This is a genomic window from Streptomyces sp. BBFR25, assembly GCF_044590125.1.
GTDB lineage: Bacteria > Actinomycetota > Actinomycetes > Streptomycetales > Streptomycetaceae > Streptomyces > Streptomyces canus_D.
Genome location: NZ_CP172447.1, coordinates 3,530,643 through 4,432,977, shown reverse-complemented (window position 1 = coordinate 4,432,977; position 902,335 = coordinate 3,530,643). Strand labels below are relative to the sequence as shown.

Genomic DNA, 902,335 nt, shown 5'->3' with positions numbered 1-902,335 from the left:
GGCCCGCTCGACGGTGCCTGCCGGACGGGCGGGTCGCTCGGCTCGGCCGACGGCTCCGAGGCCGCCGGTTCGGAGGCCGACGGCTCGGAGGCCGACGGCTCGGAGGGCGACGGCGTGGCCGCGGGCGGGGCGGGTTCCTCGGTCGGCCGTGCCGGACCGGTGCCGGGCGCCCGCGTGGAGTCGCTCGGCGGGGCCGGGCTCGGCGGGACCTCCGGTGTCGGGACGGCCGGAGCCGGGGCCATCGGTGGCGCCGGGCGCGCCGGCGGGGCGGGGGACGCCCAGTGCAGCGGCAGCGCGATCAGCGCGGCGGCGGCAGCGGTCGCGGCGGCCCCGGCGGCGGCGCGCAGCAGGCGCCGCCTGGACGCCGCCCGGCGGATCGCCTCGTAGCGGCCCGGCGGCGGCCCCAGGAAGTCGGCGCCCGGACGCAGCACGACCAACAGCGGATCGTCGCCGTCGCGTTCGAAACCGGGCTCGTCCATCTCGTCCTCAAGGCGTGTGGTCAAGGCTTCTCCTCAGATGGACGCGGAGCAGTTCGCGGGCCGCGTGCAGGTCGGCCTTGACGGTTCCCTCCTTGCGTCCGGTCAGCACGGACACCTCCCGGATCGGCATGTCGGCGTAGTAGTGGAGCAGGATCGGCACGCGCAGCCGCTCCGGCAGGGACTGTACGAGCAACCGCACCGAGGGGTCGGCCTGTTCGGGGTGCGGGCGCACGGCGACCTCCGCGGTGACCCGGCGCACCGCCCGCCGCTCGCGCTCCAGCTTGCGCCAGTGGTCGCGGACGAGGTTGGCGGCGGTGACGTAGAGGAAGCCGCGGGGCTCCTCCACGGACGTCCAGCGGGCCCAGAGCCGGGTGAACGCCTCCGAGGCGATCTCGTGGGCCGTCTCGTCGTCGTCGACGAGGCGGCGGCACCAGCCGGCGAGGCGCGGATACAGGGCGGCGAACAGCTCGGACGCCGCCCTGTCACGGGACCGTTTCAACGCTCTCCATGGTCGTGAGGGTATGCGGTGATGCGCACCGGGGCGGCCTGGCCTAGACGCCCTTGGTGGCGCTCAGTTCGGCGAAGACGATGACGTTGTCCCGGTACTCCTCGCCGTCGCGCGGGCCGCCGCAGGTGATGAGCCGCAACTCCGGTCCGGCCACGTCCCCGTAGACGTCGTCCGTGGGGAAGTCGGCCTTGGCCACCGTCCGTACGGCCGTGACCGTGAACTCGGCGGCGGTGCCGTTCTCCAGGCGGGCCTCGATCCGGTCGCCGCGGTGCAGCCGCGCCAGGTGGCGGAAGACCCCGTCGCCGTACCTGCCCACCGTGACGTGGCCGAGGACGACCGACGGTCCCACCTGGCCGGGGGTCGGCGAGTGCCGGTACCAGCCGGCGCGGTCGTGGTCCGTGACGGGCGGCACCTCCACCGCGCCGTCCGCGGCGAGGCCCAGGCCCATCACCGGGGTGTCGACCCCGAGAGCGGGGATGCGCAGCCCCACCGGCACCGAACGCGCCAGCGGGCGCACCGACTTCGCCGGGGCCTGCGCGGGCGGTGCCGCCGCGGCCTTCGAGGGCGCCGGACGGCCGGGGGCGGTGTCGCCGTCCCCCTGGCCGCCGCCGCAGCCCACGAGCAGCGCGGCCAGTGCGGCGGTCGCGAGGACGCGGCCGGGGCGCGGGATCATGCGCCGGTCGCCGCCGCCCGTCGGCGGCGGACGACGAAGAGCACCGCGCCGCCCGCGAGGAGCACCCCGCCGGCGCCCGCGCCGACCACGGACGCGTCGGTCCCGGCCGGGTCCGTGGTCGCGGCCACTCCGGTGTCGGCCGCGCCCCTGGGTACGACGGAGACCTGGCCGTCGGCGGGGGCGGGGGCGGGTGCCTCGGTCGGCTCGGCGGCGGGGACGCTGACGGACGGCGCGGGCGCGGGGGTCGCCTCGCCCGGCCCGGTGCCGGGGCTCGGGGCGCTCTCGGCGGGGGCGGAGGGCACCGGGGTGGGGTCTTCGGCGAACGCGGGCGCGGTGCCCGCCAGTACGGCGGTGCAGGCCAGGGCCACGGCGGTGAGGATGGTTCGGCGCATCGGGTCGCTCTCTCTCGTCGTCGGCGCACCACGTGGGGGGTGGTGATGCGGATCGGACGGAGAGACGAGGCGGGGGCCGGGCGGGTTGTAAAGGAATGGCAAAGCCGCCGGCCGCTCGCGGTCGCCCCCGCTCCTTACGGACCCGTGACGTGCCGGGCGGCGGGCCCGGTACGGCGCCCCCGCGGGCCTAGCGTGTCGGGCATGCGCGTACTGGTCACCGGCAGCGCCGGTTTCATCGGGTCCCACGTCGTGGACGCCCTGCGGGAGCACGGGCACGAGCCCGTCGGCTACGACGTCCGCGAGGACCCCGGCGCCGACGTGCGCGATCCGGCGGCCGTCGCGCGGGCGCTGGCCGGGATGGACGCCGTGTGCCACCAGGCGGCGATGGTCGGCCTCGGCAACGGGGTCGCCGACGCGGCGGAGTACGTCTCCCGCAACGACCTCGGCACCGCCGTGCTGCTCGCCGCGATGGCCGGGGCGGGTGTCCCGCGGCTGGTGCTCGCCGGGTCGATGGTGGTGTACGGGGAGGGGCGGTACGCGTGCCCCCGGCACGGGGTGGTGCGGCCGGGACCGCGCGCCGTCGCCGACCTGGACGCGGGCCGGTTCGAGCCCGTGTGCCCGGGGTGCGGCGCGGAGCTGTCCCCGGGGCTGGTCGGCGAGGACGCCCCGGCCGACCCGCGCAACGTGTACGCCACGACCAAGCTGGCCCAGGAGCACCTGGCCGCCGCCTGGGCCCGGACGACCGGCGCGACGGCGGTGTCGCTGCGCTACCACAACGTGTACGGCCCTCGGATGCCCCGCGACACCCCGTACGCCGGTGTCGCCTCCTTCTTCCGCTCCGCGCTGGCCCGCGGCGAGGCCCCGCGCGTCTTCGAGGACGGCCGCCAGCGCCGGGACTTCGTGCACGTGCGGGACGTGGCCGCGGCGAACGTGGCGGCGCTGGAGGCCGCCGGGCCGCCACAGGGCGCCCTCAGCGCCTACAACACCGGCAGCGGTGCGCCGCACACGGTGGGCGAGATGGCCGCCGCGCTGGCCGCCGCCCACGGCGGGCCCGAGCCCGTCGTCACCGGCGCGTACCGCCTCGGCGACGTCCGCCACATCACCGCCGACTCCACGCGTCTGCGGACCGAGCTGGGCTGGCGCCCCCGGGTGGGATTCGCCGAGGGCATGCGGGAGTTCGCGCGGGCGGGCCTGCGGGGGGAGTGACCCGCGACCGTGCCGGTCAGGCCTGCGCCAGGGGCAGGGTCACCTCGAAGCGGCAGCCGCCGGGGATGTTGTGGACCGTGGCCCGGCCGCGGTGGGCCTCGACGATGCCGCGGACGATGGCGAGGCCGAGGCCCGCACCGGCCGGGGGCGTACGGGCGTGGGTGCCGCGCCAGCCCGTGTCGAAGACCCGCGGCAGGTCCTCCTCCGGGATGCCGCCGCAGCCGTCGGTCACGGAGACCACCACGCCGTCGGCGGACCGCTCGGCGGCGACCGCGACCGTGCCGTCGGCCGGGGTGCGGCGGATCGCGTTGACCAGCAGGTTGCCCAGGACCCGGCTCATCTCCTTGCCGTCCACCTCGACCGGTACGGCCGCCACCGCGTCGCCGACCAGCCGTACGCCGCGCCGGCGCGCGAGCGGGTCCGCGCCCGCGAGGGCGTCGCCGACCAGGTCGTAGAGCGAGATCCGGGCCGGGGTGAGGACGAGGGTGCCCGCGTGGATGCGGGAGAGTTCGAAGAGGTCGCCGACCATGTCGTTGAGGCGTTCCACCTCGGCGCGGATCTGCCGCAGGTAGCGGTCGGGGTCGGCGGCGACCCCGTCCTCCAGCGCCTCGGACATGGCGCGCAGCCCGGCCAGCGGGGTACGCAGGTCGTGCGAGATCCAGGCGACCAGCTCGCGCCGGGAGGTCTCCAGGGCCCGCTCCCGCTCCCGGGAGAGGGCGAGCCGGGCGCTGGTGGCCGCCAGTTCGCGGCTGAGCGCGTCCAGTTCGGCGGTCGCCGGGGTGGTGGGGGCGGCGTAGTCCCCTTCCTCGCCGAACGAGCGGGCCGCCGCCGCCAGTTCACGGCTGCGGGCGACCACCCAGCGGCCCAGCAGCAGCGCGGTGGCCAGGGAGACGACGGCCGCCATCGCCACGACGGTGGTGACGACGGACAGGTCGTGCGGGGACAAGAACATCGCCCAGGCGACGGCGAGCGTGCCGGCGAGCATGGAGAGGACGGCGACCGCCGCGACCACGGTGAGGGACGCGGTCAGCGAGCGCCGCCTGATCAGCCGCAGCACGGCCGCGCCCACCAGGCCGGTGGCCGCGGCGCCCGCGAAGGCGTAGAGGGCGATGAGGAGGGTGGCGTGCACGGTCAGTCCGCCTCCCGGCCGGCGGGGTCGAAGCGGTAGCCCACGCCCCACACCGTCTGGATCAGCCGGGGCCGGGCCGGATCGTCCTCGACCTTGCCGCGCAGCCGCCGGACGTGGACGGTCACGGTGGACAGGTCGCCGAAGTCCCAGCCCCACACCTCGCGCATCAGCTCCTCCCGGGCGAACGCCCGCCCGGGGTTGCGCAGGAAGAAGGTCAGGAGATCGAATTCGCGGAGCGTGAGGGCCAGTTCGGCGCCGTCCTTGGTGGCCCTGCGGGCGGCCGGGTCGGCGGTGAGTCCGGCCGCGGACGGCGGACGCGGCGCCGGGGCGGGCCGGGTGCGGCGCAGGACGGACTCCACCCGCAGCACCAGTTCCCGCGGGCTGAACGGCTTGGTCACGTAGTCGTCGGCGCCGACCTCCAGGCCGAGGACGCGGTCGTCCTCGTCGCCCCGCGCGGTCAGCATGATGACCGGCACCGGCCCCTGCCCGCGCAGCCTCCGGCACACCTCCAGTCCGTCCATGCCGGGCAGCATCAGGTCGAGCACCACCAGATCCGGCCGGTGCACGGCGGCCCGCTCCAGCGCGGCCGGCCCGTCACCGGCCCGATCGACGCGATAACCGGCCCGAACCAGATAACCGGCCACCACCTCCGCGACGGTGGGGTCGTCGTCGACGACGAGAATCCGCGCGGGGGCGGCTGCGGGTACGACGCCGGGGGGAGCTGCGGGGGCGACACCGGGGGCAGTTGCGGAGACGGCTGCGGGTGCAGCCGCAGGTCCAGCCGAGCCGGCCGCTGCTTCGGCCGCGGGGACCGCCGCGGGCTCTGCCGCGGAGGCGGCTACGGGTGCAGCCGCAGGGGCGGCTACGGGTTCCGCCGCAGGAGCGGCTAGGGGCTCATCCGCAGGGACCGCCGCACACCCAGCCGCGGAGACGGCCGCTGCTACGGCCGCGGGGACCGCCGCGGGCTCGGCCGCAAGGGCGGTTGCGGACCCAGCCGCGGAGACGGCCGCAGGCCCAGCCGCAAGGACGGCCACTGCTTCGGCCGCGGAGGCGGCTACGGGCTCAGCCGCAGGGACCGCCGCGGAGACGGCTGCTGCTACGGCTGCGGGTCGGGCTGCGGGGACGCCCGCGGGTTCAGCCCCGGGAGTGGCGGCGGGTTCCGCACCAGGAACGGCGGCGGGTTCCGCCATAGGGACGGCCGGAAGCCCCACCGCAGGCCCCGCCGCGGGGGCGGCTGTGGATCCAGTCGCAGGCCCGGCTACCGGGACGGTCGCAGGGTCGGCCTCGGGGGCGGACGCAGGCCCAGCCGCCGGGCCGACCTCGGGGGCGGACGCAGGCCCAGCCGCCGGGACGGCCTCGGGGGCGGACGCAGGCCCAGCCGGAGGGTCGGTCGCGGGGTCGGCGGCCGGGGGTGGGGCGGGGTCGGGGGGCTGCTGGTGCATGGGGCCAGCCTCGCACCGTGTCCTCGTCGGGGTGCCTGCCGTGGGCGGCTGGGGCGTCGGCGTCCGTGTTTCGTAAGGACTGGGGGACCTATTTGTCCGGTTCCGGTTCGTAGGGTGAACGCCGTGACCATCTCGCCCGCTCCGGACGTCGACGTCGTACTGCCCTGCCTGAACGAGGCCGGGGCCCTCCCCTGGGTCCTGGCCCGCGTGCCGGCCGGCTGGCGTGCGCTCGTCGTCGACAACGGCTCCACCGACGGCTCGGCGGACCTCGCCCGCTCGCTCGGCGCCACGGTCGTGACCGAGCCGCGCCGCGGTTTCGGCGCCGCCTGCCACGCCGGGCTGACCGCCGCGACCGCCGACGTCGTCTGCTTCTGCGACTGCGACGCCTCCCTCGACCCGGGCCTGCTGAGCCCGTTCGTGGAGGAGATCCGCGCCGGCACCTCCGACCTCGTGCTCGGTCGCCGACGACCGCAGGCCAGGGGCGCGTGGCCCGTGCACGCCCGTGCGGGCAACCTCGCCCTGGCCCGGATGCTGCGCCGCCGCACCGGCCTGCGGCTGCACGACCTCGGCCCGCTGCGCGCCGCCCGCCGCGAGCGGCTGCTCGGCCTCGGCCTCACCGACCGGCGCAGCGGCTACCCCTTGCAGATGGTGGTGCGGGCCGCCGACGCGGGCTGGCGGATCGCCGAGCACGACGTCCCGTACCTGCCCCGCACCGGCGCCTCGAAGGTGACCGGGACCTGGCGCGGCACCTGGCACGCGGTACGGGACATGCGCCGCGTCCTGGCCGAGCCGCCGGCCGTCCGCGCCGGGAACAGCGAGAGGAGCGGCACCCGGTGACCGCCACGACCACCCTCCTCGTCATCGCCAAGGAGCCCCGCCCCGGCCGGGTCAAGACCCGGCTCACCCCGCCCTTCACCCCCGCCGAAGCGGCCGCGCTGGCCGAGGCGGCCCTCGCCGACACCCTGAGCGCCGTGGCCGCCGCACCCGCGCGACGCCGGGTCCTGGTGCTGGACGGCGCCCCCGGCCCCTGGCTGCCGCCCGGCTTCGACGTCGTACCGCAGGGCGCGGGCGGTCTCGACGCACGCCTCGCGGACGCGTTCGCCGGGTGCGCGGGGCCCGCCCTGCTGATCGGGATGGACACCCCCCAGGTGACGCCGGACCTCCTCGACGTGGACTTCCGCGACTGCGACGCGTACTTCGGCCCGGCCGAGGACGGCGGCTTCTGGGCCCTGGGCCTGGCCCGGCCGGAGCCCGCCCTGCTGCGGGGCGTGCCCATGTCGACGCCGGTGACGGGGGCGGTGCAGCGCGAGCGGCTCCTGACGGCGGGCCTGCGGGTGCGCGACCTGCCGCCCCTGCGCGACGTCGACACCGCGGCCGACGCCCGCGCCGTCGCCGCCCTGGCCCCGGACGGCCGCTTCGCCGCCCGGCTGGCGGCCTGCGCACCGGCCGCGGACCGGCGGGCGAGCCGGTGAAGGGGGCCACGCGCACCGCCCCCGGCCGGTCGTCCGCCGACCCCGCGTGGGAAGCCTCCGACCCCTACGCCGCCGCGCTGCGGTCGGGACACGGGCCGCTGTTCCTGCGCCGCGCCGACGGCTGGCTGCTGCCGCTGGAGGTGGAGCGCTGGTGCGCCCGTGCCGACGCGGTCGACCTGGAGGTGCTGGACCGCTGCGAGGGCGCCGTGCTCGACGTGGGCTGCGGGCCGGGCCGCCTGGTGGCCGAACTCGCCGCCCGGGGCCGGACGGTGCTCGGCATCGACGTCAGCGAGGCTGCCGTGTCCCGCACCGTGCGGCTCGGCGGGCCGTCGCTGCGGCGCTCCGTGTTCGAGCCGCTGCCCGGCGAGGGACGCTGGGACACCGTCCTCCTCATGGACGGCAACGTCGGCATCGGCGGCGACCCCCGTGCCCTGCTCGCCCGTGTCGCCGCCCTGCTCGCACCCGGCGGCCTGCTGATCGCCGAGACGGCCCCGGCCGACGTCGACGAACGCGCCGAGGTGCAGCTCGTCGACGTCACCGACGCCCGCGCCCGCGCCGCCGGGGACCCGTTCCCCTGGGCCCGGATCGGCAGCCGCGCCCTGCTGCGCCGCGCGGGCGCCGCGGGCTGGCGCACCGCCGGTCAGTGGACGTCGGGCGGGCGGCGCTTCGTCGCGCTGCGCAGCAGCCGCCCGGCCAGCAGCAGCGCCGAGCCGCCGAACAGCACCGCCGTGATCAGCAGCCAGCGGGTGAGGAAGCCGTCCGCCGACAGCCCGGTGCCCCCCGCGTAGCTCGCGTCGACCCGGCCGCCGATCAGCGGGAACCACACCAGCAGGAGCAGCCCGGAGCAGGCCGCCGGGAACCGGACGTACGAGGTCCACTCCCGGTGGCGCACCGCGCCGAGCCCGCGCGTGAGCGCCCGGTCCGCCGCCGAGTACAGCGGCAGCAGCACCAGGTCGTGCAGGAGCGCCGCCCCCACGAACCAGAGGGCCACGCCGAGCCAGTCGTCGGCGAGCAGCCGCACGCCCGCGTAGCCCGCGAGCGCGAAGGAGCAGCCGAGCAAGAGGATTTGGAACGGGCTGCCGACCACGGGCCGCGGCCCCCGCACGCCCTTCATCCCAGGTCTCCGAACGTCAACCGGGCCACCCACTTGGTGTTCAGCACGCCGGGCGCGGCGGGCACGATGATCCGGGCCGGATGGCCGTGGTCCGGGCTCAGCTCCGCGCCGTTGACGTACAGGGCGAGCAGGGAGCGCGGGTCGGCCACCTGGTTGGCGCGCAGGGCCCCGCTGCGGAAGGCGCCGCGCCGCTGGAGGGACTCGACGAGCACGTCCGGCGGCTCGTCCTCGTGGCCCACGCGGGCGGCCAGGTCCCGCAGCCGCACCCCGCGCCACCACTGGTCGGACGTCGACCAGCCCTCGACGCAGGCGATGGGGAGGGCCGCGCTGTGCTGCTCCATGGCGAGCAGCTCGGCGCGGCTGAGCCGGACGGTCCCCGCGCGGCCCGTGACGACGAGCCGCCAGGTGTCCGCACGGGTCTCGGCCGGGTCGATGCCCACGTGGGCGGCGGTCTTGTTGATCTGGAAACCGTTCGGACCGCTGCCCGGCTCGGGCCCGCCGTGCGGGGAGAGCACGGCGGTGGCCCGCAGCGGCCCGTCGAAGCCGCGCCCCGCGCTGGTGGCGAACATCAGGAGTGAGCCGCCCCCGACGAACCACAGGGCCCCGCGCCGCGAGACGGTGGGCGCCGCGGGCCGGGGCGAGACCAGGTCGTCGCGCTCCTCGCGCATCGCCCGGAGGTTGCGCAGCGCGGTCGGCGTCTTCAGCACGGCGTGCGTGACGAACGCGGCGAAGAAGACCCAGGCGCCGTAGAAGTGCAGCGGGTAGAAGGAGCCGGGGAAGAGGTAGTCCAGCTGGATGTTGAGCACCCCGGTGACGAACTCGAACAGCGCGCCCCCGACCAGCAGCAGCAGCGAGATCCGCTCCAGGGCGTGGGCGAGCGACCGGGCCGGCGGCAGGGTGAACAGCCGCGGCACCACCGACCACAGCTTGGCCAGCAGCACCGGGATCAGGACCAGCCCGAGGGTGACGTGGACGCCCTGCGTGAGGCGGTAGAGCCAGGGCGGGTCGGTCGGCCAGGCGAAGAGGTAGAGGCCGAGGAGCCCCTTGTCCGGGGTCTTGTCGTTGACCGGCGCCAGATCCGGGTTGTAGGCGGCGTAGGACACCAGACCCGTCACGAACAGCACCGTGATGCCGACGAGCAGGACGAGGCCGAGCACCGAGGTGAACCAGGGGCCGCGCAGCGGGCTGCGCCAGAAACCCGGGGAGGAGGGAAGCCGTGGGGCGAGGTCGCGCATGTGCCGACGGTAGGCCGCCAGACGCCCGCCGGACGGTCCGCGACCCATGACGAAACGCTGACGTCCGCCGTGCGCACCACCCGCCGCGCGATCTCCCGGCCTACGGTGCCGGGGTGACCTCGACCCGCCCGCGCTCCGTCCCCCGCGACCTGTACGCCGCGGCGGCCGCCGTGCTGCTCGTGACGGCCGCCGTCCTGGTCGGCCGGTACGTGTACACCTACGACGACCTGATCGTCGGCTGGCCGCCGCTGCTCGGCCGCTGGGACCCGCACCTGGGCCCCGGCACCCCGGCCGCGCTCGTGGTCGCGGCGGCGGTCGTGGCGTACGGCCCGGCCGTCGCCGCCCGGCTGCCGTGGCGTGCGCTGCTGCCCGCGGCGTACGCCGCGGCGCTGGCCTGGATCTGGTCGCTGGCGCTGGTCGACGGGTGGGAGCGGGGCGTCGCCGGACGGCTCACCACGAGCCAGGAGTACCTCTCGGTCGTCGACCGCTGGCACGACATCCCGGCGACCCTGCGCGACTTCACCGGACACATCCTGCTCCACTCCCCCGACAACTGGCCCGCGCACGTCGCCGGTCATCCCCCGGCGGCCACGCTCACCTACGTGCTGCTCGACCGGATCGGCCTGGGCGGCGGGGGCTGGGCCGGGGCGTTCACCATCACGGTGGGCGCGTCGGCGGGCGTGGCGGTGCTGGTCACGGTGCGGGCTCTGGCCTCCGAGCGGCTCGCCCGGTGGGCGGCGCCGTTCCTGGTCCTGGCACCGGCCGCGGTGTGGCTGGGCACGTCCGCCGACGGCTGCTTCGCGGCGGTCGCCGCGTGGGCGGTGGCGCTGCTGGCCCTCGCGGTCACCGGGCGCTCGCCGTGGTGGGCGGCGGGCTCGGGACTGCTGTTCGGGCTGACCTGCTACCTCTCGTACGGCCTGACGCTGTTCGCGGTGATCGCGGCGGCGGTGCTGCTGCTCGGCCGGGACGGGGTGCGGGGGCGGCCGGTGCTCCTCGTGCCGCTGCTGGCGGGGGCGGCGGTGGTGCCGGTGGCGTTCACGACGGCCGGGTTCGACTGGTGGGAGGCGTACCACCTGCTGGTCACCCGTTACTACGAGGGCGCGGGCGGGATCCGCCCGTACGGCTACTGGGTGTGGGCCAACCTCGCCTGCACGGTGCTCATCACGGGCCTGGCGACGGCGGCGGGACTGCGGCGGGCCGGGGGCGTGCTCGCCGTCCGGTGGCGGAGCGGGGGCGGGCGGGCGCCGGGTGGGCGCGCCGGTGGCGAGCGGGCCGGGGAGGTCCGGCTGGCGTTCCTCGTGGCCGCCGGGCTGCTCGCCCTGCTGGCCGCCGACCTGTCCGGCATGAGCAAGGCGGAGACGGAGCGCATCTGGCTCCCCTTCGCCCTGTGGCTCCTTCCGGCCTGCGCCTTCCTCACCCGTCCGCGCGGCTGGCTGACGGCGCAGGCGGTGCTGGCCCTGCTCCTCAACCACCTGCTGGCCACCGGGTGGTGACGACGGGCGCGGGCGCACACACACCGAGGGCCCGCACCGTGCGGTGCGGGCCCTCGATACGTGCGTCAGGCGTACGCCGTGCGTACGTCGCGCGGGGTGTTACGCGGGGACGATGTTCTCCGCCTGCGGGCCCTTCTGGCCCTGCGTGACGTCGAAGTTCACCCGCTGGCCCTCCTGGAGCTCACGGAAGCCCTGCGCGTTGATGTTCGAGTAGTGGGCGAAGACGTCGGCGCCGCCGCCGTCCTGCGCGATGAAACCGAAGCCCTTTTCGGCGTTGAACCACTTCACGGTACCGGAAGCCATGCTTTTTCTCCTAGGCAGTGCTGAAGGCCCGCACCGTGCGAGCCCTCCCATCGCTGCGATGATCACCTGCCCGGAAACCCGGTAACACAAATGGCAACCACAACTGCAACTGATGTCCAGCCTAACACGTAATTCACCGACAGCCCCGGAAGAAATCACCGACAAAGATCGGCCATTTCGCCCGCCGGACAATTATTCCCGCGGCGGACGAATAATTGTTTCAGCGGGTCGAGATTTCCGCTTCCCGCGGCGTCGCTCAGCGTCCCAGGACCAGGACGCCGTACCGGCCGAGCACGGACGACTGGAGGGTGTCGCCCTCGGCGTAGCGCCAGCCCCAGGAGCGCAGTGCCTGCACGGTGGCGCCGTCGGCGCGGTCCACCAGCGTGATGCCGAGGGCGGCGTCGTGCTCGGCGAGCAGGCGGTTCTGCAGGCGCCGGGCGAGGTTCCAGGCACGGTCCTGGTACTGGCGGCGCACCCGGGCCGGGACGACGATCCCGGAGACCAGGAAGAGTCCGCCCGCCGCGGCGACGGGCAGCAGGGTCTTGGGCAGGTAGGGCTCCAGGCCCCGCACGCCGCGCGGGTCGCCGCCGGGCACGGGGTAGCCGTAGGCGCAGGCGGTCAGGACGGTGGTCTCCGCGATCAGCAGGCAGAAGCCCGGACGCCGTACGTCGGCGTCCAGGTGGCGCAGGAAGGAGCCGCGGGCCGCGTTCCACGCCCGGGGGCCGCCGCCGGAGGTCTGCGCGTACAGGTCGCCCAGCTCGGCGAACCGGTCCTCGATCTGACGCCGGGACAGGGGCCGCAGCCGTTCGCCCGCCCGCGGTGAGGAGCCGCGCTCCGCTCCCGGGCGCCGCGGGCCCGGCCGGTGGCTTCCGGCGGACCGCTCGTGAGGCTCGGTGGTCGCCGGCCGCACAGGTTCCGTGGTCGCCGGTCGCACAGGCTCTGTGGTCGCCGGCCGCACCGGCACGTGCACCGTCATGAGGCGAGTCCTGCCCCGGGCTCGGGCGGATCCGGCCCGGCGTCGTCGATCGCCGGGAGCGGCACCGGTGTCGGGGCCGGTGCGCGGCATGCCCCCGGTTCCTCCACCGTACTGCGGGCCCCGCCCCCCGTCCCGGTGGGTCAGCTCCCGCAGGGGAGGTCCACGTCCAGGACGGTGGGGCCGCCGGGCGGGCTGGTCAGGCGGAGGGTGCCGTCCAGTGCCGCGACGCGGCGGCGGATGCCGGTCAGACCGGAGCCGCCGTCCTCGTCGGCGCCGCCCCGGCCGTCGTCCTCGACCAGCAGGCGCAGCCGGCCCCCACGGGCCCGGACCGTGACCGAGGCCCGTGCGGCACCGCTGTGCTTCGCGATGTTCGTGAGCGCCTCGGCGACCACGAAGTACGCCGTGGCCTCGACCGACGCCGCGCACCGTTGCGGAACGTCGGCCTCGACGCGGCACGGCACCCCGCAGTCCGCCGCCAGCCCCGACAGCGCGCCCGCCAGGCCGCGGTCGGCCAGGACCGGCGGCAGGATGCCCCGCGCCACCGAACGCAGCTGGGCCAGCGCCTGCTCCGCGGCGGACTGCGCCCGTTCCAGCAGCTCGTCCGCCCCGGCAGGGTCACGCGCCGCCATCCGCCGGGCCGCGCCCAGCAGCACCGTCACCGACACCAGCCGGTTCTGCGCGCCGTCGTGCAGGGACCGTTCGATCCGGCGCAGCTCGGTGGCGTGCGCGTCCAGCGCCGCGGCCCGGGTGGCGGTCAGTTCCGCCACCCGCAGCGACAGGTCCGTGTCCGGGCCCGCCGCGAGCAGCCGCCGGGCCGGGGCGGCCTGGAGCCGCGCCATGCCGGGGCCCAGGCCCAGGACGATCGCGATCCAGCCCACGCCCAGCAGGGTCGCCGCGAGCGCGTCCGGCCAGGTGTGCGCGGTGCCGACACCGACGGACGTGGTCGTCGCCTCCTCGGGGACCAGCCGCCACCACAGCGGGAACGTGGTGTCGCGGACGGCGCAGAGCGGCAGCAGAAGTCCGAGCAGGCCCAGCAGGAACCCCAGGGTGGCGTGCCGGACCAGCCAGCTCAGCTCGCGCCGGGTGGTGGGGTCGGCCAGGGCGGGGCGCAGCCGGGTGGGCGGCGGGTCGGGCGGCACGATCTCGGGGCCCCGGCGGGACAGGCGTTCGCGTTCCCGGCGGGCGAGCGCGTGCAGGGCGCGCAGGACGGCGGGGGCGAGCAGCAGGCCCACGCCGACCGGCGCGGTCACGGCGGCGAGGGCCACCAGCAGCAGCACGCCCAGCGCCAGGAAGGCCGTGCCGAGACCGCCGACGAGCTGCCCCGTCGCCGCACCGGCGGCGCGCAGGGTCCGTACGGCGGTCTCCCGCACGGACGTGATCGGCACCGTCATCCGCCTGTCTCCCTCCGGGCCGGGGCCCGCTCCGGCCCGGCCGACCCTATGCCGCCGCACGGGCCGGTGACGGGTGCGGAGCCGGAAAGTACAGCCTGCTGTACCCCGGACCGGGCGGCCCACGGGATCGGCCGCGGGGGGCCCTGGTCCATAGCGTCGAAGGCGACCGAGAGCGACGCCGACGGAGGCCGCAGCCATGACGCACCAGGACCACCAGGACCCCTACCGCTTGGGCGCACCCCAGGCCGTCCCGACCGCCGCCCCCGCCCCCGGCGACGGCCCGGACGCCGTCTCCCGCGGGGACGTCCTGCGGACGCTGCTGTGGGCCGTGGTGGTGCTCAGCGCGGTCGCGAACATGGCGCTCTCCTTCACCGGTGCCGCGACCGCGCTCCACCTGGCCAGCGGCGTGGTCACCGTGCTCGCCGCCGGGACCCTCGTCGTACGCGGTCTGCGGGGTCGGCGATGAGCACCGCCGCCCTCCCGGCCGCCACCGCGCGCCGGGCGCCCGCCATCGCGCTGGACCGGGTCACCCGGACGTACCCGGGCGGCGTGCGGGCCCTGGACGAGGTGTCGCTGACCGTGGAGCACGGCACGTTCCTCGCGGTGATGGGGCCCTCGGGGTCCGGCAAGAGCACGCTGATGCACTGCGCCGCCGGGCTCGACTCCCCCACGTCCGGCAGCGTCCGCATCGACGGGCAGGAGATCTCCGGGCTGAACGAGACCCGCCGCACCGAACTGCGCCGCGAACGCGTCGGGTTCGTGTTCCAGGCGTACAACCTGATCCCCTCGCTCAGCGTCGAGGACAACATCACGCTGCCGCTGCGGCTGGCCGGGCGGCGCCCGGACCGGGACTGGCTGCGGACGCTGACCGAGCGGGTGGGGCTGGCCGACCGGCTGTCGCACCGCCCGGCCGAGCTGTCCGGCGGCCAGCAGCAACGGGCCGCCGTCGTACGGGCGCTGGCGGCCGGGCCCGCCGTCGTCTTCGCGGACGAACCGACCGGCGCGCTGGACCTGCGCAGCGCCCACCAGGTACTCGACCTGCTGCGCGCCCTCGTCGACGATCTCGGCCAGACCGTGGTGATGGTCACCCACGACCCGGCCGCCGCGGCCCGCGCCCACCGGGCGCTGGTGATGGCCGACGGCCGGGTGGTCGAGGCCCTGGAGCGGCCGACGGCCCCGCGACTGGCCGAGCGGCTCGTCGCGTTGGGGGAGCGGTAGCCGTGCTGCACCTCGCCCTGCGCATGGCCGCGCACCGGATCACCGCACTGCTCGCCGTGGCGTGCGCGGTGCTCGGCGGCGCGGCCCTGATCACCACCACCGGCGTCCTCGCCGAGTCCGGGCTGCGCTCGCAGCTGCCGCCCGGGCGGCTCGGCGGCGCGGACGTCGTGGTCGCCGCCGACCAGGAGTTCCACCCGGGCGGTGACCTGCCGATCGCGCTGCCCGAGCGGGCCACGGTCCCGGCCGCACTCGTCGACCGGCTGGCCGGTCTGCCCGGCGTCACCGCGGCCGTCGGCGACATCGGCTTCCCGGCCGCGCCGGTCGACGGGCACGGTCGGCCCGTGCCCGTCGCCGGGGACCCGGGGACGGCGGGGCACGGCTGGTCCTCGACGCGCCTGCTGGCGGGCGCGCGGATCGAGGGGCGGGCGCCGTCCGGCGCGAAGGAGGTCGCCGTGGACGCGGCGGCGGGCCTCGCGGTGGGCGACCGGGTCCGGGTCGTGGCGAACGGCCGCCCCGCCGCCTACCGGGTCTCCGCGCTGGTCGACGCCCCGGGCGCGGACGGCGGCGTCTGGTTCGCGAACCGGACGGCCGCCGCGCTGGCCGGGCGCGGCACCGGGGGCGACGGCCCGCGTGCCGGGACCGTCGACCTGATCGGCCTGCGGGCCGCCGACGGTGCCGGGGCGCGAGTGGCCGCCGCCGTCCGCGAGGCGGTGGCGGGCACGGGCCTGGAGGTGACCACCGGCGCGGACCGGGGCGAGGCGGTGGCACCCGGCGTGGGGTCGGCGCGCTCGCTGCTGATCCTGCTCGCCGGTTCCCTCGGCGGGATCGTGCTGCTGATCACCGGGTTCGTCGTCGCGGGCGCGCTGGGCGTGACCATCGCCGGGCAGCGCCGCGACCTGGCGCTGATGCGGGCCGTCGGCGCGACGCCGAAGCAGATCCGCCGCCTGGCCGCGGCGCAGTCGACGGTCGTCGCGGTGATCGCCCTGGTGCCGGGCGTGGCCGTCGGCTACCTGCTGGCGGGACGCTTCCGGGGCCTGCTGGCCGACCGCGGTGTCCTCCCGGAGGAACTCCCGCTCGCCTTCAGCCCGTTGCCCGCGCTCGCCACGCTGCTCCTGGTGGTGGCGGCCGTGCGGCTCTCCGCCCGGTGCGCGGCCTGGCGCACCTCGCGGATGCCGGCCACCGAGGCCGTCGCCGAGTCGCGCAGTGAGCCGCGCACACCGTCGCGGGGGCGGACCACCGCCGGGCTGCTGCTGATCCTCGGCGCCTGCGCGCTCTCGGTGGTGCCGCTGCTGTCCCGGACGGTCCTCGGGGCCTCGGTCACGTCCATCGCGGGCATCCTCGCCGCGATCGGCCTGGCGCTGTCCGGCCCGGCCCTGGTCCGGAGCGCGGGCGAGGCCGTCGTACGGCGGCTGCGGCCCGGGGTGGCGGCACCGACGTGGCTGGCTCTGTCCAACGTACGGGCCTACGCCCTGCGTCTGTCGGGCGTGGTCAGTCCGCTGGCCATGGGCGTCGTCTTCGTCCTGACCTACACCCTCGCCCAGACCACGGTGCTGGCCGCCACCACCGAGGACACCCGCGCCGGCACGCGCGCCCAGTACGAGCTGACGGCACCGGCCCTGGGCGGGCTGCCCGACGGCACCCTGTCCGCCGTGCGGGACGTGCCCGGCGTACGGGCGGCGGAACCGGCGGGGACGACCACGGTGGTGTGGGAGTACGAGGAACTGGGCGAGCCCGCGGCCGAGTCGGCATCCGCGATGATCCTGGCGCCGGGCGCCGGGGACGTCGTGGACCTCGGGGTGACGGACGGCGCCCTGGACCGGCTGACCGGGGCGACGGTCGCCGTCAGCGGCGAGGCCGCCCGCACGCGCGACGCCGGGCTCGGGAAGCGGGTGCGCCTGGTGCTCGGCGACGGGGCGCGCGTCGACGCCCGGGTCGTCGCCGTGTACGACCGGGGGCTGGGCTTCGGCCCGGTCGTCCTCTCCCGCGAACTGGCCGCCGGGCACACCACGACCGGCCTCGACCAGCGGGCCCTGGTCCGCACCGACGGCACGCCTCGGGCGGGGCGGGCGCTCGCCGAGCTGACCGCCGGCCGTCCCGGCCTCGCGGTCGCGAGCACCGCCCCGGCCGCCACCGGTGCGGACGCTCCGCCCGAGGTATGGGTCAACCTGGCGGTGGTCGTGGTGCTCCTCGGCTATCTGCTGCTGAGCATCGCCAACAAGCTGGTCGCCGCCACCGCCCAGCGCCGGGCGGAGATCGCCGCGCTGCGCCTGGTCGGCACGACCCCGCGGCAGATCCGCGCGATGATGCGCCGGGAGGCCGCGGTGGTCGCCGCCGCGGCCCTCGTCTGCGGCCTCCTGCTGTCCGCCGTCCCCCTGGCCCTCCTCGGCCAGGGCTTCCTCGGCCGCCCCTGGCCGGCGGGCCCGGCCTGGCTCCTCCCGGCGGTGGCGGCGACGGTGGTGCTGACGTCGTACCTCACCATCGAACTCCCCACCCGCCACGCGCTGCGAACGCCTCCGGCGGACGCATTGCGGACGGGATGACGCCCGTCAACGCCCTTGCGGCGGCACGCGGCCCTCACGGCCGGGCGGCCGACCGGCGAACGGCTGACGGGCCCGCCCGGCCGCGCGTGTGGCTGACGAGCAGCCTCGCAGCCGGACGAGCGGCGAGCCACGACCCGGGGTGCTACGGCGGCCTGCCGACCGGCCGGGCTCCCGTACAACGGCCGGAGGCATCCGTCCGGGCGGACGCGCTGACGCCGGGACAGGCGGGGGACATACGGGCCACCGGGCCGGTACATCCGGCGGCCCGCCCGTCAACGCCCTTGCGGCGCGCGGTCGTCACGGCCAGGCGGCCGACCGGCGAACGCTGCGGCCGAGCGAACGGCTGACGGGCCCGCCCGGCCACGCGTGGCTGACGAGCAGTCTCGCGGCCGGACGACCGACGCGGCCCACGTCTGCCGACCGGCCGGGCTCCCGTACAACGGCCGGAGGCCCCCGCCGGGCGGACGCGCTGACGCCGGGACGGGCGGGGGGCTGCACGGGCCACCGGGCCGGTACGTCCGGCGGCCCGCCCGGCCACGCGTGCGGCCGACGAGCAGCCTCGCAGCCGGACGAGCGGGGAAACTGCGGCCACAGGCGCACCGCGACCCCAGGTGCCACGGCGGTCGGACGGTCATCACGGCCTGGGCGGCGACCGGACCGGCCGGACTCCCGCACAACGGTCGCGATCCGGCCTCCGACCGGGTCTCCGCGGCGGCCGCGCCCCACAGCCGATCCGCCGTCGCCGACCGAGGCCACGGCACCCGGCCGGACGCATCAGCCCCGCCGGGCGCCCCCACCACCCGGTCACGGCCACCGGCCAAGTCCTCCCCGTCGGGCGCCCCTCGGCGGCAGCCGGTCCGTCGCGGGCCGGGTGGGGTCGCCGTGACCGGCCGGCCCGTGTTCACGCGCCCCGGTCGCGCAGTGCCGTGCGGGCCGGGAGGGTGACGGAGGCCAGGCCGAGGACGCCCGCGGTGGCGGCGAAGGCGGCGTAGAGCAGCGGGGGCACGTGCGGGAACTCGCCGGTCAGGCCGCGCATCATCGGGGTCAGCGTGATCATGGCGATGGCGGTGCCCAGGGCCACGCCCGCCGCCGACACCAGCAGGCTCTCCCAGCCCAGCATGCGCAGCACCTGGCGCCGGGTGGAGCCGACCAGGCGGAGCGTGTGCAGTTCGCGGCGGCGGTCCAGGACCGTCATCACCAGGGTGTTGACCGCGGCGACGGCGGCGAAGCCGCCCAGGACGGCGGCCATCATGTAGTTGGCCCAGGCGCCGAACTCGCGGTCCACGTTCTGCGCGAGCGCGTAGCCGGAGGCGTCGGTGACCTCGCCGAGCGCCCGCAGCGGCCCCGCCTCGCCGCCGCTGACCAGCAGCGTGTCGGCGAAGGGCGACGTGACGTGGCCGTCCAGGGCGGCGCGGTCCATGGTCACCGCCGGCAGGCCCAGGCCGCGGCCGTAGACCGCGACGACCTCGGGGGCGGCCTTCGTGCCGTCGGGGAGGTAGAGGGACAGCTCGTCGCCGAGGCCGACGTCCGTGGCGGTGGCCAGGGTCCTGTCGATGGCGATACGGCCCGGGCCCACCCGGTCCAGGCTGCCCTCGCGCACGTCGAGGTCCTGGACCTTCGCGAGCTGCGCGCCGGGGCCCGCGAGGCCCTGCGTCGCCGTCCCCTGCAACGAGGTCTCGCCGCCGCCGCGTACGGGCACCAGCACCTGGGTGTCCAGCAGGCTCACGGCCGCGTCCACCCCGGGGGCGCGGGCGGCCCGGTCGGCGGCGTCGGCGGGCAGGCCCGCCGGGGCGGTGACCACGTGGTCCGCCGTGACGCCCTCGCGGAGCTGCTCCGCGGCGACGTGGCTCTCGCTGGTGTGCATGAAGACCAGCGTCGACGCGAAGGCCATCGCCAGCACGATCGGAGTGATCGCGGAGGCCATCCGGCGCGCGTTGGTGCGCGAGTTGGCGGCGGCCAGCGACGCGGAGGCCCCGCCGCCGCGCAGCAGCAGGCCGAAGAGCGCCGCGCACAGCCGGGCCAGGACCGGTCCGAGCAGGGCGACGGCCAGCATGAAGAGCATGACGACGCCGAGGGAGGCGTTGGCCGCGTCGGACCCGGCGGCGGAGGCCGCCACACCGGCGAGCACCGAACCGCCGCCGACCGCGGCAAGGCCGAGGACCGTACGGACGGCACCCGGCCGCAGCCGCTCCACCGAGGCCTCGGCGAGCGCCTGACCCGGCTTGATCCTCGCGGGCCTGCGCCCGGCCGCCCAGCCGGCCCCGAGCGCCGTGAGCAGTCCCACCCCGACGGCGGCCAGCAACGGGAAGCCGGACACGTGCAGCTCGACCGCCTCGGGAACGGCCCCGCGGTCCTGCATCTGGCCGAACCACCAGTGCGCGAGCCCGATGCCCGGCAGGCAGCCCAGCAGCCCGGCGAGCGGGGCGACCAGCAGCGCCTCGGCGGCGACCGCGCGGCGGATCTGCCGCGGGGTGGCGCCGACGGCACGCAGCAGCGCGAACTCGCGGGTGCGCTGGCCGACGGAGAGCGCGACCGTACCGGCCGCGGTGAAGACCGCGACCAGGGTGGCGATCCCGCCGAAGGACCCGCCGACCGCGAAGAGCGTCTCCTTGGCGTACGCCAGCCCGTGGTCCTCGACCTCGCCGCGGTCGTCGCCGGTGAGCACCTGCGCGCCGGAGCCCGCGAGGGCCTTGCCGACGGCGGCCGCGAGGGAGTCCGGGTCGACGCCCTCCTCGGCGACGACGGCGACGGCGTCGGCCTTGCCGGGGTGCCCGGCCAGCACGGGCGCCTCGGCGTCGGCGAACCAGGCCGTACCCGCGCCGCTTGCCCCCTCGCCCGCGGTGTCCCCGGCACCGGCCTCGGCCAGCCCGGACACCCGGAAGTCGGCGGGCCCGGCGGCCGTCTCCAGCGCGACGGTGCCGCCGACGCCGACCCGCGCGGTGCGGGCCGCGTCGGCGCCGAGGACCACCTCGCCCGGCCGCGGCGCCGCGCCCTTGGACAGCGTGGTGCCGGTGAAGGCGTGCGAGCCCCAGCCGTGGCCGGTGAGCCCGCCGGAGGCGGAGCCGCCCCCGTGTACCGGGAAGGTGAAGTCCGGTACGGCGGTGGCGGCGCCCGGCACCGCGGCGGCCTTCGCCGCGAGCCCCGCGTCCACGCGGGCCGTGTCCGGCAGCGGGTACGCGGTCTCCTCGGGGCCGTCGACGGTGTCGGCGACGACGCGCGCGGACTGGTCGGCCGCCGCGACGACCGGCGCGTTCGCGTACCGCTCGGCCGGCACCGAGGCGCGCAGGCTGGTCTCCAGCAGGACACCGCAGGCCGCGACGATCAGCGCCGACATCATCAGTGCGACGAAGGTGCCCGCGAACGAGGCGGGCTTGAAGCGCACGGCGGCGCGCGCGAGACCGTTGGGCTTGACGCTCATGCCGCCACCCCCGCGCCGGCCCCGGCCGTCGCCCGCGTACGCCCGGTGAGCGCGGTCATCCGGGCCGCGATCCGCTCCGCCGAACCCCGTTCCAGGTGGTCGGCGAAGGCCCCGTCGGCGAGGAACAGCACGCGGTCGGCCCAGGCGGCCGCGGTCGGGTCGTGGGTGACCATGACGACGGTGGCGCCGAGGGTGTCCACCGCGTGCCTCAGCAGTCCGAGGACCTCGGCGGCGGTGCCGGTGTCGAGGGCGCCGGTGGGCTCGTCGGCGAAGATCACGTCGGGGGCGGTGACCAGGGCGCGGGCGACGGCCACGCGCTGCTGCTGGCCGCCGGACAGCTCGCCGGGCCGGCGCCGCGCCTTGTCGGCGAGCCCGACCTGCGCGAGCACCGCCGCCGCCCGGCCGCGGTCCTGACGCTGCCCGGCCAGGCGCAGGGGCAGCAGGACGTTCTGTTCCACGGTCAGCGACGGCAGCAGGTTGAACGCCTGGAAGACGAAGCCGAGGCGGCTGCGGCGCAGCTCGGTCAGCTCGTTCTCGTTCATGCCGGTGATCTCCGTGCCGCCGAGGCGCACCGATCCCGCCGACGGCCGGTCGAGCCCGGCGGCGCACTGCAGGAACGTCGACTTGCCGGACCCGGACGGGCCCATGACGGCGGTGAAGGTGCCGCGCGGGAGGCCGAGGTCGATGCCCGCGAGCGCGTGCACGGTGCCCGCGCCGCGGCCGTACTGCCGCCGGACCCCGCGCAGTTCGACGGCGAGACCGGGCGTGGCGGCCGGGGCCTCGGGTCGGTGGTCCAGCCCCGCCCGGTCGTCCGTCTGCCGCCGCTTGCCCTTGCGTAGCCTCATGGTGCCGTCTCCCTCATCCGTGCATCAGGTGTGTCCCTGTGACGGAGGGAAGAGTGCGGGGACGGCTCGGCGCCGGGCGTCATACCGGGGAGCCATTGTGGGACCGCTACCGCGGTAGGGGGTCGGGCATCCCACCGCGAGGAGGGGCGGGACTACTCTCCCGGAGCCACCAGCCCCGACTCGTACGCGAAGACCACCGCCTGGGCGCGGTCGCGCAGGTCGAGCTTGGTCAGGACGCGGCTCACGTGCGTCTTGACCGTCTGCTCGGCCAGCACCAGGGTCCGGGCGATCTCCGTGTTCGACTGCCCGCGCGCGACCAGGGTGAGGACCTCGGTCTCGCGTTCCGTCAGGCCCTTGAGCCGCAGCGCGGGCTTGCCCCGTGCCGCCGGGCGCTGCTGGGCGAAGTCCGCGATGAGGCGGCGCGTGACGGAGGGGGCGAGCAGCGCGTCGCCCGAGGCCACCACGCGGACCGCCGCGATGAGGTCGGCGGGCGGCGCGTCCTTCAGCAGGAAGCCGCTCGCGCCCGCCCGCAGCGCCTCGTACACGTAGTCGTCGACGTCGAACGTGGTGAGCATCAGCACCCGCGGCCGGTGGGTCACGCCCGGCGGGGGCGACAGCAGACGGCGCGCTGCCTCCAGCCCGTCCATCTCGGGCATCCGCACGTCCATCAGCACGACGTCGGGATGCGTACGGCGGCTCAGCTCGACGCCCTGCGCGCCGTCGGGGGCCTCGCCCACCACGTCGATGTCGCTCTGGGCGGCCAGCAGCGCGGCGAAGCCCGCCCGCACCATGGCCTGGTCGTCGACGATGATGACGCGCGTCGTCACGTGAAGTCCTCTTTCGTAAGGGGGAGTTGGGCGGCGACCCGGAAGCCGCCGTCCGGCAGCGGGCCCGCGTCCAGGGTGCCGCCGACGAGCCGCACCCGCTCGCGCATGCCGACCAGGCCGTGCCCGGTGCCGCCCACTTCGAGCGGCCCGGCGGGCGGCTCGGGCGGCGGTTCGTTGACGACCAGGACGGTGAGCCGCTCCCCGCCCGGCCCGTCGGCGGGCCGCGCCACCGACAGCGACACGTGCGTCGCGGCTCCCGGCGCGTGCCGTACGACGTTCGCGAGGGCCTCCTGGACGATCCGGTACGCGGAGAGGCCCACCGCCTCGGGCACCTCGGCGTCGCAGGGGGTGAACTCCACCGGTCCGCCCGTCCGCGCCGTGCCGTCCACCAGCTGCCCGATCTGCGCGAGGCCCGGCTGGGGCGCCAGTTCGCCGTGCGCCTCCTCGTTGCGCAGCACGCCGAGGAGGCGCCGCATCTCGCCGAGCGACTCGCGCGCGGTCGCCGCGATGGACGTGAACTCCTCCCGCACGTCCGGCGACAGCGCCGCGAGACGGTACTCGGCGGTGTCCGCCTGCACCGTGATGACGGACATGTGGTGCGCCACCACGTCGTGCAGCTCGCGCGCGATGCGGGCGCGTTCCTCCAGCAGCGTCCGCCGGCCCCGCTCGGCCTCGCTGATCGTCTCCTGCTCGGCCAGTCTGCGCTGCACCTCGTACCGCTCGCGCAGCACGCCGCCCAGCAGGAGCGCGACGCCCCCGAGGATGGTGAGCAGCAGTTCCTTGGCGCCCGCGCCGTGCGGTGCGACGAAGCCCAGGGCGACGTTCGCCGCCGCCGTCGCGAGCCACACCAGCAGCAGCGTCCGGCGCCGCTCGCGCAGGCCCAGGGCGAGGCAGAGACCGACGTACCCCACGAGCCCCATGGGCGGGAAGGGCCACAGCAGCCGCTCCTGGAAGTCGACGCCGAGCAGGGCGAGCGCCCCGGCCACGTCCGCGGCGAAGACCACGTACCAGGCTTGGAGCGGCCGTACGACGGCGAGCAGCAGCGGTGCCGCCTGCGCGACGGCCAGCGCGCTCGCGACCGCGCCGTTCAGCCCGTAGTCGGCGGTGAGGACCACGATGGTGGTGGGCAGCAGGGCCACGCACAGCACGAACGCCACGGCCCACGGCAGCGCGCGCACCCACCGCCGCGAAGCCCCCGCGAGCAGCGCGCGCGGGCGCTGCTCCTCCACTGAGGTCATGGTCACCACCCTAGGTGCCGGGCGGAGCCACGCCGTCACCCTGGAGAGCCAAGCCGGGGTGATACCCCGGTAGGGGGTCGGGGCCCCGCACCCCGGCCGGTGGTCCGTCAGACGGGGGCCGCCGTCCACTCCCGCAGCAGCGCCAGCCGCTGGTCCCTGGTGGGGGCGACGTCCGCGGGCTCGTCCCGGCGCCAACCGAGCAGTTCCCCGACGGTGGTGGTGCCGTCGGCGAGGCGGGCGAGGAGGGTGCGGGAGAGGGCGTACTCGTCCGGGGTGTGGATACCGCCGGTGACGGCGGCCAGGGCGTTCGCCTCGACCGTGCCGTCGTCCTCCGTCTCCACCAGCACCGTGAAGAGTGGCGGGTGTTCGCCGTCGCCCGTGATCAGCACGAGGACCGAGTCGAACGCCATGGACGCCAGCCGCCGCCCGGCGGACCGCACGGCCACGTCCCGCACGTCCAGCCCGCGCACCTCGCCCCACCCCCAGGACCGGCCGCCCTGCCCGCCCCCGAGGATCTCCACCCCGTCCTCGGTCAGCCGCACCCCGGGCGCCGCACCGGTGGGTTCGGCCCCCAGGTACACGCAGTCCTCACTGATCCAGAACAGGCCGACCATGGCCACGGGCGTCTCCTCCGACGGAACGGACGTCACTGTCGCCGGAGGAGACGAACCGGGCGCGGGGGAGGTTCCGGGGTCAGGCCACCGGCGTCGTCGGGCCCACCAGTTCTGTCAGGACATCCTCCATCGTCACGAAGCCCAGGACCGAGCCCGTCTCGCCGGTGACGGCGGCCAGGTGGCTGTCCTCGGCACGCAGGGCGGTGAGGGTGTCGTCCAGGGGGGTGTCGATGCGGACGCGGGTGACGCGGTGCAGGGCCGTGCGCGGGAAGGGGCTCTCGCGGTCGGTCAGGCCCAGGGTGTCCTTGATGTGCAGGTAGCCGAGGACGGTGCCGCCGGGGCCGGTGACCGGGAAGCGGGAGTAGCCCGCGTCGGCGGCCAGGCGTTCCAGCTCGGCCGGGGTGACCGTGTGCGGGACCGTGCGCATCTTCTGGGCCGGGACCAGGATCTCGCCGACCGGGCGGGTGCCCAGCTCCAGCGCGTCGCGCAGGCGCTCGCCGTCGGCCGGGGTGAGCAGTCCGGCCTCGCTGGCGTCGACCACCATGCGGGCCAGCTGGTCGTCGGTGAAGACGGCCTCGACCTCGTCCTTCGGCTCCACCCGCAGCAGCTTGAGCAGCGTGTTGGCGAAGGCGTTGATGCCGAAGACGACCGGCTTCAGGGCCCGGGTGAGGGCGACCAGCGGCGGGCCGAGGAACAGCGCGGTGGTCGCCGGGGCGGCCAGCGCGATGTTCTTCGGGATCATCTCGCCGATCAGCATGTGCAGGTACGTCGCCAGGGCCAGGGCGATCGCGAAGGCGACCGGGTGGACCAGCGCGTGCGGCATGTGGACCGCCTCGAACACCGGCTCCATCAGGTGCGCGATGGCCGGTTCCGCGACCGCGCCGAGCACCAGGGAGGAGACGGTGATGCCGAGCTGGGCCGTGGCCATCATCTGGGAGATGTGCTGCAGGCCCCACAGGGTCATCCGGGCGCGCTTGTCGCCCGACTTCGCGCGCGGCTCGATCTGGCTGCGGCGCACCGAGATCATGGCGAACTCGGCGCCCACGAAGAACGCGTTGGTCAGCAGCGTCAGCGCGCCGATGAGGAGCTGTACGACGGTCATCGGGCCAGCTCCCGCTCAGCGTGCGCCGACCGCGCGCGTTCCGGCCGCTCGTGCGGCGCGGGTGCGTGCGCCGACGGGTCGGCGTCCGGCGCGGGGGCCGTGACGCGCAGGCGGTCGGCGCGGTGGTGGTCGACGTCGAGGACGTCGATGCGCCAGCCGTCCAGGGCGACCACGTCGCCCTTGGCGGGGATGCGCGTCAGACGGGTGGCGACCAGGCCGGCCAGGGTCTCGTACGGGCCCTCCGGCGCGGTCAGGCCGATGCGCTCCAGGTGGTCCAGGCGCAGCGATCCGTCGGCCTCCCAGGCCGCGCGGCCGTCCGCGTCGGCGGGGGCGGGCAGCAGGTCCGGGATCTCCACCGGGTCGTGCTCGTCGCGCACCTCCCCGACGACCTCCTCGACGATGTCCTCGACCGTCGCCACGCCCGCCGTGCCGCCGTACTCGTCGATGACGACGGCCATGGTGCGGGTGGCGCGCATGCGCTCCAGGAGGCGGTCGGCGGGCAGGCTGTCCGGCACCAGGAGCGGCGCGGTGGCCAGCTCGGTGACGGGGGTGGCCCGGCGGCGGTCCGGCTCCAGGGCCAGCACGTCGCGGATGTGGACGGTGCCGATGACCTCGTCCAGGCTGTCCCGGTAGACCGGGAAGCGGGACAGGCCGGTGGCGTGCGAGAGGTTCGCGGCGTCGGCGGCGGTGGCGTGGGACTCCAGGGCCTTGACGTCCACGCGCGGGGTCATGACGTTCTCCGCGGTCAGGTCGCCCAGGTGGAGGGTACGGACGAACAGCTCCGCCGAGTCGGCCTCCAGGGCGCCCTCGGCGGCCGAGTGCTGGGCGAGGGCGACCAGTTCCTCGGCGCTGCGGACGGAGGCCAGTTCCTCGGCCGGTTCCAGGCCGAAGCGGCGCACGAAGCGGTTCGCCGTGTCGTTCAGGTGCCGGATGAAGGGGCCGAAGGCGGTGGTGAAGCCGCGCTGCGGGCCCGCGACGACCTTCGCGACGGCCAGCGGCCGGGAGATCGCCCAGTTCTTGGGGACCAGCTCGCCGACGACCATCAGGACGACGGTGGAGACGACCACGCCGAGCACGGTCGCCACCGTCGAGGTGGCGCCGCCCAGGCCGATCGCCCGCAGCGGGCCGCGCAGCAGCACCGCGAGGGACGGCTCGGCCAGCATGCCGATGACCAGCGAGGTCACCGTGATGCCGAGCTGGGCGCCGGACAGCTGGAGGGTCAGGGACCGTACGGCCTTCAGGGCGCCGTCGGCACCGCGCTCACCGGACTCGGCGGCACGCTCCAGGTCGGAGCGCTCGACGGTGGTGAGGGAGAACTCGGCCGCGACGAAGAGGGCGCAGGCCAGGGTGAGGAGGAGGGCCAGCAGGAGCAGCAGGACCTCGGTCACCGTGCCACCCCGCTTCCCTCACGCGCATACGGGGGCACTGGCGGGCCGGCCGCGGCACGGCCGGTACTGGGAGGCTCCATTACGGAACGGGACTCCTTAACGGGGTCGGTGGGCACCGGTACCAGCCGGGCGCCCGAGGGTTCTCCCTCATGGTAAAGGACGAGCAAAAGGATAGGGAGTCCTCGGACCCCTATGCTTCTACTCGCCTGTAGAGAACTGCCGGACGGCTCCGGTTGTTCCCCGCACGAAAGTGAAGGAGTGAACGCCTCGATGGTGTTCAAGCGGCTGCTCGGTTCCCTCGGCGTGGGCGGACCCACGGTGGACACGGTCCTCGACCCGGGCGCCGCCCGGCCGGGGGGCACGCTGTCGGGCCGGGTCCACCTCGTCGGCGGCACCGCCGGCCACGACGTCGAGCACGTCGCGCTGGAGCTGGTGGCCCGCGTGGAGACCGAGCACGGGGGGCGCGGCGAGGGGGAGCACGCCGACGGGGAAGGCGGGGAGGGCGTCGTCGTCTTCGACCGGCACACCCTCGGCGGGCCCTTCCGGCTCGCGGCTGGCGAGGAGACGAGCATCCCGTTCGCGGTGACGCTGCCGTGGGAGACCCCGGCCACCGAGCTGTACGGGCAGCCGCTGGGGATCGTGCTCGGCGTGCGCACCGAGCTGGCCGTCGCCGGCGCCCGGGACCGGGGCGACCTGGACCCGCTCGCCGTGGCGCCGCTCCCGGCCCAGGAGGCCGTCCTGGAGGCCCTCGGCGGGCTCGGCTTCGGCTTCCGCTCCGCCGATCTGGAGTACGGCCGCATCGGCGGCACCGGGCAGCGGCTGCCCTTCCACCAGGAGATCGAGCTGACCCCGCCCCCGCGCTACGCCCACCAGGTCAGCGAGATCGAGCTGACCTTCCTGGCCGTGCCGGGCGCCCTCGAAGTGGTGCTGGAGGCGGACAAGCGCGACGGCGCGTCGCCCGACGGCCACGGCGGCCACGACGCGGTCAGCCGCTTCACCGTCCCGCACGAGGGCCCCGCCGGGCCGCGGGACTGGACCGCCCTCGTCGACGGCTGGATCCAGGAACTGGTCGAGCACCGCGCGTCGTACGGCTCCCACGCGGTGTACGGCCACGAGGCCGGGGTCGGCGCCGCCGTCATGGCCGGGGCCGCGGGCGTCGCCGTGGGGATGGTGGCGGCCGAGGCCGTCGACGAGGTGGGGGACTTCTTCGAGGGCGACTCCGAGGACGGGGAAGACTGGTAACTTCTACAGTGATGTAGAGCAATGGGCGGGGGCCGCCTGCGCCTCCCGTCCGACCGGTACGGAGTACGGAGTTCTCATGGCCCTGTGGGACCGCTTCAAGGAGTCCGCGTCGCAGATGCAGACGCAGCTCGTGGCGAAGAAGAACGACCTCAAGAGCGGTGCCTTCCGCGACGCGAGCATGGCGATGTGCGCGCTGGTCGCCGCGGCCGACGGGAGCGTCGACCCCTCGGAGCGGCAGCGGGTCGCCCAGCTGATCTCGACCAACGAGGTGCTGCAGAACTTCCCCGCCGACGACCTGCGCCGCCGCTTCGAGGACAACCTGGACAAGCTGACCGCCGACTTCGCCTTCGGCAAGGTGGGCATCCTCCAGGAGATCGCCAAGGCGAAGAAGAAGCCCGCCGAGGCACGGGCCGTGATCCAGATCGGCATCGTGATCGGCGGCGCGGACGGGGACTTCGACAAGGACGAGCGCGCGGTGGTCCGCGAGGCGTGCTACGCCCTCGACCTGCCGCCGCACGAGTTCGACCTCTGATCCCCCGCGGGCACCCGGGGCCCGCCCCGGCCCGCGGGCCGTGCCGTAGATTCCGGGTGCGGGCCCGTGCCGCGGGCCCGCACCGTACGTCCACCAGGGGAGCGCCGTGTTCGGACTGAGCGAGCTAGCGATCATTCTCATCGTCGTCGCGGCCGTCGTCGCCGTGCGGAAGCTGCCCGAACTGACCCGCTCGGCGGGCAGGTCGGCCCGCATCCTCAAGTCCGAGGCCCGGGCCGCGAGGGACGCGGACGAACCGGGGACGCCGCGCGTCATCCAGGGCGAGACGGTCGAGCGCGAGGACCCCGGCACCGGCTCCCGGACCTGAGCCCGGCCCGCCTCACGCGCCGGGCTCGCGGTCCCCGGCGCGGGTGCGGTGCGGGCCCAGTTCGCGCAGCACCTCGGCGAGTCCGGCGGCGGTGAGCGCGGGGGCGGGCAGGGGCCCGGCGGCCGGTGCGGTGCGCAGGCCCGCCAGGAACAGGGCGAGGGGGCGGCGCCAGGCATCCGGCACGGTCGCCCCCTTAGTCGCGTCCGGCGTCGCGGTCGCGGCGGTCAGCGCCGGGACCGCGCGGCCGAGTGCCGCGAGGCCGAACAGCACGTCCTCGGTGGTGACGTCGGCGCGGACGGTGCCCTCGTCGCGGAGGCGGGACAGCAGCGCGTCCACGGTCCGGCGGTTGTGCCCGTGCACGGCCTCCAGGCTCTCGACACCCCGCAGGTGCGTGGTCATGAGGTCGTTGGAGCCCCGGTCGGCGGCCAGGGTGCGGAAGACCACCTCCAGGTAGGCGGTGAGCCCCGCCCACGCGTCCGGGGCCTTCCTGGCCCGCTCACCGGCGTCCATCGTGCCCGTCAGCGAGTCCCGGAACACGGCGTCCACCAGGGCGGCACGGGTGGGGAAGTGGCGGTAGAGCGTCGCGTTGCCCACCCCGGCCCGGCGCGCGATCACGTCCAGCGGCGCGTCCAGCCCCTGTTCGGTGAACACCTCGTGGGCCGCCTCCAGCAGAAGCTCCCGGTTGCGCCGCGCGTCACGTCGCTGCCGGGGCGCTCCGTCGCGTGCGCCGACGGTCATCCTCGCCCTCCGGGTCGTACGAACCGGGGAGTGCTCCCCGTGCTCCGGGTGCCGATGCTATCGTCGGCCGAGGAAACGGGGAGTACTCCCCGTTTAAGTTTCTCCCCCTCAGGAGGCCCCATGACCGCGCCCACCGTCGAGGAACTGGCCGCCCTGCGGGCCCGGGGCGCCGTGCACCGGGTGCTGGTGCCGGGCAGCGGGGAGAGCTGGCTGGTGGTGACGCGCGACGCGGCGCGGGCCGCGCTCGCCGACCCGCGGCTGCGCAACGACATCCGGCACTCCGCGTCCTGGCGGAGCGACGGCGGGCACGCCATCGGCCACAACATGCTCCAGAGCGACCCGCCGCAGCACACGCGCCTGCGCCGCCTGGTCGCCGGGCACTTCACGCCGGGCCGGACCGCCGCCCTGCGCCCGCGCGTCGAGCGCATCGCGCACGACCTGCTGGACGCGCTGCCGCGCACGGGCACGGCCGACCTGGTCGCCCGGTACGCACTGCCGCTGCCGGTCACGGTGATCTGCGAGCTGCTGGGCATCCCGGAGAGCGACCGCGGGGGCTTCCACACCTGGTCGAACGAGCTGGTCATGCCCACCTCGCCGGAGGCGGCCCGGTCGGCGGCCGACGCCCTGACCGGCTACCTCACCGAGCTGACCGACGCCAAGCGCCGCATCCCGGACGGCACGCTCCTGGCCGACCTGGTGGGCGCCGCCGACAGCGGCAAACTCACCGCCGGGGAACTGCTCGGCATGGCCTTCCTCATCCTGGTCGCCGGGCACGAGACGACCGTCAACCTGATCTCGGCCACCGTCCACGGCCTGCTCACCCACCCCGACCAGCTCGCCCGCCTGCGCGCCGAGCCGGAGCTGACCGAGAGCGCCGTGGAGGAGTCGCTGCGCCACCACTCCCCCGTCCACGCCTCCGCGTTCCGCTTCGCGGCCGAGCCGCTGGAACTGGCGGGCACCGCGATCGCGGCGGGCGACTCGGTGCTCGTCTCCCTCGCCGCCGCCTCCCGCGACCCGGCGCACCACCCCGACCCCGACCGCTTCGACATCGGCCGCCGCCCGCGGGGCCACCTCGGGTTCGGCCACGGTCCGCACCACTGCCTGGGCGCCCCGCTGGCCCGCGTCGAGGCCGCCGTCGCCGTCCGCCTGCTCCTCGAACGGCACCCCGCGCTCGCCCTCGCCACCGACCCGGCGACGCTCACCTGGCGCACCAGCACCCTGCTGCGGGGGCTGACGGAACTGCCGGTGCGGCTCGGCTGATCCGCGGACCGGTGCCGGTGGCACGGGCCTCGGGGCCGCCCGGGGCCGGACTCAGGACGGGTCCTCCGGTACGGCCGACAGCAGGCTGTGCACGACCGGTCCCGCCGAACCGCCGCCGGTGACGCCCTCCTCGACGACCGCGGCGACGGCCACGTTGCCGCGGTGGGCGACCAGCCAGCCGTTGTTGTCCTGGTCGTCGGAGACCTCGGCGGTACCGGTCTTGGCGCCGATCTCACCCGGCAGGTCGGCCAGCACGCGCGCGGTGCCGTCGGTGACGGTGGCCCGCATCAGCCCGCGCAGCTGGGTGACGACCTCGTCGGGGAGCGGCTCGGTGCGGGTCTCGTCCTCGTTGCCCGCGGTGACGGACGGCTGGTGGAACTCGCCGGACACCGCGGTGGCCGTCACCGACGCCATGATCAGGGGGTTGGCCTGGACCCGGCCCTGCCCGATCATCGACGCGGCCTTCTCCGTCTCGTCCTTGGGCACCGGCACCGAGCCGTCGTACGTCGGGATGCCGACGTGCCACTCCTGGCCGACCCCGAAGTGGGTGCGCGCGACCTTCCCCAGCTCCCCGTCGTCGAGCTTGCCGCGCAGGCTGATGAAGGCGGTGTTGCAGGACTCGGTGAAGTCCTTGCGGAAGGTGGCGCCGGGGTGCTCGGAGGTCTCCACGTTGTGGAACTCCTTGCCCACCGTCAGGTACTTGGGGCAGTCCACGACGTCGTCGGGCGCGACCGCGTCCTTGAGCAGCAGGGCGCTGCTGGTGACGATCTTCCAGGTGGAGCCGGGCGCGTAGGTGCCGGAGGCGGCGCGGTTGAAGCCGGAGGAGGGCGAGTTGGCGAGGGCGAGGACCTCGCCGTTGTCGACGCGCAGGGCGACGAGGGAGGCGTTCTTGCCGTCGGCCTCCCCGAGGGCCTTCTCGGCGGCGGCCTGCCAGCCGGCGTCCAGGGTGGTGCGCACGGGCCGGTCCGCCGTCGCCGGGTCGGGCTTCTTGCCGAAGGACGCCTCGGTGCGCACGGTCTCGCCGCTGGCCCGGTCGACCAGCTCGACCGCGCCGCGCGGACCGCCGCCGCCCGCGTCACCGGCGAGCCGCCCCAGGAGCGGGGCCAGGGACGGGTACGCGGCGTCCACGAGGGAGACCCCCTGCCGGTCCGTGACCTTCGGCGGCGCGCTCTCCTCGCGCTCCAGGCGGAACTTCTCCGTCTCGCTCAGCCGCGGGTGCACCAGGGACAGCCGCCAGTCCACCTTCCAGCCGCCGTCGTCCTGCTCGCGCAGCGGCAGCCGCGACGCGTACGTCCAGGTGCCCAGGCCGGTGACCGGCATCCGGGCGGTGAAGGGGACGCCGAGGGTGCCGTCCTCTTCCTCCTTCACGCCGTCGTCCGCCGCCGTCAGCTTCGGCTTGTCGATGTCGAGCCCCGCGGTGAAGCTCTGCAGCACCTCCTGCGCCTTGCCGGGCTCGGTGGTGCGGCCGGCCGCGCTCGGCAGGCGCCCGGCGGCCCAGTCGGCGAGGAAGGCGCGCGCCTGTTCCATCGCGGCGGGGTCGGGTCCGTCGTCGCCGCGCGCGAAGGGGCCGAACCCGGCGGCGTACGAGCCGCCCGCGGCGATCGCGAGGACGATCCCCACGGCGGCGACGGCCCGGACACCGCCCCGGGGCCTGCGGCGGCGGGGAGGGGGGAGGTGAGCAGGGGGGAGGTGGGGTGCATCGGGCATGGGAGGTCCTTGTCGGGTCAGCGGCCGGGGCCGGGGTCGGTGAAGAAGTCGAGGAGCGTGTCGGTGGCGTCCAGGGCCTTGCTCACCGGGCCGAATCCCTCGGGCGGCGGCACGGTCGAGCCCGGCCAGGTGTGACCGGCGTCGTCGACGACGAGGAGTTGCACCGTGCCGTCGGGCCGCCGGTCGCCGCCGGGGGCGCCGGTCCCGAGCCGCCACACCGTCCGGTCGTAGCCCTTCTCCTCCCGGGTGACCGGCTCGCCCGCGTCCCCGGCCGCCGCGAACGCCGCCGCGCTGTCCCGGGCCGACCGGGTCGGCAGGATCGGCTCCTCGGGGTCCGGCGGCGGGGAGGGCCAACCCGCGAGCGGCCGTACGGGGTCGTCGGCGCCGTAGACGACCATGACGGGGACCGGCCCGGTGGGCTCCACCGCGGCGGACCCCGTGGGCAGTTGGCCGGAGACCGAGGCCGCGCCCGCCAGCAGGGCGGGACGCTCGGCGGCCATGCGCAGGGCCATCGAGCCGCCGTTGGAGAACCCGGCGACGTAGACCCGCTCGGGGTCGGCCCGCTCGGTACGGACCAGGTGCTTGATCAGCGTCTCGGTGAACCGCACGTCCAGGCCGGGGTCCGGGCGCTGCTTCGTCACCTGCGTGCCCGCGCCCCAGCCGTGTCCGAGGCCCTCGGGAAAGGCGACGAGCATGCCGCGCGCGGTGGCGGCCCGCTCCAGCCGCGTCTTCGCCCGCAGCTCGGCGGCGTCGGCGCCGCGGCCGTGGAAGGCGATGAGGAGGGGCCTTGGGCCGTCGTCGTCATCGGCGCCAGGGGCGGGGGGCCGGTGCAGCAGGTACTGGCGGACGTCACCGTCCACCCGGAGCTGCGCCCGGACCTCGGGCGCCGGAGTGCCCGTACCGGCGGTGGCCGGGGCGCTCGCCGACGACGCCGCGGCCGGACGGCCGGAGTCCGCACCGGAGTCGGAGTCGGAGTCGGTGGCGCAGCCGGCCAGGGGGAGGACGAGGGCGAGGGCGAGCACGCCGGGCCACCGGCGGGCGCGGGGCGCGAGGCGCCGGTCGTGGTCAGGGTCAGGGTCAGGGTCAAGGCCGCGGTCACGGTCACGGAAGGAGCGCATGGCCCGAGGAGAGCAACCCCGTCGACTCCCTGTCCAAGACCGATATGGATGTCGGATTGATCAATCACCGATATGATTACTGGTCGTGGACCTGGTGCGGCACCTGGAGTGCTTCGTGGCTGTTGCAGAAGAGTCACACTTCGGACGTGCCGCCGCCCGGCTCGGCATGGCCCAACCGCCCCTGTCGCAGCGCATCCAGCGGCTGGAGAAGGAGCTGGGCGTCCGGCTCTTCGAGCGCACCAGCCGCCAGGTGACGATCACCGAGGCGGGCACGCTGCTGCTCGCCGAGGCCCGTGAGCTGCTGGCCCGCGCCGAGGCGCTGCGGACCGCCGCGCGCCGCATCCGGGACGGCGAGAGCGGTCTGCTGCGCGCCGCCCTGTCCCCCGACATCTCCGGCGAGACCGTCGCCGCGCTGCTGGCCGACTTCCGCCGCCGGCACGCGGGGCTCGAACTCGAGCTGCACGAGCTGACCACCGCCCAGCAGCTCGCCGGGTTCGCCGCCCACGAGCTGGACGTCGGCCTCATCCACCACCCGTGCGACGTCACCGGCCTGGAGCTGGGCCCGGTGCTCCGCCGCGACCTCGGCGTGCTGCTGCCGCGCGGCGCGCCCCAGACGGAGCTGGACGAGGTGCCGCTCGCCGCCCTCACCGGCTACGACCTGGTGCTCTTCCCGCGCGCCGACGCCCCCGCGGTCTACGACGACCTGCTCACCGCCTGCGCCCGGGGCGGCTACACGCCCGCCGCCGTACGGCACGGCCAGGGCGCCAGCTTCGTCCGCGGCCTGGTCCTGTCGTCGGGGGCCGTCGCGCTCGGCCCCCGCGACACCCGGCTCGTGACCCCCGGCGACCCGGACCTGGTCTGGCGTCCGCTGGCCGGGGCGCCGCCCGCCTGGCGGCACTCCGCGGCCTGGCCCAAGGGGCGCGGCGACGCCGCCGTGGGCGCCTTCGCGGACGCGGCCACCCACGCCCTGCGCACCACGGCCGGCGCCCACGCCGAGACAGCCGCCCGGCCCCTGCACCTTCGCCCGGCATCGGAGTACTGGCTTTGAACCCGCCCCCAGCCACCGCAGGAGAATTCCCGGCTCGGGAAGCCCCGCCGAGCGGCGACCGACGGGGTCCTGCCCGACGCCCGACTCCTCCCCGGCCCGCATGCCCCGACACCCTTGGACGTTCCCTGTGACCGCCGTCGCCGCCCGGCTGGACGCCGCCTTCGCCGATGCCGGGGTCACCGGGTGGCTGCACGCCGTGGACATCGACTCCGGCGCGCAGGTCGAGGCCGGGGCGGACCAGCCGGTCTGCACGGCGAGTGTCCACAAGCTGTGCGTCCTGGTGACGCTGCACGAGCGGGCGGCGGCCGGGGAGCTGGACCTCACCGAGCGGGTCGAGTGCCCGCCCGACGGACGCACCCCTGGGCCCACCGGGCTCGCGGCCATGCTCGACCCGGTCCGGCTGTCGCTGCGCGACGCCGCGTACCTGATGATGTCCGTCAGCGACAACACCGCCGCCGACCTGCTGCTGCGCCGGGTCGGCCTGGACGCCGTCAACCGGACCACGGCCCGGCTCGGCCTCACCCGGACACGGGCGGTGTACGGCTTCGGCGAGACGCTGGACATCATGCGCGAGGACGCCGGGCCCGCCGGTGCCCGGGGGCTGACCGACCCGCACGTCATCACCCGGCTGCGCGCCCTGGACCCGGCCCGCACCAACCACAGCACCCCCCGCGACATGACCCGCCTGCTCGGCGCCCTGTGGCGGGACGAGGCGTGCCCGCCCGAGTACGGCGCCGCGATGCGCCGGATCATGGGCCTCCAGGTGTGGCCGCACCGCCTGGCATCCGGCTTCCCCTTCGACGACGTGCACGTGGCCGGCAAGACCGGCAGCCTGCCCACCCTGCGCAACGAGGTCGGCGTCGTCGAATACCCCGACGGCGGCCGCTACGCCGTGGCGGTCTTCACGCGCACCGCCCAGACGGCGGCCGTGCTCCCGGCGGCGGACGCGGTGATCGGCACCGCGGCCCGGATCGCGGTGGACGCACTGCGCGCACCCTGACGGCGCCGAGGCCCCCGCGTCACCCGCGGCACCGCGTCACCCCGCGTTGTCGCGCCAGCGCCCGCCGCTCGGCGCCGAGTCGAAACGGGTCGACGCCGAGCCGTTGCCGCCGAAGTCGTTGCCGGAGACCCGCCCGCCCGTCCAGGTGGCCTCGGGCGCGATCCACACGGCGTGGATCTGGGTGCGGGGGCGCCCGTCGTCCCGGACGCGGTTGCCGTGCACGTACGGGTGGGTCACGGCAGCGGCGGCGGTGAGACCGGCGCGCGGGGCCGGGGAGTCCGGGAGGCGGTAGGCGGTGCCGGGGCCCGGGGTGCCGTCGGGCCACGCGGTGTCGGCTCCCGGGCGCAGGGGGGCGAGGGTGAGCCGGGTGGCGGTGTTGTCGGTGACCACGGCGGTGACCTCGGCCCCTTCGGGACCGCCGCCGACCGTCAGCTCCTTGCCGCGGTGGCCGCCCGGGAGCCAGTCGGCCCGCTCGTCGGTCAGCGACAGCGGCCCGCAGTGGACGCCCTCGCCGCCCCCGCCCGCTTCCGGCGCCGCACGGCGGCCGTTGCCCCGGATCCGGTTGCCGAAGATCGCGGGCTCGTGCAGCGGGGCGTCGACGCGGATGCCGTCCAGCGCGTTGTCGTGGATGTCGTTGGACTCCAGGACGATGTCCGTCGCGGGCTCCTGGTCGCCGTCGGCCAGATTGTGCTCCCAGTACCCGTACCGGCCGTTGTTGCTCACGCGATTGCCGTGGAAGCCGTACGGGCCGGGGGTGTTGCCCAGCGCGATCCCGTCCCCCGCGTTGCCGTCGATCACGCACCCGGTGACGATGCCGCCGCGCCCGCCGACGCTCGTCGTGCCCTGCGCCGACACGTCGAACCCGGCGACGTGGTTGCCGAGCATCGTGCAGCCGGTGACCTGCAGGCCGTCGGCGCCCCAGTCGGAGATGCCGTAGCGGTTGTCCTCGGTGTGGCAGGCGGTGACGCGGATGCCGCGGGGCGGGACCCACTCCTCCTGCTGGAGTTCCAGGAAGATGCCGTTGGTGCCGTTGCCGCGGGCGGTGCAGTCGGTCACCGCCAGCCGTTCGACCGGCCCCCACCCGCCGACCCCGATCCCGATGCCCGCGCCGCCCATCTCCTCGCCGGGGTCCTGCCGGCCGCACCGCTCGGCCAGCACGCCCTCCACCACCGTGTCCTGGAGGAAGTCGCACCCGAATCCGGTGGCGGCGGTGTCGTGGATGTACAGGTCGCTGAAGCGCCCGCGCAGCACGTACTGCAGGCCCAGGCCCTTGGCCAGTACGTCGTACTCCTCGGTCGCCACCCCCTGCCCGTCGATCTCGAAGTGGGCGAAGGTGACGTCCGCGATGTGGCGGTCCCGCCCCGCGCCGTGCTGCGCGGTGGTGAACCAGGCCAGGGGCACCGGCCGGGTGGGGGCGCCCGGGTTGGCCAGGGCGAAGCAGGTGGCTCCGCGTCCGGCACCGACCAGCGAGACGCCGCTGCGCCAGCGCACCGGCTCGTCCCGGATCACGTACCGCCCGGCGGGCACGCGCACCGTGCGCGGCCGCCCGTCCTCGGCGGTGGCGTCCCCCAGCGCGTCCACCAGCTTCCGCAGGGCCGGCCCGTCGTCGGCGGTCCCGTCCCCGACCAGGCCGTACTCATGGGCGTCCACCGTCAACGGCGCGGTCATGGGCTGCTCCTTCCACCGGTGCCGCGGGAGGGACGGCGGCCCACGACCGGCACGCCCCGCCCCGACCGGGTACCAGCCACCGGCCCGCCTCAATCGCGAGGACATATCGGGCGGGACATATCAGGCGCTTTATCTCATTTGGGGGTACATAATCAGAACATGAGTACGGCAACGTATGTAGTGCTGGCCGCGCCCTCGGGCGGGCTCAAGGTGGCAGTGGTCTTCATCATCGGGCTGGTGATCGCCGGGGCGTTGGTCTGGGCCGTACGCGTCGGCATGCGGGTCATGGACCGGGAGCCCGACCGCCCCCGCGCCGACGAACAGCCGCACCTCCCGGCCACCGGGGCCGTCCGTGAGGAGCAGGAGATGCGCGAACCCGACGAGATCCCGCTGAACGACAACGGGAGCCCGCGGCTCATGCCCTACGAACTGCACCACTCGGGCAGCCGCCGCGGCGACGACCAGAAGCGGCGCCGCTGGCTGCCGGGATCGAGCGGAGCCTTCGGCAGCGGTGGGCCGGGACACGTCTGAGGACGCGGGCGACGCCGCCCCCGGCGCCTTCACCGAGGAGGTCTACGCGGCCCGCATGGACCGCACCGCGTACGAGGCCGCCGCCCTCGGGCTCGCCGGGGTGCTGGTCACCCCCGGCCCCGACCTGGTGTGGCTGTGCGGCTACCGGCCCACCGCCCCCGCCGAACGCCTCACCCTCCTCGTCCTGACCGCCAACTCCCAGCCCCGGCTGCTGGTGCCGGCGGTCGACCGTCCGAGCGCCGAGGCGGCCCCCGGCGCGGGCGCGGTCCGCGTGTCGGACTGGTGGGAGGGGCAGAACGCGTACGCCGCCGCGGCCGGGCTGCTGCGCCCGCACGGGCGGTACGCCGTGTCCGACGCGACCTGGGCACTGCACCTGCTCTGCCTCCAGGCGTCCCTGCCGCTGGCCACCTACCAGCCGCTGTCCGTCGTCCTGCCCATGCGGCGCGCGGTGAAGGACGACCACGAGGTGGCCCGCCTGACAGCCGCCGCGGCGGCGGCCGACGCCGCGTACGAGGAGGTCCTCGGGCTGCGCTTCGCCGGGCGCAGCGAGCGCGAGCTGGCCGCCGACCTGGCCGGGCTGGTGCGCGGGCACGGCCGCAGCCGGGTCGACTTCACGGTGGTCGGCGCCGGGCCGCACGCCGCCGACCCGCACCACCGGCCCGGCGACCGGGTCATCGGGGACGGCGACATGGTCGTCCTGGACTTCGGCGGTCTGCGCGACGGCTACGGCTTCGACACCGCCCGCACCGTCCACGTCGGGGCGCCGTCGGACGAGGAGCGCCGGGTCCACGAGACCGTCCGGGCCGCGCAGCGGGCGGCCTTCGGGGCGGTGCGGCCCGGGGTGTCCTGCCAGGACGTCGACCGGGCGGCCCGCGCGGTGATCGAGGAGGCCGGTCACGCCGGGCAGGTCGCGCACCGCACCGGTCACGGCGTCGGCGTCACCACCCACGAGCCGCCCTATCTGGTGGAGGGCGAGGAGCAGCCCCTCGAACCGGGCATGTGCTTCTCCATCGAGCCCGGCATCCACCTCCCGGACCGCTTCGGCGTCCGCATCGAGGACGTCGTGGCCTGTACGGAGGACGGGGGCAGGCGGCTGAACACCACCTCGCACGAGCTGGTGATCGTGCGCTGACACTCCCGTCCGGCCGGCCGAAACCCGCTCGCGTCCGCGCCCGGCGCCCCGTACCGTCGCCCCCATGCAGCGCGCCTGTCCGTCCTTGAAGACGACGCCGGGAACCGTCCCGGCGCGCTGACTGCTGACCAAGTCCGAAGCCCCGGGGCGAGCGCCCCGGGGCTTCGTCGCGTGGTGCTCGTCCCGTGGACCGTTGCGAGGGAGACCACCATGCACCACGAGGACCACCGGCGGCTCGGCCGCGAACTGGAGCTGTTCGACACCGATCCCCTCATGGGCGCGGGCCTGCCGTACTGGCTGCCCGACGGCGCGGTCGTCCGCCATACCCTGGAGGAGTATGTCCGCGAGGCGGAGCGCCGGGCCGGCTACCGCCACGTCTACTCGCCCGTCCTCGGCAAACGCGAGCTGTACGAGATCTCCGGGCACTGGGAGCACTATCGCGACGACATGTTCCCGCCGATGGAGCTGGGCGCCGAGGAGGTCGTGCTGCGTCCGAGCCTGTGCCCCCACCACGCCCTGGTCTACCGCTCCCGCTCCCGCAGCTACCGCGAACTGCCCCTGCGCATCGCCGAGCTGGGCGCGATGTACCGCTCCGAGCCCTCCGGCGTCCTCGGCGGACTGACCCGCGTGCGGGCCATCCACCTCAACGACGCGCACATCTTCTGCACCCCGGACCAGGCCGTCGGCGAGGCCCGCGCCGCCCTCGGGCTCATCCGCCGCGCCCACGCCGACCTCGGCATCCGGGCCGCCCGCTACCGCCTGTCCCTACCGGGCCCCGGCGGCAAGTACGTCGCCGACCCGGAGTTGTGGCGGCGGGCCACCGCGCTGCTGCGGGACGCCCTGGACGGACTGCCGTACGAGGCGGTGGAGGGCGAGGCGGCCTTCTACGGCCCGAAGATCGACGTGCAGATCGAGGACGCGGCGGGCCGCGAGTCGACCCTGTCGACCGTCCAGGTCGACTTCCACCAGCCCGAACGCTTCGGCCTGCGCTACACCGCCCCCGACGGCACCAGGCAGCGCCCGGTCATGGTGCACCGCAGCGTCATCGGCAGCGTGGAGCGCGCGGTCGCCCACCTGATCGAGGCGCACGGCGGCGCGTTCCCGGCGTGGCTGGCCCCGGTGCAGCTGGTGGTGCTGCCGGTGGCCGGGGCGCAGCGGGAGGCGGCGTACGCCCTCGTACGGCGGGCCGCCGAGCTGGGTCTGCGGGCCGAGGTCGCCGACCCGGAGCGGGGCAGCCTCGGCGCCCGGGTCCGGGCGGCGCGGAAGGTGCCCTACCAGGCGGTGATCGGCGCGCGGGAGGCGCGGGACGGCGACCTGGTCGACGTACGCCTGCGCGACGGCCGCCGCCCGGGCCGCCTGCCCGGCACCGAACTCCTGCACCACATCACCGCCCGGACCAAGGCCCGCGGCCCCGAACTGTGGCCGTCCGACTGACTCCCGCTTTCCCGACACCGACGCCACGACGCCGGGCGCCGGGCGCCGGGCATCCGGCGCCGGTCGCCAGGCGTCCCGGTCGGGCGCCCCGCGCCCCGCCTGCCGCCTGCCGCCTCCCGCGTCGGGCCCCGGACGTCCGGCCCCGGGCCCCAGGCCCGACGCCTCGCCGCGTCGGTCACGGAGGCGGTCCCACCCCGCGCCGAACCACCACGGCGGGCCACCACCCGGACCGGACACGCGCCCCCGAAGCCCCCGCGCCCTCCACCGGACCACCAACCCCGGCAGGACGGTGGAGTACCGGCGTGACGCCGGGCGTGGGGGTCCGGGTGTGTCCGCGTCCGGCCCCGGACGTCCAGCACCACGCGTCCAGCACCGGGCCCGGGCCCGACGCCTCGCCGCGTCGGTCACGGAGGCGGTCCCACCCCGCGCCGAACCACCACGGCGGGCCACCGCCCGGACCGGACACGCGCCCCCCGAAGCACCCACGCCACGTAAGGTCGCCGCGTCGGCGTCCCCGCGAAGTACAAGGAGCCCCGCCGTGAGCACCGTCTCCGTCCAGCAGCAGCCCATTCCGGTGATCATCGACTGCGACACCGGCATCGACGACGCCCTGGCCCTGCTGCTGGCGGTCCGCCACCCCCGCCTGGACCTGCGCGCGGTCACCTGCGTGGCAGGGAACACCGACGTGGCCGGGGTCGTACGGAACACGCTGACCGTGCTGGAGCGGGCCGGTGCCCCGGAGATCCCCGTCGCCCGGGGTGCCGAGCGGCCGCTGATCGAGGGTGTGCGCACCGCGCGGCACGTGCACGGGGCCGACGGCATGGGCGACCTCGGGCTGCCCGCGCCGACCCGCGCCCCCGCCGACGTGGACGCGGTGACGCTGCTGCGCCGGGAGATCCTCGCCTCCCCGCGCCCGGTCACCCTGATCCCGACCGCGCCGCTGACCAACATCGCGCTGCTGCTGCGCACCCACCCGGAGGTCACCGGCAACATCGAGCGGATCGTGTTCATGGGCGGCGCGGTGGCCACCGGAAACGCGACGCCGGTCGCCGAGTTCAACGTGTGGCACGACCCGGAGGCCGCCGCGATCCTGCTCACCGCCGGGGTGCCGATCACCATGTACGGCCTCGACGTGTTCGAGCGGGTGATCGTGCCCGGCGCGGACGTCCGGCGGCTGCGCGCGAGCACCGAGCCCGGCACCCGGCTCGCCGGGGAGCTGCTCGCCCACCGCGGTCCCGCCACCGACGCGACGGACCCCGGCGGCGGGCTGGGCGACGCGGGAGCGGTCTGCGCGGTGATCGACCCGGCGGGTCTGACCACGCACCGGTTGCCCGTCGAGGTGTCCCTGGCCCCCGGCCCCGCCCGCGGCCAGACCCTCGTCGACCGGCGGCTGCGCGTAGGCGAGTCCGAACTGCACGACGGCATGCGCGAACAGCCCCTCGTCGACGTGGCCCTGGACGTGGACGTGACCCGGTACGTGGAGCTGTACCTCGGCACGGTCGAGCGCACCGAAGCGTAGTGACCGGCGCGTCGCGGGCGCACGGGTTCGCTTTTCGGGTGATCTGGACAGACGTACCAGATCAGTTCGTGTCGCCCGCACGTACCGCGAAGGAGGCCGCGTGAGCGTACGCAGCACCGCCAGCACCCCGGATCTGTCGTCCAAGGACCCCAACTGGTGGCGACAGGCCGTCATCTACCAGGTCTACCCCCGCAGCTTCGCCGACGCCGACGGCGACGGGCTCGGCGACCTGCGCGGCGTCACCCAGCGCCTGGGCCACCTGGCCGCCCTCGGCGTCGACGCCCTCTGGCTCAGCCCCTTCTACCCGTCCGAACTCGCCGACGGCGGCTACGACGTCGACGACTACCGCGACGTCGACCCGCGCCTGGGCACGCTGGACGACTTCGACGCGATGGCCGCCGAGGCCCACCGGCTGGGCCTGAAGGTGATCGTCGACCTCGTCCCCAACCACACCTCGCACCGCCACGCCTGGTTCCGGGAGGCCCTGGCCGCCGGTCCCGGGTCGGCCGCCCGCGACCGGTACGTCTTCCGCGAGGGCCGCGGCGCGCACGGCGAACTCCCGCCCACCGACTGGCAGTCCGTCTTCGGCGGCAGCGCCTGGCAGCGAGTGCCCGACGGACAGTGGTACCTGCACCTCTTCGCCCCCCAGCAGCCCGACCTGAACTGGGACAACGAGCAGGTCCGCGCCGACTTCCGCACCACACTGAGGTTCTGGTGCGACCGGGGCGTCGACGGCTTCCGCGTCGACGTCGCGCACGCACTGGTCAAGGACCTGACCGAGCCGCTGCGCGACCTCGGCGCCCCCGAGCTGAGCGGCGAGGCGGCCCTCGCGCGCTTCGCGCCGGGCACCCACCCGCTCTACGACCGCGACGACGTCCACGAGGTCTACCGCGACTGGCGCAAGATCCTCGACGCCTACACCCCGCCCCGCACGGCCGTCGCCGAAGCCTGGGTCCCGGGCCCCCGGCGCGTGCTGTACGCCCGACCTGACGAACTCGGCCAGGCCTTCAACTTCGAGTACCTCCAGACCGGCTGGGACGCGGCCGAGCTGCGCGAGGTCATCACCGGCTCGCTGGCCGACGCCCGGGCCGCCGGAGCCTCGGCGACCTGGGTGCTGTCCAACCACGACGTCGTCCGGCACGCCACCCGCCTGGTGCTGCCGCCGGACACGGACACCGACGCCTGGCTGCTGTCCGGCGGCCACGCCCCCGCCGTCGACCCGGCGGCCGGACTGCGCCGGGCCCGCGCGGCGACGCTGCTGATGCTGGCGCTGCCCGGCTCGGCGTACCTCTACCAGGGCGAGGAGCTGGGGCTGCCCGAGGTGGCCGACCTGCCCACCGAGGTCCTCCAGGACCCGATCTGGGAGCAGACCGGCCACGTCCGCAAGGGCCGCGACGGCTGCCGGGTGCCGCTGCCCTGGACGACGGAGGGACCCTCGTACGGCTTCGGTGCGGGCGGGGCGTGGCTGCCGCAGCCGCCGGGCTTCGCGGCGTACGCCGTCCAGGCCCAGGACGGGGTGGCGGGCTCGACGCTGGAGCTGTACCGCACGGCCCTGCGACTGCGCCGCAAGCTGCTCGACGGCGAGGCGCTGACCTGGTCGGACGACGTCCCGGCGGGGGTGCTGCGGTTCGACCGCTCGGACGGCTGGCGCTGCGTCACCAACCTCTCCGGCACCGCGGTGGACCTGCCCGCCGGTGAGGTGCTGCTGAGCAGCGCCCCGCTGGAGGACGGCAGGCTGGGGCCGGACACGACGGTGTGGCTGGGCCTGTAGCCGGACGTCCGCGGTCGCCGGGCGCTCTCACCCGGACGGCCGCGCACGCTGGTGGCGGGGCGGGGACGGTGGTGCCGTGGAGGCGTGACCGATCCTGAACGGCGCCGGTCGCACCGGCCCTCCAGGAGGCACCGATGCAGCACGCCCCCGCCGCCCGTCCGTCACCCGCCCCCGCCGCCCGTCCGCCGCTGGGCGCCGCGCTCGCGGCGGTGCTGGCGCTGACGACGGCCGCCTGTGCCGTCGGCGGGCGGGGGGCGGACCGGCCGGCCGGTCCGGTGCCGCCGAACCCGCGGTCCCCGGCCGCGCTGCCGTCACCGGGCCTGCCGCCGGTGCTCACCCGGGGGCAGGCGCGGACGGCGCTGATCACGGCGGCCGACCTGGGGGAGGCGTGGGAGCCCACGCGGGGTGCCGCGACCTGGCGCGACGACCTGCTCAAGGCCACCGCCGGACGGTCCGACTGCCGACGGCTGCTGGACGTCCTCTACACCGAGGACCTCTTCGGCGCGGACGCCGCCACCGCGCCCCGGGCCACGGCCGCCCTGGACGACGCGGAGGGCGGCGCCCAGCTGCACTACCGGGTCACCTCCTACCGCGCCGCCGACCTGGACCGGACGCTGGCCTGGCTCGGGACGCTGCCGGACACGTGCGGCCGCTTCGAGGCGCGGGCCACCGCCCACGGCACCGTCCGGGACGTCCGGGTCGCCGCCCTGCCGCTGCCCGACGCGGGGGACGCCCGCCGGGGCCTGCGGGTGACGGTGGCCGACGCGGCGCCGGACGACCGCTCCGACGGGGACGCCCGCGACGGGATCCTCACCGTGGACCTCGTCGCCGTCCGGGTCGGCGACGACGCGATCAGCCTCACCAACGGCACCCTCGGCGAACCGGCCGACGACGCCACCCGCACCTCCGTGGAGGTCGGCACCGGACGCCTGACGGAGGCCCGGCGGCAGGGGCGGGCCCAGGTGTGAGCCCGCGGCAGGGCACCGGCCGGGGCTACAGCGGCGGCTGTGCGGGCGCCGGGCCCAGGGTGGTCGTGCCGGGCGCGGTGCGGTGCCCGAGGCCGGTGCGGTACGCGTCCAGGGCCGCCTCCACACGGCCGGTGCGGCGCAGCAGGTCGCCGAGGAGCCGGCACAGGTCGGCCAGGTCACCGGCCGCGCCCGCCCGCTCCAGCAGGCTCAGCGCGCGGACGTAGTGCTCCTCGGCGGCCTCGGTGTCCCGGGCGTCCTCGGCGATGATGCCGAGCAGCCGGTGGGCGCCCGCGGAGTGCACGGCGCCGCGCTCGGAGGAGAGGTCGTCCAGGACGCCGTGCAGCAGGTCCGCGGCCTCCTCGGACTTGCCGCGCCGGTGCAGTACGTCGGCCAGTTCGACGGCGACCTGGCTGCTGTAGAGGGCGGCGCGGGTGGCCGACAGCATGCCGAGGGCCTCGCGCATCTCCGCCTCGGCGCGCGGGAGTTCGCCGTTCTGGGCGCAGACGTAGCCGCGCATCCAGTGGCAGTTGGCCAGCTCGGTACGCAGCTGCAGCGTGCGGTACAGCTCGGCCGCCTTGGCGAGCGAGGCGTCGGCGTCGGCGAGGCGGCCCTCGGCGAGCAGGGTGCGGGCGACGGAGCGGTGCATGCGGGCCACCAGGGCGGGGTCGCCGACGCTGGGGGCGAGGGAGAGGGCGAGTTCGGCGGCCTGGGCGGCGCGCGCGTGGGCGCCCATGTCCATGTACGGGCCGATCGCGCTGGCGTAGAGCAGCAGCAGCGCGTCGGGGTCGTGCAGGCCGCCGCGGTTCAGCTCGTCGAGGGTGGTCTCCAGGAGGTAGACGGCGTAGCGCAGTTCACCGGCGAGGTAGTGGGCGAGGGCGCGTCCGCGCAGGGCCGGGACGCGGGCGGGCAGCGGGGCTCCGGCGTCGGCGAGGCACTGCTCGGCCCGCTCGAAGTACTGCCGTCCGGCGGCCAGTTCTCCGGTCTCCACGGCGCACTCCCCGAGCCCGAGCAGCGCGGCGGCCCGCTCCTCGGCCAGCTCGTGCGCCTCGGCCTCGGCGAGCAGCCCGGTGTACTGGGCGGCGGCCTGCTCCGCGCCCTCGGTGGCGAGGGTGCGCTGCGCCTCGGTGAGCCTGAGCCGCAGGTCGGTGGCGAGGCGGGCGGGGCGTCCGGTGGCCAGCTCCTCGTAGCCGACGCCGAGCCGCTCGGCGAGGTGCCGCAGCGCCTCGTCGGAGGGGCGGACGCGACCGGCCTCCAGGGTGGAGATGTAGGCGGGGGTGTACGCCGGTTCCGCGAGCTGGCGCTGGGTCATCCCGCGCTCGGCCCGCAGCCGCTGCACCCGGCGTCCGATGGCGTTTCGGTCGTCACGGTCCGCCACTGCCAACTCCCCATGAGGCTCTTGCCGTTCGGCTCGGACGGCTCTAGGTTAAACCGCGTATTAAGCGCGCTTAACCGTGCTTGACACATCCGCTGATCCCGCAGAGGACACCGTGCCCGGACGCCCCCGCACCGCCGAACGTTACGCCAGAGCCCTCGCCGCGGCCGTCGCCGCCGTCGTCTGCCTGCTGCTGGCCGCGAACGCGGGCCCCACGGACTCCGCCCACGCCCCGGTCCCGGCCCACGCCCCGGCCCACGAACTGGCCCCGCCCGCGGACGACCCGGACGACCTGGCCTCGTCGGGCGGCTAGCGGGCCGCCGGCCGCCACCCGCCGGGACCGGCACGCTCAGCCCTGGGTCTGCAGGCGGCTCAGTTCGCGCTGGACGTGGTCCAGGGCGCCCTCGCGGCGGCCCGGTACGCGGCCGCGCAGCGCGGCGAGGGCCGCGCCCAGCTCCCGGGCCCGTCCGGCGTCGCGGATCAGCCCCCACTGGTGGTGGGCCCGGTCGACGGCCGCCTCCACGGCGGGCGCCTGCGGGGGCTGCCCGGCGCCGAGCCGCGCCTCGGCCACCGTCAGCCAGGCCCGGCAGCTGCGCACCGGGTCCCCCGCGAACATCGCCAGGTCCGCCCGGACCTCGGTCCAGTGCAGCGCGTCCTCGGAGGCGGGCCCGCGCGCGTAAGCCGCGGCCCGCTCGTGCCGGGCGGCGAGCGCGTCGGCGTCCCCGTGCCGTCCGGACCGCACGGCCGCGGCGATGACCGCGTGCGGATCGCCCGCCGCCGGCCCCGGCGCCGTCAGCACCAGGTCCGCACCGCTGCCCGCGGTGTCTGCCGCGGCCCGGGCCAGCGCCTGCTCGTGCAGCTCGTCCGGCGGCGGCCGGTGCCCGCTGCGCAGGATCGTGGCGACGCCCCGCATGTACGAGGGGACGGCCACCGTCCGCCGTGCGGGCGGCGGCGCGACGCGTCCGTACACCGCGTTGTTGCGCCCGGAGTCCAGCGGGCTGGTCCGCAGCCACTGCCAGGTCTCCTGGTCGGCGTGCAGGTCGAGCAGCAGCGTCGTCGCGCCGCTCGGCCGCAGCCGCAGCTCCTCGCGGATCCAGTGCCAGGGCAGCGCGGTGTAGCGGACGGTCGACGGCGTCGTACGGGCCAGCGCCAGGTGCGGCAGGCGCTGGCGCCGGTCCAGCTGGAGCTGCCCGGCGACGTAGACCGTGAGCGGTCCGGGGGCCGCCGCCGCGGCCCGCAGCCGGGTGAGGACCGCCTGCGGCTCCAGCGGGTCGGCGAGTTCCACGACGTTCGCCGTGTCCGTGCCGGAGAGCACGGCGGGCGGCACCGCCGCGAGCACGGGAAGCACGGAGGCGGCGTCCACCAGGCACCCACGGCCCACGGGCGACGCCGCGAGCAGCAGCACGGTTCCGGGCATGTCCCCTCCCCCTGTCGATCACGTACGGCAGCACGGTAACCGCTGCGGCCGCACCGCGGGGCACTCAGCCGTCGGCGGCCGGACCCTGGCCGCCCGGCGTGCGCCGTACCGCGAAGACCGTGGTGTCGTCGGCCACCCGCCCCCGGCAGTGCCTCAGCGTGCCGTCCCGTACGAGGGCCACCAGCCGCGCGGGCGCGGCGTCACGTGCGTCGGCGGCGACGGCGCGGGCGATGTCGTCGGTCGGCCGGTAGAAGGCCCCGCAGGGGTCGCGGGCCTCGGTCACCCCGTCGGTGACCAGCAGCAGCGTCTCGTCCGCGGCCAGGCGCAGCCGGTGCACCGGCGGCGTCCTCCCGCACCGGCCGGCGGGCGCCAGTTCCGCCATGCCCAGCGGCAGCCCGCCCACCACCGGCAGCACGCGCACGCCGCGGGGGCCGACCGCCAGCGGGGGCTCGTGGCCGAAGACGACGGCGTCCACCGCGTCCGGCAGGCCGGGCGAGAAGCCGATCAGCACGGCGGTGGCGAACCGGTCGCCGTCGGACCGGCCGAGGGCGGCGGTGTGCGCGCGGTGGCGCAGCATGCGGATCTCCAGGCGCTCGGCGACCGTCCCGAGGTCCGCCTCGTGGTAGGCGGCCTCGCGGAAGGTGCCGAGCAGCGCGGCGGCCGCCTCCACCGCGCCGAGCCCCTTGCCCTGCACGTCGCCGACGAGCACCCGGGTGCCGTGCGGGCCGGGCTGGATGTCGTAGAAGTCGCCGCCGACGCGGGCCTCGCTGTCCGCCGAGAGGTACACGGCGGCGTGGTCAATACCGCCGAAGCCTGCCGGAAGCGGACGCAGCACCGTGCGGCGGGTGGTGTCGGCGATGTCCCGCATGTGCAGCATGCGCCGCTCGCCGTCGACCCGGTACCCGGCGGCCACCACGGCGATGGCGCCGCCGAGGACGACGAGGACCAGCCCGGGCAGCCCGGTCTCGGCCCGGTGCTGCCAGACGGTGTCGGCCATGACGTAGACCACGACCGCGAGCACGGCGAAGACGGCCGTCCCGCGCACCCCGCAGATCGCGGCGGCCACGCCCGGCACCAGCACGGTCCAGGAGATGATCTCGAAGGCGCCGGTGGTGACGTCGCCCGCGGCGATGCCGATGAGCAGCAGCAGCGGGAACACCCAGGCCACCGTGCGGCCGCGCACACTGAGCAGCTCGTGCCGGGACACGGCGTCGCCCCGGCCGGCGGCGTGCACGAGCCGCCCGAGCGGCCGCCACCGGGCGCGCACCGGCCTGCGGACACGACCCCTCACGGGCCCCAGCGAAACACGCGCCCGACCGCCCCGCATCCCGACTTGCCGGCGGGCCGACCCAGGTGTGCCCTGGTAGACGGGGGCGAACGGGGCGAGGCGAGAGGAGTGCTCCCATGGCTCACGCGGTACCCACACGCGGAACATCCACCGGCGCCCGCACCGGCGCGGGCACGGGCGCGTCCGGGCGCAGGACGCCCGACGTCTTCGGCGAGCGGACCCACCTGCTGGCGAGGTGGGCGATGCCCCTCGCGATCGGCCTGGTCTACGGCTACTGGGCCGCGTCCGTCCGCCGCCACGGCGGCCCCGTCACCGGCTGGAACCTGCTGTTCGGCTTCATGACGGTGCTCGCCTTCGCCCTCCTGTGGTACGTGGTCCGCGCGGTGGCCGACCGGCTGCCCCGCGAGGGCCACGCGGTGCTGTGGGGGGCGTTCGCGGGCAGCGCGCTGGGATTCCTGTACTCGGGCAGCGGCGTGGCCATGTTCACCTGCGTCCTGGTGTCCCTGCTGCTCGCGGCGGCGGTGACCGCCGGGCTGTACTACCACTACGCCACCCACCAGGCCGCCGGGAAGGCGCAGGCGACCGGGCACCACACCCTCACCCGCACCACCTGACCGGCTCGTCCCCCGGGGCCATTTGCAGTCACGCCGGTCGCCCGGCCGGGGCGCGGGGGTTTGCCTGGGAGGGTGTCCCCCCGCCTCCGGAGCGCCCTGTCGGCCGTCCTCGTCGCCCTCGCCAGCCTGCTCGCACCGTGCGCCACGCTGGCGGTCTGGGCGATGCACGGACCGGCCGACACCGGCCGGTACGTCGCCGCCGTCGCCCCGCTCGCCGACGACCCGGACGTACGGGACGCCGCCGCCGACACGCTGGGCGCCGGGTTCGCCGGATACGTCGACGAGACCGCGGCCGGCCCCGTGAACGGAGCCGTGCGGCTCTTCGTGCGGGACGCGGCCCGGTCGTTCACCCGCACCAAGGCCTTCCACGAGGGCTGGGACGCGGCCCACCGCACCGTCCACGCCGCCGTGCTGCGCGCCCTGCGCGACGACGGCGCCGCCGGACGCGCGGTCACCGTCGACCTGGCCCCCGTCACCGAACGCGTGCGGGACCGGCTCGCCGAGGACCACGTGCCCTTCGCCCGGCGCATCCCGGTCCGGCACACCGCCCTCACCGTGCTCCCGGCCCACGACGCGGACCGGCTCAGGAAGGGCTACCACGTGCTCGACGTCGCCGCCTTCTGGCTGCCGCTGGCGGCCGTCGCCTTCGCGGTCACCGGCATCGCCGTCGCCGCCCGCCGCCGCCGCGCCGTCACGGCCGCCGGGATCGGCACCGCCCTCGGCGGCGCCCTGCTCGCCCTCGCCGTGGTGGTCGGCCGCCGCCTCACCGTCACGGAACTCCCCGGCCCGGTGGACGGCCCCGCCGCGGGCGCCGTCTACGACGCCCTCACCGAAACGCTGCGCACCGCCTCCTGGCTCCTCGTCGCCCTCGGCCTCACCGTCGCCCTGGCCTCCTGGCTCACGGGCCGGTACGGGCGTCCACCGCGCCGCCGCTCCCCCGCGGAGCCCGCGGGCGAGCCCGGGCCCACCCCGCCCCGGCCGACCCGCACCCGGCTCTGAAACCGCTTGGCGGGACCCGCGCCCCGGCGGCTAACGTCGCCGACCATGACCGAGCACCGGACCGAGAGCGACACGACGACCCTGTGGCGGCCCACCGGCCCCGAGGAGCTGGCGCTCGTCGAGGCCTCCGGCTGGACGGCCTGGCCCCCGCGCCTGCCCGAGCAGCCGATCTTCTACCCGGTCCTCAACGAGGACTACGCGGTCCGCATCGCCCGCGACTGGAACGTCCCCGCCTCCGGCGCGGGGTACGTGACCCGCTTCGAGGTCGACACGGCCTTCCTGGCGCGCTACCCCGTACGCCGGGCGGGCGGCGAGACCATCCTGGAGCTGTGGGTCCCGGCGGAGGAACTGGCGGAGTTCAACCGGCACATCGTGGGCCGCATCGAGGTGGTCCGGGAGTTCCACGCGCGGGCCCAGGAGGACGCCGGGCCGGCCTAGGAGGACGCCGGGCCGGCCCCGGGCGACGCGACGCGGCCGCGCGCGGCGCCCGGTTCCCGGGCCTCCCGTCCGGGACGGCTCAGACGCCGATGTCGCGGCCGTCCGCGCGCCACACCGCCACGACCGCCGGGCGCACGATCTTCCCCGGCCCGTCGGGCCAGGTGCTGGCCGGCTGCTCCACGGAGGCGCCGTCGACCTCGCCGGGGTGCTGCACGGCGACCAGCACCCGCCGGTCCTGGACGAGCGGGCCGCAGGTCTCCGCGCCGGTCGGCACGGTCAGGAACTGCTTCAGCTCACCGCGCCGGTCGCCCTTGGTCGCCACGCCGAAGAGGCCGTCGTGGGTGCCGAGCGCGTTGCCGTCGGTGGAGATCCACAGGTTGCCGTGGTCGTCGAAGGCGACGTTGTCCGGGCAGGAGATCGGGCTGACCCGGTCCTTGGGGAAGCCCGCGAAGTAGGTCGCCGGGTCCTCCGGGTCACCGGCGACCAGGAACAGCGACCAGCCGAAGGTGGTGGCGTCGGCCCGGTTCCAGCGCTCGGTCAGCTCCAGGACGTGGCCGTGCTTGTTGGAGTTGCGCGGGTTGGCCTCGTCGGGGCCCGCGTAGCCGCTCTTGCCCCGGTTGGTGTTGTTGGTGAGGGCGACGTACACCTTGCCGGTGGTCGGCGACGGCTCGATGTCCTCGGGCCGGTCCATCTTGGTCGCGCCGACCTTGTCCCCGGCGAGCCGCGTGAAGACGCACACCTCCTCGGCGCTCATCCCCTCGACGTGCGACACGGCACCGCGCTCGGTGGCGGTGACCAGCGGGATCCACCTGCCGCCGCCGTCGAACTCGCCGTCGCGCGGCAGCGTGCCCGTCCCGTCGATCTCGATCGCCGGGGAGTCGCCGTCGAGCTTGGCGACGTACAGGGTGCCCTCGTCGAGCAGCGAGAGGTTGTGCTCGCGCGCCCAGCGGGAGTTGCCGTGCCGCATCCGCTTGCTGCCGACGAACTTGTAGAAGTAGTCGAACCGCTCGTCGTCGCCGGTGTAGACGACCGGCCGCCCGTCGTGCGTCAGCCGCACCGTCGCGGCCTCGTGCTTGAACCGGCCGAGCAGCGTGTGCTTGCGCGGCGTGGAGTCGGGGTCGTACGGGTCCAGCTCGACGACGTACCCGAACCGGTGCACCTCGTTCGGCTCCCGGGCGACGTCGAACCGCTTGTCGAACCGCTCCCACTTGCGCTCGGTGGCACCGGTCCCGATCCCGTACCGCTTGTCGGTGGCGCTGGAGGCGTTGGCGAAGTACTGGTTGAAGTTCTCCTCGCCGTGCAGCGTCGTGCCCCACGGGGTGGTGCCGCCGGAGCAGTTGTTGAGGGTGCCGAGCACCTTGCGGCCGGTGCGGTCGGCGGAGGTCTTCACCAGGTCGGACCCGGCGGCCGGGCCGGTGAGCCGGAACTCGGTGGTGGCGGTGACCCGCCGGTTCAACCGGTGCCGCGGCACGGCCGTGAGCCGCCCGCTCCGCTTTTCCTCCTCCACGGCGACGACGGACAGCCCGTGCGCGGCCCAGGCGATCTCGACCTGCTCGCGGGTCGGGTTCTCGGGGTCGTAGCCGCGGAACATGAGCACCTCGTCGGTGTACTCGTGGTTCGCGACGAGGAGCTGGCGGTCGTGCTCGCCCCGCAGCGGCAGCAGCGCGAGGAAGTCGTTGTTGTACCCGAACTGCCCGGCCTGCGCCTTGGCGGTCTGCTTCTCGGCGTCGAAGGCGGGCGCCCCGCGCAGGATGGGTTCACCCCAACGGATGACGACGTCCTGCCGGTACCCCTCCGGTACGGTCACGGCGTCGTCGGTGTTGGGCGCGACGGGCGTGAACCGCAGCCCCCGCGCACCCTGCGTCCACGACGGCTTCCCGGGTCCCTTTCCGGCCGCGGGCGCGGCCTGCGCCGACGGCGCCCCCGCCACGCCGACGGCCCCGGCACCCGCCGCGGCGACGGTCACGACGGCGGCGGCCCGCATCATGGAACGGCGGCTGAGTGCACCGGCGATGACATCGCCGACGTACTCGTTGGAGCTGGTGTTCGGCACCTCGTGGAAGCAGGCGTCACCACACCGGAAACGGCAGGTCATCGCGGACCGGCCGCCAGGATGCGAACCGGACGGCGTCCCGATCAACGGCAGGAGCTTGCGCACTGTGTTCTCCCCTTGAGAATCCCTGTATGCCCTGGTGTCAGCGCGACCGTAGGTGCACATACGTGCGGGGACCGGGCGTCGCGGTGAACGGAGGGTGAACCCGCGGAATCCGTGGGGGAATTGCCGCTACGTCTCGTTCCCGCCTTGACGCGTCGCCGCCCGCATGCCAGACCCTGCACAAGATCACAAGCCGGGACCGCTAACCTTACGTGTCCGTCCTGGCCAGGGATTGACGGCACCAACTCACTCGAAGGGTTGCGCACATGGGCATTCTCACTCTCCTGCGGAACGCGTTCGGCCGGTCACGCAAAGAACGGGCCGCCCAGGCGGAGGGTGCGACGCAGGAGACGGCACCGCCGGTCACCGAGCCGGAGCCGAAGCTCCCGTCCCAGCCCACCGCACCCCCGGAGCCGGCCGAGACCGCCCCGGCCGAGCCGGAGTCCTCCCAGATCCCCGAGCCCCGCTCGGAACCCACCCCCGACGAGCACGACCTCGTCAAGGCCGCCTTCGCCAACGTCACGGTCCCGAAGCCGACGGAGCCACCCTCGGAGGCCACTCCACCCCCGGCGGCCGAAGTGGCAGCCCCGGCGACCCCGGCGACCGAGACGGCCCCCGAGCCGGAGCAGAAGCCCGATACGGAGGCCAAGCCCGAGGCCACGCCGACCGAAGCGGAGCCCGAGATCGAGCCCGAGGCCAAGGTCGAGCCCGAGCGCGAGCCCGAGGTCGAGCCCGAGCCCGAGGTCGAGCCGAAGGCCGAGGTCGAGCCCGAGATCGAGCCCGAGCCCGAGGCCGAGGTCGAGCCGAGGGCCGAGGTTGAGCCCGAGGTCGAGGTCGAGGTCGAAGCCAAGGTGAAGCCTGAGGCGGAGGCGAAGCCCGAGGCCAAGGCGGAGCCGAAGGCTGAGCCGATGACGGACACGCCGGCCGCCCCGGCCACCACCCCGGAACCGGCAGCCGCCGACGGCGAGGAAGCCCCACAGGGGCCACCCGCACCCGACAACGAAGGCAGCACGGGCGGTGCGGGTGGGAACACGGACGCCGAAGGCGAAGCCGAGGCGTCACAGGCGGCCACCCCGCCGGAGGCACACGCCGAGGCGTCAAAGCCGGCCACCCCCGCCGCAAAGCTCCGCTCCCGCGCCCCCAACCTCACCACCGCCTACAAGGCAGCCGCCACCGCCCTCAAGAAGCACGACCTCACCGGCGCCCGCGCCAAGGTCCACCTCGTCCTCGACCGCTCCGCCTCCATGCGCCCGTACTACAAGGACGGCTCCGCCCAGGCCCTCGCCGAGCAGACTCTCGCCCTCGCCGCGCACCTGGACCCCGAGGCCGCGGTCCACGTCACGTTCTTCTCCACGGAGGTGGACGGCACCGGCGACCTCACCCTCACCGAGCACGAGAACAAGATCGACGAGCTGCACGCGGCGCTCGGCCGCATGGGCCGTACCAGCTACCACGCCGCCGTGGAGGCCGTCCTCGCGCACCACGAGAAGGAGGCCCCCGGCACCCCCGCCCTGGTGGTCTTCCAGACCGACGGCGCCCCGGACGCCAAGACCCCGGCCACCCAGGCCCTGACGGACGCCGCGGCGAACCACCCGCACGTCCACTTCTCCTTCGTCGCCTTCGGTGACCCGGAGAACAAGGCCTTCGACTACCTCCGCAAGCTCAAGACGGGCAACGCGTCGCACTTCCTGGCCGGCGAGACCCCCAAGGAGCTGACCGACGGGGAGCTGTACGAGGGCGTGCTGTCCACCTGGCGCCCGTAGGACCCGACGGGGGGTGGACGGGGAGCAACCCCCTGTCCACCCCCCGAAACGCGTGTGAGTCGATCTCCACGGGCCCAGTAGGATTTCGCCCATGGCGGCCACTGGAACCGAGAAGCAGGGGGCGAAGGCGTACTACGTCTCGACCCCCATCTACTACGTCAACGACGCTCCTCACCTGGGCCACGCCTATACGACCGTCGCAGGCGACGTGCTCACCCGCTGGCACCGCCAGCGCGGCGAGAAGGTGTGGTACCTCACCGGCACGGACGAGCACGGTCAGAAGATCATGCGTACGGCCGAGGCGAACGGGGTCACCCCGCAGGCCTGGGCCGACAAGCTCGTCACGGAGTCGTGGAAGCCCCTGTGGGAGCACCTCGACATCGCGAACGACGACTTCATCCGCACCACGCAGAAGCGGCACACCGACCGCGTCCAGGAGTTCGTGCAGGACCTGTACGACAAGGACGAGATCTACAAGGGCGGCTACGAGGGCCCGTACTGCGTGGGCTGCGAGGAGTACAAGCTCCCCGGCGAGCTGCTCGACGGCGAGGGCGAGTACGCGGGGCAGAAGCTGTGCCCGATCCACAAGAAGCCGGTGGAGATCCTCAGCGAGGAGAACTACTTCTTCAAGCTCAGCGAGTACAGCGAGAAGCTGCTCGCGCACTACGAGGCCAACCCGGGCTTCATCCAGCCCGAGTCCGCGCGCAACGAGGTCGTGAATTTCGTCCGCCAGGGCCTCCAGGACCTCTCCATCTCCCGCTCGACCTTCGACTGGGGCGTGCCGGTCCCCTGGGACGACAAGCACGTCATCTACGTGTGGGTCGACGCCCTGCTGAACTACGCCACGGCGGTCGGCTACAACGAGAACCCCGAGAAGTTCGAGTCGACGTTCCCGGCCGACGTGCACCTGGTCGGCAAGGACATCCTCCGCTTCCACGCGATCATCTGGCCGGCCATGCTGATGGCGCAGGGCCTGCCCCTGCCCGGGAAGATCGCCGCGAACGGCTGGCTGATGGTCGGCGGCGAGAAGATGTCGAAGTCCAACCTGACCGGCATCAAGCCGCAGGACCTGACCACGCACTTCGGCGTGGACGCGTACCGCTGGTACTTCCTGCGCGCGATCGCGTTCGGCCAGGACGGCAGCTTCTCGTGGGAGGATTTCTCCGCCCGCTACACCAGCGAGCTGGCCAACGACTACGGCAACCTGGCCTCCCGCGTGGCGGCCATGGTCAACAAGTACTTCGGCGGCGAGCTGCCGGCCGCGACGGCCGACGGTGACGCGGAGAAGGCGATCCACGCCGGTCTGAGCAAGGCGGTCGCGGAGTCCGACCGGAAGATCGGCGAGGAGCTGGACTTCCAGGGCGGCATCCTGGCGGTCTTCGACTTCGTCAAGCAGGTCAACGGCTACATCACCGAGCAGGAGCCCTGGAAGGTCGCGAAGGACGACAGCCCGGAGGGCAGGGCCCGCCTGGCGACGATCCTCTACACGGCCGCGGAAGCGCTCCGCGCGGTGGCGGTCCTCCTCAACCCGATCATGCCGGACACCTCCCAGAAGCTCTGGGACTCCCTCGGCGCCGAGCCCTCCCTCGGCGCCCTCGCGGACCAGCGGGTCCAGGACGCGGCGGACTGGGGCCGGCTGCCCGCCGGTGCCACGGTCACCAAGGGCGCGGTGCTCTTCCCGCGTCTCGAGGAGAAGCCGACCGCGTAACGCGCTCGCTACAGCAGGGGCCCGGGAGAGGCGGAAGCTTCTCCCGGGCCCTCCGCGTTTGCGAAGATCGAACAAAGAACCAAATCACGTGGGGGGACATCCATGGCACTGTTCGGCAACGCGCACAGCATCGACCCGGGTCAGGCGCAGCAGGAGTACGCGCGTCTGCTCGGCCAGGGCGAGCAGGTCCACGCGGCCTACCTGCTGATCCGCGACACCATCCTGTTCACCGACCGGCGGCTGATCCTGGTCGACAAGCAGGGCATCACCGGCAAGAAGACCGAGTACCACTCGATCCCGTACCGCAGCATCACACACTTCGCGGTGGAGACGGCCGGCCACTTCGACCTCGACGCCGAACTGAAGATCTGGCTGTCCGGTTCCCAGGCCCCCATCCAGAAGACCTTCACCAAGGGCGTCGACATCTACGAGGTCCAGGCCATCCTGACCCAGTTCGTGGCGCGCTAGCCGTTCCCCCGCAAAGGGGCCCCGCACCGGGTGATCCCGGTGCGGGGCCCTTCACGTGCGGGACGGCTACTTCGGCTGCGGCTTGCGCACCGAGAGGTGCAGTTCCCTCAGCCGGGTCTCGTCCAGCTCGGTCGGGGCGCCCATCATCAGGTCCTGGGCGTTGCCGTTGAGCGGGAAGGCGATGGTCTCGCGGATGTTGGGCTCGTCGGCCAGCAGCATGACGATGCGGTCGACGCCCGGGGCGATGCCACCGTGGGGCGGGGCCCCGAAGCGCAGGGCGCGCAGCATGCCGGCGAACTCGCGCTCGACGGTCTCCGCGTCGTAGCCCGCGATCTCGAAGGCCTTGAGCATGATCTCCGGCTCGTGGTTCCGGATGGCGCCGGAGGACAGCTCGACGCCGTTGCAGACGATGTCGTACTGCCAGGCCAGGATGTCCAGCGGGTCCTGGTTCTCCAGGGCGTCCATGCCGCCCTGCGGCATCGAGAACGGGTTGTGGGAGAAGTCGATCCTCCCCGTCTCCTCGTCCTTCTCGTACATCGGGAAGTCGACGATCCAGCAGAACCGGAAGACGTTCTCCTCGAAGTGCCCGGCGCGCCGCGCGGCCTCGACCCGCACCGCGCCCATGATCTTCGAGACCTCGTCGAACTCGCCCGCGCCGAAGAACACCGCGTGGCCGGGGGCCAGGGAGAGCCGCTTGGTCAGCTCCGCGACGTTCTCCTCGGTGAGGAACTTCGCGATCGGACCGGACAGCTTGCCGTCCTCGCCGACGCGGACCCAGGCCAGGCCCTTGGCGCCCTGCGAGACGGCGTAGTCGCCGAGCTGGTCGAAGAACTTGCGGGGCTGCGCCGAGACGTCCGGGACGGGCAGCGCGCGCACGTGCTTGCCGGCGAAGGCCTTGAACTCCGAGCCCTCGAAGACGTCGGTGATGTCGACCAGCTCCAGCTGGGCGCGCAGGTCGGGCTTGTCGGAGCCGTACTTCAGCATCGCCTCGCGGAACGGGATCCGCGGGAACGGGGACGTCACCTCGCGGCCGTTGCCGAACTCCGTGAACAGTTCGGTCATGAGCTGCTCGATCGGGCGGAAGACGTCCTCCTGCTCGACGAAACTCATCTCGACGTCGAGCTGGTAGAACTCGCCCGGCGAGCGGTCGGCGCGGGCGTCCTCGTCGCGGAAGCAGGGCGCGATCTGGAAGTACCGGTCGAAGCCCGAGATCATCAGCAGCTGCTTGAACTGCTGCGGTGCCTGCGGGAGGGCGTAGAAGCGGCCCGCGTGCAGGCGGGAGGGGACCACGAAGTCGCGGGCGCCCTCGGGGGAGGTGGCGGTGAGGATGGGCGTCGCCATCTCGTTGAAGCCGAGGGCCACCATCTTGCTGCGGATCGAGGAGATGACCGACGTGCGCAGCATGATGTTGCGGTGCATGCGCTCGCGGCGCAGGTCCAGGAAGCGGTACTCCAGGCGCCGCTCCTCGTTGACCCCGTCCTCGGTGTTGATGGTGAAGGGCAGCGGCTGGGCGGCGCCGAGCAGCTCGACCTCGCCCACCTCGACCTCGACCTCGCCGGTGGGCAGGTCGGGGTTGATGTTGTCGGCGCCGCGGGAGACGACCTTGCCGTCGACCCGAACGGTCGATTCCTTGGTCAGCTTGTCCAGCGCCTCGTACGCCTCGGTGCCCGGACGGGCGACGAGCTGCGTGATGCCGTAGTGATCGCGCAGATCGATGAAGAGGATGCCGCCCAGGTCGCGCCGATTGTGCAGCCAGCCACTCAGTCGGACGTCGGTGCCGACGTCAGAGGAGCGGAGCTCGCCGCAGGTGTGGGACCTGTACCGATGCATCGTCGTTCATCCAGCCTTCGCGGATCGGGGAAGTCGTTTCGCGTTTCACGTGAAACAACCCCAGCGTGAAACAACCCCCAGCGTACCGGGGACCAGTGGCTCCGTTCTTCCCCATTGCGGCCAGGGGACGGGCGGGCGAGCGGTGGCAGTGTCCGATCACCTCTTCTTAAAGTGGGGCAATGCGCACTGGTGAGCCCCTGCCCGAGGTGGGGGACGTCCTCGCCGCCCTCGCGACCGGTCTGTGGCACTGGGACACCGCCACGGGTGAGGTCGTGGTGGACGCGGAGGCCGCCCGCCTGCTCGGGCTGCCCGCGGAACGGGCGTGCCTCACGGAGGCGCAGGTGCGGGCCCGGCTGCACCCGGTGGACTGGAACGAGATCACCGGCGTGGTCCAGCTCGCCGTCGTCGAGGGCACCCTCGCCGAGGTCCGGATCCGGATCATGGACGAGCGCGGCCATGTCGTCCGGGTGGTACGCAGCCGCTCCAAGCCCTCCTTCGACCCGGAACGCAAGGCGTACGAGCTGACCGGCACCCTTCAGGAGGTCGCCGAGCCGAGGCCGGGCACCCCCGCCGGGTTCAGCGCGGTCACCGGGGAGTGGCGCCGCTCGCGGGAGGCCTTCCTGCTGGACGCGGGCCGGGCGCTGGCCGAGGCGCGGTCCACCGAGGAGGTGCTGCGGGTGGCGGCCGGGCTGTCGATGCCGGGCTTCTCCCCGGACGGCCTCGCGGTGTTCGGGGTCTCGGGCGACCGCCTCACCGTCATCGGCCACCACGGGCAGCCCGCGAACGAGGCCAACCCGTTCGTGGACATGTCCCTGGACACGCCCTACCCGGCGGCGGAGGTGGTGCGTACCGGCCGCGCGGTCTACCTCTCCTCCCCGCAGCAGTACCGGTCCCGCTACCCCATGACGTGGTCGCTCGCCGAGCGCTTCGGCCGCCGCTCCTGGGCCTATCTGCCGCTGACCGTGGCGGGCCGCACGATGGGCGCGTGGATGGCCGCCTTCACCTATCCGGTCGCGTTCACGCCGGACGAGCGCTCCGTGCTGACCACGGTGGCCCGGATGCTGGCCCAGGCCCTGACCCGGGCGGGCGCCGCGGACAACCAGCGGGAGCTGACCGAGGGGCTGCAGCGCTCGATGCTGCCCATGCTCGGCCCGGAGATCCCCGGCATGGCCGTCGCCGCCCGCTACGTCCCCACCGGCGGCGGCCTCCAGGTCGGCGGTGACTGGTACGACATGATCCCGCTGCCCGGGGGCCGCTTCGCGCTGGTGATCGGCGACGTCCAGGGGCACGACGTCCGCGCGGCCGGACTGATGGGCCAGCTGCGCATCGCCCTGCGCGCCTACGCCTCCGAGGGCCACCGTCCCGACGCGGTGCTCGCCCGCGCCTCCCACTTCTTCCACGGCCTCGCCGCCTCCGAGGACGACCCCGGCGACCTGCGCTTCGCGACCTGCTACTACGCCGAGGTCGACCCCGCCACCGGCACCCTGGAGAGCGCCCGCGCGGGGCACCTGGACCCGGTGGTGCGCATGGCGGACGGGACGGCGCTGATCCTCGCCACCGCGGGCGGACTGCCGCTGGGCATCGACCCGGACTCCGACTACCCGACGACACGGCTCGCCCTGGAGCCCGGGGACACCCTGATGCTGTGCACCGACGGCCTGGTCGAGACCGGCGGCCATGATCTGCAGAGCGGCTGGCACCGGCTGCGCGTGATCCTGGAGGAGCACACCGGCGGCCTGGAGGAACTGGCCGACGCGCTGGTCCAGGCCGTGCACGGGCCCTCCTCGCACCACACCACCGGGCCGCTCGCCGACCGCCGGGAGGACGACATCGCGCTGCTGCTGCTGTGCCGGCAGGGCGAGGGCTGCGGCTGCGGCGAGAGCACCGTGTCCCGGGCGCCGGTGCGCCGCACCATGCTGTCGGTCGCGCAGTCCGAGCCCGCCCGGATCGCCACCGCCCGGCAGCACCTGCGCGACCTGCTGCACGACTGGCCGGTGGAGGAGCAGCGGGACGCGGCGGTCCTGCTGCTGTCCGAGATGCTGACGAACGTCCTGGTCCACACCGACACCGACGCCCTGCTCGTCGCCGAGGTCGCCGGGGATCCGGGCGAGCGGCGGATCCGGGTGGAGGTCACCGACAACGGCGACGACCTCCCGCACAAGCGCAGGCCGGGGGAGATGGCGTCCTCCGGGCGCGGCCTGATGCTGGTCGAACTGCTCGCGGACGCGTGGGGCGTCGCGCCGCGCGGCGAGGGCAAGAGCATCTGGTACGAGCTCTACGAGTCCCCGGTCCCGGAGGACGGCGCCGGTCCCCCGGCCGGCCCGGACGCTCCGGAACCAGAAGCGGAACCGGAAGCCCCGTAGCGTCCCTGGAGTTCGTGCACGACCCCGAACGCCGCGGCGGTCAGGGGTACGGCGAGGAGTATCCCCAGGATGCCCGCCACCGACGCGCCCGCGGTGAGCGCCAGCAGCACGACGGCCGGGTGCATCTGCACCGTCCGGCTCTGGATCATCGGCTGGAGCACGTGTCCCTCCAGCACCTGCACGGCCAGCACCACGCCCAGGGCCCACAGCGCGATGACGAACCCCCGGTCGGCCAGCGCCACCAGCACGGCGACGGCACCGGAGAGGAACGCGCCGAGGTAGGGGACGTAGGCGCCGACGAAGACCAGCGCCCCGAGCCCGACCGCGCCGGGGATACGCAGGACCAGCAGCCCGACGGTGATGCACAGGGCGTCGATGAGGGCGATCAGGGTCGTGCCCCGCATGAAGCCCTCGACGGCACCGAAGGCCCGCCGGGCCATGGCCTCGACCGTGTCGGCGGCGCCGGGCGGGGCGAGGGCGCGCACCGTGGAGACGGCCCGGTCGGAGTCGCGCAGGAAGAAGAAGACGAGCAGCAGGGCGAGCACCGCCATGGCCAGCATCTCGCCGACGACGCTGATCCCGGTCACCACGCCGGAGGCGGCCGTACCGCCGAACTTGCCCAGTAGTTCGCGCGCGTTGGAGGCGACGTCGTCCAGCGAGGTCCCGGCGGCCCCGAAGTGGTCGGCGACGCCCTCGGCCGCGTCCCGCAGCGAGGCGACGATCTGGTCGCCGGTCTCGACGAGCGCGGCGACCACGATGTACACGGCCCCGCCGACCACGGCCAGCACGGCCACGCAGGTCAGCCCGGCGGCCAGCGACCGCTGCACATGGGCCTTCACCAGCCGCGCGTGCAGCGGCCGGAGCAGGGCGGTGCCGAGCAGCGCGAGCAGCGCCGGGGTCACCGCGGTGCGGAACTCGACGCAGAGCCGGATCGCGACGTAGACGACACCGCTGGCGAGCAGGATGACGGCGCACCAGGCGGCGAACCGGCGTACCGGACCGGGGAGCAGCTGCACGTCCCCAGCCGATCACGCGGCGGGCGGGCTGTCCTGTGCGGACGGCCCGCCCGGGTGACGCCCTGTCAGGCTCCGGGGCCCTCGCCCGACATGCCGTGCACGGCCGGGACGGTGCCGAGGCGGCCCTTCTGGAAGTCCTCGAAGGCCTGCATCAGCTCGTCCTTGGTGTTCATGACGAACGGGCCGTAGTGGGCCATCGGCTCCCGGATCGGCCGGCCGCCGAGCAGCACGACCTCCAGGTCCGGGGTGTGCGCGTCCTGCTTCTCGTCCGCGCGGACGGTCAGCGAGCCCCCGGCGCCGAAGACGGCGGTCTGCCCGAGGTGGACCGGACGCCGTTCGGCGCCCACGGACCCGCGCCCGGCCATGACGTACGCCAGGCCGTTGAAGTCCTCCCGCCAGGGCAGGGTGACCTCGGCGCCCGGCGCCAGCGTCGCGTGGACCATCGTGATCGGCGTGTGCGTGATGCCGGGGCCGTCGTGCCCGTCCAGCTCACCGGCGATGACGCGCAGCAGCGCGCCGCCGTCGGGGGAGGTGAGCAGCTGGACGCTGCCGCTGCGGATGTCCTGGTAGCGGGGGGCCATCATCTTGTCCTTGGCCGGGAGGTTCACCCACAGCTGGAGGCCGTGGAAGAGACCGCCCGACATGACCAGCTGCTCCGGCGGCGCCTCGATGTGCAGCAGGCCGGAGCCGGCCGTCATCCACTGGGTGTCGCCGTTGGTGATGGTGCCGCCGCCCCCGTTGGAGTCCTGGTGGTCGAAGATCCCGTCGACGATGTAGGTGACGGTCTCGAAGCCGCGGTGCGGGTGCCAGGGCGTGCCCTTGGGCTCGCCGGGCGCGTACTCCACCTCTCCCATCTGGTCCATCATGATGAACGGGTCGAGGTGGCGGTAGTTGATCCCGGCGAACGCGCGGCGCACCGGGAAGCCCTCGCCCTCGAAACCGCTGGGCGCGGTCGTGACGGTGAGCACGGGTCGGGCGACGGCGTCGGCGGGCGCGGATACGCGGGGCAGCGTCAACGGGTTCTCGACGGTCACGGCGGGCATGTCGACCTCCTCGGGCGGCGTACGCCCACTTTAGTTGAGCATTGAACTTCTTGCCACCTGGAACCACGAAAGCCCGGAGGGCATTCCCTCCGGGCTCCACGGCATCCGTTCGGCGGCATCTAGCCGTACATGCGACGCATGGCGAAATCGACCATCTGTTCGACGGCCTTCGCGTCGAACACCATCCGGTGCTCGCCCTCCATGTCCAGGACGAAGCCGTAGCCGGTCGGCAGCAGGTCGATCACCTCCGCGCCGGTGATCACGAAGTACTTGGACTCCTTGCCCGCGTACCGGCGCAGCTCCTTCAGCCCGGTGAACATCGGGATCACCGGCTGCTGGGTGTTGTGCAGCGCGAGGAAGCCGGGGTTGTCGCCGCGCGGGCAGTAGACCTTCGAGGTCGCGAAGATCTGCTGGAAGTCCTCGGCGGACATCTGGCCGGTGGTGAAGGCGCGCACCGCGTCCGCGAGCGAGGGCGGGGACGGCTCGGGGTACAGCGGCGGCTGCTGCCCGTACCCGCCGCCCATCGGCTGCTGCGGCGGGGCGTACTGCTGCTGCTGTTGGCCCGCGGTCTGGTCGTAGCCGTACATGCAGCACAGAGTAACGAGTAACGAGTCACAGATGGGCGGCCCGGGGTTGCTTCTTATTACCGACGGGTAGCATCATCGTAGCTACTAGTTGGTACGTGTACGGATGCGAGGAGCGAGTGCCTCGCCGATCTCTCAACGGAGCCGTCGCCATGGGGCACTACAAGCCGAATCTCCGGGACATCGAGTTCAACCTCTTCGAGGTGCTCGGCCGCGACAAGGTCTACGGCAGCGGCCCGTTCGCGGAGATGGACACGGACACCGCCAAGAGCGTGCTGGAGGAGCTGACCCGCCTCTCCGAGAACGAGCTGGCCGAGTCCTTCGCCGACGCCGACCGCAACCCGCCGGTCTTCGACCCGGAGACCAACACCGCGCCGGTCCCGGCGTCCTTCAAGAAGAGCTACCAGGCCTTCATGGACTCCGAGTACTGGCGGCTCGGCCTGCCCGAGGAGATCGGCGGCACCACCTCGCCGCGCTCCCTGATCTGGGCGTACGCGGAGCTGATCCTCGGCGCCAACCCGGCCGTGTGGATGTACTCCTCGGGCCCGGCGTTCGCCGGCATCCTCTTCGAGGAGGGCAACGAGGTCCAGAAGCACATCGCCTCGATCGCCGTCGAGAAGCAGTGGGGCTCCACCATGGTCCTCACCGAGCCGGACGCCGGTTCGGACGTCGGCGCGGGCCGCACCAAGGCCGTGCAGCAGGAGGACGGCTCCTGGCACATCGAGGGCGTCAAGCGCTTCATCACGTCCGGCGAGCACGACATGTCGGAGAACATCCTCCACTACGTCCTCGCCCGCCCCGAAGGCGCCGGACCCGGCACCAAGGGCCTGTCGCTCTTCCTCGTCCCGAAGTACGAGTTCGACTTCGAGACCGGCGAGCTGGGCGAGCGCAACGGCGTCTACGCCACCAACGTCGAGCACAAGATGGGCCTGAAGGCCTCCAACACCTGCGAGATGACCTTCGGCGACCGCCATCCCGCCAAGGGCTGGCTGATCGGCGACAAGCACGACGGCATCCGCCAGATGTTCCGCATCATCGAGTTCGCCCGCATGATGGTCGGCACGAAGGCGATCTCCACCCTCTCCACGGGCTACCTCAACGCCCTGGAGTACGCCAAGGAGCGCGTCCAGGGTCCGGACCTGGCCAACTTCATGGACAAGTCGGCCCCCAAGGTCACCGTCACGCACCACCCGGACGTGCGCCGCTCGCTGATGACGCAGAAGGCGTACGCGGAGGGCATGCGCGCCCTCGTCATGTACACCGCCTCCGTGCAGGACGAGATCCAGATCAAGGAGGCGAACGGCGAGGACGCCTCCACCGAGCACGCCCTCAACGACCTGCTCCTGCCGATCGTCAAGGGCTACGGCTCGGAGAAGGCCTACGAGCAGCTCGCCCAGTCCCTCCAGACCTTCGGCGGCTCCGGGTTCCTCCAGGAGTACCCGATCGAGCAGTACATCCGGGACGCCAAGATCGACACCCTCTACGAGGGCACCACGGCGATCCAGGGCCAGGACTACTTCTTCCGGAAGATCGTCCGCAACCAGGGCGCCGCGCTGAACTCGCTCGCCGAGGACATCAAGAAGTTCCTGGCGCTCGCCACCGGCGGCGAGGAGCTGTCCGGCGCCCGTGAGCACCTGGCCAAGGCCGCCGTCGAGCTGGAGGCCATCGTCGGCCTGATGCTCACCGACCTCGCGGCCACCGAGCAGGACGTCAAGAACATCTACAAGGTGGGCCTCAACACCACCCGCCTGCTGCTCGCCTCCGGTGACGTGATCGTCGGCTACCTGCTCCTCAAGGGCGCCGCCGTCGCCGCCGAGAAGCTGCCGACCGCCTCCGCCAAGGACGTGGCCTTCTACACCGGCAAGATCGCCGCCGCGAAGTTCTTCGCCGCGAACGTCCTGCCCGGCCTCACCCTGGCCCGCAAGGTCGCCCAGGGCGTCGACCTGGACCTGATGGAGCTGGACGAGGCCGCGTTCTAGGACGGGCCCCGCACCGAAGCCCGTTCCGCACACCCCCACGAGGGCCCGCTCCCGCCAGACGGGAAGCGGGCCCTCGTACGTCGTTAAGGTGAACCCCATGAGCGCACCCTCCCGCTTCGACCGCGGCCACACCGACGACCTGATGACCTTCCTGTCGGCGAGCCCGACCCCGTACCACGCCGTGGCGAGTGCCGCCGAGCGGCTGGAGAAGGCCGGTTTCCGCCAGGTCGCGGAGACCGACGCCTGGGAGGCGACGAGCGGCGGCAAGTACGTGCTGCGCGGCGGCGCGATCATCGCCTGGTACGTCCCGGAGGGCGCGGCCGCCCACACCCCCTTCCGCATCGTCGGCGCCCACACCGACTCCCCCAACCTGCGCGTCAAGCCCCGCCCGGACACCGGGGCGCACGGCTGGCGCCAGGTCGCCGTGGAGATCTACGGCGGCCCGCTGATGAACTCCTGGCTGGACCGCGACCTGGGCCTGGCCGGCCGCCTCTCGCTGCGCGACGGCTCGACGCGCCTGGTGAACGTGGACCGCCCGCTGCTGCGCGTGCCGCAGCTCGCCATCCACATGGACCGCGCCGTCTCCACGGACGGCCTCAAGCTCGACAAGCAGCGCCACCTCCAGCCCGTCTGGGGCCTGGGCGACACCGTGCGCGACGGCGACCTGATCGCCTTCCTGGAGGACGAGGCGGGCCTGTCCCGCGGCGAGGTCACCGGCTGGGACCTGATGACGCACTCCGTGGAGCCCCCGGCGTACCTGGGCCGCGACCGGGAGCTGGTGGCGGGCCCGCGGATGGACAACCTGCTGTCCGTGCACGCCGGGACGGCCGCCCTGGCCGCGGTCGCGGCCTTCGGCGGCGACCTCCCGTTCATCCCCGTCCTCGCCGCCTTCGACCACGAGGAGACCGGCTCCCAGTCGGACACCGGCGCCGACGGGCCGCTGCTCGGCACGGTGCTGGAACGCTCGGTGTTCGCGCGCGGCGGCTCCTACGAGGACCGGGCGCGCGCCTTCGCCGGCACCGTCTGCCTGTCCTCCGACACGGGGCACGCCGTCCACCCCAACTACGCGGAACGCCACGACCCGACGCACCACCCGCGCGTCAACGGCGGCCCCATCCTCAAGGTCAACGTCAACAACCGCTACGCCACCGACGGTTCGGGCCGCGCGGTGTTCGCCGCCGCCTGCGAGAAGGCGGACATCCCCTTCCAGACCTTCGTCTCCAACAACTCCATGCCGTGCGGCACCACCATCGGCCCCATCACCGCGGCCCGGCACGGCATCAGCACCGTCGACATCGGCGTGGCCATCCTGTCGATGCACAGCGCCCGGGAGTTGTGCGGCGCCGACGACCCGCACCTGCTGGCCAACGCGCTGGTGGCCTTCCTCCGGCCGTAGCCCGGACGATGCAACACCGCCCCCCGGCATGAGGGTTGAAGCCGGGGGTACCCGCACGGAACCGGATCGACCGGATTCCCGGAACCGACCGGCTCTGACAGGGAGGCAACACTCATGGGCCTCGGCGGGTGCATCATCCTCATCGCCGTGGGAGCCATCCTCACGTTCGCGACCGACTGGGACATGCAGGGCGTCAACCTCGACCTGGTCGGTGTGATCTTCATGGTCGTCGGCCTGATCGGTGTCGCGACGTTCAGCAGCATCGCCCGGCGCCGCCGCGTCGTGATGCCGCCGTCGACCCCGGTCGTCGAGGACCGGCCCCACCACACGCAGGACGGCTACCACAACGGCTACGGTGCCTGAGCCGGCCGCGCGATACACCCCCCACACTCAGCCTGTCGGCCTACCGGCCGCGTCCCGGGACGGTCGGCGGGGAAGCGGTCAGAGCATGAGATTCCTCGTGTACGACCGGCTCCTCGGCATCGGCGACGACTACTGGATCGAGGACGACCGCGGCAACAAGGTGTTCCTCGTCGACGGCAAGGCGATGCGGCTGCGGGACACCTGGGAGCTGAAGGACGCCCAGGGGCGCGTGCTCATCGACATCCACCAGAAGATGTTCGCCCTGCGCGACACGATGGTGATCGAACGGGCCGGCGAGCCTCTGGCCCGCATCAAGCGCAAACGCCTGTCCCTGCTCCGCAACCACTACCGGGTCACGCTGGCCGACGGCACCGAACTGGACGTCAGCGGCAAGATCCTCGACCGGGAGTTCGCCATCGAGTACGACGGCGAACTGCTGGCCGTCGTCTCCCGGCGCTGGCTCACCCTCCGGGACACCTACGGCCTGGACGTCGTCCGGGACGACGCGGACCCGGCGCTGCTGATCGCCCTGACCGTGTGCGTGATCCACCTGGCGGAGAAGGAGCGGGAGGACGACTGAGGGGCGGCGGCCCGGCGGCGCCTCACGCCGTGCGGCGAACGGCGCGGCCGAGGAGCAGCGGCACGGCCAGGTGGTGCACGGGTGCCGCCAAGGCCCACAGCACCCGGCCGGCCCGGCGCTCGTAGAACACGTACGTCGCCCAGAGCAGCCGCGCGTCGTCCACGGTCACGACGTTGCGCACGGTCAGCGACGGCGCGCGGGCCTCCAGGGCGACCCTGCCCGGCCCGGTCTCCAGCACGCGCCAGCCCACCACGTACCGTCGCGAGGTACGCGGCCCCAGCCGCAGCCCCAGCACGCCCGCCCACCCCGTCCGGAACAGCTCGCGCAGTATCACCGGGACGTCCTCGAAGCTGGCGCGCACCCACTCCTCGGGCGCCAGCCGGGGAAGTCCCGCGGCCGGAAGCTCGAAGGCCGACGCGAAAGGGGCGCCGAGGGGGTCCACCCGCACCCGGCGGATGGCGGAGGTACCGGTACGCGTCCGTGTCATACCGGAATACTGAGCGGCGTGACGCGACGTCAAACACGCCGTGTGACATCCCCTCACGCTCCGCGCTCAGGTGCGCGGCGGCTCCAGACCCAGCACCCGGTCCTTCAGGGCCGGGAACTGCTCCCGGGTCCGCGCCACCCGCTCCGGGTCGAACTCCACCGTGAGGACCTCCTCCTCCGCCCCGGCCTCCGCGAGCACCTCGCCCCAGGGGTCCACCACGATCGAGTGACCGGCCTGCGGAACCCCGGCGTGCGTCCCGGCCGTTCCGCAGGCGAGGACGAACGCCTGGTTCTCCACGGCCCGCGCCTGCGCCAGGAGCGTCCAGTGGGACCGGCGGCGCTCCGGCCAGCCGGCCGGGACGACGAGGACCTCGGCGCCGGCGTCGACGAGGGAGCGGAAGAGTTCGGGGAAGCGCAGGTCGTAGCAGGTCGCCACGCCGAGCGTGGTGGAGTCCGGCAGGCGGACCGTCACCGGCTCCCGCCCCGCGCCCATCAGCACGGCCTCGCCCTTGTCGAAGCCGAAGCGGTGGATCTTGCGGTAGGAGGCGGCCAGTTCACCGGCGGGGGAGAGGACGAGCGAGGTGTTGTAGAGCCGTCCGTCCTCGCCGCGCTCGGGGACCGACCCCGCGTGCAGCCACACGCCCGCGTCGCTCGCCGCCTTCGCCATCGCCTCGTACGTCGGGCCGCGCAGCGGCTCGGCCGCCGCGTCGAACTCCTCGAAGGCGAACGCGCCCGTGGTCCACAGCTCGGGCAGCACCACGAGATCGGCGCCCGCCTGCTCCCGCACCAGAGCCACCGCCCGTGCGCGGCGCGCTTCGACCGTTTCGTCCTCGTTCACCGCGATTTGAAGCAAAGAGGCGCGCACACTACCACCGTCCTGGCATTCGAGCCGTCCACACGGGCCTACGATCGTCACACGAAAGCACTGCCGGGGTGCCGCACAGCAGCGTAACTTAGCCTCCCAAGACGCCCGCCGACTGCCGCCGCCGCCACTGGCACCGCTGCCGCCAACCGCCCGTGTACCGACCGCCGAGGGGTCCCGTTCCGTGAGTCTGCATCCCACCCTCCAGCCCTACGCCGACGCCTGGACTCACTCCATCGAGGCGATATCCGAGCTGGTCCAGCCACTTGTGGAGGCAGAGTGGAACCGCCGGACGCCTTGCCCGGGCTGGTCGGTGCGCGACATCGTCTCGCACGTGCTGGGCCTGGACTCCGAGATGCTCGGTGACCCCCGCCCCATCCACACCCTGCCGCGCGACCTCTACCACGTCACCAACGACCACCAGCGCTACATGGAGATGCAGGTCGACGTCCGCCGCCACCACACGGCGCCGGAGATGACGTCCGAGCTGGAGTACATGGTCATCCGGCGCAACCGCCAGCTGCGGAACGAGTCGCGGGACCCCGGCACGAAGGTGCGCGGCCCGCTCGGCACCGAGCTGACCCTGGAGGAGGCGATGCGCCGGCACGCCTTCGACGTGTGGGCGCACGAGCAGGACCTGCGCACGGCCCTCGGCCGCCCCGGCAACCTCGACTCGCCCGGCGCGCACGTCGCGCGGGACGTGCTGCTCGCCGAGCTGCCCGCCGTCGTCGCCGAGCGGGCGGACGCGCCGCGCAGTTCCGCCGTGGTCTTCGACGTGCACGGCCCGGTCGAGTTCCTGCGCACCATCCGCGTCGACATCCAGGGCCGCGGCACCCTCGAATCGTCCCCGGCCCTCGGCCCCGCCGCCACCCTCACCCTCGACTGGGAGACGTACGTCCGCCTGGCCTGCGGCCGCGTGAGCCCGGAGGCGGCGAAGGACCGCATCAAGACGGAGGGCGACCCGGACCTGGCGGCGGCGATCCTGCGCCACTTCACCGTGACGCCGTGAGTGTCCTCAGCCCGTCCGGCGATTGAGGACGAGGCCGTTCAGGCCGAAGCGGGGGTCTGGGGGCGGCAGCCCCCGGCCCGGCCCGCACCCACGCCGGGTGCCTACACAGGCACGTGCACCGTCTCCACCCTGCTCGCCACCAACCGCTCCCGCTCCCGCGACGCGGCCCGCTTCCGCAACCGCAGGATCTGCGTCAACCCCAGCGCCTGCAGCACGAACACGGACGAGAACGCGACGGCGTAGTCGTCCCCCGTCGCGTCCAGCAGCACCCCCACCGCGAACAACGTGGTCATCGACGCCACGAAGCCGCCCATGTTCGTGATCCCGGAGGCCGTGCCCTGCCGCTCCGGCGGATTCGCCGGCCGCGCGAAGTCGAAGCCGATCATCGACGCCGGCCCGCACGCCCCCAGCACCGTGCACAGCACCACGAGCAGCCACATCGGCGCGTGCTCGGCCGGGTAGGCGAGCGTCGCGGCCCACAGCAGCGCCGTCGCCCCCACCGTGCCCAGCGCCAGCGGCAGCCGCGCCGCGTGGTTCCGGGCGATGACCTGGCCGTAGACCAGACCGACCGTCATGTTGGACAGGACGACCAGGGTGAGCAGCGTGCCGGCCGTGGCCCGGGACAGCCCCTGCGCCTCGACCAGGAACGGCATCCCCCACAGCAGCAGGAACACCATCGCCGGGAACTGGGTGGTGAAGTGCACCCACAGCCCGAGCCGCGTCCCCGGCTCCCGCCAGGACAGCGCGATCTGCCGCCGCACGTACGCGGCCCCCTGGTGCGGCAGCGGCTCCGGCTCGTGCCCCTCGGGGTGGTCCTTGAGGAAGAGGAGCAGCAGGACGAAGACGACGACGCCCGCCAGCGCGCTGCCCGCGAACGCCGGGGTCCAGCCGATGCCGTGCAGCAGCCGGGCCAGGACCAGGGTGGAGACCAGGTTGCCCGCCATGCCGACCAGCCCGGCCAGCTGGGCGACCATCGGCCCGCGCCGGGCCGGGAACCAGCGGGTGCCGAGCCGCAGCACGCTGATGAACGTCATCGCGTCCCCGCAGCCCAGCAGCGCCCGCGAGGCCAGCGCCATGCCGTACGACGGGGAGAAGGCGAAGCCCAGCTGCCCCGCCGTGAACAGCACGACGCCGATGCCCAGCACCTTCTTGGTGCCGAGCCGGTCGACCAGCAGGCCGACGGGTATCTGCATGCCGGCGTAGACCAGCAGCTGGAGGATGGAGAAGGTGGACAGCGCGGAGGCGTTGACGTGGAAGCGGTCGGCGGCGTCGAGACCGGCGACCCCGAGGGACGTACGGAAGATGACGGCGACGAAGTAGACGGAGACGCCGATGCTCCACACGGCGATCGCCCGCCGGCCGCCCGGGGGTGCCCCCTCCGGGGCAGGATCACCGGGCAGGGCACGGCCGGCCGAGGTGGCCGAACTCATCGGACCTCCCCCCGCGCCAGGTGCGAGAACCAGCCCACGTGCCGGCCCACCACGCCGACGGCCGCCTCCGCGTCCCCGGAGCGCAACGCGTCGAGGAGTTCCTCGTGCTCGGCGAGGGTCTTGGCGATCCGGTCGGGGTGGGAGTGCATGACGGCGACGCCCATGCGCAACTGGCGGTCGCGGAGCTGGTCGTAGAGGCGGGAGAGGATCTCGTTGCCGCCGCTGCGGACGATCTCGGCGTGGAAGCAGCGGTCGGTGACGGAGGCGGCGGCGAAGTCACCTGCGGCGGCCTGCTCCTGCTGCCGGGCGAGCAGCTCCTCCAGCCGTTCCACCAGCCCCGGCGGGGCGGGTACGGCCTTCCTGGCCGCGTGCTCCTCGACCAGCAGCCGGGTCTCCACCACGTCGGCGATCTCCTGCGCGGAGACGGGCAGGACCAGCGCGCCCTTCTTGGGGTAGAGCCGGATCAGCCCCTCGGCCTCCAGCCGCAGCAGCGCCTCGCGCACCGGGGTGCGGGAGACTCCCACGGCCTCGGCCAGCTCGCCCTCGGTGAGGAGCGTCCCGCCCTCGTAGCGGCGTTCCAGGACGCCCTGCTTGACGTGGGTGTAGACGCGGTCCGCCGCGGGGGGTTGCTTCACTGCCGTGGTCATGCCGACAGGATAGATACAACAGGGACGCAAGAGGGGTCCGGTCCAGCATCCGGACGCCGGCCCACTCGCGAGGAGGAACCCGGAAATCCGCCCCGTCCCCCCGCACAACCATTCACCCCCTTCGGGTGTCGCACAGACGCGGCCACCGCTCCGCCGACCACAACTCGGCCGCATCTCAGGGGAATTCACCACAATCGGGGTAATAAACTCAATGAACACTATTTCGGGCGCCCGTCTACGCAGGGCCGCCGCCGTCGCCCTGACCGGCGGCGCCGTCCTCGCCACCGGGGTCCTCGCCACCGCACCCGCGCAGGCCGCCGAACCCGGGCGCGTCGTCCTCGCCCCCGCCGTGCGGGCACCCGCCGTGCCCTCGATCGTCGCCAAGGGCGGCTTCGTGATGAACAACGCGACCGGCAAGTCGCTCTACACGAAGGCCGCCGACACCAAGCGCTCCACCGGCTCCACGACCAAGATCATGACGGCCAAGGTCGTGCTCTCCCAGCCGAAGCTGAACCTGGACGCCAAGGTCACGGTCCAGATGGCGTACAGCGACTACATCGTGTCGAAGAACGCCTCCTCCGCCCGGCTGATCGTCGGCGACCAGGTGACGGTCCGCCAGCTGCTCTACGGGCTGATGCTGCCGTCCGGCTGCGACGCCGCGTACGCGCTGGCCGACAAGTTCGGCTCGGGCAAGACCCGGTCGGCGCGCGTGAAGTCGTTCATCGGCAAGATGAACGCGACCGCCAAGAGCCTCGGCCTGAAGAACACGCACTTCGACTCGTTCGACGGCATCGGCAACGGCAAGAACTACTCCACGCCGCGCGACCTCACGAAACTCGCGAGCAGTGCGATGAAGAGCTCCACCTTCCGCACCATCGTGAAGACCAAGAAGTACACGGCGAAGACCAGGACCAAGAAGGGCGGCACCCGCACGATGGCGCCCTGGACCAACACCAACACGCTGCTGGGCAGTTACAGCGGCGCGATCGGCGTGAAGACCGGGTCCGGCCCGGAGGCCAAGTACTGCCTGGTCTTCGCCGCGACCCGGAAGGGGAAGACCGTCATCGGCACGGTGCTGACCTCCTCGTCGTCGACGCAGCGCGCCAAGGACGCCACGAAGCTCATGAACTACGGCTTCGCGAAGTAGACCTGCCGCCCCGCCACACACGCACACCACCACCTCGAAGGGCCCGTCGCCTGCGCGACGGGCCCTTCGCGCTGCGCCGGGCCGCCTGTACCGATGGAACACATGGTGATAGTTTCATTAGCACCATGCTGCTGAGTCTGGACAAGACCGACACCCGCCCGCTGCACGAACAGGTCGCCGGCGCCGTCCGGCGCGCCATCGCCGAGGGGGAGTGCGCCCCCGGGGACCGCCTGCCCTCGGCCCGCGACCTCTCCGAGGCCCTGGACGTCAACGTCAACACCGTGCTGCGCGCCCTGCGCGGGCTGCGGGACGAGGGCCTGCTGGAGTTCCGCCGGGGCCGGGGGGTGACGGTGGCCGAGGGCGCCCGCCCCCACTCCGAGCTGCAGATCCGGGTCGGGGAACTGCTCACCGAGGCGGCGCGGCTGGGCTACAGCAGGGCCGATCTCATCGACATGATCAGGGGGATGCCATGAGGGACACGACAACGGCACGGCGGACGACGGCCGCGGTCTGGACGGCGGGGGTCTGGACGGCCGGGGTCACGGCGGTGCTCGCCGGAATGCCGGTCCTGGCGCGGGACCGGCTGCCCGACCGGCTGGCGACCCACTGGGGCCTGAACGGCGAAGCCCCCGACGGCTCCATGCCCCTGTGGGCGGCGTCCCTCGCCCCCGCGCTGATCTGGCTGGTGACGGCGGCCGCGGTCACCGTCCCACTGATGCGGGCGGGACCGGCGGCCCGTCCGTGGACCACCGCGACCCTGCTCCCCATGGGCATCGTCCTCACCGGCGCGCAGGCCGCGGTCATCCGGGCCAACCTGGACCGCGCGGACTGGCACGAGGCCCGTCAGCCCACCGCCTGGGTCGTCGCCATCCTCGTCGCGGCCGTACTCGCGGGAGTGGCCGCGTGGCTGCTCGTCACCCGGCGCGGCGCCCGGGCCGACGCCACGACGCCCGACGAGGACGCCCCCGCGCTGGACATCCCGAAGGGCCGGCGCCTGGTCTGGTTCTCCCGCACCGCCAACCCCTGGCTCCAGCTGCTGGCGGCCGCGATCGGCCTGGTGGCCGTGGGCGCGCTCGTCGCCCTGGTCGGCGGCCTGGCCGAGCCGGGCGGCCTGTGGGGCCTGTTCGCCGGGTGCGCCGCCGGGTCCCTCGCCTGCGCCCTGTTCTCCTCCGTCCAGGCCCGCGTCTCGGAGCGGGGCCTGGAGGTCTCCTTCGGCCCCCTCGGCTGGCCCGGACGCCGCTGGGCGCCCGGCGACATCGACACGGCACGGATGGAGGTCCGCGGGCCCGCCCAGGTCGGCGGCTGGGGCTACCGCCTCAGCGGCCTCGGCACCACTGTGATGCTGCGCGCCGGCGAATGCCTGGTCGTACGTCCCCGGGGCCGACGGAGCGACTTCGCCGTGAGCGTCGACGACGCCGAGCGCGGCGCGGCCCTGCTCAACGCCCTGCGCACGGATCCGCCCCGGGGCTGAGCCCAACGGCCCGGGGACGCCTTACACGTGCGCGGTGTCCCCGAGCAGCACTTTCGATCATGTTCGCTCGCAGTCGTGAACATCCGCCGATCCGGCTGGCATATGCCCTCGGCTTCGCCCTACGTTCCGCGGCGGAGGTGGTTCACTTGATTCTTGCGAGGAGGCTCCGGCGTTCGCGTCGGGGAGGAATCGCATCCGGGTATGGCTACGCGGAGCGTCGCCGAAGCCGGGATACGGATGCGGAGTGCCCGTATCGCTGACATGGCCCGCGGTGAAGCGAACATGCGTCCGCGTGTTCACTGGTCGGGGTGGCGGTTGTGGAGTCTGCGAGTGTGTGTGCGGCTGTCGTACGTATGGTCCCTTTCAGGGTTCGGGACGGCACGGTGTCCTGACCACACGCCGTGAGGGGGCGAGATGGCGCAGTCGGCGACGGATGAAAGTGGAGGGCATGCCCGCTACACGTACCGGTTGCGGGTGTCGTCCGCGGCCCGCGCATCTCTGGCAGCGGAGTGGGGCCGGTGTCGCTGGGTGTGGAACGAGTGCGTCGCGAAGTCGAGGGCGGTGCATCTGCACAACAGGGCGACCGGTGAGAAGGCCACCTGCGGCCCGGCGCAGCTGGACAGGATGCTGACCGAGGCCCGTTCCCATACGCCGTGGCTGCGGGAGGGGTCGTGCGTTCCGCAGCAGCAGGTCATCCGCGATTTCGGCCGCTCCCGCGCCAAAGCGCACAAGGACATCGCTGAGCGTCTGCCCGTGGCGCGCCGGGCCGGGATGCCAACGTGGAAGACCCGGCGCGAGTCGTTGGCGACCCTGAACTACACACGGCGCGGGTTCCGGCTGAAGGACGGCCGACTGCACCTGGCGGGCGGCATCGTCCTGAGGGTGGTGTGGTCGCGGGAACTGCCGGCCGAGCCATCCTCGGTACGCGTGTACCAGGACAGTCTCGAGCACTGGTACGCATCTTTCGTCGTCCCTGCCCATGTCCAGCCCTTGCCTGCGACCGGCCGCGTCCTCGGTGTCGACTGGGGCGTCAAGGAGACCGCGACCACGACGTCCGACGCGTACGACCTGTCGCATGCTGGGCATGGCGGGAAGGCGAGGGTGAGACTGGCCCGGTACGACCGGATGATGGCCCGTCGCAGACCGAAGAAGGGGGCGTCCGCATCAAGGGGTTACCGTGCGGCGAAGAGGCTGCGGGCGAAGGCGTACAAGAAGGTGGCCCGGCAGCGTGCGGACACCGGCCGCAAGTGGGCCAAGAAAGTCGTCCGCGACCACGATGCCGTCGCGGTCGAGGACTTCCGGCCGAAGTTCCTGGCCCGGTCGACGATGGCCCGCAAGGCCGCGGACGCCGCCATCGGCGCCACCAAGGCCGCTCTGATCGAGATGGGCCGTAAACACGGGCGGGACATCCGCCTGATCCACCCCGCGTACACCACGATGGACTGCGCGCAGTGCGGAGCGAGAGCCAAGCACGCCCTGCCGCTGGGTGAACGCACCCACACCTGCACCGCCTGCGGAACCACAGCCTCCAGGGACAAGAACTCCGCACGCGTCATGCTCATCCGGGCTGGTCTCAACCCGGCTGGCGCCGAAGGCGGAAGACCTCCTGGAGCGCCGCTCCAGAAGGCAGCCTGAGCCAGGAATCCCCTCCCTTCAGGGAGCGGAGGATTCAATTGAACGAACCCAGCAAGCGACAGAACTCTGGTGCCCGGGTGCGACGGCTGACCATGCCGGAGTTGGGATACACCACGACCCGAAAGGCTCCTCTCGAGACTGTGACTGGAAGTCACAGTCTCAGCGTTCCCGCAGGTAGGAGTTGGCGACGAGACCTGCAACTCATCGATCTCCAAGGTCTCATCCTCCTCGTCAACGCCTGCACCAAACCGGCCTGCGCCCCCTTCATGCAGTGGGTCACCGAAGTCATCGAGACCGTGCGGCGCGAGGGTTCGTACGCGCTGGACGAGGCCGAGGTACAGCCCGTCGAACCTGGTGCCCCCATCGCCTACGCCATGCCGGACCAGTTGGACGAGGCCATCGTCCGGCTGGAGGCGCACAACCTGAAGCTGGACGAGGAGTTGGCCGAGGGGCAACGTACGTCGATCGCGTTGCAGAAGGAGATGCTGTCCGCGCAGCAGGCCACCCTCGCCGTGCAGCAGGCCATGGTGCACGCCCTGGAGCGCATCGCGGACCGGTTCGACACCCTGGTTCTCCACCAACGAATGCCTGCGGCTGCTGCGCACCCACGCCTGCATCCGCTCGCGGGGCGGGTCCGAGGACGGGGCTCCGGTGTACGTGCTGCATCAGAGCTGAGCCCGGCACGACAAAGAGGGGCGTCGCAAAGCGAACTTGCGGCGCCCCTCCGTCATGAACCTACCCGGTTCGTGGCTCTCAGGCCCAGCTGATCAACCGCTTCGGCTGTTCCAGGATCGCCGCGACGTCGGCGAGGACCTTGGAGCCCAGTTCGCCGTCGACGAGGCGGTGGTCGAAGCTCAGGGCGAGGGTGGTCACCTGACGCGGCTTCACCTTGCCCTTGTGGACCCAGGGCTGGGGCTTGATCGCGCCGACGGCGAGGATCGCGGACTCGCCGGGGTTGAGGATCGGCGTGCCGGTGTCGACGCCGAAGACGCCGACGTTGGTGATGGTCACCGTGCCGCCCTGCATGGCGGCGGGGCTGGTCTTGCCCTCCCGGGCCGTCGACACCAGCTCGCCCAGCGAGCCCGCCAGCTGGGGCAGGGTCTGGGCGTGGGCGTCCTTGATGTTCGGGACGATCAGGCCGCGGGGGGTGGCGGCGGCGATGCCGAGGTTGACGTAGTGCTTGACCACGATCTCCTGCGCCGTCTCGTCCCAGGAGGCGTTGATGTCCGGGTGGCGCTTGATCGCGACCAGCAGGGCCTTGGCGATCAGGAGGAGCGGGTTCACCCGCAGGCCCGCGTACTCCTTGTCCTGCTTCAGCTCCTCGACCAGCTTCATCGTGCGCGTCACGTCGACCGTCACGAACTCGGTGACGTGCGGCGCGGTGAACGCCGAGCCGACCATCGCCGCCGCCGTCGCCTTGCGCACGCCCTTGACCGGGACACGCGTCTCACGCACCGAGTCGTACGACGCCGGAGACGACGGCGACGGGGACGGCGACGAGGCCGGGGCAGCCGAGGGCGCCGCCTCCGGCTCCGCCGCCGGGGCCGCGACCGCCGCGTGCACGTCCTCACGCGTGATGATGCCGTCCGGGCCGGACGGGACCACGGTCGCCAGGTCGACGCCGAGGTCCTTGGCCAGCTTGCGCACCGGCGGCTTGGCCAGCGGACGCTCACCGCCGACCGGAGCGGCCGGGGCCGCGGGAGCTGCGGGAGCCGCGGGGGCCGCGGGAGCGGCCGGTCCGTGGCCGTTCATCTCGGCCTGGATCGCCACCGACGCCTCCTGCGCGGCGGCCGGGGCCTGAGCGCCCTTGCGGGGGCGGCGCCTGGTCGCGGAGGTGGAGACCCCGTACCCGACCAGGACCGGCTGGCGGCCCGCGGGCTTGGGCTCCTCCGCCTCGGCGGCGGCCGGGGTCTGCGCCACGGCCTCCTGCACCGGCTCCGCGGCCGCCGCCGCGCCGTCACCGACGGCCACCGCAATGATCGAGGTGCCCACGTCGACGGTGGTGCCTTCGGGGAAGTGGAGGGCGCGGACCACGCCGTCGTAGGGGATGGGCAGTTCGACGGCGGCCTTGGCCGTCTCGACCTCGCACACCACCTGCCCGTCGGTGACCGTGTCACCCGGCTTGACGTACCACTTGAGGATCTCGGCCTCGGTGAGCCCCTCACCCACGTCCGGCATCTTGAACTCACGCACGGAACTGTCCGTCATCGTCGTCACGCTCCCCTCCTCAGTACGCCAGCGAGCGGTCGACGGCATCCAGCACCCGGTCCAGATCGGGCAGGTACTCCTCCTCCAGACGCGCCGGCGGATACGGCGCGTGATACCCGCCCACCCGCAGCACCGGGGCCTCCAGGTGGTAGAAGCAGCGCTCCGTGATCCGGGCCGCGATCTCCGCACCCGACCCCAAAAACACCGGCGCCTCGTGCACCACGACCAGACGCCGCGTCTTCTCCACCGACGCCTGCACCGTGTCGAAGTCGACCGGCGAGATCGACCGCAGGTCCACCACCTCCAGCGAGCGCCCCTCCTCGGCCGCCGCGTCGGCGACCTCCTGGCACAGCTTCACCATCGGCCCGTACGCCACCAGCGTCAGATCCGTGCCCTCACGGACCACCCGCGCCGCGTGCAGCGGACCCGGGATCGCCTCGGTGTCGACCTCGGCCTTGTCCCAGTACCGCCGCTTGGGCTCGAAGTAGATCACCGGGTCGTCGCTCTGGATCGCCTGCTGCATCATCCAGTACGCGTCCGCCGCGTTCGACGGCGAGACCACCTTCAGGCCCGCCACATGCGCGAACAGCGCCTCGGGAGACTCCGAGTGGTGCTCGACCGCACCGATGCCGCCGCCGTAGGGGATACGGATGACGACCGGCATCTTCACCTTGCCCAGCGACCGGGCGTGCATCTTCGCCAGCTGCGTGACGATCTGGTCGTAGGCCGGGAAGACGAAACCGTCGAACTGGATCTCCACCACCGGCCGGTAACCGCGCAGTGCCAGACCGATCGCGGTACCCACGATGCCCGACTCCGCCAGCGGCGTGTCGATCACCCGGTCCTCACCGAAGTCCTTCTGCAGACCGTCGGTCACCCGGAAGACACCACCGAGCTTGCCGACGTCCTCACCCATGATCAGGACCTTGGGGTCCGCATCCAGCGCCCGGCGCAGCGACTCGTTGATCGCCTTCGCCAGCGCCATCTTTTCCGCTGCCATCTCAGACCCCCTCTGCATCCGCGAACGACGCCTGATACGCGGCGAACTGCGCCCGCTCCTCGTCCACGAGCGCGTGCCCGTCCGCGTACACGTTCTCGAAGATGGCGAACCGGTCCGGGTCCGGCATGGCACGGACCACTTCGCGCACTCGTTTGCCCAACGCTTCGCTCTCCGCCTCCAGTTCCGCGAAGAATCCCTCGTCCGCGTGGTTTGCGGACTCCAGGAAGCGGCGAAGGCGCAGGATCGGGTCCTTGGCCTCCCAGGCGGCGCGCTCGTCGTCGTGGCGGTAGCGGGAGGGGTCGTCCGAGGTGGTGTGGGCGCCCATCCGGTACGTGTACGCCTCGATCAGCGCAGGTCCCTCACCGCGCCGAGCACGGTCCAGGGCCCAGCGGGTGACCGCGAGCGAGGCCAGCACGTCGTTGCCGTCGACCCGGACGCCCGGGAAGCCGAAGCCCTGGGCGCGCTGGTAGAGCGGCACCCGGGTCTGCTTCTCGTTGGACTCGGAGATCGCCCACTGGTTGTTCTGGCAGAAGAACACCACCGGCGCGTTGTAGACCGCCGCGAAGTTGAACGCCTCGCTCACATCGCCCTGGCTGGAGGCGCCGTCGCCGAAGTACGCGATCACGCCGGAGTCGGCGCCGTCCTTGGTGATGCCCATCGCGTAGCCCGTGGCGTGCAGCGCCTGCGAGCCGATGACGATCGTGTACAGGTGGAAGTTGTTGCTGTTGGGGTCCCAGCCGCCGTTGTTCACGCCGCGGAACATGCCGAGCAGGTTGGTCGGGTCCACCCCGCGGCACCAGGCGACGCCGTGCTCGCGGTAGGTCGGGAAGACGTAGTCGTCCTCGCGGGTGGCCCGGCCGGAGCCGATCTGGGCGGCCTCCTGGCCCAGCAGGGAGGCCCACAGGCCCAGCTCGCCCTGGCGCTGCAGGGCGGTGGCCTCGGCGTCGAAGCGCCGGGTGAGCACCATGTCGCGGTACAGGCCGCGCAGCTCGTCGGGGGTGATGTCGGCGACGTACGCGGCGTACTCGGCGTAGGGCGAGTTCTCGGCGGTCTCGACGCGCTCGCCCTCGGGCGTCAGCAGCTGCACCAGCTCCGTCTCGGAGCCCTGAGCAGCGTTACGGGTGGTGCTGGTGGTGCGAGTGGTGCGCTTTGCGCCGGTGCCGGCCTTGCTGCCGGTGGTACCGGCCGCCTTGGCGCCGGTGGTGCCGGCCGCCTTGCTTCCGGCGCTGCGTCGCGGCTTGCGCGCGGCAGTGCTCTCGGTCACGTGTGCTCCTCCGTCGGTCCGGCCCCCGGGTTCGCCGGAAGCCAGTGCGGCTCACCTGCGGCCCGGCGGACGCACAAGGGTGGGTGCGGCCCGATCGGGAACAGGCGTGACAGGTGCCCCGGCGAGCGCCCTGCGAACAGCACGTTACCCAGTGCTCCACATTTCTGTGAAACCCCTCCTGACCTGCGTTTTTACTCGGATTTCCAAGTAAATCGGCGTAGGGCGGAAGTTTTACTGGTCACAGCCTTGCAGGGGGCCGGAACAACGGCACGTTATCCCGGCCACCCCGGGCACGGGAAGAGTCGGTGTGTGACACTGAGCGCGTGCGCGAAGACGGAAAAATCCGGGTATTCCTCCTCGACGACCACGAGGTGGTCCGGCGGGGGGTGCACGATCTGCTCGCCGGCGAGGCCGACATCGAGGTGGTGGGCGAGGCCGGCACGGCCGCCGAGGCACAGGCCCGGGTCACGGCCACCCGTCCGGACGTAGCGGTGCTGGACGTGCGGCTGCCGGACGGCAGCGGCGTGGAGGTCTGCCGCGACATCCGCTCCCGGGACGAGTCCGTCCGCTGCCTGATGCTGACCTCCTTCGCCGACGACGAGGCCCTCTTCGACGCGATCATGGCGGGCGCCTCCGGCTACGTCCTCAAGGACATCCGCGGCGCCGAGCTGCTCGGTGCCGTACGGGAGGTGGCAGCCGGGAAGTCGCTGCTCGACCCGGCGGCCACCGCGCGGGTGCTGGAGCGGCTGCGCGACGGCGGGGTGAAGCCGGACGACCGGCTGGCCCGGCTCACCGAGCAGGAGCGCCGCATCCTGGAGCTGATCGGCGAGGGGCTGACCAACCGCGCGATCGGCGAACGGCTCCACCTGGCGGAGAAGACGATCAAGAACTACGTGTCGAGTCTGCTGGGCAAGCTCGGTATGCAGCGGCGTTCCCAGGCGGCGGCCTTCGTCGCCCGGCTGGAGGCCGAGAACCGCTGACGGCCCCCGGGAGACCGGCCGCGCTCTTACTCGGGACTTACGTCCCCTCCTGCCGGGGCGGGCGACTCTGTTCCCCCGGCCCGTGCTCGCGCACAGTGAGTCCATGCCCTCCGACGAACAGCTCGCCGTCGGCCTGCTCGGCCGCACCGCCTACGGCCGGGCGGCCACCACCCTGCGCGCCCTGCCCTTCCTCGCGCACGCGCGGCACATCGTGGCCGACGGCCGGGTCCTGCTGCGCATGCCCAGGAGCTGGGGGTACCACCGGATGTGCGCCGGGAGCGTCGTCGCGTACGGGGCGGACAACCTGACCTCCGCGCGGCCCGGCGAGAGCCTATGGACCGTGCAGGTCGTGGGCCGGTGCGAGGACCACGAGCCGAGCACGGCCGAGCTGGAGCGGTTCGGTCCGGCGCCGGACCGGGTGGACGGCGAGCCGTTCCAGCCCGCCTATCTGCGCGTCGAGCCGCAGTTCGGCACGGTGCACTTCACGGACGGGTCGGCCGGGCCGCTCTGACTTCCCGGGCCGCACGCGCGCGTAAGGCGTGGGGACGGTAGGGGTGTCAGCCCTCGCCGCCCTCGGAACCGCCCGGGGCGCCGGTCGCGCCGCCCGTCGGCTCGCCACCGCCCGTGGGTTCGCCGCCACCGGTCGGCTCGCCACCGCCGGTCGGCTCGCCGCCGCCGGTCGGGTCGCCCGTCGGGTCACCGGTCGGGTCACCCGTCGGATCGCCGGTCGGGTCGCCGGTCGGATCGTTCGTCTCGGTGTGCGACGGCGTCCACGTCGGCGTGTCCGGCTGCTGCCAGCCCCCACCGCCGCTGCCGTCCCCGCCCGAACCCTGCTCCGTGCCCGGGTCGGTGGTCTCCTGCGTCGCCTCGTCGCTGGGCGAGGAACTCGGCGACTCCTCGCCGGTGCTCTGGGAGGTGGTCGCCGACGGGCTCTTGTCCGTCTCGGTGCCGCCCTTGCCGTCGTCGCCGTTGTTCAGGGCCAGCGCGACACCGGCCGCGATGGCGATCACCGCGAAGACGGCCAGTATCCACAGCTTGCCGCGGCCGCTGCCCTTGTTGCCGTGGCCCTCGAAGCCGCCGTCGTCGCCCCCGCCGTAGCCGTTCGGCAGGATCGGCTGGGGGATCTGCTGGGTGCCGGACGCCCCGTGGTGGTCGGAGTGCGGCAGCACCGTCGTGCCCGCCAGACCGGCCGAGGGGGTGTGCCGGCCGTCGTGCGCGGCGACCGGGCCGGTGTTCCAGGTGCCGGTGTGGCCGCCCTGCTCGTACAGCATCTGCAGCCCGTACTGGACCAGGCCGCGCATCTCCTCGGCGGTCTGGAAACGGTCGTCGGGCTCCTTGGCCAGCGAGCGCATCACCAGGCCGTCCAGCTCCGGCGGAGTGGCGTCGGAGACCTCGGACGGGGGCGTCGGAATGTCCTGCACGTGCTGGTAGACCACCGACAGCGGGGTCTCGCCGGTGAACGGCGGGCGCAGTGCGAGGAGTTCGTAGAGCAGGCAGCCCGTCGCGTACAGGTCGGAGCGGTGGTCGACGGCCTTGCCGAGGGCCTGCTCGGGGGAGAGGTACTGCGGGGTGCCCATGACCATGCCGGTCTGCGTCATCGTCGACTGGGCGCCGTGCAGGGCACGGGCGATGCCGAAGTCCATCACCTTCACCGCGCCGGTGTTGGTGATGATGACGTTGGCCGGCTTGATGTCGCGGTGCACGATGCCGTGCTGATGCGAGTAGGCCAGCGCCTCCAGGACGCCGGAGACGATGATCAGCGCCTGCTCGGGGCCGGGCGCCTCGGCGTTGAGGAGGAGGTCGCGGATGGTGCGCCCCTCGACGATCTCCATCACGATGTACGGCACGGACTGGCCGCCGACGACGTCCTCGCCCGAGTCGTACACGGCCACGATGGCGTGGTGGTTGAGCCCGGCCACCGACTGTGCCTCGCGGGTGAACCGCGCCTTGGAGACCGGGTCCTCGGCGAGGTCCGCGCGCAGCAGCTTGACCGCCACGGTGCGTCCCAGGCGGACGTCCTCCGCGGCGAACACCTCGGCCATGCCGCCCCGCCCGAGCCTGCGGGTCAGCCGGTACCGGCCGTCGCCGACCAGGCCGCCGTTGCCCCAGTTCTCCGGCGCGTCAGCCATACCGCCGCCAGATGCCTCGGGTTCGGACGGGCCCTGGGCGCGCTGCTGCTGTGCCATCAGTCCTCGCCGTCGTTTCTGCCCGCGGTACGCGCGGTGTTGTTACGGTCTCCGTCGGCCACGCTACAGCCTTCGCGGGGGCCTCCGGTCCGAGATGGGCGCCGGGACCGGACATGAGACGGACCGGTCATGAAACCCTGGTTCCGTACTCTCGTGCAAATTCCGTGTACCGGCGGTACGCCGGCTGTAACGCTTCCGCGACGCTTCTTTCGCGTACGGTCACGGAACGGGCACCGCGCTTGACGTGTCGGTGCCCTGGGGCAGACTTGGCCGGGAATAGCACTTTCGATCACAAGCGCGCGTGCCGCTGCCACCGGCGCCCGCCGTCTATGGGGGACGCAGAGACATGAGCCAGGACGCCGCCGGACAGGGACGGTACGCGGGGCGGGCGCTCGCCGGCGGCCGTTACCAGCTGCGCGACTTGCTCGGCGAGGGCGGCATGGCCTCGGTGCACCTGGCGTACGACTCGGTCCTCGACCGCCAGGTCGCGATCAAGACGCTGCACACCGAGCTGGGTCGCGAACAGGCCTTCCGCGAGCGCTTCCGCCGCGAGGCCCAGGCCGTGGCCAAGCTCACGCACACCAACATCGTCTCGGTCTTCGACACCGGCGAGGACGACCTGGACGGACTGACGACGCCGTACATCGTCATGGAGTACGTCGAGGGCCGGCCGCTGGGTTCCGTGCTCGACGAGGACGTGCGGCAGCAGGGCGCGATGCCCGCCGACAAGGCGCTGAAGATCACCGCGGACGTGCTGGCCGCGCTGGAGATCAGCCACGAGATGGGCCTGGTCCACCGCGACATCAAGCCAGGCAACGTGATGATGACCAAGCGCGGCGTGGTCAAGGTCATGGACTTCGGCATCGCCCGCGCCATGCAGTCCGGCGTGACCTCGATGACGCAGACCGGCATGGTCGTCGGCACCCCGCAGTACCTCTCGCCGGAGCAGGCCCTCGGCCGCGGTGTCGACGCCCGCTCCGACCTGTACTCGGTCGGCATCATGCTGTTCCAGCTGGTCACCGGACGGCTGCCGTTCGACGCCGACTCGCCGCTCGCGATCGCGTACGCGCACGTGCAGGAGGAGCCGGTCGCCCCGTCCGCCGTGAACCGCGCGCTGCCCCCGGCGGTGGACGCGCTGGTGGCCCGCGCGCTGAAGAAGAACCCCAACGAACGCTTCCCCAGCGCCGAGGCCATGCGCGACGAGTGCCTGCGGGTGGCGGCCTCCTTCCAGGCGGCCCCGCCGAGCATCGTGCCCGGCGCCCAGACGTCGAGCGGCGCGGGCGTCGGCTCCGCGGTGTTCCCGCCGGTCGACCAGGGCACCCCGGCGCCCACGGGTCCCGTCCAGACGCCGTACCAGCCGACGCCGGCCCCCGGCCCGAACCCGTACGGCACCCCGGCCCCGGCGCACTCGCCGGCGTACGGCTATCCGCAGCAGGCCGGCTACCAGACGCCGGCCCCGTCGCCGTACGCGCAGCAGCAGGGCGCGTCCACGCCGCCGCCCTACAACCTGACGCCGCAGGCCCAGGGCTCCGGCACCTCGGGCGGCGGCAGGAACAACAAGCCGGTGATCATCGGCTCGATCGTGGTCGCCGTCGTGGCCGTCGGCGCTCTGGTCGGCGCGCTGCTGATGAACGGCGGCGGGGACGAGGACCCGGAGGCCGGCGGGGGCGGCTCCGCGAGCGTGTCCGCGTCGCCGTCGAAGGCGGCGGGCTACCGCGGGCCGGACAAGACGAAGACGATCGAGAAGGACAAGTGCACCGAGCCGGAGGAGTCGTACAACGACCCCGACAAGATCAAGGTGCCGGACCTCACGTTCAAGTACATCGGCTCGGTCAAGGAGTGCTTCAACGCCGCGGGCTGGCGGATGAAGGTCGTCGAGGTCGACGAGAACACCTACGGCGAGGGCTCGATCCGCGACCAGTTCCCCACCGCGGGCACCGACGTCGACCCGGAGAACATGCCGGAGATCCAGCTCAAGGTCTCGACGGGCAACCCGCCGTCCGAATGAGCACGTGACGGCATGACGGGCGGCTGACGTCGAAGGGCCCGGCAGCGGTGCTGCCGGGCCCTTCGCGACGTCGGTCGGTGGAAGCCGTCCCCGCGGGGAGCCTCGCCTACAGGTAGGGGCCGCCGGAACGGCCGCCCGGGTGCGGGGGCTCCTCGCCCTCCGGGAGGGTGCCCGGCGGCAGCGCGCGGCGCATCTGCTCCAGCTGGGCCCGCGCGGCCATCTGCTGGGCGAACAGCGTGGTCTGGATGCCGTGGAAGAGGCCCTCCAGCCAGCCGACCAGCTGTGCCTGCGCGATCCGCAGTTCGGCGTCGGTCGGGGTGCCGTCGTCCGTGAAGGGCAGCGAGAGCCGCTCCAGCTCCTCGACCAGCTCCGGGGCCAGACCGTCCTCCAGCTCCTTCACCGAGCTGGCGTGGATCTCCTTGAGCCGGACCCGGCTCGCCTCGTCCAGGGGCGCGACCCGCACCTCTTCGAGCAGCTGCTTGATCATGCTGCCGATCCGCATGACCTTGGCGGGCTGCTCCACCTGCTCGGTCACCGGAATCTCGCGGGAGTCGTCGTCCCCGCCGCCGCTGAGCGCCATTCCGTCCTGGCCGACGACCAGGATCTGGGGGTTCTCCGGCGACCTGTCGTTCCTCGGCATCTCCATGCCGCCATTGTCTCGCACCCGTGGGTCCCGTTCGGGCGGTGCCCCCGCGGAAACCGTCCCGACGCGTTCGGCGGCGCCCGGAATGCCGGGGTCGCCGACCGATGTGAGGCTTGTTCCGTCGCTTTCCACGACGCTGTCCACCACCGCACCTCACCGGGAGGGGGTCACGGACGTGACTCCATGGCTGCGCACCCTGCGGGCGACGGCACTGGTGGGCGCCCTGGGGGCCGGTGCGGTGGCGGCGCCGTACGCGGCGGAGCCGGCCCACGGCGCCGGGTGGCCGGCGGCCCCGTTCACGGCGGCGCCGTCACCGGAGCCCTCCGCGTCCGGGGCGGCCACCGTCCCGGACGGCTCCGGCACCCATGACGGGCGAGGCGGTCACGAACGCCCGCGGCACCCCGACGGCCACGGCCGTCCGGACGCCGGGCCCTCCACGGAATCCGCCCCCGCGACCAGCGCTTCGCCCTCCCCCTCACCGTCGGCGTCCGGCACCACGGCCGACCCCGAACCCTCCCGGGGCGGGAGCCTGCCGGGTGAGGGAAGACAGCGGCCGCCTCACGCCGAGGAGCATGAGCCGGAGCACGACGCCAGGGACGGCTACGCCGGTCGGTACCGGGACGACGACATCGACGACGAGACCGTCCCCGAGGCCCCGGCCACCGCCCCGCCGCCCCAGCCGACCGAGCCCGCCGCGCTGCCCCCGGCCACCTCGACCCCGACCCCGTCGCAGTCCGGCACCCCCACCCGGGCCGCCGCCGAACCCCTCCTCCGCGTCCTCCCCCTCGGCAGCGGCCTCGTACTCATCGGCCTCGGCCTGGCCCTCGGCCTGGCAGGGCTGCGTCTGCGCCGGGCGTAGGCGGCGTTACGGCCGTAGGCGGCGTCACGGCCGTGCGTCGGCTACGAGGCGACCAGCAGCACCTTGCCGATGTGCCCGCTCTCCTCCACCACCCGGTGGCCCTCGGCGGCCTCGCTCATCGGCATCTCGCGGTCGACGACCGGGCGGATGTGCCCCCCGGCGAGCAGCGGCCAGACGTGCTCCCGCACCGCCGCCACGATCGCCGCCTTCTCCTCCAGGGGCCGGGCCCGCAGCGAGGTGGCGGTGACGGCGGCGCGCTTGGCGAGGAGCGTGCCGATGTCCAGCTCGCCCTTCCGGCCGCCCTGCATGCCGATGATCGCCAGCCGGCCGTTCACGGCGAGGGCCTGGACGTTGCGGTCCAGGTACTTCGCGCCCATGTTGTCGAGGATGACGTCGGCGCCCGCGCCGCCGGTGGCGTCCTTCACCTCGGCGACGAAGTCCTGCTCCCGGTAGTTGATCAGGACGTCCGCGCCCAGCTCGGCGCAGCGCTCCAGCTTCTCCTTGGTGCCCGCCGTCACCGCGACCTTCGCGCCGACGGCCTTGGCGAGCTGGATCGCCATGGTGCCGATACCGCTGGAGCCGCCGTGCACGAGCAGGGTCTCGCCGGGGCGCAGGTGGGCGACCATGAAGACGTTCGACCAGACGGTGCAGACCACCTCGGGCAGCGCCGCCGCCGACTTCAGGTCGACGCCCTGCGGCACCGGCAGCAGCTGTCCGGCCGGGACGACGACCTTCTCGGCGTAGCCGCCGCCCGCGAGCAGCGCGCACACCTCGTCGCCGACGGCCCAGCCGGACACGCCGGGGCCGAGCGCGGCCACGCGTCCGGAGCACTCCAGGCCCGGGTAGGGGGAGGAGCCGGGCGGGGGGTCGTAGAAGCCCTGGCGCTGCATGATGTCGGCGCGGTTGACGGCGCTGGCCGCCACCTCGACCAGGACCTCGCCCTCGCCGGGCCGCGGGTCGGGGACCTCGGCCCAGACCAGCGCCTCGGGGCCTCCGGGTTCGGGAATCGTGATCGCATGCATGGGCCCGACGCTACTCCTGTGCCTCCCGTCCGCCTTCCCGCCGGAAAATCCCCGTGCGTCGGCGATGAGTTTGCGGGACGGTAAAGGTCTTCCCATGCGTAGCCCAAGAACGCGTACTCCAAGAACGCGGAAGGACCCACAGCATGAGCACGCACACGTCCGGTCTGGCCATCGAGACCGCGGGACTCGTGAAGACGTTCGGTGAGACCCGGGCCGTGGACGGGGTGGACCTCGCGGTGCCGGCCGGCACGGTCTACGGCGTTCTCGGTCCGAACGGCGCAGGCAAGACCACCACGGTGAAGATGCTCGCCACCCTGCTGCGGCCGGACGACGGCCAGGCCCGCGTCTTCGGCCACGACGTGGTGCGCGAGGCGGACGAGGTACGCAGCCGGGTGAGCCTCACCGGGCAGTACGCGTCCGTGGACGAGGACCTCACCGGCATCGAGAACCTGGTGCTGCTGGGCCGGCTCCTCGGGCACGGCAAGACGGCCGCGCGGGAGCGGGGCGACCAGCTGCTGGCCGCCTTCGGCCTGACGGACGCCGCGACGAAGCAGGTCAAGCACTACTCCGGCGGCATGCGGCGGCGCATCGACATCGCCGCCTCCATCCTCAACACCCCCGACCTGCTCTTCCTGGACGAGCCCACCACCGGTCTCGACCCGCGCAGCCGCAACCAGGTGTGGGACATCGTGCGCGCGGTCGTCGCCCAGGGCACGACCGTCCTGCTGACCACGCAGTATCTGGACGAGGCCGATCAGCTGGCGTCCCGGATCGCCGTCATCGACAAGGGGCGGGTGATCGCCGAGGGCACCAAGGGCGAGCTGAAGTCCTCCGTCGGCGCCGGCTCCGTCCATCTGCGGCTGCGGGACGCGGAGGAGCGGCCCGAGGCCGAGCGCGTACTGCGGAACCTGCTGGTGGCCGAGGTGCAGTTGGAACCCGACCCGGTGTCACTGACCGCGCGCCTCGGGGCGGCGGCCAGCGACACCGCCGCCGACCAGGCCGCCAAGGCACTCGGTGAGCTGGCCCGGGCCGGCATCACCGTCGACAGCTTCTCCCTGGGACAGCCCAGCCTCGACGAGGTCTTCCTGGCGTTGACCGGGCACGACACCGGCCAGAGCACCGACGGCGGCTCCGGCACCGACCCGAAGGACGAGGTGGCGGCATGAGCACGGCCACGAGCAGCGAGAACACGGACCTCTCCCCGGTCAGCACCGAGTCGCTGGCGGCCCTGCTGGTCGCCAAGGAGCGGCCCCCGCGGCCCAGCGCCCTGTCCACGTCCCTGACCTTCGGCTGGCGCGCGATCCTCAAGATCAAGCACGTGCCGGAGCAGCTCTTCGACGTCACCGCCTTCCCGATCATGAACCTGCTGATGTTCACGTACCTCTTCGGCGGTGCGCTGGCGGGCTCGCCCAGTGACTACATCCAGTTCGTGCTGCCGGGCATCCTTGTGATGTCGGTCGTGATGATCACGATGTACACCGGGGTCTCGGTGAACATCGACATCGAGAAGGGCGTCTTCGACCGCATCCGCTCGCTGCCGATCTGGCGGCCCTCGGCGATGGTCGGCTATCTCCTCGGCGACGCGCTGCGCTACACCATCGCGTCCGTCGTCATGCTCTCCGTCGGACTGCTGCTCGGCTACCGGCCCGACGGCGGATTCGTCGGCGTGGTCGCCGGGATCGCGCTGCTGCTGCTCTTCTCGTTCGCCTTCTCGTGGATCTGGACGATGTTCGGGCTGATGCTGCGCACCGAGAAGTCGGTGATGAGCGTCAGCATGATGGTGATCTTCCCGCTCACCTTCCTGTCCAACGTCTTCGTCGACCCGAAGACCATGCCGGGCTGGCTGCAGGTGTTCGTCAACAACAGCCCGATCACCCACCTGGCGTCCGCGGTGCGCGGCCTGATGGCGGGCGGCTGGCCCGGCGTCGAGATCGCCTGGACGCTGGGCTGGGCGGGTCTGATCCTGCTGGTCTTCGGCCCGGTCACGATGCGGCTCTACAACCGCAAGTAACAGGAGAGAGGGGCGGCTCAGTCGCGGGGGAACGGGCGGGCGTCGGGCGTCACATGGGTGGCCGGCGTCGCCCGCACGATCGTGATCAGGCGGTCCGTCAACTCCAGCCCCCCGACGGCCGGATCGTCGTAGCCCAGGACCCGGTGGCCGCGGATCACGCTCACCACCAGGTCCTCCACCTCCCGCGGGTTCTTGCCCGCCTCGGCCTTTATGACGGGCCGTTCGATGAGGTCGAGCCCGCTGCCCTGGCTGATCAGGTCCTCCATGACCATGCCGGCGGCGGGGCTGAGCACGGAGAGACCGAGCAACCGCCCCGCGGCGCTGGCGCTGGTGATCACGGCGTCGGCGCCGGACTGCTTGAGCAGCGGCGCGTTCTCCTCCTCGCGGACGGCGACCACGATCTTCGCGCCGCGGTTGAGCTGCCGGGCCGTCAGCGTGACCAGCACGGCCGTGTCGTCGCGCTGCGTGGCGATGATGATCTGCTTGGCCCGGTACGCCTCGGCCCGGTTGAGCACATCGCTGCGGGTCGCGTCGCCGACCACGCCCGCGTAGCCGTGGGCCGTCGCGGCCTCGATGGCCTTGCCGCTGGGGTCGACCACGACCACCTGGTCCTTGCGCAGCCCGGTCGCGCAGACGGTCTGGATCGCCGACCGCCCCTTGGTTCCGAAGCCGACGACGACGGTGTGATCGCGCAAGGCGGACCTCCAGCGGTTCAGGCGCCACTCCTCCCGAGTGCGCTCGGTGAGGGCTTCCAGCGTGGTGCCGACCAGGATGATCAGGAAGAGCACGCGCAGGGGCGTGATGACGAAGATGTTGGTCAGCCGGGCGGCGTCGCTGACGGGCGTGATGTCACCGTAGCCGGTGGTGGAGAGGGTGACGGTGGCGTAGTAGAAGGAGTCGAGGAGGTCGACGGAACCGTCGGAGTTGTCGGTGTAGCCGTCGTGGTCCGCGTACACGATGAAGGCCGTCACCACGAGGACCACCAGGGCGATGGACAGCCGTTTGGCGACCTGACGGAACGGGTGCTCCACCAGCTTCCTGGGGAGTTTCACCTTGTGGGTCACGAAGTGCTCGTCCGCCTGGCGCGCGATCGCGTCCTGGCCCGGAAGTTTCACGTGAAACACACCCCGATCCCGCCGGTCGCCCAGGGCAGATCGAGCAGCTCGGCCTCCTGCCCCCGCCGTGCACCGCCCGGCGGTACGACGGCCAGCGCATCGGCGGCCGCGATGCCGCGCAGCATCGCCGGACCGTTGTAGCGCAGCGGCACGGCGCCCTCGTCGCGCAGCAGGACCGGCACCAGCCGGGTGTCGTACGGGTGCCCGTGCACCGCGTCCCGCAGCGGCAGCGTGTACGGCTCGGGCGCCGGGCGGGCGGCGAGGGTGCGCAGCAGCGGCTCGGCGAGGGTGAGCAGTCCGGAGACGGCGGCGAGGGGGTTGCCGGGCAGTCCGACGAGGTGCTGGTCGTCCTTGAGGCGGGCCAGCAGCATGGGGTGGCCGGGGCGGGCCTTGACGCCGTCCACGAGCAGTTCGGCGCCGATCCGGCGCAGGGTCGGGTGGACGTGGTCGACGGGGCCCGCGGCGGTGCCGCCGGTCGTGACGATCAGGTCGGCGTCGGAGGACGTGACGGCGCGGTGCAGCGCCTTGGCGTCGTCGCCGATCCGGCGCACGGCGCGGACCTCGGCGCCCAGTGCGCGCAGCCAGGGGGGCAGCATCGGGCCGAGCGCGTCCCGGATGAGGCCGTCGTGCGGGAGGCCCTGGGTGAGCAGTTCGTCGCCGAGGACCAGGACGTCGACGCGGGGGCGGGGGACCGCGGTGAGCGTGTCGTATCCGGCGGCGGCCGCGAGGCCCAGGACCGCCGGGGTGACGAGGGTGCCGACGGGCAGCAACTGGTCGCCGCTGCGGCACTCCTGGCCGCGCGGGCGGATGTCCTGGCCGTGGACGACCTCGCGGGTGGGGTGCAGGCGTCCGCGTTCGTCGGTGCGGCCGTGCTCGGTGCGCAGGACGGCGGTGGTGTCCGGGGGGATCCGGGCGCCGGTGGCGATGCGGACGGCCTCGCCGTCGGTGAGGGGCGCGGGTTCCGCGTGTCCGGCCAGGAGGCCCTCGTCGCGCAGCGCCCAGGGGCCCGGTCCGGCGAGGGCCCAGCCGTCCATCGCGGAGGTGTCGAAGGAGGGCAGGTCGGTGAGGGCGGCCAGCGGGGCGGCCAGGGTGAGGCCCAGGGCCGCGTCGAGGGGCACGGCGACCGGGGTGCGGCGGGCGGCACGGGCCGCGGCGCGGGCGGCGCGCTCGGCGGCCGTCCGGGCCTCGGGCCAAGGGGTCGCGCGGTGGGGGGAGTCCGCCGGGTGGTGCGGGGCGGGCGTGCCGTGTCCACCGCGGCCGGGGTGGGCGGGGCCGGAGCGGGCGGGGCCGGGGCCGGGGTTCTCCTTCACGAGGGCGAGCGCCTCCTCGACGTCGAGGTCCTCGGCGTCCGCGTCGGCCCGCGTGCCGGGGGAGGTCATCAGGCGTCCGGGCGGGTGTCGGGGGCGGCGTCGGGAGCCGCGCCGGGCGTGCCCTTCGCGGGCGCGGCCCCGGTGTCGGCGGCCTCCTCGGCCCAGCGCCCGGCGAGGGCCGCGGCCTTGCGGGCGGTCTCGGCGACGGCCTCGGGTCCTCCCCCGGCCCGCCCGGCCGCGTACCCGACGAGGAAGGTGGTCAGCGGGGCGGCCGGCCTGGCCACCCCGTGGGCGGCGTCGCGCGCGAGATCGAGCAGGATCCCGGTGTCGACGTCCAGGTCGATGCCCAACTCGTCCTTGGCTGCGGAAATCCATTCATCCAACACGTGACCATGCTCCCTGATGCGTGCCCTTGCGGAGGCGATGTCGTCCCAGGTGTCGCAGTCGAAGGAGGCGACGGCGTCCGGGACGCGGGTGAGGCGCAGAGCGCCGGTCAGGCGGCGCAGCGGCAGCCCGGTGAGGTCCGGCCGACCGGCCCGTTCCTCCCGGTCGCGGGCGAGCGCGGCCAGTTCGCGGCGCAGCGCGGACGCGCGGTAGGCGGCGACGAGGGGCTGGTCGCGGCCGTCGGCGTCGGTGAGCAGCGCCCCGTCGGCGTCGCCCGCGGCGAGGGCCGACAGCAGCCGCCCGACGGTCGGCCCGGCGAGGAACGGCAGGTCGGCGGAGAGCACCACGACGTGTTCCGCGGTGGTGTGCCGCAGTCCGGCGGCGAGGGCGGCGAGCGGTCCACCGCCGGGCGGGTCCTCGCGCGCCCAGGTCACCGGACGCCCGGTGGGCCGGGGATCGGCGACGACGACGGTGGTCCGTGCTCCGGCGCAGGCGGCGAGCACCCGGTCGAGGAGCGCGCGTCCGCCCACCCGCAGACCGGGCTTGTCCGCGCCCCCGAGCCGCCGGGCGGCCCCGCCGGCGAGCACGACGGCGTCGTACCCGGCGCGGCCGGGTCCGGGACCCGGCGCGGGGTCGGCGCCGACGCCTGGGTCGCCGGGGGGCTCGTACGCGGTCACCCCCCGAGTATGGGGCCCTGAGCGATCACAGGGAACGCAGGGGAGCCCGCGCGATCGGCGGGTGTGCGGACACACCGTCACCTTGCGGGCGCCGTCGCCCCGGTCACAGGGTCCGCAGCAGCACCGCCGGCTGTTCCACGCAGTCCGCCACGTACCGCAGGAATCCGCCCGCCGTGCCGCCGTCGCACACCCGGTGGTCGAAGGTGAGCGAGAGCTGCACGACCTGACGCACCGCCAGCTCCCCCTCGTGCACCCAGGGCTTGGGGACGATGCGGCCGACGCCGAGCATGGCCGCCTCGGGGTGGTTGATGATCGGCGTGGAGCCGTCGACGCCGAACACGCCGTAGTTGTTCAGCGTGAAGGTGCCGCCGGTCAGCTCGCCCGGCGTCAGCCGACCCGCGCGGGCCGCCTCGGTCAGCCGGGCGAACTCCGCGGTGAGCGACTCGGCGTCCCGCGCGTGCGCGTCCCGGACGACCGGCACGACCAGCCCCCGGTCCGTCTGGGCGGCGAAGCCGAGGTGGACCCGGTCGAGCCGGACGATCTCCCGGGCCTCCGTGTCGACCGTCGCGTTCAGCTCCGGGAACCGGGCCAGGGCGGCCGTGCAGATCCGGGCCAGCAGGGCGACCAGGGAGATCCTGGGCCCGCCGGAGGCGTTCATCGCGGTGCGCGCCCGCATCAGCTCGGTCGCGTCGGCGTCCACCCAGCAGGTCGCGTCCGGGATCTCGCGCCGGCTGCGGGAGAGCTTGTCGGCGACGGCGCCGCGCACGCCCTTGAGGGGGACGCGGGTGCCGTCGGGGCGCGCGTCGGCAGACCCGGGGGAGGAAGCGGGGAGGGCGGGGGACGCGGCATCCCGCGCCCGGTCCGTCCCGGCCTCCTGGACCGCCGTACGGCCGCCCTGCGCGGCGGCGGCACGCAGCGCGTACTCCACGTCCGCCCGCAGGATCAGCCCGTCCGGCCCCGAACCGGTCAGCTCGCGCAGGTCCAGGTCGTGCTGCCGGGCCAGCCTGCGCACCAGCGGGGAGATGACCGGGACCGGGCCGTCCACCGGCTCGGCGCCGCGGACCCGGCCGTTGGCCCGCCCGGACGCGCCGGTGGCGGCCTGCCGGTCGGCTCGCACCCTGCGCCGCCGCGCGGGCGCCTCGGAGGTGCCGTAGCCGACCAGGACGTTGCCGGAGCCCTCCGCCTTCCGCTCCGCGGCGGGCGCCTCGTCGGCCGGTGACTCGGCGGTGCCGGTGGCGGCCGACGTGCCGGGCCCCCGCGCCGGCACGTCGGCCGCCGCGTCGCCCACGGCCACGGTGATCAGTGGCGCCCCGACGGGCAGCTCCGTGCCCTCCTCGCCGAAGCGGGCGGTGACCACGCCCCCGTAGGGGCAGGGCACCTCGACCATCGCCTTGGCCGTCTCGACCTCGACGACCGGCTGGTCCACGGCGACCACGTCGCCGACCTCGACCAGCCAGCGCACGATCTCCGCCTCGGTGAGCCCCTCACCGAGGTCGGGCAGCTTGAACTCCAGGCTGCGCCCGTCAGAAGCGTGTGCCATCAGCTTTCGGCCTCCCACTGCAGGCGCCCCACGGCGTCCAGGATCCGGTCCACACCAGGCAGGTGGTGACGCTCCAGCATCGGCGGAGGATACGGGATGTCGAACCCGGCCACCCGCAGCACCGGCGCCTCCAGGTGGTGGAAGCAGCGCTCCGTGACCCGGGCCGCGATCTCCCCGCCCGGGCCCCCGAAGGAACCCGACTCGTGGACGACGACCGCGCGTCCCGTCCGCCGCACCGAAGCGCACACCGTCTCGTCGTCGAACGGCACCAGGGAGCGCAGATCGACGACTTCGAGGTCCCAGCCCTCGGCCCGGGCCGCCTCGGCCGCCTCCATGCAGACGGCCAGCGACGGTCCGTACGTGATGAGTGTGGCGCTCCGGCCGGAACGCCGCACCACCGCGCGGCCCACCGGTTCAACGGACGCCGGCTCCTCGGGGTTCCACGCGTCCTTCGACCAGTACAGCCGCTTCGGCTCGAGGAAGACCACCGGGTCGTCGGAGGCGATGGAGGCGCGCAGCAGCCCGTAGGCGTCGGCGACCGTCGCGGGCGTGACGACATGGAGCCCCGCAGTCGCCATGTAGTACGCCTCGGACGAGTCGCTGTGGTGCTCGACGCCGCCGATCCCGCCGCCGTAGGGGACGCGGATGGTCAGCGGCAGGGGCATCTTCCCGCGGGTGCGGTTGCGCATCTTGGTGACGTGGCTGACGACCTGCTCGAACGCCGGGTAGGCGAAGGCGTCGAACTGCATCTCGACGACCGGGCGCAGCCCGTACATCGCCATGCCGACGGCGGTGCCGAGGATGCCCGCCTCGGCGAGCGGGGTGTCCGTGCAGCGGTCCTCGCCGAACTCCGCGGCGAGCCCGTCGGTGATCCGGAAGACTCCGCCGAGGGTGCCCACGTCCTCGCCCAGAACGTGCACGCCCGGGTCGGCGGCCATGGCGTCGCGCAGCGCGCGCGTGAGGGCCTGCGCCATGGTGGCCGGCTTGGCGGCGACGGTGGTCATCGGTGTCCCCCCTGCGGTGCGGACGCGGAGTCCGCCTCGGCCTCCGCGTCCAGCTCCGCGCGCAACTGGTCCCGCTGTTCGCGCAGTTGCGGTGTCGGCTGCGCGTAGACGTGGGCGAACAGGTCCAGCGGGTTCAGCGCCGGGTCCTGGTTCATGCGGGCGCGCAGGTCGGCGGCCATGGTCTCGGCCTCCTCGCGGGCGGCGCGGATGCCGTCCTCGTCGAGCAGGCCGCGCTCGGTCAGCTCCCGCTCCAGCAGCTCGACCGGGTCGTGCCGGCGCCAGGTCTCCACCTCGGCGTCGCCCCGGTAGCGCGTGGCGTCGTCGGCGTTGGTGTGCGCCTCCACGCGGTACGTCACCGCCTCCACCAGTGTGGGGCCGCCGCCCGCGCGCGCGTGCCGTACGGCGTCGGACAGGACCTCGTGCACCGCGGCGGCGTCGTTGCCGTCGACCAGGCGGCCGGGCATGCCGTAGCCGACGGCCTTGTGGGCCAGCGACGGTGCGGCGGTCTGCTTGTCGAGCGGGACGGAGATCGCGAAGCCGTTGTTCTGCACGAGGAAGACGACCGGGGCCCGCCAGACGGCGGCGAAGTTCAGCGCCTCGTGGAAGTCGCCCTCGCTGGTGCCGCCGTCGCCGACCATGGCCAGCGCGACCACGTCGTCGCCCTTGAGGCGGGCGGCGTGGGCGAGGCCCACGGCGTGCGGCAGCTGAGTGGCCAGCGGCGTGGACAGCGGGGCGACCCGGTGCTCGTAGGGGTCGTAGCCGGTGTGCCAGTCGCCGCGCAGCAGGGTGAGGGCCTCGACGGGGTCGACGCCGCGCGAGACGACCGCGAGGGTGTCGCGGTAGCTGGGGAAGAGCCAGTCCCGCTCCTGAAGGGCCAGCGCGGCGGCCACCTCGCACGCCTCCTGACCGGTGCTGGAGGGGTAGACGGCCAGCCGGCCCTGCTTGGTCAGCGCCGTGGCCTGCGCGTTGTAGCGCCGGCCGTGCACCAGCCGGGTATACAGCGTGCGCAGCAGCTCGGTGTCGGCGCGGTCCGCTGCCTTGGTGCCGAGGACCCGGTAGGGCTCCGTGTCGGGCAGCAGCGGCGCGGGGTCGGTTCGGGGCTGCCAGGCCGGCGGCGGTGTGGGCCGGTACGCGCCCCGCTGCTCCATGACCGTCATGACGGCACCTCCTCGTGGGAGACGGCTTCGGGCTCGCCACGGGTGTGACGGGCCTCACCTACCGATTGTTCGGTCGTCGGCACATTTTGGCTACACACACCCTCAGGCTGTGGACAAACGGTTCTCCACAGCCTGAGATGGACGCAGTACGTCCATGAGGGGAAGGCGGGGGCACGTGGCATCTGAACAAATGGCCGATCGCCCCGGGGAGGGCGGCGGCACGGACGAGGCCGGGGCCCCGCCGCCCCCGCGCCCGCTGGACGCCATCGACCAGGACATCCTGCGCATGCTCCAGGCGGACGGCCGGGCCTCCATACGGTCGGTCGCGGAGCGGGTGCACGTCTCGCGCGCCAACGCCTACGCGCGCATCAACCGGCTCGTCGAGGACGGCGTGATCCGCGGTTTCGGCGCCCGCGTCGACCACGAACGCGCCGGGCACGGCACCTCGGCCTACATCACCCTGAAGATCGTCCAGAACTCCTGGCGGACGGTCCGCGCCCAGCTGCGGCAGCTGCCCGGGGCCTCGCACATCGCCCTGGTGGGCGGCGACTTCGACGTCCTGCTCCTGGTGCACACCCCGGACAACCGGGCCCTGCGCGAGCTGGTGCTCAGCCGTCTCCAGGCCATCCCGGAGGTGCTCAGCACCCGCACCCTGCTGGTCTTCGAGACCGAGGACCTGGAACCGCAGAGCTGACCGACGGCGCCGGGCCGGGGCCGACCCGGGGCCGCCACGGGACGGCTCGCCACGGCTCGCGACGGCTCAGGACGCCTTGCGCAGCCCCCCGAACACCAGCCGCGCCACCGCGTCGACCACCTCGCGCTCGCCGGCGCCGCTCCGGCCGTCGGGGCCCTCGGGCCGGTACCACTCGACGATCGAGTTGATCATGCCGAAGACGAGGCGGGTCGCGAGCCGCACCTCCACGTCCGCGCGCACGTCCCCCTCCGCCGCCGCGTCCTTCAGCAGGGCGGCGACCCGGTGGTCGAACTCGCGCCGACGCTCCAGCGCCCACCGCTCGGTGCCGGTGTTGCCGCGCACCCGCAGCAGCAGCGTCACGTAGGGCAGCTCGGCCATGAGCACCTCGACCATGCGCCGCACGACGTACTCGAGGCGCTCGGCGGCGGTCCCCACGCGCGCGTGCTCCTCGTCGAGGATCCCGAACAGCTCGTCCAGGGCCCGGCTCACGGCCCGGCGCAGCAGCTCCTCCTTGCCCGAGACGTGGTGGTATATCGAAGACTTGGAGATCCCCGCCGCCTTGGACAGGTGCTCCATGGAGGTGCCGTCGTAGCCGCGCTCGATGAAGACCTGCACGGCGACGGACAGCAGTGTCTCGGGCGTGTACGTGTCGCGCTTGGCGGTGGTCATGAGGGGGTGCCCTCCCGGTCCTCGGCGGCCTCGACGTGGCGGTGGAGTGCCGGGGACGGCGCGCAACGCCCGGACGGTTCCCACTCGTGCAGGTCGGCCAGCAGGTAGTAGGCCCAGGTGTCGCCGAGCCGACGGCTCCAGGCGAAGGGGCCGAGTGGGTAGTTCACCCCCAGGCGCATCGCCGTGTCGACGTCCTCGGGGGCGGCCACACCCTTGGCCACGGCATCGAACGCCAGGTCGATGATCCGGGCGACGGTCCGGGCCACGATCATGCCGGGGACGTCGCCGATGACGCTGACCTTCTTGCCGAGCGCCTGGAACAGGCCGGTGGCCTCGGACAGGAGGCCCGGACGGACGCGTCGGGACGCGGACAGGGCGATCCGGGTGGCCGCGCGGTAGTCGAGGGCGAGGTCGAAGTGGACGAGGTCCTCCGACACGGGCGGTTCGCCGTCGGTGAGGCGCAGCGTGCCGCCGCCGGGCAGGACGAGCCTTCCCGCGCCGTACCCGTCCTCCGGACGCACCTCGACGCCCGCCTCCCGGATCAGCGCGACCAGCTCGGCCGCCGGGCCCAGGTCCCCCTCGACGACGACGTACGCGGGCGCCTCGGCCGGTCCGGCGGTGTGCGGCTCGGGGCGCTCGGCGCCGTCGCGGTAGTCGTACCAGCCCTGTCCGCTCTTGCGGCCGAGCCGGCCGGACTCGACCAGGCGGCGCTGGGCCAGGGACGGGGTGAAGCGCACGTCCTGGAAGAACGCCTGCCACACGGAGTGCGTGACGGACTCGTTGACGTCCTGCCCGATGAGGTCGGTCAGCTCGAAGGCGCCCATTCTGAAGCCGCCCGACTCGCGCAGCACGGCGTCGATGGTGGCCGGGTCCGCGCCCCGGTCCTCGTACACCGCGAGGGCCTCGGCGTAGAAGGGCCGGGCGATGCGGTTGACGATGAAACCGGGGGTGTCGGCGCAGCTCACCGGGGTCTTGCCCCAGGCACGGGCGGTCTCGTACGCGCGCGTGGCCGACGCGGCGTCGGTCGCGAACCCGGAGACCACCTCCACCAGCGGCAGCAGCGGCGCGGGGTTGAAGAAGTGCAGGCCGACGAAGCGGCCGGGTACGCGCAGCGCGCCCCCGACGGCGGTGACGGACAGGGAGGAGGTGTTGGTGGCGAGCAGGCAGTCGTCGCCGACGACGTCCTCCAGCGCCCGGAACAGCTCCTGCTTGACGTCCAGCCGCTCCACGACCGCCTCGACGACGAGCGCGCAGCCGGCGAGCCCGTCGAGGGTCTCGGCGGCCGTGAGCCGGGCGCGGGCGGCGTCCCGTTCGGCGCCGGTGAGGCGTTCCTTCTCGACGAGCCGGTCGAGCCGGGCGCCGATCGCGTCGGCCGCTTCCCGGGCCCGGTCCGGCACGGCGTCGTACAGCCGCACGGGATGGCCCGCGACCAGCGCCACCTGGGCGATGCCCTGGCCCATGGTGCCGGTGCCGACGACGGCCACGGGGCTGCTGAGGTCGAGTGCTGTCATGTGCGCGATCCTCCCGCACGGGGTTTTCCACAGATGCGGCGGTCCCCCTTGTCCCGACCGATCGTTCGGTTACTCTAGCCGTGTCCACCTGTTCCTGCCCAGGTTTCCCCCAGGTCCACGGACTCGACGACGAGTCGACGGCGAGTTCGTGAGAGACGAGGAGTTGGTCCCGCATGGCCGCCGAACTCACCGCACACCAGCTGATCGCCCGGCACCGGCCGACCCTGGACCTGGCGCTGGAGACGATCCGCACGCGCGCGTACTGGTCCCCCCACCCCGAGCACCCCAAGGCCTACGGGGAGAACGGCACTCTGGACACGGCCGCGGGCAAGGCCGCCTTCGACGCCCTGTCCGGCACCCGCCTCGACCTCGGCCAGCCCGGCACCGACGGCTGGGTGGGCGGCGAGGTCTCCCCGTACGGCGTGGAGCTGGGCGTGGAGTACCCGCACGCGGACCTGGACGTGCTGCTGCCCGCCATGACGGCCGGACAGAAGGCGTGGCGGGACGCGGGCGCGGAGCTGCGCGCGATGGTCTGCCTGGAGATCCTGCGCCGGATCGCCGACCGCACCATGGAGTTCGCCCAGGCGGTCATGCACACCTCCGGACAGGCCTTCATGATGGCCTTCCAGGCGGGCGGCCCGCACGCCCAGGACCGCGGCATGGAGGCCGTGGCCTACGCGTACGTGGAGCAGTCCCGCACCCCGGAGACGGCGGAGTGGACCAAGCCGCAGGGCAAGCGCGACCCGCTCGCGCTGACCAAGCGGTTCACCCCGGTCCCGCGCGGCATCGGCCTGGTCATCGGCTGCAACACCTTCCCGACGTGGAACGGCTACCCCGGTCTCTTCGCCTCCCTCGCCACCGGCAACGCGGTCCTGGTCAAGCCCCACCCCCGCGCGGTGCTGCCGCTCGCGCTCACCGTCCAAATCGCCCGCGACGTCCTCACCGAGGCCGGCTTCGACCCGAACCTGGTCGCGCTGGCCGCCGAGCGCCCCGGCGAGGGCATCGCCAAGACCCTCGCGACCCGCCCCGAGATCCGGATCATCGACTACACCGGCTCCACCGCCTTCGGCGACTGGCTGGAGGCCAACGCCCGCCAGGCCCAGGTGTACACGGAGAAGGCCGGCGTCAACACGGTGATCGTGGAGTCGACCGACGACTACCGGGGCATGCTCGCCAACCTGGCCTTCTCGCTCTCCCTCTACAGCGGCCAGATGTGCACCACCCCGCAGAACCTGCTGATCCCCCGCGACGGCATCCGCACCGACCAGGGCGCCAAGTCCTACGACGAGGTCACCGCCGACCTGGCCCGCGCCGTCGACGGCCTCCTCGGCGACGACGCCCGCGCCAACGCCCTGCTCGGCGCGATCGTCAACCCGGACGTCAAGGACCGCCTGGAGGCCGCCGCCGGTCTCGGCGAGGTGGCCCTGGCCTCCCGCGAGGTGACCCACCCGGAGTTCCCGGACGCGGTGGTGCGCACCCCGGTGATCGTCAAGCTGGACGGCGCCAAGCCCGGTGACGAGGCCGCCTACACCAGCGAGTGCTTCGGCCCGGTCTCCTTCGCCGTCGCCGTCGACTCCGCCGACCACGCCGTGGAGCTGCTGCGCCGCAGCGTCCGCGAGAAGGGCGCGATGACGGTGGGCGCGTACACGACCGACCCGGAGGTCGAGGAGGCCGTGCAGGAGGTCTGCCTGGAGGAGGCGGCCCAGCTCTCCCTGAACCTGACCGGCGGGGTGTACGTCAACCAGACGGCCGCCTTCTCCGACTTCCACGGCTCCGGCGGCAACCCGGCGGCCAACGCGGCCCTGTGCGACGGCGCGTTCGTGGCGAACCGCTTCCGGGTGGTGGAGGTCCGCCGCCCGGCCTGATCCGGACGGCACCCGGTGGGGACGACACCCGGTCAGGACATCCGCGGTGCGCCCCCGGCGGCGCTCCAGTGGTACAGCGTCATGGCCACACTGGTCGCGAGGTTGTAGCTGGAGACCTGGGGGCGCATCGGCAGCGCCACCAGCTGGTCGGCCCGCGCGCGCAGCTCGCCCGAGAGCCCGCTGCGCTCGGAGCCGAACGCGAGCAGCGCCTCGTCCGGCAGCTTCAGCCCCCGGATGTCCTCGCCCTCCGGGTCCAGCGCGAACACCGGCCCCGGCGGCAGATCGGCGACCTCCAGCCGTTCCACGACGGTCGCGAAGTGCAGCCCCGCCCCGCCGCGCACCACCGTGGGGTGCCAGGGGTCGAGCGTGCCGGTGGTGACCACGCCGGTCGCCCCGAAACCGGCGGCCAGCCGGATCACCGCCCCCGCGTTGCCGAGGTTGCGCGGCTGGTCGAGAACCACGACGGGGGCCCGGCGGGGCGTGTGCGCCAGCGCCTCGAGACCCGCCGCCCGCGAGGGCCGTACGGCCAGGGCGGCCACCGCGGTGGGGTGCGGCCGGGCGACGAGCGACGCGTACGTCGCGTGCGGCACCTCGGTCAGCAGCCCCGCCAGCGCCTCGCGCACGTCCGGCGCCAGCTCGTCGGCGAGGGCCAGGGCGCCCGCGCGGTCGCTGGTGACCGCCACCGGCACCTCGGCGCCGAAGCGCAGCGCGTGCTTGAGGGCGTGGAAGCCGTCCAGCAGCACGCACCGATCGGCGTGCAGGTGCCAGGCGCCCGGCGGGCCGGGGTGGGGGCCTGGGCCCGAGGAGGTCATGACCGGAAGCCTACGTGCGTGTGCTCCGGGTCCTTCCCGTCCGCCGCATCCGCCGCACCCGCTCCGGCCGTTCCCCCGGCCCCACGGGCCCTGGGCCCCGGCACCGTCGCCGTACCACCGTCCCCGCGCCCTTCCGGCGCACCCGCTGGGGACCCCGCGGGCCCCCGGCCGGACAGCCGGCCGCGCGCGCGGGCCGCCCAGCCGCCCAGCCGGCGCAGGAACGAGGTCGGCAGGAAGACCGCGTCGGCGGCGATCATCGCCAGCGAGAAGAACGGCAGCCCGAGCGTCACGGCGATCACCGCGTGCTCGGTCATCATCGCGGCGAGGAGCACGTTCTTGACCCGCCGGTTGAACAGCGTGAACGGGAAGGCGACCTGCACGGCGACCGTGCCGTAGGTGATGAGCATGACCATCGTGCCGTTGGCGGACAGCGCGTCGGAGAGCGCGGGCCACGGCGAGAAGTAGTCCAGGTGCAGCGGGTAGTAGACGGCCGTGCCGTCCTGCCAGCGCGAGCCCTGGATCTTGTACCAGCCGGCCGTCGCGTAGATCAGACACGCCTCGGCCATGATCACGAACAGTGCGCCGTTGTGCACGATGTTGCCGACCACGTCCAGCAGGATCCGCGGCTGGCTGCCCTCCGCGCCCCGCTCCACGACCCACCACAGCCCCAGCGCGACCCACACCGCCCACAGCAGCGCCGGGACGAACCAGTCGCCGTCGAAGCCGCCCGCCAGCGTCACCGTGAGCAGCAGGAACCCGCCGGCGCACCACAGCGCCGGACCGACCCGGTCCACGACCCGCTCACCCCGCGCGCGTGCCGCGGCCGTGCGCCGGGCCCGGCGTGCGTCCAGCGACCAGACCTGACCGCACCGGGTCAGGACCAGGTAGATGCTCATCAGGTGGATGACGTTGTCGCCGCCGTCCCCCATGAAGACGCTGCGGTTCTGCAGCGAGAGCACCCCGACCATGAACAGCACGGACATGGTCCGGGTGCGCCAGCCCAGCAGGAGCAGCACGCTGCTCAGGACGGCCAGCGCGTAGACGATCTCGAACCAGGCCCGCCCGTCCGACCACATCAGCGCCGTGAAGGCGCCGTTGTCCGCGATCAGCTGCTCGGCGAGGTCGTGGCTCCAGGGCCCGTCCGGCCCGTACAGCTCGCCCCGGTGGGGCAGTTCGCGCAGCAGGAAGAGCAGCCAGGTGGCGCTGAAGCCGATGCGGATCACGGCGCTCTGGTACGGGCCGAGCGCGGCGCCCGTGACACGGGCGATGCCGCGGGAGACCGAGAGGACGGCGGCGTTCACGCGGCGCCCCCGTCCCGCTCGGCCTGTCCGGCCTGTCCGGCCTTCGCGCCCCGGGTCTCCGGGGACACCGACCACCAGGGCAGTTCGCGGACGGTGGGCCGGTCGGAGACCTTCTCACCGCTCCACGGCGGCGGCTCCACGTTCGTGGTCCGGGAACGGTACTGCACGCGCTCGACGACACCGCCGGGTCCGGCGGCCCCGTCACGGTCCAGGCGCAGCAGCGCGATGCGCCGCAGATACGTCTCGGCGAGGGTGCCCCGCACCCCCACCGGGCGGTCGTCGGAGTCGTGGCTGGCGACGAAGAAGTCCCAGGCCCGGCGCAGTTCGTTCTGCTGGGTGTGGCTCGGCAGCGGATTGCCGTCGATGGCCCGGCCGTCCTCGGCGGACAGGTCGTACCAGCCGGTCGTCCGTATCTCGCCGCCCGCCGTGCTGACCTCCGCCCGGACCTGGACGGAGACGTTCTGCTGGAGGGGGTTGGGCGCGAAGAGCTTCCAGTTCTGCTCGAACTCCGGGAAGACCCATTCGTCCACCACCGAGCCGTGCTGCTTGGTGAGGGTGTTGGACGGGGCCACGTGCAGGAACACCAGGCCTATGTGGGCGCAGACGGCGACCGCGACCACCGCGAGGGCGACCACGGCACCGACCTGGTAGCGCGGGGAGAGCGCGGCGACCCCGGTACGGGGAGCGGAGGGCTGTACGGGGTCCTCCTGCGCGGGCCCTGGGACAGCGGCCTCCTCGGCCGTCGCCCCGGCCGCCCCGGAAGCCCCCACCGCCCCCTCGGCAGCGGCGGCACGCCCGGCGGGCTCGGCGGGCTCGGTGGACTCAGCGGGCTCGGTGGCCCCGGCGGTCCCGCCGGTTTCGGGCGAGTCCGCTTCGCCGTCCGGCCCGGCGGCCCCGTCCTGCCCCCGCCGGGCGCCCGAGCCCTTGTCGTACGCGTCCATTCCGCCCCGTTCGGTCCCGATCGATCCATCCGCCCGCCCCGCCACGGGGCGCCCACGCGCCACCCGCACGGCTGCTCGGCGACGTTCGAACGGGAACGGTACTCAGGACCGGCCGCCCGCACAGCCCCCGGCGGACCGGCCGCACCGTGGCCGTCGCCACATCCGGCGGGGACGGCCTAGAGCACGTGCCCCGGCTGCCCCTTGTCGTCCACCACGGGACGCCCGGCCGCGGCCCACTCCTGCATGCCCCCGTCGACGTTCACCGCGTCGACGCCCTGCTGGACCAGGTACATGGTGACCTGCGCCGAACGGCCCCCGACACGGCAGAGCACGTGCACCCGGCCGTCCTGCGGCGCGGCCTCGGCCAGCTCACCGTACCGGGCCACGAACTCGCTGAGGGGAATGTGCAGCGCCCCGGCGGCATGACCCGCCTGCCACTCGTCGTCCTCCCGGACGTCCAGCAGGAAGTCGCCGTCCGCGAGGTCCTCGACACCGACCGTGGGCACACCAGCTCCGAAACTCATGCCCCAGACGCTACCCGAGCCGCCACCCGGCGGCTCAGTCCTGCGCGAGCACCCCCGCCAGCTCCGCCTCCCGCTCGCGGACCTGGGTCGCCAGCTGCTCGGCGATCTCGTCGAGGAGCCGGTCGGGATCGTCCGGGGCGAGCCTGAGCATGGCGCCGATCGCGCTCTCCTCCAGCTCCTTGGCGAGCAGGGTGAGCAGCTCCTTGCGCCGGTCGAGCCATTCGAGGCGGGCGTACAGCTCCTCGCCGCGGCTCGGGCGCCGCTCGGGCACCGGCCCGGCGGCCCACTCCTCGGCCAGCTCGCGCAGCTCCGCCTCGTCGCCGCGGGCGTAGGCGGCGTTGACGCGGGTGATGAACTCCTCGCGCCGTAGCCGCTCGTCCTCCTCCTGGGCCAGGTCGGGGTGGGCCTTGCGGGCCAGCTCGCGGTAGAGCCTGCGGGCCTCCTCGCCGGGCCGGACCCGCTGCGGCGGGCGTACGGCCTGTTCCGTGAGCATCGCGGTGGCCTCCGGGAACAGCCCGTCCCCGTCCATCCAGCCGTTCAGCAGCTCCTCGACCCCGGGGATCGGCATCAGGCGGGCCCGCGCCTCGTCGGCCCGGCGCAGGTCGTCGGCGTCACCCGTACGGGCCGCCCTGGCCTCCAGGATCTGCGCCTCCAGCTCCTCGAGCCGGGCGTACACCGGGCCGAGCCGCTGCTCGTGCAGCCGCGAGAAGTTCTCGACCTCCACGCGGAAGGTCTCCAGGGCGATCTCGTACTCGATGAGTGCCTGCTCGGCGGCCCGTACGGCCTGTTCCAGCCGTTCCTCGGGACGCGGTGCACCCCCCTGCTCGGGCTCAGCTTCCGGCGTCGTCACCCGACCAGCCTAGGGCCTGTCCGGCGCGGGGTGCCCCGGACGCGGGCCGGGGCCCGGCCCGCGCACCCCGTCCCGCCCTCACACCCCCAGCTCCGCCGCCACCCGCCCCGCACGCACCGCGGCCAGCAGCTCCGCGTGGTCCGCCTCGGTGCGGTCGGCGTAGGCGACGGCGAAGGCGGACACCGCCTCGTCCAGTTCGCCGTTCTTGCCGCAGTACCCCGCGATCGTCCGCGGGTCGGCGCTGTGCGCGTGGGCCCGGGCCAGCAGGGCGCCGGTCATCCGGCCGTAGTCGTCGAGCTGGTCGGCGGCCAGGGCCGCGGGGTCGACGCTGCCCTTGCGGTTGCGGAACTGCCGTACCTGGAAGGGCCGTCCGTCGACCGACGTCCAGCCGAGCAGGATGTCGCTGACCACCTGCATCCGCTTCTGCCCCATGACGACCCGGTGGCCCTCGTGCGCGACCTCGGGCGCCTCGAACCCGGCGGCGGCCAGGTGCGGCAGCAGCGCGGAGGGCCGCGCCTCCTTGACCTGGAGCACGAGCGGTTCGCCCCGGTGGTCCAGGAGCAGCACGACGTACGACCGCGTGCCCACGCTGCCGGTGCCGACGACGCGGAAGGCCACGTCGTGCACCGCGTACCGGGCCAGCAGCGGCAGCCGGTCCTCGGAGAGGGTGGCCAGGTACCCCTCCAGGGCGCCCGCGACCGCCGCCGCCTCGGCGTCCGGCACCCGGCGCAGCACCGGCACCGCGTCCACGAAGCGCCGCCCGCCGTCCTCGGTGGACTCGGTGGACTTCGCCGCGAAGCGCCCGCTGGTGTTGGCGCGCGCCTTCTCGGAGACCCGCTCCAGGGTGCCGAGCAGGTCGTGGGCGTCGGTGTGGGAGACCAGTTCCTCGTCCGCGATGGCGTTCCAGGCGTCCAGCGCGGGGAGCTTCGCCAGCAGCCGCATGGTGCGCCGGTAGGCGCCCGCCGCGTCGTGGGCGGCCTCGCGGCAGGTGTCCTCGTCGGCGCCGGCCTCCCGGCCCGCGAGGACCAGGGAGGCGGCGAGCCGCTTGAGGTCCCACTCCCAGGGGCCGTGGACCGTCTCGTCGAAGTCGTTCAGGTCGATGACCAGGCCGCCGCGGGCGTCGCCGTAGAGACCGAAGTTGGCGGCGTGCGCGTCCCCGCAGATCTGGGCGCCGATCCCGGTCACCGGCGTGCGCGCCAGGTCGTACGCCATCAGGCCCGCCGACCCGCGCAGGAACGCGAACGGCGTGGCCGCCATCCGCCCGGCGCGGATCGGGGTGAGCCCCGGTATCCGGCCGCGGTGGGACTCCTCGACCGCGCGCACCGCGTCCGGCCGGGCGGCGTCCAGGTCGAGCGCGGCGTGCGCGGAGCGCGGGACCCGCGTGCGCAGCGCCTTGCCCTCCGCCTTCGGCGAGCCGGTCACGGGCCACCGCGCGAACCCGGGAACGACCGGCAGCCGCCCGCCCGGCGCCGCCCCTCCCGTCCCGCGTCCCGTCCCCCGCGTCCCGTCCGCGTCCGCACGGGCCGTCGGCACCGCCCCGGCCGCCCCTCCGGTCGCCGTCTCCGTGTCCGCCCCCGCCGTCGCCCCGGTCATCCTGGCCGCCCTCCCCGTACTCGTCGTACCCGTCCGCACCCGCGCGCGGTACCGCGTCGTGCCGTGCCTCGCCGTACCCGTGCGGTGTACCGGTGACCCCGCGCCGCGCCGGCGCGCCACGACCGTACCCCCGGCCGCACCGCCCGTACACGGGCCCGTCCGCGCCCTCATAACGCCGGGCAGGGGGCGAAACAGGAGGTGCCCCCGCCCCGCCCGGCGCGCCTACGGTGGCCAGTGATCACCACGGAGCGCGCCCGCCGAAGCACCTACAGCAGCCTGCCCCGCGCCGGCGGGCGCGCTCCCTGTCCCCGACGTCCCGGATGCCGCACGTCCCGCACCTTCCCCAGGGACCACCCACCGAGGAGACCGAGGAACCGCCATGACCTCCGACACCCCCACCCCCCACGAGCCCGAACCCGGACCCCGGCCCGGCCCGGGCTCCGGCGCCGACCGCGGGATCAGCCGCAAGACGCTGCTCAGGGCCGCCGTCGCCGCCGGTGCCGCCGTCCCGCTGCTCGCCACCGGCGGCGTCGCGCTGGCCCGGGACGCCGCCCGCTCCAACGACGGCCAGCGGCTGACGCCGACCCCGTACTGCGACGACGGCGACGACCTGACGCCGGACCAGATGGAGGGTCCGTACTTCAAGCCGAACTCCCCGCTGCGCACCAACCTGGTCACCCCCGGCACCCGGGGCACCCCGCTCACCGTCAGCGGCTACGTCTTCGGCCGCAACTGCGTCCCGCTGTCCGGCGTGCTCCTCGACTTCTGGCAGGCCGACGACAACGGCGACTACGACATGGCCGGGTACACCTTCCGCGGCCACCAGTTCAGCGACGCCACCGGCGCCTTCGCCCTCAAGACGATCGTGCCCGGCCTCTACCCCGGCCGCACCCGGCACATCCACGTCAAGGTGCAGGCCCCCGGCGAGCCCGTGCTGACCACCCAGCTGTACTTCCCCGGAGAGCCCCGCAACAGCACGGACATGCTCTTCGATCCGGCGCTGCTGATGAACGTCCGCGGCGCAGGCGGCGGCAAGGAGGGCACCTTCGACTTCGTCCTGAACGTGGACGGCGACACCGGCCCCACGGATCCGCCCACCGACCCGCCCACCGACCCGCCGGGCGGCACCTGGGCGAGCGGCCGCGCCTACACCGCCGGCGCCCGGGTGACGTACGGCGGCCGCTCCTACCGCTGCCTCCAGGCGCACACCTCGATGTCGGGCTGGGAGCCGCCGAACGTGCCGGCGCTGTGGCGGCAGGAGTCCTGAGACCTTCCTCACAGCGCGGGCACCGCGGGCCCGCACCCGGACACGCGGAAGCCCCCCAGGTCCGAGACCTGGGGGGCTTCCGGCTGGTGCGCGAGGGGGGAGTTGAACCCCCACGCCCTTTCGGGCACTGGAACCTGAATCCAGCGCGTCTGCCTATTCCGCCACCCGCGCATTGGGTGTGTCTTCCGGGCCTTTCCTTGCGGTCCGGCGCCTTCCGACACGAGAACATTAGCACGCTGGAAGGGGCCGATTCACATCCCTTTCCGCCCGTGGACCGGGGCGCCCGCCCTCCTTCGGGCACTCGTCCCGGTCCTTGGCCGTTCACGTATCAACCTCGTACCGGTCCGGCCCGTCTCCCCAGGAGCCGGTGGGGGACCGCGGCCAGGTGCGGGACACTGGTCTGCGGCCGCCTCTACGATCCTGGGCATGAGTACCTGCGGGAGCACATCCCGAAGGTCCGCGGGAGTTCGAAGGGGAGCTCCGGCGGGAACTCCGAGAGGCGTCGACACCCGTCGACCGGGCCGACAGGGGGAACCAGCCGATCGACCGGCGCGTGGATACGATCAGTAAGCAGTACCAGGTGGGCAGCGAAGGACCGCACGGCACGGCGCGGGACAGCGGTACGCAGGGCAGCAGTACGCAAGGCAGTGGACAGGACGGCAGCGACGGAGGAGGTGCCCCATGGGAGTCCTGAAGAAGTTCGAGCAGCGTCTCGAAGGTCTGGTCAACGGCACCTTCGCGAAGGTGTTCAAGTCCGAGGTGCAGCCCGTGGAGATCGCGGGAGCGCTCCAGCGCGAATGCGACAACAACGCGACCATCTGGAACCGCGACCGCACCGTCGTGCCCAACGACTTCATCGTGGAACTGAGCACACCCGACTTCGAGCGCCTCAGCCCCTACTCCGGGCAGCTCGGCGACGAGCTGGCCGGCATGGTCCGCGACTACGCCAAGCAGCAGCGCTACACCTTCATGGGACCGATCAAGGTCCACCTGGAGAAGGCGGACGACCTCGACACCGGCCTGTACCGGGTGCGCAGCCGTACGCTCGCCTCCTCCACCAGCCACCAGGGCGGCCCGGGCCCCGCGGCACCCCCGGCCCCGCCCGCGCGGCCCAGCGCCCCGGGCGGCGGGTACGGCTACCCGCCGGCCGCAGCCCCCGCGGGCGCCCCGCCCATGCCGTCCGCGCCGCCACCCGGCCGTCCCGGCGGCTACGGCTACCCGCAGCCCGCCGGCGGCCAGCAGCCCCCGGCCGCACCCGCACCCGGCGGTCGCACCCGCCACTGGATCGAGATCAACGGCACCCGCCATCAGATCTCCCGCGCGACGCTCGTGCTGGGCCGCAGCACCGAGGCCGACGTGCGGATCGACGACCCCGGCGTCTCCCGCCGGCACTGCGAGATCCGGACCGGAACGCCCTCGACGATCCAGGATCTCGGGTCCACCAACGGCATCGTGGTGGACGGGCAGCACACCACCCGCGCTACGCTCCGCGACGGCTCACGGATCGTCGTGGGCAGCACCACCGTTATCTACAGGCAAGCCGAAGGGTGATCCGGGGGCAATGTCAGAGCTGACCCTCACGGTCATGCGGTTGGGTTTTCTCGCCGTACTGTGGCTGTTCGTGATCGTGGCCGTGCAGGTCATCCGCAGCGACCTCTTCGGTACGCGGGTCACCCAGCGCGGCGCGCGGCGCGACGCCGCCCGACCGCAGCAGACCGCCACGCGCCAGGGCCAGGCGCCTCCACCGCAGCGCCAGCAGTCCGGCGGTGGCCGCGGCCGCCGCGGCGCGCCCACCAAGCTGGTCGTGACGGAAGGCACCCTCACCGGCACCACCGTTGCCCTCCAGGGCCAGACCATCACGCTCGGCCGGGCACACGACTCGACGATCGTGCTGGACGACGACTACGCCTCCAGCCGCCATGCCAGGATCTACCCGGACCAGAACGGCCAGTGGATCGTCGAGGACCTGGGCTCCACCAACGGCACCTACCTGGACCGGGCCCGGCTGACGACCCCCACACCGATTGGCCCCGGGGCGCCGATCCGCATCGGCAAGACCGTCATCGAGCTGCGGAAGTAGTGCTACACCAATGAATGAGCGCGAGCGGAGCGAGCACGCAGCGGCGGCCGGCACCCCGGGCCCCGGCGCGCTCCCGACCGGAGGGTGGGCAGTGTGGCTCGACACGACCGGCTGCAGTCGGAGCCGACGGGCGAGGTGCGCATGAGTCTGTCACTGCGTTTCGCCGCCGGTTCCCACAAGGGCATGATCCGGGAGGGCAACGAGGACTCCGGCTACGCCGGTCCGCGCCTGCTCGCCATCGCCGACGGCATGGGCGGCCAGGCCGCCGGCGAGGTCGCCTCCTCCGAGGTGATCTCCACCATCGTCGCCCTCGACGACGACGTGCCCGGCTCCGACGTCCTCACCTCCCTCGGCGCCGCCGTCCAGCGCGCCAACGACCAGCTGCGGCAGATGGTCGAGGAGGACCCGGCCCTGGAGGGCATGGGCACCACGCTCACCGCCCTGTTGTGGACCGGCCAGCGCCTGGGCATGGTCCACGTCGGCGACTCCCGCGCCTACCTGCTGCGCGACGGCGTCCTCACCCAGATCACCCAGGACCACACCTGGGTGCAGCGCCTCGTCGACGAGGGACGGATCACCGAGGAGGAGGCGGGCACCCACCCGCAGCGCTCCCTGCTGATGCGCGCCCTCGGCAGCGGCGACCACGTCGAACCCGACCTGTCCATCCGCGAGGTGCGGGCCGGCGACCGGTACCTGATCTGCTCCGACGGGCTCTCCGGCGTCGTCTCCCACCAGACGATGGAGGACACCCTCGCCAGCTACCAGGGCCCCCAGGAGACCGTCCAGGAGCTGATCCAGCTCGCGCTGCGCGGCGGCGGCCCCGACAACATCACCGTCATCGTCGCCGACGTCCTCGACCTCGACACCGGCGACACCCTCGCCGGGCAGCTCTCCGACACCCCCGTGGTCGTCGGCGCCGTCGCCGAGAACCAGGCCCAGATGGGCGACAACGGCATCATGCAGACCCCGGCCGGACGCGCCGCGGGCCTCGGCCGGCCGGGCGGACAGCGCGGCGGGGGCGGCGAGTTCGGCCCGCCCGGCAGCGGCGACGTCACCGGCTTCATCCCCACCGGCGACTTCGACGACTACGGCCCCGACGACTTCGTCAAACCCCGCAAGAACCGCAAGTGGCTCAAGCGGTCCCTCTACACCGCCCTCGCCCTCGCCGTGATCGGTGGCGGCACCTACGGCGGCTGGCGCTGGACCCAGACCCAGTACTACGTCGGCACCAACGACGACCACCTCGCGCTGTACCGGGGCATCAGCCAGGACCTCGCCTGGGTCTCGCTCTCGAAGGTCCAGAAGGACCACCCCGAGATCGAACTCAAGTACCTGCCGCCCTACCAGCAGAAACTGGTCGAGGCCACCATCCCCGAGGGCGACCTCAACGACGCCCGGGCCAAGATCGAGGAACTGGCGGTACAGGCCTCCGCCTGCAAGAAGCAGGCCGACCGGCGCACCGCGGAGACCGAGAAGAACGCGAAGACGGGCGAGGGCGAGGCCGGGGGGACCACGGGAACCTCCCCCGCCTCCTTCACGTCCAAGGCCTCACCGAGCCCGAACCCGTCGGGATCGCCCAAGGCACCCGAATCGTCCGAGTCCCCGTCCACGACCGCACCCACTCCAGGCTCAGGACCGACCCTCTCGGAGGAAGAGCAGAAGGTCGTCTCGCTGTGCGGTAAGCAGTAGGCAAGCCGTGAGAGGCCCTGTCACACGATGAGCAGTTCTACCAACCCGTCGACGCACCACACGTCCACGATCGGCGCCATCGGCGCCCCGAGCCGGCGCAACACCGAGCTGGCTCTGCTCGTGTTCGCCGTCCTCATCCCGGTCTTCGCCTACGCCAACGTGGGCCTTGCCATCAACGACGAGGTGCCCGCGGGGCTGCTGAGCTACGGCTTCGGCCTCGGCCTGCTGGCCGGCGTCGGCCACCTCGTCGTGCGCAAGTTCGCGCCGTACGCGGATCCGCTGCTGCTGCCGCTGGCCACCCTGCTCAACGGCCTCGGGCTGGTCGCCATCTGGCGCCTGGACCAGTCCGAACTGCTCCAGAGCATCGACCAGGCCGGCAACGCGGCGCCCCGCCAGCTGATCTACACCGCGATGGGCATCGCCCTGTTCGTCGCCGTGCTCGTCTTCCTCAAGGACCACCGCGTCCTGCAGCGCTACACCTACATCTCCATGGTCGGCGCCCTGTTCCTGCTGCTGCTCCCGCTGGTGCCGGGCCTCGGCAAGAACATCTACGGCGCCAAGATCTGGATCCAGGTCGGCTCCTTCTCCATCCAGCCCGGTGAGTTCGCCAAGATCGTCCTGGCGATCTTCTTCGCCGGCTACCTGATGGTGAAGCGCGACGCGCTCGCCCTGGCCAGCCGCCGCTTCATGGGCCTCTACCTGCCGCGCGGCCGCGACCTCGGCCCCATCCTGGTGGTCTGGATCGTCTCGATCCTCATCCTCGTCTTCGAGACCGACCTCGGTACCTCGCTGCTGTTCTTCGGCATGTTCGTGATCATGCTGTACGTCGCCACCGAGCGCACCAGCTGGATCGTCTTCGGTCTGCTGATGTCCGCGGTCGGCGCCGTCGGCGTGGCCAGCTTCGAGCCGCACATCCAGCAGCGCGTCGACGCCTGGCTCGACCCGATGCGGGAGTTCGCGCTCTCCCGGGCCAACCAGGTCGGCCACTCCGAGCAGGCCATGCAGGCCCTGTGGGCCTTCGGCTCCGGCGGCACCCTCGGCACCGGCTGGGGCCAGGGCCACTCCGAGCTGATCCGCTTCGCCGCCAACTCCGACTTCATCCTCGCCACCTTCGGCGAGGAACTGGGCCTGGCCGGCCTGATGGCCCTGCTCCTGCTCTACGCCTTGATCGTGGAACGCGGCGTGCGCACCGCCCTCGCCGCCCGCGACCCCTTCGGCAAGCTCCTCGCCATCGGCCTCTCCGGCGCCTTCGCCCTCCAGGTCTTCGTCGTCGCCGGCGGTGTCATGGGCCTCATCCCGCTCACCGGTATGACCATGCCCTTCCTGGCGTACGGCGGTTCCTCCGTCATCGCCAACTGGGCACTGATCGGCATTCTGCTGCGCATCAGCGACACCGCGCGCAGACCGGCACCCGCCGCGCCCGCCAGCCCCGACGCCGAGATGACCCAGGTGGTCCGACCGTGAACAAGCCACTGCGCCGGATCGCGATCTTCTGCGGCCTCCTCGTCCTGACCCTCCTCATCCGGGACAACTGGCTCCAGTACGTCCAGGCCGACGAGTTGAAGGAGGACGAGCACAACCGCCGTGTCGCCATCGAGCGGTACGCCACCCCCCGCGGCGACATCATCGTCGACGGCAAGGCCGTCACCGGACACGCCACCACCGAGGGCGACTTCAAGTACAAGCGCACCTACAAGGACGGCGCCATGTGGGCGCCCGTCACCGGCTACGTCTCCCAGGCCTACGGCGCCACCCAGCTCGAGGCCATCGACGACGGCATCCTCACCGGCAACGACGACCGGCTCTTCTTCCGCAACACCCTCGACATGATCACGGGCAAGAAGCGCGAGGGCGGCAACGTCGTCACCACCCTCAACAGCGCCGCACAGAAGGCCGCCTACGACGGTCTGAAGAAGCAGGGCGCCAAGGGCGCCGTCGTCGCGATCGAGCCGTCCACCGGCAAGATCCTCTCGATGGCCTCGTACCCCTCGTACGACCCCACCTCCATCGCGGGCAGCAACGACGCGGCCGGCGAGGCCTGGAACAGGCTCCAGAAGAAGAACAACCCCGACGACCCGATGCTCAACCGCGCCCTGCGCGAGGTCTACCCGCCCGGCTCCACCTTCAAGGTGCTCACCGCGGCCGCCGCCCTGGAGCACGGCCTGTACGACTCGGCGGACGAGAAGACCGACTCCCCGCTGCCCTGGACGATGCCCGGCACCACCACCGAGCTGCCCAACGAGGGCGACCTCCCCTGCGAGAACGCCACCCTCCGCGAGGCACTCCGCGTGTCCTGCAACACGGTCTTCGGCAAGGTCGGCTCGGACCTCGGCAACGACAAGATGCTCGAGACGGCCAAGAAGTTCGGCTTCACCGAGGAGCAGTTCGTCCCGGTCCGCTCCAGCGCCTCCGTCTTCTCGGACGACATGAACGAGTCGCAGACCGCGCTCTCCTCCATCGGCCAGTACAACACCGCCGCCACCCCGCTGCAGATGGCCATGGTCACCTCCGCCATCGCCAACAACGGCACCCTGATGAAGCCGTACATGGTCGACGAGCTCCAGGCACCCAACCTCGACACCATCGAGAAGACGGACCCCGAGGAGATGAGCAAGCCGCTGTCCGCGGACAACGCCCAGACCCTCCAGTCCATGATGGAGACCGTCGTCGAGGACGGCACGGGAACCAACGCCAAGATCGACGGCGTCAAGGTGGGCGGCAAGACCGGTACCGCACAGCACGGCGTGGACAACAGCGAGAACCCCTACGCCTGGTTCATCTCGTACGCCAAGGCCGACGACGGCAGCTCGCCCGTCGCCGTGGCCGTGGTGGTCGAGGACGAGAACGCCGTGCGCGACGACATCTCCGGCGGCGGCCTCGCGGCACCGATCGCGAAGAACGTCATGGAGGCCGTCATCGACAGCAAGAAGTGACCGCGCCATGAACGGGGCGTGACTCCGGTCACGTCCCCTTCACATCGGCGCACGTTGCGATACCGGTCCTGTATCGGCTGCCCGGCTCGGCCAAGGGGCCAGGAGCGAGCCGGGTACGGTAGGCCGGACGGCAGCCTCCGACCGTACAAGCATGCCGGTCGGGACCGACGGAGAGGGCTGGTAGGTAACCATGGAAGAGCCGCGTCGCCTCGGCGGCCGGTACGAGCTGGGCCCGGTGCTCGGCCGTGGTGGCATGGCGGAGGTTTACCACGCGCATGACACCAGGCTCGGGCGCCAGGTGGCGGTGAAGACGCTGCGCGCGGACCTCGCGCGCGACCCGTCCTTCCAGGCCCGGTTCCGCCGAGAGGCCCAGTCGGCCGCCTCGCTCAACCATCCCGCGATCGTGGCGGTCTACGACACGGGCGAGGACTACATCGACAACGTGTCGATCCCGTACATCGTCATGGAGTACGTCGACGGCTCCACGCTCCGTGAGCTGCTCCACTCCGGCCGCAAGCTGCTGCCGGAGCGGACGCTGGAGATGACCATCGGCATCCTCCAGGCCCTGGAGTACTCGCACCGGGCCGGCATCGTCCACCGCGACATCAAGCCGGCCAACGTCATGCTCACCCGCAACGGCCAGGTCAAGGTCATGGACTTCGGCATCGCCCGCGCCATGGGCGACTCCGGCATGACGATGACGCAGACCGCCGCGGTGATCGGCACCGCCCAGTACCTCTCCCCGGAGCAGGCCAAGGGCGAGCAGGTCGACGCGCGTTCCGACCTGTACTCCACGGGCTGCCTGCTCTACGAGCTGCTGACCGTGCGTCCGCCATTCGTGGGCGACTCCCCGGTCGCGGTCGCCTACCAGCACGTGCGCGAGGAACCGCAGGCGCCGAGCGTCTTCGACCCCGAGATCACGCCCGAGATGGACGCGATCGTGCTGAAGGCCCTGGTCAAGGACCCGGACTACCGCTATCAGTCGGCCGACGAGATGCGCGCCGACATCGAGGCCTGCCTCGACGGCCAGCCCGTCGCGGCCACCGCCGCGATGGGCGCCATGGCCGCCGGCGGCTACGGCGCCTACCCCGACGACCAGCCGACCACCGCCCTGCGCTCGGACGCGGGCGGCGGCGCCACGACCATGCTGCCGCCCATGAACCCGGACGACGGCGGCTACGGCTACGACGAGCGCCCCGACCGGCGCCGCCAGCAGTCCCGCAAGAAGAACACCTCCACGATCTTCCTGGTCCTGGCCGGCATCCTCGTCCTCGTCGGCGCCATCCTGATCGGCAAGTACGCCTTCAGCGGGGGCGGGGGGGCGGGCAACGACAAGGTCGACGTGCCCGCACTTGTCGGGCAGACGCAGAACGACGCCGAGCAACTGCTCACCAACTCCGACCTCAAGCTGGGCACGGTCGAGCAGAAGCCCTGCGAGGACCAGAAGAAGGGCAGCGTCTGCGACCAGGACCCCAAGCAGGGCACCAGCGTCGACAAGGAGTCCACCGTCAACCTGGTGGTCTCGACCGGCGCGCCCAAGGTCGCCGTCCCGAACGTGATCGACAAGAACGTCGACGAGGCCACCAAGCAGCTCGAGGACAAGGGCTTCGACGTCGAGACCAAGCAGACCGAGTCCTCCCAGGACGAGGGAACGGTCCTCAGCCAGAACCCGGACCCGGGCAAGGAGCTGGAGAAGGGCTCCACGGTGACCCTGGAGGTCGCCAAGGCCGAGGAGAAGGCCACGGTCCCGGACGTCGTCGGCCGCAGCTGCGACGAGGCCAAGGCCCAGATGGAGAGCAACGGCCTGGAGGCCACCTGCTCGGACCAGCCCACCAACGACCCGAACCAGGTGGACAAGGTCATCTCCACGACGCCCGCGGCGAACCAGCAGGTCGACCCGGGCTCGAAGGTCACGATCGTGGTCGGCAAGGCCGTGGAGAAGAAGAAGGTGCCGGAGATCAAGCTCGGTACCCCCCTGGGCCAGGCCCAGCAGACCCTGCAGCAGGCCGGCTTCACCAACATCCAGGTCAACGGTCCCAACGACGGCAACGCGGTCGTCATAGGGCAGAACCCGCCGGCCAACAGCGAGGTCGACGACCCGGCCGCCACGCAGATCACCCTCACCACGGTGGGCGGCAACGGCGGTAACGGCGGCAACAACAACGGCGGCAACGACAACGGCGGCGCCATCGGCGGTCTGCCCGGCTTCGGCGACTGACCCGCCTGCCCGACCGACCGGAGCCCCGGTCCCTCAGCTCAGCTGAGGGACCGGGGCTCCGTCGTAGGGGTGCGGCTCAGCGCAGTTCCTTCGGCGGGGTGCGGTCCCCGTCCACCTTCTCCGTGCGGACCAGCTCGCCCCACACCACGTAGCGGTAGCGGCTCGTGTAGACCGGGGTGCAGGTCGTCAGGGTGATGTAGTGGCCGGCCTTCTTCTTGCCGGACTCGCCGGGGACCGCGTCGAGGACGTCGACGTTGAACTTCGAGGTCTCGGGGAGGACGGCGTACGTCTTGTAGACGTACCAGGTGTCCTTCGTCTCGAAGACGATCGGGTCACCCTTCTCGATCTTGTCGATCTTGTGGAACTTGGCGCCGTGCCCGTCGCGGTGGGCGGCGAGCGAGAAGTTGCCCTTCTTGTCCGAGGTGGGCAGCGTCGCCTTGACCGGGTCGGTGTAGTAGCCGGCCACGCCGTCGTTGAGGACCTTCATCGACGTGCCCTTCTCCACCAGGATGTCGCCCTCGCCCATCGCCGGGACGTGCAGGAAGCCGATGCCCGCCCTGGTGTCCAGGGCACCCGGACCATTCGCGCCGTTCCCGCCCACGCGGTCCTGGGCCCAGTTCTCCCGGACCTTCTCGGCCTGCTGGTCCGCCGCGCGGTCGGCGACCACGTTCGTCCACCACAGCGAGTAGACGACGAACAGGCCCATCACCAGGCCCGCGGTGATGAGCAGTTCGCCGAAGACGCTGACCGCCAGCGCGACGATCCGCCGGGGACCGCGCCCGCGGCGGCCCGCCCCGGACTCGGGTGGGCCGTCCTCGCCGGCGTGCTCCTGCTGATCCGTGTCGGTGGTCGATGCCACTGGTCATCCGCCCTTAACTGACGAGCGCATCCGGCTTGCCCTTGCTGCGCGGCCGTTCCTCGACCATCTTGCCCCACACGATCATGCGGTACTTGCTGGTGAACTCCGGCGTGCATGTGGTGAGGGTGATGTAGCGGCCGGGTCCCTTGAAGCCCGACTGCTTCGGGACCGGGTCCAGCACGCTGACGTTGCTGGGCGACGTCACCGGCAGGATCGACGCCATCTTGTACACGAAGTACTTGTCCTGCGTCTCCACCACGATCGGGTCGCCCGGCTCCAGCTTGTTGATGTACCGGAAGGGCTCGCCGTGCGTGTTGCGGTGGCCCGCGATGCCGAAGTTGCCGGTCCTGGCGTCCGGCATCGCCGTCTTCAGCCCGTCCTCCGCGTAGTGCCCGACCATGCCCCGGTCCAGCACCTTCTTGCTGTTGATGCCCTCCGCGATCGGCACCACCACGTCCAGCTTGGGAATGTGCAGCAGCGCGAACCCCTGACCCGGTTCGAACGAGCCCGGATTGCGCTTGCCGTTCGCCCAGTCGTCCTGGAGGTTGCTCGCGGCCTGGTTGGCCTGCGCGTGCGCCCGCACGTTCGTCCACCACAACTGGTAGGTGACGAACAGCAGCATCAGCACACCGGTCGTGATGAAGATCTCACCGATCGCCCGGCTGGCGATCACCGCGGCACCGGGCTTGCGCGCCCGCGCCTGCCGACGGGCCTCCACGCGCGACAGGGGCGCCTTCGGCCTCTGTTCGGCCTCCTCCTCCGGAGACTGGCCCCGGGGCGCCCCACGGCGCCCGTGGCGCCGTTTCGCGGCCTTCCTGCGGGCCGCGCGGCCCCCGCCCGCGGGGCCGTCCCCGGCAGAGGCGGCGGCGGAGCCATGCTCGGCGGCCGTGCGGTGCTCCGGGGGCTCCGGAATCCGCAGCGCCACCGTCTCGTCGTCGAGCAGCGGCGGCCGGTACTGCTCCCCGAACGCACCGGAATCCCCGTACGGCTGCCCGTACGAGGATCCCTGGTCACCGGCCGTGCCGGAGTCGCGCTCGGGGCGCAGCGCGGTCACGCCGTGGCCCTGCCCACCACCGGGGCGAGCCCCGCCGACCTCGCCACCGCGTCCCGGTCGCCGCACTCCACCAGCCAGTTGGCCAGCATCCGGTGCCCGTGCTCGGTCAGCACCGACTCCGGGTGGAACTGCACGCCCTCGACGAGCAGGTCCCGGTGGCGCAGGCCCATCACGATCCCGTCGGGCGTACGGGCCGTCACCTCCAGCTCCGCCGGCACGGTGGCGGGCTCGGCCGCCAGCGAGTGGTACCGCGTCGCCGTGAACGGCGAGGGCAGCCCCGCGAAGACCCCTTGGCCCGTGTGCTCCACCGGCGAGGTCTTGCCGTGCAGCAGCTCCGGCGCCCGGTCCACCACACCGCCGTACGCCACCTGCATCGACTGCATGCCCAGGCACACGCCGAAGACCGGCACCCGGGTTTTCGCGCAGTGCCGCACCATGTCGACGCACACCCCGGCCTGCTCCGGCGTACCCGGGCCGGGCGAGAGCAGCACGCCGTCGAAGCCGTCCTGGGCGTGGGCCGTCGACACCTCGTCGTTGCGCAGCACCTCGCACTCGGCGCCGAGTTGGTACAGGTACTGGACCAGGTTGAAGACGAAGCTGTCGTAGTTGTCGACGACGAGGATGCGCGCGCTCACTGGTTGTCCACCGTCACATCGTTGAAGGGGAGCAGCGGTTCGGCCCACGGGAAGACGTACTGGAAGAGGACGTAGACCACGATCATCGCCAGCAGGAGCGAGAGCAGCGCCTTCACCCACGCGTTCCCCGGCAGATGCCGCCAGATCCAGCCGTACATGCCGTCCCTTCCGTCGCACCACGGCGCCAGACTCACGCCGTACCGCACCAGACTAGCGGCGCGCGGCCCTCCGGAACGGCCCTAATCCACAGGCTGGGCATAGTGCAGGTCGGCCGTGCCCGAGTAGCCCGGCAGCGTCACCCGGCCGTCCTCCTCGACCTTCCAGCCGAGCCCGTACACGTTGACGTACACCATGTAGTTCTGGATCGCCGGCGCCTTCGCCAGCGCCTTCTTCAGCCGCTCCGGGTCACCGACCGCCTGGATCTTGTACGGCGGTGAGTAGACGCGGCCCTGGAGGATCAGGGTGTTGCCCACGCAGCGCACCGCGCTGGTGGAGATCAGCCGCTGGTCCATGACCTTGATGCCCTCGGCGCCGCCCTGCCACAGCGCGTTCACCACGGCCTGGAGGTCCTGCTGGTGGATCACCAGGTAGTCGGGCTGCGGTTCCGGATAGCCGGGGAGCTTCGCGGTGGCGTCCGGCGGGGCGTCGTCGAGCGTGACGGTGATCGCCTCGCCCTTCAGCTTCTGCGTGCCCGCCTTCTCCTCCAGCGCCGCGAGCTTGTCGTCCTCCGAGCGCGTACGGCCGTCGTCGCGCTCGGCGAGTGAATCGACGTCCTCGCGCAGGGCTCCGTTGGACTCCTCCAGGTCGCCGTTCTCCCGGCTGCGCTCGTGGATGAGGTCGGACAACTTGAGCAAAGAGGCGTCCGTACGGATATTGGTGCCCTTCGCGGTGTCGAAGCTGGTGAAGAAGATGAGTCCCGCGAGGGCGAAGACGGCCGCCGTGAGGATCCGCACGGGCCGGAAACGGCGCCGGCGGACAGGGCTGGATCCCGTCCCGGGGGAGTCGGCAGAATTGCTCAACGTACCCTTATCTCCTTCGGCGCCACGGAAGGACTACGCTAACGGACGCCCGGGGGAGCGCTCAGAGTCCCCTTGTCCCATGTACGCCGCACCCGAGACCGAGCCCCGTTCCCTGCGCGGCCACGCAGCGCATCGACAGGAGAGACCCTCGTGCCGAAGTCACGTATCCGCAAGAAGGCCGATTACACGCCGCCGCCCTCGAAGCAGGCGACCAGCATCAAGCTGACCAGCCGCGGCTGGGTGGCGCCGGTCATGCTGGCCATGTTCGTCATCGGCCTGGCCTGGATCGTCGTCTTCTACGTCACCGACGGTTCCCTTCCCATCGACTCCCTGGGCAACTGGAACATCGTGGTGGGCTTCGGTTTCATCGCCGCGGGCTTCGGCGTCTCCACGCAGTGGAAGTAGCCCCCGCGGCGGCTCCGCGGTAGCTCTGCCCAGGGCTGTCCACGGAGTTATCCACAGGCGTTATCCACATGGGGAAAAGAAAGACGATCTGTGGATAACCCGTCGGACATTGACGCCGGTGTGACGGAAGTACCGGCTGACCCCAGGTCCCGAAAGCATGTTCGCCCCCTGCCTGACCTGCAATAACACTGGTCAGCGACAGGGGGCACATGTGTTCCCGCACGCTGTGCACAAGATCCGCCACCTACTGTGGACAACGGGTGCTCAGGTGAGCTGGACCGTCCTCAACAGGGTCAGTCCGACGACGATCAGGAGGACCAGCGCGCAGGTGCCGTACTGGACGAGCGTGCGCCGCTCACGCGGGGCGTGGAGCATGGCCCAGCCGATCACGGCACCCGCGACGAGGCCGCCGACGTGGGCCTGCCAGGAGATGTTGTCCCGGGTGAAGGTGAAGATCAGGCTGATCACCAGCAGGATGACGACCGGCCGCATGTCGGCATTGCGTCGGCGCATCAGTGCGGCGGTGGCGCCGAAGAGGCCGAAGATCGCGCCGGAGGCACCGAGGGTGGCCGTGGTGGGTGCCTCGAGCAGGTAGGCGCAGACGCTGCCGGCGAGGCCGGAGACGAGGTAGAGCGCGAGGTAGCGGGCTCTGCCGAGGGCTTCCTCCAGGGGGCCGCCGAGGAACCACAGGGTGATCATGTTGAAGCCGATGTGCCAGATCTCCTGGTGGGTGAACATCGTGGTCACCAGGCGGTACCACTCGCCCTCCGCGACGCCCTCGGTCGGGACGAAGGGGGCGGGGGGCCAGCGCCCGATGAGCACCAGGTCGGCGAGGAAGGAGTCGGGCAGCGCCTGGACGGCGATGAACACCGCCACGTTGATCCCGATCAGGATCTTGGTGACGAGGCTCGGGTCGGCCGCGACGGTGCCGCCCGCGAGGGTGCGGGGCCGGGAGGCGCTCGGGGCCGGTCCGCCGGCCCCCGGTGTGCGGCCGGCGGCGCAGTCGGGGCAGTGGAAGCCCACGGAGGCGTTGATCATGCAGTCCGTGCAGATGGGGCGCTCGCAGCGGGTGCAGCGGATACCGGTCTCGCGGTCGGGATGGCGATAGCAACCGGGCAGGCTCTGGGCGTCCGGTCGGCCGGCGGCCGCGTGGTCCATGGCATCCCCTAGGTCGTCCCTGCGGGCGGTGTGTGCAGATGCACCGCCCCGCCCTTCTCTACGGATGGACGGGGCGTTTGGTTCCTGCCCGGTGTGCGGGGACGTCAGACGTTCCGCGTTTCGATGACGACCGACTCGATGACGATGTCGGTGAGGGGGCGCTCGGTGCGGGGGTTGGTCCGCGTGGCGGCGATGGTGTCGACGACCTTCTGGCTGGCCGGGTCGGTCACTTCGCCGAAGATCGTGTGCTTGCGGTTCAGCCAGGTCGTCGGGGAGACGGTGATGAAGAACTGCGAGCCGTTGGTGCCGGGACCGGCGTTGGCCATGGCCATCAGGTAGGGCTTGTCGAAGGCGAGGTCGGGGTGGAACTCGTCCGGGAACTGGTAGCCGGGGTCGCCGGTGCCGTTGCCCAGCGGATCGCCGCCCTGGATCATGAAGCCGCTGAGGACCCGGTGGAAGACGGTGCCGTCGTAGAGCTTGGCCATGGACTTCTCGCCGGTGGCGGGATGGGTCCACTCCCGCTCGCCGCGGGCGAGCTCGACGAAGTTCTTGACGGTCCTGGGTGCGTGGTTCGGCAGCAGCCGGACCTCGATGTCACCTTGGTCGGTCTTCAGGGTGGCGTAGAGCTGCTCGGCCACGATGTGCCTTCCCTCGTCCTGTGTGCGCACCGATCCTCCCACGGTCGGGGGCGCGTTCGTCGCTCATCCCGCTGGGTCACGAGCGTGGGGCGCCGATCCGTGGCAAGGTCGTGGGCAGCCGCGTGTTGCCCGGTATTCGTCCGCTATTGATGTCGATCAGCTCTTGTCCGCAACTTCATCACCACTTGTCCCAGAGGGCACAGCGGTCGCGTCCGTGACCCGGATGCCCGCCCTCACATGCCTGGCGGTGCGTCCACAGGCATGATCCGTAAAAGGGTGGAAAGTCGAATGACCGTACGCCACCGAGGAGGAGGAACCCGTGACCCGCATCGACAGCGTGCGCGCCGCGACCGGTTCGGCGAAGGACAGCGTGCTGCACGCCGCGGAAGTGGTGGCGCCCTACGCCGACACGGCCAAGGACAGGGCCGCTCACTATGCACAGGAGGCGCGCGTACGGCTGGCGCCCAAGGTGTCGCAGGCCGCAGACCAGGCCCGGCTTCAGTACGGCGCGCGGGTCGCGCCGCGGCTGGGGCAGGCCCGTACGCATGTGCCGCCGAAGATGGACGCGGCCGCGCAGGAGGCCGCGATCCGTACGCGTCTGGCTGCCCGGCAGGCGGCCGACTATTCACGACCGATGATTGAGCAGGCGGTGGCCGCGGCCGGTCCCGTGCGCGAGGAGGCCACGGCGCGCGGTGCGGCCGCGCTGGCCGCGCTGCGTGGTCAGGTCACGGCGAAGGAGATCCAGCGGCTGACGCGCCGGCACCAGCGACGGGCCAGGGCCGGTCGGGTCGCCAAGGCCCTCGCGGTGGTCGGCATCGTCGCGGGCGGCGCCTTCGCGGCGTGGAAGTGGTGGGACAAGCAGGCCAACCCGGACTGGCTGGTGGAGCCGCCGGAGGCGACGGAGGTTCCCGAGTCGGGCCGGCTGACGTCGGTGGACGGTACCGGCGAGGCCATCCTCGATCCGGAGGTGCAGGCCAAGCAGGCCCAGGAGGAGGCGGCGGAGGGCGACGAGCCCCGCTGACCCTCGCTCGCCGTACCGGCGTCGGCTGGTGCTTCTCATCGCTGCGGGGCGGGAGACCCTGAGTCTCCCGCCCCGCAGCGATGTTTCACGTGAAACGGCGCTCAGCGGCCGTAGCGGCGTTCCCGGAGGGAGTAGGAACGCAGCGCCCGCAGGAAGTCGATCTCGCGGAAGTCCGGCCAGTAGGTCTCACAGAAGTGGACCTCGGCGTAGGCGGACTGCCAGAGCAGGAATCCGGAGAGCCGCTGTTCGCCGGAGGTGCGGATGATGAGGTCGGACTCGGACCGTGTCTTGGAGTACAGGTGCTTGGAGATGTGCTCCATGGTGAAGGTCTCGATGAACTCGTCGATGTCGCCACCCTGGGAGCTGTGCTCCATCAGGGCGGAACGCACGGCGTCGACGATCTCGCGCCTGCCTCCGTAGCCCACGGCGACATCGACCTTGGTACCGCCCTTGCGGCCCTGGGTGGCGGCGGTGGCGGTCTTCAGGCGGCTCGCGGACTCGGCGGGCAGCAGGTCCAGGGCGCCGACGGCTTCGACGGGCCAGGGATTGCCCGGCGCGGCCAGCTGCTCGACGACCTCGGCGATGATGTCGATGAGGGGGTTCAGCTGCTCTTCGGGCCGGTGGAGGTTGTCGTCGGAGAGCATGAACAGGGTGACGTGCTCGATCTGCGCGGAGTCGCACCAGCGCAGGAAGTCCAGCACCTTCGCGCCGCCGGCCCGGTAACCCTCGCGGGGGTCGTCGATGCCCGACATCTTGGCCCACCGGCGGTTGCCGTCGAGCATGATGCCGATGTGCTGGGGGCGTGGGCGTCCCTCCAACTCCCTGACCAGCCGCTTCATGTAGAGCGCGTCGAGAGCGGCTCGTACCTTGGCCCGCATGGTCTACCCCTTCCACCTCGTCGGTAGCGAACGGACGGCTCCGACGGCGATGAGCCACGTGGCACCGCCCCGCCGGGGTGTGGCGCTGATGCCCTGTGGGGTGACGATATCAAGAGCGGACAGCGCCGCCCGGGCGTCGAGAGCGACCCGTCCGTGAGCCCGTTGTGTTGCCGGCGCGGGCGCCGGAGCGTTGTTCTCCGTGGTCAACTGGCCCTTTCCCTCCGGTTGTTGTCGATCACCCGGTCGGTGCGGGCGGTGTCGGGCACGGTGTGACGATGACGACGGTGAGGAACGTCTCCGCCCGCCGGGCCCGGACGGCCGGGCCGCTGCGGCCCGCCTGGAGAGAACAGAGCGCCTCCGACCCATGTTTTCGCAGGTCGGAGGCGCTATTGACGGTGGAGCCTAGGGGAGTCGAACCCCTGACATCTGCCATGCAAAGACAGCGCTCTACCAACTGAGCTAAGGCCCCTCGGGCAGCCTCGCCGGTCCTGGTGTCGCGGACCGTCGGGTGCCGCGGACCAGAGTACCGGGTCGCCCCCCGTATCTCACAAATGATTGGGGGTCCCGGGGAACGACCACGCTCCGTAAGATGCTCGGCGTGGTTCGCTGGAGCGAACTGCGGTTTTTGGGGAAGCGATGGGGAGACGCAATGGACGCCGCACAGCAGGAAGCCACCGCAAGAGCGCGGGAACTGCAGCGGAACTGGTACGGGGAGCCGCTGGGGGCGCTCTTCCGCAGGCTTATCGACGATCTCGGTCTCAACCAGGCTCGTCTCGCGGGGGTGCTGGGGCTGTCCGCGCCGATGCTGTCGCAGCTGATGAGCGGCCAGCGGGCGAAGATCGGGAATCCCGCGGTGGTCCAGCGGGTGCAGCTGCTGCAGGACCTGGCGGGGCAGGTCGCCGACGGCAGTGTGAGCGCGGCCGAGGCCACGGAGCGCATGGACGAGATCAAGAAGTCGCAGGGGGGCTCGGTGCTCAGCAACACCACGACGACCACCGGTAGTTCCGGTGCGCCGACGGTCAAGCGGGTGGTGCGGGAGATCCAGTCGCTGCTGCGCTCGGTGGCGGCCGCCGGGGACATCATCGACGCGGCGGACTCCCTGTCCTCCTCGCATCCGGAGCTGGCGGAGTTCCTGCGGGTGTACGGCGCGGGCCGCACATCGGACGCGGTCGCGCACTACCAGTCCCACCAGAACTGACCCCGTGGGCCCGGTCGCCGAGGGGGTCGGCGGCCGGGCCCGCGGGAGTGGCGCGACAGGTCCCAGGGGAGGAGCGGCGCACAGCCATGGGTGAGGTCTTCGCGGGCCGGTACGAGCTGGTCGATCCGATCGGCCGGGGCGGGGTGGGTGCCGTCTGGCGTGCCTGGGACCACCGCCGCAGGCGCTATGTGGCCGCGAAGGTGCTCCAGCAGCGGGACGCGCACTCGCTGCTGCGGTTCGTCCGGGAGCAGGCGCTGCGCATCGATCATCCCCATGTGCTGGCGCCCGCGAGCTGGGCCGCCGACGACGACCAGGTCCTGTTCACGATGGACCTGGTCACGGGGGGTTCGCTGGTCCATCTGGTCGGGGACTACGGGCCCCTGCCGCCCGACTTCGTGTGCACGCTGCTCGACCAGCTCCTGTCGGGGCTGGCGGCGGTGCACGGGGAGGGCGTGGTGCACCGTGACATCAAGCCCGCCAACCTGCTCCTGGAGGCGACGGGGACGGGCCGTCCGCGCCTCAGGCTGTCCGACTTCGGCATCGCGATGCGGCTGGGTGAGCCCCGGCTGACGGAGACCAACCTGGTGGTGGGGACGCCGGGTTACCTGGCGCCGGAGCAGATGATGGGTGCGGAGCCGGACTTCCCAGCGGACCTGTTCGCGGTGGGGCTGGTCGCCCTGTATCTGCTGGAGGGGGCCAAGCCGGACGCCAAGGCGCTCGTCCAGCACTTCGCCGAGCACGGTACGCCGCCCGCGCCGCGGGGGATTGCCGAGCCGTTGTGGCAGGTCGTGGCGACGCTGCTGCAGCCGGACCCGTCGGCGAGGTTCCGTACCGCGACGGGGGCGCGCAAGGCGCTGGCCGCGGCGGTGGAACTGCTGCCGGAGCCCGGGCCCGACGACGAGCTGATCGAGATCTTCGACCAGGTCGGCCCGCTGCCGACGGGGTTCGGCCCCGAGGGCCCGTTCAAGCGGGCCTCCGGTGTGGACGACGTACCGACGGACCCGCGACGCCCTGCGAGCGCGGCCCCGCCCCCGCACGCCACACCACCGACACCGTCGTGGCCGACCACGCCTCCACCGCCCGCCCCGTCCCCGGACCGGACACCGCACACCCCGCCGACGCCGCCGACCGGCCCGCCGTCCGACCAGGACCGGCCGTCACCTGCCGTCCCGGGCACGGACCCGTCACCGGCGTCCACACCATCCGGCCTCCCGCCCGGCCAGGGCTGGACGGGAGGCGTTCCCGCGGCGCCGCCGTCGGTGTCCGGGCCGGTGCGGTCGGCCTCGGGCGGAACGCCGCGGGCGGGTGCCATGTCGGAGACCGGCAGCTTCCACCTGCCGCCCCCGCAGCCGACCGACACGTCGGAGTCGGCGTCGGCTGCGGGGGCCAACACGGCGCAACCGCCCGCGCAGTACCCGGCGTTCACGGGCGCGTCGCAGCACCTGCCGCCGGACCGGGCGCCGTACGGGCCGCCGCTTCCCGCCGAGGCTCTGGCGCCGTCCCCGCCGCAGCGCACCGACGTCCCCACCGCCGCGTACACCGCCCCGAATCCGCGGTCCGCCCCGCCCGCCCAGCGCCGCGGGGCCCGGCGGCGCCGCCGTCCCGGTCCCCCGGCCCGGGTGGTGCTGCCGCTGCTGCTGCTCGCGCTGGCCTGCTACGCCGTGGGTTTCTGGGCGCTGACCCGCATCTGAGTCCGGCACGCGGAACTGGGTGCCTAGGCCCGGCGCCGGGCCGTCGCCGTCCACACGGCCAGGCCGAGGAGGAGCAGGCTGCCGGTGCCGATCCCGCCGACGGCGACCGCCTTCATGGCGAGGTCGTCGTCCGGGTCGGCGCTCGCGGGCGTCGCCGCCGCCCGGTCCTGCGCGGAAATCTCGAAGAGGCCCTTCGGCCGGGACTCCCCCGCGTAGTCGGGGCCCGTGCGTGCCGCTCCCCCGAGTCGCAGGCGCAGTGTCACGCCGAACGGGCCCTGGCCGAAGTCGTCGGCCACCTGGGCCGCGAGGTGGATCACGACGTAGTACTCCCCGGCGAACCGCAACGCGCCGACCTGTCCGGCGGTGGCGTACCGGTTGGGGTACGCCACGGGCGGCAGGGGGGCGAGGCCGACGGTGGTCGGGCGCCCGGTGTAGCCCTTGGCGACGTCGTCGACCTCGCCGCGCACGGGGTTGTGCAGGGCCAGCCGCAGGGCACCGGTGGCGTAGCCGGAGGCGTCCGCGGAACCGGCGAGTTCCGCGGTGGCGTACACCTGGCGGCCCCAGTCGACCGGCACCTTGTAGTAGAGGGTCTCCCCGGGCCGGATGTCGTCGCGCCAGACGCCCTGCCCTACAGGGGTGGCGTGGGCGAAGCCGTTGCCGCCCGGCCGGTGCTCCGGCTCGCCGGGGAGCGGCTCGGGCGAGGCGGAGTCCCAGGTCCGGGGCGCCTCGGTGGCGCCGGTCTGACGCGGGCGGGGTTCGGTGGCGGCGGTCAGTTCCAGGTCCCAGTCGTCCGGCGGGGAGTCCTGGGGCCGGGTCCGCTCGACGCCGACGTAGTAGGTGCCGGGGTCCTGGCACCGGTTGGCGCCGGAGTCGATCTCGCGCAGGCCCCAGGCGGTGACCGGACGGGGGCTGCGGGCGGCGCCGAAGGTCGCGCTCTGCACGGAGCACGACCCGCCGTCGGCGTCCTGCATCGAGACCCGGATGCCGTCGACGGCGGTCAGCTCGCCGTCCGCGCCGGGTACGGCGGTGACGGAGACGTAGGCGTCGGAGGCGTCGTCGAGTTCGAGGCGGTAATAGAGGACGCCGCTCCTCGGCAGGGTGCTGCGGTACGTGGCACCGGCCTCCAGCGGTTCGGCGCCCGCGGTGGCACGCGCGCCCGCGATCCGTACGGCGTCGCCGGCGAAGTCGTACCCGGTGCTCGCACCGGCGGAGCCGAGCGCATCGGCCGCGCGGGCGGTGGCTCCGGGCAGGGCGGCGCTTGTGGCCAGTACGAGTACGGCGGCTCCCAGGGCCACCGGCCCGGTCAGCGCCGGTCGCGCGGTCACCGACGGCCGCGCTCGCCGTGTTCCGGCGCGCCGCCGAGCCGTACACCACCGTCCCATGACCCGCCACCCCTCGCGCTCACCGGCTCTGTGGCCGCCCGCCCCCGGCCGCCCGTCCCCAGCGGACCGTGCCCCGTCCGGGCAACACAAAACCCCGACCGTATGACGGCCGGGGTCTGCTCAGGACCGGATGTCGGTCGTTCTCACGAACCCGTGGGCACGGAGTCAGTCGCCTCCGTCCACAGATCCTGCTCGGCGCGATCCGCCTGGATCTGGCGGTACACGAGGAGCCCGCCGATGGCGGCCAGTGCGACCAGGAGAAGCTTCTTCACCGCGCGACCTCGTCTTTCCTTGACGTAGGGGACTTCTGGCGCCCGACTATACACACCGGCCGATACCGATCGGTGACCTGTGTCGACGGTCAACTGCCCGTCGCCGGACCCCTTTAGAAGCGGACGAACCCGTTCTGATCGGAGGGTGATCACACCCTCACGCGCGGTGACTTTTGCCCGACTCTCTCCCGTCTGGGGACCTTTTCCAGCCCTTTGCGGCCATTCGAGTGGTGTTCATCTGAACATCGACGCGCCACGGGCGTCGGTCCACCACTTCGCGACCCTCATACACATCATGAGGAAAGTACGCAAATCGCCCAACCCGAAAGTGAGGGGCCATGGCCCGGAACAAGGTCCTGACGCTCTGGACCACCATCGTCACCGCCTTCCTCGCGCTGTGCACGGCGCTCGGACTCATCACGACGACGGCCACCGCAGCCGTACCGCAGACCGGAACGCACAGCAACACCGAGAGCGCCTCCCCCGAGGCGGCACCCGCGGCGGCGGCCCCCTGGTCCTGGTCCCGAACCGGTTCCCTGCCCCCCACGATGAAGCAGCGCATCCGCGCCGAGGCCCACGGCGCGGCACCCAGTTGCCGCCACCGCCCGCTCGCCGACGCCGCGGCCACCGCCACATCCGCCGCCACCGCCGCGACCACCGGCCTCCGCTGCGACGACACCGCAGCAGAGCCCCCGGCCCAGCACACCATCCCGCTCCAACGCTGAGCGGCCCGCACACACCCCGACCCCGACGTAACGGCGATCTGCGTACGCACCACACGCGAGAAACGGCCCGGCAGCTCGACAGAGCAGCCGGGCCGCCGCCATGTGTGCCCGTGAACAGGGTGATACCCGGTCAATCACGGCCATCTCGCACCCTCAACTCTTCAAGACCTCTTGAGGAGTTGTAGCCTGCGGCCATGCCCAAGGCCTACGAAGTGATCGCGGACGATCTGCGCCGCTCCATACGTGCCGGTGAGCGGCGCCCCGGCGACCGGCTGCCCTCGGAGGCCGACCTCGCCCACCACTACCGGCGCAGTGTGCCGACCGTGCAGAACGCGCTGCGGCTGCTGAGCGACGAGGGCCTGATCGACAAGCGGCACGGCCTCGGCACCTTCGTCCGCCGCCCCCGCACCCCGGCGGTGCGGGACAACCGCAGGCACCAGTGGGAGAAGGACCGGGCCCGGCGTCCGCTGGCCACGCGGGCCGAGACGGGCGCCACGGAGCGCGACACCGGCCTGCGCGCCGACGACCTCGTCTTCCACGCGGAGTACCGCGAGCAGGAGGCGTCCGCGGAACTGGCCGAGGCCTTCGGCGTCCCGGCGGGCACCGTGCTGCTCCGACGCGTCTACCGCACGCGGTACTCGGCCGAGCCCGCCCCGTTCAACCTGGTGACCTCCTACCTCCTGCGCGACATGATCGCGGCCAACCCCGACCTCCTGGACGAGGCCAACGAGCCCTGGCCGGGCGGCACCCAGCACCAACTCCGCACCGTGGGCGTCGAACTGGACCGCGTGGAGGAGCGCCTGACGGCCCGCCCGCCGACACCGGAGGAGTCCGCGGCGCTGGACCTGCCGCCGGGCACGTCGGTGATCCTGCTCCGCAAGACCTCGTACGACACCGAGGGCCGGGTGGTCGACGTCTCCGACGTCACGCTGCCCGGCGACCGCACCGAACTGCTCTTCACGACCCGTCTGGAAAGGTGGTGAGTGCCGCCGTGAACCGGCGCGTCACCGTCGTCACGGCCGTCCACGGCCCCTCCGCCCCCTTCCTCCCCGAGGCCTACGCCTCGCTGTGCGCACAGGAACTGCCCGACGGCTGGGAGTGGCGCTGGGTGATCCAGGAGGACGGCCGCACGCAGGACGTCCGGCCCCATGTGCCCGACGACCCGCGGGTCGCCTTCCACCAGGGGCGCCACGGCCGGCAGGGCGGGCCCGGGGTGGCGCGCACGATGGCCCTGGCCCACGCGGACGGCCCGTACGTGAAGGTCCTGGACGCCGACGACCGGCTCACTCCAGGCACCCTGGCCCGCGACCTGGCCGCCCTGGAGGCCGACCCGTCGATCGGGTGGGCGACCTCCCGGGTCCTGGACCTCCTGCCCGACGGTTCGACGGCCGGCTTCCCCGGCGACCCGGCGCACGGGCCGATCGAGCGCGGGGCGGTGCTCGACTTCTGGAAGGCGAACGGCTTCCGCGCCCAGGTGCACCCGGCGACCCTCCTCGTCCGGCGGGACCTGCTGCTCGCCCTCGGCGGCTGGATGGCCCTGCCCGCGTCCGAGGACACCGGCCTGCTGCTGGCGCTGGACGCCGTGAGCCGGGGCTGGTTCTCGGCGGAGGTCGGCCTCCTCTACCGCAAGTGGGCGGGCCAGGAGACCGGCCAGGCGCCCCATGCCGACCCGGTCGAACGCGGGGCCCGGATGGCGGTGGTGGACGCCAGGGCGCGCGCTCTGGCGTCCTTCGGATGGCGACTGCCGGGAAACGCCGACGGCTCCGACGGCCGGCGCGAGCGCCTCTGAGAACAGCCGCAGAGGCCAGGGGCGCGCACCCGCGGTCAGGGCAGCCGTTCCGCGTCGACTCGCGAGAAGATCAGGTCGCTCTCCCCGGTCACCGGCCCGCGCAGGCGGACCGGCGCCCGGGGCGCACCGCTCAGCGCCGGGGGATAGCTCCCGGGCGCGTAGTCGTTGGCCAGCCGGTAGACGTGGAACCCGGCGTCCCGCATCACCGCCAGCAGGTCGTCGACCCGGTCCCCGAGCCGGACCATGCGCTCGGGCGACACCTCGACCGTGATCTCCGCGTCGGGCCGCAGCGCGCCCAGCACCGGTGCGAGACCGCGCACGACGCTCCCCTCGGCGCCCTCGACGTCGATCTTGATCACCCGGGCGGTCGCGATCTCCGCCGCGTCGAGCAGCTCCGGCAGCGGCCGGGCCCGAGCCTGGAAGCTGGACTCCACCGGGCCGTCGTACGGGACGATGCTGTTCGCCCCCGTGTTCCGTGAGCTGGCGAGCGCGAACGTCAGCGTCCTGGGGCGGTCGGAGACGGCGGCGTTGAGCGCGCGGACGTTGCCCAGGGCGTTGAGCCGGACGTTCCGTACCAGGTGGCGGTGGAGGTCGGGCGACGCCTCGATCGCGACGACCCGGCCCTCGTCACCGACGAGCCGGGCCGCCAGGACGCTGAAGACGCCGATGTTGGCCCCCACGTCGACGAAGCCGTCCCCCGGCCGCAGCCGGCGCCGCAGCCAGCCCGTCAGGTGCGGCTCCCAGGCGCCGAACAGGTACAGGTACCGCTGGATGAGGTCCCGCGTGTCCACGGCGAACAGATCGCCGGTACGCGCTTCGACGACGGCCCGGCGGGGACGCTCGCGCAGCCGCGGGTTCAGCCAGCGGGTGGCGAGGGCCGCCTTCCCGAAGGTGCCGGGCCCGTTGCGCACGTACCGGGCGGCGAGGCCGACCAGGGCCTCGGTGACGGCGGCCTTCGGTTCGCCCCGGGTGCTCAGCTTCGGGCCCCTTCCGTCTCCGTGGGCGTGAGGGTGATGGCCGCGGACGGACACCCCTCGGCCGCCTCCCGCACCCGGGGGGCGTCGACGTCGTGTTCCCGGCCGGGTATGACGGCACCCAGGCCGTCCACCTGGGTGAACACGGCGGGGGCCCGGTGGACGCAGTCTCCGGAGCCGTAACACTGCTCGGGGTCGACGGAGATCCTCATGCGCACTCCAGCGGCGGTCGGTTTCGGGGCCTTCACGACCTGCCTGCCCACGGACCGGCACGCTGAATCCGCCTTGCCCGCCCGCCTGTTGGCCGGCCCTCCCCGGTCCTCATAAGATCATCCGACACTCGTACGCAGTGCGGAGTCGTGACTGGGGGACGGTTTGGGGACCGGCGAGCAACTCGTGACGATCGCGGCCGTCCTGCTCGGCGCGCTGACCACGCACGTCACGAACCATCTGATGGAGCGGAGCAGGAACCGCCACCTGCTGCTCACCAGGTGGGACGACAAGAAGGTCGACGCCTACGGGGAGTACGTGGACGCCGCCAAGATGAGGATCGCCGCGTCCGTGCCGCTGTACGAGACGCGGGAAGGGCTGCGCGAGAGCCACCGGAGCGAGGAGGACCTGCGCGACGACCTGGCGGAGGCGAGCCGGCGCTGGGGCTCGGCCTTCGAGCGGGTCATGCTGCTCGGCGGGGACGAGGCCATCGAGTCCGGGCACGAGCTGAACGTGGTGCTCGCCGAGATCGACTGGCAGGCGACCGGGCGGATCGAGGGCACCCTGGAGGAGTGGCGGGAGCGGCACCGGGCGGCGTTCCGCGCCATCAACGCCTTCCACGAGGACGCCAGGGCCGACCTCGGCATCCGGGGCGGCGTCACCGGCGAGAAGCATCCGGAGCGCGATCTGCTGGTCCCGCCCGCGCGCCGGGCGGGTGCCGGGGACTGACCGCGGCGGTCGCACCCGCCCCTCATCCACACGTACGCGTCGGCATGGTTTGGCTCCGGTCCCTCCCCTCGTGGGGACCGGTGCCAAACCATGCCGGCGCCGTTCTCGTGGGCGGTACCGGACCGGGGCGGGGAGGGCGGGCCACCGAAAGCTGACCGAGAACATGCGGCCTCATGGGGTGGCTCTCCGAGTCCTGAGCCGCTGACCTGTCCGGGTGCCGCGGGGCCGCCTCGCCACTGCGACGCGATCCTGCCACCCGTGGTCGCCGCAGAGGAGGTTCCGGACTCATGCGACCCCTGTAGCCGCAGGTCAGCCGTATAGAGTGAGTTTTCCGGTCCGGACGTCCAGGTGCGGGGGAAGTAAGGAGTGGAGACCTTGAGTTTCGACTCAGGGGCACGCACGGCCTTCGCGGAACGCCTCGCACTGCTGTACAGGGAGGCGGGCAACCCTCCCCTGAAACGTGTGTCCGAGGCCGTCGTCCGGCTCCAGCGGGTCGACGAACGAGGGCGGCCCGTGCGGGTCTCCGCCCAGCGGATCAGCGACTGGCGGCGGGCCAAGAACGTGCCCGCCCAGTTCCCCGCCCTGGCGGCCGTCCTGCACGTCCTCATACCCCAGGCGCGGCGCGCCCGGCCGGTACCGGTCTCCACCGGCCTGTACGACCTGGCCCAGTGGCAGCGCCTGTGGGAGCGGGCGCTGGCCGACCCGACCGGTGAACGCCCCGCGCCGACCGCGGCCGCGGAGCAGCCCCCCGCCGAGGCTCCGGCGGCCCCCGGCGGGATCTGCCCCTACCGGGGACTGGCCGCCTACCGCCGACAGGACGCCGACTGGTTCTTCGGGCGGGAGCGGAGCACGCGGGCCCTGGTCGCCCAGCTCCACGCGACGCGGGACACCGGCGGCCTGGTCATGCTCGTGGGCGCCTCCGGAGCGGGGAAGTCCTCGCTGCTCAACGCCGGTCTGGTGCCCGCTCTGCGCACCGGCACGCCGGACGCCGGCGACGGTCCGCCCAGGCGGGTGCTCCAGCTCGTGCCGGGGGCCGACCCGCTCGGCGAGCTGACCCGCCTGATACCGCAGCTCGCGCCGGTCGTCGGCGCCATCAGGGAAGCGGCGGCCCAGGAGACGGCGGCCCAGGAGGCGGCGACCCCGGACCCGGGCGCCCCCGAGCCCCACCCCCCGGGCCGCCCACGGGCGGAGGACGCGGCGAGGGCAGCCGTCGCGGCATGGGCGGCCACCGCGGTACGCCCGTCCGGGCCGGACGGGAGGGACGGGACGGGCAGCCGGGGCAGCCAGGGCGGCCGGGGCAGCCCGGCAGGGCAGGCGAGCCATGCGGGCCGGGACGGTCGGACAGACCCGGGAGACCAGGCGGACAGGGCAGACCTGATCGACCGGAGCGGCCCGGACGCCCCCGCAGAGCAACCAAGCCAGGCGAGCCTGGACACCCATACCGGACAAGTCACCCACCCAGAACAAACCGGCCGGGCAAGCCCGACAAGCCCGGACGGCCGGAACAACCGGCCGAACCGAGACCCCCGGGCACTCCACAATGCCCCGACAGGCGCCCCGCCGGGTGCCCGTCCGGTCGTCATCGTGGACCAGTTCGAGGAACTCTTCACCCTCTGCGCCGACGAGGCGGACCGGCGCGTGTTCATCCGGCTGCTCCAGGCCGCCTGCACGCCCGGCGCCGACGGCGGCCCGCCACCGGTGCTGGTGACCCTGGGCGTACGCGCCGACTTCTACGACCGGTGCCTGCGGTACCCCGAGCTGGCCGACGCGCTGCAGCACCGGCACATGGTGCTCGGGCCGCTGACCACCGCGGAACTGCGCGAGGCGGTGACCGCGCCCGCCAGGGCCGTCGGCATGGAGCTCGAACCGGGACTCGCCGAGCTGATCATCCGCGAGGTGAGCACCGACAGCCCGCGCGGGGCCCACGACGCGGGTGTGCTGCCGCTCCTCTCCCACGCCCTGCTCGCGACCTGGCAGCGGCGCAAGGCGGGCCGGCTGACCCTGGCCGGTTACCGCGCGGCCGGCGGCATCCAGGGGGCGGTGGCCGCGACCGCCGAACGGGCCTGGTCCGGTCTGGACCCGGCGGCCCGCACGGCCGCGCGGCTGCTGCTGCTCAGGCTGGTCCGGCTGAGCGAGGACACCCAGGCCACCCGCAGGCGCAGCACGCGGCGTCGGCTGGCCGAGGAGTCGGTGGACCCCGACAAGACCGAGGAGTCGCTGGAGGCGCTGGTACGGGCCCGGCTGGTGACGCTCGACTCGGACACCGTGGAGATCACCCACGAGGCGCTGCTGCACGCCTGGCCCCGGCTGCGCGACTGGATCGACGAGGACCGCGCCGGAAACCTGCTGCGCCAGCGGCTGGAGGAGGACGGCCTGGCCTGGGAGGAGTCGGACCGCGACAGCGCACTGCTGTACCGGGGCTCCCGGCTGGAGCAGGCCGGCGGCTGGGCGAAGTCGGCCGGTGACACCTTCCTCACCCGCAGCGCGGTGGAGTTCCTGGCCGCCGCGGTCAGGCTGCGCAGGCGCACCGTCGTGATCAGGCGTGCCGCGGTGTCCGCGCTGGTCGTCCTGACCCTCGTGGCCGTCGGTTCGGCGGTACTCGCCTGGCAGCAGCGCAACGACGCCGTGTTCGAGCAGGTGGTCGCCGAAGCGGACCGGGTCGAGGACACGGACCCGTCCCTGTCGGCCCAGCTCGACCTGGCGGCGCACCGCCTGCGGCCGGACGACGAGGACGTCAGGAACCGGCTGATCTCGATCGTGAACGCGCCCCTGGCCACCCCGCTCCTCGGCCACACGGGCGCCGTGTACCTCACCTCGTTCAGCCCCGACGGACGGATCCTCGCGACGGCCAGCTACGACCGGACCGTCCGGCTCTGGGACGTCTCGGACCCCGGCCGTCCGAAGCGGCTGGGCAAGCCCCTCACCGGGCACGGCAGCTGGGTGAGCACCGCGGTGTTCAGCCCGGACGGCCGCACCCTGGCCACCGCGTCGGACGACGGCACGATCCGGCTGTGGGACGTGCGGGACCCCGGCCGCCCGCGCCCGCTCGGCGCCCCGCTGGCCGGGCACGGCGGCACCGTCTACCTGCTCGCCTTCAGTCCGGACGGCCACACCCTGGCCTCCGCCCACGACGACCGCACCGTCCGCCTGTGGGACGTCGCCGACCCGCGCCGCCCCGAGGCGCTCGACACGCTGACCGGCCCCACCGCGGCGGTGCGCTCGGTGGCCTTCAGCCCCGACGGACACACGCTCGCGGCCGGCGGCGACGACGAGAAGGTCCGGCTCTGGGACGTGGCCGACCCGCGCCGCCCCGAGCCGGCCGGCGCACCGCTGGCCGGTCACAGCGGCCTGGTGCACTCCGTGGCCTTCAGCCCCGACGGCCGCACCCTCGCCAGCGGCAGCGCGGACGACACCGTACGGCTGTGGGACGTCACCGACCCCGCCGGGGCGAAGCCGGTCGGCGCACCACTCACCGGCCACAGCGGACCCGTCTGGGCGGTGGCGTTCAGCCCCGACGGCGCCATGCTCGCCGCGAGCAGCGCGGACAGCACGGCGAGCCTGTGGAACGTCAGCGACCCGGCCTACCCCTCACAGGTCGGCGTGCCCCTCGCCGGCGGCAGCGGTGAGATGTACGCCCTCGGCTTCAGCCCCGACGGGCACACCCTCGCCACCGGCAGCGGTGACAGCAAGGTCCGTCTGTGGTCGCTGCCGACGTCGGACATGATCGGCCGTATCGGAGCCTTCCGCCCGGACGGACAGGTACTGGCGACGGCCGCCCGCGACGGCCGGGTCCGGCTCTGGGACGTGGCCGCCCCCGCCCGTCCCGTGTCGCTGAGCGCCCCCTTCCGGCCCGGCGAGGGAGACATACGGTCCCTGGTGTTCTCCCCGGACGGCAAGACGCTCGCGGTGCTCGTGGGGGGCGGCGCGCTGCGGCTGTGGGACGTCACGGACCCGGCCAGGCCCAAGGCCCACGGACCGCCCGTGGCGCTGCGCACCCGGTACGCGGGCCCCGACACGCTGGCTTTCAGTCCCGACGGCCGCACCCTGGCCACGGCCCACGACGACCGCACCGTCCAGCTGTGGAACGCCGAGGACCCATCCCGCCCCCGCCGTCTGGGCAAGCCGCTCGCGGGCCACACGGGATACGTCAACACGCTCGCGTTCAGCCCGGACGGCCGCACCCTCGCCAGCGGCGGCGCGGACGACGCCGTACGCCTGTGGGACGTCACCGATCCCGCGCACGCCACCCGCCTCGGCGCGGCCCGTACCGGGCACCTCGGGCCCGTCAACGTCCTCGCCTACAGCCCCGACGGCCGCACCCTGGCCAGCGGCAGCGACGACGGTACGGTCCGGCTCTGGGACGTCGACGGGCCGGGCGAGGCGTCCGGGGGCGGGACCACGCTCGCCGGACACACCGACTCGGTGCTGTCGCTGACGTTCAGCCGGGACGGCTCCACGCTGGCCAGCGGCGCCAACGACAACACGGTCCGGCTCTGGAGCGTCACCGACCCCGCCGAGGCCGCCCCCATCGGCCAGGCGATGAGCCCCAACGCCAAGGCGGGCAACTTCCTGTCCTTCAGCCCCGGGCACCACATGCTCGGGGTCTCCAGCGGCACGGACACCGTCCGGCTGTGGAGCCTGGGCGTGGACGACGCCATCGACCGCATCTGCTCGGCCACCCGGGGCGTGCTGACCGAGGAGAAGTGGCACGAGTACCTGCCGCGCCTGGACTACGAACCACCGTGCGACCGGTGAGCCCGCCCCCGCATACGTGATCCCTGTCACAACACGGTCACCCGACCGACCAGTCGGCACCCACTGGACACCCGGCCTTGTTAGCCTTGTCCACAGCCCGACCGCTGGCGCATCCCCCGTCGCCAGCGGTCGGGTCTTTTCTTGAACTCCCCCGCCCCACCACGCCGAACGCGAAGACCCCCAACCGGATCCGGTTGGGGGTCTTCGTGCTGGTGGGGCTAACAGGATTTGAACCTGTGGCCTCATCCTTATCAGGGATGCGCTCTAACCAACTGAGCTATAGCCCCGCCGCGCTCTGCGGTGTATGTCCCGCGCGCTGACTCCTGAAGATTAGCGCACGAGGCGGGCAGTCCCAAAATCGGTTGTCGCACCGCCGGAGAGCGGGGCCGAGCCGCGGATCACTCGTCCTCGGCGAGCGTCAGCTCCACGCCGCCGACGAAGCCGGCGGACAGGTTGTAGATGAACGCGCCGAGGGTGGCCAGGGCCGTCGCGAGGACCACGTCGATGACCGCGATGACGGTCGCGAACATCAGCACGTTGGGCAGCGACAGGAAGGACTGCAGGTCGAAGCCGTTGGACTCGTTGGACCCGGTGGCCTCGGCGATCGTGCCGCCGACCGTCGAGAAGACGCCCATGGCGTCCATGACCATCCACAGCACGGCGGACGCGACGATGGTGCAGATGCCGAGCGCGATGGAGAGCAGGAAGCTGACCTTCATCACCGACCACGGGTCGGCCTTCGACACACGCAGCCGCGCCTTGCGCACGCGGGGCGTGGTGCGTGCGCCGGTGCGCGGGCGGCGCACGGCCGCCGTGTTGCCGCCGTGGGTCTGGTAGGCCTGCGGCGGGTGGTACGGCCCGCCGGGCTGCTGGGGCTGCCGTTCTCCCGGCAGCGGCGAGGCCGCCTGCTGAGTCTGCTGGCCTCGGGTGTCCGTCACAGTTCCCCCCTGGGATCCATGCGTTGTGGACGAGCTCCCCGCGTGCGAGTCGGTCGCTCCGTCGTCGATCTTGCGCAGTTGAGTCGTGTGCGAATCCGTCGCACGCGCGGCGGAGCCACGGCCGCCGCCGCCCGTTTCCGTACCCGTGGGGGTACCGGCCGATCCGGCGCCCGTGGCTCCGCTCACGATGACTCTCTCCTCGTGCTACTCGGCCGAGGGCGCCTCACCCTCGTCCGTGCCGGTGGTCGCGGCACCCTCGGCGGTCTCGTCGACGACCACATCGCCGTCGACCTCCTCCGCCTCGCGTCCCGCCTCGGCGTTGCGTGCGATGCCGACGACGGCATCGCGCTTGCCCAGATTGATCAGTTGAACGCCCATGGTGTCACGGCCGGTCTCCCTGACCCCGTTGACTCGCGTACGAATCACACCGCCCGAGAGTGTGATGGCGAGGATCTCGTCGTGCTCCTCGACCACCAGCGCGCCCACGAGCGACCCGCGGTCCTCGACGATCTTGGCAGCCTTGATGCCGAGGCCGCCGCGACCCTGGACGCGGTACTCGTCGACGGAGGTCCGCTTCGCGTAACCGCCGTCGGTGGCAGTGAACACGAACGTACCGGCTCGAACAACATTCATCGAGAGCAGCTCGTCCCCTTCGCGGAAACTCATGCCCTTGACGCCCGAGGTGGCACGGCCCATCGGACGCAGCGTGTCGTCCGACGCGGTGAACCTGATCGACTGTGCCTTCTTGCTGATCAGCAGCAGATCGTCCTCGGCCGAGACGAGTTCGGCCCCGATCAGTTCGTCATCGCTTCCGTCCGCCTGCTCCCGCAGGTTGATGGCGATGACACCACCCGAGCGCGGCGAGTCGTAGTCCTTCAGCGGCGTCTTCTTCACCAGACCGGCCTTGGTGGCCAGGACCAGGTACGGCACCGCCTCGTAGTCCCGGATCGCGCGGATCTGGGCGATCGACTCGTCCGGCTGGAAGGCCAGCAGGTTCGCCACGTGCTGGCCGCGCGCGTCCCGGCCGGCGTCCGGCAGCTCGTAGGCCTTGGCGCGGTAGACGCGGCCCTTGTTGGTGAAGAACAGCAGCCAGTGGTGCGTGGTGGACACGAAGAAGTGGTTGACGATGTCGTCTTCCTTGAGCTTCGCGCCGCGCACGCCCTTGCCACCGCGCTTCTGCGCCCGGTAGTCGTCGGTCTTGGTGCGCTTGATGTAACCGCCACGCGTGACCGTGACGACGATGTCCTCCTCGGCGATCAGGTCCTCGATGGACATGTCGCCCTCATAGGGGATCAGCTTCGTCTTGCGGTCGTCGCCGTACTTCTCGACCAGCGCGGTCAGCTCCTCGCTGACGATCCCGCGCTGGCGGACGGGGGAGGCGAGGATCTCGTTGTACTCGGTGATCTTCGCCTGGAGTTCGTCGTGCTCCCGGACGATCTTCTGCCGCTCCAGGGCCGCCAGGCGGCGCAGCTGCATCTCGAGGATGGCGTTGGCCTGGATCTCGTCGATCTCCAGGAGGTCCATCAGGCCCCCGCGCGCGATCTCGACGGTGTCGCTGCGCCGGATCAGCGCGATGACCTCGTCGATGGCGTCCAGCGCCTTGAGCAGACCGCGCAGGATGTGCGCCCGCTCCTCCGCCTTGCGCAGCCTGAAGCGCGTACGGCGGACGATGACCTCGATCTGGTGGTTCACCCAGTGGCGGATGAACGCGTCCAGGGACAGGGTGCGCGGCACGCCGTCGACCAGGGCCAGCATGTTGGCGCCGAAGTTGGTCTGCAGGTCGGTGTGCTTGTACAGGTTGTTCAGGACGACCTTGGCGACCGCGTCCCGCTTGAGGACGATCACCAGGCGCTGGCCGGTGCGCGAGGACGTCTCGTCGCGGACGTCGGCGATGCCGCCGACCTTGCCGTCCTTCACCAGGTCGGCGATCTTCTGCGCGAGGTTGTCCGGGTTGACCTGGTAGGGCAGCTCCGTGACCACCAGGCACTGGCGGTTCTGGATCTCCTCGACCTCTACGACCGCGCGCATGGTGATCGAGCCGCGCCCGGTGCGGTAGGCCTCCTCGATGCCCTTGCGGCCCACCACCAGGGCGCCGGTGGGGAAGTCGGGGCCCTTGATGCGCTCGATCAGCGCGTCGAGCAGTTCCTCGTGCGAGGCCTCGTAGTTCTCCAGGTACCACTGCGCTCCGGCCGCGACCTCGCGCAGGTTGTGCGGCGGGATGTTGGTCGCCATGCCGACCGCGATGCCCGCCGAACCGTTGATCAGCAGGTTCGGGAAGCGGGCCGGCAGGACGGTCGGCTCCTGGGAGCGGCCGTCGTAGTTGTCCGTGAAGTCGACGGTCTCCTCGTCGATGTCGCGGACCATCTCCATCGACAGCGGCGCCATCTTGCACTCGGTGTAGCGCATGGCCGCCGCCGGGTCGTTGCCCGGCGAGCCGAAGTTGCCGTTGGAGTCGACGAGCGGCATCCGCATCGACCAGGGCTGGGCGAGGCGGACCAGCGCGTCGTAGATGGAGCTGTCGCCGTGCGGGTGGTAGTTGCCCATGACGTCGCCGACGACGCGGGCGCACTTGTAGAAGCCGCGCTCGGGGCGGTAGCCGCCGTCGTACATGGCGTACAGCACCCGGCGGTGCACGGGCTTGAGGCCGTCGCGGACGTCGGGCAGCGCACGCGAGACGATGACGGACATCGCGTAGTCGAGGTACGAGCGCTGCATCTCCGTCTCGAGCCCGACGGGCTCGACACGCATCGCCAGGGCGTCACCCTCGGGCGTGGTCACAGGAGTGTTCTCGTCGGTCATTGCTGGTGAAGGTCCTTCCTGGTGCGGTCAGCTGAGACCGACTCAGATGTCGAGGAAGCGGACGTCCTTGGCGTTGCGCTGGATGAACGCGCGCCGGGCCTCGACGTCCTCGCCCATCAGCACCGAGAACAGGTCGTCGGCCTGCGCGGCGTCGTCGAGCGTGACCTGGCCGAGCACCCGGTGCTCCTGGTCCATGGTCGTGATGCGCAGCTCCTCGGCGTTCATCTCGCCGAGACCCTTGAAGCGCTGCACGGAGTCCTCGCGGATGCGCTTGCCCGCGTTGCGGCCCATCTCGATCAGCGCGTCGCGCTCCCGGTCGGAGTACGCGTACTCGAAGTCGTCCCGGCCCCACTTGATCTTGTACAGCGGCGGGCGGGACAGGTACACGTGCCCGGACTCGACCAGCGGCCGCATGAAGCGGAACAGGAAGGTCAGCAGCAGGGTGTTGATGTGCTGGCCGTCGACGTCGGCGTCCGCCATCAGGATGATCTTGTGATAACGGAGCTTCTCGATGTCGAAGTCCTCGTGCACACCGGTGCCGAACGCGGAGATCATCGCCTGGATCTCCTGGTTCTGCAGGATCCGGTCGATGCGCGCCTTCTCGACGTTGAGGATCTTGCCGCGGATCGGGAGGATCGCCTGGTACTGCGGGTTGCGGCCGGACTTGGCCGAACCGCCGGCGGAGTCGCCCTCGACGATGAAGATCTCGCACTTGGTCGGGTCGTTCGACTGGCAGTCGGACAGCTTGCCCGGCAGCGACGCCGACTCCAGCAGGCCCTTGCGGCGCGTCAGGTCGCGGGCCTTGCGGGCCGCCACGCGCGCGTGGGCCGCCTGGATACCCTTGCGGATGATGTCCGCGGCCTCGTTGGGGTTGCGGTCGAGCCAGTCCGTCAGGTGCTCGTAGACGACCTTCTGGACGAAGGTCTTCACCTCGGTGTTGCCCAGCTTCGTCTTGGTCTGGCCCTCGAACTGCGGCTCCGCCAGCTTGACCGAGATGATCGCGGTCAGACCCTCCCGGATGTCGTCACCCGTGAGGTTGTCGTCCTTCTCGCGCAGCAGCTTCTTGTCCCGCGCGTACTTGTTGATCAGCGAGGTGAGCGCCGCGCGGAAGCCCTCCTCGTGGGTGCCGCCCTCGTGCGTGTGGATGATGTTGGCGAAGGAGTACACGCCCTCCGTGTAGCCGCCGTTCCACTGCATGGCGACCTCGAGGGACAGGCTCTTGTCCTTGTCCTCGGCCTCCAGGTCGATCACCGTCGGGTGCACCAGCTCTCCCTTGCGGGAGTTGAGGTACGTCACGAAGTCGACGATGCCGCCCTCGTAGTGGTACGAGACGCTCTTCTCCTCGTGCTTCTCGTCCTCGCCCGCCTCGTCCGCGCCGGCGGTGGCCTTCGCCGACTCGCGCTCGTCGGTGAGGTTGATGCGCAGGCCCTTGTTGAGGAAGGCCATCTCCTGGAAGCGCCGGGAGAGCGTCTCGAAGGAGTAGTCGGTGGTCTCGAAGATGTCGCCGTCGGCCCAGAAGGTGACCGACGTGCCGGTCTCCTCGGTGGCCTCGTGCCGGGCGAGCGACGCCGTGGGGACGCCCAGCTTGTACTCCTGCGTCCAGCGGTAGCCGTCGGTCTTGACCTCCACCGCGACCCGCGTGGAGAGGGCGTTGACGACGGAGACACCCACGCCGTGCAGACCGCCGGAGACCGCGTAGCCGCCGCCGCCGAACTTGCCGCCCGCGTGCAGCACGGTCAGCACGACCTCGACGGCGGGCTTTCCCTCGGAGGGGACGATGCCCACCGGGATGCCGCGGCCGTTGTCGACGACCCGGACTCCGCCGTCGGCGAGGATCGTCACGTCGATCGTGTCCGCGTGACCGGCCAGCGCCTCGTCGACGGAGTTGTCCACGACCTCCTGCACCAGGTGGTGCAGGCCCCGCTCACCGGTCGAACCGATATACATACCGGGTCGCTTGCGGACCGCGTCCAGACCCTCGAGGACGGTGATGGCACTGGCGTCGTACGACGCCGAGGCTTCGCCGTGCGGGGTGCTCACCGCGTCGTTCACGCCGGTGTCGGTGGACGGGTTGTTCTCGTTGGGGTTGCCGGAATCGGCCACGAAGCGCCCTTTCTGGCACAGCACGAGCCGGGCTCGTCGGCAGGTTGCCGGAGCGGCTGCGGCATGTTGCGTTGGTAAGCCTTGATCAGCGTTGCTCAGCTAGTCCCGGACGGTCCCCACGATCGGGGCGGGATTCTCTCTCATTCTACCGGTACCACTGACACTGATGGGGGTTTGCCGGTACCTGAGTCCGCATGTGCCGCCCTGAACGAGCCTCGTCCGACTCCCGATATGCGGAAGGGGGCCTCAAGAGGCTCACAACGGCACTCAGCGCTTCGAGGCGTCAACCCTTTGCTACTTGGGAGTCAGATCCCGCTTCGACGCCCCGCGCGGGGGTACGGCGCAGCACGCCCCGACGGTTCACTCCGACCGGCGGCGCGCTTTTTTGTGAGGTACATCACGCATCTCTGACGGGGTGCCAGACCGCCCCCGCGTCACCCGTAGGTGTCGCCCGGGCCCTGGCTGCCGGGCGCCCGCAAGGGCCCGTAGCGCCGGCCCGGACCACCTGGACCACCGGGTCCGAGGACCTTGATCATTCGTACCGAGCCGTGCCCCAGGTCCTCGTTGAGCCGGGCCACCAGCGTCGGCGCGAGCAGCCGCAGGTTCGTCGCCCACGCCGTCGAGTCGCAGCGCACGACCAGCACCCGCTCGTCCTCGTCGTACCGCTCCGGCACACAGTGCTTCGCCACGTCCTCACCGACGATCTGCGGCCAGCGGCCCATCACCCCGCCCACCGCCGCGGGCGTCTCCCAGCCGCGCTCGGTGATCAGCCGGTTGATCGCGGAACCCAGCGCCATGGGGTCGCGGCCGTCGGCCCGCGCCCCGGAGCGCAGACCCCCGCGCCGCGCCTGCTTCTTCTGCTGGACCGCGTCCCCACGCGCGCGTGCCGCCTCCCGCGCCGCCCTGAGCGCCACGCGCGCGAGGTCGACGCCGGACGGCTCCTGTCCGCCTGTGCCGGGGGCCTTCCCGTGGTCCCCGGAGGGAAGCCCCTCGGGGGCCGGCTCGTCGGCGCTCATACGCGCTCCACCGTCCCCTCCGCCACCGTGAACCGCGCCCCCGCCAGCACATGCGGTACGTCGTCGTCGACCGCGGCCGTCACCAGCACCTGCTCCCCGGGCGCCACCAGCTCGGCCAGCCGCTCCCGGCGCCGCGCGTCCAGCTCGGCGAAGACGTCGTCCAGCACCAGCACCGGCTCGTTGCCCTCCGCCCGCAGCAGGTCGAAGGAGGCCAGCCGCAGCGCCAGCGCGTACGACCACGACTCGCCGTGGGAGGCGTAGCCCTTGGCGGGCAGCGAGCCGAGCTTCAGCAGCAGGTCGTCCCGGTGCGGACCGACCAGCGTGACGCCCCGCTCGATCTCCTGCTTGCGCGCCTCGGCGAGCGCCGCCATCAGCTGCTCGTACAGGTCCTCGCGCGTGTGCGCCTCACCGGGCGCCGACGGCTTGTACTCCAGGGCGAGGGGGCCGCCGCCCGGGGCCAGCTGCTCGTACGCCTTGTCGGCCAGCGGCTGCACGGCCGCGATCAGGTCGAGACGCTGGGCGAGCAGCTCGGCGCCCGCGCGCGCGAGGTGCTGGTCCCAGACGTCCAGCGTGGACAGGTCCAGCGTGCGGCCGCCGTGCCGGCGGGCGAGCGCGGCCGACTTCAGCAGGGTGTTGCGCTGCTTGAGTACCCGGTCGTAGTCGGAGCGCACCCCGGCCATCCGCGGCGAGCGGGCGGTGATCAGCTCGTCCAGGAACCGGCGCCGCTCACCGGGGTCGCCCTTGACCAGCGCGAGATCCTCCGGCGCGAACAGCACGGTGCGCACGATGCCGAGCACGTCACGCGGTTTGACCTGCGAGGACCGGTTGATACGGGCGCGGTTGGCCTTGCCCGGGTTCAGCTCCAGCTCGATCAGCTGCTGCCGCTCGCCCTGCCGGACCTGGGCCCGGATCACGGCCCGCTCGGCGCCCATGCGGACCAGCGGCGCGTCGGAGGAGACCCGGTGGCTGCCGAGGGTGGCGAGGTAGCCGACCGCCTCGACCAGGTTCGTCTTGCCCTGCCCGTTCGGGCCGACGAACGCGGTGACGCCCGGGTCCAGGGGCACCTCGACCCGGGCGTACGAACGGAAGTCGGCCAGCGACAGATGCGTGACGTGCATGGTCGTGCGCCGACCTCCCCAACTGGTGGTGCCTACTTCTTCTCTACCGCGTGGCCGCCGAACTGGTTCCGCAGCGCGGCGATCATCTTCATCTGCGGCGAGTCGTCCTGCCGGGACGCGAACCGCGCGAAGAGGGAGGCCGTGATCGCGGGCAGCGGCACCGCGTTGTCGATCGCCGCCTCCACAGTCCAGCGTCCCTCACCGGAGTCCTGTGCATAACCCCGGAGCCCGTCCAGGTGCTCGTCGTCGTCGAGCGCGTTGACGGCCAGGTCGAGCAGCCAGGAGCGGATCACCGTGCCCTCCTGCCAGGAGCGGAAGACCTCGCGGACGTTGTCCACGGAGTCGACCTTCTCCAGCAGCTCCCAGCCCTCGGCGTAGGCCTGCATCATCGCGTACTCGATGCCGTTGTGGACCATCTTCGCGAAGTGGCCCGCGCCCACCTTGCCGGCGTGCACGGCACCGAAGTCGCCCTCCGGCTTGAGGGCCTCGAAGACCGGCTGCACCCTGGCGACGTTCTCCGCGTCGCCGCCGTACATCAGCGCGTAGCCGTTCTCCAGGCCCCACACGCCGCCGGAGACGCCGCAGTCGACGAAGCCTATGCCCTTGGCCGCCAGCTCCTCGGCGTGCTTCTCGTCGTCCGTCCAGCGGGAGTTGCCGCCGTCCACGACGACGTCGCCGGGCTCCAGCAGCTCGCCGAGCCGGTCGACGGTGGCCTGGGTGGCCTCGCCCGCCGGGACCATCACCCACACCACGCGCGGTGCGCTGAGCTTGCCCACAAGCTCTTCCAGGCTGTGGACGTCGGCGAGGTCCGGATTGCGGTCGTATCCGACGACGGTGTGGCCCGCGCGGCGGATCCGCTCGCGCATGTTGCCGCCCATCTTGCCGAGGCCGACGAGACCGAGCTCCATCAGTTGCGTTCCTTAGGTGTGCGAGGTGGCAAGGCGGCACCTCCGAACCCGCCGGATGCGTGCCGCGGCACTTTCGTACCCGCGTCGAGCCTAAACCCGGACGCCCGTGCACAGCTGTGGGCATACGCGCTCAGACGTACGCCCTCACCTGCGGGTTCGCCCACACCCTGTGGACAGCGACCGACGGTGCGGCGGCCTTGCTCAGCCGCTCAGCCGCACCGGCATGATCAGGTACTTGTAGGCCTCGTCCGCCTCGGCGTCCACCGCGGGCTTGCCGCTGAGCAGGGCCGGCTTCGTGGACGTGGTGAAGGACAGCTGGGCGACCGGGGAGTCGATGGCGCTCAGGCCGTCCAGCAGGAAGGTCGGGTTGAAGGCGATCGAGATGTCGTCGCCCTCCAGCTGGGCGTCGACCCTTTCCACAGCCTGTGCGTCGTCGCTGGAGCCGGCCTCCAGGATGAGCACACCCTGCTCGAAGCTGAGCCGCACCGGGGTGTTGCGCTCGGCGACCAGGGCCACACGCTTGACGGCCTCCACGAAGGGGGCGGTCTCGATCACCGCGACGCTGTTGAACTCCGTCGGGAAGAGCGTCTTGTACTTCGGGAGGTCGCCCTCCAGCAGACGCGTCGTGGTCCGGCGGCCCGCGCCCTCGAAACCGATCAGGCCCTCGCCCGCGCCCGAGCCGGACAGCGCCAGGATCACCTGGTCACCGCTGGTCAGCGCCTTGGCGGTGTCCTGGAGCGTCTTGGCGGGCACCAGGGCGACCGCGGAGATGTCCGGGTTCTCCGGCTTCCACAGGAACTCGCGGACCGCGAAGCGGTAGCGGTCGGTGGAGGCCAGGGTCACCGAGTCGCGCTCGATCTCGATGCGCACACCGGTCAGGACGGGCAGCGTGTCGTCGCGGCCCGCGGCGATGGCCACCTGCTGCACGGCCGAGGCGAAGACCTCGCCGGGGACCGTGCCCGTGGCCTCCGGCATCTGCGGCAGCGCCGGGTACTCCTCCACCGGCAGGGTGTGGAGGGTGAACCGCGAGGAGCCGCAGACCACCGTCGCCCGTACACCGTCTGTGGAAATCTCCACCGGCCGGTTGGGGAGGGCGCGGGAGATGTCCGCGAGCAGCCGGCCCGAGACGAGGACCGTGCCCTCCTCCTCGATCTCGGCCTCCACCGACACCCGCGCCGAGACCTCGTAGTCGAAGCTGGACAGGCTCAGCTGCCCCTCCTCGGCCTTCAGCAGCAGGCCCGCGAGGACCGGCGCCGGCGGACGGGCCGGGAGGCTGCGAGCCGCCCAGGCCACTGCCTCCGCGAGTACGTCGCGTTCCACCCGGATCTTCACTGTTGCCGCCTCCTGCTGTTGCCGGCGCTGCTCGCCCTGCTTCGCCTTCGTCGTCTGACCGGTGTCGTCCGCCGCTGTGAGGGGCAGAACACCGGGGACCAGTCTGACGCACCCCACTGACAGTAGGTGCCGTTCGGGGTCAAGTCGTGACGAGGGGCGGTCGGGCTCGAGAGAGCGAGTTGTGCACAGGACCCGCTTCGAAACGAATTCCGCACTCTCTCTAGTCGTCAGTAGTAGTAGGGCCTGTGGATACCGTGGATAACCTCGTTTTCCCAGGTCAGACCGGGAATTTTGTCCACCGGGCCTGTGGGCGGAGCCGGTGGACAACCGGGCCCTTCTGTGGAGAACAGAAAGTTCTGCACACACCGTGCACAGGGAGAGGCGACTTCTCCCCAACGCCGTCCCCAGGTTTACCCACGTTTCCCACAGCCCAACCAGGCAGCTTGGTGTGACGCCTTTCACTCGACCCGGTGACGGGGCGCGTCACGTTGCCGAACAGTGGACAGGCATGTGGAGAAGCTGGGGATCGCTGGGGACAACCCCGTCCAGCCTGTGGGTTGCCCGTGGACAACCGAATGCACAGCCTGTGGATCAGTTCTTTGTCCACAGCCTGTGGAGATCGTTCGTCCACGAATCCACAGGGAGCTGACCTGCCCTGATGATCCCTCACCAGCCTGGCCTGTGGACAGGATCGGGACAACTTCCCAGTCCCCAAGGTGTGGACGGAAAAAACTGGCCCAATCTGTGGAGGACGCCCGTAACCCGGCAGGTATTCGAACAGCGGCCAGGCCAGCCGTGCGAGCCGGTGGAGCCGCGGGGAGGCGCCGAGACGCGCCGGGGACACGCTGGAGGCCCGCTGGAGGCACGTGAAAGGCGCCCCGGGGGGTCCCGGAGGCGCCTTCGTGGCCGGTGCCGGCGGTCGTCAGCCGTTCTTGATGCGGTTGGTCAGCTCGGTCACCTGGTTGTAGATCGAGCGCCGCTCCGCCATCAGATTGCGGATCTTCCGGTCGGCGTGCATCACCGTGGTGTGGTCCCGCCCGCCGAACAGCGCGCCGATCTTCGGCAGCGAGAGGTCCGTCAGCTCGCGGCACAGGTACATGGCGATCTGCCGGGCCGTCACGAGCGCCCGCCCGCGCGAGGTGCCGCACAGGTCCTCGACCGTGAGGCCGAAGTAGTCCGCGGTGGCGCCCATGATGGCCGTGGACGTGATCTCGGGGGCCGAGTCCTCGCCGCCGGGGATCAGGTCCTTGAGGACGATCTCGGTGAGGCCCAGGTCCACCGGCTGCCGGTTGAGCGAGGCGAACGCCGTCACCCGGATCAGCGCGCCCTCCAGCTCGCGGATGTTGCGCGAGATCCGCGAGGCGATGAACTCCAGTACCTCGGGCGGGGCGTTGAGCTGTTCCTGGACCGCCTTCTTGCGCAGGATCGCGATGCGCGTCTCCAGCTCCGGCGGCTGGACGTCGGTGATCAGTCCCCACTCGAAGCGGTTGCGGAGCCGGTCCTCCAGGGTCACCAGCTGCTTGGGCGGCCGGTCGCTGGAGAGCACGATCTGCTTGTTGGCGTTGTGGAGGGTGTTGAAGGTGTGGAAGAACTCCTCCTGCGTCGACTCCTTGTCCGCGAGGAACTGGATGTCGTCCACGAGCAGGATGTCCATCTCGCGGTACCGCTTGCGGAAGCTGTCGCCCTTGCCGTCGCGGATGGAGTTGATGAACTCGTTGGTGAACTCCTCCGAGCTGACGTAGCGCACGCGCGTGCCGGGGTAGAGGCTGCGCGCGTAGTGCCCGATGGCGTGCAGGAGGTGGGTCTTGCCGAGTCCCGACTCCCCGTAGATGAACAGGGGGTTGTAGGCCTTCGCGGGTGCCTCGGCGACGGCGACGGCCGCCGCGTGGGCGAAGCGGTTGGAGGCGCCGATGACGAAGGTGTCGAAGAGGTACTTCGGGTTCAGGCGCGCGGTCGGCTCGCCGGGGCCGGTCGCCGGCGCGGGCTGTGCGGCCAGCGGTCCGGGCGCCCCGGTGGCGGGCCCGGGGCCGACCGGGCCGCCGCGGTGGACGTGCCCGGATCCGGCCGGGGGCTCGGGCGGCTCACGGCGCGGGCCGCGCTGGTCGTAGTCCCCGCGCGGTTTGTCGTAGTCACCGCGGGGCTTGTCGTAGTCACCGTTCCGGGACTGCTCGTAGTCGCTGCGGGGCTTGTCGTAGTCGCTGCGCGACTGCTCGTACTCGTTCCGGGAGGGGTCGTACTCGCCGCGCTGGGTGTCGTAGGAAGAGCGGTCCGGGTGCTGCGGCCGGTAGTCCTGCTGGTACGGGGAGTGGGACTCGTGGGAGTACGGCGGTGGCGGCGGCTCCTGGCCGTACGGCTCCTGCGACGGGGAGGCGTAGGGGTCCCGTTCCGGGAAGCCGAGGCGCTGCTGCTGCCAGCCGTAGTCGTCCTGCTGCGCGGGGCGGGGCCAGGAGCCGGGCTCGGGGCGCTGGTACTCCTGCGGGTAGGCGGGCCGGGCGGTGGGGAGCTGGTCGCGGTTGCGGCCGTATCCCTCGTACTCGTCGCGGTACTCCTCGCGGCCGCCCTGTCCGGGGGCGGGGAGCTCGGGTTCCTCGTAGCGGGGCTGGGGGCGGGAGGGCGGTGCCTGGGGTGCCTGCGGAGCGGGGGCGGTGGGGCCGGTGGGATCACCCGCGGTGTCGTCGACGGTGATCGCGATGCGGATCGGGCGCCCGCACTCGCGGCTCAGGGTCTCGCTGACGATCGGGGCGAGGCGGCCCTCCAGTACGCCTTTCGCAAATTCGTTCGGTACGGCGAGCAGGGCGGTGTCGGCGACCAGCGCGAGCGGCTGGCAGCGGCGGATCCAGTGCTCGTCCTTCGACTCGACGCCCTGCCCGCGGCCCTCTCCGAGAAGTTGCTCCAATACGCGTGGCCACACTGCGGCAAGATCGGCAGGTACGTCAGCCACAGGGCACGCTCTCTCACGAGTCCCTCGAAGGTGTGATTCGGGGACGGGTCGGGATGAAACTCGGGTGGGGCAGGGATATGGGAACGAATCGGAGTCCAGTCACGGTAGTCAGCGCGACGGGTAGGGTTCAAGTCGTTGTCCCCAGCCTGTGGACAAGTGTCTCCCGGTCACCGCTGGTTTGACCGAATGGCGCAGTCGCACGTACCGTAACCAGGTCGAGTTGTCGATGGCTGCTGCCGCCTGCCTCCGATGGGCACAGGTCACGTCCAAGGTGATCGAAAAGCGGTGCACTCGGGCGTAACGCGAGCTACTCGTGGGCGCACGGTGACAGCCAGGACGGCACCCCGCCAACACCCGAATCTTTCTGGAGCCCCCGAGTGAGCAAGCGCACCTTCCAGCCGAACAACCGTCGCCGCGCGAAGACCCACGGCTTCCGGCTGCGTATGCGTACCCGTGCCGGCCGCGCGATCCTCGCGACCCGCCGCAGCAAGGGTCGCGCCCGTCTGTCCGCCTGATCCCGGTCAGGTCATGACATCGTGCTGCCCACCGAGAACCGGCTGAGGCGGCGCGAGGACTTCGCGACCGCGGTACGACGGGGACGCCGGGCCGGCCGCCCGGCCCTCGTCGTCCACCTACGAAGCGGTGCCACGGACCCGCACGCGCCTGGGGAGAGCGCTCCCCGGACACGTGCGGGTTTCGTCGTGAGCAAAGCCGTGGGCGGTGCGGTCGTGCGCAACAAGGTGAAGCGCAGGCTTCGCCATCTGATGCGCGACCGGATCGACCTGTTGCCCCCCGGTAGCCTGGTAGTCGTACGAGCGCTGCCCGGTGCGGGTGACGCCGACCATGCACAGCTGGCCCGAGACCTGGACGCCGCCCTGGCGCGGCTACTGGGAGGGGGCGCGCGATGAAGTACCCACTGCTGGCTCTGATCAAGCTCTACCAGTGGACGATCAGTCCGCTGCTGGGGCCGGTGTGCAAGTACTACCCGTCGTGTTCCCACTACGGCTACACGGCCATAGACCGGCACGGAGCCGTCAAGGGCACGGCGCTCACCGCCTGGCGCATCCTGCGGTGCAATCCGTGGTCGCTGGGCGGCGTGGACCATGTTCCGCCGCGCAAGCGCCCGCGGTGGCACGAAATGCTGCGTGCCGCCTGGCGGGCACGCAAGGGCGGGACCTCCGCCGCCGCACCGGCCACCGAAGGAGGACTTGCTCATCCGAGCCCGTCCCATCCTTCGGGCCCGGCCGCAGAGACCTCGCCCCATGCCCAAGGAGCATGATTAGTGGACACGATTGCCAGCCTCTTCAGCTTCATCACCTGGCCCGTCTCCTGGGTCATCGTCCAGTTCCACACGGTGTACGGGGCGATCTTCGGACCTGACACCGGATGGGCCTGGGGCCTGTCCATCGTGTCCCTGGTGATCCTCATCCGTATCTGCCTGATCCCGCTCTTCGTGAAGCAGATCAAGGCGACGCGCGGGATGCAGACGCTCCAGCCGGAGATGAAGAAGATCCAGGAGCGCTACAAGAACGACAAGCAGCGTCAGTCCGAAGAGATGATGAAGCTGTACAAGGAGACGGGTACCAACCCGCTCTCCTCGTGCCTTCCCATCCTGGCGCAGTCCCCGTTCTTCTTCGCGCTGTACCACGTGCTCAACGGCATCGCGTCCGGCGACACCATCGGCGCGGTCAACCAGGACCTGCTCGAGAGCGCGCAGAAGGCGCACATCTTCGGGGCCCCGCTGGCCTCCAAGTTCTTCAGCAGCGAGAGCGACGTCACCGCCCTCAGCGCCTCCCTGACCGACGTCCGCGTCGTCACCGCCATCATGATCGTGCTGATGTCGGCCTCGCAGTTCTTCACCCAGCGCCAGCTGATGACGAAGAACGTCGACACCACGGTGAAGACGCCGTTCATGCAGCAGCAGAAGATGCTGATGTACGTCTTCCCCGTCATGTTCGCCGTCTTCGGTGTCAACTTCCCCGTCGGTGTCCTCGTCTACTGGCTGACCACCAACGTGTGGACCATGGGCCAGCAGATGTACGTCATCCGCAACAACCCGACGCCGGGTTCCAAGGCGCAGGCCGCCTACCTGGAGCGGCTGCACAAGAGCGTCACCGAGCACGGCAAGACCCGGGGCCGGGGCCAGAAGGCCATCGTGAAGGCCATCGTCGCCAAGGGCCGGGACCGCAACGATGCCGAGCGCAAGTTCATCAACGGCCTGAACAAGGCCGGCATGGCCGCCCAGGCCGACGGCAACGTGGTGAAGAACGACGCCGCCGTGGCCGCCCAGAGCGCGGACGGCTCGACCGTGACGACCACGGCTCAGCCCAAGCGCCAGCAGCCCAAGCGGCAGAGCAAGTCGCAGCGCCAGGCCAAGCCCGCCGGTGAGGCCGAGCCGAAGACGTCGCTGACCAAGTCGGACGAGCCGCAGGACGCCGAACCGGCCGGCAAGCAGGACGCCAAGCCTGCCGCCGGTGCCAAGAAGCAGGCTCAGAAGTCCGGCGGCGGTGGCCGCAGCAAGGCCCAGTCCGGACAGCGCAAGGGCCCGCAGCGGCCCAAGTCCCCGTCGAAGAAGTAAGAAGGAGTCCATCCCGTGACGGAAGGCACCACCTCCGCCGCTGCCGAGGGTGCAGACACCCTCACCCGCCTCGAGCAGGAGGGCGAGATCGCCGCGGACTACCTGGAGGGTCTGCTCGACATCGCCGACCTCGACGGCGACATCGACATGGACGTCGAGGCCGACCGTGCCTCCGTCTCGATCATCAGCGACAGCCAGAGCAGGGACCTGCAGAAGCTGGTCGGCCGGGACGGTGAGGTGCTGGAGGCTCTGCAGGAGCTCACCCGCCTCGCCGTGCACCGGGAGACCGGTGACCGCAGTCGGCTGATGCTCGACATCGCGGGTTACCGGGCGGAGAAGCGCGCCGAGCTGTCCGAGCTGGGCGCCAAGGCCGCGGCCGAGGTGAAGAGCAGCGGCGAATCCGTGCGGCTGAAGCCGATGACGCCCTTCGAGCGCAAGGTCGTGCACGACGCGGTCAAGACCGCCGGACTGCGCAGCGAGTCCGAGGGCGAGGAGCCGGAGCGCTTCGTCGTCGTGCTTCCCGCCTGATCGGTTCTCTCGTTCTCCGGCCCCGTCTGTTGCGCAGGCGGGGCCGAATTTTGTCAGCCTGATAGTTCTGGTGGTTCTGGTACCGACGCCCCGTGCGCCGGTGTCGTACGGAAGGACGGTCCCCGTGTCGGAGGCAGCGGAGCTCCCCCCTGTACCCGAGCAGGCACGCGACGTGTTCGGTGATCGCTACGCGGACGCGGTCCGCTACGCGGAACTGCTCGCCGAGGCGGGGGTGAAGCGCGGACTGATCGGCCCGCGTGAAGTGCCCCGGCTCTGGGAGCGGCACCTGTTGAACTGCGCCGTGCTCTCCGAGGTCGTGCCCGAGGGAGTGACGGTGTGCGACGTCGGCTCGGGCGCCGGCCTGCCCGGGATCCCGCTGGCGCTGGTACGGGAGGACCTGAAGATCACCCTCCTGGAGCCGCTGCTGCGCCGCACGAACTTCCTGACCGAGGTCGTGGAGCTGCTGGGCCTGGACCATGTCACCGTCGTGCGCGGCCGGGCCGAGGAGGTCATGGGCAAGCTGCCGCCGGTGCACGTGGTGACGGCCCGCGCCGTCGCTCCCTTGGACCGCCTCGCCACCTGGGGTATCCCGCTGCTGCGCCCGTACGGCGAGATGCTCGCCCTCAAGGGCGATACGGCCGAGGAGGAGCTGAAGGCGGCGACCGCGGCGCTGAGCAAACTCGGTGCGGAGGAGACGTCCATCCTTCACGTCGGCGAGGGCGTCGTGGACCCCATGTCCACCGTGGTCCGGGTTGAGGTCGGCGAGAGCCCCGGTGGCGTGCGCTTCGCCGCCAAGCGTGCCAAGGCCGCCCGGACGGGACGGACACGCCGACGTCGCGGATAGCGGCCCGAGGCGGTTCGTGGTTGCCGTGATGCTCAGCGGTACTCCACACAAGCTGCCCTGCCTGCGCATGCCGGAGTGTCGCGGCAGTTCGGCATCGGCTGCTGTGCATCGTGTTTCACGTGAAACGTCGCTCACTGCTGCACGGCATCATCAGTCGCGGCCGCGCCGCGGCCGACCCCCGCGACCGAAAGCCTCTCGGGTCGCTCGGAAAGGGCACGGAGTTGTCCACAGAGGTGGATTTCTCCACAGAAGACCAGGCCTCACTGGTTCATGACCCCGAAGGCATGGGAGGCTCTGTTCATTGCGAGCCTGAAGTCGAGGAGAGTGAATCCTTGCGGTCCGACGCCAATATCGCGGGACCGATGACCGATCCGGTCCCCGGTCCCCGTACCGAGTCGATGGGAGCGGATGTTTCACGTGAAACACCGCCTCCGATGGACGACACTCCGATCGGTCGTGCTGCCCAACTCGCCGTGGAGGCTCTGGGCCGCGCCGGTGAGGGGCTGCCGCGACCCGAGCAGACCCGGGTCATGGTGGTGGCCAACCAGAAGGGCGGGGTGGGCAAGACGACGACGACCGTCAATCTTGCCGCGTCACTCGCCCTGCACGGCGCGAGAGTCCTGGTCGTCGACCTCGACCCGCAGGGCAACGCCTCCACCGCGCTGGGCATCGACCATCACGCCGATGTCCCCTCCATCTACGACGTGCTGGTTGAGAGCCGTCCGCTCTCGGAAGTGGTCCAGCCCGTCCCTGATGTCGAGGGCCTGTTCTGCGCACCCGCCACGATCGATCTCGCCGGTGCGGAGATCGAACTGGTCTCTCTGGTCGCACGCGAGAGCCGTCTCCAGCGGGCGATCACGGCGTACGAACAGCCGCTGGACTACATCCTCATCGACTGCCCGCCCTCCCTGGGCCTGCTGACCGTCAACGCGCTCGTCGCAGGGCAGGAGGTGCTGATCCCGATCCAGTGCGAGTACTACGCCCTGGAAGGGCTGGGACAGCTCCTGCGCAACGTCGACCTGGTGCGGGGGCACCTCAACCCCACGCTGCATGTGTCGACGATCCTCCTCACCATGTACGACGGGCGGACGCGGCTCGCGTCGCAGGTCGCGGACGAGGTGCGGAGCCACTTCGGCGAGGAGGTGCTGCGGACGAGCATTCCCCGCTCGGTCCGTATCTCCGAGGCCCCGAGCTACGGGCAGACGGTACTGACCTACGATCCAGGATCAAGTGGAGCCCTCTCCTACCTGGAGGCGGCCCGTGAGATCGCGCTGAGGGGTGTGGGCGTCAACTACGACGCGACCCACGCTCACCTCGGCGCCCAGAATGATCCGAGCATGGTGGAGGGGATCCAGTGAGTGAGCGACGGAGGGGGTTGGGCCGTGGTCTGGGCGCACTGATCCCCAACGCCCCGACCGAGAAGTCGGTTGCCTCGGCGGCGTTGGGAACCGCGGCCTCCGCGTCCCCCGGAACGATGCCGCTGCTGCCGAGCGAGCGCGGAGTGGCCGCGGCGAAGGTGGCAACGCTGGCCCATGTTTCACGTGAAACAGAAGAGCCGACCGCACCGCACGGGGCGGAGGGGCTCCGGCCGCCCTTGGGGGCGCACTTCGCCGAGGTGCCTCTCGACGCCATCACGCCGAACCCGAAGCAGCCGCGCAAGGACTTCGACGACGACGCGCTGGCCGAGCTTGTCACCTCCATCAGGGAGGTCGGCCTCCTCCAGCCGGTCGTCGTACGGCCGACGGAGCCCGGGCGGTATGAGCTCATCATGGGTGAGCGCCGCTTCCGTGCCTGCCGCGAGCTGGAGCTGGACGCCATCCCGGCGATCGTGCGGGCCACGGAGGACGAGAAGCTCCTCCTGGACGCCCTCCTGGAGAACCTGCACCGCGCGCAGCTGAACCCGCTGGAGGAGGCGTTCGCCTACGACCAGCTGCTGAAGGACTTCAACTGCACGCACGACCAGCTGGCGGACCGCATCGGTCGCTCCCGCCCGCAGGTGTCCAACACCCTGCGGCTGCTGAAGCTCTCCCCGAAGGTGCAGAACCGGGTGGCGGCAGGCGTGCTCTCCGCGGGGCATGCGCGAGCCCTGCTGTCCGTGGACGACCCGGAGGAGCAGGACCGGCTGGCGCATCGCATCGTGGCCGAAGGGCTCTCGGTGCGGTCGGTCGAGGAGATCGTGACCCTGATGGGTTCCCGGCCGCAGAAGCCGCAGCGAGCCAAGGGCCCGCGGGCCGGCTCTCTGGTGTCCCCGGCGCTCTCGGACCTGGCGACGCGGCTCTCGGACCGCTTCGAGACGCGTGTGAAGGTCGACCTGGGCCAGAAGAAGGGCAAGATCACCGTCGAGTTCGCCTCCATGGAGGACCTTGAGCGGATCCTCGGAAGTCTCGCTCCGGGGGAAGGCCCGGTACTGCAGAAGGGGCTTCTGGAGGACGACGAGGACGGGGACGAGGGCGGGGACGTCGTGTCCTGACGCTCAGGCAGAGCGAGTACTCAGGGGTGCTTCGGCTGCCTCGAGGGCGGGTCGTGTTCGGTGCAGACCGGAACACGGCCCGCCCTTTGCTTTGCGTCGGTGTCGGGGCCACCGCATCGTGGATACGATGCGATCGAGATGGCGTTGTCACCTGGCAGTACCTCTGAGAGGAAGGCAGGGGCCATGCGCACGATGAGCCGCACCGAACTGGTGAGCGCGGGCTTGGGGCTGGGCGCGGTCGGTGGGTTCATCGGCAGCCTACTCAGGGAACGGAGCGCTCTGACAGCCGCCCGCGACGCGGCAGGGGAAGGAAGCGAGGAACAGCCTTCATGGGGCGCCGGCTCGTACCGCTCACGCTGGACAACCTTCAGGACCTTCCCCAGCGCTGTCGCTCGTGCGTCTTCTGGGAACTGGACCCCGTCAGCGGCGAGGCCGCGGTAAAGGCGGGCACACCTGCCCTGGAGAAGGAATCCTGGATCTCCGCCGTCCTGCTGGACTGGGGGTCCTGCGGCCGGGTGGTCTATGTCGATGACGTGCCGGTGGGCTTCGTTCTCTACGCGCCGCCCGCGTATGTACCGCGCTCGGCGGCTTTCCCCACCAGTCCGGTCTCCTCCGACGCGGTCCAGCTGATGACCGCGTTCGTGATGCCGGGGTACCAGGGCCAGGGGCTGGGCCGGGTGATGGTCCAGACGGTCGCCAAGGATCTCCTGCGCCGTGGCTTCAAGGCGATCGAGGCGTTCGGGGACGCCCGCTGGAAAGAGCCCGCCTGTCTCCTTCCCGCGGACCACCTCCTGGCCGTGGGTTTCAAGACGGTCCGGCCGCACGCCCGGCATCCGCGACTGCGGCTGGATCTGCGGTCCACGCTGTCCTGGAAGGAAGACGTGGAGATGGCGCTGGACCGCCTGCTCGGCGCCGTGCAGAAGGAACCGGCGCTGCGCCCTCTGTGATGGCGGCGCCGGAGAGGGCAGCAAGCCGAATGGGCCGACCCGTTCGGGTCGGCCCATTCGTGTTTCACGTGAAACGACAGTCGACGATCGTCAGTCGGCGATGAAGTCCTCGAGGTCGCGGACGATCGCGGCCTTCGGCTTCGCACCGACGATGGTCTTGGCGACCTCGCCGCCCTGGTAGACGTTCAGGGTCGGGATGGACATGACGCCGTACTTGGCAGCCGTACCCGGGTTCTCGTCGATGTTCAGCTTGACGATCTCGATCTTGTCGCCGTACTCGGCGGCAATCGCTTCGAGGGACGGCGCGATCTGGCGGCACGGACCGCACCAGGCGGCCCAGAAGTCCACCAGGACGGGCTTGTCGTTCTTGAGGACGTCCTGCTCGAAGGAGTCGTCGGTCACATGCTTCAGAGTGCCGGCCACGGCGGGCTCCTTAACTGGTTGGTGCGGGGGATGGGGTGGTCAGACAGCGGTCTTCTCGGGCTCCGCCTTGTCCTCGTCGCTGAGGGCGGCGAGGTAGCGCTCGGCGTCGAGAGCGGCGGAGCAACCGGTGCCCGCGGCGGTGATCGCCTGTCGGTAGGTGTGGTCGACCACGTCACCGGCCCCGAAGACACCCGTCAGGTTGGTGCGGGTCGAGGGCGCGTCGACCTTCAGGTAGCCCTCCGGGTCCAGGTCGAGCTGACCCTTGAAGAGCTCGGTGCGCGGGTCGTGGCCGATCGCGATGAACAGGCCAGTCACCGGCAGGTCAGAGAGTTCGCCGGTCTTGACGTTGCGCAGCTTCAGGCCCGCCAGCTTCTGCTCGCCCTGGACCTCAGCGACCTCGCTGTCCCAGACGAACGTGATCTTCGGGTCGGCGAAGGCACGCTCCTGCATCGCCTTGGAGGCGCGCAGGGTGTCCCGGCGGTGGACGATCGTCACGGACTTCGCGAAGCGGGAGAGGAACGTGGCCTCCTCCATCGCGGTGTCACCGCCGCCGATCACGGCGATGTCCTGGTCCTTGAAGAAGAAGCCGTCACAGGTCGCGCACCAGGAGACGCCGCGGCCGGACAGCGCGTCCTCGTTCGGCAGGCCGAGCTTGCGGTGCTGAGAACCGGTGGTGATGATGACGGCCTTGGCCTGGTGAACGGTGCCCGCGGTGTCGGTGACGGTCTTGATCTCACCGCTGAGGTCGACGGCCACGACATCGTCCGGGATCAGCTCGGCACCGAAGCGCTCCGCCTGGGCCCGCATGTTGTCCATGAGCTCGGGGCCCATGATGCCGTCCTGGAAGCCGGGGAAGTTCTCCACCTCGGTGGTGTTCATCAGCGCTCCGCCCGCGGTGACGGCACCCTCGAACACCAGCGGCTTCAGCGACGCTCGCGCGGTGTAGAGCGCCGCCGTGTAGCCGGCGGGCCCGGAGCCGATGATGATCACGTTTCGGACGTCGCTCACGGCTTCATTCCTCGTCTCTGGACTGCGTCTTCAGGGCCGGGTGGAGCTGCACTCGGAACTCTCACCCCACCTAACGGATCCTACGGGGCGCGCATTCCCACTGTGCCCGGGCACACGGCGTCAGGACCGGGCCGCCTGGCGAGGAGAAGGCTCGAGCGCTACGAACGTGCGTAGGAGTGCTTCAGAAGGATCTTGGCCTTGCCGACCGCGGGCTGATCCACACACGCCGCCTCCACGATATAGGCGGTGACCCGGGTCTCATGGGTGGCATCGGGCAGGACCACCAGCAGTGCTTCCTTGCCCTGGTAGACACCCGGCTCCGTGGCGATCACCGCGTCGTCGCGGCCGATCCCCTTCCGGACGCACTCGGGAACGGTCGGCTGCTTGAAGACATGGTTCTCGGCGGTCTCGCCACCGTTCTCGGACTCCATGCCGAAGCTGCGGGGTGTACGGGACCCGTTCTGGGTGCCCCCGTCCGCGATGAGGTTGGTGACCTTGTCCTGGAGCCGGTCCTCGGAGAAGGTGTCCGCGACCGCGGTCTGTCGCTCGCGGGCGGTGTTGCCGGAAGGACTCTCCCCGGTGAGGGAGGACACGATGACCGATCCGAGTCCGATGGCGGCAGCGGCGGCCACGGCGCCGAGTACGGCGATCCGTCGCCGCCCGCCCCGGCGGCGGTCCTTGCGGCCGGGGCCGGTGGAGGAGGGACGAGCGTGCCCGCCGGGACGGTCGACCGGTGCCGATGTTTCACGTGAAACACGCGCGCCGTCGGCGACGCCCGTCGGTGGCTCGGCCGCCAGCGCGGCGTCGATACGGGCGGCCACGTCGTCCGGCATGGGGGGCGGGGCCGGAAGGGTGCCGAGCAGACCCTGGATCTCCCCCAGCGACGCGTAGACGTCGGCGCAGAGTGCGCAGCTCTCCAGGTGCTGTCGTACGTCGGCGGTCCGTGCGGTCGGGAGGATGCCTTCGGCGAGGTCGGCGATCTCCGCGACGTCAGGGTGCCCGGTCATGTCTGCCGTCGACGACGTCATGCTCGTCCACCTCCGCCCTTCACTGCGGTTGAATCGCTCGGCCCTGCCTCCGACGGTTCTGCTTCCGACGGTCCCGCTGCGGGTGGGACGGATGCCCCCTGCGTCCGGTTCCGTTCCGAGCCGGGCTTGCTGCCCTCGCCGCTGCCGTCCGGCCGCAGGTGGGTGAGCAGCGGCAGGAGCCTGGCTCTGCCCCGGGCACAGCGGCTCTTGATCGTTCCGGCCGGTACGTCGAGGACACGGGCGGCCTCCGCGACGGGGTAGCCCTGCATGTCGACGAGTACGAGCGCGGCCCGCTGGTCGATCGGCAGGGTGTCCAGGGCCTCAAGCAGCTGGCGGTGCAGATCATTGCGCTCGGCGGGAGCGGAGGCCGACTCGTGCGGCTCCAGAAGCTGCTCCAGGCGCTCGGTGTCGTCGACGGGAGCGGTCTTGCGCGAGGCGGCCTTGCGGGCACGGTCCAGGCAGGCGTTCACCGTGATCCGGTGCAGCCAGGTCGTGACGGCCGCCTGACCGCGGAAGGTGTGCGCGGCCCGGTAGGCGGAGACGAGCGCGTCCTGGACGGCGTCAGCGGCTTCCTCGCGATCCCCCAGTGTCCGCAGGGCCACGGCCCACAGACGGTCGCGGTGACGCCGTACGAGTTCACCGAAGGCGTCGGGATCGCCCTCGACATGGCGGGCGAGGAGGGTTTGATCGCCGATGCCGTCGTACGCGGTGTCATCTGCCATCGGCCTCCTCCCCCTTTCCTCGGAGGACCCTCAGCCCTTGAAGGTCACGTCGGTGATCGCCTGCTTGTAGCCGGCGCCGCTGTAACCGTCGGACGGCGCGTTCGGCACGTCGGTCATCCACAGCAGGACGTACCGCGTCTTGACGGGCTTCGACGCCTTCGCCGTGAGCGAGGAGCCGGTCGTGGTGGCACTGGCGATCTCCGTCATGCCGTCGACTCCTGTCGAGGGCGACAGTGAATCGGCGGCGTAGAAGTGCACGGTCGTGTGATCACCTGTGTACCGGAGCCCTATCGACGCCGTCGAGACGTCCTGCGGCGAACCGAGGTCGTAGACGATGCCGACTCCGGGCTTGTACGGCGCGAGCGTCGGTCCTTCGTTGTACTTCTTCGTGCGCCAGAACGTGGAGGCGTCGGCGTCGTAGGTATTGGCCACGTCCTGCGGCGCCTGGGCGCTGCCGCTGGCGACGTACTCCTGGGCTCCCTGAACGCTGATCGGCTTGACCGGCCTGGTCTGCTCGTCGCTCTTGTCGTCGCCGTCCACCGTCTGGGTCTGGTTCGGGTCGTCGGCCTTGCCGCCCCGCTCCATGAGGGCGTCCGCGAGCTGCCAGCTGCCGAGGCCGAGCGCGGCGATCAGCAGGGCCGACACGCTCCACTTCAGGGCCTTGCCGGTACGGCTCTGCAGCGGGGGCGGCGGCGTCGGCACGGGCTGGGTGACACCGGGGCGCGGTGCCGGACGGCCGTAGGGGCCTTGCTGATAGGCCGTGCGCTGGTACTGGGGCGGGGCGGTGTACGCCGGCTCCGGCGGGCGGATGCGCGGCATCTCGCCGATCGCCTTGACCAGTTCCTCCGGCGTGGTGCACGGGGACTCGTGACGGGAAGCGGTGGCGCCGTCGTTGGCGAGAGCCCGCATCGCCAGTTCGGACAGGCCGCGGTGGACGCCGGCCCGTACCTGGTCCGGCGGGATCAGACCGATGTCCTTGGGCAGACCCGCCAGACCGTACGCGTCGCTCTCGTACGGCCAGCGCTGGGTGAGCGTGGCGTACAGCAGGGCGCCGATGGCCTCGGTGTCGGTGCGCTGCGGAGTCTCGGAACTGATGCCGCGCAGCGCGGCGTTGACGGCGAGTCCACGGATCCGCCACTGGCCCGTCGACGTCCGCAGCACGGCGTTGGGGTTCAGACGAAGATGGGCGAGGCCCTCGCGGTGGGCGGCCGCCATGGCCGACGCGACCTGACTGACCATCTGGTACGCGTCGTACACCTCCAACGGCCCGGAGGCGAGGAGCGCGGTCAGCTCGGTGGCGTCGGGGAGCCACTCGTGCACGACATAGACGAGGTCGTTGTCCTCGACGGCATCCAGCACCTGGACGAAGCGGGGGTCGCCGAGCAGGGCGGACGAGCGTGCCGCCGCCAGCACGGACCGGGCTCGCGCGTGGTCAGCCGGGAGGAGGTGGACTCCGACGGCGCGGCGCAGCTTCTCGTCGACGGCCCGCCAGCTGCTGAAGCCGTCCAGACGGGTGACGCACTCCTCGAGGCGGTAGCGTCTGGCCAGCTTGTGCCCGCTGTGCAGTTCGGGAGGCGAGACCTTGACGGTTTCCTCGCTCGTGGGGTTCCCCTGTGCCTCGTCGCTGTCCGTGTCCCGCTCCCGGTTGTTGGCCACCCCGTCGGCCGTGGACTGGTCCGCCTGTGCGGTCAGCGGCTCATCGCCGCTGTTGTCTGCCACGTCGACGGCAGCTGTGCTCCGTTCCGCCACCGTCGTTCCTGCCTCCCCATTCCGTGCGCGTCGGCCGACTCCCGATCCGCGCGTCCGACGCCGAACCCAATTGTGCCCACAGTCCGCCGCTATGCACGACACACAGCGGCGGACGATGGTTGTGCGCTTACCCCGGGTCTCAGCGTCCCAGGCGTCCGCGCACCATGCCGACCAGAGAGTTGACTTCCTCGATGCGCATGCGGCGGGCGGCGACGAAGAAGACACCGAACAGGAGCACTGCGCCGGCCAGCAGCGCGGCGAACGAACCCACGACGCCCTGGCCGAGCTCGCGGCTGATCGCGTAGCAGGCGGCGCCACTGAGCAGAGCCGCCGGGACGGACGCGATGCACAGCCGGGCGTAGGTCCGCAGCACCCGGGCGCCGTCCAGGTCCCCGCCGAGCCTCTTGCGCAGCCTGCGCCAGGCGATGCCCACGCCGATCACATAGGCCAGGCCGTAGGAGGCGGCCATGCCGACCACGGCCCAGCGGGAGGGCAGCAGGAGGTAACACAGGCCCGACGCGGCGGCGTTGACCACGGCCACGATGACGGTGTTGTAGAAGGGCGTCCGGGTGTCCTCGTAGGCGTAGAAGGCGCGCAGGACGACGTACTGCACGGAGTACGGGATGAGACCGAGGCCGAAGGCCATCAGCATGTAGCCCATGTTGGTGGCTTCGCTGGTGCCCGAGGAGCCGAACATGAGCGTGCACATCGGGATGCCGAGCGCGACGAAACCGAAGGAGACGGGAACGATCGCCACGGCTGTCGTGCGCAGGCCCTGCGAGATGTCGTCCCGGACCGCTCCCCCGTCCTCCTCGGACGCCGAGCGGGAGATACGGGGCAGCAGGGCGGCCATCAGCGAGACGGTGATGATGGCCTGCGGCAGGCCCCAGATCAGCTGTGCGTTGGCGTAGGCCGCGAAGCCGGTGCCGTCGACGGGCGAGGCCTTGCCCGCCGCGGTGGAGAGCTGGATGACGATCATGGCGCCCGCCTGGTTGGCCAGGACGAACAGAACCGTCCACTTGGCCAGGGTGACGGCCTTGCCCAGCCCGTGACCCCTCCAGTCGAAGCGCGGCCGGAGCCGGAAACCCGTCTCCCGCAGATACGGGATCATGGCCAGGGACTGCACGATGAGCCCGAGCAGCACCCCGATGCCGAGCAGACGCTCGCCCTCCGGCGGGATGCTCGTCACCTTCATCCCCGAGCTTTCCGCAGTGCCGTAGACCCAGATGAACATCCCGAGGGTCACGATGATGACGATGTTGTTCAGGACCGGGGTCCACATCATCGCGCCGAACCTGCCCCGGGCGTTGAGGACCTGCCCCATCACCACGTGCAGACCCATGAAGAAGATGGACGGCAGGAAGTACCGGACGAAGGTGATGCCGACCTCGTTGGCTGCCGGGTCACTGGCGACGGGGTTGGACAGGAGCCGGATCAGCAGGGGTGCGGCGAAGACCGTGATCACAGTCAGCACGCCGAGCGCGACCATGACGAGGGTCAGGAGGCGGTTGGCATAGGCCTCGCCACCGTCGTCGTCGTCCTTCATGGCGCGGACGAGCTGGGGAACGAAGACCGAGTTGAGGCCGCCGCCGACTGTGAGGATGTAGATCATCGTGGGCAGCTGGTAGGCGACCTGGAACGTGTCGCCGAGCAGGCCGACGCCCAGAGCGGAGACGATGAGGGCCGACCGGATGAACCCGGTGAGCCGCGACACCATCGTGCCCGCCGCCATCACGGCGCTCGACTTCAGCAGGCCGCCCGCGCGTCCGCCCTTCTTGGGTGCGGCCGGGGTGGCCGCGGGCGCGGGCTCGGGCTCCTGGAGGGGGGCCTCGGCCGCCTCCGGGGTGGGTGCCACTGCGTACTGGCCGGGTGCGGGCGCTGCGTGCTGTCCGTGTGCCGGAGCGTTCCCGTACTGTCCCTGCGCCGGAGCCGGACCGCCGTACTGGCCGTGCGCAGTGTTCCCGTACGGGCCGTGCGCCGCAGCGTTCCCGTACGGGTCGGGCCCCTGATGTCCGCCGTACTGTCCCGGCGACGGCGCCGTGCCGTACTGCCCCGGGCCTGCCGTACCGCCGTACGGTCCCGGCTCCGGGGCCGGGGCGGGCACGGCCGCCTGGTCGTCGTACGAGGGGTGGCCGCCGCCCTGCTGCTGGTCGCGGAAGAGGTGCGCGAAGGCGTCCGGCGGCTCGTGACGCTGGTCGCCGGCCTGGCCGACCAGGTCGTCGACGCCCACGAACTGAGTGGTCCGAGGGTCGTCGCCGTACGGCAGGTACTGCGTCGGGCCCTCCGGTTCGGGGGCCGGGGGCGGAGCCCACACGCGGGGGTCGGGGGCGTAGGGCGACGGGGAGGGCTGGGAGTACAGCGGCTGCTGCGGCGGGTAGGTGCCCGGGGGCGGAGGGGGGTGCGCGGCGCGGTCGTAGAGCGCCTCGGAGACCGGGTCCTGGGCGGAGAGGTCCTGCGCCCGGTAGGGGTCCTGGTCGTAGGCGTCCTGGAGGTACATGTCCGGCTGCTGCGGCGGCGTCTGTCCGGGGTCCGGCGGCGGGCCCTGGGGGTGACCCGAGCCGTCCACGGCCTGACCGCGGTCACCGTCGTACGGCGCGTTCATGGTTACCCCACCTCATCGTCCCGGGCCGACCGGCCACGACATCCTCAACGGTCCACTCTCTCACCCGTGCCGGACGGGTCGGTGCTTTCCGCTGCGGTGTCCGGTGTCGGGTCACTCGGCTGCTCCGGGTCGCCTGTCCGGGCCGGTGCCGCGGACTCCTCCGTGAGACGTCCTCCGGGACCCTCCGGGTTCTCCGAGCCGTTCCCGGAGTCCTCCGACGGCTCCGGCTCCTCGGAGTCGCCCTGCTCGCCCTTCTCGGCGGCACGGGCCGCGGCGCGCTTGCGCTGCGTGTACATCCGGAACCCGGCGAGGACGAGCAGCAGGACGCCGCCGCCGATGACGAGCATCACGGTGGCCGTGATCTCGGTGACCTTCACGTCGAAGGTCACGGGCTCGCCGTACGGCCGCCCGTCCTTCGTGTACAGCTGGGCGATCACCGTCGCGCGGCCGTTGGCGTTGGCCGACGTGGTGAACTTCACCGACTGGCTGTGGCCGCCGGAGACCGAGATCGGCTGCTCCTCGTAGTCGGCGCCGTCGATCTCGAGGCGCGTCGGATTCGTCGAGGTGAGCCGGAGGAACAGGGGGCCGACGTCCTGCACGAGGTTGTTCTGCACCGTGACCGGGATCGTGGCGCTGCGGCCGGAGAGCTTCGTGTCCGACTTGTCGATCAGTCTGACCCGGCCCGCCAGCCCGTCGAGGTAGGACTTCACTCCGGTGCGGAACGACTTCGCCTCGGCGGCCCGGCCGCGCCACGACACGGACATCTCCCGGTTCAGGGCGCGTCCGAAGGGGGTCACCACCCGGGACGGGTCCGAGAGCACGACCTTGAAGCCGTCCAGCGCGTCCTGCGTCCGCGCGCTCTCCACGAAGGCCGACCGGGGCAGCTCCTTCTTGCGCAGCGCCGACGGGTACGAGGAGGCCCCCGGAACCGTGGTGGTGGCGTCCGGGTCCGGCTTGGCCGCGGAGGCCGCCGCCAGCTTCTGGGACTGGGACCAGGTGCCGCTCTGGAGGGCCCGCAGCGCCTCGGCCATCGCGCGGGCCTGGCTGCCGGAGGGCATGCGCTGCGGGGCGATGACGACGCTGCGCTGCTTGTCGGTCTGGAGCCCCAGGCCGAGGCTCTGGGCGAGGAAGCGCTGCACGGCGAGTGTGGAGGCGGACGCGTTCGTCAGGTCGCCCTCGAAGGCCCTGGACATCCGGGCGTCCGCCACGACGGCCGTGGTGCCGCCGCCGATGGGGCGGGCGGCGGACGGTGTGTAGGACAGTCCGTTGGTCTCCTGGAGGCTGTCGCTGCGCGCGATCACCTTGTCGGCGCCCGCCGAGGTGGCGACCTTGACGATCGACCGGTCGACGGCGCCGTCCACGGGCCAGGCGAAGTCGGTGTTCGGCTTCACATGGAGGATCGGCTCGACGGTGTTGTCGACGACGTCCGTCGCGTCCTTGAGCTGACTCAGCGAGCCGGTGACATCCGTGCCGTTGTGGGCCAAGGACGCCAGGTCGGGGTCGGCGAAGGGGAGAGCGACGACCTCCTTGTCGGCGACCGCGTCCTGCACGTCGGCGAGCCACTGCTTGGCGACCGCCTGGTGGGTGCCGGCGGTGGTCTTGTCCCCGTCCCGGACGCGGTAGCTGCCCGTCATGGCGTCGACGGACGCCAGCAGGTCCGGGTCGACCACCCAAGTGACGTCGAGGTCCTTGCCCAGCGTCACCATCTGGTTCAGACGGCCGCCGGGGGAGATCTCCTTCGCCAGGTCGTTGTTGAGGAAGACCGGGGTCTGCTCCTCGTTCGGCCCCGTTTCGGCGGCCATGTGCGTCGTCGAGACGAGTGGCCACAGCGCCGTCGTCCTGGTCCTGGTGCCGGCCTCGTCGGGCTGCCACGGCAGGAACGTCCGCTGGATGCCGAGGATCTGCTCCCACGGCTGCGCGGAGGTCTCACCGGACAGTGAGACGGCGAACTCGTAGACGCCGTCGTTGCCGAGGTTCAGGTCGTCGACCGGCACGGAGATGTTGAAGTGCTCGGCGACACCGGGGGTGAGCTTGGAGAACTTCTCGGTGTACTTGTTGTCGATCTCCGGGGAGATGGAGCCCTGGAGATCGTCGCTGTTCTTGGCGATCCTGTCGACCGACGAGCGGGTGTCGACCGGCGGCCCGACGCGCAGGCCCACATGGGCGTCGGTGACGCTCTGCTTGCCGTGGTTGGTCACGGTGCCCGACACGGTCACCGTGTCCCCGTCCGTGGGCGCGGAGGGGGTGAGCGAGTCGACAGCCACGGCCACCGAACCCGAGTCGGAGTCGGCCAGAGCGGCGGTCGCCTCTTCCGCGTGCGCCGCGCCGGCGGCGGGCAGCTGGACCAGGCCGGCCAGCAGCGGCGCCCCGGCGAGCAGTGCCGTGGTGCGCCGCAGCCACCGGCGGGCAGGTGAGGCACTGGTCCCCTGGAAGTCTGCCGCCTCGGCCACGCGCTCGCCCGTCCCTCGTCGTGATCAGTGGTCGTCGGAATGTGCGTCCACGCATGGTAACGATGTGCGGCGAGGGGAAGTGCCGCGGAGTACGCCACAAGATCCGCGGCCGGGCCGGGCTTCCCTCTATGTGTGCCTATAAAGGGAGCGGTGCGGAAGTGGGGGATTCGGTGCGCGATCAATCGGGGCGCCCGTCTCCGCCCGGGCCACGTACCCTGTTTTGTTGTGCCGAACGCCAACGAAGTCAGCCCCAGCGCCCTGAGCCAGGAGCAGCCCCGCACGGTGAGTGAGCCGTTGCGGATCGCCCCTGTCGCCGACGATCTCGCCCGCCGCTTCCAGGAGGCCGGGTTCTCGCTCGCCCTGGTCGGCGGCTCGGTCCGGGACGCCTTGCTCGGGCGGCTCGGCAACGACCTGGACTTCACGACCGACGCCCGTCCCGAGGACGTACTGAAGATCATGCGTCCCTGGGCGGACGCGGTCTGGGAGGTCGGGATCGCCTTCGGCACGGTCGGGGGACAGAAGGACGGCTGGCAGATCGAGGTGACCACCTACCGGTCGGAGGCGTACGACCGCACCTCGCGCAAGCCCGAGGTGTCCTACGGCGACTCCATCGAGGAGGACCTCGTCCGGCGCGACTTCACGGTGAACGCGATGGCCGTCGCGCTCCCGGAGAAGGCGTTCATCGACCCGCACGGCGGCCTCGACGACCTCGCGTCCCGCGTCCTGCGTACTCCCGGGACCCCCGAGGACTCGTTCTCGGACGACCCGCTCCGGATGATGCGGGCCGCGCGCTTCGCCGCGCAGCTCGACTTCGAGGTGGCGCCGGAGGTCGTCAAGGCCATGCACGACATGGCCGGGCGCATCGACATCGTCTCCGCCGAGCGGGTCCGGGAGGAGCTGAACAAGCTCATCCTCTCCTCCCACCCGCGCAAGGGCCTGAGCCTGCTGGTGGAGACGGGCCTGGCCGAGCGGGTCCTGCCCGAGCTGCCGGCCCTGCGGCTGGAGCGGGACGAGCACCACCGGCACAAGGACGTCTACGACCACACGCTCATCGTCCTGGAGCAGGCGATGGCCCTGGAGAGCGAGGGGCCCGACCTGACCCTGCGCCTGGCCGCCCTGCTGCACGACATCGGCAAGCCGCGCACCCGCCGCTTCGAGAAGGACGGCAGGGTCTCGTTCCACCACCACGAGGTGGTCGGGGCGAAGATGACGAAGAAGCGCATGATCGCGCTCAAGTACTCCAACGAGCTGGTGAAGGACGTCTCACGCCTGGTCGAGCTGCATCTTCGCTTCCACGGCTATGGCACGGGTGAGTGGACCGACTCCGCGGTCCGCCGCTATGTCCGGGACGCGGGACCGCTGCTCGACCGTCTGCACAAGCTGACGCGGTCGGACTGCACGACGCGGAACAAGCGCAAGGCGGCGGCCCTCTCCCGTGCGTACGACGGCCTGGAGGAGCGGATCGCGCAACTGCAGCAGCAGGAGGAGCTGGACTCGATCCGCCCGGACCTGGACGGCAACCAGATCATGGAGATCCTCGGCATCCGCCCTGGACCGGCCGTCGGGCAGGCGTACAAGCATCTGCTGGAGCTTCGCCTGGAGAACGGGCCGATGGAGCACGACGCGGCGGTGGCGGCGCTGAAGGAGTGGTGGGCTCAGCACCCGGAGAACGCATGAGAACGGGCGGCATGTTTCACGTGAAACGTGCCGCCCGCTTGGGTTCATGTTTCACGTGAAACATGCCCGTGAAGCAGAAGAGGAGAGAACTCTCTCGCCTCAGGCCTCGCCGAGGCAGAGCAGGAACTCTTCGCCGTCACCGGTCTCGGCGTAGAAGCCGGTGGCTCCGTCGACCTTCCGGCACTCCGTCTCGGCGGTCACCGACGTGAAGTGGCCCTTCACCTTCGAGAGAACCTTGCCCTCGGCCTCGGAGGAGGAGCAGTCCACGACCTCCATGCGGTCCGAGGATGACGACGCGGCCTTCAGGCAGTCACCCACACCGGCTTGGTCGGCGTCGTCCCGGCTGGCGATGTAACCGCCGACCGCGACACCCACGACGACCACCGCGATGACGATGTTCTTGATCACCTTGAAGCTCGGCTTGCGGCGGGCCGGCTGCGGCGGCACCGGGGCGTACGGCGCACCCTGCTGCGGAAAGCCGGGCTGACCGGGCTGGCCGGCCTGCTGCGGGAAGCCCGGCTGCCCCTGGGCGTAGGGGTTCTGCCCCTGAGGCTGCTGCGGAGCCTGCGGCTGGTTCTGCGCGAACGGGTTGCCCTGAGGCGGCGGCTGGGTGGTCACTGGGGGTCCCCCTGATATAGGTGCGTGTCGCGGACATGCCGCGAGATAAGACGCACGTAAGCTACCGGGTCCCACTGACAACTCTGTACTCCGGTGGGGCTCTGTGTCACTGATGTGACACTTGCCGGCTCTCAAACCGGGCCATAGCTGCCGCAACCACGCCGTAGACCACGGAGACCGTCACGACCAGCGCCACCGACCGGCCGTCGGGCGGCAGCATGAGGGCGGCCACCCCGGCCGCGCCGACGAAGGCCACGTTGAACAGCACGTCGTAGACGGAGAAGATCCGGCCCCGGAAGGTGTCGTCGACCGAGGACTGCACGACCGTGTCGGTCGCGATCTTCGCCCCCTGTGTGGTCAGGCCCAGCACGAACGCGGCGGCGAGCAGGGGCGCCGTGGCGAACGGCAGACCCAGCGCCGGTACCAGCACGGTGGCGATCGTCGCGCACACGGCCATCCAGCGGCCGGGTCCCAGCCGCCCCGCCGCCCAGGGAGTGACCACCGCCGCCGCGAAGAAGCCCGCTCCGGACACCCCCAGCGCCAGCCCCAGCAGGGCGAGGCCCTCCTCCGTGTCCGAGGTCAGGGAGTACCGGCACAGCATCAGCAGCATGACCAGCAGGGCGCCGTAGCAGAACCGCATCAGTGTCATGCCCGCGAGCGCCCAGGCCGCTTCCCTTCGGGCGGGCGCGGCGAGGTGACGTACGCCCGCCACCAGGTCGCGGGCCGTGCCGGTGAGCGCCGAGGTCAGCCGGGGCGGTACGCGTGCCGGGTCGGGACCCAGCAGCTCCACGGCGATCCGCAGCGACGCCAGTGCTCCGCACAGGTAGAGGCCGGCGCCGAGCAGCACCACGGCGGCGTCGGAGTCCGAGACCACGAGGCGCACGACGAAGGCCAGGCCGCCGCCCGCGGTGGCGGCCAGGGTGCCGGCCGTCGGGGAGAGCGAGTTGGCGATCACCAGGCGTTCCGCGTCGACCACCCGGGGCAGCGCGGCGGACAGGCCCGCGAGGACGAAGCGGTTGACGGCCGTGACACACAGCGCCGAGACGTAGAAGAGCCAGTCGGGGACGGAAGCGATCATCAGCACCGCGGTCACCGAGGCCAGCGCGGCGCGCAGCAGGTTGCCGTAGAGGAAGACCTGGCGGCGGCGCCAGCGGTCGAGGAGCACTCCGGCGAAGGGGCCCACCAGGGAGTACGGAAGCAGCAGCACGGCCATGGCGGAGGCGATCGCGGCGGGCGAGGTCTGTTTCTCCGGGGAGAAGACGACGTAGGTGGCGAGCGCGACCTGGTAGACACCGTCGGCCCCCTGGGAGAGCAGACGCACGGCGAGCAGGCGCCGGAACCCCTTCAGACGCAGCAGGACGCGCAGGTCACGGACGACGGCCATGGGGCACAGCCTCACATACGGGAAAGGTCCCCGGGTCACGCGACCCGGGGACCCCTCGGCAGACCGGGGTCAGCGGCTGCTCAGCGCTCGACCTCGCCCGCGATGAACTTCTCGACGTTGGCACGGGCCTCGTCGTCGAAGTACTGGACCGGCGGGGACTTCATGAAGTAGCTCGACGCCGACAGGATCGGGCCGCCGATGCCGCGGTCCTTGGCGATCTTCGCGGCGCGCAGGGCGTCGATGATGACACCGGCCGAGTTCGGGGAGTCCCAGACCTCGAGCTTGTACTCCAGGTTCAGCGGGACGTCACCGAAGGCGCGGCCCTCGAGGCGGACGTAGGCCCACTTGCGGTCGTCCAGCCAGGCGACGTAGTCGGACGGGCCGATGTGGACGTTGTCCGCACCCAGGTCGCGGTCGGGGATCTGGGAGGTGACGGCCTGCGTCTTGGAGATCTTCTTGGACTCCAGGCGCTCGCGCTCGAGCATGTTCTTGAAGTCCATGTTGCCGCCGACGTTCAGCTGCATCGTGCGGTCCAGGACGACGCCCCGGTCCTCGAACAGCTTCGCCATGACGCGGTGCGTGATGGTGGCGCCGACCTGCGACTTGATGTCGTCGCCGACGATCGGGACGCCCGCCTCGGTGAACTTGTCCGCCCACTCCTTGGTGCCGGCGATGAAGACCGGGAGGGCGTTGACGAAGGCGACCTTGGCGTCGATGGCGCACTGGGCGTAGAACTTCGCCGCGACCTCGGAACCGACGGGCAGGTAGCAGACCAGAACGTCGACCTGCTTGTCCTTGAGGATCTGGACGACGTCGACCGGCGCCTCGTCGGACTCCTCGATGGTCTGGCGGTAGTACTTGCCGAGACCGTCGTGCGTGTGGCCGCGCTGGACCTGGACGCCGCTGTTCGGCACGTCGCAGATCTTGATGGTGTTGTTCTCGGAGGCGCCGATGGCGTCCGCGAGGTCCAGGCCGACCTTCTTGGCGTCCACGTCGAAGGCGGCGACGAACTCGATGTCACTGACGTGGTAGTCGCCGAACTGGACGTGCATCAGGCCGGGGACCTTGGCCGCCGGGTCGGCGTCCTTGTAGTACTCGACGCCCTGCACCAGCGATGCGGCGCAGTTGCCCACACCGACGATGGCTACGCGAACCGAACCCATTCCGGTTGCTCCCTGTGTGTACGAGTGAGGCCCCGACTGGGCGCTCACGTGGCGGTGTCGCCGGGCGTATCCGGCCGGGGGTCGTCCCCCGGCCGGGGCAGGCCGCCCGCCGCTCCATGTGTCGTGTCCTGTTGAGCGGTCCCCTCGGCGGCGGAATCCCGGAGGTCCCGCCCCGCCCGCTCGCTCTCGATGAGCTCGTTCAGCCAGCGCACTTCGCGCTCCACGGACTCCATTCCGTGGCGCTGCAGCTCAAGCGTGTAGTCGTCGAGTCGCTCCCGGGTGCGGGCCAGGGAGGCCCGCATCTTCTCCAGGCGCTCCTCCAGCCGGCTGCGCCGACCCTCGAGCACGCGCATGCGCACGTCTCGCGACGTCTGGCCGAAGAACGCGAAGCGAGCGGCGAAGGTCTCGTCCTCGTACGCGTCCGGGCCCGTCTGGGAGAGGAGCTGCTCGAAATGTTCCTTACCGTCGGCCGTCAACCGGTAGACGATCTTGGCGCGACGTCCCGTGAGGGAGGCGGCGGCCTCGCCGACGTTCCCCGGTTCCTCGATCAACCAGCCGTTGGCGACCAGCGTCTTGAGGCAGGGGTAGAGCGTCCCGTAGCTGAACGCCCGGAACACACCCAGTGACGTGTTGAGCCGTTTACGCAGCTCGTAGCCGTGCATCGGGGACTCGCGGAGCAGGCCGAGTACGGCGAACTCGAGGATGCCGGATCTCCGGCTCATCGTCGCCTCCTCTCGCCCTTATGCCGTGCTGATGTATCGAGTCGATACATCAGCACGATAGAACGAGCTTCTGCGTGCGACAAGAGGGGAACTGGTGAACGGGATCACATCAGGGTTTCATCGCGAGCAAGTTGCCTGATTTGAGGTGAACTTCGGGCCGCGGGGGTTTTGACGGTGCGTAGTGTGTGCGCCATGCAGACCACCGGGAACCGAGTGACGTCTGGGGGCGTCCCTGTCCCCGGTGCAGTACGGGTGAATGCGGAAGGGGCCGCATCCGTACTTCGGGGGGACCGGAAACCAGCCGCCTTTACCAGGCGCGCAAAGGTGCGCCTGCCCGAGGAGTAGTCGTTCGATGAGCGAGCACCGTCGCAAACCGCCGCAGCCGCAGGGAGGCGGACGTGCCGCGGCCCGACGCGGTCAGTCCGGCTCGTCCTCCGGCCGCCGTGCGGCACCGCGAGGCGCCACAGGGTCTCCGTCCGGCTCGTACGGTCCGGAGAACGAGGAACGTGCGTACGGGAGCCGCGCCGAGGCCCGGCGCGCGGCACAGCGGAGCGGGGGTGGCCGTCGCAGAGCGGCCGAGCCGGGCCGCGGTGGCCGCCGAGGGGCCCCCGGCGGCTCGGCAGGGCGAGGGCGCGCCGCGGCGCCCGGCAAGAAGCGGATGATCGACTACCCGCGCCACGACAAGGACGGGTGGCACCGCTGGGTGCCGTCCTGGAGGCTCGTCTCCGGACTGTGCATCGCGTTCTTCGGCTGTCTGGTCGGTGCCGCCGGCCTCGCCTACGCCATGGTGAGCGTTCCCGTCATCGACGAGAGCGCCACGGCGCAGAACAACGTCTACTACTGGGCCGACAACACCCAGATGGTGGCCACGGGCGGGGACCGCAACCGCCAGAGCGTCGATCTCTCGCAGATTCCCAAGGCGATGCGCAATGCCGTCATCTCGCAGGAGAACAAGACGTTCTACTCCGACAGCGGCATCGATCCTAAGGGCATCGCCCGCGCCGTGTTCAACATGGCCAAGGGCGGTGAGACGCAGGGTGGCTCCACCATCACCCAGCAGTACGTGAAGAACGCGATGCTCAACGACCAGTCGCAGACGGTCTCCCGCAAGGTCAAGGAGATCTTCGTCTCGATCAAGGTCGGAGCCGAGGAGCCGAAGGACAAGATCCTCGAGGGCTACCTGAACTCCGCCTACTACGGCCGCGGCGCCTACGGCATCCAGGCCGCCGCACGGGCGTACTTCAACGTCGACGCCGTCGACCTCAACCCGGGACAGTGCGCCTTCCTGTCGTCGGTGCTCAAGGGCGCCACCTACTACGACCCGGCGGGCTCGATCGCGATCGACCCGGCGGCCACGCCCGAGGCCAACAAGAAGCGGGCCCTCTCCCAGATGCAGGACACCCTCGACAAGATGGTCGAGTACGGGCATCTGAGCCAGGCGGAACGGGCCAAGTACCCCGAACTCCCCACCACGCAGAACCCGCAGTCGAACGCGAATCTGGGCGGCCAGATCGGCTACCTCGTCAGGCTCGCCAAGGCCTCCGTGGTCAGGAGCGGCGCGGTGACGGAGCAGCAGCTGGAGAAGGGCGGCTACTCGATCTACACGACCTTCGAGAAGAAGAAGGTCGACGAGCTCGAGAAGGCGGTCCAGAAGGTCTACAAGGAGAAGATCGACCCCAAGAAGCGCCCCAAGACGGACACCCACGTCCAGTTCGGCGGTGCCTCGATCGACACCAAGACCGGGGCCATCAAGGCCATCTACGGCGGTGAGGACGCCACCAAGCACTTCACCAACAACGCCGACGTGACCGGTGCCCAGGTCGGTTCGACGTTCAAGCCGTTCGTGCTCGCGGCGGCGATGAAGTGGGGTGTGCGCGACCCGGACCTCGGACCGGTCCAGGCCCAGGACGAGCGCACCGTCGTCTCCCCGAAGAGCCTCTACAGCGGCAAGAACGACCTCAAGATCAACAACTACGACGGGTCGATCTGGGAGAACGAGAAGGGCGAGCAGTGGCGTCAGGAGAACGACGGGCAGGACAGCCTCGGTGACCCGCCGGACTACAAGATCGACCTCCGTGAGGCGATGCGGGAGTCGGTGAACTCCGCCTTCGTGCAGCTCGGCATGGACGTCGGTCTGGACAAGGTGAAGGAGTCCGCCGTGGACGCGGGGCTCCTGGAGGACAGCCTGGCCGGTTCCGGCTATCCGTCCTTCTCCATCGGTGTCTCGGACCCGAGTGCCATCCGTATGGCGGGCGCGTACGCCACCTTCGCGGACAGCGGCAAGCAGCGCGAGCCGTTCTCCGTCACGAAGGTGACGAACAAGGACGGCACGCTCTACACGCACAAGGTCGAGGAGAAACAGGCGTTCACGGCGAAGGTCGCGGACAACGTGACGGACGTCCTGAAGACCGTCGTCGAGAAGGGAACGGGCACCAACGCCCAGCTGCCCGGTCGTGAGGTGGCCGGTAAGACCGGTACCACCGACGGCAACAAGTCCGCCTGGTTCGTCGGCTACACCCCGCAGATGTCGACCGCGATCAGCATGTACCGCTACCCGGACGACGAGACCATCAAGGACCGCACGTTCCTGGAGATGTTCGGAACCGGTGGCGAGAAGAAGATCCACGGTGCCTCCTTCCCGTCCACGATCTGGCAGGACTACATGTCCGACGCGGTCAAGGGCATGAAGGTGGAGAAGTTCCCGAAGCCGGAGCCCATCGGCGAGGTCATCAACGACGCACCGTCGCCGACCCCCACTCCCTCCCCCTCTCCCTCTGCTTCCAAGACCGAGGAGACGAGCCCGTCGCCGTCGCCGTCGCCCAGTGACACCGGGCCCAGCCCGTCGCCTTCCGAGACTGAGACCTGCGGTGTCTGGGACTGGAACTGCGAAAACGAGAGCAACGGGGGCAACGGCAACGGGGGCGCCGGCCCAGGTGGCTCGGAGGGAAGCGGATCACCTTCACCATCGGCCTCCGAGACGGAGGGAGACGGTGACAGCAACGGAAACAGCCGTGGAAACTCCATCTTGGGTCCGAATGGCTAGCTAGTCCCTAAGTCGCCGATATTGGGTGTTTCACGTGAAACACCCGCAAGTTTCACGTGAAACAGGGGCCGCCGCATCCACGAGGGTGCGGCGGCCCCCGCGTGTTCCCAGGCGCGTACGGCAGGATGTGCCCCATGCCCAGTGCAGAATCGACGCCAGCGAGCGTGCACGAGCCGGACCCGGTGCGGCCGACCAGGGAGGACACGGTCGCCGCAGCCGGCAGCGAGCTGATCGGCGGTCCGCTGGGCCGACGCGCCCTGCTCGGCACGTCCTGGTGGACCCCCGTGCGGGTCATCGCGCTCGTGGCGATCGGCATGTTCGCCCTAGGACTGGTCCAGAAAGCTCCCTGCTACAACGGTGCGTGGTTCTTCGGAGCCAGCTCCCAGTACACGCACGCGTGCTACTCGGACATCCCGCACCTGTATCAGGGCCGCGGGTTCGTCGACGGGCTCGTGCCGTACTTCGACAAGCTCCCCGGCGACATGGAGTATCTGGAGTACCCCGTCCTGACCGGCCTGTTCATGGAGGTCGCGTCCTGGCTCACGCCGGGCAGCGGCACCATCCAGGACCAGGAGCAGTGGTACTGGATGGTCAACGCCGGGATGCTCATGGTCTGTGCGGTCGTGATCGCCGTCTGCGTGACCCGCACGCACACCCGGCGCCCCTGGGACGGTCTGCTGGTCGCCCTGGCCCCCGCCTTCGCGCTGACCGCCACCGTCAACTGGGATCTGCTGGCGGTCGCCCTGACGGCCGCCGCCGTCCTCATGTGGTCCCGGGAGCGTCCGCTGGCCTTCGGCGTGCTGCTGGGCCTGGCCACGGCAGCCAAGCTCTATCCCTTCCTGATCCTCGGCCCCCTGCTCGTCCTGTGCTGGCGCGCGGGCAAATGGCGGGCGTTCGGAACAGCGCTGGGAGGCGCGGCCGTCGCCTGGCTCGTGGTGAACCTGCCGGTGATGCTCTTCGCCTTCGACGGCTGGTCGAAGTTCTACACGTTCAGCCAGGAACGCGGCGTGGACTTCGGGTCGTTCTGGCTGATCCTGGGGCAGAACTCCGACAACCCGCTCAGCACCGAAACCGTCAACACCCTCGCCACGCTTCTCATGCTGCTGTGCTGCGGCGCCGTCGCGGCACTCACGCTGACCGCACCCCGGCGGCCGCGGTTCGCCCAGCTCGCGTTCCTGATCGTCGCGGCGTTCATCCTCACCAACAAGGTCTACTCACCGCAGTACGTGCTCTGGCTGGTGCCGCTGGCCGCGCTGGCCCGGCCGAAGTGGCGGGACTTCCTGATCTGGCAGGCGTGCGAGGTGGCCTACTTCCTCGGCATCTGGATGTATCTCGCGTACACGACCAGCGGCGACGCCCACAAGGGTCTGCCGACGGACGGCTACCACTGGGCCATCGGCCTGCACCTGCTGGGCACGCTGTTCTTCTGCGTCATGGTGGTGCGCGACATCCTGATGCCGGACCGGGACCCGGTCCGGCGGTCGGGCGACGACGACCCGTCGGGCGGAGTGCTCGACGGCGCGGAGGACGTCTTCGTCCTGGGCCCCGCGGCTCGGACCGAGCAGCCCGCGGCCCACTTCGCAGGGCCACAGGTGCACTGGGGCAAGGGCGGGCAGCCGAACGGTTCGCTCTGAGTGAATGCGTGAAAGGCCGTACACGAGGATCACGGAGATGTCGCGTGACCTCGTGTACGGCCTTCTTGCGGGTACGGCCCGCGCTAGCGATCGAGGATGCGGTCGAACTGCGTGGTGGTGTGCCGCAGATGGGCCACCAGCTCGTCACCCACCTTGGGTTCCGACGCGTCCGAGGGCACGAACAGGATCGAGACCTGCATGTGCGGTGGCTCCGCGAACCAGCGCTGCTTGCCGCTCCAGACGAACGGCGAGAGGTTCCGGTTGACCGTGGCGAGACCGGCCCGGGCGACCCCCTTGGCACGCGGCATGACGCCGTGCAGCGCCTTCGGTGCCTCCAGCCCCACCCCGTGCGACGTACCGCCCGCCACGACGACCAGGAAGCCGTCTGAGGCGGCCTTCTGCTGCCGGTAGCCGAAACGCTCGCCCTTGGCGACACGCGTGACGTCCAGGACGGCGCCGCGGTACTCGGTGGCCTCGTGGTCACCCAGCCACAGCCGGGTGCCGATCCGGGCGCGGAAGCGGGTCTGCGGGAACTGCTGCTGGAGCCGGGCCAGTTCGTCGGCCTTGAGATGGCTGACGAACATGGTGTGCAGCGGCAGCCGGGCCGCGCGCAGCCGGTCCATCCAGCCGATGACCTCCTCGACGGCGTCCGAGCCGTCGGTGCGGTCCAGCGGCAGGTGGATGGCGAAGCCCTCCAGCCGGACGTTCTCTATGGCGGCGTGCAGCTGCGGCAGATCCTGTTCGCTGATGCCGTGCCGCTTCATCGAGGACATCACCTCGATGACCACGCGCGCGCCCACCAGGCCGTACACGCCGTCGATGGAGGACACCGAGCGCACGACCCGGTCGGGCAGCGGTACGGGTTCCTCACCACGCCGGTACGGCGTCAGGACCAGCAGGTCGCCGCCGAAGAAGTCCTTGATGCGGGCGGCCTCGTAGGTGGTGCCGACGGCCAGCACGTCCGAGCCCAGCCGCGTCGCCTCCTCCGCCAGCCGCTCGTGACCGAATCCGTAGCCGTTGCCCTTGCAGACCGGGACCAGCCCGGGGAACTGCTCCTGCACGTGCTTGTGGTGCGCCCGCCAGCGCGCGGTGTCGACGTAGAGCGTGAGCGCCATGGCCGGACCTGGAACCTTTCTCGTGGCTGTCAGAGATGCGGATCGGGGATGGGCTGCGCGGTCAGCGGCGCGACATGTAGATGTCGAGCGCCTTGTGGAGCAGCTTGTTCAGCGGGAAGTCCCACTCGCCGAGGTACTCGGCCGCCTGACCGCCCGTACCCACCTTGAACTGGATCAGGCCGAAGAGGTGGTCGCTCTCGTCCAGCGAGTCGGAGATGCCGCGCAGGTCGTAGACGGTGGCACCCAGCGCGTAGGAGTCGCGCAGCATGGCCCACTGCATGGCGTTCGACGGCCGGACCTCGCGGCCGATGTTGTCGGAGGCGCCGTAGGAGTACCAGACGTGCCCGCCGACGACCAGCATGGTCGCCGCCGACAGGTTCACCCCGTTGTGCCGGGCGAAGTACAGCCGCATGCGGTTGGGGTCCTCGTTGTTGAGGGCCGCCCACATGCGCTGGAAGTACGACAGCGGACGCGGCCGGAAGTGGTCGCGCACGGCCGTGATCTCGTACAGGCGCTGCCACTCCTCGAGATCGTGGTAGCCGCCCTGGACGACCTCGACACCCGCCTTCTCGGCCTTCTTGATGTTGCGGCGCCACAGCTGGTTGAAGTTCTTGTGGACCTCTTCCAGGGAGCGGTTGGCCAGCGGCACCTGGAAGACGTAGCGGGGCTGCACGTCACCGAAACCGGCGCCGCCGTCCTCGCCCTGCTGCCAGCCCATGCGGCGCAGCTTGTCGGCCACCTCGAATGCGCGCGGCTCGATGTGGTCCGCCTCTATGTCCCGCAGGCGCTTGACGTCGGGGTCCTGGATGCCCTTCTTGATGGACGTCGCGTCCCAGCGCCGGATGATCACCGGCGGGCCCATCTTCACGGAGAAGGCGCCCTGCTGCTTGAGGTGCGCCAGCATCGGCTCCATCCAGTCCTGGAGGTTCGGCGCGAACCAGTTGATGACCGGGCCCTCGGGCAGGTAGGCGAGGTAACGCTTGATCTTGGGCAGCTGCCGGTAGAGGACGAGGCCCACACCGACCAGCTCGCCGGTCCGGTCGTCGAACCAGCCGAGATTCTCCGAGCGCCACTCCGCCTTGACGTCCGCCCATGCCGGGACCTGCATGTGACTCGCCGCCGGCAGGCTCTGGATGTAGGCCAGATGCTGCTCGCGACTGATGGTCCTCAGGGTCAGGCTCATTCGGGGCGCTCCTCGGGCTGGTGTGTCCCCATGGGTACAGGGGCTCCGGCTCTCGCGCGAAGCCTACTGCGCCCTGTGAGCGCCCCGTCCGGCGTACGGCCACAAGGGCCTGCCTGGCCGTTGGCCGGCGGCGTGGATCAGCCGACGAGCCCGCCGTGGTAGATGCCGAAGAACAGACCGAGTGCGCAGGCACCGAGTCCCAGGATCAGGCCGAAGCGCTCCCGTGTCGTCTCGGACACGTACTGACCGTATCCGCCGGTCAGTACACCGAGCAGCCCCGCCCAGGAGGTCAGGACGTGCAGCCCGCGGAAGCTCGCGGTGGCCAGGGCGAGCACGCCCAGCACCACGGTCACGGCCAGGAGCGCGTCCTGGAGGGGGTGTCGTTTGCCGTCGGTGGCCAGCAGGCCGGTCCGGGGCCTGGCGGGTCGCGTGATCTGTGCCATGGAGAACCTCCTGCCGAAGGCAGTGTGTTTTAGCCCTCACATCCCTGACTACCGATTGTGTCCCTTCGAGGCCGGATTTCAACCGCAGGGCGACAGCCGGGTACGCTGTACCTTCCGCACCGGTGTCTGTTGCCGGCCACGACCGGGCCGCCTCCTCGGAGGAGGTCCGATTGTCAGTGGGTCCTGGTTTACTCATTGATGCCGGTGCGAACGCATCGCAACCCTCCTGCCACGGAACGACCGTGGCCGTTGAGTCCAAAGGAGGTGGGTTCCACATGCGTCACTACGAGGTGATGGTCATCCTCGACCCCGATCTCGAGGAGCGCTCTGTCTCCCCGCTGATCGAGAACTTCCTCTCTGTCGTCCGTGATGGCGGCGGAAAGGTCGAGAAGGTCGACACCTGGGGCCGTCGTCGTCTCTCGTACGAGATCAAGAAGAAGCCCGAGGGCATCTACTCGGTCATCGACCTGCAGGCCGAGCCTGCGGTCGTCAAGGAGCTCGACCGCCAGATGAACCTGAACGAGTCGGTCCTCCGGACCAAGGTCCTCCGTCCCGAGATGCACTGAGCCTTCCCGCTCAGCTGATCCCGGGATTCGAGTAGCAGCAACCAAGCAGCCAGAGCAGCAAACCCGCCGAGAGGTTCCCCATGGCAGGCGAGACCGTCATCACGGTCGTCGGCAATCTTGTCGACGACCCCGAGCTGCGCTTCACCCCGTCCGGTGCGGCCGTCGCGAAGTTCCGCGTCGCGTCGACTCCCCGCACCTTCGACCGCCAGACGAACGAGTGGAAGGACGGCGAGAGCCTCTTCCTGACCTGCTCGGTCTGGCGCCAGGCGGCGGAGAACGTCGCCGAGTCGCTCCAGCGAGGCATGCGCGTCATCGTGCAGGGCCGGCTGAAGCAGCGGTCCTACGAGGACCGTGAGGGCGTCAAGCGCACGGTCTACGAGCTGGACGTCGACGAGGTGGGCGCCAGCCTGCGCAACGCCACGGCCAAGGTCACCAAGACCTCGGGCCAGGGCCGCGGAGGCCAGGGCGGTTACGGCGGCGGTGGCGGCCAGGGTGGCGGCGGCTGGGGCGGCGGCCCCGGCGGCGGCCAGCAGGGCGGCGGCGCTCCGGCCGACGACCCCTGGGCGACCGGTGGTGCTCCCGCCGGTGGCCAGCAGGGCGGTGGCGGCCAGGGTGGCGGCGGCTGGGGCGGTGGCTCCGGCGGCGGTGGCGGCTACTCGGACGAGCCCCCCTTCTAAGGGAACGGGCTCTACCCACACTTCTTGATCACACAGGAGAAACATCATGGCTAAGCCGCCTGTGCGCAAGCCGAAGAAGAAGGTCTGCGCGTTCTGCAAGGACAAGGTCACGTACGTGGACTACAAGGACACGAACATGCTGCGGAAGTTCATTTCCGACCGCGGCAAGATCCGTGCCCGCCGCGTGACCGGCAACTGCACCCAGCACCAGCGTGACGTCGCCACGGCCGTGAAGAACAGCCGTGAGATGGCGCTGCTGCCCTACACCTCCACCGCGCGATAAGGGAAGGGTGACCGAGACATGAAGATCATCCTCACCCACGAGGTCACTGGCCTCGGTGCCGCGGGCGACGTCGTCGACGTCAAGGACGGTTACGCTCGCAACTACCTGATCCCGCGGAAGTTCGCTATCCGCTGGACCAAGGGTGGCGAGAAGGACGTGGCGCAGATCCGTCGCGCTCGCAAGATCCACGAGATCCAGACCATCGAGCAGGCCAACCAGGTGAAGGCCCAGCTCGAAGGTGTGAAGGTCCGTCTGGCCGTCCGCTCCGGCGACGCCGGTCGTCTCTTCGGTTCCGTCACCCCGGCCGACGTCGCTTCGGCGATCAAGGCCGCTGGTGGTCCCGAGGTCGACAAGCGCCGCATCGAGCTGGGCTCGCCGATCAAGACCCTGGGCGCTCACGAGACGTCCGTGCGTCTGCACCCCGAGGTTGACGCCAAGGTCAGCATCGAGGTCGTCGCTGCCTGAGCACTGCTCTCGCTGAAGCGATGAGAAGGGCCGCATCCCCCGACGGGGATGCGGCCCTTCTTCGTGACCGTGCTCGTGGCCGCCGTGTTCGTTCGCAGCCATGTTTCACGTGGAACGGCGCCTTTCACCGTTTCACGTGAAACGGTCAGCGCGTCGCGCCCGTGACGATCCAGCGACCCGATCGGGTACGCAGCCACAGCGTCACCAGACGCATCGCCATCATCAGCGTCATGGCCGCCCACAGGGCGGTGAGCCCACCGCCGAAGGTCGGGACGAGAAGTGCCGCGGGCGTGAAGACCACCAGGGTCAGCAGCATGGCCCAGGCAAGGTAGGGACCGTCGCCCGCACCCATGAGGACACCGTCCAGGACATAGACCACGCCGCAGATCGGCTGTGCCACGGCCACGATCACCAGTGCGGGCAGCGCAGCGTCCTTGACCGTGGAGTCGCCGGTGAACAGGGGCAGGAACGCCGGACGGGACAGCACCACGAGCAGGCCCAGTACGATCCCGACGGCGGCGCCCCACTCCACCATCCGGCGGCAGGCATCGCGTGCTCCCTGGGCGTCGCCCGCGCCCAGATAGCGCCCGATGATGGCCTGTCCGGCGATGGCGATGGCGTCGAGAGCGAAGGCGAGCAGGCTCCACAGGGAAAGGACGATCTGATGCGCCGCGACATCGGCGTCGCCCAGTCGGGCCGCCACGGCCGTCGCGATCATGAGTATGGCTCGCAAGGAGAGCGTGCGCACCAGCAGCGGCATCCCGGCCTGGGCGGAAGCCCTGATCCCGGCCAGGTCCGGCCGCAGGGAGGCGCCGTGTCGTCGGGCTCCTCGGACGACCACCCACAGATAGACCGCGGCCATGCCGCACTGGGCGATGACGGTGCCCCAGGCGGAACCCGCGATGCCGAGGTCGGCGCCGTAGACGAGGACGACATTGAGGACGGCGTTGGCGACGAAGCCGGCCACGGCCACATAGAGGGGGGTCCGGGTGTTCTGCAGTCCCCTCAGTACACCGGTCGAGGCGAGCACGACGAGCATGGCGGGGATGCCGAGGGCGGAGATCCGCAGATAGGTGGTGGCATAGGGGGCCGCGGTCTCGGAGGCGCCGAAGAGTTCCACGAGAGAGGGGGCCGTGGGCAGAACGACCGCTATGACGGCGGCGCCGAGCAGCAGTGCGAGCCAGATGCCGTCCATGCCCTGGCGGATCGCTGCTTGCAGATCCCCCGCGCCGACGCGACGGGAGACGGCCGCGGTGGTGGCGTAGGCGAGGAAGACGAACACGCTGACGGCTGTGGTGAGCAGGGCCGAGGCGATGCCGAGCCCGGCGAGCTGAGCGGTCCCGAGATGGCCGACGATGGCACTGTCGGCCATGACGAAAAGGGGCTCGGCGACGAGCGCGCCGAAGGCCGGGACTGCCAGCGCGACGATCTCTCGGTCGTGTCGGCGCCGGACGGTCCGGGTACGCGCGGGGGCCTGTGTCATGAGCACCAATCTAATCGTCCACAGGTAAGAGATGCAATGCTTCAATGACCCTTACGTCCGCTCTCGCCCCGTGCACTTCTGGGCACGGTTCGAAATGATCTTGATCCGACCGGGCAAGTTTTTCTTCTGCACAGGCGGTGGACGGTAAAGGTGCAGGCCAGGTGCGCTTTCCGAGTGGGAGTGCGGGCTTGTTCACAGGGCTGTCCACCGGGTCGTGCACAGGTTTGGCGGGGTTCTCCACAGCATCTGGCCAGTCGTCCACATGGCCTGTGGATAACCAGATTGGCTGACGGTGCCTGGGGGCCTACGGTTATCCGGCGCCCGCTCCGTCCGTCGGCTGGTGAACCGTCACAAAACCGACGCGCCAGAACCGGAGTTGGGCGTCTTATTTGTCAGTGCCGTGCCGTAGAAATGAGGGGCACGGCGAGGTCCGCTCGGCGGACGGGAGGAGGTGGCTCGGTGAGCATTTCCGAGCCCTTGGACGACCCGTGGGCCGACAGCGGCCCCAGTGATCGTCTGCCTGCTTCCCGCCGCCGCGGTGAGGGGGGCGGCCGCAGCCGGGACGATCAGCACGAGCGCGGCCCGGACAACGGGTGGGACGGCGGGGGTGCCGCGTTCGAGCGGGTGCCGCCGCAGGACCTGGACGCCGAGCAGTCCGTCCTCGGCGGGATGCTCCTGTCCAAGGACGCCATCGCCGACGTCGTCGAGATCCTCAAGGGCCACGACTTCTACAAGCCGGCCCACGAGACGGTCTACCAGGCCATCCTCGACGTCTACGCCAAGGGTGAGCCGGCCGACCCCATCACGATCGCCGCTGAACTCACCAAGCGCGGTGAGATCAACAAGGTCGGCGGCGCCTCGTATCTGCACACCCTCGTCCAGACCGTGCCGACGGCAGCGAACGCCGCGTACTACGCGGAGATCGTGCACGAGCGGGCGGTCCTGCGCCGCCTGGTGGAGGCCGGGACCCGGATCACCCAGATGGGATACGCGGCCGACGACGACGTCGACGAGATCGTCAACCGCGCCCAGGCCGAGATCTACGCCGTCACCGAGCAGCGCACCAGCGAGGACTATCTGCCGCTCGGCGACATCATGGAGGGCGCGCTCGACGAGATCGAGGCGATCGGGTCGCGCAGCGGCGAGATGACCGGTGTGCCGACGGGCTTCACGGACTTCGACTCACTGACCAACGGCCTGCACCCCGGGCAGATGATCGTCATCGCCGCACGTCCCGCGATGGGCAAGTCGACCCTCGCGCTGGACTTCGCGCGGGCCGCCTCGATCAAGAACAATCTGCCGAGCGTCATCTTCTCGCTCGAAATGGGACGCAACGAGATCGCGATGCGTCTGCTGTCCGCCGAGGCCCGCGTCGCGCTGCACCACATGCGGTCCGGCACGATGACGGACGACGACTGGACCCGGCTGGCGCGCCGGATGCCCGACGTGTCGGCCGCGCCGCTCTACATCGACGACTCCCCGAACCTGTCGATGATGGAGATCCGCGCCAAGTGCCGTCGTCTCAAACAGCGCAACGACCTCAAGCTGGTCGTCATCGACTACCTCCAGCTGATGCAGTCCGGCGGTTCGAAGCGTGCCGAGAGCCGGCAGCAGGAGGTCTCCGACATGTCCCGTAACCTCAAGCTCCTGGCGAAGGAGCTGGAGATCCCGGTCATCGCACTCTCCCAGCTGAACCGTGGTCCGGAGCAGCGCACCGACAAGAAGCCCATGGTCTCCGACCTGCGTGAGTCCGGTTCGATCGAGCAGGACGCGGACATGGTCATCCTGCTGCACCGTGAGGACGCCTACGAGAAGGAGTCGCCGCGCGCGGGCGAGGCGGACCTGATCGTGGCCAAGCACCGTAACGGCCCGACGGCGACCATCACGGTCGCCTTCCAGGGCCACTACTCGCGTTTCGTGGACATGGCCCAGACCTGACAGCCGGTCAGATGGACCTTCTGCTTCGTGACCGCACGGGGTGCCACGGGGAAATCGGCTCGACGTGAGGGGTGCCGGCCGGTGGACTGGGCACATGACGACACCTCAGGAAGAGCTGCTCCCCGCCACCCGTCGGGCGCTGACGCACCGGATCGCCGTGGCGCAGGCCGAGGGGCGTGCGCCGTCGCTCGTCGCGGCGGTGGTCCGGGGCGGGCGGACCGTGTGGCACGGTGCGCGGACCTCGGTCGACGGGCACGGTCCGGACGAGAACGTGCAGTACCGGATCGGCTCGATCACCAAAACGTTCACCGCGGTCCTGGTCCTTCGGCTGCGTGACGAGGGCCTGCTCGATCTCGGGGACCCACTGGAGAAGCATCTGCCGGGCACCGGGGTGGGGGAGGCCACGATCGCCGAGCTGCTCGCGCACTCGGGCGGGCTGGCCGCCGAGTCACCGGCGCCGTGGTGGGAGCGGACGCCGGGCTCGCTGCGGCCCGAACTCGCCGATGTGCTGGGCGAACGGCCGCTGCTGCACCCGGTGGGCCGTCGCCACCACTATTCCAACCCCGGCTATACCCTGCTCGGCGCGCTGGTCGAGAAGCTGCGGGGCGCTCCGTGGGAAGAGGTGCTGCAGCGGGAGGTGCTGGACCCGCTGCGGCTGGAGCGTACGGCCACCCGGCCCAGTGCCCCGCATGCCGGCGGCTGGGCGGTGCATCCCTGGGCCGACGTGATGCTGGCGGAGCCCATCGAGGACCTCGGGCGGATGGCCCCGGCCGGCCAGCTCTGGTCCACCACTGGGGACCTGGCGCGGTTCGCCGTCTTTCTCACGCAGGGGGACGAGAAGGTGCTCAGGGCGCAGACCGTGGAGGAGATGCGGGCGCCCGCCGCTCCGGTCGAGGCCGCGGATGTCGTGGACGGTGCGACCTACGGACTGGGTCTGCAGATCCAGAGCCAGGGCGGGCGGCTGCTCGTGGGGCACTCGGGCTCCCTGCCGGGCTTCCTGGCCAACCTCACCATCGGCGTGGCGGACGACGTGGCTGCTGTCGTCCTGACCAACTGCACCTCCGGTCCACTGCTCGCCGGGGTCGGGGCCGACCTCGTGCGCATTGTCGCCGAGGCGGAGCCCCGGATCCCCGAACCGTGGCGGCCACTGCGAGAGGTCGACTCCTCCGTACTGGAGTTGGCGGGGCAGTGGTACTGGGGGACGCACGCCTTCGCCCTGCGGTTGACGTCCGACGGAGGAGTTTCCCTCGGGCCGCTGTCGGGTCAGGGGCGCCGCTCGCGTTTCCGGGCGAACGGTGACGGCAGATGGACGGGACTGGAGGGGTACTACGCGGGTGAGTCGCTGCGTGCGGTGAGGCGCCCGGACGGAACCGTGAGCCATCTGGACCTCGGGTCGTTCGTCTTCACGCGTCAGCCGTACGAGGAGGGCGCCGACGTTCCGGGCGGAGTGGACCCGGAGGGATGGCGGGGGATCGGTTAGCAGCCGTCCCTCCGGAAGCGGCCCTGTTTCACGTGAAACAGGGCCGCGAGTCGTGAGGGCGAATAACGGGCGCCCCGCACTCAGAGCTGGAGCTTGAAGCCCGTGTGCGAGGCCGTGAAGCCGAGACGCTCGTAGAAGCGGTGGGCGTCGGTGCGGGTCTTGTCGGAGGTGAGCTGCACCAGGTGACATCCCTGCCGCCGGGACTCGTCGATCGCCCATTCGATGAGCTGTGTACCCAGTCCGCTGCCGCGTTCGTCGCCGTGGATGCGTACACCTTCGACGATCGAACGGAGGGCGCCGCGTCGGGACAGTCCCGGGACGATCGTCAGCTGGAGCGTGCCGACGACGCGGTCGTCGCGGACGGCCACCACCAGCTGCTGGTTCGGGTCGGCCCTGAGTCGTTCGAACGCGGCCAGGTACGGCCCCAGATCGTCCGGTGATTCGCGCTGTGCGCCCAGCGGGTCGTCGGCGAGCATCGCGACGACCGCCGGGATGTCCTCGGCGGTGGTGGGGCGTATTTCGAGATCTCCCATGACCGCACTCTAGAACCGCTCTAGGCGGGCACCGGCGCCTTCAGGGTCTCCACCGCCCGCACCAGCGGGGCCAGGTCGGGGTTGGTGGCCGCCTCGTCGAGGGCCTCGCGCAGGGCGGCGTCGTTGGTGGGACGCGCTTCCTCCAGCAGCCGCAGGCCGGTCGCGGTGACGTTGGTGTAGATGCCGCGACGATCGGTGGGGCACAGGTAGCGCTCCAGCAAACCCCGGTCCTCGAGCCGGGTGACCAGCCGGGTGGTCGCGCTCTGGCTGAGGACGACGGCGTCGGCGACCTGCTTCATCTGCAGATGCCCCCCGTCGCCGTCGTGCTGCCGGCTGAGCACGTCGAGCAGGGAGTACTCGCGCACGCTCAGGTCGTGCCCGGTCTGCAGAGCGCGCTCGATGTGCGCCTCGATCCTCCCGTGCAGCAGGGAAAGGGCGCACCAGCCCTGGGAGAGGGCGGTGAGCGCGGGGTCCGTCGCTGTCATGTGGTTCCTCCGTCCAGGAGCGGCTGAGACCAGGGTAGACCAGCTCCGCAATTGTCGTCGCTTGCATATTGCCCGCGTCTGCAATTATTGTGAGCGACCGTAAAGTGCTCCTGCAATCACTTGGGAAGGTGTACCCCTCCATGCCTCTCGCGCTTCTGGCCCTCGCGATCGGGGCCTTCGGGATTGGAACGACCGAGTTCGTGATCATGGGCTTGCTGCCCGAGGTCGCGAGCGACTACGGGGTCTCCATCCCCACCGCCGGTTACCTGGTGACCGGATACGCGCTCGGTGTGATGTTCGGCGCCCCGCTGATGACCGTGCTCGGCACCAAGGTGCCGCGCAAGCGGATGCTGATGCTGCTGATGGGCCTGTTCATCGTCGGCAACCTGCTCTCCGCCCTCGCCCCCGCCTTCTCCGTCATGCTGATCGGCCGCGTGGTCGCCTCGCTCGCCCACGGCGCCTTCTTCGGCATCGGATCGGTCGTCGCGGCCGGTCTGGTCGCCCCGCACAAGAAGGCCGGCGCCATCGCGATGATGTTCACCGGCCTGACCGTCGCCAATGTCGTCGGCGTTCCGCTGGGCACGCTGATCGGGCAGTCCGCAGGCTGGCGGGTCACCTTCGCCGTCGTCGCCGCGCTCGGAGTCGTCGGCCTGGCCGGAGTCGCCAAGCTGGTCCCCGACGTGCCCAGGGCCGAAGGCGTGCGGCTGCGCCACGAGATGGCCGCGTTCAAGAACGTGCAGGTCCTGCTCGCGATGGCCATGACCGTCCTCGGCTTCGGCGGGGTCTTCGCGGCCATCACCTACATCGCGCCGATGATGACCCATGTCGCGGGCTTCGCCGACGGCTCGGTCACCTGGCTGCTGGTCCTCTTCGGCCTCGGCATGGTCGGCGGCAACCTCGTCGGCGGCCGGTTCGCCGACCGCGCCCTGATGCCCATGCTGTACATCTCCCTGGGCGCCCTGTCCGTCGTACTGGCCCTCTTCACCCTCACCGCGCACAACAAGATCGCGTCCGCCGTGACCGTCGTCCTGATCGGGGCCCTGGGCTTCGCCACCGTCCCCCCGCTGCAGAAGCGCGTCCTGGACCACGCCCACGGCGCCCCGACGCTGGCCTCCGCGGTGAACATCGGCGCCTTCAACCTCGGCAACGCGCTCTCCGCCTGGCTCGGCGGCGTCGTCATCGCCGCGGGCTTCGGATACACCGCCCCCAACTGGGTCGGCGCCGTGCTCGCCGCGGCCGCGCTGGTCCTCGCCGTCCTCTCGGCCGCCCTGGAACGGCGCGGGAGTGCCCCCGGCACGGTCGTCGCGGGTTCCGTGCCCGCCGAACAGCAAGCCGCCGCCGTCCACCACTGAACGACCCACCCCCGCCCCGGGGACACGGAGCCAGGGCCGTCCCCGTGTCCCACGGCCCCTCACCGCCTCGACGACCACCGAGGCACCGCACCACTCGGCACAACCAAGGAGAAAGACCCATGAGCACCACCGCTGTCGCCCCGCTGACGATCCAGGACGCCGAAGAGCTGGTCACCGCCGCCCACCGTGCCGCCGATGCGGCCGGCGTCACCGTCAGCGTCACGGTCCTCGACGCCGGGGGCCATCTGCTCGCCTTCCGGCGCGACGACCGCGCCGTGCTGATCTCTGGCGAGACCAGCACGCGCAAGGCCTACACGGCGCTCCAGCTGAACGCGCCCACGGCCGACCTCGTCGACGCCGTGCAGCCCGGGGGCCTCTTCCACACCCTGCCCACCGCCCTCGACCGGCCGCTGCTGTTTATCGCGGGCGGCGTGCCCGTGCACCGGGAGGGCCGGCTGATCGGCGCGATCGGGGTGGGTGGCGGCGCGCCCGAGCAGGACCACGGCTTCGCCTCGGCCGCCGTGCGGGCGCTCGCCTGACCCGCGCGCGAGACCGACGGCGCCGACGGTCCCGGCGTCAGCCCGCCGCGACCGTCAGCGGCGCGAACCGCCGGGACCAGTCGCCGGGAAGCTCGGTGATCCCGTAGGTCATGACCGCGTTGGGGGCGATCGCGGAGAGGCCGCGCTCCTTCACCCACGCGAGCAGTTCCTCGTGCCGTACGTCGATGTCCGTGCGCAGCGGCCGGTCGGTGCGGGCGGCGAGCGAGGCGATCAGGGCCTTGGCCGTCTCCGTGTCACGGGCGATCAGCGGGCCCACCACGTGGGTGTCCATGTTCGGCCAGGCCGCGGCGTACCCGGTGATCCGGCCGTCCTCCTCGGCGACGCGCAGCTGGTCGGCGAAGGCGGGCAGGCGCGTGACGATGTGGGTGCGGTCGGCGCCGAAGACCTCCTCGTCGAGCCGGAGGATCGCGGTGAGGTCCTCTGCGGTGGCCGCGCGAGTGACGGCCTTCGGTTCCGGCCCGCCCGGCACGAACCGGCCGCGCACCATCTCCGCCCCGCCCGTCACCTTGAAGCCGAGTTCCTCGTAGAGCGGTCGGCCGTACGGCGTCGCGTGCAGGGTCAGCGGAACGGTGCCCAGGCCGGAGACGACGTGGCGCATCAGCCGGCGTCCGACGCCCTGGCGGGCGTGCCGCTCGGCGACCAGCACCATGCCGATGGCGGCGAGCGCGGGGCGCTCCTGGGGCCCGTACGCGGTGACGGTGCAGGCGGCGACGAGACCGCCGCCGGGGTCGTCGATGCCGTACCCCTTTCCGGCCGCGAGGAGGAATCCCCACTTGTGCTCCTCGCGCGGCCACCCCCGGTCCTCGGACAGGTCGGCGCATGCGGTGAGATCGCGGAGCGTCAGACGGCGGATCGGAGCAGAGGCGAGGAAAGATGTCGGCACGCAGGTCAGGCTGTCCGACGGTGGCTGTCCGCGTCCACCTCTTTCCAGCGAAACATACGGGCTTTCGGCCATGTCGGTTCAGCCGAGGTCGGGAGCGTGCAGGGCACGCACGCCCTCGATGTTGCCGTCCAGGTAATGCCGCAGCGACAGCGGCACGAGGTGGACCGAGGCGATTCCGACCCGGGTGAACGGCACTCTGACGATCTCGTACTCACCGGCGGGTTCGTCGACCTCGGGACCGTGCCGCAGGGACGGGTCCATGGATTCCAGGTGGCAGACGAAGAAGTGCTGCACCTTCACGCCGGTCGTGCCGACGTCCTCGCCGATGTGCTCCACGGTGTCCACGAAGCAGGGCACCACATCACTGATCTTGGCGCCGAGTTCCTCGTACACCTCACGGTGCAGGGCGTCCACGACGGTGGTGTCGTCCGGCTCCACCCCGCCGCCGGGAGTGACCCAGTACGGATCGACGCCGGGCTTGGTCCGCTTGATCAGGATCAGGTGGTCGTCGTCCAGCAGGACGGCGCGAGCGGTGCGCTTGACCACGGGTCGGACGGTCATGGGAGAAATGTGGCCCGGCTGGTTCCACGTGAAACATCGTGACGCGCGCCCGGTCCGGAAGTCCGCCGGCTCAGTTCCAGTCGGAGGCCGCGCGCAGCAGCCACTCGTGGGCCCGGGCGATGTGCGGCATCGCCAACGTGCCGGTGCGCACCACCAGGAAGTACGTCCGCAGCGGCGGCACGGGTGGGTCGTGCAGGGCGACGACGTCCCCGCGATCCAGCGCCTCCGTGCACAGGTAGTGGGGCAGGACGGCGAGCCCCGCGCCCGCGACCGTGCAGGCGAGAGCGGCGCGCAGGTCGGGGGCGACGACCGTGGCCGGGGCGGACGGCCGGGCGTCGAAGACCGAGGCCCAGTAGCGGCCGGCAAAGGGCAGTGACTCGTGCACGTCGACCACGGGAACGTCCTTGAGAGCGGGCGCGTCGGTGTCGCGGAGGTCTTCGACACCCGCACGCTCAGCCCAGTCAGGTGCGGCGACCAGGACGTGCACCTCGTCGCAGAGCGCAGTCGCCGTGAGCAGGGAGCCGCGGGGACGGGCCGTGCCGATGGCCAGATCGTGATGCCCGGCGGCCAGGCCGTCCAGGGTCTCCTGGGCGTTCCCGAACGAGGCGCGCAGGGCGAGGGCCCGGCCGTCCTCGCCGGTGAGCTCGGTGAGCGCGGGCAGCGCCCGTTCGGCGGTGAACTCGGGGGGCCCGGCCAGATGCAGGGTGCGCAGGGAGGAGTCGTCCGCCACCGTCTCGGCGATCTCCACCAGGGCGTCGAGATGCGGTGCGGTCTTGTGGGCGAGTTCGTCGCCGATGGTCGTCGGGGTCACGCCGCGGGCCTGCCGGAGGAACAGCGGGCGGCCGAGCTGGCGCTCCAGGGTGCGGATCTGCGAGGTGACAGCGGGCTGGGACAGGCCGAGCAGAGCGGCCGCACGGGTGAAGGAACCGGCCCGGTGCACGGTGACGAAGGTGCGGAGCAAGGCCAGATCCACGGAAACCCGTCCCCTCTTCTGTTCTTCCCCGGCCCCCGTCCGTGCCCACTATAAATATGTCGATAGGTCGCTGTCGCTCCTGTGATTGGACACTGACGCAGAGTCAACTAGCCTTGGTCACGCGGTTCTTCGCGCGTGGAACCGGAGGACGGTCCGAGCCACGAGGGGGGAGGCTCGGACCGTCCGTGCGCGACGTCAGTCCGCCGTTTCGTCCAGCGCGCGCAGCAGATCCGCCACCAGGTCGTCCGGGTCCTCCGCGCCGACCGAGAGCCGGACGAAGCCCTCCGGCACCGCGTCACCGCCCCAGCGCCCGCGCCGCTCCGCCGTGGACCGCACCCCGCCGAAGCTCGTCGCGCCCTCGACGAGGTGCAGGGCGTCGAGGAAACGATCGGCACGCGCGCGCGAGGGCAGCGTGAAGGAGACGACGCAGCCATAGCGCAGCATCTGCTGCGAGGCGATCTTGTGGGACGGGTCGTCGGGCAGCCCGGGGTACCGCAGGCCGGTGATCTCGGGCCGCGTCCGGAGCGCTTCGGCCACCCTCAGGGCGGTGGTGTCCTGCCGGTCCACGCGCAGCTGGAGGGTGGCGATCGAGCGGTGGGCGAGCCACGCTTCCATGGGCCCGGGAATCGCGCCGACGATCTTGCGCCAGCGCCGTACGGCGGCCATCGCCCCGGCGTCGCGGCCGGCCACGTAGCCCAGCAGGACGTCGCCGTGGCCGGTGAGCTGCTTGGTGCCGCTGGCCACCGAGAAGTCCGCGCCGAGTTCCAGCGGGCGCTGCCCGAGCGGGGTGGCGAGGGTGTTGTCGACGGCGACCAGGGCGCCGCGCGCGTGTGCCGCCTCGACGAGCCGCCGTACGTCGCACACGTCGAGCCCAGGGTTCGAAGGCGTCTCGATCCACAGCAGCTTCGCCCCGTCCAGGATGTCGAGCTGGGCGTCCTGGCCGGTCGGCGCGGTGCGCACCTCGATGCCGTACGCCTCCAGCTGCGCGCGGACCAGCGGCAGTGCCTGGTAGCCGTCGTCGGGCAGCACGGCCGTGTCGCCGGCGCGCAGCTGGGAGAAGAGCACCGAGGAGATGGCGGCCATGCCCGAGGCGAAGACGAGCGTCTCCACGCCGTCCTCCCCGGGCGCCTCCAGCTCGCCGATGGCGCTCTCCAGGCGGGTCCAGGTCGGGTTCTCGTCGCGGCCGTAGGTGTACGGGCCGGTCGGATCGCCCGGCAGGTGGAAGTGGGCGGCGAACACCGGACCGGGCAGGGTCGGCTCGTGCTTGACGGGTTCGGGCAGCCCGGCCCGCACCGCGCGCGTGCCGTCACCGGGGCCGGAAGCGGATCCCTCCGCGCCCGTGCCCGCGCCGTCGTTCGTAGCGGAATCGCTCATGCCGCCCGTCCTTCCACTTGCTCGCGTACCGCGGCGAGCAGTCCGGTGCTCGCCGCCTCCACCATCTCAAGGCATTCCTCGAAGCCGTCCTGGCCCCCGTAGTACGGGTCCGGGACATCCAGGTCACCCTCTTCGGCCGCGGGGTCGTACGACCGCAGCAGGCGCACCTTGGCCGCGTCCCGCTCCGTGGGGGCGAGACGCCGCAAGGCCCTCAGGTGCCCGGCGTCGAGGGCGACGACCAGGTCGAGACGGGAGAACCAGGACTGCTGGAACTGCCGGGCCGTGTGGTCGAGACCGTAACCGTGTTCCGTCAGGACGGCCACGGTGCGCGGGTCCGCGCCCTCGCCCTCGTGCCAGCCGCCGGTGCCGGCGCTGTCGGCCTCGACCAGGTCGTCGAGCCCGGCGTCCGCCACGCGCGCGTGGAAGACGGCCTCGGCCATCGGGGAGCGGCAGATGTTGCCCGTGCACACGAAACAGACGCGGTAGGCCATCGGGATCAGTCCCCGTCGGGCAGGAACGCGTTGAGGGCCCAGGACACGATCGAGATGATCAGGCCGCCCAGGACGGCGGTCCAGAACCCGTCGACGTGGAAGCTCACGTCGAGCTTGTCGGCCACCCAGGACGTGAGCAACAGCATCAGCGCGTTGACCACCAGCGTGAACAGGCCGAGGGTCAGGATGAACAGCGGGAAGGTCAGCACCTGCACGATCGGCTTGACCACCATGTTGACCAGGCCGAACACCAGGGCGACCACGATCAGGGTGACCGCCTTCTCCCCGGTGCCGCCCCCGGTCAGGATGATCTTGTCGAGCAGCCACACGGCGACCGCGAGGGCGCCCGCGTTGGCGATCGTCTTGACTAGGAAATTCTTCATGTGTCTGATCGTGGCAGACGCGATCGGACACGAACGGTGAGGCAGGGGCGGACGAGGCGATGAAGGCATTCCGGCTGGACGAACTCGAGGCGGAGCGCGCCGCCAACGACGGTGCCTACCTGCAGTTCCTGCGGGAGCGGAACATGTCGGTCGGCCTGTACGCCCTCGACGCGGGGACGACCGATCCGCAGAAGCCGCACGCGCAGGACGAGGTGTACTTCGTGGTGAGCGGCCGGGCCGCGATCACCGTCGGCATGGAGACCACCCAGGTCGCCCGCGGCAGCGTGGTCTACGTGCCCGCCGGGGTCGCCCACAAGTTCCATCACATCAGCGAGGACCTGCGGGTTCTGGTGGTGTTCTCTCCCCCGGAGAGCTGAGGCCCCGCCCCGGGGTTCCCTAGGGGATCGGTCAGGGGGAGACAAGGGATGCGGGGCCCCTGTCGTGGCGCCCGCGGCTCTAGCATCGAGTGCAGGACATCAGAGGACTCCCCAGGATTCCCCGAAGAGTAAGGGCAAGGGCGATGCGAGAGATCTTCACGGGACTGCCGTGGTGGGTGAAGTGGATCGCGGTGCCGGTCATCGCCCTGGTCGTGTTCGGCGGGCTGATCGCCAGCGTGGTCGGGTTCGTGATCGGACTGCTGTTCAAGCTGCTGCTCTTCGTCGCGCTTGTCGGCGGACTGATCTACGTCGTACGCAAGTTCATGTCCAGCTCGTCGTCGCGCAGCGACTGGTGAGAGCCGTGGGACACCGGTGGCGGTAACAGGAACCACCGGTTCCCTCGCGCGAGGGAAGTTTCCCGGACGGGCCGTCGGTGAGCGGTGACCGGCGGTTAGAGTCCGGAACTCCACGCGGGGGCGACCTCGCGAACGGCGCACACCCCCACCCGTGTTCTCCGCACGGGCTGCCACCTCGCGTCCCGGGAGTGACCCTTGGCCACGGCTGACACCGCATTCGCTCAGCTGCACGCCCTTCCCGTGCAGCCCTGCTCGACGCCCGGGACAACCCCCGCACCGTCCGCCGCCGACCCGCCTTCCGTGACGCTCATCGGCTCCGTGCAGCGGGCGATGCGCCTGCTCGAGTGCGTCGCCGAGCACCAGTACGGAGCCCCCGCCAAACAACTGGCCCGCGAGACGGGGCTGGCGCTGCCCACGGCGTACCACCTGCTGCGCACCCTGGTGCACGAGGGCTATCTGCGCCGGGAGAAGGGGCTCTTCTTCCTCGGCGAGGCCGCCGAGCGGCTGGGCAGCAGCGGGGCCGAGCAGAAACGTCGCAGCACGGTGGTGGACACCATGGCGCGCTGGCGGGACGCGATCGGCGTCCCCGTGTACTACGCCATGTACCGGGACGGCGAGATCGAGGTCATGTGCGTCTCCGACACCCCGGGCAATCCGGCGGTCGAGGAGTGGGCGGACTTCCGCGAGACGGGGCACGCGCACGCCATCGGGCAGTGCCTGCTCTCCCAGCTCGACGAGGAGGCCCGCCGCGGCCACCTGGACCGCTACCCGGTGCAGCCGATCACGCCGTACACGGTGCGTGACGGCCACAGTCTGCTGAGGCGGCTGGAACGCATGCGCCGGATGACACCGGTGATCGAGCGCCAGGAGTACGCGCTGGGGACGGTCTGCGCGGCGATCCCGATCACGGTCGGCACCACGGCCGCCACGATGGCCATCTCGCTGCCCCTGCACCAGGCGGACCGGCTGCTGCCCGCGGCACAGCGCCTGCAGCACGAGGTGGGGCGGCGTCTGGGCTCGCTCGCGCTCTCTATCAGTATCTGAAAACTCACTCCTTGTGATCTGGTGTGTACGTTGAGCAAGATGCCATCAGTGTTAGAGGTTTGATTCCCGGACAGTCGACGGCGAATGACGGGGTAGGCGAATGGGCGAGTCCGTACAGGCAGAGGTCATGATGAGCTTTCTCGTGTCCGAGGAGCTCTCTTTCCGCATCCCGGTGGAGCTGCGCTACGAGACCCGGGATCCCTATGCCGTACGCCTGACCTTCCACCTGCCCGGAGACGCGCCGGTGACCTGGGCCTTCGGCCGGGAGTTGCTGGTCGACGGGGTGGGCCGGCCGTGCGGCGACGGTGACGTGCGCATCGCCCCGGTCGACCCCGAGCCACTGGCCGAGGTGCTGATCCGCCTTCAGGTCGGCAGCGACCAGGCCCTGTTCCGTTCCTCGGCCGCGCCCCTCGTAGCCTTCCTCGACCGCACCGACAAGCTGGTGCCCCTGGGCCAGGAAGGTGCGCTCGCCGACTTCGACAGCCACCTCGACGAGGCCCTGGACCGCATCCTGGCGGAGGAACAGAGCGCGGGCTGAACCGTTCCGGCAGTCCCGCGGAGGTGGCGTAACGCTTCGCCGGACGCCTCAGCGCTTGCGGCGCCGCCCCCGCCCGCCACGTGCGGGGGCACCCGGCACCGCGGCCGCTGGGGCTCCCTCCGCCTGGGCCGCTCCTCCGGCCGGCCGGTCCGCCGACACGACCAGGGCGGCGAGGGCCGTGGTGACCGGCACGGACGCCACCAGACCGATCGAGCCGACCAGCGTCCGTACGATCTCCTCCGCGACCAGTTCGCTGTTGGCGACCGTCCCCACCCCGCTCTGCGCGATCGAGAACAGGAGCAGCAGGGGCAGCGCCGCGCCCGCGTAGGCCAGGACCAGCGTGTTCACGACCGAGGCGATGTGGTCGCGGCCGATGCGGATGCCCGCGCGGTACAGGCCGCGCCAGCCCATCGTCGGGTTGGCCTCGTGCAGTTCCCAGACCGCCGACGTCTGCGTGACCGTCACGTCGTCGAGGACCCCGAGCGAACCGATGATGACCCCGGCGAGCAGCAGACCGCTCATGTCGATCGACGGGTACAGGCCGTGGATGAGGCCGGTGTTGTCGTCCGTGTTGCCGGTGAGCGCGGCCCAGCCGATGAAGAGCGAGCCGAGCACACCGATCAGCAAGAGCGAGATCAAGGTGCCGAGCACCGCCACGGACGTGCGGGCCGACAGCCCGTGGCAGAGGTACAACGCGATCAGCATGATGGCGCTGGACCCGATCACCGCCACGACCAGGGGATTCGAACCCTGCAGGATGGCGGGCAGGATGAAGAAGTTCAGCAGCAGGAAGCTGATGGCCAGTGAGACCAGTGCCATGAGGCCGCGCAGCCGTCCGACGACCACGACGGCGAGGGCGAAGATGCCCGCGAGCAGCGCCAGGGGGAGCCGGCGGTCGATGTCGGTCACCGAGTACTGCAGGTCCTTGGGCGCGGAGGGCTCGTAGGCGACCACCACCTTCTGGCCCTCGTGCAACTGTCGTGACTGGTCCGGCTGCACGATCTCCTCGAACGTACGGCCCTTGTCGTCGCCGGTGTCGACGCGGATGGTCGCCCGCTTGCACTCGCCCTTCGCCTGCTGCACCGCGGAGGAGCCCTCGGCGGTGGACGTGTCGCCGGTCGGGGTGCCGCCCGAGGCGTTGACGGACTGGCAGCTCAGCTCGACCACCTTGGTCACGGTGGCCTGCTGGGTCTGGCGGTCGAAGCCGACTCCGGTGCGCTCGTGCGGCGGTGCGCCGCCCGGCCACAGCACCGCGAGTCCGACCAGGACGGCCGCGGCGAAGGGGATCAGGATCGCGGCGATGACCTTGCGCAGATGCCGGGAGACGGGAGCCGCCGGTCCGTGACCGTGACCGTGCGCATGCCCGTGACCGGCCTCGGGTCTGCCCTCGCTCGCGCCGTGGGCGGCGACGGGGGCGTGGTCGGCTGCCCGGCCGCCTCCCTCGTCGGCGTTCTGTCCGCGGCGGGGCCGATGCGGCGGGAAGGAGGGATGCTGCGGTGTGGTCACCGCCCGATCATCGCAAGAACAAGGGGGGCCCTCTGTTCACCGCGCCCGAATGGGCGTTAGCGTGGAGGCACCTTTGTACACGCGGGAGCTCGGAGCACCGGGCTGAGAGGGCGCTGACCTCCGTCCCAGCGATGTTTCACGGGAAACGTCACCGAAGTCGAGTGATGTATCCCACGAAGCCTCGCCAGACGGAAGCCGCTGCGTCGACCGCCGAACCTGTTACCGGGTAATGCCGGCGTAGGGAGTAGGTCTCATGACCATCAAGGACGCACGCACGCCTGCCTCAGAACAGCGCTCCACGCGGGACTCCGCCCAGGAGGACACCGCGCAGACCACGGAGGCCGGGAAGTCCATCGGCTGGCACAAGGCGTACGTCGAGGGCTCGCGCCCCGATCTGCGGGTGCCGGTCCGTCAGGTGCACCTCACCAACGGGCAGTCGGTCACCCTGTACGACACCTCGGGCCCGTACACCGATCCACTCGTCGACACCGATGTCCGCAGGGGCCTCGCACCGCTGCGGGAGAACTGGATCATCGCCCGCGGTGACACCGAAGAGTACGCGGGCCGTCCCGTCCGTCCCGAGGACGACGGAATCAAGCACACCGCGCCGCGCGGCGGCCTGCGCAACCTCGACGCCGTCTTCCCCGGGCGCCCGCGTCAGCCCCGCCGGGGCCGGGACGGCAACGCGGTGACGCAACTCGCGTACGCGCGCCGGGGAGAGATCACGCCGGAGATGGAGTACGTGGCCGTCCGGGAGAACGTCTCGCCGGAAGTGGTCCGCGAGGAGATCGCCGCAGGACGTGCCGTGCTGCCCGCCAACGTCAACCACCCCGAGATCGAGCCGATGATCATCGGCAAGCGGTTCCTGGTGAAGGTCAACGCCAACATCGGCAACTCGGCGGTGACGTCCTCCATCGAGGAGGAGGTCGACAAGATGACCTGGGCGACCCGGTGGGGCGCCGACACGGTCATGGACCTCTCCACCGGCCGCAACATCCACACCACCCGCGAGTGGGTCCTGCGCAACTCCCCCGTCCCCATCGGCACCGTGCCGCTCTACCAGGCGTTGGAGAAGGTCGACGGCCGGGCCGAGGAGCTGACCTGGGAGATCTACAAGGACACCGTGATCGAACAGGCCGAGCAGGGTGTGGACTACATGACGGTCCACGCCGGTGTGCGCCTGCCGTACGTACCGCTGACCGCGAACCGCAAGACCGGCATCGTCTCGCGCGGCGGCTCGATCATGGCGGCGTGGTGCCTGGCGCACCACAAGGAGTCATTCCTGTACGAGAACTTCGAGGAACTCTGCGAGATCCTCGCCGCCTACGACGTCACCTACTCCCTCGGCGACGGCCTGCGCCCGGGGTCGATCGCGGACGCCAACGACGAGGCGCAGTTCGCCGAGTTGCGCACCCTCGGGGAACTCAACCGGATCGCCAAGCGTTGCAACGTACAGACCATGATCGAGGGCCCGGGACATGTCCCGATGCACAAGATCAAGGAGAACATCGACCTTCAGCAGGAGATCTGCGATGAAGCTCCGTTCTATACGCTCGGCCCGCTGACGACGGACGTCGCGCCGGCGTACGACCACATCACCTCCGGCATCGGTGCCGCGATGATCGCCTGGTGGGGCACGGCCATGCTCTGCTACGTCACGCCCAAGGAACATCTGGGCCTGCCCAACCGTGACGACGTCAAGACCGGCGTCATCACCTACAAGATCGCCGCCCATGCCGCCGACCTCGCCAAGGGTCACCCAGGTGCACAGGAGTGGGACGACGCGCTGTCGGACGCCCGGTTCGAGTTCCGGTGGGAGGACCAGTTCAACCTTGCCCTGGACCCGGACACGGCCCGTGAGTTCCACGACGAGACCCTGCCGGCCGAGCCCGCCAAGACGGCCCACTTCTGCTCGATGTGCGGGCCCAAGTTCTGCTCGATGAAGATCTCGCAGGACATTCGCCGGCAGCACGGGAGCAGCAAGGGAGAGATCGAGGAGGGCATGGCCCAGAAGTCGAAGGAGTTCGCGGCCGCGGGCAACCGCGTGTACCTGCCGATCGCGGACTGAGCGCACCGGCGCGGGGAGGGGGACAGGCCGCGGGGTCGGCCCTCTCCCCGTCGAGGGGTCCTGCTCGGCAGACTGGACGCATGACAGCCATCTCCCTGAGCAAGGGTGCCAACATCGCCGTCGACTCCCCCGCGGTGCGCGCCGAACTCGTGTGGTCCGCCGGGCCGGGCGTCCCCGAGGTCGATGCCTCGGCGCTGCTGCTCACCTCGGCCGGACGGGTGCGGGACGACGGCGACTTCGTCTTCTACAACCAGCCCCGCCACACCTCCGGCGCGGTGGGCCACCTGGGCAAGCGGGTCGGCCCGGACGCGGACGCGGGTGTCACGACCGATGCCGTCGAGGTGGACCTGCTGTCGGTCGAGTCGGCGGTCGAACGCATCGTCCTGTGCGCCTCGGCGGACGGCGGTGCCTTCGGCCGGGTTCCGGGGCTGACGCTGCGGTTGCTGGACGCCGCGACCGGCACCGAGCTGGCCCGCTTCGACATCACGGCCGGGACGGAGACCGCGCTGGTCGGCGGCGAGTTGTACCGGCGTCAAGGGGCGTGGAAGTTCCGTGCGGTCGGACAGGGCTACGCCTCCGGGCTCGCGGGGCTGGCGACCGACTTCGGCATCACGGTGGACGACGACGCTCCCCCGTCGGCGGCCGCGACGCAGGCCACCGCCCCGCCGACGGCTCCCCCGGCGCCGAGCACACCGCCGACACCCGCCGCGCCGCCCGTAGCACCGCCGCCGCCCCCGGTAGCGGTGCCGCCTGCCACCGGCCCCCGTCTCACCAAGGGCGAGGACCGCCTCCCCGTGGACATGCGCAAGCGGCTGTCCCTGCGCAAGGAGCAGGTCGCGGTCAGCCTGAGCAAGCACGGGGCCACCGGGGTCACCGCGCGCGTCGTCCTCGTGCTGGACGCCTCCGGGTCCATGTCCCTCCTCTACTCCAAGGGCGTCGTCGCGGACGTCGTGGAGCGGATGGCCGCCGTCGCCGCGCAGTTGGACGACGACGGGGAGATGCAGGCATGGACCTTCGCCTCCAACCCGGCGCGCCTGCCCGACCTGCGCCTGGGCGAGCTGCCCGAGTGGCTGCGGCTGCACGTGCGCGTGGGGGAGATCAGCCTGTTCCGGCGGGGCAGGAAGAAGGGCCTGCACCCCGAGCAGGCCGACATGCGGGCGGTCGGTATCCAGAACGAGGAGCAGAAGGTGATCGCCGAGGTCCGGGCCTTCGTCCGGGACCACCCGGCACCGGTCCCGACCCTGGTGCTGTTCTTCTCCGACGGCGGTGTCTACCGCAACGCCGAGATCGAGCGGGAGCTGCGGGAGGCCGTGGAGGAGCCCGTCTTCTGGCAGTTCGTGGGGCTCGGGCGCGCCAACTACGGGGTGCTGGAGCGGTTCGACACCCTGCCGGGGCGCCGCGTCGACAACGTCGGTTTCTTCGCCGTCGACGACATCGGCACCGTACCGGACCCGGAGCTGTATGACCGTCTGCTGTCCGAGTTCCCGTCCTGGATCACTGCCGCCGGCCGGGCGGGCATCCTCTGAAGCGCTGCCCGCCCGTTCCGGTGGCTACTCGGGCCGGTGTTCCGGGCCACCGAAGTCCGGGCTGCTGTAGTCCGGACTCGAGTAGCTCGGTCGCGGTCCCGCGTCGGGGCCGCCGTCGGGGCTGGTGAACCCGGGACGGCCGTAGCCGAGGTGCGGCATGCGGCCGCCGCTCGGCGTGGCCGGTTCCGTGCGGTGCAGTGCCGCCGTGCCCGGCTGGCTGAGCGCCTCCCGCAGGAAGGGCAGGATGCCCCGCTCAAGGAGCGCCTCGTGCCAGGCATCCCTGGCCCGGGTCACCTCCTCGTCGCGGGCGCTGTAGAAGCCCGACTCGGCGGAGGGGCGGTTGCGCAGCGCGGTGAGCAGCAGCCCCACCGCGGCGACGAGGATCGCCACCGCGGTCACGGCGCCGAACACCCATCCCGTGGTGAGCATGGTCTGCGCGAAGGTCTGCCCCGGGTCGAGCATCTTCAGCAGGTAGCCGACCAGGAGGAAGATCGCCGCGGCGGTGCCGGCCAGGACCGGTGCCAGGACGGCGACGACGGCGACGGCCCCCGCACCGGTCGCCTCGGCCATCTCGCCCATGGTGGCGGCGAGTCCCCCCGCGCCCGTGCCCCGCTCCTCGGAGCCGGATTCGCGCGTGGCGGACGACGGACCCGAGGGCGCCGGATGGCGCAGTTCCTCGCGGACCTTCACGTAGTGCTGGTACTCGGTCGTGGCCGCCGCCGTGATGAGGGCGGTGGCGTTGAGTGCCATGGTGCGCAGTTGTTCGGAGTTGAGCCGCTGACCGACGGCGGCCAGCTCCGGGCGGTGTGGTGCGGAGCGCAGCGCCTCGTCGAGGACCCGCTCGTACTCTTGGCGGTCCTCGTTCGACAGGTGCTGCGGAACGCTGTTCATGTGCATCCCCCGATGCTCCGTAGGGCTTGGGGCTCGCATGCCAACGAGCCGTCGGGCAGAAACGGAGGGGAGCCTGCTACGGATAAGCCGATGGTAGAGCGGTGACGGTGGAGGGTGACAGGGGGTTTCCAGAAATTGGGTGCCGGTCTGTACGGACGGCACCGCCGCGAAAGCGGTCCGGTGAACGGTCAGGAGTCCAGCGGAAGTTGCTGGACCAGCAGTTTTCCTGCCATCGTCACGCCGCCGTCCATCGCGATGGCCAGACCGTCCGCGTAGACGTGCGGTCCCTCGACCACGGTTCGGGTGTCGTCCTCGCCGTCCTCGGAGCCGACTTCGCCCAGCAGGTAGGGAATGGGGCTGTGGCCGTGAACGATCCGGGTGCCGCCGTACGTATCCAGCAGTGAGCGCACGGCGTCGGCGCCGCCCTCGTCGCGGAAGGAGAAGCGCTTGGTGAACTTGCGGAACAGGTCCCACACCTCCTCCGCGTCATTGCGCGTGATCGTCTCGCGGACGGTGTCGTTGACCTCTTCGATGGAGCGCCCGTAGTCGAGGTAGGTGGTGGCGTCCGAGTGCACCAGGAGGTGGCCGTCGACCTCCTCCATGGCGTCGAGGCGGGCCATCCACTGCAGGTGGTGGTCCTGCAGGCGGTCCATGTCGGTCTTCTGGCCGCCGTTCAGCAGCCAGGCGGCCTGGAAGGTGGCGGTGCCCGCGCCGGAGTTGACGGGCGTGTCGCCGAACCGCTTGGCGCCGAGCAGCAGCAGCTCGTGGTTGCCCATCAGCGCCTTGCAGTAGCCGCCGGCCGCGGCGGCCTCGGCGGACAGCCGCATCACCAGGTCGATGACGCCGATGCCGTCCGGGCCGCGGTCGGTGAAGTCGCCGAGGAACCACAGCCGGGAGGTGCCCGCGCACCACTGGCCGGCCTCGTCGACGAGGCCCTTCTCCCTGAGGGCGGCCAGCAGCTCGTCGAGGTAGCCGTGTACGTCGCCGACGACGAACAGGGGCCCCTGGCCGGTGGCCTGCTGCTGCACCACGATCGGCTCGGGGTCGACCGCGACCTGGACCGTGTCACCCCGACGGATGACGGGCAGATCGCGCTGAGTGGGCGTGTAGCCCTCGGGCAGGGCCTCCTCGAGCCCCTCCTCGGAGGGCGGTGCCGAATCGCTCGCGTGCGTGCCGGGGGCAGCGTACGGAGCGGTCTCGTGGACGTACGCGGGCACCCGGAAGTCGCGCACCGTCGCCGTCCGCTCCACCTCGGGTCCCTGACCGGCCCCCTGAGTCATCGACCCCTCCACCATCGCGCCGCATCTGCACCGCTTCGGACTGCCTGGTCGCAGCGGCCCGCGGTGTGTGGGCCCATCATAGGAATGCGGATCGCGCTGTGTGATGACCCAGGGGTGGTGAATCAGGACAGGACTCCGGTTCACTGCGGCTTTCGCCCCGATTGGGCCTGGCTTCGCCCGTCCGTGACGGCGGACCACCCGTGTTCCGGAGGTGGCGGATGTGGTCTTCGCCGCCCTGTTTCGCGTCGTTCCGCGGTGCGCCGCCGCCCGGGTGGGGGCGGCGGCCGGGGCGTGCGGACGACCGCGCCCCGGACCCGCACCCGCGCCCCGGACCCGACCTACTCGCCCTCCGGCGATCGCGGCGGGCTGACCGTCGTACGCGGCGGGCGCCGCTGCGACGACGTGCGCACGATCAGCTCGGTCGGTATCACCTGCTCGACCGGCTGGTCGGAGTGCAGCCCCTCGATCGCGTCGATGAGGACCTGGATCACGGCGGTGCCGATGCGGCGGGGTTTCAGCGACAGGGTGGTGATGGGCGGCTCGGTGCTGGCGTACACGGTGGACTCGCTGCAGCAGACCAGCAGCAGGTCCTCGGGGACGCGCAGTCCGTAGCGGCGGGCGGCGGCGAGCAGATCGGTGCCGTTCGGGTCGAACAGGCCGTAGACGGCGTCGGGCCGGTCCGGACGTGCGAGCAGCCGGTCGGCGGCGACCGCGCCGGCGCACGGGTCGTGCGCCGGGTACGCCTCGTAGACCGGGTCCTGGCCGACGCGCTCGCACCAGCGCAGGTAGGCGGTGGTCGACAGATGGGTGTACGTGTCGGTCGTGGTGCCGGTGAGCAGGCCGATCCTGCGGGCGCCGGCGTCGGCGAGGTGGTCGAGGATGCCGAGTACGGCCGCCTCGTGGTCGTTGTCGACCCAGGCGGTGACCGGCAGCGAACCCGCCGGGCGGCCGTCGGAGACGACGGGTAGTCCCTGGCGGACCAGCTCGCTGACGACCGGGTCGTGGTCCGAGGGGTCGATGACGACCGTGCCGTCGAGCGCGACGTTGGACCACACGTCGTGACGGGAGGTCGCCGGGAGGATGACGAGGGCGTAGCCGCGGGCGAGCGCGGCCGAGGTGGCGGCGCGCGCCATCTCCGCGAAGTACGCGAACTCGGTGAAGGTGAAAGGTTCATCCCCGTACGTCGTCACGGTCAGGCCGATGAGTCCGGACTTGCCGGTGCGGAGCGTGCGGGCGGCGGCCGAGGGCCGGTAGCCCAGTCGGTCGGCGACCTCGCGCACATGGCGCCGGGTGGCATCCGGGAGTCGGCCCTTGCCGTTGAGGGCGTCGGAGACGGTAGTGATGGATACTCCGGCGGCGGCGGCCACGTCCCTGATGCCCGCCCGGCCCGGCCGGCTGCCTCGACGTGAGGTTTCCGCGCGGCTCACCTGGTGCTTCCCTGCTGCTGTCATGGCGAGCCGATAGTAGGGCTCATGGGGTGGGGTAGTGCGGACGCATATGCACGCGTTGACAGTCACGTTTCTGCAAGATCATTTACGGTGAACGCCCTTGGAAAGCAAGGCAGTTGGGCCCACTCATCCCATTACCTGACCTGTTGACCAGTGAGGGCCTGCGGGGTGGCGGATGTTGCGAAGAGGTCTCAACTCACCTGCACGAGGGATGCGCGCCACGGCGTGAGCCACCGGCGCGTAGATATATGTGCGGCGCGCCCCCCGAATCGTGCGCCTTCGTGCGCTGATGCCCGTGTTGCCAGTGTGACGGACGAGGTCTGCTCCCCCGGGACGAGGTCGGCTCCCACCTATACGCAGCGGCGGCGAATCCTCATAAGGTGAGGAGTATTCGATGCCGGTGGTGGTCACGAGGAGGACTGCGGTGAGCGAGAAGAGCCCCAAGCTGCGCGCCGAGCTGGAGGGAATCCCCACCTACAAGCCGGGCAAGCCCGCCGCGGCCGACGGCCCGGTGGCCTACAAGCTGTCCTCCAACGAGAACCCCTATCCGCCCCTGCCGGGCGTGATGGAGACGGTGACGGCCGCGGCCGCCTCGTTCAACCGGTACCCGGACATGGCCTGCACCTCGCTGATGGCCGAGCTGTCGGACCGCTTCGGGGTGCCCCTGGCCCACCTGGCCACCGGTACCGGCTCGGTCGGTGTGGCCCAGCAGCTGGTCCAGGCGACCTCCGGCCCGGGCGACGAGGTGATCTACGCCTGGCGCTCCTTCGAGGCGTACCCGATCATCACCCAGATCAGCGGCGCGACGTCCGTGCAGGTGCCGCTGACACCGGGCGAGGTGCACGACCTGGACGCGATGGCGGACGCGATCACCGACCGGACCCGGCTGATCTTCGTCTGCAACCCCAACAACCCCACGGGCACGGTGGTACGGCGGGCCGAACTGGAGCGGTTCCTGGACCGGGTGCCGAGCGATGTGCTGGTGGTCCTCGACGAGGCCTACCGCGAGTTCATCCGCGACGCCGAGGTCCCGGACGGCGTCGAGTTCTACCGTGAGCGGCCCAACGTCTGCGTCCTGCGCACCTTCTCCAAGGCCTACGGCCTGGCGGGTCTGCGGGTCGGCTTCGCGATCGCCCACGAGCCGGTGGCGGCGGCGCTGCGCAAGACGGCGGTGCCCTTCGGGGTCAGCCAGATCGCGCAGGAGGCGGCGATCGCCTCGCTGCGCGCGGAGGACGAGCTGATCGGCCGGGTCGGCTCGCTGGTGTGCGAGCGCACCCGGGTCGTCGACGCGCTGCGCGGGCAGGGCTGGACGGTGCCGGAGACCCAGGCCAACTTCGTCTGGCTGCGGCTGGGGGAGCGCACACTCGCCTTCGCGGCCGCCTGCGAGCAGGCCGGCGTCGTCGTCCGCCCCTTCGCGGGCGAGGGCGTGCGCGTGACGGTCGGGGAGAGTGAGGCGAACGACATCTTCCTGAAGGTGACGGAGGAGTTCCGCAAGGAGCTGTAGCTCCACCGGGGCGGTACGACGCATCGCGGGACGGCCGGGCGCCGTCCCGCGATTTCGTATGCCGTGGGCACGGGCCCCCGCCCTTCGGGGACCGACGGGCTGCCGGAGTTCCGGCGAAGGGGTTGACGTCACAGGGGACCCCCCTTCCGGTGTCGAAAAGCAGTAGGTCATAATTGCTTGTGAATGTGAACGCGTTCACAAGCGTGTCCCGATTGCGCCCGCGTTGGGTGTGACAAACGCGCTCAAAACGCCGCTGACCACGGCGGTGTGGCGAGGTGAGGAGAGTGACGACGTGGACATGGCCCTGGCGCCGGAGACGCTGGCGCGATGGCAGTTCGGCATCACGACCGTCTACCACTTCCTGTTCGTCCCGTTGACGATCTCGCTGGCCGCTCTCACGGCCGGACTGCAGACCGCCTGGGTCCGCACGGAGAAGGAGAAGTACCTCAGGGCGACCAAGTTCTGGGGCAAGCTCTTCCTGATCAACATCGCGATGGGTGTCGTCACCGGCATCGTGCAGGAGTTCCAGTTCGGTATGAACTGGTCCGACTACTCCCGCTTCGTCGGCGATGTCTTCGGTGCTCCGCTCGCCTTCGAGGCGCTGATCGCCTTCTTCTTCGAGTCCACCTTCATCGGGCTGTGGATCTTCGGCTGGGACAAGCTGCCCAAGAAGATCCACCTGGCCTGCATCTGGATGGTCTCGATCGGCACCCTGCTGTCGGCGTACTTCATCCTCGCGGCCAACTCCTGGATGCAGCACCCCGTCGGCTACCGGATCAACGAGGAGAAGGGCCGCGCCGAGCTGACCGACTTCTGGCAGGTCCTCACCCAGAACACCACGCTCAACCAGGTCTTCCACAGCTTCTCGGCGGCCTTCCTCACGGGCGGCGCCTTCATGGTCGGCATCGCCGCCTTCCACCTGATGCGCAAGAAGCACATCCCGGTGATGCGGACCTCGCTCCGGCTCGGCCTGGTGACCCTGGCGGTCGGCGGCCTGCTCACCGCGGTCAGCGGCGACACCCTCGGCAAGGTCATGTACGAGCAGCAGCCGATGAAGATGGCCGCCGCCGAGGCCCTGTGGGACGGCGAGAAGCCGGCGCCCTTCTCGGTCTTCGCCTACGGGGACGTCGACAAGGGGCACAACAAGGTCGCCCTGGAGATCCCCGGCCTGCTGTCCTTCCTCGCGCACAGCGACTTCGAGTCCTACGTGCCCGGCATCAACGACACCAACAAGGCGCTCCAGGAGCAGTTCGGCCCCGGCGACTACAAGCCCATCGTCCCCGTCGCCTACTGGGGCTTCCGCTGGATGATCGGCTTCGGCATGGCGTCCTTCTCCCTCGGCCTGCTCGGCCTGTGGCTGACGCGGAAGCGGTTCCTGCTGCCACCGGCCCTGCGTACCGGGGAGGACGAGGTCCCGCACCTGGTGCTGCTGAAGCAGCCGCTCGGGTCGAGGCTCACCCGGATGTACTGGCTGCTGGCGCTGTGGACGATGGCCTTCCCGCTGATCGCCAACTCCTGGGGCTGGATCTTCACCGAGATGGGCCGGCAGCCCTGGGTCGTCTACGGCGTGATGCAGACCCGCGACGCGGTCTCCCCCGGTGTCTCCACCGCCGAGGTCGTCATCTCGATGTCCGTCTTCACCCTGCTGTACGCCGTCCTGGCCGTCATCGAGGTCAAGCTCCTGGCGAAGTACGTGAAGGCGGGACCGCCCGAGCTGACCGAGGCCGACCTCAATCCGCCCACGAAGATCGGCGGCGATCTCCGTGACGCCGACAAGCCGATGGCCTTCTCGTACTAGGCCGAGGGAGCTGCACAGTCATGGAACTGCACGACGTCTGGTTCGTTCTGATCGCCGTCCTGTGGACCGGCTACTTCTTCCTGGAGGGCTTCGACTTCGGGGTCGGCGTGCTGACCAAGCTGCTCGCCCGGGACCGGGCCGAGAAGCGGGTGCTGATCAACACCATCGGCCCCGTGTGGGACGGCAACGAGGTGTGGCTGCTCACCGCCGGCGGTGCCACCTTCGCCGCCTTCCCCGAGTGGTACGCCACGCTCTTCTCCGGGTTCTACCTCCCCCTGCTGGTCATCCTGGTCTGCCTGATCGTCCGGGGGGTCGCCTTCGAGTACCGGGTGAAGCGGCCTGAGGAGACGTGGCAGCGCAACTGGGAGACGGCGATCTTCTGGACCTCGCTGATCCCCGCCTTCCTGTGGGGCGTGGCCTTCGGCAACATCGTCCACGGCGTGGAGATCGACCGGAATCTGGAGTACGTCGGCTCCGTTTGGGACCTGCTCAACCCGTACGCCCTCCTCGGCGGCCTGGTGACGCTGACCCTGTTCACCTTCCACGGGACGGTGTTCACCGCGCTCAAGACCGTCGGTGAGATCCGTGAGCGGGCGCGGACCCTGGCGTTGCGGGTCGGTCTGGTCACGGCCGTGCTGGCCCTGGCCTTCCTGCTCTGGACGCAGGCCGACAGCGGGGACGTCAAGAGCCTGGTCGCCCTCGTGGTGGCCGTCGCCGCACTGGTCGCCGCGCTGGGGGCGAACCAGGCCGGTCGCGAGGGCTGGGCGTTCGCCCTGTCCGGCGTCACCATCGTGGCCGCCGTGGCGATGCTCTTCCTGACGCTCTTCCCGAACGTCATGCCGTCCACGCTGAACGCGGACTGGAGCCTCACCGTCACCAACGCCTCGTCCAGCGCCTACACGCTCAAGATCATGACCTGGCTGGCCGTGATCGCCACGCCGGTCGTCCTGCTCTACCAGGGCTGGACGTACTGGGTGTTCCGCAAGCGCATCGGCACCCAGCACCTCGCCGACGCCGCGCACTGAGTCCAACAGGGCCCGGTTTCCCTGTGTTTCACGTGAAACACAGGGAAACCGCCTCCCAGGGCAGGAAGGCCTGTTTCACGTGAAACCCATCGATCCACGTCTTCTGCGGTACGCCCGCGCCACCCGGATCTTCCTGGCGGCGGTCGTCGCCCTGGGCGCCGTAGGTGCCGGATTGCTTGTCGCGCAGGCGATGCTCATCGCCGAGGTGGTGGTCGGCGCCTTCCAGCACGGCACGTCAGCCGCCGGACTCCGTACGCCACTCCTGTTGTTGGTGGCCGTTGCCTGCGGCCGGGCGCTGGTCGGCTGGCTCACCGAACTGGCCGCGCACCGGGCGAGTGCGGCGGTGAAGTCGGAGCTGCGGGGCCGGCTGCTGGAGCGGGCCACCGCGCTCGGCCCCGGCTGGCTGAGCGGTCAGCGGACCGGCTCGCTGGTCGCCCTCGCCACCCGGGGCGTCGACGCCCTCGATGACTACTTCTCGCGCTATCTGCCGCAGCTGGGCCTCGCGGTGGTCGTGCCCGTGGCGGTGCTGGCCCGGATCGTCACCGAGGACTGGGTCTCGGCGGCCATCATCGTCGGCACCCTGCCTCTCATCCCCGTCTTCATGATGCTGATCGGCTGGGCCACGCAGTCTCGGATGGACCGCCAGTGGCGGCTGCTCTCCCGGCTGTCCGGACACTTCCTGGACGTGGTCGCGGGGCTGCCGACGCTGAAGGTCTTCGGCCGGGCCAAGGCCCAGGCGGAGTCGATCAAGCACATCACCGGCGAGTACCGCCGGGCGACCATGCGGACCCTGCGGATCGCCTTCCTGTCCTCCTTCGCGCTGGAGCTGCTCGCCACGCTCTCCGTCGCGCTCGTCGCCGTCACCATCGGCATGCGTCTGGTCCACGGTGACATGGCCCTGTACGACGGCCTGGTCGTGCTGGTCCTCGCACCCGAGGCCTATCTGCCGTTGCGGCAGGTGGGAGCGCAGTACCACGCGGCGGCCGAGGGCCTCGCCGCCGCCGAGGACATCTTCTCCGTGCTGGAGCGTCCCGCACCGGCGTCGGGGACCGGGCCGGTTCCGGCGGACGGTGCGCTGGCCTTCGAGGACGTGACGGTCCGCTACCCCGGACGCGACACGGCGGCCGTCACGGACGTGCACCTCACCGTCGAGCCCGGGGAGACGGTCGCGCTCGTCGGCCCCAGCGGGGCGGGCAAGTCGACGCTTCTGCACGCCCTGCTCGGCTTCGTCGCCCCGACCGAGGGGCGGGTCCTGGTCGGGGGAGCCGACCTCTCCACCCTCGACATGGCGCAGTGGCACGCCCGCGTCGCGTGGGTGCCGCAACACCCGCACCTGTACGCCGGCACCATCGCGGAGAACGTACGGCTGGCCCGGCCCGACGCCGACGACAGCGCCGTCCGCCGGGCCCTGCGGGACGCGGGCGCCCTGGAGTTCGTGGACGCGCTGCCCGAGGGCACCGCGACCGTCCTCGGGGAGGACGGAACCGGCCTGTCCGCCGGGCAGCGGCAGCGGCTGGCGCTGGCCCGGGCGTTTCTCGCGGACCGGCCGGTGCTGCTGCTCGACGAGCCGACGGCGGCCCTGGACGGGGCCACCGAGGCCGAGGTCGTGGACGCCGTGCGCAGGCTGGCGAAGGGCCGGACGGTCCTGCTGGTGGTGCACCGCCCCGCCCTGCTGGAGGTGGCCGACCGGGTGGTGCGGCTGGACACACCGGTCATGGTCGCCGCCTCCGCCTCCGTATCCGCCGACGGGCTGCCGGTCGCCGCGATGGCAGGCCCCCGCACCCCCGCTCCGGGCCTCTTCGACGAACCGGCCGCCGAGTCCGCCCGGCCCGCCGAGCCCACTGCGCAGGCCCGAGGGGGCGTGCTGGCCCGGGTCCGTGCCCTGTCCGGCGCCCGCCGCGGGCGGCTCGGCCTCGCGCTGCTGCTCAGCGCCCTGGCGCTGGGCAGTGCCGTGGGCCTGATGGCGACCTCCGGGTACCTCATCTCGCGGGCCTCCGAGCAGCCGCCGGTGCTGTACCTGATGGTGGCCGTCACGGCGACGCGCGCCTTCGGCATCGGGCGGGCCGTGTTCCGCTACGCGGAGCGGCTCGTCTCGCACGACGCCGTGCTGCGGATGCTGGCCGACACGCGGGTCGCCGTGTACCGGCGGCTGGAGCGGCTGGCCCCCGCTGGGCTGCGCCGCAGCCGCCGCGGCGACCTGCTGACCCGGCTCGTCTCCGACGTCGACGCCTTGCAGGACTACTGGCTGCGCTGGCTGCTGCCCGTCGGCAGCGCGCTGGTCGTCTCCCTCGCCTCGGTCGTGTTCACGGCCTGGCTGCTGCCGGAGGCGGGCGCCGTGCTCGCGGTCGGCCTGCTCGCGGCCGGGGCCGGTGTTCCGCTGGTCACCGCGGCCGTGGCACGGCGGGCCGAGCGCAGGCTCGCCCCCGCCAGGGGCGTGCTCGCCACCCGCGTGACGGACCTGCTGACCGGCACCGCCGAGCTGACCGTCGCCGGTGCCCTGCCCGGTCGTGCGGCCGAGGCGCGGCGGGCCGACGGCACCCTCACCCGGATCGCCTCGCGGGCCGCCACCGCCACCGCGCTGGGCGACGGGCTCACCGCACTCGTCTCCGGCCTGACCGTCGCGGGCGCCGCCCTCGTCGGGGCCCAGGCGGTCGCCGACGGCCGACTCGCCGGGGTGGCCGTGGCCGTCGTCGTCCTCACCCCGCTGGCCGCCTTCGAGGCCGTACTGGGACTGCCGCTCGCCGTGCAGTACCGCCAGCGTGTGCGCAGGAGTGCCGAACGCGTCCACGAGGTGCTCGACGCCCCGGAGCCGGTGCGCGAGCCGGAGGCGCCCAGGCAGGCACCCGCCTCGCCGTTCCCGGTGGTCCTCAAGGGGCTGGCCGCGCGTCACGCCGGGCAGGACAGGGACGCGCTGGCGGGGCTGGACCTGACGTTGGCCGAGGGGCGCCGCGTCGCCGTGGTCGGACCGTCCGGGTCCGGCAAGACGACCCTGGCCCAGGTGCTGCTGCGCTTCCTCGACCCGGACGCGGGCTCCTACACGCTGGCCGGTGTCGACGCCTGCGCCCTGGCCGGTGACGACGTGCGGCGGCTGGTCGGGCTGTGCGCCCAGGACGCGCACCTCTTCGACAGCTCGGTCCGCGAGAACCTGCTCCTGGCCAGGAAGGACGCCACGGAGGGCGAGCTGCGCGACGCGCTGGCGCGGACCCGGCTGCTGGAGTGGGCCGACAGCCTGCCCGACGGCCTGGACACGCTGGTCGGTGAGCACGGGGCCCGGTTGTCCGGTGGCCAGCGCCAGCGGCTCGCCCTGGCCCGGGCGCTGCTCGCCGACTTCCCCGTCCTCGTGCTCGACGAGCCCGCCGAGCACCTCGACCTGCCGACCGCCGACGCGCTCACCGCCGATCTGCTGGCCGCCACCGAGGGCCGCACGAGCCTGCTGATCACCCACCGGCTGGCGGGACTGCGGGCCGTGGACGAGGTGATCGTCCTGGACCGGGGGCGGGTCGTGCAGCGCGGTACGTATGCGGAGCTGGCGGCTGTGCCGGGGCCGCTGCGGGAGATGGCCGGGCGGGAGGAGGCGGCGGACCTGCTGGTGGGAGCGCCGTGACCGGCCGCCCGGCCCCGGGTCCGCGAAGGTTTCCGGTAATCCGACTTTCCTGAACAAAAAGGTCTCATTAGGCTCGGGTCATGTCCCCAGCCCCGTCCCCCGGCTCCCCGCCGCCCCGTGCGGGGACCTCGGCCGAGCTGCTGTCCCGGGTGCCGAAGCTGCTGGACGCGATGCGCTCCGTCGGCAGCGGACTGGGACTGCACGCCACGCTGAACCGCATCTGCGAGACGGCCGCCGACCTGGCCCACGCCCGGTACGCGGCCATCGGTGTCGTCGACGAGGACGGCGAGGGCCTTGCCGACTTCGTGCACTTCGGCGTCGACGAGGCGACCGTCCACCGTGTCGGCCACCTCCCGGACGGCCACAAGGGCCTGCTCGGCGCGCTCGTCCGCGATCCCGAACCGGTCCGGCTGACCGACCTGACCGAGGACCCGCGCTCGTGCGGCTTTCCCGAGCACCACCCGCCGATGAGCAGCTTCCTGGGCGTCCCCATCCGTGTGCAGGGCGAGATCTTCGGCAACCTCTACCTGACCGACAAGCACGCGGGGGAGCCCTTCAACGACTACGACCTCGCGATGGTCCGGGTCCTGGCCACGGAGGCCGGTATCGCCATCGGCAACGCGCGACTGTACGAGGCGGCCCAGCAGCGGGAGCGGTGGATCGACGGATCGGTCGCCGTCACCACCGCCCTGCTGGCCGGGGGCGACACCGACGACGCCCTGCAGATCGTCGCCGAGCAGGCCCGCCGCCTCTCCGGGGCGGCCGCCGGGATCGTGCTGCTGCCGGCCGACGGGGGCGGCCTGGAGATCGTGGCCGTCGACGCGCCGCGTCCCACGAACGCGCTCGGCGCGGTCATCCCGCCGGGGAACGGCATCGTCGCGGAACTGCTCGCCGGACAGCCCGTGTTCGTGGACGACGCCGCCACCGACCCCCGCCTCGACGACGGGCCGGTGCGTTCCTACGGGCCGGTCATGCTGTTGCCGCTGTGCGGGGACGGGAAGGTCCTCGGATGCCTCGTCATGCCCCGCGCCCGGGGCGAACGCCCGTTCACCCGGACCGAGCGTGCCCTCGGCGACCGGTTCGCCTCGCAAGCGGCGCTGGCGCTCACCATGGCCGAGGCCCAGCGCGACCGGGAGCGGCTCGCCGTGTACGAGGACCGGGACCGGATCGCCCGGGACCTGCACGATCTCGTCATCCAGCGGCTCTTCGCGACGGGGATGATGCTGGAGAGCGCCCAGCGCAGGTCGGCCGTGCCCGAGGTGCGCGACGGGGTCGGCGGAGCCGTCGACGAACTCGACGTCACGATCCAGGAGATCCGGTCGGCGATCTTCGCGCTCCAGCAGCCGGCCGAGGCGCCCACGGGGCTGCGCACCCGCGTACTGCGCGAGATCACCCTGGCCGCCGTCCCGCTGGGCTTCACGCCCTCGCACCGCTTCGTCGGCCCGGTCGACACCGCCGTCGGCGACCTGACCGGCAAGAACCTCATCGCCGCGCTGCGCGAGACCCTCTCCAACGCCTTCCGGCACGCCCACGCCGGCCGGATCGAGGTGGTCGTGGACGCGACGGCGACCCTGCCGGACGGTCGGCCGGGTGTGCGTCTGAGCGTCGCGGACGACGGTGTCGGTGTTCCCGAGGGCGGTCGGCGCAGCGGTCTGCGCAACCTGGAGCGCCGCGCCGAGTCGGTGGGCGGCGCCAGTCGGCTCGGGCCGGGCATCGGGGCGGACGGCGGTGGCACGACGGTGCTGTGGGAAGCGCCGTACTGAACGCCGCCCTCGCCGTGTTGCCCCGTGTGCAGCAGCCGCACTGAGCCGTGTGCAGCAACGGTTCCCCCACTCGTACGACCTGAACGGGACCGCGGGGCGCGTGCTGGTCCACGATCGCTGACATGCGCTCATCCCGCCGACGCTCGTCGCTCGTTCCGGTGTTGCTGTGCGCGCTCGCCGTGCTGGCGGCCCGCCCCACCGACGGCACGGACGGGGACGGCGGACCCGGCGCCGGTCTCGGGCCGCAGGTGGCTCGACTGTACGAGGACGCGGCGAAGGCGACCCGCCGGTACGAGGACGGGCGGCGAGCGGCCGAGGCGCAGCGGTCGAAGGCCCTGGAGTACGAGCGGCGGCTCGACGGGCAACGTCGGACGATCGACGCCATGCAGGAGGGCCTGGGCCGCATCGCCCGTGCCCAGTACCGCGACGGCGGCGGACTCCCGCTCACCGCGCGGATGCTCCTCGCCGACGACCCCGACGAGTTGATGCGCGGTCAGCGGACCGTCTCCCGCGCGCATCTCGCCGTGGACAGGGCGATCGGCAAGCACCTGCGGGCGGAGGCCCGGCTCGCCGCCGAGGAAGCCAAGGCGCAGGCGGCCTGGCAGGCGCTGGAGAAGCGCAACGCCGATCTGGCGAAGCTGAAGAAGAAGATCGCGAGCAAGCTGGAGGTGGCGCGGTCGCGGCTGGAGGGACAGGCGGACTCCTCCGTCACGGCCGGGTCGTGCCCCGGCGCGGTCCGCCTCGACCAGCCGGACGTGCCGGCCGGCCCGGACTGGACGGCCCCGGTCGAGGCGTACGAACTGTCGGCGTCCTTCGGCAGCGGCGGATCGAGGTGGGCGAACCGGCACACCGGCCAGGACTTCGCGGTGCCGGTCGGGACAGCGGTGCGCTCGGTCGGCTCGGGCCGGGTCCTGAAGGTGTCCTGCGGCGGGGCCTTCGGCATCCAGATCGTCATCGAGCACGCGGGCGGCTACTACACGCAGTACGCCCACCTCGCCGCCGTCGCCGTCGACCAGGGCGACCGGGTCGAGCCCGGCCAGTGGATCGGTCAGTCCGGCAGCACGGGCAACTCCACCGGACCCCACCTGCACTTCGAGGTAAGGGTCACCCCGGAGATGGGCTCGGCGCTGGACCCGGTGCCGTGGCTGTCGCAGCGCGGGGTGCCGCTGTGACGGCGTCGGACGTGCCGCGCGGCCAGGCGCCCGGCGGCGGACGTCAGGGCAGGTCCAGCATCCGCTCGATCACGACGGCCACCCCGTCGTCGTTGTTGGCGACCGTCCGCCCCGAGGCGGCGGCGATCACGTCCGGGTGCGCGTTGCCCATGGCGTACGACTGTCCCGCCCACGTGAGCATCTCGACGTCGTTCGGCATGTCTCCGAAGGCGACGACCTCCTCGTGCGAGATGCCGCGCTCGGCGCAGCACAGGGCGAGCGTGCTGGCCTTGGAGACGTCGGGGCCGCTGATCTCCAGCAGGGCGCTGGGGCTGGACCGGGTGACGTTGGCGCGGTCGCCGATGGCGAGACGGGCCAGGGTGAGGAAGCCGTCGGGGTCCAGCTCCGGATGGAAGGCCAGGATCTTGAGGACGGGCTCGGTGGCGGCGCGACCGCCCGGCGCCAGGATCTCCTCGGCGGGCAGGAGGTCGTCGGGGACCTCCATGTGCAGTTTCGGGTAGGCAGGTTCCTGATGGAAGCCGTACGTCTGCTCGACCGCGTAGACCGTGCCGGGCGCCGCCTCCCGCAGCAGCCGTACGGCGTCCAGCGCGTTCTGCGGGGGCAGTTCGCGGACCTTCACGAACCGGTGCCTGCCGGGGCCGCCGTGCAGGTCGACCACGGCGGCGCCGTTGCCGCAGATGGCGAGGCCGTGCCCGTGGACATGGGCGCTGACGACGTCCATCCAGCGGGCGGGGCGGCCCGTGACGAAGAAAACCTCGATGCCCGCCTGCTCCGCGGCGGCCAGCGCGGCGACCGTGCGCGGGGAGACCGACTTGTCGTCGCGCAGCAGGGTGCCGTCGAGGTCGGTGGCGATGAGCCGCGGGCGGGTGGCGGCGGCCGGGGGCTCGGACTGTCGGGTCGCTGAGGTCACCCGGTCATTGTCACGCATATGCGTGCACGCCCGTGCGGGGGTCCGCACATCTGTGAGCTACGGCTCTCCTGCGCGGCTCCCCGGGGCCGCTCGATTCCACGCCCTCACTCCTTCAGCTGGGCCAGTGCCTCCATGGCGATCCGCTCGAAGACCTTCTCGTCCGCGGCGAAGTCCGAGTCGGGGATCGGCCAGTGGACGACCACCTCGGTGAAGCCCAGGTCGCGGTGGCGTCCGGCGAAGTCCACGAACGCGTCCACGGACTCCAGCGGGCGACTGCGCTCCGGTGTGAAGCCGGTGAGCAGGACCCGGTCCAGCTCACCCACATCGCGGCCGATCGCGGCACAGGCGTCGGCCAGCCGGTCGCCCTGCTGCCGCAGCGCCCGGTCCGACTGCTCGGGGGTGCCGTTCTCGAACAGTTTCGGGTCGCCGGTGGTCACCCATGCCTGACCGTGCCGGGCGGCGAGCGCCATACCCCGTGGGCCGGTCGCGGCCACCGCGAAGGGCAGCCGGGGCCGCTGTACACAGCCCGGGATGTTGCGCGCCTCGTGCGCCGAGTAGAAGTCGCCCTCGTAGGACACGGCGTCCTCGGTCAGCAGCCGGTCGAGCAACGGGAGGAACTCGCCGAGCCGGTCCGCCCGCTCGCGCGGCGTCCACGGCTCTTGGCCCAGCGCCGTGGCGTCGAAGCCGGTGCCGCCCGCTCCTATGCCGAGGGTGATCCGCCCGCCGGAGATGTCGTCGAGGGAGATCAGCTCCTTGGCGAGCGTCACCGGGTGCCGGAAGTTCGGCGAGGTGACCAGGGTGCCCAGACGCAGCCGCTCGGTCACGGCCGCGGCGGCCGTGAGGGTCGGCACGGCACCGAACCACGGTCCGTCCCGGAAGGTGCGCCAGGAGAGGTGGTCGTAGGTGTACGCGGTGTGGAAGCCGAGCTGCTCGGCGCGCGTCCAGGTCGAACGGCCGCCTTCGTGCCAGCGGCGGTACGGAAGGATCACGGTGCTCAGGCGCAGACTCATGTCTCCGAGCCTATGCGGCGGTCGTCGGTTTCACGTGAAACAGCGTGCGGCGTCACCGTACGCGACTGCTCAGCCACGGTGTGAGGAGCAGCATCGACACGTGCTCCTTGTGGGCGCGGTCGCCCGGCAGCGGCACGATCAGGCGGTATCCGGGCGGGAAGCGACGCCCGTGGACGTAGGCGAGACCACCGAAGACGGAGCGCAGGAACGCGGGCACGTCGTCGCGGTCGACATCGGGGAACTCCACGTTCTCGACGGTGATCAGGGCATCGCCCTCATGGAAGAGGCGGACGCTCACCCGGGGAACGCCGCCGAACTCGACGAACGCCTCGTGCGGGAGGGAACCGTCGGCGTCGGTGGTCACCCCCACGCCCGCGGCCGTGCCTCGGGAGGTCTGGTCGGCGCCGATGTCGTCGGTGACCTCGATCTCCACCTCGTACTCCCCGGCGATGGCGCGGAGGGCGGTGACGGCGGACTGGGTGGTGGGCAGGTGCTCCATGCCCTCGATCATGCGGGGTCAGTGCGGAGCGGGAAAGCGCAGATAGCGGGACGGCACGTGCTGCGTCAGCCAGACCCCGTTCGCGCTGACGTGGAAGACGTGGCCGTCGCGGTGCATGGCGGCGGCATCGACCGGGAGCACGACCGGCCGGCCACGGCGTGCCCCGACCCGGGTCGCGGTCTCGCGGTCCGGCGAGAGGTGCACGGCGTGCCGGTTCATCGGCCGCAGGCCCTCGGCGCGAATGGCCTCCAGACGCCGGGCCACGGTCCCGTGGTAGAGGTACGGCGGCGGGGCCGCCGAGGGCAGCTGGAGATCCACGTCGACACTGTGGCCCTGGCTGGCCCGGATGCGGGTGCCCTCCACCGCGAAGCGCCGCTTGTCGTTGGTGGCGACCACGTGGTCGAGCTCTTCGCGGGTGAAGCGGAAGCCGTGCGCGGCCGCCGCGGCGATCAGCGTGTCGATCTCGGCCCAGCCGCCCTCGTCGAGCGTGAGCCCGATCCTCTCCGGCTGGTGGCGCAGGTGCTTCGACAGATACTTGGACACCTTCACCGAGCGTTCCTGTTGCATGGCCCCAGCCTGCCTAGTGAGACGCGCGTCACGCGATCGATTTTGTCGCCGAGGTTTGATCCACAGTCAAGTCCGGTTATCCACAGGCTGATTGGGGATCTCTGTGGAAACTACAGAGGCGGCTTCACCCGGGCGAGGCGCCGCAGCACTCGTGGCGCGAACCGGGACATGAGGTGAGCACCGCGTGCCTCGGGCGTGACCGGGACCACCGCCCGGTTGTGCACGACCGCCTCCAGGACGGCGTCCGCCACCTTCTCCGGCGGGTAGTTGCGCGCCCCGTACAACCGTGCGGTGCGCCGCTGCCGGCGCCTCTCCTCCTCGGCGTCCACCCCCGCGAAGTGCGCGGTGGCGGTGATGTTGGTGTTGACCAGACCGGGGCAGATCGCCGTGACACCGATCCCCTGACCGGCCAGCTCGGCGCGCAGGCACTCGCTCAGCATCAGCACGGCCGCCTTGGAGGTGCCGTAGGCGGGCAGCGCCCTGGAGGGCTGGAAGGCCGCCGCGGAGGCGGTGTTGACGATGTGACCGCCCTGCCCGCGCTCGGCCATCTGCCGGCCGAACAGACGGCAGCCGTGGATCACGCCCCAGAGGTTGACGTCGAGGACCTTCTTCCAGTCCTGCGGCGTGGTGTCGAAGAAGGAGCCCGACAGGCCGATCCCGGCGTTGTTCACGAGTACGTCCACCACGCCGTACTCGGCGGCGACCCTGGCCGCCAGCTTCTCCATGGCCTGCTCGTCGGAGACGTCGACGGTCTCCGCCCAGGCGGCCGGCGCGCCGATCAGCCGGGACAGCTCCGCGGTCCGGGCGGCGGCCTCGGCGTCCCGGTCGACGGCCACCACGCGCGCGCCGGCCTCGGCGAAGGCGAACGCCGTCGCCCGCCCGATGCCGTTGCCCGCACCGGTGATCAGGACCAGCTGCCCGCCGAAGCGGTCGGCGTGCTTGCCCTTCGCGCCGGTTCCGGAGCGGCCGTCCTCGGTGGCGGTGACGAACTCCGTGATCCAGTCCGCCAGCCGGTCCGGCCGGGTGCGCGGCACCCAGTGCTTGGCGGGCAGGGTGCGACGGGTGAGCTGCGGCGCCCACAGCTCCAGCCCGTCGTAGAGCCGCTCCGACAGGAACGCGTCGCCAAGGGGCGTGATCAGCTGCACGGGCACGTGCGCGTAGGCGTCCTCGCGCGGCTTGCGCAGCCGGGGCCGCACGTTGTCCCGGTACAGCCACGCCCCGTGGGCCGCGTCCGACGGGAGGGAGGCCGTCGGGTAGTCGCCGCCGGGCACCTTCTCGACGCGCTCCAGGATGCCCGGCCAGCGCTTGCCGAGGGGCCCGCGCCAGGCCAGCTCCGGGAGGACGGGGGTGTGCAGCAGATAGACGTACCAGGACTTGGCGCCCTGGCCGAGGAGCTGTCCGACCCGGCGCGGGGTGGGCCGCCTGAGGCGCTTGTTGATCCAGTGCCCGAAGTGGTCCAGGGAAGGCCCGGACATCGAGGTGAAGGAGGCGATGCGGCCCTCGGTGCGCTGGACCGTGACGAACTCCCAGGACTGCACCGAGCCCCAGTCGTGGCCCACCAGGTGCACGGGGCGGCCCGGGCTGACCGCGTCGGCCACGGCCAGGAAGTCGTCCGTCAGCTTCTCCAGCGTGAACCCGCCCCGCAGCGGGCTCGGCGCGGTGGACCGGCCGTGGCCGCGGACGTCGTAGAGGACGACGTGGAAGGCGCCGGCCAGGCGGGCGGCGACCTCGGACCAGACCTCCTTGCTGTCCGGGTAGCCGTGCACCAGGACGACCGTGGGCTGCCGCGGATCGCCCAGCTCGGCCACGCACAGCTCGACCCCGCCCGAGCGCACCCAGCACTCCCGCGCACCGTCCAGCACCGTCATGTCTCCTCCGCCCAGCGCCGCACGTGCGGCAGATCGTCGTCCAGCCAGAAGGCGCTCTCCTCGGGATCCGCGGAGTCGGTCACGACCAGGATCTCCTCGAACTTCGCGCCCGTACCCCGGAAACCGAGGTGGGGTTCGACCGCCCACAGCCCCGGGCGGGGCGGGTGGTCGGAGAAGCGGTACGGCGACCACAGCGGCGACCAGCCCTCGCGGTGGCCGTGCAGCGCGTCGCTCGCCAGGCCCTTGAGCGACTGGGTGCCGAAGCCGAACAGGCGCGGGGACAGCCGCCGTTCCCGCACCCGGTCCACCTTGTGGGCGATGACACCGAAGGGATAGGCGCGGTGCCGGTTGGCACAGCCCTGGCGGACCATGAGCCGGTCCACGTCCTCGTAGATCTCCCGCAGCGGTCTGCGTTCGCGCACCTCGCGCAGGATCAGCTCGCGGTGCGCGGCCAGGTCGGCCGCCAGCCGGTGCTGGACCGGGTTGGGGCCGAGGGCTCCGGAGTAGCCGATGTCGGCGGTGAAACCGCGATGCACCGGGGCCATGTCCAGGATGAACGGCATCCCCGGCTCCAGCCGGCGGCCCGTGGGGAAGAACTGCAACGGGATGCGGAAGCCCGTGAACGCCGTGCGGTCGCCGAACCAGGCGAAGGGCAGGTGGAACCAGTCCCGCACGCCCCGCGCCCGCAGCCACTCGCGCTGCATGCGGGCCGCGTCCCGCTCGGTCACGCCCGGCTCCAGCCGGGCGGCCACGGCCTCGGCGCACGCGTAGGCGAGACGCTGCACCTCCCGGAAGCCCCGCAGTTCCGTGCGGAGCCCGGCCACCGCCGTCGTCGTGCCGCCCATGCCGTGCCACCCCCGTTCCGCCGTCCCGGCGCGGTCCGGTCCGTACCGACCGTGCTACTCGCCCGTAACGTGACGCCGCCGAATCTCCCAGTTGTTAGACCCAACGTCAATAGGGTGGTTCGCCGGGCGGCCCGCGCGGCCCCGAAAGGCCACGCCGTGGCTCTCAGGTACGGCATCCCCTACGGGCCCGTACTACTCGAGTCTGACGTCAAGACGGCTCTGCGGTCTGACGACCGCAGAGGCGGGCGTCACTAGTGTCATTGACGTGACTGTGATCGCGACCGAAAGCCTGAGCAAGCGGTTCCCCCGGGTGACCGCGCTCGACCGGCTCTCCGTGGACGTCGGACCCGGTGTGACCGGACTCGTCGGTGCCAACGGCGCCGGCAAATCCACCCTGATCAAGATCCTGCTGGGTCTGTCTCCCGCCACCGAGGGCCGGGCCGAAGTGCTCGGACTCGATGTCGCCACCAAGGGCGCCGACATCCGCGAGCGGGTCGGCTACATGCCGGAGCACGACTGCCTGCCACCCGACGTCTCGGCCACCGAGTTCGTCGTCCACATGGCACGCATGTCGGGCCTGCCGCCCACCGCCGCCCGCGAGCGCACGGCCGACACCCTGCGCCACGTCGGCCTGTACGAGGAGCGCTACCGCCCCATCGGCGGCTACTCGACGGGCATGAAGCAGCGCGTCAAGCTCGCGCAGGCCCTCGTCCACGACCCCCAGCTGGTCTTCCTCGACGAGCCGACCAACGGCCTGGACCCGGTCGGCCGCGACGAGATGCTCGGCCTCATCCGGCGCATCCACACCGACTTCGGCATCTCCGTCCTGGTCACCTCGCACCTGCTGGGCGAGCTGGAGCGGACCTGCGACCACGTCGTCGTCGTGGACGGCGGCAAGCTGCTGCGCTCCAGCTCCACCACGGACTTCACCCAGACCACCACGACCCTCGCGATCGAGGTCACCGACACCGACGAACACCCCGACGGCACCCGCGCGGTGCGCGAGGCGCTCGACGCGCGCGGGGTCACCGTCCAGGACGGCAGCGGCCTGCCCGGCGCCGGCCACGTCCTGCTGCTCACCGCGGCGGGCGAGGAGACCTACGACCTGGTCCGCGACGTCATAGCCGACCTCGGCCTCGGCCTGGTCCGCATGGAGCAGCGCCGGCACCACATCTCGGAGGTCTTCACCGACAGCGACGCAGCACGGAAGGAGGCGGTCGGCCATGGCAGCTGAACAGCCCACAGCCACGGTCCCGGGCGACCAGACCCGCATCCACAACATCGGCTACCGCAGCTACGACGGCCCCCGCCTCGGCCGCGCCTACGCCCGCCGCTCGCTGTACTCGCAGTCCCTGCGCGGTGCCTACGGCCTCGGCCGCTCGGCCAAGTCCAAGGTGCTGCCGATGCTGCTGTTCGTGGTGATGTGCCTCCCGGCGGCCATCATGGTCGCGGTCGCCGTCGCCACCAAGGCCAACGACCTGCCCGTGGACTACACGCGCTACGCGATCGTCCTCCAGGCCGTCATCAGCCTCTACGTCGCCTCGCAGGCCCCCCAGTCCGTCTCGCGGGACCTGCGCTTCAAGACCGTGCCGCTGTACTTCTCCCGGCCGATCGAGACCGCCGACTACGTCCGCGCCAAGTACGCGTCGCTGGCCTCCGCCCTCTTCATCCTCACCGCCGCACCGCTGCTGGTGCTCTACGTGGGCGCGCTGCTCGCCAAACTCGACTTCGCGGACCAGACCAAGGGGTTCGCCCAGGGACTGGTCTCCGTGGCACTGCTCTCCCTGCTCTTCGCCGGTCTCGGCCTGGTCGTCGCCTCGGTCACCCCGCGCCGCGGCTTCGGCATCGCCGCCGTCATCGCCGTCCTGACCATCACCTACGGCGCGGTCTCCACGCTCCAGGCCATCGCGGACGTCCAGAGCAGCTCCGGGGCCGTCACGTGGATCGGCCTGTTCTCGCCGATCACCCTGATCGACGGAGTCTCCTCGGCCTTCCTGGGCGCCACCTCGGCCTTCCCCGGCGGGGTCGGCCCGAGCAACGGTGTGGGCGCCGTCTACGTCCTCGTCACCCTCGGCCTGATCGCCGGGTGCTACGGCCTGCTGATGCGCCGCTACAAGAAGGTGGGACTGTGACCACGCTGAACATCGACCACGTCTCCCGCTGGTTCGGCAACGTGGTCGCCGTCAACGACATCACCATGACGATCGGCCCCGGCGTCACCGGCCTGCTCGGCCCGAACGGCGCGGGAAAGTCCACCCTCATCAACATGATGGGCGGCTTCCTCGCCCCCTCCACCGGCAGCGTCACCCTCGACGGCCAGCCGGTCTGGCGCAACGAGGGCATCTACAAGCACATCGGCATCGTCCCCGAGCGGGAGGCGATGTACGACTTCCTCACCGGCCGCGAGTTCGTCCTCGCCAACGCCGAACTGCACGGCCTGGGCGCCAAGGCGGCCGACGAGGCCCTGGCCACCGTGCAGATGGCCTACGCCCAGGACCGCAAGATCGCCACGTACTCCAAGGGCATGCGCCAGCGGGTGAAGATGGCCTCCGCCCTCGTCCACCAGCCGTCGCTGCTCCTGCTCGACGAGCCGTTCAACGGCATGGACCCCCGCCAGCGCATGCAGCTGATGGACCTGCTGCGGCGCATGGGCGACGAGGGCCGCACCGTGCTGTTCTCCTCGCACATCCTCGAAGAGGTCGAACAGCTCGCCTGGCACATCGAGGTCATCGTCGCCGGACGCCACGCGGCCAGCGGCGACTTCCGCAAGATCCGCCGCCTGATGACCGACCGGCCCCACCGCTACCTGGTGCGTTCCAGCGACGACCGGGCCCTCGCGGCGGCGCTGATCGCCGATCCGTCGACGTCCGGCATCGAGGTCGACCTCGCCGAGGGCGCCCTGCGCATCCAGGCCGTCGACTTCGGCCGGTTCACGGCCCTGCTGCCCAAGGTCGCCCGCGACCACGGCATCCGGCTGCTCACGGTCTCGCCGTCCGACGAGTCCCTCGAGTCCGTCTTCTCGTATCTCGTCGCGGCGTAGGAGGCCGAACAATGTACGACCCCACAGTCGCCCGGCTCACCTACCGGGCTCTGCTCGGCCGCCGCCGGGCCCTCATCCTGGGCGCACTCCCCCTGCTGCTGCTCGTCATCGCCGTCGCGGTGCGCGCGCTCGCCGGAGCGGACGACCAGACCACCGCGGACGTGCTGGGCGGGTTCGCCCTCGCCACCATGGTTCCGATCATCGGCGTCATCGCCGGCACGGGTGCCATCGGCCCCGAGATCGACGACGGCTCGGTGGTGTACCTGCTGTCCAAGCCGATCAAGCGGCCGACGATCATCTTCACCAAGCTGATCGTCGCCATAGCCGTGACGATGGTCTTCTCCGCCGTGCCCACGCTGCTCGCCGGTCTGCTCCTCAACGGCAACGGCCAGCAGATCGCCGTCGCCTACACGATCGCCGCGCTGGTCGCGTCCATCGCCTACGCCGCGCTGTTCCTGCTGCTGGGCACCGTGTCCCGGCACGCGGTGGTCTTCGGGCTCGTCTACGCCCTGGTCTGGGAGGCGCTGTTCGGCTCCCTGGTGCCGGGCGCCCGCACGCTGAGCGTCCAGCAGTGGTCGCTGGCGGTGGCCCAGAAGGTCGCCGACGGGAACCTGGTGACCTCCGACGTCGGCCTGCCGACCGCGACGGTGCTGCTCGCCGCGGTGACCGTGCTCGCCACCTGGTACGCCGGCCAGAAGCTGCGGTCGCTGACGCTCGCCGGGGAGGAGTGACCACGACCCGTCGGTAACGCGGCCTACGTCCCCTTTTAATCGGTGGCGCCCGGCTTCCGGTGACGGCACTGTGGGGGATGCACGAGGACGGACGGCGACGGCGCATCGGGAGGCCGCTTCGAGCACGCGGGATACCTCGCGTGGGCCGACCGACGGGGACGCCGGCGCCGTCCGGACCGTGTGCCGCGGGGGCCGCCGGGGGGCTACGCCGGAGAGCGCCGGGGCGGCATCAGGCCGCCAGCCGCTCCAGTACCACCGCGATGCCGTCCTCGTCGTTGGAGGACGTCACCTCGTCGGCCACCGCCTTCAGCTCCACGTGGGCGTTGGCCATGGCCACGCCCCGGGCCGCCCAGCCGAACATCGGGATGTCGTTGGGCATGTCGCCGAAGGCGATGGTGTCCGCCGCCTTCAGACCGAGCCGGCGGGCCGCCAGCGACAGGCCCGTGGCCTTGGACAGCCCCAGTGGCAGCAGCTCGACGACGCCCGCGCCCGCCATGACGACCGTGACGAAGCCGCCCGCGGCGCGTCGGGCGGCCTCGGCCAGCTCGTCGTCGGACAGGCTCGGATGCTGGATGTAGATCTTGTTCAGCGGCGCCGACCACAGGTCCGAGGCGTCGGTGAAGGGCACGGCCGGCAGGTCGCCCCCGACCGCGTAGCCAGGGCCGACCAGCACGTCGCCCTCCAGGCCGTCCCGGCTCGCCGCCAGGTACAGCGGGCCGGTCTCCGCCTCGATCTTGGCCAGCGCCACCCCGGCCAGCTGCCGGTCCAGGGTGACGGAGGTCAGCAGCCGGTGCTCCCCGGCGTGGTAGACCTGCGCGCCCTGGCCGCAGACGGCCAGCCCGTCGTAGCCGAGGTCGTCGAGGATGTGCCGGGTCCACGGCACCGCCCGCCCGGTGACCACGATGTGGGCGGCGCCCGCGGCGGTGGCCGCGGCGAGCGCGTCACGGGTGCGCTGCGAGACCGTGTCGTCGCCGCGCAGCAGCGTGCCGTCGAGGTCGGTCGCGATCAGCCGGTAGGGGAAGCCCCCGGCGGGTCCGGTGCCGGGGACCGTGGCGGTGCCGGTGTCAGTCACTTGGCCACCGGTTCCAGGACCTCCCGGCCGCCCAGGTAGGGGCGCAGCACCTCGGGCACGCGGACCGAACCGTCGGCCTGCTGGTGGTTCTCCAGGATCGCCACGATCGTGCGCGGAACGGCGCACAGCGTGCCGTTGAGCGTGGCCAGCGGACGGACCTTCTTGCCCTCGCGCACGCGGATCGACAGCCGGCGGGACTGGAACTCGGTGCAGTCCGAGGTCGAGGTCAGCTCGCGGTACTTGCCCTGGGTCGGGATCCACGCCTCGCAGTCGTACTTGCGCGCGGCCGAGGAGCCCAGGTCGGCCGAGGCCACGTCGATCACCCGGAACGGCAGCTCCAGCGACGTCAGCCACTGCTTCTCCCACTCCAGCAGGCGCTGGTGCTCGGCCTGCGAGTCCTCGGGCAGGACATAGGAGAACATCTCGACCTTGTCGAACTGGTGCACGCGGAAGATGCCCCGGGTGTCCTTGCCGTGCGAGCCCGCCTCGCGGCGGAAGCAGGGCGAGAAGCCGGCGTAGCGCAGCGGCAGGCGCTCGGCGTCCAGGATCTCGTCCATGTGGTACGCGGCGAGCGGCACCTCGGACGTGCCGACCAGGTACAGGTCGTCCTTGTCGAGGTGGTAGACGTCCTGCGCGGCCTGGCCGAGGAAGCCGGTGCCGGCCATCGACTGCGGGCGCACCAGCGCCGGGGTCAGCATCGGTGTGAAGCCGGCCGCCGTGGCCTGCGCGATCGCCGCGTTGACCAGGGCCAGCTCCAGGAGGGCGCCCACGCCGGTCAGGAAGTAGAAACGCGAGCCGGAGACCTTGGCGCCGCGCTCCACGTCGATGGCGCCGAGCAGCTGGCCCAGCTCCAGGTGGTCCTTGGGCTCGAAGCCCTCGGCGGCGAAGTCGCGGTGGGTGCCGTGCGTCTCCAGCGTGACGAAGTCCTCCTCGCCGCCGACGGGCACGTCGGGGTGGACGAGGTTGCCGAGGCGCTGGAGCAGCTCCTGGGTCTCGGTGTCGGCCGCGTCGCGCTCGGTGTCGGCGGCCCTGACGTCGGTCTTGAGCTGCTCGGCCCGCTTGAGGAGCTCGGCCTTCTCGTCTCCGGTGGCCTTGCCGATCAGCTTGCCGAGGCCCTTCTGCTCGGCGCGCAGCTCGTCGAAACGGACGCCGGACGACCTGCGCCGTTCGTCGGCGGACAGGAGGGAGTCGACGAGCGCGACGTCCTCTCCACGGGCGCGCTGCGAGGCGCGCACACGGTCGGGGTCCTCACGGAGCAGGCGAAGGTCAATCACGCGGTCAAGGCTACCGGTGCGTGGTGTCGGCTCTCGACCCACTATTGCCGTACGCGGCTCGCACGTCCCGTTCGACGGGTCAATGAAGCGTTGCGGCCTCCCCGGAAGGAGGCGCCGCGTGGGCGTCGGGTTGACCGGATCTCCTTGTGGAGAACGGGACTTGGGGCCTGACTGTCCACAGGAATCCACAGTCCGGGAAAGTTATCCACAGGGTGTGCGAAAGATCTGTGGATGCACGGAAGTGATCATTCCTAATTCGTGGAGTCGAGCTGTCCAAACCCTCCACGTCCCCACTTTCGAGTGGAAACGGGGCACCCGGTGTCACTCCGGAGAATGGGGTGCAAGAAACAGGTGGACGAAGGGTGACCTGGACCTCTGTGGGTGAAGTGAGACGCCGTAGGGGGATTTGTCGACCAAATCCCCCTACGTTGTCGACTTGTCCCCAGGTCGAGAAGCGGACCTGTGGATAACTTCTGTGGACAACGAGAAACGAAAATCAGCAGATGGTCCGACGGTCAGAACCGGCCGTCCTGGCAGCGCGCCACCCAGTCAGCCGCCGCCACGAACGCCTCGTCCGAGGTGCCCGGCCGCAGCGCGTCCACGTCCGCGGTCCCGACCCCCGCGCGCGGGTACGACCCCAGATAGCGCACCTGGAGGCAGGTCCGCTTCAGCCCCATCAACGCGTCGGCCACCCGGCGGTCGGAGATGTGTCCCTCGGCGTCGATGCAGAAGCAGTAGTTGCCGATACCGGCACCCGTGGGGCGGGACTGCAGCAGCATCAGGTTGATGCCCCGGGTGGCGAACTCGCCCAGCAGATCGCGCAGGCCGCCGGGGTGGTCGTCGCGCTGCCAGAGCACGACCGACGTCTTGTCCGCCCCGGTCGGTGCCGCGGGCCGCGCCGGGCGGCCCACCAGCACGAACCGCGTCTGGGCGTTCTCCGCGTCGTGGATGTCGGCCTCCAGCACCTCCAGGCCGTAGCGTTCCGCGGCGAACTCACCGGCGAAGGCGGCGTCGTACCGCCCCTCCTGCACCAGGCGGGCGCCGTCCGCGTTGGAGGCGGCCGATTCCCAGGCGACGTCCGGGAGATGCGCCTTGAGCCAGTTGCGGACCTGGGGCTGCGCGGCCGGGTGGGCGGTGACCGTCTTGATGTCCGACAGCTTGGTGCCGGGGCGGACCAGCAGCGCGAAGGTGATGGACAGCAGCACCTCGCGGTAGATCATCAGCGGCTGACCGGCGACCAGCTCGTCGAGGGTGGTGGTGATGCCGCCCTCGACGGAGTTCTCGATCGGCACGAACGCGGCCTCGGCCTCGCCGCCGCGCACCGCGTCGAGCGCGGACTGCACGGAGACGTAGGGGACCAGTTCCCGGGTCGCCGTCTCCGGGAGGGTGCGCAGGGCGACTTCGGTGAAGGTGCCTTCAGGGCCGAGATACGCGTAACTGGCTGGCATGTACTCACCCTAATGGGCCCGGGAACACGCGGCCCCACGCGTCCCGCCCGAGCCCCTCCCGGGGGTGACGCGTCGCGGATTCACCCCTCCAGCAGCCGCTGCCCCACGTACTCTCCCTCGGACGCCCCGCCCGGGACCGCGAACAGGCCGCTCGCCTCGTGCCGGATGAACTGCGACAGCGCGTCGCCCCGGTCCAGCTTGCGCTGCACGGGCACGAAGCCGCGCAGCGGATCGGCCTGCCAGCAGATGAAGAGCAGCCCGGCGTCCGGGACGCCGTCGGCGTCGAAGCCGTCGTGGTACGAGAAGGGCCGGCGGACCATGGCCGCGCCGCCGTTCTGGTCGGGCCGGGTGATGCGGGCGTGGGCGTTGATCGGAACGACGAGCTTTCCGGAGCCGTCCGTCTTCTCCAGGTCCATCTCCGTCGTCTCGGTGGCGTCGCTCCCTCCGGACAGCGGCGCCCCGTCGGACTTGCGGCGCCCGATGACGTCCTCCTGGGCCTTGAGCGACAGCTTCTCCCAGTCGTCGAGGAGCATGCGGATGCGGCGTACGACGACGTAGGAGCCGTTCGCCATCCAGGCCGGAGCGCCCCTCCCGGACTCGGGCTCCTCGGGCACGAAGATCCGCTGGTCGAAGTCGGCCTCGGCGGGCTTGGGGTTGCGGGTGCCGTCGACCTGGCCCATGAGGTTGCGGGTCGTCATGGGGTGGGCGGTGGCGCCGGGCGAACGGTTGAAGCCGTTCATCTGCCAGCGGACACGGGCGGCCGTCCCGGCGTCCCGCTGGATCGCGCGCAGGGCGTGGAAGGCCACCAGCGCGTCGTCGGCGCCGATCTGCACCCACAGGTCGCCGTTGCTGCGGTTCTTGTCGAGGTGGTCGGAGGAGAAGTCGGGGAGCGGATCGAGGGCGACCGGGCGCTGCTTGTCGAGGCCGGTCCGGCCGAAGAAGCTGTGCCCGAATCCGAAGGTGACGGTCAGGGAGGAGGGCCCGGCGTCCCGGGCCACATCCGTGTCACGGCTTCCAGCCGGTTCGCCCGCCATCAGCCGCCGGGCCGTGTCGGACCAGCGACGCAGCAGCGCGGCGGCCTCCCTGCGGCCGGCTCCGGCCGCGAGGTCGAAGGCGATGAGGTGGCCGCGGGCCTGCACGGGGGTGGTGATGCCGGGCTGATGTTTCCCGTGAAACATCGCCCGCCCGCTGCCGAGCGAGGTGAGGGGAGTCGCGGCGGAGGAGGGCGCGGCGGCGTAGCCCGCGGCGGCGCCCGCCGCGCCGAGGACGAGCCCGGTGGCTCCGGCGGTGCCGAGCAGCCGCCGTCGGGAGACGCCGCCGGGAGCGGTGGTGCTCTCGGCGTTCTGGGCGGTCTCGGTGCTCCCCGGGCCGAGTGGCCCGGTCGGTCCGGTGTTGCCGCCGGGCCTGCCGCCGGACTTCCCGTGGGTCGCCTCGCGGTCCCGGGCCTGAGGGATGGACTGGTCAGCCATGGTGCGGTTCAGCCGATCTGCGCGTTCTTGGAGACGGTGACCTGGTCGATGTCGGAGGTGCGCACGGTGACGGCGACTTCCCAGTCGCCCGCCATCGGCACCTGTACTCCGCTCGCCGACCAGTGGCCGGTGGTGATGTGGTCCGGGACGACGGGCAGGGGCCCGATGTCCTGTGCCTTCTGGGTGAGGGCCACCTTCACCTCGGGGATGTCGAAGGCGGTCCCGTCCGGGCGCTCGACGTAGACGTGCATGTCGTTGGCGCCGACCCGGGCCGGATCGAGCTCCACCCGTATGACGCCCTTGCCGTTCTGGCTGCCGGTGTCGAAGGGCAGGTCCAGCGTCACCGCTCCGGTGGAGGGCGCGGAACCGGTGGCGGAGGACGTGCCCGCGGCCTTGGCCTCCTCCTCGGTGCGGCCCGGTTCGGTCTGGGTCAGGACGGTGGTCACCACGAGCAGGACGACGGCGACAGCGGCCTCGGCGAGCACGGAGCGGCGCAGTCCGAAGCGGTTCGGGTCGGCGTCCCGCTGCCGCTTCTGCCGGGCGGCGTCCACGGCCGCGCGCTGCCGGGCGAGCTGGGCGGCTCGCCCGGAGCCACCGGAGTCCTTCGCCGTGCCGGACGCCTTCTCGGCGACCTTCGCGCTCCCGGAGCCCGTCTCCTTCCCGGAGCTCGTCGCGGACGTGTTCCCGGACACCCTCCCGGACGCCTTCCCGGCCGTCTTGGAGGCCGCCTGCACGGTGGCGCTCCCGGACGCCTTCCCCGCGCCCCGCGCGGCCCCGGCGACGGCGGGTGCCGCCTCCGCCAGCTGTGCCGTCCACCGGCGCGAGAAGTAGGCGACGCCGACGAGCACCGCCACCAGCCCGATCTTGACGAGGAGCAGCTGTCCGTACCGGGTGTCGGTGAAGGCCGTCCAGGAGCCGAGCTGGCGCCAGGACTGGTAGGTGCCGGTCACCACCAGCGCGATCACGCTGCCAAAGGCGATACGCGAGAACCGGCGCACGGCGAGGGCGGGGACCGGTGTGTCCGCCGGGCCCCGGTACAGGGCGACGAGCAGCGCGGTGAGCCCGCCGAGCCAGGTGGCGACGGCGATCAGGTGGACGACGTCGACCGGCATGGCGAGGCCCGCCTGGAGGCCGACGGAGGCGTGCTCGGACATCGCCCAGGTCGCCGCGAGGCCCGCCGCCACGACGCTCCCGCCGACCGCGAGCCCGAAGGTGAGGTCCCGCTTCTCCTCGTCCTCCCGTTTGTCGTACGCGCCGAAGAGCACGGCGACGAACAGCGCGGCCGCCGCCAGCAGCAACAGCCGGGAGACCAGCGCGGCACCGGCCTTGGTCTGCAGCACCTCGCCGAGCAGGCCCAGGTCGAAGACGTCGGCGACCTTCCCGGAACCGGTGTAGGAGCCGCGCAGCAGGAGGAGCAGGAGGGTGGCGGCGGTCAGCGCGAGCCAGCCGGAGACGACGAACCGCTGTACGACGCGCACCCCGGAGCCGCGCGGCCAGCAGGCGAGCACGAAGGCGGCGCCGCCCACCAGGACGGCGAATCCGGCGTACGACACGTACCGTCCGACGCCGTACAACCCGCCGACGAATCCGCCGCCCGCCCCCTGTGCGGAGACGCTGACCGAGGTGTCGGAGGGGGCGCCGACGGAGAAGGTGTAGGCACCGGAGACGGGGTGGCTGTCGGCGGAGACGACCTGGTAGGTCACCGTGTAGGTGCCGTCGGGCAGCCCGGCGTGCAGTTTCACGGAGTACGTCGTGCCGCCGGTGCCGGACGGCTTGCCGTCGTCGACGCGTTTGCCCTTGGGGTCGAGGACGCGCAATGAGTCGTCGTCCATGGAGACCGACTCGGAGAAGGTGAGCGACACCTGGGCCGGAGCCTTGTCGACCACCGCCCCCTCCCGGGGGTCGCTGCCGGTGAGCGCGGCGTGCGCGGAGGCCGGTCCTGCGGCGGCCAGCAGCGCGCAGGCCGCGGCCAGGAGCAGCAGCACCAGGGTCCGCAGGCGCGGGGCGATGGTCTGCGTCAAGGTGGTCCCTCCCTCAGTGTCCGGAGTCTTCGGAGTGCCCGGAGTGTCCGGTGGTGGGCTGGTACGTGGCCGCCTTCACGGGCAGCTTGACCGTGACGGGGTCGGAGTGCGCGAAGTGCAGTTCGACGGCGACGGACTGTCCCTGCTTCGGCTGCTGCTTCAGCTTCTCGAACATCAGGTGGTTCCCGCCGCTCTTGAACACGAGTTGACCGTGCGCGGGGACCTCGAGGCGGTCGACCTCCTTCATGGTCCCGTCGACGGTCTCGTGCACGGTGACCTCGCCGGTCTCGCTGGTGACGGAGGTCAGTTCGTCCGCGGCGTCGCCCTCGTTGGTGATCGTGAGGAACCCGGCCGCCATCGAGTCGGAGACGGGCTGCGGTATGTAGGCGGCCCCGACGGAGAGTTCGGCGCCGGAGGCCGCGGAGTCCGAGTCGGAGTCCGAGTCACCGCAGCCCGCGAGGGCCAGGGCGCCGATCACCGCGACGGCGGCGGCGAGCACGGGGCGGCGCCGCACGGGTCCTCCCGTGGGCCGCCGCACGGGCCCTCCCGCGGGCCGCCTCACGGGTTCTGTCCCTTGATGAGCTTGGGGAGGTCCTTGGTGTAGTCGTCGACCGTGGCGTCCTCGCCGTACAGGACGTAGCCCGCGTCGGACTTCGGGGAGAAGGCGACGACCTGGGTGCCGTGGGTCGAGACGATCTTGCCGTCCTTGTCCTTGGTCGGCGGGTCGATCGAGATGCCGAGGGTGCGGGCGCCCGCCTGGATGGTGTCGAAGTCGCCGGTGAGGCCGACGATCTGCGCGTCGATGCCCTTGAGCCACTTGCCGAGCGCGGCCGGGGTGTCGCGCTCGGGATCGGTGCTGACGAACACCACGCGGAGCTTGTCCTGTTCCGCCTGGGGGAGCTGCTTCTTGGCCACGGCGATGTTGTTCATCGTCAGCGGGCAGACGTCGGGGCAGTGGGTGTAGCCGAAGTAGACCAGCGTGGGCCTGCCGGCGGTCTGCTCGCGGAGGTCGTACTTCTTGCCCTGGGTGTCGGTGAGGACCAGGTCGGGCTTCTCGAAGGGCTTGTCGAGGACGGTGGCGGCCTGTCGGCTGTTGTCCTCGGAGACCACGGTCACGGGCTTGTCGCTGTCGGCGCCGCTGCCGCAGGCGGACAGCGTCAGAGCGGCGGCGGCGAGCAGGGCGGCCGTGGCGAACGTCTTCTTGCGCATAGAAAAATGTCCCAGATGTGAGGTGCTCCGGTGCGCGCCGGGGCCCGTCGGAGAATCCGACGGACGGTCCGGCGCGCACCGGACGAGAGGATGCGCCGGCGAGGTGCTGCCGACGCACCGGCGCGGCGTCGTTACGCCGTCGCGCCGGAGTCGCGCCGACGGCCGGCCAGCACGCCGTAGCCGACGCCCGCCGCACCGACGACGATGCCGACGATGCCGAGGACCCGGGCGGTGGTGTCGCTGCCGTCGCCGGAGCCGGAGTCCGACGAGGAGGCGTCGGCGGCGGTGTTCCGCGCGGCCGCCTCGGTGTCGTCGGCCTTCGCGTCCGATGAGCCCGACGCGCCGTGGGCGTCGTCCTCGGCGGCGGCCAGCTGGAGCACGGGCGCCGGGGTCTCGGGCTCCTCCTGGCCCTCCTGCGGCACCTCGATCCAGCGCACGACCTCCTTGTTGGAGTACGTCTGGATCGCCTTGAACACCAACTGGTCGGCGTCCTCGGGCAGCGCGCCGATGGAGACCGGGAACTTCTGGAAGTAGCCGGGCTCGACACCCTTGCCGTCGGCGGTCCAGGTCACCTTGGTGACCACCTCGGTGATCTGCTTGCCGTGCGACTCCAGCGGCTTGGCCGGCTTGGCCTTGGTGACCTCGGCCTTCCAGCCCGGGACCGGCTGCGGCATGACGGACGCCAGCGGGTGGTCGGTCGGGAAGCTGACCTCCAGCTTGGTGGTGGAGGCGTTGTCACGCTCGTTGGGGACCTTGAAGTCGACGACCGCGTAGCCGCCCTTGGCGGCCGTGCCCTCCGGCTGCACGCTGACGTGCGCGAAGGCGGGGGCGGACAGGGCGAGGACGGCGAGGCCGGACACGGCGCCGGCGGCGGCGATACGGGAAGCCTTCATGGACGGAGTACTCCGCTTCGTGGGGACACCGGTGCAGAGCAGCCGGTGCCGAGTGACAGGAGGGGTGCGCGCACGCGCGCGTGTGTGCCGCACGACGGCGGCCCCTCCCGAAGCGGGATGACGGTCGCGTCGTGTCAGGCGGCGAGGGCGAACGCGTCACTCGGCGGGCCGCGCCTGATGACCGTGTGCTGGAGGGCGGTGGTACGGGGCCGCGGCGGCACCCGCATCGCGGTGTGCGGCGGACGCGGACCCGTGCCGGGGGCGCCGGCCAGTCCGGCGTGCAGGGCGCGCACCAGCGAGAGCGCCGCGCGCAGGGCGCGTACGAAGGCCGCCTCGGCCATGGACTGGGCCGAGTGCGCCGACAGTTCGACGAGCCGGGCCAGCGCGAGGTCCCCGCGCCGCAGCAGCCAGCCGGCGGCCAGGCCCGCGAGGAGGTGACCGAGCAGCATCGGCAGCGACGGCAGCAGCGAGGCGGAGGTACCGGCGGTGGCCAGCGCGTCGGCCGAGTGGTGCGCCGCGCCGGCGGGGTCGGCCGGGGCGACCCGCGCGTCGGTGAGGATCCGCTCGGCCTGGGCCGGGCTGATCGCCGCCGCGGTGGTCCCGCAGACCAGCCGTGCGGCCTGCTGGACCAGGGAGGCGTCGGAGAGCGCGCCCGCCCCACCGCCGGACGCGGCGGCCGTACCGGATGCCGTGGCCGCGGCGGTGCCGTGCTGGCCCAGCCCGAACACGGCGTGCAGCGCGGTCTGTCCGACGGTCAGCAGCGTCGCGATGCCGGGCAGCGAGCGCCGGCGGCCGGCGAGCGGCACGGCGACCAGGACCGCCCCGAGGAAGCCCGCGCCCAGCGACCACAGCGGAACGGTGGCGCAGGAGGCGAGGGTGTGCCCCGCCGCGGCCAGCACGACGCAGACCGCGGCGAACACCGCGGCCCGCAGGACCCGGAGGTCGTTCCCGGAGCGCGCCGTTGGCGGGTGGGGGGCAGTCATGGCGGGCTCATCATCGCACTCACGGCCCGGGCGCCGTACGGCAGGTCCACAAGATGCCGTACGACCGGAAGGCGAGGAACAGGGCGGAAGGTCACCCTCTGGTACGAGTCGCCCCGCATACACCGGCCGACGAGGGCGACGCATCCGCCAGATGAGCGGTGTCACGGGCGCGGCGCGCTTACGCCCGGGTGTGAGGGGCAATACGTATCGGTATGTCGAGCCGCGGCCGGGAGGCTGGAGCATGAGCATCTGGTGGTCACTCCATTTGCGGCGCGAGGCTGCGAGCGTCCCCCTGGCCCGCCGCCTGCTGATCGGCACCATGGAGACCGCGGGCGTCGACCCGGACATCTCCTTCGACCTCTCCGTCGCGCTGAGCGAGGCCTGCGCCAACGCGGTCGAGCACGGCGGGGACGACGGGTCCGGCGGCCCCGGCGAGGCGTACCGCGTCACGGCCTACCTGGACGGCGAGCGCTGCCGCATCGAGGTCGCCGACACGGGCCCCGGGTTTCCCGCCGCCGCTCCGGGCGGGCCGCACGGCGTCGCCCGCCCGGCGGGCCCGGAGGCGGAGAGCGGCCGCGGACTGTGTCTCATCCGGGAGCTCGCCGACCATGTCCACATCGGCAGTACGCCGGGGCGGGCCGGTGCCGTCGTGAGCTTCGACAAGATCCTCAAGTGGCGTGAGAACGCCCCGCTGGCGGCGGTGTGACGGCCGGGTCCGAGCACGCCGACGGCCGGGCACCCGCACGGGCGCCCGGCCGACGTACGGCAGGCGGGGTCAGCCCTTCAGCGCGGCCATCCACTCCTCGACCTCGTCCGACCGGCGCGGCAGCCCGGCGGACAGGTTCCGGTTGCCGTCGGCGGTGACGAGGATGTCGTCCTCGATGCGCACGCCGATGCCCCGGTACTCCTCGGGCACGGTGAGGTCGTCGGCCTGGAAGTACAGGCCGGGCTCCACGGTGAGCACCATGCCGGGCTCCAGCGTGCCGTCGACGTAGGACTCCACGCGCGCGGCGGCGCAGTCGTGGACGTCCAGGCCGAGCATGTGACCGGTGCCGTGCAGCGTCCAGCGGCGCTGCAGGCCCAGCTCGAGGACCCGCTCGACCGGGCCCTCGACCAGGCCCCACTCCACCAGCCGCTCGGTCAGCACGCGCTGGGCGGCGTCGTGGAAGTCGCGGTACTTGGCGCCGGGCTTCACCGCCGCGATCCCGGCCTCCTGGGCGTCGTACACGGCGTCGTAGATCTTCTTCTGCAACTCGCTGTACGTGCCGTTGACCGGCAGCGTGCGCGTCACGTCGGCGGTGTAGTACGTGTGCGTCTCCACGCCCGCGTCGAGCAGCAGCAGGTCGCCGGAGCGGACCGGGCCGTCGTTGCGGACCCAGTGCAGGGTGCAGGCGTGCGGGCCGGCGGCGGCGATGGTGCCGTAGCCGACGTCGTTGCCCTCGACGCGCGCGCGGAGGAAGAAGGTGCCCTCGATGTAGCGCTCGCTGGTCGCCTCGGCCTTGTCGAGGACCTTCACGACGTCCTCGAAGCCGCGCACGGTGGAGTCGACGGCCTTCTGCAGCTCGCCGATCTCGAACTCGTCCTTGACCAGGCGGGCCTCGGAGAGGAAGACGCGCAGTTCCTCGTCGCGCTCGGCGGTGACCTTGTCGGTCAGGGACGCCTCGATGCCGGCGTCGTAGCCGCGCACGACGCGCACCGGGCCGGTGGCCTCGCGCAGGCTGCCGGCCAGCTCGCGGACGTCGGAGGCGGGGATGCCGTACAGCTTTTCGGCCTCGGTGAGGGAGTGGCGGCGGCCCACCCACAGCTCGCCCTGCCCGCTCAGCCAGAACTCGCCGTTCTCCCGGTCCGAGCGCGGCAGGAGGTAGATCGTCGCGGTGTGGCCGTCGCCCTTGGGCTCCAGGACCAGGACGCCGTCCTCGGTCTGGTTGCCGGTCAGGTACGTGTACTCGACCGAGGCGCGGAAGGAGTACTCCGTGTCGTTGGAGCGGGTCTTGAGGTTGCCCGCGGGGATCACCAGGCGCTCGCCGGGGAAGCGGGCGGACAGGGCGGCACGGCGCGCGGCGGTCTCGGCGGCCTGGGGGATCGGCTCCAGGTCGCGCAGCTCCGTGTCGGCCCAGCCGGACTGCATGTTCTCGGCCAGCTCGTCGGACACGCCCGGGTACAGGCCGTTCTTGCGCTGCTTGATCGGCTCTTCGGACTCGTCCGGGGTCTCCGGGGTCTCCGGGTTCTCCGGGGTGAGCTCATCCGCCACGGTCATCCTCCTAGTACGGCACTGGACCACCCCCCATCGTACGGTCGTACGGAAGGGGGCCCAGGGCCGAAGGGCCTGTTACGCCCGCTGCGCTACCGTCCGTTATGCGAGGCATGCGGGGCGTCAGTGACCGCTATTCGAACCTGACCGCCAGCAGAACCACGTCCTCCTCGGAGTCCGCCTCCGCCTTCCCGTCGGGCAGCACGGTGCGCAGGACGTGCTCGACGACCGCGTCCGGGTCCTGCCGTGCGGCCCGCGGGACGCCGGCCGCCGCCGCGTGCAGCCGGGCGAAGGCGCGGTCGGCCGGATCGCCGGTGCGGTGCAGCAGCCCGTCGGTGTAGAGCAGAACCGTCTCTCCCGGCTCGGCCTGCAGCTCCACGCTGGGCGCCTCCCAGCAGGCGAGCATGCCGAGCGGCGCGGAGACGGAGGTCTCGACGAACTCCGTGCGCCGCTGACCGATCAGCAGGGGCGGGCTGTGCCCGGCCCCGGCCAGGGTGATGCGGCGCAGCACGGGCTCGCAGTAGCCGAACAGCGCGGTGGCCGAACGGGCCGGTTCGGTGAGCCGCAGCAGCAGTTCCAGGTCGGACAGGACGGCGACCGGGTCCTCGCCCTCCATCACGGCGTACGCCCGCAGCGAGGCGCGCAGCCGTCCCATCGCGGCGACCGCGCTGGACCCCGACCCGGTGACGGAGCCGACGGCGAGGCCGAGCGCGGCGTCCGGCAGCGGCAGGGCGTCGTACCAGTCGCCCCCGCCCGAGGGACCGGTGCGGTGCCGGACGGCGAGCTGCACGCCGGGTACCCGGGGCAGGCGCGAGGGCAGCAACTCCTCGGCCAGCGTCGCCATGGACGCGCGGGTGCGCTCGACCTCCAGGAGGCGTGCCAGGTGCGCGGTGGCGTACCGGACGTACAGACCGGCGAGGTGGCGCTGCCGCTCCCCCGGTTCGGCGGGTTCGTCGTAGAGCCAGACGGCGGCGCCGAGGCGCCCGGTGCCCTCGGCGGACAGGGGGAGTGTGTAGCAGGCGGCGTAGCCGAGGCGGGTGGCGACCTCGCGGTGGCGGGGGTCGAGGGACTTCTCGGCGAACAGGTTGGGTTCCGCGATGCCGTCCTGCCCGACCGGCAGTCCGTCCAGGATCCGCCCGTAGGGCAGGGAGCCGCGGGGCACGGTCTCGATGTGGCCGAGGTCGGCGCGGGCGAGGCCGAGGCCGACGGTGGTGCCGGGGCCGAGTCCGTCGGCCGGTTCCAGCACGACGAGCCCGCGCCGGGCACCGACCAGGGCGGCTCCGGCGCGCAGTACTTCCTGGAGTCCGTCGGCGAGGGTGCCCGTGCGGACCAGGCGTTCGGTCAGTTCGTGCAGGGTCGTGAGGTCCGAGACCCAGCCGGCGAGCCGGTCCTGGAGCAGGGCCCCGGGGGCACCAGGAGTGCCCGAGTCGTCCGTGACGGCCGCGGCGTCGGTGGTGGGGGATTCGGCCGCCTGGGGGGTGCCCGCGGCGGCGGACGCGACAGTGTGTGCGGGGGATGGAACCGTTGAATCGATTCCGGCCACTTTCGCAGGGTGCGGGGCGTTCATGGCGTCCGGCCTTCCGACCGGCGCTTACTGCTCAAAAGCATCGCAACCCCCATGTCATTCTGCGCCGCTAGCAGTGTCTCCACATGTACACGCACTCGTGAGGGGATGTCCAGCATTGTCCTGCTGGGATTCCTGGTGTCCATGGGGTGGGAGCGGCCTCCTTCCCGACCCCTTGCGGAAAAGCGAAATTGGCTTGAAACTGCCCTAGAGGACGCCTTGTTGCGGTCGACTGGGGGTGCTTCACGGAGCGTCACAGCGGTCGTGATGGGTACGTACTCGGAGAAGGCCGGGGTGGTTGGGGGCCACCTGGAACCCGGCGACGGACCCGGGCGTCCTATCCACCGACGACCGTGCCCCATCCTCCCGTGGCGGAGGCGGAGAGAAATACGCGCGACGGCAAAACGCCAGACTTCGCCACCCCCGCGCCACGCCATGCCTTTGATAAACGCAGTGGCCGGAACCGTCACGGACGCAGTCAGTGCTCGACCCACAGGGGTTTCCCTTGCCCTTGGCGGAGACGTGCCCCCGTGGGGACGTTTCTCGGCAGGGGTGTGATGCGCCACCAGCAACGCACAGCGAAGAGATCGACACATGGTGTGAAGTGACCACGGTGTTGCCAGGCGTGCAACGGAAAGGAACGAGCGCTCATGCGCGAGATCCTCGGAAGGCGACGCAGGCTCCTGTCCCAGCACGACGACGGGCAGCCTGAGCTGATCGGCGCGGCCCTGACCTACGCGACACAATGGCAGTGGCCCGTACTCCCGGGCGCGGCGGCGGATCCGCGGGCGCGGTCCCGTTGCGGCTGCCCCGACCCCGACTGCACGGTGCCAGGCGCACATCCCTTCGACCCCGGTCTCCTCGCGGCGACCACCGATGCGCGCATGGTGCGCTGGTGGTGGTCCAACCGGCCGACCGCGCCGATCGTCATGGCCACCGGCGGCGGCGCCCCGTGCGCCGTCTCCCTGCCCGCCCTGCCGGCCGCCCACGCCCTTGCCGCGCTCGACCGCGCCGGGCTGCGGCTCGGCCCGGTCGTCGCCTCGCCCACCCGCTGGTCGCTGCTGGTCAGGCCGTACTCCCTGGAGCAGCTGGGCGAGCTGCTCTACGCCAAGGACTTCGTCCCCGGCTCCCTGCGCTTCCACGGCGAGGGCGGCTATCTCGCGCTGCCCCCGTCCGAGACCGGCGCCGGTGCCGTCCGCTGGGAGCGGGCGCCGCTGCCCGGCTCCGCCTCGCCCTGGGTGCCCGACGTGGAGGCCGTGGTGGACGCGGTGGTCGACGCCCTCACTCGTACGGGTGTGAGCGCGCCCGAGTTGTAGGGGTGTCGGCGAGCGCGGGAGTCCGTGCCCGCCCTCGGTCGTTATCGTCCGGGCATGCCGCTTCACGCAGGGGAGCACCGCGCCGTCGGGCCGCGCCGCGCAGGGTTGTGCCACCGCGGGCCGGACTGTCGGCGGTTCCGTCTGTACGGGCTCGCGGGTGTAGTGGTGTGCGCGGTCGTACTGCCGTTCGCGGTGGCGTCCGCGGGGCCCTCGGGCGACGCGGACGCCGAGGTCGCGAGGGCCGTGCCGCTCCTCGCGCGGGGCGGTGACGGCAAGGCGTCGGCCTCTGCGGCGGGGGCGGGGGACCGATTGGGGCTCGGGGCCGGATCGGGCCCGGAATCGAACTCCGGATCGGGATCGGGATCGGGGGGAGTCGACCGTGACACGGAGGGGCTCGCACCGGCCGCCCGTTCACCGCTGCCGCCCGGCCCCGCACTGGCCGCGCGCTGCGGCCCCGAACTCACCTCGCCCGCGGGTGTCGAGGCGCAGACCTGTGTCCTGGCCCGGGGGACGGAGACCTGGGCGCGGACCTACTACCGCAACGCCACAGGTGGCCCGCTCGAGTCCGTACTGAGCCTCATGGGGCCCGACGGACGCAGCGTGCGGAGCAGCTGTGCGGTGGGCGTCGAGGACGCGCCGGGCACCTGCGAGACGCCGCCGGAGGACACCGAGTGCGTGAGCGGCGGCGGCCTGGCGGGGTACACGGCGGTCGCGGAGTTCGCGCACCGGGCCGGATACGGGCCGCTGCTGCTGCGCGCCGGGAGCGGTGGGAGCGGCCGGGGTGCCGGGAGCGGCGCGGACGACGGCGCTGGCGTCGGCAACCCCCCTGCGGGGACGGGGAGTTGACGGGCGACTGCGGTGAGTGTGCGACCGGGCGCATGGAAAGACCCGGTTGCTGGCGACGGGGGATGCACCAGCAACCGGGCTACTGGAACGGTAACAAGAGATCGGCGGTTAGCAAATTCGATCTCCTGTTTTCCGGTCACCGACTGGCTTGTCCCCAGCGGGAGTTGTGACCGGAGTCACCCGTCCACGGGGCACCGCTCCGGCTGACCGGTCGGTCAGCCGGGGGCGGCCCGCACGGAGGTGCGTCAGCTGAGGGTCACCTGCCGGTTGGTCAGGCCGCCGCGCGCCCGGCGCTCGTCGTGCGTGAGCGGAGCGTCCGTGGCCAGGGCCTCGGCGAGCCGCTCGGCGAACTCCGCGGCAGGCTTCTCGATGTCCTGCGCGGTGACCTCGCTCGGCAGGTCCCACACCGGCACGGTGAGGCCGTGCGCGCGGAAGGAGCCGACGAGGCGGGTGCCCTCGCCGAGGGACGACCGGCCCGCGGCGTGCAGCCGGGCAAGAGCGTCCAGAAGCCGCTCCTCGTCGTGCGGCATGACCCAGCGCAGGTGGTTCTTGTCCGGCGTCTCGCACCAGTAGGCGGCGTCCACGCTCTGCAGCCGGACGGTGGGGATGGCCGCGGCGTTGGCCCGCTCCAGGGAGGCGGCGACGTCCGGCGTGGCGTTCTCCGGGTCCGGCACCCAGAACTCGAAGCCCGAGTGCACCTCCGGCTCGAACGCGCCCTCGGGCGCGAGCAGGTCCTGGAGCCGCGGACCGTCGGCCGGCGCGCGGCGCCCCTGCACCGGGGTGCCCGGCTCGGCGGTCAGCGCCCGCGTGAGGGTGTCGGCGAGGTCGCGGCTGATGTCGCCCGACGCCGTGTCGTTCTGCAGGCCGAGCAGGACCGAGCCGTCGTCGCGGCGCAGGGCCGGCCAGGCCATCGGCAGCACCGTGGCCAGCGTGACGGAGGGGACGCCCTCGGGCAGGCCGTCCCGCAGGGTCAGCCCGACCGTGGCCGCCGGCACCAGCTCCCGCAGCGCCACCCAGTCGCATTCGCCGGCCAGCCCCTCGAACGGGCGCTGCACCAGCGCGGTCGTGGCCTGCGCGGCGGTCCGGCCGTGGCAGGCCTTGTACCGGCGGCCGCTGCCGCAGGGGCAGGGCTCGCGGGCGCCGACGACCGGGATCTCGGCATCGTCGAGCTGGGGCCGCTTGGCCTTCGTCTGGGGTCGCTTCTTGGCCATCGTGGGTGTCTCCCGGTTACGGCTCTACTCGTACGGGCGCGAGCCTAGCCGTTCCCACCCCGCCCGTCGGGACCTTGTGGACGACGGGCCACCTGTGGACAACTGGCCGCTGTGCCCGGCCCTGTACAGCGTCGCCGGAGCGGCGCGGGCCGAAGCCTCCGGATCGGCGCGAGGCGAAGCCACCGGACCGGCGTGCGCGGCGACGTCACCGGACCGGCGTGCGCGGCGACGTCACCGGACCGGCGTCAGACACCGCCACCGGACCGGCGCGGACCAAAGCCACGAGATCGGTGCGAGACACCGCCGCCGGACCGGCGCGATACAGAGCCACCGGACCGCCGCGAGGCGTCGTACGGGTCAGCCCAGGTCCTCGAAGGCGTCCGCGAAGTCCAGGCCGGGGATCTCCGACACCGCCGGTGCCGAGATCCGGGCGGCGAAGTCGTCGCGCCGGTGCCCGGCTTCCGGGTCGTGCACGTCGTCGTGGACGACGACCCAGACCGTGACCTCTCCGCGGGCGTCGTCCCGTACGCCCCAGTCGTCGGCGAGCGCCGTGATGATGTTCAGGCCGCGGCCGCCGTGCGCGGTGACCGAGGGGGTCGCCGGAGCCGGGCGGGTCGGGCCGCCGCCGTCCGTGACCTCCACCAGGAGCCGGCCGCCCGCGTCCACCTGCCACGCGGCCCGGACGTCGCCGTCCCCGGCCAGGGCGTCGCCCAGGGGGCGCCCGTGCTTGCACGCATTGCTCAGCAGTTCGGAAAGGACCAGTACAGCGTCGTCGATGACCGATTCCGCCACCCCGCCCCTGCGCAACTGTTCACGCATGCGGTGTCTCGCTTCCCCCACGCCCGCAGGGCCATGGGGCACGGCCATGCTCGACGACGTGGGCACCTCCTGTGCCACCACCAACGCCACCCCCGAGACCTCCTTCGCCCCACGCCACGGTGTGGATGCCCCATCGCCCTGAGCCGGAAACCGGCCGCTCGCCCCACGGTGACGCATTCGACACGGTCGAACACGTACCGAACGCGCCGGTGCACTCCCCGTAATCGGGTGGCTGGATCTGGTCGGTGTGGCCGAGACTGGAGCATGGGGCGGCCGGGATGCCGGGTCAAGGGCCGCGGACGAATCAGCGGCCCAGGTGGTCCAGGACCGCGCGCGGCCGGTTGGTGATGATGGCGTCCACGCCCAGGTCGGAGCAGAGATCCACGTCGGCGGTCTCGTTCACCGTCCACACGTGCACCTGGTGACCGGCCCGCTTCAGGCGCTCGATGTACGCGGGGTGGTTGCGCACGATCCGGATCGAGGGGCCCGCGATCCCGACACCCGCGGGCAGTCGCCCGTCGCGCAGCCGGGGCGAGACGAACTGCATCAGGTAGACCGTCGGCAGCGTCGGGGAGGCGGCCCGCACCCGGTGCAGCGACCGCGCCGAGAAGCTCATCACCCGCACCGGGGATTCCTCGGCAGCGGCCGGGGCGTCGAGTCCGAACCGCTTCAGGAGCAGCAGCAGCCGCTCCTCCACCTGCCCCGCCCAGCGCGTGGGGTGCTTGGTCTCGATCGCCAGCTCCACGCGCCGCCCCGCGTCGGCGACCAGTTGCAGCAGCCGCTCCAGGGTCAAGACGGAGGTCTCCTCCCGGTCCTCGGGCCGGTGCTCCCAGTCGGGCTGCTCGTCGCGCGTGCGCCAGAACTCCCGGGTGCGGCGGGCGCCGAAGTCGAGGGCGGCGAGGTCGGCGAGCTCCAGCGCGGACACCGCGCCGCGGCCGTTCGACGTACGGTTGACGCGCCAGTCGTGGACGCAGACGAGGTGGCCGTCGGCGGTCAGGCGCACGTCGCACTCCAGGGCGTCCGCCCCGTCCTCGATCGCCTTCCGGTACGCGGCGAGGGTGTGCTCGGGAGCCTCCTCGGAGGCGCCACGGTGGGCGACGACCTGAATCCGGTGCTGTCGTGCGTGGGTCACCGCGTCATGGTGCCACCGCGGGCGGGTAGACGTGCCATCGGCGGAAACGGTACGGAGTCCGTTTAGTCTTGGATGACCCATATAAAGGATGGTCGGAGACCCACAGCAACCGCTTATGGTGCTCTGACGGCCCGTGGGAAAAGCTGATGGCATACAAAAGCACCAGCACATCCGCATCGCGCCGGACCGTGGAGCAGCGCGTGAGCGTGGCTGAGCGCGACCAGGGTGAGCGACAACCAGCCGTGGAACGAGGAGAGAAGCTGTGAGCACCGAGAACGAGGGCACCGCGGTACCCCCGGCCCCGTCCGCACCTCCCGTGCCGGTGGATGCTCCCGCTGCCTCCGCCCAGCCTCCCGCACCGCCCGCCCCGCACCAGGCGCCCGCCCCTACCCCCGACGCCCCGGCGGCTCCCCCCGCCGAGGCCCCGACCGCGCCGCAGGACGCGTCACCGCACAGCCACCAGGCACCCCAGGGCGGTGAGGTCCCGCAAGGGTCCACGGCTCCCGACGCCTCGTGGCCCCCGCCCACGCCGCCCGGCACCCCGGCCGCCCAGGGCCCGACGGCCGCCCAGGCTCCGACGACCGCCCAGACTCCGGTGTACGGCGGAGGCGGCCACGACGGCTACGGTCACGGCTATGGCGGCGGTTTCGGCGAAGGCCCCGGTGACGGGGCAGGCGGCGGAGCGGGCGGCTGGGGCGCCTCGTACCAGCAGCCGGCGCCGAAGCCGGGCCGCGGACGTGGCGGTGTGCTCGCCGGTGTCCTGATCGCCGCGCTGGTCGCGGGCGGTCTGGGCGGCGGTCTCGGCTACACCCTGGCCAAGAACAACGACGACGGCGGTTCCACCACGGTCGCCGCCTCCGACACCGGCGGCTCCGTCAAGCGCGACGCGGGCACCGTCGCCGGTGTGGCCGGCAAGGCGCTGCCGAGCACGGTCACCATCCAGGCCGAGGGAAGCAACGGCGAGGGCGGCACCGGCACCGGGTTCGTCTTCGACAAGGAAGGCCACATCGTCACCAACAACCACGTGGTGGCGGAGGCGGTCGACGGCGGCAAGCTCAGCGCGACCTTCCCCAGCGGCAAGAAGTACGACGCCGAGGTGGTCGGCCACGCCCAGGGCTACGACGTCGCGGTCATCAAGCTCGAGAACGCCCCCTCGGACCTGAAGCCGCTGCCCCTGGGCAACTCGGACAAGGTCGCCGTGGGCGACTCGACGATCGCCATCGGCGCGCCCTTCGGCCTGTCCAACACGGTGACCACGGGCATCATCAGCGCCAAGAACCGCCCCGTGGCCTCCAGCGACGGCAGCGCCGACAGCAAGGCGTCCTACATGAGCGCCCTGCAGACCGACGCGTCGATCAACCCGGGCAACTCCGGCGGCCCGCTGCTCGACGCACAGGGCAACGTCATCGGCATCAACTCCGCGATCCAGTCGTCCAGCAACGGCAGCTTCGGCACCGGCCAGGCCGGCTCCATCGGCCTGGGCTTCGCGATCCCGGTCAACCAGGCGAAGTTCGTCGCCCAGCAGCTGATCAAGACCGGCAAGCCGGTGTACGCGAAGATCGGCGCCTCCGTCTCGCTGGAGGAGACGACGAACGGCGCCAAGCTCACCGAGCAGGGCGTGGGCGGCTCCGACCCGGTCGAGAAGGGCGGCCCCGCCGACGACGCGGGCCTCAAGCCCGGTGATGTCATCACCAAGCTCGACGACCGGGTGATCGACAGCGGTCCGACCCTGATCGGCGAGATCTGGACGCACAAGCCCGGCGACGAGGTCACCGTCACCTACGAGCGCGGCGGCAAGCAGCACACGACCGAGGTCACCCTGGGCTCGAAGCTCGGCGACGACTGACCCGCCTCCACCGCTCCTCACGATCCGCCCACGTCGCCACCGGGGTCAGCCCCGGTGGCGACGTGCGTCAGGGGTCGGGGCCCGGGCCCACAGGTACCGGGCTCACACGACGACGACCCGGCGCCCGCGCGTGTGACCGGCCTGACTGTCGATGTGCGCGGCCGCGGCCTCGGCGAGCGGGTACGCCTTCTCGACCGGGATGTGCAGCTTCCCCCGCGAGATCAGGTCGACGGCCTCGGCGAGCGCCGCCGGCACGCTCCCGGCCACGCCGGAGAACCGGACGCCGAACTCGGGCGCCCCGAGATCGGCGATGCTGACGACCTTCTCCGGCCCCCCGGTCAGCTCGACCAACTCGCGGATCACACCGGAACCGGCCAGATCGAGAGCCGCGTCGACCTCGCCGAGCCGCCGCACCCGCTCGACCCAGCCCTCGCCGTACGTCGTGGCGACGGCACCGAGGCCGCGCAGGTACTCCTGGTTGGCGGCACCGGCCGTACCGATCACCCTGATGCCGCGCTCCCGGGCGATCTGCAGCACCGCCGATCCGACTCCCCCCGACGCACCGCTGACCAGCAGCGTCTGCCCGGGCCGCACGCCGACCTCGCGGATGATGCGCAGCGCGGTCTCCACCACGGAGGGATACCCGGCCGCCTCCTCGAACGTCAGCCCCTCGGGCATCCGGGCCCAGGCCCCGAGCACGGCGAACTCGGCGTAGGTGTCGGCGCCCTCGCCGAACACCCGGTCACCGATCTCGACCCCGGTGACCCCCTCGCCGACCTCGTCCACCACCCCGGCGGCGTCCAGCCCGACCCCCGAGGGCAGCACGGTCGGATGCGCCCCCAGTACCTGCCCCTCCCTGACCCGCCAGTCGACGGGATTCACCCCCGCCGCCCGCACGGCGATGCGTATACGACCGGGGCCCGCGTGGGGCTCCTCGGCGTCCACCAGTCGCAGAACGTCCGGCCCACCGAATTCCTCGAAGCTCACTTTCTTCATGCGCCGACCGTAACACTAACGGATAGCGTTTTGTAACCGTTATTGTTCCGTACCTGCTAGCCTGCGGCTCATGACCGTGCAGCAGTCGGGCCGCCGTGAGCGCAAGAAGGCCGCGACCCGCCAGAAGATCGCCGACACCGCGCTGCGGCTCTTCCTGGAACGCGGGTACGACGCGGTGGGCATCCGTGACGTGGCCGCCGAGGCCGATGTGGCCGTCACCACGCTCTTCTCCCACTTCGCCTCGAAAGAGGCCCTGGTCTTCGAGCAGGACGAGGACTTCGAGCACCGCCTCACCCGGGCGGTCACCGACCGGGCGCCGCACGAGCCGCTGATCCCCGCGCTGCGCCGCGAGGTCCTGGCCCTGGTCCGGCACTGCACCGCGGACAGCGCCGCCCCGATCTGGCGCATGATCGACGCGTCCCCCGCCCTGCGGAAGTACGACGAATCGGTCCGCCTGCGCCACGCGGAAGCCCTGGCCACGGCCCTCGCCGCCGACCCCACCCTGACCCGGAGCGAAACCGCCGCCCGCACCCTCGCGCGGTTCGTGATCGACGCCTACTCCCTGTCCCGCGAGGCCCCCGACCCCGAGACCGCCCTCGACGAGATCTTCCCGATGATCGAGGCAGCCTGGCAGGCGGCCCCGCGCGGCGAACGGTGCCGGTAGGCTGTACCCGCTCCGCCCCAGGCGGGACGGCGCGGGGGTGGGTTGCCCGAGCGGCCTAAGGGAACGGTCTTGAAAACCGTCGTGGCGCAAGCCACCGTGGGTTCAAATCCCACACCCACCGCAGTTGTTGACGGCCCCTGACCAGGCATTACGGTCGGGGGCCGTCGCCGTGCGCGCTACCCGCCGAACACCGCCGTTCCCCGCGATTTCCCGGCCGATCGGGCACGGAAGGGGCACGGCTGGGGCATGCCGTGAGGGGCCTTGCCGCCTGGTCGCCTACGCCCGGCTGATCGGAATCTCGTACACGATCTCGCAGTGCGCGGCGGGCACCACGATGTCCGCAGTCTCGACCGGCCGTCCCTGGTCGCTGTAGTACGTCCGCCGGATGTGCGTGACGAGCACGGCCTTCTGAATCCCGAGGAGTGACGCCTCCTCGGCGGTCGCCTGCCTGGGCTCGGGCTGCTCCACGGCATGGCTGACGGTGATCCCGATGGCGGCCATCCGATTCACGACGCCTGCCCCGGCGTGCGGTCCTCCTTCGGGGAGGACGACGAGAGTGCCGGCGGTGAGGTCGTACGGCTCCCAGCTGGTCGAGAGCTGCACGGGCCTGCCGTCGGCCAGGAACTCGTACGCGGTCCGCACGCACAGCTCGCCCGCGGCGATGCCGAGCCGGGCGGCGATTTCCGCCGGGGCCGGCACCTTGGCGTCGGTCCTGCTCTCCCAGTCGCCCTGCCTGCCGACGGCCTTCATGTCCGCCCGGAACGGCGACCCTTCGGGCTGCTCACGCGCCGACGACCGCACCACACGCACACGTTGCCGGGGCTCGGCGACGTAGGTGCCCGAACCGGCTCGGCCCTCCAACACGCCTTGGGAGATCAGTAGCTCCTGAGCCCTGCGGACGACGTTCTCGCCTACGCCGCACTCCTGGCCGATCTGCGCGCGGGAGGGCAGCCGGTCCCCCGGTTCCCACACGTGCTCCGCGATCCGCTGCCGTAGCTCGTCGGCGATGCGGAGATAGGGCGGCTGCTCAGGCATATGGAAAATCTAGTCCACTAGCTCTAATCTAGTTAACTAGCTTCACTCAAAGTGATCGCCGAGTGACGGAGGCTTCCCTGTGCCCGCTTCGCGAGTGAGCGCGGAGGCCATCGCCGCCCGGTTATCGGCGGTCGGGCTCACCACACGCGTGGAGGAGCGCGACCGGTGCACGTCGGTCGAGGCGGAGGTGCCGGAATCGCTCTCCGCCGAGTCATGGCGGGAGGTCCTGGACGTGCTGGCGGAGGCCGATCGATTCGGGCTTCACGCCACCAGCTTGAACGGCCGCACCCTTTGGGCGGTCGTACGCAAAGCGGTCCCCACAACGGGCGATGTCGGGGGGCCGAGCTATCAGCGATAGGAGCTGAGCAGCGTGCTCAACCGTATCCGCCGTGCCGTCTCGCTCGCCAGAGCGCGGTACTTCCCCAAGGGCAGGCACCGCCGAGACTTAACGTCGTCCCGAGCGGCTGTGGCGACGCCTCCCGTGCTCGCCGTAGAACCGCCGGCCGTCCCGGAATGGATGCCGGACACCGCTGACCGCCTTCGCCTGCTCCTGGGCGAGGACAACGTGCTCGTCCGTCCGTACGTGCTGGCCTGGGAGCGGCAGCGTGCCCGCCAGCGCTCGGTGGTCGTGGCGCCGCGACTGTCGGATGAGGCGTTCTCGGCTCTGGCAGGTGCTCGCTAATGCCCCGTCGTCAACAGCTCCATGTATCGGAAACCGGGGCTGCTGCCTACCGGTCGACTGCATGCAGGGTTGGCACTCACGCAGCCTGTGCGGAAGTGTCGCCATCGCCTGCGCCGGTCGACCTGCCGGTGATCTACGAGACGTGCGCCTGCCCCTGCCACCCCGCGCCGGACCACTCCACGCGACGGGAGGTGAAGCGGTGAGCAACTGGGCCCCCGGGGGTGCGCTGGCATCCAACGGCGAGATCACGGCCGCCACCGTTCTGCGGGGCGACATCATCCAAGTCGGCGGTCGGGCCTGCCGGGTGAGCGACCTCTTCCAGTTGCCCCAGGGCGCGAAGCAACTCCTGTTCGAGTCGGGAGAGCTGCTGACCATAAACGGGCGGACCCGGCTCGTCGCCGTGCGGATGACGAGAAGGCGGTGACACAGTCCATGACGCCACGCCGCCTCGTCGTCGCTGACGACCTGAGACGCCAGATCACGACCGGCCGCATCGGACCCGGTGAACGGCTCCCGTCCGAGTCCGACCTGGCCGACCGGTACAAGGTCAGCACGGCCACACTACGAAGCGCCCTCGCCGTACTCCAGGGAGAAGGCCTCATCGAGAAGATTCACGGCAAGGGCAACTTCGTCCGCCGCCCGCTGCGCAAGGTCACGTACGTCGGTGGATGGGGCACGCTGGATCCTCGGACTGCCGCAGACGTGGACCTGCGCGTGACGGTCCGCACTACGGTGCTGCCCGCGCGGGGCCACCTGACAGCGCTGCTGAAGGTAGACGACGGAAGCCCACTGACCGAATTCCTCCGACTCAGTTATGAGGGAGAGTCGCCACACAGCCTGGCCCGCATCTACGTACCGCGAGACCTGACACCGACCACGGCACTCGGCGACCGGTCCTCAAGGGCGTGGGCGGATGCCAGCTTCTCTGTGCCGGCCCCGCCACCGGCCGAGGTCTATGAGACGGTGTCCGCCCGACTCCCAACGCCGGATGAGGCGTCAACCCTGCGGATCAATAGGGCCTTGGCCGTCCTCGCGATCACTCGCGTTGCGGCAGACAACGCCGGACGAGTCATTGAGGCGGCACTACTGGTGTTTCCTGGGGATCGTGTCGACGCCGTCTTCAGCACCCACCACGTGATCGAAGAAAGGCAGGTGCACAGATGACGCCACAGAACGAACTGCGACTCCTCCCGTGGTCGGGCCCGGAAGGCAAGCCCTGCTACCTGAGCACCGATGACAGCGGCGGCTACATGTCCCGCCTGGCCGACAACATCGAGGCGGTACAACTCGGGATGGCGGCTGACCTCGTAGAGCAGGTTTCGGCAGTACTCGGCGACCGGGATGCTGGCCCGGAGGATCTGCGCCGCATGCTGACCGAACTGACCGGAGCACTGCGAGACGTGCTCCGGGTAGCTACCAGCCGCGGTCACCTCCTGGCCGTGAGCAACCCCAGTCAGGGGAGCTCCTGACGTGAACCTCCTGTCAGCATTCGGCGGCCATGGGGGTGCGATGGCTGGCCGGGGCCCCGCAGAGAAGCGGGTGTCATAGGGGGCGGCTATGTTGCACGGATCACAAATCCGGATCCGCTTGTGCCGGCACTCACCGGCCTGCTCGTTGACATCGTTCGGTGGCTGGAGAGTGCCGCGGACGAGGAAGTGGATCCGGACTCCGCGGTGAAGAGTCGCCCGCCTGTGCGGGCAGGGGCCTGGCAGGCCGTCCGGCGAGCTGACGCTCGTCACCGCACCATTGCTTCAGAGCGTCAATTTCCAGAACGGCGGCTGCGGCCTCCTGCTCGTTCATCAACGTATCCCCGTAGGGATCGACGGCAGTGGGTCGCCCGGGCACGCCGAGGAGCTGAAGCGAGCCGAGCGCATCGGCCAGAGCGTCGCCGTGCCCGTAGGAGCTGCGCAAGAGTGTCGGCCGCCAGTTCTTATGTGCCGGCCGTGATGCGTGCAGCTCCAGATCAACCCCCATGCTTCATGATGCACGCGCCGAGCTGCTGCACAGCTACAACTGATCAAGGGCGGCCGTGACCCTGCGGCCGCCTTACCGATCAACGCCCGGACCTGTTGCTGAGCTGTGTCGGTAGCTGTCGACGTTGGTCAACGCTGAGCGCCCTTCCACGGTCCTAGGACGGCCCTGGTGGGCGCTCCTGCGTGAGCTACACAGTATGCGGTCGACTCGGGGAGGGTTGGCGGTGCGAGCGGGTGATCGACTCCGGTGTGACAAGCCGCGTCATGATGCCCGCCTTTGGCGTTTTATGCCCCTGGTTGACCTGGTGTCGATGTCTGGCGTTTAGGCCGTAAGACACAGTGGTGTCCGCTCCGCTGTAGCCCCATCAGTGACCGCCGCCGCACGGCTGGGGACCCGTAGCTCGCAGTTTTTAGGCAAACCCTCACCTTACGTGCCGTCCTACCCCATAATGAATCAGCAGGGGCTCTAGTTGACCGCCGTCGCAGTTACTGCAAGGACGCTCGGGAAAAATCGTAAAGTCGAGGCAATCAGGATGAGGTACGGGCGATGAATAGTTCTGATGTAACAGTCGATTCGCAACATGCTGCCATTACGCACGTGACTGTGCAAAAGTTGTTCGGCCGCTATGACTACGCGCTAGAATTCGATCCTCGTTTGGCAATTCTGTATGGAGATAACGGAACAGGTAAGACGACCATTCTTCGCATGATTCACCATCTTCTATCGCCTGGTCCCGGTAGAGGGCATAAAACGGCTGTCGCTAAAACTATTTTCCGTGAGTTCTCTATCGGCTTCTCCAACGGAGTGGCAGTCCACGCAAAGAGAGACCGGTCTGACATTGGAACCTACGAACTCTTCCTTGTTTCGCCAGACAGTTCACGGCAAAGAGCTGCCTTTATCGTCGACGACGACGGAATCATTCCTCACCTCGGTCCACAGTCAGATGCTCAAGACGAGCTAATCAGAGAGATCGCTCGCGCTGTACCTCTCAGGTCCTACTATCTGTCAGACAACCGAATTCTCGATAGCGATTCTCTGGAAAACAGGCGGCCTACGCGCGATCGCTGGTTGACGAATTTCCGGCGCTCTAGGGGGGATGAGGACGTCAGGGAATTTGAGGATCTCCCCCAGGTTTCCTCAGCGATCATTCGCGCTAACAACTGGGCTCGCCAGCAGGCCCTTCAAGGAGCCAGTGAGGGGTCAGTCAGCGCCAATAGTATTTATGCTGAAGTCGTGAAGCATTTGGCTGAGATGCCAAGAGTGTCGTCTGAAGAAGGGAGGAACTCCACGAAGCACCAGCTGTTGCAAATGATCGAAAGGACCGGAAAGAGAAGTCGCGATCAGTCGAGATTTGGCCTGCTCCCCGCAGTGAACACTGATGACTTGCTGCGGTATGTGCCTCTAGTGCGAGACGAGGATTTCCCCTTGATCTCATCCATTCTCAAGCCCTATCTCGACGGCACTGACGCACGTTTGGACGCGCTCGAATCGACTCACCAAACTCTGGCATTTTTCGTGGACACTCTGAATAGATTCCTTAGAGGGAAGTATGTAAAATTTGACATCAGGGCGGGGCTGAAGATCATCACGGATGAGGGGGAGGCGCTGGATGAAACGTCGCTCTCATCAGGAGAAAGTCAACTTCTAACTCTATTTTGCAACATCCTCTCGGCCCGTGAAAATCCGGCGATCTTCGTAATCGATGAGCCGGAAATTTCTCTAAATATCAAGTGGCAGCGGTCGCTCGTCGATGCCCTCCTGGGATGCGCAAAAGACAGCGAAATCCAATTGATCTTGGCTAGTCATTCAATTGAGCTGCTAACGGCTCACCGGGAGCAGGTAGTTAGGCTCAAGGGATAAGTGGGGGGCAAAAGCGTGAACAGAGATGAACGTATCCCTCGTCGACGGATAGAAGAGCTGGTAGCTCTCTATGAGTTCGAGCCCGAGATTGTGGATTTATTTGTTGAGGGGAGATCGGATCGTGTACTTTTTGAGCATCTCCTCGACGACGCGGGGGAGCACGTCCGTGTTTGGGAAGTTGATGACATTGATATTCCTGCTGAGATGGTAGCTAGCGTCGGAGAATTTGTAGGCGCGAAGGGCCGGGTCGTGGCGCTAGCCGCCGAGCTAGAGCAGCGACTTGCTGATGATGGCACCTACTCTGTTTTGTGCATTGTAGACGCAGACTTCGATCACATAATTCGTCCTGAAGTTAAGGCGTCAAAGTTTCTAGCCGCGACAGACTTTTCGTGTTTGGAATCCTATTATTGGAATCCAAAGACTGTGCGCAAGTATCTTGGCTTGTCGCTTCATGGGTCGGTACCGCTGAAGCATGATCAATTCATGTCCGAAGTGGAAAATGTCGTGAGCGAGGTGTTCTTGTTGCGCCTCGCGACAGCGTCGCTTAAGTTGAACTTTTCCTGGGTTGATCCAGCCAGCTGTTGCGGTGACCCTCGAAAGAAGGGGGGTATCCGCTTCTCTGATTACTTTGAGAAAATAATCAATAAGAACAAGGCGCATGAGCGTAAGGGGGATTTGGAGCGAAGGGTGGAAAAATATCGCGAACTAAAGGCAGGAGATATGCGCCATTTGATCCATGGGCATGATTTGTGTAAAGTTATATCCTGGCTTATCAGGCCCTATATTCGTGACCGAAGTATCACCTCTGAAGAGGTCATCTCCAGGTCGCTGGCATGTTGCGTCGATAGAGGCGATCTGGCTCATCATCCACTTTTTACTAGAATCCTTGCGCTCGCAGGGAATTCGCCATAAGTTGTGATGCGCAATCCTAGGTCGGTGTAGCGGCTTTGGGCTGGAGCTGCTTTGGGGCGAGTGATCTTGGCCCCGTAAGCTGATGGCGAGTCGGGCAGTCTGTGGACCTGCCCGTTAAAGCACGACGTTGGGGCCAAGATCTTAGAGGCTCGCCCCAAAGTGGCTGCCTAAAGCCGTGGAGCCGACCGCCCCAGCCACAGAGGGTGTCTCCCAACTTCATGCCCGCAGCCGCCGAGCGCGCCGCCGGGCGCGGCCAGCCGGGGCGAAGACAGGAGGCGGGCCGCGTCGTTGAGGCGGCGCGCGCCCGCGCCGTGCGCGGGCCTTGATGAAGTAGGGAAAGTCTTATCCCGCTGGGATGAGGTGCTTGCCGTCGTGGCTTCGTACGTGGGGGCCAGCCCCGTCCAGGGCGTCCAGGAGCCTGATCGCGTAGACCTCGGCCATGCGTTCGCTGACCTCGTCGGGTGTGAGCCAGGAGACGGCTGTGGACTCGCTTGAGGTGCGTTCGGTGCCGCCGGAGGGCTTGCAGCGGAAGACCAGGGCGACGATGCCTCGGGTGGTGTTCTTGTAGACGCCGGTGAGTTCGTCGACCTCGACGTGGATGCCGGTCTCTTCCCAGACTTCGCGGGCTACGCCGGCCTCTGGGGTCTCGTTGAGTTCGAGTACGCCGCCGGGGAGTTCCCAGGTGCCGTTGTCGGCTCGGCGGATCGCCAGGAGGCGGCCGTCTTCGCGCACGACGACTCCGGCTACGGATACGGAGTGCAGGGGCGTCGACGTTGCTTCCTGTGGTTGACTCATGTACAGGAGCATAGGAGGCAGAGAAGGACTATGGGAACTGCGGTAGAGGGGGGCAGGTCCGGGCCTCGGTACGTGCAGATCGCGGACGAGATCGTGCAGCAGATCCGGGCCGGTGTGCTCAAGCCCGGTGACATGGTGCCGAGTGAATCGGAGCTGGTGGACCGCTACGGCGTGTCCGGGGGCACGATCCGCAAGGCCATGGTCGAGGTGCGGGCGAGCGGGCTCGTCGAGACACGGCACGGCAAGGGGTCGATCGTGAAGGACCGGCCGCCGGTGCGGCACCGTTCCTCCGACCGCTTCCGGCGTTCGCTCCGCCAGGGGGGCAGGGCCGCGTACCTCGCGGAGTCCGCGCAGTCCGGCGCCACGGCCAAGGTGAGCGTCCTCTACATCGGCCCCATGGAAGCCCCCGCGGATGCAGCCCAGCGGCTCGGCGTCCCCGCCGGCACTCAGGTGCTCGCCCGGCGGCGCCTCTACTTCCGCAACGGCACCCCGGTCGAGACCGCCTCCTCCTACCTCCCGTGGGACGTCGTCAAGGACATCCCCGAGCTGTTCGCCGAGAACCCCGGCGGCGGTGGCATCTACGCCCGACTCGAAGACCACGGACACGAGTTTGCGGAGTTCGTCGAGACGCTGCAAGCGCGGCCGGCCTCCAAGGCTGAAGCCTCCGAGCTTGCGCTGAGTCCGGGTGCGCCGGTGGTTCATCTGATTCGGGAGGCTCGTACGACGGCCGGGGTCGTGGTGGAGGTCTGCGACACGCTCATGGCTGCTGACCAGTTCGTTTTCGAGTACCGGATCCCGGCCGCCGACTGACGCTCGCTCAAGTTCCTGCAACCCGTCGTGACTTCGATGTCGCGGCGGGTTAACTCATGTACAGGAGTGATGCACTCTTCTTCATGTCACTCATATACATGAGTGACGGAGTTCAGCATCTATAGAGGAGTGTTCTGCTGTGCGTCAGATTCCCGTCGACACCTCCGCCGCGACCGTGATGGTTGCCAAGACCCCGCAGCCCAAGGTGCGTGACCGCCGTACCGGCGAGATCGCCACCGACGCCGAGACCGGTACGAAGCTGATGACCGTGGACGTGATGTTCGCGGCCAACGACGAAGTCGAGATCCTCTCCGTCACCGTCCCGGAGACCGGCATCTCCGGTGACCTGACCATGGGCACCCCGGCCGCGCTCACGGGGCTGGTTGCCCGGCCGTGGGAGAACGAGTTCAACGGCCAGAAGCGGCACGGCATCGCCTTCCGCGCGGTCGCCGTCACCTCGCTGGCCACCACGGGCACGGGCTCGAAGGCGGCCTGAGCCATGACGTGGCCGACGGTCTTACTGCTGGTGGTCGTCGCCGCTGCGGGTCTCCTGCGGTGGCGGCGTCCCGCCTGGTACTGGATGACCTTCGGGGTCACCTTCGCTGTCGTGCGAGTCCTGGTCCGCTACGCCTCCGTCATGGAGGCCTGCGGGCTGACGGTCCCGCCCTCGCGCTGGCGCCTCATGCTGGCCCGGATGGCCAATCGCCCGGCGCCGGAGTCCCGCGCGCCGCGCATCCTGCGGCTTCGGCCCACCCACACCGGCCTGGTCCTGCGGCTCAAACTCCGCCCGGGGCAAGATGCCTTCGACGTCGCCGCCGCCTCGGACCGGCTGCGTCACTCCTTCGGGATGTACGGCGTCACCTCCCGTGAGCTGCGCTCCGGCGTGGTCGAGGTCCGGATGACCGGCTACGACGTGCTCAAGCGGGTGCAGATGCCGGCCAAGACCGACGCCCGGCCGATGCGTGTCCCGGTCGCGTTGCGGGAGGACGGCTCGGTGCACTACCGCGACTACCGCGCCGTCCCGCACGGTCTGACCCTCGGCGCTACGGAGTCCGGCAAGTCCGTCTATCAACGCAACCTCGTCGCCGGGCTCGCCCCGCACCACGTCGCGCTGGTCGGCATCGACTGCAAGCAAGGGGTCGAGCTGTTCCCGCTGGCTCGCCGGTTCTCCGCGCTCGCCGACAACCCGGACACCGCGCTGGAACTGCTGGAGGCGCTGGTGTCCCACATGCAGGACGTGTATCAGCTCATCCGCGCCGAACAGCGGATCAGCGTTGCCGTGCCGGATGCGGAGATCGCCGCCGACATCTGGGACCTGGCCGAGGAACTGCGGCCGGTGCCGGTCGTCGTCCTGGTCGACGAGGTCGCCGAACTCGCTCTCTTCGCCAGCAAGGAGGAAGAGAAGCGCCGGGACCGGATCATCACCGCCCTGGTCCGCCTCGCCCAGCTCGGCCGCGCGGCCGGCGTCTACCTGGAGATCTGCGGGCAGCGCTTCGGCTCCGAACTCGGCAAGGGCATCACCATGCTCCGCGCCCAGCTCACCGGCCGCACCGCCCACCGCGTCAACGACGAGACATCCGCGAACATGGCCTTCGGCGACATTGCCCCGGATGCCGTCCTCGCCGCCATCCAGATCCCCGCCGAGACACGCGGGATCGCCATCGCCGGGGACTCCACCGGCGGCTGGCACCGCATCCGCGCCCCACACACCACGCTGCGCCAGGCCGTGAACGTCTGCAACAAGCACGCCGACCGCACCCCCGAGCTGCCTGCCCTCGCGCCCTTCCGGCCCGCGGTTGCTCCGCTGCCCTCGGCCCGCGTGCCGCTGTCCAAGACAGCGCCCGCCATCGCCTGACTCCTTCCCCTCCCACGGTCGGCGCGACCGTCCTTCCCGCCAGGTCCCTACCCCCGCCATGCCTGATGACAGGAAAGAGCCGTGATGGCCCGCCCCGCTCTCCGTATCGACGCCGTACTCGTTCAGGCCGTCATCGCCGGGGCGCTGTCCTTCGCCCACCTCCATGACCTCGCCGCCGCTGCCGGACAGACCGGCTGGAAAGCCTGGGCCTATCCCGTCTCGGTCGACCTGCTCCTGGTCGCCGCCTGGCGTCGGCTGCGTGCTGACGGGCCGTCCCGGTTGGCCTGGTGCTGGTTCGTCATCGCTCTGGTCGCCTCGCTCGGAGCCAACGTCGCCACCGCCGGGCTCCTCGACCTGGGCGACGTCCCGCCTTGGCTACGCATCCTCGTCGCGGCCTGGCCCGCCCTGGCCTTCATGGGCGGAACCCTCCTCGCCCACTCGCCCGCGGACCCCGTCCCGGATCCGCCGGCACCCTCCGTCCCAGTTCCGGACCCCGCGCCCGAAACAGCTGCCGCTGAGCCGCGCCCGGCGCCTGAACCCCCCGTCGGCCCGCGGATCGAGGAAACCCCTGCTCTGCCCACAGCCGTGCCGGTCCCTGCCGCGCTCGTCGACCACGCCCGCAAAGTCGCCGACGACCACCACGCCCGCACCGGCACCCCGATCGACACCGACACCCTCCGCGCCCGCCTCGGCGTCCCGCCTCACCTCGCCGACGCCATCGCTGCCCACCTCGAATGACATGACCGCGACACGAAGGGAGATCGACTGACATGCCCGCCCGCGACTTCTTCCACTCCGTCATGCGGATCGGCCCCGTGCAGATCGGCACCCACCGCGACCGCCGAGGCCAGACCAAACACGCCGCCGTGTGCACCAACGACCGCTGCGGCTGGTCCGCCGACTACTCCAGCCAGTCCGCTGCACAGCTCGCCGCCCGCACCCACCGCTGCCGCGTCAGCTAGGAGGCCACCCGATGGACGTCCCGCTCTGGCTCGCGCTCCTCGCCGTCGGCTACCTCGGCGTCAAGCTCATCCGCCCGCCCTGGTGGCTCATCGCCGTACTGCTCCTCGGCGGCTTCCTCATCGCAGACAGCGTGCTGGCCCCCGTCGTCAACGGCTTCGTCAAGTAACACACCCCGAAGGGAGAACCCCGATGCTCCGCCCGAAGATCCCGACCAACCCCACGCCCACCGGCCACCTCACGCCGCCCGTGGTCGTCGAGCCGACCGCCGTCGTACCGAGTGCGCAGGTTCCGCCTCCTGCTCCGGTCGCTCCTGCGCCGTCCCGGCCCACGGTGCCGCTCACCCCCGGCACCGCCCTCGCCCTCGTCGGCGGTGGAACGGCCATCGTCCTGGTCGTCGGCGCCGTCCTGGTCTCCCTGCTCCTGGCCGTCGCCATCACCGGCGCCTCGGTCGCCGTCTGCGCCCTGGTGATCCGCTCCCTCGTCCACGCCGACGCCAAGCGACGCTGACCGGCCCCCGGGCGGCCTCGATACCGCCAAGCATCCGCCGCCCGGGCGCCGCCCCCAACCGATCTCACAACCGGAAGGAAGCACCCAGCATGGCGCACCGCGCCCCGACCGCGCACGCCCCGCTGCTCGACCCGATCACCCTCGGCGACCTCCTCCGCGTCGCCTCCGCCCCCGACTACACCCGATGGGAAGACCAGATCCGCCGCACCGGCGGCTGCTCCGACCCCATCCACCTCACCGGCTGGACGCTCCACAAGGACAAGGCCACCGGCGAGACCCTGCACCACTACACGACCGCCGTTGAGCCTGGCGGACGCCTCCGCCTCGCCTGCGGCAACCGCCGCGCCTCCCGCTGCCCCTCCTGCGCCTGGACCTACGCGGGCGACACCTACCACCTCATCCGCGCGGGCTTGGCCGGAGACGACCGCCGAGACGTCCCCGCCACGGTCCGGGATCACCCGCGCGTGTTCGCCACGCTCACCGCCCCCTCCTTCGGTCCGGTCCACAACCGGCCCGACTACGGCAGTTGCCGCTGCGGTACCCAGCACGGCCCGGACACCTCGGAACTGGGGACAGCCCTCGACCCCACCACGTACGACTACGCGGGTGCCGTCCTGTTCAACAACCACGCCGGGCAGCTCTGGCAGCGCTTCACCACTCGCCTGCGCCGAGAACTCGCCGCCCGCGCCGGCATCACCCGCCGAGAACTCGCCGACCGCCTCCGCGTCTCATACGGCAAGGTCGCCGAATTCCAGAAGCGCGGCGCCCTGCACTTCCACGCCGTGATCCGGCTCGACGGACCGGACGGACCAGGAACGCCCCCGCCTGCCTGGGCAACGGTCGGCCTCCTCGCCGACGCCATCCATGCCGCTGCGGCGCACTCCTACACGTCCGTCTCCGTCCCGGCCGCCGGGGACCAACCGGCCCGGTCCTTCCGCTGGGGCACACAGCTCGACGTGCGCCCGGTGAAGGCCTTCGGCGACGGGTCCGACATCACCGAACAGGCCGTTGCCTCCTATGTCGCCAAGTACTCCACCAAGGCCGCCGAGAACACCGGCACCCTTGACCGTCGCATCGGCGAACTCTCCGAACTCGACCGCCACCAGGTCCCGGACCACACCCGCCGACTGATCACCGCATGCCGGGACCTGGACCGCCTCTACCCAGACAGGCGCCTCTGGGCCTGGGCTCACATGCTCGGCTTCCGCGGCCACTTCTCCTCCAAGTCCCGCCGCTACTCCACCACCCTCGGCGCCCTCCGCCAGACACGTGCCGACTACCGCGCCGCCCAGGAACACGCCGCCCTCGCCCTGGACGACCGCGAGCCGGACACCGTGCTCGTCCTCACCGATTGGCAGTACGCCGGACACGGTCACAGCCCTGGTGAATCCGTCCTCGCCGACACCATCGCTCGCGGGCTCCAGACCAATCGTGAGACTGCCCGCGACGCGTTGGCCGGACTGGCCGCAGACGAGGGGGAGTGGTGACTGTGGACCGGCTCCTCACCGTGGACCAGGTCGCCGAACGCCTTGGTACGGGGGTGCGCTTTCCTCGACGCCTCATCGAGGAGCGCCGTATCACCTTCGTGAAGGTCGGCCGGCACGTCCGTATCCCTGAGACCGCCGTAGAGGCGTACGTGAGCGCCAACACCGTGGAACCGATCCTCCTGCGGCCCACGGGACTCAGGAGGGCTGCCTGATGGCTGGCAAGCGCAAGTCCCGCCGGGGCTTCGGCCGTGTCCGCAAGCTGCCGTCCGGCCGATTTCAGGCTCGCTACCCGGGGCCTGATGGTGTGCTGCGTCCTGCGGACCGGACGTTCGCCACGACCACGGACGCGGACCGCTGGCTCATGCGGAAGCGCATCGAGATCGAAGAGGGGCGCTGGCTCGACCCGGCCGAGGGGCAGACGACCGTTCGCGACTGGGCGGCTCGCTGGCTCGCTGCCGTTTCGCCTCAGCTCAAGCACAAGACTCAGGCGTCGTACCGGTCTCTGATCAACTCGCTGATCAATCCGGCACTTGGTGATCGTGAACTCTCCAGCCTTCGGCCCATCACGGTCACCGAGTGGGTGGGGGCGATGCGGACCAAGGGGCTCAGCGCCTCGCGCATCCGGCAGGCGTACCGGGTGCTGTCGCAGATCATGCGTTCTGCCGTCGACAACGACATGATCCCGCAGACACCATGCAGGGGCGTGAGGCTGCCTCGGATGCCGCAGACCGAGCCGCACATTCTCACACCGCTGGAAGCGTCGCGGATCGTCAAGGGCGCGACCAAGCCGCATGACCTGCTGATCGCGCTCCTCGCATACGCAGGTCTACGGGTGGGCGAAGCATTCGCCCTGCGGCGCGTGGACATCGACGTGTGCGGCGGCTTCGTCCTGGTCGACGAGAACCTGGCCGAGGCGAACGGCACGCTGGTCTTCGACACTCCCAAGTCGCATCAGAAGCGACTGCTCCGCGTGGGCCCGTCCCTCGCCAAGCGGCTCGGCCGGCACTTGGAGACTCTGCCCGGCGGGGATGACGCGCTCCTCTTCACGACCCCCGGCGGCAAGCCCTTGCGCTACAACCAATGGCGCAAGGCGTACTTCGACCCCGCCGTCTCGGCTGCTGGCCTGACTGATGTCACTCCGCACGATTTGCGTGCCTCGCATGGTACTTGGGTCGCTGACCGGTACGGCGTGATGACCGCCGCCCACCGGCTCGGCCACTCGAACGCGAGCGTCACAACCCGGCATTACGCCCGGCCAGTCGCCGGTCGTGATGACCAGGTGGCCGAAGCGGCTGACGCGTGGCTCGGAGGGCAAGAGGGAGATGCCTCTCCTGAGGCGGGCAAGGCGCGTTGAGACGCCTGCCCTTGATGGCGCCCCTGACCCAGAACATGGTCAGGGGCGTTGTGCTGTGCGGCACGCGATCACCGATTGATGGCACGCAGGCCCGTGTCCAATTCCCGTCTATGCGCTGCGCATATGCATCACTACTGTGCGTGCTCATGGGGAAAGTAGTGCGTCTGTACTGGGGATACATGGTGGCTGCTGCCTTGGTCGTTGCCTGGAGCCAGCAATGGGCCTTGCCAGTGATCGTGGCTCTATCAGTCGGCGTCTCGGCCTACGCTGCCTTCCAGGTCCCGGTCTGGTGTGGAGCGGTTAACCGAGATGGCCGGACCTACTGCCGGAACAACGCGTACGGCGTGCTGATGGGTTGCTCGAAGCGTCAGCACAGGTGGCAGAAGATCAAGATGATCGTCCTGCGCAGCAAGGTTGGGAACGTCAGCCGGTCCGTGTTCCCGACGGCCAAGGAGAAGTTCAACGGTGCCCTCGCCGTGGGCGGCCTACTGTCGGCTGTCGCCGCAGTGATCGTTCCCGTTGTTACTGGTGGTTGAGCGGGCACGGTCGTCGCCTGGGGCACGTAGCGGGCACGGCAAGCAGGGCGGCGACCGAAGCGGGGCGGTTTCGCTCGCCTGACCTGCACGGGAGCGGTTACGGCGTCCGACCCCCGAAAGGTCTTGAAAACCGTCGTGGCGCAAGTCACCGTGGGTTCAAATCCCACACCCACCGCGGTGTTTGACGGCCCCTGACCAGGTATGACGGTCGGGGGCCGTCGCCGTGTGCGCTACCCGCCGTTCCCCGCCACTTCCCGGCCGATCGGGCACGGAAGCGAGACGGCTGGGGCATGAGCGGTTCAGAGGAATCCCGGCTCGTCGGTCGTGGCGAACCGTGTCAGGGACTGTTCCAGCGTCTCGAGGAATTGCCTCAGGTCATCAGCCACCCGGTCGAGTTCGGGTTCGTCCAGTGTCGCCGTACGCGTCCGGTGGATCGCTCCGTCAGGGCCGGCAACGTACGACAGGCCGCCGCCGTTCGAGCCGATGACCAGGCCGCCGTCGTTCTGGTCCGCGCCGACGTCGACGGTGCCGTACTGCTGGAACCGCAGGAGGACATCGGCTGCCGAGTCGACGAAGTAGCCGTTGCCGACGTCTTCCCAGGCGATCTCGCCGACGCTGTCGTAAAAGGTGACCAGGTCGGCGGGGGCGATGCCGAGCCGGGCGAGCGTGCGAGCCGCGGTGCGGTCGGCGGGGACGGGCGGCCGGACCTCATTGGCTCCTGGGGGGAAGCCGTGCCGGCGCTCGAACCCGTCCGTCATTGCCCTCAGGGGCTTCGAGACCCTGCCGGTCCACGCGGCAAGCCAGGTGGGTGAAAGCGAGCGGTCACTCATGGAGGCGGATCATCGCACGCGTCGTCACGAGGATGCGCCCTGAACAGGATTGACGGTCGGGGGCCGTCGTCGTTCCTCTTGTGACAGGGCTGTGACCGGAGGTGTGGCTTCCGCCATGGTCGGCGTGAGGTGGGGCTGGTGGGGTAGCGCGATGCGAATTCCTCCGTTCCGCACGACGTTGGCGGTTTCCGGTGCCGTCGTGGCCAGTCTTCTGCTGGGCGGCTGCGGCACTCATACCGCCGCCTCGGAGGCGGGAGGTGGCGGGGAGACGAAGGGGCCGTGTGCGGACGGTGCCACCGGTGACAGGGCTTCCGGCGGTGCGGACGGTGCCGAGCGGGACGGGGTTCGGGTCGTCGGGATGGTGGAGCGGGCCGGGGCCGGGCAGAGCGCGTCGCCCAGTGGACGCGCGAGCGAGCGGCCCGGGGTGTCGGTCACGGCGGACAGCCTGCCGGGGGCTGGGGCGGCGGCCGGGTCGTGTGCCGTCCAGTACGACGTGACCAACCCGGAGGCCGAGCCGTTCACGTACACCATCACCTTCTCCGTGCTGGACGAGCAGGGCCGGGCGATGTCGAGCGTCGAGGAGACGGTGGCGTCCGTGGGGGCGGGGAAGACCGTGCGGCGGACGCTCGAACACGGGGGGTATCCGGCCGGTGGGGTGCACGGCGCCGGGCGGGTGCGGATTCTCGATGTGGAGCGGGTGCCCTCCGACGAGGCTCCGGCGCCAGCGGGTACCTGTCCGGAGTCCGGGCTGCGGCTGACCGCCGACCAGGGCGACGCGGCGATGGGGCTGCGCGTCGTGGGGCTCCACCTGGAGAACTGCGGGGGCCGGACGCACTCCCTGGAGGGCTATCCGGTGCTGCAGTTGCTCGATGCGGAGCACGAGGCGGTGGAAGGGATCGAGATCCTGCGTGGTACGGACGGCATTCCGATGGCGGGCGGGGACGACGGGCCGCCGCGGCCGGTGACGCTACGGCCCGGTGAGTCCGCCGTGTCGGGCCTGGCGTGGCGCAACACCACCGAGTTCGGTGAGGCGGTGACCGTGCCCTACGTCAGGGTCCGGGCGGGGGCCGGTTCCGACCCCGTGATGGTCGCCCCGCACCTCGACCTCGGTACCACCGGAGAGTTGGGGGTCCGGGCGTGGCGGAAGGACGAGGCTGACGGAAGTACGGGGGTGAGCGGCGGAGAACGGCCGGGGGCTCAAGGCCCGTACGACGCGTCTCCCAGCTCGTAGTCCCGGGCCAACGTCGGCCAGTCGACGTCGCGCAGGGGCGGGTCCGGGTCGTACGGGTCCGGGAGTCGGGTCGTCGGCTGGAACCAGAGGACGGTCAGGCCCGAGCGGTAGGTGAGCGGGTCGTTGGCCGGGGTCAGGGGTGTCGAGGAGAAGCGGCCGACGCAGGCGACGCGCGGGAGGGTCTCGACGGGGCCGAAGGCGCCCGCGTACTGGTCCGGGTACTCGCGCGGGGGCGGGATCAGGTGGACCGGCACGGCGGGGGACATCCGGGCGGCGGTGTGCAGGAGGGTCCGGATGCGCAGGTCGTTGGCGGGGCGGCAGGGGTAGCCGTGCGGCATGTCGCCGTAGGTCGGGGTGAGGCGCAGGTCGGCCAGGTCGACGCTGCGGCCGCAGGACAGGGCGATCCGGGTCAGCGACAGGGTCGGCACTCTGGGGCGGTCGTGCATCGGCGTCTTTCGGTCGCGTGCCGGGTGGGACGGGCGCCCAGGTGGCCGGGGGAGGCGGGGGCAAGGGGCGGTTCGGGGTTCGTCAGGGGCGGTGGCCCGTCATGCGGGCCGCCGAGGCGATGGTCGCGCGGGCCTCGTGTTCCGTCAGACCGGTGGTGCGCGCGGCCTCCAGGAGCGGGACCAGCAGGGCCGCGCCGATGCCGTTCTCGTAGGCGCGGCAGGCCGCCCAGAACAGGCGGGTGTTGCGCTGGCCCCGGTGCGCGGCGAGGACGAACTGGACCAGGCCCCGGCCGTCGCCGCCCGTCGTCCCGCCCCCGGCACGCCGTACCGGGGGCGGGAGCAGCAGGCGCAGGAGGGCGGGCGGGCAGGGCGCGGGGGCCAGGTGGGACGTGCCGGGGGCGGTCGTGTAGGTGCCGTGCCGGGTGCGGGAGCCGGGGCCGACCAGGTAGCCGCCGGCGCCGCGGATGTCGATGCCGGGGGCGAGGCGGCCGGCCGAGTTGGGGACGACGTGGTCGGGCGGGCCGGTCAGCCAGAGGTGGCGGCCTCCGCTGGGGGTCAGGACGACGACCGTGGGCGGGATGGTGAAGAGGTGGCGCAGGGCCAGTTCGCGCAGGGCGGTCGAGGAGTCCGTCTGCGACGTGTCCGCCTTCGTGTCCAGGTCGACGCCGATCAGATGGTGCGGCGGCAGGCCGCAGGCGATGCCGTAGCCCGTGGCCCAGGGCGCGGCGGCGAACAGCGCGCGGACGCGGGCCGGGTCGGTGGAGGCGTCGTGGACGCCGTGGCCGAAGCGTCCGCACTCGCCGCGGCAGGTGAACGGTTCCGGCGTCGGGGCGTCGCGGTGGGGGGAGCGCAGCGCCGGGAGCTTCGTCCGGGCCAGCGGGATGACGGCCAGCCCGCGTTCCGCGGCTGACAGGGCGTGTGCGAGGGCCAGCGTCGTGGCCTGCCGGTCGGTGGTGGCCATGGGTCTATGTTCGTACGTATGTTCGAGAAAGGGAAGAGCGAGGGGTGCGACACGCCGGGGAGGTGAGGGCGGGGGGAGAAAGTGGCGGAACGCTTCACCCCTTGCGGGGCTTGAGGGGGAGTCGTCCCTGCTGTCCCGTGGTGAGACGGAAGAGAAGCAAAGGGGTTTATCGACTTGTCCTCACGCTTGAGGGCGAATCAGGGCTTCCGGGGTGGTTCGCCGGGGATTCGGTGGGCAACTCTGATCACGCGACGTCGTGCACAGCGTCGAGGCGGTCGGCCAACTGCCTTGGCAAAAGCCCTACTTCACATACTTCTCGCGTGGTCGGCTGGAAGCCGGTGCGCACTTGTTCTGGAGGAACACATGGCAAGCATCCGTACCGCCCGTGTCGTCGCCGCCGTCGCCGCCCTTCCGCTCGCCGCCGCTCTCTTCGGCGGGATCGCGACGGCGGACAACGGCGCCTTCGCGGACGACGGATCGAACGCGACCGCCGCCAGCGCCAATGCCGGGATCCTCGGCAGCGGTGTCGGCGACGACAACAACGGCAACTCGTCCACCACGCAGCAGCAGGCGGTCGGCTCGGGCGCCTCGAACCAGAGCAACACCGCGCAGGTCGACGGCTCCGCCTTCACGGCGATCAACCAGGGCAACGAGAACGTGGCCGTCAGCTTCTCCCCGCTGTGGTGGTGAGCTGAGGGGCCGGCGCGGGTGCGCTGCCGCGCCGGTCCCCGGTTCCTTGTGCGGGTGTGCTTCATGGGGTCGCAGTGCGTCCGGGCGGCGGTACTTCGGTACCGTCGCCCGGGCGTTTGCGCGCTCCCCCCGGCCTCCGAAAGCTCTCCGCGCGGGCGCCTCTCGGCCTCCGAAAGCTCTCCGCGCGGGCGTCTCCCGGCCGCCGAAAGTCCTCCGCGCGGGGCGCCCCCCCGGCCGCCGGGAGTCCTCCGCACGGGCGCCCCTCCCGCGCGCGGCCCCCAGGGGTCAACCCGCAGTACCCCTCCTCCCCCACTCCACCTACAGGAGGTGGGGCCAACACCACCCCTACAACCTGAGGCGGACACCGCTTCGGGACCTGCGGCCGATCCGCCGGGCGCCCCCTCGCTCATAGCGTTGAGCCATGACCACATCCGTCTGCCCCAGCGCTTCGAACGCCGCCACCGCCCTGGCGCCGGCCACGGCACCGGCCGCGGCCACGGCCAGGGCGCAGACCTTCCCCTACCCGTCGTTCTCCTCGTACGTGAAGGCCCGCCAGCCGGTGCTGCTGCGTACCGCCCGGTCGCTCACCGCGAACCCGAGCGACGCGGAGGATCTGCTGCAGACCGCGCTCACCAAGACGTACGTGGCCTGGGAGCGCATCGAGGACCACCGCGCCCTGGACGGCTATGTGCGCCGGGCGCTGCTGAACACCCGGACCTCGCAGTGGCGCAAGCGCAAGGTCGACGAGTTCGCATGCGACGAGCTGCCCGAGCCGGAGCCCGTGCCCGGCGGCGACGACCCGGCGGAGCGGCAGGCCCTGCACGACGCGATGTGGCGGGCGATCATGAAGCTGCCCGCACGGCAGCGCGCGATGGTCGTCCTCAGGTACTACGAGGACCTCAGCGAGGCCCGGACGGCGGAAGTGCTGGGCGTCTCCGTGGGCACCGTGAAGTCGGCGGTCTCCCGGGCCCTCGGCAAGCTCCGGGAAGACCCTGAGCTGGGATTCGTCCGGTCCTGAACCGGTCTGTGCACCCCCGGTGGGACCGCTTGTGCGGACCCGCCCACTGATCGATCACCCGGGACTAGTGACATACCACGCGGTATGTGCGCAGAATCAGCGCAACCCTTACCGCCGCGTAGGCAATGTCGCCCCGGGAGGACACCGTGCTGAGCACGATGCAGGACGTACCGCTGCTGATTTCGAGGATCCTGGCCCACGGGTCGAGCATCCACGGCAGCTCGCAGGTGACCACCTGGACCGGTGAGGACGAGCCGCACCGCCGCTCCTTCGCCGAGATCGGCGCCCGCGCCGCCCAGCTGGCGCACGCACTGCGCGAGGACCTCGCCGTCGGCGACGACGAACGCGTGGCGACCCTCATGTGGAACAACGCCGAGCACGTGGAGGCCTACTTCGCGATCCCCTCCATGGGCGCGGTCCTCCACACCCTCAACCTCCGCCTCCCGCCCGAGCAGCTGGCCTGGATCGTGAACCACGCCGCCGACCGGGTCGTGCTCGCCAACGGATCGCTGCTGCCGCTGCTCGCCCCGCTGCTGCCGCACCTCAAGACGGTCGAGCACGTCGTCGTCACCGGGCCGGGCGACCGCTCCCTGCTGGACGGGGCCGCCGTCCAGGTGCACGAGTACGAGGACCTGATCGCCGGGAAGCCGGACACCTACGACTGGCCCGAGCTGGACGAGCGGGCCGCGGCCGCCATGTGCTACACCTCCGGCACCACCGGCGACCCCAAGGGCGTGGTCTACAGCCACCGCTCCATCTACCTGCACTCCATGCAGGTCAACATGGCCCAGTCGATGGGCCTGACCGACCAGGACACCTCGCTGGTGGTGGTCCCGCAGTTCCACGTCAACGCCTGGGGACTGCCGCACGCCACCTTCATGACCGGCGTGAACATGCTGATGCCGGACCGCTTCCTGCAGCCCGCGCCGCTGGCCGCGATGATCGAGGGCGAGCGGCCGACGCACGCCGCCGCCGTCCCCACCATCTGGCAGGGCCTGCTCGCCGAGCTGACCGCCAAGCCCCGCGACGTCTCCTCCCTCACCCAGGTCACCATCGGCGGCTCCGCCTGTCCGCCCTCCCTCATGGAGGCGTTCGACGCGCTCGGCATGCGGGTCTGCCACGCCTGGGGCATGACGGAGACCTCGCCGCTCGGCACCATCGCCCGGCCCCCGGCCCACGTGGTGGGGACGCCGGAGGAGTTCGCGTACCGCCTCACCCAGGGCCGTTTCCCGACCGGGGTCGAGGCCCGCCTCACCGGTCCCGGCGGCGAGCGCCTGCCCTGGGACGGCGAGTCCGCCGGTGAGCTGGAGGTGCGCGGCAACTGGATCGCCGGTGCCTACTACAACGGCCCCGGTGCCGACCCGCTGCGTCCCGACGACAAGTTCAGCGAGGACGGCTGGCTGAAGACGGGCGACGTCGGCACCATCTCCCCGGACGGGTTCCTCACGCTCACCGACCGGGCCAAGGACGTCATCAAGTCCGGCGGCGAGTGGATCTCCTCCGTGGAGCTGGAGAACGCGCTGATGGCCCACCCGGACGTCGCCGAGGCCGCGGTGGTCGCCGTACCGGACGACAAGTGGGGCGAGCGTCCGCTGGCCACCGTCGTCCTCAAGGAGGGGGCCGACGTCGACTTCACCGCCCTGCGCACCTTCCTCGCCGAGGACGGCAAGATCGCCAAGTGGCAGCTCCCGGAACGCTGGACGGTCATCGAGACGGTGCCGAAGACCAGCGTCGGCAAGTTCGACAAGAAGGTGCTGCGCAGGCAGTACGCCGACGGCGGTCTCGACGTCACCCGGCTCTGACCGGCACGTGCCCGACGACGCCGGGCGGCGGACCCCACGGCCCACGGCCCACGGCTCACCGCCCGGCACCCGCTCCGTCCTCATCGCCGCGCGGGGCGTGCGCCCCAGTCCTCACCGCACCGGACGTACGGCCGTAGCGGCCCAGCCCAGCACCAGCCAGGCCCCCGCCACGGCGCACACGCCGCCCCAGCCCCAGTGGCCGAACGCGGGTCCCGCGAGCGCCGAGGCCAGCGCGCCGCCCGCGAAACCGGCGACGACGTACGCCGTGTTGGCGGTGGCCGGGGCCGAGGTGGTGGTCAGGGCCAGGGTCTGGTTGGCGACGTGGGAGGCGACCAGGGCGGCGTGCACCAGGACGGCCGCCGCGCACAGGGCCGCCATCGCCTGGCCGCCCAGCCAGAACAGCGGCACCGAGAGGGCTGCCAGCCCGTACGCGGACCGTACGACCTTGGCGGCGCCGAACCGGTCGACCAGGCCCCCGGCGAGCGGCGCGACCACGCTCGCCGCCAGCCCGAACAGGCCGAACAACCCGGCCGCGGCGGTGCTCATGCCGTACCCCTCGTCCTCCGCGAGCAGCAGCGCGAGCGAGGTCCACAGGGCGCTCCAGGCGCCGTACATCCCCGCCTGACGCACACACGCCCGCCACAGGTCGGGCGAGCGGCGCACCACGCCCGGTATCGCGACGAGCCCAGCGAACAGCGGACCCCGCCGCTGCCGCCGCTCCACGGGCAGGATGTACGCGGTCGCCAGCCCCAGTACGGCCGTCAGGACGGCGGCGCCCACGAACACCGCGCGCCAGCCGAAGGCCTGCCCGGCGAGACCGCCGAGCACCCGGGCCGCGACGACGCCGGTGAACAGGCCCGCGATGACGGCGGCGACGTGCCGGGCCCGGCGGTCGGCGGGGGCGCGCTCGGCGACCAGCGGGACGAGCAGCTGCGGTACGACGGTCGCGGCCGAGGCGACCAGGACGGCGCCCGCGAGCGCGCCGGTCCCGGCCGACGCGGAGGCGGCGAGCAGGGCCGCCGTGGCGACCAGTGCGAGGACGGCGACCAGCCGCCGCCGGTTCACGCTGTCCCCGAGCGGCGCGAAGAAGAGCAGTCCGGCCGCGTATCCCAGCTGTGCGACCGAGGCGAGCCAGGCGACCGCCGACGGGGTGGAGCCCATGTCGTGGGCGATGAGCGGGAGCAGCGGCGCCGCGAGATAGATGTTGGCGGCCGTGACGGCGGTGCAGAGGGCGATCAGGGGCAGGAAGAGGCGACCCACGGCGCCGGACGGACCGGCCCCGGACGCCGTCCTGCTGGGCGGCCGCACGGGACCGGACGCGAGCCCGGCCGGCGTCCCCACGGAAGCGGACGACGATGACGGCGACGACGATGACGGCGGCGACGAAGATGGCGGCGACGAAGATGGCGGCGACGGCGGTGATGACGGCGATGACGACATGAGGGGGAGCGACTCCTTCGAGTGCGCGCGAACTAACAACTAACTGGTTGGTTGGAACCAACCCCGGGAGTCTGGCCCGCATTCCCGAAGACTGTCAACCAAACAGTTGGTTACCGCGGCCGCCCCGCTACCCTGGCCCCATGGCAGCAAGGGACCCCGAGGCCACCAAGGCCCGGATCTTCGAGGCGGCGGTGGCGGAGTTCGCCCGCCACGGCATCGCCGGCGCCCGCATCGACCGCATCGCGGCCGAGGCCAAGGCCAACAAGCAGCTGATCTACGCCTACTACGGCAACAAGGGCGAGCTGTTCGCGTCCGTCCTGGAAAAGAAGATGCTCGACCTCGCGATCTCCGTCCCCGTCGACCCGGACGACATCGAGGGCTGGATCGACCGCCTGCTGGACTACCACGCCGCCCACCCCGAGCTGCTGCGCCTGCTCTTCTGGGAGGGCATGGAGTACGGCACCGCCGAGCTGCCCCACGAGGCCGAACGCCAGGCGCACTACGCCCGCAAGGTCGCCGCCGTGCGGGACGGCCAGGAGCGCGGCGTGATCACCGACGCCATCCCGGCGCCCGATCTCCTGTTCCTGCTGGTCGCGATGGCGAACTGGGCGGTCGTCGTGCCGCAGATGAAACGCGTCCTGGTCGGCGGCGGTGCGGACGACGCCGACCGCCTGCGCGACTCGATCAAGCAGGCGGCGCGGCGGATCGTCGACCGCTGACCCGGAGCCGACCCGGTCCGTGACGCGCCGGGCGCCCTCAGTTGGTCCCGATCCGCGCCAGCAGCTCGACGATCCGGGACTGCACCTCACCGCTGGTGGAACGCTCCGCCAGGAACAGCACCGTCTCGCCCGAGGCCAGCCGCGGCAGGTCGTCCTGGTCGACGGCGGCGGTGTAGACGACCAGCGGGGTGCGGTTGAGCTGCCCGTTGGCGCGCAGCCAGTCGACGATCCCGGCGGAACCCTCCTGGCGCCGCTGCACCCGCATCAGGTCCATCACGACCAGGTTCGGCCGGAACTGCCCGGCCAGCGTCACCGCGTCGGCGTCGCTCGCCGCCCGCGCCACCTGCATCCCGCGCCGCTCCAGCGTCGAGGTCAGTGCCAGCGCGATCTCCGCGTGCTCCTCGATCAGCAGCACGCGCGGCGGGTGCTGCTCGCTGTCCCGGGGCGCGAGCGCCTTCAGCAGGACGGCGGGATCGGCGCCGTACGCGGCGTCCCGCGAAGCCTGTCCGAGTCCGGCCGTGACCAGCACCGGCACCTCGGCCGCCACCGCCGCCTGCCGCAGCGACTGGAGCGCCGTACGCGTGATCGGCCCGGTCAGCGGGTCCACGAACAGCGCGGCCGGGAACGCCGCGATCTGCGCGTCGACCTCCTCGCGCGAGTGCACGATCACCGGCCGGTAGCCGCGGTCGCTGAGCGCCTGCTGAGTGGAGACGTCCGGCGCGGGCCACACCAGCAGTCGGCGCGGATTGTCCAGCGGCTCCGGCGGCAGCTCGTCGTCCATCGGCTGCGGACGTGGCGGGTCGGCCACCTCCACGGCCCCGCCGGGCCCGTCCAGCGGCTCGGGCCCCTCGGCGGCGTTCCGGTCCGGTGCCCCTATGGCGTACGACCGTCCGGCGCCCTCGGTGACCGGCGCGAGCCGTCCCTGACCGCCGGCCAGGGATGCCTGCTCCTGCTGCGGCTGGATCTGCGGGTGTGCCTGCTGCTTCGGCTGCTGCTTCGGCTGCCCGGTGGGCGGCTGCGCGGTGGACGGCTGTGTGCCCGGCGGCTGTTCGGCGGCCGGGTCGGGCGGCGTGCCCAGCTTGCGGCGTCGCCCGCCGCCGCCCGAGTGGTGCGGGGCGGGCGTGGCCGACGGCAGCGGCTGCTGCACCTGGACCGCCTGCCGGTTGAACGGCAGTCCTTGGCCCAGGGTCCGCACGCTGATCGCCCGTCCCTGCGTCGAGTTCGGGTCGACCGGCGCGGACGCCTCGGCGGGCAGCGGCTGCGCCGCGCGCGGGGCGGGCGCGTTCTCGGGCGGCAGCGGGGTGCCCCGGCTCGGCGTGGAGGCCGGAACGCCCTGGGGCGCAGCAGGGGTGGCAGGCGCGGCAGGGGCCGCGGGTGCTGCCGGGGTCGGGGGCGCTGCCGGGGATGGGGGTGCCACGGGTGCCTGTGGGGCGCCTGTGCCAGGCGGTACGGGGGTCCCAGGCGGTACTGGTGCGCCCGCGCCCTGGGTGTCGGCGGCGGCGGGCCACGGCTGCGGTGCGGGGGCGGGTCGGCCGGGAGTGGCGGGCGCCGCCGTGCCGGGGCTGGCGGTGTCGCCGGGCTCCGCGGGCCGGGGTGCCTGCGCCTCGGTGCGAGCGACGGCCGGGGCGGGCACGGGGGCTCCGTGCACCGGCGGCGCTCCGTGTACCGGGGGCGCTCCCTGCACCGGGATGCTCTGCGCGGTCCCGTTCCCCGTCTGGACCGGCGCCGCTTCGTCGGCCGGGCGGGCGGCCCCGGCCCGGCGACGGCGGCCGGTGGGCGCCTCGGCCGGATGCGGCTGCGGCGGCGTGTGGTCCTCGGACTGGTCGTGCGGTACGGCGTCGTGGCGGCCGTCGTCGGGCCGGACGGCACCGGGAGCGGCGGGCCCGGGCATCTGGACCCGCCCGGGCCGAGCCTGTCCCGGTACCGATCCCTGACCCGGTACCGATCCCTGCGCCTGCCCCTGCGCCTGCCCCTGCCCCTGCACCTGGACCTGCGCTTGGGCCTGCGCTTGGGCGGCCATCTCCGCCGCCGCACCCTCGGACGGACGGTCGACGTCGACGGGCGGCAGGGCGAACACCTGGCGCGGGGCCGCCTCCTGCGCCGCGGCGCGCTCGTTGGCCGAGGCCAGGGCACGGCGTCGGCGCCCCGTCGGCCGATCGGGGTCCGCGTCCACCGGGTCCGACTCCCCGGCCTGCACGGGCAGCGCCGGGGGCAGCGCGTGCTGCTCACCGCCGTCCTGCCCGCCCCGGCGTCCGGCGGGCGCGGGCATGCCCTGCGGCGGTACGGTCCCGCCCAGGCCGGTGTTGGACGCGGCGGCCCCTCCGCCGTGCTCGCCGGCCATGACGACGGCACCCTCGGACACCCCGGCGGATGCTCCCTGGGGCACCCCGGCGGCCTCGGTGCCCGCACCCTCCGCGGGCCGTCCGCGACGGCGCCCGGTACCACCGGCCCCGGCACTCTCGCCGGGCCCCGCCTGCGCGGGCACGGGAAGCGGAGCCTGAACCTCCGCCTCTCCTCCGCCCTCGGCCTGGACATGGGCCTGCTGCTGCCCCTGGTCCTGCCCCTGCCCCTGGCCCTGATCCGCACGCCGCCTGCGCCGCCCGGTCGGTACGGCGTTCTCCGCCTCGGGCCCGGCACCGGCCTCGCCCGGCGCCCCGGCGACCCCGCTCTCCAGGAACGCGTCGACGGACGCCCGGCGCGCCCGCCGCCGCCCGCCCCCGGGAGCCGGCTCCCGAAGGGCCACGGCGTTCCCCGCGCCCGCGACACCGGCCGCGTCGGCCCCGGCGTCCGGCGCGGCGGGGGCGATCTGGACCGGCGCGGCGCCCTGGGCCGTGACGGCACCCGCGCCGCCCCCGATCGGCACCTCCAGCACGTACGCGCTGCCGCTCATGCCCGGCACCTCGTGCGTCTGCAGCACGCCGCCGTGCGCCCGCACGATCCCGCGCACGATCGGCTCGTGCACCGGGTCTCCCCCGGCGTACGGCCCGCGCACCTCGATGCGCACGACCTCGCCGCGCTGCGCCGCGGCCACCACCACGGTGTTGTCCAGATAGCCGCCCGTGGCCGAGACGGGCGAGTTGCCGGTGGCGTCGACGCCCGCGACGTCCGCGACCAGGTGCGCGAGCGCGGTGGCCAGCAGCCGGGGGTCGACCTCGGCCTCGATCGGCGGCGCGTGCACGGCGAACTGGACCCGCCCAGGGCCGATCAGCTCCACGGCCCCGTCGACACCCGCGGCGACGACGGCGTCGAGCATCACCTTCGTACGGGCGACCTGTTCGTTGCCGACGTCGAGGCGCTGGTAGCCGAGGACGTTGTCGATGAGGGTGGTGATGCGCGAGTAGCCCGCCGACAGGTGGTGCAGCACCTGGTTGGCCTCCGGCCACAACTGACCGGCGTCGTCCGACGCCAGCGCGGCCAGCTCCCGGCGCAGCTCGTCGAGGGGGCCGCGCAGGGAGTCGCCGAGGAGGGTGAGCAACTGCTCGTGCCGTCCGGCGATCGCCTCGTACCGGTCCTTCTCCCGCTCACCGAGGGCGGCGTAGCGGTCGGCGTCCGCGGCGATCTCCTCCGCGTGCTTCTCCCGCAGCTCCTCCAGCTCGGCGACGTGCCGCTGACGCAGCGCGGTCAGCTCGGAGGCGTGCTCCTCGGCGAGCCGCTCCAGCTCCTCGGCGTGCCGCCGCTCCGCCTCCTCGTGCTCCTTGACGAGGGCGTCGTAGGGACGCCGGTCGGTGAAGGTCATCACGGCGCCGACGAGCTGGTCGCCGTCGCGCACGGGGGCGGTCGTCAGGTCGACCGGCAGCTGGTCCCCGCTCTTGGCGAACACCACCTGCCCGCGCACCCGGTGCTTGCGCCCGGAGCGCAGGGTGTCGGCGAGCGGGGACTCGTCGTACGGGAAGGGCGAGCCGTCGGCGCGCGAGTGCAGGACGAGGGTGTGCAGCTCCCGGCCGCCCAGTTCACCGGCGCGGTAGCCCAGGATCTGGGCGGCGGCCGGGTTGACGAGGACGATCCGCCCGTCGGTGTCGGTGCCCACGACGCCCTCGGAGGCGGCCCGCAGGATCATCTCGGTCTGCCGCTGCGAACGGGCCAGCTCGGCCTCGGTGTCGACGGTGCCGGAGAGGTCGCGGACGACCAGCATCAGCAGCTCGTCGCCGGTGTAGCCGTAGGTGTCGTAAGCCTGCTGGCCGGTCTCCAGGTTGGCGCTGGTGACCTCGACGGGGAACTCGGAGCCGTCGGTGCGCCGCGCGACCATCCGCGTCGGCTTGGTGCGGGCCCGCGGATCGATGTGGTCGGGGCGCCGCATGGAGCCGGGGATGAGCCGCGAGTCGAACTGCGGCAGCAGATCCAGCAGTCCCCGCCCGACCAGCGCGGTGCCCGGCGTCTCGAACGCCTCCAGCGCGATGGTGTTCGCGTTGACCACGGTGCCGTTGGCGTTGACCAGGACCAACGCGTCCGGCAGCGCGTCCAGTATGGCTGCGAGGCGAGCAGTGCCTCGGGATGGCCTGCTGCTCACGAGACGCTTCCCTCCTGTTACCGCACTTGCCGACCGCCTGGGCCATCTTGCCAATCGGCCCGCAGGGTGTCACGCGAGGGAGTCTAAGGGTTGGGGCCCGCCGGGCGGTGTGGGATGGGACGGAGGTCGCACGAGGAAGTGACGTAGAACATGTGACCGGTGCCGTCGGGCGAGCCCGTGCCGTCGTCCGTCCGCTAGGGCCGGGCCTGGCTCCCGAGATCGGGCAGCAGCGGCACCATGCGGTCCCAGCGGGAGATCTCGCAGCCGTCGCGGCGGTCGTACGTCGCGTCCACGGGACGCCCGGCCCAGGTGCCGGTGACGTGCGCGGTGGCGGGGCCGCCGTACTGCATGGTGCAGACGCTGCCCTCGGGCACCGGCGCGAAGACCTCCCGGCCCCACCGGGTGTCGCCGTCGGCGACGGAACAGGCGTCCTCGGCGTGGGGGTGGTCGCCGCCGGCGGGGTGGCAGTACAGCTCGTACGTGCCGTCGATGCCCGCGCCGGCGTCGCGGACGGTGACCGTGAGGTGGTCGCCGTCCGGAGCGCCGGGACCGGCGGCAGCGGCCGGGTGCGCGGCGCAGACGGAGGCGAGGGCGGCGGCGGACAGGGCGGCGGCGCCGAGGAGGCGGGCGGCGGGGGTGCGGGTGACCTGGAACATGACCTGACCAACGCGCGGGCCGCCCGGACGTTGCGCGCCCGGCCGTGGACTACGCCGTAAGGGCTTTGCTCTGCGGCCCGCGCGCCTAGTACCGTAGGCGTCGATTGGTGACAGCGCGCTCAACTGTGTCATCATCGGCACGCGCCACTCGCGCTCGCACGCGAAGTGGTGATGTTGTCTGGAGGCGTCGCCTAGTCCGGTCTATGGCGCCGCACTGCTAATGCGGTTTGGGTCTTAAAGCCCATCGAGGGTTCAAATCCCTCCGCCTCCGCACCGATCACCGAAGCCCCGGCCCACACGGCCGGGGCTTCGGTGTTGTCGGTCAGCCGCAGGCAGGTGTTTACCCAGGTCACAAGGGGTGCGGCCAATGGATTTCACATGACGGCGGCAGTCATGTAATGTTCTTCCTGTCGCCGCGACGGGCCGGAAGGAACGGAAGCGGCGGTAAAACTGAACAAGACAAGCACTCGTAGCTTAACGGATAGAGCATCTGACTACGGATCAGAAGGTTGCAGGTTCGAATCCTGCCGAGTGCACACAGGTCAAAGGCCCCGGAGTGTTCCGGGGCCTTTGTCGTTTTACGGCCGTACGGCAGCTCTGAGACGCTTCACGCACTGCCGTCGGTTCCGACATGGAACCTGGTGAGGGCAAAGATGATGAAGAGATCGAGTGCCATCATGGGGATGGCCCACAGCGGGTAATAGGGGACGAACATGAACTGGGTGATCAGGCTGATGCCCGCCGCCGCTGCGCCGGCCCCGCGCCCCCAGCTCTTGTTCGTCACGACTCCCATGCCGGCGATGACGAGTGCCAGCCCGACCACGATGTGGATCCAGCCCCAAGAGGTCAGGTCGAACCGGTAGGAGTACTGGGAGGCGGCGAACAAGTTGTCTCTTGCGATGCCTGATGCGCCCATGAGAATGCTGAGCGGCCCGCTGAGCATCATCACGGAGCCGGCGAAGAGGGACGCGCCGCTGAGCCCCCCGCTGTCGCCCGGCCCGCCATGCCCTCGCCGTGTCTCGCTCGGTATCGCTGCCATGGTCGCCACCTTCCTGTACAGCACGGTCACCGGCGCACGACGCCGCTGCGTCGCCAGCCACGCCTCATTGACAGGATCACCGGGATCCTTCGGTATCGCGACTGCAACCAGCCGTGAGGACGCGCCGACCCCTTTCTGGTGAGACCGGGCCCGTCAGGTGACCGCCCGCTCGTGGGGAGCGCGACGGGTCCGGAGCAGTGCGCGCAGGGGTGGGCCGCCGCGCAGGCACCACAGGGCGATGACCGGGTCGCAGAACGCGCAGCCCAGGGAGGAGCCGTGGGCGAAGGGGAGGATCGGGTTGCCCTTCAGGTGGTGGACGACGTCCCACGCGGTGTGCAGCAGCCAGCCGATGCCGATGAACGTCCAGGACGTGAGGCCCCGGTAGGCGACGTACAGCATGAGCGCGCCGAACGGGAGCTCCCAGACGCCCAGGCCGCCGCCCGAGAAGTAGATGCCCCCGGCCCCGGCGATCCCCAGGGCGTTCAGGGGCCGGCGGTGCGGGTCCGGGACGAGGGACAGCAGCAGGACGACGAGCAGGCCGATGGCGACCGGCATGACGTAGGGGAGGAGGCCGGCAAGGTTCATGCGGGCACGCTATGAAGGGACGGGGCCGGGTCCCAGTGGCGCGAGTGACAGGTTCCGCCGGATTCTCGCCGACGGGACGCGACCGCCACGGGCGGCGGGAGCCGGGCGACACGGTGGTTACGGGCGACCGGACGTGTTGGCGGCGCGCAACTGTGTCTAGGGTGAGCGCATGTTGAGAGGACCAGTCTTCATATCCGACCGGACGATATCCGACCGGCCGAGCCTCGACGGAGGCCCACGGTGAACAAGCCGCTGAGGGCCGTGGCGATCTTCTGCGGGCTGCTGGTGCTCGGCCTGCTGATCCGCGCGAACTGGCTGCAGTACGTCCGGGCCCCGGAGCTGGCCTCCGACACCAAGAACCGGCGGGTGCAGATCGAGCAGTTCGCCACCCCGCGCGGCGACATCGTCGTCGGCGGCCGGGCCGTCACCGGGTCCAAGGAGACCGAGAGCACCGATCTCAAGTACAAGCGCACCTACGCCGACGGTCCCATGTACGCGCCGGTGACCGGCTACGCCTCGCAGGCGCAGGGCATGACGCTGCTGGAGAAGACGTACGACTCCATCCTGACCGGCAAGGACGATCGGCTGGCCTTCCAGCGGTTCGCCGACGTGGTCAGCGGTGAGGGGCGGCGGCCCGGCTCGGTGGTCACCACCATCGACCCGAAGGCGCAGAAGGCCGCCTGGGACGGGCTGACCGACCTGAAGGGCGCCCGGGGGGCCGTGGTCGCGCTCGACCCGCAGACCGGCAAGGTGCTGGCGATGGTCTCGGCGCCCTCCTACGACCCGTCGACGTTCGCGGGCAGCACCTTCAAGGAGTCCGACCGCTTCGTCGCGCTGGACAAGAAGAAGAACAAGCCGCTGGCCAACCGCGCGCTGCGGGAGACCTACCCGCCGGGCTCCACCTTCAAGATCCTCACCGCGGCCGCCGCACTGGAGCACGGGATCGTCAGCGACGTCGACGCCCGCACGGACGCCGTCTCCCCGTACCCGCTGCCGCAGTCCAGCAACAAGATCGGCAGCGAGGCCGGTGACGGGGTCTGCAACAAGGCCTCGATGAAGACCGCCATGCAGTACTCCTGCAACAACGTCTTCCTCGACGCCGCCTCCAAGCTGGGGCAGGACAAGATGCGCGAGACGGCCGAGAAGTTCGGCTTCAACGAGGACGTCTACTCCGACGACTTCGGCGACCTGCTCGCCACCAAGAGCCTCTACCCCGAGGACCTCGACAAGCCCGGCACGGCGCTCACCGGCATGGGCCAGGGCAGCCTCACCAGTACGCCGATGCAGATGGCCATGGTCACCGCCGGGATCGCCAACGACGGCAAGGTGATGCAGCCCTACGTCGTCGACGAGGTCAAGGGCCCGGACCTGGACACCCTGGAGAAGACCGAGCCCGCGGTGATGAGCGAGGCGGTCTCCGCCGAGACCGCGCAGAAGGTCCAGGAGATGATGGAGTTCACCGCCAAGGAGGGCAGCGCCCGCCGCGCCCAGATCGACGGCATCACGGTCGGCGGCAAGACCGGTACCGCACAGCGCGGTGTCAACGTCGACGACGAGGTGCCGTACGGCTGGTTCGTGTCCTACGGCAAGAAGGACGACGGGTCCTCCGTCGCGGTGGCCGTGTTCATCGACCCGACCGACATGGACATCTCCCGTGCGGACATCTCCGGTGGCGGGCTCGGCGCGCCCATCGCCAAGAGCGTCATGAAGGCGGTCCTGAAGTCGTGACGCCCTCGGGGGCGGCGGCGCGTCACGCCTTGTCCGCGTCGTACGCCCCCCGGGCCCGCTGCACCGCCGCCATCCGGCGCTCCGTCCAGCGCGCGAGGTCCCGGACCTGTTCGGCGGCCTCGCGGCCGAGGCCGGTGAGGGAGTAGTCCACGCGGGGCGGGATCACGGGCTTGGCGTCGCGGTCGACCAGGCCGTCGCGCTCCAGGGTCCGCAGGGTCTGGGCCAGCATCTTCTCGCTGACCGAGCCGATCTCCCGGCGCAGTTCGCTGAAGCGGTAGGGACGGTCGAGCAGAGCGATCAGGGCCAGGGTGCCCCAGCGGCTGGTGACATGCTCCATGAGCAGGCGCTCGGGACACATCGCTTCACTTTCTGCCATGGTCATACGGTACGTCCGGGCGGGCGCTCACCATGAGTGAGTGCCCGCCCGGACGTCGTCGCGGGCTCCTGCCACCGGCCGTTGTCAGTGGTGCCCTCTACTGTCGTGGGGGATGGCACAGGCATGGAAGTGCGCGGGGCTGCGGTGGGCGGCGGACGGTCCCGTGCTGACGTGGGTCGGGGGCCGGCGCAGTGTGCTGGCCCGGGGGAAGCGAGTGGCCTTCGCGGTCGCCGAGGGGGGTGAGCGGACGTGTGTGGGAGCACGGGGGAACGCGTGCCCGGTGCGGGCCGGCGTGCCGGGGCGGAGCACGGGGGCGCGGTGCGAGGAGTGCGCCCGGCTGGACCGGGCCCACTCCGTGGCCGCCGACACCATGGCGGACGATCCGCGGCCGTACCGCGTCTACTTGGCGTGGTTCGGTCCGGGTCTGGTCAAGGTGGGGATCACCGCATACGAACGGGGTTCCGCCCGGCTCCTGGAGCAGGGCGCCGTGTGCTTCAGCTGGCTGGGCCGCGGGCCGCTGATGGCCGCGCGCCGGACCGAGGAGCTGCTGCGGGCCGCGCTGGGCGTGCCGGACCGCATTGCGTACGCCCACAAGCGCGCGGTGCGGGCCGCCCTGCCCGAGTCGGAGGCGGAGCGGACGGCCGAGATCGCCGGACTGCACGCGCGGGCGGCGGCGCTCGGCGGCTGGCCGGAGGCGCTGACGCGGGAGCCGTTCCGGGGCGTCGACCACGCGGCAGTCTTCGGGATCACGGGGGCGGAGCGCGGGCCGGACGCCGTGGCGGAGGTGGCCGAGCTGGTGGCGGGCGGGGCGATCGGGGGTGAGCTGGTGGCCGCCGCCGGGCCGGATCTGCATCTGGCGACGGAGCGCGGGGTCGTCGTGCTCGACACCCGGCTGATGACGGGGTGGGAGCTGCTGGCCGCCGAGGGCGAGCCGTGCGCCGTGCCGCTGCGGGAGCTGAGACGAGCGGCCGGAGTACAGGACGGCCTGTTCTGACCTCGTCCCCCGGGCCGTCCCCTCGCACCCTCGCGTCCTCGCCCCCTCGACCCCTTGTCCAGGGGAGCGCGGGGCTCCATCGTGGCCGCATGAGTGATCACGAGGCGGGGCAGGTCCGCCGGTTCTGGGAGGGGCTCGGGCTGCCCGGGCTGATCGACGTGCACACGCACTTCATGCCCGAGCGGGTGCTGCGCAAGGTCTGGGCCTACTTCGACGCCCTCGGGCCGCTGACCGGCGGGGTCGAGTGGCCGATCACCTACCGGCAGGAGGAGGACGAACGCGCGGAGCTGCTGCGCGCGTTCGGCGTGCGGGCCTTCACCGCCATGCTCTACCCGCACAAGGCGGGCATGGCCCAGTGGCTGAACGACTGGGCGGTGGACTTCGCCCGCCGCACCCCCGACTGCCTGCACACCTCCACCCTCTTCCCCGAGCCGGGTGTCGAGACGTACGTCCGCCGGGCCGTCGAGGCCGGGGCGCGGGTCTTCAAGGCACATGTGCAGGTGGGGGCCTACGACCCGGCCGACGAACTGCTCGACCCGGCGTGGGGCGTGCTCGCCGAGGCCGGGGTCCCGGTCGTCGTGCACTGCGGTTCGGGCCCGGCGCCCGGCAAGCACACCGGACCCGAACCGATCGCGCGGGTGCTGGCGCGCCACCCCCGGCTGCGGCTGGTCGTCGCGCACCTCGGGATGCCCGAGTACGAGGACTTCCTGGACCTCGCCGAGCGGTACGGGGAGGTGCGGCTGGACACGACCATGGCGTTCACCGACTTCAGTGAGCGCCTCGCGCCCTTCCCGCGCCGCGCGCTGCCCCGGCTGGCGGACCTGGGCGACCGCGTCCTGCTCGGTACCGACTTCCCCAACATCCCGTATCCCTACCTGCACCAACTGCACGCCCTGGAGCGGCTGGAGTTGGGGGACGCGTGGCTGCGCGGGGTGTGCCACGACAACGCGGCCCGGCTGTTCGGGCTGCCGGGGAGCCAGGAGAACCAGGGCAGCCGGGAGAACCAGGGCGGCCAGGAGGACCGGGAGGACCAGCGGAGCTGAGGTGTGGGGCTCTGCGGGCTCAGAGCGGGGCGACGAAGACGTGCGCGGCGCTGCGGGCGGGGAGCCGGGCGGTCCGGTCGCCGCTGCCGACCCGCACGCCGCCGGGCCACGGCGTGACGCTCACGACCGCGCCCGGCCGCACCCCGGCCCGCCGCAGGGCGGACAGCAGCCCGGGGTCGGCCTGGACCGGCTCCCCGATGCGCCGGACGACCGCGCTTGCGCCGCCCGGCCCGGGGCGCAGGTCACCGAGGCTCACCGCGCTCCCGGCGGTGGGCGGGACCGCAGTGTCCCTGCCGCCCAGTTCCGCCAGGCCCGGGATCGGGTTGCCGTAGGGCGACTCGGTCGGGTGCCGCAGCAGGCGCAGGAGGCGGCGTTCGACGGCCTCGCTCATCACGTGCTCCCAGCGGCAGGCCTCGGCGTGGACCTGCTCCCACTCCAGGCCGATCACGTCGACCAGCAGGCACTCCGCGAGCCGGTGCTTGCGCATCACGCGCGTCGCCAGCCGCCTGCCCGTGTCGGTCAGCTCCAGGTGCCGGTCGGCGGCGATCCGCAGCAGCCCGTCGCGTTCCATGCGGGCGACGGTCTGGCTCACGGTGGGGCCGCTCTGGTCCAGGTGCTCGGCGATGCGGGCGCGCAGCGGGACCACGCCCTCCTCCTCCAGTTCCAGGACGGTGCGGAGATACATCTCCGTGGTGTCGATGAGCCGGGACACGTGGTGGTCAGGCCGGGGTCTCGGCGGTGGCGGTCAGGACTGCGCGGCCGAGGATGTGCCCGGCCATGGTGAAGCCGAGGACGGCGGGGGTGGCGTCGGCCGGGACGCCGATGGACTCGACGTCGAGGGCGTGCACCACGACGAAGTAGCGGTGCGGGCCGTGCCCGGCCGGCGGGGCGGCGCCGATGTAGCGGGCGGCGCGGGCGTCGTTGGGGAGCTGGAAGGCACCCTCGGGCAGGCCCGAGCCGGTGTCGTCGCCGGCGCCCTCGGGCAGCTCGGTGACGGCGGCGGGGATGTCGGCGACCGCCCAGTGCCAGAAGCCGGACCCGGTGGGGGCGTCGGGGTCGTAGACGGTGACGGCATAGCTCCTGGTGCCCTCCGGCGCGCCGCTCCACGCCAGCTGCGGGGAGACGTCCTTGCCGCCGGGGACGCCGGAGGAGTGCTGGGCGTCCGGCCAGCGGGCGCCGTCGGTGACGGTGGTGCTGGTGACGGTGAAGGAGGCCGCCTCGGGGAGGCGGGCGAACGGGTCGTTGGCGCTCATCGTGTCGTTCCTTTCGGGCAGGCCGGGCCCTTGCGGGCCGGGTCGGGCCGAGCCGGTGCTGTGGGGTGCGGCCGTGTCGACCACTGCGATCGACCATAACACCGATAATCGATTATTCAAGGGATCGTCTATGCTGCCCTCATGACTCAGACCGGCCCCACCCCGCCCCCGCCGACGGGCAAGCGGATGCTCTCCGAGCAGGTCTACGCCCGCCTGCGGGACGCGATCATGCGCGGCGACCACGCCCCCGGCGCCGCCCTCAAGCCGCAGGACCTCGCCCGGGAGCAGGGCGTGAGCCTGGCCGTGGTGCGCGAGGCACTCGTCCGCGTGGTCGGCGACGGGCTCGCCGACCGGCTGCCCAACCGCGGCTTCGCCGTCCCGGCCTACTCCGACCGCCGCTGGCAGGAGATCGCGGAGGCCCGCCGCACCATCGAACCTGTCCTGCTGCGGATGTCCGTCGAGCGCGGCGACGTCGACTGGGAGGCCCGGGTGCGCGCCGCCCACCACCGGCTGTCCCGCACGCCCGCGTACACGCCGGGGGAGGGCGAGTACTACAGCGAGGCGTGGTCCGAGGCGCACCGGCTCTTCCACCGCGCCCTGATGGAGGGCTGCGGCAACCCCGTGCTGCTGGAGACCTTCGACCGGCTGTGGACGGCGAGCGAACTGGCCCGCCGCTGGTCCACGCACCGCAACCCCGGCAGGGACGGCGTCGAGGAGCACCGCCGGCTGGAGGAGGCGGCGCTGGCCCGCGACGCCGACACGGCGGCCGAGGTGCTGGTCCGCCACCTCACCCTCACGGCCGAGGGGCTGACCGGCGGGGCCTGAAGGGCGGCCTGAGAGGCGCCTGTGCGTTTCTCAGAGAATTCACAGCCTGGGGAAAGGGCCTTCTCAGAGCGCCTCGACAGGGTGTCCGGTATGACCACGACCTCGCCCCAGGGGCGCACCGAACTGCTGAGGCCGGACGGGAGCCCCGTCCGGGTGCTTGTAGTGGACGACGAGCTGTCCATCACCGAACTGCTGTCCATGGCCCTGCGCTACGAGGGCTGGCAGATCCGCAGCGCCGGGGACGGCCACGGCGCCGTCCAGGCCGCCCGCGAGTTCCGGCCCGACGCCGTCGTACTGGACATGATGCTGCCCGACATGGACGGCCTGAGCGTGCTGGGGCGGCTGCGCCGCGACCTGCCGGACGTGCCGGTGCTGTTCCTGACCGCCAAGGACGCCGTCGAGGACCGGATCGCCGGACTGACCGCGGGCGGGGACGACTACGTCACCAAGCCGTTCAGCCTGGAGGAGGTCGTCGCCCGGCTGCGCGGACTGATCCGCCGCTCCGGCGCCGCCGACCGGCGCTCCGACTCCGTCCTCGTCGTCGGCGACCTCACCCTCGACGAGGACAGCCACGAGGTCACCCGCGGCGGCGACGGCATCCACCTCACCGCCACCGAGTTCGAGCTGCTGCGCTTCCTGATGCGCAACCCGCGGCGGGTGCTGAGCAAGGCGCAGATCCTGGACCGCGTCTGGTCCTACGACTTCGGCGGCCAGGCCAACGTCGTGGAGCTGTACATCTCCTACCTGCGCCGGAAGATCGACGCCGGTCGCGAGCCGATGATCCACACCCGGCGCGGCGCCGGATACCTGATCAAGCCCGCGGTGTCATGAGCCGCAGGCGACGACCGCGGCCGCGGACCCTGCGGACGCGGCTCGTCGTCGCGTCCGTGGCGCTGATCGCGGTGGTGTGCGCGGTGATCGGCACGGTGACGACGGTGGCGCTGCGCTCGCACCTGTACGAGCAGCTGGACGGGCAGGTGGGCGAGGTGGTGCGGCGCGTGTCCGGCTTCACCCCGCCGCCGGGCGACTCCGGACCCGGCGGCGGGGTGAAGCAGCGGATGGACCTCGACGAGTTCGTCACGCACGGCGGCCCGCAGCCGCGCGACACGATCGTCGCCGAGACCCGGGCCGGCACCGTCGTCGACGCCAAGTACGGCGAGAAGGACGACGAGAGCACGGACCCCAGCAGGACGACGGCCGTCTCCCTCGACGAGACCCAGCGCACCGCGCTCGCCTCCGTCCCCCGGGACGGCGGGGCGCACACCGTCGAGATCCCCGGCCTCGGCGACTACCGCGTCGAGTACCACGACGGCTACTACGCCGCCCTGCCCACCGCCGACGTCACCGAGACCATCAACACCCTGATCCTCGTCGAGGCCAGCGTCACCGCCGCCGGTCTCGTCGCCGCCTCCCTCGCCGGAGCCGTCATCGTCGGCGTCGCCACCCGCCCCCTGCGCCGGGTCGCCGCCACCGCCGGGCGGGTCTCCGAACTCCCGCTGCACGCGGGCGAGGTGAACCTCGACGAACGGGTCCCGGAGTCCGAGTGCGACCCGCACACCGAGGTCGGCCGGGTCGGCTCCGCCCTCAACCGGATGCTGGACCACGTCCACGGAGCCCTGCACGCACGGCAGCAGAGCGAGACCCGGGTACGGCAGTTCGTCGCCGACGCCAGCCACGAACTGCGCACCCCCCTCGCCTCCATCCGCGGCTACGCCGAACTCACCCGCCGGGGGCGCGAACAGGTCGGCCCCGACACCCGGCACGCGCTGGGCCGCATCGAGTCCGAGGCCGGCCGCATGACCCTGCTGGTCGAGGACCTGCTGCTGCTCGCCCGCCTGGACGCCGGGCGCCCGCTGGAGTTCGGGCACACCGACCTCGTACCGCTCGTCGTGGACACCGTCAGCGACGCCCGTGCGGCCGGTCTCGACCACACCTGGCGGCTCGACCTGCCCGACGAACCGGCCCTGGTGTCGGCGGACCCGGCCCGGCTCCAGCAGGTGCTGGTCAACCTGCTGGGCAACGCCCGCAACCACACCCCGCCGGACACGACCGTCACGGCGCGCGTGCGGCGCGACGGGCCCTGGCTCTGCGTGGACGTGGTGGACAACGGGCCGGGCATCCCGCGCGAGTTGCTGCCGCGCGTCTTCGAGCGGTTCGCGCGCGGGGACTCGGCGCGGTCCCGCGCGACCGGCTCGACGGGCCTCGGACTCGCCATCGTGCAGGCCGTGACGACCGCGCACGGCGGGGGCGTCACGGTCGACAGCGCGCCGGGCCGGACGGTCTTCACCGTGTACCTGCCCGCGGTCGACGACCGGCATCCGCCTGCGGTCGACGACCGCTGCCTGCCCGCGGTGCACCAGGAGCAGGTGCCGGTCGAGCGGGCGCACTCACAGGCGCGGCACAGTCTCACCACACGGGTGCGACAGGGGGGTTGAGAAGAGTCGGTGCCATGCGAACCGACTCTTCTCCCGGCTCCCTGCCGGCGCGGGAGCACCTCCCGGCCGCGGCAGCCGGTACGCCTGTCCTGGACGTAGTGGTCCCCGTCTACAACGAGGAGAGGGACCTCGGGCCGTGCGTCCGGAGACTGCACGAGCACCTCACCCGCACGTTCCCGTACGCCTTCCGCATCACGGTCGCGGACAACGCCTCCACGGACGGCACCCCGCACGTCGCGGCCAGGCTCGCGGCCGACCTCGGCGCGGTCAGGTCCGTCCGGCTGGATCAGAAGGGGCGCGGCCGGGCCCTGAGGACCGTCTGGTCGGCCTCGGACGCGCCGGTCCTCGCCTACATGGACGTGGATCTCTCCACCGACCTGAACGCGCTGCTGCCGCTGGTGGCGCCGCTGATCTCCGGCCACTCGGACCTCGCGATCGGCTCCCGGCTCGCCCGCAGCTCACGCGTGGTGCGCGGCGCCAAGCGGGAGTTCATCTCCCGCACCTACAACCTCATCCTGCGCGGCTCCCTCCAGGCCCGCTTCTCCGACGCCCAGTGCGGCTTCAAGGCGATCCGCCGGGACGTGGCCCAGGTGCTGCTGCCGCTGGTGGAGGACACCGGCTGGTTCTTCGACACCGAGATGCTGGTGCTCGCCGAGCGCGCCGGGTGCCGGATCCACGAGGTGCCGGTCGACTGGGTCGACGACCCTGACTCCACCGTGCACATCGTGCGGACGGCGACCGAGGATCTCAAGGGCGTGTGGCGGGTCGGCAAGGCTCTGGCCACCGGTTCGCTGCCGCTGGACCGGCTGGCCCGTCCCTTCGGCGACGACCCGCGCGACCGCGACCTGACCGGCGTACCGCAGGGGCTGGCCCGGCAACTCGTCGGCTTCTGCGTGGTCGGCGCCCTGTCCACGCTCTTCTACCTGCTCCTCTACAGCGGCTTCCGGCACTTCGCCGGTTCCCAGCTCGCCAACGCGCTCGCGCTGCTGGTCTCGGCGGTCGCCAACACCGCCGCCAACCGGCGGCTGACCTTCGGGGTGCGGGGCCGGGGCGGCGCCGTGCGGCACCAGGCGCAGGGGCTGGTCGTCTTCGGCATCGGCCTCGTGCTGACCAGCGGTTCGCTGGCCGCCCTGAGCGCGGCGACGACCGACCCGGACCACTCCACCGAGCTGGCGGTGCTGATCGCAGCCAACCTCGCGGCCACCGTGCTGCGCTTCCTGCTCTTCCGCGCCTGGGTGTTCCCGGACCCGCAGCCCGCGGCCCCCTCGCCGGAACCTCACCTCCCGGAACCTCACCTTCCGGAACCTCACCTCCCGGACCCGCAGCGCACCTGGAGCGACGCCCGATGACGACGCCCTACGACCCGGCCACGCACGCCGACGGCGCGCACACCCCCGTCGGCGGGGACGGTGGACCGCCGTCCACGTCACCGCCCGCCCACCGCCAGCCCCGGCAGCCGCTGCGGACCCGGCTCGGCCGGGTGTGGCGCGGCCGCCCGGAGGACCCCCGCTGGGTACGCCCGGCCTTCCTCGGCCTCCTGCTGGCCACCGCCCTCCTCTACCTCTACAACCTGAGCGCCTCCGGTTACGCCAACTCCTTCTACTCGGCGGCCGTACAGGCGGGCAGCCAGTCCTGGAAGGCGTTCTTCTTCGGCTCGCTCGACGCGGGCAACGCCATCACCGTCGACAAGCCCCCGGCCGCGCTGTGGCCGATGGCGCTGGCGGTGCGGATCTTCGGCCTCTCCTCCTGGTCGGTCCTCGTCCCCGAGGTGCTGATGGGGGTGGGCACGGTCGCCGTCGTGTACGCGGCCGTACGCCGCCGGTTCAGCTCCGCGGCCGGGCTCGTCGCGGGCGCCGTCCTCGCGCTCACCCCGGTCGCGGCGCTGATGTTCCGGTTCAACAACCCGGACGCGCTCCTCGCCCTGCTGATGTCCGCCGCCTGCTACCTCGTCGTACGGGCGCTGGAGGACGGCCGGACCAAGTGGCTGGTGTGGGCGGGCGTCGCGATCGGCTTCGCGTTCCTGGCGAAGACCCTCCAGGCCTTCCTGATCCTGCCCGCCCTCGCCCTCGTCTACGGCGTCTGCGCGCCGGTGCGGCTGAGGAAGCGGCTGGGGCAGCTGGCCCTGGCGACCCTCGCGATCGTCGTCTCCGGGGGCTGGTGGGTCGCGATCGTCGAGCTGTGGCCCGCCTCGTCGCGCCCGTACATCGGCGGGTCGCAGAACAACAGCTTCCTGGAGCTGACCTTCGGCTACAACGGCCTCGGCCGCCTCAACGGCGAGGAGACCGGCAGCGTCGGCGGCGGAGGCGGCATGGGCGGCGGCGGTGGCGGGCAGTGGGGCGAGACCGGCTGGGACCGGATGTTCAACTCCGAGATCGGCGGCCAGATCTCCTGGCTGCTCCCGGCCGCCCTGATCCTGCTGGCCGCGGGCCTGCTCGCCACGCGCCGCGCCGCCCGCACGGACACCGCACGCGCGTCCCTCCTGGTCTGGGGCGGCTCGCTGCTGATGACCACGGCCGTCTTCAGCTACATGGCGGGCATCTTCCACCAGTACTACACGGTGGCCCTCGCGCCGTACCTGGCGGCCGTGACCGGCATGGGCGCCGCGACGCTGTGGGAACGCCGCGCGCGGCCCTGGGCGTCGCTCGCCCTCGCCGCCGCCGTCACGGCGAGCGCGGCCTGGGGCTACGTCCTGCTCGACCGCACGCCCGGCTACCTCCCCTGGCTGAGGGTGACGGTCCTGGTCGGCGGCCTGGTCGCCGCGCTGGGGCTGGTCTTCGCCGGGCGGCTGGGGCGGCGGACCGCCCTCGCGGCGGCCGGGCTGGGCCTCGTGGCGTCGCTGGCCGCGCCCACCGCGTACACGCTGAGCACCGTGCGGGAGGGGCACAGCGGCTCCATCGTCACGGCCGGTCCGGCCGGCGCGAGCATGGGCGGCGGGCCAGGCGGTGGCGGCCGTCCCGGGGGCGGCGGCTTCCCGGGCGGCGGGAACGCGCCCGGCCAGGGGCAGGGCCAGGGCGGTCCCGGAGGCGGCGGCTTCCCCGGCGGCGGCACCGCCCCGGGCGCCGGAGGCACCAACCAGAACGGCCAGACACCGAACGGCCAGACACCCAACGGTCAGGACGGCCAGACACCGAACGGCCAGACCGGCGGCCCGACCGGCGAAGGCGGCCGTATGGGCGCGGGCGGCGGCGGCATGGGCGGCCTGCTCAACGGCGCCGAAGTCGGCTCCGCGGCGAAGAAGCTGCTGGAGACCGACGCCGACGCCTACACCTGGGCCGCCGCCGCGATCGGCTCCCAGAACGCCGCGAGCTACCAACTCGGCACCGGCGCCCCGGTGATGGCGATCGGCGGCTTCAACGGCACCGACCCGTCGCCGACCCTGGCCCAGTTCAAGCAGTACGTGGCGGACGGCCGGATCCACTACTTCATCGGCGGCGGCACCGGGGGCGGCATGGGCGGCGACTCCGGCACCGCGTCGCGGATCACCTCGTGGGTCGTGGCCAACTTCAAGGAGGTCACGGTCGGCTCGGCCACCTTCTACGACCTCACCTCGCCGACGGACTGAACCACCCCGAACGACACCGTTGTACAGCGTATAGGGCCTCCTATACGCTGTACAGCATGACGACATCACCCCAGGAATCCGCGGAGGACCGGGGAACCGCACCCCCGGTCCAGGGCCACCCGCAGCGCTGGCTGATCCTCGGTGTCATCAGCCTCGCCCAGCTCACGGTGGTCCTCGACAACACCGTGCTGAACGTGGCCATCCCCTCGCTCACCGACGAGCTGGGCGCGGCCACCTCGGACATCCAGTGGATGATCAACGCCTACTCGCTCGTCCAGTCCGGCCTGCTGCTCACCGCGGGCAGCGCCGCCGACCGGTACGGCCGCAAGAAGATGCTGGCCACCGGCCTCGCCCTGTTCGGCATCGGCTCACTGGCGGCCGGACTCGCGGACACCACCGGCCAACTGATCGCGGCGCGGGCCGGCATGGGCGTCGGCGGCGCCCTGCTGCTGACCACCACGCTCGCCGTGGTCATGCAGATCTTCGCCCCCGCCGAGCACGCCAAGGCCATCGGCATCTGGAGCGCGGTCAGCGCGCTCGGCTTCGCCGGTGGGCCGCTGATCGGCGGGTTCGTGCTGGACCACTTCCGGTGGGGCGCGATCTTCCTGATCAACCTGCCGGTGGTCGCCCTCGGCCTGGTCGCGGTCGTGGCCCTGGTCCCGGAGTCGAAGAACCGGCAGGGCGACCGCCCCGACCTGATGGGCGCCGTCCTCTCCACGATCGGCATGGCCGCGCTGGTCTACGCGATCATCTCCGGCCCGGAGTACGGCTGGACGTCGGGACGGGTCCTGGCCACGGCCGTCGTCGCCGTGGGCGTGCTCGCGCTCTTCGCCCACTGGGAGAGCCGCGTCCCGTACCCGATGCTGGACCTCACCTTCTTCCGCGACCAGCGGTTCACCGGCGCGGTGGCCGGTCTCGTGCTGATCACCTTCGGCATGGGCGGTGCGCTCTTCCTGCTCACCCAGCACCTGCAGTTCGTGCTCGGGTACGGCCCGCTGGAGGCCGGGCTGCGGACCGCGCCGCTGGCCCTGACGGTGGTGCTGCTCAACTTCTCCGGGGTGGCGGCGAAGTGGCTGGCCCGGCTCGGCACGCCGGTGGCGGTGCTGCTGAGCATGGTGCTGATGGCGGCGGGCCTGGTGGCCATCGCCACGCTGACCGGCCAGGGCTACGCCGGCACGCTGCTGGGGCTGCTGCTGATCGGCGTGGGGTGCGCGCTCGGCAACCCGGCCATGGCCCACGCGCTGATGAGCGCGATCCCGCCGGCCAGGGCGGGGGTCGGCGCGGGCGTCAACGGCACGCTGGCGGAGTTCGGCAACGGGCTGGGCGTGGCCGTGCTGGGCGCGGTGCTGACCTCGCGGTTCGCGGCGCTGACCCCCGTCGCGGCGGCGTCGCTCCCGGCGGCGCTGGCCTCGGCGCGGGGGGAGGGGGAGCGAGGGCGGGTCCTCGACGCGTTCTCCTCCGGAGTGGCGAGCAGTCAGTTGGTGGGGGCGGTGGCGGTGTTGCTGGGCGGGGTGGTGGCGGCGGTGTTGTTGCGCAAGGCGGAGCGGGTGGGCGCCTAAGGGGGCGGGGAGTGGGGCATGTTCGCGGCCGCGGGCCGGTCGTGGCTGGTCGCGCCCGCGGCGGAGCCGCATGTCGTCGCGCCTCGCGCCCCTTTCAGGGGCGCCTAGCATGACCGGTGATGGGGAGAGCGAGGTAGGTGCGCATGGCGAAGGCAGGGCGGGAGGGGCCGCGGGACAGTGTGTGGCTGTCGGGGGAGGGGCGGCGCAGCGGGCGCCGCGGGGGGCAGCCGACCGGGCTCGACCGGGACAGGATCACCGGGGCCACCGTCCGGCTGCTGGACGCCGAGGGCCTGACCGGGTTCTCCATGCGCCGCCTGGCCGCCGAGCTGAACGTCACCGCGATGTCCGTGTACTGGTACGTCGACACCAAGGACCAGCTGCTCGAACTCGCCCTGGACGCCGTCTTCGGCGAGCTGCGCCACCCGGACCCGGACGCCGGCCTCGGCTGGCGCGAGGAACTGCGCGCGCTGGCCCGGGAGAACCGGGCGCTGCTGGTCCGCCACCCCTGGACGTCCCGGCTGGTCGGCACCTACCTGAACATCGGGCCGCACTCGCTGGCGTTCTCCCGGTCGGTGCAGGACGTCGTGCGCCGCAGCGGGCTGCCCGCGCACCGCCTGACCGGCGCCATCTCCGCCGTCTTCCAGTTCGTCTACGGCTACGGCACCATCGAGGGCCGTTTCCTCGCCCGGGTGGCGGACACCGGGCTGAGCCCCGAGGAGTACTACCGGGACTCGATGACCGCGGCGACCGAGCTGCCGGACACCGCGGGCGTCATCGAGGACGCCCGGGGCATCATGGCGGCCCGGGGCGGCGACACCGTCGCGGAGATGCTGGAACGGGACTTCGAGTTCGCCCTCGACCTGCTCGTCGCGGGCATCGACGCCATGGTCGGACGGGGCTGACCGGGCGCCGGCCGCACGCCCCGGCCGAGGACCCTCAGTCGTCCGCCGCCAGCCGCGCCGGGAAGCCGCCCGTCGCCACCGGCCCCCACTTCTCGGGCGTCACCCGGATGATGGACTTGCCCTGCTTGACCATGGCCTGCCGGTACTCGTCCCAGTCGGGGTGCTCGCCGGAGATGTTGCGGAAGTACTCCACGAGCGGCTCGACGGAGTCGGGCGAGTCGAGGACCTCCGCGATGCCGTCGACCTGGACCCACGGGCCGTTCCACTCGTCGCTGAGCACGAGGAGGCTGACCCTCGGGTCACGGCGCGCGTTGCGGGTCTTGGCCCGCTCGGGGTAGGTCGAGACGACGATCCGGCCGGTGTCGTCGACCCCGCAGGTCAGCGGCGACCCCTGCGGGCTGCCGTCGGCCCGCCGGGTCAGCAGGATCGCCCGGTGCCGGGGGCGTACGAAGTCCAGCAACTCGGCCAGGGAGACGCGGGTGTTCGTCGCGATGTTCGGTGCCATGCGGCCAGCCTAGGGCGCCGTCCCGCACTCGCTGCGCAGCGCCTCCGCCAGGTTGTCGTGGACCGGCACGTCGCGGCGCAGGCCGGAGAGTTCCAGGACGCGGCTCGGCACGCCCTTCGGGGCGGCCACCACGCGCAGCAGCGCCCGGTCGGGCAGCAGACGGCGCACGGCGGCGATCAGACGGACCCCCTGGGAGTCCATGAAACGGGTCGCGGAGAGGTCGAGGACGAGCAGGCGCAGCCCGTCGGAGCGCTGCTCCACGGCGGTCGTGATCAGGGGCAGCAGCCCCGAGGCGTTGCAGAAGTCGATCTCGCTGGGCATCGCGAGCACGGCGCACCCGGGTGGATCACAGGGCTCGCACGGTTCGCGGGACTGGGGAGGGAGGAAGGTCACAGCACTCACCTGACAGACGTCCGTCGGGCTTCCGGCCGGGCCGCTTCCTGACCCGCTCCCCATTGCACCATGCCGCGGGGCGGCGCGGAAGGTGCACTGTCCGTCCGTCCGCCCGGACCGTCGGCCGAGCGTCACCGGCACGCAACCGAGCAGCTAAAGTGCTGTTCGTCCTGTGCTCGCAGTCGGGAATGTGCTGCGGAGCTCTCCTGCGCACGGCCGTGAGGCCGCGCTTGCCGAAGAGGTTCGTGGTGGCTGCGTCCGAATTTACTGATTTGCCGCGTTTTCCGGTGGGCTTCGAGCTGGCCGAGGCTCTGACCGCGGCGGCTCAGCACCTGCATGGGACGGCCACCCCCGACGACACCATGAACACCGCCGTCGCCCTGGCGGTACGCCTGCTGCCCGACGCCGAGCACGCGGGCATCGCGGAGATCCAGCGCGGCGGCCGGCTGCGCTCGCTGGCCTGGACCGACGAGACCGTGCGCTTCGCCGCCGAGCCCCGGCAGGGCGGCCACACCCCCGGCCACATCCCGCACCCGCACTGGGAGCGCCTGTGGACCACGCCCGTGGTGCGCACGGACGACAGCGAGGCCGACGGCGGCGGCAACGTCCTGTCCGGGCTCGGCCTGCGTTCGGCGCTGTCCCTGCGGCTGCGCGCCGACCGGCGCCGCCTGACCGTGCTGACCGCCTACGCCCGCAAGCCGCAGGCCTTCGACGAGGACGCCACCCGCGTCGGACGGCTGTTCACCGCGCACGTCTCCCTCGCCCTGGACTCGGCGACCGTGCGCGAGCAGCTCACCGAGGCGATGCGCACCCGGGACCTGATCGGCCAGGCCACCGGCATCCTGATGGAGCGGCTGGACATCGACGCGGCCGGTGCCTTCGAGTCCCTGGTGAAGGCCTCCCAGCGGGAGAACGTGAAGCTGCGCGACCTGGCCCGCCGCATCGTCGACGCGAACTCCGGTACGGGCGGCAGAGGTGTGACCGAACGGTGACGGGACATCCGTACGGTCATGACCCCGCAGACCACGGACACGGAAACGGACCCGAGCACGCAGACGCTTGACCACGCCCTCGCGCGCACCCAGGGCCTGGACACCCTGCTGCGCGACCTGACCGACCGGGCGGTCCAGCAGGTGCCCGGCGCCGACGCCTGTTCGGTCACGGTGCGCCGCGCCGACCGGCTGATGACGCTGGCGGGCAGCACCGGCCTGCCCAGCGGCCTGGACCTGCGCCAGTACGAGAACGGCTCGGGCCCCTGCGTGGACGCGGCCGAGACGGGGAGCGCGCAGTACTCCCCGGACCTGGCGACCGAGACCCGCTGGCCCGCGTACACGGAGTACGCCCTGACCACCGGCGTGCGCTGTGTGCTGGCGCTGCCGCTGGCCGTCGAGGGCGAGACGGGCGCCGCGCTCAACCTCTACGGCCTCGGGGCCGACTCCCTGGCCCAGGCACTGGACGCGGCCCGCGCCTTCGCGGAGCGGGCCGCGGACGCGGTGAACGAGGCCCTGCGCATCGAGCGGGAGCGGGCCTCGGCGGCCGATGTGCGCACCGCCCTGCTCTCCCGCAGCGTCATAGACCAGGCGGTCGGCATGCTCATGGCCCGGGAGCGCATCGACGCCCACCGGGCCATGGAACGGCTGCGCCGGGCCTCACAGCACCGGAACGTCAAGCTCCGGGACCTGTGCGCCGAGGTGGTGGCCCGGGCGACCGGCGGTGCGTCACACCGCGGGCAGTGACTCCCCCTGGACCGCCTGGATGTCCAGCTCGACCCTGAGCGTCGTGCCGATGGCGGCGATACCGGCCTGGACGACCTGGTTGTAGTTCATGGCGAAGTCCTCGCGGTGCAGTTCCGCCGTCGCCCGGAAGGCCGCCCGGGTGCCGCCCCAGGGGTCGGCGCCGGTGCCGAGGTAGGCCAGGTCCAGGTCGACCTCGCGGACGACCCCGTGCAGGCCCAGCTCGCCGTGGACGGTCCAACGGTCCGGGCCGGCCTGGCTCACGCCGGTGGACCGGTAGGTGATCTCCGGGTGGCGCTCGACGTCCAGGAAGTCGGCCGAGCGCAGGTGGGTGTCGCGCATGCCGTTGCCGGTGTCGATGGAGGCCGCCCGGATCACCGCCTCCACCCGGGACTTGGTGACGTCGTCCGGCGCGATCTCGACGGTGGCGGCGAAGTCGGTGAAACGCCCGCGCACGCTGGAGATGCCCAGGTGCTGCGCGACGGCGGCCACGCTGGAGTGCGCCGGGTCGACCGTCCACGGCCCCGGCGGCGGCAGTTCGGTGCCGCCCTGGCGGGCCAGCGTCACCGTGCCGACCTCGGCCCGCCCGCTCGCGGTGACGATCGCGCTGGAGGCGGCCGGCGCGTAGCCGACCGCGGTGACGATGACGGTGTACGCCCCCGGCGTCAGCGCGGTGGTGTCCCGCACGGCCCCCTCGGTGTCCGCCTCGGCGCGCAGCACCTGCGTGCCGGTCATGTCGGTCACCGTGACGACCGCGTGCGACACGGCCCATCCGTCCCGCGTTCGGATCCTCGCGGTCAGTCCCATCCCGTTTTCTCCCTGCAAAGGCTCAGAAAGTGGTCGTAAAGAAACCGGCCCGTGGTGGGCGGGCGCACCTCCGCTCAGAGCGCGCACGCCACCACGGGCCGGGGTTCTGCTACTCGCCGGGGTGGGCGAGATCGATGTCGTGACCGTCGGCACCGGGTCCGGCGACCGTCAGGGAGGTGGCCACCGGCGGGTAGCCGGTCGCGATGACGGTGTACTCACCGGCGTCCAGGTCGGTGAAGGCGTACGCCCCGTCCGACCCGGTGGTGGCCGTGCCGATCACGTTGCCCGCCGCGTCCACCAGGGTGACCCGGGCGTCGGCCAGCGGACCGTGCGGCGCCCGCACGACGCCCTGGACCTGGGCCCCGGCCTGGAGGTCGACCTCGACGCGGGTGACGCCGGTGCCGCCCACCTCCAGCGGCAGCGCGCGGGGCCGGTAGCCGGCGGCGTTGACCGCGACGGTGACCGTGCCCGGCACCAGTTCGGTGAAGGCGAACTCGCCCTGCTCACCGGTGGCGGCGCTGGCCAGCAGGTCGCCGCGCACGTCGGTGACGATCACCATGGCGTCCTTGACCGGCAGCCCGCTCTCCACGGCACGGACCAGGCCGGTGAGCCCGCTGGTGCCGCTGAGCAGGATGTCGTAGGCGACCGGCTCGTCGTTGACGACGATGGTGGAGGCCTGCGGCTGGAAGCCGTCGGCGGAGGCGATCAGCACGTACGACCCGGCGCTCGGCGCGTCGACGGCGTAGGAGCCGTCGGCCTGGGCGACGGACCGGCCGAGCTGGCGGCCGGCCAGCGAGATCAGCGTGACCGCGGCCTGCGGGACCGGCGCGGACTCGGCGCCGCGGACGAAGCCGCGCACCGCGATGCCGCCGGAGACGGGCGCCTTCGGTTCACCGGAGCCGGTCGTCGTGGCGACGGCGGCCAGACGCTGCGTGGTGGCCGGGGCGGGCGAGGTGTCCGAGACCGCGGAGGCGGCCGGAGCACCGGACGGCGTGGCCGACACGGCCGCCATCGCACCGGCCGGGACCGGCTCGTCGGCGACGCGGACGGCCTCCGCGGGGGTGCCCGCCACCGGCGGCGCGGACTCGGCCGAGGCTTCCGACGCCTGGGCGAGGGCGCCCTTGGTGCGCAGCGGGACCTCCTTGATGAACAGCGTCACCAGGAAGGCGAGCAGGGCGATCGGGGCGACGATCAGGAAGATGTCCGCGATGCCGTGCCCGTAGGCGCTCTCCAGCCATTCACGGATGCCGGGGGGCAGCAGGTCCATGTCGGGGATGGCGCCGCTGCCGGAGGCCTTGGCGGCCGCCGCCTGCTCCTGCGGGCTGAGCGAACCGATGGTGTCCGAGGCGTAGTGGCTGATCCGGGTCGACATCACGGAGCCGAGCACCGAGACGCCCACCGCGCCGCCGAGGGACCGGAAGAAGGTGACCGTGGAGGACGCGGCACCCAGGTCGCTCGGGTCCACCTGGTTCTGCGTGCAGAGCACCAGGTTCTGCATCATCATGCCGACGCCGAGACCCATCAGCGCCATGAAGATGCCGATGTGCCAGTACGGGGTGTCGTAGCGCATGGTGCCGAGCAGGCCCAGGCCCGCGGTCAGCAGCACGCCGCCGGCCAGCAGCCAGCCCTTCCACTTGCCGGTCTTGGTGATGACCTGACCGGAGACCGTGGAGGAGATGAACAGACCGCCGATCATCGGGATCGTCATGACACCCGACATGGTCGGGGACTTGTCCCGGGCCAGCTGGAAGTACTGGCTGAAGTAGACGGTGCCCGCGAACATCGCGATGCCGACGAACAGCGAGGCCAGCGAGGCCAGGGTGATGGTGCGGTTCTTGAACAGGCGCAGCGGGATGATCGGCTCGCTGGCCTTCGACTCGACGAGCAGGAAGAGCAGCGTCAGCACGATCGCGCCGCCGACCATGGCGCCGGTCTGCCACGACATCCAGGAGTACTTGTCGTCGGCGAAGGTGACCCAGACGAGCAGCAGGCAGACGGCCGCGGTGACGAAGAAGGCGCCGGCCCAGTCGACCTTGACCTTCCGCTTGAGCACCGGCAGGTGCAGCGTCTTCTGCAGCACGATCAGCGCGAGGATCGCGAAGGGCACGCCGACGTAGAGGCACCAGCGCCAGCCGAGCCAGCTGGTGTCGGTGATGACACCGCCGAGCAGCGGACCGCCGACGGTGGCGACGGCGAAGGTGGCGCCGAGGTAGCCGGAGTAGCGCCCGCGCTCACGCGGGGAGATCATCGCGGCCATGATGATCTGCGCCAGGGCGGACAGACCACCGGCGCCCAGGCCCTGGATGGCCCGCGCGGTGATCAGCATCGCGGGGTTCTGCGCCAGACCGGCCACGACGGAGCCGACGACGTAGACGATCAGGGCTATCTGGACCAGGGCCTTCTTGCTGAACAGGTCCGCGAGCTTGCCCCACAGGGGGGTGGAGGCGGTCATCGTCAGCAGCGAGGCCGTGACGACCCAGGTGTAGGCGCTCTGGCCGCCGCCGAGGTCACCGATGATCTCGGGCAGGGCGTTGGTGACGATGGTGGAGGACAGGATCGCGCAGAACATGCCGAGCAGCAGCCCGGACAAGGCCTCCATGATCTGCCGGTGCGTCATCGGAGCGTCTCCGGAGGAGCCTCCCCCGTGCTTGGCATGAGCCCGCACACCGGCTGGTGTGGTCGTTGCCATGGACTTCCTTTACTTACGTGGTGATCGCGGGTGTACGGGTGGACGGTTCGTCCCCGGACAGTGCGGGAGGCCGGGCCGCGGGGGCCCGGCAGTCGTCGAAGCTGGCCCTGAGGCGGGCCATGAGCCGGGAGAGCTGGCCGACCTCGTCGTCGGACCAGTCGCTCAGACGGTGGGAGAGCAGCTGGGTGGTCCGCTCGGCGATCTCGTCGAGCTGCTCCTGCCCGGCGGCCGTCAGACGCAGGATGCGCGAGCGCTTGTCCGCGGGGTCGGGAAGGCGTTCGATCCAGCCCCGCTCGGCGCCGTGGGCGACGTGGCGGCTGGTCACCGACATGTCGACCGCGAGCAGCTCCGCGAGCTTGCTCATGCGCATGTCCCCGTGACGGCCGAGCAGTGTCAGTACGGCGACGGACCCGCCGGGACAGTCCGACGGCAGCAGCCGCCCCATCTCCCGCTTCACGGCGCCGAAGGCGCTGAACTGGCGGATCAGCTCCTCGTACTGAGCCCTCTCGGCCATGCGCACCTCCCGATTCGTTGCTTAGGGCAACCATAGGATCAGTTAGTTGCTACAGGCAAACAAAAACGGCCGGTGCGGCATAAAAAGTTGGCAAAGGCAAGTATTGCGAAAGTAAATGCGCAGGTGGTAAAGGGTGGGTCGGGTCAAGAGCACTCGGCGGCCCCGCACTTGGGCCGCACTCGGGGATTCGCTAGTGTCTCGGCCCATGGCTAACACCCAGGGCCCCCAGGGCAATAACGACCCCGCAGGCAGCACCCAGATGTTCCGCGCGTTCGTCGACGACGCCCCGCAGAGCCGGCAGGCGGCCCCCGCCGCCTCCTCCGGGCCCCGCGTCGGCCTGATCGTCGGCATCGTGGCCGCCGTGATCGTCGTCGCGGCCGTGGCCTGGCTGGCGCTCGGCTAGGAACAGGCACCGGCCCCTGCGGCCGGAACAGGCACCGGCCCCTGCGGCCGGTGGCGGCACATACGAAGGCGACCGCCGCGGCACCCCCGAGGTGCCACGGCGGTCGCCGCGCTGTCGTACGGACTCTCCCGCGGCGCGGGCTCAGTCCGAGATGAGCCCTTCGCGCAGCTGCGACAGGGTGCGGGTGAGCAGCCGGGAGACGTGCATCTGCGAGATGCCGACCTCCTCGCCGATCTGCGACTGGGTCATGTTGGCGAAGAAGCGCAGCATGATGATCCGCCGCTCCCGGGGCGGCAGCTTGGCCAGCAGCGGTTTGAGGGACTCGCGGTACTCCACGCCCTCCAGCGCGGTGTCCTCGTAGCCCAGGCGGTCCGCCAGCGAGCCCTCGCCGCCGTCGTCCTCCGGGGCCGGGGAGTCCAGCGAGGAGGCGGTGTAGGCGTTGCCGACCGCGAGGCCGTCGACGACGTCCTCCTCGGACACGCCGAGGACGGTGGCCAGCTCACCCACGGTCGGAGAGCGGTCCAGCTTCTGGGACAGCTCGTCGCTGGCCTTCGTCAGGGCCAGGCGCAGCTCCTGGAGGCGGCGCGGGACGCGCACCGACCACGAGGTGTCGCGGAAGAACCGCTTGATCTCGCCGACGACGGTCGGCATGGCGAACGTCGGGAACTCGACGCCCCGTTCGCAGTCGAAGCGGTCGATCGCCTTGATCAGGCCGATGGTGCCGACCTGGACGATGTCCTCCATCGGCTCGTTGCGGGAGCGGAAGCGCGCGGCGGCGTAACGCACCAGCGGGAGGTTGAGCTCGATCAGGGTGTCCCGGACGTAGGCACGCTCGGGGCTGTCCGCGTCGAGGGCGGCGAGCCGCAGGAACAGGGAGCGGGACAGGGTGCGGGTGTCGATGGCCTCGGTGGCCGGGAGGGCCTGGGCCGGCACGGCGTCGAGGTCCGGCACGGCGTCGCCGGCCTGAGTGCCGTCGACGGAGCCGACGGAGTCGATGGGGCCGACGGGCTCGACGGAGGCGAGCGCCTCGATCGAGTCGGGCGCGGTCTCGCTCTCCGCGAGCGCGAGCACCTTCGAGCTGCCCTGTTCTGCGGACATGCCACCCCCTTTGGGTCGCGGGACGGTCGCGGCACACGCTCCCACGCCGGGAACGCAGCCTTCACCTGAATACCGGAGCCGAAGCCCCGGCAAACGCGTCTCCGGCAGAATGTCACATGTCGGCAACGCGCTGTAGTGACATGTCGACATCCGAGATGCGAATACCCCCTGGAAACAGGGGGTCTGATGGGCTTTCAGCCCGATTCCGTCCGCAACGGCCCTGGTGAGCGATTCGCTCTCGCCGGTGACGCCTCGCTCGCGCTTTCGACTCCCCCCGGAGTCCCGGCCGAGCTTACGCGTCGATCCGGTTGGCGGACCTCAAACGCTGGAAACTACGCGCCAGTAGCCGCGAGACGTGCATCTGGGAGACGCCGAGTTCGGCACTGATCTGGGACTGCGTGAGGTTGCTGTAGTAGCGCAGCAGCAGGATCCGCTGCTCCCGCTCGGGAAGTTGGACGAGCAGGTGGCGCACCAGGTCGCGGTGCTCGACCCCGTCCAGCGCCGGGTCCTCGTAGCCGAGCCGGTCGAGGAGCCCGGGCAGCCCGTCGCCCTCCTGCGCGGCCTCCAGCGAGGTGGCGTGGTACGACCGTCCCGCCTCGATGCAGGAGAGCACCTCCTCCTCGGTGATGCGCAGCCGCTCGGCGATCTCGGCGGTGGTCGGGGAGCGCCCGAAGGCGGTGGTGAGGTCCTCGGTGGCGCTGTTGACCTGCACCCACAGCTCGTGCAGCCGGCGCGGCACGTGCACCGTGCGGACGTTGTCGCGGAAGTACCGCTTGATCTCCCCGACCACCGTGGGCATCGCGAACGTCGGGAACTGCACGCCCCGCTCCGGGTCGAAGCGGTCGATGGCGTTGATCAGCCCGATGGTGCCGACCTGGACGACGTCCTCCATCGGCTCGTTGCGGGAGCGGAACCGGGCGGCGGCGTAGCGCACCAGCGGGAGGTTGGCCTCGATGAGCGCCGCGCGCACCCGGTCGTGCTCCGGTGTGCCCGGGGTGAGGCCCTTCAGTTCGCCGAAGAGCACCTGGGTCAGGGCCCGGGTGTCGGCACCCCGGCTGCGCTGCGGCGCGGGGGCCTCCTGGGCCTGGGCGGGCGGCGCGGGCGGTGCTTGAGGCGCAGTACTGGCCGGCACGGTCAACTCCACCTCGTGATCTGTCAACTCTTCCGTCAATTCATCCGTCAAAAGCGGTCATAGCATCACAAGACATGTCCACTGTGTGCAAGCACCGCATAACGCCGTGTTGAGCGAATGCGAAAGGCCCCGCACCGAACGGGTGCGGGGCCGGGGCGCGGGCCGAAGGGGCTCAGAGGTCCGCGGTGGTACTAGAACTCGTAGTCGGCGATCACCCAGGTGGCGAACTCCCGCCACAGCGCGACGCCCGCCTGGTGCGCCGGGTGTTCGAGGTAGCGCTTGAGGGCGTCGGCGTCGTCCACCGCCGAGTTGATGGCGAAGTCGTAGGCGATGGGCCGCTCGCTGATGTTCCAGGCGCATTCCCAGAAGCGGAGGTCGTCGATCTGGCCGCCGAGCGCCCGGAAGGCCTCGACGCCCTCCACGACGCGCGGGTCTTCGCGCCCGACGCCGTCGTTCAGCTTGAACAGCACGAGGTGGCGGATCATCACTCTCCTCCGTTGGCGGCCCAGGTCATGAAGTCGCCCACGGCGCCCGCCGCGTCCGATATGCCCTGGAAACCTATCTGTACGTAGTCGGCTGCCTTGGCCGGATCGGTGATGATCACGTACAGCACGAAGACCACGAGCACATAGACGGCGATCTTCTTCGAGTTCACCGCCACCGCGGCCTCCCCTGTCCCTTTCGACTCACGCCTTCGGTCGCTCATGATCGCACGAAGGGCCCCGTCTTTCGACGGGGCCCTTCCAAAGCGGTAGCGGAGGGATTTGAACCCTCGGTGACTTGCGCCACACTCGCTTTCGAGGCGAGCTCCTTCGGCCGCTCGGACACGCTACCGAGACAGACCTTACAGCACGCGGCGGCGTGCTCAGAAATCGGTATTGCGGCCGACGAACGACCGTACGGGCAGCCGTCCCGGCACCCCGCCGGGACCGGCTCAGCGGTCGCGGAAGAAGTCCTTGAGCGGCCGGGCGCAGTCGTCCGCGAGCACGCCCTCGATCACCTCGGGCCGGTGGTTGAGGCGCCGGTCGCGCACGACGTCCCACAGGGACCCGACCGCGCCCGCCTTGTCGTCGCGGGCGCCGTAGACCACGCGGTCCACGCGGGACTGCACGAGCGCGCCCGCGCACATCGTGCAGGGCTCCAGGGTGACGACGAGCGTGCACCCGGACAGCCGCCACTCGCCCAGCTCCACTGCGGCCCGCCGGATCGCGAGGACCTCGGCGTGGGCCGTCGGATCCCCGGTGGCCTCACGTTCGTTGTGCCCGGCGGAGAGCACGGTGCGGCCGTCCGGCGCCAGCACGACGGCGCCGACGGGCACGTCCCCGCCCTCCGCCGCCCGCCCGGCCTCGACGAGGGCGAGCCGCATCGCGGCCCGCCACCGGTCGCGCACCGGATCGGGCGGTGCCTCCTCGGGCCACTGACCGGTCGGCGCGGTCAGCGGACGGTCTCCAGGACGTCGGAGACGCCCAGCGCCTCGGCGATCTCCCCGACCGCGTCCCCGGACATCGAGCGCAGCTCCTTCTCGCTCACCCCGAGGTCGTCGAGGACCTCGGCGTCGCCGACCGGCCCGTGCGGCACGGCCTCGCCCGATCCGGCGGCCGCGGCGGCGCCGTCGCCCCCGTCCTCCTCGTCGTCGTCGGACTCGCCGTCCTCGGTGCCGTCGAGGTCGAGGGCGTCGAGGTCGTCGCCCTCGTCACCCGGTTCCCGGCCGAGCAGCTCGTCGGTGAGCAGGATCTCGCCGTAGCTGCTGCGGGCGGCCGCGGCGGCGTCCGAGACGTAGATACGGGGGTCCTCCTCACCGTCCACCCGGACGACTCCGAACCACGCGTCCTCCTGCTCGATCAGCACGAGCACCGTGTCCTCGTCGGGAGAGGCCTCCCGGGCCAGGTCGGCAAGATCCGACAGGGTTTCCACATCGTCGAGCTCCGTGTCGCTCGCTTCCCACCCGTCTTCGGTGCGCGCGAGCAGTGCGGCGAAGTACACCGTGACTCTCCCACTGGTCCTAGGCGTGCCGGTTGGGGATCCCCCCGGCGGAGGCTACGGGCGGGGGAGCGGTGCTCCGAGCCCCACCCACTCGGAATCGTGGCAGAAACAAGGCACTCAGGGGACGTCTTCGCCGCCCTGTGTCCGGCTGTTTCGACCGGCGTCCGGGAAGGTGCGTCCCCGGGCTGCCGGCCGGCAGTGCTCTCGTCGCCGCCACGTGCGGATCGTACGCGGATTCTCGCGGTCCCCGCGTACGTCCGTCACCACCAACGTCGGCGCGGCGCGCGATCTTCCCCGGCCGGGTCAGGAAGTTCTGCCGAGGAGGGACCACCGGCGAGAGGAGGGACTACCAGCGAAAGGTGCGCATGCGCATCGCGTGCCGCAGCCGGGCGGTCTTGACGCGGCGCGGCTGCACGCGGTCCCGCAACTGGCGCGCCTCCGCCAGATCACGCAGGAACTGGGCCCGGCGCCGACGCCGTTCCGCCTCGCGCTCCCGTTCCTCGGGCACCGCACTCGGCGCGGCTCCGCGTTCCGTCGCCCGCCCCCCGCCGGGGGACGGCGTGTTGTGGAAGTCCCGGTCAGGCACAGTCTCACCACCCAGCGTCCGTCTCTTCCACCTTCCCCCGACCGAGCGGTTTGACGCCCGCGAACGAGTGGAGCCGCGCCCGGGGCCTTGCCCGCCGCGGGGACGCCGCCCCCACGGGGCCCGGTTACTGTGGTGGACATGCGTCTCCACGTCGTCGACCACCCCCTGGTCGCCCACAAGCTCACCACGCTGCGCGACCAGCGCACCGACTCCGCGACCTTCCGCCGTCTCGCCGACGAGCTGGTCACCCTGCTCGCCTACGAGGCCACGCGCGACGTGCGCACCGAACAGGTCGACATCCACACGCCGGTGACGCAGACCACCGGCGTCAAGCTCTCCCACCCGCGCCCGCTGGTGGTGCCGATCCTGCGGGCCGGTCTCGGCATGCTCGACGGCATGGTCCGGCTGCTGCCGACCGCCGAGGTGGGCTTCCTCGGCATGGTGCGCAACGAGGAGACGCTCCAGGCCTCCACGTACGCCACGCGCATGCCGGACGACCTGTCCGGCCGCCAGGTGTACGTCCTCGACCCCATGCTGGCCACCGGCGGCACCCTGGTCGCGTCCATCAAGGAGCTGATCAAGCGCGGCGCCGACGACGTGACCGCCGTGGTGCTGCTCGCCGCCCCCGAGGGTGTCGAACTGATGGAGCGCGAGCTGGCCGGCACCCCGGTGACGGTCGTGACGGCCTCGGTCGACGAGCGTCTCAACGAGCAGGGCTACATCGTCCCGGGCCTCGGCGACGCGGGCGACCGCATGTACGGAGCGGCCGAGTAGTACCTCGCAGCGCCCCTCCTCAGCAGCTCTTCTTCTCCGCGGCGGGCGTCGACCGCGGCGCGGCCAGCTTGGCCAGCGCCGTGTCGGCGTCCGCGCGGTTCGCCAGCCCCTTGAAGCCGTTGCCGATGATGAGGTCGACGGCGGCGCCCTTGCGGGCCGCGTCGGCGCGGTGCTCGGCGCCGGGCAGCTGCGTGCCGAGCACGGGAAGCGCACTCTTCAGGGAAGCGGTCGGCCCGAGCAGGAGCCCCGTGCCGGTGACCTTCTTGTCGTACTCCTTGGGCGCGTTGCTCACGTCGCCCACGCGGAAGCCGCGCTTCTTCAGTTCGTCGGCGGTCTTCTGCGCCAGACCGCCGCGGGTGGTCGCGTTGAGCACGTTGACGGTGACCTGGCCGGGCTTCGGCAGCACCGCGGCAGCCGGCGAGGCGCTCGCCCGCGCGGTGGTGACACAGCCCGCGGCACCGGCCGCCGAGGCCTTGTCGCCGCCGGTGAAGACGTCGATGAGCTGCAGCGTGCCCCAGCCCAGCACTCCGAGAACGGTGACACAGGCGACGGCGACGAACGCGACCCGGCCACGCCGCCGGGACGGGCGCATCCGCGGGTACTTGCCCCCCGTGATTTTGTACTGGCCACCCATGCCGGGAGGAGTCAGCATGCTCATGGGCGCAGCGTAATGCGCCGGAGCGGTGATGCCTATTAGATGATCAGTCGACGTTCCGAGGTTCGGCGCAAGGCAACCCGAACGGGTCAAGCGGAAGCCCGCCGACGCCCGTCAGTCGAGTTCGAGGACCCGGGCGTGCAGCACCTGACGCTGCTGCAGCGCGGCGCGCACCGCGCGGTGCAGACCGTCCTCCAGATACAGGTCGCCCTGCCACTTCACCACGTGCGCGAAGAGGTCGCCGTAGAAGGTGGAGTCCTCGGCCAGGAGCGTCTCCAGGTCGAGCTGGCCCTTGGTCGTCACGAGCTGATCGAGGCGGACCGGGCGCGGCGCGACGTCCGCCCACTGCCGGGTGCTTTCCCGGCCGTGGTCGGGGTACGGCCGGCCGTTTCCGATGCGCTTGAAGATCACACGGAAAGCCTACCGGCCCGGACGTTGCGGGCGCAGCCATGGCGGCGGAGTGCGGCGCCGGAAAAGACGCCGTAAACCGGATCAATCGGCAAGGGTCGGCACTCCGCCGGCGGTGGAGACGGGGCGTGCCCGCCCCCGCCGCCCGGACGCTCCCGTCAGCCGCGCCTCCGTTCCCGCTCCGGGAGCCGCCGTTCTTCGGCTTCCCGGGGTGCGGAACCGGGCTTGGGCGTACGGCGGGCGGCCTCGGCGCGCAGGAGGGCGCGCAGGACGGCGTAGGGGTCGTGGGGCATGGCGATTCCTCGTTCCTGGTGCGTCACGTGTTCGTCCCTGTCCGCGGGGGACCGGCGAGCGGGCCGGTCCGGCGCGGTCAGCAGCGCAGGACGACGGAGCGCGGGCCGCGGGGAAGGGCGGCGGCCCGTCCGGAACGAGCGTCGAATCGAGGGGGAGGGTCCGCGGCGAAGGACGGCGGGACCGGCCGCACCACGGTGGCGCGCCGGCCGTTCCGGCCCACGACGCGCAGGGCGGAGTCGAGATGGTCGTACTCCGCCGTGGAGCCGCCCGCTCCGGCCGCCGCCGTGACCGGTGCCGCCTGCACCGTCACGTGCGTGCAGGGCACGATCAGGGCGAGCAGCAGCACCAGGACCCGCAGACAGACACCACGGCGGGCGGCGGTGTGCGGGGCGTGCCTCATCTCAGTCGTGTCCCCGCCCGGCGTACGCCGTCCAGCGCACCGGGGACGAGAACCGCCCGCTCGGCGTAGGGCGGGCGCCGCGGGCGCCGTTCACCGGGCGTGCGGGACCTGACGCGCCCGCCCCCGCAGCCGTACCGCCGTGACGATCTCCACGACGCCGACGACGACCAGCCACCACCCGCCGACCAGCATGAGGACGGTGGCCGACTCGACGGGCGAGTCGATCAGGACGACGCCGGCGACGACGGTGACGGCGCCGAGGAAGATCTGCCAGCCGCGTGCGGGCATCGCCGGGTCGTGCGCGGCGGCCACGATCTGCGTGACGCCGCGGAACAGCCAGCCGATGCCGATCCAGAGCGCGAGCAGCAGCACCGACTGCAGGGGGCCGCGGAAGCAGAACAGACCCAGCAGGATCGACACCGCACCGCTGATGAAGGCCAGCACCCGCAGCGAGGTGCGCCGGTGGGTGCCGAAGGCGGCGGCCAGCTGGAGGACGCCGCTGATGACCAGGTAGAGGCCGAAGAGCACGCCGGCGGCGAGCAGTGAGGCGCCCGGCCAGACCAGGACCAGGACGCCCAGGATCAGTGAGGCGACACCGGTGAACAGCACGGTCTGCCAGGCGGCGCGGGACAGCAGGTGCAGCGGCCCCTCGAAGGCCGGTTCGGGCTCCGGCTCCTGCCGTCCGGAGGCCGTTCCGTGTGGCGTTCCGTGCGCCGTCCCATGGGTCGTTCCGTACCGGGCGTGCACCCCGCGGTCGTCGTACGGCGTCCCGCCGGGGGACCCGCTAGGTGGTTCGGTCATGCCCCATGCTGGGAGCAGGCGGGGCGCCGATGCCAGCCGGGTTGGGCCACGGGGCTGATGTGATCCGGCGCGGGCCTCGTGGCGTTGCTCCATAGAGGGGGAATACCGGGTGCCATCAGGTGCGGTCACCCGATTGAGCATCCGAGCGGTCTTTTTTCGGGTATGGGCGGATTGGTCTGTTCCGTTCCAGTGAAGGAGGGCCGGTGGCCGAACGCATTGTTCATCGACGCGGTTATCGAAAGGGCCTCGGCGGCGAGATGTGCGCCGAGTTCCTGGGGACGTTCGTCCTGATCCTGTTCGGCATCGGCTCGGTGGCCGTCGCGGTCGCCGGGCTCCCGGGCTCGGGGCGGCAGACCGCGGACTTCGGGCCCGCCAACTGGCTCATCATCTCGTGGGGGTGGGGCCTGGCCGTCGTGTTCGGCGTCTACGCGGCGGGCGGCATCAGCGGCGCGCACCTCAATCCCGCGGTGACCCTCGGCTTCGCGGTCCGGCGTGACTTCCCGTGGCGGAAGGTGCTGCCCTACTGGCTCGCGCAGGTCGTGGGCGCCTTCGTCGCCGCCGCGCTCGTGTACGCCTGCTACCGGTGGGCGATCGACGCGGCCATCGCCAAGGCGGGCGAGACGCGGGAGACCTCGCTGAACACGTACTCGATCTTCGCTACGTTCCCCGCCGAGTACTTCGGGGACTCCTGGTGGGGCCCCCTGCTCGACCAGATCGTGGGCACCGGGATCCTGCTGCTGCTGATCTGCGCCCTCATCGACACCCGCAACACGGCTCCGCGGGCCAACCTCCACCCCTTCCTCATCGGCCTCGTCGTCGTCGTGATCGGTCTCGCCTTCGGCACCAACGCGGGGTACGCGATCAATCCGGCCCGCGACTTCGGCCCCCGCCTGTTCACCTTCTTCGAAGGCTGGGGCGCCATCGCCCTGCCCGGCACCTTCGAATGGTTCAGCGGCTACTGGTGGATCCCCATCGTCGGCCCGCTCATCGGCGGGGTCGTGGGGGTCCTCGTGTACGACCTGCTCATCAGCCCGGTGATCAAGGCCAGGCTGAGCGAGCGCGAGGAGGGCCCCGCCACCAAGGAGCCCTAGCGGTCGAGCGGCCGGACGCCCGGCGGCTACCGCTCCACCCGTATCCGCCGGGTCTCGCTCACCTGGTCGGTCTCCGAGACCCGGACCGTCGCCTTCATCGTCCAGGTCCCCGGGAGGGGCAGGGTGACGGTGTTGGCGCTCCAGTACCCGCCGCGGTCGGACAGGTCCGCCTCGATGGGGCCGACGTCCTGGTCGGGGAGGGTGAAGGAGAGGCGCAGTTCGGGTACGGCGGCCAGGCTGCCGTCGGGGCCGAAGACGACGGCCTGGACGGCGTTGTCGCCGGTGCGGCCGGGGTCCAGGGTGATCTGGACCGTGCCGCGTCCGGCCGTGCCGATCTCGAACGGGATCGTGGTGACGGACGCGGGCAGCACACCGCCCGCCGGTACGGCCGTCCGCGCCGCCTCGTCCGCCGCGCGGCCGGGCAGGGTGGCGGTCAGCACGGTCGTGACCGCCAGGACGACGGCGGCGACGGCGGCCTCGGCGAGGACGGAGCGGCGGAGGCCGCGGCGGAGGCCGCGGCGGAGGGCGGCCGTGGTGGCCGTGGTGTCCGCGGCTGCGGGAGGGTGTTCCGGGTCCGGGTCCGTGTCTGCCCTCGGCTGCGGCTCCGGTGGGCCGCCCGCCGGCTGGGGGACCCGTTCGCGCACGCGGCCGGGCTCGCGCACGGCGAGCGCCGCCGTCGCCAGCGCCGTCGTCCATCTCCGGGACACCGCCGCCACGGCCAGCAGCACGGCCACCAGGACCACCTTGCCCAGCAGCAGCCTGCCGTACGTCGTCCCGGTGAGCGCCTCCCAGGAGCCGAGGCCGCGCCAGGACTGGTAGACGCCCGTGATCACCAGGACGGTCACGGAGACGAAGGCGACGCGGGAGAAGCGGGCGACGGTGGCGGCGTCCGCGGTGGAGCGCAGGGTGAGCGCGAGGGCGGTGAGGCCGCCGAGCCAGACCGCGGTGGCGAGCAGGTGCAGGGCGGAGGACGTCATCGCGAGGGGCACCTGGATACCGGCGGAGGCGTGCTCCGCGGCGGCCCAGGTCAGGGCGAGGCCGACGGCCAGGGTGCCGCCCACCGCGCCGACGAGGGGGCCGCGCCGCCGGTGCGGGTCGCGGTGCGGGTCCGTGCGGGACACCCGGACGAGGAACAGCCCGGCCGGGGCCAGCAGCGCCAGCCTGGTCAGCAGCAGCACGCCGGGGCGCGCGGTGAGGGTGGCGGCGAGCGCGTCGGCGTCCAGGGCCGACGCCGGGCCCGTCCCCGCCTCGTACGGGGCGCGCAGCACCAGCAGGGCGACGGTGGCCGCCAGCAGGGCCCACCAGCCCGCCACCAGCGGGTGGCGCAGCGGGGCCGGGTCCGGCGGGCGGCACAGTGTGATGAAGGCGGCGGTGCCGATGAGGAGGGCTGCGGCGAGGTAGGAGAGGTAGCGGGCGAGCTTGTGGAGGGTCGCGGTCAGCGGGTCCTCGGTGGGGCCGGTGTCCACGGCCGCGGTCGTCTGCGACGGCTTGCCCACGGAGAAGGTGAAGGCGCCCGACACCGGGTGACTGTCGGCGGACACCACCCGCCAGGCCACGGTGTACGTGCCCTCCCCCAGCCCGCCCGGCAGTGCGACCCGTGCCGTGTCGGCCCGTCCGTCCGCGCGCCCGGCCGCCCCCGTGCGGACGCGGTGACCGCCCGGGTCCAGGACGCGGAAGGAGTCGTCGCGCAGGCCGACGGACTCGCTGAAAGTCAGGGTGACGTGGCCGGGGGCCCGCTGGAGGACGGCTCCGTCCCCGGGGTCGGTGGAGCTGAGCGCGGCATGGGCGGACGCCGATCCGACACCGCCGAGGAGGAGCAGCCCCAGCACGACGCCCAAGAGCACGAGCCGCTGGGCACTCCGGCGACTTCGGTTGGCTTGGGGGTTCCGGCGGTCTCGGCTGGCCTGGGGGTTCCGCCTGCCCCGGCTGGCCTGGCGGTCTTGGTTGGCCTGGGGGTTTCGCCTGCCCCGGCTGGCCTGGCGGTCTCGGCTTGCCCAGCGGCCCTGGCCGACCTGGCTGGCCCAGCAGTCCCACCGGTCCCGACCGTCCCAGCGGTCCGGGCGATTCGGTGCGTCCCGGCTAGCCCAGCTGGTCTGGCAGTCTCGGCTTGCCCAGCGGCCCTGGCCGACCTGGCTGGCCCAGCAGTCCCACCGGTCCCGACCGTCCCAGCGGTCCGGGCGATTCGGTGCCTCCCGGCTAGCCCAGCTGGTCTGCTGGTCTCGGCTGGTCCAGCGGCCCTGGCTGGCTGCCTCAGAAGCCCCGGCGATCCCGGCCGTCCCAGCGGTTCGGGCGGCTCGGTGCCTCCTGGCCAGCCGAGCTTTCCCGGTGGTCGCAGTGATACCGGCCAGCCCGGCTGTCCCAGATGCCCCAGCGGCCCCTGTGGTCCCAGCGGCCCGGACGGTCCTGGCTAGCCGAGCTTTCCCGGTGGGCCGTGTGGTCCCGGGGCCGGTTGGCCTGGCTGGGCCAGTGGGCCCGGCTGTTGTGGGGAGGGGCCGCGGCTCCGTCGTCCCGGCGCCGGGTCCGGTTCCCTTCCCCTCGCCCCCGGGGTTCAGCGTGCGCACCGTCGTCACACCTCACGTCGTATCTCCGTCGTCGGGACCCACTGCCTCGGGGATACGTACGGACGCGGAGGCCGCCGTGCTCAGCGGTTCCTCACCATGACGGGCGGGCCGTCACCCCGCCGTCCACCACCAGGTCGTGGCCGGTCACCCAGGACGCCAGCCGTGAGGCGAGGAACACGCACGCGTCGCCCACGTCCTCCGGGCGTCCGAGCCGTCCCGTCGGCGCCGCCCGCCGCCACCGCCGTACGCCCTCCGGCCAGGACTCGGCGAGTCCCTCGCGGTCGATGAGGCCGGGGGACACGGAGTTCACGCGGACGCCCCACGGGCCGTACTCCAGCGCCGCCGACCGGGCGTGCATCACGACCGCCGCCTTGGAGGCGCTGTAGTGCGCGTGCGCGGGAGCGGGGGCGCCCGCCTCGATGGAGGCGATGTGGGTGACCGTGCCGCCGCCGTCCTGGGCCCGCATGACCTCGGCCGCGGCCTGCGTGCACGCGAAGACACCGGTGAGGTTGGTGTCCAGCACCGCCCGCCACTCGGCCGCCGTCATGCCGGGCAGTTCCCGCAGCGGCTGCACGCCCGCGTTGTTGACCAGCGCGGTGAGCCGTCCGCCGCCCCAGTCGGCGGCTTCCTCGACCAGGCGGCGGCAGGCGTCCTCGTCGGTGAGGTCGGCGCGCAGGACGGTGGCGCGTCCGCCGCGGTCGCGGACGCGTTCCGCCACCTCCCGCGCCGCCGCCACCGCCGTACGGCAGTGCACCGCCACCGCGGCGCCCTCCTCGGCGAAGCGCAGCGCGATTCCCCGGCCGATGCCGCCGCCCGCGCCGGTGACCAGGGCGACCTGGCCGTCGAGGAGAGGGGAGGAGGGGGAGGGGGAGGAGGAGGGGGTCATGGGCGGCACAGTGCCACGATGCGCGCGGCCTCCGCCGGATAGCGCGCCGCGAGGTCGGCGGCGTCGCCGTGCTCGTAGTCCCCGTAGGTGAACCCGGGCGCCATCGTGCAGCCGAAGAACGACCACCCGCCGCCCGCCGCCACCCTGCCGCCCATCCAGGTACCGGCGGGGACCGTGAACTGGACGTGCTGCCCGCCGAGCACGTCCGGTCCCAGCACGGCCGTACGGGCGCTGCCGTCCGGGGCGAGGAGCAGCAGCTCCAGCGGGTCGCCGAGGTAGAAGTGCCAGACCTCGTCGCCCGGAAGGCGGTGCAGGGCGGAGAAGTCGCCCGGCCGGGCGGTGAGCAGGGCCACGATGGCGGACCCGGCGGGGCGTCCGTCCGGGCGTTCGGGCCCGGCCCAGGTGCGCCGGAACAGGCCGCCCTCGCGGGGGATCGGTTCCAGTGCGTAGTGCGCGATCAGGTCCTCGGCGGTCGGCGCGTCAGTCACCCGGCGAACGCTACCTCCCGGCGCAGAAAGGCGAGTTGCGCCTTCTTCTCGGGCAGGTACACGTCCGGCAGGTCCACCTCGGGCAGGACCACCCGGGGCCCGGCGGTGAAGCCCTGCTTGAGGAAACGGGCGATCGCCTTGTCGTTGTCCACGTCCGGGTCGACCACGATCCGCGTCCGGTCCAGGCCCAGCAGTACGTACGCCATGAGGGCACCCGACAGAGCGGCGGTCCAGCCGGGACGCGCGCCCCCGGTTCCGGCGGGCGCGAGGAGCAGGTGCACGCCGATGTCACCGGGCTCGGTGTCGTAGTACTCGCTCACCCGGTCGGCGGCGGGGTCGTAGGTCTGGAACAGGGCGACCGGCTCGGCGTCCCTGACGACCAGGAAGGCATGGTGGGTGTCGAGGGTGCCCATGTGCGCGTAGACGTCGGCGACCTGCTGCACCGTCAGGCCGTTCATGCCCCAGAAGGCGGCCCGTTCCTCGCTCACCCAGCCGTGGACCACCGCGGCGTCCGCGGCGGGGTCCAGGGGGAGGACGCGGACGGTTCCGAAGCCGTCCAGGTGCTGTTCGTGGACCGGTGTGCGGGAGGCGTACGGGGGCGCAGGCGTGGGGGCGGGCGCTTGCGGGTCAGTCATCGGATTCCTTCGTGAGCCGGTCGAAGTCGGTGACCACCGGGGCGATTTCCCCGGCGAGCCACAGGGGCTGCTGGTCGTGGTGGTGGGGTGAGTCGGGGTCGCCCGAGGCGCCGTGCGGCACCACCCAGCGGCTGTTCTCGCGGTCGGCCAGGTCCCAGACGTACCGCGCGGCCGGGCCGCGTGCGGCGCGGTCGGTGAGGCCGGGCACGGCGGACGTGCACAGCACGCAGTCGTGGTCGCCGGAGAGGCCGGGTTCGTCCTCGCGGGCGGTGGCGGTGTCCGGCAGCGCCCGCCAAGGAGCCAGGCGGTGGGTGTCGCCCCACGTGCCGGCGGGCGGCCGCGCGGCGACCTCCTCCAGCGCGGCGCGGACGGTCGCCGCGCGGTCGATGCCGTACGGGTCGTCCGCGCGCAGGAGGTGTTCGAGGGCGTACGCGACGCGCGGCACCAGCGCGAGCCACGGTTGCAGCACCTCGGGGTAAGCGGGCGCGGCCGAGGCGGACGCCAGGGCCGGGTGCGCCGCCAGCCCTCGTACGACCGCTGACCGCACGGCCGCGTACGCCGCCGCGTCGGCGCTGTCGGCGTCCATGCGCCGGTCCCAGGCGAGGAGGCGGTCGCGGAGGGCGGCGGCCTCCGGGGTCAGGGCGGTCGGGGCGAGGGCGGTCGCGGCGGTCAGGGCGGCGAGGTGGTCCAGGAGGGGGCCGGCCGAAGCCAGGTGGGTGTCCGTGTGGATGGCGGGCATGTCCGCCGCCGACCAGCGCTCCCTGCCCGCGAGCAGGGCGGCGATGCGGTCGGCGCGGTGCGGTGCGGCGAACTCGACGCCCAGCGGGGCGGACGGGCCGCGCTGGTTGGCCATCACGGCGACGCCGTCGGTGAGCCCGGCGCGGGGCGGGGTGTGCCAGCCGGTCCACTCGTGGCCGGGTTCCCACGCGGGCACCGGACGCAGACCGTTCGCGGCGGCGCGCACCGGGACCCGCCCCGCGACCCGGTGCAGCAGGCCGCCCTCCGTGTCGGCGGCCTGCACCACGTTGACCGGCTCGGCCCACGCGTCCAGGGCCCGGTCCACGTCGGCGACCCGGCGGGCCCGCAGCAGCGGCAGCAGCGCGCCGAAGCCGAGGTCGGAGGTGACGCGGGGCGGGTAGCGCAGGCTGAGGGCGGCCGGGGTGCCGTCGTCGAGGCCCTCGGGGCCGCCCGCGATCACCGGGCCGCGCTCGGTCTCGATGATCTCGACCTCCACGGCGTCCTCCCCGGCGACGTGGATCGTCTCCGTGTGGCGGGCGGCGCGGTGCCAGGTGCCGTCCGGGCCGAGCGCCTCGACACCGGCGCCGGTGCGGCGCAGGCGCTCGCGGTACAGGTCCTGGTAGTCGGCCATCGCGTTGGTGATGGCCCAGGCGACCGTGCCGGTGTGGCCGAAGTGGGCGACGCCGGGGACGCCGGGCACCGCGAGGCCGACGACGTCGAACTCCGGGCAGGAGAGGTGGATCTGCTGGTAGACGCCGGGGTCCTCGATGAAGCGGTGCGGGTCGCCCGCGATGACCGCCTGCCCGGTGGTGGTCCGCTCGCCGCTCACCAGCCAGCCGTTGCTGCCCGCGGTGCCGGGGCCGTCGGCGGCGAAGAGGGCCACGGCCTGCGGGCCGAGGTGCGCGGCGACGTGCTCGCGCCAGAGCTTGGCGGGGAAGCCCGCGAAGAGGATGTGCGTGGCGAGCCAGACGCCGAGCGGGGTCCAGGGGGCCCACTGGCCGGGGGTGAGGCCGGTGCGGGCGAACTCCGGGGCCGGGTGCCCGGTCTCGGCGAGCCCCTCGTTCACGCCGTCGACGTACGCCCGCACCCAGGCTGCCGTCTCCGGGTCCTTCTGCTCCAGCGAGGTGAAGCAGCGGCGCGCGGTGTCCGCCAGCCGGGCGCGGCGGGCGAGGCGGTCCCAGGACAGGGCGCCGGGTCCGAGGAAGGCCGCGGAGGTGCCCTGAGCGCGGTGCCGCTCGACCTCCAGTTGCCAGGCGCGGTCGCGGGCGGTCACCCGGCCCTGGGCGCGGGCGAGTTCGTGCGGGGTGTCCGCGCGCAGGTGCGGGATTCCCCAGGCGTCGCGGTAGGTCTCGGCGCTCACCCCTGTGCCTCTACTTTCCTTTAGGTTAGGCTCACCTAAGTTTGTCTGTCGTGGCCGAATAGTACGTGAAAGGTGAAGGAAACATGGGGCAGGGGCGGGGCTGGGAGGGCGCGGTCCTCAAGCTGATGCGCGCGAAGGACTTCGAGTTCACCGTGACGGGCGTCGAGGACGTGACCCCGCACTACCGGCGGCTGCGGCTGAGCGACGGCGGCATGCTGGCGGTGACCGGCGTCCACCCCACGATGTGGGTGCGGCTGTGGTTCGACAACGCGGGCAAACCGCACCAGCGGGGGTACACGCTGGTGGACCCGGACCCGGCGGCCGGGACCTTCGCCATGGAGTTCGCCCTGCACGAGGGGTGCGCGAGCGACTGGGCGCGGGCGGCGAAGCCGGGGGACACGATCGAGGCGACGGTCCAGGGCACCGGGTTCGAGGTGCCGCAGCCCCTTCCCTCACGGGTCTTCGCGGTCGCCGACCCGGCGTCGCTGCCCGCGCTCAACTCCCTCCTCGACGCGCTGGGGCCGGTGCCCGCGACCGTCTGGTTCGAGGGCGGCACGGACGACGGCCTGCCCTTCCGCACCGACGCCGAACGGCACGAGGTCCGCGCGGTCGCGCGCCGGGACGCGGGGGCGGGGCTGGTCGCCCGGGTGAAGGAGGAACTGCCGGAGCTGCTGGGGGCCGCCGCCGAGCCGTTCGTCTGGATCGCCTGCGACACGGCGACGACGCGGGCACTCTCGTCGTACGTCCGCAAGGAGCTGGCGGTGCCGAAGCAGCGGGTGAACGCGCTGGGGTACTGGCGCGCGACCTGAGCCCGTACGCGCGATGATCGGGACCATGGACGTCACACTTCACCTCGCCCAGGACCCCGAGGCCGACGAACTCCTCGGGCGCAGCCCGCTCGCCGCGCTGGTCGGCATGCTGCTGGACCAGCAAGTGCCCATGGAGTGGGCGTTCAAGGGCCCGTCGACCATCGCGCGGCGGATGGGGGCGGAGGACCTGGACGCGCACGACATCGCCGCGTACGACCCCGAGGGATTCGCCGCGCTGCTCTCCGAGAAGCCGGCCGTGCACCGCTATCCCGGCTCCATGGCGGGGCGGGTGCAGCAGCTGTGCCGCTACCTCGTCGAGACGTACGACGGTGACGCCGAGGCCGTCTGGCGTGGGGTGCCCACCGGCAAGGAGCTGCTGAAACGGCTCCAGGAACTGCCGGGGTTCGGCAAGCAGAAGGCCCAGATCTTCCTCGCCCTGCTCGGCAAGCAGCTCGGCGTCCGTCCCGAGGGGTGGCGCGAGGCGGCGGGGGCGTACGGAGAGCCCGACTCGTTCCGGTCGGTGGCGGACATCAGGGGGCCGGAGTCCCTGACCAAGGTGCGGGCGCACAAGCAGGAGATGAAGGCAGCGGCGAAGGCGGCGAAGGCGGCGAAGTCCGCCGGCTAGTAGGTGCGCGCGGGTGCGTGTGCCTGCGGCGCCCGCGCGGCTTCGGCGGGGGTCGGGCTCGCCTTGGCAGGCGCCCCGGCCCGCCGTACGCCGCTGACGGTCATGTCGAAGGGCCCCACCGCAAGCGGTGGGGCCCTTCGACATCGTGCCCGGTGAGGCACTGGCGGAGGATACGAGATTCGAACTCGTGAGGGGTTGCCCCCAACACGCTTTCCAAGCGTGCGCCCTAGGCCACTAGGCGAATCCTCCGCGGAGAACATTACATGACGTCGGGGAGTGCTTGCGAACTCGTTCCGGGGGCCCCACATCGGGTAACGTGTGGCCCAGCCCCTCACGCGGCGCTATCTGACTGAACTCCCCCAGGGCCGGAAGGCAGCAAGGGTAGGTCGGCTCTGGCGGGTGCGTGGGGGGCGTCTCCTTTGCGGGCGGTCCGGTTGTCGGTGGGCGCCTATAACCTCGTATGCGTGTCGTCTCTCGCGCTCTACCGCCGTTACCGCCCGGAGACCTTCGCCGAGGTCATCGGGCAGGGTCATGTCACCGACCCGCTGCAGCAGGCGCTGCGGAACAACCGGGTCACTCACGCGTACCTGTTCAGCGGTCCGCGCGGCTGCGGCAAGACGACCAGCGCCCGCATCCTGGCGCGCTGCCTGAACTGCGAGCAGGGCCCCACGCCGACCCCGTGCGGCGAGTGCCAGTCCTGCCGCGACCTCGCGCGGAACGGGCCGGGTTCGATCGACGTCATCGAGATCGACGCCGCCTCGCACGGTGGCGTGGACGACGCCCGTGACCTGCGTGAGAAGGCCTTCTTCGGGCCCGCCTCCAGCCGGTACAAGATCTACATCATCGACGAGGCCCACATGGTCTCCCCGCAGGGCTTCAACGCCCTGCTGAAGGTCGTCGAGGAGCCACCGGAGCACCTGAAGTTCATCTTCGCGACCACCGAGCCCGAGAAGGTCATCGGGACCATCCGGTCGCGGACCCACCACTATCCGTTCCGGCTCGTGCCGCCCGGCACCCTGCGCGACTACCTCGCCGAGGTGTGCGGCCGGGAGGGGATCGCCGTCGAGGAGGGCGTGCTCCCGCTCGTGGTGCGGGCCGGCGCGGGCTCCGTGCGTGACTCCATGTCCGTCATGGACCAGCTGCTCGCGGGCGCCGGTGCCGACGGTGTGACGTACGACATGACCACCGCCCTGCTCGGCTACACGGACGGCTCGCTGCTCGACTCCGTCGTCGAGTCCTTCGTCTCCGGGGACGGCTCCGCCGCCTTCGGGGTCGTGGACCACGTGATCGAGGGGGGCCACGACCCGCGGCGCTTCGTCACCGACCTGCTGGAGCGCCTCCGTGACCTGGTGATCCTCGCCGCCGTGCCCGACGCCGCGGAGAAGGGGCTCATCGACGCCCCCGCCGACGTGGTCGAGCGGATGCAGGAGCAGGCCCGGTCCTTCGGCGCCGCCGAGCTGAGCCGCGCCGCCGACATCGTCAACGAGGGCCTCACCGAGATGCGCGGCGCCCACTCGCCGCGCCTCCAGCTGGAGCTGATCTGCGCGCGCGTGCTGCTGCCCGCCGCGTACGGCGACGAGCGTTCGGTGATGGCCCGGCTGGACCGGATCGAGCGCGGGGTGCAGTTCTCGGCCGCTGCGGGTGCGCCCGCCATGGGGTACGTGCCCGGGCCCGAGGCACATGCCGGTACGGGGGGTGCGGCACCCGCCGCTGCTCCGGTTCCGCCGGGTGGCGGGCCTGCCGCGGCCCGTGCGGCGGTACGGGGGCAGGGCGCCGGTGCCGGTTCCGGTGCCGGTGCTGGTTCCGGTGCTGAGGGTGGTGCCGGTCCTGCCTTCGACGCGGGTGGTCCTGCCGTCGGTGGCGGACACCCGCAGGCCGCGGCTCCTTCCGGCGACGCCGCTCCCGCGGCTCCCGTTCCCGCCGCTCCCCCGCCCGCCGCCGCACCCGCGCCGGCCACACCGCCGCCCGCCGCCGCTCCCGCCTCGGCGTCCGCGCCCGCGCCCGGCGCCTGGCCGACCGCGGCCCCCGCGGGTGGCGGGCGCCGTCCCGGCGGGTGGCCCACGGCGGCCCCGGCGGGCGGCGGACAGGCCCGGACACCGGCCCCCTCCGGTCCCGCCTCCGGGCCCGGTGCCGGCTCTGCTCCGCCCTCGGCTCCGGCTCCCGCGGCGGCCGCACCCGCGCCCGGCTCCCCGCCGCCGGGTGCCTCCGGGGTCGACCCCCGCTCGCTGTGGCCCAACATCCTGGAAGCGGTCAAGAACCGCCGTCGGTTCACCTGGATCCTGCTCAGTCAGAACGCCCAGGTGACCGGCTTCGACGGCACCTCCCTGCAACTCGGCTTCGTCAACGCGGGAGCCCGCGACAACTTCGTGAGCAGCGGCAGCGAGGACGTGCTGCGGCAGGCCCTGGCCGAGCAGTTCAACGTGCAGTGGAAGATCGACGCGGTCGTCGACCCGTCCGGCGGCGGCTCCGCGCCCCCGTCCGGCCCGTCCGGCCCGTCGGGTCCGTCGGGCCCCTCCGGCGGCTTCGGCGGCTCCGGGGGCGGTGGCTTCGGCGGTGGTGGCGGGGGCGGCTTCGGTGGGGGAGGCGGTGACGGCGCCCCCGCCCAGCGGCCGTCGTCCCCCGCGGCCACGTCCGCCGCGCCGCCTCAGGCTTCCGCCCGGGCCTCCGCGCCCGCCCCGGCCCCCGCGCCCCGGCCCTCGGCGCCCGAGCCGCCTCCGGTCTCCCCCGAGGACGACACCCCCGAGGACGACGATCCGGACCTCGACGAGTCGGCCCTCTCCGGCAAGGAGCTGCTGGTCCGCGAGCTGGGTGCCACGGTGGTCGAGGAGATCGCGAACGAGTAGCCCCCGATGGGCCCCGACGCGGAGGAACCGGGCCTGGAGGAAGGCACAAGCCTCCGTGCCCCGCCCGTTCGGAAGCCCGCACAAACCGCACCGGCCCGTTCCCATTAGGCTTCACCCCGTGAAGGTCCTTGTCATCGGCGGCGGCGCCCGCGAACACGCCCTGTGCCGTTCCCTGTCCCTCGACCCCGACGTCACCGCGCTGCACTGCGCACCCGGCAACGCCGGTATCGCCGAGGTCGCCGAACTGCACCAGGTCGACGCACTCGACGGCGCGGCCGTCACCGCGCTGGCCACCCGGCTCGGTGCCGAGCTGGTCGTCGTAGGACCCGAGGCGCCCCTGGTCGCCGGGGTCGCCGACGCCGTCCGCGAGGCGGGCATCCCGGTCTTCGGTCCGTCCGCGGAGGCCGCCCGGCTGGAGGGATCCAAGGCCTTCGCCAAGGACGTGATGGCCGGCGCCGGCGTGCCCACGGCCCGCTCCTACGTCTGCACGAACCCCGCCGAGGTCGACGCGGCCCTCGCCGCCTTCGGCGCGCCCTACGTCGTCAAGGACGACGGACTGGCCGCGGGCAAGGGCGTCGTCGTCACCGACGACGTCGAGGCGGCCCGCGCGCACGCGAACGCCTGCGACCGCGTCGTCATCGAGGAGTTCCTGGACGGCCCCGAGGTCTCCCTCTTCGCCGTAACCGACGGCGAGAACGTACGCCCGCTCCAGCCCGCCCAGGACTTCAAGCGCGCCCTCGACGGCGACGAGGGTCCGAACACCGGCGGCATGGGCGCGTACTCGCCGCTGCCCTGGGCCGACCCGAAGCTGGTCGACGAGGTCGTGCAGAGCGTGCTCCAGCCGACCGTCGACGAGATGCGCAGGCGCGGCACCCCGTTCTCCGGGCTCCTCTACGCCGGGCTCGCGATCACCTCGCGCGGTGTGCGGGTGATCGAGTTCAACGCCCGTTTCGGCGACCCCGAGACCCAGGTCGTGCTGGCCCGGCTGAGGACGCCGCTCGCCGGTCTGCTGATGGCCGCCGCCACCGGCAACCTCGCCGACCTCGAGCCCCTGCGCTGGAGCGACGAGGCGGCCGTCACCGTGGTCGTCGCCTCGCACAACTACCCCGGCACCCCGCGCACCGGCGACCCGATCACGGGCCTCGACGCGGTGGCCGCCGAGGACGCACCGCACGCCTACGTCCTGCACGCCGGCACCCGCGCCGAGGGCGACGCCGTCGTCAGCGCCGGGGGCCGCGTGCTGTCCGTCACGGCCACCGGCGCCGACCTCACCGAGGCCCGTGACCGCGCCTACCGGGCGGTCGCCCGCATCGGCCTCGACGGCTCCCAGCACCGCACCGACATCGCGGCGAAGGCGGCCGGCGCGTAACCCCCTGCCCCTCCCCGGTCACCGAACCGACAGGCCCCGGCTCCGTCCCAGGAGCCGGGGCCTGACCTTTGCTGTCCGTCTCCACCTTTCCCCAAAGCCATTCCATCGGGTGACCGATGGGCTATACGGCTGACGGGGGCGAGGGCCCCAACTATGGTGCCGCGCAAGCATTCCGGCACTTGGCCCACCGGCATTGCGATGTCAGTGCCGGGTGCCACAGTGGGTGGAGTGAGCAAGACCCGAAGCACAGCAGAGCAGCAGGACGGTCCAGGACGGACAGGACAGCGATGAGGGGGTGAACTCCGGCCGTGACCGGTATCGGTGGAGTGGAGATGGGCGCGCAGGCCGCGCGTTCCCGGGCACTGGCGGTGCTGCGGGTGCGCAGCCGCGCGCTGGCCGTGGCCCTGCTGCCCGCTGCCGCCGCGGTGATCCTCCTCGTCGGCGGCTCCACCGGGCACCTGGCGGGCGGTGGCTGGGACGTCCTGCGCTGGGCCGTCTCCGTCCTCGCGCTGCTCGTGCTGGCGGCCGCCGCCGGGGTCGCCCTGGTCGTGGCCCGCTCCCGGCCCGCCGTGACCCCCACGGTCACGGTCGCCGAGGAGTCGGCCCCCGACCTCTACCGCATGGTGCGTGACCTGGCCGACCGGCTCGACGTCCCCGCCCCCTCCGTCATAGCGCTCACCCCGGACTGCGACAGCTGGCTGGAGGACCGCACCCACCCGGCCCACGGCCCGCCGCCCGCGGAGAGGCACGACGACGACCTGGCCGGCCCGGGCGGACCCGCCCAGCACCGGAGCGCCGCCGCACCCGTCCTGGTCATCGGCTCACCGTTCCTGTGGTGGATGCGGGTGGGCGAGCTGCGCGCCGTCCTCGCCCCGGTCGTCGCGGGTACGGGGCCCTCGGCGCACCCCGACATAGCCGCGGCCCGGCGTTTCATACGGGGCCTGGACGCCGCCGTGGCGGTGGCCTCGGAAGGCCGGCGCGACCCGTTCTCCCGGGTGGCGTGCGCGGGCCTCGGCTGGGTGTCCCGGCTGCTGCTGCGCAGCTGCCGGGGTCACGCGGCCGAGATGGAGCGCGGGGTCGCGGCCGCGGCCGCCGAGCGTGCACAGGCTGTGGACTACGGTCTGCGGATCGTCGCGCAGGAGCAGGTCGGGCTCGCCTACGCGGGCTGGGACCGGCTGCTGACCCGGGTGGCGCTGCCCGCCTGGCGGATGGGCCGCTGGCCCTCGCGGCTGGACGTCGGTGTCGTCGCCGCCCTCACGGAGCTGTCGCGCCGGGACCGCCTGGCCGAGGGATTCGCCTCCCGGCTGGGGGAGCGTCCCGCCTGTGACCTGCTGGAGGAGCCCGGGGTGATGGACGAGGCGGTCTCGCTGCTCGCCGCGCGCCTCTTCCACGGCGGGCCCGCCGAGACCGGTCCGGACTGGTCGCCGGTGGGGTGGGAGGAATATCCCGAGGAGGTCGTCGACCGGACCTGGCGCACGGACGCGGCCCGTCTGCACCGCGTGCTGGACACCCTGGGGGTCCGCCGCGCCGCCGAGGGCACCGCGCCGGGCACGGACGGCCCGACCCTGGCCCGCGTCCTGGACCACCTCACGACCCCGGACGCCGCGATCACCGTCACCCCTGCCGCCGGGTCCGACACCCACGCCGAAGCCCGAGCCGAAGCCGGAACCGGAGCCCGAGCGGAATCCGGAGCCGAAGCCCGAGCCGAAGCCGGAACCGGAGCCCGAGCGGAATCCGGAGCCGAAGCCCGAGCCGAAGCCGGAACCGGAGCCCCCGCCCACTCCCACCCCCACGCCGAGCCCGAGACGGAGACCGAAAGCAGCCCGGACGCCCCCACCGACGCCCCGCCCCCGCCGTACGGCGACCCCGACGCCCCACCCCCGCCCCACCGCGGCCCCGACGCTCCCGCCGCCGAGGGCGACCACGAGGGCGACGCCGAGGACGACGACGAGGACGACCTCGCCGGTACCACCGCCCGTGGTGCCGCCCTGGCCGCCGGGCTCAGCGCCCAGCTGGCCCGCGAGGAGGCCGAGGCGCGGCCCGCCGGAGTCCGGGCCCCCGCCACCGCCCCGGGACCGGCCGCCGGTCCCGACGCCGCCCTCTGGGACGACCGCGCGCTCCCCCTGCTGCCGCTGCAGCCGCCGCGCACCGGGCGGGAGATCCTCACCGCGCACATCACGGCGATGGTGTGCTGCGCCGCGATAGACACCGCCGGAGCGGCCCCCGCCCTCGACTGGCTCGACGGACCGTCGCTCCTCTTCGACGGGACCCGCACCGCGGACCTGGCGCCCAGCGTGCTCAGCCTCGTGGAGACCGGCGACCCAGGCCCGCTGCGCGCCTGGATGACCGACCTCGGCATACGGCCGGAGAAGCCGGTGCGCCTGGTCTGACTCCTCTCGAGCGTCCCCGTTCGCCTCGCCCGCCCGCCCGCCCGGGCCGCCCGGGCCCCTGCGCCCCCGGGCTCCGGCGAATCGGACCCTCCCATTCCAGTTTCGGCCACTCCGCAACGAACAGTGACAGCCCACGTGCGAAATGTGATGTGCTGGGACCGATCGCGCACATGGCAAAGGCGTTCGTCATACGCACGACCACGGGGGCACGAGGGAGGGGACTGTCCCATGGGGCCCGAGCAGATCCGCCGTTGGGAGTCGGGAGCACTCGCGCACGCCGTGACGGACCCCTTCGGGCAGGGGCCGGTCCCCTGGCTGCGCGGCGGCGAGACGTACTTCGGCGACACCGGCCAGGTCGTCGCCTGGTACGCGGACCAGGACGGCACAGACACCGGCACAGACACCCGCACCGGCACCGGCACCCGCCCCCGCACCGACCCCGGTGGCGGCCCCCGCGCCGCGGACGACGTCCGGCGCCAGATCAAGGGCTTCACCGCGACGGGGGCCGCCGCCCCCGGTGAGGCCATCGACTTCCACGTCACCGTCGACCCGCCGCAGGAGTTCAGCGTCGACGTCTACCGCATCGGGCACTACGGCGGTGACGGCGCCGCCAAGATCACCACCAGCCCCCGCCTGTCCGGCATCGTCCAGCCCCCGCCGCTCACCGCCGACCGCACGGTCTCCTGCCACCACTGGTGGCTGTCCTGGCGCCTGCAGATCCCGACGTACTGGAACGTCGGCGCGTACGTCGCCGTCCTCACCACCGCCGACGGCTACCGCTCCCACGTGCCCTTCACGGTCCGCGACGACCACCCCGCCGACCTGCTCCTCCTCCTGCCGGACGTCACCTGGCAGGCGTACAACCTCTATCCGGAGGACGGCCGCACCGGTGCCAGCCTCTACCACGCCTGGGACGAGGAGGGCCGGCTCCTCGGCGAGGCGGACGCCGCGACGACCGTCTCCTTCGACCGCCCCTACGCGGGCGCCGGGCTGCCGCTCCACGTCGGTCACGCCTACGACTTCATCCGCTTCGCCGAGCGCTACGGCTACGACCTCGCCTACGCCGACGCCCGCGACCTGCACTCCGGCCGCGTCGACCCGGCCCGCTACCGGGGCCTGGTCTTCCCCGGCCACGACGAGTACTGGTCCGCTCCGATGCGCCGCACCGCGGAACTCGCCCGCGACCGGGGGACCTCCCTGGTCTTCCTCTCCGCCAACACCATGTACTGGCAGGTGGAGCTGGCGCCCTCCCCGTCCGGCACCCCCGACCGCCTGCTGACCTGCCGCAAACGCAAGGGCCCCGGCCGCCCCGCGCTGTGGCGGGAGATCGACCGCCCCGAGCAGCAGCTGCTCGGCATCCAGTACGCCGGCCGCGTCCCCGAACCCCACCCGATGATCGTCCGCAACGCCGGTCACTGGCTCTGGGAGGCCACCGGAGCGCACGAGGGCGACGCGATCGAGGACCTGGTGGCCGGCGAGGCCGACCGCTACTTCCCGCGCACCGCACTCCCCGAGCACGACGAGCGGGTCCTGCTCGCCCACTCCCCGTACCCCGACGCGGACGGCGTCCGGCGCCACCAGGAGACGTCGCTGTACCGGGCCCCGTCGGGCGCCTGGGTCTTCGCGTCCGGCACGTTCGCCTGGTCCCCGGCCCTGGACCGTCCCGGCCACGTCGACCCGCGCGTCCAGCGCGCGACGGCCAACCTCCTGGACCGCATCTGCAAACGGGACTGAGACCCGCGCACGAGACCGACCCGCCGTCCACCGCGCCTCCGACATACGGGAGAATCGGACCATTGGACAGAACCACGGGGAGGAACCGTGTCCGGATTCGTTGAAAAGCCCGAGCCGCTCCAGGTTCCGGGTCTGGTGCATCTGCACACCGGCAAGGTGCGCGAGCTGTACCGGAACGAGGCGGGCGACCTCGTGATGGTCGCCAGCGACCGCATCTCCGCCTACGACTGGGTGCTGCCGACCGAGATCCCCGACAAGGGCCGGGTCCTCACCCAGCTCTCCCTGTGGTGGTTCGAGCAGCTCGCCGACCTGGCCCCCAACCACGTCCTGAGCACCGAGCTGCCCGACGGCGCCCCCGCCGACTGGGAGGGCCGCGCCCTGGTCTGCAAGTCGCTGCGGATGGTCCCGGTGGAGTGCGTGGCCCGCGGCTACCTCACCGGCTCGGGCCTGGCGGAGTACGACGAGACCCGTACCGTGTGCGGCCTCGCCCTCCCCGAGGGCCTCGTCGACGGCTCGGAGCTGCCCGCCCCGATCTTCACCCCGGCCACCAAGGCCGAGGTCGGCGAGCACGACGAGAACGTCTCCTACGAGGAGGTCGCCCGCCAGGTCGGCGCGGACACCGCCGCCGCCCTGCGCCAGGCCACCCTCGCCGTCTACTCCCGCGCCCGGGACATCGCCCGTGAGCGCGGCATCGTCCTCGCGGACACCAAGTTCGAGTTCGGTTTCGACGGGGACGACCTGGTTCTCGCCGACGAGGTCCTCACCCCGGACTCCTCCCGCTTCTGGCCGGCCGACCAGTGGCAGCCGGGCCGCGCGCAGCCGTCGTACGACAAGCAGTTCGTGCGGGACTGGCTGACCTCGGCCGAGTCCGGCTGGGACCGCAGGAGCGAGCAGCCCCCGCCGCCGCTGCCGCAGCGGGTCGTGGACGCCACCCGCGCCAAGTACGTGGAGGCCTACGAGCTGCTGACCGGCCAGAGCTGGTCGTAACGGCAGCGGCCGCAAAGGCCGCACACGAAGAAGCCCCCGGCCGGAGCCGGGGGCTTCTCACACGGAGCGAACGACGAGGTTCGAACTCGCGACCTCAACCTTGGCAAGGTTGCGCTCTACCAACTGAGCTACGTTCGCACTGCGCGGGCTTCGTCGTGGACTTCGCCGTGGCGCGAGAGCCACTATACCCAACCCCGCTCCCGTGCGAGACGCACCGCCGCGTGCCGGTTCTCCGCACCGAGCTTGCTCGCGGCCGACGACAGGTAGTTCCGTACGGTCCCCTCGGCGAGCGCGGCGCGCTCGGCGATCTCCGCGACCGGCGCCCCGTCGGCGGCGTGCTCCAGCACCTCGGCCTCGCGCGCGGTCAGCGGCGAGTCCCCGGCGGAGATCGCGTCGGCGGCCAACTCGGGGTCGACGTAGCGGTTTCCGGCGTGCACCGTGCGGATCAGCTCGGCGAGCCGCTGGGCGCTGACCGTCTTGGGGACGAAGCCGCGCACCCCCGCCGCGAGCGCCCGCTTCAGGTGCCCGGGGCGCCCGTGGCTGGTCACGATCAGCACCTTGCAGGCGGGCAGCTCGGCCCGCAGCGATGTGGCGACCTTCACACCGTCGGCGCCGGGCATCTGGAGATCCAGGACGGCGACGTCCGGCGCGTGCGCCCGCGCCATCGCCAAGGCCTCGGGGCCGGTGGCCGCCTCGGCGACGACGACCAGGTCGTCCTCCAGGGACAGCAGGGCCGCCAGCGCACCGCGGATGAGGTGCTCGTCGTCGGCGAGCAGGACGCGCACGGTCGTCGTCACGACGCGACCCCCAGCGCGGCCCCGGCGGCGGCCGGCAGCGGCACCTCGGCCGTCAGCCGGAACACGCCCTTGCCGACCGGTCCCGCTTCCAGGGTCCCGTCCACCGCGGAGAGCCGTTCCCGCAGCCCCGCGAGCCCGGAGCCACCCGAGCCCGCAGGGGGGCCGTCCCCCGTCGGCTCCGCCACGCCGTCGTTCTCCACCGTCAGCACTACTCGCCCTTCCGCCGTCCGCACCGTCACGGCGACCTTCTTCGCGTCCCCGTGCCGCAGCACGTTCGTGGTCGCCTCCCGCACCACCCAGCCGAGCGCCGCCTGCACCTCGGCGGGCAGGCCGGCCGTCTCGCCGGTGACCTCCGAGACGATGCCCGCCGCCTGGAGCACACCCCGGGCACCGGCCAGTTCGACCTCCAGCGCGGCCTCCCGGTAGCCGCGCACGACGTCCCGGACCTCGCGCTGCGACTCCTGGGCGATGCGCTGCACCTCGATCATCTGCTCCACCGCCTCGGGCCTGCCGCGCCGGGACAGCTGGACCGCCAGCTCGCTCTTGAGCGCGATCACCGCCAGGTTCCGCCCCATCACGTCGTGCAGGTCCCGGCCGAACCGCAGCCGCTCCTCGGCGACGGCGAGCCTGGCCCGGGTCTCCTTGGCGTCGTCGAGCGCGTAGACCGCGTTGAGCAGCCAGACGGAGAACACCGCGATGAACGCGGTGAACGCCCCGGCTGCCACCAGCACACATGCCAGGACCAGCGCGGCGGGCCAGGGCACACCGACGGCGCACGACACGACCCCGGCTCCCGCCGCGAAGCCGCCGACCAGGACGACCACGATCCGCCGCCGGTGGTGCACGCCGAGCGCCATGATGCCGACACCGAAGGCCTGTACCCCGGTGAAGACGCTGAGGGCCGCGGTGTCGACGTCGTCGCCCGCCGGGCCGTGCTCCGCGAGGACGATCGCGACGGTCGCCAGGACGGCGGTGAGGGCGCCGAGCCCCCACAGCTCCCGCATCGGCTGCGCCCGGCGGCCCAGGGTCCAGTCCAGCGCCCGTGCGGCGGTCGCCATGCAGGCCGCGGCGTGCGCGACGACCAGGAGGGAGAGCAGGGTCGCCAGCCGCAGGCCGGTCTGGCCGTAGGTCGCCAGCCCGATGCCGGCGATCTCGCTCACCCCGAAGAAGTGGAACGACCACCGCGTGTACGTCTCCACCTTCTCCGGCGTGCTCTTGATCCGCCACCATCCGTCCGGCCTGCGCATCCGTCCGCCGCTCCCAGTCGCCCGGTACCTCAGTGCCGTGGCTCCCAGCGGAACCACCGCCGTACAGCAAACACCGCGAGCACGGTCCAGGCCACCGCCGTCAGCACGGCGCCCAGCGCGTCGGCCGCCGACAGGTCGCCGGTCCAGCCGCCGCGCACCAGGCTGATGACGGGGGTCAGCGGCAGCAGCTCGCACACCGAGGCCAGCCGGTCCGGCATCATCTCCAGCGGGAAGAACAGCCCGGAGCCGAGCATGGAGACGAACATGAACGGCAGCGGCGTGACCTGCGCGCTCTCCCCGGTCCTGGTGAAACTCGCGGTGACCGCGGCGAGCGCGGCGCACATCACCAGGCCGAGCAGCAGCCCGACGACGGCCAGGTGGACGGCGGACGGCGCGGACAGGTCGAGCAGCACCGCGCAGCCCACCGCGAGCAGCAGGGACTGCACCAGCCCGCTGAGGACGGCCGGCAGCGCGGACCCGCTGAGGATCTCCACGTCCCGCAGCTCACCGGTGCGCAGCCGCTTGAGGACGAGTTCCTCGCGCCGGACGACGAAGACGCCGACGAGGGCCGAGTAGACGGCGAACAGCAGGGAGAAGCCGATCGCGGCGGGCAGCACGAGCGTGCCGGTGGTGAGTCCGGCCCCGGCGAGGTCCATCTCCTTGGCCCCCGCCCGCACGCTGAACGGCAGCACGAGCGGCACGAACAGCGCGGCGAAGACGGTGCCCTTGTTCCGCCCGAGCAGGGTCAGTTCGGCGCGGGCGAGGGCGGTCATGCGGCCCGTCGGCGTGGTGGTCGCGGTCCCGGCGCGCTGGGCGCGGGCCGGTGCGTCGGTGGCGCTCATGCCGCGTACTCCTTGTCCGTCGTGGTGGGGGACGTCCTCGCGGACACTTCCTTGGCGATGCTGAGGAAGGCCTCCTCCAGGGACGCCGAGCGCACGTCCAGGCGGCGCAGTTCCACCCCGGCCTGTCCGGCCCACACCAGCAGTCCGGTGGCGGCGCGCTGGAGTTCCCGGGTGCGCAGCTTCACCATGCGGCCGTCGGTCTCGTGGTCGCCGACGCCCAGTTCGGCGAGCGGCGGCAGGTCGCCCACGAAGTAACCGGCGGGCAGTTCGAAGGAGATGTGGGACGGCTGGGCGGCGGTCACCTCGGCCGGGGTGCCGGTGGCGGCGATCCGGCCCTCGTGCATGATCGCGAGCCGGTCGGCGAGGTTCTCGGCCTCCTCCAGGTAGTGCGTGGTCAGCAGCACCGTTGTCCCGGCGTCGCGCAGTCCGCTCACCAACTCCCAGGTGTCCCGGCGGCCTTCGGCGTCCAGACCGGTGCTGGGCTCGTCGAGGAAGAGCACCTCGGGGTCGCCGAGCAGCGCGAGCGCCAGGTCCAGGCGGCGCCGCTGGCCCCCGGACAGCTGCTTCACGCGGGTGTCGGTCTTCGACTCCAGACCGACCAGCGCCAGCACCTCGGCCGGCGGCCGGGCGCCGCTCACGCACGCCGCCCACATCCGTGCCGTCTCGGCGACCGTCAGCTCGGAGGGGAAGCCGCCCTCCTGGAGCATGACCCCGGTGCGGGGGCGTACGGCGGCCCGTTCGGTGTACGGGTCGTGCCCGAGGACGCGCACCCGCCCGCCGGCCGGAGCGGCGAGCCCCTCCAGGAGCTCGACCGTCGACGTCTTGCCGGCGCCGTTGGTGCCGAGCAGGGCGAAGACCTCACCGCGGCGCACGGAGAAGTCGATCCCGCGCACGGCCTCGAACCCGCCCCCGTACACACGCCGCAGGTCGGTGACCTCAATCACGTGTTCGTGCTCGTTGGTTTGCATGCTTCGAGCATTCCGGCGCGTGGGGCGGAACGACAGTGCGGCCCGTCATCACCGGGCATGACAAATGTCAGGGCAGGGGCGGACGGGCGCAGGACGCGGGAGCCGGACGCACGAAAAGACCCCGGTCCTGGAGGACCGGGGTCTGATTCCCGAGCGGACGACGAGGCTCGAACTCGCGACCTCAACCTTGGCAAGGTTGCGCTCTACCAACTGAGCTACGTCCGCATTGCCGCCGACCGGCCTTCACCGATCGGTGCGAGCACCAGCCTACCTGATCCTCCCCCAGAGGGGGGACCCCCATCCGTGGCCGGTACGGCGATGCAGAGCGGGTGACAGGAATTGCACACTGCGCCTTCCCCCTGGAAGGGGGATGTTCTACTACTGAACTACACCCGCATGTTCCGTGAGCTGGGCCTTTCGGCCTCGCCCCTCGGCGTGCTCCAGACTTTAGCTGATCACCTGGGGTGCCGCGCAAGTCGGTTGCCGCGAGGGGCGGCTGAGAGGCCGTCGGCCGCCCCCTGCCGGGGCACGGCTCACTGCGCCTCGGCGAACGCCTCGTACACCTTCTTCGGGATCCGGCCCCGCGCGGGCACGTCCATCTTGTTCGCCTGGGCCCAGGCGCGGACCGCCGCCGGGTCGGGGGCGACCTCCGTCTGCCGGTAGGCCTTGCCGGACCGGGAGCGCTTGCGGCCGGCCGAGACGTACGGCTCGAGCGCCTTGCGCAGTTTCCGGGCATTGGCTTCGTTCAGGTCGATCTCGTACATCCGGCCGTCGACTCCGAAGGCGATCGTCTCCGCCGCTTCCGAGCCGTCGATGTCGTCAAAGAGAGTGACCACGACACGCTGCGCCACGAATATCGGTCCCTTCGTGCGGCATCTCCGCGATGACGTGCCCGAACGTGCCAAGACGCCGCGATGATGCCGACTGTTCGCCTGTAATTGGGCAAAGTATCGGCTAATGACATTTCATTTGTACAGTGCCTGGCATTGCAATGGGAAGACCGACTAAATCTTCCCGCGTGTCCTCTGGGCAATAGGCGTCGGCGTTCGATCCCGGATCTTTCCCGAAGCTTTTCGCGGCGGCCCCCTCTCGATGCCGAATCGTGACTGGGCTCACGTAGATTCCTCCAAGGCTACGCGCGTAGAAATTTTGTACGGGTAGTCTGAAGGAACCTGCTCAGCACCACACACCGGGAGTGCCAGTGGCACGCGTCGTAGTCGACGTCATGCTCAAGCCGGAGATCCTCGACCCCCAGGGCCAGGCGGTGCAGCGCGCACTGCCGCGACTGGGTTTCGAAGGGATCTCGGACGTCCGTCAGGGAAAGCGATTCGAACTGGAAGTGGACGGGCCGGTCGACGACGCCGCCCTCGCCCGCATCCATGATCTTGCGGAATCCTTCCTCGCCAACACCGTGATCGAGGACTTCACCGTCAAGGTCGAGTCCGAAGACGTGGTCGCGGGGGCGGCGAAGTGACCGCTCGTATTGGCGTCGTCACTTTCCCCGGCAGCCTCGACGACCGGGACACGCAGCGCGCGATCCGCGTCGCCGGTGCCGAACCCGTCGCCCTCTGGCACAAGGACAAGGACCTCAAGCAGGTCGACGCCGTGGTGCTGTGCGGCGGTTTCTCGTACGGCGATTATCTGCGCGCCGGCGCCATCGCGCGCTTCTCGCCGGTGATGGACACCGTCATCGACCAGGCGAAGGCCGGTCTGCCGGTGCTGGGCATCTGCAACGGCTTCCAGATCCTCACCGAGGCCCACCTGCTGCCCGGCGGCATGCTGGGCAACGACCACCTGCACTTCATCTGCCGCGACCAGAAGCTGCGGGTGGAGAACGCGGACACCTCCTGGACCAGCGACTACACCTCCGGCCAGGAGATCCACATCCCGCTGAAGAACATGGACGGCCGCTACGTCGCCGACCGGCGCACGCTGGACGAGCTGGAGGCGGAGGGGCGGGTGGCCTTCCGCTACCTGGACCTGAACCCCAACGGCTCGCTCAACGACATCGCCGGCATCACCAACGCCGCCGGGAACGTCGTCGGCCTCATGCCGCACCCCGAGCACGCCGTCGAGCCGCTGATCGGTACGGGGCGTACCGACGGCCTGCCGTTCTTCACCTCGATCCTCAAGAAGCTGGTCAACGCATGAGCCGGACGCCTCTGGACACGGTCGAGCACGCGGCCGCGACCCCCGACGTCGAGCTGCCCTGGGCCGAGCTGGGCCTGAAGAAGGACGAGTACGAGAGGGTCGTCGAGATCCTCGGCCGCCGCCCCACCGGGGCGGAGCTGGCCATGTACTCCGTCATGTGGTCCGAGCACTGCTCGTACAAGAGCAGCAAGGTCCACCTGCGCCAGTTCGGCGAGAAGGCCCCCGAGTCCGAGGCCATGCTCGTCGGCATCGGCGAGAACGCCGGGGTCGTCGACGTCGGCCAGGGCTACGCGGTCACCTTCAAGGTCGAGTCGCACAACCACCCCTCCTACGTCGAGCCCTACCAGGGCGCGGCCACGGGCGTCGGCGGCATCGTCCGCGACATCATCGCGATGGGCGCCCGTCCCGTCGCCGTGGTCGACCCGCTGCGCTTCGGCGCCGCCGACCACCCCGACACCAAGCGCGTGCTGCCCGGCGTCGTCGCCGGTATCGGCGGCTACGGCAACTGCCTGGGCCTGCCCAACATCGGCGGCGAGGTCGTCTTCGACGCCTGCTACCAGGGCAACCCGCTGGTCAACGCCGGTGCCATCGGCGTGATGCGGCACGAGGACATCCACCTCGCGAAGGCGTCCGGCGCGGGCAACAAGGTCATCCTGTACGGCGCCCGCACCGGCGGCGACGGCATCGGCGGCGCGTCGATCCTGGCGAGCGAGACCTTCGACGACGCGAAGCCGTCCAAGCGCCCCGCCGTCCAGGTCGGCGACCCCTTCCAGGAGAAGCTCCTCATCGAGTGCACCCTGGAGGCGTTCAAGGAGAAGCTGGTCGTCGGCATCCAGGACCTGGGAGCGGCGGGCCTGTCCTGCGCGACCAGCGAACTGGCGTCGAACGGCTCCGGCGGCATGCGCGTCACCCTCGACGACGTCCCCCTGCGCGACTCGACCCTCTCGCCCGAGGAAATCCTCATGAGCGAGTCGCAGGAGCGCATGTGCGCGGTGGTCGAGCCGGAGAAGGTCGACCGCTTCCTGGAGATCTGCGAGAAGTGGGACGTCATCGCCACCGTCATCGGTGAGGTGACCGACGGCGACCGGCTGGAGATCTTCTGGCACGGCGGCAAGATCGTCGACGTCGACCCGCGCACCGTCGCCCACGACGGCCCGGTCTACGAGCGCCCCTACGCCCGCCCGGACTGGCAGGACGCCCTCCAGGCCGACGACGCGAACAAGCTGCCCCGGCCCAAGACGGGCGAGCAGCTGAAGGACCAGGTCCTGAAGCTGGTCGGCTCGCCCAACCAGGCGTCCAAGCAGTGGATCACCCAGCAGTACGACCACTTCGTGCAGGGCAACACGGTCCTCGCCCAGCCCGAGGACTCCGGCATGATCCGCGTGGACGAGGAGAGCGGCCTCGGCGTCGCCATCGCCACGGACGGCAACGGCCGGTACGCCAAGCTCGACCCGTACACGGGCGCCCAGCTGGCGCTGGCGGAGGCCTACCGCAACGTGGCCACGACCGGCGCGAAGCCGCTCGCGGTCTCCGACTGCCTGAACTTCGGCTCCCCGGAGGACCCGGCCGTCATGTGGCAGTTCGCGGAGGCCGTGCGCGGCCTGGCCGACGGCTGCCTCCAGCTCGGCACCCCGGTGACCGGCGGCAACGTCTCGCTCTACAACCAGACGGGCGAGGCCGCCATCCACCCGACCCCGGTGGTCGCGGTCCTCGGCGTCATCGACGACGTGGCCCGCCGCACGCCGGTCGCCTTCCAGGAGGACGGCCAGCTGCTGTACCTGCTGGGCGACACCCGCGAGGAGTTCGGCGGCTCGGCCTGGTCCCAGGTGATCCACGACCACCTCGGCGGCCTGCCCCCGAAGGTCGACCTGGAGCGCGAGCGCCTGCTCGGCGAGATCCTGATCTCCGCCTCTCGCGACGGCATGATCGACTCCGCGCACGACCTGTCCGACGGCGGTCTGGTCCAGGCGGTCGTCGAGTCGGCGCTGCTGGGCGGCAAGGGCGCGCGTCTGGTCGTACCGGACGGGCTCGACGCCTTCACCTTCCTGTTCTCGGAGTCGGCGGGCCGCGCGGTCGTCGCCGTCCCGCGCTCGGAGGAGGTCCGCTTCAACGACATGTGCGGTGCGCGGGGCCTGCCCGTCACCCGCATCGGCGTGGTCGACGGCGACGCGGTCGAGGTCCAGGGCGAGTTCACCCTCCCCCTGACCGACCTGCGCGAGGCCCACGAGGGGACGATCCCGGGGCTGCTCGCGTAGCAGGTTCGCACGGCCGAGGTCCCGTCCGGTTCCGGGCGGGACCTCGTCGTATCACCGCACGTAGTCTTGAGGATCTCCGTGTCGAGTTCGATGCCGACCGGGTCGGGGAGGGCCACCGTCTCGCCGAACCTCGCGACGCGGACGTCGCGGTAGCCACCGACCTGCCGGTCCGGGTGAGTGTGCACCTTGAGCGTGCGGGAGTCCCGGTCGATCAGGAAGTACAGGGGGATCCCGGCCTGCCCGTAGACGCCCGGCTTCTCGTGCCGGTCCCACCGGTCCGTGTCCGGGTCGTACGAGGTGACCTCGACGACCATGAGCGCTCCGTCCGGGTCGGACCATTCTCCGTGCCCGGCGAAATGGGCCTCGGGCGCGAGCACGGCGTCCGGTCGCGCCCTGCTCTGGCCGTACGCGTCGACCCGGAGACCTCGGCCGTAGTACAGATCCAGCTCGGGTCTGCTCTGCATGCACCGCCGGACCAGCCAGGACACGATGGTGCTCCGGTCCCCGTCCATCCCCTTCTTGACTCCGACCCGGCCGCCCAAGAACTCGAGCGTGACGGTCTTGGGAGCGGCGTGAGCGATCGTCTCGAACTCCTCGACCGACATCTGAGGCGTGTGTCCGGCCATGGCCCTCCTGCCGCGTGCCCTTCCTGGCGCAGACCAGTGTGGGCCGCGTGCCGGTGTCCCGGAGCGGTCTGCGTGGCCGTGTACACGTACGGGTGACCGCCTCCCCGGCCCCCGCATAGGCTCCCCCCATGCCCCCGGCCAGAAAACGCCCCCGCGCCTACGACCCCGCCCGCACCCGCACCGCCGTCCTCGCCCAGTTCGGCCACGTACGGGCGGCCGTCGGCACCCTCACCCCCGAGCAGCTCGCCCTGCCCACGCGGCTCGGGGACTGGACCGTGCGGGAGCTGGTCGCGCACGTCGGGATGGCGCTGACCGCCGTGGACCGGCTGCTGGACGAGCCCGAGCCGGTGCGGCAGGACGGCCGGCTGCTCGACTGGCCGTTCGCCATCGCCGCCGACGCGGACGCCATCGCCGGGACGGCCCGGCGGCTCGCCGCCGAGCACCCCGACCTCGACGCCCACCTCGCCGAGGTCGAGCGGCGCTTCACCGGGCGGCTCGACACCCACCCCGGGAGCAGGCTGCTCCCCACCAGCGCGGGCGCCCTGCCGCTGGCCGACTACCTCGTCACCCGGACCGTCGAGCTGGTCGTCCACACCGACGACCTGAACGCCGCCGTGCCCGGCCTCGACATCCCCCAGGACCGGCAGGCACTGGCCGCCGCGACCCGGCTGCTGGCCGACGCGCTCGCCGTGAAGGCGCCCGGCGGGTCGACGGAGGTGCGGATCCCGCCGTACGCGGTCGTGCAGTGCGTGGAGGGTCCCCGGCACACCCGGGGCACCCCGCCCAACGTCGTCGAGACCGACCCGCTGACCTGGACGCGGCTGGCCACCGGACGGCTGACCTGGAAGGACGCCCTGGACGGGGCGAAGGTGAGCGCGAGCGGGGAGCGGGCCGACCTCGGCGCCCTGCTGCCCCTGCTGGGCTGAGGGGCGGGGCCGGGGAAACCGGGGGACGGAACCGGATCTTCCCCGTCTGCGTCGAATCGGCATGTACAGGCAGAAGCAGCAGCGAAGCATGACCCTGACCGTGGCGGCCGTCGCCGCGCTCGTCCCGCTCGCCGCGGCCTGCGGCAGCGAGAAGGCCGACGACGGCGGCAGCGACAACGTGGGCGCGGGCGGACAGCGCATCACCGGCGTGCGGTGGAGCATCGACAGCGTCACCGTCGACGGAGCCACCCACCGCGCGCCGGACGCGGCACACGTACGGATCGACGACGGCGAGGCCGCCGGCAGCACCGGCTGCAACAGCTTCAGCGCCCGCGCCGCCGTCGACGGCGAACGCGTGCGGCTCAGCGACGCCATGTTCACCGAGAAGGCCTGCGCCAAGACCCCCGCCGGTTTCGAGAAGTCTCTCGGCCGCGCCCTCACCACCGGCTCGCTCACCACGAAGAGCGAGGGCGAGCGGGTCACCCTCACCACCGCCGACGGCGACACCGTCCGGCTCAGCAGGTCCGAGGACGCCGGCCTCTACGGCACCAAGTGGACCGTGGACGCCCCGGGCCACCAGGGCGGCGAGGGACGCGCCCACCTCACCTTCGACCAGGAGGCGAAGACCGTCTCGGGACGGCTCCCCTGCAACCGCGTCAACGCCGAGGCCACCGTCAGCGACGGCCGTATCACCCTCGGCACCCCGTCCACCACCCGAATGATGTGCGAAGGCTCACTCATGGACGCCGAGAAGCGGCTGCTGGGCCTCTTCGACGGCAAGGTCGCCTACCGGATCGATCAGGAAACCCTCACGCTGACCAGCGAAGACGGCACTACGGTCCGGGCCGTCGCCGAGCGGTGATCCACTGATGAGGCCGCATCCCCAATTCGGACCAGTGGTCGACCTCGCCTACACTCGGAGGCGTGCCACGTGGTGACGGTCGACTCAATCACGATCTGCTTCCCGGCGAGAAGGGCCCCCAGGACGCTTGCGGCGTCTTCGGTGTCTGGGCTCCGGGCGAAGAGGTCGCAAAGCTCACGTACTTCGGGCTCTACGCCCTCCAGCATCGGGGCCAGGAATCCGCGGGAATCGCGGTCAGCAACGGCTCCCAGATCCTCGTCTTCAAGGACATGGGCCTTGTGTCCCAGGTCTTCGACGAGACCTCGCTCGGTTCGCTCCAGGGTCACATCGCGGTCGGTCACGCCCGCTACTCGACCACCGGCGCCTCCGTGTGGGAGAACGCCCAGCCGACGTTCCGTGCCACCGCGCAGGGCTCCATCGCGCTCGGGCACAACGGCAACCTCGTCAACACCGCCCAGCTCGCCGGGATGGTCGCCGACCTGCCCAAGCAGGAAGGCCGCTCCACCCGGGTCGCGGCGACCAACGACACCGACCTGCTGACCGCGCTGCTCGCGGCCCAGGTCGACGAGGACGGCAAGCCGCTGACCATCGAAGAGGCCGCGCACAGCGTCCTCCCCCAGGTCATGGGCGCCTTCTCCCTCGTCTTCATGGACGAGCACACCCTCTACGCCGCCCGTGACCCGCAGGGCATCCGCCCGCTGGTCCTCGGCCGCCTGGAGCGCGGCTGGGTGGTGGCCTCCGAGTCCGCCGCCCTCGACATCTGCGGCGCCTCCTACGTCCGCGAGATCGAGCCGGGCGAGTTCGTCGCCATCGACGAGAACGGCCTGCGCACGTCGCGATTCGCAGAAGCGAAGCCCAAGGGCTGTGTCTTCGAGTACGTGTACCTGGCCCGCCCGGACACCGACATCGCCGGCCGGAACGTGTACCTCTCCCGCGTGGAGATGGGCCGCAAGCTGGCCAAGGAAGCCCCCGCCGACGCCGACCTGGTCATAGCGACCCCGGAGTCCGGCACCCCCGCCGCGATCGGCTACGCCGAGGCCTCCGGCATCCCCTTCGGCAACGGCCTGGTGAAGAACGCCTATGTGGGCCGGACCTTCATCCAGCCCTCACAGACCATTCGCCAGCTCGGCATCCGCCTGAAGCTGAACCCGCTGAAGGAAGTCATCAAGGGCAAGCGGCTGGTCGTCGTCGACGACTCCATCGTCCGCGGCAACACCCAGCGGGCCCTGGTCCGCATGCTCCGCGAGGCCGGTGCCGCCGAGGTCCACATCCGGATCTCGTCCCCGCCGGTGAAGTGGCCCTGCTTCTTCGGTATCGACTTCGCCACCCGCGCCGAGCTGATCGCCAACGGCATGAGCGTCGAGGAGATCGGCACCTCCATGGGCGCCGACTCCCTGGCGTACATCTCCATCGACGGCATGATCGAGGCGACCACCATCGCCAAGCCGAACCTGTGCCGCGCCTGCTTCGACGGCGAGTACCCGATGGAGCTTCCCGACCCCGAGCTGCTCGGCAAGCAGCTCCTGGAGACCGAGCTGGCCGCCGGGCCCGCCGGTACGGCCGCCACCGACGCCATCCGTCGCCCGTAGCCGCCCGTTATCCCTGGCTTCTGGGCCTCCCTGCCGTACGACACGAAGGTTCTCATCGTCATGCCTGACACAACTGGTGCCAGCTACGCAGCCGCCGGCGTCGACATCGAGGCGGGCGACCGCGCCGTCGAGCTGATGAAGGAATGGGTCAAGAAGACCCGGCGCCCCGAGGTCCTCGGCGGCCTCGGCGGCTTCGCCGGCCTCTTCGACGCCTCCGCCCTCAAGAACTACGAGCGCCCGCTGCTCGCCTCCGCCACCGACGGCGTCGGCACCAAGGTCGACATCGCCCGGCAGCTGGGCGTCTACGACACCATCGGCCACGACCTGGTCGCCATGGTCATGGACGACATCGTGGTGTGCGGCGCCGAGCCGCTGTTCATGACCGACTACATCTGCGTCGGCAAGGTCCACCCCGAGCGGGTCGCCGCGATCGTCAAGGGCATCGCCGAGGGCTGTGTGCTGGCCGGGTGCGCCCTGGTGGGCGGCGAGACGGCCGAGCACCCCGGTCTGCTGGGCCCGGACGACTTCGACGTCGCCGGCGCCGGTACGGGCGTGGTGGAGGCCGACCGGCTGCTCGGCCCGGATCGCATCCGTACGGGTGACGCGGTGATCGCCATGGCGTCCTCCGGGCTTCACTCCAACGGGTACTCGCTGGTCCGCCACGTCCTGCTGAACGAGGGCGGCCTGGCGCTCGACGCCCACCTGGACGGTCTCGGCCGCACCCTCGGCGAGGAGCTGCTGGAGCCGACCAAGATCTACTCCCTGGACTGCCTGGCCCTCATGCGCACCGCCGAGGTCCACGCCTTCAGCCACGTCACCGGCGGCGGACTCGCGGCCAACCTGGCCCGCGTGATCCCCGACGGCCTGCACGCCGTGGTCGACCGCTCCACCTGGACCCCGGGCGCGGTCTTCGACCTCGTCGGCCGGACCGGCCGGGTCGAGCGCCTGGAGCTGGAGAAGACCCTGAACATGGGTGTGGGCATGATCGCGATCGTGCCCGAGGAGTCGACGGACGTCGCCCTGACGGCCCTCGCCGACCGCGGCGTGGACGCCTGGGTGGCCGGCGAGATCACCGACCGCGGCGAGCACGGGACGGGCGCGGCGCTGGTGGGCGACTACGCCGTCTGAGCCGCCGCGGACGCCACAGGTGCCGCGGGTAGCACAGAACCCGGTCGGTGACAGAGTCACCGACCGGGAAGGTGTTCAGTGCAAGGTCAAGCGCCGCGTCGCTGGTGGGACGGGGACTGGCCGTCCTCGTCCTCGTCGTCGTCCTCATAGAGGTCGGCGTACTTCGCGTACACGTCATCGTCCTGCTCATCGTCCTCGAATGGCCCGCCGTTAGGCGGTTGTGCATTCGACGGCGATGCGCCCAGCTCCTCGGCCAGGCGGGAGAGATCAGTCCCACCGCTGTTGTACTTCAGCTGGCGGGCGACCTTCGTCTGCTTGGCCTTGGCCCGGCCGCGCCCCATGGCTCGACCCCCTCAACGACGGGGCTCGACGGCCCCAGAGTCTTGACACGCGTTCATGGTCCGGAACGGGCTCTCCTCGGAGAGACCGGTCCGTAGGGCTTCCACGGTACCTGAGCCCACGCCCATACGGTACGTCGCCCGCAGCACGTGGCCTTGCCCAGGACCATCGAGGCGCCCCGTCCTCGCTGGTCAAAGGCGATTTTAACCACCTTTCGACGGTCGACCCGCCGGGATAAGTGAGAGTTCTCTCCAACTGCCCCCCGACGGGTACCGGTCAAACCCGCGACGACCCTGCCGGTCCACCGCCGTACGACCGTCGGGTCATCGCCGGGTCCGGGCCTCCGCCATCCGCTGCTCGGCGATCCGGTCGGCCGCGGCGGCCGGCGGAATACCGTCCTCCTTCGCACGTGCGAATATGGCCAGCGTGGTGTCGTAGATCTTCGCGGCCTTCGCCTTGCACCGGTCGAAGTCGAAGCCGTGCAGCTCGTCGGCGACCTGGATGACACCGCCGGCGTTCACCACGTAGTCCGGCGCGTAGAGGATCCCGCGGTCGGCGAGGTCCTTCTCCACGCCCGGGTGGGCGAGCTGGTTGTTGGCCGCGCCGCACACCACCTTGGCGGTCAGCACCGGCACGGTGTCGTCGTTCAGCGCGCCGCCGAGCGCGCAGGGCGCGTAGATGTCCAGGTTCTCCACCCGGATCAGCGCGTCGGTGTCGGCGACGGCGACCACCGACGGGTGCCGCTCGGTGAGGGCCCGCACCACGTCCTTGCGCACGTCGGTCACGACCACGTGCGCACCCTCGGCGAGCAGGTGCTCGACCAGGTGGTGACCGACCTTGCCGACGCCCGCGATGCCGACGGTGCGGTCGCGCAGCGTCGGGTCGCCCCACAGGTGCTGGGCGGCGGCCCGCATGCCCTGGTAGACGCCGAAGGAGGTGAGCACGGAGGAGTCGCCCGCGCCGCCGTGCTCCGGGGAGCGCCCGGTCGTCCAGCGGCACTCGCGGGCCACGACGTCCATGTCGGCGACGTAGGTGCCGACGTCGCAGGCGGTGACGTAACGGCCGCCGAGGGAGGCGACGAACCGGCCGTAGGCGAGGAGCAGTTCCTCGCTCTTGATCTGCTCCGGATCACCGATGATCACGGCCTTGCCGCCGCCGTGGTCGAGACCGGCCATGGCGTTCTTGTACGACATCCCGCGCGCGAGGTTCAGCGCGTCGGCGACGGCCTCCGCCTCGTTCGCGTACGGGTAGAAGCGCGTGCCGCCGAGCGCGGGGCCCAGGGCGGTGGAGTGGAGGGCGATGACGGCCTTGAGACCGCTGGCACGGTCCTGGCAGAGCACGACTTGCTCATGTCCCCCCTGGTCCGAGTGGAACAGGGTGTGCAGTACATCAGCAGGTGCGCCGTTTACGTCGGTCACGGTGGTGACTCCTGTGTAGGTGCGGCGATGGGTGGCAGGCCCCGTGAAGGTGGCGGGGACTGTGGCACGAGATTAGAGCCTGGGGGTACCGGCCCGCCGCACAGTGCTCAGGATCACCTCCGCACGGAGTACGGGCGTGCGACGATTTGCAGAGATTCCCGCGCGTTTGTGATCCGTTGCCTCAGGTTTCCGCAGGTTTTCGCAGGTTTTCGCGTCGGTGCGCGGGGGAGGGAGCAGGCGTGCCCAAGGTGTCCTCGGTGATCGTCCCGTACGCGGCGTACCTGCGCGTGTACGAGCCGCTGGCGGCCTTCCCCGACGAGGAACGCGCCCACTGGACCCGCTACGCCCGCCGCCCCGACCGGCCCTCCTACCAGGACGAGCTGCGCCGCTCCCTGGCCGACCTGCTGCCCACCCCGCCCGTCGCGGTGCCGGTGCACGAGAGCGCCGACGCCTTCGTGACCGAGGTGGACGGCGTGGTCTGCGTCTGCCCGTGGCGGACCCGGCTGCGCGGCTGGCAGGCCCTGGGCGAGCTGGCCGAGGACTTTCCGGAGCCGGTCCTGGACGCCCTGATCCCGCCGGTCGTGCGCCGCCAGAGCGCGCAGGACTACGAACGCTGGCTGGAGCGCAACCCGGACGCCCGGCCCTGGATCCGCACGGCCACCTGGCAGGTCCCGATCAACTGGTTCGTGCTGGTGTCCGACGCGGAGCGGGAGTACGACGGGGGCGACGACGAGGGGGCGGCCGCGCCGGTGCTGCGCTACCGGACGCCGATGGTGCAGGCCCGCCGGCGGGTGGCGCGGGGGCTCAGGGCTCTGCGGGAGGCCGTGGACGAGGGGCCGCTCATCGACGGCCTGGTGGACGTGGGCCGCTGGCTGGAGGAGTTCCACCCGCGTTCCCTGGTCGAGTTGGACTACGGCGGACTGGTGCACGCCCTGCCGGCCGGTGAGTTGGAGGCGGACCACTCCGCGGCGGACGTGGCCGAGGGGATCGAGGCGCTGCGCCACGGCGACGGGGCCACCGCGGGGGCGGCGTACGGGCGGCTGGTGGAGCGCTGGCGGGCGGTCCGGGACCGGCGCTCCGCGAACTGACGTTTGACGTACCGCCCGATGTGGGGTTTCGTCTTCCGCTCCGACACCCGTTCGGGATGAGCTGATCCCTTGGCGACAAGGGACGTAGGTCCCGATCCGGGCGTATGCGTCAAGCGTGACGGACCGCACGTACATCACTCTTGCGCCGCTTCCCCCTCCTCATGCCAAAATAGGACAAGGAGCCCGGGGAGGGCTCCTTCCGTCCTGTCGTGATGCACTGTGGGCGGAATCTCAGCATTGCACGCTTTGGGGGGTCTGGTGACTCCTGATCGCCCCTGTGACTGATCGTCACAGTGGCGTGACTGTCCGCTATGGCATGGTCCATCGGCTTCCGTCGCTGATGAACACCTGGGAGGGCAATTCCATCGGTTTGGCCGACGCGGCTGGACAGATGGTGTAGTTGTAGTGCCGAGGACAAGCCGTTCGTCCTATAACCGACTCGACTCGCGTCCGCCATTTCGGGCAACGCGGGTCAAGGTGCAGAATTTAGAGGAATGAACCGAGAAGGTTCGGTTCTCCCGAGGAGGCCGCTCATGACCGCTCGCACCCCTGATGCCGAGCCGCTGCTGACCCCGGCTGAGGTCGCCACCATGTTCCGCGTCGACCCGAAGACGGTCACGCGCTGGGCGAAGGCCGGCAAGCTCACGTCGATCCGCACGCTCGGCGGGCATCGCCGCTACCGCGAAGCCGAGGTCCGCGCCCTGCTCGCGGGCATTCCGCAGCAGCGCAGCGAGGCCTGAACAACTGAATAACCGGGCAGAACGGCAGGTCCCCCAACCTGTCGGGGCGCCTGGACCACAGCTCCAAGCGACGCCGTCCCTGCCCCAACAGAGGTGCGTCGTTGATCGCGCTGGACTCCGCCGGGTCCAGCGCGATTTTTTTGTGCCCGCTCCCGTCCGCGGTGTCCGGCCCTCCGTCGCCGTCCGTGTCCGGTCCTGTGGCAGGTGGGCGGGTCGGCGGACGGTTCTGTGAGCGGGCTTGTCGGAGTCTGGGGAGGGGTGTCGGATCAGCTGTGCGTGCACCGTCGAGGCGGTGCAATTGCACATATTAAATTGATTAGTTGTAGGAGAGGCGTAAGCGCCACCGTTTCAAAAACTCGTGCGGTGACACCCGTCACATCGCGCGGTGGTTGTTGTGCCGGGCGCCGGTGCGCTATTGGAGGGCCTGGCCTCCAGCAGGTCTGCGGGGCAAGGGTGTTGAAGCTCGTGGCGTTCACGCCGTGGGCGCGCTCCCGCTCTCGACGCCCTCTTGACGGCCTGTCGGAGACTGTGGGGCCGACGAGTCCAGCGCCAGCCGCAGGAGCCGGTGGCAGATCGGGCAGTGGCGCGTCAGGTGTCCGTAGGACGACGCGGCCGACAGATGCGCGCGCAGCAGGGCCCGCGTCTCGTGCCTGACGGACGTCGTCATACGCCACCTCCAGGGGCCACACGGGGGATGTGCCCTGCTCTTTGGAGTACCGAGCGAAACTGACGCCGTCAAGGCCGCGAGAGAGGCGCTCAGGGCTTTCTGGGGCCCGGAGCGCACGTGCGGAAGGAGCAGGGGACGGAGCACGAGAAGAGCACGACGGGAGCACAACGAGAGGCCCGCACCAATCGGTACGGGCCTCTCGTTACTGCGGTCCTGACGGGATTTGAACCCGCGGCCTCCACCTTGACAGGGTGGCGAGCACTCCAAACTGCTCCACAGGACCAGGTTTCGCGGCGCTTGTGCTGCGTTGCGCTGCGAGAAGAGACATTACAGGAGGGTGGGCCGCCGGTCGAACTCACCCTCCGTGCAGGCTCGGTCACGGCTTCGGTCGCGGCTTCGGTCAGGGCGCGAGGGCGTCGATGGCCTTCACGATCCGCTTGTCGGAGACGGGGTACGCCGTGCCCAGCGCGTGGGCGAAATAGCTGACCCGCAGCTCCTCGATCATCCAGCGGATCTCCAGGACCTGCTGCGGCACCGGCCGGCCCTGCGGCATCTGCTCCAGCAGCCACGCGTACTCGTCCCGCATCTCGTGGACCTTCTCCATACGGGAGGTGTCGCGCTGCACGCCGGTCGGCATCTGCTGCAGCCGGCGGTCCGCGGCGACCAGGTAGCGCATGAGGTCGGGCAGCCGCTTGATCCCGGCCTCCGTGACGAAGCCCGGCTTCACCAGCGCGTCCAGCTGCCCCCGCACGTCCTGGAGGTTCGCCAGCAGCGCGGGGCTGCGCACGGCTTTCAGACGGCGCTCGCAGGCCTGCCAGGCCGCCAGCACCTGCTGCACCTGGCCCACCGTGCGGACGGTCGTGTCGACGATGTCCGCGCGGACCTTGTCGTAGAGCTTCCGGTACGACTCCTCGTCCCACGCCGGGCCGCCGAAGTCCGCGATCAGCTTGTCCGCCGCCGCCATGGCGCAGTCGTCGAACAGCGCCTGGATCGAACCGTGTGGATTCGCGGACAGGCCCAGCTTCTGCTGGTTGGTCAGCTTCTCGGACGCGAACTTCGCCGGGTTGACCGGGATGTTGCGCAGGATCAGCCGCCGCGTGCCCTTCCACATCGCCTGCGCCTGCTCGGCCTCGGTGTCGAAGAGGCGGACGGAGACGGTGTCGGCCTTCGGCCCGTCGTCGACCAGCGCCGGGTACGCCTTCACCGGCTGACCGGCCCGGCGGGTCTCGAAGACCCGGGTCAGTGTGCCGATCGTCCAGTCCGTCAGCCCGGAGCGTTCCAGGGATTCGCCGCCGCTGCGCTCCGCGGTGGCCGCCGCGGCCTGCGAGAGCGCCTTGCGCGCCTTCGGGCGCAGCCGGAGCTTCAGCGCCTCCAGGTCCTTGTCCTCGGCCAGCTTGCGACGGCGCTCGTCGACGATCCGGAACGTGATCTTCAGGTGGTCGGGGACCTTCGACCAGTCGAAGTCCTCGGCGTCGAACGGCACCCCCACCATGCGCTTCAACTCCCGCGCCATGGTCACCGTCAGCGGCTCCTGAAGGGGTACCGCACGGTCCAGGAACGCCTGGGCGTAGTTCGGCGCGGGCACGTAGTTGCGCCGGACCGGCTTGGGCAGGGAGCGGATCAGCTCCGTGACGACCTGCTCGCGCAGGCCCGGGATCTGCCAGTCGAAGCCCTCGTCCGTGACCTGGTTGAGCACCTGGAGCGGCACGTGCACGGTGACGCCGTCGGCGTCCGCACCCGGCTCGAACTGGTACGTCACCCGGAACTTCAGCGGACCCTGCCGCCAGGAGTCCGGGTAGTCGTCCTTGGTGACCGCCCCCGCCTTCTCGTTGATGAGCATCTCGCGCTCGAAGTCGAGGAAGTCGGGCTGCTCGTGCCGCTTGTGCTTCCACCACGAGTCGAAGTGCGCACCCGAGACGACGTGTTCGGGCACCCGCTGGTCGTAGAAGTCGTACAGCGTCTCGTCGTCGACCAGGATGTCCCGGCGCCGCGCCCGGTGCTCCAGCTCCTCGACCTCCGTCAGGAGCTTGCGGTTGTCGGCGAAGAACTTGTGGTGCGTGCGCCAGTCGCCCTCCACCAGGGCGTTGCGGATGAACAGCTCGCGGCTGACCTCGGGGTCGATCCGTCCGTAGTTCACCTTGCGCTGGGCCACGATCGGCACGCCGTACAGCGTGACCTTCTCGTACGCCATCACGGCCGCCTGGTCCTTCTCCCAGTGCGGCTCGCTGTAGGTGCGCTTGAGGAGGTGCCCGGCGAGCGGCTCCACCCACTCCGGTTCGATCTTCGCGTTGACGCGGGCCCAGAGGCGGGAGGTCTCCACCAGCTCGGCGGACATCACGAAGCGCGGGGGCTTCTTGAAGAGCGCCGAGCCGGGGAAGATCGCGAACTTGGCGTTCCGGGCGCCCAGGTACTCGTTCTTCGAGCCTTCCTTGACGTCCTTCATGCCGACGTGGGAGAGGAGACCGGCCAGCAGGGACACGTGCACCCGGTCGTCGGGCGCGGGGTGCTCCTCGTCGTTGAGGTGGATGCCCATCTGCTTGGCGACCGTGCGCAGCTGGGTGTAGATGTCCTGCCACTCGCGGATGCGCAGGAAGTTGAGGTACTCCTGCTTGCACATCCGGCGGAAGGACGACGAGCCGCGTTCCTTCTGCTGCTCGCGCAGGTACCGCCAGAGGTTGAGGAAGGCGAGGAAGTCGCTGCTCTCGTCCTTGAACCGGGCGTGCTGCTGGTCGGCCTGGGCCTGCTTCTCCGCCGGGCGCTCGCGCGGGTCCTGGATGGACAGCGCCGCCGCTATGACCATGACCTCGCGGACACAGCCGTTCTTGTCCGCCTCCAGCACCATCCGGGCCAGCCGCGGGTCCACGGGCAGCTGGGCGAGCTTGCGGCCGGTGTCGGTCAGCCGCTTGCGTACGTCCTTCTGCGCCGGGTCGAGCGCGCCCAGTTCCTGGAGCAGCTGCACACCGTCGCGGATGTTGCGGTGGTCCGGGGGGTCGATGAAGGGGAACTTCTCGATGTCGCCGAGGCCGGCCGCGGTCATCTGGAGGATGACGGAGGCGAGGTTCGTCCGGAGGATCTCCGCGTCCGTGAACTCCGGCCGCGCGTCGAAGTCGTCCTCGGAGTACAGCCGGATGCAGATGCCGTCGGACGTACGGCCGCAGCGGCCCTTGCGCTGGTTGGCGCTGGCCTGCGAGATCGGCTCGATGGGCAGCCGCTGCACCTTGGTGCGGTGGCTGTAGCGGGAGATGCGGGCGAAGCCCGGGTCGATGACGTACTTGATGCCCGGGACGGTCAGGGAGGTCTCGGCGACGTTGGTCGCGAGGACGATCCGGCGTCCGGTGTGCTGCTGGAAGACACGGTGCTGCTCGGCGTGCGAGAGCCGCGCGTACAGCGGGAGCACTTCCGTGAATCTGTAGTTCTTCTTCTCCAGCGCGTCCGCCGTGTCGCGGATCTCCCGCTCGCCGGAGAGGAAGACGAGGATGTCGCCCTTGCCCTCGCCCATCAGCTCCTCGACGGCGTCGGTGATCGCCGTGATCTGGTCCCGGTCGGCGTCGTCGCCGTCCTCCTCCAGGAGCGGCCGGTACCGCACCTCCACGGGATACGTCCGCCCGCTGACCTCGATGATCGGGGCATCGCCGAAGTGCCGGGAGAAGCGCTCGGGGTCGATGGTCGCCGAGGTGATGACGACCTTGAGGTCGGGGCGCTTGGGCAGCAGCTGGGAGAGGTAGCCCAGCAGGAAGTCGATGTTGAGGGACCGCTCGTGGGCCTCGTCGATGATGATCGTGTCGTAGGCGCGCAGCTCGCGGTCGGTCTGGATCTCGGCGAGCAGGATGCCGTCCGTCATCAGCTTGATGAAGGTGGACTGCGGATTCACCTGGTCGGTGAAGCGCACCTTCCAGCCGACGGTCTCCCCGAGCGGCGTGTCCAGCTCGTCCGCGACCCGCTCGGCGACGGTGCGCGCGGCGATCCGGCGCGGCTGGGTGTGCCCGATCATGCCGCGGAGGCCGCGGCCCAGCTCGACACAGATCTTCGGGATCTGGGTGGTCTTGCCCGACCCGGTCTCACCGGCGACGATCACGACCTGGTGATCACGGATGGCCGCCGCGATCTCGTCCTTCTTCTGGCTGACCGGGAGCTGCTCGGGGTAGCTGACGGCCGGCACACGCGCCCGGCGTTCACCGATGCGCTGCTCGGCCTTGGCCACCTCGGTCTCGATCTCGGCGAGAACGGCGGCGCGGGCCTCCGGCTTGCGGATCTTCCGCGCACCCTCGAGCCTGCGGCCGAGCCGGTGCGCGTCGCGCAGGGACAGCTCGGTCAGCCGGGGGGCGAGGGTGCCGAGCGCGGGGGCAGGATGCGTAGACATACGGCTTCCAGGATCTCATCCTCGGGAAAATCCTGGCGAACGCTTTTGCCGCGGCCGCAGGCAAGCCGCCGCGGCATACAACAAGACCCCGGTCCGAGGATCGGGGTCTGTGCTGTGGCTGGGGCCGGGGTCGAACCGGCGACCTATCGCTTTTCAGGCGATCGCTCGTACCAACTGAGCTACCCAGCCGCGAGGTTTCACGTGAAACCTCAGCGGTCCTGACGGGATTTGAACCCGCGGCCTCCACCTTGACAGGGTGGCGAGCACTCCAAACTGCTCCACAGGACCAAGCTTCGTACGACAGTGTCGCACATGTACTGCGTGCCCCCAACGGGATTCGAACCCGTGCTACCGCCTTGAAAGGGCGGCGTCCTAGGCCGCTAGACGATGAGGGCTATCGGCCCGCCTGGGCGCTTCGCAGCGCGTCGGGGACGTGAGAAGCATATGGGATGGCGGGAGGTATCGCCAAAACGGTTTACGGAGTGCTGGGGGCGGGGCTGCTCGGAGCGGTGGGGGTGCCGGAGGGGGAGGGGCCGGTGCCGGAGGGGGTCGGGGTGGCGCCCGGCTGGTTCTCCTTCGGCAGATGGCGGCTGACCTCGGCCGTCGTCAGGCCCAGGCCACCCAGCCGGATCTCGTCCCAGGCCTGGAGGCGCCGGCTGTCCCGGTCGAAGTAGAGGATCGACGCCTGGATCGGGTCGGGGTACTTGCCCTCGACCGCGCGCAGCCCGCTGCCGCCGGTGGAGCCCTCGACGCGCAGCCGGGTGCCGTACTTCATGACCTCCATGTCCTCGTGGTGCAGGTGCCCGGCGAGCACCAGCGGGACGTCGCCGTCGACCTCGCGGGCGGCGGACGGCTCGTGGGCGATGGCGATGTCCACGGGGGTGCCGGCGGCGCGCTGGTCGCGCAGGGCGGAGGCGAGGCGGGCGCCGGCCAGTTCCTGGGAGGCCTCGGCGCCGTCCGCCTTCGAGCGGTCGGGGGTGTACTGCGGGTCGCCCATCCCGGCGAAGCGCAGGCCGGCGACGGTCCGGGCACGGCCGTCGTCCAGGACGTGCACGTTCTTCAGGTGCTTCAGGTACTCCTGGGTGCCGCGGGAGTCGTGGTTGCCCCGGACCCAGACGTAAGGGGCGCCGAGGTCCTCGATGGGGTCCAGGAAGCCGTTCTCCGCGGCCGTGCCGTGATCCATCGTGTCGCCGGAGTCGACGATCACGTTCACCTTGTACTGCTGCACCAGCGAGGCGATGATCTTCCAGCTCGCCGGATTCAGGTGGATGTCCGACACGTGCAGCACGCGGATCGTGGTCGGGTCGGGCTGGTACGCGGGGAGCGTCGAGGTGACGTCGTAGAGCTTGGTCACGTTGGTCACCAGGCGGGCCAGCTCCTTCTGGTAGACGTCGAACTCGGTCACGATGCTGCGCGCGTTGCCGACCAGGGAGGGCGCGGAGGACAGCAGGCCGGAGAACTTCGGTTCCAGGACGGAGTCGGGGTTCCAGGTGGCGTAGGCGGTGCCGCCGGAGGCGACCAGGAGGCTGAGCGCCAGCCCGCCCGCGCCCAGGGCGCGCCGGGGGCGGCGGTAGACGGCGAGGCCGAGCGCGGTGGCGCCGGTGACGACGGCCACGCAGGAGCGGACGGCGAGGTCGAGGGTGCCGTGCTCGACGTCCTGGGCGACCTCGTCCTGGAGGCCGGAGAGGCGTTCGGGGTGGTCGACGAGGGCCTGGGCGCGGGCGGGGTCCAGCTGGTCGACGTTGACGTCGAGGCGGACCGGGGCGACGTGGCTGTCGAGCTGGAGGGCGCCCAGCGGCGAGACGTTGATCTTCGTGCCGCCGGCCAGCGAGGGGCGCAGGGTCATCGTCGTGTCCATGGGCCCGACCGGGACCCGGACGTTGCCGACGACCAGCAGCCCCAGCCAGGCGCCGAGCACGACGACGGCGACGAGGCCGGCGGCACGGGACCAGGGTCGGGAGCGGGTGGCGAGTTCGGGGGTGGCGGACGGGGGCCGGTTCCGGCGGGTGAGCCGGTCGCGGAGTCGGCGGGTGAGGATGCGCGGGGCGTTGCGGATGGGGTTCATCACCTCGGCCAGGGCGTGCAGGGCTGCGGCGGGGACGCGGGCCATTGGTCCCGTATGCCCGGGGCCCGGGGCGGATATGCGGGTCGTACTCCACGGTCGTACCCGACAATGGGTCTGTGCTGGAGATGACGCGCGAGGAGTTCGAGGAACTGGTCGCCGAGGCCCTGGACCGGATCCCGCCGGAGCTGACGCGGCTGATGGACAACGTCGCGGTGTTCGTCGAGGACGAACCGCCGGCGGACGATCCCGAGCTGCTCGGGCTGTACGAGGGAACGCCGCTGACGGAGCGCGGGGAGTGGTACGCGGGCGTGCTGCCGGACCGGATCACCATCTACCGGGGGCCGACGCTGCGCTTCTGCGCGACGCGGGAAGACGTCGTGGCCGAGACCGAGGTGACGGTCGTTCACGAGATCGCCCACCACTTCGGGATCGACGACGCGCGGCTGCACTCCCTCGGGTACGGGTGACGCGCCCGGGTCAAGTCCGCCTCGCCGGGCGCGTGTCCTCATGTGGGTGACGGGAGTTGGGCACGTCGACTCCTTGACCCCCGGAGGTGGCCGCCCGTGCGCCCCTTGTACGTACCCGTCCGTCTGGCCGCCACCGCCCTGGCCGTAGCCGCTGCCGCCGGCTGCATGAGCGTCGGCGACGACGAGTCCGGCGGGGGCGCCAGGCCCTCGCACTCCGCCGGGGAGCGGGGCGGCGAGGCGCCCGGGGGCGGCCCAGCGGTCTCCGGAGGCAACGCCGGGTACGACGCGGCGGTGGCCGACGACGGGCACGGCAAGGGGAAGAAGGCGAAGGCCAAGGGCAAGGGCAAGGGCGACGGCAAGGGGAAGAGCGGCGGCGGCGAGGGCAGGGCCGGGGCCGCCTCGGAACCCCCGGCCGCGCACCCGACCGGGGCTCCGCCGCCGAACGGCGGGAACCACGGCCCCGAGCCCACGCGGACGCCCCCGGCGGAGCCCACCCGGACGGCCGAGCCGGAGCCGACGCGGACCGCGGAGCCGCCCGCCTCCCCGACCCCGGAGCCGACGGTGGCCGAGCCGTCCTCGTCGGCGCACGAGCCTCCCGGGACCCAGCTCGAACAGCGGGAGCCGGCCCCGGCGGCCGGGACCCCGGCGTAGGACGGACGGGCCGCTGAGCTGGGCAAGTGCCGCCGGTTTGCGTTCAGGGGTGGGGGGTGCGTATGGTGGTAGATCGTTTGATCCCATTTGCCCGGCGCCACCGCAGAGCGCGCCGTGTGGCGCGTACTCTCCCCTTGCCGTGGTGGACCGCATCGAGGCGGTCGTATTGCGAATCGCGATTCACGGAGTTGACGGGCGCGTGCCGACGAGAGACTCCGGAAGGTTTCGCATTCGCATGTCCATGACCAGTACTGACCACGTCGTCGTGCCCGAGAACGCCGAGGGCGTCGAGGGTGCGCTGGAGGCCGTCGAGGCCGTAGACGCCTCCACGACCACCGAGGCCACGGAGCCCGCGAAGGCTCCCGAGCCGACGTTCGCCGACCTCGGTCTGCCCGAGGGCGTCGTGCGCAAGCTCGCCCAGAACGGCGTGACCACCCCCTTCCCGATCCAGGCCGCGACCATTCCGGACGCGCTGGCGGGCAAGGACATCCTCGGCCGGGGCCGCACCGGCTCCGGCAAGACCCTCTCCTTCGGTCTGCCGACCCTGGCCACGCTGGCCGGCGGCCGCACCGAGAAGCACAAGCCCCGCGCCGTCATCCTCACCCCGACCCGCGAGCTGGCCATGCAGGTGGCCGACGCGCTCCAGCCGTACGGCGACGTCCTCGGCCTGAAGATGAAGGTCGTCTGCGGCGGCACCTCGATGGGCAACCAGATCTACGCCCTCGAGCGCGGCGTCGACGTCCTGGTCGCCACCCCGGGCCGGCTGCGCGACATCATCAACCGCGGCGCCTGCTCCCTGGAGAACGTGCAGATCGCGGTCCTCGACGAGGCCGACCAGATGTCCGACCTGGGCTTCCTGCCCGAGGTCACCGAGCTGCTCGACCAGGTGCCCGCGGGCGGTCAGCGGATGCTCTTCTCCGCCACCATGGAGAACGAGATCAAGACCCTCGTCGACCGGTACCTGAAGGACCCGGCCCTGCACGAGGTGGACGCGGCCCAGGGCGCGGTGACGACCATGTCGCACCACATCCTGGTCGTGAAGCCCAAGGACAAGGCGCCGGTCACCGCGGCCATCGCCTCCCGCAAGGGCCGCACCATCATCTTCGTCCGCACCCAGCTGGGCGCCGACCGCGTCGCCGAGCAGCTGCGCGACGCCGGTGCCAAGGCGGACGCGCTGCACGGCGGCATGACCCAGGGCGCGCGCACCCGCACGCTGGCCGACTTCAAGGACGGCTACGTCAACGTCCTGGTCGCCACCGACGTCGCCGCCCGCGGCATCCACGTCGACGGCATCGACCTGGTCCTGAACGTGGACCCGGCCGGTGACCACAAGGACTACCTGCACCGCGCCGGCCGCACCGCCCGCGCGGGCCGCACCGGCACGGTCGTCTCGCTGTCCCTGCCGCACCAGCGCCGCCAGATCTTCCGGCTGATGGAGGACGCGGGCGTCGACGCCACGCGCCACATCATCCAGGGCGGCGCCGCCTTCGACCCCGAGGTCGCCGAGATCACCGGTGCCCGGTCGATGACCGAGGTCCAGGCCGAGTCGGCGGGCAACGCGGCGCAGCAGGCCGAGCGCGAGGTCACCCAGCTCACCAAGGAGCTGGAGCGGGCCCAGCGCCGTGCCACCGAGCTGCGCGAGGAGGCCGACCGCCTGGTCGCCCGGGCAGCGCGGGAGCGCGGCGAGGACCCGGAGACGGTGCTGGCCGAGGTGGCCGCCGCGTCGTCCGAGGCCGAGGTCTCGCTGCCCGAGCAGCCCGGCGCCCGGGACGTGGAGAAGACGGAGCGCGGCGGCAACGACCGCGAGCGCTCGTACGAGCGTCGTGACGACCGTGGCGGCTTCCGCCGTGACGACCGCGGTGACCGTGGCGGGCGCTCGTTCGAGCGCCGGGACGACCGCGGTGACCGTGGTGGCCGTTCGTTCGAGCGTCGTGACGACCGTGGTGGCAGTGGCCGCTCGTTCGACCGTCGTGACGACCGTGGCGGCTTCCGCCGTGACGACCGCGGTGACCGTGGTGACCGTGGCGGGCGTTCGTTCGAGCGTCGTGACGACCGTGGTGGCAGTGGCCGCTCGTTCGACCGTCGCGACGACCGGCGTGACGACCGCGGTGGCCGCTCCTTCGAGCGTCGTGATGACCGCGGTGACCGTGGTGGCCGTTCGTTCGAGCGTCGCGACGACCGTGGTGGCAGCGGCAGTGGCAGTGGCCGCTCGTTCGACCGTCGTGACGACCGCGGTGGCTTCCGCCGTGACGACCGCGGCGAGCGCGGCGGACACCGTGGCAGCGACCGTCCGTTCAACCGCGACCGCCAGGGCGACCGCCCCGGCTTCCGCTCCGGCGGCCACGACCGTCCGTACGGCCGCCGCGACGACCACCGCGGTGACCACCGTGGCTCGTCCTTCGGCCGCCGTGACGACAAGCCGCGCTGGAAGCGCAACGGCTGACGCCTGAACAGCTGAGACGCGCCGTGGCCTCCGCCCCACCGGGTGGAGGCCACGGCGCTTCGCGTTGCGGTCCGGTTTCGGCCACGGAGTGACGCATGTCACGCCTGCAGCTAGGGAATTGCTGGGGGCATGACAGATGACGCCAAGGCGAGTGGGCTGTCGGACGAGGAACGGCTGGCCCAGCTCGGCTACACCCAGGTTCTGGCCCGCCGCATGTCGGCGTTCTCCAACTACGCGGTCTCCTTCACGATCATCTCGGTCCTGTCGGGCTGCCTGACCCTCTACCTCTTCGGCATGAACACGGGCGGCCCCGCCGTCATCACGTGGGGCTGGGTCGCCGTCGGCCTGATGACCCTCTTCGTCGGCCTGGCGATGGCCGAGATCTGCTCGGCGTACCCGACCTCGGCGGGCCTGTACTTCTGGGCGCACCGCCTGGCACCCCCGCGCACGGCGGCGGCCTGGGCCTGGTTCACGGGCTGGTTCAACGTGCTGGGCCAGGTCGCGGTCACCGCGGGCATCGACTTCGGCGCCGCGTCCTTCCTGGGCGCCTACCTGAACCTGCAGTTCGACTTCGAGGTGACCCCGGGCCGCACGATCCTCCTCTTCGCCGCGATCCTGATCCTCCACGGCCTCCTCAACACCTTCGGCGTCCGCATCGTCGGCCTGCTGAACAGCGTGAGCGTGTGGTGGCACGTCCTCGGCGTCGCGGTCATCGTCGGCGCGCTGACGTTCGCGCCGGACCACCACCAGTCGGCGTCCTTCGTCTTCGGCGAGTTCGTGAACAACACGGGCTGGAGCAGCGGGGCGTACGTCGTCCTCATCGGTCTCCTGATGGCCCAGTACACCTTCACCGGCTACGACGCCTCCGCCCACATGACCGAGGAGACGCACGACGCGTCCACGGCCGGCCCGAAGGGCATCGTCCGCTCCATCTGGACCTCCTGGATCGCGGGCTTCGTCCTCCTCCTCGGCTTCACCTTCGCCATCCAGTCCTACGACGGCGCCCTGACGTCCCCGACCGGCGCGCCGCCCGCCCAGATCCTGCTCGACGCCCTCGGTGCGACGGCGGGCAAACTGCTGCTCCTCGTCGTCATCGGGGCGCAACTCTTCTGCGGAATGGCGTCGGTGACGGCCAACAGCCGCATGATCTACGCCTTCTCCCGGGACGGCGCGCTGCCGTACTCCCACATCTGGCACTCGGTGAACCCGCGCACCCGCACCCCGGTCGCGGCGGTCTGGCTGGCGGCGCTGGCCGCGCTGGTCCTCGGCCTCCCGTACCTCATCAACGTCACGGCGTACGCCGCGGTGACCTCGATCGCGGTCATCGGCCTCTACATCGCGTACGTCATCCCGACCCTGCTGCGTGTCCGCAAGGGTGCCGCCTTCGAACGCGGGCCGTGGCACCTGGGCCGCTGGTCGCAGCCGGTGGGCGTGGTCGCGGTGACGTGGGTCTGCGTCATCACGGTCCTGTTCATGCTGCCCCAGGTCTCCCCGGTCACCTGGGAGACCTTCAACTACGCGCCCGTCGCCGTCCTGGTCGTCCTGGGCTTCGCCGCCACCTGGTGGCTGGCCTCGGCCCGGCACTGGTTCCTCAACCCCGACCACGAACGCACCCGCGCCCGCGCCGCCGCCCGGGCGAGCACCCCCGAGCCGGTGGACCCGTAGCCCAGGACCCCCCGACGCGGCCGTGACCCCGATACCCGATCGGCGTCCCGGCGGCGTCGGGCTATGCTCGGTGTGGCAACATCACGCAGCACCGCGCGACACAACGCCTGGGCCCTTAGCTCAATTGGCAGAGCAGTGGACTTTTAATCCATTGGTTGTGGGTTCGAGTCCCACAGGGCCTACCGAGGTCAGGGCCGTTTTGTGGCTCTGACCAGCAGTTTCGTGGCCCCGACCAGTCCTCCTGGCCGGGGCCACGCCATGTGTGGAGTCCGTCTGCGTGAGCGGGTGTGCCAACAGGCAGCGGGGCTTGTTCAGTCACTGCGTCCCTTCTTGGGGTCCGCCGCCGCACGCGTGGTCTCCTTGGTGCCATCGAAGGCGTTGGTGAGACCGTCGAGGCGGTCGGCAAGTTCCCGGAGTCGATCCGCGTGTGCCATGAGGGAGTCGGAGAGGCGGCGCAAATCGTTGGAACTGTGCGGGTGCCAGTCGCCATCCATCTCGACGTTAATGAAGGGGGCGTGACCGGGTGGGCACTCGGTGAAGGGGCGATGTTCGAAGCATGCACGCAGAACCACAGGCGTGCCACGGCTCGTTGATACTGTGAATTCGTAGTCAGGGCTCGCGTGCGTGATGTCGACGCGGTAGCCGCCGGGCTGATGCTCTGTCTCGCTTCCGGTACACCAGTCGGGCTCCCAGACGGTGACGGGCCCGTGGTCGCACGTGGGGACAGTTACTGTCCGGGACGAGTTGTCATGATCCGGCATGAGCGCGTTCCTTGGTTCGCTGGTCATCGGCCCAGGCCGGCATTTGGGTGACGACTCCGGCTCAGTCTTCGTTCAGGAGTTCAGCCGCGGCCTTCGGATCCATGAGGGTCGACCAGGCTTGCTCGGCGGGAAGAAGGGGGCGGCTGGGGAGGGCGTACTCGGGGTACCAGGCGGTGGGGTCGCAGCCGGGGACATGGCGCAGGATGACCGCGATGAGGTCGTCGGGTACGGAGCCGGTGATGCGCACCGCAGCATAGGTCTCATGGCCGTCGTCGGCGCGTACGAGGATGCCCAGGCGGAAAGCGGGAAAGTCGGCGGCGTGTTCATGCCCGTCGTGCAGTGATCCACGAGCCAGCTCCCGGACAGCCGCAGCGAGATCGCGGACGAGCCGGGCACCGGCCTCGAGTTGGTAGCGATCACGGTCGTTCTGGTCAGGGAGGAGACGCCCGACGTACGTCGTGGTGCTCAGAGGCTGGCGGTTGTTGGCGTTGTAGTGGGCTCGTGCGGCCCTCGCGGTCGTCTCCAGGGCTGAGTAGAAGTCGTCCGGTGAACCGTCCTCGCGTTGCCCGGCAGCGATGAGCCAGGGCAGATCCTCGTCGGTCCAGACCGCTCCGCGCCAGCGTTGAACCTTGACTTTGAAGAGGACCTCATCATCGATCGAGCGGATGCGCTCATGCCCGGCCCCGTCGTCGGCGAAGTGTTCCCGGGCCTTGGACAAGATCGGATGATCCAGTTCGTCGAGCGGTTCCCGGGCTGACGGTAGCGGTAGTTTCAAGTCCTCGCGGAGCGCGCGGAGGGTAGGTCGAGCGGGCCGCACGGATCAGTCGTCCTCGCCTACTCCGCCGAGTTCCTTGATCCGCTCTGGTGACAGTCCGGTGAGCAGCGAGACGCTCGATTCCACGGATCCGTCCAGCTTGCGCATCTTCTCCAACATGCTGGCCCGAACCTCCTCACGGCGGATCTCCAAGTAGGTTCGGACGGCCTCGGCGACCAGGTCCTTCTTAGTCATCCCCAGAAAATGGGCGCCGTCCGCGATCAGCTCGTCTATGGCTGCATCGACCTTCAACGGAGCGGTCGTACGGGTTGTCCGACCGCGGGCTTCCTCTGTGATTCTCATGCTCACACCCTCTCTGGTACCAAAAGGTACTCCTATTCTTCTCTGCTCGCGAGCGTTGATTGGATAGTGAAGGGCTCAGGCCGTCGTCCGGGGCAGGAGGAGGTGACCGCCGCGGTCGCTGTCGTCGACATCAGCAATCTGTCCCCCCGCGCCACGCTCGGACGCAGACGTAGACGACAGACTGCACGCGGTAGATCGAGTGGTCCGCCAAGTCGGGAAGCAGCACTGATCATGCGACTTCGACATGCAGCTGCGTCTGTGCGGGGGATGGCTGTTCCGCGACGGACGGGCTACCCGGCAGTGGGAGTGGGCGCTGCCGCACCTGGCTGGCTTCCACACCCGGCGTGATGGCCCGCGGGTCGAGCCGGAAGGTGAGCTGGTGTAGCCGTCGCAGGACGATGGCATTAGTGCTTCCGTGCGCCCCCGCATGCACCCTCCAGGCACCCCGCGCTCCCCTCCTACGGTCGTGCAACAGCGAGGGCCGGAAAAGTCCGGCCCCGACGGGGAGCACGGTGCGGCAGGTGACCGCACTGACTTGACGTCGGCCGGATCTGCCCGCCTTGGGGATGGGGGCGGTATGGGGTCCCGTCGCAGGATCGATGACAGCTTCGAGCAGGCAGTACAGGCCGCCGTGTCGACGTTCGGGGCGGAGGTCACGCCAAAGCTGAGAGGCGGTGGGTGGCAGGAAGACCAGCTCCGGGGACCGCTGGAGAACATGATCCGGTCCATATGCCGTGGCTTGGGTCTGGACGTCACGCTCATTGGCGAAGTCCCGCTTGTCGACATGGGAGCCCGCCCTGACTATGCCGTTGAGGTCGGAGGCGCCCTCGTCGGTTACATCGAGCTCAAGAAGCCGGGCACCCAGGCCGACCCGTCCGTCTACACAGGCCGCAACGCCGAACAGTGGGCAAAACTACGGCTGCTCAACAACGTTCTGCTCTGTGACGGGAACGAATTCTCCGTCCACCAAGAGGGCCAACGGGTTGGTGAAGTGGCCCACTTGAAGGGCTCGGTTCTCACCTCTGGATCCCGGCTTACCCCCGCCGACGGGACACTCGCGCGGGTGCTACGCGAATTCCTGACCTGGGAGCCGCAGACACCTCGCACCACGAGTCAGCTCATCCGAGCAGTCGCCGGGCTATGCCAACTTCTGTCGGAAGAGGTCGGAGAAGCGATCGCACAGGAGAAGAGCCGGCGACGTCCACCGGCATTCACGACACTCGCCAAGGACTGGCGACACCTGCTGTTTCCGGAAGCAACCGACGCTCAGTTCGTCGAGCAATACGGTCAGGCAGTGGTGTTCGCACTGCTGCTCGCCAGGGTGGAGGAGATCAATTTCGAAGGCGAAACTGTGCATGAGATCGCCACGAAGCTCGGCAAGAAGCATTCGTTGATGGGGCAGGCCCTGGATGTCTTGGCCGGCGACTCTGTTGCTGGCCTGTCCACCACGCTGAACACATTGCTTCGTGTCATCGGCGCGGTCAGATGGGATGTGCTGGACGATGGCACCGGGGACGCCTACTTCCTGCTGTACGAACACTTTCTCCAGATCTACGACCCGGACCTGCGGATACGCACAGGCTCGTACTACACACCGCGTGGCGTCGTCTCGGCCATGGCCCGGCTCGTCGAGGACGTCCTGAAGCGGGAGGGTTTCCGTATCCCGTCCGGCTTCGCTTCTCCCGATGTGGTCCTTGTCGACCCAGCCATGGGCACCGGCACCTTCCTCCTGTCGGCGCTGGAGCTGGCCGCCGAGACCATCACCGAGGCGGAGGGTCCAGGCGCGGTGGGCCCACGTTTGCGAGAGATGGTGGGACGTCGGCTGGTTGGTTTCGAGATGCAGGTCGGTCCGTTCGCTGTCGCGGAACTACGCATGCACGCCATGCTCAAGCAGTACGGGTCCGCAGCCCCCGCCCGGGGACTCAGGCTGTTGGTGGCTGACGCCCTGGACAGCCCGACAGCCGAGTTCAACTGGATCCCTCACACCTACCGGGCGCTCGCGGAATCCCGCCGGCAGGCCAACCAGGTCAAGCGGGACGAACGTGTCATGGTCGTCATGGGCAACCCGCCTCACGACGCCGTGAAACGGGGCGCTGGCAAGTGGGTGGAACGAGGGGAGCCCGAGGCGGACATCCCGGCCCCGCTGGGGGCCTTCCGGCAACCCGGCAACGGCAGGTACGAGTCGAAAATCGCCAACCTCTACGTCTATTTCTGGCGCTGGGCCACCTGGAAGGTCTTCGACGCACACGACGACGTGCCATTCGGTGTGGTCGCGCTGATCACGCCGAAGGCATGGCTCAAGGGGCGGGCGTTCGCCGGAATGCGGCGTTATCTACGCGAAACCGCCGACGAAGGCTGGATCGTCGACCTGTCCCCGGAGGGCCACCGCGCGGATGTCGCGACCCGGATCTTCCCTGAGGTCGCCCAGGAATTGTGCATCGCGATCTTTGTGCGGTGGCGGGACAGCCCCAGGCCACGGACAGACCAGCAGACTGCAAAGGTAAGACACCTCAAGGTCGGCGGGCGCAAGGACGAGAAGATCGAACGCCTGACGACACTCAGGCTCGACGACCCCGAATGGCGCGAGTGCGCCACGGGTGAGACGGATGCCTTTCTGCCACCCGGCAGCGACCTGTGGGAGTCCTGCCCGCAGCTGAGAGATCTGATGCCGTGGTCGTCTCGTGGCGTCACGCCCGGGCGCATGTGGGTCTACGCGCCGGACGAGGACACACTTCATAAACGGTGGCAGCGCTTACTCGCCGCGGATACCGAGAGACGCGCCGAGATGCTCGGACGCTCTGGTGAGCGAGCACCTTCAGACAATGTCCCGCCCCTGCCAGGAGTTGAGTCTCACGGGCGGATACCGCTCGCCGCCGAGCACAGGACAAACCCTCAAACGGTGCGCATTGGGTTCCGCTCGTTCGACCGGCAATACGTCTTGCCGGACAGCCGATTGATGGAGCGAGGCAGAGCGGACCTTTGGCGAGTTCGCAGCGACCGCCAGATCTACACCGTTGAGCAGAACGCCCATCCGGTGGTCAACGGTCCGGCACTGGTCTTCAGCGCCCTCATCACCGACATGGACTATTTCAACAACCGCAGCGGTTGTGCCCGTCCCCTCTACCGCAACGCCGCCGGCACGCTGCCCAACGTCATGCCCGGTCTGCTCCCCCTGCTCGCCGGGCGGCTCGGCATACCGGTCGTCGCCGAAGACCTGCTGGCCTACATCGCCGCGATCGCGTCCCACCCGGAGTACACGGCTCGATTCCAAGAGGACCTCGAAGTCCCCGGCGCGCGGATACCCCTCACCGTTGACCTTTGCTTGTGGGAGCAGGCAGTTGCCATCGGCCAACGAGTCCTGTGGCTACACACCTATGGCGAGCGGTACGTCGACGAGACGGCCGGGAGGCCGTACGGCAGGGTGCTGCTACCACGCGACCGCCCTCGATGCGTCGAGGAGATCCCGGACGATGCGGAAGCCATGCCGGAGAAGCTGGCGTACGACCCCGTGACACAGGACCTGTGGGTCGGCAGCGGACGGATCAGTCCGGTGCCTCGCGCGGTCCGGGAGTACGAAGTGTCCGGGATGAACGTTCTCGACAAGTGGTTCGGCTACCGACGGAGGAACCCCGCCGGCAAGCGACGCCTCGAACTGGACCACGAGGTAGCTCCGCGCTGGCTTCCCTCATGGACAACGGAGCTGCTGGAGTTGCTGAATGTCCTGGGCCTGCTCGTGCGAGAGGAGCCAGCACAGGCCGATCTCCTAAATGATGTGTGCGCGGGCCCACTGATCACGGTGACGGACCTGACCACAGCGGGGATCCTCCCTGTTCCCGCAGAGGCAACCAAGGCGCTGAAGGCAACATCGGACGCGGGCGACGCACTATTCGATCTGTAAGCGAAGGAGCGGCCGCCGAACCACGTGCAACTGGTCCAAGTCGTCGCGAACCTGCGACTCGACTCGACCCGATCGGGCACGAGTCCGCTCCCACCCCGGAGCATGCTGGGACTGCGAGCGCCAGAAGCAGTAGCGCCGCACCTACATCGCTGCTGAACGTGCTGCTCAGCCGACCTCTTCTGCGTGAGCGATGCGTGAGCGGACGGAACCGCACAGGCCATCACCGAGAAGACCGCGTCACGAGTCACATCAGTCCTGACCAGGTGGTTCCGGACACCGAAGAACCGTCCGGAACCCCCTAGCAAGCTTTGGCCAGGACTTTTAATCCATTGGTTGTGGGTTCGAGTCCCACAGGGCCTACTCGTCGGACCCCAGCTCACAGTAGGAATGAGCTGGGGCCCTGTCCGTTTCCGACGCACTCTCCTCCTTCTCCCTTGAGAGCGAAGACGATCTGTTCTAGACAGGGCGCTCGTGAACGAGAACACGACCGCCGTGCTGGCGGCTTTCATAGGAGTCGCCGGTGCCCTGGGCGGAGCCTTCATGGGCGCCTGGATGCAGCGGCGCGCCACCCTGGAGCAGATCGCGGCCCAGGAGAGGGCCGAGCAGCGCGGTCAACTCCGCACCGACCGCCGCGCTTCCTACGCGGAGGTCATGGACGCCGCCGAGCGGTTCATCGCTTCCCTCGACGACATCGTGGCGGCCCGGCGTGCGGGTGCGGGGGCGCCGGGCTCGGCAGGCGGGTGGGAGCAGATGCGCGAGGAGAGCCAGGCGGCCATGAGGATGCTGCGCCGCGCGATCTGGAACGTGCGGGTGGCCGGTCCGGAGGACATGGCCGACCTCGCGAAGGGGATCTACGACGTGAACATGCGCCGCTTCGAGATCGCGTTCGACCGAGCCCTCACCTTCGAGGAGATGGACGAGCGGCTCGACCGCAAGAACGCCGAGTTCCGGCAGGAGCGCTCACGGTTCGTCGCGGGGGCCCAGCGGCTGCTCGGCAACGGCGGAACCTGAGGTCGGTCGGTGCTGGACCGCGGCCGCCTGCTCCAGCTCCGCGACGGTGCCCGACATGATCGTCCGTACGTGCTGGGTGATGTGCTCCACGGGCCAGTCCCACCAGGCCACCGCGAGCAGCCGGGCGATGTCCCGCTCCTCGTGGCGCGTGCGGATCAGGCGGGCCGGGTTGCCGCCGACGATGCCGTAGTCGGGCACGTCGCTCGTCACCACGGCCCCGGTGGCGACGATCGCGCCGTGGCCGATGCGGACGCCGGGCATCACGGTGGCGCCGTTGCCGAACCAGACGTCGTTGCCCACCACCGTGTCCCCGGGGTTCGGCAGGCCGGTGAGCAGGTCGAAGTGCTCGGCCCAGGAGCCGCCCATGGTGGGGAAGGGGAAGGTGGACGGGCCGTCCATGCGGTGGTTGGCGCCGTTCATGATGAACCGGGTGCCGGTCCCCAGGGCGCAGAACTTCCCGATCACCAGCTTCTCGGGCCCGTAGTGGTACAGCACGTTGCGGGTCTCGAAGGCGGTCGCGTCGTCCGGATCGTCGTAGTAGGAGAACGCGCCGACCTCGATCAGCGGGGACCGCACCAGGGGCTTGAGCAGCACGACCCGGGGCTGCTCGGGCATCGGGTGGAGCACGGTGGGATCGGCGGGGAGAGCGGGCATCGGCAAGGCGGATCCTCTCGGCGGACCACTAGTGCGACAGTTGTAGCATTAAGAGAGTGGCACGACACCGCCCCATCGATCAACCGGACAGTGGATCGCCGATGACAGACCCGACACCGGACCGCCGGCCGGGCGGCCGTACCGCCCGCGTCCGCGCGCAGGTCCTCGACGCGGTGCGCGCCGAACTCGCCGAGACCGGTCACGAAGGACTCACCGTGGAGGGCGTCGCCGCCCGCGCGGGGGTCCACCGCACCACGGTCTACCGGCGCTGGCGCGACGTGGGCGGGCTCCTCGTCGACGTCATCGACGCCGCCGGGGAGACGGACTGGCAGCCGCCGGACACCGGCTCCCTGCGCGGCGACCTGACGGCCCTCAACCGGGAGATCCAGGAGTCCCTCGTCGTACGGCCGTCCCTCGCCGTCGCCCTGATGGCCGCGTCGTTCCACTCCGAGCAGGCCGCGCGGGCCCAGACGAGGCTGTGGGCGGACCGGTACGCGCAGTGCGAGATCCTCGTGGAGCGCGCCGTCGAACGGGGCGAACTCCCCGCACGGGACATGGGCGTGGACGCCCGCGGTCTGCTGATCGCCGCCACGGCGCCGCTCTACCACCAGGTGGTCCTCCTGCGCGCCGATCCCGACCCGCTGCTCCCGGAACGAGCGGCGGAGACCGCGGTGCTGGCGGCCGCCGCCGGCGCCTTCTCCGTACGCCGGGCAGAGGGTGCCTGACGGGGGAGGGGGGCCGTGGGACCGGCCGGTAGAGTCCTCCGGCATGAGCACAACTCCGCGTGATGCAGCCCGGGTTGACCTCAGCCCGCGCCGAGTCACCCCGCGTCGCCTCGGCGCCGCCGCCGCGGTCTACGGCGTGTTCGTCGCGGGCTGGTATCTGGGGCAGCCCGTGATCCCCGACTGCAGGGTCGACCAGGCCGCGCTCGACCGGCGGGCCGAACATGCGGGGCACGTAGCGGTCTCCACGTCCCCGCCCGTGTCCGGCCCCATGTCGAAACCATCGGTGATTCCGCTGGACGGCATGCGCGAGGACACCCGCGGCATCCACACCCTGACGGTCACCATCCACTCCGTCACCTGCGACAACGATACGAGCGAACGCCCCCGCCTCCGAGCCTGGTTCGACGGCGACTGGAGGTAGAGCGGTATGCCCGCCTGGATAACCCTGCGCCGCCTCGGCGTCGTCACGACGCTGTACGCCGTGTTCCTGGCCGGATGGTGGCTGGGTGAGCCGGTGCGGTCCGACGACTGCCTGGAGGACCGGCCGATCGCCGGATCCGAAGCTCGCCCCGCGCCGGTGGAACCGGCCGATCCCGGCCGGTACTTCGAGAACCTCGGCCTCGTCTCGGGTCTCCTCGACTGGGCCGACGACATGGACGGCTCCCGCGACGGTGAGTACGGCCCCGGCGACCGCGGATACGAGCTGCGGTACGGGTCGGGGCCGTACGCCGCGTCCGGCGCGGACCACACCTTCTGCTACTACACCAAACGCGCCCGCCTGCTCGCGTGGCTCAACGGCGACTGGAGCTGACCCGTCCCCGTCGGCGAAGTGCCCGCGCCATCCAGGGCTGGAAGGGCAGGTGACCGGGGACGATCTGCCAGTCGTTGACGGTCCACACCAGGCGCCAGTAACGCTCGACGAGCGGGTCGTGTCCCGCCTCGAACCGCTCGGCCAGCCACTCCCGCAGCTCCGGGCCGTCCGGGCGGTCGAGTACGGCGGCGAAATGCGCCACGACGACGTCGACGACCGGGGTGGCCTCGTCGCCCTCCGGGTCGATGCCCGCAGCCCTGGCCTCGGCGACGGCCTGCCGTACGAAGGGGATGAGGTCCGCCACCGCCTCGGGGGCCGCCTCCGGCAACACGTCCTCGTCGGCGGGCGGGAGGGCCGTACGGGCCATGCGCCCGCGGAACTCGTCGTCGGCGACGAGTTCGGCCAGCTCCACCCACGCGGCGAGCTGGGCGTCGGAGGGGTCGTCGGGGAGTTCGGGCAGGGCGGCGCGCAGGGCGGCGGCGGCGTCGCGGGCCTGCGGCGTGCCGGCCTCCAGCGCGGCGATGAAGTCGGCGACCACGCGCCGTCGTTCCTCGGAGGTGAGGCGGGTGAGCCGGTGCATGAGAACTGTCTCCTCGGGGCTGGAGCCGCGACGGGCAACGAGCCGCAGCATGCTGTGCCGCAGCCGCAGCGCGCGGATCTGCAGGGCGGTGGCGTCGGCGTGCGCGGCGGCGACGTCGGCGACGGAGAGGCCGCCGTCCAGGACGTGCCGGACCGTGGTGAGGCCGACGCCCAGTTCCCGCAGCACGCAGACGAGGCGGAGCCGGTCGAGGGCCGCGTCGTCGTAGCGGCGGTACCCGGCCGGGGTGCGGTCCGTGGGCGGCAGCAGTCCGGTGTCCGAGTAGAACCGGATCGTCCGTACGGGCACGCCGGTACGGGCCGACAGTTCACCGATCGAGTGCGGGGGCGTCGTGCCGTTCATGAGCCCACCCTGCGGTCTCCAGCCACTGGAGGGTCAAGCCGTACGCGGCGCTCCCCGCTCATGACCGACAATGGCGGCACTCCACGCCCAGCCCGTCCGCTCACCCTGCCCGTCCCACCGGAGTGCCGCCATGCCCCTCCCGCACGTCCTCCTCTCCGCCGCCGTCTCCCTCGACGGCTACCTGGACGACACCGGCCCCGAACGGCTGCTGCTCTCCTCGCCCGCCGACTTCGACCGGGTCGACGAGGTGCGGGCGTCGGCCGACGCGATCCTGGTCGGGGCCGGGACGATCCGGGCCGACAATCCGCGGCTGCTGGTGAACTCGGCCGAGCGGCGGGCGGCGCGGGTCGCGGACGGGCGGGCGGAGTACCCGCTCAAGGTCACCGTCAGCGGCAGCGGCGAACTGGACCCGGCGGCGCGGTTCTGGCACACGGGCGGGGAGAAGGTGCTGCTGACCACGGACGACGGCGCCCGGCGGGCCCGCGCGCTCGGGATCGGTGCCGATGTGGTGTCCCTGGGGCCGGACCTCGACTGGCACGCCGCGCTGGAGTACCTGCACGACCGGCGCGGGGTGCGGCGGCTCATGGTCGAAGGGGGCGGCACCGTGCACACCCAGCTGCTCCAGCAGGGACTCGCCGACGAGCTGCACCTCGTCCTCGCGCCGCTGTTCGTCGGGGACCCGGCCGCACCCCGGCTGTTCGGACCCGGCGCCTACCAGGGCGGGCGGCTCGCGCTGGTCGAGACGCGGCGGATCGAGGACGTCGTGCTGATGCGGTACCGGCCCACCGCACCCGGTACCGGCGACCGGGTCGCCGCCGCCGACCGGCACTGGCTGGCGCTCGCCTGCGAGCTGGCCGCGCTGTGCCCGCCGTCGGACACCGCCTTCAGCGTGGGGGCGGTCGTGGTCGCCGCCGACGGGAGCGAGCTGGCGCGGGGACACTCCCGGGAGGGCGGTGATCCGGTCGTGCACGCCGAGGAGGCCGCGCTCGCCAAGGTCGATCGAGCCGACCGGCGGCTCGCGGGCGCCACCGTGTACAGCAGCCTGGAGCCCTGTGCCCGCCGCGCCTCCCGGCCGGCCCCCTGCGCCCGGCTGATCCTCGACGCCGGGGTGCGCCGGGTCGTCACGGCCTGGCGGGAGCCGGACACCTTCGTGGCGGGGGCGGACGGGAGCGGGGTGCTCGCCGCGGGGGGCGCCGCCGTCGTCGTACTGGCCGAGTACGCGGAGCGGGCGAAGGCGCCGAACCGCCATCTGGAGGGGTAGGGAGCGGGTCGGGAGATACCGATGTGCATTCCGGTCCCGGGATGACGTACAGTGGTGAACACAACGACGCGGGGTGGAGCAGCTCGGTAGCTCGCTGGGCTCATAACCCAGAGGTCGCAGGTTCAAATCCTGTCCCCGCTACTGAAGGCCGAGGGCCGGAATCCGAAAGGGTTCCGGCCCTCGGTGCGTTTCGGCAGGCGCTCCGTGTCATCCGGTCGGCCCCTCACCGCTCGCCGCCCGCTCCCGCTCCCGGAAACCTGGAGTCAGGGACGGCAAGCGGCGCGGACGTGCGGGGTGGCGGGAGCGAGTGGTGCGGCCAGGTGACGTGGAGGACGAGGGAGCGTACGCCAGAGCCGGCGGCCGGCTCCCCGGCGACCCCGTGCCCGACCCGGGCCTCGGCGACGAGCCCCAGCCCCTGTCGTCCCCGGCACCACCGCCACGCCGGCGGACCGGGTACGGGCGCACCTTCGTGCACGCGCTCCCCGTACTGCTGATCGTCATCGCCATCCTGTACGACATCTTCACCCCGAGGTACTTCACCGCCGGCCCCCTCTACACGGCCGCGCCCCTGGTCGCCGCCCCGCTCTACTCACGGCGCGGCACGGCGCTCACCGGCGTCGCCGTGGTCGCCGCGGTCATCGGACTGCAGCTCGGCAAGGGCGTCATCCACTACGTCGACTCCCTCACCGAGCTGATCACCATTGCGACGGTCGCCGTGCTCGCCGTCCTCGTGAACGGCATGGTCCGGCGCAGCAGCGAGCGCCTCGTCTCCGTCCGCGAGATCGCCGAGGCCGCCCAGCGCGCCGTGCTGCCCCAGCCCGCCGAGCGGATCGCCGGTTTCGAGATCGCCGTCTGCTACGAGGCCGCGCAGGCGGACGCGTTCATCGGCGGCGACCTGTACGCGGTGCAGGACAGTGCCCGCGGCGTCCGGCTCATCGTCGGGGACGTGCGCGGCAAGGGCATGGGCGCGGTGGCCGCCGTCGCCGTCGTGATCGGCGCCTTCCGGGAGGCCGCAGAGCAGGAGGCGACGCTGGAGGCGGTGGCGCAGCGCCTGGAGCGGGCGCTTGCGCGCGAGGGCACCCGGCGGGACGGACTGGACGCCTTCGAGGGCTTCACCACCGCCGTACTCGCCGAACTCCCGCACGGCGACGGGACGGTCCGCATCGTCAACCGCGGCCATCCACCGCCCCTGCTGCTCTACGCCGACGGCACCCTCGGCCCGCTGCCCGCCCGCGAGTCGGCGCTGCCGCTCGGCATGGGCGAGCTGGGCGTGTGGCCCGACCGGGCGGAGGAGGTCGCCTTCCCCGGTGGGGCCACGCTGCTGCTCTACACCGACGGGCTGACCGAAGCCCGGGACGTGAAGGGCGAGTTCTACGATCCGCAGACACGGCTGGCCGGCCGGGTCTTCCGGCATCCGGCGACCCTGCTCGACATCCTCGCCGAGGATGTGCGCCGGCACTCCGGGGGCGGCATGGCCGACGACATGGCGCTGCTCGCCGTACGGCGGCCCCGGCGCGGCGATCATGATCATTGTCACGAGCCGTGACGGCGCGAACCCCCTCCGCATAACAACTGACACACCGTCAGAAGAACGTGGCGTGAAGGGGAATACTGAGGCGGGGTCAACTCGCCCGGTTTTCACCGATCGTGAGGCGTACGTCCCGGCCGTTCTCGTTAACGATCAAGAGGAACGGCTTGGAATCAGAGCCCCGCGTCTATTAACGTTCGATAACGCAGCGCGGTCGTCCCAGCCGTCACAGAAGGCGGCTCCGTGCGCACGCGCCGAATCCCGCAAGGGAACCGGGGAACCACCACATTGGGGTGAATCGGGCGTATGCCGCCGTGTCCGCACGGTCGGCGCACACCCGTAGGAGACCTTCCTGCTCCGAACCCGTCAGCTAACCCGGTAGGCGAAAGGAAGGAAAGGAGTACGCCCACGTGGCGTCCAACCGGCCTGCCCCCGAGGCCCCGCTCGTGCCCACCGGGCACGGCACCGACACCTTCGGCTACGACGCCCCCCGCGCCGAAGAGGGTCCCTGGGAGGAGTGGAATCCCACCGCGGAGTCCATCCGCCCCGTACGCGGCCGGCACCGCGTAGCCAAGCAGCGCGGCGGGCTCGCCCGCAGCTCCACCGTCCTCGGCGTCGGTGTCATAGCCGCCGTCGGCGCGGGCGGCATGGCCAGCGCGCAGACCGGCAAGCCGCCGGTGTCCATCTCCATGCCTGACCTGCCGAACGTCGGCTCACTGCTTCCCGGCGACGACGAGACGCCGGAGCCCGAGGGCTCCGCCACCCCGCTCAGCGGCATCACCCAGGCCGTCGCCGCCGACAGCGCGGAGGGCGCCGGCACCGCCGACGCCGGTGAGTCGCTGCGGGCCCGGATCATGGCGCAGGCCGAGCAGCAGCAGTCGCAGGTCGAGGCCAAGGCCGCCGCCGAGGCCCAGGCCGCCGCCGAGAAGAAGGCCGCGGAAGCCGCCGCCAAGGCGGAGAAGGAAGCCAAGGAGAAGGCCGCCGCCGCCAAGAAGAAGGCGGAGGAGGAGGCCGCGAAGAAGGCCGAGGCCGAGCGGCTCGCGAAGCTGGCCAAGCAGTACACGCTGCCGACCTCCTCGTACACGATCTCCTCCACGTTCAACCAGGCAGGCTCCCTGTGGGCCTCCGGCCACCACACCGGCCTCGACTTCGCCGCCCCCACGGGCACGCTGCTCAAGGCGGTGCACAGCGGCACGATCACGTCGGCCGGCTGGGACGGCTCGTACGGCTACAAGACCGTGCTCACCCTCGACGACGGCACCGAGCTCTGGTACGCGCACCAGTCCTCCATCAGCGTCAGCGTCGGCCAGAAGGTCACCACCGGTGACGTCATCGGCCGCGTCGGCGCCACCGGCAACGTCACCGGCGCCCACCTCCACCTGGAGGTGCACACCGCCGGCGGCTCGGGCCTCGACCCGATGGCCTGGCTGCAGAGCAAGGGCCTCACCCCCTGAGCCACCCCGCACCTTGACGCGCCCCGCCGGACACCGGCGGTCCTGACGGCAACCCCCCGACGTCAGGGCTGCCGGTTTGCGGGGTTTTTGCGTGTGCGCCGGAATGGCGTGCTCCGGTGCGGTCGTTGACTCACTACATGACTTCTCTGCGCAAACTCGGCTCCTCCGACCTCGAGGTCTTCCCCCTCGCCCTGGGCGGCAACGTCTTCGGCTGGACCGCCGACCAGGACGCCTCCTTCGCCGTCCTCGACGCCTACACGGCCGCGGGCGGCAACTTCGTCGACACCGCCGACTCCTACTCCGCCTGGGTCGACGGCAACAGCGGCGGCGAGTCCGAGACCGTCCTCGGCCGGTGGTTCGCCTCCCGCGGCAACCGTGACGACGTCGTCCTCGCCACCAAGGTCAGCCAGCACCCCGAGTACCCGGGCCTGTCCGCCGCGAACATCAAGGCCGCGGCCGACGCCTCGCTGCGCCGCCTGGGCACCGACCACATCGACCTCTACTACACCCACTTCGACAAGCCCGAGGTGCCGGTCGAGGAGATCATCGGCGCCCTCGACGAGTTGGTGAAGGCGGGCAAGGTGCGGCACATCGCCGCCTCCAACATCTCCGCCGAGCGGCTCGCGGAGTCCCTGGAGTTCTCCGACCGCGAGGGCCTCGCCCGGTACGTCGCCCTCCAGCCGCACTACAACCTGGTCTCCCGCGACACCTACGAGGGCGAGCTGCGCGACCTGGCCGAGCAGGCCGGTCTCGCCGCCGTGCCGTACTACGCCCTCGCGGCCGGCTTCCTCACCGGCAAGTACCGGCCGGGCACGGCGGTGGACAGCCCGCGGGCGGGCGGTGCGGCCAAGCACCTGGAGAGCGAGCGGGGCCGCCGGGTGCTGGCCGCCCTGGACGAGATCGCCGAGGCCCACGACGCTCCCGTCGCCACCGTCGCCCTTGCCTGGCTGGCCGCCCAGCCGACGGTGGCGGCGCCGATCGCGTCCGCGCGCACGGTGGAGCAGCTGCCGGCCCTGCTGGGCGTGGCCGAGCTGAGCCTGACGGAGGACGAGGTCGGGCGGCTGACGCGGGCGTCCGCCTGAGCGGGCGGACGGCGCGGACCTACGGCCGGTGGGGGCCGGGCGGCGCGTACGGGGCGTACGGGTGGTGCGGCGGGTGCGGGCCGAGGGGCGCCTGCGGCCCGTAGGGGGCGTGAGGGGCGTGGGGGGAGTACGGGAGCTGCCGGGCGTACGGGGCGGGCGCGGTTTGGGGGCCGTACCCGGGGTGCGCCCCGCCGTACGGGTACGCCCACGGCGGCACCGGCCGCGGCGCGGGCGGCGGCGGTGCCGTGGCCCGCGCCGCGTGCTCCAGTGCCGGGCGGGCCACGTCCCGCAGGTGCCACAGGGCCTCCAGCAGCTCCCGCTCCCGCACGGTGAAGTCGGCGCCCGCCCTGCCCCGGCGCCCGCGCTGCCTGAGGAACGCCACCGAGGTCGCGCAGGCCTCGTACCGCGCCACCGCCCGCGCCCCTTCCTTCCCGGCGTGCCGGCGGGCGTACTGCCGGGCGATGCGGCGGGCCCGCATCGAGCCGAGCGCGTACGGCTCGGCGGGCGTGAGCCATCCGGCGAGGACGTACGCGGGCAGTTCGGCCCGTACGGTGCCCAGTTCGCGCTGCCTGGTCCAGATCACCAGCCAGGTCAGCAGGCCGAAGGACGGCACCATGAACGCCGCGTACACGGCGAAGAAGCCGTACTCGCCGAAGGCGGCCGAGCCGTTCCACAGGGCGTGCACGCCCATCGCGAGCAGCAGCCCGGCCAGGGGGAGCAGGGCCCGGCGCAGACGGTGCCGGCCCGCCGAGAGCGCGGCGATGCCGAAGCCGATGCCGGTCAGCACGGTGAACAGCGGGTGCGCGAACGGCGACATCACCACCCGCACGAAGAAGGTCGCCGCGGTGACGGAGGCGATGCCGCTGTCGCCGGTGAGCTGGTCGGTGCCGAAGGCGGTGCCCAGGTACAGGATGTTCTCGGTGAAGGCGAAGCCGGTGGCGGTGACCCCGGCGACGACCACGCCGTCGACGAGACCCGTGAAGTCCCGTCTGCGGAAGAGGAAGACCAGGAGGACGGCGGCCGCCTTGGCGGACTCCTCGACGACCGGCGCTATGACCGTGGCGCCCCACGTGTCCGCGCCGGCCGGGTCGGCGGTCGCGGTCGCTATCCAGCGGGTCGCGAAGCTGTTGGCGATGATCGCTATCAGCGCCGCCGCGCAGGCCCCCCAGGCGAAGCAGAAGAGCAGGTTCCGCCAGGGGCCGGGGTCCACCCGGTCCAGCCAGCGGAACGCGGCTATGAGCAGCGGCACGGGCAGTACCGCCAGGCCCAGTCCCACCAGGAACCCCTGCGTGCCGGTCTGTTCGCGCACCAGGGCCAGGATCACCAGCCCGGAGAGCGCGAGCAGGGTGATCAGCGCGCCGTAGCGGACCCAGGTGCGCTGCCACCAGTGCGTATGCCGGTGCGCACGGGTCGGGTACGGGGGACAGGTGGCCACGGCATGGACCCTAACCGGTGGGGGGCGGCTCCTTGTGCTCTACGCGACGGAAGAGCAGGTCGTTCACCACATGTCCCTTGTCCAGTCCCTGGCCCTCGAAACGGGTCAGCGGCCGGTGCTCGGGACGTGGCGCGAATCCGCCGCCGGGCACGGTGTTCTCGAAGTCGGGATGCGCGGTGAGCACGTCGAGCATCTGCCCGGCGTACGGCTCCCAGTCGGTGGCGCAGTGCAGGACGGCCCCCGGGGCCAGCCGGGTCGCGGCCAGGGACAGGAACTCGGGCTGGATCAGCCGCCGCTTGTGGTGCCGCTTCTTGGGCCACGGGTCGGGGAAGTAGACGCGCAGCCCGGCGAGGGAGCCGGGGGCGAGCATCTCGCGCAGCAGGATGATCGCGTCGCCGTTGCCCACCCGGATGTTGGACAGCTCCTGGCGCTCCGCGAGACCGAGCAGGTTTCCCTGGCCGGGGGTGTGGACGTCGACGGCGAGGATGTTGGTGTCTGGGTCGGCGGCGGCCATGCGGGCGGTGGCCTCGCCCATGCCGAAGCCGATCTCCAGGACCACGGGGCGGTCGTTGCCGAAGAGTTCGGCGAGGTCGACGACCCGGCGGCCGTCGATGTCCAGGCCCCACACGGGCCACAGCCGCTGCAACGCGTCCGCCTGCCCGGTGGTCACCCGGCTGCGCCGGGGCTGGAAACTCCGGATCCGCCGCTCGAAGTGCGACCCGGCGGGATCGGCCTTCGGGCCGTCGGGGAAACGGGGCTCGCCCTTGGCGCGGACGTGGCGCAGGGAGGTCCCGGCCGGATGTGGCGGGGGGCCGGCTTCGGCTTCGGGGGTGTGGTGGGAGTCAGACACAATGCGTCGATTTTAGTCGGCGCACGCGGTTGCGATGGCCTATCGAGCTAGTTACAGTCTATAACTCAAGCGATACTGTGAAGCCTGTTGTCGTACCGTGGAGGAGAGACGCCGTGATTCACCACCAGATCCGCCTCGCCATGCGCCCCGACGCACCGCGGGACAAGGTCGAGGAGGCACTCGAGATGCTCCGCAGGATGGGGCGTGAGATCGACGCCGTCGCGTACTGGGCGGTCGGGCGGGACGTGGGCGGCGACTTCGACTACGGAGCGGTGTTCGCGGTCGAGGACATCGAGGGCTACCGGGCGTACATGCACGCTCCACTGCACCGACGGGTCGACGAGATCGGGCTGCCGCTGGTGCGGCACATGGTCTCGCACGACCTGACCGACGACGAGGACCCGGCCACGGGCGAGCTCATCCGGCAGATCCACGCCGAGCGCTTCGCGGGGGACCCGGCCCTCGTGGAACTGATCGAGGGCCTCGGCTCCTACGAGGGCAGCAGCGCACCCGGGCGTGGCTAGGGGGCGGGCCGGAGGTGCGGGCCGGAGATGCCTCTAGTCCGCCAGCATCGCCAGCGCCCTACGCGCCACCTCGCGGCCGATGGGCAGGGACGCGGTGGCCGCGGGTGACGGCGCGTTCAGCACGTGCACCGCGTGGGCGCCCTCCTTGATCAGGAAGTCGTCCACCAGCGTGCCGTCCGCCAGCACCGCCTGCGCCCGCACCCCGGCCGGGGCGGCGACCAGGTCGCCCTCCGTGACCGCGGGCAGGAGCCTGCGCACCGCCGTCGTGAACGCGGACCTGGACAGCGACCGCCGCAGCTCGCCCGCGCCGTACCTCCAGTGCCGCCGGGCTATCCGCCACGAACCCGGCCAGGCCAGGGTCGCGGCCAGCTCACGCGGGTGCACCACGCCCCAGCCGTATCCCTCGCGTGCCAGCGCCGGCACCGCGTTCGGTCCGACGTGCACACCGCCGTCGATGCCCCGGGTCAGATGCACCCCGAGGAACGGGAACGCCGGGTCCGGCACCGGGTACACCAGTCCCCGCACCAGCTCCGGCCGCGCCAGCTCGTAGTACTCGCCCCGGAAGGGGACGATCCGCATGCCGGGGTCGTCCCCGGTCAACCGGGCGATCCCGTCGCAGTGCAGCCCGCCGCAGTTGACCAGGGCCCGGGCGCGGAGCACGTCCCCGGCGCGGGTGCGGACGGCGACCCCCAGGCCGGGGCGCCGGTCGACGCGGTGCACCTCGGCGCCGTAGCGGATCTCCGCCCCGGACGCGCGGGCGAGCTGCCGGGCCACGGCGCCGTAGTCGCAGATGCCGGTGGTGCCGACGTGTATGGCGGCCAGGCCCCGGACCTCGGGCTCGTACTCCTGGATCTGGGCGCCGCTCAGCTCGCGCACCGGTATGCCGTTCTCCCGGCCGCGCTGGACGAGGGCGTGCAGGCGGGGCAGCTCGGCGCGGTCGGTGGCGACGATCAGCTTGCCGGTGACGGCGTGGTCGATGTCGTACTCGGCGCAGAACTTGACCATCTCGGCGGCGCCCCGGACCGCGTAGCGCGCCTTCAGCGAGCCCGGGCGGTAGTAGACACCGCTGTGGATGACCCCGCTGTTGCGGCCCGTCTGGTGGCGGGCGGGGCCCGGCTCCTTCTCCAGGACCGTGACCCGGGTGCCCGGGGCGGCGCGCGTGATCGCGTACGCCGTGGACAGGCCGACGATCCCGCCGCCGATCACCAGCACGTCACAGTCGAACGCTTGTTTCATATCCCGGTCCACCTCCCGGCTTCGATAGTGCACTGCGCCACTGACAATGCCTTCAAACCCGGAAGCGGGCGGTCCGTCGCGGTCCGCGTGGTCCGTTGCGGTCCGTCGTGGTCCGTCGCGGTCTGTCGCGGTTCCGTCGTGGTCCGTCAGGCCGGGGTCACCAGCAGGGGGCGGGCGCGCTCGCGCAGCTCCACCACGCGCGGCTCGTCGCCGTACGGCTCCAGGCGGTGCAGGAGGTCCTTCACGTACTCGGTGGTGCGGGCCGAGGAGATGCGGCCGGCCACCTCGACCGCCCGCACGCCCTGCTCGCAGGCCGCGTCCAGATTGCCCGACTCCAGCTCGGCCACCGCCGAGACGACGAGTCTGAGGCCGTGCGAGCGTACGAACTCCTCCGTCGGCTGCGACAGCGCCTGCTCGGTGAAGCGGCGGACCTGGCGTGGTGCCTTCAGGTCGCGGTAGCACTCGGCCGCGTCGGCGGCGAACCGGTCGTAGGAGTAGAAACCCAGCCACGACGGATCGCTGTCACCGGGGCGGGCGCGCTCCAGCCAGCTCTCGGCGGCCTTCAGGGCGGCCCCGGCCGCCACCGCGTCGCCCGCGCGCGCGTGGGCGCGGGCCTCCACCAGGCGGAAGAAGCTCATGGTGCGGGCCGTGGCCAGGCCGCGGTTGCGTTCGAGGGCAGCCTGGGCGAGGTCCACGCCCTCGTCGCCGAAGCCGCGGTACGTCGCCTGGAGCGACATGGAGGCCAGCACGTAGCCGCCGAGCGGAACGTCGGCCGCCGCGCGGGCCAGGCGCAGCGCCTGGATGTAGTACCGCTGGGCCGCCTCCTGCTGGCCGGTGTCGAAGGCCATCCACCCGGCCAGGCGCGTCAGTTCGGCCGAGGCGCCGAACAGGGCGCGGCCGACCTCGTCGGAGTAGGAGCCGAGGAGGAGCGGAGCCGCCTCGACGCGTAAGCACTCGGGGACCATCGACGAACGCCAGTCGCCGCCGCCGTACTTGGAGTCCCAGCGTCTGGCGTCCTCGGCGGCCTCGCGCAGCTTCTGCACGTCACTGTGGCCGACTTTGAGCGGTGCGCCGGAGCCCTCGGCCGGGCCCACCTCGCGCGCCACCGAGCTGTCGGCCGGGGTTATCAGCCATCGCGAGGCGGGCGTCGCGTACGCGCTGACCGCGAACGACCCGGCGAGCGACTGCCAGATGCCGCCGCCGGTCCGGCGGCCGGCGAGGTCGAGACGGTACAGCTCGGTGGCGGACCTGACCGCCTGGCCGACGTCCCGGGGGAAGGCGAGGCCCACCTCGGGGGCGGGGTCCGCGTCCGCCAGGCCGATCTCGTGGAGCGGCACCGGACGGCCGAGCTTCTGGCCGATGGCGGCGGCGATGAGGTGCGGCGCCGCGCCCTGCGGCACCATGCCCTTCGACACCCAGCGCGCCACCGACGTCTTGTCGTAGCGCAGCGTCAACCCGCGCTGGGCGCCCAGGTCGTTGACGCGCCGGGCCAGTCCTGCGTTGCTGATTCCCGCGAGGGCGAGAACGGCGCCGAGCTTTTCGTTCGGCCCGCGTTGCTCCCTGGACATGCGCCACCCCTCGACACAGACGGCTGCCGCGCTGGCATAACCACGCGGCATTCGTAAACCCAGCGTAGTTCGCCGCATCCCAGGCGTTAAGAGGCATTGTTCCGGATGGCGGGATTGTGGTCCGTACTCAAGTGCGGTGTATGTACGGTCTGTTGCCACGTGCTCCCGATGTGTGGCCGTGCGCCTGTCCGTGCGCTCTTCTCCGGCCACGGCGGGAGCGTTTCCATGGGCGGTGCGTGGGTCGGCCCGCTGTACTGGATCCAGTGGGCTGGGGGACGCCGCCGCCTACATCCCCGCGGGCGGCGGACCGGTCCGGGGGGCGAGTCCCGTCCCCCGGACCGCGCGCCGGCGGCATGACGCCCGGTGGTGCGCAGAGTTTGTACGGAGCGTGTTCGAATGCGACTGCGTGACGTTGATTTGGCTGAAAATCACCTCTGGTGATTTCGGGGTACTACCGCCCTCACCACGGGAGTTGAGGGCGCGTGGGGGAGCCAAAGGGCGCGTTGCGGGGGCGCATTCGCGTCGTCTTCACTTCCTCCCGGACGGTGTCCGAGGGGCGGTGCAAGGGAGCCGGCGTTCTCGCGTGAGTCTCCGCGAGAGCGCCCGCAGGGAGCACACGCGGCTCCGCCGACGCTCTGTGGCGCGCCCTTCATGGCAGCATGGGGACCAGTTCGTACGGTGCACTGGTTGTCCCCAGCCTGTGGAGGCGTCGATGCGGTGGTTGGTGGGGTGGAGCAGCGCCGCCGTGGGAGCAGCCGGGTTCGCCGGGGCGGCCGGTTCCGCGGGGGCCACCGGCTACGACGGCGAGACCGTGCAGCCCGTGGGCGCCCAGCCGTTGTGGGGCGACCCCGATCCGCTGTGGGCGGTCGGCGACTGGCGCCCCGACGAGGTGCGCGTCGTCAGCGCCGACCCGCAGACCCGGATCGCCGTCCTCGGCATCTGCGGCGCGAGCGACGAGCAGTTGCGGGTCGCGCTGTTCGCGGCGCGCGGGGGCGCGCTGCGGCATCTGACGGCGTGGCCCGGCAGTTACACGGCCGTCGTCCAGGTGGGGCGGCGGATCACCGTCTGCGGCGACCTCGCGGGCGCGCGGCCGGTCTTCCACACCCCTTGGGCGGGCGGCACCGCCTACGCGACGGCCGCGCTGCCGCTCGCCGACCTCGTCGAGGCCAACCTCGACTTCGGCCACCTCGCCGCGCTGCTCGCCGCGCCCGACGTGCCGGCCGCGCTGGACGACTCCACCCCGTACGACGGCGTGAAGCGCGTTCCGCCGGGGCATGCGCTGATTCTGCGCGCCGGGGCGCGGGAGATCGCGGGGTACGAGCCGGTGGCCTCGCTCGCCGTGGCGGCGCCCGCGGCGGATCCCGACCGCGCGGTGGACGGTGTTCGGGACGCCCTGGTGGAAGCGGTGCGTACCCGGCTCGCCGCACCCCGGCACGTCCCCGGCGACGGCATCGACCCCGGGCCGGTCCCGGGCATGGGGCCCGCGGAACGCCGTGCGGCGCGCGGGATGCCGGTGCCGGGGATCGGGGCCGACCTGTCCGGCGGGCCGGCCTCGGGCACGCTGGCGCTGCTGGCGGCCGGGCTGCCGGGGATGCCGGGGACCGTGCTCGGACACGGCACCGGGGCGGGGGAGCGGCTGCTGGCCGTCACCTTCAACGACCTCGCCGTCGGCGGGCAGGAGCCCGAGCTGACGCGGGCGGGCGCGCTGGCGGCCAACCCGCGGCTGCACCACGTGGTGGTCACCGGCGGCGAGGACATGCTGCCGTTCACCGCGCTGGACGGGCCGCTGACCGACGAGCCGGGCTCCTTCCTGGTCGCCGCCGCGCGGCACCGGGCGCGGCTCGCCGCGGGGAGCGCGGACCACTTCACCGGGTACGGAGCGCGGCAGGTCCTCGACGCGCATCCGGCGCGCCTCGCCGACCTGCTCATGGACCGCAAACGGCGGCACCTGGTCCGGCCGGTCGCCGCGCTCGCCAAGGCCGACGGGTCGGTACTGGTCCCCGCGCGCGTGTACGCGGCGGCGCGGCGGCTGGCGCGCACGCCGTACCGGAGCGGGCTTGAGGTGCTCGCCGAGCGGCTGCTGCGCAGACGCTTCGACACGCCGGGCGACGGGGCGATGGACGCCTCGCTGGCCGCGCTGACCTGGGCCGGGCCGGGGCCGGCGGCGCGGTGGCTGACCGGAGAGGCGCTGGCTGAAGTATCGGTTCGCCTCCAGACCTCTTCGCAGCGGTCGGGGGTGGGGCCGGGGCAGCGGCCGGGGGACTTCCGGGCGCGGGCGGCTCTGGCGCGGCACGCTTCGGAGGTGCGGGTGCTGGAGCAGGCCGCGGAGATCCGCTTCCAGCGGCTGCACACGCCGTTCCTCGACAACCAGGTCGTCCGGGCCTGCCGGGCCCTGCCGGAGGCGCTGCGGGTGCAGCCGGGGGCCCGGGCAGCGATCCTGCGGACGGTGCTGGAGGGGGCGGGCGTGAGCGAGCTGCCCAGCGGGTGGGGGGCGCCCACCCAGCAGCTGGCGGCCACCGCCGCGCGGACGGGGCTGCGGGTCGCCGCGGACTCGCTGCTGGGGCTGTTCGACACGCCGTTGCTCGCGGAGGCGGGGCTCGTGGAGGCGCGGGTCGTGCGCAAGGCGGTGCGGGCGGCGGCCGCGGGGGAGCCGCTGCCGCTGGACGGGCTGGCCGACCTCGTCTCGCTGGAGCTGTGGCTCGGTCGCCTCCTCGCCCGCCGCGGCACCTGCTGGACCGGCACCCCGGCCCGCCAACGCGCGGTACCCGCGGGCATCGCGCCGCAGCGGGGGGCGCTGGGCGGGGCTGGGACGGTTGCGCGGAGGGTCTGACGGGGTGCCTGCGGCGCCTGTGCGGGTTCGGTGGGGGTGCGCGTTGCGCGGTGTGTCCGGTGGGTGGGTCGGGGCCGCGCCGGGGGGTGTCCGTCCTCGGAACGGCGCGGAATCGGTTGGCCACAGAACTCACCGGCGCGGACGCGCCAACCGCTGCGGGCGGACACCCCCCGACACGTCCCCTGCTCGCCGTACGCGGCTCTCCCGCCGCCTCGTCCCCGCTGCGGGCAGTCGCCAATTGCCCCCGCTGCGGGCAGTCGCCAGTCGCCCCAGCTGCGGGCAGTCGTGCCGCTGGGGCGGCACGGGTGGGCGCAGCGGCACCCCGCTACGCCGGGCCGCGCTCCCCACCCCCGCGCCCACACCCGCGCCGGGGGACCAGGAAACGCCGGATCACTGATCGCATCCGCGCCGGGTGCCCGCACCGGACCGGTGCGGCGACAATGACCCCGTGCGGTACAGAATCCTGGGCGTCACCCAGACGGAGGGCCACGGCACCGTCGCGAGCCCCGGCGGCCCCCGCCTGCGCGCGCTGCTCACCGCCCTCGCCCTGCGCCCCGGTGACGTCGTCACGCCCACCACGCTGATCGACGAGGTCTGGGCGGGGGACGACCCGCCGCAGGACGCCCCGGCCGCCCTCCAGGCACTGGTCGGCCGCCTCCGCCGTACCGTCGGCAAGGAGGCCGTCGAATCCGTCCCCGGCGGTTACCGGCTCGCGGCGCCCCGCGACGACGTCGACCTGTTCGTCTTCGAGCGCCTCGTACGCCAAGGCACCACCGCCCTCGGACACGGCGACGCCGAGACCGCCGCCCGGCACCTGGACGAGGCACTCGCCCTCTGGCGCGGCCCCGCCCTCGCCGACCTCCCCGGCCACGCCGCCGGCCCCGAGGCCCTGCACCTGGAGGCGACCCGCACCCGTATCGAGGCCGGTCTGCGCCTCGGCGACGCCCACGACGCCGTACCGCGGCTGCGCCAACTGACCGCCGCCCACCCGTACGACGAACCGCTGCACGCCCTCCTCATCGGCGCCCTGCGCGCCACCGGCCGCGACGCCGACGCCCTGGCCGCCTACGAGAGCACCCGCCGCACCCTCGCCGAAGGCCTCGGCACCGAACCCGGCCCCCGCCTGCGCGCCCTGCACGCCGAACTGCTCGGCGCCCGGGGAGCGGTGCGCGCCTCCCCGGCTCCCGACGGCCGCCGGGGCAACATCAGGCCCCGGCTGACCACCTTCGTGGGACGGGAACTCGAGCTCGACGCCCTCCGCTCCGACCTGCGCGGGTCCCGCCTTGTCACCCTCACCGGACCGGGGGGATCCGGCAAGACCCGCCTCGCCGAGGAGGTCGCCGCCGGGCTCGACCAGGCGTGGCTGGTCGAACTCGCCCCGCTCGACCGTCCGGAGGCCGTGCCCGGCGCGGTCGTCAACGCCCTCGGGCTGCGCGAGACCGTGCTGCTCACCGGAGACCGGCCCGCCGTGCAGGACGACCCCGTCGCCCTCCTCGTCGAGTACTGCTCCCGGCGCAGCCGGCTCCTGGTCCTCGACAACTGCGAACACGTCGTCGGCGCGGCGGCCCGGCTCGCCGAGACCCTGCTGACCCGCTGCCCGGGCCTCACCGTCCTCGCCACCAGCCGGGAACCCCTGGGCGTGCCCGGCGAGTCGGTGCGCCCGGTCGAGCCGCTCACCCCCGCGCAGGCGCAGCGCCTGTTCACCGCGCGCGCGAGCGCCGTGCGGCCCGACGCGGACGCGGTCCTGCGCGACGAGGAGGCGGTCGCCGAGATCTGCCGGCGCCTCGACGGGCTGCCGCTGGCCATCGAGCTGGCGGCCGCCCGGCTGCGGCTGCTCACCCCGCGGGAGATCGCCGACCGGCTCGACGACCGCTTCCGCCTGCTCACCTCGGGCAGCCGCACCGTCCTGCCGCGCCAACAGACCCTCCGCGCGGTCGTCGACTGGTCCTGGGACCTCCTCGACGAGGCGGAACGCACCATGCTGCGCGAGCTGTCCGTCTTCGCGGGCGGCTGGGACCTCGCGGCCGCGGAGACCGTGGGCACCGGGCCCGCGGCGGAACTGGTCGGGGCGCTGGTGGACAAGTCCCTGGTCGTCGCCGACCCGGGCGCCGAGGGCACCGGCATGCGCTACCGCATGCTGGAGACCATCCACGAGTACGCCGAGGAACGCGCCGCCGAGGTCCCCGGGCTGCGGGAGTCCGCCGAGCGCGCGCATCGCGCGTGGGCGCGCGCCCTGGCCGAGGAGGCCGACCCGCGACTGCGCTCGGCCGGGCAACTGCCGTACATCTCCCGCCTGGAGACCGAGCACGACAACATCCGCGCGGCCCTCGACCGCTCCCTCGCCGCGGGCGACGAGCCGGAGGCCGCCGCCCTCGCGCTCGCCATGGGCTGGTTCTGGTGGCTGCGCAACTACCGCCACGAGGGCGTCAGGTGGCTGGACCGGGTGCTGCGCCTCGGAGCCGCCCTGGACGCGGCGGACGGTCGGGTGCCGGAGGCGGACGTCCTCGCCCGTCGGACGGCTGCCGCGGACCCCGTCGACACGCTGCTCGCCGTACCGGAGGACAGCCCGCCGCATCCGCTCGGCTCCCTGCGCATGCGGGTGCGGATGATGCACATCCTCCTCACCTTCGAGACCGAGCCGAGGGAAGGACTGCTGGACGAGCGCATGCGGCGGTACGTCCGGCGGGTGCGGGACCACTTCGCCGCGGGCGGCCCCGAGGCGGCCCGGGTGCCTGGTCTCGTGTGGCCGCTGACCGAGTTCTTCGTCAGCGACTCGGGCGACGTGCGCGGTTCCATGGACGCCTCCGTCGCCAACTGCCGTGCCTACGGGGGCGAGTGGGAGATCGCCGCCAGCCTCATGTTCCGTACCCATGCGGTGGTCGACCTCTCGGGCACCCCGGTCGGCATCGACGACGACCTCGCGGAGATGCGCGTGCTCAGCCGCCGCGTCGGCGACCGCCTGGTGGAGGCCCAGGTGTGCAGCGCCTTCGGCGAGGCCGCCATGGTCCGCGGCCGCTACGAGGAAGCCAGGGCCGAGTACGAGGAGGCCCTGCGCCTCGCCGAGGAGGTGGGCGCCTTCGCGGAGGCGCCGTTCCTCATCGCCCGGCTCGCCGAGATCGCCTACCGCGAGGGGGACCACGGCACGGCACTCGGTGTACTCGACGAGGCCGGTGCCGCGGCGGACCGGTACGGCGTCGTGGACTCCAAGGCCTTCGTCCTGATGCTGCGGGCCGGGCTCGCGGTGGTCGAGGAGGACTTCGCGCGGGCGCGCGTCCTGTGGGAGGCCGCCCGCGAGGAGTGCCTGCGCGGCACGCCGCCGCCGCAGTTCCTGGCGATGCTCGGGCTGGTGGACGCGCTCGTGACGGCGGGCGAGTCCGGCCCGCGGGCGGCCCTGCCGGTGCTGGCGGACACCCTCCGGGAGGCCGTCGCGGAGCGGTGCGCCGACCTGGTCCTCGCGACCCTCGTGGACAGTGCGGCCGGGCTGCTCAGCGACTGCGGAGACCACGCCCGCGCGGTGCGGCTGCTCGGCGCGGCCGGCCACTGGCGCGGCGACCGCCCGCGCCCCATGCCGGACCGCGCGCACGCCGAGCGTGCCGAGGCGGCCGCCCGCGCTGCCCTCGGCGGTGAGCGGTACGCCGTGGAAATGGGCGCGGGGGCCGTACTCACGCCCCTGGACGTCGTCCGGGAGCTGGGGGCGGCGGTGGGGCAGCGGGCCCCTACGCGCAGGTAAAGCGGGACTGGGCCCAGTCCGCGAGGGCCACCGAGTCGAAGGGGCTGTGCGGCTCGGTCACCAGCCGGAGCGTCTCGCGGCCCGTGATGTCCACGTGGACCGGTACCGCGGGGTCCCCGCCCTTGACCATCCCCGAGTTCCACAGCCGGACGCCGTCGGCGTACACCGAGAAGTGGACCTTGCCCAGCTTCATCGTCAGGTCGTCGACACCGGCCAGCGCGTCGTAGGACGAGCAGTCACGGTTGAGGTCGACGGTGACCGAGGAGCGTCCGTGAACGGTGACGCCGTGCGCGTACCGCACGTCGTCGATCGTCAGGGCGGAGCGCTGCCACACCCAGCTGCTTCCGGCCAGCCGCATCTCGGGGCCGGTGCCGTCGCCGCTCACGTCGTACGCCAGCTCGCTCCACTGGTAGACGGTCGGGGCGGGCGGGGGCGGTGGCGGCGGTGATGGTGTGGGTGGTGGTGGAGGTGTCGGGGTGGGGGTCGGCGTTGGGGTTGGGGTGGGTTTGGGGGGTGGCTTCGGCTTTGGGGTGGGAGAGGGCGTGGGGGTCGGCTTCGGGGTCGGGGTCGGGGTCGGGGTCGGCTTGGGGGCTGCCACCGGCGCGGGTGGGCGGGGCGGGCGTGTCGAGGGCGTGGGTGTGTCGGGGGCGGGCTGTGCCACCGGGGAGGAGGCGGGTGGGGCGGCCTTGGGCGGTTCCTCGTCGGGGGTGTCGTTGCCGACCAGCGCGAGGGCCAGTGCCGCCGCGGCGGCCACCGCGACCACGCCGGCCGCGATACCGGCCTTCACCGGTGCGCCCAGCCCCTCGGAGGCGGCCGCACCGCCTCCGGCGCCCGCTCCGCCGGAGCCGCCGCCGCTCGCCGCGGCCGCGGCTCCCGCCGCACCGGCGCCCGCGCCCCCGGCGACGAGCCCCGCCGCCTTCGCGTATCCGGCGACACCGAACCAGCCGATGACCGCGACGGGCACCACGGCGGGAATGCCGCTCGCGACCTCCTCGATCTGGGTCGCGGCCAGCCGGCACCTGGCGCACTCGTCCAGGTGCTTGCGCAGCCCGCGTTCGGCCCGGATGCGCAGCCTGCCGCGCGCGTACGTGCCGAGCTGGTCGGCGTAGCGGGCGCACTCCTCGTCGGTGGCGAGGGCGTCGCTGACATGGGCCTGGAGGTAGGCCTGCTTCAGCCCCTCGCGGGCGCGGCTGGCGAGGACGCGGGTGCCGTTGGCGTCCAGCCCGAAGAGCACGGCCACCTCGCTCGGCGACTCGTCCTCGACCTCGGTGTGCCACAGCACGGCCTGCCACCGCTCCGGCAGCGACCGGAAGGCCCGCATGGCCATCGACTGCTCGGCCTCGTGCATGGCGCGGACGTCGGCGCCCAGCTCCAGGGTGTCGTCGTCCGCCTTCGACGGGTGCGCGGCCTGCGCGGCGAACACCGCGAAGTCCTCGACGAGTTGCTCCCGCCCGGCCGACCTGGTCCACCCGGCGGCGACGCGCCGGACCGCGGTGAGCAGGTAGGCGCGCACGGCGTGCTCGGGTCCCGAACCGCCGCGCACCGCCTGGAGCATGCGGGCGAAGACCTCGGCGGTGAGGTCGTCCGCGGTGTGGGCGTCGCGGCAGCAGGTGCGCGCGTACCGGCGCACCGCGTCCGCGTGGCGCCGGTACAGCTCCTCGTAGGCAGTGTCGTCGCCCGAGCGCATCCGCTCGATCAGCTCAGCGTCGGACGCCGGAAGCTCCCGCGGCGGCGGCAGGATGCCACCGTCGTACAGCTCCCGCGGCGGCGGCAGAACGCTGTCCTCGTGCAGCTCGCGCTGCGCCGGAACCCCGGTCTCCGCACGGTCCCCGTCCCGTCGGCCGTGGGCCGGGCCACCCTGGCCCGGCACCTGCGGCGCGTCACCGTCCCGGGTGTCGCCTGCTTCTACGTCACGGGGACCGCTCTCCCCGTCACCGGGACCGTTCCCCCCGTCACCGCCGAGTGACCCGTCCCGCCCGTCAACGCTCATCGCGGAAAGCCCCCGCCAACCTGCCCAGCCAGTCCGAACACCGGGTCAGCGTGCCATATGGGCTTTTCCCCAGGACCCCCCTGTGCCGACCATCACTCGTCCGGGGGGGACTTGCCCCACCGCGGTAATAACGCTCAGCCGTTCGGGGAAGGATGGACCGGCCGCCCGACGGCTCCGCCGCCGTCTCAGGCCGGCCGCGACCGCAGCCCCTCCAGCAGGATGTCCAGCAACCGGGCCGAAGCCGCAGCCTGCTGGGCCGGGTCGGGCAGCGAGGGCGCCGCCGTGGCTATCACCAGCAGGACGTCCGACACCGACACGTCCGGCCGCAGTTCACCCGCCGTCCGTGCCCGCTCCACGAGCCGGCCCACGACCTCCAGGAGCGCCGCGGCCCCCTCGTCGACCGCCACGGAACCCGCGACACCGGCCGACGCCCCGGCCCTGGCGGTCTCCTCGGGCACCAGGCGCAGCTCGCCGGTGCCCGGCTGTATCCGCTGCTGCGGCACCCGCGCGTCACCGGCCGCCGCACCACCGGCACCGCCGTCGGTGTCGTCCGGCACCCCGACCCGCAGTACCTGCGGCGGCAGCAGCCGCCCGGCGCCCGAGGCCACCGACGTCCGCAGGAAGCGGGACAGCGCCGACCACGGCTCGTCCTCCTGCCCGAGCGCGGTGCGCGCCTGGTCGGTCAGCCGCGCCGTCTCCTCCTCGGCTATCCGGCGCACCAGGACGTCCTTGCTCGGAAAGCGCCGGTACACCGTGCCGACACCGACCCGCGCGCGCCGTGCCACGTCCTCCATCGGCGCGCCGTATCCCAGCTCGCCGAACACCTCCCGCGCCGCGCGCAGCACGTGCTCCAGATTGCGCTGGGCGTCCACGCGCAGGGGCGCGTTCCGTGCCGCGTCGCGTGCGCCGCCCGCCGCCGCGTTCATCGCACCGCCGGGTGCGACGGCCGACGCGGACGACCAATGAGAATCCTGAACATGCATAGACAATCCCCCGGTAATGACGTCTCCCCCCGGAGACACTCCCCGCCATCGAAAGCCGGAGTGCGTGGAACGGGCCCGGTTGCGCGGCCCGCCCGTCGCGGACCCCATGAGCACATCCCCCTGCACACCGTGGGAAAGAACATAGTTGAGCGGGGGTCAATTCAGAAGGGGCACGTTCCGCACGGAGCGCCCCCCGATCGGCGCACGGATCGCCTACGCCCCGAATGTGCCGCCGTCCCACCCGGTGCTCACCCACGCTGACCTGCGTGATCACCCCGCGTCACGGCGGTTCGCCCGGCTCGGCGCTCAGGCGATCTCCGGTCACACAAATTGACGAGCCTGTGGACAAACGCAAGCGCCGGGTGCGTCATGGGATGGTGAAGGAACGTGCGCGCATTCTCGTTGTCGGCGGTGGCTACGTCGGGATGTACACGGCCCTGCGGCTGCAACGGAACCTCAAGGGCGAACTGCGGCGGGGCGAGGTCGAGATCACGGTCGTCACCCCCGACCCCTACATGACGTATCAGCCGTTCCTCCCCGAGGCGGCGGCCGGCTCCATCTCCCCGCGGCACGTCGTCGTACCCCTGCGCCGCGTCCTCGGCCAGTGCGACGTCGTCGTCGCTGAGGCCGGGTCCATCGACCACACGAACCGCACCGCCACGGTCACCACCCTCGCCACCGACGAGGAGAAGACGGGCGCCCGCCGCATCACGTACGACGAACTCGTCCTCGCCCCCGGCTCCGTCTCGCGCACCCTGCCCGTGCCCGGACTCGCCGACCACGGCGTCGGCTTCAAGACCGTCGAGGAGGCCATCGGCCTGCGCAACCACGTCCTCGAACAGCTGGACATCGCCTCCTCCACCCGCGACCCCGCCCTGCGCGACGCCGCCCTCACCTTCGTCTTCGTCGGCGGCGGCTACGCGGGCGTGGAGGCCCTCGGCGAGCTGGAGGACATGGCCCGCTACGCCGCGCGGTACTACCACAACGTCAGCCCCGAGGACATGAAGTGGATCCTCGTCGAGGCCTCGGGCCGCATCCTGCCCGAGGTCGGCGAGGAACTGGGCCGCTACACCGTCACCGAGCTGCGCCGCCGCAACGTCGACGTACGCCTGGACACCCGCCTCGAGTCCTGCGCCGACCGCGTGGCCGTCCTCAGCGACGGCTCCCGCTTCCCCACCCGCACGGTCGTCTGGACGGCCGGCGTCAAACCGCACCCGGTCCTCGCCGCCACCGACCTGCCCCTCGACGACCGCGGCCGGCTCACCTGCACCGCCCAGCTGTCGGTCGACGGCGCCCCGCACGCCTGGGCCGCCGGAGACGCCGCCGCCGTCCCCGACGTCACCGCGCCCGAACCCGGCCGGGAATGCGCCCCCAACGCCCAGCACGCCGTCCGCCAGGCGAAGGTCCTCGGCGACAACGTCACCCACGCCCTGCGCGGCGAGCCCCTCGACACCTACGCGCACTCGTACGCCGGTTCCGTCGCCTCCCTCGGCTTCCACAAGGGCGTCGCGCACGTCTACGGGCGCAAGCTCAAGGGCTACCCCGCCTGGTTCATGCACCGCGCCTACCACCTCAGCCGCGTCCCCACCGTCAACCGCAAGGCGCGCGTGCTCGCCGAATGGGTGATCGCCGGACTCTTCAAACGGGAGATCGTCTCCCTGGGTTCGCTCGAACATCCGCGGGCGGAGTTCGAACTCGCGGCCGGTGGAAAGCCTTCTCAGGAGCCCCCGCACAACCCGAAGGGGTCGTCCTGACCGGACTCAGGAACTCCCCCGGCCACTGGGGCGTCTGACGGATGTCGGCCGGGCGGGCGCCCTGCCAGACTGGACCACCACCGCGGGCGCGCCACCGCTCGCCCCAGCGCGGCCCCCGGGGCCCGGGCCGCCCCGGCCCGTCCCGGTCCCCGGCCGCCGACAACTACACGAGGCAAGGATTCGTGAACTTCACGCGCTGGAGCGCCCGACTCCCCGGAACACAGCGCCGCGCCGCCGCGCGGACCGACACGGCCCTCTCCCCGGACCGGCGGGCGGACGGCTCCGTGCCCGCCGCCCGCGCCGAGCAGCTGACCGACGAGGCCCCGCCCGCCTCCGCCGTCCTGAGCGTCGACGAACTGCCCGTACGGGACGTCCTCGACCGCGTCCCGGCCCTCGTCGCCCTCCTCCACGGCCCCGAACACCGCCTCGCCTACGTCAACGACGCCTACGTAGCCGCCTTCGGCACGCGCAACCTCGGCGCCCGCGCCCGCGAGGCCCTCCCCGAGCTGGACGAGCCGGGCCTCTTCCCGCTCCTGGACCAGGTCCAGCGCAGCGGCAGGCCCCGCACCCTCAAGTCCCGCAAGGCCCCGGACGGCCGCTCCTACACCTTCACCTGCACCCCGGTCACCGAGACCGGCGGCGAGGACGGGGGCGGCGACCGCGATGGCCGCGGTGTCCTCGTGTTCGCGACCGACGTCACCGACCACGCCGAGGCCGCCGGACGCCTCCGCGCGAGCGAACGCAGCCAGCGCGAGACCGCCGTCACCCTCCAGCGCTCCCTCCTCCCGCAGAAACTGGAGGAGCCCGACGACCTGCGCGTCGCCGCCACCTACCACCCCGGCGGCACCGAGGCCGCGGTAGGCGGCGACTGGTACGACGTGATCACCCTCGGCGGCGGCCGCACCGCCCTGGTCATCGGCGACGTCATGGGAAGAGGCGTCCGCGCGGCGGCCGTCATGGGCCAGCTCCGTACGGCGGTCAGGGCCTACGCCCGCCTCGACCTGCCCCCGCACGAGGTGCTCCAGCTCCTCGACGGCCTCGCCGCCGAGATCGACGCCAACCAGATCGCCACCTGCGTCTACGCCATCCACGACCCCAATGAGGGCCGGCTGGTCTACGCGTCCGCCGGCCACCTGCCCATCCTGGTCCGCGACGAGGACGGCACCGTGCAGCGCGCCGACGAACCCACCGGCCCGCCGCTCGGCACCGGCGGCTGGATCCACACGTCCGGCGCGATCGCCCTGCCCCCGGGCTCCACGGCCGTCCTCTACACCGACGGCCTGGTCGAACGCCGCGACGAGGACCTCGACGAGGGCATCGCCGCCCTGGAGCGCGCCCTGTCCGGCGCCGGCGGCACCCCCCAGGTGGTCTGCGACCGCCTGATCCGCTCGGCGGGCGTCACCCCGGAGCACGACGACGACGTCGCCGTCCTGGTCCTCCAGCACCCCGCCCGCGCGGGCGCCGAGGCCGAGCTGTTCCGCAACGCCGCCCTGGAACTGCTCGGCGGGGTGGAGGCGGCACCACGCGCGCGTGCCTTCGCCTCCGGCGTCCTCACCAGCTGGCGCTTCCCCACCGACCTGCACGACCTCGGCGTCCTGGCCACCAGCGAACTGGTCGCCAACTCCCTCCAGCACGGCACCCCGCCGATGCGGCTGCGCCTGCGCCGCACCGACCGCCGCCTGATCATCGAGGTCACCGACGGCGACGACCACCTGCCCAGACGCCGCCGCGCGGAGCCGGGGGACGAGTCCGGCCGCGGCATCGCCATCGTCGCGACGATCGCCTCCAACTGGGGATCCCGGCGCACCCCGGGCGGCGGCAAGGCGGTGTGGTGCGAGTTCGTCCTGCACAAGCCGTGACCCGGTGCCGGAGGAGGGGAAAACCCCGCCGACCCCCGGCTTCCGGTCCGCTCACGCCTCCGCGACGACCGCCGCGTCGGCCGGCGCCCCGCCCTGCGTGACCACCCGGCTCCTGGCCAGCGACGGCTGGTTCTGCACATCCGTCAGCTGCCGCCCCAGCCGCACCGCCAGCACCGTGATGCCCAGTGAGAACAACAGGAACGCCACGATGTACGGCGCGTGCAGCGAGGCCCCGAGCGGCCCGCCCACCGCGGGTCCGATCGCCAGCGCGAGCTGCTTCACCAGGGCGAAGGCGGAGTTGTACTGCCCGGCCAGCCCGGTCGGCGCCAGGTCGGCCACCAGCGGCGCCAGCGTCGGCGACAGCATCGCCTCACCCAGCCCGAACAGCGCGTACGTCGAGATGAACGCGGCCGTCGCCATCGTCTGGCTGCCGTGCCCCAGCCCGGCGTACCCGGCCACGGCCCACGCGACGGCCCAGATCAACCCCACGGCGGCGATCACCCGGGACCGCTTCCGCCGCTCCACGAACCTCAGCACCGCGAACTGCGCGACCACGATCATCAGCGTGTTCGCCGCCAGCGCGGTCCCCAGCGCGGACGTGGTGATCCCGGCCGCCTCGACGCCGTAGGCGCTCAGCCCCGACTCGAACTGCCCGTAGCAGGCGAAGAACAGGACGAAGCCCAGCACGCACAGCTGCACCATGGCCCGGTTGCCGAGCAGCTGCTTCCAGCTCCCGCCGCCGGTCTGCCCCGGCGCCTCCTCGACGCGCGGCGCACGCGGCACCCGCACCGTCGCCATGACGGCGACCAGCACCAGGAACATCGCCGCCTCGAGGGCGAACAGCAGCGTGAAGGACGACGCGCTCGTGGTGTCGACCAGATGCCCCCCGATGAGCCCGCCGACGCCGAGCCCCAGGTTCTGCAGGAAGAACTGCATGGCGAACGCCCGTGACCGGGTCTCAGTCGTGGAGCAGTCCACGATCATCGTCGCGAGCGCGGGCTGCATCACGGCCTGGCCCGCACCGAGTGCGGCGGCGGACAGCAGCACCGTGCCCGCGGAGGCGGACAGTCCGAGGCTCAGCGCGCCGAGCGCGGCGGTGACCAGGGCGACCAGCAGCACCGGCAGCGGGCCGCGCCGGACGATGGCCCGCCCGGCGAACGGCAGCACGATCAGCGCGGCCACGGCGAAGACGGCGAGCACGAGGCCCGCCGTGACAGAACCAAGGCCCCGTACCTGCGCCACATAGACGTACAGGTAGGGGACCGTGAAGCCGAGTCCGAACGCGCTGAGTGCGTTGCCCACGTGAATCCGGCGCATCGCCGCGCCCATTGCCCTGGTCACGTTCACCCTCTCTTGATCTCTCGGGATCGCTCGCTCCAGCCGTTAGAGCTGAAGACTTAGAAGCTAAAGTTCGAAGGTAAAGAGTACATACCGAAGGACTTCAAGGCAAAGGAGTCGCGTGCCATACTGCGGCCATGGGCGACACCTCCGGCGCCGGCGAGCCGACACTCGAAGAGCAGATCGCCGCCTACCAGCGCGAGTTCCAGGACCTCGACCCGCAGGTCGAGAAGATCGTCTCGGCACTCTCCCGCCTCAACCGCCGTATGAACGTCGCGTACGGCCGCCAGACTGCCGAGCTGGGCATCAGCAACACGGACTGGGAGGTGCTGAAGGCCCTCGTGCTCTCCGGCGCCCCCTACCGCCTCGGCCCCGGCGACCTCGCCAAGCGCCTCGGCCTCACACCGGCCGCGATGACCCACCGCATCGACCGCATGGTGACGGAGGGCCTGGTCACCCGTGAGCGCGACGAGGCCAACCGGGTCCGGGTGATCGTGGCGCTCACGGCGGAGGGGCGCGAGAAGTGGCTGGAGGCCATGCGTCTCGCCTCGGTCTTCGAGGAGGACCTGCTCCAGGACCTCTCCGCCGACGACCGCACCGCGCTCGGTGAGGTGCTCACCCGGCTCCTGCGCAGGGTGGAGCACGCACAGCCGGACGCCGGTGGCCGGCTCAGCGACCTCGATTAAAGATCTTGACAGCGATGCTTGACAGCCCCCTACGGGGTCCGTAAGGTTCTTCGGGTTGCCACGGGACCGTAACGGTTCTGCGGTAGCGCCTCCCGCCGCAGCAGCGGCAAACAAACCACAGGCACGACCTCCCAGCGGGATCGATTTCGGCATGCCCGAATTCAATTCCGACCGCGATTTGAGAATCGCGGAGAGAGTCCGCTAAAGTTTGAGACGTCGGAACGGCCCAACAGCCGGGAAGGCAACCCCCTCTGACGGGGAATCAGGGCCGAAAGGATCTGATAGAGTCGGAACCGCCGGAAAGGGAAACGCGAAAGCGGGAACCTGGAAAGCACCGAGGAAATCGGATCGGAAAGATCTGATAGAGTCGGAAACGCAAGACCGAAGGGAAGCGCCCGGAGGAAAGCCCGAGAGGGTGAGTACAAAGAAAGCGTCCGTTCCTTGAGAACTCAACAGCGTGCCAAAAGTCAACGCCAGATATGTTGATACCCCGACCTGATCGGATCTCCGTTCGGGTTGAGGTTCCTTTGAAGTAACACAACAGCGAGGACGCTGTGAACGGTCGGATTATTCCTCCGACTGTTCCGCTCCCGTGATGTCAAGCATTCACGGAGAGTTTGATCCTGGCTCAGGACGAACGCTGGCGGCGTGCTTAACACATGCAAGTCGAACGATGAACCACTTCGGTGGGGATTAGTGGCGAACGGGTGAGTAACACGTGGGCAATCTGCCCTGCACTCTGGGACAAGCCCTGGAAACGGGGTCTAATACCGGATACTGATCCGCCTGGGCATCCAGGCGGTTCGAAAGCTCCGGCGGTGCAGGATGAGCCCGCGGCCTATCAGCTTGTTGGTGAGGTAGTGGCTCACCAAGGCGACGACGGGTAGCCGGCCTGAGAGGGCGACCGGCCACACTGGGACTGAGACACGGCCCAGACTCCTACGGGAGGCAGCAGTGGGGAATATTGCACAATGGGCGAAAGCCTGATGCAGCGACGCCGCGTGAGGGATGACGGCCTTCGGGTTGTAAACCTCTTTCAGCAGGGAAGAAGCGAAAGTGACGGTACCTGCAGAAGAAGCGCCGGCTAACTACGTGCCAGCAGCCGCGGTAATACGTAGGGCGCAAGCGTTGTCCGGAATTATTGGGCGTAAAGAGCTCGTAGGCGGCTTGTCACGTCGGTTGTGAAAGCCCGGGGCTTAACCCCGGGTCTGCAGTCGATACGGGCAGGCTAGAGTTCGGTAGGGGAGATCGGAATTCCTGGTGTAGCGGTGAAATGCGCAGATATCAGGAGGAACACCGGTGGCGAAGGCGGATCTCTGGGCCGATACTGACGCTGAGGAGCGAAAGCGTGGGGAGCGAACAGGATTAGATACCCTGGTAGTCCACGCCGTAAACGGTGGGCACTAGGTGTGGGCAACATTCCACGTTGTCCGTGCCGCAGCTAACGCATTAAGTGCCCCGCCTGGGGAGTACGGCCGCAAGGCTAAAACTCAAAGGAATTGACGGGGGCCCGCACAAGCGGCGGAGCATGTGGCTTAATTCGACGCAACGCGAAGAACCTTACCAAGGCTTGACATACACCGGAAACGTCCAGAGATGGGCGCCCCCTTGTGGTCGGTGTACAGGTGGTGCATGGCTGTCGTCAGCTCGTGTCGTGAGATGTTGGGTTAAGTCCCGCAACGAGCGCAACCCTTGTCCCGTGTTGCCAGCAAGCCCTTCGGGGTGTTGGGGACTCACGGGAGACCGCCGGGGTCAACTCGGAGGAAGGTGGGGACGACGTCAAGTCATCATGCCCCTTATGTCTTGGGCTGCACACGTGCTACAATGGCCGGTACAATGAGCTGCGATACCGCAAGGTGGAGCGAATCTCAAAAAGCCGGTCTCAGTTCGGATTGGGGTCTGCAACTCGACCCCATGAAGTCGGAGTCGCTAGTAATCGCAGATCAGCATTGCTGCGGTGAATACGTTCCCGGGCCTTGTACACACCGCCCGTCACGTCACGAAAGTCGGTAACACCCGAAGCCGGTGGCCCAACCCCTTGTGGGAGGGAGCTGTCGAAGGTGGGACTGGCGATTGGGACGAAGTCGTAACAAGGTAGCCGTACCGGAAGGTGCGGCTGGATCACCTCCTTTCTAAGGAGCACATGGCCGACTGCAGGCAAATGTCCTGCACGGTTGCTCATGGGTGGAACGTTGACTACTCGGCCTGGTTCACGGGTCGGAGGCTGCAAGTACTGCTCTTCGGAGCGTGGAAAGCACGATCTCCGGACGGAGTCTGGTCGGGCACGCTGTTGGGTATCTGAGGGCACGGCCGTGAGGCTGGGTCTTCGGTTGCCGGCCCCAGTGCACTCGGGAGTTTTTCCCGGGGTGATGGGTGGTTGGTCGTTGTTTGAGAACTGCACAGTGGACGCGAGCATCTGTGGCCAAGTTTTTAAGGGCGCACGGTGGATGCCTTGGCACCAGGAACCGATGAAGGACGTGGGAGGCCACGATAGGCCCCGGGGAGTCGTCAACCAGGCTTTGATCCGGGGGTGTCCGAATGGGGAAACCCGGCAGTCGTCATGGGCTGTCACCCGCTGCTGAACACATAGGCAGTGTGGAGGGAACGCGGGGAAGTGAAACATCTCAGTACCCGCAGGAAGAGAAAACAACCGTGATTCCGGGAGTAGTGGCGAGCGAAACCGGATGAGGCCAAACCGTATACGTGTGAGACCCGGCAGGGGTTGCGTGTGCGGGGTTGTGGGATCTCTCTTTCACGGTCTGCCGGCCGTGAGACGAGTCAGAAACCGTTGATGTAGGCGAAGGACATGCGAAAGGTCCGGCGTAGAGGGTAAGACCCCCGTAGTCGAAACATCAGCGGCTCGTTGGAGAGACACCCAAGTAGCACGGGGCCCGAGAAATCCCGTGTGAATCTGGCGGGACCACCCGCTAAGCCTAAATATTCCCTGGTGACCGATAGCGGATAGTACCGTGAGGGAATGGTGAAAAGTACCGCGGGAGCGGAGTGAAATAGTACCTGAAACCGTGTGCCTACAAGCCGTGGGAGCGTCGCGCAAGGACTTGTCCTTGCGTCGTGACTGCGTGCCTTTTGAAGAATGAGCCTGCGAGTTTGCGGTGTGTTGCGAGGTTAACCCGGGTGGGGAAGCCGTAGCGAAAGCGAGTCCGAATAGGGCGTTTTAGTAGCACGCTCAAGACCCGAAGCGGAGTGATCTAGCCATGGGCAGGTTGAAGCGGCTGTAAGAGGTCGTGGAGGACCGAACCCACCAGGGTTGAAAACCTGGGGGATGACCTGTGGTTAGGGGTGAAAGGCCAATCAAACTCCGTGATAGCTGGTTCTCCCCGAAATGCATTTAGGTGCAGCGTCGTGTGTTTCTTGCCGGAGGTAGAGCACTGGATAGGCGATGGGCCCTACCGGGTTACTGACCTTAGCCAAACTCCGAATGCCGGTAAGTGAGAGCGCGGCAGTGAGACTGTGGGGGATAAGCTCCATGGTCGAGAGGGAAACAGCCCAGAGCATCGACTAAGGCCCCTAAGCGTACGCTAAGTGGGAAAGGATGTGGAGTCGCACAGACAACCAGGAGGTTGGCTTAGAAGCAGCCACCCTTGAAAGAGTGCGTAATAGCTCACTGGTCTAGTGATTCCGCGCCGACAATGTAGCGGGGCTCAAGCGTACCGCCGAAGTCGTGTCATTCATACAATAGGGCCAACGCCTGTATGGATGGGTAGGGGAGCGTCGTGTGCCGGGTGAAGCAGCCGCGGAAGCGAGTTGTGGACGGTTCACGAGTGAGAATGCAGGCATGAGTAGCGATACAAACGTGAGAAACGTTTGCGCCGATTGACTAAGGGTTCCTGGGTCAAGCTGATCTGCCCAGGGTAAGTCGGGACCTAAGGCGAGGCCGACAGGCGTAGTCGATGGATAACCGGTTGATATTCCGGTACCCGCTGTGAAGCGTCAAACATTGAACCAGGCGATGCTAAGTCCGTGAAGCCGCCCCTGATCTCTTCGGAGTGAGGGGGAGTGGTGGAGCCGATGATCCAGACCTGTAGTAGGTGAGTGATGGGGTGACGCAGGAAGGTAGTCCATCCCGGGCGGTGGTTGTCCCGGGGTAAGGGTGTAGGCCGTGCGATAGGTAAATCCGTCGCACTTGTGGCTGAGACCTGATGCCGAGCCGATTGTGGTGAAGTGGATGATCCTATGCTGTCGAGAAAAGCCTCTAGCGAGTTTCATGGCGGCCCGTACCCTAAACCGACTCAGGTGGTCAGGTAGAGAATACCGAGGCGTTCGGGTGAACTATGGTTAAGGAACTCGGCAAAATGCCCCCGTAACTTCGGGAGAAGGGGGGCCACACCCGGTGACCGGATTTACTCCGTGAGCTGGGGGTGGCCGCAGAGACCAGCGAGAAGCGACTGTTTACTAAAAACACAGGTCCGTGCGAAGCCGTAAGGCGATGTATACGGACTGACGCCTGCCCGGTGCTGGAACGTTAAGGGGACCGGTTAGCTCCATTTCGGTGGGGCGAAGCTGAGAACTTAAGCGCCAGTAAACGGCGGTGGTAACTATAACCATCCTAAGGTAGCGAAATTCCTTGTCGGGTAAGTTCCGACCTGCACGAATGGCGTAACGACTTCTCGACTGTCTCAACCATAGGCCCGGTGAAATTGCACTACGAGTAAAGATGCTCGTTTCGCGCAGCAGGACGGAAAGACCCCGGGACCTTTACTACAGTTTGATATTGGTGTTCGGTTCGGCTTGTGTAGGATAGCTGGGAGACTTTGAAGCTCGCACGCCAGTGTGGGTGGAGTCGTCGTTGAAATACCAGTCTGGTCGTGCTGGATGTCTAACCTGGGTCCGTGATCCGGATCAGGGACAGTGTCTGATGGGTAGTTTAACTGGGGCGGTTGCCTCCTAAAGAGTAACGGAGGCGCCCAAAGGTTCCCTCAGCCTGGTTGGCAATCAGGTGTTGAGTGTAAGTGCACAAGGGAGCTTGACTGTGAGACCGACGGGTCGAGCAGGGACGAAAGTCGGGACTAGTGATCCGGCGGTGGCTTGTGGAAGCGCCGTCGCTCAACGGATAAAAGGTACCCCGGGGATAACAGGCTGATCTTCCCCAAGAGTCCATATCGACGGGATGGTTTGGCACCTCGATGTCGGCTCGTCGCATCCTGGGGCTGGAGTCGGTCCCAAGGGTTGGGCTGTTCGCCCATTAAAGCGGTACGCGAGCTGGGTTTAGAACGTCGTGAGACAGTTCGGTCCCTATCCGCTGTGCGCGTAGGAGTCTTGAGAAGGGCTGTCCCTAGTACGAGAGGACCGGGACGGACGAACCTCTGGTGTGCCAGTTGTCCTGCCAAGGGCATGGCTGGTTGGCTACGTTCGGGAGGGATAACCGCTGAAAGCATCTAAGCGGGAAGCCTGCTTCGAGATGAGGACTCCCACCCCCTTGAGGGGTTAAGGCTCCCAGTAGACGACTGGGTTGATAGGCCGGATCTGGAAGCACCGTGAGGTGTGGAGGTGACCGGTACTAATAGGCCGAGGGCTTGTCCTCAGTTGCTCGCGTCCACTGTGTTGGTTCTGAAACCACGAACAATCAGACTGTGTTGGTCACCGGTTGGTTGTCTGTTTCATAGTGTTTCGGTGGTCATAGCGTAGGGGAAACGCCCGGTTACATTTCGAACCCGGAAGCTAAGCCTTACAGCGCCGATGGTACTGCAGGGGGGACTCTGTGGGAGAGTAGGACGCCGCCGAACAATTATTGCGAGGAAACCCCGCACCGGGAACGGTGCGGGGTTTTCTGCGTTCAACCCTTTTTGCATTCATCCCTCTTTTTTCGTTTGTCTCCTAGCCGACCAGTTTCGTCTCGTAGGCCAGGATGACGGCCTGGACGCGGTCCCTGGAACCCGTCTTGGCCAGGATGCGGCCGACATGGGTCTTCACCGTCGACTCGGCCAGGTGGAGGCGCTCGGCTATCTCCGTGTTGGTCCAGCCCTGGCCCATGACCCGCAGGATTTCGGTCTCCCGGTCCGTGAGGGTGGTCAGACGTGGGTCGGGGGAGCCGCTCGGGCTCGGCTGTGTGGCGGCCGGGAGATGGTGGACGTATGCGTCGAGCAGGCGGCGGGTCAGGCTCGGGGCGACCACCGCGTCGCCCGTGGCCACCGCACGGATGCCGGAGAGGAGCTCCTCCGGCTGGGCGTCCTTGACGAGGAAGCCGGAGGCGCCGGCGCGCAGGCCGGAGTAGGCGTACTCGTCCAGGTCGAAGGTGGTGAGGATGAGGACGCGGGTGCGGCCGCCGCCCGCGACGATGCGACGGGTCGCCTCGATGCCGTCCAGGCCGGGCATGCGGACGTCCATGAGGACGACGTCGGGGAGGAGTTCGGCCGTCATCCGGGCCGCTTCGGCGCCGTTGGCCGCCTCGCCCACGACCGTCATGTCGTCCTGGCTCTCCAGGAGCATGCGGAAGCCGAAGCGCTGGAGGGGCTGGTCGTCGGCGATGAGGACGGTGGTCACTGCGGGGGTTCCTCCGGTAGGTGCAGATGGACGCGCCAGCCCTGCTCGGGAGCCGGGCGTGGACCGGCCTCAAGTGTGCCCCCGTACAGGGAGGTTCGCTCGCGCATCCCGGGCAGGCCCCGGCCGCCGGTGGGCGCCGGGGAGGGGAGCGGGGTCGCCCGGCCCGTGTCGGTGACGGTGAGGGTGGCGGCTCCCGCCGGTCCGTAGGAGAGCTGGATGTGGGCGGTGGCGTCGGGGCCGGCGTGCTTGAGGGTGTTGGTGAGGGCTTCCTGGATGACGCGGTAGAGGGTGAGCTGGCGGCCCTCGGGGAGGGCGGGCTCCCCCGTGACGGTGGTGCGGACGGGGAGGCCGGCCCGGCGGACTCCGTCGAGGAGGCGGTCGAGGTCCGTGAGGGCGGGCTGCGGGGCCAGTTCGGGGGCCGTGCCGGTGCCGTTCTGGTCGTCCTCGCGCAGGACGTCCAGGAGGCGGCGGAGTTCGCCGAGGGCCTGGCGGCTGGTGGTGCCGATGGCGTCGAGGGCCTGGGCGGCCCGGTCGGGGGCCTTGGCGGCGGCGTACCGGCCGCCGTCGGCGAGGCCGGTGATGACGGACAGGTTGTGGCCGATGATGTCGTGCATCTCGCGGGCTATGCGGGCGCGTTCGGCGGCGGCGGCGAGGCGGATCTGCTGGTCGCGTTCGGTCTCCAGGCGGCGGGCGCGGTCCTCCAGGGCGGCGGTGTAGTCGCGACGGGTGCGCACGGTGATGCCGATGAGCACGGCCACGCCGATGGACACGAGCTGTGAGCCGAGTTGTTGGTTCCAGGGGCCCGCGCTGTCCCCGTAGCGGACGATGGTCACGCCGGTCGGGGCCATCGCCACGGCGGTCGCCCACCAGAGATTGCGCAGCGGCAGCCGCAGGGCGATGTGGTGGACGAGGAGGAGTTGGAGCAGGGCGGCCTGGAGCGCGGCGCCCGACCAGGTGCTCACCAGCGCCGGGGGCAGCGTGGCGAGGAGGGCGGCCGCGGGGTGGCTGCGGCGCCAGAGGACGGGGACGGAGAGGGCGAGGCTGAGCGCGAGGACGAGGCCGAAGGGGACGCCGGGGTCGTGGGCGATGTTGCGCCAGCCGCCGCTGGTGGCGTCGATCAGGGCGGCCAGGACCCAGAAGCCGGTGAGGTGGAGGTCCCACACGAGCGGATGGCGGTGGTCGAAGGCACGGAGCCGCCGGTTGACGCGCTGGACGTACTCGGTGAGGGGTTCGGCGGCTCGGTGTTCCGGCACCGGCTTCACGGGCTCCATCCGACCATGCTCGGGGATCGGGGCGCGACGGGCGTCCGCCTGAGGTCCGTATATGAGGTGAGGGGCGTAGTACCCGGGTATTACGGTGGCGCGCATGAGTGTCTCGGTCCCCGGTGACTACCTGATCCGCTCGATTCGCGCCGACGAGTGGCCGGCCGTGAAGGAGCTGCGGCTGCGGGCACTGCGGGACCCGCTCGCGGACCTCGCGTACCTGGAGACGTACGACGACGCGGCAGCGCGGCCGGACTCGTTCTGGCAGGAGCGGGCCGCCGGGGGCGCCGAGGGGGCGTCCGGGGCGCAGCAGCTCGTCGCCGTGGGGCCCGGTGGGCTGTGGCTCGGCACGCTGACCGTGATCGTGGAGGAGGCAGGGACGACGGACTGGGCCGGGTTCCCGGTGGAGCGGCGGCAGGGGCACGTCGTCGGGGTGTTCGTACGGCCCGAGTGGCGGGGGAGCGGGCTGACGAAGGCGCTGTTCGACGCCGGTCTGGAGTGGGCGTGGGCGAACGGCCTGGAGCGGGTGCGGCTCATCGTGCACCCGGAGAACGGGCGGGCGCAGAGTGCCTACCGCAAGGCCGGGTTCGCGCCGAGCGGGCGGACCGTGCCGCTGCCGGGCGGGCCCGGTGACCACGAGTTGGAGTACGTGCTCGAGCGCTGACCCGCCTCGGCGCCTGCGGTCAGACGGGGAGTTCGTCGTGGGGCCAGCGGGCGCGGCCCTGTTCGCGGGAGCGGAGCAGGGCCAGGGTCGGCATGCCGATGTCCGTGCCGGTGGCCAGCAGCTCCGGGAGCTGGGGGAGCGGGGCCACGGCCGCGACGTCGTCCAGGACGAGTGTCACTGGTGGGTCGAGGCGACCGGAGGATGACCGTTCGGCCATGCGCCGGCCGCGCTCGACCACGCTGGAGACGAGCGCCGTCAGCAGCGGCATCGCGCCCGGGCTCGTACGGGGGTCCTCAATGGATTCACCCACCACGTAAAGGGTTCCCTGTTCGTGGACGAAGGAATCCAAGGCGAGTGCATCATTTCGGTTGGGTGTGCATGCCTCCCGGATATTGACCGTGGACAGCGCGGCCAGGGCCCTGGCGGTCAGCTGCTGGGCCATGTCCCGGCGCTCGGGGTGGGCGGTGAGGGCCCCTTCGAGTTCTCCCGCGGAACCGGGGGCGGCCTTGGGGTGGGTGCGCAGGATACGGACGGCGTCCTGGACCTGGAGGCCCTGCGACCAGCGGTGGACGTGGCGGACGGTGCGGCCGTCGATGGCGGCGGCGTGCAGGTAGCTGCGCAGCAGCAGTTCGGCGGTGTCGCCGACCGCCTGGTCGAGGCGGGAGGTGGGGCGGACCGGGGTGAGCAGGGCGGCCGCTCTGGCGGTGGCCGTCGGTCGGTCCTCGCAGCCCGCGGTGGGGGACCAGTGGAAGCGGGCGGGGGTGTCGCAGAGGTGGTTGGGGTCGTAGAGGTGGGTGGGGCCGAGTTTGGCGCGGGCGTCCTTGGTCTCCGACCAGAGGGCGGGGTTGGAGGTGATGACGAGGACGGCGGCCTCCGCGTCCCGGAGGGCGGCGGTCGCGGTGGTGTGGCGGCTCTCCCGGGGGGCGTAGTGCACCGCGCCTTCGGCGCGGGTTGTTTCCCAGCCACCCACTCGTTTGCCGTCGAGCAGAGAAGCTGAGGAGTGGTCGGTCTCCTGGGCCGGAGCGTGCGGTGCCACGGGGGCCTGTTGCGGGGCCCTCGGGGTGGGCACCTCCTGCACTGGTACGTCCTGGACCCGGGTCTCCTGGACCGGCGTCTCCCGCGCCACCGGTTGCGGCGCCACCGGTTCCGGCGGCGGAACCGGCCCCGGCGCCACAAGCGGCTGCTCCTTGCGCCCTCGCTGCCGTACCGCTCGCCATCGCGCCACCGTGCCCATCACGAACACCGTGAGCACCACCAGCACCATCAGCTGGCCGATGAACAGGCCCCAGAACAGCCCGTACCCGGAGAGTGCCGTCGCAGGGGCGTCCGGCCAGGCGCCGGGGAGGTCGTGGGGGTCGGCGATCAGCCGGCGCATGGCCTGCGGGGTGCCCGCGAAGCTGACGTCGGAGGGCCAGGAGCCGTGGGCGAACAGGGCGGACAGCCCGGTCGCCGTCCACACCAGCAGGGTCATGCCGAGGAGGAAGGCCAGAATGCCGATCAGCAGGCCGTCGGGAATGCCGCCCTGGGCCGGCCGCTGATCGCGGCGGTCGTCCGGTCTCATGCGTCCGGTGCCTCTCCGTTTCGCGTCCTACGCCACCGTCGACTCCGACGAGTCGCCGATGTGCTGCTCCATGAACGCCGCCGCCCGCTCCTCCGCCTCCAGCTCCGCGGCGCGCAGGGCGTCGTCGGCCAGGTGGTCGGCGGAGGACTCGGTCATCGCGCGGTCGGTGAAGACCAGGGGGCGTTCGGTCTCGGTGATCAGGTGCTTGACCACCTGGACGTTGCCGTTGACGTCCCACACCGCGATGCCGGGGGTGAGGGACGGGATGATCTCCACCGCCCAGCGGGGCAGGCCTAGGACGCGTCCGGTGGCCCGTGCCTCGTCGGCCTTCTGGGCGTAGATGGTGCGGGTGGAGGCCATCTTGAGGATGGCCGCGGCCTCTCTGGCCGCCGCCCCGTCCACGACGTCCGACAGGTGGTGCACCACCGCCACGAACGACAGACCCAGCCGGCGCCCGAACTTCAGCAGCCGCTGGAACAGCTGCGCCACGAACGGGCTGTTGATGATGTGCCAGGCCTCCTCGACCAGGAAGATGCGCTTCTTCCGGTCGGGCCGGATCCAGGTGTGCTCCAGCCAGACGCCCACGATGGCCATGAGGATGGGCATGGCGATGGAGTTGCGGTCGATGTGGGAGAGGTCGAAGACGATGAGCGGGGCGTCGAGGTCGATGCCGACCGTCGTCGGGCCGTCGAACATGCCGCGCAGGTCACCGTCGACGAGGCGGTCCAGGACCAGCGCCACGTCCAGGCCCCAGGCCCGTACGTCGTCTATGGCGACGTTCATCGCCTCGGCGGACTCCGGCTCGGGGTGGCGGAGCCGCTCGACGATGTCGGTGAGGACCGGCTGGCGTTCGACGATGGTCTCGTTGACGTAGGCGTGGGCGACCTTGAGCGCGAAGCCGGAGCGCTCGTCCAGGCCGTGGCCCATGGCGACCTCGATGATCGTCCGGAGCAGCGCGAGCTGGCCCGTCGTCGTGATCGCCGGGTCGAGCGGGTTGAGCCGGATGCCGTGGTCCAGGGCGGCCATCGGGTCGAGGCGGATGGGAGTTATGCCCAGCTCCTCGGCGATGAGGTTCCACTCGCCGACGCCGTCCTCGCCCTGGGCGTCCAGGACGACGACCTGGCGGTCGCGGAAGCGCAGCTGGCGCAGGACGTATGTCTTCTCCAGGGCCGACTTGCCGTTGCCGGACTCCCCGAGGACCAGCCAGTGCGGCGCGGGGAGCTGCTGGCCGTAGAGCTGGAAGGGGTCGTAGATGTAGCCCTTGCCGGAGTAGACCTCGCGGCCGATGATCACGCCGGAGTCGCCGAGGCCGGGCGCGGCCGTGGGCAGGTACACGGCCTGGGCCTGGCCGGTGGACGTGCGGACGGGGAGGCGGGTCGTCTCCACCTTCCCGAACAGGAAGGACGTGAAGGCGTCGGTGAGGACGGTCAGCGGGTCCCGCATCAGGCTCAGCCCCTACCTTCGGATGCCGGTGGCGAACGGAAGAGTGTTCACGAAGGCGCGATGGTGCTCCCTGTCGCACCACTCCAGTTTCAGGTACGACTTTCCGGCCGAGGCCCTTATCGTCCGCTTGTCGCGGGCCAGCGCCTCGGGGTTGCGGGACGAGACCGTGATGTAACCGACCAGGTTGACGCCGGCCGCGCCGCTGGCCAGGTCCTCGCCGCGCTGGTCGAGGCGGCCGTGGGCGGCGATGTCGCGGGGGTCCACGGTGCGGTTCATCTTGGCGGCCCGGGACGCCTCGGCGTCGTCGTTCGTCTTCTCGGTCAGCATGCGCTCGATGGCGACCTCGGTGGGCTCGAGGTCCATGGTGACGGCGACGGTGCGGATCACGTCCGGGGTGTGGACCAGGAGCGGGGCCAGGAAGTTGACGCCCACCGGGGTCATCGGCCACTCCTTGATCCAGGCGGTGGCGTGGCACCAGGGGGCGCGGGTGGCGGACTCGCGGGTCTTGGCCTGGAGGTAGGTGGGCTCCATGGCGTCCAGCTCGGCCGGCCAGGCGTTGCGCTTGGTCATCGCCTGGATGTGGTCGATCGGGTGGTCCGGGTCGTACATGGCGTGGATCAGGGAGGCGAGGCGGCCTTGGCCGAGCGGCTGGCGGACGCGGATGTCGGCTTCCTGGAGGCGGGAGCAGATGTCGGTCAGCTCGCGCGCCATCACGACCGCGAGACCGGCGTCCCGGTCCAGCTTGCGTCCGCTGTGCGGCCGGGCGGCGCGTGCCATGGTGTGCGCCTCGGCGGCCAGCTCGCGGTTGTAGTGCATGCAGGCGATCAGGTAGGCGCGGTGCTGCTCGCTGCTGGTGGACACCATCGACTGGAGCTGGTCGTACGACTGCTGGAGCCACGGCGGTGACTTGTCGTCGCCGCGCTGGGCGACGTCCTTGGCGTGCGCGTCGGGGTCGGCCGGGAGGGTGCGGGCGAGCATCTGGATGCGGGTGACGAAGCCGTCGCCGTTGGCCACGTGCTTGAGCAGGGTGCCGAAGCGGTCGACGAGGGCTTCCTGGTCCTCGGAGTCGCGCAGGCCGACGCCGGGACCCTCGATCTCGATGGCGGCCGTCACGGTCTTGCGGTCGGCGTGCAGCAGTACGGCGATCTCGTCGGGCCCGAAGGGCGCCGCCAGCCAGGAGATGCGGCCGATGCCGGGCGGCGGGCCGACCTCGGTCTCCCGGCCGTCCATCCTGGTACCGGCCTCGATGGCGCCGGAGCGGTAGGTGGTGCCCTTGCGGAGCGTGCGCTTGTAGCTGCGGTTGATCTCGAACCACCGGTAGAACGTGCGGTGGTTGTACGGCACGTAGACCGCGGCCAGCGCGAGCATCGGGAAGCCGACGAGCAGCACGATGCGCAGGGACAGGACGGGGACGAGGAGCCCGCACATCATGCCGAGGAACGCGCCCGCGACGATCAGCGCGATCTCTCCGGTCTCGCGGTTGCGGCCGACGATCGCGTTCGGCCGGGCGCGGCCGATCAGATACGTACGGCGGGGCGTGACCGTGTGGGACACGTGGGACTCGGTCGTCAACGCCCGTCACCTCCTGTGCTCTTGCTGTTGCGGGTGTTGCTTGCGTGCGGTGTGTTCACCGGGCTGCCGGAGCGCGGTGCGGGTGCGGCGGAGGGGACATTTCCGCCGCCGCCGTTCGAGGGGCGCGAGCTGTGCGCGGCGACTCCGCCGGAGGCGGGGTTCGAGGGGCGGGCCGCGGCGGAGGACGAGGACGGTCCGCCGCCGCTGTCGCCGTTGTGGCGGCTGCTGTGGGTTCTGATGCCCTGGGCGACGAGGTTCGCCGGGGAGCTGATCACGGCGGCGGCCTTGCCCTCGGCGCCCTGCATGATGCGGTTGTTGCGGCCGTTGGCGATCTCGTCGCCGAAGCCGGGGACGAACCGGTAGATCATCGCGGAGGCGAAGATCGCGAGCAGGATGATGGCGAGGCCGGAGACCATGGCGGCCACGGAGTCGGGCCCGTTCTCCGTGGTGAGCGCACCGGCGAGGCCCAGCACGATGACGATCACGGGCTTGACCATGATCACCGCGATCATGATGCCGGCCCAGCGGCGGACGTGCCCCCACAGGTTCTTGTCGACCAGGCCCGCGTAGACGACGACGCCGAGCAGGGCGCCGACGTAGAGCAGGACGGCGCGCAGGTACAGCTCCAGGTAGAGGACGCCCGCGGCGATGATCGACACGAACGACACCAGGATCAGCATGATCGGGCCGCCGCCGATGTCGTCGCCCTGCTTCAGCGCCTGGGAGAACGTGCCGAAGAACGTGTCCGTCTGGTCGCCGGTGCCCTTGGCCAGGACGTCGGTCACGGCGTCGGTGGCCGACACGACCGTGTACAGGATCAACGGCGTGAAGGCCGAGGCCAGGACGGTGAGCCAGAGGAACCCGACGGCCTCGGAGAGCGCGGTGGTCAGCGGGACGCCGCGCACGGCACGCTTGGCGACCGCCAGCAGCCACAGGACCAGCGTGAGGATCGTCGACGCGGCGAAGACGATGCCGTACTGCTTGAGGAACGTGTCGTTCGTGAAGTCGACGTCGGCGGTGTTCTTCACGGCGTCGCTGAGCGTGTCAACGGTCCAGGCGGCGGCGTCGGCACAGCCCTTGGCGAGGGAGGAGAGGGGGTCGAGGGTGTCGGGGAGGGTGTCGGGGGTGGAGCCCCTGTCGCCACCGCCTTCGCCTCGCTCGCAGTAGTCCTTGGCGGGGCCGTGGATTAGATCGCAGGGGTCGTTGCTCGGCGTGGGCGTCGGAGTGGGGGCGGCGAAGGCACGGGTGGCGAAGAGGAAAACCGCCGTCTGGACTGCTGTGACGACACCGGCCAGTTCGAGTACGCGGCGGTTAGCGGGCATACGTGAACCCTCCGTACTCTTGGACGGCCTTGGCCATCTCGTCCGCGTTGGATGCCTTGTCGTCGCCAGGAATCGGCGCCGGGCCGTCCTTCTGCGAGTGCGTCACGATCTTCCAGTCATCATTGACCCACGCAAGCTGCATGGTGATGGTGAACCAGCTGCTCGTGACCGGGGCTGTGGAATTCTGACCCGCGAGCCCGAGGAGGCCGCTGCACCAGACCTCGACCGTGGTGCTGTCGGTAGAGCTCTCGGTGACCTTGGTGCCGATCGGGCTCGTACGAGACACGAAGGTGTAGCCCTTCGGCGTCGAGCCGTCCTTGTTCAGGCCGACGTTCTTGTTGAACTCCGGGCTGTATGCCTTGTCCAGGGTGGCCTCGAAGTCAGCCACTCTGTCGGGAACGATGATGGCCTGCAGGATGGGGTCCCGCTTGGCCTTGTCGAACATCCCGTCAGAGCCCAGCGCCACTGCGTAGTTCGCCGCCGCGCTCTGTGCCCCCTGCTCGTCATGGGCGAAGCCCGACTGGACCGGGCGCGTTCCCGTAGGTGCCGTCGCCGATGTCTTCGGCTTGTCCCCGGTGTCGCCCCCCGCGGATGCGGAATCGTCTCCTCCACGGTTCGCGAAGGCGATCGCGGCGATGAGCAGGACGACGACGCCGACCACGGTGACCAGGCTCCGCGAGGAGGAGCGGCCGCCGCGTCTGGGGCCGCCCTCCTCCTCCGGCAGCCGGAGCCGGGTCTGACCGGCGCCGCCGTAATCGCCGGACGAGTGGTGATCGTCTCCGAGACTCATGCCGCGTACGCCCCCTCGACGTCGGGTCGGCCGTGTACGTACGACGGTAGCCGTGCTGGTTCCCGCTCGGGCGCGGTGTTATGACTCGACATCAGGGAAACGCAACCTCAGCCGGTTGGCACGACGGGCGGGTGGGGTGGAGGGGGAGGAATGGTTGCGTGCCGGGCTACACGGCCATCCCGTACACGATGGTGAAGAGGGTGCCGAGCGAGCCGATGATGAACACGCCCGTCAGCCCGGCGATGATGAGGCCCTTGCCCTGCTCGGCGCTGAAGGTGTCCCGCAGGGCCGTGGCACCGATGCGCTGCTTGGCGGCACCCCAGATGGCGATGCCGAGACAGAGCAGAATGGCGACGGCCATGACGACCTGGACCATCGTCTTGGCCTCGGTCCCCAGCGCGCCGAAGGGGCCCCAGTCCGGAGCGATCCCCCCGATGATGGTGTTGATGTCTCCCTCGTCGGCCGCAAAGAGCATGTAAGTCACCGCCCCTGTTGGGTAGTTCCGCATCCTCTGCGGGCATGCAGAGGTCAAGCCTCATTGTCGCCGACAATCACGCCGTCGCATGTCGACTTGGCGTCATTGATTGGCGGGTTTCGTACGAATAGCTTGCCACCGGTCCGCGCCGGGCCCTGCCGGGTGGTGCGGACCGGTGTGTAAAGAGTCGTATGGTCACTCTGTGTATCACGTGAGGTTACGCCGGGCAATGATGCGGGGCGCAACCTGTTACGTGGTTGCGTCGTTGAACCCTTCTGCGACGGGACCGGATCAGTCCGCTTTCACGGTGTGTGACTGACTTTCAGGTAGTCCGACATGGCCGGGAAACGTCACTGAACCGCGCGCCCATGGGGGATGGTTGGACCATGCGCAAGATGTGGGTCGGTGCCGGTGTCGCGGTTGCCCTGGGGATGGGCTTCGTGATGCTGCTCGTCGTGGGTGTGTACCTCGTCGCGGGGAACCCGACCGGCGGTGCGGGCGGCGGGGCCAAGAAGCTCGCCAAGGGGAGCGTGCCCGCGGCGTACCAGCCGATCGTGCAGAAATGGGGCAATCACTGTCCCGCCATCAACCCCGCGCTGCTCGCCGCGCAGTTGTACCAGGAGAGCGGGTTCAACCCGAAGGCGCGGAGCGCGGCGGCGGCGCAGGGGATAGCGCAGTTCATCCCCGGGACGTGGGCCACCCACGGCATCGACGGCGACGGGGACGGGGACCGGGACGTGTGGGACCCGGCGGACGCGATTCCGTCGGCGGCGTCGTACGACTGCTCCCTCGCCTCGTACGTGAAGGACGTGCCCGGCGATCCCACCGAGAACATGCTGGCCGCCTACAACGCGGGGGCCTACGCGGTGATCAAGTACCAGGGTGTGCCGCCGTACAAGGAGACGCAGAACTACGTCAAAGTGATCACGACCCTGGAGAAGAGCTTCGCCGCGCCCACCACCCGGGTCGATCCGTCCGAGCAGGCCGCCGGGGCCATCGCCTACGCGCAGAAGAAGCTCGGGACGCTGTATCTGTGGGGTGGGAACGGGACGCCCGAGCAGGGCGGGCGGTTCGACTGTTCGGGGCTGACCAAGGCGGCGTACGAGAGTGTGGGGATCAAGCTGCCGCGGGTCGCCAACGACCAGTACAACGCGGGGCCCCATCCGGGGCGGGACGAACTGCTGCCGGGGGACCTGGTGTTCTTCTCGGACGACCTCACCAACTCGCGGGCCATCCGGCACGTGGGGATCTACGTGGGCGGCGGGTACATGATCGACGCGCCGCGGACGGGCGCCGTGATCCGGTTCGACCCGATCGACACCCCCGACTACTTCGGGGCTACCCGGGTGACCGAGGATGGCGCGAAAGCGCTGCCCACCACGGTGTGAATGCAAGGGTGTGGACTCAGCGTGAAACCCTGCCCTGAGCTGCGGCGACGTGTTTCTCTTCGATAACGTCTGCGTGATCATTCAGTGGAGTGTGGAACGTATCAACGGGGGACGTGCGTTCCTGTTGACGTACAGCTGACCACGGGGGTGGCAGAAGAGGCGCGCGTTCGGTGCGCCGGAGGACATGACGAAGGGGCCGCAGCACCATGGCTGGACTCGCCGAATCCGGGTCGAACCCCGACGTCGAGCTGCTCTACGACATCAACGGCCTGGCCAAGGACGCGCCGCACTGGTTCGACCGGGTCATGGAGTTCGTCGGTGAGTACGGACTGCTGTTCGCGATCGTGCTGCTGGTGCTGTGGTGCTGGTGGGGTGTACGGCGGCGGGGTGGCGAGGACGCGGCCTCGAACGTGGCCGCTCTGGTCTGGGCGCCGCTCGCGGCCGGGGTCGCGGTACTCGTCAATGTGCCGATACGGGGGTTCGTGGAGCGGCCCAGGCCCTTCAAGTCCCACGACGGGCTCGAAGTGCTCGTGGAGGGGAAGAACGACTTCTCCTTCGTGAGCGACCACGCCACGCTCTGCATGGCCCTGGCGGTCGGACTGTTCGTCGCCAACCGGAAGTTCGGCATCGCCGCGATCGTGCTGGCCCTCTTCGGCGGCTTCGCCCGGGTCTACATGGGCGTGCACTACCCGACGGACGTCGTGGGCGGCTTCGCGCTCGGTACGGCGGTCGCGCTGCTGCTGTCGCCGGTCGCCATGGCCCTGCTGACGCCGCTCACCCGGGCCGTCGAGCGTTCGCCCCGGGTGGGGTGGCTGGTCAGCGCGCGAGGACGGGCGGGTGCCGCCGGGCGCGGCGCCCTGATTCCGGGCGCGCGGAAGGAAAGCGCCTCCGAGGCGTCGGACGAGCGGGACCTCGCCGCCTGACGCGCACTCACAGCGCCTGGGGATAGGTGAAGACGCGGTCCGGGTCGTACTGGTGCTTCAGACGCGCCAGGCGCGGGGCCGCGTCTCCGTAGTAGGCCTTCCGCCAGTCCTTCAGGGTCGGGTCCGGGTAGTTCTGGTAGGCGGCGCCCGAGGCGTACGGGCGCATCGCCGCGTGGGTGGATTTCAGCCACGACTGAGCCGCCGTGCCGCTCGTGCCCGGCCGCCACGAGGCGATGTACTGGGCCAGCGTCCGGGAGCGCCGGTGCACGAACGCGGTGGCCGTCGGGGAGACGCGGTTCACCGCGCCGCCGAGTGCCGTGAACGCGATGCTGCCGGCGCCGCCGCGCACCGGGGTCAGGCGGGAGAGCAGGGTCTTGATCCCGGCCGGCGGGACGGGGCGGTCGAAGAAGTCCGAGCGGGCCGCGTACGTCTCGCGGCCGAGCGAGCCCTCCGGGGAGTGGCCGGGGACGGAGCCCGGGAGGTGGCAGCGGGCGTCGGCCGAGAACGACGAGCAGCCCGCGTACATCTCCATCGACTCCTCGTACGTGCGGCGCTTGAGGGAGACGTGGCTCGCGGATGATCCGACGCGGTCGGCGAGGCGGTCCACGGCGTTCTGGAGTTCGCCGTGGGTGCCGAGGGAGAAGGCGGCCACCGAGACCGTGGGGGTGCGGCCGGGGGCGGTGGCCAGGTGGAGGGAGGACCAGATCTCGTCGGGCTGGTCCGGGCCCCACTCCTGCCAGGCGCGGACGACCGCGGCGGCCTTCCGCCAGGGCCAGGTGAGGTACGCCGACACGGCCCTCGGTGCGGGGTGGGTGCGGAAGTGGAACTCCGTGACGATGCCGAAGTTGCCGTTGCCCGCGCCGCGCAGGGCCCAGAAGAGGTCCTTGTGGTCGCCTGTCGGGTCGGCGGTGATCTGCTTGCCGTCCGCCGTGATCAGCGTGGCCCGGGTGAGGCTGTCGCAGGTCAGGCCGTAGGCGCGGGAGACGACGCCGTGGCCGCCGCCGAGGGTGAGGCCGGAGATGCCGACGGTGGGGCAGGAGCCGGCCGGGACGGTCACGCCCTTCGCGGCGAGGGCGCGGTAGACGTCGATCAGCTTGGCACCGGCGCCGACGACCGCCTCGCCGGCGGAGGCGCGGACGCGGTTCAGCTTCGAGACGTCGATGATCAGGCGGCCGTCGCCGGAGGACCAGCCGGCGTAGGAGTGGCCGCCGTTGCGGATCGCGACGGGGATGTGGTGGGCGCGGGCGTAGGAGAGGGCGGTGCGGATGTCGTCGGGGTGGGCGGCGTAGGCGACGGCGGTGGGTTTCAGGGTGTCGAAGCGGGTGTTGTAGAGCTGGTGGGCGGTTTTCCAGGTGCGGTCGCCCGGGCGGATCAGTTGGCCGTCCAGGGAGTTGGCGAGGGCGGTCCAGGTGGCGGGGGCCTTGGGGGTGGGGGCGGGGGTGGGGCCTTTGCCGGTGCGGGTTCTTGTGGTCGTGGTCGTCGTCGCGGGGGCGGTGCCTTTGGAGTCGGGGCCTGTGGGCTGGTCCTTGCCTGTGCAGGCGGTGGTGGTTGCCGCCAGGGCGGTGGCTGTGGTGGTGGTGAGGAATGTGCGCCGGTGCATGTCGCCTCCGCGTCCCGTGGGGGGTCGTGGAGGGAGACGGGGGTGTGGGGGGTGGGGTTCCCTGGGGGGCGGTGGGTGTACTGGTGTGCGGCGTCGGTGGCGGCCGGGGGTGGGGGCGCTGTCCGGCGCTGGCCGGGTGCCGCTGCGCCCACCCGTGCCGCCCCAGCGGCACGACTGCCCGCAGCTCTGGCGGCTATCGCGTGGTCGGGGCGTGGGTTTGGGCGTCCGTGCGGGCCTGGCTTCTGGCTCTGCGGGCCGGGCCTCGCCAGCCGCAGGTGCAGCGGGCCAGGCAGAAGGGGCCCTGTTCGACCGTTGTCGTGAGGTGTTCCGGGGCGTCCCCGGGGGCTTCGAGACCGTCCTGCTGCGCCACGCCCACAACGTTACCGGGGTCGCCTGCCCCTCGTTAAGCGGGACGGCAGGGGGTCCGGAACGGGCGTGACGGCTTGGGATAGCAGGTGGCGATGGTCGGGCGGGAGCGGGAGCTGCGGAGTAGGAGGCCGGGCGGCGGTCTCGCCCTCGCCGGCGGTGCGGTCTGCGTCTGTCTGGCGGTTGCCGGATGTTCCGCGCAGGGGGCCGCGGTCCAGGGAGCGGACGGCGGTGATCCGGTCGCCGTGCTGCACCGGGCCGCCGACCGGCTGGTGGCCGCCGGGAGCGCCAAGACGCGTACCGCGATGCAGATGGCCAGCGGCGGGACGCGGGTGACCATCCGGGGCGAGGGCGTGTACGACTTCGAGGAGCGGCTCGGGCAGCTGAAGGTGCGGCTGCCGCAGGACCCGGCGGGGGCGAGCGAGCACCGCCCGATCACGGAACTGCTGGCCCCTGGGGCCCTGTTCATGAAGAACCGGGGCGCCGGTGTCCCCGACGACAAGTGGGTGCGGGTGGAGACCGCCTCGCTGTCCGACGGGAACCTGGTGACCGGCGGGGCGACGGATCCGTTCGCCGCCGCCGAGGTGCTGCGCGGGACCCGGACGGCGAGGTTCGTGGAGCGCACGGAACTGGCCGGGACCGAGGTGCGGCACTACCGGGGGACCGCCGATCTCGCGTGGGCGGCACGCGGTGCCTCGGAGGGCAACAAGAAGGCGCTGGCCGCGGCGGCCGAGGGGTTCGCCACCGCCGAGGTGCCCTTCGACGCCTACCTCGACGACGAGGGCCGTATCCGCAAGGTCCGGCACCGCTTCAGCTTCTCCAACGGGCAGGAGGGCGGCACCGGCATCGTGGACGTCGCCTCGACGACGCTGCTCTACGATTTCGGCGCCGCCGTCCGCGTACGGCTGCCCGAGGAGCGGGACATCTACGCCGGCAAGATCGCCGCGGAGCCGGGCGACACGGCGGTGGACGGCAAGAACTAGCCCTTCCGTGCCATGCGCGGTGTGTAGGCCGCTCCCTACTCTAGGAAGTCGGTGACGGCAGAGACGAGGTGACGCGTGTGGCTCCGGTCGGCGGTACGGCGGTTCAGGACCACGTGGCCCTCGCCGAGATCGAGCTGTGCGGCGAGCTGATCATCGCGGCGTCGGCCGCCCGGGAGCGGCTCAGCCTGGAGAGCATCGACGAGGTGCTGCGCGTGGCCGAGGAGCGATCACGTACGCAGTAGGCGGCCGATGGCCTTCGTCGCCTCTTCCACCTTCGCGTCGATCTCGGTGCCGCCCTTGAGGGCCGCGTCGGCGACGCAGTGGCGCAGGTGCTCCTCCAGAAGTTGCAGCGCGAAGGACTGCAGGGCCTTGGTGGAGGCGGAGACCTGGGTCAGTATGTCGATGCAGTAGACGTCCTCGTCGACCATCCGCTGCAGGCCGCGGATCTGGCCCTCGATGCGGCGCAGGCGCTTGAGGTGCTCGTCCTTCTGCTTGTGGTAGCCGTGCACGCCGCGGTCGTGGTCGGTCACGATGTCCGTGCCGTCCGTCTCCACCTGGTCCACCGCCCGGTCCACGGCGGAGGAGGGCGCACCCGCGCCGGCCTCGGTGGTCGTCATCGCGTCCTCCTATAGCGGACATATACCCCTGGTGGGTATATGGTAACGAACTTTCCCGGGTAGGGGGCCCTTGCCGGAGCGCCGACGTCGCCCCCCTGCTCATCACTCTGCCTGATGGGCGACACTGGGGGACGGCCCGTTAGCAGTGGCCGGATGATGCGCCTAGCATCAGCCTGACCGAAACCGATGCACCCCGAGGACCCCACGTGCGCTTTCGTCTGACCCCCAGGGAGACGAGCTTCTACGACATGTTCGCCGCCTCCGCGGACAACATCGTCACGGGCTCCAAGCTCCTGATGGAACTGCTCGGGGCGGACGCATCCGCCCGGGCCGAGATCGCAGAGCGTATGCGGGCCGCCGAACACGCGGGTGACGACGCCACGCACGCGATCTTCCACCAGTTGAACTCCTCGTTCATCACGCCCTTCGACCGCGAGGACATCTACAACCTCGCCTCCTCCCTCGACGACATCATGGACTTCATGGAGGAGGCCGTCGACCTGGTCGTCCTCTACAACGTCGAGGAGCTGCCCAAGGGCGTCGACCAGCAGATCGAGGTGCTGGCGCGGGCGGCCGAGCTGACCGCCGAGGCCATGCCGAACCTGCGCACCATGGACAACCTCACCGAGTACTGGATCGAGGTCAACCGGCTGGAGAACCAGGCCGACCAGGTCCACCGCAAGCTGCTCGCCCACCTCTTCAACGGCAAGTACGAGGCCATCGAGGTGCTGAAGCTGAAGCAGATCGTGGACGTGCTGGAGGAAGCGGCCGACGCGTTCGAGCACGTGGCCAACACGGTGGAGACCATCGCGGTCAAGGAGTCCTGACCTCTTCATGGACACCTTCGCTCTGGTCGTGACCATCGGGGTCGCGCTCTTCTTCACCTACACCAACGGCTTCCACGATTCGGCCAACGCGATCGCCACCTCCGTGTCGACGCGCGCGCTGACGCCGCGGGCGGCGCTCGCCATGGCGGCGGTCATGAACCTGGCAGGCGCGTTCATGGGGTCCGGGGTCGCCAAGACCGTGAGTGAGGGGGTCATCGAGACCCCCGAGGGTTCGAAGGGGATGGGGATCCTCTTCGCGGCGCTCGTGGGCGCCATCGTCTGGAACCTCATCACCTGGTACTTCGGGCTTCCCTCGTCGTCGTCGCACGCGCTGTTCGGCGGCATGGTCGGCGCGGCGCTGGCCGGGAGCACCACCGTGTACTGGCACGGGGTCGTCGACAAGATCGTCATCCCCATGTTCGTGTCGCCGGTGATCGGTCTGGTCGCCGGTTACCTGGTGATGACCGCGATCATGTGGATCTTCCGGCGGGCCAATCCGCACAAGGCGAAGCGCGGCTTCCGCATCGCGCAGACGGTGTCGGCGGCGGGCATGGCGCTGGGGCACGGTCTGCAGGACGCGCAGAAGACGATGGGCATCGTGGTGATGGCGCTGGTCATCGCTGACGTCGAGGACTACGGCGACCCGATCCCGGTGTGGGTGAAGCTCGCCTGTGCGCTGATGCTGTCGCTCGGGACGTACGCGGGTGGCTGGCGGATCATGCGGACGCTGGGGCGGAAGATCATCGAGCTGGACCCGCCGCAGGGGTTCGCCGCGGAGACGACGGGTGCGTCGATCATGTTCGGGTCGGCGTTCATCTTCCACGCGCCGATCTCCACGACGCACGTGATCACCTCGGCGATCATGGGTGTGGGCGCCACGAAGCGGGTCAACGCCGTGCGGTGGGGGGTCGCGAAGAACATCATCATGGGGTGGTTCATCACGATGCCGGCCGCGGCGGTGGTGGCCGCGGTGTCGTTCTGGATCGTGAACCTGGCGTTCCTGTAGCGGCGCCCCCGTACGGCGATGGGCCCGCCCCCGGAATCCGGGGGCGGGCCCTTGTGCTCCTCGCGGTGGCACCGCCATGCAGCACCGCGAGGGGTTCGGTGGGGCGGGGCCGGTCTAGCCGAAGCGGCCGGAGATGTAGTCCTCCGTGGCCTGGACCGACGGGTTGGAGAAGATGCGCTCCGTCTCGTCGATCTCGATCAGCTTGCCGGGCTGCCCGACCGCCGCCAGGTTGAAGAACGCCGTACGGTCCGAGACGCGGGCCGCCTGCTGCATGTTGTGCGTCACGATGACGATCGTGAAGCGCTCCTTCAGCTCGCCGATCAGGTCCTCGATCGCCAGGGTGGAGATCGGGTCCAGGGCGGAGCAGGGCTCGTCCATGAGCAGGACGTTCGGCTCGACCGCGATCGCCCGCGCGATGCACAGGCGCTGCTGCTGGCCGCCGGAGAGGCCGGAGCCCGGCTTGTTCAGGCGGTCCTTGACCTCGTTCCAGAGGTTGGCGCCGCGCAGCGACTTCTCGACGACGTCGTCCAGCTGGGACTTCTTGTACTTGCCGTTCAGGCGCAGGCCCGCCGCCACGTTGTCGTAGACCGACATCGTCGGGAACGGGTTCGGGCGCTGGAAGACCATGCCGACCTCGCGGCGCACGGCCACCGGGTCGATGCCCGCGCCGTAGAGGTTCTCGTCGTCGAGCATCACCTTGCCGTCGACGCGGCCGCCCGGGGTGACCTCGTGCATGCGGTTGAGCGTGCGCAGGAAGGTGGACTTGCCGCAGCCGGAGGGGCCGATGAAGGCCGTCACGGAGCGGGGCTCGACGGTCATCGAGATGTCCTCGATGGCCAGGAAGGAGCCGTAGTAGGCGTTGAGGCCGCTGACATCTATGCGCTTGGCCATGGGTATCACTGCTTCTTTCGGGGTCCGGTCGCGGACTGTGCTTCTATGGGTCGCGTCAGCGACCGGCCGCGCGGCGGTAGCCGCACCAATGTCACCGCGGGGCCTTCCAGCGGGCGATGCCGCGGGCCGCGAGGTTGAGGATCATGATGAAGGCGATCAGCGTCAGGGCCGCCGCCCAGGCACGGTCGTAGGCCGCGTCGGAGCCCGCTCCGTACTGCAGGTAGATGTACATCGGCAGCGACTCCTGCGGGTCCTGGAAGGGATTCGCGTTGATGAAGTCGGTGCCCCAGACCAGCAGCAGCACGGGGGCCGTCTCGCCGGTGATGCGGGCGACGGCCAGCATGACGCCGGTGACGATGCCGCCGATCGAGGTCGGCAGGACCACCTTGATGATCGTGCGCCACTTGGGCACGCCCAGGGCGAGGGAGGCCTCGCGCAGCTCGTTCGGGACGAGCTTGAGCATCTCCTCGGTGGAGCGGACGACCACGGGGATCATCAGGATGCACAGGGCGAACGAGCCGGCCACGCCGGACGGGCCCATGTCCAGGATCAGGACCCAGAGGCTGAGCACGAACAGACCGGCGACGATGGACGGGATGCCCGTCATGACGTCCACGAAGAAGGTGACGGCCTTGGCGAGCCGGCCGCGGCCGTACTCGACCAGGTAGATCGCGGTGAGCACACCGATCGGCACGGAGATCAGGGTGGCGAGGCCGACCTGCTCCAGGGTGCCGAGGATGGCGTGGTAGATACCGCCGCCGGGCTCCGCGTCGCCGACCACGCCCATCGAGTGGGTCAGGAAGTAGCCGTCGAGGACCTTCACGCCCTGCTTCACGGTCTCCCAGATCAGGGAGACCAGCGGGATCAGGGCCAGCAGGAAGGCGACCCAGACCATGCTGGTCGCGACCCGGTCCTTGGCCTGCCGGCCGCCCTCGACGCGCGCCGAGATGCCGTAGGAGCCGCCCACGAAGAGGACCGCGGCGATCAGGGCCCACTGGATGCTGCTGTTCAGCCCGGCGGCGGCGCTGATGCCGAGGCCGAGGAGGACCGAGCCGGCCGCGACCGCCCAGGGGAACCACTTGGGCAGGGTGGCGGCGCGCAGGGAGCTGCGGTTCTTGGGGGCGGGGGTCAGGGTTGCGTTGCTCATGCGTTGGCCCCCGAGTACTCCTTGCGGCGGGCGATGATCATGCGGGCACCGCCGTTGACCAGCAGGGTGATGACGAACAGGACGAGACCGGAGGCGATCAGCGCGTCACGGCCCATCTGGGTGGCCTCGTTGAACTTGCTGGCGATGTTCTGGGCGAAGGTGCCGCCGCCCGGGTCGAGCAGGCTCGGGGCGATGTCGAAGGTCGGGGAGAGCACCATGGCCACGGCCATCGTCTCGCCGAGCGCGCGCCCGAGGCCGAGCATCGAGGCGGAGATGACGCCGGAGCGGCCGAAGGGGAGCACCGACATCCGGATGACCTCCCAACGCGTGGCGCCGAGGGCCAGGGCGGCCTCCTCGTGCATGCGCGGGACCTGCCGGAAGACCTCGCGGCTGACGTTGGTGATGATCGGCAGGATCATGATCGCGAGCAGGATGCCCACGGTGAACAGCGAGCGCCCCGCGCCGCCGTTCCACTCGAAGATCCCGGTCCAACCGAGGTACTCGTCCAGCCAGCCGTAGAGCCCGTTCAGGTGCGGCACCAGGACGAGGGCGCCCCACAGGCCGTAGACGATCGAGGGCACGGCGGCGAGCAGGTCGATCACGTAGCCGATCAGACCGCCCAGCTTGCGCGGCGCGTAGTGCGTGATGAACAGCGCGATGCCGACCGAGATCGGGACGGCGATGGCCATGGCGATGATCGACGACACCACGGTGCCGTAGGCCAGGACCGCGATGCCGAACTCCGGCGGGCTGCCGGTCGGGTTCCATTCGAAGCTGGTGAAGAAGTTCGCCTCGTCCTCGCCGATGGCGAGGACTGCGCGGTAGGTGAGGAAGGCCGCGATGGCGGCCATGATGACCAGCACGAGGATGCCGGACCCGCGGGAGAGCCCGACGAAGATCCGGTCGCCGGGGCGGGTGACGCCGCGGCCGGTGCGCGTGTTCTTGGCGGCGGGCGGCTGGGGTGTGCGGGAGGGGGCTGGCTTCTGGGTGTCCGTTGTTATGTCCATCGGGTTCTCCGGTCTGCGGAGCCGTCGTGGTCGGCGGCTCGGGCGGAGCCCGGTCGGGGCTCCTGGCGGCGGTGCACCGGACGGTGCGGTCCGGCCCCCCGTGGAGGACCGGACCGCACTCGGGTCAGCTCAGGCCCGAGATGTTCTCGCGGACCTTGGTGATGATCTCGGCGGGCATCGGGGCGTAGCCGGCGTCCGCCAGCAGGCCCTGGCCGTCCTCCGAGGCCATGTAGTTCAGGAAGGACTTGGTGGCGGGCAGGGTGTCCGCCTTGTTGCCCTTGTCGCAGGCGATCTCGTACGTCACCAGGACCAGCGGGTAGGCGCCGGCGGCGTCCGGGGTGTAGTCCAGCTCCAGCGCGAGGTCCTTGCCGGTGCCGACGATCTTGGCCGCGCCGATGGCGGCGGTGGCGTTCTCGACGGTGGCCTTGACCGGCTCGGCGGCCGCGGTCTTGACGTCGACGGTCTTGATGCCGTCCTTGGCGTAGGACAGCTCGAAGTACGAGATGGCGCCGGGCGTCTGCTTCACCTGGCCGGCCAGACCGGAGGAGCCCTGCGCGGACTGGCCGCCCTTGGCCTCCCAGGACTTGCCGCCCTCGTACTTCCAGTCGTCGGGCGCGGCGGCCTTCAGGTACTTGGTGAAGTTGTCCGTGGTGCCGGACTCGTCCGAGCGGTGGAAGGCCTGGATCTTCAGGTCCGGAAGCTTGGCGTCGGGGTTGAGCTTCTTGATCGCCGCGTCGTTCCAGTTGGTGATCTTGCTGTCGAAGATCTTGGCCATCGTCGAGGCGTCCAGGACGAGCGAGTCGACGCCCGTGACGTTGAAGCCGACCGCGATCGGGCCGCCCACCATCGGCAGGTCGATGGCCTGGCCGTCCTTGCAGACCTTCTTCGAGGCCTCGATCTCCTCCGGCTTCAGCGCGGAGTCCGAACCGGCGAACGCGGTCTGGCCCTGGGTGAAGGCGGTGATGCCCGCGCCGGAACCGGTCGGGTTGTAGTTGATCTGCACGCCGTTGCAGGCGGCGACGTACTGCTTGACCCAGGCGTCGATGGCGTTCTTCTGGGCGGAGGAGCCGGAGGCCTGGAGCTGGCCCTTGGCGTCGTCGCACTTGATGTTGCTGTTGGCGGAAGCGCTGGCGTCGCCGCCGCTGCTGTTGCCGCCGGTGTCGTCGGAGCCGCACGCCGTGAGGGCCAGGGCGCCGGAGACGGCGAGAGCACCGAGAGCGAGGGCCCGCCGGTTCATGCGCTGAAGCTTCACTTGAGGGAGTTCCTTCCAGGAGCCGCCGTCCTGAATTCGGCGGCGTGCGAGGAGTGGTAAGGCCGAAATTAGGCAGATGAGATGAAGGCGCCGAAGGGCGTAAATGAACGCGGGGTGAACCCCTGTGGACGGTGCGGTGAGGTCACGGAACGCTTACGTCAAGGACACGGGAGGATTCCGAGGTCCGGAGCAGGAGCGGTTCAGTGGCCGTTTCCGTCGGGGCGCGTCGCCAGCAGCGCGTCGACGAGGTCGCGGTCCCGGGGCTCGGTGAGGCGGGTACGGGCCGCGTCCGGGGCCAGCCACAGGATGCGGTCGACCTCGTCGGAGGGGGCGAAGGCACCGGCGCCCGCCGCCGCGGCCCAGTAGCGGACCTCCTTGGGGCGGCCGTTCGCGAGGTAGCGCACGGTGGGCAGCTCGGTACCCGGTTCGGCGGCGTACCCGGTCTCCTCGGCGACCTCGCGCAGGGCGCCCGCGAGCGGGTCCTCACCGGGCTTGAGCTTGCCCTTCGGGTGGGACCAGTCGTCGTACTTCGGGCGGTGCACGAGGCACAGTTCCACGCCGGGCGACCCGGTCCAGGGCGCCCGGCGCCACAGGACGCAGCCGGCTGCGCGGACCGTGGTGTCGTCGTCTGCGGGGCTCACGGCGCGTACGCCTCCCGTCGTCCTGCGGCCGTTCCCTACGGCAGCCTGATCGGTTCCTTGCGCCAGCTGTGCTGGAACGCGTACCGCGCCGCCTCCACCTCATGCCGCTGGTCGGCGTGGAGCACGCCGAGCGCGTACGCCGTCGCCGGGGCGATGCGCGGGGTACGGGCGGCCTGGGCGGCGGCCGCGGCGGCCTCGGCGGCGTCGCGGTGGCGGTTCAGGGCCTCGCCCGCGGCCAGGAGGCGCACGTCCACAGTGTCCTCGGCGGCACCGTCGGCCCCTGCGCCCCCGGCCTCCGCTCCGGCCAGCGCCTCCAGGGCGTAGCGGTGCAGGCGCAGCAGCAGGCGGACCTGGTGCCACGGGGCGTCCTGCGGGTGCGGGGCGGGGTCCGGGGAGAGCCCGTGGACCAGCGCCTCGGCGTTGTACGGACTGCCCGCGGTGACCAGCGGAAGGGCGGCCACGGCGTCGGTGAGGCGATCCCGCGCGGCGGTGGCCAGCGGGCGAAGGTCGACGGGCGCGGCGTCGGGCCCTGCGGCGGAAGCGGCCCCGCGGCCCGCGCTGCTCAGCGGGACCTCGCTGGCCAGTAAGGCGACCTTGTCGGCGACGGCGTGGAAGCGGCTGCTGCCCAGGCACTGGAGGGCGGCGGAGTGCGCCCGGGTGCGGGCCAGGGTCAGCTGCCGGTCGAGCAGCGCGCCCGCCTTGGCCGCGCCCACCGTGAGGTTGCCGCGGTTCGCGGACGCCGGGTGGGCGGCGGCGGGCACGGAGGGCGCGGTGGGCGCGGTGGGCGGCACGGCCGCGGTGACGGCGGCCCGGCCCACCGGCCGCGGGGCCGGGAACGCCGTGGAGCCGGAGAGCCGGTGCAGGGCCTGGAGCAGGCGTTCCAGCCGGGACGCGTAGGCGTGCTCCATCGCCAGCGTGCCGGACAGCCAGGCCAGTTCGGGGCGCAGCTCCTCCGCCCAGTCGGCGTCCAGCAGCGGCTGGAAGGTGTGCAGGGTGGCGCTGATGCGGCGGGCGGCGCGGCGCAGGGCGCGGGCCGCGTCCACGTCGTCCGCGGGCGGGGCCGCCCGGTCCGGGCCGCCGTGCGCACCCGGCGCCTCCGCGCCGGTTCCCGCTCCCGTCCCCGACTCCCGGTGCCGGCGCAGGGCGCGCAGGAACTCCGTGGCCTGGGCGCGCAGGTAGCCCACGAGCGCGTCGGTGTCCGCGCCGGCCCGCTGAGCCGTACCGGCGTCGCCGGGCGCGGCCGTGTTCGCGGGGTGCGGCGCCGGTGGGGCGGTCACCGCGGGCTGGGTCGGGTCAAGGTGTCGCTGTGCCACGCCGGCGCCTCCGGGCGTCTATGAGCATCTCCTGGACGTTGCGCAGGGGCTGGCCGTCCGCGTCGGTGGCGTGCCGGGTCCACTCGCCGTCCGGGCCGAGGTGCCAGGAGGCGGTGGCGTCCGACATGCCGTTCTCGAGGAGCCGGTTCAGGGCCGCCCGGTGGGCCGGGTCGGTGACCCGGACCAGGGCCTCTATCCGGCGGTCGAGGTTGCGGTGCATCATGTCGGCGCTGCCGAGCCACACCTCGGGCTCGCCGCCGTTGCCGAAGGCGAAGACCCGGGAGTGCTCCAGGAAGCGGCCGAGGACGGAGCGGACCCGGATGTTGTCCGACAGGCCCGGCACCCCCGGGCGCAGCGCGCAGATGCCGCGCACCCACACGTCGACCGGCACTCCGGCCTGGGACGCCCGGTAGCAGGCGTCGACCACGGCCTCGTCGACCATCGAGTTGACCTTGATGCGGACGTGGGCGGGGCGGCCGGCGCGGTGGTGCTGGATCTCCTTGTGGATGCGCGAGACCAGGCCGTCGCGCAGCGACTTGGGCGCGACCAGCAGACGGCGGTAGGTCTCGCGCCGCGAGTAGCCGGAGAGGCGGTTGAACAGGTCGGAGAGGTCCGCGCCGACCTGCGGGTCCGAGGTGAGCAGGCCCAGGTCCTCGTAGAGGCGGGCGGTCTTCGGGTGGTAGTTGCCGGTGCCGACGTGGCTGTAGCGGCGCAGCGTCTCGCCCTCCTGGCGGACGACCAGGGAGAGCTTGCAGTGGGTCTTCAGGCCCACCAGGCCGTAGACGACGTGGCAGCCGGCCTCCTCCAGCTTGCGGGCCCACTTGATGTTGGCGGACTCGTCGAAGCGGGCCTTGATCTCGACCAGGACCAGGACCTGCTTGCCGGACTCGGCCGCCTCGATGAGGGCGTCGACTATGGGGGAGTCGCCGGACGTCCGGTACAGCGTCTGCTTGATCGCCAGGACGTCGGGGTCGGTGGCGGCCTGCTCCAGGAACGCCTGCACGGAGGTGGAGAAGGAGTCGTACGGGTGGTGGAGCAGGACGTCCTTGGTGCGCAGGGCGGCGAAGATGTCCGGCGCGGACGCCGACTCCACCTCGGCCAGGTCGCGGTGGGTGCCGGCGATGAACTTCGGGTACTTCAGCTCGGGCCGGTCGATGCTGTGGATGCGGAAGAGGCCGGTGAGGTCCAGCGGGCCGGGCAGCGGGTAGACCTCCGCCTCGCCGATCTTCAGCTCGCGCACCAGGAGGTCCAGGACCTCGCGGTCGACGGACTCCTCGACCTCCAGGCGGACGGGCGGGCCCAGGCGCCGCCGCATCAGCTCCTTCTCCAGGGCCTGGAGGAGGTTCTCCGTGTCGTCCTCCTCCACCTCCAGGTCCTCGTTGCGGGTGAGGCGGAAGGTGTGGTGCTCCAGGACCTCCATGCCCGGGAACAGCTCCTCCAGGTGGGCGGCGATCACGTCCTCGACGGGGACGTAGCGGCCCGGGGAGGCCTCCAGGAAGCGGGAGAGCAGCGGCGGGACCTTGACGCGGGCGAAGTGGCGATGGCCCGTGACGGGGTTGCGGACGACGACCGCGAGGTTGAGGGAGAGGCCCGAGATGTACGGGAAGGGGTGGGCCGGGTCGACCGCGAGGGGGGTGAGGACCGGGAAGATCCGGTGCCGGAAGAGGGTGAACAGGCGGGCCTGCTCCTTCTCGGCCAGCTCGCTCCAGCGGACCAGGTGGATGCCCTCCTCGGCGAGCGCCGGGGCGACGTCCTCGTGGAAGCAGGCGGCGTGCCGGGCCATCAGCTCGCGGGAGCGGGCCCAGATCATGTCCAGCACCTCCCGGGGCTGGAGGCCGGAGGCGGAGCGGGTGGCGACACCGGTCGCGATGCGGCGCTTGAGGCCGGCGACGCGGACCATGAAGAACTCGTCCAGGTTGCTGGCGAAGATCGCGAGGAAGTTGGCCCGCTCCAGCAGGGGCGTGCTCGGGTCCTCGGCGAGTTCGAGCACACGTTCGTTGAACGCGAGCCAGCTGCGTTCGCGGTCCAGGAAGCGGCCCTGCGGGAGCCGGGCGCCGCCGTCCTGGGACTGCTCGGACTCCTCGTACGCGTCGAGGTCGGCGTCGATGTCCGGCTCCAGGCCGGAGACGGTGGCGGCCACGGTGTGCGCGCGGTGCGCCGCGATGGAGCCCACGGAGGGCTGCGTGTGCTGGACCTCTGCCTGGCTGTTCGGCTGCCTCATGAACCCATTCTTCCGCGCCGCGCGCGAGTCAGGCGCGTCGGAGGGCCCACAGGGCCCGGAAGGGTGCGGCTCGGTCGGCTTCATTCGGCGAGCCTCGCAAGGCTGTCTGAATCGATGGTTACGGGGACATGACGTGCGGGATAGCGGCGGGCCTCCGAAAGGTCGCCGGGACGGGCGGCGGGGCCGCTCTGAGATCGTGTGAACCGATCGGCAGGGCTCGTGCGATGAGGAGACGTGAGCGAAACGAGAAGCGACGGGGAGCTGCTGCGGGCCGTCGCGGCCGATGCCGACCGCCGGGCCTTCGAGGAGCTGTACCGCCGGTACGCGCCCTGGCTGACCGCCCGCATGCGGGGCCGCTGCGCCGATGCCGCAGTGGTCGACGACGTCGTGCAGGAGACCTTTCTCGCGGTGTGGCGCGGCAGCGCCCGCTACCGGGAGGAGGGGGACGTGGCCGGGTGGCTGTGGCGGATCGGGTCGCGGCGGCTGATCGACGTGCTGCGCGGCGACGGGGCGCGCGGACGGCTGCGGCAGACGCTGGCGCGGCTGCGGCACCGGGACGAGGTCTCGGCGGAGGAGCGCGTCCTCGCCGGGGTCGAGCACGGGGACCTCGCCGGCGCGCTCGTCAGGCTCTCGCCGGAGCTGCGCGCGGTGCTCCAGGCCACCGTCGTCGACGGGCTGACCACCCGTGAGGCGGCCGTCCTGCTCGGCATCCCGCCGGGCACGGTCAAGACGCGGGCGATGCGGGCCCGCCGGCAGCTGCGGGAGGCGCTGGCATGAGGAACGAGGACAGCGGCCGCCGGGGCGGCAACGCCTGGCACGTGGACGAGGACGACCTGCGGGCCTACGCACGCGGGGAGCTGGCGGCGCCCCTGCTGTGGTCCGCCGACACCCACCTGACCGCCTGCGCCGCCTGCCGGGGCGTCCTCGCCGAGGTGAGCGACGCCGCCGCGCTGGACGCGGGCTGGGAACGGCTGGACGCCGAGCTGGACGCACCCCGGCCGGGCCGGTTCGAACGGCTGCTGACGCGGTGCGGTGCGGGCGACGCCACGGCGCGGCTGCTCGCGGCCACCCCCGTACTGCGCCGGTCCTGGTTCGGCGCGCTCGCCACCGTACTGCTCACGACCTTCCCGGTGGCCCTCGCGGCCGGTGCGGCCGGCCGGCCCACCCTGTTCCTGGCCTTCGCCCCGCTGCTGCCGCTGGCCTCGGTGGCGCTCGCCTACGGGCCGGTGCTCGACCCCACCTACGAGATGGCCGTCGTCTCGCCGATGCACGGCTTCCGGCTGCTGATGATCCGTACGGTCGCCGTGCTCGTGGTGGCGCTCGGGGCGGGCGGCCTGGCCAGTCTCGCGCTGCCCGGGTTCGGGCCGGCCGCCCTGGCCTGGCTGCTGCCCGGGCTGGCCCTGACCGTGACGGGGCTCGCGCTGGCACCCCGGCTGGGTCCGGTCCTCGCGCCGTCCGTGCCGGCCGGTGCGTGGGCGGCCGTGCTGCTGGCCGCCGACGCGGCGCGCGCGTCCTCGGACGGTCCGCTGGCGCCGTTCACGGCGGCCGGGCAGGGCGTGTCCGGGCTGGTGGCGGTGCTGGGCGTGGGGCTGCTGTTCCTGTTCCGCGACCGGTTCGACGTGTCGGGCCGCGGCGTGGTGTGAGCCCCGCCCGCCGCCCCACCCCCTCGTCCTCCTTCTTCTCCTCTTCCTCCTTCTCTGTCTTCTCCTTCTTCTGCTGCTTCTTCCTGATCATTCGCACGTACGGGAGTGCCGTATGACCCCCACCGTTTCCGCCTCCGGGCTGAGCCTGCACCACGGGCGCACCCGCGCCCTCGACGACGTGTCGCTGCGGCTGTCCCCGGGCGTCACCGGGCTGCTCGGACCCAACGGCGCCGGGAAGACCACGCTGCTGCGCGTGCTCGCCACCGCCGTCCCCGCCGACCGGGGTGCCTTCACCGTGCTCGGGCACGACCCCGGGACCTCGCGCGGCCGCCAGGAGGTGCGGCGGCGGCTCGGCTATCTGCCGCAGACGCCCGGTTTCCACCCGGACTTCACCGCCTTCGAGTTCGTCGACTACGTGGCGATCCTGAAGGAGCTGACGGACCGCCGGGAGCGGCACCGCGAGGTGCGGCGCGTCCTGGCGGAGGTCGACCTCGGGGACGTGCGCGGGCGCCGGATCAAGAAGCTGTCCGGGGGCATGCGGCAGCGGGTCGCGCTCGCCGCCGCGCTGGTGGGCGACCCGGGCTTCCTGGTGCTGGACGAGCCGACCGTCGGTCTCGACCCCGAGCAGCGGATGAGGTTCCGGGAGCTGATCGCGGGGGCCGGGGAGGGGCGGACCGTGCTGCTGTCCACCCACCAGACCGAGGACGTGGCGATGCTCTGCCACCGCGTGATCGTCATGGCGGCCGGGACGGTGCGCTTCGACGGGACCCCGGCCGAGCTGACCGCGCGGGCGGCCGGGCGGGTGTGGAACAGCACGGAGAAGGACCCCGGCGCGAAGGCCGGGTGGCGCACCGGGACGGGCTCCTTCCGGAACGTGGGCGACCCGCCCCCGGACGCCGAACCGGCCGTACCCACCCTGGAGGACGGCTACCTGCTCGTCCTCGACGACGCCGGCACGACCGGTACGACCGGCGAGGAGGCGGCCGCGTGAGCACCGTACTGACGCAGGAGTCCGCGCCCGTACAGGCGCCGCTGCACGACCGGGGAGCGCGGGCCGTGCTCGCCCTCGCCCGGTTCGAGGCACGCAGGCTGCTGCTGAGCGTTCCCGTCGTCATCGCCTTCGTGGCGTACGTCGCCTGGATCGTCTGGCGCACGCGGGAGTCCTGGGACGGCTATCCCGTCCTCCAGGAGGCCGACCAGGCCACCCAGTCCACGCCGATGCTGGTCGGCCTCGCCGTCCTGCTGGGCGCCGCCCGCGCGGTCGTGCGCTCCGAACGCCACGGCACCGAGCACCACTTCTCGGTCCTGGTCCTGCGGCCCTGGCGCCGTACGGCCGCCCATGCGCTGTCCGTCGTACCGGCCGCCCTGCTCACCGCCGTGTGCGTGGCCGGTCAGTTCGGCTGGGAGGCGCTCAAGCCGGGCGCGGTCGGGCACGGTTCGCCGGCCGAACTGGCGGTGGGGCCGCTGACGGTGCTGGCGTTCGGGGCGCTCGGCGTGCTGCTCGGCCGGTTGACGATGTCGGCCTTCGCCGCGCCGCTGCTGGTGGTCGTGCTGCTGTTCGTGTTCGTCCTCGGGACGGGGCCGAGCGAGGTGAGCGGGCTGTCCTGGCTGGCACCGGCCATCGCCGAGACCGGTCCCGACGCCCTGCCCTCCGACCTCCTGGGGCGCCCCGCCGCCTGGCACGCCCTGTACCTGGCGGGCGTCGCCCTGGGCGTCGCCCTCCTGGCGGTGACCGTCGCCGGAGGGCGTACCGCGGCCGTCCGTGCCGGACTCGCCCTGGGCCTCGCGGCGGCGGTGACCGGCGGGGTCCTCCAGGCCCGCGGCGCGACGCCGTCGCCGGAGCTGACCGCGGCCCGCGAGCGTGCCTCGGTGAAGCCGGACCTGACCTGCGCCGAGCACGGCCGGTCCAGGTACTGCGCCCTGCCCGAGTGGGCGCCGCGCACCGGCACCTGGGCCGGGGTCGTGGACCGCGTCCAGGCCGTGGCCGGCGGCTCCGCGCACGACCGGCGCCTCGACGTCCGGCAGCGGATCGACGCCCGCTACGGTCCGGGGACCGACACCACGATCCCCGCGTCGACCGAGCCGCACCGGGTCACCGTGGGCACCGCCTGGGGCGGCAACCGGGTCCCGGAGTTCTCCAGTGCCGTCGCCGCCGTCCTCGTCGCCGGTACGGAGGCGGCCGGGAGCGAGCTGTGCGACGGGCGGATGGTCACCGTCATGTGGCTCTCCCTGAGCTGGCAGGACGACCCGATGGACGCCCTGCGCCGGGTCCGCCTCGACGACAGCGTGAAGGGCTCCGCGATCGTCCTGTCGCCCACCGATCCGCTGTCCATGACGGAGGGCCAGACGGACGTCGTCCGCCGCCTGCTGGAGAACCCGCCCGCCGGTGTCGGAGCCCGCGTGAAGGAGCACTGGGCCGAACTGACCGCACCGGGCGTCACGACCGCCGAGGTCGCCAAGCTGCTCGGCGTGGCCGGGCCGAAGAAGGCGGACTCGTGCGAGGAGTGACGGCGGCCCGCGGGGCGGTGCCGCTGGACCTGGTCGGCCCGCTGTGGCGCACGCTCCCGTGGCGGCCACTGGCGGCGGCGGGGACCCTGGGCCTGCTGGTCGCCGCCTTCCCCCTCGTCACCGGCGCCGAACCGGCGCCCTGGCAGACGCTGTTGCTGCTGCGGGGCAGCGCCCTGACCGGAGCGCTCGGCCTGGCCTTCCTGCTGGACGACCCGGCCCGCCACCTCACCGCCACCGTGCCGACCCCGCGGCCGGTCCGGCAGGCGCTGCGGGTGGCGCTGGTCGCGCCGTTCGCCGCGCTGTGGTGGGCGGCCGTACTGCTCCTGACCCCCTCGGCGTCCCGGCCCCCGGCCGGCGGGGTCACCCTGGAGGCGCTGGCGGTGGGCGCCCTGTCCCTCGCGGCCGCCGCCCTGGCCGTACGGCTGAGTGACGAGGCGCGGCCGGGGCCGTTCGTCGCGGCGTTCCTGCTGCTCGCGGCCGTCCTCGTGCCCCTGCTCGCGCCGGAGGGCTGGGCGCTGTTCGTCCAGGCCGACGACGCGCGCTGGTCCGCCGCGCACGACCGGTGGGCGGTGCTGGCGGTGGCCGTGGCGGCGGCGGGGGCGGCGTGCGGGCCGGAGCCGCTGGGCCGCAGGGCCGGTCGCTGACGGGACGGCGCGTCTTCGCCGGACCGGCCCGGGCTCACGTCTCCGTGCGGTACATCAGGTCCGTCTCGTGGGTGGTGAAGCCGAGCCGCTCGTAGACCGCCACCGCCGCCTTGTTGTCGGCGTCGACGTACAGCATCGCCGTGGGCAGTCCCCGCTCCGCCAGGTGGCGCAGGCCGATCGTGGTCAGGGCCTTGCCCAGGCCGCCGCCCTGGGCGTCCGGGCGGATGCCGAGGACGTACACCTCGCCCAGCCGCTCCTCGGCGTGCACCTTGGTCCAGTGGAAGCCGATCAGTTCGCCGTCCCGCTCGGCGAGGAAGAACCCGGCCGGGTCGAACCACGGCTCGGCCTCGCGGTCGTCGAGGTCGCGCTGGGTGAGCGAGCCCTGCTCGGGGTGGTGGGCGAAGGCGGCGGCGTTCACGGCGAGCCAGGCCGCGTCGTCCCGGCCGGGCACGAAGGTGCGCACGCTCACGCCCTCCGGCAGCACCGGCTCCGACAGGTCCAGGCCGGCCAGCGGGCGGCGCATCTGCCGCAGTTCGCGGAAGAGTGACAGCCCCAGCACCTGCGCGAGGTGCCGGGCGGCGGAGTGCCCGCCGTGCGCCCAGATCCGCAGCCGCTTGCCGGAGGCGGCGAGCAGCGCGGCGCCCAGCGCCCGCCCGTGGCCCTGGCCCCGGTGCGAGGGATGCACGACCAGCTCGGCGGCCGGTGGTTCGACCGGGTCGGTGCCCTCCAGTTGGGCGTAGCCGACGAGTTCTCCGCCGTCGACGGTGAGCAGGAGGTGCGCGACGCCCTCCCGGGCGGGGCCGCGCAGTTGCAGCCGCCCCTGCTCGGACACGGCGTGCTGCCCGTCGTTCCGGGCCGCCACGGTGAGCAGGTCGAGGACGGCGTCGGTCTGCTCCGGCGTCAGTTCGGCGAGGGTCTCGATCGAGCGGGGGCGGCCGGGCCGCACGGTGTCGTCGCTGGTCATGCATACGAGGTTAAGGGGCGGGCCCGGCAAAGCGGCGGCAGCGAAGGCGGGATGAAGCAGGGGGGAAGTTAAACCAGGTCGTAACCCGGGAGCCCCTGTCGCGCTACGCGCGTTGACTCTAGGCTGCTGCGCCGACGAGCCGTCTCCTCAGCGGCTCGCGCCACGCACACCCACAGGGGGGCGCATGCCAGCCACAGCACAGCCGCACCAGCCGCGTCGCGGACGCCGTACGAGCCGTCTGCTCGTCGCCGCCGCCACCGTCGTCACCGCCGGGGCGCTCGCCGCGGCGGCGCTGCCGGGCTCGGCGAGCGCGGACGGGAACGACCGCGGCCACGGCGGCAAGGGACACGGCCAGGGCCGCTACCAGGACGTCCAGCTCCTCTCCTTCAACGACCTGCACGGCAACCTGGAGCCGCCCACCGGTTCCTCCGGCCGGGTCACCGAGGTCCAGCCGGACGGCACGACGAAGACGATCGACGCGGGCGGCGTCGAGTACCTGGCCACCCATCTGCGCGAGGCCCGCGAGGGCAACCGCTACTCCATCACCGCCGCGGGCGGCGACATGGTCGGCGCCTCCCCCCTGCTGTCCGGTCTCTTCCACGACGAGCCGACGATCGAGGCGCTGAACAAGCTCGACCTGGACGTGACGAGCGTCGGCAACCACGAGTTCGACGAGGGTGCCGGGGAACTGGCCCGCCTCCAGAACGGCGGCTGCCACCCCACCGACGGCTGCTACACGGACAAGGAGTTCAAGGGCGCCGACTTCCCCTACCTGGCGGCCAACGTCCTCGACGAGAAGACCGGCAAGCCCCTCCTCAAGCCCTACTGGGTGTGGAAGCAGCGGGGCGTGAAGGTCGGTTTCATCGGCGTGACCCTGGAGGGCACCCCGGACATCGTCTCGGCGGAGGGGGTGAAGGGCCTGACGTTCAAGGACGAGGTCGAGACGATCAACAAGTACGCCAAGGAGTTGCAGCGCCAGGGCGTGAAGTCGATCGTCGCGCTCGTCCACGAGGGCGGCTTCCCCGCCTCGTCCTCCTACAACTACGACTGCGACTCCCCGGGCGCCGGCGACGGCATATCCGGTCCGATCGTCGACATCGCCAAGAACGTCACGCCGCAGGTCGACGCGCTGGTCACCGGCCACACCCACAACGCGTACGTCTGCACGGTCCCCGACCCGGCGGGCAACCCCCGCATGGTCACCTCGGCCTCGTCCTTCGGCCGCCTGTACACGGACACCACGCTGACGTACGACCGCGCCACGGGTGACATCGCCCGTACGTCGGTGAAGTCGGCGAACCACGTGGTGACGCGGGACGTCCCGAAGGCGCCCGACATGACCCGGCTGATCGGCCGGTGGAACGCCCTGGCCGCCCCGATCGGCAACCGCCCCATCGGCTACGTCTTGGCCGACATCGACCGCACCGGCACCGAGTCCCCGCTGGGCGACCTGATCGCCGACGCGCAGTTCGCGTACGGCAAGGAGCAGGACCCGGAGACCGACCTGGCCCTGATGAACCCGGGCGGCATCCGCGCCCCGCTGACCTACACGGCCTCCGGCGCCGAGGGCGACGGCGTGGTCACCTACGCCGAGGGCTTCACGGTCCAGCCCTTCGCCAACACGGTGAACCTCAAGGACTACACGGGCGCCCAGCTGATCCAGGTCCTCAAGGAGCAGGTGAGCGGCCCGAACGAGGCGGCCCCGAAGATCCTCCAGGTCTCGTCCGGTCTCACCTACACCCTGGACCTGACCAAGTCGGGCGCGGACCGCGTCGTCGCGGACTCCGTCCGCCTGAACGGCGCCCCGATCGACCCGGCGGCCACCTACCGCGTCGCGTCCAACAGCTTCCTCGCGGGCGGCGGCGACGGCTTCACCACGCTGGGCGAGGGCACGAACGAACTCGTCGGCGCGGACGACCTGACGGCGTTCGAGCAGTACCTGACGGCCAACTCCTCGGCGGCCGAGCCGATCGCCCCGCCGGCGGCGGACCGGATCACGATCGTGCAGTAGGCCGCAGCAGGTTCAGGAGGGCGCCCGTCAGCCGTCGAAACGCAGGCGGGCGCCTTCGATGTGGCCGAGGTGCCGGTGGGTCCAGTCGCAGATGGCGTCCACCGTGGCACGCAGCGCGCGGCCCGGTTCGGTGAGCGTGTACTCCACCCTCGGCGGCACGGTCGGGTACACCTTCCGGTCGACCAGGCCGTTGCGCTCCAGCATGCGCAGGTTCTGGGTGAGCATCTTGTGGCTGATGCCCTCGACCTCGCCGCGCACCTCGCTGAAGCGCAGGGTGCGCTCGCCGAGCGCCTCGATGATCAGGAGCGCCCACTTGTTGGCGACGTCCGAGAAGATCTCCCGCGCCAGGGAGTCCGCGCGCCGCAGGTCCGCGTCCTCGGGCAGGCCCTTGAGCAGGTGTTCGGTCCCCATCAGTCCCCCAGTCACCCAGACGTACGTTCTTCCCGGCCGAGCCTAGAGCCGTTCGTCCGGCGGCGGCACCGGCGCCCCGGGCAGCCGGATCGTGGCGGTCGTGCCCCCGCCGTCCGCCGGTCGCAGGGTCACCTCGCCGCCCGCCTGCTGCACCGTCCGGGCCACGATGGACAGGCCCAGGCCCGAGCCGGGCAGGGCGCGGGCGCTGGGGGAGCGCCAGAAGCGGTCGAAGACGTGCGGGAGTTCGTCGGCGGGGATGCCGGGTCCGTGGTCGCGGACGGTCAGGACGCCGTCGGCGAGGCGTACGTCGATGGTGCCGCCCTCCGGGCTGAACTTCACCGCGTTGTCCAGGATGTTGACCACCGCGCGTTCCAGGGCGGCCGGTTCCGCCCGTACGTACCAGGGGTGCACGTCCGCGTCGATCGCCAGCTCCGGGCCGCGCAGGCGGGCGCGGCGCAGCGCCGACTCGACGACGTCGTGCCAGGCCAGGATGCGGGTGCGGCCCTCGTGCTGGCCGGTGTCGGGGCGGGAGAGTTCCTGGAGGTCGCCGATGAGCGCCGCCAGCTCCGTCATCTGCGCCTTCACCGAGGCGAGCAGCGCCTTGCGGTCGGCCTCCGGGATCGGACGGCCCGTCTCCTCGCTGCGGGTGAGCAGCTCGATGTTGGTGCGCAGGGAGGTGAGCGGGGTGCGCAGCTCGTGACCGGCGTCGGCGATCAGCTGTTGCTGCAGGTCGCGGGAGCTGGCCAGGGACGAGGTCATGCTGTTGAAGGACCGGGAGAGGCGGGCGATCTCGTCGTCGCTGTCCTCCTCGACGGGGATGCGGACGGTGAGGTCCTCGGTGCGGGCCACGTGCTCGACGGCCTCGGTGAGTTCGTCGACGGGACGCAGCCCGGTACGGGCGACCCACAGCCCGGCGACGCCGGCGCCGAGGACACCCGCGCCCGCGACGATCACGAGGACCAGGGCGAGGTCGTTGAGGGAGCTGTTCACCTCGCCCAGCGGTCGCGCGGCGGAGACGGCCACGCCCAGCTCGGGCAGCACGCTGTAGGTGTAGACCCGGTACTGGGCACCGTCGGCCCCGGTGGCGTCGTGCAACGCGTCGGTGGACTTGCCCTCGGCCACGGCGTGGTCGGCGTCGCTGAGCGGCACCTCCTGGGTGCCGATGATGAGGCAGCTCCCGCCCGTGCCGTCCACCAGCTGCACGGAGGAGCCGAACGGGTTCTGCTCGTGCGTGACGGGGTCGTGGGCGCACGCGCCGGTGCGCAGGTTGACGTACTGGCTCACCTGCTGCCTGGTCATGCGGTTGGCCTTCAGGGCCTCGTCCAGCGAGCTGACCAGCACGCTCTTGACGACGAACCAGCAGGCGACGGCCGCCGCCGCCACCGCGAACGCCACCGCCGCCGCCACCAGCAGTGACAGCCGCGCCCTGATGTGCAGGGACCTGACCCGGCGGGCGACGCCTCTCACTCGGCGCCGCCCTGCCGCAGGACGTAGCCGACGCCGCGGACGGTGTGGACCAGGCGCGGCTCGCCGCCCGCCTCGGTCTTGCGGCGCAGGTACATGACGTACACGTCGAGGGAGTTCGACGACGGCTCGAAGTCGAAGCCCCAGACGGCCTTCAGGATCTGCTCCCGGGTGAGGACCTGGCGCGGGTGCGCCATGAACATCTCCAGCAGGGTGAACTCCGTGCGGGTCAGCTCGACCGGGCGCCGGGCGCGCGTGACCTCCCGGGTCGCCAGGTCCATGGTCAGGTCGGCGAAGCTCAGGGTGTCGTCGTCCTCGGCGGTGGCCTCCACCGCCGCCGCGTAGGAGCTGCGCCGCAGCAGCGCGCGGATGCGGGCGAACAGCTCGTCCAGCTCGAACGGCTTGACCAGGTAGTCGTCCGCCCCCGCGTCCAGGCCGGTCACCCGGTCGCCGACCGTGTCGCGGGCCGTCAGCATCAGGATGGGCGTCAGGTCACCGGCGCCGCGGATGCGCCGGGCGGCGGTCAGGCCGTCCATGCGGGGCATCTGGATGTCCAGGACGACGAGGTCGGGCCGGTACGCCGCCGCCTTCTCCAGCGCGTCGGCGCCGTCGACGGCGACCTCGGTGTCGTACCCCTCGAAGGCGAGGCTGCGCTGAAGGGCCTCGCGGACCGCCGGCTCGTCGTCGACGATCAGGATGCGCTGGATCTCGCGGTCGCGGTCGGCGTCTGCGGGGCTCATGGGCTCGGGTCCTCGGGTGCGGTCGGATACGGGAACGGGAGTCGACCGGGGTGTCAACGCCTTCAGCGTCGCACGTCTTCGCGCCCGCTCAGTTGCTCGCGCCCGCCCGCAGCTCGGGCAGGTCGGCCTTCACCGTGTTGATCGGGATGGCGAAGCCCAGGCCCACGCTGCCCGCGCTCGCGGAGGACTCGGTCGCCGAGTACATCGCGGAGTTGATGCCGATGATGTTGCCGTTCATGTCGATCAGCGCGCCGCCGGAGTTGCCCGGGTTGAGGGACGCGTCGGTCTGGATCGCCTTGTACGTCGTCGTGGACGAACCGGTGTCGCCGTTGAACTGCTGCCCGCCGAACTCGAACGGCCACTGGCCGCCCTGCCGCTGCTGTTGCTGCTGCTGACCCTCGTCCGTCGAGACGGTCACGTCCCGGTCGAGGGCGGAGACGATGCCGCTGGTCACGGTGCCGGTCAGGCCCTCGGGGGAGCCGATGGCGACGACCTGGTCGCCGACCCCGATGCCGTCGGAGTCGCCGAGGGTGGCGGCCTTGAGGCCGGAGGCGTCCTTCAGCTTGATCAGCGCGAGGTCCTTCTTGCTGTCGGTGCCGACGACCTCGGCCGTGTACTGCTTGCCGTCGTTCGTCGTCACCTTGACGGAGGAGGCGCCGGACACGACGTGGTTGTTGGTGATGATCTCGCCGTCGCCGGTGATGATCACGCCGGAACCGGTGGAGGAGCCGGCGTTCGAGGTGGCGTTGATCTCGACGATGCTCGGGCTGACCGCCTTGGCGACACCGGAGACCGTGCCCTTCTGGCTGGAGGGCACCACGTTGGTGCTGGTCGCGCTGGAGGCGACGGTGTCGCTGCCGGTCAGCTCCTGGATGCCGTACGCCGTGCCGCCGCCGACGGCCGCCGCGACGATCGCCACGGCCACCAGCAGGGCGGCGGGACCGCGCCGCCGGGCCGGGCGGCTGCCGTGCGGCGGGTCGGGCACGGGCTGCGCGGGGTGGTTCCCGGGCGGCTGCGCCGGCGGGGGCGGCCACTCCGGGTTGACGGGAGAGGAGGCGTGCTGGTGGGGTCCCTGGTACGGGTTCGCGTGCTCGTACTCGCCGTTGTGGCGGAGGCTCTCGGTCATGTCCATGAGCCTCCCGCCCTCGGATGAGAGCGGCCTGAGTGCTGCCTGAGAAGCCCGGCAGAACCTCGTATGCCCGATATAAAGACGCCCGTGCAAGGACGCCCGTCGGGTGATCGCTACGCGCAGCCGCAGGACTGTCGTACCACCAGCTGCGACGGGAACACCTTCAGCCGCTCGCGGCGGGAACCCGCCACCCGCAGGCCGTCGTCCAGGACCAGGTCCACGGCGGCGCGCGCCATCGCCGACCGGTCCGAGGCGACCGTCGTCAGCGGCGGATCGGCGAGATCCGCCTCCTTGATGTCGTCGAAACCGGCCACCGCCAGCTCGCCGGGGACGTCGATGCGCAGCTCGCGGGCCGCGCGCAGCAGGCCGATAGCCTGGTCGTCGGTGGAGCAGAAGATCGCGGGCGGGCGCTGCGGACCGGAGAGCAGCTCCAGACCCACGCGGTACGCGTCGTAGCGGTTGTACGGCGCCTCGAAGAGCCGGCCCTCGGTGGAGAGCCCGGCCTCCTTCATCGCGCGCTTCCAGCCTTCGACGTGGTCGGAGACCGGGTCGCCGACGGACGGCGTCTCGGCGGTGCCGCCCATGCAGGCGACGTACGCGTACCCGTGCTCCAGCAGGTGGCGGACGGCGAGCTGGGCGCCGCCGAGGTCGTCGGTGACGACGGCGACGTCGTCGATGGCCTCGGGGCGCTCGTGCAGCAGGACCACCCGGGCGTCCCAGGCGTCGATCTCGGCGGCGGCGTTGTCGTTCAGCGCGTGGCTGACCAGGATCAGGCCGGAGACCCGCATGCCGAGGAAGGCGCGCAGGTAGTGCACCTCGCGCTCGCCGACGTAGTCGCTGTTGCCGACGAGCACCATTTTCCCGCGCTCGGCGGCGGCCCACTCGACCGCGTGCGCCATCTCCGCGAAGAACGGCTGGCGCGCGTCCGGCACGATCAGGCCTATGAGGTCCGTGCGCCGCGACGCCATCGCCTGGGCGACCCGGTCCGGGCGGTACCCCAGTTCCTTGATCGCGGCGAGGACACGCTCGCGCGTGGCCGGGGCGACCGGCCGGGGTCCGTTGTTGATGACGTAGCTGACGACGGCGGTGGAAGTCCCCGCCAGTCGCGCCACATCATCCCGAGTCACCTTGGCCACGCGCGGAGTCTACGCGGATGGACCCGCCCCGGGCAGGGCGTATCACACCTTGGATGACCTCGCTTCCGCCGCCTTCACCGGCGTGTCCGCCTGCTCCTCGGCGCTCTTCGGCTCCGCCCCCTGCGACTTCTCGGGCTTCTCCGGCTTCTCGCCCTTCTCGGGCTTCTCCGGCGTCACGAAGCGGTAGCCGACGTTGCGGACGGTGCCGATCAGCGACTCGTGCTCGGGGCCGAGCTTGGCGCGCAGCCGCCGCACGTGCACGTCGACCGTGCGGGTGCCGCCGAAGTAGTCGTACCCCCACACCTCCTGGAGCAGCTGCGCGCGGGTGAACACGCGGCCCGGGTGCTGGGCGAGGTACTTCAGCAGCTCGAACTCCTTGAAGGTCAGGTCCAGGACCCGCCCCTTGAGCTTCGCGGAGTACGTCGCCTCGTCCACCGACAGGTCGCCGTTGCGGATCTCCATCGGGGAGTCGTCGCCGCCGAGCTGCTGGCGGCCCGTGGCCAGCCGCAGCCGCGCCTCGACCTCGGCCGGACCGGCGGTGTCGAGCAGGACGTCGTCGATGCCCCAGTCGGCGGTGACGGCGGCCAGACCGCCCTCGGTGACGATGAGGACCAGCGGACAGCTGAGGCCCGTGGAGCGCAGCAGCTGGCACAGGCTGCGGATCTGGGGAAGGTCGCGGCGCCCGTCGACGAGGATCACGTCGGCGCCCGGGGTGTCGACGAGGGCGGGGCCCTCGGCGGGGGCGACACGCACGTTGTGCAGCAGCAGACCGAGGGCGGGGAGCACCTCCGTCGACGGCTGGAGGGCGTTGGTCAGGAGCAGCAGAGAACTCATCGTGCCCCACCTGCCTGGGACGGTTTGTGGTCGTGCCCGGTTCGCTCGCCCATAACGTCTGGTTCCTCCTGGGTCCCTGCGAGGACGTTTGCGGCACTGCTTCGTACTGGTGGCGTCCGGGAGGTGAACGCCGGGCGCCCGCCCGGCATCGCTCCCGAAAGCACGAAAGGACCCGGGGGCTACGTTGCCCGAGTCCTCTGCCCAGCAGAATAGCCGACATGAGCAACCGACGGCCGGGTCATGTGGCGAGTTCCACCCGTGGTCCAGGTAATCGTCCACATCCCGAGACGCCCCGGGGAGCGCCGCGCCGCACGCCCGCGCGCACCTTCCTCCGTACGGCCGACGGCGTCCCCATCGACGCCGTGTACGCGCCGGGACCCACCGGGCGCGACCCCTCTGACCTGGTGTTCGTCGTCGCGCACGGGTTCACGGGCGACGCCGACCGGCCGCACGTACGGCGGATCGCGGGGGCGTTCGCGCGGTACGGCGCCGTGGTCACGTTCTCGTTCCGGGGCCACGGCGCGTCCGGTGGTCGGTCCACCGTGGGGGACCGTGAAGTACTCGATCTGGCGGCGGCGGTCGCCTGGGCGCGCGGTTTCGGACACACGCGCGTGGTGACCGTCGGCTTCTCCATGGGCGGCTCGGTGGTCCTGCGGCACGCCGCGCTGTACGCCGACGACGCCGGGGCGGGCACGGACGCCGTCGTGTCGGTCAGCTCCCCCGCCCGCTGGTACTACCGGGGCACGGCACCCATGCGCCGGCTGCACTGGCTGGTGATGCGCCCCACCGGACGCCTGGTGGGCCGCTACGGCATGCGCACCCGTATCCACCACCGCGACTGGGACCCGGTGCCGCTGTCGCCGGTGGAGGTGGTGCCCCGGATCGCGCCGAGGCCGCTGCTCGTCGTGCACGGCGACCGGGACGGCTACTTCCCCCTCGACCACCCCCGGATGCTGGCCGAGGCGGCCGGTGACCACGGCGAACTCTGGCTGGAGCCCGGCATGGGCCACGCCGAGAACGCCTCCGGCGAGGAGCTGCTGGACCGCATCGGCGACTGGGCGGTGGCCCGGGCGGGCTAGCCTGACGTTGTTCATCGCCGACGACGAAGGAACGAGATGGCAAAGGTCACGGTGCGCTACTGGGCCGCCGCGAAGGCCGCGGCGGGGGTGGCCGAGGAGCCGTACGACGCGGCGACGCTCGCCGAGGCGCTCGGCGCGGTCCGCGAGCGCCACCCCGGCGAGCTCACGCGCGTGCTGCTGCGCTGCTCGTTCCTCGTCGACGGCGACCCCGTGGGCACCCGCGGGCATGAGACGGTACGGCTGGCCGAGGGCGGCACGGTCGAGGTGCTCCCGCCGTTCGCAGGAGGGTGAGCGATGACCGACCAGCCGCAGCATCAGCCGCAGCCGTACCAGCAGTACGACCCGTACCAGCAGTACGACCCGAATCAGCAGTACGGCCGGAATCAGCAGTACGAGGGATACGACGCCCAGGCGTGGCCCGGCCAGCAGCAGCCGTACCAGTCGTCCCAGGCGTACCAGGGCTACGGGGAGCAGCCGGACCCGAACGCCGGCCAGTACACGCAGCAGTGGCAGGGGCAGACCTGGGAGACGCAGGTGCAGCCGCCGGTCTCCGCGGAGGAGACGGCGTACCTGCCGCCGCACGCCCAGCCGCAGCCCGAGCCGTACCCGGCGCAGTCGCAGGGGTACGGGCAGCCGCAGCAGTACCAGTCCCAGCCGCAGCCGTACGCGCCCCAGCCACAGCCCCAGCCGTACGAGCCCGCCGTCCCCGCCCCCGCCCCCGCGCCCTCCTCCGACGATCCGGGCTACGGTCCCGCGACCGTCGCCGGGAACACGCGGATCACGGACGCGCAGCGGGCCCGCGCCGAGGGGCGTTCGCCGATCATCGACCCTGGCATGCAGCCGGCCGGTCTGACCGCGCTGCTCGGGCTGCTGCTGTCCGGCGCGGCGGCGCTCGGCACGTACGCCCTCCTCGTCCCGCTCGTCGTCCTCCAGGCGGTCACCGCGGCGGGCTGGTTCCGGCTGAACGGGATGTGGCCCGCCCGGCAGGGCATCGCGCTGGGCTTCGCGGGCGCGCTCGCCGCCGACGCGGCGCTGCTGGTGTCGGACCGCTCCCCGGCGGCGATCCTCGGCACCCTCGGGGTGTGGGTGCTGCTCTCCCTGGTCCTGCAACTGCGCTCGCACGCCGACCCCGACGAGCGGATGTACGGCCTGATGGCGACCATCGCCGCGGCGGCCCTGGCCGTCGTCGCGGGCGGGTATCTCGCCGCCGACGCGGACGCGGTGGCGGTCGGCGGGATCGCGGTGGCCGTGGCCGCCGTGGCCCGGGCGCTGCCGCTGCCGACCCCGGCGTCCGTGGTCGTCGCGCTGCTCGCGGCGGCCGGGGCGGGGATCGCGGTCGGCTCGGTGACGGACTTCGGGACGTCGGGAGCGCTGCTCGGCGCCGGAGCGGGCCTCTGCGCGCTGATCGGCCTGCGGGTGGCGGCCTACGACTACCCCTCCCGCTTCGTCCACTTCACGGCGGGCGTGGCCCTGCCCCTCGCGGCGGCCGCCCCGGCCGTGTACGTCCTGGGCCGGGCCCTGGCCTGAGCCCCGGCGCCGCATGTCACGGGTGCCGGCACCCCCTGTCACAGCTGTTCGACAAAACCCGGGGGGTGCCCGGGAGCCGCGTTACGCTCGCGCTGGACGGCCGCCGGTCGTCGGGTCCGCCGCCGTCGAGCGTCCAGGGTTGGGGAAACACCGCATGCGCGCACTGCGAATACTGTTGATCGTCGTCGTGATCCTGGGCGGCCTCTTCGTGATCGCCGACCGTGTCGCCGTCAACTTCGCCGAGGACGAGGCCGCGGACAAGCTGCGCAGCACCGAGAACCTCGCCGCGACGCCGGACGTGTCCATCAACGGCTTCCCCTTCCTCACCCAGGTCGCCGGGGGCGAACTGGACGACGTGGAGATCGGCATCGACGACTACGACGCGTCCACCGGCAACGCGAACGAGAAGATCCGCATCGCCCACCTGCGCGCCCACATGAAGGGCGTCGAGTTCTCCGGCGACTACAGCTCCGCCACCGCGGCCAGCGCCACCGGCACCGCGACCGTCGGCTACGACGAACTGATGAAGGCCACCAAGTCCGAGCCCACTCAGATCGCGCCCGGCATCGACGCCAAGGTCGTCGGCCTCTCCGACGGCGGCAACGGGAAGATCAAGGTGACGCTCCAGGCCACCGTCCTCGGTGTCGAGGTGCCCGAGCCGGTCGAGGTGCTCAGCTCGGTCAAGGTCAGGGACAACGACGTCGAGGTGGTCGCCGACGGGCTGCCGAGGATCGGCGGCAGGCAGCTCGCCGAGTCCCGGATCCGGGCCATCACCGACTTCCAGCAGACCATCGACGAGCTGCCCGGCGGCATCGAGCTGGACAAGGTCGAGGCGGCGAAGGACGGCGTCGAGATCACGGTGAAGGGTTCGAACGTCAAGCTGGCCGGGTAGGACGGGGGCGGTGCCCCGCGGACCGGCGACGACCGTGTCCGCCTGGCGAGACGGCGCTGTCCGTACCGCAGATGCGAGGACACCCGACCCGGCCCCGACGACCCTCCCGGTCGCAGCGGCGGGCCTTTCGATCCCACACTCCGGACGATCGTGTCTCATCATGCGACACGTCGGTGACATGGCCCGCCCTCAATCCCTACGATCGTTCCTATGAAGCGTCAGGCGGATCTCACGAAGCGGCGGGCAGTGGACCTGTGCCGCGTTGCCGCCATGCTCTGTCGCACCTTCTGAGGTGGGCGGCGACGTCGCCGCCCGTGTCCCCCTCATCCCTCATCCGCCCCGGCCTGCCCCGGGCACCCGCGCGCCGCCGCACGGCCCGAGCGCGCACCCTTCTCACCGCACGCCCCGCCGCACCTGCCCCGGAGGAGAAAACATGAGCCGCAGCGACGTCCTGGTCGACGCCGACTGGCTGCAGGACCACCTGGACGACCCGTCCATCGCGATCGTCGAGGTGGACGAGGACACGTCCGCCTACGAGAAGAACCACATCAAGAACGCGATCCGGATCGACTGGACCCAGGACCTCCAGGACCCGGTCCGCCGCGACTTCGTCGACCAGGAGGGCTTCGAGAAGCTCCTGTCGGCCAAGGGCATCGCCAACGACACGCTGGTGGTCCTCTACGGCGGCAACAACAACTGGTTCGCGTCGTACGCCTACTGGTACTTCAAGCTCTACGGCCACGAGAACGTCAAGCTCCTCGACGGCGGCCGCAAGAAGTGGGAGCTGGACGCCCGCGAGCTGGTCCCCGGCGACGAGGTGCCCCAGCGCGCCACCACCGACTACAAGGCCAAGCCGCAGAACACGGCGATCCGCGCCTTCCGCGACGACGTGGTCAAGGCGATCGGCGCGCAGAACCTGGTCGACGTCCGCTCGCCCGACGAGTTCTCCGGCAAGCTGCTCGCCCCGGCCCACCTCCCGCAGGAGCAGTCGCAGCGTCCGGGCCACGTCCCGTCCGCCCGCAACATCCCGTGGTCGAAGAACGCCAACGACGACGGCACCTTCAAGTCGGACGACGAGCTGAAGCAGCTCTACACCGACGAGCAGGTCGACCTGGCGAAGGACACCATCGCCTACTGCCGCATCGGCGAGCGCTCGGCCCTGACCTGGTTCGTCCTGCACGAGCTGCTGGGCGTGGAGAACGTCAAGAACTACGACGGCTCCTGGACCGAGTACGGCTCCCTGGTCGGCGTGCCGATCGAGCTCGGCGCCAACAAGTAAGCCCGCCCCCTCAACCCCTCAGGAGTACGACATGTGCGGAGCGAAGGCCGGCGGCCCCGACGCCTCGACGATCAAGCCCGGTGAGACCACCATCCAGGGTCAGGTGACCCGCGGCGGCGAGCCGGTGACGGGCTACGTCCGTCTGCTGGACGCCACCGGCGAGTTCACGGCGGAGGTCCCGACCTCCGCGACGGGCCAGTTCCGCTTCTACGCGGCCGAGGGCACCTGGACCGTCCGCGCGCTCGTCCCGGGCGGCACCGCCGACCGCACGGTCGTCGCGCAGCAGGGCGGCCTGGCGGAGGTCGCGATCGCCGTCTGACGGCGGCAACGGCCGAAGGGGCCGCACCCACCGGGTTGGACGCCTGGGGTGCGGCCCCTTTGACGTGCCCGGACGGGATGTCCGGACCTACGCTGGAGGTATGTACGCGCGGCGGCGGCACGTCTACTTCGCCCTGATGGGGACCTGCATCGCGCTCTTCGTCCTGGCGTGGGGCGTCGTGCGCCTCTGGTCCGTCCCGGCGGCCGTGGGCCTGTGCGTGTTCGCGATGCTCATCCCCCCGGTGGCCGCGATGATCGCCAACCGGCGCGGCCCCGACGACCGCTGGTGGGACGACCCGTCGGGCGACGCCCAGTCCGACGAGTGGTGGGACGAGCTGGACGGCAAGAAGCGCCACTAAGGGGTGTCGTCCCCGGAGCCGAGGAGTCCGCGCAGACAGCGCACCGCCAGGTCGGCGGGGGAGTCGGGACCCTCGGTCGCGGCCTCGGTGCCGGACCAGGTCTCCAGGGCGATCCGGATGGCGTCGGTGGCCGCGGCGGCGATCAGACGCACCTCCAGCGGGTCCCGGCGGCCGTCCGTCAGCCGGGCGATCACCGGAATGAGCAGCTCCTCCGACTCCTGGTTCACGCGGTACCACACCGCCCGCAGCGCGGGATCGTCCGCGGCGGCGCGCAGCAGCCCCCGCGTGCGCAGCAGCGCCTCGACGGACTGCGGATCCGGCGTCGCCAGCGCCTGCTCGACCGCGCCGCGCAGGGCGGGGCCCAGCGCGCTGCCCGGCGGCGTCTCGGCCAGCAGCGCCCGCCAGCGGTCGCCGCCGACCGTCAGCAGGGGGCCGACGGCGTCCTGCTTGGAGCGGAAGTACCGGTAGAAGGTCCGCAGCGCGACCCCCGCCCGCCGGGCGATCTCCTCCGCCGTCGTGGCCTCGGGGCCCCGGGTGGCGAAGAGCTCTGCCGCTGCGTGCGCGATGTCGAGCTGGGTGGCGGCCTTGCGGCGTTCGGTCAGCGTCGGGGGCGGTGGCTCGGTGCTCACTCCAGAAGCGTACGGCCTGCGACCACCCGTCGGCACGCCGTGACGTCATGGCAAAACGTGCCATCCAGGCGTACGGTGACGCACATGAACCACATGAACCGTTACGAAGGCCGCCGCGTCCTGGTCACCGGCGGCGGCTCGGGCATAGGCCAGGCCACCGTGCTGCGCCTCCTCGCGGAGGGCGGCACCGTCGTGGCCGCGGACATCAGCGAGGCGGGCCTGAAGGACACCGTGGCGAAGGCGGGGGCCCACGCGGACCGGCTGACCACACGCGTCGTCGACATCGCCGACGAGACCTCGGTGCGCGAGGGCGTCCGGGCGGCCACCGAGGCGCTGGGCGGCCTGGACGTCCTCGTCAACGCGGCCGGCATCCTGCGCTCCTCGCACACCGCGGAGACCAGCCTCGCGGACTTCACCCACGTCCTGACGGTGAACCTCGTCGGCACGTTCCTGGTGATCCGCGAGGCGATCCCGGCGCTGCTGGAGGGCAGGGACGCGGCGGTGGTCAACTTCAGCTCGACCTCCGCGGCGTTCGCGCACCCGTACATGGCGGCCTACGCGGCGAGCAAGGGCGGCATCCAGTCCATGACCCACGCCCTGGCCAGCGAGTACGCGGGGCGCGGCATCCGCTTCACCGCCGTCCAGCCCGGGTCCATCTCCTCCGGCATGACGGACGGCAGCGGGGTCAGCGGGCTAAGCGCCGGTCCCGGACTGCCTGCGGACGCCGACATGAGCCTCTACGCCAAGCTGTCGCCCGCCCTCGGCCGGGGCTTCGCCGGTCCGGAGACGGTGGCGTCGGTCGTCGCGATGCTGGGCAGCGACGACGGCCGGTTCATCACGGGCACGGAGGTCCGGATCGACGGCGGCACCCACTTCTGAGGGCGCCCGCCCCGCAAGTCCCGAGAGGAAGAGAAGACCCACCATGCACGACCTGACCGGCAAGAACGTGATCATCACCGGCGGCGCCCGCGGCCTCGGCGCGGAAGCCGCCCGGCAGGCGGTCGCCGCCGGGGCGCACGTCCTGATCACCGACGTCCTGGACGCCGAGGGTGAGGCCACCGCCCGCGAACTCGGCGACCGCGCCCGTTTCCTGCACCACGACGTGACCTCCGAGGAGGACTGGCGGCGGGTCGCCGACTTCGCCGTCACCGAGTTCGGCGCGCTGCACGGCCTGGTGAACAACGCCGGCATCTCGACCGGTACGCCGCTGGAGTCGGAGTCCGTCGAGCACTTCAGGAAGGTGCTGGACGTCAACCTCACCGGCGTCTTCATCGGCATGAAGGCCGTCATCCCCGCGCTGAGGGAGGCCGGCGGCGGCTCGATCGTCAACATCTCGTCCGCGGCCGGCCTGATGGGCCTCGCCCTGACCTCCGGCTACGGCGCCTCCAAGTGGGGCGTGCGCGGACTGACGAAGATCGGCGCCGTGGAGCTGGGCACCGCCCGCATCCGCGTGAACTCCGTGCACCCCGGGATGACGTACACCCCGATGACCGCGGCCGTCGGCATCGAACCGGGCGAGGGCAAGTACCCGAACACCCCCATGGGCCGGGTCGGCGAGCCCCACGAGATCGCCGGCGCGGTCGTCTTCCTGCTCTCGGACGCCGCGTCCTACGTCACCGGCGCCGAACTCGCCATCGACGGCGGCTGGACCACGGGGCCGACCGTGGCGTACGTCATGGGGCAGTGAGCCCCGCCGCCGTCAGTAGACGAGCGCCTGGGTGTCGTCGGCCAGTGCCTCCTGCACGAAGACCTGGGCGCCCGCGATCCGCACGCCCTCGATGACGTCCTTCTCGGTGAGGTCGCGCCGGGCCGCGCACTGGGTGCACAGCGTGACCCGGCCGCCCGCCAGGAGCGAGTCGAGCAGGTCGGGCAGCGGAGCGGCGTGCGGCAGCTCGAACTCGGCCGCGCGTCCCGGCACCGCGAACCACGCGGACTCACCGGTCAGCCACAGGGACACGTCGACCCCACTGGCCACGGCCACCGCCGCCACGGTGAACGCCTGAGAACACCGCTCGGGCGCGTCCGCCCCCGCCGTCACCTTGATCACGAGCTTCTTAGCCATGGCCGAATCGTAATCAACTGCGCTGCAACCCAGGAGCAGGGCTGTGGGTCTCCTGTGCGCACGCTTGATCGAATGCATCATGCACGTTCTGTGGGGGGACGTCTTGGAAGAGGAACCGGAAGCCGAGAATGGTTCACCGGTGGTCGAGGAGACCGCGCCGCGGTCACGGTCGCGTCGGCGCGGGCGCACCACCGCGCTCATCTGCACCGCCGCCGTGCTGGGGCTGGTCGCCGGCACCTGCACCGGCTACCTCGTGCAGGCCGAGCGGGAGCCGACGAGGCTGCCGTCGCCGGTCCAGCCCCTGGCCGCGCCCGGTGAGGGAGAGGTGCCGAAGCGGCTGCCCGCCGCCCAGGACCGCAAGGTGCGGACCGACGGCGACCTGCGCGAGCTGTTGCTGAAGAAGCCGCGCGGGGCGCGGGACCCCGAGTGGCCGGAGGGCGAGGACGGCTGGATGGACCTCGCCGCGTACGCCGAGACCTTCCAGCGACCGGGCGAGCAGTTCGAGTCGTTGCTCCACGACGAGTTCCGCAGGGCGGCCGTCGGCGGCTGGTACGTCGAGGGCTCGTACACCGTGAGCATCCGGCTGATCCAGTTCCGCCAGGAGGAGGTCCTGGTGACGGCCGAGGCCAACGAAGGGGCGCAGTACTGGGCGGACGACGTGGACGGCGAGAGCTGGCCCGTCCCGGGGACCGCGGACGGGCGGGCCTACGTCCACGCGCCGAGCGGCGAGTCGGGGGAGGAGTCGATGTACACGGCGGAGGCGCATGCCCGGCGGGGCGACATCCTGGTGGAGATCTGGGTCGACGGCGAGAAGCGGATCAGCAAGGAGACGATCCTGGGTCTGGCCGAGCGGCAGATGGAGCGGCTGTGAACGAGAACCGGAACGACGAGCCGGCTCTCCCGGCGCCCACCACCGAAACCCCTGAACCCGAGGCCCCTGAATCCGAGGCCGCCGGGCTCGAGCTCGACGTGTCTGCCGCGGACGACTCCGTCGCGCCCACGGGGGAGCGGCCCGGGCGTGGCCGTCGGATCGCCGTGATCGGGAGTGCGCTCCTGCTCGCCGCCGTCACCGTCGCGGGCGCCGGGTACACCGTCGTGACCGTGAAGGACGCCGACCGCGACCCGGGCGCCCCCGTCTGGACGCTTCCCAAGGCCGCGCCGGAGAAGAAGGCGGAGGAGTCGGCCGGGGCCGGCGGTCTGGCCCGGGCCCTCGTGCCGTACCGGATCGACGGCTGGTCTCGGGGCCCCGACCTCGGGGAGTTCGGCTCGGACGCCACGCTGAGCGGCGCCCAGGCCACCGCCCTGCGCAAGGAGTCGCTGATCGGCCTGCCCCGCTCCGAGCGCAAGGAGCTCGAGAGGGAGATCGATCGCCGGCACATCACGGGCATGGCGATGCGCAACTACGCCAGCACCGGCACCTTGACCGCCGACGGGATGACCGGCGACTCCACGGTGACGATCGTGCTGTCGCGGATGGAAAACCGGTCGGCCGTCCGGGACATGGCGACGCGGCAGAACGAGTTCTTCGCGGCGCTGGACGTCTTCCGCGAGGGCCCGCGGATCACGGGCCACAAGGACGCCCGGTGCTTCCGTCTGCCCGGCGGCTCCGGCGACTCCGGTGATTCGGGCGGTTCTGACGACCTCGACCTCTTCGGTGCCTCCGACGACCCGCTCGACACGCTGTTCTGTGCCGCGTCCGAGGGAGACGTGCTGGTCACCGTCACCGCCGACGCCATGCAGCCGTTCGATACCGAGGGCGTCACCGCGTTGGTGACCGAACAACTCGACCGCATCGCCGAGCCCGGAGAATCCGTATGACCGAGCAGACCACTTCGCCGGCGCCCTCGCTGCCCCCGATGCCGGAAACCCCGCCGGCCCCGCTCCCGGTCGCTGCTCCCGGGAAGGGAGACCGCCGCGTGCTGCGTGCCGTACTGCGCTGGACCGCGGCCGTCGCCGTGTTCGCGGCAGTCGGGTCGGCGACGGCGTACGGCGTCACCCGCATGGAGCGGACGGACGTACCCGGTCTCGCGACCGAGTCGGACGGGCGGTGGGACTACCCGGAGCTCACCGCCGCGCCGCTGCCGTCCGGCAGCCCGGGTCCGTTCGCCGAGGAGAACAAGGCGGGCGCCCACTACGCCGACCTGCGCGAGCTCGTCCTGTCGGCGCCCGAGGGCGCGAAGGAGGACGAGGCGCTGCGCGGGAAGGACGGTTGGCTGGCGACGGACGTCTTCCTCAAGGAGTACCGGGACGAGGCGGATCGTGACGAGCTGCGGCCGATGCTCGTCGACGAGGGGCTGCGGCACATCGCCGCCGGCGGCTGGACCACGCCGGACGGCACCCACACGCGGATCTACCTGCTGCACTTCGACACCGCGGCCGTCGTGGACGAACTGCAGTCCCTCCACATCGCGCCGTTCGTCGGCCCGTCCTACACCGTGCGGGGTACGGACGAGTCCGTCCCCGACGAGGACTATCCGGTGAAGGCGCAGCTCGACGACCTCACGTACTCCTTCTACGTCGAAGCCGAGCCGTACGGCGCCGAACAGGTGCGTCAGGCCTATTTCGGTGCCGGCGACGTGCTGGCCGTCGTCCTGCAGAGCCGCAAGGGCGGCGCCGAGGCGGTGCCCTTCCAGCAGGCCGTCGTCCTGCAGAGCCGACTGCTCCACTGATCCGCACGGCGGACCTCGCACGGAGGGCCGGGCCCCGGCCGCGTAAGCTGGGACCCGGCCCTGTCGTATGCCCCCCGCTCAAGGAGCACCCCGTGGAGATCTTCTTCGAAGCCCTGCTGGTCCTGGTCTGCGTCGGCGTTCTCGCCTTCGCCGGTCTGACCGTGAAGAAGCTGTACCAGGGCCAGCGCTGATCACCGACGCCAGGAAGTACCGCTCATGATCGAGATCCCGTCCGACCTGCACAAGGACCTCGTGCCGCTCGTCTTCCTGCTGGGTGACTGGGCCGGCGCGGGCGTGCACGACTTCCCCGGTGCCGAGAAGTGCAACTTCGGCCAGGAGGTCTCCTTCACCCACGACGGCCGGGACTTCCTGGAGTACCAGTCGCACACCTGGGTGCTGGACAACGACGGCAACAAGGTCCGTCCCCTGGAGTCCGAGCACGGCTTCTGGCGCGTCGACGCCAACCGCAAGGTCGAGGTGACGATGACCCGCGACGACGGCGTCATCGAGATCTGGTACGGCGAGCTGGCCGACCAGAAGCCCCAGATCGACCTGGTCACGGACGCGGTGGCCCGCACCGCGGCCTCCCGCCCCTACACCGGCGGCAAGCGGCTGTACGGCTACGTCAAGAGCGACCTGATGTGGGTCGGCGAGAAGCAGACCCCCGAGGTCGAGCTGCGCCCCTACATGTCGGCGCACCTGAAGAAGGTCGTCACCCCGGAGGACGTCGAGCGCTGGGCCAAGGCCCTGCCGGACGACATGCCGGACGACGGGATCGCTTTCTTCAAGTAGTCGCCCGTTCCTCCCTTCACCCGTTCCAGACGACGGTGCAGATGTAGACGCACTCGTGCCGGGGCACCGCGAGGAACTGGTTGAAGCCGCGTCCGCCGAAGATGGGGAAGTTCCGCAACCCGCCGGGCTTCCCCTCCGGCCGACTGCCCGCGGTCTCGGCATCACGCCCGAGGGCGGCGATCTCGGTGGCGATCCGCTCGACTTCGGCGACGACGCCCACGGGCAGCCCTGCCGTGAGGTACTCCTCGCTCGGGTTGTACTCCCACTTCCAGTCGCTCACAGGCCCGCTTCCGCCTCCGCCTCGGCGTGGATACTCCGGATCTCGGCGATGGCGTCCGTCGGGTCCTCGACTCCCGCGCTCACCACGTCCTCCAGGTGGCGCAGGCGTGCGGCGCGGGACGTGCGGCGCTGGATCGCCACGAAGACTCCCCAGGTGTGGACGAAAGTACGGAGGGGCGCGAGGGACTGCGTCTGCTGCGCATTGGTGGTCGCCTCGATGAGGTCCTCAACGAAGGCGGGCACCCGGCTCGGCGTCAGACTCGCGACCGCGGTACGCAGTGCCTCGGGCGTGAGGGCAGGCATGGGGATGAGGGGCTCGGTGAGTGATTCCGGGCGTTGAGCGGTCATGGAGTCCTCTGGATCGAGGGCCGGTGCTGGTGTCGACGGTACCGACCGCGGCGAGCGCCCGGAGAGCTTCTTGGGCGTCACCCCGCGAGGAGGGGCGCCGGGCCTAGACTCGTGGTGTGGTGAGCACCGACTGGAAGAGCGACCTCAGGCAGCGCGGGTACCGGCTGACGCCTCAGCGGCAGCTGGTGCTGGAAGCCGTGGACACCCTTGAGCACGCGACCCCCGACGACATCCTCGGCGAAGTGAGGAAGACGGCGTCGGGGGTCAACATTTCCACCGTGTACCGCACGCTGGAGCTGCTGGAGGAGCTGGGGCTGGTCAGCCACGCCCACCTCGGGCACGGTGCGCCCACCTACCACCTGGCCGACCGGCACCACCACATCCACCTGGTCTGCCGGGACTGCACCAACGTGATCGAGGCCGACCTGTCGGTGGCCGCCGACTTCACCGCCAAGCTGCGCGAGCAGTTCGGCTTCGACACCGACATGAAGCACTTCGCGATCTTCGGCCGCTGCGAGAGCTGTTCGCTGAAGGGTTCAACTACCGAGTCGTAGGCGAGTCGTAGGCTGGGCGTATGAAGAGCCCCCTGCTGTCCCTGCCCGGCGCCGTTCCCGCCGAGGGTGTGGACGAAGGCGTCGCCGCCCACTACGGCGACCTGTTCCGCGAGCAGCGTGCCCTCGCCGACGGCACCGGCTTCGTCGACCTCTCCCACCGCGGTGTCGTCACCGTCACGGGCGACGACCGGCTGAGCTGGCTGCACCTGCTGCTCACCCAGCACGTCAGCGACCTGCCGACCGGCCAGGCCACCGAGGCGCTGATCCTCTCCGCGAACGGCCACATCGAGCACGCCCTGTACCTCGTCGACGACGGTACGACCGTCTGGGCCCACGTCGAGCCCGGCAGCCAGGAGGCGCTCATCGCCTACCTGGAGTCGATGAAGTTCTTCTACCGGGTCGAGGTCGCCGACCGCACCGCCGACACCGCCCTCGTGCACCTGCCCGCCGGGTCGATTGCCCGGCCCCCCGCCTCCGCCGTCGTGCGGGAGACGCCGTACGGCCGTGATCTCTTCCTGCCTAGGGAGGAGCTGGAGGCGTTCGCCGCCGAGGCCGGGCCCGCGGCCGGGATCCTCGCGCACGAGGCGCTGCGGGTCGAGCAGCACCGGCCCCGCCTCGGCTTCGAGACCGACCACCGGACCATCCCGCACGAGCTGGGCTGGATCGGTACGGCCGTGCACCTCCAGAAGGGCTGTTACCGCGGGCAGGAGACCGTCGCCCGGGTGCAGAACCTCGGCAAGCCGCCGCGCCGCCTGGTCTTCCTGCACCTGGACGGCAGCGAGGTCCACCTGCCGCCGAACGGGGCGGAGATCCGCCTCGCGGACGACGGCCCCGACGGCCGGAAGGTCGGGTTCGTCACCACCTCCGCGCGCCACCACGAGCTGGGCCCCGTCGCCCTCGCCCTGGTGAAGCGGAACGTGCCGGTGGACGCCCGGCTGATGGCCGAGGAGACGGCGGCCGCGCAGGAGACGGTCGTCGAGCCGTAGGGCCCGCCCGCCTCAGACCTCGACGAGGATCGTGAACGGGCCGTCGTTCGTCATGGACACCCGCATCTGGGCGCCGAAACGTCCCGTCGCCACCGTCGCGCCCAGCGCGCGCAGCCGGGCGACGACCTCGTCGACCAGCGGTTCGGCGACGTCGCCGGGCGCGGCGGCGTTCCAGGTGGGGCGGCGGCCCTTGCGGGCGTCGCCATAAAGAGTGAACTGGCTGATCACCAGCAGCGGGGCGTCGAGGTCGCTGCACGACTTCTCGTCGTGCAGGATCCGCACCGACCAGAGCTTGCGGGCCAGCTGTGCCGCCTTCTCCACGGTGTCGTCGTGGGTGACGCCGACCAGGACGCACAGGCCCTCGCCCTCGATCGCGCCCACGGTCTCGCCGTCCACGACGACGCTCGCGCCGTCCACCCTCTGCACCACTGCACGCATCCCGTCATGATGCCGTGCGCCCCCAGGGTGTCGGGGGGCGGGGCCGTACGGGGTTTCTTTTCGCTCGGAACCCCCCATCTGGGGCCGATCGGGGCCGATCGTGGGCACTCGGTCACATAGCGGCCACTTGGGGTGGCACGATGCTCCCAGACGCCGGGCGAGGGGACGGTTGAGGCATATGAGCACACCGAGTACGGGGCAGTCGTTCGGGACTGCCGCGTTGACATGTCCGAGTGGACGGGGCGGTCCGGGCAATCCGGGTGGTCTGGGTGGTCTGGAGGCGCCCCGGGCGCCCTTGCAGCGCACGGACAGCCCGGAGCTGCCCGCGGACCGTCCGGAGCGGGATCTGACCGCGCTGAGCCTGCCGGAGCTGCGCACACTGCGCCGGGACGCCCAGCGCGAGGAGGCCGACCTCAGTTACGTACGGCGGCTGCTGCAAGGCCGTATCGACATCCTGCGCGCGGAGCTGGCGGGGCGCGGGACGGCCTCGTCGTCGTCCGTGGTCACCACCGCGGCGACCGGGTCGGTGGTGGAGCGGCTGTCGGAGATCCTCGCCGACGCGCCCGCCCGGCAGCGCTCCTCCGCCCGGCACGTGACGCTGGGCACGCCGCGCAGCGAGGAGTGCCGACGGCTGGCCGCGGAGATGCTGGGCGAGGTGGAGCTGTCCGACCTGACGGCCCGCACCGACGTCGAGCTGACGGCCGGCATGGGGCGGCTCGTGCGCTACGAGCAGCAGGTCTCCCGGCGGCGGCAGCGGCTCCAGCGCACGGCGGACGGCTGCAGCGCGGAGATCGCGCGCCGGTACCGTGAGGGGGAAGCACAAGTCGACGACCTGCTCGTGTGACACGGGGGCGGCCTTCCGCGCCGCCCCCGGGGCCCGGTGATCCCGGGCCGTCGCCGCGGGAGGTCGCCCCGTTCCGGAAGGCCACCGCCGATGCCCGCGCCCCAGCCGTCGCAACCGTCGCACGCGAACCAGTCCGCGCCCACGTCCGCCCTGTCGCCCGTCGTGCCGCCCGTCCTCGCCGAGGTCGTCCGGTCCGGCTTCGTCGAGGGGCGGCACCGGGGCAGTCTGGTGGTGCTGGGCGCCGACGGGGCGGTGGAGCTGGCGCTGGGCGAGGTGACGGCGCCGGTCTTCCCGCGCTCCTCCAACAAGCCGATGCAGGCGGCGGGCGTGCTGCGGGCCGGTCTCGACCTCGCGGGGGAGCGGCTGGCGCTGGCCGCCGCGAGCCACTCCGGAGAACCGTTTCACCGGGATCTGGTCCGCAAGATGCTGGACGAGTACGGCCTGGACCCCGCGCTGCTCCAGTGCCCGCCCGACCTGCCGCTGGACGCCGAGGAGCGGGAGACGTACCTGGCGTCCGGCGCCGTGCCGGACCCCGTCACCATGAACTGCTCCGGCAAGCACACCGCGATGCTGGCGGTCTGCGCCCAGCAGGGCTGGCCGCTGGAGACCTACCTCGACGCGGAGCACCCGCTCCAGCGGATCATCCACAAGGTGGTGGAGGACGCGGCGGGCGAGCCGGTCGCCGCCGTCGGCACCGACGGGTGCGGGGCACCGCTGATGGCGATCAGCCTGGTCGGGCTGGCCCGCGCCTTCCGCTCCTTCGTCGGCGCCGAGCCCGGTTCGGCCGAGCGCCGGGTCGCCGACGCGATGCGCGCCCACCCCGAGTACGTCGCCGGCAGCCGCCGCGCGGACACCTGGCTGATGCGCGAGGTGCCGGGCACGCTCTCCAAGATGGGCGCGGAGGCCGTCCAGGCGGTGGCCCTGCCCGACGGCCGCGCCCTCGCCTTCAAGATCGAGGACGGCGCGACCAGGGCCCTGGGCCCGGTGCTGTCCCGCGCCCTGACCCTGCTGGGCGTCGAGGGCCCGGTCGTCGACCGCATCGGCCAGGCGCCCCTGCTGGGCGGCGGCCGCGAGGTGGGGGAGATCCGGGCGTCCTTCTGACGTCCACGGCCGCCGTTAATCCCCGCGACGCGGGTGGCGGAGTCGGCCTACCGTGAGCGTATGAGCCGCCGTACCGAGATAGACGTACGTCCCATCACCGAGGCCGAGTTCCCGGACTGGAACCGGGCGCTGAACACGGGTTTCCTGCGGCCGCCCGCCGTGGCCGCGGAGCAGCTGGAGGCCCGCCGCAAGGAGTTCGTACCGGGCCGGTCGCTGGGCGCCTTCGACGGGGAGCGCTGTGTCGCCACCTTCCGGTCCTTCGACCAGGAGGTCACCGCGGTCGGCGGCGCCCCCGTCCGGGCCGACGCGGTCTCCAACGTCACCGTCACCGCGACCCACCGCCGCCGTGGCCTGCTCACCCGGATGATGGCGCAGGACCTGGCCGCGGCGAAGGAGCGCGGGGACGTCGTCGCGACGCTGATCGCGGCCGAGTACCGGATCTACGGCCGGTACGGCTTCGGCCCCGCCACCACCATGACTGAGTGGACGGTAGATGTCCCGCGCGCCGGTCTCGACCCGCGCTGGGCCGCCCCGGAGGACGGCGGGCGGATCGACCTGGTGGACGGTGAGGACGTGCGCAAGCTCGGGCCCGAGCTGCACGAGCGGCTGCGCCGGGCCCAGCCGGGCGCGGTCAGCCGGTCCGAGCTGTGGTGGCAGTACCGGACCGGTGTCGTCGACTGGAACGGCTCCCCGTGGACCGAGCCCTGCTACGCCGTGTACCGCGCGGCGGACGGCGAGGTCGAGGGCATGGTGTCGTACCGCACCGACGACCGCTGGGGCGAGGCCAAGCAGCCGCTGAACACGGCGACCGTCGACTGGCTGCTCGCCGTGACCCCGGCCGCCGAGCGGGCGCTGTGGCACTACCTGTGCTCGATCGACTGGGTCCAGACGGTCAAGAGCGGCTGGCGCTCCCCGGACGACCTGCTCCCCGGACTCCTGCCGGACCCGCGCGCCGCCCGCATCACCACGCAGGCCGACTGGCTGTGGGTGCGGGTCCTGGACGTCGCCGAGGCGCTCACGGCGCGGACGTACGAGGGGCGGGGTGCGACGGTGCTCGACGTGGTGGACCGGTCGGGTCTCACCGGCGGGCGGTGGCGGCTGGAGGCGGGGCCGGACGGGGCGTCCTGCGTGCCGACCACCGAGAGCGCCCATCTCGTGCTCGACGTGGCGGAGCTGGGGGCGCTGTGGCTGGGCGACGCCTCGGCCGTACGGCTGGCGGCGCTCGGCCGGGTGCGGGAAGAACGAGCGGGCGCCGCCCGTGTGGTCGACGCCCTGCTGCGTACGTCCAGGCGGCCTTGGTGCCCGGACATGTTCTGAGATGACTCCCTTCCGCCGGTGACGGTGGACCTGCGCATCCGTAGCGCGTGTTCTTCGTGTTCTTCGTGCTCTTCAGTTGTGGTTGTGGTTGTTGTGCGTGGTGCCTACCGGTCGGCCGGGCTCCCGGCTCCCCTCCGGAAGGGGGCCCGGCCGTCGGTACGTCGGTTCAGCCGGACTGGGCGAGCAGCATCACGAGGATCACCGCGCCCACACCGCCGATCATGGTGTTCTTCGCCCTGATGCCGATGGACAGCGCGACGAACGCGATGATGCCCATCGGCCCGTACTTCCATTGCACGAGCTGCTCGAACCCGATGGCCAGAGCCGCGACGACGATGGCGATGAGCGGCATGGTGGTCCCCCTGTCACCGTGGTGGCCAACCCCCGTGAGGCTCGACCACGTTGCTCAAGTTGGCTGCCAACTTCACTGTACTTATCTCCGCTTGGAAGCGTCTCATAACCACCTTTCCGCGAACTGCCCAAAGATGGCGAGAAGTTGTAGGGTTTGGTCGTGGAGCCGGAACGCGCCCCTGTCAACGGGCGGAAGAGACCGCAGCGGCCACAGGCCACCCATCGAGAGGTGGCCGACGAGCTGCGCGCCCGGATCAGGTCCGGTCGGTTGCGGCCGGGCCAGCGCATGCCCACGCAGGCCCAGTTGGCCGAGGAGTTCGGTGTGGAGCGCGGCGCCGTCCGCCAGGCCCTGCGCATCCTCCAGTCGGAACGTCTGCTCACCAATGTGTCCAAGGGGAGCCCCGCGACCGTCGCGCCCGACCTGTACGGCCCCCAGGCCGGCCCGGAGGCGCGGCCGATGCCCACCACCGTGGCCCTCGCCTCCCGGATCGCGGCGGCCTTCGCCGCCGAGCACGTCGAGATCGACGCGCTGTGCCTGACCTCCGTCTCCCTCACCCTCGCCCTCGGCGAACCACTGAGCCAGATCCACGCGGGGCGACTGAAACCGGCCAAGGTCGACGTCCGGGTCCTGCTGCCGAGCAGCGACATCGACCTCGCCTTCCCGGTGGCGGTCTCGGGCGGCGCGGCGGGCGGCCCGGTGCACCGGCGGTGGCTGGCGATGCGCAACGCCCAGGGGCAGGTGCTCCAGCACAACCTGCTGAGCCTGCGCGCCACGCACGGCATCGACGTGCGCGTCTCCTTCCGCGCGCTGCCCTTCACCCCGCCGATGAAGCTGTACGTGCTCAACGGCAGCGAGGCCCTCTTCGCGTACTACACCCTCAGCCGGCGCGCGCAGGAGATCGACCACGAGCAGCTGGAGATGTACGACGCGGAGGGCATCCGCTCGACGCTGTTCGCCTTCGAGCAGGGCGGTGGCCTGCGCGACGGCGTGTTCGTGAAGCAGTCCCGGCTGTGGTTCGACGCGCTGTGGGGGACGATCAGTTCGGAGCTGCAGCTCACGACCTGACCGTCCCGGTCACAGGGCGGGACCGGCGACCAGGAGGGCCAGCAGCACCGCTCCGGCGGAGCTGACGGAGGGGCTCTTGGCCTTGATGCCTATGGTGAGCAGGAGCAGGCCGACGATGCCGGTGGCACCGTACTTCCACTGGACGATCTGCTCGAAGGCTATGACGAAGACCGCGGAGACCAGGGTCAGGACGGGCATGGCCTTCCCCCCTTCGGGAAGTTCGATGAGCACGACGTACGGGAAGGTAAACTTTCGCCAACCATGCGAAGTTGGCAACCAACTCTGCCTATGTTGTCCCCACTTGGCTACTACCTATAAACAAGTTTCAAACAACTCCCCGTAGGTAGGTCGAAGTTGTAGCGTTTGGTCGTGACTCAGGAGAACGTGTCCGTGAACGGCAGCAGAAGGCTCTCGTCCCAGGAGATCGCCGAGGTCCTGCGGGAGCGGATCCGCGGGGGAGACCTCAAGGCGGGCGACCGCCTGCCCACCCAGGCCGAGCTGGCCGAGGAGTTCGGCGTGGAGCGCGGCACCGTCCGCCAGGCCCTGCGCGCGCTCCAGGAGGACGGCCTGCTCACCAACGTCAGCAAGGGCAGCCCGCCCCGCATCGCCGAGCCCGCCACACCGCGGACCGAGCCGCAGCCGACGATGGTGGCCCTGGGGCCGCGCCTGGCGGAGGCGTTCGCGGCACCGCACGTACGGATAGACGTCGTGTGCCACACCTCGGAGACGCTGATGCTGGCCCTCAGCGAGCCGCTCCGCCTGATCCACGAGGGCCGCATCCACCCCAAGTCGATCGACTTCCGCGTGCTGATGCCCTCCCGCGACATCGCGCTCGCCTTCCCCGTCCTGGTCGAGGACGAGGAGGACGACCCGGTCCACCAGCGCTGGCTCCAGATGCGCAACGCCCAGGCCCGGGTCCTGCGGCACAACCTGCACGCCGTGCGCTCCACCCACCGCGTCGACGTGCACATCGCCTTCCGCGCCCTGCCGTTCACCCCGACGACCAAGCTCTACCTGCTCAACGGCGAGGAAGCCCTCTTCGGGTACTACATGGTGACCCGGCGCGAGGAGGAGTACGAGAGCCGGACGCTGGAGATGTACGACGCGCTCGGCTCCCAGTCGCTGCTGTTCTCGTTCCTGAAGCGCAGCGGCCACCGGGAGTCGGTGTTCGTGGAGGAATCACAGAAGTGGTTCGACGCCCTCTGGGAAACCATCACCACGGACATGACACTCTCCTAGTGACTTCCGATACGGATCAGACGGAACCGGTGAGCGAGCGGGCCGGGCAGCCCGGGCCGTCCGAGCAGTCCGAGCAGTTCGAGCAGTTCGAGCGTTTGCGGGACCTGGTCGTGGGCGCCCGCGTCGTCCTGTGGGACTTCGACGGCCCCATCTGCAGACTGTTCGCGGGCTACTCGGCCGACCGGGTGGCGGGTGAACTGGTGGACTGGCTGGAGGGGCTGGGCCTCAAGGAGCTGCTCACCCAGGAGGAGCAGGTCCACCCGGACCCGCACGTCCTGCTGGGCGCGGTCAACCGCAGGCGCCACCGCAGCGACCTGGTCGCCGACTTCGAGGAGCGGCTGACCCGGGAGGAGCTGCGCGCCGTGGCCACCGCGTGGCCGACCGCGTACGCGGACCCCCTGATCCGCACCTGGTCGGCGCTGGACGTCGGCCTCGCGATCACGACCAACAACTCGCCCCGCGTGGTGAGCGAGTACCTGGCCACCCGCGGCCTGCTGGACTGCTTCGCCCCCCACATCTACGGCCGCACCCAGGAGCTGCACCTGCTCAAGCCCGACCCGTACTGCCTCAACCGCGCCCTCAGCGCGATGGGCGTCGCTCCCGCGCAGGCCCTGATGGTCGGCGACACCACCTCCGACCTGACCGCCGCCCGCCGGGCCGGGGTGCCCTTCCTGGGCTACGGCCACAACGAGCGGAAGGCGAAGATCCTCCAGGAGGCGGGCGCGGAGACGGTCGTGCACTCCCTGGAGCCGGTGCTGCGGCTGCTGTGGGAGACGAAGGGACCGGGACCGGCCGGCACCTGACTGGTCCCCGGCGTCGCACACCTGATCCCGCGTTCGCCGCCCGGTGGGACGGCGCGGCGGCGTCCGACGGGGTTCCACGGGGACGGCGGGGGTGACAGGAGTACCGTTTTCCCACTCCTGCACCTCCGCAAGGGTCCAAGGCGAGAGAAAAACGGTAGATGTCGCCTGAATCGGCCTCCCCCGCCCGGCTCCGTGCCGTCGAGGTGAGCGGTGACGAAAGTACGGTCGAGGGTCCGCTGCGCGGCTACCACCACGAGACGTACGTGGTACCGCTGCCCGGCGCGGCGGGTGCCGCGGGGGCGGCGCGCTGGAAGTGCCGGGAGCCGCGGAGCAACCTGCTCTGGTTCGACCGCCGGTGCTTCGTGTCGGAGGAGCAGCTGCTGTGTGCCCTCCAGGGCCGGATCACCGACGTGCCGGACGTCTTCGAACTCGACGGGCTGCCGCCCCTGCAGCGGTTCGTCGAGGGCCGGACCCTCGGCTCGCTGTACGGGGCCGGCCGGACGGTGCCCGACGTCTTCACGCGGCAGATCGTGCGGCTCTTCGGCGAGATGGCCGCCGTGACGTCGCGGACGCTCCCGGTGGAGAGGCGGTGCCGCCCCGAGGACCGGCGGGCGGACGGGGACACCGACGGCTTCATGGAACGGCTCGTCTGCTTCACCGAGCAGCGCGTCTACGCGGAGAACCTGCCGCGCTTCGGCTCCCTCTTCGCCGCCCTGGGGCTGGACGACGACGCCTTCAAGCGGCTGCGCAAGCACGTCGCCGGACTCCGTGAGCGCCCGTTCTGCCTGCTCCACGCCGACCTGCACCGCGAGAACCTCGTCGTCGACGCGGACCGGCGGCTGTGGACCATCGACTGGGAACTGGCGATGGTCGGCGACCCGCTCTACGACCTGGCCACCCACCTGCACCTGATGCGCTACCCGTCCTGGCAGCGCGCCCGGGTGGTGGAGGCGTGGCGCCGCGCGGTCGAGGCCGCGCGCCCCGGCGGCTCGTCCGGCTGGCGGCAGGACCTGGAACGGATCGTCGGCTACAAGCGGGCCCAGTCGGTCTTCACCGACGTCATCCGCGAAGCCATCTCGCTGGGGCGGCAGGCGCGCTCGCCCGGTCCCGGCGTCCGGCTCGCGGCCGCCAGGCTGCACGGCATCCTGACCGACGCGGCCCCGCCCCTCGGGCTCGAGTCGGTGCCCGACCCGGCGGCGGTCGCCGCCGCCCTCGTGCGGTGGAGCCGCGCCCACGCGGACGAGGGGACCCCGCCGGACACCGCCTAGGCTCACCCCATGAACGCCCCCGGCCTGCGCGAGCGCAAGAAGCAGCGGATGTTCCGCACCCTGTCGGACGTCGCCGTCGAACTCTTCCTGGAGAAGGGCTTCGACGCGGTGTCCGTCGCGGAGGTGGCGGCCGCGGCCGAGGTCTCCAAGCCGACGCTCTTCCGGTACTTCCCGGCCAAGGAGGACCTGGTCCTCCACCGCATCGCCGACCACGAGGACGAGGCCGCCCGGGTGGCCGGACAGGGACCCGCGCCGATCGACGCGCTGCGGCGGCACTTCCTGGCGGGCCTGGAGCGGTGCGACCCGGTGACCGGGCTCAACGACCACCCCGCCGTCCTCGCCTTCCACCGGCTGCTCTACGGCACCCCCGCCCTGGTCGCCCGGATGCACACCCAGCTGGAGCGGTCCGAGGCCGCGCTCGCCGAGGCGCTCGGCGGTGACCTGGAGGCCAGGCTGGCGGCCGGGCAGATCATCGCCGTGCAGCGGATCCTCGCCCTGGAGAACTGGGGGCGGATCGCCCGCGGGGAGCGGGTGGAGGACGTGCGGGGCGACGCGGTGGCGGCGGCGGAGCGGGCGTTCGCCGGGCTGGCGGCCGGACTGCCCCGATTCACAACGGAGTAAATCCGCAACGAGGCAAATCAGCGGCGGAGTAAAACAGCAACGGAGTAAAAAATGTAACTCGGTAACGTCTTTCGGGTAGGCTCGCCGGAATGACGTCGACCGACACCGCCCTCCAGCGCGCCCTCGACCGCGAGCGCGCCCACCACGACCGCTGCCGGACCGTCCTCGCCGCGATGGTCGAGGGAGCCCAGGAACACGTCGTCACCGGCGAGGACGTCTCCGCCTCCGGTGCCGACGCCGAGGTCCTCGGGTACCGGCTGCGCAGCCGGGCCAAGGAGATGCGCGAACTGCCCGAGGGCCCGCTGTTCTTCGGACGGCTCGACTTCGCTCAGGGGGAGGAGACCGGGCGGGCGCTGCACATCGGGCGGCTGCGGATCACCGAGCACCCGGCCGCCCCGCCCCTCGTCGTCGACTGGCGCGCCCCCGTCTCCCGCGCCTTCTACCAGGCCACCGCGGGCGACCCGCGCGGCGTGGCCGTCCGCCGCCGCTTCGGATGGGCGCCCGGCAGCCGCGGCGACTCGGCCGACCTCACCGGCATGGAGGACGAGCACCTCGGCCGGGGCGAGTCCCGGGCCAGCGCCATCGTCGCCCGGGAGATCGAGCGGCCCCGCGTCGGACCCATGCGGGACATCGCCGCCACCATCCAGCCCGAGCAGGACGACCTGGTCCGCGCCCCGCTCGGCGCCACCGTCTGCGTCCAGGGCGCCCCGGGCACCGGCAAGACCGCCGTCGGCCTGCACCGGGCCGCCTACCTCCTGTACACCCACCCGCAGCGCATCCAGCGGGGCGGACTGCTGATCCTCGGCCCCAACCCGACCTTCCTCTCCTACATCGCCGAGGTGCTCCCCGCCCTCGGCGAGAGCGGCGTACGGCAGTCCACGCTCGCCCGGGAGATCGCCCGGCACCCCGTCACCCGCACCGACGACGCGCGGGCCGCCGCGCTCAAGCACGATGCCCGGACGGCCGAGGTGCTGCGCCGCGCCCTGTACGCCCGCGTGGACCCCGGCGCCGCGGGCGACCTCACCGTGCCGGACGGCTCCTACCGCTGGCGCGTCCCGGCCGAGACGCTGGCCCGCATCGTCGCGGACGTACGCCGGGAGCAGCCGCCGTACACCGTCGGGCGCGAGCGGGTCAGGGCCCGGATCGTGCGGCACCTCCAGGAGCGGGCCGAGCGGCGCGCCGGGCCGCGGACCAACGCCTGGGTGCGCCGGGTCGAACGGGCCCGGCCGGTCGGCGCGGCCCTCGACGCCGTGTGGCCCCGGGTGCGCCCCGAGGAGGTCCTCGCGCCGCTGCTCGGCGACCCGGACGAACTGGCGCGGGCGGCCGATGGTGTGCTGGACGACGACGAGCAGCAGGCCCTGCTCTGGACGGGCCGGGCGCCGCGGTCGTGGAAGTCGGCCCGCTGGTCCGCCGCCGACCTGGTCCTGCTCGACGAGGTCGCCGGACTCCTCGAACACCCCGAGGGCTACGGCCACATCGTCGTCGACGAGGCCCAGGACCTCTCCCCGATGGAGTGCCGGGCCATCGCCCGCCGCTCCGCCTTCGGTTCGCTCACCGTCCTCGGCGACCTCGCCCAGGGGACCACGCCGTGGGCCGCGCGGTCCTGGCGGACGGTCCTCGCCCACCTCGGCCGCCCGGACGCCGTCGTGGTGCCGCTGACCACCGGATTCCGGGTGCCGGAGAAGGTCGTGGGCCTCACCAACCGGCTGCTGGACCGGCTCGGCGTGGACGTGCCCCCGGCCCGTTCGCTGCGCGGCGACGGTGAGCTGACGCTGCGCGCGTGCGCGCCGGGCGCCGTGCCGGAGACGGTCGTGGACGCCGTACGGCACGCCCTCACCCGGGAGGGCTCGGTGGGTGTCGTCGCCGCCGACCCGGACGTGGCCGGGCTGCGGGCCGCCCTCGACGCGGCCGGCGTCGCGGCGGCGGGGCCCGAGGCGCGGGCCGCCCGGGTGGCCGTCGTACCGGCGAGCGTGGTCAAGGGCCTGGAGTACGACCACGTCGTCGCCGTCGAACCGGCGGCGATCGCGGCGGCGGAGGGACCCGGCGGGCGGGGCCTCAACCGGCTGTACGTGGTGCTCACCCGCGCGGTGTCCCGCCTCGACGTGGTGCACGCGCGGCCGCTGCCGTTCTGACGTGCACCACCGCCCGTCAGCGCCCGGTGATCACGTCCACGACGCGGGTGTACCCGTCGGAGCCGTGCCCCCGCGCGACGACCCGGCGGGCCTGTCCCTCGATCACCCGCATCAGGCTCGCGTCGATGCCGTGCGCCTCGGCGGCGTGGACGACGTGCGTCATGGTCGAGACGGCGGAGGTGATCGGGTTGATCGCGCCCGAGTGCGTACCGGCGTCCGTGTCGGCGGCGAACTCCGTGAACAGCGGCGGCAGGATCGCGGCGATGCCCTGCGCGAACGGCGCGAGTTCCGCGCTGGTGACGCCCTCCGCCCGGGCCACCGCGAGGGCGTGTACGTAGCCCGCCATCGCCGTCCAGAAGATGTCGAGCAGCGCGATGTCGTAGGCCGCCGCCCGCCCCGGGTCCGCACCCAGGTGGGTGTGGGTGCCGCCGAGCGCCGCCAGCAGCGGCCGGTGCTCCTCGTACAGCTCCTCGGGACCGCTGTGCAGGAACACCGCGTCGTCCGTGCCGATGGTCGGGGCGGGGGTCATGATCGCGCCGTCCAGGTAGCGGACGCCGTGCCGGGCGGCCCACTCGGCCGTGTCCCGGGCGCGGCCGGGGGTGTCGGCGCTCAGGTTCACCAGGGTGCGGCCCTTGAGCGCGGTGGTGACGGCCTCCTGGCGCAGTACGGCGTCCGAGGCGTCGTAGTTCACCACGCAGACCACCGTCAGCGGCGAGGCGGCGACGGCCTCCTCGGCCGACGCGGCGGCCCGCGCGCCCGCCGCGACCAGGTCGGCGTCCCGCCCCGGCGTGCGGTTCCAGACGGTGGTGGACACTCCCGCGGCCAGGAACGCGTCGGCCAGCGCCCGGCCCATCGGGCCCAGGCCGACGACGGTGACGGCCGAAGGTCGGTCGGTGTGTGCGGACATGCTTCAACTCCCGTAACGTGAAGAACAATTGCTGATGAATGGGGGCACCTCATGGCACACCGGCGCCAGGATCCGAACGTCTGCGGAGTGACCGCCGCGATCGCCGTGATCGAGGGCAAGTGGAAGACCACGCTGCTGTGGCAGCTGGAGTCCGGCCCGCACCGCCCGGCCGAGCTGCGCCGGAAGGTGCCGGGACTCACCGAGAAGGTGCTGACCCAGGCGCTGCGCGAGATGGAGGCGGACGGTCTGGTGGACCGACGGGTGTACGACGTGCTGCCGCTGCGGACCGAGTACTCCCTGACCGATTTCGGCCGCGATCTCGCCGAGGCCCTTACTCCTCTCTCCGACTGGGGCCACCGCCGCCTGGACCGGCTGACGGGACCGGAGCCCGCCGCCCGCACGCTTTCCTGACGCCCGCCTGCCCCCCTCAGTCTCGGACGGGGGCGGCACGTTGCCCAGTACGCACAAAAAAGTGGGTACGGATGTCTGGGGCAGCGGGGAGACACACTATTGCAAGCAGGTGCTTGCAATAGTTAGCGCGAGGGCGCATGCTGGAGGCATGGCATCGCTCAACGTCGGCAATCTCGGTGAGTACCTGCGCGAGCAGCGGCGCAACGCGCAGCTGTCGCTGCGGCAGCTCGCCGACGCCGCGGGCGTGTCCAATCCGTACCTGAGCCAGATCGAGCGCGGGTTGCGCAAGCCGAGCGCGGAGGTGCTCCAGCAGGTCGCCAAGGCGCTGCGGATCTCCGCCGAGACGCTGTACGTCCGCGCGGGGATCCTCGACGCGGAGCGGGACCGGGACGACGTGGAGACGCGTGCGGTCATCCTCGCCGATCCCTCGCTCAACGAGCGGCAGAAGCAGGTGCTGCTCCAGGTCTACGAGTCCTTCCGCAAGGAGAACGGGTTCGGGGCCGATGAAGATGCAGATGCGGACGCCAATGCCGACGCCGATGCCGTTGTCGACGGGGCTGAACCAGTAAAAAACCCTCACTCGTAAGCAATTCCGGAGGACCATCACCATGGCCATCACCGACGACCTGCGCAAGACCTTCAGCGACCCCACCCCGCTCTACTTCGCCGCGGGCACCGCCGACCTCGCCTTCCAGCAGGCCAAGAAGGTGCCGGTGCTGGTGGAGCAGCTGCGCGCGGAGGCCCCGGCGCGGATCGACGCCGTACGCAACACCGACCCGAAGGCCGTCCAGGAGAAGGCGACGGCCCGCGTCAAGGAGACCCAGGGCAGCCTCCAGGCCAAGGCCAACGAGCTGTTCGGCTCCCTCGACGCCGACTTCAAGAAGCTCGGCGAGACCGCCCAGGACCTCGCGCTGCGTTCCGTCGGCGTCGCCGCCGAGTACGCGGTCAAGGCCCGGGAGACCTACGAGAAGGTCGCCGAGCGCGGCGAGCACGCGGTCCGCACCTGGCGCGGCCAGGCCGCCGACGGCATCGAGGACCTGGCCGAGGACGTGGAGGAGCTGGCCGTGGCCGTCGAGCCGGCCAAGCCCGCCCCGGCCAGGCCCGCGACGGCCAAGCCGACGACGGCCGGGTCCGAGCCGGTCCGGGTCACCGAGGACAAGTCCGCGGCGGCGAAGAAGACGCCCGCCCCGCGCAAGGCCCCGGCCAAGAAGAACGCCACCGCCAAGAAGACGACGCCGCCCGCCAAGTAGGGCAGGGCGCGACGAGCGAAGAGCGGGCCGGGCACCCTTGGGGTGTCCGGCTCGTTCTGCGGGTACGGTGACCGCTAAATGACGATGCGATTCTGGTGGTGGACGTTGTGCTGATGCAGGGGTTCGCAGGCTTCATGTGGCTGCTGAGCGTCGCCCTGATCCTTTTCAGCGGCTTCGCTTTGATCGACGCCGCCACGCGCCGCGAGGACGCCTACCGCGCGGCGGACAAGAAGACCAAGCCCTTCTGGCTGATCATCCTCGGGCTCGCCTTCGTGGTGAACCTGATCTTCAACATCCTGTCGTTCCTGCCGATCATCGGCCTCATCGCGACGATCGTGTACATGGTCGACGTACGGCCCGCGCTGCGCGGCCTGTCCGGCGGCGGCCGCAGCAGCCGCCGCGGCTCCAGCAGCGACGGGCCCTACGGCCCGTACAACGGCGGACGCTGACGGACTCGCAGACGGGACTCCCCGCGCGGGGAGTCACCGGGCGGGGACGTGAACCGGGACCGGGCGGCTCAGGCCGTCCGGTCCAGCAGGACCACGGCCAGGTCGTCCGCCAGCTCGCCGCCGTTGAGTTCGCGGACCTCGTTGACGGTCGCCCGCAGCAGCTCCTCGCCGGTCAGGCCCTCGGCGAGCTGGCGGCGGACCATCTCCACCATGCCGTCCTGGCCGAGCCGCTCCCGGCCCCCGCCGACGTGGCCCTCGATCAGGCCGTCGGTGTACAGCATCAGGCTCCACTCGGCGCCCAGCTCCACCTGCGTCCGCGGCCAGCGGGCGCCCGGCAGCAGCCCCAGCGCCGGGCCGTTGTTGTCGTAGGGCAGCAGCCGTGCGGGCATGCCCGGGCGGCTGAGCAGCGGGGACGGGTGCCCGGCCAGGCACAGGCCCGCGCGGCGGCCGTCCGGGGAGATGTCCACGGCGCACAGCGTCGCGAAGATCTCGTCGTCCGAGCGCTCGTGCTCCAGCACCTGCTGGAGCGTGCCCAGCAGCTGGTCGCCGCAGAGCCCCGCCAGGGTCAGCGCCCGCCAGGCGATCCGCAGCTCCACACCGAGCGCCGCCTCGTCCGGGCCGTGCCCGCAGACGTCGCCGATCATGGCGTGCACGGTGCCGTCCGGGGTGCGGACCACGTCGTAGAAGTCGCCGCCAAGGAGGGCGCGCGAGCGGCCCGGACGGTAGCGGGCGGCGAAGCGCAGCGGGGAGCCGGCCAGCAGCGGGGTCGGCAGCAGACCGCGTTCCAGGCGGCGGTTCTCCTGCGCCCGCAGCCGCCCCTCGGCCAGCCGCCGCTCCGCCGAGTCGGAGCGCTTGCGCTCGACGGCGTAGCGGATCGCCCGGCTCAGCAGGCGGCCGTCCAGCTCGTCGCGGAACAGGTAGTCCTGTGCGCCGACCGCCACGGCCTCGGCGCCGCGCTCGGCGTCGCTGGAGGAGGTGAGCGCGAGCACGGCGTGCCGGGGCGCCAGCTCCAGGACGTGCCGGAGCACCGCCAGCTCGTCGTCGCCCTCGGCGGCGCCGTTGCCGTTGCCGCCGCCGTCGGTGCCGGTGCGGGCCGGGGCGGGGGCCGACAGGGCGAGGTCCAGCAGGATGCAGTGGACGTCGTCGGTCAGCAGCCGCCCGGCCTCGGTGAGGTTGCGTGCGGTGCGGACGCGGATCGGCTTGCCCGCCTGGTCGAGCAGGTCGGGCACGATCGGCGAACCGGCCGGGTCGTCCTCGATCAGCAGCACGGTCAGGTTCGTGGGCACCGCGCTCTCCGTCCGGCCGCCGTGCGTCCGGTCGGTGCCGGTGCCGGGGGCTGTGCCGGGGCCGGTGCTGGTTTCGGGGCTGGTGTCCGTGGGCTTCTCGCGCTTCTCCGTGGGGTTCTCTCGCCGGGTGGTGGGGTTCTCGGCCGGGTGCGTCCCGGGCGGGGCCTGTTCCTTGGAAGGGCCGCTGTCCGGGGACGCGGCGGGCGCCTGACCACACTCCACGGCCGGGATCGCCCTCTGCCGCGGTACGGGTACGGGCATCGTCTTGGTTTTCCTTCCCTCCCCCCGAGGGCATGGCGGGGCGAGGGACCTCGACCCACCGACGGGGACCATAGCGGGTGACGACGCCGCTGCGGAATGGTCCAGGACACGTCGGACGGCGATCGGCCAGCGTCATATGCCGCGTAATCCCCCGCAGTTGGACACCTCGCCCGGGGGCCCGGGATGACGAACGTCACGCGGGGCGGGGCGCCGGGCGTGGACTGGGTCACGTGGCCCGCCTCACGCGCCCGGCGCGGGTGCGTGGCCCGCGTCACCCCTTGGGGGAGGACGCCTGCGCCGGGGCCGTGTCCGGCCGGACCACGCCGAGGATCGGCATCGAGCCCGCGCCCGCGATGGTGATCGAACGCCCGGGGCGCGGAGCGTGCACGACGGAGCCGTCGCCGACGTACATGCCGACGTGGCTGGCGTCGTCGAAGTAGATGATCAGGTCGCCGGGGCGCATGTCCTCGACGTCGACGCGCTTGAGCTGCTTCCACTGCTGCTGCGAGGTGCGGGGGATCGTCTGCCCGGCCGACACCCAGGCCTGCGAGGTCAGACCGGAGCAGTCGTAGGACTTCGGGCCCTCGGCGCCCCACTGGTACGGCTTGCCGATCTGGGCGGTGGCGTACTCGACGGCCTTGCGGCCCCGCTCGGTCGCCTCGGTGTCGAGGTCCTTGAGGATGCCGGAGTCGAGCCAGGCGGTCTGGGCCCTGGCCTGCGCCTCCTTCTCCAGCCGGGCGAGGCGCTCCTTCTCCTCCTTCGCCAGCTCGGACTCCAGCTTCTCGGCCGCCGCGATCTGCTTCTCGATCTTCTTTTGCGAGGTGGCCTTGGCCTTGCGGTTCGCCTCCAGCTCCTTGAAGCGGGCGGAGGCGTCCGCCGCATAGGTCTTCAGGTCCTCCTGGGCGCGGGTCAGCTCGCCGAGCAGGCCCTTGGTGGCGCGCTGGCCCTGGATCACCCGGCCGGTGCCGTCGAGGAAGTCCTCGGGGTCGTCGCTCAGGACCAGCTTGGCCCCGTCGGGCATGCCGCCGGTGCGGTACTGGGCGCGGGCCGCGGCTCCGGCGCGGTCCTTCAGCCCGTCCAGCTTCTCCTGGCCCTTGACGATCTTCTTGGCCAGCTCGACGATCTGGGCGTTCTGCTTCTCGGCCTTCTCCTCGGCGGCGTTGTACTCCTCCGTGGCCGCGGCCGCCGCGCGGTAGAGCGCGTCGAGCTTCTTGCGTACGGCTTCCAGGTCCTTGTCGGGAGTGGCGGCCGGGGCGGCGGCCGACGCCGACGGTGAGGGCGACGCCGACGGTGAGGGCGACGACGAGGGGCCCGGGTCCGCGAACGCCGTGCCCGGTGCCGCCAGCACGGTGACCGCGCAGACCACGGCCACGGCAGCGGTCGTCAAGCCACGTTTCCCCGTACGCATACCTCGCCCCCAAACTGATTAACCGTCAGTAACATAGGTCGCTCGGGGGATCGTGCCACGCCGACGCGAAAAGCGACAGAGGTCGTGCTTCCTCCCGCCTTCCTCCCGCTTCCTCGCGATTGCTTCCCTCGGTGTGTGACGAACACCGCACGGAGATCGTTCCGCGCCTGCGTCGGCCTGCGTCGGCCTGCGTCCGCCCGCGTCATGTCGGCGTCGCCGGTTCACGCGCGGGGCGCCAACGCCTCCCACCGCACCGTCACTTCGCCCTGCCGCCACCGCACCGGCCCGTCCGTCACCGGCCAGTCGGCCGTCAGATCCCGCACGGCCCGCATCCAGCGCTGCCGGGCACCGTAGGAGGCGTAGGGCGCGGCGGCGGCCCAGGCGCGGTCGAAGTCGCGCAGGAAGGCGTGCACGGGCTCGCCGGGGACATTGCGGTGGATGAGCGCCTTCGGCAGCCGTTCGGCCAGGTCGGAGGGGAGGTCCAGCGAGCCGAGGCGGGTCGCGAAGGTGACCGTGCGCGGTCCCTCGGGCCCGAGCGCCACCCACACGTGCCGGCGCCCGATCTCGTCGCACGTCCCCTCGACCAGGAGACCGCCGCGCGAGCCCTCCGACGCGGGCGCGAGCCGCGCGCACAGCCGCCGCCAGACGGCGGCCACCTCGCCCTCGTCGTACTGGCGCAGCACGTTCGCCGCGCGGATCAGCAGCGGCGGCCGGGAGACGGGGACCTCGAAGCCGCCGTGCCGGAAATCGAGCCCCGCGCGGACGTACGGCCGGGCCGCCGCCACCCGAGCCGGGTCGATCTCGACGCCCACCACGCGCGCGTGCGGCGCGACCGTGCGCAGGCGGTGCAGCAGCTCGACGGCGGTCCAGGGGGCCGCGCCGTAACCGAGGTCGACGGCGACGGGTTCGGCGGCGCGGCGCAGTTCGGCGCCGTGCACGGCCGCGATCCAGCGGTCCATGCGGCGCAGCCGGTTGGGATTCGTCGTCCCGCGCGTGACCGTGCCCACGGGACGGGTGGCGGTGGCGCGGGGTGGCATGACTACGAGGGTATGCGGCCGAGGAAATCCGGCCGAGGGCCTGCCCCGGTCGTGCGGCATTCGTCCGCGGGACGGTGGTACCCGCACACCGCGGCGGGGCCCCGTCGTCACCGGCCTCGATGCGGGACCCGGCCGGCCCTCGAACGGTTGAGCGATCGGCGGTAATGATTCGGCAAAGGCCGGAAAAGCGGAATGGAGCACCGCCCGTTCGGTGTTCCCACTCCTTGGAGGGCAATCCAGGTCCTCCGACCGGCATGCCCGCAGCGAGGAGGAACGGCTCGTGAGCCAGTACGTCAGCAGGCTCGGGCGTCGCTCACCGGTGGCATCCCCGCGGCTCCGGCTGCTGCGCAGACCCCGCCGCGTCGCCATGCTGTCCGTGCACACCTCACCGCTCCACCAGCCCGGCACCGGCGACGCCGGCGGCATGAACGTCTACATCGTGGAGCTGGCGCAGCGCCTCGCCGAGATCAACATCGAGGTCGAGATCTTCACGCGGGCCACCACCGCCGCCGTCCCGCCCGCCGTCGAACTCGCCCCCGGCGTCCTCGTCCGGCACGTCGACGCGGGACCCTACGAGGGACTGGCCAAGGAGGACCTGCCCGCCCAGCTCTGCGCCTTCACCCACGGCGTGATGCAGGCCTGGGCCGGTCACCGCCCCGGCCACTACGACCTCGTGCACTCCCACTACTGGCTCTCCGGGCACGTCGGCTGGCTCGCCGCCCAGCGCTGGGGCGCGCCCCTGGTGCACGCCATGCACACCATGGCCAAGGTCAAGAACGCCAACCTGGCCGACGGCGACACACCCGAACCGGCCGCCCGCGTCATCGGCGAGACCCAGATCGTCTCCGCCTCCGACCGGCTGATCGCCAACACGGCCGAGGAGGCCGACGAACTCGTCCGCCACTACGCCGCCGACCCCGACAAGGTCGCCGTCGTCCACCCCGGCGTGAACCTCGACCGGTTCCGCCCCTTCCCCAAGGGCTCCGTACCCGGCCCGGGACAGCACGGGAACGCCCGCGCCGCCGCCCGCGCCCGCCTCGGCCTGCCCCAGGACGCGCTTATCCCGCTCTTCGCGGGCCGCATACAGCCCCTGAAGGCGCCGGACGTCCTGCTGCGCGCCGTCGCCGTCCTCCTCGACGAACGCCCCGAGCTGCGCTCCCGCATCGTCGTCCCCGTCGTCGGCGGGCCCAGCGGCAGCGGCCTCGCCAAGCCGGAGGGGCTGCAGAAGCTTGCCGCGCGGCTCGGCATCGCCGACGTCGTACGCTTCCGCCCGCCCGTCGACCAGGAACAGCTCGCCGACTGGTTCCGGGCCGCGTCCGTGCTGGTCATGCCGTCCTACAGCGAGTCCTTCGGCCTGGTCGCCATAGAGGCCCAGGCGGCCGGCACGCCGGTGCTCGCCGCCGCGGTGGGCGGGCTCCCGGTCGCGGTGCGCGACGGACACACCGGCCGCCTCGTCCACGGCCACGATCCCGCCGCGTACGCGCGCGTACTGCGCGATTTCGCCGACCACCCCGAGCTGACGCCCCGCATGGGCAACGCCGCCGCCCGGCACGCCCAGTCCTTCGGCTGGGACAGCGCCGCCGCCGCCACCGCCGACGTCTACACGGCCGCGATCCAGTCGCACCGCCGTCGCGTACGCTCGCACCATGGCTGAGGCACCGGACAAGGCAGCACAGGTCCTCGAGGGGGCGCTCAAGGACGCCGACCTGGAGTGGGAGAGCCCCGAACCCGGCAACTACGTCGTCAAGCTCCCCGGCACCCGCAAGCTGTCGACGACCGTCTCCCTCCTCCTCGGCCGGCACTCCCTCTCCCTCAACGCCTTCGTCATCCGCCACCCCGACGAGAACGAACCGGCCGTCCACCGCTGGCTGCTGGAACGCAACCTCAAGCTCTACGGCATCGGTTACGCCGTCGACCGCCTCGGCGACATCTACGTCACCGCGAAACTCCCCCTCGCCGCCGTCACCCCCGACGAGATCGACCGCCTCCTCGGCCAGGTCCTCGAAGCCGCCGACGGCGCCTTCAACACCCTGCTGGAGCTGGGCTTCGCCTCCGCCATCCGCAAGGAGTACGAGTGGCGGACCTCGCGCGGCGAGTCGACGCGGAACCTGGAGGCGTTCCAGCACCTGATCGAGCGCCCCCGCTCCGGCGACTGATCCCGCCCCGGACCGGCTCAGCCGCGGGCGCCACTCGTCCGGTACCGCCCCGGCGTGACCCCCACCAACCGCTTGAAGTGCCGGGTCAGATGGGCCTGGTCGTAGAAACCGGTGGCACCGGCCACGTCCGCCGGGGACCGTCCGGCGAGCAGCAGCCGCCGGGCCCGGTCGACCCGGCGGGACATCAGGTACTGGTGCGGCGCGATGCCGTAGGCGCCGCTGAACGCCCGTACCAGATGCGCCGGATGGGCGGGCACGAGTGAGGCGGCCTCCTCCAGCCCGATCCCCGGGACGACCCGCTCGTCGAGCAGCTCCCGCAGCCGCCGGGCGAGCACGGGGTCCCGGCGCGCGGGGTCCCCGTCGTCCCTGGGGCGCAGATGGGTGTGCAGCCGCTCGCCGATCAGCGTCAGCCGGCTCTCCGCCTCCAACTCGTCACCGGGCAGCGCGAGCGCGGCGTGCAGCTGCCCGACCCGCCGCCGCAGCACCGGATCACGCAGGTCGGGCGCGTCCACGGCCGGTCCGATCAGCTCGTCGCCCAGCCGGGAGGCGTCCAGGTACAGGACACGCTTGCGGAAGCCGTCCGGGGTCGCCGGGGAGCCGTTGTGCGGCACGTGCGGCGGCAGCAGCGACACCGTGTCGTGCGGGGTGCCGTGCTCGTGCCGGTCCAGGTCGTACCGTACGGCGCCGTCGTCGACGATCAGCAGCGTCCAGGCGTCGTGGACGTGCATCGGATAGGCGTACTCGGTGTAGTGGGCGTGGAAGACCTCGACGACGCCCGGGACGCGGGGGCGCCAGGCGGAGACGTTCCGCTGGTTCTTCCCCTGGTCGTTGCGCCGGCCACCCATGCAAAAAACGTACAAGACCGGGCGGGGCGCGGGTCGGCAGTCTCACCGTATGAGCACGCACGACGCAGCCCCGGAGACTCCCGGGCCCGAGACCCCCGTCCGCTTCGACACCAAGATCGCCGTACTGCTGCGCGAGGACCTGGAGACCTGGCAGCGCCTCAACGTCACGGCCTTCCTGGTCAGCGGCCTGGGCAAGCAGTTCCCCGAGGTGATCGGGGAGCCGTACGAGGACGCGGACGCCGTCGGCTACCTGCCGATGTTCCGCCAGCCGGTGCTGGTCTTCGAGGGCACGAAGGAGACCCTGACCACCGCCCACGCGCGTGCGCTGTCGCGCGCCCTGCCCCGCGCCCTCTTCACGTCCGACCTCTTCACCACGGGCAACGACCGCGACAACCGGGCGGCGGTACGGGCCGTGGCGACGACCGACCTGGACCTGGTGGGCCTCGCGGTGTACGGCCCGAAGAACGCGGTGGACAAGGTGCTGAAGGGGGCGCGGATGCACCCGTGAGCAGGGAGGGGGATCAGACGGCGCTGGTGTCGACCCGGGGCGCGGGGGCGGCGGACGCCTCCTGGGCCACCGGTGTCTCGTCGCGGTCGTCCGGCAGGCCCCGCATGAGCCACCAGTACCCGGCCGCCGCCACCGTGCCGACGACGGCGCAGACGCCCCACAGCCACTCGGCGCCCCAGCGGTCGATGACGAACCCGGACATCAGCGGGGCGACGAGGGCGGCGACCGACCAGGACATGGTGTACATGCCCTGGTAGCGCCCGCGCCCGTGCACGGGGGAGAGGCGGACGACGAGTCCGGTCTGGGTCGGCGCGTTGACGATCTCGGCCAGCGTCCACACGCACACGGTGAGGGCGAAGACGCCGACCGACCCGGCGAAGGCGGTGAGCCCGAAGCCGTACCCGGCCAGCAGCGACGAGCCGACGAGCAGCAGCCGTGGATCGCGGTGCTCGATGAACCGCGTGACGGGAATCTGCAGGACGACGATCAGGACGCCGTTGACGGCGATGGCCAGCCCGAAGTCCGCGGGCGTGAACCCGGCCTCGCCCATCGCGACGGGCAGCCCCAGATACCCCTGCTGGAAGATCACGGCGACGAGGAAGGACAGCCCCACGACGCTCATGTACCGCCCGTCGCGCAGCACGGTGAACAGGGAGACGGCCGGTTCCTTGCCGCCCGGGACGTCGGCGGTCTTCTCCTCCTCGGGCCGCGACTCGGGCAGCTTCACGAAGACCAGGACGGCGCAGACGAGCGTCATCCCGGCCTCGATCAGGAACCCGGCGAGATAGCTGACCTCGGCGATGAACCCGGCCGCCATGGAGGAGATCGCGAAGCCGAGGTTGATCGCCCAGTAGTTGAGCGAGAACGCCCGGATACGGTCCTCGGGCCGCACGATGTCCGCCATCATCGCCTGCACCGCGGGGCGGGAGGCGTTGCTCGCCATGCCGACCAGGAAGGCGACGGCGGCGATGGCCACCGGGTCCCGCATGAAACCGAGCAGCGCGACGGACACGGCCGTGGAGGCCTGCGCGACGAGCAGCGTCGGCCGCCGCCCCAGCCGGTCGGTCATCACCCCGGCGCCCAGCGAGGAGATGACCCCGCCGAGCCCGTGCAGGGCGGCGACCAGACCGGCGTACGAGGCGGAGTAGCCGCGGTCGATGGTGAGGTACAGCGCCATGAAGGTGGCGACGAAGGCACCGAGCCGGTTGACCAGGGTGCTGGTCCACAGCCACCAGAACTCGCGGGGGAGCCCGGAGACGGTTTCGCGTGCGGCACGTCTGAGTCCGGTGAGTCCGGCGACTGACATGGCTTCCCCCGAGGTGGCTGTGGCTGGCTGCTGGCTGTGGCTGTAAGCGGCTGACGCGGCGAGCACAACTTACGAGGGGGTCGGCCCGGACGGCCATTCAATTAACACTTCCCGTCAACCGTCCGCGCTTCGGGCGCCCCGCGCGGCCGGTGAGGGGCGTCGATTAGGCTCGGAAGCATGGCCGACGCACCGTACAAGCTGATCCTCCTCCGCCACGGCGAGAGCGAGTGGAACGAGAAGAACCTGTTCACCGGCTGGGTGGACGTCAACCTCACTCCGAAGGGCGAGAAGGAGGCGACGCGCGGCGGCGAGCTGCTCAAGGACGCCGGCCTGCTGCCCGACGTGGTCCACACGTCCGTCCAGAAGCGCGCGATCCGCACGGCCCAGCTCGCGCTGGAGGCCGCCGACCGCCACTGGATCCCGGTCCACCGCCACTGGCGCCTGAACGAGCGCCACTACGGCGCCCTCCAGGGCAAGGACAAGGCCCAGACGCTCGCGGAGTTCGGCGAGGAGCAGTTCATGCTGTGGCGCCGCTCCTACGACACCCCGCCGCCCGCGCTGGACCGCGACGCCGAGTACTCCCAGTTCTCCGACGCGCGCTACGCGATGCTCCCGCCGGAGCTGCGCCCGCAGACGGAGTGCCTGAAGGACGTCGTCGGCCGCATGCTCCCGTACTGGTTCGACAACATCGTCCCCGACCTCCTCACCGGCCGCACGGTCCTGGTCGCCGCCCACGGCAACTCGCTGCGCGCCCTGGTCAAGCACCTCGACGGCATCTCGGACGCCGACATCGCGGGCCTGAACATCCCGACGGGCATCCCGCTGTCCTACGAACTCGACGCCGAGTTCAAGCCGCTGAACCCCGGCGGCACGTACCTGGACCCGGACGCGGCGGCGGCGGCGATCGAGGCGGTTAAGAATCAGGGCAAGAAGAAGTAGAGTTGGTGATCATGCCTCCCACCTGCGCAAACGGCGCGGATGGGAGGCATTTTCGTGCCCTGGAACCTCCCTGGAACCTCAGCCCGTGTGATCTTGATGCCGGAGTGCCTTGCCGAGTGCCTTCCGGGCTCGGTCCCGACTGCTCGGCAGGAGGTGCGCGTAGACCTTGAGCGTCAGCCCCGGATCGGAGTGCCCGAGGTACTCGGCAAGCGCCTTGATGCTCTCCCCTGCGTCCAAGAGCACGGACGCGTAAAAGTGCCGGAGGGCGTGCATGCCGTGCTCGCGCGCGGCGGCGTGCTCCCGGCTCTTGGCCTTGGGGATGACCCCGGCCTTGGCGAGCACGGGCTTCCAATGGTCTTCGTTCAGCGACGTGCGCCAGACGTGCCCGCCGTTGGGGCCCGTGAAGATCAGTCGCCGTGTCACAGGCCGGCCGTTCGCTCGCATCCAAGGGAGCTTGATCTCCACAGGCGGGAACCGCTGGATGTGCTCCTGTAGAGCCTCCGCCACAGGATCGGGCAGAGGCACGTCACGGAGATTGCCGCCCTTCGGGGGCGCGAACACGGCCTTGCTCAAGCTCAGCTTGAGTTGTTGCACCACGTGCACGGTGCCGTTCTCGAAGTCGATGTCATCGACGGGCAGGCCGAGGATCCCGCCCTGCCGTAGGCCGCACCCTGCGCCGACGTCGACCATGGGCCGGAAGCGTTCGACCATCGCGGCGCGCATGGCGAAGACGCGCTCAGGCTCCCAGAGACCGACACGGCGCGCACGGATGGCTGGCGGGGTCACCGTGTGCGAGTTGCAGGGGTTCCGGCGTAGGCATCCGTCCTCTGGGCACGCCTGACGCTCTGACCTGCGAGCCGACAAGCGACAAGACAAGCGACAAGCGGGCGGGTTAGCGCGGACAGGGTGGCGGAAGGATGCTGCTATGCCCAAGCCGAAGACCTTCACTGCATGGTTGAAGACCCACGCCGATCACCGCACTGCCATTGGAGATCTGGCGCGCGACGTCTCCCATGACCCCGACTGGCCCTCGCACAAGGGAAGGCAGGGTCAGCTTGATTACCTCGAAGAGCGCGGCGCCATCGACGCGGCTATCGAGACGCTCGAACGTGCCTGGTCCCAATACGAGGCGTACCTGGCTGCTCAGACAGATACCTGAGCAGCCAGGAAGCCGGAACCTGTCTGGAACCTCCGAGGTCAACAAGCAACGACAGACAACGACCACCAACAACCGCCAGATCACAGGTCAGCTGCGGTGCAGCCCCCGTCGACCAGGGCCAGAATGCGGGCGGTCGAAACCCAGGTCAAGAAGAAGTGGGCCCACGCCAGTAAGCCCTCCGTCCCTGCGGCTGCATCGCGGGGGCGAGGGCTTTCTGGTGCGCCCGTCCGTCGTATCAGGAAGACGGCGGCCAGGCCTCGGCCATCGTGAAGGCGACCACCGTTCCGCCGAAGCGGCTGGGACCGGAGTGCCACGAGTCGGCGATGGAGTCGACCAGCAGGAGGCCACGCCCGTGTGCGTCGCTGGCGTCGGGACACCTCAGCCGCACGTTCTTCGGGAGACCTGGATTGTGCACCTCGACTCGGAGCGAGGTTCCCAGGCGGAACCACTCCACCCGGACGAGCCAGGGCGCGTCCGACTTGCCGTGGACGACGGCGTTGGTCACCAGCTCCGAGAGCAGCAGGACACAGTCGTCGACCGAACGGATCGGCTGGTAGGGAGTGAGGAACTTCCGGAACCAGCGCCGGGCCCGGGGCACGGACTCGGCGACGGGATGCAGAGTCATCGCGCCGAGGCGCGGCGACTCCTCACACGGATAACGGTCGATCGCGTAAGACACCCGTGCTCACTCCCCGCTGCTGCTGAGGCCGCAAGGGGGGTGATACCGCTTCCCTCTGTCCGTGCTGATGGGCTTTCGAGGCGACGTCTTCTCCTTCTCCGCTGACTCCACGGCAGCCGAAGGCCTGATCCCGTACGACGGCATACAGCACCCCTCATTCAGACAGTCATCGCGACATCTCTAGACAGGTACTGTGGCCAACATCTCTAGAGACGTCAAGTCTCCGTCGCGAAGGCGCCCTTGGAGGTCCCGGCGCTACTCGCAGCGAGCGAGGCCCCAACCTGTGGCCTAAGGTGTCTAGAGAAGGAGAGGAGGCCCACGGGATGGCCAACGCCGGAGACGACCGACGGCCCAAGTACCAGCGGATCGCGGACACGCTGCGCGAAGCGATCCGGTCGGGCGAGTACGGTCCCGGTGATCGACTCCCGGGGGAGAACGACCTCATGGCCGCGCATGGCGTGGCCCGCATGACGGCCCGGCAAGCCTTGAGCGTCCTCAGGGACGAAGGCGTCGCCGAGGCGCGCAAGGGCGCCGGCGTGTTCGTCAGGGAGTTCCGGCCGCTCCGTCGTCGGGGCATCCAACGTCTGGCCCAGCAGCAGTGGGGCAACGGCCGGTCCATCTGGTCGACCGACATCGAGAACCGCTCACTCGACGTGGACCAGGTCACGGTGTCCGAGGAAGCCGCGCCCGACAACGTCGCCGCGGTCCTGGACCTGGCCGAGGAGGAGACGGTGTGCGTGCGGCGCCGCCGCTTCGTCCTGGACGGCAAGCCCGTCCTGCTCGCGACGAGTTACCTTCCCGCGTCCCTGGTCGCCGGGTCGGCGATCACGCAGGAGGAAACCGGGCCCGGTGGGACCTACGCCCGGCTCGCCGAACTCGGCTACGAACCGGTGCACTTCCGCGAAGAGGTCCGCTCCCGCATGCCGTCGCAGGATGAGGCGACCCAGCTGGCCATGTCCGCGGGCACCCCGGTCATCCTCGTCTGCCGCACCGCGTTCACGGCCGAGGGCCGCCCCGTCGAGATCAACGAGATGACGCTCGACGCCGCCTCATACATCCTGGAGTACGACTTCGACGCGTGAACCAGTTGGTCTTGCTTCTGTTGCCCGTAACCTGCTCTCGATCAGGTATGAGGGTGCCTCAGTTCCCATGCTGATGTGCCGGTGTCAGTGGCCAGTGCGAAGATCCCGGTCAACCGACTGAGTGGGGGAGTCATGGGCACATGGGACACCCATCCGTTCGACAACGACACGGCTGCGGATTTTGCAAACGATCTGGACGACGCCGACATGCTGGAGCGTGAAACTCTCATCCGCAGGGCTCTCATGCGCGCTGCCGACAGCAAGGACTACCTGGAGGGCCCCGAAGCCGAGGAAGCAGTAGCGGCTGCCTCCCTGGTGGCCGCCCAATGCTCTGGTATTGAGTTGGCCAGCCTTTCGTACGGCCCTGAAGAGCCGATTCCGACCCTGCCCGCGGACCTCAGGTCGTTGGCCGTCAAGTCGCTGGACCGGGTCCTCGCAGACGAATCCGAGCTCGCCGAGTTGTGGAAGGAGTCCGAGGGCGGCAGAGCCTGGGAACGAAGCATTGGCCAGCTGCGCCAGCCACTCGATCCGGTGCCTCCTGCAAACTTCCAGCTGCCCGAGAAGCCCGGCAGTATCCAGGGCCAGAAGACACCTCAGGCTCCGTTCCGGTAAGGAGTCGGAAGGTTGTGCCACGCGTGACTGCATCCCCTAGCGCAGTACAGCCTCCGCCTGCGGGCGTCCGCAATGCTGAAGAGCGCGACAAGCAGGCGAAAGGCCTTGACGAGTTCGTAAGTGGGAAGGAACTCCATGCCGAAGCGCCACTTCGTGAGCATCACCGCCGGCGTGTGGGTGGGGCGGACCCTGGAACGCGTGATGCTGTCCGGTACATCCTCCTGGCGGGCGCGGGCCTGCCCGCAGAACAGCACTAGTGCGTGCAGGACCTTGCGTTGATCACCCTCCGGGAGCCCCTCGAACCATTCGACACCCTCGGCGGTGGGTCTGAGCCCCTGCGCGAGTTCATTCAGGATCACCTCATGCGCGTGCAGCACAGGCTTTCCACCGCCATGGTTCAGCCCGACGGTACGCCCACGACCGCCCGTGAGCAGCACGGTTAAGTGTTCCTGATGGCACAGTCACATCGGCAAATCCGTGATCGTGGCTGGCCGTGCTCGGTTGAGGTACAGGCGACCTGACTCAACGACGCACTGTGCGGTCCGTCCGAGGTGACGTCCCCGCCTCTGCATGGTTCTGCGGGGTGAAGGGGAATGCAGCCCTGTGGGGGAGTAGGCCAGGGGAGGGATAACCCGGTGGCGCAACGAGGCAGCGGGCGAGGCAACGACTATCAGCGGCAGCAGCAGGCGTTGCGACGGGCCCATGAGCAACGGGCACGGCAGGCGGAGCGGGAACGCAAAGCCGCTGAAACGGCCGGCAAGCGGCAGGAGCGCGAGCGGAAGGCTGCGTATCAGGAGCAGCAGGCCGAGCAGGCGCGGGTGCGCACGATCGGGGTCGAGCACGAGGTCGAGCAGCTGGGGCAGTTGCTCCGTGACGCGCTGGTCGGGGATCCGCCTACGACCTTTGAGGGCCGGAGGAGGACGCACACGCCGAGAAAGTTGGACGAGCGTCCTTGGTCTCGTCCGGAGCCGTCCCCGCGCTGGGAGGAGTTCGCGCCACCGGAGCCCGGTGGTCTGGCTGCTGTCCTGGGTCTTGGCAGGAAGCGCTATGAGGCTGAGGTTGCCGAGGCGCGTGTGCGGTTCGGCGAGGCCCAGGGTCGCCACAAGCGGGCCGAAGAGAAGCGGCTGGCAACGCTGGAGCGGAAGCGTTCCGAGCATCGCCAGGCCGAAGCACAGGCCCTTGACGAGGTGGCGGCCTTCAACGCGAAGCTGGACGAGGAACGCGAGGCGTACAGGGCCGGGGAGCCCGCGGCGGTCGAGGCTCATCTAGGGGCTGTTCTCGATGCGTCGGTGTATCCCATGGGATTCCCGCACGAGCATCGAATCGCCTTTCGTCCCGCCACCGGTGACGTACTCGTCGAGATCCATCTGCCTCCTGAGGCGATCGTTCCCACCGCGAGGGGCTACCGGTACGTGAAGAACCGAGACGAGACGACCGTGCTGCCTCGGCCGGAGAAGGAGCGCAAGGAGATCTACGCCTCCGTCCTGGCGCAAGTCGCTCTGCGGACAGTGCACGAGGTCCTGACGAGTGATCCGGACCGGGTTGTCAATGGCGTGATCCTGAACGGCCACGTGAAAACCATCGACCGGGCTACCGGTCAGGAGGTCTCACCCTGTCTCGTGACGCTCAGCGCCAGCAGGGAGCAGTTCGGCAAGCTTCGTCTCAGTCAGGTGGATCCAGCGCAGTGCCTCAGAGGGCTTAACGCCCTGGTATCTCCCAACCCTTACGATCTCGAACCGATCCGCCCCATCGTCGAGTTCGACCTGTCGAAGTACCGGCTCATGGACAGCATGGATGTAGTCGCCGGTCTGGACAGCAGGCCCGTGCTGGTGAAGCTGACACCCACCGAGTTCGAGCACTTGATTCGCCAACTGTTCGAGGCGATCGGCATGGAGGCCTGGAACACCCAGGCGTCCAAAGACGAGGGCGTTGACGCGGTGGCCGTCAGCAAGGACCCCGTCTTCAACGGTGAGTGCATCATTCAGGCGAAGCGCTACAGCAAGCTCGTGGGTGTTGAGTCCGTCCAGGCGCTCGCCGGAGTGGTCGAGCACAAGCGTGCTGCCAAGGGGGTCCTGATCACCACATCGTGGTTCGGCAGGGCCAGCCACGACTTCGCCCGTCAACATGGCCGGCTCCAGCTCATCGAAGGGCCGGAACTCAAGTATCTGATCAAGGAACACCTCGGCAAGGATGTGATCCCTGGCCCGGTTCCCCCGAAGAGGCGCCCCTCACGCTGAGGCCACCGTCGCGTCGTCTCGGCCGTGGTGTTCGGCCGTGGGGGACGGGTAGGGAGAGGCTGCAGCGCGTCGGGCCGTTGGAGGGGTGATGCTGGGCGTTCTGATCTCCGTGCTCGCCGTGCTTGTTTCGCTGGGGTCGTTGGGGGTCGCGTATGCGTCCAGTCGGCGGTCCCACATGCCTGTGTTGCAGTTCATGTGGGAGAGCGGGCAGGGCGGCTCCGATGGGCCGAGGTGGTGGCTCGTCAACGTGGGGACGGGGCCTGCGACCAACATCGTGGTCGCTCAGGCGGAGAAGACCGGCCTCAAGCGCGGGCTCAGTGGCGAGGTTTGGTACAACCCGGTGCTCGTGCCGTCGATTCCGGCGGGGGGAAGGCTGGCGCTCACGTGGCTCGGCGGGACCATGGGCTTGAGTTGCGGCCTGGGAGCGAGCTACACGGACGTCGAGCGGTACTTCTACACCACCAAGTGCGGGGACGACGTCTCCATGTTCTTCAGTGGGCTGCACCTGCCGCGTTGGCCGCTGTTGAAGCTGAGCGGTGACAAGGCCGTCAAGACGTGGTGGGGTGTGGAGGATCTGGCCGGGCCCCAGTGGTCCGCGGTCGCGCCGGAGCACGCCAAGCGGCGCTGGTGGCTTCCTCGGCACTTCGGGATCTCTCGCCGGATGGGGGGCTGGGCTGATCCCGTGCTCTCGTACCGGCCGCGGTGAGCGGGGCGGATCAGGCAGCCGGGGCGGATGGTGCCAAGGTGCGTACGACGTCGAACTCGTTGCCCTCCGGGTCGGCCATGACCACCCAGCTGCGGCCCGAGCCCTGGCCCACGTCGACCTTGGTGGCGCCGAGGGCGAGGAGTCGGGCCGCTTCGTCCTCCGTGGTGGCGTCGATGGGGCTGACGTCCAGGTGGAGGCGGTTCTTCACCGTCTTGCCCTCGGCGACCTGGATGAAGACGAGGGTCGGCGGCATCTGGCGGGCCCGGACCTCCTCGACCGTCGGCTCCCAGGAGCCGATCTCGACCTTGCCCTCGCTCCGGTCGATCACCCGGAAGTCCAGCACCGCGCACCAGAAGGCGGCGAGGCGCTCGGGGTCGTGGCAGTCGACGACCAACTCCGTGAATCTACTGGTCATGTCTCCCCCGGGTGGTGTGGGCGGGGGCTCAGCCTATGGGGCCGTAACGGCCGGGTGGTGCCACCGCTTGATGACCGTGGCTGGACGCTCGGGGGCCGCCCACACCTGGATACGGATCTTCTCGGTGGTCTCCGGGCTCTCGTCGGAGTCGATGTCGGCCTGGGCCGCCCGAGCCAGGTTGCTCTGGGACACGCGGACCCGGTTCCAGCCGGACGCGACCTCGAACGTGGGCGCGTCCGGGCCGTAGTCCGTGCAGCCCATGACCATCAGGCGCCCCGACGGCACGTGCAGGCCGGCCTCGACGACGTGATCGAACGCCGAACTGTCGTCACTCGGCTCCTGAGGCAGGACGACGACCGTGACCGCCACGTTCACGTTGACCACCGTGCCGATGCCCAGCGCATCCTCGGCCACCGCCAGGTGATCGGCAATGGCCTGCTTCGTCCATGCGTCGCTCAGGTCACCGTCCCCCTCCGCGTCGCAGACGTGGATCTGGAAGTAGTCGGCGAAGAGGGTGAGTTCTGTCGGCGTCGTCATGGCGGCACAGTGCCACGTCGCACTGACAGCTGGGGGGGGGTGCGGGTGGTGCCACTAACCGGTGGGCTGCGGGCGGTCGGGGTCGTCCCGGTCGGCGACCGCGTACCCGGGCACCGACGGCCACCGCACCGTCAGGACGACGGACTCCTCCTCCGCGTACCAGGAGTGGTCGACGCCCCTGCCCCACACGACGTAGTCGCCCTGCTCGGCGAGGACGACACTGCGGCCGGGGAACTCCACCCGGAAGCGTCCGCTGATCAGGACCTGCAAGGCGGTGCGGTCCTCGCCGGTGACCCAGTGGGCTCGCTCGTCGCCCTTCGGGTGGACGCCCCACTTGATCTCCACGTCCTCGCTGTGCCGGGGGTCGGAGGCGTCCTTGAAGTGCCCCAGCAGCCAGCCCCGGTCCAGTGCCGCGTCCTTGCCCGCGTTGCCCACGTACACGCTGTCCGTCATGGCTCCGGAAGCTAGCACTCCGCTGTGTGGGGACTCGGGACCTGCACCGCGGCTTCCTCATCAGCTTGTGGCCGACCTTGCGCATGCTGGTCAGTCGTAATGTCCGCGAGGTGGGGCGCAGCGCAGGCTGCTGCGAGGCAGGTCCGTGTCTGCGTGAAAACCCTTCGCCCCCGTCCGCCCCACCAGGTACGGTCACCAGCGCGTTCGTACCCGTGCTTCCCGTGATGAGAGCAGGTTTTCGGTCATGGCGTGTCGGATCAGTGAGCTTGTGCTCGGTTGTCGCGACCCCGAGGCGCTGGCGCGGTTCTGGTGTGAGGTGCTGGACTTCGTCGTGCTGGATCGTGAGGGGAACGAGTTCTTCGAGATCGGGCCGCGGGAGGGGTTCGGCGGGCCGCAGCCGACGATCATCCTCAGTCGCCGGGACGAGCCGGAGCCCGGCAAGTCCCGGCTGCACATCGACGTGAACGCCACCGACCGGGACCAGGACGCCGAGCTGGAGCGCCTGCTGAAGCTCGGGGCGCGCCGAGCCGACATCGGGCAGACCGGCGAGGAGTCGTGGCACGTCCTCGCCGATCCCGAGGGCAATGAGTTCTGTCTGCTCAAGGCCCGGCTCGGGCCCCTCTGAAGTCCCCTCCGAGCATGCAGAAACTCAGGCCGGTTCCACCGGGAGCCACAGTTCCGTCGTCGCCGTCGTGAAGTCGGCCGCCCGGTCCAGGACGGAGACGATCGACGGGCCGGGGCGCAGGCGCCACGGGTTGGAGGGGAACCACTCGGACGCGGTGGCCGCCCAGGTGGTCTGGAGGGCGTCCGGGTAGGGGCCCGAGCTGCGGAAGACCGCCCACGTGCCGGCCGGTACCTCGATGGCGTCGAGGTCGTCGGGCGCCGGGGTCTCGGCGGTGACCGCGACGCCGTGGAGGTAGGTCAGTTCGGTGCCCTCCGCGCTGTCCTGGGCCAGGTCGTCGCTGACCTGGAGCAGGCCCGACGGGTCCGTGTCGCCGAGGGACTTCAGGCGGGCGTGGGCCTCCTGGGGGAGGGAGGCGATGTGCTGCTGGATGTGCGGGTTGACGCCCTCGTGGATGAGCGGGACGCGGGTCGCGTGGCCGATCAGACGGAACGCGGGGCGGTCGGTGAAGCGGGTGTCCATGGGGGTGCTCCCTTCGACGGTCAGGCGGAACCTGAGCTGCGGCTGTGTCCGAAGGGGGCCCCCGTCACGGCGTACGTCGCGCGGGGCGGCGCCGTGCACCGACCGGAACGCGCGTCCGAACGCCTCCGTGGAGCCGTATCCGTAGCGCACGGCGATGCCCAGCAGGTCGTCCCCGCCCCGTACGACGTCGGCGGCGGCGACGGTCATACGGCGCCGCCGGACGTACTCCGACAGCGGCATGCCCGCCAGCGACGAGAACATCCGGCGCAGGTGGTACTCGGTCGTGCCGAGCGTCGCGGCCAGCGCGGGGACGTCCGGTTCCTCGCCGAGGTGCTCCTCGACCAGGTCGACCAGGCGGTTCAGTGCCGAGATCATGAGGCCTCCCTTCGGCATCCACCGTCGCAGGGGGCGCCTCCGCGGCGCCCGATCGCTGCGGTCCGGTGCGGTCAGGCGGGCGGCGACGCCGGGGGCTGGTCCGGCCAGGTGAAGGCGTACCCGGGGTCGCCGCCGCGGGCCAGGCGTACGTAGCGGAGCAGCTCGCGGACGATGCCCGCGTTGCCCATCGCCCAGCCGGGCCGGGGCTCGAGGCCGGACGGGGTGGACCGGAAGTCGACGTTGGACCAGCGGGCGCCCTCGCGGTCCCGGGTCGCGCGGGTGGCCAGGTCGGTGGCGAGGACGTCGGCGAAGTCGGACGCGTCCCGCTGCTCGGCGATCCGGTCGCAGGCCAGGGCCAGGACGCCCGCGGTGCCGCAGCAGCGGCCGTTGTTGTCCCAGAAGCCGGGGCGCAGCCGCCGGGGGACACCGGAGCGGGTGACCGTGTGCCAGCAGCGGTCGGCCAGGGCGGTCCAGGCGGGGTCGGCGGTGACGTCCCGCAGGGTGCGGAAGAGCTGGGCGTCGCCGGAGGGGCCGTGGCACCAGCCGTAGCTGACCGGGTCGATCAGGTCCGGGAGGTACTGCGGGGTGGAGTGCGGGGCCAGGAAGCCGTCGGGGCCCGCGGAGTCCCGGGCCACGACGTCGGCCGCGGCGGACAGCGCCAGGTCGAGCAGGTCCCCGCGGCCGGTGGCCCCGCCGATCCGGGCGAGGGCCAGGGCGATGCCGAGGGTGCCGTGCGAGACGTGGTGCAGGCGGGAGTCGGTGTCCGGGCGGTGGGGCCAGTGGACGCCGTTCGCGGTCCGCTCCGCCGTACGCAGGTACGGCTCCACGGCCAGGACGGCCAGGTCGGGGTCGCCGCACAGGAGGGCGCCCAGGCCGATGCCGGCGTTGCCGCCCATCAGCTCGAACAGCCTGCCCCAGCGGGTGCCGTCGAAGCGGGCGCGGACGAGGCGCAGGGCGCGGTCCGCGGCCTCGTCCGCGGCCGTGTCGCCCAGTGCGTCGTGGACGGACCGCAGGACCAGGGCCAGTCCGGTGCGGCCGAAGTACAGGGAGTCGTCGTCCAGGTCGTCGACGCGGGCGGTCAGGTCGCGGGCCGCGCGCAGGGCGGTGTCGGCGTACGCGTCCTCGCCGAAGTGGCGCCACGCCTCCAGGAGTACGGGGACGATGCCCGCCGTGCCGTCGTAGAGCATCGGCTCGACGGCGTTCTCCGACGGTGCGGTCGGCCAGGCGAGGCCGCCGTCGGGGGTCTCCCGCGCCGTCGCCGTCAGCCATCGCAGCCCGTCCACCGCGATGTCCTCGACCTCGTCGACCGCCACGACCGTGGTTCCTGGTGCCGTCATGGGGTCACTCTCGCACCCGGGCCCGGTCCGGCCGACGGGCCCCCGGTGGCGGCGGGGTCAGCTCGCCGTCGTCAGGTGGCCGCGGTCGCTCCGGCGTCCCCGCAGCGTCCGCCACACCGTCCCCAGGGCCAGCGACTGGACCAGTGCCGAGAGCACGATGCCGCCCAGGAGGAACCACGTCGGGGCCTCGCCGCCCCAGCCCGCCTCGCCGAGCCAGGCCACGAAGCCGAAGGCAGGGAAGGTGAACAGGGCGGGCCAGACCCAGACGAGGGACGCGTCGGGGCCGGGCGCGACGAGGGGCTGCGCCGCTGCGACGGCCATCGCGCCGCCGACCAGGACGAGGTAGGCCGCCGAGATTCGGTTGGTGACGGTCAGGCCGGCCAGGATGCGTATGCGGCTGGTGCGGGTGGTCTTCGTCGTCTTCGTCATCGGGTGTCGGGCTCCCCGTGCTCGTCGTCTTCGTCCGGCTTCCAGGCGTCCGGCTTCCTGTCTCCAGGGTCGGACGGGAGCGGGGCCGGGACCTGAGTACCCGTACTCAAGTCGCGGGACGCGATACCTGCCGAAAAGCCCGGCAAGCCCTCTGAGGCAGCTCTGCCCGACTTACGCCGACAGGGGGACTTCGTGGATCTCGTCCGCCTTGTGGCCCGCGCGTTCGTGCACGCGCTGGACCGCGTCGGCCGACGGCCCCTCGGAGAGGCAGTAGACCGTGCCGGAGGCCGGGTCCGCCCACGCCCGTTCGAAGTGGACGTTCTCGTCCTTCTCCAGGGAGAGGTCGGCCTGGTGGGCCTGGTGCAGCTGGTCCGAGGTGATGCCGTGCATCCCACGGTGTACGTCCATGAAATGAGCCATGGTGCCTCGCACCCCCTTCAGGGTCTTTCTTCCAGGGTGCGCCCGTGTGACGGCCGGGGCGAACCCGGCCGTCACACCACTGTTCACCGCCTGCCGTTACCGCGTCAGCCGCATTGGCAGGGGCTGCCCGACTGGCAGCCGCAGCCGCAGCCCGAGCCGCAGCCGCAGGCGGCGATCAGCGGGAGGCTGCGGATCTCGGTGGGCTGCTCGGTGGGACGCTCCTGTGTGGGGTCGGGCTTCGTGCTGGGGGAATCGGCCATGGTTCCTCCTGGAAGCGGGTGCCTGCCTGGGACCCGGGTGGGTGGCTCCATTGCACGCCCGAACGGCCGTCGCATCAACGGCGCACGGAAGCGAACCCGCGCCCCAACGCGCCGTTGACGCGCGCGGGACTCGGCCCCTCAGCCCCTCAGACCCCTGAGACCCTGAGACCCCTGAGACCCTCAACCCCTCAGGCCCCCTCGACCTGTGTCGCCGGCTGGATGTCCGACTGGAGGTCGTCCGCGTGCTCGCCGGTGACCAGGTAGACCACCCGCTTGGCGACCGAGACCGCGTGGTCGGCGAAGCGCTCGTAGTAGCGGCCCAGGAGGGTGACGTCGACCGCCGTCTCGATGCCGTGCTTCCAGCGGTCGTCCATCAGGTGCTGGAAGAGGGTGCGGTGCAGGAGGTCCATCTCGTCGTCGTCCTGCTCCAGCTGGAGGGCCAGGTCGACGTCCTTGGTGATGATCACCTCGGCGGCCTTCGCCATCAGGCGCTGCGCGAGCTGGCCCATCTCCAGGATGGTGGCGTGCAGGTCGTGCGGCACCGCGCGCTCCGGGTAGCGCAGCCGGGCCAGCTTGGCCACGTGCTGGGCCAGGTCGCCCGAGCGCTCCAGGTCGGCCGACATCCGCAGCGAGGTGACGACGATGCGCAGGTCCGTCGCCACCGGCTGCTGCCGGGCCAGCAGGGTTATCGCCCGGGCCTCCAGCTCGTGCTGGAGGTCGTCGACCTTCTGGTCCGCCTCGATGACGGCCTCCGCCAGCTTCAGGTCGGAGTCGAGGATCGCGGTCGTGGCGCGTCCGATGGCCGACCCGACCAGCCGGGCCATCTCCACCAGACCGTCACCGATCGAATCAAGTTCCTCGTGGTACGCGTCCCGCATCAGGATTCCCTCTCGTACGTGGTGTTCGGGGGCTCGCAGACCGGTTCGCGCCCCTCGCCGTGCCCCCACGCTTACACGTTCCGGCCTGTACGCGTCCGTTTCCGGCACCCCAAATGAACCGTCCCTGGCTCCAAGGTGAACTCTGGGCGACGAGTGTTCGAGGTCGCACCCCGATGGCTGGGGCGGGACGGTTCGGCGTGCCTAACCTGGAGACATGGACGTGAACGCGGCGGTCGCCGCAGCGGCAGCGATCGCCGGAGTACTCACCGGCGTCATCGCCGTGCTGGCGTTCCGCTGGAGCGAGCGGGAGCAGAAGCGCCCCACCCGCACCTCGCTCCACACGGACCCCGTGCTGCCGCCCGGAGTCGACACCGTCCTGTCCGTACTGCGCTCCTCCGCGGTCGTCCTCGACGAGGCCGACGCGGTGGTCAAGGCCAGCTCGGCGGCGTACGCCCTCGGCCTGGTCCGGGGCGGCAAGCTCGCCGTCGAGCCGATGCTGCAGATGGCCAGGGACACCCGACGGGACGGAGAGATACGGCAGGTCGAGCTGGACCTGCCCCGCCGGGGGAGCGGGCGGGGGGAGGCCCTCGCCGTCTCCGCCCGCGTCGCGCCCCTCGGGTCGCGGCTGGTGCTGCTGCTGGTCGAGGACCTCACCGAGGCCCGCCGCATCGAGGCCGTACGGCGCGACTTCGTCGCCAATGTGAGCCACGAGCTGAAGACGCCGGTGGGGGCGCTCTCGCTGCTGTCCGAGGCCGTGATGGACGCCTCCGACGACCCGGAGGCCGTGGAGCGGTTCGCCGGGCGGATGCAGATCGAGGCGACCCGGCTCACCAACCTCGTACAGGAACTCATCGACCTCTCCAGGGTCCAGAACGACGACCCCCTCGACGACGCCGAGCCCGTCCGGGTGGACGAGCTGGTCGCCGAGGCCATCGACCGCTGCCGGCAGGCCGCCGGTACGAAGCAGATCACCATGGCCGCCGGAGGTACGGCGGATCTGCACGTGCGGGGCAACCGGGGCCAGCTCGCCGCGGCACTCGGCAACCTCGTCGAGAACGCCGTCAACTACTCGCCGGCCCGCACCCGCGTCGGCATAGCGGCCCGCCGCGTCGCCGCGCCCGGCGGCGACCTGATCGAGATCGCCGTGACCGACCAGGGCATCGGCATCTCGGAGAAGGACAAGGAGCGCGTCTTCGAGCGCTTCTACCGCGTCGACCCGGCCCGCTCACGGGCCACCGGGGGCACCGGCCTGGGTCTCGCGATCGTCAAGCACGTGGTCGCCTCGCACGGCGGGGAGGTCACGGTGTGGAGCGCCGAAGGCCAGGGCTCCACCTTCACCCTGCGACTGCCGGAGGCGGGCCTCGCCCGCGACCGCGCGCAGCGGCGGTCCGACCGCGCCGGACTCAGCGACGAGATTGAGCGGTCGCCCGCATCATCCCCCCATTCCCCCCATACATCCGCGTACGAAACGTTTCCCGCCCCGGAGGTCCTTCCGTGACCCGTGTGCTCGTCGTCGAGGACGAGGAGTCCTTCTCCGACGCCCTGTCGTACATGCTCCGCAAGGAGGGCTTCGAGGTCGCCATCGCGGCCACCGGCCCCGACGGACTCGACGAGTTCGAGCGCAACGGCGCCGACCTCGTGCTCCTCGACCTGATGCTGCCCGGCCTGCCGGGCACCGAGGTCTGCCGCCAGCTGCGCGGCCGCTCCAACGTTCCCGTGATCATGGTGACCGCCAAGGACAGCGAGATCGACAAGGTCGTCGGGCTGGAGATAGGGGCCGACGACTACGTCACCAAGCCCTTCTCCTCCCGCGAGCTGGTCGCCCGCATCCGCGCCGTACTGCGCCGCCGCGGCGAGCCGGAGGAGGTCGCTCCCGCCGCCCTGGAGGCCGGGCCCGTCCGCATGGACGTGGACCGGCACGTGGTGACCGTCGGCGGCACCAAGGTCGACCTGCCGCTGAAGGAGTTCGACCTGCTGGAGATGCTGCTGCGCAACGCCGGCCGCGTGCTGACCCGCATGCAGCTGATCGACCGGGTCTGGGGCGCCGACTACGTCGGTGACACCAAGACCCTCGACGTCCACGTCAAGCGGCTGCGCGCCAAGATCGAGCCCGACCCGGGCGCGCCGCGGTACCTGGTGACGGTGCGCGGGCTGGGCTACAAGTTCGAGCCGTAGGCCGGCCCACCGGCCGCGCAGCCACCGGCCGCGCAGCCACCGGCCGCGCGGCCGGGCCGGTCGCCGGACACGCCGAAGGGCGGGACCTCACGGAGAGGTCCCGCCCTTCGGTCGTGCGGCGGTGCGTCGATGCGGTACGGCGCTCAGTGGCCGGCTTCGGTGCCGGTGCCCGTGCCGGACTCCTGGGAGGTGCCGTCGGTCTCCGTTCCGGTCCCGTTCCCCTCGCCGGCGGACTCGCCCGTGCCGGGGGCCGTCTCGCCGTCCGCCGGAGCGCCCGAGGACTCCCCGTCGGCGGGCTCGCCCGAGGTCTGCGCGGAGGCGTCCCCGGAGGGCTGCGCGGAGGCGCCCGGGGCCGCCGGGGTCTCGCTCGGGCCCCACTCGGAGAAGTAGCTCTCGGCGGGGACGACGAACGCGCGCAGGCTCACGGCGCCGGTCTCGCTGAAGGTGAAGGTGATCTTCTGCGCGTTGCCGTCCCGGATCGCCTCGCGGCTGCTGGGCAGGACGGCGGCGGCGTTGTCCTTGCCGCCGAGGATCAGGGAGCCGCCGGCCGGGACGGTCAGGTCGCCCTTCTCGCCCTTGGCGGGCTTCAGCTCGGCGGACTTGTCGGTTCCGGCCACGGTGATCGACTCGAGCTTCTGGTCCTTGTCGCCACCGTTGAACAGGGTGGCGGAGACCACGGCCGGGCCGGTCGACTCCAGGTCGGGCTGGGTGATGACGATCGCGTTCTGGATCTTGATGTCACCCACGGACGTCGCGGCGTTGTCCGGCTTGATCTCCAGCGACTGGGCGTTGTGACCGGCGCCGCACGCGGCGAGCGAGGCGATCGAGAACGCGATGGCGGCGGCGGCGAGGGCACCGCGTCGAAGGCTGCTGCTCACGGCGGCGGCAACTCCTTGGACTCGAGCGGGGTGGCGGCAACGGATAAAGCCGCCCTAAGTAGCTGTCAGCGGCCTCAGGCTACCGAGCCGTTCTCGGGCCGCCGCACCCGACCCTCCCCGAAGACCTCCCGCTTCGCTCGGCAGGCGGTAGGCCCCGGGTGCCGCGACGGGTCGTTTAGCGGCTCGTACTCGTCCGACATTCAGCTATGAAGCACTCCGCCATACAGGTCGCGGACCGGTGCGCGAAATTTCCGTGAAGGAATGCGCGGGCGGCCCGGAATTGATCACCGGCGGGCCGGTCGGAGCGCCTCGTGATCAATTCCGGATTCGTCCGGAACCCCGCCACGGCCACCGAACGGAGTAGCGGAAGTCGCACGCACGGAACCGGACATATCGGGATCTTCGGGCAGGTGTCGGGGCCTCCGGATGTGTGTGACGTGCGTGTTTCGCCCGGCCTGAAGAGCCGCTCCGACCTGCGAATACTTTCTTCCGTCGGCCCGGCGCAGCACGTTCCAGTCGCTGTTGTCAAGCCCCGAGATATGCCCTGACCTGCGAAAACGCCATTCAGAAGACGCCGTTTCCGTGTTACCCTGGATAGCCACGGAAGGGGTACCTGTCACATGACGTTCAAGGTTGGCGACACCGTGGTCTATCCCCATCACGGGGCCGCGCTGATCGAGGCTATCGAAACTCGCCAGATCAAAGGCGTGGACAAGACCTACTTGGTGCTGAAGGTCGCCCAGGGCGACCTGACGGTACGTGTGCCAGCGGACAATGCGGAGTTCGTCGGCGTGCGTGATGTGGTCGGTCAGGACGGGCTGGACCGGGTCTTCGAAGTACTGCGCGCGCCGTACGCCGAAGAGCCCACGAACTGGTCGCGTCGTTACAAGGCAAACCTGGAGAAGCTCGCCTCCGGCGACGTCATCAAGGTCGCGGAAGTCGTGCGCGACCTGTGGCGCCGGGAGCGCGAGCGCGGACTCTCCGCAGGTGAGAAGCGCATGCTCGCCAAGGCCCGCCAGATTCTGGTGAGCGAACTCGCTCTCGCGGAGAACACCAACGAGGACAAGGCGGAGGCCCTGCTCGACGAGGTGCTCGCCTCCTGATCCGACTGGATCCGAGGCGAGGCGCAGACCGTCAGCCACTCGGTTCAGCGCACTGAAATGCCGCGGTGCCCGATGACATCCTTGCTGTCGCCGGGCGCTGCGGCATGTTCGTACCCGCACACGGTTTCCGGCATCCGGACGTCCGGATGCCGTTGATCCTCGTACGCTCATCCCGGGAGGTTTCCCCGGGTCCTGGCGTGCCGGGCCCGGGCTGCTGGCTCGACCAGGGTCACGGAAGGGTCCGGTCAAGGCATCGCGCCCGGCACGGTGAGGCCATACCCAACTAGGTCGAGCACACAAACCTGACAGGAACCGATGTCTGACGAATCGCGTCCCTCACCCGTCGAAGCGTCTGCCGAGACGCCCGCGGACCCGTCCGCGGCAGGCCGTCCGCGTCCCAGGACCGCCGCCGTGATCCCGGCCGCGGGCCGGGGCGTACGGCTCGGCCCGGGCGCCCCCAAGGCCCTGCGCGCGCTGGGCGGCACGCCCATGCTCATCCACGCGGTCCGGGCGATGGCCGCCTCCCGAGGGGTCTCCCTCGTCGTGGTCGTCGCCCCGCCCGACGGCGCGGGCGAGGTCAAGAGCCTCCTCGACGCGCACGCGCTGCCCGAGAGGACGGACTTCCTCGTGGTGCCCGGCGGCGAGACGCGGCAGGAGTCCGTACGCCTCGGCCTGGACGCGCTGCCGCCCGAGTACGACATCGTCCTGGTGCACGACGCCGCCCGGCCGCTGGTGCCGGTGGACACCGTGGACACGGTGATCGACGCCGTACGGGAGGGCGCGCCCGCCGTGGTGCCGGCGGTGCCGCTCGCCGACACGGTCAAGCAGGTCGAGCCCGCCGCGGTGCCGGGCGAGCCGGAGCCGGTGGTGGCGACGCCGGAGCGGGCGCGGCTGCGCGCGGTGCAGACCCCGCAGGGCTTCGACCGGGCGACGCTGGTGCGCGCCCACGGGACGGTGACCGACGACGTCACCGACGACGCGAGCATGGTCGAGCAGCTGGGGCTCGCGGTGGTGGTGGTGCCGGGGCACGAGGAGGCGTTCAAGGTGACGCGCCCGCTCGACTTGGTGCTCGCGGAGGCGGTGCTGGCGCGCAGGAGGCTGAACGATGGGTTCTGAGACGGATGCGCAGGTGCTGCTGCCGCGGGTCGGGATCGGTACGGACATCCACGCCTTCGAGGACGGGCGTGAGCTGTGGTGCGCCGGGCTGAAGTGGGAGGGCGAGGGGACCGGGCTCGCCGGGCACTCCGACGCGGACGTCGTCGCGCACGCGGCGTGCAACGCGCTGTTCTCCGCGGCGGGGGTCGGGGACCTGGGGCAGCACTTCGGTACCGGGCGGCCGGAGTGGTCCGGGGCGTCCGGGGTGACGCTGCTGACGGAGGCGGCGCGGATCGTGCGGGCGGCGGGGTTCCGGATCGGGAACGTCGCGGTGCAGGTGGTCGGGGCGCGGCCGAAGATCGGCAAGCGGCGGGACGAGGCGGAGGCCGTGCTCTCCGGGGCGGTGGGGGCGCCGGTGTCCGTGTCGGGGGCGACGACGGACGGGCTGGGGTTCCCCGGGCGGGGGGAGGGGCTGATGGCGGTGGCCACGGCGCTGGTCGTGCGGGTGTCTTGAGCGCGGGGGTGGGCACCCTGCGTTGCCCGGCCGTGCGGGGCTCTGCCCCGCGCCCCGCCAGGGGCTCCGCCCCTGGACCCCGCCTATGCCCACCCGCCACCCGACTCGGTCGGGAAAGAGGTGGGGCAGCAACGTCGACTCCGTGCCCTTGGCACTGCCCGGCGCCTACTACCCTGGACCCGTGACTATTCGCCTGTACGACACCAGCGCCCGGCAGATCCGTGACTTCGCCCCCCTCACGCCGGGCTGCGTCTCGATCTACCTGTGCGGTGCCACCGTGCAGGCCGCCCCGCACATCGGGCACATCCGGTCGGGGCTGAACTTCGACATCATGCGCCGCTGGTTCGCCTACCGCGGCTACGAGGTCACGTTCATCCGCAACGTCACCGACATCGACGACAAGATCATCAGGAAGTCGGCCGAGCAGGGCCGTCCCTGGTGGTCCATCGGGTACGAGAACGAGCGGGCGTTCAACGACGCCTACGCAGCCCTGGGCTGCCTGCCGCCCACCTACGAACCGCGTGCCACCGGCCACATCACCGAGATGGTCGAGATGATGCGCGGCCTCATCGAGCGCGGGCACGCCTACGAGGCCGACGGCAACGTCTACTTCGACGTGCGGTCCCTGCCGGGCTACCTGTCGCTGTCCAACCAGGACCTCGACGACCTGCGCCAGCCCTCCGAGGACGGCGAGACCGGCAAGCGGGACCCGCGGGACTTCGCCATGTGGAAGGCGGCCAAGCCCGGGGAGCCGAGCTGGCAGACGCCGTGGGGGCGGGGGCGGCCGGGCTGGCACCTGGAGTGCTCGGCGATGGCGCACAAGTACCTGGGCGAGGAGTTCGACATCCACGGGGGCGGGATCGACCTGATCTTCCCGCACCACGAGAACGAGATCGCCCAGGCCCGCGGCTTCGGCGACGCCTTCGCCCGGTACTGGGTGCACAACGCCTGGGTCACCATGAGCGGCGAGAAGATGTCGAAGTCGCTCGGCAACAGCGTGCTCGTGAGCGAGATGGTCAAGAAGTGGCGGCCGGTCGTGCTGCGCTACTACCTGGGCACCCCGCACTACCGCTCCACCATCGAGTACAGCGAGGAGTCCCTGCGCGAGGCCGAGTCGGCGTACGCGCGGATCGAGGGCTTCGTGCAGCGCGTCACCGAGCTGGCCGGCCATGCCGTCGAGCCCGCCGGCGAGGTGCCGCCCGCCTTCGGCGAGGCGATGGACGACGACCTGGGCGTCCCGCAGGCGCTCGCGATCGTGCACACCACCGTCCGGCAGGGCAACAGCGCGCTGGCCGCCGACGACAAGGACGCGGCCGTCGCCCGGCTCGCCGAGGTACGGGCCATGCTCGGCGTCCTCGGCCTGGACCCCCTGGACCCGCAGTGGGCGGGCGAGCAGGAACAGGGCGAGGACCTGCGGGACGTCGTCGACAGCCTCGTACGCCTCGTCCTCGACCAGCGCGAGAGCGCGCGGGCACGCAAGGACTGGGCCACCGCCGACGCCATCCGCGACCAGCTCGGACAGTCCGGACTCGTCATCGAGGACAGCCCGCAGGGACCCCGCTGGAGCCTCGGCACCCGCTGACCCGACCGGGCGGCTGGACCCGAGCCCGTAGATCGATTGTGCCGCCCGGCCCTCCGGGCGGCACACTGCATAAGACGCACGTACGACGCACACTCCCGTAGAGAGCGGAGACAGGTACTCATGGCCGCGAACAACCGCCGCATGTCCGGCAAGAAGGGCGCGCAGGTCGGCAGCGGCGGCAAGCGACGCCGGGGCCTGGAAGGCAAGGGGCCGACGCCCCCCGCCGAGATGCGCAAGGGGCACGCCAAGCAGCGCGCCGCCAACGCCAAGGCGCGCCGCACCACGGGACGCCCGCAGCAGCGGCGCGGTGGCGGCCGGTCGACGTCCGAGCTGGTCGTCGGCCGCAACCCGGTCTACGAGGCGCTGCGCGAGGGCGTGCCCGCCTCCACGCTCTACGTCCAGCAGTTCATCGACAACGACGAGCGGGTGCGCGAGGCGCTGCAGCTCGCCGCGGAGCGCGGTGGCATCAACCTCATGGAGGCGCCGCGTCCCGAGCTGGACCGGATGACCAACGGGCTCAACCACCAGGGGCTCGTGCTCCAGGTGCCGCCGTACGAGTACGCGCACCCCGAGGACCTGGTCGCCGCCGCCCACGACGAGGGCGTGGACCCTCTGATCGTCGCCCTCGACGGCGTGACCGACCCGCGCAACCTCGGCGCCGTCGTCCGCTCGGTCTCCGCCTTCGGCGGCCACGGCGTCGTCGTGCCCGAGCGGCGCGCGGCCGGTATGACGGCGGGCGCGTGGAAGACGTCCGCCGGTACGGCCGCACGCACGCCGGTGGCGCGCGCCACCAACCTCACGCGGGCGCTGGAGTCGTACCAGAAGGCCGGCATCACGGTCGTCGGCCTCGCCGCCGACGGCGAAGCCGAACTCGGCGACCTGGCGGCCCTCGACGGCCCCGTGGTCATCGTCGTCGGCAGCGAGGGCAAGGGCCTGTCCCGACTCGTCGGCGAAACCTGCGACTTCCGGGTCCGCATCCCGATGCCGGGTGGTGCGGAGTCGCTGAACGCGGGTGTGGCGGCGGGGATCGTGCTGTACGAGGCGGCGCGTCGGCGGGGCTGACCCGGCTGGAACGGGTGTTCGTCGTATCGCCCGGGCGGGGTGTTCGAGGGTGTCCGGGCGGGCTTGACGCGGTCCGGACAGAGCGGGGCGGGTCAAGGCAGTGTCCTAACGACACATCACTCGGTTAGATGAGTGTGGACACCAGAACACCCCGCACTCCCACGGGGGACCGCTCGTCGGGATACGACGACGCTCCCGCGCTGAGCATGGTGAAGGTGCCGAGCGATCCGGCGCAGGTCATCGTCAACCACGCGAGTTTCCGCGTGCAGTTCGGTGCCTCCGCGCGGCGGACCCAGTCCCCGCGGATCGCGCGGCACCTGAGCGCCACCCAGGACACCGCCCGCATGCCCGCCGCCCCGGCCGCGGGCCGTCGCCGCGCCGTCGTGTGGAGCGGGCGGTCCGACCCGGACGACACCGGCGCGCACCGGCTGCTCCAGGCGGTGCGGGCGGGAGCCGGTCACCACGCCGAGGACCCGGCCGCGGGCGACGCCGGGGCCACGCAGGTCATCCCCCGGGTCGACCTCGACGGCGGCCCCCTGGACTACGACGACGGCCCCGCCACCCAGACGCTCGAGACCCCCCTCGTCGGCGCCCAGCGCGGCCCCGTCCCCGACGGCACCCGGCTGCTGCCCGCCATGCGTACCGTGGGCAGCGCCTACGACGAGCCGGCCTACGACGGATCCGCCTACGGCCCGGACGACTTCGGGACCGGAAGCGACGGCTACGACGACGGCTACGACGACGGTCCGGACCAGGACGAGCCGCGCGGCAGGCGCCGCGGCGACGACCCGGCGCGGCACGCCTACTTCCCCGGCCGCCGGATGAACCTCGGCGTCGTCCTGCTGCCCCTGCGGGTCTTCCTCGGCTTCATCTCCATCTACGCCGGGATGGGCAAGCTCTGCGACCCCGTCTACTTCGACGGCGGCGAACGCGGCTCCATGGTCAAGTGGCTCAACACCCTGCACCCCTGGGACGTCGCCGAGCCGCTGCGCCAGTTCGCCCTCGCCCACCCCGTCGGCGCCGGGCTGGTCATTGCCTTCCTCCAGGTGCTGGTGGGCGTCCTGACCGTCCTCGGCTGCTGGCAGCGCGTGGCCGCCGTCGTCGGCGCCGGTCTGTCCGCGGCGCTCCTGGTCACCGTCAGCTGGAAGAGCGTCCCGGTCTACGACGCGCCCGACATCATCTACCTCGCCGCCTGGTCCCCGCTGATCATCGCCGGGGCCCCCGTCTACTCCGTGGACGGCAGGCTCGCGGGCAGCGCCTGGCGCAGGCTGGGCCCCCGCTCCGACATCTGGGACCTGCGCCGCTACGTCCTGCGCCGCGGCGCCGTCATCACCTTCCTGGTCGCCGGTGTCACCCTGCTCGTCGGCTCCGTCCTCGGCGGTGCCGTCCGGGACTCCGACCGCGTGGTGGTGCCCGGCCCCGGCGAGGCCCCGCGCAACGAGCTGCCCGGCTCCCCGCTGCCGCAGGAGCCCGGCACCCGGAAGCCGAAGACCTCCTCCCCGGAGGCCTCCGCGTCCCCCACCCAGGGCGCCACCAGCGGCGCGTCCGCCCCCGCCGAGGACTCCGCGACCGCCCCGGGCGCGACCCGCGACAGCAACGGCACCTCCACCGGCGGCGGTACGCCGAGCCAGACCCAGGGCACCACGGGCGGCCAGGCTCCGCCGCGGCAGTCCTCCCCGGCGGACCAGGCGCCGAGCACCACGGCCGGACCGACCGCGGGCGGCACCACGAGCGGCGGCAACGGCGGCTCCACCGGCGGCACCGGCACCGGCAGCGGTGACGGCGGCGGCTCCTCCTCCACCGGAGAGCCCGGCGGCCGGCTGGTGGGCGGCCTCCTGGGATAGGGGCACGCTCCCCGACGCAGTACCGCAGCAGCAGGGCCCCGCACCTCGCGTGCGGGGCCCTGCTGCTGCCGTACTGCTGCGGAGCCCTCAGCGGCCGCTCAGCGCCGCCAGCTCCCTGGCCGCCTCCGTCAGGTCCTTCGCGGTGTCGATCGCGCGCCAGTAGGAGCCCTGGGGGATCGGGAAGCCGGCCAGGCGGCGTTCGCGGGCCAGGCGGGGGAACGTGGTGCGCTCGTGGTCACCGCGTTCCGGGAGCATCGCGGCGAACTCCGGCGAGAAGACGTACACGCCCGCGTTGATCTCGAAGGTCGACGGCGGCGCCTCGATGAAGTCGGTGATGTGGCCGAAGCCGTCCGTCTGGACGGCGCCCCACGGCAGCCGCGGGCGGGCCAGGGCGAGGGTCGCGACGGCGTCCCGCTCGGCGTGGAAGTCGGCCAGGTCGCGCAGCGAGAAACGGGTCCAGATGTCGCCGTTGGTGGCGTACCAGGGCCGGTCCGGGTGGGGCAGGTGCGCGGCGGCGTACTTGAGGCCGCCGCCGCGGCCCAGCGGCTCGGTCTCCACGACGGTGGTGACGGAGAGCGGCAGGTCGGCGCTCTCCAGCCACTTCTGCAGCACCTCGGCCAGATGGCCGCAGGAGACCACGACGTCGGTGACGCCCTCCTCGGCGAGCCAGGCGAGCTGATGGCCGATGATCGGAGTCCCGGTGCCCGGGATCTCGACCATCGGCTTGGGCCGGTCGTCGGTGTAGGGGCGCAGCCGGGAACCCTGCCCGCCGGCCAGGACGACGGCTTGAACGGGGCGGCGGGACGCGGCGTTCGGATCGGTCATGCCCGAACTGTACGCGGCGCCCCACCGGCCTTACGAAGGGCGCTCAGCCGTGCGCGGCCAGCACGCCCGAGGCGAAGGCGGTGTCGCAGACCGGGCGGGCGTACGACTGGGCGCGCGTCGGGCCGTAGACCTTCACCGCGGCGCGGCCGAGGGCGCGGGCGATGGTCGCGCAGTGGTCGGCCAGCGACGGGCGCTCGTTCACCGCCTGCTGGAGGTGGGTGAGGGCGACGCCCGGGTCCTCCTCCTGCAGCTCGGTCAGCAGCCGGTCGCGCAGCACCTCGTGCGGGGCGCGGGCGGCGCGGGCGGAGGAGGCCTTGGCGGAGGACGCCTCCGACGCGGCGAGCACCGAGTCCGAGGGATCCCCGGACCAGTTGACGCGGGTGACCGCGAGAGTCCCGGAGAGCACCAGGACGACGGGCAGGACGAAGGCGAGAGAGCGGCCGATCCGGCGGGCGGGGCCCCGGCCGCGTCGCGTCTGTCGGTTGGTGGAGTGCTTCACGGAGTGCTTCACGCGAGTGAGGGTAGCGCCCGGTAATGATTTGGCGACATTTAGTCACCCCTTCGGGGGATGAAGAGTGATCCTCGGCGGGGTAGGGGGTTGACGAACACGGGTCGAAACGTCCGTTGTGCCGGGGTATTTGTCGACAACGAAAAGAGCCCCGCAGCAGGCCGCGGGGCTTTTTTCGTCAACGCGGGTGAAATCACCCGGTCGCGTGGTTTCTGTCAGTCGGTGAGGCGCTCGCCCGTGGAGGACGAGAAGACGTGCGTCTCGCCCGGACGCGGCACGACGTGGACGGTCGCGCCCTTCTCCGGCACCGCGCGGCTGCTGACGCGGACCACGAGGTCCTTCGTCTCGCCGCCGACCTCGACCGTGCCGTAGACGTAGCCGTCGGCGCCGGTCTCCTCCACGACGTTCACCGTGACCGCGAGACCGGCCGGGGCGTCGGCCGAGTCCTTCGAGAGGGTCTTGGCGGCGCCGCCGTTCAGCTCCACCACGTCGAAGTGCTCCGGGCGGACGCCGACGGTGACCGTGCGGTCGCCCTTGTCGGAGGCGGCCTTCAGGGCGTCGCGGTTGACCGGGACGACGCTGTTGCCGAACTTCACGCCGCCGTCGGTGATCGGGACCTCGACCAGGTTCATGGCCGGGGAGCCGATGAAGCCGGCGACGAAGAGGTTCGCGGGCCGGTCGTACATGTTCCGCGGGGTGTCGACCTGCTGGAGCAGACCGTCCTTGAGGACCGCCACGCGGTCGCCCATCGTCATGGCCTCGACCTGGTCGTGGGTGACGTAGACGGTGGTGATGCCGAGGCGGCGCTGGAGCGAGGCGATCTGCGTACGGGTGGAGACGCGGAGCTTGGCGTCCAGGTTGGACAGCGGCTCGTCCATGAGGAACACCTGCGGCTCGCGCACGATCGCGCGGCCCATCGCCACTCGCTGGCGCTGACCGCCGGAGAGCGCCTTCGGCTTGCGGTCCAGGTACTCGGTGAGGTCGAGGATCTTCGCGGCCTCCTCGACCTTCTGCCGGATCTCCGCCTTGTTGACGCCGGCGATCTTGAGCGCGAAGCCCATGTTGTCGGCGACGGACATGTGCGGGTACAGCGCGTAGTTCTGGAACACCATGGCGATGTCCCGGTCCTTGGGCGGCAGGTGCGTCACGTCGCGGTCGCCGATGCGGATGGCGCCGCCGTTCACGTCCTCGAGCCCCGCGAGCATCCGGAGCGAGGTGGACTTGCCACAACCGGACGGGCCGACCAGGACGAGGAACTCGCCGTCCGCGATGTCGATGTCGAGACCGTCGACGGCGGGCTTCGTGGAACCCGGGTACACGCGGGTCGCCTTGTCGAACGTAACAGTGGCCATGGTGAAAGGGCCCCCTTCTACCGGCAGGAACGTGCCGGACGATCCGTTGTAGGAAGGTGGTGGTGTAGTCCACACGGGTGAAGCTGAGCAGGACGGTACCCGGCGTTCACCTGATCTGTCAGTAGCTGGGAGTCCGTGAATTTCGCCGAAACTTTCGAATCACATCGTTCACCGGCTCTGTGTACAGTGGAGCAGCCTGCGCGCGCCCGACGCGCGCGTGCCTCCTTAGCTCAGCTGGTCAGAGCGCCGCTCTTGTAAAGCGAAGGTCGTCGGTTCGAATCCGACAGGGGGCTCCGCACCCGGCACACCGGCACCCCCGCGATCCCTGATCGCGGGGGTGCCGGTGTGTGGTGCCGGTTACTTGCCCTTCGGCAGGGGCTCCGCCGCGCAGGTCGTGCCGGGCTCCGGGAGCGTGCCCTCCAGCAGGTAGGCGTCGACGGTGTCCTGGACGCAGGTGTTGCCGCTGTCGTAGGCGCCGTGGCCCTCGCCCTCGTACGTCAGCTCGACGCCCACGTCCCTGCCGAGGCGCTCCGCCATGCGGGCGGCGCCCGCGTACGGGGTGGCGGGGTCGCCGGTGTTGCCGACGAGCAGCACGGGGGGTGCGCCCGGGGCGCCGACCTCGGGGTGCCGGGCGGCTCCGGGGACCGGCCAGCCGTCGCAGGACAGGGCGCTCCAGGCGAGGCCGGGGCCGAAGAGGGGGGACGCCTCGACGAAGTCCGCCAGGCGGGACCGGACGTCGGCGACGGTGTAGCGGCTGCTGGAGTCGTCGCAGGTGATGGCCCGGAAGGCGTCGTCCTCGTTGCTCTCCTCGCCGGTCGTGCCGTCGGTCGTGTCGTCGCCGGGGTCTCCGCCCGTGCCGTGCTGGCCCAGGGCTTCGGCGAGGTCGTGGAGGACCTCGCCGTCGTCGTCGGCCGCGGCTTCGAGGGCGGCGCGCAGCGCGGGCCAGTAGTCCTGCCGGTAGAGGGCGCCGCTGATGGCGTCGACGAGGGCGTCGCCGTCGAGTGCGCCGCCGTCGGGGGTGGTGAGGGGGGTGTCGTCGAGGGCTTCTTCGAGCTCGACGGTGAGGTCCACGATGTCCTCGGCGTCGTCGCCGAGTGCGCAGCCCTCCCGGGCGCACCAGGCGGCGAAGTGCTCGAAGGCGAGCTGGAAGCCGCCGGCCTGGGCGAGGGCCTCCGCCATCCGGTCGAGGGTGGGGTCGACGACCCCGTCGAGTACGGCGCGGCCGACGCGCTCGGGGAACAAGTGGGCGTAGACGCCGCCGAGTTCGGTGCCGTAGGAGATGCCGAAGTAGTGGAGCCTCTCGTCGCCGAGGACCTGGCGGATCAGCTCCATGTCCTGGGCGGCCTGGGTGGTGCCGACGTAGGGGAGGACGTCGCCGGAGTTCTTCTCGCAGGCGGCCGCCGTCTCCCGGTTGAACCGGACGAGCGCGTCGGTCTCGTCGGCGCCGTCGTCGGGGGTGTCGTCGATCTCGTCCTCGTCGGGGAGGCCGGCGTCCAGGCAGCGCACGCCCTCGCTGTTGCCGACGCCGCGCGGGTCGAAGCTGACGAGGTCGTAGCGGGTGCGGAGCTTCTCGTAGTCGGGGGCGAGGCCGGGGAGGGTGGCGACGCCGGAGCCGCCGGGGCCGCCGAAGTTGAAGAGCAGGGAGCCGATTCGCTCGTGCGGGGCGCCACTCGCGCGGGCGCGGATCAGCGCGAGGTCCATGGTCTTGCCGGAGGGGTTCTTCCAGTCCAACGGCGTGCGCAGGGTGGCGCATTGCCACCGGGTGCCGTCGGGGAGCGCGCCGGGGGCCTCGCCGCCGCCCTGGACGGGGGCGGGGGCGGGGCAGTCCCGCCAGGCCGGGGACTGCTCGCGGAGGGCGTCGAGGGCCTGGGCGTCGGTGGTGGTGCCGCCGGTGTCGCCGTGCCGTTCGCCGTCCCGGGCCGCGGGCGCGCAGGCCGTCAGGGAGGAGGCGAGCAGGGTGGCCGTGGACAGCAGGACGGCGGTGGATATCGCTCGTGCTGGGGGCATGGCCTCAGCCTCCGGTGGCCCGGAGGGCGGCGCATGGCGTGGCGTCCGTTCGGGTGGGGCCCCGCCGGTCGGTGGCGGTGTGCGGCGGCGGGGCCCCGGCCCGGGTCAGGAGGAGCGGTTGGCGCTGGACGGGCCGAAGAACTCGATCTCGGAGATGGCCACCTGCTTCTTCGCGGACGCCGCGTGGGCGGACTCGATGGTGAAGCGGACCTTGGTGACCTCGCCGACGCGGAACGGGCGTCGCTGGCCGCCGGCGCCCTGGTCCAGGGTGAGGTCGCGGGTCTTGATCGACCCGTCCTTCATGGTGATCGTCGCCTTGACGCGGTGCGGCAGGGCCGACTCCCGCAGCTTGTCGGCGCGGGTGGAGACACCGGGGGTGATGATCACGTCGAGGAGCCGGGTCGGCTCGGTGAAGCTGGCCTCGACCCACTCGCCCTGGCCGGACTGCACGATGCCCGGGCCCCACCAGGTGTTGCTGAGCTTGTCGATGAGGAGTTCCGGCTTGTGGCCGGGGAAGGAGCGCGAGGCCTTGATGCCGTCCGGGGAGACGGGGGCGCGCTTGGCGAAGTGGTCGCGGGTGTTCTGGACGCCGTCGGGGATGTACATGAAGCCGAGGACGACCAGGGTGGCCACGACGACGACGGTGATCCAGGTGCCGATGCGGTCGAAGACGCGGCGCAGGCGGGGACGGTCGCCGGCCCACGGGGTCTCCTGGCGCCGTCCGCCGAAGAGCCGCCGCCACCAGGGGGCCCGCACGGCGGCCTGGTCGCCGCTCGCGACCAGGGGCATGGCGCAGCGGGCGCAGTAGTGGCGGTCGGGGCGGTTGGGCGTGGAGCACCACGGGCAGGGCGGGCCGTTGGCGATGTCCGGCTGTCCGGGGGCGCGGACCTGCGGCCGGTCCACGTCGGGGCGGCCGGGCAGGACGGGCGCGACGGCGGGGGGCGCCGCCGGGGCGGGGGCCTCGGGGTCGGCGACGGGGACGAGGAGGGAGCGGGCCCGGTCGGACATGGTGTCGGTGAGCGGGTTCGGGGCGGAGGGCGCCGGGGTGGCGGGCACCGGGGTGGTGGGCGCGGTCTCGTCGGTGCCGGGCGCGGGGGAGGTGGCGCCGGGGGCGTCGTCCGGGCCCGCGGCTCCTCCCGAACGGCCCGCGGTGTCCGGGGCGTCCCCCGTGTCACCGGTGCCCGTGCCCCCGGTGGCTGCCGGGGTGTCCGCGGTGCCTGCCGCGCGGCGCGGCTGGGGCCGCGTCGGGTTGTCGCCGAGCGCGCCGGACGGTTCGTCGGCGGCGCCCTGGGCGGGTGCCGCGGCCGGGCGGTCGGTGCGGGCGGGGGGCACGCCCGCACCGGCGAAGGCGTCGAAGCCGGGGCGCTGGTCGGACGTGGCGGCCGCGGGCTGCGCGGTGCGGGCTGCGGCACCGGCCTGGTCCCAGCTGAGTACGGCGCCGCACGCGTCGCAGAAGGACTGGCCCGGTTCCGCGCGGGTTCCGCACTCGGCGCAGTTCTGCGTTGTCATCTCTCCGGGGTCCTTTCGGAGGCGGTCACTTCGACCGTGTAGGGCATGTGGGCGGGGCGGGCGGCGGCGACGAGGGCGTCCAGCCGGTGGACGTCGACGGGCCTGGGGTCGGGCAGCCGGAGGGCGACGTGCAGTTGCGGGCGGGGCCGGCCGGGGAACGGGCCGAGCGGCCGGGCGTTCCACACGGCGCCGCCGCTCTCGGTGATCTCCGGCGCGACGCCGAAGGTGAGCCGGACGGTCTCGGACAGGCCCTGCAGGGTGCCGCGTACGCGGTGCAGCCGGGCGGCGGCGGCGACGGCGGCGCGCAGCATGGGCTCGTCCTCGGTGCCGTCGGTCTCCGCGCCGACCCAGGTGCCGAGCCACCGGGCGAAGTCCGCCGGGGTGAGAGCGGGGTCGAAGTAGGTGTCCAGGCAGTCCAGGACGTTCAGGATGGGCGCGAGGACGTCGTCGAGCCCGCCGACGAAACGCAGGGCGAGGTCGTCGTCGGCGAAGACGGCCGGCAGCATCGACGCGATGGGCAGCGACGAGCCGAGTCCGTCGACCGAGCCCCGCTGCGAGGCGGAGTTCACGCGCTGTCCCCGATCACGCGGACCCGGTGGTCGTAGGAGAAGACCAGGGCGGGTGCGTCGAGGTCGATGCGGTTGGTGGGGTCGCCGCGCTTGCCGGTGAGGGGGTCGGCCGGGTGCAGGACGACCTCGTCGACGAGTTCGACGCCGGGGACGCGCTGGAGGACGGCGAACAGCTCACCGGTCTGCACGGGGCGTCCGAAGGGCCAGCCCTTGCCGTCGGAGCCGCCGGTGAGCGGGTCGAGGTGGCGGTAGAGGGCGTCGTGGGTCTGCCGGCGCACGCGGTCGGCGTCGACGTCGCGGAAGGCGTGGACGGTGGCGACGACGGTGACGCCCTGGTAGTAGGGCGGGCCGACGGCGAGCCGGGTGCCGATCAGGCGGCGTTCGTCGAGGTGGCGGGTGATGCGGTTCAGCAGGGCGTCACCGGGGACGAGTTGCTCGAAGCGGAGGCGCCCGCCGGGGTCCGGTACGGCCTGGGGGACGACGAGGACGCGGACGGCGTGGGCGCCGTACTCGTTCTCCGCGCCCTCCAGGCAGGTGATGCGGGCGGTCTCGGGGGCGGCGCGGCGGGCGAGTTCCTCGTAGTCGCGCAGCGTGACGGCGCGTTCCTGGGCGCGCAGGGTGATGGGGGCCCGCAGCTTGGCCTCCTCGATGGTCTCGCCGTCGACGCCGCCGAGGGCGGCCTCGCGGTTGACGACCTCGGAGACGTACGGGATGGAGGTGCGCAGCACCTGTACGGCGCCGCGGGCCACGTTGCCCGCCCTGCCCCCGCCGGTGCGGTAGCGGCGGGCGCGGATGACCGCGCCCTTGGGCGGGACGACACCGTACTGGCGCAGGGTGCCGTCGGCCTCGCGGACGGCGGGGCCGAAGGCGATCTCGCCGGTGGTGGCGTCGACGGTGATGTGGTGGTCGTCGGGGTGGGAGCCGGCGAAGTGCGGGACGACCTGCCAGTCCTGCCAGCCGTCGTCGGCGGCGGTCTGGAGGAGGACGGACGGCTCGCCGGCGACTACGGGTGCGTGTTCGAGCCGCAGCCGCTGGCCGGGCAGACCGGTGGACTCGCCGAGGGGCTCGTCGAGGATGGTCTCGGCGTGGATGGAGCCGGTGGTGCCGCCGATCGTGTAGGCCTCGGCGGAACGGATGGTCGGCGAGGTGGTGTAGAAGGGCTGGCCGCTGAGCGGTTCGGTGACCCGGCAGCGGATCCAGCCGGCCTCGTGGCCGCCGTTGCGGGACAGGACGTGGCCGCCGGGTATGTGCAGCACGACGTCGCCGGGCCGGTTGAGACCGCCGGTGCCGTCGCGGTCGACCTCGCAGGTCTGCCAGCCGTCCTCGGTCCAGGCCTCCCACACCAGCGGCGGCTGGCGCGGGTCGACGCCGACGCCGTCGACGCGGCTGTCGAGTTCGAGGGCGAGCGCGCAGTCCGGGACGGCGGCGCTGAGGCCGATGAGCATGCAGTCGCCGGGGTTGGGTGCCTCGGCGAAGCACAGCACGTCCTTGCTCTCGGCGAGGTCCGTGGTGCGGTCGCTGACGGCCTCGCCGCTGACCTGGGTCACCAGGCGGCTCATCGTGCACGGGACGATGCGCAGGTCGTGCTCGGTGGCGAACACGACGGCCTCGTCGCGTTCGGTGCGCAGGGTGGCGACCTCGGTGCCGACCGGGACGAGGATCGCGTCCTCCTGCGGTGCGGAGAGCCAGAAGGTGACGTCCGTGCGCGCGGCCGACGGCGGGAAGAGCGTGATGCCGACCAGGTCCAGGAAGGCGAGGTGGTTCTTGTCCGGGACCCGGTTGAGCCGGTAGACGATCTGGTCGGCCATGTGGGCCACCGTCTCGACGAGCGTGACACCGGGGTCCGAGACGTTGTGGTCGGTCCACTCCGGGGCGCGCTGCTGGATGTAGCGCTTGGCATCGTCGACGAACTGCTGGAAGCGGCGGTCGTCGAGGTTGGGAGAGGGCAGGGGCATCAGCGGTCGCTTTCGGGAGAGCCCGGGAGACCGGCCGGGGCGTCGGGGAGGTCGGGCTCGTCGTGGGAGGGGATGACGTAGAACGGGAACACGAGGCTGCGCGGGTTGTTGGTGCCGCGGATCGAGTAACGGACGTCGATGAAGAGGACGTTCTGCTCCTCGCCGGTGGTGACGTCGACGTCGTGGACCTCGATGCGTGGTTCCCAGCGGTCCAGGGTGACATAGACCTCGTGCTGGATGCGGCCCGCCGTCTGCTCGTTGACGGGGGCGAAGACGAGGTCGTGGATGGCGCAGCCGAACTCGGGGCGCATCGGCCGCTCCCCGGGCGCGGTGGCGAGGATGAGCCGCATGGCCTCCTCCACCTCCTGCTCGCCGCTGACGAGGGCGATCCCGCCGGTGGGCCCGATCCGCAGCGGGAACGACCAGCCGGAGCCGACGAACTGTTCGGCCATCAGAGAGCAACCTGCCTTCCTCGGAAACGCTTCGTCACAGACCCGGCACGGGGATGGTCGCCACCTTGAAGATAGGGGTCTTGACCTCGAACGTCGCGCCGATGATCCTCGTCATGACGGAGTTGATCTGCACGTTGACGGTGCCGGAGATGGTCGTCGCGGCCCCGGCGCTCAGCGTCGCGGCGCCGGCCGCGCCCAGGTTCAGGGCGCCTCCCGCGTTGACTCCGACCACGCCCCCGCTGCGCATGTTGATCATGCTGCCGCCCTGGATGCTGAGGGGGCCGCCGCTCTTGATGGTCAGGGAGCGTCTGGCGCTGAGGGACAGGTCGGTGCCCGCGTCCACCGACACCGAGCGGCTGCCGGTGATGCTGACGGAGCCCTTGCTGTCGACGGTGATCTCGGTCTTGGTGCGGTCGAGGTTGATGGTCAGCCTGTCGTTGCCGCTGGCGATCCGCACGCCCTGCTTGCGTCCGCCGGTGCGCTGGCTGAGCAGGTCGACGCGGTTGCCCTGGCGGTCGGACAGGGTGTGCCGTACGGCCTTCTTCTTCAGGCCGTCGTGCAGGGGCACGTCGCTCTTGGTCGGCACGTCCCGGCCGTTGTAGAGGCCGCCGATCACGAACGGGTGGTCCAGCGCCCCCCGGTCGAAGGCGACCAGGACCTCGTCGCCGACGTCCATGGGGAAGATGCCGCCGCCCGCCACGCCGCCCATCTGGACGCTGCGCGCCCAGTCGCTGACGTAGGTGTCGTCCAGCCACGGGAACTGCAGCTTGACCCTGCCCTGCTTGAGGGGGTCCTGCACGTCGGTGACGATGGCGTTGGCGACGCTGGGCAGCCGGGCGGCGCTCGCCGGGTCCGCGCCGCCCCCGCCGCCGCCCGAGGCGAGCCCGTACAGGGAACGCCACTGGCGCCCGCTGACCGTGATCCAGGACTCGTAGGGGACGCCGTCGCCGAAGTGGTGGCGTACCGAGGTGACGGTGTACTTGCCCTCGAAGGGGGTGCCGACGTCGGCGAGGGCGACGGGGACGCCGGGCCGCAGGTCGGGGTGGCCCTTGGCGGCGACCTCCAGCTCGGCGAAGGAGGCGGTGACGTCGGCGGCGAGGGCCTTCGCGGCGTTCTGGACCTCGTCCTGCTTGTCGTAGGGGTTGGCGGTCTCGACGAGTTTGCCGGGCTTGAACTTGCCGGCGGCCGTGCCGGGCGTCCACTTGATGTTGATGCCGGGGTCGGTGGTGGCCGGCGCGGTCTCGGTGATCTTCTTCTTGGTGGTGACGTTCCAGCCGCGCGACTCGACCTTGCCGATCTGGTCGGCGGCGGTGACGGCGGCCCGCAGCCGCAGGATGTCGTGCTCGGCCTGGAGGACGAAGGTGCTCTGGTCGCCGTCCGTGTTCGGCGAGGGCGCGCCGGCCGACGGCTTCGGCGTGACGAACCGGAACTTCCCCTTGGAGTCCAGGTACATGATCATCTTGTTCTCGTCGGCGAGCCGGGCGAGGAAGTCCCAGTCGGTGACGTTGGACTGGGAGATGAACGCGTAGGTGCCCTTGGTCGCCTGGATGCGGCCGATGGAGACGCCGTCCATCGCCACGAGCTTGCGGGCGATGTCGGAGGCCTTCTGGTTGCGGTACGCGGCCACGCGGCGCTGGCGCATCAGCCGGTGCCCGTAGTCGTAGCCGCGGATGACGGTGAAGCTGCCGGTGCCGTCGTAGTCGGCCTCCAGGCCGGTGACCTCACCGGTCAGCAGGGGATTGCCCTTGCCCTCGCCGTCGGCGATCGGCGTGATGACGACCTTGGTGCCGAACTGCACGTTCAGGTCGCCGAGGAGCTTGTGGTGGGGGTCGCGGAAGGTGAGCCGGAACGCCGCGGGCACGTTGACGCCCTGGTCGACCCATCCGTCGGTGAGCATCGGGGCGACGGTGTCGGACAGCGGGGTTCCACCGATCTTCACCTCGACGACGCTGGAGAAGGCGGGACGCACCATCAGTGAGGCACCTCCTCGGTGGCCGGCAGGATGAGTTCGGTACCGGTCGGCAGGCGGGACGGGTCGTCGATGCCGTTGGCCTCGGCGATCACCCGCCACGCGTTGGCGCTGCCGTACTCGCTCCAGGCCAGCGACTGGAGCGAGTCCCCCGCGACGACCCGGTGCACGCGCTGGGCGGTGAGGGCGCCGGAGGTCGGGTTCTGCCTCGGGGTCGGGCCGGGGATCTCCACCAGGGCCATCTGACAGGTGGCGCGGATGGGGACGCCGGCGGTGCCGAAGAGCGTGTACTGGGTCTCGATGGAGGCGACGTAGGCGTTGAACCGGGCCGTGGAGAACGAGCCCCACTCGAAGATCACCCAGGGCGGTGACGGCTGCTTGGCGGCCAGGCTCTTGGCGGTGACCTCGCAGCAGATCAGCAGCGACTCGACCTTCTTCATGACGGTGTTGCCGCCGGGCTTCATCGAGGAGTCCAGGAAGATCTCCAGGGTCATCTCCCGCGGCTCGGCACCCATGAACTGCGGCTTCGCGGCCTTCCGCACGGCCGCCGTCGGGGTCGACTTCCACTGGGAGCGCTGACTGATCGAGAGCTGCGCCGGGTTGAACTCGAACGGGAACCGCTTGATCAGCGCACCTGGTGAGGTGGACTTGCCGGTGGGCGGCTCGTGGATGGCGAGGTTGGCGCGTACGAGGCTCTTGCCGGCGCCCTTGCTGCTCTTGGCCATGGTTCTTCCTCTCTGCTCCGCGGCGCCGTCAGTCCGTGAACCCGTGGTGAGCGATCTCCAGGACCTCGTTGGCCACGGACGCGCTGCCGGGGTCGAGGCTGGGGCCCTGCCAGCTGACGGGCAGGACGTCGATCAGCCCCCAGCGGGCGACCAGCGAACCGTCCGCGCGCAGGGCGGAGATCTGCGCCGTGGGCCGCTGGATGCCGGTCTGCACGGACGAGATCCACTTGGCGACCTTCGCCGTGTCCGGGGTGAGGGGGCGGGTCAGCCGGATGTTGGAGTAGGTGACGCGCGTGGGCAGCTGCCAGACGAAGCCGTTGTTGCCGCCCTCCTGGCGCTGTTCCACCTCCACCTGGGTCGACAGGCCCTCGCACCCGTTGAAGTAGCCGAGGCTCTCGCCGTCGATGGCAAGGCTGAACCAGATGGAAGAGCCCGGGTCCTTACGGGACATCGGGGGTCGACCTTTCTTGTCGGGGAGCGGGGGTGGGCGGGCGTGGCCCTCGGGCGGTCCGGCCGTCCGGCGGGGCCGGTGCGGTCCGGTCAGCGCGGGTCGCGCAGTCTGCCGATCCGTTCGCGGTCCATACGCAGTTCGGTGCGGACGAGACGGGTGACGCGGCCGATGATCCGGTGCACCAGTTCGTCGAGCTGGAAGTCGGTGAGCTGACGCGGGTCGAATCCGCCTTCGGGCACCGCCGTGTACCCGGGCGGAGGGTCCTCGGGGGACTGAGCGCCCCCGCCCGCCTCGTACGGGGGCGGCGGGTCGTTCGGGGCGGGCCGGGACGACGGGGGGTCCAGCCGGGTCAGGTTGTCGACCACGGCGGCGGCCGTGTGGGAGGCCAGGGCAGCGGTGGTGCGTCCGGCGCGGCGGGAACGGCGGAAGGAGAACCGCTGGACCGGCGGCATGTCGGCGGACGCGGCGCCGGTCGGGGCGTTGGACGGGGCGCTGGACGGGCCGAGGGAGCCCGGCACGGCGTCCGTGGGCTCCGTGAGCGATGGCGCGGGCGCCGCCTGCGGGGCGACGGGCAGCGCGGGCCGGGCAGCCGACGGCCGGGGCGGCGTGAGCGGGGCCACCGGGAGCGGGGCTCCGGCGGCGGCGCCGGGGGACACGGGCTTGCGCAGGGGTACGGGCCTGGCGGGCGCGCGCTGCACGACGGGGGGCGTGGGCCCGCCGCCACCGGGCAGCGGCGGAAGCGTGAGGTGCGGCGCCGCCGGGGGCGTTGCCGTGGCCGCGAAGGGCGGCGTGGCGGGCGTGCTCACGGCGGCGAAGGGCGGTGTGGCGGGCGTGCTCACGGTGGCGAAGGGCGGTGCGGTGGGCATGGTCGGGGCCGCCGCGAAGGGGGGCGCCGCGGGCGTGGCGGGGGCCGTGGCCGTCGTCGTGAAGGGCGGTGCCGCGGGCGCGGCGGCCCGGGCGGTGGCCCGCTGGACGGGCGGGAGCGTGCCGCCCTCGGTCGCGGAGGGCAGCGGCGCCGGGGACCGGGTGGTGAGCGACGTGGTGTCGGCCGGGGGCGCGGAGAGGGGCGCGCCGAGCGGAGAACGACGCGCGGGCGCCCCGGCAGGGCCCGCCGGGCCCGCCGGGGTGGTGGTGGGTGACGGTGCGTGTGTCTGTGTCTGTGCCTGTGCGTGTGCGTGTGCCTGTGCCGTTGTCGGGGTCGGCGTCGCGGACGGGCGTACGGCGCTGACCGGGCCCGACGAGGTGGGCGCGCCGAGCCCCGGACGCCGCGCGGTCGCGCTGCGCTGCACGGGGGCCGCCGGGGTGGCCGCCTTGCCGGTCTCCGGTTGGGACAGCGGTACGGCGGGGGTGGGTCCGGTGCGGGCACTGGGCGCGGTGGGGGAGGCGGGTGCGGTGGCCGGGGTCGCGGGGGTGGGTTCGGCCGGTGCGGACGGCTCCGTCGGTGTCGTCGGTGCGGCGGGGGGCGCGGTCGGTCCGTCGGACCGCTGTTCCGGCGCCCGTTGGACCGGCGGTCGGGATGCGTCGCCGAGTTTAGCGGCGGACGGCTGCACGGGTCGCGACGGCTGGGCGGCCGACACCCGGCGCTGGACGGGGGGCTGCTGGCCTCCCGCGGCGTCGCCGGTGGTGGTGCCGGTGCCGGTGGGGCGTGCGGTGGACGGCGCTGCCGTGTCGCCGCCGGGCCTCGGGGCCGGGGTGATCGGGGCTGCGGCTCGCCGGGCCGGGGTCCCGGCAGCGGGGTTGACGGCCGGTGACACGGCTCGCTGGACCGGGGGAGCAGCGGGGGCGGCTCCTGTCGAGGGCGAGGGCGAGGGCGAGGGCGAGGGCGAGGGCGAGGGCGAGGGCGACGGTGGCGCGGTGCCCGACGCCGGGTCGGTGGCGGGCCGGGACTCCGCCCGGCGCACCGGGGCCTCGCCCTGCGCCGTGTTCGACGGGGTGCCGGACGTGGGCGTGACCGGCACCACGGGGGTGTTGGACCCCGACTCGGGCCGCGGCACGGCCCGTTGCACCGGCTCATCGGCCGAGACGGGGCGGTCGGGCTGCGCGGCGGCTCGCCGGGGGGCGGGTGCGTCGGTGCCCGCCGGGGGAGTCGGGCCGCCCTCCGTGCGGCGCACGGCACGCTGCACCGGCGGCGTCGAGGCGGTGGTGCCGCTGCCCGCGGGTGCGGACGCCGGGCCCTCACCGGGACGTACGGCGGGCCGCCGTGCCGGGGTGGTGGACGTGGGGCCGCCGCCCTGAGCGTCGGCCGGTGCGGGGCCGGACGGCTGTGCGGCGGCGCGCTGGACGGGCGGCGTGGTGGGCGTCGTGCCGCTGTCGGCCGGTGCGGGGGGCGTCGGGCTGGCGGCGCCGGACGACGGTCGTGCGGTGGCACGTTGGACCGGAGGTGCGGTGGGCGTGGTGCCGCTGTCCGCCGGTGCGGAGGACGGGGTGCTGCCGCTGGACGGCTGTGCGGCGGCGCGCTGGACCGGCGGTGCGCTGGGCGTGGTGCCGCTGTCGGCCGGTGCGGAGGGCGTCGGGTTGCCGGCGCCGGACAACGGTCGTGCGGTGGCCCGTTGGACCGGCGGTGTGCCGGACGCGGTGCCCCTGCCGGCCGGTGCGGTGGCTGCCGGGTTTGCGCTGGCGGATGGCGCGGGGGTGCGCCGTACCGGGGTGTCCGCTGCGGCGCCGCTGCCGGGCCGTGGCGGGGAGCCGGACGGTCGTACGGCGGCGCGCTGGACGGGCGGTGTGGTGGGCGTGGTGCCGCTGTCGGCCGGTGCGGAGGGCGTCGGGCTGCCGGTACCGGACGACGGGCGTGCGGTGGCCGCCCGTTGGGCGGGCTGTGTGGCGGGCGCGGTGTCGCTGTCGGCCGGTGCCGGGGTCGCCGGGTTGCCGGTGCCGGATGGTGCGGGCGTGGCGCGGCGTGCCGGGGTGTCCGGTGCGGGGCTCGACGGTCGCGCGGCGGCGCGCTGGACCGGGGGTGTGCCGGATGCCGTGCCGCTGTGGGCCGGTGCGGAGGGCGACGGACTGCCGCCGTCGGGACGCCGTACCGGGGCAGTCGGTGCCGTGGTGTCGGCGGACGCGCCCGGGGCCGGTGTGGTCCCGGGCGCGGGTACCGCCCGCTGCACGGGCGCACCGGTCGGTGCGGGCGCCGGGGTGACGGAACCCTGGGCCGGGGAGGCGCCCCCGGCCGGTGCCGAGCCGGGGTCCGCTCGGTCGGCGTCCGCCGACGAGGGCGCCGTGCCGGAGGACGACGCCGTGCCGGAGGGCGCCGGGGTGGCTTCGGTGGTCCGGCGGCTCGCGGGCAACGCCCGGCGCTGCACCGCGGACGATCCGGACGGGGCCTTGGTCAGCGACTGCCGCGGACGCGGAGTGGCGGGCGGCGGCGGCACCGGGGAGACCCGGACCCCGCGCGGGGCCTGGGCCGGTGCGCTCGCGGGCACGGCCGACGACGCCGTCCCGGCGGAACGCGTCCGCTGGACCGGCGTGGCCGAGGGCGTGGCCGACGACGACGTGGGCACCGCCGGGGCCGCCCCCGGCGTGGGAGTCGACCTGCCCGACGTACCCGACGCGCCACCGCGCGCCCTCGGGGCGGAACCCCTGGGCGCGGCCGGTGCCGTCGCCGGTGCGTCCGCCGGTATCGCGCGCAGCGGCGCGACCGGCATCCGCTGCACCGGCGGTGTGCCGGCCGGGCGGGCCAGGGGGGTGGACGAGGTCTGCCGGGCCGAGGAGTCGAAGGCGCCGGACAGCAGGCTGTCGCCGGCCGCCGGGTCGAGCACCGCCGGGGACGGCGCACGGGTGAACGACGGGTCCTGCCACGTCGGAAGGCGGCCGCCGAAAGCGGCGTCCGCCACCCCCGTACGGTCCGCGCCCGTGGCGCGCTGGATCGGCGGCAGGCCCGTCCAGGCGGCGACGGCCACGGGTGCGGGGCCGGGCGGCGCGGACGCCGCACTTCCGCCCGCGCCCGGGTCCGGGCGCGAGCCGGTGTCCGCGGGCGGACCCGTCTCCGAGGGCGAGCCCGCCGCTGATGCCGCGGTCCCGCCCCCGTTCCCGTTTCCGCCGTCGTCGCGACGGCCCCGCAGCCGGTCCAGGAGTCCCACCGATCAGCCCTCCGCCGTGCCGCGCGTCACGAGGGACGCGATCTGGTCCGTGTACCGGCGGCGGTCCTGGTGTTCCAGGTCCAGGATCGCCTCCAGGCTCCAGTGGAAGTGGTAGGCGACGTACGCGATCTCCTCGTGCAGCCGGTCGGTCGCGTACGTCACGATTCCCCCAGGCGGCTCCCGCCGAGTTCCACCTCGAAGGGCTCCGAGCAGTGCGGGCACTCGACGGCCGCGCGGGTGTGCCCCTCCGCGTTGATCTGGCGGTAGAAGTCCTGGAGGAACGCCAGGTCGGAGGCGAACATGTTCTCCACGACACCGTCGTGCACCATCGCCAGCGTGCCCAGCCGGGTGATGACCCGGCCGAGCAGCACCACCGACAGGTACGCCGGGTTCTCCTGCACCCGCACGTCGCGCAGCGGGATCAACTCGTCCCGTGCCGTCGACAGGCGCATCACGCCGTCCCGGTGCACCGTGCCCGACTCGTCGACGTACCCGCGCGGCAGCTCGAAGGGGAACTCGGTCTGCAACTGCTGCCTCGGGGTGGTGTCGACGGGGGGCCCGGCGGGAGGGCCGGCCGGAGAACCGGCCGGCGCCTCCGTGGGCGCGGCGGCGGGAGCCGAACGGGGGAAGTCCGCTCCCGCCGCCGCGTTCTGGGGTGCCGCGGCGGGTGCCTTGGCAGTCGAACGGCGCATTACTCGACGACCAGTTCTTCGAACACGATGGTGATGGTCTCGGTGAGGGCGTTGGTGTCACCCGCCTTCAGGGTGCCCGCCACGACCTTGCTGCACCAGGCGTTGCGCAGGTTCCAGCGCTTGACCGGGTTGTCCTCGTAGTCCATCACGATGATCGTGGCGTTCTTGCGGGCGGTGGCCATCCGGCCCGCCATGGAGTCGTTGATCCACTGGGTGAACACCGACGACTGGCTCATACCGCGTTCGACCTGGACCGAGCCGTCCTTGGCCACGCCCGGCATCAGGGTGACGTTGTTGCGTCCGGTCGTGCCCTGGTTCTGCTGGTACTTGATGACGTCCTGCTCGATCTGCAGGTTGGAGACCGAGTTGAGGTACTCGACCATCACACCGTCGATCTGGATACCGAAATTCGGTGCGACGAGTACGTCTTCTGGTTTGGGGAGAGACATGAGTTCGCTGTCCTTCTAGAGGAGGGTGGAGAAGGGCGGGGGCGCGATCCGCCTACTCGTCCAGTTCGCCGCCGCCGCTGGAGAACTGGGCGAGCCGGAAGATGACGAACTCGGCGGGCTTGACCGGTGCGATGCCGATCTCGCAGACGACCCGGCCGAGGTCGACGGACTCCGGCGGGTTGGTCTCCTCGTCGCACTTGACGTAGTAGGCCTGGTCGGGGCTCTGGCCGAAGAGGGCGCCGTTGCGCCACTCGTTGACCAGGAACGCGGAGACGTTCCGACGGATGCGGGCCCAGAGGTTGTGGTCGTTCGGCTCGAACACCACCCACTGGGTGCCGATCAGGATCGACTCCTCCAGGTAGTTGAAGTACCGGCGGATGTTCAGGTAGCGCCACGCCGGGTCGGAGGAGAGGGTGCGGGCACCCCAGACGCGGATGCCGCGGCCGGGGAAGGAGCGGATGCAGTTGACGCCGATCGGGTTGAGCAGGTCCTGCTCGCCGCGGGTGATCTGCAGCTCCAGGTCGACGGCGCCGCGCACGACCTCGTTGGCGGGGGCCTTGTGCACGCCGCGCTCGGAGTCGTTGCGGGCCCAGATGCCGGCGACGTGGCCGCTCGGCGGGACCAGGCGGGACTGACCGGTGGCCGGGTCGAAGGACTTGATCCAGGGGTAGTACAGGGCCGCGTACTTGGAGTCGTAGCCGGCCGTCTCCTGGCGCCAGACGCGGATCTGGCGGGCGTTCTGGGCAGGCGGCGGGTCGATGATGGCGACGCGGTCGCCCATCAGCTCGCAGTGGGCTATGAGACCGAGCTGGACGGCCTTGACGGCCTCCAGGTCGATCGCGCCGCGCTGGTAGGCGGCCATCAGGTCGGGCACCGCGACCATGGAGATCTCGTCGATCGCCTCCAGGCCGCCGAAGCCGGTGCGGTCCGAGGAGTCGCCGAGGTACTGGGCCGGCCCGGGGTGCGCGCTCTCGGCCTGCCCGGCCGGAACGGCGGGGGCGGCGGACGGCGGCGCGGGCAGCGTCAGGGTCTGGTTCTCCGGCCGGACCAGCTGCGCGGACGGCGCGGCCTCGGTCACGGTGATGAGCTTGGAGCGCTCCTTGACCTGCGTGACGACGTAGGAGCGGTTGCCCTTCTTGGCGCTGACGTCGAAGGTCTCGACCGGCTTGTCGCCGTCCTTGACGATCAGCTTGAAGCGCTCGGCGGGGCCCTCGCCCTCGGGGTCGGCGACCTCGACGGTCAGCGGGCCGGTCTGGCCCTCGCCGGTGGCGGTCACCGCGAACGTGCCGAGCTGCTTGGGCTCGGCGGCGGTCAGCGCCTTGGCGGTGCTGCCGGTGACGGCGGCGGGAGCGCCCGCGCCGTTCACCGTGCCGTCGGCGGCGGCGTCCTCGGCCGAACCGCCGACGCGGACGACGTAGGCGGCGGAACCGCCGTTGTTGAAGAACCCGTAGACGGAGTGCGCGAGGTAGTACCCACCGGTGAAGTCACCGAAGGCCGCGACGTACTGCGTCCAGTTGGTCACCAGCGTGGGCTCGTTCAGCGGGCCGGTCGGGGCGAGCCCGACGAAGGCCGCCACCGACGTGCCCACTCCCTCGATCGGGCGCGAGCCGCTGGCCACCTCCTCGACGTAGACGCCGGGCGACAGGTAGGACGGCATGCTCTGCTCTCCTCGGGGTACGAGACAGGACGCCCCTCAGCCTCACGCGCGCGTTGCCGCCGCCGAAACGTCCCCGGGTGCCGGGACGGGGGCATGTTCCTTGCCCCTGGCCGTGCCCGTTGGGGCAGACTCCCGGACCTTCCCGGTCATTCCCCCCGAGGACCCCTGGCGTACAACCGACGTTTCTGATTCAACGTCTTGTGTCGACTGTCAGTTCGCCAGAATGTCATCTTGCGATCAAGCCCCGTTCCGGGGCGCCCCGTCCCGCCGCACCGGGGCGCTGCCCCGCGCGGCGGGGACGGTGACGGCGTGTCAGGAGGGGACCGTCCGTGTCGGACCGCTTGAACCAGACGCACAGACACCGCCCGGCCGAGGCCGCTCCGGCGCGGTCCCGCCCGCAGGCACGTCAGTCACCGCCCCTGGCCTCGCTGCAGGCCGCGGCGGGCAACCGGGCCGTGGCCTCGGCGATCCAGCGCGGGTCCGGTACGACGATCCAGCGCGCGGCCGGTACGGCACAACTCCCCAAGGCCCCGGCACCGGAACGGGCGACCTCGTCGACGCCGGACGACCTGCAGATCACACCGGTGACGGAGCCCGAGCGGCAGGCGGCCGTGGACGAGGTGACGGACCAGAAGGCGAGGGTCTCGAACGCCTCGCGGGCCCGGTCCGACGCCGCGGCCGAGGTGCGGAACTGGTCCGGGACGGCGATCGAGGCACGCAAGAAGGAGACGGCTGCCCGGGGCAGGGCGGACGCACTCGAGGGGGAAGTCGAGACCGCGAAGCGGGGAGAGCAGGCGTCGCTCGACAAGGCACGAGACCTCACGGGCGACGCGAAGGCGGCGGCGAAGGAGCAGCGGAGATCCGTCAAGGCGGCCAGTAAGCACGGCGCGACCGCGGAGCAGAAGGGCGCGGCGGCCAAGGAGGTTCGCGAGCAGGCGGATGCATTCGCGAAGGAGGCCGAGGAAGCCGAGCGGAAGCGCAAGACCGCCGAGGACTTGGTGGAGACACTTTCCGCGACGATCGCGGACGCCCGGAGGCGTCAGGCGGAGGCCGAGGAAAAGGTGCGTGAGTTCTCGCGCCAGGCGGAGCTGGCCGCGGCGCAGCTGAAGGACGCCGACGAAACGGCGCGCCAGGCGGGGGAAGCCGAGAACACGGCGCAGGAGCAGGCGGCCGAGGCCGACGCCGAGGCGGAGTCCGAGGAGCAGTTCGCGACGACCATGAGGAAGCGGACCGTCGAACTGGCCGAGGCACTGAAGGGGGTGAAGGCCGCCAGAGACGACGCGGCGGCGAGGAGCGAAGAGGCCGAGGGAGCCGGTGCGTCGCGGAAGGAGGCGGGCGAGGGCGAGGAGGAGGCCGCCCGGCTCCGGGACGAGGCGAACGAGAGCGCGAGGGAGGCCGTGGCCCTGGCGGCGAAGCTGGACCGCAAGGCCAGGGCCGCGACCGAGGCACGCGAAGCCGCCGAGCGGGCGGCGGCCAGGCACGAGGAGGCCGCGCAGGAGGCACAGGACGAGGCCAAGAAGGCCCAGACCGAAGCGGCCGGGTTCGCGAAGACCGCGGGGGAGAAGCAGACGGAGCACGACGCCGCCCTCGCCGAGGTGACACGCCTTGGGCGGGAGGCGGCCGACGCCCGGCAGCGAGCGGCGGCCGCGGCGCAGGGGCAATTGAGCCACGGGACGGCCGAAGCCGAGGCGAGGACGGCACTGGCCGCGGAGGCGGCTGAGAAGAAGGCGGCCGAGAAGAAGGCGGCGGAGGAGAAAGCGGCGGAGGACAAGGCGGCCAAGGGGAAGGCGGCCAAGGGGAAGGAACCGGCCGCCCAGACCGCGGCGGAAGGTGCGGAGCAGTCGGGACAGGCCGGCGCCGAGAAGACGGATGAGGCCTCGCGCGGCCGTGTCGGGCGAGCGGTCGACGGTACCGGGCACGCGGTCAAGAAGGCCTCCGCCAAGACCAAGCCGTGGGCCGACGTCCCCGACACCCTGGTGCTCCGCGGCAGTGCGCCGCCCGCGGGGACGGTGCAGTCGGCATCGATGAAGCACGGGGACCACGGGACGGCCCACGACACTGTGATCCAGCAGAACGTCGAGAACCCGATCAACCTCATCAGCGACGTGACCGGGGCCGTGAACGACATCGCGGCGATCAAGGAAGCGTCCGCCAAGCGCCATGAGTCGGGCCCGGCTTCCCATGCGCACCGAAAGAACCATGTGGGCAAGCCCCTCGGCCTGGCGAGCAGCTCCCAGATGGCCGCCAACGACGTTCTGAAGATCGCCAACACGGGCACGAAGACCGCCGGAGACCTGGCGGGGACGGCCGCGCTCGCGGACGCCAGCGGTGCCCTCACCATCTCGTTCTCGGCCATACACGTGGGCCGCGACAGCGTGGTCATCAAGAACACCCACGCCCAGCGCAAGAAGCTGAAGGACCACTTCAGCGACGTGGCCGCGAAGCGCGACCGGAAACTCCAGGACGTACTGAACGACCTGGGGAAGGCCACCGACGACCTGGCTCAGGCGTCGTCCAGACTCGGGGACTCGGCGGGCGGCTCGGACACGGCGGTCCTGGACGCCGTCGAGGAGCGGCGGACCCGGGTCGAGAACCTCAGGACGGAAGTGCGGGAGCACATGGCCGCCGCCCGGGAATACGTGGTCCACAAGAAGAAGTGGAAACTGGGGCATCGCTTCGCCAACCTGACGGGCAACCTCGCGCGTATCGCAGCCGGTGCGGTGGCGATCGCCGCCGCCACGGGTGCGGTCACCGGCGGTGTCGCTCCTGGCGTCGCGGGCGGTCTGACGGCGGGGTTCCTGGGCGGCCTCGCCCTCAAGAAGGGCGTGAAGAAGGCCAACAAGCGCTACATCTCGGTACGCCAGCCGGACCGGTACGCCCGCACCACGCCGGCCCAGGAGGGAACCGAGGAGTCCAAGGCCACCGAAGCGTCCGAGGCGTCCGAGGCGCCGAGGATGTCCAAGGACGGCACGAGCAGGAGGGGCAGGAGGCGCGACGCGTGGAAGGAGGCGGCCATGGTGACGCACTCCATCCAGCAGGGAAAGCGGCAGCTCAGGGCGCAGGAGGTCTACGCGGTCGCAGCCGGACCGGCCGTTCCCGCGGGCAGGAACGTTCCCAAGGACATCCGGGACGAGGCACGTGAGTTCCTCAAGGAGCTCAAGTGCGGCCCGGAGCACCACAACCAGAAGCCGGAGGAGTGGGAGGCGTCGCTCAACGACCCCGACCAGCAGAAGGACTGGGAAGAGGCGATAGCCAAACAGCTCGCCTCACTGTGAGCGTCCCGAGCCGTGGCCGAAGGCGGCACCGGGGGCCGTTGCCCCCGGCGTTGCCCGCGTAGACCTGTCGGCGGCGGGGAAGCTCCGGTAAGGGTGGGAGTCACACGTCCGGTGTCGAAGGGAGCGCATGGTGCGCGCGCACGAGGAAGCCGCCGAACAGCTGGCCGCCCGGGGCGGCCGCGCTCCACACCGGTCGACGCCCGCGCCCATCGCCGGAGTGAGCGGAGCGCCGATGACCCCGGCGGCGGTCCTGGCGCTGCAGGGCTCCGCCGGCAACGCCGCCGTCCAGCGGGTCGTCGCCCGGGACGCGCACCAGCACGGACCCGGCTGCGGGCACACCGTCCAGCGCCGCGTCGACCCCGACTCGCACCAGCACGGCGCGGGCTGCGGACACGACGGGATCGACGACCGGAGCCCGGAGGGACAGCACCAGCTCCTGAAAGAGGCCAAGGAGTCGACCAGTTCGACGCTCCCCGGCTCCTTCCTCGACAAGGCGGTGCCCTTCTACCAGAACCCCGCCCTCGCGGGCGCCCGCATGTACACGGGCCCGATCGCCCAGCGCGCGACGGCGGCCATGGGGGCCGAGGCCATGACGATCGGTATGGACGTGTTCCTCGGCCCGTCCGCCATCGGCAACGAGGAGATCCTCGCCCACGAGGCCAGCCACCTCGACAAGAACAGCAAGGGGATCAAGGAGACGGGCAGCGCGAGCGGTGGCAGCCCCGCCGTCACGGACCCCGGGCAGGGTTCCGAGGTCGCGGCGGTGAACGACGGAGCGGCCTTCAAGGCCGGGGACTCCCTCGCCCCGTCCGTCGTCGCCCAGCGAGCGGTCGCCAACGACGTGGAGGACGCGGAGTAGTCCCGGGCGCCCTCCCCGGACGGCCCTTTGGGGCAACGCAGTCTGCCCCCGCGAGACCTGACGCCGCGTCGGGTCGCCCGTAGCGTCGGCGTGTGAGCCTGTGGACTTCGCTGGAGCCCGCGTCCGCGACTGTGGACCCCGGCAGTAGTACGCGTGTGCGCCTGAGGGTGCGTAATACCGGTGATGTCGTCGACGAGTACCGGTTCGAGCCGGTGGGGGATGTGGCTCCCTGGACGACGGTGGAGCCGCAGACCCTGCGCTTGTATCCCGGGACGACGGGGACGGTGGAGCTGACGTTCGCTCCGCCGCGTACTCCGGATGCGGTGGCGGGGCCGAATCCGTATGCGGTACGGATTCTTCCGACGGAGCATCCGGATGCGGTGACGGTTCCGGAGGGGAACCTGACGATCACGGCGTTCACCGAGGTGCGGGCGGAGTTGGTGCCGCCGACGGTGAAGGGCCGGTTCCGGGGGCGGCCGCGGCTCGCGGTGGACAACCTGGGCAACACCAAGGTCACCGCGTCGATCGCGGGCAGTGACCACGGTGATCACCTGTCGTACGAGGTGCGTCCGGGGAACGTGCAGATCGAGCCGGGTCGTGCGGCGTTCGTGGAGACGACGCTGAAGCCGAAGCAGATCATCTGGTTCGGTGCGAAGGAGGAGCGGCCCTACACGCTGGCGGTACGCCGGTCCGGAGTCGACCCGACGGAGATCGAGGGGACGTATGTCCAGCGCGGGTTCCTGCCGCGTTGGCTGGCGACGTTCTTCGGGATCTTCCTGGCGTTGGCGATCGCGTTCGTGATGATCTGGATCGCGTACAAGCCCCAGGTCCGCACGAGTGCGACGGAGCAGACGGAGCAGGCGGGTGCCGCCCTCATGCCCAGCCCCAGTGCCACACCGGAGGCACTCCCCAGCAGTGCCGAGTCCGCGCCCGCCGAGCAGCCGCAGGTGCAGCAGCCCCCGGCCACGCAGGAGTCGGAGAAGAGCGACGGCGGGGGCGGCGGCGACAAGGGCGGCGGCGGAGGTGGCGGCGGCGAGTCCAAGAAGCCCAAGCCGCCCGTACGCACCGCGGCCACGGCCGTGAAGGAAGTCGCCGCCCGCAGCGAGGGCCGGCACATCTGCTACCGCGCCTACGTGGCCGACCAGGGCTGGCAGGCCCCGGTCTGCGACGGTGCCGAGGCCGGCACGGTCGGCAAGAACCTCCCGATCAAGGCCCTGAACATCGCCGTGTCCGGGACCAAGGGCGTGACGGGCAACGGGGCCCATGTGGTCGAGGCGTGGCTCAACGGCAGCAAGTGGGAGAGCGCCCCCGACAAGACCGACATGTACCTGGGCAGCACCAAGGAGGCGGTCTCGCCGATGGAGGGGTTCACCCTCAAGACCGTCGAAGGCACCGTCTGCCCCAACACCCACGTCAAGGACAAGGGCTGGCTGAAGCAGGGCTGCACCGAGCCCGGGAACTGGCGGTACTTCGGCAGCAACATGGAGAACGACCGGCTCCAGCTGGAAGCGGTGCGCATCACGGTCTGACGGCGTATGCGAGGGCAACCGCCTTTGCCCTTGCGACTCCTGACGTCCGGGTAAGGCTCCGCGTAGCGTCGGCGTGTGAGCCTTTGGACTTCCCTGGAGCCCGCGTCCGCCACCGTCGACCCCGGCAGCAGCACGCGTGTGCGCCTGCGGGTCCGCAACACCGGTGACGTGGTGGATGAGTACCGGTTCGAGCCCGTCGGGGATGTGGCTCCCTGGACGACGGTGGAGCCGCCGACGCTTCGGTTGTATCCGGGGACGACGGGGACGGTGGAGCTGACGTTCGCTCCGCCGCGTACTCCGGACGCGGTGGCGGGGCCGAATCCGTATGCGGTGCGGATTCTTCCGACGGAGCATCCGGACGCGGTGACGGTTCCGGAGGGGAACCTGACGATCACGGCGTTCACCGAGGTGCGGGCGGAGTTGGTGCCGCCGACGGTGAAGGGCCGGTTCCGGGGGCGGCCGCGCCTGGCGGTGGACAACCTCGGTAATACGAAGGTGACGGCGTCGGTCGCGGGAAGTGATCATGGCGATCATCTGTCGTACGAGGTGCGTCCGGGGAATGTGCAGATCGAGCCGGGTCGTGCGGCGTTCGTGGAGACGACGCTGAAGCCGAAGCAGATCATCTGGTTCGGTGCGAAGGAGGAGCGGCCGTACACGCTGGCGGTGCGCCGGTCCGGGGTGGACCCGACGGAGATCGAGGGGACGTATGTCCAGCGCGGGTTCCTGCCGCGTTGGCTGGCGACGTTCTTCGGGATCTTTCTCGCGTTGGCGATCGCGTTCGTGATGATCTGGATCGCGTACAAGCCCCAGGTCCGCACGAGTGCGACGGAGCAGACGGAGCAGGCGGGTGCCGCCCTCATGCCGAGTCCGAGTGCGACTCCGGAGGCCCTGCCCAGCAGCGCCGAGTCCGAGCCCGCGACGGAACCCGAGCAGCCGGCCTCCGAGAAGCCCGAGAACGACGGCGGCGCCGGTGGCGGTGACGGCGGGGGAGGCGGCGGGGGCGGACAGGCCGACAAGCCCGCGAAGAAGCCGGACGTGGTCCCCGCCATGAACGTCATGCTGCGCAACGCCACCACCCACATGTGCGCCGACATCCCCGGACGGGAAAAGGGCAAGGTCAACGGGATCGTCCAGCAGGCCAACTGCCACGAAGAGGGCGACAACGAGTACTGGAACCTCGAGGTCAAGTACGAGAACGGCGGACCCAACGGGGTCAAGCTCTTCCAGATCCGCAACGTCACGGACCAGCTGTGCATGGACCTGGGTGAATACGGCGCTCGCCCGGAGGGCACGGGGATCGCGGAGTTCCACTGCGACGGCACCAAGGCGGACAACCAGCTGTGGTGGATCGACAAGCAGGCGAGCGGGAACTACTGGATCCGCAACTTCGCCAGTGCCCACAAGTGCCTGAACGTGAAGGGCCAGAACGGCGGCACCGAGACCCCGCTGAACATCGCCACCTGCACCAACACCGATGACCAGGAGTGGCAGATCATCCGCCCGTCGAAGGACTGAGGCAGGGTCCGAAAAGTCGTACGATCAGGTACCTCGGGGCAGCGAGTACTGCCCCGAGTGCCGCTGACGCCTGGGGAGTTGACCCGTAGCGTCGGCGTGTGAGCCTGTGGACTTCCCTGGAGCCCGCGTCCGCGACTGTGGACCCCGGCAGTAGTACGCGTGTGCGCCTGAGGGTGCGTAATACCGGTGATGTCGTCGACGAGTACCGGTTCGAGCCGGTGGGGGATGTGGCTCCCTGGACGACGGTGGAGCCGCAGACCCTGCGCCTGTATCCCGGGACGACGGGGACGGTGGAGCTGACGTTCGCTCCGCCGCGTACTCCGGATGCGGTGGCGGGGCCGAACCCGTACGCGGTGCGGATTCTTCCGACGGAGCATCCGGATGCGGTGACGGTTCCGGAGGGGAACCTGACGATCACGGCGTTCACCGAGGTGCGGGCGGAGTTGGTGCCGCCGACGGTGAAGGGCCGGTTCCGGGGGCGGCCGCGGCTCGCGGTGGACAACCTGGGCAACACCAAGGTCACCGCGTCGATCGCGGGAAGCGATCACGGTGATCACCTGTCGTACGAGGTGCGTCCGGGGAACGTGCAGATCGAGCCGGGTCGTGCGGCGTTCGTGGAGACGACGCTGAAGCCGAAGCAGATCATCTGGTTCGGTGCGAAGGAGGAGCGGCCCTACACGCTGGCGGTACGCCGGTCCGGAGTCGACCCGACCGAGATCGAGGGGACGTATGTCCAGCGTGGGTTCCTGCCGCGTTGGCTGGCGACGTTCTTCGGGATCTTCCTGGCGTTGGCGATCGCGTTCGTGATGATCTGGATCGCGTACAAGCCCCAGGTCCGCACGAGTGCGACGGAGCAGACGGAGCAGGCGGGCGCCGCCCTCATGCCCAGCCCCAGTGCCACACTGGAAGCACTCCCCAGCAGTGCGGAGTCCGCGCCCGCCGAGCAGCCGCAGGTGCAGCAGCCGCCGGCGACGCAGGAGTCGGAGAAGAGCGACGGCGGAGGCGACGGCGACAAGGGCGGCGGCGGTGAGTCCAAGAAGCCCGCGGCGAAGCCGGCCCCGAAGCCGGTGGTCCCCGCCAAGAACATCCTGCTGCGGAACACCACGAGCAACATGTGCGCCGAACTCCCCGGGCGGGAGAAGGGCGAGCTGGACGGACCCGTCCAGCAGGCCGTCTGCGACGACACCGACGGGGACAACCAGATCTGGGACCTTGAGGTGAAGTACGCGAAGGGCGGCCCGGGTGGGGCGGCGCTCTTCCAGATCCGGAACATCAAGGACCGGTACTGCATGGACCTGCCCGACCACGGTGCCGCCGCCGTGGGGACGCCCGTCACCGAGTTCCACTGCGACAGCACCACCGCGACCGACAACCAGCTCTGGTGGGTCGACAAGCAGGAGAGCGGGGACTACTGGATCCGCAACTTCTCCAGCAACCAGAAGTGCCTCGGCGTCGAGGGCGCCAACGGCGGCGCCCTCTTCTCCAAGATGGTGCTCGACAACTGCAGCAACGTCGACGACCAGGAGTGGAAGATCATCCACCCGAACAAGGGCTGACGGCTCGGGCGGTCCCGGCGGCGGTCACCAGCCGCCTTCGCCCGGGACCAGCCTCCCGGCCTTGCGGTACTCGCGGCGGGCGCCCTCCAGGAGGTCGTCCGCCGTCACCATGTCGTCGCGTCCGGCGGCGAGGTAGGCGGCCGTGACGACCGCGCTGCGGATCGAACCGCCGGCCAGCTCGAAGTCCCGGGCCAGTGCCCCCGGGTCGATGCCGTCGGCGGACGGGACCCGCGACAGGCTGTGCCGCCACAGCGCCAGGCGCTGCTCGACGTCCGGGAACGGGAAGTCGACGACCAGGTCCAGGCGCCGGGTGAACGCCTCGTCGATGTTGGCGCGCAGGTTGGTGGTGAGCAGGGCGATGCCGTCGAAGGACTCCAGCCGCTGGAGCAGGTAGGCGCTCTCCATGTTGGCGTACTTGTCGTGGGCGTCCTTGACCTCGGAGCGCTTGCCGAAGACGGCGTCGGCCTCGTCGAAGAGGAGCACGGCGTCCGTGCGGTCGGCCTCCGTGAAGATCCGCTCCAGGTTCTTCTCGGTCTCGCCGACGTACTTGTCGACGACCGACGACAGCTGGACCACGTACAGGTCCAGGCCCAGGTCGGCGGCGACCACCTCGGCCGACAGGGTCTTGCCGGTGCCGGACTCGCCCGCGAACAGGCCGAGGACGCCCCGGCCCCGGCCGCCGCCCGCGCTGAGCCGCCAGTCGCCCAGGACCCGGTCGCGGTGGCGGGCGCGCAGGGCCAGCTCGCGGAGCTGCACCAGGGGCTTGTGGGGCAGCACCAGGTCCTGCCAGTCCACGTCCGGCCGGATCCGGCGGGCGTGGCTCTCCAGCCCGGAGGCCGACTGCCGTCGGGCGGCGAGCCGGACGTGCTCGGCGTCGAGCGGGGTGCCGTCGAAGGCGGCGAGGGCCTTGGCGGTGTGCGCGGCCCGCTGGATGCGGTCGCCGCCGAGCCGGTACGGGGCGACGGCCGTGGCCAGGTCGAACCCGTCGGCGTCGGCGCCCAGCGCGGCCCGCCAGGCGGCCACGCCACCGGCCCGGCGGCCCGGGGCGTCCAGAACGAGCGGGTCGGCCGGGGCCCACTGCGGGTCGTAGGGGCGCGGGTCCGTCATGAGGACGGTCACGTCGGTCGCGGCGGTCAGCGCCCGGACCAACGGGCCCGGCTTCTCGGGCAGGCCCGACACCACGATCGCCCGGCCGCCGAGGCGGGCCTCGCGCAGCAGCTCGGGGACGTGGTCCGCGGGGTCGGTGCAGCGCAGCGCGTCGACACCCGCGGCGTCCAGGACGCAGGAGAGGGCGGCCAGGCCGTCACCCTCGCGCGGTTCGCGCAGATAGGCGGTGAGCGGGCCGTCCTGCAGCCGGGCGGCCAGGCGCCGGACGAAGACGTCGGTGTCGCCGCCCGCGCCGGGCAGCGGGTCCGGCATCGGGAGCAGCAGGCCGAGGAGCGCGGCGTCCGGGTCGTCGTCGCCGAGGAGGTGGCCGACGAGCCGGTCCGGGACGCGCAGCGAACGGGTCAGGAAGGGGCGCTCGGGCTCCTCGACCTCCAGCAGGCCGAGGGTGCGCAGTGGGGCCGAGGCGTGGAACCGGGCCCGGGCCGTCGCCAGGTGCGCGGGCACCCCGCACAGGTCGAGGGCGAGGCCCACGGTGGCGCGCCGACGGCTCACGTCGTTGTTGAGGTAGCCGTAGAGCGGCTCGAAGGTGCGGTCGACGTCGGGGGCGAGGGCGACCAGCAGGGCGGCCGTGTCCAGTTCGGTCAGCCGCGCCGTCCCGGCCAGCCGGGCCAGCCGGTCCCCGGGGCCGTCCGGGGAGCCGGCGGGGGCGGGCGCCATGGGCACGGCCGCGGTGACGGGCGCGGCCATGGACTCGGCGTCGGCGGTCGGCCAGGTGCGCAGCAGGTGGTGGACGGCCTCGTCGGGCAGGTACAGGCCGCGCAGCGGGTCGTCGGCCGTGGGGTCGTCGGCGGTGCGGTGCTCGACCAGCGCGGCCACCCGCTCCCGCAGGACTTCGAGCCGGGCGAGCAGCGCCCCGCCGAAGTCGCCGGGGTCGCCGGAACTGCCGGGCGGGGAGGCGGTCGCGGGAGTGTGGGGGGTGAGGTGGGTGTTCGCGGTCGTCACTGTCGTCACTGTCGTTTCTTGCGGCCGTCCGTCACGGCCTTGCGGGCGGCGCGGACCGCCGCCACCTGGTGCGGCCGGTGCGAGCGGCCCTCGGACATCGGCGGGTCGCCGTCGATGCCGCCGACCCGGACCGTCGCGCCCTCGGTGACCGGGGGCCCGGCGTCGTACTCGGGGTAGGCCGGGAAGGGCGCGGTGACCACCAGGTCGAGGGACGGCTTCAGCTCGCCGCCCAGGGCGGACCAGATCTCGGCGAGGGAACGGGACTCGGTCTGGACACCGGCCACCGTCATCGGCACCGGGAGACCCATCGAGCCGAGCGCGCCGGGGAGTTCGTAGGGGGGCAGCTGCTCGCGGGGCAGCAGCGTCGCCAGTACGGCGGACAGCAGCCGGTGTTCGTCCTGCGGGGTCTTCGTCCAGGCCGTCACCAGGTACGACAGCCGGAACCAGCGGGGCGGCTGACGGCGCTTGACGACGATGTCGTCCTGGTCGCGCACCGAGACCTGGCCGCGGTGCCGGCGGCCCACGTCCTCGCGGATGTCGTACAGGTAGGCGTTGACGACGGGGGCGTTGCGCCGGGCCGCCCAGTCACGGGTGGGTGCCTCGAAGGCCACGTCGATGCCCGAGTCCGTCAAGGCCCCGCCCTTGAGGAGGGCCTTGAGGACCTCGTCCACCTCGTGGATCACGCTCGCGCTCCTGCCCTGGCCGCACTCGAGTCCGCACGGCCCGCCCGCTGCCGCCGGTCACCGATGGCTGCCACCGATGCCTGTCACCGATCGTTCCTCCGGGCCCGTCCCGGCCGCACGCACGCCGGGGACGACGGACGGGCAGACTGCCCTGCCCGTACGGTCCGAAGGGTCCGCTCTCGATTGCCCGTTCGGTCAGATGTAGCCTTCCCGCAGGGCATAGGCCACGGCGTGGGCGCGGTTGCGCAGATGAAGCCGCGTGGTGAGTCCGTGCATGACGTTCTTGACCGTGCGTTCGGAGTAGGACAACTTGCCGGCGATCTCTCCGGTGTCGAGACCCTCGGCGACCAGCCGCAGGACGTCCACCTCTCGGGGTGCGAGGCCCAGCGAGGGGGCGCCGGGGCGACCCGCCGCGCCGCGGTGCAGGGTGCCCACCTGGCTGATGAGCCGGCCGAGCAGGTCCGCGGGCAGATCGCCGTCGCCGCGCGAGGCGGCCAGGACGGCCTGCACCAGCCGGTGGGCGGTGGCCTCGTGCCGCCAGACGATGGCGCCGACGCCGCACTCGACGACGTCGAGCAGTTCGCTCTCGCGGATCGCGCCGATCACCAGCACGGCACGCGCGCCCTCGCTGCGCACGATCCGGCGCAGCCGGGTGAGCGCGGCGTCGTCGAGCGCGTCCTCGATGAGCAGGGCCACCGTGCCGGGCCCCGACTCCTCGCGCAGGTCGATCTCCGGGTGCCGGCGCAACTGGCTGACCGCGCCCTCGCGGCTGATCGGGTCCGGAGCGGACACCGCCACCGGGACGCGCCGGTCGATGCCGCCGACGGCCTTGCCGGGTCCGTGGGCCGCGGCCGTGGACGCGGCCGCAGGCGTGGTGGAAGTCATGGATGTGGTGGTGTTCCGGGGTGAGTTGAGCAACCGTTTCCCCCCTGTTCACGTGCCCGCAGTCCAGCACAGGCCGGTAGCGGATGTGCGTGTTCCACACTTATGGGACTGCTGGGACTTCGCAATCGTGGAGCACCACGAGGCACACCACGAGACCAGCGCGCCGACCGCCACGAGCGGCCGTCGAGCGGGCGTCCCGGCAGGTCAGCGGGGTTCCGCGAGGAGGCGGGGGCCCGTGGGGGCGGCCGTGGGCCACCGTGACCCGCGCCACTTCGCACCACCGTTCACCGCAGTCGTTCGTCTCACACACCGGGGGAGCACCATCCACCACAGGAGGCACCGATGACCGGACCGCTCCGTGAACGCGACGACGCCCACGCGCTGCTGGCCGCCGAGATCGAGCGCGCACGGGCCGGCTCCGGACGCCTCGTCCTGCTGCGCGGCGCCACCGGCACCGGACGCACCGCCGTGCTGGAGACCGCCGCCCGGCACGCCGAGGACCGCGGTCTGCGGGTGCTGCGGGTGCGCTGCTCGCCCGAGGACACCCCGGTGCCCTTCGCCATGGTCCTCCATCTGCTCGGCCCGGTACCGGAGTTCACGGACATGACGCCGGGCGGCGACGACCGGGGCAGCGCGGCCCGGCTGTGGCGGCTGCTGCGCTCGTACGCGGCCGAGGGCCCGGTGCTGGTGGCCGTCGACGACGTCCATTTCGCCGACGACTCCTCGCGCCGCTGGCTGACGGAGGCGGCCCGGCACGTCGACCGATTACCAGTACTGCTGGTCGCCACCGAGCGCAGCCAGTACGACGTCGAACCGCGGCCCGCCGGACTCACCCAGGCGCTGTCGCCGTCCCTGGTGCGCACCCACACCCTCGCCCCGCTCAGCGACGCGGCGGCGGCCGGGATGGTCCGGGACGCCTTCCCGGACGCGTCGGCGCGGTGGACCGAGGAGTGCGTGCGGGCCGGTGCGGGCAGCCCGCTGCTCCTGCACGCCCTGCTGGACGACCTCGGCGGCACCCCGCACCCCGACGGCGTCCCGCCCGTGCCCGACAGTTGCGCCGCGCTGTACCCCGGGTCCTACCCGGCCGCCGTCTCCTGGTGGCTCAGGAGCGCGGGCCCCGCGACGGCCGACGTGGCCCGCTGCCTCGCCGCCCTGGAGCAGGCCTGGCCCGCGGGCCCGCCGGACGGCCGGGGCGCGCTTCGGCATGCCCTCCCGCACCCGCGGACACCGGCTCCGGACGGCGCGTACCGGCAGGCGCCGTCGTCGGACGCCGGGTACGCGCAGGCACCGTCGCCGGGCGTCGCGTACGCGCAGGCACCGCCGTCGGACGGCGTGTACCGGCAGGCGATGCCGTTGGGCGGCGCGTACGCGCAGGCGGCGTCGTACGACACCGCGTACCCGCAGGCGTCGCCCTTCGACACGGCGTACTCGCGGTCGGTGTCGTCGGACGCCGGGTACCGGGACGCCCCTTCGTTCGACACCCCGCGCCGGCACCCCCACGAGGGGCCGACGGCGCGGACGCGTCGGCCCCGGGACATCGCGCCGGGCTGCCGGGACGTGTGGAGCGCGGGCCCGGGAGGCGGCGGCGCGGAGCACCCGGAGCACGGCCCCTATCCGCACCCCGACGAGCCCGCCGGACCCGCCGACGGGGCGCCGTACGCCGCGTACCCGGTCCACGACCCCTACGACTCGTACGACGGGCGACCGCGGACCGCGTCCGGCGCCGCCTACGGCCGTACCGATCCGCCCGCGCATGCGCCGCACCGGACGACGCTGTGGCGCACCTCCTCCCCGCCCCCGGCGCGGGGGTCGGCCGGTGACCCGGTCGACGTGCTCGCCGAGGCGGCCGGGGCCGATCCCGCGCGGATCGAGGGCTGGCTCGCCGCCATGACGCGGCTCGGGCTGCTGCGCCCCGACGCGGGCGGCCGCCCCCGCTACGCGCACCCTCTGCTGCGCGACGCCGTGCTGAGCGGCTGGCCCCGGCCGCGCCGCGAGGCCGTGCACCGGGCGGCGGCGGAGGCGATGCTGCGCCGCGGCGACCGGGTCGAGGCGGTCGCCCGGCACCTGCTGCGCACCCCGGCCGTGGGCCGGTCCTGGGCGCTGCGCGTGCTGCGCGACGCGGTGACCGTCGCCGTGCACGACGCGCGGCCCGCCGACGCCGTCCGCTACCTGAGCCGGGCCCTGGACGAGCCGCTGACCGACGACCTCAGGCAGCGGCTGCTGACCGAACTGGGCTCCCTGGAGTACGCGTCGGCCGACACCCCGGCGGCCATCGCGCGGCTCGCCGAGGCCCAGCACCTGCCGGCCGACCCCCGCAACCGGGTGCGTACGGCCGTCGCCCTCGGCACCGCCCTGGCCGGCCGCGGTGAGATCCGCACCGCGATGGAGGTGCTGCGCCGCACCGAGGGCCGGCTCTCCGGCCACCCGGGCCTGGCCCGCACCGTGCAGACCGCCACCGCGATGCTGTCCGACGAGGACCTGGCGACCCGGCAGGAGGTGTACCGGTGGCTGTGCGAGACCGGCCGGCACTCCCCGGAACTGGTCGGCACCGCCGGACAGGCCCTGCTGGTGCGGTACGCGGCGACGGCCGCGCTGATCTCCGCCGACGAGGCGATGGCCCGGGTGCGGGACCTGCTCGGGCAGCCCACCGACCCGCTCGCCGAGCCCTTCCTGCTGGGCACGGCAGCCGCCGTCGCCCAGTGGGCCGACGAACTCGACGAGGCCGAGCGGCTCGTGGAACGCGGCCTGGCCGGACAGCACCCCGCCCTGCTGCACCCGATGCAGCACGCGCTGCTCAACACCCGCGCCGACATCGTTGCCGCCCGCGGCGACCACGCCCGGCTGCTCGCCCTAGCCGCCGACCCCGGGCCCGGCCCCGGTCCCACCAACCGGGACGCCCACGCCCTGATGGCCCTGGTCCACACCGGCCGCACCGACGAGGCCCTGCGCCACGCCGACCGCTTCGACCTGCGCGAGGTGCCGGAGAACTGGGAGCTGAACCGCTACCTGTACGCGCGCGGCGTGCTGCGCGCCGCCACCGGCGACCCGGCGGGCGCCCTGCACGACTTCCTGGAGTGCGGGCGCCGCCAGGCGGCCCGCGAGGTGATCAGCCCTGTCGTCACCCCGTGGCGGACCGCCGTCGCGGAGTGCCGGCTGGCGCTGGGCGGCGGCCCCGAGGCGCTGGCCCTGGCGACGGAGGAACTGCGGCTGGCCCGGGTGTGGGGCACCCCGCGCACCGTGGGCCGCGCCCTGCGCGTGCTGGGCACCGCGACCGGCGGGCGCCGCGGCCTCGAACTGGCCGAGGAGGCCGTACGGACCCTGCGGGACGCGCCCGCCGACACCGACATGGAGCTGATCCCCGCGCTGCTCGCCCAGGGCCGCCAGCTCCTCGACGCGGGCGAACGCGGACGCGCCCGGGCCCGGCTGCGCGAGGCGGCGGAACTGGCCGAAGGCAAGGGCGCCCTGCGCTGGCTCACCCTGGCCGGGCAGGCTCTGCGCGAGGGCGGCGCCCGCGGTTCCGTGGCGTCCCGCACCGGTGCCGGGGCACTGACCGGCAGTGAGCGGCGGATCGCCGAACTGGCCGCCGACGGCCGCACCAACACCGAGATCGCCGACCTGCTGCACCTCGCCCGGCGCACCGTCGAGACCCACCTGACCAGCACCTACCGCAAGCTGCGGATACGGCGCAGGACGGAGCTGCCGGGCGCGCTGGAGCGCGGCGGACGCCGGGAACGGGAGCCGCACCCCGACACCGGCCGCTGAGAAACGCCGGTGACCCGCGCGGTCCTCACAGGGCGCGCAGCAGCCGCCCGATCTCCAGCTGCTCCGTCTCCAGCGGGTCGCCGTCCTCGACGTTCCACAGGCTGTTCTGGAGCACGCGGCCGAGGGACCAGGCGCGGGCCCGCTCCCGGTCGAGGCCGAGGACGTCGGTCATGGCGTCGAAACGCCACCGGGTCTCGTCCGGGTCGTAGCGGTTGTCCAGGGCGGGCAGCAGGTCGAAGCCGGGGTCGCCGGCCAGCGGTTTGGGGTCGATGGCCAGCCAGGGGGCGCGGTCCGCGGCGAGGACGTTCTCGTAGTGCAGGTCCCAGTGCAGCAGCCGGTCGCCCGGCTCGTCGGCGACCTCGCGCACGGCCGCCGCGCAGTCGGCGACCAGCCGCCGGTCCGCCGGGTCCGGGATGCGCTCCAGGGTTCCGGGCGTCCGCTCCAGCATGCCCCGCGCGATGTCCCCGAGGCGGCGCACACCGGGTGGCGCGGGGGTCGCGGTGAGGTGGGCCAGCAGCCGGGCGACGACCAGGACGGCCTCGCGGGAGTCCTCGACGTGGCTGAGCATCCGGCCGGAGTCCAGGCGTTCCAGGAGCATCGTCCCGGTGGCCGGGTCGTGGTCGAGCAGCCGCACCGCGCCGTCCCCGTCCCACACCCGCAGCGCGAGGGGCTCGCCCTCGGTCTCCGCGTCGAGGATCTGGAGCTTCAGCACGGCCTCGGTACCGTCGCGGCACACGACCGGCAGCACCAGCGCCGCCCACCCGTGCATCGACGGCCCGTCCAGCCGCAGCTCCCACCGCTCCAGGAACCCGGCCGCCAGCGCGGGCAGCCCCGCGACGAAGGCCCGCCCGGCCTCCCCGTTGTACTTCGCCTGCGCGGCCGCGAGCCCTTCGGGTACGTCGATCACACCGCCGGACGCTACCGGCGAGCGGTGCCCGCGGTCACGCGGATTTCCCCTCAGCGCACCGGTTCCGGCACCGGCCGGTCCGCCGAAGTCCCGTGCTTGGGCGCCTTCGCCGTCACCATCACCCCCGCGACCAGCCCCGCCAGCAGCATGACCCCGGCGGCCACCCAGATGGCGACCGTGTAGCCGTGCACGATGCCCTCCCGCACGATCAGCTCCCGCTGGGAGGGGTCCTCCCTCAGGTGCGCCGCGATCCACGACGCGCTCGTACTGGTCGCGATGGTGTTGAGCAGCGCCGTGCCGATCGAGCCGCCCACCTGCTGCGAGGTGTTGACCGTCGCGGAGGTCACGCCGGAGTCCTTCGGGGCGACGCCCGCGGTGGCCGTGGAGAACACCGGCATGAAGGTGAGGCCCATGCCAAGGCCCATCAGGAGCAGCGCCGGGAGGATCTCGGAGGCGTACTCCGAGTGCACGGTGATCCGGGTGAGGATCACCATGCCGCCGGAGGCGAGGAGCATGCCGGGGACCATCAGCATGCGCGGGCCCACGTGCGGCAGCAGCCGGGCCGAGATCTGGGTGGAGCCCACGACGATCGCGGCGGTCAGCGGCAGGAACGCCAGGCCGGTCCTCACGGGGGAGTAGCCGAGGATCTCCTGGAGGTAGTAGGTCATGAACAGGAACAGCCCGAACATGCCGATGACCGCCAGCATCATCGTCAGGAAGCAGCCGGCGCGGTTGCGCTCCCGGATGACGTGCAGCGGCAGCAGGGGCGTCGCCGCCCGGGTCTGCCACCATACGAAGGCGGCCAGCAGGATCACGGCCAGCGCGAACAGGCCCAGCACCAGCGGGTCGGTCCAGCCGCGCGGCTGGGCCTCGCTGAAGCCGTAGACGAGGGCGACGAGACCGCCGCAGCCGAGGACCACACCGGGCACGTCGAGGCGGGCGTCGGCGTGGCCGGGCCGGTCGTGCAGCAGGGCGAACGCGCCGATGACGGCGATGACCGCGATGGGGATGTTGACGTACAGGCACCAGCGCCAGTTCAGGTACTCGGTGAGCACGCCGCCGACGATGAAGCCGATCGCGGAACCGCTGCCGGCCAGCGCGCCGTAGATGCCGAAGGCCTTCCCGCGTTCCCTGGGGTCGGTGAAGGTCGTCGTCAGCAGGGACAGCGCGGACGGCGCGAGGACGGCGGCGAAGACGCCCTGGAGGGCGCGGGCGCCGAAGAGCATCGCCGAGGTCGTGGCGGCGCCGCCGATCGCGGAGGCGGCGGCGAAGCCGATCAGCCCGATGACGAAGGTGCGTTTGCGTCCCACCAGGTCCGCCACCCGCCCGCCGAGCAGCAGCAGACCGCCGAACGCGAGGGTGTAGGCGGTGATCACCCACTGCCGGTCGGCGTCGGAGATGTCCAGGTCGCGCTGGGCCGAGGGCAGCGCGATGTTCACGATCGTCGCGTCGAGGACGACCATCAGCTGCGCCAGGGCGATCACCACCAGCCCCCACCAGCGGTGGGGGTCGGCCTCCGCGGGCGCGGCGGGACCACCTGTCCGGGAGCCACTCATCTGGCCAGAACACCACGGATCGGGACGTATCGCATCCCGTTGCGCGGTCGGTGGCGCGCGACGCCGCTCAGGGCTCCAGGACCACCTTTCCGGTCGTCTCCCGGTTCTCCAGGGCGCGGTGCGCGGCGGCGGCGTCGGCGAGCGGGAAGCGCCGCACGGCCGGGACGAGCCGGCCCTCGGCGGCCTCGGCGAGGGCGCGCAGTTCGAGGGTGCGTACGGGGTCGGCGCCGCCGGCCTTCTCCAGCATCACCGGGCCCAGCACCTGCTGGGAGACGCCGTCGACGAGGTACGGGGAGCCGTCGTGCAGGCCCTCGCCCGACCAGCCGAAGACCACGTGCCGCCCGCCGGACCCGAGCAGCGCGACGGCCTCGCGCGCCACCTCCCCGCCGACACCGTCGAAGACGACGGTCGCCCCCCGGCCGCCCAGGTGGGCGCGGACCTTCCCGGGCCACCCGGGGTCCTTGTAGTCGACGGCGAGATCGGCGCCGTTCGCGGCGACGAGCGCGGCCTTCTCCGGGCCGCCCGCGAGGCCGACCACCGTGGCCCCGGCGTTCTTCGCGTACTGCACCAGCAGCGTGCCGATGCCGCCCGCGGCGGCCGGGACCACGGCCACCGCGTCCGGACCGAGTTCGGCGAACTGCACGATCCCCATCGTCGTACGCCCGGTGCCGATCATGGCGACGGCCTCGGCGAAGTCCAGGTTCGCGGGGATCTCGTGGACGCGGGCGAGGTCGGTGACGGCGAGTTCGGCGTAGCCCCCGGGGGCGAAGCCGAGGTGGGCGACCACGCGCCTGCCCAGCCAGCCGTCCGGCGTGCCCTCCCCGAGGGCGTCGACGACGCCGGCCACCTCGCGGCCGGGGATCGTGGGCAGCTCGACAGGCGCGGGCGCCGGGCCCTGGACGCCCTCGCGCAGGGCGGTGTCCAGGAGGTGGACGCCCGCCGCGCGGACGGCGACGCGGACCTGGCCGGGGCCCGGCGCCGGGTCCTCCACCTCGTCCAGTACGAGGTTGTCGGCCGGTCCGAAGGCGTGCAGGCGGATGGCGTGCATGACGGTCCCCCAGGGGTAGTGCGCGCTGCTACGGGAGCGCTGCTACGGGCTGCTGTGGGACCCAGCCAACGACCTCAAGCGTGCTTGAGGTCAAGCTCGTGCCGGCCGAGGGCGAGGGAGACCGCCGTCAGGGCGCTGTTGAAGGAGACCTCGGAGAGCAGACCGGGCGAGGCGACCTGGTCACCGGCGAGGTACACGCCGTCGCCGCGGTCGACGGCCGGCCGGTCGCGCCAGGTGGTGCCGGGCAGGTCGACGGCGCCGGTACGGCCGTTCGCGACCGCCTCGCGCCGCCAGGTCAGCCGCTCGCGCCAGCCGGGGAAACCGAGGTCGAGCAACTGCTCGGCGCGTGCGGTGCCGTCGGCCTTCGACTCGTGCGGCGCGAGGGGGATCTGTCCCTGGATCAGCTGCTCGCCCGCCGGTGCGAGCGTGCGGTCCTGCGCCGTGAACCGCTCGATCCACCCCGGCGCGTCCAGGTCGGAGACGGCGAAGGCGTCACCGCGCCGGGTCCGTACGGCCAGGTCGACCAGGGTGGTGCGGCCGCTCGGCCAGGTCAGCGAGGAGTCGTCCAGCAGGCGGCGGGCCGCGTCGAGGGAGGTGGCGACGATGACGGGGGTGCCGGTGGGCAGCGTGTCCACGCGGGAGACCGTCTCCATCCGGACCCCGAGGTTCCAGGCCAGGGCGGCCATCCGGTCGATGACCCCGCCCCAGCCGCCGCGCGGGTAGTGCGCCTCGGGCGGCAGCTTGGCGGCCCGGCGCAGCCGCTCCTGCACGAAGGCCGCGGACAGCGAGCCCGGATCGTGGTGGAACAGGGCGACGGCGCAGTAGTGGGCGGCGGCCCGCGCGCCCTCCTCGCCCGCGATGCCGGTCGCCCAGGTCAGGAAGTCGGTGTCGACGGGGGCCGGTCCGACCCCCCGGCGCAGCAGCTTCAGCATGGCGAACGGCGGGGTGCGGCGCAACGCGCCCTTGTGGCGCAGCCGGAGCCGGGCCGCCTCCAGCGGCGGGATGGGCGCGAGCGGGCCGATCAGGTCGCGCCGGCGCAGCCAGGCCCAGTGCGGGCCGCCGTTGTAGAGGGCGTGCGGGCCGTCGTTGGTCCGGTAGGGGCCGTCGGCGGTCCGGGCGCGTCCGCCGAGGGTGTGGTGGGCCTCGTGGACGGTGACCTTGGCGCCCGCCTCGGCGGCGGTGATGGCCGCGGTCAGTCCGGCGAAGCCGCCGCCGATGACGGTGATGCGATGCATGACTCGGGTTCTCCCTCGGATCGGGTTCGCGGTCGGGCCGCCTTGCGCGGCGCCTGTCTGCCCCTACGACGGCCGCGGGGGCGCCGGATGTGACATGCGGCTCGCAGAAACGGTGTTCTGGCAGGTCGGCGCGGGTTGTCAGCGGCGGGGTGCAGCATGGGGCCATGGCGAGGAGAACGACGGGCACGGCGGGCGGGCGCGGTACGACGACGGTGCGGGGGGCGAGACGCCCGGAGCTGCGCCTGCCGCCGCTCACGCCGTACGAGGACGGCGGCCGACTGGAGCCGGACGGGGACTACGACGCGCTGGAGTTCCGGGAGACGGTCCTCACCGGCCAGGACGGCGCGGGCGCCCGCTTCATGGACTGCGCGCTGACGGGCTGCGCCCTGGACGAGGCGTCGCTGCCCCGGGCCCGGCTGCTCGACACCCGCCTCACCGGCGTCCGGGGCGTCGGCACGGACCTCGCGGAGGCGACCCTGCGCGACGTCGAGCTGCTCGACGCCCGGCTCGGCGGCACCCAGCTGCACGGCGCCGTTCTGGAGCGGGTCCTGATCAGGGGCGGCAAGATCGACTATCTCAACCTGCGCCGGGCCCGCCTCAAGGACGTCGTCTTCGAGAGCTGCGTCCTGGTCGAGCCGGACTTCGGCGGCGCCCGCCTGGAGCGGGTCGAGTTCGTGGACTGCGCCCTGAAGGACGCCGACCTCACCGCTGCCACCCTCACCGACGTCGACCTGCGCGGCGCCGCCCCCCTGGAGCTGGCCCGCGGCGTGGACCGCCTCGCGGGCGCGGTGATCAGTCCCGCCCAGCTCCTCGACCTCGCTCCGGTGCTCGCGGCGGAGCTGGGGGTGCGGGTGCTGGCGGAGGGGTAGGCCGGGTCCGGCGGATCAGGAGTGGGCGAGTGCTTCGGCGAGGGCCCGCCGCCTGAGGCCGCCGCCGAACAACAGCATCCTGGTGGCGGCCAGGACGTCGTCCCGGTCGACGGTCCGCCGGTCTCCCCCGCGTGTGGCCAGGGCCCCGAGGGAATCCTTGGGGAACGGGGGCGCGGCCGGTTCGTCCGGCGTCTCCAGGGTGACCGTGCCGAAACGCTTGACCCCGCCCTCGCGGACGATCATGGCGGCGTTCCGGGCGAGGTCCGTCAGGAACACGCTCGCGATGCCGTCCAGGTCGCGGACCATCGCCGGGACGGCCGTCGCACCCCGGCTCCGCAGCAGCCTCCTGACCCCGGCCTCGAACCTGTGGGCACCGGCCACGGCACTCGGTGTGCGCGTCCCCCTGCGCTGACGAAGGGGGACGAGGACACCGTCGGCGTCGTACAGGTCACCGGTCAGACCTCGGAACGTCGGGCTGTGGACGTACCACTTGTCCCCCACCTCCAGCTCGACGTCGCGGTCGATCGCCGAGATCAGGTCCCCGGGTATCAGCTTCTTCCGGGACTCCTCGGCCGCCGCCCTCCTCGCGCCGTCGATGATCTCCGTCAGCACCGTCCGCGTCACCGACGCGGCGGCACACGCGGCCGGGCGGGAGACGTGCAGCGGGGTCACGTCCCGGAACACCGCTTTGACGAGGGAGGGCTTGAACGGCGCGGGCTGTGCGGTCATCGGTGGTGACGCTCCCTGCTGTCTAGTCGGAGGGCATCCGCGGGAAGCGGGCCTGGAGGGACCAGACGGCCGGGTTGTCGGCCAGGTCCTCGTGCAGGTCGGTGAGGTCGGCGAGCAGGTCGTGGAGGAAGTCCCGGGCCTCGCGGCGCAGTTCGGCGTGGGAGAAGGACAGCGGGGGCTCGTCCGCGGGCAGCCACTCCGCCTCGATGTCGACCCAGCCGAAGCGGCGCTCGAAGAGCAGGCGGTCGGTGGACTCGGTGAAGTCCAGCTCCGCCCGCTGCGGCCGGGCGGCCCGGGAGCCCGCCGGGTCCCGGTCGACGTGCTCCACGATGTCGCACAGCGCCCAGGCGAAGTCGAGCACCGGCACCCATCCCCAGGCTGTGGACAACTCCCGGTCCGCCTTGGTGTCGGCGAGGTACACGTCCCCGCAGAACAGGTCGTGGCGGAGGGCGTGGACGTCCGCGCGCCGGTAGTCCGTCTGCGGCGGGTCCGGGAAGCGGGTGGAGAGGGCGTAGCCGATGTCGAGCACGCAGGAGATGGTGTCACGGACCCGGTGCGGGCCACGCGCCGCGGGCCCGCACCGAGCCTGGTCAGTCCGGTGACGTGGCGCGGCGCACCGCGTCGCGGAGCAGGGCGCGGCGGCGTTCGTGCACGGCCTCGGGCTCGTCGGCGGTCGCCGCGTAGACGTTGCTCGCCGGTGACCAGGCCATGGACATGGCGATGACGAGGGCCAGCACGTCGAAGGGGTCGCCCGGCCGCACCCGCCCCGCCGCCTGCGCCTCGGCGACGGCCCGGAGCTTGGCGTCGTCGCGGCGGTCGGCGTCCTCGACCAGGTGCCCCGCCGGGCGCCGCTCCAGCCGCGCCCAGGTGGCCAGCCGGATGAGGTCGGGGCGGCGCAGGTACTCGTCGTAGAGGCGCACGGCCCAGTCCGCGAGGTCGTCGGCGTTGATCGGCACGACGTTCACGATGCGGTCCAGCGAGCCGAAGAAGATCGCGTCGAACAGCCCGTCCTTGCTGCCGAAGTACGCGTAGAGCTGCGCCTTGTTGGTGCGCGCGGCGGCCACGATCCGCTCGACACGGGCTCCCGCGATCCCGTGTTCGGCGAACTCCCGGGTCGCGACGTCCAGGATGCGCCGATGGGTGGCGGCTCCGCGCGAGGTCAGGGGCTGGTCGGGGGTGCGGTCGGGCATCTCCGCAGAATATCGCACGCTCAAACAGAACAGTTGGTTTGCCTGATCCCGCGAAGGCGCCTACGCTCAAACAGACCGAACAGTCTGTCTGGAGAGTCGGAGAGAGTCATGAGAACCACCGCGGGCTGGCAGGCGACCGGGACGACCCTGCGGCGGACGCCGCTGGAACGGCGCGACCTGCGCCCCGACGACCTCGCCGTCCGGGTCGACTACTGCGGCGTCTGCCACACGGACCTGCACGCCCTGCGGACCCGGGGCGCCGACGGAAGCGGCCCGGCGCCCCTCGTCCCGGGGCACGAGTTCACGGGCGTGGTGACCGAGACCGGCCCCGGGGTCACCCGCTTCCGGGCCGGAGACCCGGTCGCGGTCGGCAATATCGTCGACTCCTGCGGCACCTGCGCCATGTGCCGGATCGGCCAGGAGAACTTCTGCCACGCCTTCCCGACCCTGACCTACGGCGGCACCGACCGCGTCGACGGATCGACCACCCTTGGTGGCTACAGCCGTGAGTACGTGCTGGGCGAACGGTTCGCGTACGCCCTCCCCGCCGGCCTGGACCCGGCGGCCGCGGCACCGCTCCTGTGCGCCGGGATCACCGTCTGGGAGCCCCTGCGCGCCCTCGGCGCCGGACCCGGCACCCGCGTCGCCGTGGCCGGGCTCGGCGGCCTCGGCCACCTCGCCGTGAAGTTCGCCGTCGCGCTCGGCGCCGACACCTCGGTGATCAGCCGCTCGCCGGGCAAGGCCGAGGACGCCCGCCGCCTGGGAGCGCGCGGGTTCGTCGACTCGACGGACCCCGGGCAACTGGCCGCCGCCCGCGACCGGTTCGACATCCTCATCGACACCGTCTCCGCCCCGCACGACCTCGGCGCCTACCTGCGCCTGGTCGCCCTGGACGGCACCCTCAGCCACCTCGGGCACCTCGGACCGGTCACCCTGGAGACCCTCGACCTGCTCATCGGCCGCAAGAAGCTCAGCTCCGCGGGAAGCGGCGGCCGCAAGGGCACCGCCGAGATGCTGGCCTTCTGCGCCGCGCACGGCATCACCGCCGACATCGAACTCCTCCCCTCCGCCCGCGTGAACGAGGCCCTCGACCGCCTGGACCGGGGCGACGTCCGCCACCGCTTCGTCCTCGACCTCTCCGACCTGGACCGGCCCGGCCCGGCGGCCGGATAGGTTGCCCCCGTGATCCTGACCCCGCTGCCGCTCACCCCCGACCACGACATCCCGGGCCCCGTCCTCACCGAACTCACCGCCCTCTACGCCTCCCAGCGCGCCTTCCACGCGCTCAGCGGCGACTTCCCCGACCCGGACGACATCCGCCCGGAGCAGGTGGCGGCGGCGCTGGCCGAAGAACTGGCCCGGCCCGGCGCCGAGGTGCTGCTCGCCCGGGAGGCGGGCCGGCTGGCCGGGATCGCGGTGACGCTCGCCCGGCATCCCGACCGGTCCGACCCGGACCCGTGGATCGGGCTGCTGATGGTGGACGCGGGCCTGGCGCGGCAGGGACACGGCAGGCGGCTCGTGTCCCTCGTAGAGGACCGGTTCCGCGCCGCGGGCCGCACCGCCGTACGGCTCGCCGTCCTGGACGGCAACCCCGACGGGCTCGCCTTCTGGACCGCCCTCGGCTACCGCGTCCTGGACCACCGCCGGGACCTGGGCGCCGACCGTCCGTGCACGGTGCTGCGCAGGGAACTGGAGAGCGGCACGCCGCGCACCCCGCGCCGCGCCGCCCGCGTCGCCGTGCTCGACCCCGAGGGCGCCGTCTTCCTCCTGCGTTACGACAACGCCGAGGTCGGCGTGTACTGGGCGATGCCCGGCGGCGGCCTGGAGGCGGACGAGAACCCCCGCGAGGGCGCCCTGCGCGAGGTGCGCGAGGAGACAGGCTGGACCGACCTGGAACCGGGCCCCCTGCTCTGCACCTGGGAACACGACTTCACCCACCTGAGCGTCGGCCCCGTCCGCCAGTACGAGCACATCTACGTCGCCCACGGCCCCCGCCGCGAACCCACCGGCCCCGACCTCGCCGCCGCCCACGCCGCGGACGGCATCCTCACCTGGCGCTGGTGGACCCCGGCCGAACTCGCCGCGGCGCCCGAGCCGCTCTGGCCGCCGGACCTGGCCCTGCTGCTCGACACCTTCGGGGGCCACGAGGGGTGAGGCGGCGGCGGACGAGCGGGCGGCTCACGGGGAGTCCGGTCGGCCGTCCCCGCGCAGCCAGTCCGCCCAGATCTGCGAGAAGTCCTCGTCCGGCGCCGACTCCTCCACGTACGCCGTGAAGTCGTCGGTGTCCGCGTTGCCGTGGCGGTGCGCGGCGGCCCAGCCGTGCAGCAGGTCCCAGAAGGCGTCGTCGCCGACCGTCTCGCGGATCTTGTGCAGGACCATCGCGCCCCGCTGGTAGACCGGGCTCTCGGAGATGTGCGCCGCGTCGGGCGGGTCCGCGGGCGGGAACGCCCAGACCGAGTCGTTCGCGTCCTCGTCCTCGTAGTACGTCCCGTCGTAGAGCGCCTCGAAGATCTCCTGGGCGGTGTCGCCGCCGTGGTCCTCCTCCCACAGCCACTCCGCGTAGGTGGCGAAGCCCTCGTTGAGCCACATGTCCCGCCAGGTCTTCGGGCTGACGGAGTTCCCGTACCACTGGTGGGCGAGTTCGTGGACGAGCAGGACGATGTCGGGGGCGCCGGGGAAGTAGGGCCGGTTCTGGGTCTCCAGGGCGTACCCGGCGTCCTCGTCGCGGTCGACGATCGCGCCGATGGAGGAGAAGGGGTAGGGGCCGAAGTTCTCCCGCGCCCAGTCCATGATCTCCGGGATCCGCTTCAGGACCTTCCGGCTCGCGTCGGCCTGCGTCGGGTCGACGGCCGTGTACACCGGCAGCCCGTCGTCCGTGGTGGAGCGGCCGGTCTCCCACTCGCCGACGGCGACGGTGACGACATGGCTCGCCATCGGCTCGGAGGTGTGCCAGGTGAACGTCGTACGGCCGTCCCGGGTCCGCTCCTCGCGCAACTCGCCGTTGGAGACCACGCCGAGACCCTTCGGCACGGTCATCGCGAGGTCGTACGTCGCCTTGTCGGAGGGGTGGTGGCTGCCGGGGAACCAGGCCATCGAGCCGGTCGGCTCGCCCAGTCCGACCGCGCCGTCGGCGGTGGGCAGCCAGCCCTCCTCGGAGTCGTCGGGGTCGGTGATCGTCTCCGGCTCGCCCGAGTACCGGACGGTCACGCGGAACGTCTCCCCGTCGTTCAGCTCCTCGGCCGGGCGGACGGTCAGTTCCTGTCCGGCCCGGTTGAAGCGGGCGTCCCGGCCCTCGACCGTGACCTTCTCGACGTCCAGGCCCTTGAGGTCGAGGTCGAAGGCGGACAGGTCCCGCGTCGCGCGGGCGGTGATCGTCGCGCTGCCGGTGAGGTGCCCGGCGTCGGCGCCGGTACCGGGGTCGTAGTCCAGGACCAGGTCGTAGTGGCCGATGTCGTAGCCGCCGTTGCCCGCCTTGGGGAAGTACGGGTCGCGCACGCCCGAGCCGCCCGGGGTGCCGTCGACCGCGCCGCCGCCACTGCACGCCGCGAGGGCGAGGACGGTGGCGGCGGCTACGAGCAGACGGGGGGTGGGGGTGCGCACGACGTGATCCTATGGGGCGTTTCACGTGAAACGCCCGTTGGGGCCGCCTGTTGGGACCGGCTGTGGGACCGGCCGGGAGCCTCCGGCCGCCGGTCTCGGATCAGTTCAGCGCCGCCGCTCCGGCCCGGGCGAACTTCTCGTCCAGCGTGCCGGACGGGGCACCCGCGACCCCGATACCGGCGATCGGCGCCTTGCCCGCGGTGACCGGGACACCGCCGCCCAGGAACAGCGTGCCCGGGATGTCCTTCAGGTTCGGGGCGTTCTCCAGGCGGCTCTCCAGCTCGCTGGTCGGGGCGTTCCAGGAGACGGCCGTGTACGCCTTCCGCTCCGCCGACTCGTAGGACTGCGGACCGGCGCCGTCACCGCGCAGGGTGAGGATCGTGTTGCCGTTGCGGTCGACGACCGCGACCGTGACCCGCTGGCCCTCCTTCTCGGCGGCCTTCAGCGCGGCCCGCGCGGCCTCGGTGGCGGCGTCGGCCGTCAGGTGCGTGGAGGTGGTGGTGTCGCCCTTGCCGGCCGCGGCGGGGGCCGCGGACACCGCGGAGTCCTGAGCGGCCTCGGGCGCGGAGGCGTTCGCGGCCACCGTGCCGAAGGTGCCGGCGGCGACCGCGGCGAGCACGGCACCGCCGGTGGCGAGGCGGGCGCGACGGGAGAGGGTCTTCTTCATGGTGGTCTGCTCCTCGAAGTGGTGAGGGGGCGGGTTCGTGCTCTCCACCCTCCGTCCCGCACCGGGGGCGCACGGTCGCCGTTCCGGCTGCTCGTGGGCGGCGGAACGGGCGACGGCGGGGTCGTCCGATCGGTTGACCCACGGGGCGTCCGAAGAGGGCACCATGGGAGTGTTCGCGCAGCTCAGCGGTCTTCTGCGGCACGTTGGGGAGCAGCGCGGCGCAGAGACGGGCAGAAGGAGGCGGGTGACGGATGCCGAAGCCGTACGACCACCCGGACACCCGGTGGCTCGGGGCCGTCATGCACGTGGCGTTCTTCCTGCTGCTCGGCGGCGCCCTGGCCCGCTTCCTGCTGCGGCACCCCGGGGAGCCCCGCACCCCGTGGATCCTCGCCCTGTCCCTCGCCCTCGCCGTGCTGCACCTGCTCGGGCCCGTCCTGAGCGGGCCCGCGCCGTCCGCTCCCGCCGTCCCGCCCGCCCGGCGGCGCCTGGCCTGGCTGGGCCTGGTCGTCGTGGTGTGGATGGTGCTGGTCGTGCTGGCGCCCAGCTTCGCCTGGTGCGCGGTGCCCCTCTTCTACACCGGCCTGCGCACCCTGCCCGCCCGCGCGGCGCTCGTCCTGGTCACCGTCCTGACGGTGTTCGTCGTCGCCGCGCAGCTGCGGCTCGCCGGGGGCTTCGACCCCAACCTGCTGCTCGCCCCACCCGCCGTCGCCGCCATCGCCGCCGCCGTCTTCCTGCACACCGAACGGCAGGCGGCCCGGCAGCGCGCCCTGATCGACGACCTGATCCGCACCCGCCGCGAACTCGCCGCCTCGGAGCGCCGCGAGGGGACCCTCGCCGAACGCCAGCGGCTCTCCATGGAGATCCACGACAGCCTCGCCCAGGGCCTGTCCAGCCAGCGGATGCTGCTCCAGGCCGCCGAGCGGGTCTGGGAGTCCGATCCGGGCAAGGCCCGCGCCCACGTCCGGGGCGCCGCCTCCGTCGCCGAGCACAACCTGGCCGAGGCCCGCCGCTTCGTCCACGACCTGGCCCCGGCCGACCTCGCCCGCGGCGGCGGCCTGGAGGCGGCGCTGCGGGCCCTGGCCGCGCGGGAGTCCGGCGACCACCTCACCGTCCGCGTCCACGTCGACGACGGCACCCGCGTCCCGCCGCTGCCCGACCGCGTCCAGTCGGCCCTGCTGCGCATCGCCCAGGGCGCGCTGGCCAACGTGCGGGAGCACGCGGGCGCGACCACCGCCGCGCTCAGCCTCACCCTCCTCGACGACGAGGTCGTCCTGGACGTCACCGACGACGGGCACGGCTTCGACCCGGCGGAGCCCTCCGACGCCCCCGCCGGGATGCGCGGACACGGACTGCCCGCCATGCACGCCCGGTTGCGCCAGCTGGGCGGCGCCCTGACCGTCGAGTCCGCGCCCGGCGAGGGCACCGCCCTGTCCGCCGCCGTCCCCCTGGACCCGCCCCGAACCGGCCCGGCGGACCCGCCCGGCCCGGCCGACCCGCAGGAGGCACCCCGATGACCGACCCGGCAGACGGCGGGCCCGCCCCCGTGCGCATCCTGGTCTGCGACGACCACGTCGTCGTACGCGCCGGGCTGCTCGCCCTGCTCGACAGCGCCCCCGGCATCGAGGTGGTCGGCGAGGCGGGCACCGGCGAGGAGGCGCTCGCGCTCGCCGCACGGCTGGCGCCGGACGTGGTCCTGATGGACCTTCAGCTGGGCGCGGGCATCGACGGTGTGGAGACCACCCGCCGCCTCACCACGGGCACCACGGCCACGGACACCACCGCCGCGGGCTCCGGCCGTACGCCGCACGTCCTCGTACTGACCACCTACGACACCGACGCCGACATCACCCGCGCCATCGAGGCGGGCGCGACCGGCTACCTGCTGAAGGCCGAACGCCCCGAGGAACTGTTCGCCGCCATCCACGCCGCCGCCCAGGGCCGTACGGCACTGTCCGGGCCGGTCGCGGGCCGGGTCATGGCCAACCTGCGCAAGCCGCGCCCCGCCCTCACCGACCGTGAGCGCGACATCCTGGCCCAGCTCGCCACCGGTCTCGGCAACCGGGAGATCGCCCGCGCCCTGTTCATCAGCGAGGCCACCGTGAAGACGCATCTGCGCCGGATCTACGACAAGCTCGGCGTCGACACCCGCGCGGGCGCGGTCGCGGTGGCCAAGGAGCAGCGCCTGCTGCCGTGAGGGACGCCGAAGGCCCCCCGGCCGGACGTCCGGGGGGCCTTCGTACGGAACGAACGGGCGGTGAACGTCAGACGTTCACGCCGAAGTCCTGGGCGATGCCGACCAGGCCCGAGGCGTAACCCTGGCCGACGGCGCGGAACTTCCACTCGGCGCCGTTGCGGTACAGCTCGCCGAAGACCATGGCGGTCTCGGTGGCCGCGTCCTCGGACAGGTCGTAGCGGGCGATCTCGGCGCCGCCGGCCTGGTTGAGGATGCGGATGTAGGCGTTGCGCACCTGGCCGAAGTTCTGCGAGCGGTTCTCGGCGTCGTAGATCGAGACCGGGAAGACGATCTTCTCGATGTCGGCCGGCAGACCGGCCAGGTTGACGTTGATCGCCTCGTCGTCGCCGGCGCCCTCGCCGGTGCGGTTGTCACCGGTGTGGACGATCGTGTTGTCCGGCGTCTGCTTGTTGTTGAAGAAGACGAAGTGGGCGTCGGAGTACACCTTGCCCTGCGTGTTGACCGCGATCGCGGAGGCGTCGAGGTCGAAGTCGGTGCCGGTGGTGGTGCGGACGTCCCAGCCGAGGCCCACGGTGACTTCGGTCAGGCCCGGAGCCTCCTTGGTGAGCGAGACGTTGCCACCCTTGGACAGGCTTACAGCCATTGTTTGGGAGTCCCTTCCCTCGTGTACGTACGGCAAGAAAGCTACAGCTACCACCAAGAACGACGAGAGGGGTCCACAAGGTTCCGCCTCTCTTTACTTTCTTTACCGAGACCGGAGACCGAGACCGGAGACCGGGACCGGGCCGCCTTCGGGATATTCGGGTGACGCGGGCCGTCCGCGGACGGGAACATGGAAGGCATGTCCGGTCCCCATGTCATCCGCGGCTCCGTCTCCCTGCCCGAGGCCGAGCTGGTCTGGCGTTTCTCGCGCTCCTCGGGGCCGGGCGGACAGCACGTCAACACCACGGACACGGCGGTGGAGCTGCGCTTCGACCTGGCGCGGACCGACGCCCTGCCCGAGGTGTGGAAGCAGCGGGCGCTGGAGCGGCTGGCCGGGCGCCTGTCCGACGGGGTGGTCACCGTCCGCGCCTCCGAGCACCGCTCCCAGTGGCGCAACCGCGAGACCGCCGCCGTACGGCTGGCCGCCCTGCTCGCGGAGGCCACCGCGCCGCCGCCCAGGCCCCGCAGGCCGACCCGCATCCCGCGCGGCATCAACGAGCGCCGGCTGCGGGAGAAGAAGCAGCGCGCGCAGACCAAGCGGGGGCGCTCCGCGCGGGACTGGGACTGACCGGCGGGGGACGCGTCTCAGCCCAGCTCCAGCACGCCGACCGTCTCCTGTTCGGCCTTCTCCCCGTTCGGACGGAAGCCGAGGCCCAGGTAGAAGCCCTCGGGGCCGTCCTCGCCGGGGTGCCAGGTGACGAAGCACTCCGTGCCGCCGCGGCGCCGGATCTCGGCGGCCACCGACTCCACGGCGAAGCGGCCGTATCCCCGGCCCTGCTCCTCGGCGGCGATGTTCAGGCGCCACAGTCCGGAGCGCAGCGCGCTGCCGTCGTCGTACCAGTCGATGCCGAAGAAGCCCATGAGGAAGCCGACGGGGCGGTCGCCGTCGAGGATCAGGCGGGGCCAGGCCGTCTCGGGGTGGACGTAGGCCTCGGCGAGGGACTTCACCACCGGGTCCACGGCGAACTCCTGCTCGGGGCGCACCCGTACGGCGAGGGCCGCCTCGAGGTTCGCGGCGGTGATCTTCTCCAGGCGGAGCGCGGTGCCGGTCGTCATGCGCGCACCCTAGGCGGGCGCCCGCGGGCCGGACCAGCGGTTTACCGCTCAGCCCAGCTGCCGGTACCGCCCCCGGAAGTACGTGAGCGGCCCCCCGTCCGCACTCGGCAGCGCGGCGGTCAGCACCCGGCCGATCACCAGGGTGTGGTCACCGGCCGGCACCCGCTGCTCGGTGCGGCACTCCAGGGTCGCCAGGGCGCCGCCCGCCAGGGGCGCCCCGGTCGCCTCGCCCCGCACGTACGGGATGTCCGCGAACAGGAGGCGGTCGCTGACGCGGCCCTTCATCGCGAAGCGGCCCGCGATGTGCCGCTGGCTCTCGGTGAGGACGGAGACCGCCCACAGGGGCTGCTCGTCCAGCAGGTCGTCCATGCGGGAGCCCTCGCGCAGGCTGACCAGGACCAGGGGCGGGTCCAGGGATACCGACATGAAGGCGGTGGCCGTCATTCCGACGTCCTCGCCGCGCGGTGCCAGCGGGTCGTCGGGGTCCAGCGACGGCTCCTGCGCGGTCACCAGGACCACGCCCGAGGCCAGCCGGGACATGGCGGCACGGAACTCCTCGTTGCTCACCCCCTCAGCATGCCCGGAGGCGGGCGAGGGCAACGGGGACGCGGGGGCCGCGGAAGACCCGGGATACGTGAGAGACGGAGTGTTCGGCACCCCGCCACGCTAATCTCCGGGGCACGGGCGGGGCATCGGGCCCCGGTCCCAACCGGGTCCTAGGACCACGGAAGGAGACGCGCGCATACCCACAGACTTTGCGTTCGGTAAACGCACAGGGAACCCCGTAGAAAACCCGGAAACCCCACTCAATTGTTCACGTTTTGCTGTGACTTGAGTCACAAGGGGCGGTAATTGTTGACCCTGTGTACCGAGTGAGGAGCGCGCTGTGATTCAGTGGCGGGGAACCTGCAAGGGCACCATCAGTAAAGGCGCCGAAGAGAACCCTTGATTCACTGCGAGGTCTCGGGGGGAGGGCGAGCATGGAGACCGACTCGGAGCCCTATGTCCGCCTGGCGTCCCTGCGGCAGCTGCACCAGGCGATGGCCGACATGAACAAGGCCCGCAGCCTGGCCGACACCCTGCAGGCCGTCGCCGACGGCGTCGTCCAGGCCCTCGGCTACGAGCTGGCGTGCGTCAACCTGGTCGGCCCCGACGGCGACCTCGTCGTGGCCGCCTTCGCGGGCAACGCGGCCGCCGAGGCCCTCATCACCGGCCGCTCGGGCTCCCGCGAGTCCTGGGACCGGCGCCTGAACATGGGCGAGCAGTGGGGCGACCTGATCTTCATACCCCACACCGAGGGCTGGGTCCTCGACGACGACGACGTCCCGCAGTGGTACACCGACGGACCCGCGCCCCGCTTCGAGGACGAGTGGCACCCCTCGGACCGGCTCTTCGCCCCGATGTACGCGCCGGGCCCCCAGGGCGGCGGCACCAGCGGCGAGCTGATCGGCGTCCTGTCCGTGGACCGGCCGCGCAACGGCCGCCGCCCCGGCGCCTGGGGCCGCGAGGCTTTGCAGATGTACGCGTTCCAGGCCGCCATCGCGATCAGCAACGCCCGGCTCCGCTCCAACATGCAGCGCGCCCTGGTCCGCCTGGAGCGCGACCAGCAGGCGCTCAGGGCCAGCGAGGAGAGCTTCCGCCAGGCCTTCGAGTACGCCCCCTCCGGCATGGCCATCGCCGAGATGGGCGGCGACCAGCACGGCCGCATCCTGCGCACCAACGACGCGCTGTGCCGCCTGCTGGGCCGCCGCGCCTCCTCGATGCGCCGCTACGCCTTCTCCGACCTCGTGCACCCCGAGGACATCGGCACCCTGCTGCGCACCTCCGCCGAGGGCGGCCGGGCCGAGCTGCGCCTGGGCCGCCGCGACGGCACCTACGTCTGGGTCTCGCTGCGCAACAGCGTCGTCGCCGACGCCGCCGACGGGCCGCGCTTCCTGCTCACCCACGTCGAGGACATAGAGGAGCGCAAGCGCCGCGAGCTGCAGCTCGCCCACCGCGCCTCGCACGACTCCCTCACCGGCCTGCCGAACAGCGCCGAGCTGCGCTCCCGGCTCGCCGCCCGGCTGTGCCAGCGCCCGCAGTCCGCGCACGCGGCCGTGGCCGACGCCATGGACGCCGCCTACGGGCACTCCGCCGTGTTCGACTCCGGTGGCCACACCTTCGACTTCGGCGCCGCCGCGGAGCCGTACGGGGCCTTCGACCACCACGTGCACGCCGTGGCCCCCGAGGAAGGGCGCGACGACGGCACCAAGGGGCTCGCGGTCCTCTTCTGCGACCTGGACGGCTTCAAGTCGATCAACGACCGGTTCGGGCACAACGCGGGCGACGCCGTGCTGATCGAGGTCGCCCGGCGGCTCAGCGGCGGCGTCCGCGACGGCGACACGGTGGCCCGGCTCGGCGGCGACGAGTTCGTGATCCTCGCCAACGGGCTCGGCCGGGCCGACGCCCAGGACCTCGCCGTACGGCTGCGGGGCGAGATCATCCAGCCGATCCGGGCCGAGGGCCGGGCCGTCCGTGTGGGCGCCAGCTTCGGCATCGGCTGGGCCCACTGCGGCATGACGGCGGACGAGGTGTTGAAGTCGGCTGACGAACGGATGTACGTCGAGAAACGATCTCGTCCCAAACAGCACCGCCGCGCCGGATGATCAGCAGGTCAGCGCGTTGATGCGGCCTGAGTCACCCGTTTGGGGGAGCTGGAGCGGGTAGGCTCGCTCTCTCATACACCCGTACCGCACCACGCACCGCATCTGGTTAGGAGACCTAGGGATGACGCCCGGCAACAACGGCGCGAGCACGCCCGAGGACGACGACCCCTTCGGCTACCTCTACGCCGACGGGCAGGCCAACGGGGCCCAGCCGCCGTCCGGTGGCTACGGCTACCCGAACTCGGTCAACCGGGTGCGTCCCGTCGGCACACGGCAGTACGGCGCACCGCAGGGCCAGGGCGCGCAGACCGCCGCCTACGGCCAGGCCGCCCCGCCCCAGCAGGGCGCCTACGGCCAGCCGCAGGGGGCGTACGGGCAGCCGAACGCGCACTACGCCGCGCCGGAGACCTTCCCCGGCGGTGGCGGTCCCGGGGGCCCGCAGCAGCCGTCCGGACACGGCGGGGGCGGCGGACGTCGCGGCCCGAACACCAAGGGACTGCTGATCGGCGCGGTGGCGGTCGTCGCCGCCGTGGTCATCGGCATCGCCGTGGCCATGACGAGCAGCGGCTCCGACGACGACAAGGGCGGCAACGAGGCGGGCGGTGACCCGGCCCCCACCCAGTCCCAGAACAGCGAGCCGAGCCCGTCGGCGAGCGAGGGCGGCGACGACGAGGACGTGCAGCTGCCCTCCGTCGAGGCGAAGGCGATGCGGCTGGGCGGCGCGGCCTCCCTCGCATCGGACGTGGAGGGTGCCCAGTCGGACGGCGGCGTCTACGTGGCCGGCCTCAACCAGCCGGGCGCCTCGGTCACCTGGACGGTGAACGGCATCCCCGACGACGGCCTGTACACCCTCTTCACCACGTACAGCGCGGCCGGTGAGGACCAGTCGATGACCCTCACGGTCAACGGCAAGGAGTTCGGCAGCAAGCTGAACCTGGGCAACTTCGCCCGGGCCAAGGACGGCGACTTCGCCAAGGGCTGGACCAAGACTTACTCCTGGCCCACCCTCAACAAGGGCACCAACACGATCACGCTGTCCTGCGCCGACGGCGACAAGTGCAACGTCCTGCTGGACCAGTTCTCCCTGAAGAAGGGCCAGGTCAAGGACTAGGACCCGGTCGGCGGCCCCGGCGGGGTCAGGCCGCGCCCGCCTCCGCGGTCACCGCCACGCCGCGTCCGAGCAGCTCCTCGTACGCCGCCCGGTCGAACTCGCCCGCCACCGGCGCCAGCACCGTCGCCGCCGACAGGGCGACCGCGCGGGCCAGCCGGTCCGGCCAGGGCAGGTGCTCCACCAGGCCGGAGAGCAGACCCGCGACCGCCGAGTCGCCCGCGCCGGTCGGGTTGCCCCGGACGTGGGCCGGCGGGGCGGCGCGCCAGCGGCCCTCCGGGGTCACCGCGAGCAGCCCCTCGGCGCCCAGCGAGGCGACCACCGAGCGGGCACCGCGGCGCCGGGCGGCCTGCGCGGCCCGCTGCGGCTCGTGCGAGCCGGTCAGCTCGGCCAGCTCGTCGGCGTTCGGCTTGATCAGGTCGGGGCGGGCGGCGAGCCCCCGCCGCAGCGGCTCCCCGCTGGTGTCCAGCAGCACCGGCACGCCCGCAGTGCGCGCGGCACGCACCAGCCCGGCATAGGCGCCCACCGGGACCCCCGGCGGCAGGCTGCCGCACAGGGCCACCGCGGCGGCGCCGGTCAGCAGGTCCTCGTACGACTCCTGGAAGGCGGACCACTCGGCGGGCGCGACGGCCGGGCCCGGTTCGTTGAGCTGGGTGGTGTCGCCGGTGCGCTCGTCGACGACGGCGACGGTGCGCCGGGTCGCCCCCGCTACCGGCACCAGCGCGTCGGTCACCCCGCGCACGCCGGTCAGCCCCTCGCGCACGACGCCCCCGGTGGTCCCGCCCACGAAGCCGGTGACCGTCACCCGGTGCCCGAGGGCCGCCAGCACCCGGGCCACGTTCAGCCCCTTGCCGCCGGGCCGCTCGGTCACCTCGGTCACCCGGTGGGAGGCGTGCGGCCTCAGGCCCTGGACGCGGTAGGTGATGTCGAGCGCGGTGTTGAGAGTGACGGTGAGGATCACCGTGCCGACCTCCCCCGATCGTGTGCGGCTGGCTGTGCCCGCGGAGCGGTGCTCCACGACACGATCATGCCAAACGGGCGGCGGTCGGCCCAGTCCCCGGGGTCGGCCGGACCCGGGGACTCGGGGACGGATCAGCCCAGTTGGGGATCGACCACCCATGCGCCCCGGCGCATCACGCCCACCAGGTCGAAGGCGTCGTCCAGGACCACCAGGTCGGCGTCCTTGCCGGGCTCCAGGGAGCCGATCCGGTCGTCCAGGCCGAGCAGCCGCGCCGGGTTGGCGGAGATCGCGGCGACGACGTCCCCGACGGGCAGCCGGTCCACCGTCACCGCCCGCTTGAAGGCGCGGTCCAGGGTGAGCGTGGAGCCCGCGATCGAGCCGCCCTCCACCAGCCGGGCCACGCCGTCCGCGACCTCGACCTCCATCGGGCCGAGCAGATAGCGGCCGTCGCCGAAACCGGCCGCGTCCATCGCGTCGGTGATGAAGGCGACCCGGGCGGCGCCCGCGTGGTGGAAGGCCAGCTGGAGCGCGGCCGGGTGCAGGTGCGTGCCGTCGTTGATCAGCTCGACGGTGATCCGCTCGTCCTCCAGCAGCGCGGTGATCGGCCCCGGGGCGCGGTGGCCGACCGGGGGCATCGCGTTGAACAGGTGGGTGGCGACGGTGGCGCCCGCGTCGATGGCCCGCACGGTCTGCTCGTAGGTCGCGTCGGTGTGCCCGACGGCCGCGATCACACCGTGCTCGACGAGCAGCCGTACGGAGTCCAGGCCGCCGGGCAGCTCGGTCGCCAGCGTCATCATCCTGGCGTGGCCGTGCGCCGCGTCGACCAGCTTGCGCAACTCGGCCGGGTCCGGGTCGCGCAGCAGCTGCTCGTCGTGGGCGCCCTTGCGGCACGGGGAGATGAACGGCCCCTCGAAGTGGATGCCGGCGATGTCGCCCTGCTGGGCCAGTTCGGCGAGCACCCCGGCGTGCCGGGCGAGGAAGTCCAGGTCACCGGTGACGGCGGAGGCGACCGTCGTGGTGGTGCCGTGCCTGCGGTGGGTCTCGACGCCCTTGAGGATCTCCTCGGGCGTACCACCGGCGAAGGAGGCTCCGCCGCCGCCGTGGTTGTGGATGTCGACGAAGCCGGGGACCACCCAGTGGCCCGACACGTCGACGACCTCGGCCTGCGGGGGAGCCGTGTCCGCGATCCGCGTGCCGTCGACGAACACGCGGCCGTCGTCCACGGTCCCGGTGGGCAGTACCACCCGGGCACCGGCGAGAACCTTGCTTGGGGCCATCAGGTGGTTACCTCCGGGGGAGTCGCGGCCGTGGCGGCCGGGGAAGCTGTGGGAGCCGTGGCGGCCGTAGCGGTCGCGGCAGCGGTGTCGAGCAGGTCCCAGGCCATCAGCCCGGCACCCAGGCAACCGGCGGTGTCCCCGAGTGCGGCGGGGACGATCTCCGGAAGTTTCTGGAAGGTGACGCGCCGCCGGACGGCGTCCCGCAGCGGTGTGAACAAGGTTTCCCCCGCCTCGGCGAGGCCGCCACCGATGATCAGGACGCGTGGGTCCAGCAGGGTGAGCGCGGTGACCAGTCCGTCGGCCAGCGCGTCCACGGCGTCCCGCCACACGGCGAGCGCGCGGGCGTCCCCGGACTCGACGGCCTTGGCGCAGTCGGCGGCGTCCGCCGCCGGGTCGCCGCAGGCCTGGGCCCACGCCTGGCTGACCGCCGACGCGGACGCGAACCGCTCCAGGCAGCCGCGCTGCCCGCACGGACAGGGGATGCCGCCGGGGCGCACGACGACGTGGCCGATCTCGCCCGCGAAGCCGTGGGCGCCCGCCTCGACCCGGCCGTCGATGCCGATGGCGCCCGCGATGCCGGTGCCCAGCGGCACGAACAGGAACCGGTCGGCGCCCTGCCCGGCACCGATCCGGCCCTCGGCGAGCCCGCCGGTGCGCACGTCGTGGCCGAGGGCGACCGGAATGCCGCCGAGCCGTTCGCCCAGCAGCGTCCGCAGCGGTACGTCGCGCCAGCCGAGGTTGGCCGCGTACACGGCCACGCCCTGCTCGGCGTCGACGATGCCGGGGACGGCGACACCGGCGGCGCGGGCCGGTTCGCCGAACCGGTCGGCGCCGTAGGCCCGCAGCTCGGCGGCGAAGTCCAGGATGCCCGCGACGACCGCCTCCGGCCCCCGCTCGCGGCCGGTGGCCCGGCGCGCCTGGTGCAGCAGTTCGCCCCCAGGCCCCGCCAGGGCGGCCTTCATCCCGGTGCCGCCCACATCGAGGGCGATGACATGTCTCACGGGGACAGTGTGGCCCGTACACCCGGGAGAGGTCTAGTCCACTGCGGTGGTGTAGACCTTAATCCGGTAAGCGAACGCGCGAACGAGCAGTCAGGGTTGGGGAACAGGGTGCAGCGGCGTAGGACAGGAACGATCGCGGTGGTGTCCGCACTGGGCATGACGGCGGTCCTCGGCGGCTGCGGTCTCACCGGCGACTCGGACGAGGTGACGCTGAAGCTCGTCGCCGCCGACTACGGCGACAGCAAGGACAACAGCTCCCAGAAGTACTGGGACGAGCTGGTCGAGTCCTACGAGGCCAAGAACCCCGACGTGAAAGTGGACGTCACCGTCTACTCGTGGAACGACGTCGACCGCAAGGTCCGCGAGCTGGTCGAGGCGGGCAAGGCGCCCGACATGGCGCAGATCGGCGCCTACTCCGACTACGCGGACAAGGACCTGCTCTACCGCGCCGACGACGTGCTCTCCATCCCGGTCCAGGCCGACTTCGTCTCCCAGCTGGCCGGCGCGGGCCAGGTCAACGGCGTGCAGTACGGCCTGCCCTTCGCGGCCTCGACCCGCGTGCTCTTCTACAACAAGACCCTCTTCGACAAGGCCGGGGTCCAGCCGCCCAAGTCCTGGGACGACCTCGCCGAGGCCGCCGAGGCGCTCAAGGAGAAGGGCGTGAAGTACCCGTACGCCCTGCCGCTGGGTGCCGAGGAGGCGCAGGCCGAGACGATGCAGTGGATGCTCAGCGGCGGGGGCGGCTACACCGACGACGTCGGCACCTACTCCGTCGACTCCCCGCAGAACGTCACCACCTTCACCTGGCTGCGGGACGAACTGGTCGGCAAGGGCCTCACCGGCCCGGTCGCCCCCGGCAAGCTCGACCGCGCCGACGCCTTCGCCGCGTTCGCGGGCGGCGACGTGGGCATGCTCAACGGCCACCCCTCGCTGATGAAGATGGCCTCCGCCAAGGGCGTGAAGTACGGCATGGTCACCACCCCCGGCGTCGACGGCGAGAGCCAGAGCACCCTCGGTGTCTCCGACTGGATGACGGCCTTCAAGAAGAACGGCCACCAGAAGGAGGTCGGCGACTTCCTCGACTTCGTCTACAGCGAGGAGAACGTCCTCGACTTCTCCCGCGAGTACGACCTGCTGCCAGTGACCACCTCCGCCTCGCAGACCATGAGCACCGCCGCCGAGGACAAGAACCTCAAGCCGTTCCTGGACGAGCTGCTGCTCTCCGAGCTGTACCCGGTCGGCAAGACCTCCTGGGCCTCGGTCAGCGCGGACGTCAAGAAGCACATCGGCGAGGCGGTCTCCTCCGGCGGCAGCCCCAAGGGGGTCCTCGGCCAGATCCAGGCGACGGCGATGCGGGCGGGCAGCGCGGAGTAGCGGCCGCGTTGTCGGTGGCGGGCGCTACGGTGCCGTACATGGACCGGGACCCGGGAGAGCTGGCCGAGCGGGAGCGGAGCATCCTCGCACTGGAACGCCGTGGCTTCTCCGGCCCCGGCGCCAAGGAGCGCGCCATCCGCGAGGAGCTGGGCCTGGCCCCCGTCCGCTACTACCAGCTCCTCAACGCCCTCCTCGACGACCCCCGCGCCCTGGCCACCGACCCGGTCACGGTCAACCGCCTGCGCCGGGTACGGGAGTCCCGCCGCGGGGAGCGCTGAGCCCGCCCCTCCCACCGCGCCCGCGCCGCCGGGCCCCCCGTTCCCGGGCCCGGGGCTGCCCCTTCCGGGCCCGGAGCCCGGCACCCGTACCCGGCGCCGGGCACGGGGATCCCGTCGCGGGGAGCGCTGAGTCCGCCGCCCGCGGCGTGCCCGCGCCGCCGGGTCCGCCGTTTCCCGGGCCGGGGGCGGCTCCTTCCGGGCCCGGAGCAGCCCGGCACCCGTACCCCGGGTGCGGGAGTCCCGCGGCGGGGAGTGCTCGCGTCGCCGGGTCCGCCGTTTCCCGGGCCGGGGGCGGCCCCTTCCGGGCCCGGAGCACCCCGGCACCCGTACCCCGGGTACGGGAGTTCCGCGGCGGGGAGTGCTCGCGTCGCCGGCTCCGCCGTTCCCGGGCCGGGGGCCCCTTCCGGGCCCGGAGGACCGGACCGGCACATGAACCCCTCGGTGCGCCGTGTGGACCGGTGTGACGGCTCGTCCGGCGCGGGCGGTCCCAGCGTTCTGCGTACCGGCCCGAGAGCCGCCCCGCGCGCCGGTCCCTGTGGCGCGCGGGTGAGGCGTGCGACCGGCCCCGGCGGGATAGGTTCGCGGGTATGGGCAGCCACCAGGACTCCACCCGAGACGACTCCCCGCACCCCCTGCCGACGCCCGCGACGGCGGCCGGGCGCGAAGGACTCGACGCGATCCTCGCGCACCCCGGCCGCGCGGTGGTCGCGCTCGACTTCGACGGCACGCTCGCCCCGATCGTGCCCGACCCCGACCGGGCCCGCGCCCACCCCGAGGCCGTACCGGCGCTCGCGGCGCTGGCCCCGAAGGTCGCCTCGATCGCCGTGATCACCGGCCGCCCGGCCGAGGTCGCCGTGCGCTACGGCGGCTTCGCGGGCGTCCCCGGCCTCGACCGCCTCGTCGTCCTCGGCCACTACGGCGCCGAGCGCTGGGACGCCGCCACCGGCACCCTCACCACGCCCGAACCGCACCCCGGCGTCGCCGCCGTCCGCGCCGAGCTGCCGGGGCTGCTGGAGCGGTCCGGGGCGGCGGAGGGCACCTGGACGGAGGACAAGGGGCACGCGGTCGCCGTCCACACCCGCCGCGCCCCCGACCCGCAGGCCGCCTTCGACGCCCTGCGCGCCCCGCTCACCGACCTGGCCGCCCGGCACGGCCTGATCGTCGAGCCGGGCCGCATGGTCCTGGAGCTGCGCCCGCCGGGCATGGACAAGGGCGCGGCCCTGCGGTCGTACGCGCACTCCCTCGACGCCGCCTCCGTCCTCTTCGCCGGAGACGACCTCGGCGACCTCCCGGCCTACGCGGCCGTCGACACCCTCCGCGCCGAGGGCACCCCGGGCCTCCTGGTCTGCAGCGGCAGCGACGAGGTGACGGAGCTGCGCAAGCGCGCGGACGTCGAGGTGGCCGGTCCGGCCGGAGTGGTGGCGCTGCTGGCGGCCCTCGCGCACCGGCTGGCCTGAGACAACGTCACGGACGGTTCCCCCGCGTGTCACAGGCGTGTCCTGACGCCCCGGGCGGTGGAACCCCGGCCTCCGCCCGCCCGGTCTTGCAGGGCGTCACACCTGCTCAGTGAGACCAAAACCGTGGAGGAACCCGTCATGTCCGCTCGGAAGACCCCGTTGCTCGTCCTCGCCGCCGTGACCCTCGGCCTGACGCTCACCGCCTGCGGCAGCGGCGGCGACGGCGGCGGCCCCTACGACGCCCTCGCCTCGGGCTCCCCCACCGCCACCGCGCCGAGCACCGCACAGTCCCCCACCGCCGACGAGGGAACCACCACCGGCGGCACGTCCTCGGACACCCCGAAGGCGTCGAACCCGGACCGGGCGGCGGGGGAGAAGTGCACGGACCAGGTCAACTACGCCGGTGACCCCCGGTCGAACGCGGAGATCAACTCGATCGGCGAGGAGACCGGCACCTGCCCGCCGGTCCAGTCGGCCGGCACCCCGTCCGGCACGCCGAAGGAGGACGGGGTGAAGTGCACGGACCAGGTGAACTACGCCGGTGACCCCCGGTCGAACGCCGAGATCAACTCGATCGGCGAGGAGACCGGCACCTGCCCGCCGGTCCAGGACAAGTAGCCCCCACCCGGCCCCTCAGCCCCGCAGCGCGTCCAGCTGCTCCAGGAACCACCGCGCCGGGGGCAGCGCGGTGCCGGCGGCCGCGAGCCGCTTCGACCGCTCGGCCCGCTCCCCGGCCGGCAGGACGAGCGCCTCGTGCAAGGCGTCCGCCGTCCCGACCACGTCGTACGGGTTCACCACCAGCGCGTCCTCGCCCAGCTCCTCGTACGCCCCCGCCTCCCGCGAGAGCACCAGCGCGCAGCCGCTGTCGGAGACGACCGGCACCTCCTTCGCGACGAGGTTCATCCCGTCCCGGACGGGGTTGACGAGCGCCACGTCCGCCAGCCGGTACGCCGCCAGCGACCGCGCGAAGTCGTCCTTCAGGTTCAGCACGACCGGCGTCCACCCCGGCGTGCCGTACTCCTCGTTGATCGCCTCCGCGACCCGCCGCACCTCGGCCGTGTAGTCCCGGTACACGGCGAGGTCCTGCCGCGAGGGGTAGGCGAAGGCGACGTGCACGACCCGCTCGCGCCACTCGGGCCGGCCCGCCAGCAGCTCCCGGTAGGCCAGCAGCCCCCGCACGATGTTCTTGGACAGCTCGGTCCGGTCCACCCGCACGATCGTGCGGCGGCCCTCCCCGATCTCCGCCCGCAGGTCCGCCATCCGCTCCTCGACGTCGGCCTCGTGCGACCGCGCGCGCAGGAAGTCCCCGTCGGCGCCCAGCCCGTGCACGCCGATCTCCGTGCCGCCGAGCCCGCCCAGCACGGCGTCGCAGCACGCGGTGAACGCGTCGGCCCAGCGCCGGGTGAGGAAGCCCAGCCGGTCGGCGCCCAGCATCCCGCGCAGCACCTGCTCGGCGATGTCGTCCGGCAGCAGCCGGAAGTAGTCGACCGGCGCCCACGGCGTGTGCGAGAAATGGCCGATCCTGAGGTCGGGCCGCAGCTCGCGCAGCATCCCCGGCACCAGCGTCAGGTGGTAGTCCTGCACGATCGCGACCGCACCCTCGGCCGCCTCCTCGGCCAGCGCCTCGGCGAAGGCCCGGTTGTACGCCTCGTAGGAGGCCCACTGCCGCCGGAACTCCGCGTCGAAGACCGGCTCCAGGGGCGTCTGGTACAGCATGTGGTGCACGAACCACAGCACCGAGTTGGCGATCCCGTTGTACGCGTCCGCGTGCACGTCGGCCGGTACGTCCAGCATCCGTACGCCGTCCTCGCCGACCCCGCGCCGCACCGCCTCGCGGTCGCCGTCGCCCAGCGCCGAGCACACCCACAGCGCACCGGCGTCGGGCCCGATGGCCGACAGCCCCGAGACCAGCCCGCCACCACCCCGTTTGGCGTGCAGCGACCCGTCCTCCCGCACCTCGTACGAGACGGGCCCCCGGTTGGAGGCGACCAGCACCTGAGCAGCACCGAACCTTGAAGCCATACGCCTCAACCTAGCCCGGCCCCTCACGCCTCAAACGTCGCCCCGTGTCACGCGGACCGTGATTCGGTCACCCGGCCCGCTGCCCTCACGCCACCCGCCGGGCCGCGTACTCCGCGATCTCCGTCATCGGGGGCCGTTCCTCGGTGTCCACGGCGTAGGTGTGCGGCTCGAAGCCGTCGACGCCGCGTTCGAACTGGGTGAGGGCCGGTCGGACCAGGTGGCCGCGGGCCAGCCGGAGCTGGGCGGTGCGGTAGATCGCGGCGGCCATCCGGCCCAGCGCCCGCCCGTCCTGGTGGCGGTGGACGCGGACCCCCACGTCGACCTGCGCGAGCGCGTCCAGGCCCACCAGGTGGAGGGCGTCGACCAGCATGCCCAGCTCGACGCCGTAGCCGACCGGGAAGGGGAGCCGTTCCAGCAGGGAGCGGCGGGCCGCGTACTCGCCGCCCAGCGGCTGGACGAAACCGGCCAGCAGCGGCCAGTGCATGTTGAGCAGCGGGCGGGCCATCAGCTCCGTGACCCGGCCGCCCTGGCCGGGAGCAGAGCCGAGCGGGCGGTCGTACATGGCCTTGACCAGGTGCACGTCCGGGTCGGTGAGCAGTGGGCCCACGATCCCGGAGACGAAGTCGGCGGAGAACTCGCGCAGGTCGGCGTCGACGAAGCAGACGATGTCCCCGCCGGTGACCAGCAGCGAACGCCACAGCACCTCGCCCTTGCCCGGCACGGCCGGGATGCGGGGGAGGATCGCGTCGCGGTGCACGACGCGCGCGCCGGCCGCCGCGGCCACCTCCGCCGTGCGGTCGCTCGACCCGGAGTCCACGACCACGACCTCGTCGACGAGCGGCACCCGCTCCACCAGCTCCCGCCGGATCACCGCGACGATGTCGCCGACCGTCGCCTCCTCGTCCAGGGCGGGGAGCACCACGCTGACCGACTGCCCGGTGGCGTGCTTGGCGGACAGAAGGTGCTGGACCGGCCGGTCCGCGGCCGACCAGGAGCGTGCGTCCAGCCAGCGCTCGACTTCTTCCAGCACGTCCCGGGGCTCCTTTGTGATCCATCTCGCGGTGCGGACGACTATCTCAACCGTCCTGGCCTTCGGTTACAGTCTTGAACAACGCGTGGGACCACCGCATGCCGGGGTCGCCGCGCGTACCAGCGAAGAACAACTTCATACCGCTCATCCAGAGGGGCAGAGGGATACGGCCCGATGAAGCCCCGGCAACCCTCCAGCCGGCTCTTGTCACGCAGATGTGGCGAGGCTCCCGGCTAGGGAAGGTGCCAAATCCGTCTCACGGCGAGATGCGTCGTGAGGAAGATGAGGAGAAAGGGCCTCGCCTCCATGGCTGTGCAGACTGCCGAAACCTCCACGAACCCCACCGACGGCACCGTCGACCTCGGCCCCGCCGCCGCGCTGAGCTGCCGGGAGTGCGGCCACCGGGTCCCGCTCGGACCGGTCTTCGCCTGCGAAGAGTGTTTCGGCCCCCTCGAGATCGCCTACGACTTCTCCGCCTACGACGCCGAGGAGCTGCGCAAGCGGATCGAAGCGGGCCCCGCGAACATCTGGCGCTACGCCCCCCTGCTGCCCGTCCCGGCCGACGTCGCGACCAAGCCGAACATCAACCCCGGCTGGACCAAGCTCGTCAAGGCCGACAACCTCGCCCGCGAGCTGGGCGTCACCGGCGGGCTGTACGTCAAGGACGACTCCGGCAACCCCACGCACTCCTTCAAGGACCGCGTCGTCGCCCAGGCCATCGAGGCCGCCCGCGCCTTCGGCTTCACCACCCTGTCCTGCTCCTCCACCGGCAACCTCGCCGGTGCCGTCGGCGCCGCCGCCGCCCGCGCCGGTTTCCGCTCCTGCGTGTTCATCCCGCACGACCTGGAGCAGGGCAAGGTCGTCATGGCCGCCGTCTACGGCGGTGAGCTGGTCGGCATCGAGGGCAACTACGACGACGTGAACCGCTTCTGCTCCGAGCTGATCGGCGACCCGGCCGGCGAGGGCTGGGGCTTCGTCAACGTCAACCTGCGGCCGTACTACGCCGAGGGCTCCAAGACCCTCGCGTACGAGATCTGCGAGCAGCTCGGCTGGCGCCTGCCCGACCAGCTCGTCGTGCCGATCGCGTCCGGCTCCCAGCTGACGAAGATCGACAAGGGGCTGAAGGAGCTGATCGAGCTGGGCCTGGTCGAGGACAGGCCCTACAAGATCTTCGGCGCGCAGGCCGAGGGCTGCTCGCCGGTCTCCACCGCGTACAAGGCCGGGCACGACGTGGTCCGCCCGCAGAAGCCGAACACAATCGCCAAGTCGCTGGCCATCGGCAACCCGGCCGACGGCCCCTACGTCCTCGACATCGCCCGCCGCACCGGCGGTGCCGTGGAGGACGTGACCGACGAGCAGGTCGTGGACGCGATCAAGCTGCTCGCCCGCACGGAGGGCATCTTCGCGGAGACGGCGGGCGGCGTGACGGTCGGCGTCACCAAGAAGCTGATCGAGGACGGTGTGCTGGACCCGTCGCTCACCACGGTCGTCCTGAACACCGGCGACGGCCTGAAGACCCTCGACGCGGTGGCCGGCACCGGCCTCACCGCCACGATCCGCCCCAACCTCGATTCTTTCCGCGAGGCCGGACTTGTCTAGGGACCCGGCTCCCTCGTTCTTCGGCTGCGGGCCGTCCGTGGCCGGTCGCGCAGTTCCCCGCGCCCCTAGGCAAGACACCATGACCGGAGGTTCCACGTGAGCGTCACTGTTCGTATCCCGACCATCCTGCGTACCTACACCGGCGGCAAGGCCGAGGTGAGCGCCGACGGTGCCAACCTCGGGGAGGTCATCTCCGACCTGGAGAAGAACCACACCGGCATCGCCGCCCGCGTCCTGGACGACCAGGGCAAGCTGCGCCGCTTCGTCAACGTCTACGTCAACGACGACGACGTCCGCTTCGAGCAGGGCCTTCAGACCGCGACGCCGGACGGCGCGGGCGTCTCGATCATCCCGGCGGTCGCCGGCGGCTGAAGCGGTAGCAGATACACCTTGTAGTGCGTATTGCCCTCTCCGTAAGAGAAACGGAGGGGGCAATTCCATGTGATTGAGCGCGGTAGAGTTGGGGAACGCGCTCCCGATCAGCACAACGGGAACCGTTAATTCCTGCCGCCCGCCCGACAAGAAGCAGCCAAAGTGCGTGCGTATTCTGCGGCTTTTGTTCCCTTTGTGTGACCCGACTTGACCCGAATTCAGGCGAATTCTCGCCACATTCCGGACCGGGTACGTCCAGATTTCTCGTCCGATTGACCTGTTGCAGACGGCAGTTGGACAGATACATTCAGCCGCGGTCGACGCGTTCCGGCGCACGCCCCCAGTCGTGAGGGGGCGAGGTCTGACCCGGGTCCGCGAAGTGCGGATCTGTGCAAGGGCCAGTAATAGGGGAGTTAGGCATGGCTCAGGGCACCGTCAAGTGGTTCAACGCGGAGAAGGGGTACGGCTTCATCGCGGTCGACGGTGGTGCGGATGTTTTCGTCCACTACAGCGCGATTCAGATGGACGGCTACCGCACCCTCGAAGAAGGCCAGCGGGTCGAGTTCGAGATCTCGCAGGGTCAGAAGGGCCCGCAGGCCGACATGGTTCGCCTCAGCGCCTGAGACGCGCGGCCGACGCAGCACCCGGTCTTCATCCGAAGGGCCCGTACCCGCTGGGTACGGGCCCTTCGGCCTGCCCGGACACCCGTCGTCCCCCTGTTCGCGGGTGGCTGACGGCGGGCCCCGATCCCCGAGAGGCGCTTGCGCCCGCCCGTCGCCCGACCACCACCCCTCAACGAGCCCGCTTTGCGGGCGCACCTTGCACTCGGGCATGCCGAGTGCTAATCATTGGCGTTAGCACTCTGAAGGTGAGAGTGACAACGAAGGACCGGGTCGGTGAGGCCCGCGGACCGGGTGGGGAAGGAACCACGCGGTCGGCGAGCCGTCCGTCGCGGGCGCGGGCGCGGTCCGAAGGAATCACCCCCAGTCCTGGAGGGACCACTTCACATGGCCAAGATCATCGCGTTCGACGAGGAGGCACGGCGCGGCCTCGAGCGCGGCATGAACCAGCTCGCGGACGCCGTCAAGGTGACGCTCGGCCCCAAGGGCCGCAACGTCGTCCTCGAGAAGAAGTGGGGCGCCCCCACGATCACCAACGATGGTGTCTCCATCGCCAAGGAGATCGAGCTCGAGGACCCGTACGAGAAGATCGGCGCCGAGCTGGTCAAGGAAGTCGCCAAGAAGACGGACGACGTCGCCGGTGACGGTACGACCACGGCGACCGTCCTCGCCCAGGCCCTGGTCAAGGAAGGCCTGCGCAACGTCGCGGCCGGCGCCAACCCGATGGCCCTCAAGCGCGGTATCGAGAAGGCCGTCGAGGCCGTCTCCGCCGCCCTGCTCGAGCAGGCCAAGGACGTCGAGACCAAGGAGCAGATCGCCTCCACGGCCTCCATCTCCGCAGCCGACACCCAGATCGGCGAGCTGATCGCCGAGGCCATGGACAAGGTCGGCAAGGAAGGCGTCATCACCGTCGAGGAGTCCCAGACCTTCGGTCTGGAGCTGGAGCTCACCGAGGGTATGCGCTTCGACAAGGGCTACATCTCGGCGTACTTCGCCACCGACATGGAGCGTATGGAGGCGTCGCTCGACGACCCGTACATCCTGATCGCCAACTCCAAGATCGGCAACGTCAAGGACCTGCTGCCGCTCCTGGAGAAGGTCATGCAGTCGGGCAAGCCGCTGCTGATCATCGCCGAGGACGTCGAGGGCGAGGCCCTGTCGACCCTGGTCGTCAACAAGATCCGCGGCACCTTCAAGTCCGTCGCCGTCAAGGCCCCGGGCTTCGGCGACCGCCGCAAGGCCATGCTCGGCGACATCGCCATCCTCACGGGCGGCGAGGTCATCTCCGAGGAGGTCGGCCTCAAGCTGGAGAACGCCACGCTGGACCTGCTGGGCAGCGCGCGCAAGGTCGTCATCACCAAGGACGAGACCACGATCGTGGACGGCGCCGGCTCGGCCGACCAGGTCCAGGGCCGGGTCAACCAGATCCGCGCCGAGATCGAGAACAGCGACTCGGACTACGACCGCGAGAAGCTCCAGGAGCGCCTGGCGAAGCTGGCCGGCGGCGTGGCCGTCATCAAGGCCGGTGCCGCCACCGAGGTCGAGCTCAAGGAGCGCAAGCACCGCATCGAGGACGCCGTTCGCAACGCGAAGGCGGCCGTCGAGGAGGGCATCGTCGCCGGTGGTGGCGTGGCCCTGCTCCAGGCCTCCCAGGTCTTCGAGAAGCTGGAGCTGACGGGTGACGAGGCGACCGGCGCCAACGCCGTGAAGCTCGCCCTGGAGGCCCCGCTGAAGCAGATCGCCGTCAACGGTGGTCTCGAGGGCGGCGTCGTCGTGGAGAAGGTCCGCAACCTGACCGTCGGCCACGGCCTGAACGCCGCGACCGGTGAGTACGTCGACATGATCGCCGAGGGCATCATCGACCCGGCGAAGGTGACCCGCTCTGCCCTGCAGAACGCCGCCTCCATCGCCGCGCTGTTCCTCACCACCGAGGCCGTCATCGCCGACAAGCCCGAGAAGGCCGCCGCGGCGGGCGCCCCGGGTGGCATGCCGGGCGGTGACATGGACTTCTGATCGACCGGTTCCGGTTGATCGGCCGTCCCGTACGGACCGAGGGCGGCACTCCCCGAGAGGGGGGTGCCGCCCTCGGGCGTTTCCGCGCCCGGTTCCGGCCCGGTGTGGCCCGGGTCACGGCAGGTCGGCGGTCCCGGACGGAATGACCCGGCCGGGCCGGGCGGTTCACCGTTGAGTGCGATGAATGCGCGCGCACATACCGAACGGTACCCACCTCAGGAGCCCCCACGTGACCGTCACTCCCGCCGAGGCCGCCACCCGCGCCGCCCAACTGCTCGCCCGCCCGGCCACGATCAACGGCCTGACCGTGCCCAACCGCATCGCGATGGCGCCGATGACCCGGATGTTCTCCCCGGGCGGCGTCCCCGGCGAGGACGTGGTCTCGTACTACTCCCGCCGCGCCGCCGCCGGAGTCGGACTGATCGTCACCGAGGGCACCTACGTCGGCCACGACTCGGCCGGGCAGAGCGACCGCGTCCCGCGCTTCCACGGCGAGGAGCAGCTCGCCGGGTGGGCGAAGGTCGCCGAGGCGGTGCACGCGGCGGGCGGCACGATCGTGCCGCAGCTGTGGCACATCGGCATGGTGCGCAAGGCCGGGGACGCGCCCTTCCCCGAGGCCCCCGCGGTCGGCCCGTCCGGCCTGCGCATCGGCGAGGACGAGCCCACCGGCACCGCGATGACCCAGCGCGACCTGGACGACGTCATCGGCGCCTTCGCCGAGTCCGCCGCGGCCGCCGAGCGCATCGGCTTCGACGGCGTGGAGATCCACGGCGCCCACGGCTACCTCGTCGACCAGTTCCTGTGGTCCGGCACCAACCGCCGCACGGACGCCTACGGCGGCGACCCGGTCGCCCGGACGAGGTTCGCCACCGAGATCGTGGCCGCCGTACGGGAGACGGTCTCCGCGGACTTCCCCGTGATCTTCCGCTACTCCCAGTGGAAGCAGGACGTCTACGGCGCCCGCCTCGCCGAGACGCCCCAGGAGCTGGAGGCGATCCTCGCCCCGCTCGCCTCGGCCGGAGTGGACGCCTTCCACGCCTCCACCCGCCGCTACTGGCTCCCGGAGTTCGAGGACTCGGACCTCAACCTCGCCGGCTGGACCAAGAAGCTCACCGGCAGGACCGCCATCACCGTCGGCTCGGTCGGCCTCGACGGCGACTTCACCAAGGCCTTCCAGGGCGAGGGCGCCCCGATCGGCAGCCTCGACAACCTCCTCGACCGCCTGGAACGCGACGAGTTCGACCTCGTCGCCGTCGGCCGCGCGCTGCTCCAGGACCCGCGGTGGGCGGAGAAGGTCCTCACCGGCCGCTTCGACGAACTCGCCCCGTACGACGCGGCGGCGATCAAGACCCTGAGCTGACCGGGAGCTGACAGACCCTCATCCGGGGGCGGTGCGCACCACGGCGTAAGGTCCGTGGGATGACGATCCCTGGACCTGCCGAGTCAGTGGAACCCGTGGTGCGCACCTCCTCCGGCGCGGTGCGCGGCCGGACCGAGGACGGCCTGACCGTCTTCCGCGGCATCCCCTTCGCCCAGCCCCCGGTGGGGGACGCCCGCTTCGCCGCCCCGCGCCGCCCCCGCCCCTGGGACGGCATACGCGACGCGTACGCGTTCGGCCCGCCGCCCCCGCAGGACCTCGGCCCCGCGGGCACCGTCGGCCCCCCGGACGTCCCCGGGGGCGAGGACTGGCTGACGGTCAACGTCTGGACCCCCGCGCCCGACCCGGCCGCCCAACGCCCGGTCATGGTCTGGATCTACGGCGGCGCCTACAAACTGGGCCACTCCGGCAGCCCCGGCTACGACGCCCGCCGCATAGCCGCCGACGGCGACCTCGTCGTCGTCAGCCTCAACTACCGCGTCGGCATGGAGGGCTTCGCCCACATCGAGGGCGCCCCCGCCAACCGGGGCCTGCTCGACCAGGTGGCCGCGCTGGCCTGGGTGCAGGAGAACATCGCCGCGTTCGGCGGCGACCCCGACCAGGTCACGATCTTCGGCGAGTCGGCCGGCGCCGGTTCCGTGGCCTCCCTGCTCGCGATGCCCCGCGCGGCCGGACTCTTCCGGCGGGCCGTCGCCCAGAGCGTGCCGGGCACGTTCTTCTCCCTGGAACTCGCCGCCGACATCGGCACCGCCCTCGCCGCCGAGCTGGGCCTGCGCCCGACCGTCGAGGACCTCGCGGACCTCACTCCGGACCAGCTCGTCAAGGCGGGCCAGACGCTCGCCCCGAAGATGCCCGGCCAGGTCGCCCGCTGGGGCCAGGCGGCGCCCACGATCACCCCGTACGCGCCCGTCGTGGACGGCGAGTTCCTGCCGATCACGCCGTGGCAGGCGCTCGCGTCCGGCGCGGCCCGCGACGTCGAGCTGGTGGTCGGTCACAACCGCGACGAGAACCGCCTGTTCACTGCCATGGCGGGCAAGCTCGGGGAGATCGGCGAGGACCGTGCGAGCGCCGCCCTGCGCCTGTACGCCCCGGGCGGCGAGGCCGCCTACCGCGCGGCCTTTCCGGACGCGTCGGCCAACGACCTCTACGAACACGTCCAGACCGACTGGCTCTTCGCCATGCCGTCCCTCCACCTGGCCGAGGCCCAGCTCGCGGGCGGTGGCCGCGCCCACGTCTACGAACTGACCTGGCCCGCCCCGGCCTTCGGCGGCGCCCTGGGCGCCTGTCACGCCCTGGACATCCCGCTCCTCTTCGGCACCTTCAAGGCGGACCTGGCGCTGCTCCAGTTCGGCGACGCGGAGCCCTCCGAGGAGGCGCTGGCCCTGTCGTCCGGCTTCCGCGCCGCCTGGACGGCCTTCGCCCGCACCGGCGACCCGGGCTGGCCCGCGTACGACACGGGGCAGCGCCTCGTACGGGTCTTCGACGCGGAGCCGACCGTCGCGCCGTACCCGGAGGAGACCTCCCGTCGCCTGTGGGAGGGGTACGAGTTCGCGCCGCTGCCGCTGGTGGGCCCGGCGGCGTGAGCTTCCGGGGGCTCCTGCTGGGCCTGTTCGCCGTCCCGGTCGTCGTCGGCGGGTACTTCCTCGCCGAGGCGGCGACCGCCGACGGCACCCCGCGGTGCGACGGCATCATCACGGAGTACGGCGACGCGGAGCGGTCCGGGCCCATGAAACCGGGGGAGACGTGCGACCTGTACGACTTCACCGACGGCCGCTCGGCGGGCACGCGGACGTACGCGCAGCAGCAGAAGGCGCAGGACGCGGAGGCGGGGCGGGACTACTGGACCGGCGGCCTGTGGCTGGCGTACGGCGTGGCCGGGCTGGCCGTCGTCACCGTCCACCTCGGCCTGATACGCCGCCGCGGCTGAGGCTCTCGACGAACGCGGTCCAGGCGTCGGCCCGGAAGGAGAGTTCCGGGCCGCGGGGGTTCTTGGAGTCGCGGACGGGGACAGCGGTCGGGTGACCCGTCGCTATTTCGACGCAGTCGGCGCCGTCGCCTCCGCTGTAGCTGGAGCTGTGCCATTTACGGGTGTGGTTCTCCATGCTCGTAATCCTGCGCCACTGACTCGATCAGTACCAAGGACTCCCGGGGGGAGAGTGCGTCAGCCCTGACTAGGTCGAACGTCAACTCATGCCGAGTCACGGTCGGGGGATCGTCTGTCAGGTGTCCCATGCCGACGCCCTCGACGTAGGCGAAGGGAGCGGAATCGGAGAAGTACATGAGTTTGATGCCGCTCACCAGGGATCCGGCCTCGCCGGCGCTGAATGGCAGGACCTGCATGATGATCCGGTGGCGGCGGACGAGGGCGGCGATGTGGCGCAGGGCCTCTGCCATCACCTGAGGGCTGCTCACCTTGCGCCGGAAGGCGGCTTCGTCGAGCACCGTCCACAACATGGGGGTTGTTGGATGGTCGAGGAGGCGACCGCGTGCGATGCGATCTGCTACTGAATCGTCGACCTTCTCTCTCGGCGCCGTCGGCTCGTAAGCGCGGAACAGCGCCTGTGCGTAGCCCGACGTTTGCAGCAGTCCGGGGATCAGCGTGGGTGTGTACTGCTTGATCGAGACAGCACGGGACTCGGCTTCCACTGCCTCGGCGAAGTGGGTCGGGTAGCTGGACTTGGCGGAAACCCCGCAGTTCCGCCGGAAGAAATCCTCCGTGCCCAGGACGTCGTCCAGCAGGCGGGCGTACTCCGGCTGCATCCGGCGCGTGCCGGACTCCAGCTGTCCGATGAACGAACCGCTGACGAACAGCCGCGCGCCCAGCTCCTCCTGGCTCAGGCCGGACTTCTCGCGGGCGTGGCGCAGCTCGGCGCCCAGGAGGGCGCGGGGGGACGAGGACGGGTCGAGGTCTTTCGGTCCTGGCATGGTGACGGAACTCCCGGTCGCACAGCAGGGGTTGTTGGAGCGCCCTGTATGGCCAGGTTAGGGGCGGAACGGACACGCTGTGTCGCGAATCACGAACTCAGCGTGGAGGTGAGGAAGGGTGCGGTCGACCGAAGAAGTCGTCGAGTCCCTGCGGCAGGCCCTCGTGGGCGCCGGTGTCGTACTGCCGTCCCTGTGCGTCGATCCGGTGACCGGCGCGAGTGACGAGCCGTTCGCCCTGGTCGACCTGGGACGGTGCAACGTACGGGTCGCGGAGCGGCTGGCGTCGGTGGTGCGGGGCGAGCGGCCGGCCGTCGGCACGCATGCCGTGGACGCGAGGGACGGCCGGGTGGGGGAGGTGATGGGCCACGTGGGCGGCAGCGTGCAGCTGCGGCCGGTCGCGGGGGGCCGGGAATGGGACTGCCCGCGGGCGTCGGTGACCGTGGCGCAGCCGGACGAGGTGCTGAGGGCGCGGCTGCGCAGGACGAACCACGAGAGCGTACGGCCCTAGGGGCGGGTCAGGCGGGTGGCCAGGTACGCAGGGCCGTGTCGGCCACCCGTTGGAGATCTTCCCGGGTGGCGCCCCCGGTGGCCTGTACGGAGATGCCGTTGGCGAAGGTCATCAGGTAACGGGCGACGTGCAGCGGGTCGGTGCCCGGCGGCAGGTCCCCGTCGTCGACGGCCTGCCGGAACCGGTCGCGGAGTTGGCCGACGCCCCCTTCGCGCCAGTCGGCGAGCAGGTCCCGGGCGGGGCGTCCCGTCTCCCCGGCGGCGAGGGAGCCCTGGACGCCCAGGCAGCCGGCCGGGCAGTCGGGGCGGGTGCTGACCTCCACGGCGCCGTGCAGGAACGCCGTGGCCACCTCGCGGGCGGTGGGCTTGCGCAGGGCGCGGGCGACGTAGGAGGCGGGGCCCTCCTCGTAGCGCTCGAGCGCCTTGCGGAACAGGTCCTCCTTGTTGCCGAAGGCCGCGTACATGCTGGTGCGGGTGATGCCCATGGCGCTGGTGAGGTCGGTGAGGCTGGCGCCCTCATAGCCCTGCTCCCAGAAGACCCGCATGGCCTTCTCCAGCGCCTCGTCGGCGTCGAAGCCCCTCGGCCGGCCGATCGGTCCCTTCTGTCGCGTCTCCATGGTCCTCAGTCTACGCCTTACGTATCGATCGGTACGGATGTGCTACGGTCGCTTTCAGTACCGATCGGTACTGAATGTCATCGGAGGTCATTCACCATGGGACAGCTCGAAGGCAGGACCGCCGTCGTCACCGGCGGCGGCACGGGGATCGGTCTGGCCAGCGCGGTGCGGCTGGCGGACGAGGGCGCGCACGTGTTCATCACCGGGCGGCGCAAGGCGGCGCTGGACGCGGCCGTCGAGATCATCGGCGCGGAGCGGGTCACGGCGGTGGCCGGTGACGTCTCGGACGCGGCCGACGTGGACCGGCTCTACGAAGCGGTCCGCGCCCGCGGCCGGGGACTCGACGTGGTCTTCGCCAACGCGGCGACCGCGTCCCTCGTGCCGCTGGAGGAGATCACCGCGGAGCGGTACGAGGAGATCTTCGGCGTCAACGTGCGGGGCACCCTCTTCACCGTGCAGAAGGCGTTGCCGCTGCTCAACGACGGCGCCTCGGTGATCCTCAACGCCTCCACCGCCGCCGACAACGGCGCGGAGGCGTTCAGCCTGTACGCCGCTTCCAAGGCCGCCGTCCGGACCTTCGCGCGGGGCTGGGCCAACGAACTCAAGGGCCGCGGCGTCCGGGTCAACGCCATCTCCCCGGGCCCGGTCGACACCCCCGGGATCACCAACCTCTTCGGCGAGTCGAACGCGCCCGCCGTGCACACGAAGCTCGCCGGGGACACCGCGATCGGGCGGATGGGGCGTCCCGAGGAGGTCGCCGCGGTGGTGGCCTTCCTCGCCTCGGACCAGAGCAGCTTCGTCCTGGGCGCCAACTGGTACGTCGACGGTGGCGAGAACCAGATCTGACCCGGCGGGGGAATCAGCCGATCAGCCCCGGTCCGGCCCGTCCGGCGCCACGATGCGTTCGACCGCCGCCGTCACCAGCCGGTCCCGCTCCTCCTCGGTGAACACCTCCGGCAGCGTGAGCTGTTCGACGATCAGCCAGTTCAGGGCGAGGATGAGCAGCTTGACGGCCATGGCGTCGCCGGGGAGGCCCGATGCCTCGTGGTGGGCGACGTTGGCGGCGACGTCCTCGCGGACGCGTTCGGTCAGCACCGCGCGCAGCTCGGGGCGCCGGGTGGCCTCCAGGCGCAGTTCGAGCAGGGCGAGGTAGCCGGTGCGGAACCCGGCGACCCGGTCGACCAGTTCGCGCATCAGCCGCACGTAGGTGTCACGGTCGCGCGGGGCCGTGTGCTGGCGCGCGAGGGCGGCTTCGCCGGGGTGCAGCCGCTCGTAGACACGGGCGCCCGCCTGGGTGAGGAGGTCGTCGCGGTTGGCGAAGTAGTTGGACGCGGTGCCGGGCGGGACGGCGGCCTCCGTGTCCACCGCCCGGAAGGTCAGCCCCCGGGCGCCCTGCGCGGCCAGCACCTCGATCGCGGCGTCGACGAGGACGGCGCGGCGCTGGTCGTTCCGTCTCACCACGTCAGAAGCCACCCATCGGCTCGATGTCCACCCGTACCGGCGTGCCCCACACCCGCAGCACCTCGTAGTCCGTGAACTCGTGGACGAGCCGGTACGCCATCGCCGCGTGCGGTCCGCGCAGTTGGGCCGCGATGTACAGCTCGGCCTCGCGGCGGTCGCGGCGCGGGGTGCCGCACAGCTGCCACGTCTGTCCGGTCCACTGCTCGGGCAGCCAGCGCTGCTGGGGCTGTGGCCGGTCGCCCCGTACGCCGTAGCGGGACTGGACCGGCTCGGCGGGCCGGGCCGGGAGCGGTCCGCCGCTGTACTCGGCGCGGCGGGCCGTGCGGCGGCGGGTCTCGCACAGCAGGCACAGGTCGGGGGCGGCCTGGTCGACCGGCCCGTTCGGGTGCTCCGGGCAGCGGGTGCTGGGGGCCGCCGTGGTGACGCTCTCCTCCAGCTGGTCCAGCGCACGCTTCAGGTCCGCGCGGACCTCGTGCAGCTTGGCCTCCGGGGTGTCGGTGGTCAGGGCCTCGCCGTGCTCACCGAGGAGGCGCAGGGCGCGGCCCAGGGCGGTCAGCTGGGCGTGGTTCATGTCCTTCAGAATCGCACACGGCGCGGACCGTCCCGGGCCCCCGGCCGGACCCGGAGGCGGTGCGGCCGGTCAGCCGAGCGCCGCCGCCAGCGCCGCCCGCAGGTGACCGCCGGACTCCGCCAGCAGCCGGGCGGCCGTCGGACCGTCCACGTCGGCCAGCAGGACCAGGATCGCGTGCTTGACCTCGCCGTCGGTCGCCGTCAGGGCACGCTCGATGTCGTCGTCGGCGGCACCCGTGGCGAGCGCGACGATGCGGCGCGAGCGGGCCCGCAGCTTCTCGTTGGAGGCGCGGACGTCCACCATCAGGTTCCCGTACGTCTTGCCGAGCCGGATCATCGTGATCGTCGACAGCATGTTCAGGACCAGCTTCTGCGCCGTGCCCGCCTTCAGCCGCGTCGAGCCGGTGAGCAGCTCGGGCCCGGTGACCACCTCGATGCCGTGCTCCGCGGCGGCGGCCAGGGCGCTGCCCCGGTTGCAGGCGAGCCCGACGGTCAGGGCGCCCAGCGAGCGGGCGTACTCGACGGCACCGACGGCGTACGGGGTGCGGCCGGAGGCGGAGACGCCGACCACCGTGTCGTCGGCGGTCAGCGCGAGGGCGTCCAGGTCGGCGCGGGCCAGCTCGGGGGAGTCCTCGGCGCCCTCGACGGAGGTGACCATGGCGTCCGGGCCGCCCGCGATCAGGCCGACGACCTGCCCGGGGGTGGTGTTGAAGGTGGGCGGGCACTCCGAGGCGTCCAGCACGCCCAGCCGTCCCGCCGTACCGGCGCCCGCGTAGACCAGCCGCCCGCCGCGCGCCATCCGGGCGGCCACGGCGTCGATGGCGGCGGCGATCTCCGGCAGCCGCTCGGCGACGGCGGCGGGCACGGTGGCGTCCTCGCCGTTCATCAGCCGCGCGATGTCGAGCGTCGGCAACTGATCGATCTCGGCCAGCTCCGGCCGAAACGCCTCGGTCGTCAACGTCTCCAACTGGGAACGCAGGTCGGGGTGATGGGGGGTGGAGGTCATAAGAATGCGGCCCTTTTCAACTTGCGATGCCTGTACTGACGCAGGGGCGCGGGTCTGTTTCGATGTGCGGCTCCGCCGCGTGGGCGCGACCAGCCACAACGAACCCGCAGCCGCCCACGGCGATTACCTTCCGCGATCCGCGCGGAGCGCCCCGTGCCGGTGCGCCAACGCCTCATAGGACGCCGCCAAAGCCGGCGCAGCCGATTCGTAGATCCGCTGCGCCACCCCCACGAACAGGCAGTCCACCACCAGCAGCTGGCTGGTCCGCGACGACATCGCCGCCGGCCGCAGCTCGCTCTCCCGGGAGGTGGACGTGGTCAGCACGTGGTCGGCGTACTGGGTGACGGAGCTGTCGGGGCGGCCGGTGATGGCGATGGTCGTCGCGCCCCGTTCGAAGGCGACCCGGAGCGGTTCGATGACGTCCCCGGTCGAGCCGGAGTGCGTGATCGCCAGGGCCACGTCCCCCGCGCGCAGCTGCACCGCGTTGGTGACGGCGAGGTGCGGATCGCCCGGGGCGTGGGCTATGAGCCCTATCCGCAGCATCTTCTGGGTGAGATCCTGGGCGACCAGGTTGGAGGCGCCGATGCCGTACACGTCTGTGCGCCGGGCGGCGGCCAGGGCGGCTACCGCCGCGCCGAGCTGGACGGTGTCCAGTCCGGCGGCGGTGTCCGCGAGGGTCTGCTGCTCGTCGTAGGCCAGCTTGGCGACCACGTCGGCGATCGGGTCGTCGACCGCGATGTCGGTGGTGATGGCGGGCGCGCGGCCGGACTGCTGCTGGGCGGCCAGCCCGGCGAGCGCGAGGCGCAGGTCGCGGTAGCCGGGGTAGCCGAGCAGCCGGGCGGTGCGGACGACGGTCGCCTCGCTGGTGCCTGTCAGCTCGGCCAGGCCGGTGACCGTGAGGGCCGCGCAGCCGGCCGGGTCGCCCGCGACGGCCTCGGCGACCCGCTGCATGGAGCGGGTCATCGACGGCGCCAGGGTGCGGACCTTGGCCGCGAGGGCGGCGGGCGCGGGCGGTGCGGGTGGTGCGCTCCCGCCGCCGGTGGCCCGGCGGCCCCCGGCAGCGGTCGCGAAAGTTTCCTTCACTTCATCGGTCACTCATGAAAGATATTTTCGTTTCGGTCCGCGGGTCAAGAGTGCGCACAATGGGTGCATGAACCCCATCAGCCCCCTGGAGCAGGCGCTGCACGCCGCGCGCGCCCTCGTGCTCGCCGACCTGGTGGCGGGCGAGGTCGCCGAACCGGACGTCGTCTCGCTGGTCGAGGAGTCCGTCGTGCAGCGGCGCTGGTGGGTCGAGCAGTGGCCCGAGGGCGCGGAGTTCGTGGCCGGGCTGGTCGCCCAGGACGTGCAGGACGCCCTGCTGGAGCGGTACGGGCGCTGGCCGCTGTGCCCGGTGTGCGGCTCCGGCGACCCGCACGCGCTGGACGTCGAGCCGGAACTGGGTCCCGACCCGCACTGGGTGTGCGGCAAGGCGGGCGTGAAGGTCGCGGCCGTCGGCTCGCTGGGCGCGGCCATCGGCGGCGGCGCCTCGTGAGGGCCCTCCGGTGACCCTGTACATCGACCCGCCGACCTGGCCGGGCCACGGCCGCCTCTGGTCCCACCTGGTCAGCGACGTCTCCTACGCCGAGCTGCACGCCTTCGCCGCGACCCTGGGCGTGCCGCGCCGCGCCTTCGAGCGCGACCACTACGACCTGCCCGCCCACCGGTACGCCGACGCGGTGTCCGCCGGGGCGCTGGAAGTCAGCAGCCGCGAGGTGGTGCGGCTGCTGCACGGGGCGGGACTGCGCCGCCGCAAGGGTTCTGCCGGGACCGGCCCCGGTGATCAGCCGCGCAGCTCGTAGACGAACTGCCCGGCGCCCTCGCCGCCCTCCGCGCCGTCCCCGGCGATCCGGACGAACCCGGCGCGGCCGATGACGGCCTGCGACGCGGTGTTCTCCGGCTCGGTCGTCGCGCGCACGGACGTCACCGTCTCCCGCGCCAGCGCCCACGCGGACAGCGCGCGCAGCCCCTCGGTCGCGTAGCCGTTGCCCCGGGCCGCCTCGGCGAGGTCGTAGCCGATCTCCACCCGGCCCTTCTCGTCCGGCACCCCGTGGAAGCCGATGCCGCCGACCGCGCGCCCGTCCTCGCGCCGGACCAGGACGAAGACCCCCCACACCGGGCGGTGGACCCCCGTCTCGTAGGCCTTCACCAGCATTCCGGCGGCGTCCCGGGTGCCCTGGAAGGGTCCGCCGTCGACCCAAGCGAAGCCGCCGTCGCCGCCCGCGGCGAGGTCGGTGGCGGCAGCGGGCGTGAGGCCCTGGAGGGTGAGCCGCTCGGCCGGGATCACCAGGTTGTTGCGCCAGCGCCACTCGGTGACCGGGGCCCGCCCGGGCAGGTCGCCGCGGCCGGTGGCCCACAGCAGGGTGCGCCAGGGGTCGGTGTCGGGCCGGACGTGCGGGAAGATCCGGGCGAGGAGGTCCGCGCACCGCTCGGCGGGCGGTTCGTAGCTCAGCCCGAGGTCCTCGGCGATGTCGTGCGTGTGCAGGAACACCTCGGTGATCCCCATCGCGGCGAAGCCCTCGCGGTCCGCGCTGCGGAAGGGGTACGGGTGGTAGGCGCGGACCTCGCGCGGGGTGGTGCGGAGGGTCGCGGCGAGCAGCGCGCCGGCCGTCTCGACGACGTGGAGCACGTCCTCGTTGCCGGTGCCCTCGTCCAGGGTGATCTCGAAGGGCACCCACGTCTCGGTGGCGCGTCCGGCCAGTTGGCCCGCGTAGGCGATGAGGACGCCCGCGATGTGCTCGGCGGTGTACCGGCAGTTCCACTCCCGTCCTCCGGACGGCGCCGTCTCCCAGTCCCGGTCGGTCGCCGTCCGCAGCAGCGCGACGGCGTCCGCCACGGCCTCTTCCACCTGTTCCCCGCCCAGTGTTCGCATGCCGGGCAGGCTAGAGGTCCGGGGTGTCCGGGAGCGACAGCATTTCCAGCTCGCCGGTGAGGTTGTGGCGAGCGGTCGCCTCCCACTCCCGCCGTCCGTGCGGGGTGTGGAACAGGCTGGGCAGGTCGAGGAGTTGGCGCAGGATCGCCGCCCGGCCCTCGCGGAAGGCCGCGTTCGGCACGAAGTGGTACTCCTCGCGGACGGCCGCCGTGTACGCCGCGTACGCCGACGGCGGCGAGGCGAGCACCGCCAGGTCCGCGTCGCACAGCACCTGCCCGTCGCGGTCGTCGTCGGCCGGCGCGTGGGTGACGGTGAGCCGCACCAGCCGGGCCACCTCGGCGGTCTTCGCCGCGGACACCCCGGCCTCGGGGAGCGCGCGCTCGGCGAGGCGGGCGGAGCGCTCCTCGTTCTCGGACCGGTCGGGCCGGTAGACGGCGTCGTGGAACCACGCGGCGAGCCGCACGACGTCCACGTCGTCGGCGTACTCCGCCAGGACGTCGACGTGGTCCAGGACGGCGGTGAGATGCGCCAGCGTGTGGTAGCGCCGCTGGGGCTCCTGCCAGCGGGCGAGCAGATCGTCGGCGTACGGCGCGGGGTCGGGGGCGGAGCCGGGGGCGGTGGCGCCCGCCAGGGCGCGGGCGAAGCGGGAGCGCAGGGCGTCGAGGTCAGCCATGGACGCATTCTCCCAGATAACCTTCGTGATAACTTCTAACCGAAGTGTCTGCGTTCCCGGCCGGGCGGGCCGGGCGGAACCGGAGAGGCGGCGGGCGACCATGCCGGAGGCGCGCACCAGCACCCCGCGCGAGCGGTACCGCACCCAGGTGCGCGCGGAGATCAAGGCACACGCGTGGGAGCAGATCGCCACGGCGGGGGCCTCCGCGCTCTCTCTCAACGCGATCGCCAAGCGGATGGGCATGAGCGGGCCCGCGCTCTACCGGTACTTCGACGGCCGCGACGAGCTGATCACCGAACTCATCCGGGACGCCTACCGCAGCCAGGCCGACACCCTCCGCGCCGCCGCCGAGACCGGCGCCGACCTGGCCGGGATCGCGCACGCCCTGCGCGCCTGGGCCCTGGACGACCCGCAGCGCTACTTCCTCATCTTCGGCACCCCCGTGCCCGGCTACCACGCGCCCGAGGACATCACCGAGATCGCCGCCGAGACCATGGCGGTCATCGTCGACGCCTGTGCCGCTCGGCCGTCGTCGGACGGCGCCGCCGGGGCGTTCGACGCCCACCTCGACACCCACCGGCAGTGGGCGGGCGACCATCCCGCGCCCGCCCCGGTCCTGCACCGTGCCCTGTCCTTCTGGTCCCGGCTGCACGGCGTCCTGTCCCTGGAACTCGCCGGGCAGTTCACCGGCATGGGCTTCGACGCCGCTCTTCTCTTCGAGGCCGAACTGAAGGACCTGCTGGGCCCCTAACGTGGAGTCCATGACGACTCCCGCAGACCTGCACGACGTACGCGACCCCGAGCTGCCCGGCCGGCTGCTGACCCTCGAACGCGACGAACTGGTGCCGCTGCTGCGCTCCCGCCCGGACGCCGACTTCGCGCTGCCGGTGGCCGCGTGTCCGGGCTGGACCGTGCGCCACGTGCTGGCGCACTGCTCCAGCGCACTGATCCGGGTGGTGGAGAAACGCTTCGAGGAGGGCGTCTTCTCACCCGAGTGCAACGACCGCGACATCGCCGAACGCGCCGACTGGGGCAACGCCCGGGTCATCGACGAACTGGAACGCGGCATGACCGAGGCCGGACCGGTGATCGCGCGGTCGGACGGCAGGCTGGACGCGGTGGCGCTGGGCGAGTGGGTGCACGCCGGTGACGTACGGGTGACCTTCGGCGAGCCGGGGGCGTACGCGGGGCGCGGGCTCCCCGAGGCGCTCACGCTGCTCGGCACGATCACCCGGGCGCGCGGTCACGTGCCGCTCCACGCCGACCTGGACGACCTCGACGAGCCCCTGAAGCTGGGCGAGGCGAGCGGTGCGCGGCCGCCCGGCCGGTTCATCGGCGACGGCCCCACCCTCCTGCGGCTCTACGCGGGCCGTCCCCTGGACGGAGCGGCGGCGTACGAGCTGGCCGGGGTGGAGGCGGCAGAGCTGAACATCTTCGGCGACTGAGCGGCGACGCGGGGACCCGGGCCTGCCGCGGGGCGCGTAGTCTTGGATTGGACTAGACCTGTAGCAGGCCGACGAATGGGGTCCCATGAGCAAGCGTGCAGTCCTGGAGGTGATCGCCCTCGACGTCGAGGACGCGGTCGCCGCCCAGGCCGGAGGCGCGGATCGCCTCGAACTGGTCACCGACATGGCGGCCGACGGACTCACTCCGTCGGCCGCGACCGTCGCCGCGATCCGCGCCGCCGTCGACATCGACGTACGGGTGATGCTGCGGCTCGCGGACGGGTTCGCCGCCGGTGACGTCGAGCGGCTGACCCGCCTCGCCGGTGAGCTGCGGGAGACCGGGGCCGCGCAGTTCGTGCTGGGATTCCTCGACGCGGAGGGCGACGTCGACCTCGGCGCGGTGGAGCGGATCGCCGAGGTGCTGGACGGGTGCCGGTGGACCTTCCACCGCGCGATCGACCGCGCCGCGAACCGGGACGCGCTGCGCAAGCAGCTCGCGGACTTCCCTGGCCTGGACACGTATCTGACGGCCGGGGCGGCCGGCGGAGTGGACGACGGCCTGACCGTGCTGCTCGCGGAGGCACGGCGGCGGGGGGAGCCGGGGTACGAGCAGCAGCTGCTGGTCGGCGGCGGCCTGCGCCTCGACCACGTGCCGGGGCTCATGGACGCGGGGATCGACGGCTTCCACATCGGCGGCGCGGCGCGGCCCTCCGGGTGGGAGGGGCCGGTGTCGGCGGAGGCGGTTTCCCAGTGGCGGCGGGTGCTGGGGGAGTAGGACCCCCTAGCTGCGGGCAGTCGTGCCGCTGGGGCGGCACGGGTGGGCGCAGCGGCACCCGGCCAGCGCCGGTCAGCGCCACCTACGGACCTCAGCGCACGACTGCCCGCAGCTATGGGGTCAGGCCAGTTGCGGCGGCAGTCCCGCCGCATGCGTCACGATGAGGCCCGAGACCGCTCGGGTCAGGCAGACGTACAGCCGTCGCAGCCCCGTCCGTTCGTCCGGCTCGCCGTCGACCACGGCCTGCGGCTCGTCCAGGACCACGTAGTCGTACTCCAGGCCCTTGGCCAGCGAGGCCGGGACCAGAGTCAGGCGGGTGGCGTGGGTGGTCTCCTCGCCGGGGCCCACGTGGCCGATCCCGGCCGCAGCCAGGGCCGCCGCCAGCTCCGGCACCCGCGCGTCGGCGGCGATGAGGCCGACCGAGCCCTCCCGCTCCAGCAGCTCACGGCAGGCCGCCACCACGTCGGCCGCCCCGTCCGGGGCCGTACGGATGTCGAAGAAGCCCGGGTTCTCGCGGATCGACGCCACCGGCGTCAGGCCCGGCGCGATGTGCGGCAGCAGCCGGGAGGCGTACGCGATGACGTCCGTCGGCACGCGGAAACCGGCCGTCAGCTCCTCGACCACCGCCTCGCCCTTGCCCAGGTGCCCCAGCGCCTCCGCCCAGCTCCGGGTCGCCCACGGCGTGGTGCCCTGCGCCAGGTCGCCCAGGACGGTCGCCGAACCGGTGGTGCAGCGCCGGCCCACCGCCCGGTACTGCATCGGGGACAGGTCCTGCGCCTCGTCGAGGACCACGTGCCCGAGGGAGTGGGTGCGCTCGATCAGGTCGGTCGCCTCGTCGATCAGCACGGCGTCGGCCGGTGACCACTTGGCGGACCTCACCGAGCGGGCAGGCTTCGCCCACAGCACCGCCTTCTGCTCGTCCGCGGTGAGGACCCCCTCGGCGTGCTCGGCGAGGAAGTCCGCGTCGGCGAGGAGGCGCAGGACCAGCTTGGCCGGGTCGACCTGCGGCCAGACCGACTTCACCAGCGCCTTCACGGCCGCGTTGCGCGCCACCGCGTTCTGCACCCGGTCGTCCGGGGCCTCGCCCGCCCGCTCCATCTGCACCAGTACGGCGTGCGCGATCCGCTGCGGCAGCGCCTCGCGCGCGGCGCCGTAGCGGATGTCGCGGGCGAGCAGCTCCCGGACGATCTCCTCCAGCTCGTACACCGGCACCCGCCAGCGGCGCGAGCCGCGCACCACGACGACGCCCTCGGTGGGCGGGGTGACGTGGGAGTAGAGGGCCCGGCGCAGCACCTCGGCCATCCGCGCGTCGCCCTTGATCACCGCCGTCGCCGCCTCGTCGGCGCCCCGCACCTCGACGTGGGCCACCAGGTCGTCGACGGTGGCCTGGCGGACCGTCAGCTCGCCGAGCGCCGGGAGGACCTGCTCGATGTAGTGCAGGAAGGACCGGTTCGGGCCGATGACCAGCGTGCCCGTGCGGGCCAGGCGCTCGCGGTGCGCGTACAGGAGGTAGGCGACGCGGTGCAGGCCGACGGCGGTCTTCCCGGTGCCGGGGCCGCCCTGCACGCAGACCGAGCCGGTCAGCCCGGCGCGCACGATCTCGTCCTGCTCGGGCTGGATCGTCGCCACGATGTCCCGCATCGGTCCGACGCGGGGCCGCTCGATCTCCTGCTGGAGCAGCCTGCTGGTGGTCGCCGCCTCGGCCGGGTCGAGCAGGTGCTCGTCCTCGTACGCGGTCAGGTCCCCGCCGGTGTAGCCGAAACGGCGGCGCAGCGAGACGTCCTGCGGGTCCTTCTTCGACGCCCGGTAGAACGGCTGGGAGACCGGCGCCCGCCAGTCGATCACCATCGGGTCGCCGTCCGCGTCGTGCACGTGCCGGCGCCCGACGTAGAAGCGCTCGCCCTCCCCGCCCTCGGCCTGCTCGGCGCCCGGCGCGTGCAGGTAGTCGAGCCGGCCGAAGAAGAGCGGGGTCCCGCTGAGGTCGGCGAGCGCCTTGATGCGCTGCTCGATCTGCGCCTCCAGGACGGCGGCGTTGACCCAGTTCGCGGTGACGTCGGTGATGTCCAGGGACTGGACGTCCTCACGCATGGCGCGCAGCGCGGATCGGGACGCGGCCAGGTGGGAGCGCTCTGCGGAGAGGGGGTCGTCGTGGACGGGCGTGGACAAGGGGGTGCCTCCGGATGACCTGCGGTGTGGTGGACGCGCTGTCGGCGCGCGACGAACCGTCCGGTTTCCGTCCGGACGGCGAGCACTCCGTGAGGGGAGGCGGGCAAGAGCGGAGATTCTAGGGGAGCGGGTGCGGCACGGGCCAACCGTTTTTCTCCGTCCCGCGCGCTACCCCTAGGGGATCACGTCATCCGCTCCGGGGGATGCGCTCCCTCCACGGTCGTAGCGCAGGAGGACGGAGGTTGGGTCCGCAGACCGATGCCGGTCGGGGGTGGGCGGTCGCACCATGGAGACATGAGCGCAGCAACCATCTCCCCCGCCCCGGCACCGGGCCGCGCGTCCGGTGCCACGCCCGTGGCCGGCAGCCACCGGCACCGGCTCGGTGACACCCTGCGCGCCGTCAGGGTGTTCGCGGGCGCCGCCTTCGACGTCGTCATCCTCGGCGAGTACGGCGAGGAGGCCGGCGTCCGCCGCCACTGAGGACGGCGGTCTCAGCTTCCGTCCGCCAGCACCTCGTCCGCGTCCATGATCCGATAGGCATACCCCTGTTCCGCCAGGAAGCGCTGGCGGTGGGCGGCGAAGTCCTGGTCGAGGGTGTCGCGGGCGACGACCGAGTAGAAGTGCGCCTGGTGGCCGTCGGCCTTGGGGCGCAGCACCCGGCCCAGGCGCTGGGCCTCCTCCTGCCGCGAGCCGAAGGTGCCCGACACCTGGATGGCGACCGTCGCCTCCGGCAGGTCGATCGAGAAGTTCGCGACCTTCGACACGACGAGCACGCTGATCTCGCCCTGCCGGAAGGACTCGAAGAGCTTCTCCCGCTGGGCGTTGGACGTCTCGCCCTTGATGACCGGCGCGCCCAGGTGCTCGCCCAGCTCGTCGAGCTGGTCGATGTACTGGCCGATGACGAGGATCTGCTGCCCGGCGAAGCGCCGCACGATCGCCTCCGTCACCTTCCGCTTGGTGTCGGTCGTCGCGCAGAAGCGGTACTTCTCCTCCGTCTCGGCGGTGGCGTACGCGAGCCGCTCGGAGTCGGTGAGGTTGACCCGGACCTCCACGCAGTCGGCGGGCGCGATGTAGCCCTGCGCCTCGATCTCCTTCCACGGCGCGTCGAACCGCTTCGGCCCGATCAGGGAGAACACGTCCGACTCGCGGCCGTCCTCCCGCACCAGGGTCGCGGTCAGGCCCAGCCGCCGCCGGGCCTGGAGGTCGGCGGTGAACTTGAAGACCGGCGCCGGCAGCAGGTGCACCTCGTCGTAGACGATCAGGCCCCAGTCCCGGGAGTCGAACAGCTCCAGGTGCGGGTAGACGCCCTTGCGCCGGGTCGTCAGCACCTGGTACGTGGCGATGGTGACCGGCCGGATCTCCTTGCGGGTACCGCTGTACTCGCCGATCTCCTCCTCGGTCAGCGAGGTGCGCTTGACCAGCTCGTGCTTCCACTGCCGGGCGGAGACGGTGTTGGTGACCAGGATCAGCGTCGTCGACCTGGCCTGGGCCATCGCGCCCGCCCCGACCAGCGTCTTGCCCGCGCCGCAGGGGAGCACGACGACACCGCTGCCGCCGTGCCAGAAGTTCTCCACCGCCTGCTTCTGGTACGGGCGCAGCGCCCACCCGTCCTCGGCCAGCTCGATCGGGTGCGCCTCGCCGTCGACGTACCCGGCGAGGTCCTCGGCGGGCCAGCCCAGCTTCAGCAGCGTCTGCTTGATCTGGCCGCGCTCGGAGGGGTGCACGGCCACCGTGTCGGCGTCGATGCGGGTGCCGACCAGCGGCGCGATCCGCTTCGACTTCAGGACCTCCTCCAGCACCGGCCGGTCGGTGGTCGTCAGGACCAGGCCGTGCGCCGGGTGCTTGGAGAGGGTGAGCCGGCCGTAGCGGTCCATCGTCTCGGCGATGTCGACGAGCAGCGCGTGCGGCACCGGGTAGCGGCTGTACTCGACGAGCGCGTCCACGACCTGCTCGGCGTCGTGGCCCGCCGCCCGCGCGTTCCACAGGCCCAGCGGGGTCACCCGGTAGGTGTGGATGTGCTCCGGCGCCCGCTCCAGTTCGGCGAAGGGCGCGATGGCCCGACGGCAGTCGGCGGCCTGCTCGTGGTCGACTTCGAGGAGCAGGGTCTTGTCGGACTGGACGATCAGCGGACCATTCACGGGCGGCACCCTTTCGCGTGCGTACGGCCGGACGACGGCTCGGCCAAACGTCCAGTGTGCCTGATCGCCGGGGCGGGCCTACCCGAGAGCGATGCTGATGTTGTTGATGAGCGGGCCCTCCACCGCGGCGGCCTTGGGAGCGAGGGCCCCGAACAGCGCCGCGGCGGTGATCAGGGCGGCGACGGAGACGGCGACGGCGGAACGGGCGGTGGAACGGGCGGTGGAACGGTCCGGGGTGGTGGTGGGAGCGGTGGCGGGGGCGGCGATCTTGCCGGGCATGGGGGGCCTTTCGAGGGGCTCGGGCGGGGACGGCGGGCCGGACCCGGAAGGGCTGGGGTCCGGCCCGCCAGAGGGATGCGGAAGGCGGACGGTCAGAGGGTGACGCCACCACCGAGGTCGATGCCGATCGCGGCGGCCTCGGCGGCGAACGCCGCGAGCAGCGCCGCGGTGGAGGTCAGGACGGTGGCGACACGGCGAACGGCAGTACGCATCGGGTTCTTCCTTTCGGTTGGTTTGCAGGGCACCCGGTGGCTGCCCGACCGCCCGTGACCCGATGCGGAATATGAAAAAAGCTCCCTCGCAGGTGCGAATCACCCGGCGTGGCGTGCATGAACCACCGCGTACACCCGAAAGTGCGCGGCGAGTCGTACACGGGGGTCGTACACGTGTGTCGTACGCCGGTTCAGCCCGCGTCGTCCGCCAGCTCGGCCACGCCGGTGATCCGGTGCAGCGGGTAGGTGCGCACCTCGTCCGCCGTGTGGTCGTACGCCGTGACGAAACCGCCCTCGACCCGGATCGGCGCGATCACGCGCTGGCTGGCGGCGCCCTCGGCGTTCACGTAGCCGATCCACAGCGCCTCGCCGGTCAGGACCGCCGCCTGCATCGTGGCCAGCGTCTCGGCGGCGCCCGTGCGGGGCAGCGTGCCGCCCGGCGCCCCGTCCTCCCCGCTCCCGGGGCCCGGCTTGCGCGGGGTCGTGGAGGCCAGGTCACCGGCGCGCACGGCGCGGATCGCGGCCGCCAGGAGCGTGTCGTCGGGCGCCGGCGGACCGTCCGGGACCGGCTCGGGCGCCGCCCGCGGCGGGGTGCGGTGGGAGTCCGCGCGAGCGATCAGCACGTCGCCCGCGGCGGACTCGGCGGCCGGCGCGAACCCGATCGCGCGCAGCCCGTCGAGCAGCGCAGCCGGGTCCGCCTGCGCGGCCAGCACGGTGGGCGCCAGACGGCGCAGGCCGAGACCGGCGGCCCGCTTGTCGGCGAGGATCTCGTCCAGCGTCGCGTCGTCGTCGCAGCGCACGTACGCCGAGGCCGCGCCCACCCGCAGCCGCCCGTGCCGCCGGGCCACGTCGTCGATCAGGTACGTCAGGGGCTGCGGCACCGGAGTGCGGGAGTGCCGGGCGAGGAACGCGTGCAGGTCGGCGGCGCTCCGCCCGGCGTCCAGCGCACGGCGCACCGAACCCGGCGTGAACCGGTAGACGGTCGCCCCGCCCCTGGACTCCACGTCCGCGAGCACCCCCAGCACGTCGGCCAGCTCCCGCTCCAGCGGCCCCGGCGCCACCGCCGTCAGGTCGGCCTGGAGCAGCACGTGGTCCAGCGGTTCGGGGAAGAGCGGGGCGAGCAGCCGGGCGGCGGTCGCGGTGGCCGCGGCCCGTTCGGCCGGGGTCGGGGGAGCGGCCACCGGGGGCGTGCGGTGGTGGTGGACGGGGAGTTTGTCGCCGGGGCCCTCGGGCTCCCCCGTCTCCTCCTGCGCCGCCGGACGGGGGGCCTCGGGCGCGCCGATCAGGGCCCGCCCCGGTGCCGCCAGCGCGCCGCGCCCGGTGACGCCCAGCAGCTCGGCCTCGGACAGCGTCCACCGGGCGATCCGGCTGCGCAGATCATCGTCCCGGGCCTTGCCGGGCTCCCGGTGGTCGCGCTGCTCGCGCTGCGGGCCGCGCAGGGGGCGCTCCCAGCGCAGCCGGGCCAGCAGCGACTCCTCGACGGGCGAGGCGCCCTCGGGCAGCCCCGCCAGCAGGGCCAGCACCCGGTGCCGCACCTCCGGCGCCGCCGAACGGTCCAGGTTCGGACCGAGCGCCGAGAGCGTGCGGTCCTTCGCGTCCCGCCCGCCCACCACGCCCGGCGTCCGGGTGGCCGTCAGCCACGTCCCCGCGAGCCGCGCCCAGCGCTCGGCGGGCGGCAGCTCGCGCCACTCGTCGTACGCCGGGGTGGCCGCGTACCGCTCCTCGGCTTCGCCGTCGGAGGCGATCAGCCCGGCGCCGTAGGCCAGTTCGACCCAGAACGCGGCCACCGGCTCGGGCACGTCCAGGGCGACGGCGGTCCGCTTCAGGTCGCGCACGCTCAGGCCGCCCGCCCGCAGCACCGTGGGTCCCCCCTCGTCCCACTCCTTCAGCAGCTCGTCGACGGTCGCCAGCGCCGCCAGGGCCTGTCCGGCCGCGGTGGCGTCCACAACCTGTGGACGGTGTGCGGCGGCCGCCTCCACCGGCGGCGGCACCGGCTCGGGCGCGCGGTGCGCCCGGCCCGCGCGCAGGTGCAGGGCGACCTCGCGGGGCAGCACGACGGTGCCGGGCGCGGTCGGCAGCAGCAGGCCCCGGTCGAGCAGCGCGCGCAGGTGCGCGGCGGGGTCGTGGGTGACCTGGCCGTACGGCGGTCCCCACACCAGCCGGTCCAGCACCTCCCGGGACTCCTCGGGCAGTTCGGCGAGGAGCGCCGCCATGCGTCTCCGGTCGGCGAACAGGGCGCCGAGCGCGGACACGGCGGAGACGGAGTCGTGGGTCGAGGGCAGGCCGACGGCGCCGAGGATCTCCTGGATGCGGCCCGGGGACATCCCCGCCGTCGCCTCCCGCACGGTGGGGCCGAGCCCGGTCGGGGACGGGTGCTGCGGGGAGGGCGCGAGCAGCTCACGGGCGGTGCGCACCAGCCGCAGCCGGTCGTCGGCGCCCCACACCAGCGCCTGTTCGCGCAGCAGGGCGGCGGCCCGGGGCAGCGCGGCGGCGACGGCCGGGTCCTCCTCGTCGCCGCCCATCAGGGCGAGCAGCTCGCCGTACGTGGCCGGGTCCGGCGCCACGGCCAGCGCCTCGGCCGTCTGCAGCGTGAACCGGTCCAGCCGCTCCAGCGCCCGCACCACGGAGGCGCGGGTGCCGGCGCGGGCGGCGAGCTGGGTGAGGTCGGTCGGCACGGGAGTGATGAGGTCGGGACGGCTGCGCAGGAGGGCGGCCAGCGAGACGTCGTCCCTGACGCGGAGCGCTTCCGCGAGGGACCGGGGGGCCGCGGACTTCTCCTCGGTGCTCATCCGGCCCACGTTAGCGGGTGGGCCGGACGGCGGGGGTGCGCGTGCGTCGGTGCGGTGCCGTCGGCCGGACGGGGAAGATTCGGTACCGTCGTCCGACGGGGTACGACAGGGGTACGTCGGAGTACCGCAACGCACCGCCCCGGAGGGGAACGTGGGGATCGAGAGCGACCAGGTCGTCTTCGAGTATCTGAGCCGCGTCGGCGACGTGGCCCAGCAGCGGCAGCTGCCGTCGGCCACCCGGATGCGGCTGGTGTCGGAGCTGCGCAACGAGATCGACCGGCACCGGGCGAAGACCACCGTGGACAGCCCCGCCGCGGTCCGCCGCATCCTGGACCGGATCGGCGACCCCGACGACATCGTCACCGCGGCGGGCGGCACGAGCGGCGTACGGCAGCAGGCGGCGCCGTCGCCCACCGCCGTGCCCGAGCAGCGGGAGACCGAGCCGCGCGACACCGAGCGGCGCAAGGGCCGGCGGCGCACCGCCCCCGAGCCCCCGGCCGCGCCTGCGGCCGCCTCCCCGCCGCACCTGGCGAGCGCACGGGAACTGGGGGACGTCGGCGACGGCCGGCCGGACTGGTGGCGCGTCGACGACGGTCCCTTCGCCGGTGGGGGCCTCGGCGACAGCGTGCCCGGGTTCGTCGGCGGCGTGGAGATCCCGGAGCTGCTCAGGCGTCCGCCGGGGCCGGAGGACGAGGCGGAGCGGCGCGACACCCCCGTCGAGAAGGCGCCCGGGGCCGCGGCGCTGGTGGAGGCCGAGGACCCGGGGGCCGGGACAGCGGGGCGGGGCAAGGTCCGCCGCCTGCCCCGCCCGTGGCCCGAGGGCGGCTGGAACAACCCCCTGCTGCTGTTCGCCGCGGCCCTGCTGATCGCCGGTGCCGTGCTCGGCAGCCTCGTCCCGCTCGGCCTGGGCTGGCTGATCGCCTACCTCTCCCGCCGGCTGACCCCGGCCCAGTCGAAGTGGGCCGTCCTGGGCCTGCCCGGCACGGTCGCCGCCGCGGGCGTCGTCTGGCTGTGGGGCCGCACCGAGGGCCGCTGGGGCGATCCGGTCGCCGAGGGCCACATGAACGACGCGATCACCGAGACCTGGCCCTGGGTCCTGCGCACCGCCGCCGTGGCCACCGCCCTCTACCTCCTCTGGCGCTCCCGCCGCCCCCACGCCTGACCACGAGCCCGCCGCGACCGGCGCGGCCTCGCGGTCGCGGACTACAGCCGGGGGGCGAGGCGGCCGTCCGGGGCCTGCGAGGGTCGCTGGGGCGATCCGGTCGTCAGGGGCCACATGAACGACGCGATCACCGAGACCTGGCCCTGGGTCCTGCGCACCGCCGCCGTGGCCACCGCCCTCTACCTCCTCCGGCGCTCCCGCCGCCCCCACGCCTGACCACGAGCCCGCCGCGACCGGCGCGGCCTCGCGGTCGCGGACTACAGCCAGGGGGCGAGGCGGCCGTCCGGGCCACCCCAGCGGCTGATCGGCCCGCCCGAGGGCCCGGCACAATGGGGGCCATGGCTTTCACGACCCGTCCCGCGCCCACCGTCGGCTTCGACCTCGACATGACGCTGATCGACTCGCGGCCCGGCATCCGTGCCTGCTACCTCGAACTGAGCGCGCGTACGGGGACGTACGTCGACGCCGACCTGGCCGTCACCCGGCTCGGGCCGCCGCTGGCCGAGGAGCTGGCGAACTGGTTCCCGGCCGAGGAGATCGAGGCCGTCGCCGACCTGTACCGGGAGATGTACCCGGCGTACGCCATAGAGCCGACGCTCGCGCTGCCCGGCGCCCGCGAGGCCGTCGCCGCCGTGCGCGAGGCCGGCGGACGGGCCGTCGTCGTCACCGCCAAGTACGAGCCGAACGCCAAGCTGCACCTGGCGCACCTCGGCATCGAGCCGGACGCCGTCATCGGCGGCCTGTGGGCCGAGCAGAAGGCCGTCGCCCTGCGCGAGCACGACGCGGACGTCTACGTCGGCGACCACGTCGGCGACGTACGCGGAGCCCGCGCCGCCGGTGCCCGCTCCGTGGCCGTGGCCAGCGGACCGTGCGACGCCGAGGAGCTGCGCGCGGCGGGCGCCGACGTGGTCCTCGCCGACCTCACCCGGTTCCCGGCGTGGCTCGCGGCCTACCGGGACGGCGAGGGCGACGCCGCGGGGCCGGACGCGGCGCGCGCCTGACGCCGCCCGGCGGCGATCGACCGGAACACCCCGGCACCGGCGACCAGGAAGCCCACTCCCATCAGCATGCTCAGCCCGAACATGTAGGTGGGAAACGGCGTCGTGCCCAGGAGCAGCGGGGCCACCGTGACCAGAGTGGCCACGGCGCCGACGAAGAAGACGATCGCACCGGCGCGGATCAGCCGGTCGCCGGGCGCGGCGGAATTCGTTTGGGTTTGTTCACGCACCCGACCAGGGTAGTTCCCAGGCCTGGAGAACAGCCGGGGGACGTCTTGTCACCCGCCCGATCACCATTAGCCTGGGTACCGGCGGGTCCGGACGACCCGCCCAAGTGCTATCAAGAGCCGTTTCCGAGCATATTTCCGAGCAGTTTTCCCGACGAGTACGAGGACGAGGACAGACGTGCCTACCGGCAAGGTCAAGTGGTTCAACAGCGAGAAGGGCTTCGGCTTTCTCTCCCGCGACGACGGCGGTGACGTCTTCGTCCATTCCTCGGTCCTCCCCGCCGGAGTCGAGAGCCTCAAGCCGGGACAGCGCGTCGAGTTCGGTGTCGTCGCCGGACAGCGCGGCGACCAGGCCCTGTCGCTCGCCCTCCTCGACCCGGCCCCCTCGGTCGCGGCCGCGCAGCGCAAGAAGCCGGACGAGCTGGCCTCCATCGTGCAGGACCTGACGACGCTCCTGGAGAACATCACGCCGATGCTGGAGCGCGGCCGCTACCCCGAGAAGACGGCGGGCAAGAAGATCGCCGGGCTGCTCCGCGCGGTCGCGGACCAGCTCGACGTCTGATCGCCTCGCCCCAGCCGTCCTACGGGAACGCCAGCGCGTCCGGGCCGAGGGCCGGTACGAGTCCCTCGGCCGCCGCGCGGGTCAGCAGGCCCCGGATCGCCGCGTAGCCGTCCTCGCCGAGGTCGGCGGTGAACTCGTTGACGTACAGCCCGATGTGCTGGTCGGCGACGGCCGGGTCCATCTCCTGCGCGTGCTCCATGACGTACGGCCGGGACGCCTCCGGGTCGTCCCAGGCCGCGCGCACCGAGGCGCGCACCGCGTCCGCGAGCCGGGTCAGCGCCGGCGCGCCCAGCGAACGCTTCGCGATGATCGCGCCGAGCGGGATCGGCAGCCCGGTGGTGCGCTCCCAGTGCTCACCCATGTCGGCGAGCTTGTGCAGCCCGTAGTTCTGATACGTGAAGCGCGCCTCGTGGATCACCAGTCCCGCGTCGACCTTCCCGTCCCGCACGGCCGGCATGATCTCGTGGAAGGGCATGACCACGATCTCGCCCACCCCGCCGGGCACCGTGTCCGCCGCCCACAGGCGGAAGAGCAGGTAGGCGGTGGACGTCTCGCTGGGCACCGCCACCGTGCGCCCGCGCAGGTCGGCGTCGGCCCCCCGGGTCAGCACCAGCGGCCCGCAGCCCCGGCCCAGCGCACCGCCGCAGGGCAGCAGGGCCCAGTCGTCGAGGACGTACGGCAGCACGGCGTACGACACCTTCAGCACGTCGAACTCGCCGCGCTCGGCCATGCCGTTGGTGATGTCGATGTCCGCGAAGGTCACTTCGATGTCGGGGGCGCCCGGCACGCGGCCGTGGGCCAGGGCGTCGAAGACGAAGGTGTCGTTCGGGCAGGGGGAGTACGCGATCCGCAGGGGCTCGGCGGTCTCAGCAGTCATGTCGGTCATGTCGGTTCCAACTCGTGAGGGCGGGGGAGAGCTTCCCGAAGGCGTCCGTCAGTGCCGCGAGCGCCTCACCGATGCGCCAGGCGGCACGGTCGCGCGGGCCGACCGGGTTGGAGACCGCGCGCAGTTCCAGCACCGGCACGCCGTGCGCGGCGGCGGCCTCGGCGACGCCGAAGCCCTCCATCGCCTCGGCCAGGGCCCCCGGGTGGCGTGCGCGCAGCAGCGCGGCGCGTTCCGCGGTGCCGGTGACGGTGGAGCCGGTCAGGACGGTGCCGGGCCGGGCCCCGGTCGCCGCGGCGACGGCGCGGACCAGAGGGGCCGGCGGGAGGTGGGTGACGGTGCCGAAACCGAGGTCGGTGACCGGCAGGAAGCCGTCGGCGGTCTCGGCGCCCAGGTCGGCCGCGGTGATCGCGTCGGCGACGACGAGCGAGCCGACGGGCGCGTCCGGGGCGAAGCCGCCGCCGATACCGGCCGAGACGACCAGGTCGTAGGGCGTGCCGTCGAGCGCCGCGGCGGTCAGCGCGGCGGCCGTGGAGGCGGCGGCGAGGGCCGGGCCGACCCCGGCGGCCAGCAGGTCCCAGCCGTCCGGCAGCCGGTGCAGGACGACCCCGGGACGGGACACCTCGGCGCCCGGCGCCGGGAACGCCCGAGCCACCGCGTCCCGTTCGACGGGGACCGCGGTGGCCACGAGGAGGTGCACGGAGGACGTGGGAGGTCAGTCCTTCTTCAGCTTGAACACCCACACACCGGTGATGTTCTGGCTGTCGTCCTTGCCGTCCCGCGCCGCGACGGCGACGTTCGTCGAGTTGCCCTGGGCGCCGTACTGCGCGTTGAAGAACACGCTGCCCGGCACGGTGCGGTACGTCTTGTCGCTGTCCTCGACCAGCTGCTGACCGTTCATCAGGATCGTCCAGTGCTTGTCGCCGACGTCCGGGTCGACGCCGAACCGCACGGTCTCGTCCTGGTCGACGGTGATGGACTTCGCGTCCTTGTCCTGCAGGCACTTGTCGATCTCGTCGGCCGAAAGGGTCTTGCCCTCTCCGCCGCAGGTGGCCTCGGAGCTGACCGAGTCACTGCCGACCGTGATCGTCGCGATCGGGGTGGGCTCGTCACAGGCGGACAGCAGGAGAAGTCCGGCGGACACGGCGCCTACGGCGGCGACGGCGCGGCGGCGTCGCACAACGCGGTGTCCGAGAGCGGCGGTGCCGCGGGGCAACGTGGTCATGGTCGAAGGCTATACGGCGCCCCGGGCCCGCCCCCCACCTGGGTACGGCGTGGCGTGGTCACGCCACCCTCGGCCGAGTCCGTCCCCCGTGCCGGGCCGAGTCGAGCAGTCCCCGTACGGTCGTCAGCCACCCGGCGGCGATGATCGCGGCGCCCACCGTCAGGCCCAGCGTGCCGTTGAGCGGCAGCACGATACCGACCGCGCCGCCGAGCACCCAGGAGACCTGGAGCAGCGTCTCCGAGCGCGCGAACGCCGACGTGCGCACCAGTTCCGGCACGTCCCGCTGGATCAGCGCGTCCAGGGACAGCTTGGCCAGCGCCTGTGCGAACCCGGCGACCGCCGCCAGGCACGCCACCAGGACGGCGCTGAAGAACACCGCGGCGACGACCGCCGCGCCCAGCACGATCGCGACCACCGTCACGATGATCACCTCCGGCGCCCGGGACCGCAGCCACGCCCCGACCGCCGTGCCCAGCGCGTTGCCCGCACCGGCCGCCACGCCCACGATCCCCAGCGACACCGCCGCGCTCTGACCGGTCATCGGGTGCACCCGCAGCAGGAACGCCAGGAAGAAGATCAGGAAGCCGGTCAGACAGCGGATGGCGGCGTTGGCGGCCAGCGCGTGCGTCACCGCCGGGCCCACCGTGCGCAGCCCCGGACGCTTGCCCCGCTTGCGCAGCGGCCCCGGCAGGTGCCCCTCGTCCGCGGCGAGCAGCGCACGGTCCTCGCCGCGCGCGGAGTCCACCTTCCGCGGCAGCGTGAACGACAGCACGGTGCCCGCCACGAAGATCACGAAGGCGCCGTACAGCGGCCATCGCGGCCCCAGCTGCTGGAGCCCCGCACCGATCGGCGCGGCCACACCGGTGGCCAGCAGCCCGCACAGCGTGACCCGCGAGTTCGCCTTCACCAGGGAGACCCGGGGCGGCAGCAGCCGCGGCACCACCGCGCTCCTGACCACCCCGTACGCCTTCGAGGCGACCAGCACGCCCAACGCGGCCGGGTACAGCTCGATGCCGCCGGTGACGACCGCGCCGGACAGCACCAGCGCGAGCACCGCGCGGGCACCCATCGCGGTGGCCATCGCCGCGCGGCGGCCGTGCGGCAGCCGGTCCAGGAGCGGGCCGATCACCGGCGCGAGGAGCGTGAACGGCGCCATGGTGATGGCGAGGTACAGCGCGACCCGCCCGCGCGCCTCGTCGGTGGGGACGGAGAAGAAGACGGTGGACGCCAGCGAGACGGTGATCATCACGTCACCGGCGCCGTTCACCCCGTGCAGTTCGATCAGCTTGCCGAGGCCCGACTCGCCCGCGCCGTGCGCGTGCGTCGCCCGCCGGATGCCGCGCGCGGCACCGGTCACCGGCAGGCGCAGGACCCGGCCGACCGCGCGGAACCGGGAGCCGGGGCCGCGCCGCCGGCTCCCGCTCTTGAACTCCGTCCGTGCGGTCGCCACCCCGTCATAGTGCCCCGAGAGCGGCGGCTGTAGCGTGGATACGGCGCGTATGGCGGTGATCGAGTCGAGTGACTCCGACGCCCGCACCACCCCGGAACACCGGGTCGTACCCCGCCGAAACTCCCGTCGGTGTAGGCCCAGGGCACATGAGCAGGTAGCGTGCGTAGCGCGCCGTGGCGAACGTTCTCGGCCGCGCGCCTTACGGCTGTCCCGCAGAATGGATGACGTAGGTGCGCCCGAGCGCGATCGGGCGCGGACGTCGACGCGGTCCGCAGGTCCGCTCCGTCCGCCCCTCGCACACAGCGGTGCACTCGTGAGACGGCGTATGGAGAGAAGCGATACCTGTGAGCGCAGCGACAACGCGAAGCCGCACCCCTGACCGTCTGTGCGCCGAGGCCGTCGACCTCGCCCGCGCCGCAGCCGAGGAGGCCGCCGCACCCGGCGTCGTCGGCGAGCACGAGGGCATGGTGTCGGAGGGCGACCGGGTCGTCACCCACTACTTCGCCTGCAAGGAGCTGGGGTACCGGGGCTGGCGCTGGGCCGTGACGGTGGCCCGCGCCTCCCGCGCCAAGCTCGTCACGGTGGACGAGGCGGTGCTGCTGCCCGGCCCCGACGCGCTGCTGGCCCCCGAGTGGGTGCCGTGGAGCGAGCGGCTGCGGCCCGGCGACATGGGCCCCGGCGACCTGCTGCCCACCGACGCGGACGACCTGCGCCTCGAGCCCGGCTGGACCGGCGAGGACGAGCCGCCGCCGAACTCCGCCGTCTCCCACGAGATGGCCGACCTGGTCGAGGCCGAGGACGCCGAGGTGACCGCCGGGCCGCCCGCCGAGCTGTCGGCCGTCCCGGCCCGCGGCACGATCTCGGCGGTCGCCGAGGAGCTGGGCCTGCGCCGTACCCGGGTGCTGTCCCGGTACGGCCTGCACGTCGCCGCCGACCGCTGGGAGGAGGGCTACGGCCCGAAGACCGCGATGGCCCAGGCGGCGCCCGCCTCCTGCGTCAGCTGCGGCTTCCTCGCCCGGATCGGCGGCTCGCTCGGGCAGGCCTTCGGGGTCTGCGCCAACGAGTTCTCCCCGGCCGACGGCCACGTCGTGTCGCTGGCCTACGGGTGCGGGGGGCATTCCGAGGCGGCCGTGATGCCGAAGCCGCCGCGGGTGGCTCCGCCGGTGATCGACGAGACGCGGGTGGATCCGTTTCCGTTGCGGCCGGCGGCGGATTCCGGTTCGGTGCCGGTGGCCGAGGATCAGGCCTCGGCGGAGTTGGGGCATTCGTAGTCCGGGGGCGTTCCTGGGTGCGGGTGCGTGGTGGCTGAGGTCCCTGGGGGCTGTGCCCCCAGACCCCCTTCGGCCTTGACGGCCTCGTCCTCAAACGCCGGACGGGCTGGGTGATGCCGGCCGGCGTCGCGAGTGTGCCGGTCGGCGGGGGCGGTACCTTCGTGGTCCGTCGATGAGGAGAGTCACCGTGAGCATGTTCGTACGGCCTGCCGCCGAGGGTGCCGATCCGTTCGGGACGGCGCGGCTGCGGCGCGGGGTGCTGGACGCCTGGGCGACCAGCCCGGCCCGGTTCCGTGAGGACGCCAACGCGGAGGAGGACCTCGTCCTCGGCGGCTACCGCGACCGGCTGGTCGTCGAACTCGCGCAGAACGCCGCCGACGCCGCCGCGCGGTCCGGCGTGCCCGGACGGCTCCGGCTCACCCTGCGCGACGGCGTCCTGGTCGCCGCCAACACCGGTGCCCCGCTCGACGCGACCGGCGTCGAGTCGCTGTCCACCCTGCGCGCCTCCGCCAAACGGGACGCGGTGGAAGGCTCGGTCGGCCGGTTCGGGGTCGGCTTCGCCGCCGTCCTGGCCGTCACCGACGAGCCCGCCGTCGTCGGCCGGCACGGCGGGGTGCGCTGGTCGCTCGCCGAGGCCCGCGACCTGGCCGCCGACACCGCCCGGCACAGCCCCGGCCTGGGCGACGAGATCCGGCGGCGCGACGGGCACGTCCCGCTGCTGCGGCTGCCGTTCCCCGCCGAGGGCAGCGCCCCCGCCCCCTACGACACGGCCGTCATCCTGCCGTTGCGCGACACGGCCGCCGCCGACCTCGCCGAACGGCTCCTGCACGGGGTGGACGACGCGCTGCTGCTCGCCCTGCCGGGCCTGGAGGAGGTGGTGGTCGAGGCCGGGGACGAGGTGCGCACCCTCACGCGCCGCGTCGAGGACGCCCTGACCGTCGTGGAGGACTCGCGCGAGGGCGTCACCCGGTGGCGCACCGCCGCCGCGCACGGGCCGCTCACCCCCGACCTCCTCGCCGACCGGCCGGTCGAGGAGCGGCTGCGCCCGCACTGGTCCGTGACCTGGGCGGTGCCCGTGGACGCCGACGGCGCCCCCGAACGCCCCCGCACCAGCCCCGTCGTGCACGCCCCGACGCCCAGCGACGAGCCGCTCGGCGTGCCCGCCCTGCTCATCGCGTCCTTCCCGCTGGACGCCACCCGGCGGCACGCCGCGCCGGGAGGGCTCACCGACTTCCTGACGGAGCGGGCCGCCGACGCCTACGCCGGACTGCTCGCCGACTGGCGGCCGGTCACCGCCGGACTCGTCGACCTGGTGCCCGGCGCGCTGGGCCGGGGCGAACTGGACGGCGCGCTGCGGCAGGCCATCCTCGACCGGCTGCCGCGTACGTCCTTCCTGCCGCCCGCCCTGCCCTCCGGGGGCCGGGACGCGGAGGACGACCTTCCGGAGTCTCTGCGGCCGCGCGACGCCGAGGTGGTGGAGGGGGCGGGCGCCGACACCGTGCGGGTGCTGGCCGAGGTGCTGCCGACCCTGCTGCCCGCCGGTCTCGAACGCCGCGCCGAACTGCGCACGCTGGGCGTGGCCCGGGTGCCGCTGACCGACGCGATCGACCGGCTGGCGGGCCTGGAGAAGGCGCCCGCCTGGTGGCGCAGCCTGTACGACAGCCTCGCCGGGGTCGACCCCGACCGGCTGTCCGGGCTGCCCGTGCCGCTCGCCGACGGCCGGACGACCATCGGGCCGCGGCAGGTGCTGCTGCCCTCGCCGGAGGCCGCCTCGCTCGACCCGGAGGTCCTCACCCGCCTCGGCCTGAAGGTCGCCCACCCGGACGCCGCGCACCCGCTCCTGGAGAAGCTCGGCGCGCTCCCGGCCACCCCGCGCGCCGTGCTGACCACCCCGCAGGTCCGGGCGGCCGTCGCCGCCTCCCTGCACGACGAGGGCGCCGCCAACTGGGAGGAGGACGCCCTCGACGCCGAGGAACTGGCCGACACCGTCCTCGGCCTGGTCCGCGACGCCGGACTCGACCCCGGCGAGGAGCCCTGGCTGGGCGCCCTCGCCCTGCCCGACGAGGACGGCGAACTCTCCCCGGCGGGCGAACTCGTCTTCCCCGGCGGCCCGTTCGCCCGGGTCATGCGCGAGGACGAACTCGCCGCCGTGGACGCCGAACTCGCCGAGAGGTGGGGCCCGGAGCCGCTGGCCGCCTGCGGTGTCCTGGTCACCTTCGCCCTCGTCCGCGCCACCGACGTCGTCCTGGACCCCGACGAACTGGAGCCCCGCGAGGGTGACTTCGCCGAGCCCGACGACGCGGGACTGCTCGACGCCGTGGACGTGTGGAGCGAGGACGTCCTCGACCGCTTCCCGGACACCCCCGTCCCGCCGGTCGCCACCGAGATCGTCGCCGTGCGCGACCTCGACCTCGTGGACGACGACCGCTGGCCGGAGGCCCTCGCCCTGCTGTCCCGGCCGCCGCTGCGCGACGCGCTCGTCCAGCCCGTGCGCGTCCTGCTGCCCGACGGCACCCACGAGGTCGTACGGCCGTACACCGCGTGGTGGCTGCGCGGGCACCCGGTGCTCGGCGGACGCCGCCCGGCCGGTCTGCGCGCGGCGGGCGGCGACCCGCTGCTGCGGGGCCTGTACGAGGAGGCCGACGCGACCGGCTTCGAGGACGAGCAGGTGCTGCGGGCGCTGGGCGTGCGCACCTCGGTCGCAGCGCTCCTCGACGAACCCGGCGGCGCCGCCGAACTCCTGGACCGCCTCGCCGACCCCGACCGCCCGGTCACGGCCGCCCAACTGCACGCCCTGTACGGGGCGCTGGCCGACCTCGACCCGGACCGGGTCACCCTGCCGGACGAGGTGCGGGCCGTGGTCGACGGCGAGGTGCGCGTGGTGGACGCCGCCGACGCGGTCGTGGTCGACTCGCCCGACCTGCTGCCCTTCACGTCCGGCGTGCCGCTGCTGCCGGTCCGCCCGGCCCGGGCCGCCGAACTGGCGGAGCTGTTCCAGGTGCGGCGGCTGAGCGAGTCCGTCACCGGGCGTGTGGACTCCGAGGGCGCCGAGCACGCCGTACCGGAGCCGGTGCGGGTGCTGCTCGGGGCGCGGACCCCGGCGTCGTACGTGGAGCACGAGGAACTGGTCGTCGACGGTGTGGAGATCGACTGGCGGCTGACGGACGACGGTGTCCCGCACGCGGCCACGCTGGAGGGCGTGGCGGCCGGTCTCGCCTGGGCGGCGGGCCAGTGGCCGCGCCGCTTCGAGGTGGCGGCGCTGCTGGAGGACGAGTCCCGCACGGAGGAACTGGCCCGGGACCGCTGGTTCGACTGAACCGCTCCGCCCCGACCGACCGGATGTGAAGGTGTGCACACATTTCCTTCACCTCTCGTACAACCATCGCGCCGCGCCGTGGATCTATGAGGCGAGTCAGCAGACTCACGACCCTCCGGGTCCCGGCGCGGTGACGACCGCCGGGGGCCCCTTGTCCTGACGTGGGGAACACATGCGCACACGAGTCCTGGTGGCAGCCGCCACCGGCGCCCTCGCCCTGACCGCCCTCGCCGTCCCGGCCGCGCAGGCCGACGGCGGCAGCGGCGACACCCGGATCACCAAGGTCGTCGTGGACGGCGACAACAAGGTGTCCATCGGCACCGGCAGCGCCAAGACCTTCTCGGTCAGCGTGACCGCCACCGACGACTCCGGCATCCTGGGCGCCGACTCCTTCGACCTGAGGGGCCCGGGGTACGGGTACGAGTCGACGGGCAAGCCGACCTGCAAGAAGGTCAGCGCGACCACCTCCACCTGCACGGCCTCGGTGAAGATCGACCCCCGGACGGACTACCTCGGCAACGCGATGGCCGGCACCTGGTACGTCGGCGTCTGGATCGACGCCAAGGACGGCGACTACATCTGGAAGGACAAGGCCGGGTCCTTCAAGTTCCAGCGCGGCAGCGCCGTGACGACCAACGCCTCGCCGGAGCCGGTGAAGAAGGGCAAGACCCTCACGGTCACCGGCAAGCTGTCCCGCGCCAACTGGGAGACCCTCAAGTACGGGGCGTACTCCGGCCAGTCGGTGCAGCTGCAGTACCTGAAGAAGGGCACGAAGGCGTACACCGTGCTGAAGACCGTCAAGAGCAGCTCGACGGGCAACCTCAGCACCACCGTCAAGGCCGGCGCGGACGGCTACTACCGCTACGTCTTCGCCGGCAACTCGGCGTCCGGGGCGATCACCTCGGTCTCCGACTTCGTCGACGTCAAGTAGCCCGCTAGGCGGGGAAGCGGCGGTCGACCCACCTCCACAGGAGTTCCAGGACGGCCGCCGCGGCCGCCGCGATGCCGACGGCGGCCCACGGCATCGTCACGCCCACCAGCTTCAGCGCGAAGAAGTCCTGCAGCCACGGCACCACCAGCACGATCACGAAGCCCAGCCCCATCGCCGCCACCAGCAGCACCCGCCACCAGGTGTAGGGCCGGGCGATGATCGCCAGCACCCACATCGAGATCAGGAACAGCGTCAGCGTCGCCGCGCTCGTCTCCGCGTCCAGCGCGCCCGGCCCCGCGTAGTGCTGCCGCGCGACCAGGTACGTCGCGAAGGTCGCCGCGCCCGCCACCACGCCGCCCGGGATCGCGTACCGCATCACCCGGCGCACGAAGTGGGGCCTGGCCCGTTCCTTGTTCGGGGCGAGGGCCAGGAAGAACGCGGGGACGCCGATGGTGAGGGTGGAGAGCAGGGTGAGGTGGCGGGGCAGGAACGGATACTCGACCTGCGAGCAGACCACCAGGATCGCCAGCAGCACCGAGTACACGGTCTTCACCAGGAACAGCGTCGCCACCCGCGTGATGTTGCCGATCACCCGGCGGCCCTCGGCCACCACCGACGGCAGCGTGGCGAAGCTGTTGTTGAGCAGCACGATCTGCGCGACCGCCCGGGTCGCCTCCGAGCCGGAGCCCATCGCCACGCCGATGTCGGCGTCCTTGAGCGCGAGGACGTCGTTGACGCCGTCGCCGGTCATCGCGACCGTGTGGCCGCGTGACTGGAGGGCGCCCACCATGTCCCGCTTCTGCTGCGGGGTGACCCGCCCGAACACCGTGCCCCCGTCGAGCGCCTCGGCCATCCCCTCCCGTTCGGCGGGCAGTCGGCGCGCGTCGACGGTGGCCCCGGACAGCCCCAGCTTGGCGGCGACCGCGCCGACCGACACCGCGTTGTCGCCGGAGATGACCTTGGCGCGCACGTCCTGGTCGGCGAAGTAGCGCAGGGTGTCGGCGGCGTCCGGGCGCAGCCGCTGCTCCAGCACGACCAGGGCGGCGGGCGTCACCCCCCGGGCCACCCCGGGGTCGTCCAGGGCCCCCTCCGCGCGGGCCAGCAGCAGCACCCGCAGGCCCTGCTCGTTGAGCCGCCCGGTCTCGGCGAGCGCCGGGTCGTCCTCGGCCAGCAGCACGTCCGGCGCGCCCAGCAGCCAGGTACGGCGGACGCCGTCGCCCTCGTCGAACGTGGCGCCGCTGTACTTGCGGGCGGAGGAGAAGGGCAGCGACCCCGTGGTCCGCCAGGCCCCGGCGGACCCGTCGGACGGGTAGGTGTCGATGATCGCCTGGAGGGAGGCGTTGGGGCGCGGGTCGGACGCGCCGAGCGATCCGAGCACCGTGCGCACGTACGTCTCGTCGGCGCCGTCGAGCAGCCGCAGGTCGGTGACGTCCATGCCGCCCTCGGTGAGGGTGCCGGTCTTGTCCAGGCAGACCGTGTCGACCCGGGCCAGCCCCTCGATGGCGGGCAGCTCCTGGACCAGGCACTGCTTGCGGCCGAGCCGGATGACGCCGATCGCGAAGGCGACGGAGGTGAGCAGCACCAGGCCCTCGGGGACCATGGGCACGATGCCGCCGACGGTGCGGGCGATCGAGTCGTCCAGCTCGTTGTCCTTGGCGAGCAGCTGGCTGAGGATCAGGCCGATCGCGGTCGGGACCATCATCCACGTGACGTACTTGAGGATCGTGGAGATGCCGGAGCGCAGCTCGGACTGGACCAGCGTGAAGCGGGAGGCCTCCTCGGCGAGCTGGGCGGCGTACGCCTCGCGCCCCACCTTGGTGGCCCGGAAGGCGCCGCCGCCCGCGACCACGAAGCTGCCCGACATGACCTGGTCGCCGGGCTGCTTGACCACCGGGTCGGCCTCACCGGTCAGCAGCGACTCGTCGATCTCCAGCCCGTCCGCCTCGACGCACACCCCGTCGACGACGGCCTTGTCGCCGGGGCCGATCTCGATGACGTCGTCCAGCACGATCTCGGACGTGCTGATCTCGGCGGGCCGCCCGTCCCGGCGCACCGTCGGCCGGACCTCGCCGATCAGGGCCAGCGAGTCCAGGGTCTTCTTCGCCCGCCACTCCTGGACGATGCCGATGCCGGTGTTGGCGAGGATCACGAAGCCGAACAGGCTGTCCTGGATCGGCGCCACGAACAGCATGATCACCCAGAGCACGCCGATGATCGCGTTGAACCGGGTGAAGACGTTGGCGCGGACGATGTCGGCCAGTGAGCGGCTGCTGCGCACCGGCACGTCGTTGACCTGGCCGCGGGCGATCCGTTCGGCGACCCCGGCCGCCGTGAGTCCGGTCGCGGGCGAAGAGGCGTCAACGGCGTGCGCGGGGTGCGCGGGATCGCGTCTGTCCGCGTCGAGATGCGTCATGCAATCGACGGTACGTGCGGTTTTACGGCTTCACCCACCGAGTGCGGAGAAGATCCGACCTGGGTACGAGACGCACCGGCGCGGTGTGCTGCCCAGGTACTACTTCCGGGCCTCGGCGGCGTCCCGCTTGATCGCGGCGTCGCGCCCCCGGACGTACCAGATGCCGATCAGGCCGAGGCCGGCGCCGGCCAGGCAGGTCCACACCCACCAGGCGTGCCCGCGGTCGTCGAACCAGCCGTAGAAGGGCAGCTGCACCAGGAAGAGGACGAACCAGAGGATGGTGCCGCCGACGATGGTCGGGACCACGGGGCCCTCCAGGGGCTCCGGCGCCTCGTGCGTGGGTGTCCACTTCGTCATGCGTACAGCTTACGAGGCGCGTGCGAACGGGTTGACGGCGCGGCGCCACGCAGTGATTCCGCGGGTCTACGCGCGGAGATAGCGATCAGGGGCTCATACGTTCATACTGAACCCGTTTGTCTCTGACCGCTTTCATTCGTAGAAAACACCAATAGGAACACCGACAAGGCCGTGGGGGAACCTGTTGGTGATGAGGTCCCCGCATGTCCACCTCGGCCTCCGCCAAGGTCCCCCCGTCCCCCGAGCCGCCGGAAGACCGGCAGCCCCCGCAGAACGGTCTCGACCGTTACTTCAAGATCTCCGAGCGCGGCAGCACCCTGCCCCGTGAGATCCGCGGCGGTTTCGCCACCTTCTTCGCGATGGCCTACATCATCGTGCTGAACCCGATCATCCTGGGCAGCGCGAAGGACATGTACGGCAACCAGCTCGACAACAGCCAGCTGGTCACCGCCACCGCCCTGACGGCCGCCTTCACCACCCTGCTGATGGGCGTCATCGGCAACGTCCCGATCGCGCTGGCCGCCGGTCTCGGCGTGAACTCGGTCGTCGCCCTCCAGCTGGCCCCGCGGATGTCCTGGCCGGACGCCATGGGCATGGTGGTGCTGGCCGGTTTCATCGTCATGCTGCTGGTCGCCACCGGTCTGCGCGAGCGCGTGATGAACGCGGTGCCCTACGGGCTGCGCAAGGCCATCTCCATCGGTATCGGCCTGTTCGTCATGATCGTCGGCCTCGTCGACTCGGGCTTCGTCACCCGGATGCCCGACGCCGCGCAGACCACCGTCCCGCTCCAGCTGGGCGTGGGCGGCCACCTGCACGGCTGGCCGGTCCTGGTCTTCGTCCTCGGCGTGCTGCTGACCCTCGCGCTGATCGTCCGCAAGACTCCGGGCGCCATCCTGATCTCCATCGTCGTGATGACCGTGATCGCGGTGATCATCAACGCCGTCGCCGACATCCCCTCCTGGGGCCTGACCACCCCGGAGTGGCCCGGCAACCCCGTCGCCACGCCCGACTTCGGGCTGGTCGGCGAGGTCAGCCTGTTCGGCGGGTTCGACAAGGTCGGCGTCCTGACCGGTGTGTTGTTCGTCTTCACGGTGCTGCTGTCGTGCTTCTTCGACGCGATGGGCACGATTATGGGCGTCAGCGACGAGGCGAAGCTGACCGACGGCGAGGGCCAGATGCCGGGCATCAACAAGGTCCTGTTCGTCGACGGCATCGCGGTCGCCGCGGGCGGTGCCAGCTCCGCCTCCGCCACCACCTGCTTCGTGGAGTCCACGGCGGGCGTCGGCGAGGGGGCCCGCACCGGCTTCGCCAACATCGTCACCGGCGCGCTGTTCGCCTTGGCGCTGTTCCTCACGCCGGTCGCCACCATGGTCCCGTCGCAGGCGGCGACCCCGGCGCTGATCGCGGTCGGCTTCCTGATCCTGGCCGGTTCGATCAGGGAGATCGACTGGTCCGACTTCACGATCGCCATCCCGGCCTTCGTGACGATGCTGATGATGCCGTTCACCTACTCGATCACCAACGGCATCGGCATGGGCTTCATCACCTTCTCGGTGCTGCGCCTGGCGGCCGGACGGGGCCGCGAGGTGCCGGTGGCGATGCACGTGGTGTCGGCGGTCTTCGCCTTCTACTACCTGATGCCGGCCCTGGGGCTGACCTGATCCTCCGGGGTCACGGCACCCCGTAGAACCGTTCCGTCTCCTCCACGGCGGACTGGAACCGCTGGTCGAAGTCATCGCGAATGAGCGTCCGGACGACGTAGTCCTGGACGCTCATTCCTCTTTTGGCCGCATGGTCCCGGAGCCGGTCGAGCAGCTCCCCGTCTATCCGCAGGCTGAGCACGCTGGTCCCCATGAGCACGAGGGTCGCCCCGCCGCACCGGGTGATGCTCCGATTTCCGGAAACGACTCACTCGTACGGGTGAACTGCGGGTTTCAGTGGCGGGCGTCACGGGCACCGGCCCGGTGAGCGGTGGTATTTCGCTAGCCTAATGAGTTACGCTAAGGAACATGCCGGACCTCAAGCATGGCGACGACGCCGCCGCCGTGAACTCCCTGCGCTCCGCCGTGATGCGGTTGTCCCGTCGGCTCAAGCACCAGCGGGTCGACGAGTCACTCAGCCCCACCGAGATGTCGGTGCTGGGCACCCTGTCCAACTGCGGCAGCGCGACCCCGGGCGAGCTGGCCCGCAAGGAACACGTCCAGCCGCCCTCGATGACCCGCATCGTGGCCCTCCTGGAGGCCAAGGGGCTGGTCCGGCTGGAGCCGCACCCCGAGGACCGGCGCCAGAAGGTCGTGACGCAGACCGAGCAGGCCGTGGTGATGCTCGAGGAGAGCCGCCGCAAGCGGAACGCGTTCCTGGCCACCCTGGTGGAGGGGCTCGACGAGGACGAGTGGGCGAAACTGCGCGCCGCCGCCCCCGTGCTGGAGAAGCTCGCACACAAGTAAGCAGTTCTCGCGAGGAGGCGAACCTTTTGAGTACGGGATCCGGAGCAGCTTCCGCCCCCGCACCTGACGGCCCCGACACCCCGACCACCCCCGACGCCCCTCGCAAGACGTCGATGTTCGCCTCCCTGAAGGTCAGGAACTACCGCCTGTTCTTCCTGGGCCAGGTCGTCTCCAACATCGGCACCTGGATGCAGCGCATCGCCCAGGACTGGCTGGTGCTCAGCCTCACCGGCTCCTCGGCCGCCGTCGGCATCACCACCGCCCTGCAGTTCCTGCCGATGCTGCTCTTCGGCCTCTACGGCGGCGTCCTCGTCGACCGGCTGCGCAAGCGGCCCACGCTGCTGGTCACCCAGTCCGCGATGGCCCTGACCGCGCTCGCCCTCGCCGTCCTCACGCTGAGCGGCCACGTCCAGGTCTGGCACGTCTACGTCGCCGCCTTCGCGATGGGCCTGGCCACCGTCATGGACAACCCGGCCCGCCAGTCCTTCGTCTCCGAGCTGGTCGGGCGGGACCAGTTGCAGAACGCGGTCAGCCTGAACTCGGCCAACTTCCAGTCCGCCCGGCTCGTCGGCCCCGCCGTCGCCGGTCTGATGATCACCGGCGTGGGCACCGGGTGGGCGTTCCTCGCCAACGGGCTGTCCTTCGTCGCGCCGCTCAGCTGCCTGCTGCTGATGCGCGCCCGCGAGCTGCACACCGTCCAGCGCGCCCCGCGCGGCAAGGGCCAGCTGCGCGAGGGCCTGCACTACGTCGCCGGGCGCCCCGAGCTGATCTGGACCATCGTGCTGGTCGGTTTCATCGGCACCTTCGGCTTCAACTTCCCGGTCTTCCTGTCCGCCTTCGCCGACGACGTCTTCGACGCGGGTGCCGGGGCGTACAGCCTCTTCAACACCCTCATGGCCGTCGGCTCGCTGGCCGGCGCGCTGCTCGCCGCCCGCCGGGGCACGGCCCGCCTCCGCGTCCTGATCGCGGCGGCGCTCGGCTTCGGGGCCCTGGAGATCGTGGCCTCGGCCGCGCCCGAGCTGTGGCTCTTCGCGCTGCTCATGGTCCCCATCGGCGTCTTCAGCATGACGGTCAACGTCACCGCCAACACCAGCATCCAGATGTCCACCGACCCGGCCATGCGGGGCCGCGTGATGGCCCTGTACATGATGGTCTTCCTCGGCGGCTCCCCGGTCGGCGCCCCGATCGTCGGCTGGGTCACCGACACCTACGGCGCCCGGGCCGGCTTCGCCGCGGGCGGCGCGGTGGCGGCCACCGCCGCGCTCGTCATCGGCCTGGTCCTGGCCCGCGTCGGCAACCTGCGCCTGTCGGTCGGCTGGCACCGCGGCCACCCCCAGGTCCGGTTCGTGCCGCGGGAACGCCGGGAGGAGCTGGCACCGGCGGCGTAGACCGTTTCCGGCGCCCGGTCAGTCGCGGGGGAAGTCGTCGGTCTTGAGGGTGAGGCCGACGACGGTGCCGGTCAGGTCGACGTCCTCGCCGAAGCCGAAGCTGACGGTGGCGTGGTACTTGCCGTCCTTGGGGAGGGTGTGGAGGTGCCACGTGCCGTCGTACGGGTCGACGATCAGGTACCCGGGGACGCCGGCGGTGGCGTAGGCGTCCTTCTTGGGGCCGTAGTCGTTGCCGGCGGTCTCCGCGGAGACGACTTCGGCGACGAAATCGACGTCGAGGCCGTCGCCCGCGTCCTCGGAGAGGGCCACCACATCCGGAGCGAACCCGTTGAGCCGCCCCGGACAATCCAAGCGCACGTCGGACCTCAGGCGTTTGCGCGGGTACGTGGCGCGCAACTGTTCGATGATGCACATGGTGATGTCCCAGTGGGTGTCCTGCTGCGGCCACAGAAAGATGTGGCCGCCGACGATCTCGGACTTGTAGCCCTCAGGGACAGGTAGCTTTTCGAGCCACTCGAACATCATGTCGAGAGTGAGTACGTCATTGCCGTCGGTCATGTCTGCGATGCCTCCCGGGGCCGATACAACCGAGCGGTACAACGTCCGCCACGGCGCGGGCGTCATGCCGGGCAGACTGTGGCTTTATGAGACTCTTCGCCGCCGTGCTGCCGCCCGAGGACGTCACCGCCTCGCTCGCCGACGAGGTGGCCGTGCTGCGGGGGCTGCCCGGGGCGGACGGGTTGCGCTGGACCGGGCGTCCCGGGTGGCACCTCACGCTCGCCTTCTACGGCGAGGTCGACGACGACGTCGTACCCGACCTGTCGGCCAGGCTGGAGCGGGCGGCCCGACGCACGGCGCCCTTCGAGCTGGCGCTGCGCGGCGGCGGTCAGTTCGGGCACGGGCGGGCGCTGTGGGCGGGCGCGGAGGGCGGGCTCGCGACGCTGCGGCTGCTGGCCGACCGGGCCGAGTCGGCGGGGCGCAGGGCGGGCGTCCCGATGGGCGAGCACCGGCGCTACAAGCCCCACCTGACCCTGGCCCGCAGCAGGCAGGCCTGCGACGTCCGCCCCTACGTCGAGGCGCTGGCCGGCTTCACCGGCCCCGCCTGGACCGTGACCGACCTGGCGCTGGTCCGCAGCAACCTGCCGGAGTCGGGCGTGCCGGGCGAGCAGCCCCGCTACGAGGCGGTCGCCCGCAGTCCGCTCGGCGCGTCCGGTTAGGCTCGGGGGCGTGGACCCGAAGACCCGTAACCGGATCATGGCCGGTGTGCTCGTGCTGATGCTCGTGGTGGTGGCGGTGGCGGCGGCCCTCGGCTGACCTGCCCGGGGGCGGCCCGCCGCCCCGCTCACCACCTCACCCCGCTACCAGGCGAAGGCCTCCGGAGCGGGCCCCGGCCCCGGGAAGACCTCGTCGAGCCCGGTCAGCAGCTCCTCCGACAGCTCCAGCTCCACGGCCCTGAGCGCCGACGCGAGCTGTTCCGCGGTGCGCGGACCCACGATCGGGCCGGTCACGCCGGGCCGGGTCAGCAGCCAGGCCAGCGCGGCCTCGCCGGGCTCCACACCGTGCTTGTCGAGCATGTCCTCGTACGCCTGGATCTGCGCCCGCTTCGCCGGGTCGGCCAGGGCGTCGGCGGCGCGCCCCGAGGCCCGGCGCCCGCCCTGGACCTCCTTCTTGATGACCCCGCCGAGCAGCCCGCCGTGCAGCGGCGACCACGGGATGACGCCGAGGCCGTAGTCCTGCGCGGCCGGGATCACCTCCATCTCGGCGCGGCGCTCGGCCAGGTTGTACAGGCACTGCTCGCTGACCAGCCCGATGGTCCCGCCACGCCGGGCGGCGGTCTCGTTGGCCTGCGCGATCTTGTACCCGGGGAAGTTCGACGACCCGGCGTACAGGACCTTGCCCTGCTGGACCAGGGTGTCGATCGCCTGCCAGATCTCGTCGAAGCCGGTGGCGCGGTCGATGTGGTGGAACTGGTACAGGTCGATGTGGTCGGTCCGGAGCCGCTTGAGGCTGGCGTCCACCGCCCGCCGGATGTTCACGGCGGACAGCTTGTCGTGGTTGGGCCACGCCTCGCCGTCGGCGCCCATGTTGCCGTACACCTTGGTGGCGATGACGGTCTTGTCGCGCCGGTCGCCGCCCTGGGCGAACCAGTTGCCGATGATCTCCTCGGTACGGCCCTTGTTCTCGCCCCAGCCGTACACGTTGGCGGTGTCGAAGAAGTTGATGCCGGCGTCCAGCGCCGCGTCCATGATGGCGTGGCTGTCGGCCTCGTCGGTCTGCGGACCGAAGTTCATGGTGCCGAGGACGAGCCGGCTGACCTTGAGTCCCGTGCGTCCGAGCTGCGTGTACTTCATGGTCCCCAAGCCAACGACTTGGAGTGCGCTCCAGGCAAGCGGGCCGCTCAGTCGCGGGGGAAGTCCGCGGTGGGGAGGGTGAGGCCGAGGACGGTGTCGGTGAGGTCCAGCTCCTCCCCGAAGACGACCCGGGTCTCGGTCGTGTAGTCGCCGTCCTTGGGGTGCGTGAAGATGTGGCAGCGGCCCTGATACGGGTCGGCGATCAGGTAGAGGGGGACCTCGGCGGCGGCGTAGGCGAGCTTTTTGGGGCCGTAGTCGTTGGCTGCGGTGCCCTGGGAGATGACCTCGGCCACGAACTCGACGTCCTCGTAGCGCCAGTGGCCCGTTTCGTTCTGCTTCGCGCCGTCGCGGAGCTTGGCCACGTCGGGGCAGAAGCCGTTCTTGTGGCCTGGGAAGTCGATGCGGACGTCCGAGAGGACCAGGACGTCCATGCCGAACCGGTCCTCGATGGGCCGTACGATCCGGCGGATGATTGCCCAATGCGTGTCGCGCTGCGGTGTCATGTGGACGTTGCCCCCGACGATCTCGACCCTGAATCCTTCGGGGACGGGCATCCGCTCCAGGCGCTCGAACCACGCATCCAAGCATTCCGTGTTGGCGTCGGCCATGGCGATCCTGTCTTCAAGGACGGTCATCGTGGCGCTCCTCCCCGGCTGTCCCACGGGCGGAGCAGCCGCGCGGTACAACGATACGCACGGCGACCGGGACACGGGAGGACGCGCATATGCCAGAGCGGGACCGGGACAGCACCGACCACCTCGTCGCTCTCGTCCGGCGTCACCTCGGCGACGGCACCGTGCTCGGCGTCTACGCGCACGGCTCGGCCACCCTCGGCGGGCTGCGCCCGTACAGCGACCTCGATCTCCTCGTCGTGCTGGCGCGTTCGACGACCTACGGGCAACGCGAAGGGCTCACCGGGGAGTTGCTCGGGGTGTCCGGCGGTGAAGGACGTCCCGTCGAGCTGATCGCCGTCGTGCGGGACGAGGTCCGGCCCTGGCGGTATCCGCCCCGCCGGGAGTACCTGTACGGCGAGTGGCTGCGCGGCGCCTACGAACGCGGCACCGTCCCGGAGCCGGAGGACGACCCCGACCTGGCCCCGCTCCTGACCATGGTGCTGCGCGCCGACGCCCCGCTGTACGGCCCGCCGCCCGCGACCCTGCTCGACCCCGTGCCGCAAGGCGACCTGCGCCGGGCGATCGCGGCCGGGGTGCCGGGGCTGCTGGAGGAGCTGGCGTCGGACACGCGCAACGTCCTGCTCACCCTCGCGCGGGTCTGGAGCACCCTCGTCACCGGCGACATCCGGTCCAAGGACGCGGCGGCCGACTGGGCCCTCGCGCGCCTGCCCGCCGGGGACCGGCCGCCGCTGGCCCACGCGCGCGCCGTCTACCTCGGGCAGGAGACGGAGGACTGGAGCGGCCGGGCGGCCATGCGGTCCTGTGCCGGCCGGCTGGTCCGGGAGATCCAGGCGGCCTACGGGGCGGGGGAGTAGGGCCCGCCCAGCCCCCACTCCTCGTCCATCGCCGTCGCGAACGCCTCCGCGACGCGGTGCTCGCCGCTCTCGTTGGGGTGCGTGCCGTCGTAGGTGTCCGTGTGGAAGTCGTACTCCGTCGGCGGCGGGACGAACAGCAGCGGGGAGCGCGGGTCGTCGAGGTCGGTGACGGTCTTCGCGAGGAGTTCGTTGAAGTGGGCGACCTGCTCGGCGAAGGACGCGTCGGCCTCCACCCGGATGTTGTGGAGCACCGGCAGCACGGCGATGCGGACGCGCGGGTTCGCCGACCGGGCGGCGGCCACGAAGGCGCGGACGTTGGCTGCGGTCTGCTCGGCGTTGGTGTAGAAGCCGAGGTCGATCAGGCCCAGGGAGACCAGGAGCACGTCCGCGCGGCAGGCCCGTACCGTCTCCTCGATCAGCGGGGCCATGTGGTGCCAGCCCTCGCCCCAGCCGGCCAGGTGGGCGCGGGGGAAGTCGGGATCGGCGTAGGCGTGCGAGGTGGGGGCGTCCGTCACCTGGTCGTGGAGGGTCTCGCGCGGGCCGACGAAGGTGAAGGGGCGGCCGTAGGAGCCGCGCAGGTGCTGCCACAGCCGGTAGCGCCACGTGTGTTCGCCGGCGCTTCCGATCGTCATGGAGTCACCGACGAACATGAACCTGAGCATCCGCTCATCATGGACGATCGGCCCGACCGGCGCGATGTGAGCCCGACCACGCAGGGTGACCGACCGGGTGACCGGCGACGTGAACGCCCGCGCGGGATGGCAGGCTTGGCGCATGCGCCGACCCTTCGCCCTCCTCGCCTCGGCCCTTCTCGTGGGCGCGTTCGCCGTGCCCGCCTCAGCGGCGGACGGGGACGACGGGCCCGCCGGGAGCGACGGGTTCACGATCAAGGACCCGCGCATCACCGAGTCCAGCGGCCTCGCCGCGTCCCGCCTGCACCCCGGTGTCTACTGGACGCACAACGACCAGGACACCGGGCCCTACCTCTACGCCGTGGACGGTGCCACCGGCGAGACCGTCGCCCGCGTCGCACTGTCCGGCGTCGGCACGCCCCGGGACGTCGAGGCGATCGCCATCGGGCCCGGCAACCGGATCTTCGTCGGCGACATCGGCGACAACGACGGCGTGACCTGGCCGTACGTGTGGATCTACGAGTTGCCCGAGCCGAAGGAACTGAAGGACCAGACCGTCAAGGCGACGCAGTACGTGGTGAAGTACGCGGACGGCTCGCGCGACGCCGAGTCGATGCTGGTCCACCCGAAGACCGGCCGGGTCTACCTCATCGACAAGCACGAGGACGGCGGGCACCTGTACGAGGGTCCGGCGAAGCTGTCGTCCTCCGGTGCCAACGTCTTCAAGCCCACCGTCCCCGTGGACCTCTGGGCCACGGACGCCGCGTTCTCCCCGGACGGCGAGCAACTCGCCGTGCGCGGCTACCTCGGGGGCATCTGGTACGACTGGAACGGCGGGAAGATCCAGCGCCGGGATCGGATCAGCGTGCCCCTGGGGCAGGGTGAGTCCGCCACCTACACCATCGACGGCAAGAAGCTGCTGCTCGGCATGGAGGGCGCGAACAGCCCCGTGAAGGCAGAGGACGTGCCCGGAAGCGGCGGCGGTGCGGGCGGGGGCGGCTCCGGCTCCTCGGGCGGGGAGTCCGGCGGGTCCGACGGCCCGGGCGGGGTCACGCTCAAGGTCGGCGCGGTCGGGCTGCTCGTCGCGCTCGCGGCCCTGCTCGGCCTACGCCGGGTCTTCCGCCGCCGCTGAGCCGTCCGCCGGGGCGGGGTCGTCGCCCGCGGCCCGGGCGTCGGCGGCCCGGCGTGCGGTCACCAGTACCTCCAGCCCGTCCAGGATGCGCTGGAGCCCGAACTCGAAGTGGTCGAAGCCGGTGCCGAAGGCGTCCTCGGAGAGGGAGGCCAGCACGGGGTAGCGGCCGCTGCTCATCGCCTTCACCAGCACCGGCTCCTGGGCCTGCCAGAACTCCGCGTCCGTCAGTCCGGAGCTGCGCTCGGCCTCCTGCTCGTACACCTGTGTGCGGGCGGCCCCGACGACGTACCCGTCGACCATGACGATCACCGAGACCAGCTCGGGGTCGGTCAGGCCCATCGGTTTGATCCGGGCGAGCACCCTCTCCATGCCGTCCAGGGCGGACGGGCCGAGGATCGGGCGGGACTGGTTGACCTCCAGCAGCCAGGTGTGGCGGCGGTAGAGGGCGAGCGTGGCGTGGCCGAGGCCCTCCAGCGCCGCGCGCCAGCCGCCGTCGCCGAGGTCGGCGGGGTTCTCGGACGGGCGCTGCACGCGGTCCAGCATCAGGTCGAGCAGCTCGCCCTTGCCGGGGACGTAGCGGTACAGGGACATCGTGCCGGTGCCCAGCTCGGTGGCGATCCGGCGCATCGAGACCGCGCCGAGACCGTCCCGGTCCGCGACCTCGACGGCGGCCTCCACGATCCGCTCCAGCGTCAGGCCCGGCCTCGGGCCCCGGCTGGGGCGCCGGCCGGTGTCCCACAACAGTTCGAGGGTGCGGCCGATGTCGCCGCTGCCGCTGGTCTCCGTACCGCTCGCCATGGGGTCAGTTTAAGTCCGCGCCGGAAAATTGAGTACGGCGTACGCGCAATCGGGTACGGTGTACTCAGTTGGGAAGGGAAAGGGGGCTGGACCCATGAGCGACACGTACGCGGTACGGGCCGAGGGGCTGGTGAAGAGGTACGGCGACAAACGCGCCCTGGACGGCTTCGACCTGACCGTCCGCGAGGGCACCGTGCACGGCCTGCTCGGGCCGAACGGCGCGGGCAAGACCACGGCCGTGCGCATCCTGTCCACGCTGATCCGGCTGGACGGCGGACGGGCCGAGGTGGCGGGCCTCGACCTCGCCCGGCAGGCCCGTGAGGTGCGGGCGCGGATCGGCCTCACCGGCCAGTACGCGGCCGTGGACGAGGTGCTCACCGGGCGGCAGAACCTGGAGATGTTCGGGCGCCTGTTCCACCTGGGCGGCAGGCGGGCCCGGGCCCGCGCGGTCGAGCTGCTGGAGCGGTTCGACCTGACCGACGCCGCCGACCGGGGCGTGGGCAAGTACAGCGGCGGCATGCGGCGCCGCCTCGACCTCGCCGCGTCGATGATCCTCGCCCCGTCCGTCCTGTTCCTGGACGAGCCGACGACGGGCCTCGACCCGCGCAGCCGCGGCGAGGTCTGGGAGTCGGTCCGGGCGCTGGTGGCGAGCGGCACGACGGTCCTGCTGACCACGCAGTACCTGGAGGAGGCCGACAAGCTCGCCTCCCGCATCACCGTCATCGACCGGGGCCGGGCCATCGCCGACGACACCCCGGACGGGCTGAAGAACCTGGTCGGCGGCGACCGGATCGAGGTCGTGGTCGCCGACCGGGCCGAGATCCCGCGGGTGGTGAAGACGGTCGCCCGGGTCTGCAAGGGCGAACCCGAGGTCCAGGACGAGGCGCTGCGCGTGCACGCCCCGGTCACCGACCGGGTGGCGGCCCTGACCGAGGTGGCGCGCACCCTCCAGGACGAGGGCGTCGCCGTGGAGGACATCGGACTGCGCAGGCCGAGCCTCGACGACGTGTTCCTGCGCCTGACCGGCCACCGTACGGGCGCGGAGGACGCGCGGGACGCGCAGGACGCGCAGAGCCCGGAGAAGGAGGCGGTGGCGGCATGAGCGCCCTCGACCTGCACGCCGATCCGGCGACGGCCCCGCGCGAGCGCGGGAGGCTGTATTGGCTGCTCGCCGACTGCGGCAACATCGTCCGCCGCGGCCTGACCCACTACCAGCGCCAGCCCGTCAACATCGCCTGGCAGCTGGGCTTCCCGATCCTGTCCGTCCTCCTCTACGGCTATGTCTTCGGCAGCGCGATGACGGTGCCCGGCGGCGGGGACTACAAGGACTTCCTGATGCCGGGCATGTTCGTGATGACCATGGCGTTCGGCTTCATCAACACCGCGACCGTCGTCGTGTACGACTCCACCAAGGGGGTCATCGACCGGTTCCGCTCCATGCCGATGGCGTCGTCCGCGGTGGTCGCGGGGCGCGGGGTGACCGATCTGGTCGTCGCCTGCGCGGAGTTGGCCATCATGATGCTGACGGCGATGGCCATGGGCTGGCGCCCGGACGGCGGCTGGGGCTTCCTGGCCGCGTTCGGGCTGCTGCTGTGGCTGCGGTTCGCGCTGATCTGGATCGGTGTGTGGCTGGGCCTGCTGGTCCCCAACCCGGAAGCGGCGGGCGGCCTGTTCGCCGTGGCCTTCCCGCTGACGATGATCTCCAGCATCTTCGTCGCCCCGCAGCTCATGCCCGACTGGCTGGGCTGGGTGGCCGCGTGGAACCCGATCTCGTCCACGGCGGCGGCCGCCCGGGAACTGTTCGGCACGCCGGTCGGCGGCGGCGACTCGTGGGTCGAGCAGCACGCGCTGCTGATGGCGGGCGTGTGGCCGGTGATCCTGACGGCGGTCTTCCTGCCGCTGGCGGTGCGGAGGTTCCAGCGGCTGGGCCGGTAGTTCAGCGGCTCGGCCGGTAGTTCAGCGGCTCGGCCGACGGGGGCGTCCGGGGCGGCGGGGCCGGGGTGGAGACCGGGGGTGGAGACCGGGGAACCGGGGGATCTCCACCCCCGGTTCCACCCATGGGTCCAGGTGCTGAGCGCCTGGTCGGAGCAGCCTTGAGGGCATGACAACGACTGAGTGGATCACCGACATCGCCCTCGTCCTCGTCGTCTTCCGGCAGCTGCGGGAAGGCCGACTCGACCACAAGACGTTCCTGATCCCGCTGGGGATCGTGGCCTTCGTGGCGTACGCCTACCTGGACTCCGTCCCGACCGGCGGCAACGACCTGGTGCTGATCGCGGCCCTGACGGCCGTGGGTGCGGCGCTCGGCGTCGCGGGCGGCGCCTACACCCGGATCAGGACGCTCGGCGGGCACCTCATGATCAAGGCCGGCGCCGTGTCGGCGATCCTGTGGGTGCTGGGCATGGGCGCCCGTATGGGCTTCCAGCTCTGGGTCGAGCACGGCGGCGGCGCCGACGACGTCGCCCGGTTCAGCATCGCGCACCACATCACGGGCGACCAGGCCTGGGTGACGGCGTTCGTGCTGATGGCGGTCACCGAGGTGGTCGCGCGGGTGGGCACCATCTACCTGCGCAGCCGGGCCCGGACGGTGTCCCCGGTCGCGCCCGTCCTCGACCGTACGGCCTGACCGTGCGCTATGTTCGGCCGGTGCCCGCCACCGAGTTCCCTCCGCCCCCGCCCCCGGGGGCGGAGGCGCGACCGGTCCCCGGTCAGGACCCGCGGGTGCAGTGGGGCCTGAGCCTCGCGGTCGTCGCCGTGGGAGCCCTGACGATCCGGCCCATGGGATTCAGCGGCCAGGGCCTGGCCGTCGCCGTCCTCTTCGTGCTCAACTCCGCGGCACTGCTGGGGCGGGCCGTGCCCGAGCACCGGGTCCCCGCGCGTCTGGCGCTCACCTGGCTCACCCTCGGCATCGCCGCGGCGGCCGCCCTGATCGGCGTCAGCGACAGCGGTACGGGCTACCTGTTCGCCTACTTCCTCGCCGGGCACATCGGATACCGTCTCGACACCGGACGGGCCCTCACCCTCGCGGCGACGTGCTCCCTGCTCTGCGCCGGTGTCCTGTACTTCCACCTCGGTCCGGGAGAGCCGGAGCTGCCCTGGCTGCTCGGCCTCACCACCGGCGTCCCGGTGGTGGTCGGCATCCTCAACCGCACCCAGCGCCGGGCCGTACGGTCGGCGCTCTCGGCCGCCGAGGCGGCGGAACGCGCCGCCCGCGCGGAGGCCCGCACCGCCGTCCTCACCGAGCGCGGCCGGATCGCCCGGGACGTGCACGACGTCCTCGCGCACTCCCTCGCCGGGATCAACATGCAGCTGGAACTGGCCGACGCGCTGCTCGACACCGGTGACCTGGACAAGGTCAGGGAGGCCACCACCAAGGCCCACGGCCTGGTCAAGGAGAGTCTGAAGCAGGCGCAGTGGACCGTGCACGCGTTGCGCGAGGACGCGCTGCCGCTGCTGGAGAGCCTGACCGCGATGGTCGAATCCGCGGGCCACCACGACGCCGTGACGGTCACGGGCACCGTCCGCGAGCCGTCGACGCAGGTGACCCAGGGCCTCCTGCGGATCGCCCAGGAGGCCCTGACCAACGCGGCCCGGCACGCTCCCGGCGGAAGGGCCGAGGTGGAGCTGGCGTTCACCGCCGCGTCGATCACACTGAGGATCCGCAACCGGCCCGCCACCCGTGCGGTGACCCCGGGCGGCGGCAGCGGAATGGGGCTGATCGGCATGCGCGAGCGCGTCGCCCTGCTGGGCGGGAGCGTCAGCGCGGGGCCGGTCACCGAGGGGCGGGACCAGGGTGGCTGGCAGGTGGAAGCGGTGATTCCGGGATGAGTGAACAGACTGCGGGGACAGCGCGGTTGAAGGTGGTCGTCGCCGACGACCAGGCCGCTGTGCGGGAGCCGCTCGCCGCGGTGCTCGGGCTGGCCGCGGACATCGAGGTCGTCGCGGCGGCCGCGGACGGCGGCGAGGTGCTGGCGGCGGTGGCGGCGGGCCCCGTCGACGTGGTGCTGATGGACCTGAGGATGCCCGTGATGGACGGCATCGAGACGACCCGACGCCTGACCGAGGAGCACCCGGAGGTCGCGGTGGTCGTCCTGACCACCTTCGCCGACGACGAGTCGATCCTGGGCGCGCTGGGCGCCGGTGCCCGCGGGTACCTCACCAAGAACGCGGGACGCCAGGACATCACCCGGGCCATCCGGGCCGCCGGCGCGGGCCAGTCCGTCCTCGACCGAGAGGTCCAGGACCGCCTGCTCGCCACGGCCAGGGCGAAGGCGCCCACCCCGGACCGGGCGGCCCGGCAGCAGCCCCTGCCGGACGACCTCACCCCGCGCGAGCGCGAGGTCCTCGCCCTGATCGGCCAGGGCCTGTCCAACCGCGGCATCGCCGAGCGGCTCTTCATCAGCGAGGCCACGGTCAAGACCCACATCAACAACCTGTTCGCCAAGACCCACATCCGCGACCGCGCCGACGCGGTACGCCGCGCCATCGCGGCGGGGCTGGCCTGACCCACCGGTTGTCGAGACACGAAGGGCGCCCGGCGGATGATCCGCGGGCGCCCTCCGTCGTCGTACCGGTGGTGACGGCTACAGCTTCTCAATCACGTAGTCGATGCACTTCGTGAGCGCCTCGACGTCCGCCGGGTCGATCGCCGGGAACATCGCGACGCGCAGCTGGTTGCGGCCGAGCTTGCGGTACGGCTCGGTGTCGACGATGCCGTTGGCGCGCAGCACCTTGGCGACGGCGGCGGCGTCGATGTCGTCGGAGAAGTCGATCGTGCCGATGACCTGCGAGCGCTTGGCCGGGTCCGAGACGAACGGGGTGGCGTACTTGGCCTCCTCCGCCCAGGAGTAGAGGCGGGACGAGGAGTCCTTGGTGCGGGCGGTGGTGAAGTCCAGGCCGCCCTGGCCGTTCATCCAGTCCAACTGCTCGCCCAGCAGGAACAGGGTCGCCAGCGCCGGGGTGTTGTACGTCTGGTTCTTGCGGGAGTTGTCGATCGCCGTGGGGAGCGAGAAGAACTCGGGGACGTGGCGGCCGGACGCGTGGATCCGCTCGGCGCGCTCGATCGCGGCCGGGGAGAAGACGCCGATCCACAGGCCGCCGTCGGAGGCGAAGGACTTCTGCGGGGCGAAGTAGTAGACGTCGGTCTCGGCGATGTCCACCGGGAGGCCGCCCGCGCCGGACGTCGCGTCGACCAGGACGAGGGCGCCCTCGTCGGCACCGGCGACGCGCCTGATCGGCATGGCGACACCGGTCGAGGTCTCGTTGTGCGTCAGGCCGTACACGTCCACGCCGGCCTCGGCGCGCGCCTCGGGGTGGGTGCCCGGGTCGGCGGAGACGACGGTCGGCTCGGCGAGCCAGGGGGCGAGCTTGGCGGCCTTGGCGAACTTGGAGGAGAACTCGCCGAAGCTCAGGTGCTGCGACTTGTTCTCGATCAGGCCGTGCGTCGCGACGTCCCAGAACGCGGTGGAGCCGCCGTTGCCGAGGATCACCTCGTAGCCGTCGGGGAGCCGGAACAGGTCGCGGATGCCCTCACGGACCTTGCCGACCAGGTTCTTGACGGGCGCCTGGCGGTGGGAGGTGCCGAGCAGGGACGTACCGGTGGCGGCCAGGGCGTCCAGCGCCTCCACCCGCACCTTGGAGGGACCCGCGCCGAAACGACCGTCCGCGGGCTTCATGTCAGCAGGAATCTGGATCTCAGCCACGTGCCGGAGGGTATCCCGTCGGCCAAACCGGGCGAAGCCATGTCCGTCCGATGAGACGAGATCTCCGCCGTGCGGACCTGTACGGAACCACGAGAGCCCATGCTGGAGGGCATGACCGATCTGGAGGCAGCACTGCGCAGGGCCGTCCGCGGCGAGGTCGGGTTCGACGTCACCTCCCGGGCGCTGACCACCATGGACGCCTCGAACTACCGGCGGGTCCCGCTCGGTGTCGTGGCGCCGAGGGACGCCGACGACGTGGCGGCGGTACTGGAGGTGTGCCGCGAGCACGGCGTACCGGTGGTGGTGCGGGGCGGCGGGACGTCGATCGCCGGGCAGGCGACGGGCACCGGCGTGGTGCTCGACTTCACCCGCCACATGAACCGGCTGGTCGGTCTCGATCCGGAGGCGCGTACGGCCGTCGTCCAGCCGGGGCTCGTCCTCGACCGCCTCCAGGACGCCGCCGCCCCGCACGGTCTGCGCTTCGGCCCCGACCCCTCCACCCACAGCCGCTGCACGCTCGGCGGCATGATCGGCAACAACTCCTGCGGCTCCCACTCGGTGGCCTGGGGCACGACGGCGGACAGCGTGCGCGAGCTGAGCGTGCTGACCGCGCGGGGGCGGCGGCTGCGGCTCGGGCGGGAGTGGGCCGGGGCGCCGGAGGGCCTGCGCGACCTCGTGGACGGCGACCTGGCCCGCCTGCGCACCGGCTTCCCCGACCTCCCGCGCCGTATCTCCGGTTACGCGCTGGACGCCCTGCTCCCGGAGCGCGGCGCGGACGTGGCCCGCTCCTTCTGCGGCTCGGAGGGCACGCTGGGTGTGCTGACCGAGGCGGTCGTCCGGCTGGTCGAGTCGCCCCGCGCGCGTGCGCTGGCGGTGCTGGGATACGCCGACGAGGCGGGCGCGGCTCAGGCGGCGGCCGGGCTGCTGCCGCTCGGCCCGCTGACCGTGGAGGGCATGGCGGTGGACCTGGTGCCGGTGTCGGCCGCGGCCCTGCTGCCCCGGGGCGGGGCGTGGCTGTTCGTGGAGACGGGCGGCGCGTCGGCGGCGGAGGCCCGCGCGCGTGCGGAGGCGGTCGTGCGCGCGGCCGACGTCGTGGACGCGCTGGTGGTCACCGACCCGGCCGGGCAGCGGGCGCTGTGGCGCATCCGGGAGGACGCGAGCGGGACGGCGACGCGGATGCCGGACGGCGCGGAGGCGTGGCCCGGCTGGGAGGACTGCGCGGTGCCGCCGGCCCGGCTGGGCGCCTACCTGCGGGACTTCCGGGGCCTCCTGTCCGCCCATGGCCTGCGCGGCACGCCGTACGGGCACTTCGGGGACGGCTGCATCCACGTACGCATCGACTTCGACCTGTTGACGGACGCGGGGGTGGCCCGCTTCCGCCGCTTCTCGGAGGAGCTGGCGGATCTGGTCGTGGCGCACGGGGGTTCCCTGTCCGGGGAGCACGGGGACGGCCAGGCGCGGGCCGAGCTGCTGCCGAGGATGTACGGCGCGGAGACGGTCGCCCTGTTCGAGCGCGCGAAGGCCGTCTGGGACCCGGACGACCTCCTCAACCCCGGCATGCTGGTCCGCCCAGCGCCGCTCGACGCGAACCTCCGCTTCTCCGTCCTGCCGCGGCAGCCGGTGGACGTGGAGTTCGGCTACCCGTCCGACGGCGGGGACTTCTCGGCGGCGGTGCGCCGCTGCGTGGGGGTCGCCAAGTGCCGTACGACGTCGGTGCCGGGCGCGGGTGTGATGTGTCCGTCCTTCCGGGCGACGGGGGAGGAGGAGCACTCCACGCGGGGCCGGGCCCGCCTGCTGCACGAGATGCTCGCGGGCGAGCTGGTGACGGACGGCTGGCGGTCGACGGAGGTCCGGGACGCCCTGGACCTGTGCCTGTCCTGCAAGGGCTGCCGCTCCGACTGCCCGGTCGGGGTCGACATGGCCACGTACAAGGCGGAGTTCCTGCACCACCACTACGCCGGGCGCCGCCGTCCCGCCGCCCACTACGCGATGGGGTGGCTGCCGGTGTGGCTGCGCTGGGCGGCACGGCTGCGGGCGGCGCCGGTCGTCAACGCGCTCGCTTCGGCAGGGCCGTTGGCCGCGGTGGCCAAGCGGCTGGGTGGGATCGCGGGGGAGCGGGAGGTGCCGCGGCTGGCGAGGGAGACGTTCAGCAGGTGGTGGCGGGGGCGGGGAGGGCGGCCGTCCGAGGGCGGGGACCTGGTGGTCCTGTGGCCCGACACCTTCACCGAGCACCTCTCACCCTCCGTCGGCCGGGCGGCCGTACGGGTGCTGGAGGCGGCGGGGCTGCGGGTGGCGCTGCCGCCGACGCTGCGGGGGCGGGCGGTGATCGGGGACGGCACGTCGAGGTCGGCCCTCGCGCTGCCGACAGCCCGCCGGGGCCGGGTCTGCTGCGGCCTGACGTACGTGTCGACGGGCCAACTGGACCGGGCCCGCGCGGTGATGCGCCGCACGCTGGACCTGATGGCCCCGGTGCTGGAGACGTCCGCGCCGGTCGTCGTCCTTGAGCCGAGCTGTGCCGCCGCCCTGCGCACGGACCTGCCCGAGCTGCTGCACGACGACCCGCGCGCGGCCCGGCTGGCCTCGCGCGTCCTGACCTTCGCGGAGGCCCTGGAGCGCCACGCCCCCGACTGGACCCCGCCCGCCGTGAACCTTCCGGCGGTCGGCCAGACCCACTGCCACCAGCACGCGGTCCTCGGCGACACGGCCGACCGGCGCCTGCGCGCGTCGGCGGGCCTGACCGGCGAGCTGAGCGGCGGCTGCTGCGGTCTCGCGGGCAACTTCGGCTTCGAGTCCGGCCACTACGAGGTCTCGGCCGCGTGCGCGGAGGACCAGCTCCTCCCGGCGGTGCGCGAGGCGCCGGAGGGTGCGGTGGTCCTGGCGGACGGCTTCTCCTGCCGGACCCAGCTGGAGCAGCTGGCGGGGGTGCGGGGGCGGCATCTGGCGGAGGTGCTGGCGCAGGGGTTGGAGTGAGGGCGGCGGCCGGGGCTCCTACGGCCGGTGGAATTCGACCTGCGGGTGGGCGGCCGTGGGGCCCTGGAGGAGTGGCTGGGGGACGCCCCGGAGGTGGAGGTCGAAGAAGGCGCCGACATAGTCGCGGGTGATGTACCAGCCCCGCTCGTACGAGAGCGGAACGGTCGGGTCCGTGAGTCCCAGTCGTCCCGCCAGCCAGGGGAGGTCGGTGAAGGAGAAGTGCTCGGCCCCGGTCACGGTCAGCCAGCGCTTCCAACCGTGCAGTCGGTTCCAGGCAACGGGCCAGTCCGTGTCGGGGCTGTCGGGGCGGTGCGTGGACGCCGCGCCGACCATCATGAACGGGCGCCGGCCGAGCCCGGACCCCGCGTCGCGTACGAAGAAGTCCCCGTCGAGGTCGGCCCCGGCGCAGACGCGGCGGTCGGCGGCCGTCGTCGCCATGGCGGCCGCTCCGCCGATCGAATGCCCGGCGATTCCGATACGGCGCGGGTCGATGATGCTCGCCAGTGCCCCCGCTCTCCGGCGGCCGGTCAGCTCGTCGATCACGAAGGAGAGGTCCGCGGCCCGGCCCGCCACGACCGTCGCCTCGTCGACATCGACGCCGACCCGGTCGCAGGCCGCGCAGGACGGTATCCGGCCCCCGGGGAACTCCGTACCGACGGACTCGTAGGCGTGGTCCACGGCGGCGACGACGTAACCGCGGGCGGCCAGCTCCTCGGCGAGCGAGGTGAGCGTGGTGCGCGGCATCGAGAATCCGGGCGACAGCAGGACGAGGGGGAAGCGACCCGGCGCGGGGGGCGCGTCGACCTGCGCGTGCGTCCGCGTTCCCGCGACCGTCGCGGCCGGTACGACCCCGGCGAGCCCCCTGGCCTCCAGCAGGCGCCGCGCCTCGCCCTCGGTCATGTACACCGCCGGGGCCCCGCCGGACGAGCGCGCCGGGTAGGACACGGACACCAGCAGCTCCCTGCCCCGCGCCGTCGGCACCCAGGGGTCGGCGCGGCGCCGGTCGACCAGGTGCAGGGTGCGGCGGCCGACGGGGCGGGGCCCGGTGGGTGTGGGCAGCTCCAAGGTCTCGCCGGGGACCGACGACGCGGGCGCGGCGCCCAGAAGGGGGACGGACACGGCTCCCGCGAGCAGCGTGGCCAGGACGGTTCTGCGTGAGGTGCTTGATCGGTCGCTCATGCAGCCGAAGCTAGGTGCCGGGCACGGCTCAACGCGTCAGCACTGAGCGGTACTTGGGGGTAGGTCCGGAGGGTGATCCCGGGGACCGGGGTGCCACCGTGGGATCAGTTCGCCGGGACTGCCGTGCCTCGCGGGTGGAGGGTTAGGGTCGTGGCCGATCGTGTCATTGAGGAGGGGGACCGAGGATGAGCGCAATGGTGACGGCGGTCAGCAGCAACGGCGTGTACTCGTTCACCAAGCCGAACCGGGACAGCATCACGCTGCTCGCCGGGCTCGGTGTGGAGGGCGACGTCCATGCCGGCGTGACGGTCAAGCATCGCTCACGCGTCGCGCAGGACCCCACCCAGCCGAACCTGCGCCAGGTCCACCTCATCCACGAAGAGCTCTTCGCCGAGGTCGCCGCGGAGGGATTCGAGGTGGTGCCCGGTGACCTCGGCGAGAACATCACCACCCGCGGCATCGACCTGCTCGGCCTGCCGGTCGGCACGCTGCTGCGGATCGGCGAGGACACGGTGCTGGAGGTGACCGGCCTGCGCAATCCCTGCCTGCAGATCGACAACTTCCAGGACGGGCTGCTGAAGCAGGTCGTCGGCCGCGACGAGGCCGGGAACATCGTGCGCAAGGCCGGAATCATGAGCGTCGTGAAGGAGGGCGGCGCGGTGCGTCCGGGCGACACGATCGAAGCGGAGCTTCCCAGCGGGCCGCACCGGCCCCTGGAGCGGGTCTGACGGCTCGCCGCGGGGCGCGCAGACACTGGCTCCGGCTCAAGCTCTCGCCGCGGCCCGTCCGAGGCGGCGGAACCGTGTGCGGCGGCCGGTGCGTGATCGTTCGTATGGACGGTTCGGGTGATCAGGTGGAGGCGGCGGCGCGGCGGTGGGGCGGTAGGCGGACGTGGGTGATCGGGGGCGGTGCGGCCGTCGTCGCGTTGGCGGTCGCCGCGGGGATGGTGATCGCCGACGGGGGGCCGGGTGACATCGCCGCGCCGTACGGGTGCGGGACCGGCGGAATCCACGGCGCCGCGGCCTCGGCGCCCGTGCCGGACGGTGCCGCCGACTTCGACGGGGACGGGCACCCCGACCTGGCCCTCGGGTCGGGAGGAAGCGTGGCGGACGGGTCCGGCGGGGGGAGTGTCGAGGTCGCGTACGGGGCGGGGGACGGGACGCGGATCGCCCGTTGCCAGTACCTGACGCAGGACGACCCCGGGATACCGGGCGCCAACCGGGACGAGGCCTTCTTCGGGACCGACGTCGTGGCCCGCGACTTCGACGGGGACGGGTACACCGACCTCGCCGCCTCCGTCTTCGACTGGAAGCCGAGCGTGATCATCATGTGGGGGTCAGAGGACGGGCTCTCGCGTGCCGTCCGGGTGCCGGGGACGGACGGCAGCCACGTCGCCTGGGGCACCGACCCGATCCTGGACGAGCAGCTCGCCGCCGGTGACTTCGACGGGGACCGGCACCCCGACCTGGTCTTCGGGCTCGGTTCCGACAAGGGGCTGCTCAAGGGGCCCTTCGGGCGGGACGGCACCCCCGCCGACACGGGCCGCGTCCCCGCTCCGCGCCGTCCCGCCCCGGACGTCGCGGACGCGAACTACGACGACCTCCTCGCCGGGGACCTCGACGGCGACGGCGTCGACGACCTGGTGAGTTTCCACGACGCCGACACCGGACCCGAGGTGCCCTGGCGCGAGCGGACCCAGCCGGTGAGCTATCTGCGCGGCGGCCGGGACGGCTTCACGCAGCCCGAGGACACCCGGCTCCCGTACGCGGGCGAGGGGGCGATCGGCGACGTGGACGGCGACGGCATCGACGACCTGGTGCTCAGTCCCCGGGGCGGCGACGCGAGCCGCAGCTCGGTGACGGTGGCGTACGGGGCGAAGGCGGGACCGGGGGCGAGGACGACGACCGTCGACAGGGACACCCCGGGCGTGCCCGGCGGGGAACCCCAGGACGAGGACGCCGTCTTCACCAGCCTGGACACGGGCGACGTCAACGGCGACGGGTACGCCGACGTGGTCGCCGGGGCGCCCCGGTGGGACATTTACGGGGAGCCGGGGCCGGAGCAGGTGCTGTACCTGGCGGGCGGGCCGGACGGGCTCAGCGGGAAGGGGGCCCGGCTGGTCGACGGGGCCGACCTGGGCGCCGCCCCGGGCGGGGACGCCGACTTCGGCAGCGCGGTGGGCCTCACCGACCTGGACGGCGACGGCCGCGCCGACCTCGTGGTGACCGCGCCTGGCAGCGACACGGTCGACGGGGTCGCCCACCTGCTGCCCGGTACCGCCGACGGGCCGTCCACCGCGGGCGTCACCCGGCTGACCGGGGACGCCTTCGACGACACCGAGGGACTGGGTCTGCTGATGGGCGGCGGGGAGATCGCCCACTAGGCAGCCCGTCCCCTCGCGGCTCCTCGCCCGCTGGGTCCGGCCTTTCCCGGAAGCCCGGCGATCTAGGACCTGATCTGACCTAGACGGCCCCTAGCGTGGTCCTCGACCGACGGAGCAGGAACACCGGAAGGCGAGACCATGACCACCGACGCATCCAGCACCAGCGAGCCCACCACCCGCGACCTGACCGGGGCCCCGGCCCTCACCGGCGAGCGCGCCGACCTGCTGGAGGCGCTGGCCAAGCAGCGGCACTTCCTGCGCTTCACCACCCGTGACCTCACCGACGAGCAGGCCGGGCTGCGGCCCACCGCCAGTGAGCTGTGCCTGGGCGGCCTGATCAAGCACGTCACCGCGGTCGAGCGGAACTGGACCGGCTTCATCGTGGACGGCCCCTCCACGATGGGTGACTTCACCGCCATGACCGAGGCCGACTGGGCCCGGCGGGCCGACGAGTTCAAGATGCTGCCCGGCGAGACGCTGGCCGGTGTGCTGGACGACTACGCCGAGGTGGCCCGCCGGACCGGGGAACTGGTCGCCACGCTGCCCGACCTGGGGGCCACGCAGCCGTTGCCGAAGGCGCCGTGGTTCGAGGCGGACACCGAGTGGTCGGCCCGCCGGGTGCTGATGCACGTCATCGCCGAGACCGCCCAGCACGCGGGCCACGCCGACATCATCCGGGAGACCCTGGACGGCGCCAAGAGCATGGGGTGACCGGCGGCGGTCCGGCCGGGCCGCCGGTCGGGGTCGCTTCGGAAAGCGGTCCTCGCGCAGTCAGCTCAGGGTGCCGTCTCGCCCCGCACCAGCGGGCGGCACACCGGCTGGACGTCCTCGGGGAGTTCGTCCGGGCGGCACCAGCGGGCCTCCAGGATCTCGAACGGGTCGAGGCGCAGCTCCCCGCCGACCAGCCGGGCCTCGTACGCCACCTCCAGGCGGGTGCGCAGGCCGCTGTTCAGCATGACCAGCCGGCCCACCTCCACGTTCAGGCCGGTCTCCTCCCTGACCTCCCGGACGACGGTCTGCCGGAGGTCCTCGCCCTTGTGCGCGAAGCCGCTCGGCAGACCCCACTGGCGGCCCGGCGCCCACATCCGGTGCTTCAGCATCAGGACCCGCCCCTCGTCGTCCCGTACGACGCCGGTCACGCCGACCACGAACTTGGCGTTCACCAGCCACATCAGGCGGCTCTGGACGGGGCGCAGCAGGCGCCAGAGGCGGGTCAGGAGTCGGCTCACCCGGTGGACGGTACCCGCTCGGTACGCGGCCGGGACGGGGCGGTCCCGGCTCGCCCGGCGGACGGGCGTTGACAGCCGTACGTCCCGGCCCTGACAGTTGCGTAAAAGTGCTACATGCCTGACAACGTCCATTACGCTGGACCGTGCAGTGCAGCGTACTGAACGATGTCCACCCCGCACACCGTCCCGGAGCCCCCGTGAGTACCCCCAGCGCCACCCCCGGCACCTCGTCCCCGGCCGCCGCGCCCGCCGCCGTCGGCCACGCGTCCGTGCCGGAGGGCGCGCCGGGCGGGCGGTTCGGCTCCCTCGGCCCGGTCGGCCTGGTCCTCGCCGGTGGCGTCTCCGTGCAGTTCGGTGCCGCGCTGGCGGTGAGCCTGATGCCGCGGGCCGGGGCGCTCGGCGTGGTGACCCTGCGGCTGGCCGTGGCCGCCGTCGTCATGCTCCTGGTGTGCCGGCCCCGGCTGCGCGGCCATTCCCGGGCCGACTGGGGCACGGTCGTCGTCTTCGGCATCGCCATGGCGGGGATGAACGGCCTCTTCTACCAGGCCGTCGACCGCATCCCGCTCGGCCCCGCCGTCACCCTGGAGGTGCTCGGCCCGCTCGCCCTGTCCGTGTTCGCCTCGCGCCGCGCGGTCAACCTGGTCTGGGCCGGGCTCGCCCTGGCGGGCGTCTTCCTGCTGGGCGGCGGCGGCTTCGAGGACCTCGACCCGGCCGGTGCCGCCTTCGCCCTGGCGGCGGGCGCCATGTGGGCGGCGTACATCGTCTTCAGCGCCCGCACCGGACGCCGTTTCCCGCAGGCCGACGGGCTGGCCCTGGCGATGGCGGTCGGGGCGCTGCTGTTCCTGCCGCTGGGTGTCGTCGAGTCGGGGGCGAAGCTGATCGACCCGCAGACGCTCGCGCTGGGCGCCGGGGTCGCCCTGCTCTCCTCCGTCCTGCCCTACACCCTCGAACTGCTCGCCCTGCGCCGCCTGCCCGCGCCGACCTTCGCCATCCTCATGAGCCTGGAGCCCGCCATCGCCGCGGCGGCCGGATTCCTCATCCTCGACCAGGCCCTGACCGCCACCCAGTCCGCGGCCATCGCCCTCGTCATCGCGGCGAGCATGGGCGCCGTACGGACCCAGATGGGACGTCGGGCCGGAGGACGCCGGGGACGCCGGACCAAGGCGCTGTCCGACGTCCCCTAGCCCGGCCCGGTGTCCGGTGCCCGGTGTCCGGTGCCCGGTGCCCGGTCAGAGGCTGCGGGCGGTGATGTCGCCGTGGGAGGTGGTCGCGCGGATCGCCAGGGTGGCGCCGTCGCCGCCGTTCACCAGGGCGTTGTCGATCCGGCCGTAGGACGTGCCGGCGTCCAACGAGGCGGAGACGCCGCGGGCGGCGCCGACCGAGATGTCGCCGGACTCGGTGCGCAGCTCGACCGAACCGCCCATCGCCTCGGCCACGTGCAGGTCACCCTGCTGCGTGCTGATCCGGGCCGCTCCGCCCAGCCGGCCGACCGAGATGTCGCCCGCCATGAGCGACAGGCGCGCACCGGCGGTCTCGTCGAGCTTGACCGTGCCCTGCGCACCCTCCAGGGTGACGTCGCCGAGCCGTCCGACGCCCCGGAACTCGGCGGCGGCCGTCTTCGCCTCGACGTGCGAACCTGCGGGCAGCTGCACGGTCACCTCGACGGACCCGGAGTCACCCACCAGCCGGCCCTGCGCCGACGTGGTCGCGATCCGCAGGACCCCGTCGCCGTACTCGACCGTGGTCCGCTCCGCGGCGGCCAGGTCGCGGCTCTTGGCGGCGTCGGCGGGAAGGACCTCGACGGTGGTGTCGGCCCGGTCGGCGGCGATGAACCGGATACGTCCCGCGGGGATGTCGAGGACGGCCGAGATCGGGGCGGCGGTGTCGAACTTCCGCGTGCTGCTCGGGATGCTCGGGTTCTGCTGCATGGTGTGCTCCCTCGGTTCGTCCTCGTGGTTTCTGATGAGTGAAACGCTACGTTGCGTTCATGGGTCTGGCAATGAGTTTGTTGCGCACTAACCGTGTAAGTGCAGGCAGTTGCGTCTTTTTCATTGCAATGGAGATGGGGGGTAATGCAACGCGCGAGTCGATGCGTTGCAATGGAGTGCGAGTGAACGCTATGGTCGCGGTGTCGGAGGAGCCCGTGCGGCCGTGAGGCCGTGAAGGAGGTCGTCGTGCCGGGAGGCAGACTCACCCAGACCGAACGCCAGCAGATCGCCCTCGGCCTGGCCGACGGCCTCGCCTACGCCGAGATCGCCCGGCGCCTCGACCGCCCGACCTCCACGGTCACGCGCGAGGTGATGCGCAACGGCGGCCCGAACGCCTACCGCGCCGACCTCGCCCACCGCGCCACCGAACACCGCGCCCACCGGCGCAGGCGGGCCACGCCGTCCGGGGACGGGCAGGCCCTCGCGCAGGCGGACGGCCGGGACGAAGAGGCGGTGCGCGAGTACGAGGAGACGTTCACCACCGTCCTCATGGCGTCCGGCATGCCCAAGATGACGGCCCGGGTGTGGGCCTGTCTCACCCTCACCGACTCCGGCAGCCTCACCGCGTCCGAGCTGGCCCGGCGGCTTCGGGTCAGCCCTGCCTCGGTCTCCAAGGCGATCGCCTTCCTGGAGGGCCAGGACATGATCCGCCGCGAGCGCGACGAAGGCCGCCGGGAGCGCTACGTCGTCGACAACGACGTCTGGTACCAGTCGATGATGGCCAGCGCCCGCTCCACCGCCCACCTCGTCGAGACCGCGCGGCAGGGCATCGGCGTCCTCGGCCCCCGCACCCCGGCCGCCGTCCGCCTGGAGAACATCGCCCGCTTCCTCGACTTCGTCTCCGAGAGCATCGCCCGCGCCGCGGAACAGGCCCGCGAGATCCTCAACTCCGCGCCCGCGGCGCCACCGGACGTCGTCGGCCCGTCGGCTCCGGACGCCGCCGACGGGTCCGGTCCTGACGGCCCCGAGGGCATCGGCCGTCCCGCCACCGCATAGGCTGCGTACCTGGTCAGCTCATCGGGATCACGGGGAGGGAACCGATGAATCACACGGCCGAGGTCTTCCAGCCCTTGCAGGACGACGACCCGCGCACGGTGGCCGGTTACCGTCTCGCGGCCCGGCTCGGAGCGGGCGGCATGGGACGGGTGTACCTGTCGCACACCCGCGGCGGCCGGCCCGTGGCCATCAAGGTCGTCCGGTCGGAACTGGCCGACGACCCGACCTTCCGGCGGCGTTTCGGCCGGGAGATCAAGGCGGCCCGCAGGGTCAAGGGCGCGTACACCGCCGAACTGATCGACGCCGACCCGGACGGCGCCCCGCCCTGGCTGGCCACGCTGTACGTGCCCGGACCCTCCCTGTCGGGAGCCGTCGCCCGGAGCGGGCCGCTGCCGGTGCCCGCGGTGCTGTGGCTGATGGCGGGGGTCGCCGAGGCGCTGCAGGCCATCCACGGCACGGGCATCGTGCACCGGGACCTCAAGCCGGCGAACGTACTGCTGGCCGCCGACGGACCGCGGGTCATCGACTTCGGCATCTCGCTCGCCGCCGACAGCACCGCGCACACCGCCACGGGCGCCACCATCGGCACGCCCCAGTACATGGCCCCCGAGCAGGCGTCCGCGGGTGACATCACGGCGGCCACCGACGTCTTCGCGCTCGGGCAGACGGCCGCCTTCGCGGCACTCGGCAAGCCGCTGTACGGCGACGGCCCGGCCGCCACTGTGCTGTACCGGATCGTCCACTCGGAGCCCGACCTGTCCGGGCTGCCCGAGCGCCTGCGCGGCCTGCTCGGACGGTGCCTGGCCGCCGACCCCGAGGAACGGGCCACCCCGGCGGAGATCGTCGAGTGGTGCCGCCGGGAGCTGGGCCGGGACGGCGCGGAGGAAACCGGTCCGGCCGTGTGGCGGGAGATCGCCGGGCCGCCGGTGGCGGTGCCGCCGCCGGTCGCGGCCACCGGACCGGCGACCGCCGCGGCTCCGGTCGTGGCCCCGGGCCCGACCGCGGTGCACACGGCGCCGTGGACCGCCCCGCAGCCGGGGGCCGTCCCGCAGGGAACCGCCCCGGCGCCCTGGCCGGGCGCCGCCGGACCGTGGGGGCCGGCCGTGCCGCAGCGGCCCACCGGGCCGGAGGAGCGGAAGCGGCGACGGAGACGCGCCGTCCTGATATCGGCTTCCGCCGTCGTCGCGTGCGGGCTGTTGATCGCGGCGGGGGCGGCGCTTCTGGACGCGGCGGGCCGCGGCATCGACCGGGCCCGGGACGCGGTCGCGTCGCGCTCCGCGTCTGACGCACCGTCCGGTCCCGCGTCCGCGTCCGGTACGCCTCGTCCGGTGGCGGAGGGGTCGGCCCCGGAAACCGGGGATGATGCCGCAGCGGGGGCCGGTGCGGGGGCCGCCTCGTCGGCCGGACGGTCGGACGGCGGGTCCGGCGGTTCCGCCGCCGGGACGACGACGCCACGGGCCCACGCCCACGGCGCCCTGCTGGTGAACGCCGACAACTCGATCAGCCTCACCGAAGGCACGATGCGCGAGGACCGCAAGGGGGACGTCCGCTTCGACTGCGCGAACGCGAGCTGTGCCCTGGAGAGCGACACCAGCGTCTTCACGATGCTGTTCGGTGACCCGGGCGCCACGTACGAGGAGTGCCGCGACATGACCGGTCGGGACTCCCTCCGCCGCCTCCCACTGGCCGCCGCGTCCGCCGGCCAGGAGATCTGCGTCAGGCGGGACAACGGAGACATCGCACTGTTCGTCGTCCAGGTGAAGTCGACCGCCCTGCCGGAGGCCGCCTTCATCACCATGGACACCACGGTCTGGCCGGCCGAGGAGGACTGAGACCGCGCGGTCGTCCAGCGGCCTGACGCATGAGCCGGGCCGCTTCCGCCTGTCTCCGCCCGGCAAAATCATGCAAGCGTGCTTGATTGTTACCGGCACCCCTGCCATGCTCCTCACCACACCGCGCCGCACATCGCCGTGCCCGAGGGGAGCGCCCGTGTCCGACCCGACGCCCGTGATCGACGACCTGCGCGAGGAGGGCGAGGAACTCGACGCCCTGGTCGCCGAGTTGAGCCCGGAGGACTGGCGCCTGGCCACCCCGGCGCCCGGCTGGACCATCGCCCACCAGATCGCGCACCTGAACTGGACCGACCGCGCCGCCCTGGTCGCCGTCACCGACGAGAACGGGTTCAAGGCACTGGTCGAACAGGCCCTCGCCGCGCCCGACCGGTACGTCGACGACGGCGCCGAGCAGGGCGCCGAACAGGACCCCGCCGCGCTGCTGGCCGCCTGGCGGCAGGACCGCGCCGCCCTCGACGAGGCACTGCGCGCCGCCGCCCCCGGCGCACGCTTCCCCTGGTACGGCCCGCCCATGGCCACCGCCTCCATGGCCACCGCCCGCCTGATGGAGACCTGGGCCCACGGCCTGGACGTCGCGGCGGCCCTCGGCGCGTCCCGCCCGCCCACCGACCGCCTGCGGCACGTCGCCCGCATCGGCGTCCGCGCCCGGGACTTCGCCTACGCCGCCCACGGACTCACCCCGCCCGCGCAGCAGTTCCGCGTCGAACTCACCGGCCCGGGCGGCGACCTGTGGACGTACGGCCCCGAGGACGCCCCGCAGCGCGTCACCGGCCCCGCGCTCGACTTCTGCCTCCTCGCCACCCAGCGCGCCCACCGCGCCGACCTCGCCCTCACCGCCGAGGGCCCGGACGCCGACCGCTGGCTGGACATCGCCCAGGCCTTCGCCGGACCGCCCGGAGCCGGACGCCCGCCCGGAGCCGGACGCCCGCCGAAGGGGGAGTCCCCGTGAGCGTGCTCCGCGTCGGCAACGCCTCGGGGTTCTACGGCGACCGCTTCTCCGCCATGCGCGAGATGCTCACCGGCGGCGAGCTGGACGTCCTCACCGGCGACTACCTCGCCGAGCTGACGATGCTCATCCTGGGCCGGGACCGGCTGAAGGACCCCGGCGCCGGATACGCCCGCACCTTCCTGCGGCAGTTGGAGGAGTGCCTCGGGCTCGCCCACGAGCGGGGGGTGCGCATCGTCGCCAACGCGGGCGGCCTCAACCCGGCCGGACTCGCCGACGCCGTACGGGCGCTGGCCGAGCGGCTCGGCGTCCCGGTGCGGGTCGCGCACGTCGAGGGCGACGACCTCACCGCCGCCCACCCGGGAGCGCTGGCCGCGCACGCCTACCTCGGCGGCTTCGGCATCGCCGCGTGCCTGCGGGCCGGCGCGGACGTGGTCGTCACCGGCCGCGTCACCGACGCCGCGCTGGTCACCGGGCCCGCCGTCGCACACTTCGGCTGGGAGCCGACGGAGTACGACCGGCTCGCGGGCGCGGTCGTCGCCGGGCACCTGCTGGAGTGCGGGGCACAGGTGACCGGCGGCAACTACGCCTTCTTCCGGGACGGCGACGTACGGCACCCCGGCTTCCCGCTCGCCGAACTGCACGCCGACGGCACCTCGGTCGTCACCAAGCACGACGGCACCGGCGGCTTCGTCGACGTCGGCACGGTCACCGCCCAGCTGCTGTACGAGACGGGCGGCGCCCGGTACGCCGGACCCGACGTCACCGCCCGGCTGGACACCGTACGGCTCAGCCAGGAGGGCCCCGACCGGGTCCGCGTCGAGGGCGTGCGCGGCGAGGCACCGCCGCCCACCCTCAAGGTCGGCCTCAACCGCCTCGGCGGCTTCCGCAACGAGGTCGTCTTCGTCCTCACCGGCCTGGACGTCGAGGCCAAGGCCGACCTGGTCCGGGCGCAGATGGAACCCGCCCTCGGGAAGATCGCCGACGTCCGCTGGGACCTGGCCCGCACCGACCGGCCCGACGCCCCCACCGAGGAGACGGCCAGCGCCCTGCTGCGGCTCGTCGTCCGGGACGCCGACCAGCAGGTCGTCGGACGGGCGTTGAGCGGCGCCGCGATCGAGCTGGCCCTGGCCGGATACCCCGGGTTCCATGTGCTGGCGCCACCCGGGAAGGGCGCGCCCTATGGGGTCTTCGAGGATGTGTACGTCCCCCATGGGGCCGTGGACCATGTGGCCGTCCTCCATGACGGGCGGCGTGTGAGTGTGCCACCACCACGACCACCGGCCCAGGACACCGGCGTACCCGCACATGTGCCGGAACCACCCCTGCCGCGGCCACTCCCACCGGGGCCCGTCCGCCGCGCCCCCCTCGGCCTCGTCGCCGGAGCCCGCAGCGGCGACAAGGGCGGCAACGCCAACGTCGGCGTGTGGGCGCGGACCGACGACGCCTGGCGCTGGCTCGCCCACGAGCTGACCACCGACCGGTTCCGCGAGCTGATCCCCGAGGCCCGCGACCTGCCCGTCACCCGGCACCAGCTCCCCCACCTGCGCGCCCTCAACTTCGTCGTCGAGGGCATCCTCGGCGAGGGCGTCGCCGCGCAGGCCCGCTTCGACCCGCAGGCCAAGGCGCTCGGCGAATGGCTGCGCGCCCGGCACCTGGACATCCCGGAGAGCCTGCTGTGACCGTCCCGCCGTACACCCCCGCCCCGGAGGTCCTGCCGTGACCGTCCTCGCCTCCGCCCTGGACCCCACCGACCCCGACCACCGCGCCCACCGCGAGGCCATGCTCGCCAAACTCGCCGACCTGGACGCCGAACACGCCAAGGCCCTCGCGGGCGGCGGCGAGAAGTACGTCGCCCGGCACCGCAAGCGCGGCAAGCTCCTCGCCCGCGAGCGCATCGAGCTGCTCCTCGACCCCGACACGCCCTTCCTGGAGCTGTCACCGCTCGCGGCCTGGGGGAGCGAGGCCCCCGGATACACCGTCGGCGCCTCCCTCGTCACCGGCATCGGCGTCGTCGAGGGCGTCGAGTGCCTGATCACCGCCAACGACCCGACCGTGCGCGGCGGCGCCAGCAACCCCTGGTCGCTGAAGAAGGCCCTGCGCGCCAACGACATCGCCCTCGCCAACCGGCTGCCCTGCATCAGCCTCGTCGAGTCCGGCGGCGCCGACCTGCCCTCCCAGAAGGAGATCTTCATCCCCGGCGGCGCGATCTTCCGGGACCTCACCCGGCTGTCGGCGGCCGGCATCCCCACCGTCGCCGTGGTCTTCGGCAACTCGACCGCCGGGGGCGCCTACATCCCCGGCATGTCCGACCACGTGATCATGGTCAAGGAGCGCGCGAAGGTCTTCCTCGGCGGGCCGCCGCTGGTCAAGATGGCCACCGGCGAGGAGAGCGACGACGAGTCGTTGGGCGGCGCCGAGATGCACGCCCGCACCTCCGGCCTCGCCGACCACTTCGCCGTCGACGAACCGGACGCCCTGCGCCAGGCCCGTCGCGTCGTCGCCCGCCTCAACCACCGCAAGGCGTACGCCGACCCGCCCCTCGCCGAGCCGCCCAAGTACGACCCCGAGGAACTCCTCGGCATCGTCCCCGGCGACCTGCGCACCCCCTTCGACCCGCGCGAGGTCATCGCCCGGATCGTCGACGCCTCCGACTTCGACGAGTTCAAGCCCCTGTACGGGACCAGCCTGACCACCGGCTGGGCGGCCCTGCACGGCTACCCGGTCGGCATCCTCGCCAACGCCCGAGGGGTCCTGTTCAGCGAGGAGTCGCAGAAGGCGGCCCAGTTCATCCAGCTCGCCAACCAGCGCGACATCCCGCTGCTCTTCCTCCACAACACCACCGGGTACATGGTCGGCAGGGAGTACGAGCAGGGCGGCATCATCAAGCACGGCGCCATGATGATCAACGCGGTCTCCAACTCCCGCGTCCCCCACCTGTCCGTCCTCCTGGGCGCCTCCTACGGCGCCGGCCACTACGGCATGTGCGGCCGCGCCTACGACCCCCGCTTCCTCTTCGCCTGGCCCAGCGCCAAGTCCGCCGTCATGGGCCCGCAACAGCTCGCCGGGGTCCTGTCCATCGTCGCCCGCCAGTCCGCCGCCGCGAAGGGGCAGCCGTACGACGACGAGGGCGACGCCGCCCTGCGCGCCATGGTCGAGCAGCAGATCGAGTCCGAGTCGCTGCCCATGTTCCTGTCCGGACGGCTCTACGACGACGGCGTCATCGACCCGCGCGACACCCGCACCGTCCTCGGCCTGTGCCTGTCCGCCGTCCACACCGCCCCCTACGAGGGTGCGCGCGGCGGCTTCGGCGTCTTTCGGATGTGAGGAAACCCAGTGATTGCTTCCGTGCTTGTCGCCAACCGCGGCGAGATCGCCTGCCGCGTCTTCCGGACCTGCCGTGAGTGGGGAATCCGGACCGTCGCCGTGCACTCGGACGCCGACGAGAACGCCCTCCACGCGCGCGTGGCCGACGCCGCCGTACGCCTGCCGGGGTCGACGCCCGCCGAGACCTATCTGCGCGGCGAGGCGATCGTGAAGGCCGCCCTCGCCGCCGGAGCCGACGCCGTCCACCCCGGCTACGGCTTCCTCTCCGAGAACGCCGACTTCGCGCGCGCCGTGCGGGACGCGGGGCTGGTGTGGATCGGGCCGCCGCCCGAGGCCATCGAGGCGATGGCGTCCAAGACCCGCGCCAAGGAACTCCTGGGCATCGCGCCGCTCACCGACGTCACCGAGGCCGACCTGCCGGTGCTGGTGAAGGCGGCGGCGGGCGGCGGCGGACGCGGCATGCGCGTCGTACGCGACCTCGCCGACCTCGACGCGGCGCTGACCGCCGCCCGCGCGGAGGCCACGAGCGCCTTCGGCGACGGCGAGGTCTTCGTCGAGCCCTACCTGGAGAACGGCCGCCACGTCGAGGTGCAGATCCTCGCCGACGCCCACGGCACCGTCTGGGCGCTCGGCACCCGCGACTGCTCCCTCCAGCGCCGCCACCAGAAGGTCATCGAGGAGGCCCCGGCACCCGGCCTGACCCCCGACCTCACCGCCGAACTCCACGACCTCGCCGTACGCGCCGCCCGCGCCGTCGACTACGTCGGCGCGGGCACCGTCGAGTTCCTCGTCGCCGACGGCACCGCGCACTTCCTGGAGATGAACACCCGCCTCCAGGTCGAACACCCCGTCACGGAGGCCGTCTTCGGCATCGACCTCGTCGCCCTCCAGCTCCGCGTCGCCGAAGGCCACGCCCTGGAAAGCGACCCCCCGCGCGCGCGTGGCCATGCCGTCGAGGCCCGCCTGTACGCCGAGGACCCGGCCCACGGCTGGGCCCCGCAGACCGGCCGCCTGCACCGCATCGCCGTCCCGGACGGCATCCGCCTGGACACCGGCTACACCGACGGCGACGACATCGGCGTCCACTACGACCCGATGCTCGCCAAGGCGGTCGCCCACGCACCCACCCGCGCGGAGGCCCTCCGCCGCCTCGCCGGTGCCCTGGAACGGGCGGCGATCCACGGCCCGGTCACCAACCGCGACCTGCTCGTCCGCTCCCTGCGCCACGAGGAGTTCACCTCCGGCCGCATGGACACGGGCTTCTACGACCGCCACCTGGCCGACCTGACGCGGTCCGCTCCCGACCCCCTCGCCCCGCTGGCCGCCGCCCTCGCCGACGCGAGCACCCGCGCGGGCCGCTTCGGCGGCTGGCGCAACCTGCCCTCACAGCCGCAGGTCAAGCGCTACGCCGTGGCGGGCGAGGAACACGAGGTCCGCTACCACCACACCCGCAACGGCCCCACCGCCGACGGCGTCCGCGTCGTCCACGCCGACGCCGAGCGGGTCGTCCTGGAGGCGGACGGCGTACGACACCGCTTCGACGTCGCCCGCTACGGCGACCACGTCCACGTCAACACCACCCGCCTCACCGCCCTGCCCCGCTTCCCCGACCCCACCACCCAGCACGCCCCCGGCTCCCTCCTGGCCCCCATGCCGGGCACGGTCGTCCGCGTCGCGGAGGGCCTGAGCGAGGGCACCACCGTCCAGGCGGGCCAGCCCCTCCTGTGGCTGGAGGCCATGAAGATGGAACACAGGATCACGGCCCCGACCACGGGAACACTCGCCGAACTGAACGCCGTACCCGGACAGCAGGTGACGGTCGGCTCCCTACTGGCGGTGGTGCAGGAGACCTAGGGGCGCGGGGCTGCATTGAATATGCGGCTCCGCCGCGTGAGCGCGACCAGCCACGACGAACCCGCACTCGAAGGAGCACAGTGACCACCCTCATCGAATCCGAAGACCACAAGTCCCTCCGCGCAGCGGTGTCCGCGTTCGCCCAAACCCACCCCCACACCGCCAACGCCGAAGACAACAACCGCCTCTGGCAAGCCGCGGCCAAGCTCGGCTACATAGGCGTCAACCTGCCGGAGGCATACGGCGGAGGCGGCGCCGGCATCACCGAACTCTCCCTCGTCCTCGAAGAGCTGGGCGCCGCCGGCAACCCCCTCCTCATGATGATCGTCTCCCCGGCGATCTGCGGCACCGTCATCGCCCGCTTCGGCACCGAGGAACAGAAACGCGAGTGGCTGCCGCCACTCGCCGACGGCACCCGCCTCATGGCCTTCGGCATCACCGAACCCGACGCCGGTTCCAACAGCCACCGCATCACCACCACCGCCCGCCGCGACGCGGCCACCGGGGACTGGATCCTCACCGGACGCAAGGTCTTCGTCTCCGGTGTCGACCTCGCCGACGCCACCCTCATCGTCGGCCGCACCGAAGACGCCCGCACCGGCAAGCTCAAGCCCTGCCTGTTCATCGTCCCCCGCGACACCCCCGGCTTCGAGCGCCGCCCCATCGACATGGAACTCAACGCGGTGGAACGGCAGTTCGAGCTGACCCTCGACGACGTACGGCTGCCCGCCGACGCCCTGGTCGGCGACGAGGACGCGGGCCTCCTCCAGCTCTTCGCGGGCCTGAACCCCGAGCGCGTGATGACGGCCGCCTTCGCGATCGGCATGGGCCGCTACGCGCTCGCCAAAGCCGTCGAGTACGCCCGCGAACGCACCGTCTGGAAGACGCCCATCGGCGCCCACCAGGCCATCGCGCACCCCCTCGCGCAGGCGCACATCGACCTCGAACTCGCCCGCCTGATGATGCAGAAGGCGGCCCGCCTCTACGACGCGGGCGACGACGTGGGCGCGGGGGAGGCCGCCAACATGGCCAAGTACGCGGCCGGGGAGGCCTGCGTGAAGGCCGTCGACCAGGCCGTGCACACCCTCGGCGGCAACGGCCTCACCCGCGAGTTCGGGCTCGCCCGGCTGATCACGGCGTCGCGCGTCGCCCGTATCGCGCCCGTGAGCCGGGAGATGATCCTCAACTACGTCTCCCACCAGACCCTGGGCCTGCCCAAGTCGTACTAGGCCGTATCCAGCTAGGCCGTATCCAGCCGGCGTTGGAGGAACCGTGTTCCGCAGCGAGTACGCAGACGTCCCGCCCGTCGACCTGCCCATCCACGACGCGGTGCTCGGCGGGGCCGCCGCCTTCGGGAGCGCCCCGGCGCTGATCGACGGCACCGACGGCACCACCCTCACCTACGAGCAGGTGGACCGGTTCCACCGGCGTGTCGCCGCCGCCCTCGCCGAGTCCGGCGTGCGCAAGGGCGACGTCCTCGCCCTGCACAGCCCCAACACCGTCGCCTTCCCCCTCGCCTTCTACGCCGCCACCCGCGCGGGCGCCTCCGTCACCACGGTGCATGCACTCGCCACCGCCGAGGAGTTCGCCAAGCAGCTGAAGGACAGCGCGGCCCGCTGGATCGTCACCGTCTCACCCCTCCTGTCCACCGCCCGCCGGGCCGCCGAACTCGCGGGCGGCGTCCAGGAGATCCTGGTCTGCGACAGCGCGCCCGGCCACCGCTCACTGGTCGACATGCTGGCCTCGACCGCGCCCGAACCGTCCGTCGCGATCGACCCGGCCGAGGACGTCGCCGCCCTGCCGTACTCCTCGGGCACCACCGGCACCCCCAAGGGCGTCATGCTCACCCACCGGCAGATCGCCACCAACCTCGCCCAGCTCGAACCGTCGATGCCCTCCGCGCCCGGCGACCGCGTCCTCGCCGTGCTGCCGTTCTTCCACATCTACGGCCTGACCGCCCTGATGAACGCCCCCCTGCGGCTCGGCGCCACCGTCGTCGTCCTGCCCCGCTTCGACCTGGAGCAGTTCCTCGCCGCCATCCAGAACCACCGCATCACCAGCCTGTACGTCGCCCCGCCGATCGTCCTGGCCCTCGCCAAGCACCCCCTGGTCACCGACTACGACCTCTCCTCGCTGAAGTACATCGTCAGCGCCGCCGCACCCCTGGACGCCCGCCTCGCCGCCGCCTGTTCACAGCGGCTCGGCCTGCCGCCCGTCGGCCAGGCCTACGGCATGACGGAACTGTCCCCGGGCACCCACGTCGTCCCCCTGGACGCCATGAGCGACGCGCCGCCCGGCACCGTCGGCAAGCTGATCGCCGGTACCGAGATGCGCATCGTCTCCCTCACCGACCCCGGCAAGGACCTCCCGGCCGGGGAGTCCGGCGAGATCCTCATCCGCGGCCCCCAGATCATGAAGGGCTACCTCGGCCGCCCCGACGCCACCGCCGCCCTGATCGACGCCGACGGCTGGCTGCACACCGGCGACGTCGGACACGCCGACAGCGACGGCTGGCTGTACGTCGTCGACCGCGTCAAGGAACTCATCAAGTACAAGGGCTTCCAGGTGGCCCCCGCCGAACTCGAAGCCCTCCTGCTCACCCACCCCGGCGTCGCCGACGCGGCCGTCGTCGGCGCCTACAACGACGACGGCAACGAAGTACCGCACGCCTTCGTCGTACGCCGGCCGACCGCACCCGGCCTCCAGGAGGGCGAGATCATGATGTACGTCGCCGAACGCGTCGCCCCCTACAAACGCGTCCGCCAGGTCACGTTCGTCGACGCCGTCCCGCGCGCCGCGTCCGGCAAGATCCTCCGCCGACAGCTGAGGGAGCAGCGGTGACCGGGGCCGCCCACGTCGACCGCACGCGCGCGCGGGGCGTCGAGACCCTCACCCTCGACTCCCCGCACAACCGCAACGCCCTGTCCGCCGCCCTCGTCGCCGACCTAGCCGCCGCCCTCACCGACGCGGCCGAGGACCCCGGCGTCCGCGCCGTCGTCCTCACCCACACCGGCACCACCTTCAGCGCGGGCGCCGACCTGCGCGACCCGCCCGACCCGGACGCCCTCGTCGGCCTCCTCCGGCAGCTCGCCGAGGTACCCAAACCGGTGATCGCCCGCGTCGCCGGGCACGTCCGCGCGGGCGGCCTCGGCCTGGTCGCCGCCTGCGACATCGCGGCGGCGTCCACGGAGTCGACCTTCGCCTTCACCGAGGTCCGCATCGGCGTGGCCCCCGCCGTCATCTCCCTGACCCTGCTGCCCCGCACCGACCCCCGCGCCCTCGCCCGCTACTACCTCACCGGTGAGCGCTTCGACGCCGCCGAGGCCGCCCGCGTCGGCCTGGTCACGGCGGCCGGCGACGACGTGGACGCCGTACTCGAACCCGTCCTCGACGGTGTGCGCCGTGCCGCACCGCAGGGCCTGGCCGAGACGAAACGGCTGCTCACGGCTAGGGTGCTGGAGGCCTTCGACCGGGACGCGGCCGACCTGACCGCGCTCTCGGCCCGGCTGTTCGCCTCCCCGCAGGCCCGCGAGGGGATGACGGCCTTCCTCGAACGACGGGATCCGGAATGGGTGGTGTGAGCGGCGCCGTGAACACGGCCGACCGCGCGGAGCGCGTTCCCAAGCAGGATCGCAGCCGGGCCACCCGGCAGCGGCTCCTGGCAGCCGCCGTGGCCTGCCTCGCCGAACGCGGCTGGGCCGGGTCAACGGTCTCCGTCGTCGCCGAACACGCCGGAGTCTCCCGCGGCGCCGCCCAGCACCACTTCCCGACCCGCGAGGACCTCTTCACGGCGGCCGTGGAGTACGTCGCCGAGGAACGCTCCGTGGCACTGCGCGCCCTCTTCCCCGAGGGCGCCGCCGCCGACGACCGGCGCGCGGTGGTCGCCGCCCTCGTCGACCTCTACACGGGCCCGCTCTTCCGCGCCGCCCTGCACCTGTGGGTGGCCGCCTCCAACGAGGAGCAGCTGCGCGGCCGGGTCACCGAGCTGGAGGCCCGCGTCGGCCGCGAGAGCCACCGCATCGCCGTCGACCTCCTCGGCGCCGACGAGTCCCGCCCCGGCGCCCGCGAGACCGTCCAGGGCCTGCTGGACATGGCCCGCGGCCTGGGACTCGCCAACCTCCTCACCGACGACGGCGCCCGGCGGGAGCGGGTGGTGGAGCAGTGGGCACGGCTGCTGGACGCGGCGCTGGGCTGACGCCGTTGTCACTGACGGGGTCTACGGTCTCCGCATGGGTGACTACTTCCAGACGATCGTCGACCTCGACGCGGGCACCGGCGAGGCAGCGCGGTGCGCGGACCGCGCGGTCGGGTGGCTCGTGTCCGAGGGCATCGTCCTCGCCGAGCGCACCGGCTGTGTCCTCGGCGATCCGCTCGGGCATCCGCCCGGTCCGCACTGGCACCGCGCCGTGGCGCAGGAGGACGCCGACCGGAAGCCGTCGGACGGACTGGCCGTGGCGGTCGGGCCCACGGTGTTCGACGGCGGCCAGGGCGAACCGGAGGCGGTGACCTGCCCGCGCTGCGCCGTCACCACGCCCCTGGTCACCGGTGGCTGGGAGCCGATCGACGAGATCTGGCAGCCCTTCGGCGAGGCCGTGGACGAGTGGCAGCAGACCGGCTCGGCGCAGGTCGCGTGCCCGGCCTGCGCGGAGCCCGTCCCGCTCCCCGAGTGGATCTGGGCCGACGACTACTTCACCTTCGCCCACCTCGGCTTCACGTTCTGGAACTGGCCCGAGTTCACACCGGAGTTCCAGTCCCGGTTCGCCCGCGCCCTCGGCGGCCACCGCACCAGGCCGGTGTGGGGCAAGCTGTAGGCGAGGCGCCGGAACCCCTCACGGACTCAGCCGCTCCACCCGCCAGCCCCCGCCGCCCTCCGCCACGTACCGCAGCCGGTCGTGCAGCCGGTTCTCGCGGCCCTGCCAGAACTCCACGGCCTCCGGCACCACCCGGAACCCGCCCCAGTGCGGCGGCACCGGCACCTGCTCGCCCTCCGGGTACCGCGCCGCCAGCTCGGCGTACGCCGCGTCCAGGGCACGACGGTCCGCCACCACCGAGGACTGGACGCTCGCCCAGGCACCCAGCTGGGAGCCGTGCGGCCGGGTCCGGAAGTACGCGGCGGTCTCGTCCCGCCCGGTGCGGCGCGCGACGCCCGTGACCACGACCTGCCGGGCCATCGGATGCCAGGGGAACAGCAGCGAGACGTACGGGTTCGCGTCCAGCTCGCGCGCCTTGCGGGAGTCGTAGTTGGTGTAGAAGACGAACCCCTGCTCGTCGAAGTGCTTCAGCAGCACCGTGCGGGAGCTGGGCCGCCCCCGCTCGTCCGCCGTGGCGACGACCATCGCGTTCGGCTCGAACAGCCCGCCGTCAGTCGCCGCCTGCTTGAACCAGCGCGCGAACTGCTCGACGGGCGTCGCCGCCAGCTCGGTCTCGGACAGCCCCTCGGCCCGGTACTGCTTGCGCATCGAGGCGAGATCGAAGGGGACTGAGGCGGCAGCGGGCACGCCGGAATCGGCTTCGCGATCGGTCACGCCGCCCATCCTGCCGTATCGGCTCCGCCACCCGACCGGGGTGGCACCGAGTGCCGCTCCCACTCCCCAAACATGACACCCGGAGATATGGTGCTTGGTCCCGCTCCGGCCGGATGACCGACGGCCGTACGGGGCATCACAGGGGTGACCGCCGGGACCGCGAGTCGGGACACGACCGTGGATCCATGGAGGCGCCGCACCGTCTCCGCCCAGGTCGCCGCACACCACTGATCACGAGGAGCCGCCTGATGTCCGACTTCGTACCCGGGCTAGAGGGAGTCGTCGCCTTCGAGACGGAGATCGCCGAACCCGACAAGGAGGGCGGCGCCCTTCGCTACCGCGGCGTCGACATCGAGGACCTGGTCGGGCACGTCTCCTTCGGCAACGTCTGGGGCCTGCTCGTCGACGGGGCCTTCAACCCCGGCCTGCCGCCCGCCGAGCCCTTCCCCATCCCCGTGCACTCCGGCGACATCAGGGTCGACGTCCAGTCCGCCCTCGCGATGCTCGCCCCGGCCTGGGGCCTCAAACCCCTGCTGGACATCGACGCCGCACAGGCCCGCGACGACCTCGCCCGCGCCGCCGTCATGGCCCTGTCCTACGTCGCCCAGTCCGCGCGCGGCCAGAGCCTGCCCATGGTCCCGCAGCGCGAGATCGACAAGGCCCGGTCGGTGGTCGAACGCTTCATGATCCGCTGGCGCGGCGAGCCCGACCCCAAGCACGTCGCCGCCGTCGACGCCTACTGGACCTCCGCCGCCGAGCACGGCATGAACGCCTCCACGTTCACCGCCCGCGTCATCGCCTCCACCGGCGCGGACGTGGCCGCCGCCCTCTCCGGGGCCGTGGGCGCCATGTCGGGCCCGCTGCACGGCGGCGCGCCCTCGCGCGTCCTGCACATGATCGAGGAGATCGAGCGCACCGGCGACGCCGAGGCCTACGTCAAGAAGACCCTCGACGCGGGCGAACGCCTCATGGGCTTCGGCCACCGCGTCTACCGCGCCGAGGACCCGCGCGCCCGCGTCCTGCGCCGCACCGCCCGCGAACTGGGCGCCCCGCGCTACGAGGTCGCCGAGGCCCTGGAGAAGGCCGCCCTGGCCGAGCTGCACGCCCGCCGCCCCGACCGGGTCCTGGCCACCAACGTCGAGTTCTGGGCCGCCATCATGCTGGACTTCGCCGAAGTCCCGGCCCCCATGTTCACCTCGATGTTCACCTGCGCCCGCACCGCGGGCTGGTCCGCCCACATCCTGGAGCAGAAGCGCACCGGCCGCCTGGTCCGCCCCTCCGCCCGCTACATGGGCCCGGGCACCCGCGACCCGCGCGAGATCGAGGGCTACGCCGACATCGCGGACTGACCGCCCCCGGGCCGAGAACGCAGGCGACCCGCGAGTCTGGTTCCTCCGTGGAGGAGCCGGCCGGACGTACCGGCGACTCGCGGGTCGGGTGACTGCTTGGGATTGGGCCGGCTGCACGCGTCTGTCACGCGCTGGTCCGGCGCCGCACTCCGTGTGGTGCCGGGCCGCTAGCCCGCAGCCACCTCACGCGTCCGGTTCTCATACATCTGCCGAACCACCTCCCTTCTCGTGTAGCGCCCACCCTAAGAACGGGTCGGCCGCCGATCAATCGAATTTCCGGGTCGATTCGTCGTCGATCTCCCATGGACGCGTCTTCGCTGGTCACCTACGGTTTCGCCCATGACGAAACGACTGGGGGACCCGCCGGTCAGGCGGGCGGTGGTCAGCGGGTCGACGTTCGAGGAGCGGATCGGGTACGCCCGGGCCGTCGTCGACGGGGACCGGGTGCACGTGTCGGGGACGACCGGGTTCGACTACGCGGCGATGACGATCTCCGCGGACGTGGTGGAGCAGGCCGAGCAGTGCCTGCGCAACGTCGGGGCGGCGCTGGCCGAGGCGGGGTGCACGTTCGCGGACGTGGTGCGGGTGCGCTATCTGCTGCCCGCGCGGGAGGACTTCGAGCCCTGCTGGCCCGTGCTGCGGGAGGCGTTCGGGCGGGTGCGGCCGGCCGCGACGATGATGGTGTGCGGGCTCGCGGACGAGCGGATGCGCATCGAGATCGAGGTGGACGCGCGGCGCGGGACGGTCGCGACCGGTGCGGGCTCGGCGCTGCGGATCGAGCCGGTGGCCGGGGACGCCATGGTGGAGGAGTGGCGGCAGGTGCACAACGCGATCGTGCCGCCGGCCGCCATGAACCTAGACGAGGCGCGGGAGCGCGCCGGGCGCAACCGGCTGGCCAACGCCTACCTCGAAGACGTGCTCGTCGGCTGCTCCACCGTGCGGCCGCCGGCGGGCGAGGAGCGGGTGGCGACCGTGATCGCGCGGGTGCTGCCGGCGTACCGGGGGCGCGGGATCGGTACGGCGCTCTACGAGGCGGGGCTCGCCCGCGCGCGCGAGCTGGACGCCGGGGCGGTGGAGACCGTGGTGCTGGCGGCCAACGCCGACGGGTTGCGGTTCGCCGGGGCGCGTGGGTTCGTGGAGAAGGAGCGGTACGTGCTCGACGGCGCGCGCGAGGAGTGGGTCGACCTGAGGCTCGCCGCCGCCCGCCCGGCATGATCCGGCGTGCCCCTTCATGACGGGGGCTTATGCCGAGTTTCCGCAGTACAACGATTTCCGCGAACTTGCGGGAACCCGGTGTGTGCTGCATCACGTTCGAGTTGAATGAAGGCCAGTGAGCGAACCGACGTACGGTACGGCGGACGCAGCCTGCAGGGGGTCCAGGTGAGTGCTTCGCGGCGGAGTGGGACCACCGACGAGCTGGGGCCGGACGAGCCGGAGCAGCCCGAGCGGGACGGCGCGGACCTGTTGGCCGCGCTCCTCGACGGCATGGACGCGGCCCTGTGCGCCTTCGACGCGGACGGGGTCGTGACCCATTGGAACCGCGAGGCGGAGCGGATCCTCGGCTGGAGCGCGGCCGAGGCGGTGGGGCGGCAGGGCTTCGCCGGGTGGGCCGTGCGCAGCGCGGACGCCGGGGAGGTGGAGGACCGGCTGCTGTCCGCGATGCGGGCGCCGGGGCGCCAGGTGCACGAGTTCGCGCTGCTGACCAAGGACGGCGGCCGGGTGCTGGTGCGCACCCAGTCCGCGGCGGTCCGCGGTCCCGACGGGCGTCCGGCGGGCGTGTACTGCGCGTTCAGCGAGGTGCACGCGCAGATCGACCTGGAGCGGTCCATCGCGCTGAGCGAGGCCCTGCTGGAGGACGCCGGCTGGGGTGTCGTGCTGGTGGACGTGGACCTGCGGCCCGCCGTGGTCAACGCGCACGCCGCGCGGGCGCTCGGCGCCGGGCGCACGTCCGTGCTGGGGCGGCCGCTCGGCGATCTGCTCGCCCAGGGCGTCGAGGAGCTGGAGAACGCGCTGACGCACGTCCTGGCCGAGGGCGCGCCGCCCGCGCCCGCCGAGGTGTGGGTGAGCCTGCGCACGCCGGAGGGCGAGCGGCGCCGGTGCTGGCGCAGCGGGTTCGTGCGGCTGGCCTCGCCGCTCGCGGAGGAGCCGGTGCCGCTGGGTGTCGGCTGGCTCTTCCAGGACGTCACGGACTCGAAGCAGGGCGAGCAGGAGGCGGCGCTGCTGCGCTTCCGGGCCAACCAGCTGCACCGGGCGGCGCGGGCCGCGGCCGAGTGCGAGGACCCGGCGGAGGCCGCGATCGTCCACCTGGACTTCGCGCTGGCCGGGTTCGCCGACCACGCCCTGATCGACCGGGTCGTGGGCGGTGGGGCGTCGGACACCGACGCGGCCGAGCCGGTGCGGCTGGTGCGGGTCGCGGCCACCCCGTCCGGCGCGCCGGGTCCCAGCGTGCCGTCCGGGACGGCCGGGATGCCGGTGCGCTACGGCGAGGGGCATCCCGCCGTGCAGTGCGTGGAGCGGGCGGGCTCGGTGCGGGCCAGCGCCGGGGTGCGGGCGGTCCCGGCGGAGCAGGTGCGCCGGTGGGCCACGGCCCGCCAGTGGCCGGAGGACACGGTGCACGGCCTGTGCGCGGTGCTGCGCAGCCGCGGCCGGACGCTGGGCGTCGTCACGTTCCTGCGGGGCGCCGGGCGCAGCGCCTTCGAGCGGCCGGACGCGATGTACGCCGAGGACGTGGCGGTCCGGATCGCGACCGCCTTGGACCTGGCCGGCGTGCTGGAGCGGCCCTAGGGGGAGGCGTCGTTTCGATCTTGCCGGGGTCGTGGCGCCTGGCACGCACATCTGCGGCGTTGTCGCCCCCGCTCGGGTCGGCAACAAGGCGCCGTCGACCGGAGCCGGCCTGATCCAAACGACACCCCCCAGCCGCGCGGAGTGCCGGAGGCGCTCAGCGGCGGTAGAAGATCCGGTCCCGGTACTGCTCCAGCACCCGGCCGTTCCATTCGTGGCCGCCGTCCACGTTGCCCGAGCGCAGCAGCGGGGGTTCGACGCCGCGGTCGGCGAGGCTCGCGGCCGCGGTGGCCGTCATGGCCTGCATGAGGGCGCTGGTGACGACCGTGGAGGCGGGGGCGAAGGGGGCCGGGACGGTGTCGAGGGTGAGTTCCGCGTCGCCGACGGCGATCTTGGAGTCCAGTACGACGTCGCAGTGGTCCTTGAGGAACGTGCCGGAGGCGTGCCGCGACGTCGTCTCGGAGGCGTACGCCACCGAGGTCACGCCGATGACGCGGACGCCGAGGGCGCGGGCGTTCATGGCCATCTCCACGGGCAGGGCGTTGCGTCCGGACAGGGAGATGATCACCAGGGCGTCGCCCTCGCGCAGCGGGGAGGAGTCCAGCACGGCGCTCGCGAGGCCGTCGACGCGTTCCAGGGCGGAGCCGAGCGTGGCGGGCATCACGTCGACGCCGACGACGCCGGGCACGGCGAGCAGGTTCATCAGGGCGAGTCCGCCGGCGCGGTACACGACGTCCTGGGCGGCGAGGGAGGAGTGACCGGCGCCGAAGGCGAAGAGCCGGCCGCCGCTCAGTACGGTGTCGGCGAGCAGCGTGCCGGCCGCCTCGACGCTGTCCGCCTCCTCGTCGCGGACGCGTCGCAGGAGGTCGATCGCCGCGTCGAGGAACTGACCGGCCGGCTTGTGGTCGCTCATGCGGGACCCCTTCTCAGTGGCTGCGTCGCGGATCACGGTGCGGTCTGGACCAGCGCGGTGTCAATACGGCGTCGGGGCGGCGGAGAGGGGGCCGGGCGGGCGCGGCCGGGCCCGGCTTTTCGCGGCGAGGCACGGTTGTCGGTGGTATGCGTCAGAATTGGTGGCAGGGCCAGCGCACACGCCGGTGGGCCTCAGCCTCCGGCAATCTCATCGAGGGGCACGTATGTCCGGACTGATCGACACCACGGAGATGTACCTCCGCACCATCCTGGAGCTGGAGGAGGAAGGTGTGGTCCCGATGCGCGCCCGGATCGCCGAGCGGCTCGACCAGAGCGGTCCCACGGTCAGCCAGACGGTGGCGCGGATGGAGCGCGACGGGCTGGTGTCCGTGGCGGCGGACCGGCATCTGGAGCTGACCGATGAGGGCCGGCGGCTGGCGACGCGCGTGATGCGCAAGCACCGGCTCGCGGAGTGCCTGCTGGTCGACGTGATCGGCCTGGAGTGGGAGCAGGTCCACGCCGAGGCCTGCCGCTGGGAGCACGTGATGAGCGAGGCGGTGGAGCGCCGGGTGCTGGAGCTGCTGCGGCACCCGACCGAGTCGCCGTACGGGAACCCGATCCCGGGCCTGGAGGAGCTGGGCGAGACGGACGGGGCCGACCCGTTCCTGGACGAGGGCATGGTGTCCCTCGCCGACCTCGACCCGGGGCTGGAGGGCAAGACGGTCGTCGTGCGCCGGATCGGCGAGCCGATCCAGACGGACGCGCAGCTGATGTACACGCTGCGCCGGGCCGGGGTGCAGCCCGGCTCGGTGGTGAGCGTGACCGAGTCGGCCGGTGGCGTGCTGGTGGGCAGCGGTGGCGAGGCCGCCGAGCTGGAGGCGGACACCGCCTCCCACGTGTTCGTCGCCAAGCGCTGACTGGGTGTCCCGAAGGGCCCGTCGACCGGGGCCCGTCGATTCGGGACCCCAGTGCGCCGAATCGCAGCGGCCGGGCGCTCCGCGTGCAAGGCTGTGGCGTGAGGCAGCGGACGTGAGGGGCTCTTGGCCCGCGGCTGACAGCGATGTCGCCCGGCCGGGGAGGGGGAGGGGCGTGCCTGAGAGACGGAGAGGGCCCCGGCGCCGAGTGGCGCCGGGGCCTGTCCTCCCCTGTGCTGACCTGGAGCCCCGAGCTCTCAAGGTCAATCCCCTCGGACCGTTTTCCCCGAGCGGTCCGCCTCCCGTTGAAGATCTCCCCTGGGCGGCGGCGATCAATCCCTGAGTGGTGTCACTCGAATGAGGGGTGTTGCTCGCCGAAACGGCTCTTTCGAATACCTATTCGATAGATTGGCTACTCTGCACGGCAGGCAGGACACGGTTCACAGGACGGCCGGCCCGCGAGGGCGGGCAGGTCCGAGCGGAGCTTGGGGGTGCCAGGACCTATGGCGCGGCGCATCGACGTGACCGGCGCGGGCGGCGTACGCCTCGCGGCATGGGAGTTCGGCGACCCTCCCAAGACCGACCGGGCGCCCGACCCGTCCTCCCCCGCGTCCGGCGGGGCAGACCTGCCCGGCGTGCTCTTATTGCACGGCCTGATGGGCCGCGCCTCGCACTGGGCCGCCACGGCCCGCTGGCTCTCCGCCCGCCACAGGGCCGTCGCCCTCGACCAGCGCGGCCACGGCCGCAGCGACAAGCCCCCGCGGGCCGCCTACACCAGGGAGGCGTACGTCGAGGACGTCGAGGCCGCCCTGGAGCAGCTCGGTCTCGGTCCGGCCGTCGTCATCGGCCACGCCATGGGCGCGCTGACCGCCTGGCAGCTCGCCGCCAAACGCCCCGACCTGGTCCGCGGTCTGATCATCTGCGACATGCGGGCCTCCGCCCTCGGAGCCGCCTCCCAGCACACCTGGACCGAATGGTTCCGCGCCTGGCCGGTCCCCTTCGCCACGCTCGCCGACGTCCGCAAGTGGTTCGGCGAGGACGATCCGTGGGTCGAGCGGCCGAACCCGGCCCGCGGCGAGTTCTACGCCGAGGTGATGGCCGAGTCCCCGGACGGCTGGCGCCCCGTCTTCGAACCCGAGCAGATGCTGCGCTCCCGTGAGACCTGGATCTACGACGCCCACTGGGAGGAGCTGGCCCAGGTGCGCTGCCCCACCCTGGTCGTGCGCGGCCTCGACGGCGAGCTGGGCCGCGCCGAGGCCCAGGAGATGGTCCGCGTCCTGCCCAACGGCCAGTACGCGGAGGTCGCCGACGCCGGTCACCTCGTCCACTACGACCAGCCGGAGGCCTGGCGGGCGGCCATCGAGCCGTTCCTGAGCACCCTCCGGGACGCCTGAGCGCCCAAAGACACGCCCCCCGGGACGAGCCCGTCACCCCTTGCTGACCGCCGTGAGGATCTCCGGCAGCCGGTCCGCCGTGCGCGGCGCGGCCAGCCGCAGGCCCAGCAGCGTCAGCGCCGCGCCGTACACCGTGCCGACCGGCAGCAGTACCCACGCCATGTCCCCGGCGCCCTCGCGCACGTTCAGCCAGATCGTCAGCACGATCACGGGCGCGCACAGCAGGGCCGCGCCGATCATGCCGCCGAAGATCGAGACCCAGGCCAGCCCGACCTGACCGGGCGCGACGTTCTTGTACCCCTCCTGCGGGATGGAGTACGGGAAACGCGCCGACGTCCACGCGCCGGTCGCCAGCATCGCGCCGAGCAGGGCGAAGGACAGGCCGAGCGCCTCGGGCAGCGCCCGCCAGTCGTCGAGCATCGCGGTGGTCAGCACCGTGACGAGGGTGGCGTACGGCAGCGTGATCAGCAGCAGCGCCAGCGCGCGGGCCCGCAGCTCGACGTAGGCGTCCCGGGGCGAGGAGATCGTCATCGCGACCATCCAGAACGCAGACGTGTCCTGCCCGAACTGGTTGTACATCTGGATGCCGAGCATCCCGGCGGCGAAGCAGGCGAAGTAGACCGAGCCGGTGCCCTGCCAGGCGTTGAACACCGGCACGATCAGACCGATGGCCAGCGAGGTCACCCACGCCGCCTTGGTCTTCGGGTCGCGCCACACATAGCGCAGGGTGCGCTCCATGGTGGTGCCCGTACGGCCCGCCGGCAGCCACCGGGCGAGTCCGGCCGAGCCGCGCTCGCGCACCGCCCCGGTTTCGCTCTGGAGGGTGGAGCCGTCGGGCGCCGTCATCAGCCGCGTCAGGTGGCGGGCCCACACCCGCAGCAGCAGCCCCAGCGCCGCGGCCGTCAGCGCCAGCTGGGCCAGCGCGATGCCGTACGACCCGTCGCTCGCCGCGTCCATCGCGCCGACCGCCGACGCCGGGGGCACCCAGCGCACCACGTCGGCCACCGGGTCCAGCTCGCCCAGCCCCGCGGAACCCAGCCGCTGGGCGCCGAAGTTGACGAGCTGCGCGCCCACCGCGACGACCAGCCCGCTCAGCACCGCGAGATCGCGTCCCTTGCGGCTGGTCAGCAGCCGTACGTTGGCGGCCGCGACGGCCCGCGCCAGGGTCACGCACACCAGCAGCGCGAGGACCGCGCCGACGACCCCGACGGCGTACGCCGCCCCGCCGTGCGCGACCGCGACCACGGAACCGGCGAACACGCACAGCGTGAACAGCGGCCCGATGCCCACCAGGGAGGAGATGAGCAGGGCCCGCACCAGGGGGCCGGGCCGCAGCGGGAGCATCACCAGCCGGGTGGGGTCGAGCGTCTCGTCGCCGCCGGGGAAGAACAGCGGCAGCACCGCCCAGCCCAGCGCGAGCACCGCGGCGAGCAGCACCACCAGCGAGTCCACGTGCGCGTACCCGCGCAGCGCGATCAGGCCGATCAGCTGGAGCGCGGCGAAGAGCAGCACCAGGGCGGCGGAGGCGACGTAGGCGGCCCGCCGGCCGCCGGACTGCCGCAGCCCGTTGCGCAGGAGCGACAGCTTCAGCCGGACGAAGACGGACGTGAGGGGCGCGCCGGAGGCGACCGGCGCGGCCGGTGGGGTCCGCGCGCTCATCGGGACCCGCCGCCCAGCCAGTCCAGGTCCGACCCGGCGTCCCGGCTCCCCGCGCCGACGAGTTCGAGGAACGCCTCCTGCAACGAGGCCGCCTCCCCGCGCACCTCGGCGAGCGTCCCGGTGGCCCGGATGCGGCCCGCCGCCATCACGGCCACCCAGTCGCACAGCGACTCCACCAGCTCCATGACGTGGGAGGAGAAGACGACGGTGGCGCCGGATGCGGTGTAGCGCTCCAGGACGCCCCGGATGGTCTGCGCGGAGACCGGGTCGACGCCCTCGAACGGCTCGTCCAGGAACAGCACTTCCGGGTTGTGCAGCAGGGCGGCGGCGAGCCCCACCTTCTTCCGCATGCCGGTCGAGAAGTCGACGACCAGCTTGTGCTGGGCCCCCGCGAGGTCCAGCACGTCGAGGAGCTGGGTGGCACGCCTGTCGACCTCGTCGCCGGGCAGCCCGCGCAACCGGCCCGTGTAGCCGAGCAGTTCCCGCCCCGACAGCCGCTCGAAGAGCCGCAGCCCCTCGGGCAGCACCCCGATCCTGGCCTTCACCTCGACCGGATCGCGCCACACGTCGTGCCCCACGACCTCGACCGACCCCTGGTCCGGTCGCAGCAGCCCGGTCACCATGGAGAGCGTGGTGGTCTTCCCGGCCCCGTTGGGCCCGACGAGCCCGATGAACTTCCCGGCCGGCAGCTCCAGATCGATCCCGCCCACGGCCACCTGCTGCCCGAACCGCTTCCAGAGCCCCTGAACCCGCACGGCGCTGTTACTCACCACAACTCCCTCCGTCGACTTGGCACCCTACGGGGGTGCAGCGCCGACCAGGGGCGCGGGGAACTGCGCGAGCAACCAGCCGCTACCCGCAGCCGCCGGAACACGGCAACCCGGCAGACGAGAAGGCGCCCCCTACCGATCCCTGCCGCACGCATACGCCAACGGCGAGATCAACTCCTCCACATCCGGCAGCCAACGATTCGCGGGCGTAGGCCGGCAGGCCCACTGCACCGCACCCCGCGACCCGAACCGCGTCGGCGGCGCCGCCAGGTACGCCCCCTCACCGAGCACCCCCAGATCGAGGACCCGGGGCGACCACCCCAACCGCCGCACGAGATCCGGCACCTTCGCCCCCGCCCCCGGAAGAACGAAGAACCGCATCCGCCGGTCCGGCGCCAGCGTCACCGGCCCCAGCGTCAGCTCCATCCGCTGCATCCGCGCCAGCGCCAGGAACCCGGCGGTCTCCGGCACGTCGATCGCGTCGAACGTCCGCCCCGTGGGCAGCAGGATCGACGCCCCCTGCTGCTTCTGCCACATCCGCCGGACGACGGTCGCGCTGCCCGTGGCCTGCGCCGCCCAGTCCTCGCGCGCCGGGTGCGCGCCCGGGGCGGCGCACGCCGGGTCGCCGCACGAGCAGCGCTGCACCCCGTCGGCGGGCACCAGCCAGGTGCCGGGAAACACGTCCCAGTGACGCTCCTCGGCGTAGCGAACGGCGGTCTCCAGCAGCGACGTGCCGCGCTGCTGCGGGATCTGGGCGGCTTCGGTGCCGGGGATGGTCTCTTCCACGTGGGTCTCAACTCCCGTGCTCACCGGGGGTTACGGGCGCCGTGCGCGCGGGGGAGGTGCATCGGCACCGCGCTCGGGGCGCATGGGTGCACAGGCGGGGGCGCGCAGGAGGATTCACCGCGGGAGCTGGGTAGCCAGCACTGGGGCCGGCAACGGCCGTCGCTCCGGCAATCCTCGTAAGCATCGCAAGCATTGCAAGCTTCGCAAGTCTCGCATTGTCGGCACATCGACTGGGCATTGATCTTCACGGCCGGATCCGCCGCGTTTCGTCGAACGATCCGCCGGGACAGCATCGAGACCGCATGAGACCGCATGGGGGTTACGCCATGGCCGCAAGGCCTCTCGTCGCGCGGCAGCCGAACGAACGACTGCAGGCGCTCATTCAGGAAGCGGGCTGCTCGAACGCGGGCCTCGCCCGCCGGGTCAACGTGTGCGGGGTCGAGCACGGTCTCGACCTGCGGTACGACAAGACCTCCGTGGCCCGCTGGCTGCGCGGACAGCAACCGCGCGGCCGGGCACCGGCGATCATCGCCGAGGCGCTCGGACGCAAGCTCGGCCGCACGGTCACGATCGACGAGATCGGCATGGCCAACGGCAAGAACCTCGCGTCCGGCGTCGGCCTCCAGTTCTCGCCGACGGTACTGGGAGCCATCGAGCAGGTCTGCGAGCTGTGGCGCAGCGACGTGGGGCGCCGGGACTTCCTGTCCGGTTCCTCCGTCGCCGCCTCGGCGCTAGTCGAGCCCAGCCGGGACTGGCTGATTTCCGCCCCCGACCCGCAGGTGTCGCGTTCGGCGGGGCCGCGCGTGGGCCAGTCCGACGTGGCGGCCGTGCGGGCGATGACACAGGCACTGGTGGACCTGGACCACCAGTACGGCAGCGGGCACGTGCGCCCGGTCCTCGTGCACTACCTGAACAGCGTCGTCTCCGGACTGCTGGCCGGCTCCTACCGGGAGGCGGTCGGACGGGACCTGTTCGCCACGGTCGCGCGCCTGACCGAACTGGCCGGATACATGGCCGTCGACACCGGCCAACCGGGCCTCGCCCAGCGGTACTACATCCAGTCGCTGCGGCTCGCGCAGGCGGCCGGGGACCGCGGCTACGGCGGGTACGTCCTCGCCGCCTCCATGAGCCACCTCGCCGCACAGCTCGGAAACCCGCGCGAGATCGCCCAGTTGGCGCGGGCGGCGCAGGAGGGCGCACGCGGGCGGGTGACACCGCGCGCGGAGTCGATGTTCCACGCGGCCGAGGCCCGCGGCCACGCGCTGCTGGGCGACGTACGGGCGGCCCACGAGGCGGCCGGACGGGCGGTCGGCGCGATGGAGTCGGCCGATCCGGCCTCCGGCGACGACCCGGTGTGGATCGCGCACTTCGACGACGCCTACCTCGCCGACGAGTTGGCGCACTGCCACCGGGACCTGGGACAGGCGGACGCGGCCGCCCGCTACGCGCGCCAGTCCCTGGACGGGCACCCCGTGTCCCGGGCGCGCAGGCGGGCCATCGGCCATGTGCTGTTGGCCACGGCGCAGGTGCAGCAGCGCGAGATCGAACAGGCCTGCCACACGGCGACGAAGGCGGTGGAACTGCTGGAGACACTGCGCTCGAACCGGGGTGCCGAGTACCTGGACGACTTCCAGGCCCGGCTGGAGCCGTACCGGGAAGAAGCCGTGGTCAGGGAGTTCGGCGCCCGGCTCGACCTCCAGGCCGCCGCGTGAACGGACGGGGCGCGGATGAGTGAACACGCGTGAAACCCGGCCGCGGTGTGCGGAAAGGGACATCAACAGCGCGCCGCGGCCTGGTTTTGTTACTGCTGCCACAGGGAAAGAGTTGACGCCCCGGGCGGCGTGGCAGTGGGCTCGGGGGACCCGGTAGCGTGAGCCGACGATTCCGAAGGTCCCCCATTCGTAGGAGTCCCGGTGACGCAGAGTGGACAGGGCGAGGAGCCCTCGCCGCGGCAAGCGCGCGAAGGCATCGTGCTGCCCTCGGACGGTGGCGAGCCCTTGCTGCCCGGTCTGGCCGGCGCTCCCGTCGGCCCGCAGGGCGGTGGCCCGGCACCCGCCTCGGCGCCGCCCGGCGGTCAGGCCTGGGACCGCCCCTGGGGCCCCGACCAGCAGCAGCACGCGCCCGCCACCCAGAGCTGGCCCACGCCGCCAGGCGCCCAGCCGTGGGGCGCCGCGGAGACCCCGCAGCAGGCCCCGCAGCAGGCCGAGCCGTCGTCGGCGCCGCAGGCCTGGCAGCCCGGGCAGGGCGCCCCGGCGCAGGCCCCCGGCGCCCTGCCGCCGCAGGCCGGACCCGGCCCGCTGCCGCCGGAGGGCGCGCAGCCGCCGTCGTACGGGACGCCTGCGGGCGACCAGACCTACGGCGCACAGCCGACGTACGGGCAGCACCAGCAGCATCACCAGCCCCAGCAGCATCAGCAGTACGGCGGGGGTGTCGCGCCGCTGCCGCCCGCCGACGAGGGCGCCACGCAGTACCTGCCGCCGGTCGTACCGCCCGCCGACGAGGGCGCCACCCAGTACATACCGCCGGTCGCGCCCGCGGGACCGGGCGCGCTGCCTCCGGAGAGACCCGCGCAGCCGCACGCCGCCGAGTCGACGCAGTACCTCGGCCAGGCACCGCAGTACCCCGCGCGGCCCGCGGCCGGGTACCCGCCCGCGCCCGCCGCGCCCACCCCCCATCCCGACGCCGAGGCCACGCAGTACATCGCGCCCGTGCCCGGCGGCCCCGTCGGCGCCCCGTTCGGCGCCGGGCCCGGCACCGACGAGGGGCGTCAGCCGCCCGCCGAGTTCGACAACCTCTTCCGCGGCGCGCCCGGCGCCGACGGTCCGGCCTCGGCCACCCAGCAGATGCCCCACTTCGACGCGCCGCAGCCGCAGTACGCCGGCGGTCAGCCCGGGTACGCCCCGCAGGGCCCCGGCGGCGGTGGCGGCGGCAGGCGGCGCGGGAACGACGGCGGCGGCGGCCGGGGCGGGCGCGGCGGTTCGCGGCTGCCGCTCCTCGCGGCCGTCGGCGTGGGCATCGCCGTCGTCGGGGTCGGCGCCGGCGCGATGATGGCCGGCGGGGGAGAGAACGAGGACAAGGGCGGCAACCAGACGGTGTCCGCCACGGCCCCCGCCTCCGAGTCCGCGTCCGCCCCGGCCTCGCCCTCCGCCGACCCGGCCCGGCAGCAGGCCGTCGAGCTGGACAAGCTGCTCGCCGACAGCGGCACCGGCCGCACCACGGTGATCAACGCCGTGGGCGACGTGAAGACCTGCGACAACCTCTCCCAGGCGGCCAAGGATCTGCGCGAGGCCGCCAAGCAGCGCAGCGGGCTGGTCGAGAGCCTCTCCAAACTGTCGGTGGACCGGCTGCCCCGGCACACCGAGCTGACCACCGCGCTCACCAAGGCGTGGCAGGCCTCCGCGTCGGCCGACAACCACTACGCGGCCTGGGCCGACCGGACCGCCGGCAAGAAGGGCTGCAAGAAGGGCAAGGCGGCCACCCAGCCCTCACAGGCCAACCGGGCGAGCGGCACGGCCAGCAAGGAGAAGGCCAAGGCCGCGACGCTCTGGAACGCCATCGCCAAGGAGTACGGCCTGACCGAACGCCGGCCGACCCAGCTCTGAGCCGGCCGGGCCCGCTGCCGCCCGGCAAGATCCAAACGACGCCCCCTAGGCGACGTCCGCGTTCTGCAGGGTGCGGGTGGTGTCCACCGCGCCCTGCCGAGCCGAGACCAGGCGGCCCTCCCGGACGACCTGGAGGGTGACGTCGGCGTTGACCAGGCGCGGGAAGCCGACCGAGGCCAGCTTGTCGGCGAACGTCCACCTCAGGTCGGGAGTGAGCCCGCCGGTGCCGACCTCCAGACCGTCGTCGAGGGCCCGCCGTACGGTGTCGGCGCTCACCTCGCCGTCGCCGAGCGACTCCACGACCTCCCTGAACACGGTGTAGGCGATCCAGGTGGTCTGCACCCCGGCGTCCGCCGCGTCGACGTTGTTGTCGCCGAACGCCTGCTCCTTGATCAGCTTCTTCAGCGCGTCCCAGGCCGGGTCGCCCACCGACGGGTACCAGCCGGTGACGTACGCCCCTTCGTAGGGCCCGGACGCACCGCCGCTCGCGTTGATCGTCGTCTGGTCGACGCTGCCGAGCACGGTCGCGTTCCGTACGTCGGGGTGGTCCTCGCTCGCGCGCCGGAAGGAGTCCATGAAGGTGCCGGTGCGGTCCCCGAGGACCGGCACCACGCACCCCGGCTTCCTCTGACCCGTGCCCTCCCGTGCCAGTGCCCGCTCGGACTGGTCGTCGTACGAGGTGGCGTCCTCCGCCGCCCGCTGGTCGTGGGCCCGCTCGTGCCCGCCGGAGACCAGCCCCGAGTCCAGCAGCGCGGACAGCTGGTCGCCCGCGATGGTGTCGGGGCGCACGAGCGTGACCGGCCCGCAGGAGTCGGCGAGCGCGCTGCCGAGCCCCGCGAGCAGCGCCGGCTGGCCCCCGTTGACCGGGTACGACAGCGGACTGGTGAACTCCGTGTTGGTGAGCCCGTAGCCGCCGATGTACGGGATGCGGGCGCCCTCCAGGACGGGGAAGAAGGAGTCGGCGTACTGGCTGTAGGAGCCCAGGACGGCGACCGCGTCCTCCTTGACGGCACGGCGGGCGCACTTCGCGGCGGCCACGCTGTCGTTGTGGTCGTTGCAGGTCAGGACGTTGAGCTTGCGGCCGCCGAGGCCGCCCTGGGCGTTGACCCAGCGGGCGTAGGCCTGGGCGAGGGCGGGCATGCCGGGCTTGTTGGTCGCGCCGGTGTCCTGGGGTGCCCAGGTCATGACGGTGATCGGGTCGTCGCCCCCGGAGCCCCCCGTGGCACCGGGGACGACCCCGCAGCCGACGGCGAGTGACGCGCACGCCACCAGCGCGCCCGCGGCCAGGGCGCCGGTGCGGGTGGCCCGGGAACGGCCGCGGAGGCCGCCGGGGATTGTGCTGCGGGTAGGTCGCCTGCCGGTCATGTACCCGCACGATTCCGTCACCCGGCCAACCCGGGAGTGACCTGCGGTCAACGCGTGGTGACGCGGAGGTGAATTGCGGGCGCCGGAGAGTGGCGGGGAAGAGGAACGTAGGATCGACGACCGTGCAAGGTTCGGAGAACTCTTCCCGTCGCGGCCGTCGCTCCTCCACCATGGGCGGCATGCCACTCAACGACATGCCGTGGTGGCGCTGGCGCAGCCAGGTGCGCTCCGCGCTGCACATGCTCTCCGCCCCCGCCTTCCAGCGGGACGTCTGGCTGGCCGGCGTCGACGGCTACGGGGACGTCACCGACGCCGTGTACCGCCTGGTGGAGGACACCTGGCTGGACCACTGGTCGGCCGAGAAGTACGTGGGCACGGTCTTCCGCGACTCGCAGGAGGCGGCGCTGGTCGACACCGCCGTGCTGCGGGTCCTGCGGATCATGCACCAGGTGGGGCCGGACGCGCCGGTGACCGCGTACCTGGAGCACGCGGACTGGCCGGAGGCGGTGCGGGCGGCGCGCGACGCGCACGTACGGCTGGCCACCAGTGACGGCGAGGACCCGGAGGCGGAACCGCGCACGCTCGAGGTGCTGCAGATCCTGACCCGGTCCGCCTGACGGGACGGCACGCGGTCCGGGGGGCCGGATATGGGAACCTGTGCTGCATGAACGCGCAGTCCTCCGCCGCCGTCCCCTCGGCCGACGCCCCGGCCGACCAGTACGTCCTCACCCTGTCCTGCCCCGACAAGCAGGGCATCGTGCACGCCGTCTCGAGCTACCTGTTCATGACCGGCTGCAACATCGAGGACAGCCAGCAGTTCGGGGACCACGACACGGGTCTGTTCTTCATGCGGGTCCACTTCTCGGCCGGTGAGCCGGTGACCGTGGACAAGCTGCGCGCCAGCTTCACCGCGATCGGTGACGCCTTCCACATGGACTGGCAGATCAACCGGGCCGACGCGAAGATGCGCATCGTGCTCATGGTGAGCAGGTTCGGGCACTGCCTGAACGACCTGCTCTTCCGCGCCCGGATCGGCGCGCTGCCCGTGGAGATCGCCGCCGTGGTGTCCAACCACACCGACTTCGCGGAACTGGTGGGGTCCTACGACATCCCCTTCCACCACATCCCCGTGACGAAGGACACCAAGCCGGAGGCCGAGGCCCGGGTCCTGGAGATCGTGCGCGAGGAGAACGTCGAACTCGTCGTGCTGGCCCGCTACATGCAGGTCCTCTCGGACGACCTGTGCAAGGCGCTCAGCGGGCGGATCATCAACATCCACCACTCCTTCCTGCCGAGCTTCAAGGGCGCGAAGCCGTACCACCAGGCGCACGCGCGGGGTGTGAAGCTGATCGGCGCGACCGCGCACTATGTGACGGCCGACCTCGACGAGGGGCCGATCATCGAGCAGGAGGTCGAGCGGGTCGGTCACGACGTCACGCCGGACCAGCTGGTGGCGGTCGGGCGGGACGTGGAGTGCCAGGCGCTGGCGCGGGCCGTGAAGTGGCATGCGGAGCGGAGGATTCTCCTGAACGGCCGCCGGACGGTGGTGTTCGCCTAGCGGCGCCCAGCGGGGCGGGGCCTTCTGTCTCGTCGGCGGCTGCGGGTGGTGGGTGGTTGCTCGCGCAGTTCCCCGCGCCCCTGAAGGGGCGTTCACTGCACGCCCTCAAGGGGCGCGGGGAACTGCGCGACCAGCCACGACGCACCCGCGGCCGCCCGCGAATCCGCAACCGCCCCCTACATCCGGCTCAAGCTAGCCGCAGCGAACAGCACGTCCCGGATCGCCTCCCGGTCCCCGACCTGTCCCGCCGCCGCCTCCGCCGGAGGCACATGGCCCGCCGCCAGCCGGCAGAACTCCACGCCGTCCAGGGCGACATGCGCCACCTCCAGGTCGGCGGAGCCCACCGCGCCGGGGGAGTCCAGCGGGATGAGCCACTCGCCGCCGCCCGAGCCCTCGATCTCCAGCCGCAGGCTGCGTCCCGGCTCGCCCGCGGTCACCAGGTGCGGACGGTCGCCGGGCGCGGCCAGACCGGCCCGGCGGCGCGCCGCGAGGGCGCCCGGCAGCATCCGGGCCGCGAGGTCGATCATGCCGTTGAGATGGCGCGCGGACGGCGGCCTGTACGGATAGTCCACCGCCTCGGCGATGTCCTCCGCGTGCACCCAGCACTCGAACGCCCGGTCCAGCATCGCGTCCCGCAGCGGCAGCTCGAAGTCGCCGTACGAGACCGGCAGCCCGCCCGCGTCGCCGGTGAACGCCACCGTCCGGACGACGCTGTGACTCTGCGCACGCCAGGGCGCCCGCACCGCGCGGGTGGGCGGGTAGTGCGAGGCCCGCCAGTACGCCTCCGTGCGGGCGGCCGGTGCCCGGGTGGGCGCGGTGATGTCGCCCAGGGGGTCGTCGAGGCCCAGGGTGACGGCGACGGTGCCGTCGACCGTCAGGAGGTGGGCGATGACCCCGGCGACGGTGGTGCGGCGGCTCGCGGTGTCGTCGCCGTCGAACCAGCGCAGCCGGACCGGGGCGTGCCACTCGGCGTCCCCGAAGTCCTGGAGCAGCGCGTCCAGGCGCGCGGTCTCGGCGTCGTAGGGGGCGGCCCACTCGGGCACCGGGATGCGGGGCGGGCGCCGCTCCAGGCACCCGTCCAGGACCCGGGTGCGCAGGGCGGGGTCCAGATCGAGGCTCTCCGGCCGCTGGAGCAGCGTGACGGCCTCGCGCAGGCGCAGCGCCTCCTCGGCGCAGGCCTCGCACTCACCGAGGTGCTCCTCGACGGCTGCCGCCTCCCGCGCCGAGCAGGCGGCCAGCGCCCACGCACCGAGCAGCGACGTCAGCACCTGGTGCTCCAGCGCGACCGGCGCCGGGTCGGGCAGTACCCGCCCGCCGTCCTCGACGGAGGCCCGGGGCAGCGGTATACGCGCCCCGGTGCCGGTGCCGGTGCCGGTGCCGGTGTCCGCGTCGTCGGCTGCCCCCTTCTCGTCGTGCCCGTCGTCCCCGTCGCTCTCGTCGTACGCCTTCATGCAGCACCCCCGTACTCCGGCGGAGCCCCGGGCGGGTGCGGGGTGCGGCCGGCGTCGCGGGCCGTGGACAGGAGCTGGAGGCCCAGGCGGAGGCGGCGTCGGGCCTCGTCCTCCGTGACGCCCAGGTCGGCGGCGGTCTGGCGGTAGTCGCGGCGCTGGAAGTAGGCCAGCTCCAGCGCGGCGCGCAGCGGAGCCGGCATGGACTGGACGATGTAGTCGGCGCGGGCGGCGACCGAGGCGTGCCGCACCTTGGTCTCCAGCTCCTCCGCGGTGCCCGGCCCGCCCCGGACGAGGGCGGCCGTCTCGGTGGCGCGCAGCCGCTGGACGGCGAAACGGTGGGTGAGCGTGGCGATCCAGGTGCGCAGCGGGCCCTGCCGGGGGTCGTAGGCGTCGGGGTGCTCCCAGACGTGCGCGAAGACGTCGCGCGTGATGTGGTCGGCGGCACGCTCGTCGTCGAGCACGCGGTGCGCCAGACCGTGCACCAGCGAGGCGAACCGGTCGTACAGCTCGCCCAGGGCGGCGGCCTCGCCGCGTGCGAGCCGCTGCTGCATCTTGCGGTCCCAGCGCGGTGGTGCGTCCCTCTTCGCCATGCGGTCCCTCCACCCCCTCCTCGGTCCCAGCCTGCGGCCACCCTCCCCCCGAATGTAGTCGGCACGTCCGACAGCGCACGCCCCTTTGTTCCAATGCGCGCCCCCGACCGGCCGGAGGTGATATGCGCCTCCACTACCCTCTATCGTGCGACCGAATTCGATCGAACAGGATCGAAACCGTCTGAAACAAGCCACTTCCGACCGGTCTCCGTTTCCGTCGCGGCGTTTGCGGGAACGGCCGGTGGGCAGGCGCGCCGCCAAGAAGCGTAAGTGTGGCTTCCGTTTCGGGTGAATCCCGGAGGTTCCAGACGTTCCGACGAACGAAGGGCATGGTGGTGACGTTCAACGTGACCGGCGGCGAGCGGGGCCAGTGGGCCGTGCTCCAGGTGTCGGGCGAACTGGACCTGGTGACGTCACCGGTGCTGCGGCAGCGCGTGCACGACGAGGTGGCGGAGGGGCGGCACAGCCTCGTCCTGGACCTCTCCGACGTCCTGTTCTGCGATTCCAGCGGGGTCGGCGTCCTCATCGCGTCCCGGCGGCTCATCCGCTCCTGCCAGGGCAGGCTGCGCCTGATACTGCCCGCCCAGGGCGCCGTAGACGGCTCCCACGTCAACCGCGTCCTCGGCGCGCTGGGCGTGCGCCGGCTCTTCGACTGCCACCCCGACCTCGCCTCGGCGACCGGGGACGAGCCGCGGCCCCTGTCCGCGTAGGCCGCGCGACTCGCGGCAAGTCCCGTCCGCGGCGTCGTCCGGCGACGTACGCTCCCGGCGAGACGTACCCCCGAACACCGACGTGAGGCGGCCGGAGAGAACCATGGTCAACAGCGAGTACGAGCGCAGGATCGCCGCGCGGTTCACCACCTTCGACCAGGACGGCAACGGCCACATCGACCGTTCCGACTTCAGTGGGGCGGCCAAGGCGCTGCTCGCCGAGTTCGGCGTCGCCGCCCGCTCCGACAAGGGCCAGGCCCTGTACGGCGGGGCCGAGGCGCTCTGGCAGGGCCTGGCCGGCATCGCCGACCGGGACGGCGACCAGCGCATCATCCGCGAGGAGTTCGTCACCGGGGCGGTCAAGCGGCTGCGGGACAAGCCGGACCGCTTCGCCGAGATCGCCCGCCCCTTCCTGCACGCGGCACTCGACGTCGCCGACACCGACGGTGACGGAGCGGCCACCGTCGCGGAGGCCGCGCGGGCCCTGACCGCGTTCGGCGTGCCGGAGGACCTCGCTCGCTCGGCCGCCGCCGCGCTCGACGCGGACGGGGACGGCAGGATCGGCGAGACGGAGATCGTCCCGGCCTTCGCCCGCTACTTCACCGTGCCCGAGTAGCGCCCGCCGCGGGAGCGCGCGCCCGGATGTCGCGGATCGTGGCGGAAGGGCATCACGGAGCGTTGATACCGGGCCGTGTCCGCCGAGTGGCCCGTTACGGCCCGGAGTCGGTGCCACACTCCGGTACCTTGTGGGGGATGCGAGCGGTCCCGAGCGCCAGCCGTGCCGGAGTTGCCCCTGGGGCGGCTCCGGAACCGGCGGTGTGCGCCTTGCCCCGCAGGGTGCGACGGCCGTCGGCCACCACCTGTTCGACTCCCCGGAAAGCGCGTCGCACAGTATGCCGCACGCGTACTCCTTCGCGCTGGAATATGCCTGAAGCGCTTGTTGGCGTGACTGTACGTCAACCATGCTGTGCCGCAGGGGATTCACGGTCCGTGATCCCTGCCCCGGCCGTTGTTCTGGCCATGCTGGAAATGGCTACGATCGTGGCCCTCATGAGGCGCGAGCCTTTGTGTCCGCCGGTTCGGATGGTGTGAGCGGTGCAGGTGCTTCAAGTGCAGCTGGAGGTCCGTCCAGACCCCTCGGAAGTGGGGCGTGCCCGGCGCTGGGCGCGTTCGCGGCTCGCCGGTTCGGGGATACGGGCCGACGAACCCCTCGCCGAGACGCTGGTCCTGCTCGTCTCCGAGCTGGTCACCAACGCCGTGGTGCACACCGGGCGTTCGGCGGTGCTGCGGCTGGTGCTGCCGGGCGCGGTGACCGAGGAGACCGAGGAGGCCACCGTCCGCCTCGAAGTGGACGACGCCAGCGACCGGGCTCCCGTGCCCCGTTGCGCGGGCGGCGAGGCGACGGGCGGCCGGGGCCTCGCCCTCGTGGACGGCCTCGCCGATCGCTGGGGCTGGAGCCGGGAGGGCACCGGCAAGCGCATCTGGTGCGAACTGGACCGGTGCGCCGCGGGCAAGGAGACCCCACCGGCCTGCGGGAGCGGCGGCGGCGCGGTGGCGTACGAGGGAATCGCGTACGAAGTGGTCTGACGGCGCCGTGCGCCGGGGTGTGCTTCCGTGCGCGTCCCCGGCGAATCGGGACGCAAGTGGTGAAACAGCCCTTGCCGGTTGACGGATCGTGACCGTTTCCTCACGCTTGTAGGCAACGATTCGCCGCGAGGGGACGACGAGGGTTCGGTGACGGAGCCCTCGACGAGCGTGGGTCGTGTCGGCGGCGGTTCCCTCGGGGGCGACGGGAACCGGGCGGGAGCGCCGGAGTCGGGTGGCGGCGCGCGATGCCGTGCTCGGGGCGGACAACGCCGCGCCGCCGGCCGACGAGTCCGGGGTGGACCCCGATCACTGTCCACAGGCTGTGGACAACTCCGCGCGGAACGTCCGCCGGTACCCGGTCGGCGTGACCCCGAGCGCCGCCTGGAGGTGCTGCCGCATCGACTGGGCCGTGCCGAAGCCGGCGTCCTGGGCGATCTGGTCGATCGAGAGCGCGGTGGACTCCAGCAGGTGCCGGGCCCGTTCGACGCGCTGCCGGGTGAGCCACTGGCCCGGACTGACGCCGACCTCCTCGCGGAAACGGCGGGTGAAGGTGCGTACCGACATCGCCTCCTGGGCGGCCATGTCCCGCAGCTGGATCGGCTCGTGCAGGCGGCCGAGCGCCCAGGCGCGGGCCCCCGTCGTGGACGACTGCTGGGGATCGGGCACCGGCCGCTCGATGTACTGCGCCTGCCCGCCGTCCCGGTGCGGCGGTACGACGGTGTGGCGGGCCACCTCGTTGGCGACGGCGGTGCCGTGGTCCCGGCGCACGATGTGCACGCACAGGTCGATCCCGGCCGCGACCCCGGCCGAGGTGAGCACGTCGCCGTCGTCGACGAAGAGCACGTCGGCGTCCACCCGCACCTTCGGGAACAGCCGCTGGAAGTGCTCGGCGGAGGCCCAGTGCGTGGTCGCCGGGCGGCCGTCCAGGTATCCGGCGGCGGCCAGCACGAACCCGCCCGTGCAGATGGCGACGAGCCGGGTGCCGGGCCGCACGAGGGCCAGCGCGGCGGCCAGTTCGGCGGTCAGCGCGCCCTCCTCGTAGACGGGGCCCAGCTCGTAGGAGGCGGGGACCACGACCGTGTCGGCGGTGGCCAGGGCCTCCGGGCCGTTCCCGACCAGGATCTCGAAGTCGGCGTCCGTGGCGACCGGGCCCGGCGGCCGGACCGAGCAGGTGACGACCTCGTAGAGCCGACGCCTGTGCTCGTCGCGGGCCAGGCCGAAGATGCGCTGCGCGATGCCCAGCTCGAAGGGGAGCAGCCCGTCGAGGGCGAGCACGACGACGCGGTGCGGTCGGTCGGCGGTGCGGGGAGCACCGGGGGCGCCGGGGGTGTCGGCGGTGTCGAAGGCCATGGCCCGATCCTAGCGAACCCTGTCCTTCGGGCCACTCGCTCGGGCGAGGCCCGTTGCGGACACTCTGTGACGTGACCCAGACAACCGACGCCGCCGCAGTACCCGAGACCCCGCGGAAGCCGGCCCGCCGCCGGCGCGTGCACCGCGCCTGGTGGGTCGCCGCCGTGACCTTCGTGACGATCATCGGGGCCGCAGCATTCCGCTCCCTGCCCGGTATCCTCATCGACCCGCTCCACCAGGAGTTCGGCTGGTCACGCGGCACGATCGGCGCCGCCGTCTCGGTGAACCTCGCCCTCTACGGGCTGACCGCGCCCTTCGCCGCCGCGCTGATGGACCGCTTCGGCATCCGGCGGGTCGTCGCCGTCGCCCTGATGGTGATCGCGGTCGGCTCCGGCCTGACCGTGTGGATGGACTCCGCCTGGCAGCTCATCCTGTGCTGGGGCCTGCTGGTCGGCCTCGGCTCCGGCTCCATGGCCCTGGCCTTCGCCGCCACCGTCACCAACCGCTGGTTCACCGAGCGGCGGGGCCTGGTCACCGGCGTCCTCACCGCCGCCTCCGCCTCCGGCCAGCTGATCTTCCTGCCGCTGCTGTCCTGGATCGTGGAGACGTACGACTGGCGTCCGGCGGCCGTCACCGTCGCCCTCGCCGCCCTGGCCGTCGTCCCCTTCGTCTGGCTCCTCCTGCACGACCATCCGGCCGACGTCGGCCAGAAGCCGTACGGCGCCGAGGAGTTCGTGCCCAAGCCCGCGCCCGTCCCCGGCGCCGCCCGCCGCGCGCTGGCGGTCCTGTTCTCCGCCGTCCGCACCGGCCCGTTCTGGCTGCTGGCCGGCAGCTTCGCGATCTGCGGCGCCTCCACCAACGGCCTGATCCAGACCCACTTCGTGCCCGCCGCCCACGACCACGGCATGCCGATCACCGCCGCGGCCTCGCTGCTCGCGGTCATCGGCGTGTTCGACGTGGCCGGCACGATCGCCTCCGGCTGGTTCACCGACCGCTTCGAACCGCGCCGCCTGCTCGCCGTCTACTACGCCCTGCGCGGCGTGTCCCTCCTCTTTCTCCCCCTGCTGCTCGCGCCGAGCGTCCACCCGCCGATGGTCTTCTTCATCGTCTTCTACGGCCTCGACTGGGTCGCCACCGTCCCGCCCACCCTCGCCCTGTGCCGCGAGCACTACGGCGACGACAGCGCGATCGTCTTCGGCTGGGTACTGGCCTCCCACCAAGTGGGCGCCGCCCTCGTCGCCTTCCTCGGCGGCGTGGCCCGCGACCACTTCGGCTCCTACGACGTGGTCTGGGTCGCCTCCGGGGCGCTGTGCGCGGCGGCGGCCCTGATGGCCCTGGTCATCCGGAGGCGCCCGGCTCCGGTGGCCGCGGTGGCCTGAACGGGCGCGAGGGTGCGGGCCTGCGGCGGTACGGGCACGCACCTGGGTCCGCGACTAACCCGGCAGCCGGGACACCCGGCCCGACTCCCGCTTCGCCACCGCCCCCGCGATGCGTCCGGCGTCGAGGGACAGTTCGCGCAGCATGCCGCTGATCGGGTTGGTGAAGCCGGTGAAGTACAGGCCGGGTGCGGTGGCCGGGGTGCGGGCCCCGTGGGTGGTCGGGCGGCCGGTGTCGTCGAGGACGCCGAGGTGTCCGACCAGGCCCTCCAGGCCCCGCCGGTACCCCGTGGCCGCGATCACCGCGTCGGGGGCGATGCGGGTGCCGTCGGCCAGCAGGACCTTGCCGTCCTCGAAGCCGTCCATCGCGGCGACGATCTCCACCCGGCCCGAGCGCACCGCGTCGATCAGGCCCACGTCCTGCACCGGGATGGCACCCTCGGCCACCCTGCTGTAGAGCCCGGTGCCGGGACGCGGCAGCCCCTGTGCCGACAGGTCGGGCACGCTGATCCGGGCCAGCGGCCGGGCCAGCCGGTCCACCAGCGCGACCGGCAGCCGTCGGCACAGGATGCCGGTGTACTGGGCGGCCCACCCTGCGGTCGAGCGGCGGAGGATGTGCGGCGCCGTGCGTACGGCGAGCCGGACCCGGGCGGCCCCGCCCTCCACCAGGTCCACGGCGATCTCGGCGCCGGTGTTGCCCACCCCGACCACCAGGACGTCCCGGCCGGCGTACGGGGCCGGGGCGCGGTACTCGGCGGCGTGCCGGAACTCGCCGGTGTAGGTGTCGCGGCCGGGCCAGTCCGGCACGCGCGGGGTGTGGTTGTGGCCGGTGGCGACCACCACCGCGGCGCCGGTCAGTTCCCGGCCCCCGGAGGCGTGCAGCAGCCAGCCGGTGCCGTCGGCAGTGCGCTCGACGCGGAAGACCTCCACTCCGGTGACGATCTCCAGCTGGTGGTACTCGGCGTACTTCTCCAGGTACCGCACCACGTCGTCCCGGGCCACCCACCGTCCGAAGCGGCGCGGCATCGGCAGGCCGGGCAGCGCCGACAGGCGGCGGGTGGTGTGCAGCCGCAGCCGGTCGTAGTGCCGCCGCCAGGAGGAGCCGACGTGGTCGGCGCGTTCCAGGACCACGGCCCGCAGACCGCGGGCGCGCAGCGCGTGGGCGACGGCGAGACCGCCGGGACCCGCGCCTATGACGTACACGGGCAGGTCCGCGGGGTGGGCGGGCCGCTGCGGTGCGGCGGACGCTGTGGAGTCGGCCATGCGGCGAGCGTAATCGCGCGCTCGATTGATGGGTCTCGGTCAAGACCGGAATCGGTTGCGGATCGGTCACGGCCGGGACGGGTCGGCTTGAATGGCCGGATGGCCCACACACGCATGTACACCCTCGACCCCTCCCTCGCCCACTCCGAACCCCGCGGGCACGGACTGTGCCTGAGCGCCTGGGACGCCGCCTCGGACGCCGACGCGCAAGCGTGGCTGCGCGGCCACCTGGACCCCGACTTCCAGCGCTGGAACACACCGCTCACGCTGTGGACCGACCTCGCCGGGGCCCGCGAGTCGCTGCGGGGTCGGGCGCGGGACGCGGCGGACGGCAGGTCGGCGTCGTTCCGGATCACGGACGACGAGAGCGGTACGACGCTGGGGCACCTCGGCCTCGGCGAGATCAGCCGGCAGCTGAGGACGGCCCGGGTCGGCTACTGGGTGCTTCCCGAGGCCCGGGGCCGTGGCGTCGCCACCCGGGCCCTGGTCCTCGCCTCCCGCTGGGCCTACGCCGAACTCGGCCTGCACCGCCTGGAACTGGGCCACGCCGTGGGGCACGACGCCTCCTGCCGGGTCGCCGAGCGCAGCGGCTACCGCGCCGAGGGGACCCTGCGCGGGGCGATGTTCGAGACCGGTCGGCACGACGCGTTCCGGGACGTGCACCTGCACGCGCGCCTGGCGACGGACGAGGAGCCGACGCCGCCCGGCGCGCGGTGAGCGTGGCTCACGGCCACAGCAGCCGCCGGTCCCAGGCGTCGCCGTCCGTCCGGCGGTAGGCCAGCCGTACGTGGCGCCGACGGGCCTCGCCCTGGAAGAACTCCACCTCGTCGGGGCGCAGCCGGTACAGCGTCCAGGACGCCACCGGGGCGTCCGGTTCCCGCCCGGCCCGCTCCCAGGCCGCCTCCGAAGCGCGGGCCAGTTCGTCCGGCGAGCCCAGCTCCGCGCTCTGCCGGCCGGTCAGCGCGGCGGCCAGGGCGCCGGTCGACCGTGCGTGCAGGTCGGCCCGCGCCTCCTCGGCCGGGGCGACGGCGACCGGGCCGCGCAGCCGTACCTGGCGGCCCAGCACCGGCCAGTAGAAGACCAGCGCGGCGTACGGGCGGGCGGCGAGGTGGCGGCCCTTGCGGCTGTCGGCGTGGGTGGCGAAGGCCCAGCCGTCCGCGTCCGCGCCGTGCAGCATCACGATGCGCGCGTCCGGCAGGCCCTCGGCGTCCGCCGTCGCCAGCGACACCGTGTGCGGCTCGCGCTCACCGGCCGCGACCGCCTCGGCGAACCACCGGGTGAACAGCTCCACCGGGTCGCCGGGCGCACCGGCCGGGTCGAGGGGCGGCAGTTCGGTGACCGCGGGGTCCCACACCCGCAGCGACCTCAGCAGCTCGTGAAGATCGGTTCCCATACCCCGATTGTCGTGCGGTCGGGAGCGTTTGGGGGTCAGAGCGAGCCGAGGTCGGAGGAGACCCAGCGTTCGGGGCGCATCCGGACGACGACCTGCTCGCCGTGGTTCGCCGTGGCGAAGGCGACGTAACCGTCGACCTTCTCCGCCGGGAGATAGCGCGCGGACAGCTCCCGCAGGTGTTCCTCCGTCGCGGTGACCGTCTCGACGACCGGCCCCTCCACCGACACGTAGCGGATGGTGGGCTCCAGCCGGTCGACCATCAGCGAGAACCGGCCCGCCGTGCTGATCAGCTGGTTCTTGCGGCTGTCGAGGCCCGTCATGATCCACACCTCGCCGCCGGGCTCGTACTGGTACCAGATCGGCACGGTCAGCGGGGCGCGGTCCGCCCCCGCGTCGACCGCGAGCGCGGCGATGTGCGGCTCGGCCAGGAACGTCTCACGCTCTTCGCGGGTCAGGGCCACGGCGGTCTCCTCCAGCGGATGCGGATGCGGATGCGGATGCGGTGCGGGTCTGGACGCTGAACACAACGTCGGCCGGAGGGACGGCTGTTCCCCGGCCGAGGCCGTCGCGGGGCTGAACTTCGAGGCGCTGGACGTCGTGCCGAGGCGGCCTGAGGCCGGGGCACGGTCGCCGAGTTCGAGCGGGCGGCCGACGGGGCGGCGAAGGTCTGACGGACTGCTGGAGACCCGGAGGTCTGCCGGAGACCGGGAGGTCTGCCGGAGGTGCGGCGGGCGGCGACGCGGCGGAGCGGAGATGACAGGCTGCCGCGCGGCGTACTACTTGGCGGGCTTCTTTCCGGTGATACCGAGATACGTCAACAGGGCGAGATGCGGCTTGAGTTCCGCCTGTTTCACACCCCAGGAGGAGAAGCCCTTCTGGTGCGAGGCGGCGGCCGCGAGCATGACGACCAGTGACCCGGCGATCGCCGCGGGGTTCACGTCCTTGTCGACCTTGCCCTTTGCCTGGAGATCGGCGACGGAATCCGTGAGGGAGGAATTCACCGAGTTAAGGATCTTCATGCGGATTTTGGCGAATCGCTTGTCGCCCTCCGCCGCACCGAGATCGATCACACGCAGAATCGCGTCGTTCTTCCGCCAGAACTCCAGGAATCCGTCGACGAGTTCCTGTGCCGTCTGCCAGCCGGCCTTGCCGACCCACGAGCGGCCCGCCGTCAGCTCGGCCAGCGAGGAACTCTCGGCGGCCACGCGGTCGGCGATCTCCAGGACGGCGCCCTCGACGTCCGGGAAGTACTGGTAGAAGGTCGCGGGCGAGGTGCCCGCCTTGCGGGCGACATCGATGACTTTGACATCGCGATAGGGGGAGGAGCTGAGCATTTCGCTGAGGCAGTCGAGCAGTTTCTGCCGGGTCGCCTGCCCACGTCGACCGGCCACGCGGCCGTCGACGGTACGCACTTGTCCTGTCATGCCGTCAGCTTACCGACGGGTGATCCGAGCGCGATTCGGCCGACTGCAAATGGGGTGTGAGCGCGGAGAGAGGCTGGTGCGCCTGGTCTGCGCGGTGCGGACGACACGGTTACTTTGACGGCATGGCCGAAAACGGGGCATTCGAGAAGAGGTCGCCGAAGTCGTCGGACCGCCCGTCCGCCCGCCGGGAGGGAATCCCCTGCTGGGTGGACGCACAGCTCTCCGACGTGGAGGCGGGCAGGCGTTTCTACGGCGAGCTGTTCGGCTGGACCTTCCAGGCGGGAGCGGCAGGGGAGTCCGAGGAGAGCCCCTACCGGGCGCCGGGGGAGGCCGTACGGGCGTGCCTGGACGGGGAACCGGTCGCCGCGCTGGTCCGCAAGACGGACGGCCGGATGCCCACCGTGTGGTCCGTGTACTTCCACACCCCGGACGCCGCCGCCCTGGCCGCGCGGATCCGGGCGGGCGGCGGTCAGGTCGTCACCCCGCCCCACCCGGTCGGAGACCTGGGCACCGCCGCCCTCGCCGCCGACCCCGACGGTGCCGTCTTCGGGCTCTGGCAGCCGGGCCGCCGCACCGGCTTCGGGCGCCGGCACGAGCCGGGCACCTTCGCCTGGGCCGAGCTGTACACCCGGGACACGGAGGCCGCCAACGCCTTCTACGGCGACCTGTTCCACGACGCGCTCTTCGGCGCGGACGCGTCCCCGGACTTCGGCCGCGCCCGGGTCGCGGACGTGTTCCCCGCCGAGATGCCGCCGCACTTCCTCGTCCACTTCGCGGTCGAGGACGTGGACGCCGCTCTCGCCGCGGTGACCCGGCTCGGCGGGCGGGTGCGGGTGCCGCCCTTCGGGACGTCGTACGGGCGGGTGGCGGTGGTGTCGGACGGCCAGGGAGCGTCGTTCGCGCTGCTACGACGCTGAACGGACCCGGAGGGGGCTTACCGCGGCCCCTTTGCCCGGAATCGGGCTAGACACCCCGATTGTCGCCAGGTTCGCCACCAGCGCCTCGGACAGGAAGAATCGGGGTGCGTGGCGCCACGGAGGTGCGGTGGTGAGACGCTGCACTTCGGTCGCGTACATATGTGGGTGGCGCGGCCCGTACGGGGAGGTGGCAGGCAAGTGGTGGATCAGCTGACGCAGCACGATCCGCGGCGGATCGGGCCGTTCGAGGTGCTGGGCCGGCTCGGCGCCGGCGGCATGGGGCTGGTCTATCTCGCGCGCTCGGCGTCCGGGCGGCGCGTGGCGATCAAGACGGTGCGCACGGAACTGGCCGAGGACCAGCTGTTCCGCGTCCGCTTCACCCGCGAGGTGGAGGCGGCCCGCGCGGTCTCGGGCTTCTACACGGCGGCCGTGGTCGACGCCGACCCGCGCGCCGCGGTGCCGTGGCTGGCCACGGCCTACGTACCCGCACCCTCCCTCGAGGAAATAGTGAACGAGTGCGGGCCACTGCCGGCCCAGGCGGTGCGCTGGCTGGCCGCGGGCGTCGCGGAGGCGCTCCAGTCGATCCACGGCGCGGGCCTGGTCCACCGCGACCTGAAGCCCTCCAACGTCCTCGTCGTCGAGGACGGCCCCCGCGTGATCGACTTCGGTATCGCGTCCGGCGTCTCGAACACCCGTCTGACCATGACGAACGTCGCCGTCGGCACCCCCGCCTACATGTCCCCGGAGCAGGCGAAGGACTCCCGCAGCGTCACCGGCGCCAGCGACGTGTTCTCGCTCGGCTCGATGCTGGTCTTCGCCGCCACCGGCCACCCGCCCTTCCACGGCGCCAACCCGGTCGAGACGGTCTTCATGCTGCTGCGCGAGGGCCCCGACCTGGAGGGCCTGCCCGACGAGCTGCGCCCGCTCATCGAGTCCTGCATGCAGATGGAGGCCACCGGCCGCCCCAACCCGGCCGACCTCCAGTCCCAGCTCGCCCCGCACCTCTTCGGCTCCGGCTCCGACGACAGCGGTACGGCGTCGGCGTGGCTGCCCGAACGGGCCGTGGGCCTGATCGAGCGGCGCCGCAACGGCCGACCCGCGGTCAAGCCCGCCACCACGGGCGGCGGCCGCGGCCCGGGCCCCTCCGGTGCCCGCGGGCCCGCCCACGCGCCCCCGGTGCCGCCCCCGCCCGCGCACGACCCCGTCGTACCGGCGCCGCCCGCGCACGGCCCGGCGGTACCCGCTCCCGTCGGCGCCCCCGACGGCGGGCCGGTCCGGCTGCCCGGCGCGGCGGTGCCCATCGGCCCCGGCCCGCGCGTCGCCGACATGCGCGCCGCCGCCGTCGCCGCGCCCCCGCCGGAGTCCGCCCTCGCCGCGTCCTGGTCCCGCCCGCGCCCCGGCGTCAACGGAGCCGACCCCGCCGTACCGGCCCCGTCGTCGCCCGCGCCCCCGGAGGCCTCGCCGGCCGGGTGGCGCCCCTGGCGGTTCCGGATGTCCAACGACGTCTGGGGCACGCCGCGGGTCGCCGAGGACCTTGTCTACGTCACCTCCTTCGAGGTGCACGCCCTGGACGTGGCCACCGGCCGGCGTCGCTTCAAGACCCGGGACGTCGCCTGGTCGATGGCGGTCGCGGACGGCCGTATCCACGCCTCCGACGGACCCACCCTCTTCGCCCTGGACGCCCGCGAGGGCGCCGACCTCTGGCGCGTCCAGACGGACGCCTGGGTGTACTCGCTCCAGGCCGACCGCGGCACCGTCCTCACGGCCACCCGCGGCGGCGGCGTCCAGGCCTGGGAGGCCTCGGCCGGCCAGAAGCTGTGGGAAGTCACCGGCGCCCAGACCGACTTCGAGTCCCCGGAGGCGGGCGCCGCGCTGCACGAGGGCACGGCGTACGTCTGGCAGGACGCCCGCCTGCGCGCCCTGGACGCCCGTACCGGCGAGGAGAGATGGTCGTACCCGATCGGCGACGCGGCCTCCTGCGGCGGCGTGCCGGTCCGCCTCAGCCAGGCCGCCGACGGCTACGTGTACGTCGCGGCCGGCACCCGGGTCCTCGCCCTGGAGGTCGCCTCCGGCCACGTCCGCTGGCACTTCGAGGCCCCGGCGGTCTTCCTGGCCCCGCCCACCTTCGTGCCGGGCCCGGCCGTGACCGGCGGCGGCGTCTACCTCGCCGACTACCTCGGCACCGTCTACGCCCTCGACGCCACCGACGGACGCGACCGCTGGCGCATCGCGACCGAGGCCCGCTCCTCGACCGACCCGGTCCTGGTCGCCGCCGGACACGTCCACGTGGGCAGCGGCAAGGGCCTCTACACGCTGGACGCGGTCACCGGCACCCCCAAGTGGCGCTTCCAGGCGGGCGGCGACATCGTGGGCGCGCCCGCGGTCGCCGAGGGCCGCATCCACTTCGGCTCGACGGACCACCTGCTCTACACGCTGAAGGCCGACGACGGCCGCCTGCGCTGGAAGCTCGCCACCGGCGGCGAGATCACCGGCTCCCCGGTGGTCCGCGACGGCATCGTGTACGCGTGCAGCAAGGACCGCTGCGTGTACGCCCTGGACGCGGAGAAGGGCACGGGGACGGCCCGTACGACGTGAGGCCCCGTGCCCGGCCGGTGACGTGTCCGTGACATCCGCGGACTAGCGTGATCTTCATGACGACACGGGGGCGGGCACTCAGGTTCACGGCGATCTCGGCACTGGTGGTCCTCAGCCTCACCGGCTTCTCGACCGGCCGCCACGGCCACGGGGGCGACGGCTCGGGCGGCGGATGCAGCAGTTCCGGCCAGGACCACGACAGCTCGTCGTCCACATCGGGCGGCGGCGACGCCTACAAGGACGACGACACGTATGGCGACGGCACATATGGTGACGGCACGTATGGCGATGACACCTACGGCGACGACTCGGGCAGCGGCGGCAGCGGCGAGGCCGAGGCGGAGCCTGCCGTCCTGAACCTGATCACCTGCGTCAGGGAGGACCAGCCGTGGTCCACCGTCGAGGTCACCAACCCGAACGCCACCGAGTACACGCTCGCCGTGACGGTCCTCTTCAAGGACGCGGACGGCACGACGATCGACGAAGGCACCGAGGAAGTCACCGTCCCCGCGGACGGGGTGAGCGCGGTCCGCGTCCCCTTCGACGGCTCCGGCATCCCGGACCACTGCGAAGTGTCTGAGCGGTGAGGGAGCCGGTCTCCTGAACCCCTCCGGGCACACGTCGGCCGCGGCGGCTCCCCTCCGCGCCGCCGCGGCCGATCCCCGTGTGGAGGAAGGTCTACTTGCCGTCGCCGTCCAGGTCCAGGGCGGGCGGGGCCGGCATGTGGTTGTCCATCGTGGTGATCGCTTCGTTCGCGGGCCCGCTCGGCATGTGGTTGTCGAGCGTCGTGACGGGCTCCTCCGTCGCCGGCGGAGTGGGCATGTGGTTGTCCTGCGGTGTGGCGTCCGCGTCCTTCATCTTGTCGCTCATGGACTTCGCTCCTCATGGGTCGTGACGAGGTAGCAACGCCCGTCCGGTAGCTCCCCCGTAGGCTGCCGGACGGGCGTGCGGAGCCGCACACTAACTGGTGGGCTCGGTCGTCATCCGTCTGCCCCCCGATGCGACGGTCTGACGGAGATGACAGTGCCAGGGGGAGATAAACGAACGCTGAACGCTCCCGGCCACCGCCGGTCGACGGCCGGGTTCACCGCGCCATACTGCGAGCCAGCAACGCCCTTACCTCGCCGACCTCCTGGGCGTCGTGCTGCTCGTAGAGGCTGAGCGCCTCGCGCCAGCACGCTCGCGCGCGGTCCGCCTGGCCCAGGGCCGACAGGGCGCGTCCCAGCAGAGCCAGGACGTTGCCCCGCATCCGGTCGCCCCCGATGCATCCCAGGGCGAGTGCCTGCTCGGCGTGCTGGGCCGCCGACGAGGGGCGTCCGGCGGCCAGGTGCACCTCGGCGAGGCGGAAGTTGGTGGCGCCCTCCCACAGGCGCTGCCGGTGGTCCCCGAAGATGTCCAGCGCCTCGGCGAACTCGCCCAGTGCCTCTTCGTGACGGCCTGCTCTGGTCAGTGCCACTCCCAGGGCGAAGTGGCCGTTGGCGAGGCGCATGGTGCGGCCCAGCTCCGCGTACACCGCGAGTCCTTGCCGGGCGATGTCGACGGCCTCCGCGACGTTGCCCATGCCGAGCTGGGCACGGGAGAGGTTCGACAACGCGGACGCCTCGCCCGCGCGGTTGTCCGTTGCCCGGAAACCCGCGATGGCCTGGTGGAAGAGGCCCTTGCCCTCGGCGTACCGGCGCTGGTGCAGGCAGACGAGTCCTCGGTTGTTGGCGACCCAGCTCACGGCGGCCGAGTCCTCGGCGGAGCCCGCCAGCCGCATGGCCAGCCGTGCCTCTTCCTCGGCATGCTCGATGCGACCGGACACCAGAAGCACATCGCTGAGAACGGTGCGAGCCCTTCCCTCGGCGCGGGTGTCCGCCGCGGAACCGGTGGCGTCGCACATCGCCCTGGCCGTCGCCTCGTACTGGTGTGAGTTCGCGCCGGACTCCGTCAGGTCCTTGGCCGCCCACAGCAGATCCACCGCCCGCCGCAGCCTGGCCGTCCCGGCGGACTGCCGCACGCACGCCAGCAGCGGCGCGGCCTCCGTGTACAGCCAGTCCAGCGCCGCCGACCCCTCGGTGAACGTCAGCCCCGGGTACTCCGTCGGCTCCAGGCCGTCCACCAGCCGGTCCCCGGGCCGTTCGATCGCGTACACGCCCGCCGCCGTGGCCAGGTAGAAGTCCAGCAGCCGGGACAGCGCCGCCCCCAGCTCGCTCGGCGGGTTCTCGTCCCGTTCCGCGCACGCACGCGCGTAGAGGCGGACCAGGTCGTGGAAGCGGTAGCGGCCCGGGGCCGCCGATTCGAGCAGCGAGGTGTCCACCAGGGACTCCAGGAGGTCCTCCGTGGCCTCCACCGGGAGGTCCAGGACCGCCGCGGCGGCGGCGAGGGAGATGTCCGGGCCGTCGGCCAGGCCCAGCAGGCGGAAGGCGCGGGCCTGGGCCGGTTCCAGCTGGCCGTAGCCCAGTTCGAAGGTGGCCTCGACCGCCTGGTCGCCCGCCTGCAGCTCGTCCAGCCGGCGGCGCTCGTCCGCCAGCTTCGCGGCCAGCACCGAGACGGTCCAGGTGCGGCGGGCGGCCAGCCGGGACGCGGCGATGCGGATCGCCAACGGCAGGAAGCCGCAGGCGCCGACCACGTCGAGCGCCGCCTCCCGCTCCGAGGCGACCCGCTCCTCGCCCACGATCCGCGTGAAGAGGGCCAGCGCCTCCTCGGGCGACATCACGTCCAGGTCGACCAGGTGCGCCCCGGCGAGGTCCACCATCCGCACCCGTGCCGTCACCAGCGCCGCGCAGCCGTCCGTGCCGGGCAGCAGGGGCCGCACCTGGGCGGCGTCGCGGGCGTTGTCCAGCAGGACGAGGACGCGGCGGCCGTCCAGGACGGAGCGGTAGAGGGCGGCGCGCTCCTCCAGGGAGTCGGGGATCGCCGAGTCGGCCGTGCCCAGGGCCCGCAGGAAGGAGCCCAGGACCGCCTCCGGCTCCGCGGGCCGCGCGCCCGCGCCCTGGAGGTCGACGTACAGCTGCCCGTCCGGGAAGGCGGCCCGCGCCCGGTGGGCGACGTGCACCGCGAGGGTGGTCTTGCCGACGCCGCCGATGCCGGCCAGCGCCGAGACCGCCATCACGCGGCCCGTCGTCGGCTCCCCGGACGCCGCGGACAGGATGTCGCTCAGCTCGCGGACGAAGGCCGCGCGGCCGGTGAAGTCGGACACGGTCGCCGGGAGTTGCGCCGGACGGAACGCCGCCGTCGCCTTCTCCGCGGCCGGCGCGGAGGGTTCGGCCAGGCCCGGGTCGGCCTGGAGGATGCGCTGCTGGAGTTCCTGGAGGCCGGGGCGCGGGTCGACGCCCAGCTCGTCGGAGAGCAGGCGGCGGGTGTCCGCGTAGACGGCGAGGGCCTCCGCCTGGCGGCCGCTGCGGTACAGGGCCAGCATCAGCAGCTCGCGCAGGCGTTCGCGCAGCGGGTGGGCCGCCGTGAGCGCCGTCAGTTCCGAGACCGCCTCGGCGTGGCAGCCCTGCTCGAGGTCCATGTCGAGGCGGGACTCCAGGAGTTGGAGCCGCCATTCGTCGAGCCGGACGCGCTGTGTCTGGGCGTAGGGGCCCGGCACCCCGGCCAGTACCTCGCCGTCCCACAGGGCCAGCGCACGGCGCAGCAGGTCACGGGCGTGGCAGAGGTCCCCGGCGGTCCTGGCCTTCTCGGCCCCGGCGGCCAGGTCCTGGGCCCGCGCCAGGTCCAGCGCCCCCTCGCCCAGGCCCCGTACGGCGTACCCGCCCGACTCGCTGACCAGCACGCCCGGGTCGAGGACCTTGCGCAGCCGGGAGGCGTACGTCCGCACCGCCGCCAGCGCCTGCGACGGCGGTTCCTCGCCCCACAGGGCGTCGATCAGCTCGGCCGCCGTGGCCGTACGGCCCTCGCGCAGCAGCAGGGCGGCCAGCAGCGCGCGCTGCTGCGGGGAGCCGGTGGTCAACGTCTCCTCGCCCCGCCAGGCGCGCACCGGCCCCAGTACACCGAAGCGCAGCGCGCCCGATTCCTTCCCTTCCGCCGGGAATCCGGGACGCCGCTGCTCCGGAACCCGCGGTCCACCGTCCATGCCGTCCCCCTAGACATCCTGAGCAACCACGTCAGTTTGCCTTGTTCATGCCGACCACGTCAGCCGTGGGAGACGCCGATCACAGGTTCTTCATCAGCTTTGCTACCCCTGCCCCTCCAGCTCCACCCGTACCGTCAGATGCCCCGTTCCGACGCCCATCGCCCGCACCGCCATGCTGTTGAGGCGGGGGAGGCGGCGCAGGCGGGCCAGCGGGTCGTCGTCGGGGAGGAGATGGGCCGTCCCGGGGTACCAGCGGCCCCGGACGCGCACCCGTACGCGCGGGTCGGCCTTGATGTTGCGGATGTACTGGGAGCGCTCGCCGAACTCCGAGACCAGCCAGAACGAGTCGCCCTCCCGGCGGCCGCCCACCGGTGTGCGGCGGGGGAGACCGGAGACGCGGCCGGTGGTCTCCAGGAGGGTCTGGCCGGGCAGCCGGCGCACGACGGCGTTCAGCCGGCGCTGGAAGGCCGTGACGGTCCGGTACTTCCGCTCGGGGTTCGGCGGTTTCGGCATCGTGGGTCCGCGCTCCGTCTCGCTCGGGGGCTCCGCGGTCGGTCCCGGGGAGTCCGGTGGCCTCTGGAGACTAACGCCCCAGGAACACGGGGTTGGTGAACGCCGCCAGCGCGCCCGGCAGCGGGCCCGCCGCCGCCTCGTGCCGCACCTCCGCCCGTACGTAGGCCGCGTACGAGGCGGTCGTGCGCCACTCCACCGTGCCCGTGCCGGACACCGGCAGCGGGTCGCTCGTGAACAGCACGCCCTGGTCCGTGACGAGGCGCACCGTGCAGCGCGGGGCGCCCGTCACCTCCAGGCGGACGGTGACCGGGGTGTCGGCGTCCACGCGCAGCCGTTCGCCGATCCCGGCGTGTTCGCCCCGGCCGCCGGACGCGGTGAAGGACAGGGACAGCTTCGACGACTCGGCCACGTAGGACCGGCCCGCGCGGATGCCCTCCTGGATCGCCTCGCGGGACAGGTCGTCGGCGAGGACGACGGTCTGCGGGCGGCCGATCACGTCGGGGGAGCGGTGGGAGTCGCTGCTGCCCATCGCCGGGATCCAGTCCCGCCGCCCGTCGCGCACCGAGGCGACCAGCATGCCGTCCCAGTCGGCCAGCGCCACCTCGTCGTCGGGCGTGTAGGCGCCGTTCCACACCTCGACCGCGTCCGCCTCCCCGAACCCGAACTTCCAGTTGCAGCCGATGCAGGTGGCGTGCGGGTGGGCCGGCACGACCAGGCCCCCGGCGCGGCGGATCTGCCGGGCGAAACGGCCGAAGCGGTTGTCCCGGGCCCGGTAGCGCCAGTCGACGAAGGTGCCGGGGTCGGTGCCGAGGGCGACGACGTGGCCGTTGCGGGTCGTCACCTCCTCGCCGAGCAGGATCAGCAGGTCGTCCACGGCGTGCTCGGCCCAGTGCGCGTGCGCCGAGTGCGTGTTGTGCTCGGAGGAGTTGATGAAGTCCAGGCCCGCCGCCCGCGCCAGCTCCGCGATCTCGGCGAGGGTGTAGCGGCCGTCGGAGTACTCCGAGTGCAGGTGGCAGTCGCCCCGGTACCAGGCCCGGCCCCGCCCCCTGGCCCGCTCGGGCGGGTAGACCGGCCGCGGGGTCTCGCCCTGCTCGCCGTAGGTCAGCGTGATCGTGATCTCGTACGACAGGCCCTGTGGGGCCACCGTGTACGGGCCGAGCGCGATGTGCCAGGTGCCTTCCCGCACCGGCCCCGGGACATAGCCGGGGGTGGCGGCGTCCGCGCGGACGAAGAACTCCGTGCGCGCCCCGCCCGACCAGCCGCGAAAGCCCCGGCCGCCCAGCTCGGTGCCGCGCTCGTCGAAGAGGCCGATGTCGAGCGCGTTGCCCTGGGTCCCGGCCGGGACGGTGGGGCGGTCGTAGGTGTAGGCGACGCGGATCTCGCGCACCCCCCGGGGGACTTCGACCGGGACGTACACGAAGTCGGGGGAGCCGGGCGGGAGGGTGCCGCGTACGGTTCTGGTCCGCGGGCCCGTACCGCCCGCCGCTGAAGCGAAGCTCACGGTCGCCAACGTAAGCGCGGTGGCCGCTCCCGTCACGAACACCGCGCGTCTGCCGATCCCGGCGTGGTCGTCCTCGCACATGCTGCTGCTCCCCAGGTGTCGTCGATGACATGGCATGGGTGGTGCAGGGGGTGGTGAGTGCAACCCTCGTATTGAGCCGTGAACTGCGGGGCAAGGGAAGGGGGGAGACGGATGGAGGACCGGAAACCGTGCGGTGGGTCACGGGGACGGGACAGCCGTGCTGATCACGCCGCTCGTATGCTCGAAGGATGACGACTTCCGCGACCTCCGGAACCGGACCCGCCGACCCCACCGGCCCCACCGAGAACTCCATGCGTCGCGCCCTCAAACGCGCCCGGGACGGCGTCGCGCTCGACGTGACCGAGGCCGCCGTGCTGCTCCAGGCGCGCGGCGAGCACCTCGACGCCCTCACCGCGTCCGCCGCCCGGGTCCGCGACGCGGGCCTGGAGGCGGCCGGACGCCCCGGCGTCATCACGTACTCGAAGAGCGTCTTCGTCCCGCTGACCCGCCTGTGCCGGGACAAGTGCCACTACTGCACCTTCGTCACCGTCCCCGGCAAGCTGCGCCGCGAGGGACACGGGATGTTCATGTCGCCGGACGAGGTGCTCGACATCGCGCGCAAGGGCGCCGCCCTCGGCTGCAAGGAAGCCCTCATCACCCTCGGCGACAAGCCCGAGGAGCGCTGGCCGGAGGCCAGGGAGTGGCTGGACGCGCACGGGTACGACGACACGATCGCCTACGTCCGCGCGATCTCGATCCGCATCCTGGAGGAGACGGGGCTGCTCCCGCACCTCAACCCGGGCGTCCTGACCTGGACGGACTTCCAGCGGCTCAAGCCCGTCGCGCCCTCCATGGGCATGATGCTGGAGACCACCGCGACCCGCCTGTGGTCCGAGCCCGGCGGCCCGCACCACGGCTCCCCGGACAAGGAGCCCGCCGTACGCTTGCGCGTCCTGGAGGACGCCGGGCGCTCCTCGGTCCCCTTCACCTCCGGCATTCTCATCGGTATCGGCGAGACGTACGAGGAGCGGGCCGAGTCCCTCTTCGCGCTGCGCAAGGTCTCCCGCGCCTACCACGGCATCCAGGAACTGATCATCCAGAACTTCCGCGCCAAGCCGGACACGGCGATGCGCGGCATGCCGGACGCCGAACTGGACGAGCTGGTCGCCACGGTCGCCGTCGCCCGGCACATCATGGGCCCCTCCGCCTGCCTCCAGGCCCCGCCGAACCTGGTGGACGCGGAGTACGAGCGGCTGATCGGCGCCGGCATCGACGACTGGGGCGGCGTCTCCCCGCTCACCATCGACCACGTCAACCCCGAGCGCCCCTGGCCGCAGATCGACGAACTCGCCGCGAAGTCCCAGGCGGCCGGGTTCGAGCTGCGGGAACGGCTCTGCGTGTACCCGGAGTTCGTCCAGCGCGGCGAGCCCTGGCTCGATCCCCGCCTGCGCCCGCACGTGGCGGCCCTGGCCGACCCGGCGACGGGCCTGGCCCGCGAGGACGCGACGGTCGAGGGACACGCGTGGCAGGAGCCGGACGAGGCGTTCACCGCCACCGGCCGCACCGACCTGCACGCCACCATCGACACCGAGGGCCGCACCTCGGACCGCCGCGACGACTTCGACGAGGTGTACGGCGACTGGGGTGCCCTGCGCGAGGCCGCCGCCCCCGGCATGGCCCCCGAGCGCATCGACACCGACGTACGCGCCGCGCTGGCCACGGCGGCCGACGACCCCACGCGGCTCACGGACGACGAGGCGCTCGCCCTGCTGCACGCCGACGGCCCGGCGCTGGACGCCCTGTGCTCCATCGCGGACGACGTCCGCAAGAGTGTCGTCGGCGACGACGTGACGTACATCGTGACCCGCAACATCAACTTCACCAACGTCTGCTACACCGGCTGCCGCTTCTGCGCCTTCGCCCAGCGCCGCACGGACGCCGACGCCTACACGCTCTCCCTGGACCAGGTCGCCGACCGCGCCCAGCAGGCGTGGGAGGTGGGCGCGGTGGAGGTCTGCATGCAGGGCGGCATCCACCCCGACCTGCCCGGCACGGCGTACTTCGACATCGCGCGGGCGGTCAAGGAGCGCGTGCCCGGCATGCACGTGCACGCCTTCTCGCCGATGGAGGTCGTCAACGGCGCGACCCGCACGGGCCTGTCGATCCGCGAGTGGCTGGGCGCCGCCAGGGAGGCGGGCCTGGACTCGATCCCGGGCACGGCGGCCGAGATCCTCGACGACGAGGTCCGCTGGATCCTCACCAAGGGCAAGCTGCCCACGGCGACGTGGATCGAGGTCGTCGAGACGGCCCACGAACTGGGCATCCGCTCCTCCTCCACGATGATGTACGGCCACGTCGACCAGCCCCGCCACTGGCTCGGCCACCTGCGCACGCTCGCCGGGATCCAGCAGCGCACGGGCGGCTTCACGGAGTTCGTGACGCTCCCCTTCATCCACACCAACGCGCCGGTGTACCTGGCGGGCATCGCCCGGCCCGGCCCCACCCTCCGGGACAACCGCGCGGTGACGGCGATGGCCCGCCTCCTCCTGCACCCGCACATCCCCAACATCCAGACAAGCTGGGTGAAACTGGGCACGGAGGGTGCGGCGGAGATGCTCCGCTCCGGCGCCAACGACCTGGGCGGCACCCTCATGGAGGAGACGATCTCCCGCATGGCCGGCTCGTCCTACGGGTCGTACAAGTCCGTCAAGGACCTGATCGCGGTCGCCGACGCGGCCGGCCGCCCGGCGAAGCCGCGCACCACGCTCTACGGCCCGGTGCCCGAGGAGCGGCAGCGGGCGGCACGGGACTCGGACGGACACCTGCCGCAGCTGCTGCCGGTGCTGGACTGACGAAGTCGGGTCGGGACACACGGCCTCCCGCCCTCCCGTTCATCAGGGAGCGCCGTGTGCGGCACCTTCGTGTTCGCCGCAGGCCGTGTGGCCTTCGGAGATGGACGTCAGGTAGCGGTCGCGTTCTGTCTCCGTGAGGCGACGGCCGGCACGGGCGCACAATTGTTTGGTCCAAGCGTCGACGGACACGTCCCACGACATGATTTCTCCGCCTTCGGTGGCGGACCACAGGTGCTTGCCGTCTGCAGAGAAGATGAGACTGGTCTGCCAGCCCGGACCTCCGGTTCCGGAAAATGAGATGTCCGTCCAGGGAACGGTTACGTTGCCCAGTCGGTCGCCGGTCGCGAAGTCCCACAGCCAGACTGTGCCGTCGCCGGCCAGCGTGGCTGTCCATTGGCCAGTGTGATCGGTGACCAGTCCGTTCACTCCGGCCCCCTGGGACCGCCAGCGCAACTGACCGCTCTGGAGGCTCCAGTTCTGCAGCACGCGGCCGTCGGTGACGGCGAGAAGTGACTGTCTCTCCTCCGACAGGGTCAGGCTGTTCACCACGGAGGTTCCTAGGTCCAGTCGTTGCAGGAGTTCACCCGATGCCACACGGTAGACGCTGACGTAGCCGTCCCCGGTTGACACCGCGGCCAGGTCGCCCTTTTCGCTGATGGCCGTCACGGACTCGGTCGAACCGGTCGGCTGGGAGTCTTCCCCGGTCGACCCTTCTGCTGCACCCTTCACCGCAATCGACTGCTTTCCGGTACCGGGGTCGACGAGGAGCACGGAGTCGTCAGCGAGAGTGACCACCACGCGGCCGTCCGGCCTGCTGGAAATTTGAGTTTGTCCGGAGGCTCCGAGATGCTCGGGAAGGGCAAATGACTTCTCTTTCGTCAGGCTCCCTGACTTGTATCTCCACATTTCCAGACTAGAACTCGATGCGGCGTATAGGACGTCTTCGGAGTTTCCGAACGTGAGTGAGGCGTATGGCATGTCCGCAGCACTCGCGATCTCTCCTTCCGGAGACCTGACATGCAGCGAGAGTGGGGACTCGACAGTGGTCTGCTGACTCCATGCCAGTAGTCCACCCGGACTCAGGGCAAGGGGTGGTTGGTACTCGACCGTCGCCCCGTCGGGCACCGAGACGCTGTGCCTGTGCATGGTGGGTGCTCTCTCTGTCAGGGACCAGAGGGCCACCGTGCTGCCGTCGGCGGAGGCGAGTCGATCACCCTCTCCTGGCGAGAAGGCCAGGAGTGACGGCGCCTCGACTCCCGGGAGCGTCTCCAGCACCGCCTGCGGTGAGCCCTCCTCGGCTGTGGCCAACAAGAGCCCTTGGCTCGTGCCGACCGCGGTGCGTCGTCCGTCTGAGACGGCCAGGCTGGACGTCTCCTTACCCACTCGGGTCGTCTGAGCTCCACAGCCACTGCCCTCGGTGTCCGATCCAGGGCTCGAACCTTGGGAGAGTTGATCCAACGAGGAAAGGGAAACGCTGCCGAACTTCATGAATCCGAAGCATTTTCCGCTCGGAGATGCGGCGGAGACGTAGCCGTTGGCCGGAAATTGAACGTCGTCGGAAGCGTCGAGTGTCCGCAGTTTTCCATCGTAGATGCGCCAGCCCATCGCACTGGTCACCGTGATCTTGTTTCCGTTGTCCCAGAAGGCAAGATTGAGGGCTGCTGAGAGGAGTTCCGTTTCGATGTGGTGGGAGACTTTTTCGGTCTTTCCCTCGTGTAGCTTCAGGCTGTTGTCGCCGTCCATCCAGGCCAGGTCGTGAGTGGAGGGGCGGAACGAAATCAGGGAGACCGCGCTCCCTTTTCCGGACAGGCGCTGGTTTTTCCCCGTCTGCAGGTCGTGGAGGACAACCTCGCCGGAGCTGGTGCCGATAGCGAGGAGCTGGTCGTCGTCGCTGAAGGCCAACGCGTTGATCTGTCCCGTGAGAGAGAACCGTTCCGCTCTTCGGGAGCCGTCAGCCGTCCACAGTGTCACTGTGCCCTTCTCTGTGCCGGCGGCGACGAAACGAGGTGAAGTGGTATGGGCCAGAGCTGTCACCGTTGCGCCGGCGTGCACGAAGCGAACCAGATGAGGGCTCTGTGTCGTCACCTGGTAGAGCGCCGAGAGGGTCTCCGGCGTCTCCTCCACCTGGTACGCCTGTAGGGCCAGCAGCGACGCTGTCTCCAAGTCGTCACCGCTCAGATTGAGCGCCGTCGCCGCCAGTTGACGGGCTGTGGCGATGCGGGCCTGTTGTTGGGCCGTGTTGCGTTGAGCGAAGGCGAACACCGCGGCGGCGGTGGCCAGTACGGCCAGCGCGGTCATTCCGGCCAGCATGCCCTGCCGGAAGCGCCGGAGCCGACCCCGCTGGGTGACGTCCTCCCCGAACAACTCGTCCTTCGGTCGGTCGTGCAGCGGGGCGGCGAGGTCCGCGACGGCCTCGCGGAAACGTGGCTCACGGAGGTCTCCGGAGTGGTCGGCGTCCATCCATCGCAGGTCCACCCAGCGTGGCTCGGCGGTGAAATGCCCGCGCAGGGAGGGGTGGAGGCAGGTGGAGCGCGCGAAGTCGAAGTCGCCGGCCGCCTCGTCCCAGTGGATTTCCCCGCCCGTGACCACGAGCAGCAGCTTTTCCGCGCGGGGACCCTGCCGCCACCAGTCGATCTCCTTGCCCACCCACTTGGACGCACGCGACTCCGGCGACGCGAGGAGCAGCAAGTACTCGGAGTCACCGAGCGCCTGCTCCACGGTGCTCCACAGGTTGTGTTCCATCGACATGGCGGCGTTGTCCAGGAACACCCGCAGCGCCCGCATCCGGTTCCAGGGCCTGGCGAACGTGTGCAGCGCCTGTCTCAGGAGCCGGGCCCGGTGCGTGTCGGGCGTGTGGCTGTACGAGATGAACGCGGCGTAGCGCATTGATGGGCCCCCGTCCCGGCGTACTGCGGCGACTGGATCACGCTCCTGCGGGTAGAGCTGACACACAGTCAAAAGAGGCGACAGACTACCCACTTCGTGTCGGTGTCGCGAGAGACGGGGGCGGGGATGAGCCAGGGACTGCAGGGCCTGGAGGGCGACGATCTTCCGGTGGTTTTCCGGTCCTCGGACTCCGCCTCGCTGGGCGGGCAGCGTAACTACATCCGGGGTACGAAGATCCGGCTGGCGCTGGCCGTCGCAGCGGCGTTGTGCGGTGCCCTCGATCAGCGTGCGGCGGTCGTCGGGCTCGTGGTGGTCTTCGTGCTGACCATCTGCGTCGAGGTCTGGCTGCTGGCGGAGCGCCCCGAGCAGTCCTGGTACGACGGGCGCGCGCTCGCCGAGTCCACGAAGACCCTGGCCTGGCGCTTCGCGGTGGGAGGAACCCCCTTCCCCGTGGACCTGCCCCAGGCCAGGGCGCACCGCAGGTTCCAGCGACGCTTGGGGGAGCTGCTGCGGGAAGCACCCGTCTCCAGTCTCTCGCCGCTGGGGTCGATCGCGGTCACCGATGCTATGCGGGACCTGCGTGCCCGACCCTTCGCCGAGCGCAAGGAGGCGTACCTGCACCACCGGATCGAGGACCAGCAGTCGTGGTATTCGGCGAAGGCGGCCTCGAACGTCCGCAACGCCCGGCGCTGGCGTCTGGTGCTCATCGCCGTCGAGGGACTGGGCTTGACGGCAGCGGTCCTGCGGCTCCTCGACCTGTTCACCTTCGACCTGGCCGGGATCCTCGCCGCCGTACTGGGCGCCGGCTCGGCCTGGCTCGCGGTGCGGCAGTACGAGACACTCGGCCGGGCCTACACATTCGCCGCCACCGAATTGAGCGTGATCCATGAACGGCTGGCCCACGCCGACGAGGAGACTTGGGGGGACGAGGTGTCCGACGCCGAGGATGCGATCAGCCGGGAGCACACGATGTGGCGGGCATCCCGCGGGACGAGCTGACGGCGCGATCTGCGGCTCGGGGCACGAGAACAGCCGCAGTAAGATGATCGGGCCCCCGGTGTGTCGGGGTTCTCGTAGCTGAGGAGATGCGTGCCCGTGCCTGCCCGACTTCCCTCTTGGGCGTGGGTCTCCGGTCTGACCGTGGGCGCGATAGCGGCGGTGACCGTCCTGGCCGTGCAGGCGGACCAGGGGCCCCACCCCACCGCCGTGGCGACGAAGCCGAGGCCGTCGGCGTCGGCGGACGCGCACCCCACGCCGAAGGAGACCGCGCCCGCCCCGGTACCGGAGGGCTCCGGCACCGGGCGGCGCGTCGTCTACTCGGTCGGCCAGGACCGGCTGTGGCTGGTCGACGCCAGCGACACCACCCGGCGGTCCTTCAAGGTCTGGCCGGGCTCGGTCGACCCCGACCCCGGCAAGTACAGCGTCGGCACCCGCCGCCAGGACCCGACGACCGGCTCCGACGGGGTGCGGATCGAGCAGATCATGTACTTCACGCAGGAGGACGGCGTCTGGGTCGCCTTCTCCAACGCCGTGGACGGCTCCTCCCCGCCGCCGCCCGCCGACGGCGCCAAGACGGGCGGCATACGGCTGCCCAAGGCGGACGGCGACGCGCTCTGGGAGTTCGGCACGTCGGGCACGACGGTCACCGTGGTCTCGTAGGTCACCGTGGTCCCATAGATCACTGCGGTCTCGTGGTCTCCGCCTCGCCGGACGGCAGGTGCGCCACGATCAGCACGACGCCGCTGAACAGGAGCACCCGGGTCGCCGCCTCCAGCCCGTTCCAGTCCTCCGACTGCCACATCGCGAACCACTCCCCGCCGATCGCGAGGAACCCGGCGCCGAAGAGCAGCATCAGCATGAGCGTGCCGTAGGTGGTGAAGCGCCGTGCGGGAGCGTGCTGCCGGCGTATCCAGAGCCAGGTCGCCCAGATCAGCACGAGCGCGGCCGCGGTCTCCCACACGATGATCGCCACATAGGCGGTGTCCTGGAGACCCTTGCTCGTGATCGCCCGCCACATCAGGTCGTCGTCCTTGAACGTCGTGTCCATCGCGAGGACATGGCGCACGTACTGCTGGTTGTTGTCGAAGTCCGTGATGTTCCCGAGGGCCACGAGGGCGATGTAGAGGGCGAGGACCGCGGTGAGCACGGTGGAGGCGAGTAACAGGGTGCTGCGGGGGATGTTGGTCATGCCAGCACTATCCCCAAGCCGGAGACGGGGCGAGTAGGCAGGGCGCGGGAACGTGATCTCTTCGCAGCGTTCGGGCCACGCCGCTCAGCCCACCAGGAGGTCCTTCTTGAGCCGTCGCAGCTCCCGCGCGTCCAGGCCCAGCGCCTTCTTCTCGTACGCGGCGAAGGAGCCGTACGCGTCCTCGACCTCGTCGAAGCCGGAGTTCAGGTACGAGGCGCGTACGTCGAGCATCGGCTTGTAGACCGCGGCCTGCTCGGCGGGCATGGCGGCCAGGGCGGCGGCGTTGGCCTCGGCGCGGTACTCGTTGGAGGCCAGGTAGTCCGCCGTCACCGTCTCGCGCGGCACACCGAGCGCGGTGAGCAGGGCGGCACTGGCCCAGCCGGTGCGGTCCTTGCCCGCGGTGCAGTGGTAGAGCGCGCCGTCGGCGTCGCGGACCAGGCCGGAGAACACGGTGGAGTAGGCGGCCTTCGCGGGCTCACCGCTGACCATGGTCTTCTCGCCGTCGATCATCATCTGCTCGGCCTCGGTGGCGGACGTCGGCATGGTGAAGACGGGGGAGTCGTCACCGAGGACGTCCGCCACGACGTACCGCACGCCCTCGGGCAGGCGGTCCGGGGCGGCGGAACGCTCGGAAGCCGTGCGCAGGTCGTAGTCGACGGCGATGCCGAGCCGCTTCAGCTTCGCCAGATCGGCGTCGGTGAGCTTGTCCAGGGAGTCGGTGCGGTACACCGCTCCCATCCGCACCCACTGCCCGTCCTTGGTGCGGTAGCCGCTCGCGTCACGGAAGTTGACCGCGCCCTCCAGGTCGATCAGCCGGTCGGCGAGCCGCAGCCGCTCCCCCCGGTCCGGTACCAGGTCGAACCACTGCCGGTCGGCGGCGGGCAGCCCCGACACGGTGACCCGCCCGGTGGAGCCGCCCACGGCGACGGTACGGCCGTTCGCCCGGACGGCGACCGCGTGGGTGCCCGGCGCCTTCCAGGTGATCTCGTACGCGCCGTCGTCCCGCGCGGTCACCTCGGCGGCCGTGAAGGGTATCTGCCGGGCGGAGTGGCCGGGGTTGGCGTGGTGAGCGGCGGGCGCGGCCGTGGCGGCGGGGGCGGCGACACCAGCGAGGAGCGCGGTGGCCGACAGGACGCAGGCCATGCTGACACGTGTCTTGTTGTTCGTCATGGCCGGGATCGTTCAGCCCTCGGACGGGGAACCCGCTAACGGATCATGAACTAGGCCCGTCGGCCGACCGTCGCGACGGTGTGCACGAACGCGGTCCAGGAGGCGTCGGTGAGCTCTCGACGCACTCGGGGCCGTAATCGCTGCTGTAGCTGCTCTTGGCCGCCGCCCCGCGCCGCGGAGGAGCGTGTCGCCGCGTAGAACGCGTACAGGGCAGGTCCGGCCCACGCTGCTCCCCTCACCCGGCCGTCAGAGCGAGCGTGGCCGCGTTCAGGGCCAGGTACCCGGCGGGGAACGCGATGTTGTGGAAGACCCGGGCGCGGACGTGCGCGGCGACCGCGCCGACGAAGAAGAGGACGAGACCGGCCGCGGCGGCGATGCCGAGGGGTCGGACGCCCAGGAGGCCGATGAGGAGCCCGGCGGCTCCGGCGGCCTTGAGTATCGCGAGCCCCGGCAGCCACGACTCGGGGACCCCCACCTCGGCCGAGTTGGCGAGGACGAACCGGGCCCGCACCAGGTCCGCGACCGCGATCCCGGCGGCGGCGACGATCGCCGCGACGGTGACGATCATGTAGGCGGTGAACACGGGCTCCCCTTCCGGCAGTGACCTGATCCCAGCCTCACCGGCGCCCACCGCGACGTCCAATACCTGCTTCTATAACCTGGTGGCATGGATGTCGACACGCGCCTGCTGCGGTACTTCGCGGCCGTGGCGGAGGAAGGCAGCCTGACCCGGGCGGCTCAGCGGCTGTACGTCTCGCAGCCCGCGCTGACCAAGCAGGTCCGGCAGCTGGAGTCCGCCCTGGGCGTGGTCCTCTTCACGCGTTCGCGCGGCGGCATGGCCCTCACCGAGCCGGGCCGGACGCTCGCGGCCCGGGTGCCCGGCCTCCTCGCCGGGTGGGAGTCGGCCCTGCGCGAGACGAGGTCCGCGGCGAGCCGGGCCGACCGGACCCTGCGGGTGGGCTTCCTCGCCAGCGCCGCCAACGAGGCGACGCAGTCGATCGTCGCCGAGTTCGCCCGGCGCCGTCCGCACTGGCGGGCCGAGATGCGGCAGGCCTCGTGGTCGAACCCGTCCGCCGGACTCGCCGACTCGGACGTCGACGTCGCCCTGGTGCGGCTGCCGTTCCCCGGTCAGGAGGAGCTGCGGGTGGTGGAGCTGTTCAGCGAGCCCCGCTGCGTGGCGCTCCCCGAGACACATCCGCTGGCCGGACGCGAGACGATCGACTTCCGTGAACTGTGGGACGAGCCCTTCGTGGCCGCCCCGCCCGAGACGGGTCCCTGGCGTGCGTACTGGCTGGCCGCCGACGAGCGCGACGGCCACCCGGTCCGCGTCGGCGCCGTCACCGAGCACCCGGACGACTGGCTCACCGCGATCGCCAACGGCTACGGCGTCGCCCTCGCTCCCGAGTCCGCGGCCCGCTTCTACACCCGCCCCGGCGTCGTCCACCGCCCCGTCACCGGGGTCGGCCCCAGCCGGGTCGGCGTCGCCTGGGACCCCGCCGACGACGCCGACCCCGTCGTCCAGGACTTCGTCGGCTGCTGCCGCGCGGTGTGCGTCGGCACGTGAACGTTTCCACACCGTTCCGACCCTGACCGACCACTTCCGTTCGCATACAGTGCTGGACGTCGTACGTACGGACAGTGGCGTGGACAGTGCCGAGGGAGGTCCAGGTGGGCGGGACAGCCGGCGCCGTCTGGGGGCGTGCCGAGCAGCAGGACTTCCGCAGCCGGGTGCGCGGAACGCTGCTCGGCGCGGCCGTCGGGGACGCCCTCGGCGCGCCGGTCGCCGGCCTCGGCCTCGACGAGATCCGGGAGGAGCACGGCGCGGAGGGACTGTCCGACCTCGCCCCCGCCCACGGCCGGCGCGGTGCCGTCACCCACCTCACCCAGCTCACCCTGTTCTCCGTGGACGGGCTGATCCGCGCCCAGGTACGGAGGGACACCGGCGCCTGGCACCCGCCGACCGACCTGCACCGGGCCTACCGGCGCTGGGCCGCGACCCAGCGCGACTGGGGGCCCGACCTGCGGCGCAAGGACGACGGCTGGCTGGCCCACGAGGAGTGGCTGTACGTCCGCCGGGACCCGCCGCGCGCCCTGCTGCTCGGCCTCGGCGACGAGACGATGGGCACCCCCGAAGCGCCCAAGAACCCCGGCGAGCGCGGCCCCGAGGCCGCCGCCCGCTCGGCGCCGTTCGGGCTCCTGGTCGGCTGGGAGCCGCAGCTGGTCGCCCAGCTCGCCGTGGAGTGCGCGGCGCAGACCCACGGCCACCCCACCGGATACCTGGCGGCGGGCGCGTACGCCGTGATCGTGCACGGGCTGGCGCGCGGCGAGAGCCTGGACGCCGCCGTGCAGCGGGCCCTGGCACTGCTCGTCGCCCGGCCGGGGCACGAGCCCGTGACGGACGCCCTTCAACACGCCCTCGGCGCGGTACGGCAGGGGCTGCCGGTCCCGGCCCGGGTGACCGGGCTGATCGGCGCGGGTACGGCGGAGGGCCTGGTCGCCGCCGCCGTGTACTGCGCCCTCGTCGGCGAGGACGTACGGCACGGGCTGCGGCTCGCCGTCAACCACGACGGCCCCTCGGCGGCGGCCGGCGCCCTGACCGGCGGCCTGCTCGGCGCCCTGCACGGCGAGACGGCCCTGCCCCCGGCCTGGCTGGCCGAACTGGAGGGCCGCCCCACCCTCCTGGAACTGGCCGACGACTTCGCCATGGAGATGACCCAGGGCCCCGCCCTGCACGGCCCGGCGGGCTCGTCCCCCGGCTGGCTGACGCGGTACCCGCGGGCGTAGCGGTCAGGTCTCGAGAAGCGGTGGGCCGTGGGACGCGACTAGCGTGGCGGCCATGGACATCAGCATTCACACCACCGTCCTCCCGCACGACGACCCGGAGGCGTCCCTGGCCTTCTACCGGGACGTCCTCGGCTTCGAGGTCCGCAAGGACGTCGGGAACGGCACGATGCGCTGGATCACCGTCGGACCGGCCGGCCAGCCGGACGTCTCGCTGCTCCTGTCGCCGCCCGCCGTGGACCCCGGCATCACCGACCCCGAGCGCCGCACCATCGCCGAGATGATGGCCAAGGGCACCTACGGGTGGATCCTCCTGGCCACCGAGGACCTCGACGGCACCTTCGAGAAGGTGCGCGCCGGGAACGCCGAGATCGTCCAGGAGCCGACCGAGCAGCCGTACGGCATCCGGGACTGCGCCTTCCGGGACCCGGCGGGCAACCAGATCCGCATCCAGGAACTGCGCTGACCGGGGCGGCCGGTGACCACGAGCCGTGGCCACCGGCCGGACACCGGTCGTGCGCCGTCCGGGTGGGGGCTCAGTCGCCCACCCGGCTGCGCCCCACCGCGTCGTCCACCCCGCCCGCGGGCGCCGGGACCGCGGCCGCCGCGCCGGAGGCGTCGCCGTCCCCGTCCGTGTTGACGCGCTCGATGATCGCCAGCCGCTCCGGGGTGTCCTCCGGCTTCAGCCAGCCGATCAGGACGTACAGGACCAGCGAGACCGCCAGCGGGACGGAGACCTGGTACTCCAGGGGCACCCCGCCGTCCACGTTCCAGTTGATCGGGTAGTTGACCAGCCAGAACGCGAGCAGGCCCAGACCCCAGCTGGTGAGCGCCGCCGTCGGGCCCGAGCGGCGGAAGGGCCGCAGCAGACCGAGCATCATCGGGATCGCGATCGGGCCCATCAGCCCGGCCACCCACTTGATCACGACGGTGATGATGTCCTTGAACGTCGGCGAGTCGACCTGCGTCGCCACCGCCATCGACAGACCGAGGAAGATCACCGTGGTCAGTCGGGCCGCCAGCAGTCCGGACCGCTGCCCCCAGCCGCGCGCCCGCTTCGACAGCACCGGCGCCACGTCACGGGTGAACACGGCCGCGATGGCGTTCGCGTCCGAGGAGCACATGGCCATGGTGTGCGAGAAGAATCCGACGATCACCAGTCCGAGCAGCCCGTGCGGCAGCAATTGCTCGGTCATCAGGGCGTAGGAGTCGGAACCGTCCGGCTTCTGCGACTCCACCAGCAGCGGCGACATCCACATCGGGAAGAACAGCACCAGCGGCCAGACCAGCCACAGCACCGCCGACAGCCGCGCGGAGCGGGTGGCCTCGCGGGCGTTTGCCGTGGCCATGTAGCGCTGGGCCTGGTTGAGCATGCCGCCGTTGTACTCGAAGAGCTTGATGAAGAGGTAGGCCAGCAGGAACACCGCCCCGTACGGGCCGACCAGCGGTTTTCCGTGGCCCTGGAGGGCGGGCTCGTCCCAGACGCCGAAGAAGCCGCCGTGGTCGCCGAGCTTCATGACCACGGCCACGAACATCGCGACACCGGCCAGCAGCTGGATGATGAACTGCCCCAGCTCCGTCAGCGCGTCCGCCCACAGGCCGCCGATCGTGCAGTAGATGCCCGTGATGACGCCGGTGATCAGGATGCCCTGGTTGAGCGTGATGCCGGTGAAGACCGACAGGAGCGTGGCGATGGCCGCCCACTTCGCGGCCACGTCCACGATCTTCAGCAGCATCCCGGACCAGGCCAGCGCCTGCTGGGTGGGCAGGTTGTACCGGTTCTTGAGGTACTCGAGCGGCGAGGCCACGTGCAGCCGGGAGCGCAGCCGGTTGATGCGCGGCGCGAACAGCTTGGAGCCGATGGCGATGCCGAGCGCGATCGGGAACGACCACGTCACGAAGGACGTGACTCCGTAGGTGTAGGCGATGCCCGCGTAGCCGGTGAACATCACCGCGCTGTAGCCGGACATGTGGTGCGAGATGCCGGACAGCCACCAGGGCATCTTGCCGCCGGCCGTGAAGAAGTCGCTGACGTCGTCGACGCGTTTGTGCGACCAGACGCCGATCGCCACCATGACGGCGAAGTAGCCGATGAGCACGGACCAGTCGAGACCGTTCATGTGCCCCCTTCCGGGGTCCGCCTTGTGAACTCCGCTCAGCTGGTTGGCACTTCGCACGAGCGGGGTAGGGGCGTGGCAGGCCGCGAAGTGCCCGCTCATCGTGGGTGCGACGACGCGGGCACGACAAGGAAGCGGAAGGTCAAGAGGAAGTAAAAAGGTTCGACTTGCTGACCTGTGTTCACCTACATGAACATCAGCGGAGGCGGCCCGAGAGGGCCGCCCGGTCCGCTACTTCAGCTCGTCCGGGCACGGCGTGCCCCGCTTCAGCCCGTACGGCGAGGCCAGCCGGTACGTGCCCGCCTCGGGCGCGACGAGCGTCGTCCACACGTCGCCGTCGGCGGTCTCCTCGGTCTCCGTCAGACAGCCGTTGACGTTGTCGTACGTCTTCGGCGTGCCCTCCGGGGCGTTCTTGGAGGACTCCGTCTCCTGGGGCGGCTCGAGCTTGTCGCCCTCCTCGTCGACGAGGCTCAGCCACGGCGAGTACGGCATCCGGATCAGGACGCGGCCGGGCTCCTTCACATCGATGGTCCACTCGTCCTGCTCGGCACTCTGGACGACGGCGCTGGGCTCGGCCAGCGGCGTCGGGTCGAGGACCTGGAACAGCTGCCAGTTGGCGTCGCCCCAGATCTGCTTCAGGTACGGCAGGCCCCGCTGCAGCAGCTCCCGCTCGCGCTTGCCGCCGTCGCCGTCCGGTTCGTCCTTGGGCAGCACCACGTAGTGCACCGCCCAGCGCTTCAGCCACTCGTGGTAGTTCGCCGAGTTGAGCGTGTCGTCGTAGAAGAGCGGGTTGCGCTCCATGTCCGCCTGGCGGGTCCAGCCGCGCGCCAGGTTCACGTACGGCGCGAGCGCCGAGGCCTCCCGGTGGGAGCGCGCTGGGACGGCCTCCACCCGGCCCTGCTCCGCGCCGACCTCCTGCAACTCGTTGACGAGCGGCGCCAGCTCGCGCGCCCAGGAGGCGGCGGGCGTGGTGTGGACGATGTCGTCGGCCGACTTGAAGCCGATCCAGCCCACGAAGCCGACGATCGACACCACCAGCGCGTACCACTTGCGCGACTTCGGCACGGTGAACGGCAGCGCCGCCACCAGCGCCACCCCGGCGAAGAGCATCGGCAGGCGCGTGATGTTGGAGCCGATCTGCGAGCTGATCAGCCAGACCAGCAGCACGGACAGACCGTAGACCGCCGACGTGATCCGCACCGTCTTCCAGGTGCTCGGCACGAACCAGTAGACCAGGCCCGCGTACACGATCGGCAGCACCGCCGAACCGAACCCCATCGGCTGCGTGCCGGAGAAGGGGAACAGCACCGCCGACAGCGCGACGACCACGCTCGGCGCCACGCCCAGCGCCCAGGCACCCGGGCGGCGCTTCTGCAGGAACAGGGCGACCGCCACCAGGCCCACGAACAGGCCCGAGACCGGCGAGGACATGGTCGACAGCGCGGCCAGCGGCGCCGCGCACAGCCCCTTGGCCCAGCGCTCGTGCCGCCAGCGGTACGGCCAGCAGAACACGGCGGCGACCGCGCCCAGACCGAACATCATGCCGAGCCCGAACGTCACCCGCCCCGACGCCGCGTTGCCCAGCAGCGCGAACAGGCCCGCCAGCGACGCCCACAGCGGATTGCGGACCACCCGGCTGCGGATCAGGATCATCGTCAGCAGCCCGGCCGACACCGTCCCCGCGATCATCATCGTGGTGCGCACGCCGAGGACCGACATCAGGTACGGCGAGATCACGCTGTACGACACCGGATGCATGCCGCCGTACCAGGCGAGGTTGTACGCCGAGTCGGGGTGCCGGCCGACGAACTCCGCCCACGCGTCCTGCGCCGCCAGGTCGCCGCCACTGTTCGCGAACGTGAAGAACCACGCTATGTGGAGCACCCCGGCCAGGGCGGTCACGGACAGCACCGGATGGCGCAGCATGCGCTCGCGCAGGGCATGGAAGGCGGCGTTCACCGCCGAGGGCGCTTTCGGCTCGGCGGGCGGCCGCTGCCCGGCAGCCCGCGGTTCACCGTCGTCCTTGCGGGGCGCGGGTACACGTGGTCGCGGGCCGGCTCCCGAACCCGGATCGGCGTCGTCGGCGCGTGTCGGCTCCGCAGTGGCCACCTGAAGGCACTCCCCGTGTCCCGTCTTCTCCTTTGGGCCGTGTCCCGTTCCCGCGACCGGCGACTGCCCCGTTCGGCGACGCTAGCACGCGGCCCCGCACCGTTGCCTCCTGCCTTTCGGCACCCTGGAGGACGCGAACGCCCCCGCGGCCGGGGGTGGCCGCGGGGGCGCGGGGCGTCGCTGCGGCCCGTCCGGGCCGTCCGTCAGCCCAGGCGGGTCAGCTTGTCCGACAGACCGGGCTCGACGAGGTCGTCGCGCAGGGCCACCGGCACCTTGACCGCGCCGCTGGTGCCGCCGTCGCCGACGGCGAGCGTGCCGACCTTGGTCCCGGCCTTCGCCGTGTGCGGCACCTCGTCCGCCGTGAACGTCAGCTTCACGGTCAGTCCGGCCCAGCCGACGGCCTTGACGTCCTGCGTCGCGACGACCGGCGTACGGCCGCCGAGGCCGTCGTCGACGTATCCGACGACGCTGCCCTTCTTCAGGATCGTCGACGACTTCAGGGTGTCCTGCGCGGCCCGGATCAGCTTGTCGCTGGAGTCCAGCGCGGCACCGAGGATGGTGTTGTCCGCGCCGCCCGCGGGCTGGCGCACCACGGCACCCACGATGGTGCGGGTCTCGCCGCCGACCTCCTTCTTCGCCGCGAAGACGAGGTTGCCGAGGGCGGAGGTGGTGGTGCCGGTCTTGATGCCGACGACGTCGTTGTGGCCGACCAGGTGGTTCCAGTTGGAGTGGTTGACACCCTTGTAGTCGTCGTACGACATCATCGCGGCGACCTCGCGGAACGCGGGCTCCTTCATCGCCTCCTTGGCCAGCTTCACCTGGTCCACGGCCGTGCTCACCGTCGTGTTGTTCAGCCCCGACGGGTCGGTGTACGTCGAGTTGGTCATGCCGAGGTCCTTCGCAGCGGCGTTCATCTTCGCCACGAACGCCTTCTCGGACCCCGCGTCCCAGCGGGCGAGCAGCCGCGCCACGTTGTTCGCGGACGCGATCAGGATGCTCTCCAGGGCCTCCCGCTGGGAGATCGAGTCGCCCTCGAACACGTTGACCGTCGACTCCTGACCGGCCTGCGACTGCTCCTCCGCCGCCTGGTCGATCTTGATCTTCGGGCCCTCGGCGCCGCTCTTGAGCGGGTGGTCGCGCAGGATGACGTACGCGGTCATGACCTTGGCCACGCTCGCGATCGGCACCGGCTTCTGGTCACCGGACGAGCCGAAGGAGCCGATGCCCTGCACGTCGAGCGCGGCCTGCCCGCTGGACGGCCAGGGGATCTCCGGCTTGCCGCCGTCGAAGGTGAAGCTGTCCTGCGCCGTGAGGTCGAGGGTGGGCGCGGGCAGCGGGCGCATCGACTGCACGACACCGAAGACGATCAGCAGCAGGATGACCAGCGGCGTCCAGATCTTGACCCGGCGCACCGTGGTGCGCAGCGGCGTCTCAGGCGGCGGCGGGGTGTTCGTCAGCTCCGCCAGCAGGTCCAGCGGCGGCTTGGGCGGCAACGGCTGCTGGGTGGTCCGGTCGGGCCCGACGTGCGGTACGGCGGTGGTGGTGCCGGTACGGGGCGCCTGCGACGCCTTGGGGGCGTCGCCGGGGGGCGTCTGGGCCGGCGGAGCCTCGGGGCCGCGCGGGGGCTTGCGGGTCGCCGGGTCGTCCGGGTTCCGCAGCGCCACGAACTTGCTGGTCCGCTCGGCGTCGCCCGGCCCGGCCTTGTCGGCCTCCCCGGCCTTCTTGGACGCGGCGGCGGCATCGCCCAGCTTCAGCATGGTCGTCGGCTGGTCCACGGCGGGCCGCGGCGCCTTGAACACGGCGGTGGGCTGATCGACCGGCGACTCGCCGCCACCACCGTCGTCGCCCCGCGCGGTCCCCGCCTCCGGGGCCGAGCCCGGCTTCGAGCCAGAGCCCGACTCCGAGCCCGCGTCCGCACCGGAGCTGGGCTTAGCCTTCGCTTCCGGGGTCGGGGTCGGGGCCGGGTTCGCGTCCGTGCCGGAGCCCGGTTTCGCGCCCGCGCCCGGGGTCGTGTCCGGCTTCGAGGCGGGGCCCGACTCCGGGCCCGCGTCCGCACCGGAGCCGGGCTTCGGCTTCGTTTCCGGGGCCGGGGCCACGCCCGTGCTCGTGCCGGAGGCCGGCTTCGCTTCCGCGTCCGGGGTCGTGTCCGGGCTGGAGGCAGGGTCCGCGGCGGAGTCCCGCTTCGGGTCCGCGCTCGCGCCGGAGTCCGGCTTCGGGGTCAGGTCCGATTCCGGGACGGAATCCGTGGTCGGCGCCGCGTCGGTGTCGGGGGCTGCGTCGGCGTCCGAGTCCGTGTCGGAGTCGGACGCCGGGGCCGAGCCCGAGCCCTCGCTCGATGCCGCGCCGGAGTCCTCGTCCGGGTCCGACGCGGAGTCGACGCCCGTGTCCGAACCGGAGGCCGCGTCCGTGGCGCCGTCCGAGTCCTTGGCCGAGTCCGTGTCGGAGTCGGAGTCGGCGGCGGTCCCGGGCTTCTCGGCGGTCTGCCGGGCGGCCTCGTCCTCCTCGGAGTCGGCGCCCGCGGCGGCCCGCTCGTCGCCGTCCCGGGACGTGTCCTCCGTGTCCCGCACGTCATCGAGCCGCGCGTTGGCGGCGGCGCGCTCGTCCGCGGTGGCCACCCAGGCCGCGACGGCGTCCCGCAGCCGACCGTCGTTGCCGACGGCGGGCTCCGCCCGGTCGCCCTCGGACGCGTCCGACGACGCGTCGGCCGCCTCGGGCGTCCCGGCGCCGTCGTCACCGCCGGAGGCCCCCGCCTCCGTCTCGCGGACCGACAGCACGCGGGTCGCCGTGTCGACGCCCCCGCGGGACCCGGCACCGGACCCCGCGGAGCGCTCCGCGTCCTCCCGTGCCACCGTCAGCCGCGGATCGCTCCGCTCGCTCGCCTCGGTCCTGGCTTCGGGAACCGGACCCGCGCTCCCCGACGTCGGTTCTTCCGACGACTCGCGCTGCTTCGAACTGTCGGGGGACTCGCCCGCCACCGATGCCTCCTCCATGCGCCGCACATCCTGTGCGCGCTACCGAACCCGTACCGAAACCATTTACCAGTGTCCTGTGTACGGGTGGAACCCACGCGGAAGACGAGAACGACATACCTACTGGTTCCACTACGAAGCGGTCACGCACCCTCGACAGACCAATGTGAGAGGGGTCACCCTGTCTGTCATCCACGCGGGGAGGCATGGATGGGCAGGAGCCGCAGAACACTTCCGGAGGAGCTTCTGCTGCTGGCGTTGGACCCGACCACGGGTACCACCGCACAGCCGCAGTCGCTCGACCTCGGTCTGGCCGGAGCACAGCTGGTGGAGCTGGCGCTGGCCGGACGGATAGCCCCAGACGGGGATCGTATCGCCGTGGTGGCCCCACGGCCGACAGGAGATCCAACACTCGACTGCGCGTTGGAGTTGCTGCGAAGGCGTGGCGCTCCAGTACGGGCGGTCAACTGGATTGGCGGGCCCCGCCTGGGGCTGCGTCAGACCTACCTCTCGCATCTGGAGCGATGCGGCATGGTGCATGCCGTGGAGGGCCAGATGTGCGGGGTGCTGCCGACGACTCGCTACCAGGCGACGGACACGGCGATCAGCAGGGAGATCAAGGCCCGGCTGGACTCGGCGATCCGCACCGGCGTCCCGCCGGACCCGCGGACCGCGGCGCTCGCCGCGCTGGCCCACGCGGTCGGACTCGGCAAGCACCTCTACCCGGGCAACGAAGGACGCTCGTCGCGGTCCCGGCTGCGGGACCTCATCAGGCATGACCCCATGGGCGGTCTGGTGGCGCACGCGGTGATGGACGTCCAGAACGGCGCTGTGGCACAGCCACGCCGCAGTCCGGCCCCGGCAGGCCGCCAGGCCCCGGGACCGGGGGCCAGGCCGGCCCCGGAACCCGCCCGCGGTGTTCCGGCGCAACCGCGCCACGGATCCATGGCGCGAGCGGTGGCCCACTAGCCCGAACCACGCACCGCAGCACCGCAGCACCGCAGCACGGCCGCACCACAGCACCGCCGCACCGCCAGTCCCCAAGCCCGGTCACGGGAGCCGCAGGTCCGCGCGGGGCGGCGGAACCGACCGCGGGTCCGGTCCACCCGGACCCGCGGAAAGGTTCCGCCACCCCGCGCGGCCGCATGCGGGGGTGGCCTTCCGAACTGGCGTGTACGCGGCGCATATCGACCGTTTCCCAGCGGTAGAAAGCACCTTGGTGGCAGTCTGCTCAGCAGCAGATACACAAAGTGGCAAGTATGAGTCACGCAGCCGGAGGTGCACGTCCCGTGGCGTCGAGTGTCAATCCCACCGTAAGGCGGCGTCGGCTGGGCCAGGAGCTGCGCCGGCTCCGTGAGCTCAAGGGCATGACGGCCGAGGAGGTCGCCGAGCGGCTCCTGGTCTCGCAGTCGAAGATCAGCCGCCTGGAGAACGGCCGGCGCAGCATCAGCCAGCGTGACGTCCGCGACCTGTGCGGGGTGTACGAGGTCGAGGACCAGCGGATCGTCGACTCGCTGATGCAGATGGCGAAGGATTCGCGCCAGCAGGGCTGGTGGCACGCCTTCGGGGACATCCCGTACAGCGTCTACATCGGCCTGGAGACCGACGCGGAGTCGCTGCGGACCTACGAACCCCAGATCATCACCGGCCTGTTGCAGACCCGGCCCTACGCCGAGGCCCTCATCCAGGGCGCGTTGCCCGAGACGTCCGTCGCGGACGTGGAGAAACGGGTGCAGGTCCGCATACGGCGGCAGGAGCGCATCTCCGCCGGCCACAACCCGCTGCGGCTGTGGGTGGTCCTCGACGAGGCGTGCCTGCACCGGGTGGTGGGCGGCAGGCAGGTGATGCGGGAGCAGCTGGAGCACGTCGCCGAGATGTCGCAGCTGCCGCACATCACCGTGCAGGTGCTGCCCTTCGACGTCGGCGCGCACCCCGGCATCAACGGCCAGTACTCCATCCTGGAGTTCGCCGACACGGCCGACTCCAGCGTGGTGTACATCGAGGGCGTGACCAGCGACCTGTACCTGGAGAAGGCGCCGGACGTGCAGAAGTACACGGTGATGTACGAGCACCTGCGGGCCCAGGCCCTGAACGTGGAGCAGTCGCGGCAGCGCATCGAGGACGTGGCGAAGGAGTACGCGCGCTGAGCCGCTGAGGCCCGGGAAACCGGGCGAACGCGGATGTTACACCCCGGCCTTGGTGTACTGGAAGACTCACCTGGAATATGCCATCCGGACGAGTGAATGGCTGCTCCGTACGGGAAGGCCAGCGAGTAGCGTCGATCACGCCAAAGATCACACGTCATTGGCGTAAACCACACCCGCGACTCGCCATCGGAGCAGACATGGCAATTCTTCAGGGCGCCCAGGAATCGTGGACCAAGTCCTCCTACTCCGGAGGGAACGGCGCGTGCGTCGAGGTCCGGTCACCGGTCGTTGCGGCGCTCGCCGTCCGCGACTCCAAGGTGACCGGCGGCCCGGTCCTCGCGTTCCCCGCCGACGCGTGGACCGCCTTCGTGACGTCGGTCAAGGAGTAACGCCACCACGCACCACCCGCCGGAAACACCGACGGAGCCCTCTCGACCAGTTCGCCGACCTTGCCGAGAGGGCGCCCGCCGGCCCGGCTCAGCTCAGCTCACCGGGAACGCCACGTCGCACACCGGGTCCTCGGGGCCCGCGGCATCCCAGTCGGCGAAGTACACCTCGCGACACGGCCCCGCCACCGTCAGTCCCCGCGCGGCGATCCACTCCTCCACCGCCCCGTAGGCGGCCATGATCTGCGGGTACGCCACCTGGGCCTTGGTGATCCGGGTGTAGGCCAGCCGCCCGGCGGGCTCCACCCGCACCCGCGTCTGCCGGGCCCGCCCCCGCTCCTCGCTCCACGCCCGCGCCACCGCCTCGTCGCCGACCGGCACGCAGGACTCGGCCGGGCCGTCGCTCTCCATCGACACGTCCGAGTGATAGACGACGTACGGCGCCGCCGTCACACCCCCGCAGCCCCGGGCCGCCTCCTCCAGGCGGCCCAGCGAGGCACCGATCCACGCGGGCAGCTCATTCGCCAGCGTGTGCCGCGTCTCGCTGATCACCACCTGCTCGGGCACGTCCACCGTCTCGACCACGAACTCTCCGTACATCTCGGAGTCCCTTCCCGACAGTCGTCCACGGAGGTACGCGACGAGCGTGCGCTGCCCGGCCACCCGGGCCTCCACGTCCGCCCAGTAGACGTCGAGCAGACCGGCCGCCCGGTCGCCGTCCGCGCCGACCACCTCGGCGATCCGCGCGAGCGGCATGTCCAACCGGCGCAACAGGGCCACGAGCCGGGCGCGTTCGGCCTGCCCGGCGCGGTAGTAGCGGTAGCCGGTGGCCTCGTCCACGTGGGCGGGCGCCAGCAGGCCCAGCCGGTCGTACAGCCTGAGGGCCTTGGCCGACAGCCGGGCCCGGGCGGCGAACGCGCCGATGGTCAGCAACTCGTCGTCGCCCACGCCGCCGCCCACGTAGTCGTCCACGCCGTCATCCTCCGTCGCCGGGCGGCCGTTCCGCCCGGCGACGGAGACGCTCGGCCTTCCCCCAGGGGCAAGGTCAACCGGCGAGGCGCTCCTCGACGGCCGCCACGACCTCGGCCGCCTCCGGCTCGGTCTGCGGCGAGAAGCGGGCGGCTACCTTGCCGTCCCGCCCGATCAGGAACTTCTCGAAGTTCCAGCGGATGTCCCCGCTGTGGCCCTCGGCGTCCGCGAAGCCGGTCAGCCGCTCGTACAGCGGGTGCCGGCCCGCCCCGTTGACCTCGACCTTCTCGGTCATCGGGAAGGTGACCCCGTACGTCGCCGAGCAGAACTCGGCGATCTCGTCGGCGCTGCCCGGCTCCTGGCCCATGAACTGGTTGCAGGGCACGCCCAGCACGGTGAACCCCCGCTCCGCATACCGCTCGTGCAGTCGCTCCAGGCCGGAGTACTGCGGGGTCAGCCCGCACTTGGAGGCCACGTTGACCACCAGCACGACCTGTCCGGCGTACTGGGAGAGATCCGCGGCCCCGCCCTGGAGGGCGCCGATCTCGACGTCGAGGGGGAGGCTGTCGTCGTTCCGCGTGTTCGGTGAGGTCGTCATGCACCGGATGCTAGTCCGGCACCCCGCCCGTCCCGCCGCCCGCCTCGACGAGCACATCCCCGGCCGGTGTCCGCGAGTACAGCACCGAGCGGCCCGCGCGCCGCCGCTCCACCAGGCCCGCGTCGAGCAGCACCCGCAGATGCCGTCCGACCGACCCGAGGCCCTGCCCGGTCACGCCGACCAGCTGGCTGGTGCTCATGGGGGCGCCGAGCAGCGTCAGGACGCCCGCGCGGGCCGGGCCGAGCAGCGCGCCGAGGGCGGCGGGCACGCGCCGGGCACCGTCGTCCGCGAGGGCGCCCGCGCACGGGTAGACCACCGCGTACCGCTCGGGCTCCTGCCACGCCACCCAGCCGTGCCGCTGCGGAGTGATCGGGACGAGGAGCAGCTCCGCCCCGGACAGCTCGCGCGGCGGGTACGGGTTCAGGTTGATCTGGAGCCGGTTGTCGCCCAGCCAGCGGGTGCCGGGCCGCAGGGCGTCCAGCACCGTCGCCCAGCCGCCCCGGCTCACCTGCGCGGTCCGCGCGACGACGTCCGCCTCCAGGACCCGGCGGCGCCGCTCCCAGTCCGGCCGCACCGCCTCGGCCCAGACCTCCTCGAGCAGCGCGGCGGCCCGCTCCGGCAGGTCGTCGCGGTCCAGCGCGGCGGGCAGCGTGCCCCCCAGGGAGACCACCAGGTCGGCGCGCGCCACCTCGGGACGGGTCGCCCGGATCCGCGCGACGCCCTCCGCGAAACTCTGGCCCTCGGTGGGGGCGGGCGTGAGGAAACCGGCGTTCCACTCCCGGCCCAGGCCCGAGGCCACCAGCAGCGCGGTCACCGGGTCGGCCGCCATACGGCGCAGATGGGCGGGCCGGTGGGTGGCCAGCCAGGCCCGCTCACCGGGATGCCCGGCCACTCCCGCGTGCAGCATCTTCAGACAGGCGAGGGTCTCGTCGAGCGGCGAGACGACGAAACGGCTGCGCGCGAGGGTGTCGGCGTTGATCTCCCACCAGCCCATACGCTCCTCGCCCTCCTCACCTTTCGCCTCCACGCGAAACATTAACGACCGCGCTCGGCGCCGCCCCAGACTCCCCGCATGCCGGACACGCCCCGCAAGACCTACGCGGACCTCTTCCGCACCCCCGAGTTCAGCCCCCTCTTCCTCTCCTCCTCCGCCAACATCGCCGCCCAGACGGTCAGCGGCCTCGCGCTCGGCACTCTGGTGTTCCGGGCGACGAACTCGCCGCTGCTGTCCGCGGTCAGCATGTTCGGCCCGGCGCTCGCCCAGGTGCTGGGCGCCACGCTCTTCCTCTCCGGCGCCGACCGGCTGCCGCCGCGCGCCACCCTGGCGGGCCTCTCGCTCTCCTTCGCCGCCGCCACCGCGGCCCTCGCGCTGCCCGGCCTGCCGGTGTGGACGATGCTCGTCATCGTCCTCGTCGAGGGGCTGATCGCCTCGCTCGGCGGCGGGGTCCGCTGGGGTCTGCTGACCGAGATCCTCGCCAAGGACGGCTACCTGACGGGGCGTTCGCTCTTCAACATGATGAGCGGCCTCATGCAGATCGCCGGATACGCGACCGGCGGCGTCCTGGTGACCCTGTTGTCGCCGCGCCTGTGCCTGCTGCTCGCGGCCGCCCTGTACGGCACGTCGGCCGCCCTCGCCCTCCGCCTGACCCGCCGCCCGCCCCGGGTCTCCGGCCGCCCCTCGGTCGCGGCCACCTGGCGGGCCAACGCCCTGCTCTGGTCGGCCCGTCCACGCCGCCACGTGTACCTGGCCCTGTGGATCCCCAACGGACTCGTCGTCGGCTGCGAGTCGCTGTTCGTCTCCTACGACCCGCGCGCCGCGGGCACGCTGTTCGCCTGCGGCGCGCTGGGCATGCTCGCCGGGGACGTGACGATCGGGCGGCTGCTGCCGCCCCGGCTGCGCCCGCGCCTCGGCATCCCGCTCCTGGCGCTGCTGGCGGCCCCGTACCTGGTCCTCTTCCTTCGCCCGCCGCTGCCGTTGACGGCCGTACTGGTCGCCGTGGCCTCGGTGGGCTTCGGCGCGAGTCTGGTGCAGCAGGAGCGCCTGGTCTCCCTGACCCCCGACGAACTCTCCGGGCACGCCCTCGGACTGCACTCCGCGGGGATGCTCACCCTGCAGGGCGTCGCCGCGATCCTGGCCGGCACGGTGGCCCAGTTCACCTCACCGGCGACGGCCATGTCGGTGATGGCGCTCGCCTCCCTCACGGTGACGCTCACGCTGACGGTGGCGAGCCGGCGGGACGCGCCCGACGGCGGGCTGCTGCCGACGCGGGCGGCGGTGCGGTCGGCGTGAGGCGCCGGTCCGTGTGAGGTGTCGGTCCGGCGGGCTCGACTCGGCCTCGATTGGGTCAAGGCCCGCCCCGGGAACGCCTGTGCGCACCGCCCCATGCCTAGGGTGTGAGGCTGGGGAGGGCGCCTGAGGACAGGGAGAGGGCGGCTCTTGAGCGCTGCGACACCGGAGTAGTCATGACCGTCAAGAAGCCGCCGTCCGGTTCCGCGGCCTTGCTGTCCTGGATGCCCCTCGCCGCCATGGCCGTGGTCGCCGTCGTGGACCTCACGATGGGCCCCGGGGTGGGCCTGCTGCCGCTGGTGTCGCTGGGCCCGGCCTTCGCCGGACTGGTCGGCGGCTGGCGGCGCACCGCGGTGATCGGACTGGCCGCGCTGCTGCTCTGCGTCGGCCTCGGCCTGTACAACGGGCTCTTCGACCGCCCCCGCGGCTACACGGCCATGCTGTCGGTGGCCGGCGTGACCGGCGTCGGCATCGCGGCGGCCGTGATGCGCTCGCGCCGCGAGGCGGAGCTGGCCAGCGTCCGTTCGATCGCGGAGGTGGCCCAGCGGGTCCTGCTGCGCCCGGTGCCGCTGACCGCGGGTCCGCTGCACGCGGCCGTCTCGTACACCTCGGCGGTCGCCGAGGCCCGGATCGGCGGCGACCTGTACGAGGTGGTCGCCTCGCCGTACGGCGTCCGCGTGATCGTGGGCGACGTGCAGGGCAAGGGCCTGGCCGCGGTGGAGACCGCGGCCCGGGTCCTCGGCGCCTTCCGGGAGGCGGCGTACGACGAGCAGGACCTGGTCGAACTCGGCGAACGGCTCGAACGCAGCGTCGCCCGGGAGCTGGAGGAGGAGAAGTTCGTGACGGCGATCCTCGCCGAGATCGGCTACGACCACCAGGTCGTCCTCCTGAACTACGGCCACCCGGCGCCGCTGCTCGTCCACGGCGACGGCACCGCCGACTTCCCGGAGCCGCCCGCGTACGCCCTCCCGCTGGGCCTGGCCGCGCAGGGCGGCCCCGGCCCCGAGCCCTTCCCGGTGCCCTTCCGCCCCGGCGACCAACTGCTCCTGTACACCGACGGCGTCACGGAGGCCCGGGACGAGCGGGGCGGCTTCTACCCGCTCGCCGAGCGCGCCCACCTCCTGAAGGACCCCGATGTCCACCGCGCCCTGGAGGCCCTGCGCGAGGACCTGGTACGGCACGCGGCGGGACCCCACCACGACGACGCGGCGATGCTGCTGCTGCGCTACCAGGGCGGGGACGGCGACGCCCCGAGCGCTCCGAACGCCCCGGCGTGACGGCGCTCAGGCGTGGCGCTCGCCCGCCGACGCCATGCCGAGCCAGGTGTGCGGGTTGCCCTCCCAGCACCAGCCGAGCTTCGGGGCGCGCTTGCTGATCCAGACCGCCGGGACGCGGCGGTCGCCGCACCGTGAACCGCCCAGCGAGAAACACTTGTTCTTCACCAGGACCTCCGGGACGTGGGTCAGCACGGCGACGCCCTCCTCGACGGTGAGCGGCGTGCGGCCCCGCTCCGCGACGGTGGCCAGCGCGTCGCCCGGCACAACCCCGCAGAACTCCTCCCCGCGCTCGACGTCGAACACCAGGTGGACGCCGTCCGGTCCGGGCGGCCGGGTCGGCTCGGTGGCGACGAACCGTTCCAGGGAACCCGGTTCGAAACTGCGGTCGACGAACCCGGGCAGCCGGCCGCCGTGCAGCGTGGTCAGCGGCATGGTCCGTTCGATCGGGGCGAGTTCGCGTCCGACGACCAGGACGAAGGGGATCCGGCCGGTGACGGCGGGCTCCTGTCCCGCGTATGCCGCGGAGTCCGTGCGGGCCACGGCCGCCGCCCGCAGCGGCGCCACCAGTTCGGCGAACCGCTCCGGGGTGCTCCCGGACAGCGCCGGGTAGCCCAGCGCGACCAGGGTGGCCACCTGCCGGTCGAACTCGGCGGCGGCGTCGAAGGCGGGGGAGTGCGTCGAGTCGGTCAAGCGGGTGCTTCCTTCCGTACGGTTGCGCGCGCGGGCTTCCTTGCGGCCTTCGGCGGTCAGGGGCGCTCCTCGGCCGCGACGGCCTCGATCTCGGCCGGGGTGCCCGACATGATGGTGCGCACATGGCGGGTGACCAGCTCGACCGGCCAGTCCCACCACGCGGCCCGTTGCAGCCGCGCGACGTCCTCGGCGTCGTACCGGCTGCGGATCGGCCGGGCCGGACTGCCGCCGACCACGGTGTACGGCGGCACGTCGGCGGTGACGAGTGACCCGGCGGCGATGATCGCGCCGTTCCCGATGCGCACGCCGGGCATGACGGTGGCGCCGTAGCCGAACCACACGTTGTTGCCGACGACGGTGTCGCCGCGGCTGGGCATCCCGGTGACCAGGTCGAGCGTGGCCTCGCCCCAGGCGCCGCCGAACATGGTGAACGGGAACGTCGACACGCCCATGGTGGGGTGCTCGGCCCCGGCCATCAGGAACCGGGTGCCGGTGGCGAGCGCGCAGTACTTGCCGATGATCAGCCGCTCCGGGCCGTAGGCGTAGAGCACGTTGCGGGTCTCGAAGGCGGTGGCGTCGTCGGGATCGTCGTAGTAGGTGAAGTCGCCCACCTGGATGCGCTCGTCCGTGACGAGCGGCTTGAGGAGGACGACGCGCGGATGCTGCGCGAGCGGGTGCAGCACACCGGGGTCGGGGACGGCGTCCGGATCGGGTGTGGGATCGGGTGTGGGACCGGTCGTGGGATTGGTCAAGACGGGACCTCGATTCTGGCCAGGGAACCGCTTTCAAGGGCGCACCACAGGGCGCCGCCGTGCGCGGTGATGCCGTGCGGTTCGCTGTCGGCCCGGGAGAGCGCGTACGAGGTGATGCGGCCGTCGACGGTGATCCGGCCGACCCGGCCACTGCCCCACTCGGTGAACCACAGTGCCCCGTCGGGCCCCGCCGTCACCGCGTGCGGCCTGGCCCCGGGGTCGGAGAGCGGGTACTCGGTGATGTCTCCGGCCACGGTGATCCGGCCGATCCGCCCGGCCCCGATCTCGGTGAACCACAGGTCGCCGTCGGGTCCCGCGGCGATGCCCACCGGCGCGGCGCCCTCCGTCGGCAGCGGGTACGCGGTGCCGTGGCCGTCGGTGGTCAGCCGTCCGACGGCGTTGCCCTGGTTGAGGGTGCACCACAGGGCGCCGTCCGGCCCGGTCGTGAGGGCGGACGGGAAGGCGCCGGGCGCCGCGAACTCGGTGACGTCTCCGTCCACCGTGACGCGGCCGACGCGGTCGACCGCGGAGAGCGTGAACCACATGGCCCCGTCCGGCCCGGCCGTGATCCCGAACGGTCCGCCCTCGGGGGTGAGGGGCGCGAAGGAGGAGTAGTCGCCGTCCGGAGTGATCCGGCCGATGCGGTGCGTCCGGTACTCGGTGAACCACAGGGCTCCGTCGGGTCCCGGCGCGATCACGGTCGGCCCGTCGCCGACGGGATGGACGGTGACCCGCCCGTCGTCCGGGTCCCTGCGGGCGACGGCGCCCCGGTGGACGAGGGTGAACCACAGGGCGCCGTCCGGCCCCTCGGCGAGTGCGTAGGGGCCGGCGTCCGCGTCGCTCACGGGGAACTCGCGTACGGAGTCGGGGTCGTACCTCTCGTTTAATTCGTTCATCGGGAGTAACTTTACGGAGGGAGTATCCTGACTGTCAACATAAAAATAGTACCGAGGTAAGATTTTCCATGGACTCTGACGGCACACCGGTGCTGGGCCTGCGCGAGGCCAAGAAGCGCGAGACGCGGCAGCTGATCTCCGACCACGCCACCAGGCTCTTCATCGAGCGCGGCTTCGAGCCCACGACGATCGCCGAGATCGCCGACGCCGCACGAGTCGCCAAGAAGACGGTGACGAACTACTTCCCGCGCAAGGAGGACCTGGCCCTGGACCACCAGGACGAGTTCGTCGCCGCCCTGGCCACCACCGTGACGGCGCGCGGGACCGACGAGACCCCCCTGACGGCCCTGCGCCGTGCCTTCCTGGCGGCCGTGGCGGCCCAGGACCCGGTCGCGGGTTTCGCCGGCCACGCCTTCACCCGCATGATCGCCGACAGCCCCACCCTCACCGCGTGCCTGCGCGGCCTCCACGACCGGCGGGAGGAGGCGCTGGCCGCGGCCCTGGCCGACACGACGGGCACCCCGCCCGAGGACATCACCCCGCGCACGGCCGCGGCCCTGCTGGGCGGCGTCCACCGCGTCCTGTTCACCCGCATCCAGGAACTGACCCTGGCGGGGCGCACCAACCCGGAGGTCGCCGAGGTGCTGGCACGCGAGGCACCCCGGGCCTTCGACCTGCTGACCCCGGCCCTCGCGGAGTACGGGCGCCGGGCGTAGGAGTGCCGTACGCGCCGTGCGGGTCGAGGCCGTTACCGGTGCCGGGAGTTGAGGCGGGCGGCCTGACGCGTGAGGTGGTCGCGTTCGGCGAGGTCGGGCGCCTTGTGGGCCGCCTCGGCGTACAGCCGTGCCGCCGTGTCCAGGTCGCCGTCGCGCTCATGCAGGTACGCGGCCACCGCGGTGTACCGGGGCAGCGCGTCGTCCAGCGCGGCGAGCGCCGCCAGCCCGGCGCGCGGTCCGTCGGCCTCCCCGACGGCGACCGCGCGGTTGAGCCGGACGACGGGGTTGTCGGTCAGGCGCGCGAGTTCGTCGTACCACTCCACGATCTGCACCCAGTCGGTCTCCCCGGCGGTGGGCGCGTCGGCGTGCAGGGCGGCGATGGCGGCCTGCGCCTGGAACTCACCCAGCCGGTCCCGGGCGAGCGCCGCCTGCAGGATCCGTACCCCCTCGGCGATGGACGCGGTGTCCCACCGGCCGCGGTCCTGCTCGGCGAGCGGCACCAGACTCCCGTCGGGCGCGGTCCGGGCCGCCCGCCGCGCATGGTGCAGCAGCATCAGCGCCAGCAGCCCCGCCACCTCCGGGTGGTCGACCGCGGCCGCGAGCTGCCGGGTGAGCCGGATGGCCTCGGCGGCGAGGTCGACGTCACCGGAGTAGCCCTCGTTGAAGACGAGATAGAGGACGCGCAGCACGGTGGCGACATCGCCGGGCCGGTCGAACCGGACCCCGGAGACGGTGCGCTTGGCCCGGCTGATCCGCTGCGCCATGGTCGCCTCGGGCACCAGGTAGGCCCGGGCGATCTGCCGGGTGGTCAGCCCGCCGACCGCGCGCAGGGTGAGCGCGACGGCCGAGGACGGCGTCAGCGAGGGGTGCGCGCACAGGAAGTAGAGCTGGAGCGTGTCGTCCACGTCGGACGCGGGACCGGGCGACGGTTCCTCCTCCACGCGGTCCTCGCGCCGACGGCGGGCGGTGTCGGCGCGGGTCGCGTCGAGGAACCGCCGCCAGGCCACGGTGACCAGCCACCCCTTCGGGTCCCGCGGCGGATCGTCCGGCCAGCCGCGGACCGCCTCCACCAGCGCGTCCTGGACCGCGTCCTCGGCCGCCGCGAAGTCGGCTCCGCGGCGGACGAGGACGGTCAGCACGCCGGGCGTGAGGCTCCTGATCAGGGCCTCGTCCATCGGCGGGTCACTCCGTGACGGTCGAGTGCGCGCCCATGAACGGACGCAGCTCCAGCCACTCGTGGATCGGCTTCCCGCCCGCGCCCGGGGCGGCGGACAGCTCCCCGGCCAGCTCGACGGCGCGCTCGTAGCTGTCGACGTCGATCACCATCCACCCGGCGATGAGGTCCTTGGTCTCGGCGAACGGCCCGTCGGTGACCGGCGGCCTGCCCTCACCGTCGTACCGGACCCACGCCCCCTCGGGGGCGAGCGCCTGCCCGTCGACGAACTCACCCGTCTTCTCGAGCCGGTCCGCGAAATCCTGCATGTACTGCATGTGGGCGGAGATCTCCTCCGGCGTCCACTGGTCCATCGGCACGCCGTTGACCGACTCCGGGGCGCCTCGGTAGTGCTTGAGCAGCAGGTACTTGGCCATGATGCGTCTCCTAGGTGCTGATGCGGGCCATTGTGGCCTGTTCACCCCTGGGACGGAGCGGGACGCGCGTTCTCGACACGGCGGGACGGCCGGACGGAACTTTTTTCTGAGACTCCTTCTCAGCCTGCTTCCGGGACGGGGGCCGAGACCTCCCTCAGCACCCCTTCCACGCCGTGCAGGAAGGTCTCCGACACCAGCTCCGGATCGAAGAGGCACCCGGCGGCCATCGCACCGTCCCGGAGCATGACGAGGTGCCGCCCGGCGGCGTCGGCGGTTACGTCACTGTCGCTGTCGTTGTCGCCGACCCGCGCCAGCAGCTCCGTGACGGTGTCCAGGAACCACTGCCGGTGGGCCAGCACCGCCCGGTGCACCGGGTGGGCGGGGTCCGGGTACTCGGCCACGGCGTTGAGGAAGGCGCAGCCGCGGAAACCGGGGGACCGGATCCCCTCGACGATGGACCGGGCGACGGCCCGGACCTGCCCGGCGGCCGACGGAGTACTCCCCACGGCCGCGGCCACCTGACCCCGGATCCCCCGGTCGGCCTGGTCGAGGTAGGCGAGGACGAGGTCCTCCTTGCCAGCGAAGTGCCGGTAGAGCGTGGCCCGGGTGACCTGCGCCTCGGCGGTGATCCGGTCGATGCCGACGGAGTGGATCCCCTCGGCGTAGAAGATCTTCGTGGCCGTGCCGAGCAGGCGGGCGCGCGCTGCGGAGGTGGGGCGGGCTTCTGCGCTCGGGCTCATGTGACCACCGTATCAAGGTGGGGAGGTAGAACGTTCGGTCTTGACAGTGGGGCGGGGAGGCCGTTGACTGCACGACGAGACCGAACGTTCTACCTCATCGCACGCCTCACCTCGTACGTCTCACCTCGTGTACCTCACCGAAAGGCACTCCCGTGGACACCGCCGCCGTCGTCGCACCGCCCGCCAGCCTCCCCGTCACCCTCAGGAAGCTGTACTTCCTCCGCTTCGCGTTCGCCGCCGTATGGGCCGCCCTGCTCTTCGCCACCGCCGACTCGCTGGGCCCGCTGAGCACGACACTGCTGCTGGTCTACCCGCTGTTCGACGTGGCGGCGGCGGTCGTCGACGTCCGGTCGGCGAAGGCGAACGGCGGCCCGGTCACACCCCTGTACGCGAACATCGCGATCAGCTCCCTGACGGTCCTCGCCCTCGCCCTCGCCGCGACCTCGGGCATCCCGGCCGTCCTGCGCGTCTGGGGCGCGTGGGCCGTCACCGCGGGAATCGTCCAGCTCGTCGCGGGCGCCGTCCGCCGCCACCTGGGCGGGCAGTGGCCGATGATCGTCAGCGGCGCCATCTCGACGCTGGCCGGCCTCTCGTTCGTCACGCAGGCGGGCGCCGACGACCCGTCGCTGGGCAGCCTCGCGGGCTACGCCTTCCTCGGCGGCGTCTTCTTCCTGGTCTCCGCCCTCCGCCTGACCCGCGGGGCGCGTCGCCCGGCCTGAGGGGAGAGGCGGACGGAACGGAGGAATACGGGGTTGTCCGGCACGCGGCCGCACCAGGAAGATCGTCACTCGTGCGCATCGACGAACTCAACGCCCATGAACGCCGGTTGCGGGACGCCTTCCCGCAAGGCCACCGCGTCGACGTGTCCAGTCCCCCTGCGCCACCGGACCCGGCGTCTCCGGCGTCTCCGTCGCCCCTCCCGGACCCGGTGATCCGGGCCGACGCCATCGCGGCACTGCTGCTGGGCGCCCACGCCGAGCCCACCCCCGGCGACCGCCCCGCGCTGCGCCTGACAGGCGCGCACATCACGGGCCGCCTGGACCTCGGCTTCACCGACGTCGCGGCACCGATCCACCTGACGGACTGCCGCTTCGACGAAGCACCGCTGCTGCGGGGCGCCCGGACCCGCCAGTTGGTCATGCGGGACTGCGCCCTGCCCGGCCTGGTCGCCGACACGGCGCAGATCGACGGACGCCTGGTCGTCTCCGGCTGCCACCTGACGGGCCCCTTGGTCCTCAACCGCACGCAGATCAACGGAGAACTGGACCTGCGCGACACGAGAATCGGCGTCCCCGGGGCCGGGACGGAGGCCGGTACCGGTACTTGTACTGGTGCGGGGGCCGAGGCCATATCGGCCATCCACGCCCAAGTGGCCGGCGACGCACTGTGCACGAACCTGGCAGTCGAGGGCACATTTCGACTCTCCGGCGCGTCCATAGAGGGCGAGTTCGACCTGGAAGGCGCCTCACTCCGGGCCCCCGGCGCGAACGCCCTGGACGCCTACCACGTCCGTATCGCCGAGGACTTCACCTTCCACCCCGGCTTCACCGCCGAAGGCCGGATCATCCTGACCGGCGCCACCGTCGCGGCGGCCATCGGCTTCTGCGGGGCCCGGCTGAGCAACCCGGGAGACATCGCCCTGGAGGCGGTGGACGTCACGGTCGCCCGCAACTTCGACCTGGGCCTCGGGCTCAGGGTCGACGGCGCGGTAAAACTCGACGGCACGCACGTCGGCACGGAACTGAGCCTCCGCGACGCCGAACTGACCCACAAGGACGGCACCGCCCTGTCCCTACGGGCGACCCAGGCCCGCGAAACGGACCTCCGCACCCGCCGGCCGATCGACGGAGCGGTGGACGCACGCAACGCCCGACTGGGCACGCTGTACGACGCCCAGGACACCTGGCCCGCCGACCTCCGCCTGGCCGACGCGACGTACGAGACCCTCGCGTTCCCGCTCCCCGCCACGGAACGCGTCCACTGGATCCGCCGCACGACCGGCGCCTACCTCCCCCAGCCGTACGAGCAACTGGCCTCGACCTACCGGCGTCTCGGCCACGAGGACGAAGCCCGCACGGTCCTGCTGGCCAAGCAGCGCCACCGCCGTTCCACCCTCCCCCCGCACACCCGCCTGTGGGGCCACGTCCAGGACGCCGCCGTGGGCTACGGCTACCGCCCCCTCCGCGCCGGCCTGTGGCTCCTCGCCCTACTCGCCTGCGGCGCCCTCTACTTCACCCTCCACACCCCCGCCCCCCTGGACCCCGGCAAGGCCCCGCCCTTCAACGCCGTCTTCTACACCCTCGACCTCCTCGTCCCGATCATCACCTTCGGCCAGGACAACGCCTTCGCCCCACGCGACACCGGCCAGTGGCTGTCCTACGCCCTGATCGCAGCGGGCTGGATCCTGGCCACGACGGTCACAGCGGGCATCTCCCGCGCGGTGACCCGCCAGTGACCGAGCACCGGTGCGGCTGCCTCAGGGGGAGGCGGATACCTGCCATGTCCTGGAAACGCCTCCCCCCGCGCCCGCCCGGTGGGGCAGGATGAATCTGCTCCCATCGACGGGGGATGGGGCGCCGCGCATGCCTGCCGTGGACTCGCCATCCTGGTGCGTGCGATCACCGGTGTCCCATGAATGACGGCCAGGCCTGTATGGCCGTAAAACGCGTGGGTGTCGGGCCGGAGCCCGAAGCTCCGTGACCAGGAAGGAACCCTGCGCATGGCGAGCGCAATCGACCCGTGAGGGCGGGGCCACTGCTCGGCCTGGTATCAGGAGGTCTCCTGGTACCCGTCACAGTGGCCTATCCATGGATCGGCGTGATCGCGGTCCTCGTCCCACTCGCCCTCCTGTGCTGCGTGGTCCTGCCCGGCGTGTGGTCAGCGAGCCCCGCCCGCCGCCGCGACGCCCGCGTCATGGCCGAGCTGCTGCTCGGCTCTCCCCGGCGGCGACGGCAGTGACCGGCCGACACCGGCGCCGCGCGCCTCCGAGCCGTACGGATCGGGTCAGACCTGCCCGAGATCGACCTGCACCGGGAACGGGGCCACCACCTTGAGGACGCCGGTGAACACGTCTCCGTCCCGATAGCGCTTCGTCGCGGGGTCGAGAACGTAGGTGTACACGAGAGGAACGCCTGTCGCGGCCTGCTCGATCCTCCAGTAGAAGCCGATGCCTGCCTTGGCGTACTGGTCGACCTTCACGATCCGGTCGGTGGTCTCCGAACCTGGCGACACCACCTCCGCGACCAGCAGCACGTGCTCAGGGCGGGTGGGGGTGATGTCGATGGTGTCCGCCCGGTACACGACGACGTCCGGCCGGCGATTGGTGAGCGGGACGTCCTGAAGCCGGACGTCGAAGTCGGTGTCGGCATTCCACTCAGGGCCCGCGGCGGCATCCAGGACGTTCGCCACAATCCGGGCCAGCCGGTTGTGCCGCTTGGACGCACTCGGGCTAACGACGACCATCCCGTCCACGATCTCGATACCGGCGCACTGCTCCTCGGACCAGGACTCGTACTCCTCCGCCGTGATCTGCTCATGCATCCACGCCGGGGCAACCATCTCGGCCGTCATGAAGCACCTCCCGGACAGTGTGGTGCGGGCCCGATCCCGCTGGATTCAGCGTACTGTCTGCCGTCCGCCCGGCACGCCCGTCCCGCTCGCGCAGCCCCCGCTGACACCGTAAGCGGTAGGGAGGCCGATGCGGGACCGCTGAGGCTGCTGGCGGTGACTGGTGCGACGGCCGGTCGGAGACGCCGGCGTGCCTTCCCGTCCGGTGTCGTTGATGTCAGCTGCGGACGTCAGGATCTGCCCGGCCCGTGGTTCCTTGCGGGCCGGTCGTCATCACGGGTACCGGGACCGGGCGGGAGCCGTTGGCCAGTGACTCCGCGCCGGCCACGCCGACCAGTGACGCGGCCACGGCGGGCCGTACCGGTACCAGCGGTGGCTCTCCGTGCTCCATCGTGGCCCGGAAGGCGCGCAGTACTCGTACGGTGCCCTCGGCCCCGCGTGCCACGGATTCCCCGGCGAGGGTGAAGGGCGGAGGGGTGCGTTCCTCCTCGCGGGCGTGGCCCTCCGGCGTCGCCCAGCCCTCCGTTCTGACACGGACGGCCCAGGACCGTTCGCCGGCGGCCCGGACGGACTCGGCCAGCGCCTTGGTGCCGCGTACGGAGATCCAGCTCCAGTGGCTGTCGGGCTCGCCCTGGAGGAACCCGTGCCGGGTGAGGGCCAGCGCCCCGGTGGACAGCCGCACCGCCATGACGACCGCGGCGCGTGGGTCCGCCTTGTCCGCCGGGAACGCCGACACCTCCACCGGCCAGGCGTCCGTGAGGGCCAGTACCGGTGAGAGGGTATGCGTGCAGTACGCCGTGGGGGCGATGCGCCCGCGCCAGTGCGCCGGATCGCCGATCAGGCCCGCGACATCGGCCGGGGACATGCCGTGCAGGTAGTCCGCTTCGATCATGCTGATCCGGCCCAGTTCCCCGGCATCGATCGCCTGCCGGATGAGGCGGACGTGCGGGTGGGCCACGTAGTTCTCGGCGAAGGAGTAGGTCGCGGTCGACCTGTCCGACGCCGCGATGAGCCGCTCCCCTTCCGTGGCGTCCACGCATGCCGCCGACTCGGACAGCACGTGCACCCCACGGTCCAGGAACGCCATGGCCAACGGCGCGTGCTCGTCGAAGTCGTTGGCCAGGACGACCCCGTCGAGACGGTGCTCCAGCAGTTCCTGCCACCGTTCCACCAGCACCACGCCGGGCAACTGCGCCCGCGCCACGGCACGACGTTCGGGGTCGCGGTCACATGCCGCCACTACCTCCATGCCCACCTTGCGGCACCAGTCCGCCAGGTGGAGCCCCATCCTGAGCCCCACCACTCCTACCCGCATACAGACATCCTCTTCCGAACCACCGCTTCCTCACAGCTGATTTCCCACCGTGAGAACACAGCAGGTGGAGGCACCGACCGAGGCGCACATTCCGGAAATGTGTTCCGCAAAGAGGCCTTCCTGGCATGGCGTCAGTTGCTCGCGCGGCGGGCTGAAAGAGGTGCCTGTTCGGTGACCCGAAAGGTCATACCCAGGTCTGGCCCCACAGTTCAGCTCCTGGTCCGACGCCCTGCAGGGGACGGCGAAGGCATCGTCGACAGCATGACGAACCCGACGCCGTCCATGGCCACCCCGATCACACCGGCCGGCGCCCGACTGCGTGGCGCGCTGCCTGTGGAGCGGTGGGAGGCCACCGGCTTCCCCGGACGTTGGGTGGGCGGCACTGCCATGGTGCTCGGCCCCCTCCTGATGCTGACCGGCGCATTGCTGCGCGCCCGCTTCCACTTCTTCTTCCCCGACCAACTCGCCGCGTACGAGCGGCACCCCACTCTGATGGCCACCGCATACGGCCTCTTTGCGGCGGGCAGTCTGCTGCTCTGGCCCGCTGTGGCGGTGTTGGCCGCACGGATCGGAGTGCGGAGTGCCGGCTGGGGCCTGTGGGGCGGGGTCCTGGTGATGTTCGGTCTGTTCGCCCGCACCTTCCACGCGGGGGTGGACCATCTGGCCTTTCAGCTGGTGCGTTCCCAAGGGGTCGGGCCCGCCACCGAAGCGGTCTCCGCCGGCTACGGTGCCTTCCACGTCTTCACCACGCTGAACCTCGCCATCCTCGCCGGGTGGCCTGTCCTTGCCCTCGGTGCCTGGCGCACCCGGGTGCTCGGCCCGGCCCGCGCCGCCGCACTCGGTCTCACCGCGGCACTGCCCCTCGGGGTGCTCAAGGGGACCACCCCGCTGTCGCTGGTGGCCTTGGCCGGACTGTGCGCCGCACTGGTGCCGCTGGGCCTGGCCCTGCTGGGTGAAGAGCCCCGCCCCAGCCGGGCAGCGGTGTTGCGCTGGATGCCGCTGACCCTGGTGACTCTTGGGCTGATGGTGCTGCTGGGACAGGCCGGTTGAGTGCACACGTCCAAGTACGGTCGAACCATGAAGCCCAAGCGGCAGCGCCATCTCTACGCCTTTGACCTCGGCGCGGCTCTGGCCCTGACCGCCGTGTACATCGGCTTCGCCCGGCTGACTGCCGACGATGGCCAGCCCGTCTACACAGGACCGTTCTGGCTCGGCTGTCTGATCGCGGCCATGGTCGGACTGCCGGTCGCAGTACGCCGCCGATGGCCGCTCGCGGTCCTGGTCGTCGTACTGGCCGCCCTGGCCGTGGCATCGCTCCTCGACATACCCCGTGAGCCATACGCCGCCGCCGGGCTTGCGGCTTATCTCGTCGGACTGGCCGAGCCCACCCGCCGGTCCGTGCCCGCACTCGCGGTGACGATGCCCGTGGCGTGCGGTGCTGTCTACCTGGGGGAAGCGGTGGTCACTCCCGCCGAGGACTGGCGGGGAGCCGCAGGGGTGGCTGGGCTCGTGCTCCTGGTGATCGGCGGGGCCTGGGGCATGGGGTTCACCGTGCGCGCCCGCCGAGCCGAGGCCGCCAGGGAACAGCGGCGCCGGTCGGAGCGCGCACTGGACGAGGAACGTCTGCGGATCGCCCGCGAACTGCACGACATCGTCTCGCACAATCTCAGCCTGATCGCCGTCAAGGCGGGCGTCGCCGGGCATGTGGCGGAGGCCGACCCGCGGGAGGCACGGGCTGCCCTCAAGGTCATCGAGGAGACCAGCCGTTCCGCGCTGGCCGAGATGCGGCGCACGCTCGGTGTGCTGCGCACCGAGGGCGCGCCCCTGGGACCCGTACCGGGTCTCGACCGACTCGACCTGCTTGCCGAGGAGGCACACCGGGCGGGGGTGGACGTCGATCTGACGGTGCACGCCGTGGAGGGCCTGGCCCAGGGGGCACAGTTGACCATCTACCGGATCGTCCAGGAGGCCATCACCAACGTGGTCCGGCACGCGGCCCCGACCCGCTGCCAGGTGACAGTCGAGGTGGACACGCGAGAGGTCCGCATCGACATCATGGACGAGGGGCCGCCGTCCGCACTCAGACAGTCGGTCCACGGACTCCCGGGCGGGCACGGCCTTTTGGGGATGCGGGAGCGCGCGATGATGTACGGCGGCAGCTTCGAGGCGGGCCCCCGGCCGGAGGGTGGCTTCGCGGTGTCTGTCCGTCTGCCGGCTGAAGGGACCCAATGACCACGGCCGACGTGACCCCCGTGCGGGTATTGATCGCCGACGACCAGGCAATGGTGCGCGGCAGCTTCCGGGTTCTCGTCGATCACACTCCCGGTATGACGGCCGTGGGCGAGGCCGCGAACGGAGCGGAAGCCGTCGAACTCGCCCGCCGCGAACGGCCGGACGTCGTGCTGATGGACATACGCATGCCGGACCTCGACGGCATCGAGGCGACCCGGCAGATCTGCTCCGACCCGGCCCTGCCCGGCGTCCGTGTCCTCATCCTCACCACCTTCGATCTGGACGAGTACGTCTACGCCGCCCTGCGCGGCGGCGCCGCAGGCTTCCTGCTCAAGGACACCCCGCCGCCCGAGGTCCTCACCGCCATCAGCGTCGTCGCCTCGGGCGAGGCGCTGCTCGCTCCCTCGGTGACCCGCCGCCTGATCGCGGAGTTCGCCCGCCGTCCGGAGCCTGCGCGGCCGCCCAGCCGCTCGCTGGACGGGATCACCGACCGGGAGTTGGAAGTGCTCGGCCTGATCGCGCGGGGGTTGTCCAACACAGAAATCGCCGAACATCTCCACCTGAGCCTGGCCACGGTCAAGACCCACATCGGACGCCTGCTCACCAAGCTGCGTGCGCGCGACCGTGCCCAGCTTGTCATCGTCGCCTACGAGACCGGGCTGGTGGGCGACCGCCGACGTGAAGCGTGAGGCGCACGGGACCCGCGTCGGACCGACGCACCCTGCAGGAGAGCCGCGTCACAGTTACCCACCGACGCACACCTCATGCGTGCTGCAAGCCCCGGAAGCCCTGTCGTCAACCAGGACGGCAGGGCCTCTGACCAGGTATTCCTCTGTGCCCCCGGCAGGATTCGAACCTGCGACACCCGCTTTAGGAGAGCGGTGCTCTATCCCCTGAGCTACGAAGGCGTGCCGTCGCTGGGCGCGGCGGTGACAACAGGTTAGCGGATCGGGGGCCGGGGTGAGCGTCGGGCAGGGTCAGGTCGGGGGGACGTGGAGGAAGCGGCCCGCCACCGACAGGTCCGCCTCGATGTGGGTGGCCGTGAGGGAGAGGGCCGGGAGGATTTCCGTGAGGCAGGCCGTGGTCGTGCGGCGGGACGCGTGCAGCGCGACGTTCAGGGCCGCCACCACCCGCCCCGTGCGGTCGCGGACCGGGACCGCGATGGAGCGCAGGCCGGCCTCCAGCTCCTCGTCGACCAGGGCGTAACCCTGGGTCCGGGCTTCGGGGAGGGCGAGCAGGACGTGGCCCAGGGCCGTCGCCCGGGCCGGGAGACGGGTGCCGACCGTGACGCGGGCGCTCAGGACGCGGGTCGTGGACGCCCGGGCCGTGTACTGGATCTCCTCGCCCGATTCCGACAGGACGGCCAGCGACGCCGACTCGTGGACGCGGTCGGCGAGAGCGGTCAGGTGGGGCTGGGCGATCTCGGGGAGTGAGGTGCGGGAGAGGGGTGGGAAGCCGAGGGAAAGGACCCGGGGGGTGAGGGTGAAGGTGTGGTCGGGGGCAGGGGTCAGCAGGCCCGCGTGGCCGAGGGTGATGAGTGCGCGGCGGGCGGTCGCGCGGGCCAGGCCGGTCGCCTGCGCGACCTGGGTCAGGGTCAGCGCGGAGCGGCCCTCGCCGAAGGCGGTCAGTACGGTCAGGCCGCGGGCGAGGGACTCCACGAACTCCCTGCCCAGTTCCTGTTTCGACGCGCCGGTCCAGGTGGCCAGGCCCGCCCGGGGTGGCCCCGGCTCCGGGGGCGGGGCGGTGCGCAGGTCCTCCTCCATCGCCGCGACCGCCGCGCGCAGGCGGGGGAGCAGGGCCGTCCGCAGGTCCGGTGCCGTGTGGCGGCTGGTGTGGCTCACCACGCTCGCCACGCAGGCCACCCGGCCGGTGCCGGGGTCCCGTACGGGGACCGAGAGCGCCACCAGGCCCGGTTCGATCAGCTGGTCGTCCAGTGCGTGGTCGTCCGCCGCCGCCTTCGCCGTACGGAGGGTGAAGTCCTCGTCGGGGGTGCGGTGTTCGCGGGGTGGTACGGCGGGGAAGGTGCGGCCCGCCGGGTCCGCGGCCCGGCGTTCTCGCCAGTGCTGCCAGTCGGGATCCGTCCACTGCGTGGCGAAGAGGGGCCCGGGGGCGGTGCGTTCGGCCGGGAGCAGGTCGCCGATGCGGAAGCTCAGGGACATGGCGCGGCGGCGGGTGGCCTGGTGGATGAAGCGGATGCCGTCCCGGTCGCCGACCGCCAACGACACCGACTCGTCCAGTTCGTCGGCCAGGGCGTCGGCGCGGGCGGAGAGCAGGGCGGGGAGGCGGAGGGCGGCCAGATAGGCGTTGCCCAGTTCCATCAGGCGGGGGGCGAGCGTCACGTCGCGGCCGTCCAGGCGGACGTATCCCATGCGGGCGAGGGTCGCGGTGAGGCGGTCGACCGTGGAGCGGGCCAGGCCCGTGGTCTTCTCCAGGGCGCTGAGGCTCAGGGTGCCGTCGTGCGCCTCGGTCAGGCGGCGGAGTACGGCGATGCCGCGGAGGAGTGGGGTGACCGCCTCGGCCGGTGCGACCGCTTCGGCCGAGGCGACCGCTTCGGCCGGTACGGCCGTCTCCGCCGCGGCGGCAGCCCCGTCGCGGGAAGCGTCGTGGGTGGTGTGGGCGGGCATCGGCTCTCCGGTACGGCGATCACGGCAGGCGCCTACGGTAGCCCGACACCGCCCCGAGCATCCCGACCCCGCTCGGTGCCCTCGGCGCCATCAGTGCCCCGGGCGGGCACCTTCGCCCCGGTGGTCACCTACGGGTGACGCGCACCCGGACGTCTCCCCGTCCGTCCTTCTCCGACACCTTGATCGTGACGCCCTTGCGCGGGTCCTTGAAGGTCTCGCCCGAGGTGAAGGCGGCGTCCGAGAGTTCGGCGTGGACGTTGGGGCTGCGGGTGCAGCCGCCGCTGTCGCGCCGGGAGTCGTAGACCCGTACCGGGCCCATGCCGGTGTCGACGTCCGCGTCGACCTTGTAGATCAGCACGCCGGGCCGGCACACCGTCTCGTCGTTGCCCTCGCGGGTGCGCAGCTCGACCGCGTAGCCGGAGGTGCCGCTCAGCGGGAGGACGACCAGCTTGTCGCCGCCCCTGCGGGCCAGCGGCGTCAGCGTGTACTCGGTCGTGCCCGGCGCGGACGCGCAGTGCACCTGGGACGGGTCGAGCCAGCCCAGCTTCCACTTGTGCCAGCCGAGGAGGTCGTTGTTGGCGCCCCAGTCCTCGCTCATGATGTCCCAGTGGCCGACGGCTCCTCCGCCCTCCTGGGTGTAGAGGTCCGGGAGGCCGAAGACGTGGCCGTTCTCGTGGGGGAGTACGCGGTAGCCGGTCGCGTCGTAGGAGCCGGAGCCGTCGTCCTGGCGGGAGTAGACGAAGGAGGCGTTGGCCACCGGGACGCCGTCGGCGACCGGGGCCTCCTGGTTCCCGGCGAAGGTCACGGACAGGACCGTGTCCAGGGCGGAGGGGCCGGCGTTCGGGGTGACCAGGACGTTCAGGAGGTCGTAGGAACGGAAGTCGACCTTTGGGTCGGCCGCCGCGACCAGGTCCTGGACCAGTTTGCGGTAGCCGGGTTCGAAGGGGGCGCCGCGCTCTATGCCGTACTCCGCGAAGGACTTGGGCATCCGGAGCCAGTCCCGGATCGGGGTTTCGGGGTGGTAGTCGAGGCGGCCGTAACTGCTGGTGCGGAACCACTCCTCGGTCTGCGGGAAGAACTCCGCGTACCGGTCGAGCGCCTTGCCCTCGCCGGGCGCGTCCGAGAAGTCGACCATCAGGTTGAGGGCGCGGACGGTGCCGGTCGAGCGGGCGTATCCGGTGGAGGTCGGCACGCCCTCGGACATCTGGATCTCGGCGCCGCCGCTGATCATGCAGGGGCCGTGCACGGAGGAGCGGGAGAGGCTGGCGGGGCCGGAGCCCGCGGTCGAGGTGCCGGGTGCGAGCCGGCCGGTGCCGGCCGAGGTGCTGAGCGCGAGGGTCAGGACGGTGACGGTCCCGGCCGCGGCCAGTCTGCGCGGGCGTATGCGTCGGCTCGGCGGCTGCGCCTGCGGCGGCGGCTGCATGCGGACCTCCCCGGCCACGGCAGCCGCCCGGCATCGGCTGCACCCTTGCGCTCACCCTGTGCCGAGGGGTGGGCGGGCGCGCGCTGGAGCGGCCGATCGTGGGTTTCTCGCCGGTAGCCGCCGACCGGGGGACGGCCGGTATCCCGATGTGACTCAGGTCACATGAAAGTTCTTCGGGAGCGGGAAATAACCGGGGATCGTTTCCCCGTTTAGACCTGTGTCCGAGCGAAACGGGGAAACGATCCCCGGATCGTGAACCCAGTCGTCACATCCGTGACAGACACCCTCACAGACACCGAGGAGTACGCCGTGCAGACCGCGATTCCCGATCAGCGCAAGGTGGCCCGGCCCCGCGCCGATGCTCTGCGCAACCGGGAGCGGATCGTCCTCGCCGCCCGGGAGATGTTCGTCGAGCACGGGCCGGACGTGCCCCTCGACGAGGTCGCCCGCCGGGCCGGCGTCGGCAACGCCACGGTGTACCGCAACTTCCCCGACCGTGACGCCCTCGTCCGCGAGGTCGTCTGCTCGGTCATGGACCGTACGGCACGAGCGGCCGAGCTGGCCCTCGCGGAGACCGGTGACGCGTTCGAGGCGCTGGAGCGCTTCGTGCACGCCTCCGCCGACGAGCGGATCAGCGCGCTGTGCCCGATGATGGCCAGCACCTTCGACCAGCACCACCCCGACCTGGAGGCGGCCCGCGGACGGATCGAGCGACTCGTCGCCGAGGTCATGGACCGGGCGAAGGCGGCCGGTCAGCTCCGCGACGACGTGGGCGTGGGCGATCTGATGATCGCCGCGGCCCAGCTCAGCCGGCCCCCGGCCGGTACGGGGTGCGTGAGCGCCGACCGGTTCGTCCATCGCCATCTGCAGCTGTTCCTGGACGGGCTGCGGGCTCCCGCCCGCTCCGTACTTCCGGGTGCGGCCGTGACGATGGAGGATCTGCGCCGGCCCTGCGACCAGTAGTTCAGCGACCAGTAGTTCAGCCAGTTCCGCTGGTTCCACCTCCACCAATTCCAGACCCACGAGTCACACCAGTCCCACCCGTCACACCAGTTCCGTCACCGAGGCCGAGTCGTCAGCGACGTCGCTGACAGCGGGCCGTCGGCGTGGGATCAGTCGTCCCTTTTCTCATCTTTTTCCGTCACGAAGTCCGAAGTGGGTATCCCCATGTCTCAAGCAGCCGTCAAGGCCTCCGGCGTCGCCGACGCCCCGGACGCCGGTCGCTGGAAAGCGCTGGTCTTCATCGCGCTCGCCCAGCTGATGGTGGTCCTCGACGCCACCATCGTGAACATCGCCCTTCCCTCCGCGCAGCAGGACCTCGGCATCTCCGACGGCAACCGGCAGTGGGTCGTCACGGCCTACGCCCTCGCCTTCGGCGGTCTGCTGCTGTTCGGCGGCCGGATAGCCGACCTGTGGGGCCGCAAGCGCACCTTCGTCACCGGTCTGGCCGGCTTCGCCGTCGCCTCCGCGCTCGGCGGCGCCGCCACCAACGAGGCGATGATGTTCGGCTCCCGCGCCCTCCAGGGCGTCTTCGGAGCCCTGCTCGCGCCCGCCGCGCTCTCCCTGCTCGCCGTGATGTTCACGGACGCCAAGGAGCGCGCCAAGGCCTTCGGCATCTACGGTGCGATCGCCGGTGGTGGTGGCGCCGTGGGTCTGATCCTCGGCGGTTTCCTCACCGAGTACCTGAACTGGCGCTGGACGTTCTTCGTCAACATCCCGTTCGCCATCGTGGCCGCGGCCGGCGCGTACTTCGTCATCCGTGAGCCCAAGGGCGGCCGCAACCGCTCGCCGCTCGACATCCCCGGCGTGATCCTGTCCACCCTCGGTCTGGTCGCGCTCGTCTACGGCTTCACCCGCGCCGAGTCCAGCGGCTGGAGCGACGCCCTGACGGTCGGCATGTTCGTCGGCTCGGCCGTGCTGCTGCTGGCCTTCGTGCTCGTCGAGTCCCGGGTGAAGGCCCCGCTGCTGCCGCTGCGCGTGATCACCGAGCGCAACCGGGGCGGGATCTACCTCTCGCTGGGTCTGGCCATCATCGCGATGTTCGGCCTGTTCCTCTTCCTGACCTACTACCTGCAGATCGTGAAGGGCTACACGCCGGTGAAGACCGGCTTCGCCTTCCTGCCGATGATCGCGGGCATGATCACGGGCTCCACCCAGATCGGTACGCGCCTGATGACGCGGGTCGCGCCCCGGCTGCTGATGGGCCCCGGGTTCCTGGTCGCCGCCCTCGGCATGCTGTTCCTCACCCAGCTGGAGGTCGACACCTCCTACGCCGGTGTGCTGCTGCCCGGCATGCTCCTGCTCGGTCTCGGCATGGGTACGGCGTTCATGCCGGCCATGTCCCTGGCCACCATGGGTGTGGAGCCGCGGGACTCGGGTGTCGCCTCCGCGATGGTCAACACCTCGCAGCAGGTGGGCGGTGCGATCGGTACGGCGCTGCTGAACACGATCGCCGCCTCGGCCACCACGTCCTACATCGCCGACCACATCGGCGGCGCGTCCTCCCGCTCCCAGCAGCAGCTGGTCCAGCTGGAGGGTCAGGTGCAGGGCTACACCAGCGCGATCTGGTTCGCCGTCGGCATCCTGGTCGTGGCGGCCGCGATCGCCCTGACCTTCGTCAACGCCGGGCGGCCGGGCAGCGGCAACGCCGTCGCCAGTTCCGGCGCGGGCGACGAGGCCGAGGACGAGCTGCGGGTGCCGGTCGTCGCCCACTGACGCCTCACCCGGCACCCGGTACCCGCTCGGGCCCCTGTTCCACCCGTGCGTACGGGGAGGGGACGCCCCGCACGCACGGTTCCCCCGGACCTGCCCCGGCCGCGCGCTCAGCGCAGCCAGGGCAGGTCCGCACCCGCTTCGCTCGGCTGAAGTCCCTCGGCGACGATCCGCATGATCTCGCCGAGGGACTTCTGCTGTTCGGGGGTGAGCCGGTCGAAGACCGCCTGGCGTACGGCGTTCACATGGCCCGGGGCGGTCCGGCGCAGCACCTCGTACCCCTCGTCCGTGAGGATGGCGAACTGGCCGCGCTTGTCGGAGGGGCAGTCCTCGCGGCGGACCCAGCCGTTCTTCTCCAGGCGGGCCACCGCGTGCGAGAGCCGGGAGCGGGTGATCTTCGCGTACTTGGCCAGCTCCGTCATCCGCAGCCGCCGGCGCGGTGACTCGGCCAGCTTCACCAGCAGGCCGTAGTAGACGTGCGGCATGCCCGCGTCGCGCTGGAGCTGCCGGTCGAGGTGGTCCTCGAGGAGGGTGGCGGCCTCGATGTAGGAGCGCCAGACCAGCTGCTCCTCGCCGGTGAGCCAACGGGGTTCGTCGTTCATGGGACCCACTGTACGAAACGACTTCTTGAATATTAAACAAAGCGGGGGTAGATTGACGACAAGTAAAGATTGAGAGTTCAAGTATTGGAGTAGTGGCCATGACCGCCGCCCTGGAGCGCATGCCCGCCGTCTACCTCAGCCACGGCGCCCCGCCCCTGGCCGACGACCCCGTCTGGCCCGGCGAACTGGCCGCGTGGGCCGCGGACCTGCCGCGTCCGAAGGCGGTCCTCGTCGTCTCCGCCCACTGGGAGGAGGCCCCGCTCGCCCTCGGCGCGACCCGGACCGTCCCCCTTGTCTACGACTTCTGGGGCTTCCCGGAGCACTACTACCAGGTGCGCTACGCGGCGCCCGGCGCACCCGCGCTCGCCGAGTCCGTACGCAAACTGCTGCGCGCCCCCGGCACGCCCGTGCAGGACGTCCCCGACCGGGGCCTCGACCACGGCGCCTACGTCCCGCTGGTGGAGATGTACCCGGGCGCCGACATCCCGGTGCTCCAGGTCTCCATGCCGACCCTCGACCCGGCACGGCTCATGGAGATCGGTCGCAGGCTCGCGCCGCTGCGCGACGAGGGCGTGCTGATCATCGGCTCCGGGTTCTTCACCCACAACCTTGCCGCTCTGCGCCAGGGCGGCATCCCCTCCTGGTCCGCGGAGTTCGACGACTGGGGGCGGCGCGCACTGGAGGGCGGGGACGTGGACGGGCTGCTCGACTTCGCCCACAAGTCCCCGGCGGGGCGGCTCGCCCACCCGCGCACCGAACACTTCGCCCCCCTGTTCGTGACCATGGGCGCGGCGGACGCGGCCGGTGAGCTGGACTCGCGGCGGTCGGTGATCGACGGGTTCTGGATGGGGCTGGCGAAGCGGTCGGTGCAGTTCGGCTGAGCGCGGGCGGCGGTCAGGGGCGAGGGGGCGAGCGGAGAGGTGGCGCCCCGGTGCGGTGGCAGGTGGGCTACAGCGGCTTCTCGTACCAGGCCACGTCCCAGTACCGCCCGAACTTGCGGCCCACCTCCCGGAAGGTGCCCACGGGCCGGAAGCCGAAGCGTGCGTGCAGCCGGGCGGACGCCTCGTTGGGCTGGGCGATGCCCGCGTAGGCGCGGTGGAGGTCCTCGCCGGCCAGGGCCTCGAAGAGGGATGTGTACAGGAGCGAGCCGATGCCGCGGCCGCCGGCGTCCGGGGCCACGTAGACGGTGGTCTCCACGGAGGTCGCGTAGGCGGGCTTCGCGCGATAAGGGCTGGATGTGGCGTACCCCAGAATCTCCTGTGAGTCCGCGTCCGTGGCAACCCTCAGCCGGTACGGGCCGTCTTCAGGGTGGGAGAGCAGCCAGGGGCGGCGCTCCTCCGGGGTGAACGGTTCGGTGTCGAACGTGATGGGCGTCTCACGTACGTAGTGGTTGTAGAGGGCGGTGAGGGCCTTGAGATCGTCCTCGACTCCCGGTCTGACCTGGACCTCCGCGGTTCCCGATGACATCGCCCCTCCTCCTGTGGCGGCACAGGGTACTGCATGATCAGAAAAATTGAGGGGCGGGTTGGGAATTCTGTCCGGATTCCAGTCGTTGTTTCCATCGGATGCAGGGCACCCGAGGAGAGTCCCGAGAGGGGCTGGAGACAACGGAGACAACCCCGCAAGGCGCCCGCGCGTCCACCGGACCACCCGCTGAACCACCATCGCAAGGGAGCACGCATGGCAACCCGTGCCGTCGCCCGTCGTAAGTCCGCCACCGGCGAGACCTCCGGCTCGGCAACCAGCGTCCGCGCGAACGGCGGCGAGCTCGCCGACCGCGATCTGGTCGGCATGTACCTCGACGAGATCGCCCGGACACCGCTGCTCGACGCCGCCAAGGAGGTCGAGCTGTCCCAGACCATCGAGGCGGGTGTGTTCGCGCGGCAGGTCCTCGAAGGGTACGAGGAGACCGGGGCGGACGCCACCCGCGAGGAGCTCCAGGCTTTGATCGACGAGGGCGAGCGGGCGAAGGACGTCTTCATCCGTTCCAACCTCCGCCTGGTCGTCGCGGTCGCCCGCCGCTACCCGCGCAGCGGTCTGCCGCTCCTCGACCTGATCCAGGAGGGCAACGCCGGTCTGGTCCGCGCCGTCGAGAAGTTCGACTACCGCAAGGGCTTCAAGTTCTCGACGTACGCGACCTGGTGGATCCGGCAGGCCATCACCCGTTCCATCGCCGACCAGTCGCGCACCATCCGGCTGCCCGTCCACCTGGTGGAGGAGCTGGGCCGGATCCGGCGCGTGCAGCGCGAGTTCAACCGGGAGCACGGCCGCGAGCCGGAGCCCGCCGAGATCGCGGCCGAGCTGGGCTCGACGCCGGAGCGCGTCACCGACGTGCTCGACTGGGCCCGCGACCCGGTCTCGCTGAACATGTCGGTGGACGACGAGGGCGAGACCCAGTTCGGCGACCTGCTGGAGGACACCTCGGCCGTGTCGCCCGAGCAGTCGGTGCTGACCCTGCTGCGCAGCGAGGAACTGGACGACCTCATCGGCCGCCTCGACCCGCGCACGGCCTCCATCATCAAGATGCGGTACGGCATCGACGACGGCCGCGAGCGCACGCTGACCGAGGTCGGCAAGGAGCACGGCCTCACCCGTGAGCGCATCCGCCAGATCGAGAAGCACGCGCTGCTGGAGCTGAAGAAGCTGGCCCGCGACACCGGCTTCGAGGCGGCCGCGTAACGCGGACTGGGCGACGTTCGGCCGTGCGGCCCGGACGCCGCGTGACGCGGGGGCGTGACGTGGCGGATGGGGCGTACGCCGGTGGTCGAACCCCGCGCGAAGATGGCTGTACAACGCTGCTTCAACTGGCGGGGGCCGGGAACAAGACGTTCGGGCCCCTCGGCCGGGAAACCGCAATCGCACCGCAGCACACTGGACCACGTCCCGACGCACTCCCCCCGGCGCCGGGACTTCCCGAGCCGGGCTCGGCGCCCCTCCCCCCCCGGGTGCCGCAGCCCGGCTCCTCTTCTTGTGTTCTCTCGCGAGAACGGGGCCGGCCGGGAGCCGGGGCACAGCGCGGAGGCGGGCCACCCCGAACCTGAACCCCGGGGTGGCCCGCCGGATGGCAGATTCTGCCACAGCGGCATAGCCTGCCGAAGTGAGCAGCACCGTTCCAGTAGTTCCCGACCCCGGACCGGGACCGGCCGAGCCGGTCTCCCTGACCGAGCGGCGCAAGGCCGAGACCCGGATGGAGATCGCCCGCGCGGCGGCCCGCCTCTTCGTCGGCCAGGGCCTGCGGGCCACCCGGGCCGAGGACATCGCCAGGGCGGCGGGTGTCGCCCCGCGCACCTTCTACCGCTACTTCGCCGCCAAGGAGGAGGCGGTCGCCCCGCTGTACGCCCTGGGCGCCGAGCGCTGGGTACGGGCGGTGCGCGACGCCCCGGCCGAACTGTCCCCGCCCGCGGCCCTGGAACACGCCGCGCGGCACACGCTGACCCCGGGCGCCGGTGTGTCGGCGCCTTCCTGGGAGGGGGCCCGCACCCTCATCCGCCTGGCCGAGAGCAGTCCGGCACTGCGCAAGGTGTGGGCGGAGGTGTGCCACTCCACGGAGCGGTGGCTGGTGGAGGCGCTGGCCACGCGACTGTCCGGGGGCGACGACAACGTTGCCGCGCGGCTGGCCGCTTCCCCCCGGCTGCACTTCGCGGCCGCGGTGGCGGGCGCGGCCGTACGCGTCGCGGCGGAGCACTGGGCGGCGTCGTCCTCCCAGGAGACCCGCAGCCCCCTGGAACTGGCGCTGCGGAACCTGGAGGTGCTGCGGGAGTTCCCCTGGGGGGACGGTGCCTCGGAACAGGGGTGAGGTCTGGGCGGCGGGCGCCGGCTGGGCGCCCCGGGCGTTCGACCGCGAGCCCCGGGCGGCCACCGGCTGAGTGCCGGGCTGCCATCGACTGAGCCCCGGGCGGCCCGTGCCGCTGGCCGGCGAGTCCGCGCGGCTCGTCCTGCGGACGGTCTTGTCCCCAACGCGGGTCGGCCGGTTCCCGCCGCGGTGGTCGTGCCGGTCGGCCGGTTCCCGCTGCGGCGGGGGTGGTCCTCGTGCTGGTCGGCGAGTCCTCGCCGCCGGTTTGCCGGTTCCCGCCGCGGTGGTCGTGCCGGTCGGCCGGTTCCCGTACCGGTGGTGCCGGTCCTCGTGCTGGTCGGTGGGTCCCCAGGACAGGTGGTGCCGGAGCCCGCCGCCAATCAGTCGGCCCCCGCCGCCCGGCCCAGTCGGGCGCCCAGCTCGCGTACGCAGTCCACCAGTTCTGCCGGTTCGCGGACGCGGAACTCCAGGCCGGTCGTCGCCAGGCGGGCCGCGATCCACTCCACCGAGCCGGACACGGTGGCCCGCACCACGCACGACGCGCCGCCCGCCACCGCCTCCGGCGTGCCCAGCCAGTGGGGCAGCCGCGAGGCGACGGTCTCGGCCGGTGCGTGGAAGGCGACCGCGATCTCGTAGGAGTCGTTGCGGCGCTGCATCGAGTGCCGCAGGTATTCGGCCGCGTCCCCGGTCGGCAGCTCCCGCGGAGCGAACCGCGCCCCCGTGGCGAAGGGCTCGCTCACCCGGTCGACCCGGAAGGTCCGCCAGTCGTCCCGGTCGAGGTCGTAGGCGACCAGGTACCAGCGCCGCCCCGTCGACACCAGCCGGTACGGCTCCGTCACGCGCCGCGTCTCGCTGCCGTCCGCCGCGCGGTAGGCGAACCGCAGCCGCTCGTGCCCGGCCACCGTCGAGGCCATCACGGTCAGCGTCTCGGGCGCGATGCTCGGCCCGTCCCCGCTGGTCAGCGGCGTGGTCGCGGACTGGAGCGTGGTGACCCGGTGCCGCAGCCGGGACGGCAGCACCTGCTCCAGCTTGGCCAGGGCCCGCACCGACGCCTCGTCCAGGCCCGCGACCGCGTGGCCCGCGCCCGCCCGCAGCCCGACCGCGATGGCCACCGCCTCCTCGTCGTCGAGGACGAGCGGCGGCATCGCCTTGCCCGCCACCAGCCGGTAGCCACCGTCGGTGCCCATCGTCGCCTGGACCGGGTAGCCCAGTTCCCGCAGGCGGTCGATGTCCCGCCGGACCGTGCGCCGGGAGACGCCGAGCCGGTCCGCCAGCTCGCCGCCGGGCCATTCACGGGGCGTCTGCAGGAGCGAGAGGAGCGTCAGCAGCCGGGCCGGGGTGTCTGTCGTCATGTGTTCGAGGATGCCGCAGATCTAGGACACGATCCGACCTATTGGTCTCCTAAGTTCCTTCCATGACCTTCAAGCAGACCCCGGACGCGGCTCCCGTTCCGCCCGTCCCGCCCGCCGTTTCCGCCGCGGGCGACCGACGTCGCTGGTTCGCCCTCGCGATCGTGATGACCGCGGCGTTCATGGACCTGGTGGACGTCACCATCGTCAACATCGCCATCCCCTCCATCCAGAAGGACGAGGGCGCCACCTTCAGCCAGATCCAGTGGATCACCGCCGGTTACGCGCTCGCCTTCGCGGCCGGCCTGATCACCGGCGGACGGCTCGGTGACATCCACGGCCGCAAGCGGGTCTTCCTCGTCGGCATCGGCGGCTTCACCGTGGCCTCGGCGCTGTGCGGCCTCGCCGCCAACCCGGAGATGCTGGTCGCCTCCCGCATCCTCCAGGGCGGCATGGCGGCGCTGATGGTGCCGCAGGTCCTGTCGATCGTGCACGCCACCTTCCCGGCGCACGAACGCGGCAAGGTCTTCGGGCTGTTCGGCGCGATCGTCGGACTCGGTGCCGTCTCCGGCCCGCTGCTGGGCGCCCTGCTCACCGAGTGGAACCTCTTCGGGCTCGAATGGCGGCCCATCTTCCTCATCAACCTGCCGGTCGGCATCGCGGGCCTCGTCCTCGGCCACCGCTTCATCACGGAGTCGAAGGCGCCGCGCGCCCTCCGGCTCGACCTGGTCGGGGTCGCGCTGGTCACCCTCGGGCTGCTGATGCTGATCTACCCGCTCACCCGGGGCGAGGAACTGGGCTGGCCGCTGTGGGGCTACCTCTCCATGGCCGGGTCGGTCGTGGTCCTCGCGGTCCTGGTCGCCTACGAGCGGCGCAAGAGCGCGCGGGACGGCTCGCCGCTGGTGGAGCTGTCGCTGTTCAAGGTGAAAAGCTTCGCGGCCGGGATCGCCGTACAGACCGTCTTCGGGATCGGGCTCGGAGTCTTCTTCCTGGTGTGGACGCTGTACATGCAGGTGGGCCTCGGCTGGAGCCCGCTGCGGGCCGGGCTGACCGGCGTGCCGTTCTCCATCGCCGTGTCCACGGCCGCCGGGATCTCGGTGCAGAAGCTGGTCCCGCGCTTCGGGCGCAAGGTGCTCCAGGCGGGCGCGCTGGTGATGGCCGCCGGAGTGCTCCTCTACGTCTGGGAGTCCGGGCGCTACGGGCTCGCCATCACGCCCTGGCAGATGGCGCTGCCGCTGGCCGTGATGGGGATCGGCATGGGCCTGATCGTCGCGCCGCTGACCGACGCGGTGCTCTCCCAGGTGCCGCGCGAGCACGCCGGGGCGGCGTCGGGGCTCATCAACACCGTGCAGCAGATGGGCAACGCGCTCGGACTCGGGCTGGTGTCGGTGGTCTTCTTCGGCACGATGAGCGATCACCTCACCCCCGCCCGCCTCGGCCCCGCCTACGTGGACGCCTTCCAGAACGCGCTGGGATGGGTGGCCGCGGTGATGGCCGTCATCTTCCTGCTGATGTTCGCGCTGCCCAGGCGGCCGGCCCAGCACGTGGAAGGGGGCGGGGCGCAGGACCCGACGGAGGAGAAGGAGCCCGCGCTGGTCTGAGACCGCGGCAGGGAGAGGCACCGAGGGGGCGGGTCCGGCACACAGATGCCGGACCCGCCCCTCACTCGTCGTAGCACCGATCGACACCGGCCCCACCCACAGATGCCCGTTCATGTCTGATTGGGTCCGAACGTTTCCGCTTGCTGTTTACATCCCGGAAAACCGGGCGTAGCCTCCGAGAGAAACCACAGGTTCGGGCACGGGTCGGAGGTGAACGGTCATGTACGCACCGGAGCGGCAGCAGGAGATCCTCCGGCTCGCCCGGGACGGCGGCCGGGTGGACGTGGTGTCGCTGGCCGAGGAGTTCCAGGTGACGGCGGAGACCATCCGCCGCGACCTCAAGGCGCTCGACCGCGCCGGTCTGCTCCGCCGGGTGCACGGCGGCGCGATCCCGGCCGGGCGGCTCGACTTCGAACCGGACCTCGCCGAGCGCGAGTCCACGGCCGCCGACGAGAAGGACCGCATCGCCAGGGCGGCCCTCGCGGAACTGCCGGCCGAGGGCACGCTGATCCTCGACGCCGGTAGCACGGTGGCCCGCATGGCCGCGGCGATCCCGCCGGAGGCCTCGCTGACCGTGGTCACCCACAGTCTGCCCATCGCCGCCCGCCTCGCCGACCACCCCGGCATCCAGCTCCACCTGGTCGGAGGGCGGGTGCGCAACCGTACGCGCGCCGCCGTGGACGCCTGGGCGCTGCGCGCGTACGGCGAGATCCGCGCCGACGTGGCCGTGGTGGCGGCCAACGGCTTCTCCGTGGAGCACGGTCTGACCACCCCCGACCTCGCCGAGGCCGCCGTCAAGCGGGCCGCCCTGACCGCCGCCCGGCGCGTGGTGCTGCTCGCCGACTCCTCCAAGTACGCCCAGGAGCACTTCGCCCGCTTCGGCGCCCTGAGCGACGTGGACCTGCTGATCACCGACAACGGACTGACCCCCGAGGACGCGGGCGACATCGAGCGCGCCGGCACGGAAGTAGTACGCGCATGATCCTGACCGTCACCCCCAATCCGTCGCTGGACCGCACCTACGAGGTGCCCTCCCTCGGCCGCGGCGAGGTCGTCCGCGCCACCGGCGAGCGGGTCGACCCCGGCGGCAAGGGCGTGAACGTCTCGCGCGCGGTGACCGCCGCCGGGCAGCGCACCGTGGCGGTGCTGCCGCTGGGCGGGGCCCCGGGCGCACTCGTCGCCGAGCTGCTCGACGCGCAGGGCATCGAGGTCGCGCCGGTGCCGATCACCGGACCCACCCGTTCCAACATCGCGCTCGCCGAGGCCGACGGCGTCCTGACCAAGATCAACGCCCCGGGCCCCGAACTCACCCCCGCCGAACGGGAACTGCTCCTGGACACCGTACGGCGGCAGTCGCCCGGCGCGGACTGGATCGCCTGCTGCGGCAGCCTGCCCCGCGGACTCGCCCCGTCCTGGTACGCCGACCTGGTCGCCCGGGCACACGCCGCCGGTGTCCGCATCGCCCTGGACACCTCCGGACCGGCCCTGCTGCGGGCCCTGCGCGAGCGGCCCGACGTGGTCAAGCCGAACGCCGAGGAGCTGGCCGAGGCCGTCGGGCGTCCGCTGGCCACGGTCGGCGACGCGGTGAAGGCCGCCGAGGAACTGCGGGAGCTGGGCGCCGGTTCCGTGCTCGCCAGCCTCGGCGCCGACGGGCAGCTGCTCGTGGACGACGCGGGCACCTGGTTCGGCACCGCCCGCGTGGACGCCGTCCGCAGCAACGTCGGCGCCGGGGACTCCTCCCTCGCCGGTTTCCTCGTCGCCGGCGGGACGGGCCCCGGCGCCCTCGCCGCCGCCGTCGCGCACGGCGCCGCCGCCGTCCAGCTGCCCGGCAGCGTGATGCCGACGCCGCACGACCTGGACCCGGCCGCCGTGACGGTCACGGCCGAGGTGCCCGTGAACCGCGTACTGAAGGAGCCGGTGTCATGAACTCCGGACCCCTTCCCGGCCCCTCCCACGGTTCTCCCCCCGGGGCCGCCCCCGACCCCCACCGCTGTGCCCCCGTCCCCCCCCGCCCCCGCCCCTCACCCCACGTTCCGGGCGATACGCGAGCTAAGGAGCCCGCGATGAGCGACATGATCACCGCGGACCTGGTCGACCTCGACCTGTCCGCCGACACCAAGGAAGCGGCGGCGCGCGCCTTCGCCGAGCGGATGGTGGCCCTGGGCCGGGTGACCGACCTGGAGGGCTTCCTCGCCGATGTGGCCGCCCGCGAGGCGCAGATGCCGACCGGCCTCGACGGCGGCATCGGCATCCCGCACTGCCGCAGCGAGCACGTCACCGAGCCGACGCTGGCCTTCGGGCGCAGCGCGGCCGGAGTCGACTTCGGGGCGGCGGACGGCCCGGCCGACCTGATCTTCCTGATCGCCGCTCCGGCGGGCGCCGACGACGCCCACCTGACGATCCTCTCCTCGCTGGCCCGGCAGTTGATGAACGCCGAGTTCACCGCGGCGCTGCGCTCGGCGGGCGACGCTGCGGCCGCCGCCGCGCTGATCCGAGGGGAGGAACCGGCACCGGCCGGGCCCACCGACACCGCCGAGGAGCCCGCGGACACCGCGGACACCGCGGACATGGCGGCCACCGCAGACCTCACGGACACCGGGGCGGCCCCGGCGGCGGCCTCCGCCGGGACCGCCCCGGGCAGCACCGGCAGCACCGGCCAGGAGCCTGGCGGGCCCGACCGCCCGTTCCGGATCGTCGCCGTCACCTCCTGCCCCACCGGCATCGCGCACACCTACATGGCGGCCGAGTCGCTGGAGAACGCGGGCCGCGAGGAGGGCGTCGAGGTCGTCGTCGAGACCCAGGGCTCTGCCGGGTTCACCCGGCTCGACCCGGCGGTGATCGCGGCGGCGGACGGTGTGATCCTCGCCCACGACGTGGCCGTGCGGGAGAAGGACCGCTTCGCCGGGAAGCCCACCGTCGACACCGGCGTCAAGGCCGCCATCAACCGGCCCGGCGAGCTGATCGGCGAGGTCCGCGACAAGGCCGCCCGCGGCGAGGTGACGGCGGTCGCCACCGGCGGCCGGGGCGGGGACGGCGGCGCGACGCCCGTCGAGCGCGGCGGCGAGTCCGGCGAGGGCTACGGCGCCAAGCTCCGCAAGTGGCTGATGTCCGGCGTCAGTTACATGGTCCCCTTCGTCGCGGCGGGCGGTCTGCTGATCGCCCTGGGCTTCGCGATCGGCGGCTACGAGATCAACAAGGCGCCCTCCGTGATGGACCACTTCGCGTGGACCCAGGCGGACAGCTGGGCGGCGCTGCTGTTCCAGATCGGCGGCGTGGCCTTCGCCTTCCTCGTCCCGGTGCTGGCCGGCTACATCGCCTACGGCATGGCCGACCGGCCGGGCCTGGTGCCCGGCTTCGTCGGCGGCTCGATCGCGCTGACCATCAACGCCGGTTTCCTCGGCGGTCTCGCGGCCGGTCTGATCTCCGGCGCGGTGGTGCTGGCGATCCAGCGGGTACCGATACCGAAGGCGCTGCGCGGCATCATGCCGGTGGTGGTGATCCCGCTCGTCTCGGCGGCGGTCGTCGGGTTCCTGATGTTCGTCGTGATCGGCAAGCCCATCGCGTCCGCGCAGTCCGGGATGACCGACTGGCTGAACGGACTCTCCGGCGCCAACGCCGTCCTGCTCGGCGCGCTGCTCGGCCTGATGATGTGCTTCGACCTCGGCGGCCCGGTCAACAAGGTCGCCTACACCTTCGCCACCGCGGGCATCGCGGTCGCCAGCCCCAGCGACTCCGCGATGAAGATCATGGCGGCGGTGATGGCGGCCGGCATGGTCCCGCCGCTGGCGATGGCCCTGGCCACCACGGTGCGCGGCCGGCTCTTCAACGCCGCCGAGCGCGAGAACGGCAAGGCCGCCTGGGTCCTGGGCGCCTCCTTCATCTCCGAGGGCGCCATCCCGTTCGCCGCGGCCGACCCGCTGCGCGTCATCCCGTCCTCGATGGTGGGCGGCGCGGTCACCGGCGCCCTCTCGATGGCCTTCGGCGCGACGCTGCGGGCCCCGCACGGCGGCATCTTCGTGGTCCCGCTGATCGGCAATCCGCTGCTCTACCTGGTCGCCATCGCGGCCGGAGTCTGCGTCACCACGGCCCTGGTAATCGTCCTCAAGGGGCTGCGCAAGCCGGTGACGGGCCCCTCGGCCCAGGGACCCGGCGGGGGCACGGACCCGTCGGCCCCGACCCCGGGGGCCACGCAGCCGGTGGCCGCGTAACGGGCCGGACGGGAGCGGCGGCCGGACAGGAGCGGGAGCGGGAGCGGGGGCCGGGCGGGAGGGGGCGCGCTACGGGGAGACCTGCGCCGCGCGCCGCTCCATCGCCCGGCGGGCCGCGTCCTCGCTGTCGTACACCTCGCACATGTGGCGCCCGTCCGGCGTGGCCGTGTGCTCGACCTCCCACAGGGAGACCTCGGCGCCGTCGCGCAGCAGGAACGCGTGCTCGTAGAGGGAGAAGCCGATCCGGGCGCGGCCCTTGCGGCCGGGGCCGCCGAAGGCCTGGGAGATCTGGTGCCCGCACGCCGTGGACAGCCGGTCGGCGAGGTCGGCGTCGGGCCGGTCCCCGTTCTCCGCTCGGCGCAGCAGCCGACGGGCGTGGTCCGCGGAGGCCTCGGGGACGTAGGCGTGGCGCGGGGTGGGCACGGGCGACAGCTGCACCTGCACCGGCAGCTCGAACTCCGGGGTGTCGGGCGGCAGGGCCAGCCGGGAGCCGGCGGCCCGCAGCTCCTCCTCGTCCACGTACACCTCGTGCTGCGGCTCGCTGCCCGGGGCGGTGTTGTGGACCAGCTCCCAGAGCGTGAGCGCCGAGCCGTCGGCGAGCAGCCAGGTGTGCCGGTACGTCTCGCGGTGCAGCCCCGCGCTGTGGTGCGCGGAGTGCAGCGAACCGTCGTGCGCCAGCGCGCAGTCCAGTCGCCGCAGGGTCTCGTCGGGCAGCTCGAATGAGTTCAGGGCACGTCCGAGCAGCCGCATGAGATGCTCCTCCGGAGACTCGGGCGACTCGGGTGGTTCGTACGCTGCCGTCTCGTACGGAACGCTCAAGGTTTCTCCCGGCGTTGCTGCATGTCACCTTGTGGGTGCATACCGTAGCCCCTCGGTCGGACATCATGTCCGGGAACCGAGAAAACGTACGCACGGAAAACGCCGGGGCCGCGCGAAAAGTTCCCGCGCGGCCCGACGAACCGTCAAAATCCCCTGCTCACAGCCCGATCAGGCAGTGCTTTGGGCGGTCCACTCGCTCCAGGGCATGTTCCAGCCGTTGAGGCCGTTGTCCGGCGCGATCGTGTCGTCCGGGGAGTTCTTGACGATGACGACGTCCCCGATGAGCGAGTTGTCGAAGAACCACTTGCCCGGGGTGTCGCCCTGCGCGCCCTGCGCGTCCGCCAGACCGACACAGCCGTGGCTGGTGCCCTGGGCGCCGAAGGGCGGATTGCCGCGGTTGTACCAGTAGTTGCCGTGGATGAAGGTGCCGGACTGGCTCAGCCGCATCGCGTGGGGCACGTCCGGGATGTCGTACTCGCCGCCGAACCCGACCGTCGACCCGTTCATGCGCGTCTGCTCGGACTTCTCCGAGATCACCATCTGCCCGTTGTACGTCGGGTTCGCGGCGCTGCCCGCCGAGATCGGCACCGACTTGAGCGTCTTGCCGTCGCGCACCACCGTCATGGTCTGCGTGTTCGCGTCCACCGTGGAGACCTGCGCGCGGCCCACGGTGAAGGTGACGGTCTTCTTCTGCACGCCGTAGAGGCCGTTCGCGCCCTCCACCCCGTCCAGGTCGATCTTCATCGTGACCTTGGAACCGGCCTTCCAGTACTCCTGCGGCCGGAAGTCGAGCCGCTGCCCGCCGAACCAGTGCCCGACCACCTCCTGCCCACTGCTGGAGGTGACCTTGATGTGCGACTGCACGCTCTTCCGGTCGGTGATCGCCTTGTCGAAGGTGAACGACACCGGCATCCCCACCCCGACCGTGCTGCCGCTGTCCGGGGTGTACGTGCCGACGAAGCTGTTGTCCGGCGAGACGGTCGTGAAGACCGAGTCGGCGGCGGCCGTGCGGCCGTTGTCGTCCTTGGCCCGGGCCGTGATCCGGTACTTCGTGCCCCGCTCCAGCTGCTCCTTCGGCTTCCAGCTGCCGCCGTCGCCGGACACCGCGCCCGGTACGGCGGCACCCGTCTCCGCGACGGTCATCCGCACCTCGGTCAGCCTGCCGTCGCTGACCTTCACACCGGTCGAGTTGATCGATGCGCCGGTCGACCCGTCCTCGGCCGAGATCACCAGCTTCGCGACCGAGGTGTCGGCGGACCCGGCGCCACCCTTGCCGTCCTTCTTGTCGTCGGCACTGGCGCTTCCGCCGCAGGCGGTGAGGGTGAGGGCGCCGACCACGAGGGCGGCACAGGCCCCCAGTACGCGCCGCGTGGCTATGTCCGGCGTTGTCACGGGCTGCTCCAGGTTCGGATGGTGTGCGGTGTTCGCTTCAGCCGTGTAGAGGTGCCCGGGGGCCCGTGGGGTTCCCACCGGCCGCCCGGAACGCCGTCACGTGACAAAACCCGGACAATCGCAACGCGACCGAGTCAACTGCCCCTGGTCACACCTGCGTACACCGCCACGAGCGCCGCTCCTCACCCCTCGCGCCGCACCCCGCCGTACAGCTCCCCGTACGACGGCCAGGCCCCGCCCGGACCGACCACCGGGTCGGCGGCCCGCACCGCGCGCACGATCGCCCGCGTCACCATGTCGGCGCCCGCCGCCAGCACCTCGTTCAGCGCGAGCGGCTGCCCGGCGTCGAGCGGACGCTCCCCGGTCGCCAGGGCGAACACCGTGTCCCCGTCGCTGAGCAGATGCACGGGCCGTACGGCACGGGCGATGCCGTCGTGCGCGGTGCCGGCCAGCTTCTGTGCCTGCGCCTTGGACAGGTCGGCGTCGGTGGCGACCACGGCGAGCGTGGTGTTCAGCGGCGGCGGCGCGTTCCTCGCCGCGACCTCGGCCAGCCGCCGCCCCGCGGCCTCGTGGACGTCCGGCGCCGGGTACTCCACCGGCCCGCCCCGGAACAACTCCCCGTACAGCACCCCCGTTTCCGGGTCCGTCGCCGCCCCCGCCGCGTTGGCCACCACCAGCGCCGCCACCGTGATCCCCGAGTCCAGCACGGTGCTCGCGGTGCCCACGCCGCCCTTCAGCGTGCCGACCACGGCACCCGTGCCCGCCCCGACACACCCCTCGGCCACCCCGGCACCCGGCGCGCTCGCGTGCGCCGCCTCGACCGCCGCGTAGCCGGTGGCCGCGTCCGGCCTGGCCCGGAAGTCGCCCCCGCGCCCCAGGTCGAAGACGCAGGCCGCGGGCACCACCGGCACCACGTGCGCCGGGTCCGGACCGACCCGCACCCCGCGCCCCCGCTCCTCCAGCCAGGCCATCACGCCCGAGGCCGCGTCCAGCCCATAGGCGCTGCCGCCGGTCAGCACCACCGCCTGGACCTTCTGCACGAGGTTGCGCGGATCGAGCGCGTCGGTCTCCTTGGTGCCGGGGCCGCCGCCGCGCACATCCACACCGGCGACCGCCCCGCCCTCCGGCGCGAGCACCACCGTCGTCCCCGTGAGCCACCCGTCCCCGGCACGCGTCGCATGGCCCACCAGCAGACCGGCGACGTCCGTCAATGCGTCAACTGTCATACCGCCAGTCTCGTCCAGCCACCGGCGACGGGGCGGGAGCCGGCGACGGGGCGGGAGCCGGCGGCGGCACGGGAGTCGACGGCGGCACGGGAGCCGGCGGTCCCGGCACCGCCTCAGCCGGCCGGTGCCGTCGCGCGCCGCTCCCGCTCGGTACGCCGTGCGGTCAGGGCCACCCCGGCCGCGACGGTCAGGGCCAGGACGATCCCGGCCGCGAGCACCGCCGCGCCGCCGAGGAAGGTGCAGCCGAGCACCAGGAGCGCGGCCACCGGCAGCACGAGCTGCTCGGCGACGCCCACCTTGAAGTGCCGTGCGTGCAGCGCCCACACCGTGAGCAGGAAGACCGCCGTCGGCAGGGTCACCGCGAAGGACGCCGCGAGCGTCGAGACGTGCGCCTTCCCCACGGCCTGCTCCACCGCCACCTCCAGCCCCGCCCCGATCGCCGCCGCCGAGGCGAACACCAGGTAGTGGCCGTAACCCCACAGGAAGGACTGTCTGCTGGACCTCAGGTAACTGTGGACGGGCACCACGAAGTAGATCCACCAGGCCGCGAAGACGATCAGCAGTCCGCCGGCCGCGATCGGGAGGACCTCGCCCAGCGCGTCGTTCTCCTCGATGCCCGACTTCACCGCGACCGTGGCCGCGGCGATGGTCTCGCCGAGCACAATGATCGTGAGCAGCCCGTACCGCTCGGAGATGTGGTGCGGATGCCAGGACGACGGGTGCTTGCGCTCGGCGAACGCCGGCACGCACAGCTCCAGCACCACCATCACCAGGAACAGCCAGCCGCGGGCGCCCTCCGGCAGGAACAGCAGCCCCAGCCAGCCGACCTGGCAGAGCAGCACGCCGGCCGAGTATCTCCGGGCCATGGCGCTCTCCGGCGGTGCCGCGGACCGGCCCGCCCTGAGCCACTGCGTCGCCAGGGCGAGCCGCATGATCACGTAGCCGATGACGACGGCCACCCAGTCGTGGTCCTCGAAGGCCCGGGACACCCCGGCCGCCAGGACCAGCACACCGGCGATCTGGAGCAGCGTCACGACCCGGTAGAGGACGTCGTCGTTGTCGTAGGCCGAGGCGAACCAGGTGAAGTTCATCCACGCCCACCAGATGGCGAAGAAGACCATCGCGTAGTTGAGGACGCCCTCGCCGGCGTGCCCCTCGGCGACGGAGTGCACCAGCTGGACGCCCGCCTGGGCGATGGCGACGACGAAACATAGGTCGAAGAACAGCTCCAGCGGCGTGGCGACGCGGTGCGGTTCGTGCCGGTGGCGGGCTTTCAGCCGGCGCACCGGAGGGTGGTCGTCGGGCGGCCCGGCGGGCGCGCTTGCGGGGGAGGGACTGGACATCATGGCTCCCAGCACAGCAGAGACGGTGCGGATGTGCTTGCGAACCACACCCTCCGCCGGGACGAGCAGGACGAGCGGGACGGACGGGACGTCGGCCACGGCGCGAGCCGTACCCTGGGAGTATGAGTACCACCCCCGAACCCGAGCCCCCCGCGCCCAGGCCCGCGCTGGCCTTCGACGACCCGCTGGACCAGCAGAGCTCGGACGACACCGACCGCGGCTGGGGCGAGCGGCCCGAGGGCGACAGCGCGGCCGACCTGAAGCGCTTCCTGGACGAGAAGCCGCCCCACCACCTGTGAGCCGCGGGCGCGAGCGCTACGAGCGGTCGTGTCCCGAACCGCGCTGGGCGACCAGCGCGTCGCGGATCTCCTTGAGCACCTCCAGCTCGGAGACCTCGATGATCTCCTCGGCGCTCTCCTTCGCCTTGCGGCGGGCCTCCTGCCGGGCCAGGTACTTCGACATGGGCAGCACCATCAGGAAGTAGACGACGGCCGCCGTGATCAGGAACGTGAGGGTGGCGCCCAGCACGTGCCCCCACAGGATCCGCACACCCGTCGCGCTGTCGCCGGTCCCGGTGCACGGGCCCTTCAGGCAGGAGCTGTAGCCGTCCAGGCTCTGCGTGCCGAACGCCCCGACCAGCGGGTTGATGACCCCCTCCACCACCGAGTTGACGATCTTGGTGAAGGCGGCGCCGATGACGACCGCCACCGCCAGGTCGATGACGTTGCCGCGCATCAGGAAGGCCTTGAAGCCCTGCCAGACGCCCGGCTCGTTCTTCTCGCTCACGGTGGGAGCACTCCTCGCTTGAACAGGTGTAGGAACCAAACGCTCCGCAACCTACGACAGCGCTGGGCCGTCCTGTCCAATCCGGTCCCTCGAACGAGCGACTTGACCGGCTCAGCACAGGGTCACCGCCAACCGCTCCGTGGTACCCGCGCCGACCAGCCGGTGGGCGGTGGCGCGCTCCACCGAGACGACAACCAGCGCCCCGCCCGCCGCCGGATCCGCCACGGGCTCCGGCACCTTCGTCACCCGCGCACCGCGCGCGAGCACCAAGGCGTCGCCCGCACCGCCGTCGCCGGTCGCGACGACGTCGACCCGGTCGCCCGGCCTGAGCAGCCGCACCGTGCCCGCGTCGGCGATGCGCACCGGCGCCGCCACGAGCCGGGTGCCGTGCCGCTCGCCCACCGGATCGGCCACCGGGTGTCCGCGGGCCCGCCGCGTGTCCTGCCCGTCGGCCCCCGGTTGCGGGCCCGCCGCCACCAGCGCGGCGGCGGTGACCGCGAGCCCGGCGGCCAGCGCACGCCGTCGGTGCGCCACGAGCCGGTGCAGGGCACGGCGCCCGCCGCGCACCCGCACCGGGGCGAAGTGCGGCACCTCGCAGGTGGGCGGCGCGTCGCCGCCGGGCGGAAGCGGGGGAGGGAACGAGGAGGAGAGGGGAGGGAACGAGGAGGAGGGGTCAGGGAACGAGGACGGGAGCGAGGGAGGAGAGGGCAGGGCGGGACGGAACACGGGACCACCACCTGTGACGAGGGACCGGCTTGCGCTCCCACGATGAGGCTTCTCGCCGCGTCCCGCCGAAGCCCGTGGAGCACGGACCGGTTGTGGACAACTCCCTCACCGGAACGGGTCGTTCCGAGGCCCGTTCACACCCCGCCGGCCCTACGGCAGCGCGATCCCCGGATCCATCCCGCCCAGCGCCGCCCCGCACGGGCAGTCCCGCTCCCCGGTCGCCGGCAGCGCGGCCACCGAGTCGAACAGCACGCCCCGCAACCGGTCCACGTTCGCCGCGAAGACCCGCAGCACCTCCTCGTGCGAAACGCCCTCGCCGCTCTCCGCACCGGCGTCGAGGTCGGTCACCAGGGTCAGCGAGGTGTAGCAGAGTTCCAGCTCACGGGCGAGGGCCGCCTCCGGGTGGCCGGTCATGCCCACCACCGACCAGCCCTGCGCCCGGTGCCACAGGGACTCCGCGCGGGTCCCGAAGCGGGGCCCCTCGACCACGACCAGGGTGCCGCCGTCCACGGGTTCCCAGTCCTGGCCCCGGGCCGCCTTCAACGCGGCGGCCCGTCCCGTGGGGCAGTACGGGTCGGCCAGCGACACGTGCACCACGTTGGGCACCGTGCCGTCGGGCATCGGCAGCCCGTCGAAGTAGGTCGACGGGCGGGACTTGGTGCGGTCGACGAACTGGTCCGGCACCAGCAGCGTCCCCGGCCCGTACTCGGGGCGCAGCCCGCCGACGGCGCACGGGCCGAAGACCTGGCGCGCGCCCACCGAGCGCAGCGCCCACAGATTGGCGCGGTAGTTGATCCGGTGCGGCGGCAGATGGTGGCCGCGGCCGTGCCGCGGGAGGAAGGCGACCCGTCGGCCGGCGACCTCGCCGAGGAAGAGGGAGTCGCTGGGCGGCCCGTACGGGGTGTCCACCCGGACCTCGGTGACGTCGTCGAGGAACGAGTAGAACCCGGAGCCCCCGATCACGCCGATCTCGGCCCGCACGTCCTCGGCCCGCACGTCCTCGGCCCGCACGTCCTCGGCCCGCACGTTCTCGGCCTGCACCTGCTCGGCCGTCACCTTGTTCGCCATGCCCGCACCCTAACCGGCCCGCACCACGCCGAGAACCCCGTCGTCGGACGACGACAGGGTCTCGTAAGGAACGGTGTCCCGCGCGGGCGTGGGAAGCGGGTGCTACGCGGCGGTGGAGCCCGCGGAGGAGCTGCCGGAGCCCGAGGAGGACGACGAAGACGAGGACGACGAAGACGACGAGCCCGAGTCCGACGACGAAGAGGCCGAGGACGAGGCGGCCTTCGAGGACGACGACGCCGGTGAGCTGCTCGACGAGCTGCCGCGGCTGTCGTTGCGGTAGAAGCCGGAGCCCTTGAAGACGATGCCGACCGCCGAGAACACCTTCTTCAGGCGACCCTGGCAGTTCGGGCACTCGGTGAGGGCGTCATCGGTGAACTTCTGCACCGCCTCGAGGCCCTCGCCGCACTCGGTGCACTGGTACTGGTACGTCGGCACTGTCTTCCTCCTGGCACTCTCACTCGATGAGTGCTAACGACGGTCCATAGTGACCTATTCCGCGGGATCAGTCCACTGTGGCGGGCGCGCGGTGACCGACACCACGTGCGACCGTGCGGCCGTGGGACCGCGGCGCCAGCCGCGAGCGCAGCGCCATCAGGACCGCCAGCGCCAGGACCGTGCCGCCCATCGGCACCAGGAATCCGGCGCCGTCCCAGAACCGGTCCTCCAGCTGTCCGGCGACGGTCACGGCCGCCGCCTGCCCCAGCGCGACGGCGCCGGTCAGCCAGGTGAACGCCTCGGTGCGGGCGCCCGCCGGGACCAGGCCCTCGACCAGCGTGTAGCCGGTGACGATGGCGGGCGCGACGCACATGCCGACCAGCAGGCCGAGGCCCGCCAGCACGAGCACCGAGTGCGCGGCCCACAGGCCGGACGCGGTCAGCGCGAGGGCGGCGTAGCCGACCAGGAGGCGCTGCTGCGGGGCCACCTTCCAGGCGATGGCGCCGCAGGCCAGGCCGGAGATCATGTTGCCCGCCGCGAAGACGCCGTACAGGACGCCGTTAAGACCGGGCTCGCCGATCGACTCGGTGAACGCCGCCAGCGACACCTGCATGCCGCCGAAGACGGAACCGATGCCCAGGAAGACGAAGATCAGCACCCGCACGCCGGGGATCCGCAGCGCGGAAACGTGCTCCACGCGCGCGTGGCCGCCGTCGGCGCCGCCGACCTGCGGCTGGGTGCTCTTCTGCGCGGCGAACAGCAGACCGCCCACCAGGGTGAGCGCGGCCTCCGTGACCAGGCCCGCGGCCGGGTCGACGGCGGTGCACAGAGCGGTCGCCAGCAGGGGACCGAGGACGAAGGTCAGTTCGTCGGTGACGGACTCGAAGGCGGCCGCCGTGCTCATCAGGGGGGAGTCCTTGAGCCGCGCGGCCCAGCGGGCCCGCACCATGGGCCCGACCTGCGGCACCGAGGCGCCGGTGGGCACCGCCGCGAGGAACAGCGCCCAGAGGGGCGCGTCCGTGAGCGCGAGGGCGGTCAGGGTCAGGCCGGACGCCGCGTGCACGAGCACCCCGGGCAGCAGGACGGTGCGCTGGCCGTAACGGTCGGCGAGCCGGCCGCTGTACGGCGCGAACACGGCCATCGAGACGCCGGTGACGGCCGCGGCGGCGCCGGCGACGCCGTAGGAGCCGGTGGTGTGCTGCACCAGCAGCACGATGGAGAGCGTGAGCATGGCGAACGGCTGGCGTGCCGCGAAGCCGGGGAGCAGGAACGTCCAGACGCCGCGGGTGCGCAGCAGCTGCCCGTATCCCGGACGGGTGACCGTGGATGCCACGGCCCGTGCCTTTCTGCCGCCTGGTAGCGCGGTCCCGCTGCGCGGTGATCGTCGCGCGGGAGCGCCGAGAGCTGTCCACTTGCGCGGACTGCGGTAGATGCCGGAGCCCGCGAGGATGAGGGGGCGATCCGACCGCCATACGGTCGCGCCAGCTCTGCTTCAGACAGAGGTGGTTCGATCAGGTGCGGCCTTCATCGTACAGGGGACGGCACGGGTGCGGCCTGTGAAAGGGCGCACCCGTTCTTCGGTCACCTGCGATTGCCCCGGGCACTTTCGGTGCCTCCGGTGCCCAGCCAGCCGGCCAGCTTGCCGCCGTGGCCGACCGCGCGCAGCCGCGCCTCGGCGGCGTCCCGGACGGGGTCCGTGGCGACGACCAGGAGTTCGTCGCCACGGCGCAGCCCCGTGGTCGGCAGCGGTACGAAGGACGTCCCGTCGCGGACGACGAGGGTGACGGCGGCCCCGGTGGGCAGCCGCAGCTCGCTGACCTCGACGCCGTGCATCTTCGAGCCCTCGGGGATCGTCACCGACAGCAGGTGCCCGCGCAGCCGCTCCAGGGGCGCCGACTCGATGCCGAGGTCGGCCGCCTCGTCGCCCTTGCCCAGGTGCAGCTTGCGGGCCAGCCACGGCAGCGTCGGGCCCTGCACCAGGGTGTAGACGACGACCAGGACGAAGACGATGTTGAAGATGCGGTGGCTGCCCGCGACACCCTCCACCATGGGGATCGTCGCCAGGATGATGGGCACCGCGCCGCGCAGCCCGGCCCACGACATCAGGGCCTGCTCCTGCCACGGCACCCGGAAGGGCACCAGGCACAGCACGACGCTCAGCGGACGCGCCACCATGGTGAGCACCAGGCCGATGACCAGGGCGGGCAGGATGTCGTCGCCCAGCTCGTGCGGGGTGACCAGCAGGCCGAGCAGGACGAACATGCCGATCTGGGCGAGCCAGCCGAGTCCGTCGGCGAACCCCCGGGTGGCCGGCCAGTGCGGCAGCCGCGCGTTGCCCATGACCATCGAGGCGAGGTAGACGGCCAGGAAGCCGCTGCCGTGGACCATCGCGCCGGCCGCGTAGGCCGTGATGGCGATCGACATGACGGCGATGGGGTAGAGGCCGGAGGCGGGCAGCGCCACGTGCTTCAGCCCCCACGACCCCAGCCAGCCGACCGCGAGCCCGATGGCCGCGCCGATGGCCAGCTCCAGGGCGATCTCGCCGATGAGCACGTACCAGTGCTCGATCGGTCCTGCCGTGGAGAAGGCGACCACGAGGATGACCACCGGGGCGTCGTTGAAGCCGGACTCGGCCTCCAGCGTGCCCGTTATCCGCGTGGGCAGCGGAATCCGGCGCAGCACGGAGAAGACGGCCGCGGCGTCCGTGGAGGAGACCACGGCTCCGACGATCAGTGCCTGCCGCCATTCCAGCCCGGTCAGGTAGTGCGCGCCCGCCGCGGTCACGCCGACGCTCACCGCGACCCCGCCCAGGGCCAGCGCGGAGGCGGCCGGGAGGGCCGGTTTCGCCTCCTTCCACTTCGTGCCGAGCCCGCCCTCGGCCAGGATCACCACGAGGGCCCCGTAGCCGATGACCTGGACCAGTTCGGCGTTGTCGAACTTGATGTCGCCGATGCCGTCCTGGCCCATGGCGACGCCGATGGCCAGGTAGACGAGCAGGCTGGGGAGCCCGCTGCGCGAGGAGATCCGGACCGCCGCCACGGCGATGAGCAGGACGAGCGAGCAGACGAGCAGGAGCTGGTTGAGGTGGTGGACAGTCAGCGGCCGTTCCCTTCCCTGGCGCACAGCATGGATCACAGCGCGGGTGAGCGCGCCCGCTCGGCGCGCGAGGCGTACACCGGCGCACCCCTATGGCACACGAATCCGCCATGCTCTGCGGGCAACTACTTCGTTACCTTACCTAACTCTTGACGCTTTCTTGACGCTCGGCTTGGCAAGATCGAACGCCCGTGCGCTCCTGTACCCGACTCCGCGTCAAGGCGGAGCCGGGCCTGCGCCTACAGTTGCTCCAGCGTTCGGCGTTCAGCGCTCGGCGCTCAGTACGAAGCACAGCCCGCCCCTGCCGCTCGTGTTAGGACAGCAAGGACAGCGATGCCCCCCACCACCACCGCCTCCACGGGTCAGCAGCCCGGCACGTCCGGCAGGAAGAAGGGGCGCAAGGGGCGCAAGGGCCGCTTGCTCGTCCTCGTACTGGTCCTGGCCCTCATCGGCGGCCTCGCCTACGGGGCGTACTGGTCGATCAGCACCGTCCGCGCGTCCTTCCCGCAGACCAAGGGCTCGATCACGCTGGACGGCCTGTCGGGCCCGGTCGACGTCAAGCGCGACGGGTACGGCATCCCGCAGGTCTACGCCTCCACCGAGGAGGACCTGTTCATGGCGCAGGGCTACGTCCAGGCGCAGGACCGGTTCTACGAGATGGACGTCCGCCGGCACATGACCGCCGGGCGCCTGTCGGAGATGTTCGGCAAGAGTCAGATCGACAACGACGAGTTCCTGCGCACCATGGGCTGGCACCGGGTGGCGAAGAAGGAGTACGACGAGAAGCTCTCGGACTCCACCAAGGAGTACCTCCAGGCGTACGCCAAGGGCGTCAACGCCTACCTGAAGGGCAAGGACGGCGCGGACATCTCCCTGGAGTACGCGGCCCTCGGGTTCACCAACGACTACAAGCCCCAGGAGTGGACCCCGGTCGACTCGGTGGCCTGGCTGAAGGCGATGGCCTGGGACCTGCGCGGCAACATGCAGGACGAGGTCGACCGCGCGCTGATGACCAGCCGCCTCGGCCCGAAGCAGATCGCCGACCTGTACCCGGCGTATCCGTACGACCGCAACAAGGCGATCGTCCAGGAGGGCCAGTACGACGAGCTGACGCAGACCTTCGACGGCGGCGGCGCGTCGAGCGGCGGCGAGGGCGACGGCACGGGCACGGGCACGGGTACCGGCACCGGGACTGGTACTGGTACCGGCACGGGAACCGGTACGGGCACGGGAACCGGCTCCGGTTCCGGCAACGCGCTCCAAGGCCAACTGGCCGGCCTCCAGGAGGTCCTGGACGACGTCCCCACCGCCGTCGGTGTGAACGGCAACGGCATCGGCTCCAACTCGTGGGTCGTCTCCGGCAAGCACACCATCACCGGCAAGCCGCTGCTGGCCAACGACCCGCACCTGTCGCCGTCCCTGCCCTCGGTCTGGTACCAGATGGGCCTGCACTGCCGCACCGTCTCCGACAAGTGCCGCTACGACGTGGCCGGCTACACCTTCGCGGGCATGCCCGGCGTGGTCATCGGCCACAACCAGGACATCGCCTGGGGCCTGACCAACTCCGGCGCCGACGTCACCGACCTCTACCTGGAGAAGATCACCGGCGAGGGCTACCAGTACGACGGCAAGGTGGTCCCCTTCGAGACGCGCGAGGAGACCATCAAGGTCGCCGGCGGCGACTCCAAGAAGATCGTCGTCCGCGAGACCAACAACGGACCCCTGCTCTCCGACCGGGACGACGAGCTGGTGAAGACCGGCAAGAAGGCCACCGTCGACAGCTCCGCCCCCGACCGCGGCGACGGCTACGGCGTCGCCCTGCGCTGGACGGCGCTGGAGGCGGGCACCTCCATGGACGCCGTCTTCGCGATCGACCGGGCCCAGAACTGGGACGACTTCCGCGAGGCCGCCGCCCTGTTCGACGTGCCCTCGCAGAACCTGGTCTACGCCGACAGCGAGCACATCGGCTACACGCTGCCCGGCCGCATCCCGGTGCGCGCCGAGGGCCACGACGGCTCGGTCCCGGCGCCGGGCTGGAACTCCAAGTACCGCTGGACCGGTGAGTACATCGACCAGGACGAGCTGCCCTACGAGTACGACCCCGATCGCGGCTACATCGTGACCGCCAACCAGGCCGTCGTCGACGAGGACAAGTACCCGTACACGCTCACCACGGACTGGGGCTACGGCGCCCGCAGCCAGCGCATCACCTCCCTGATCGAGCAGAAGATCAAGGACGGCGGCAAGATCTCCACCGACGACATGCGCCAGATGCAGCTGGACAACAGCAGCGAGATGGCCAAGCTGCTCGTCCCCCAGCTGCTGAAGATCGACATCGCCGACAAGGACGTCCGCGAGGCGCAGAAGCTGCTGGAGGGCTGGGACTACACCCAGGCCGCCGACTCGGCCGCCGCCGCCTACTTCAACGCCGTCTGGCGCAACATCCTCAAGCTCGCCTTCGGCAACAAGCTGCCCAAGGAGCTGCGGGTCGAGGGCCAGTGCCTGTGGGTCGACCCGGTCAACACCACCGGCCCCGCGGACGAGACCGACAAGGTCCGCGAGTGCGGCCAGCGCGACACCGGCCAGGCGCAGCCGGACGGCGGTGACCGCTGGTTCGAGGTGGTCCGCACGCTGCTGGAGAAGCCCAAGAGCGACTGGTGGACGACGCCCGCCTCGGGCACCCGCAAGGGTGCGAACCACAACCGCGACGACCTGTTCAAGCGCGCCATGATCGACGCCCGCTGGGAGCTGACCGCCAAGCTCGGCAAGGACATCGACACCTGGAACTGGGGCCGGCTGCACCGCCTGTTCCTGAAGAACCAGACCCTGGGCACCGAAGGCCCCGGCTTCCTGAAGTACGCCCTCAACCGCGGCCCCTGGAAGCTCAGCGGCGGCGAGGCGGCGGTCAACGCCTCCGGCTGGAACGCGGCCGGCGGCTACGGGGTGATCTGGGTGCCGTCCATGCGGATGGTGGTCAACCTCGGCGACCTCGACAAGTCCCGCTGGATCAACCTGACCGGCGCCTCCGGACACGCCTACAGCGCCCACTACACCGACCAGACCGACAAGTGGGCCGACGGCGAACTGCTGCCGTGGTCCTTCTCGAAGAAGGCCGTCGACGAGAGCACGAGCGACACGCTGGTGCTCAAGCCGTAGCGGCCCCGCACCCGTCGCACGGAAACGGCCTCCACGCGCGCGTGGAGGCCGTTTCCCGTCTGCCCGGCGTCAGCGGAACCTGCGCACCCCCGACGGCGTCACCACCGCGTCCACCGGCCGGTCGTGCGGCTCGGCGGGGACGCGCGCGACAACCTCCCGGTCGTACAGCAGCACCAGCAGCGCGGGGCGCGCGCCCGCCGCCTCCAGCCGCGCCAGCACCCGGTCGTAGGAGCCGCCACCCCGCCCCAGGCGCAGGCCGCGGCCGTCCACCGCGACCCCCGGCAGCAGTACGACGTCCGCCCGCGTCACCGCGTCCGGCCCCAGCCGCTCACCGGTGGGCTCGTACAGCTCCATCCGCCCGCCGTGCCGCACGCGCGCGAGGGAGTCCGCCCCGGTGTACTCGCCCCAGTCCAGGTCGTTGTCCGGCAGCAGCGCGGGCAGCAGCACGCGCACCCCCCGCGCGCGCAGCGCGTCCAGGAGCGCGAGGGTGCCCGGCTCGGCGCCCACGGAGACGTACGCCGCCACGGCGCGCGCCCCCGCCACCTCCGGCAGCCCGAGCGCCCGCCCGGCCAGCGCCCGGGCGGCTTCCCGCACGTCGTCCGGCGTCAACCTGTTCCTCGCCGCGAGGAAAGACCGCCGCAACGTCCGCTTGTCAGGTTCGTCCACAGGGCCGAGATGAGACATCGGTGACTCCCGTACCGCGCTAATGCGCTCATATGAGCGCCTATGATCCCGAGTCACAGATTCTCCCTATAGGCACCGGATATGGTGGCGCGCATGACTCAGTCCCACCCCAGGATCAGCAAGGCTGTCATCCCAGCAGCCGGTCTCGGTACCCGGTTCCTGCCGGCCACCAAGGCCACTCCCAAGGAGATGCTGCCGGTCGTCGACAAGCCGGCGATCCAGTACGTGGTCGAAGAGGCCGTGGCCGCGGGCCTCGGCGACGTCCTCATGGTCACGGGCCGCAACAAGCGCCCCCTGGAAGACCACTTCGACCGCAACTACGAACTGGAGTCCGCCCTCCAGAAGAAGGGCGACGCGGGCCGCCTGGCCAAGGTCCAGGAGTCCAGCGACCTCGCGATGATGCACTACGTCCGCCAGGGCGACCCCAAGGGCCTCGGCCACGCCGTGCTGTGCGCCGCCCCGCACGTCGGCCACGAGCCCTTCGCGGTCCTGCTCGGCGACGACCTGATCGACCCGCGCGACCCGCTGCTCCAGCGCATGATCGACGTCCAGGAGCAGTACGGCGGCAGTGTGATCGCCCTCATGGAGGTCGCGCCGGAGCAGATCCACCTCTACGGCTGCGCGGCCGTGGAGAGCACCGAGGACAGCGACGTCGTCAAGGTCGGCGGCCTGGTCGAGAAGCCCGACGCGGCCGACGCCCCGTCCAACTACGCCATCATCGGCCGTTACGTCCTCGACCCGCACATCTTCGACATACTGCGCAAGACCGAGCCCGGCCGCGGCAACGAGATCCAGCTGACCGACGCCCTCCAGCGGCTCGCCGAGGACGAGTCGGTGGGCGGCCCGGTGCACGGCGTCGTCTTCAAGGGCCGCCGCTATGACACCGGCGACCGCGGCGACTACCTGCGTGCCATTGTCAGACTCGCATGCGAACGTGAAGACCTGGGCCCGGACTTCCGGACCTGGCTTCGCAGTTACGTAGCCGAGGAGATGTAAGGACGTTGAGCAGCAGCGCACACCGTGACACCGGCCACGACCACGCCGCCGCGGGCCCCGGCCCGGACCGGCTGTGGTCGGTGCAGGACCACCTGGACGACGTCCTCGCCACCGTCCGCCCCCTGGACCCGATCGAGCTGAACCTGCTCGACGCCCAGGGGTGCGTCCTGGTCGACGACATCACGGTGCCGCTGTCCCTGCCGCCGTTCGACAACAGCTCCATGGACGGGTACGCGGTGCGGGTCACCGACGTCGCGGGCGCCAGCGAGGAGTTCCCCGCCGTCCTGGAGGTCGTCGGGGACGTCGCCGCCGGCCAGACCGACCCGGTCGCCGTGGGCCCCGGCCAGGCCGCGCGCATCATGACCGGCGCCCCGCTTCCGCCCGGCGCCGAGGCCGTCGTCCCCGTCGAATGGACCGACGGCGGGCTGGGCGAGGGCCCGGTGTCCGGCATGCGCGCCCGCAGTCTGGCCCCGGAGGGTGCCCAGGGCCACGTCCACGTGTACCGCCCGGCCGAGGCACGCGCGCACGTCCGCGCGCAGGGCAGCGACGTCCGCTCCGGCGACCGCGCCCTGGCGGCCGGTACGGTCCTCGGCCCGCCGCAGATCGGCCTGCTCGCCGCGATCGGCCGGGGCACGGTACGCGTGCGCCCGCGCCCGCGCGTGGTGGTGCTCTCCACCGGCAGCGAACTGGTCCAGCCCGACGAGCAGCTGGCGTCCGGGCAGATCTACGACTCCAACAGCTTCGCCCTCACCGCGGCCGCCCGCGACGCCGGTGCCATCGCCTACCGGGTGGGCGCGGTCGCCGACGACGCCGAGACCCTGCGGTCCACCATCGAGGACCAACTGGTGCGCGCCGACCTGATGGTCACCACCGGCGGCGTGAGCGTCGGGGCCTACGACGTGGTCAAGGAGGCGCTGGCGCACGTCGGCGACGAGGACGAGCCGGGCGGCGGCGTGGACTTCCGCAAGCTCGCCATGCAGCCCGGCAAGCCCCAGGGCTTCGGCTCCATCGGCCCCGACCACACCCCGCTGCTCGCCCTGCCCGGCAACCCGGTGTCGTCGTACGTCTCCTTCGAGCTGTTCGTGCGCCCCGCGATCCGCACCCTCATGGGCCTGCCCGACGTGCACCGCCCGACGGTCACCGCGTCCCTGACCGCGGACAAGGCGCTGACCTCGCCGAAGGGCCGCCGCCAGTTCCTGCGGGGCAGCCACGCCGACGGCTCGGTCACCCCGGTCGGCGGCTCCGGCTCCCACCTCGTGGCCGCCCTCGCGCACGCGAACGCGCTGATCGTCGTCCCGGAGGACACCGAATCCGTCGAGCCCGGCGCCGAGGTCGAGGTGGTCCTGCTCGGCTGAGCGGGCCCCGATGGCGGTACCGTGTCGCGCACAGCAGGCCCACGCCCCGCACCGCGCCGGGCCACGACCGGGAGCGCCACACGAGCATGAGTACGCAGGACCGACCGCCGAGCAGCGGACAGGACCCGCAAGGCCGGCTGACACACATCGACGAGGCGGGCGCCGCCCGGATGGTCGACGTGTCCGGCAAGGACGTGACCGCACGCACCGCCCGCGCCACTGGACGCGTCCTCGTCGCGCCCCGCGTGGTCGAGCTGCTGCGCGGCGAGGGCGTGCCGAAGGGCGACGCCCTGGCCACCGCCCGGATCGCGGGCATCATGGGTGCCAAGCGCACCCCCGACCTGATCCCCTTGTGCCACCCGTTGGCCCTCTCCGGTGTGAAACTGGATGTGTCGGTCGCGGACGACGCCGTGGAGATCACCGCCACGGTGCGCACGACGGATCGCACGGGCGTCGAGATGGAGGCGCTCACCGCGGTCTCCGTCGCCGCGCTCACCGTGGTCGACATGGTCAAGGCGGTCGACAAGGGAGCGGTCATCACGGACGTGCGGGTGGAGCAGAAGACGGGCGGCAAGTCCGGCGACTGGACCAGGTCATGACGCCGGACGACGGCGCGGGAGGAGCCCTCCTCGGGCCGTACGCCGCCCTGGTCGTCACGGCGTCCAACCGGGCCGCCGCCAGTGTCTACGAGGACAAGGGCGGACCGCTGATCGCCGAGGGGCTGCGCCGCTTCGGCTTCGCAGTCGACGGCCCCCAGGTCGTCCCCGACGGCGACCCCGTGGAAGCCGCCCTGCGCGCGGGCGCCGAAGCGGGCTACGACGTGATCGTCACCACCGGCGGCACCGGCGTCTCGCCCACCGACCGCACCCCCGAGGCGACCCGGGCGGTGATCGACTACGAGGTGCCGGGCATCGCGGAGGCGATCCGGGCGTACGGCCGGGACAAGGTGCCGACCGCGGCGCTGTCCAGGGGACTGGCCGGAGTGGCGGACGGGACGCTGATCGTCAACCTGCCGGGCTCCTCCGGCGGGGTGAAGGACGGCCTCGCCGTGCTGGAGCCGCTGCTGAAGCACGCCGTGGACCAGCTCCGCGGCGGCGACCACCCGAGACCCGCCAGCGGTGGGGGTGTGAGCTGAACAGCCCCTCCTGGCCCGCCGAGCTGAGGGACGGCGACATCGTCCTGAGGCCGATAAGGCTGCGCGACCAGCGGGCCTGGCGCGAGGTCAACCGGCGCAACCGGGACTGGCTGCGCCCGTGGGAGGCCACCATCCCGCCGCCCGGACCCGGCGGCCCGATCGCGCACCGGCCGACCTACCGCCAGATGGTGCGGCACCTGCGCTCCGAGGCCCACGCGGGTCGGATGCTGCCCTTCGTCATCGAGTACCAGGGGCGGCTGGTCGGCCAGTTGACGGTGGCCGGCATCACCTGGGGCTCGATGTGCTCCGGCCACGTCGGCTACTGGGTGGACGAGGCGGTGGCCGGCCGCGGGGTGATGCCCACGGCCGTGGCGATGGCCGTGGACCACTGTTTCCGCACCGTCGGACTGCATCGCGTCGAGGTCTGTATTCGCCCCGAGAACGCGCCCAGCCGCCGGGTCGTGGAGAAACTCGGATTCCGCGAGGAGGGGCTCAGGCCGCGATATCTGCACATCGACGGAGCCTGGCGCGACCACCTCGTCTTCGCGCTCACCGCGGAAGAGGTCCCCGAGGGCATGCTGCGGCGATGGCACCGGTCACGGCACCGCGGTACACCGAACGCCGGAAACAGCGGAGGCCCCGGCGGCACCGGTAGCACGGCAGCCCCGGGAATTGAATAAACGTTCGAAATTGAGCAGGCTGCGACCATCCGGAAGCGGATAATTTCGCGGTCCTGGCGGTCGGCTGATCGGATCAGTCACAAGAAAAGTTCGAAATATCAGCCAGATCGTGCGACACACCGGCTCAATTGGCGGATCGCCTCACGCAAACCCCTCTACCGTGTGAGGCGTGAGCAGCAGCGGCCTCATCTACGCAGTCATCGTCGGGGCCTGGGCCGCCTACTTGGTGCCGATGTGGCTCCGTAGGCAGGACGAGCTGAACGAGGCCCGTCCGACGGAACGCTTCAGCACCGCCATCCGGCTCCTGTCCGGACGGGCGGGCATGGAGCGCCGGTACGCCAAGGACCTGCAGTCGCGCTCCGCCGACGAGGCGGGGCCCGACGCCGACGCCCCGGACGCCGTCACCGACTCGGTGGACGTCCGGGCCTTCGCCGTGTCCAGGACCCGACGGCACACCCGGCCGACCCCGCCGCGACAGGCGGCGGAGCGGCCCGAACCGGCGCGCCCGCAGTCCGGCGGACCCGAGCGCGGCCCGAGACCCGGACCGTCCCAGGAACCCGGCGACCCGGCCGGTACCGGCGCGGCACCGGCGCGGGCCCGGGTGCCGCAGGCCCGGCGCGCCCCCGTCTCACCGGCGGCCGCGGCACGGGCTCGGCGCAGCAAGGTGCTCGCGCGCCGCCGGCGTACGACCGTGATGCTGTTCCTCGCCTTCACGCTCGGCGCGGTCGTCGCGGCGGTCGGCGGGCTCGCGTTCCTGTGGGCACCAGGAGTACCCGCGGTGCTGCTCAGTGCCTACATCGCGCACCTGCGCGCGCAGGAGCGCCGCCGCTTCGCCTTCCAGATGGACCGCCGCCAGGCCGAGGCCGCCGCACAGCGACTGCGTGACCGCGACCCCCGCCCGCGCCGGCGCGGGCCTGCCCCCTCCGCCCCCGGCACCGTCGGCGACCTCGACGCCGAGGAGCCGGACGAGGGGCCCGAGGCGGAGCCCGGCGCCGGGATGTCGGCGCTCGCCGCGGACCGGCGGGCACTGGTCGAGCAGACCGACCACGCCGAGTGGGTCGACCAGCAGCGGGAACGCCGAGGGCGCCCGCAGGGCGACAGCTGGGACCCGGTCCCGGTCCCGCTGCCCACCTACGTGACCGCCCCGGTCGCCCCCCGCGCCACGCCCGACGTGGACCTCGCGGCGCCGGACGCGTGGAGCTCGGCCCGCTCCAGTGCCGTCGCCCCCGACCAGGAGGACGCCGCCGCGCGGGCCGCCGACCCGGACCGCGACCGCCAGGCGGCCGCGCCGGCCGAGGAGCGGCCGGAGACCCCGGGCCGCAGCGACGCCCGCCGCGCCGCCTCGGCCCGCCGGGCCAGGGAACGGGGCCGCACGCCGCTGTTCGACCAGTACGAGGACGGCGACCGTCCCCGCGCGGCCAACGAGTAGCCGGAAGGGATTTTTGAGCAGGCCGGACGGGGTGCTAGAGTTTCACTCGTTGCAAGGGCCTGTGGCGCAGTCCGGTAGCGCACCTCGTTCGCATCGAGGGGGCCAGGGGTTCAAATCCCCTCAGGTCCACGCACATTGACGAAGGTCCCGTCCGATCATGACGATCGGACGGGACCTTCGTCGTTCCCGGGACCGGGACTGGGACCGGACGGGGCCGGTCCTCCGAGCCCCCGTGCCGCCGGGATGCATCCTCGGGCGGCACGGCCTGACGGCGGCGGTCAGAGGGTCTTACGGGGCCTGGAGCGCCTTCGCGTAGCAGAGGCTCTCCTCGTGGAAGCGGTAGTAGCCGAACTTCCCGCACGGCTCGTAGCCGCTGGAGGTGTACAGGGCCACCGCCTCCGGCTGCTTCGTGCCGGTCTCCAGCACCATCCGGGTGCGGCCCGCCGCACGGGCGTCCTCCTCCAGGGCGGCCAGGATGCGGCGGGCCAGCCCGCGCCCGCGCACCTGCTCGACCACGAACATCCGCTTGAGTTCGGCGTCCCCGTCGAGATTGCCCTCGTCGTTGGCGTCCTGGCTGCGCCAGCCGCCCGAGGCGACCGGGACGTCGTTCTCGTCGTACGCGACCAGGTACTGGCCGTTCGGCGGCGCGAAGTCCGCCGGGTCCAGGAGCGTGGCGTCGCCGCCGTCGCCGTAGCGGACGTCGTACTCGGCCTGGACCTCGTCGTTGAGCTTCACGGCGTCGGGGTGGTCGAAGGGGACCCGGCGTATGTTCATGCTTCCTACCGTATATCGATGCGTATCCGGAGCGGGACACCGTCCAGTGTGCCGGTATCGTGCCCTGGTGCTCACCGTGACCTCCGTGAACGTGAACGGTCTGCGCGCCGCCGCGAAGAAGGGCTTCGTGGAGTGGCTCGCCGAGACCTCCGCCGACGTGCTGTGCCTCCAGGAGGTGCGGGCCGAACCTCACCAACTGCCCGAACACGTCCGCACGCCCGAGGGCTGGCACGTGACGCACGCCCCCGCCGCCGCCAAGGGCCGCGCCGGGGTGTCCCTCTACACGCGCCGTGAGCCCGACGCCGTCCGCGTGGGTTTCGGCTCGACCGAGTTCGACACCAGCGGCCGCTACGTCGAGGCCGACCTGCCCGGTGTGACGGTCGCCTCGCTCTACCTGCCCTCCGGCGAGGTCGGCACCGCGCGCCAGGACGAGAAGGTCCGCTTCATGGGCGAGTTCCTCGCCCACCTCAAGGGCCTGCGCGAGCGCGCCGCCGCCGAGGGGCGCGAGGTCGTCGTCTGCGGCGACTGGAACATCGCCCACCGCGAGGCCGACCTGAAGAACTGGCGCGCCAACAAGAAGAACTCCGGGTTCCTGCCGGAGGAGCGGGAGTGGCTGAGCCGCGTCCTCGACCCGGCGGAGGGCGGATACGTGGACGTCGTGCGCGCGCTGCACCCGGACGTCGAGGGACCGTACTCGTGGTGGTCGTACCGGGGGCGGGCCTTCGACAACGACTCGGGGTGGCGCATCGACTACCACCTCTCCACTCCCGGGCTGGCGGCCAGGGCGCTCAAGGGGTACGTCGAGCGGGCCGCCACGCATGCCGAGCGCTGGTCGGACCACGCGCCGGTCACGGTGGTCTACGGCCCCTGACGGCCGGGGCCAAGACCTACTCCGAGCCCTTCCGCATCCGCCGGTCCAGCGCCAGCGACAGTTCCGCCTCCACCACGCTGCGGGCCAGCGGGCGCAGGCGGTGGAGTTCCGGTTCGGCGGCGTGACGCAGTATCAGGTCGGCGAAGAGTTCGGCGAGGGCGTCGGCGTGCTCGCGGACGCGGGCGCCGGCCTGGAGGACCTCGCCGAGCGGGATGCCCTCGCGGACCAGGGCGGAGGAGACCTCCAGCAGGCGGTGGCTTATGTGGACCAGTTCGTCGCCGTCGGTGCCGAGGTAGCCCAGCTCCATCGCGGCGGCCAGGTTCTCCGGGGTGACCTCGCCCTCGAAGCGGGCGGCGAGTTCCTCGGGGGTGAGGCGGACCGGGGTCTCCTCGGTGGGTTCGCCGAGGCCGAGCAGGTCGCCGACGTCGCGGCCGTGGTCGAAGGCGTCGGCCAGCTCCGCGATGCCGTTCAGGGTGTGGCCGCGCTCCAGGAGGGCGGCGATGGTGCGCAGTCGGGCCAGGTGGTGGTCGTCGTACCAGGCGATGCGGCCCTCGCGGCGGGGCGGCGGGATCAGTTTGCGTTCGCGGTAGAAGCGCAGGGTGCGCACCGTGATGCCGGCCAGCCCGGCCAGTTCCTCCATGCGGTATTCGCGCTTCTCGGTCACGTCCACGACCTTATGGCGTACCGCCGGTAACTTTCCTCCGCCCGACCCCTACCCATGAGTACGGAGCTGCTCTACGCTCCCATTGCGCCAGTGTTCACTGGCATGGTTCCAGACGGTTCCAGGTTCCAGACGGTCCAGGCAAGCGTGGAGGCTCCCAGATGGCCGAGCACGAGCAGGTTCACGAACACGTAAGGGTGGCGGTGATCGGGTCCGGCTTCGGCGGGCTGGGGGCCGCCGTGCGGCTGCGGCGCGAAGGGATCATCGACTTCGTCGTACTGGAGCGGTCCGGCAGCGTCGGCGGCACCTGGCGGGACAACAGCTACCCCGGCTGCGCCTGCGACGTGCCGTCCCACCTGTACTCCTTCTCCTTCGCACCCAACCCCGAGTGGCCCCGCACCTTCTCCGGGCAGGAGCACATCCGCGCCTACCTGGAGCACGTCACCGACACCTTCGGGCTGCGCCCCCACCTCCGCTTCGACTCGGAGGTGAAGCGGATGACGTGGGACACCGAGCAGCTGCGGTGGGAGATCGAGACCGTGCGCGGCACCCTCACCGCCGACGTCGTCGTCTCCGCGACCGGACCGCTGTCCGACCCCAAGATGCCGGACATCCCGGGGCTCGACTCCTTCCCCGGCAAGGTCTTCCACTCGGCCCGCTGGGACCACGACTACGACCTCACCGGCAAGCGCGTCGCCATGATCGGCACCGGCGCCTCCGCCATCCAGATCGTGCCGTCCATCCAGCCGAAGGTGGACCGGCTCACCCTCTTCCAGCGCACCCCGGCCTGGGTGATGCCCCGCATGGACCGGGCCATCAGCGGCGCCGAACGGGCCCTGCACCGGGCGCTGCCCGTCACCACCAAGCTCCGCCGCGGGCTGCTGTGGGGCATCCGGGAACTCCAGGTGCAGGCGTTCACCAAGCACCCCGACGAACTGGGCTTCGTCGAGCAGATCGCCAAGCGCAACATGGGCGCCGCGATCAAGGACCCGGCCCTGCGCGCCAAGCTCACCCCCGACTACCGCATCGGCTGCAAGCGGATCCTGCTGTCGAGCACCTACTACCCGGCGCTCGCCCGGCCCAATGTGGACGTGGTCGCGAGCGGCCTGAGCGAGGTGCGCGGGTCGACGCTGGTCGCCGCCGACGGTACCGAGGCCGAGGCGGACGCGATCATCTTCGGCACCGGCTTCCACGTCACCGACATGCCCATCGCCGAGCGGGTCGTGGGCGCGGACGGGCGGACGCTGGCCGAGACCTGGAAGGGCGGCATGGAGGCGCTGCGCGGCGGCACGGCGGCCGGCTTCCCCAACTTCATGACGGTCATCGGGCCCAACACCGGCCTCGGCAACTCGTCCATGATCCTGATGATCGAGTCCCAGCTGAACTACATGGCGGACTACCTGCGGCAGTTGAACGTCCTCGGCGGACGCACCGCCCTCGACCCGCGCCCCGCCGCCGTGCGCAACTGGAACCACCGGGTGCAGGAGCGCATGAAGCGCACCGTGTGGAACACCGGCGGCTGCACCAGCTGGTACCTGGACGCGAGCGGCCGCAACACCACCGTCTGGCCCGGTACGACCGCCGAGTTCCGGCGCGCGACGCGGCGCGTGGACCTCGCGGAGTACCAGGTGCTGCGCCCGGCCCCCGCGCAGACCACGGCGAAGGCCACCGGGAAGGCCGTCGACGCGGACGCCGAGGTGAGCGCGTGAGCCGCCTGCTGCACGTCGCCGACGGGCCGTACGCCCCGCCCGTGCCCGCCCGCGAGCTGACCGTCACCGCCGCCGACGGCGCCCGGATACACGTGGAGGTGCACGGACCCGAGAACGCGCCCGCGGTCGTCCTCGCCCACGGCTGGTGCTGCTCCATCGCCTTCTGGGCGGCGCAGATCCGCGCACTGGCCGCCGACCACCGCGTCATCGCCTACGACCAGCGCGGCCACGGCCGCAGCCCGGCCAACCCGGCGTACGGCACCGAGCCGCTCGCCGACGACCTCGAAGCCGTACTGGAGGCCACCCTCGCGCCGGGCGAGCGCGCCGTGATCGCCGGGCACTCCATGGGCGGGATGACGCTGATGGCCGCGGCGACGCGGCCCGCGGTGCGCGAGCACGCGGCGGCCGTCCTGCTGTGCAGCACGGGCAGCGCGCGGCTGGTGGCGTCCGCCACCGTGCTGCCGATGCGGGCGGGCCGGGCGCGCACCTGGCTGACCCGGCGCGTCCTCGGCTCCCGGGCGCCGCTCGGGCCGGTCACACCGCTCGCCCGCCGCATCCTCAAGTACGGGACGATGGGCCCCGCTTCGGCCCCGCACATGGTCGACGCCTGCGCCCGGATCGTGCACGCCTGCCCGAGCCGGGTGCGGCACGGCTGGTCCCAGGTGCTCGACGTGCTCGACCTCGAGCACGGCGTACGGGAGTTGCGGATGCCGGTGGAGATCGTGGTCGGTACGGCGGACCGGTTGACGCCGCCCGTGCACGCCCGCGAGCTGGCCGCCGCGCTGCCCGACTGCGTGGGCCTCACCGAACTCCCGGGTCTCGGCCACATGACGCCGGTGGAGGCCCCGGAGCTGGTCAGCGGGAAGATACGGGCCCTCGCGGCCACCTACATACCCAGCGCACGCGGTGAGCGTGCCGTACCCGTCGAGGAGAGCGTATGAGCAGGGTGAGCCTGGAGGGGCGGGTCGCCGTCGTCACCGGAGCCGCGCGGGGCGTGGGGGAGTTGATGGCCCGCAAGCTGTCCGCGCGCGGGGTGAAGGTGGCGCTGGTCGGCCTGGAGCCGGACGAACTCAAGCAGGTCTCCGCCCGGTTGCACAGCGACAGCGACCACTGGCACGCCGACGTCACCGACCACGAGGCGATGGCCCGGGTGGCGGCGGAGGTGAAGGATCGTTTCGGGAAGGTCGACATCGTCGTCGCCAACGCGGGTGTGGCCACCGGCGGCCCCTTCGTCGACTCCGACCCGGAGTCCTGGCGGCGGGTGATCGAGGTCAACCTGATCGGCTCGGCCGTCACCGCCCGCGCCTTCCTGCCCGCCCTGCTGGAGAGCCGCGGCTACCTGCTCCAGATCGCCTCGCTGGCCGCCCTCACCCCCGCCCCGATGATGAGCGCCTACTGCGCCTCCAAGTCCGGCGTCGAGGCGTACGCGCACAGCCTGCGCGGCGAGGTCGGGCACCGGGGCGTGAAGGTGGGCGTCGGCTATCTGTCCTGGACCGACACCGACATGGTGCGCGGCGCCGACCAGGACGACGTCATGCGGGAGTTGCGGCAGCGGCTGCCCTGGCCGTCGAACAAGACCTATCCGCTGGGCCCGGCGGTCGACCGGCTGGTGGAGGGCGTCGAGCGTCGCTCCGCGCACGTCTACGGGCAGTGGTGGCTGCGCGGCATGCAGGGCGTGCGCGGCTATCTGCCGGCCGTCATCGGCACCGTCGGGCAGCGCGAGATGCGGCGCTTCGGGGACCGGCTGAACGGCAGGCGGATCGGCCTGGTCGGTGCCGGTGGAGCGGCCGACGAACACCGCCCGACCAGCACGACTACGGTCCGTAAGTGATCGACATGCGCACGGTCACGGCTCGTGTGAATCTGATCGAGCGCCCGGCCGATCCGGTCGGGCCCGATCACCACAGGAGTGAGCCCACATGGGTATGAAGGACCAGTTCCAGGACAAGGCCGAGCGCATGCAGCAGCAGGGCAAGCAGCGGGCCGAGCAGGCGCGGGACCAGTTCCAGAACCGCGACCGCCGTCGCGACGAGGACGAGATCGACCCGTCCTCGCCCGCCTCGCGCCGCCGCGAGTCGGAGCACCAGGACCCGTCCTCGCGCCGTCGCGACGAGGACGAGCGGCTGCAGGACAGCTTCGACGCCTGACGCGCCGCGGCTGAAGTGAGAGGGCGCCCCCCGGTGGTTGCGGGTGGGCGCCCTTTCCCGTGCCCCGGAGGTCTCGCGCGGGTTCTACTCCCGCGGCGGCAGCGGCGGACGCGAGCGGTCCGGTACGGCGTCGTAACCGGGCGGTGTGGCGGGCGGGTTGGTCTCCAGCAGCTCCAGCGCCAGCCGGACCGCCTCGTCCAGGACCGGGTAGCGGCCCTCGGCCCAGTCCAGCGGGGTGCGCAGGGCCTCGACGTCGGGGGCGACGCCGTAGTTCTCCACGGACCAGCCGTAGGCGTCGAACCAGGCCGCGTTCATCGGCACCGTGATCACCGAGCCGTCGCCGAGCCGGTGCCGGCCGGTCATGCCGACCACGCCGCCCCAGGTGCGCTGCCCGACCACCGGGCCGAGCCGCAGCAGCTTGAAAGCGGCCGTGATCATGTCGCCGTCGGATGAGGTCGCCTCGTCCGCGACCGCCACGACCGGCCCGCGCGGCGCGTTGGAGGTGTACGACACCGGCTGGGCGTCCCGCGTCAGGTCCCAGCCCAGGATGGTCCGGGTCAGCTTCTCGATGACCAGCTCGCTGATGTGCCCGCCCGCGTTGCCGCGCACGTCCACGATGAGCGCGGGCCGGGACACCTCCATGCGCAGGTCGCGGTTGAACTGCGCCCAGCCGGAGCCGCCCATGTCGGGGATGTGCAGGTAGCCGCACCGGCCGCCGCTCAACTCCCGCACCACCTCCCGGCGCTTGGCCACCCAGTCCTGGTAGCGCAGGGGGCGTTCGTCGACGAGCGGTACGACGGCGACCCGGCGGGAGGGGCCCCGGCACCCCTCGGCGGGGGAGAAGGTCAGCTCCACCGTCGTACCGCCCGCGCCCGCCAGCAGCGGGGACGGTCCCCTGACCGGGTCGACCGGGCGGCCGTCGACGTGGGTCAGCACGGCTCCGTCGCGGATGCCCGTGCCCGCCAGCGGGGAGCGGGCCTTGGAGTCGGAGGAGTCGCCCGGCAGGATGCGCTTGGCCACCCACCGCCCGTCGCGGCAGACGAAGTTGGCGCCGAGCAGGCCCTGCCAGCGCTGGTAGTGCGCCGGGCCCTCGTTGCGCCGGGCGGCGACGACGTAGGCGTGCGAGGTGCCCAGCTCGCCGAGCACCTCGCGCAGCAGGTCGGCGAACTCGTCGGGGGAGGCGACGCGTTCGAGCAGCGGGCGGTACTGGTCGAGGACCGCGTCCCAGTCGATGCCGCACATGCCGGGGTCCCAGAAGTAGGCGCGGATCAGGCGGCCCGCCTCGTCGTACGCCTGGCGCCACTCGGCGGCCGGGTCGACCTCGTGCAGGATGCGCCGCAGGTCGATCCAGGTGGTCGAGTCGCCGTCGCCCACCTCGGTCGCCGGTACGGCGCGCAGGTCGCCCTCGTCGAGCACGACCAGGCGGCTGCCGTCGCCGCTGACCCGGAACCAGTCCAGGTGGTCGACCAGTTCGGACTTCTTCGCCTTGGCCAGGTTGAAGTGCTCCAGCGTGGGCCGCTCGCTCGGGTCGGCCGGGTTGGCGAAGGTCTCGCCGAGCGCGCCCGAGATCGGCCAGCGCAGCCAGACCAGGCCGCCGCCCGCGACCGGCTCCAGCGTCGAGTACTTGGAGGCGGTGACCGGGAACGGCGTCACCCGGTTCTCCAGACCCTCGACCTCGACGGTGACCGCGCCGCCCTCGCCGGGCTCGTCCTCCAGGGGGTCCAGGCCACCGGCGGCGGGACGGCCCTCCGGGTTCAGGGCGAAGGGGGAGGGGGTCGCGGAGGACAGCGGCACCAGGTAGGGGCGGCAGCCCAGCGGGAAGGACAGGTCGCCGGTGTGCACGTCGTACACCGGGTCGAAGCCGCGCCAGGACAAGAAGGCGAGGTAGCGGCCGTCCCGGGTGAACACCGGGTTCTCGTCCTCGAAGCGGCCGTTGGTGACGTCGACGACGAGGGTGCCCTCCGGGCCGTCGATCCGGGCCATCTTGATCTGCCGCAGGGTGCGCCCGATGCCGGGGTGCGACCAGGTGAGCCAGGCCCCGTCGGGGGAGAAGGCGAGGTCGCGCACGGGGCCGTTGACGGAGCGGATCAGCTCGGTGACCCGGCCTGCGGCGGTGGCGGGGGTGTCGGTGCCGCCCTGTGTGTCGGCGTTCCCCGCCGTACCGGCGTCGCCCGGTGTGCCGGTGTCCCCGGCGTCCTCCGCCTCCGGGGTCGGCGCCACCGCCGTGTCCGGCTCGGCGACGTCGAGGATCAGCAGCCGTCCGTCGTGCGAGGCGACGGCGAGCCGGTCGCCCGCCGGGTCCGAGACCAGCTCCAGGACCCGGCCGAGGCACCCGGAGGCCAGTCGCCGGGTCGCGCGGCCGCCGGTCGCCCGGGGCAGATAGGAGATCTCGACGGCGTCCTCGCCCTCCGCGTCCGTGACGTACGCGATCCGTCCGCTCTCCCCGAGCATCTCCGGCAGCCGCACCCGTACCCCGGGGGTGTCCGCGATGGTGCGGGCCGGGCCGTCGCGGTGGGTGAGCCAGTACAGGCTGCCGCGTACGACGACGGCGCTCGCGCGGCCCGTCTCGTCGACGGAGACGCCGCCCACGTGCTGGGCGGCCGGCACCTGGTACGTACGCCGTCCCGCGCGCGGACCGCTCAGCCGTACGTCGAGCTTGCGCGGCGCCGAGCCGGGCGCGAGGTCGTCCACGATCCACAGGTCGCCCGCGCACTGGTACACCACCCGCGTGCCGTCGCTGGAGGCGTTGCGGGCGTAGAACGCGTCGTGGTCGGTGTGGCGGCGCAACCCGGTGCCGTCGTGGGCGCAGGAGTAGAGGTTGCCGACGCCCTCGTGGTCGGAGAGGAAAGCGATCCGGCCGCCGACGAACATGGGAGAGGCGAGGTGTCCGCCGAGGTCGGGCAGGAGCCGCTCGCCGTGCAGCCAGAGCCGGCCCGTGGCGCCGCCCCGGTAGCGCTTCCAGGCGGCGGGCTCGTGCGGCGGGGTGCCGGTCAGGAGCAGGGTTCTGCGTTCGCCGTCGAGGTCGGCGGCCTGGATGTCGGTGACCGGGCCCCAGGGCAGCTTGCGGCCGGGGTCGCCGTCGGGGGTGACCTTGTAGGCCCAGGTGAGGTGCGAGAACGGCTCGCCGTGCGAGGCGACGGCGAGGACGGCGGTGGTGCCGTCGGGGTCGGGCGGCGACCAGCCGCAGACCCGGGTGTCGAAGCCGCCCCAGTGGGTGAGCTGCCGTCCGGGGCCGCCGTCCACCGGCACCAGGTGGACCTCCGGCACCAGACTGCGCCAGCTGGTGTACGCGATGTGGCGGCCGTCGGGGGAGAAGCGCGGGGGACCGGCCTTGGTGCGGTCGACGGTGAGCCGCCAGGCCCGCCCCGGACCGTCGAGGGACGCGAGCCAGAGGTCGTCCTCGGCCACGAAACACAGCTGGTCGCCACTGAGGTGCGGAAGGCGCAGATAACTCACCCACCCCATGCTTTTCCGGGCACCGGGTACCGGCAACTTATGCGGCGCCGACAACCGTGACCCACACCACGAACGAAACCGTTTCGTTTCGCTAGACGGTGGGGTACATTCGTCATGTACGAAACGGTGTCGTTCCGGTCGAGTGGACCGGCCGACCGGAACGGAGAGGAGTGAGCGAGATGACGGAGACCGCCACCGCGCGCCGCAGCCGGATCACTCCCGAGCGCGAGGCCGAGCTGTACGAGGCCGTGCTCGACCTGCTCCGCGAAGTCGGCTACGACGCCCTCACCATGGACGCCGTGGCCGCCCGCACCCGGTCCAGCAAGGCGACGCTCTACCGCCAGTGGGGCGGCAAGCCGGAGCTGGTCGTGAAGGCCATGCGGCACAACAAGCCGGGCAAGATCGGCGACGTCGACACCGGCTCGCTCCGCGGCGACCTGCACGCCCTCATGGTGCGCGAGGACGACTGCACCATGGAACAGAACTCCGCGCTGATGCGGGGCGTCGCCATGGCCCTGCACCAGAACCCGGACCTCCGCCAGGCGTTCCGGGAACAGCTCATCGAACCGGAGATGGCCGAGTTCCAGCGTGTGCTGCAACGCGCCGTCGACCGCGGTGAGATCAGAGCGGACTGCCCGGCGCTGGACTTCCTCGTGCACATGATGGTCGGCGGGTTCGCCACCCGCACGCTGCTGGACGACCAGCCGCCGACCCGGGCGTTCCTCGCCTCCTACGTCGACGCCGTGATCCTCCCCGCCCTCGGCGTCTCCACCCACTGACCTCCCCACGCACCGTCTGAGCCCCACCTGACGTAACCGCTCACGTCGTCGGGCCGATCCCCCCTGCCCTGAAGATCCACGACCTGACCGGGAGTACGCCCTCGTGGCCACGTTCCTCTACAAACTCGGCCGGCTCGCCTTCCGCCGACGACACTTCGTCGCCCTGATCTGGGTGGCCCTGCTGACGCTCGCCGGCGTCGGCGCGGCCAGCGCCCCGCCCGCCGGCAACTCCTCCTTCTCCATACCGGGAACGGAGGCCCAGAAGGCCTTCGACCTGCTGGAACAGCGCTTCCCCGGCCAGAGCGCCGACGGGGCGACCGCACGCGTCGTCTTCAAGGCGCCGTCCGGCGAGAAGATGACGGACGCCGACAACAAGGCGGCCGTCCACAAGACCGTCGACGAACTCGCGGACGGCTCCGAGGTCGCCTCGGTCGCCGACCCCTACAAGGGCAACGCCGTCAGCAAGGACGGCACGGTCGCCTACGCCTCGGTGAAGTACGACGTCTCCGGCATGGAGCTGGAGGAGTCCACCAAGGAGGCCCTGGAGGACGCCGCCCAGCAGGCGCGCGACGCCGGGCTGACCGTCGAGATCGGCGGTGACGCGCTCCAGGCCGTCCCGGAGACCGGCGCCACCGAGATCATCGGCATCGCGGTCGCCGCCGTCGTCCTGGTCATCACCTTCGGCTCCCTGGTCGCGGCCGGGCTGCCTCTGCTCACCGCCCTGATCGGCGTGGGCATCGGCGTCTCCTCGATCACCGCGCTGGCGAGCGCGCTCGAACTGGGCTCGACCACCTCGATCCTGGCGATGATGATCGGCCTCGCGGTCGGCATCGACTACGCCCTGTTCATCGTCTCCCGCTACCGCGCCGAACTCGCCGAGGGGCGTGAACGCGAGGAGGCCGCCGGACGGGCGGTCGGCACCGCGGGCTCCGCGGTCGTCTTCGCCGGACTCACGGTCGTCATCGCCCTGGTGGGTCTCGCGGTCGTCAACATCCCGATGCTCACCAAGATGGGCATTGCGGCGGCCGGCACCGTCGCCATCGCGGTCCTGATCGCGCTGACCATGATCCCCGCGCTGCTCGGCTACGCCGGGCGCCGGGTCAAGCCGGCCGGTGCGAAGGGCAAGCGGTTCGGCCGCTCCCGCAAGGACGCCGAGCAGTCCGAGGGCCGGCCGAAGGCCAACCTGGGCACCCGCTGGGCGAGCTTCGTCGTCCGCCGCCCCCTCGCCGTCCTCCTCCTGGGCGTCATCGGCCTCGGCGCCGCCGCGGTCCCCGCGACCTCCCTGGAGCTGGGCCTGCCCGACGACGGCTCCCAGCCGACGTCCACCACCCAGCGCCGCGCCTACGACCTGCTGTCGGAGGGCTTCGGCCCCGGCTTCAACGGCCCCCTGATGGTCGTCGTGGACGCCAAGGGGAGCGACGCCCCGAAGGACGCCTTCACCGACGTCGAGAAGCGGATCAAGGACCTCGACGGCGTCGTGGCGGTGACCCCGCCCGCCCCCAACAAGGGCGGCGACACCGCGACGATCACCGTGGTCCCGGACTCCAAGCCGTCCTCCGTGCAGACCGAGGACCTGGTGCACGCCATCCGGGACGCGGGCGGCGACATCGAGGCGAAGACCGGCGCCGAGACCCTGGTCACCGGTTCGACGGCGATGAACATCGACGTCAGCCAGAAGCTCAACGACGCGCTGGTGCCGTACCTGGTCCTGGTCGTCGGCCTGGCCTTCCTCCTCCTCATCGTGGTCTTCCGCTCGATCCTGGTCCCGCTGAAGGCGGCCCTCGGCTTCCTGCTCTCGGTCATGGCGGCGCTCGGCGCGGTCGTCGCGGTCTTCCAGTGGGGCTGGCTGTCCGGCCTGATGGGCGTCGAGGAGACGGGCCCGGTCATGTCGATGATGCCGATCTTCATGGTCGGCGTGGTCTTCGGCCTGGCCATGGACTACGAGGTCTTCCTGGTCACCCGCATGCGGGAGGCGTACGTCCACGGCGAGACGCCCCACCAGGCCGTCGTCACCGGCTTCAAGCACGGCGCACGGGTCGTCACGGCCGCCGCGGTGATCATGATGGCGGTCTTCGCCGGGTTCATCGGCTCCAGCGAGTCGATGGTGAAGATGATCGGCTTCGGCCTCGCGATCGCCGTCTTCTTCGACGCGTTCGTCGTCCGCATGGCCATCGTCCCGGCGGTCCTCGCCCTGCTCGGCAAGAAGGCCTGGTGGCTGCCGAAGTGGCTGGACCGCGCGCTGCCCAACGTGGACGTCGAGGGCGAGGGCCTGCGCACGGCCGACGAGCGGGGCGCCGACCCCGACGAGGACCGGGCGCTGGTGCGCACCTGACCAGTCGCCGCGGCCTCTGACAGGAGGACGGCACAGACCAGCCGGTGAGGGTTCCGTGGGGACGGGGCTGCCCTCACCGGCTTCCTCCGTTCCGGGGCGCCCTCGACCGCCTGGCGCGGCTGGGCAACCCGGTCGCCTGTGGGCTACACGTACCGCTACGGTGCCATCCATGACGACGACCGACGACGCCTCCGACTCCGCCGCCGCCTCCGCGGCCCACCCCCGCTTCGCCGCCGCCCTCGGCGAACTGGGCCTCGGCGACCTGGCCGGACGGGCCCGCCGCTTCCCGGAGGCCACCCGCACCGCCACCGAGGCCGCCGCCGCAGTCGGCTGCGAGCTGAGCCAGATCTGCAAGTCGCTCATCTTCGCCGCGGACGGCGTGCCCGTACTCGTCCTCATGGACGGCGCCTCCCGCGTCGACCTGGACCGGGTCCGCGAGGAACTCGGCGCCCAGAAGGTCACCCGGGCCAAGGCCGACGTCGTACGGGAGACCACCGGGTACGCGATCGGCGGGGTGCCGCCCTTCGGGCACCGGACCAGGACCCGGGTGCTCGCCGACCGGTCGCTGCTCGCCCACGACGTCGTCTGGGCCGCCGCCGGAACCCCGTACGCCGTCTTCCCGATGGAGCCCGAGGACCTCGTCGCCACCGCCGGTGCCACCCTCGTGGACGTGCGCGAGCGCTCCGAGTGACCCCGCTGGTCACCGCCGCCGTCCTGCTCGCGGCGGTCACCCACGCCAGCTGGAACGCCATCGCCCACCGGATCACCGACAAGCTGACCGGGTTCGCGCTGATCTCCGGCGGCGGGATGCTCATCGGCCTCGCGCTGGTGCCGTTCACCGCGTTCCCGGCGGCCGGAGCCTGGCCCTACCTGCTGGTCTCCGCCGCCGTCCACATCGCGTACTACGCCCTGCTGATGCGCTCCTTCCAACTGGGCGACTTCGGCCAGGCCTACCCGATCGCCCGCGGCAGCGCGCCGCTGCTGGTCACCGTCCTCGCCGCCGTCTTCGCCCACGAGGTGCCGGACGGCTGGGCGACCGCGGGCGTCCTGGTCTCCTGCGCCGGACTGACCGGCGTCGCCCTGTGGGGGCTGCGCGGACGCCGGCCCGACTGGGCGGCCATCGGCGCCGCCCTGGCGACCGGCGCGACCATCGCCGCGTACACGGTCGTCGACGGCCTCGGCGTACGCGCCTCCGGGTCCTCCCTCGGCTACATCGCCTGGCTGATGGCGGTGCAGGGCACGGTCCTGCCCGCGTACTTCCTGTACCGGCACCGCGCCGGGGCCTGGGCGCTGCTGCGGCCGCGGGCCGGACTCGGACTGGTCGGCGCGGCCCTGTCCGTCACCGCCTACGCCCTGGTCCTGTGGGCGCAGACCCGCGCCGAACTCGCGCCCATCGCCGCCCTGCGCGAGTCGTCCATCCTGGTCGGCGCCGCGATAGGGGCCCTGTTCTTCAAGGAGCGGTTCGGCGCGCCCCGCATCGCGGCGGCGGGCCTCCTGGTCGTCGGGATCGGGCTGATGCTGCACACCGGATAGCCGCGGCCGACGGGATGGTGCGGACGGCCGCCGCGAGGCGCACCCTGGAAGGAGGTATTCCGGAGGTGATCGTCATGATGCACACCACAGTGGGATGGCATGTCGAGCTGGAGTTCGTGGAGGACGACCAGCACACGCGGGCGGTCGCGATGGTGCGGCTCCCCGACGGCACCGAGGTCCGCGCGCACGGCCACGCCAGCCGTCACCGGGTCGACTCCCAGCAGCCACGGGTCGGTGAGGAGGTCGCGGGCGCACGGGCGTTGAACGAGCTGGCGATGCAACTGCTCACCAAGGCCCACGACGAGATCGACGCGGCGTCCGGGCGGACCTCGCACCCCATCCACGTCTGAACCCGTGAAGGGCCTGCCCGTCGGGCGGGCCCCAGCCGCCCCAGCCGCCCTAGCCGAGTGACGCGCGGACCGCCCGTACCAGCGCCTGCGCCCGCGGGTCCGCCGTGACGGTCTTGCGGAAGCCGTTGGTGACATAGCCCAGGGCGATTCCGGCCTCCGGGTCGGCGAAGCCCAGGGAGCCGCCGCGGCCCGGGTGGCCGAAGGAGCCGGGGGCCAGGAACGGGGACGCGCTGCCGTGCAGCATGTAGCCGAGGCCGAACCGGGTGCCCACGACCAGGACCCGGTCGGGCCCGGCGGACTCCTCGGCGCGGGCCAGTTCCATGGTCGCCGGGTCGAACAGCCGCACGCCGCGCGTCACGCCGTCGACCTCGCCGATCAGCGCCGCGTAGAAGCGGGCCAGACCGTCGGCCGTCGCGATGCCGTTGGCGGCCGGGAGCGCGGCCGCGCGGTACACCGGGTCGTTCTGGTCGGGGAACGGGGTGATCGCGGCGAAGGCGCGGCGGGTGAGGGAGTCCGGGTTGTCGTAGGCCTCGGTGACGGAGCGCTTGGGGCGCAGCCGCGGGACGTTGCCGGGACTCGACGGCTCCGGCTCGTCGAGGCGCCCGACGCGACCGGCCCGGCCCGCCGCCTCCTCCGCCGCGGGCAGCCCCACCCACAGGTCCAGGCCCAGCGGACCGGCGATCTCGTCCGCGATCCACTGCCCGGCGCCCCGCCCGCCGCTCACCCGGCGGACCAGCTCGTCGAGCAGCCAGCCGTAGGTCAGCGCGTGGTAGCCGTGGTCGGTGCCGGGCTCCCAGACCGGCGTCTGGGCGGCGACGGCCGCGGGGCCCCGCAGCGGGTCCAGGGCATCCTCGGGGGTCAGCGGGCGGTCCAGGACCGGCAGCCCGGCCCGGTGGTTCAGCACGTGCCGGACCAGCACCCGCTCCTTGCCGTGCGCCTTGAACTCCGGCCAGTACTCGCCCACCGGCGCGTCCAGGTCCAGCTCCCCGCGACGGTGCAGCAGCAGCGGCACGGCGGCGGCGACGCCCTTGGTCGCCGAGCGGACCACCTGGGCGGTGCCCCGGCGCCACGGCTCGGTGCCGGCGGTGCCGTCGACGTCCTTGGCGCCGCCCCACAGGTCGACGACCTTGCGCCCGTCCCGGTAGACGGCGACGGCCGCGCCCCGCTCGCCGAGCGCGGTGAAGTTCCGTACGAACGCGTCCCGCACCGGCTCGAAGCCCGCGGCCACCGTGCCGTGCACCTTCACGCCCGCGTCCCCGTCACCGTCCACTGTTCTGCGCCCCTTCCGGTCGTCCGTGACAGTGGGTGCAACCACCACCGACCGTCCGCGATTCCTCAGCCGCTCGCCGACACCGTCCGCGGATCGAAGCCGAAGGGCAGTTCCAGGCGGTGGGCGCGCATCAGGTCGTCGTCGGAGAGCAGGTCCGAGGTGGGCCCGTCCGCCGCGATCACGCCGTCGCTGAGGATCAGGGCGCGGGAGCACAGCTCCAAGGCGTAGGGGAGGTCGTGGGTGACCATCAGGACCGTGACGTCCAGGGAGCGCAGGATGTCGGCGAGTTCGCGGCGGGATGCCGGGTCGAGGTTGGACGAGGGTTCGTCCAGGACCAGGATCTCCGGCTCCATGGCGAGCACGGTCGCCACCGCCACCCGGCGCCGCTGGCCGAAGGAGAGGTGGTGCGGCGGCCGGTCCTTGAACTCCGCCATGCCGACCAGAGTGAGCGCCCGGTCCACGCACGCCTCCAGCTCAGCCCCCTTCACCCCGGCCGCCGCCGGTCCGAACGCCACGTCCTCGCGCACGGTCGGCATGAACAGCTGGTCGTCGGGGTCCTGGAAGACGATGCCGACCCGGCGCCGGATCTCGGCCATGTTCCGCTTGTCGACCGGCAGCCCGGCCACCGTGACCGTGCCGGTGCCGCCGGTCAGGATGCCGTTGAGGTGGAGCACGAGCGTCGTCTTGCCCGCGCCGTTCGGCCCGAGCAGCGCGACCCGCTCACCGCGCGCCACGGAGAAGTCCACGCCGAACAGGGCCTGGTGCCCGTCGGGGTAGGCGAAGGCGAGGCCGGAGACGTCGAGGGAGGCCGGGACAGCTGTCATAGGGTCCATCCCAGCAGACATACGGCGAGCGCCGCACACGGGAGGGCCAGCGCGTACGACCACTGCGCCCGGGACGCGGTCACCTCGTCGATCACCGGCATCGAACCGGCGTACCCGCGGCTGACCATGGCCAGGTGGACCCGTTCGCCGCGCTCGTAGGAGCGGATGAACAGCGCCCCCGCGGACTTGGCGAGCACGCCCCAGTGCCGTACGCCCCTCGCCTCGAAGCCCCGGGACTCCCGGGCGATCCGCATCCGCCGCATCTCGTCCGCGATCACGTCGCCGTACCGGATCATGAACGAGGCGATCTGCACCAGCAGCGGCGGCAGCTTCAGCCGCTGCAGGCCGAGGAGGAGTTCCCGCAGCTCGGTGGTGGAGGCGAGGAGTACGGAGGCGGCGACGCCCAGGGTGCCCTTGGCGAGGACGTTCCAGGCGCCCCACAGGCCGTTGACGCTCAGAGACAGGCCGAGCACGTCGACCCGCTCGCCCTCCGCCACGAACGGCATGAGCACCGCGAACGCGACGAACGGCACCTCGATCAGCAGCCGTTTGAGCAGGAAGCCGGGCGGCACGCGGGCCGCGTACGCCACCGCCGCGAGCAGCAGCGCGTACAGGCCGAAGGCCCACATCGCCTCGCGCGGCGTCGACACCACGACGACCACGAAGGCGAAGACCGCGGCGAGCTTCGTGTGCGGCGGCAGACCGTGCACGGGGGAGTGGCCGTGCCGGTAGAGCCGATGTGCGTGTCCGGCGCCCACGTCAGACGGTCGTCTCGGTGTTGCTCGGGGACGCGTCCTCGCTGCGGCGCCTGCGCACCGCCCAGAACACGGCGCTGCCCGCGACGACGGTGACGCCGACGCCGATCACGCCCGCGAGGCCCCCGGAGACCCGGGCGTCGGTGATGTCCTTGACGCCGTAGTCGGCGAGCGGGGAGTCGGCGGCGGCGTGCTCCTCGGCCTTCTCGTCGATGCCCTTGTCGGAGGCCACCTTCTCCAGGCCGTCGGGGTCGGCGGAGGCGTAGAAGCTGACGAAGCCGGCCAGGACCAGGGAGGCGACGAGACCGGTGATCCACACCTTGCGGTGGGAGCGGGCGGCGACCGGGGCCGGAGCCGGTGCGGCGCCGGAAGGGGCGTCGACCAGTTCGCCGTTCACCCGCAGCTTGAGCCGCTGCTGGAGCCCGCGCGCCCCGTACACCAGGTCCGGGCGTACGGCGATGACGGCGCCGACGGTCAGCGCGGTGATCGCGGCCTCGCCGATGCCGATCAGCACGTGCACGCCGATCATCGCGGTGGCGACCTTGCCGATAGAGACGTCGGTGGTGCCGCCGATCCAGTACAGGAGCGTGAAGGCGAGCGCGGCGGCCGGGACGGAGACGAGCGCGGCGACGAAGGAGGCGACGGTGACCGAGCGGCGGGTGCGCGGCAGCACCTTCACCAGGCCCCGGAAGAGGGCGTAGGCGACGACCGTGGTGACGATCGCCATGTCGGTGATGTTGACGCCGAGCGCGGTCAGGCCGCCGTCGGCGAAGAGGATGCCCTGCATCAGCAGGACGACGGATACACACAGCACGCCCGTATAGGGCCCGACGAGGATCGCGGCCAGCGCGCCGCCGAGCAGATGCCCGCTGGTCCCGGCCGCGACCGGGAAGTTCAGCATCTGCACCGCGAAGATGAACGCCGCGACCAGCCCGGCCAGCGGCGCCGTCCGCTCGTCCAGTTCGCGGCGTGCGCCGCGCAGGCTGACCGCGATGGCGCCCGCGGCGACGACTCCGGTCACGGCGGAGGTCGGGGCGTTGATGAATCCGTCAGGTACATGCACGGTTCGATGATAGAGACCAGTTGCAACTCGTTCGCAAGAGCGAGGTAAAGGCTGATGTAAGGCCGATCTCACATGTGATATCCGGCCCAGAGGGCGTGAGCCGGGAAATATGGGACATTGGATGGGGGGTGGACCCACAGCTTCAACAAAGGTGGCAGAGCGTAAGGGGCGACCCCATGTCCGTAGTCGAACAGTTCGCACGAGCCCACATCCTCACGGACGCGGACCTCCCCGACGAGGACGACGGCGGAGCAATACCCGTCGTCCTGCGCTACGACCCCCAGCTCGACCCCACGAAGGTGTGCGTCGCCCTGCCCGGGAAGGGCGGCCGTGCGGCCCGCGCCCGCGAGTGGACCTTCTCCCGCGCGCTGCTGGAACAGGGCCTGCGGGCGCCCGCCGGAAGCGGCGAGGTACGGGTGTGGCCGTGCGGGCGGGTGCAGGCCGTGGTCGAGTTCCACTCCCCGCAGGGCTGCTCGGTGGTCCAGTTCGAGAACAAGGCACTGATCCGCTTCCTGCGCCGTACGTACCAGGCCACCGCACAGCCGGTGGTCCATTGAGCCGCGTCGCGGCGGACGGTGGGTGCCGGTCGGGTGGGTGCCGGTCGCTTGGGTGTCAGCCGCCCGCCTTGAGCAGCGCCGCGACGATCGGACCCGCGGTGTCGCCGCCGTGCCCGCCCTGCTGGACCACGCCCGCCGCCGCCAGGTCCCCGCGGTACGCCGTGAACCAGCCGTTGGGCTTCTCCTGGCCGTCGACCTCCGCCGAGCCGGTCTTCGCGCCGACGTCACCGCTCACCCCGGCCATCGCCTCCGCGGCGGTGCCGGACGCCGCCGTGTAGGACATCAGCTCGCGCAGCGCGCCGAGCGTCTCGCCGGACATCGTGCGGGAGGCCGTGGCGAGCGCCCGCCCGTCGACCGACGGGGCGACCAGGTACGGCTGGTGGAAGGAGCCCGACTTCACGGTCGCCGACACCGACGCCATGTTCAGCGGGTTCATCCGCACCCCGCCCTGGCCGATGAGCGAGGCGCCCATCTGGGCCTTGCTCTGCACCGGCACCCGGCCGTCGAAGGTGGACACGCCCACCGACCAGTTGTTCATGGACAGGCCGAAGACCTCCTTGGCCTGCCTGGTCAGGTCGTCGTCCTTCAGCTTCGGGGCCTGGCTGATGAAGGCGGTGTTGCAGGAACGGGCGAAGCTCGCCTTGAAGGTGCCGTCCTTGATGTCGAACTTGTCGTCGTTCTGGAACTTCCAGCCGCCGTAGCTGAAGAACTTGGGGCACGGGTGCTTCTCGTTCACGGACGCCAGGTCCTTCTCCAGCAGCATCGAGGCCGTGATGACCTTCATCGTGGAGCCGGGGGCGAGCGAGCCGAGGAAGGCGGTGTTGAAGCCGTGCCCGCCGTTGGCGACCGCGAGGACCTCGCCGGTGGAGGCGCGCAGCAGCACCACCGACGCGCCCTTCTTGCCGTCCACCTGCTTCTCGGCGGCGGCCTGGAGGGCGGGGTCGAGCGTCGTCTTGAGGGTGCCGGGAGTGCCCTTGCTCAGCTCCAGCAGCGTCTTGTCGGCGACTTCGTCCGCCCCGGACTCCTTCGAGCCCTTGCCGTCCTCGCCGTCACCGGCCGCCTTGCCGCGCACCGCGCGCAGTTCGACGCCGGGGGTGCCGCCGGCCTTCTTGCCGTACTTGTCGCGCAGACCGTCCAGGACGGTGCCGAGGGACGGGTACTTGGCGGCGGTGATCTCCGCGCCGTCCCGGTCCAGCGCCTTGACCGGCGGATCCCCGGCCTTGCCGGTGACCAGCTTGTCGCCGTCCCGCAACTCCGGGTGCACGACGGCCGCGTGCCAGTCGACGCGGGGCTCGCCGTCCCCCTCCCGGCGGACGACGGTCAGCGCGCTGTCGTACGCCAGCGGCTCGGTCGCCTTCTCGTAGGCGACGGTGGCCTTCACGGAGAACGGGACCTTGGCCCCGGCCGGGGTGCCCGCGGTGAAGGCGGCGTCCTTGATGCGGGCGTCCTTGGTGTAGCCGGTGAGCAGGGCCTTCGCCGCCTCGGCGTCGTCGGTCGCGGCGGCGGCGCCGGCCACGTCGCCCTGCTGCCAGGCGGTCAGGAACCGCTGGGCCGTCGAGGTGACCTCGGCCGCCGTCAGCGGGCCCGACTTCACCTTCTCCGGGGCCGCCGCGGACTTGGTGCGCGCGGTGTCCTCGCCGTCGACCCCACCGCCGTACATCGCGTAGGCACCGAATCCGGCACCGGCCACGACCACGGCGGCCACACTGCCGATCACGGCGGGTTTCGTCCTGCGCCGCTCGGTGGCGGCGCCCCTTCTGCTGCCCACTGCGTCCCGTTCCTCGGTGCCTACGGTGCCTACGGTGCCTTCAGTGCCGGGTGTTTCCGACGACGGCGACCACAGTAGGGCCATCGTGGCCGCCGGTCGGTGTCAGCCGCCGACTCGTAGCACGTCTGCGACGATCGGCCCGGCCGCGTCGCCGCCGTGACCGCCCTCCTCGGTCATGGCCGCCGCGGCGATGTCGTTCCGGAACCCGGTGAACCAGCTGTTGGAGACCGTCTGTCCGTCGACCTCGGCCGACCCGGTCTTGGCGCCGATGTCGCCGCCGAGCCCGGACATGGCCTTGACGCCGGTGCCCTGGGTGGCGGTGAGCCGCATCATCTGCTTGAGCTGGGAGGCGGTGCCCTGCGGCAGCCCCTTGGCGGTGGCGGGCTCGCGGTCGTCCAGGTCGAACGGCACCAGGTAGGGCTGGCGGAACTCACCGGTGATGGCGGTCGCGGTGACCGAGGCCATGTTCAGCGGGTTCATCTGGACCTGGCCCTGCCCGATGGCGCCCGCGGCACGGTCGGGGCCGCTCACGGCGGGGACCTTGCCGTCGAAGGAGGAGATGCCGGTCTGCCAGTTGTCCTGCCCGAGCCCGAAACGCTCCTGGGCCTCCTGCATCAACGAGGAGTCGGTGAGCGGCTTCTCGTCGATGAGCTTGATGAAGCCGGTGTTGCAGGAGCGCATGAAGGTGTTGGCGAGCGTGGCGCTCTCGTTGGGCTGCATGCCGGTGAGGTTCTTGAAGGTCTGGCTCTGCCAGGTCGCCGTGTCGGGGCAGGGCGCCGGGCCGTTCATCGAGGTCACGCCGTTGTCGATGAGCATGGCCGCGGTGATGATCTTCATCGTGGAACCGGGCGCGACCGTGCCCTGGAAGGCCGCGTTGAACCCGTCCGTGCGGTTGTTCGCCACCGCCAGCACCTCACCGGAGCTCGGCTTCACGGCGACCACGGAGGACTGCCCGTACCGCTTCACCGCCTTCTCGGCCGCCGCCTGCACGCTCGCGCTGAGGGTGGTGCGCAGCTTCCCGGGCTTGCCTTCGGTCAGCGTCAGCAGCGGGGTGTCCGGCGCGTCCGCGGCCGTGTGCCGGACCGCCAGCTCGACGCCGGGGGTGCCGCCGGCCTTGTCGCCGTACTTCTCCCGGAGTTTGGCGAGGATCGGGCCCAGCGAGGGGTACTTCTCCTTGCTCAGCACGGCACCGTCCCGCCCGACGGCCTGGATCTGCGGGGTCGCCGACTCCGCGGTGACCAGGGTGTCCCCGTCCTTCAGATCCGGGTGGACGACGGACGGCTCCCAGTCCACCAGCGCCCGCCCGCTGGTCTCCCCGCGCACCACGGTCAACGTGCTCTTGTAGCTGAGCGGCTTGGTCGCCCCCTCGTACGACACCTTCGCCTTCACCGTGAACGGCACGGAGGTCCCGGCCGCCGTACCCGGCGTGATCTCGACGCCGCCGATGTGCGCGTCCTCGCCGTAGGCGGTCAGCAGCGCCCCGGCGACCGAGGCGTTGTTGGTGTAGGACGCCGCGGTGGTCGCGTCACCCTTCTCCCAGGCCGCGAAGAACTTCTCGCTCGTCTCCGCGACCTCGTCCTCGCCCGGCGGTCCGCTCTTGGCCTCCGAGGACCCGGAGCCCCCGTCCCCGTCCAGCGCCGACACCACGTTGTAGGCGCCGTACCCGGCACCGCCCACCATCACGGCGAACACCCCGCCTATGACGGCGACCTTCACCCCCCTGCCCATCGGCAGTCCCCTCCCCGTCAGACCTTCCGCCCGCCATCTTGAACGCGTTCAGAAGTAGTTGTAGGTGCACTCTAAGCGCAGGGGGTGAACGGTGGTACGGGTGTTTCCGATTGGTGGCCTAAAGGAGACCCGGGGGCGCGACGCCGCCGACCGTCGATCACCGGCTCGTCCGCCGGGCCGCCTGGATGTCTGCGACGGCTGCGGCGACAGAGGCGCTGAAGGCCGGGTCCTGGCGGGCGATCACCCGACCCCGAAACTCCTCCACGAGGCGGACGGCGCCGGACAGGTCGGCAGCTCCGGGGCCGTCTCCGGGCCGTACGAGGGGGACCAGCGTCGGCCGCCAACGACCGACAACGACCATGAGGGCACGGCATGCCGCCGTGCCCTCATGACATGTCCGCCCAGCTAGACCCACGTATCCAGCCACATTCGCGCCCGCCACTCCTCCATCGGGATCGCCGTGCCCGTGTACAAGGGCCAGAAGTAGATGAAGTTCCAGGCGATGAGGAGGACCAGGACGCCCGCGCCCGTCGCGCCCGCGACTCTGCGGGTGTCGGTGCAGCCCGGGCGGCCGATGATCGCGCCCAGGAGCATGGCCACCGCGAGGCAGAGGAACGGGACGAAGACGACGGCGTAGAAGAGGAAGATCGTGCGCTCCTGGTACATGAACCAGGGGAGGTAACCGGCGACCACGCCGCAGGCGATGGCGCCCGCGCGCCAGTCGCGGCGGAAGAACCAGCGCCACAGGACGTACAGGAGGGCGAAGCAGCCCAGCCACCAGAGCAGGGGTGTGCCGAGGGCGAGGACCTCGCGGGCGCACTTCTCGCCCGCGTCGACCGGGCAGCCGTCCGAGCCCGCCGACGGGGACTCGTAGAAGTAGGAGACCGGGCGGCCCAGGACGATCCAGCTCCAGGGGTTCGACTGGTACGTGTGCGGCGAGGTGAGGTGGGTGTGGAACTCCAGCACCTGGGTCTCGTAGTGCCACAGGCTGCGCCACCAGTCGGGGAAGAGCCACGACCAGGAGCTGTCCGCGCCGTCCTTCGCCGCCCAGTCGCGGTAGTAGCCGCCGGTGCCGTCGGAAGGGGAGAGGATCCAGCCGAGCCAGGAGAGGAGGTACGTCGCCAGGGCCACCGGGACCGTGGAGAGGAAGGCCCAGCCCAGGTCGTGGCGGAGTACCGCGCGGTAGGGGCGGTGGGCGCCCGCGACGCGGCGGGAGCCGACGTCCCACAGCACGGCCATCACGCAGAAGGCCGCCATGATGTACAGGCCGTTCCACTTGGTGGCCGCCGCCAGCCCCAGCATCAGGCCCGCCGCCACGCGCCAGGGGCGCCACCCGAGGCGGAGGGTCTCCGCGATGTGCGCGTCGGGGCGGGCGCGGCCGTCCTCGTCCACCGGGAGTGCGGCGGCGAGTCTCGAACGGGCCTTGTCGCGGTCCACGACCAGGCAGCCGAAGGCGGCCAGCACGAAGAACATCAGCACGCCGTCCAGCAGCGCGGTGCGGCTCATCACGAAGTGCAGGCCGTCCAGTGCCATCAGGGCGCCCGCCAGGCACCCCAGGAACGTGGAGCGGAACAGGCGGCGGCCGATCCGGCACAGCAGCAGCACCGACAGGGTGCCGAGCAGCGCCGTCATGAAGCGCCAGCCGAAGGGGTCGAAGCCGAACAGCAGTTCGCCCAGGCCGATGACGTACTTGCCGACCGGCGGGTGCACCACGTACGCCGCGTCGGTCGGGATCGGGACGTCGCCGCCCGAGTTCAGGATGAGGTCGTTGGCGTTCTTGTCCCAGTTGACCTCGAAGCCGCGGTGGACCAGCGCCCACGCGTCCTTCGCGTAGTACGTCTCGTCGAATATCACCGCCTTCGGGCTGCCCAGGTTCCAGAACCGCAGCAGCCCCGCGAGCAGCGCCACCAGCAGCGGGCCGCCCCACGCCGACCAGCGGATCATCCGCTCGGCAAGCGGCTTCGACAGGCCCAGGAACGCCCACAGGCGCGGGCTCGGGCTCGTGTACGGCGGCACCAGCCGGTCGCGGACGTCACCGGCCGCGGGCCCCGCCGTGTAGCCGAAGCGGCGCAGCCGCTGCTGCCAGGTGGGCGGCTCGTCGTGCGGGGCCTGGCCCTGCCGGGTGTCCGTGGAGGACGCGGTACTGGTCACCGCGCCATCGTAGGGAACCGCGCTGTGCGCGTCCCGTGCATGGGCCTCCCGGGGGCGGATACGTTCCCCTTTCGGGAGGACAGGCCGCCAGGACTGGGAGGATGGGGGCGTGACTGGAACCCTTGTACTCGCGGGCACCCCCATCGGCGACGTCCAGGACGCCCCGCCCCGGCTCGCCGCGGAACTGGCGGGCGCGGACGTCGTCGCCGCCGAGGACACCCGGCGGCTGCGCCGGCTCACCCAGGCGCTCGGCGTCGCACCCGCGGGGCGTGTCGTGTCGTACTTCGAGGGCAACGAGTCCGCCCGTACGCCCGAGCTGGTGGAGGAGCTGGCCGGGGGAGCGCGGGTGCTGCTGGTCACCGACGCCGGGATGCCGTCGGTGTCCGACCCCGGGTACCGGCTGGTCGCCGCGGCCGTCGAGCGCGGGGTGCGTGTCACCGCCGTCCCCGGGCCGTCCGCCGTACTGACGGCGCTCGCCCTGTCGGGGCTGCCGGTCGACCGGTTCTGCTTCGAGGGCTTCCTGCCCCGCAAGGCCGGGGAACGGCTGACCCGGCTGCGCGAGGTCGCCGAGGAGCGCCGGACCCTCGTCTACTTCGAGGCCCCGCACCGTCTCGACGACACCCTTGCGGCCATGGCCGAGGTCTTCGGCACCGACCGGCGGGCCGCCGTCTGCCGGGAGCTGACCAAGACGTACGAGGAGGTCAGGCGGGGAGGGCTCGGTGAGCTGGCCGCGTGGGCCGGTGAAGGGGTGCGGGGCGAGATCACCGTCGTTGTGGAGGGGGCGCCGGAGAAGGGGCCCGAGGAGATCGGCGCCGAGGAGCTGGTGCGCAGGGTGCGGGTGCGCGAGGAGGCGGGGGAGCGGCGCAAGGAGGCGATCGCCGCGGTGGCCGCCCAGGTGGGCGTGCCCAAGCGGGAGGTGTTCGACGCGGTGGTGGCGGCGAAGAACGCGGGGAGCTGAGGGGGAGCGGAAGGGCTCGGCTTGACCCGGGCCGCCCCGGCTTTGACCCGGGCCGCCTCGCCCTTGACCTGAACCGCCCCGCCCTTGACCCGCTCCTGACCTTGCGGGCACTCCTGCCAAGGACGGTCCAAATCGGCCCAAACACTCGGCAGCGCCTGGTGCTTTCCCGCTGGTGGAGGAGTCCACTGGAGGAAGGAGCAGAACGAACCAAGGAGCCGGGATGAGCATGAGTGAGAGCACCGCGCGGACCCGAGTGCGCGCCGGTGCCACCGCCGTCGTCCACGAGTCGTACTCCTTCGCCTGCATGCGCTGCGGGCACGGCTGGGAGCAGTCGTTCGAGATCGAGCACCACACGGACACCGACGGCCGCGCGTTCGTGCGCTACATCGCGGGCGGCCGCGTCGTGCCCTCCCCGCTGACCCGGCCGACCTGCGCCACCTGCGACAGCCACGTCGTACGCATCCTGCGCCCGGGCCGGGTCGCCTCCGTGCGCGGCACCGCCCACGGCGTCCACCGGGTGCCCGCGGCCGGTCCCCTGGAGGTGCCGCGGGTGCCCGAGGCGGGGGTGCCCGAGGCGCCGGGGCTGGGGGCGCCGGGACTGTCCGGCGAACGCCGGCACTGGCACCTGGCCGACCTGCTGCACGCCCTCCACCTCCACCGCAGGGCCGCCTGACCGGCCCCTCGGGCGCGCGAGGGCTTCCGTAGGATCGGAGCATGCCTTCGAACGCCCCGGGCCGGTCCGACAAGAACGCCGCGCCCCCGCTGCCCGAGCCCCTGCGGGTGCCGGTCGCCGATTCGCACACCCACCTCGACATGCAGTCCGGCACGGTCGAGGAGGCGCTCGCCAAGGCCGCGTCGGTCGGCGTCACGACCGTCGTCCAGGTCGGGTGCGACCTCGCCGGGTCCCGCTGGGCCGCCGAGACCGCCGCGGCGCACGACGCCGTCCACGCCACCGTCGCCCTGCATCCCAACGAGGCCCCGCGCATCGTGCACGGCGATCCCGACGGCTGGTCGCGACAGGGGGCGCGCGAGCCCGGCGGCGACGCGGCCCTCGACGACGCCCTCGCGGAGATCGACCGGCTCGCGGCGCTCCCGCAGGTCAGGGGCGTCGGCGAGACGGGTCTTGACTACTTCCGCACCGGCCCGGAGGGCAAGGAAGCCCAGGAGCGGTCCTTCCGCGCCCACATCGAGATCGCCAAACGGCACGGCAAGACCCTCGTCATCCACGACCGCGACGCCCACACCGACGTCCTGCGCGTCCTCAAGGAGGAGGGCGCCCCCGAGCGCACCGTCTTCCACTGCTACTCCGGCGACGCCGAGATGGCCGAGATCTGCGCCCGCGCCGGGTACTACATGTCCTTCGCCGGCAACGTCACCTTCAAGAACGCCCAGAACCTGCGCGACGCCCTCGCGGTGGCCCCGGCCGAGCTGGTCCTGGTGGAGACCGACGCGCCGTTCCTGACACCGGCGCCCTACCGGGGGCGGCCGAACGCCCCCTACCTGGTGCCCGTGACGGTGCGTGCCATGGCGGCCGTACGGGGCGTCGACGAGGACACCCTGGCCACCGCGCTCGCCGCGAACACGGCCCGCGCCTTCGGGTACTGACACGCAGAGTAGTCGCGTCGCTTGGGAGAGTGACCGACCCTCCGCTAGGTTCTGGGGGCCCGATCGGGACCCCTGGAGCGTGTGGGTGTGAGCAGAACGCAGTTCGAGCCGGCAGAGGCGGCAGAGGCGAACGAGTACGCGAACGTGTACGCGTACGAGTACCTCGCACCGTACGACGTGCACACCGCGCCGACCCTGCCGTACGGGTACGACCGCGAGTACGGCGACCCGTACCGGCCCGCGCCGCCGCCCCTCCACGAGCCGACCGTGCCCGTGGTGCCCCGGCAGGGCGACGGGCGGGCCGAGCGCCGGCGCCGGGCGCGGTCGGTTCATGGGCGGGCGGACACCTCCCTGCGCAGGCTGCTGCCGCGCGCCCTGGTCGTGGCCTTCCTCGCGGGCGGCACCACGGCCTTCGTCGCCAAGGACAAGGCGGTCGAGCTGACCGTCGACGGCACCCCGCGCACGCTGCACACCTTCGCCGACGACGTGACCGAACTGCTCGCCGAGCAAGGCGTCCAGGTGGGCGCCCACGACGTGATCGCACCCGCCCCCGGCACCCCGCTGACCAGCGGCGAGGACGTCACCGTCCGCTACGGGCGGCCCGTGCTGCTCACCCTGGACGGCCACCGGCGCCAGGTGTGGACGACGGCCGGGACGGTGGAGGGCGCGCTGCGGCAGCTCGGCGTGCGGGCGCAGGGCGCGTACCTGTCCACCGGGCCCTCCCGGCGCATCGGCCGCGAGGGCCTCGCCCTGGTGGTCCGCACCGAGCGGGTGGTCACCGTCATGGCGGACGGCCGGACCCGCACCGTCCGCACCAACGCGGCGACCGTGCGGGAGGCCGTCGAGGAGGCCGGCATCACGCTGCGCGGCGAGGACACCACCTCCGTCCCCCCGACCGGCTTCCCGCGCGACGGGCAGACCGTCACGGTGCTGCGGATCACCGGGTCCCAGGAGGTCCGCGAGGACCCGATCCCCTTCGACGAGCGACGGACCGAGGACGCCACCCTCTTCCAGGGGGCCGAGGTCGTCCAGCAGGCGGGCCGGCCCGGACTGCGCCGCACCACGTACGCCCTGCGCACCGTCAACGGCGTCCGGCAGAAGCCGCGCCGCCTGCGCACCGAGGTGGTCCGCGAGCCCAGCCCGCGGATCGTGCGGGTCGGCACCCGGCCCCGGCCGACCTCCGTGCACGGCGCCGACCACCTGAACTGGCAGGGCCTGGCCGCCTGCGAGTCCGGCGGCCGCCCGGACGCCGTCGACCCGTCCGGGACGTACGGGGGCCTCTACCAGTTCGACTCCGCCACCTGGCACGACCTCGGCGGCGAGGGCCGCCCGGAGAACGCGTCGGCCGCGGAGCAGACGTACCGGGCGCAGAAGCTGTACGTACGCAGCGGCGCCAGTGCCTGGCCGCACTGCGGCGCCCGGCTGCGGGAATGAGTCCCCGGCGCCCGGCTGCGGGATCGATGCCGTCCCGCCCCCGGCTACCCTTGCGGGGTGAGCAGCCCCACCCCCGACGCCCTCCTGGGCGCAGCCGACGTCCGTGAACTCGCGGCCGCCCTCGGCGTACGCCCCACCAAGCAGCGCGGCCAGAACTTCGTCATCGACGCGAACACGGTCCGCCGCATCGTCCGCACCGCCGAGGTACGCCCCGACGACGTGGTGGTCGAGGTGGGACCGGGTCTCGGCTCGCTCACCCTGGCCCTGCTGGAGGCCGCCGACCGGGTCACCGCCGTCGAGATCGACGACGTCCTCGCCGGTGCCCTGCCCGCCACCGTCGCCGCCCGCATGCCGGAGCGCGCCGACCGGTTCGCGCTCGTGCACTCCGACGCCATGCACGTGACCGAGCTGCCGGGGCCCGCCCCGACCGCCCTGGTCGCGAACCTCCCCTACAACGTCGCCGTCCCCGTCCTCCTCCACATGCTCGACACCTTCCCGAGCATCGAGCGGACCCTCGTCATGGTGCAGGCCGAGGTCGCCGACCGGCTCGCCGCCGGACCCGGGTCGAAGGTGTACGGCGTCCCGTCCGTGAAGGCCAACTGGTACGCCGAGGTGAAGCGGGCCGGGTCCATCGGCCGCAACGTCTTCTGGCCCGCGCCGAACGTCGACAGCGGGCTGGTGTCACTCGTCCGGCGGACGGAGCCGCTGAAGACCACCGCGTCCAGGCGCGAGGTCTTCGCCGTCGTCGACGCCGCGTTCGCCCAGCGCCGCAAGACCCTGCGGGCCGCGCTCGCCGGGTGGGCGGGGTCCGCCGCCGCCGCCGAGGCCGCACTCGTCGGCGCGGGCGTGTCGCCGCAGGCGCGCGGAGAGGCCCTGACCGTGGAAGAGTTCGCGCGTATCGCCGAGCACAAGCAGTAGGGAGTGACGAGCACGTGAGCGTGACGGTCCGCGTCCCCGCCAAGGTCAACGTCCAGCTGGCGGTCGGCGCCGCCCGCCCCGACGGCTTCCACGACCTGGCCAACGTCTTCCTCGCCGTCTCCCTGTACGACGAGATCACCGCGACCCCGGCCGCCGACGGACTCCGCGTCACCTGCGAAGGGCCGGACGCCGACCAGGTCCCGCTCGACCGCACCAACCTCGCCGCCCGCGCGGCACTCGCCCTCGCCGAACGGTACGGCCGCGCACCCGACGTCCACCTCCACATCGCCAAGGACATCCCGGTCGCCGGTGGCATGGCGGGCGGCAGTGCCGACGGCGCGGGCGCGCTGCTCGCCTGCGACGCCCTGTGGGGCACCGGCGCCTCCCGGGAGGAACTGCTCGACATCTGTGCCGAGCTGGGCAGCGACGTGCCGTTCAGCCTGGTCGGCGGGGCGGCGCTGGGCACCGGGCGGGGAGAGCGACTGACCGCGCTGGAGGTGGGCGGCGACTTCCGCTGGGTGTTCGCGCTGGCCGCGCGGGGCCTGTCCACGCCGGCCGTCTTCCGTGAGTTCGACCGGCTGGCGGAGGGCCTGGACATCCCGGAGCCGGTCGCCGACCAGGCGGTGCTCGACGCCCTCGCGAAGGGCGACCCGGCGGCGCTCGCCGTGGCCGCCTCCAACGACCTCCAGCCGGCCGCGCTCTCCCTCTTCCCCGAGCTGTCCGACACCCTCGCGGCGGGCCGGGCGGCGGGGGCACTGGCCGCGCTGGTCTCGGGCTCGGGGCCGACCACGGCCTTCCTCGCGACCGACGCCAAGTCCGCCTCCGACATCGCGGGGGTGCTGCGGGCGTCGGGGACGTGCCGGGACGTGCGTACGGCGGTGGGGGCGGCGGCGGGGGCGACGGTCCTGGACTGAGGCTCCCGGCGGCCGGTCTACCCTGGAGGGTCGAGCGATCCCCCAGTCAGGAGAGAAATGGCCGTCAATCTGGTCAATGTCGAGAACGTCAGCAAGGTGTACGGCACCCGTGCACTTCTCGACGGCGTGTCCCTCGGCGTCTCCGAGGGGGACCGCATCGGTGTCGTCGGGCGCAACGGCGACGGCAAGACGACCATGATCCGGATGCTGGCCAGGCTGGAGGAGCCGGACACCGGCCGGGTCACCCACTCCGGCGGACTGCGGCTCGGGGTGCTCACCCAGCACGACTCCCTCGACCCCGCCGCCACCGTCCGGCACGAGGTCATCGGCGACCTGGCCGACCACGAGTGGGCGGGCAGCGCCAAGATCCGCGACGTGCTGACCGGGCTGTTCGGCGGGCTGGACATGCCGGGCTTCCCGCAGGGGCTGGACACCGTGATCGGGCCGCTCTCCGGCGGTGAGCGGCGCCGGATCGCGCTGGCCAAGCTGCTGATCGAGGAACAGGACCTGGTCGTCCTCGACGAGCCCACCAACCACCTCGACGTCGAGGGCATCGCCTGGCTCGCGGGGCATCTTCGCGAGCGGCGCTCCGCGCTCGTGTGCGTCACCCACGACCGGTGGTTCCTCGACCAGGTCTGCACCCGCATGTGGGACGTGCAGAAGGGCGACGTCTACGAGTACGAGGGCGGCTACTCCGACTACGTCTTCGCCCGCGCCGAACGCGAGCGCATCGCCGCCACCGAGGAGACCAAGCGGCAGAACCTGGTCCGCAAGGAGCTGGCCTGGCTGCGGCGCGGCGCGCCCGCCCGTACCTCCAAGCCCCGCTTCCGCGTCGAGGCCGCCAACGAGCTGATCGCCGACGTGCCGCCGCCCCGGGACAGCAGCGAGTTGATGAAGTTCGCGTCGTCGCGGCTCGGCAAGACGGTGTTCGACCTGGAGGACGTGACCGTCCAGGCCGGTCCCAAGGTGCTGCTGAAGCATGTGACGTGGCAGCTCGGGCCGGGCGACCGCATCGGCCTCGTCGGTGTCAACGGCGCCGGCAAGACCTCCTTGCTGCGGGATCTCGCGAACGCGGCGTACAGCGACGGGGAGCAGCAGCCCGCGGGCGGGCGCGTCAAGGTCGGCAGGACCGTCAAGCTGGCGTACCTGTCGCAGGAGGTCGCCGAACTCGACCCCACCTGGCGGGTGCTGGAGGCCGTGCAGCGCGTCCGTGAGCGGGTCGACCTCGGCAAGGGGCGCGAGATGACCGCGGGGCAGCTGTGCGAGACCTTCGGCTTCGGCAAGGAGAAGCAGTGGACGCCGGTCGGCGACCTGTCCGGCGGTGAGCGGCGGCGGTTGCAGCTGCTGCGGCTGCTCATGGACGAGCCCAACGTCCTCTTCCTCGACGAGCCCACCAACGACCTCGACATCGAGACCCTGACCCAGCTGGAGGACGTCCTCGACGGCTGGCCCGGCTCGATGATCGTCATCTCCCACGACCGGTTCTTCATCGAGCGCACCACCGACCGGGTCTTCGCCCTGCTCGGCGACGGCGCGCTGCGCATGCTGCCGCGCGGCATCGACGAGTACCTGGAGCGGCGGCAGCGCATGGAGGAGGCCGCCGCGTCCAGCGCCCCGGCCGTGGCGGCCAGGCCCGCCGCCGCCGTGCCCGAGAAGAGCGCCGCCGACGTACGCGCCGCCAAGAAGGAACTCCAGAAGATCGAGCGGCAGCTGGACAAGGTCTCCGAGAAGGAGACCAAGCTGCACGCGCAGATCGCCGAGAACGCCACGGACTTCGCGAAGGTGGCCGAACTGGACGCCGAGCTGCGCGCGCTGACGGGGCAGCGCGACGAGCTGGAGATGCGCTGGCTGGAACTGGCCGAGGACGCCTGACCGCCTGCGCGCGGGGAGCGCGGGTGGTGTAAAGGGCGGGTGAAGGCTCGTAACAGAGGCATCACGGGCCGGTCCTCCCTTGGGAACAGGGGCGGACGCGGCCCGGTGGGCGGTTGGCCGCGGGTGATAGAAAGGCCGTCCGAGGACTGTCCCAGGGCAGTCCGAGGCGTGTGGAACGAACGCCGTAGACGACTCCGGGGCCAGCGCGTGACCCGGGGCGTGGCTAAAAATCAGTGAGTAATAAGGGGGAACGCGCTGATGAGCCAGCCGCCGAATCAGCCGCCGCAGCCGGGTGGCTTCGGAGCACCGCAGGACCCACCGCCGGGAGGTTTCGGGGCACCGACCCCGCCGCCCCCGCAGGGCCCGCCGCCCGGTCCGCCGCAGCAGCAGCCGGGCTACGGCTATCCGCAGCAGCCCGGTCAGCCGGGCCAGCCCGCCCAGCCCGGGCCCTACGGTCAGCAGCCCGGACCGTACAACTCCGGCCCGTACGCCCAGCCGCAGCAGCCGGGGCCGTACGGCCAGCAGCCCGGCTACGGATACCCGCAGCAGCAGTACCCCGGCTTCCCCGGCGCTCCCGGTACGCCGCCGCCCGGCGGTCCCGGGTCGCGCAACCCCTTCCGCGGCAAGCCCGCCCTCGCCGTCGGAGCGGCCGTCGCGGCCCTGCTCGTCATCGGCGGCAGCGTGTGGGCGGTCACCGCGAGCGGCGGCGACGACGAGAAGGACAAGAAGCCCGTCGTCGCCAAGACCGACGACCCCAAGCCCTCCGGCTCCAAGGGCGCCGCCCCGGTCAACCCCGGTGACGGCAGCGGCGACGGCGGCGAGGACCCCGAGGACCTCAACGAGGGCCGCCAGGCCGGCGAGTCCAAGGTGCTCTGGTACAAGGAGGCGCCCGACGCCCCCGGTTCCGGTGCCGACGCCGACGGCATGTGGATCACCGGCAAGGCCGCGGTGAAGGCGGCGTACAAGCAGGTCCTCGCCTACAACGTCGGCGACGGCAAGCCCGCCTGGGACCCGATCGCCTTCCCGGAGAAGATCTGCTCGGTCACTCCGGAGAAGACCGCCGCCGACAAGATCGTCGTCGCCTACATGAGCGGCTCCAGCGACCGCGCCAAGTGCAACAAGCTCCAGGAGATCGACCTCGCCACCGGCGAGAAGGGCTGGTCCGAGGAGGTCGCCGACGGTGACCTGTTCGACTCCACGCTCTCCGTCGAACTCTCGCTCAGCGGTGACATCCTGATGGTCGGCCGCTCCCAGTCCGGCACCGCCTACGACGTCCGCAGCGGCAAGAAGCTGTACGAGAAGAAGAAGTACGGCGACGCCTGCTTCCCCGCCGGGTTCGCGGGCAGCGCGAACAAGCTCGTCCAGGTCGCCTCCTGCGGCGCCGGCGGCAACAACGCGCACGACGAGTTGCAGGGCCTCGACCCGAAGACCGGCAAGGTCCTGTGGACCTACAAGTACGAGAAGGACTGGCGGGTCGCCCGCGCCTACTCCGTCGACCCGTTGGTCGTCTACGCCACCAACGAGGACAAGAAGGTCTGGAACATCTCCAGCTTCACCTCCGCGGGCAAGGTCCAGGAGCAGGTCGGCGTCGACGAGGACTTCGCCCCCGAGTGCGGCTGGGCCATCCTCGAACGCGACCTCCAGGGGTGCAGCGGCGTGGCGGTCGCCGCGGGCACGCTCTACCTGCCGACCGAGGCGACCAGCGGCGCCAACGAGATCGTCGCGATCAACCTCGCCACCGGCAAGGAGAAGTGGCGGACCAAGTCCCCCGCGGACGAGTCGATGATGCCGATGAAGGTCGAGGGCGACCAGCTCATCGCGTACGTCCAGCCGTCCTACGACGCGGGCGGGCAGGTCGTGTCCATCCCGACCGGCGGCAGCAGCCACAAGCCGGCCAAGCTGCTGCAGAACCCGCAGGGCGTCGCGGACATCGAGAACGGCTTCTACTCCAAGGACATCGACTGGGTCGACGGGCGGTTCTTCATCTCCAGCACCCGCCTGACCGGGAACGACGAGTCGAAGGAGAAGTTGATGCTCGCCTACGGCAAGTGACCTCTTCTCCGACCGTTCCCCCGGCCGCGTTCCCGCGGCCCGTTCCGTCCCCGTCGTCTCCGCTCTTCGAGGTGCTCACGTCATGACCCAGCCGCCGCCCCCGCCGCCCAACCAGCCCCCGCAGGGGGGCGGTTTCGGCCCGCCGCAGAACCAGCCGCCGCAGAACCAGCCGCCGCAGAACCAGCCGCCGCAGCAGCCGGGCTACGGCTATCCGCAGACGCCGCCGCAGGCGCCCGCGGCTCCGCCCACGCCGCCGGCGGGGCCGCCGCCGCAGCAGCCGGGGTACGGGTATCCGCAGACGCCGCCGCAGCCCCAGCCGCAGCCCGGGTACGGCTACCCGGGTCAGCCCGGTCAGCCCGGGCCGTACGGGCAGCCGACGCCTGCCTACGGCCAGCCGGGACAGCCCGGTCAGCCCGGATACGGCTACCAGCAGCCGGCCACCATGCCCATGCAGCCGCAGGCCGCGGGGCCGGGCGGCGGGCGGAAGATCAACGCGCAGGTCGCCATCATCGTGTCCGCCGTCGTCGCGATCGCGCTGATCATCGGCGGCGGGGTCTGGTACGCCGGGTCCTCCGACGACGGCGGCAAGGACGACACCGCCGGCTCCAGCGGCGGCACGGGCGGCGACGGCGGCACGGACCAGAAGGGCGGCGACGGCGGCAAGACCTCCGGCGCCCAGGAGAAGGCGCCCTCCGACCCGGCCGCCAAGGTCCTCTTCCAGGTCCCGATGCCCCCGGTGAGCAAGGACGACAGCAGCGTCGTCGTCTCCGGCTCGTGGCTCACCGACAAGGTGTACGCCAAGAGCGGCGTCGCCGAGGTCGTCGGGTACGACGCCGACAAGGGCAGCAAGAAGTGGACCGTCAAGCTGGAGGGTCCCGTCTGCGCGACCACGCGGCACGTCACCGACGACAACAAGACGGTGATCGTCCACCAGCCCGCCATGCCGACCAAGGCCGAGCCCTCGCACGGCTGCACCCAGGTCGCGGTCCTGGACCTGGACGCCGGGAAGAAGGTGTGGACGAAGACCGCCGGTGACGAGCCGATCTCCTTCGACAACGTCACGATCAGCGGTGGCACCGTCGCCGCGGGCAGCACCGACGGCGGCGTCGCCTTCGACCTCGCCAAGGGCGACGTCCTGTGGTCCCCGAAGACCACCGACACCTGCTACGACGCGGGCTACGGCGGCGGCGAGAAGCTGGTCGCGGTGCGCAAGTGCGGCTCGTACGACGCCCGCCAGCTGAACATCCAGACCATCGACCCGAAGAGCGGGAAGGTGCTCTCCGAGTACAAGATGGCCAAGGGCATCGAGTACGCGGGTGTCGTCTCGACGGAGCCGCTGGTCGTGGCCGCCGACGTCGGTGACTCCGCCGGTGACGGCAGCGGCATCTCGGACTTCTTCTCCATCGACAACAAGACCGGCAAGCTGCTCACCCGCATCTCGGCACCCGGAGACCAGTTCGCGGCCCGCTGCGACAGCATCACCAAGATCGAGAGCTGCAACGGGCTCGCGGCCGGGAACGGCAAGCTCTACATCGCCACCGAGGAGCACGAGGGCAGCGGCGAGTCGTACAGCCGGGCCAACGAGGTCGTCGCCTTCGACCTGGCCACCGGCAAGCAGACCGGTCAGCGCGCGGACTCCGGCGACGACTACACGATCACCCCGCTGCGCATGGACGGCGGCAACGTGATCGCCTACAAGCGCCCGCCGTACGACAAGGGCGGCCAGGTCGTGAGCATCGACGGCGCGACGTTCAAGCAGACGACGCTGCTGGAGAACCCGGCGACGGAGGCGGTGCGGGACGTGGAGACGAGCATGTCCCCGGACTACTCCGAGCTGCTCTACTCGCAGGGGCACCTGTACATGTCGCAGGTGTACGCCAGCGAGCCGACCAGTGCGGACGAGAAGGAGTACCTGGCGGTCGCGTTCGGCACCAGCGGCTGAACGGCCCGCGGTCCGGACCACGGCCCCGTCCCTGCTGCGGCAGGGGCGGGGCCGCGCATTTGTGGGGTGGTTATCGCCGGTAGAGGCAGCGCCCGGACGGGGGAGCGTGTAGCTTCCGGGGACATGCCGGGGGCATGCCGGGGTGGGACAGGGTGACTGGGGGGTTGCTCCATGGGAGTACGGCTCATGGTGGTCGACGATCACCGATTGCACGCCGAGGCGCTGGCCTCGGCGCTGAAGCTGCGGGGGCACCGGGTGCTGGCGGCGGCGGCGCCGGCCGCGGGGGCGGCGGAGCTGGTGATCAGCCGGGCGCCGGAGGTGTGCCTGCTGGGGACGGCGACACCGGCCGAGCCGGGGATCTTCGACCCGGTGGCGCGGGTCAAGCGGGAGCGTCCGCAGGTGGCGGTGCTGGTGCTGGGCCCGGTGCCGAGCCCTCGCGGCATCGCGGCGGCGTTCGCGGCGGGGGCGTCGGGGTACGTGCGGCACGACGAGCGCATAGAGGGCGTCGAGCGGGCGATCATGAAGGCGCGGGCGGGGGAGGCGGCGGTGGCGCCCTCGTTGTTGCAGGGGGCCTTCGCTGAGCTGCTGAACCCGGCCGCGCAGCCCGACGACGAGGGGCAGCGGCTGCTGCAGATGCTCACGCCCCGGGAGGTGGAGGTGCTGGTGCGGGTCGCGGACGGGGAGGACACGCGGTTGATCGCGGCGGGGATGGGGATCGCTCCGTCGACGGCGCGTACGCATGTCCAGCGGGTCCTGATGAAACTGGGTGTGGGGTCGCGGTTGGAGGCGGCGGCGCTGGCTGCGCGGACGGGGTTGCTGGACCGGGCGGGTGCCTCCGGCGGCTGAGCGGGTTCGGTGGGGGTGCGCGTTGCGCGGTGTGTCCGGTGGGTGGGTCGGGGCCGCGCCGGGGGGTGTCCGTCCTCGGAACGGCGCGGAATCGGTCACTTGAAGAGGCTCGGGGCGTTGACGCGCCAACCGCTGCGGGCGGACACCCCCCGACACGACCCCTGCTCGCCGTACGCGGCTCTCCCGCCGCGTCGCCACGCCGCCCGGCTGCGGGCAGTCGCCTCCTGCCCCAGTTGCGGGCAGTCGTGCCTCCCCCAGTGCCTGAACGGCCTGGGAGGTACCCCCAGGCGGCACGGGTGGGCGGTGGGGGCACCTCCCGCTCGAGCGAAGCCGAGAGTGGGGGAGGCACCCCGGCAGCGCCGGGCCGCGCTCCCCACCCCCGCGCCCACACCCACCCCGGGTGCCGGTCAAGCACCGGTGCACTGGGCGGCGGTGTTAAGACACCGTCACTCCTTCTCGGCCTCCTCCAGCGGCGGAGCCGGAGGCGCCGTCGGCCGCAGCTTCAGCCAGGCCAGGAAGAACACGCCCAGGACCAGCATCCCCAACCCGGTCCACAGATTGATGTTCACCCCCTGCGCCTTGTCGATGTCCTCGTCGGACGCCGCGAATCCCGCGATCGTCACGATGACGCCGTAGATCACGAACAGCCCGCCGATGATCCGCCGGATGTCGAACAGCCGCGCGGCGGTGACGGACTTGGTCTCCAGCTCGGAGACCTCGTCCTGGACGTTCTTGTCGGAGTAGGAATCAGACATGCTCTCTCAATCCTCCCGCGATCAGAACGAGAACGGGATGTAGCAGGCGGCGGCCAGGACGACCGCCCCCCAGCCCAGCAGCGCCGGCTTGCGGTACCACGCGTCGTCGCCCTTGGCGGGCGCCTCCGACATGCCGGGGGAGGTGGTGCCGTAGACCAGGCCCTGGAGTTCCGCGACCGGCTTCGGCTTGGTGAACAGGGACACGGCGACCATGACCACCGCACCGGCGACGAAGCCCGCGATCGCGGAGACGAAGTTGGCGCCCTGGTCGGAGGGGATGTCGATGATGCCCTGCTTGTAGATGACGAAGTAGTTCACCATCGCGGCCGTGGTGCCCGCGATCAGGCCCCAGAAGCCGGACTTCATCGACGCCCGCTTCCAGAACATGCCGATGATGAAGACCACGAACATCGGCACGTTGAAGAAGGAGAAGAGCGTCTGGAGGTAGCTCATGATGTTGGAGAAGGACGAGGCCAGGAACGCCGTGCCGATGGAGGCCAGGACGCCGATCACCGTGATCAGGCGGCCGAAGCGGACGTAGTAGCCGTCCTCGCGGTCCTTCACCACGTACTTCTGCCAGATGTCGGTGGTGAAGACGGTGTTGAAGGAGGAGATGTTGGCCGCCATGCCGGCCATGAAGGCGGCCAGCAGACCGGTCACCGCGATGCCCAGGACGCCGTTGGGCAGCAGTTGCTGCATCAGGTACGGGATCGCGTCGTTGTACTGGAGGTCCGAACCGGGGGTGCCGATCTTCGGGACCAGGACCGCGGCGACCAGGCCGGGGATCATGACGACGAAGACGATGAAAATCTTCGGGAACGCGGCGATCAGCGGGGTGCGCTGGGCCGCCGAGAGGTTCTTCGCGGACAGGGCGCGCTGGACCTCGGCGAAGTTCGTCGTCCAGTAGCCGAAGGAGAGGACGAAGCCCAGGCCCAGGACGATGGTCAGCCAGTTGGCGCCCAGCGGGTTGTCGCTGCCGATGCCCGTGCCGCCCCACGCCGTCATGAAGTCGGAGCCGTGGGACTGGGAGAGGGAGTCGGACAGGCCGTCCCAGCCGCCGACCTTCTTCAGACCCAGGACGGTGATCGGGATGAGGCCGGCCAGGATCACGAAGAACTGGAGCACCTCGTTGTAGATGGCCGAGGAGAGGCCGCCCAGCGTGATGTACGCCAGGACGAAGAAGCCGGCCACCACGATGGCCACCCACTCCGGCCAGCCGAGGAGCGCCTCGACGACGATCGCGAGGGCGTAGAGGTTCACGCCGGCGATCAGGATGGCCGCCACGGCGAACAGGGCCGAACTGAGGAGGTGGGAGGCCTTGTCGAAGCGCAGGAGGAGGAACTCCGGGACCGAGCGGACCTTCGAGCCGTAGTAGAACGGCATCATCACCAGGCCGAGGAAGACCATCGCCGGAATGGCGCCGATCCAGTACCAGTGGGTCGTGTAGACGCCGTACTGGGCGCTGTTGGCGGCCATGCCGAGGATCTCGGTGGCACCCAGGTTGGCGGCGACGAAGGCGAGGCCGGTGACCCAGGCGGGCAGGGAACGGCCGGACAGGAAGAAGTCCAGGCTGGTCTTGACCGAGCGGCGGGCGGCGAAGCCGATGCCCAGGACGACCACGAAGTAGATCCCGAGGATCGTGTAGTCGAGCCAGTTGGTGGGGAGTCGAAGCTCTGCGGCTAGATAAGTGGAGCTTGTGGGGGTTTGCATTAAGCACTCGCTTCGTTCGCGAACTGATCCGGAGCGGAACCTACGCCTCCGCGTTCAGTAATTGAACACTTCTGGTGATGTTCTTTGTTTGATTGTGATGCGAGCTGTGGATGGTGGGTTGTGATGTGTTATGTTTGATTGTGTTGGATGACTGGTGACTGTCATGGGTGGGTGCAGAGGAGTGCGGCAGTGAAGAAGACCTCGACCCGGCTGGCCGACGGCCGTGAGCTGGTCTACTACGACCTTCGCGACGACACCGTGCGCGACGCCGTGGACCGCCGTCCGCTGGAGCGGACCGTCACCACCTCCGAGGTGCGCCGCGATCCGCTGCTCGGTGACTCGGTCGCCGTCGCCTCGCACCGCCAGGGGCGCACCTACCACCCGCCGGCCGACCAGTGCCCGCTGTGCCCGTCGGACGGGGAGCGGCTGAGCGAGATTCCGGACTCGGCCTATGACGTGGTGGTCTTCGAGAACCGGTTTCCCTCGCTGGCCGGCGACTCCGGGCGCTGCGAGGTCGTCTGCTTCACCTCCGACCACGACGCCTCCTTCGCCGACCTGAGCGAGGAGCAGGCCCGGCTCGTGCTCGACGCCTGGACGGACCGCACCTCGGAGCTGTCCCATCTGCCCTCCGTTGAACAGGTGTTCTGCTTCGAGAACCGGGGCGCCGAGATCGGGGTGACGCTGGGTCACCCGCACGGGCAGATCTACGCCTACCCGTTCACCACCCCCCGCACCGCCCTGATGCTCCGTTCACTCGCCGCCCACAAGGACGCGACGGGCGGGGAGAACCTGTTCGACGCCGTGCTGGAGGAGGAGTTGGCCGGTGAGCGGGTCGTCCTGGAGGGTGAGGAGTGGGTGGCCTTCGTGCCGTACGCGGCGCACTGGCCGTACGAGGTGCATCTGTATCCGAAGCGGCGGGTGCCCGATCTGCTGGGGCTCGACGAGGCGGCGCGCACAGAATTCCCCAAGGTCTATCTGGAACTGTTGAGGCGCTTCGACCGGATCTTCGGTGAGACGGAGCCTCCGACGCCGTACATCGCGGCCTGGCACCAGGCGCCGTTCGGGCAGCTGGAGGAGTTCGAGGGCGTGCAGCGCGACGACTTCGCGCTGCACCTGGAGCTTTTCACCATTCGCCGTACGTCCGGCAAGCTGAAGTTCCTCGCGGGCTCCGAGTCCGGCATGAACGTGTTCATCAACGACGTGCCTCCGGAGCGCGCGGCCGAGCGACTGCGAGAGGTAGCGAGTTCATGAGCGGGAAGTACCTGGTGACAGGTGGTGCGGGATACGTCGGCAGCGTCGTCGCCCAGCATCTGGTGGAGGCGGGGCACGAGGTCGTCGTGCTCGACAATCTGTCGACCGGTTTCCGTCAGGGTGTGCCGGCGGGTGCGTCGTTCGTCGAGGGCGACATCCGGGACGCGGCCAAGTGGCTGGACGGCTCGTTCGACGGCGTGCTGCACTTCGCCGCCTTCTCCCAGGTCGGCGAGTCGGTCGTCAAGCCCGAGAAGTACTGGGACAACAACGTCGGCGGGACCATGGCCCTGCTGGAGGCCATGCGGGGCGCGGGTGTGCGGCGGCTCGTCTTCTCCTCCACGGCCGCCACGTACGGCGAGCCCGAGCAGGTCCCGATCGTCGAGTCCGCGCCGACCAAGCCCACGAACCCGTACGGTGCCTCGAAGCTGGCCGTCGACCACATGATCACCGGTGAGGCGGCCGCCCACGGGCTGGGCGCGGTCTCGCTGCGGTACTTCAACGTCGCGGGCGCGTACGGGGAGTACGGCGAGCGCCACGATCCCGAGTCGCATCTGATCCCGCTGGTGCTCCAGGTGGCGCAGGGCAGGCGGGAGGCCATCTCCGTCTTCGGCGACGACTACCCGACGCCGGACGGCACCTGTGTGCGCGACTACATCCACGTCGCCGACCTGGCCGAGGCCCACCTGCTGGCCGTGGCGGCCGCCACCCCGGGCGAGCACCTCATCTGCAACCTGGGCAACGGCAACGGCTTCTCCGTCCGCGAGGTCGTCGAGACCGTGCGGCGGGTGACGGGCCACCCCATCCCCGAGGTGGTCGCCCCGCGCCGGGGCGGCGACCCGGCGGTCCTGGTGGCGTCGGCGGAGACCGCCCGGGAGAAACTGGGCTGGAACCCGTCCCGCGCGGACCTCGCGGGGATCGTGTCGGACGCGTGGGAGTTCGCGCAGCGGCGCGCGGGCTAGTACATACCGCAGTTACCGGAAGGGCGAGGGGTCAGGGCATGGGCGAGGCTGTCGCGGAGACCGTCGGCGAACGGTTCCGGGAGCTGTACGGGGCGGACCCGGAGGGCGTGTGGGCGGCGCCGGGCCGGGTGAACCTCATCGGCGAACACACCGACTACAACGACGGCTTCGTGATGCCGTTCGCCCTGCCGCACCAGGCCGTCGCCGCCGTGTCCCGGCGCGAGGACGGCGTCCTGCGCCTGCACTCGGCCGACATCGACGCCGGGCCGGTCGAGCTGCGCGTCGCCGACCTGATGCCCGGCTCGGACAAGTCCTGGACCGCGTACCCCTCGGGCGTCGTCTGGGCGCTGCGCGAGGCGGGCCACGAGCTGACCGGCGCCGACGTCCACCTGGCCTCGACGGTCCCGTCGGGCGCCGGGCTCTCGTCCTCGGCGGCCCTGGAGGTCGTCGTGGCCCTCGCGCTGAACGACCTGTACTCCCTCGGCCTGCGCGGCCGGCAGCTGGCCCGGCTGTGCCAGCGCGCGGAGAACGTCTACGTCGGCGCCCCCGTCGGCATCATGGACCAGACGGCCTCCGCCTGCTGCGAGGCGGGCCACGCCCTGTTCCTCGACACCCGCGACCTCTCCCAGCGCCAGATCCCCTTCGACCTCGCCGCCGAGGGGATGCGGCTGCTGGTCGTCGACACCCGGGTCAAGCACTCCCACAGCGAGGGCGAGTACGGCAAGCGCCGCGCCGGCTGCGAGAAGGGCGCCGCGCTGCTCGGCGTCGACGCGCTGCGCGACGTGCCCTACGCCGACCTGGACGCGGCGCTGGAGCGGCTGGGCGACGAGGAAGAGGTGCGCCGCCTGGTCCGGCACGTGGTGACCGAGGACGAGCGGGTCGAGCGGGTGGTGTCGCTGCTGGAGTCCGGCGACACCCGCGCCATCGGCCCCGTCCTCGTCGAGGGGCACGCCTCGCTGCGCGACGACTTCCGCATCTCCTGCCCCGAGCTGGACCTGGTCGTCGACACGGCCCTCGCCTCCGGCGCCCTCGGCGCCCGGATGACCGGCGGCGGCTTCGGCGGCTCGGCGATCGTCCTGGCGGAGGCCGCCGACGTGGACACCGTCACCAAGGCGGTCGAGGACGCCTTCGCGGCGGCCGCCTTCAAGACTCCGCGGGTGTTCGAGGCGGTGCCCTCGGCGGGGGCGCGGCGCCTGCTCTGAGCCGGTCAGCCCAGCCGCTTCACCAGCGTGTACTCCGTGATCCCCGGCGGGTAGTCGGGGATCACGCACATGACGTCGTAGCCGCGCTTCGTGTAGAAGCCGGGGGCCTGGAAGTCCCAGGTCTCCACGCGGGCGGCGGCGCAGCCGCGTTCGGTGCGGGCGGTGCGTTCCGCCTCGTCGAGGAGGGCGGAGCCGAGGCCCGCGCCCCGGTGGCCGCCGTCCACCCACAGGTAGGTCACGTGGAGCCAGGTCGCCCAGGTGTGGCCGACGAGGCCGCCCGCCAGGCCGCCGGCCTGGTCCAGGACCCAGACGTGCAGCGGGAATTCGCGTTCGTGAGGGGTCCCGCGCAGGGAACGCAGGACGGAGGAGGCCGCTGTGTTCGTCTCTCGCAGGCGGGTGCGCAGCAGATCGCGCCGTTCCTTGTCGACTTCTGTCACAAGACGAAACATGCGGCTCACCATAAACGTGCCGCGGAGTCAGTTCTGCAAATAGCCTTCCGCTCCCGGCGCCCGTCCGTACTCTGATGAGCAGCACCGGTGGGGGCCGGTGTCGTTCAGGGGGCGAGACAGCCGGGTACGACGCCCGGGGCGGGGGTAGCGATTACCGCACGGCGGCGGCCGTGCGGCTGCGGCGGCCCGCCCCGGCGTACCGCGCACAACAGCACAGCTGGATGCGGGGCCTTGGGCGTCGTACCCGTGCCGGTGCCGTCGTCCGAGGACGGACAGACGATGGGTATCCCCTGCTCCTGGCGGAGCTCGGGGGAGGGGGTTTCGTGGTTCGGATCCGAGTCCTGGTCGTCGACGACCATCGCATCTTCGCCGAGTCGCTCGCGGCCGCCCTGGCCGCCGAGCCCGACGTGGACGTCTCCGCGGCCGGCAGCGGTCCGGCCGCACTGCGCTGCCTGGAGCGGGCCGCCTCCGAGGGGCGGCGGTTCGACGTGCTGCTCGTCGACGCCGACCTGGGCGGTCATGTGCCCGGCGCCCGGCCCGCCGTGCCCGTGCGGGACGGCAACGAGGACGGGCTGGTGGACGGGATCTCCCTGGTCGCCGGGGTGCGCTCGGGGCAGCCGGGCGTACGGACCGTCGTCCTCGCCGAGAAGGACGACCCCCGGCGGGCGGCGCTCGCCCTGGGGGCCGGGGCCTGCGGATGGGTGGCCAAGGACTGCTCCCTGTCCCGGCTGCTCAGCGTCATCCGGGGAGTCCTGCGCGACGAGACGCATCTGCCCCCCGCCCTGCTCACCGGCGTCCTGCGCGAGCTGACCGCGGCCCGCAAGCACCGCACCGAGAGCGAGCTGCTGGTGGAGTCCCTGACCCCGCGCGAGCGGGAGGTGCTGCGCTGCATGGTCGCCGGGCTCGGCCGCAAGGCGGTCGCCGAGCGGCTGTACCTGTCCCCGCACACGGTGCGCACCCACATGCAGAACGTCCTGGGCAAGCTGGGCGTCCACTCCACCCTGGCTGCCGTGGCGCTGGCGCGCAGGGCCGGGGTGGGGCCGGCGGACCTGGACAGCCCCTCAGCCGGGGATGTTGTCGAACGGGGCGGTCAGCTGGCGTAGCAGGGCCGCCAGCTCGCTGCGCTGGGCGCGGGACAGCTCGCCCAGGATGGCGCGCTCCTGGGCCAGCAGACCGGCCAGCGACTGGTCGGCGCGGTCCCGGCCCTCGTCCGTGAGCCGGACCAGGACGCCGCGCCGGTCGCTGGGGTCGGGCAGGCGCTCCACCAGGCCCTTCTTCGCCAGGCGGTCGATCCGGTTGGTCATCGTGCCCGAGGTGACCAGGGTCTGGGTGAGGAGCTGTCCCGGGGAGAGCTGGTACGGGGTGCCCGCGCGGCGCAGCGCCGTCAGCACGTCGAACTCCCACGGCTCCAGCTGGTGTTCGGAGAAGGCCAGCCGGCGTGCGCGATCCAGGTGCCGGGCCAGCCTGCTGACGCGGCTCAGCACCTCGAGCGGTTCCACGTCGAGGTCCGGGCGCTCCCGGCGCCACGCTGCGACCAGCCGATCGACCTCGTCCTCCATGACGATCAGTGTAGTGGTTGTGTCGACGTGAAGTCTCTTGAGGTCAACTGTCTTGACGTCGAGAGACTTTCGGGGCGACGCTGGGTACCCGTCCCGCACGGACACCCTCTGGAGGCTCCATGCCCGCCACCGCCCCCACCTGGGACCCCGCCCAGTACCTGCGCCACGCCGGGCACCGCGCCCGCCCGTTCACCGACCTCCTCGCCCGGATCCCGGACCTCCCCTCGGACGCGCCCCGCATCGCCGACCTCGGCTGCGGCCCCGGCAACGCCACCGTCCTGCTCGCCGACCGCTGGCCCACCGCCCGCGTCACCGGCTACGACAACTCGCCCCGGATGCTCGAACGGGCCCGGCAGTACGCGGGGCCAACCCCCGGCGGCGGCCACCTCGACTTCGCCCCCGCCGACGCCCGCACCTGGACCCCCGACGAGCCCTGCGACCTCCTCGTCAGCAACGCCACCCTCCAGTGGGTCCCCGGCCACGCCGACCGCTTCCCCGACTGGATCGACCGCCTCGCCCCCGGCGGCACCCTCGCCCTCCAGGTCCCCGGCAACTTCGACGCCCCGAGCCACCGCCTGATGCGCGAACTCGCCGAATCCCGGCGCTGGCGGGACCGCCTCACCGGCGTCCTGCGCCACGACGACGCCGTCCTCACCCCCGAGGGCTACCTGGCCCGCCTGACCGCCGCCGGCTGCACCGCCGACGTGTGGGAGACGACGTACGTCCACCTGCTGCCCGGCGAGGATGCCGTCCTCGACTGGGTGAAGGGGACGGGACTGCGGCCCGTGCTGGACGCCCTCGACGACGATCCGGCCGCCCGCGACGCGTTCGTCGAGGAGTACCGGGCCGTCCTGCGCGCCGCCTACCCCGCCGAGGCGTACGGCACCCCGTTCCCCTTCCGCCGCGTCTTCGCGGTCGCCCTGAAGCCCGCGGGTACGGCGGGGACGGCGGGGGAGGCGGTCCGGTGATCACCGGCCTCGACCACGTGCAGCTCGCCGCGCCGCCCGGCGCCGAGGAGCCGCTGCGCGCCTTCTACGTCGGTGTTCTCGGCATGGCCGAGATCCCCAAGCCGCCCGTGCTCGCCGCCCGCGGCGGCTGCTGGTTCCAGTCCGGCACCGTCCAGCTCCACCTGGGCGTCGAGACGACCGGCTTCCGGCCCGCCCGCAAGGCCCACCCCGGGCTGCGGGTCACCGGCATCGACGCGTACGCCGCCCGCCTCGAGGCCCACGGCACGCCCGTCACCTGGAACGACGACCTGCCCGGCCACCGGCGCTTCCACTGCGCCGATCCGGTCGGCAACCGCCTGGAGTTCCTGGAACCGGACGCACCCACCCACCGGTGACCACCCGGCCGGGGCTCACACCACGCCGTCCGCGGCGAGCGCGTCGATGTCCTCCTCCGACAGACCGAGGTCGCCGAGTACGGCGCGGGTGTGCTCGCCCAGCGCCGGGACCGCCTCCATGCGCGGCGCCCGACCGGTCGGTCCCGGCGGCGCCATCGCCGGTACGGGACCGGCCGGGGTCAGCACCTCGTGCAGGCGCCCGCGCGCGGCCAGCTGCGGGTGGTCCCACACCTCGGTGAGCGTGTTCACCCGGGCGTTGGCCACCGGCACCGCGTCGAGCAGCGCGATCGCCTCGGTACTGGTCAGCTCCGCGAACCGCGCCGAGATCAGCGCGCCCAGCTCCTCACGGTGCGCGTCGCGGTCCGCGTTGGTGGCGTAGTGCGGGTGCTCGGCCAGTTCCGGACGGTCCAGGAAGCCCGCACAGAAACCGTGCCACTCGCGCTCGTTCTGCACCGCCGTCATCACGACCTTCCCGTCGCCCGCCGTGAACGGGCCGTACGGATAGATCGTCGCGTGCGCGGCGCCCGCCCGGGGAGGCGGCGACGCGCCGTCGAAGGAGTAGTACAGCGGAAAACCCAGCCACTCCACGGTGGCCTCCAGCATCGACACGTCCAGGTGCGCACCCCGTCCCGTCCGGCCCCGCTCCAGCAGCGCGGCCAGGATCGAGCTGTAGGCGTACATCCCGGCGGCGATGTCCGAGACCGGGATGCCCGCCTTGGCCATGGCCTCCGGAGTGCCCGTGACCGACAGCAGCCCCGCCTCGGACTGCACCAGCAGGTCGTACGCCTTGCGGTCGGCGTAGGGGCCCGGCGCGCCGTAGCCGGAGACGTCGCACACGATCAGCCCCGGATGCGCCGCCCGCAGCTCCCGCGCACCCAGTCCGGCGCGGGCCGCGGCGCCCGGCGCCAGGTTCTGCAGGAAGACGTCGGCGCCCGCGACCAGCCGGCGCAGCAGCTCCAGGCCCCGCGGGTCCTTGAAGTCCAGGGTGAGGGACTCCTTGTTGCGGTTGGCCCACACGAAGTGCGAACTCAGACCCCGCACCCGGGAGTCGTACGCCCGGGCGAAGTCCCCCGTCCCCGGGCGCTCCACCTTGATCACCCGCGCGCCGAGGTCGGCGAGCTGGCGGCTGGCGTAGGGAGCGGCGATCGCCTGCTCCAGCGAGACGACGGTGACGCCGCGCAGTGGCTGCATGTGTTCTGCCCTCGCGGCCCTAGCTCTTGCGGTGCCCTATCAGGCGCGGCTTCGGCTCCAGGCCGTCCAGGCCGTGCCACGCAAGGTTGACCAGGTGCGCCGCCACCTCCGCCTTCTTCGGACGGCGCACGTCCAGCCACCACTGGCCGGTCAGCGCCACCATGCCCACCAGCGCCTGCGCGTACAGCGGGGCCAGCTTGGCGTCGAAGCCGCGGTTCTTGAACTCGCGGCCCAGGATGTCCTCCACCTGGGTGGCGATGTCCGAGATCAGCGAGGCGAAGGTACCCGTCGACTGCGGGATGGGGGAGTCCCGGACCAGGATGCGGAAGCCGTCCGTGTACTCCTCGATGTAGTCCAGGAGCGCGAAGGCGGCCTGCTCGCACAGCTCACGCGGGTGCCCGGCCGTCAGGGAGCCGGTCACCATGTCGAGCAGCCGCCGCATCTCGCGGTCCACGACCACCGCGTACAGGCCCTCCTTGCCGCCGAAGTGCTCGTAGACCACCGGCTTGGACACCCCGGCCTTCGCCGCGATCTCCTCGACGGACGTGCCCTCGAACCCCTTCGCCGCGAAGAGGGTGCGGCCGATCTCCAGCAGCTGCTGGCGGCGCTCGGCACCGGTCATCCGGGTGCGACGCGCTCGCCGCGGCTTCTCGTTGCTTGGGGTGCTGCTGGAGTCGGTCGCCACGGCGTCAATCATGCCGCCTTCGCCGTCTCCTTCCGGCGGCGGGCACCGTCCTGATCCGTGTTGCGGCGCGAATCGATACGCGAGCGTGACGGCCAGCGCACGTCGTACGCCCACCCGAGCCGCTCGAACCAGCGGATCAGCCGGGCACTCGAATCGAGCTGCCCGCGCATCACCCCGTGCCGCGCCGAGGTCGGGTCCGCGTGGTGCAGGTTGTGCCAGGACTCGCCGCAGGACAGGATCGCCAGCCACCACACGTTGCCCGAGCGGTCCCGGGACTTGAAGGGCCGCTTGCCCACCGCGTGGCAGATCGAGTTGATCGACCACGTGACGTGGTGCAGCAACGCCACCCGCACGAGTGAACCCCAGAAGAACCCGGTGAACGCGCCCCACCAGGACATCGTGACCAGCCCGCCGATCAGCGCGGGCAGCGCCAGGGACACCACGGTCCACAGGATGAACTGCCGGGAGACCGCCCGCAGCGCGGGGTCCTTGATCAGGTCCGGCGCGTACTTGTCCTGCGGCGTCTGCTCCTCGTCGAACATCCAGGCGATGTGGGCCCACCACAGGCCCTTGATCAGGGCGGGTACCGTCTCGCCGTACCGCCACGGCGAGTGCGGGTCGCCCTCGTCGTCGGAGAACTTGTGGTGCTTGCGGTGGTCGGCCACCCAGCGGACCAGCGGCCCCTCGACCGCCATCGAACCCGCGATCGCCAACGCGATCTTCAACGGCCGTTTCGCCTTGAAGGAACCATGGGTGAAGTGTCGGTGGAACCCGATGGTGATGCCGTGGCAGCCCAGGAAGTAGAAGAAGACCAGCAGCCCCAGGTCCAGCCAGCTCACGCCCCAGCCCCACGCCAGTGGCACCGCCGCCACCAGCGCGAGGAACGGAACGGCGATGAACAGCAGCAGCGTGATCTGCTCGAGGGACCGCTTCTGCTCACCACCCAGCGTGGCGGAGGACGCCGCGGCGGAGTCGGCCGGCTGCGGAGCGTCTGGGATCACATCGGAACTCGTGGTCATGCGCGTCCCCTGTGGGGTCGAGGGTGGGGTCGTGTGGGGTGTCCGGTGCCGGGCTGCGGGAACCTGCACGGTCTTCCTACGGTTCCGTAACCTACGGCGACGCAAGTATGGCAGTGCGTGACCGCGCGGCAAGAGCCCCAGAGCCTGCGCGTCCTGGCCGACACCTATCCTGGGAGTCGGTCGGACAGCGCGGTCCGCTCTGATTACTTCCCGGACGTCCGGCCCGGTAAGCGGCGCCCGCCGCGCGAGACGGCCGTCCGGGTTCCCTCCCAGACGAGCTTCAACACTGCAAGGAGCCGCACCTGTGAGCAGTGCCGACGACCAGACCACCACGACGACCAGCAGCGAGCTGCGCGCCGACATCCGCCGCCTGGGTGATCTCCTCGGGGAGACCCTGGTCCGGCAGGAGGGCCCCGAGCTGCTGGAACTCGTCGAGAAGGTCCGCCGACTCACCCGCGAGGACGGCGAGGCCGCCGCCGAACTGCTGCGCGGCACGGAACTGGAGACCGCCGCCAAGCTCGTCCGCGCCTTCTCCACCTACTTCCACCTCGCCAACGTCACCGAGCAGGTCCACCGCGGCCGCGAGCTGGGCGCCAAGCGCGCCGCCGAGGGCGGACTGCTCGCCCGTACGGCCGACCGGCTCAAGGACGCCGACCCCGAGCACCTGCGCGAGACGGTCCGCAACCTCAACGTGCGCCCCGTCTTCACCGCCCACCCCACCGAGGCCGCCCGCCGCTCCGTCCTCAACAAGCTGCGCCGCATCGCCGCCCTCCTGGACACCCCGGTCAACGAGTCCGACCGGCGCCGCCTGGACACCCGGCTCGCCGAGAACATCGACCTCGTCTGGCAGACCGACGAACTGCGCGTCGTACGCCCCGAGCCCGCCGACGAGGCCCGCAACGCCATCTACTACCTCGACGAGCTGCACCTGGGCGCCGTCGGCGACGTCCTCGAAGACCTCACCGCCGAACTGGAGCGGGCCGGCGTCAAGCTCCCCGACGACACCCGCCCCCTCACCTTCGGCACCTGGATCGGCGGCGACCGCGACGGCAACCCCAACGTCACCCCCCAGGTGACCTGGGACGTCCTCATCCTCCAGCACGAACACGGCATCAACGACGCCCTGGAGATGATCGACGAGCTGCGCGGCTTCCTCTCCAACTCCATCCGCTACGCGGGCGCGACGGAGGAACTGCTCACCTCCCTCCAGGCCGACCTCGAACGGCTCCCCGAGATCAGCCCCCGCTACAAGCGCCTCAACGCCGAGGAGCCCTACCGGCTCAAGGCCACCTGCATCCGCCAGAAGCTGGAGAACACCAAGCAGCGCCTCGCCAGGGGCACCGCCCACGAGGAGGGCCGCGACTACCTCGGCACCGCCGAGCTGATCGACGACCTGCGCATCGTCCAGACCTCCCTGCGCGAGCACCGCGGCGGCCTCTTCGCCGACGGCCGCCTCGCCCGCACCATCCGCACCCTGGCCGCCTTCGGCCTCCAGCTCGCCACCATGGACGTCCGCGAACACGCCGACGCCCACCACCACGCCCTCGGCCAGCTCTTCGACCGGCTCGGCGAGGAGTCCTGGCGCTACGCCGACATGCCCCGCGAGTACCGCACCAAGCTCCTCGCGAAGGAACTGCGCTCCCGCAGGCCCCTGGCCCCCAGCCCGGCCCCCGTCGACGCGCCCGGCGAGAAGACCCTCGGCGTCTTCCAGACCGTCCGCCGCGCCCTGGAGGTCTTCGGCCCCGAGGTCATCGAGTCCTACATCATCTCCATGTGCCAGGGCGCCGACGACGTCTTCGCCGCGGCGGTGCTGGCCCGCGAGGCCGGACTGATCGACCTGCACGCGGGCTGGGCCAAGATCGGCATCGTGCCGCTCCTGGAGACCACCGACGAGCTGAAGGCCGCCGACACCATCCTGGAGGACCTCCTCTCCGACCCCTCCTACCGGCGGCTGGTCGCCCTGCGCGGCGACGTCCAGGAGGTCATGCTCGGCTACTCCGACTCCTCCAAGTTCGGCGGCATCACCACCAGCCAGTGGGAGATCCACCGCGCCCAGCGCCGCCTGCGCGACGTCGCCCACCGCTACGGCGTGCGGCTGCGCCTCTTCCACGGCCGCGGCGGCACCGTCGGCCGCGGCGGCGGCCCCACCCACGACGCCATCCTCGCGCAGCCCTGGGGCACCCTGGAGGGCGAGATCAAGGTCACCGAGCAGGGCGAGGTCATCTCCGACAAGTACCTCATCCCGGCCCTCGCCCGGGAGAACCTGGAGCTGACCGTCGCGGCCACCCTCCAGGCCTCCGCCCTGCACACCGCGCCCCGCCAGTCCGACGAGGCCCTCGCCCGCTGGGACGCCGCGATGGACGTCGTCTCCGACGCCGCCCACACCGCCTACCGGCACCTGGTCGAGGACCCCGACCTGCCGACCTACTTCCTGGCCTCCACCCCGGTCGACCAGCTCGCCGACCTGCACCTGGGCTCGCGGCCCTCCCGCCGCCCCGGCTCGGGCGTCTCGCTCGACGGACTGCGCGCCATCCCGTGGGTCTTCGGCTGGACCCAGTCCCGGCAGATCGTCCCCGGCTGGTACGGCGTCGGCTCCGGCCTCAAGGCCCTGCGCGAGGCCGGCCTGGACACCGTGCTGGACGAGATGCACCAGCAGTGGCACTTCTTCCGCAACTTCATCTCCAACGTGGAGATGACGCTGGCGAAGACCGACCTGCGCATCGCCCAGCACTACGTCGACACCCTCGTCCCGGACGAGCTGAAGCACGTCTTCGACACCATCAAGGCCGAACACGAGTTGACGGTCCGCGAGGTCCTGCGCGTCACCGGCGAGACGGAACTCCTCGACGCCGACCCGGTCCTCAAGCAGACCTTCGCCATCCGCGACGCCTACCTCGACCCCATCTCCTACCTCCAGGTCGCCCTCCTCGGCCGCCAGCGCGAGGCCGCCGCCGCGGGCCAGGACCCGGACCCCCTCCTCGCCCGAGCCCTCCTCCTCACGGTCAACGGCGTGGCAGCGGGTCTGCGCAACACGGGCTGACCCCGCACCCCGCACGCACGACGGTGCCCCCGTGCTCACCCAGAGCACGGGGGCACCGTCACGTCCGTACGTGCACAGGACTCACACCGCCACGAACGCCGCCGTCAGCAAGGCCACGCCCGCCCCGGCCATCACCCATCCCGCCCGCGTCCGCCGCAGGCCGCCCGCCACCACCACCGACGCCAACAGCAGCGCACCGCCCAACGGCACCCACGCATACAGGATCCCGGCCGGCCCCGACCGCACCGCGTCCCCACTGCCGGGCTTCAACACCACGCTGTACGTCCGCCCCTTCGCCACCGCGACCGAGTCCTCGAGGACGACCTGCTCCCGCGCCTGCGACCCCGCCGACACCGGCGAGTACGGCCCACTGCACGAGCCCCCGCCGCACCGCGTCACCTCGACCGTGCCCTGCTCCCGGCCCTTGGTCAGCAGCACATGCTGCGCCGTACCCCAGGACGCCCACACCCCCGCGATCAGGATCAACGCCGTGACCGTCCCCATCGACGCGACCCGGCCGAACCGCAGCAGGACGGAGGAGACAGAGGACGTGGAGGAGGCCTGACGGGGACGAGCGGCGGCGGCAGAGGCAGGCATGGCCGGGATCATTGGCCATATCTGTGCGCTCGGTCAACTCGCCCGCGCACCATCACCGGACAAGTCAGGAGTTGTACGTGCTCTGCGCCCGCTCGAGCCCCTCGATCACCAGAGCCTCCACCGCGTCCGCCGCCCGGTCCACGAAGTAGTCCAGCTCCTTGCGCTCCGTCGACGAGAAGTCCCGCAGCACGAAGTCCGCCACCGGCATCCGCCCCGGCGGCCGCCCGATCCCGAACCGCACCCGGTGGTAGGCGGGCCCCAGCGACTTCGTGATCGACTTCAGCCCGTTGTGCCCGTTGTCCCCGCCGCCCAGCTTCAGCCGCAGCACGCCGTAGTCGATGTCCAGCTCGTCGTGCACCGCCACGATGTTGCCGACCGGAACCTTGTAGAAGTCCCGCAGCGCCGTCACCGGGCCTCCCGACACGTTCATGAACGACATCGGCTTCGCCAGGATCACCCGCCGGTTCGCCGGACCCGGCGGACCGATGCGCCCCTCGACCACCTGCGCCTGCGCCTTGCCGTGCCGCTTGAAACGCGCCCCGATCCGCTCCGCAAGCAGGTCCGCCACCATGAAGCCGACGTTGTGCCGGTTCGCGGCGTACTCGGGGCCCGGATTCCCGAGGCCGGCCACCAGCCACGGAGCGCCCGCGTCCGTCGTCACGTCCATGTCTCCTTCGTATCCCTCGTACCAGTCCGTACCCGTCCGCACATACGCGTCGGCCGCTGCCCCGCACGGGAACAGCGGCCGACCACACGATGACCGTAGGGGAGGATCAGGCCTCCGCGGCCTCTTCGCCCTCGCCCGCACCCTCGGCCGGGGCCTCCTCGGCCTGCGCGGACAGGACCTGCAGCACGACGGTGTCGCCGTCCACGTCCAGCTTCACGCCGGACGGCAGCGCGATGTCCTTGGCGTGGATCGAGGCACCGGCCTCCAGACCCGCCACCGACACGGTGACCTGCTCCGGGATGTGCGTGGCCTCGGCCTCGACCGGAAGCGCGTCCAGGACGTACTCCAGCAGGTAGCCACCGGGGGCCAGCTCGCCCTCGGCCTGCACCGGGATCTCGACCGACACGGTCTCGCCGCGCTGCACCAGCTGCAGGTCGACGTGCTCCAGGAAGCCCTTGATCGGGTCACGCTGCACGGACTTCGGGATCGCCAGCTCGTTGGACTTGCCGTCGATGTCGAGCGCGATCAGCACGTTCGACGTACGCAGCGCCAGCAGCAGCTCGTGACCCGGCAGGGTCAGGTGCAGCGGGTCGGAACCGTGACCGTACAGAACACCGGGAACCTTGTTGTCACGGCGGATACGACGCGCGGCACCCTTGCCGAACTCGGTGCGCGTCTCGGCGGTGAGCTTCACCTCGGACATGATCACTCCTCGTGTAAATCAGATACGGACGTGGTCACCCGGCCACGAACGGCCTGCTACGAAGAGCGCGTCGATAACGGAGCGCCACACCCGCAGACACGGATACGGCCTCCCTCGCCGAGCAACTTCAGCAGTCTACTCGGAGAGGAAGGCCGTACCCAAAACGATCAGACAGGCGGGACCACACCTGCAGAACGGTTACTGCACGACGCTCACTGCTCGTCGAACAGGCTCGTCACCGAACCGTCCTCGAACACCTCACGCACCGCACGCGCGATCGTCGGCGCGATCGACAGCACCGTGATCTTGTCCAGCTCCAGCTCGCTCGCCGACGGCAGCGTGTTCGTGAACACGAACTCGCTCACCTTCGAGTTCTTCAGGCGGTCCGCCGCCGGACCCGACAGCACACCGTGCGTCGCCGTCACGATGACGTCCTGCGCACCGTGCGCGAACAGCGCGTCCGCCGCGGCGCAGATGGTGCCGCCCGTGTCGATCATGTCGTCGACCAGGACGCAGATGCGGCCCTTCACATCACCCACGACCTCGTGCACCGTGACCTGGTTCGCCACGTCCTTGTCGCGCCGCTTGTGCACGATCGCCAGCGGAGCGCCCAGACGGTCGCACCACCGGTCGGCCACCCGCACCCGGCCCGCGTCCGGAGACACCACCGTCAGCTTCGAACGGTCCACCTTCGCACCCACGTAGTCCGCGAGCAGCGGCAGCGCGAACAGGTGGTCCACCGGGCCGTCGAAGAAGCCCTGGATCTGGTCGGTGTGCAGATCCACGGCCAGAATCCGGTCCGCACCCGCGGTCTTCATCAGGTCCGCGATCAGACGCGCCGAAATCGGTTCACGCCCGCGGTGCTTCTTGTCCTGCCGCGCGTAACCGTAGAACGGCACGATGACGGTGATGGAGCGGGCCGACGCGCGCTTCAACGCGTCGATCATGATCAGCTGCTCCATGACCCACTTGTTGATCGGAGCCGTGTGGCTCTGGATCAGGAAGCAGTCCGCACCGCGCGCCGACTCCTGATACCGCACATAGATCTCACCGTTGGCGAAGTCGAAGGCCTTCGTCGGGACGACCCCGACACCCAACTGCTCGGCGACCTCCTCGGCAAGCTCGGGGTGTGCGCGGCCGGAGAAGAACATCATCTTCTTCTCGCCGGTCGTCTTGATCCCGGTCACAGCACTTTCTCCTCAGAGGTTCGCAGCTGAGCTCATGGGCGCTCTCCCGACTGGCCGCGGGGGCGTCTCAGCTGGTGGGGTGCGGATGTGCACTTATCACGGTACGCCGTGTTCGACGCGCCGGTTTCCGGTCAGTCTTCGCCGCCCGCTTCGCGGGAGACCGCCTCGGCAGCCTTCGCCGCCGCGCTCCCCGGGCGCTTCCGGGCCACCCAACCCTCGATATTCCGCTGCTGGCCACGGGCCACGGCCAGCGAACCGGGCGGCACGTCCTTCGTGATCACCGAGCCGGCGGCGGTGTAGGCACCGTCCCCGACCGTGACAGGAGCCACAAACATGTTGTCCGAACCCGTACGGCAGTGCGAGCCGATCGTCGTGTGGTGCTTGTCCTGCCCGTCGTAGTTCACGAAGACACTCGCGGCACCGATGTTCGTGAAGTCGCCGACCGTCGCGTCCCCCATGTAGGAGAGGTGCGGGACCTTCGTCCCCTCACCGATCGACGAGTTCTTCGCCTCGACGAACGTACCGATCTTCGACTTGAGTCCGAGCCGGGTACCCGGCCGCAGATACGCGTACGGACCCACGGAGGCCTGCGGACCGACATGGGCGCCGTTGGCGACCGTGTTGTCCACCCGCGCTCCCGCGTCCACCCGGGTGTCCGTGAGCCGGGTGTTCGGCCCGACCTCGCAGCCCTCGGCGAGATGCGTGGCGCCGTGCAGCTGCGTACCCGGGTGGAGGACCACGTCCTGCTCGAACGTCACCGTCACGTCGACCCACGTCGTCGCCGGGTCCACCACGGTCACGCCGGCCAGCATCGCCCCGGTCAGCAGCCGGTCGTTCAGGATCCGGCGCGCCTCGGCCAACTGCACACGGTTGTTGATCCCGGCGATCTCCCGGTGGTCGCCGGCCACCGACGCACCCACCCGGTGCCCCGCCTCGCGCAGGATCCCGAGCACGTCCGTCAGGTACTCCTCGCCCTGGCTGTTGTCCGTGCGCACCTTGCCCAGCGCGTCCGCGAGCAGCTGCCCGTCGAAGGCGAAGACACCCGAGTTGATCTCCCGGATCGCCCGCTGCGACTCGGAGGCGTCCTTGTGCTCGACGATCGCCGTCACGGCACCCGAGGCCCCGTCCCGCACGATCCGGCCGTACCCCGTCGCGTCCGGCACCTCGGCCGTCAGCACGGTGACGGCGTTCCCGTCCCCGGTGTGCGTGGCGGCGAGGGCCTTGAGCGTCTCGCCGGTGAGGAGCGGGGTGTCACCGCAGACGACCACGACGACCCCGTCCACGGCACCGCCCAGCGCCTCGAGGCCCATCCGCACGGCGTGCCCGGTGCCGTTCTGCTGCTCCTGGACGGCGGTGCGTACGTCGGGGGCGACCTCGGCGAGGTGTGCGGTGACCTTCTCGCGGGCGTGCCCGACGACCGCGACCAGGTTCTCGGGGTCCAGCTCACCGGCGGCGGCGAGCACGTGCCCGACGAGGGACCGGCCGCACAGCTCGTGCAGGACCTTGGGTGTGGCCGACTTCATACGGGTGCCCTCACCCGCTGCGAGAACGACGACGGCTGCCGGGCGAATGGCGCTCACGGGATGCCCTTCGGCTGTTGAGGAGGTGGGGACGTCCGCAGGATACCGGGGCGGTTTGTGGGGGACATGAGTGCGGGCCCCGACAGTGATGTCAGGACCCGGAAGTGACAGCTCCCCCATCAGGATTTGAACCTGAACTTAAGGGACCAAAACCCTCAGTGCTGCCTGATTACACCATGGGGGATGAAACTCGACGAAAACGGACGTTCAGTCAGCTCGCCGAGTCGGCACCCAACACTATGCCGTACCAGGTGCCTTCGACGCGACGGTACAGGTCCTCGCGTGATCGGCCGGGGCTCGCCGGGTCGAGGGATATCGCGTCGTATCGTTTGTCGAAAGTCACCGGAAAAGGGGCGCCCCGCGCCCGTAGGCTGGAGGCATGACCACGACGGGGGAAGACCACGTACCGGCCCGGGGTGGGCCTTGGTGGTGGGACAGGCGGCGCGGCGCGGTGCTCGACATGAGCCTCGGTGCCGTGTCCGCGCTGGAATGCGGGGCGGAGGGGATCCCGTTCGCGCGGGACGCCGGGATTCCGCTGGCGATGGGGGTGGCGTTCGGCCTGCTGGCCGGTTCGATGCTGGTGGTGCGGCGGAAGTGGCCGATCGCGGTGGTGCTGGTGGCGATCGCCATCACACCGGCGGAGATGGGCTTCCTGCTGGGCGTCGTCGGCCTGTACACGCTGGCGGCGTGCGAGTTGCCGCGGCGGATCATCGGGGCCCTGGCCGGGATGTCGTTCGCGGGGACGCTGATCGTGACGTTCGTGCGGTTGCGGCAGGACATGGTCGGCGACGGCGTGGACCTGGGGGACTGGTTCTTCGCGTTCGCGGCGATCGGGTCGTCGCTGGGGCTGACCGCGCCGCCCTTGCTGCTGGGTCTGTACGTGGGGCAGCGGCGCCGGTTGATGGAGAGTCTGCGGGAGCGGGCGGACAGCCTGGAGCGTGAGCTGCAACTGCTCGCGGAGCGGGCGGAGGAGCGTGCCCAGTGGGCGCGCAACGAGGAGCGGACGCGGATCGCGCGGGAGATGCACGACGTCGTCGCGCACCGGGTGAGTCTGATGGTGGTGCATGCCGCCGCGCTCCAGGCGGTGGCGCGGAAGGACCCGGAGAAGGCGGTGAAGAACGCGGCCCTGGTGGGGGACATGGGGCGGCAGGCGTTGACGGAGCTGCGGGAGATGCTCGGGGTGCTGCGCAGTGGCGGGGAGGGCGCGCGGGCCGAGCGGGCGTCGGTGCCGTTGGCGGCGGTGGGGGTGGCTGCCGCGGCGGCGGCGTCGCGGGCCGTGGAGGACGGGGAGTCGTCCTCGGAGGGCCCGTGCCTGTCGGAGCTGGACGAGCTGATCGGGCAGTCGGAGGCGGCCGGGATGGTCGTGGACCTGTCGGTGGAGGGGGACGCGCGGCTGTATGCGGCGGAGGTGGAGTCGACGGCGTTCCGGGTGGTGCAGGAGGCGCTGACGAACGTGCACAAGCATGCGGCGGGCGCGAAGACGTACGTACGGCTGGCGCACCGGGTGTCGGAGATCGCGATGCAGGTGGAGAACGAACCGCCGCCGGTGGCCTCGGCGGCGTCGTCGGCGCGCTTGCCCTCGGGGGGCAACGGGCTGGTGGGAATGAAGGAGCGGGTGGCCGCTCTGGGGGGTGTGTTCGTGTCGGGGCCGACCGACGCGGGGGGCTTCCGGGTGTCGGCGGTGATTCCGGCCTCGTAGCCGCGCCGTCCTGCCGTCCTGCCCGCCGCGTCAGCCGGTGGTGGTGAGGCGGGTCGGCTGGGTGCCGACGACGAGGGTGGCGAGGGCGGTGTCGATGGTGGGGCCGAGGTACCAGTCGCCGGTGTGGTCGAGGGCGTAGACGCGGCCTTCGGCGTCGATGGCGAGGAGGGCCTGGCTGTCGGTCTCGGTGCCGAGGGGGCAGGTCTGGGTGTCGAGGGCGCGGCCGAGGTCGCCGAGGGTGCGGGCCATGTGGAGGCCGTGCAGGGGGTCGAGGTGCAAGGTGGCGGGGGCGATCTGGCGGCCAGGCCCGGTGGGCGCGATGTGCAGGCCGCCGAATTCCGCCCAGGCCTCGACGGCGGCGGGGAACACGGTGTGGCGGTGTCCCGCGGGTGAGGCGTGTTCGCGCAGGGTGTCGGCCCAGATCTCGGCCTGTTTGATGTCCCAGCGCCCCGGTTGCCAGCCGGCGTCGCGCAGGGCGGCGTCGACGGGGACGGGGAAGCGGGTGGTGGAGGTGCGGTCGGCTTGCATCGGCCCTTGGTTCGTCTCGGTCGGCTGGTTCGGCTCGATCTGCTCCGTCAGTCCTTCTCCGTCGTGGGGTCGACGACGCGGACGCCGAAGTGGGCGCTGAGGGCGGTGCAGGCGCGGCAGGGCGCGGCGAAGGCGCCGTGGAGGGGGTCGCCGTCCTCGCGGATGCGGCGGGTGGTGAGTTTGGCGTGTTTGAGCGCTTTGCGGGCTTCGCCGTTGGTCATGGGTTTTCGTGCGGCGCGTTTGCTGCGGGTGGCGTCGGCGGTGGCCAGGTGACGCGAGATGAGGATCGTCTCGGCGCAGCGGCCGGTGTAGCGGTCCCGTTGGCCGCTGGTGAGGGTGTCGAGGAAGTCCTGTACGAGGTGGTGCAGCGCGGGGGGCGTGTCGGCGCGCGTCGCGGTGCCGGTGAGGGTGGTGCCGCGTACGGAGAGGGCGGCGGCGACGGTCGGGAGTATGCCGTCGCGGCGGTGCCGGAGGGTGGGGGTCCGGTGGGCGTCGGCGCTGCTCCAGCCGATGCGGGGGTCGCCGCCGCGGGGGTCGTCGGACCGCCCGGTGTCGGGTCCCGTCTGTGTCGCACTCATGATCGTCTTCCCCTCCTGAGCATCCCCCCGAAGGTCACAGAGTGCCAAATCCGGTGGCTGCTGGGGAAGCTGGGGCGGGGTGACACGCCCGGGTATGGGCGGTGGGTCACGGAAGGGTGACGGCTGGTCACGGAAGCGGAGGTGCGGGTGTCGGGTGCGGGGGTCCGGTGCCGGTGACCCCTCTTGCCGTACCGCATAGGCTGTCGGCACCGCGCTCGTACGCGGTGTACCCAGACAGTGCAGGCAGATCAGACGGATCTGGCAGCAGACAGACGCCGCAGGGGGCAACCGCCATGACGACAGGTCGGCTCGGGCAAGCAGCCGCGCCGCCGAACGCGGCCTACGCCGGGCAGGTCGTGCATTTCCCGGATCCGGTGCGGGCGGCCCGTCACCCGAGAGGGGTACGGGTGGACGCGGGTGGTTACCCCGACTTCTCGCCGTACGCGCGTGCGGTCGCGGAGATCGCGGATCCGCCGGAGGGGTTCGGGGTCGACGAGTTGCGGCTGACGGACTACGTGTCGGCGAACGCGGCTCTGGCGGCGTCCGGGCACGAGCTGTGGGACACGGTTCCCGCGGTGGCGACGCCGCACGGCTGGACCTGGCACCACGTGGCGGGCGCGCGGCGGATGGAGCTGGTCCCGGTCGAGGTGAAGGCGCTGCTGCGGCACCACGGTGGGATCTCGACGGCCGCGGTGGACCAGGGCAAGCGCGGCACGCGGCCGTTGCAGGAGACGCGCCCGGCGCACTTCGGTCTGCCGAAGTCGGGGGTGGCCGTCACGGAGCAGCAGGTGCAGGGCGTCGAGGAGGACCTCGGATACCGGCTGCCGGGTGCGTACCGGTCGTTCCTGAAGGCAGCGGGCGGCTGCGCGCCGGTGGGCACGGCGCTCGACGCGGAGCTGGGACTGCTGGTGGACCAGCCGTTCTTCACGGTGCGTGAGGAGGCGGCGGTCAACGACCTGGTCTATGTGAACAAGTGTCTGCGGGACCACCTGACGAAGGACTATCTGGGCGTCGCGTTCGTCCAGGGCGGCCTGCTCGCCGTGAAGGTGAAGGGCGAGCGGATCGGTTCGGTGTGGTTCTGCGCTTATGACGACGTGCGCGACGTGGACCCGTCGTGGCCGCCGGCGGACCGCGTGGAGCGGCTGCTGCTGCCGTGCGGCGAGGACTTCGACGCGTTCCTGTCGCGGCTGGCGGGGTCCCCGCCGGAGCTGGAGACGGTGGCGAACCTGATGGTGGACGGCGGTTTCGCGCGTGCGGTGCCCGTGTCGGCGTCGGTAGGGGAGTGAGCTGACGATGGTGACGTTCGCGCAGGCGCAGGAGCGCGCGGAGGAGTGGGTCAACGGCGAGTTGCCGGCGTACCAGCACCGTGAGGTGCGGGTACGGGAGTTCGACCTCGGGTTCGTGATGTGGGCCGAGGACCGTGTGGACGGCCCGCGTTCGGACGGGGGTGCGCAGCGGCTGGTGATCGCCCGGGACAGCGGCGAGGCGACGTTGTGGCCCGCGCTTCCGGTGGGCGAGGTGATCCGCCGGTACGAGGAGGAGTACGGCCGTCCCGACGAGGCGGAGGCGGCGGCTCCGGCGCCCGCGGCGCGGGTGGACCTGAACCAGACGTCGTTCTTGCTGAGTCCGCCGGAGTGGTTGCAGGAGGCGGCGGACCGGATCGGCATTCCGGATCGGCGACGGGGCGACCAGGAGGGCGGTGGCACCGGGAGCGCCGGAGGCGCCGGGGGCGCGTTGCCCGAGACGCAGGCCGGGGTGCCGTCGGCGCCCGCGTCGGCGTCTCCGTCCGCCTCGGCGGGCGGCTCGTCCGGGAGCGGTGCCGGGTGGCCGGCCGCGGGTGCTGGGTCGCGTGCCGGTGGGTCCGGCGCGGGTGCGTCCGGTGCGCCGGGTGCGCAGAGCGCGCCGAGCGCGCCTGCCGGGGCGACGCCCTGGGCGGGGACGGACACCAACGCGGACGCCGGTGAGGACCGTTCCGTACCGCTGCCCCAGACCGTGTTCGCGCCGCCGTTGAGCGGTGCTGACGACGACACACCGCCGCCGTCCACGACGCCGGACGCCAAGACGGCGCTGATGTCGGGCGGCAGCCAGCTTCCGCGGACGACGCTCGCGCCGGCCATCGGCGACCCGAACACGCCCGGTGCTCCCGGTGCTCCCGGTGCGCCCGCTGGTACGGGCACGCCGCCGCCTGCGGCCGCGGCGCCGCCCGCCGGTCCCGCCACGCCGCCCCGGCCGCTCGCGTCGAACGCAGGGGACATCGCCGACGCCGCGACCAGCAAGGCGACGCCTCCGCCCCGCCGTGGCGGCGGCGCTTCCACGCCGCCTCCGCCGAGCGCCCCGGGTGTGCCGGGTGTGCCGGGTGCGGGTCCGGCGGGCCCGCCCGCGCCGTCGGGGACGCCCGCGCCGGGTACGCCGGCGGGGGGCTACGTGCCGACGCAGTTGGTGTCGTCGCTCGGTCCCGAGGGCCCGGGCGGCCCCGGCACGCCGCCCCCGCCCAGCACCCCGGGCACGCCGCCGCCCCCGCCCCACGCGCCGCAGTCTCCGGCCGGTGCGGGCGCGCCGGGTACGCCGCCCCCGCCGAGCGCGCCCGGTGCGCCGGGTGGGACGCCGCCGGGCGGGGTGCATCACGCCGCCACGATGCTGGCCGACCCGGGCCGGACGGGCGGCGGCGCCCCGCAGCCTCCCGGTCCCCCCGGTCCCCCCGGTCCGCCCAATCCCCCTGGCCCGCCCGGGCCCCCCGCCGCTCCGGGTGCGCCCGGTGCTCCGGGTGCCCCCGGCGTGCCGTCCGGTCCCGGTGCGCCGCCGCCTCCCCCGGCCGCTCCCGGTGCGCCGGGCGCGCAGGGTTCCGCGGGAGGCGCGGGCGGTGCCGTGCACCACGCGCAGACCGTGCTGGCCTCGCCCTCGGTGGGCGGTCCCGGCGGCGTCGGTGCGCCGCCGCCCCCGCCCCCGCCGCCGGGTGCCGTACCGCCGCCGCCCGGGCAGCCCGTACCCGGTCCGCCGCAGGCGTACGGCTATCCGCCGCAGCCCACCGGTCAGCCGACCGTCGGCCCCGGCTACCAGGCCGTCCTGCGCTACCGCGCCCAGGACGGTTCCGAGCAACAGCTGATCCGGCGTTCCGCGCCGGGGACGCCGCACCCGGAGTGGCAGATCTTCCATGAGCTGCGGTCCATGAACGTGCCGCCGGACCAGGTGCTGGAGCTGCACACCGAGCTGGAGTCCTGCGAACTGCCGGGCGCGTACTGCGCGCGGATGATCCGGGAGCAGTGGCCGCAGGCGCGGATCACCTCGATCGCGCCGTACGGGCTGGACCACGCGAGCCGGCAGCAGGGCATGCGGCAGCTGCTGGCGCACCAGGGCGAGCTGCACCAGGTGGCCGACGGGCCCGCGCGGCCGGCGCCGGTGCGTGCTCCGCTGCCGCAGGTGCAGCCGGTGCCGCCGGTTCCGCCGGAGGCCATCGGGCAGGAGCTGGCCGGTGCGTTCGGCCCGGGGGTCTTCCGGTTCGAGCAGGCCGCGGTGTCCCGGCAGGGTGTGCCGCCGGTCGTGGCGCACACGCTGGTGGCCGCGGGCCTGCCGATGGACATGGGCCCGTTCTTCTGGGCGCAGGCCCAGCCGGGGCGCCCGGTGCCGACGCTGGCGGAGCTGGCGGCCGAGCGCGGGGTGCAGCCGGCCTCGGACGCGGGGTCGTACCTCGTCGTGGGCAGCGACTTCGGCCGGGCGATCTGTGTGCAGTACGGGACCGCTGCCATCGTGGCGGTTCCGGTGGAGGCGGGTCCGGGCGGTGCGCCCGTGCCCCCGCAGTTCGTGAACACGGGGCTGCCGGAGTTCGCCCGCTGCCTGGCGCTGCTGGGCCGGATGTGGCGGCTCAGGTTCGGTCTGAACCAGGAGCAGGCGGGCCGCTGGACGGTCGACTTCCAGGCGCAGTTGGCCGCGCTGGACCCGGCGGCGCTCGGGTCGCCGGAGAGCTGGTGGTCCGTGCTGCTGGAGCAGATGTGGGACGGGCTGCTGTGAGGCGTGCGCGCCGCTGACGTACCCGACGGGCGGGGCCCGGTCGACGTGTGAGTCGACCGGGCCCCGCCCGTTTGTGTGCGGTGTGTCGGATTATGTGGGCTTACGTCTGATCCATAAAGTCGGTCAGGTCCATGTGATGCGGCAGATTCACCACGCGCGTGACGCGAAGGTGATTCAGGGGTGATGAGCGTGAGCGGTGCATCGGCTTCCCCCCACGGTTTCGTGACCGTACGCGGGCGCGAGCGCGGTTACCGGCCCGAGCAGGTGGAGGCGTACGCCGCGGCCCTCTCCGAGGAGCGCGACGCGGCCTGGGAGCGGGCCGCCCGGCTCACCGTGCTGGCCAGGGAGATGGAGGAGGACCTGGGGGACCTGGAGGAGGTGGTCGCCCGTCTTGCCCCGCAGGACTACGAGGTGCTGGGGGAGCGCGCGCGAGACCTGTTCCGGCTCGGCGAGGAGGAGGCCGAGGCGGTACGGGAGCGGGCGGGCGGTGCCGCGGAGGGGCTGGTGGAGGACGCGCGGGCGTACGCGGCCGGGGTGCGAGAGGCGGCCCGGGCGCATGCCGACGCCGTACGCGCCGAGGCCGACGAACGGGCCAGGCAGCGGCTGCTCGCGGCGCGCGCGGAAGCCGACGAGGCGCGGATCGAGGCGCGGCGCGAGGTGAAGGCGGGGCGCGCGGAGGCGTTGTCCGCGTTGCGCGAGATGCGCAGGCGCAGCGCCGGGGCGGCCGCCGAGCAGAGCAGGGAGCTGGCCGAGCGGTGGGCCGAGGCCGAGCGGGCGGAGGAGGAGCGTGCGCGGGCCCTGGACGCCCGGTACGAGGAGTTGGTGGCGCGCGCGGAGGCGGGAGTGCGCGACGCCGAGCAGGAGTTGGCGGCTGCCGGTCAGGCGGCCGAGCGGCGGCAGGAGGAGGCCCGGGCCCGGGCGGCCGAGCTGGTCGCCGAGGCCCGGGCGTGCAGCGAGCGCATCGCCCGCGACACGGAACGGGTGCTGCGCGAGCACGGCGAGCGGTGGGACGAACTCCAGGCCCACATGGCCTCCGTACGGAGCAATCTCAGCTCGCTGACGGGGCGTGCGGTGGAGTGACCTCCGGGGGTTGTGTGGCCGGCCGTGCCCGCGCCGCGGTCAGTCGCCCCTGCGGACCGCGCCCGCCAGGATCCAGCCCTCCACCGCCTCGTAGTGCCGGCGCTGCTCCTGCGCCTTGCGTCGGCCGGAGAGCATCGTGCCGAGCCAGCCGCAGGCGAAGCCCAGCGGGATCGAGACCAGGCCCGTCGTGGTGAACGGGAACCAGTTGAAGTCGGCCTCGGGGAAGGCGGAGACCGGGGAGCCGGAGACGAGGTTGGTGCCCGGCATCAGCAGCAGCACGGCCAGTGAGCCCCCGATCAGGGTGCTCAGCATCCCGGCGCGTGTGTAGCGGCGCCAGAAGAGGCCGTAGACCAGGGCGGGGGCGATGGCCGAGGCGCCCAGGCAGAAGGACAGGGTCACCAGCGGCTGGAGGCTGCGGTGCTGGACGAGGGTGGCCAGGACGATCGCGGGGACGCCGACGGCCAGGGCGCAGACGCGGGCGAGGGTCATCTCGCGGCGCGGTGACATCTCCTGGACGCGGGCGGCGAAGATGTCGTGGGCCAGGGAGTTGGCGCAGGCGAGGATCATGCCGCCGACGGAGGCGAGCAGGGTGAGGAAGACGGCCGTGGTGACGGTCGTGAACAGGAACGTTTCCGCGGCGGAGACCTGCGCGCCGAAGGCCGCCTGCGAGCCCAGCAGGTAGGCGGTGTTGCCCTGCGGGTCGATCCCGGCGATGACGGACCGCCCCACGAGCGCCGTCGCGCCGAAGCCGATCACCGTGACGACCAGCACGAACAGCGCCACGGAGGAGACCGCCCAGGACATCGAGCGGCGCACCTGGCGGGCGGAGGAGGCGGTGTACATGCGCATGGTGACGTGCGGGAGGCAGGCGCCGCCCAGGACGACGGTGAGCTGCGCGGAGATCATGTCCGCGTCGGGGTGCGGCCCGCCCGCGAACTGGAGCCCGGAGTCCAGGAACGCCGCTCCCGCGCCGCTGTTGTCCGCCGCCGCGTCGAACAGCGCGCCCGGGTCCCAGTCGAAGCGGTGCAGGATCAGCGCGGCGACCACGAGGCCCGAGCCCAGCAGCATCACGATCTTGAGGATCTGGATGAGGGCGGTGCCCTTCATGCCGCCGATCGCCGCGTACCCGATCATCAGCACGCCCAGGCCGATGATGCAGCCGGTCTCCAGCGCCTCGCCGGAGAAACCGAGGACGAACGCGAGCAGTTGGCCGGTGCCCGCGAGCTGCACCAGCATCAGCGGCAGCAGCGCCGCGAGGGTCACGGCGCAGGCCGTCATGCGCACGCCGCGCCCCGGCATCCGGCGGGCGAGCGCGTCGCCCATCGTGAACCGGCCCGCGTTGCGCAGCGGTTCGGCCAGCAGGAACATCAGCAGCATCAGGGACAGCGCGGTGCTGAGCGCCAGCACGACGCCGTCGTGGCCGAAGAGGGCGATGACTCCGCCCGTGCCGAGCACGGAGGCCGCCGAGATGTAGTCGCCGGCGATCGCGAGGCCGTTGCGCATGGGGGACAGGGAGCCGTACCCGGTGTAGAACTCGTCGAGGTCGTCCCGGTCGGGGCCGGTCATCACGCACAGCAGCAGGGTGACGGTGGCGACGGCGGTGAAGCCGACCAGGGACATCGTCTGGGCGTTGCCGCTGAACTCCGTCACCGCCCCGCCCCCCGCCGGGCGTCCAGTGCGGCCTCCTTGCGGATGCGGTCCGCGAGCGGGTCGACGCGGCGCCGGGCGGTGTACTCGTAGAGCCCGATCGCCAGCCACATGACGGGGAGTTGGGCCAGGGCGAGCAGCAGCCCGGTGGGTAGCCCGGCGACGGCGGTGCCGGTCATCAGCCCGGGCGCGTACGCGGACAGGACCAGGAACAGCGTGAAGTAGCCGAGCGCGGTGAGCGTCGCGGTGCGCCGCTGCCAGCGGTAGGCGCCGCGCAGGATCCGCAGGTCGCTGTGGTGCCCCAGCGGGTCGCGGCGGGGCGCGCGGTGGGCGGGGCGGGGGTGCGGGGCGTAGGGCGGGGGTGGTGGCGGGCGGTGCTGGTACGACGGGGACGGGTCGTAGGTCATCCCGGTTCTCCTTGCGCGGCTTGGGTCCGAGCGGTGGACCGCAGGAGGTGGGGGGTGGGGAGCCACGCACGTTACTCGCGGGTTGGGCGGCACGCTGCGTTTTGGCCGAACTGATCGGTCGGTATGTGCCGGGCCCGTGTTTCCGCCGCTTCCGCTCGCCCGGACGCCTTGCCCCTGACGTCGCGTGAGGATGGACACTCGGTGCGTCCCAAGGTGGAGGACGACCCCGAGACCCGCTCCACCGAGGGGTGGACTGCCCCTAGGGGTACCTCCGTACTACGGGTCGGGGAGGGTTCGTACCGACGGAGGACGAGAAGGGCCCGGCGGCGTCCTTAATCTGGCTTTACGCCGCTGGGGGGCGGTGAACCGGACCCGCGGGGGTGGGGTTTTCCCCAGTAGAAGACTGCGCTGAACACCAGCGCGGTCGACCCCCGGCTCCGGACAGACTCTTCGAGACGGCAACGCGGCGCCCGCACGACACCACACACCAGGACGGTCGCGGCACCGGCGGCTCACTCGATGACCGACATAGGAGACTTGACATGACATCGGCCGTAAGTATTCCCACGCACGGGAGCACTGGAGGGCGTACGGCCGTTGCCGCGCGAGCGCGGCAGGTCGTGAAGGCCTACGGATCGGGCGAGACCCGGGTGGTCGCCCTCGACCACGTGGACGTGGACGTCGCACGCGGCCAGTTCACCGCGATCATGGGCCCCTCGGGGTCCGGCAAGTCCACGCTGATGCACTGCCTGGCCGGGCTGGACACCGTGACCAGCGGGCAGATCTACCTCGACGAGACCGAGATCACCGGTCTGAAGGACAAAAAGCTCACGCAGCTGCGCCGGGACCGGATCGGCTTCATCTTCCAGGCGTTCAACCTGCTCCCGACGCTCAACGCGATCGAGAACATCACGCTGCCCATGGACATCGCCGGTCGCAAGTACGACCGCGCGTGGCTGGACCGCGTCGTGGAGACCGTGGGGCTCGCCGGGCGGCTCAAGCACCGGCCCACCCAGCTCTCCGGCGGCCAGCAGCAGCGGGTCGCGGTGGCGCGGGCCCTCGCCGCCCGCCCCGAGATCATCTTCGGTGACGAGCCGACCGGAAACCTGGACTCCCGCGCGGGCGCCGAAGTGCTCGGCTTCCTGCGCCGCTCGGTCACCGAACTGGGCCAGACCATCGTGATGGTCACCCACGACCCGGTGGCCGCCGGCTACGCGGACCGGGTGCTGTACCTCGCGGACGGCCGGATCGTGGACGAGATGTATCAGCCCACCGCCGAAGCCGTCCTCGACCGCATGAAGGACTTCGACGCCCGGGGGCGCACGTCATGACCGTCGTGAAGACCTCGATGCGCAACTTCTTCGCGCACAAGGGCCGCATGGCGCTCTCGGCGGTGGCGGTGCTGCTGTCGGTGGCGTTCGTGTGCGGCACCCTGGTGTTCACCGACACGATGAACACCACCTTCGACAAGCTCTTCGCCACCACCTCGTCGGACGTGACGGTCGCCCCGAAGGACGCCGAGGCCGAGGACACCCCGCAGAACGGGGTGCCCGAGTCGCTGCCGGCGTCCACGCTGGAGAAGATCCGCTCGGTCGACGGCGTGCAGTCCGTCGAGGGCGCGGTCGCCTCCATGAACGTGACCGTCGTCAACGCGGACAACGACAACGTGGGAGCCACCAGCGGCGCCCCGACCATCGCCGGGAACTGGACCAGGAACGACCTGCGGTCCATGGAGATCACCGCGGGCCACGCCCCGCGCGGCCCGACCGAGACGATGGTCGACTCCGACACCGCCGACAAGCACGACCTGAAGATCGGCGACGAGCTGCGCACCATCGCGCAGACCGGTGACTTCAAGGCGAAGATCGTCGGCATCGCCTCCTTCACCGTCACCAACCCCGGTGCCGCGGTCGTCTACTTCGACACCCCCACCGCCCAGCGTGAACTGCTCGGCGGCGCGGACCGGTTCAGCCAGTTCAACGTCACCGCCACCGACGGTGTCACCGACGCGCAGCTCAAGCAGAACGTCTCCGGCGCGCTGGGCGACACGTTCAAGATCCAGACGGCCAAGGAGGCGTCGGACGAAGGCCGCGAGGACGTCGGCGAGTTCATGGACGTCATCAAGTACGCCATGCTCGGCTTCGCCGGGATCGCGTTCCTGGTCGGCATCTTCCTGATCATCAACACCTTCTCCATGCTGGTCGCCCAGCGCACCCGCGAGATCGGCCTGATGCGGGCCATCGGCTCCTCCCGCCGACAGGTCAACCGCTCGGTGCTGGTCGAGGCGCTCCTCCTCGGCATCGTCGGTTCGATCCTCGGCGTCGCGGCCGGTGTCGGCATCGCCATCGGCCTGATGAAGCTGATGTCGGCGGCGGGCATGAACCTGTCCACCGACGACCTGACCATCAAGACGGCTACCCCGGTGATCGGCCTCATCCTCGGCGTCGTGGTCACCGTCCTGGCTGCCTACCTGCCCGCCCGCCGGGCCGGCAAGATCTCCCCGATGGCCGCCCTGCGCGACGCAGGCACCCCGGCCGACGGCAAGGCCGGCTGGATACGCGGCCTGATCGGCCTGGTGCTCACCGGCTCCGGCGTCGCCGCCCTGCTCACGGCCGCCTCCGCCGACAAGGCGAGCGACGGTTCCCTGATGCTCGGCGCGGGCATCGTGCTCTCCCTCATCGGCTTCGTCGTCATCGGCCCGCTCCTGGCCGGGTTCGTGGTGCGGGTGATCAGCGCGGTGCTGCTGCGCGCCTTCGGCCCCGTGGGCCGCCTGGCCGAGCGCAACGCCCTGCGCAACCCGCGCCGGACCGGTGCCACCGGCGCCGCCCTGATGATCGGCCTCGCCCTGGTGGCCTGCCTGTCCGTCGTCGGCTCCTCCATGGTCGCCTCGGCCACCAGCGAGCTGGACAAGACGGTCGGCGCGGACTTCATCGTCCAGGGCAACCAGCGGATCGTGCCGCAGGCCGAGAAGGCCATGACCGACACGCCCGGCCTGGAGCACGTCACCCGCTACAAGATGCTCGACGCCACGCTGACCTCGCCCGACGGCAAGACGGACGACGACGGCGTCACGGCCGCCGACCCGACCTACGCCGAGGACGTGCGCCGCGTGACGACGGAGGGCAAGCTCTCCGCGGCCTACGGCACCGACGCCATGTCGGTCGGCTCGGAGTACGCGGAGAAGCACGGCGTGCACGTCGGCGACACCCTCTCCGTGGCCTTCAAGGGCGGCGAGACCGCCAAGCTCAAGGTAGCGGCGATCACCAGCGACGACGTGGCCATCGACCAGGGCGCCCGGTACATCAGCATCGAGACCATGCGGAAGTACCTGCCGGCCGAGAACGTCCCGCCGAACACGATCATGTTCGCCAAGGCGGAGGACGGCCAGTCCGACCAGGCGTACGCCGCGCTGAAGAAGTCGCTGGACGCCTACCCGCAGTACCAGGTGGCCGACCAGACCGACTACAAGCAGGAGCTGAAGGACCAGATCGGCCAGCTGCTGAACATGGTCTACGGCCTGCTCGCCCTCGCGATCATCGTCGCGGTCCTCGGTGTGGTGAACACCCTGGCGCTGTCGGTGGTGGAGCGGACCCGGGAGATCGGCCTGATGCGGGCCATCGGCCTCTCCCGCCGCCAGCTGCGCCGCATGATCCGCATGGAGTCCGTGGTCATCGCCCTGTTCGGTGCCCTGCTCGGCCTCGGCCTGGGCATGGGCTGGGGCGCCACGGCTCAGAGGCTGCTCGCCCTGGAGGGCCTGAACGTCCTCGACATCCCCTGGCCGACGATCATCGGGGTCTTCATCGGCTCGGCCTTCGTGGGCCTGTTCGCCGCACTGGTCCCGGCCTTCCGGGCGGGCCGCATGAACGTCCTGAACGCCATCGCGACGGAGTAGCACCCGACCCGAGAACCACCGCACACGGGGGTTGCGGGGGGAGAGCCCGGCGCCGACGTCCCAGGGGGACGGAGGCGCCGGGCCTCTTTCGGGTCACTTCTTGGCCTACCGAGTCGGGTAGTGGGTGGGCACAGGCCCGGGGGTCCAGGGGGCGGAGCCCCCTGGTACGTCCACGGCGGGGCCGACCCGCCACTTACCCGGCGTCATCCACAGCCCCGGCGCCGCCGACCAGACCGACGTAACCTGGACACCCCCGACCCTCACCGAGTCGGGCTACTCGTGTTGCCCCACCCCAGGACGGAAGCGCCCCCTCCATGAGCCTGCACGGTCTGCTAGACGCCGTCGTCAAGGACACCGCCCTCGCGGAAGCGATCTCGGCGGCCGCAGACGGCAACCGCATGCACGTCGACCTGGTCGGCCCGCCCGCCGCCCGGCCCTTCGCGATCGCCGCCCTGGCCCGCGAGACGGGCCGCCCGGTGCTGGCGGTGACGGCGACGGGCCGCGAGGCGGAGGACCTGGCGGCGGCGCTGCGCTCCCTGCTGCCCCCCGAGGGCATCGTGGAGTACCCGTCCTGGGAGACCCTCCCGCACGAGCGGCTCAGCCCCCGCAGCGACACCGTCGGCCGCCGCCTCGCCGTCCTGCGGCGCCTGGCCCACCCCCGCCCCGACGACCCCGAGACCGGCCCGGTCTCGGTCGTCGTCGCACCCGTGCGCTCCGTGCTCCAGCCGCAGGTCAAGGGCCTGGGCGACCTGGAGCCGGTGGCCCTGCGCACCGGGCAGAGCGCCGACCTGGAGGAGGTCGTCCAGGCGCTGGCGGCAGCGGCGTACGCACGGGTCGAGCTGGTGGAGAAGCGCGGCGAGTTCGCCGTGCGCGGCGGCATCCTGGACGTCTTCCCGCCGACCGAGGAGCATCCGCTCCGGGTCGAGTTCTGGGGCGACGACATCGAGGAGATCCGCTACTTCAAGGTCGCCGACCAGCGTTCCCTGGAGGTCGCCGAACACGGCCTGTGGGCCCCGCCCTGCCGTGAGCTGCTGCTGACCGCCGACGTGCGCGAGCGGGCCGCCGCCCTCGCCGAGGAGCACCCGGAGCTGGGCGAACTGCTCGGGAAGATCGCCGAGGGCATCGCGGTGGAGGGCATGGAGTCCCTGGCCCCGGTCCTCGTGGACGACATGGAGCTGCTCCTGGACGTGCTGCCCAAGGGCTCGATGTCCCTGGTCTGCGACCCGGAGCGGGTGCGCACCCGGGCCGCCGACCTGGTGGCGACGTCCCAGGAGTTCCTCCAGGCCTCCTGGGCGGCCACCGCGGGCGGGGGCGAGGCGCCGATCGACGTCGACGCGGCGTCCCTGTGGTCCCTCGCGGACGTCCGGGAGCGGGCCCGCGAGCTGGACATGATGTGGTGGTCGGTCTCGCCGTTCGCCGCCGACGAGGCCCTGGACGACGCCGACACCCTCAAGCTCGGCATGCGCGCCCCCGAGACCTATCGGGGCGACACGGCCAAGGCGCTGGCCGACACCAAGGGCTGGCTCGCCGACGGCTGGCGCGCGGTCTACGTCACCGAGGCCCACGGCCCCGCGTCCCGCACCGTCGAGGTCCTCGGCGGCGAGGGCATCGCCGCCCGCCTCGACCACGACCTCGGCACCCTCAGCCCCTCCGTCGTGCACGTGTCCTGCGGCTCGATCGACCACGGCTTCGTCGACCCGGCCCTCAAGCTCGCCGTGCTCACCGAGACCGACCTGACCGGCCAGAAGGCCGCCGGACGCGAGGGCGCCCGGATGCCCGCCCGGCGCCGCAAGACCATCGACCCGCTCACCCTGGAGACGGGCGACTACATCGTCCACGAGCAGCACGGCGTCGGCCGCTACATCGAGATGGTGCAGCGCACCGTCCAGGGCGCCACCCGCGAGTACCTGGTCGTGGAGTACGCCCCCGCCAAGCGCGGCCAGCCCGGCGACCGCCTCTACATCCCCACCGACCAGCTGGAGCAGATCACCAAGTACGTCGGCGGCGAGGCCCCCACCCTGCACCGCCTCGGCGGCGCCGACTGGACCAAGACCAAGGCCCGCGCCAAGAAGGCGGTCAAGGAGATCGCCGCCGACCTGATCAAGCTCTACAGCGCGCGGATGGCGGCGCCGGGCCACGCCTTCGGCGCGGACACCCCCTGGCAGCGCGAGCTGGAGGACGCCTTCCCCTACGCGGAGACCCCGGACCAGCTCACCACCATCGCCGAGGTCAAGGACGACATGGAGAAGACGGTCCCGATGGACCGCCTGATCTGCGGCGACGTCGGCTACGGCAAGACGGAGATCGCCGTCCGCGCCGCCTTCAAGGCCGTCCAGGACGGCAAGCAGGTCGCCGTGCTCGTCCCCACCACCCTGCTGGTGCAGCAGCACTTCGGGACGTTCAGCGAGCGCTACGCCCAGTTCCCGGTGAGCGTGAAGGCGCTGTCCCGCTTCCAGAGCGACACCGAGTCGAAGGCGACCCTGGAGGGGCTGCGCGAGGGCTCGGTGGACATCGTCATCGGCACCCACCGCCTGTTCTCCTCCGAGACGAAGTTCAAGGACCTCGGTCTGGTCATCGTCGACGAGGAGCAGCGCTTCGGCGTCGAGCACAAGGAGCAGCTCAAGAAGCTGCGCGCCAACGTCGACGTGCTCACCATGTCCGCGACCCCCATCCCGCGCACCCTGGAGATGGCCGTCACCGGCATCCGCGAGATGTCCACGATCACCACCCCGCCGGAGGAGCGGCACCCGGTGCTGACCTTCGTCGGCCCCTACGAGCACAAGCAGATCGGCGCCGCCATCCGCCGCGAGCTGCTGCGCGAGGGCCAGGTCTTCTACATCCACAACCGCGTCGAGTCCATCGACCGCGCGGCGGCCAGGCTCCGCGAGATCGTCCCCGAGGCGCGCATCGCCACCGCCCACGGCCAGATGTCGGAGCAGGCCCTGGAGCAGGTCGTCGTCGACTTCTGGGAGAAGAAGTTCGACGTGCTGGTCTCCACGACCATCGTCGAGTCCGGCATCGACATCTCCAACGCCAACACCCTCATCGTCGAACGCGGCGACAACTTCGGCCTCAGCCAGCTCCACCAGCTGCGCGGCCGGGTCGGGCGGGGCCGCGAGCGCGGTTACGCGTACTTCCTGTACCCGCCGGAGAAGCCCCTGACGGAGACGGCGCACGAGCGGCTCGCCACCATTGCCCAGCACACCGAGATGGGCGCGGGCATGTACGTGGCGATGAAGGACCTGGAGATTCGCGGCGCGGGCAACCTGCTCGGCGGCGAGCAGTCCGGCCACATCGCCGGCGTCGGCTTCGACCTGTACGTGCGGATGGTCGGTGAGGCCGTCGCCGACTACCGGGCCTCGCTGGAGGGCGGTGTTGAGGAGGAGCCGCCGCTGGAGGTCAAGATCGAGCTGCCCGTCGACGCGCACGTCCCGCACGACTACGCCCCCGGCGAGCGGCTGCGCCTCCAGGCGTACCGGTCCATCGCCTCCGCCAACAGCGAGGAGGACGTCAAGGCCGTACGCGAGGAACTGGTCGACCGGTACGGCAAGTTGCCCGAGCCGGTGGAGAACCTGCTGCTGGTCGCGGGCCTGCGCATGCTCGCGCGGGCGTGCGCCGTCGGCGAGATCGTGCTCCAGGGCAACAACATCCGTTTCGCGCCGGTGGAGTTGCGCGAGTCCCAGGAGCTGAGGCTCAAGCGGCTCTACCCCGGCAGCGTCATCAAGCCGGGCACGCACCAGGTGCTCGTACCGCGCCCGAAGACCGCGAAGGTGGGCGGCAAGCCGCTGGTCGGGCGGGAACTGCTCGGCTGGGTGGGTGAGTTCCTCACCTCGATCCTGGGTTCCTAGCCGGTCCGCCGGGCTTCCCCACGCGGAAGCCCCCACGGAAGACCAACGGAAGCCCCAGAGGGAAGCACCCCACGAGGAAGCCGTCCACGGGGACAGATCCGTGAACGGCTTCGACGTGGCCGGGGCCGGGGAGCGGCTACCGCTGCTCCCGGCCGCCGCCCTGCTCGCGCCCGAAGCCGAGCTTGCCCTCGGCCTGCTGCTGCGCGGAGTCGACCTGCTTCTCGTACTTGCCGCCGGTCCTCTGGTTGACCTGGCGTTCGGCGGCGTCGGACATCTTCCTTGACCTGTCCTTGTCCTTGCCGGCCATGCTCTTCATCTTGTCGAGGATGCCCATGCAGAGCTCCTTCCGAGACGTGACTCACTGTCGACGGTACGACAGGTATGTCCCGTGTGCCCACTAACGGCCACCTAAGGCCCACTATGGCCCGGACCTCTCCCTCGCTACGGTGGTGGCTGCGAACGGCAAGGGGAGGGGCACGCATGAGGCGGCACAGCAGGATCCGTACCGGATGGGCCGCCGGGGCGGCCCTCGCCCTGGCCCTGGTGACCGGCTGCGAGGGCCTGGAAGCGGACGAAGGCGCTCCGGCCTCGGGCGGCGGCGGCGCCGAGGCCCCGGCCTCCGGCCACGCCGTCAGCCCGCTGGACAACCCGGACGGCACCGAACCGGGCCTCGCCCCGGTCACGGGTGACGGCTCGCAGGCGGCGGCCCGCAAGCTGATCGACGGACTGAGGACCAAGGGGCGCGGCCCGAAGACAGGGTACGACCGCGACGAGTTCGGCTACGCCTGGATGGACACCGCCGACGGCGTCCCGCTCGCCCGCAACGGCTGCGACACCCGCAACGACCTGCTGAAACGCGACGGACAGCAGGTGCGCTTCAAGTCCGGCTCCGACTGCGTGGTCATCGCGATGACGCTGGACGACCCGTACACCGGGACGAGCATCGACTGGCGCAAGCAGAAGGCGAGCGAGGTCCAGATCGACCATGTCGTGCCGCTGTCCTACAGCTGGCAGATGGGCTCCTCGCGCTGGTCCGAGAACAAGCGTGAGCAGCTGGCCAACGACCCGCTGAACCTGCTCCCCGTCGAGGGCCGCGCCAACTCCGCCAAGCGCGACTCCGGGCCCGCCTCCTGGCTGCCGCCCGCCAAGCCGGTGCGGTGCGCGTACGCCGTCCGCTTCGCCCAGGTCGCCGTCAAGTACGAGCTGGCGGTGACCGAGGCGGACCGGGCGATGATGGCGAAGCAGTGCCGGGGCTGACCCGGCCCGGGGGCGAGGGGCGGGTCCCCGAGGGCTCAGGCGCTCGTCCCGCCCGGACCGTCCAGGTCGAGGACCTCTCCCGCCGGGGACTCGGCGGGCACCGGCTCGTCGTACCCGGTGAAGGTCAGGGCGCCGGGCTCCCGCTCGGACCCGCTCTCGAAGCGCAGCAGGTACGGCTTGCCCTCGGTGGCGACGTACACCGTGCTGCGCTCGGAGCCGTCCGTCTCGTACAGGGTGAGCGCGGGCGTGCCGTCGACGGTGGTGGCCCTGCCGCGGGTCACCTTCGCCGGGGTGTCGTCACCGCTGCCCCCGGCGTCCTCCAGCAGCTGGTCCAGGTCGCAGAACCCGGCCATCTCCTTCGCGTCCGCTCCGCCGGCGGACATGCTGGTCCACCGCCCGGCCAGCAGTGACACGAGGGCCTCGGTGTCGGCCTGCGGCTCGCCCTTGCTCTGGGCCCGCAGGAACCGCTCGTCGTACTTCAGGTACAGCGTGTCGCCGGTCTTGATCAACTCGGCCTCGCCCTGGCCGTCCATGCTCATCGTCCCGGCGCAGTCGCCCCGCCGGTCCAGGGCGATGTCGATCTTCAGCGTCCCACCGCTCTCCTCGTCGGGGACGCTGCCGGTCATGCGCAGGGAGCGCGCCCCGGTGGTGGCCTTGAGCGCCCGCTCGGAGATCTCCGCGCCGGTCAGCCTGGCGAACGGCTCGTCCGATGCCGACGCCGAGGCGGACGTTGATGCCGATGTGGACGCCGACGCGGACGCCGGGGCCGCTGCCGAGCCGGACGCGCTGTCGCCGCCGTCCTGGCCGGACCCGCAGCCGGTCAGGCAGACGGTGGCGCCCGCGGCGAGCAGGAGAGCGGTGCGGGTGGTGCGGTGCGCGCGACGGCGCATGATGGATCCCCCCAGGGATTCTCAGTGAACGGTGTGCGCGGTCCGGCGCTCAGAACTGGCCGTTGCCGAGCAGTTCGCCGTCGGCGTCGTAGATCGTGACGAGGCCGTTCTCGCTGTCCTTCCAGTCGGCGAAGGAGGAGGCGATGAGCTTGGCCGGGCCCGTGCCCTCGCCCATGATGCCGCCGGTGAAGTCGGTGTAGACGTCGGCGGCGTCGAGGATGTCGTTCTGCTCGTCGGCGCCCTGCACCTTGGTGACGTGGGAGACGGCGTCCTTCTCCTTGGGCGTGCCGTTCTTCCGCACGAACGCCTTGAACTGCTCGGCCTGGGACGCCTTCTCGACGGCCTTGTCCTCGGCGGGCTTCGCGTCGGACCCGCCGTCCGCCTTCCCGCCGTCCGCCTTCTCGCCCGAGCTCGCGGAGGTCCGGCCGTCGCTCCTGGCGTCGCCGTCCCCGTCGCCCGAGTTCGCCGACAGCGCGCCGATGACGGCGATCCCCACCACGGCACCCAGCGCGATCTTGGTCTTCATGCCCATGACGTCAGTCCTCTCCCCAGAGACAGATCGATCGACCGTGAACCGAAGCCCATCGCCCCGGCCGGTCCGATGCGTCAATGAGACCAGAGCTTGTGAACCGAGTCAACACGGTTCACGGGAGTGTGGCTGTACACGGTGTGAATCGGAGTCGAGTCGCTTTCATCGGTAGGATCGGCGCCACACACCAGGACGAGGGGGCCCGAGCGTGCAGGACAACGGGACAGAGGTGACCGCCGCCGGTATCGCCCGGCTCGCCGGAGTCGGCCGCGCCGCCGTCAGCAACTGGCGCCGCCGCCACGCGGACTTCCCCCAGCCGGTCGGCGGCACCGAGACCAGCCCGTCCTTCGCCCTCGCCGACGTCGAGGCGTGGCTGCGCGCCCAGGGCAAACTCGCCGAGGTCCCCCCGCGCGAACGCGTCTGGCAGCAACTCCTCGGCCACCCCGAGGGACCGGCCGCCGCCCTGGTGCACGCGGGCTGCGCCCTCCTGCTCGTCCACGACCGCCCGACCCTCTGGCTGGAGGCGAGCGCGGGCTCCGACGAGCGCCTCGCCGCCCTGCTGCCCGCCGCCCTCGACCAGGTGCTCGACGCCCGCTTCGGCCCCGGCCCCGAGCGCGCCGTCACCACCCCGGCCGGCCCCCGGCTGCTCGCCTCCGCACCGCTCCTGCGCGGCGCCGCCGAACTCGCCGCCGGACCGGGCGCCCGCAAGGCCTACGAGTTCCTGCTCGGCCGCCATCTGGACGCCAACCCGCGGCAGTACACCTTGACCCCGGACCCCCTCGCCGAGCTGATGGCCGAACTCGCCGGCCCCGCCCGTACGGTTCTCGACCCCGCCTGCGGCACCGGAACCCTGCTCCGCGCGGCCACCGCCACCGCCCGGCCAGGACAGGAGCTGTACGGCCAGGACAGCGACCCCGCACTGGCCGCCCTCACCGCGCTGCGCCTCGCCCTGAGCACGGACGCCGCCGTGCGGATCGCCGCGGGAGACAGCCTGCGCGCGGATGCCCGCACCGGCCTGCGCGCCGACACCGCGCTGTGCCACCCGCCGTTCAACGAGCGCAACTGGGGCCACGACGAACTCGCCTACGACCCCCGCTGGGAGTACGGCTTCCCGGCCCGCACCGAGTCCGAACTCGCCTGGGTGCAGCACGCCCTGGCCCGGGTCAGGGACGGCGGCACCGTCGTCGTCCTCATGCCGCCCGCCGCGGCCTCCCGCCGCTCCGGCCGCCGGATCCGCGCCGACCTGCTGCGCCGGGGCGCCCTGCGCGCCGTGATCGCCCTGCCGACCGGCGCGGCACCCCCGTACAACCTCCCCCTGCACCTGTGGGTGCTGCGCCGGCCCGAGCGGGCGCCCGCGCAGCCCGGACTGCTGCTCGCCGACGCGGGGCAGTTCGCCGGGGAGGGGCGCGGCGGACCGGACTGGCGGTCCGTGCGGGAGACCGTGCTCGACGCCTGGGGCGACTTCGACCGCACCGGACGGCTCGACGAACGGCCGGGCCTGGCCCGATGCGTGCCCGTCATCGAACTCCTCGACGACGACGTCGACCTGGCCCCCGCCCGCCACCTGCCGCCCCCCGGCGCCACCGGTGACACCGGACGGCTCACCGACGTGCGGGCGCGCCTGGACGAAACCCTGCGGCTGACCGCGGAACTCACCCCCGCGCCCCCCGGCACCGCACGCCCCGCCCCGCACCGGCCGCTCACCACCGTCGGCGAACTCGCCCGCGGCGGCGCCCTCACCCTGCACACCGGGACGAACGCCGGCCACGCGCGCGTACCCCTGCTCACCGACCACGACGTCCTCACCGGCACCGGCCCCTCGGCCACCCTCCCGGAGGGCGACGAGGAACCCGTCCTGACCGAACCCGGCGACGTCGTCGTGCCCGTGCTGGGCGGCGGCTCCGTCGCGCGTGTCATCGACGACGCCACCGCCGGCGCCGCCCTCGGGCGCAACCTCGTGCTGCTGCGCCCCGACCCGGCAGCCCTCGACCCCTGGTTCCTCGCCGGGTTCCTGCGCGGCACCGCCAACCACCGGCGGGCCAGCAGCCACGCCTCCACCGCCACCCGCCTCGACGTACGGCGCCTCCAACTGCCCCGGCTGCCCCTCGACGCGCAGCACGGCTACGGCGACCGCTTCCGCGCCCTCGACGAGTTCGAGCGCGCGCTGCGGCTCGCGGGCCGCCTCGGGGAACAGCTGGTGCGGGGCATGTACGACGGGCTCACGGACGGCACGGTCGCCCCCGAGTGAGCGGCCCCGCGCGGGCCGAGTGACCAGGACGACAACGGTTCGGTACAACCCGGGGCCGGTCGTCCGTGTCGGCCTATACGCTCGTCTCCGCACCGGTCGCCCGGCGCACGTCCGTCCCACCAGGTCTCCAGGAGAAGTCATGCACGGCCACGGCTACGCGCCGCCACCGCCGCCGCGCCGCCCCAGAACCGCGGTGCTGGTTCTGCTGCGCGTCTTCTTCGTGGCCCTGCCCCTGCTGAGCCTCGGGTTCCTCGCCTGGATCTCGACCCTGTACGCGGCCATCGTGACCCGCCGGCCGCGCGACTGGTGGGCGTTCGCGGCGACGGCCGTCGTCCTGGTGGTCAGCTTCTGCTTCCTGGCCACCGACGACACCGACGACTTCAGCACCCCGGCCGGGACCACCGGCATGATCATCCTGCTGCTCAACGCCTGCGCCTGCGCCGGGTACTTCCTCTACGCGGACATCCGCCACCACCGGCAGCCGCCCCACCTCGGCCACCCGGTCCCGACGCCGCCGTTCCCGACGGCCGGGTACGGACACCCGCAGCCCCCGTACCCCTACGCACCGGCACCGGCACCGGCACCGGCCCCCGCACCCGCTCCCGCGCCCGTCCAGGCGCCGGTCCCGCCGTACCAGGCCCCGCCGCCCCAGCACCACCCCGCGCCCGCCCGCATCGACCAGGTCCGCGCCGAACTCGACGAGCTCAGCGACTACCTGCGCCACCACGACGGCCGCGACGGCGGCCACCAGGGCGGCAGGTGACCGTGGCGACGGGACGCGTCGTCGCCAGCCGGTACGAGCTGTCCACGCTCATCGGCCAGGGCGGCATGGGACAGGTCTGGACGGCCTACGACCGGCGCCTGGACCGGCGCGTGGCGGTGAAGCTGCTGCGCCCCGACAAGGTCGCCGGAGCGGAGGCCGACGAACTGCGCCGCCGGTTCGTCCGCGAGTGCCGCATCACCGCACAGGTCGACCACCCCGGCCTGGTCACCGTGCACGACGCGGGCAGCGAGGGCGAGGAGCTGTTCCTCGTCATGCAGTACGTCGACGGCGCCGACCTCTCCGACCACCTCGCCGAGCACGAGCCCTACCCCTGGCAGTGGGCCGTCGCGGTCGCCGCCCAACTGTGCGCCGTCCTCAGCGCCGTGCACGCCGTGCCGATCGTCCACCGCGACCTCAAACCGCGCAACGTCATGGTCAAGCAGGACGGCACCGTCACCGTCCTCGACCTCGGCGTCGCCTCCGTCATGGACGCCGACACCACCCGCCTCACCCACACCGGCACCCCCATCGGCTCGCCCGCCTACATGGCACCCGAGCAGGCCATGGGCGGCGCCGTCGGCCCGTACACCGACCTCTACGCACTCGGCGTACTCCTGCACGAACTGCTCAGCGGCGACGTCCCGTTCGCGGGCTCGACCGCCCTCGGCGTACTCCACCGGCACCTGTACGAACCTCCGCTGCCCGTGCGCCGCATACGCCCCGAGGTTCCCGAAGCCCTCGAAGCACTCGTCCTGCGCCTGCTCGCCAAGGACCCGCAGCACCGCCCCGACTCCGCCCAGGAGGTCTACGAGCACCTCGCGCTGCTGCTGCCCGCGCGCGGCATGCCCACCGGCGGTCCCCTCGACCCCACCCGCCCCTTCGTACGCCCGCACGCCCCCTGGCCCGACCGCGCCCGCACCCCCGCGCCGCAACCGGCGCCCGTACCGGCCGCCGCCGACGCCGGGAAGCCGGACGTAGCCCGCGCCGTCGACGACGTCAAGCGCCTCCTCGGCGAGGGCCGCATCACCCAGGCCGTCGACATCCTCGGCGCGATCCTGCCCGCCGCCGCCGAACAGCACGGCGAACGCTCCCCGGTCGTGCGCACCCTGCGCAAGCAGTACGCCGCGACCCTCCTGGACGACGGCCAGTACCGGCGCGCCCTGCCCGAACTGCGCCGCCTCGCCGACGAACGCGCCGCCGAGGCCGGCCAGGCCGACCCGCAGTCCCTGCGCCACCGCTACGACGCCGCCCACTGCCTGGAACAGCTCGGCGAGCCCGCGGCCGCCCTCGCCGAGTACCGGGCGCTGCTGCCGTACTACGAGAACCAGTACGTCGCCGGAGACCCCGACCTCGCCCACGACGTCCGCCGCCGCATCGGCCACCTCCTGCTCGCCCTCGGCGACCGCGCCGCCGCCCACGACACGCTGGCCCGGCTGCTGCACGACGTGGAGCGCGTCCACGGCCCCGGCCACCCGCTCGCGGGCGACATCCGGCGCACCCTCCAGTGGCTCGGCCAGATGCGCGGCTGACGACCGCCGGTGCGGGCCGGGGCGAGGCGGTGCCCGAAGTCCTGATGAATCGTTGGTGCAATGGGTTGGCCAGAGCCGGGCCACTGCCTAACATCGATCACCGCAAGACTTTGTGCACCGTCGCACAATCTCCAAACGGGAGGTTCCCTTGCACCGCCGCCGTCGCCCCGCGCTTCTCCTCACCGCCGCGATCGCCGCAGCGGCACCCCTGCTCACCGCCTGCGGCAGCGACGCGCATCCGGGCGCGGCGGCCGTCGTCGGCGACCAGCGGATCACCGTCGCCCAGCTGGAGAACCGCGTCGACGAGGTGCGCGAGGCACAGCGCGCCGCCGTCCCGGACGACACCCAGTACCAGCAGGTCGTCGCCCGGACCGGCACCCTCACCCGCGACACCCTGCACGGCATGGTCCTCGACCGCGTCCTGCACCGCGCCGCCCAGGACGCCGGAGTGAGTGTCAGCCGCAGGGAAGTACAGGACATGCGCGGCGAGCTGGAGGAGCAGGCCGGCGGCCCCGAGCAGCTGGAAACCGCCTGGCTCCAGCAGTACGGCGTCGCCCCCGACCGCCTCGACGACAACCTCCTCGTCCAGATCGAGGCCCAGAAGCTCGCCCAGAGCCTCGGCACCGACACCAGCCGCCCCGAGTTCTGGCAGGCCCTGTCCAAGGCGTCCAAGAAGCTCGACGTCGACCTCAACCCGCGCTACGGCACCTGGGACGTCCAGAAGAGCAGCCGCGTCGACGCCCGGACGCCATGGGTGCGGGAGATCACCGCGGCGGGGCCCCAGCAGCCGGCGTAACGCCCCTGAGCAGCGGCGATACGGTCCCCTGTGGACAACTCGGGGGGCCGTCGGCGGCGTGCGTTAGGTTCGGAGAGTGAACGCAACCACCGCCGACCCGACCCCTCCCGACCAGGGACGCATCGTCCTGCTCACCACCAGCCACCGCGTCGCCCCCGGCCTGCTGTCCTGGCCCGCCTGGCAGGCCCTGCGCACCGCCGACCGCGTCCTGTGCGCCGACGGAGCCCACCCGCAGCTGCCGTACCTGCGCGAGGCGGGCGTCCGGGTCGACGAGGCGGCCCCGACCGCCGAGGAGCTGGTGGACGCCTGCGCCGGCGGCCGCACCGCGGTGGTCGTCGCGACCGGCGAGGGAGACCCCGCGCTCACCGACGGTCTGGCCCGCCTCGCCGGCTCCGGCCGCGTCGCGATGCCCGACCTCGAACTGCTCCCCGCCTCCTACGACCTCCCGGGCGCCCGCCTCCTCGACCTCGTCCAGGTCATGGACCGCATCCGCATCGAATGCCCCTGGTCCTCCCGGCGCACCCACAAGGGCCTGGCCAAGTACGCCATCGAGGAGGCGTACGAACTGGTCGAGGCCATCGAGGACGGCGACCGCGACGAGCTGCGGGAGGAGCTGGGCGACGTACTGCTCCAGGTCGTCTTCCACGCCCGCATCGCCGAGGACGACCCCGACGCCCCGTTCTCCGTCGACGACGTGGCCGGCACCATCGTCGACAAGCTCGTCCACCGCCACCCGCACGTCTTCGGCGACGAGACGGCCGACACCCCCGAGGAGGTCCGCGCCCACTGGCTGCGCACCAAGGCCGCCGAGAAGCAGCGCACCTCGGTCACCGAGGGCGTCCCCCTCGGCCAGCCCGGCCTCGCCCTCGCCGCCAAGCTCGCCTCCCGCGTCCGCACCGCGGGCCTCGACGTCCCCCTGCCCACCGGCGACGGCATCGGCTACGAACTCCTCGCCCTCGCCGCCCGCGCCGAGTCCGAGGGCACCGACCCGGAGGCGGCCCTGAGAGCGGCGGCCCGGACGTACCGGGACTCGATCAGGGCGGTCGAGGGATGACCGGCCGGCCGCCCGTCCCCGGTCCCGCTTCCGGCCCCGCCCCCGAGCTGTTCACCTGGGAGTTCGCGAGCGACCCCTACCCGGCCTACGCCTGGCTGCGGGAACACGCCCCCGTGCACCGCACCCGGCTGCCCAGCGGGGTGGAGGCCTGGCTGGTCACCCGGTACGCCGACGCCAAGCAGGCCCTCGCCGACCCGCGGCTGTCCAAGAACCCGGCGCACCACGACGAGCCCGCGCACGCCAAGGGCAAGACCGGCATTCCGGGGGAGCGGAAGGCCGAGCTGATGACCCATCTGCTGAACATCGACCCGCCCGACCACACCCGGCTGCGCCGACTGGTCAGCAAGGCGTTCACACCCCGGCGGGTGGCCGAGTTCGCCCCTCGGGTGCAGGAGCTGGCCGACGGCCTCATCGACCGGTTCGCCGCCACCGGCTCCGCCGACCTGATCCACGAGTTCGCCTTCCCCCTGCCCATCTACGCCATCTGCGACCTGCTCGGCGTCCCCCGCGAGGACCAGGACGACTTCCGGGACTGGGCGGGCATGATGATCCGACACGGCGGCGGGCCGCGGGGCGGTGTCGCCCGGTCGGTGAAGAAGATGCGCGGCTACCTCGCCGACCTCATCCACCGCAAGCGCGCCGCGCTGCCGCCCGAGCCCGCCCCCGGCGAGGACCTCATCTCCGGCCTGATCCGCGCCTCGGACCACGGCGAGCACCTCACCGAGAACGAGGCCGCGGCCATGGCCTTCATCCTGCTCTTCGCCGGGTTCGAGACCACGGTCAACTTGATCGGCAACGGCACGTACGCCCTGCTCACCCACCCCGGGCAGCGGGAGCGGCTGCAGACCTCGCTGGCCGCCGGGGAACGCGGCCTGCTGGAGACCGGCGTCGAGGAACTCCTGCGCTACGACGGCCCGGTGGAGCTGGCCACCTGGCGCTTCGCCACCCGGCCGCTGACCATCGGCGGCGAGGACATCGCGGCCGGCGACCCCGTCCTCGTCGTCCTCGCCGCCGCCGACCGGGACCCGGAGCGGTTCACCGACCCGGACACCCTCGACCTCGCCCGCCGCGACAGCCAGCACCTCGGGTACGGGCACGGCATCCACTACTGCCTCGGCGCCCCGCTCGCCCGGCTGGAGGGCCAGACGGCGCTGGCCACGCTCCTCACCCGGCTGCCGGACCTCCGCCTCGCCGCGGACCCGGCCGAACTCCGGTGGCGCGGCGGCCTCATCATGCGGGGTCTGCGCACCTTGCCGGTGGCGTTCACGCCGAGCGCGTCATCGGCCGACAACGGTCCGTCGACGACGCAAAAGTGACACGCGCTCAACTCTGTGATCTTCACGTGATCTGCGCGGCATGAACTTGTGACAACCGATGATCTCCCTATACGTTCACGGATCAACGTGGTGTCGAGCGTCATCCGCCGCGTGGTCCCCGTCGTCTTGTGAAAGGTCGTCGCATGCTCTCCGGGAACGGTCGTCACCGCCGCCCCCGCCAGGCACCCGCTCTGGTCGTCGCCGCCGGAGTGACCGGCTCCGCCATCGCGATCCCGCTGCTCGGCGCCACCGGCGCCCACGCGGCCGACTCGGCGGCCTGGGACCAGGTGGCCGAGTGCGAGACCGGCGGCGCCTGGAGCCAGAACGGCGGCAACGGGTACTACGGCGGGCTGCAGCTGTCCCAGGAGGCCTGGGAGCAGTACGGCGGCCTGGACTACGCCCCCAGCGCCGACCGGGCCAGCCGCTCCCAGCAGATAAGAATCGCCGAGAAGATACACGCGGACCAGGGCATCGCCGCCTGGCCGACCTGTGGTCTGCTCGCCGGTCTGGGCAACGGCTCCGGGGTCGGTGGCGGGGCGTCGGAGGGCTCGGGCACCTCGGGGGAGAAGGACACCACCAAGTCGTCCGAATCGCCCACGACCACCAAAACGCCCGAGTCGTCCCAGTCGTCCGGGGCATCCGACTCGACCGAATCATCCGAGTCGTCCGGGGCGGCGGAGTCGACTTCCGGGGCGTCCTCTTCGTCCCCTTCGCCCTCTTCTTCGCCGTCCTCTGACGCTTCGACCGGCGCTGCGGCCGACGGTGCGGACGGTGCCTCGGGCAGCTCGTCCGGTGGTGCGGGCCAGTCCGCCAAGCCGGACACTTCGCCTGAATCCACCCCCTCCGTCGGCGCCGAACCGCGGGAAACCGAGGGCGCGTCCGGCGCCGGACGCCACCGCGGTGACAGTGCGGACGAGGGTGCCGCGAAGGAGGGTCCCACGGACCCGGCGCCGGGGCGGCACGCCTCGCGCGACGGTGCCGCGCGGGACGCCGGGGGCGGCCGTTACGTCGTCCGCACCGGCGACACGCTGTGGGCCATCTCCGACTCCCTTGACGTCGACGGCGGATGGCAGGCGCTCTACGCCGACAACGAGGCGGTCGTCGGCGCCGACCCCGACCACATCCTGCCCGGTCAGACGCTCACGGTCACGGGCGAATCGGGCGAAAAGTAGGGGGAGTTCGCGTCACGGTTAGAGACCGTATGTCCCTTTTGGATCTCGTGAGAGATAGGTCTCAGAAGCCGTGATCGTCTTTGAAAATCCGCGGAGCGCGTGTCTACGGTCATGACCGCTCGCCACCGCGGGCCCCGACAGCCGCAACGCCGAATCCTGCCAGCGGCCGTACGGGAACAGTCGTCGCGTCAAGCGCCGAAGGCAGGAGCGGGGGACCCAAGGTAAGCGCCGCACCGGGCAGTTGAGCCGGAGCGGCTAGGGGTGGAGCCGAGTTCCGCGAGGAACCCGGCCGGGCAACTCAACCGGCCCGAACCCGACAGCTCACCTCGCAGGCGTCGGTGAGGGGATCAACCATGCTGTTTTCCGGCAAGGGCAAGCACCGTCGTCCGTCCAAGGCCACCCGTGTCATCGCCGTCGCCGGTGTCACCGGTGCCGCCGTCGCCGCCCCGCTGATGGCGGCCGGCAACGCCTCCGCCGCCACCGCGTCCGAGTGGGACGCCGTCGCCCAGTGCGAGTCCGGCGGCAACTGGTCCATCAACACCGGCAACGGTTACTACGGCGGTCTGCAGTTCTCCGCCTCCACCTGGGCCGCCTACGGCGGTACGCAGTACGCCTCCACCGCCGACCAGGCGAGCAAGTCCCAGCAGATCCAGATCGCCGAGAAGGTGCTCGCGGGCCAGGGCAAGGGCGCCTGGCCGGTCTGCGGCACCGGCCTGTCGGGCGCCGCGTACACCGGTGGCGGCTCCCAGGACAGCGGTTCGGGCAGCTCCGAGAGCTCGCAGAGCCAGAGCAGCGGTTCCACCGCCGACCGCTCCACCGAGCAGAAGGCCTCCCGCTCCTCCGAGCGTCCGGCCGCGGAGCAGAAGACCGAGCAGGCCCCGAAGAAGACCGTCACCACCCCGACCGGCAAGAAGGTCGAGAAGGGCGACGGCGAGTACAAGGTCGTCAAGGGCGACACCCTCAGCTCGATCGCCGCGGAGCACGACGTCAAGGGCGGCTGGGCGAAGCTGTTCAAGCTGAACGACGACATCGTCGACGAGGCCGACCTGATCTACCCGGGCCAGCAGCTGCACCTGAAGTAAGCGGCGGCGGCTCCCGCGACTCCCGCCCTGGTGCGTGTTCCCCCGTACGCACCGGGGCGGGATTTTTCACGTCCCGCGTCCGCCGGGGCCCGCCTGTGGTTCCGTCCCGGTTTCCGGAAACGTCTTTGTTCCGTTCGGAAACAATTTACTCTCGGTTCTGTCCAGCGGGTGGGCGATCGGCTGGCCGATCGCCCGGAGCCGGTTAGGCTCGGTCCCGCAGAGCCGCCGCGGTCCCGCGGGACCCGCGCGTCACACCGAAGCGTCACATTGAAGAAGGAGATGCTCGTGCCGTCCATCGACGTCGTCGTAGCCCGGGAAATCCTGGACTCCCGAGGCAACCCCACGGTCGAGGTCGAGGTCGGCCTCGACGACGGCAGCACGGGTCGTGCCGCCGTTCCGTCCGGCGCCTCCACCGGTGCCTTCGAGGCCATCGAACTCCGTGACGGCGACCAGAGCCGTTACCTCGGCAAGGGCGTCGAGAAGGCCGTGCTGGCCGTCATCGAGCAGATCGGCCCGGAGCTGGTCGGCTACGACGCCACCGAGCAGCGCCTGATCGACCAGGCCATGTTCGACCTGGACGCCACCGACAACAAGGGCTCGCTCGGCGCCAACGCCATCCTCGGCGTCTCCCTGGCCGTCGCCCACGCCGCCTCCGAGGCCAGCGACCTGCCGCTCTTCCGCTACCTGGGCGGCCCGAACGCGCACCTGCTGCCGGTGCCGATGATGAACATCCTGAACGGCGGCTCGCACGCCGACTCCAACGTGGACATCCAGGAGTTCATGATCGCCCCGATCGGCGCGGAGTCCTTCTCCGAGGCCCTGCGCTGGGGCGCCGAGGTCTACCACACGCTCAAGAAGGTCCTGAAGAACAAGGGCCTGGCCACCGGCCTGGGCGACGAGGGCGGCTTCGCCCCGAACCTCGGCTCCAACCGCGAGGCCCTCGACCTCATCCTGGAGGCGATCAAGGAGGCCGGCTACACCCCCGGCGAGCAGATCGCCCTCGCGCTCGACGTCGCCGCGTCCGAGTTCTACAAGGACGGCTCCTACGCCTTCGAGGGCAAGACCCGCACGGCCGCCGAGATGACCGAGTACTACGCCGAGCTGGTCGAGGCGTACCCGCTGGTCTCCATCGAGGACCCGCTGTTCGAGGACGACTGGGACGGCTGGAAGACCATCACCGCCAAGCTCGGCGACAAGGTCCAGCTGGTCGGCGACGACCTGTTCGTCACCAACCCGGAGCGCCTGGCCCGCGGCATCGAGGAGAACTCGGCCAACGCCTTGCTGGTCAAGGTCAACCAGATCGGTTCGCTGACCGAGACCCTGGACGCCGTGGAGCTGGCCCAGCGCAACGGCTTCAAGTGCATGATGTCCCACCGCTCCGGCGAGACCGAGGACGTCACCATCGCCGACCTGGCCGTCGCCACCAACTGCGGCCAGATCAAGACCGGCGCCCCGGCCCGCTCCGAGCGCGTCGCCAAGTACAACCAGCTGCTGCGCATCGAGGAGATCCTCGACGACGCCGCGGTGTACGCCGGCCGCAGCGCGTTCCCCCGCTTCAAGGGCTGACGGCCCGGTAGAAGGCAGCGTCGTACGTACGTCCCCGTACCCGGTCCCGTACCGTGTGCGGGGACGTACGCGCGTGCACGGGAGGCGGAGACCAGATGGCCGTGAAGGACCGGGACCGTTTCTCCACCGCGACCAGGATCCGGATCATCGGGGAGCAGACCGCGGCCCGGGTCTACCGTTCGCAGACCAGGCGCCAGGCCCGGCGCTCCCGGCTGACCGGCCGGGCCGCGCTGCTCGCGATGGTGCTCTGCTCGCTCGTCGTGGCGCTCGCCTACCCGATTCGGCAGTACGTCGCCCAGCGCGCCGAGATCGCCGATCTCCAGCGGGAGCGGCGGGAGACCCGGCAGCGGGTCGAGGACCTGCGCGACCTCAAGGCACGCTGGCAGGACGACGCCTACGCCGAGCAGCAGGTCCGGCTGCGGCTGCACTACGTGATGCCGGGGGAGACGGGGTTCGTCGTCGTCGACCCGGAGGCGGCGGAGCAGACCCGTGCCGAGGCCGGTGCCGCCGACCGCCCCTGGTACCGGAACGTGTGGGACGGGGTCGACAAGGCCGACGCCGCCGCGAGCCGGCAGTGAACCGCCCACGCCGCCCACCCCGACCGCCGCGCAGACCGTGCCGACCGCGCAGACCGCTCCGGCAGTGACTCAACAGGAAGACCAGCAGAAGACAGTCATGCAGACTCCCCCGCCGACCACCCCGCGCACCGAGCCGACCGACGCGGACGTGGCGGCCTTCAAGCAGCAGCTCGGACGTCCCCCGCGCGGACTGCGCGCCATCGCGCACCGCTGCCCGTGCGGACAGCCGGACGTCGTGGAGACGGCGCCGCGGCTGCCCGACGGCACGCCCTTCCCCACGCTGTACTACCTGACGTGCCCGAAGGCGGCCTCCGCCATCGGCACGCTGGAGGCGAACGGCGTGATGAAGGAGATGACCGAGCGCCTGGGCACCGACCCGGAGCTGGCCGCCGCCTACCGCGCCGCGCACGAGGACTACATCCGGCGCCGCGACGAGATCGAGGAGCTGACCGGCTTCCCGAGCGCGGGCGGCATGCCGGACCGCGTGAAGTGCCTGCACGTGCTGGTCGCCCACTCGCTGGCCGCCGGTCCCGGCGTCAACCCGCTGGGCGACGAGGCGATCGCGATGCTGCCCGAGTGGTGGCGCAAGGGTCCGTGCGTGACGGCCCCCGAGACCGACGGGGAGGACGCCCAGTGACCCGGGTCGCCGCCATCGACTGCGGTACGAACTCCATCCGGCTCCTGGTGGCCGACGCCGACCCGGCCACGGGCGAGCTGACGGACCTGGACCGGCGCATGACCATCGTGCGGCTCGGCCAGGACGTGGACCGCACCGGGCGGCTGGCGCCCGAGGCGCTGGAGCGGACGTTCGCCGCCTGCCGGGAGTACGCCGAGGCCGTCAAGGCGCACGGCGCCGAGCGGCTGCGCTTCGTCGCGACCTCCGCCTCCCGCGACGCGGAGAACCGGGACGAGTTCGTGCGCGGGGTGCTGGACATCCTGGGCGTGGAGCCGGAGGTCATCTCGGGCGACCAGGAGGCGGAGTTCTCCTTCACCGGGGCGACGAAGGAGCTGACCGGCCGCGCGGACCTCGACAGGCCCTACCTGGTCGTCGACATCGGCGGCGGCTCCACCGAGTTCGTCGTCGGCGACGACCACGTGCGCGCCGCCCGCTCCGTGGACGTCGGCTGCGTCCGGATGACCGAGCGGCACCTGGTGCGCGACGGCGCGGTGACCGACCCGCCGTCCGAGGAGCAGATCGCGGCCGTACGGGCCGACGTCGAGGCGGCCCTGGACCTCGCCGAGCAGTCCGTTCCGCTGCGCGAGGCGCGCACGCTGGTGGGGCTCGCGGGGTCGGTGACGACGGTGTCCGCGATCGCGCAGGAGCTGCCGGAGTACGACTCGGCCGCCATCCACCACTCCCGTGTCTCCCGGGACCGGGTCCGGGAGATCACCGACTGGCTGCTGCGCTCCACCCACGCCGAGCGCGCGGCGGTCCCCGCCATGCATCCGGGCCGGGTGGACGTGATCGCGGCCGGGTCCCTGGTACTGCTGGCGATCATGGAGCGGACGGGCGCGGAGGAGGTCGTCGTGAGTGAGCACGACATCCTCGACGGCATCGCGTGGTCGATCGCGTAGGCCTTCGCGGCGGTGGGTGCGGTAGCGGTCTGAGCAGCGCGGACGACGATTGAGCGGGTCCCGGGGGCCTTCCGGGGCCCTTCGGTGACGGGCCGTCGGGAAAGTTCGTGAAGTTCTTCACAAGGAATTGGGCCCTGTCGGACGACGAAAGCGCGCGCGTTGACCCTTTTGGGGTTTCAACTGCCCTTTGAACGTGTTCAGGTCGGTGTCGCGAGGGGGTCCCGCGGAGTCCTCGCGGAAGGGTGGTCCACCGTCCCGGAGGCGCGGAGGCGCAGCTCACGCGGCATTGACAACGGGGTGCCCTACACGCTGGTTCCTTCGTCCGCCATGATCTCCGTCACGTGGGCGGCGGATGGTAGCACAGCACCCACCGAAGCTTGTGAAGGGGCGCACGATCGACCCCCCTCAACCGGGTGGATACTCGATGGCATGAGCACCACGGAGCGTCCCAGGATCCTCGTAGTAGGCGGTGGGTACGTAGGCCTGTACGCAGCTCGACGCATCCAGAAGAAGATGCGTTACGGCGAGGCGACCGTCACCGTCGTCGACCCGCGGTCGTACATGACCTACCAGCCCTTCCTTCCCGAAGCCGCCGCCGGCAGCATCTCCCCGCGGCACGTCGTCGTCCCCCTGCGGCGCGTGCTTCCGAAGGCGGAGGTCCTCACCGGCCGGGTCACCACCATCGACCAGGACCGCAAGGTCGCCACGATCGCCCCCCTGGTGGGCGAGGCGTACGAGCTGCCGTTCGACTACCTGGTCATCGCCATGGGCGCGGTCTCCCGCACCTTCCCGATCCCCGGCCTCGCCGAGCAGGGCATCGGCATGAAGGGCATCGAGGAGTCCATCGGCCTGCGCAACCACGTGCTGGAGCAGCTCGACAAGGCCGACTCCACCACCGACGAGGAGATCCGCCGCAAGGCGCTCACCTTCGTCTTCGTCGGCGGCGGCTTCGCCGGCGCGGAGACCATCGGTGAGGTCGAGGACATGGCCCGCGACGCGGCCAAGTACTACAAGAACGTCTCCCGCGAGGACATGCGCTTCATCCTCGTGGACGCCGCCGACAAGATCCTCCCCGAGGTCGGCCCCAAGCTCGGCCAGTACGGCAAGGAGCACCTCGAGGGCCGCGGCGTCGAGGTCTACCTGTCCACCTCCATGGACTCCTGCGTCGACGGCCACGTGGTGCTCAAGAACGGGCTGGAGGTCGACTCCAGCACCATCGTGTGGACGGCCGGCGTCAAGCCCAACCCGGCGCTGGCCCGCTTCGGCCTGCCGCTCGGCCCCCGCGGCCACGTCGACACCCAGGCGACCCTCCAGGTCCAGGGCACCGACTACATCTGGGCCGCGGGCGACAACGCCCAGGTGCCGGACCTCGTCGGCCGCAAGGCGGGCAACGAGAACGCCTGGTGCCCGCCGAACGCCCAGCACGCGCTGCGCCAGGCCAAGGTCCTCGGCGACAACGTGATCTCCGGCATGCGGGGCTTCCCGCAGAAGGAGTACAGCCACGCCAACAAGGGCGCGGTGGCGGGCCTCGGCCTGCACAAGGGCGTCGCGATGATCGTCATGGGCAAGATGAAGATCAAGCTCAAGGGCCGCCTTGCCTGGTACATGCACCGCGGCTACCACGGCATGGCGATGCCGACCTTCAACCGCAAGATCCGCGTCTTCGCGGACTGGACGCTCGGCATGTTCCTCAAGCGCGAGGTCGTCTCCCTCGGCGCGATGGAGACCCCGCGCGAGGAGTTCTACGAGGCCGCCAAGCCGGCCCCGAAGCCCGCCGCGGCGAAGGCCGCAGACCAGGGCGAGAAGGCCGCGCAGCAGGAGAAGACCGAGGCCAAGGCCTCCTGACCCCGCCTCGCTTCTGGCCGTAGCGGTTCTCAGCAGTACCCCCGAAGGGGCCGTCCGCCATCCGTGGTGCGGGCGGCCCCTTCGTGCTGTGCGGGTGCCGTGCCACCCGGGCGGCAAAACCGTTGGTGTGTACAGCTATTTTGCCGAGTCGTAACGCGCGCCGGGGACTGTACGGCGGCCTCCCAGGTGTTTACGTGGTGTTGGACATTCCGGGATCGCTCGTCACGGAGGACGCCATGGCTGACGCCGCGCTGCGGCTGCAGAACCTCTTCGAACAGTTGCTGGGAGCACCCCTTCCGGTGCGCATCCGCGCCTGGGACGGTTCGCTGGCGGGTCCGCCGGGCGCGCCGACCCTCGTCGTCCGCAACCGCAGGGCCCTGCGCCGCCTGCTGTTCAAACCGGGTGAACTGGGCCTGGCCCGCGCCTGGGTGGCCGGCGACATCGACGTCGACGGAGACCTCTACACCGCCCTCGGCCTGATGGCCGGCCTCATCTGGGAGCGCGGCGAGGACGCCCGCTCCCTGGTCGAGGCACTGCGCGACCCCGAGGTCCGGGCCGCCGTACGCGGCCTGGTGAAGCTCGCCGGGCCCCCGCTGCCGCCCGCGCCGCCGCCGGAGGAGATCCGCCGGGCCCGCGGCCACCTGCACACCAAGCGGACCGACAAGCGGGCCATCAGCCACCACTACGACGTCGGCAACGACTTCTACGAACTCGTCCTCGGCCCCTCCATGGTGTACTCCTGCGCCTACTGGCCCGCCCCGCCCGAAGAGGGCGGCACGCTGGAGGACGCCCAGCGCGACAAGCTCGAACTGGTCAGCCGCAAGCTCGACCTGAGCCCCGGTCAGCGCCTCCTCGACGTCGGCTGCGGCTGGGGCTCCATGGCGATCCACGCGGCCCGCGAGCACGGGGTGAGCGTCGTCGGCGTGACCCTGTCCCAGGAGCAGGCCGCCTACGCCCGCAAGCGCGTCGCCGACGAGGGGCTCACCGACCGGGTGGAGATCCGCGTCCAGGACTACCGGGACGTCGCGGACGGGCCGTACGACGCCATCTCCTCCATCGGCATGGCCGAGCACGTCGGCGCCGAGCGCTACCTGGAGTACGCCACCGACCTGCACAGACTCCTCAAGCCCGGCGGACGGCTGCTGAACCACCAGATCGCCCGCCGCCCCCAGCGGGACGAGTCCGCCTACAGCGTCGACGAGTTCATCGACGCCTACGTCTTCCCGGACGGCGAACTGGCCCCCGTCGGCACCACCGTCACCCAGCTGGAGCGGGCCGGTTTCGAGGTCCGCGACGTGGAGTCCATCCGCGAGCACTACGCGCTCACGCTGCGCCGGTGGGTCGCCAACCTGGAGTCCGACTGGGCGGCGGCCACCCGGCTCGTCACCCCCGGCCGGGCCCGGGTGTGGCAGCTGTACATGGCCGCCTCCGCGCTGTCCTTCGAGCGCAACCGCATCGGCGTCAACCAGGTCCTCGCCGTGAAGACGCCCGACTCGGGCGCCTCCGGCCTGCCGCTGCGCGCCCGCACCTGGAACTGAGACCGCGTACGCGCGGCCCGAAGGGCCCCGCTCCCACCGGGAGCGGGGCCCTTCGGGCGGGCGCGCCGCCTACTCCGCCTTGATGGCCTGGAGCATGTTCAGCCGTGCCGCCCGGCGGGCCGGCCACAGCGCCGCCAGGACGCCCACCGCGGCCGCCAGCAGCAGGAAGAGGCCCATCCGGCCCCAGGGCAGGACCAGCTCGTACGTCGCCATCGTGGTGCCCATCAGCTGACCGGCGGCCCAGCCGAAGAACACGCCGAGACCGACGCCGAGCACGCCGCCGAACAGGGAGATCACCAGGGACTCCAGGCGGACCATCCGCTTGATGCCCTTGCGGTCCAGGCCGATCGCCCGCAGCATCCCGATCTCCTGGGAGCGCTCGAAGACCGACATGGCCAGGGTGTTGATGACACCGAGGACGGCCACGATCACCGCCATGGCCAGCAGGCCGTAGAGCATGTTCAGCATCAGCGTGAACATCTTCGCGATCTCGTTGGAGATGTCCTTCTTGTCCTGGATCTTGATCGCCGGGTTGGTGTCCATCGCCTGCGTCAGGCTGTCCTTGGAGGCCGAGGAGGCGCCGTCGGACATCTTCACCATGACCTGCATGTCGACCGGTTCCGACTGGTGCGGGGTGACGGTGGACAGGTCGGCCATGATGCCGCGGATCATCTCGTTGCCCTCGTAGACCCCGGCGACCTTCAGCTGCTCCTTCTTGCCGTCCTCGAAGGAGGCGGCGAAGGTGGAACCGGTCTTCCAGCCGTGCTCCTTGGCGGTGTCGTCGTCCACCATCACGTTCGTGCCGCCGATCTCGAAGGCGCCCTGCTCCACCTTCAGGTCGGTCAGCTCGCCGATCGTGGAACCGGTGACGCCGGTGAGGTACTCGGTCTCCCCGCCGATGCGGGACTCCGCGTTGCGCAGCGGGCTGAGCGCGGTGACCCCGTCGGCCTTGGCCAGCCTGTCGGCGACGTCCGGGCTCAGGGGGTTGCCGTTGGCCATGGAGACCACGTAGTCGGCCTCGATCGACGCCGAGGCCATCTTGTCGATGGACTTCTGCAGGCTGCCCGCCATCACGGTCATGCCGGTGATCAGGGTGAGGCCGATCATCAGTGCGGAGGCGGTGGCGGCGGTACGGCGCGGGTTGCGCACCGAGTTCTGCCGGGCGAGCTTGCCGGAGACGCCGAACAGACGCAGCACCGGTGCGGCGGCGGCGATCAGCGGGCGGGAGAGCAGCGGCGTCAGGATGAACACGCCGATGATCAGCAGGACCGCGCCCAGCCCCATCGGGGCCTGCCCGTCCGAGCCGCTCATCGTTGTGGCCGCGAGGACCACCGCGACACCGGCGGCCGAGAACAGCGCGCCGAGCGTGTTGCGCAGCACCAGCGACTTGGTCGTGGCCTTGGCGTGCACGCTGCTCATCGCCGCGACCGGCGGGATCTTCGCCGCCCGGCGGCCCGGCAGCCACGCCGCCAGCATGGTGACCAGGACGCCGACCGCGAAGGCGGTGACGATCGTGCCGGACGAGATCACCAGCGGGCCGTCGGGCACGACCTCGCCCATCGAGTCCATCAGGGAGCGCATCCCGGCACCGATGCCGATGCCCGCGAGCAGACCGGTCACGGCGGCGACGACGCCGACCACGAACGCCTCGATCAGCACCGAGCGCGTGACCTGCCGGCGGGAGGCGCCGACCGCCCGCATCAGGGCCAGTTCCTTGGTGCGCTGGGCGACCAGCATGGTGAAGGTGTTGGCGATGATGAACGTGCCGACGAAGAGCGCGATACCGGCGAAGACCAACAGCCCCTGCTTCATGCCGCTCATCGACGAGGCGATCGCCTCGGCCTGGTCGTCGGCGAGCTTCTCGCCGGTGGTGGTCTCGACGAGGCCCTTCGGCAGCGCCCCGTCCAGCTGCGCCTTCAGCGCCGCCTGCGTGACACCGGCCTTCGCCCGGACGTCGATCTCGTCGTACACGCCGGCCTTGCCGAACAGCTTCTGCGCGGTCGCCGTGTCGAACAGGGTGAGCGTGCCGCCCGCCGCGACGTTGCCGTCGTCGGTGGTGAAGACGCCGGTGACCTTCGGGGTGAGGACCGGTCCGTCGACGGACATGCGCACGGTGTCGCCGACGCCGTAGCCGGTGCGCTCGGCCGTCCTGGCGTCGATGAGGATCTCGCCCTCGCCCTTCGGGGCACGCCCCTCGACCAGCGGGTACCGGGAGTCCTTGGCACCCCAGTAGTTGCCGCCCTTGGTGCTCCAGCCGTCGCCGATCAGGTCGCCGTCCTTGTCGGCGACGGCGGTGAAGCCGGTCACGACGCCGATCGCGGAGGCCGCGCCGGGCACCTCGGCGCTGTCGTCGAGCAGGTCCTGGGTCAGCTCGGGAAGCTCACCGACCTTGTCGCCCTCGGAGTCCTGGTACTCGGCGGTCACGGCCACGTCGACCTGGTCGTACCCCTTGGCCGAGCTGTTCTGCAGGGCGTCGGAGATGGTGTTGGTGAAGACCAGGGTGCCCGACACGAACGCCACGCCGAGCATCACGGCGAGCACGGTCATCAACAGCCTGGCCTTGTGCGCGAAGACGTTGCGCAAGGCAGTACGGAACATGGGTCTTCTCTGTCCGGAGGTACGTGCGATTCAGGGGCGTGGACGGGTCAGCTGGTGCGGCCCTTGGCGTCGAACTGCTTCATGCGGTCCAACACCGAGTCGGCCGTCGGCCCGTACACCTCGTCGACGATGCGTCCGTCCGCGAGGAAGACCACCCGGTCCGCGTAGGCGGCGGCCACCGGGTCGTGGGTCACCATCACCACGGTCTGGCCCAGCTCCCGCACCGAGTTGCGCAGGAAGCCCAGCACCTCGGCGCCGGAACGGGAGTCGAGGTTGCCGGTCGGCTCGTCACCGAAGATGATCTCCGGCCGGGAGGCCAGCGCGCGTGCCACGGCGACCCGCTGCTGCTGACCGCCGGAGAGCTGGGAGGGCCGGTGCCCGAGGCGTCCGGACAGCCCGACCATCTGGATCACGGAGTCCAGCCACTGCTTGTCGGGCTTGCGGCCCGCGATGTCCATCGGGAGGGTGATGTTCTCCAGCGCGGTGAGGGTCGGCAGCAGGTTGAACGCCTGGAAGATGAAGCCGATCTTGTCCCGGCGCAGCTTGGTCAGCTGCTTGTCCTTGAGCGAGCCCAGCTCGGTCTCGCCGATGCGCACCGAGCCGGACGAGAAGCTGTCGAGGCCGGCGACGCAGTGCATCAGCGTGGACTTGCCGGAGCCGGAGGGGCCCATGATCGCGGTCAGCTCGCCCTGCCGGAAGTCGATGGAGACGCGGTCCAGGGCGACCACCTGGGTCTCGCCCTGGCCGTAGATCTTGGAAAGCTCCGTGGCGCGCGCGGCCACGAGGGTGGACCGGTCGGCGATGGGTGCGGTGGTCACGGGAAGGGCGCTCCTGTCGGTACGGCGGGTGCGGTCGGCACGGTGCGTGTGGTCGGCACGGTGTGCTCGGGGACTTCATCCATCGTCCCGGCAGTACGGCGCCGTGTAGTCAGCCGCTGTTCCGGTTCCGGGGGGCGACTTCGGTCGGACAGGGCGGGCCGGTGTCATACCTGCGGATGACGGCCGACCCCGACGGCACGCGCCGTCGCGTCCGGGTGGTGGGGGGTGGTGCGGGGCGGCGCGAGAACAGGGCGGGCGCCCTCGTCGTGACGGTGAAATCCCGTCATTCCGCATACGGCGCGGACTGTCGCACGCAAGGCTGTTGGCATGTGCTGATGGCCTGCCCCGGCATCTGATGGACCCTCAGGCATCAATAAAATAAGACAACATCGGTCGTCCCGCCCAAGGTCCGGGAGGTGCGTCCCGATAGGCTCAGGGCGCGCTACGCGGAGCCCATGGCCTGCCCGGATGGTGGAATGCAGACACGGCGAGCTTAAACCTCGCTGCCCCTTCGAGGGCGTGCCGGTTCAAGTCCGGCTCCGGGCACAACCACCGACCGCCGTCCCGTGCGGGCCGCCGGCCGTCCGGCGTTGATCCCTTCTTCTCGTGCTCATCGTTTCCTCGTGCCCCTCGTTCCTCCTTCCCGTGGACCGTTGACAGCGGTGTGCGGCGGACTGGACACTCATCGCGTACTGGTGAAGGAAATTTCACCAGGCGAACGTCCACTGTGTTCGAGCAAGGCAACGACGCCGATCGAAGGGAACGACCGATGCGCACCACCGTCGGCATCATCGGAGCAGGCCCCGCCGGGCTCCTGCTCGCCCGGCTGCTCCACAACGCCGGGATCGACTCGGTCGTCCTGGAGAGCCGCGACCGTGCCTACGTCGAGCGCAGGCAGCGCGCCGGGATCCTGGAGCAGGGCACGGTGGACGTGCTGCGCGAGGCGGGGGCCGGGGAGCGGATGGACCGCGAGGGGCTGCGCCACGACGGCATCGAGCTGCGGTTCGACCGGCGCCGCCACCGCGTCGACTTCCCCGCGCTCACCGGCGGCAGGTCCGTCATGGTCTACGCCCAGACCGAGGTCTGCAAGGACCTCATCGCCCTCCAGCTCAAGGACGGCGGCCCGCTGCTGTTCGAGGCGGAGGCGCTGGCCGTGGAGGGCGCCGACACGGACCGGCCGCGCGTCCGCTTCCGCCACCGGGGCGCCGAGGACGTCCTGGAGTGCGACTACGTCGTCGGCTGCGACGGCTACTGGGGGATCGCCCGGGCGGCCGTCCCGGACGGGCGGACCTTCGAACGGACGTACCCCTTCGGCTGGCTCGGCATCCTCGCCGACGTCGCCCCCTCGCACGACGAGCTGGTCTACGCCCGCCACGAACGCGGTTTCGCCCTGCTGTCCATGCGCTCCCCGTCCGTCTCCCGCCTCTACCTCCAGGTCCCCGCGGACACGGACGCCGACAGCTGGAGCGACGAGCGGATCTGGGACGAGCTGGAGCGCCGCTTCGAGACCGACGACGACTGGAGCCTCCGGCGGGGCCCCATCACCCAGAAGTCGGTCACGCCGATGCGCTCCTACGTCCACGAGCCCATGCGGCACGGCCGCCTCTTCCTGGCCGGGGACGCCGCGCACATCGTGCCGCCCACCGGCGCCAAGGGCCTCAACCTCGCCGTCGGCGACGTCGTCACCTTTGCCCGCGCGCTGTCCCACCGCACGGCCACCGGCTCCGACGACCTCCTCGACGCCTACTCCGCGACCTGCCTGCGCCGCGTCTGGCAGGCCGAGCGGTTCTCGTACGACATGACGACGCTGCTGCACACCGCACCCGGCGCCACGCCCTTCGAGGACCGGCTCCAGCTGGCCCGCCTCGACCGGATCGCCTCCTCCCGCGCCGCCGAGACCGACCTCGCCGAGGCGTACACGGGGTTCCCGATCGGGTGAACGCCGCCCGGCAGCGCACGAGGCCCCGGCCGTGAGGGGAATCACTGATCGGCGTAGCGTGTTGAGTCGCAAGGCGAGGGAAAGATCCTCCCCAAGCAGTAGGGTCATTCCTTTGCCGTTCTATTACTCTTGAGCCAAGGCTGCGTCGTGTGGCCATGGAGGAGTGAAATGAGGAGCAGAAACCCGGTCTTCTCGCGACGGGGGTTCAGCCGCGACAACGGCTACGCGGGCTTCAACGCCGCGCCGCAGGCCGGGGGACCCGCCGTCGCCACGCAGGCCAACCCGTACGCGCAGGGCACCCAGGGCAACCCGTACGCCCAGCCGTCCGCCGGCAACCCGTACGCGCAGAACCCGTACGCCCAGCAGGACCTTCAGTACGGCACGCCGCCGCAGGCACCCGCCACCACCGGCCGGATGACGATGGACGACGTCGTCATCCGCACGGCGAGCACGCTCGGCGTGCTCGTGGTGACGGCCGCGCTCGCGTGGGCGCTGCTGCCCGTGGACGACGCCAACATCAACCGCTCGTACGGCATCGGTATCGGCGCCGCGCTGATCGGCATGGTCCTGGCGCTCGTCCAGTCCTTCAAGCGCAAGCCCACCCCGGCGCTGATCCTGCTCTACGCGGCGTTCGAGGGTGTCTTCCTCGGCGTCGTCTCCAGCGTCGTCGACAACCGCATCGCGGACGGTGCGGCCATGCAGGCCGTGATCGGCACGATGGCCGTCTTCGCCGGTGTGCTGATCGCCTACAAGGCGGGCTGGATCCGCGTCAACCGACGCTTCTACGGCTTCGTGATGGCCGCCGCGCTCGGCTTCGTCATCCTGATGATGGTGAACCTGCTGTTCGCCGTCTTCGGCGGCGGTGACGGCCTCGGCTTCCGCAGCGGCGCGCTCGGTGTCGTCTTCGGCATCGTCGGCATCATCCTCGGCGCCTGCTTCCTGGCCCTCGACTTCAAGCAGGTCGAGGACGGGCTCGCCTACGGCGCCCCGCGCGAGGAGGCCTGGTTCGCCGCCTTCGGTCTCACGCTGACGCTGGTCTGGATCTACCTGGAGTTCCTGCGCCTGATCGCGATCTTGAACAGCAACGACTAGTAGCACCCAGCAGGTGAAGGGCCCCGGGCTTCGTGCCCGGGGCCCTTCGTCGTCGTGGGGTCGGCGCGCCCGCTCACAGCAGGTTGCGGGCGGCCCTTCTCAGGTCGTACTCGTGGACGATCGCCTTCGCGTGGCCGTACGCGAGGTTGTGTTCGTGGCGGAGCCAGCTGACCTTCTCCTCGAAGCGGAAGAGGGCGGGGCCGTCCTCGACGGCGCGCAGCCAGTCGGAGATCTCACGGCCGGTGCACTGGGGGATACGGGCGAGCAGGTTGCGATGGGTCTCCTCGGAGAAGACTTGGGACATCGGCGCCTCCGGGCGAAAGGGGTTGTAAGCCGGTCCTTCAGGTCACCGTGCCTGAGCGTTCGCCCGTTGGCAACAGTCCCGGACGGCCGCGTACGCTCACGCCGTGGTTGATACGACGCCTTTGACCCGTGCCGTGGACGACTTCGCCGACCGGCTGCGGGCCGCCCCGCAGAGCAGGCTCCAGCGCGGCGCCGCCGCCGAGGCGCTGGAGCTGGCCAGGGAGTTGGCCCGGCGCGCCCAGTCGGTGGAGGAACCCGGGACCGAGCCCCGTGAGATGCCGGACGCGGGCATGTTCGCCGCGGCCGACCAGATCGCCGTCGCCGCACACGACTTGGCCCTCGTACTGGAGGACGAGGGCCAGGTGGAAGAAGCGGCGGCGCTGGTGGAGGAGGCCCGCAAACGGGCCGGGGTCTGACGCGACCGGCGTGACTACAGGGACGCGATGACGCGGTCCGCCAGGATGTAGACGTTCTCCTCGCCGCAGGCGAAGGTCAGCGTGTAGGCACCGGAGATCCCCGAGCCGCCGAGGAGATACGGCGTCTGGCCCGCGCCCAGCGCGGCGGCCAGGCGTTCCGCGGTCTCGCGGTGCCCCGGGGTCATGCACAGGGTGGTGCCGTCGGCGAAGACGTACACGTCGAGGGTGCCCAGCGGGCCCGGACGGACGTCGGCCAGCGCGACGCTCGACTCGGCCAGCTCCTCCAGGGTCGCCACCGTGCGGTCGTGGTCGTTCACGGCCGGGGACGGGTTCGGCACGAAGTCCGGGTGGGAGGGGTGCCGACGGCGGGCGGCGGCCAGCTCGGCGGACTCCCTGGGACCGGCGTGGCCCGCGTCCTGCGAGGACGGCTCGTCGGTGTCCGCGACCGGCTCGATCACGGGCTCCAGGCCCACCAGGTCGGCCTGGCGGGGCAGGAACAGCTCGCTGTCGGACAGACCGAGCAGCAGGGGCGCGTCGGAGGCGTCCCGGGTCTCCTGGGCGGCCCAGAAGGCCCGCGCCTCGGCGAGTTCCCGCTCGCGCTCCTCGGCGAGCGCGTCCGCGACGGCGGCGCGTATCTCCTCGGCATCGGCGGTGGTGCGGGCGGCGGGCACCCGGCCCCGCGCGGCGGTGGCCCGGCTCTCGGCCAGCTCGGCGCGCAGGGCGGTCACCTGCCGGCGCAGCACCAGGATGCTGCGCAGCACGGCGACGCCCACGGCGCCGGTGGCGGCCGTGGTGAGCAGCAGGGCGATCGGCATGGCGCTCACTGACGTACTCCCGGTTCAAAGTCGACCCCCGACTTCCTACATCAGCTTGAAGGGAGGACTAACCGCCTGTCAGTGCGTAACGTCACGAAACGGACAGGACTTTGGGCCCGGAGGGTGGGGGTGGGGCTGGTCTGACCTGCGTAAATCCAGGGTGCGGGAGAGGTAGGTCACATCCTGGGGGAGTTTGGGTCACAAAACGGCCCAGAACCCTGGGTGGAACAGGGTCCCGGGCCGCCTCGTCACGCTGGGTCCGCCGGGCGCTACTGACGGTCTCTCAGCGCCCTCGGTGGCGGCCCCCGGCGGGGGTCAGCTCAGGCGCTCGATGACCATGGCCATGCCCTGGCCGCCGCCGACGCACATGGTCTCCAGACCGAACTGCTTGTCGTGCGTCTGGAGGGAGTTGATCAGCGTGCCGGTGATGCGGGCGCCGGTCATGCCGAAGGGGTGGCCGACGGCGATGGCGCCGCCGTTGACGTTCAGCTTCTCCAGCGGGATGCCGAGGTCGCGGTAGGAGGGGATGACCTGCGCGGCGAACGCCTCGTTGATCTCGACCAGGTCGATGTCGTCGATGGTCAGTCCGGCGCGGGACAGCGCCTGCTTGCTCGCCTCGACCGGGCCCAGGCCCATGATCTCGGGGGAGAGGCCGGAGACGCCGGTGGAGACGATGCGGGCGAGCGGGGTCAGGCCCAGCTCGCGGGCCTTGGTGTCGCTCATGATCACCAGGGCGGCGGCGCCGTCGTTGAGCGGGCAGCAGTTGCCGGCGGTGACCAGGCCGTCGGGGCGGAAGACGGGCTTGAGGCCCTGGACGCCCTCCAGGGTGACGCCGGCGCGGGGGCCGTCGTCCTTGGCGACGACGGTGCCGTCGGGGAGGGTCACCGGGGTGATCTCGCGCTCCCAGAAGCCGTTCTTGATGGCTTCCTCGGCGAGGTTCTGGGACCGGACGCCGAACTCGTCCATGTCCTGCCGGGTGATGCCCTTGGCGCGGGCGAGGTTCTCGGCGGTCTGGCCCATCGCGATGTACGGGTCGGGGATGAGGCCGTCCTCGCGCGGGTCGTGCCAGGTGGTGCCCTCCTGCTCGGCGACGGCCGCGGTACGGGCCTCGGCCTCGGCGAACAGCGGGTTGCGGGTGTCCGGCAGGCTGTCGGAGTTGCCCTTGGCGAACCGGGAGACCATCTCGACACCGGCCGAGATGAAGACGTCGCCCTCACCGGCCTTGATGGCGTGCAGGGCCATGCGGGAGGTCTGCAGGGACGAGGAGCAGTACCGGGTGACGGTGCAGCCGGGCAGGTGGTCCATGCCCATCTCGACGGCGACGATCCGGCCGAGGTTGTTGCCCTGCTCGCCGCCGGGCAGGCCGCAGCCGAGCATCAGGTCGTCGATGTCCCTCGGGTCCAGCTCGGGGACCTTGGCGAGGGCCGCCTGGATGATCGTGGCGGCCAGGTCGTCGGGGCGCAGGTCCTTGAGCGAGCCCTTGAAGGCGCGGCCGATGGGGGAGCGGGCGGCAGAGACGATCACGGCTTCGGGCATCACGGCTCCAGTGATGAGGGGTTGGCGGCTGCTGGGGAAGTTACCCGGCCGTATGGCCTGGGTCACGGGTATGGGCGTGTGACATGGGCCGCAACTTTCTAAGCGCTTGCTTTTGCCTCCGGCGGTTGGGCGGGGCTTGTTCCGCGGGGTGCGGTGGCGGGCGTGCCCGGGGGCTGCGCCCCCGGACCCCCCTTTCGGCCTGGACGGCCTCGTCCTCAAGCGCCGGACGGGCTGGGGGGCGGGCTGGCGGTGGGTTCTCTGCGGGTGTGCGGTGGCGGGTGTGTGGCGGGCGTGCCTGGGGGCTGCGCCCCCGGACCCCCCTTTCGGCCTGGACGGCCTTGTCCTCAAGCGCCGGACGGGCTGGGTGGCGGGCTGGCGGTGGGTTTTCTGCGGGTGTGCAGTGGCGGGTGTGTGGCGGGCGTGCCTGGGGGCTGCGCCCCAGGCAACCTTTCGGCCTGGGTGGTCTTGTCGTCAGGCGTTGGTCGGGCTGGTGGGTTCTGCCTCCGTTACCCGGCGGCGCCTGCGGCGTTTCAGTAGGGCCCAAGGGCCGCGCGGGCCCGTGGGCATCGCGGCGGCGACCTCCGTGCCGGCCTCGGACGCCGCCTCCGCCGCCGCCCTGGCCACCGGCAGGAAGCCCTCGCGGCGCAGCGCGTCCGGGTGCTCCTCCTCGGCCGGCCACAGGCCGAGCGCGGCGCACACCGACGGCAGGACCGCCATCGCGGCGGTGGCGTACCCCTCGGCGGAGGGGTGGTAGTTGTCGGGGCCGAACAGCTCCCGCGGGTTCTGCGCGAACTCCGGGCCCAGCAGATCGCCCAGCGACACCGTGCGCCCGCCCTGCTCGACGACGCCGATGGTCTGCGCCGCCGCGAGCTGCCGCGAGGCCCGCCGGGCCAGCCAGCGCAGCGGTTGCCGCACCCGCTCGATCGTGCCCAGGTCCGGACAGGTGCCGACCACCACCTCCGCCCCGGCCGTGCGCAGCCGCCGTACCGCCCCGGCAAGGTGCCGCACCGAGCGGGTCGCCGGCATCCGGTGGGTGACGTCATTGGCGCCGACCATGATCACGCAGATGTCCGGCACCCGGCCGGGATCCGCGAGCACCAGCGCCACCTGCCGGTCCAGGTCGTCCGAACACGCCCCCGGCTGCGCGACCGACCCCAGCCGCACCGGCCGCTCCGCCACCGCCGCGAGCCCCGACGCCAGCAGCGCGCCCGGCGTCTGCCCGGCCCGGTGGACGCCCTGCCCGGCGGCCGTGGAGTCGCCCAGCATCATCAGCCGCAGCGGGGGATCACCGGCCGTGGGCAGGGTGCCGCCGTACAGCCCCTGCGCGTTCGGCACCCGGGTCGGCGTGCCCACGCCCACCCGGCGCCTGGCCAGCTGCACCTCCGCCACCACCAGACCGACCGCCGCCGCCCCCGCCAGCCCGATACCGCCGCCGCCGTACGCCGCGCCGGCCGCGATCCGCCGGGCCACCCGCGCCCTCGACATGCTCGTCATGCGTCGCCGCCACCTCCTCCAACCCGTACACCCACTCCTTGCCCCGTACGGACGGTCGCCCAATCTCAACGCAGGGTGAACGACCGTCACGGGCCACCCGCGGGCCCGCAGGCCATAGGCTGGCGGGACCGATATCGACCCTTCTTTTGCGGCATCCGGAGACCACGGTGCAATTCCACGACTCGATGATCAGCCTCGTCGGCAACACCCCGCTGGTGCGGCTCAACAACGTGACCAAGGGGATCAGGGCCACCGTCCTGGCCAAGGTGGAGTACTTCAATCCGGGCGGCTCGGTGAAGGACCGCATCGCCCTGCGCATGATCGAGGCCGCGGAGAAGAGCGGAGAGCTGCAGCCGGGCGGCACGATCGTCGAGCCGACCAGCGGCAACACGGGCGTGGGACTGGCCATCGTGGCCCAGCAGAAGGGCTACAAGTGCATCTTCGTCTGCCCCGACAAGGTGTCCACCGACAAGATCAACGTGCTGCGCGCGTACGGCGCCGAGGTCGTCGTCTGCCCGACCGCGGTCGACCCCGAGCACCCCGACTCGTACTACAACGTCTCCGACCGGCTGGTCCGCGAGACGCCGGGCGCCTGGAAGCCGGACCAGTACTCCAACCCGAACAACCCGCTCTCGCACTACCACTCCACGGGCCCCGAGCTGTGGGAGCAGACCGCGGGGAAGATCACCCACTTCGTGACCGGCGTCGGCACCGGCGGCACCATCTCCGGCACCGGCCGGTACCTGAAGGACGCCAGTGACGGCGCGGTGAAGGTGATCGGCGCCGACCCCGAGGGCTCCGTCTACTCCGGCGGCTCCGGACGCCCGTACCTGGTCGAGGGCGTCGGCGAGGACTTCTGGCCGACGGCGTACGACCGCGAGGTCGCGGACGAGATCGTCGCCGTCTCCGACAAGGACTCCTTCCAGATGACCCGCCGCCTCGCCAAGGAGGAGGGCCTGCTGGTGGGCGGCTCCTGCGGCATGGCGGTCGTCGCGGCCCTGGAGGTGGCGGCGCGGCTCGACGAGGACGACGTGGTGGTCGTGCTGCTGCCGGACAGCGGGCGCGGCTACCTCAGCAAGATCTTCAACGACGAGTGGATGGCCGACTACGGCTTCCTGGAGGACGCCGGACCCAGCGCCCGCGTCGCCGAGGTGCTGAACCACAAGGAGGGCGGCCACATCCCCTCCCTCGTCCACATGCACCCGGACGAGACCGTCGGCCAGGCCATCGAGGTGCTGCGCGAGTACGGCGTCTCGCAGATGCCGATCGTCAAGCCCGGCGCCGGCCACCCGGACGTGATGGCCGCCGAGGTCGTCGGCTCGGTCGTGGAACGGGAGCTGCTGGACGCGCTGTTCACCAAGCGCGCCTCGCTGGAGGACCCGCTGGAGAAGCACATGTCCGCCCCGCTGCCCCAGGTCGGCTCCGGTGAGCCCGTCGCGGACCTGATGTCGGTGCTCGGGGGCGCCGACGCGGCGATCGTCCTCGTCGAGGGCAAGCCGACCGGCGTGGTGAGTCGGCAGGACCTGCTGTCCTTCCTCGCCAAGGGCAAGTAGGACAAGCAGGGCAGGCGGGATCCGCGCCCCAGCCGATGATCTTCGTGGACTTCGCGGAAGTGGTACGCGCACGTCATGTGCGCGCAGCAGTCGCTTAACACGGGACCGGCAGAGTACGGGGTGTCGGCAGGGACGGGGAGCGGCTCCCCCGGCCCGCCGACGCCGAACGGCGTCACGGACCTTCCGGAGCGGCTCCCGGACCTCCAAGGACGCCACGGACGCGCCACCCCGGCCGTGAGGCCCGGCAGTGCGCGCGTCCCCCCGCGGGGACCGCCGTCGTCCCGCCCCCCAGTGATGGGGGTGCGGCGGTCCCCGCGCAGTCTTCCCCCGGCCCGGTCTCCCCGGGCGCCCCCTGCTCAGTCCTCCCAGGCGTCGCCCCGCTCGGCGCGGCGGCGCCGTCCGAACAGGTCGGGATTGGTGCGGGCGACCTGGACCACGTTGACCCCGACGATGCCCGCCCAGGCGACCAGCATCCCCGGCAGGTGTGCCACGCCGCCGCCGATCGCGGACAGCGGGATCGCGAGCACCAGCGAGACGATGCCGAAGCCGAAGCGCTCGCCGAAGGAGTCCGTGGGCCTCGGTGACCGGCTGTCCCGGGCGGCCGTCATCTGCTGCTCGGCGAGCTGCCGGCGCACCCGGCGCTCCACCGCTCCGTCGATGCGCTGGTCGACCTTCTCCAGGAACGAGTCGACCAGCGCCGACTCGTACTCCTCGCCCAGCTCCCTGCGGGTCTGCAGGGTGGCGTCGAGTTCCTTCTTCAGGTCGGTGTCGCGTGCGTCCATTCCCGTCATGCGACCCAAGGTAGGTATCCGGGGACGCCGTCGGCACTGGGGACAACCCCCGTTTTCGGCGGGGGCCGTCCCGTACGGGTCGGCCGGTGCCGCCACCTCGCTGTATAACGGTATGCAGAAAAAGGGGCGCGTGAATAGGTCGAGGGGGCCACGTCATGAACGGGACCGACGGCACCAGCAGGGCGGGCGGGACGAGCGGGACGGACAGTCCGGCCGCCCGGTTGCAGGCCCTGTTCGAGGGGCACCGGCTGACGCCGACCCAGCGGCGCATCGCGCACAGCATGGTGCGCCGCGCGTCCGACGTGCCGTTTCTCTCGAGCGTGGAGCTGGCCGAGCTGGCGGGGGTCAGCCAGCCGTCCGTGACCCGCTTCGCCGTCGCCCTCGGTTTCGACGGCTACCCGGCGCTGCGGCGCCACCTGCGCGAGGTCGCCCCCGCGGAACCGGTCGCGGACACCGGAACCGGCAACGAGTACCAGCAGGCGGTGGCGGCCGAGATCGAGAACCTGCGGCACCTCGCCGAGGTGCTGGCCGATCCCGCTCCGGTCCGGGAGGCGGGCCGCCTGCTCGCCGCGAGCCGGCCGCTGCCGGTGCTCGGACTGCGGGCCGCCGCCGCCCAGGCACACGGCTTCGCCTACTTCGCCGCCAAGGTCCACCCCGACGTCCGCCTGCTCGGCGAGGGCGGCACGATGCTCCACGACCGCATCGACGCCGCCGTCCGGGCCGGGGCGACCACGCTGCTCTGCTTCGCCCTGCCCCGGCATCCGCGCGAGGTCGTCGAGGCGCTCGCCCACGCCAAGGAGGCGGGGCTCACGGTGGTGACCGTCGCCGACTCCGCCTTCGCGCCGGTCGCCAAGGTGTCCGACCTGCTGCTGCCCGCCGCCGTCGGCACCGGCCTCGCCTTCGACACCGCCTGCGCGCCGATGCTGCTCGGCCGGGTGCTGCTCGAGGCGATGTGCGACGACCTGCCGGACGCGCAGGCCCGGCTGGAGGAGTTCGACGCCAAGGCCGTGGCGCGGGGGCTCTTCGTGGAGTGACCCCGCGCGAGTGACCCGGACGGCGGACGGGTTCTCAGATTCGTCTCAGCTTGCCCCGTTACAGTGCGGCGCCTGACACACCCTTCAGACGCGGAACAGAACGGAACAGGAGGCGGGACGTGGCGCGCGGAGGACAGGTGGGGCTGGCTCGGGTCGCCGTCGTCGTACGGGCGGGCGCCGCACCACTGTGGTGGCTGGGCGTTTTCGCGGCGGGCATCGGCGTGCTGGTGCCGGGACTCACCGGACGCCGGATCGGGGTGCTGGCCGGGGCCGCGCTCTTCATCGTCGCCACGGCCGCCGTGGCCTGGGTGCGCCGGCGGCGCTACACCGCCCTGGCCGGTTCGGCCGCCCGCGCGGGCAAGCACGACGTGCTCCAGGACCGCCGGGTCACCGTGCGCAACTGGCGCCGGGGCCACCGCTGGTGGCTGCTCCTCGCCTTCCTCGCCGCGCTCGGCAGTTCCTTCGCCGTGCCCGCCGCGGGCGGGCTGCTGCTGGCCGGCTGCGGCGCCGGGCTGTGGCTCAAGTCCGCCTGGATCGGACGCCGCGAACAGGCCGGGGACGCCCTGCTGTGGGTCCGCGTGGACTGGCTCGCCGACAACGCCGGCCGCCCCGCGGGCAAGACGGTCAAGGCCTACCGCAGCACGGGCATCGCGGCGGGCGACGCGGCGCCGGGCGGGGCGAGGCGGAAGACGCCGGCGACGGTCTGAGCGCGAGCAACCACGACGAACGCGCGTATCGGCAAGCCCAAGTGCGGGGCCTCCTACAGGGGGCCCCGCACTCGCATGTGCGCGGCACGGACACGACCCTGTTGACTAGCTCTATTCAGGAGGCGAGGATATGAATATCCGTAGCAACAATCCGCCGGGAGCAAGCCACCAGGAGGCAGACCATGTCCGGACCTCGTCCTGTCCGAGCGCCACGCGGTACCGAGCCGAGCGCCCTGGGCTGGCAGCAGGAGGCCGCCCTGCGGATGCTGCAGAACAACCTCGACCCCGAGGTCGCCGAGCACCCCGACAAGCTCGTCGTCTACGGCGGCACGGGGAAGGCGGCCCGCGACTGGCGCTCCTTCGACGCGATGGTGCGGACCCTGCGCACCCTCAAGCAGGACGAGACGATGCTCGTCCAGTCCGGACGCCCGGTCGGCGTCATGCAGACCCACGAGTGGGCCCCGCGCGTCCTCATCGCCAACTCCAACCTCGTCGGCGACTGGGCGAACTGGGAGGAGTTCCGCCGCCTGGAGGCCCTCGGCCTGACCATGTACGGGCAGATGACGGCCGGTTCCTGGATCTACATCGGCACCCAGGGCATCCTCCAGGGCACCTACGAGACCTTCGCCGCCGTCGCCGCGAAGAAGTTCGGCGGCACGCTGGCCGGGACCATCACCCTCACCGCCGGCCTCGGCGGCATGGGCGGCGCCCAGCCGCTGGCCGTCACCATGAACGACGGCGTCGTGATCTGCGTCGACTGCGACCCGCGCGCCATCGACCGCCGCATCGAGCACCGCTACCTCGACGTCAAGGCCGACTCCCTCGACCACGCCCTCCACCTGGCCACCGAGGCCCGCGACCGGCGCGAGCCGCTGTCCATCGGCGTCCTCGGCAACGCCGCCGAGCTGGTCCCGCAGCTGCTCGCCATGGGCGCCCCCATCGACATCGTCACCGACCAGACCTCGGCCCACGACCCGCTGGCCTACCTGCCCACCGGCATCGCCTTCGAGGACATGGCCGACGCCGCCGCCAAGGACCCGGCCGGCTTCACCACCCGGGCCCGCGAGTCCATGGCCCGGCACGTCGAGGCCATGGTCGGCTTCCAGGACGCCGGTGCCGAGGTCTTCGACTACGGCAACTCCATCCGCGGCGAGGCCCGGCTCGCCGGGTACGACCGGGCCTTCGCCTTCCCCGGCTTCGTACCGGCGTACATCCGCCCGCTGTTCTGCGAGGGCAAGGGTCCCTTCCGCTGGGCCGCCCTGTCCGGCGACCCCGCCGACATCGCCAAGACCGACAAGGCGATCCTCGACCTCTTCCCGGAGAACGAGTCGCTGGCCCGCTGGATCAAGATGGCGGGGGAGCGGGTCCACTTCCAGGGCCTGCCCGCCCGCATCTGCTGGCTCGGCTACGGCGAGCGCGACAAGGCGGGTGAGCGGTTCAACGACATGGTCGCGAGCGGCGAGCTGGCCGCCCCGATCGTCATCGGCCGCGACCACCTCGACTGCGGCTCCGTCGCCTCCCCGTACCGCGAGACCGAGGCCATGCTCGACGGCTCCGACGCCATCGCGGACTGGCCGCTGCTCAACGCCATGGTCAACGTGGCCTCCGGCGCCTCCTGGGTCTCCCTCCACCACGGCGGCGGCGTCGGCATGGGCCGCTCGATCCACGCCGGGCAGGTCACCGTCGCCGACGGCACCCCGCTCGCCGGGGAGAAGATCCGCCGGGTGCTCACCAACGACCCCGGCATGGGCGTCATCCGGCACGTCGACGCCGGGTACGACATCGCCGAGTCGGTCGCCGGGGAGCGGGGCGTGCGGGTGCCGATGCGCGAAGGCGACGACGCGCACGGGGACCACGCGACGCGCGAAGGTGACGGCGCGTGAGCTTCCACAGCATGTGGGCGGAGCTGCTGCCGGTCGGCCGCAGCTCCGCCTCCGGCGGCTACCGCCGTTATGCCTGGACCGGTGCCGACGCCGACTGCCGGACCTGGTTCCGGGAGCAGGCCGAGGCACGCGATCTGGTCTACGAGACCGACCGCAACGGCAACCAGTGGGCCTGGCTCGGCGACCCGGCCGCCGGGAACGCCGTCGTCACCGGGTCCCACCTGGACTCCGTGCCCGACGGCGGCGCCTTCGACGGGCCCCTCGGCGTCGTCTCCGCCTTCGCCGCCCTGGACGAACTGCGCGGGCGGGGAGCGCGGCTCACCAGGCCGCTGGGCATCGTCAACTTCGGCGACGAGGAGGGCGCCCGCTTCGGCCTCGCCTGCGTCGGCTCCCGGCTCACCTCCGGCGCGCTCACCGCCGAGCAGGCCCACCGCCTCACCGACGGCGACGGCATCACCCTCCCGCGGGCCATGGAAACCGCCGGGTACGACCCGGACACCCTCGGCCCCGACCCGGAACGGCTCGCCCGCATCGGCGCCTTCGTCGAACTCCACGTCGAACAGGGCCGCGCCCTCGACCTGACCGGCGACCGCGTCGGCATCGCCTCCGCCATCTGGCCGCACGGACGCTGGCGGTTCGACTTCCGCGGCGAGGCCAACCACGCCGGCACCACCCGCCTCGCCGACCGGCACGATCCGATGCTGCCATACGCCGAGACCGTCCTCGCCGCCCGCCGCGAGGCCGAACTCGCCGGTGCCGTCGCCACCTTCGGCAAGATCGGCGTCGAACCCAACGGCGTCAACGCCATCCCCTCCCTGGTGCGCGGCTGGCTCGACTCCCGCGCCGCCGACCAGGCGAGCCTGGACACGGTGGTCACCGGCGTCGAGAAGGCCGCCCGCGAGTACGCCGCCGCCCACGGCGTGGACCTCGACGTCGTCCGCGAGTCCTTCACGCCCGTCGTCGACTTCGACCACGCCCTGCGCGACGAACTCGCCCGCATCCTGGGCACGGAGACGGAGCTGAAGGTCCCCGTCCTCGGCACCGGCGCCGGACACGACGCCGGAATCCTCTCCGACCGCATCCCGACCGCCATGCTGTTCGTACGCAACCCCACCGGCGTCTCGCACTCCCCGGCCGAGTACGCCGCCGAGGACGACTGCGCGGCCGGGGTGACCGCGCTCGCCGACGTACTGGAAGGGCTGGCCTGCACGTGACCTCCACCGAGCGGACCCGGACGTACTGGCTGGAGCACGCCTGGCTCGGCACCCACGTCGAGCCGGACGTCGCCGTCGAGGTGGCGGACGGCCGCATCACCGCCGTCCACCAGGGCGTCGCCACCCCGCCGCCCGGCGCCGAGATCCTGCGCGGACTGACCCTGCCGGGACTGGCCAACGCCCACTCGCACGCCTTCCACCGGGCCCTGCGCGGCACCGTCCAGGTCGGCTCGGGCACCTTCTGGACCTGGCGCGAGGTGATGTACTCCGTCGCCGACCGGCTGACCCCGGACACCTACCACGCCCTCGCCCGCGCCGTGTACGCCGAGATGGCGCTGGCCGGCATCATCACCGTCGGCGAGTTCCACTACGTCCACCACGCGCCCGGAGGCACCCCCTACGCCGACCCCAACGCGATGGGCGAGGCGCTGATCGAGGCCGCCGCCGAAGCCGGTGTCCGCATCACCCTCCTCGACACCTGCTACTTGTCCTCCGGCTTCGGCGAGCCCCCCAACACCCACCAGCGCCGCTTCTCCGACGGCACGGCCCAGGCCTGGGCCGAACGCTGTTCAGTTCTCAAGGAACGGGATCACGCACGGATCGGGGCCGCGATCCACTCCGTACGGGCCGTGCCCGCGGACCAGTTGGCGACCGTGGCGCGGTGGGCCGAGGAGCGGCGGGCCCCGCTGCATGTGCACCTGTCCGAGCAGACCGCCGAGAACGACGCCTGCCGACGGGCCCACGGCTGCACGCCCACCCGGCTCCTCGCCGACCACGGTGTGCTGGGCGCCCGCACCACCGGCGTCCACAACACCCACCTCACCGACGAGGACATCGCCCTGCTCGGCGACAGCCGCACCGGCACCTGCATGTGCCCCACCACGGAACGGGACCTGGCCGACGGCATCGGCCCCGCGGCAGCGCTCCAGCGGGCCGGCTCCCCGCTGTCCCTCGGCTCGGACAGCCACGCCGTCGTCGACCTGCTGGAAGAGGCGCGCGCGATGGAGCTGAACGAGCGCCTGCGCACCCGCACCCGCGGCCACTGGACCGCGGCCGCCCTGCTGCGCGCCGCCTCCGCCGACGGCCACGCCGCCCTCGGCTGGGACGACACCGGCCGCATCGAGGCCGGAGCCCGCGCCGACCTCACGACCATCGCGCTGGACTCGGTCAGAACAGCGGGGCCACTGCCCAGGCTCGGCGCCGAGACGGCCGTATTCGCCGCGACGGCGGCGGACGTACGGCACACGGTCGTGGGCGGGCGGCACGTCGTACGCGACGGGGCGCACGCCCTCGTACCGGATGTGCCGCAGGCCCTCGCGCGGGCCGTCGAAGCCCTGCGCGCCTGAGGACCGGATCCAGCCCCCGCCCCCACGAGGACACCAGGGACCCCATGAGCAGCAGCACCGTCATCACCAACATCGCCGCACTCGTCACCAACGACCCCTCCCTCGGCGACCACTCCCCGCTCGGCCTGGTCCGGGACGCGGCCGTCGTCATCGAGGACGACCGCGTCGCGTGGACCGGTGAATCAAGCAAAGCACCCGCCACTGACAACCGGGTCGACGCCGCCGGCCGGGCGGTCCTGCCCGGCTTCGTGGACTCCCACTCCCACCTCCTCTTCGCGGGCGACCGCACCGAGGAGTTCAACGCCCGCATGTCCGGCCGCCCCTACAGCGCGGGCGGCATCCGCACCACCGTCGCCGCCACCCGTGCCGCGAGCGACGCGGAACTGGAGGCGGGCCTCACCCGTTACCTCGCCGAGGCCCTGCGCCAGGGCACCACGACCTTCGAGACCAAGTCCGGCTACGGCCTGACCACCGCCGACGAGTCCCGCGCCCTGCGCGTCGCCGCCCGCCACACCGACGAGGTCACCTTCCTCGGCGCCCACATCGTCGCCCCCGAACTCGCCGACGACCCCGCCGCCTACGTCGACCTGGTCACCGGCGAGATGCTCGACGCCTGCGCCCCGCACGCCCGCTGGATCGACGTGTTCTGCGAGAAGGGCGCCTTCGACGGCGACCAGGCCCGCGCGATCCTCACCGCGGGCAGGGCGAAGGGCCTGCACCCCCGCATCCACGCCAACCAGCTCTCCTACGGCCCCGGCGTCCAGCTCGCCGTCGAACTCGACGCCGCCAGCGCCGACCACTGCACCCACCTCACCGACGCCGACGTGGACGCCCTCGCGGGCAGCCGTACGGTCGCGACCCTGCTGCCCGGCGCCGAGTTCTCCACCCGCGCCCAGTGGCCGGACGCCCGGCGCCTCGTCGACGCCGGGGTCACGGTCGCGCTCTCCACCGACTGCAACCCCGGCTCGTCCTTCACGTCCTCCGTGCCCTTCTGCATCGCGCTCGCGGTACGGGACATGGGGATGACGCCGGACGAGGCGGTCTGGTCGGCCACCGCGGGCGGTGCCGCGGCCCTGCGCCGCGAGGACGTGGGCCGCCTCACCCCGGGCGCGTACGCCGATCTCACGCTCCTGGACGCGCCGAGCCACGTGCACCTGGCCTACCGGCCCGGCGTGCCGCTGGTCGCGGGCGTGTGGCGGCGGGGTGTGCGTAGGGTGTGACCAGCGGGTGAACCGGGCAGCGGGGGACGGATGGCCAAGTACTGGTGGACGCCGTTCCTGGTGAACGTGCTGCTCGGGATTCCGGGCGTCGTGCCGTTCTGGCTCGTGTGGTACCTCATGGTCAACTGGCCGCTGGCGGAGCTGGGCTGGACCGTGCGCGAGCCGACGGAGAACGACGGCATGGCGCTCTGGCTGGTGATCGTCGTCCCCGTGGTGGCGCTCTTCGCGATGATCTGGTGGCTGGTCAACGCGCCGTTGCGACGCCGGACCTCCCTCGCACCGCGCACCTTCTGGCTCCTGTGCGCTCTGGCCCCGCTGCTGCCGATGGCGGCGCTGATCGCCAACTCCCCGTGAGGGCCCCGTGGCAGCCCGAAGGGGGGCGGCCCGGCTTCGGACCGCCCCCCTGGAGGGCAAGCGTCACGCGGTGAGGACTACTCCTCGACCGTGAGCCCCTTGCGCAGCTTCACGAGGGTCCGCGACAGCAGACGCGAGACGTGCATCTGGGAGATGCCCAGCTCCTCGCCGATCTCCGACTGGGTCATGCCCGCGACGAAGCGGAGGGAGAGGATCTTCCGGTCCCGGGAGGGCAGCTCGGCGATCAGCGGCTTCAGCGACTCGACGTACTCGATGCCCTCGAGCCCGTGGTCCTCGTAGCCGATGCGGTCGGCGAGCGCGCCCTCCGCGTCGTCCTCCTCGGGCTGGGCGTCCAGCGAGGAGGCGGTGTAGGCGTTGGACGCCGCCATGCCCTCGACGACCTCGTCCTTGGACAGGCCGAGGTGCTCGGCCAGCTCGGACACCGTGGGGGCGCGGTCGAGGCGCTGCGCCAGCTCGTCGCCGGCCTTCGCCAGGTCGAGCCGCAGCTCCTGGAGGCGCCGCGGGACGCGCACGGACCACGAGGTGTCGCGGAAGAAGCGCTTGATCTCGCCGATGATGGTCGGCATCGCGAACGTGGGGAACTCCACACCGCGTGACAGCTCGAAGCGGTCGATCGCCTTGATCAGGCCGATGGTGCCGACCTGGATGATGTCCTCCATCGGCTCGCTGCGCGAGCGGAAGCGGGAGGCGGCGAACTTGACCAGTGCGAGGTTCAGCTCGACGAGCGTGTTGCGTACGTACGCGTGCTCGTGGGTGCCTTCCTCCAGCGACTCCAGCCGCTCGAAAAGGGTCCTGGACAGGGCCCTGGCGTCCGCCGGAGCGACCTCGTCGTACGCGGGGATGTCCGGAAGCCCGGCGAGTGCGTCGTCGTGGTCGACGACGGCGTCGTGATGCTCGATGGGATTCAGCTGTTCCGGAGGGAGTGTCGACGTCGCTTCGTGGGTACGCGATCCGTCGAGCCGGGGTGACATGATGTCCTCCATCGTTCTCGGCATGCGGCTGCCGAAGCCAAATACGTGCACTGCGGTGTGCGGCGCCTCCAAAGCCGGCCGTGTCGGTTTACGTGTCCTACTAGCCCTACCGGGTTTACCGAGCCGACCGCAAGTGTGTTATGTGCGGGTATGTCCGTTTGTGTGCGGTTGTTCGGGTGTCGGAGTGCGCTGTGTTGGCGTAGTGTTCGAGGGCGTCAGCAAGCAGTCACGACCTCGGGAGAGAGAAACGGCATGGACCGCGGGACGGTCGGCAGTGCCCAGTCGGGCCGGCTTCTGGTCGAGGTACGGGAAGAGGGCCCCAGTGCCGTCGTGACACCGGCGGGTGAGCTGGACCACCACACCGCCGACCTGTTGCGCGAGCCGCTGGAGGACTGCCTCGCCAAGGGATTCAACCGGCTCGTCGTGGACTGCTCACGGCTGGAGTTCTGCGACTCCACCGGGCTCAACGTCCTGCTCGGTGCCCGGCTGAAGGCGGAGGCGGCGGGAGGCGGAGTGCATCTGGTGGCCATGCAGCCCGTGGTGGCGCGCGTGTTCGAGATCACGGGGGCCGAAGCGGTCTTCACCCTTCACGACACGCTTGCGGCCGCCCTGGCCGACGCGTCCGACTGAGCCGTCCTTGTCCGGTCGACGGAGGGGCGCGTGCGCATCCCGGGGCGGGTGTTTTCGAGCCGCGCCGAGTTTCGTGCGCAATACAGGGGTGTTCGTACGGTCCAGTCGGGCAGGAGAGACCCAGAACCGGCTGTCCACGACTTTGCTGTCCACGACTTTGAAACATGAACTGGTGAATCGGTGAGGTGAAGCGCTGATGAGCACCACCCGGCCCTACTCGCCGGGCGACCGCGGTCCGGAGCCCAGCGGCGCTTCCGGTGCGTCCGCGCCGGTGCCTTCTTCGGGGGTCACCGAGGCTTCCGGGGCGGCGTCCGCGTCCGCGCCCGCCTCGGCGTCCGGGGAGGGCGGCGGGCGGCAGGCCCGCAGGCTGGCCTTCGAGGACGCGACCGGCGTCGTTCCGCTGGCCCGTGATTTCACCCGCGAGGCGCTGTACGCCTGGGGCTGGCTGCCCTCCGCCACCGCGGACCAGCGTGCCGCCGCCGAGGACGTACTGCTCGTGGTGTCCGAGCTGGTCACCAACGCCTGCCTGCACGCCGAGGGGCCGGACGAACTGCTGATCACCTGCGAGAAGAAGGTGATCCGGCTGGAGGTCTCCGACCGGGGCACGGGGCAGCCGATGCCGCGGACCCCGCACCGTGCCGGGCGCCCGGGCGGCCACGGGATGTTCATCGTGCAGCGGCTGTGCCTGGACTGGGGCGTCGTGCGCACGCCGGGGGTCGCGGGCAAGCGGGTGTGGGCGGAACTGGGGGCCCCGGCGTAGCGCTGCCGGAACGCGACAGCCGCACCGGCCGCCCCGGCTGCCCCGGACTGCCGACCGGGTCGCGGCCCGCCGGGACCCTGCCCCGGTCTCAGGACCGGACGTCGAGGACGTACTTGCCCGTGGACGCCCGGGTCTCCAGGAGTTCGTGCGCCCGTGCCGCGTCGGCCAGCGGCAGCACGGTGACGTCCACGCGGACGCCGCCCCCGGCGACCTCCGCGAGGGCCTGCTCCAGGTGGGCGCGGAGCAGCTTCGGCGCGCGGCCGGCGACGCCGCCCAGGTTGTATCCGGCCAGGGAACTGTTCGTGTACCAGGGGTGGTTGCCCTCGAAGGTGACGTCCTCGGCCGCAGCGTTGCCGAAGACGACATGCCGGCCGAAGGCGGCCAGGAGCCCGGTCACGGACGACCGGAACGCGCCGCCGACGGAGTCCAGGACCAGGTCCGCCCCCGCGCCGTTGGTGCGCTCGGCGACCTCCCGCTCCAGCTCCTCGTACGACACGACGCTGTCGTAGCCGAAACCGCGCGCGTATTCCGCCTTGGCCGGTGAACTCGTCACGCCGATGACCGTGCCCGCGCCGAGCGAGCGGGCCAGCTGCGCCGCGGCCGTACCGACGCCGCCCGCCGCGGCGAGGACGACCACGGTCTCCCCCTTGGCGAGGTGGCCGGCGGAGGTGAGCACACCGAGGGCGGTGGTGACGTTGCACAGGGCGCCGACCGCCAGGGCCCCGTCCAGGCCGGCGAGTTCACCGTCGAGCCGGACGACGTGTTCGGCGCCGACCGCGACCACCTCGGCGTTGCCGCCGCCGCCCAGGGTGAGCGCGGCCACCCGCTCGCCGGGCGCGAAGCCGGTGACGCCTTCGCCCACGGCGCGTACGGTGCCGACCGCCTCGAGGCCGGGGACGTGCGGCAGGCCGACCGGGAACTGGCCGCGACGGAACATCACTTCGGCGAAGTTGACGCCCGCGTACTGGACGTCGACGGTGATCTGCCCTGCCTCGGGCTCGGGCGTCTCGGCCTCCCCGACGGTGAGGACGGACGGGGCGCCGAAGGTGTCGAAGCGGACGGTGCGCATACGGCTGCCGGAGGTCGTGGAGGTGTTCGTCATCGGATTCCTGTCTGGCTGAGGTGGGCGTTGGGACCGTGGCCGGTGAGCAACCGGGTCTCGTCCGGGCAGCGGCCGGTGACCATGCGGAGGGATTCCGCCATGCTCGTGGGGCTCGCGGTCGGCGCGTCCGCGCGTCCCGGGCCCTGTGCGAGCAGGGTGTCGCCGGTGGCGAGCAGGGGAGCGTCGCCGCCGTCGAAGCGGAACATCACCGAGCCGCTGGTGTGGCCGGGTGTGTGCAGCACGGTGACGGTTGCGGCGGAGAAGGCCAGCTCGCCGCCCTGCTCGGGGAGTTCGCGGACCTCGTCGGGCTCCTGGTCGGGGTGGCCGACGAGAAGGTCGCGCGGGAACGAGTCCGGCAGTCCCCTGGCGGGAGCGCCGAGTTGGTAGCGGTCGGCCGGGTGGATCCAGGCCGGCACGCCGTAGTGCCGGGCGAGCGGCACGGCGTCCCAGGTGTGGTCCATGTGGCCGTGTGTGATCAGGATGGCCTCGGGTTCGAGGCGGTGGGTGCGGACGGCTTGCAGGACCGCCTCGCGTGAGTCGTGACCGGGGTCGACGACGAGGCAGGGGTGTCCCGGTCCCGCGGCGACGATGTGGACGTTCGTTCCGAACTTGCCGGTGGCGGCGGACAGCACGAGCATGACGCGACTCTGGCTGAGCCTTCGGTCATATGTCAATTGCCGTAGCTGTCACAGAACCCTGGCTCAAGTCTGGCTTATAGTGGCGGCGGCCGCCCGTCGTCCGCACCGGCGACGGGCGCCCGCCGCCCGTAGGTTCGTCGTTCCAGCAGGGGGTTCGTCCGTGAAGGCCATCGCCATCCAGCGCTACGGAGGTCCGGAGGTCCTGGAGCTCATGGACCTCCCCGAGCCGCGCCTCGGCCCGGACGTCGTGCTCGTCCGGGTGCGGTACGCGGGCGTCAACCCCGCCGACTGGAAGATCCGCGAGGGCTACATCGACGACTGGTTCGAGTCCTACTTCCCCATGGTGATGGGCTGCGACCTGTCCGGCGTCGTCGAACGGACCGGCCTCGGCGTCACCGAGTTCGCCCCCGGGGACGAGGTCGTCGGCTACGTCCGCGCGGACCACATGCAGCGTGGCACGTACGGCGAGTTCGTGGCCGCGCCCGTCCGGACCCTCGCGCACCGGCCGCGCTCCCTGGACGCGCGGGAGGCGGCCGGACTGCCGGCCGCCGGACTCACCGCGTACCAGGCGCTCCGCCGCCATCTGGGGGTCGGCGCCGGTGACGTGCTGCTCGTCCACGCGGCGGCCGGCGGGGTCGGCTCGCTCGCCGTCCAGATCGGCCGCGCCCTCGGCGCGCGCGTCATCGGCACGGCCGGCGAGCACAACCACGGTTTCCTCCGGTCGCTCGGCGCGGAGCCGGTGACCTACGGCCCCGGGCTCGCCGACCGGGTGCGCGCTCTGGCCCCGGAGGGTGTCGACGCCGTCTTCGACCTCATGGGCGGGGACACCCTGGCCGGTTCCCCGGCGTTGCTGCGGCCGGGCGGACGGCTCGCCTCCATCTCCGGTGACGTGACGGGGCTAGGCGGACGCTACGTGTTCGTCCGCCCCGATCCGGCCGACCTGGCCGAGCTGGTGGCGATGGCGGACCGCGGCGAGGTCCGGGTCCACGTGAGCGCCGAGTTCCCGCTCGCCGACGCGGCCCGCGCCCATGAACTCGTGCAAACCGGCCATGTGCGGGGCAAGGTCGTCCTCGCGGTCGAAACGCCCTGAACCGAAGCCCCGCCGGCCGAACCCGCCCGCACCCGGCACCCGTACGGGAAGAGCCGTTCCCCGGTGGGTGCCGGAAGAACCGCAGTCCGTACCCGTGAACGAAGAAAGGCCGTCCCTGTCAGGGGCGGCCTTCTCTTGTGTCCGGCGGTCTCACGGCCGGTCTTCAGTGAACCTTCAGCGGCTCTAAAGCCGACCACACGTGAGGCCTTGGTCGTCTGCCCCGTCATTCGCAGTCGAAACCCCAGAAGGGGCTGTGAAGGTTGCTTCATACCCCCTCGGGGGCCGCCGAAGCAGACCCACGGACGAACGGAACCGGGCATGACCCTTGCTGAGCAGGAGCCGACGGAAGCGGTCCCGGCCGCGGCCGAACTCGCCTACCAGCGGCCCATGGACCGCGTCCTGGTGCACCGCCGGGCCGTCATGGAGGTCTTCGTGACCGACGCCGTACAGCGCGGTGACGACGCCTACGCCGTGGCCGTCCAGGCGCCCCGCGCGCACAGCTACTACAACGACCACACACAGCGGCCCGCGCTGATCGACCCGCTCTTCCTCCTGGAGGCCGCCCGCCAGGCGGTCACCGTCGTGGCGCACCAGTGGCTGGACGTCCCGTACGACACCTCCTTCCTGATCAGCGACTGGACCACCGAGTTCACCGACCTCGACGCCCTGCGGGCCGGTGGAGACGCCCCGGACGAACTCGTCGTCGAGATCACCACGCGCGACCTCAAGCGGCGCGGCGCCAGACTGCTGGCCGCCACCCTCGAATGCGTCTTCCTGGTGGGCGGCCGACGGGCCGGGACCAGCGTCGTCGCGGCCGGATACCTCAGCCGCGACGGTTACACCGCCCACCGCGCCAAGAGCCGCGGCTCCGTGCCGCCACTCTCCTCCGACAGGCCGGCCATCCGCACCGGTACGCCCGTGGCACCCGCCCTGGTGGGCCGCGAGCGGACGGAGAACGTCGTCCTCACGGACGTGGCACGGCACCCCGACGGACCGACCGCCCCGACGGCCCTGCGGGCCCTGCTCGACGTACCGGTGCGGCACGCGGCCATGTACGACCACCCGCTGGACCACGTACCGGCGATGGCCCTGATGGAGGCGGCGCGCCAGGCCGCGGTCCTCGCCGCGGGCGGACCCGCCGGGCAGCGGTACGCCCGCGCCTTCGGCGCCACGTTCCGCCGCTTCGTGGAGCTGGACAGCCCGGTCACGGTCTCCGTCACGTCCTTCGCCGAGGAACGCCTCACCGTCGACTTCCGGCAGGACGGGGAGTCGGTCTGCACGGCCGACATCGAGGTCGCGGCCCTCCCGCTGCCCGGCACGGACGGCAGGTGACCTCCGTGCGACTGGACTCTCCCCTCGGTCTCTCGGCGACGGCCTGGTACCCGGACGGCATCCAGACGGCCGAAGAGGCCGTGGCCGCCGGTGACATCGACGCCCGGACCGCCCGCGAGCTGGGCTACACCTCCCTCCCGGTCAGCGAGGACACCGCGCCGCCGGACATGGCCGTCCAGGCCGCGAACCGGCTCCTCGCGCTCTCCGGCGTCCGCCCCGACGCGCTCTCCCTGGTCCTGCACGCGAGCGTCCACCACCAGGGCCACGACGCCTGGTCCGCCCCGCACTACATCGCCCGCCGGATCGGCGCCGACCACGCCGTACCGATCGGGCTGCTCCAGCAGTGCAACGGCGGCGCCATCGGCATCGAACTGGCCGCGGGCCGGCTCCAGGGCGACCCGGCGGCCGGTCCCGCCCTGGTCACCACCGCCGACCGCTTCCTGATGCCCAGCTGGCACCGCTGGCGCAGCGACTACGGGATGGCGGCCGGCGACGCGGCCACCGCCGTCCTCGTCCACCGCACCGGGCCCGCGGCGGAACCCGGCTCGGCGCACGACGTCCCGCCGGACCTGCTGCTGCACTCGCTCGCCACCCGGACGGCCTCCGAACTGGAGGTGATGCACCGTGGCGACGACGAGCTGAACGCGACGCCGATGGGGCACAGCCCGATGATCGACGTGCGGCGGACCAAGCGCGCCTTCATCAAGGCGTACGGCGTCGAGTTCTTCGTCAAGACGGCCGCCGACCGCATCCGTGCCGTCGTCGAGGAGTGCCTGGCCGACGCCGGGCTCACCGGCGACGACCCGCGGCTGCACCACGCCGTGATTCCCCGCCTGGGCACCAAGGCGATGGACGAGGCCTACCTCCCGCCGCTGAGGGACGTCACCTCCGCGAAGGTGCTCGACCTGGGCCGGGCGACCGGACACGTGGGGGCAGGCGACCTGAACGCGTCCCTCGCCGACCTGGCCCGCTCGGACCTGCTGGCGAGAGGGGCGTACGCCCTCGTGCTCAACGGCGGCGGCGGATTCACCTTCACCGCGGCCGTGGTCAGCAGGCGCTGACCGTCCGCACCCGAACCGCTTCACCCGACAACAACCCGACTCCCAAGGAGAACCGTCATGTCCGCACACCAGGACCGTCTCTTCGCCCTCGTCTCCGAGAAGCTCGGCGTGATGCCCGAGGAACTCGACACCACCTCCACCTTCGACCACCTCGACCTGGACTCCCTCGCGCTGATCGAGCTGAGCGTCATCGTCCAGAAGGAGTTCGGGGTCCAGATCGACGAGACGGCGCTGACCTCGGAGAACACCTTCGCCGACATCCTCGCCGAGATCGACGGCAAGGTCGCGGTGGCCTGATGACCGGCATACCGACGCAGCGCCCGGGCGGGCGCACGAAACGCTTCGACGTGGCCGTCACCGGAGTCGGGCTGGTCACCCCGGCCGGCCTCGGCGTCGAGGCCAACTTCGCGCGGGTCTGGTCCGGTGAGTCCACCGCGGCCACCGACCCCGGCCTCGCCGGTCTGCCGGTCGACTTCGCCTGCCGGGTACCGGACTTCGACGCCGGGGCCCTTCTCGGGCGGCGCAGCGCCGTCCGCATGGACCCGATCAGCCACTTCGGCGTGGTCGCCGCCCGGCAGGCCGTCGAGGACGCCGGGCTCGACCCGGCCGCCTGGGACGGCCCCCGCGTCGGCGTGGTGGTCGGCACCTCGCTCGGTGGCTGGTCCACCGTCGAACGCGAGAACGCCAACCACCTCGCCGACGGCCCCGAGTTCGTCTCGCCGCTGCTCATGGTGATGGGCCCGGTCAACATGACCGCCGGATACATCGCCATGGACCTCAAGGCGCTCGGCCCCAACCAGGTCGTGTCGACCGCCTGCGCCTCCGGCAACACGGCGATCGGGTACGCCCGCGCGCTGCTGGAATCGGGGGTCTGCGACATCGTCCTGGCCGGCGGCGCCGAGGCCGCGATGTCCCCGACCGCCATGGCCAGCCTCGCCCGGGCGGGCGCGCTGTCCACCCGGCGCGACGACCCGGCGTCGGCCTCCCGCCCCTTCGACGCCGACCGCGACGGGTTCGTCGCCGGGGAGGGCGCGGCGATGCTCGTCCTGGAACGGGTCGAGGACGCGCGGGCGCGCGGCGCCCGGACGAGAGCCCTCGTCTCCGGCTTCGGCGCCTCGGCCGACGGCCACCACGCGTCGGCGCCCGACCCGACCGGCGGCGGCGCCGAGCGGGCCGTACGGGCGGCGCTCGCCGACGCCCACGTCGACACCTCCGAGGTCGACCACGTCAACGCGCACGGCACGTCGACCCCGCTCAACGACATCACCGAGGCCGGGATGCTCCGCCGGGTCTTCGGCGAGAAGCCCGCCGTCACCTCCACCAAGGGGGCCGTCGGCCATCTGCTCGGCGCCGCCGGAGCCGCCGAGGCGGTGTACACGGTGCTCGCCGTGGAGCGGCGCCTGGTCCCGCCGACGGCCAACCTGAACAGCCTGGACCCCGGCATCGGGGTGGACGTGGTGGCCAAGGAGGCCCGGCCGATGGAGATCGGCGCGGCGGTGAACGACTCCTTCGGATTCGGCGGGCAGAACGCCGTGATCGTGGTGACGCCGGCATGACGGTCGCTCCCGGCCCCGCGGGCCGCTCCGTCCTCGTCACCGGCGGCAACCGCGGTATCGGCCTGGCCGTCGCCCGGTCGCTCGCCGCACGCGGCGACCGGGTCGCCGTCACCTACCGCACCGGCGAGCCCCCCGAGGGGCTGCTGGGGGTGCGCTGCGACGTCACCGACGAGGCGCAGGTGGAACGCGCCTTCAAGGAGGTCGCGGCCGCCCAGGGCGAGGTGGAGGTGCTGGTCGCCAACGCCGGCATCACCCGGGACGGGCTGCTGCTCGCCCTCGACGACAACGACGTCGACACCGTCCTCGACACCAACCTGCGGTCGGTCATCCGGGTCGCCAGGCACGCGGCCCGGGGCATGCTCGGCGGGCGCTGGGGCCGGCTGGTGCTGATCTCCTCGGCCGTCGCGTTCACCGGCTCGCCGGGCCAGACGAACTACACCGCCGCCAAGGCCGGCCTCGTCGGACTCGCCCGCTCCCTCGCCTGGGAACTGGGCAGCCGCGCCATCACCGTCAACGTCGTCGCCCCCGGGCTCGTCGAGACGGACATGCTGCGCGAGGTGCGGCCGGCCCGCATGGACCAGTACCTGGCGATGACGCCGCTGGGCCGGGCCGGATCCGCCGACGAGGTGGCCGCCGCCGTGCGGTTCCTCACCGGCGAGGAGGCCTCGTACATCACCGGCGCCGTGCTGCCGGTCAGCGGTGGGCTCGGCATGGGCCACTGACGCCCCGTGCCGCACGCATCCACCACCCATCACGTAGCGCAGGGAAGGTGAACCATGCCCGTCGGTGTCCTGTCGATCGGCTCCCACACACCCGACAGGGTGGTCGACAACCAGCAGATCAGTGCCTGGACCGGCATGCCCGAGTCCTGGGTGACCGAGCGGACCGGCGTCCTCACGCGGCGGTACGCCGAGCCCGGCACCGCCACGTCCGACCTCGCCCTGCCCGCGGCGCGCCAGGCGCTGGACGGCGTCTCGGACGAGGTCCGCGAACGGCTCGGCGCGCTGGTCGTGGCGACCAGCACCCCGGACGTGCCGCAGCCGTCGACCGCGGCGATCCTCCAGCACAAGCTGGGGCTGTCCCTCCTGCCCGCCTTCGACATCAACGCCGTCTGCAGCGGCTTCCTCTACGGCCTCTCGGTCGCCGAGGGGCTGCTGAAGGCCGCCCGGCACGGGGAGTACGTGCTCCTGGTCGGCGCCGACATGTTCTCCACGATCATGGACAGGTCCGACCGGCGCACGGTGAGCCTCTTCGGCGACGGCGCGGGCGCGGTCCTGCTCGGCGAGGTGCCCGAGGGCTACGGCCTGCAGTCGGTGCGCCTCGTCACGGACGGGGAGTTCCACCACTACGTGGGCGTGGAGGGCGGCGGTACCCGGACCCCACTCGACGCCGAGGCCCGCGCGGCCGGCAAGCACTACTTCCGGATGGACGGCCGCGCGGTGCGCGACTACGCCCTCTCGGTGCTGGCCAAGCTGACCGCCCTGACCCTCGACGACTGCGGGCTCGCCCTGGAGGACGTCGACCGGTTCGTCTTCCACCAGGCCAACACCAGGCTCCTGGAGACCTTCGTGACGGATGCCGGCATCGACCCGGACCGCGTCGCGTACACCGCTCCGCGCCTGGGCAACACGGTCGCCGCCTCGGTGCCGCTCACCCTGCACGCGACGCACCGCGAGCGGCCGCTGCGGCGCGGTGAGCGGGTCCTGATGGCGTCGGTCGGCGGCGGCATGACCGCGGGCGCGGCGCTGCTGACCTGGTACTGACGGCCCGGCCCCCACACGCACACCACACGCAGCATCGGACGGAGAATCATGAGGCTCGACGGACAGACGGCCGTCATCACCGGCGGCACACGAGGCCTGGGGCGGGCGATGGCCGAGGCCTTCCTCGCCGAGGGCGCCTCGGTCGTGGTCGCCGCGCGCAACCCGTACGACATCAAGGAACTCGCCGACGACCACGGCGACCGGCTGCTCTTCCACCCCACCGACGTCACCGACGAGACCTCGGTGGCCGAACTGACCGCCACCGCGGTCGAGACGTTCGGCGGTGTCGACGTCCTCGTCAACAACGCGGGCGTCAGCCGCGACGGCAAGATCGCCCGGCTGTCGGTGACCGACTGGAACACCACACTCGCCACCAATCTGACCGGTGTCTTCCTCTGCACCCGCGCGGTGATCGGCCCGATGGTCGCCCGTCGCGAGGCGACCGGCGTCGGCGGCCGCATCATCAACGTGTCGTCCTGCGTCGCCGGCCGGGCGGCGGTCGGTGCCGCCGCCTACAGCGCGAGCAAGGCCGCCGTGGAGATGTTCACCCGCACCTCCGCCGCCGAACTCGCCCCCAAGGGCATCACCGTCAACTGCCTGTCGCCCGGGTACATCGACGAGGGCATGGGCAAGGAGCTGGCCTCGAACGACCGCGCCTGGGAGAGCTACCGCGGCCGCCTGCTGTCCGGGCGCCTCGGCCGTCCCTCCGAGATCGGGGCGACCGCCGTGTTCCTCGCCTCGCAGGACAGCTCGTACGTCAACGGCAGCGTGGTCGAGGTCAACGGGGGCCTGATGTGGGCGGCCTGACACAGGTGCGGGCCGACCGGCCCGTCCTGGTGGTCGGCGCCGGGCCGGTCGGTCTGGTCGTCGCGTGCGAACTGCTCCAGCAGGGCATCCCGGTCCGCGTCGTGGACGCCGGCCGGGGACACACCGCGCACTCCCGCGCGAACGTCATCTGGCCGCGCAACCTGGAACTCCTCGACCGGATCGGGGTCACCGAGGAACTGCTCGACACCGGGCACCGCCTCGCGGGCACGGCCTTCTACTCGCGCGGCCGACGCCTGGCGACCGCCTGGATGAGCAAACTGCCCGACTCGCCCTACCCGTTCGCGCTCACCCTCTCGCAGAGCGACACGGAGGCCGTGCTGCGCCGGCGGCTCACCGCGCTCGGCGGACAGGTCGAGCAGGGCGTCCGGCTCACCGCCCTCGACAACACGGCGGACGGCCCCGCCGTCAAGCTGGAGCACGAGGAGGGCCGGACCGAGGAGCTGGAGCCGGGCTGGCTCGTCGGCGCGGACGGCGCGCACAGCACCGTCCGCAGGGAACTGGGCATCGGCTACGACGGCCCGCCGGTCGACGTGTCGTTCGCGATCACCGACGCCCGGCTGACCACCACGCTCTCCGAGGACCTGTCGCACTACTGCTACGCGCCGAGCGGGGCCATGGTGCTCGGCCCGATGGGCGACGGCGTCCACCGCATCGCGCTGAGCGTGCCGCACGAGGCGTACGACGAGGACCACCCGCCGCCCCGCGCGATGTTCCAGCAGGTCGTCGACGACCGGGCGGCAGGCCGCAGCCGCGTCGAGGAACTGCTGTGGAGCGGCTCCTTCAGGGTGCGGGTCAGGATCGCCTCCGCGTTCCGCAGCGGCCGCTGCTTCCTCGCCGGCGACGCCGCCCATGTGATCAGCCCGGCCGGCGGGCAGGGCATGAACACCGGCATGCAGGACGCGTTCAACCTGGCGTGGAAACTGTCCGGCGTCGTCCGGGGGGAGTTCGGCGAGCCGATCCTCGACTCGTACGACTCCGAACGCCGCGCCGTCTCCCACGAGGTGGCCCGTTCGACGGCGCTGCTGACCAAGGCGGGCCTGGTCAACACGCCCGCGAAGACCGCGCTGCGGGACGTCGCGTTCACGGCGGCCGACCGGACCGGGCTCTTCCAGCGCAAGCTCGCCCCGCAGCTGAGCCAGACGGCCGTCAGCTACGCCGGCGACCGCCATCCCCGCATGCCGCTGAGGGTCTCGGACACCGGGGGCCGCCCGGCCGCCCCGCGGCTCGACAGCGGTGGCTGGCCGACGATCGACCGGGACCGGCACACCGTGCTGCTGTGGCCCGGCACCCGGACCCCGCCGGCGGGCTGGCAGCGGACCCGCGACCGGGTCCGCGGGGAGCTTCCCGAGGGGACCCCGGTCCTCGATCTGACCCGTGCCGTCCCCCGGGTCCTGGCCCGGGCGCTCGGTCCGGGGCCCGCCGCGGCGATCGTGCGCCCCGACGGCCACCTGCTCGCGCGGGCCGACCCCGAACGACCCCAGGCCATCACCCGACTGCTCGCCCGAGCGGTCCACCTCAGGAGCAGGACGTGACCACGCCAGCCGCTTTCCCTTCCCTCGTCACCGGCCATTCCCGCCCGGTGGTGGCGTTCTTCGACGCCGACGAGACGCTCATCGCCATGAAGACGCCGTTCTCGCTGCTGCGGTACCGGATGAAGCGCGAGGGCGACCTCACCGGCGCCGCGTACGAGCGGGTCGTCGAGCCGCTGCGTCGGCTGGCGGCGACGGGCGTGACACCGGTCGAGGTGGTGACCAAGTTCTACGAGCTGCACGCCGGCCTCTGCTGGGACGACGTGGTCGACGAGGCGCGGGAGTGGTACGCGCAACTGCGCGAGCGCGGGGCGCCGTTCATCGAGCCGACGGTCGCCCGGCTGCGCCGCCACCAGGAGGCGGGCCACCACACCGTGGTCGTCTCCGGCTCCTGGCCGGCGACGCTCCTCCCGATCACCGAGGACCTGGGCGTCGACCTGGTCCTGTGCACGGAGCCGGAGCTGGACGCGGACCGGCGCATGACCGGTGCGATCCGGCACGCCATGTTCGGCCCGGCGAAGGCGGACGCGGTCCGACAGGCGCTGGCGAAGTTCGGCGCGGACCCGGCCGACTGCTACGCGTACGGCGACGACCCGGGGGACCTGACCATGCTGAGCATGGTCGGCCATCCGGCGGTCGTCGGCGGAAACCCGCGCATGACGGCCCACGCCGCCGAGAAGGGCTGGCCGGTCGTCCCGGCCACCCTGACGGCCGGCACGCGCCGCCAGCCGGTGTAGTCGCCGGGTGTGCCGAGGGGGGCGCCTCGAACGGGGCGCCCCCCTCGGCGCCGCGCCGGGGAGGGGGGTCAGCGGGCGCCGACCGCTTCCGGCAGGGCGGCCAGCTCGGCGAGGGCCTCGGGCGCAAGGACCAGGGAGCCGGCCTTCACGTTGTCCTCCAGGTAGCGGCGCGTCTTGGTGCCGGGAATGACGCCCACGTGCTCGCCCTGGGCCAGTACCCAGGCGATCGCGACCTGGGCGACGGTCGCCCCCAGCCGGTCGGCCAGCTGCCGGATCCGGTCGACGATGGCCTGGTTCGCGCTGATGGCCTCCGGCTGGAACCGCGGGATCCGGTGCCGCCCGTCGACCTTCGGCAGGTCCTGCGGGCTGCTGATCCGGCCGGACAGGAAGCCGCGGCCGAGCGGGGCGAACGCGATGAAGGCGATGCCCTCCCGCCCGCAGTACTCCACCACGCCGTCGTTCAGGGCCTCCCGGCTCCACAGCGACAGTTCGCTCTGCACGGACGCCACCGGGTGGACCGCCTGCGCCCGGCCGATCTCCTCCACCGACACCTCGGAGAGCCCGATCGCGCCGAGCTTGCCCTCCTTCACCAGCTCCGCGAGCGCGCCCCAGCTCTCCTCGATGGGCACCTCGGGGTCGACGCGGTGCAGCTGGTACAGGTCGATGCGGTCCACGCCGAGCCGTCCCAGGCTCGCGTCGACGGCGGCGCGCAGATACTCCGGCCGGCCGTCCCGGTGACTCCGGTACGTGGCCGGGTCGTCCACGACCAGCCCGCCCTTGGTGGCGAGCAGCACGTCGTCGCGGCGCCCCCGCAGCGCCTTGCCGACCAGCAGCTCGTTGGTGAACGGGCCGTACTGGTCGGCGGTGTCGACGAGGTCGACGCCGAGGTCGATCGCGTGCCGTACGACCGCGACGGACTCGTCCTCGTCCCGGCCCAGCTCGTCGTAGCCCCAGGACATGCCCATGCAGCCGATGCCGACGGCCGCGAAAGTCCGTTGCGATCCGCCCAGTTGGATCCTGCGCATGTTCGTGCGCCCCTCTCTCCCGTGTGCCCGTGGAGTCCTGCCGACCGATCCGTGTGACAGGACGTGTGACAGGACATCGCCTTCATACAGAACTCTGCCATACGGCATTGACACCGCCTATGGTCAGACTCCTACTCTATGCCAGGGTTCTTACACATGCCTGACACCGATACAGATCAGAACAGGGGTGATTCTCCGTGTCCACCGGCAACCCGCGGGCGACGCTCGCCGCGGCGTGCGTCGTCGGCCCGCTGATGACCTTGGTGGTGACCGGCCCGTCCGTGGCCGTCCCCGACATCGGCGCCGACCTGCACAGCTCCCTCGCCGCTGCCCAGTGGGTGGTCGACGGCTACATGCTGACGGCGTCCAGCAGCCTCGCGGCCATGGGCTCGCTCGCCGACCGCGTGGGCCACCGCAGGATGTTCACCTGGGGCATGGCCTTCTTCGCGTTCTGGATGGCCGTCTCCGGCCTCGCCGGCAACATCCTGCTGCTCGACGTCGCGCGCGCCGTCTCCGGCTTCGGCAGCGGCGCGGCCCTCGCCTCCATCACCGCGATCGTGGCCCAGGCCTTCGACGGCCCCGCCCGGGCGAAGGCCTTCGGACTGTTCGGCACCTTCCTGGGCGCGGGGCTCGCGTTCGGCCCGACGTTCGGCGGCGTCCTGGTCAACCTGTGGGGCTGGCGCTCGGTCTTCCTGGTGCTCGCCGGGGTCGCCGTACTCGTCCTGCTGAGCACTCCGCTGCTGCCCCGTACGGAACCGAACCGCGGACCGCGCTTCGACTGGGCCGGCACCTTCGTCTTCGGCCTCGGCATCGCCCTGTTCGTCCTCGCCCTGGTGGAGGGGCCGGGCCGCGGCTGGACCGACCCGGTCGTGCTCGCCTCGGCGGCCGGCTGCCTGGTCCTGCTCGTCGCCTTCGTGGTGGTGGAGCGCCGTTCCGAGCACCCGATGTTCGACCTGGACCTCTTCGCCCGCCCGCAGTTCCTCGCCGTCTGCCTGGTGCCGCTGGTGCTGGCGTTCAGCTTCGTCGCGCTCGTCATCGTGCTGCCGCCCTACCTGACCTCCACGAGCGGACTGTCCGCGGTCCGGATCGGCCTCGTCCTGCTGCTGCTGACGGGCCCCTCGCTCGTGATGCCCGCCATCACCGGCGTCCTGGCGCCGAAGGTCCCGCAGCGCACCCTGTTCGTCGTGCTGCTCGCCTTCTCCGCCGTCGGCGCCGCCTGGCTGACCATGGTCGAGCCGGGAGCCTCGGCCCTCGCGCTCGCCGGCCCGCTGCTCTTCCTGGGCATCGGCTACGGCATCTCGCTGGGCATCCTGGACGGCGCGGCCGTGTCGGCCGTCGAGCCGGAGCGGATGGGCATGGCGGCGGGCATGTTCAACACGGTGCGGCTCACCTCGGACGCGGTCTCCATGGCCGGTCTCGGCGCGCTCGTCACGGCGCTGACCAAGAGCGCGCTCGACGACGACGCGGTCTCCGCCTACCGGGGCGGCGCCGACGCGCTGACCTCGCGCGCCCTCCAGGGCGGACTCACCGAGGCCGCCGAGACCCTGCCCGCGGGCGAGGTGCGGGACCGGGCGGTGACCGCGATGGCCGACGCCTACGCCGCCGGCCTGCACACCACCATGTGGATCGTCGCGGCGGCCTGCGCGGTCACCGCCGTGGTCGTCGGCAGCCTGCTCAAGGGCGGCAAGCCGTCGGCCGGCGCCGCGGACGAAGCGGTCGACGAGCAGTCCGCGGCGTCGCCCGAGCCCGTCTCCGCGAGCTGAGGGGGCGGGTCATGACACAGACCGCCCTGGGACCGGTCGAGGTCCTGCCGCCCTATGCCGACGAGCAACTGGTGGAGCGCCTCGGCATCGAGATCGAGGTCTGCGAGCCGGACCTGGTGATCGGCACCATGCCGGTGGCGGGCAACCGCCAGCCGATCGGTCTGCTGCACGGCGGGGCCAACGCCGCGCTGGCCGAGACGCTCGGTTCGCTCGCGGCCTGGACGCACGCGGGAGCCGACCGGATCATCGTCGGGCAGGAACTGTCGTGCACCCATCACGGGGGCGCGCGCTCGGGCCGGGTCACCGGCGAGTGCCGGCCGCTGCACGTGGGCACGCACACCGCCACGTACGAGATCGTCATCCGTGACGAGGCGGGACGGCGTACCTGCACGGCCCGGCTGACCTGCGCGATCCCGCCGGCCAGGCGCCGGTCGAAGCGGTGACCGTACGCACCGCGGGTCAGGACGGCCCGCCGGCCCGGCGGAGACAACGCACGACTACTGCTTCGTCTTCTGTCGTATGCAAGACTATTGCTATGGCGAAGACGACGGAGACGGTCGCCGCGGGCCGGCTCGGGCACACGATCAAGCGGGCCGAGCAGGCGCTGATCGGGCGCAAGACGGACGTGCTGCGAGAGTTCGGCCTGACGGTGCCCCAGTACTCGGTTCTGCTGTTGCTGTCGGTCTCGGACGGCATGTCCGCGGCCCAGCTCGCGCGCGAGTGCATGGTCACGCCACAGACGATGGCGACGGTGCTCACCAACCTGGAGAAGGCCGGCATGGTCTTCCGCGAGCCCTCGGAACTGCACCAGAAGGTCGTGGTCAACCGGGCGACCCGGGCGGGCCGTGCCGTCGCGAAGCAGGCCGACAAGGCGGCCCTGCGTGTCGAGGGGACGCTGGGCGCCGAGTTCACGCCCGAGGAAAGGGCGCGGTTCGAGGAGTACCTGGAACGGGCCATTTCCGTTCTTGATTCAATCAAATAGTCCCCTGGTATATGCCGGGAGGACGGCAAGGCCGCGTTGAATTCGTTCGCCGACGAAATTCAGCGCGGCTTTCCTTTTGGCTGTTTGTGAGGCAGGTAACAGCGGGAGATCCGGGGCGTGAAAACTTCGCGCGGAGGGCTTGCGGAAACGGTTTTCAGTCGGATTTCTGCTAGGCTGACCGATGCGACCCCTGCCAGGCCGCAACCGGTACGGGGGACGAAGGTTTGGACATTCCGCTGCAAAGCTGGGATGGATGTACCAATAAGGGGGAATGGTGCAGATTCATGTCCTGGGGCCGATGACAATACTCGGCGATGACCTGGAGCCGGTCGTGCTGGCGCCCAAGCCGCGCCGCCTGCTGGCTCTGCTCGCGGTCAATGCCGACAGTGCGATTTCAGTCAATGCGCTCGTGCAGGAGTTGTGGGGCGACAACCCGCCCCGTACTGCCACCGCGACAATCCAGACATACATCGGGCAGGTCCGCCGTACCATCGCGGAAGCCCTCGGAAAGAGCGCCAACGAAGTCGCTGAAGAAATCCTCGTCACCGAGGGCGGCAGTTATGTGCTGTCCACTCAGGGAGTCGCGCTCGACATCACCGAGTACGAGATGCTGACCGCCGCGGGGAACGCCGCGGTCCAGCGCGGTGAATTCGTCGAGGGCTCGGATCTGCTCCACCAGGCGGTGGCGCTGTGGCGCGGCCCGGCACTCGTCAACGTGGAGGCCGGGGAACTGCTCGGCGCCCGGATCGTCCACCTGGACGAGTCCCTCCTGTGCACGCTGGAGCACCGGATCTACGCCGACCTCCAGCGCGGCGCCCACCACACCCTGGTGCCGGAGATCACCGAGCTCACCGCCCGCCACCCGCTCCACGAGAACTTCCACCGGCACCTGATGCTCGCGCTCTACCGCTGCGGCCGGCGAGCGGAGTCGCTCGCGGTGATGCGGCGGCTGCGGGCCCGGCTGGTGGAGGAGCTGGGACTGGAGCCGTCGCCCTTCCTGGTCCAGATGGAGCAGGACATCCTGCGCGGCGAGCCGTCGCTCGACATGCACCCGCGCAGGCCGACCGAGCGCGTCACCGTCGTACGGCAGCAGGACCGCTGGAGCGTGGGCAGCATGATGCACAGCCTGGCGCCGGCGCTCCGGGTGACCAGCTGACGGGGACCGACGAGGGACGCTGAACCGCCGACCGGGCGGTGAGCGGCGCGCACAGGCGCTCGGCCGGGGCCTCCCGGCCGAGCGTTTTCGTGTGAATGGCCGCCCTGCTGGGCGCGCTCGCGCGGCTGTACGCGCCGTCCGTTCAGGTCCCGCTGACCAGCAGGCACGACCAGGTGAACCCGGCACCCGCGCTCACCACCAGCGCGTACTCGCCGGGGCCCAGCATCCGCCCGGCGTGCAGCTCCGCGAGGCTGGCCGCGGCATCACCGGCGCCCAGGTGTCCGGTGTCGCCGCCGGGCCGCAGCAGTTCCGCCCCGGTGAGCTTGGTCAGCAGAGGTGCGTAGGCCAGGTCGATGGTCTTGCGGCCGAGCCGCGGCGCCACCACGTAACGCAGCGGCACGTCGCCCGTCGCGGACATCCCCGCGGCCGCCAGGCAGGTCTCCGTCGCGGACCGCAGCGACGCGGCGCTCGCCTCGGTGAACGCCTCCATGCCCTCCGCCCGCAGGAACGCCTTCTTGGTCCGGCGGATGTCCACCGTCGGCCCGAGCGAGCGGGCGGCCGGGCCGAACGGGTCGTCTCCGCGGTGCATGCGCTCCAGCCGGGGTGCGGCGACCGTGGCGAGGGCGTGCAGGACCAGATCGGCCGGCCGGCCGCCCTCGCTCCCCGGCAGGTGGTGCAGGACGAGGGCGGTGGCCCCGTCGCCGTACCCGATGCCGTAGTCCCCGCTCCAGCGGTCGAAGCCGGGCTCCGGGAAGGCGTCGGCGGTGGTGATCAGGGCGTGCCCGAGGCCGGGTTCGACGAAGAGCCGGGCGGCGGCCAGTTCCACGGCCGCCGCTCCGCCGTTGCACACCTGCTGGACGCCGAGGGGCACGGCGCGGTCGGCGCCCAGCCGGTCGGCGACGAAGTGCGCCGGGGACCACAGGTCGTGCCCCTGGTAGTGGATCCAGGCGTGCAGCAGCAGGCCCACCGTGCCGGGGTCGGCCCCGGCCGCGGAGAGCGCCTGGCGCCCCGCCTCGACCGCCATCTGGGGCGGCGCCAGGCCGGCCACCGGAAGTGCGGCGTACCCGAGTTCGTCGGCGGTCTCGGCGTCGACCAGCCCGCGCGTGACCGCCTCCGCCGCGCTCTGCCGGTCCGGGGGCAGCCAGAGGGCGGGGCCCGAGATGCCCAACGGCGTCGGCAGGCGCATCAGTTGGCCTCGCCCTTCGAGCCCGTCGCGGTTCCCCCGTCGATGTCGCAGCCCGGGTCCGGGGCGGCGGTGGTCGGCGTGAGCGCCGTGGTGGGGATGATGTCGACGACGTACAACTCGACCGGCTCGGTGCCCTTGTTGATGCCCAGGTGCACGGTGTCCGGACCCACCGGTTCCACGAGCGATTCCCCCGGGCCGTACTCCTCCACCGAGCAGTCCGATCCGTCGATCCGGGTGAAGGTGCCGGAGTTGATGACGGCTATCTCCTCGCCCACGTGGTAGTGCCAGCCCGTGGAAGCGCCCGGCTGCACGACCGCCTTGCGGTAGAGGACCTTGCGGTCGCTGTTCGCCCGGATCCTGAAGGGCGCCGACGTGACGCCCTCGGTCAGCGTGACCGCGCTGACCGGGGGGACGTCGGCCGGGACCGCGGCGGGGGCCTCGGTCCCGGCCACAGCCTGGGCCACGGGCTGGGTGGCGCATCCGACGCCGAGTGCCACCGCGGCTGCGATGCCGGCGGTGACGAGCCTGCTCTTCTTGACCACGGGATGTCCTCTGCTCAGGGGGAACCGACCGCAGTCATATGTACCAGAGCATTGTCACTCAGGTGAGGTCTGTCTTGGCTTCCCGGGCCGGTCTCGTGCCGGACTTCAGTCGTTCTCTTGCCGGTCCTCCGGCTCAGCCCACCTCGACCAGCGAGATCCTGCCCTTCCGCTCGTCCCGCCCCAGCAGTTCGACGACCCTCTCGCGGGTCTCCGTACCGGTCCGCGCCGTGTGCAGCATCAGCCGGATCCCCGGCCGGTCCGGGATCTCCAGCACCGAGTGGTCGAAGATCAGCAGCCCCGCCCGCGGATGCTCGATCGCCTTCGCGCCCTGGTTCGTCGCCGTGAGCTCGTAGCGCGACCACAGCTGCGCGAACTCCTCGCTCTCCCGCGTCAGCCGGTGCGCGATCGACGTGAACCGCGCCTCGTCCGGGTAGCGGGCGGCGTCCCTGCGGAACTCGGAGACCAGGCCGGGAGCCACGTCCGCCCAGTACCGGTGACGCGCACGGAACGCCGGATTGGTGAAGAAGGACACCAGGCAGTTGGTGTCCCGCTCGCCGAACCCGAAGACGAGACCGGCCGCGCGGTTGAGCCCCACGATGTCCCAGCACCGGTCGATCACATACGCCGGACTGGGCATCCAGCCCTCCACCAGGGCCGTCAACCGGGCCGTGTCCGCGGGGCCGTCGGCGGTGCGCTGCGGCGGGTTCATCCCCACCAGCCGGTACAGGTGGTCGCGTTCCACGGCGTCCAGCCGCAGCGCCCGGCTGATCGAGTCCACGACCTGGTCCGACACCTTGATGTCCCGGCCCTGTTCGAGCCAGGTGTACCAGGAGGCGCCGATGCCCGCCAGCATCGCGACCTCCTCCCGGCGCAGTCCCGGCGTGCGCCGACGTGCGCCGGGAGCGAACCCCATGTCCTCGGGTCTGAGCCGTTCCCGGCGGGCGCGCAGGAAGTGCTTGAGCTCCTCGCGTCGACGGGGCTCCCGTACTGCGTTGAGGTTGGTGGTCATGGACCCAGGATAAATTCGGGCTCCCCTGGGCATGGCGATAATTGCCAGTCTTCTGGCATGACTTCGGACTCCGTCACTCAGTC

The 902,335-nt window shown here is 72.2% G+C and carries 818 protein-coding genes, 21 tRNA genes, 3 rRNA genes, 1 other RNA gene, 3 pseudogenes and 4 riboswitches (2 of these 850 only partly in view); of the genes and pseudogenes, 444 read left to right on the top strand and 402 right to left on the bottom strand.

All coding sequences use genetic code 11. The features are described from left to right. The 4 genes in view from ACGH52_RS20155 to ACGH52_RS20140 are tightly spaced (at most 52 nt apart) and all read right to left on the bottom strand, a layout consistent with a single transcriptional unit that may run on beyond the window. On the bottom strand, positions 1-503 hold the 5' portion of the coding sequence (locus ACGH52_RS20155) for a hypothetical protein (RefSeq protein ID WP_399941206.1). It extends 58 nt beyond the left edge of the window; only the first 503 of its 561 coding nucleotides appear in the window; it begins with the start codon at positions 501-503; the stop codon falls past the left edge of the window. After that, positions 487-978: an RNA polymerase sigma factor gene (locus ACGH52_RS20150; protein ID WP_003975205.1), complete on the bottom strand. Its 492-nt coding sequence runs from the start codon at positions 976-978 to the stop codon at positions 487-489. The genes ACGH52_RS20155 and ACGH52_RS20150 overlap by 17 nt, the downstream gene beginning before the upstream one ends. A 52-nt stretch (positions 979-1,030) precedes the next feature. Continuing rightward, positions 1,031-1,660, bottom strand: coding sequence for a class F sortase (locus tag ACGH52_RS20145; RefSeq protein ID WP_121700483.1), 630 nt, complete (start codon positions 1,658-1,660; stop codon positions 1,031-1,033). Continuing rightward, entirely contained in the window at positions 1,657-2,052 is a 396-nt protein-coding gene (locus tag ACGH52_RS20140; protein WP_399941203.1) for an LPXTG cell wall anchor domain-containing protein, read from the bottom strand. Before ACGH52_RS20140 ends, ACGH52_RS20145 begins: the two co-directional genes overlap by 4 nt. A 201-nt stretch (positions 2,053-2,253) precedes the next feature. Between ACGH52_RS20140 and ACGH52_RS20135 the strand changes: the two genes are divergently transcribed. Then, on the top strand, positions 2,254-3,258 hold the full coding sequence (locus tag ACGH52_RS20135; RefSeq protein ID WP_210974346.1) for an NAD(P)-dependent oxidoreductase: 1,005 nt from the start codon (positions 2,254-2,256) through the stop codon (positions 3,256-3,258). Positions 3,259-3,274: 16 nt separating this feature from the next. On the opposite strand, the gene ACGH52_RS20130 is transcribed toward ACGH52_RS20135, so the two are convergent. Together ACGH52_RS20130 and ACGH52_RS20125 are read right to left on the bottom strand one after the other, a co-directional pair. Continuing rightward, on the bottom strand, positions 3,275-4,387 hold the full coding sequence (locus ACGH52_RS20130; protein WP_121700544.1) for a sensor histidine kinase KdpD: 1,113 nt from the start codon (positions 4,385-4,387) through the stop codon (positions 3,275-3,277). Positions 4,388-4,389: 2 nt separating this feature from the next. Further along, positions 4,390-5,070 (bottom strand): response regulator transcription factor, encoded by a 681-nt coding sequence (locus ACGH52_RS20125; RefSeq protein ID WP_076975099.1) that lies wholly within the window; start codon positions 5,068-5,070, stop codon positions 4,390-4,392. Between the two features lie 873 nt (positions 5,071-5,943). On the opposite strand from ACGH52_RS20125, the gene ACGH52_RS20120 reads away from it, so the two are divergent. Genes ACGH52_RS20120 through ACGH52_RS20110 form a run of 3 tightly spaced genes read left to right on the top strand, consistent with a single transcriptional unit; the run spans position 5,944 to position 8,089 of the window. Beyond that, entirely contained in the window at positions 5,944-6,666 is a 723-nt protein-coding gene (locus ACGH52_RS20120; protein ID WP_121700624.1) for a glycosyltransferase family 2 protein, read from the top strand. Next, on the top strand, positions 6,663-7,301 hold the full coding sequence (locus ACGH52_RS20115; protein ID WP_076975101.1) for a DUF2064 domain-containing protein: 639 nt from the start codon (positions 6,663-6,665) through the stop codon (positions 7,299-7,301). Before ACGH52_RS20120 ends, ACGH52_RS20115 begins: the two co-directional genes overlap by 4 nt. Beyond that, positions 7,298-8,089, top strand: coding sequence for a class I SAM-dependent methyltransferase (locus tag ACGH52_RS20110; RefSeq protein ID WP_399941198.1), 792 nt, complete (start codon positions 7,298-7,300; stop codon positions 8,087-8,089). Before ACGH52_RS20115 ends, ACGH52_RS20110 begins: the two co-directional genes overlap by 4 nt. A 322-nt stretch (positions 8,090-8,411) precedes the next feature. Here ACGH52_RS20110 and ACGH52_RS20105 read toward each other — a convergent pair whose 3' ends face one another. After that, a complete protein-coding gene (locus ACGH52_RS20105; protein ID WP_399941195.1) occupies positions 8,412-9,650 on the bottom strand; it encodes a molybdopterin-dependent oxidoreductase in 1,239 nt (412 codons plus the stop codon). Positions 9,651-9,763: 113 nt separating this feature from the next. Between ACGH52_RS20105 and ACGH52_RS20100 the strand changes: the two genes are divergently transcribed. Further along, complete coding sequence (locus ACGH52_RS20100; protein ID WP_399941192.1) at positions 9,764-11,143, top strand: hypothetical protein; 1,380 nt, start codon at positions 9,764-9,766, stop codon at positions 11,141-11,143. A gap of 99 nt (positions 11,144-11,242) precedes the next feature. Here ACGH52_RS20100 and ACGH52_RS20095 read toward each other — a convergent pair whose 3' ends face one another. The 3 genes from ACGH52_RS20095 to ACGH52_RS20085 all read right to left on the bottom strand — a co-directional run bounded on the left by ACGH52_RS20095 (position 11,243) and on the right by ACGH52_RS20085 (position 13,813). After that, complete coding sequence (locus ACGH52_RS20095; protein WP_059299396.1) at positions 11,243-11,446, bottom strand: cold-shock protein; 204 nt, start codon at positions 11,444-11,446, stop codon at positions 11,243-11,245. A 256-nt stretch (positions 11,447-11,702) separates the two neighbouring features. Continuing rightward, positions 11,703-12,356 (bottom strand): hypothetical protein, encoded by a 654-nt coding sequence (locus tag ACGH52_RS20090; protein WP_399941188.1) that lies wholly within the window; start codon positions 12,354-12,356, stop codon positions 11,703-11,705. 206 nt (positions 12,357-12,562) lie between these two features. Next, on the bottom strand, positions 12,563-13,813 hold the full coding sequence (locus ACGH52_RS20085; RefSeq protein WP_399941185.1) for a sensor domain-containing protein: 1,251 nt from the start codon (positions 13,811-13,813) through the stop codon (positions 12,563-12,565). Positions 13,814-14,009: 196 nt separating this feature from the next. Between ACGH52_RS20085 and ACGH52_RS20080 the strand changes: the two genes are divergently transcribed. From ACGH52_RS20080 to ACGH52_RS20070, 3 genes are read left to right on the top strand one after another with little or no spacing between them, the layout of a single operon-like run. Next, on the top strand, positions 14,010-14,279 hold the full coding sequence (locus ACGH52_RS20080; protein ID WP_059299393.1) for a hypothetical protein: 270 nt from the start codon (positions 14,010-14,012) through the stop codon (positions 14,277-14,279). Further along, the gene (locus ACGH52_RS20075) at positions 14,276-15,031 is read left to right on the top strand and encodes an ABC transporter ATP-binding protein (RefSeq protein ID WP_076975107.1); all 756 of its coding nucleotides are present in this window, start codon (positions 14,276-14,278) and stop codon (positions 15,029-15,031) included. Before ACGH52_RS20080 ends, ACGH52_RS20075 begins: the two co-directional genes overlap by 4 nt. 2 nt (positions 15,032-15,033) lie before the next feature. Further along, a complete protein-coding gene (locus ACGH52_RS20070; RefSeq protein ID WP_399941181.1) occupies positions 15,034-17,571 on the top strand; it encodes an FtsX-like permease family protein in 2,538 nt (845 codons plus the stop codon). A gap of 901 nt (positions 17,572-18,472) precedes the next feature. Here ACGH52_RS20070 and ACGH52_RS20065 read toward each other — a convergent pair. The 7 genes from ACGH52_RS20065 to ACGH52_RS20035 all read right to left on the bottom strand — a co-directional run bounded on the left by ACGH52_RS20065 (position 18,473) and on the right by ACGH52_RS20035 (position 27,003). Then, positions 18,473-20,989, bottom strand: a complete 2,517-nt coding sequence (locus ACGH52_RS20065) for an ABC transporter permease (protein ID WP_399941179.1) — start codon at positions 20,987-20,989, stop codon at positions 18,473-18,475. Beyond that, on the bottom strand, positions 20,986-21,834 hold the full coding sequence (locus ACGH52_RS20060) for an ABC transporter ATP-binding protein (RefSeq protein WP_171987258.1): 849 nt from the start codon (positions 21,832-21,834) through the stop codon (positions 20,986-20,988). Before ACGH52_RS20060 ends, ACGH52_RS20065 begins: the two co-directional genes overlap by 4 nt. Before the next feature lie 152 nt (positions 21,835-21,986). Then, positions 21,987-22,661, bottom strand: a complete 675-nt coding sequence (locus ACGH52_RS20055) for a response regulator transcription factor (protein ID WP_052843618.1) — start codon at positions 22,659-22,661, stop codon at positions 21,987-21,989. Beyond that, entirely contained in the window at positions 22,658-23,899 is a 1,242-nt protein-coding gene (locus ACGH52_RS20050) for a sensor histidine kinase (protein ID WP_399941176.1), read from the bottom strand. Before ACGH52_RS20050 ends, ACGH52_RS20055 begins: the two co-directional genes overlap by 4 nt. 107 nt (positions 23,900-24,006) lie before the next feature. After that, the gene (locus ACGH52_RS20045; RefSeq protein WP_247699658.1) at positions 24,007-24,513 is read right to left on the bottom strand and encodes a hypothetical protein; all 507 of its coding nucleotides are present in this window, start codon (positions 24,511-24,513) and stop codon (positions 24,007-24,009) included. A gap of 79 nt (positions 24,514-24,592) precedes the next feature. Next, positions 24,593-25,615 (bottom strand): hemolysin family protein, encoded by a 1,023-nt coding sequence (locus ACGH52_RS20040; protein ID WP_059299387.1) that lies wholly within the window; start codon positions 25,613-25,615, stop codon positions 24,593-24,595. Further along, positions 25,612-27,003, bottom strand: a complete 1,392-nt coding sequence (locus ACGH52_RS20035) for a hemolysin family protein (RefSeq protein ID WP_399941172.1) — start codon at positions 27,001-27,003, stop codon at positions 25,612-25,614. The genes ACGH52_RS20040 and ACGH52_RS20035 overlap by 4 nt, the downstream gene beginning before the upstream one ends. Positions 27,004-27,273: 270 nt before the next feature. On the opposite strand from ACGH52_RS20035, the gene ACGH52_RS20030 reads away from it, so the two are divergent. The 3 genes from ACGH52_RS20030 to ACGH52_RS20020 all read left to right on the top strand — a co-directional run bounded on the left by ACGH52_RS20030 (position 27,274) and on the right by ACGH52_RS20020 (position 29,102). Then, positions 27,274-28,245, top strand: a complete 972-nt coding sequence (locus ACGH52_RS20030) for a sporulation protein (protein ID WP_171987267.1) — start codon at positions 27,274-27,276, stop codon at positions 28,243-28,245. 76 nt (positions 28,246-28,321) lie between these two features. Then, positions 28,322-28,777: a tellurite resistance TerB family protein gene (locus ACGH52_RS20025; RefSeq protein WP_087808281.1), complete on the top strand. Its 456-nt coding sequence runs from the start codon at positions 28,322-28,324 to the stop codon at positions 28,775-28,777. A gap of 106 nt (positions 28,778-28,883) precedes the next feature. Beyond that, positions 28,884-29,102, top strand: coding sequence for a twin-arginine translocase TatA/TatE family subunit (locus tag ACGH52_RS20020; protein ID WP_076975121.1), 219 nt, complete (start codon positions 28,884-28,886; stop codon positions 29,100-29,102). 12 nt (positions 29,103-29,114) lie between these two features. Here ACGH52_RS20020 and ACGH52_RS20015 read toward each other — a convergent pair whose 3' ends face one another. Continuing rightward, positions 29,115-29,840, bottom strand: coding sequence for a TetR/AcrR family transcriptional regulator (locus ACGH52_RS20015; protein ID WP_399941168.1), 726 nt, complete (start codon positions 29,838-29,840; stop codon positions 29,115-29,117). Between the two features lie 120 nt (positions 29,841-29,960). Here ACGH52_RS20015 and ACGH52_RS20010 point away from each other — a divergent pair, with 120 nt between their 5' ends. Continuing rightward, positions 29,961-31,100, top strand: a complete 1,140-nt coding sequence (locus ACGH52_RS20010; protein WP_399941165.1) for a cytochrome P450 — start codon at positions 29,961-29,963, stop codon at positions 31,098-31,100. 51 nt (positions 31,101-31,151) lie between these two features. Here the strand turns inward: ACGH52_RS20010 and ACGH52_RS20005 are convergent, their stop codons facing one another. After that, positions 31,152-32,807, bottom strand: coding sequence for a penicillin-binding transpeptidase domain-containing protein (locus ACGH52_RS20005; RefSeq protein WP_399941162.1), 1,656 nt, complete (start codon positions 32,805-32,807; stop codon positions 31,152-31,154). Between the two features lie 17 nt (positions 32,808-32,824). Then, positions 32,825-33,829, bottom strand: a complete 1,005-nt coding sequence (locus ACGH52_RS20000; protein ID WP_399941159.1) for an alpha/beta hydrolase family esterase — start codon at positions 33,827-33,829, stop codon at positions 32,825-32,827. A 211-nt stretch (positions 33,830-34,040) separates the two neighbouring features. Here ACGH52_RS20000 and ACGH52_RS19995 point away from each other — a divergent pair, with 211 nt between their 5' ends. After that, positions 34,041-34,973, top strand: a complete 933-nt coding sequence (locus tag ACGH52_RS19995) for a LysR family transcriptional regulator (protein WP_308293447.1) — start codon at positions 34,041-34,043, stop codon at positions 34,971-34,973. Between the two features lie 127 nt (positions 34,974-35,100). Then, the gene (locus tag ACGH52_RS19990; protein ID WP_253191413.1) at positions 35,101-35,973 is read left to right on the top strand and encodes a serine hydrolase; all 873 of its coding nucleotides are present in this window, start codon (positions 35,101-35,103) and stop codon (positions 35,971-35,973) included. Positions 35,974-36,009: 36 nt separating this feature from the next. Here the strand turns inward: ACGH52_RS19990 and ACGH52_RS19985 are convergent, their stop codons facing one another. After that, entirely contained in the window at positions 36,010-37,641 is a 1,632-nt protein-coding gene (locus ACGH52_RS19985; RefSeq protein WP_399941155.1) for a right-handed parallel beta-helix repeat-containing protein, read from the bottom strand. 159 nt (positions 37,642-37,800) lie between these two features. Between ACGH52_RS19985 and ACGH52_RS19980 the strand changes: the two genes are divergently transcribed. The 6 genes from ACGH52_RS19980 (at position 37,801) to ACGH52_RS19955 (ending at position 44,996) form a co-directional block, all read left to right on the top strand. After that, positions 37,801-38,172: a DUF6479 family protein gene (locus tag ACGH52_RS19980; RefSeq protein WP_059299376.1), complete on the top strand. Its 372-nt coding sequence runs from the start codon at positions 37,801-37,803 to the stop codon at positions 38,170-38,172. A gap of 55 nt (positions 38,173-38,227) precedes the next feature. Beyond that, complete coding sequence (locus tag ACGH52_RS19975; RefSeq protein WP_121700941.1) at positions 38,228-39,304, top strand: aminopeptidase P family protein; 1,077 nt, start codon at positions 38,228-38,230, stop codon at positions 39,302-39,304. Positions 39,305-39,514: 210 nt separating this feature from the next. Continuing rightward, on the top strand, positions 39,515-40,738 hold the full coding sequence (gene thrS / locus ACGH52_RS19970) for a threonine--tRNA ligase (RefSeq protein ID WP_059299375.1): 1,224 nt from the start codon (positions 39,515-39,517) through the stop codon (positions 40,736-40,738). A 538-nt stretch (positions 40,739-41,276) separates the two neighbouring features. Further along, positions 41,277-42,257 (top strand): nucleoside hydrolase, encoded by a 981-nt coding sequence (locus ACGH52_RS19965; protein ID WP_399941151.1) that lies wholly within the window; start codon positions 41,277-41,279, stop codon positions 42,255-42,257. Positions 42,258-42,357: 100 nt separating this feature from the next. Further along, positions 42,358-44,028 carry a glycoside hydrolase family 13 protein gene (locus ACGH52_RS19960; RefSeq protein WP_399941148.1) on the top strand — a complete coding sequence of 557 codons (1,671 nt, stop codon included), beginning with the start codon at positions 42,358-42,360 and terminating at the stop codon, positions 44,026-44,028. Positions 44,029-44,162: 134 nt separating this feature from the next. After that, positions 44,163-44,996, top strand: a complete 834-nt coding sequence (locus tag ACGH52_RS19955) for a hypothetical protein (protein ID WP_399941145.1) — start codon at positions 44,163-44,165, stop codon at positions 44,994-44,996. 25 nt (positions 44,997-45,021) lie between these two features. On the opposite strand, the gene ACGH52_RS19950 is transcribed toward ACGH52_RS19955, so the two are convergent. Then, positions 45,022-46,371 carry a helix-turn-helix transcriptional regulator gene (locus ACGH52_RS19950; protein ID WP_121700859.1) on the bottom strand — a complete coding sequence of 450 codons (1,350 nt, stop codon included), beginning with the start codon at positions 46,369-46,371 and terminating at the stop codon, positions 45,022-45,024. Positions 46,372-46,483: 112 nt separating this feature from the next. Here ACGH52_RS19950 and ACGH52_RS19945 point away from each other — a divergent pair, with 112 nt between their 5' ends. Beyond that, positions 46,484-46,681 (top strand): hypothetical protein, encoded by a 198-nt coding sequence (locus tag ACGH52_RS19945; RefSeq protein ID WP_059299370.1) that lies wholly within the window; start codon positions 46,484-46,486, stop codon positions 46,679-46,681. A 36-nt stretch (positions 46,682-46,717) separates the two neighbouring features. Here ACGH52_RS19945 and ACGH52_RS19940 read toward each other — a convergent pair whose 3' ends face one another. Together ACGH52_RS19940 and ACGH52_RS19935 are read right to left on the bottom strand one after the other, a co-directional pair. After that, entirely contained in the window at positions 46,718-47,785 is a 1,068-nt protein-coding gene (locus ACGH52_RS19940) for a hypothetical protein (RefSeq protein ID WP_210974368.1), read from the bottom strand. Positions 47,786-47,849: 64 nt separating this feature from the next. Further along, positions 47,850-49,112, bottom strand: a complete 1,263-nt coding sequence (locus ACGH52_RS19935; protein ID WP_399941141.1) for a PP2C family protein-serine/threonine phosphatase — start codon at positions 49,110-49,112, stop codon at positions 47,850-47,852. Positions 49,113-49,189: 77 nt separating this feature from the next. Between ACGH52_RS19935 and ACGH52_RS19930 the strand changes: the two genes are divergently transcribed. From ACGH52_RS19930 to ACGH52_RS19920, 3 genes are all read left to right on the top strand, one after another. After that, positions 49,190-49,687, top strand: coding sequence for a hypothetical protein (locus ACGH52_RS19930; protein ID WP_121700857.1), 498 nt, complete (start codon positions 49,190-49,192; stop codon positions 49,685-49,687). Between the two features lie 72 nt (positions 49,688-49,759). Further along, the gene (locus ACGH52_RS19925; protein WP_399941138.1) at positions 49,760-50,686 is read left to right on the top strand and encodes a hypothetical protein; all 927 of its coding nucleotides are present in this window, start codon (positions 49,760-49,762) and stop codon (positions 50,684-50,686) included. Between the two features lie 45 nt (positions 50,687-50,731). Then, entirely contained in the window at positions 50,732-51,124 is a 393-nt protein-coding gene (locus ACGH52_RS19920; RefSeq protein ID WP_171987261.1) for an ADP-ribosylation/crystallin J1, read from the top strand. Positions 51,125-51,203: 79 nt separating this feature from the next. Here the strand turns inward: ACGH52_RS19920 and ACGH52_RS19915 are convergent, their stop codons facing one another. Continuing rightward, positions 51,204-53,282, bottom strand: coding sequence for a PhoX family protein (locus tag ACGH52_RS19915; RefSeq protein WP_399941135.1), 2,079 nt, complete (start codon positions 53,280-53,282; stop codon positions 51,204-51,206). Positions 53,283-53,545: 263 nt separating this feature from the next. Here ACGH52_RS19915 and ACGH52_RS19910 point away from each other — a divergent pair, with 263 nt between their 5' ends. The 3 genes from ACGH52_RS19910 to ACGH52_RS19900 all read left to right on the top strand — a co-directional run bounded on the left by ACGH52_RS19910 (position 53,546) and on the right by ACGH52_RS19900 (position 57,218). Further along, complete coding sequence (locus ACGH52_RS19910; RefSeq protein WP_399941132.1) at positions 53,546-55,042, top strand: VWA domain-containing protein; 1,497 nt, start codon at positions 53,546-53,548, stop codon at positions 55,040-55,042. A 91-nt stretch (positions 55,043-55,133) separates the two neighbouring features. After that, positions 55,134-56,750, top strand: coding sequence for a methionine--tRNA ligase (gene metG, locus ACGH52_RS19905; RefSeq protein ID WP_059299362.1), 1,617 nt, complete (start codon positions 55,134-55,136; stop codon positions 56,748-56,750). A 102-nt stretch (positions 56,751-56,852) separates the two neighbouring features. After that, complete coding sequence (locus tag ACGH52_RS19900) at positions 56,853-57,218, top strand: PH domain-containing protein (protein WP_052836613.1); 366 nt, start codon at positions 56,853-56,855, stop codon at positions 57,216-57,218. 66 nt (positions 57,219-57,284) lie between these two features. Here the strand turns inward: ACGH52_RS19900 and aspS are convergent, their stop codons facing one another. Further along, positions 57,285-59,048: an aspartate--tRNA ligase gene (gene aspS, locus ACGH52_RS19895; RefSeq protein ID WP_076975141.1), complete on the bottom strand. Its 1,764-nt coding sequence runs from the start codon at positions 59,046-59,048 to the stop codon at positions 57,285-57,287. Positions 59,049-59,227: 179 nt separating this feature from the next. Between aspS and ACGH52_RS19890 the strand changes: the two genes are divergently transcribed. Further along, complete coding sequence (locus tag ACGH52_RS19890) at positions 59,228-61,411, top strand: SpoIIE family protein phosphatase (protein WP_399941127.1); 2,184 nt, start codon at positions 59,228-59,230, stop codon at positions 61,409-61,411. Here the strand turns inward: ACGH52_RS19890 and ACGH52_RS19885 are convergent. The 3 genes from ACGH52_RS19885 to ACGH52_RS19875 all read right to left on the bottom strand — a co-directional run bounded on the left by ACGH52_RS19885 (position 61,324) and on the right by ACGH52_RS19875 (position 64,057). After that, positions 61,324-62,427: an AI-2E family transporter gene (locus ACGH52_RS19885; protein ID WP_121703122.1), complete on the bottom strand. Its 1,104-nt coding sequence runs from the start codon at positions 62,425-62,427 to the stop codon at positions 61,324-61,326. The two genes, ACGH52_RS19890 and ACGH52_RS19885, sit on opposite strands and share 88 nt — an antisense overlap. 65 nt (positions 62,428-62,492) lie before the next feature. Next, complete coding sequence (locus ACGH52_RS19880) at positions 62,493-63,470, bottom strand: pirin family protein (protein ID WP_003975143.1); 978 nt, start codon at positions 63,468-63,470, stop codon at positions 62,493-62,495. Between the two features lie 119 nt (positions 63,471-63,589). Next, on the bottom strand, positions 63,590-64,057 hold the full coding sequence (locus ACGH52_RS19875) for an SseB family protein (RefSeq protein WP_030180614.1): 468 nt from the start codon (positions 64,055-64,057) through the stop codon (positions 63,590-63,592). 149 nt (positions 64,058-64,206) lie between these two features. Here ACGH52_RS19875 and ACGH52_RS19870 point away from each other — a divergent pair, with 149 nt between their 5' ends. The 4 genes from ACGH52_RS19870 to ACGH52_RS19855 all read left to right on the top strand — a co-directional run bounded on the left by ACGH52_RS19870 (position 64,207) and on the right by ACGH52_RS19855 (position 68,372). Further along, entirely contained in the window at positions 64,207-66,033 is a 1,827-nt protein-coding gene (locus ACGH52_RS19870; protein WP_059299356.1) for an acyl-CoA dehydrogenase, read from the top strand. A 97-nt stretch (positions 66,034-66,130) separates the two neighbouring features. Continuing rightward, on the top strand, positions 66,131-67,429 hold the full coding sequence (locus ACGH52_RS19865) for a M18 family aminopeptidase (RefSeq protein ID WP_121703123.1): 1,299 nt from the start codon (positions 66,131-66,133) through the stop codon (positions 67,427-67,429). 114 nt (positions 67,430-67,543) lie between these two features. Next, complete coding sequence (locus ACGH52_RS19860) at positions 67,544-67,792, top strand: DUF6458 family protein (RefSeq protein WP_052836626.1); 249 nt, start codon at positions 67,544-67,546, stop codon at positions 67,790-67,792. Positions 67,793-67,877: 85 nt separating this feature from the next. Continuing rightward, positions 67,878-68,372, top strand: coding sequence for an LURP-one-related/scramblase family protein (locus ACGH52_RS19855; protein WP_059299354.1), 495 nt, complete (start codon positions 67,878-67,880; stop codon positions 68,370-68,372). A gap of 22 nt (positions 68,373-68,394) precedes the next feature. Here ACGH52_RS19855 and ACGH52_RS19850 read toward each other — a convergent pair whose 3' ends face one another. Together ACGH52_RS19850 and ACGH52_RS19845 are read right to left on the bottom strand one after the other, a co-directional pair. Further along, positions 68,395-68,859, bottom strand: coding sequence for a DUF2867 domain-containing protein (locus ACGH52_RS19850; protein WP_399941119.1), 465 nt, complete (start codon positions 68,857-68,859; stop codon positions 68,395-68,397). 66 nt (positions 68,860-68,925) lie between these two features. After that, entirely contained in the window at positions 68,926-69,723 is a 798-nt protein-coding gene (locus ACGH52_RS19845; RefSeq protein WP_399941116.1) for a carbon-nitrogen family hydrolase, read from the bottom strand. 181 nt (positions 69,724-69,904) lie between these two features. Between ACGH52_RS19845 and ACGH52_RS19840 the strand changes: the two genes are divergently transcribed. Next, complete coding sequence (locus ACGH52_RS19840) at positions 69,905-70,729, top strand: maleylpyruvate isomerase family mycothiol-dependent enzyme (RefSeq protein WP_059299351.1); 825 nt, start codon at positions 69,905-69,907, stop codon at positions 70,727-70,729. A gap of 101 nt (positions 70,730-70,830) precedes the next feature. Here ACGH52_RS19840 and ACGH52_RS19835 read toward each other — a convergent pair whose 3' ends face one another. Together ACGH52_RS19835 and ACGH52_RS19830 are read right to left on the bottom strand one after the other, a co-directional pair. Beyond that, positions 70,831-72,159, bottom strand: coding sequence for a nitrate/nitrite transporter (locus ACGH52_RS19835; protein WP_399941112.1), 1,329 nt, complete (start codon positions 72,157-72,159; stop codon positions 70,831-70,833). Further along, positions 72,156-72,806: a GntR family transcriptional regulator gene (locus ACGH52_RS19830; RefSeq protein WP_059299349.1), complete on the bottom strand. Its 651-nt coding sequence runs from the start codon at positions 72,804-72,806 to the stop codon at positions 72,156-72,158. The genes ACGH52_RS19835 and ACGH52_RS19830 overlap by 4 nt, the downstream gene beginning before the upstream one ends. 211 nt (positions 72,807-73,017) lie before the next feature. Between ACGH52_RS19830 and ACGH52_RS19825 the strand changes: the two genes are divergently transcribed. The 5 genes and pseudogenes from ACGH52_RS19825 (at position 73,018) to ACGH52_RS19805 (ending at position 77,734) form a co-directional block, all read left to right on the top strand. Further along, entirely contained in the window at positions 73,018-73,953 is a 936-nt protein-coding gene (locus tag ACGH52_RS19825; protein WP_399941109.1) for a D-alanyl-D-alanine carboxypeptidase family protein, read from the top strand. Between the two features lie 125 nt (positions 73,954-74,078). Continuing rightward, complete coding sequence (locus ACGH52_RS19820) at positions 74,079-74,426, top strand: GntR family transcriptional regulator (protein ID WP_121703127.1); 348 nt, start codon at positions 74,079-74,081, stop codon at positions 74,424-74,426. Next, positions 74,423-75,424, top strand: coding sequence for a DUF1648 domain-containing protein (locus ACGH52_RS19815; protein WP_399941106.1), 1,002 nt, complete (start codon positions 74,423-74,425; stop codon positions 75,422-75,424). The genes ACGH52_RS19820 and ACGH52_RS19815 overlap by 4 nt, the downstream gene beginning before the upstream one ends. 414 nt (positions 75,425-75,838) lie before the next feature. Next, positions 75,839-77,059: an RNA-guided endonuclease TnpB family protein gene (locus ACGH52_RS19810; protein ID WP_121703129.1), complete on the top strand. Its 1,221-nt coding sequence runs from the start codon at positions 75,839-75,841 to the stop codon at positions 77,057-77,059. Positions 77,060-77,097: 38 nt separating this feature from the next. After that, a pseudogene (locus ACGH52_RS19805) lies at positions 77,098-77,734 on the top strand (Bro-N domain-containing protein). Positions 77,735-77,812: 78 nt separating this feature from the next. On the opposite strand, the gene ACGH52_RS19800 reads toward ACGH52_RS19805, so the two are convergent. Genes ACGH52_RS19800 through pdhA (ACGH52_RS19790) form a run of 3 tightly spaced genes read right to left on the bottom strand, consistent with a single transcriptional unit; the run spans position 77,813 to position 81,531 of the window. Beyond that, a complete protein-coding gene (locus tag ACGH52_RS19800) occupies positions 77,813-79,276 on the bottom strand; it encodes a dihydrolipoamide acetyltransferase family protein (protein WP_399941103.1) in 1,464 nt (487 codons plus the stop codon). Positions 79,277-79,286: 10 nt separating this feature from the next. Next, a complete protein-coding gene (locus ACGH52_RS19795) occupies positions 79,287-80,267 on the bottom strand; it encodes an alpha-ketoacid dehydrogenase subunit beta (RefSeq protein ID WP_399941100.1) in 981 nt (326 codons plus the stop codon). Position 80,268: 1 nt separating this feature from the next. Further along, on the bottom strand, positions 80,269-81,531 hold the full coding sequence (gene pdhA / locus ACGH52_RS19790) for a pyruvate dehydrogenase (acetyl-transferring) E1 component subunit alpha (RefSeq protein ID WP_059303159.1): 1,263 nt from the start codon (positions 81,529-81,531) through the stop codon (positions 80,269-80,271). Positions 81,532-81,854: 323 nt separating this feature from the next. Here pdhA (ACGH52_RS19790) and ACGH52_RS19785 point away from each other — a divergent pair, with 323 nt between their 5' ends. Both ACGH52_RS19785 and ACGH52_RS19780 read left to right on the top strand, forming a co-directional pair. Continuing rightward, entirely contained in the window at positions 81,855-82,511 is a 657-nt protein-coding gene (locus ACGH52_RS19785; protein ID WP_059303158.1) for a response regulator transcription factor, read from the top strand. A 103-nt stretch (positions 82,512-82,614) separates the two neighbouring features. After that, a complete protein-coding gene (locus ACGH52_RS19780; protein WP_059303157.1) occupies positions 82,615-83,022 on the top strand; it encodes a hypothetical protein in 408 nt (135 codons plus the stop codon). A 46-nt stretch (positions 83,023-83,068) separates the two neighbouring features. On the opposite strand, the gene ACGH52_RS19775 is transcribed toward ACGH52_RS19780, so the two are convergent. Then, positions 83,069-84,697 (bottom strand): protein kinase, encoded by a 1,629-nt coding sequence (locus ACGH52_RS19775; protein ID WP_063124460.1) that lies wholly within the window; start codon positions 84,695-84,697, stop codon positions 83,069-83,071. Positions 84,698-85,043: 346 nt separating this feature from the next. On the opposite strand from ACGH52_RS19775, the gene ACGH52_RS19770 reads away from it, so the two are divergent. Further along, positions 85,044-86,705: a protein kinase gene (locus ACGH52_RS19770; protein ID WP_399941095.1), complete on the top strand. Its 1,662-nt coding sequence runs from the start codon at positions 85,044-85,046 to the stop codon at positions 86,703-86,705. Positions 86,706-86,811: 106 nt separating this feature from the next. Here ACGH52_RS19770 and ACGH52_RS19765 read toward each other — a convergent pair whose 3' ends face one another. Beyond that, positions 86,812-87,351 (bottom strand): bacterial proteasome activator family protein, encoded by a 540-nt coding sequence (locus ACGH52_RS19765; protein ID WP_059303154.1) that lies wholly within the window; start codon positions 87,349-87,351, stop codon positions 86,812-86,814. Between the two features lie 172 nt (positions 87,352-87,523). Here ACGH52_RS19765 and ACGH52_RS19760 point away from each other — a divergent pair, with 172 nt between their 5' ends. Further along, entirely contained in the window at positions 87,524-88,207 is a 684-nt protein-coding gene (locus tag ACGH52_RS19760; protein ID WP_399941092.1) for a hypothetical protein, read from the top strand. 41 nt (positions 88,208-88,248) lie between these two features. Here the strand turns inward: ACGH52_RS19760 and ACGH52_RS19755 are convergent, their stop codons facing one another. Next, on the bottom strand, positions 88,249-89,229 hold the full coding sequence (locus tag ACGH52_RS19755; protein ID WP_399941089.1) for an NAD(P)H-quinone oxidoreductase: 981 nt from the start codon (positions 89,227-89,229) through the stop codon (positions 88,249-88,251). A 143-nt stretch (positions 89,230-89,372) separates the two neighbouring features. On the opposite strand from ACGH52_RS19755, the gene ACGH52_RS19750 reads away from it, so the two are divergent. After that, positions 89,373-90,395, top strand: coding sequence for an ATP-binding cassette domain-containing protein (locus tag ACGH52_RS19750; protein WP_076975156.1), 1,023 nt, complete (start codon positions 89,373-89,375; stop codon positions 90,393-90,395). Further along, entirely contained in the window at positions 90,392-91,240 is an 849-nt protein-coding gene (locus ACGH52_RS19745; RefSeq protein ID WP_076975157.1) for an ABC transporter permease, read from the top strand. Before ACGH52_RS19750 ends, ACGH52_RS19745 begins: the two co-directional genes overlap by 4 nt. 17 nt (positions 91,241-91,257) lie before the next feature. Here the strand turns inward: ACGH52_RS19745 and ACGH52_RS19740 are convergent, their stop codons facing one another. The 6 genes from ACGH52_RS19740 to pdhA (ACGH52_RS19715) all read right to left on the bottom strand — a co-directional run bounded on the left by ACGH52_RS19740 (position 91,258) and on the right by pdhA (ACGH52_RS19715) (position 98,427). Continuing rightward, positions 91,258-92,355: a TrkA family potassium uptake protein gene (locus tag ACGH52_RS19740; protein WP_076975158.1), complete on the bottom strand. Its 1,098-nt coding sequence runs from the start codon at positions 92,353-92,355 to the stop codon at positions 91,258-91,260. Continuing rightward, a complete protein-coding gene (locus ACGH52_RS19735; RefSeq protein ID WP_399941084.1) occupies positions 92,352-93,734 on the bottom strand; it encodes a molybdopterin molybdotransferase MoeA in 1,383 nt (460 codons plus the stop codon). Before ACGH52_RS19735 ends, ACGH52_RS19740 begins: the two co-directional genes overlap by 4 nt. After that, positions 93,734-94,726, bottom strand: a complete 993-nt coding sequence (locus tag ACGH52_RS19730) for an NTP transferase domain-containing protein (RefSeq protein ID WP_399941081.1) — start codon at positions 94,724-94,726, stop codon at positions 93,734-93,736. Before ACGH52_RS19730 ends, ACGH52_RS19735 begins: the two co-directional genes overlap by 1 nt. Before the next feature lie 103 nt (positions 94,727-94,829). After that, the gene (locus ACGH52_RS19725) at positions 94,830-96,266 is read right to left on the bottom strand and encodes a dihydrolipoamide acetyltransferase family protein (protein WP_399941078.1); all 1,437 of its coding nucleotides are present in this window, start codon (positions 96,264-96,266) and stop codon (positions 94,830-94,832) included. Then, on the bottom strand, positions 96,266-97,270 hold the full coding sequence (locus tag ACGH52_RS19720; protein ID WP_399941076.1) for an alpha-ketoacid dehydrogenase subunit beta: 1,005 nt from the start codon (positions 97,268-97,270) through the stop codon (positions 96,266-96,268). Before ACGH52_RS19720 ends, ACGH52_RS19725 begins: the two co-directional genes overlap by 1 nt. Further along, on the bottom strand, positions 97,267-98,427 hold the full coding sequence (gene pdhA, locus ACGH52_RS19715) for a pyruvate dehydrogenase (acetyl-transferring) E1 component subunit alpha (RefSeq protein ID WP_399941073.1): 1,161 nt from the start codon (positions 98,425-98,427) through the stop codon (positions 97,267-97,269). The genes ACGH52_RS19720 and pdhA (ACGH52_RS19715) overlap by 4 nt, the downstream gene beginning before the upstream one ends. A 190-nt stretch (positions 98,428-98,617) precedes the next feature. Between pdhA (ACGH52_RS19715) and ACGH52_RS19710 the strand changes: the two genes are divergently transcribed. Next, positions 98,618-99,121 (top strand): Lrp/AsnC family transcriptional regulator, encoded by a 504-nt coding sequence (locus ACGH52_RS19710; protein ID WP_121701438.1) that lies wholly within the window; start codon positions 98,618-98,620, stop codon positions 99,119-99,121. A gap of 66 nt (positions 99,122-99,187) precedes the next feature. On the opposite strand, the gene ACGH52_RS19705 is transcribed toward ACGH52_RS19710, so the two are convergent. Both ACGH52_RS19705 and ACGH52_RS19700 read right to left on the bottom strand, forming a co-directional pair. Then, on the bottom strand, positions 99,188-99,790 hold the full coding sequence (locus ACGH52_RS19705) for a TetR/AcrR family transcriptional regulator (protein ID WP_210975187.1): 603 nt from the start codon (positions 99,788-99,790) through the stop codon (positions 99,188-99,190). After that, positions 99,787-101,301, bottom strand: a complete 1,515-nt coding sequence (locus ACGH52_RS19700; RefSeq protein WP_399941069.1) for a 3-hydroxyacyl-CoA dehydrogenase — start codon at positions 101,299-101,301, stop codon at positions 99,787-99,789. The genes ACGH52_RS19705 and ACGH52_RS19700 overlap by 4 nt, the downstream gene beginning before the upstream one ends. A gap of 173 nt (positions 101,302-101,474) precedes the next feature. On the opposite strand from ACGH52_RS19700, the gene paaN reads away from it, so the two are divergent. After that, positions 101,475-103,166 (top strand): phenylacetic acid degradation protein PaaN, encoded by a 1,692-nt coding sequence (gene paaN / locus ACGH52_RS19695; RefSeq protein ID WP_399941066.1) that lies wholly within the window; start codon positions 101,475-101,477, stop codon positions 103,164-103,166. 32 nt (positions 103,167-103,198) lie between these two features. Here paaN and ACGH52_RS19690 read toward each other — a convergent pair whose 3' ends face one another. The 6 genes from ACGH52_RS19690 to ACGH52_RS19665 all read right to left on the bottom strand — a co-directional run bounded on the left by ACGH52_RS19690 (position 103,199) and on the right by ACGH52_RS19665 (position 109,187). Then, the gene (locus ACGH52_RS19690) at positions 103,199-103,978 is read right to left on the bottom strand and encodes an RNA methyltransferase (protein WP_076975167.1); all 780 of its coding nucleotides are present in this window, start codon (positions 103,976-103,978) and stop codon (positions 103,199-103,201) included. Continuing rightward, positions 103,975-105,279, bottom strand: coding sequence for an HTTM domain-containing protein (locus ACGH52_RS19685; protein WP_121701433.1), 1,305 nt, complete (start codon positions 105,277-105,279; stop codon positions 103,975-103,977). Before ACGH52_RS19685 ends, ACGH52_RS19690 begins: the two co-directional genes overlap by 4 nt. Continuing rightward, the gene (locus ACGH52_RS19680; protein ID WP_399941062.1) at positions 105,276-106,220 is read right to left on the bottom strand and encodes a DUF5819 family protein; all 945 of its coding nucleotides are present in this window, start codon (positions 106,218-106,220) and stop codon (positions 105,276-105,278) included. Before ACGH52_RS19680 ends, ACGH52_RS19685 begins: the two co-directional genes overlap by 4 nt. A 176-nt stretch (positions 106,221-106,396) precedes the next feature. Further along, positions 106,397-106,726, bottom strand: a complete 330-nt coding sequence (locus ACGH52_RS19675) for a rhodanese-like domain-containing protein (protein WP_121700476.1) — start codon at positions 106,724-106,726, stop codon at positions 106,397-106,399. Positions 106,727-106,778: 52 nt separating this feature from the next. After that, positions 106,779-107,594: a hypothetical protein gene (locus tag ACGH52_RS19670; protein ID WP_076975171.1), complete on the bottom strand. Its 816-nt coding sequence runs from the start codon at positions 107,592-107,594 to the stop codon at positions 106,779-106,781. Positions 107,595-107,672: 78 nt separating this feature from the next. Then, positions 107,673-109,187, bottom strand: coding sequence for a DUF2252 domain-containing protein (locus tag ACGH52_RS19665; RefSeq protein ID WP_210975183.1), 1,515 nt, complete (start codon positions 109,185-109,187; stop codon positions 107,673-107,675). A gap of 379 nt (positions 109,188-109,566) precedes the next feature. Here ACGH52_RS19665 and ACGH52_RS19660 point away from each other — a divergent pair, with 379 nt between their 5' ends. Continuing rightward, entirely contained in the window at positions 109,567-110,454 is an 888-nt protein-coding gene (locus ACGH52_RS19660) for a carbohydrate-binding protein (protein ID WP_399941058.1), read from the top strand. Positions 110,455-110,538: 84 nt separating this feature from the next. On the opposite strand, the gene ACGH52_RS19655 is transcribed toward ACGH52_RS19660, so the two are convergent. Then, positions 110,539-110,625, bottom strand: a tRNA-Leu gene (locus ACGH52_RS19655). A gap of 510 nt (positions 110,626-111,135) precedes the next feature. Here ACGH52_RS19655 and fhaA point away from each other — a divergent pair. The 6 genes from fhaA (at position 111,136) to pknB (ending at position 119,374) form a co-directional block, all read left to right on the top strand. Then, positions 111,136-112,005 carry an antibiotic biosynthesis regulator FhaA gene (gene fhaA, locus ACGH52_RS19650; RefSeq protein ID WP_087808351.1) on the top strand — a complete coding sequence of 290 codons (870 nt, stop codon included), beginning with the start codon at positions 111,136-111,138 and terminating at the stop codon, positions 112,003-112,005. A 10-nt stretch (positions 112,006-112,015) separates the two neighbouring features. Further along, positions 112,016-112,534: an antibiotic biosynthesis regulator FhaB gene (fhaB, locus tag ACGH52_RS19645; RefSeq protein WP_003975090.1), complete on the top strand. Its 519-nt coding sequence runs from the start codon at positions 112,016-112,018 to the stop codon at positions 112,532-112,534. Between the two features lie 141 nt (positions 112,535-112,675). After that, complete coding sequence (locus tag ACGH52_RS19640; RefSeq protein ID WP_076975201.1) at positions 112,676-114,223, top strand: Stp1/IreP family PP2C-type Ser/Thr phosphatase; 1,548 nt, start codon at positions 112,676-112,678, stop codon at positions 114,221-114,223. 27 nt (positions 114,224-114,250) lie between these two features. Next, positions 114,251-115,687 (top strand): FtsW/RodA/SpoVE family cell cycle protein, encoded by a 1,437-nt coding sequence (locus ACGH52_RS19635; RefSeq protein ID WP_076975175.1) that lies wholly within the window; start codon positions 114,251-114,253, stop codon positions 115,685-115,687. Further along, positions 115,684-117,156, top strand: coding sequence for a peptidoglycan D,D-transpeptidase FtsI family protein (locus ACGH52_RS19630; protein ID WP_399941053.1), 1,473 nt, complete (start codon positions 115,684-115,686; stop codon positions 117,154-117,156). The genes ACGH52_RS19635 and ACGH52_RS19630 overlap by 4 nt, the downstream gene beginning before the upstream one ends. A gap of 190 nt (positions 117,157-117,346) precedes the next feature. After that, positions 117,347-119,374, top strand: a complete 2,028-nt coding sequence (pknB, locus tag ACGH52_RS19625) for a Stk1 family PASTA domain-containing Ser/Thr kinase (protein WP_210975180.1) — start codon at positions 117,347-117,349, stop codon at positions 119,372-119,374. A 76-nt stretch (positions 119,375-119,450) separates the two neighbouring features. Here the strand turns inward: pknB and ACGH52_RS19620 are convergent, their stop codons facing one another. Genes ACGH52_RS19620 through ACGH52_RS19600 form a run of 5 tightly spaced genes read right to left on the bottom strand, consistent with a single transcriptional unit; the run spans position 119,451 to position 122,941 of the window. Next, entirely contained in the window at positions 119,451-120,233 is a 783-nt protein-coding gene (locus tag ACGH52_RS19620; RefSeq protein ID WP_121701345.1) for a class E sortase, read from the bottom strand. 13 nt (positions 120,234-120,246) lie between these two features. Next, positions 120,247-121,287, bottom strand: coding sequence for a class E sortase (locus ACGH52_RS19615; protein ID WP_210975179.1), 1,041 nt, complete (start codon positions 121,285-121,287; stop codon positions 120,247-120,249). Beyond that, a complete protein-coding gene (locus ACGH52_RS19610) occupies positions 121,284-121,922 on the bottom strand; it encodes an aminodeoxychorismate/anthranilate synthase component II (RefSeq protein WP_076975180.1) in 639 nt (212 codons plus the stop codon). Before ACGH52_RS19610 ends, ACGH52_RS19615 begins: the two co-directional genes overlap by 4 nt. Beyond that, positions 121,919-122,116 (bottom strand): hypothetical protein, encoded by a 198-nt coding sequence (locus ACGH52_RS19605; protein ID WP_171987257.1) that lies wholly within the window; start codon positions 122,114-122,116, stop codon positions 121,919-121,921. Before ACGH52_RS19605 ends, ACGH52_RS19610 begins: the two co-directional genes overlap by 4 nt. Positions 122,117-122,161: 45 nt before the next feature. Next, on the bottom strand, positions 122,162-122,941 hold the full coding sequence (locus ACGH52_RS19600; protein ID WP_171987263.1) for a DUF881 domain-containing protein: 780 nt from the start codon (positions 122,939-122,941) through the stop codon (positions 122,162-122,164). 150 nt (positions 122,942-123,091) lie between these two features. On the opposite strand from ACGH52_RS19600, the gene crgA reads away from it, so the two are divergent. Beyond that, positions 123,092-123,346, top strand: a complete 255-nt coding sequence (gene crgA / locus ACGH52_RS19595; protein ID WP_003975080.1) for a cell division protein CrgA — start codon at positions 123,092-123,094, stop codon at positions 123,344-123,346. Positions 123,347-123,610: 264 nt separating this feature from the next. Here crgA and ACGH52_RS19590 read toward each other — a convergent pair whose 3' ends face one another. Then, the gene (locus ACGH52_RS19590) at positions 123,611-124,504 is read right to left on the bottom strand and encodes a rhomboid family intramembrane serine protease (protein WP_399941047.1); all 894 of its coding nucleotides are present in this window, start codon (positions 124,502-124,504) and stop codon (positions 123,611-123,613) included. 104 nt (positions 124,505-124,608) lie between these two features. Continuing rightward, positions 124,609-125,142: a peptidylprolyl isomerase gene (locus ACGH52_RS19585; protein WP_076975203.1), complete on the bottom strand. Its 534-nt coding sequence runs from the start codon at positions 125,140-125,142 to the stop codon at positions 124,609-124,611. A 319-nt stretch (positions 125,143-125,461) separates the two neighbouring features. Between ACGH52_RS19585 and ACGH52_RS19580 the strand changes: the two genes are divergently transcribed. Next, positions 125,462-126,163 (top strand): DUF5324 family protein, encoded by a 702-nt coding sequence (locus tag ACGH52_RS19580; protein ID WP_399941044.1) that lies wholly within the window; start codon positions 125,462-125,464, stop codon positions 126,161-126,163. A gap of 101 nt (positions 126,164-126,264) precedes the next feature. Here the strand turns inward: ACGH52_RS19580 and ACGH52_RS19575 are convergent, their stop codons facing one another. After that, positions 126,265-127,041, bottom strand: a complete 777-nt coding sequence (locus ACGH52_RS19575) for an isoprenyl transferase (RefSeq protein ID WP_052836731.1) — start codon at positions 127,039-127,041, stop codon at positions 126,265-126,267. 396 nt (positions 127,042-127,437) lie between these two features. After that, positions 127,438-127,510: transfer RNA gene (locus tag ACGH52_RS19570), tRNA-Ala, on the bottom strand. 180 nt (positions 127,511-127,690) lie between these two features. Here ACGH52_RS19570 and ACGH52_RS19565 point away from each other — a divergent pair. Continuing rightward, on the top strand, positions 127,691-128,239 hold the full coding sequence (locus tag ACGH52_RS19565; RefSeq protein ID WP_121701350.1) for a DNA-binding protein: 549 nt from the start codon (positions 127,691-127,693) through the stop codon (positions 128,237-128,239). A gap of 86 nt (positions 128,240-128,325) precedes the next feature. Further along, complete coding sequence (locus tag ACGH52_RS19560; RefSeq protein WP_399941039.1) at positions 128,326-129,930, top strand: protein kinase; 1,605 nt, start codon at positions 128,326-128,328, stop codon at positions 129,928-129,930. 23 nt (positions 129,931-129,953) lie between these two features. Here the strand turns inward: ACGH52_RS19560 and ACGH52_RS19555 are convergent, their stop codons facing one another. Both ACGH52_RS19555 and ACGH52_RS19550 read right to left on the bottom strand, forming a co-directional pair. Further along, positions 129,954-131,312 carry a hypothetical protein gene (locus ACGH52_RS19555; RefSeq protein WP_399941036.1) on the bottom strand — a complete coding sequence of 453 codons (1,359 nt, stop codon included), beginning with the start codon at positions 131,310-131,312 and terminating at the stop codon, positions 129,954-129,956. Between the two features lie 143 nt (positions 131,313-131,455). Continuing rightward, positions 131,456-131,584 carry a DLW-39 family protein gene (locus tag ACGH52_RS19550; RefSeq protein ID WP_003999697.1) on the bottom strand — a complete coding sequence of 43 codons (129 nt, stop codon included), beginning with the start codon at positions 131,582-131,584 and terminating at the stop codon, positions 131,456-131,458. A gap of 338 nt (positions 131,585-131,922) precedes the next feature. On the opposite strand from ACGH52_RS19550, the gene ACGH52_RS19545 reads away from it, so the two are divergent. The 3 genes from ACGH52_RS19545 to ACGH52_RS19535 all read left to right on the top strand — a co-directional run bounded on the left by ACGH52_RS19545 (position 131,923) and on the right by ACGH52_RS19535 (position 134,098). Next, positions 131,923-132,309, top strand: a complete 387-nt coding sequence (locus ACGH52_RS19545; RefSeq protein ID WP_121700789.1) for a DUF6344 domain-containing protein — start codon at positions 131,923-131,925, stop codon at positions 132,307-132,309. Between the two features lie 194 nt (positions 132,310-132,503). Beyond that, complete coding sequence (locus ACGH52_RS19540) at positions 132,504-133,292, top strand: GntR family transcriptional regulator (protein ID WP_076975190.1); 789 nt, start codon at positions 132,504-132,506, stop codon at positions 133,290-133,292. Then, positions 133,289-134,098: a glycosyltransferase family 2 protein gene (locus tag ACGH52_RS19535; protein WP_399941032.1), complete on the top strand. Its 810-nt coding sequence runs from the start codon at positions 133,289-133,291 to the stop codon at positions 134,096-134,098. Before ACGH52_RS19540 ends, ACGH52_RS19535 begins: the two co-directional genes overlap by 4 nt. Positions 134,099-134,133: 35 nt before the next feature. Here the strand turns inward: ACGH52_RS19535 and ACGH52_RS19530 are convergent, their stop codons facing one another. Then, positions 134,134-135,009: an FkbM family methyltransferase gene (locus ACGH52_RS19530; RefSeq protein ID WP_399946801.1), complete on the bottom strand. Its 876-nt coding sequence runs from the start codon at positions 135,007-135,009 to the stop codon at positions 134,134-134,136. A gap of 62 nt (positions 135,010-135,071) precedes the next feature. Beyond that, positions 135,072-135,284, bottom strand: coding sequence for a ferredoxin (locus ACGH52_RS19525; RefSeq protein WP_121700790.1), 213 nt, complete (start codon positions 135,282-135,284; stop codon positions 135,072-135,074). Positions 135,285-135,468: 184 nt separating this feature from the next. On the opposite strand from ACGH52_RS19525, the gene ACGH52_RS19520 reads away from it, so the two are divergent. Next, positions 135,469-136,011 carry a hypothetical protein gene (locus ACGH52_RS19520; RefSeq protein ID WP_193777409.1) on the top strand — a complete coding sequence of 181 codons (543 nt, stop codon included), beginning with the start codon at positions 135,469-135,471 and terminating at the stop codon, positions 136,009-136,011. A 366-nt stretch (positions 136,012-136,377) separates the two neighbouring features. Beyond that, positions 136,378-140,766 carry a hypothetical protein gene (locus ACGH52_RS19515; RefSeq protein ID WP_399941028.1) on the top strand — a complete coding sequence of 1,463 codons (4,389 nt, stop codon included), beginning with the start codon at positions 136,378-136,380 and terminating at the stop codon, positions 140,764-140,766. A gap of 210 nt (positions 140,767-140,976) precedes the next feature. Here ACGH52_RS19515 and ACGH52_RS19510 read toward each other — a convergent pair. From ACGH52_RS19510 to dnaA, 9 genes are all read right to left on the bottom strand, one after another. Then, positions 140,977-141,053, bottom strand: a tRNA-Ile gene (locus tag ACGH52_RS19510). Between the two features lie 111 nt (positions 141,054-141,164). Continuing rightward, on the bottom strand, positions 141,165-141,890 hold the full coding sequence (locus ACGH52_RS19505; protein ID WP_171987270.1) for a DUF3566 domain-containing protein: 726 nt from the start codon (positions 141,888-141,890) through the stop codon (positions 141,165-141,167). 18 nt (positions 141,891-141,908) lie between these two features. Continuing rightward, positions 141,909-144,503 (bottom strand): DNA gyrase subunit A, encoded by a 2,595-nt coding sequence (gyrA, locus tag ACGH52_RS19500; protein ID WP_076975207.1) that lies wholly within the window; start codon positions 144,501-144,503, stop codon positions 141,909-141,911. A gap of 42 nt (positions 144,504-144,545) precedes the next feature. Beyond that, entirely contained in the window at positions 144,546-146,606 is a 2,061-nt protein-coding gene (gene gyrB, locus ACGH52_RS19495; RefSeq protein ID WP_171987271.1) for a DNA topoisomerase (ATP-hydrolyzing) subunit B, read from the bottom strand. Positions 146,607-147,040: 434 nt separating this feature from the next. Further along, a complete protein-coding gene (locus ACGH52_RS19490) occupies positions 147,041-147,622 on the bottom strand; it encodes a DUF721 domain-containing protein (RefSeq protein WP_121701869.1) in 582 nt (193 codons plus the stop codon). Further along, positions 147,619-148,740, bottom strand: a complete 1,122-nt coding sequence (recF, locus tag ACGH52_RS19485) for a DNA replication/repair protein RecF (RefSeq protein WP_210975173.1) — start codon at positions 148,738-148,740, stop codon at positions 147,619-147,621. Before recF ends, ACGH52_RS19490 begins: the two co-directional genes overlap by 4 nt. 32 nt (positions 148,741-148,772) lie before the next feature. After that, on the bottom strand, positions 148,773-149,648 hold the full coding sequence (gene gnd, locus ACGH52_RS19480; RefSeq protein WP_399941021.1) for a phosphogluconate dehydrogenase (NAD(+)-dependent, decarboxylating): 876 nt from the start codon (positions 149,646-149,648) through the stop codon (positions 148,773-148,775). A 201-nt stretch (positions 149,649-149,849) separates the two neighbouring features. After that, complete coding sequence (dnaN, locus tag ACGH52_RS19475; protein ID WP_399941018.1) at positions 149,850-150,980, bottom strand: DNA polymerase III subunit beta; 1,131 nt, start codon at positions 150,978-150,980, stop codon at positions 149,850-149,852. A 922-nt stretch (positions 150,981-151,902) separates the two neighbouring features. Then, entirely contained in the window at positions 151,903-153,921 is a 2,019-nt protein-coding gene (gene dnaA, locus ACGH52_RS19470; protein ID WP_399941014.1) for a chromosomal replication initiator protein DnaA, read from the bottom strand. Between the two features lie 377 nt (positions 153,922-154,298). Here dnaA and rpmH point away from each other — a divergent pair, with 377 nt between their 5' ends. The 9 genes from rpmH to ACGH52_RS19425 all read left to right on the top strand — a co-directional run bounded on the left by rpmH (position 154,299) and on the right by ACGH52_RS19425 (position 161,288). After that, a complete protein-coding gene (gene rpmH, locus ACGH52_RS19465) occupies positions 154,299-154,436 on the top strand; it encodes a 50S ribosomal protein L34 (RefSeq protein ID WP_003975051.1) in 138 nt (45 codons plus the stop codon). Between the two features lie 21 nt (positions 154,437-154,457). After that, positions 154,458-154,829: a ribonuclease P protein component gene (gene rnpA / locus ACGH52_RS19460; RefSeq protein ID WP_037922188.1), complete on the top strand. Its 372-nt coding sequence runs from the start codon at positions 154,458-154,460 to the stop codon at positions 154,827-154,829. Further along, positions 154,826-155,200 carry a membrane protein insertion efficiency factor YidD gene (gene yidD / locus ACGH52_RS19455; protein WP_076975213.1) on the top strand — a complete coding sequence of 125 codons (375 nt, stop codon included), beginning with the start codon at positions 154,826-154,828 and terminating at the stop codon, positions 155,198-155,200. Before rnpA ends, yidD begins: the two co-directional genes overlap by 4 nt. Before the next feature lie 3 nt (positions 155,201-155,203). After that, a complete protein-coding gene (yidC, locus tag ACGH52_RS19450; RefSeq protein WP_121701787.1) occupies positions 155,204-156,499 on the top strand; it encodes a membrane protein insertase YidC in 1,296 nt (431 codons plus the stop codon). A 15-nt stretch (positions 156,500-156,514) separates the two neighbouring features. Further along, positions 156,515-157,027: a R3H domain-containing nucleic acid-binding protein gene (locus ACGH52_RS19445; RefSeq protein WP_076975215.1), complete on the top strand. Its 513-nt coding sequence runs from the start codon at positions 156,515-156,517 to the stop codon at positions 157,025-157,027. Between the two features lie 124 nt (positions 157,028-157,151). Then, the gene (gene rsmG, locus ACGH52_RS19440; RefSeq protein WP_052836785.1) at positions 157,152-157,871 is read left to right on the top strand and encodes a 16S rRNA (guanine(527)-N(7))-methyltransferase RsmG; all 720 of its coding nucleotides are present in this window, start codon (positions 157,152-157,154) and stop codon (positions 157,869-157,871) included. A gap of 284 nt (positions 157,872-158,155) precedes the next feature. Continuing rightward, on the top strand, positions 158,156-159,229 hold the full coding sequence (locus ACGH52_RS19435) for a ParA family protein (protein WP_171987281.1): 1,074 nt from the start codon (positions 158,156-158,158) through the stop codon (positions 159,227-159,229). Beyond that, on the top strand, positions 159,226-160,341 hold the full coding sequence (locus ACGH52_RS19430) for a ParB/RepB/Spo0J family partition protein (RefSeq protein WP_107487830.1): 1,116 nt from the start codon (positions 159,226-159,228) through the stop codon (positions 160,339-160,341). The genes ACGH52_RS19435 and ACGH52_RS19430 overlap by 4 nt, the downstream gene beginning before the upstream one ends. Positions 160,342-160,670: 329 nt before the next feature. Then, on the top strand, positions 160,671-161,288 hold the full coding sequence (locus ACGH52_RS19425; RefSeq protein ID WP_076975217.1) for a GNAT family N-acetyltransferase: 618 nt from the start codon (positions 160,671-160,673) through the stop codon (positions 161,286-161,288). A 90-nt stretch (positions 161,289-161,378) separates the two neighbouring features. On the opposite strand, the gene trxA is transcribed toward ACGH52_RS19425, so the two are convergent. The 7 genes from trxA to ACGH52_RS19390 all read right to left on the bottom strand — a co-directional run bounded on the left by trxA (position 161,379) and on the right by ACGH52_RS19390 (position 171,270). Continuing rightward, entirely contained in the window at positions 161,379-161,711 is a 333-nt protein-coding gene (trxA, locus tag ACGH52_RS19420; protein ID WP_003975042.1) for a thioredoxin, read from the bottom strand. A gap of 39 nt (positions 161,712-161,750) precedes the next feature. Then, positions 161,751-162,719, bottom strand: a complete 969-nt coding sequence (gene trxB, locus ACGH52_RS19415; RefSeq protein WP_076975218.1) for a thioredoxin-disulfide reductase — start codon at positions 162,717-162,719, stop codon at positions 161,751-161,753. 158 nt (positions 162,720-162,877) lie between these two features. Next, positions 162,878-163,747, bottom strand: coding sequence for an anti-sigma factor family protein (locus tag ACGH52_RS19410; protein ID WP_399941007.1), 870 nt, complete (start codon positions 163,745-163,747; stop codon positions 162,878-162,880). After that, on the bottom strand, positions 163,744-164,469 hold the full coding sequence (gene sigM / locus ACGH52_RS19405; RefSeq protein WP_210975166.1) for an RNA polymerase sigma factor SigM: 726 nt from the start codon (positions 164,467-164,469) through the stop codon (positions 163,744-163,746). Before sigM ends, ACGH52_RS19410 begins: the two co-directional genes overlap by 4 nt. Before the next feature lie 30 nt (positions 164,470-164,499). Beyond that, positions 164,500-166,218 carry a protein kinase family protein gene (locus tag ACGH52_RS19400; RefSeq protein ID WP_399941003.1) on the bottom strand — a complete coding sequence of 573 codons (1,719 nt, stop codon included), beginning with the start codon at positions 166,216-166,218 and terminating at the stop codon, positions 164,500-164,502. A gap of 139 nt (positions 166,219-166,357) precedes the next feature. After that, a complete protein-coding gene (gene murJ / locus ACGH52_RS19395) occupies positions 166,358-168,820 on the bottom strand; it encodes a murein biosynthesis integral membrane protein MurJ (RefSeq protein WP_399941000.1) in 2,463 nt (820 codons plus the stop codon). Positions 168,821-168,864: 44 nt separating this feature from the next. Beyond that, positions 168,865-171,270, bottom strand: coding sequence for a DUF6049 family protein (locus ACGH52_RS19390; RefSeq protein WP_399940997.1), 2,406 nt, complete (start codon positions 171,268-171,270; stop codon positions 168,865-168,867). Positions 171,271-171,495: 225 nt separating this feature from the next. Here ACGH52_RS19390 and ACGH52_RS19385 point away from each other — a divergent pair, with 225 nt between their 5' ends. After that, positions 171,496-172,947 carry a CCA tRNA nucleotidyltransferase gene (locus ACGH52_RS19385; RefSeq protein ID WP_076975224.1) on the top strand — a complete coding sequence of 484 codons (1,452 nt, stop codon included), beginning with the start codon at positions 171,496-171,498 and terminating at the stop codon, positions 172,945-172,947. A gap of 99 nt (positions 172,948-173,046) precedes the next feature. Here ACGH52_RS19385 and ACGH52_RS19380 read toward each other — a convergent pair whose 3' ends face one another. The 4 genes from ACGH52_RS19380 to ACGH52_RS19365 all read right to left on the bottom strand — a co-directional run bounded on the left by ACGH52_RS19380 (position 173,047) and on the right by ACGH52_RS19365 (position 176,834). After that, positions 173,047-173,640 (bottom strand): hypothetical protein, encoded by a 594-nt coding sequence (locus ACGH52_RS19380; protein WP_076975225.1) that lies wholly within the window; start codon positions 173,638-173,640, stop codon positions 173,047-173,049. Between the two features lie 31 nt (positions 173,641-173,671). After that, entirely contained in the window at positions 173,672-174,949 is a 1,278-nt protein-coding gene (locus ACGH52_RS19375; protein ID WP_399940994.1) for an MFS transporter, read from the bottom strand. Between the two features lie 80 nt (positions 174,950-175,029). Then, the gene (locus ACGH52_RS19370; RefSeq protein ID WP_076975227.1) at positions 175,030-176,112 is read right to left on the bottom strand and encodes an inositol-3-phosphate synthase; all 1,083 of its coding nucleotides are present in this window, start codon (positions 176,110-176,112) and stop codon (positions 175,030-175,032) included. A 44-nt stretch (positions 176,113-176,156) separates the two neighbouring features. Then, the gene (locus ACGH52_RS19365; protein WP_399940991.1) at positions 176,157-176,834 is read right to left on the bottom strand and encodes a helix-turn-helix transcriptional regulator; all 678 of its coding nucleotides are present in this window, start codon (positions 176,832-176,834) and stop codon (positions 176,157-176,159) included. Between the two features lie 658 nt (positions 176,835-177,492). Between ACGH52_RS19365 and ACGH52_RS19360 the strand changes: the two genes are divergently transcribed. Next, complete coding sequence (locus ACGH52_RS19360; RefSeq protein ID WP_399940988.1) at positions 177,493-179,877, top strand: transglycosylase domain-containing protein; 2,385 nt, start codon at positions 177,493-177,495, stop codon at positions 179,875-179,877. Positions 179,878-180,002: 125 nt separating this feature from the next. Then, complete coding sequence (locus ACGH52_RS19355; protein WP_399946797.1) at positions 180,003-181,511, top strand: glycosyltransferase family 87 protein; 1,509 nt, start codon at positions 180,003-180,005, stop codon at positions 181,509-181,511. A gap of 83 nt (positions 181,512-181,594) precedes the next feature. Here the strand turns inward: ACGH52_RS19355 and ACGH52_RS19350 are convergent, their stop codons facing one another. The 3 genes from ACGH52_RS19350 to ACGH52_RS19340 form a co-directional block, all read right to left on the bottom strand. Further along, positions 181,595-182,626 carry an alanine racemase gene (locus tag ACGH52_RS19350; protein ID WP_052836802.1) on the bottom strand — a complete coding sequence of 344 codons (1,032 nt, stop codon included), beginning with the start codon at positions 182,624-182,626 and terminating at the stop codon, positions 181,595-181,597. A gap of 61 nt (positions 182,627-182,687) precedes the next feature. After that, positions 182,688-183,809 carry a peptidoglycan bridge formation glycyltransferase FemX gene (gene femX, locus ACGH52_RS19345; protein ID WP_003975027.1) on the bottom strand — a complete coding sequence of 374 codons (1,122 nt, stop codon included), beginning with the start codon at positions 183,807-183,809 and terminating at the stop codon, positions 182,688-182,690. Between the two features lie 137 nt (positions 183,810-183,946). Continuing rightward, positions 183,947-184,252: a hypothetical protein gene (locus ACGH52_RS19340; RefSeq protein ID WP_076975231.1), complete on the bottom strand. Its 306-nt coding sequence runs from the start codon at positions 184,250-184,252 to the stop codon at positions 183,947-183,949. 275 nt (positions 184,253-184,527) lie between these two features. Here ACGH52_RS19340 and rpsF point away from each other — a divergent pair, with 275 nt between their 5' ends. The 4 genes from rpsF to rplI all read left to right on the top strand — a co-directional run bounded on the left by rpsF (position 184,528) and on the right by rplI (position 186,243). Further along, complete coding sequence (gene rpsF, locus ACGH52_RS19335; protein ID WP_003975025.1) at positions 184,528-184,818, top strand: 30S ribosomal protein S6; 291 nt, start codon at positions 184,528-184,530, stop codon at positions 184,816-184,818. An 80-nt stretch (positions 184,819-184,898) separates the two neighbouring features. Then, positions 184,899-185,495 carry a single-stranded DNA-binding protein gene (locus tag ACGH52_RS19330; protein WP_052836804.1) on the top strand — a complete coding sequence of 199 codons (597 nt, stop codon included), beginning with the start codon at positions 184,899-184,901 and terminating at the stop codon, positions 185,493-185,495. 46 nt (positions 185,496-185,541) lie between these two features. Further along, positions 185,542-185,778: a 30S ribosomal protein S18 gene (gene rpsR / locus ACGH52_RS19325; RefSeq protein ID WP_003949403.1), complete on the top strand. Its 237-nt coding sequence runs from the start codon at positions 185,542-185,544 to the stop codon at positions 185,776-185,778. Between the two features lie 18 nt (positions 185,779-185,796). Then, positions 185,797-186,243 (top strand): 50S ribosomal protein L9, encoded by a 447-nt coding sequence (rplI, locus tag ACGH52_RS19320; protein ID WP_076975232.1) that lies wholly within the window; start codon positions 185,797-185,799, stop codon positions 186,241-186,243. 145 nt (positions 186,244-186,388) lie between these two features. On the opposite strand, the gene ACGH52_RS19315 is transcribed toward rplI, so the two are convergent. Beyond that, entirely contained in the window at positions 186,389-187,726 is a 1,338-nt protein-coding gene (locus tag ACGH52_RS19315; RefSeq protein WP_399940982.1) for an MATE family efflux transporter, read from the bottom strand. Between the two features lie 459 nt (positions 187,727-188,185). On the opposite strand from ACGH52_RS19315, the gene dnaB reads away from it, so the two are divergent. Continuing rightward, a complete protein-coding gene (dnaB, locus tag ACGH52_RS19310; RefSeq protein ID WP_076975233.1) occupies positions 188,186-189,664 on the top strand; it encodes a replicative DNA helicase in 1,479 nt (492 codons plus the stop codon). Positions 189,665-189,758: 94 nt separating this feature from the next. After that, positions 189,759-191,144: a serine hydrolase gene (locus ACGH52_RS19305; RefSeq protein ID WP_210975159.1), complete on the top strand. Its 1,386-nt coding sequence runs from the start codon at positions 189,759-189,761 to the stop codon at positions 191,142-191,144. An 80-nt stretch (positions 191,145-191,224) separates the two neighbouring features. Here the strand turns inward: ACGH52_RS19305 and ACGH52_RS19300 are convergent, their stop codons facing one another. Further along, positions 191,225-191,677 (bottom strand): GNAT family N-acetyltransferase, encoded by a 453-nt coding sequence (locus ACGH52_RS19300; protein WP_210975158.1) that lies wholly within the window; start codon positions 191,675-191,677, stop codon positions 191,225-191,227. A 20-nt stretch (positions 191,678-191,697) separates the two neighbouring features. Then, the gene (locus ACGH52_RS19295; protein ID WP_121703096.1) at positions 191,698-192,162 is read right to left on the bottom strand and encodes a MarR family winged helix-turn-helix transcriptional regulator; all 465 of its coding nucleotides are present in this window, start codon (positions 192,160-192,162) and stop codon (positions 191,698-191,700) included. A 140-nt stretch (positions 192,163-192,302) separates the two neighbouring features. Between ACGH52_RS19295 and ACGH52_RS19290 the strand changes: the two genes are divergently transcribed. Beyond that, the gene (locus ACGH52_RS19290; protein ID WP_210975157.1) at positions 192,303-193,514 is read left to right on the top strand and encodes an MFS transporter; all 1,212 of its coding nucleotides are present in this window, start codon (positions 192,303-192,305) and stop codon (positions 193,512-193,514) included. Positions 193,515-193,633: 119 nt separating this feature from the next. Next, positions 193,634-194,053, top strand: a complete 420-nt coding sequence (locus ACGH52_RS19285; RefSeq protein ID WP_121703094.1) for a heme-binding protein — start codon at positions 193,634-193,636, stop codon at positions 194,051-194,053. 37 nt (positions 194,054-194,090) lie between these two features. Here the strand turns inward: ACGH52_RS19285 and ACGH52_RS19280 are convergent, their stop codons facing one another. The 6 genes from ACGH52_RS19280 to ACGH52_RS19255 form a co-directional block, all read right to left on the bottom strand. Further along, positions 194,091-194,957: a GNAT family N-acetyltransferase gene (locus tag ACGH52_RS19280; protein WP_399940975.1), complete on the bottom strand. Its 867-nt coding sequence runs from the start codon at positions 194,955-194,957 to the stop codon at positions 194,091-194,093. Between the two features lie 78 nt (positions 194,958-195,035). After that, positions 195,036-195,518, bottom strand: a complete 483-nt coding sequence (locus ACGH52_RS19275; RefSeq protein ID WP_076975240.1) for an NUDIX domain-containing protein — start codon at positions 195,516-195,518, stop codon at positions 195,036-195,038. A 70-nt stretch (positions 195,519-195,588) separates the two neighbouring features. Further along, on the bottom strand, positions 195,589-196,491 hold the full coding sequence (locus ACGH52_RS19270) for a LysR family transcriptional regulator (protein ID WP_121703092.1): 903 nt from the start codon (positions 196,489-196,491) through the stop codon (positions 195,589-195,591). Between the two features lie 195 nt (positions 196,492-196,686). Continuing rightward, positions 196,687-197,865, bottom strand: a complete 1,179-nt coding sequence (locus ACGH52_RS19265) for a cystathionine gamma-lyase (protein WP_399940970.1) — start codon at positions 197,863-197,865, stop codon at positions 196,687-196,689. Next, the gene (locus tag ACGH52_RS19260; RefSeq protein ID WP_121703090.1) at positions 197,862-198,356 is read right to left on the bottom strand and encodes a low molecular weight protein-tyrosine-phosphatase; all 495 of its coding nucleotides are present in this window, start codon (positions 198,354-198,356) and stop codon (positions 197,862-197,864) included. Before ACGH52_RS19260 ends, ACGH52_RS19265 begins: the two co-directional genes overlap by 4 nt. Before the next feature lie 5 nt (positions 198,357-198,361). Next, positions 198,362-198,739 carry a phage holin family protein gene (locus ACGH52_RS19255; protein ID WP_399940967.1) on the bottom strand — a complete coding sequence of 126 codons (378 nt, stop codon included), beginning with the start codon at positions 198,737-198,739 and terminating at the stop codon, positions 198,362-198,364. A 59-nt stretch (positions 198,740-198,798) separates the two neighbouring features. Here ACGH52_RS19255 and ACGH52_RS19250 point away from each other — a divergent pair, with 59 nt between their 5' ends. From ACGH52_RS19250 to ACGH52_RS19235, 4 genes are all read left to right on the top strand, one after another. Further along, positions 198,799-199,116, top strand: coding sequence for a cupin domain-containing protein (locus ACGH52_RS19250; RefSeq protein WP_003975009.1), 318 nt, complete (start codon positions 198,799-198,801; stop codon positions 199,114-199,116). A gap of 143 nt (positions 199,117-199,259) precedes the next feature. Then, entirely contained in the window at positions 199,260-199,472 is a 213-nt protein-coding gene (locus ACGH52_RS19245; RefSeq protein ID WP_076975245.1) for a DUF5326 family protein, read from the top strand. Between the two features lie 195 nt (positions 199,473-199,667). Further along, on the top strand, positions 199,668-200,516 hold the full coding sequence (locus tag ACGH52_RS19240; RefSeq protein ID WP_399940963.1) for an IclR family transcriptional regulator: 849 nt from the start codon (positions 199,668-199,670) through the stop codon (positions 200,514-200,516). Positions 200,517-200,616: 100 nt separating this feature from the next. Beyond that, positions 200,617-201,054, top strand: a complete 438-nt coding sequence (locus tag ACGH52_RS19235) for an SsgA family sporulation/cell division regulator (protein WP_007388906.1) — start codon at positions 200,617-200,619, stop codon at positions 201,052-201,054. 48 nt (positions 201,055-201,102) lie between these two features. Here the strand turns inward: ACGH52_RS19235 and ACGH52_RS19230 are convergent, their stop codons facing one another. Further along, entirely contained in the window at positions 201,103-202,560 is a 1,458-nt protein-coding gene (locus ACGH52_RS19230) for a YibE/F family protein (protein ID WP_399940960.1), read from the bottom strand. Positions 202,561-202,631: 71 nt separating this feature from the next. Beyond that, a riboswitch (TPP riboswitch) is annotated at positions 202,632-202,821 on the top strand. Between ACGH52_RS19230 and thiC the strand changes: the two genes are divergently transcribed. Beyond that, on the top strand, positions 202,814-204,628 hold the full coding sequence (thiC, locus tag ACGH52_RS19225; protein WP_076975247.1) for a phosphomethylpyrimidine synthase ThiC: 1,815 nt from the start codon (positions 202,814-202,816) through the stop codon (positions 204,626-204,628). Its footprint overlaps the riboswitch before it by 8 nt. 80 nt (positions 204,629-204,708) lie before the next feature. After that, the gene (locus tag ACGH52_RS19220) at positions 204,709-206,154 is read left to right on the top strand and encodes a VWA domain-containing protein (protein ID WP_210975152.1); all 1,446 of its coding nucleotides are present in this window, start codon (positions 204,709-204,711) and stop codon (positions 206,152-206,154) included. Positions 206,155-206,178: 24 nt separating this feature from the next. Here the strand turns inward: ACGH52_RS19220 and ACGH52_RS19215 are convergent, their stop codons facing one another. The 3 genes from ACGH52_RS19215 to ACGH52_RS19205 all read right to left on the bottom strand — a co-directional run bounded on the left by ACGH52_RS19215 (position 206,179) and on the right by ACGH52_RS19205 (position 209,776). Continuing rightward, positions 206,179-207,051, bottom strand: coding sequence for a hypothetical protein (locus ACGH52_RS19215; RefSeq protein ID WP_121703087.1), 873 nt, complete (start codon positions 207,049-207,051; stop codon positions 206,179-206,181). A 182-nt stretch (positions 207,052-207,233) separates the two neighbouring features. Then, the gene (gene sppA / locus ACGH52_RS19210) at positions 207,234-208,340 is read right to left on the bottom strand and encodes a metallophosphoesterase (protein WP_247700052.1); all 1,107 of its coding nucleotides are present in this window, start codon (positions 208,338-208,340) and stop codon (positions 207,234-207,236) included. 323 nt (positions 208,341-208,663) lie between these two features. Then, positions 208,664-209,776, bottom strand: a complete 1,113-nt coding sequence (locus ACGH52_RS19205; protein ID WP_003975000.1) for a LacI family DNA-binding transcriptional regulator — start codon at positions 209,774-209,776, stop codon at positions 208,664-208,666. Positions 209,777-210,197: 421 nt separating this feature from the next. Here ACGH52_RS19205 and hisC point away from each other — a divergent pair, with 421 nt between their 5' ends. From hisC to ACGH52_RS19175, 6 genes are all read left to right on the top strand, one after another. After that, the gene (gene hisC / locus ACGH52_RS19200) at positions 210,198-211,277 is read left to right on the top strand and encodes a histidinol-phosphate transaminase (protein WP_399940955.1); all 1,080 of its coding nucleotides are present in this window, start codon (positions 210,198-210,200) and stop codon (positions 211,275-211,277) included. Between the two features lie 292 nt (positions 211,278-211,569). After that, positions 211,570-213,075, top strand: coding sequence for a cytochrome ubiquinol oxidase subunit I (locus ACGH52_RS19195; RefSeq protein WP_076975252.1), 1,506 nt, complete (start codon positions 211,570-211,572; stop codon positions 213,073-213,075). A 20-nt stretch (positions 213,076-213,095) separates the two neighbouring features. After that, positions 213,096-214,100, top strand: coding sequence for a cytochrome d ubiquinol oxidase subunit II (gene cydB, locus ACGH52_RS19190; RefSeq protein WP_399940952.1), 1,005 nt, complete (start codon positions 213,096-213,098; stop codon positions 214,098-214,100). A 79-nt stretch (positions 214,101-214,179) separates the two neighbouring features. Further along, entirely contained in the window at positions 214,180-217,704 is a 3,525-nt protein-coding gene (gene cydD, locus ACGH52_RS19185) for a thiol reductant ABC exporter subunit CydD (RefSeq protein ID WP_399940950.1), read from the top strand. Positions 217,705-217,784: 80 nt separating this feature from the next. Then, positions 217,785-219,467, top strand: a complete 1,683-nt coding sequence (locus ACGH52_RS19180) for a GAF domain-containing sensor histidine kinase (protein WP_399940947.1) — start codon at positions 217,785-217,787, stop codon at positions 219,465-219,467. Positions 219,468-219,589: 122 nt separating this feature from the next. Next, positions 219,590-220,639, top strand: coding sequence for a M23 family metallopeptidase (locus tag ACGH52_RS19175; protein ID WP_121702546.1), 1,050 nt, complete (start codon positions 219,590-219,592; stop codon positions 220,637-220,639). A 43-nt stretch (positions 220,640-220,682) separates the two neighbouring features. Here the strand turns inward: ACGH52_RS19175 and ACGH52_RS19170 are convergent, their stop codons facing one another. From ACGH52_RS19170 to ACGH52_RS19145, 6 genes are all read right to left on the bottom strand, one after another. Further along, positions 220,683-221,567, bottom strand: coding sequence for an HAD family hydrolase (locus ACGH52_RS19170; RefSeq protein WP_210975146.1), 885 nt, complete (start codon positions 221,565-221,567; stop codon positions 220,683-220,685). A gap of 86 nt (positions 221,568-221,653) precedes the next feature. Beyond that, positions 221,654-222,559, bottom strand: a complete 906-nt coding sequence (locus ACGH52_RS19165; RefSeq protein WP_121702548.1) for an LLM class flavin-dependent oxidoreductase — start codon at positions 222,557-222,559, stop codon at positions 221,654-221,656. A 52-nt stretch (positions 222,560-222,611) separates the two neighbouring features. Further along, positions 222,612-223,070, bottom strand: coding sequence for a hypothetical protein (locus ACGH52_RS19160; RefSeq protein WP_121702549.1), 459 nt, complete (start codon positions 223,068-223,070; stop codon positions 222,612-222,614). A 6-nt stretch (positions 223,071-223,076) separates the two neighbouring features. Beyond that, a complete protein-coding gene (locus ACGH52_RS19155) occupies positions 223,077-223,625 on the bottom strand; it encodes an RNA 2'-phosphotransferase (RefSeq protein ID WP_399940943.1) in 549 nt (182 codons plus the stop codon). A 110-nt stretch (positions 223,626-223,735) separates the two neighbouring features. After that, positions 223,736-225,493 (bottom strand): SDR family oxidoreductase, encoded by a 1,758-nt coding sequence (locus ACGH52_RS19150; protein ID WP_399940940.1) that lies wholly within the window; start codon positions 225,491-225,493, stop codon positions 223,736-223,738. Continuing rightward, on the bottom strand, positions 225,490-226,338 hold the full coding sequence (locus tag ACGH52_RS19145; protein ID WP_076975260.1) for a M24 family metallopeptidase: 849 nt from the start codon (positions 226,336-226,338) through the stop codon (positions 225,490-225,492). Before ACGH52_RS19145 ends, ACGH52_RS19150 begins: the two co-directional genes overlap by 4 nt. A gap of 271 nt (positions 226,339-226,609) precedes the next feature. Here ACGH52_RS19145 and ACGH52_RS19140 point away from each other — a divergent pair, with 271 nt between their 5' ends. Genes ACGH52_RS19140 through ACGH52_RS19125 form a run of 4 tightly spaced genes read left to right on the top strand, consistent with a single transcriptional unit; the run spans position 226,610 to position 230,109 of the window. Next, entirely contained in the window at positions 226,610-227,572 is a 963-nt protein-coding gene (locus ACGH52_RS19140; RefSeq protein ID WP_076975261.1) for an ABC transporter ATP-binding protein, read from the top strand. Then, the gene (locus ACGH52_RS19135) at positions 227,562-228,470 is read left to right on the top strand and encodes a hypothetical protein (RefSeq protein ID WP_076975262.1); all 909 of its coding nucleotides are present in this window, start codon (positions 227,562-227,564) and stop codon (positions 228,468-228,470) included. Before ACGH52_RS19140 ends, ACGH52_RS19135 begins: the two co-directional genes overlap by 11 nt. Next, positions 228,467-229,378: an ABC transporter ATP-binding protein gene (locus ACGH52_RS19130; RefSeq protein WP_076975263.1), complete on the top strand. Its 912-nt coding sequence runs from the start codon at positions 228,467-228,469 to the stop codon at positions 229,376-229,378. The genes ACGH52_RS19135 and ACGH52_RS19130 overlap by 4 nt, the downstream gene beginning before the upstream one ends. A gap of 11 nt (positions 229,379-229,389) precedes the next feature. Further along, a complete protein-coding gene (locus ACGH52_RS19125) occupies positions 229,390-230,109 on the top strand; it encodes an ABC transporter permease subunit (RefSeq protein WP_076975264.1) in 720 nt (239 codons plus the stop codon). Positions 230,110-230,338: 229 nt separating this feature from the next. On the opposite strand, the gene ACGH52_RS19120 is transcribed toward ACGH52_RS19125, so the two are convergent. From ACGH52_RS19120 to ACGH52_RS19080, 9 genes are all read right to left on the bottom strand, one after another. Then, positions 230,339-231,181 (bottom strand): HAD family hydrolase, encoded by an 843-nt coding sequence (locus tag ACGH52_RS19120; RefSeq protein ID WP_076975265.1) that lies wholly within the window; start codon positions 231,179-231,181, stop codon positions 230,339-230,341. Continuing rightward, positions 231,178-232,455, bottom strand: coding sequence for a serine--tRNA ligase (gene serS / locus ACGH52_RS19115; RefSeq protein ID WP_076975266.1), 1,278 nt, complete (start codon positions 232,453-232,455; stop codon positions 231,178-231,180). Before serS ends, ACGH52_RS19120 begins: the two co-directional genes overlap by 4 nt. A 515-nt stretch (positions 232,456-232,970) precedes the next feature. Further along, a complete protein-coding gene (pheA, locus tag ACGH52_RS19110; protein ID WP_076975267.1) occupies positions 232,971-233,903 on the bottom strand; it encodes a prephenate dehydratase in 933 nt (310 codons plus the stop codon). A gap of 80 nt (positions 233,904-233,983) precedes the next feature. After that, positions 233,984-235,372: an iron uptake transporter deferrochelatase/peroxidase subunit gene (gene efeB / locus ACGH52_RS19105; protein WP_399940934.1), complete on the bottom strand. Its 1,389-nt coding sequence runs from the start codon at positions 235,370-235,372 to the stop codon at positions 233,984-233,986. A gap of 8 nt (positions 235,373-235,380) precedes the next feature. Beyond that, entirely contained in the window at positions 235,381-237,393 is a 2,013-nt protein-coding gene (locus ACGH52_RS19100) for a copper resistance CopC/CopD family protein (RefSeq protein WP_399940931.1), read from the bottom strand. Positions 237,394-237,406: 13 nt separating this feature from the next. Next, entirely contained in the window at positions 237,407-237,907 is a 501-nt protein-coding gene (locus tag ACGH52_RS19095; RefSeq protein WP_399940928.1) for a copper chaperone PCu(A)C, read from the bottom strand. A gap of 44 nt (positions 237,908-237,951) precedes the next feature. Further along, entirely contained in the window at positions 237,952-238,602 is a 651-nt protein-coding gene (locus ACGH52_RS19090; protein ID WP_076975271.1) for an SCO family protein, read from the bottom strand. Positions 238,603-238,733: 131 nt separating this feature from the next. Continuing rightward, positions 238,734-239,495, bottom strand: a complete 762-nt coding sequence (locus ACGH52_RS19085; RefSeq protein ID WP_121702557.1) for a YcnI family protein — start codon at positions 239,493-239,495, stop codon at positions 238,734-238,736. A 134-nt stretch (positions 239,496-239,629) separates the two neighbouring features. Continuing rightward, entirely contained in the window at positions 239,630-240,478 is an 849-nt protein-coding gene (locus ACGH52_RS19080) for a hypothetical protein (RefSeq protein ID WP_399940924.1), read from the bottom strand. A 241-nt stretch (positions 240,479-240,719) separates the two neighbouring features. On the opposite strand from ACGH52_RS19080, the gene ACGH52_RS19075 reads away from it, so the two are divergent. Beyond that, positions 240,720-241,184: an ATP-binding protein gene (locus tag ACGH52_RS19075; RefSeq protein ID WP_076975274.1), complete on the top strand. Its 465-nt coding sequence runs from the start codon at positions 240,720-240,722 to the stop codon at positions 241,182-241,184. A gap of 69 nt (positions 241,185-241,253) precedes the next feature. Here the strand turns inward: ACGH52_RS19075 and ACGH52_RS19070 are convergent, their stop codons facing one another. Continuing rightward, the gene (locus tag ACGH52_RS19070; protein ID WP_399940921.1) at positions 241,254-242,729 is read right to left on the bottom strand and encodes an aminopeptidase P family protein; all 1,476 of its coding nucleotides are present in this window, start codon (positions 242,727-242,729) and stop codon (positions 241,254-241,256) included. 133 nt (positions 242,730-242,862) lie between these two features. Next, complete coding sequence (locus ACGH52_RS19065; protein ID WP_399940918.1) at positions 242,863-244,296, bottom strand: PP2C family protein-serine/threonine phosphatase; 1,434 nt, start codon at positions 244,294-244,296, stop codon at positions 242,863-242,865. A gap of 647 nt (positions 244,297-244,943) precedes the next feature. On the opposite strand from ACGH52_RS19065, the gene ACGH52_RS19060 reads away from it, so the two are divergent. Both ACGH52_RS19060 and ACGH52_RS19055 read left to right on the top strand, forming a co-directional pair. Then, entirely contained in the window at positions 244,944-245,609 is a 666-nt protein-coding gene (locus tag ACGH52_RS19060) for a bifunctional DNA primase/polymerase (protein WP_076975276.1), read from the top strand. 54 nt (positions 245,610-245,663) lie between these two features. Continuing rightward, positions 245,664-246,455, top strand: coding sequence for a hypothetical protein (locus ACGH52_RS19055; protein WP_399940915.1), 792 nt, complete (start codon positions 245,664-245,666; stop codon positions 246,453-246,455). A 245-nt stretch (positions 246,456-246,700) separates the two neighbouring features. Here ACGH52_RS19055 and ACGH52_RS19050 read toward each other — a convergent pair whose 3' ends face one another. From ACGH52_RS19050 to ACGH52_RS19040, 3 genes are all read right to left on the bottom strand, one after another. After that, a complete protein-coding gene (locus ACGH52_RS19050) occupies positions 246,701-247,666 on the bottom strand; it encodes a DUF5926 family protein (protein ID WP_123625212.1) in 966 nt (321 codons plus the stop codon). 357 nt (positions 247,667-248,023) lie between these two features. Beyond that, positions 248,024-248,662 carry an ATP-binding protein gene (locus ACGH52_RS19045; protein WP_399940911.1) on the bottom strand — a complete coding sequence of 213 codons (639 nt, stop codon included), beginning with the start codon at positions 248,660-248,662 and terminating at the stop codon, positions 248,024-248,026. 127 nt (positions 248,663-248,789) lie between these two features. After that, on the bottom strand, positions 248,790-249,617 hold the full coding sequence (locus ACGH52_RS19040; protein ID WP_076975280.1) for a glycerophosphodiester phosphodiesterase: 828 nt from the start codon (positions 249,615-249,617) through the stop codon (positions 248,790-248,792). 262 nt (positions 249,618-249,879) lie between these two features. Here ACGH52_RS19040 and ACGH52_RS19035 point away from each other — a divergent pair, with 262 nt between their 5' ends. Beyond that, positions 249,880-251,463, top strand: a complete 1,584-nt coding sequence (locus ACGH52_RS19035) for a S1C family serine protease (RefSeq protein ID WP_399940908.1) — start codon at positions 249,880-249,882, stop codon at positions 251,461-251,463. Between the two features lie 102 nt (positions 251,464-251,565). Here ACGH52_RS19035 and ACGH52_RS19030 read toward each other — a convergent pair whose 3' ends face one another. Further along, the gene (locus tag ACGH52_RS19030) at positions 251,566-252,459 is read right to left on the bottom strand and encodes an NADP-dependent oxidoreductase (RefSeq protein WP_193777526.1); all 894 of its coding nucleotides are present in this window, start codon (positions 252,457-252,459) and stop codon (positions 251,566-251,568) included. 70 nt (positions 252,460-252,529) lie between these two features. Between ACGH52_RS19030 and ACGH52_RS19025 the strand changes: the two genes are divergently transcribed. Together ACGH52_RS19025 and ACGH52_RS19020 are read left to right on the top strand one after the other, a co-directional pair. Then, positions 252,530-253,123 carry a TetR/AcrR family transcriptional regulator gene (locus ACGH52_RS19025; protein WP_399940905.1) on the top strand — a complete coding sequence of 198 codons (594 nt, stop codon included), beginning with the start codon at positions 252,530-252,532 and terminating at the stop codon, positions 253,121-253,123. Between the two features lie 36 nt (positions 253,124-253,159). After that, positions 253,160-253,244: transfer RNA gene (locus ACGH52_RS19020), tRNA-Ser, on the top strand. A 155-nt stretch (positions 253,245-253,399) separates the two neighbouring features. On the opposite strand, the gene ACGH52_RS19015 is transcribed toward ACGH52_RS19020, so the two are convergent. Beyond that, complete coding sequence (locus tag ACGH52_RS19015; protein WP_399940902.1) at positions 253,400-254,158, bottom strand: GntR family transcriptional regulator; 759 nt, start codon at positions 254,156-254,158, stop codon at positions 253,400-253,402. Between the two features lie 79 nt (positions 254,159-254,237). Here ACGH52_RS19015 and ACGH52_RS19010 point away from each other — a divergent pair, with 79 nt between their 5' ends. From ACGH52_RS19010 to ACGH52_RS18985, 6 genes are all read left to right on the top strand, one after another. After that, on the top strand, positions 254,238-254,516 hold the full coding sequence (locus ACGH52_RS19010; protein ID WP_399940899.1) for a hypothetical protein: 279 nt from the start codon (positions 254,238-254,240) through the stop codon (positions 254,514-254,516). A gap of 523 nt (positions 254,517-255,039) precedes the next feature. Then, positions 255,040-255,264, top strand: coding sequence for a hypothetical protein (locus tag ACGH52_RS19005; protein ID WP_399940896.1), 225 nt, complete (start codon positions 255,040-255,042; stop codon positions 255,262-255,264). Between the two features lie 8 nt (positions 255,265-255,272). Beyond that, entirely contained in the window at positions 255,273-256,004 is a 732-nt protein-coding gene (locus ACGH52_RS19000; protein WP_399946794.1) for a GntR family transcriptional regulator, read from the top strand. Further along, positions 256,001-256,309, top strand: a complete 309-nt coding sequence (locus ACGH52_RS18995; RefSeq protein ID WP_326651091.1) for a hypothetical protein — start codon at positions 256,001-256,003, stop codon at positions 256,307-256,309. The genes ACGH52_RS19000 and ACGH52_RS18995 overlap by 4 nt, the downstream gene beginning before the upstream one ends. A 1,051-nt stretch (positions 256,310-257,360) precedes the next feature. Further along, positions 257,361-258,674 carry an AAA family ATPase gene (locus ACGH52_RS18990; protein ID WP_399940893.1) on the top strand — a complete coding sequence of 438 codons (1,314 nt, stop codon included), beginning with the start codon at positions 257,361-257,363 and terminating at the stop codon, positions 258,672-258,674. Between the two features lie 15 nt (positions 258,675-258,689). Further along, entirely contained in the window at positions 258,690-259,586 is an 897-nt protein-coding gene (locus tag ACGH52_RS18985; RefSeq protein ID WP_399940890.1) for a DUF4435 domain-containing protein, read from the top strand. A 342-nt stretch (positions 259,587-259,928) separates the two neighbouring features. On the opposite strand, the gene ACGH52_RS18980 is transcribed toward ACGH52_RS18985, so the two are convergent. Continuing rightward, positions 259,929-260,393 carry an NUDIX hydrolase gene (locus tag ACGH52_RS18980; protein ID WP_399757161.1) on the bottom strand — a complete coding sequence of 155 codons (465 nt, stop codon included), beginning with the start codon at positions 260,391-260,393 and terminating at the stop codon, positions 259,929-259,931. A gap of 18 nt (positions 260,394-260,411) precedes the next feature. On the opposite strand from ACGH52_RS18980, the gene ACGH52_RS18975 reads away from it, so the two are divergent. From ACGH52_RS18975 to ACGH52_RS18925, 11 genes are all read left to right on the top strand, one after another. Further along, positions 260,412-261,191 (top strand): GntR family transcriptional regulator, encoded by a 780-nt coding sequence (locus ACGH52_RS18975; protein ID WP_399940887.1) that lies wholly within the window; start codon positions 260,412-260,414, stop codon positions 261,189-261,191. A gap of 139 nt (positions 261,192-261,330) precedes the next feature. Further along, positions 261,331-261,687, top strand: coding sequence for a hypothetical protein (locus ACGH52_RS18970; RefSeq protein ID WP_136235696.1), 357 nt, complete (start codon positions 261,331-261,333; stop codon positions 261,685-261,687). 3 nt (positions 261,688-261,690) lie between these two features. Further along, the gene (locus ACGH52_RS18965; protein ID WP_399940883.1) at positions 261,691-263,046 is read left to right on the top strand and encodes an FtsK/SpoIIIE domain-containing protein; all 1,356 of its coding nucleotides are present in this window, start codon (positions 261,691-261,693) and stop codon (positions 263,044-263,046) included. A gap of 84 nt (positions 263,047-263,130) precedes the next feature. Then, positions 263,131-263,784 (top strand): DUF2637 domain-containing protein, encoded by a 654-nt coding sequence (locus ACGH52_RS18960; protein WP_399940880.1) that lies wholly within the window; start codon positions 263,131-263,133, stop codon positions 263,782-263,784. 32 nt (positions 263,785-263,816) lie between these two features. Next, complete coding sequence (locus ACGH52_RS18955) at positions 263,817-264,008, top strand: mobile element transfer protein (RefSeq protein ID WP_007388789.1); 192 nt, start codon at positions 263,817-263,819, stop codon at positions 264,006-264,008. An 11-nt stretch (positions 264,009-264,019) separates the two neighbouring features. Further along, positions 264,020-264,175, top strand: a complete 156-nt coding sequence (locus ACGH52_RS18950) for a hypothetical protein (RefSeq protein WP_003950175.1) — start codon at positions 264,020-264,022, stop codon at positions 264,173-264,175. A gap of 23 nt (positions 264,176-264,198) precedes the next feature. Next, positions 264,199-264,516 carry a SpdD-like protein gene (locus ACGH52_RS18945; protein WP_399940877.1) on the top strand — a complete coding sequence of 106 codons (318 nt, stop codon included), beginning with the start codon at positions 264,199-264,201 and terminating at the stop codon, positions 264,514-264,516. 89 nt (positions 264,517-264,605) lie between these two features. After that, positions 264,606-266,003 (top strand): replication initiator protein RepSA, encoded by a 1,398-nt coding sequence (repSA, locus tag ACGH52_RS18940; RefSeq protein ID WP_399940874.1) that lies wholly within the window; start codon positions 264,606-264,608, stop codon positions 266,001-266,003. Beyond that, the gene (locus tag ACGH52_RS18935; protein WP_030403155.1) at positions 265,997-266,215 is read left to right on the top strand and encodes a helix-turn-helix domain-containing protein; all 219 of its coding nucleotides are present in this window, start codon (positions 265,997-265,999) and stop codon (positions 266,213-266,215) included. Before repSA ends, ACGH52_RS18935 begins: the two co-directional genes overlap by 7 nt. Further along, positions 266,215-267,357, top strand: coding sequence for a tyrosine-type recombinase/integrase (locus ACGH52_RS18930; protein ID WP_399940871.1), 1,143 nt, complete (start codon positions 266,215-266,217; stop codon positions 267,355-267,357). The genes ACGH52_RS18935 and ACGH52_RS18930 overlap by 1 nt, the downstream gene beginning before the upstream one ends. 146 nt (positions 267,358-267,503) lie before the next feature. Continuing rightward, positions 267,504-267,893 carry a hypothetical protein gene (locus ACGH52_RS18925; RefSeq protein WP_153182891.1) on the top strand — a complete coding sequence of 130 codons (390 nt, stop codon included), beginning with the start codon at positions 267,504-267,506 and terminating at the stop codon, positions 267,891-267,893. 299 nt (positions 267,894-268,192) lie between these two features. Here the strand turns inward: ACGH52_RS18925 and ACGH52_RS18920 are convergent, their stop codons facing one another. Continuing rightward, positions 268,193-268,651: an SMI1/KNR4 family protein gene (locus tag ACGH52_RS18920; protein WP_399940868.1), complete on the bottom strand. Its 459-nt coding sequence runs from the start codon at positions 268,649-268,651 to the stop codon at positions 268,193-268,195. Between the two features lie 223 nt (positions 268,652-268,874). Between ACGH52_RS18920 and ACGH52_RS18915 the strand changes: the two genes are divergently transcribed. After that, the gene (locus ACGH52_RS18915; RefSeq protein ID WP_399940865.1) at positions 268,875-269,954 is read left to right on the top strand and encodes a DUF4232 domain-containing protein; all 1,080 of its coding nucleotides are present in this window, start codon (positions 268,875-268,877) and stop codon (positions 269,952-269,954) included. On the opposite strand, the gene ACGH52_RS18910 is transcribed toward ACGH52_RS18915, so the two are convergent. Both ACGH52_RS18910 and ACGH52_RS18905 read right to left on the bottom strand, forming a co-directional pair. Next, positions 269,921-270,400 carry a hypothetical protein gene (locus ACGH52_RS18910; protein WP_399940862.1) on the bottom strand — a complete coding sequence of 160 codons (480 nt, stop codon included), beginning with the start codon at positions 270,398-270,400 and terminating at the stop codon, positions 269,921-269,923. The two genes, ACGH52_RS18915 and ACGH52_RS18910, sit on opposite strands and share 34 nt — an antisense overlap. Positions 270,401-270,482: 82 nt before the next feature. Next, a complete protein-coding gene (locus ACGH52_RS18905; RefSeq protein ID WP_399940859.1) occupies positions 270,483-271,361 on the bottom strand; it encodes a bifunctional DNA primase/polymerase in 879 nt (292 codons plus the stop codon). Between the two features lie 363 nt (positions 271,362-271,724). Here ACGH52_RS18905 and ACGH52_RS18900 point away from each other — a divergent pair, with 363 nt between their 5' ends. The 3 genes from ACGH52_RS18900 to ACGH52_RS18890 all read left to right on the top strand — a co-directional run bounded on the left by ACGH52_RS18900 (position 271,725) and on the right by ACGH52_RS18890 (position 274,871). Beyond that, positions 271,725-272,051 carry a hypothetical protein gene (locus ACGH52_RS18900; protein ID WP_076975300.1) on the top strand — a complete coding sequence of 109 codons (327 nt, stop codon included), beginning with the start codon at positions 271,725-271,727 and terminating at the stop codon, positions 272,049-272,051. Between the two features lie 421 nt (positions 272,052-272,472). Continuing rightward, positions 272,473-273,069 carry a SigE family RNA polymerase sigma factor gene (locus tag ACGH52_RS18895; protein ID WP_171987278.1) on the top strand — a complete coding sequence of 199 codons (597 nt, stop codon included), beginning with the start codon at positions 272,473-272,475 and terminating at the stop codon, positions 273,067-273,069. Positions 273,070-273,194: 125 nt separating this feature from the next. After that, complete coding sequence (locus ACGH52_RS18890; protein ID WP_399940856.1) at positions 273,195-274,871, top strand: long-chain fatty acid--CoA ligase; 1,677 nt, start codon at positions 273,195-273,197, stop codon at positions 274,869-274,871. Between the two features lie 111 nt (positions 274,872-274,982). On the opposite strand, the gene ACGH52_RS18885 is transcribed toward ACGH52_RS18890, so the two are convergent. Then, positions 274,983-276,131 carry an MFS transporter gene (locus ACGH52_RS18885; RefSeq protein WP_399940853.1) on the bottom strand — a complete coding sequence of 383 codons (1,149 nt, stop codon included), beginning with the start codon at positions 276,129-276,131 and terminating at the stop codon, positions 274,983-274,985. Between the two features lie 320 nt (positions 276,132-276,451). On the opposite strand from ACGH52_RS18885, the gene ACGH52_RS18880 reads away from it, so the two are divergent. Next, positions 276,452-277,030: a TetR family transcriptional regulator gene (locus ACGH52_RS18880; protein ID WP_076975305.1), complete on the top strand. Its 579-nt coding sequence runs from the start codon at positions 276,452-276,454 to the stop codon at positions 277,028-277,030. Positions 277,031-277,067: 37 nt separating this feature from the next. Here ACGH52_RS18880 and ACGH52_RS18875 read toward each other — a convergent pair whose 3' ends face one another. Together ACGH52_RS18875 and ACGH52_RS18870 are read right to left on the bottom strand one after the other, a co-directional pair. Continuing rightward, on the bottom strand, positions 277,068-281,537 hold the full coding sequence (locus ACGH52_RS18875; RefSeq protein ID WP_399940849.1) for a PAS domain-containing protein: 4,470 nt from the start codon (positions 281,535-281,537) through the stop codon (positions 277,068-277,070). A gap of 194 nt (positions 281,538-281,731) precedes the next feature. Then, the gene (locus tag ACGH52_RS18870) at positions 281,732-282,193 is read right to left on the bottom strand and encodes an SSI family serine proteinase inhibitor (RefSeq protein WP_059303022.1); all 462 of its coding nucleotides are present in this window, start codon (positions 282,191-282,193) and stop codon (positions 281,732-281,734) included. Between the two features lie 180 nt (positions 282,194-282,373). Between ACGH52_RS18870 and ACGH52_RS18865 the strand changes: the two genes are divergently transcribed. Together ACGH52_RS18865 and ACGH52_RS18860 are read left to right on the top strand one after the other, a co-directional pair. Continuing rightward, positions 282,374-282,464 (top strand) — tRNA-Ser (locus ACGH52_RS18865). Between the two features lie 192 nt (positions 282,465-282,656). Further along, positions 282,657-282,729, top strand: a tRNA-Arg gene (locus ACGH52_RS18860). A 71-nt stretch (positions 282,730-282,800) separates the two neighbouring features. On the opposite strand, the gene ACGH52_RS18855 is transcribed toward ACGH52_RS18860, so the two are convergent. After that, entirely contained in the window at positions 282,801-283,232 is a 432-nt protein-coding gene (locus ACGH52_RS18855; protein WP_193777571.1) for a hypothetical protein, read from the bottom strand. A gap of 153 nt (positions 283,233-283,385) precedes the next feature. After that, complete coding sequence (locus ACGH52_RS18850) at positions 283,386-283,817, bottom strand: DUF6010 family protein (protein ID WP_399940844.1); 432 nt, start codon at positions 283,815-283,817, stop codon at positions 283,386-283,388. A 240-nt stretch (positions 283,818-284,057) separates the two neighbouring features. Between ACGH52_RS18850 and ACGH52_RS18845 the strand changes: the two genes are divergently transcribed. Further along, positions 284,058-285,545: a penicillin-binding protein 2 gene (locus tag ACGH52_RS18845; RefSeq protein WP_059303026.1), complete on the top strand. Its 1,488-nt coding sequence runs from the start codon at positions 284,058-284,060 to the stop codon at positions 285,543-285,545. Positions 285,546-285,567: 22 nt separating this feature from the next. On the opposite strand, the gene ACGH52_RS18840 is transcribed toward ACGH52_RS18845, so the two are convergent. Beyond that, positions 285,568-285,927, bottom strand: a complete 360-nt coding sequence (locus ACGH52_RS18840) for a helix-turn-helix domain-containing protein (protein ID WP_059303027.1) — start codon at positions 285,925-285,927, stop codon at positions 285,568-285,570. A 106-nt stretch (positions 285,928-286,033) separates the two neighbouring features. Between ACGH52_RS18840 and ACGH52_RS18835 the strand changes: the two genes are divergently transcribed. Together ACGH52_RS18835 and ACGH52_RS18830 are read left to right on the top strand one after the other, a co-directional pair. Continuing rightward, positions 286,034-286,915 (top strand): DUF2797 domain-containing protein, encoded by an 882-nt coding sequence (locus ACGH52_RS18835; RefSeq protein WP_399940840.1) that lies wholly within the window; start codon positions 286,034-286,036, stop codon positions 286,913-286,915. A gap of 89 nt (positions 286,916-287,004) precedes the next feature. Beyond that, positions 287,005-287,958, top strand: a complete 954-nt coding sequence (locus ACGH52_RS18830; protein ID WP_399940837.1) for an amidohydrolase family protein — start codon at positions 287,005-287,007, stop codon at positions 287,956-287,958. 19 nt (positions 287,959-287,977) lie between these two features. Here the strand turns inward: ACGH52_RS18830 and ACGH52_RS18825 are convergent, their stop codons facing one another. Both ACGH52_RS18825 and ACGH52_RS18820 read right to left on the bottom strand, forming a co-directional pair. Next, complete coding sequence (locus ACGH52_RS18825) at positions 287,978-288,670, bottom strand: metal-dependent transcriptional regulator (protein WP_076975311.1); 693 nt, start codon at positions 288,668-288,670, stop codon at positions 287,978-287,980. A gap of 7 nt (positions 288,671-288,677) precedes the next feature. Next, complete coding sequence (locus ACGH52_RS18820; RefSeq protein WP_121701819.1) at positions 288,678-289,211, bottom strand: YbhB/YbcL family Raf kinase inhibitor-like protein; 534 nt, start codon at positions 289,209-289,211, stop codon at positions 288,678-288,680. Positions 289,212-289,352: 141 nt separating this feature from the next. Between ACGH52_RS18820 and ACGH52_RS18815 the strand changes: the two genes are divergently transcribed. The 7 genes from ACGH52_RS18815 to ACGH52_RS18785 all read left to right on the top strand — a co-directional run bounded on the left by ACGH52_RS18815 (position 289,353) and on the right by ACGH52_RS18785 (position 298,494). Next, positions 289,353-290,036, top strand: coding sequence for a GntR family transcriptional regulator (locus tag ACGH52_RS18815; RefSeq protein WP_399940832.1), 684 nt, complete (start codon positions 289,353-289,355; stop codon positions 290,034-290,036). 90 nt (positions 290,037-290,126) lie between these two features. Next, on the top strand, positions 290,127-290,867 hold the full coding sequence (locus tag ACGH52_RS18810; protein ID WP_030188895.1) for a response regulator transcription factor: 741 nt from the start codon (positions 290,127-290,129) through the stop codon (positions 290,865-290,867). Next, a complete protein-coding gene (locus ACGH52_RS18805; RefSeq protein WP_399940829.1) occupies positions 290,864-292,471 on the top strand; it encodes an ATP-binding protein in 1,608 nt (535 codons plus the stop codon). The genes ACGH52_RS18810 and ACGH52_RS18805 overlap by 4 nt, the downstream gene beginning before the upstream one ends. Positions 292,472-292,485: 14 nt before the next feature. After that, complete coding sequence (locus tag ACGH52_RS18800; RefSeq protein ID WP_399940826.1) at positions 292,486-293,820, top strand: glycosyltransferase; 1,335 nt, start codon at positions 292,486-292,488, stop codon at positions 293,818-293,820. Next, entirely contained in the window at positions 293,817-296,033 is a 2,217-nt protein-coding gene (locus tag ACGH52_RS18795; RefSeq protein ID WP_399940823.1) for an ArnT family glycosyltransferase, read from the top strand. Before ACGH52_RS18800 ends, ACGH52_RS18795 begins: the two co-directional genes overlap by 4 nt. 56 nt (positions 296,034-296,089) lie before the next feature. Continuing rightward, positions 296,090-297,592 (top strand): MFS transporter, encoded by a 1,503-nt coding sequence (locus ACGH52_RS18790; RefSeq protein WP_399940821.1) that lies wholly within the window; start codon positions 296,090-296,092, stop codon positions 297,590-297,592. A 143-nt stretch (positions 297,593-297,735) separates the two neighbouring features. Beyond that, a complete protein-coding gene (locus ACGH52_RS18785) occupies positions 297,736-298,494 on the top strand; it encodes a TetR/AcrR family transcriptional regulator (RefSeq protein WP_399940819.1) in 759 nt (252 codons plus the stop codon). Positions 298,495-298,528: 34 nt separating this feature from the next. On the opposite strand, the gene ACGH52_RS18780 is transcribed toward ACGH52_RS18785, so the two are convergent. Further along, the gene (locus tag ACGH52_RS18780; protein WP_210975120.1) at positions 298,529-298,999 is read right to left on the bottom strand and encodes a PPOX class F420-dependent oxidoreductase; all 471 of its coding nucleotides are present in this window, start codon (positions 298,997-298,999) and stop codon (positions 298,529-298,531) included. 9 nt (positions 299,000-299,008) lie between these two features. Next, entirely contained in the window at positions 299,009-299,392 is a 384-nt protein-coding gene (locus ACGH52_RS18775; RefSeq protein WP_210975119.1) for an STAS domain-containing protein, read from the bottom strand. Between the two features lie 230 nt (positions 299,393-299,622). Between ACGH52_RS18775 and ACGH52_RS18770 the strand changes: the two genes are divergently transcribed. After that, positions 299,623-300,384 (top strand): ANTAR domain-containing protein, encoded by a 762-nt coding sequence (locus ACGH52_RS18770; protein WP_193777631.1) that lies wholly within the window; start codon positions 299,623-299,625, stop codon positions 300,382-300,384. An 18-nt stretch (positions 300,385-300,402) separates the two neighbouring features. Then, positions 300,403-301,128 carry a GAF and ANTAR domain-containing protein gene (locus ACGH52_RS18765; RefSeq protein ID WP_399940816.1) on the top strand — a complete coding sequence of 242 codons (726 nt, stop codon included), beginning with the start codon at positions 300,403-300,405 and terminating at the stop codon, positions 301,126-301,128. Here ACGH52_RS18765 and ACGH52_RS18760 read toward each other — a convergent pair. The 3 genes from ACGH52_RS18760 to ACGH52_RS18750 all read right to left on the bottom strand — a co-directional run bounded on the left by ACGH52_RS18760 (position 301,111) and on the right by ACGH52_RS18750 (position 305,135). Beyond that, positions 301,111-301,932 carry a YceI family protein gene (locus tag ACGH52_RS18760; RefSeq protein ID WP_399940814.1) on the bottom strand — a complete coding sequence of 274 codons (822 nt, stop codon included), beginning with the start codon at positions 301,930-301,932 and terminating at the stop codon, positions 301,111-301,113. The two genes, ACGH52_RS18765 and ACGH52_RS18760, sit on opposite strands and share 18 nt — an antisense overlap. Positions 301,933-302,041: 109 nt before the next feature. Then, positions 302,042-304,621, bottom strand: a complete 2,580-nt coding sequence (locus ACGH52_RS18755; RefSeq protein WP_399940812.1) for an MFS transporter — start codon at positions 304,619-304,621, stop codon at positions 302,042-302,044. A gap of 13 nt (positions 304,622-304,634) precedes the next feature. Continuing rightward, positions 304,635-305,135 (bottom strand): MarR family winged helix-turn-helix transcriptional regulator, encoded by a 501-nt coding sequence (locus ACGH52_RS18750; protein WP_059303044.1) that lies wholly within the window; start codon positions 305,133-305,135, stop codon positions 304,635-304,637. A gap of 205 nt (positions 305,136-305,340) precedes the next feature. On the opposite strand from ACGH52_RS18750, the gene ACGH52_RS18745 reads away from it, so the two are divergent. Next, a complete protein-coding gene (locus tag ACGH52_RS18745; RefSeq protein WP_052836884.1) occupies positions 305,341-305,538 on the top strand; it encodes a hypothetical protein in 198 nt (65 codons plus the stop codon). A 141-nt stretch (positions 305,539-305,679) separates the two neighbouring features. Here the strand turns inward: ACGH52_RS18745 and ACGH52_RS18740 are convergent, their stop codons facing one another. From ACGH52_RS18740 to ACGH52_RS18705, 8 genes are all read right to left on the bottom strand, one after another. Next, on the bottom strand, positions 305,680-306,636 hold the full coding sequence (locus ACGH52_RS18740) for an RNA polymerase sigma factor SigF (protein WP_076975326.1): 957 nt from the start codon (positions 306,634-306,636) through the stop codon (positions 305,680-305,682). 292 nt (positions 306,637-306,928) lie between these two features. Further along, positions 306,929-307,768 carry an RNA polymerase sigma factor SigF gene (locus tag ACGH52_RS18735; protein ID WP_030188868.1) on the bottom strand — a complete coding sequence of 280 codons (840 nt, stop codon included), beginning with the start codon at positions 307,766-307,768 and terminating at the stop codon, positions 306,929-306,931. Between the two features lie 191 nt (positions 307,769-307,959). Continuing rightward, positions 307,960-308,253, bottom strand: coding sequence for a Dabb family protein (locus tag ACGH52_RS18730; protein WP_121702258.1), 294 nt, complete (start codon positions 308,251-308,253; stop codon positions 307,960-307,962). After that, complete coding sequence (locus tag ACGH52_RS18725; RefSeq protein WP_052836888.1) at positions 308,253-308,429, bottom strand: hypothetical protein; 177 nt, start codon at positions 308,427-308,429, stop codon at positions 308,253-308,255. Before ACGH52_RS18725 ends, ACGH52_RS18730 begins: the two co-directional genes overlap by 1 nt. Before the next feature lie 88 nt (positions 308,430-308,517). Continuing rightward, positions 308,518-308,602, bottom strand: a tRNA-Ser gene (locus ACGH52_RS18720). A 100-nt stretch (positions 308,603-308,702) separates the two neighbouring features. Next, positions 308,703-309,134: a tRNA adenosine(34) deaminase TadA gene (tadA, locus tag ACGH52_RS18715; protein WP_121702265.1), complete on the bottom strand. Its 432-nt coding sequence runs from the start codon at positions 309,132-309,134 to the stop codon at positions 308,703-308,705. 68 nt (positions 309,135-309,202) lie between these two features. After that, the gene (locus tag ACGH52_RS18710; RefSeq protein ID WP_121702257.1) at positions 309,203-309,751 is read right to left on the bottom strand and encodes a hypothetical protein; all 549 of its coding nucleotides are present in this window, start codon (positions 309,749-309,751) and stop codon (positions 309,203-309,205) included. Between the two features lie 346 nt (positions 309,752-310,097). Further along, entirely contained in the window at positions 310,098-310,337 is a 240-nt protein-coding gene (locus ACGH52_RS18705) for a hypothetical protein (RefSeq protein WP_399940806.1), read from the bottom strand. Positions 310,338-310,475: 138 nt separating this feature from the next. On the opposite strand from ACGH52_RS18705, the gene upp reads away from it, so the two are divergent. Further along, positions 310,476-311,111, top strand: a complete 636-nt coding sequence (gene upp / locus ACGH52_RS18700; RefSeq protein WP_076975348.1) for a uracil phosphoribosyltransferase — start codon at positions 310,476-310,478, stop codon at positions 311,109-311,111. A gap of 19 nt (positions 311,112-311,130) precedes the next feature. Here upp and ACGH52_RS18695 read toward each other — a convergent pair whose 3' ends face one another. From ACGH52_RS18695 to ACGH52_RS18675, 5 genes are all read right to left on the bottom strand, one after another. Then, on the bottom strand, positions 311,131-311,745 hold the full coding sequence (locus ACGH52_RS18695; RefSeq protein WP_210975194.1) for a LytR C-terminal domain-containing protein: 615 nt from the start codon (positions 311,743-311,745) through the stop codon (positions 311,131-311,133). 135 nt (positions 311,746-311,880) lie between these two features. Next, on the bottom strand, positions 311,881-312,177 hold the full coding sequence (locus ACGH52_RS18690; protein ID WP_003999914.1) for a type II toxin-antitoxin system VapB family antitoxin: 297 nt from the start codon (positions 312,175-312,177) through the stop codon (positions 311,881-311,883). A gap of 155 nt (positions 312,178-312,332) precedes the next feature. Then, entirely contained in the window at positions 312,333-312,467 is a 135-nt protein-coding gene (locus ACGH52_RS18685; RefSeq protein ID WP_259294219.1) for a hypothetical protein, read from the bottom strand. A gap of 77 nt (positions 312,468-312,544) precedes the next feature. Further along, positions 312,545-312,868 (bottom strand): hypothetical protein, encoded by a 324-nt coding sequence (locus ACGH52_RS18680; RefSeq protein ID WP_399940803.1) that lies wholly within the window; start codon positions 312,866-312,868, stop codon positions 312,545-312,547. Positions 312,869-312,958: 90 nt separating this feature from the next. Next, on the bottom strand, positions 312,959-313,669 hold the full coding sequence (locus tag ACGH52_RS18675) for an HdeD family acid-resistance protein (protein WP_121702253.1): 711 nt from the start codon (positions 313,667-313,669) through the stop codon (positions 312,959-312,961). Positions 313,670-313,926: 257 nt separating this feature from the next. Between ACGH52_RS18675 and ACGH52_RS18670 the strand changes: the two genes are divergently transcribed. Further along, positions 313,927-314,760 (top strand): MIP/aquaporin family protein, encoded by an 834-nt coding sequence (locus ACGH52_RS18670; protein WP_399946791.1) that lies wholly within the window; start codon positions 313,927-313,929, stop codon positions 314,758-314,760. A gap of 26 nt (positions 314,761-314,786) precedes the next feature. On the opposite strand, the gene ACGH52_RS18665 is transcribed toward ACGH52_RS18670, so the two are convergent. The 5 genes from ACGH52_RS18665 to ACGH52_RS18645 all read right to left on the bottom strand — a co-directional run bounded on the left by ACGH52_RS18665 (position 314,787) and on the right by ACGH52_RS18645 (position 321,428). Further along, positions 314,787-316,604 carry a copper resistance protein CopC gene (locus ACGH52_RS18665; RefSeq protein WP_399940800.1) on the bottom strand — a complete coding sequence of 606 codons (1,818 nt, stop codon included), beginning with the start codon at positions 316,602-316,604 and terminating at the stop codon, positions 314,787-314,789. 808 nt (positions 316,605-317,412) lie between these two features. After that, positions 317,413-318,207: an SDR family NAD(P)-dependent oxidoreductase gene (locus ACGH52_RS18660; RefSeq protein ID WP_399940797.1), complete on the bottom strand. Its 795-nt coding sequence runs from the start codon at positions 318,205-318,207 to the stop codon at positions 317,413-317,415. After that, positions 318,204-318,695, bottom strand: coding sequence for a cupin domain-containing protein (locus tag ACGH52_RS18655; protein ID WP_399940795.1), 492 nt, complete (start codon positions 318,693-318,695; stop codon positions 318,204-318,206). The genes ACGH52_RS18660 and ACGH52_RS18655 overlap by 4 nt, the downstream gene beginning before the upstream one ends. Next, positions 318,692-319,330: a GNAT family N-acetyltransferase gene (locus ACGH52_RS18650; RefSeq protein WP_399940792.1), complete on the bottom strand. Its 639-nt coding sequence runs from the start codon at positions 319,328-319,330 to the stop codon at positions 318,692-318,694. Before ACGH52_RS18650 ends, ACGH52_RS18655 begins: the two co-directional genes overlap by 4 nt. Continuing rightward, positions 319,323-321,428: a penicillin acylase family protein gene (locus ACGH52_RS18645; RefSeq protein ID WP_399940789.1), complete on the bottom strand. Its 2,106-nt coding sequence runs from the start codon at positions 321,426-321,428 to the stop codon at positions 319,323-319,325. Before ACGH52_RS18645 ends, ACGH52_RS18650 begins: the two co-directional genes overlap by 8 nt. A gap of 83 nt (positions 321,429-321,511) precedes the next feature. Between ACGH52_RS18645 and ACGH52_RS18640 the strand changes: the two genes are divergently transcribed. Both ACGH52_RS18640 and ACGH52_RS18635 read left to right on the top strand, forming a co-directional pair. Beyond that, positions 321,512-322,237 carry a siderophore-interacting protein gene (locus tag ACGH52_RS18640; RefSeq protein ID WP_399940786.1) on the top strand — a complete coding sequence of 242 codons (726 nt, stop codon included), beginning with the start codon at positions 321,512-321,514 and terminating at the stop codon, positions 322,235-322,237. A gap of 25 nt (positions 322,238-322,262) precedes the next feature. Continuing rightward, a complete protein-coding gene (locus ACGH52_RS18635) occupies positions 322,263-322,862 on the top strand; it encodes an HhH-GPD-type base excision DNA repair protein (protein ID WP_399940783.1) in 600 nt (199 codons plus the stop codon). Between the two features lie 161 nt (positions 322,863-323,023). Here ACGH52_RS18635 and ACGH52_RS18630 read toward each other — a convergent pair. Beyond that, positions 323,024-323,111: transfer RNA gene (locus ACGH52_RS18630), tRNA-Ser, on the bottom strand. Between the two features lie 73 nt (positions 323,112-323,184). On the opposite strand from ACGH52_RS18630, the gene ffs reads away from it, so the two are divergent. From ffs to ACGH52_RS18600, 6 genes are all read left to right on the top strand, one after another. Beyond that, positions 323,185-323,281, top strand: an RNA gene (gene ffs / locus ACGH52_RS18625) — signal recognition particle sRNA small type. Positions 323,282-323,326: 45 nt separating this feature from the next. Next, complete coding sequence (locus ACGH52_RS18620; protein WP_399940780.1) at positions 323,327-325,705, top strand: DNA polymerase III subunit gamma and tau; 2,379 nt, start codon at positions 323,327-323,329, stop codon at positions 325,703-325,705. Positions 325,706-325,823: 118 nt separating this feature from the next. Beyond that, on the top strand, positions 325,824-327,074 hold the full coding sequence (gene purD, locus ACGH52_RS18615) for a phosphoribosylamine--glycine ligase (protein ID WP_076975351.1): 1,251 nt from the start codon (positions 325,824-325,826) through the stop codon (positions 327,072-327,074). Positions 327,075-327,382: 308 nt separating this feature from the next. Further along, positions 327,383-329,464, top strand: coding sequence for a hypothetical protein (locus ACGH52_RS18610; RefSeq protein ID WP_399940777.1), 2,082 nt, complete (start codon positions 327,383-327,385; stop codon positions 329,462-329,464). 228 nt (positions 329,465-329,692) lie between these two features. Then, complete coding sequence (locus tag ACGH52_RS18605; protein ID WP_076975353.1) at positions 329,693-331,198, top strand: N,N-dimethylformamidase beta subunit family domain-containing protein; 1,506 nt, start codon at positions 329,693-329,695, stop codon at positions 331,196-331,198. Positions 331,199-331,285: 87 nt separating this feature from the next. Beyond that, positions 331,286-332,185 (top strand): phosphoribosylaminoimidazolesuccinocarboxamide synthase, encoded by a 900-nt coding sequence (locus ACGH52_RS18600; RefSeq protein WP_121701403.1) that lies wholly within the window; start codon positions 331,286-331,288, stop codon positions 332,183-332,185. A 65-nt stretch (positions 332,186-332,250) separates the two neighbouring features. Here the strand turns inward: ACGH52_RS18600 and ACGH52_RS18595 are convergent. The 8 genes from ACGH52_RS18595 to ACGH52_RS18560 form a co-directional block, all read right to left on the bottom strand. After that, a tRNA-Gly gene (locus ACGH52_RS18595) sits at positions 332,251-332,323 on the bottom strand. Between the two features lie 44 nt (positions 332,324-332,367). After that, the gene (locus tag ACGH52_RS18590; RefSeq protein WP_059302871.1) at positions 332,368-332,982 is read right to left on the bottom strand and encodes a response regulator transcription factor; all 615 of its coding nucleotides are present in this window, start codon (positions 332,980-332,982) and stop codon (positions 332,368-332,370) included. Then, positions 332,979-334,229, bottom strand: a complete 1,251-nt coding sequence (locus ACGH52_RS18585) for a sensor histidine kinase (RefSeq protein ID WP_121701402.1) — start codon at positions 334,227-334,229, stop codon at positions 332,979-332,981. Before ACGH52_RS18585 ends, ACGH52_RS18590 begins: the two co-directional genes overlap by 4 nt. A 29-nt stretch (positions 334,230-334,258) precedes the next feature. Next, positions 334,259-335,071: an ABC transporter permease gene (locus ACGH52_RS18580; protein WP_059302873.1), complete on the bottom strand. Its 813-nt coding sequence runs from the start codon at positions 335,069-335,071 to the stop codon at positions 334,259-334,261. Then, positions 335,068-336,039: an ABC transporter ATP-binding protein gene (locus ACGH52_RS18575; protein WP_076975356.1), complete on the bottom strand. Its 972-nt coding sequence runs from the start codon at positions 336,037-336,039 to the stop codon at positions 335,068-335,070. The genes ACGH52_RS18580 and ACGH52_RS18575 overlap by 4 nt, the downstream gene beginning before the upstream one ends. 152 nt (positions 336,040-336,191) lie before the next feature. After that, positions 336,192-336,264, bottom strand: a tRNA-Gly gene (locus ACGH52_RS18570). A gap of 99 nt (positions 336,265-336,363) precedes the next feature. Then, a tRNA-Gly gene (locus tag ACGH52_RS18565) sits at positions 336,364-336,435 on the bottom strand. 137 nt (positions 336,436-336,572) lie between these two features. Beyond that, positions 336,573-336,890, bottom strand: a complete 318-nt coding sequence (locus ACGH52_RS18560) for an Lsr2 family protein (protein ID WP_055421997.1) — start codon at positions 336,888-336,890, stop codon at positions 336,573-336,575. A gap of 350 nt (positions 336,891-337,240) precedes the next feature. Between ACGH52_RS18560 and purS the strand changes: the two genes are divergently transcribed. From purS to purL, 3 genes are read left to right on the top strand one after another with little or no spacing between them, the layout of a single operon-like run. Next, positions 337,241-337,513: a phosphoribosylformylglycinamidine synthase subunit PurS gene (gene purS, locus ACGH52_RS18555; protein WP_003974895.1), complete on the top strand. Its 273-nt coding sequence runs from the start codon at positions 337,241-337,243 to the stop codon at positions 337,511-337,513. After that, positions 337,510-338,190, top strand: a complete 681-nt coding sequence (purQ, locus tag ACGH52_RS18550) for a phosphoribosylformylglycinamidine synthase subunit PurQ (protein ID WP_059302875.1) — start codon at positions 337,510-337,512, stop codon at positions 338,188-338,190. The genes purS and purQ overlap by 4 nt, the downstream gene beginning before the upstream one ends. Then, a complete protein-coding gene (gene purL, locus ACGH52_RS18545; RefSeq protein WP_399940768.1) occupies positions 338,187-340,445 on the top strand; it encodes a phosphoribosylformylglycinamidine synthase subunit PurL in 2,259 nt (752 codons plus the stop codon). The genes purQ and purL overlap by 4 nt, the downstream gene beginning before the upstream one ends. A gap of 65 nt (positions 340,446-340,510) precedes the next feature. Here purL and ACGH52_RS18540 read toward each other — a convergent pair. Next, positions 340,511-341,071: pseudogene (locus tag ACGH52_RS18540) on the bottom strand (Uma2 family endonuclease); the annotation flags it as partial. A gap of 128 nt (positions 341,072-341,199) precedes the next feature. Between ACGH52_RS18540 and ACGH52_RS18535 the strand changes: the two are divergent. From ACGH52_RS18535 to purM, 4 genes are all read left to right on the top strand, one after another. Beyond that, positions 341,200-341,997, top strand: a complete 798-nt coding sequence (locus ACGH52_RS18535; protein ID WP_210977438.1) for a maleylpyruvate isomerase family mycothiol-dependent enzyme — start codon at positions 341,200-341,202, stop codon at positions 341,995-341,997. Positions 341,998-342,058: 61 nt separating this feature from the next. Beyond that, positions 342,059-342,859: an META domain-containing protein gene (locus ACGH52_RS18530; RefSeq protein ID WP_399940765.1), complete on the top strand. Its 801-nt coding sequence runs from the start codon at positions 342,059-342,061 to the stop codon at positions 342,857-342,859. A gap of 62 nt (positions 342,860-342,921) precedes the next feature. Then, positions 342,922-344,448 (top strand): amidophosphoribosyltransferase, encoded by a 1,527-nt coding sequence (gene purF, locus ACGH52_RS18525; protein WP_076975361.1) that lies wholly within the window; start codon positions 342,922-342,924, stop codon positions 344,446-344,448. Positions 344,449-344,508: 60 nt separating this feature from the next. Continuing rightward, positions 344,509-345,576, top strand: coding sequence for a phosphoribosylformylglycinamidine cyclo-ligase (purM, locus tag ACGH52_RS18520; RefSeq protein WP_076975362.1), 1,068 nt, complete (start codon positions 344,509-344,511; stop codon positions 345,574-345,576). An 86-nt stretch (positions 345,577-345,662) separates the two neighbouring features. Here purM and ACGH52_RS18515 read toward each other — a convergent pair whose 3' ends face one another. Then, a complete protein-coding gene (locus ACGH52_RS18515) occupies positions 345,663-345,917 on the bottom strand; it encodes a DUF3073 domain-containing protein (protein ID WP_059302881.1) in 255 nt (84 codons plus the stop codon). Between the two features lie 321 nt (positions 345,918-346,238). Beyond that, positions 346,239-347,333 carry a Glu/Leu/Phe/Val dehydrogenase dimerization domain-containing protein gene (locus ACGH52_RS18510; RefSeq protein ID WP_076975363.1) on the bottom strand — a complete coding sequence of 365 codons (1,095 nt, stop codon included), beginning with the start codon at positions 347,331-347,333 and terminating at the stop codon, positions 346,239-346,241. 239 nt (positions 347,334-347,572) lie between these two features. On the opposite strand from ACGH52_RS18510, the gene ACGH52_RS18505 reads away from it, so the two are divergent. Together ACGH52_RS18505 and bldC are read left to right on the top strand one after the other, a co-directional pair. Further along, complete coding sequence (locus tag ACGH52_RS18505) at positions 347,573-348,421, top strand: hypothetical protein (RefSeq protein WP_399940757.1); 849 nt, start codon at positions 347,573-347,575, stop codon at positions 348,419-348,421. A gap of 533 nt (positions 348,422-348,954) precedes the next feature. Continuing rightward, positions 348,955-349,161 carry a developmental transcriptional regulator BldC gene (gene bldC, locus ACGH52_RS18500; RefSeq protein ID WP_003949541.1) on the top strand — a complete coding sequence of 69 codons (207 nt, stop codon included), beginning with the start codon at positions 348,955-348,957 and terminating at the stop codon, positions 349,159-349,161. 472 nt (positions 349,162-349,633) lie between these two features. On the opposite strand, the gene ACGH52_RS18495 is transcribed toward bldC, so the two are convergent. The 7 genes from ACGH52_RS18495 to ACGH52_RS18465 all read right to left on the bottom strand — a co-directional run bounded on the left by ACGH52_RS18495 (position 349,634) and on the right by ACGH52_RS18465 (position 356,298). Continuing rightward, entirely contained in the window at positions 349,634-349,828 is a 195-nt protein-coding gene (locus ACGH52_RS18495) for a DUF6274 family protein (protein ID WP_121701627.1), read from the bottom strand. 208 nt (positions 349,829-350,036) lie between these two features. Continuing rightward, positions 350,037-350,111, bottom strand: a tRNA-Asp gene (locus ACGH52_RS18490). A 117-nt stretch (positions 350,112-350,228) separates the two neighbouring features. Next, entirely contained in the window at positions 350,229-354,188 is a 3,960-nt protein-coding gene (gene hrpA, locus ACGH52_RS18485) for an ATP-dependent RNA helicase HrpA (RefSeq protein WP_399940753.1), read from the bottom strand. Between the two features lie 115 nt (positions 354,189-354,303). Next, a tRNA-Phe gene (locus ACGH52_RS18480) sits at positions 354,304-354,377 on the bottom strand. 24 nt (positions 354,378-354,401) lie between these two features. After that, positions 354,402-354,476: transfer RNA gene (locus ACGH52_RS18475), tRNA-Asp, on the bottom strand. A gap of 34 nt (positions 354,477-354,510) precedes the next feature. Next, positions 354,511-354,583 (bottom strand) — tRNA-Glu (locus tag ACGH52_RS18470). Between the two features lie 80 nt (positions 354,584-354,663). Then, positions 354,664-356,298 carry a metallophosphoesterase gene (locus ACGH52_RS18465; RefSeq protein WP_399940750.1) on the bottom strand — a complete coding sequence of 545 codons (1,635 nt, stop codon included), beginning with the start codon at positions 356,296-356,298 and terminating at the stop codon, positions 354,664-354,666. A 71-nt stretch (positions 356,299-356,369) separates the two neighbouring features. Between ACGH52_RS18465 and ACGH52_RS18460 the strand changes: the two genes are divergently transcribed. The 5 genes from ACGH52_RS18460 to ACGH52_RS18440 all read left to right on the top strand — a co-directional run bounded on the left by ACGH52_RS18460 (position 356,370) and on the right by ACGH52_RS18440 (position 361,661). Continuing rightward, positions 356,370-356,720, top strand: coding sequence for a metallopeptidase family protein (locus ACGH52_RS18460; RefSeq protein WP_011029427.1), 351 nt, complete (start codon positions 356,370-356,372; stop codon positions 356,718-356,720). Positions 356,721-356,816: 96 nt separating this feature from the next. Further along, on the top strand, positions 356,817-357,371 hold the full coding sequence (locus tag ACGH52_RS18455) for a hypothetical protein (RefSeq protein WP_399940747.1): 555 nt from the start codon (positions 356,817-356,819) through the stop codon (positions 357,369-357,371). Between the two features lie 235 nt (positions 357,372-357,606). Next, entirely contained in the window at positions 357,607-359,814 is a 2,208-nt protein-coding gene (locus ACGH52_RS18450; protein WP_399940744.1) for a DEAD/DEAH box helicase, read from the top strand. A gap of 129 nt (positions 359,815-359,943) precedes the next feature. Beyond that, on the top strand, positions 359,944-361,479 hold the full coding sequence (locus ACGH52_RS18445; RefSeq protein WP_210977432.1) for an amino acid permease: 1,536 nt from the start codon (positions 359,944-359,946) through the stop codon (positions 361,477-361,479). Between the two features lie 109 nt (positions 361,480-361,588). Beyond that, positions 361,589-361,661, top strand: a tRNA-Lys gene (locus ACGH52_RS18440). A gap of 129 nt (positions 361,662-361,790) precedes the next feature. Here the strand turns inward: ACGH52_RS18440 and ACGH52_RS18435 are convergent. The 3 genes from ACGH52_RS18435 to ACGH52_RS18425 form a co-directional block, all read right to left on the bottom strand. Continuing rightward, complete coding sequence (locus tag ACGH52_RS18435; RefSeq protein ID WP_210977431.1) at positions 361,791-362,240, bottom strand: DUF6907 domain-containing protein; 450 nt, start codon at positions 362,238-362,240, stop codon at positions 361,791-361,793. Positions 362,241-362,301: 61 nt separating this feature from the next. After that, the gene (locus tag ACGH52_RS18430) at positions 362,302-362,958 is read right to left on the bottom strand and encodes a hypothetical protein (RefSeq protein ID WP_399940740.1); all 657 of its coding nucleotides are present in this window, start codon (positions 362,956-362,958) and stop codon (positions 362,302-362,304) included. Positions 362,959-363,060: 102 nt separating this feature from the next. Beyond that, a complete protein-coding gene (locus ACGH52_RS18425) occupies positions 363,061-363,357 on the bottom strand; it encodes a hypothetical protein (RefSeq protein ID WP_115743256.1) in 297 nt (98 codons plus the stop codon). Between the two features lie 577 nt (positions 363,358-363,934). Here ACGH52_RS18425 and ACGH52_RS18420 point away from each other — a divergent pair. Both ACGH52_RS18420 and ACGH52_RS18415 read left to right on the top strand, forming a co-directional pair. Beyond that, positions 363,935-367,255: a type ISP restriction/modification enzyme gene (locus tag ACGH52_RS18420; protein ID WP_399940736.1), complete on the top strand. Its 3,321-nt coding sequence runs from the start codon at positions 363,935-363,937 to the stop codon at positions 367,253-367,255. A gap of 471 nt (positions 367,256-367,726) precedes the next feature. Next, positions 367,727-368,266 (top strand): hypothetical protein, encoded by a 540-nt coding sequence (locus tag ACGH52_RS18415; protein WP_121701605.1) that lies wholly within the window; start codon positions 367,727-367,729, stop codon positions 368,264-368,266. Here ACGH52_RS18415 and ACGH52_RS18410 read toward each other — a convergent pair. Further along, positions 368,216-368,920 (bottom strand): CatB-related O-acetyltransferase, encoded by a 705-nt coding sequence (locus tag ACGH52_RS18410; protein WP_193777546.1) that lies wholly within the window; start codon positions 368,918-368,920, stop codon positions 368,216-368,218. The genes ACGH52_RS18415 and ACGH52_RS18410 overlap by 51 nt on opposite strands. Before the next feature lie 101 nt (positions 368,921-369,021). Here ACGH52_RS18410 and ACGH52_RS18405 point away from each other — a divergent pair, with 101 nt between their 5' ends. Genes ACGH52_RS18405 through ACGH52_RS18395 form a run of 3 tightly spaced genes read left to right on the top strand, consistent with a single transcriptional unit; the run spans position 369,022 to position 370,456 of the window. Continuing rightward, the gene (locus ACGH52_RS18405) at positions 369,022-369,645 is read left to right on the top strand and encodes a TetR/AcrR family transcriptional regulator (protein WP_210977426.1); all 624 of its coding nucleotides are present in this window, start codon (positions 369,022-369,024) and stop codon (positions 369,643-369,645) included. 43 nt (positions 369,646-369,688) lie between these two features. After that, on the top strand, positions 369,689-370,066 hold the full coding sequence (locus ACGH52_RS18400) for a hypothetical protein (RefSeq protein WP_399940731.1): 378 nt from the start codon (positions 369,689-369,691) through the stop codon (positions 370,064-370,066). A gap of 6 nt (positions 370,067-370,072) precedes the next feature. Further along, positions 370,073-370,456, top strand: a complete 384-nt coding sequence (locus ACGH52_RS18395; protein WP_121701608.1) for a hypothetical protein — start codon at positions 370,073-370,075, stop codon at positions 370,454-370,456. On the opposite strand, the gene ACGH52_RS18390 is transcribed toward ACGH52_RS18395, so the two are convergent. After that, the gene (locus tag ACGH52_RS18390) at positions 370,437-371,396 is read right to left on the bottom strand and encodes a MerR family transcriptional regulator (RefSeq protein ID WP_399940728.1); all 960 of its coding nucleotides are present in this window, start codon (positions 371,394-371,396) and stop codon (positions 370,437-370,439) included. The genes ACGH52_RS18395 and ACGH52_RS18390 overlap by 20 nt on opposite strands. Positions 371,397-371,526: 130 nt before the next feature. On the opposite strand from ACGH52_RS18390, the gene ACGH52_RS18385 reads away from it, so the two are divergent. The 5 genes from ACGH52_RS18385 to ACGH52_RS18365 all read left to right on the top strand — a co-directional run bounded on the left by ACGH52_RS18385 (position 371,527) and on the right by ACGH52_RS18365 (position 376,721). Next, positions 371,527-372,657 carry a dihydrofolate reductase family protein gene (locus tag ACGH52_RS18385; protein WP_399940725.1) on the top strand — a complete coding sequence of 377 codons (1,131 nt, stop codon included), beginning with the start codon at positions 371,527-371,529 and terminating at the stop codon, positions 372,655-372,657. A gap of 67 nt (positions 372,658-372,724) precedes the next feature. Beyond that, a tRNA-Met gene (locus ACGH52_RS18380) sits at positions 372,725-372,798 on the top strand. Between the two features lie 184 nt (positions 372,799-372,982). Next, on the top strand, positions 372,983-374,203 hold the full coding sequence (locus tag ACGH52_RS18375; protein ID WP_238696692.1) for a PP2C family protein-serine/threonine phosphatase: 1,221 nt from the start codon (positions 372,983-372,985) through the stop codon (positions 374,201-374,203). A gap of 224 nt (positions 374,204-374,427) precedes the next feature. After that, positions 374,428-374,584, top strand: a riboswitch (cyclic di-AMP (ydaO/yuaA leader). 11 nt (positions 374,585-374,595) lie between these two features. Continuing rightward, a complete protein-coding gene (locus ACGH52_RS18370) occupies positions 374,596-375,639 on the top strand; it encodes a M23 family metallopeptidase (protein WP_076975377.1) in 1,044 nt (347 codons plus the stop codon). 137 nt (positions 375,640-375,776) lie between these two features. After that, the gene (locus ACGH52_RS18365) at positions 375,777-376,721 is read left to right on the top strand and encodes an aldo/keto reductase (RefSeq protein ID WP_399940722.1); all 945 of its coding nucleotides are present in this window, start codon (positions 375,777-375,779) and stop codon (positions 376,719-376,721) included. A gap of 19 nt (positions 376,722-376,740) precedes the next feature. On the opposite strand, the gene ACGH52_RS18360 is transcribed toward ACGH52_RS18365, so the two are convergent. Both ACGH52_RS18360 and trmB read right to left on the bottom strand, forming a co-directional pair. Further along, positions 376,741-378,156: a PrsW family intramembrane metalloprotease gene (locus ACGH52_RS18360; protein ID WP_399940719.1), complete on the bottom strand. Its 1,416-nt coding sequence runs from the start codon at positions 378,154-378,156 to the stop codon at positions 376,741-376,743. A gap of 10 nt (positions 378,157-378,166) precedes the next feature. Then, positions 378,167-379,006, bottom strand: coding sequence for a tRNA (guanosine(46)-N7)-methyltransferase TrmB (gene trmB, locus ACGH52_RS18355; RefSeq protein WP_399940716.1), 840 nt, complete (start codon positions 379,004-379,006; stop codon positions 378,167-378,169). A gap of 113 nt (positions 379,007-379,119) precedes the next feature. Between trmB and ACGH52_RS18350 the strand changes: the two genes are divergently transcribed. Continuing rightward, a complete protein-coding gene (locus ACGH52_RS18350) occupies positions 379,120-379,530 on the top strand; it encodes a Dabb family protein (RefSeq protein WP_059302901.1) in 411 nt (136 codons plus the stop codon). Positions 379,531-379,563: 33 nt separating this feature from the next. Here the strand turns inward: ACGH52_RS18350 and lhgO are convergent, their stop codons facing one another. Beyond that, positions 379,564-380,766, bottom strand: coding sequence for an L-2-hydroxyglutarate oxidase (gene lhgO / locus ACGH52_RS18345; protein ID WP_210977418.1), 1,203 nt, complete (start codon positions 380,764-380,766; stop codon positions 379,564-379,566). A gap of 146 nt (positions 380,767-380,912) precedes the next feature. Next, the gene (locus tag ACGH52_RS18340) at positions 380,913-382,334 is read right to left on the bottom strand and encodes an MFS transporter (protein WP_076975382.1); all 1,422 of its coding nucleotides are present in this window, start codon (positions 382,332-382,334) and stop codon (positions 380,913-380,915) included. A 712-nt stretch (positions 382,335-383,046) separates the two neighbouring features. Here ACGH52_RS18340 and ACGH52_RS18335 point away from each other — a divergent pair. Both ACGH52_RS18335 and ACGH52_RS18330 read left to right on the top strand, forming a co-directional pair. Further along, positions 383,047-385,164, top strand: a complete 2,118-nt coding sequence (locus ACGH52_RS18335) for an asparagine synthase-related protein (protein WP_399940712.1) — start codon at positions 383,047-383,049, stop codon at positions 385,162-385,164. A 448-nt stretch (positions 385,165-385,612) separates the two neighbouring features. Next, positions 385,613-388,894, top strand: coding sequence for a BTAD domain-containing putative transcriptional regulator (locus ACGH52_RS18330; RefSeq protein WP_399940709.1), 3,282 nt, complete (start codon positions 385,613-385,615; stop codon positions 388,892-388,894). On the opposite strand, the gene ACGH52_RS18325 is transcribed toward ACGH52_RS18330, so the two are convergent. Continuing rightward, positions 388,881-390,884: a sigma-70 family RNA polymerase sigma factor gene (locus ACGH52_RS18325; RefSeq protein WP_399940706.1), complete on the bottom strand. Its 2,004-nt coding sequence runs from the start codon at positions 390,882-390,884 to the stop codon at positions 388,881-388,883. The genes ACGH52_RS18330 and ACGH52_RS18325 overlap by 14 nt on opposite strands. Before the next feature lie 185 nt (positions 390,885-391,069). Next, positions 391,070-391,867, bottom strand: a complete 798-nt coding sequence (locus ACGH52_RS18320) for a TetR family transcriptional regulator (protein WP_399940703.1) — start codon at positions 391,865-391,867, stop codon at positions 391,070-391,072. A gap of 374 nt (positions 391,868-392,241) precedes the next feature. Between ACGH52_RS18320 and ACGH52_RS18315 the strand changes: the two genes are divergently transcribed. Continuing rightward, positions 392,242-393,621, top strand: a complete 1,380-nt coding sequence (locus ACGH52_RS18315; RefSeq protein ID WP_399940700.1) for an NAD(P)/FAD-dependent oxidoreductase — start codon at positions 392,242-392,244, stop codon at positions 393,619-393,621. Positions 393,622-393,803: 182 nt separating this feature from the next. After that, positions 393,804-395,480, top strand: a complete 1,677-nt coding sequence (locus ACGH52_RS18310) for a SpoIIE family protein phosphatase (protein WP_399940697.1) — start codon at positions 393,804-393,806, stop codon at positions 395,478-395,480. 51 nt (positions 395,481-395,531) lie between these two features. Here the strand turns inward: ACGH52_RS18310 and ACGH52_RS18305 are convergent, their stop codons facing one another. Beyond that, a complete protein-coding gene (locus ACGH52_RS18305) occupies positions 395,532-396,809 on the bottom strand; it encodes an MDR family MFS transporter (RefSeq protein WP_399946788.1) in 1,278 nt (425 codons plus the stop codon). Between the two features lie 146 nt (positions 396,810-396,955). On the opposite strand from ACGH52_RS18305, the gene ACGH52_RS18300 reads away from it, so the two are divergent. The 4 genes from ACGH52_RS18300 (at position 396,956) to rrf (ending at position 403,248) form a co-directional block, all read left to right on the top strand. After that, entirely contained in the window at positions 396,956-397,504 is a 549-nt protein-coding gene (locus ACGH52_RS18300) for a MarR family winged helix-turn-helix transcriptional regulator (RefSeq protein ID WP_210978245.1), read from the top strand. 605 nt (positions 397,505-398,109) lie between these two features. Then, a 16S ribosomal RNA gene (locus ACGH52_RS18295) occupies positions 398,110-399,636 on the top strand. Positions 399,637-399,924: 288 nt separating this feature from the next. Then, positions 399,925-403,046 (top strand): 23S ribosomal RNA (locus ACGH52_RS18290). 85 nt (positions 403,047-403,131) lie between these two features. Beyond that, positions 403,132-403,248, top strand: a 5S ribosomal RNA gene (rrf, locus tag ACGH52_RS18285). The 16S, 23S and 5S rRNA genes sit together here, the layout of an rRNA operon. A 91-nt stretch (positions 403,249-403,339) precedes the next feature. Here the strand turns inward: rrf and ACGH52_RS18280 are convergent. Both ACGH52_RS18280 and ACGH52_RS18275 read right to left on the bottom strand, forming a co-directional pair. Continuing rightward, positions 403,340-404,005 (bottom strand): response regulator transcription factor, encoded by a 666-nt coding sequence (locus ACGH52_RS18280; protein WP_121700573.1) that lies wholly within the window; start codon positions 404,003-404,005, stop codon positions 403,340-403,342. Continuing rightward, positions 404,002-405,276, bottom strand: a complete 1,275-nt coding sequence (locus ACGH52_RS18275; RefSeq protein ID WP_247701397.1) for a sensor histidine kinase — start codon at positions 405,274-405,276, stop codon at positions 404,002-404,004. Before ACGH52_RS18275 ends, ACGH52_RS18280 begins: the two co-directional genes overlap by 4 nt. A 94-nt stretch (positions 405,277-405,370) precedes the next feature. Here ACGH52_RS18275 and ACGH52_RS18270 point away from each other — a divergent pair, with 94 nt between their 5' ends. Next, positions 405,371-405,931 (top strand): N-acetyltransferase, encoded by a 561-nt coding sequence (locus tag ACGH52_RS18270; RefSeq protein WP_210978209.1) that lies wholly within the window; start codon positions 405,371-405,373, stop codon positions 405,929-405,931. Between the two features lie 19 nt (positions 405,932-405,950). Here the strand turns inward: ACGH52_RS18270 and ACGH52_RS18265 are convergent, their stop codons facing one another. From ACGH52_RS18265 to ACGH52_RS18240, 6 genes are all read right to left on the bottom strand, one after another. Then, positions 405,951-407,492: a type IV secretory system conjugative DNA transfer family protein gene (locus ACGH52_RS18265; protein WP_210978210.1), complete on the bottom strand. Its 1,542-nt coding sequence runs from the start codon at positions 407,490-407,492 to the stop codon at positions 405,951-405,953. Positions 407,493-407,519: 27 nt separating this feature from the next. Further along, the gene (locus ACGH52_RS18260) at positions 407,520-408,935 is read right to left on the bottom strand and encodes an ATP-binding protein (protein WP_076975396.1); all 1,416 of its coding nucleotides are present in this window, start codon (positions 408,933-408,935) and stop codon (positions 407,520-407,522) included. Positions 408,936-408,947: 12 nt separating this feature from the next. Continuing rightward, the gene (locus tag ACGH52_RS18255) at positions 408,948-410,507 is read right to left on the bottom strand and encodes an SCO6880 family protein (protein WP_076975397.1); all 1,560 of its coding nucleotides are present in this window, start codon (positions 410,505-410,507) and stop codon (positions 408,948-408,950) included. Continuing rightward, positions 410,504-411,829: a hypothetical protein gene (locus tag ACGH52_RS18250; protein WP_399940689.1), complete on the bottom strand. Its 1,326-nt coding sequence runs from the start codon at positions 411,827-411,829 to the stop codon at positions 410,504-410,506. The genes ACGH52_RS18255 and ACGH52_RS18250 overlap by 4 nt, the downstream gene beginning before the upstream one ends. After that, the gene (locus tag ACGH52_RS18245; RefSeq protein ID WP_399940687.1) at positions 411,819-412,619 is read right to left on the bottom strand and encodes a hypothetical protein; all 801 of its coding nucleotides are present in this window, start codon (positions 412,617-412,619) and stop codon (positions 411,819-411,821) included. Before ACGH52_RS18245 ends, ACGH52_RS18250 begins: the two co-directional genes overlap by 11 nt. 166 nt (positions 412,620-412,785) lie before the next feature. Next, entirely contained in the window at positions 412,786-413,094 is a 309-nt protein-coding gene (locus ACGH52_RS18240) for a membrane protein (protein ID WP_003974839.1), read from the bottom strand. 368 nt (positions 413,095-413,462) lie between these two features. Between ACGH52_RS18240 and tgdA the strand changes: the two genes are divergently transcribed. Both tgdA and ACGH52_RS18230 read left to right on the top strand, forming a co-directional pair. Continuing rightward, positions 413,463-414,482, top strand: coding sequence for a transglycosylase TgdA (tgdA, locus tag ACGH52_RS18235; RefSeq protein WP_399940684.1), 1,020 nt, complete (start codon positions 413,463-413,465; stop codon positions 414,480-414,482). Between the two features lie 206 nt (positions 414,483-414,688). Continuing rightward, positions 414,689-415,405: a phosphatase PAP2 family protein gene (locus ACGH52_RS18230; RefSeq protein ID WP_121700722.1), complete on the top strand. Its 717-nt coding sequence runs from the start codon at positions 414,689-414,691 to the stop codon at positions 415,403-415,405. A 7-nt stretch (positions 415,406-415,412) separates the two neighbouring features. Here ACGH52_RS18230 and ACGH52_RS18225 read toward each other — a convergent pair whose 3' ends face one another. Then, on the bottom strand, positions 415,413-417,005 hold the full coding sequence (locus ACGH52_RS18225) for an FAD-binding oxidoreductase (protein WP_399940680.1): 1,593 nt from the start codon (positions 417,003-417,005) through the stop codon (positions 415,413-415,415). Positions 417,006-417,466: 461 nt separating this feature from the next. On the opposite strand from ACGH52_RS18225, the gene ACGH52_RS18220 reads away from it, so the two are divergent. Further along, positions 417,467-418,354, top strand: a complete 888-nt coding sequence (locus ACGH52_RS18220) for a hypothetical protein (RefSeq protein WP_210978089.1) — start codon at positions 417,467-417,469, stop codon at positions 418,352-418,354. A gap of 77 nt (positions 418,355-418,431) precedes the next feature. Beyond that, positions 418,432-418,596 carry a hypothetical protein gene (locus tag ACGH52_RS18215; protein ID WP_171987290.1) on the top strand — a complete coding sequence of 55 codons (165 nt, stop codon included), beginning with the start codon at positions 418,432-418,434 and terminating at the stop codon, positions 418,594-418,596. Here ACGH52_RS18215 and ACGH52_RS18210 read toward each other — a convergent pair. Beyond that, positions 418,582-418,971 (bottom strand): metal-sensitive transcriptional regulator, encoded by a 390-nt coding sequence (locus tag ACGH52_RS18210; RefSeq protein ID WP_076975403.1) that lies wholly within the window; start codon positions 418,969-418,971, stop codon positions 418,582-418,584. The two genes, ACGH52_RS18215 and ACGH52_RS18210, sit on opposite strands and share 15 nt — an antisense overlap. Positions 418,972-419,177: 206 nt before the next feature. Between ACGH52_RS18210 and ACGH52_RS18205 the strand changes: the two genes are divergently transcribed. Both ACGH52_RS18205 and pitH read left to right on the top strand, forming a co-directional pair. Beyond that, entirely contained in the window at positions 419,178-419,798 is a 621-nt protein-coding gene (locus ACGH52_RS18205; RefSeq protein WP_053133402.1) for a DUF47 domain-containing protein, read from the top strand. 7 nt (positions 419,799-419,805) lie between these two features. Next, positions 419,806-420,804 (top strand): low-affinity phosphate transporter PitH, encoded by a 999-nt coding sequence (gene pitH / locus ACGH52_RS18200; protein ID WP_076975404.1) that lies wholly within the window; start codon positions 419,806-419,808, stop codon positions 420,802-420,804. A gap of 114 nt (positions 420,805-420,918) precedes the next feature. On the opposite strand, the gene pstB is transcribed toward pitH, so the two are convergent. The 7 genes from pstB to ACGH52_RS18165 form a co-directional block, all read right to left on the bottom strand. After that, on the bottom strand, positions 420,919-421,695 hold the full coding sequence (gene pstB / locus ACGH52_RS18195) for a phosphate ABC transporter ATP-binding protein PstB (protein ID WP_003974830.1): 777 nt from the start codon (positions 421,693-421,695) through the stop codon (positions 420,919-420,921). Positions 421,696-421,786: 91 nt separating this feature from the next. Further along, the gene (gene pstA, locus ACGH52_RS18190) at positions 421,787-422,842 is read right to left on the bottom strand and encodes a phosphate ABC transporter permease PstA (protein ID WP_210978076.1); all 1,056 of its coding nucleotides are present in this window, start codon (positions 422,840-422,842) and stop codon (positions 421,787-421,789) included. After that, entirely contained in the window at positions 422,839-423,849 is a 1,011-nt protein-coding gene (gene pstC / locus ACGH52_RS18185; RefSeq protein ID WP_121701696.1) for a phosphate ABC transporter permease subunit PstC, read from the bottom strand. The genes pstA and pstC overlap by 4 nt, the downstream gene beginning before the upstream one ends. Positions 423,850-423,973: 124 nt before the next feature. Further along, the gene (gene pstS, locus ACGH52_RS18180) at positions 423,974-425,101 is read right to left on the bottom strand and encodes a phosphate ABC transporter substrate-binding protein PstS (RefSeq protein WP_210978077.1); all 1,128 of its coding nucleotides are present in this window, start codon (positions 425,099-425,101) and stop codon (positions 423,974-423,976) included. Positions 425,102-425,301: 200 nt separating this feature from the next. After that, on the bottom strand, positions 425,302-425,742 hold the full coding sequence (locus ACGH52_RS18175; protein WP_399940674.1) for an NUDIX hydrolase: 441 nt from the start codon (positions 425,740-425,742) through the stop codon (positions 425,302-425,304). 35 nt (positions 425,743-425,777) lie between these two features. Continuing rightward, the gene (locus ACGH52_RS18170; protein WP_399940671.1) at positions 425,778-427,055 is read right to left on the bottom strand and encodes a CHAD domain-containing protein; all 1,278 of its coding nucleotides are present in this window, start codon (positions 427,053-427,055) and stop codon (positions 425,778-425,780) included. Next, positions 427,036-429,276, bottom strand: a complete 2,241-nt coding sequence (locus tag ACGH52_RS18165; protein WP_171987297.1) for an RNA degradosome polyphosphate kinase — start codon at positions 429,274-429,276, stop codon at positions 427,036-427,038. The genes ACGH52_RS18170 and ACGH52_RS18165 overlap by 20 nt, the downstream gene beginning before the upstream one ends. 234 nt (positions 429,277-429,510) lie before the next feature. Between ACGH52_RS18165 and ACGH52_RS18160 the strand changes: the two genes are divergently transcribed. From ACGH52_RS18160 to ACGH52_RS18140, 5 genes are all read left to right on the top strand, one after another. Next, complete coding sequence (locus ACGH52_RS18160) at positions 429,511-430,053, top strand: RNA polymerase sigma factor (RefSeq protein ID WP_076975410.1); 543 nt, start codon at positions 429,511-429,513, stop codon at positions 430,051-430,053. After that, positions 430,050-430,919 (top strand): zf-HC2 domain-containing protein, encoded by an 870-nt coding sequence (locus ACGH52_RS18155; protein WP_399940666.1) that lies wholly within the window; start codon positions 430,050-430,052, stop codon positions 430,917-430,919. The genes ACGH52_RS18160 and ACGH52_RS18155 overlap by 4 nt, the downstream gene beginning before the upstream one ends. A gap of 112 nt (positions 430,920-431,031) precedes the next feature. Further along, positions 431,032-431,910: an ABC transporter ATP-binding protein gene (locus ACGH52_RS18150; protein WP_399940663.1), complete on the top strand. Its 879-nt coding sequence runs from the start codon at positions 431,032-431,034 to the stop codon at positions 431,908-431,910. Beyond that, positions 431,907-433,427 carry an ABC transporter permease gene (locus ACGH52_RS18145; RefSeq protein WP_121701548.1) on the top strand — a complete coding sequence of 507 codons (1,521 nt, stop codon included), beginning with the start codon at positions 431,907-431,909 and terminating at the stop codon, positions 433,425-433,427. Before ACGH52_RS18150 ends, ACGH52_RS18145 begins: the two co-directional genes overlap by 4 nt. Then, the gene (locus tag ACGH52_RS18140; RefSeq protein WP_399940659.1) at positions 433,415-434,071 is read left to right on the top strand and encodes an ABC transporter; all 657 of its coding nucleotides are present in this window, start codon (positions 433,415-433,417) and stop codon (positions 434,069-434,071) included. The genes ACGH52_RS18145 and ACGH52_RS18140 overlap by 13 nt, the downstream gene beginning before the upstream one ends. A gap of 34 nt (positions 434,072-434,105) precedes the next feature. On the opposite strand, the gene mshD is transcribed toward ACGH52_RS18140, so the two are convergent. Continuing rightward, the gene (mshD, locus tag ACGH52_RS18135; protein ID WP_399940656.1) at positions 434,106-435,035 is read right to left on the bottom strand and encodes a mycothiol synthase; all 930 of its coding nucleotides are present in this window, start codon (positions 435,033-435,035) and stop codon (positions 434,106-434,108) included. A gap of 184 nt (positions 435,036-435,219) precedes the next feature. Here mshD and ACGH52_RS18130 point away from each other — a divergent pair, with 184 nt between their 5' ends. Further along, entirely contained in the window at positions 435,220-437,046 is a 1,827-nt protein-coding gene (locus tag ACGH52_RS18130; RefSeq protein WP_399940653.1) for a bifunctional metallophosphatase/5'-nucleotidase, read from the top strand. A 27-nt stretch (positions 437,047-437,073) separates the two neighbouring features. Here ACGH52_RS18130 and ACGH52_RS18125 read toward each other — a convergent pair whose 3' ends face one another. From ACGH52_RS18125 to ACGH52_RS18100, 6 genes are all read right to left on the bottom strand, one after another. After that, positions 437,074-437,457, bottom strand: coding sequence for a helix-turn-helix domain-containing protein (locus ACGH52_RS18125; RefSeq protein ID WP_076975416.1), 384 nt, complete (start codon positions 437,455-437,457; stop codon positions 437,074-437,076). A gap of 42 nt (positions 437,458-437,499) precedes the next feature. Beyond that, a complete protein-coding gene (locus tag ACGH52_RS18120) occupies positions 437,500-438,924 on the bottom strand; it encodes a sensor histidine kinase (protein WP_399940649.1) in 1,425 nt (474 codons plus the stop codon). Then, the gene (locus tag ACGH52_RS18115; protein WP_121701552.1) at positions 438,921-439,661 is read right to left on the bottom strand and encodes a response regulator transcription factor; all 741 of its coding nucleotides are present in this window, start codon (positions 439,659-439,661) and stop codon (positions 438,921-438,923) included. The genes ACGH52_RS18120 and ACGH52_RS18115 overlap by 4 nt, the downstream gene beginning before the upstream one ends. A gap of 88 nt (positions 439,662-439,749) precedes the next feature. Further along, a complete protein-coding gene (locus ACGH52_RS18110) occupies positions 439,750-440,787 on the bottom strand; it encodes a S1C family serine protease (protein WP_399940646.1) in 1,038 nt (345 codons plus the stop codon). 116 nt (positions 440,788-440,903) lie between these two features. Continuing rightward, positions 440,904-441,926, bottom strand: coding sequence for a LacI family DNA-binding transcriptional regulator (locus tag ACGH52_RS18105; protein ID WP_076975420.1), 1,023 nt, complete (start codon positions 441,924-441,926; stop codon positions 440,904-440,906). 42 nt (positions 441,927-441,968) lie between these two features. Beyond that, on the bottom strand, positions 441,969-442,760 hold the full coding sequence (locus ACGH52_RS18100; protein ID WP_076975421.1) for a response regulator transcription factor: 792 nt from the start codon (positions 442,758-442,760) through the stop codon (positions 441,969-441,971). 218 nt (positions 442,761-442,978) lie between these two features. On the opposite strand from ACGH52_RS18100, the gene ACGH52_RS18095 reads away from it, so the two are divergent. The 8 genes from ACGH52_RS18095 (at position 442,979) to ACGH52_RS18060 (ending at position 448,214) form a co-directional block, all read left to right on the top strand. Continuing rightward, positions 442,979-443,839 (top strand): alpha/beta hydrolase, encoded by an 861-nt coding sequence (locus ACGH52_RS18095; RefSeq protein WP_399940641.1) that lies wholly within the window; start codon positions 442,979-442,981, stop codon positions 443,837-443,839. A gap of 36 nt (positions 443,840-443,875) precedes the next feature. Next, positions 443,876-444,130: a MoaD/ThiS family protein gene (locus ACGH52_RS18090; RefSeq protein WP_076975423.1), complete on the top strand. Its 255-nt coding sequence runs from the start codon at positions 443,876-443,878 to the stop codon at positions 444,128-444,130. A gap of 3 nt (positions 444,131-444,133) precedes the next feature. Further along, on the top strand, positions 444,134-445,366 hold the full coding sequence (locus ACGH52_RS18085) for a hypothetical protein (protein WP_399940637.1): 1,233 nt from the start codon (positions 444,134-444,136) through the stop codon (positions 445,364-445,366). A gap of 154 nt (positions 445,367-445,520) precedes the next feature. Beyond that, a complete protein-coding gene (locus ACGH52_RS18080) occupies positions 445,521-446,258 on the top strand; it encodes a DUF2993 domain-containing protein (protein WP_399940634.1) in 738 nt (245 codons plus the stop codon). Positions 446,259-446,468: 210 nt separating this feature from the next. Continuing rightward, positions 446,469-446,549, top strand: coding sequence for a putative leader peptide (locus ACGH52_RS18075; protein WP_350310325.1), 81 nt, complete (start codon positions 446,469-446,471; stop codon positions 446,547-446,549). Between the two features lie 142 nt (positions 446,550-446,691). Further along, on the top strand, positions 446,692-447,537 hold the full coding sequence (locus tag ACGH52_RS18070; RefSeq protein ID WP_076975426.1) for a sulfurtransferase: 846 nt from the start codon (positions 446,692-446,694) through the stop codon (positions 447,535-447,537). A gap of 31 nt (positions 447,538-447,568) precedes the next feature. Further along, complete coding sequence (locus tag ACGH52_RS18065) at positions 447,569-447,856, top strand: DUF1416 domain-containing protein (protein WP_076975427.1); 288 nt, start codon at positions 447,569-447,571, stop codon at positions 447,854-447,856. 100 nt (positions 447,857-447,956) lie between these two features. Continuing rightward, positions 447,957-448,214, top strand: a complete 258-nt coding sequence (locus ACGH52_RS18060) for a DUF3099 domain-containing protein (RefSeq protein ID WP_171987301.1) — start codon at positions 447,957-447,959, stop codon at positions 448,212-448,214. On the opposite strand, the gene ACGH52_RS18055 is transcribed toward ACGH52_RS18060, so the two are convergent. Continuing rightward, positions 448,211-448,843: a TetR family transcriptional regulator gene (locus ACGH52_RS18055; protein WP_193777814.1), complete on the bottom strand. Its 633-nt coding sequence runs from the start codon at positions 448,841-448,843 to the stop codon at positions 448,211-448,213. The genes ACGH52_RS18060 and ACGH52_RS18055 overlap by 4 nt on opposite strands. A gap of 93 nt (positions 448,844-448,936) precedes the next feature. On the opposite strand from ACGH52_RS18055, the gene ACGH52_RS18050 reads away from it, so the two are divergent. Both ACGH52_RS18050 and ACGH52_RS18045 read left to right on the top strand, forming a co-directional pair. Then, a complete protein-coding gene (locus ACGH52_RS18050; protein WP_193777816.1) occupies positions 448,937-449,722 on the top strand; it encodes an SDR family NAD(P)-dependent oxidoreductase in 786 nt (261 codons plus the stop codon). 43 nt (positions 449,723-449,765) lie between these two features. After that, positions 449,766-450,530 (top strand): glucose 1-dehydrogenase, encoded by a 765-nt coding sequence (locus ACGH52_RS18045; RefSeq protein ID WP_399940629.1) that lies wholly within the window; start codon positions 449,766-449,768, stop codon positions 450,528-450,530. A 12-nt stretch (positions 450,531-450,542) separates the two neighbouring features. On the opposite strand, the gene ACGH52_RS18040 is transcribed toward ACGH52_RS18045, so the two are convergent. Beyond that, positions 450,543-450,905, bottom strand: a complete 363-nt coding sequence (locus ACGH52_RS18040) for a DsrE family protein (protein WP_003974797.1) — start codon at positions 450,903-450,905, stop codon at positions 450,543-450,545. Between the two features lie 139 nt (positions 450,906-451,044). Here ACGH52_RS18040 and ACGH52_RS18035 point away from each other — a divergent pair, with 139 nt between their 5' ends. The 4 genes from ACGH52_RS18035 to ACGH52_RS18020 all read left to right on the top strand — a co-directional run bounded on the left by ACGH52_RS18035 (position 451,045) and on the right by ACGH52_RS18020 (position 454,366). Then, entirely contained in the window at positions 451,045-451,776 is a 732-nt protein-coding gene (locus ACGH52_RS18035) for a hypothetical protein (RefSeq protein ID WP_121703730.1), read from the top strand. Further along, complete coding sequence (locus ACGH52_RS18030) at positions 451,773-452,723, top strand: hypothetical protein (protein WP_399940626.1); 951 nt, start codon at positions 451,773-451,775, stop codon at positions 452,721-452,723. Before ACGH52_RS18035 ends, ACGH52_RS18030 begins: the two co-directional genes overlap by 4 nt. Next, positions 452,720-453,574, top strand: a complete 855-nt coding sequence (locus ACGH52_RS18025; RefSeq protein ID WP_399940623.1) for a hypothetical protein — start codon at positions 452,720-452,722, stop codon at positions 453,572-453,574. The genes ACGH52_RS18030 and ACGH52_RS18025 overlap by 4 nt, the downstream gene beginning before the upstream one ends. Positions 453,575-453,790: 216 nt before the next feature. Beyond that, positions 453,791-454,366 carry an FABP family protein gene (locus ACGH52_RS18020; protein ID WP_052842948.1) on the top strand — a complete coding sequence of 192 codons (576 nt, stop codon included), beginning with the start codon at positions 453,791-453,793 and terminating at the stop codon, positions 454,364-454,366. A gap of 16 nt (positions 454,367-454,382) precedes the next feature. Here the strand turns inward: ACGH52_RS18020 and ACGH52_RS18015 are convergent, their stop codons facing one another. Together ACGH52_RS18015 and ACGH52_RS18010 are read right to left on the bottom strand one after the other, a co-directional pair. After that, positions 454,383-454,646, bottom strand: coding sequence for a hypothetical protein (locus ACGH52_RS18015; RefSeq protein ID WP_399940620.1), 264 nt, complete (start codon positions 454,644-454,646; stop codon positions 454,383-454,385). Further along, positions 454,643-454,948 (bottom strand): DUF6247 family protein, encoded by a 306-nt coding sequence (locus ACGH52_RS18010; protein ID WP_399940617.1) that lies wholly within the window; start codon positions 454,946-454,948, stop codon positions 454,643-454,645. Before ACGH52_RS18010 ends, ACGH52_RS18015 begins: the two co-directional genes overlap by 4 nt. Positions 454,949-455,109: 161 nt before the next feature. Here ACGH52_RS18010 and ACGH52_RS18005 point away from each other — a divergent pair, with 161 nt between their 5' ends. Further along, positions 455,110-455,547: a Fur family transcriptional regulator gene (locus ACGH52_RS18005; RefSeq protein WP_052842947.1), complete on the top strand. Its 438-nt coding sequence runs from the start codon at positions 455,110-455,112 to the stop codon at positions 455,545-455,547. A 20-nt stretch (positions 455,548-455,567) separates the two neighbouring features. Next, a complete protein-coding gene (locus tag ACGH52_RS18000; RefSeq protein ID WP_121703734.1) occupies positions 455,568-456,533 on the top strand; it encodes a folate-binding protein YgfZ in 966 nt (321 codons plus the stop codon). A 12-nt stretch (positions 456,534-456,545) separates the two neighbouring features. Here the strand turns inward: ACGH52_RS18000 and dtd are convergent, their stop codons facing one another. After that, positions 456,546-456,971, bottom strand: coding sequence for a D-aminoacyl-tRNA deacylase (gene dtd, locus ACGH52_RS17995; RefSeq protein ID WP_361464234.1), 426 nt, complete (start codon positions 456,969-456,971; stop codon positions 456,546-456,548). A 178-nt stretch (positions 456,972-457,149) separates the two neighbouring features. Between dtd and ACGH52_RS17990 the strand changes: the two genes are divergently transcribed. The 3 genes from ACGH52_RS17990 to ACGH52_RS17980 all read left to right on the top strand — a co-directional run bounded on the left by ACGH52_RS17990 (position 457,150) and on the right by ACGH52_RS17980 (position 460,233). Further along, entirely contained in the window at positions 457,150-457,815 is a 666-nt protein-coding gene (locus ACGH52_RS17990; RefSeq protein WP_121703735.1) for an aerial mycelium formation protein, read from the top strand. Positions 457,816-457,905: 90 nt separating this feature from the next. After that, a complete protein-coding gene (locus tag ACGH52_RS17985) occupies positions 457,906-458,916 on the top strand; it encodes an asparaginase (RefSeq protein WP_399940612.1) in 1,011 nt (336 codons plus the stop codon). A gap of 60 nt (positions 458,917-458,976) precedes the next feature. After that, positions 458,977-460,233 carry a GNAT family N-acetyltransferase gene (locus ACGH52_RS17980; RefSeq protein WP_210977542.1) on the top strand — a complete coding sequence of 419 codons (1,257 nt, stop codon included), beginning with the start codon at positions 458,977-458,979 and terminating at the stop codon, positions 460,231-460,233. A 166-nt stretch (positions 460,234-460,399) separates the two neighbouring features. Here the strand turns inward: ACGH52_RS17980 and ACGH52_RS17975 are convergent, their stop codons facing one another. Further along, entirely contained in the window at positions 460,400-460,585 is a 186-nt protein-coding gene (locus ACGH52_RS17975) for a hypothetical protein (protein WP_399940609.1), read from the bottom strand. Positions 460,586-460,738: 153 nt separating this feature from the next. On the opposite strand from ACGH52_RS17975, the gene ACGH52_RS17970 reads away from it, so the two are divergent. Beyond that, on the top strand, positions 460,739-461,650 hold the full coding sequence (locus ACGH52_RS17970; RefSeq protein ID WP_121703738.1) for a GntR family transcriptional regulator: 912 nt from the start codon (positions 460,739-460,741) through the stop codon (positions 461,648-461,650). A gap of 9 nt (positions 461,651-461,659) precedes the next feature. Here ACGH52_RS17970 and ACGH52_RS17965 read toward each other — a convergent pair whose 3' ends face one another. After that, positions 461,660-461,848 carry a hypothetical protein gene (locus ACGH52_RS17965; RefSeq protein ID WP_087808600.1) on the bottom strand — a complete coding sequence of 63 codons (189 nt, stop codon included), beginning with the start codon at positions 461,846-461,848 and terminating at the stop codon, positions 461,660-461,662. Between the two features lie 165 nt (positions 461,849-462,013). On the opposite strand from ACGH52_RS17965, the gene ACGH52_RS17960 reads away from it, so the two are divergent. The 5 genes from ACGH52_RS17960 to ACGH52_RS17940 all read left to right on the top strand — a co-directional run bounded on the left by ACGH52_RS17960 (position 462,014) and on the right by ACGH52_RS17940 (position 467,713). Beyond that, a complete protein-coding gene (locus ACGH52_RS17960) occupies positions 462,014-462,889 on the top strand; it encodes a winged helix-turn-helix domain-containing protein (protein WP_399940606.1) in 876 nt (291 codons plus the stop codon). Beyond that, positions 462,889-463,692: an HAD family hydrolase gene (locus ACGH52_RS17955; RefSeq protein ID WP_399940603.1), complete on the top strand. Its 804-nt coding sequence runs from the start codon at positions 462,889-462,891 to the stop codon at positions 463,690-463,692. Before ACGH52_RS17960 ends, ACGH52_RS17955 begins: the two co-directional genes overlap by 1 nt. 158 nt (positions 463,693-463,850) lie before the next feature. Beyond that, the gene (locus ACGH52_RS17950) at positions 463,851-464,960 is read left to right on the top strand and encodes a phosphotransferase (RefSeq protein WP_399940600.1); all 1,110 of its coding nucleotides are present in this window, start codon (positions 463,851-463,853) and stop codon (positions 464,958-464,960) included. A gap of 9 nt (positions 464,961-464,969) precedes the next feature. After that, entirely contained in the window at positions 464,970-465,581 is a 612-nt protein-coding gene (locus tag ACGH52_RS17945) for a TetR family transcriptional regulator (protein WP_210977538.1), read from the top strand. A gap of 89 nt (positions 465,582-465,670) precedes the next feature. After that, positions 465,671-467,713: a HelD family protein gene (locus tag ACGH52_RS17940; RefSeq protein WP_399940596.1), complete on the top strand. Its 2,043-nt coding sequence runs from the start codon at positions 465,671-465,673 to the stop codon at positions 467,711-467,713. A 16-nt stretch (positions 467,714-467,729) separates the two neighbouring features. Here ACGH52_RS17940 and ACGH52_RS17935 read toward each other — a convergent pair whose 3' ends face one another. Further along, complete coding sequence (locus ACGH52_RS17935; protein ID WP_399940593.1) at positions 467,730-468,620, bottom strand: NAD(P)-dependent oxidoreductase; 891 nt, start codon at positions 468,618-468,620, stop codon at positions 467,730-467,732. A 51-nt stretch (positions 468,621-468,671) separates the two neighbouring features. Between ACGH52_RS17935 and ACGH52_RS17930 the strand changes: the two genes are divergently transcribed. The 4 genes from ACGH52_RS17930 (at position 468,672) to ACGH52_RS17915 (ending at position 470,730) form a co-directional block, all read left to right on the top strand. Continuing rightward, positions 468,672-469,031, top strand: a complete 360-nt coding sequence (locus ACGH52_RS17930) for a helix-turn-helix domain-containing protein (protein ID WP_076975453.1) — start codon at positions 468,672-468,674, stop codon at positions 469,029-469,031. 148 nt (positions 469,032-469,179) lie between these two features. Beyond that, positions 469,180-469,617 (top strand): helix-turn-helix domain-containing protein, encoded by a 438-nt coding sequence (locus ACGH52_RS17925; protein WP_121703744.1) that lies wholly within the window; start codon positions 469,180-469,182, stop codon positions 469,615-469,617. A gap of 22 nt (positions 469,618-469,639) precedes the next feature. Then, positions 469,640-470,281, top strand: a complete 642-nt coding sequence (locus tag ACGH52_RS17920) for a hypothetical protein (protein ID WP_076975455.1) — start codon at positions 469,640-469,642, stop codon at positions 470,279-470,281. Positions 470,282-470,394: 113 nt separating this feature from the next. Beyond that, a complete protein-coding gene (locus ACGH52_RS17915) occupies positions 470,395-470,730 on the top strand; it encodes a DUF2516 family protein (RefSeq protein ID WP_171987304.1) in 336 nt (111 codons plus the stop codon). Positions 470,731-470,798: 68 nt separating this feature from the next. Here ACGH52_RS17915 and ACGH52_RS17910 read toward each other — a convergent pair whose 3' ends face one another. From ACGH52_RS17910 to ACGH52_RS17900, 3 genes are all read right to left on the bottom strand, one after another. Continuing rightward, on the bottom strand, positions 470,799-472,277 hold the full coding sequence (locus tag ACGH52_RS17910; RefSeq protein ID WP_121703746.1) for a PP2C family protein-serine/threonine phosphatase: 1,479 nt from the start codon (positions 472,275-472,277) through the stop codon (positions 470,799-470,801). Between the two features lie 271 nt (positions 472,278-472,548). Continuing rightward, the gene (locus ACGH52_RS17905) at positions 472,549-473,685 is read right to left on the bottom strand and encodes an NlpC/P60 family protein (RefSeq protein ID WP_399940587.1); all 1,137 of its coding nucleotides are present in this window, start codon (positions 473,683-473,685) and stop codon (positions 472,549-472,551) included. A 221-nt stretch (positions 473,686-473,906) separates the two neighbouring features. Continuing rightward, entirely contained in the window at positions 473,907-474,722 is an 816-nt protein-coding gene (locus tag ACGH52_RS17900; RefSeq protein ID WP_121703748.1) for a class I SAM-dependent methyltransferase, read from the bottom strand. A gap of 280 nt (positions 474,723-475,002) precedes the next feature. Here ACGH52_RS17900 and mshA point away from each other — a divergent pair, with 280 nt between their 5' ends. Both mshA and ACGH52_RS17890 read left to right on the top strand, forming a co-directional pair. Then, positions 475,003-476,376, top strand: coding sequence for a D-inositol-3-phosphate glycosyltransferase (gene mshA, locus ACGH52_RS17895; protein WP_399940584.1), 1,374 nt, complete (start codon positions 475,003-475,005; stop codon positions 476,374-476,376). Further along, a complete protein-coding gene (locus ACGH52_RS17890; protein ID WP_076975460.1) occupies positions 476,369-476,878 on the top strand; it encodes a YbjN domain-containing protein in 510 nt (169 codons plus the stop codon). The genes mshA and ACGH52_RS17890 overlap by 8 nt, the downstream gene beginning before the upstream one ends. A 17-nt stretch (positions 476,879-476,895) precedes the next feature. On the opposite strand, the gene ACGH52_RS17885 is transcribed toward ACGH52_RS17890, so the two are convergent. After that, complete coding sequence (locus tag ACGH52_RS17885) at positions 476,896-477,723, bottom strand: AraC family transcriptional regulator (protein ID WP_076975461.1); 828 nt, start codon at positions 477,721-477,723, stop codon at positions 476,896-476,898. A 49-nt stretch (positions 477,724-477,772) separates the two neighbouring features. Here ACGH52_RS17885 and ACGH52_RS17880 point away from each other — a divergent pair, with 49 nt between their 5' ends. Further along, positions 477,773-478,231, top strand: a complete 459-nt coding sequence (locus ACGH52_RS17880; protein WP_210977532.1) for a DUF2000 domain-containing protein — start codon at positions 477,773-477,775, stop codon at positions 478,229-478,231. A 13-nt stretch (positions 478,232-478,244) separates the two neighbouring features. Here ACGH52_RS17880 and ACGH52_RS17875 read toward each other — a convergent pair whose 3' ends face one another. Beyond that, positions 478,245-479,537 (bottom strand): MDR family MFS transporter, encoded by a 1,293-nt coding sequence (locus tag ACGH52_RS17875; protein ID WP_399940580.1) that lies wholly within the window; start codon positions 479,535-479,537, stop codon positions 478,245-478,247. A gap of 177 nt (positions 479,538-479,714) precedes the next feature. On the opposite strand from ACGH52_RS17875, the gene ACGH52_RS17870 reads away from it, so the two are divergent. After that, positions 479,715-480,476, top strand: coding sequence for a phosphoglyceromutase (locus ACGH52_RS17870; RefSeq protein ID WP_076975464.1), 762 nt, complete (start codon positions 479,715-479,717; stop codon positions 480,474-480,476). A 78-nt stretch (positions 480,477-480,554) separates the two neighbouring features. On the opposite strand, the pseudogene ACGH52_RS17865 reads toward ACGH52_RS17870, so the two are convergent. Further along, positions 480,555-481,313: pseudogene (locus ACGH52_RS17865) on the bottom strand (tyrosine-type recombinase/integrase); the annotation flags it as partial. Between the two features lie 88 nt (positions 481,314-481,401). Between ACGH52_RS17865 and ACGH52_RS17860 the strand changes: the two are divergent. Continuing rightward, positions 481,402-481,635 (top strand): YozE family protein, encoded by a 234-nt coding sequence (locus tag ACGH52_RS17860; RefSeq protein ID WP_399940577.1) that lies wholly within the window; start codon positions 481,402-481,404, stop codon positions 481,633-481,635. A gap of 235 nt (positions 481,636-481,870) precedes the next feature. On the opposite strand, the gene ACGH52_RS17855 is transcribed toward ACGH52_RS17860, so the two are convergent. Beyond that, positions 481,871-482,314 carry an ATP-binding protein gene (locus ACGH52_RS17855; RefSeq protein WP_399940574.1) on the bottom strand — a complete coding sequence of 148 codons (444 nt, stop codon included), beginning with the start codon at positions 482,312-482,314 and terminating at the stop codon, positions 481,871-481,873. Between the two features lie 323 nt (positions 482,315-482,637). Between ACGH52_RS17855 and ACGH52_RS17850 the strand changes: the two genes are divergently transcribed. Beyond that, a complete protein-coding gene (locus tag ACGH52_RS17850; protein WP_399940571.1) occupies positions 482,638-483,396 on the top strand; it encodes a GntR family transcriptional regulator in 759 nt (252 codons plus the stop codon). Between the two features lie 132 nt (positions 483,397-483,528). After that, entirely contained in the window at positions 483,529-484,008 is a 480-nt protein-coding gene (locus tag ACGH52_RS17845) for a DUF4259 domain-containing protein (protein WP_399940568.1), read from the top strand. Here ACGH52_RS17845 and ACGH52_RS17840 read toward each other — a convergent pair. Then, positions 483,990-484,445, bottom strand: coding sequence for a DUF5958 family protein (locus ACGH52_RS17840; protein WP_399940565.1), 456 nt, complete (start codon positions 484,443-484,445; stop codon positions 483,990-483,992). The two genes, ACGH52_RS17845 and ACGH52_RS17840, sit on opposite strands and share 19 nt — an antisense overlap. 198 nt (positions 484,446-484,643) lie before the next feature. Here ACGH52_RS17840 and ACGH52_RS17835 point away from each other — a divergent pair, with 198 nt between their 5' ends. Beyond that, complete coding sequence (locus tag ACGH52_RS17835) at positions 484,644-486,245, top strand: restriction endonuclease (protein WP_399940562.1); 1,602 nt, start codon at positions 484,644-484,646, stop codon at positions 486,243-486,245. Between the two features lie 88 nt (positions 486,246-486,333). Then, on the top strand, positions 486,334-486,951 hold the full coding sequence (locus tag ACGH52_RS17830) for a hypothetical protein (RefSeq protein WP_399940560.1): 618 nt from the start codon (positions 486,334-486,336) through the stop codon (positions 486,949-486,951). Positions 486,952-486,961: 10 nt separating this feature from the next. Here ACGH52_RS17830 and ACGH52_RS17825 read toward each other — a convergent pair whose 3' ends face one another. Genes ACGH52_RS17825 through ACGH52_RS17815 form a run of 3 tightly spaced genes read right to left on the bottom strand, consistent with a single transcriptional unit; the run spans position 486,962 to position 488,356 of the window. Next, positions 486,962-487,366 carry a VOC family protein gene (locus ACGH52_RS17825; protein ID WP_399940557.1) on the bottom strand — a complete coding sequence of 135 codons (405 nt, stop codon included), beginning with the start codon at positions 487,364-487,366 and terminating at the stop codon, positions 486,962-486,964. A 33-nt stretch (positions 487,367-487,399) separates the two neighbouring features. Then, on the bottom strand, positions 487,400-487,903 hold the full coding sequence (locus ACGH52_RS17820; protein ID WP_399940554.1) for a hypothetical protein: 504 nt from the start codon (positions 487,901-487,903) through the stop codon (positions 487,400-487,402). Between the two features lie 54 nt (positions 487,904-487,957). Continuing rightward, on the bottom strand, positions 487,958-488,356 hold the full coding sequence (locus ACGH52_RS17815; RefSeq protein WP_399940551.1) for a signal peptidase I: 399 nt from the start codon (positions 488,354-488,356) through the stop codon (positions 487,958-487,960). A 244-nt stretch (positions 488,357-488,600) separates the two neighbouring features. On the opposite strand from ACGH52_RS17815, the gene ACGH52_RS17810 reads away from it, so the two are divergent. Then, a complete protein-coding gene (locus tag ACGH52_RS17810) occupies positions 488,601-488,981 on the top strand; it encodes a VOC family protein (RefSeq protein WP_121700933.1) in 381 nt (126 codons plus the stop codon). Positions 488,982-489,005: 24 nt separating this feature from the next. On the opposite strand, the gene ACGH52_RS17805 is transcribed toward ACGH52_RS17810, so the two are convergent. The 6 genes from ACGH52_RS17805 to phoU form a co-directional block, all read right to left on the bottom strand. Next, positions 489,006-489,875 carry a GyrI-like domain-containing protein gene (locus ACGH52_RS17805; RefSeq protein ID WP_399940547.1) on the bottom strand — a complete coding sequence of 290 codons (870 nt, stop codon included), beginning with the start codon at positions 489,873-489,875 and terminating at the stop codon, positions 489,006-489,008. 71 nt (positions 489,876-489,946) lie between these two features. After that, positions 489,947-491,212, bottom strand: a complete 1,266-nt coding sequence (locus ACGH52_RS17800; RefSeq protein ID WP_399940544.1) for a lanthionine synthetase LanC family protein — start codon at positions 491,210-491,212, stop codon at positions 489,947-489,949. Positions 491,213-491,269: 57 nt separating this feature from the next. After that, on the bottom strand, positions 491,270-491,641 hold the full coding sequence (locus ACGH52_RS17795; protein ID WP_399940541.1) for an SCO4225 family membrane protein: 372 nt from the start codon (positions 491,639-491,641) through the stop codon (positions 491,270-491,272). A gap of 171 nt (positions 491,642-491,812) precedes the next feature. Then, complete coding sequence (locus ACGH52_RS17790) at positions 491,813-492,061, bottom strand: SCO4226 family nickel-binding protein (protein ID WP_361464292.1); 249 nt, start codon at positions 492,059-492,061, stop codon at positions 491,813-491,815. 104 nt (positions 492,062-492,165) lie between these two features. Beyond that, entirely contained in the window at positions 492,166-492,321 is a 156-nt protein-coding gene (locus ACGH52_RS17785) for a hypothetical protein (protein WP_171987306.1), read from the bottom strand. A gap of 188 nt (positions 492,322-492,509) precedes the next feature. Then, the gene (phoU, locus tag ACGH52_RS17780; RefSeq protein WP_076975479.1) at positions 492,510-493,199 is read right to left on the bottom strand and encodes a phosphate signaling complex protein PhoU; all 690 of its coding nucleotides are present in this window, start codon (positions 493,197-493,199) and stop codon (positions 492,510-492,512) included. 214 nt (positions 493,200-493,413) lie between these two features. Between phoU and ACGH52_RS17775 the strand changes: the two genes are divergently transcribed. Then, a complete protein-coding gene (locus tag ACGH52_RS17775) occupies positions 493,414-494,697 on the top strand; it encodes a sensor histidine kinase (RefSeq protein ID WP_399940536.1) in 1,284 nt (427 codons plus the stop codon). Further along, entirely contained in the window at positions 494,694-495,374 is a 681-nt protein-coding gene (locus ACGH52_RS17770) for a response regulator transcription factor (RefSeq protein ID WP_076975481.1), read from the top strand. Before ACGH52_RS17775 ends, ACGH52_RS17770 begins: the two co-directional genes overlap by 4 nt. 143 nt (positions 495,375-495,517) lie before the next feature. Here the strand turns inward: ACGH52_RS17770 and ACGH52_RS17765 are convergent, their stop codons facing one another. Then, positions 495,518-496,252 (bottom strand): DUF461 domain-containing protein, encoded by a 735-nt coding sequence (locus ACGH52_RS17765; protein ID WP_399940533.1) that lies wholly within the window; start codon positions 496,250-496,252, stop codon positions 495,518-495,520. A 620-nt stretch (positions 496,253-496,872) separates the two neighbouring features. On the opposite strand from ACGH52_RS17765, the gene ACGH52_RS17760 reads away from it, so the two are divergent. From ACGH52_RS17760 to ACGH52_RS17735, 6 genes are all read left to right on the top strand, one after another. Next, positions 496,873-497,355, top strand: coding sequence for a CarD family transcriptional regulator (locus tag ACGH52_RS17760; protein ID WP_003953493.1), 483 nt, complete (start codon positions 496,873-496,875; stop codon positions 497,353-497,355). A gap of 315 nt (positions 497,356-497,670) precedes the next feature. Then, entirely contained in the window at positions 497,671-498,471 is an 801-nt protein-coding gene (ispD, locus tag ACGH52_RS17755; RefSeq protein ID WP_121700847.1) for a 2-C-methyl-D-erythritol 4-phosphate cytidylyltransferase, read from the top strand. After that, positions 498,461-498,964 carry a 2-C-methyl-D-erythritol 2,4-cyclodiphosphate synthase gene (gene ispF / locus ACGH52_RS17750; RefSeq protein WP_210977517.1) on the top strand — a complete coding sequence of 168 codons (504 nt, stop codon included), beginning with the start codon at positions 498,461-498,463 and terminating at the stop codon, positions 498,962-498,964. The genes ispD and ispF overlap by 11 nt, the downstream gene beginning before the upstream one ends. 181 nt (positions 498,965-499,145) lie before the next feature. Further along, positions 499,146-500,546: a cysteine--tRNA ligase gene (cysS, locus tag ACGH52_RS17745; protein WP_399940528.1), complete on the top strand. Its 1,401-nt coding sequence runs from the start codon at positions 499,146-499,148 to the stop codon at positions 500,544-500,546. A gap of 120 nt (positions 500,547-500,666) precedes the next feature. Beyond that, positions 500,667-501,608, top strand: a complete 942-nt coding sequence (gene rlmB / locus ACGH52_RS17740) for a 23S rRNA (guanosine(2251)-2'-O)-methyltransferase RlmB (RefSeq protein WP_104635482.1) — start codon at positions 500,667-500,669, stop codon at positions 501,606-501,608. A 128-nt stretch (positions 501,609-501,736) separates the two neighbouring features. Then, positions 501,737-503,452, top strand: coding sequence for a DoxX family protein (locus ACGH52_RS17735; protein ID WP_210974062.1), 1,716 nt, complete (start codon positions 501,737-501,739; stop codon positions 503,450-503,452). 87 nt (positions 503,453-503,539) lie between these two features. Here ACGH52_RS17735 and ACGH52_RS17730 read toward each other — a convergent pair whose 3' ends face one another. From ACGH52_RS17730 to msiK, 3 genes are all read right to left on the bottom strand, one after another. After that, complete coding sequence (locus ACGH52_RS17730; RefSeq protein WP_076975488.1) at positions 503,540-504,277, bottom strand: nucleotidyltransferase family protein; 738 nt, start codon at positions 504,275-504,277, stop codon at positions 503,540-503,542. 43 nt (positions 504,278-504,320) lie between these two features. After that, positions 504,321-504,776 (bottom strand): hypothetical protein, encoded by a 456-nt coding sequence (locus ACGH52_RS17725; RefSeq protein WP_076975606.1) that lies wholly within the window; start codon positions 504,774-504,776, stop codon positions 504,321-504,323. Positions 504,777-505,000: 224 nt separating this feature from the next. After that, on the bottom strand, positions 505,001-506,137 hold the full coding sequence (gene msiK, locus ACGH52_RS17720; RefSeq protein ID WP_121700970.1) for a diacetylchitobiose ABC transporter ATP-binding protein MsiK: 1,137 nt from the start codon (positions 506,135-506,137) through the stop codon (positions 505,001-505,003). Positions 506,138-506,356: 219 nt separating this feature from the next. On the opposite strand from msiK, the gene ACGH52_RS17715 reads away from it, so the two are divergent. Further along, positions 506,357-506,430: transfer RNA gene (locus ACGH52_RS17715), tRNA-Thr, on the top strand. A gap of 64 nt (positions 506,431-506,494) precedes the next feature. Here the strand turns inward: ACGH52_RS17715 and ACGH52_RS17710 are convergent. From ACGH52_RS17710 to ACGH52_RS17670, 9 genes are all read right to left on the bottom strand, one after another. Continuing rightward, positions 506,495-508,144, bottom strand: coding sequence for an alpha/beta hydrolase (locus tag ACGH52_RS17710; protein ID WP_399940523.1), 1,650 nt, complete (start codon positions 508,142-508,144; stop codon positions 506,495-506,497). A gap of 105 nt (positions 508,145-508,249) precedes the next feature. Continuing rightward, the gene (locus ACGH52_RS17705) at positions 508,250-509,653 is read right to left on the bottom strand and encodes an NADase-type glycan-binding domain-containing protein (protein ID WP_399940520.1); all 1,404 of its coding nucleotides are present in this window, start codon (positions 509,651-509,653) and stop codon (positions 508,250-508,252) included. Next, positions 509,650-510,159, bottom strand: coding sequence for a phage tail protein (locus tag ACGH52_RS17700; protein ID WP_171987324.1), 510 nt, complete (start codon positions 510,157-510,159; stop codon positions 509,650-509,652). The genes ACGH52_RS17705 and ACGH52_RS17700 overlap by 4 nt, the downstream gene beginning before the upstream one ends. Before the next feature lie 59 nt (positions 510,160-510,218). Further along, positions 510,219-512,177: a putative baseplate assembly protein gene (locus ACGH52_RS17695; protein WP_210974047.1), complete on the bottom strand. Its 1,959-nt coding sequence runs from the start codon at positions 512,175-512,177 to the stop codon at positions 510,219-510,221. Continuing rightward, the gene (locus tag ACGH52_RS17690) at positions 512,177-512,629 is read right to left on the bottom strand and encodes a GPW/gp25 family protein (RefSeq protein ID WP_003974730.1); all 453 of its coding nucleotides are present in this window, start codon (positions 512,627-512,629) and stop codon (positions 512,177-512,179) included. Before ACGH52_RS17690 ends, ACGH52_RS17695 begins: the two co-directional genes overlap by 1 nt. Before the next feature lie 34 nt (positions 512,630-512,663). Then, positions 512,664-514,601 carry a VgrG-related protein gene (locus ACGH52_RS17685; RefSeq protein ID WP_399940517.1) on the bottom strand — a complete coding sequence of 646 codons (1,938 nt, stop codon included), beginning with the start codon at positions 514,599-514,601 and terminating at the stop codon, positions 512,664-512,666. Beyond that, positions 514,601-515,323 (bottom strand): LysM peptidoglycan-binding domain-containing protein, encoded by a 723-nt coding sequence (locus ACGH52_RS17680; RefSeq protein WP_076975495.1) that lies wholly within the window; start codon positions 515,321-515,323, stop codon positions 514,601-514,603. Before ACGH52_RS17680 ends, ACGH52_RS17685 begins: the two co-directional genes overlap by 1 nt. Before the next feature lie 28 nt (positions 515,324-515,351). Next, positions 515,352-515,774 carry a phage tail protein gene (locus ACGH52_RS17675; protein WP_076975496.1) on the bottom strand — a complete coding sequence of 141 codons (423 nt, stop codon included), beginning with the start codon at positions 515,772-515,774 and terminating at the stop codon, positions 515,352-515,354. Between the two features lie 89 nt (positions 515,775-515,863). Further along, positions 515,864-516,580, bottom strand: coding sequence for a hypothetical protein (locus ACGH52_RS17670; RefSeq protein ID WP_399940514.1), 717 nt, complete (start codon positions 516,578-516,580; stop codon positions 515,864-515,866). Between ACGH52_RS17670 and ACGH52_RS17665 the strand changes: the two genes are divergently transcribed. Further along, entirely contained in the window at positions 516,546-518,009 is a 1,464-nt protein-coding gene (locus ACGH52_RS17665) for a hypothetical protein (RefSeq protein WP_399940511.1), read from the top strand. The genes ACGH52_RS17670 and ACGH52_RS17665 overlap by 35 nt on opposite strands. Positions 518,010-519,850: 1,841 nt before the next feature. Here the strand turns inward: ACGH52_RS17665 and ACGH52_RS17660 are convergent. The 4 genes from ACGH52_RS17660 to ACGH52_RS17645 are packed head-to-tail and all read right to left on the bottom strand — an operon-like array spanning position 519,851 to position 522,645. Continuing rightward, a complete protein-coding gene (locus tag ACGH52_RS17660) occupies positions 519,851-520,009 on the bottom strand; it encodes a DUF6760 family protein (protein ID WP_007450918.1) in 159 nt (52 codons plus the stop codon). Further along, a complete protein-coding gene (locus ACGH52_RS17655; RefSeq protein WP_076975498.1) occupies positions 520,006-520,539 on the bottom strand; it encodes a hypothetical protein in 534 nt (177 codons plus the stop codon). The genes ACGH52_RS17660 and ACGH52_RS17655 overlap by 4 nt, the downstream gene beginning before the upstream one ends. Continuing rightward, positions 520,539-520,988, bottom strand: coding sequence for a phage tail protein (locus ACGH52_RS17650; RefSeq protein WP_007450914.1), 450 nt, complete (start codon positions 520,986-520,988; stop codon positions 520,539-520,541). Before ACGH52_RS17650 ends, ACGH52_RS17655 begins: the two co-directional genes overlap by 1 nt. Before the next feature lie 52 nt (positions 520,989-521,040). Further along, complete coding sequence (locus ACGH52_RS17645) at positions 521,041-522,645, bottom strand: phage tail sheath subtilisin-like domain-containing protein (RefSeq protein WP_059301063.1); 1,605 nt, start codon at positions 522,643-522,645, stop codon at positions 521,041-521,043. Between the two features lie 329 nt (positions 522,646-522,974). On the opposite strand from ACGH52_RS17645, the gene ACGH52_RS17640 reads away from it, so the two are divergent. The 5 genes from ACGH52_RS17640 (at position 522,975) to ACGH52_RS17620 (ending at position 531,379) form a co-directional block, all read left to right on the top strand. Then, the gene (locus ACGH52_RS17640; RefSeq protein ID WP_399940506.1) at positions 522,975-525,920 is read left to right on the top strand and encodes a hypothetical protein; all 2,946 of its coding nucleotides are present in this window, start codon (positions 522,975-522,977) and stop codon (positions 525,918-525,920) included. A gap of 127 nt (positions 525,921-526,047) precedes the next feature. Then, complete coding sequence (locus tag ACGH52_RS17635) at positions 526,048-526,779, top strand: DUF4157 domain-containing protein (protein WP_193777780.1); 732 nt, start codon at positions 526,048-526,050, stop codon at positions 526,777-526,779. Between the two features lie 92 nt (positions 526,780-526,871). Further along, a complete protein-coding gene (locus ACGH52_RS17630) occupies positions 526,872-528,308 on the top strand; it encodes a hydrolase (protein WP_399940502.1) in 1,437 nt (478 codons plus the stop codon). Positions 528,309-528,383: 75 nt separating this feature from the next. Next, positions 528,384-529,823 carry an RICIN domain-containing protein gene (locus tag ACGH52_RS17625; RefSeq protein ID WP_210974040.1) on the top strand — a complete coding sequence of 480 codons (1,440 nt, stop codon included), beginning with the start codon at positions 528,384-528,386 and terminating at the stop codon, positions 529,821-529,823. Positions 529,824-529,921: 98 nt separating this feature from the next. Beyond that, complete coding sequence (locus ACGH52_RS17620) at positions 529,922-531,379, top strand: RICIN domain-containing protein (protein WP_399940498.1); 1,458 nt, start codon at positions 529,922-529,924, stop codon at positions 531,377-531,379. A 24-nt stretch (positions 531,380-531,403) separates the two neighbouring features. Here ACGH52_RS17620 and ACGH52_RS17615 read toward each other — a convergent pair whose 3' ends face one another. The 3 genes from ACGH52_RS17615 to ACGH52_RS17605 form a co-directional block, all read right to left on the bottom strand. Continuing rightward, positions 531,404-533,488, bottom strand: coding sequence for an ATP-binding protein (locus ACGH52_RS17615; protein WP_399940495.1), 2,085 nt, complete (start codon positions 533,486-533,488; stop codon positions 531,404-531,406). A 5-nt stretch (positions 533,489-533,493) separates the two neighbouring features. Then, the gene (locus ACGH52_RS17610; protein WP_059301068.1) at positions 533,494-534,171 is read right to left on the bottom strand and encodes a DUF4255 domain-containing protein; all 678 of its coding nucleotides are present in this window, start codon (positions 534,169-534,171) and stop codon (positions 533,494-533,496) included. 195 nt (positions 534,172-534,366) lie between these two features. After that, entirely contained in the window at positions 534,367-535,089 is a 723-nt protein-coding gene (locus ACGH52_RS17605) for a response regulator transcription factor (RefSeq protein WP_193777781.1), read from the bottom strand. A 309-nt stretch (positions 535,090-535,398) separates the two neighbouring features. Here ACGH52_RS17605 and ACGH52_RS17600 point away from each other — a divergent pair, with 309 nt between their 5' ends. After that, on the top strand, positions 535,399-538,818 hold the full coding sequence (locus tag ACGH52_RS17600) for an AAA family ATPase (protein ID WP_399940491.1): 3,420 nt from the start codon (positions 535,399-535,401) through the stop codon (positions 538,816-538,818). A 25-nt stretch (positions 538,819-538,843) separates the two neighbouring features. On the opposite strand, the gene ACGH52_RS17595 is transcribed toward ACGH52_RS17600, so the two are convergent. From ACGH52_RS17595 to ACGH52_RS17580, 4 genes are all read right to left on the bottom strand, one after another. Further along, positions 538,844-539,779, bottom strand: a complete 936-nt coding sequence (locus ACGH52_RS17595; protein WP_399946784.1) for an aminoglycoside phosphotransferase family protein — start codon at positions 539,777-539,779, stop codon at positions 538,844-538,846. Continuing rightward, entirely contained in the window at positions 539,776-541,281 is a 1,506-nt protein-coding gene (locus tag ACGH52_RS17590) for an MFS transporter (RefSeq protein ID WP_121703393.1), read from the bottom strand. Before ACGH52_RS17590 ends, ACGH52_RS17595 begins: the two co-directional genes overlap by 4 nt. 67 nt (positions 541,282-541,348) lie before the next feature. After that, positions 541,349-542,329, bottom strand: a complete 981-nt coding sequence (locus ACGH52_RS17585) for a zinc-binding dehydrogenase (protein WP_399940487.1) — start codon at positions 542,327-542,329, stop codon at positions 541,349-541,351. Positions 542,330-542,403: 74 nt separating this feature from the next. Then, a complete protein-coding gene (locus ACGH52_RS17580; protein WP_076975510.1) occupies positions 542,404-543,564 on the bottom strand; it encodes an NAD(P)-binding protein in 1,161 nt (386 codons plus the stop codon). Positions 543,565-543,728: 164 nt separating this feature from the next. Here ACGH52_RS17580 and ACGH52_RS17575 point away from each other — a divergent pair, with 164 nt between their 5' ends. Continuing rightward, positions 543,729-544,433, top strand: coding sequence for a pentapeptide repeat-containing protein (locus tag ACGH52_RS17575; protein WP_210974036.1), 705 nt, complete (start codon positions 543,729-543,731; stop codon positions 544,431-544,433). Between the two features lie 15 nt (positions 544,434-544,448). On the opposite strand, the gene ACGH52_RS17570 is transcribed toward ACGH52_RS17575, so the two are convergent. The 3 genes from ACGH52_RS17570 to ACGH52_RS17560 all read right to left on the bottom strand — a co-directional run bounded on the left by ACGH52_RS17570 (position 544,449) and on the right by ACGH52_RS17560 (position 546,352). Then, a complete protein-coding gene (locus tag ACGH52_RS17570) occupies positions 544,449-545,162 on the bottom strand; it encodes a hypothetical protein (RefSeq protein WP_238696896.1) in 714 nt (237 codons plus the stop codon). Between the two features lie 22 nt (positions 545,163-545,184). Continuing rightward, positions 545,185-545,691, bottom strand: a complete 507-nt coding sequence (locus ACGH52_RS17565; protein WP_059301074.1) for a hypothetical protein — start codon at positions 545,689-545,691, stop codon at positions 545,185-545,187. A gap of 61 nt (positions 545,692-545,752) precedes the next feature. After that, positions 545,753-546,352 carry a TetR family transcriptional regulator gene (locus ACGH52_RS17560; protein WP_399940482.1) on the bottom strand — a complete coding sequence of 200 codons (600 nt, stop codon included), beginning with the start codon at positions 546,350-546,352 and terminating at the stop codon, positions 545,753-545,755. Between the two features lie 108 nt (positions 546,353-546,460). Here ACGH52_RS17560 and ACGH52_RS17555 point away from each other — a divergent pair, with 108 nt between their 5' ends. Then, positions 546,461-547,525: an NAD(P)-dependent alcohol dehydrogenase gene (locus ACGH52_RS17555; protein WP_399940479.1), complete on the top strand. Its 1,065-nt coding sequence runs from the start codon at positions 546,461-546,463 to the stop codon at positions 547,523-547,525. A gap of 9 nt (positions 547,526-547,534) precedes the next feature. Continuing rightward, on the top strand, positions 547,535-548,506 hold the full coding sequence (locus tag ACGH52_RS17550; protein ID WP_399940476.1) for a GNAT family N-acetyltransferase: 972 nt from the start codon (positions 547,535-547,537) through the stop codon (positions 548,504-548,506). Positions 548,507-548,530: 24 nt separating this feature from the next. On the opposite strand, the gene ACGH52_RS17545 is transcribed toward ACGH52_RS17550, so the two are convergent. Together ACGH52_RS17545 and ACGH52_RS17540 are read right to left on the bottom strand one after the other, a co-directional pair. Further along, positions 548,531-549,952: a M1 family metallopeptidase gene (locus ACGH52_RS17545; RefSeq protein WP_399940473.1), complete on the bottom strand. Its 1,422-nt coding sequence runs from the start codon at positions 549,950-549,952 to the stop codon at positions 548,531-548,533. Positions 549,953-550,052: 100 nt separating this feature from the next. Further along, positions 550,053-550,619 carry a heme-binding protein gene (locus tag ACGH52_RS17540; RefSeq protein WP_121703402.1) on the bottom strand — a complete coding sequence of 189 codons (567 nt, stop codon included), beginning with the start codon at positions 550,617-550,619 and terminating at the stop codon, positions 550,053-550,055. A gap of 251 nt (positions 550,620-550,870) precedes the next feature. Between ACGH52_RS17540 and ACGH52_RS17535 the strand changes: the two genes are divergently transcribed. Together ACGH52_RS17535 and ACGH52_RS17530 are read left to right on the top strand one after the other, a co-directional pair. Then, positions 550,871-552,133, top strand: a complete 1,263-nt coding sequence (locus ACGH52_RS17535; RefSeq protein WP_210974033.1) for a sensor histidine kinase — start codon at positions 550,871-550,873, stop codon at positions 552,131-552,133. Then, positions 552,130-552,813 carry a response regulator transcription factor gene (locus ACGH52_RS17530; RefSeq protein ID WP_076975518.1) on the top strand — a complete coding sequence of 228 codons (684 nt, stop codon included), beginning with the start codon at positions 552,130-552,132 and terminating at the stop codon, positions 552,811-552,813. Before ACGH52_RS17535 ends, ACGH52_RS17530 begins: the two co-directional genes overlap by 4 nt. A 67-nt stretch (positions 552,814-552,880) precedes the next feature. Here ACGH52_RS17530 and ACGH52_RS17525 read toward each other — a convergent pair whose 3' ends face one another. Continuing rightward, positions 552,881-553,456 (bottom strand): TerD family protein, encoded by a 576-nt coding sequence (locus ACGH52_RS17525; protein ID WP_007450822.1) that lies wholly within the window; start codon positions 553,454-553,456, stop codon positions 552,881-552,883. A gap of 189 nt (positions 553,457-553,645) precedes the next feature. On the opposite strand from ACGH52_RS17525, the gene arfB reads away from it, so the two are divergent. Next, complete coding sequence (arfB, locus tag ACGH52_RS17520; RefSeq protein ID WP_121701599.1) at positions 553,646-554,083, top strand: alternative ribosome rescue aminoacyl-tRNA hydrolase ArfB; 438 nt, start codon at positions 553,646-553,648, stop codon at positions 554,081-554,083. A 17-nt stretch (positions 554,084-554,100) separates the two neighbouring features. Here the strand turns inward: arfB and ACGH52_RS17515 are convergent, their stop codons facing one another. Then, positions 554,101-554,571 (bottom strand): GNAT family N-acetyltransferase, encoded by a 471-nt coding sequence (locus tag ACGH52_RS17515; RefSeq protein ID WP_059301082.1) that lies wholly within the window; start codon positions 554,569-554,571, stop codon positions 554,101-554,103. A 48-nt stretch (positions 554,572-554,619) separates the two neighbouring features. Further along, positions 554,620-555,228 (bottom strand): flavin reductase family protein, encoded by a 609-nt coding sequence (locus ACGH52_RS17510; protein ID WP_063124406.1) that lies wholly within the window; start codon positions 555,226-555,228, stop codon positions 554,620-554,622. A gap of 323 nt (positions 555,229-555,551) precedes the next feature. On the opposite strand from ACGH52_RS17510, the gene cdgB reads away from it, so the two are divergent. Beyond that, the gene (gene cdgB, locus ACGH52_RS17505; RefSeq protein ID WP_076975520.1) at positions 555,552-557,216 is read left to right on the top strand and encodes a diguanylate cyclase CdgB; all 1,665 of its coding nucleotides are present in this window, start codon (positions 555,552-555,554) and stop codon (positions 557,214-557,216) included. 121 nt (positions 557,217-557,337) lie between these two features. Beyond that, on the top strand, positions 557,338-558,327 hold the full coding sequence (locus ACGH52_RS17500) for a carbohydrate-binding protein (protein WP_059301085.1): 990 nt from the start codon (positions 557,338-557,340) through the stop codon (positions 558,325-558,327). 25 nt (positions 558,328-558,352) lie between these two features. Here the strand turns inward: ACGH52_RS17500 and ACGH52_RS17495 are convergent, their stop codons facing one another. The 3 genes from ACGH52_RS17495 to ACGH52_RS17485 all read right to left on the bottom strand — a co-directional run bounded on the left by ACGH52_RS17495 (position 558,353) and on the right by ACGH52_RS17485 (position 561,563). Continuing rightward, the gene (locus tag ACGH52_RS17495; RefSeq protein ID WP_399946782.1) at positions 558,353-559,285 is read right to left on the bottom strand and encodes a 1-phosphofructokinase family hexose kinase; all 933 of its coding nucleotides are present in this window, start codon (positions 559,283-559,285) and stop codon (positions 558,353-558,355) included. Between the two features lie 131 nt (positions 559,286-559,416). After that, positions 559,417-560,562: an N-acetylglucosamine-6-phosphate deacetylase gene (gene nagA / locus ACGH52_RS17490; RefSeq protein WP_399940466.1), complete on the bottom strand. Its 1,146-nt coding sequence runs from the start codon at positions 560,560-560,562 to the stop codon at positions 559,417-559,419. Further along, on the bottom strand, positions 560,562-561,563 hold the full coding sequence (locus tag ACGH52_RS17485; RefSeq protein ID WP_076975523.1) for an ROK family protein: 1,002 nt from the start codon (positions 561,561-561,563) through the stop codon (positions 560,562-560,564). Before ACGH52_RS17485 ends, nagA begins: the two co-directional genes overlap by 1 nt. Before the next feature lie 156 nt (positions 561,564-561,719). On the opposite strand from ACGH52_RS17485, the gene ACGH52_RS17480 reads away from it, so the two are divergent. From ACGH52_RS17480 to ACGH52_RS17465, 4 genes are all read left to right on the top strand, one after another. Next, positions 561,720-562,937 carry an extracellular solute-binding protein gene (locus ACGH52_RS17480; RefSeq protein WP_193777544.1) on the top strand — a complete coding sequence of 406 codons (1,218 nt, stop codon included), beginning with the start codon at positions 561,720-561,722 and terminating at the stop codon, positions 562,935-562,937. A 38-nt stretch (positions 562,938-562,975) separates the two neighbouring features. Next, positions 562,976-563,215 carry a DUF3263 domain-containing protein gene (locus ACGH52_RS17475; protein WP_059301089.1) on the top strand — a complete coding sequence of 80 codons (240 nt, stop codon included), beginning with the start codon at positions 562,976-562,978 and terminating at the stop codon, positions 563,213-563,215. A 587-nt stretch (positions 563,216-563,802) separates the two neighbouring features. Next, positions 563,803-564,672 (top strand): trehalose-phosphatase, encoded by an 870-nt coding sequence (gene otsB / locus ACGH52_RS17470; RefSeq protein WP_076975525.1) that lies wholly within the window; start codon positions 563,803-563,805, stop codon positions 564,670-564,672. Between the two features lie 138 nt (positions 564,673-564,810). Beyond that, on the top strand, positions 564,811-565,290 hold the full coding sequence (locus ACGH52_RS17465) for a hypothetical protein (RefSeq protein WP_399940461.1): 480 nt from the start codon (positions 564,811-564,813) through the stop codon (positions 565,288-565,290). A gap of 15 nt (positions 565,291-565,305) precedes the next feature. Here the strand turns inward: ACGH52_RS17465 and ACGH52_RS17460 are convergent, their stop codons facing one another. Beyond that, positions 565,306-566,694: a trehalose-6-phosphate synthase gene (locus tag ACGH52_RS17460; RefSeq protein WP_059301092.1), complete on the bottom strand. Its 1,389-nt coding sequence runs from the start codon at positions 566,692-566,694 to the stop codon at positions 565,306-565,308. Positions 566,695-566,779: 85 nt separating this feature from the next. Beyond that, positions 566,780-567,724: a glucosyl-3-phosphoglycerate synthase gene (locus ACGH52_RS17455; protein WP_121701071.1), complete on the bottom strand. Its 945-nt coding sequence runs from the start codon at positions 567,722-567,724 to the stop codon at positions 566,780-566,782. Positions 567,725-567,865: 141 nt separating this feature from the next. After that, a riboswitch (SAM riboswitch) is annotated at positions 567,866-568,013 on the top strand. 17 nt (positions 568,014-568,030) lie between these two features. Here ACGH52_RS17455 and thrC point away from each other — a divergent pair. The 7 genes from thrC to ACGH52_RS17420 all read left to right on the top strand — a co-directional run bounded on the left by thrC (position 568,031) and on the right by ACGH52_RS17420 (position 575,633). Next, a complete protein-coding gene (gene thrC, locus ACGH52_RS17450; protein WP_171987309.1) occupies positions 568,031-569,323 on the top strand; it encodes a threonine synthase in 1,293 nt (430 codons plus the stop codon). Between the two features lie 96 nt (positions 569,324-569,419). Then, positions 569,420-569,695, top strand: coding sequence for a MoaD/ThiS family protein (locus ACGH52_RS17445; RefSeq protein WP_003974680.1), 276 nt, complete (start codon positions 569,420-569,422; stop codon positions 569,693-569,695). Positions 569,696-570,114: 419 nt separating this feature from the next. Then, positions 570,115-570,318, top strand: coding sequence for a cold-shock protein (locus tag ACGH52_RS17440; RefSeq protein ID WP_004929928.1), 204 nt, complete (start codon positions 570,115-570,117; stop codon positions 570,316-570,318). Positions 570,319-570,702: 384 nt separating this feature from the next. Next, positions 570,703-572,328 carry a chaperonin GroEL gene (gene groL / locus ACGH52_RS17435; RefSeq protein ID WP_030186285.1) on the top strand — a complete coding sequence of 542 codons (1,626 nt, stop codon included), beginning with the start codon at positions 570,703-570,705 and terminating at the stop codon, positions 572,326-572,328. 229 nt (positions 572,329-572,557) lie between these two features. Further along, on the top strand, positions 572,558-573,688 hold the full coding sequence (locus tag ACGH52_RS17430; protein ID WP_059301095.1) for an NADH:flavin oxidoreductase: 1,131 nt from the start codon (positions 572,558-572,560) through the stop codon (positions 573,686-573,688). A gap of 59 nt (positions 573,689-573,747) precedes the next feature. After that, positions 573,748-575,289: a carboxylesterase/lipase family protein gene (locus ACGH52_RS17425; RefSeq protein ID WP_399940454.1), complete on the top strand. Its 1,542-nt coding sequence runs from the start codon at positions 573,748-573,750 to the stop codon at positions 575,287-575,289. Beyond that, positions 575,286-575,633 (top strand): hypothetical protein, encoded by a 348-nt coding sequence (locus tag ACGH52_RS17420; protein WP_210974027.1) that lies wholly within the window; start codon positions 575,286-575,288, stop codon positions 575,631-575,633. Before ACGH52_RS17425 ends, ACGH52_RS17420 begins: the two co-directional genes overlap by 4 nt. Here the strand turns inward: ACGH52_RS17420 and ACGH52_RS17415 are convergent. Together ACGH52_RS17415 and ACGH52_RS17410 are read right to left on the bottom strand one after the other, a co-directional pair. Further along, positions 575,596-575,808: a DUF397 domain-containing protein gene (locus tag ACGH52_RS17415; protein WP_121701248.1), complete on the bottom strand. Its 213-nt coding sequence runs from the start codon at positions 575,806-575,808 to the stop codon at positions 575,596-575,598. The two genes, ACGH52_RS17420 and ACGH52_RS17415, sit on opposite strands and share 38 nt — an antisense overlap. Continuing rightward, positions 575,789-576,631 (bottom strand): helix-turn-helix transcriptional regulator, encoded by an 843-nt coding sequence (locus ACGH52_RS17410; protein ID WP_121701249.1) that lies wholly within the window; start codon positions 576,629-576,631, stop codon positions 575,789-575,791. The genes ACGH52_RS17415 and ACGH52_RS17410 overlap by 20 nt, the downstream gene beginning before the upstream one ends. Positions 576,632-576,749: 118 nt before the next feature. On the opposite strand from ACGH52_RS17410, the gene ACGH52_RS17405 reads away from it, so the two are divergent. Beyond that, positions 576,750-577,139, top strand: a complete 390-nt coding sequence (locus ACGH52_RS17405) for a hypothetical protein (protein ID WP_121701250.1) — start codon at positions 576,750-576,752, stop codon at positions 577,137-577,139. A gap of 7 nt (positions 577,140-577,146) precedes the next feature. Here ACGH52_RS17405 and ACGH52_RS17400 read toward each other — a convergent pair whose 3' ends face one another. Beyond that, positions 577,147-577,755, bottom strand: coding sequence for a TetR/AcrR family transcriptional regulator (locus tag ACGH52_RS17400; protein WP_210974024.1), 609 nt, complete (start codon positions 577,753-577,755; stop codon positions 577,147-577,149). A gap of 96 nt (positions 577,756-577,851) precedes the next feature. Between ACGH52_RS17400 and ACGH52_RS17395 the strand changes: the two genes are divergently transcribed. Beyond that, entirely contained in the window at positions 577,852-578,601 is a 750-nt protein-coding gene (locus tag ACGH52_RS17395; RefSeq protein WP_121701252.1) for an SDR family NAD(P)-dependent oxidoreductase, read from the top strand. A gap of 21 nt (positions 578,602-578,622) precedes the next feature. Here the strand turns inward: ACGH52_RS17395 and ACGH52_RS17390 are convergent, their stop codons facing one another. The 4 genes from ACGH52_RS17390 to ACGH52_RS17375 form a co-directional block, all read right to left on the bottom strand. Further along, positions 578,623-579,216 carry a TetR/AcrR family transcriptional regulator gene (locus tag ACGH52_RS17390; protein WP_399940448.1) on the bottom strand — a complete coding sequence of 198 codons (594 nt, stop codon included), beginning with the start codon at positions 579,214-579,216 and terminating at the stop codon, positions 578,623-578,625. A 1-nt stretch (position 579,217) separates the two neighbouring features. Beyond that, a complete protein-coding gene (locus ACGH52_RS17385) occupies positions 579,218-579,787 on the bottom strand; it encodes a hypothetical protein (protein ID WP_399940445.1) in 570 nt (189 codons plus the stop codon). A gap of 69 nt (positions 579,788-579,856) precedes the next feature. After that, positions 579,857-580,792 carry an N-acetylmuramic acid 6-phosphate etherase gene (murQ, locus tag ACGH52_RS17380; protein WP_399940442.1) on the bottom strand — a complete coding sequence of 312 codons (936 nt, stop codon included), beginning with the start codon at positions 580,790-580,792 and terminating at the stop codon, positions 579,857-579,859. A 123-nt stretch (positions 580,793-580,915) separates the two neighbouring features. Beyond that, a complete protein-coding gene (locus ACGH52_RS17375) occupies positions 580,916-581,875 on the bottom strand; it encodes a MurR/RpiR family transcriptional regulator (RefSeq protein ID WP_063124408.1) in 960 nt (319 codons plus the stop codon). A 67-nt stretch (positions 581,876-581,942) separates the two neighbouring features. On the opposite strand from ACGH52_RS17375, the gene ACGH52_RS17370 reads away from it, so the two are divergent. Then, positions 581,943-582,323: a hypothetical protein gene (locus ACGH52_RS17370; RefSeq protein ID WP_059301106.1), complete on the top strand. Its 381-nt coding sequence runs from the start codon at positions 581,943-581,945 to the stop codon at positions 582,321-582,323. Between the two features lie 10 nt (positions 582,324-582,333). Beyond that, entirely contained in the window at positions 582,334-582,630 is a 297-nt protein-coding gene (locus ACGH52_RS17365; RefSeq protein ID WP_059301107.1) for a DUF4031 domain-containing protein, read from the top strand. Here the strand turns inward: ACGH52_RS17365 and ACGH52_RS17360 are convergent. Both ACGH52_RS17360 and ACGH52_RS17355 read right to left on the bottom strand, forming a co-directional pair. After that, positions 582,612-583,700: a GNAT family N-acetyltransferase gene (locus ACGH52_RS17360; RefSeq protein WP_121701255.1), complete on the bottom strand. Its 1,089-nt coding sequence runs from the start codon at positions 583,698-583,700 to the stop codon at positions 582,612-582,614. The two genes, ACGH52_RS17365 and ACGH52_RS17360, sit on opposite strands and share 19 nt — an antisense overlap. A gap of 10 nt (positions 583,701-583,710) precedes the next feature. Further along, a complete protein-coding gene (locus ACGH52_RS17355) occupies positions 583,711-584,373 on the bottom strand; it encodes a hypothetical protein (protein WP_399940437.1) in 663 nt (220 codons plus the stop codon). Between the two features lie 100 nt (positions 584,374-584,473). On the opposite strand from ACGH52_RS17355, the gene ACGH52_RS17350 reads away from it, so the two are divergent. From ACGH52_RS17350 to ACGH52_RS17340, 3 genes are all read left to right on the top strand, one after another. Then, a complete protein-coding gene (locus ACGH52_RS17350) occupies positions 584,474-585,124 on the top strand; it encodes a TetR/AcrR family transcriptional regulator (RefSeq protein WP_059301110.1) in 651 nt (216 codons plus the stop codon). A 10-nt stretch (positions 585,125-585,134) separates the two neighbouring features. Then, positions 585,135-585,818, top strand: coding sequence for a maleylpyruvate isomerase family mycothiol-dependent enzyme (locus ACGH52_RS17345; RefSeq protein WP_210974017.1), 684 nt, complete (start codon positions 585,135-585,137; stop codon positions 585,816-585,818). Positions 585,819-585,903: 85 nt separating this feature from the next. Continuing rightward, a complete protein-coding gene (locus ACGH52_RS17340) occupies positions 585,904-586,593 on the top strand; it encodes a copper homeostasis protein CutC (RefSeq protein WP_399940432.1) in 690 nt (229 codons plus the stop codon). Between the two features lie 120 nt (positions 586,594-586,713). On the opposite strand, the gene ACGH52_RS17335 is transcribed toward ACGH52_RS17340, so the two are convergent. Then, on the bottom strand, positions 586,714-588,759 hold the full coding sequence (locus tag ACGH52_RS17335) for a HelD family protein (protein ID WP_399940429.1): 2,046 nt from the start codon (positions 588,757-588,759) through the stop codon (positions 586,714-586,716). Between the two features lie 294 nt (positions 588,760-589,053). Here ACGH52_RS17335 and ACGH52_RS17330 point away from each other — a divergent pair, with 294 nt between their 5' ends. Further along, on the top strand, positions 589,054-589,239 hold the full coding sequence (locus ACGH52_RS17330; RefSeq protein WP_030399360.1) for a hypothetical protein: 186 nt from the start codon (positions 589,054-589,056) through the stop codon (positions 589,237-589,239). Positions 589,240-589,250: 11 nt separating this feature from the next. Here the strand turns inward: ACGH52_RS17330 and ACGH52_RS17325 are convergent, their stop codons facing one another. The 3 genes from ACGH52_RS17325 to ACGH52_RS17315 form a co-directional block, all read right to left on the bottom strand. Further along, positions 589,251-590,897: a DNA repair helicase XPB gene (locus ACGH52_RS17325; RefSeq protein WP_121700891.1), complete on the bottom strand. Its 1,647-nt coding sequence runs from the start codon at positions 590,895-590,897 to the stop codon at positions 589,251-589,253. Positions 590,898-590,975: 78 nt separating this feature from the next. Next, positions 590,976-591,176 (bottom strand): hypothetical protein, encoded by a 201-nt coding sequence (locus tag ACGH52_RS17320; protein ID WP_399940426.1) that lies wholly within the window; start codon positions 591,174-591,176, stop codon positions 590,976-590,978. A 403-nt stretch (positions 591,177-591,579) separates the two neighbouring features. Further along, positions 591,580-594,177 carry a helicase-associated domain-containing protein gene (locus ACGH52_RS17315; RefSeq protein WP_399940423.1) on the bottom strand — a complete coding sequence of 866 codons (2,598 nt, stop codon included), beginning with the start codon at positions 594,175-594,177 and terminating at the stop codon, positions 591,580-591,582. Positions 594,178-594,328: 151 nt separating this feature from the next. Between ACGH52_RS17315 and ACGH52_RS17310 the strand changes: the two genes are divergently transcribed. Both ACGH52_RS17310 and ACGH52_RS17305 read left to right on the top strand, forming a co-directional pair. After that, complete coding sequence (locus ACGH52_RS17310) at positions 594,329-595,339, top strand: hypothetical protein (RefSeq protein WP_121702309.1); 1,011 nt, start codon at positions 594,329-594,331, stop codon at positions 595,337-595,339. Positions 595,340-595,677: 338 nt separating this feature from the next. Then, positions 595,678-596,340: an HAD family hydrolase gene (locus ACGH52_RS17305; RefSeq protein WP_076975547.1), complete on the top strand. Its 663-nt coding sequence runs from the start codon at positions 595,678-595,680 to the stop codon at positions 596,338-596,340. Here the strand turns inward: ACGH52_RS17305 and ACGH52_RS17300 are convergent. After that, complete coding sequence (locus ACGH52_RS17300) at positions 596,289-596,567, bottom strand: hypothetical protein (protein WP_063124409.1); 279 nt, start codon at positions 596,565-596,567, stop codon at positions 596,289-596,291. The two genes, ACGH52_RS17305 and ACGH52_RS17300, sit on opposite strands and share 52 nt — an antisense overlap. A gap of 175 nt (positions 596,568-596,742) precedes the next feature. Here ACGH52_RS17300 and ACGH52_RS17295 point away from each other — a divergent pair, with 175 nt between their 5' ends. Beyond that, on the top strand, positions 596,743-597,126 hold the full coding sequence (locus tag ACGH52_RS17295) for a cold-shock protein (protein WP_003974650.1): 384 nt from the start codon (positions 596,743-596,745) through the stop codon (positions 597,124-597,126). A 19-nt stretch (positions 597,127-597,145) separates the two neighbouring features. On the opposite strand, the gene ACGH52_RS17290 is transcribed toward ACGH52_RS17295, so the two are convergent. From ACGH52_RS17290 to ACGH52_RS17275, 4 genes are read right to left on the bottom strand one after another with little or no spacing between them, the layout of a single operon-like run. Further along, positions 597,146-598,003, bottom strand: coding sequence for a 1,4-dihydroxy-6-naphthoate synthase (locus tag ACGH52_RS17290; RefSeq protein WP_399946780.1), 858 nt, complete (start codon positions 598,001-598,003; stop codon positions 597,146-597,148). Further along, on the bottom strand, positions 597,993-598,697 hold the full coding sequence (locus ACGH52_RS17285) for a futalosine hydrolase (protein ID WP_121702313.1): 705 nt from the start codon (positions 598,695-598,697) through the stop codon (positions 597,993-597,995). The genes ACGH52_RS17290 and ACGH52_RS17285 overlap by 11 nt, the downstream gene beginning before the upstream one ends. 27 nt (positions 598,698-598,724) lie before the next feature. Beyond that, positions 598,725-599,234: a DUF2771 domain-containing protein gene (locus ACGH52_RS17280; RefSeq protein WP_193777639.1), complete on the bottom strand. Its 510-nt coding sequence runs from the start codon at positions 599,232-599,234 to the stop codon at positions 598,725-598,727. A 58-nt stretch (positions 599,235-599,292) separates the two neighbouring features. After that, a complete protein-coding gene (locus tag ACGH52_RS17275) occupies positions 599,293-600,684 on the bottom strand; it encodes an MFS transporter (protein ID WP_121702312.1) in 1,392 nt (463 codons plus the stop codon). Between the two features lie 344 nt (positions 600,685-601,028). On the opposite strand from ACGH52_RS17275, the gene ACGH52_RS17270 reads away from it, so the two are divergent. From ACGH52_RS17270 to ACGH52_RS17260, 3 genes are all read left to right on the top strand, one after another. Beyond that, positions 601,029-601,955, top strand: coding sequence for a DUF3027 domain-containing protein (locus ACGH52_RS17270; RefSeq protein WP_076975550.1), 927 nt, complete (start codon positions 601,029-601,031; stop codon positions 601,953-601,955). A 187-nt stretch (positions 601,956-602,142) separates the two neighbouring features. Further along, positions 602,143-605,271: a sacsin N-terminal ATP-binding-like domain-containing protein gene (locus ACGH52_RS17265; protein ID WP_399940416.1), complete on the top strand. Its 3,129-nt coding sequence runs from the start codon at positions 602,143-602,145 to the stop codon at positions 605,269-605,271. Between the two features lie 172 nt (positions 605,272-605,443). Further along, the gene (locus ACGH52_RS17260) at positions 605,444-606,202 is read left to right on the top strand and encodes a calcium-binding protein (protein WP_076975552.1); all 759 of its coding nucleotides are present in this window, start codon (positions 605,444-605,446) and stop codon (positions 606,200-606,202) included. Between the two features lie 4 nt (positions 606,203-606,206). On the opposite strand, the gene ACGH52_RS17255 is transcribed toward ACGH52_RS17260, so the two are convergent. Further along, positions 606,207-608,615: an HAD-IC family P-type ATPase gene (locus tag ACGH52_RS17255; RefSeq protein WP_399940413.1), complete on the bottom strand. Its 2,409-nt coding sequence runs from the start codon at positions 608,613-608,615 to the stop codon at positions 606,207-606,209. A 99-nt stretch (positions 608,616-608,714) separates the two neighbouring features. Beyond that, entirely contained in the window at positions 608,715-608,972 is a 258-nt protein-coding gene (locus ACGH52_RS17250) for a DUF2530 domain-containing protein (protein WP_059301125.1), read from the bottom strand. 203 nt (positions 608,973-609,175) lie between these two features. Between ACGH52_RS17250 and ACGH52_RS17245 the strand changes: the two genes are divergently transcribed. After that, positions 609,176-610,633 carry an NCS2 family permease gene (locus ACGH52_RS17245; RefSeq protein ID WP_121702303.1) on the top strand — a complete coding sequence of 486 codons (1,458 nt, stop codon included), beginning with the start codon at positions 609,176-609,178 and terminating at the stop codon, positions 610,631-610,633. A gap of 10 nt (positions 610,634-610,643) precedes the next feature. Here ACGH52_RS17245 and ACGH52_RS17240 read toward each other — a convergent pair whose 3' ends face one another. Further along, on the bottom strand, positions 610,644-610,832 hold the full coding sequence (locus ACGH52_RS17240) for a hypothetical protein (protein WP_059301127.1): 189 nt from the start codon (positions 610,830-610,832) through the stop codon (positions 610,644-610,646). A gap of 149 nt (positions 610,833-610,981) precedes the next feature. On the opposite strand from ACGH52_RS17240, the gene ACGH52_RS17235 reads away from it, so the two are divergent. Further along, positions 610,982-611,419: a MarR family winged helix-turn-helix transcriptional regulator gene (locus ACGH52_RS17235; RefSeq protein ID WP_003974639.1), complete on the top strand. Its 438-nt coding sequence runs from the start codon at positions 610,982-610,984 to the stop codon at positions 611,417-611,419. 26 nt (positions 611,420-611,445) lie between these two features. Then, on the top strand, positions 611,446-612,807 hold the full coding sequence (locus ACGH52_RS17230; protein WP_063124411.1) for an MFS transporter: 1,362 nt from the start codon (positions 611,446-611,448) through the stop codon (positions 612,805-612,807). A gap of 18 nt (positions 612,808-612,825) precedes the next feature. Here ACGH52_RS17230 and ACGH52_RS17225 read toward each other — a convergent pair whose 3' ends face one another. Continuing rightward, a complete protein-coding gene (locus ACGH52_RS17225; protein WP_399940407.1) occupies positions 612,826-613,365 on the bottom strand; it encodes a Uma2 family endonuclease in 540 nt (179 codons plus the stop codon). 86 nt (positions 613,366-613,451) lie between these two features. Here ACGH52_RS17225 and thpR point away from each other — a divergent pair, with 86 nt between their 5' ends. Beyond that, complete coding sequence (gene thpR / locus ACGH52_RS17220) at positions 613,452-614,024, top strand: RNA 2',3'-cyclic phosphodiesterase (RefSeq protein ID WP_399940404.1); 573 nt, start codon at positions 613,452-613,454, stop codon at positions 614,022-614,024. A gap of 141 nt (positions 614,025-614,165) precedes the next feature. Here the strand turns inward: thpR and ACGH52_RS17215 are convergent, their stop codons facing one another. Both ACGH52_RS17215 and ACGH52_RS17210 read right to left on the bottom strand, forming a co-directional pair. After that, entirely contained in the window at positions 614,166-615,158 is a 993-nt protein-coding gene (locus ACGH52_RS17215; protein WP_121700661.1) for an aldo/keto reductase, read from the bottom strand. Positions 615,159-615,205: 47 nt separating this feature from the next. Beyond that, positions 615,206-615,793: a Uma2 family endonuclease gene (locus ACGH52_RS17210; protein WP_059301132.1), complete on the bottom strand. Its 588-nt coding sequence runs from the start codon at positions 615,791-615,793 to the stop codon at positions 615,206-615,208. An 89-nt stretch (positions 615,794-615,882) separates the two neighbouring features. On the opposite strand from ACGH52_RS17210, the gene ACGH52_RS17205 reads away from it, so the two are divergent. Further along, positions 615,883-616,647 (top strand): aminoglycoside adenylyltransferase family protein, encoded by a 765-nt coding sequence (locus tag ACGH52_RS17205; protein ID WP_399940400.1) that lies wholly within the window; start codon positions 615,883-615,885, stop codon positions 616,645-616,647. Here the strand turns inward: ACGH52_RS17205 and ACGH52_RS17200 are convergent. Then, complete coding sequence (locus ACGH52_RS17200; RefSeq protein WP_399940397.1) at positions 616,629-617,309, bottom strand: GDSL-type esterase/lipase family protein; 681 nt, start codon at positions 617,307-617,309, stop codon at positions 616,629-616,631. The genes ACGH52_RS17205 and ACGH52_RS17200 overlap by 19 nt on opposite strands. A 112-nt stretch (positions 617,310-617,421) precedes the next feature. On the opposite strand from ACGH52_RS17200, the gene ACGH52_RS17195 reads away from it, so the two are divergent. Continuing rightward, entirely contained in the window at positions 617,422-618,411 is a 990-nt protein-coding gene (locus ACGH52_RS17195) for a WD40 repeat domain-containing protein (protein WP_210974006.1), read from the top strand. Here ACGH52_RS17195 and ACGH52_RS17190 read toward each other — a convergent pair. Continuing rightward, on the bottom strand, positions 618,385-619,209 hold the full coding sequence (locus ACGH52_RS17190) for a TetR/AcrR family transcriptional regulator (RefSeq protein WP_399940394.1): 825 nt from the start codon (positions 619,207-619,209) through the stop codon (positions 618,385-618,387). The two genes, ACGH52_RS17195 and ACGH52_RS17190, sit on opposite strands and share 27 nt — an antisense overlap. A 94-nt stretch (positions 619,210-619,303) precedes the next feature. On the opposite strand from ACGH52_RS17190, the gene ACGH52_RS17185 reads away from it, so the two are divergent. The 5 genes from ACGH52_RS17185 (at position 619,304) to ACGH52_RS17165 (ending at position 623,714) form a co-directional block, all read left to right on the top strand. Beyond that, positions 619,304-620,311 carry an ATP-binding cassette domain-containing protein gene (locus ACGH52_RS17185; RefSeq protein ID WP_399940391.1) on the top strand — a complete coding sequence of 336 codons (1,008 nt, stop codon included), beginning with the start codon at positions 619,304-619,306 and terminating at the stop codon, positions 620,309-620,311. After that, positions 620,308-621,144, top strand: a complete 837-nt coding sequence (locus ACGH52_RS17180; RefSeq protein ID WP_059301137.1) for an ABC transporter permease — start codon at positions 620,308-620,310, stop codon at positions 621,142-621,144. Before ACGH52_RS17185 ends, ACGH52_RS17180 begins: the two co-directional genes overlap by 4 nt. 166 nt (positions 621,145-621,310) lie before the next feature. Beyond that, positions 621,311-621,835, top strand: a complete 525-nt coding sequence (locus ACGH52_RS17175; RefSeq protein ID WP_399940388.1) for a hypothetical protein — start codon at positions 621,311-621,313, stop codon at positions 621,833-621,835. A gap of 2 nt (positions 621,836-621,837) precedes the next feature. Continuing rightward, on the top strand, positions 621,838-623,037 hold the full coding sequence (locus ACGH52_RS17170) for a sensor histidine kinase (RefSeq protein WP_399940385.1): 1,200 nt from the start codon (positions 621,838-621,840) through the stop codon (positions 623,035-623,037). Further along, entirely contained in the window at positions 623,034-623,714 is a 681-nt protein-coding gene (locus ACGH52_RS17165; RefSeq protein WP_059301140.1) for a response regulator transcription factor, read from the top strand. The genes ACGH52_RS17170 and ACGH52_RS17165 overlap by 4 nt, the downstream gene beginning before the upstream one ends. Before the next feature lie 78 nt (positions 623,715-623,792). On the opposite strand, the gene serC is transcribed toward ACGH52_RS17165, so the two are convergent. Further along, on the bottom strand, positions 623,793-624,911 hold the full coding sequence (serC, locus tag ACGH52_RS17160; protein WP_059301141.1) for a phosphoserine transaminase: 1,119 nt from the start codon (positions 624,909-624,911) through the stop codon (positions 623,793-623,795). Positions 624,912-625,022: 111 nt separating this feature from the next. On the opposite strand from serC, the gene ACGH52_RS17155 reads away from it, so the two are divergent. Next, positions 625,023-627,881: an FAD-binding and (Fe-S)-binding domain-containing protein gene (locus ACGH52_RS17155; RefSeq protein ID WP_399940380.1), complete on the top strand. Its 2,859-nt coding sequence runs from the start codon at positions 625,023-625,025 to the stop codon at positions 627,879-627,881. 18 nt (positions 627,882-627,899) lie between these two features. Here the strand turns inward: ACGH52_RS17155 and ACGH52_RS17150 are convergent, their stop codons facing one another. Next, positions 627,900-629,060, bottom strand: a complete 1,161-nt coding sequence (locus ACGH52_RS17150; protein WP_399940377.1) for an alpha/beta hydrolase family protein — start codon at positions 629,058-629,060, stop codon at positions 627,900-627,902. 185 nt (positions 629,061-629,245) lie between these two features. Between ACGH52_RS17150 and ACGH52_RS17145 the strand changes: the two genes are divergently transcribed. From ACGH52_RS17145 to ACGH52_RS17135, 3 genes are all read left to right on the top strand, one after another. Further along, positions 629,246-629,788 carry an MOSC domain-containing protein gene (locus ACGH52_RS17145; protein ID WP_210974000.1) on the top strand — a complete coding sequence of 181 codons (543 nt, stop codon included), beginning with the start codon at positions 629,246-629,248 and terminating at the stop codon, positions 629,786-629,788. 167 nt (positions 629,789-629,955) lie between these two features. Next, positions 629,956-631,443 (top strand): FG-GAP and VCBS repeat-containing protein, encoded by a 1,488-nt coding sequence (locus tag ACGH52_RS17140; protein WP_399940374.1) that lies wholly within the window; start codon positions 629,956-629,958, stop codon positions 631,441-631,443. A 138-nt stretch (positions 631,444-631,581) separates the two neighbouring features. Next, on the top strand, positions 631,582-632,154 hold the full coding sequence (locus ACGH52_RS17135) for a DinB family protein (protein WP_076975566.1): 573 nt from the start codon (positions 631,582-631,584) through the stop codon (positions 632,152-632,154). A 65-nt stretch (positions 632,155-632,219) separates the two neighbouring features. On the opposite strand, the gene ACGH52_RS17130 is transcribed toward ACGH52_RS17135, so the two are convergent. Beyond that, positions 632,220-632,672, bottom strand: a complete 453-nt coding sequence (locus ACGH52_RS17130) for an NUDIX hydrolase (protein WP_399940371.1) — start codon at positions 632,670-632,672, stop codon at positions 632,220-632,222. 197 nt (positions 632,673-632,869) lie between these two features. Here ACGH52_RS17130 and ACGH52_RS17125 point away from each other — a divergent pair, with 197 nt between their 5' ends. Further along, the gene (locus ACGH52_RS17125) at positions 632,870-633,856 is read left to right on the top strand and encodes an EamA family transporter (protein WP_399940368.1); all 987 of its coding nucleotides are present in this window, start codon (positions 632,870-632,872) and stop codon (positions 633,854-633,856) included. A gap of 45 nt (positions 633,857-633,901) precedes the next feature. Here the strand turns inward: ACGH52_RS17125 and ACGH52_RS17120 are convergent, their stop codons facing one another. Further along, positions 633,902-634,600, bottom strand: coding sequence for a DUF4097 family beta strand repeat-containing protein (locus ACGH52_RS17120; protein WP_121701089.1), 699 nt, complete (start codon positions 634,598-634,600; stop codon positions 633,902-633,904). A 246-nt stretch (positions 634,601-634,846) separates the two neighbouring features. Here ACGH52_RS17120 and ACGH52_RS17115 point away from each other — a divergent pair, with 246 nt between their 5' ends. The 11 genes from ACGH52_RS17115 to ACGH52_RS17065 all read left to right on the top strand — a co-directional run bounded on the left by ACGH52_RS17115 (position 634,847) and on the right by ACGH52_RS17065 (position 648,447). After that, positions 634,847-635,656, top strand: coding sequence for a GbsR/MarR family transcriptional regulator (locus ACGH52_RS17115; protein WP_076975617.1), 810 nt, complete (start codon positions 634,847-634,849; stop codon positions 635,654-635,656). 44 nt (positions 635,657-635,700) lie between these two features. After that, positions 635,701-637,488: a serine/threonine-protein kinase gene (locus tag ACGH52_RS17110; protein WP_399940364.1), complete on the top strand. Its 1,788-nt coding sequence runs from the start codon at positions 635,701-635,703 to the stop codon at positions 637,486-637,488. A gap of 157 nt (positions 637,489-637,645) precedes the next feature. Beyond that, positions 637,646-638,458 carry a TIGR03084 family metal-binding protein gene (locus tag ACGH52_RS17105; protein ID WP_399940361.1) on the top strand — a complete coding sequence of 271 codons (813 nt, stop codon included), beginning with the start codon at positions 637,646-637,648 and terminating at the stop codon, positions 638,456-638,458. Continuing rightward, a complete protein-coding gene (locus tag ACGH52_RS17100) occupies positions 638,455-640,137 on the top strand; it encodes an acyclic terpene utilization AtuA family protein (RefSeq protein ID WP_399940358.1) in 1,683 nt (560 codons plus the stop codon). The genes ACGH52_RS17105 and ACGH52_RS17100 overlap by 4 nt, the downstream gene beginning before the upstream one ends. A 37-nt stretch (positions 640,138-640,174) precedes the next feature. Continuing rightward, a complete protein-coding gene (locus ACGH52_RS17095) occupies positions 640,175-641,782 on the top strand; it encodes an acyl-CoA carboxylase subunit beta (RefSeq protein ID WP_399940355.1) in 1,608 nt (535 codons plus the stop codon). Positions 641,783-641,791: 9 nt separating this feature from the next. Beyond that, on the top strand, positions 641,792-643,636 hold the full coding sequence (locus ACGH52_RS17090) for an acetyl/propionyl/methylcrotonyl-CoA carboxylase subunit alpha (RefSeq protein WP_399940352.1): 1,845 nt from the start codon (positions 641,792-641,794) through the stop codon (positions 643,634-643,636). A gap of 80 nt (positions 643,637-643,716) precedes the next feature. Next, positions 643,717-644,865 (top strand): acyl-CoA dehydrogenase family protein, encoded by a 1,149-nt coding sequence (locus ACGH52_RS17085; RefSeq protein WP_399940349.1) that lies wholly within the window; start codon positions 643,717-643,719, stop codon positions 644,863-644,865. Positions 644,866-644,908: 43 nt separating this feature from the next. Continuing rightward, complete coding sequence (locus tag ACGH52_RS17080; RefSeq protein ID WP_399940346.1) at positions 644,909-646,477, top strand: 4-coumarate--CoA ligase family protein; 1,569 nt, start codon at positions 644,909-644,911, stop codon at positions 646,475-646,477. Beyond that, the gene (locus ACGH52_RS17075; RefSeq protein ID WP_399940343.1) at positions 646,474-647,217 is read left to right on the top strand and encodes an enoyl-CoA hydratase family protein; all 744 of its coding nucleotides are present in this window, start codon (positions 646,474-646,476) and stop codon (positions 647,215-647,217) included. The genes ACGH52_RS17080 and ACGH52_RS17075 overlap by 4 nt, the downstream gene beginning before the upstream one ends. Continuing rightward, the gene (locus ACGH52_RS17070; protein ID WP_171987317.1) at positions 647,205-647,831 is read left to right on the top strand and encodes a TetR/AcrR family transcriptional regulator; all 627 of its coding nucleotides are present in this window, start codon (positions 647,205-647,207) and stop codon (positions 647,829-647,831) included. The genes ACGH52_RS17075 and ACGH52_RS17070 overlap by 13 nt, the downstream gene beginning before the upstream one ends. Positions 647,832-647,865: 34 nt before the next feature. Continuing rightward, positions 647,866-648,447, top strand: coding sequence for a hypothetical protein (locus ACGH52_RS17065; protein WP_076975576.1), 582 nt, complete (start codon positions 647,866-647,868; stop codon positions 648,445-648,447). Between the two features lie 18 nt (positions 648,448-648,465). On the opposite strand, the gene pdxH is transcribed toward ACGH52_RS17065, so the two are convergent. Next, entirely contained in the window at positions 648,466-649,170 is a 705-nt protein-coding gene (gene pdxH / locus ACGH52_RS17060; protein WP_079033108.1) for a pyridoxamine 5'-phosphate oxidase, read from the bottom strand. A 239-nt stretch (positions 649,171-649,409) separates the two neighbouring features. On the opposite strand from pdxH, the gene ACGH52_RS17055 reads away from it, so the two are divergent. From ACGH52_RS17055 to ACGH52_RS17045, 3 genes are all read left to right on the top strand, one after another. Then, complete coding sequence (locus ACGH52_RS17055; protein ID WP_076975578.1) at positions 649,410-650,510, top strand: citrate synthase 2; 1,101 nt, start codon at positions 649,410-649,412, stop codon at positions 650,508-650,510. A 339-nt stretch (positions 650,511-650,849) separates the two neighbouring features. Further along, complete coding sequence (locus tag ACGH52_RS17050) at positions 650,850-651,725, top strand: GNAT family N-acetyltransferase (RefSeq protein ID WP_399940338.1); 876 nt, start codon at positions 650,850-650,852, stop codon at positions 651,723-651,725. A gap of 105 nt (positions 651,726-651,830) precedes the next feature. Beyond that, positions 651,831-653,294 (top strand): PAS domain-containing protein, encoded by a 1,464-nt coding sequence (locus ACGH52_RS17045; RefSeq protein WP_193777625.1) that lies wholly within the window; start codon positions 651,831-651,833, stop codon positions 653,292-653,294. A gap of 154 nt (positions 653,295-653,448) precedes the next feature. On the opposite strand, the gene ACGH52_RS17040 is transcribed toward ACGH52_RS17045, so the two are convergent. Continuing rightward, positions 653,449-654,204, bottom strand: a complete 756-nt coding sequence (locus tag ACGH52_RS17040) for an SIS domain-containing protein (protein WP_059301161.1) — start codon at positions 654,202-654,204, stop codon at positions 653,449-653,451. Between the two features lie 223 nt (positions 654,205-654,427). Between ACGH52_RS17040 and ACGH52_RS17035 the strand changes: the two genes are divergently transcribed. Both ACGH52_RS17035 and ACGH52_RS17030 read left to right on the top strand, forming a co-directional pair. Next, positions 654,428-655,120, top strand: a complete 693-nt coding sequence (locus ACGH52_RS17035) for a metal-dependent transcriptional regulator (RefSeq protein WP_052839193.1) — start codon at positions 654,428-654,430, stop codon at positions 655,118-655,120. A gap of 500 nt (positions 655,121-655,620) precedes the next feature. Next, a complete protein-coding gene (locus tag ACGH52_RS17030) occupies positions 655,621-656,511 on the top strand; it encodes an alpha/beta fold hydrolase (RefSeq protein ID WP_121702178.1) in 891 nt (296 codons plus the stop codon). 33 nt (positions 656,512-656,544) lie between these two features. On the opposite strand, the gene ACGH52_RS17025 is transcribed toward ACGH52_RS17030, so the two are convergent. The 3 genes from ACGH52_RS17025 to ACGH52_RS17015 all read right to left on the bottom strand — a co-directional run bounded on the left by ACGH52_RS17025 (position 656,545) and on the right by ACGH52_RS17015 (position 659,726). Beyond that, complete coding sequence (locus tag ACGH52_RS17025; RefSeq protein ID WP_399940333.1) at positions 656,545-658,170, bottom strand: transporter; 1,626 nt, start codon at positions 658,168-658,170, stop codon at positions 656,545-656,547. After that, complete coding sequence (locus ACGH52_RS17020) at positions 658,167-658,943, bottom strand: ABC transporter ATP-binding protein (protein ID WP_059301164.1); 777 nt, start codon at positions 658,941-658,943, stop codon at positions 658,167-658,169. Before ACGH52_RS17020 ends, ACGH52_RS17025 begins: the two co-directional genes overlap by 4 nt. Positions 658,944-659,072: 129 nt before the next feature. Further along, positions 659,073-659,726, bottom strand: coding sequence for a bifunctional DNA primase/polymerase (locus tag ACGH52_RS17015; protein WP_121702180.1), 654 nt, complete (start codon positions 659,724-659,726; stop codon positions 659,073-659,075). A gap of 326 nt (positions 659,727-660,052) precedes the next feature. Here ACGH52_RS17015 and ACGH52_RS17010 point away from each other — a divergent pair, with 326 nt between their 5' ends. Both ACGH52_RS17010 and ACGH52_RS17005 read left to right on the top strand, forming a co-directional pair. Further along, positions 660,053-661,438, top strand: coding sequence for a transcriptional regulator (locus ACGH52_RS17010; RefSeq protein ID WP_121702181.1), 1,386 nt, complete (start codon positions 660,053-660,055; stop codon positions 661,436-661,438). 201 nt (positions 661,439-661,639) lie between these two features. Beyond that, positions 661,640-663,328: a hypothetical protein gene (locus ACGH52_RS17005; protein ID WP_399940327.1), complete on the top strand. Its 1,689-nt coding sequence runs from the start codon at positions 661,640-661,642 to the stop codon at positions 663,326-663,328. A 45-nt stretch (positions 663,329-663,373) separates the two neighbouring features. Here ACGH52_RS17005 and ACGH52_RS17000 read toward each other — a convergent pair whose 3' ends face one another. Further along, positions 663,374-664,693: an ABC transporter substrate-binding protein gene (locus ACGH52_RS17000; protein WP_399940324.1), complete on the bottom strand. Its 1,320-nt coding sequence runs from the start codon at positions 664,691-664,693 to the stop codon at positions 663,374-663,376. Positions 664,694-664,863: 170 nt separating this feature from the next. On the opposite strand from ACGH52_RS17000, the gene ACGH52_RS16995 reads away from it, so the two are divergent. Together ACGH52_RS16995 and purU are read left to right on the top strand one after the other, a co-directional pair. Beyond that, positions 664,864-665,310 carry a hypothetical protein gene (locus ACGH52_RS16995; RefSeq protein ID WP_059301169.1) on the top strand — a complete coding sequence of 149 codons (447 nt, stop codon included), beginning with the start codon at positions 664,864-664,866 and terminating at the stop codon, positions 665,308-665,310. A 47-nt stretch (positions 665,311-665,357) separates the two neighbouring features. Continuing rightward, a complete protein-coding gene (purU, locus tag ACGH52_RS16990) occupies positions 665,358-666,251 on the top strand; it encodes a formyltetrahydrofolate deformylase (protein ID WP_076975586.1) in 894 nt (297 codons plus the stop codon). Positions 666,252-666,427: 176 nt separating this feature from the next. On the opposite strand, the gene ACGH52_RS16985 is transcribed toward purU, so the two are convergent. Both ACGH52_RS16985 and ACGH52_RS16980 read right to left on the bottom strand, forming a co-directional pair. Next, positions 666,428-667,702: a zf-HC2 domain-containing protein gene (locus tag ACGH52_RS16985; protein ID WP_210973987.1), complete on the bottom strand. Its 1,275-nt coding sequence runs from the start codon at positions 667,700-667,702 to the stop codon at positions 666,428-666,430. Beyond that, the gene (locus ACGH52_RS16980; protein ID WP_059301172.1) at positions 667,699-668,292 is read right to left on the bottom strand and encodes a sigma-70 family RNA polymerase sigma factor; all 594 of its coding nucleotides are present in this window, start codon (positions 668,290-668,292) and stop codon (positions 667,699-667,701) included. Before ACGH52_RS16980 ends, ACGH52_RS16985 begins: the two co-directional genes overlap by 4 nt. Positions 668,293-668,621: 329 nt before the next feature. On the opposite strand from ACGH52_RS16980, the gene ACGH52_RS16975 reads away from it, so the two are divergent. From ACGH52_RS16975 to ACGH52_RS16965, 3 genes are all read left to right on the top strand, one after another. Beyond that, positions 668,622-669,002 (top strand): STAS domain-containing protein, encoded by a 381-nt coding sequence (locus ACGH52_RS16975; RefSeq protein WP_003974572.1) that lies wholly within the window; start codon positions 668,622-668,624, stop codon positions 669,000-669,002. A gap of 103 nt (positions 669,003-669,105) precedes the next feature. Continuing rightward, entirely contained in the window at positions 669,106-669,618 is a 513-nt protein-coding gene (gene calD, locus ACGH52_RS16970) for a calcium binding protein CalD (RefSeq protein WP_399940318.1), read from the top strand. Between the two features lie 494 nt (positions 669,619-670,112). Continuing rightward, the gene (locus ACGH52_RS16965; protein WP_059301174.1) at positions 670,113-670,589 is read left to right on the top strand and encodes an ATP-binding protein; all 477 of its coding nucleotides are present in this window, start codon (positions 670,113-670,115) and stop codon (positions 670,587-670,589) included. Positions 670,590-670,895: 306 nt separating this feature from the next. On the opposite strand, the gene ACGH52_RS16960 is transcribed toward ACGH52_RS16965, so the two are convergent. After that, positions 670,896-671,939, bottom strand: coding sequence for a GlxA family transcriptional regulator (locus ACGH52_RS16960; protein WP_399940315.1), 1,044 nt, complete (start codon positions 671,937-671,939; stop codon positions 670,896-670,898). A gap of 71 nt (positions 671,940-672,010) precedes the next feature. Between ACGH52_RS16960 and ACGH52_RS16955 the strand changes: the two genes are divergently transcribed. Beyond that, positions 672,011-673,318 carry an MFS transporter gene (locus tag ACGH52_RS16955; protein ID WP_399940312.1) on the top strand — a complete coding sequence of 436 codons (1,308 nt, stop codon included), beginning with the start codon at positions 672,011-672,013 and terminating at the stop codon, positions 673,316-673,318. Positions 673,319-673,372: 54 nt separating this feature from the next. Here ACGH52_RS16955 and ACGH52_RS16950 read toward each other — a convergent pair whose 3' ends face one another. Next, a complete protein-coding gene (locus ACGH52_RS16950) occupies positions 673,373-674,578 on the bottom strand; it encodes an NAD(P)/FAD-dependent oxidoreductase (RefSeq protein WP_076975594.1) in 1,206 nt (401 codons plus the stop codon). Positions 674,579-674,677: 99 nt separating this feature from the next. Here ACGH52_RS16950 and ACGH52_RS16945 point away from each other — a divergent pair, with 99 nt between their 5' ends. Then, positions 674,678-675,295 carry a GNAT family N-acetyltransferase gene (locus tag ACGH52_RS16945; RefSeq protein WP_121702095.1) on the top strand — a complete coding sequence of 206 codons (618 nt, stop codon included), beginning with the start codon at positions 674,678-674,680 and terminating at the stop codon, positions 675,293-675,295. A gap of 7 nt (positions 675,296-675,302) precedes the next feature. On the opposite strand, the gene ACGH52_RS16940 is transcribed toward ACGH52_RS16945, so the two are convergent. The 3 genes from ACGH52_RS16940 to ACGH52_RS16930 form a co-directional block, all read right to left on the bottom strand. Then, the gene (locus ACGH52_RS16940) at positions 675,303-675,971 is read right to left on the bottom strand and encodes a pyridoxal 5'-phosphate synthase (protein ID WP_399940308.1); all 669 of its coding nucleotides are present in this window, start codon (positions 675,969-675,971) and stop codon (positions 675,303-675,305) included. 35 nt (positions 675,972-676,006) lie between these two features. Beyond that, the gene (locus ACGH52_RS16935) at positions 676,007-676,432 is read right to left on the bottom strand and encodes a pyridoxamine 5'-phosphate oxidase family protein (RefSeq protein WP_399940305.1); all 426 of its coding nucleotides are present in this window, start codon (positions 676,430-676,432) and stop codon (positions 676,007-676,009) included. Positions 676,433-676,747: 315 nt separating this feature from the next. Then, the gene (locus tag ACGH52_RS16930; protein WP_059301181.1) at positions 676,748-677,383 is read right to left on the bottom strand and encodes a TetR family transcriptional regulator; all 636 of its coding nucleotides are present in this window, start codon (positions 677,381-677,383) and stop codon (positions 676,748-676,750) included. A gap of 134 nt (positions 677,384-677,517) precedes the next feature. Here ACGH52_RS16930 and ACGH52_RS16925 point away from each other — a divergent pair, with 134 nt between their 5' ends. The 3 genes from ACGH52_RS16925 to ACGH52_RS16915 all read left to right on the top strand — a co-directional run bounded on the left by ACGH52_RS16925 (position 677,518) and on the right by ACGH52_RS16915 (position 681,494). Next, the gene (locus ACGH52_RS16925; RefSeq protein ID WP_399940301.1) at positions 677,518-678,312 is read left to right on the top strand and encodes a VOC family protein; all 795 of its coding nucleotides are present in this window, start codon (positions 677,518-677,520) and stop codon (positions 678,310-678,312) included. A 198-nt stretch (positions 678,313-678,510) separates the two neighbouring features. Further along, entirely contained in the window at positions 678,511-680,907 is a 2,397-nt protein-coding gene (locus ACGH52_RS16920) for a PQQ-binding-like beta-propeller repeat protein (RefSeq protein WP_210973983.1), read from the top strand. Between the two features lie 56 nt (positions 680,908-680,963). Continuing rightward, the gene (locus ACGH52_RS16915) at positions 680,964-681,494 is read left to right on the top strand and encodes a hypothetical protein (protein WP_399940298.1); all 531 of its coding nucleotides are present in this window, start codon (positions 680,964-680,966) and stop codon (positions 681,492-681,494) included. A gap of 91 nt (positions 681,495-681,585) precedes the next feature. Here ACGH52_RS16915 and ACGH52_RS16910 read toward each other — a convergent pair whose 3' ends face one another. From ACGH52_RS16910 to ACGH52_RS16895, 4 genes are all read right to left on the bottom strand, one after another. Continuing rightward, positions 681,586-681,777, bottom strand: a complete 192-nt coding sequence (locus ACGH52_RS16910; protein ID WP_003974557.1) for a hypothetical protein — start codon at positions 681,775-681,777, stop codon at positions 681,586-681,588. Positions 681,778-681,991: 214 nt separating this feature from the next. Then, positions 681,992-684,964: a transcriptional regulator AfsR gene (afsR, locus tag ACGH52_RS16905; RefSeq protein ID WP_399940295.1), complete on the bottom strand. Its 2,973-nt coding sequence runs from the start codon at positions 684,962-684,964 to the stop codon at positions 681,992-681,994. Positions 684,965-685,066: 102 nt separating this feature from the next. Next, positions 685,067-685,477, bottom strand: coding sequence for a nitroreductase/quinone reductase family protein (locus ACGH52_RS16900; protein ID WP_076974857.1), 411 nt, complete (start codon positions 685,475-685,477; stop codon positions 685,067-685,069). Positions 685,478-685,547: 70 nt separating this feature from the next. Next, positions 685,548-687,059: a CehA/McbA family metallohydrolase gene (locus ACGH52_RS16895; RefSeq protein ID WP_399940292.1), complete on the bottom strand. Its 1,512-nt coding sequence runs from the start codon at positions 687,057-687,059 to the stop codon at positions 685,548-685,550. A 188-nt stretch (positions 687,060-687,247) separates the two neighbouring features. On the opposite strand from ACGH52_RS16895, the gene ACGH52_RS16890 reads away from it, so the two are divergent. After that, entirely contained in the window at positions 687,248-689,851 is a 2,604-nt protein-coding gene (locus ACGH52_RS16890) for a bifunctional FO biosynthesis protein CofGH (protein ID WP_399940289.1), read from the top strand. Positions 689,852-689,893: 42 nt separating this feature from the next. Here the strand turns inward: ACGH52_RS16890 and ACGH52_RS16885 are convergent, their stop codons facing one another. Beyond that, a complete protein-coding gene (locus tag ACGH52_RS16885; protein ID WP_121702787.1) occupies positions 689,894-692,737 on the bottom strand; it encodes a toll/interleukin-1 receptor domain-containing protein in 2,844 nt (947 codons plus the stop codon). A 126-nt stretch (positions 692,738-692,863) separates the two neighbouring features. Here ACGH52_RS16885 and ACGH52_RS16880 point away from each other — a divergent pair, with 126 nt between their 5' ends. After that, the gene (locus ACGH52_RS16880) at positions 692,864-693,736 is read left to right on the top strand and encodes a DUF4231 domain-containing protein (protein WP_193777711.1); all 873 of its coding nucleotides are present in this window, start codon (positions 692,864-692,866) and stop codon (positions 693,734-693,736) included. A gap of 96 nt (positions 693,737-693,832) precedes the next feature. Continuing rightward, entirely contained in the window at positions 693,833-694,396 is a 564-nt protein-coding gene (locus tag ACGH52_RS16875; protein WP_399940285.1) for a hypothetical protein, read from the top strand. Between the two features lie 19 nt (positions 694,397-694,415). Here ACGH52_RS16875 and ACGH52_RS16870 read toward each other — a convergent pair whose 3' ends face one another. The 3 genes from ACGH52_RS16870 to ACGH52_RS16860 all read right to left on the bottom strand — a co-directional run bounded on the left by ACGH52_RS16870 (position 694,416) and on the right by ACGH52_RS16860 (position 696,678). After that, entirely contained in the window at positions 694,416-694,925 is a 510-nt protein-coding gene (locus tag ACGH52_RS16870) for a DUF2165 domain-containing protein (RefSeq protein ID WP_059301343.1), read from the bottom strand. Between the two features lie 84 nt (positions 694,926-695,009). Then, complete coding sequence (locus ACGH52_RS16865) at positions 695,010-696,095, bottom strand: tyrosine-protein phosphatase (RefSeq protein ID WP_399940282.1); 1,086 nt, start codon at positions 696,093-696,095, stop codon at positions 695,010-695,012. Positions 696,096-696,330: 235 nt separating this feature from the next. Beyond that, a complete protein-coding gene (locus ACGH52_RS16860) occupies positions 696,331-696,678 on the bottom strand; it encodes a DoxX family protein (protein ID WP_399940279.1) in 348 nt (115 codons plus the stop codon). A gap of 84 nt (positions 696,679-696,762) precedes the next feature. Between ACGH52_RS16860 and ACGH52_RS16855 the strand changes: the two genes are divergently transcribed. The 3 genes from ACGH52_RS16855 to ACGH52_RS16845 all read left to right on the top strand — a co-directional run bounded on the left by ACGH52_RS16855 (position 696,763) and on the right by ACGH52_RS16845 (position 699,342). Further along, complete coding sequence (locus ACGH52_RS16855) at positions 696,763-697,659, top strand: LysR family transcriptional regulator (protein WP_399940276.1); 897 nt, start codon at positions 696,763-696,765, stop codon at positions 697,657-697,659. A 104-nt stretch (positions 697,660-697,763) separates the two neighbouring features. Further along, positions 697,764-698,879, top strand: a complete 1,116-nt coding sequence (locus tag ACGH52_RS16850; RefSeq protein ID WP_399940273.1) for an ADP-ribosylglycohydrolase family protein — start codon at positions 697,764-697,766, stop codon at positions 698,877-698,879. Between the two features lie 52 nt (positions 698,880-698,931). Beyond that, on the top strand, positions 698,932-699,342 hold the full coding sequence (locus tag ACGH52_RS16845) for a VOC family protein (RefSeq protein WP_059301377.1): 411 nt from the start codon (positions 698,932-698,934) through the stop codon (positions 699,340-699,342). Positions 699,343-699,412: 70 nt separating this feature from the next. Here ACGH52_RS16845 and ACGH52_RS16840 read toward each other — a convergent pair whose 3' ends face one another. From ACGH52_RS16840 to ACGH52_RS16830, 3 genes are all read right to left on the bottom strand, one after another. Then, the gene (locus ACGH52_RS16840; protein ID WP_059301333.1) at positions 699,413-700,996 is read right to left on the bottom strand and encodes a sodium:solute symporter family protein; all 1,584 of its coding nucleotides are present in this window, start codon (positions 700,994-700,996) and stop codon (positions 699,413-699,415) included. Between the two features lie 228 nt (positions 700,997-701,224). Next, positions 701,225-703,102: an MFS transporter gene (locus ACGH52_RS16835; RefSeq protein WP_121702793.1), complete on the bottom strand. Its 1,878-nt coding sequence runs from the start codon at positions 703,100-703,102 to the stop codon at positions 701,225-701,227. Positions 703,103-703,305: 203 nt separating this feature from the next. Then, positions 703,306-706,092, bottom strand: coding sequence for a D-alanyl-D-alanine carboxypeptidase (locus ACGH52_RS16830; protein ID WP_399940268.1), 2,787 nt, complete (start codon positions 706,090-706,092; stop codon positions 703,306-703,308). Positions 706,093-706,281: 189 nt separating this feature from the next. On the opposite strand from ACGH52_RS16830, the gene ACGH52_RS16825 reads away from it, so the two are divergent. From ACGH52_RS16825 to ACGH52_RS16815, 3 genes are all read left to right on the top strand, one after another. Further along, a complete protein-coding gene (locus ACGH52_RS16825; RefSeq protein ID WP_059301329.1) occupies positions 706,282-707,040 on the top strand; it encodes a GPP34 family phosphoprotein in 759 nt (252 codons plus the stop codon). Between the two features lie 320 nt (positions 707,041-707,360). Then, the gene (locus ACGH52_RS16820; protein ID WP_059301327.1) at positions 707,361-708,218 is read left to right on the top strand and encodes a helix-turn-helix transcriptional regulator; all 858 of its coding nucleotides are present in this window, start codon (positions 707,361-707,363) and stop codon (positions 708,216-708,218) included. Between the two features lie 197 nt (positions 708,219-708,415). Continuing rightward, entirely contained in the window at positions 708,416-708,607 is a 192-nt protein-coding gene (locus ACGH52_RS16815; protein ID WP_059301326.1) for a DUF397 domain-containing protein, read from the top strand. Between the two features lie 93 nt (positions 708,608-708,700). On the opposite strand, the gene ACGH52_RS16810 is transcribed toward ACGH52_RS16815, so the two are convergent. From ACGH52_RS16810 to ACGH52_RS16800, 3 genes are all read right to left on the bottom strand, one after another. After that, the gene (locus ACGH52_RS16810; RefSeq protein WP_399940264.1) at positions 708,701-709,576 is read right to left on the bottom strand and encodes a MerR family transcriptional regulator; all 876 of its coding nucleotides are present in this window, start codon (positions 709,574-709,576) and stop codon (positions 708,701-708,703) included. A gap of 73 nt (positions 709,577-709,649) precedes the next feature. Next, positions 709,650-710,171 (bottom strand): glutathione peroxidase, encoded by a 522-nt coding sequence (locus ACGH52_RS16805; RefSeq protein WP_059301323.1) that lies wholly within the window; start codon positions 710,169-710,171, stop codon positions 709,650-709,652. 10 nt (positions 710,172-710,181) lie between these two features. Then, positions 710,182-711,165, bottom strand: a complete 984-nt coding sequence (locus tag ACGH52_RS16800) for an ArsR/SmtB family transcription factor (protein WP_399946776.1) — start codon at positions 711,163-711,165, stop codon at positions 710,182-710,184. Positions 711,166-711,243: 78 nt separating this feature from the next. Here ACGH52_RS16800 and ACGH52_RS16795 point away from each other — a divergent pair, with 78 nt between their 5' ends. Both ACGH52_RS16795 and ACGH52_RS16790 read left to right on the top strand, forming a co-directional pair. Continuing rightward, positions 711,244-712,461, top strand: a complete 1,218-nt coding sequence (locus tag ACGH52_RS16795) for an MFS transporter (RefSeq protein ID WP_399940261.1) — start codon at positions 711,244-711,246, stop codon at positions 712,459-712,461. Between the two features lie 173 nt (positions 712,462-712,634). Beyond that, a complete protein-coding gene (locus ACGH52_RS16790) occupies positions 712,635-713,735 on the top strand; it encodes a PP2C family protein-serine/threonine phosphatase (protein WP_399940258.1) in 1,101 nt (366 codons plus the stop codon). 6 nt (positions 713,736-713,741) lie between these two features. Here the strand turns inward: ACGH52_RS16790 and ACGH52_RS16785 are convergent, their stop codons facing one another. From ACGH52_RS16785 to ACGH52_RS16775, 3 genes are read right to left on the bottom strand one after another with little or no spacing between them, the layout of a single operon-like run. Beyond that, positions 713,742-714,425, bottom strand: a complete 684-nt coding sequence (locus ACGH52_RS16785) for a DUF5701 family protein (RefSeq protein WP_076974842.1) — start codon at positions 714,423-714,425, stop codon at positions 713,742-713,744. A gap of 56 nt (positions 714,426-714,481) precedes the next feature. Continuing rightward, positions 714,482-715,177, bottom strand: coding sequence for a CatB-related O-acetyltransferase (locus ACGH52_RS16780; RefSeq protein WP_399940255.1), 696 nt, complete (start codon positions 715,175-715,177; stop codon positions 714,482-714,484). Then, a complete protein-coding gene (locus tag ACGH52_RS16775) occupies positions 715,174-716,073 on the bottom strand; it encodes a virginiamycin B lyase (RefSeq protein WP_399940252.1) in 900 nt (299 codons plus the stop codon). The genes ACGH52_RS16780 and ACGH52_RS16775 overlap by 4 nt, the downstream gene beginning before the upstream one ends. Positions 716,074-716,141: 68 nt before the next feature. On the opposite strand from ACGH52_RS16775, the gene ACGH52_RS16770 reads away from it, so the two are divergent. Continuing rightward, a complete protein-coding gene (locus ACGH52_RS16770) occupies positions 716,142-716,789 on the top strand; it encodes a TetR/AcrR family transcriptional regulator (RefSeq protein ID WP_076974839.1) in 648 nt (215 codons plus the stop codon). 32 nt (positions 716,790-716,821) lie between these two features. Here ACGH52_RS16770 and ACGH52_RS16765 read toward each other — a convergent pair whose 3' ends face one another. The 3 genes from ACGH52_RS16765 to ACGH52_RS16755 all read right to left on the bottom strand — a co-directional run bounded on the left by ACGH52_RS16765 (position 716,822) and on the right by ACGH52_RS16755 (position 719,119). After that, entirely contained in the window at positions 716,822-717,964 is a 1,143-nt protein-coding gene (locus ACGH52_RS16765) for an RNA polymerase sigma factor (protein WP_399940249.1), read from the bottom strand. A 7-nt stretch (positions 717,965-717,971) separates the two neighbouring features. Further along, complete coding sequence (locus ACGH52_RS16760) at positions 717,972-718,379, bottom strand: YciI family protein (protein WP_059301304.1); 408 nt, start codon at positions 718,377-718,379, stop codon at positions 717,972-717,974. A gap of 119 nt (positions 718,380-718,498) precedes the next feature. After that, the gene (locus ACGH52_RS16755; RefSeq protein ID WP_399940245.1) at positions 718,499-719,119 is read right to left on the bottom strand and encodes a TetR/AcrR family transcriptional regulator; all 621 of its coding nucleotides are present in this window, start codon (positions 719,117-719,119) and stop codon (positions 718,499-718,501) included. Between the two features lie 152 nt (positions 719,120-719,271). Here ACGH52_RS16755 and ACGH52_RS16750 point away from each other — a divergent pair, with 152 nt between their 5' ends. The 3 genes from ACGH52_RS16750 (at position 719,272) to ACGH52_RS16740 (ending at position 722,077) form a co-directional block, all read left to right on the top strand. Next, the gene (locus ACGH52_RS16750; RefSeq protein ID WP_076974836.1) at positions 719,272-719,838 is read left to right on the top strand and encodes a hypothetical protein; all 567 of its coding nucleotides are present in this window, start codon (positions 719,272-719,274) and stop codon (positions 719,836-719,838) included. 71 nt (positions 719,839-719,909) lie between these two features. Then, the gene (locus ACGH52_RS16745; protein ID WP_399940241.1) at positions 719,910-721,574 is read left to right on the top strand and encodes an oxidoreductase; all 1,665 of its coding nucleotides are present in this window, start codon (positions 719,910-719,912) and stop codon (positions 721,572-721,574) included. 284 nt (positions 721,575-721,858) lie between these two features. Then, positions 721,859-722,077 (top strand): hypothetical protein, encoded by a 219-nt coding sequence (locus tag ACGH52_RS16740; RefSeq protein WP_399940239.1) that lies wholly within the window; start codon positions 721,859-721,861, stop codon positions 722,075-722,077. 45 nt (positions 722,078-722,122) lie between these two features. Here ACGH52_RS16740 and ACGH52_RS16735 read toward each other — a convergent pair whose 3' ends face one another. Then, positions 722,123-722,689 carry a Uma2 family endonuclease gene (locus tag ACGH52_RS16735; RefSeq protein WP_399940236.1) on the bottom strand — a complete coding sequence of 189 codons (567 nt, stop codon included), beginning with the start codon at positions 722,687-722,689 and terminating at the stop codon, positions 722,123-722,125. A gap of 214 nt (positions 722,690-722,903) precedes the next feature. Then, positions 722,904-724,001: a Gfo/Idh/MocA family protein gene (locus tag ACGH52_RS16730; RefSeq protein ID WP_399940233.1), complete on the bottom strand. Its 1,098-nt coding sequence runs from the start codon at positions 723,999-724,001 to the stop codon at positions 722,904-722,906. 261 nt (positions 724,002-724,262) lie between these two features. Between ACGH52_RS16730 and ACGH52_RS16725 the strand changes: the two genes are divergently transcribed. From ACGH52_RS16725 to ACGH52_RS16715, 3 genes are read left to right on the top strand one after another with little or no spacing between them, the layout of a single operon-like run. Beyond that, entirely contained in the window at positions 724,263-725,051 is a 789-nt protein-coding gene (locus ACGH52_RS16725; protein WP_399940230.1) for a hypothetical protein, read from the top strand. 27 nt (positions 725,052-725,078) lie between these two features. Beyond that, on the top strand, positions 725,079-726,233 hold the full coding sequence (locus ACGH52_RS16720) for a sensor histidine kinase (RefSeq protein ID WP_399940227.1): 1,155 nt from the start codon (positions 725,079-725,081) through the stop codon (positions 726,231-726,233). Continuing rightward, positions 726,230-726,922, top strand: a complete 693-nt coding sequence (locus ACGH52_RS16715) for a response regulator (RefSeq protein WP_399940224.1) — start codon at positions 726,230-726,232, stop codon at positions 726,920-726,922. The genes ACGH52_RS16720 and ACGH52_RS16715 overlap by 4 nt, the downstream gene beginning before the upstream one ends. Positions 726,923-727,068: 146 nt before the next feature. Here the strand turns inward: ACGH52_RS16715 and ACGH52_RS16710 are convergent. The 3 genes from ACGH52_RS16710 to ACGH52_RS16700 form a co-directional block, all read right to left on the bottom strand. Next, positions 727,069-727,141 (bottom strand) — tRNA-Arg (locus ACGH52_RS16710). A gap of 69 nt (positions 727,142-727,210) precedes the next feature. Then, positions 727,211-728,857 (bottom strand): IclR family transcriptional regulator C-terminal domain-containing protein, encoded by a 1,647-nt coding sequence (locus ACGH52_RS16705; protein ID WP_399940221.1) that lies wholly within the window; start codon positions 728,855-728,857, stop codon positions 727,211-727,213. A gap of 124 nt (positions 728,858-728,981) precedes the next feature. Next, positions 728,982-730,280, bottom strand: a complete 1,299-nt coding sequence (locus tag ACGH52_RS16700; protein WP_399940218.1) for a M6 family metalloprotease domain-containing protein — start codon at positions 730,278-730,280, stop codon at positions 728,982-728,984. A 309-nt stretch (positions 730,281-730,589) separates the two neighbouring features. Between ACGH52_RS16700 and ACGH52_RS16695 the strand changes: the two genes are divergently transcribed. Both ACGH52_RS16695 and ACGH52_RS16690 read left to right on the top strand, forming a co-directional pair. Then, positions 730,590-731,243, top strand: a complete 654-nt coding sequence (locus tag ACGH52_RS16695) for a TetR/AcrR family transcriptional regulator (RefSeq protein WP_193777425.1) — start codon at positions 730,590-730,592, stop codon at positions 731,241-731,243. A 204-nt stretch (positions 731,244-731,447) separates the two neighbouring features. Beyond that, complete coding sequence (locus tag ACGH52_RS16690) at positions 731,448-732,995, top strand: MFS transporter (RefSeq protein WP_399940215.1); 1,548 nt, start codon at positions 731,448-731,450, stop codon at positions 732,993-732,995. Between the two features lie 107 nt (positions 732,996-733,102). On the opposite strand, the gene ACGH52_RS16685 is transcribed toward ACGH52_RS16690, so the two are convergent. Beyond that, positions 733,103-733,594 (bottom strand): MarR family winged helix-turn-helix transcriptional regulator, encoded by a 492-nt coding sequence (locus tag ACGH52_RS16685; protein WP_059301275.1) that lies wholly within the window; start codon positions 733,592-733,594, stop codon positions 733,103-733,105. Between the two features lie 98 nt (positions 733,595-733,692). Between ACGH52_RS16685 and ACGH52_RS16680 the strand changes: the two genes are divergently transcribed. Continuing rightward, positions 733,693-734,475, top strand: coding sequence for a dioxygenase (locus ACGH52_RS16680; RefSeq protein ID WP_210973945.1), 783 nt, complete (start codon positions 733,693-733,695; stop codon positions 734,473-734,475). A 67-nt stretch (positions 734,476-734,542) separates the two neighbouring features. On the opposite strand, the gene ACGH52_RS16675 is transcribed toward ACGH52_RS16680, so the two are convergent. After that, on the bottom strand, positions 734,543-735,061 hold the full coding sequence (locus tag ACGH52_RS16675) for a GNAT family N-acetyltransferase (protein ID WP_399940211.1): 519 nt from the start codon (positions 735,059-735,061) through the stop codon (positions 734,543-734,545). A 213-nt stretch (positions 735,062-735,274) separates the two neighbouring features. On the opposite strand from ACGH52_RS16675, the gene ACGH52_RS16670 reads away from it, so the two are divergent. Together ACGH52_RS16670 and ACGH52_RS16665 are read left to right on the top strand one after the other, a co-directional pair. Beyond that, entirely contained in the window at positions 735,275-736,273 is a 999-nt protein-coding gene (locus tag ACGH52_RS16670) for an RNA polymerase sigma factor RpoD/SigA (protein ID WP_030190975.1), read from the top strand. Between the two features lie 418 nt (positions 736,274-736,691). After that, positions 736,692-737,390: a TetR/AcrR family transcriptional regulator gene (locus ACGH52_RS16665; protein WP_399940208.1), complete on the top strand. Its 699-nt coding sequence runs from the start codon at positions 736,692-736,694 to the stop codon at positions 737,388-737,390. Between the two features lie 377 nt (positions 737,391-737,767). Here ACGH52_RS16665 and ACGH52_RS16660 read toward each other — a convergent pair whose 3' ends face one another. Next, on the bottom strand, positions 737,768-738,739 hold the full coding sequence (locus ACGH52_RS16660) for a YafY family protein (RefSeq protein ID WP_121700585.1): 972 nt from the start codon (positions 738,737-738,739) through the stop codon (positions 737,768-737,770). A gap of 62 nt (positions 738,740-738,801) precedes the next feature. Here ACGH52_RS16660 and ACGH52_RS16655 point away from each other — a divergent pair, with 62 nt between their 5' ends. The 4 genes from ACGH52_RS16655 (at position 738,802) to ACGH52_RS16640 (ending at position 744,545) form a co-directional block, all read left to right on the top strand. Then, a complete protein-coding gene (locus ACGH52_RS16655) occupies positions 738,802-740,337 on the top strand; it encodes an MFS transporter (protein WP_121700584.1) in 1,536 nt (511 codons plus the stop codon). Positions 740,338-740,557: 220 nt separating this feature from the next. Further along, entirely contained in the window at positions 740,558-741,319 is a 762-nt protein-coding gene (locus ACGH52_RS16650) for a DeoR/GlpR family DNA-binding transcription regulator (protein ID WP_121700583.1), read from the top strand. After that, the gene (pfkB, locus tag ACGH52_RS16645; protein WP_399940203.1) at positions 741,316-742,263 is read left to right on the top strand and encodes a 1-phosphofructokinase; all 948 of its coding nucleotides are present in this window, start codon (positions 741,316-741,318) and stop codon (positions 742,261-742,263) included. Before ACGH52_RS16650 ends, pfkB begins: the two co-directional genes overlap by 4 nt. A 137-nt stretch (positions 742,264-742,400) precedes the next feature. Beyond that, a complete protein-coding gene (locus tag ACGH52_RS16640) occupies positions 742,401-744,545 on the top strand; it encodes a fructose-specific PTS transporter subunit EIIC (RefSeq protein ID WP_399940200.1) in 2,145 nt (714 codons plus the stop codon). A gap of 69 nt (positions 744,546-744,614) precedes the next feature. Here ACGH52_RS16640 and ACGH52_RS16635 read toward each other — a convergent pair whose 3' ends face one another. From ACGH52_RS16635 to ACGH52_RS16620, 4 genes are all read right to left on the bottom strand, one after another. Beyond that, positions 744,615-745,364 carry a DUF6227 family protein gene (locus ACGH52_RS16635; RefSeq protein WP_210973940.1) on the bottom strand — a complete coding sequence of 250 codons (750 nt, stop codon included), beginning with the start codon at positions 745,362-745,364 and terminating at the stop codon, positions 744,615-744,617. Positions 745,365-745,532: 168 nt separating this feature from the next. Continuing rightward, a complete protein-coding gene (locus ACGH52_RS16630; protein WP_121700538.1) occupies positions 745,533-746,756 on the bottom strand; it encodes an Ig-like domain-containing protein in 1,224 nt (407 codons plus the stop codon). 182 nt (positions 746,757-746,938) lie between these two features. Then, a complete protein-coding gene (locus tag ACGH52_RS16625) occupies positions 746,939-747,982 on the bottom strand; it encodes a P1 family peptidase (protein ID WP_210973938.1) in 1,044 nt (347 codons plus the stop codon). Positions 747,983-748,095: 113 nt separating this feature from the next. Next, a complete protein-coding gene (locus ACGH52_RS16620; RefSeq protein ID WP_399946773.1) occupies positions 748,096-749,328 on the bottom strand; it encodes a low temperature requirement protein A in 1,233 nt (410 codons plus the stop codon). 119 nt (positions 749,329-749,447) lie between these two features. On the opposite strand from ACGH52_RS16620, the gene ACGH52_RS16615 reads away from it, so the two are divergent. Continuing rightward, a complete protein-coding gene (locus ACGH52_RS16615; RefSeq protein ID WP_399940195.1) occupies positions 749,448-749,624 on the top strand; it encodes a hypothetical protein in 177 nt (58 codons plus the stop codon). A gap of 16 nt (positions 749,625-749,640) precedes the next feature. Here the strand turns inward: ACGH52_RS16615 and mscL are convergent, their stop codons facing one another. The 6 genes from mscL to ACGH52_RS16585 form a co-directional block, all read right to left on the bottom strand. Then, positions 749,641-750,111 (bottom strand): large conductance mechanosensitive channel protein MscL, encoded by a 471-nt coding sequence (mscL, locus tag ACGH52_RS16610; RefSeq protein ID WP_059301256.1) that lies wholly within the window; start codon positions 750,109-750,111, stop codon positions 749,641-749,643. A gap of 111 nt (positions 750,112-750,222) precedes the next feature. Further along, positions 750,223-750,837, bottom strand: a complete 615-nt coding sequence (locus ACGH52_RS16605; protein WP_399940192.1) for a hypothetical protein — start codon at positions 750,835-750,837, stop codon at positions 750,223-750,225. A gap of 150 nt (positions 750,838-750,987) precedes the next feature. Then, positions 750,988-751,905: an S-methyl-5'-thioadenosine phosphorylase gene (locus tag ACGH52_RS16600; protein WP_399940189.1), complete on the bottom strand. Its 918-nt coding sequence runs from the start codon at positions 751,903-751,905 to the stop codon at positions 750,988-750,990. Positions 751,906-752,007: 102 nt separating this feature from the next. Then, complete coding sequence (locus ACGH52_RS16595; protein WP_121701976.1) at positions 752,008-752,340, bottom strand: FmdB family zinc ribbon protein; 333 nt, start codon at positions 752,338-752,340, stop codon at positions 752,008-752,010. Positions 752,341-752,407: 67 nt separating this feature from the next. Further along, positions 752,408-753,673, bottom strand: a complete 1,266-nt coding sequence (locus ACGH52_RS16590) for an MFS transporter (protein WP_399940186.1) — start codon at positions 753,671-753,673, stop codon at positions 752,408-752,410. A 248-nt stretch (positions 753,674-753,921) separates the two neighbouring features. Then, positions 753,922-755,463 carry a potassium/proton antiporter gene (locus ACGH52_RS16585; RefSeq protein WP_374103155.1) on the bottom strand — a complete coding sequence of 514 codons (1,542 nt, stop codon included), beginning with the start codon at positions 755,461-755,463 and terminating at the stop codon, positions 753,922-753,924. Between the two features lie 306 nt (positions 755,464-755,769). Here ACGH52_RS16585 and ACGH52_RS16580 point away from each other — a divergent pair, with 306 nt between their 5' ends. Next, positions 755,770-758,592, top strand: coding sequence for a penicillin acylase family protein (locus ACGH52_RS16580; protein WP_399940183.1), 2,823 nt, complete (start codon positions 755,770-755,772; stop codon positions 758,590-758,592). 69 nt (positions 758,593-758,661) lie between these two features. Here ACGH52_RS16580 and ACGH52_RS16575 read toward each other — a convergent pair whose 3' ends face one another. Beyond that, the gene (locus ACGH52_RS16575) at positions 758,662-759,276 is read right to left on the bottom strand and encodes a 5-formyltetrahydrofolate cyclo-ligase (protein WP_121701979.1); all 615 of its coding nucleotides are present in this window, start codon (positions 759,274-759,276) and stop codon (positions 758,662-758,664) included. A 93-nt stretch (positions 759,277-759,369) separates the two neighbouring features. Between ACGH52_RS16575 and galU the strand changes: the two genes are divergently transcribed. From galU to ACGH52_RS16540, 7 genes are all read left to right on the top strand, one after another. Beyond that, a complete protein-coding gene (galU, locus tag ACGH52_RS16570) occupies positions 759,370-760,272 on the top strand; it encodes a UTP--glucose-1-phosphate uridylyltransferase GalU (protein ID WP_059301250.1) in 903 nt (300 codons plus the stop codon). 5 nt (positions 760,273-760,277) lie between these two features. Then, positions 760,278-761,627, top strand: a complete 1,350-nt coding sequence (gene glp / locus ACGH52_RS16565) for a gephyrin-like molybdotransferase Glp (protein ID WP_076974810.1) — start codon at positions 760,278-760,280, stop codon at positions 761,625-761,627. An 86-nt stretch (positions 761,628-761,713) separates the two neighbouring features. After that, a complete protein-coding gene (gene moaC / locus ACGH52_RS16560; RefSeq protein WP_076974809.1) occupies positions 761,714-762,226 on the top strand; it encodes a cyclic pyranopterin monophosphate synthase MoaC in 513 nt (170 codons plus the stop codon). Next, a complete protein-coding gene (locus ACGH52_RS16555; protein ID WP_399940178.1) occupies positions 762,223-762,762 on the top strand; it encodes a molybdenum cofactor biosynthesis protein B in 540 nt (179 codons plus the stop codon). The genes moaC and ACGH52_RS16555 overlap by 4 nt, the downstream gene beginning before the upstream one ends. Then, complete coding sequence (locus tag ACGH52_RS16550; protein ID WP_210974065.1) at positions 762,759-763,442, top strand: GNAT family N-acetyltransferase; 684 nt, start codon at positions 762,759-762,761, stop codon at positions 763,440-763,442. The genes ACGH52_RS16555 and ACGH52_RS16550 overlap by 4 nt, the downstream gene beginning before the upstream one ends. 169 nt (positions 763,443-763,611) lie before the next feature. Next, positions 763,612-764,871: a gephyrin-like molybdotransferase receptor GlpR gene (gene glpR / locus ACGH52_RS16545; RefSeq protein ID WP_399940175.1), complete on the top strand. Its 1,260-nt coding sequence runs from the start codon at positions 763,612-763,614 to the stop codon at positions 764,869-764,871. A 55-nt stretch (positions 764,872-764,926) separates the two neighbouring features. Further along, positions 764,927-765,000: transfer RNA gene (locus tag ACGH52_RS16540), tRNA-Ala, on the top strand. Positions 765,001-765,159: 159 nt separating this feature from the next. Here ACGH52_RS16540 and ACGH52_RS16535 read toward each other — a convergent pair. After that, on the bottom strand, positions 765,160-765,645 hold the full coding sequence (locus ACGH52_RS16535) for a GNAT family N-acetyltransferase (protein WP_059301245.1): 486 nt from the start codon (positions 765,643-765,645) through the stop codon (positions 765,160-765,162). 67 nt (positions 765,646-765,712) lie between these two features. Between ACGH52_RS16535 and ACGH52_RS16530 the strand changes: the two genes are divergently transcribed. Continuing rightward, positions 765,713-766,516 carry an exodeoxyribonuclease III gene (locus tag ACGH52_RS16530; protein ID WP_399940170.1) on the top strand — a complete coding sequence of 268 codons (804 nt, stop codon included), beginning with the start codon at positions 765,713-765,715 and terminating at the stop codon, positions 766,514-766,516. 16 nt (positions 766,517-766,532) lie between these two features. Here the strand turns inward: ACGH52_RS16530 and ACGH52_RS16525 are convergent, their stop codons facing one another. After that, positions 766,533-767,180 (bottom strand): MerR family transcriptional regulator, encoded by a 648-nt coding sequence (locus ACGH52_RS16525; RefSeq protein WP_076974876.1) that lies wholly within the window; start codon positions 767,178-767,180, stop codon positions 766,533-766,535. A gap of 158 nt (positions 767,181-767,338) precedes the next feature. On the opposite strand from ACGH52_RS16525, the gene ACGH52_RS16520 reads away from it, so the two are divergent. The 4 genes from ACGH52_RS16520 (at position 767,339) to ACGH52_RS16505 (ending at position 771,033) form a co-directional block, all read left to right on the top strand. Beyond that, positions 767,339-768,886 carry a flavin-containing monooxygenase gene (locus ACGH52_RS16520; RefSeq protein WP_399940167.1) on the top strand — a complete coding sequence of 516 codons (1,548 nt, stop codon included), beginning with the start codon at positions 767,339-767,341 and terminating at the stop codon, positions 768,884-768,886. Continuing rightward, a complete protein-coding gene (locus tag ACGH52_RS16515; RefSeq protein WP_076974804.1) occupies positions 768,883-769,827 on the top strand; it encodes an alpha/beta fold hydrolase in 945 nt (314 codons plus the stop codon). The genes ACGH52_RS16520 and ACGH52_RS16515 overlap by 4 nt, the downstream gene beginning before the upstream one ends. Next, complete coding sequence (locus ACGH52_RS16510) at positions 769,824-770,717, top strand: SDR family oxidoreductase (RefSeq protein ID WP_076974803.1); 894 nt, start codon at positions 769,824-769,826, stop codon at positions 770,715-770,717. The genes ACGH52_RS16515 and ACGH52_RS16510 overlap by 4 nt, the downstream gene beginning before the upstream one ends. 88 nt (positions 770,718-770,805) lie before the next feature. Continuing rightward, the gene (locus ACGH52_RS16505; RefSeq protein WP_003975647.1) at positions 770,806-771,033 is read left to right on the top strand and encodes a hypothetical protein; all 228 of its coding nucleotides are present in this window, start codon (positions 770,806-770,808) and stop codon (positions 771,031-771,033) included. Positions 771,034-771,117: 84 nt separating this feature from the next. Here ACGH52_RS16505 and ACGH52_RS16500 read toward each other — a convergent pair whose 3' ends face one another. After that, positions 771,118-774,498, bottom strand: coding sequence for a S41 family peptidase (locus ACGH52_RS16500; RefSeq protein ID WP_121703049.1), 3,381 nt, complete (start codon positions 774,496-774,498; stop codon positions 771,118-771,120). Between the two features lie 170 nt (positions 774,499-774,668). Here ACGH52_RS16500 and ACGH52_RS16495 point away from each other — a divergent pair, with 170 nt between their 5' ends. The 5 genes from ACGH52_RS16495 to ACGH52_RS16475 all read left to right on the top strand — a co-directional run bounded on the left by ACGH52_RS16495 (position 774,669) and on the right by ACGH52_RS16475 (position 779,483). Then, the gene (locus tag ACGH52_RS16495) at positions 774,669-775,268 is read left to right on the top strand and encodes a TetR/AcrR family transcriptional regulator (RefSeq protein WP_052839282.1); all 600 of its coding nucleotides are present in this window, start codon (positions 774,669-774,671) and stop codon (positions 775,266-775,268) included. Between the two features lie 103 nt (positions 775,269-775,371). After that, positions 775,372-777,600, top strand: a complete 2,229-nt coding sequence (locus ACGH52_RS16490; protein ID WP_121703048.1) for an MMPL family transporter — start codon at positions 775,372-775,374, stop codon at positions 777,598-777,600. A gap of 169 nt (positions 777,601-777,769) precedes the next feature. Further along, positions 777,770-778,291, top strand: a complete 522-nt coding sequence (locus ACGH52_RS16485; RefSeq protein WP_121703047.1) for a YbaK/EbsC family protein — start codon at positions 777,770-777,772, stop codon at positions 778,289-778,291. Then, positions 778,288-779,133 (top strand): DMT family transporter, encoded by an 846-nt coding sequence (locus tag ACGH52_RS16480; protein ID WP_059301236.1) that lies wholly within the window; start codon positions 778,288-778,290, stop codon positions 779,131-779,133. Before ACGH52_RS16485 ends, ACGH52_RS16480 begins: the two co-directional genes overlap by 4 nt. 74 nt (positions 779,134-779,207) lie before the next feature. After that, a complete protein-coding gene (locus ACGH52_RS16475; protein ID WP_059301362.1) occupies positions 779,208-779,483 on the top strand; it encodes a DUF1876 domain-containing protein in 276 nt (91 codons plus the stop codon). A 49-nt stretch (positions 779,484-779,532) separates the two neighbouring features. Here ACGH52_RS16475 and ACGH52_RS16470 read toward each other — a convergent pair whose 3' ends face one another. The 4 genes from ACGH52_RS16470 to ACGH52_RS16455 all read right to left on the bottom strand — a co-directional run bounded on the left by ACGH52_RS16470 (position 779,533) and on the right by ACGH52_RS16455 (position 783,395). Further along, complete coding sequence (locus ACGH52_RS16470; RefSeq protein WP_193777748.1) at positions 779,533-780,729, bottom strand: serine hydrolase domain-containing protein; 1,197 nt, start codon at positions 780,727-780,729, stop codon at positions 779,533-779,535. An 89-nt stretch (positions 780,730-780,818) separates the two neighbouring features. After that, a complete protein-coding gene (locus ACGH52_RS16465; RefSeq protein ID WP_059301235.1) occupies positions 780,819-781,577 on the bottom strand; it encodes an energy-coupling factor ABC transporter ATP-binding protein in 759 nt (252 codons plus the stop codon). Next, positions 781,574-782,335 carry a cobalt ECF transporter T component CbiQ gene (cbiQ, locus tag ACGH52_RS16460; RefSeq protein ID WP_076974797.1) on the bottom strand — a complete coding sequence of 254 codons (762 nt, stop codon included), beginning with the start codon at positions 782,333-782,335 and terminating at the stop codon, positions 781,574-781,576. Before cbiQ ends, ACGH52_RS16465 begins: the two co-directional genes overlap by 4 nt. A gap of 1 nt (position 782,336) precedes the next feature. Further along, a complete protein-coding gene (locus ACGH52_RS16455; RefSeq protein WP_210973928.1) occupies positions 782,337-783,395 on the bottom strand; it encodes an energy-coupling factor ABC transporter permease in 1,059 nt (352 codons plus the stop codon). Between the two features lie 176 nt (positions 783,396-783,571). Between ACGH52_RS16455 and ACGH52_RS16450 the strand changes: the two genes are divergently transcribed. Beyond that, positions 783,572-783,952, top strand: coding sequence for an SsgA family sporulation/cell division regulator (locus ACGH52_RS16450; RefSeq protein WP_059301232.1), 381 nt, complete (start codon positions 783,572-783,574; stop codon positions 783,950-783,952). A 55-nt stretch (positions 783,953-784,007) separates the two neighbouring features. Here the strand turns inward: ACGH52_RS16450 and ACGH52_RS16445 are convergent, their stop codons facing one another. The 3 genes from ACGH52_RS16445 to ACGH52_RS16435 all read right to left on the bottom strand — a co-directional run bounded on the left by ACGH52_RS16445 (position 784,008) and on the right by ACGH52_RS16435 (position 789,599). Beyond that, positions 784,008-785,720, bottom strand: coding sequence for a penicillin-binding transpeptidase domain-containing protein (locus ACGH52_RS16445; RefSeq protein ID WP_399940158.1), 1,713 nt, complete (start codon positions 785,718-785,720; stop codon positions 784,008-784,010). A 102-nt stretch (positions 785,721-785,822) separates the two neighbouring features. Next, the gene (locus ACGH52_RS16440) at positions 785,823-787,448 is read right to left on the bottom strand and encodes a penicillin-binding transpeptidase domain-containing protein (RefSeq protein ID WP_121703042.1); all 1,626 of its coding nucleotides are present in this window, start codon (positions 787,446-787,448) and stop codon (positions 785,823-785,825) included. Between the two features lie 405 nt (positions 787,449-787,853). Beyond that, on the bottom strand, positions 787,854-789,599 hold the full coding sequence (locus ACGH52_RS16435) for a dolichyl-phosphate-mannose--protein mannosyltransferase (RefSeq protein ID WP_399940154.1): 1,746 nt from the start codon (positions 789,597-789,599) through the stop codon (positions 787,854-787,856). Between the two features lie 109 nt (positions 789,600-789,708). Here ACGH52_RS16435 and rsmI point away from each other — a divergent pair, with 109 nt between their 5' ends. The 10 genes from rsmI to ACGH52_RS16385 all read left to right on the top strand — a co-directional run bounded on the left by rsmI (position 789,709) and on the right by ACGH52_RS16385 (position 802,140). Further along, positions 789,709-790,557 (top strand): 16S rRNA (cytidine(1402)-2'-O)-methyltransferase, encoded by an 849-nt coding sequence (gene rsmI, locus ACGH52_RS16430; RefSeq protein WP_059301226.1) that lies wholly within the window; start codon positions 789,709-789,711, stop codon positions 790,555-790,557. A 220-nt stretch (positions 790,558-790,777) separates the two neighbouring features. Beyond that, entirely contained in the window at positions 790,778-791,230 is a 453-nt protein-coding gene (locus ACGH52_RS16425) for a hypothetical protein (RefSeq protein ID WP_399940151.1), read from the top strand. 41 nt (positions 791,231-791,271) lie between these two features. Continuing rightward, positions 791,272-792,162, top strand: coding sequence for a TatD family hydrolase (locus ACGH52_RS16420; protein ID WP_059301224.1), 891 nt, complete (start codon positions 791,272-791,274; stop codon positions 792,160-792,162). Between the two features lie 87 nt (positions 792,163-792,249). Then, entirely contained in the window at positions 792,250-793,596 is a 1,347-nt protein-coding gene (locus ACGH52_RS16415; protein ID WP_399940148.1) for a ubiquitin-like domain-containing protein, read from the top strand. Between the two features lie 57 nt (positions 793,597-793,653). Beyond that, a complete protein-coding gene (gene rsmA, locus ACGH52_RS16410; RefSeq protein ID WP_059301222.1) occupies positions 793,654-794,514 on the top strand; it encodes a 16S rRNA (adenine(1518)-N(6)/adenine(1519)-N(6))-dimethyltransferase RsmA in 861 nt (286 codons plus the stop codon). Between the two features lie 14 nt (positions 794,515-794,528). Then, on the top strand, positions 794,529-795,428 hold the full coding sequence (locus ACGH52_RS16405) for a 4-(cytidine 5'-diphospho)-2-C-methyl-D-erythritol kinase (RefSeq protein ID WP_210973923.1): 900 nt from the start codon (positions 794,529-794,531) through the stop codon (positions 795,426-795,428). A gap of 57 nt (positions 795,429-795,485) precedes the next feature. Then, complete coding sequence (locus ACGH52_RS16400) at positions 795,486-797,300, top strand: ABC-F family ATP-binding cassette domain-containing protein (RefSeq protein ID WP_059301220.1); 1,815 nt, start codon at positions 795,486-795,488, stop codon at positions 797,298-797,300. Positions 797,301-797,558: 258 nt separating this feature from the next. Beyond that, positions 797,559-799,352, top strand: coding sequence for a PQQ-binding-like beta-propeller repeat protein (locus ACGH52_RS16395; protein WP_399940143.1), 1,794 nt, complete (start codon positions 797,559-797,561; stop codon positions 799,350-799,352). An 82-nt stretch (positions 799,353-799,434) separates the two neighbouring features. Beyond that, positions 799,435-801,294 carry a PQQ-binding-like beta-propeller repeat protein gene (locus ACGH52_RS16390; RefSeq protein ID WP_399940140.1) on the top strand — a complete coding sequence of 620 codons (1,860 nt, stop codon included), beginning with the start codon at positions 799,435-799,437 and terminating at the stop codon, positions 801,292-801,294. Between the two features lie 171 nt (positions 801,295-801,465). Continuing rightward, positions 801,466-802,140, top strand: coding sequence for a response regulator transcription factor (locus tag ACGH52_RS16385; protein ID WP_059301217.1), 675 nt, complete (start codon positions 801,466-801,468; stop codon positions 802,138-802,140). Between the two features lie 446 nt (positions 802,141-802,586). Here ACGH52_RS16385 and ACGH52_RS16380 read toward each other — a convergent pair whose 3' ends face one another. Next, complete coding sequence (locus tag ACGH52_RS16380; RefSeq protein ID WP_076974786.1) at positions 802,587-802,895, bottom strand: hypothetical protein; 309 nt, start codon at positions 802,893-802,895, stop codon at positions 802,587-802,589. A gap of 21 nt (positions 802,896-802,916) precedes the next feature. After that, positions 802,917-804,605, bottom strand: coding sequence for a sodium:solute symporter family protein (locus tag ACGH52_RS16375; RefSeq protein WP_059301215.1), 1,689 nt, complete (start codon positions 804,603-804,605; stop codon positions 802,917-802,919). Positions 804,606-804,794: 189 nt separating this feature from the next. Between ACGH52_RS16375 and galT the strand changes: the two genes are divergently transcribed. The 3 genes from galT to galK are packed head-to-tail and all read left to right on the top strand — an operon-like array spanning position 804,795 to position 808,017. Then, entirely contained in the window at positions 804,795-805,856 is a 1,062-nt protein-coding gene (gene galT / locus ACGH52_RS16370; RefSeq protein ID WP_076974785.1) for a galactose-1-phosphate uridylyltransferase, read from the top strand. After that, positions 805,853-806,815: a UDP-glucose 4-epimerase GalE gene (gene galE / locus ACGH52_RS16365; RefSeq protein ID WP_059301213.1), complete on the top strand. Its 963-nt coding sequence runs from the start codon at positions 805,853-805,855 to the stop codon at positions 806,813-806,815. Before galT ends, galE begins: the two co-directional genes overlap by 4 nt. A 38-nt stretch (positions 806,816-806,853) precedes the next feature. Beyond that, positions 806,854-808,017 carry a galactokinase gene (gene galK, locus ACGH52_RS16360; RefSeq protein WP_076974784.1) on the top strand — a complete coding sequence of 388 codons (1,164 nt, stop codon included), beginning with the start codon at positions 806,854-806,856 and terminating at the stop codon, positions 808,015-808,017. A gap of 5 nt (positions 808,018-808,022) precedes the next feature. Here the strand turns inward: galK and ACGH52_RS16355 are convergent, their stop codons facing one another. Continuing rightward, complete coding sequence (locus tag ACGH52_RS16355) at positions 808,023-808,478, bottom strand: N-acetyltransferase (protein WP_059301211.1); 456 nt, start codon at positions 808,476-808,478, stop codon at positions 808,023-808,025. Between the two features lie 311 nt (positions 808,479-808,789). Between ACGH52_RS16355 and ACGH52_RS16350 the strand changes: the two genes are divergently transcribed. Then, positions 808,790-809,569: a response regulator transcription factor gene (locus ACGH52_RS16350; RefSeq protein WP_059301210.1), complete on the top strand. Its 780-nt coding sequence runs from the start codon at positions 808,790-808,792 to the stop codon at positions 809,567-809,569. Here the strand turns inward: ACGH52_RS16350 and tamR are convergent. Continuing rightward, positions 809,528-810,025, bottom strand: a complete 498-nt coding sequence (gene tamR, locus ACGH52_RS16345; RefSeq protein WP_007450665.1) for a MarR family transcriptional regulator TamR — start codon at positions 810,023-810,025, stop codon at positions 809,528-809,530. The genes ACGH52_RS16350 and tamR overlap by 42 nt on opposite strands. 119 nt (positions 810,026-810,144) lie before the next feature. Here tamR and ACGH52_RS16340 point away from each other — a divergent pair, with 119 nt between their 5' ends. Together ACGH52_RS16340 and ACGH52_RS16335 are read left to right on the top strand one after the other, a co-directional pair. Further along, entirely contained in the window at positions 810,145-810,993 is an 849-nt protein-coding gene (locus tag ACGH52_RS16340; RefSeq protein ID WP_399940132.1) for a trans-aconitate 2-methyltransferase, read from the top strand. After that, positions 810,990-811,367, top strand: a complete 378-nt coding sequence (locus tag ACGH52_RS16335) for a VOC family protein (RefSeq protein ID WP_121700838.1) — start codon at positions 810,990-810,992, stop codon at positions 811,365-811,367. Before ACGH52_RS16340 ends, ACGH52_RS16335 begins: the two co-directional genes overlap by 4 nt. Before the next feature lie 15 nt (positions 811,368-811,382). Here the strand turns inward: ACGH52_RS16335 and ACGH52_RS16330 are convergent, their stop codons facing one another. The 3 genes from ACGH52_RS16330 to ACGH52_RS16320 are packed head-to-tail and all read right to left on the bottom strand — an operon-like array spanning position 811,383 to position 814,262. Next, complete coding sequence (locus ACGH52_RS16330) at positions 811,383-812,558, bottom strand: CaiB/BaiF CoA transferase family protein (RefSeq protein WP_399940129.1); 1,176 nt, start codon at positions 812,556-812,558, stop codon at positions 811,383-811,385. 19 nt (positions 812,559-812,577) lie between these two features. Beyond that, entirely contained in the window at positions 812,578-813,255 is a 678-nt protein-coding gene (locus ACGH52_RS16325) for a TetR/AcrR family transcriptional regulator (RefSeq protein ID WP_003975684.1), read from the bottom strand. Next, positions 813,252-814,262: a fatty acid desaturase gene (locus ACGH52_RS16320; protein WP_121700841.1), complete on the bottom strand. Its 1,011-nt coding sequence runs from the start codon at positions 814,260-814,262 to the stop codon at positions 813,252-813,254. The genes ACGH52_RS16325 and ACGH52_RS16320 overlap by 4 nt, the downstream gene beginning before the upstream one ends. 304 nt (positions 814,263-814,566) lie before the next feature. Here ACGH52_RS16320 and ppc point away from each other — a divergent pair, with 304 nt between their 5' ends. Next, positions 814,567-817,302, top strand: coding sequence for a phosphoenolpyruvate carboxylase (gene ppc, locus ACGH52_RS16315; protein ID WP_059301204.1), 2,736 nt, complete (start codon positions 814,567-814,569; stop codon positions 817,300-817,302). A gap of 81 nt (positions 817,303-817,383) precedes the next feature. Here ppc and ACGH52_RS16310 read toward each other — a convergent pair whose 3' ends face one another. From ACGH52_RS16310 to glmU, 5 genes are all read right to left on the bottom strand, one after another. Next, a complete protein-coding gene (locus ACGH52_RS16310; protein WP_399940125.1) occupies positions 817,384-817,911 on the bottom strand; it encodes a hypothetical protein in 528 nt (175 codons plus the stop codon). A gap of 52 nt (positions 817,912-817,963) precedes the next feature. Then, positions 817,964-818,566, bottom strand: a complete 603-nt coding sequence (gene pth / locus ACGH52_RS16305) for an aminoacyl-tRNA hydrolase (protein WP_210973917.1) — start codon at positions 818,564-818,566, stop codon at positions 817,964-817,966. Positions 818,567-818,672: 106 nt separating this feature from the next. Continuing rightward, the gene (locus ACGH52_RS16300; RefSeq protein ID WP_076974776.1) at positions 818,673-819,269 is read right to left on the bottom strand and encodes a 50S ribosomal protein L25/general stress protein Ctc; all 597 of its coding nucleotides are present in this window, start codon (positions 819,267-819,269) and stop codon (positions 818,673-818,675) included. A gap of 212 nt (positions 819,270-819,481) precedes the next feature. Beyond that, entirely contained in the window at positions 819,482-820,456 is a 975-nt protein-coding gene (locus ACGH52_RS16295; RefSeq protein ID WP_210973916.1) for a ribose-phosphate diphosphokinase, read from the bottom strand. A gap of 131 nt (positions 820,457-820,587) precedes the next feature. Next, complete coding sequence (glmU, locus tag ACGH52_RS16290) at positions 820,588-822,036, bottom strand: bifunctional UDP-N-acetylglucosamine diphosphorylase/glucosamine-1-phosphate N-acetyltransferase GlmU (RefSeq protein WP_121700861.1); 1,449 nt, start codon at positions 822,034-822,036, stop codon at positions 820,588-820,590. A gap of 379 nt (positions 822,037-822,415) precedes the next feature. Between glmU and ACGH52_RS16285 the strand changes: the two genes are divergently transcribed. Then, positions 822,416-823,735, top strand: coding sequence for a sensor histidine kinase (locus tag ACGH52_RS16285; protein WP_076974774.1), 1,320 nt, complete (start codon positions 822,416-822,418; stop codon positions 823,733-823,735). Positions 823,736-823,765: 30 nt separating this feature from the next. On the opposite strand, the gene ACGH52_RS16280 is transcribed toward ACGH52_RS16285, so the two are convergent. Further along, entirely contained in the window at positions 823,766-824,263 is a 498-nt protein-coding gene (locus ACGH52_RS16280; RefSeq protein ID WP_059301198.1) for an SUKH-3 domain-containing protein, read from the bottom strand. Between the two features lie 47 nt (positions 824,264-824,310). Then, positions 824,311-824,841, bottom strand: a complete 531-nt coding sequence (locus tag ACGH52_RS16275; RefSeq protein ID WP_076974773.1) for a YwqJ-related putative deaminase — start codon at positions 824,839-824,841, stop codon at positions 824,311-824,313. Between the two features lie 293 nt (positions 824,842-825,134). Between ACGH52_RS16275 and ACGH52_RS16270 the strand changes: the two genes are divergently transcribed. The 3 genes from ACGH52_RS16270 (at position 825,135) to ACGH52_RS16260 (ending at position 829,926) form a co-directional block, all read left to right on the top strand. Then, complete coding sequence (locus ACGH52_RS16270) at positions 825,135-826,127, top strand: SMI1/KNR4 family protein (RefSeq protein WP_063124413.1); 993 nt, start codon at positions 825,135-825,137, stop codon at positions 826,125-826,127. Positions 826,128-826,134: 7 nt separating this feature from the next. Next, positions 826,135-828,846 carry an SUKH-4 family immunity protein gene (locus tag ACGH52_RS16265; RefSeq protein WP_399940118.1) on the top strand — a complete coding sequence of 904 codons (2,712 nt, stop codon included), beginning with the start codon at positions 826,135-826,137 and terminating at the stop codon, positions 828,844-828,846. A gap of 189 nt (positions 828,847-829,035) precedes the next feature. Beyond that, positions 829,036-829,926, top strand: coding sequence for a cellulose-binding protein (locus ACGH52_RS16260; RefSeq protein WP_399940115.1), 891 nt, complete (start codon positions 829,036-829,038; stop codon positions 829,924-829,926). Positions 829,927-829,965: 39 nt separating this feature from the next. Here ACGH52_RS16260 and ACGH52_RS16255 read toward each other — a convergent pair whose 3' ends face one another. After that, positions 829,966-831,546, bottom strand: a complete 1,581-nt coding sequence (locus ACGH52_RS16255; RefSeq protein ID WP_076974871.1) for a cation acetate symporter — start codon at positions 831,544-831,546, stop codon at positions 829,966-829,968. A 26-nt stretch (positions 831,547-831,572) separates the two neighbouring features. Beyond that, on the bottom strand, positions 831,573-831,980 hold the full coding sequence (locus tag ACGH52_RS16250; RefSeq protein ID WP_399940112.1) for a DUF485 domain-containing protein: 408 nt from the start codon (positions 831,978-831,980) through the stop codon (positions 831,573-831,575). A gap of 542 nt (positions 831,981-832,522) precedes the next feature. On the opposite strand from ACGH52_RS16250, the gene ACGH52_RS16245 reads away from it, so the two are divergent. The 3 genes from ACGH52_RS16245 (at position 832,523) to mfd (ending at position 839,720) form a co-directional block, all read left to right on the top strand. After that, entirely contained in the window at positions 832,523-833,311 is a 789-nt protein-coding gene (locus ACGH52_RS16245) for an ABC transporter ATP-binding protein (RefSeq protein WP_059302126.1), read from the top strand. Beyond that, the gene (locus tag ACGH52_RS16240) at positions 833,308-835,872 is read left to right on the top strand and encodes an ABC transporter permease (RefSeq protein WP_399940108.1); all 2,565 of its coding nucleotides are present in this window, start codon (positions 833,308-833,310) and stop codon (positions 835,870-835,872) included. Before ACGH52_RS16245 ends, ACGH52_RS16240 begins: the two co-directional genes overlap by 4 nt. Before the next feature lie 314 nt (positions 835,873-836,186). Then, positions 836,187-839,720, top strand: a complete 3,534-nt coding sequence (gene mfd, locus ACGH52_RS16235) for a transcription-repair coupling factor (protein WP_399940105.1) — start codon at positions 836,187-836,189, stop codon at positions 839,718-839,720. A gap of 136 nt (positions 839,721-839,856) precedes the next feature. Here mfd and ACGH52_RS16230 read toward each other — a convergent pair whose 3' ends face one another. Continuing rightward, positions 839,857-840,054 carry an antitoxin gene (locus tag ACGH52_RS16230; RefSeq protein ID WP_059302123.1) on the bottom strand — a complete coding sequence of 66 codons (198 nt, stop codon included), beginning with the start codon at positions 840,052-840,054 and terminating at the stop codon, positions 839,857-839,859. A 146-nt stretch (positions 840,055-840,200) separates the two neighbouring features. On the opposite strand from ACGH52_RS16230, the gene ACGH52_RS16225 reads away from it, so the two are divergent. Continuing rightward, positions 840,201-840,977, top strand: coding sequence for an HNH endonuclease family protein (locus ACGH52_RS16225; RefSeq protein WP_121701411.1), 777 nt, complete (start codon positions 840,201-840,203; stop codon positions 840,975-840,977). Between the two features lie 35 nt (positions 840,978-841,012). Here ACGH52_RS16225 and ACGH52_RS16220 read toward each other — a convergent pair whose 3' ends face one another. Both ACGH52_RS16220 and ACGH52_RS16215 read right to left on the bottom strand, forming a co-directional pair. Continuing rightward, on the bottom strand, positions 841,013-841,867 hold the full coding sequence (locus tag ACGH52_RS16220; protein ID WP_399940100.1) for a hypothetical protein: 855 nt from the start codon (positions 841,865-841,867) through the stop codon (positions 841,013-841,015). A gap of 49 nt (positions 841,868-841,916) precedes the next feature. Further along, the gene (locus tag ACGH52_RS16215) at positions 841,917-842,399 is read right to left on the bottom strand and encodes a hypothetical protein (RefSeq protein WP_121701409.1); all 483 of its coding nucleotides are present in this window, start codon (positions 842,397-842,399) and stop codon (positions 841,917-841,919) included. Between the two features lie 205 nt (positions 842,400-842,604). Between ACGH52_RS16215 and ACGH52_RS16210 the strand changes: the two genes are divergently transcribed. The 14 genes from ACGH52_RS16210 (at position 842,605) to ACGH52_RS16145 (ending at position 859,458) form a co-directional block, all read left to right on the top strand. Continuing rightward, positions 842,605-844,644, top strand: a complete 2,040-nt coding sequence (locus ACGH52_RS16210) for an N-6 DNA methylase (RefSeq protein ID WP_399940097.1) — start codon at positions 842,605-842,607, stop codon at positions 844,642-844,644. 139 nt (positions 844,645-844,783) lie between these two features. Then, positions 844,784-845,407: a hypothetical protein gene (locus ACGH52_RS16205; protein WP_399940094.1), complete on the top strand. Its 624-nt coding sequence runs from the start codon at positions 844,784-844,786 to the stop codon at positions 845,405-845,407. Positions 845,408-845,445: 38 nt separating this feature from the next. Further along, complete coding sequence (gene pkaE, locus ACGH52_RS16200; protein WP_374103158.1) at positions 845,446-846,936, top strand: serine/threonine protein kinase PkaE; 1,491 nt, start codon at positions 845,446-845,448, stop codon at positions 846,934-846,936. 148 nt (positions 846,937-847,084) lie between these two features. After that, entirely contained in the window at positions 847,085-847,732 is a 648-nt protein-coding gene (locus ACGH52_RS16195) for a SurA N-terminal domain-containing protein (protein WP_399940091.1), read from the top strand. A 76-nt stretch (positions 847,733-847,808) separates the two neighbouring features. Continuing rightward, positions 847,809-848,786, top strand: coding sequence for a nucleoside triphosphate pyrophosphohydrolase (locus tag ACGH52_RS16190; protein WP_399940088.1), 978 nt, complete (start codon positions 847,809-847,811; stop codon positions 848,784-848,786). Next, complete coding sequence (locus ACGH52_RS16185; protein WP_399940085.1) at positions 848,783-850,102, top strand: cytochrome P450; 1,320 nt, start codon at positions 848,783-848,785, stop codon at positions 850,100-850,102. The genes ACGH52_RS16190 and ACGH52_RS16185 overlap by 4 nt, the downstream gene beginning before the upstream one ends. Positions 850,103-850,245: 143 nt before the next feature. Further along, the gene (locus ACGH52_RS16180) at positions 850,246-851,274 is read left to right on the top strand and encodes a transglycosylase family protein (protein ID WP_399940082.1); all 1,029 of its coding nucleotides are present in this window, start codon (positions 850,246-850,248) and stop codon (positions 851,272-851,274) included. Positions 851,275-851,457: 183 nt separating this feature from the next. Continuing rightward, a riboswitch (cyclic di-AMP (ydaO/yuaA leader) is annotated at positions 851,458-851,624 on the top strand. Positions 851,625-851,627: 3 nt separating this feature from the next. After that, a complete protein-coding gene (rpfA, locus tag ACGH52_RS16175) occupies positions 851,628-852,356 on the top strand; it encodes a resuscitation-promoting factor protein RpfA (protein WP_076974760.1) in 729 nt (242 codons plus the stop codon). 285 nt (positions 852,357-852,641) lie between these two features. Further along, complete coding sequence (eno, locus tag ACGH52_RS16170) at positions 852,642-853,922, top strand: phosphopyruvate hydratase (protein WP_076974870.1); 1,281 nt, start codon at positions 852,642-852,644, stop codon at positions 853,920-853,922. 95 nt (positions 853,923-854,017) lie between these two features. Beyond that, positions 854,018-854,500, top strand: a complete 483-nt coding sequence (gene divIC / locus ACGH52_RS16165; protein WP_076974759.1) for a cell division protein DivIC — start codon at positions 854,018-854,020, stop codon at positions 854,498-854,500. 97 nt (positions 854,501-854,597) lie between these two features. After that, a complete protein-coding gene (locus tag ACGH52_RS16160; protein ID WP_059302110.1) occupies positions 854,598-855,137 on the top strand; it encodes a DUF501 domain-containing protein in 540 nt (179 codons plus the stop codon). Beyond that, complete coding sequence (locus tag ACGH52_RS16155) at positions 855,134-856,075, top strand: Ppx/GppA phosphatase family protein (RefSeq protein WP_059302109.1); 942 nt, start codon at positions 855,134-855,136, stop codon at positions 856,073-856,075. The genes ACGH52_RS16160 and ACGH52_RS16155 overlap by 4 nt, the downstream gene beginning before the upstream one ends. 429 nt (positions 856,076-856,504) lie before the next feature. Continuing rightward, positions 856,505-857,920, top strand: coding sequence for an NAD(P)/FAD-dependent oxidoreductase (locus tag ACGH52_RS16150; protein WP_121703075.1), 1,416 nt, complete (start codon positions 856,505-856,507; stop codon positions 857,918-857,920). A 236-nt stretch (positions 857,921-858,156) separates the two neighbouring features. After that, positions 858,157-859,458: a cyclopropane-fatty-acyl-phospholipid synthase family protein gene (locus tag ACGH52_RS16145; RefSeq protein ID WP_121703076.1), complete on the top strand. Its 1,302-nt coding sequence runs from the start codon at positions 858,157-858,159 to the stop codon at positions 859,456-859,458. Between the two features lie 69 nt (positions 859,459-859,527). On the opposite strand, the gene ACGH52_RS16140 is transcribed toward ACGH52_RS16145, so the two are convergent. Next, entirely contained in the window at positions 859,528-862,056 is a 2,529-nt protein-coding gene (locus ACGH52_RS16140; protein ID WP_399940075.1) for an ABC transporter permease, read from the bottom strand. Positions 862,057-862,103: 47 nt separating this feature from the next. Continuing rightward, positions 862,104-862,874, bottom strand: a complete 771-nt coding sequence (locus ACGH52_RS16135) for an ABC transporter ATP-binding protein (protein WP_059302106.1) — start codon at positions 862,872-862,874, stop codon at positions 862,104-862,106. Positions 862,875-863,336: 462 nt separating this feature from the next. On the opposite strand from ACGH52_RS16135, the gene ACGH52_RS16130 reads away from it, so the two are divergent. From ACGH52_RS16130 to ACGH52_RS16120, 3 genes are all read left to right on the top strand, one after another. Then, a tRNA-Leu gene (locus ACGH52_RS16130) sits at positions 863,337-863,420 on the top strand. A 223-nt stretch (positions 863,421-863,643) separates the two neighbouring features. Continuing rightward, positions 863,644-864,813, top strand: coding sequence for a 4-hydroxybenzoate 3-monooxygenase (locus ACGH52_RS16125; protein ID WP_121703078.1), 1,170 nt, complete (start codon positions 863,644-863,646; stop codon positions 864,811-864,813). A gap of 168 nt (positions 864,814-864,981) precedes the next feature. Further along, positions 864,982-865,905 carry a Bax inhibitor-1/YccA family protein gene (locus tag ACGH52_RS16120; RefSeq protein WP_076974753.1) on the top strand — a complete coding sequence of 308 codons (924 nt, stop codon included), beginning with the start codon at positions 864,982-864,984 and terminating at the stop codon, positions 865,903-865,905. A gap of 73 nt (positions 865,906-865,978) precedes the next feature. Here the strand turns inward: ACGH52_RS16120 and ACGH52_RS16115 are convergent, their stop codons facing one another. Beyond that, positions 865,979-866,209 (bottom strand): DUF4287 domain-containing protein, encoded by a 231-nt coding sequence (locus ACGH52_RS16115; RefSeq protein WP_052842169.1) that lies wholly within the window; start codon positions 866,207-866,209, stop codon positions 865,979-865,981. Positions 866,210-866,342: 133 nt separating this feature from the next. Here ACGH52_RS16115 and ACGH52_RS16110 point away from each other — a divergent pair, with 133 nt between their 5' ends. Beyond that, complete coding sequence (locus ACGH52_RS16110) at positions 866,343-866,624, top strand: hypothetical protein (protein ID WP_193777753.1); 282 nt, start codon at positions 866,343-866,345, stop codon at positions 866,622-866,624. Between the two features lie 14 nt (positions 866,625-866,638). Here the strand turns inward: ACGH52_RS16110 and ACGH52_RS16105 are convergent, their stop codons facing one another. The 3 genes from ACGH52_RS16105 to ACGH52_RS16095 form a co-directional block, all read right to left on the bottom strand. Continuing rightward, positions 866,639-867,448: a hypothetical protein gene (locus tag ACGH52_RS16105; protein ID WP_076974751.1), complete on the bottom strand. Its 810-nt coding sequence runs from the start codon at positions 867,446-867,448 to the stop codon at positions 866,639-866,641. 306 nt (positions 867,449-867,754) lie between these two features. Continuing rightward, positions 867,755-868,975, bottom strand: coding sequence for an acetyl-CoA C-acetyltransferase (locus ACGH52_RS16100; protein ID WP_121703080.1), 1,221 nt, complete (start codon positions 868,973-868,975; stop codon positions 867,755-867,757). 471 nt (positions 868,976-869,446) lie between these two features. Beyond that, the gene (locus ACGH52_RS16095) at positions 869,447-870,469 is read right to left on the bottom strand and encodes an SGNH/GDSL hydrolase family protein (RefSeq protein WP_076974749.1); all 1,023 of its coding nucleotides are present in this window, start codon (positions 870,467-870,469) and stop codon (positions 869,447-869,449) included. A gap of 167 nt (positions 870,470-870,636) precedes the next feature. Here ACGH52_RS16095 and ACGH52_RS16090 point away from each other — a divergent pair, with 167 nt between their 5' ends. Continuing rightward, complete coding sequence (locus ACGH52_RS16090; protein ID WP_399940066.1) at positions 870,637-872,022, top strand: cystathionine beta-synthase; 1,386 nt, start codon at positions 870,637-870,639, stop codon at positions 872,020-872,022. Positions 872,023-872,378: 356 nt separating this feature from the next. Here ACGH52_RS16090 and ACGH52_RS16085 read toward each other — a convergent pair whose 3' ends face one another. Next, positions 872,379-872,804, bottom strand: coding sequence for a hypothetical protein (locus ACGH52_RS16085; protein ID WP_059302099.1), 426 nt, complete (start codon positions 872,802-872,804; stop codon positions 872,379-872,381). A gap of 164 nt (positions 872,805-872,968) precedes the next feature. Here ACGH52_RS16085 and ACGH52_RS16080 point away from each other — a divergent pair, with 164 nt between their 5' ends. From ACGH52_RS16080 to ACGH52_RS16050, 7 genes are all read left to right on the top strand, one after another. Then, positions 872,969-873,847 (top strand): MurR/RpiR family transcriptional regulator, encoded by an 879-nt coding sequence (locus ACGH52_RS16080; RefSeq protein WP_399940063.1) that lies wholly within the window; start codon positions 872,969-872,971, stop codon positions 873,845-873,847. Positions 873,848-873,966: 119 nt separating this feature from the next. Next, the gene (locus ACGH52_RS16075) at positions 873,967-874,554 is read left to right on the top strand and encodes a hypothetical protein (protein ID WP_076974746.1); all 588 of its coding nucleotides are present in this window, start codon (positions 873,967-873,969) and stop codon (positions 874,552-874,554) included. A 182-nt stretch (positions 874,555-874,736) separates the two neighbouring features. After that, positions 874,737-876,437, top strand: coding sequence for a urocanate hydratase (gene hutU, locus ACGH52_RS16070; protein WP_399940060.1), 1,701 nt, complete (start codon positions 874,737-874,739; stop codon positions 876,435-876,437). Continuing rightward, a complete protein-coding gene (locus ACGH52_RS16065) occupies positions 876,434-877,651 on the top strand; it encodes an allantoate amidohydrolase (protein ID WP_399940057.1) in 1,218 nt (405 codons plus the stop codon). Before hutU ends, ACGH52_RS16065 begins: the two co-directional genes overlap by 4 nt. Further along, entirely contained in the window at positions 877,648-878,997 is a 1,350-nt protein-coding gene (locus ACGH52_RS16060; RefSeq protein WP_399940054.1) for a formimidoylglutamate deiminase, read from the top strand. The genes ACGH52_RS16065 and ACGH52_RS16060 overlap by 4 nt, the downstream gene beginning before the upstream one ends. Before the next feature lie 44 nt (positions 878,998-879,041). Beyond that, positions 879,042-880,217, top strand: coding sequence for an imidazolonepropionase (gene hutI / locus ACGH52_RS16055; protein ID WP_399940051.1), 1,176 nt, complete (start codon positions 879,042-879,044; stop codon positions 880,215-880,217). Positions 880,218-880,247: 30 nt separating this feature from the next. Further along, positions 880,248-880,571 carry a hypothetical protein gene (locus ACGH52_RS16050; RefSeq protein WP_121703944.1) on the top strand — a complete coding sequence of 108 codons (324 nt, stop codon included), beginning with the start codon at positions 880,248-880,250 and terminating at the stop codon, positions 880,569-880,571. A gap of 77 nt (positions 880,572-880,648) precedes the next feature. Here ACGH52_RS16050 and ACGH52_RS16045 read toward each other — a convergent pair whose 3' ends face one another. Continuing rightward, complete coding sequence (locus tag ACGH52_RS16045) at positions 880,649-881,575, bottom strand: RNA polymerase sigma factor SigF (RefSeq protein ID WP_059302091.1); 927 nt, start codon at positions 881,573-881,575, stop codon at positions 880,649-880,651. A 240-nt stretch (positions 881,576-881,815) separates the two neighbouring features. On the opposite strand from ACGH52_RS16045, the gene ACGH52_RS16040 reads away from it, so the two are divergent. After that, positions 881,816-882,193 carry an STAS domain-containing protein gene (locus ACGH52_RS16040; protein ID WP_059302090.1) on the top strand — a complete coding sequence of 126 codons (378 nt, stop codon included), beginning with the start codon at positions 881,816-881,818 and terminating at the stop codon, positions 882,191-882,193. Positions 882,194-882,389: 196 nt separating this feature from the next. Next, positions 882,390-882,953, top strand: a complete 564-nt coding sequence (locus ACGH52_RS16035) for an ATP-binding protein (protein ID WP_399940047.1) — start codon at positions 882,390-882,392, stop codon at positions 882,951-882,953. An 88-nt stretch (positions 882,954-883,041) separates the two neighbouring features. Here the strand turns inward: ACGH52_RS16035 and ACGH52_RS16030 are convergent, their stop codons facing one another. Together ACGH52_RS16030 and ACGH52_RS16025 are read right to left on the bottom strand one after the other, a co-directional pair. Beyond that, positions 883,042-884,055: a zinc-binding alcohol dehydrogenase family protein gene (locus tag ACGH52_RS16030; RefSeq protein WP_399940044.1), complete on the bottom strand. Its 1,014-nt coding sequence runs from the start codon at positions 884,053-884,055 to the stop codon at positions 883,042-883,044. Further along, complete coding sequence (locus tag ACGH52_RS16025; protein ID WP_210977674.1) at positions 884,052-884,693, bottom strand: MBL fold metallo-hydrolase; 642 nt, start codon at positions 884,691-884,693, stop codon at positions 884,052-884,054. Before ACGH52_RS16025 ends, ACGH52_RS16030 begins: the two co-directional genes overlap by 4 nt. A 160-nt stretch (positions 884,694-884,853) precedes the next feature. Between ACGH52_RS16025 and ACGH52_RS16020 the strand changes: the two genes are divergently transcribed. The 10 genes from ACGH52_RS16020 to ACGH52_RS15975 all read left to right on the top strand — a co-directional run bounded on the left by ACGH52_RS16020 (position 884,854) and on the right by ACGH52_RS15975 (position 894,589). Continuing rightward, positions 884,854-885,783: an NADP-dependent oxidoreductase gene (locus ACGH52_RS16020; RefSeq protein ID WP_399940041.1), complete on the top strand. Its 930-nt coding sequence runs from the start codon at positions 884,854-884,856 to the stop codon at positions 885,781-885,783. A 318-nt stretch (positions 885,784-886,101) separates the two neighbouring features. After that, positions 886,102-887,115, top strand: coding sequence for a ScbA/BarX family gamma-butyrolactone biosynthesis protein (locus ACGH52_RS16015; protein WP_399940038.1), 1,014 nt, complete (start codon positions 886,102-886,104; stop codon positions 887,113-887,115). A gap of 5 nt (positions 887,116-887,120) precedes the next feature. Then, a complete protein-coding gene (locus ACGH52_RS16010; protein WP_076974866.1) occupies positions 887,121-888,176 on the top strand; it encodes a ketoacyl-ACP synthase III family protein in 1,056 nt (351 codons plus the stop codon). Between the two features lie 57 nt (positions 888,177-888,233). Further along, on the top strand, positions 888,234-888,473 hold the full coding sequence (locus ACGH52_RS16005; RefSeq protein ID WP_059302083.1) for an acyl carrier protein: 240 nt from the start codon (positions 888,234-888,236) through the stop codon (positions 888,471-888,473). After that, positions 888,473-889,732 (top strand): beta-ketoacyl-[acyl-carrier-protein] synthase family protein, encoded by a 1,260-nt coding sequence (locus ACGH52_RS16000; RefSeq protein WP_399940035.1) that lies wholly within the window; start codon positions 888,473-888,475, stop codon positions 889,730-889,732. Before ACGH52_RS16005 ends, ACGH52_RS16000 begins: the two co-directional genes overlap by 1 nt. Further along, positions 889,729-890,454: a 3-oxoacyl-ACP reductase FabG gene (gene fabG, locus ACGH52_RS15995; RefSeq protein WP_210977678.1), complete on the top strand. Its 726-nt coding sequence runs from the start codon at positions 889,729-889,731 to the stop codon at positions 890,452-890,454. Before ACGH52_RS16000 ends, fabG begins: the two co-directional genes overlap by 4 nt. Positions 890,455-890,508: 54 nt before the next feature. Beyond that, positions 890,509-891,495 (top strand): 3-oxoacyl-ACP synthase III family protein, encoded by a 987-nt coding sequence (locus ACGH52_RS15990; RefSeq protein WP_399940031.1) that lies wholly within the window; start codon positions 890,509-890,511, stop codon positions 891,493-891,495. Positions 891,496-891,543: 48 nt separating this feature from the next. Then, on the top strand, positions 891,544-892,302 hold the full coding sequence (locus ACGH52_RS15985) for an SDR family NAD(P)-dependent oxidoreductase (RefSeq protein WP_076974735.1): 759 nt from the start codon (positions 891,544-891,546) through the stop codon (positions 892,300-892,302). Continuing rightward, positions 892,290-893,855: an FAD-dependent monooxygenase gene (locus ACGH52_RS15980; RefSeq protein ID WP_399940028.1), complete on the top strand. Its 1,566-nt coding sequence runs from the start codon at positions 892,290-892,292 to the stop codon at positions 893,853-893,855. The genes ACGH52_RS15985 and ACGH52_RS15980 overlap by 13 nt, the downstream gene beginning before the upstream one ends. Beyond that, a complete protein-coding gene (locus ACGH52_RS15975; protein ID WP_079252608.1) occupies positions 893,852-894,589 on the top strand; it encodes an HAD family phosphatase in 738 nt (245 codons plus the stop codon). The genes ACGH52_RS15980 and ACGH52_RS15975 overlap by 4 nt, the downstream gene beginning before the upstream one ends. A gap of 68 nt (positions 894,590-894,657) precedes the next feature. On the opposite strand, the gene ACGH52_RS15970 is transcribed toward ACGH52_RS15975, so the two are convergent. Next, the gene (locus ACGH52_RS15970; protein WP_121703953.1) at positions 894,658-895,614 is read right to left on the bottom strand and encodes an aldo/keto reductase; all 957 of its coding nucleotides are present in this window, start codon (positions 895,612-895,614) and stop codon (positions 894,658-894,660) included. Between the two features lie 197 nt (positions 895,615-895,811). On the opposite strand from ACGH52_RS15970, the gene ACGH52_RS15965 reads away from it, so the two are divergent. From ACGH52_RS15965 to ACGH52_RS15950, 4 genes are all read left to right on the top strand, one after another. Continuing rightward, complete coding sequence (locus ACGH52_RS15965; RefSeq protein ID WP_399940024.1) at positions 895,812-897,377, top strand: MFS transporter; 1,566 nt, start codon at positions 895,812-895,814, stop codon at positions 897,375-897,377. An 11-nt stretch (positions 897,378-897,388) separates the two neighbouring features. Next, positions 897,389-897,820: a hotdog fold thioesterase gene (locus tag ACGH52_RS15960; protein ID WP_059302074.1), complete on the top strand. Its 432-nt coding sequence runs from the start codon at positions 897,389-897,391 to the stop codon at positions 897,818-897,820. Positions 897,821-897,912: 92 nt separating this feature from the next. After that, positions 897,913-898,359 (top strand): MarR family winged helix-turn-helix transcriptional regulator, encoded by a 447-nt coding sequence (locus tag ACGH52_RS15955; RefSeq protein ID WP_059302073.1) that lies wholly within the window; start codon positions 897,913-897,915, stop codon positions 898,357-898,359. A 298-nt stretch (positions 898,360-898,657) separates the two neighbouring features. After that, positions 898,658-899,515, top strand: coding sequence for a BTAD domain-containing putative transcriptional regulator (locus ACGH52_RS15950; RefSeq protein ID WP_399940020.1), 858 nt, complete (start codon positions 898,658-898,660; stop codon positions 899,513-899,515). 142 nt (positions 899,516-899,657) lie between these two features. On the opposite strand, the gene ACGH52_RS15945 is transcribed toward ACGH52_RS15950, so the two are convergent. The 3 genes from ACGH52_RS15945 to ACGH52_RS15935 form a co-directional block, all read right to left on the bottom strand. After that, entirely contained in the window at positions 899,658-900,701 is a 1,044-nt protein-coding gene (locus ACGH52_RS15945) for a 3-oxoacyl-ACP synthase (RefSeq protein ID WP_399940017.1), read from the bottom strand. Then, positions 900,701-901,243 (bottom strand): cupin domain-containing protein, encoded by a 543-nt coding sequence (locus tag ACGH52_RS15940; protein WP_193777835.1) that lies wholly within the window; start codon positions 901,241-901,243, stop codon positions 900,701-900,703. The genes ACGH52_RS15945 and ACGH52_RS15940 overlap by 1 nt, the downstream gene beginning before the upstream one ends. Positions 901,244-901,376: 133 nt before the next feature. Next, complete coding sequence (locus ACGH52_RS15935) at positions 901,377-902,252, bottom strand: helix-turn-helix transcriptional regulator (protein ID WP_059302069.1); 876 nt, start codon at positions 902,250-902,252, stop codon at positions 901,377-901,379. Positions 902,253-902,309: 57 nt separating this feature from the next. On the opposite strand from ACGH52_RS15935, the gene ACGH52_RS15930 reads away from it, so the two are divergent. Next, positions 902,310-902,335, top strand: the 5' portion of a protein-coding gene (locus tag ACGH52_RS15930) for an MFS transporter (protein WP_210977684.1). 1,459 nt of this gene lie beyond the right edge of the window; only the first 26 of its 1,485 coding nucleotides appear in the window; it begins with the start codon at positions 902,310-902,312; its stop codon lies off the right edge, out of view.

Coding starts and splice junctions, on each gene's coding strand:
- ACGH52_RS19635 (WP_076975175.1), top strand. CDS start 114,251: ATGAGCAGTTCTACCAACCCGTCGACGCACCACACGTCCACGATCGGC.
- ACGH52_RS18365 (WP_399940722.1), top strand. CDS start 375,777: ATGACTTCTCTGCGCAAACTCGGCTCCTCCGACCTCGAGGTCTTCCCC.
- ACGH52_RS19725 (WP_399941078.1), bottom strand. CDS start 96,266: ATGGCACACGCTTCTGACGGGCGCAGCCTGGAGTTCAAGCTGCCCGAC.
- ACGH52_RS17560 (WP_399940482.1), bottom strand. CDS start 546,352: ATGCCCGACCGCACCCCCGACCAGCCCCTGACCTCGCGCGGAGCCGCC.
- repSA (WP_399940874.1), top strand. CDS start 264,606: ATGGCGCACCGCGCCCCGACCGCGCACGCCCCGCTGCTCGACCCGATC.
- ACGH52_RS17280 (WP_193777639.1), bottom strand. CDS start 599,234: ATGACCACGTTGCCCCGCGGCACCGCCGCTCTCGGACACCGCGTTGTG.
- ACGH52_RS20075 (WP_076975107.1), top strand. CDS start 14,276: ATGAGCACCGCCGCCCTCCCGGCCGCCACCGCGCGCCGGGCGCCCGCC.
- ACGH52_RS16300 (WP_076974776.1), bottom strand. CDS start 819,269: ATGTCCGAGGTGAAGCTCACCGCCGAGACGCGCACCGAGTTCGGCAAG.
- ACGH52_RS18660 (WP_399940797.1), bottom strand. CDS start 318,207: ATGACCCCCTCCTCCTCCCCCTCCCCCTCCTCCCCTCTCCTCGACGGC.
- ACGH52_RS19135 (WP_076975262.1), top strand. CDS start 227,562: ATGGCAGCTGAACAGCCCACAGCCACGGTCCCGGGCGACCAGACCCGC.
- ACGH52_RS15955 (WP_059302073.1), top strand. CDS start 897,913: ATGGCGAAGACGACGGAGACGGTCGCCGCGGGCCGGCTCGGGCACACG.
- ACGH52_RS18265 (WP_210978210.1), bottom strand. CDS start 407,492: ATGAGACCGGACGACCGCCGCGATCAGCGGCCGGCCCAGGGCGGCATT.
- ACGH52_RS17165 (WP_059301140.1), top strand. CDS start 623,034: ATGAGTGAACAGACTGCGGGGACAGCGCGGTTGAAGGTGGTCGTCGCC.
- ACGH52_RS16505 (WP_003975647.1), top strand. CDS start 770,806: ATGGGTATGAAGGACCAGTTCCAGGACAAGGCCGAGCGCATGCAGCAG.
- ACGH52_RS16245 (WP_059302126.1), top strand. CDS start 832,523: ATGACATCGGCCGTAAGTATTCCCACGCACGGGAGCACTGGAGGGCGT.
- ACGH52_RS18920 (WP_399940868.1), bottom strand. CDS start 268,651: ATGACGGACGGGTTCGAGCGCCGGCACGGCTTCCCCCCAGGAGCCAAT.
- fhaA (WP_087808351.1), top strand. CDS start 111,136: ATGGGAGTCCTGAAGAAGTTCGAGCAGCGTCTCGAAGGTCTGGTCAAC.
- ACGH52_RS17150 (WP_399940377.1), bottom strand. CDS start 629,060: ATGAGCGACCGATCAAGCACCTCACGCAGAACCGTCCTGGCCACGCTG.
- ACGH52_RS18395 (WP_121701608.1), top strand. CDS start 370,073: ATGCCCGCCTGGATAACCCTGCGCCGCCTCGGCGTCGTCACGACGCTG.
- ACGH52_RS16815 (WP_059301326.1), top strand. CDS start 708,416: ATGGCAATTCTTCAGGGCGCCCAGGAATCGTGGACCAAGTCCTCCTAC.
- msiK (WP_121700970.1), bottom strand. CDS start 506,137: ATGGCCACTGTTACGTTCGACAAGGCGACCCGCGTGTACCCGGGTTCC.
- tadA (WP_121702265.1), bottom strand. CDS start 309,134: ATGCGGCTCGCCCTCGTCGAGGCCGGGCGGGCGGCGGAGGGCGGGGAC.
- ACGH52_RS19540 (WP_076975190.1), top strand. CDS start 132,504: ATGCCCAAGGCCTACGAAGTGATCGCGGACGATCTGCGCCGCTCCATA.
- ACGH52_RS16285 (WP_076974774.1), top strand. CDS start 822,416: ATGACCACGACGGGGGAAGACCACGTACCGGCCCGGGGTGGGCCTTGG.
- ACGH52_RS18950 (WP_003950175.1), top strand. CDS start 264,020: ATGGACGTCCCGCTCTGGCTCGCGCTCCTCGCCGTCGGCTACCTCGGC.
- ACGH52_RS18465 (WP_399940750.1), bottom strand. CDS start 356,298: ATGGCCCGCGTCCCCGCCGCAGCCCTGCACGCCCTGGCCGAGGTGATG.
- ACGH52_RS20145 (WP_121700483.1), bottom strand. CDS start 1,660: ATGATCCCGCGCCCCGGCCGCGTCCTCGCGACCGCCGCACTGGCCGCG.
- ACGH52_RS18575 (WP_076975356.1), bottom strand. CDS start 336,039: ATGCAAACCAACGAGCACGAACACGTGATTGAGGTCACCGACCTGCGG.
- ACGH52_RS19820 (WP_121703127.1), top strand. CDS start 74,079: ATGCTGCTGAGTCTGGACAAGACCGACACCCGCCCGCTGCACGAACAG.
- ACGH52_RS19565 (WP_121701350.1), top strand. CDS start 127,691: ATGGACGCCGCACAGCAGGAAGCCACCGCAAGAGCGCGGGAACTGCAG.
- ACGH52_RS15970 (WP_121703953.1), bottom strand. CDS start 895,614: ATGCGCAGGATCCAACTGGGCGGATCGCAACGGACTTTCGCGGCCGTC.
- ACGH52_RS19370 (WP_076975227.1), bottom strand. CDS start 176,112: ATGGGTTCGGTTCGCGTAGCCATCGTCGGTGTGGGCAACTGCGCCGCA.
- ACGH52_RS19985 (WP_399941155.1), bottom strand. CDS start 37,641: ATGACCGCGCCGTTGACGGTGGACGCCCATGAGTACGGCCTGGTCGGG.
- ACGH52_RS16140 (WP_399940075.1), bottom strand. CDS start 862,056: ATGTTCCGTACTGCCTTGCGCAACGTCTTCGCGCACAAGGCCAGGCTG.
- ACGH52_RS19025 (WP_399940905.1), top strand. CDS start 252,530: ATGACCGTGCAGCAGTCGGGCCGCCGTGAGCGCAAGAAGGCCGCGACC.
- ACGH52_RS18820 (WP_121701819.1), bottom strand. CDS start 289,211: ATGAGCGCCAACGACCCGTTCGCCCGCCTCCCCGAGGCGGCCTCCTTC.
- ACGH52_RS17815 (WP_399940551.1), bottom strand. CDS start 488,356: ATGACGGACAGCGTGTACGTGGGCAACGCGGGCAAGGACGCGGCACTG.
- ACGH52_RS16805 (WP_059301323.1), bottom strand. CDS start 710,171: ATGACGACCTCACCGAACACGCGGAACGACGACAGCCTCCCCCTCGAC.
- ACGH52_RS17440 (WP_004929928.1), top strand. CDS start 570,115: ATGGCTCAGGGCACCGTCAAGTGGTTCAACGCGGAGAAGGGGTACGGC.
- ACGH52_RS16845 (WP_059301377.1), top strand. CDS start 698,932: ATGGACATCAGCATTCACACCACCGTCCTCCCGCACGACGACCCGGAG.
- ACGH52_RS19795 (WP_399941100.1), bottom strand. CDS start 80,267: ATGGCAGCGGAAAAGATGGCGCTGGCGAAGGCGATCAACGAGTCGCTG.
- ACGH52_RS17245 (WP_121702303.1), top strand. CDS start 609,176: ATGTCCACCTCGGCCTCCGCCAAGGTCCCCCCGTCCCCCGAGCCGCCG.
- ACGH52_RS20065 (WP_399941179.1), bottom strand. CDS start 20,989: ATGAGCGTCAAGCCCAACGGTCTCGCGCGCGCCGCCGTGCGCTTCAAG.
- ACGH52_RS18495 (WP_121701627.1), bottom strand. CDS start 349,828: ATGACGACGTCCGTCAGGCACGAGACGCGGGCCCTGCTGCGCGCGCAT.
- ACGH52_RS17685 (WP_399940517.1), bottom strand. CDS start 514,601: ATGGTGCGTCCCGCCTTCTCCAGCGTCGTCGAGGTGAAGATCGGTGGA.
- ACGH52_RS18150 (WP_399940663.1), top strand. CDS start 431,032: ATGACCCCCACCGTTTCCGCCTCCGGGCTGAGCCTGCACCACGGGCGC.
- ACGH52_RS19955 (WP_399941145.1), top strand. CDS start 44,163: ATGCAGCACGCCCCCGCCGCCCGTCCGTCACCCGCCCCCGCCGCCCGT.
- ACGH52_RS17880 (WP_210977532.1), top strand. CDS start 477,773: ATGAGCACGCACGACGCAGCCCCGGAGACTCCCGGGCCCGAGACCCCC.
- ACGH52_RS19175 (WP_121702546.1), top strand. CDS start 219,590: ATGCGCTCATCCCGCCGACGCTCGTCGCTCGTTCCGGTGTTGCTGTGC.
- ACGH52_RS18780 (WP_210975120.1), bottom strand. CDS start 298,999: ATGGCACCGAACATCGCGACGAACACCCGCGTCTCCCTGGCCGAGTTG.
- ACGH52_RS18040 (WP_003974797.1), bottom strand. CDS start 450,905: ATGGCTAAGAAGCTCGTGATCAAGGTGACGGCGGGGGCGGACGCGCCC.
- ACGH52_RS18870 (WP_059303022.1), bottom strand. CDS start 282,193: ATGTTCCAGGTCACCCGCACCCCCGCCGCCCGCCTCCTCGGCGCCGCC.
- ACGH52_RS18830 (WP_399940837.1), top strand. CDS start 287,005: ATGAGTGATCACGAGGCGGGGCAGGTCCGCCGGTTCTGGGAGGGGCTC.
- ACGH52_RS18755 (WP_399940812.1), bottom strand. CDS start 304,621: ATGGCAACGACCACACCAGCCGGTGTGCGGGCTCATGCCAAGCACGGG.
- otsB (WP_076975525.1), top strand. CDS start 563,803: ATGGGCAGCCACCAGGACTCCACCCGAGACGACTCCCCGCACCCCCTG.
- divIC (WP_076974759.1), top strand. CDS start 854,018: ATGGCCGTGAAGGACCGGGACCGTTTCTCCACCGCGACCAGGATCCGG.
- ACGH52_RS19365 (WP_399940991.1), bottom strand. CDS start 176,834: ATGAGCCGGAGATCCGGCATCCTCGAGTTCGCCGTACTCGGCCTGCTC.
- ACGH52_RS16510 (WP_076974803.1), top strand. CDS start 769,824: ATGAGCAGGGTGAGCCTGGAGGGGCGGGTCGCCGTCGTCACCGGAGCC.
- ACGH52_RS18050 (WP_193777816.1), top strand. CDS start 448,937: ATGAACCGTTACGAAGGCCGCCGCGTCCTGGTCACCGGCGGCGGCTCG.
- ACGH52_RS15945 (WP_399940017.1), bottom strand. CDS start 900,701: ATGCGCCTGCCGACGCCGTTGGGCATCTCGGGCCCCGCCCTCTGGCTG.
- ACGH52_RS17055 (WP_076975578.1), top strand. CDS start 649,410: ATGTCCGACTTCGTACCCGGGCTAGAGGGAGTCGTCGCCTTCGAGACG.
- dtd (WP_361464234.1), bottom strand. CDS start 456,971: ATGCGTGCAGTGGTGCAGAGGGTGGACGGCGCGAGCGTCGTCGTGGAC.
- ACGH52_RS17830 (WP_399940560.1), top strand. CDS start 486,334: ATGCTGGGCGTTCTGATCTCCGTGCTCGCCGTGCTTGTTTCGCTGGGG.
- ACGH52_RS18400 (WP_399940731.1), top strand. CDS start 369,689: ATGAGCACAACTCCGCGTGATGCAGCCCGGGTTGACCTCAGCCCGCGC.
- ACGH52_RS19085 (WP_121702557.1), bottom strand. CDS start 239,495: ATGAAGGCTTCCCGTATCGCCGCCGCCGGCGCCGTGTCCGGCCTCGCC.
- ACGH52_RS18095 (WP_399940641.1), top strand. CDS start 442,979: ATGAGCAACCGACGGCCGGGTCATGTGGCGAGTTCCACCCGTGGTCCA.
- ACGH52_RS17515 (WP_059301082.1), bottom strand. CDS start 554,571: ATGACGACCGGCACCGCGCTCCGCCTGGAGAAGATCACCGCCGCGAAC.
- ACGH52_RS18605 (WP_076975353.1), top strand. CDS start 329,693: ATGGGGCCCGAGCAGATCCGCCGTTGGGAGTCGGGAGCACTCGCGCAC.
- ACGH52_RS17985 (WP_399940612.1), top strand. CDS start 457,906: ATGCCCGCGCCCCAGCCGTCGCAACCGTCGCACGCGAACCAGTCCGCG.
- ACGH52_RS17045 (WP_193777625.1), top strand. CDS start 651,831: ATGAAGGCCAGTGAGCGAACCGACGTACGGTACGGCGGACGCAGCCTG.
- ACGH52_RS19930 (WP_121700857.1), top strand. CDS start 49,190: ATGGCTCACGCGGTACCCACACGCGGAACATCCACCGGCGCCCGCACC.
- ACGH52_RS19300 (WP_210975158.1), bottom strand. CDS start 191,677: ATGGGAGATCTCGAAATACGCCCCACCACCGCCGAGGACATCCCGGCG.
- ACGH52_RS17370 (WP_059301106.1), top strand. CDS start 581,943: ATGAACCCCATCAGCCCCCTGGAGCAGGCGCTGCACGCCGCGCGCGCC.
- galU (WP_059301250.1), top strand. CDS start 759,370: ATGACTCAGTCCCACCCCAGGATCAGCAAGGCTGTCATCCCAGCAGCC.
- ACGH52_RS17320 (WP_399940426.1), bottom strand. CDS start 591,176: ATGCCCGGCAAGATCGCCGCCCCCGCCACCGCTCCCACCACCACCCCG.
- ACGH52_RS20030 (WP_171987267.1), top strand. CDS start 27,274: ATGGTGTTCAAGCGGCTGCTCGGTTCCCTCGGCGTGGGCGGACCCACG.
- ACGH52_RS17810 (WP_121700933.1), top strand. CDS start 488,601: ATGGCGTGTCGGATCAGTGAGCTTGTGCTCGGTTGTCGCGACCCCGAG.
- ACGH52_RS17035 (WP_052839193.1), top strand. CDS start 654,428: ATGTCCGGACTGATCGACACCACGGAGATGTACCTCCGCACCATCCTG.
- ACGH52_RS17030 (WP_121702178.1), top strand. CDS start 655,621: ATGGCGCGGCGCATCGACGTGACCGGCGCGGGCGGCGTACGCCTCGCG.
- ACGH52_RS19090 (WP_076975271.1), bottom strand. CDS start 238,602: ATGCGCAAGAAGACGTTCGCCACGGCCGCCCTGCTCGCCGCCGCCGCT.
- ACGH52_RS18300 (WP_210978245.1), top strand. CDS start 396,956: ATGGGCGACACCTCCGGCGCCGGCGAGCCGACACTCGAAGAGCAGATC.
- ACGH52_RS16030 (WP_399940044.1), bottom strand. CDS start 884,055: ATGACGAACACCTCCACGACCTCCGGCAGCCGTATGCGCACCGTCCGC.
- ACGH52_RS16160 (WP_059302110.1), top strand. CDS start 854,598: ATGCAGACTCCCCCGCCGACCACCCCGCGCACCGAGCCGACCGACGCG.
- ACGH52_RS16555 (WP_399940178.1), top strand. CDS start 762,223: ATGACGCCGGACGACGGCGCGGGAGGAGCCCTCCTCGGGCCGTACGCC.
- ACGH52_RS16985 (WP_210973987.1), bottom strand. CDS start 667,702: ATGAAGGCGTACGACGAGAGCGACGGGGACGACGGGCACGACGAGAAG.
- galE (WP_059301213.1), top strand. CDS start 805,853: ATGAGCGGGAAGTACCTGGTGACAGGTGGTGCGGGATACGTCGGCAGC.
- ACGH52_RS19220 (WP_210975152.1), top strand. CDS start 204,709: ATGACAGCCATCTCCCTGAGCAAGGGTGCCAACATCGCCGTCGACTCC.
- ACGH52_RS17010 (WP_121702181.1), top strand. CDS start 660,053: ATGGCCGCAAGGCCTCTCGTCGCGCGGCAGCCGAACGAACGACTGCAG.
- ACGH52_RS17875 (WP_399940580.1), bottom strand. CDS start 479,537: ATGTCAGTCGCCGGACTCACCGGACTCAGACGTGCCGCACGCGAAACC.
- ACGH52_RS18910 (WP_399940862.1), bottom strand. CDS start 270,400: ATGCACGACCGCCCCAGAGTGCCGACCCTGTCGCTGACCCGGATCGCC.
- ACGH52_RS18245 (WP_399940687.1), bottom strand. CDS start 412,619: ATGAGTCTCGGAGACGATCACCACTCGTCCGGCGATTACGGCGGCGCC.
- ACGH52_RS19575 (WP_052836731.1), bottom strand. CDS start 127,041: ATGCGGGCCAAGGTACGAGCCGCTCTCGACGCGCTCTACATGAAGCGG.
- ACGH52_RS19215 (WP_121703087.1), bottom strand. CDS start 207,051: ATGCACATGAACAGCGTTCCGCAGCACCTGTCGAACGAGGACCGCCAA.
- ACGH52_RS17190 (WP_399940394.1), bottom strand. CDS start 619,209: ATGGCGAGCGGTACGGAGACCAGCGGCAGCGGCGACATCGGCCGCACC.
- ACGH52_RS17235 (WP_003974639.1), top strand. CDS start 610,982: ATGCCGGACCTCAAGCATGGCGACGACGCCGCCGCCGTGAACTCCCTG.
- ACGH52_RS16420 (WP_059301224.1), top strand. CDS start 791,272: ATGCCTTCGAACGCCCCGGGCCGGTCCGACAAGAACGCCGCGCCCCCG.
- ACGH52_RS18450 (WP_399940744.1), top strand. CDS start 357,607: ATGTCCATGACCAGTACTGACCACGTCGTCGTGCCCGAGAACGCCGAG.
- ACGH52_RS18955 (WP_007388789.1), top strand. CDS start 263,817: ATGCCCGCCCGCGACTTCTTCCACTCCGTCATGCGGATCGGCCCCGTG.
- ACGH52_RS19910 (WP_399941132.1), top strand. CDS start 53,546: ATGGGCATTCTCACTCTCCTGCGGAACGCGTTCGGCCGGTCACGCAAA.
- ACGH52_RS16275 (WP_076974773.1), bottom strand. CDS start 824,841: ATGAGTGCGACACAGACGGGACCCGACACCGGGCGGTCCGACGACCCC.
- bldC (WP_003949541.1), top strand. CDS start 348,955: ATGACCGCTCGCACCCCTGATGCCGAGCCGCTGCTGACCCCGGCTGAG.
- ACGH52_RS17930 (WP_076975453.1), top strand. CDS start 468,672: ATGGCACACCGGCGCCAGGATCCGAACGTCTGCGGAGTGACCGCCGCG.
- ACGH52_RS20135 (WP_210974346.1), top strand. CDS start 2,254: ATGCGCGTACTGGTCACCGGCAGCGCCGGTTTCATCGGGTCCCACGTC.
- ACGH52_RS17675 (WP_076975496.1), bottom strand. CDS start 515,774: ATGTCCCGTAAGGACCCGGGCTCTTCCATCTGGTTCAGCCTTGCCATC.
- ACGH52_RS20080 (WP_059299393.1), top strand. CDS start 14,010: ATGACGCACCAGGACCACCAGGACCCCTACCGCTTGGGCGCACCCCAG.
- ACGH52_RS19425 (WP_076975217.1), top strand. CDS start 160,671: ATGGGGCGCCGGCTCGTACCGCTCACGCTGGACAACCTTCAGGACCTT.
- ACGH52_RS16840 (WP_059301333.1), bottom strand. CDS start 700,996: ATGAACGGTCTCGACTGGTCCGTGCTCATCGGCTACTTCGCCGTCATG.
- ACGH52_RS16310 (WP_399940125.1), bottom strand. CDS start 817,911: ATGATCCCGGCCATGCCTGCCTCTGCCGCCGCCGCTCGTCCCCGTCAG.
- ACGH52_RS17305 (WP_076975547.1), top strand. CDS start 595,678: ATGGCTTTCACGACCCGTCCCGCGCCCACCGTCGGCTTCGACCTCGAC.
- ACGH52_RS16485 (WP_121703047.1), top strand. CDS start 777,770: ATGACGACGACCGACGACGCCTCCGACTCCGCCGCCGCCTCCGCGGCC.
- ACGH52_RS16655 (WP_121700584.1), top strand. CDS start 738,802: ATGACCTTCAAGCAGACCCCGGACGCGGCTCCCGTTCCGCCCGTCCCG.
- ACGH52_RS17210 (WP_059301132.1), bottom strand. CDS start 615,793: ATGACCGTCCTTGAAGACAGGATCGCCATGGCCGACGCCAACACGGAA.
- ACGH52_RS16005 (WP_059302083.1), top strand. CDS start 888,234: ATGTCCGCACACCAGGACCGTCTCTTCGCCCTCGTCTCCGAGAAGCTC.
- ACGH52_RS16425 (WP_399940151.1), top strand. CDS start 790,778: ATGAGCATGAGTGAGAGCACCGCGCGGACCCGAGTGCGCGCCGGTGCC.
- calD (WP_399940318.1), top strand. CDS start 669,106: ATGGTCAACAGCGAGTACGAGCGCAGGATCGCCGCGCGGTTCACCACC.
- ACGH52_RS17950 (WP_399940600.1), top strand. CDS start 463,851: ATGTCGCCTGAATCGGCCTCCCCCGCCCGGCTCCGTGCCGTCGAGGTG.
- ACGH52_RS16940 (WP_399940308.1), bottom strand. CDS start 675,971: ATGGGAACCGATCTTCACGAGCTGCTGAGGTCGCTGCGGGTGTGGGAC.
- ACGH52_RS16330 (WP_399940129.1), bottom strand. CDS start 812,558: ATGCAGCCACTGCGCGGCGTCACCGTCGTCTCGCTGGAGCAGGCGATC.
- ACGH52_RS16580 (WP_399940183.1), top strand. CDS start 755,770: ATGCCCCCCACCACCACCGCCTCCACGGGTCAGCAGCCCGGCACGTCC.
- ACGH52_RS17355 (WP_399940437.1), bottom strand. CDS start 584,373: ATGGCTGACCTCGACGCCCTGCGCTCCCGCTTCGCCCGCGCCCTGGCG.
- arfB (WP_121701599.1), top strand. CDS start 553,646: ATGGAAGGCATGTCCGGTCCCCATGTCATCCGCGGCTCCGTCTCCCTG.
- ACGH52_RS16650 (WP_121700583.1), top strand. CDS start 740,558: ATGTACGCACCGGAGCGGCAGCAGGAGATCCTCCGGCTCGCCCGGGAC.
- ACGH52_RS16380 (WP_076974786.1), bottom strand. CDS start 802,895: ATGTCTGATTCCTACTCCGACAAGAACGTCCAGGACGAGGTCTCCGAG.
- ACGH52_RS18580 (WP_059302873.1), bottom strand. CDS start 335,071: ATGAGCGCCACCGACGCACCGGCCCGCGCCCAGCGCGCCGGGACCGCG.
- ACGH52_RS15935 (WP_059302069.1), bottom strand. CDS start 902,252: ATGACCACCAACCTCAACGCAGTACGGGAGCCCCGTCGACGCGAGGAG.
- aspS (WP_076975141.1), bottom strand. CDS start 59,048: ATGCATCGGTACAGGTCCCACACCTGCGGCGAGCTCCGCTCCTCTGAC.
- ACGH52_RS17885 (WP_076975461.1), bottom strand. CDS start 477,723: ATGGGTGGCCGGCGCAACGACCAGGGGAAGAACCAGCGGAACGTCTCC.
- recF (WP_210975173.1), bottom strand. CDS start 148,740: ATGCACGTCACGCATCTGTCGCTGGCCGACTTCCGTTCGTACGCCCGG.
- ACGH52_RS19305 (WP_210975159.1), top strand. CDS start 189,759: ATGACGACACCTCAGGAAGAGCTGCTCCCCGCCACCCGTCGGGCGCTG.
- ACGH52_RS18795 (WP_399940823.1), top strand. CDS start 293,817: ATGACGACGCCCTACGACCCGGCCACGCACGCCGACGGCGCGCACACC.
- ACGH52_RS19700 (WP_399941069.1), bottom strand. CDS start 101,301: ATGACAGCACTCGACCTCAGCAGCCCCGTGGCCGTCGTCGGCACCGGC.
- ACGH52_RS18805 (WP_399940829.1), top strand. CDS start 290,864: ATGAGCCGCAGGCGACGACCGCGGCCGCGGACCCTGCGGACGCGGCTC.
- ACGH52_RS18685 (WP_259294219.1), bottom strand. CDS start 312,467: ATGCCCCACGACCCCTACGCCGTCCTGCGCGCCCTCCTGCGCGCCGAG.
- ACGH52_RS16215 (WP_121701409.1), bottom strand. CDS start 842,399: ATGGGCATGAAGACCAAGATCGCGCTGGGTGCCGTGGTGGGGATCGCC.
- ACGH52_RS18420 (WP_399940736.1), top strand. CDS start 363,935: ATGGGGTCCCGTCGCAGGATCGATGACAGCTTCGAGCAGGCAGTACAG.
- ACGH52_RS16995 (WP_059301169.1), top strand. CDS start 664,864: ATGGGCGGCATGCCACTCAACGACATGCCGTGGTGGCGCTGGCGCAGC.
- ACGH52_RS18675 (WP_121702253.1), bottom strand. CDS start 313,669: ATGACCGAACCACCTAGCGGGTCCCCCGGCGGGACGCCGTACGACGAC.
- ACGH52_RS18515 (WP_059302881.1), bottom strand. CDS start 345,917: ATGGGGCGCGGCCGGGCCAAGGCCAAGCAGACGAAGGTCGCCCGCCAG.
- murQ (WP_399940442.1), bottom strand. CDS start 580,792: ATGACCTCCACCCCCCATCACCCCGACCTGCGTTCCCAGTTGGAGACG.
- ACGH52_RS18635 (WP_399940783.1), top strand. CDS start 322,263: ATGGACGTCACACTTCACCTCGCCCAGGACCCCGAGGCCGACGAACTC.
- ACGH52_RS16280 (WP_059301198.1), bottom strand. CDS start 824,263: ATGCAAGCCGACCGCACCTCCACCACCCGCTTCCCCGTCCCCGTCGAC.
- lhgO (WP_210977418.1), bottom strand. CDS start 380,766: ATGAAACAAGCGTTCGACTGTGACGTGCTGGTGATCGGCGGCGGGATC.
- ACGH52_RS19735 (WP_399941084.1), bottom strand. CDS start 93,734: ATGACCTCCCCCGGCACGCGGGCCGACGCGGACGCCGAGGACCTCGAC.
- ACGH52_RS19490 (WP_121701869.1), bottom strand. CDS start 147,622: ATGAGCGCCGACGAGCCGGCCCCCGAGGGGCTTCCCTCCGGGGACCAC.
- ACGH52_RS19180 (WP_399940947.1), top strand. CDS start 217,785: ATGTCCCCAGCCCCGTCCCCCGGCTCCCCGCCGCCCCGTGCGGGGACC.
- ACGH52_RS17775 (WP_399940536.1), top strand. CDS start 493,414: ATGGACGTGAACGCGGCGGTCGCCGCAGCGGCAGCGATCGCCGGAGTA.
- ACGH52_RS16705 (WP_399940221.1), bottom strand. CDS start 728,857: ATGCCCGCCCACACCACCCACGACGCTTCCCGCGACGGGGCTGCCGCC.
- ACGH52_RS19825 (WP_399941109.1), top strand. CDS start 73,018: ATGAACACTATTTCGGGCGCCCGTCTACGCAGGGCCGCCGCCGTCGCC.
- pstC (WP_121701696.1), bottom strand. CDS start 423,849: ATGGACATAACAACGGACACCCAGAAGCCAGCCCCCTCCCGCACACCC.
- ACGH52_RS17980 (WP_210977542.1), top strand. CDS start 458,977: ATGAGCCGCCGTACCGAGATAGACGTACGTCCCATCACCGAGGCCGAG.
- ACGH52_RS20140 (WP_399941203.1), bottom strand. CDS start 2,052: ATGCGCCGAACCATCCTCACCGCCGTGGCCCTGGCCTGCACCGCCGTA.
- ACGH52_RS18100 (WP_076975421.1), bottom strand. CDS start 442,760: ATGAGTTCTCTGCTGCTCCTGACCAACGCCCTCCAGCCGTCGACGGAG.
- ACGH52_RS17465 (WP_399940461.1), top strand. CDS start 564,811: ATGTCCGCTCGGAAGACCCCGTTGCTCGTCCTCGCCGCCGTGACCCTC.
- ACGH52_RS18890 (WP_399940856.1), top strand. CDS start 273,195: ATGTCGCCCCGGGAGGACACCGTGCTGAGCACGATGCAGGACGTACCG.
- ACGH52_RS17025 (WP_399940333.1), bottom strand. CDS start 658,170: ATGAGCGCGCGGACCCCACCGGCCGCGCCGGTCGCCTCCGGCGCGCCC.
- ACGH52_RS16720 (WP_399940227.1), top strand. CDS start 725,079: ATGAAGCCCAAGCGGCAGCGCCATCTCTACGCCTTTGACCTCGGCGCG.
- ACGH52_RS16830 (WP_399940268.1), bottom strand. CDS start 706,092: ATGGAGGAGGCATCGGTGGCGGGCGAGTCCCCCGACAGTTCGAAGCAG.
- ACGH52_RS19755 (WP_399941089.1), bottom strand. CDS start 89,229: ATGCATGCGATCACGATTCCCGAACCCGGAGGCCCCGAGGCGCTGGTC.
- ACGH52_RS16855 (WP_399940276.1), top strand. CDS start 696,763: ATGGATGTCGACACGCGCCTGCTGCGGTACTTCGCGGCCGTGGCGGAG.
- hutI (WP_399940051.1), top strand. CDS start 879,042: ATGAGCAGCAGCACCGTCATCACCAACATCGCCGCACTCGTCACCAAC.
- ACGH52_RS19015 (WP_399940902.1), bottom strand. CDS start 254,158: ATGCCTGAGCAGCCGCCCTATCTCCGCATCGCCGACGAGCTACGGCAG.
- ACGH52_RS16080 (WP_399940063.1), top strand. CDS start 872,969: ATGAACGGGACCGACGGCACCAGCAGGGCGGGCGGGACGAGCGGGACG.
- ACGH52_RS19975 (WP_121700941.1), top strand. CDS start 38,228: ATGGACCGCACCGCGTACGAGGCCGCCGCCCTCGGGCTCGCCGGGGTG.
- ACGH52_RS17900 (WP_121703748.1), bottom strand. CDS start 474,722: ATGCCACCCCGCGCCACCGCCACCCGTCCCGTGGGCACGGTCACGCGC.
- ACGH52_RS17410 (WP_121701249.1), bottom strand. CDS start 576,631: ATGCCAGGACCGAAAGACCTCGACCCGTCCTCGTCCCCCCGCGCCCTC.
- ACGH52_RS16680 (WP_210973945.1), top strand. CDS start 733,693: ATGACCGCCGCCCTGGAGCGCATGCCCGCCGTCTACCTCAGCCACGGC.
- ACGH52_RS17850 (WP_399940571.1), top strand. CDS start 482,638: ATGGCCAACGCCGGAGACGACCGACGGCCCAAGTACCAGCGGATCGCG.
- ACGH52_RS18900 (WP_076975300.1), top strand. CDS start 271,725: ATGGCAAGCATCCGTACCGCCCGTGTCGTCGCCGCCGTCGCCGCCCTT.
- ACGH52_RS16120 (WP_076974753.1), top strand. CDS start 864,982: ATGAGGAGCAGAAACCCGGTCTTCTCGCGACGGGGGTTCAGCCGCGAC.
- ACGH52_RS16355 (WP_059301211.1), bottom strand. CDS start 808,478: ATGGTGAGCCGCATGTTTCGTCTTGTGACAGAAGTCGACAAGGAACGG.
- rpsR (WP_003949403.1), top strand. CDS start 185,542: ATGGCTAAGCCGCCTGTGCGCAAGCCGAAGAAGAAGGTCTGCGCGTTC.
- ACGH52_RS19125 (WP_076975264.1), top strand. CDS start 229,390: ATGTACGACCCCACAGTCGCCCGGCTCACCTACCGGGCTCTGCTCGGC.
- ACGH52_RS16450 (WP_059301232.1), top strand. CDS start 783,572: ATGTCCGTAGTCGAACAGTTCGCACGAGCCCACATCCTCACGGACGCG.
- ACGH52_RS16375 (WP_059301215.1), bottom strand. CDS start 804,605: ATGCAAACCCCCACAAGCTCCACTTATCTAGCCGCAGAGCTTCGACTC.
- ACGH52_RS17925 (WP_121703744.1), top strand. CDS start 469,180: ATGGCATCGCTCAACGTCGGCAATCTCGGTGAGTACCTGCGCGAGCAG.
- ACGH52_RS17345 (WP_210974017.1), top strand. CDS start 585,135: ATGACGACTCCCGCAGACCTGCACGACGTACGCGACCCCGAGCTGCCC.
- ACGH52_RS17340 (WP_399940432.1), top strand. CDS start 585,904: ATGAGCAAGCGTGCAGTCCTGGAGGTGATCGCCCTCGACGTCGAGGAC.
- ACGH52_RS19545 (WP_121700789.1), top strand. CDS start 131,923: ATGGCCCGGAACAAGGTCCTGACGCTCTGGACCACCATCGTCACCGCC.
- ACGH52_RS18765 (WP_399940816.1), top strand. CDS start 300,403: ATGACCCCGCAGACCACGGACACGGAAACGGACCCGAGCACGCAGACG.
- ACGH52_RS19045 (WP_399940911.1), bottom strand. CDS start 248,662: ATGCGTCACCGTGGGGCGAGCGGCCGGTTTCCGGCTCAGGGCGATGGG.
- ACGH52_RS17785 (WP_171987306.1), bottom strand. CDS start 492,321: ATGGCCGATTCCCCCAGCACGAAGCCCGACCCCACACAGGAGCGTCCC.
- thrS (WP_059299375.1), top strand. CDS start 39,515: ATGCACCACGAGGACCACCGGCGGCTCGGCCGCGAACTGGAGCTGTTC.
- ACGH52_RS18855 (WP_193777571.1), bottom strand. CDS start 283,232: ATGGCAGCGATACCGAGCGAGACACGGCGAGGGCATGGCGGGCCGGGC.
- ACGH52_RS19525 (WP_121700790.1), bottom strand. CDS start 135,284: ATGAGGATCTCCGTCGACCCCGAGCAGTGTTACGGCTCCGGAGACTGC.
- ACGH52_RS18850 (WP_399940844.1), bottom strand. CDS start 283,817: ATGAACCTTGCCGGCCTCCTCCCCTACGTCATGCCGGTCGCCATCGGC.
- ACGH52_RS16475 (WP_059301362.1), top strand. CDS start 779,208: ATGATGCACACCACAGTGGGATGGCATGTCGAGCTGGAGTTCGTGGAG.
- ACGH52_RS18840 (WP_059303027.1), bottom strand. CDS start 285,927: ATGACCATGGCAGAAAGTGAAGCGATGTGTCCCGAGCGCCTGCTCATG.
- ACGH52_RS20060 (WP_171987258.1), bottom strand. CDS start 21,834: ATGAGGCTACGCAAGGGCAAGCGGCGGCAGACGGACGACCGGGCGGGG.
- ACGH52_RS17790 (WP_361464292.1), bottom strand. CDS start 492,061: ATGGCTCATTTCATGGACGTACACCGTGGGATGCACGGCATCACCTCG.
- cydB (WP_399940952.1), top strand. CDS start 213,096: ATGGAACTGCACGACGTCTGGTTCGTTCTGATCGCCGTCCTGTGGACC.
- ACGH52_RS18325 (WP_399940706.1), bottom strand. CDS start 390,884: ATGAGCGTTGACGGGCGGGACGGGTCACTCGGCGGTGACGGGGGGAAC.
- ACGH52_RS19330 (WP_052836804.1), top strand. CDS start 184,899: ATGGCAGGCGAGACCGTCATCACGGTCGTCGGCAATCTTGTCGACGAC.
- ACGH52_RS18640 (WP_399940786.1), top strand. CDS start 321,512: ATGGGGCAGGGGCGGGGCTGGGAGGGCGCGGTCCTCAAGCTGATGCGC.
- ACGH52_RS16025 (WP_210977674.1), bottom strand. CDS start 884,693: ATGCTCGTGCTGTCCGCCGCCACCGGCAAGTTCGGAACGAACGTCCAC.
- ACGH52_RS17940 (WP_399940596.1), top strand. CDS start 465,671: ATGACGTCGACCGACACCGCCCTCCAGCGCGCCCTCGACCGCGAGCGC.
- ACGH52_RS19980 (WP_059299376.1), top strand. CDS start 37,801: ATGAGTACGGCAACGTATGTAGTGCTGGCCGCGCCCTCGGGCGGGCTC.
- ispD (WP_121700847.1), top strand. CDS start 497,671: ATGTCTGACGAATCGCGTCCCTCACCCGTCGAAGCGTCTGCCGAGACG.
- ACGH52_RS18815 (WP_399940832.1), top strand. CDS start 289,353: ATGACTCAGACCGGCCCCACCCCGCCCCCGCCGACGGGCAAGCGGATG.
- cdgB (WP_076975520.1), top strand. CDS start 555,552: ATGGAGACCGACTCGGAGCCCTATGTCCGCCTGGCGTCCCTGCGGCAG.
- ACGH52_RS17480 (WP_193777544.1), top strand. CDS start 561,720: ATGACGGCGGTCCTCGGCGGCTGCGGTCTCACCGGCGACTCGGACGAG.
- ACGH52_RS19075 (WP_076975274.1), top strand. CDS start 240,720: ATGAGCATCTGGTGGTCACTCCATTTGCGGCGCGAGGCTGCGAGCGTC.
- ACGH52_RS18425 (WP_115743256.1), bottom strand. CDS start 363,357: ATGAGAATCACAGAGGAAGCCCGCGGTCGGACAACCCGTACGACCGCT.
- ACGH52_RS15960 (WP_059302074.1), top strand. CDS start 897,389: ATGACACAGACCGCCCTGGGACCGGTCGAGGTCCTGCCGCCCTATGCC.
- ACGH52_RS17600 (WP_399940491.1), top strand. CDS start 535,399: ATGACCGGACCGCTCCGTGAACGCGACGACGCCCACGCGCTGCTGGCC.
- ACGH52_RS18085 (WP_399940637.1), top strand. CDS start 444,134: ATGACCGACCAGCCGCAGCATCAGCCGCAGCCGTACCAGCAGTACGAC.
- ACGH52_RS19855 (WP_059299354.1), top strand. CDS start 67,878: ATGAGATTCCTCGTGTACGACCGGCTCCTCGGCATCGGCGACGACTAC.
- rpsF (WP_003975025.1), top strand. CDS start 184,528: ATGCGTCACTACGAGGTGATGGTCATCCTCGACCCCGATCTCGAGGAG.
- ACGH52_RS16250 (WP_399940112.1), bottom strand. CDS start 831,980: ATGACCTACGACCCGTCCCCGTCGTACCAGCACCGCCCGCCACCACCC.
- ACGH52_RS19680 (WP_399941062.1), bottom strand. CDS start 106,220: ATGGACGCGTACGACAAGGGCTCGGGCGCCCGGCGGGGGCAGGACGGG.
- ACGH52_RS16600 (WP_399940189.1), bottom strand. CDS start 751,905: ATGGCGAACAAGGTGACGGCCGAGCAGGTGCAGGCCGAGAACGTGCGG.
- ACGH52_RS18730 (WP_121702258.1), bottom strand. CDS start 308,253: ATGATCCGCCACCTCGTGCTGTTCAAGCTGAACGACGGCGTCGGGCGC.
- ACGH52_RS16390 (WP_399940140.1), top strand. CDS start 799,435: ATGACCCAGCCGCCGCCCCCGCCGCCCAACCAGCCCCCGCAGGGGGGC.
- ACGH52_RS19410 (WP_399941007.1), bottom strand. CDS start 163,747: ATGACGTCGTCGACGGCAGACATGACCGGGCACCCTGACGTCGCGGAG.
- ACGH52_RS19275 (WP_076975240.1), bottom strand. CDS start 195,518: ATGACCGTCCGACCCGTGGTCAAGCGCACCGCTCGCGCCGTCCTGCTG.
- hutU (WP_399940060.1), top strand. CDS start 874,737: ATGTCCGGACCTCGTCCTGTCCGAGCGCCACGCGGTACCGAGCCGAGC.
- ACGH52_RS16500 (WP_121703049.1), bottom strand. CDS start 774,498: ATGGGGTGGGTGAGTTATCTGCGCCTTCCGCACCTCAGTGGCGACCAG.
- ACGH52_RS19350 (WP_052836802.1), bottom strand. CDS start 182,626: ATGGCGCTCACGCTCTACGTCGACACCGCGCGCTGGCGGGCGCACCAC.
- ACGH52_RS16520 (WP_399940167.1), top strand. CDS start 767,339: ATGGCCGAGCACGAGCAGGTTCACGAACACGTAAGGGTGGCGGTGATC.
- ACGH52_RS18445 (WP_210977432.1), top strand. CDS start 359,944: ATGACAGATGACGCCAAGGCGAGTGGGCTGTCGGACGAGGAACGGCTG.
- ACGH52_RS17975 (WP_399940609.1), bottom strand. CDS start 460,585: ATGCCGCTCATCGCCATCGTCGTCGCGGCTCTGGCCATCGGGTTCGAG.
- ACGH52_RS18535 (WP_210977438.1), top strand. CDS start 341,200: ATGCCCCCGGCCAGAAAACGCCCCCGCGCCTACGACCCCGCCCGCACC.
- ACGH52_RS16950 (WP_076975594.1), bottom strand. CDS start 674,578: ATGGCCGACTCCACAGCGTCCGCCGCACCGCAGCGGCCCGCCCACCCC.
- ACGH52_RS18995 (WP_326651091.1), top strand. CDS start 256,001: ATGACGCCACAGAACGAACTGCGACTCCTCCCGTGGTCGGGCCCGGAA.
- mfd (WP_399940105.1), top strand. CDS start 836,187: ATGAGCCTGCACGGTCTGCTAGACGCCGTCGTCAAGGACACCGCCCTC.
- ACGH52_RS19690 (WP_076975167.1), bottom strand. CDS start 103,978: ATGACCTCCTCGGGCCCAGGCCCCCACCCCGGCCCGCCGGGCGCCTGG.
- ACGH52_RS16125 (WP_121703078.1), top strand. CDS start 863,644: ATGCGCACCACCGTCGGCATCATCGGAGCAGGCCCCGCCGGGCTCCTG.
- purU (WP_076975586.1), top strand. CDS start 665,358: ATGAACGCGCAGTCCTCCGCCGCCGTCCCCTCGGCCGACGCCCCGGCC.
- ACGH52_RS19355 (WP_399946797.1), top strand. CDS start 180,003: ATGTGCCCCATGCCCAGTGCAGAATCGACGCCAGCGAGCGTGCACGAG.
- ACGH52_RS18230 (WP_121700722.1), top strand. CDS start 414,689: ATGGCTGGACTCGCCGAATCCGGGTCGAACCCCGACGTCGAGCTGCTC.
- ACGH52_RS17690 (WP_003974730.1), bottom strand. CDS start 512,629: ATGGCCGAACAGTTCGTCGGCTCCGGCTGGTCGTTCCCGCTGCGGATC.
- ACGH52_RS18930 (WP_399940871.1), top strand. CDS start 266,215: ATGGCTGGCAAGCGCAAGTCCCGCCGGGGCTTCGGCCGTGTCCGCAAG.
- ACGH52_RS16910 (WP_003974557.1), bottom strand. CDS start 681,777: ATGAGCGACAAGATGAAGGACGCGGACGCCACACCGCAGGACAACCAC.
- ACGH52_RS19375 (WP_399940994.1), bottom strand. CDS start 174,949: ATGGCCGTCGTCCGTGACCTGCGCGTCCTGCTGCGTCTGAAGGGGTTC.
- ACGH52_RS17825 (WP_399940557.1), bottom strand. CDS start 487,366: ATGACCAGTAGATTCACGGAGTTGGTCGTCGACTGCCACGACCCCGAG.
- ACGH52_RS19060 (WP_076975276.1), top strand. CDS start 244,944: ATGCGCGAGATCCTCGGAAGGCGACGCAGGCTCCTGTCCCAGCACGAC.
- ACGH52_RS18335 (WP_399940712.1), top strand. CDS start 383,047: ATGCGGTGGTTGGTGGGGTGGAGCAGCGCCGCCGTGGGAGCAGCCGGG.
- ACGH52_RS18785 (WP_399940819.1), top strand. CDS start 297,736: ATGGCGAAGGCAGGGCGGGAGGGGCCGCGGGACAGTGTGTGGCTGTCG.
- ACGH52_RS16385 (WP_059301217.1), top strand. CDS start 801,466: ATGGGAGTACGGCTCATGGTGGTCGACGATCACCGATTGCACGCCGAG.
- ACGH52_RS18025 (WP_399940623.1), top strand. CDS start 452,720: ATGACCGAGCAGACCACTTCGCCGGCGCCCTCGCTGCCCCCGATGCCG.
- ACGH52_RS16045 (WP_059302091.1), bottom strand. CDS start 881,575: ATGGAGGACATCATGTCACCCCGGCTCGACGGATCGCGTACCCACGAA.
- ACGH52_RS16230 (WP_059302123.1), bottom strand. CDS start 840,054: ATGGGCATCCTCGACAAGATGAAGAGCATGGCCGGCAAGGACAAGGAC.
- ACGH52_RS17535 (WP_210974033.1), top strand. CDS start 550,871: ATGCCGAAGCCGTACGACCACCCGGACACCCGGTGGCTCGGGGCCGTC.
- ACGH52_RS19150 (WP_399940940.1), bottom strand. CDS start 225,493: ATGACGGTGCTGGACGGTGCGCGGGAGTGCTGGGTGCGCTCGGGCGGG.
- ACGH52_RS17965 (WP_087808600.1), bottom strand. CDS start 461,848: ATGCCCGTCCTGACCCTGGTCTCCGCGGTCTTCGTCATAGCCTTCGAG.
- ACGH52_RS16050 (WP_121703944.1), top strand. CDS start 880,248: ATGGCCAAGTACTGGTGGACGCCGTTCCTGGTGAACGTGCTGCTCGGG.
- ACGH52_RS17145 (WP_210974000.1), top strand. CDS start 629,246: ATGAGCGCAATGGTGACGGCGGTCAGCAGCAACGGCGTGTACTCGTTC.
- ACGH52_RS19920 (WP_171987261.1), top strand. CDS start 50,732: ATGACCGAGCACCGGACCGAGAGCGACACGACGACCCTGTGGCGGCCC.
- ACGH52_RS17820 (WP_399940554.1), bottom strand. CDS start 487,903: ATGACGACGCCGACAGAACTCACCCTCTTCGCCGACTACTTCCAGATC.
- ACGH52_RS18155 (WP_399940666.1), top strand. CDS start 430,050: ATGAGGAACGAGGACAGCGGCCGCCGGGGCGGCAACGCCTGGCACGTG.
- ACGH52_RS16760 (WP_059301304.1), bottom strand. CDS start 718,379: ATGGCCAAGTACCTGCTGCTCAAGCACTACCGAGGCGCCCCGGAGTCG.
- ACGH52_RS18275 (WP_247701397.1), bottom strand. CDS start 405,276: ATGGAGCCCGTGAAGCCGGTGCCGGAACACCGAGCCGCCGAACCCCTC.
- ACGH52_RS17315 (WP_399940423.1), bottom strand. CDS start 594,177: ATGAGCACCGAGGAGAAGTCCGCGGCCCCCCGGTCCCTCGCGGAAGCG.
- ACGH52_RS17590 (WP_121703393.1), bottom strand. CDS start 541,281: ATGAGTGGCTCCCGGACAGGTGGTCCCGCCGCGCCCGCGGAGGCCGAC.
- ACGH52_RS17935 (WP_399940593.1), bottom strand. CDS start 468,620: ATGTCCGCACACACCGACCGACCTTCGGCCGTCACCGTCGTCGGCCTG.
- ACGH52_RS18790 (WP_399940821.1), top strand. CDS start 296,090: ATGACGACATCACCCCAGGAATCCGCGGAGGACCGGGGAACCGCACCC.
- ACGH52_RS20025 (WP_087808281.1), top strand. CDS start 28,322: ATGGCCCTGTGGGACCGCTTCAAGGAGTCCGCGTCGCAGATGCAGACG.
- ACGH52_RS15985 (WP_076974735.1), top strand. CDS start 891,544: ATGAGGCTCGACGGACAGACGGCCGTCATCACCGGCGGCACACGAGGC.
- ACGH52_RS17760 (WP_003953493.1), top strand. CDS start 496,873: ATGACGTTCAAGGTTGGCGACACCGTGGTCTATCCCCATCACGGGGCC.
- ACGH52_RS16255 (WP_076974871.1), bottom strand. CDS start 831,546: ATGTCCCTGGTCGGCTTCACCGCCGTCGCCACCGTCACCCTGCTGCTG.
- ACGH52_RS19770 (WP_399941095.1), top strand. CDS start 85,044: ATGAGCCAGGACGCCGCCGGACAGGGACGGTACGCGGGGCGGGCGCTC.
- ACGH52_RS17695 (WP_210974047.1), bottom strand. CDS start 512,177: ATGCCCCTGCCCTCTCCCAACCTCGACGACCGCCGCTTCCAGCAGTTC.
- ACGH52_RS20085 (WP_399941185.1), bottom strand. CDS start 13,813: ATGACGGTGCCGATCACGTCCGTGCGGGAGACCGCCGTACGGACCCTG.
- ACGH52_RS16205 (WP_399940094.1), top strand. CDS start 844,784: ATGCACGGCCACGGCTACGCGCCGCCACCGCCGCCGCGCCGCCCCAGA.
- ACGH52_RS19055 (WP_399940915.1), top strand. CDS start 245,664: ATGCCGCTTCACGCAGGGGAGCACCGCGCCGTCGGGCCGCGCCGCGCA.
- ACGH52_RS16775 (WP_399940252.1), bottom strand. CDS start 716,073: ATGAACGAATTAAACGAGAGGTACGACCCCGACTCCGTACGCGAGTTC.
- ACGH52_RS17990 (WP_121703735.1), top strand. CDS start 457,150: ATGAGCACACCGAGTACGGGGCAGTCGTTCGGGACTGCCGCGTTGACA.
- pheA (WP_076975267.1), bottom strand. CDS start 233,903: ATGCCAGCCAGTTACGCGTATCTCGGCCCTGAAGGCACCTTCACCGAA.
- ACGH52_RS17180 (WP_059301137.1), top strand. CDS start 620,308: ATGAGCGCCCTCGACCTGCACGCCGATCCGGCGACGGCCCCGCGCGAG.
- ACGH52_RS17910 (WP_121703746.1), bottom strand. CDS start 472,277: ATGCCCGTACCCGTACCGCGGCAGAGGGCGATCCCGGCCGTGGAGTGT.
- ACGH52_RS17040 (WP_059301161.1), bottom strand. CDS start 654,204: ATGAGCGACCACAAGCCGGCCGGTCAGTTCCTCGACGCGGCGATCGAC.
- ACGH52_RS19860 (WP_052836626.1), top strand. CDS start 67,544: ATGGGCCTCGGCGGGTGCATCATCCTCATCGCCGTGGGAGCCATCCTC.
- ACGH52_RS20050 (WP_399941176.1), bottom strand. CDS start 23,899: ATGACCTCAGTGGAGGAGCAGCGCCCGCGCGCGCTGCTCGCGGGGGCT.
- pknB (WP_210975180.1), top strand. CDS start 117,347: ATGGAAGAGCCGCGTCGCCTCGGCGGCCGGTACGAGCTGGGCCCGGTG.
- ACGH52_RS16890 (WP_399940289.1), top strand. CDS start 687,248: ATGACGACTTCCGCGACCTCCGGAACCGGACCCGCCGACCCCACCGGC.
- ACGH52_RS16870 (WP_059301343.1), bottom strand. CDS start 694,925: ATGACCAACATCCCCCGCAGCACCCTGTTACTCGCCTCCACCGTGCTC.
- ACGH52_RS17385 (WP_399940445.1), bottom strand. CDS start 579,787: ATGAACCACGCCCAGCTGACCGCCCTGGGCCGCGCCCTGCGCCTCCTC.
- ACGH52_RS18165 (WP_171987297.1), bottom strand. CDS start 429,276: ATGAGGCAGCCGAACAGCCAGGCAGAGGTCCAGCACACGCAGCCCTCC.
- murJ (WP_399941000.1), bottom strand. CDS start 168,820: ATGAACGCGCCGTACGACGGTGACCGCGGTCAGGCCGTGGACGGCTCG.
- pdhA (WP_399941073.1), bottom strand. CDS start 98,427: ATGACGGTCATGGAGCAGCGGGGCGCGTACCGGCCCACACCGCCGCCG.
- ACGH52_RS19880 (WP_003975143.1), bottom strand. CDS start 63,470: ATGCCCGCCGTGACCGTCGAGAACCCGTTGACGCTGCCCCGCGTATCC.
- ACGH52_RS17570 (WP_238696896.1), bottom strand. CDS start 545,162: ATGACCGCACAGCCCGCGCCGTTCAAGCCCTCCCTCGTCAAAGCGGTG.
- ACGH52_RS16640 (WP_399940200.1), top strand. CDS start 742,401: ATGAGCGACATGATCACCGCGGACCTGGTCGACCTCGACCTGTCCGCC.
- ACGH52_RS17215 (WP_121700661.1), bottom strand. CDS start 615,158: ATGAAGTACACGCAGCTCGGACGCACGGGACTCAAGGTCAGCCGGCTC.
- ACGH52_RS16220 (WP_399940100.1), bottom strand. CDS start 841,867: ATGCGCCGTCGCGCGCACCGCACCACCCGCACCGCTCTCCTGCTCGCC.
- ACGH52_RS18750 (WP_059303044.1), bottom strand. CDS start 305,135: ATGGCCGAGAGGGCTCAGTACGAGGAGCTGATCCGCCAGTTCAGCGCC.
- ACGH52_RS17945 (WP_210977538.1), top strand. CDS start 464,970: ATGAACGCCCCCGGCCTGCGCGAGCGCAAGAAGCAGCGGATGTTCCGC.
- ACGH52_RS16660 (WP_121700585.1), bottom strand. CDS start 738,739: ATGACGACAGACACCCCGGCCCGGCTGCTGACGCTCCTCTCGCTCCTG.
- ACGH52_RS17110 (WP_399940364.1), top strand. CDS start 635,701: ATGAATCACACGGCCGAGGTCTTCCAGCCCTTGCAGGACGACGACCCG.
- ACGH52_RS20040 (WP_059299387.1), bottom strand. CDS start 25,615: ATGACCGTCGTACAGCTCCTCATCGGCGCGCTGACGCTGCTGACCAAC.
- ACGH52_RS17425 (WP_399940454.1), top strand. CDS start 573,748: ATGACGATCCCTGGACCTGCCGAGTCAGTGGAACCCGTGGTGCGCACC.
- ACGH52_RS19745 (WP_076975157.1), top strand. CDS start 90,392: ATGAGCACGGCCACGAGCAGCGAGAACACGGACCTCTCCCCGGTCAGC.
- ACGH52_RS17700 (WP_171987324.1), bottom strand. CDS start 510,159: ATGCTGCCGGCCGTCTTCGCCGACGACGACCTCGCCCTGCGTTTCGTC.
- ACGH52_RS17155 (WP_399940380.1), top strand. CDS start 625,023: ATGACCGATCTGGAGGCAGCACTGCGCAGGGCCGTCCGCGGCGAGGTC.
- ACGH52_RS17050 (WP_399940338.1), top strand. CDS start 650,850: ATGACGAAACGACTGGGGGACCCGCCGGTCAGGCGGGCGGTGGTCAGC.
- ACGH52_RS17730 (WP_076975488.1), bottom strand. CDS start 504,277: ATGACCGATCCGAACGCCGCGTCCCGCCGCCCCGTTCAAGCCGTCGTC.
- ACGH52_RS17205 (WP_399940400.1), top strand. CDS start 615,883: ATGCCAGAGCGGGACCGGGACAGCACCGACCACCTCGTCGCTCTCGTC.
- ACGH52_RS15950 (WP_399940020.1), top strand. CDS start 898,658: ATGACAATACTCGGCGATGACCTGGAGCCGGTCGTGCTGGCGCCCAAG.
- mshD (WP_399940656.1), bottom strand. CDS start 435,035: ATGACCAGCGACGACACCGTGCGGCCCGGCCGCCCCCGCTCGATCGAG.
- ACGH52_RS19235 (WP_007388906.1), top strand. CDS start 200,617: ATGGGCGAGTCCGTACAGGCAGAGGTCATGATGAGCTTTCTCGTGTCC.
- ACGH52_RS16575 (WP_121701979.1), bottom strand. CDS start 759,276: ATGTCTCATCTCGGCCCTGTGGACGAACCTGACAAGCGGACGTTGCGG.
- ACGH52_RS18110 (WP_399940646.1), bottom strand. CDS start 440,787: ATGACCGAGAGCCTCCGCCACAACGGCGAGTACGAGCACGCGAACCCG.
- ACGH52_RS16670 (WP_030190975.1), top strand. CDS start 735,275: ATGGCAACCCGTGCCGTCGCCCGTCGTAAGTCCGCCACCGGCGAGACC.
- ACGH52_RS17400 (WP_210974024.1), bottom strand. CDS start 577,755: ATGGAGACGCGACAGAAGGGACCGATCGGCCGGCCGAGGGGCTTCGAC.
- upp (WP_076975348.1), top strand. CDS start 310,476: ATGCGTCTCCACGTCGTCGACCACCCCCTGGTCGCCCACAAGCTCACC.
- ACGH52_RS17000 (WP_399940324.1), bottom strand. CDS start 664,693: ATGACCGGCAGGCGACCTACCCGCAGCACAATCCCCGGCGGCCTCCGC.
- ACGH52_RS18320 (WP_399940703.1), bottom strand. CDS start 391,867: ATGCATGTTCAGGATTCTCATTGGTCGTCCGCGTCGGCCGTCGCACCC.
- ACGH52_RS17195 (WP_210974006.1), top strand. CDS start 617,422: ATGCGCCGACCCTTCGCCCTCCTCGCCTCGGCCCTTCTCGTGGGCGCG.
- ACGH52_RS19160 (WP_121702549.1), bottom strand. CDS start 223,070: ATGATCGAGGGCATGGAGCACCTGCCCACCACCCAGTCCGCCGTCACC.
- ACGH52_RS18385 (WP_399940725.1), top strand. CDS start 371,527: ATGCCCCTCCCGCACGTCCTCCTCTCCGCCGCCGTCTCCCTCGACGGC.
- ACGH52_RS16465 (WP_059301235.1), bottom strand. CDS start 781,577: ATGACAGCTGTCCCGGCCTCCCTCGACGTCTCCGGCCTCGCCTTCGCC.
- ACGH52_RS18080 (WP_399940634.1), top strand. CDS start 445,521: ATGCGCGCACTGCGAATACTGTTGATCGTCGTCGTGATCCTGGGCGGC.
- rplI (WP_076975232.1), top strand. CDS start 185,797: ATGAAGATCATCCTCACCCACGAGGTCACTGGCCTCGGTGCCGCGGGC.
- ACGH52_RS19865 (WP_121703123.1), top strand. CDS start 66,131: ATGAGCGCACCCTCCCGCTTCGACCGCGGCCACACCGACGACCTGATG.
- thiC (WP_076975247.1), top strand. CDS start 202,814: ATGACCATCAAGGACGCACGCACGCCTGCCTCAGAACAGCGCTCCACG.
- ACGH52_RS18905 (WP_399940859.1), bottom strand. CDS start 271,361: ATGGCCACCACCGACCGGCAGGCCACGACGCTGGCCCTCGCACACGCC.
- ACGH52_RS18965 (WP_399940883.1), top strand. CDS start 261,691: ATGACGTGGCCGACGGTCTTACTGCTGGTGGTCGTCGCCGCTGCGGGT.
- ispF (WP_210977517.1), top strand. CDS start 498,461: ATGGGTTCTGAGACGGATGCGCAGGTGCTGCTGCCGCGGGTCGGGATC.
- ACGH52_RS16725 (WP_399940230.1), top strand. CDS start 724,263: ATGACGAACCCGACGCCGTCCATGGCCACCCCGATCACACCGGCCGGC.
- ACGH52_RS18925 (WP_153182891.1), top strand. CDS start 267,504: ATGGGGAAAGTAGTGCGTCTGTACTGGGGATACATGGTGGCTGCTGCC.
- ACGH52_RS17575 (WP_210974036.1), top strand. CDS start 543,729: ATGGCGAGGAGAACGACGGGCACGGCGGGCGGGCGCGGTACGACGACG.
- ACGH52_RS16340 (WP_399940132.1), top strand. CDS start 810,145: ATGCCCGCCACCGCCCCCACCTGGGACCCCGCCCAGTACCTGCGCCAC.
- ACGH52_RS19890 (WP_399941127.1), top strand. CDS start 59,228: ATGCGCACTGGTGAGCCCCTGCCCGAGGTGGGGGACGTCCTCGCCGCC.
- ACGH52_RS17585 (WP_399940487.1), bottom strand. CDS start 542,329: ATGCACGCCATCCGCCTGCACGCCTTCGGACCGGCCGACAACCTCGTA.
- ACGH52_RS19590 (WP_399941047.1), bottom strand. CDS start 124,504: ATGGACCACGCGGCCGCCGGCCGACCGGACGCCCAGAGCCTGCCCGGT.
- ACGH52_RS16225 (WP_121701411.1), top strand. CDS start 840,201: ATGAGGCGGCACAGCAGGATCCGTACCGGATGGGCCGCCGGGGCGGCC.
- ACGH52_RS17645 (WP_059301063.1), bottom strand. CDS start 522,645: ATGCCGTCCTACCTGTCGCCCGGCGTCTACGTCGAGGAGGTGGCCAGC.
- ACGH52_RS19170 (WP_210975146.1), bottom strand. CDS start 221,567: ATGCGTGACAATGACCGGGTGACCTCAGCGACCCGACAGTCCGAGCCC.
- pitH (WP_076975404.1), top strand. CDS start 419,806: ATGGACACCTTCGCTCTGGTCGTGACCATCGGGGTCGCGCTCTTCTTC.
- ACGH52_RS17065 (WP_076975576.1), top strand. CDS start 647,866: ATGGGTGACTACTTCCAGACGATCGTCGACCTCGACGCGGGCACCGGC.
- tgdA (WP_399940684.1), top strand. CDS start 413,463: ATGGGGGATGGTTGGACCATGCGCAAGATGTGGGTCGGTGCCGGTGTC.
- ACGH52_RS18585 (WP_121701402.1), bottom strand. CDS start 334,229: ATGCGCAGGCCGGACGGATGGTGGCGGATCAAGAGCACGCCGGAGAAG.
- ACGH52_RS17475 (WP_059301089.1), top strand. CDS start 562,976: ATGGACCGGGACCCGGGAGAGCTGGCCGAGCGGGAGCGGAGCATCCTC.
- ACGH52_RS17805 (WP_399940547.1), bottom strand. CDS start 489,875: ATGATCTCGGCACTGAACCGCCTGGTCGACCTGGTCGAGGAGCACCTC.
- ACGH52_RS19765 (WP_059303154.1), bottom strand. CDS start 87,351: ATGGAGATGCCGAGGAACGACAGGTCGCCGGAGAACCCCCAGATCCTG.
- hrpA (WP_399940753.1), bottom strand. CDS start 354,188: ATGTCTACGCATCCTGCCCCCGCGCTCGGCACCCTCGCCCCCCGGCTG.
- pth (WP_210973917.1), bottom strand. CDS start 818,566: ATGGACGTGACGACGGACGCGGGCGCTCCGTGGCTGGTGGCCGGCCTC.
- ACGH52_RS18315 (WP_399940700.1), top strand. CDS start 392,242: ATGGTGAAGGAACGTGCGCGCATTCTCGTTGTCGGCGGTGGCTACGTC.
- ACGH52_RS17185 (WP_399940391.1), top strand. CDS start 619,304: ATGAGCGACACGTACGCGGTACGGGCCGAGGGGCTGGTGAAGAGGTAC.
- ACGH52_RS17070 (WP_171987317.1), top strand. CDS start 647,205: ATGGGTGGTGTGAGCGGCGCCGTGAACACGGCCGACCGCGCGGAGCGC.
- ACGH52_RS19835 (WP_399941112.1), bottom strand. CDS start 72,159: ATGAGTTCGGCCACCTCGGCCGGCCGTGCCCTGCCCGGTGATCCTGCC.
- ACGH52_RS19000 (WP_399946794.1), top strand. CDS start 255,273: ATGACGCCACGCCGCCTCGTCGTCGCTGACGACCTGAGACGCCAGATC.
- ACGH52_RS16865 (WP_399940282.1), bottom strand. CDS start 696,095: ATGACGAACAACAAGACACGTGTCAGCATGGCCTGCGTCCTGTCGGCC.
- ACGH52_RS17905 (WP_399940587.1), bottom strand. CDS start 473,685: ATGCGTACGGGGAAACGTGGCTTGACGACCGCTGCCGTGGCCGTGGTC.
- thpR (WP_399940404.1), top strand. CDS start 613,452: ATGAGACTCTTCGCCGCCGTGCTGCCGCCCGAGGACGTCACCGCCTCG.
- ACGH52_RS18960 (WP_399940880.1), top strand. CDS start 263,131: ATGGCCCGCCCCGCTCTCCGTATCGACGCCGTACTCGTTCAGGCCGTC.
- ACGH52_RS19640 (WP_076975201.1), top strand. CDS start 112,676: ATGAGTCTGTCACTGCGTTTCGCCGCCGGTTCCCACAAGGGCATGATC.
- ACGH52_RS18990 (WP_399940893.1), top strand. CDS start 257,361: ATGAATAGTTCTGATGTAACAGTCGATTCGCAACATGCTGCCATTACG.
- ACGH52_RS19145 (WP_076975260.1), bottom strand. CDS start 226,338: ATGGGCGGCACGACGACGGCGGTGGCCGGGCTCCGCACGGAACTGCGG.
- ACGH52_RS19050 (WP_123625212.1), bottom strand. CDS start 247,666: ATGGCCAAGAAGCGACCCCAGACGAAGGCCAAGCGGCCCCAGCTCGAC.
- ACGH52_RS16035 (WP_399940047.1), top strand. CDS start 882,390: ATGAGCACCACCCGGCCCTACTCGCCGGGCGACCGCGGTCCGGAGCCC.
- ACGH52_RS16145 (WP_121703076.1), top strand. CDS start 858,157: ATGGCTGACGCCGCGCTGCGGCTGCAGAACCTCTTCGAACAGTTGCTG.
- ACGH52_RS17650 (WP_007450914.1), bottom strand. CDS start 520,988: ATGTCTCTCCCCAAACCAGAAGACGTACTCGTCGCACCGAATTTCGGT.
- sppA (WP_247700052.1), bottom strand. CDS start 208,340: ATGGTGGAGGGGTCGATGACTCAGGGGGCCGGTCAGGGACCCGAGGTG.
- ACGH52_RS17415 (WP_121701248.1), bottom strand. CDS start 575,808: ATGGAGAACCACACCCGTAAATGGCACAGCTCCAGCTACAGCGGAGGC.
- ACGH52_RS16755 (WP_399940245.1), bottom strand. CDS start 719,119: ATGAGCCCGAGCGCAGAAGCCCGCCCCACCTCCGCAGCGCGCGCCCGC.
- ACGH52_RS17915 (WP_171987304.1), top strand. CDS start 470,395: ATGCAGGGGTTCGCAGGCTTCATGTGGCTGCTGAGCGTCGCCCTGATC.
- ACGH52_RS16675 (WP_399940211.1), bottom strand. CDS start 735,061: ATGTCATCGGGAACCGCGGAGGTCCAGGTCAGACCGGGAGTCGAGGAC.
- ACGH52_RS19260 (WP_121703090.1), bottom strand. CDS start 198,356: ATGGCCTACCGCGTCTGTTTCGTGTGCACGGGCAACATCTGCCGCTCC.
- ACGH52_RS19155 (WP_399940943.1), bottom strand. CDS start 223,625: ATGCAACAGGAACGCTCGGTGAAGGTGTCCAAGTATCTGTCGAAGCAC.
- ACGH52_RS16900 (WP_076974857.1), bottom strand. CDS start 685,477: ATGCCGAAACCGCCGAACCCCGAGCGGAAGTACCGGACCGTCACGGCC.
- ACGH52_RS19295 (WP_121703096.1), bottom strand. CDS start 192,162: ATGACAGCGACGGACCCCGCGCTCACCGCCCTCTCCCAGGGCTGGTGC.
- ACGH52_RS19080 (WP_399940924.1), bottom strand. CDS start 240,478: ATGACTGCCCCCCACCCGCCAACGGCGCGCTCCGGGAACGACCTCCGG.
- ACGH52_RS17500 (WP_059301085.1), top strand. CDS start 557,338: ATGACGCCCGGCAACAACGGCGCGAGCACGCCCGAGGACGACGACCCC.
- ACGH52_RS19810 (WP_121703129.1), top strand. CDS start 75,839: ATGGCGCAGTCGGCGACGGATGAAAGTGGAGGGCATGCCCGCTACACG.
- ACGH52_RS16690 (WP_399940215.1), top strand. CDS start 731,448: ATGTCTCAAGCAGCCGTCAAGGCCTCCGGCGTCGCCGACGCCCCGGAC.
- ACGH52_RS16325 (WP_003975684.1), bottom strand. CDS start 813,255: ATGATTGACGCCGTGGCGACCGACTCCAGCAGCACCCCAAGCAACGAG.
- ACGH52_RS18220 (WP_210978089.1), top strand. CDS start 417,467: ATGGTCGGGCGGGAGCGGGAGCTGCGGAGTAGGAGGCCGGGCGGCGGT.
- ACGH52_RS17655 (WP_076975498.1), bottom strand. CDS start 520,539: ATGCGCCGTTCGACTGCCAAGGCACCCGCCGCGGCACCCCAGAACGCG.
- ACGH52_RS20005 (WP_399941162.1), bottom strand. CDS start 32,807: ATGCCCGATGCACCCCACCTCCCCCCTGCTCACCTCCCCCCTCCCCGC.
- ACGH52_RS17735 (WP_210974062.1), top strand. CDS start 501,737: ATGAGTGTGGACACCAGAACACCCCGCACTCCCACGGGGGACCGCTCG.
- sigM (WP_210975166.1), bottom strand. CDS start 164,469: ATGGCAGATGACACCGCGTACGACGGCATCGGCGATCAAACCCTCCTC.
- ACGH52_RS18945 (WP_399940877.1), top strand. CDS start 264,199: ATGCTCCGCCCGAAGATCCCGACCAACCCCACGCCCACCGGCCACCTC.
- ACGH52_RS19710 (WP_121701438.1), top strand. CDS start 98,618: ATGGCCGATCGCCCCGGGGAGGGCGGCGGCACGGACGAGGCCGGGGCC.
- ACGH52_RS17250 (WP_059301125.1), bottom strand. CDS start 608,972: ATGACGAAGTGGACACCCACGCACGAGGCGCCGGAGCCCCTGGAGGGC.
- femX (WP_003975027.1), bottom strand. CDS start 183,809: ATGAGCCTGACCCTGAGGACCATCAGTCGCGAGCAGCATCTGGCCTAC.
- ACGH52_RS16770 (WP_076974839.1), top strand. CDS start 716,142: ATGGACTCTGACGGCACACCGGTGCTGGGCCTGCGCGAGGCCAAGAAG.
- ACGH52_RS17525 (WP_007450822.1), bottom strand. CDS start 553,456: ATGGCTGTAAGCCTGTCCAAGGGTGGCAACGTCTCGCTCACCAAGGAG.
- ACGH52_RS17200 (WP_399940397.1), bottom strand. CDS start 617,309: ATGCTCAGGTTCATGTTCGTCGGTGACTCCATGACGATCGGAAGCGCC.
- ACGH52_RS16800 (WP_399946776.1), bottom strand. CDS start 711,165: ATGGGCTGGTGGGAGATCAACGCCGACACCCTCGCGCGCAGCCGTTTC.
- ACGH52_RS18240 (WP_003974839.1), bottom strand. CDS start 413,094: ATGCTCTTTGCGGCCGACGAGGGAGACATCAACACCATCATCGGGGGG.
- ACGH52_RS19285 (WP_121703094.1), top strand. CDS start 193,634: ATGAGCACCACCGCTGTCGCCCCGCTGACGATCCAGGACGCCGAAGAG.
- ACGH52_RS17330 (WP_030399360.1), top strand. CDS start 589,054: ATGAGCGCAGCAACCATCTCCCCCGCCCCGGCACCGGGCCGCGCGTCC.
- ACGH52_RS17530 (WP_076975518.1), top strand. CDS start 552,130: ATGACCGACCCGGCAGACGGCGGGCCCGCCCCCGTGCGCATCCTGGTC.
- ACGH52_RS18740 (WP_076975326.1), bottom strand. CDS start 306,636: ATGTCCGCAGAACAGGGCAGCTCGAAGGTGCTCGCGCTCGCGGAGAGC.
- ACGH52_RS17225 (WP_399940407.1), bottom strand. CDS start 613,365: ATGACCGACGGCAATGACGTACTCACTCTCGACATGATGTTCGAGTGG.
- ACGH52_RS16895 (WP_399940292.1), bottom strand. CDS start 687,059: ATGTGCGAGGACGACCACGCCGGGATCGGCAGACGCGCGGTGTTCGTG.
- ACGH52_RS18305 (WP_399946788.1), bottom strand. CDS start 396,809: ATGGGCGCGGCGATGCGCCGGATTCACGTGGGCAACGCACTCAGCGCG.
- ACGH52_RS20095 (WP_059299396.1), bottom strand. CDS start 11,446: ATGGCTTCCGGTACCGTGAAGTGGTTCAACGCCGAAAAGGGCTTCGGT.
- nagA (WP_399940466.1), bottom strand. CDS start 560,562: ATGGCCCCAAGCAAGGTTCTCGCCGGTGCCCGGGTGGTACTGCCCACC.
- ACGH52_RS16495 (WP_052839282.1), top strand. CDS start 774,669: ATGACGGAGACCGCCACCGCGCGCCGCAGCCGGATCACTCCCGAGCGC.
- ACGH52_RS16040 (WP_059302090.1), top strand. CDS start 881,816: ATGGACCGCGGGACGGTCGGCAGTGCCCAGTCGGGCCGGCTTCTGGTC.
- ACGH52_RS17175 (WP_399940388.1), top strand. CDS start 621,311: ATGACAACGACTGAGTGGATCACCGACATCGCCCTCGTCCTCGTCGTC.
- ACGH52_RS19660 (WP_399941058.1), top strand. CDS start 109,567: ATGACCTCCGACACCCCCACCCCCCACGAGCCCGAACCCGGACCCCGG.
- ACGH52_RS19065 (WP_399940918.1), bottom strand. CDS start 244,296: ATGAACGCCCCGCACCCTGCGAAAGTGGCCGGAATCGATTCAACGGTT.
- ACGH52_RS19315 (WP_399940982.1), bottom strand. CDS start 187,726: ATGACACAGGCCCCCGCGCGTACCCGGACCGTCCGGCGCCGACACGAC.
- phoU (WP_076975479.1), bottom strand. CDS start 493,199: ATGCGGGACGCGTACCACGAGGAACTTGATTCGATCGGTGACGGTCTG.
- ACGH52_RS16100 (WP_121703080.1), bottom strand. CDS start 868,975: ATGCCCGAAGCCGTGATCGTCTCTGCCGCCCGCTCCCCCATCGGCCGC.
- ACGH52_RS18260 (WP_076975396.1), bottom strand. CDS start 408,935: ATGCGGGACCCGCTGACCGTCCTCACCGACGCCTTCACGTCCTTCCTG.
- ACGH52_RS19815 (WP_399941106.1), top strand. CDS start 74,423: ATGAGGGACACGACAACGGCACGGCGGACGACGGCCGCGGTCTGGACG.
- ACGH52_RS17395 (WP_121701252.1), top strand. CDS start 577,852: ATGGGACAGCTCGAAGGCAGGACCGCCGTCGTCACCGGCGGCGGCACG.
- paaN (WP_399941066.1), top strand. CDS start 101,475: ATGGCCGCCGAACTCACCGCACACCAGCTGATCGCCCGGCACCGGCCG.
- ACGH52_RS16685 (WP_059301275.1), bottom strand. CDS start 733,594: ATGAACGACGAACCCCGTTGGCTCACCGGCGAGGAGCAGCTGGTCTGG.
- ACGH52_RS19780 (WP_059303157.1), top strand. CDS start 82,615: ATGCCCTCCGACGAACAGCTCGCCGTCGGCCTGCTCGGCCGCACCGCC.
- ACGH52_RS16825 (WP_059301329.1), top strand. CDS start 706,282: ATGGGCAGGAGCCGCAGAACACTTCCGGAGGAGCTTCTGCTGCTGGCG.
- ACGH52_RS18390 (WP_399940728.1), bottom strand. CDS start 371,396: ATGAACGGCACGACGCCCCCGCACTCGATCGGTGAACTGTCGGCCCGT.
- ACGH52_RS18075 (WP_350310325.1), top strand. CDS start 446,469: ATGAAGCGTCAGGCGGATCTCACGAAGCGGCGGGCAGTGGACCTGTGC.
- ACGH52_RS18060 (WP_171987301.1), top strand. CDS start 447,957: ATGTACGCGCGGCGGCGGCACGTCTACTTCGCCCTGATGGGGACCTGC.
- ACGH52_RS17710 (WP_399940523.1), bottom strand. CDS start 508,144: ATGCCCCCAGCACGAGCGATATCCACCGCCGTCCTGCTGTCCACGGCC.
- purM (WP_076975362.1), top strand. CDS start 344,509: ATGCCTGACACAACTGGTGCCAGCTACGCAGCCGCCGGCGTCGACATC.
- ACGH52_RS19870 (WP_059299356.1), top strand. CDS start 64,207: ATGGGGCACTACAAGCCGAATCTCCGGGACATCGAGTTCAACCTCTTC.
- ACGH52_RS19850 (WP_399941119.1), bottom strand. CDS start 68,859: ATGACACGGACGCGTACCGGTACCTCCGCCATCCGCCGGGTGCGGGTG.
- ACGH52_RS16945 (WP_121702095.1), top strand. CDS start 674,678: ATGGCCCACACACGCATGTACACCCTCGACCCCTCCCTCGCCCACTCC.
- ACGH52_RS18650 (WP_399940792.1), bottom strand. CDS start 319,330: ATGACTGACCCGCAAGCGCCCGCCCCCACGCCTGCGCCCCCGTACGCC.
- ACGH52_RS18410 (WP_193777546.1), bottom strand. CDS start 368,920: ATGCCCGCTCTCCCCGCCGATCCCACCGTGCTCCACCCGATGCCCGAG.
- ACGH52_RS16925 (WP_399940301.1), top strand. CDS start 677,518: ATGGCCGAAAACGGGGCATTCGAGAAGAGGTCGCCGAAGTCGTCGGAC.
- ACGH52_RS18680 (WP_399940803.1), bottom strand. CDS start 312,868: ATGAGGCACGCCCCGCACACCGCCGCCCGCCGTGGTGTCTGTCTGCGG.
- ACGH52_RS17870 (WP_076975464.1), top strand. CDS start 479,715: ATGGCCGACGCACCGTACAAGCTGATCCTCCTCCGCCACGGCGAGAGC.
- ACGH52_RS19750 (WP_076975156.1), top strand. CDS start 89,373: ATGAGCACGCACACGTCCGGTCTGGCCATCGAGACCGCGGGACTCGTG.
- ACGH52_RS18880 (WP_076975305.1), top strand. CDS start 276,452: ATGGCAGCAAGGGACCCCGAGGCCACCAAGGCCCGGATCTTCGAGGCG.
- ACGH52_RS18210 (WP_076975403.1), bottom strand. CDS start 418,971: ATGACGACCACCGAGGCCGGCGCGGGTGCGCCCTCCTCCGCCGTGGAC.
- ACGH52_RS17555 (WP_399940479.1), top strand. CDS start 546,461: ATGAGAACCACCGCGGGCTGGCAGGCGACCGGGACGACCCTGCGGCGG.
- ACGH52_RS18895 (WP_171987278.1), top strand. CDS start 272,473: ATGACCACATCCGTCTGCCCCAGCGCTTCGAACGCCGCCACCGCCCTG.
- pstB (WP_003974830.1), bottom strand. CDS start 421,695: ATGGCCAAGCGCATAGATGTCAGCGGCCTCAACGCCTACTACGGCTCC.
- ACGH52_RS19830 (WP_059299349.1), bottom strand. CDS start 72,806: ATGACCACGGCAGTGAAGCAACCCCCCGCGGCGGACCGCGTCTACACC.
- ACGH52_RS20045 (WP_247699658.1), bottom strand. CDS start 24,513: ATGGTCGGCCTGTTCTGGATCAGTGAGGACTGCGTGTACCTGGGGGCC.
- ACGH52_RS18020 (WP_052842948.1), top strand. CDS start 453,791: ATGATCGAGATCCCGTCCGACCTGCACAAGGACCTCGTGCCGCTCGTC.
- ACGH52_RS16880 (WP_193777711.1), top strand. CDS start 692,864: ATGAGCCAGGGACTGCAGGGCCTGGAGGGCGACGATCTTCCGGTGGTT.
- ACGH52_RS20015 (WP_399941168.1), bottom strand. CDS start 29,840: ATGACCGTCGGCGCACGCGACGGAGCGCCCCGGCAGCGACGTGACGCG.
- ACGH52_RS18745 (WP_052836884.1), top strand. CDS start 305,341: ATGGCTAACACCCAGGGCCCCCAGGGCAATAACGACCCCGCAGGCAGC.
- ACGH52_RS18810 (WP_030188895.1), top strand. CDS start 290,127: ATGACCACGACCTCGCCCCAGGGGCGCACCGAACTGCTGAGGCCGGAC.
- ACGH52_RS16700 (WP_399940218.1), bottom strand. CDS start 730,280: ATGCAGCCGCCGCCGCAGGCGCAGCCGCCGAGCCGACGCATACGCCCG.
- ACGH52_RS16625 (WP_210973938.1), bottom strand. CDS start 747,982: ATGACAGTTGACGCATTGACGGACGTCGCCGGTCTGCTGGTGGGCCAT.
- ACGH52_RS17890 (WP_076975460.1), top strand. CDS start 476,369: ATGGCTGAGGCACCGGACAAGGCAGCACAGGTCCTCGAGGGGGCGCTC.
- ACGH52_RS16735 (WP_399940236.1), bottom strand. CDS start 722,689: ATGACGGCCGAGATGGTTGCCCCGGCGTGGATGCATGAGCAGATCACG.
- ACGH52_RS20105 (WP_399941195.1), bottom strand. CDS start 9,650: ATGCGCGACCTCGCCCCACGGCTTCCCTCCTCCCCGGGTTTCTGGCGC.
- ACGH52_RS19705 (WP_210975187.1), bottom strand. CDS start 99,790: ATGACCACCGCCAAGCGCGACACGTACACGCCCGAGACACTGCTGTCC.
- ACGH52_RS18530 (WP_399940765.1), top strand. CDS start 342,059: ATGTACAGGCAGAAGCAGCAGCGAAGCATGACCCTGACCGTGGCGGCC.
- ACGH52_RS18010 (WP_399940617.1), bottom strand. CDS start 454,948: ATGCCTGCCCTCACGCCCGAGGCACTGCGTACCGCGGTCGCGAGTCTG.
- ACGH52_RS18065 (WP_076975427.1), top strand. CDS start 447,569: ATGTGCGGAGCGAAGGCCGGCGGCCCCGACGCCTCGACGATCAAGCCC.
- groL (WP_030186285.1), top strand. CDS start 570,703: ATGGCCAAGATCATCGCGTTCGACGAGGAGGCACGGCGCGGCCTCGAG.
- ACGH52_RS19030 (WP_193777526.1), bottom strand. CDS start 252,459: ATGAAGAAAGTGAGCTTCGAGGAATTCGGTGGGCCGGACGTTCTGCGA.
- ACGH52_RS19720 (WP_399941076.1), bottom strand. CDS start 97,270: ATGACCACCGTCGCCGCCAAGCCGGCCACCATGGCGCAGGCCCTCACG.
- ACGH52_RS18800 (WP_399940826.1), top strand. CDS start 292,486: ATGCGAACCGACTCTTCTCCCGGCTCCCTGCCGGCGCGGGAGCACCTC.
- moaC (WP_076974809.1), top strand. CDS start 761,714: ATGAGTACGCAGGACCGACCGCCGAGCAGCGGACAGGACCCGCAAGGC.
- ACGH52_RS17705 (WP_399940520.1), bottom strand. CDS start 509,653: ATGACAACGCAGAACTGCGCCGAGTGCGGAACCCGCGCGGAACCGGGC.
- ACGH52_RS16980 (WP_059301172.1), bottom strand. CDS start 668,292: ATGGCGAAGAGGGACGCACCACCGCGCTGGGACCGCAAGATGCAGCAG.
- pfkB (WP_399940203.1), top strand. CDS start 741,316: ATGATCCTGACCGTCACCCCCAATCCGTCGCTGGACCGCACCTACGAG.
- rpfA (WP_076974760.1), top strand. CDS start 851,628: ATGCTGTTTTCCGGCAAGGGCAAGCACCGTCGTCCGTCCAAGGCCACC.
- ACGH52_RS18250 (WP_399940689.1), bottom strand. CDS start 411,829: ATGCCCGCTAACCGCCGCGTACTCGAACTGGCCGGTGTCGTCACAGCA.
- ACGH52_RS16790 (WP_399940258.1), top strand. CDS start 712,635: ATGACCGTCAAGAAGCCGCCGTCCGGTTCCGCGGCCTTGCTGTCCTGG.
- galK (WP_076974784.1), top strand. CDS start 806,854: ATGGGCGAGGCTGTCGCGGAGACCGTCGGCGAACGGTTCCGGGAGCTG.
- ACGH52_RS19250 (WP_003975009.1), top strand. CDS start 198,799: ATGAAGGCATTCCGGCTGGACGAACTCGAGGCGGAGCGCGCCGCCAAC.
- ACGH52_RS16095 (WP_076974749.1), bottom strand. CDS start 870,469: ATGACGAGCATGTCGAGGGCGCGGGTGGCCCGGCGGATCGCGGCCGGC.
- ACGH52_RS16975 (WP_003974572.1), top strand. CDS start 668,622: ATGGTGGTGACGTTCAACGTGACCGGCGGCGAGCGGGGCCAGTGGGCC.
- ACGH52_RS18070 (WP_076975426.1), top strand. CDS start 446,692: ATGAGCCGCAGCGACGTCCTGGTCGACGCCGACTGGCTGCAGGACCAC.
- ACGH52_RS19560 (WP_399941039.1), top strand. CDS start 128,326: ATGGGTGAGGTCTTCGCGGGCCGGTACGAGCTGGTCGATCCGATCGGC.
- ACGH52_RS18340 (WP_076975382.1), bottom strand. CDS start 382,334: ATGTCCAGGGAGCAACGCGGGCCGAACGAAAAGCTCGGCGCCGTTCTC.
- ACGH52_RS18045 (WP_399940629.1), top strand. CDS start 449,766: ATGCACGACCTGACCGGCAAGAACGTGATCATCACCGGCGGCGCCCGC.
- ACGH52_RS18115 (WP_121701552.1), bottom strand. CDS start 439,661: ATGAGCCCCGCAGACGCCGACCGCGACCGCGAGATCCAGCGCATCCTG.
- ACGH52_RS15990 (WP_399940031.1), top strand. CDS start 890,509: ATGCCCGTCGGTGTCCTGTCGATCGGCTCCCACACACCCGACAGGGTG.
- ACGH52_RS19360 (WP_399940988.1), top strand. CDS start 177,493: ATGATCGACTACCCGCGCCACGACAAGGACGGGTGGCACCGCTGGGTG.
- ACGH52_RS19435 (WP_171987281.1), top strand. CDS start 158,156: ATGGGAGGCTCTGTTCATTGCGAGCCTGAAGTCGAGGAGAGTGAATCC.
- ACGH52_RS19935 (WP_399941141.1), bottom strand. CDS start 49,112: ATGCGGGGCGGTCGGGCGCGTGTTTCGCTGGGGCCCGTGAGGGGTCGT.
- ACGH52_RS18125 (WP_076975416.1), bottom strand. CDS start 437,457: ATGGGGACCGAACACCTGCTCAAGGGCCTGCCCGAGGACGCGGACCTG.
- ACGH52_RS16240 (WP_399940108.1), top strand. CDS start 833,308: ATGACCGTCGTGAAGACCTCGATGCGCAACTTCTTCGCGCACAAGGGC.
- ACGH52_RS17680 (WP_076975495.1), bottom strand. CDS start 515,323: ATGGCCAAGAGCAGCAAGGGCGCCGGCAAGAGCCTCGTACGCGCCAAC.
- ACGH52_RS16440 (WP_121703042.1), bottom strand. CDS start 787,448: ATGGGCAGGGGGGTGAAGGTCGCCGTCATAGGCGGGGTGTTCGCCGTG.
- ACGH52_RS17460 (WP_059301092.1), bottom strand. CDS start 566,694: ATGGCTTCAAGGTTCGGTGCTGCTCAGGTGCTGGTCGCCTCCAACCGG.
- ACGH52_RS16795 (WP_399940261.1), top strand. CDS start 711,244: ATGCCGGACACGCCCCGCAAGACCTACGCGGACCTCTTCCGCACCCCC.
- ACGH52_RS17845 (WP_399940568.1), top strand. CDS start 483,529: ATGGGCACATGGGACACCCATCCGTTCGACAACGACACGGCTGCGGAT.
- ACGH52_RS17795 (WP_399940541.1), bottom strand. CDS start 491,641: ATGACGAAGACGACGAAGACCACCCGCACCAGCCGCATACGCATCCTG.
- ACGH52_RS16150 (WP_121703075.1), top strand. CDS start 856,505: ATGAGCACCACGGAGCGTCCCAGGATCCTCGTAGTAGGCGGTGGGTAC.
- ACGH52_RS17255 (WP_399940413.1), bottom strand. CDS start 608,615: ATGACGCATCTCGACGCGGACAGACGCGATCCCGCGCACCCCGCGCAC.
- pdxH (WP_079033108.1), bottom strand. CDS start 649,170: ATGGGCGGCGTGACCGATCGCGAAGCCGATTCCGGCGTGCCCGCTGCC.
- purL (WP_399940768.1), top strand. CDS start 338,187: ATGAGCCGGACGCCTCTGGACACGGTCGAGCACGCGGCCGCGACCCCC.
- ACGH52_RS17580 (WP_076975510.1), bottom strand. CDS start 543,564: ATGCATCGCATCACCGTCATCGGCGGCGGCTTCGCCGGACTGACCGCG.
- ACGH52_RS18670 (WP_399946791.1), top strand. CDS start 313,927: ATGTGCGCCGAGTTCCTGGGGACGTTCGTCCTGATCCTGTTCGGCATC.
- ACGH52_RS16000 (WP_399940035.1), top strand. CDS start 888,473: ATGACCGGCATACCGACGCAGCGCCCGGGCGGGCGCACGAAACGCTTC.
- metG (WP_059299362.1), top strand. CDS start 55,134: ATGGCGGCCACTGGAACCGAGAAGCAGGGGGCGAAGGCGTACTACGTC.
- ACGH52_RS18130 (WP_399940653.1), top strand. CDS start 435,220: ATGCCAGCCACAGCACAGCCGCACCAGCCGCGTCGCGGACGCCGTACG.
- ACGH52_RS16180 (WP_399940082.1), top strand. CDS start 850,246: ATGCTCTCCGGGAACGGTCGTCACCGCCGCCCCCGCCAGGCACCCGCT.
- thrC (WP_171987309.1), top strand. CDS start 568,031: ATGGCTGTGCAGACTGCCGAAACCTCCACGAACCCCACCGACGGCACC.
- ACGH52_RS17860 (WP_399940577.1), top strand. CDS start 481,402: ATGCCCAAGCCGAAGACCTTCACTGCATGGTTGAAGACCCACGCCGAT.
- fhaB (WP_003975090.1), top strand. CDS start 112,016: ATGTCAGAGCTGACCCTCACGGTCATGCGGTTGGGTTTTCTCGCCGTA.
- ACGH52_RS18980 (WP_399757161.1), bottom strand. CDS start 260,393: ATGCTCCTGTACATGAGTCAACCACAGGAAGCAACGTCGACGCCCCTG.
- ACGH52_RS18975 (WP_399940887.1), top strand. CDS start 260,412: ATGGGAACTGCGGTAGAGGGGGGCAGGTCCGGGCCTCGGTACGTGCAG.
- ACGH52_RS18000 (WP_121703734.1), top strand. CDS start 455,568: ATGAAGAGCCCCCTGCTGTCCCTGCCCGGCGCCGTTCCCGCCGAGGGT.
- fabG (WP_210977678.1), top strand. CDS start 889,729: ATGACGGTCGCTCCCGGCCCCGCGGGCCGCTCCGTCCTCGTCACCGGC.
- ACGH52_RS18915 (WP_399940865.1), top strand. CDS start 268,875: ATGCGAATTCCTCCGTTCCGCACGACGTTGGCGGTTTCCGGTGCCGTC.
- efeB (WP_399940934.1), bottom strand. CDS start 235,372: ATGGCTGACCAGTCCATCCCTCAGGCCCGGGACCGCGAGGCGACCCAC.
- ACGH52_RS19255 (WP_399940967.1), bottom strand. CDS start 198,739: ATGAAGAATTTCCTAGTCAAGACGATCGCCAACGCGGGCGCCCTCGCG.
- ACGH52_RS19900 (WP_052836613.1), top strand. CDS start 56,853: ATGGCACTGTTCGGCAACGCGCACAGCATCGACCCGGGTCAGGCGCAG.
- ACGH52_RS17350 (WP_059301110.1), top strand. CDS start 584,474: ATGCCGGAGGCGCGCACCAGCACCCCGCGCGAGCGGTACCGCACCCAG.
- ACGH52_RS18835 (WP_399940840.1), top strand. CDS start 286,034: ATGGCACAGGCATGGAAGTGCGCGGGGCTGCGGTGGGCGGCGGACGGT.
- pstA (WP_210978076.1), bottom strand. CDS start 422,842: ATGAGCAACGCAACCCTGACCCCCGCCCCCAAGAACCGCAGCTCCCTG.
- ACGH52_RS16620 (WP_399946773.1), bottom strand. CDS start 749,328: ATGATGTCCAGTCCCTCCCCCGCAAGCGCGCCCGCCGGGCCGCCCGAC.
- ACGH52_RS19205 (WP_003975000.1), bottom strand. CDS start 209,776: ATGACAGCAGCAGGGAAGCACCAGGTGAGCCGCGCGGAAACCTCACGT.
- ACGH52_RS16535 (WP_059301245.1), bottom strand. CDS start 765,645: ATGAACATACGCCGGGTCCCCTTCGACCACCCCGACGCCGTGAAGCTC.
- ACGH52_RS18090 (WP_076975423.1), top strand. CDS start 443,876: ATGGCAAAGGTCACGGTGCGCTACTGGGCCGCCGCGAAGGCCGCGGCG.
- ACGH52_RS16115 (WP_052842169.1), bottom strand. CDS start 866,209: ATGTCCCAAGTCTTCTCCGAGGAGACCCATCGCAACCTGCTCGCCCGT.
- ACGH52_RS17540 (WP_121703402.1), bottom strand. CDS start 550,619: ATGAAGAAGACCCTCTCCCGTCGCGCCCGCCTCGCCACCGGCGGTGCC.
- ACGH52_RS16715 (WP_399940224.1), top strand. CDS start 726,230: ATGACCACGGCCGACGTGACCCCCGTGCGGGTATTGATCGCCGACGAC.
- ACGH52_RS17920 (WP_076975455.1), top strand. CDS start 469,640: ATGGCCATCACCGACGACCTGCGCAAGACCTTCAGCGACCCCACCCCG.
- ACGH52_RS18760 (WP_399940814.1), bottom strand. CDS start 301,932: ATGGGACTGACCGCGAGGATCCGAACGCGGGACGGATGGGCCGTGTCG.
- ACGH52_RS16395 (WP_399940143.1), top strand. CDS start 797,559: ATGAGCCAGCCGCCGAATCAGCCGCCGCAGCCGGGTGGCTTCGGAGCA.
- ACGH52_RS16185 (WP_399940085.1), top strand. CDS start 848,783: ATGACCGGCCGGCCGCCCGTCCCCGGTCCCGCTTCCGGCCCCGCCCCC.
- ACGH52_RS16400 (WP_059301220.1), top strand. CDS start 795,486: ATGGCCGTCAATCTGGTCAATGTCGAGAACGTCAGCAAGGTGTACGGC.
- ACGH52_RS19555 (WP_399941036.1), bottom strand. CDS start 131,312: ATGGGACGGTGGTGTACGGCTCGGCGGCGCGCCGGAACACGGCGAGCG.
- ACGH52_RS16320 (WP_121700841.1), bottom strand. CDS start 814,262: ATGACCACGAGTTCCGATGTGATCCCAGACGCTCCGCAGCCGGCCGAC.
- ACGH52_RS16085 (WP_059302099.1), bottom strand. CDS start 872,804: ATGGACGCACGCGACACCGACCTGAAGAAGGAACTCGACGCCACCCTG.
- ACGH52_RS17135 (WP_076975566.1), top strand. CDS start 631,582: ATGACCACCGACGCATCCAGCACCAGCGAGCCCACCACCCGCGACCTG.
- ACGH52_RS16915 (WP_399940298.1), top strand. CDS start 680,964: ATGACGACACGGGGGCGGGCACTCAGGTTCACGGCGATCTCGGCACTG.
- gyrA (WP_076975207.1), bottom strand. CDS start 144,503: ATGACCGACGAGAACACTCCTGTGACCACGCCCGAGGGTGACGCCCTG.
- ACGH52_RS17260 (WP_076975552.1), top strand. CDS start 605,444: ATGCGCACACGAGTCCTGGTGGCAGCCGCCACCGGCGCCCTCGCCCTG.
- ACGH52_RS18270 (WP_210978209.1), top strand. CDS start 405,371: ATGAGTGTCTCGGTCCCCGGTGACTACCTGATCCGCTCGATTCGCGCC.
- ACGH52_RS18405 (WP_210977426.1), top strand. CDS start 369,022: ATGACAGACCCGACACCGGACCGCCGGCCGGGCGGCCGTACCGCCCGC.
- ACGH52_RS19940 (WP_210974368.1), bottom strand. CDS start 47,785: ATGCCCGGAACCGTGCTGCTGCTCGCGGCGTCGCCCGTGGGCCGTGGG.
- ACGH52_RS16765 (WP_399940249.1), bottom strand. CDS start 717,964: ATGGACGAGGCCCTGATCAGGAGCCTCACGCCCGGCGTGCTGACCGTC.
- tamR (WP_007450665.1), bottom strand. CDS start 810,025: ATGGAGGACGAGGTCGATCGGCTGGTCGCAGCGTGGCGCCGGGAGCGC.
- rlmB (WP_104635482.1), top strand. CDS start 500,667: ATGGCCGCGAACAACCGCCGCATGTCCGGCAAGAAGGGCGCGCAGGTC.
- ACGH52_RS19875 (WP_030180614.1), bottom strand. CDS start 64,057: ATGTACGGCTACGACCAGACCGCGGGCCAACAGCAGCAGCAGTACGCC.
- ACGH52_RS19265 (WP_399940970.1), bottom strand. CDS start 197,865: ATGAGCGATTCCGCTACGAACGACGGCGCGGGCACGGGCGCGGAGGGA.
- ACGH52_RS18225 (WP_399940680.1), bottom strand. CDS start 417,005: ATGCACCGGCGCACATTCCTCACCACCACCACAGCCACCGCCCTGGCG.
- ACGH52_RS16885 (WP_121702787.1), bottom strand. CDS start 692,737: ATGCGCTACGCCGCGTTCATCTCGTACAGCCACACGCCCGACACGCAC.
- ACGH52_RS17635 (WP_193777780.1), top strand. CDS start 526,048: ATGGTGCGCGCGCACGAGGAAGCCGCCGAACAGCTGGCCGCCCGGGGC.
- ACGH52_RS17360 (WP_121701255.1), bottom strand. CDS start 583,700: ATGCGAACACTGGGCGGGGAACAGGTGGAAGAGGCCGTGGCGGACGCC.
- ACGH52_RS19775 (WP_063124460.1), bottom strand. CDS start 84,697: ATGGCACAGCAGCAGCGCGCCCAGGGCCCGTCCGAACCCGAGGCATCT.
- ACGH52_RS16270 (WP_063124413.1), top strand. CDS start 825,135: ATGACGACAGGTCGGCTCGGGCAAGCAGCCGCGCCGCCGAACGCGGCC.
- ACGH52_RS16960 (WP_399940315.1), bottom strand. CDS start 671,939: ATGGCCTTCGACACCGCCGACACCCCCGGCGCCCCCGGTGCTCCCCGC.
- ACGH52_RS16265 (WP_399940118.1), top strand. CDS start 826,135: ATGGTGACGTTCGCGCAGGCGCAGGAGCGCGCGGAGGAGTGGGTCAAC.
- afsR (WP_399940295.1), bottom strand. CDS start 684,964: ATGGACGGTGGACCGCGGGTTCCGGAGCAGCGGCGTCCCGGATTCCCG.
- ACGH52_RS16730 (WP_399940233.1), bottom strand. CDS start 724,001: ATGCGGGTAGGAGTGGTGGGGCTCAGGATGGGGCTCCACCTGGCGGAC.
- ACGH52_RS18695 (WP_210975194.1), bottom strand. CDS start 311,745: ATGGGTGGCCAGTACAAAATCACGGGGGGCAAGTACCCGCGGATGCGC.
- ACGH52_RS19290 (WP_210975157.1), top strand. CDS start 192,303: ATGCCTCTCGCGCTTCTGGCCCTCGCGATCGGGGCCTTCGGGATTGGA.
- ACGH52_RS18435 (WP_210977431.1), bottom strand. CDS start 362,240: ATGCCGGATCATGACAACTCGTCCCGGACAGTAACTGTCCCCACGTGC.
- ACGH52_RS19665 (WP_210975183.1), bottom strand. CDS start 109,187: ATGACCGGGGCGACGGCGGGGGCGGACACGGAGACGGCGACCGGAGGG.
- ACGH52_RS19340 (WP_076975231.1), bottom strand. CDS start 184,252: ATGGCACAGATCACGCGACCCGCCAGGCCCCGGACCGGCCTGCTGGCC.
- ACGH52_RS16015 (WP_399940038.1), top strand. CDS start 886,102: ATGACCCTTGCTGAGCAGGAGCCGACGGAAGCGGTCCCGGCCGCGGCC.
- yidD (WP_076975213.1), top strand. CDS start 154,826: ATGAAGTACCCACTGCTGGCTCTGATCAAGCTCTACCAGTGGACGATC.
- ACGH52_RS20010 (WP_399941165.1), top strand. CDS start 29,961: ATGACCGCGCCCACCGTCGAGGAACTGGCCGCCCTGCGGGCCCGGGGC.
- ACGH52_RS17120 (WP_121701089.1), bottom strand. CDS start 634,600: ATGCAGCAGAACCCGAGCATCCCGAGCAGCACGCGGAAGTTCGACACC.
- ACGH52_RS19165 (WP_121702548.1), bottom strand. CDS start 222,559: ATGAGTCTGCGCCTGAGCACCGTGATCCTTCCGTACCGCCGCTGGCAC.
- ACGH52_RS17800 (WP_399940544.1), bottom strand. CDS start 491,212: ATGACGGCACCAGGAACCACGGTCGTGGCGGTCGACGAGGTCGAGGAC.
- ACGH52_RS16615 (WP_399940195.1), top strand. CDS start 749,448: ATGAGTACCACCCCCGAACCCGAGCCCCCCGCGCCCAGGCCCGCGCTG.
- ACGH52_RS19245 (WP_076975245.1), top strand. CDS start 199,260: ATGCGAGAGATCTTCACGGGACTGCCGTGGTGGGTGAAGTGGATCGCG.
- gnd (WP_399941021.1), bottom strand. CDS start 149,648: ATGGAGCTCGGTCTCGTCGGCCTCGGCAAGATGGGCGGCAACATGCGC.
- ACGH52_RS17290 (WP_399946780.1), bottom strand. CDS start 598,003: ATGACTGCTGAGACCGCCGAGCCCCTGCGGATCGCGTACTCCCCCTGC.